Genomic DNA, 875,377 nt, shown 5'->3' on the forward strand with positions numbered 1-875,377 from the left:
GTCCGAGAGGCCAAAGCATGGCGACGGCAGAGCGCATCCGGCAGCGGGTCACCGCCCTGCGACACGAGAGCCCGGGCCGCATGCTGCTCGCCGTCGCCGCCGGCTGGTTCCTCGTGCTCGGGATGCGCTTCGTCGTCCCGGCGATTCTGCCGACGATACGCGAGGAGTTCGTCATCTCCAACGCCCAGGCCGGGCTCGCGGTCACGGTGCTGTGGCTCACCTACGCGGCGATGCAGTTCCCCGCCGGGGCGCTCATCGACCGGGTCGGCGAGCGAACGCTGCTGGTGGCCGCGGCGCTGCTGTCCGGCGTCGGGCTGCTTGGCTACTTCTTCGCGCCGGTGTTCTCGCTGTTTCTGGTCGCCACGGGCGCGTTCGGGCTCGGGACGGGGCTGTACGGCCCGACCCGCGGGACCGTCCTCTCGCGGACGTTCGACGCCCGCGAGGGGACCGCCTTCGGCGTCGTGATGGCCGCCGGCTCCCTCGGGGCGGCCGCCCTGCCGGCGGTCGCCGCGTTCGTCGCCACCCGCTACGGCTGGCGTGCGGCCCTCGCCAGCGTCGCCCCGCTGTTCATAGTCGTGGCGGGCGCGCTCTGGCTGTCGGTCTCGGACCGCCCGGCCGTCGATAGCGAGCGGAGCCTCCGACGGGACCTCCGGACGGTCGTCGCGGGCTTTCGCAACCGGGCACTCGTGCTGTCGGTCTCCGGCGAGACGCTCATGCTGTTCGTCTTCCAGGCCGTGACGGCGTTCCTGACGACGTATCTGGTCGCGGTCCGGGGCCTCTCACAGGGGACCGCCGGGGCGCTCCTCTCGGTGCTGTTCGTCGGCGGCGCGCTCTCACAGACGGTCACCGGGCGGCTCGCCGACCGGTACGGGACGCCGGTCGTGCTGACCGGGGTCGCGCTCGTCAGCACCGTCCCGCTCGCGCTCGTGCCGTCCGTGGAGGGCGTGGCCCCGCTGGCCGTCGTCGCCGCCGCTATCGGGGTTCGGATGAGCGCCGGGCCGCTCGCCAACGCCTACATCGTCGATACGCTGCCGGACGCCGCCGAGGGGACCGGCTGGGGCCTGCTCCGGACCGCCTTCTTCGCGGTCAGTTCGCTCGGCTCGACGGCGGTTGGCCTGCTCGCCGACCGCGGCCTGTTCGCCCTCGCGTTCTACGGGCTCGCCGGGCTGACGCTCCTGGCCGCGGGCGTCTTCCTCACCCTGCCGCGCCGGGGCCGGGTGTGACAGGTCCCGCCGGCCGCGAGGGGAAAGACAGTTGCCCCGCGGCCTGCCAGTAGGCGTATGCGCATCGCCGTCCCCAACAAGGGCCGCCTGCACGAACCAAGCGAGGAACTGCTCGAACGGGCCGGCCTCCACGTCGTCGACGGGGCCGACCGTCAGCTACACGCCGACACCGTCGACCCGGACGTGACCGTGCTGTACGCCCGCGCCGCCGACATCCCCGAGTACGTCGCGGACGGCGCTGCCGACGTGGGCATCACCGGCCTCGACCAGGTCCGCGAATCCGACGCCGACGAACTCGTCGAACTCCGGGACCTCGATTTCGGCCGCTGTCGCCTCGTCCTCGCCGCCCCGGAGGACAGCGACGTCGAGACGGTCTACGACTTCGAAGGGGGCCGCATCGCCACGGAGTTCCCGACCATCACCCGCCGGTACTTCGACCGCGTCGACGTCGACGTCGACGTAACGGAGGTGTCCGGCGCGACGGAACTCACGCCCCACGTCGACATCGCCGACGGCATCGTCGACATTACCTCGACCGGGACGACGCTCCGGATGAACCGCCTCGAAGTCGTCGACGAGGTGCTCGAAAGTTCCGTACGCCTGTTCGCTCGCGCGGACACAGCTGACGACGAGAAGGTCCAGCAGGTCGACACCGCGCTCGGCTCCGTCCTCGCCGCCGAAGACAAGCGCTATCTGATGATGAACGCCCCCGAAGACGCCCTCGATGACGTGAAAGGCGTGCTCCCGGGGATGGGCGGCCCCACCGTGATGGACATCGCCGGCTCCGACCAGCTCGCCGTCCACGCCGTCGTCGAGGAGCGGGCGGTCTTCGAGACCATCAGTTCGCTCAAGGACGTGGGCGCGAGCGACATCCTCGTGACCGAAATCGAGCGGCTGGTGGAATAGTACCTTTTTGTGGCGGGGGTATCCTCGCGCCGACGGTGCTGCGGGCACCCCCGCCACAAAAATCTACGCTAAAAAGGCTCCAAGTCGCGGCCTGGGGCCGCGACTCGGAGTGAAACCGCGCCGGAGGCGCGGTATGCTAGCCGCGTCCGGCCCGCGCCGCAAACGGCCGAGAGCGTCTGGCAGTCATCCTCTCACTTCGCCTCTGTTCCGGGGTTCAGAAGAACCCGAAGATGTTGTTCAACGCGAACCCGAGCACCGCCGCGAACGCCAGGTGCAGCGCAACGAGCGGGGCCGTCGAGCGGGTCGACAGCCGGTAGGAGAGGCTGATGGCGATGCCGTCGGCCACGAGGGTGAGCAACAGGACGACCGCGACGCCGAGGTCGGCCGAGACGACGCCGGATTCGACGCCCCAGCGCTGGAGAATCAGCGAGACGACCGCCGGGACGAGGGCGGCCTTGGCGGCGAGCTGGCTCGGCACGTCGCCGATGAAGAACGTCGCGGCCAGGTGGAGGGTGACGGCGTAGAACAGCCAGGTGACGAGGACGGTCACGACGACCGCGAGGAGACCGCCGCCGGTCAGGCTGGAGAACCCGGACTGGAGCATACCCGAGGTTCGGCGGCCGGTCGCTTGTGCGTTTTGTTCCCGGGCGCGACCGGCACGCTCATGCACGCTCGCCCACACCGCTCGGGCGTGTACGTCCTCGAACTCGGCGGGCAGGACGACGCGTTCGCGCGGCGGGAGGCCGCAAGCGCCGCGAGCGCCGTCGACGTGCTCGCCCCCGGGCTGGCGACGGCACGGGGCATCAGCGGCCGCGTCCGCCACCTCGCGTTCACCCACCGGGCCTGTGACCTGGTCGGCACCACCGACCCCGACGTCGAGAGCGCCGCCGCGTTGCTGTCGGCCGCGACCGTCGACCGCGAGGGGAGCGTCGCCGTGCGGGCGGTCGACGTGCGGGCGAGCACCGGCGTCGACACCCAGCAAGCCGAGCGGACGCTGGGCGGCGTCCTGACCGACCGCGGCTTCGCCGTCGACCTCGACGACCCAGACCACGTCCTCTACGCCTACTTCTCGGACCCCACTGGCGACGAGGAGGGCGGGACCGGCGAGGCCTGCTGTGCGCTGGGCTGGCTCGCCGCCGAGAGCGTCCGGGACTTCGGGGAGCGCCAGCCCACCGACCGCCCGTTCTTCCAGCCCGGCAGTATGGACCCGCTCGAAGCCCGCGCGCTGGTCAACGTCGCCGGGGCCGGCCCGGACGCCACGGTCCTGGACCCGATGTGTGGCACCGGCGGGCTCCTGCTGGAGGCGGGGCTGGTCGGGGCCGACGTGGTCGGCGGCGACGCGCAGGCGAAGATGGTCCGCGGGACGCGCGAGAACCTCGCGTACGCGCTCGACGGCGACGGCCATCCCGACAGAGACGCCTATCCCGAGGCGGGCGAGTGGGGGCTGGTCCGCTCCGACGCGTCCGCGCTGCCGGTGGCCGACGACGCCGCCGACGCCGTCGTGTTCGATGCGCCCTACGGCCGACAGTCCCGCATCGAGGGCGAACTGGCCCCCCTCGTCGCCGGTGCGCTCGGCGAAGCCGCCCGCGTCGCTGCGCGGTGCGTGCTGGTCGCGGACCGCGACTGGCGAGACACCGCGACGGACGCGGGCTGGACCGTCACCGACTACTTCCGACGGCGGGTCCACCGTTCGCTAGTCAGGCACGTTCACGTCCTTGAGTGAACGTACGTCCAGTTTCTCTGGACAGCCGTTGTGCTTCGTCGCGGTATGAGCAAGGTTTATCCCACGACGAGTGCCAAGTAGTACCAAGCATGCCGACGTGGTCAGACCCAGCCCCCTGTGACGACGACGAACAGCTGTTCGAATGTCCGGACTGCGGAAAACGGCTGTGTAGCGAGCGCTCGACGGTCAGCTGCGACCGCTGTGAGACGGCGATGCAGAACCTCAGCGTGCCGCGACCGGAGTAACTATTCCAGAAGCGCCATCGCTCGCTCGGTGTCGCCGTCCATCCGCTCCAGCAGGTCCCGGGCCCGCTCCCGGGCCGTGTCGTCGCAGTGGACCAGCACCATTCCCTCGTCCGGCTGGCCGTAGACGACGCTCGCCCCGGCCGGCGCGGCGAGGACGACGGGCAGCGTGGCGAGGTCCTCCTCGCCGTCGACGTCGACGAGCGTCGTCCCCTCGCTGTCGAGGCCGTCACGGAGCGCGCCGAGCAGCGCGGCGGTGAGCGTCGCGGCCGGGTTCGCCACGGCGAGTTCCCGGTCGAAGCCGTCGATTGCCGCCGTCACGTCCGCGTCGACGGCCGAGCGCTTGGTCCGTTCGTCGACCAGCGCGAGGTCCGGCACGCGGCCGGCCTCGACGAGGTGGTAGGTGACCATGTCGCCGACGGCGATAATCGGGTCCGCGGCGTCGGCCAGCAGCGCCGCTGTGTCGGTGTAGATGCGTCCGAGCGGCTCTTTCAGGTCCGTTCGCAGGCCGCTCGGGAGTTCGAGAACGACGTCGGACACGTTAGCGGACTTTCAGCGCGTACTTGCCCGGCTCGGTCACTTCCATCTCGGCGGCGATGTCGGAGCGGTCCGGGTGCGCGATGACGACGTAGCCGGCCCAGTCCTCCGTCAGCGCGGTGCCGCCACAGGCCTCACACTGGCTCTCTATCTCCGCGCTCTGGACGCGGTGGCAGTCGCGGCAGACGAGTCGGTCCGCCATCAGCTATCACCGGCTTCCGCCGTGCCCTCGCGGCGCTCGCGCTCCTCCTGGAGCCAGCCGTGCTTGCCCAGCCCGACCTGCTTGGCCGTGAGGCCGATTTTGGAGTCGCGCGGGTTGCGCTCGTCGATGCTCTTGGTGACGATGCGGGCCCGGACGGCGTCGCCGACGGTGAGCGTCCGGTTGGACTCTCGGGAGGCCAGTTGCTGGTTCTCCTCGTCGTAGGCGAGGTACTCGTCGGATATCTGGGAGACGTGCAGCAGGCCGTCGACCGGCCCGATGCCGATGAAGGCCCCGAAGTTGACGACCTCGACGACCTCGCCGTCGACCACTTCCTGCATCTGCGGGTCGAAGGTTAGCGCGTCGAACTCGGCCTCGTAGTAGACGCCGGGCTTGTTCGGCAGCACGGCTCCGGTGCCGATGTCGTGGACCTCGATGACGGAGACGACGCTGCCGACGTCCTCGTCCATCCGACCTTCGAGCTTCTCTTGCAGGAGCCGTTTGACCAGCCCCGGACTGACCTCCGCCAGAAAGCGTGGCGGGACTTCGACCGTATCGCGTAGGCGTACCCGTTTATACATGTGTTATGGTTGAGTGATACCCAGTTTGTTCCGGCCCCTTAAACTAATTACTGGAACGCCCGCGTCCAGCAGGCGTCGTTTGAGGGGGGTGTCGTTCGTGACCGCGTGTGTCGCGTCGTCACCTCGCGCGAGTTCGAGGACGGCGTCGTCGGCGTAGTCGGCCGTCGTCTCCCGGACCGTACACCGGTCCAGCAGGTCCTGGCCGACCGAGGCGGCCGTCGCTTCCGCGCCGGCCCCGTCGGCCAGTTTCGCCAGTTCCTCGCGGACGGCCGCCGGCACGACGTACTCCGCCGTCCCGACGACCCTGTCGAGTTCCTCGAACAGCCGGACGTTGCATTCGACCGGCATCATCAGGGCGTTCGTGTCCAGCACGAGCATCACCGCAGCGTGCCGACGCCGATGAGCCGCCACCGCGCGCCGACGCGGCGGTTGATGGCGATTTTCGAGCCCGAGGCCGCACAGACCGGGCGCTTGAGTGCGACCTCACACTCGTCGTCCCGGGCGCTCGTGACGGAGCCGACCGTGGTCGCCGTCCCGATGGTCAGCATGAGCGGTTCGCCGGTCGATATCTCCTCGACCTCGCCGCCGTCGTCGCCGACGATGCGTTCGAGCAGGTCCACGTCCATCGTGAACGTCTCGTGGGTCGGCGGCAGGCTGCCGGGCGGGCCGGCGACCTGGCCGGCCAGCGCGTCGCCTTTCGTTATCGACGGGTCGAGCCCCGTGCCGACGCCGAGCAGGCCGCCCGGCGTCACCGTGTCGACGAAGTCGCCGCCCGACTGCAGCGAGCGGACCGTCGTCGTCACGGGCTGCCACTCCGTCTTGCCGCCCTCCTCGACCTCGCGGCCGGGGCGGAGCTCGATTTCGTCGTCGACTTCGAGTTGCCCACTGACGAGCGAGCCCCCGAGCACGCCGCCCATCAGGTCCTCCCAGGTCGTGCCCGGGCGGTTGATGTCGAACGAGCGCGCGACCATCATGCGGGCGTCCTCGTCGGGGTCCCGCTCCGGCGTCGGAATCTCGGACTGGATGGCCTCGATGAGCAGGTCGATGTTGGCCTCCTGGCCCGCGCTGATGGGGACGACCGGCGCGTCCTCGGCGACGGTGCCCTCGACGAACTCCTGTATCTGCTCGTAGTTCTGTATCGCCCGCTCCTCGTCGACGAGGTCGACCTTGTTCTGGGCGATGACGATGTTGTCGATGCCGATGATGTCGAGCGCGGAGAGGTGCTCCTCTGTCTGGGCCTGCGGGACAGGCTCGGTCGCCGAGATGACCAGGACCGCGCCGTCCATGATGGCCGCGCCGGACAGCATCGTCGCCATGAGCGTCTCGTGACCCGGAGCGTCCACGAACGACACCGTCCGGAGGTGGTCGGTGTCGACGTCGTGGTCGTCGCAGTGCTCGTCGACAGTGAAGGCCTCCGGCTCCTCGGCCTCCGGACAGCGACGGAACGTCGCGTCGGCGTAGCCGAGTCGGATAGAGATACCGCGTTTCATCTCCTCGGAGTGCTGGTCGGTCCATTCGCCGGACAGCGCCTGTACGAGCGTCGTCTTTCCGTGGTCGACGTGCCCGACGAGTCCGATGTTCACCTCCGGTTGTTTGTTCGATGTCATTTCGGGAGTAATCTTGGTGGAGTTTCGCCGCGTGCAACTGATAAACCTACTGTTTGCGCCCCGCCGAACCCGGTTCAGTCGCCGCTTCGGTCCCTGACGGCGGCGACGACGGGGCGATGCTCGGCGTTCCTGCCGCCGTCCACCGACGGAGCGGTGCGACGGGCGCGGGGCTTTTGCCCGTCCCGGCCCTGTCTGTGGCCGTGCGGGAGTTCGACTTCGAACTGGCGCTGTGTGCCCACCTCGAACGCGAGGGCCGCCTGGTGAGCCGCCAGCTCGGCGGGGCCGTCCACGGCCGGCGCGTCCTCGACACCGTCGTCGTCGAGCCGGGTCCCGAGTTCGAGGAACGGGCGGCCGTCACCCCCGAGCGGCTCCCGACGGCGGCCATCGAGAGCGACGTGGGCCCCGGCCGGGCCCGCTACTGGAAGGACGCCTTCGACTGTCACCCCGACCGCGCCGAACGGGCGGTCGAACTGGCCATCGAGCGGGGCTTCTTCGAGCGCGAGCGCCGGGGCGGCCGGACCTACGTCCGCCAGACGGCGCGGTACCCCGACTGGTTCGACGGCATCGTCGCCATCGAGAACAAGCCGGACCTGGGCCGGCCCGGCGACCTCGAAACACAGCTCCGGACCGACGTGTCGCTGGCGCTCGCGGACCGCGTCGTCCTGGCGACGGCCTCCTACGTCACCGGCGCGCACCTCAACCGGATTCCCGAGGCAGTCGGCGTCTGGCGGTTCGACCCCGACAGCGGGACGGTCGACGTCCGCCGGGAGGCGACGCCGCTTGCGACCGACGACGCCGGCGTCGAACTGCTGGAGACGGGGCCGACCAGAACGGACGTACGGGTGGTCAGCGCCGCGGAGAAAGCTCGCGCCCGTCGGGCGCTCGCCGAGCGGGCCTACGGGAAGGGGTGGCGGAGCTTCGACTACCCGGCGTGTGCCCGCTGTTCGCCCGACGGCGACGGGGTCCCGTACTGTCAGTGGAAGGACCGCGCCGTCCGCGAGAGCGACGAGTGCGGCCCGGACTGCGGGGGCTACGAGATGGCCGACCCGCCGGCCGTCGACGGCGAGGCACTCCGGGCCGAGCGGACGCCCTGGCGGGCGGACCCCGACGGGCGCAAGCGTCGCCAGTCCGGGCTGGACCGCTTCGGCTGACCGCCCGCTACCGGTCGCCGTCGGTCGAGGGGTCGTCGGCCGGGACGCCGCCGTCACCGGACGCCCGGCGGGCGTGCTGTTCGTAGTTCTCCTCGGTCACCGCCGGGGCCTCGGTCGCGACCTGTGCCGCGTGTCCCGTCCTGGCCCGGTAGTTCGCCGCGGCCGCGATTGCGACACAGGCCACCAGCCCCGCCACGAGCACCCAGTCGACGCTGCCGACGACGGCCTGCTGGGCGACGGTCCCCAGGACGCCGCCGGCCAGCGACAGCCCGCCGACCTCCGCGATGCCACGCCTGTCCATACGGCGGGGACGGCCCGTATTGCCTATAAGATACCGGCGGTTTCAGGGCGTGAGCGTGAACCGCTCGCCGTCGAGCCCGATGTCGTCGGCGAAGGCCCGGTCCGCCGGGACGTAGTGGGCGGTGTGGACGATGCGGTAGTCCTCGGCCTCGATGTCGGCAGCGAAGTCCCGCGCGCCGGCAAGCGTCATGTGTTTCGTGCCGAAGGTCCGCGGGACGCCGTCCTCGTCGCGGTGAGCGCCGCCCTTCGGGTGGTACTCGCAGGCCTCCGGGTGGACGATGCCCTCGACGAGCGCGAGGTCGGCACCGGTCAACAGGTCGCGGGACCGGTCGGGCACGTCGTAGCAGGTATCCCCGGATATCGACAGCACCGCGCCGGTCTGTGGCTCCTCGATACGGAGGCCGTAACACAGCAGCGGCGGGTGCGTGACCGGGACGAGCGTCACCTCGAAGCCCGCGACGGCGAACGGCTCGAACGGCGTCTGTGCGTGGACCGACACCGTATCGAGGTAGTCGTAGCGGCTCCGGACGCCCTCGGCGACGCTCTCGTCGGTCACCGGGTCCGTCTCGTCGGCGGCGTGGACCGGCAGATGGTCGAACAGGCGGTAGGCGTTGCCGAGGCCGTCGAGGTGGTCGAAGTGGACGTGCGTGACGATGGCCGCGTCCGGCAGCGGGACCGACTCGCGGAGGAACTGGTGGCGGAAGTCCGGACTCAGGTCTATCAGCAGCGACTCGCCCGTCGCGTCGTTTCGAAGCGCCACGGAGAAGCGCGACCGCTCGACGCCCCCCGTCGGGTCGATGCCGCGCTCGCGGACGCGGGCCCTGAGTTCCTCGTCGGGGTCGCGCGCCCGTTCGCAGGTGTCACAGTCGCACCCGACCGTCGGCGTCCCCGTCGTGTCGCCGGTCCCAAGCAGCGTGACCTCCATCACCTACGGGTCAGAGGGCGACCCGCGTAAGCCCCTCGCTTTCGTTACTCCTCGTCGGCGAGCGTCGCGGGGTCGAGCCCCTGTCGCTCTAGCGTCGCCGAGAGCAGGGACCGGGCGCGCTCGTCGGAGAGGTCGTCGAACAGGCATTCGAAGAACCCCTCGAGCAGTTCCGGCCGGATACGCAGGTCGACGTACTCGACCCGCTTCTCGGCGATGACCACGTCTACGTCCCACTCGCCCTCCTCCGGGTCGGTCATGCGAACGTCGACCCACGCCTCGGCGGCGTCGTCCGTCTCGGTAAACACGTCGTCGGCTGCCATGGCTACCGAATGGTTTCCGTAGTGATAAGTAAATCGCCGCTACCGGCGGCCCCGGGGGGCGTCCGAACCGGGCGCGTCAGTGGTCGTGGTCGTGACCGCCGTCGCCGTCACCGGAGAAGCCGCCGCTCCCGGCGACCAGCGCGTCGGCGTCGCCGTCCATCATGTCCATGTTCTTGAGGTTGTCACGCTCCTCGAAGTCGATGATGGCGTCTTCGAGGTCCTGCTGGGTGAGCGTGGTCCGCTCCTCGGTCAGGGCGTTGAGGACCGCCTCGCGGAGCACGAGCCGGAGGTCGCTCCCGGTCAGCCCCTCGGTCAGCTCCGCCAGCGTCTCGGGGTCGAAGTCGTCGATGTCCATCTGCTGGGTGACGATGCGGAGGATGTCCGCGCGCATCCCGTGGTCGGGCTTGGGGAAGTTGACGATTTCGTCGAAGCGCCGCCAGGCGGCGGCGTCGAGCTGGTCGGGGTGGTTCGTCGCGCCGATGAGCAACACCTCGTCCTGGATGAGCGATATCTCGTCGATGCTCTTGAGCAGGGTGTTGACGGCGCGCTTGATGGCGGCGTGTTCGTCCGAAGAGCGGGTCTTGGCGACGAAGTCGAACTCGTCCATGAAGAGGATACACGGCGAGAGCCGCTTTGCGACCTCGAACACCTTCTCGACGTTCTTGGCCGTCTCGCCGAGGTACTGGCTGGTAATCATCGACAGTTTCACCTCGACAAAGGGGAGGTCGAGGTCGTGGGCCAGCGCGCGGGCGACGCTCGTCTTGCCGGTCCCCGGCGGGCCGACGAAGAGGAGCTTCCCTATCTCCCGCAGGCCGATGCGGGCGAGGTAGTCGCGGTGTTCGATGGCCTTGACTATCTTCTGAATCTCGTCTTCCTGGTCGGTGGTCAACACCAGGTCGTCCAGCGTCATCTCCACCTCCTCGGGGGCGCGCACGTCCACGAGGTCGAGCATCTCCTCGTCGTCCTCGTCGTCGGTGTCGAACGCCTCCTCCAGTTTGGCGTCGATGAACGCGCGGTCGGCCCGTGACGGGCGGTTCTGGCTGCGGGCGCGCTCGTAGTCGGCCCCCTCGACCTGGTCCTCGTAGGCCCTCGTCAGAACCGGGTTGTCTTCGAGGGCCGCGGCGTCGACCCGTTCGAGGAACCACTCCTCGGCGAGGTCGCGGTCGGTCAGGGAGATGCTGCCCGAGAAGTCGTCGCGGTCGGTGAACATCAGGCCGGAGATGGCCGCCCAGGGCCGTTCGACGCCGGTGGCCTCGCTCGCGGTCGTGTTAGTGACCGACAGAGGGCGCTCTATCTCGCCGTCGCTCCAGAACACGGACCGGTACGTGGCAGGCAGGTCGTCGGGCTCGAAGTCCCGCCGCTCGCTGTAGATAGTGGCCGTCAGCAGAAACTCGACGACATCCAGTTCCGGATTGCTCATTCCCACTGATGTTACCACGCGACCGGTATAAGTCACTCGAAGCCCCGGTGGCCGACACCAAGATAATATACCCGCCCTGTGTAGCCACTACGTGGCAACTGAAAACGTATTAATCTCGGTGTATCGGAACCGCATCGGCGACCCGACGACCGACGACGAAGTGTACGGCTACTGGCTGTTCGTCGTCGGAATCGTGCTGGGTATCGTCGGCTTACTGCTGTTTTACCTGTCGGCCTCGCGGAGCACACCCCGGCAGTTCGGCTATCTCCTCGGTGCAATCGGGCTCATCTCGCTGTTTGCGGGCCCGACCATCAGATTGCCGCTGACACGACGGGGCCTGATACTCACGTACCTCGGTGCCGTGGTCGGGCTGGTCGCAATCGTGTGGTTCACCACATTCTACCCGTCGAACTGGACCGGCCCCGAAGGGAACCCCGCGGTGACGCTGTACATCGTTGGGCTGGCACTGATGGCGGTCGGGGCGGTCGTCTCGCCGCTGCTGACCGGCCGCCAGGAGGCCTACGACGAGGCCATACGGACGGCACAGGAGGCGACGGAATCGGCCGAGCGAGCATCCCAGGAGGCCGAGCAGGCCTCGCAGGACGCACGACAGCAGTCCGAGGTGGCCGAACGAGCGACTCGCGAGCGCGACACGCTGGCCGAGCAACTGGTGACCAGCGAGGCCGCCCGCGAGGAACTGGCGACCGTCACCGACGCGACCGAGGCGGAACTGGCCGCGGCACAGGCGACTATCGCGGCCGCGATGGACAGCAAGGCGACGTTCGAACTGTACGCTGACGCCGCCGGGAAGTACCGCTGGCGACTGCGCCACCGGAACTCGAACGTCATCGCCGACAGCGCGCAGGGCTACTCCTCGCGTCAGAAGGCGATGCAGGGGCTTCGGAGCGTACAATCGAACGCCGCGGGCGGGGCCGTCGTCTTCTTCGAGGACGCGACCGAGGACGACGACGCCGAGGACGTGCCGGTCGTACCGGCCCCCGAGAGCGACGCCGCGTTCGAACTGTTCGAGGACTCGGCCGGGGAGTTCCGCTGGCGCTTGCGCCACGACAACGGCAACATCCTCGCCGACTCCGGCGAGGGCTACGCCTCGAAGTCGAACGTCCGCCGGGCGCTGAAGAGCGTCCGCGCGTACGTCCCCGGTGCGGCCTACCTCGACATCGACCCCGTGGCCTACGAGGTGTACGCCGACGCCGCCGGGGAGTTCCGCTGGCGCTTGCTCCACCGCAACGGCAACGTCCTCGCCGACTCCGGCGAGGGGTACAGCAGCCGGTCGAACGCCCGGCGGGCGGCCCGTCGCGTCGGTGAACTCGCGCCGGAGTCGGCAGTCGACGACGGCTTCGAGGTGTACGAGGACGCGGGCGAGGAGTGGCGCTGGCGACTGCGAGCGGGGAACGGCGAACTCGTCGCCGACTCCGGCGAGGGCTACGCGAACCGGTCGAAGGCGATGGACGCCGTCGAGCGGGTCCAGTCCTACGCCGCCGACGCCGACCTGCTGGCAATCGGGAGCGCGGCCTTCGAGGTGTACGAGGACAGGGGCGAGGAGTGGCGCTGGCGGCTGCGCCACCGCAACGGCGAAATCATCGCCGACTCCGGTGAAGGCTACGCCGAGCGCAACAAGGCCGTCGCCGCAATCGAGCGGGTCAAGCGCCACGCGCCCGGGGCGACACAGACGGAGTAGCGTCGCCGGAGCGGCCCTCGGGCCAGGATACCCGGGCAGAGAGAATAGCCGAATTAATTAAGCACGTTTCCGTCGAAGTTGTACTCATATGACAATTGAGACGCTCGAAGCGGCCGGACTCACGCACATGGACGACGACAACATCGGGGCGTTCCTGTCGAACCAGCGGGTCGGCGTGCTCGGGCTACCGACCGAGAGCGGCCCGTACATGATTCCCCTGTCGTTCGGGTACGACGGCGACAGCGCGCTGTATTTCACGTTCGTCGGCGGGTCGACGAGCCGCAAGCAGCAGTTGACCGAGGCGGCAGAGGACGCGGCGGTGCTCGTGTACAAGGTCGAATCGATGTTCCACTGGGAGAGCGTCCTGTTGCAGGGGAGTATCGAGGCCGTCCCCGAGTCCGAGTGGGACGACCTCGCGGCGGTGCTGGATACGGCGTGGCGGCCGGAGCTGTTCGAGAACGCAATCGCCGAGGGCGACATCGCGGTCTACCGGTTCGACATCGCCGAGCGGGAGGGGCTCAGACACGCCGGCCTGCCGCCGGGGTTCGAGCCGCAGTGAACCAGCGACCGTCGGCCGACAACGGTTCCCCCGCTGTGGAGAGTTTGTGAGCTTTTAACACAGGCCGAGACGTTCCGTCGTCCATGCCAACACCTGTTATCGTGGACGCAGTCAGAACGCCCCAGGGAAAGGAAGACGGCGCGCTCGCCGGCGTCCGGAGCGAGGACCTCTCCGTGCCGCTGGTCAATCAGTTGCTCGCGTCGACCGGCGTCGAGGCCGACGAGGTCGACGACCTGCTGTGGGGGTGTGCCCAGCAGCGCGGGGAACAGGGCAACAACATGGCCCGGGTCATCGCTCTGCTGTCTGACCTCGGCGAGAGCGTCCCGGCCGCGACTATCAACCGGTGGTGTGCGTCCTCCGCCGAGGCGCTGATGCGGGCGGCCGACGCTATCGCGGCCGGCCAGCGCGACGTACTCATCGCGGGCGGCGTCGAGTCGATGTCCCGCGTGCAGATGGGCGAGAACACCCACAACGTCCACCCCCGGCTGTCCGAACACTACAACGTCGGCGAACTCCAGATGGGAATGACCGCCGAGAAGGTCGCCGAAGAGATGGAGGTCGCCCGGCGGGAACAGGACGAGTACGCGCTCCGGAGCCACCGGCGCGCCGCCGACGCGACGGAGTCGGGCCGGTTCGACGACGAACTCGTCCCCATCGACACCGGGGACGGGCGGCTCGAAGCGGACGAGGGCATCCGCCCGGACACCACGCTCGAACAGCTGTCCGAACTCCCGACGGTGTTCAAATCCGAGGGGACGGTCACGCCCGGCAACGCCTCGCAGGTCTCCGACGGGGCGGCGGGGCTGCTGGTCACGTCGCGCGAGTTCGCGGAGGAGCGCGACCTCGACATCCTGGCCGAGGTCGGCGCCCACGAGGTCGCCGGCGTCGACCCGACCGTGATGGGCATCGGCCCGGTGCCAGCCGTCCGCAAGCTCGCCGAGCGCCCCGACCGCGAGACGGACGACTACGACCTCGTGGAGCTCAACGAGGCCTTCGCCTCGCAGTGTCTGTACTGCCAGCGCGAACTGGGCTTCGACGACGACAGCTACAACGTCAACGGGGGCGCAATCGCCATCGGCCACCCGCTCGGGGCCTCCGGCGCGCGCCTCCCGGTGACGCTGGTCCACGAGATGAACCGCCGCGGCGCGGAGCTCGGGCTGGCGACCGAGTGTGTCGGCTTCGGCCAGGGCGCAGCCATCGAGTTCCGGCTCCCCTGACTGGGCGCTGACGGGACGTCGAACGTCGTGACAACAGTCGGTTGCGGACGTCGCGCGGCGGGGTCGCTAGTCGGCGGCCACGTCGCCGGCCGCCGTCGCCTCGGCGGGGCTCGTCAGCGAGTGGACGTAGTCGTCGAGGTCGAGCGCGAAGGTGGCGTCAGTCGAGAGGTCGACCCACGAGAACTCGAACTCCGCGCCGCGCTCCTCGCCGGTGCCGGTGACGGTGTGGACCCAGTGGTCCCGCGACTCGTGGACGGGGAGGTGGTAGAACGACCGGACGTACCGCTTCGGCGGGGACTGGCGGCGCGTCCAGACGTCGGTGGCGATGTGTTGCAGGCGCTCGAAGGAGGCCAGGCCGCTCTCCTCGACGGCCTCGCGCTGGACGGCGACCCGCGGTTCCTCGCCCGGTTCGACGGTGCCTTTCGGAATCTGCAGTCCGTCGTGGCCCGGTCCCTCGAACACCAGGAGCTCCGACCCGTTCCTGGTGATGTAGGCGCAGGCCTTCTTCACGTACGTCGCCCGCTGTGGTTGCATGCCATCCGGTAGCGACGGTGGACATATAGTAGTACCCACATATCTGCCTAAAACCATATTAGGTCATCGGGGGAGGCAAAGGTGATACCCGGCCGCAGCGTCCGGCCGGCCGGCGACGTGTCAGCGAAAACGGTCAAGTAACGCTACCGAAGCGGTATATAGCCCACATAGCAGCGTTTTCCAGCTGGTTTTCGCTTGGGTACACTGATGGGAACTGGAACGGCGGAGCACACGGCCGACGTGGCAGACAGGGCGGCGGCGTACCTCACCGCGGTCGAGGACTGCCTCGTCGCGCTGCCACAGGCGCTTGCGGTGTACGGCGACGCCCAGTTTGCGGACGCGGCCGCCGAACTCGGGCGACAGGAATCGGTCTGTGACGACCACCGGCGGCGGCTCTGCGGGGCGGTCGGCCGGGCTCGGCCGGAGTTCACCGCGCTGTACCTCAGGGGCGCGGAGCTCACGGAGCTGTTCACGATGGTGGACGCGGTCCCGGACGCCGCGGAGACGTTCGTCCGGGACCTCGACGCGATGTCGCCGTCGCTGACCGAGCCGACACTGGAGCGGCTGGCGGACGTCGCCGCGCTCGCGTGTGCGGCCACCGCACTGCTGACGGAAGCCACCGAGGCGTACGTCCGGGCGCTCGTGACCGACGACGACGCGCCGGCGATTGCCGACGCGGTCGACCGAATCACCGACCTGGAGTCACAGTGCGACCAGCATCGGGACGAACTCGTCGCCCGGGCGTTCGAACGCCAGTCGACGGCCGACGCCCTCGTGGTCCGCGAACTCGTCCGGTCGCTGGACGCGGTCCCGAACGCAATCGAGGACGCCGCCGACCAGCTGGTGTTTTGTTGGGCGGATATGTAGCCGCGGTCGGCCCCGACGGGACGCTCCGAGCGACAGCCACGGACGGCCCGTTGTCGCCCGTTGTCGTGGGCTTATCAGCGTCGGTTCCGTGGGGACAGCCATGAGTCTCAAGTCGATGTTCAACGACATCCCGTTCGTCGAGCAGTTGGGGATGGAGATAACCGCCGTCGGGGACGGCTCGGCGGCGGGCGAGCTCCCCTTGCGGGACGGCCACTCCTCGAACCCCGAAGCGATAATCGCACACGGCGGCGTCACCTACTCGCTCGTCGACACCGTCGGCGGGGCGGCCGTCGTCTCGCAGTCGGGCAGCGTCTCGCCGACGGTCGACATGCGAATCGACTACCTCGCGCCGGCCACCACCGACCTGCGGGCCGAGGCCGAGGTGGTCCGGGACGGCGGGAGCGTGTCCGTCGTCGACACGGAGGTGTACGACGCCGACGGCCACCACGTCGCGAGCGCTCGCGGAACGTACAAGACGGACGGCAACAGCGGCGAGTCTCCGTGGACGAGAGGCGTCGACGACAGCGAGGTTGAGGGCCTGGCCGGCGACGACTAGTCGCCGCCGACCATCTTCATCCCGTCGCGCACGGACTCCCGACGGCCCAGCAGCGTCACCATGTCGCCGTCCTCGAGGACGTATTCGGCCGTGGGGACCTCGGCGTGCTCGTGGCGCTCGCCGCTCACGAGCGCGATCAGGCAGGCCTCGGGCAGCATCGGCCCGACCTCGCGTATCGACTTGCCGATGAGGTCCGGGTTCTCGACTTTGACCTCCTGTACGTCCCCGCTCCGGCCGATGTCGGTCATCCAGTGGGCGATGGCCGGGCGCTCTATCTGGTTGTCGATAGCCCAGGCCGTCGCCATCGCCGAGGAGATGGTCCGGACGCCGAGATCCTCGAAGGCCTCGACGTTGTCCGGGTTGTTCGCGCGGGCGATGACGCGGTCGACGCCGAACTTCGAACTCGCCAGCTGCGAGACGAGCAGGTTCGCGTCGTCGTCGCCGGTCGCCGCCACGACGGTCTTCGCGTTCTCGGCCCCGGCCGACCGCAAGATGTCGGTGTCGGTACCGTCGCCGATTTCGACGGCGTAGCCGTCGTTGCGGGCTCGTTCGACTATCGCTTCGTCCTGTTCGATGATGACGACGTTCTCGCCCCGGTCTTCGAGGCGCGCGGCGAGCGCTCGGCCCACCTGTCCGCCGCCGACGATGATGACTCGCATTGGTATCACATCCAGTTTTTCCGCGATGAACCGCGCCAGGCCGCCCTCGAACAGGGCGGTGGCGAAGATGACCAGAAAGACGGTCCCCAGCAGGATGTCCGCCTGCGTCCCCAGGAGCTCGGCCTGGGCCCCGGTGACCTCCTCGGCCGCGTTGTGGAGCTCGACGGCGAACAGCGTGGCGACCGAGGCCGGGATAATCCCGCGGGGGCCGACGAAACTGACGAACAGTTTCTCGCTGGTCGTGAACCGGTCGCCGACGGTCGAGACGAACACCAGCAGCGGCCGGATGAGCAGGGCGACCGCGAGGACGACGACGATGCCCGGCAGCCCCACGTCGATGAGCGACGCGAGCTCAAGCTGGGCCGCCAGCGCGATGAACACGAACGACAGCACCAGCAGCGTGATGTCGCCTTTGAACTCCTCGATGTCCTCCTCGTAGGGGTGGTCGACGTTGCCAAGCGCCATCCCCGCCGTCGCGGCGGCGGCGACGCCGGCCTCGGTCGCTATCGTGTTCGCGCCCGCGTACGCGATGAGCGCCCCGGCGAGGACGAGCAGGCGGGAGTTCCGCGGCGCGTCGCCGGGGGAGAGGTCGACGTACTGCAGGAGGTAGTAGACGACGCCGGCGACGAGGAGACCGACCAGCAGCCCCGTCCCCAGCCGGAGCGCGAACGCCCGCAACAGCCCCTCGCTCGACGCCGCGGGGTTGACCGTCTCGAAGATGACGACGGCGATGATGGCCGCGGTCACGTCGTTGACGATGCCCTCCGTCTCCAGCGCGGCGGCGACGCGGTCCCGGACCGGGACGACGTTGAGAATCGGGGTGATGACCGTCGGCCCGGTGGCGACCAGGAGCGCGCCGATGAGGAAGGCGACGTTCCAGGAGACGGCCGCCGAATTGAACGCCAGTTTGACCGCGATAGCGGTGCCCACGAGCGCGATGGCCGCGCCGACGGTGACGAGCCGGAACGTCGCGGCCGGGGCCTCGCGCAGCCGGTCGAAGCGGAGGTGGTAGGCCCCCTCGAAGACGATGATTGCGACCGCCAGGCCGACGATAGCGGACAGCGCCCCGCCGAAGGTGCCGTCGCCGATGATGCCCAGCCCCGGCTGGCCGATGATGACGCCCACCAGCAGGTAGAAGATGATGCTGGGCACGCGCAAGCGGGCGGCGAGGACCTGTGCGAGGACGCCGAGTCCGATGATGCCGGCAACGAGCGGTATCAGTAGCCCCGAACTACCAGCCACAGTTGGCCTCCATCTGTCCGAGCTATCGCGTCGCCGTCGTATAAACGCATTCACTCGGTGGACGCGTGGCGGCGTGTCATCCCTCAGTTGCTTTCCGGGAGCGCGGGGCGACCCCGGCGGTCACACCACGCCCCGTGGACCGCCGACCCACAGGGCAGTCACCGGTTCCGGCTCACCGGGAACTTCACCCGGTCGGGGTGCTCGTTGAACCGTTCGAGGATGTCCGCGTACAGCGCGTTCCGCACCCGGGTGCCGCGGCGCGGGTGGACGAGATAGCGGAGCCGAAGCTCGACCCACGACTCCGCCTGCGTGACGTTGACCGTCGGCCGCTCGTTCACGTCGAGTTCGACCGGCGTCTCGGCGAGGCGGTCGCGGTACTCCCGGACCTGGCGGGCCATCTCGTCGCCGAGGTGGTCGGTCGCCACGTCTATCATCTCCTCGGAGGCGAACTGCAGGTCGGTCTCGTAGGCGACCTGTATCGAGAGCTCGTTCCAGACGTACTGGACGCCCTCGCCGTAGAAGTTGACGACGCGCGAGGACAGCACCGTGCTGTTGGGGACGGTCACGATGCGACCCGACGGCTGGTTCGAGGAGACGAGGTCGCCGTCTATCTCCCAGACCTCCGTGACGAAGAAGTCGACCGCGACCACGTCGCCGCGCATCTCCTCGATGGCGATGCGGTCGCCCACCTGATAGGGGCGTTTCGTCACGATGTACAGCCAGCCGATGAGCGAGAACAGGGGCTGTTGCAGGGCGAACGTGACCGCGAACCCGAGCACGCCCAGCGAGAACAGCACGCTCACCCACTCCCGGGTGACGACGCCAAACACCGCGACCATCCCGAGGACGCCGAAGACCAGCCGGATGGCGTTGCGCACGTCGTGGCGGCGGCGTTTGTTCTGCGTGTGGGCGAGGAGATACGACTGGCAGAGGGTGTAGCTCCCGTAGACGGCGAGCACGAGCGACGCGAGCGTCAGCCCCAGCAGCGTGAGCGGTTCGAGTTCCACCCCGAACAGCCGCTCGTCGAAGCCGAACCGGCGGACGAACCGCGAGCCGGCGTACAGGACGACCGCACAGAGCAGCGAGACAGAGCCGGTTCGGCGCATACCACGACACCGTGGCCCGCCGTGAAAAAGCCCTACTCCTCGCGGTTGTCCAGTGCCACGAGGACGCCGCGGACGTTCAGGCGCATCTCGGCGCGGCCCTTGCGCTCGCCCCAGGTGTCGGTGTCGGCCCGCTCCACGAAGTAGTCGACGACCGCCTCGTCGTCGTCGAGTTCCGCGCGTTTGTGCTCGACCTCGGCGACCCACTCGGGCAGAATCTCGGCGTAGGTCGCCAGTTTGTCGCCGGCCTCGGCGGGGCCGTAGTGGCCGAACATGAGGACCGCCGGGTCCAGTTCCTGCAGCATCGCCACGTCGTCGAGAGCCCCGTCGAGCGTGAAGTTGACCGGCGGGGTCGTGACGTGCATCTCGTCGGTCGACGGCGCGTAGATGCCGGCGGCGTCGGCGGTGAACACGCCGTCGACGGCGGGGTCGTAGAAGACGACCTGGTGGGGGGCGTGGCCCGGCGCGTGCATGACGTCCAGCGAGTGGTCACCCAGGTCGATTTCGTCGCCGTCGGTCAGCGTCTCGATGCGGTCTTCCGGGACCGGGACCGGCTCGCCGTAGTACGCTATCTGGTCGCCGACGGCGTGTTTGGTCCCCTCCCAGAGCCGTTCCGGGTCGACGAGGTGGCGCTTCCCGGACTCGTGGACGTACACCGTCGCGTTCGGGCAGTCCTCGGCGAGGTAGCCGGCCCCGCCGGCGTGGTCGAGGTGGACGTGGGTCACTGCGATGACTTCGAGGTCCTCGGGCGCGATGCCGACCGATTCCATCGCCGCGAGGATGTTCCCGTGTCGCGCGCCGATGCCGGTGTCGACCAGCGCCGGCCGTTCGGCGTCGACGATGTAGACCGACCCGTACTCGGTCACGTCGTACATCCCGGTGTCGACGTAGTGGACGTCCGTGCAGTCCCCGACCGTCACCTCGTAAACGTCACCGATTCCCATACACTCCCTCGTGACCGGCGGGGGCAAAACCGTTGTGCCACAGCCGTCGTGACACTCGAGCGTGATGAAGGGCAAAACCATTTAGCCGGACTCGGAAACAGGACTGTATGTACGACGCCGTACTCGTCCCGACCGACGGCTCCGAGGGGTCCGCCACCGCGGCCGAGCACGCAATCGACCTCGCACAGCGCCACGACGCGAGCCTGCACGCGCTGCACGTCCTGGAGACCGAGCAGGTGGTCGACCAGATTCCCGACTTCGAGGACAGCAGTATCTTCGACCGCCTCGCCGACGCCGGCCAGGGAGCCGTCGACGACATCCGGTCGCAGGCCGAGGATGCCGGCGTCGGCCCTGTCGAGACGGCGGTCGAGCAAGGCGTCCCCCGCGAGGAGGTCGTCGACTACGTCAGGGACCACGACATCGACGTGGTCGTGATGGCGACCGAGGGCCGGACCGGCCCCTCCCGGGAGCTCATCGGCAGCGTCACCGAGTCGGTCATCCGGGCCTCGCCGGTGCCGGTGCTGGCGGTCAAGGTCGGCGGCGAGGCGTAGCGGGGCCGGCGACGGACCCATCGCGGGACCGACACGCCTAATTTCTGCCGTCGAGAACCGTCGGCCATGTTATCGAGACAGTTCGTCCGGGAGCACCCCGAGACGGTCCGTGACGCCATCGAGCGCAAGGGCGTCACGGGCGTGGACCTCGACGAAATCCTCGAAATCGACGAGGAGTGGCGGGAACTGAAGGCCGAAGGCGACGGGCTCCGGCAGGAACGCAACGAGGTGTCCAGCACAATTGGCCAGCTCAAACAGGAGGGCAAGGAGGAGGAGGCCCAGGAGGCCATCGAGCGCTCCCAGAAGCTCAAGGAGGAACTGCAGGACATCGAGGAGCGGGCCGACGAACTGGAGGCGAAGCTGGAGGCGGCGCTGCTGGAACTCCCGAACGTCCCTCACGAGTCGGTCCCGACCGGCGAGGACGAGTCGGACAACGTCGAGCGCTACCGCGAGGGCTTCGACGACCTGCGGGACCTGCCCGACGAGGTCGTCCCCCACTACGACCTCGGCGAGGACCTGGACCTGCTCGACTTCGAACGGGGCGCGAAGGTGACCGGCGGCGGCTACCAGTTCGTCAAGGGCGACGGCGCGCGCCTGGAGCACGCGCTCATCCAGTTCATGCTGGACGTCCACCGCGAGCAGGAGTACGTCGACGTGTTGCCGCCGATTCCGGTCAACTCCGACTCGATGGAGGGGACCGGCCAGCTCCCGAAGTTTGCCGAGGACGCCTACCGCGTCGGCGCGCGCCAGGACGACGACTACGACGGCGACGACCTCTGGCTCCTGCCGACGGCGGAGGTCCCGGTCACCAACATGTACCGCGACGAGATACTGCTGGACGACGACCTCCCGGTCAAACACCAGGCGTTCTCGCCGAACTTCCGCCGCGAGGCCGGCGAGCACGGCACAGAGACGCGCGGCTACGTCCGCGTCCACCAGTTCCACAAGGTCGAGCTCGTCAACTTCGTCCGCCCGGAGGAGAGCTACGACCGGCTGGAGGGGCTGCTGGAGGAGGCCGCCGAGGTTCTGGACCGCCTCGACCTGCCCTACCGCGTGCTCGACATGTGCACCGGTGACATGGGCTTTACCCAGGCCAAGAAGTACGACATCGAGGTGTGGGCCCCCGGCGACGACATGGACGAGGGCCCGGAGCGGGGCGGCCGCTGGCTCGAAGTCTCCTCGGTGTCGAACTTCGAGGACTTCCAGGCCCGCCGTGCCGGCCTGCGCTTCCGGCCCGAGCGCCACGAGTCCGCCGAGTACCTCCACACGCTGAACGGCTCCGGGCTGGCCGTCCCGCGCGTCCTCGTGGCCATCCTGGAGTACTACCAGAACGACGACGGCACCGTCACCGTCCCCGAACCGCTGCGCCCGTACATGGGCGGGCAAGAAGTCATCGAGGGCCACGAGCCAGTCGGCGAGAGCGCGGTCGGAGCCGGCGAGAAGGAGTGAGACGCAGTAGCCGTCGTCGCAGCGCTGTCGACCGCGCCGGTCAGCGCGTGTACGTCTCGATGCGTTCGATGTCGTCCCCGGCGAACGTGAACACGTCCACGAAGCCGACGATGCGCTCGCCGTCGGCGTCGAGCAGGCGGCCGCGGGCGACCACCTCGGCGGGCGCTGTCCCGTCGTCGGTCGCCGCGCCGTCCGACTCCCGGCAGTAGAGACCGTCGAGCGGGTGGGTGGTGTCGGTCTGGGGCCGTTCCTCGCGCATGAACCGCACGAACCGCTCCCGGCCCTCGATGGTCCGGTCGGGGCGGTCGTGGACGAACGACGGGGCCAGCAGCGAGGCCAGCCGGTCGTAGTCGTCGCCGTCGATGGCGTCGTAGTACGCCCGGGCACGCTGGAGGAGCGAGGGTTGCGTCACGTGTCCGCTTCGGGGTCGTCGGACGTGTCTCTGTCGCTCGCCGTGCCGGCGGTGTCCGGGTCGTCGTCCTGCTCGGGGCCGGCCGCGGACTCGCCCGCGTCGCCGTCCTCGGCCGCCGTCGGGTCGGTCAGGTCCAGTTCGGCCGACTCGTCGGTCTCCTCCTCGGACTCGCTCGCGGGCGGCTGGGCGGCGTCGCCGGACTCGCTCCGTGGCTCCGGGCTCGCGTCGTCGGGCGCGGGGTCGTCCGCGCCGCCGACGGTCTCGGGCGGGGTTTCGACCATCGCGGTCGACGGCTCGGTCGGGGCGTCGGCCGACTCGCGCTCGGCCTCGCTTTCGGCCAGTTCCGCCTGAATCTCCTCGATGTCGGCGTCGTCGACCTCCGATATCTCGCCCGCGTCGCCGGTCGCCGCTCCGTCGTGGTCCGGCGCCGTCGACTGTGCCGGGCGAGCGGTCCCGTCGGCGGAGTCGCCCGGCGTCGACTGGTCGGCGAACTGGCCGGCCGCGTCGTCGGCGCCGCCGTCCGGGGACGACCCCGCCAGTTCGCCGGCCTTCCGCTCGGCCTCCTCGTCGATGTCCACGTCGAGGGAGGTGTCGGCGGCCGCGTCGTCCGCCGGGAGGAAGGTCGGCTCGTCGTCGGCCTCGTCCGTCTCCAGCGTCGCAAGCTCCGGCGGCCACGGGCCGTCGGGGTCGGGGGGGTCCTCGTAGCCGCGGGCCGTTTCCAGCGGGCCCTCGGCGTCGTCCCGGAGCGCCTGGCCCTCCGCCCCGTCCCCACTGGAGTAGGCGCGGGCGGCCCGGGCGAGCCAGTCGCTGGCCTGCCACAGCGAGTTCGCTTTCGTCTTCACGTCCTCGTAGACCCGCTTCAGGGCCTCGTCGTCGACGAAGCGGACGGCGGTGTCGAAGTGGTCCGCGGCGGCGTCGAACTCCTCGCGGGCCTGCTGGAAGTCGCCCTGCGCGACCATCCACTCGGAGTCGCGGAAGCCGCCCATCGCCGCGGTGAACGCCCGCCGCGCTTCGGTGTAGTGGGCGTGGCCGACGCGGTAGCGAGCGAAGGCGGTGTCGTCGCCGCCGGTGTCCGCGATGGCGTCCTTTATCTCCTCGACGCGGGGGAGTTCCCGGAGGTCGTCGGTGCTCCAGGCGTACTGCACCTCGCCGTCGTGGTCGATGACGACGACGGCGCGCTCGATGAGCCGCTGGCCGATGTCGTCGACGAAATCGAGGCCGTACTCGCGGGCGACCTCGTGGTCGGTGTCGGACAGCAGCGGTATCTTCAGGTCGTAGCGGTCGGCGAAGGCCCGGTGGCTGTACACCGAGTCCGGGCTGACGCCCAGGATGGTCACGTCCTTCTGCATCGTAAAGAGGTCGAGTTCGTCCAGGTCACAGGCGGTCTCGTCACAGGCCGGGTTGAAATCCGCCGGGTAGAACGCGAGGATGACCACGTCCTCGCCGAGGTAGTCGGCCAGTCCGACCCGCGTTCGGTCGCCGTCGACGAGCGCCGGCAGTTCGAACAGCGGTGCCGCCGTCCCCTCTGAAAGCACACCTCGTACAACCGAGGCCGGCTATAACAGTGTTTGCCCGCTATCACGGAGCGAGGCGCTTTTATCGGCCAGCGCGCTACGGACGGTGTGGAACTGCACGTCCGGTACGAGGGCGACGACGACCCCGAGAAGTGTAGCGCGCGGAAACTGGCCCGCATGGACGAGGCCGACCTCCACCGCGCGACGCGGTCGACGCCGCCCGGCATCGTGCTCAACCCCTTCGCCGAGCAGGCGCTGTCGCCGGCCGACCGCCCGACCGCCGGCGACGGCGCTCGACACAGCCGCCTGGTCGCGCTCGACTGCTCCTGGGAGACCGCCGAGCGGGAGGCGTTCGACCTCGAAGGGGTGCACCGCTCGCTCCCCTTCCTCGTCGCCGGCAATCCGGTCAACTACGGGACGGCCTTCCAGCTGAACACCGTCGAGGCCTTCGCCGGTGCGCTCGCCATCCTCGGGGAGCGCGACCACGCCGAGCGCATCCTGTCGACGTTCTCCTGGGGCCACACCTTCCTGGAACTGAACGAGGAACCGCTGGAGCGGTACGCGAACTGCGAGGATTCGGGCGACGTCATCGACGTCCAGGACGACTACCTCGCCGAGGAGTAGTCACCGGGGCTTTGCTGGCTTCTCGTTGAGCGGCGCATCGCAGTTCGGGCAGGCCTCTCTGGCGTGTGCCTCGAACACGTCGTCGATGCGTTCTCCGCAGGCTTGACACCGCATGACAATAGTTAGTATCTCTACAATAATGTAGCTTCGGCTTCACGTCTCAGGGCAGTTACCAGAACCCGGTCCCGATTCCGGCCGGGGCGTCGGGCGGGGAGAGGGGGCTCGTCGGCAGGTCCGCGTCGGGGTCGGGGTCGTTGTACCCGCCGGGCGCGACGTCGTTGGGGCCGTCGGGGTAGCACAGCGACGCCAGCGCCTGGATGTGGTCGCGGCCGACGCCGAGTTCGAACTGACCGCCGCCGTACAGGTCGATGTCGTTTCGCTCGCAGTAGTCGATGGTCACAAGCACCGACTCGACGGTGCCACAACGGGACGGTTTCATGTTGAGCCACTCCGGGTCGAACGGCAGCGCCTCGATGCTCTCGACGCCGGTGATAGGCACGTCCCACGTGACGCGCGCTTCCTGCCCGTCGAAGACCGGCCGGGTCGCGTCGGTCAAGTCGGGGTCCTCCACCAGCGCGTCCGGGAGGCCGTCGACGACGCGGCGGTAAAAGTCGGGGTCGGCTTCGACGTCGACGTCCGTCCCCTCGTACAGTCCCTTCAGGTCCAGGACGCGAACGTCGTAGTCGGCCAGGTCGTCGACGAGGCCCTCGCTCCAGGACGGGGTGGGGTCGAGCTTGAACGACAGGTCGCCGTAGCGCTCACACAGCATCGCCAGCCGGTCCGCCGTCGGCGGCGCGTCGTCGGCCGGCGTCGAGAGCCGGGTCGAGACGACGAAGTTCACCGGGTCGTACCGCCGGCCGAGCGCCGTCCCGAGGTCCGTGTCGGCCTGTCTCAGCGCCAGGTCGAGCGCCGCGCTCTCGAACCCCCAGCGCCGGTAGTGCCGGAACCGCTCCTCGTCGGGGGGTTCGGGCCAGAGGTCCACCTCGTCCAGCGCCGTCGAGAACGAGTCGACGGTGTACTCGCCGACGAGCGGGGCGTCCGCGCCCTGTAACGCGTCGGCGTCCCTCAGCGCGTCGTGGGCCTCCGTCGTGTAGGTCACGTCCTCGCCGCTGCCGGTCTCGCCCGCGCCGGAGAGCTGGATAACGGTCGTCGCCCGGTCGAACCCGCTCGACGTCGCTCGCTCCAGCCGGTCGAACGAACAGCGCTCGACGGTCAGCGGCACGTCCTTCACCTGGTCGTACATACCACCGCTTCGCGCCTCGGGCGTCTAAAGCCAGCGGCGGCGAGCGTCCGCGGAAGCGGCGGCCGGAGCGCGGGCGTACGGGGCCAGACCGAAACTCAAAGCTTAAACGCGCGCACCGGGAACAGGCGCGCATGGCTAGCTTCGAGACAGCGTCCGACCGACTCCTCAACAAGCAAATCTGCATGCGGTGTAACGCCCGGAACCCACAGCGCGCCCAGCAGTGCCGGAAGTGCGGCTACGGCAACCTCCGTCCGAAGGCGAAAGAGACCCGCAGCGCCTGATTCTCCGGCTCAATCGCCGCCACGACCGGCGGCCGTTCGTCGCCAGTCCGTTACCGTTTGGTGTGTCGTGCTGTCGTCAGCTGGCGGCCCAGTGGCTCACTCGTCGGGGTACTTGGGCTCGCGGCGCTCGGCCCGCCCCAGCGCGCGCTCGACGACCTCGCGGACGTCGCCGTGGAAGACCCCGCCGTGGCCCGAGTACATGTATTCGACGCCGGCGGGCATGCGGTCGAGGAGGGTCTCGATGCTCTCGGTGAGGCGCTCGCGGGACTGGCCGGGGCGGTCGGTGCGGCCGAAGGAGCCGTCGTCGAACGCGCCGTCGTCGTGGACGACCACGTCGCCCGAGAACAGCGACGACGACGAGACCAGCGAGACGTGGTCGTCGGCGTGGCCCGGCGTGTAGACGACCTCGCACTCCTCGTCGCCCACGAGCAGGGTGTCGCCGTCGTCGAGCGCGTGGTCCCGGCGCGGGTGGGAGCCGTACGCGTACAGCGGCGCGTCGAAGGCGTCGAGGACGGCGTCGAGTTGCTGGACGTGGTCGCCGTGCTGGTGGGTCACCACGACGGCGTCGAGCGCGTCGGCGTGTTCGCGGACGGCGTCGACGACGCCGCGCATCGCACCGGCGTCGACCAGCGTCGTCCGCTCGCCGGTCGCGAGGTAGGCGTTGCAGGTGAACGTCTCGGCCTCGGCGGTGACGTTGTGAACGTCCATACGGAACCCCTGTGGCCCGGCCGGCTTGAGTGTACTGTCCCCGGCCGGCCGCGGGTCGCTGTCCGGGACCGGAGAACGACGTGTTGGAAAGTCAACAGTCGGAAACCGGCGAGTGATTTTTCACTGTGAACGTCATAGTTGTACACGTACCATGGGGTTCGGGAGCTACGACGAGTCGGAACAAGACAATCAGGAGTACGACACAGACTTCGAGGACGAGGACGGCCTCGATGCTGAAGAAAACGCCCACGAGGGCGACATCGAATACGAGTTCACCGCGTCGAACGACGAACTACTCGACAGACTGGAAGACATCAAGGACAACCAGAACACGTGAAGTCCGGGGCGCGGGCCCTCGGTTTCGCGGAGTCGTATCGGGCGGAAACCAGCCAGTTCGCCGGCGCGGTCGTCCGCGCCAGCAGGGCGGTCGACGGCTTCGTTTTCGGCACCGCAACGGTCGGGGGGACCGACGCGACCGAGACGGTGTGTGAGATGGTCGACCGGCTGGACCGCGAGGACGTCCGCTACCTGCTGGTGGCGGGCATCGCGCCGGCGTGGTTCAACGTCCTCGACCTCCGGCGACTGCACGCGGAGACGGACCTGCCGGTCGTCTCGGTGACCTTCGAGTCCTCGCCGGGACTGGAAGGGGCCATCCGCGAGGCGTTCGACGACCCCGAGGCGGTGCGGGACCGACTGGCGACCTACCGCGACCAGCCGGCGCGCCGCCCGGTGTCGGTGAACGGCGAGACGGTGTACGCCCGGAGCGTCGGCATCGACGACAGCGCCGCCGCCGACGTCGTCCGCGCGTTCACGCCGGAGGGCGGCCGGCCGGAACCGCTCCGGGTCGCCCGACTGGCGGCGCGGGGCCTGGTGGAGACGGAGCGACCCGGCGACTGAGTTATCTATCGCTAAAGTATTCCGAAACCGGATTGAAACCGTATCTGAACGGCACTGGTTGCCACTACGCTATTAGCTATAGCCAAACACACACTGATTGTTCGATACGGTGTACGTGGGACCACGATGGCCGAAAGCAGAACGCGCGCGAGGAAGACTGTGGAACAGGTAGAGCGGACCGAACAGGACAACGTCGACAGCACCGTCACTCGGTACGAAGGCGACCAGCCGACGGACCGCAGCGTCTACGGGACGCGCCAGCAGGGCAGCCAGCTCGTGTTCTTCGACGGGCAGACCCCCGACAGGGAGACGGCTCGGAGCGGCGACGTCCAGGCGCAGACGCGTGACGCGCTCGACCGGGTCCGGACCATGGCGGCCGGGGCCGGCCTCGAACCGGCGGACCTGATGCGGACGACCGTGTACCTCACCGAGATGGACGAGTTACCGGCGGTCAAGCGGGCGTACGCGGAGTTCTTCGACGGACAGCGACCGTCGCGGACCGTCGTCGGCGTCGGGAGCCTCCCGAACGGCGCAGCGGTGCAAATCGAGGCGACGGCCGTAAAGCGGTAACCGCCGTCACCGTCGGACGCGACGGCGGACCGCCGCGTTTGATAGCCCCCGGCGCGAACGGCGGGTATGGAGCAGATGGACGGTCTCGACGTGGTCGACTGCGAGCGCTGTGACGACCTCTGCGTGTCGCGCTCGCGCATCGTCAACGGCGTCGGGCCCGCGGACGCGGACCTGCTGTTCGTCGGCGAGGCCCCCGGGGCGAACGAGGACGAACAGGGCGAGCCGTTCGTCGGTCGCAGCGGCGACGTGCTGGACGAGACGCTGCGCGAGGTCGGGCTGGACCGCGGCGACGTGCGTATCACCAACTGCGTGCGGTGTCGGCCGCCGGACAACCGCGACCCGCGGACGGCCGAACTGGCGAACTGCCGGGAGTACCTGGAGGCGGAAATCGACCGCGTCGACCCCGAGGTGGTCGTCACGCTCGGGAAGGTGCCGGCCGAGCACCTGCTAGAGCGCGACGTGGCCGTGACGGGCGAGGCGGGCGACGTGTTCGACGTGGCTATCGTCGGCGAGCCCCGCCGCGTCCTCGTCTCGGTCCACCCGGCGGCGACGCTGTACGACCCGAGCCAGAAAGAGACGTTCGAGGCGGCGCTCGAAACCGCCGCGGAGTTCACCGACGCCCGGAGCGGACAGTCGCGACTCGGCGAGTTCTAGCCCAGTCGGACACGCGGTTCGGAGCCGTTACGACGTCGCGAGGTCCATCGCCTCTGCCTTCGTGTCGACCAGCGAGATGTCGACGTCCGGAATCTCGCCGACCTGGCTCTTGAGCGCCATCTTCTTGATGCCCTCGGAGACGATGACCCAGGACGTGATGCCGAACTCCTTGCCGGCCTCCGCGGCCTCCTGGGCCCGCGCGAACACGTCCCCGTTCAGCGCCCCCTCCATCTGGAGGTTCGAGATGTGTGTGTCGACCGTCGGCCGTGCGGCGAGTTCCTCGAACCGTGCGTTGACTTCCGCGAACATCTCGTCTGTCAGCTCCATCTCCTTGGGAAACTCAGCGATGACAACGTTGCCGTCGACGTACAGAACGTCTTTGATATCGACCATCAACCACTGTACGTGGCGTATTGGTAAAACTGGACCAGGTAATTATCACCAGTGATATCTCAATGCCGCTGCGAGCGGGGTCGCATCGAAGGCTTGTTCGAACAGGAAGTCACTTATCTGCCGTCGGCGAAGGGGCGGGTATGAGTGTCAGACAGACGACCGCGGACGTGGTCGTCGTCGATTACGGGCTCGGGAACCTCCGGAGCGTCACGCGCGGCCTCGAACGCGCCGGCGCGGACGTGACGCTCTCGGAGGACCCCGCCGAGTTCGACGCGGCCGACGGCATCGTCCTGCCCGGCGTCGGGGCCTTCTCCGAGGGGATGGACAACGCCGGGCCGTTCCGCGAGGCGCTGGTCGAACAGGCCGAGGCCGGCACGCCGCTGTTTGGCATCTGCCTCGGGATGCAGATGCTGCTGACGACGAGCGAGGAGGCCGACCACGAGGGCCAGGGCGAGGCCGAGGGGCTGGACCTCATCCCCGGGCAGAACGTCCGGTTCAGCCGCGACCAGACCGTCCCGCACATGGGGTGGAACGAACTCGACGTGGTGCGGGACCACCCGCTCGTCGAGGGCGTCGACGGCGAACACGCTTACTTCGTCCACTCCTACTACGCAGTCCCCGACGACGAGAGCGCGACGGTGGCGACGACGGACTACGGCACCGACTTCGCCTCCATCGTCGCCAACGAGGCCGGCAACGTCTTCGGGACGCAGTTCCATCCGGAGAAGTCCGGGGAGACGGGGCTTCGCATCCTCCGGAACTACGTCGACTACTGCCTCGACCGCTGAGCGGTCGCCGCGGGATTCGTACGTATGGCTACAGGGGATTCTGTCGTCCTGCTGACCGGCGCGGCGTCGGGCATCGGTGCCGCGACAGCGCGGGCGTTCGCCGACGACGGCTGGACCGTCTACGCGACGGACGTCCGGACCGAGTTTCCGACCGCCGTCCGCGAGCGCTGTCGCTGTCTCGAACTCGACGTGACCGACGGCGAGCAGGTCGAGGCCGTCGTCGACCGGATTATCGCGGAGACCGGGCGACTCGACTGTCTGGTGAACAACGCCGGCTACGCGGTCGCCGGGCCCGCCGAGGACGTCGACGGCGACGACGTTCGCAAACAGTTCGACGTGCTGGTCCACGGGCCACACCGGCTCGTACAGGCGGTGCTCCCCGAGATGCGCGAGCGCGGCGGGCGCATCGTCACCGTCTCCAGCGTGCTGGGCCACACCGCCTCGCCCGGGCTCGGCGCGTACTCGGCCGGCAAGGCCGCCGTCGAGTCACTGACCGACGCGCTGCGGATAGAGGTCGCCGATACGGAGGGAGTCCACGTCTCGCTCGTCGAACCGGCGTGGGTCGAGACCGGCTTTGCCGAGGGCGCGCTGGAGGGGCTGCGCGACGCGAACCGGACGCCGACCTACGACCGGACCTACGACGCGCTGGAGGACGGCTGGGTGCTCACCGGCGGGCCGCTGGCGACGACGCCGGAAACCGTCGCCACGACGGTGCTGGCCGCGGCGACCGACGACCCGCCGAAGGCCCGCTACCCCGTCGGTGCCTTCGCGGCGTTCGTCCGGTGGACCCACTGGCTCCCGGCACGGTTGCAGGACCCGATTCACCGCGGGTTCGGCCGCGTGAGCGCGGCGCTGGGGCGGTGGCTGTGACGCGACTCTCCGACGGCGACCGGGTTCGGCTCTCGACGGGCCACGAGGTGACGCTCCCGCTGGTCACCGAGGCGACAGTCGCCGGCGCGGTACTCCCGGCGCGATACGACGTTGCGGCGTCGCTGCTGCCCGACGGACTGACGCCGGTCCGGGCGACGGCGCAGCGGGCCGCGGTCGTTGTCCTCTGTGTCGAGTACCACCGCATCGGCGACGACGCGATGGCCCCCTACGACGAGTTCGCGGTGATGGTTGCGGCGACGCCTGGGCGACGACCGCCGTTGCTGCCCCTGCTGACCCGCGCGGCCGGGGCCTACGTCTGGTCGCTGCCGGTGACGACCGAGTCCGCCCGCGCCCTCGGCGACGAAATCTGGGGCTACCCGAAGACGGTCGCCGACATCGACCATCGCGACGACGCGACCCGCCGCGAGACGACGGTCGTCGAGGACGGCGACCGCGTGGCGACGGTGGGAATCGACTGGCCCCGGACCTGGGCGCGCCGGGAGCGGATAGCGAGCTACGCGGTCCGGGAGGGGCGACTCGAACGGACGCCCGTCGCGTTCCAGGGGAAACTGGGGGCCGCGCCGCTGAGCGGGCGCGTCCACGTCGACCCGGGCGACCACGAGCGGGCCGACACGCTCCGCGCGCTGGACCTCGGCCCCCGGTCGGTGCTCCGGTTCTCGCTGGACGGACGGATTACGTACGGCGCTGGGCGGGCGGTAGAGCGGTAGCAGCGCGTGGCGGTAGTCAAGAGCAGTATGGAAGCCGTACCACAAGCGTACCGCGCCGGAGGCGCGGTTTCCCCGGACTCGCCGCACTGCGGCGAGTCCGGCCTTTTTCGCCCACGTTTTTGTACGGGGGTTGAGCGCTCGCCAGCGGCGAGCGCGAGGCCCCCGTGGAAAAAGGTGGGTTTACAGAAACTCCCGGACCTCGGAGTACCACATGTCGTGGTCGTCAACGGCGTCGATGGCCTCGGCGACGCGGACGGCGATGGCGTGCCAGCAGAGCTGGTCGGGGTCCTCGGCGTCGAGGTTGTACTCGCTGTCGGCGCAGGTACAGCCGCCGTCCTCGACGATGTACTCGTCGTCGTGGCCGACGACGACGGTGAAATCCCGGTACTGCTTGACCCGGCTCTCGCCGACGGCCTCGATGGCCTGGTGGCCGCGGTCGCCGTGGACGTCGACGATAGCCGACACTGCGTCGGGGGTCAGCTCCCCGGCGGCTTCGAGATCGGCCACCCACTCCTCAACTCCGGTCACAGCCATGCTACGGAAAGGGGTGACAAAACGGCGTCGGCTTCGAGACCCCCGGCGGGGAGTTATCAATGCTTGTACTGTGCCCAGAAGGGTAAACACGGAGCGGCGGCTTCGTCCGGCATGGACCTCCCGTGGCTGGCGCTTGGCTCGTTCGCCGCGGGACTCGGCTCGGTGTATCTGCTGACACGGCTCCGGACTCACTGGGGCAAGCCCGGCGCGCAGTGGTTCGTGGCGACCATCGTCACGCAGACGGGCTGGTGTTTCGCCTACGGGGCGGCGCTGCTCGTGTTCGACCCGACCCTTCGGCTCGCGCTGGAGATGGTCGCCTGGCTGGGCATCATCTGGATAGGCTTCTGTTTCCTCTCCTTTGCGCTTGGCTACACCGGCCGGACGAGCGTCCTGGAGAGCTGGTGGTACCGGGCCGTGGCGGTGCTCCCGCTGGCCGGCACGGCGCTGGTCGTCACGAACCCGCTCCACACCGTCGTCTGGGAGGGGTTCCGTGTCGTGCCGGTCGCCGGCAGCGCCGGGGCGGAGTACGCGGTTTTGCCGGTCGGACTGCTCACGATTATCGTCGCGATGCTGTTCGTCAGTTTCGGGACGCTGCTGGTGTTCGATACGGTCGTCAGCTACGGCCCGCTGTACCGACGCGAGGCGCTGGCGGTCGGCCTGAGCCCGATACCGCCCGGCGCTGCGGTGTTGCTGTGGGCCGGCGGCGTCGGGCCGGTGCCGGCGGTGAACCTGACGACGCTCATGTTCCTGCCCCACGTCGCCCTGGACCTGTACGCGTTCGTCCGCAGCGACATGTTCGAGTTCCACCCGGCAACCCGCCGGGCCGGCGAGCGGGCGGCCATCCACGACATCGCCACCCCGGTCGCCATCGTCGACGAGCAGGGTCGCGTGGTGAACCTCAACCCCGCCGCCGAGCGGATGCTCGCCGTCGACAAGCACGCGGCGCTGACGGAGCCGCTGAACGGCTTCCTGACGGGCGATACCATCGAGACCGACGGCGGGGAGTCCCGGCTCTCCATCGATACCGGGGGCCGCCACCGCGAGTGCAAGGTCCGACAGACGGCGCTGCGGGACGAGTCGGGCACCCAGTTGGGTTACACGGTCGTCTTTCAGGACATCACCGACGAAATCCGACGCGAGCGCCGCCTCGAAGTGCTCAACCGCTTTCTCAGGCACAACGTCCGCAACGAGAGCGTCGTCATCCAGGCCCGCGCGGAGCTACTGGCGGCGGAACTCGACGGCGAGCAGGCCGACCACGCGGCGACCATCGAGCGGTCGGTCACGCGCCTGGTCGACTCCGGCCAGAAGGCCCGCACCCTCGCCGAAGCGGGGGCCGGCGACGCGGCCCCCGAACCCGTCGTGCTGGCCGACCTCGCCGCCGAGGTCGTGGCGGCCGCCCGCGAGGAGTACGGCGGCTCGGTCGCTGTGGAGATACCCGACGACCTCCGGCTGACGACCCAGCCGGCCCTGCTTGAGATTCTGCTCGCCAACCTCGTCGAGAACGCCCTCCAGCACGTCCCGGACGCCGCAGTGACCGTCAGCGCCGCGGTCGAGGGTGACGACGTGGTGGTGACCGTCAGCGACGACGGCCCCGGGGTGCCGGACCACGAACTCGGCGTGCTGGAGCGGGGCCGTGAGACGGACCTGAACCACGGCAGCGGCATCGGCCTCTGGCTCGTCCGCTGGACGACCACGACACTTGAGGGGGACCTCGACTTCGACACGAGCGACGGAACGACGGCGACGGTGCGACTGCCCCGGGAGCGGACGGTCGCCGAAGCAAGATGAGTGTGGAATCGTCGTAGACAGCCGAGACAACCGACCGAGCAGCCTGCGACTACACAACCGACCAGACGCAGTGCCATTGCACAGCCGACATCGGGTGGGACTGAAAGGGCCGGGCGCTTTCTGGCCGTTCGCAGTAAGTCAGGTACCGCCAGAGAGGGTGTCATACAACGGCTCACATGGCCGTTCTTCGCTACCCGATTCGCTCAGTGCAACGAGCACAGGGATCACATCCGAAGTCAACCAGATACCGTCACTCAACGATACTCTTCAACGTCTACGACGCGCTTGGTCTCTTCGTGCGTGAGATCACTGTCATCGGAGACCACGGGTGCATCAAGTTCTCGGCCCACGGCGGCGATGAGACCGTCCATCCCGGCGAGGAACCGGCCTTGCGGTCCAACCTCGCTAGCGATTTCGCCGGCTATCTCAGCTGTTTCCTTGTCGGTCTCGTAAACCTCACCCCACGAAAGGTCAGCTGTTACCGCTGCGACATCGCCATCCGGGGCATTCCCCGCTCCGACAAGGACCTCGGCGTACGCTGGGGCCGGGATAATGAACCGTTCATCGTCATGGGCCAGTAGATACGCAGCGGTGGCGTCGACACCGTTGAGATAGTCGATGAGAAATGTCGCGTCGAGGACTTTCATTCGTCGTCCGCCAGTCGACGCATCCGGTCTTTCGACTTCTGCTTGGACTTCTTACGTGCCTCTCGGGCCCGGTCAGCCTGTTCGTCTGCCCACCGGCCGAACCCAGCCATGAGGTCGCGGTCGTCCGCAAGCATCCGCTGCAACACATCGTTATAGCTCTCGCCCTCCCGGCGGCGGCGGTCAAGTTCTCGCTTCACCGTGTCGCTAACTCGAATCTGCTCATCCGCGGTCGCCATTGGTACGTTGACGTTCGCGTTGACAGAGATTAATACTTGTGGGGCAAACGATGGAATCTCGCCGGGAACAGCTGCTGTTACCTGAAAATTCAATACGCACTCCTACTGAGCGGTCGATTCAGACTACAGTATCTGAAATCAACACCCTGTCAAAAGTTGTATGACACCCTGACCGCCAGACCCAACAGGCAGGTCCGAACGACTTAACGGCGCACGCACGGACCGGGGAGTATGCGCGTCAGTGAGGGCCGAGTGAGCGTCACGGTGCCGGAACAGCCCGACGCGGGGAAGGGCGCGGACGTGTTCTTCAACCCCGTTCAGGAGCTGAACCGCGACATCACCGTGGCGGCACTGCGGGCCTACCGAGAGCGAACCCCGCGCGTGTCGACGTATCTGGACGCCACCGCCGCAAGCGGTATCCGGGGCGTCCGCGCGGCGGCCAACGACTGGGAGACGACGCTGTGTGACATCGACGACGACGCGACGGCGCTGTGTGAGCAGAACCTCGAACGCAACGACCTCGCCGCATCGGTCCGGCGGTCGGACGCGAACGTGCTCATGCACTCGGAGGCGTTCGACGTGGTCGACGTGGACCCGTTCGGGACGCCCATCCCCTTCGCCGACGCGGCCGTCCAGGGGACCAAACACCTCCTCTGTGTGACGGCCACCGACACGGCCCCGCTGTGTGGGGCCCACTTCGAGAGCGGCGTCCGCTCGTACGGCGCGGTCCCGCGCAACACGGAGTTCCACGCCGAGATGGGGATGCGCGTCCTCCTGTCGGCGATGGTCCGCACCGCCGCCCGCTACGACATCGCCGCCCGGCCGATTCTCAGCCACGCGACGAAACACTACGCCCGGACCTACCTGGAGTTCGACCACGGCGCGAAAGTCGCCAACGACTGCATCGACGACCTCGGGTACGTCCACCACTGCCAGCACTGCCTCTGGCGCGACCACGAGCGCGGCCTCATCGCCGACGCTCCCGACGCCTGCACGGTCTGTGACGAACACCTCCAGACCGCCGGCCCCATCTGGCTCGGCCGGACCTGCGACCCCGAGTTCGCCGACGCCGTCGCCGACCACGTGACGGAGGAGATGGGCACCGCCGACGAGGCGATGGAGCTGCTGGCGACGCTCGGGGCCGAAATCGACACGCCGACCCACTACGACCAGCACCGCCTCTGCAAGCGCTGGGGCCGCGGCGCGGAGGCGATGGACACTTTCATCGAGAAACTGCGGGACGCCGGCTTCGACGCCTCCCGGACCCACTACGGCGGCACGACGTTCAAGACGGACGCCGACGTGGTCGAAATCCGCGAGGCGACGGCCGACTGAGCGAGGACGCTCACCGGCCGTTGGCCCGCCCGAGGCTCTCCCGGACCGCGGCGACGAAGTCGTAGCCCAGCAGGTACACCGGGCGCAGGAAGTAGTTCGCCATCCCCGCGAGGCCGAGCAGGCCCCCGATGGCCTGCATCTCGCCGGGCGTGGCCGACAGCCGCACGAGCAGCGCCAGGACCGTCACGAGCGGCGCGAGCCACAGCGACCGGACGACGCCGTCCACGTCGACGCCGGCGACGGGACCGAACCGGTCCGCGTCCGACCGGGCGGCGTACAGCACAGCGGTCAGTGCCAGCAGGCCCGCGATAATCGGCAGGGACGCGCCGCGGCCGGCGGCACCGAGGCCGATGGCCAGCGCTGCGGCGACGAGCAACAGGACCGTCACCCGCATCGTCCCGTGCCGGATGGCCGCTTCCGTATCCATATCCGGTCGTTGCGGCGGTGCTGTATAAACCCTGTGAGGGCGGCGTCCCTTTCTTAACACCTTTCGGGGCCGACCGCCAAGCGGGGGCGAAGACGTGCGTCTCACACTCAATCCAGTCCGTGGCGTCCTCCTGTTCGTCGGCGCGCTGCTGGCCCGAGCGGGACTCGTCGAGCGCGAACGGGTCCGCCGGGCGACGGCCCTGTCCTGGCCCCGCATCGTCACCGGGCTCGCCCGGATGTCGAAGTCGACAGTCGACGTGGCGATGGTCGGGCTGGCGCTCGGGCCGACGGCCATCGCCGGCGTCGGCTTCGCCGCCCCGTTCTGGGAACTGGTGTTCGCGCTGGGCGGCGGCGTCGCCGGGGGCACCATCGGCATGGTGTCACAGCGGTACGGGGCCGACGCCGACGAGGAGTTGGCGGTCACCGTCACGACCAGCGCGGTCGTCGTACTGGGGCTGACAGTGCCGCTCATGGCGGCGTACCGGGTCGGTCCCGGCCTGCTCGTCGACCTCGTCGGAACGGGGTCGACGGCCGTCGAGTACGGCCGCCAGTACCTGCGGGTCGTCGCGCTCGGGGTGCCCTTCGCCGCGCTGAACCTCATCGGCAGCCGGACGCTGGTCGGGGCCGACGACGCCTGGACCCCGATGCTGTTGCGGGCCGGCGGCGCGGTCGTCAACATCGCGCTGAACGCCCTGTTCATCTTCGGGTTCGGCCTCGGCGTCGTCGGCGCGGCGATGGGGACGGTCATCGCGAACGTGCTGGTCACGGTCGGGTTCGCGGTCGGACTGGTCCGTGGTGGCCTGCCGGTAATCGGCGCGTTCCCGGTCCAGGTGCCGATGGCACGGCCGTTCCTCGACCGTGAGTTGGGGTGGGACCTCGCGGAGACCGGCGCGCCGCTCGTGGGCGCGAACCTCGCGCGGACCGGGGCGCAGTTCCCGCGGCTGTTCATCGTCGGCCTGTTCGGGCCTGGCGTGGTGTCGGCCTACGTCGTGGCGCTTCGCGTCCGGGCGCTGCTCGATACGCCCAACTGGGGGCTGAGCCTCGCGTCCAGCAGCCTGGTCGGTCAGGCGCTGGGCGACGGCGACGAGGCCGAGGCGACCGTCTGGGCGGAGACGGTGCTCCGGCTGAGCGTCGGCGTCTACATCGTCGTCGCGGCGGCCCTGTTCCCGTTCTCGCGGGGCATCGCCCGCCTGTTCGTCTCCGACCCGACGGTGCTCCCGCTGGTGACGGTGTTCGTCGCCGTGGCGTGTGCCAGCGTCGTGTTCCGAGGGGTCGACGGCGGCGCAGTGGGGCCGCTCCGGGCCAGCGGCGACACACGCTGGCCGCTGTACTCCCAGTTGGCCGGGATGTACCTGTTCGCGCTCCCGCTTGCGTATCTCGGCCACGTCACCCCGCTGGGCGAACTCGCGCTGTACGCCTCGCTGGTCGTCGAGACGGCCGTGCCGGCGGCGGTGACCTACTACCGCTTCCGGTCGGGAACGTGGCGGGTCGTGAGCCGCTCGTACCGGCCCGACGCGGCGCTGGACGACTGAGGCGTGTCAGTCACAGTATATTTGCGACGCCGCCCCGAAGTGCTCGCGTGGACCGTACACGCGCCGTTTCCGTCGCCCGACACGTCGTCCGCACCGTCCGGGAGGAGGAGGTCTCCTTTCTCGCCGCCGGCATCGCCTACTACATGTTCGTCTCGCTGCTGCCGCTGTTGTTGCTGACGCTGGTCGTCGGCACGCTGGCGGGCGGCGAGGCCTTCGCCGAGCGAGTCGTCAGCGCCGCCGGTGACGTGCTGACGCCGGCGGCGTCGACGCTGCTCGAAGACGCGCTGACGAGCGGGGCCGGCCGCGGCGGCGCGACCGTCCTCGGCGTCGGCGTCACGCTGTGGAGCGCGCTGAAGGTGTTCCGCGGGCTCGATACGGCCTTCAGTCGCGTCTACGGGACCGACGGCCCGGATTCGATTGTCGGGGAACTCGTCGACGGGCTGGCCGCGCTGGGGGGCATCGGCATCGCGCTGGTCGGCCTCGGCGTCGTCGGCGCGTTCGGGACGGTCCTGGGCGTCCAGGTCGCGCTCGGCGGGCTCGCGCTCGTCCCCGTGCTGGCGGTCGCGTTCCTCCCGCTGTACTACCTCTTTCCCGACCAGGAGATGACGGTACGGAGCGCCGTCCCCGGCGCGGTGTTCGCCGGTATCGGGTGGACGCTGCTCGGGACGGGGTTCAACGTCTACGCCGCACAGGCCGACTCGTACCAGGTGTACGGCGTCGTCGGCGCGGTGCTCCTGCTCGTGACGTGGTTTTACTTCGCCGGACAGGTGCTGCTCGTGGGCGCGGCGGTCAACGCGGCGCTCGCGGACCGGCAACTACAACAGGTATCGCGCCGACGGTCCGGCAAAGCGATGAGTGAGGACGCTGACGACACGCCCCCGCCAGCCGGCCCGGGCGGCGGGGACGCCGACGCGCTGACCGACGAGGAACTCAGGGAACTGCGCGAGGAGTTCGAATCGTTCCGCGAGGACGTCGAGGACCGGACGCTCCACCGCGACGAGGTGCGGTCGGACCTCAAACAGTACGTCCGCCGGCGGATGCGCCGCGGGCACGCCCGGCAGTGGGGCCCCTACGTCGTCCTGCTGTACGGCACGGTGATGACGCTGGGCGCGTTCTACTACCTGCAGGGGCTGTGGGCCGTCCTGGCGATGCTGGTCGTCTGGCTGTCGACGCTGGGCCTCTACGCCGTGATGATTGCCGTCGGCGTGACGCTCACCGCCACCGGGCTCCCTGGGCGGCTCATCGACCGCGTGCGCGACTGGCGACAGTGATGCGGGCTGTCGGCGTCGCCGAGGTGCTGTCGGCCCTGCCCGGCGCGGTCGTCGTGCTGTTCGCGCTGGTCACCCAACTGGGGGACTTCTGGTTCACCTTCTCGGCGTGTGCGCTGCTGTACTGGCTGGGGCCGCGGACCCCGGCGCTCGGTCGGGGCCTCACCCGCGACCGGACGGCGATGGTGGTCGCGCTGCTCGCCGGCGCGGTCGCGCTCGCCGTCTCGCTGAAGGCGGTGTTCGCACTGCCGCGGCCGCCGGGCGCGGGGACGGCGACCCACGCCGACTTGGTGCCGGTGGCGCTACGGGGAGTCTACGAGTCGATGGCGACCGGCGAGGGCTACGGCTTCCCCAGCGGTCACGCGACCGTCTCGCTGCTCGTCTGGGGCGGGTTCGCGTGGGCGCTCCGGGTCGGCACCCGACGGAGCCGAACCGCGGTCGCCGCCGCCGTCGTCGGCCTCATCGGGCTCTCGCGGCTGGTGCTCGGCGTCCACTACCTCGCCGACGTGCTCGCGGGCTTTGCCATCGCCGGAACCTTCCTCTGGCTCGCGCTGGCCGCGCTCGGGACGCCCGAGCGGGTGTTCGGCCTCGCCGCCGCCGTCGCCGGGGTGGCGCTGCTCGTCGCCGGCCTCTCGCGGGACACTGGAGCGGCGCTGGGGCTGACCGTCGGTGGGGCCGTCGTCTGGTCGCTCGTCGGCGACTCGATTCCCGACCCGACCCGCCGCGGCGTCGCGTTCACCGTGTTGCTCGGCGTCGCTACGGTCGGCGTCCTCCTCGGCGGGACGCTCGCCCTCGAACCGACGCCGGGCGTCGTCGGGCTCGCGGCGGCGCTGGGGACCGGGCTGCTACTGGCGCTGCCGCTGGCCGGTGAGGGACTCGCGGAAAAATACTGAGACGGGAGCCGCTTAGAACTTCTCGAGGTACTGGTCGAGTTCCCACTGGGAAACGTCGACGAGGTACTCCTTGTGTTCCTGGCGCTTGGCCTCGACGAAGTTCTCGTAGACGTGCTCGCCCAGCGCGTCGCTGACGACTTCGTCGGATTCGAGTTCGTCGATGGCCTCGCCGAGGTTCTCGGGCAGCGTGGTGATGCCGTACTCCTCGCGCTTCTCCTCGTCGAACTCGTAGATGTTCTCGCGGACCGGGTCGTCGCACTCGAGGTCGCGCTCGATGCCGTCCAGCCCGGCGTGGATGAGGGCGGCGAAGGCGAGATAGGGGTTACACGACGGGTCGGGGAAGCGGGCCTCGATACGCGCGGCGGCCGGCGTGCGGGCGGCCGGCTTGCGGATGAGCGCCGAGCGGTTGCGGTCGGACCAGGCGACGTAGACGGGGGCCTCGTAGCCCGGGACCAGCCGCTTGTAGGAGTTCACGGTCGGGTTGGTGACCGCGGCGATGGCGGGTGCGTGGTCGAGGATGCCCGCGATGAAGCTCTGGGCAGTCTCCGAGAGGCCGAACTGGCCGTCCTCGTCGTAGAACGCGTTGTCGCCGTCCTGGAACAGCGAGATGTGGGTGTGCATCCCGGAGCCGTTGATGCGCGGGATGGGCTTGGGCATGAACGTCGCGTGCAGGTCGTGCTCGGCCGCGATGGCGCGGACGACGGACCGGAAGGTGGCGACGTTGTCGGCCGTGGTCAGGGCGTCGTCGTACGTGAAGTTGATTTCGTGCTGGCCCTGGGCGACCTCGTGGTGGGAAGCCTCGATGTCGAAGCCCATGTCCTCGAGACCGTAGATGATGTCTCGGCGAACGTCGCTGGCGAGGTCCTTCGGCGCGAGGTCGAAGTAGCCGCCGGCGTCGTTGGTGTTCGTGGTCGCGCGGCCGTTCTCGTCCTCCTCGAACAGGAAGAACTCCGGCTCGGGGGCCGCGTTGACATCGTAGCCCATCTCCTCGGCGCGGTCGATGGCGTCCTTGAGGACCCCACGGGGGTCGCCCGAGAACGGCTCGCCGGTCGACGTGTCGATGACGTCACAGATGAGTCGGGCGCTGGAGCCGCCTTCGACGTTTTCTCTCCACGGGAGCACGGAGAACGTCGAGGGGTCCGGGTCCAGGCGCATGTCGGACTCCTGGATGCGGACGAAGCCGTTGATGGAGGAGCCGTCGAAGTAAATCCCCTCTGTGAAGGCTTTTTCCGCCTGGTCGGCTGTGATCGAGACGTTCTTGATTGTGCCGAGGATGTCGGTGAATTGGAGTCGCAGGAAGTCGACGTTCTGCTCTTCTATCTCGTCGAGTACCTCCTGTGCCTCCTCTGAGAGTTCGCTTGTCATCTTTGGACACCAGATAGGAACATTGCTACTACTAAAACCCTGCTGATTTACGCAAAGGTTTCGGCGCTTTCGCTTACATTTGGACATTCGTAAAATTCTAAACCCTGGGGTACGTTTCTGGATGTAATGACGTACGAAAATCTCGACCGTGAGCTAGTGAATGCCCTGCTGGGGGATGGCCGCGCGAGCCTCCGGAGCCTGGGCGAAGACCTCGACGTCTCGGTGACGACCGTCTCGAACCACCTCTCTGACCTCGAAGACGAGGGCATCATCAACGGCTACACGCCGAAGGTCGACTACGACAAGCTCGGCTACGACGTGACGGCCATCATCCAGCTCAAGGTCGAGGGGTCGTCGCTCCCGGCAGTCACGAGCGACCTGAAAGAGCACAAACAGATGATTTCGGTGTACGAGGTCACCGGCGACTACGACATCATCGCGGTCGGGAAGTTCACCGACACCGACGGCATGAACGCCCAGATAAAGGAACTGCTCACCGACCCCGACATCAGGGAGTCAAACACCTCCGTCGTGCTCAACGCCGCGAGCGAGCACGAGCAGTTCGACCTCGACCTCAAGGAGTAACCCGCCCTTCTGCGGCCGTTCCGACCCCCGCGACCGACAGGTCCGTCGGACGCCTGAGAGCGTACCGACGCATACTTGACTGACCAGTCAGTTAGTTACGCGTAATGAACGACGGCGACACGGCCGACGACATCATGGACGCGACCTACCGTGCACTGTGTACGCACGGCTACGCGGACCTGACGATGCAGGACATCGCCGACGAATCGGACAAGAGCAAGGCTGCCCTCCACTACCACTACGACAGCAAGCACGACCTCCTCTGTGCGTTCCTCGAATACCTCTACGACGGGTTCGTCGACCGGACCGAGGACCCGAACGGCGAGACGTCACACGAGCGGCTGCTCGCGCTCGTCGACTCGGTGCTCGACAAACCCGACGACGGGAGCGAGGAGTTCGGGACGGCGATACTCGAAATCCGCGCCCACGCGCCCCACGAACCGGAGTTCCGGGAGCGGCTCACGGAGTTCGACGACTACCTCGTCGATGAACTCCAGGCGGTCCTCGAGGACGGCATCGCCGACGGGACGTTCGACCCCGGCCTCGACGCCGAAGACACCGCCCGGTTCATCGTCACCGTGCTGACCGGGGCCGCGACCGAGCGCGTCACGACCGGCCGCCCGGTCGAGTGTACCCGGCGGATGCTCACCGAGTACGTCGAGACGCACCTCCTGGCCGAACAGCGGGGGGTCGAAGCGTGAGCGTCCGGCGGAAACTGGGCCGTCTGGGCGCGCGGCTCGGCGACCTGTTCAAGGGCCAAGAGGAACTGGACCTGACGAGCGGCGACATCGGCAAGCCGCTGCTCTTCCTGTCCTTCCCAATCGTCATCACGAACCTGCTGCAGGTGGCGTACAACCTCGCCGACACGTTCTGGCTGGGCCAGTACTCGACGACGGCGCTCGCGGCCATCTCATTTGCCTTCCCGATGATTTTCCTGCTCATCTCGCTTGGGATGGGGCTGTCGGTCGCCGGCAGCGTGCTGGTCGCCCAGTACACCGGGGCCGAGGAGCACCGCGAGGCCGAGTACGCCGCCTCCCAGACGGTGACGTTCGCCCTGCTCGGCTCCGTGCTGCTGGGCACGACCGGCTACTTCTTCGTCGAGGACTTCCTGTCGCTGCTGGGGGCGTCCGAGCAGGTCCTGCCCGGCGCGACCGGCTACTTACAGGTCGTCTCGCTCGGGCTGACGGCGATGTTCGGCTTCTTCGTGTTCATCTCGCTGATGCGCGGGGCCGGCGACACCATCACGCCGATGCTAGTGATGTTCGGGACCGTCGTGTTGAACATCGTCATCGACCCGTTCCTCATCTTCGGCTGGTGGGTGTTCCCCGAGATGGGCGTCGTCGGCGCGGCCGTCGCGACCATCTTCTCCCGCGGGGTGGCCCTGGTCGTCGGCCTCGGCATCTTACTGTCGGGCCGGCGCGGCGTGCGGATTCACCTCGGCGACATGTCGCCCGACGCGGAGTACCTCCGGAAACTGCTCAGGCTGGGCGTCCCGGCCTCTATCGAGGGGACCGGGCGGGCGCTGTCGGTCAACGCCATGCTGTTCATCGTCGGGACGTTCTCCGTCACCGTCGTGGCGGCCTTCGGCGTCGGCATCCGCGTGTTCTCGCTCGTGTTCATGCCGGCCATCGCGATGGACCGCGGCGTCGAGACGATGACCGGCCAGAACCTCGGTGCCGAGCGGCCCGACCGCGCGGCGGCGGCCAACCACTTCGCCGCGAAGGTGTCGTTCGTCATCCTCACCGTGCTGGGCGCGGTCACTATCTTCGCCGCACCGACCGTCGTCAGCGTGTTCAGCGACGACCCCGAGGTCGTCCGCATCGGGGCCGAGTTCCTCCAGTGGGTCGCCCCGACCTTCGGCTTCATCGGCATCGTCCGGGCCTACTCCGGCGGGTTCCGCGGGGCCGGCAAGACCCTCACCGCGGCGGCGCTGGCGGTCACGATGCTCGGCGTCATTCGCCTGCCGGTCGCCTGGGTCGCCTCCCGCCCGGTCGCGGTCCCGGCGTGGCTCGGCCCCCAAGTCGTCGACCTCTTCGCGTACTCGCTGGCCGAACAGGGCATCTGGCTCGCCTTCGGCGTCTCGAACGTCCTCGCCGCCGGCATCGCGGCCGCCTGGTTCCTCCGGGGGACGTGGCGCGACGCCGACGCGCGGGCCGGCGGCGAGCCGGCCGTCGCGGACGACTGAGAGAAGGGAGAGACCGGGTCGGCGTCAGCGCCGCTCGGCCCGCTCGAAGCGCTCGTCGGTGAGGTACACGTCGCCGTCCCGGACCGCGACCGCGATACTGTCGAGGGCGTCGCCGGCACAGGGACCGTGCGTACAGACGCCGTCCTCGGGCTCGAACTGCGCGCCGTGTCTGTGACACACTAGCTGGTCACCCCGCACAATCGCGCCCCGGCCCGGGTCGAGGGGGACTTCTGGCCGGTGGGGACAAGAGTTGCGCCAGGCGGCGACGGCGTCGCCCGAGCGGTGCAGGATGCAGTCGACGCCGCGCCGGCCGTCGCGGGCTTCGAACACGAGCGTGCTGTCGGTCGGCACCGCGTCGAGGGCGGCGATGCGGCGCGGGTCGTCGCTGTCGGTCTCCTGGCCGTCGTCGGCCGCCCGGCCGCCGGCCGAGAAACTGAACCGGACGGTCGCGTCGCCGGCGTCGACCTCGCCGTCGTCGTCGTGTACTCGGACCGACTCCGACTCCTCGCCGGTGTCGACGGTCACGTCCACGGGGTCGCTCATAGCCACTGGTCGTCCGGTGACGTACATAGCGATATCGGAGTCGACCGGGGCTGCCGGTTGCAAAACGGAGTTATGTCAGGGGGGTTGAACGTCTGTATGGACCGAGACGACGTCTCCGTCGAAGTGGAGGTCGAGGTAGAGGTAGACACAGCGGAACTGGAAACCGAGGTCGAGGACATGGCGGAGTTCGAGGCGGAACTGGAGGGCAAGGGCGTCCAAATCGAACTCGAGGCCGAGGTCGAGTTCGCCGAGAGCGAGGCCGAGAGTCAGGAAGAACCGGCCGACGACACACCCGAGGCGAGCGACGAGGACGGCGAGGACGAGGCCTAGGTCCGCTAGTCCCGGTCAGCCGCCCGGACGTACAGCCCGTAGCGGTACAGCGACCCGTCGTCCCACAGGAGCTGTCCGTTGACTGCGTCGTCGACCGTTCCGAGTCCGAGTCGGTCGAGGAGCGCCTCGAAGGGGGTCGAGAGCGGCGTCGTTTCGACGTGGCGGCCGCGACTGCGTGCGCGGTCGAGCGTCGACCGCACGTCGGCCCGGAGCGACGCCCCCGAGAGGTCGGCGTCGATTCTGGTAGCGAACACGACCTCGCGGAACTGCTCGCGCGAGGGCGCGATTTCGAGCGCCAGCGTGGAGTAGGCCGTCTCTGAGAGCCGTCGCGTCTCCGTCTCGATGCGGTAGTTCCACGGGCCGCCGGACTCCATCGTGACGACCCGCCCGTCGAGAGTCCCGTCCGCGAGGGGGCTCTCGCGCTCGGCGGACCGTCGGAGGACGTACGCGCCGTTCCGAAGGAGGTCGGCGCTCGCACCGTCACCGTCGGTCTGGGCGTGGCTGTGGAGGATTTTCGCCACGCGCGCGCTCGGCCGGTCCAGCGAGTCGACGGGGACGGCGTCGTCGGGCACGGTCGCGTCGTCAGCCAGCGGGGCCGCGCGGACGAGCGTCCGCTCGACGGTGTCGCTACCGGTGACGACGGCGTCGGTCTGGTAGTATCGGCCGTCGTACTCGACGTACGCGTCTTCCGGGACCGGGCGGTAGCCGTGCGTCGTATGGCGGCCGTCGGGGAGGACGGTTTCGAGGGCCTCGTGGGCGGGCACACCGAACAGCGGGTCGTCGCTGGGCTCGTAGAGCGCGTGCCCGACTGGCGACGCCGCGACCGTCTCGACGGTGAGCGTGTACTCGCGGTTCGGGCCGTCAGAACCGACCACGTCGGACGTGGTACAGCCGGCGAACCCGGCAAGTGCTATCGACCCCGCGGCCTGGAGGAGGCGGCGGCGAGTGCTGTCGGGGACCATACGTGAGCCGTACAGACCGTCCGGGGAAAGTTCTGTGGAGCCGCCGGAGCGCGGCGGTCGTCCACGTCGGGACAGCCGGCGGCCTCACTCGAACCAGTCGACGAAACTGCCGTCGAGCAGCGTCTCCTCCTGGTTGCGGATGTAGGTGGCCTGCATCCCCCAGATGGCCTCCGCCAGCGGGACGTTCTCCTCGACGCGGCGGCGGACGTAGTCGTGTTTCCAGCGGGCGGGCGTGAGCCGGCGGTCGACGCGCTCGCGCAGCGGCCGGATGTAGCTGTGGGCCTCCTCGGCCGAGAGCCCGCGCTGTTCGAGGCCCTCGCGGGCATGCTCGAACAGTTCGCCGTATATCTCCTCGGTGCTGGTCGTCGTCGCCCCGTCGGCGGTTATCCACTCGATTTTCGCCCGGAGGCCGTTCCGGGCGGCGGTGTAGAAGTTCTTCTTCGCCGTCTCCCAGTCCAGCGACCGGATGGGATGTTCGAGCTGTGGCAGGCTCTCCATCAGGCCCGCGAAGACGGCCGCGAAGCCGATTGCGTCGTCGACGGTCGGCTGTGCGGCCAGCGGGCGGAACTCGATGCGGGCGTTGGCCGCCGACCGCGTCGCCCCCTCGAACACCGGCCTGACCCACCGCCAGTAGGAACCGTGCTTGTGCCGGAAGTGGACGAAGTCGTCGTCGAAGCGGGTGCCCGACTGCAGGTCGACCGGGACGATGGTGTCGTCCTCGACGATGTCGTCGATGGCCGCCTCGACTGAGTCGAAGTCCGGCGGGAAGCAGACTTTCGGCGGCGTCGGGTCGCCGGCGGGCGGGTTCAGCACCGACTCGAAGACGCCGATGCGGTTCTCCATGTGCGCGCCGGCGACGATTTCGGGGTCCGGTGCGTCGTCGTACAGGTCCGGCGGGAAAAACGGCGAGTTGACGCCGAGGGCCAGAAGCGGCGCGGCGATGCGGAGCGCGTAGCTGAAATACTCCGGCAGGTCCGGAGCGTGGGGAATCTGGTAGTGGGGCTGAATCGAGGTGATGAGCGACTCCGGCATCACCGTCTCGGCCTGCAGCGAGGCGTGTGGCGCGTCGATTTCGAACGCCGAGGGGTAGTCCGTGTTCGCCATCGTGTGATAGCGGACGGAGTCGGACATGTTCGTCCCGATGCGGACACCGCTCTGCTCGACGCAGTCACAGAGGTACTCGCGGGCCGTCTCGCCGGCTGGCGGGACGGTCCACATGCCGTCGGAGACGAGGCGGATGCCCTCGTTTCGAACCCGCTGCTGGGCCGGCAGCAGCGAGGCCTTCAGCTCGTTGCGCTGGGCCACCAGCCCGTGGGAGTTCAACGGCTGCGGGCTCGTCTGCATCTCCGCGTTGTGCAACCCGAGTTCCTTCTCGAACCCGATGAGTTCGAGCAACTGGCGGGGGACCCGCTGGAGCGCGTCTGTCTGGTCGTCGACGGCGTACAGCTCCAGCTCCATCCCGACAATCGCCTCGGTGTTGTCGAACGTCCCGTCACGAACGGCGGATTTGAGCGCCTCAGCCTCCTCGCGAGCACGCTCGTTGAACGCCTCGGTGTCCGTCGTGAGCGCCTCGGCCACCCGGTCCGCCAGTTCCGAAGCCGACATGTCCCCGGCTTTGCGGCCACGGGTGTTAAGAATGCCCCCGTGGACTCACACAAAAACAACACCACATCCGCTCACAGCAGTTCGCCGACGTCGATCACTCCCGACCTCGCCGAAAGAGCAGTTCACACATGCTCACAGCAGTTCGCCGACGTCGCTCATCGTCTCCCCCAGGGGGTCTCGCTCCTCTGTCGTAAGCGCACCCTCCACCGCGTCGCGGGCGGCGGGCAGCGGTTCGTGGGTCTGAACGTACACGGCCAGGGCGAACTCCCGCTCGGAGACGCCGGCGAGCGCGATGGCATCGCTGCGGGAGAGGTCCCCGGCGAGCCAGTCGGCGACCACCTCGCGGCCCGTCGGACCGACCGGCGTCACCTGCTCGCCCAGCAGATGGAGCGTCTTGGCGGCGGTCACGGGCGCGACGCCGGCGGCACGGCCCGCGTCGCCGACGCTCCTGCCGGCGGCGTAGGCCTCGACGAGCGTCGCCGCTGTCGCCGCCGAACACGGGAGGTCGTCGGCGACCGGGACCAGTCGCTCAGAGAGCGGCGCGTCGGTCTCGTCGACGGCGGCGACGCCGCGGTCACGCTGGCGAGTCGTGACCTCGACGCCGGCGGCGATGTCCGACAGAGCCATTAAAATATCCTTTCCAGTTCCGGAATTTAATGCTGTCGGTGTCTCGATAGGCGACGGCGGTCGGCCGACCGGCTACCTACCGGTTACCGGTAGGTAGTTTCGCCCGGAACGTTCCGAAACCCCGCCGCTGCATCGGTTTTTTAACCCCCGGTCCGGCCGTAGTCGTACCCATGAGCACGACAGTGACGCACTGTCCGGAATGTGATGGGTCGGTCAAACAGCAGGGCGTCGAGTCGGTCTGCAGTCACTGCGGCCTGGTCGTCGGCGAGGACGCCATCGACCCCGGGCCGGAGTGGCGCTCCTTCGACGATGACGACACCGACCGGGCACGCACGGGTGCACCGTTGACGCGGTCCCGTCACGACCGCGGCCTCTCGACGGAAATCGGCCGGTCGACGCGGCTGAAAGGACGCAAGCGCCGCCAGTTCGCCCGCCTCCGGCGCGAGCACAACCGCGCGCAGATAAGCTCGAAACGCGAGCGGAACAAGGTGTACGCCTTCACGGAAATCCGGCGTATCGTCGGTTCGATGGCGCTCTCGGACGCGATACGCGACCGGGCCTGCGTACTGTTCGAGTCCGCACAGAACGAGGACCTGCTCCAGGGGCGGACGCTGGAAGGGTTCGCGGCCGCGGCCGTCTACGCCACCTGTCGGACCGAGGGCGTCGCCCGGACCGTCGACGAACTCTGTACCGTTGCCAAGGCGACCCGGGCGGAGCTTCGGGCGGCCTACGACGCCCTGAACCGGGAGCTCGGACTGCCGACGGGGCCCATCGACCCGCGGGAGTACGTGCCGCGGTTCGCGACGGCGCTGGACCTGCCGACGGCGGTCCGACAGCGCGCGGAGGCGCTCGTCGACGAGGCGCGGGAGCGTGGGCTGGTCAGCGGGCGGAACCCGGCCGGCGTGGCGGCAGCGTGTCTCTACACCGCGGCTCGGGAGCAGGACGTGGCGCTCACACAGGCCGAGGCGGCGGCGACGGCGGACGTGACGCCGGTCACGCTGCGGGGCACCTACACCGAACTACAGGAGTAGACGGCGTCGGCGAGCGCCCGGATCGAATCCCGCGCCGGCGTCTCGGGTGCCGTTTCTCGAATCGGCTGGCCGTGCGTCTGTGCCGTCGCCAGCGGCTCGCTCTCCGGAACGGCGACGGCCGGCGCGCCGAATCGGTCCGCGACCGCGCCGGTCGCGGGAGTCGGGCCGGCGCGGTTGAGGACGACCCGGCAGAGGCCGGCGTCGAGTTCGCGGGCCAGCGCCCGGACGCGGAGCGCGTCGGCGAGGGCCGCGCCCTCCGGTGTCGTCACGAGCACCGCGGCGTCGGCGGCCGCGAGGGGGAGTCCCACGTCGGCGTGCAGGCCGGCCGGCGAGTCCACGACGACCCAGCGGTAGGTCCGCTCCAGCGCGGCGAGGACGTCCGCGATACCCCGCAGGTCGGCGCTTCGAGCGCCGGCCAGCGTCCGCCCGCAGGGAACGAGGGGCACGGGCCCGTCCTCGCGGACGGCCTCGTACGGGTCGGCGCGGTCGGCGAGAACGTCGTGGAGGTCGGGGCCGCGGCTGGAGGGGAGGTCCGCCATCCCGAGGTCGCCGTCGACGACGACGCCGCCAGCGTTCGCGGGTGCGTCCGGTCGGTCGAGCGCGTCGAGTTCCGCCGCGAGGTTGTACGCGATAGTCGACTTGCCGACGCCGCCCTTGCCGCCGGTGACCGCCAGAATCATGCGAGCCGGACCAGCGTCTCGGTCGGCACCGTGGCGGCCGCCCGGCGGTCGGCGAGCCGCTCGGCCCGCCGGGCCAGCGCCCGGAGCGTTTGCTCGTCCGCATCGCCGCGTGCCGCGACCGCCCGGGCTCCGGACAGGCCGCCGGCCGCCCGAACGGCGTCGGTCGCCGCCGGCAGCGAGTCCGCCTCGGCCAGCCGCTCGGCCCGGTCGACGCGCCGGGCGACGGTTTCGAGCCACTGCGACACGGAGTCGGGGAGGTGCTGGTCCGACCGCTGCCCTCGTACAGTCCGCGGTTCGGCCGGCGGCGGCCCCGGTTCCGACCCCTGTGCGACGGCGGTCCCGTCCGGTCGCCGACCCCGGCCTTCGGCCGCCCCCGCTGGGTCGCTCGTCGGCACGGCGTCGGCGGGCGGCGACGGGTCACCGAGTTCCCGGACGACGGCGTCGATGGAGTCGAGTCGCTCGTCCGCCGGCACGTCGTCGGGGGCGGGCTCGACGCTCGCCAACTCCGCCGGCTGGTCGGTCGGCGGGGCCGGCGTCGCGTACCCGAGGGCGTGCGTGCCCGGGCCGACGACCCCGTCGAAGCCGTTCTCGGTCCAGCCGGCCTCGGGGACGCCCTGTCGTCTCGGCGGCCAGAGGGGGCCGTCGAGGCGGTTCCGGACGGTGATACGAGTCGGTTCGGCGATGTCGTCGACGGTCGCCGTGACGAGCGTCACGCCGTCGACCCGCTCGGCGCGACAGTCGAAGCTAACCATAGGGACGGTGCCCCGGTCCTGCAGTTTAAACCTCAGCAGCGGACGACCGGTGCATCGAGACAGTCCGCCGCGGCCGTCGGGGTCCCGAACCGGTCCGTTTCGAGGACCACCGGTGCGGGCGTCCGAGCGACCCGGAGGACGGCCAGGGCGGCCGTCACGGGGTCCGCCTCGAACGGGTCGTCGGGAAGCGGCCCCGGAACAGTTTCGACGGCCCGGGCGAACGCACCGGCACACCGGTCGACGAGTGTCGCTCGGGCGCTCCGCCGGAGGTTGGCCAGTTCGTCGGACAGTCGCCGCTGTTCCGCCAGCGCGTCCCGATAGGCGCGTGCTCGCTCCCGGCGGAGTTCGCGCGTCTCCCTGGCGGCGGCCCGGCGCGTCTCCCGCTCGCTCAGTTCCGTCGCGGCGTCCCGGAGCGCGGCCTGTGCCGGTCCCTCGTCCGCCCCGACCGCCCTGCGAGCGGCGAGCCGACCGCGGTGGGCAGCGACTGTCTCCCGCAGGTCGTCGACGGTCGCCGCCGGAACCGGGTCGACGGGGTCCGGGAGGTCCGGCGGCGAACAGTCGAGGTCGGCCAACTGGGCACGGCACTCGGCGATAGCCTCGTCCTGCGGCGTCTCGTGCCCCTGCGACCGGGCGGCGGCCGCGAGCGCGGTCCGCGTTCGCAGCCCCATCGACGAACGGACGTGGCCGGCGTAGGCGTATACGGCCGGCGGCTCCGGGCAGGAGACGGCCGGGAGACACCGCTGCCCGCGGATGCCCGCGGCGAGGGCCGTCCCATCGACCGGGCGAGGCCGGAGGTCGACGACAGCGCCCGTGTACGTGGTCCCGGCGACGCGGAGCTTCACAGGTCGACGCCCCGGAGTTGCTCCGGGGCCGGGAGGTCACGGCCCGACGCGAACCGCTCGTAGGGCGTCGCCGGCTCCGTCCGCGCCTCGTAGCGCCTGGCCGCCTCGCGGACGCGCTCCGGCACGTCCGCCGGCTCGAACGGCTCGACGCGTTCTAGCTGGACGTCAAGCCCGTGTTTCTCGTGGAGCCGGAGCGCCTGGAAGGCCCCGAACTCGGTTCCGGAAAGCAGCGCCGCTCTCCCGAACTGGCGAACGACACAGTCTTCGTGGGCACGACAGGCGTTCCGCAGGTCCCTGCGTGCCGCCCGGGAGTAGGTGACGACGAGTAGCACTGGTCGAACGTTGCTATTATTGCTATAAAATTTTACTGAATTGAAGTGGTTTTCGAGTGAATATATAGGTGGGTGGCGAGACAGATAGAGGGAGTCAACCGGGGCAAAACGGCACAATCTGCGGGAGAAATCAGCAGTCCCACGACATCGGGACGGCCTACTCGACGGCCGTGACGGTGAACTCGCCGGCGTCGGAAACGAGGTCCCGGACGCGTTCGCGGGCTGCTGTCTCGGACGGCGCGAGGACCACGAGCCCGTCAACGGCGGCCCCGCCGCTCGCCCGGTATGCCTGCAGGTCGCCCTCGAACTCGGTCGCGTAGGTCCGGAGCGTCCCGCGAACGTCCCGTTCGAGGTCACCGAGCGACTTCGACCCGGCCTCGAAGTCGGCCAGCGCCTCCTCGATGTTGCGGAGCGCGGAGATGCGGTCCATGTCAGGTCGTCCGGAGGTGGTCGGTGCGGGGCTCGTACACCTCGCCTTTCTGTTTCAGTTTGTCTATCTCGTGTTCGGCTTTGGACTCGTCGATGCCGACTTCCTCGGCCCGTTCGATGACGACGTCGGCGGGCGCGCCCTCGTCGTACTCGTCCTCGATGTCGGAGATGATGCCCTTGATGTTCTGGATGCGGTCGCGCTGGGTCTTGGACTGGCCCGTCTCGACCACGTCGGCGTCGAACTCGCCGGTTTCGGGGTCGACTCCGATTTCCTTCAGGCAGTAGTGGGCGATGTCGACGGCCCGGTCGGCGTCGGCCTCGTCGACGGTGTCAGACAGCCGAATCCGGGCAGAGGCCTCGGCCAGTCGGACCAGCGCCTCCAGTTTCCGGGCGGTGACCGGGACCGGCGCGTCCTCGTCCTGTCCCTTGAGCCGCAGGTCGACGTAGAAGTCCTCGATGCGCGATTTCGCCTCCTCGGTCATCGTCGGGAAGCAGTTGCGCTTGGCGTAGGCGACGTACTTCCGGAGCAGGTCCGGTTCGATGGTCGGCGCAACCTCCTCGGTGACCGTGTCGACCTCCTCCTCGCTGAAGTTCGAGGTCGGGTTCTGCGTCCGGTGAGTGTTGAGTTCGCCGGCGTAGTTGGTCTGGATGATGTGCTCGGCGAGGTTCCGGTCGGCCTCCTCGTCGGGCTTGTCGGTGACGGTGAAGATGAGGTCGAACCGGGAGATGAGCGCCGGTTCGAGGTCTATCTGCTCGCCGATGGGCTCGTACTGGTCGAAGCGACCGTACTTCGGGTTGGCCGCGCCCAGTAGCGAACAACGGGACTTGAGCGTCGCATTGATGCCGGCCTTCGAGACACTGATGCGCTGTTGTTCCAGCGCCTCGTGCATCGCCGACCGGTCCTCCGGCGTCATCTTGTCCAGTTCGTCGATGGCGGCGATACCCTGGTCGGCCAGCACGAGCGCGCCGGCTTCCAGCGTCCACTGCTGACCGTCGCCGAAGTCGTCGCGGACGGCCGCGGCTGTCAACCCCGCGCTCGACGACCCTTTCCCGGAGGTGTAGACGGAGCGGGGCGCGATATTCTCGATATATGATAACATCTGAGATTTTCCGGTTCCAGGGTCTCCTATCAACAACATATGGAGGTCCCCGCGTATTCGAGATCCGTCAGGAAGCTCTTTGGTCACCCCCGAGAAGAGCTGGAGCATCATCGCGAGCTTCTCCTTCTCGTAGCCGTAGATGGAGGGGGCGATAGCGCCGACCATCTTGTCGTAGATGTCGGATTCGGTGGAGAGTTCGAATATTTTCTCTTTATCCGCGTCAGTAATATCCATGTCCTCGAACTGCTCGTCCTCGATTTCGACGCTGACGCCCTCCATGTAGATGTCGAACATCGGGGACTTCTCGTTGTCGTTGCCGCGCTGGTCGAGCTTGAGAACCCCGGTCACGCGGACGTGGTCGCCCGCGGTGACGTGGCCCGTGATGTCGTCCTCGATGTTGACGTCGATGGACTGGGGCGTCTCCCCGCCGCGCAGTCCCTCGGGGGACTCCTGGACGCGGAGCTTCTGGGCGTCGATGAACTGCGACTGGTCGGTGTTGAGTCGGAACGGGCCCTGCCGTTCACAACCCTGGCAGTCGTGGGGCTCCTGGAAGTCACCGGCCGTCTGTGGGATGCGCGTGAGCGTGCCACAGCGCTGGCACTCGAAGGCCGCCTCGATGACCTTCGGACGGACGTCGGTTGCCTTCCGGATGATGCCCTGGACGGCGACGAGGTTGCCGTGGTGTTCGTGGCGCAGGTCTCGGATGTCCTCCGACTCGGGGAGGTTGCGGACGCGGACGTGGGCCTGCCCGAGCGAGACGTCCACCGGGAGGTCGTACAGCCGGAGGGCCTCCTCGGCGTACTCCTGAATCTGTTCGGGCTTCGTGCGGTAGTCGTCGGCCAGGTCGGGGTCGAACCGATAGAGGTCGTCCCAGTCGATGTACAGCGACTTCTGGTCGTTGGGGTATTTCTGGGCGAGCTCACCGATTTCGTTTCGGTAGTAGTTGCGGTAGAACTCCTCGAAGCGGTCGATGAGTTCGGTGTTCTCGGCGGTCGCCATCTGAGTGGACAGTCGTTGTGCCCACTCGCCCAAGAAGGTTCGCAAACCGGGGTGGAACTGAAACGGGACGCCGTCGGAGACGGGACGGCGGCGGAACCGACCCCGAAACGAAGGGGTGGGTCAGTGGGACGGTAGTGCAGACACGACTGGGTCGCGCGGATTCGAAGTAAGCCGGGCGCGCCGGAGACTGTCGCACACGGTGTTCCCGGCAGTAAGATGGGATCGCTCGGATTTGAACCGAGGGGACGGGCACCCAAGGCCCGAAGGTTACCAAGCTACCCCACGATCCCGTATTAGAGTCTGGACCCGACAGCGAGTAAAGCGTTTCGTTGCGAAGTGCCCGTGTCACGCGGGAGCGAGGCCCCAGAAGTACGCGATACCGAGCGTCGTCACGACGGCGAAGACGGCCTGTAGCGGCGCGCCGACCCGCAGATAGTCGGTGAACCGGTAGCCGCCGGGACCGTAGACGAGGAGGTTCGTCTGGTAGCCGACCGGCGTCATGAACGCCGTCGAGGCGGCGAACGTCACGCCGAGGACGAACGCGAAGGCGTTGGCGTCCAGTTGCCGGGCGGTCTCGATGGCGACGGGAATCATCAGAACGACGGAGGCGTTGTTCGAGATGATGTTCGTCAGCAACGCCGTGACGAGGTACATCAGCCCGAGGACGACGGCGAGGCCGGCCCCGGCGGTGAGGACGCTGCCGGCCCCCATGACGAACAGTTCGGCGAGGAGGTCGGCGCCGCCGGTCTCCTGTAAGGCGATGCCCAGCGGGATGACGCCGGCGAGCAGGAAGATGACGTCCCACTGGACGGCGTCGTACAGCTCCGTCGGGCGCAGGCAGCCGGTGAGGACCATCGCGAGCGCGCCGCCGAGCGCCGAAATGACGATGTGGACCGGGGTCAGCGCCGCGACGCCGACGACGGCGGCGACGATGCCGACGGCGACGGGAATCTTCGACCGGCGGAAGTCGGGCCGCTGGACCTCCTGAGCGACGATGAAGTCGTTGTTGCGGTTGAGGCGGTCGATGCTGTCGGGAGTGGCCTGCACGAGGAGCGTGTCGCCGATGCGGAGCTTGACGTGGTCCATCCGCTGGCGGTAGAGGTCCTGGCCGTGTCGGAGCGCCAGTACGGTCGCGTCGTAGCGCTGGCGGAAGTTCGTGGAGACGAGCGTCTCGCCGATGAGCGAGGAGCCGGGGGCGACGACGACCTCGACGAGGTTCTTGCGCTCGTGTGCGGTCTCCAGTTCCGCGTCGTCGACCTCGACTTCCGGAATCACGTCCAGGCCCTCGACGTCGAGGAGGTCGACGAGGGTGTCCCGGTCGGTCCGGACGGCGAAGACGTCGCCGGCCCGGATGGACTTCTGGCCCAGCGGTTCGAGGAACGTCCGTTTCTCGCGGACCAGCTGGACGACGTCGACGTCGAACTCCGACGTGGCGAGGCCCTCGCCGACCGTCTGGCCGACCAGGGGGGAGTCCGCGCGGACGACGACCTCGGTGAGGTACTCGCCCATCTCGAACTCCTCGGTGAGGTCCTCCTCGACCGGGATGCGCGACGGGACCAGATACCGCCCGACGGTGAGGAGATAGACGGTGCCGACGACGGTCACGACGATGCCGAGCTGGGTGAACTCGAACATGCTGAACGGGCGGCCGATGAGTTCGGCGGAGAGCTGCGAGGCGAGGATGTTCGTCGAGGTGCCGATGAGCGTCAGCATCCCGCCGAACATCGAGGCGTAGGACAGCGGCAGGAGGAGCTTCGACGGGGAGAGCTTCCCCGTGTGCGCGATGTCGGTCACCATCGGGAGGAGGATGGCGACGGCGGCGGTGTTGTTGATGAACCCGGAGATGGGGGCGACCAGGCCGACGGTCGCACCCAGCTGTCGCGTCTCGCTGTCTCCGGTCAGCGGGGCGAGCTTCGAGCCCAGAATCTGGACGATACCGGTCCGCTGGACGCCGTCGGAGAGGATGAACATCGCGAGCACCGTTATCGTCGCCGTCGAGGCAAAGCCCGAGAGCCCGCGGTCGAGCGGCGAGACGCCGTCGCCGGCCTGGTGTAACACGTACACCGGTTCGGCGAGCAGGCCGAGGTCGACCGCAAGTACCGTCGCCGGTTCGGCCAGCATCAGGGCGACCATGACGCCGATGGCGGTCACGTCGACCGGCAGCGCCTCCGTCGCAAACAGGGCCAGCGCGGCGACGATGACCGCGAACACGAACAACATCCCCGGCGTGACAGGTGGCAGCGACACGTCTGTCCCCTGCGGGGCCAGCGACAAAAGGATGGGTCGTTTGCGGCCGGACGGGCCGGCGACCGACGTTTATCCGTGTCGGGGCCGAACGAACGCCAGTGAGCCTCTTCAACGACCTCGGCCGGAAGGTCGAGGAAATGAAACAGGAGGTCGAGACCGCGTCCGACGAGGAAGCCACCCATCGGTGCGCCGAGTGCGAGACGCTGCTTTACGCGGACCACGGCGAGTGCCCGGAGTGCGGGAGCGCGTCGGTCGTGGCCCGGAGCGGATAGCTACGGCCGCCGAGCGCGGACTTACCGCGCCGGCCCGTCGCGTCCCAGGTCTTCCAGCAGGGCGTCGTAGCTCCGGGCGAACACCGCCTGCTTCCTGAGCGACGTCATCGCGACCTGGAAGACCGGGACGGCGAACTGCCCGGCCGGTCCGGTAACGACGACGGCCGCCTCGTGCTCCGTAGCGTCGGTCCACTCGCCGTCGAGGTGTCGGACCAGCACCTCGCCGAAGTACCCGCCGAGTTCCCGGACGACGCTCGTGAACGCCCGGTCGTCGAACGACGCGTCGCTCCCGAAGGTCGTCTCGGCGAAGCGCTCGGCGTCCCACTCCGCGTCGACCAAGTCGTCAAGCCGCGAGAGCGAGGCCGGCGAGAAGTCGAGGTCGCGTTCGCCCCAGAACTCGGCGAACTCGGCGGCAGTGTCGGCGTGAGCCGCCCGAACCGTGCCGGGCTCCCAGGGGCGGGCCGTCGAGTCGGTGACCCCATCGTTGCCAGCGGGCGACGAATCTCCGCCCCCGTCGCCGGGCGGCACTTCGGGCGATTGGTTCGGATTCCCGCCGACGGCCGGGTCGCCGAGCGCGTCGGCGGCGGCCGTCGCGTCGCTTTCGAGCGCCGGCTCCGCCTCGTCGATGTACGCGGCCGCCTCGTCCGCCGTCGTCCCGCCAGCGGCCTCCTCCGGGGTCGCCTCATCGGCGGCCTCCTCCGTCACCGTCTCGCTGACCTCGGGCGGTCGTTCAGCGGTGTCGGTGGCTGGAGCGTCGTGTTCGTCGGCAGCGTCGTCGACCCCCGTCGGCTCGGCGACGGGACCGTCGGCGTCGCCTTCGGCCGTCCCGCCCTCGTCGGCGTCGAGTGCCAGTTCGGATTCCAGCCGCGTCACGACGGCCGCAAACACCGGGTCGTCGCGGAACGACCGCCTGGCCACGTCGAACACCGCGACGGTGACGGCGTCGTCCGGGCCGGCGACGGTGACGCCCCACCGGCCCCCGGACTGGACCCACTCGCCGTCGTAGGCCCGCACGAGCACCTCGCCGAGGTAGCTCCCGAACCGGACCGTGTTCCCGGTGTAGGTCGTCGCGTCGGCGTCGTCCGCGGTCTCCCCGTCGTAGCTCTCCTCGACTGCGGCATCGAGGCGAGCGAGCGCGGCGGGGTCGAACGTCAGCGGGTCCGCCCCGTCGACGACGGCGTCGGCGTACCGGCGGAACGCCGCCGGGTCGAGCGTCGCCGTATCCAGGCGGTCCGACCCGTGGTCGTCGGCGGTCCGCTCGTCCCCGTCGGCCGCCGAACCGTCGCCGCCGACGGCGCGACGGATGGTATCGAACAGGCCCATGGGCACCGGAAGCACGTGCCGCTACAAGAATGTGTGCCCGAGCTGACGGTCGAGGAACAGGTTCGACTAGTGCTCGTCGCGTAGTTCCATGTCGGCGACGATTTCGTAGGGGTGGTGCTCCTTCCGGATGCCGTCGAGCAACTGGAACGCCTCGTCGGGCGCGAGGAAGTGCCGGGTCACGGCCCGGCCCAGCGGCGTCGGTTCGAGGCCGTCGATGAACTCGTATTCGAGCAGTTTGCCCAGCGCGTGTTTCGTCGGCACCGCGCCGACCATCCGGTCGTTGAGCCGCTTGGCCTGCTTGCCGGCGACGGTGACGTTCGCCAGCGTCTCCTCGACGGCCGCGCCCTCGTCGTAGCGGGTGATGACCGGCTCCATCTCGCCTTTCAGGAGCTTGAACGCCACCTCGTCCTCGGTCATCTCCATGCTGTTGTGGTACGAGCAGTCCGGTTCGACCAGCATGTAGACGGTCCCCTTGTCGTGGTAGTCCGGGCGGCCGGCCCGGCCGAGCATCTGGCTGAACTCCTGGACGGTGAGCCACTCGATGCCCATCGCCAGCGAGTCGAAGATGACCTGCGAGGCCGGGAAGTCGACCCCCGCCGCGAGCGCCGCCGTCGTCACGACCGCCGCCAGGTCCTGGTCGGCGAACTGCCGCTCGACGCGCTGGCGCTTCCGGTTGTCCAGCCCGGCGTGGTACGGCGCGGAGCTGTACTCCAGTTTCCGGGAAATCTGGTGACAGCGCCGCCGGGAGTTGGTGAAGATGATGGTCTGGCCGCGGTACCCCTTGCTGGATTTGTTGTCGAAGGCCCGCTTGACCAGCTTGTTCTCCGTGTCGATTTTCTCGCGGCCGTCGGCGAAGGTGACGTGGCGCTCGATGGGGACCGGCCGCTCCTCGAACTCGATGAGCGTGGCCCGCAACTGGTCGGCCAGCTGACCGGGGTTGCCGACCGTCGCCGAGAGGTAAATCCACTGCGTGTCGCCGCTGTCGGGCGCGCCGCCGGTTTCACAGTAGTATTTCAGCCGGGAGATGAGCCCGTCGAGCCGGTGGCCCCGCTCGTCCTCGCCGAGCGTGTGGACCTCGTCGATGACGACGGTGCCGACGGTGCCCAGGTCTTTGCCGGTCCGGAGCGCGTGGTCGATGCCCTCGTAGGTCCCGACGATGACGTCGGCCTCGGGGTCGAAGCGCCCGCCCTCGTCGGCGATGCGGCTCGCGCCCACCCGGAGCGAGACATCGACCATGTCGCCGTAGCGGTCCTTGAACTGCTCGTACTTCTGGTTCGCCAGCGCGACCAGCGGGACGAGAAACAGCATCGTCCCCTTGCCGTTGAGGACGCGGTCGATGCCGGCCATCTCGCCGACGAGCGTCTTCCCCGTCGCCGTCGCGCTCACGACCAGCTGGTCGCGGCCCTCGGTGGCCCCGTGCTCGACGGCGAGGCTCTGGACCGGCAACAGGGTGTCGAACCGGGATTCGAGGTGCTCCTGCATCCCGGGATGGAGGTCGAGCGAGTCCACCCGGACGGGGTCGACCTCGTCGACGGTCGCCGAAATCTCGTCGAACTTCGTCAGGTCGGGGTCCAGTTGGCCCGACAGGAGGTTCGTCACCCGGTCGAGGTCCTGGACTTCGAGCAGGAGCTCTTCGAGGCGGTCGCGGGCGTCGGCGCTGATGCTGCCCGTGAACGCGAGTTCGCGGTCGAGCTGCTGGCGAGCGCACTCCGGACAGATTGTCTCGTCGTCGGTCTCGATAGCGGTCTCGCTGGTAATCGGCGAGTAGCGCCCGTCCGAGGCACACAGCCGGCAGGTCCGGACGACCTTGGCCTCGACCTGGTAGGCGTCGAGGGTCTCGCGGATGCGGTCGCGCGCACGCGGTGCGGTCTGTTCTGAGATGCGAATGCGGGCCGCACGGCGGGCGAGCTCGACGAACTGGTCGGGCGAGCGGAGCTCCTCGCTGGTCCCGTCCTTGACCCGGAGCCGGCGCGGGCGGGGCCCGGCGTCGGTCTCCTTGAGTTCGAGGATAGCGTGGAAGAGCCGCTCGCCGTCCCGCTGTGCGACGACGCGGTACTCGTCGCCGTGTTCGTGGAGGAACAGCGTCTCTACCTGTGCGGCCTGCTGTGACACAGTCGTACAGAGGCGACTGCGCTACTTGAGCGGTTCGGACTAGGTGTGAGTGGGCCGAACACGCAGCGACGGTTTCGAACAGCCAGAGAGCCCCCTCGCGGACGACTCGCCTGACTCCGTGCGCTCCTCGCTCCGCTGCGGTGCTACGGTCGTCAGACTCGCCCGCCACTCGGCCCTTTCAGTCCCACCCACGGTGGACTGGTCGGCCGGCCCGAGAGCGGCCGGTCCGGGCCTCGGCTATCGCTGTTCACGGACTGGGCCAAGTACTGCGACCACTCACTCCTGCAGCGTGATTTCGTCGTCGCCGGCGGGAACCGCACAGAGGAACGCGCCGGGGTCGTCGCCGTCGTTGCGGTACCAGTGGACCGCGCCGGCGGGGATGTAGAGGCTGTCGCCGGCCTCGACCTCGTACTCCTCGCCGTCGATGCCGACGGTGTACCGGCCGGCGAGGACGTGCTGCTGGTGTTCGACGTCGTTGGTGTGTTTCGGCACGCTGCCGCCGGGCGCGAGCGTGAAGCGCCGAATCGCGAGATTGCCGCCGCCCCGTTGTGCGCCGACGAGGACACCTTTTTCGAGCCCCTCGGCCGCGTCGACGGTCTCGTACTCGACGTCCTCGGCCCGGCGAATCAGTGGGTCGCTCATGTCCACGCCGACGCGGGCACGGTGCAAAGACGTACCGGCGACGCTGCCCGCGACAGTCCCGCCAAGGGGGCTTAAGACCGTCGGCCGAGAAACGACGGGTATGCGCCGGTTCCGCATCGGAAGCGCGTTCGGAATCCCCATCCAGCTGGACCTGACGTTTCTCCTCGTGTTGCCGCTGTTCGCCTGGATTATCGGGACACAGATAGGGCAGACGACCGAGCTGTTGAACGAGACGTTGAACGCCGGGCTCGACGCCGCCGTCCTCACCGACGGCACGCTCGTGTGGGTGCTCGGCGTCGGCGCGGCCGTCGGCCTGTTCACCGGCGTCGTCCTCCACGAACTCGGCCACTCGCTGGTGGCCATCCGCTACGGCTTCCCCATCGACTCCATCACGCTCTGGCTGTTCGGCGGCATCGCACAGCTCAGCGAGATGCCCGAGGACTGGAAGCAGGAACTGGTCATCGCCATCGCCGGCCCGGTCGTCAGCATCGCCGTCGGCACGGTCTGTTACGTCGCGTTCCAGGTGCTCCCCAGCGGCTCGGCCACCGCAATCGAGTCGGCGCGGTTCATCCTCGCGTATCTGGCGCTGATGAACCTCGCGCTGGCGGCGTTCAACATGCTCCCCGGCTTCCCGATGGACGGCGGCCGCGTCCTGCGGGCGCTGCTGGCCCGCCGGCGGTCCTACGCCAGAGCCACCACCATCGCCGCGGAGGTCGGGAAAATATTCGCCGTCTTCCTCGGCCTCTTCGGCATCTTCGTCCTCGGGAACATCTTCCTCGCCGGCCTCGCCTTCTTCATCTACATCGGCGCGGCAGGGGAGTCCCGCCAGACGTCGATGCGGGCCGCGTTCGAGGGCGTCACCGTCGCGGACGTGATGACGCCGGCCGACCACGTGACGACGGTGTCCGAGGACGTCTCCGTCCGGGAGCTCATCCAGACGATGTTCCGGGAGCGCCACACCGGCTACCCGGTCGAGCGCGACGGCGAGGTCGTCGGCCTCGTGACGCTCGAAGACGCCCGCGCCGTCCGGGAGGTCGAGCGCGAGGCCTACACCGTCGGCGACGTGATGACGACGGAGATTATCACGATACGCCCGGAGACCGACGTGATGGACGCGCTGACATCGCTCCAGCAGAACTCCGTCGGTCGCCTCCTCGTCACCGACGAGGACGGCTCCTTCCAGGGGCTGCTCACCCGCTCCGACATCATGACCGCGCTCTCGATTATCAAGTCCAGCAGCGACTACACCGCCATCGGCGACCCGGAGACCCGGACCGTCCGCCCGGAGTCGAAGATAGAGCGGTAGTCACTCGCCGGCGAGACACGACATCGCCTCCTCGTCGGAGACCTGCTCGAACCGCTCGTAGTACTGACCGACGGCGCGGAAATCGGACGGACAGGCCAGACAGACCACCTCGTCGACCAGCGTCTCGAGGTCAGCGATGGCCCGCGGCGAGCCGACCGGGACCGCGAGCACGAGTCGCTCGGGGCCCGCCTGTCTGAGTTGCTCGATACAGGCCCGGGCCGTCGCGCCGGTCGCCACGCCGTCGTCGACGAGACACACCCGCTTGCCTGTAAGCGCCGGCGACGCCGCCGTGTCCCGGTACCGACGGGCCTTCTGTCGTGCTACTTCGGCCATCTCTGCCCGCGTGCTCGCGACGTACTCGCGGGGAATCCCTCTGTTCTCGATGACGTCGGTGTTGAGCCAGACCGACCCGTCGGCCGCGACGGCACCGACGGCGAACTCGGGGTTGTCCGGCGCGCCGATTTTCTTCGCAACCGCGATATCCAGCGGCGCGCCGAGCGCGTCGGCGACGGCCCGCCCGACCGGCAGTCCGCCACGCGGTATCGCCAGGACCACGTCGGCCTCGATGTCCCGCTCGCGCAACGCCTCGCCCAGCCGTCGGCCGGCGGCGCGCCTGTTCTCGAACGTCGGGGGGCGGTCGCGTGCCATACCGGTCGGTTCGCTGTCCAGCGGCAAATATCTCCGCACACTCGCGGCCGATGGGCCCCGTGTCAGTCGCCGTCCAGCGCCGCGGCAATCGCTTCGAGTTCTTCCTTCCGGAACGGCCGCTCCGCGCCCGCCGGGTCGTCGTCGTCCCGCTCGCCGATTCGGAAGAGAATCCCCGCCCGCATCTGTGGCTTCGACGGCAGTCGGTCCGCGTCGATGTCGTACCCGACGGCCTCACAGATTGCCGCCAGGGCCTCCTTGGTGAAGGCAGTCGAGACCGGGCGTTCGTACCGCCCGACGGCCGCGCGTATCTCGTTTCGCAGTTCGTCGACAGTCGGTGACATACCCACACGGGCGACGGGACCGATTGTGTAGGTTCCGGTCCGGCTACGCCGACACACTGGCCGGGACAGCGGCGTCTGTTCGGGGGACTCCGGCCCGCCATCGCAGTTCCGCCCGGGAGACCCGCCCGAACTCTGCTCGCCGGTGACAGCCCGGACACAGCGAGACGACGTTGTCCAGCGTGTGTGCGTCCCGAACCGTGAGCGCCGGCACCGCAGCGAACAGTCGGACCGGCACGATGTGGTGCACGTCCGGGTTCCGTCCCAGTTCGTCGGCAGTAGTGCCACAGAGGACGCAGGCGTAGCCGTCCCGGTCGAGGGCCCGCTCGCGCACCGCCCGCCAGCCCGGCCCGTACTCGCCGACACCGCCGCCACGCCAGTTCGGATGCCCGTCGCCGGTGAACGCCTCGGAGAGCCACGCGGCGTGACACTCGCGGCTACAGAGGACGACTTCACCCGTGATATCGCTTGGATACCGCTCGACTTGACCTTCACAGACGGAGCACTCGAAACTGAGTTTCCCGCCGTTCCAGTTTGGATTGTCCGAGCCGGAAATCTGTCTCGTGTGTCGCCAGTCGGCGTTCTCGACACACTCAGCGCAATAACAGCCCTCTTTCTCCGACGGATAGTACTCGAAGGTCGTGCCACACCCGTCACAGGTCGTCTCCTCTTTTGCATCCGAATAGTTCGGGTTATCGGCCCCCGAAAAGGAGACTGCAACGTCACGGCACTCCTCGGAGCAGTAGCGCTTCTCGTGCTCGGAATAAAACTGTTCCGAGCAGTGGTTACACTCTCGGTTCGGCAGTCGTTCGCCGTGGACACTGCTGTGGTGAACGCCCAGTTCCCGTGTTGAGTCGAACGTGCGGTCACAGGAGGGGCACTCGTAGTTGGTCATCGAGCAATACTGCTTCCTGACATGTTATAAATAAATGGAGGGCAGAGTGGGACTGGAAACGCTAAAGTCTCGAAATCAAGACGTAGAAGGTCTAAGTCCGGGCGCGGGAATTGAACCCGCCTCTTAGCCACCACAAGGCTAAAGGATGCCACTACCCCAGCCCGGACACGCTTGCTGAAGCACTCATAGATATCCCGCTGGAACAGAAATACGTTACGAATCTGGAAACCAGTGGGTCGTGCGAGCGCGTGACAGCGGCGGTGGGTCGGACGCCGGCCCTGTCTATCGGCCGCTTCGAGACGCTTTTAGGCGGCCGACGCATACAACTGGACACGCGTGGCCATCACGGACAAAATCTACGTCAAGAACCACCAGCAGCTCGCCTCCCAGCTGGAGACGAGCTTCCCGAAGGGTGCGTTCAAGGGCGCGACGCTGGACATCCTCTTCCAGGGAGAGGGGCTGGCGAAGCTCGACGAAGCCACCAGGGAGCGGGTCCTCGATTTCGCCGAGGACTTCCTGGACTGCGACTGTGAGGCCAACCCACACTGTGGCTGTGCCGAGCGGAAGTTCATCTCGTACCTGCTGGAACTGCGCGAGCAGGGGATGGGGCCGGACGCAATCGTCGACGTGATGAGCGACGACTACATGCTGTATGCCTATCCGGGGGACGTACTCTCCTTCCTGGATAACTCCGTCAGAACGTTAGAAGCCGTGGAAACCCTGGCAGATGTCGATGGGCGCGACGACGTGGCCGAGGACGTGCAGCGACTGCGAAATCGGCTGGTGTAACGTAACGCATCATCTCCGAGTAGCCCGGTCAGTAATTATCCGGAAAGCAGTCAGTCGTTTCGAACCAGTGTATCGTCGGCGAGAAACCGTTGCAGCGTGTGTGCGTCCCCTTCTAACGTCTTGAGATGAACACACAACAGTTCGCTCGTGGTTTTGTCCTGGAATTGTTCAGCTAATTCGACGTGATCGCGAATCTGGACGGCAAGCGTCGCGTAGCCGTCGAGGTCCCGTTCGAGCGAGGACCGAACGTCGAAGCGGTGGGGCGTCTCGATGTGCATCGGGGCGTGTTGGCGGATGCCCATCGGTCCACAGACAGGTACGCCACCGAGTGCGTGGACACGGATTGCGATGTCGTCGGTTATCTCAGTGAGTCGGTCCGCGGCCGATTCGAGGAACGTCGCAACGTCGTGCCACTCGGCGCCGTCGATGGTCCAGTAGTGTTTCCGGACCTGATTGAACAGGAGGTACAACCCCGACAGTTCGGCGTTCAGGGCAGTCACTAGTCGTTCCGCAACGGCCGGTTCCAGTCTGACTTCGTTCGCTCGGACGGTATCCCACTCCTGTCGGCGGTGTTCTGCACCGGGGTTCCGAAGATGTGGCGTACTCGCCATGGTTAGTCGGTCGCCTCCCTCTGAACGAGGGTGTCGTCTTCGAGGAACTGTTCGACCCTGTGGGCGTCGACTTCGAGTGCCATTAGATGGTTACGCAGTCGCTCTGCCGTGCCCGAATCGCCCATCTCCTCGGCAAGGGCCACGTGTTCGCGCATGCTTGCGACCAGTGTCGCGTAGCCATCGAGGTCCCCCGAAAGCGAGGCGCGGAGGTCATAGAGGTCCTCGGCTTCCAGGTGGACCTCAGCGTGCTTCTGAATCGTCGGCGGCGTGTTCGGCGGGATACCGCCGAGTTCGACGATTCGAACCGCGAGGTCGTCGTTGATGTCGCGAACGCGCTTGTACGCGTCTTCGAGGAACTCGGTGACATCGTGGAACTCGGCGCCTTCAGCCGTCCAGTAGTGCTTTCGCAGGAGGTAAAAGAGATTGAATGACCCGGCGTGGTCGGTACAGAGGGCGTGTACGATCTCCTCGGCGACATCGCTGTCGATCCGAAGGTCGTTTCCGTCGAGTGTCTCCCACTCTTGACGACGGACGCCGGTCTCGGGTTCGCGGACCAGTCCAAGTTGGTTCTCCGTCATGTTTTCACCTCGACCGCGCTCCTGTGGGACATACTACTCATAGTTGACCTTGATTGTCCGACCACATAAGGATTGTCAGAAAAGTAATATTTTAGGCGGGCCGAAACTATGGGACGGAGACACCACGACCGGGAAAGCGGAGAGACCAGCCGTTCGTCCGCTAATTATTGATGAGACAGCAAGCGAGTTCCGTTAGACGGGTGGTTTCGGCTGCATAAAACACGTCAGTTATTTGAATTGACGGCAGCGAAGAGAAAGACGGCCGAACAAAGAGATCGCGATGACGCGCTCAGATGTCGTCGAAGCTGCCGATGCGATAGGAGGCGTCCTCCTCCTCGCCCTGGTCCAGGTCTTCGAGGTGGATGACCTCGTCCTGGTCCATCTCGTCGAGTCGCTGGCGGAGTTTGGTGACGTAGCGCTTGTGTTCTTCCAGTTGTTCGCGGAGGTGTTCGGCTTCGAGTTCGAGCCGCTCGTGTTCGCGGACGAAGCTCTTCGGGACCTCGACTTTCGGGGGGAAGCTCTCGGTGCTGGTCTCAGTCGCGTCGTCCTCGAACTCGTGTTCCGGGGCGACTTTCACCTGCCCGTCGTGGGAGACGAGCGTGTCGACGTAGTCCCGGAACACCGCGGACAGCGAGATGTCGCGCTCCTCGGCGATTTCGCGGAGGGTCTCGAATTTGTCCTCGCTGACCCGAAAGGAGATAGTCTTGTTTTTGTTGCCCATAGTTATGTACCGTTTTAGTGGCAACGTATTTAATCGTTTGTCAGACGCTACCGCTCGCCGCCCGTGGGCGACGGCGGCGGAACCGGTGTGATTTAACAGCCGGCCGGCCCGGGTTCCGGACAGAGATGGCAACAGACATCGACGCGACCGCCCACCACTTCGGCATCATCGTCAGCGACCTGGACCGCGCCGTCGAGTTCTACCGGGACGTGCTCGGACTGGACGTACTGACCCGCTTTTCGGTCGGCGGCGCGGCGTTCGGAACCGCAGTCGACATCGAGGGGGCCAGCGCCGAACTGGTCCACCTCGACGCCGGCGGCGCGCGCCTGGAACTGGCGACATACGAGCCAGAGGGCGAAGCGATGCCGGACCCGGAGCTCAATCGACCGGGGGCGACCCATCCCGGCCTGGAAGTCGACGACCTCGACGCCGTCGCCGACCGGCTCCCCGACGACGTCGAAACCCTGAGCGGCCCGCAGACGACCGAGAGCGGGACGACAATCATGTTCGTCGTCGACCCCGAAGGGAACCTCATCGAGCTACTGGAACCCTAAAAAGCCGCCGGCCGGGTCAGTCCGCGCTGGCTTCGGCCTGTTCGTCCTGGAGGCTCTCCAGCGCGCCGACGACCGACTGCCGGTAGTTCTCGACGGAGAGCTGGTCGTACTCCTCGTCTGCCATCGCGATGTACTCGTCGACGGCCGGGTCATCCATGTCGGCCTCCGCGTAGCGCCTGACCCTATCGAGGGTGCGCTCGGCCGTCTCGACGACCCAGCGGTCGCGGGTCGCCTCGTCGACCTCCGAGATGGACTCGGGGCGAATCGAGACGTTCACCTCGCCGTCGTCGGTCTCGTAGGTCCGCGGTTTGCCGACGACAGCGACGTAGGCCGGCGGCTCCAGTTCGCGTAGCATCGAGGCCGCGTCGGGCTGGTACTGCCCGGCGTACATGAAGAACGTGTCGCCGTTGGGGTCGACGACCCGTCCCTGCCAGTACTCGCTGTCCTCGCCGACGTCCTCGGTTTCGGTGAGGGTGCCGACCAGGAACACGCGGTTGGCGCGCTGGCCGGTCGGGAGGAGGACGTACACCGGCGCGCGGTCGTCGTCGGATTCCTTGAACGTGTAGCTCGCGTCGTTGAACTCGCGTGCGAAGACGCGCCGTGCGACCTCGCGGGTGGGTGTGCTCGCCATCTAGATCGACCTCGCTTTGATGAGAATCTCGTCGGCATCCACGGCCCCGGTCAGTCGCTCCTGCTCGTCGGCGAGCAGGTACCGGCCGAAGGTCGGCCCCCGGACGCGGTAGTACCGCCCGAGAATCTTCTGTCGCATCTCGTCGGCGACGACGGTGGTGTCGAGCGCGTCCATCGCCATCTCCTTGGCCTCCGCCAGCGAGATGCCGGTCAGCTCCTCGGTCGCCGTCTCGTCGAAGATGACCTCGGTGACCTCCTCGCCGTCGTCTAGGACGCCCTTGATTCGGAGGTCGAACTCGCCTTCGACCTCGCCGTGTTCGCTACAGCGGCCGTTCTGGAGGACGCGGGTACAGTCGTCTTCGGGGCAGCGCTTGATGAGCCCGGACCCGGACTGGATGTCGACCAGCGCGCCCTCGGCCTCGACGCTGTCGTCGCCGACCTCGATTGCCTCGTCGAGCTCCTCGATGGTGGTCGTCCGGTTGAGCTTCACGGAGAAGCGACCCTGGTACTCGTCGGTGACGACGTTGCGCAGGGCGTAGGACTTGCCCTCCTCCAGGGAGGGGAGGTCGGACTTGGACCACTTGGTGAACTTTATCGTGCCCGTCTCGTCGCCCAGCAGGCCGACCTGGGCCACGGCGTCGGCGCGTGGCTCCCAGAGTTCGACGACCGTCGCGCGAACGTCGACCCACTCCTCGGGGGCGTCGACGTCGGCGACGTTGACCTGCTCGTTGCCGCCGCCACCGCCGCCCAGCTGGTCGCGGTCCATGCCGGCCTCGTCGAGGTACGTGTTGACGACGCTCCGGCGGGCCTCGCTGATGGGCACCTGGTAGTCGTTGACCAGCGTCTCGAGCCTGTCGACGACGTCGTCGACGGCGATGTCCAGCTGGTCGGAAAACTGCTCGTGTATCTCTGTCGCGTGGGTACGCAAATCTGACTCAGTCATTGGCTGTCACTGTCTCCGCCTGGTTTTCGTTGGGAGACAGTCGACAGTTGGTCGCCTTCGGTTATAAACGCTCGCCCAGCGGAGTGAAAGTGAAGCCGTGCGTTCGCCGGACCGAGACAGACCGCGCGAGAAGATTGATTTGTCGCGGGACACAACGGGCGGTATGGCCGACGACGACCAACTCGCGCGGTTCATCCGGGAGACGCTACGGTCGGCCGAGCAGCAGCTCTCGGACGCGAAGGAGGCCTACAAGAACGGGAAGCGGTCGGCGGAGGCCGGCCTGCCCAGAGACGAGGAGGGACGGGCCCGCGTCGTCTGTCGCCGCCACGCCGAGTACCGCGCGGTGTCGATGGACGCCCAGCGGCGGCCCGTGTGTTACGACGCCGAGAGTCCGGACTGTCAGGGCTGTGTCGAAGACATCAGGGACGGGACGATAGAGACGTGGTGAGCGACAGTCGACGGGGCCGCGTTGCTCGTCGACCGCGCGCTCGCGGTACAACACTTTAGCACGGGCCGGGCGAAGCCGGGGTATGGACAGACCGCTCGTCGCGCTCGTTTTGGCCGGTGGGACCGGCACGCGGCTGTATCCGGCGAGCCGGAGCGACCGGCCCAAACAGTTCCTCTCGTTCGGGCCCGGGGAGTCGCTACTCGCCGAGACGGTCAGTCGGGTCGGGTTCGCGGACGAGACGTACGTGTTGACCCGGGAATCCTTCGCCGACGGGGTGCGAGCGCGCGTCCCGAACGCGGCGGTGCTGACCGAGCCGGAGCCGAAAGACACCGGGCCGGCGCTCGTGTACGCGGCCCACCGCGTCCGCGAGCAGGTCGGGGACTGCGTTTTGCTGTGTCTGCCCAGCGACCACCGGGTTTCGGGGCCGTTCGAGCGGGTCGGGCGGACGGCCGCGCGAGTCGCAGTGGAAACGGAGGGGGTCGTCACCGTCGGCATCGAGCCGGACCGGCCGGCGACCGGCTACGGCTACGTCAAGCCAGGCCCGTCCGGAGACGGCTTCGCGCCGGTCGAGACGTTCCACGAGAAGCCCGACCGGGAGACCGCACAGCGGTACGTCGAGGAGGGGTTCTACTGGAACGCCGGCCTGTTCGCGTGGACGCCGACCGCCCTCCTGTCGGCCGCGGCAGCCTCGCCGCTCGCGCCCATGGTCGAACGGCTGGACGAGGCCGACGCGGCGTTCGACGCCGTCGACCCGGTGAGCATCGACTACGCGGTGCTCGAAGGGGCCGAGAACGCCTTCGTCGTCCCGGCGGCGCTTGACTGGGACGACCTGGGGTCGTGGGACGCCGTCGAGCGAGTGCTGGACAGCGAGGACGGGAACGCGGTACTGGGCGACGCAGTCACTATCGACGCCGACGGGAACGTGCTGGCGAGCGACGGCCACGTCAGCGCCGTCGGCGTCGACGACCTCGTGGTGGCGTCCTTCGACGACCGCACGCTCGTCGTCCCGAAAGACGAGGCCCAGCGCGTCCGCGACGTGGTCGCGGAACTGCGGGACGACGGCCTGTTCTGACCGCCGCTAGCTCCGCATCGACCCGCCGTCGACCGGGAGCGCCGTCCCGGTGACGTAGGAGGAGCGGGCCGAGGAGAGATACGCCACCACGTCGCCGAGTTCCTCGGGCTGACCGACCCGTTCCAGCGGCGCGTCCGACCACGACTCGATGCCCGCCTCGTAGGAGTCGTACTCGCCGCGCTCGACGGCGGCCTCGACCAGTTCCTCGATGCGGGGCGTCTCGTGTGCGCCGGGCAGGACGGCGTTGACGCGCACCTCGGGCGCGAACTCCCGAGACTGGGTCTTCATCAGGCCGATGACCGCCCGCCGGACGGCGTTCGACAGCACGAGGTCGTCGATGACCTCCCGCACCGAGCGGGACGTGATGTTGACGATGGTCCCGGCGTCGGAATCGCGGAGGTGCGGGTAGGCGGTCCGCGTGGTCCAGACGGCGCTCATCACCAGCAGGTCGTAGGCGCTGTACCACTCGCGTTCGGTCGTCTCCATGAACGGGCCGGGGGCCGGGCCGCCGGCGCTGGTGACGACGTGGTCGAGGCCCCCGAAAGTGTCGACGGTCTGCTCGACCAGCGCCTCGACCTGGTCGGGGTCGGTGATGTCGGCTTCGACGGCCAGCACGTCGCCGTCGCCGACCGATTCGAGTCGGTCGCGAGCCGCGTCGACGTGGGCCGGCGTCCGGCCACAGACCGCCACGTTCGCGCCCTCGGCGGCGAGGGCTTCGGCGCTCGCGAGTCCGAGTCCGCTGGTCGCGGCTGTACACAGCGCTGCGTTGCCTTCGAGTTCGAGGTCCATACCGGGACGAAGTACCGACTGGCTCAAAGAAGTCCCGCTCGCGGACCGCCTAGCTGCCCCAGAAGTTGTCCCGACTGCCCAGCCGCCGGCCGTCGTCGTCCGCGTCGTCCGTCTCCTCGGTGTCGGCGTCACTTTCCTCCGTGTCGGCGTCCGAAGGCTCTTCGTCCATCTCCAGGCGCTCGATTTCCTCGGCCCGGGCGTGGTTCGAGTGGACGTTCGTCACCTTGACCAGCGAGCGCGCCGGCGGGAGCACGCCGTCGACCATGATGATGAAGCCGTCCTCGGTCCGGCCGACGCCGGCACCGCTCTCGTGGATGTCCTCGACGTCGACGGTGACCTCCTCGCCCATTTTGACCGGCTGGCTCTTGAGTTCCGAGATGGGCTGGTTGTAGTGATTGCACCACTCGGCACCGCCGCGGTCGCCGTAGTGGGTACAGCCCATCCCCTGGATTCGTTCGGTGAATTTGGGACAGTCGTCTGCGAGCGGACAGTCGGCCATATCAGGGGATAGCGCGGCCGCTGGCAAAACGCTTGCGACCCCGCCGGAGCGGCCCGTGGGCCGGTTATTACGTTTGAGATTTTCACCGGCACACACTTTAGCGCCACTCGCTGGTTGTCGCGTAGCATTCGGTAACACTCGAAGCTATGAGAACGCAGACGTCGGCGGGACTGGTGTGCCTGCTTCTGGTTTGTGCGTCCCCGGCCGCTCTCGGTGTCGAGCCGGGCCCGGCCGGACAGGTCGGCGGCGACAGCGCGATTGACGTCCGGTACACAGTCGCACGGGAGCCGGCCCAGGCCGGGCGAGTGCGGGTGACCGCGACGATTGAGCGACCGCGGCACGTCGCCGGCCTGTCGGTACGGCCACCGGCGGGGACGACGGTACGCCGGGCCGACGGCCTCTCCCGCGACGGTGACCGCTGGCGCGTCGACGGTCCCGGAACGGCACGGCTGACCTACACCGTGCCCGTCGGCCTCGCGACGACGTTCGGCCAGCGGACCGCCGACACCGACGACTGGACGCTGCTCGCCAGGCAGGAACTGTCGCTGCGCGCCCGCTGGCGCTGGCACGTCGGCCCGCGGCCCAGGTGGAACGAGTCGCTCGCACTCGCGCCCGGCCAGCGCGGCGTCGCCGGGACCACGGCGGCCTACATCGGCCCCCACGAGACGGCGACCGCGACGGTCGACGGCGACCGAATCACGCTCGTCGTCCCGGCGGCCGCGGACCTGCGGCCGAACCGGACCGCGGTGCTGCACTCCATCAGCCACGCGAAGCGCGCCTCGACCGCCGGACGGGACCACGACCACGTCCGCGTGTTCGTCGCCCCGAACGGGCTCGCGTCGGGGGGATACGCCCCCACGAACGGCGAGCCGGACGTCATCGTCAACGCCGGCGAACCGGTCCACTCCCCGGTCAACGTCTGGGTCCACGAGTACCGCCACACCCGACAGACGTTCGCGGTGACACCGGCGATGGCGTGGCTCGAAGAGGGCAGCGCCGACTACCACACGGCGGCGCTCACCTACGCCGCGGGCGACATCGGACGAGACCGGTTCCGGGACAGGGTCACGACCGAGCGCTACGAGACGGCGGACCTGACACGGCCCGACAGCTGGGACGGTCCCGGCCCGCAGTACCACAAGGGGGCGCGCGTCGTCGCGGCCATCGACGCCCGCATCCGACAGGCGACCGAGGGTCGCCGGACGTTCGAAGCCGTCCTCGACAGGCTGATGCGACGGGACGACCGCGTCACCCTCGCGCTGTTCGCCAAGACGGTGTCTTCCGTCGCCAGGGCGGACCTCGGCGCGTTCGTTCGGGGGGCCGTCACCGGCGACGCACCGACGGTCCCAATCGACGGCCTCACCGACAGCGGCCCGCGACGGAGCGGGTCGGCGGACACGACCGAGCGGCCGACGAACGCCGCGCCGTCGGTCGGGAGCGCCGCCACGGCGACGAACGGTGACGAGCCCGCAGCCGGCGTCGACACGGCCCGACCCGTCACCGACCGCCACGGCGAGTGGACCGTCCTCGGGACGCTCGGCATGCTGTCGGTGCTGCTGGCCCGTCGCCAGCGACGGCGCGAACGGCCGTAGCTTCCGCCTCCCGTCATCTGCTCCGGGAACGCCGGCCACGGCGTCGCGCCGGACCGAACATGTTCTTCCACAACGGTCATGCCGACCGCTTCCGTGCCCTCCGGCAATGGCGTCACAGTCACTCTTCGAGCGAATCGGCGGTCGGGACGCGGTCGAGGCGGTGGTCTCTGACTTCTACGACCGCGTGCTCGACGACCCCCTTCTCGAACCGTACTTCGAGGACACCGACATGGACCGGCTCCGCAGCCACCAGACCCAGTTCATCAGCGCCGTCGCCGGCGGCCCGGTCGACTACGACGGCGACGACATGCGGACCGCTCACGAGGGGCTGGGCATCACCGAGGACGCGTTCGCAAACGTCGCAACCCACCTCGAAGCCGCGCTCCGGGAGAACGGCGTTCCCGACGACGACGTCTCGGCGATTCTCGGCGAGGTCGCCGCCATGGAAGACGACATCGTGGAGTCGTAGACAACTGGTCGCCGCGAAAGCGGGTCGGAGAGCGGGCACGCGATGCCAGCCCCACTCGGTTTGCCGTGGTTCGACGCTTTCGGTGGTGTTTCAGAACGCCACGGTGTCGTTCAGCAGCGTCACGGGCACGGTGGGATTCGAACCCACGACCGTCGGATGTCTTCCCCCGGTGGCAGCGCCAGCGGGGATAGAAGTCCGACGCTCTATCCGGACTGAGCTACGTGCCCTCGCTGCCGCATACTTCCGGCGGTGACAAAAGACGTGCGGAACGCGGCGGTCAGCCACCGTGGTCGATGTCTTCTTCGACGTCGTCGGCCGTCGTGATGGCGTTGACGTTGCCGGTCTGGACCGCGGCCAGCCCGTCGATGTCACAGAGCGGGTCGATTTCGTCCTGCGTGGTCGAGACCAAGAGGTCGCCGAACTGGAGGCGGCGCTCGACGGTCGCGCCGGCGGCCGCCGCGGCCGCGGCGACGCGGTCGGGGTCGGCGTCGTGGGCCGTTTCGAGGACCAGTTCGACGGGTTCGCCTTCGATGGGGGCTGCGCGCAGGCTCTCGACGGCGCGGGAGACGTACATCACTCGGAGGAGGGGCCGCCGGGGCCTTGGTTGTGCTGTTCGGGGCGGTCGAAGCGGGCCTCCGCGACGGCGAAGGCCAGCGTGCTGACCAGGCCGAGCAGGGTCCCGCCGGTGAGCATTATCGCGAGGTACTCCAAGTCCTGAGCGCCGAGGAAGAAAGCGCTGACGGCGTGTAACACGGCGGCAATCGAGAGGACGTAGAAGGGGGCGTTCAGGTACCGCCAGCGGAAGCTCCCGTCGAGGTACTCGTCGGTCACGCGGCCGAGGCTGGAGGTGATGCCGGCGGCGGCGAACCACTGAATCGCGCCCGCTATCAGCGACGCGATGACTTCGATGGCGTCGGGGTCGGTCTGGCGTTCGAGCTCCTGGACGCCGCTGACGCCGCCGATAGCCAGCAGCGCGGCCGCGACGACGTAGGTGATAATCGTCACGCGGCCGGCGTACAGCCCGGCCGTCGTCCGCTCGACCGCTTCGTCCAAGAGCTTCTCCGCGCCGAGGCCCCGCGCGAGGATGTACAGGCCCAGCAGGCCGGAGATGACACCCAGCGCGGAACCGGGGTATCCCAGCGCCTCGACGGCGATTGTCAGCGGGTAGATGAGCAGGAGGATGCCGAGCGGGACCAGGATGGTCCCGCGGGTCTCCGGGTCGTCGAGCACCTGCTTGATGGTGTAGTACATCGATTCGAGGTTCTGGGCCTGGCGGACGACGACGCGGCGGACGCCGTCGATGCGGACCCGCGAGCGGATGACCGGCACCACCGACTCGTCCTGTGCGCCGTCGGTGACGAGCAGCGCCCGCACGTCCTCGCTGGCCGCGAGCGACGCGAGGACGGTATCGACCTCCTCGCCGACCGCGCGGTTGGCGGCGACGTCGCTCCCGTCGACGCCGGTGACGGCCGCGACTTCGACCGGCTCGTCGGTGATGTCGTCGTAGATGTGGACGCCCTCGAAGAGGACGTTCACGTCGGAGTCCTCCGGGTCGTTCGAGGCCAGCGCCACCGCTGCGTCCACGACGGCGTCGCGCCCGATGACGGGCGTCTCGATGCCGGTCTTGCGGCCGAGGTCGTCGTCGAGGTCGATACACAGCACCAGCAGCATCTATCGGCGCTACGCCGTCTGTGTTTAACTTCTTTCGGGGACCGGCTCAGTCCGGCGTCCCGCGGGTCCGGCGTTCGACGAGCAACAGCGCCGCGAGGCCGAGGATGATGAGCGTGTAGGCCCCGGCCGCGAGGAGGGCGGCCTGTTCGGTGGCGTACTCGCCGGTGCGGAAGATGATGGCCTTCCGGACCATGGCGATGACGCCCGTGTAAATGACCAGGCGGACGATGCGCCGGGTCTCGCTCTCCTGGGTGTAGGCGACGACGGTCTGGTACACCTCGACGATGATAAAGAGGAGCAGGGCAGTGTCGATGAAGCCGACGACGACCAGCGGGTCGGTGATGTCGCCGCGGATGGCGCTCTGGAATATCTGGAGTCCGAGGTCGAACACGCCGATGGCAAACAGCAGGACCAGCACCAGCGCCGCGACCACCTCGACGTAGCGGATGGCCGTCTCGCTGAGGGCCAACACCCTGTCGTCGAACGACTCCGCCGCCGGCAGCGACCCGCCCACGGGGTCGGACTCCTCGTCGTCCATACGCCCGAGACGGACGCCAGCACATTCAAAGCGGTCCCTACCTGGCGTGGCCCGGGTCGGCCGGCCGCGGCTCGTAGGCCTCCGGTGTCGTCCCCAGTCTGGCGACGAGCCACAGCACCGGGAGCAACAGGACGCTCCCAACGACGAACGGCGACCAGTAGCCGACGGCGAAGTACAGACCGCCCATGACCGGCGGGCCGACGGTCCGGGCGAGGCTGCCAGCACCCTGCGTGATGCCGAAGGCGCTCCCCTGGACGGCCGCACTGGCCCGCTGGGAGACCAGCGCCGTCAGCGTCACCGAGAGGATGCCGTTGCCGAGCGGCAGCAGCGTCAGGACGAGCAGGAGGCCGAGCAGGTCGGCGGTGAGAAACGGGACGAGTGCGGTCAGGTCGGGCAGGACCGAGCCGATGGTCCGCGAGGTCGGGATGGCGCCGACGCCGACGACGAGGAGGCCGGTCCCGAGAATCGAGAGCCGGACCGGGCTGTACCGGGCCGAGAGCCGCCCGACCAGGACGCCCTGCGTGACGACCGCGAGGACGCCGATGTAGGTCAGCAGGAGCGCGCTCTGGGCCGCGGTGTAGCCGTAGATGTCGGCGACGTACGGGACGAACATCACCTGCACGCCCGAGAAGGCAAACGAGACCAGGAAGAACGCGGCGAGGAGCGGTCGGAGGCCGGCAGTCGCCACCGCCGTCCGGAGCTGTGAGAGCGCCGAGGGACGGTCGGTCGCCGTCGGGGTCCCGGAAGCGGGCCTGGACTCGGGGAGAAACAGGAGGGCGACGACGACGCCACAGAGGCTCGCGGCCGCGGCGGCGAAACTCGGGAGCGAGAACCGGGTGATTGGGACGGCCGCCGGTACGAGCGCGTCGACGGCGGCGACCGTGGCATCGAAGCTCAGTACCGCGCCGATGCCGGGGCCGAAAATGAACCCCAGCCCGAACGCGGCTCCGATAAAGCCCAGGGCGGCGGCCCGCCGTTCCGGCGGCGTCACGTCGGCGACGTAGGCCTGCGCGGTCGAGAGGTTCCCGCCCATCGCGCCGGCGAGCATCCGGGAGACGAACAGCAGCCAGAGCGCGTCGGCCAGCCCGAACACCGTCCACGCGACGACGGAGCCACACAGCGACACCACCAGCACCGGCCGGCGGCCGACGCGGTCCGACAGCGAGCCCAGCAGCGGCGCGAAGACGAACTGCATCGCGGAGTAGGAGGCCGCGAGCAGGCCGATGACGAACTCCGTCCCGCCGGGGAACGACCGGGTGTAATACGGGAGGATGGGGATGACGATGCCAAAGCCCAGCAGGTCCAGGAAGACGACGAAGAAGACGACTGCGAGCCCACGGCGACGGGAGCCGGTGGTACCGGTCCCGGTGTCTGTCATACCAGCCCCTGCGTCGGGGAGCCGGATAAGCGCGCCGGGGCAGTGTCCCGTGGGCTCCTCTCGCACGCCGAGCCCGATGCGCACGCTTTTTCCCGCTGGGAGCGGTGGCTAGAGACAATGATTTCCGAGGGCTGCGAACAGTGCGCCAAAGGCGGCAAGATGGTGCTGTTCGTCTACGGCTACTGCGACCAGCGAGACTGCTTCTACTGTCCCCTCGGGGAGAACCGCAAGAACGTCACCCAGATGTACGCCAACGAGCGCCCCGTCGAGGACGACGCCGACGTCATCGAGGAGGCAAAGCGCATGAGCGCGCTCGGCACGTCCATCACGGGCGGCGAGCCACAGGAGGCCCTCGACCGGACCTGTCACTACCTCGAACTCCTGAAAGACGAGTTCGGCGAAGACCACCACACGCACCTGTATACCGGCATCACCGGCGGCCGCGAGAACATGCGCCGGCTCTCGGAGGCCGGCCTCGACGAGATTCGCTTCCACCCGCCCCTGGAGCAGTGGGGCGACCTCCACGGGACCGAGTGGGAGGACATCCTCTACATCGCCCGCGAGGAGGGGCTGACGCCGGCCTTCGAGATTCCCGGCATCCGCGCCGAGGAGGAGTTCCTCGAGTTCTTAGACGAGGGCGCGGCCGACTTCTGTAACATCAACGAGTTCGAGATGTCCGACGGGAACTACCGCCGGATGCAGGAGGAAGGCTTCGAACTGAAGGACGACCACATGAGCGCCGTCGAGGGGTCCCACGACATCCTGGAGACGATGGGCGACCACGAGAAGGTGTACTTCTGTACGAGCGTGTTCAAAGACGCCGCCCAGCACCGCTCCCGGCTCAAGCGGATGGCCCGCAACATCCGCCGGGAGTTCGACGATGTCACCGAGGACGGCACGCTCGTCTACGGGAAAGCGTGGGTGGACGAAGCGCGACTCGAAGAGCTGGGCGTCCCCGAAGAGTTCTACGCCGTCAAGTCCGAACACGTCGAACTGGCGTGGTGGTTGCTGGAGGAGATGGTCGAGGAGGGCGACGTACCGAAAGGGGAAATCGTCGAGCAGTACCCCACCTACGACGGCACCGTCGTCGAGCGGACGCCGCTGTCGGGCGGGGCGGGCGGCAGTCGAGCCACTGCCGACGACTGAGCATACCGCGCCGGCCGGTCCCGTCGTCCCCTGTCTGTGCTGTCCGGGCGGAGCTTTATCTGTTGGCTCGGAGAAATGCCGGTGACCCTCCATGCGACTCGCTATCGACAGCGGCAAACTCCTGTACGCACTCGGCATCCTGTTCGCCGCGGCGGCGCTCCTGTACTTCGTCCGCGACGTCGTGTTCAGTCTCTCGATAACCGTGAAGGCGGCGCTGCTGTTGCTGGGCTTCGTTGTGTTCTTCGTGGCGGGCGTGAGCACCGAACGGGACGTGCTGGACATCGTGGCCTTCGCCCTCAGCGGCGTCACCTACGTCGTCTTCGCCGGCTACGTCGTCGTCCGGTACTCGCCAAGCGAGACGGGGACGTTCCTGTTGCTCGCCGCGTCGGCGGGGCTGTTCGTCGGCCTGGGCTACGCCTTGCGGGAGGGGCTGCCGACGCCGTCGCGCCGCACCGCCGGATACGCGCTCGGTGGCCTGCTGGTCGTGAGTGTGGTGCTCGTGGGGGCGGACGCGCTCAGCGGCGGCGTGGCCTACGACGTGCAGACGAACGAGTCGGTCACGGTGTCGGTGCCGGCCCCGGGACAGGGCTCGGGCGGGTTCCCGCCCGTCGACAGGCGACTCGGAACGGTCACCGCCTCGAACCCGTCGCCGTTCCTGCGGGCGCTCGAACTCCCGTCGGTCTCGGGCTGTCTGGTCGGGCCGACGAACGACCCGCTAGAGGACGTGTGGGTGACCGTCGAACGGGACTGGGACGAGGACACGATTCCGGGCTCGACGACCCGGTCGTACGCGGTCACCGGCGAGTTCCGCATAGACGCGAACCGGACGGAGGCGGTGACGTTCGCCATGGAGCGGGGCATCGACTGCGACGCGGACCGGTCCGAGCCGACGATAGCGATTCAGGTCAGCGGGCGCGACGGGGCCGACTGACTACTCCAGTTCGGTGAGACACTCCTGGCAGTAGGTGGCGTCCCGTATGTTCGGCGTCCCGCAGGCCCCACAGGTCACGACCGACGGGGCGGTATCGGACAGCGGCGAGTCGTCGGTGAGCGCGTCGACCGGCCACTCCGGGTCGGCCGACGACTGGTCCATCGTCTCGGCGCGTCGGTTGACCTGCTGGATGAGTTCGTCGTCGCGCATCGCGTCGAGGGCGCGCCACAGCCCCAGGAACAACAGCGTCGGCGCGACGATGACGAACAGCCCGGCGACGACGCGCAACGCCAGTTCCACCTGGCCGAGTGGCATACGGTACCAATGGGCTGGAGCGTGGAGTATCCTTCGCCCGGCTCCTCGTCGAGATGGGCAAGGGCTTCTTGCACTGGCTGGCTGAAGACGGTGTATGGATGGCCCTATCGTGGCGGTCGGCGGCGGCCTCGTCGTGGTGTTGCTCCTCGGATTGAGCGCGTTCTTCTCGAGTTCGGAGATAGCCGTGTTCTCGCTGCAGGGGGACTGGATAACACAGCAGGCGGCGACGGGCGACCGACGGGCACAGGTGCTGAAGGAGTTACACGACAACCCACACCGCCTGCTGGTGACGCTGCTCGTCGGCAACAACATCGTCAACATCGCGATTTCGAGCATCGTCACGGTCCTCGTCGCGAGCTATCTCTCCCCGGGGCCGGCGGTCGTCGCGACCACGGTGGTCACCAGCGTCCTGATACTGATTTTCGGCGAAATCGTACCGAAGGCGTTCGGCCTCGGCAACGCGGAGTCGTGGGCGCTGACCGTCGCAACGTCGGTCCGGGTCGTCGAGCGGGTCCTCTCGCCGCTTATTACCCTGTTCGACGGCGTCACCAGTCGCATAAACGCGCTCATCCCCGTCGAGGGCGACATCGAGAAGCCGTACCTGGAGTGACGTCAGTACTGGTACAGCGAGACGACGAACGGGAGTCTGTTGTACATCCATATCGCCAGCGGGAGGCCGACGACGGTCACCGAGAGGGCGTAGGCGACGCCGGTCCAGACGCCGCTGGCCCACCAGCCGACGAAGACGAACCAGACGGCGCGGACGGGGAGCGAGTACTGCGACCCCCCGTCGGTCGCTTCGACGAGTCGGTCGCGGCGTTTGAGCGTCAGGACCAGCGGCACCTTGTTTATCATCTTGATGCCCAGCGGGATGCCGATGATAGTGACGTTCAGGAACCACGCGAACGAGAGCCAGACGCCGGTCGCCCACCACCCGACGAGCAGGAACCACACCGCACGGACGAACAGAGACCGCTGGTCGCTCATACTCGACCTACCCCGTCTGTCGGCATAAGTTTCCTGTCCGAGAACGGGACGGCGAGCGGGCACGACAAGGACGGTCACTGACGACTGGCGAAGCCTGCGCCGAAGTGGCCGCGGTCGACGACCGAGACCGATCGGTCGTCATCCCTCGAACCGGAACGTCCCGTTCCGCTGGACGACCTGCCCCGACCTTTTTCAGCGTCGGGTGCGCTCACTTGGTTCGCGCACCACTCCTCGAAAAACGTCGATGAAAAAGGCCGACCGCTCACGCCGTTCGCGGCCGGTCCTCAGCCCTCGAACCCGTCCTCGAACCGGAACGTCCCGTTCCGCTGGACGATTTCCCCGTCGACCTCGATGAAGGAGTCCTCGCTCATGTCGACAATCATGTCGACGTGGACGGCCGACTCGTTCTGTTCGTTGTCCTCGCCGACGGTCTCCTCGTAGGCGCGCCCTACCGCCATGTGAACGGTGTCGCCCATCTTCTCGTCGAACAGCATGTTGTAGGTGAACTGGTCGATGTCGCGGTTCATCCCGATACCGAGTTCGCCCAGCCGGTTCGCGCCGTCGTCGGTCGAGAGGACCTCTCCGAGCAGGTCCTCGTTCTTCCCGGCGCTGAACTCGACGACCTCGCCGGCCTCAAACTCCAGGGCCACGTCGGTCACTTCCCGGCCCTGGTGGTACAGCGGCTTGTCGAAGAGGACTTGGCCCTCGACGCTGTCGGGGACCGGCGCGGTGAACACCTCGCCGCCGGGGAGGTTCTTTTCGCCGTAGTCGTTGAGCGTCCGGTTGCCGGCGACGGACAGCGTCACGTCCGTCGTCTCGCCCGAGACGATGCGGACCTCGTCGGCGGGGTCGAGGATGTCGACCATCTGGGACTGGTGCTCCCGGACCGCGTCCCAGTCCTTGAGCACGGCGTCCCAGACGAAGTTCTCGTAGCCCTCGGTGGAGGTCTGGGCGAGCTGGGCGTTGGCGGGCGCGGGGTACTGGGTGAGACACCAGGTCTTCGACAGGCGCTCGTTCAGGAGCGGCTGCTGGGCCTGCTGGTAGGCCGCGGTGATTTCGGGGTCCACGTCGCTGGTCTCCGTGACGTTGTCGCTGCCCTTGATAGCGATGTACGCGTCCATCTCCTCGTACAGCGCCTCGACGTGGCTCGGCGTCTCGAACTCCTCGCGGTTCCGCAGGAAGGCCCGGCGGAACCGCTCGCCGAGGCGGTCCTGGACGACGAGCGGGTTCGCGCCGCGGTCGGCGGCGAACTCGTGGATCGCGACGACGAGGTTCTCGGCCTGGGGGTGGGCGTCGATGACGAGGTTGTCGCCCTCGCTCAGGTCGATAGAGTGGTCGACGATGACCTCCGCGTGTTCGCGGATGCGTGGGTCCATACAGATAGGCACCGCCCGCGGCCCCTAACGGTTGCCCTCCCGGCTACTTCTTCTTGCTCTGCTGGAACCCCTCTTTGAACCCCTGGAAGGTCCGGCGGAGCATCAGGTACATGAAAAAGAAGAACAGGAGGACGGCGGCGAGGACGCCGTACATGAGCCAGTTTTCCATACCGGCGGCTTGTCGAGCGGCGCTCAAAGTCCTTTCGGGGGCTGGCGGTTCCGGCCCTGAGACGGGCGAAACCGAAGTGTAAAATCCCGGTTTGAGCGATAGCTACAACGAACGCTGTGCTTTGGCAAAGACTCATAATCCCATAGAACATACAGACGAGCATGTCGTTGCTGCCTTCTCGGGACCCGGCGACCCCGGACGCCGAACCCCGAGTCATCGGTGTCGACAGTGATGATGCGGACGACGTGCTGTCGGCACTCTCGGCAGAGACCGCCCGCAATCTGCTGTCAGAGCTGAACAAGGAGCCAGCCCCGCCGTCGGAGTTGGCCGACCGGGTGGACACGTCGCTGCAGAACGCGCAGTACCACCTCAAGAAGCTCAAAAACGCCGGCGCGGTCGAGGTCGTCGACACGGCGTACTCCGAGAAGGGCCGCGAGATGGACGTGTTCGCGCCGGCGAACCAGCCGCTCGTCATCTGCGCCGGCGACGAACAGGAGACCTCCGGACTGCGGGCGGCGCTTGCGAACATAATCGGCGGGGTCGCCGTCATCGGCTTCGCCAGCCTGCTGGTCCAGCAGATGTTCGGGAACTCGCTGTTCGGCGGCCCGACCGTCTCCTCGGGCAGTGCGGACACCGGGACCCGGGACCCGAGTTTCTACGCCGGGAACACCACCGTGTCCGACGGGGGCTTCGAGGCCACCGCGGGGGCGCTCGATACCGCCGCGCGGGGCGGTGCGGAGGCCGCTGCCGCCGCGATTCCGCCGGGACTGGCGTTCTTCGCCGGCGGCGCGTTCGTCATCGCGGGAATGGCAGCGCTGTGGTACGTGCGCCAGTAGCGTCCGTGTGCGGTCGCCGCGTTTACCGTTCGACGAGCGTCGTCGATATCGGCGTCCCGTCCGGGGCGCGGAGCCGGACGCGAACGTCGCCGGCCACGACATCCATCTCGGCGTGGGCCGGCTGGTAGCGCCGCGGGTCGGCGTAACTGCCCGGATTGACCAGCGTCCAGCCGCCGAAGTCGTCGAGGCCCGGTCTGTGTGAGTGGCCGACGACGACCACGTCGGCGTTTTCCTGCCGGGCCAGCAGTCCGAGAGCGGTCTCGGTGTGTTCGTGCCCGTGGGCGACGACGATTGTCAGCCCCTCCCAGGCGACGGTCGCCACGTCGGGGAGCCGGGCTCGGACCGCCGGCCCGTCGTTGTTCCCGACGACGCCGGTCAGGTCGTCGCACTCGGCGTCGATTGCATCGAGCACCCGCTCTGTCGTGAAATCGCCGGCGTGGACGACGTGGTCGGCCTCGCGGACGGCGTCGAGCGTCCGGCCGGTCAGTCGGTGGGCGTCAGTCCCGTGGGTGTCGGAGATGACGGCGAGCATACCGCCGGTTGTCGGGCCAGGTATAAATCCAGAAGCATTTTGCGTCACGGTCGTGACGGAAAAATAATGGCAGGGAGCAAATCGGTCGTCATCGCCGCACTGATAGCCAACGGCGCGATTGCGATACTGAAGTTCTTCGGCTTCCTCCTGACGGGGAGCGCCGCGATGCTGTCGGAGACGTACCACAGCATCTCCGACACCGGCAACCAGGTGTTCCTGCTCATCGGCATCCGGTTCAGTTCGCGGGACCGTGACCGCCGGCACCCCTTCGGCTACGGCAAGGCGCAGTTCTTCTACAGCTTCCTCGTCTCCGTGTTCCTGTTCGGCATCGCCGGCTGGGAGAGCGCGAAACACGGGTACAGCCAACTGACTTCGGGCGGCCACGGCGGCGGGGCACACGCCGGCGAGGCCGTCGAGTTCCTGTTTCTCTCCTTTACCCCGCCGGCCTGGCTGGACCCGCTGTGGGTCAACTACACCGTCCTGCTCGGGGCGTTCGCCTTCGAGACGTACGCGCTGGTGAAAGCCCGCGCGGAGATGCAACGGCAGATAGACCGCAACGACTGGTCGGGCTACCGCGAGGCGTTCCGCAAGACCAGCGACGTGACGACGCTGACGGCGCTGACCGAGGACACCATCGCGCTGGCAGGTATCGTCATCGCGCTGGTCGGTCTGGTCCTCGAACAGATGACCGGGAACCCGTTCTTCGACCGGGTGTCGGCGCTCCTCATCGGCATCATGCTGATGGGCTTTGCCCTGGCGCTGGCCTGGGAGAACAAGCGCCTCCTGCTGGGGGAGAGCCTCCCGACGGACGAGGAACAGCGCCTCCGTGACATCGCCGTGCAGAACGAACACGTGGACGAAATCGTCGGCTTCCGGACCGTCTACTTCGGTCCGAACGAGGTCCTCGTCTTCGCGGACCTGCGGTTCGACCCCGCCCTCGATACGGAGTCGATAGACGAGGAGATAACGGCGCTTGAGTCGGCGATGCAGGACAGCAACGGCGACATCAGGAAAGTCTACATCGAACCGGAGCTGTAAGGGTCGCTGTCCTCGAGCCACCAGGGAATCGGGACCCGGCCGATGCCGGTGGCGACCGTCATCCGGGCGTCGATATCCGGCCGGTCCGGCCGCCGCTCGACGTGTTCGACGTATCTGAGTATCCCCTGCCGGTCGACGTACAGCCGCGACCGCTGGACCCCGGACCCGTTCTCGGCGGCCGGCGTCCCGGTGTTCGTCGCCGCCAGCACCGCGACTGGCCGGCCGTTCCACTCGAACGCGCCCACCCGCCGGTACTCGGTGCCCGACATGAGCAGGCGGAGGAGGTCACGCCCGGCCGGCGAGGCGACCAGCGACGTGTTCGGCGTCGCCGGCGTGGCCGAGTACGGGGTGTCGGGGTCGTCCCGGACGTTGGTGTACACCGTCCCGTTGGCGAGGACCACGTCGTCGGATATCGGGCCGAAGCGCCGCCTGACGCGCCGGACCTCCCGCTCCCGGTCTATCCAGACGTCGAGCGTGTTCTGTGGCCCGGCCTGTTCGACGTGGCGGTGGAAGCTCCGGCTCGCAAGCGCCCGCTCGTGGCGGTCGAGCAGTCGGTCCACGTCGACGCCCCCGTCACTGGTCGGGACCGGCACCGTCGCGTCCGGCGAGCTAGTGGGGACGGGGGCCGGCGTCACCGGGTCGGTGTCGCCCGCCGTCGGGTCGGCCGGGAAAACGCCGGAACAGCCGGCGAGAAGCGCGATGCCGACGGCGAGCGTGACGCGCCACATGCGTTCGACGAGGGGCGCTCGCGGCAAGTAGCTGTGGGGGCGAACCCTTTTGCCGGTGAACGGCCAATCGGGGCACGTGGCAACGACGGACGACGGCTACATGCGGTTTTTCCCCTTCGAGGAGCCGTACGACCACCAGCAGGAGGCGATGGGCACGATATACGACGCGCTCGACGAGGGCCGGGACGTGCTGTTCGAGGGGGCCTGCGGGACCGGGAAGACGCTCGCGTCGCTGGTCCCCGCGCTGGAACACGCCCGCGAGACGGGCAAGACCGTCGTCATCACGACGAACGTCCACCAGCAGATGCGCCAGTTCGTCGCGGACGCCAGAGCGATAACGGACCAGGAGCGGCTGCGGGCCGTGGTCTTCCGGGGCAAGGGCTCGATGTGTCACATCGACGTCGACTACGAGGAGTGTCAGGCACTGCGCGACACGACCCGTGACCTCGTCGAGGTCGAGAGCGACATCGCCGAACTCGAACAGCGGGAGGGGGAACTGCTCTCGGACGGGCAGGCAGGCAGCAGCGAGGCGATGGAGGCCCGCAACGCCGTCGTCGAGGAGCTTCGCGACCTCCAGGACGAACGCGAAGAAATCGAAACCGAACGGTCGACCTGCGACCACTACTACCGGAACCTCACCGTCGACACCAGCGAGTTCTACGCGTGGCTGTTCGACGACGTGCGCACGCCCGACGACGTCTACGAGTACGCCCACGAGCAGGGACTCTGTGGCTACGAACTGCTCAAGGAGGGGATGGACGGCGTCGACCTCGTCGTCTGTAACTACCACCACCTGCTGGACCCGACCATCCGCGAGCAGTTCTTCCACTGGCTCGGCCGCGACCCCGAGGACATCATCGCCGTCTTCGACGAGGCCCACAACGTCGAGTCGGCCGCCCGCGACCACGCCCGACGGACGCTGACGGAGAACACGCTCGACCAGGCCATAGCGGAACTCGACGGCGAGGACGACGCCCGCGCCGACGCCGCGGCAAACGTCATCGGGACGTTCCGGGACGCCCTCGTCGAGGCCTACGAGGACGCCTTCGGCTTCGGCGAGCGCGAGGCCGTCGACGAACACTGGGACGACGTGACCATCGCCAACGACGACCGGAAGGACGACCTGACGCTGGCCTTCCTCCAGGGGTACACCGGCCCCGGCTTCCACGAGGAACTGGACCGCGCGCTGGAACTCGGCCGGGACCTCGACGCCCGCTACCAGGAGGCGTTCAAGGAGGGCGAACTGGACACCAGAAAGGAGTGTCAGACCCTCCAGGCCGCCGGCTTCATCGCCGACTGGCTCGACGAGACTGACGAGACCGGCCAGTATCCCGTCGTCAGCGTCCGCCGGGACGAGTCGACCGACGAGGTGTACGGCCGCGCGGAGCTGTACACCTGCATCCCCGAGCAAGTGACCCGAGACCTGTTCAGCGACCTCCACGCCGCCGTGTTGATGAGCGCCACGCTCCGGCCGTTCGACGTGACCGAGGACGTGGTCGGCGTCGACGACCCGGTGACGATGGCCTACGGCGCGCAGTTCCCGGAGGAGCGCCGCCGGACCTACGCCGTCGACGGCCCCGCGCTGTTTTCCAGCGAGCGGGACAACCCCGAGACCCAGCAGCGCATCGCCCGCACGCTCGAAGACATCGTTCGCTTTACGCCCGGCAACACGCTCGTGTTCTGCCCCTCCTACAGCGAGGCCGAACGCTACCACGACATGACCGCCGTGAGCGCGACGCGGTACCTCGACGAGCCAGGGACGCAGGCCCGGGACCTCCGGGAGGCCTTTACCGACGACAACGACGGCGTGCTCTACACGTCGCTGTGGGGGACGCTCGGCGAGGGCGTGAGCTACGACGGCGACGACGCCCGGACAGTGGTTGTGGTCGGCGTCCCCTACCCGCACCTCGACGACCGGATGGACGCCGTCCAGGACGCCTACGACGTGGCCTTCGACGAGGAGGACGACGCCGGCTGGCGCTACGCGGTCGAGATTCCGACGGTCAGGAAGACGAGACAGGCCCTCGGGCGCGTCGTCCGCTCGCCCGACGACTTCGGCGCGCGCATCCTGCTGGACAAGCGCTACACCGAGGCCGCCGAGATGGAGATGCACGACTACGCGGTCCGCGGGACCTTCCCACCGGAGGAGCGCCGGGAGATGGTCGACATCGGCCCCGAGAAGCTCAAGTTCGCGATGCTGAACTTCTATCAGGACATGGACGCCTACGACGGGCCGCCGCCGAAGCCTTGAGTACGGGCAAGATTCGCGGGAAGCAGTCGGTTGATTCGGTGATACTACGACGCCCACGTATGTCCGATAGTGCGATCATCGTCAGGCTGAACGGGATTCTGGCGCTCTTGCTCGCGGCGGTCAGCCTCCTCGGCGGCCTGGTGTTCGGTCGCGGGTACGCCGACGAGCTATTTTTTTCGGTCATGAGTTTCGTCGTCCTCGTCACACTGAGTATCGGCGTTGTGCTCGTCCGCTCGGCAGACCTCGGTGCACCACCGAGGACCTGAATCAGCCGATAGCGGTCGGTCGCCAGTAGCGTACCGTCCGACGTCAAATCGGATACTTTGAAACCCTCGACGTGAAACGAGTGGGTAATGCTAGTCGCCTTCGACTTCGACGGGACGCTCTCCGACTCGGAGATGACGGTCCTGCTCGGGAACCAGAACGGGACGGCCGAGGACATGGCCGACATCACCGAGCGCGCGATGAACGACGAAATCGAGTACGCCGAGAGCCTCCGCCAGCGCTGTGCGCTGCTGGAGGACCTCCCGGACGAGAAGGCGCAGGCGGCCTTCGACGAGGTCGTCCTGCGCCCCGGGGCGGCCGAGGTCATCGAAGCCCTGCGGGACGCCGGCGTCTACGTCGCCATCCTCACCGGCGGCTTCGAGCGCGGCGTCGAAGCTGCACTCGAAACGGAGGGGGTCGAGGTCGACGCCATCGTCGCCAACCGACTGCTCGTCGAAGACGGGAAACTCACCGGGGAGGTGCGTGGCCCGCTCATCTCCGGGACGAAAGACGACGCGCTCGAAGTCGTAACGGCCGTCACCGGAGAGGACCGGGACGCGACTATCGCCGTCGGCGACGGTGCCAACGACCTGCCGATGCTCGAAGTGGCGAACCTGGCCGTCGGCTTCGACCCGAAACCGGCCGTCGCGCCGTCGTGTGACACGACCGTCGAGACGATGGCCGAACTGCACGACCTGCTGGAAGCCGAAGGGGTGCTGTAGCGCGGTCGTTCCCGCCGGGCCGCTATCCGGGCCGGTCTCGCCGCTGTGCGCGATGAAAGGTCAGAATAGGGAGTGGCACACTCCCCACGGATGCGAGCATTGTTGTCGGACCAATGACAGAGTATGGTTGAGCATGAACCGACGCGTGCTCGCAATCGGCGACGGTTCGTTTAACACGTAAACCGCTGACGTAATAAGCTTGGTGAACGGGCGAATTATTGCACTCGTTCAGTTCGTATGTCCACAGACGGCCGGTAAAACACTACGCTACCGGTCAGTGCGTCGCCTGACCGATGGCCTGGTCGAGGTCGGCCTTGATGTCCTCGACGGACTCGGTGCCGACCGACAGGCGGACCATGTCGTCGGTGACGCCGGCGGCGGCCTTCTCCTCGTCCGTGAGCTGCTGGTGGGTGGTCGAGGCCGGGTGGATGATGAGCGTCTTCGCGTCGCCGACGTTGGCCAGTAGCGAGGCTATCTCGGTCGACTCGACGGTCGTCCGGGCGGCGTCGTAGCCCGCTTCGAGGCCGAACGTTATCATGCCGCCGTAGCCGCCGTCGAGGTACTCGCTTGCGGCGTCGTGGGTCTCGTGGTCGTCGAGGCCGGGGTAGGTGACCCAGGAAACCTCGGGGTGGTCGTCGAGGAACTCGGCGACCGCCATCGCGTTCCGGCAGTGGCGGTCCATCCGCGAGGGCAGCGTCTCCAGGCCCTGCATCGTCTGCCAGGCGTCGAAGGGGGACTGCTGGCAGCCGAGGTCCCGGAGGCCGCGGGCGATAGCGGCGTAGGTAAAGGCCGCGTCGCCGAAGCGGTCCCGGAAGTTCACGCCGTGGTACGCGGGGTTGTCGCCGGCGATTTCGGGGTACTTCTCTTTGTGTTCCTCCCACGGGAACGACCCGCCGTCGACGAGCACGCCGCCGACGGTGGTGCCGTGGCCGTGAATCCACTTCGTCGTGGAGTTCCAGACGAGGTCCGCGCCGTGCTCGATGGGGTTACAGAGGTACGGCGTCGCGAAGGTGTTGTCCACGAAGAAGGGGACGCCGTGGTCGTGGGCGATGTCGGCCAGGCGCTCGAAGTCGGGGGTCACGAGCGCGGGGTTGCCGATGGTCTCACAGTGGACGTAGGCCGTGTCCTCGTCGATGGCCTCGGCGTAGGCGTCGTAGTCGAGCGTGTCGACGAAGCGGGTCTCGACGCCGTTGCGCGGGGCGGTGTGGGTGTAGTAGGTGTAGGTTCCGCCGTACAGCGACGACGCGGTGACGACGTTGTCGCCCACGTCGGCCAGCAGGAACGTCGCGAGGTTCAGCGACGCCATCCCAGAGGCCGTCGCGACCGCGCCGACGCCGCCTTCGAGGGCGGCGAGACGCTCCTGGAGCATCCCGACTGTGGGGTTCATCAGCCGCGAGTAGATGTGTCCGGGCTTCTCCAGTGCGAACTGCTTGGCCGCGTCCTCGGCGTCCTCGAAGACGTAGGAGGTGGTCTGGTACAGCGGCGGCGCGCGCGAGCGTGTCTCTGCGTCCGGCTTCTGCCCGACGTGTAGGGCGTCGGTCTCGAATCCGTGGTCTTGGTCCTCGCTCATACACTCGGGTTTCACCTGACGGGTCTTAATTGCGACCCCACCGGTCAGGCCCGCCACTGCTACGAGATACCGGTGATTCTTCGGGCCGTTTCCAAACGGATTCGGTGCTGCAAGGCCGTACAGGGTCGATATCGTGCTCCTGGAGAGACATGTAAGCGAGTGCTCGGGCCGGGAGCGAAGTGGCGCGACGACCGTCGCGCCCGAAGCGACCCGGGGAAGGCAGGCCTGCATCAGTGACATCCAGCCGCAACTGACCAGCATACCGGTCGCCTGCGGCGACCGGTTTCGCGCGAATCGCCGCGCGATTCGCGCCTTTTTCGCCCACGTTTTTGCGCGGAGCGCACCGCTCAGCGCAAAAACGTGGGTTAGGAGAACTTCCGGACCGTCATCGAAAGCGTATCGAGGTCCAGAATCGGCGCGAAACCGGCGTCGGGGTCGATGTTGACGCTCTTCTGGAACGCGGTCTGGGCCTGCCAGCAGCCGGAGTTCAGCGCGAGGACGTTGTGGTACTCCCCCCAGCCGAGCTTGTGGACGTGGCCGGTGTGGAAGACGTCGGGGACCTCCTCCATCACCAGATAGTCACGGTCCTCCGGGGCCAGGCGGGTGTGGCCGCCGTACTGGGGCGCGACGTGGCGCTTCTTCAGGAGCTGGTACATCGCCTTGTGGGGCTCCTCGTAGCTGGCCTCCTCGTCGGGGAGTTCGGCGATGACCTCGTCCAGCGAGACGCCGTGGTACATCAACACCGTGACGCCCTCGACGGTGACCAGCGAGGGGTTCGAGTGGACCTGCGCGTCGTGGGCGGTCATGATGTCCCGCAACTCCTCGTCGAAGCCGGGCTGGGGCTCGGCCAGCCGGACGGCGTCGTGGTTGCCCGGAATCATCCGAATCTCCATGTCGCCGGGGACCTCCTTGAGGTACTCGCTGAAGGCCTCGTACTGGTCGTAGATGTCGATGATATCCAGTTCCTCGTCCTGCTCGGGGTAGATGCCGACGCCCTCGACCATGTCGCCGGCGATGAGAAGGTACTCGACGGACTCGGCCTCGGGCGTGTGGAGCCAGTCGGTAAAGCGGTGCCAGGCGTCTTCCATGAACTCCTGGCTCCCGACGTGGACGTCGGAGATGAGCGCCGCCTGAACGTGCCGGTCGGCGGTCGAGGGGCTGTGGGTCCGGGGCACGTCCGGGAAGTACAGCGAGTCCACGAACAGGATGCCGGCGTCGTCGGCCAGCGTCCCCTCGACGGCGATGACCTCGTCCATGAGCAGCTGCTGGACCAGGTCGGCGATAGGTCGGTCTTTCATCACCAGACAGGGGAAGGTCCCGTTCGTGTCCTCCAGTTCGACCAGCCAGTGGCCGCTGGCCGTCGAGCGGATGTCCGAGACCATGCCGATGAGCGCGGCCTCGCTGCCGCCGCCCATGTTCTCGATGGCGTCAGTCGGGCGGTGGTTCACCCGGCCCCGGAGCTTGCTCGCCAGTTTCTCGTAGCGGTCACGGAACACCGCGACGAAGTCCGAGTACTCGCCGGTCCCAGTGGACTGGCCGGTCATGTCGTTGGCCACCTCGATGGCCCGGAGGGATGTGTCGACGTCACGTGACCCCTCCGTTTCAGATGGAGCCGACGCGCCCGGTTCCGTCGACGTGGCTGTCTCCCTTCCAGTTGAAACGGAGGGGTGTGGCTGCGTCGGAGAGCCGGCAGTTTCGCCTCCAGCGCCGGGCTCTGGATTCGGCGATTTACTGGCGCTTTCTGTCGCTTCAATCACAGATTCGACGTGGTCGGTCGTCAGTTTCAGCGCGTCGTCGGGGACCGTTTCGAGTGCACGGTCGAGTGTCGTCGCCGGGTTCGGCGCGTCGGCGATTCGGGTCACCGCCTCGCGCTCCGCGTTGTAGCCGCGGCTCGCGAGTTCGCTGACGATGCGTGCCGGCGTCTCCAGAGGCACGTTCCACACTCAGTGTCTGCGGGCAAAAGGATAGCGGACCGCCGGCCGTCACAAGATTGATACGCTGCTGTCGGCAATCCGAGGTAGATGCGCCGGGACGAGCCCACCAGCGACGCACCCCGCGACGACGGGGACGCAGCGGAGGCGAACCCGTCGCTCCGTGTGGGCCTGTACCTCCGTGACGTCGGGACCAGCGTCGGAGCGGTCGTACTCGTCGGCGCGTTCCTGTTTGCCGTCAGCGGGGTGTGGCCCCCGCTGGTCGCCATCGAGAGCGGGAGTATGGAGCCACACATCGACACCGGCGACATGGTGTTCATCATGGACGCGGAGCGGTTCCCCGGGCAGGACGCTCGCCACGGCGTCGTCACGGCGGCGGCCGGCACGGAGACGGGGTACCGGACCTTCCAACGACACGGGGACGTCATCGTCTTCGAGCCCAACGGCAACGAGCAGCGAACGCCGGTCATCCACCGCGCGATGCTGTGGGTCGACGCCGGCGAGAACTGGTACGCCCGCGCGAACCCGGAGTACGTCGGGAGCGCGGATAGCTGCGACGAACTCCGGAACTGCCCGGCCCCCCACGCCGGCTTCGTCACGAAAGGCGACAACGAGGTCACCAACAGCAGGTACGACCAGGTGAGCGGGGCGAGCACCGTCGTGCGCCCGGAGTGGGTCATCGGGACCGGGACCTTCCGAATCCCGCGTCTCGGATACGTCCGAACACAGCCGTCCCGGTTGTCGAGCGCGTCAGCGCCGGCGGCGGTCGGCAGGTCGCCGGCCCCGGCGGCCTCCCCGGAACACGGCCTTCGGACAACAGAAAGTTGATTGGTCGGCTCCGAGTAGCCGCGGTACGAATGGGCGGGCCAGACCGACGGTCGTCGGACGGCGAAGATACCGAGAGACCGGGAGGCATGGTGTACGTGACCGATATCGCCAGCAGCGCCGGCTCGGTCCTCCTGGTCGGGGTGTTGCTGTTCGCCATCAGCGGCGTCTGGCCCCCGCTGGTCGCCATCGAGAGCCCGAGCATGGACCCCCACATCAAGGAGGGTGACCTCGTGTTCGTGATGGAGGAAGAACGGTTCTCCGGGCCGGACGACCGCCACGGCGTCGTCACGGCGGCGAGCGACGACAGCTACCGGAAGTTCCAGCAGCCGGGCGACGTCATCGTGTACGAACCCGACGGGAACGGCCGACAGACGCCCATCATCCACCGCGCGATGCTGTGGGTCGAGGAAGGCGAGAACTGGTACGACCGCGCGAACGAGGACTACATCGGCAGCGCGGACGACTGCGAGGAACTGACTTCCTGTCCGGCCGACCACGCCGGCTTCATCACCAAGGGCGACAACAACGGCCGGTACGACCAGGTCGGGACCAGCCCCATCAGCGAGCCGGTCAGACCCGGGTGGGTCGTCGGCACCGCGGAGATGCGGGTCCCGCTGCTGGGGCAGGTTCGGCTCCAGTGGAACCAGGCCGGGGCGACGGAGCGGGTGACGAACCGGACGGCGACGAACGCGACGGGCTCGACAGCCGTGAACGCGGCGGCGGCCGGATAGACGGCATCGGGGGACCGTTTCACCTGGAACGAGTCGGCGGCCGACGGCGCGATTCGGGTCAGTTGTCGAAGCGGGCCTGGACGAACGGCTGGACGTCGTCGATATCGCCGAGCCGCGAGTCCGACAGGAGCACCGCTTCCGTCTCCTCGGTCGGGACTGACAGCGAGATTTCCTTGGTCCGGCCGTACCGGCCCTTCGAGACGACGACGGCGTTGACGATGCCGAGCATGTCCAGTTCGGAGATGAGGTCGGTGACGCGGCGCTGTGTCAGGATGTCGGCGTCGATTTCCTCACAGAGGTTCTTGTAGATGTTGAACACCTCGCCGGTGTTGATGTTGTGGACGCCGTTTTTCTCCAGGAGGATGATGGCAAAGAGGACTATCTTCGACTGGGTGGGGAGCGTCCTGACGACTTCGACGACGCGGTCGAGTTCTATCTTCTCCTGGGCCTGCCGGACGTGGTCTTCGAGAACGTTGTCGGTCTGGTCGCGCTCGGCGAGTTCCCCGGCCGTCCGGAGGAGGTCGAGCGCGCGGCGGGCGTCCCCGTGTTCCTGGGCCGCGAAGGCCGCACACAGCGGGATGACGTCCTCGGTGAGCGCGTCGTCTTTGAACGCCACGTCCGAGCGCGCCTGGAGGATGTCCCGGAGCTGGTTCGCGTCGTAGGGCGGGAAGACGATTTCCTCCTCGCCGAGGCTGGACTTGACCCGCGGGTCGAGGAAGTCGGTGAACTTCAGGTCGTTCGAGATGCCCATTATCGAGACGCGGGAGTTCTCCAGTTCGGAATTCATCCGCGAGAGGTTGTACAGCGTGTCGTCGCCGCTCTTCTCGACGAGCTTGTCTATCTCGTCGAGCATGATGACGACGACGCGCTCGTGGTAGTCGACGGCGTCGAAAAAGGAGCTATAGACGCGGTCGGTCGGCCACCCCGTCATCGGGACTTCCTCGAACTCCGACTTGTCGGCCTGGAGCGACTCGATTTCGCTGTCGATGTCGGTCACGGAGTCGAACGCCACGGCTTCGAGTGCGTCCGTGTCCTCGCGTGCGCGCGACCGGAGGTCTTCGAGTTCGTCGACGCGGTCGTCGATGAGCGCCGCGTTCTTGTCGATGAACTTGTTGGCGAGCTGGGCCAGTACGCGGTACTGGGTGTCGGTCACCTCGCAGTTGATGTACTCCACCTCACAGGGGACCTCGTACTTCTGTGAGGTCGTTTCGAGTTCCTCACTGACGAACTTCGCGCTCGCCGTCTTTCCGGTCCCGGTCTTCCCGTAGATGAGGATGTTCGACGGCGTGTCACCTCGGAGTGCGGTGACGAGAATCGTCGCCATGTTGTTGATCTGCTCCTCGCGGTGGGGCAGTTTGTGCGGCGTGTACGACGGGCGAAGCACCTCCTTGTTCTCGAAGATGGGTTCACCTTCGAGCAGGTCGTCGAACAGGCCGCGGGACGCCTCGTCCGACGGGTCATCCGAGCCGGTATCGAGGTTGTCGAGGATGACGTCGTCGAGGTCGGACGGCCCGGTATCGGTTTCCACGTCGAGCGTCCCGTCAGCGTCGGCGGACGTTTCCGTCGCCGACGAATCAGACGACGGGTCCGGGTTGTCACGTTCGTCAGTCATAGTCGAGAGAGTTCCCCTTCGTTTCGTGTGGAGGGAGTCGGAGACACCGGAACAGAGGGAGCGAGGAGTACGTCAGTACCGTCGTTAGTGAGCATCAACGCTCTCCAGTGTGTCCAGTTGAACCACATGAACCGTACCGTGAGCAGATATTAAACATTTCGGTACATCACCCATGAAACACATATTGATACATTGATTGATTCGGCGCACGGGTACTGTCGTGATAGGGTGGGCCGCGGGAACAGCGCGGGAGCGACTGCGGATGAAAGAGTGGAGTCGAGGTCACATCGAGTGGATCGGGATAGCGCCGCGTCCCAGTGGACGAACCCCGGAACCCCCCCCCCACCCCTTCGTTTCCGGTGGAACGGGAAACAGGCCCGGGGTGGGGGGGAGAGACTGTAGAAGATTGTCTTTAGAGGAGAGAAAGATTTAATACACAATGATATAAACCAAAGCCGTACTAGACAAAAATATGCTTTTAGGAACAGTTGTGTACAGTTTTCTAGCGTCTAGGCCGTTCTAGCTAGAGAAATCGCGAACCGCGCTGACTCAAACGGCCGGTCCGCCTCCGGTCTACCCCCCGTCTCAGCCGTCCCCACCCCAGGGGTTCCGGCGTTCCAGTTGAAACGAAGGGGTGGGGGGCTACGGTCGTCGTCCGCCCCAGTGGCTCGGGTTCGTCGCCGGACTCGACTCGAACAGCTCCCACCGGCCGTCCCCGTCCTGACGCTTCGCTACTGGTTCGTACTGCCCACGTAGTGTCAACGGTGAAACTAGTGTCTGACGTAGGCTTAAGTGAATTCGCCTATCTTTTACGGGCAGAGCCGCCATACCGGACGACTCCGGGCGGCGGGAGGATAGGATGGGATTGTTAACAAACCTCAAAGATAGCATCTCACGTGCGGCATCGACGCTGTTCTCCGAAGAGGACCCGAAACGCATCGGGATTTACGGCCCGCCGAACGCCGGCAAGACGACGCTGGCGAACCGCATCGCCCGCGACTGGACCGGCGACGCCGTCGGGCCGGAGAGTCACGTCCCCCACGAGACTCGCCGGGCCCGCCGCAAGGAGAACGTCGAAATCGAACGCGACGGGAAGAAAGTGACAATCGACATCGTCGACACGCCGGGCGTGACGACGAAAGTCGACTACACCGAGTTCCTGGAACACGACATGGAGAAAGACGACGCCGTCCGCCGCTCGCGGGAAGCGACGGAAGGCGTCGCCGAGGCGATGCACTGGCTCCGGGAGGACGTCGACGGCGTCATCTACGTCCTCGATTCCGCGACGGACCCGTTCACGCAGGTCAACACCATGCTCATCGGCATCATCGAGAGCCAGGACCTGCCGGTGCTGATTCTCGCGAACAAGATAGACCTAGAGGAGTCGTCGGTCCAGCGCATCCGAAACGCCTACCCTCAACACGAGACCATTCCGCTGTCCGCGCTCGAAGGGGACAACATGGACGAGGTCTACGACAAAATCGCGGAGTACTTCGGGTGATATAATGGCAGAAGTCAAAGACCCAGACGACGGCGTCCAGATAGACCTCATCAGCGGCGAGCGCATGGCGGGGCTGGCCTCGATGGAGAAAATCCGGATGATACTCGACGGGGTCCGTGACGGCAACATCGTCATCCTCGAAGAGGGACTCTCCCCCGACGAGGAGTCCCGGCTCATCGAAGTGACGATGACCGAAATCAGCCCCGACGAGTTCAACGGCATCGAAATCGAGACCTACCCCAAGTCCGAGGCCGCCGACGCCAGCATCCTCGACCGGCTGATGGGCAAGCAGTCGACCCAGAAGCTGACGGTCATCGGGCCGGCCAACCAGATAGAGACGCTCCACAAGGACGAAACGCTCATCAGCGCACTCGTCTCCCGGAAATAATGCCCCACCAGTGTACGGACTGTGGCCGTGGCTTCGACGACGGGTCCAAGGAGATGCTCTCGGGGTGTCCCAACTGCGGCGGGAACAAGTTCCAGTACCGGCCCGAGGGAGCCGACATCTCCGGGACGCCGGACGCGGAGCCACCGGAACCACCGGGCCCCGACAGCAGCGTCGCCCGGACCGTCGGCAAGACCGCCGCATCGGTGCGTGACCTCGTCGGCGGTTCGGGCGCTGACGCCGACCCACAGGACCCATCCCACTCGACAGACTCGCCGTCGACCCCGGCCGAGGACTCGGCCCAGGCCAGCGCCCGGGGCGACGTCGTCGAGCCGGACGAACTCCCGTCGAACGTCCCGTCGGCGTCCGAATCCGACCACCAGTTCCGCCCCGTCGGTGCTGACCCCGACCCGCCGGCGGAACCGGACCAGGAGGACCGCCCCGACCTGGAGGAACTCCGGGCGGAACTCAACGACCAGTTCGAGTCGATAAAGGTGCTGGAACCCGGCCAGTACGAGCTGAACCTGATGGAGCTGTACGACCGCGAGGAGTACATCATCGCGCTCCAGGAGGACGGCCACTACTCGATTCAGGTCCCGGAAACCATCCGTTCGGAGTGACCAACGCCGCGAATTGCCCCGTAGAACCGCTGCACACACCATTACGTATCGACGCCGGCACAACCATTATATAATATGCCGTGGATGCTTCCGATAACGCCATGAGCCACCGGGACCGCTCGAAATCGAACTCACACCTCGAAGAGTGGGCGTCGCTCCTCGGTGCCGACATCGACGACGACGGGCGCGACGGCGACGTGCTCGACGACGGGGACGACCACGCCTGAGTCGGGGCCGTCGGGCCAGTCGCTCGCAGCTACGGCCACCGCACCGGGCGAAAAAACAGTTCGAGGACGGCACCGAGTTCCGACAGCTCGGTTACGAAATCTTGTCGTACTGGTCGGAGAGCTTCTCGGCGGCGTCGGCCATCAGGTCCTGCTCGTAGTCGTCGAGGTCCCACTCGACGATTTCCTCGACGCCGTCGCTCCCGAGGCGGACCGGGACGCCGAAGGCGGTGTCCTCGTGCCCGAACTCGCCCTCCAGTTTGACTGACGCCGGCAGCACCTCGCCGGTGTCGTGGAGGATGGCCTCGACCATGTGGGCGACGCCGCGGGCGGGGCCCCACTCGGTCGCGCCCTTGCGCTCGATGACGTCCATCGCCGACTCCTGCAGGTCGCCAAGCAGCTGTTCCTTCTCGTCGTCGCTGAACTCGGGGTCGGTCCCGTCGACGCGGACCTTCGAGAACACGGGGACCTGCGCGTCGCCGTGCTCGCCGAGGATGGTCGCCTCCACGTTCTGGACCGGCGCGTCGAACTCCTCGCTCAACACGTAGCGGAAGCGCGCGGAGTCCAGGCGGCCGCCGAAGCCGATGACCTGTTCGCGCGAGCGGTCGCCGGCCTCGTAGAGGTGGCGGTTGAGCAGGTCGACGGGGTTCGAGGTGGTCAGCGAGATGTAGTCGTCGTTGTACTCGTCGAGCGAGGACTGGATGTCCTCCATGATGGGCGCGTTGTCGCCCGCGAGGTCGATGCGTGTCTGGCCCGGCTGGCGCGGGATACCGGCCGTGATGACGACGACGTCGGAGCCGGCGGTGTCCTCGTAGCCGCCCTGGCGGACGCGCGTGTTCGAGTCGTAGGCGATGCCGTGGTTCGTGTCGGCGGCCTGCCCGACCGTGTCGTCTTCCTTGTCCGGGATGTCCACGAAGACGAGTTCGTCAGCGATGTCACGGAGCGCGATGTTGTACCCTGCGGCTGCGCCGACCGTTCCGGCTGCGCCGACTACGCTTACCTTTGTCATACCATTCGGAAACGCTCGGGCGCGAACGTTAAACGTGTCGAAACCCCGATTCCGCCGGTCATCGTTCAGGCAGTTCGGCGTCCCGCACCCGTAAACTGTTTTCAGCCCCGTGGCGTTGTGACACGTATGAGCGACTTCGACAAGGAAGCCGAACGCGAGAAACTCCGCGAGAAGTTCGAGCAGGAGGAGGACAACCGAGCAGCGACCGAACAGATGAGCGAGCTCCTGTTGAAGGGCGCGACCATGACGAACGCCCACTGCAGCGACTGTGGCGACCCCATCTTCCGCTACGACGGCCAGGAGTTCTGTCCCACCTGCCAGAAGCCGGTCGCCCGGGACACACAGGCAAACGGCGCGGACGCCCCGGACGCTGACGAACAGGCCGACGACGGCGACCGCATCGAGGTCGCCGACCCCAGCGACGAGGCCCACGTGCAGTTCGGCGACGCCGACGAGGCAGCGACCGAGCCGGGCGCTGCCGGCGACGCCGACGAGCAGGAGACCGCATCTGCCGGGGCCGACTCCCCTTCGTCACCGCCCGAGGCGGCGTCCGCACCGTCGGCGGACGACCCGACCGCTCCACCCGAAGCGGGGGGTGACCGGTCGACCCAGCCGTCCGGCCACTCGGAGCCAGCGCCACAGACCGCCCGAGCGGGCGCTTCCCCGGAGCCTGACCAGCCGACGCCGAACGCACAGTCCCGTGAGACGGCGTCACAGAACCCCCCTGTTTCCGCTCGACGCACTTCCTCCGACGCCGACGACGTCGCGGCCCACATGGAGGCGGCGTCCGCGTTGCTGGCCGAGACCGCGCACCGATTCGCCGAGCGTGCCGCCGCGACGGAGAATCCCCGCGAGGCCCGCGAGCACCTCGAAGCGGCGCGAGAAGCGGCGGAGGCGCTGGACGCGGCGCGGTTCTAGGCGTCGTAGTCGCTGGCGACGACTTCCCGAATCCGGGCGGCGGTCACTTCGCCGATGCCGGCGACTTCGAGCAGGGCGTCTTCCTCGGCGGTCATCACCGCCTCGACGCTGCCGAAGTGTTCGAGCAGCGTTCGGGCGGTCACCGGCCCGACCTCGGCGATGGCGGCGACGACGTACTCCTGTTGCTCGGGGAGGGTCTTGGACTGCTTCTCGCCGTGGACGCTCACCTCCCGGTCGGCCGTCTCCTGCTCCCGCCCGGCGATGACTTCCAGCAGGTCGGCGGTCTCTGCCTCGTCACTGGTCCGTAACACGCTCGCGCCGAAATCGACCGCCAGCGACGCGAGCGCCCCCTGAATCGCCTTGTGGTGGACGTTCCGCGCGCCGAAGAGGTCCTCGCCCTCGATGACGACCACGGGGCGGGCGTAGTGGCGGGTGGCGTCGCCGACCTGCTCGAACATCGAGCGGTCGCCGCCGGTCAGCGTGTCCATGAAGTCCGCGACGGTCTTGCGCTCGACGACCACCCGGTCCGAGAGGACGTAGTCGCCGACAGCCAGCGTCTCGAGTCGCGTCTCGACGCCATCCCGCGTCGAGAGGTCGCGGGCGATAGTCGAGTCGAGTTCGCGCTGGTCGGCGACGATTTCGACGCCGTCGTCGCTGCCGGCGCTGGCGACCGTCCCCTCGTCGTCGCCTTGCCCGCCGCTCTCGCCGCTATCCGCCGCCGACGCTTCCGCGAAGGCGTCCAGTCCGGCCTGGCCGTCGCCCTCGGCGGCCGTGGCACCCCTCGCGTTTCCGGTGGAATCCCCTCGCCCTGTGGCGGTCTCCGCATCGCTGGTTCCACCCGAAGCGGCCCCCTCGGCGTCGGCCTCCTCGTACTCGTCGAGCCCGGTCTGGTCGAGGCGGGCCTCCAGTTCCCCGGCGACACTCTTGAGTTCGTTCAGCTCGCGTTTCATCCGCTTCTGGTCGTTTCTGGCCTTCCAGAAGTACGCCTCGTCGCGGGTGTCCTCGGCCAGCAGGACGACGACCCGGCCCTCGGCCTGCCGGCCGGTCCGGCCCTTGCGCTGGATGGCCCGAATCGCGGTCGGGACGGGCTCGTAGAACAGCACGAGGTCGACCTCGGGGACGTCTAGGCCCTCCTCGGCGACGGAGGTGGAGACGAGCACCTCGAACTCGCCGTTCCGGAAGCGGTCCAGCGTCTCCTGTTGCTGGGTCTGTGTCATCCCCTCGCTGCCGTCGGTGTCGCTCTGCCCGACGAACTTCTCGGTCGTGAAGTGGTCCGAGAGGAAGTCCACGAGCGTCTCGGCGGTGTCCCGCGACTCCGTGAACACGATGACGCGCTCGCCGTTCTCGATGCCGAGCGTCTCCGCGAGCAGCATCCGGGTCTGGCGGAACTTCGGGTGGAGGTCGTCGTAGGACTCGGCTTTGCGCATCGCCTCGCGGACCTTCGGCTCGCTGACCAGACGCTGGTCGGCCTTCGACGCGCCGGAGGAGCGGGCGGCCTCCTTCAGGCGCTCGAAGTACCGCCGCAGGGACTCGACGCTCTGGGTCTCGACGTAGGTGACGGCTGTCCGGAGCTTCCGGATTTCGGCGAGCAGGCTCATCCCCTGGTATCCCTCGCTCTGGTCGTTGTTCATCAGCTTCCGGAGGTCGGCCTGCATCCCCTGAATCTCCCGCTCGGAGAGGTCCGCCGAGGACTTGTTCGTCACGCCCAGGTCCTTCAGCTGCGACAGGCGGTCTTCGATGACTTCGTTGATCCCGTCCCGAATCTCGACGACGACCTCGGGGAGTTCGATGCGGTTCCAGTCGACGCTGGTGTCGTGGGTGTACTCGGCCACGTCGGCGTCGTCCTCGGTCATCACTGCGACCTCGCTAAGCCCGAGGTTCTCACACACTTCGAGGATGGCCTCCTCGTCGTCGCCGGGCGAGGCGCTCATCCCCGTCACCAGCGGGTTCTCGGCGTCGGCGTGGTAGCGGTCGGCGATGTAGTTGTAGGCGTAGTCGCCGGTCGCGCGGTGGCACTCGTCGAAGGTGCAGTGGGTCACGTCCGCCAGCGAGACGCGGTTGCCGACGAGGTCGTTCTCGACGACCTGCGGCGTCGCGATGACGACCCGGGCGTCTTCCCAGAGGGCGGCGCGGTCGTCGGGGCGGACCTCGCCGGTGAAGACGACGACCTCCTCGGGGTCGAGTTCCAGCGCCTCGCGGTAGAACTCGGCGTGTTGCTGGACCAGCGGCTTCGTCGGGGCCAGCATGAGCGACTTTCCGCCGACGGAGCTGAGTCGCTCGGCGGTCACCAGCAGCGAGACCGTCGTCTTGCCCAGGCCGGTCGGGAGACAGACCAGCGTGTGGTCGCCGCTGGCCGTCTCCGCCAGTTCGGTCTGGTAGCGGCGGTTCTCCAGGAACTCCGGCGTCACCAGCGGGCGCTCGACGTGCTCGCCACCGGCGTCGGTGGTCGCCATTACCCACGCGTTCGTCCCGCCGGTGGTTAAGGGTTCAGATACCGCGGTGAAAGTGAACGGCGGCCGGTCAGAACGGGAGGTACCGGACGCCGACCCACATCGCCAGCGCGCCCAGCACCGGAATCGAGAAGTTGTCGTCGACGACGTAGCCGGCGATGCGGGGCTTGACCCCGTCGGCGAACGTCGCCGCGATACCGCCGAGGACGGCGGCCGCGGGGGGGACGAACGGGGCCGCGAGCAGCGTGCAGACGCCGAACATCACCAGCAGGACCCAGGCCTGCTTGACGTTACTGGCGTCGCCCGAGCCCAGCAGGCCGCTGATGGGGTCGCCGATGGCGAGCATCAGCATCGCCGGGACGGCGACGTCGGTCGTCACGCTCGGCAGTTCGACGGCGAAGGCGACGATAGCTATCCCGACGATGTACAGCGCGTAGCCGGCGGGGTTGTCCTGCTCGTACTCCCGGGTGAGCCGGTCGTACACCACCCAGTCCAGCCCGGTCGTCAGCCGCACCGCTTCCAGAACGATGACGACGACCAGCGCCACGGCCAGGAACCCCTGGACGACGCGCCACGTCACGAGGTCCGGCCAGCCGAGGTGTGCCAGCGGGACCGTCGCGCCGGTGACGTGAACGAGCCGCCGGGATACCTCGTCGGCCATCTACAGGTCGTCGAAGGTGCGGTCGCCGGTGCTGAGCTGTTCGAGCGTCTCCGCCAGCCCGTCGACGGGGAGCCGCTTCTGTTCTGTCGTGTCCCGCTCGCGGACGGTGACAGTGTCTTCCTCCAGGCTCTCGTAGTCGACGGTGACGCAGTAGGGGGTCCCCACCTCGTCTTGGCGGCGGTAGCGCCGGCCGATGGCCCCGGAGTCGTCGTAGGTGACCGAGAGGCCGGCGGTCCGGAGGTCGTCGGCGATTTCGCGGGCCAGGTCGTCCATGCCGTCCTTGTCCATCAGCGGGAAGACGCCGACCGTCGTCGGGGCCTGTTCCGCCGGCAGCGAGAGGTACGTCCGCTCCTCGCCGTCGACCTCGTCGGTCTCGTAGGAGTGTGCGAGGACGGTGTAGATGATTCGGCTCACCCCGAAAGAGGGTTCGACGACGTGTGGCCGGACGTGTTCGCCGTTCTCGGTCACCTCGTCGACGCTGAAGTTCGTCTCCGCGACGGGGACGGTGTAGTCCTCACCGTCGACCTCCACGGTCACCTCGTCCGCGTCGAAGGCGTCCGGGTTCCGCTCGGCCAGCGCTTCGAGCGCGTCGGCGACCGCGCCGGCCGACCCGCCGAACTCCGGCCCGAGGTAGCTCATGTCGGGGTCGACGGTGGCCCGTTCGACGGTGACGGGCTCGTCGTACTGCTTGAAGACGGTGAAGTCCTCGCCGGAGTGCTCGGCGTGCTTCGAGAGGTCGTAGTCGCCCCGATACGCGAAGCCGGTTATCTCTATCCAGTCGCCGTCGACCTCGCTCTCGGCGTCCCAGCAGTCGGAGGCGTAGTGGGCCCGCTCGCCGGCGAGGTGCTGACGGTAGCGGAACCGGTCCATGTCGACGCCGATGCGCTCGTACCATCCCTTGGAGACGCCGAGGTAGTAGGCGACCCACTCGCTCTCGACGACGCCCTCGTCGACGGCCTCACGGACGGTGAGTTCGCGCTGGCCGCCGTCCGCGGCCTGCTGCTCGGCGGCAGAGTACAGCGGGAGCGTCACGTCGGCGACCTCGGAAAGCGGCGGCTCGTCTTCCTCGGGGTCGACGAAGTGCTCCAGTTCGGCCTGCGTGAACTCCCGGACGCGGACGAGCGACTTGCGGGGCGAGATTTCGTTCCGGTAGGCCTTCCCGATTTGCGCGACGCCGAACGGAAGCTGGTTCCGGGCGTACTCCGAGAGCTGGGGGAACTCGACGAAGATGCCCTGGGCGGTCTCCGGGCGGAGGTAGCCCGGCGACGACGACCCCGGTCCGATGTTGGTCTCGAACATGAGGTTGAAGTTGTCGACCGGCCGGTCGGCCAGGGACGCGTGACAGGAGGGACACTCGATGCCGTGCTCGGCGATGAGCTCCATGACCTCCTCGTTCGGCAGGGACTCGGCCTCTTCGATGTCGGTGTTGTCCTCGACGAGGTGGTCGGCGCGGTGGGTCGCGCCACACTCGCCACATTCGACTATCATGTCGTCGAAGCCATCGAGATGGCCCGACGCCTCGAAGACGGGCTCGGGCATCACGTCGGGGGCGGAGATTTCCTGGTGGCCCTCCTTGACGACGTAGCGGTCCCGCCAGGCGTCCTCGACGTTCGATTTCAGCGCAGCGCCCTGCGGGCCGTAAGTCCAAAAGCCCGCCGCGCCGCCGTAGGCGCTCGACGAGGGGAAGTAGAAGCCGCGACGCTTGGCCAGCTCGGTGAGCCGTTCGCCCTCGCTCATAGCCCTCGCAGCAGGTCGACGTCGCGCACGATACCGGTGAGTTCGTCACCGGACAGCAGCGGTATCTGCTCGATGTCGTGCTCTATCATCAGCTGTGCCGCCTCCTCGGCGGTGCGGCGCTTGTTCACCGTCACGACGTCGGCGGTCATGAACTCGCGGACGGGCTCGACCGGGAGCTCGACGTTTCGCGTGGGCATGTACCGCCCGCCGACGGCCTTGATGCCCTCCCAGGCCCAGTCGTCGTCCTGGTTGGCGATGGAGTCGCCGGTGTCGTCCTCGCCCTCGACGACCCGGGCGACCGCAATGATGTCGACCTCGGTGAGCATCCCCGACATGTCGCCGTCGTCCCCGAGGACGACGCCGTAGGGGACGTTCGCGTGGGAGAGTTCCCGCTCGGCGACGGTCAGTGGCGTCTCCTCGTAGACGCAGTTGATGTCCCGGTTGGCGAGGTCGCCGACGACCGTGTCGCCGCCGACGTCGCCGTTGGCGATGGACCGAATCACGTCGGTCACCGTGATGATGCCCTCCAGTCGGCCGTCGACGATAGGCAGCCGGCGTTCGCCGTCTTCGAGCATCACCCGGGCGGCGTCTTCGATGGCTGTGTCCCCACTAATCGTCGGGACCTCCTCGACGAGCAGGGCGAGCTGGTCCTCGTCGGGGTTCGCGATGAGCGCGTCACGTGAGATAATCCCTCTGAACTCCTCGCCCTCGTCGGTCTCCTTGATGACCGGAACCGACGAGAAGGCCCGCTCCTGGAGGTACTCCAGAACGTCGTCACGGGTGCCGGGGATGGTGACCGTGACGACCTCCGAGCGTGGCGTCATAGCGTCTGCGACGTTCATACTGCCAGAACTTCCTGCCCGCATCTACTAAGTCCTTAACATCCGTCCGTTTTCCCCGCTCGGGTCCCGGAGTGGGCGACCACTGACTGGCACCGGCGGCCGGGCTGGCGCTGTCCGCGAACCCGACTGACTCCGAACAAATTCGCATTCTGCCATATCGAAGCCCCGTGCCGGGACACGAGTAGAACGCCCGTCTCGACCCGTTTGTGGTTGAATTGTAAGGGTATACCTGCACTGACCAGCGACCCACTCTCCCCCGTCCTGACAGTATCTGGACTATTGTCAGACTGTTGGCCGGCGCTCGTAGCTCTCCCCTCTATGGGTTTCGCTAAATTTTTATACGGTTGTTACATATTATCATGCATGGAGTCGAACACTGTCGCTCCGGTCGAGACGGCTGCGGACGGGGACATCATGGCGTCCGTCGAGGAAGGGCCGACGGACCAGTTCATCGTCGCTGACGTGACCCGGGACGACGCCTATCTCACACTTCCGCTCGCGGACGCGGCCTCGCTGCCGGCCTGGCGATAGGCCGCTTGCCCGGTTCGTTTCTTCCCGCTCCCTCGCTCACAGCGGACGCCACGAGTGGTGCGGTTTTCTGCACCTGTGGCCGCTCGGCGGAGAAAACAAGCGTTATGCCGCCCCAGTAAGTTCGGTTCGGTATGAAGGTACTCGTTACGGACCCTATCGCCGACGCCGGCCTCACACGCCTCCGTGAGGCGGGTCACGACGTCGAAACAGCCTACGAGGTCGAGGGCGAGGCGCTCCTCGAAGCGGTGGCCGACGCGAATGCGCTCATCGTCCGCTCCGGCACCGAAGTCACCGAGGAGGTGTTCGCGGCCGCGCCCGACCTCATCATCGTCGGCCGGGCCGGCATCGGCGTCGACAACATCGACATCGACGCTGCCACCGACCACGGCGTCATCGTCGCCAACGCCCCCGAGGGCAACGTCCGCGCCGCCGCCGAACACTCCGTCGCCATGGCGTTTGCCACCGCTCGCTCCATCCCGCAGGCCCACGACCGCCTGAAAAGCGGCGAGTGGGCCAAAGGCGAGTTCCTGGGCACGGAGGTCAACAACAAGACGCTGGGCGTCGTCGGCTTCGGCCGCGTCGGCCAGCAGGTCGCCAAGCGACTGGGCAGTCTGGGCATGGACATCGTCACGTTCGACCCCTACATCAGCCAGGAGCGGGCCGACCAGTTCGGCGCGGAACTGGTCGACGACCTCGAGGACTGCCTCGCCAAGTCCGACTTCATCACCATCCACACGCCGCTGACCCCCGAGACAGAGAACATGATCGGCGAAGAGGAACTCGCCGAACTCGAGGGCGGCTACGTCGTCAACTGCGCCCGCGGCGGCATCATCGACGAGGCGGCCCTCGCCGAGGCGGTCGAGGACGGCGTCCTGAAGGGTGCGGCGCTCGACGTGTTCGGCGAGGAACCCCTCCCGGAAGACAGCCCGCTGCTCGGCGTCGAGGACATCATCGTCACGCCCCACCTGGGCGCGTCGACGGAGGCGGCACAGGAGAACGTCGCCACCTCCACGGCCGACCAGATAATCGCCGCGGCCAACGGCCAGCCCGTCGCCAACGCCCTGAACGCGCCGTCGCTCGACGAGGCGACGTTCCGGGAGGTCGGGCCGTACCTCGACCTCGCCGACACCGCCGGCCGCATCGCCGTCCAGCTGTTCGGCGGCCACATGGCCGAAGTCGAGGTCACCTACGCTGGCGACATCGCCGAGCAGGACGTCGAGTACGTTACGGCCAGCGCGCTGAAGGGCGTGTTCGCCCCCTCGGACCTCCAGGTCAACGCCGTCAACGCCCCCCAGATAGCCGAGGAGCGGGGCATCGACGTGACCGAGTCCAAGACCCGCACCTCCGAGGACTACCAGAGCCTCATCACCGTCACCGTCTCCGACGGCGAGGAGTCCGTTTCGGTCTGTGGGACCCAGTTCGGCGGCGAGGAACCCCGCATCGTCCGCATCGACGACCACCGCATCGAGGCGGTCCCCCACGGCCACATGCTCGTCGTCCGCAACCGCGACGAGCCCGGCACCATCGGCTTCATCGGCACGGTGCTTGGCGACGCAGACATCAACATCGCCGGGATGTTCAACGGCCGCGAGACCATCGGCGGGGAGGCCCTGTCCGTCTACAACCTCGACGAACAGCCGCCACAGGACATCATCGAGCGGCTGAACGACGACAGCCGCATCATCGAGACGACCTACGTCGCACTCGGCGACGAGTAACGCCGTTCTCCGAGCCCGCGGCCTATTTGCCGTCGATGACCCGCTCGTAGCGGTCGACGACGGCCTGGCGGTGTTCCCGCTCCCGTTCGAGTTCGGTTTCTAGCGAGGCCACCCGCGAGCGCAACAGCGCTATCTGTATCTGATAGATGGTGCTGGGCGTCTGTCGGGGCGGGGGTAACGGGGTCCCCGACCGGTCCCCGGAGTCGATAGGCGGCGCTGAATCGCGGGACGAAGCCATACCCGTCGTCAGGACCGCCACCGGCAAAAACACCCGTCGGACGGCCGTCACGCGCCCGTCAGTCACCTTGAGAGGTCCGGTGTCGGTACGTCGCCGACACCCAACAGTTCGGCGAACGGCGGATTCATCGCCCTGATTGCAGGTCGCTGAGAACGCGGTCCGAATTTAAACCCCGACACGAACACAGACGCACCCGCTGAGACATCCCGTCTGACAGGCTGATCCGATCAGGCGTCCCGAGGACGGTCCCGGGACGGCTCACATGAAGTCCGCAATACCTGACTGTTTGTTGTGGTCGTTCTCGAACACCGACTCGATTTTCCGCTCCAGGATTTTGAGTCGCTGTTTCGTGTAGTCCCGCGCGCCGAACTCGTCGGCGACGCGGATGGCCGTGTCGATGTACTTGTTGACCGACCCCTCGTGGACCGTGAGGTTCACTCGGCCGCCACACTCCCGGCAGTCGCCGGTCAGCGGGGCGCGCCGGAACGACTCCCCGCAGTCCAGACACCGGACCTCCTGCCTGGAGAACGCCCGGAGGTTCCCGATGAGGTCCGGCAGGAAGTGGTACTCGATGATGCGCTCGGCCACGTCGCTCTCGACGACGGCCCGGAGCTTCCGGGAAATCTCCAGTTGGGCGTCCATCTTGTCCTCCATCGACCCGAGCGTCTTGTACGCCGAGAGGTCCGGCCCCGCCGCGATGTTGGCCGTGTCGTGAGTGTGGCGGAACTCGGTGTACTCCCGGTCGGTCCCCAGCGTCTCCTCGGCGATTTTCATCACGTCCTCGACCGCCGTCGGGTCTTTCATCTCGCGGGTGGCCTCGTAGAACTCCCGGGGGTACGACTCCATGATGTCCATGTTGTGGGCCTCGTCGTCGATTTCGCTCGGGTCGATGCGCGAGGACATCACCAGCGGCGCGTCCATCTGCCCACCGCGCTGGTTCGGCAGATAGGACTTCGAGAAGTTCAGCAGGCCGTCCATCAGGAGCATGACGCAGTCTTCGTCGCCGTCACACTGCTTTTGCGAGGTGTCGTTCGCAATCAACGAGTGCGTGTCAGCAACGGTGAGACAGTACGTGTGGTCGGCGTCTGACTGGGCCGTCGTGACGTCGGTAATCTCGTCGACGAAATACTCACCGCTCCCGCCGTCGAAGACCCGCCGCCCGGACGGTGCCGTCTCCGTAACGTGTTTGGCCAGTCGATTCCGTTTTCGCGAGAGATGTAAGTCGACCGTCTCCGCGAAACGAACGGCATCGGTCGACGTGATGTGGAGAACGTACGATGGTGCCGACATCGATTCGTCGTCGATATCGTAGAAGTCCGGGAATTTCTCGACGAGCGGAACGGGATCGGTGGTAGTGACACGTGCCGTGATCCCAAGGCGAGTGAGCAAGGCGAACAGGTCCTCTTTCAGTTCCCGACTGACCGTCGTCGCCGATACCTCTAGGGCGTTCTTGGCAACCGTCCCGTCACCGCTGAAATAGCCGCTGAGATACGCGGCGACGAGACTATCGGGCGCGTCGAATATGCACGGCGGCACTCGCTTGTCCTTCGAACCCGTTCCACAACCGAGCACCGTCTCGAAGAACACGCGCGGCAGTCGCCCCGAAACGGTGACTTTCACATCGTTCTCTCGGTAGGCGTTGACGCCGAGCGCATCCTCGAACGCTTCGACAAAGAAGTCACGTGCCTCTGTTTCGTCTCCCGAGATCGTCGTCTGATGAATCGTCCCTTTCGCCGTCGACTGCTCACGAGCGAATCCCTCTGCCGCGTAGTAGCCAAGTAACGTCGCGAGTTCCTCGTCGAGCCCGACGAACCGGTCGATTTCGACGGAGTCGCGCTTCATGCCGAGCCCAATGTCTTCCGGGAGTCGCTCGACGACGGCCTCTCCCGTGCCGACCAAGTCGACCAGCAGAGAGACGGGCAGACTCTCCCGGTAGACGTAGTTGCTCAGTGCCTTCTTGCTGAGCCCAAGAAACTCTGCTGTGCTCTTCAATGGATAGAACGTCCCCTCCCAATCTGCTTCGAGCGCCTCCGTAAAGAAGTCGTAGAGCTCCTCTTTGTCCAGGCCTTTCACCATGAGTGACTCGTTGGGGACGTCGTCGCAGTCGATGAACTCTTCGAGGAGATCGAACCGAGCACCGGTGCCTTCGATGTCGACCGCTTTGGGTTTCACTAGCGAATCTGACGTGGTAAGTTCGCTCGCCCGTTTACTCGTGAGTCCGTCGCCGTCGAAGACGTGCATCTCGTGGTCGGGCGTTACTGTGACCTCACGACCGCTCCGCGTTTCGACGGTGATGAGATGGTCGGGTGACGGGTGTTTTGACACAGCTTCGACCGGTTTCCGAACGACGTTCCCGTCTTCGTCCAGCGAGGGCACCCGAACCTCCCCGTCGAGCTCCGTAACGAGCGTGCCGAAGTCGTCTTCCGTTTGGTCGTCCAGGCGTTCCTCGACGAACGCCGCGATATCGTCGTAGCGCCACTTGTCGCTCTCGTTCTCGTACCAGAGTTTCGTCTCCGGATGGAAGCAGTTCCGACGCTTAGCCGCGTGAAAATACGGATGTGCATACCCTACGGCCGCTGATGTGAAGCCGACGACGCGACCGACGGTCGCAGCGCTGGTGTGGGGGGCCATCCCGAACACGAGTTCGCCGACGAGGTCCTCGCGGTCGTCGAACTCGTAGAACCGCTCCAGCCCGTAGTACTGTTCGAGGAGGTCGTCGACGAAGCGGGCGGTCTGGAGCATGTGTTCGGCCGCGCCATCCGAGAGGACGATGTCCTGGACCTTCAGTTCGACCAGTTGGTCGTCGTGGGTCAGCGGGTCGCCGTGGATGTCCTCCTCGTAGCCCAGCCCGCGGAGCCGCTCGGCGGAGACGTCCAGTTCCGAGGCCCGGACCGCCGTCACCGGCAGGTCAGTCATGTCGTAGCGCACCGTGCCGTCCTTGAACGCCGACACGTCGTGTTTCGCCCGGAGGACGCCCTTCTCCATCGGCTCCGGGACCTTCTCCTCGGAGGTGAGCCCCTTGACGGCTTTCAGCTGTTCGAAGGCCGTCTCGCGTTCGCCGACGGTCTGCAGGGCGTCCCGATACGCTTCCTGCAGGTCAAGCGTCTTGTACTGGGTCGGCGAGGCGAGCGTCTCACAGCGGGCACACTCCGCGCGGCCGGACTCGTCGCGCTCGACCTCGGCCTCGCAGTCGGGACAGACGTACACCGGCTCGGTGGTGCCGCCACACTCGGGACAGCCCGCCTGGTGGGTCTCGGTCCCGCAGTCGGGACAACGCCGACGGGCGATTTCCACCTCGACGCGGCCGGGCGTGTCGCTCATCCCGTCGGCGTGTTTCGTCGCCTTCGCCACGTCCCGCTGTGCGCCCCCGGCCTCGCCGATGGGGCTGAGCGTGTGGACGGCCGGCGAGAGGTCACGGCGCTCGGATTTCTCCGGGCGGCCCATCCGGTTGCCGATGCGTGTCGGCGCGCGCTCGCGGACCTCGAAGGGCGCGATTTCGTTGACGGCCTCGATAGCGTTTTGCCCGTCTTCGGGTTCGGCGTCGTCCGCGACACCGATGGCGTCGACCGACTCGCTCTCGCCGTATGTCCGCGCGTCCGCCGAGAGGTCAGCGCGAGTCCAGTCCCGCTCCAGCGAGCGGTCGAACCCGAGCGTCCGAACCAGCGGCACCCAGTCCGTGACGGTGATGGTCTCGTCACCCTGGGTGTGTTCGACGAGCAGGTGCTCCAGTGTCTCCCGGACGGCGTCGGTCCGGGGCAGGACGAGCGCGCCGTCGTCGGTGTGGGCGGCGGCCGCGTTCTCCGCCTCGGGGTCGGCGTACGCGCCGTCGGCCTGGGCGACGTGGCCGTCCCCGACGGCGTCGGCGAGCGCACACACCTGGTCGACGCTCACGTCGTGCCAGAGGTAGGTGTACTTCGGGTGCAACGGGGCGTCGTACTCGGTGGCCCACTCGATGGCCTCGTCGGCGCTCGGGTCGGCCAGGTCGGTATGGGGCGAGTCCCGCATCGCCTGTACGTCCGCGCCGCCGGCGTCGAGGTCCTGCTCCCACCACTCGACGGTGTAGGAGGCCGGCGCGAGCGGATGGTTGTTCTCGACGAACTCCCCGTAGTTGACCAGGTACTCCCCGAGGTCGAGTATCTTTTCGACGCCGTTGCGCACCTCCAGGGCCTCCTCGGCGTCGTCGATGCGGCGCACGTCGCCGTTGGCGAGGCGCACGGTCGGTCCCTCGATGGTGTCGACCGGGACGACCCCGGCGGCTTTCCCCGGCCGCTCGGTCTTGATCTGCGTGCCGGTCGCCAGGAAGTCGTCGACGAGGTGCATCGTCGCCGGGTGGACGCCCGCCGTCGCGAAGCCGTGGTTTCTCGCGCGGCCGTAGCGCAGTCGGAACCCGCCCGCCTTCGACGGGTGGGAGAACACCGGCCGGCCGGCGATGAGGTCCCGGAGGTACTTCTCCGCGGGCTCGACGCGTGGCGGTCCGGCCTGCTCGCTGGTGTCCTCGCCGTCGGCGTCCCCGCCTTCGCTCGCGTCGTCGCCGCTCGCGTCCTCTGTGTCCTCCTCCTTGTCGGCTTCGTCCTTGCCGATGGTCCCGTCGATGAGGTCCTGGAGCCACGGCCAGTCGACCTCGTCGAGGTTCCGCGTGTAGCGCTGAATCTTCGGCGCTTTCAGCGCGATGCCCTCGGCCAGCACCAGACACATCCCGCCCCGGGGCGAGTTCGAGTCGACGCGTTCGAGGTCGCGGTACCCGGACACCTCCTCGTCGCCGGTCGCCTCGCCGTCGAGCATGATAGGCATGTGCTCGGCGATGAACTTCGTCTCCTTCTCCTTCGGGGAGTACTGCAGGCCGGTGTCCTTGTCGTAGAGGTCGATTTCCTCGGCGTACCGGCCGATTTCCTCCTCGCGGGCCTTGTACTGGTCGATGCCCAACAGTGCGCGGGCGTAGTCCGCGACCAGCACCGAGAGGGCCTGGGCCGTCCCGCCGGCGGAGCGAATCGGGCCGGCGTAGTAGACGTTGATGAACTCCGTGCCGTCGTCGTTTTCCAGCAGTTCGACGCGGTCGATACCCTCGATGGGGGCGGCGACGACCCCCTCGGTCAGCAGGGCGACGGCGGTCCGGACCGCGCCCTCGACTTTCCCCTCGCGGCTGTCGTAGTCGCCGACGGTCCCCTCGACGAAGTCCTCGACCAGCTCCAGGGCGGCCTCCTCGCGGGACATCTGGCCCTCGAGTTCGCGGACCCGCTCGGCGACACCGTCGATGCCGAGGATGTTCTCGACGCGGTCGGCCATGTCCCGGGCGGTCGGAATCTCGACCTCGGGCTTCGGGTCGCCGCCCCGCTCCTTGGCCCGTTCGGCCACGTCGAAGGCGGCTTCGAGCTGGGTTTCTAGCGTTTCGAAGTACTGTTCGTCGGCCTCCCGCATCTTAGATGTTCCAGAGGTCCAGGTCGGTCGGTTCGTCGTGTTCCCGCCGTAGCTCCGTGTCGAACCCGCGGACGTACAGTTCGCCGGCCCAGACGGTACCGGCGTTCAGGTGGCCGGCGACCGCCTCGCCGTCGGGCCGGGAGAGGACGGCGTGGGTGTGGGCGAACCGCTCCCCGTCCAGGTGCGAGATGTTGCCCATGCAGGCGGCGACCTCCAGGGGCTCGTCGAAGGTCAGCGAGTCGTACTCGGTGCGGTCCTGGTCGTAGAACATCAGCTCGGCGTCCTGGACCGCCCCGAGACCGTAGAAGAAGCCGGCGTCGATGCCCTGTTCGTCCGCGAAGGACTCTATCTGGGCGCGCCAGTCCCCGCCGTGGTCCAGCCGGCAGACGAACTCGGACGTACTGTCGACTTCGCGGTAATCCATATCTGTAGCCGACGGCAGGCCGCTCCAAAAGCGTTGCTTTCGGACCGACCGTTTATCTCCGAAGCCGGGACCACCCCCGCCGTGACGTAGCCACGGCCCGGCGCGTCCAGCGGTCGCGCGGCACACCGCGCCGGGTTCGACGCGTGCCGCCTGTTCGCCACCATCGGGAACGTCGACCGTCCGACACCGACCAGCGCTACGCCGGCAGCGACACCCGGCTGACCGGCTGACTCCGGTCGGCGTCGTAGAAGGCGAGTTCGTCGACGGTCCACCGGACCGGCTCGACGGCCCGCTCGACCAGCCGCGCGGCCGCGTCGCGGTCCCCGCCGCGGGCGACGGTCACGTGCGGGACGTACGCCTCGCCCTCCATCCCCTCGACGGGGTCGAACCGCCCACAGAGCCGCTCGTGCAGGTCGACCAGTCCGGGGCTCTCGACGGCGAGGTACACCACCGGCGACGGACCGGTCACGGCCGTCTCGAATAGCTCGGCGCCGGAAACCTCCGCCTCGAACGCCGGCTGGCCGCGGAGCGCCTCGCGCCCCTGCGCTTCTAGCCGAGCGTACGCCGCGTGGTCGCCGTCGCCCAGTCGCTTGGCGACGAGCGTGTGTTCGCCCCGGCCACGCCGCTGTGCGAGCGGCAGTTCGGCCGCGAGGTCGGCCGCCAGCGACGTGACCGCCGACGGGAGCGGGACGTTGATGCTGTACACACCGCGTGGGTCGCCCGCTGTGGGCAAAAAGCGCGCGGTCCTACAGCCGGTCGAGCAGCCACAGGACGATGAGGACGACGAGGACGACCCCGAGTAGCGGCTGGAGCGGGCCGAGTAGCCAGCCCAACAGCCCCAACACCCCGCCGACGATTTCCAGCACCAGCCAGACGATGACCAGCGCGAGGACGATTTTCAGCAGCGAGTCCACGTCGAGTTTGGCTCTGTCCATGCTCGACACGACTCCGTCGCGGGGCAAACCCCTTGTGGCCGCGTAGACTGGCGATTCGTGTCGGGCCCGGACGACTGAGACGCAGGGTCGCCGACTATCAGTTCACACAATCGGCAATAAACGATATACCTGCCGAGGGGATAGCCGCGGTAGGATGGGCCGGACCGTTGGGACGCTGGTAGCCGTACTCGCCGTGACAGCACTGCTCGTACCGACCGCGACCGGGGTCGGTTTCGGCGGTCTCGAACAGCAGTCGGTCGACCCGGACGTGGTCGTGATGACTGCGGACGTGGCCCCCGATGGGACTGCCGATTGGACGGTCGCCTACCGGATTCGGCTGGACGACGACAACGCCACGCAGGCGTTCGAGGACCTGCGGGCGGACGTTCGGGCCGACTCCTCGGCGTACACGGACCGGTTCAGGGACCGGATGCAACGCACCGCCGGGGCCGCCGAAAACACGACCGGCCGCGGGATGGCCATCGAGAACGTCACCGTGAGCGCGCGCGAAGAGACGTTCGGCCAGACCTACGGCGTCGTCACCTACCGGTTCCGGTGGACGAACTTCGCCGCCGTCTCCGGCGACCGCATCGAAATCGGCGACGCGCTCTCGGGGCTGTTTCTGGACGCCGAGACCTCGCTGACCGTGCGCTGGCCGGCGGACTACCGGGCCGACTCCGTCGCCCCCGCGGCCGACGAACGGGGCAACGGCTCGGTCACCTGGCGGGGGCAACAGGAGTTCGGAGCCAGCGAGCCGCGGGTGGTCGTCAGTCCGGGCGACGCTGGCGGTGACAGCGGGGCGAACGGGCTCCTCGTCGGTGGCGTTCTCGCGCTCGTCGGTATCGCTGTCGCGGCGTACGCGCTCAAGCGGTACGGCGCGTTCGGTGGCGGTGAGCAAGCCGAGCCGCCGGCGTCGATGGTCGACTCGGACGATTCCGAAGCGGAGACCGCGGCTGGCACCGACGCCGATGCCGGCGAACCGCCGGCGGAACTGCTAAGCAACGAGGAGCAGGTCCTGCAACTGCTCGAATCGAACGGCGGGCGGCTCAAACAGCAGCAGGTGGCTGGGGAACTCGACTGGACCGACGCCAAGACGAGTCAGGTCATCGGTGGCCTGCGCGACGAGGACAAGGTCGAGACGTTCCGCATCGGCCGGGAGAACGTCGTGACGCTCCCCGATACCGACGTGACCGGTGCGAGCGGTGACGGGGGCGACGGCTCCGACGAGACACAGTAATAAAGCTACCGACAGTTTAGCGGGGCCTACGGTTCAGAACCGTCGCTGTAGTGCGGTTTTAATCCGGCTTAATCGGCGCTAACCCGGACCCATCGACTCCTATTTATAGGGTATTCGGGGGCCAAGTACGGAGCGTAATGAGACGAGCGACTCCGGTCGTGCTGGCAGTGGTGCTCGTGGTGGGCACCCTCGCCGCGGTGCCCGCCGCGACGATGGCACAGGAGACCGACACGGTGACCGAACAGGCCGACGCGAACGCGACGCCCCCCGGCGCACAACTGGCGGGCGTCGTCAGCGTCCAGGGGGCCGAAATAGACGGTGAAGTACAGTCCCGCACGTTCGGCATCCGCGTTGCACAGGCAAACACCGACGACGCGAAGGCCGCCGTCGTCGCCGACCAGCTGAACGACTCCGAGGCCCGCCTCGCGGAACTCCAACAGCGCAAACGGGCGCTCGAACGGGCCCGCGAGAACGGGTCGATGAGCGAGGGCGAGTACCGAGCGAAGGCCGCACAGCTCCACGCTGAGACGAAGACCGTCCAGCGGCTGACCAACGAAACGAACGAGACCGCCAGCCGGCTCCCCGCCGAAGCCCTGGAGCGGAAGGGCGTCGACGCGTCGGCAATCCAGGCCCTCTCACAGCGCGCGAACGAACTGAGCGGCCCCGAAGTGGCCGCCATCGCACGGGGCATCGCCGGCCCGGGCGTCGGCCAGCAGGCTCGGCCTGACAGCGCACGCGACCGTGGCGGCGACGTAGCGACTCGAACCGAGGCGGACGACCGACCCACCGACCGCGAGCGGACGCCGATGAGCGACCGGCCTGCCGGCAGTGACGCAATCAACGAGACGGCGACCGACGGCGCGGAACCCGAAGCCCCGACCGGGAGCAACGGAGCCGACGCCGGCGGCCAACGGAGCGGCTGAGAAGGACGCTTGCAGCCGGGTACACCGGGCTGTGCCCTGCTCCCCGTCACCGCGGCAGAACCGCGACCCCCGGAACGTGTGTCTGGGGACCTCACACACGCCACTGCCAACACGGAAACTATTAGTACTCGACTCACACAGCAGAAAGTACATGACGCGGCCCCCTCGTACCACGACGCTCGCTTCGGACAGCGAGGGGTCCGTCCGTTTCTCCCCACGCCGGCGACGACGACCGGGCCGTTTCTAGGCCCACTACTACTCACTCTTCATTCGACAGGTTCGCTTCGTCGCCAGACACCGTCGTCGTCGGTTCGGCGGACACTCGGTCGCTGCTGACCGGAAACCGACAGGCACACCACGGCACCAATCCAGAACACATCCATGCCAGAAGGAAACGGAACCGTCGCGCTCGCGTTCTCGGGCGGGCTCGACACGACAGTCTGCGTATCGCTGCTGAAAGAGGAGTACGGCTACGACGAGGTCGTCGGCGTCACCGTCGACGTCGGCCAGCCCGATTACGAGTTCGAGGAGGCCGAGGAGACGGCCGAGGCGCTGGGCGTTGAGCAGTTCGTCGTCGACGCCAAGGCGGAGTTCGCCGACCTCTGTATCGAGGCCGTGAAGGCCAACGCCGACTACCAGGGCTACCCGCTCGGGACCGCCCTCGCGCGCCCGGTCATCGCCAAGGCTATCCTCGAAGTCGCAGAAGAGGAGGGCTGTTCGGCCGTCGCCCACGGCTGTACCGGCAAGGGCAACGACCAACTGCGCTTCGAGGCCATCTGGCGCGACTCCGACCTCGACGTCATCGCGCCGGTCCGCGAACTCGGGCTGACCCGCGAGTGGGAAAACGAGTACGCGGCGGAGAAGGGCCTGCCCGTCGAGGGCGGCGACGGCGGCCGCTACTCCATCGACACGAACCTCTGGAGCCGCTCCATCGAGGGCTCCGAACTCGAGGACCCGAGCACCATCCCCGACGACGACATCTACAAGTGGACCGAGAACCCCTCGGACAAGGACGCTGAACTCGTCGACATCGAGTTCGAGGAGGGCGAGGCCGTCGCCGTCGACGGCGAGGCCCTCGACACCGTCTCGCTCATCGAACAGCTCAACGAGCAGGCCGGGGCCCACGGCATCGGCCGCACGGACATGATGGAAGACCGCATGCTCGGGCTGAAGGTCCGCGAGAACTACGAGCACCCCGCGGCCACGGTCCTGCTGACGGCCCACGAGGCGCTCGAAGGCCTCGTCCTCACGCAGGAGGAGCGCCAGTTCAAGGCTCAGGTCGACCAGGAGTGGTCCCAGAAGGCCTACCAGGGCCTCGTCGACGCGCCGCTGACGGGCGCACTCGAAGCGTTCATCGACGACACGAACGAGCGCGTCACCGGCAGCGTCACCGTGAAGCTCGAGGGCGGGCACTGCCGCCCGGTCTCGCGCGAGTCCGACTACGCGGTCTACAGCGAGTCCGCGGCCTCCTTCGACGAGGAGGACGTCTCCGGCGGCATCACCCAGCAGGACGCCACCGGCGTCGCGAAGTACCACGGATTCCAGTCCCGTCTCGCCAACAAGATTCTCGAAGACGTGAAGAAAGGCGCGGCCGTCACCGACGGCAGCGGCGAGGGTACGGAGGAGTAAACGGATGAGCGACGGCGGGGACCGCGACGCGGACGAGGCCAACGGCGGCGAGGCCGCGGCTGACGCGAATGCCGACGGCGACGAGACCGTCGTCCGCCGCGAGCGCTTCGCTGGCGGCCCCGCCCGCTCGTTCCTCTCCTCGCTCGCCGACGACGAGCGCATCTTCGCGGCCGACCTGGCCGTCGACCGCGCCCACGTCGTGATGCTCGCGGAGCGGGAGATAATCGACCGCGAGACGGCCGGCGAGATTCTCGCCGCGCTCGACGGCGTCGAGGCGTCCGGCCACGGCGCGCTCCCCGACGGCGAGGACGTCCACGAGGCCATCGAGAGCGCGGTCATCGACCGCGTCGGGCAGTCGGGCGGGAAGATGCACACCGCCCGCTCGCGCAACGACGAGGTGGCGGCCTGCATCCGGTACCGCCTGCGCGAGGACGTGCTCGATCTGGTCGAGACCGTCATCGGGGCCCGCGAGCAGTTGCTCGACGTGGCCCGCACCGAGCGCGAGACGGTGATGCCAGGCTACACGCACCTCCAGCCCGCACAGCCGACGACGGTCGCACACTGGGTCCTGTCCTACGAGCAGGCGCTCCAGCGCGACACCGCGCGGCTGCTCGATGCCTACGGGCGAATCAATCAGAACCCGCTCGGCTCGGCCGCCTTCGCCGGGACGCCGTTCGACGTGGACCGCGAGCGAACCGCGGAACTGCTCGGGTTCGAGTCGGTCGCGGAGAACTCGATGGACGCCTCGGCGACCCGTGACTTCCTCGTCGAGACGACGAGCGCCGTCGCGACGCTGGCGACGACGCTGTCGGGGCTGGCCGAGGACGTGGTCGTGATGGCGAGCAAGGGCCACGTCGACCTCCACGACGACTACGCGTCCACGTCGTCGATCATGCCCCAGAAGAAGAACCCCGACACGCTGGAACTGGTCCGCGGTCGCACAGGCGACGCCGTCGCCGGGCTGAACGGCCTGCTGACCAACCTCAAGGGCCAGCCCCGCGCCTACAACCGCGACCTCCAGCGCGCCGGCCGCCACGCCTGGGACGCCATCGACAGCGTCACCGAGAGCGTGGAAGTAGCCGCCGGCGCGGTCGCGACGGCCGACTGGCCTGCCGAGACACTTGAAGCCGCGGCCACCGACGGGTTCGCGACTGCGACTGGCGTGGCCGACCTGCTGGCGATGGCCGGCGTCCCCTTCAGGACGGCCCACGAGGTCGTCGCCGAGGCGGCCGCGGGCCTGGGTCCCGACGAGGACGCGCCCGACTACGCGGCGCTGTCGGCCGTCGCCGAGGACGTGCTGGGCAAACCCCTGTCGGCGTACGTCGACCGGGAGGCGCTGGAGGCCGCGCTCGACCCCACGGAAAGTGTCGCCATGCGGGACTCTCGCGGCGGACCGGCCCCCGAAGCCGTCGCCGAGCAGGTGGCGACGGCAGCGGACGCGCTCGCGGTGGACAGCGACGCGCTGGCCGACCGCCGGCATGCGGTTTCACGGGCGGCCGACCGCCGCCGGACGGAGGTGGACCGATATGTCTGAGCGACCACCGTCCCCTCGCGGGACAATTATGCCATAATTCTGATATACAATTCAGTAACGTCGCGGATTCGGGAGCTTTACACCGTTAGGGCGTAGTCTGTGTAGTAAATTTATTCTGATATGTTCGAAGGCTTTAAGTGGGTCGCTATCACAGGATGAACCACAATGGCAGAATGCATCGAGTGCGGGGCCGACGTGACCCTGCACGACGACCTCGAAGTCGGAGAGATTGTCGACTGTGCGACCTGTGGTGCCGAACTGGAAGTCGTCGGCACGGACCCCGTCGAGCTCGACAGCGCGCCCGAGCTCGAAGAGGACTGGGGTGAGTGAGGTGTTCGCGGTGGCGCGGCGCACTGCGCCGTATCCGACCGTGGCGCCTGTGGCCGCGAGCCGCGAACTGACGGAGGCCGAACCATGAAAGTCGGACTCCTCTACTCGCGCATCCGCCGGGACGAGAAGCTCCTGCTGTCGGAACTGCGCGAGCGCGACCACGAGATAGAGAAGATAGACGTCCGCAAACAGCAGTTCAACATCAGCGAGGCCCCCGAGGCCTTCGCGGACCTCGACATCGTCGTCGACCGCTGTCTGGCGACCAGCCGCAGCGTGTACGCGACGAAGTTCGCACAGGCCTACGGCGTCCCCGTGGTCAACGGGCCCGAGGTCGCCAACACCTGTGCGGACAAGGTCAACAACAGCCTCGCGCTAGAGGCTGCGGGCGTGCCGACGCCCAACACCGACGTGGCGTTCACCAAGGACGCCGCGCTGGAGTCCATCGAGAAGTTCGGCTACCCCTGCGTCCTCAAGCCCGTCGTGGGCTCGTGGGGCCGCCTGATGGCGAAGATAGACTCCCGCTCGGCCGCCGAGGCCATCCTGGAACACAAGGAGACGCTCGGCCACTACGAGCACAAAATCTTCTACGTCCAGGAGTTCGTCGACAAGCCCGGCCGCGACATGCGCGTGCTGGCCGTCGACGGCGAGCCAATCGCGGCGATGGTCCGCTCCTCGGACCACTGGCTCACCAACGCCGCCAAAGGAGCCGAAACCGCCGAGTTCGAACTGGACGGCCGCGCGCTGGAACTGGTCGAGAAGGCCTCCGACGCCGTCGGCGGCGGGCTGCTCGGCATCGACCTGATGGAGGTCGGGGTGTCGCAAGGCGACACCCAGGACGCGAGCGACGACGAGTCGCGAGCGCGTGAGTTCGAGGACTACACGGTCCACGAGGTCAACCACACCGTCGAGTTCAAGGCGCTGAACGAGGTCACCGACGTGGACGTGCCCGCGGAGGTCGTCGACTGGCTCGAAACCAAGGCGGCGACCGAGAGTGACGCCGAGGTGACGGCATGACGTACACGGCGAGCGTCGTCGGCGGTTCGGGCTTCACCGGCGGGGAACTGCTCCGCCTGCTCGACGGCCACCCCGAGTTCGAACTGGCCCAGGCGACAAGCCGCTCGAAGGAGAACAAGACCGTCGGCCACTCGCACCCGAACCTCCGGCACTCGGACCTGCGTTTCTCCTCGCCGGAGGACCTGGAATCGGTCGACGTACTGTTCGCCGCGACGCCCCACGGCGTCTCGATGGAGCAGATAGACGCGTTTCAGGAGGCCGCCGGCACGGTCGTCGACCTCTCGGCGGACTTCCGACTCGATTCCGAGGCCCAGTACGACGAGTGGTACGACGGGCACACGCGCCCGGACCTGCTCGAAGAGAGCGAGTACGCGCTGCCGGAACTCAACCGCGGCAATCTCGAAGGCGCGGACCTCATCGCTTCGGGCGGCTGTAACGCCACAGCGACGATTCTGGGCCTGCTCCCGCTGTTCGAGGCCGACATCCTCTCCGGCGACGAGCAGGTCGTCGTCGACGTGAAGGTCGGCTCCAGCGAGGGCGGGGCCGGCGGCGGCGAGGCCTCCAGCCACCCCGAGCGCTCGGGCGTCGTCCGCCCGTACGCGCCCACGGGTCACCGCCACGAGGCCGAGATTCAGCAGTTCCTCGGTATCGACGTGTCCTTCACCGTCCACGCGGTGGACATGATCCGCGGCGCGAGCGCGACCTGCCACGTCTTCCCCGAGGGCCCGGTTTCGAAGGGCGACCTCTGGGGAGCCTACCGCGGGCAGTACGAGGACGAACCGTTCGTCGAACTCGTCGCCGGCGGTGGCGGCGTCTACCGCTACCCCGAGCCCAAGTCGGTCGCGGGCACGAACCGCGCCGAGGTCGGCTTCGAACTCGACCCCGGAAACAAGCGACTGGTCGTGTTCTCGGCCATCGACAACATGATGAAGGGGTCGGCGGGACAGGCCGTTCACGCCGCGAACGTCGCCCTCGGCATCGAGGAGACGGCGGGCCTGGAGTTCCAGGGACTCCACCCCGTCGGCGCACCGTAACCCCTGGAGGTAGTTTTCATGACTGTAGTCATCAAAGTCGGTGGCGCTCGCGCGGTCGACCCCGCGGGGGCCCTTGCGGACGTGGCATCGTTAGTGGCAGACGGCGAGCGGGTCGTGGTCGTCCACGGCGGCTCGACGAAGGTCGACGAGACGCTCGAACGGCTCGGCGTCGAACCGGAGTACGTCGAGACGCCGTCGGGCATCGTCGGCCGGTTCACCGACGAGACGACGATGGAGGTGTTCGAGATGGCCTTCGGCCACCTCAACACCCAGCTCGTCGCCGGCCTCCAGAGCGAGGGCGTCGACGCGGTCGGGCTGAACGGCGTCGACGGCAAACTGCTCTACGGACCGCGCAAGTCCGCAGTGCGGGTCGTCGAGGACGGCAAGCGCAAGATTCGCCGTGGTGACCACTCGGGCACCATCAAGCGGGTCAACGGCGACCTGCTGGAGACGCTGCTTTCGGATGGCTACACGCCGGTCGCGGCACCGCCGATGGCCGGCGACGACGACGGCGAGGTAATCCCAGTGAATACGGACGCCGACCGCTCGGCGGCCGCCATCGCCGGCGAACTCGACGCGACGCTGGTCCTCCTGACCGACGTCGAGGGCGTCTACGCGGACCCCGAGGACCCGGCGACGCTCATCGAGGCCGTCGAGACGGCCGCCGACTGGGACGCCCTCGAAGACGCGGCCGAGGGCTTCATGAGCCGGAAGATAATGGCCGTCGAGGAGGCCCTCGACGGCGGCGCGCCCGAGGCGGTCGTGGCCGACGCCAACGCCGACGAGCCGATTTGCTCGGCGCTCGACGGCGGCGGCACGCACGTCTACGCCGGCGCACTCGCACAGGACGACCAACAGACGGAGGAAACAGACACATGAGCGGATTCGTCTTCAACGAGAAACCTATCCAGATAGAGCGCGGCGACGGCGCGTACGTCTACGACGACGGCGGCACAGAGTACCTAGACATGGGCGCGTCCTACGCCTGCGTCCCGCTCGGGCACGGTCACCCGGCGGTTCAGGACGCGGTGAGCGAGCAACTGGAGAAAATCACCTACGTGCAGGCGTCGTACCCCAACGCCGAGCGGACGGCGCTGTACGAACTGCTCGCCGACACCGCGCCGGACCCAATCGACAAGACCTGGCTCTGTAACTCCGGGACCGAGGCCAACGAGGCGGCGCTGAAGTTCGCCCGCTCGGCCACCGGGAACTCCAAAATCGTCGCGACGATGCAGGGGTTCCACGGCCGGACGATGGGTGCGCTGGCGACGACCTGGAAGGACAAGTACAAGAAGCCCTACGAGCCGCTCATCGGCGACGTGGAGTTCGTCCCCTACGACGACAGCGAGGCGCTGGCCGAGGCCGTCGACGAAGACACGGCCGCGTTCATCGTCGAACCGGTCCAGGGCGAGGGCGGCATCAACCCCACCTCGGACGGCTACCTCGAAGCCGCCCGGGAGATTACCGAAGAGGCCGGAGCGGCGCTCATCTTCGACGAGGTCCAGACGGGCATGGGCCGGACCGGCGCGCTGTGGAACTCCCAGCGGGCCGACGTCGCGCCCGACATGATAACCGCGGCGAAGGGGCTTGGCAACGGTCTCCCCGTCGGCGCGACGCTGTGCCGGGACTGGATAGCCGAGGACTACGGCTCCCACGCATCGACGTTCTCCGGCGGGCCGGTCATCTCCGCGGCCGCCGGCGCGACGGTGTCGACCATCGTCGAGGACGCCGTGCCGGAGAACGCCGCCGACATGGGCGAGTACCTCCAGGCGGAACTGGAGGCGGCTATCGGCGACGACGTGCGGGACATCCGCGGCGAGGGCCTGATGATCGGCGTCGAGGTCGGCCGCGGCGCGAACGCGGCGCTGAAGAAGCTCGCGCTGAACCACCAGGTGCTCGCGCTGCCGGCCGGCCGCACCGTGGTCCGACTGCTCCCGCCGCTGACCATCGCCGAGGCCCACGCCGACGCCGTCGTCGACGCGATGGTGGAGGTGGTGGGATGAGCGAAGCCGCGACGCGCGAGGCCGACACGGAGGCCCGCGACCTGCTGGAGACCATCGTCCGCACGCCCTCGGTCTCGCGGAACGAGCAGGCGGCCGCCCAGCGGCTGGTCGAGTTCTTCGAGGCCCACGACCGCGAGGCGTGGCTCGACGAGGTCGGCAACGTCCGCGCGCCCGACGACGACGGCGTCCTGCTGACCTCTCACATCGACACCGTGCCGGGCGACATCCCGGTCCGCGTCGAGGAGACCGACGAGGGCGACGTGCTGTGGGGCCGCGGCAGCGTCGACGCGAAGGGCCCGCTGTGTGCGATGGCCGTCGCGGCTGTCCGCACCGGGGCCTCCTTCGTCGGCGTCGTCGGCGAGGAGATCGACTCGAAGGGTGGCCGCTACCTGGTCGAGGACCGCGAGACGGCACCGGGAGCCGTCATCAACGGCGAGCCCTCCGGCTGGGAGGGCATCACGCTGGGCTACCGCGGCCTGCTGGCCGGGACCTACGTCGCCACGAGCGAGTCCGGCCACTCCTCGCGCCCGGAGAACAACGCCATCCAGGACGCCATCGACTGGTGGTCGTCGGTCGACGACGAGTTCGCCACCGACGAGTGGCACCCCGTCTTCGAGCGGGTCACCTGCAAACCCGTCGAGTTCAAGGGCGGCACGTCGACCGACGGGCTGAGCGTCGAGGCGACGATGGACGTCCAGCTACGGGTGCCCCCGGAGTACAGCACCGACGAAATCCGGGAAATCGCCGACGGGTTCCTGGAGAACGGCACGGTCAACTGGGACGACCGGGTCGAACCGGTGATGCAGAGCCCCCGGACCAACGTCGCGCGGGCGTTCCGGGCCGCCATCCGCCAGCACGAGGGCGACCCCACGCTGCTGCGCAAGACCGGCACCAGCGACATGAACGTCTACGCGAAGGCGTGGGACTGTCCGATGGTGACCTACGGGCCCGGCGACTCCGACCTCGACCACGCGCCCAACGAACACCTCCCGCTCGACGAGTACGACCGCTCCGTCGCGGTGCTCGAAACCGCGACCGAACGCCTGCTGGAGGACTAACATGGACATACTCGACGTCGACGACCTCACGACCGACGAACTGACCACCGTCCTCGACCGGGCCGCGGCCGTCAAGGCCGACCACGGCGAGGGAGGGTCGAGCGACCTGCTCGACCAGCAGACGCTCGGGATGATATTCGAGAAACCGTCGACCCGGACCCGCGTCTCCTTCGAGACGGGGATGACGCAACTGGGCGGCCACGCCGTCTTCCTCGGCCCCGACGACATCCACCTGGGCCACGGCGAACCCGTCAAGGACACCGCCCGCGCGCTCGGCCGCTACGTCGATTTCATCATGGCCCGCGTGTTCGACCACGCCGACGCGGAGGAACTGGCCGAGTACGCGGACGTCCCGGTCATCAACGGCCTGACCGACGACGCTCACCCCTGCCAGACGCTCGCCGACCTGCTGACGGTCCGCGAGCAGTTCGGCGACTTCGAGGACGTCTCCGTGGCGTGGGTCGGCGACGGCAACAACGTCTGCCAGTCGTTCGTCATCGGCGCGGCGATGGTCGGCCTCGACCTCACCGTCGCCACGCCGGAGGGCTACGGCATCTCCCACGACGTGGCCGACCGCGCCGCCGCCTTCGGCAACGCGCCCGAGACCACCCACGACCCCGAAGCGGCCGTCGCCGACGCCGACGTGGTGTACTCCGACGTGTGGGTCAGCATGGGCCAGGAGGACAAACGCGAGCAGAAACTGGCCGACTTCGAGGGGTTCCAGATTACGACGGGCCTGCTCGAAGACCGGCCGTTCATGCACTGTCTCCCCGCCCACCGCGGCGAGGAGGTCACCGACGACGCCATCGAATCCGACAACGCCATCGTCTGGGACCAGGCGGAAAACCGGCTGCACGCCCAGAAGGGGCTGTTGGTCTGGCTGTCCGAGCAGGCGTAACCCGAACGGAGTGCGGGGCGGCTTTTGCCCCACGTCTTTGCGTGAGCGGTCCCCGCAGCAAACAGCGTGAGCGAGGAAACCCGACGCGAAAAAATGGCCCACGGAGGGATTGCTGGCGTAACTGGTCGATCTGGAACGAAAATTTCGATCCCTCCGACTCACCGGCTGACTGCTGAGAAGCACCGATTCAGACCGACTGAACGGAGCTGACGGCTCTCGGACTACTTCGACTCGTCTCGAAAACGATGTGGGGCCGCTGTGATCTCTACCCGAAACGATGGCCTTTTCGCTACGTTTGGGGCAGTTTCACAACCCAGTCACAGGAACACGGACGAGGCTCGCTTGAGGAAGTCGACGGGGTCGGACCTGAGTTGGTTGACGTAGCGGACGGGGTTCGACTGCACCGCCTTGATCGATGCACGCCCCTCCCGGGTGACCCGGTGGAGGTACCCCTGCTGGAGCATCACGTTGCGCTCTTTGCTGTAGACCGGCTTGCTCGTCCGTCGAGCGATCTTGCGCGCCTGGTTGTGTGAACTCTCGATGAACAGTTTCGCGTCCGTCGACTGATAGACGTCGGCCTTGTACTCAGCGTGGTCGCCCGCGGCGACGCGAGCCGCCTTGTTGGGGTACTGCATCATCACCAGTTCGTCGTACTCGATGCCGTGCTCGTCGAGCCAGGCCGCCGTCTCTTCGCGGTACCGCTCCAGCCGGCAGGTCACGATCCGGCCGATAGACACGGACGGAACGCACTTCGGTCTGACCGTGGTGAGAAAATCACGGTAGTTCGCCCCGTCGTCGTTCTCCGTCGGGGTCGGATCGCGGCACAGGATTCCGTCCAGGTCGACGCAGGCGTCGTTGAGAAAGTCGTGGTGCATCATGTTCCACTCGAAGACGCGAGGGAAAGGGAGCGTCTGGGCGTACGTGTCGACGAACCGCTCTGACCCCTCGTCGACGTACACGGCCCCGTAGTACGTCTCCGCCGGAAGGTCGAGTGACTCGATTGTCTCTCGTGCTTCGGTCATCGCTCCGCCCTTGTAGACGGTGTCGTCGACGATCAGAATCTTCGAGAACGCCGAGACGTCGAACTCGCCGTCGTAGCGCTCACCCGCCTGGAGGAGCCGACCCTCCTGCAGTCCCTCGACGTCCGTCATGGGTAAGTTGAGGTGAAGCGACAACAGATTCGAAACGAGCATCCCGCTTCTCGGGATGCCGACAATCAGGTCGAGATTATCCGGCAAGTCGACGATCCAGTCTTGCGTATCGGCGCTGAGATGATCGAAACTCCTGTAGTTCATTGTTTGCTTGCATGGCAAGTATTAGCATTTCCCTGGTCCGGATGGCGCGACGGGACATGCGCTTACTTGTTTCCATAGTGATAATCATGGTCACCTATTAAGTACTTCGAACTATCGAGTGTGTGTCATCTGCGGACGAACCGCTGTACGGGCCGTCCTTATCCGGCTTTACGGCGGCCGTTACCGGTTCCGTCGGTGGCTCTCGCCCGACAGATGCCCTGTCTGTTGCCGAAACCTCCCGCGGCTCCAGTCGAACCGATGCCCATTTTTCTACGGTTGACAACACATCTCACAGTGTCCGTGGGCCTCGCATTGCCCTCGGATCGGACCGACTGACGCGCGTGCCACTGGGTGAGGACGAGGTAACGGCTCCGTTTATCCGCCAGGAGATGAAACACCTGGTCAATGGCGGTCGACTCCGCGACAGACCGGGACGGTGACCTACTCGTCGACGACGAACCGGCGCTCTCGAACGTGATGGCCTGTGTCTTCGGCGTCCAGGAACACGAAGTCCGGACCTACCGGACGCTGCTGCAGACGCCCGCCAGCACCGTCGAGGAACTCGCCGAGGAGCTCGGCCGGGACCGCTCGAACGTCAACCGGTCGCTGTCGACGCTCCGCGAGAAGGGGCTCGCGACGCGGCAACGGCGGCTCCTCGACGGCGGCGGCCACGTGTACCAGTACACCGCGACACCGCTGTCTGAGGCCCGCGAACTGATGCACGAGACGCTCGACGAGTGGACCGCCGCGGTCCACCACCGCATCGACGAGTTCGACGCCAGCCCCGACGAGTGAGCGCCGGGCGGGCGCGGTACGGCCGGCAACCGTCCGACTTTTGCCCACTGGGGGCATGGTCCCGACAATGGCTGACCTGCAACTCACCGACGACGTGCCACCGGTCGCCGACGACGGCGTCTGGCTGACCTGCATCGAGTGTGGTGAGACGTTCGCGCCCTTCGACGAGATTCGCTACACCTGCGACGACTGTGACGGCCTGCTCGAGGTCCGCTACGCCGACCTGCCGACCTTCGACGAGTTCGAGGGCTCGGGGGTCTGGCGGTACAACGCCGCGCTCCCGTTCGAGGAGGGCGTTACGCTGCCGGAGGGCGACACGCCGCTCCACGAGATGCCGCGTCTGAAAGACGACATCGGCGTCGACGCGCTCCGCGTGAAACACGAGGGGATGAACCCCACCGGCTCGTTCAAGGACCGCGGCATGACCGTCGGTGTCCGGGTCGCCCAGGAGGTCGGCGTCGACCGACTGGCCTGTGCCTCGACCGGCAACACCTCCGCGGCGCTTGCGGCCTACGGCGCACGCGGCGGGATGGAGACGCTCGTCCTCCTGCCGGCCGGCAAGGTCGCGGCCGGGAAAATCGCGCAGGCGAGCCTCCACCGCGCCCGGATTCTGGAGGTCGACGGCAACTTCGACCAGTGTCTCGACATCGTCCAGGACCTCGCCGCCCGCGGCGAGGCCTACCTGCTGAACTCGCTGAACCCGTTCCGCCTGGAGGGCCAGAAGACCATCGGGCTGGAAATCATGGAGGAGTTCTACGCCGACCACGGCGAGTACCCGGATCGCATCGTCCTGCCAGTCGGCAACGCCGGCAACACCGCGGCGCTGTACAAGTGCTTCCGCGAACTCGTCGCGGCCGGCGCGATAACCGAAGCCCAGGTGCCCAAGCTCACCGGCGTCCAGGCCGAGGGGGCCGCCCCGATGGTCGAGGCCATCGAGGAGGGGTACGAGGACACCCGCCGCTGGGAGGACGTCGAGACCCGCGCGACGGCAATCCGTATCGGCAATCCGGTCAACGCGCCGAAGGCGCTGCCGGGCATCCGCGAGACCGGCGGCACCGCGGTGGCCGTCTCCGACGAGGAAATCACTGAAGCACAGCGCGACATCGCCGGCGAGGGCGTCGGCGTCGAACCGGCGTCGGCGGCCTCCGTCGCCGGCCTCCGGAAACTCCGCCGCGAAGGCGAGGTCGATAGCGACGAGTCGGTCGTCTGCCTGACGACGGGGCACCTGCTCAAAGACCCCGACGCGGCCGCCGAGGCCGGCAACGACCCCGAGCCCGTCGAAAACAGCACCGAAGCCGTCCTGGAACTCATCGAGGACGACTCGTCGGTCGCCGCGACGGTCCGGCGGCAGGTCTCGAAGGCCGCCGACGCGCCGCTGGTCCCGGCGCTGGTCGCCGGCGGCCTGGGCGTCGCGTACCTCTACCGGAAACTCCGTTCGTAGAAGGACGGCGGGACGTCTCGACTCCGTCAGTGCTCCGCCCGCTCGGGCTCTAACCGGTACCGTGTCGTCTCCTGCCCGTCGAACCGGGGGCCGTTTCCGGTCGAGGCGAACCCGACGGCCTCGACGGCGGCCCGAACCTCTGATTCTTCCTCCGGAAGCAACAGTTCGACGGTCATGTGTTCCCGGCGGGCGAACTCGATTGGGTCGGCCAGGAGGTTCTCGCAGGCGTCGCCGGACCCGGCCAGCTGCGTCACGTGGACGGTCCCACGCTCGGCGTCGAAGCTCACGAACCCTACCACCTCGTCGTCGACCTCGGCCACGCGGACGGTGCGGTCGTGGACGAGGTTCCGCATCACGTCCGGCGGCCCGTCCGCGAGGGCGGCCAGTCGCTCGGCGTCGTCCTCGACAGCGTCGCGGATATCCATATCTGTGTGTGGGAACCCCATGCAAATAAACGGTGTGTCGGTGGCGCCCGGCCGCCCGGGTCGCGCCCGTCTCCGGACAGCAGGGCTTCACACGACGGAATCCGCCGGTCGCGGTCGACAGTGAGAGCCGGTCACAGATGAACACAGTTATCCCGAGCGACGGACAACGCGAGGGCAATGACTCACGCACACACGGGCGCGGTGGTAGCATGCGCGTAGTCGCCAAGTTCGGCGGGACGAGCCTCGGCAGCGGCGACCGCATCAACCGGGCGGCGGACTCGATTGCCGCGGCGGTCCAGCAGGGCCACGAGGTCGCGGTCGTCGCCTCGGCGATGGGCAACACGACCGACGAACTGCTCGAAGAGATAAACTACGACGCCGACTCCGCGGACCGCGCGGAAATCGTCTCGATGGGCGAGCGGACCTCCGTCCGCATGCTCAAGGGGGCGCTCGCTGCCCGCGGCATCGAGGCCGTCTTCCTCGAACCCGGCAGCGAAGACTGGCCGATAATCACCGACGAGTACGGCGAGGTCGACGTCGAGGAGACCCAGAAGCGCGCCCACGCGCTGGCCGGCCAGCTCAAGGACGTGGTCCCGGTCATCACTGGCTTCCTGGCGGAGGACCACGAGGGCAACGTGACGACGCTGGGCCGTGGCGGCTCGGACACGACCGCCGTGATGATGGGCGACTACATGGACGCCGACGAGGTCGTCATCGTCACCGACGTGGAAGGCGTCATGACCGGCGACCCCCGCGTCGTCGAGGGCGCGCGAAACGTCGGGAAGATCTCCGTCGACGAACTCCGCTCGCTGTCGTTCCGCGGGGCCGAGGTGGTCGCGCCGTCGGCGCTGTCGTACAAGACCGGCGACCTGGGGGTCCGCGTGGTCCACTACCAGCACGGCGACCTGCTCTCGGGCGGCACGTCCATCGAGGGCGAGTTCCAGAACCTCATCGACCTGCAGGAACAGCCCATCGCCTGCGTGACCGTCGCCGGCCGCGCCATCCGGAACAGCCCGGGCATCCTCGCGGACCTGGCAAGCGCCATCGCGGACGAGGAGATAAACATCGAGGCCAACTCCTCGGGGATGGACTCGCTGACGTTCTACGTCGACGAGGACGATGCCGAGGAGGCCGAGGCGCTGTTGCACGACCGCATCGTCGACGACGAGACGCTCTCGTCGGTCACCGTCGAGGACGAAATCGCCGTTATCCGCGTCACCGGCGGCGACCCCAGCCAGTCGGCGCTGGCCCACCAGGTCGTCGCGCCGCTGTCCGACGCGCACATCCACCTCTACGACGTGATTACGTCAGCCACGTCGGTCTCCGTGTTCGTTCCGTGGGAGGACCGCGAGCAGGCCCTCTCGCTCGTCCAGGACGTGTTCTGAGTTAGTCCGTCGACGACGCCTGCTCGAACCGGCTCGCCGGCAATAGTAGCTCGCTGACCTCTGGCAGGTGCTTCAGGTTGTAGACGATTTTCGCGTTGTCCGAGACCGGCGCGGCGATACACGACAGCCGAATCCCCTTCTCGGTGAGGTCCGGCGGGAGGATGTGACTCGCCGGCGACGGCATCTCGCCCTCGACGACCGCGACCGCGCAGTTCGTGCACGCCCCGCCCCGACAGGCGAAGGGCCACGCGAAGCCGTTCTTCTCGGCCGCCTCGAGCAGCGTGTCGTTCGGGTCGACGTAGAACCGCCCGAAGTCGGTCGAGCGCAGGCCCGCGTCGGCCGCCTTCTCGAACAGGTCCTCGTCGCCGAGCGACCAGCCGTGGTCTTCCAGCACTTCGAAGTTGAGAAACTCCACCATCGGGTCCTCCGGCTCCGGCGGGGCGTCGGACTCGGGCTCGGCCGTCTCGTCCGGGAGCGGGTCCCCCGGCTCGTACCCGTTCTGCAGTCGCTCGTAGGCCGTCTTGACCGCCTGGAACTCGGCCGTCGACCCGCCCTGGTCCGGGTGGGCCTCCTTGACCCGCTGGCGGTAGGCGTCGACTATCTCCCCGTCGTCGGCGTCGGGCAGGATTCCGAGAACCTCGAATGGGGACTCCACACCACACAGTAGCGGTCACGGACATAAATCCCCTCGTCCCGCTGCAGTATCTGCAGGCTACCGGCCCTGCGTCAGCCGGAAGCCGATTTCCCGCGGGAGCCCGGCGTCCTCGACGGCGTCGATGACTGCGCTCGTATCGTACTCTACGCGGCGTTCCTCGACGGTCAGCTCGTCGAGGTCGAGCACGGCGTAGGCGGCCCGATGGTCCCTATCGCGGGGCTGGCCCACGCTGCCGGGGTTCAGCACCACGCCCTCGTCGTACACCTCGTGGTGTTGCTGGTGCGTGTGGCCCATCACGAGGACGTCCTCGTCGCCCAGCAGGTCCGGGCCGAACTCCCCGGGAAACGTGTAGTGGTCCGGGTCGTCGGGGTGGCCGTGGACGAGTTTTACCCGGCCGTCACAGACCCGCCGCTCGTCGGGGAGGGCGGCGAGCCACGCCAGTTGCTCGTCGGAGAGCTGCTCGGTGGCGTGTTCGACGCCGGCCTGGGCCATCCCGTTGAACGCGAAGGGCGTCTCGCCGGCGACGGCCCGGTCGTGGTTCCCCATCACCGTCGGGACTTCGTCGGTCGGCCACGGAACCCCTTCCGGTAGCCCCGCCGACTCGCCCCGGATCGCGTCGACGCAGTCGGCGTGCCAGGGGTTGTAGCCGACCACGTCGCCCGCACAGACCAGTCCGTCGACGGCCGGCATGTCGGCGAGGACCGCCGCCAGCGCCACCCTGTTCCCGTGAATGTCCGAAAGCACTCCGAGCTTCATTGGTCGTTCCTATCCACTGAAGGGTCTTGAGTGTCGGTGCTGACGCAGCCGCCGTGTCGCCGGCGGCTCACTCGCCGTTGTAGACGGCCACGTCGAACGCGCCAGCGGTCCCGCTGACGCCGGCCGCGCAGACGGCGTGCTCGTACTCGTGGTCGTACACCTCGCGCGCCGCCGCGTCGGCCTCGCTCGCGGCCAGGTCGAACGCGGTCGGGCTGTCTTCTTCGTAGGTGGCGACGAGCGTCGGCTCGGTGACCTCCTCGACCAGCAGGGCGTCCCGGCGGACGGTCCCGACGACCGCGCCCGGCCCCTCGACGGTCGTCGTCGGGTCCGCCGCGTCGACGCCGACGATGCCCGCGATTCGTGGCGTGTCGTAGTCGTCCTTCTCGAAGTCAAGCGACAGGAGCGGCTCAGCCAGCGCGTCCCGCGCGGGGTAGCCCAGTTCGAGCTTCTCCGCGATGGGGTCGACGTGCGAGCCGTTGCCCACGACCGCGCCGCGCTCGGTGACGCGGACGCCGTTGTAGGAGATGTAGGGGTTGTCCGTCTCCGGCGCGTCCGGCGTCGGCTCGACGGTCACGGTACCGTCTCGCTGGACGGCCTGGCGGTTCGGGAACGAGCGCGAGGAGACGCGGTACGCGCCGACCTCGGGGCCGACGACGACGAATCGTCCGACGTACATACCCGACTGTGGTCGACACCCGGAAAAAGCGGTGTCGATGTCGCGCCGCCGAGTGCGCACGTAACGGTGTTGTGCTCCGAGCGGCGGCTGTGAGGGCTGCTGACACGCTTCATGTCCGACCGAATCGCGCAACGCTTACAAGGGGGCACGCGATACAGTAGAGTGCGCTCAGTCCATTGGGGTAGTGGCCAATCCTGAAGCCTTCTGGGGGCTTCGACCCTGGTTCGAATCCAGGATGGACTATTTCTGGGGCGACCACGTTCGATAGTCACATCCGTCTCGCACCCCGGATTCTTGTAGCTCGCCCCGAGAGTACGCGTATGGCTCCCGCGCACGTGCTCGTCCCGCTCGACGGCTCGCCGCTCTCGGACGAGGCGCTGACCTACGCGCTGTCGACCTTCGACTGCGAGATAACGGTGCTGAACGTCGTCGCGCCCCTCGACGCGGGGATGAGCGAGGGCGGGCTGCTCGAACCGGGTGACGAGCGCCGCGAGGCGGCGATGGAGCGGGCGAACGACCTCGTCGAACGAGCGAGGCGGCGGGCGGCCGAGCGCGACCAGGCCGTCGACACCGCCGTCGAGTCCGGCGACCCGGCGGAGACGATTCTCGATGCGGTCTCCGAACGGGACGTCGACCAGGTGGTGATGGGCGGCCACGGCGGGGCGCGAAACGAAATCGCCCGGCGGCTGCTCGGGACCGTGGCGACGGCGGTCGTCAGCGAAGCGCCGGTGACGGTGACGGTCGTGCGGTAGCCGTCGGCACCCTTACGCCTGGCCGCCGAGGACCGCTGCCAGCGCCTGGTACACGCCGTAGCCGACGGCGACGCTCGTGACGAGCGTGATGAGCCAGAAACCGACGGTGACGCCGATTTTCCGGCGGGAGACGCCGGCCGACCCGCCCGCGAGGCCGCCGCCGATGACCCCGGAGATGATGATGTTGTTGAACGAGATGGGGATGCCCAGCGCGATGGCGGCCTGGGCGATGATGAAGCCGGGGACCAGTGCGGCGATGGACCGCCGGACGCCGAGCTGGGCGTACTCGCGGGAGGTGGCCTGCAGGAGACGGGGCGCGCCCATCCACGCGCCGCCGAGGATGCCGGCGGCCCCGAGCGCCAGCAGGAGGAGGCCGGGCAGGCCGAGTTCGATGCGGTAGAGGTTCTCCAGCGGTCCGGTGGCGAGGCCGACCTGGCTGCCGCCGCTGGAGAACGCGACGACGCTGCCCAGCGCGACCAGGAAGGTCTTGATGCCCTCGTCGACGGCGGCCTGGGTCCGCAGGCGGATGTAGTAGAAGCTCCCGGCGGCGACCAGCAGCGTCAGGACCACCGCGGCGACCTCGGTCCCGGCGACCATGGCCGCGAAGCCCGCGAGTGAGCCCTGCTCGCTCCCGGGCGGCGAGGGGATGACGCTCAACTGGACGTTGGCGACGATACCGCCGACGACGCCGGCCAGCAGTGGGACGCCGACGGTCTCCGGGATGTCGTCGCGGCGAAGGAGCGTCGCAGTGAGGTAGGCGAGGCCGCCCGAGACCGGCGGGACGAGCAGCCAGAACGTCGCGATTCGGCGGTAGGTGCCGAACACCGGGTCGCCGCCCAGCGAGAGGCCGACGCCGACCATCGCGCCGGTCGTCGCGAACGCCGCGGGAACGGGATAGCCCGAGTAGATGCCGAAGGCCATGAACGCCGTCGCGGTCAGCAGGCCGGCGACCGCCGCAAGCGACGTGATGGTCGCGCCGTCGATGAGGCCAGCCCCGACCGTCTCGGAGATGCTCCCGCCCTGTGTGAGCGCGCCCAGTGCGGCGAGGATGCCGATGAGGAACGCGGCCCGCATCGTCGAGATGGCGTTCGCACCGATGGCCGGGGCGAAGGGCGGCGAGTTGCTGTTGGCACCGAGCGTCCAGGCGGTCACGAGGCCGGTGACCGTCGCGAGGACGACCAGCGCCCAGAAGACGACGGTGGTCACCGCGTGCCGGGCCCCTTCGAGGCCTGCCTGCCGTTGCTGTGTGAACCCGACCGGTGTGTCATTGCCAGCCGTTCACACTCAGTGCATAAAATGCTCGCGGCGCCGGACGGCGACGCCACCTTGGGACGATTTGTCGCAGATGTGGCTAATGTGTGACACCGAAGTCTTTAACGCCCATCGACACCGCTGGTGGGACATGTCACAACGGAGACGCACGTTCATCAGCAGCGTCGGTACCGCAACTGCAATCGGGTTAGCCGGGTGTCTCGGCGGCGGTGACGGCGGGAGCGACGGCGGGAGCACCGCGAGCGACGGCGGCGACGGCGGCGACAGCGGCCCGGCCGCCCGCGTCGGAATGGTGTACGCGACCGGCGGCCTCGGCGACGGGTCGTTCAACGACCAGGCCCAGACCGGGGCCATCCGGGCGGCGGAGGAACTCGACATCGAATACGACGAATCCCAGCCCGAGGCGGTACAGGACTTCGCGAACCTCCAGCAGCAGTACGCGCAGTCGACGAACCCGGACTACGACCTGGTCTGTTGTATCGGCTTTCTGCAGGCCGACGCCCTCACCGAGAACGCCGAACAGTACCCCGAGCAGAACTTCATGATCGTCGACTCCGTCGTCGACGCGGACAACGTCGGCTCGTACGTGTTCGGCGAGCACCAGGGCTCGTTCCTCATCGGCGTGCTGGCCGCCCGCCTGTCCAGCCAGGACTTCTCGGCCGGTGGCGGCTCCACGCAGGGTGACTCCACGAACGTCGGCTTCGTCGGCGGCGTCGAGGGCGACCTCATCGGCCGCTTCGAGGCCGGCTACAAGGCCGGCGTCAAGCACGTCAACGAGGACATCGACATCCAGACGGCCTACGTCGGCGACTTCAACGACCCCTCCGGCGGTCAGGAGGCGGCCCTCTCGATGTACAACTCCGGGGCCGACATCGTCTACCACGCGGCCGGCAACACCGGGACTGGCGTGTTCCGGGCGGCCCAGGAGGCGGGCCGGTTCGCCGTCGGCGTCGACCGCGACCAGTCGGTCACGTTGGAGAACTTCAGCGACATCATCCTCGCGAGCATGGTCAAGCGCGTCGACAACGCGGTGTACACGTCGGTCGAATCCGTCGTCAACGACAACTTCGAGGGTGGGGCGGTGAACACGCTCGGCCTCGAACAGAACGGCGTCGAGGCGGTGTACGGCCAGCAGCTCGGCTCGGAAATCCCACAGAGCGTCAAAGACGAGGTGTCCGAGGTCCGCCAGAGCATCATCGACGGCGACATCAGCGTGCCGACCGACCCCGGCAACGTCTGACCGGCCGACCACGCGCGGACGCATATTTTTGCCAGACCTGTGGAACCGTGAAGTTAAAACTACGGGCAGTTAACGGCTCTGAGTATGGAACAGGCCGTCCACCTCGATGGTATCACGAAGCGGTTCCCGGGGGTCGTGGCGAACGACGACGTCGACCTGGCGGTCGAGAAGGGGACGGTTCACGCACTGCTCGGCGAGAACGGTGCGGGCAAGACTACCCTGATGAACGTCCTCTACGGGCTCTACCAGCCCACGGAGGGGACGGTCAACGTACACGGCGAGGCAAAGCAGTTCGACTCGCCACGCGACGCAATCGACGAGGGCGTCGGCATGATTCACCAGCACTTCATGCTGGTCGACCCGATGACCGTCACCGAGAACATCACGCTCGGCAACGAGCCCCGCAAGTGGCTGGGGCTCACTGTCGACCGCGAGCAGTCCCGCCGAGAGGTCCGTGACCTGTCCGAACGGTACGGGTTCGACGTCGACCCCGACGCCCGCATCGAAGACGTCGGCGTCGGCGTCCAGCAGCGCGTCGAGATTCTGAAGGCGCTGTACCGCGGCGCGGACGTCCTGATTCTGGACGAGCCGACCGCGGTGCTGACCCCGCAGGAGGTCGACGACCTCTTTCGCGTCCTCGAAGAGCTGACAGACCAGGGGAAGACGATAATCTTCATCACGCACAAGCTCGGCGAGGCGATGGAGGCCGCCGACGACATCACCGTCCTGCGGGAGGGCAGAAACGTCGGGACGGTGCCGGCCGACGACATCACCCGCGAGGAACTGGCCGAGATGATGGTCGGCCGCGAGGTGTTGCTCGACCTCGACCGCGAGCCTGCCGAGCCGGGTCGGGCGGTTCTCGACGTCGAGGACCTCGTCGTGGAGGACGACCGGGGCGTCCGCGCCGTCGACGGGGTCTCGCTGGACGTCCGGGCCGGCGAGGTGCTGGGCATCGCCGGCGTCGACGGGAACGGGCAGTCGGAGCTGGTCGAGGCGATAACCGGACTCCAGGTGCCCGACGAGGGCACCATCACGTACGACGGCGTCGACCGGACCACCGACAGCCGACGCGAGCGCATCGACGCCGGGATGGCCTACATCCCGGAGGACCGCCAGGAGCGGGGCCTGGTGATGGACTTCGACCTCGTCGAGAACGGCCTGCTGGGGAGCCAGCACGCGGCCGACTACACCTCGAACGGCCGCATCGACTGGGACTACACGCGCGACCACGCCGAGGAGATAATCGAGGAGTACGACGTGCGGCCCCCGAACGCCGACGCCGACGCGAAGTCCTTCTCGGGCGGGAACCAGCAGAAGTTCGTCGTCGGCCGGGAGTTCGCGCGTGACCCCCGGCTCGTCGTCGCCTCCCACCCCACTCGCGGCGTCGACGTGGGGTCGATGGAGTTCATCCACGACCGCATCAACGCCCTCCGGGAAGCGGGCCGGGCCGTGTTGCTCATCTCCTCGAACCTCGACGAGGTCCAGTCGCTCTCGGACCGCCTCGCGGTCATCTACGAGGGCGATATCGTCGACGTCGTCGACCCCGAGCGCGTGACCGAGGAACAGCTCGGACTGCTGATGGCGGGCCAGCAACCCGACGCCGTCCCGACCATCGCGGCCGACGGGGAGGGCCACCGATGAGCGACGACGGCCCGCAGTCCGGCGGCGACGACACGACGCCGGGGTCGGACGACCGGTGGTCACAGTACCGACAGCGGCTCATCAGGCTGGGCCAGACCTCGGTCGGCGAGCGGATTCTCATCGCCGTCTCGGCGCTGTTGCTCTCTATCGTCGTCGGGACGGTCATCGTCACCGCGGCGGGCCTGCTTGCGACCTGTCGGTCCCCGGCATTGACGTTCGGCGCTACGACGCTGTGTTACGACCCCTTCTACGTGTTCAACCGGCTGTTCCTCGGCGCGCTGGGCGACCCCTTCGCCGGCGGCTGGTCGCCGCTGAACGCCCAGTTTGCGGCGACGCTCCGGGAGACGACGATTCTCGTGTTCACCGGGCTGTCGGTCGCGCTGGCGTTCCGCGCGGGCATCTTCAACATCGGGACGCAGGGCCAGCTCATCGTCGGCGCGCTGGCCACGGCGCTGACGGTGCTGTGGGCCGGCTCGCTGGTCTCCGGGACGCTCGCGCTCGTGCTCCTCATCCCGCTCGGGCTGGTCGCCGGCGCGGTCGGCGGCGGCTTCTACGGGGCGATTCCGGGGGCACTGAAGGCCTACGCCGACGCCAACGAGGTCATCACCACTATCATGCTCAACTTCGTCGCGGTGCGGGTGACGCTGTATCTCGTCCGGAACCACTTCGCCGACCCCACGAGCCAGGCGACGCAGACGCGGACCCTCCCCGTCGAGGGCCAGTTCCCCTCGGTCCTGTTCGACCCGCGGACGGACTTCTCCCTGCTCGCGCTCCTGCTCGCGCTCGTGTTCGTCGGCGGCGTCTACTACCTGCTCGAACACACGGCCTTCGGCTACGACCTGCGGACCGCCGGCATCCAGCCCGCGGCCGCCGAGTACGGCGGCGTCAACTCCGCCCGGACCGTCCTCTCGTCGCTCACGCTGTCCGGCGCGCTGGCCGGCGTCGGCGGGGCCGTGTTCGTGATGATGACGCTGGGCAAATTCCAGACCGGCATCCCGAGCTACGGCTTCGACGGCATCACCGTCTCCATCCTCGCCGGCAACAACCCGATTGGGGCCGTCTTCGCCGCGCTCCTCTTTGGCGTCCTCAAGTCCGGCTCGAACGTGGTCGCGTTCGCCACCGACGCGCCGCCACAGCTCGTCGGCGTCCTCCGGGGGCTCATCATCCTGTTCGTCGCGATGCCGGAGTTCTTCCGCATCATCGGCCGTCGGCTCGCAACGAGCGAGCGCGACAGACAGCCCGCCGCGGCCGCCGGAGGTGGTGCCGATGACTGACGACGGCGTCGTGGCCAGGTTCTCCTCGGCGTCGGGGCGGCTATCCATCGCCGCCGTCGCGGTCGTCACGCTGGTCGCCCTCGCCGGCTTCGGCGTCTTCGCGCCGGCGTCGACGCCCGGCCAGATATTCTGGGTGCTGGCCTCGAAGTCGACGCTGTCCTCGACGCTGCGGCTCTCGGTTCCCATCGTGCTGGCCGCGCTGGGCGGCATCTTCGCCGAGAAGAGCGGCATCATCAACATCGGGCTCGAGGGCCTGCTCATCATCTCCGCGTTCGCGGCCATCTTCGGGGCCGACGCGACCGGCTCGCTGTGGCTCGGCTTCCTCGTCGGCATCGTCGCTTCGACGCTGCTCGCCGGCGTGTTCGCCGCCGTCTGTATCGAGTTCCGTGCCGACCAGATAATCGCCGGGCTGGCCGTCTGGCTCATCGCGCTCGGGCTCGCTCCCTTCGCCTCGCAGGTGTTCTACGGCGGTCCCAACACCCAGAGCGTCGGCACCTTCGACACGATAACCGTCCCGGGGCTGGCCGACCTGCCCTTCTTCGGCGCGCTGTTCGACGCCTCGCCCGCGGTGTACATCATGTTCCTCGCCGTGGCCGTCTCGTGGTACGTGCTGAACCGCACGACCTTCGGCCGCTGGGTCCGGGCCGCCGGCGAGAACCCGAAGGCGCTCGACACCGCCGGCGTCGACGTGTCCCGCGTCCGCTACGCCGCCGTCCTGCTGTCCGGCGTCTTCTCCGGGATGGGCGGGGCCGCGCTCGCCATCAACATCGGCCAGTTCACCGGCAACGGCCCGACGATGGTCAACGGCAAGGGGTTCATCGCCATCGTCGCCTACCTCTTTGGCAACTACAACCCGGTCGGGGCCCTGCTGTCGACCACGCTGTTTGCCGGCCTCGACGCCGTCCAGTTGCGCCTCCAGACGGCCGACGTCATCGCCGTCCCCGACTCGCTGGTCCAGACGATTCCGTTCGTCGCCGTCATCGTCGTCCTCGCCCTGGTGGGCCGGACCCGCCTGCCCGAAGCCGCCGGCGAGCACTACGAGTCCGGCGAGGAGTGAGCGAGGCCTAATCTTCTCCGGACTTGCTTTTACGCAGCAGTAGAGCATGGTTATTGAACGCGAACAGCCAGAACGCCCCTTTCAGTCCTACCCGTGGATGACTACCCAAACTATGCTGGGTGGGCCTCTGGCTGTCCACGACCACAATCTCACTCCGAGCCGCCACTCTTCATAGCCGAACACTGATGTGCGCGGGCGGCACACCACGAACTAGCAAATGTCGCGCCGATACGACCACGCGCGGGTCCAGGAGTACTGGCAGCAGGTCTGGGAGCGGGAGGGCGTCTTCGAGTGCCCGCCCGACGCCGACGACCCGACCTACGTGCTGGGGATGTTCCCCTACACCTCCGGCTCGTTGCACATGGGACACATCCGGAACTACGCCATCACCGACGCGTACGCCCGGTATCGGCGGATGGCCGGCGACGAGGTGTTGCACCCGATGGGGTGGGACGCCTTCGGCCTGCCGGCGGAGAACGCGGCCTACGAACGGGACACAGACCCCGAGTCCTGGACCCGGACCTGCATCGACCAGATGCGCGACGACCTCCGGGAGATGGGCTTTGGCTACGACTGGTCCCGGGAGATAACGACCTGTGACCCGGAGTACTACCAGTGGAACCAGTGGCTGTTCACGCGCTTCTACGACGAGGGGCTGGTCGAGTACGGCGCGGCGACGGTGAACTGGTGTCCGGACTGCGGGACGGTGCTCGCAGACGCGCAGGTCGAGACGCCGCCGGAAGCCGACGACGCCGGCACCGGCCACAGCCATACCCACGGTAGCGGCGTCTGCTGGCGCTGTGGCACGGGCGTCGAGCAGCGCGACCTCGACCAGTGGTTCTTCACCATCACAGACTACGCCGAGGACCTGTACGACGGGCTGGACGACCTGGAGGGGTGGCCCGACGGCGTCCGGGACAGCCAGCGCAACTGGATCGGCCGCCAGGAGGGCGCTCGCGTCACCTTCGACGTCGACCACGGCGACCACCCGACGGTCGACGCCTTCACCACCCGTCTCGACACCGCCTTCGGCGCGACGTACCTGGCGCTCTCGCCCGGTCACGACCTCGCGCGGGCGCTCGCTGCCGACGACGAGGCCGTCGCCGACTACGTGGAGTCGGTCGCCGCCACGGACGACGCCGGGATGAGCGGCGTCGAAACGGACCTCACGGCGACCCACCCCTACACCGGCGAGGAACTCCCCGTCTACGTCGCCGCGTACGTCCTCGACGACGTTGGCACGGGCGCGGTCATGGGCGTACCGGCCCACAACGAGCAGGACCACGCCTTCGCCGCCGAACACGACCTGCCCGTCGAGCAGGCCGTCGAACCGGTCGACGGCAGCGGAACTGACCTCCCGCACGCGCCATACAGCGACGACGGGATGCTCACGAACAGCGCCGGGTACGACGGCCTCGCCAGTTCGGCCGCCCGCGAGCGCCTGCGCGAACACGACGCCGCCGAGTCCGCGGTGACCTACCGCCTGCGTGACTGGCTCATCTCGCGCCAGCGCTACTGGGGGACGCCCATCCCCGTCGTCCACTGCGACGACTGCGGCCACGTCCCGGTTCCCGAGGCGGACCTGCCCGTCGAACTGCCCGAGTACGTCAAGACGACGGGCAATCCGCTGGACGCCGCCGAGGAGTGGAAGCAGACGTCCTGTCCGGACTGCGGGGCCGACGCGGTGCGGGAGACGGACACGATGGACACGTTCGTCGACTCCTCGTGGTACTTCCTGCGCTACCTGTCGCCGCATGGCGAGGCCCAACAGGCCTCGGAACAGGCGAGCGGTGGAACCGCGAGCCACTTCGCGGACGCGCCCTTCGACCAGGCCACCGCCGACGAGTGGCTCCCGGTCGACGTGTACGTCGGCGGCGAGGAACACGCCGTCCTGCACCTGCTGTACATCCGCTTTTTCGCCCGCGCGCTCTCGGACATCGGCCTGCTGGACCGCGAGGAACCGGTCGAGCGGCTCATCAATCAGGGGACGGTGCTCCACGGCGGCGAGAAGATGTCCAAGTCGAAGGGCAACGACATCGCGCCCCACGAGTACGGGGCCGAGACGACGCGGCTGTTCGTCCTCTCGGCGGCCCACCCCTCCCAGGACTTCGAGTGGACCGTCAAGGACGTCTCGACGGCCTACGACTTCCAGCAGACGCTGTACCGGCTCGTCACGGAGTACGTCGACCGAGCCGAGACCCGGACCGAGAGCGCCGACCACGACGCGTACCTGGAGCGGGAAATCGACCGGACCATCGCGGCCGTCACCGAGGAGTACGAGCGCTTCCGGTTCCACCGCGTCGTCAGCGAGCTCCAGCGGTTCGCCCGCCTGCTGGGCCGCTATGCGGGCTACGACCGGCCCTACCAGTTCGCCTACGGCCGGGGGCTGCGGGTGCTGGCTGGCCTGGTCGCCCCCATCGCGCCGTTCCTGGCCGAGGAGATGTGGCAACTGCTCGACGAGGACGGTCTCGTCGCCGAGAGCCGGTGGCCGGAGCCGCTGGGGGACGTCGACGACTACCGCATCGAGCGCCAGGTCGTCCGCCGGACCCTCGACGACGTCCGCGAGATAACGGAGGTCGTCGACATCGACGCGCCGAACGAAATCGAACTGGTCGTCGCCGCCGACTGGAAGTACCGGGCCTACGGCATCGCCCGCGAGTCAGACCCCGACGACGCCATCGTCGGCGAAATCATGGCCGACGAGCGCATCAAACAGCACGGCGACGCCGCCGCCGAGTTCGCCGACCGCCTGGCCGACCGCGGCGCGGGACTCGAACCGATAATCGACGGCGCGCGCGAACTCGACGTGCTCCGGCAGGCCGCGTGGCTGTTCGAAGACGAGTTCGACTGCGACGTGGTCGTCCGGCGGGCCGAACCCGACGACGACCTCGCGGCCAAGGCCCGGCCGAACAAGCCCGCGATTCACATCTCCTGACTACTCGCCTGCGGCCGTATCGCGGGCGGCCTCGTGGGCGTCGGTCACCGCGCCGACCAGTTCCTCCCGCTGGTCGTGGTGTATCAGGTGAGACCGACAGTCACAGTCGGAACAGCCGAAGGCGTCGACGCGGTCGAACCCATCGGCCGTCGGACCGTCGACCCGCCGGGCGACGGCACACTCGACGTCGGCCTCGGTCGTGACGACCCGCTCGACGGTCGTCGCCGCGTCGCCCAGTAGGTAGTCGACGTGCCAGTGCCGGGTGTCGTTGTCGCCGGCGGCGACCGCGCGGTGGCGGTCGATGCGGCCGAACCCGCCGCTGCCCAGCGCGCTTCCGGTGTAGGCGTACCAGCCCGCCGGGAACGCGACGTCCCCGAGCGCGCCGACGGTAATGGGCCCGTCGGCGTCCCGTTCGAGCACCAGCGTGTAGGTGCCGCCGGCCATCCCCGCTTACGCCCCGATGTCGGGGTCGGCCGCGAGGTCGCCGAAGCCGTCGATGCGGAACGCCCGGGAGTCGGTGCAGTCCTCGGTCTCGGCGGCGAGTTCGCCGACGACCCAGTTGAACCGGCGGCCGAACCCGTCGTAGGGCGCGGCCGCGAGCAGGTCGGTGACGCGGTCGGCTGTCAGGTCCTCGTCGTACTCCTCGGCGAAGGCGGCGACGTTCTCGGCGGCTGTCTGTGCGGTCTCGTCGTCGGTCTCGTCGGCGAACGCCGTAGCGAGCGCGTCGGTGAGTTCGGACATACCCGGCCTAACGCGGCGCTGCCACGTATGCGTTCTGAAACGCCGAGCGGTTCTTGTACCGCGGGCGACAACACCGACCAGATGAAGTCGCTGCGTGAAAGCCCCACCGCGGTCACGCTGGCGGTCATCCTCGCCGTGTTCCTCGTCCAGCAGGCCGTCGGCGTGGTGACTGCCCCGCGGAGCCTGTTCGCCCTCTCGCCTCCGCTTCTCGGCCGCCCGTGGACGCTCGTCACCAGCGTGTACGCACACGCCGGCCTGCCTCATCTCCTCGCCAACGCCGTCGGGCTGGCGCTGGCCGGGATCGTCATCGAACGCCGGACGACGCCGCTCCGGTTCCACGCCTTCTTCGCCTCGACCGGCGCGCTCGCCGGCGTCGCGCAGGTCTCGGTGGCTAGCCTCCTCGGCCCACTCGTCCCCGGGATGGTCAGCTACGTCTCCGTGCTCGGGGCCAGCGGGGCGGTGTTTGCCCTCTTCGGGTACCTGCTCGCCGCCAACCGCCTGACCGACACCGTCGTCGGGGGGTTCGAACTCGCGCCGCGGGTCCAGTTGGCGCTGGCCGGCGTCGTCGCCGCCGCGATAACCCTCGCCACTGCGAACCCCGGCGTCGCGCTCGTCGCACACTTCACCGGCCTCCTGCTCGGGTTCCTCGCCGGCCGCGTCCACCTGTTGCGGCCGTCGGACTCGCCGCACACGCCCGGGACCGCGAACTACTGACCGGGGCGGCTGGACGCTCCAGTCGGTGGCACACAATTGGTAGATGGTATCAAATAACCCGGCCACGTACAGTCACGGGATGGGACAAAGTCGCCGGGCCGCGCCGCTGGTCGTCGCGGCGCTGCTGGTGCTTGCCGGCTGTGGCGGGTTCGTCGCCGACGGTGTGGACAGCGGGTCGGCCCCGTCGACCGCCACAGAGGCGGTGCCGACGGACGCGAGTACCCCGAGCGGAGCGAACGGGACGCTGGCGGTCCACTTCATCAACGTCGGCCAGTCGGTGGCGACCCTGCTCGTCAGTCCCGAGGGCGAGACGATGCTCATCGACTCCGGGGACTTCACAGACGACGGCGAGTACGTCCTGCAGTACCTCGACAGACTGGGCATCGAGCGCATCGACCACTTCGTCGTCTCCCACAACGACGCCGACCACATCGGCGGCAACGCGGCCGTCATCAGGCACTACGAGACCGAGGCAGACGGCGTCGGCGCGGTGTACGACCCCGGTATCGCCGCGAGCACGCGGACCTACGAGCGATACCTCGACGCCGTCGAAACCCACGACGTGACGCTGTACGAGACCCGCGAGGGCGACCGGATTCGGTTCGCGGGCGTCGAGACGACCGTGCTCGGCCCGCCGGAGCCGTACCTCGAAAGCGCGGCCCGCAACGAGAACAGCATCGTCCTCCGAATCGAGCACGGCGAGACGAGCTTCCTCTTCACCGGCGACGCGGAAGACGACCAGGAGCGGTACCTCGTCGAGACCTACGGCTCGGAGCTCGGGGCGACGGTGCTGAAGGCCGGCCACCACGGCAGCGCGTCCAGTACGAGCGGGGCGCTGCTCGACGCCGCCGACCCCCGGACGGTCGTCGTTTCGAGCGCCTACGACTCCCAGTACGGCCACCCCAGCAACGAGACGCTCGCGCGCCTCGCGGCGCGGTCGGTGCCGACGTACTGGACCGCCACCCACGGCGACACCGTGCTGACCAGCGACGGGACCGCCGTGACCGTCAGCACGCAACGGGCCGCGCCGACCGACCCGCTGTCGTTGCGTGCCGGCGACCCGATTGCGCCCGGCACGACCGACCCCGTCTCGGAGCGTGCGACCTACCGCGCCGGCTCGTCGCCCCGGACCGACACGCCGGTCGTGACCGACGGCGGAACGCCCACCGGGAACACGAGCGGGGACCTGGTCGTCGACCTGATTCGCGCTGACGCCGCCGGCGACGACCGGGACAACCTCAACGACGAGTACGTCGTGTTCCGGAACGCGGGCGCGGCTCCGCTGGCGATTGGCGGCTGGACGGTCACCGACGAGTCCGGCCGCACCTACGTGTTCCCGGAGGGGGCTACCCTCGGCCCGGACGAGACCGTCACCCTGCACACCGGCAGCGGCACCGACACGGACACCGACCGGTACTGGGGGGCCGGGCGGCCGATATGGAACAACGGCGGCGACACCGTGACCGTGACCGACGCCGACAACGAGACCGTACTGGAACGGAGTTACTGATGCTAGATGGAACCTACACCGCCGTGGTCGACCGAATCGAGGAGGGAACCGCGACGCTCGAACTGGAGGCGGAGGGCGACCTGTACGCCCTCGAAGTCGAGGCGAGCGAACTGCCGCCAGAGGCGCGGACGCCCGACGCGGTCCTGGAGATAACCGTCGCGGACGCGGCGCTCGCGGACGTGACCTACGAGGCGGCCGAAACCACCGACCGGGCGAGCGAGGCCCAGCGGCGGTTCGACCGGCTCTCGAAGCGGCCGCCGCGGGACGAGGAGTGAGACGCGCCGTAGGAGGTTGGTAACAATACGTCTAGCGTGTGTCGTTCGTCGTATGTGGAACAGTGACATAGAGACGGCCGACCCACCGCTCGGGAAGTGCCCGGCCTGTGACGTGACGATTCCGGCGGCGAACCTCGTCATCGCCTACGACACGGCCGGCGACTGGCCCCGGATGCTCGCCGAGTGCCCGGACTGTGAGGGTGCCGTGAACCCGGTGTGACGCCCCGTGGCACCGACCGGAACAGTGAATACACGTAGCCGCGCCGACGCGCCGGCCTATATGTGTAGCAACCACCGATTAGGTGCGGTATACTGTTGTTTCGACCGATGATACCGAGGCCAGACGGGGTGAGCGACGGTGGGGTCGTCGAACAGCGATAACCCCTCGCTCCCCCACCAGAGGGACACCGACAGTCCCGGGGCGACGGACGCCGACCGATACCTCGACGCGCTCGCGTTCGCGGTTCGGGGCGTCTGGACCGTGACGCTCGTCGGCGTCCGCCCGGTCGCGTTCTGGAGCGCGGTGGTACTGCCGCTTTGCTATCTCCCGTCGCTCTACGGCGTCGGTACGGACCAGGACACGGGGCTGTTCGTCGAACTCGTCGCCTGGCACGTCGCGGCTATCCTGCTCGGGCACGGACACACGCCCTTCTGGAGCCGGTAACCCACCAGTTACCAGTGGCGTCGGCTCCGCTCCACCTGAAACGATGGGGGTGTGGTGACGGTTCCCGACCGCGGTATCAGCCGACGAAAACTTCCTCGTCGAGCCGCTCGGTCGCGGTTTCGGCCAGCGTCTTGAGGTTCACCGTGTCCTCCCGGTTGTACGACACCAGCGTTTCGAGTGCACCGTCCCGGCCCTGCTCGTGTTCCCGCCAGAGCCGCACCGCGTCCTGCCCCGAGATGTCCGGTCGGTCCCGCTCGATGCCGATGTCCTGCTCGACCTGTTTGAGCCCGCCCGAGAGCCCGATTTTCTTGCAGGTGTACATGAGGTCAAGGTGTGGCCGGTCGAGGTCGACGTCGAAGTTCGCTTCGAGGAAGGGCACGTCGAAGCGCTTGCCGTTGAACGTCACCAGCAGGTCCGCGCCGTCGAACGCGGCCCGGAGGTTCGCCGCGGTCAGGTCGTCGCCGGCTATCAGCGTCTCGGTGTCGCCGTCCTGGTGGAGGCTCACTGTCGTCACCTGATTGCGGTCCTGGTCGAGCCCGGTCGTCTCGATGTCGAAGAAACAGGCCCGCTCGCGGAAGGTCTCGTACAGCCGCCAGCGCTCGCTGCTGGGAAACGCCCGGTCGAAGTAGGCCACGTCGGTCTCGGCGACCCGCTCGCGCCCCTCGTCGATGAACTGCTGGATGCGGTCGCCGCGCTGCCCGCCGACGACGGCCGGTTCGAACTCGTCCCAGTGGGTGACGCCCCGCTCCCAGATGGACCGCTCGGTCTTCTCCCCGACGCCGTCGGTACCGATGAAACTGTTCTCGACGCGCACGCTCTCGGGTACAGGTTGGGCTGTATGTAAGCCCGTCGGTGACGGCGGCCTCGGGCCGGCGGTCAGTCCCGCGCCGGACCGGCCTACTTCCCACACATCGCGAGGATGCTGTCGTACGCAGACTGGCTCTCGAGCGGTAGCACGACCGTGCTGCCACAGTTCGAACACGCCGTCCGCGACTGCTCGAACGTCCGCTCGCAGAACGGACAGACGTACCGCGACGTGCCGGCGGTGTCGGTTCCGGACATGGTCATACGCGGCGTCCCGTCCCTGAACGATTGTCCGCTACGTGCATACGACGGCCGCGGTCCCGTCGCTATCTGTATAGCGTTCTCCGGACACTGACGCCGACTCGGGTGGGATACCACCGCCGAGGGGTCCGCCTCGCCGTCAGTTTGATTACACGTTCACGTCGAGAGTTTGCGTATGGGTATCGGTGACAATTCAGGACCGGGTCCCAGGGCCGGCCGACCACTGCTCGTCCGCCTCGCCGGCAGACTGGGTGCGTCCGGCGACCGTTCGACCGGGACGTCGGCCGTCTGGGGGCCGCTCACGTGGTTCGCCGTCGCCGTCGTCGCCGTGGAACTGGTCGGGCTGCAGGGGTATCGCCTCCTCACGGGCCAGGTGTTGACGTTCGTCCAGAACCCGCTGTGGCTGGTCAGACCGCTGGTGTTGCTCGGGGCCGCGCTTGCGACGGAGTCGCTGTACCGTCGCTACGACCGGGCGCTCGCCCGGAGCAACATCGAGGCGCGTGTCGACGACGCGTCGCGGTTCGACGGGCTGGTCCCGGACCGGCTCGTCTGGCTGCTCGTCGGCCTGGGGACCGGCTTCACGCTCGTCAACGCCGTCGTCATCCTCACCGTGCCACAGCTCTACGCCGCCGGCGGCGCGACGCGGGTGTTTCGCTTCCTCGTCGTGACGCCCTTCGGCTACGTCCCGGTGCTGGCGTCGTTTCTCGCGACCTACGTCGCCGTCGAGGTGCTGTTGCCCCGGCGAATCGCCGCGGCGGACGTGACACTCGATTACCTGGACCCGGAGCAACTGGGCGGGATGCGACCGGTCGGTGAACTGGTCAAAGTGGCCTACTACTATCTGATGGTCGGGCTCGTCGCCTACGCCGTCGCGACGTATGGCCCGCACATCCTCAGCGGGGCGCTCGGCTACAGCGCGCTGGACGCACCCGGCCTCGCGGTCAACGCCGCGTTCACGGCCGTCTGGGTCCTGTCGGTCGGCGTCATGGCCTACGGCATCTACGTCCTCCACCAGCACATGGCCCGACAGAAGCGCGAACTCCTCTACGACCTCGACAGGCGGGCCAGGGACCACGTCGACGCGCCGTGGGACATCCGGTCGTTCGACGCGCTCAACCCCTCGGCGGAGTACCGCCGGTACCGCAAGCAGGTCGAGTTCGTCACCGCGACGAAGGAGTACCCGGCCACGTTCACGATGTGGACCCAGCTCGGCGTCGGCGTCATGCTACCGAAGGCGCTCCAGCTCCTGCTGGCGGCCGTCTGAGCCGAGCGAAAGCCCGAAGCCGGGCGGAACCACACGATAGCTCATGACGACGTTTCTGCTCGCCACCGGATCCGTCCACGTCACCGCGGCCGCCGCCGACTACCTCCAGGACCGGCTCGACCCCGCTACCGACGAAATCGTCGTGGTCGCCGTCCGCGACCCCGACGCGCCGTCGCGCGACGCGGGTGACGCCGTCAACGTCGCCCGTTCGCGGCTCGCGGCGTTCGCGCCCACGACGGAGACGCGGGCGGGAGCGCCCCTGACGGAGCTACTGGCGGCCGTCGACGAGCACGACCCGGACGAACTCATCGTCGGCCCCCATCGCGGGACCGACGACAGCGACGGCGTCGGCTCGACGGCCGCGGCACTACTCGCCCGGGCCGACCGCCCCGTCGTCGTCGTCCCGCTCCCCTAGCGGGAGAACAGCCCCTCGTCCTCGAAAGTCAGGCCGAGGTCGACGTCGAGCAGGTCCTCGGTCATCGCGGCGACGGCCGGCGCGACCTCGGTATCGGGGTCGGTCGCGAGCGGCCTGGGCGCGGCCGCTCCGATGTGGTCCACCGTGTGTGCCGCGTCCTCGATTGGCTCGGCGTCGTCGCCGTCCACCCGGGCCGCGACGACGGCTGTGGCCGGCGCGCCGATGTCCCGTAGCCGGCCCCGCTGTCTCGGGAGCAGGTCGCTGCCCCGCTGGCTCGCCGGCACCACTAGCGCCCGCCGCTGTGCGGTCGTGACGGCGGCGACAGCCTGGTTCGACGCGACTGGGGGCACGTCCAGCAGGACGTGGTCGAACCGGTCGGCCACTTCCTCGATGGCTCGTTCGAATGCCTGTGCGCTCTCTGCGGTCTTCGCACGGGCGAGGCGCTCGAACGGCGCGTGGGCCGGACAGAGCGCGACCCGCCCGTCGGCGTCGAGCCCCCACTCGAACAGCGCGTCTTCGACCGGCACGTCGCCGACCGCCACCGCGGTCACGTCGGCGTCGAGCCGTCCGTCGACGTAGGTCGCCAGTCCCTGCGTCCCGAAGGCCGCGTCGACGACGGCGACGGACCGCCCGCCCCGAGCCAGCGTCGCCGCCGCCTCGACTGTCAGTCTGGTCGTGCCAGCACCACCGGTACATCCAACGAACGCGAGCGTCGGAACCCCCATGCGTCGCTGTTCGACTATCTTTCGGTAAAAAGATGTGGAATTTTAGTCCCGTTCGGCCACGATGTCGCTCTCGATGGCGTCCAGTTCGGCGTCGGAGAGGTCGGGGCGGTCGGTGACGAGTGCGTGGATGGGGCGGCCGCCGTCCTCGGCGAACCGCGGGACGATGTGGCCGTGGACGTGAGGGACCTCCTGGCCGGCCGCCTCGCCGTTGTTGAACGCGACCGTGCTGGCGGGGGCGTCGACGGCCGCCTCAACGGCGGGGACGAGGTCGTGCAGGGTGGACATGACCGCCCCCGCTACGTCGGCGGGCGTGTCGTTCAGGCGCTCGTGGTGGGCCTTCGGGATGACGAGCGTGTGGCCCGGCGAGAGGGGGTTGGCGTCCAGAAACGCCAGCACGGTGTCGTCCTCGTAGACGGTGCGGCTGGGGATGTCGCCGGCGACGATCTGACAGAAGATGCAGTCCTCGCTCATGGTCGCCCCTGCGTCCGGCGGTCACATGAAGGTTCTAGGTGTCGGCGACGCCGGCCACCGTCTCGGCGATGGCGTCGACGTACCCCGCACGGTCGTAGCCCAGCCGCGAGAGCCACACCTCCTGGTACGAGGGGTGGAGCAGCGGGACGACGGGCACCCCCAGCGCCTCGCTCCGGCGGGGGTCGAGCACGCTGTCGAGGAAGCCGTCCAGGGGGGCGTCGTCGAGGGCCAGCACCGTCTCCGTGGCGTGCCTCCCGGTGGTCACGACGGCCGCCGGGTCGACCGCCTCGACCTCCCTGACGAGGTAAGGCCGACAGTTCGCCAGTTCCTCGGCCGTCGGGTCGCGGTTCCCCGGCGGGTGGCACTTCACCGCGTTCGTGAAGTAGCAGGCGCCGTGGCCGTAGCCGGCGTCGGCGAGCAGGTCGCGGATCTTCCGGCCGGAGCGCCGCGACGTGTAGGCCATGCCGGTCAGGTTGCCGCCGCGCCACCGCTCGGCCTCGGGGTCGCCGTCGGCCGGGGCCTCGCCGACGACCACGAGAGCGGCGTCGAGCGAGCCGTTGCCCCACGAGATGCAGGTCCGGCTCTCGGCGAGGTCGGGGCAGCGCTGGCAGTCCGCGGCGAGGGCGTGTCTCGCGTCGTCGTCGGGGAACTCGGGCACACGCGAGGGCAGGGCCGTCGGCGGCAAAGCGGTGGCGGTCGCTACCACAAGACGTTTGCCGCTGGTGGCCGCCACGGCGCGTGTATGCCCTCCTACGAGTACAAGACGCTCGACGTCGACACCGGCATGTTCGGCGGCAGCAGCGTCCCGCTCGACGAACTGAACGACCTCGGTGCCGACGGCTGGGACGTCGTCGCACCGATAACCGAAAACAGCGGCCAGACCGCCGGCCTCCTCCTCAAGCGCGAGCGCTGACCGCGCCACGAGGTCGCCGGCCCCGCCGTCTGAACGGCACACGCACAATCGATTGTCCTTTATTGCCGGCGGCGGATGGAACGGGTATGGAACGTTTCGCCGCTGTCGACGACCAGTACGACCCCGAGGATGTCGAGGAAGGGGTCTTTTCCTACTGGGACGACGTCGACGCCTACGAGCAGACGAAGGCCTACCGGGCCGACGGCGAGGACTACTTCTTCGTCGACGGGCCGCCCTACACCTCCGGCGCGGCTCACATGGGGACGACGTGGAACAAGACCCTGAAGGACTGCTACATCCGCTACCTGCGGATGCAGGGCTACGACGTCACCGACCGGCCGGGCTACGACATGCACGGCCTCCCCATCGAGACGAAAGTCGAGGAGCGCCTGGACTTCGAGAACAAGAAGGACATCGAGCGCTTCGGCGAGGAGAACTTCATCGAGGAGTGCAAGGACTTCGCCGAGGAGCAACTGGAGGGCCTCCAGTCTGACTTCCAGGACTTCGGCGTCTGGATGGACTGGGACGACCCGTACAAGACAGTGAACCCCGAGTACATGGAGGCCGCCTGGTGGGGCTTCCAGCGCGCCCACGAGCGCGGCCTCGTCGAGCAGGGCCAGCGCTCCATCAATCAGTGCCCTCGGTGTGAGACCGGCATCGCCAACAACGAGGTCGAGTATCACGACGTGGGCAAACCGTCGATTTACGTGAAGTTCGACCTCGCGGACCGCGAGGGCAGCCTGGTCATCTGGACGACGACCCCGTGGACCATCGTCGCCAACACCTTCGTCGCCGTCGACGGCGACCTCGACTACGTCGGCGTCGACGCCGAGAAAGACGGTGAGACCGAGCGCCTCTACGTCGCCGCGGCCTGCGTCGAGGACGTGCTGAAGGCCGGTCGCTACGACGACTACGAGGTCGTCGAGGAACTCACCGGCGAGGAGATGGTCGGCTGGGCGTACGACCACCCGCTGGCCGAGGAAGTGCCGGACCACGCCCAGGGCGAGGGCTCCGGGCAGGTGTACACCGCCGACTACGTCGAGGCCGACCGCACGGGTCTGGTCCACTCCGCGCCCGGCCACGGTGAGGAGGACTTCGAGCGCGGACAGGAACTCGGCCTCGAAATCTTCTGTCCGGTCGGCTCCGACGGTGTCTACACCGAGGACGCGGGCACGTACGCCGGGACCTTCGTCCGCGACGCCAACGACGCGGTCATCGCGGACCTCGACGACAACGGCGTCCTGCTCTCCAGCGAGTCCGGCCACACCGTCCGCGAGGGGCAGTGCTGGCGCTGTGACACCGACATCGTCCGCATCGTCACCGACCAGTGGTTCATCACGGTCACCGACATCAAGGACGAACTGCTCGACAACATCGAGGACAGCGAGTGGTACCCCCAGTGGGCCCGCGACAACCGCTTCCGCGACTTCGTCGAGGACGCTCCGGACTGGAACGTCTCGCGACAGCGCTACTGGGGCATCCCGATCCCGATCTGGCTGCCCGAGGACTGGGGCGGATCGATGGACGACGCAATCGTGATCGGCGACCGCGAGGAACTGGCCGAGCGCGTCGACCAGGACGTCGACCCCGAGACGGTGGACCTCCACAAGGGCACCGTCGACGACCTCACCATCACCGCGGACGGCACGACCTACACCCGCGTCGGCGACGTCTTCGACGTGTGGCTCGACTCCTCCGTCGCGACGTGGGGGACCGTCGACTACCCCGAGGAGACCGAGGCCTTCGAGGAACTGTGGCCCGCCGACCTCATCATGGAGGCCCACGACCAGACCCGCGGGTGGTTCTGGTCGCAACTGGGCATGAGCACCGCCGCGACCGGCGAGATTCCCTACAAGCAGGTGCTGATGCACGGCTACGCCAACATGCCCGACGGGCGCGGGATGTCCAAGTCCAAGGGCATCCTGGTCGACCCCCACGAGGTCATCGACGAGCACGGCCGCGACCCGATGCGGCTGTTCCTCCTCTCCCAGACCGCACAGGGCGTCGACATGAACTTCTCGTGGGACGAGACCGCCGAGATGCAGCGGCGACTCAACATCCTCTGGAACGTCGCGCGCTTCCCGCTGCCGTACATGCGGGCCGACGACTTCGATCCCGAAGAGACTACCGTCGAGGACGTGCGCGACGACCTCGAACTCGTCGACGAGTGGGTCCTCTCCCGGCTCCAGAGCGTGACCGAGGCGATGACCGAGTCGATGGACGACTTCGAGAACGACAAGGCGGTCGACGAACTGCTGGAGTTCGTCGTCGAGGACGTTTCCCGGTTCTACATCCAGGTCGTCCGCGAGCGGATGTGGGAGGAGGAAGACAGCGACTCCAAGCAGGCCGCCTACGCCACGCTGTACCGCGTGCTCGAATCCGTGGCCGCGCTGTTTGCCCCGTTCACGCCCTTCGTCGCCGAGCAGGTGTACGGCGCGCTCACCGGAGAGTCGGGCCACCCGACGGTCCACATGTGCGACTGGCCGGAGGTCGACGCCGACCTGCACGACCCCGTACTCGAACGCGAAATCGAGGTCGTCCGCGAGGTCGAAGAAGCGGGGTCGAACGCCCGCCAGCAGGCCGAGCGGAAACTGCGCTGGCCCGTCACTCGCATCGTCGTCGACGCCGACAGCGACGACGTGGCCGACGCCGTCCGCGCACAGGAGGCCATCGTCGCCGACCGCCTGAACGCCCGCGCCGTCGAGGTCGTCGGCGCTGACGACGAGTGGGGCGAACTCCGGTACTCCGCCGAGGCCGACATGAGCGAACTCGGCCCGGCCTTCGGCGACGACGCCGGCCGCGTCATGAACGCGCTCAACGAGGCCCGCGTCGACGAGCGGTCACTCGATACCCTCGAAGGAACAGTGTCGGCGGCGCTCGGCGAAGACATCGACCTCACCGAGGCGATGGTCGAGTTCCGCCGCGAGACGCCCGACAGCGTCACCGGGACTGAGTTCACCGCGCTCGACGGCGGCGGCGTGGTCTACGTCGACACCGCGCTCACCGAGGACATCGAGAGCGAGGGGTACGCCCGCGAGGTCATCCGCCGCGTCCAGGAGATGCGAAAGGACCTCGAACTGGACATCGAGGCGCGCATCGTCGTGGATCTCGACATAGATGATGAGAGGGTCTCCGAACTGGTTCGGAGACATGAAGACTTCATCAAAAACGAGGTTCGCGCTGACGAGCTAGACGGCGTCGAAGATGGCCATCGAAAAACCTGGGAGGTTGAGGGCGTAGAAATGGATATTGCGATTGCGCCGGTGGCGGCTGCGGAAGCGTCCGATTAGGACAGCGCGCGACCACGGGGAGCGTGTTGCTTTTTCGCGCCGGATTGGCGTCTTCGACAGCGGTCGGTCAAGCGCGCCCGAGGCGAAGCGGGGTGAATCGAAAGCGGTTAGACAGTGACTCGCCTGCGCCGACACAGTGACCGAGTCCCGCGAACTGTACGCGCTGTATTTCACCCGCTTTGCGAACTCCTTCGGCATCGTGACGCTGCTGACGCTGCTGCCGACCTACATCGACCTGCTGGACCCGCAGGGTTTCGTCCTCGGGATGTTCGCGACGGGGCTGACGCTGGCCCAGGCGGGGACGGTCGTCCCGGTCTCGTACCTGGGCGACCGCTTCGACAAGCGCTCGATTCTCGTCGGCGGCCTCGTCCTGGCCGCGCTAGTGTACGGCCTCTTTCCGCTGGTCGATTCGAGCTGGGAGTTCGTGTTCGTTCGGGGCCTCCAGGGCGTCGCGGCAACGGTCGCGGGCCTCCTCGGTCTCGCGCTCGTGGGCCAGCTGGCCCGCGACAGCGAGCGGGGCACCACTATCGGCACGTCGAACGCCTGGCGGTTCGCCGCGGCTATCGGCGGGTCGCTGTCGGCCGGCGCGCTGTACGACCGGTTCGGCTTCGACGCCGTGTTCGGGCTGTTGCTGGTCATCTGCAGCGCCGCCGCGCTCGCGGTCTGGCTGTGGGTCGACCCGGACGAGACCACGACCGAGGGCTTCGCCTTCGCCGACCTGGCGATGAACCGCCGCATTCTCACTATCACGAGCTTCCGCGCCCAGTACGCCGTCGCGGTGACGCTGGTGCGGACGTGGGTCCCCATCTTCGCCGGCGTCGCCGCCGCGAAGGGCGGCCTCGGCTACAACGCGGCGATAAACGGCGTGACGGCGGTCGCGGTGGTACTGGCCGCCGAGAAGTTCACGAACATGCTCGCACAGCCCTACACCGGGTCGCTCTCGGACCGCTTCGGGCGCGCGCGGTTCGTCTTCGTCGGCGGCCTGTGCTACGGCGCGGTCGCGCTGGCGGTCCCGTTCACGCCGGCCGTCGGTGCGGCGCTGGGCCTGCCCGAGAGCTACCCGTTCTTCGGGTCGCTGTCGGCCGCGTTCCTCCCGCTGGTCGTCCTGAACGCCCTCCTCGGTGTCGCCGACTCCATCCGCGAGCCGGCGAGCATGGCGCTGTTCGCCGACGAGGGGTCCGGTAGCGGCGTCGCGTCCAGTTTCGGCGTCCGCTCGCTGGTGTGGCGGCCCGGGTCGGTGCTCGCGCCGCTGGCCGGGGGCTGGCTGACGACGAACGCGGGGATGGAGTGGGTGTTCTACCTCGGCGCGGCCGCGGCCTTCACCGGCGTCGCGGCCTTCATCGGCATCCTCACCTACCAGCACGGGCGGGGCGGGCTGGCGGAGTGGTGACTACAGTTCCTCGGCGACGACCGGCGCGGCGCTGACGACGCTGGCGGCGCGTTCGAGCGTGTCCGTCCCGTAGACGGCCTCGACGCCGGCGCTGTTGAGCTTCGTCAGCGCGTTGCTCGCCAGCATCGGATGGACGCAGGTAACGAACACCCGCTGGGCGTTCCGGTCGTCGAGGACGCCCACGGACTCGCTCATCGTCGACCCCGTGGCGATGATGTCGTCGACCAGCACCACGTCGCGGCCGTCGACCGGCGCGTCGCTGGGGCGGATGTCGATGTCGCCGGTGTCGTAATCGCGCTCCTTCTCGAAGAAGTCGGTCCCGCCCTCGCCGTAGGCGTCCCGGACCGTCTCGGCGAGGTCGATTGCGCCCTCGTCGGGCGAGAGGAAGAGCGGGTCGTCCAGGGCGTCCGGGAGCGGGTCGGCGAGGACGCTCGCGACGTCGACGTGGGCGGCCGGCACGTCGAAGAAGTCACAGACGGCCGGCTCGTGGGGGTTCACCGTCACCACGCGGTCGGTGCCGGTCGAGATAGCGCGGGCCACTGCCCGCGAAGAAACCGGCTCGCCGGGCTTGAACGCCTCGTCCTGGCGGGCGTAGCCCATGTACGGGAGGACGGTGACGACCTCGCTCGCGCCGGCCTCGCGGACCGCGTCCTGCAACTGGAGCACCTGTACGTGCGCGTCGCTGTCGACGGTCGAGGCGACGACGACGGCCCGCTCGCCCGAGACCGTCTCGGGGACCCGGACGACGTGCTCGCCGTCGGGGAACCGCTCGTACTCGACCCGCCCCAGCCGCTCGCCGGTCGCCTCGGCGAGGGCCGCTGCGAACGCTTGCGTGTCAGCCCCGGGGATAATCATGTGCGGTGGGTGGCTGTCCGGGCTAAACCCTGTTTCGGTTCCGCAACAGCGTCCGACGAGACGTCCCGCGGCCGCACCCCATCAGGCCACGGCGACGCCGACGACGTCGGGGACGCCCAGCGAGCGCTGCCGCCAGCCGCCCTGGCCGTCCGCCGTCGCCTCGGCCACGGTCGCCACGAGGAAGGTCCCGTCCTCGGTGATGGCGTAGGTGTCGTCGCCGTGAACCACGTCGACCACGCGCTCGTCGACGGGGAGGGCACACGGCTCCCACGCCCCGTCGGTCCGTTCGTAGAGCCCGTCCGCCGCGGCGGCGTGGACGCGGTCGCCGTCGGCGGCGACGGCCCGGTGGCTCCCCGAACGGACCTCTGTCCAGTCGTCGCCCGCGCGGCGGTAGAGCCCGCTCTCGGTCGCGGCGTAGCCGGCGGCCACGTCGGTCACGTCGGCCAGCCCCAGCCGGTCCAGCGAGGGAAGGGCGTACACGCCGTCGGCCGCGGCGAGCAGGCCGCCGTCGATGGCGCGCACGCCGTCGACGGCTCCGAGGGCAGTCCACTCGCCGTCGGCGTAGCGGGCGACGCGGCCGTCGCCGGCCGCGAGCAGTCCGTCGCCGTCGTAGCCGACCGCGGTGGCCGGGCCGAACCCGGTCGGGACGAAGCCGTCGTCGGTCGAGACGAGCACGTCCTCGTCGGTGGCGACCGCGACCTCGCCGCTCGCGCCGGCCACGTCGCGGGCGGTACAGCGCTCGCTCAGGCTGAACCGGCCTATCTGGCCGCCGGCGGTCTCGACGCGGGTGACGCCCAGCCCCGACGCGACGTACGCGTGGGTCTCCGGGCGCTTCTCCCCGTACATCCGCTTCTCCGACAGCGCGATGTCGTCGTCGCTCACTTCATATCGCCTCTTTGTACGCTTCGAGCGCATTCTCTATGTCTTCACCTGTGTGGGCATCACAGATGAACTGTGACTCGAACTGGTTCGCCGTGAGGAACACGCCCTGCTCTTTCATCGCGGGCCAGAACAGCCGCTCCCACCGCTCGGTCTCGGCCTGTGTCACGTCGTGGCCGGTCTTCGGGCAGTAGTCGAAGCGGGGGCAGGACTCCCGCTGCTGACAGCCGGCCTCGCAGTGGCCGTCGAAGGAGTCCGGCCCGTCGCGGGTGAAGATGACCTTGAACATCGAGTCGCGGCCGACGACGGTGTACTCGGGGGCCTGGTCTTCGAGGATGTCCTGCAGGCCCGACCGGAGGCGTTCGCCCAGCGCGTTGACGTGGTCGTATACGTCGTGTTCAGCCGCATACCGTAGCGTCTCCAGTCCGGCGGCCATCGTGACGGGGTGGCCGGAGAACGTGCCGGACTGGAACACGTCGCCGGCGGGCGTGAACTGCTCGATGATTTCGCTCTTGCCGCCGATTGCGCCCACGGGGAAGCCACCGCCGACGATTTTCCCGAAGGTAGTGATGTCGGGGTCGATGCCGAACGCGCCCTGGGCGCACTGCAGGCCGCCGACGCGGAAGCCGGTGATGACCTCGTCGAAGACCAGCAGGGAGCCGTGGTCGTCACACAGTTCGCGCAGGGTCTCGTGGTAGCCCTCGACCGGGTGGACGATGCCGTAGTTCCCGAGGATAGGTTCGGTAAGGACTGCGGCGATGTCGTCGCCGTGTTCCTCGAACACTTCGCGGGCGGCTTCCTCGTCGTTGAACGGCACGGTCAGCGTGTGCTCGGCGAAGCTCTCGGGGATGCCGGGGCTGGAGGGTGCGGTGTGGTCGCCCTCGCCCTCGACCAGCGTCGACTCCTGTGCGCCGTGGTAGCCGCTCTGCATGACGACGATTTTGTCCCGTCCGGTGTAGCCACGAGCGAGTCGGACCGCCGAGACAGTCGCCTCGGTCCCGCTGTTGACGAACCGCAGCATCTCGACGCTGGGGACGTGCCGGGTGACGAACTCGGCCAGTTCGACCTCGACCTCGGTGGGCGCGCCGTACATCGGCCCCTCGGCGGCGTGTCGCTGGATGGCCGACTGGACCTGGTCGGGCAAGCTGTGTCCCAGCAGCAGCGGCCCGTAGCCCATGACGAAGTCGATGTAGCGGTTGCCGTCGGCGTCGACGACGTGCCCGCCGTCCCCCTTCTCGACGAAGAACGGGTAGGGCCGTGTCGCCCGCACGGAGGAGTTGACGCCGCCCGCCAGCACCGACAGGGCGCGGTCGTACAGCGCTCGTGACTGCTCGTGGTTCATACGCGGCCGTTTGACCGCTGCCAGAAAGAAACTGTTGTTAGCCGTCTGTGCGATTCTGCCGAGCGGACCGGGTGCCAGCGAGGCGGGCTGAACGGATGTCCGGATTCTCTCGGAAAGAAACGCTTTCGTAAAGAGTTACTGTTTTACACTGCGTGTTCATCTACATAGCTAACAGAATGCTAGCCGAATGTGCTGGAATACCGTGTATGAGTGGACGGACGGGCGTCTTTGTGGCGCGTGATTCGCTGTGAGCGACTGGGTCCCGACCACCTGCATGCGCTGTGCCGTCGGCTGCGGGCACATGCACCGGGCCGCGGACGTGGGGTACGGCATCGACACGGCCCGCGGCGACGCGGCGCACCCGGTCAGTCAGGGGCTGGCGTGCTCCCGCGGCATCAGCGAGAGCCAGGACCCCGACGGCGAGTGGCTCTCGCGGCCGATGGTCCGCAGCGACGGCGAACTCCGCCAGACCACGTGGGACGTGGCGCTGGCCCGCGCCGTCGAGGGGCTCCAGGCCGTCCACTCGCGCGACCCGGATTCCGTGGCGATACTCGGAAGTGGGCAACAGACCAACGAGGCCGCCTACGCGCTCGGGAAGGTCGCCCGCGGCGGCTTCGGCACGCGCAACTACGACGCGAACACGACGCTGTGCATGGCCAGCGCCGTCACCGCCTACTACCAGGCGTTCGGCAGCGACGCGCCGCCGTGTACCTACGCCGACATCGGCGAGGCCGACCGCCACGTCGTCTGGGGCGCGAACCCCGCCGTCGCCCACCCCGTGATGTTCCGCTGGATTCGCCAGGCCGCCGACGAGGACGACGTGGAGATAGTCGTCGTCGACCCCGTCCGCTCCGAGACGGCCGAGAACTCCGAGCACCACGTCGCACCCGACCCCGGGAAGGACCTCGCGCTGGCCCGGGCCGTGCTCGCCCGCATCGTCGAGACCGAGCGGGTCGACCGCGAGTTCGTCGCCGAGGCGACCGAGGGCTTCGAGGACCTGCTGGCCTCGCTTCCGGATGCCGCGGTTGCGGCCGACGAGGCCGGCGTCGAGATGGCCGACGTGGACCTGCTGGCCGAGGCGCTCGACCAGCGGGCGCTGGTCTACTGGGGCATGGGCATCAATCAGCACGTCCAGGGGACCGAGACCGCGCGCGCGCTCATCGACCTGACGCTGGCGACGGGGAACCTCCGGCCCGGCGGCGGGCCGTTCTCACTGACCGGCCAGGCCAACTCCATGGGGACCCGCATCTGCTCCTCGAAGGGCTCCTGGCCCGGTCAGCGCGCCTTCGAGGACCCCGACCACCGCCGCGTCGTCGCCGACCACTGGGACGTGCCGGTCGACCGCCTGCCGGACGACTCCGGTCCCGGGCCGGTCGGGATGCTCGAAGACGGCCCCGAGGCCGTCTGGACGGTGGCGACGAACCCCGTCGCCGGGATGCCCGAGGCCGAGAGCGTTCGTGAGACGCTCGACGACGCCTTCCTCGTCGTGCAGGACGCCTTCCACACGGAGACCGTCGAGGTCGCGGACGTGGTGTTGCCCGCGGCGACGTGGGGCGAGAGCGAGGGGACGACGACGAACATGGAGCGGACCATCTCCCGGGTGCGAGCGGCGACCGACGTGCCGAGCGGCGTCAAGCCGGACCTCGACATCATCGCCACCATCGGCTCGCGGCTGTTCCCCGGCCTGTTCCACGACGACACGTCCCCGGACCCGGAGGCGATATTCGACGAGTTCACGGCGCTGACCGAAGGCACCGTCGCGGACTGCTCGGGCATCACCTACGACCGGCTCGACGACGTGCACGCGGTGAGGTGGCCCGCGCCCGACGAGGACAGCGTCGGCGGCTACCGCTACTACGACGACGGCGAGACGTGGTCGTTCCCCACCGGCACTGGCCGCGCCAAATTCTCGACGGGCCGCCAGGGCGCGCTTCCGGAACCGACCGACGAGGAGTACCCGCTGACCCTTACCACCGCCCGCGAGGCCGACGGCTACAACACTGGCGTCCGGTCCCGCGGCGGCGAGGCCGGGCCGCTGGTGGCCCGCATCAACCCCGAGACGGTCGAGGACCACAGCGGGCTCGTCACCGACGGGACCCTGACCGTCGAAACGCGCCGCGGCTCCGCGACGGTCGCCATCGACCGGGACGAGGGCGTCCCCCGCGGGATGGTGTGGTTGCCGATTCACCACCCGGCGACGAACCGGCTGACGCTCTCGGACCGGGACCCCCAGTCCGACGAGCCGAACTTCAAGCAGTGTGCCGCCCGTCTCGTCGCCCCCGAGGCCGAACTGCCGCCGGCCGCGGCCGACTGACCGTTCGGTTTCAGTGTTCGCCGACCGCACGAACCGCGCGGTCGCAGCGCTCGTCGCCCCAGCGCGTAGAAAAGTCGAAGCCGCGTCTCAGTCGCTCCCGAGCGTGCCGCTCCGCGGGAGCCCGTTGCGAGTCACCGTCGACGAGGTGTCGGGCGTCGCCAGTCGGACGGCGCACTGTTTGTAGTTCGGCTCGTTGGACTCGGGGTCGACGGCCGGCAGCGTCAGCTCGTTGACGGCGGTGTTGTGGATGTCCATCCAGATGGTCCCCGGGGGGACGGCGTCGTCCGGCGCGAGGTCGACGGTCACGCTGCCCCGCCGCGACTCGACGACGGTCCGGCCACGGTCGAACAGCTGGACGTACTGGCCGGCCGTCTCGGGGTGGATGCGGGCCGTCGGGATGTCGTCGTTCGCTCCCTCCGCCCTGACGTCCGTGTTGTACGCCTCCGCGCGCCGCCCGGTCGTCAGCGTCAGCGGATAGGTCGCGTCGGTCGGCTCGGGCAGCCCCTTGTACGTCGGCTCCGTGAACTGCGCCAGCCCGGAGTCCGTCGGGAACGACCACGTCTCGCCGTCGTCCGCGTTGGGGTCGTAGTAGCGGTACCCGCCTTCCGTGGACTCGTCGGGCGCGGGCCAGCGGACGGCCAGTTCCGCGTCGAGGCGGTCGTAGGTGATGCCCGAGCAGTCGGCGACGGTGCCCTCGGTCAGCGCCGCGAACTCGTCGAAGACGGTCTCCGGGTCGATTGGCGGGTCGTCGAACAGCGTCTCGTCGAGGCGGTTCCCGATGGCGGCGATGATGTCGAGGTCCTGCCGGACGCTGTCGACCGTCTCGGTCACGGCGCTGACCTTCGAGACGCGCCGTTCCATGTTCATCGTCGTGCCCTCGCTCTCGCCCCACGTCGCCGCGGGCAGGACCACGTCGGCGTACTCGACGGTTTCCGAGTGGAACGCGTCCTGCACGACGAGGAAGACGTCGTCGAGCGACCGCCTGACGTTCGTGGCGTCGGGCATCCCGACGACGGGGTTGGTGGCGACGGCCCAGACGGCGTCGATGTGGCCGCGGTTGATTTCGTCGACGATGCCGACCGGGCCGGGGCCGGGCGACGCCGGCAGCCGGTCCAGCGGCACGTCCCAGTGGTCGGCGACTGCCGTCCTGTGGTCGTCGTCGGTGAACGGGCGGTGCCCGGGCCAGGCCTCCTTCGAGGAGACGACCCGTGCGCCCATGGAGTTGGCCTGGCCGGTCAGCGAGAACGGGCCGCTTCCGGGCCCCATGTTCCCCGTCGCCAGACACAGATTGATGAGCGACCGCGCGGCGTCGGTGCCGTTCGTGCTCTGGTTGACGCCCATGCCCCAGTAGACCAGCGTCCGGTCTTCGAAGGCGTCGGCCAGCGCGTCGACGGTCTCGACGGGGACGCCGGCCGTCTCGGCGGCGCACTCGACCGGCGGGAGCGAGGCACGGAGGTCCTCGTAGCCGTCGGTGTAGTCCTCGACGAACGCGCGGTCGACCCGCCCGGTCTCGACCAGCCGCGCGAGGACGGCGCGTGCGAGCTCCACGTCCGTCCCGGCTTCGAGCTGGACGCACAGGTCGGCGTCGGTGGCGGTCTCGCTTCGCACCGGGTCGACGACGACGAGACGGCTGTCCGGCTCGCTCGCGCTGTCGAGAATCCAGCGGTAGAGGACGGGGTGTGCCGCGGCCGGGTTCGCACCCCAGACGAGATGCGTCTCCGCTTTCGGGATGTCGTCGTAGGTACACGGCGGCGCGTCGCTACCGAAGGCGTCGTAGTAGGCGGTGACGGCGCTGGCCATGCACAACGTCGTGTTCGCGTCGAAGTACTCGGTCCCGATGCCGGCGCGGGCGACCTTCCCGAGCGCGTAGGCGGCCTCGTTGGTCTGTTGCCCGCTTCCGAGGACTGCGATTCTGTTCGGGTCCTCCGCGATGGTCTGGATGAACTCCGAGGCGACGATGCCCAGTGCCGTCCGCCAGGATGTCGGCTTGAGTGTGTCCCCGCGCCGGACCAGCGGCTCGGTGAGCCACTCCCCGTCCGGGTTCTCGGTTTCCCTGATACCGCGCTCGCAGGCGAGCCCGTTCGAGACGGGGTGGTTCCGGTTCCCGCGAACTGTGTCGATGCCGTACCCCTCGTCGACGCCACGCTGTTGCTGTCCACAGCCCACGGCACACCGCATGCAGGTGGTTGGCTTCCAGTAGTTCATCTGTCGGAACAGTTCGCCGTCGGGACGGCACGCTGATTTCGGGTAACGAAGCGCGTTCGGCCGCTGGCCGGCGGGTTCCGGACCAGACCGCGCGAACGCGAGTCGTTCCGTCGTTCGTCTCTCATTGTGATGGTGGACAGGTACGCATCTCGCGTTCGTTCACGATACTGCCCTGTATATAGGGGATATTCATATGAGCAGCCGAATAACACTTTCGTTGAACGAAAATATTGGAAAAATCACGACAACTGGTCACACGGAATCGGTCGCCGCGCAGGTCGCACCCGCTCGGACGAGGTCCGTCGGGACGGTCACGAGCACTCCGCTGTCAGACTGAACGGGAGCTTCAGTCCCTCTGGACCGAATATTCCACCGTCTGCGGTGCGAACACTCCAACCAGTGTCGCGTCAGACGAGCCCGATTGACGATTACACACTCGAATCGGCGACTTCGTTGACGTTCGTAAGAATCGCTCGCCCGGCCGGGACAGAAACGGCTGGATTGACGGGATGTCTGAATAGGCTCTAAATATTCCGATTTTGTAAACGAACATCGTTATAATCCTCTGTTCGATAGCATATACTGAGTCAATGTGTTCGAACGTAGTGGAAAATCGGCGCAAAGATGGCAGATTTCAACTAATGATCGGTAACAATTGCCGCTCGACGACGGTCACGGAGGTGTCACGATGGGACTGATCAAGATGACGAAGTATCGGACGCTGTTGCTGGCGACCATCGGGTTCAACTTCTCCTTTCTCATCTGGTTCTCGTTCGCGCCGTTCACGGGACCGATTGCCGACGAGTTCGGGCTGACGACGGCCGAAATCGGCATCCTCGCCAGTTCGGCCATCTGGATGGCTCCCTTCGGCCGGATGCTGACCGGCTGGCTCTCGGATAAGTTCGGCGCGCCGGCAATCTTCGCTATCGTGCTGGCGTACGTCGGCGTGTTCTCGATTGCGAGCGCGTTCGCGCAGGACTACTCTCTGTTCTTCGTGACGCGGCTCATCGTGGCGACGGCGGGCATCACGTTCGTCATCGGCATCCAGCACGTCGCCGAGTGGTTCGAAGAGGAGAACCTCGGACTGGCCGAGGGCATCTACGCCGGCGTCGGCAACGCCGGTGCGGCGGGCGGCGCGCTCGTCCTCCCGCGCGTCTTCGGCACGGGCTGGAGCGGGCCGCTGTTCGCTACGAGCTGGCGGGCCGCCTTCTTCTACACCGGTATCGTCTCCATCGTCCTGGCCGTCGCGTACTACACGCTCGGCGAGGCCGCGAAGACCGCGGAGAAGCGCCAGGCCACCAAGGACAACGCGAGCTTCAAGGACTGGGTCCACACGGCGACCCGTTACGGGACCGTCGTCCTCGCGCTGGCGTACGTGATGTCGTTCGGCCTCGAACTCTCGATGAACGGCTGGCTCGCCACCTACTACCGCGAGGCGTTCAATCAGGACAACCTCGTCGTCGCGAGCACGTTCGCCGCGACGTTCTCCGTCGCCGCCGGCCTCCTGCGCCCCATCGGCGGCTACGTCAGCGACGTACTCGCCCGCAAGGAGAAGGACATCCTGCCGTTCTTCACGGGCCGCTACCGCGAGCAGTGGACGTTCGTCACGCTGTGTTTCATCGTCGTGACGATGTTCGCGATGACGCTCGCCGGGCTCTCGGGCGTGCTGATGAACGCCGTCGTCATCGGCTTCCTCGTCGGCACGGCCTGTGCCTTCGCCGAGGGCTCCATCTTCGCGATGGTCCCCTCGATGTTCCCCAACAGCTCCGGCGCGGTCGCGGGCGTCGTCGGCGGCGTCGGCACCGTCGGCGGAATCATCTACCCGCTGATCTACTCCGCCCCGTGGCTGGCGAACCTCCACCTCGGCTACTCCATCGTCGCGGCCTCGATGATTCCCATCGTGTTGCTCGCGGCGTGGGTGTTCCAGCCGGAAATCGCGCAGGTCGCCAACACCGCCGGCTTCGTCGGCGGGTCGGGCAGCACGGAGACGGTTCCGTCCGGGGACGACTGATGCGCTCGGCAGTGGTCCTCGCGGGCGGGCACTCGACACGCGCTAGCGAGACCGGCGGGGCGACCGCCGATTTCGACGGCGAGCCGATGATTCGCCACGTCGTGGCCGGGGTCAGCGACGCCGTCGACGAGGTGGTCGTCAACTGCCGCGACGACCAGCGCGCGGCCATCGAGGCGGCGCTGTCCGGACTGGACGTGCGGTTCGCCTTCGACCCGGTCCCCGACGGCGGCCCGGTCGCGGGCATCCGAACCGGCTGCCGGGTCGCGCGCGGCGAGTGGACGTTCGTCACGCCCTGCGACCGGCCGTCCGTCTCCACCGCGCTCCCCCAGCAACTGTTCGAGGCCGCGGCCGGCGACGGCGCGGTCCCCCTCGTCGGCGGCAGCCCGCGCCCGCTCTCGGCCGTCTACGACACGCGGGCGGCCATCGAAGCCTGCGAGACGACCATCGGGCTCGGCTCGCCGGCCGTCTCGGACTTCCTCGCGCGGCTCTCGCCGGTCACCGTTGCGGACCCGGTTCCCGAGCACGCGTTCGACGGGTTCGACACGCCAACCGCGCTCCGTGTCTCCAGGGACCGGTCCGCGTAACCGGTCGACACGGCCGTCTGACCGCGCCGCCGTCCGTCGGTTTTCTCGCCTGTGCAGGCCCCGGGAGCGACGCCTCGCTCGCCGCCGAACACTTCTGGACACTCGTCCGCCCGAGCGGGCCTGACCGGTCGTTCGTCAAACGCCCCGCTTTATCACCGCCGTCTCGGCGCCCTTCTTGACGGTCGTTCGCTAACGCGACCCTACGTCCGTCTTTGTCAACGAATAGGGTTTTACCCCTCCGAATAAAACGTTCAGCCGTAAATTAGCGGACATTCGAACATATATGAGCGATAAAATAATACGCACTTTCGAAACGGGAGGGCACTGACGATGCCACACAAGAAAGAAGAGATAAAGGGCGAACTGTACGGCGACGCCGTCCGGGAGAAGCTCGAGGAGTTCGCCGAACAGGGCTGGGAGTCGATTCCCGAGGACGAGCGCGAGGAGTGGTTCTCGCGGTTCAAGTTCTGGGGCGTGTTCCACCACCGCGGCGGTCAGGAGTCGTACTTCATGATGCGGCTGACAAACTGCGGAGGAATCCTCGAACCCGACCAGCTCCGGGCCATCGGTGAGGTCGCCCGCGACTACGCCAAGGGCCCCGCCGAGAATCCCGAGTTCGGCAACGGCTGGATAGACCTCACGACGCGCCAGTCCATCCAGCTCCACTGGCTCAAGCTCGAGGACATCCCCGAGATATGGGAGAAGCTCGAAGCGGTCGGCGTCTCCTCGCGCTCGGCGGGCGGGGACACGATGCGCAACATCTCCGGCTGTCCCGTCGCCGGCAAGGCCGAGGAGTACGTCGAGTCCCGCCCCATCTTAGACGAGATTCAGGAGACCATCCGGGAAGACGACGACCTCTGTAACATGCCCCGGAAGTTCAACATCTCCGTGTCGGGGTGTCGCCAGGGGTGTGCCCAGGATAGTATCAACGACATCGGGCTGGAACCGGCCCACAAGTTCGTCGACGGCGAGGAGGTCGAGGGGTTCAACGTCCGCGTCGGCGGCGGCCTCGGCGGCCGCGAACCGCGCGAGGCCCGCCCGCTCGACCTGTTCGTCCGCCCGGAACACGCCGTCGAGACCGTCCGGGCGTTCGTCGAGTACTACCACGAGGAGGGCAACCGCCAGAACCGCTCGAAGAACCGCGCGCGCTTCTTCGTTGACGAGCACGGCACCGACGCCATCCGGGAGGCACTCGACGAGCGGCTGGACTTCGAGTTCGAGACCGCCGGCACGGACTTCCGTGGGGAGTACACGTACAACGCCGGCAAGCCCATCGAGTACGGTGCCCACGACCACGTCGGCGTCTACGACCAGGAGGACGGGAAGAACTACGTCGGCCTCTCGGTCCCCGTGGGCCGGCTCTCTGCCGAGGACGCAATCGAGCTAGCGGACCTCGCCGACGCCTACGGCTCGGGCGAGGTGCGGCTGACCCGCCGGCAGAATCCGCTCGTCATGGACGTGCCCGACGACAAGCTCTCGAACCTGCTCAACGAGCCGCTGCTGGACAAGCACTCGCCCGAGCCCAACCCCTTCGTCCAGGGCGCGATGGCCTGTACCGGGACGGAGTTCTGCTCGCTGGCGCTGACCGAGACGAAGGCCCGGATGGCCCGCCTGCTCCGCTGGCTCGGCGACAACGTCGACGTGCCCGACGACGTGGACCGAATCAAGATGCACTTCTCGGGCTGTACGGCCGACTGCGGGCAGGCGATGACGGCCGACATCGGCCTGCAGGGGATGCGCGCCCGCAAGGACGGCCAGATGGTCGAGGCCGTCGACGTGGGCGTCGGCGGCGGCATCGGCGAGAACCCGTCGTTCATCGAGTGGGTCCGCCAGCGCGTGCCCGCCGACGAAGCGCCGGGCATGATAAAGAACATCGTCGAGGCCTACGCGGCGCTGCGCTCGGAGGGCCAGACATTCCAGGAGTGGGTCGACGCCACTGGTCACGAGACCATCGTGGAACTGGCTGAACCCCACGAGGTCGAGGGGTACACCGACCCCTGCCTGACCGACGGCAAGCAGTCCTGGTACCCCTTCGACGACGGCGAGAGCCCCGCCCCGACCGACGCCGAGGGCCAACCCATCTCGGCGGACGACTGACCATGCCGGACAGTTCGACCGACGGCGACGGGGCGTCCGACCCGTCGGAATCCGCGGTCCAGGGGGTGGCATACGACGTCGCACCGGAGCTACTGGAGTAACGCGGCCCCGGCTCCGAGAGCCGGTCCAGGGACGTGACACGCCCGGCGTGTCCGTCTCTTCTCGGGGACTGCTCGTGTCCACGTCCCCGCTTTTTCCGTCGACGGTAAAACTGTCGAGCCGCCGGCTCTCGGCGAAAGCGCGCTCAGTCGAGAATGTCGCTGGCTTCGGTGTCGACCGCCACGTCGGTGTCGAGGTCGATGTCCTGAATGAGCGCCACCAGGTCCTCCAGTTCGGGGAACGTGTACACGGTCATCCCGAGGTCGCCGTCGTCGACGGTGATGCGCGAGTCGACGACGAACACCAGGTCCGAGTCCGGCCAGCCACCCATCTTGTCGACGATGCCGTCGGCCGGCCCGAACACGAAGTTCGGCGTCCCCATGTCGATGGTCGTCTCCAGCACGTTGGCCCAGCCGTCGATGAACGCCGAGGTCATGATGTTGCCGATTTCCTGCATCGCCGACCGCTCCATATCGGAGAACTCCTCGCCGTCGCTCGGGTCGCCCATCCCGCCCATCATCGCGCCGGCCAGCCGCTTGCTGTCGGCCGGGTCAAGCAGGAACAGGACGTAGCCGTACGGCGGTTCGTTCAGTTCGACGTAGATGCCGACGCTCCTGTCGTCGCCGATGTGCGTTTCGACGTCTTCGATGTCGAGAAAATTAATCTGTGAGGTCCGAACCGTCGCGTCGAGCCCGGTCAACTGACCGAGGTTCTCGGCGACCGTCCCCGACCCCTCCTTTGCCATCTGATTGAAAAGGTCCAGTTTCCGCACGTCGACTTTCAAGCCCATACCTACCCGAGCGTCGCAAGCGGCTTAACGCCACCGCTGGGTACCGCTTTCGCCAGCGCTCGGGACTCTGGCCGTCTGTCGCGCCCCTCAATCTTCGCCTATTGGACCGGCCGCTCGACGGACTAGCCGGTGTCCGTTACGGCGACGAAAAACAGAACCGCAGGCGCGTTCAGGCGTCAGTCCCGTCGACCGGGAACTGCTCGTGTTCACAGACCGTGTTCAACACGACTGACGTCGAGGCAGAGCGGATGTCCTCGTCGGTCAGCAGCGTCTTTATCCGCTCGTTCATCGACTGCGTGTCGGTGAACTTCCCGACGGCCACGATGTCGTGGTCGCCGGTCACTTCGTAGACCGCGATCATCTCGCGGCGGTTACGTAACTGCTCCACCACCCGTCCGAGCCCGTCGCCCTCGACGGAGAGCTGGAACACGGCGGTCACGTCGTACCCCAGCGCCCCGTAATCGATGTCGACGGTGTATTCGTCGATCACACCGGTCGCCTCCAGGTCGTCCATCCGGCGCGAGACCGTGGTCGCCGCGATGCCGGTCGCCGCGGCGACGTCACGGGCGCTCGCACGGCCGTCCTGGAGCAGTGCGTTCACCACCTGCCTGTCGGTATCATCGACCATTTCGTCCGCTCAGACTGCCTCGGGGCCTTCTTTACCGGTCCTGACCTGGTAGGCGTTGTCCACGGGGAGGACGAATATCTTGCCGTCTCCTTTCTCGCCGGTGTGGGCACCGTCGGCGATGGCCTCGACCACGTCGTCGGCGGGGATGTCCGCGACGACTGTCTCGACTTTGACCTTCTGGTGGAGGTCGACGACGTACTCCTCGCCGCGCCACTGCCCCTTCTTCGCGGGCTGTGAGCCGCGGCCGGAGACGTTCGTCACTGTCAGCGACGGGGCACCGACTTCGGCGAGCGCCTTCTTCACGTCGCCCAGTTTGTCCGGTCGAACCATTGCCACTATCATCTTGATCTCGGTTTCGTCGTTTTCTTCAGTCATCGCTGGAACCTCCGTCAGTCCGCACGTCCGTGCTCACTTCGCCACCGTCGGCGACGACGCTCTCGCCGCCACCGAACTCGGGGTAGGTCTCGACGCCGTGCTCGCTGACGTCCAGCCCTTCCTGTTCGTGTTCGGGCGTGACCCGAGCCTCGCCCATGGCCTTCAGAGCGTACCAGATGATCCCGGTCGTAACGACGGTCCAGACCGTGATAACGGCGACGCCGACTACCTGCGAGATGAACGCGGTCACGACCGAGCCGACCGAACCGGACGTGGCGACGAACGGGAACAGCAGGGTGCCGAGTACGCCGGCGCTCCCGTGGACCGGGAAGACGGCACAGACGTCGTCGATCTTCAGGCGCTTCTCGACGAAGCCGAAGACGACGGGGAGCTGTGCGCCGGCGAGGCCGCCGACCACGAACGCGCCCCACCAAGTGGTGGTGTCCGGGATGGCCGTGATGCCGACCAGGCCGGCCAGCAGGCCGTTCGCGACGTAGAGCGTGTCGACTTTGCCGGTCTTCGCCCACGCGGCGAGTCCAGCGCCCATCGCACCACACGCCATCGCGATGGTCGTCGTCATGGCGACGCGGCCGACGTAGCTGAACGCACCGAGCGCGAGCGTCCCTTCCTCGGTCACCGTGAACACGGACGCGGCGGTGCCGACGTTGAAGCCGTACCAGCCGAACGCGAGGATGAGCGTCCCGAGCACGGCGAAGGTCAGGGAGTGGCCCGGAATGACGTTCGCGGAGCCGTCTTCGTTGTACCGACCCATGCGCGGACCGAGGACGTACGCCGCGGTCAGGCCGGCGATACCGCCCATGCCGTGAACGATCATGCCGCCCGCGAAGTCCTTGAACACCGCGCCACCGAAGCTGAGGTGCGATCCGGCCCACGTGAGACCGGTGACGACCGGGTAGATGACCGCGGCCAGCAGGATCGTGTACGTGATGTACGCGCGGAGTTTCGCGCGACCGGCCACCGCGCCGGAGACGATCGTCGCCGCCGTCATCGCGAAGACGGCGCCGAACAGCCACCCGACGTAGTCGTTGGCCGCCGACGCCCCAAAGGCGGGGGCGAAGGAGCCGGAGCCGACCAGGGAGCTGATGCCCGACCCGATGAGGAAGAACACCGTCACCCCGACCGACCAGGTCAGGAGGTTCTTCGTCAGCTGGTTCGCGACGTTCTTCGAACGCACCTGGCCCGCTTCGAGCATGGCGAAGCCCGCGTGCATGAAGAAAATCAGGAACGATACCACCAGTACCCACAGTAGGTTAACCCCCTCTGCGAGTACGCTTGGGTCCACCTGTAGTGCTGTGTAGCTCATTTCTAGTTCACCTGTTTCGTTTTCTTATCTGCAGGCGTCTGCATGTCCAACTTTGCCCCACTCTTGCTCAACTTCTTCAACTCTTTCACGAGAAATGGTCTGGTAACACCACTACATAAGGTTTGCCTTTATGAATGCGGAAATTGGAGGGGATGCGGTAGACGACCGTCCAGATTATGGTATGATATTATGGATATAAGGTTGTTCTCCGTCAAGAAAGTCCGTATATGCACACTGGAATTCTGGACGTTTGTCGACCCCAGTTCCGGCCTGAGGCGGCCAAATAGGCCGTTTTCGCTTGCGCGCGCCGTCTGGCCGGCGGGTGTTGCCAGCGACAACAGGATTATAGTTCGGGGCGATAGATTCGGATTCAGCATAAATGGTCGGACAAGAGTGGGGATTTGTTGCACAGTGTCTCGACACGGTGGACGATTCGACGGTCTTCCGGGAGGGACGTTGCTGAGTATGGCTTCGGACCACCACCCGTCCGTTCCGGACCAGTCGACGGCCGTGACAGAGGAGCGGGCCGTCGCGAACGCACAGGGCGCGCTGGATGTCGTGCAGGCGGCCTCGGAGACCGTCGGCGAGCAGCTCGCAGCCATCGACGACCGCGCGACGGCACAGGCGTCCGACGCCCAGTGGATCGCCGACGAGGTCTCGTCGCTCTCGGCCACAATCGAGGAAATCGCCGCGACCGCGACCGAAGTCAGCGACCAGAGCCAGCGGGCGACGGACGCGGCGAACGACGGCCGAGAGGCCGCGGCCGACGCAATCGACTCGATGGACGAGGTCCGCGAGCTGGGCCAGGCAGTCGCCGAGGAGGTGGCCGCTCTCCAGGACCGGGTCGACCGCATCGCGGACGCGCTGGCCGGCATCGACCGCATCGCCGACCAGACGAACATGCTCGCGCTGAACGCCTCCATCGAGGCCGCGCGGGCGGGCGACACCACTGACACGGACGGGTTCGCCGTCGTCGCCGACGAAATCAAGGGCCTCGCCGAGGAGTCCCAGCAGCAGGCCGAGGAAATCGACACGACGCTTGCGGCGGTGCGCGACGCCACGGACGACACCGTCGAACAGCTCGACGCGGCCATCGACGGCATCGACGCCGGGGCCGAGCAGGTCACCACGGCGATGGCGCGCCTCGACGACGTGGCCGACACCGTCGCGGAGACGGCCGACGGCATCGCGTCCGTCTCGGCGGCGACCGACGAGCAGGCGACGACGAGCGAAGCGGTCGCCCAGCGGTGTGAGACCGTCTCGGACCGCGCCGCCGCCATCGAGGACGACCTCTCGGAGATACGCGCCGCCCGCGCCGAACAGACCGCCATGCTCGACGAAATCGAGGGCGTGCTCGCCGCCGCCGAGGCCGACCGGCAGGACCGACTGGCGGACGCGCCGACGGTCCCGACCGGCATCGACGGTCTCGACGACCTCTGTGGCGGCGGACTCGTCATGGGTGGCCAGGCCGTGATTCGGTACGCCGACGGGGCGGCTGTCGACGGTACCGTCGCCCAGCTGTGTGCGACCGCCGTCGCCGCCGACCGGGCGGTCTCGCTGACGCCGCCCCCCTCCCTGGACCGGTCGACGCTGGCCGCCGCGTTCGCGGCCACCGACCGCTCGCTCGATGACGCACTGGCGGACGACGACCTGTTCGTCCTGGACCCGTTCGGGCACTGGGACGCCGGGTACAACGTGTTCGACCTCGAACGGACGTCCCTCGCCGACGCCAACGAGACGACGGCCGCCAGGCGGGACGCCCCGCTGGTCATCGTGGGCAACATCCAGGGGGAGATTCGGATGATGGGCGAACAGGCCGCCAGGGAGGCGAGATACGAGAACGACGACGGCGTCTTCGAACCCCGTGACACCGTGGTCAACGTCATCAACGACGACGCGGTCCCGGCGACACTCGCGGCGTTTTACTCCGGCGCGGCCGACCAGGAACTCGCGCTGTCCCGGACCGACGGCCGCGAGTCCCTGACCCTCGCCGCCTCGCCGCGCGGCACCGTCGGTGAGACACGGCCGGTATCGCACCTGTCGGGGCCGCCCTTCCTCCGCGTCCGAGACGACTGATGTTCGGCATCGACGACACTGGTCGGTTCACGTTCGCGACGGACGAGTTTGCCGCGCTGCTGGACCGGACGCCCGACGACCTGGTCGGCACGCCCGCCGCGGCGGTGGTCGCACCCGAAGACCGCGAGACGCTGGCCGCGGCCAGAGCGGCCGTCGGCGACGCGTCCGACCGGGTGACTCGAACCTGTCATGTCACGCTCCCGCAAAGCGACCTCCCCGGTCCGGCGACGATAGAGCTCGCGACCGCGGGAGACGGGGGCGTCGTCGGCTCGCTCTGTCGCGCGGCCGAGGCGTCCGACCCGTTCCGGTACCTGTTCGACCTCATCCAAGACGCGGCCGTCGGCTTCGAAATCGTCAATTACGTCCCGATTGTGCGCACGGTCAACCCCTCGTTCGTCGAAACCTTCGGATACGACCGCGAGACCATCGTCGGCGAACCGCTCAACGACTACATCGTCCCCGGCGACCGCGTCGAGGAGGCGGTCAACTACGACCAGCGGACCGCCGCCGGCGACATCAACTACGCCGTCGTCTCGCGGAAGACGGCCGACGGCTGCCGTGAGTTCATCTACCGCGGAGTCCCGTACGACACGGCCGACGGCCGGCGCTGCGGGTTCGCGATGTACACGGACGTGACCGACAGCAGGCGGCAAAAGCGGCGGCTCCGCGTGCTCCACCGCGTCCTGCGGCACAACCTCCGCAACGAACTCTCCGTCGTGTTCGGGATGTCCGAGTACGTCCGTGCGAACGCGGCCGAGTCGGCCGTCTCGCTGGCCGCGTCCCGCGCTCTCGACGCGGCCGACCGCCTCGCCGCCGTCAGCGAGAAGGCCCGCAACGTCGAGACCGCGCTCGACGGCGACACCAGCCAGTCGGTCGACGCCGCGGCTATCTCCCGGTCCGTCGCCGACTGCTACCCCGACGCGGCGGTCGAGACGGCCCTGCCGGAGACGCTCCCGGTCACCGGCGGGACGGCCGTCTACGACGCCGTCGACAACCTCGTCGAGAACGCGCTCGAACACACGCCCGACGGGACGACCGTCCGCATCGTGGCCGAGCGGGCCGACCAGGACGCGTTCGTCCGTGTTCTCGACGACGGCCCCGGCATCCCGGCCGTCGAACGGGCCGTCGTCTTCGACGACGAGGACATCACCAACCTCCAGCACGGGAGCGGGCTCGGCATCTGGCTCGCCCGGTGGGTCGCCGAGGCGGCCGGCGGCGGCATCGAGTACGAGCGGACCGACGGGTGGACGACCGTCTCGCTCAGACTTCCGGTCTCCGACGCCGACGACGTGCTCACGCTGGCCGACGCCATCGGTACCGAACCGACGCGGCGGTGACTACCGCCTGAGCGCCGCGGTCAGTGCGATTGCGCCCAGCACGACGCTTGCGAGCGCCAGCGGCGACAGCGCCGGGACGTCCAGCTGAAACAGCAGGGTCGTCACGACGACGCTGCCCCCGACCAGCCCCGTCGTCCCCGCGACGTGTGCCAACTCGACGGGCGTCCCGGGCGCTGTCCCCAGGTCCGCGTAGAGGTCGATGGCCGCGTGTGCGAACGTCCAGGCCAGCACCGTCGCGCCGCCGGCGACCAGCACCGTCGTCGTCGTTGCTCCCTGGAGCCCGGCCACCAGTAGCGCCAGGAACAGCGCCGCGCTGGCGAGGTCCACCAGCCGGCCGGACTGCACCAGCTGCCCGCCGGCGAGCAACACCACGCCGACGAGGGCGGCGGCCGTCGAGGCGGCGCTGATACCGGCGGTAAACAGCGTCACGACCCCCGCCGCAAGCGCCGCGCCGCCACAGACGAGCCCGGTTCGGGTCGTCATCGGCCACCTCGCCAGGCCCGCTCGGTGACCCGTGCCAGCGGCTCCGTCGCGCCCCAGTCGTGGACGGTGACGCCGGCCGCCCGCAGCCGACGGAGTCGTTCGCGGCGTTCGAGCCGCGCCAGCCGGTGTCCCGCGGTGTCCGTCGCCGTCGGGTCGGGACTCAGGACCGTCACCGGGTGCCCGCGGGCGGCGAGCCGGCGGACCACCGCCTCGCTGTCGTCGTCACACAGCGGGCCGAGGAAGACGACGTTCGCCGCCGCCGGCAGCTGCGCGACGAGTTTCGCCGTGTCCGGCGTCCGGGTGACCGCCGTCGCGGCGAAGGCGCGGTCGGTCCTGAGCAGGTCCCGAGCCCGTCGCTGGTGGGCGGCGCTCGTCCCCGGTGGGAGCCACGCCCCCTCCGGCGAGTACGCCGCGACGCCGACCTCGTGGCCGTCCTCCGGGAGCCCCTCGACGAGGGCGACGGCGGCCATCGTCGACCGCTCGATGGCCGTCTCGGCGTCCGGCCGCGGGGCCAGCGCGGCGGCCGCCCTGGCGTCGACGACGACCACCACCGTCGCGGACTGCTCGCGGCGGAACTCGACGGTCCGAAGGTCGCCGGTGCGGGCGTACTGGTTCCAGTCGACTCGGGAGAGCGGGTCGTTCGAGCGGTGCTCCCTGACCGCGTAGAAGGACAGTCCCTCGCCGCCCTCGTCGACGGGGACCGTCCCGGGGCGGCGGGCCACCGCCGGGACCAGCGGCAACAGCGCCGACCCCGCCGGTCGCTCCCAGGTGACGGTGTCGGGCTCGGCCGTGACGCGGGTCCGCCGCGCGACCACGCCGACCACGTCCCTGACGACGACCGTCGCCGGGTCGAACACGCAGCGGTCGGTCCCGCCGGTAATCTCGTAGGTTACCGTCGTCGACGCGCCGGGTCGCAGCGCCGTCCCCAGCGACGCCGACCCCTCGACCACCCGAACGGAGTCGGGCACGCCGTCGGCGACCCGGAGGTCGGGAATCGTCCGCGAGCCGTCGTTGCGGACGGTCAGGGCGACGGTCACTCGCTCGCCAAGCGCCGGCTCCGTCGGGGTGAGAGAGCGCTGTATCGACACGTTGGCGGCCGGCGGGACGGCGACGCGGTCGTACGCGCTCAGCGTGACGCCGAGCCCGCCCAGCAACACGAGCGCGGGGACCTGCCCCACCAGCCCGACGCCGACGGCGACAAGCGCGGCCCCGGCCAGCCCGAACCAGCGCCCGGTGCGGTGGGTCTCGCTCATCGCTCCTCGTCGCGCCGCTGGAGTTCGGCCGTCGCGTGCGCGACCCGCCGCTTGAACGGGTCGACCCCCGAGAGCCATCCGGACAGCCGCGCCCGGAGCGATATCGTCGTCCCGTCGAACAGCTCTCGCGCCGGCCCGCTGTCGGCCCACGCGCCCGAGCGCAGCGCCGACGTCGCTTCCTCGGGCGACAGCCCGTCGCGTTCGAGGACGGTGACCGCCACCGCTTCGACGCGTTGCCGGACGGCTTCCCGTCGCGCCCCGGCGTCGAGCGCGTCGTCGATGTCGTCGCCGGGGACCGTCACGTACTGGCTGTCGGTGTCTGGGAGCGCTACCTCGGGCTCGGTGTCGAGGGAGCGAACGAGCAGCGCGAGCAGCGCGACGCCGCCGGCGAAGACGGCCGCGGCGAGTATCGGGAGGTCCGAGACGGCTCCGGCGGGCAACAGCGGCGCGCCGAGTACGGCGAGCCCGACACCGACGGCCGTCGCGGCCAGGCCGACCGCGAGCGGGACCCGGCGCAGCGTCACGGCTCGCCCCCCTCGGCGTCGAGGTCGTCGGGACTGGCCGCGATGTCGGCCCGCTCCAGCGCCTCGCGGGCCCGGCTCTCCAGGTCGTCGTCGGGCCGCTCGCGGCCGTAGCGGACCCGCTCGAACAGCGACCGTAGCGACGCGACGGCGTCGGGGTCGGCACCGGCCGCGGTCGCGTCCGCTTCGACCTCGCCCGGCGTCGACGCGCCGCCGTCCGCCGTCACCGCGTCTTCGAGGGCGGCCCACGCGCGGTACACGTCGTTGGTCAGGGGCACGTCGATTTCGGCGGGGCCGCGAGAAGGGGGCTCCGCGACGTCGGCGGTTGCGACGCCCGGGGTCTCGCCGCCGGTCTCGTCGATGGTCCGGCTCCGGCCGGCCAGCCGCCAGAGGACGGCCAGCCCGACGGCGAGGCCGACCGCGAGCGCGCCGACTGCCGGAGCGGGGACGCTCGGCAACAGCGCGCGAGCGCCGCCGTCGCTCTCGGGCGGGTCGATGCTACCCGGCGGGTCGCCGAGCCCCTGTCCGTCGGGGTTGTCGATTTCGCTGTCGTCCCGGGTCATCTCCGCCCGGTCGGACCCGGTTGCGGCGTCGAGGCTCGCGGCCCCGACGCTGAACGACAGCAGCGCAATCGCGGCGACGACCGCCACGAGGAGGGACTGTCGCTGCATACCGCCACTCCGCCCCTGGCACATGAATAGGTTGGGGACCTGTCGCTCGCTGCGACTCTCCACGGATGCGACAGGCACCGCCGGCCCCGCTCAGAGCCGGTCCGCGAGGTCCTCGGCGAAGTAGGTAAGAATCAGGTCCGCGCCGGCGCGCTTGATGGACAGCAGCGACTCGTGGGCGACCGATTCGAGGTCGAGCCACCCCTTCTCGGCGGCCGCGTGCAACATCGCGTACTCGCCGGAGACGTTGTAGGCGGCGACGGGGTGGTCGTACGATTCCCGGACCGCCCGGACGATGTCTAGGTACGGGAGGGCGGGCTTGACCATCAGCACGTCCGCGCCTTGCTCGACGTCGAGGGCGACCTCGCGGCGCGCTTCGCGCGCGTTCGCGGGGTCCATCTGGTAGTGCCGCCGGTCGCCGAACTCGGGTGCGCCGTCGGCGGCGTCCCGGAACGGGCCGTAGAACGCCGACTCGTACTTCGCGGCGTAGCTCATAATCGGCACGTCGTCGAAGCCGTCGGCGTCGAGGGCCGCACGAATCGCGCCCACCATCCCGTCTATCATGCCCGAGGGCGCGACCATGTCGGCCCCGGCGGCCGCGTGGCTCGTCGCAATCCGCCGTAGCAGGTCGAGCGTCTCGTCGTTGCGCACCGTCAGCCGAGGGTCCTCGGCGGCGTCGGCTTCGAGGACGCCGCAGTGACCGTGGTCGGTGTACTCACAGAGGCACACGTCCGTGATGACGTAGGCGTCCGTCTGGCTCGTGATGCGGCGCGTGGCCTCCTGGACGACGCCGTCATCGGCCCAGGCGCGGGTGCCCTTCGGGTCCTTCGACTCGGGGATGCCGAACAGCATCACCGCCTCGACGCCCGTCTCGCGGACCTCCTCGACGCGCTCGACGGCCTGGTCGACGGGGACGCGCTCGTGACCCGGCATCGTCTCGATGGGGACGCGCTCGTCGGTCGTCGCGTCGACGAACACCGGGGCGATGAGGTCCGCCGCCGAGAGGTCCGTCTCGCGCACCAGCGGGCGAACGCCGTCGGTCCGCAGTCGGCGCGGGCGCTGTGTCATGTCCATACTGGTGGCTCCGGTCGTCTGGGGCATGAACCCACCGCTTGCGACGGCGACCGTGCCGTCGACGGCGCGGGCGGCGGGCCGTGAGTCACTCGCCGTCGACCGTCTCGATTCGCTCGCGGAGCCACGCCGCGGCCTCGGTGACGGCGGCCGCGTCCTCGCCGGTCACTTTCACCCGGCCGGGCGTGTCGTCCTTGCGGGGGTAGCTCCCGACGGCGACGCCGAACCGCTCGCGGGCCTCGGTGACGCGGCTGACCAGCGCCCCTTCTGGCGCAGGCGTACGCAGCGTCTCCGTCGTCCGGTCGCCGTCGAAGTCGTCGGCGACGGTCTCGTACATCGCCTGCAGTTCCTCGGGGATGCCCGGCATGACGTATACGCCGTCGACGACACAGCCGGCGGCGAAGCTCTCGTCGGTCAGCAGGGGCTGGCCGCCCTCGGGGACGGACGCCCACGCGTCGAGGTCCAGGTCCATGTCGTAGCGGTCCACCATCTCGGGGTTGTCGGCCGCGAACTGCTCGGCCTTCGCTTCGAGGTGTGCCCGCACGTCGTCGGGAACGACGAGTTCGCGGCCGAACGCCCGCGCCACGCCCGCCTTCGTGACGTCGTCGGGCGTCCCGCCGATGCCGCCGGTGACGATGACCGCGTCGAAGGTGTCGTGGTACCGGGCGACGGCGTCGGCGATGACCGCCTCGTCGTCAGGCACGGTCAGGACGCGAGCGACGCTCGCGCCGGCCGCCGTGAGTTGACGGCCCAGCCACGACGCGTTCGTGTTCTCCGTGTCGCCAGCGAGCAGTTCGTCACCGACAGTGAGCAGTGCGACCTCCATCATCTCGCTGTGAGTGTCTGTCGGCGTTAAGGGTTTGGCCGGCAAGCAACCGTGGGGCGGACCCTGAATATATATTAATGGTATATTATGCCATTAGCTCTAGTCTAGCCATATTTCGGTAACATACATATGGCAGGTCCGCCAACCCCGAGGTATGGTACTTGTCACCAATTGTGCCGACTGCGTCAAACGGGTCTACCCGAACCGCAACCGCGCGCCGAGTACGGACCGCGACGACACCACGCCGGCCGAGGAAGCGTCCACACCGACCGCCGAGACGCTGACAGACTGACACCGCCGTCCCCTGTCAGTCAGGCAGCGACAGCAATGGAACGCAGCCGACAGCAGTCCGGACCCGGGTCGTTGCTCCGGCCGCTCTCGACACCGGTGTTCGCGCCCGTGACGCCGGGTCAGTCCTCCTCAGATAACTCGGACTCCAGCGCTTCGACGCGGCGTTCGAGTTCGGAAACCCGCTTCTCGTAGCCGCGCTTGCCGTCGAGAACGTTGTAGACGAGAACCATGCCGGCGACCGGCAGTCCGACGTACACCGCCAGTACCACGACCATGACGACGAGTTCCGTTGCACCGGGCAATCCTGCGACTACGGGGAGGGCCATAGCGGTCGTTTCCCGCTCACGCACTTGGGAATTCGTATTCGAGCGGTCACGTTCCGGCGTCCCCGACCGCCTCGGCCAGCAGTTCCGTCACGCCGACGATGTCGAGGTCGTCCTCGTAGCCGCCGGTCTTGCGGCCGTCCTCGTACATCGTCATGCACATCGGGCAGGCGACGACGAACTTCTCGACGGCGTCGCCGGCCTCGGTGTCCTCTATGGCCTCGCGCAGGCGCTCCTCGCTCGGTTTGGTCTCCTCCTCGAAGTCCATCCAGAGGCCGCCCCCGCCCCCGCCACAGCAGAACGAGTCGTCGCGGTTGCGCGGCATCTCGTAGAGGTCGGCCCCGGTCGCCCGGACGAGGTTCCGCGGGGCCTCAAACTCGCCGTTGTACCGCCCGAGGTGGCAGGGGTCGTGGTAGGTGACGGTGTAGTCGAGTTCGGTGCCGGAGAGGCCGAGCGCGCCCGACGCCGCGAGGTCCGCGACGACCTGCGTGTAGTGGAACACGTCGTCCTCGCCCCACCCGCAGGCCTCGAACTCGGGGTACTCGTTCGTGAAGGTGTTGTAGGCGTGGGGGTCCGTCGTGACGATTGCCTCGAACTCACAGTCGGTGATGGCGGCGGCGTTGTCCTCGACGAGCATCTCGTAGAGGCCCTCCTCACCGACGCGGCGCACGTCGTTGCCGTCGGTCTGCTCGGCCTCGTAGAGGATGCCGTAGTCGACGCCGGCGGCCTCGAAGACGCGTGCCAGCGCACGCGCTATCTTCTGATTGCGCTCGTCGTAGCTGGGGTAGTCGCCGACGTACCAGAGGTACTCGACCGGGTCGTCGCGGGCGTCCGGCACCTCGAAGTCGAGGCCCTCGGTCCAGTCCGGTCGGGCGCGCTCGGGGTCGCCGAAGGTGTTGCCGTGCTGGAACACGTTCATCATCGCGTCCTGGACGTGCTCGTCCATCTCGCCGGCCTCGGTCAGCCGGCGGTTCATCTCGGTGAACTGCGTGACGTGTTCGATGTCGACCGGGCAGGCGTCCATGCAGGCCATGCAAGACATGCAGGACTCCATGGTGTGGGCGTCGATGACCGAGGTGCCCCCGTCGGCGACGATGGGCACGTCCTCGCCGCCGGCGTCTCGCTCCTCGCGGTAGCGTTTCAGGTCGAGGATGACGTTGCGCGGGTCGAGCGGTCGGCCCGCCTCCTTCGCGGGACAGACCGACGAACACCGGCCGCACTTCGTGCAGGCGTCGTGGTCGAGCAGCTGCTTCCAGGAGAAGTCGTCGATGTCGCTGGGGCCGATGTCCTCGGGGGCGGCGTCGCTCGGCACGCCCGGGAGTCGGACGCCCGCCTTCTCGTCGCGGGCGACGAGGTTGGCGAACGAGGAGAGCATGTGGAACGGCTTGGCGTAGGGAATCCAGGCGACGAACCACAGCGCCACGAGCGCGTGGCTCCACCAGACGAACGGGTACGCGCCCGCCGCCATCACGGGCGTCATCCCAGCCGCGGCGAGCAGTTCCTTGACCGACCAGCCGACGAAGCTCACCGTCTCGAAGGACACGTCCCGGACCGCCGACGTGCCGAGGATGCGGACGCCCTCGGTGAGGTAGCCGCCGACGCCCAGCACGAACAGCGCGCCGAGAAAGAGGTCGTCCTCGCGGGCGGTGTGGCGGTCGTGGAGCCGCTCTAGCCGGCGGCCGTAGCGTCGCCACAGCGCCACGCCGACGCCGACGACGAACAGCAGCCCCATCGCGTCCATCACGAACGAGTAGGAGAGGTAGAACCGCCCGACGAAGAAGGACTCGCCGGTCAGCGGCCGGTAGAGGTCCATGTCGATGCCCAGTATCGTCGTCCCGACGAGCAGCGTCAGGAAGCCCCAGACGACGAAGGCGTGCATCACGCCGGCGACGGTGTCCCGGTCCAGTTGCTTCCGGTTCGAGAGCGCGAGTCGCGCCGCCGCGAGCGTCCGGCCGGGCAGGTCGTCCAGCCGCTCGAACGGGTCGTCGCTCCCCCGAGCGTAGCGGCTGACGCGCTCGTAGACGCCGTACAGGAAGACGAGGACAGCGAGCGCCGCCAGATAGTAGAAGACGGCCTTCCCCACGTCGCCGACCCGCCAGAACGTCGGGCGCGTGGTCGTCTGGAGTATCGATGACATACGGTAACACGTGTTTCGTGCCTGCTTAAATCTTGCCACGCCCCGTCGCCGTCCTGCGAGAATTCGAGCGCCGTTGAAAGTTTCTCCAGTTACGTTGCCCAGCCGACAGATATATGCCGCCCGAGACGTAGTCTCAAGTTCGATGGACGAGAAGACCGAAGAACTCCGTGACATCTTCATGGACGTCTCCGGCGAGGAGGCCGTGACGGAGTCTCAGGAGGCGTCGAGAGGGTCCCTGGCCGACACTGACGAGGCCGGCGTCGCGGACCGACTCGGGAACGTCGTCGCGCGGATGCGGGACCGCTACGACTTCCGGACCGACCTCCCCGACGATGCCCTCGTGACAGTCGTCAGACTGTTCTACGAGGGGAGCGACGACGCGGCCATCGCGGCCGAGGTCGGTGCGGACGAGCCCGACGCCGTCGAGGCTCGGCTCGACCTGCATCTCCTCCGCGACGAGGACACGGAGGCACCGTTCGACCTGGCCGAGTTCCGCCGCCGTGTCGCCAACGACGACCCGTCCGTCGCCGAACTCGCCGCCGAGTTCGACATCGACGAGTCCTGGGCCGCCCACTACCGGCGCGTCGTCGCCGCACAGGACGCCGCCCGGCGGGTGTCCCACCGCTTCCAGAGCGAGTTCGAGGACGTGCTCACCGACGCCGGGCTGTCGACACAGCACGCCGCCGCCCTCCGCGAGGACGGCCTCGACGAGGCCACCGAGGACATCGACTCGCTCGACTCCGACGCCGACGTGTCGATGTGACACCAGCCGTCGTACCCCGCTCCCGACAGACGAACCTTTTTGACCGAAAACGCGGCCATCCGGAGCCATGCCGACCCACACGTTCAGAGAACTGGAGACGGCCGCCTACTGCCCGCGGAAGCTCTACTACCGCCGCCGCGACGGGGCGACCGAGGTGCCCGACGGGATAGACGCGGTCCGGCGGCTCGCCCGCGAGTACGAACGGCTCTTGACCGACGACGCCGCCCTGCTGGCCGCCCCAATCGAGGTGGGGCCGGACGAGTACCGCGACCGGATTCGGGGGCTCCGGGACCGACTGGCCGACTGGGACGCGCTGGTCGCGCCGGCGGCGACCGACGCGTACCTCGAAGGAAAAGACGCCCGGGGCATCGCGCACAAACTCGTCGCCGGGCAGGACGGCCCGGCCCCGTCGCTCGTCTTCGCCGGTCGGCCGCCCGAAACGGGCGTCTGGGAGCCCCAGACCGTGCGGCTGGTCGCCGCCGCGAAGGCGCTGTCCTGGGAGCGCGAGCGCGACGTCGACCACGCCTTCGCGGAGTATCCGGCCTACGGCGTGATTCGACGCGTCGACGTGAACGCGCGGCGGGCCGGCGTCTACCGCCGGGCCGTCAGGACCGCCGACAGCATCGATGGACCGCCGGGTCGGGTGCGCAACGACGCGAAGTGCGAGCCCTGTGAGTTCGGCGACGACTGCGGGGTGAAGACGCGGTCGCTCCGGTCGATGCTGCGGTGAGGCGGCCGGCACCGTCCCGGTTGTCAGTTCCGGGCTTCGAGCCACGACTCGACGGCGTCGGCGCGTGCGCCGCGGCGGTGTATCGTCCCGGCAGCCACGTCCACGACCGTCGAGCCGGTCCCGCCGTCGGTCTCGCCGGCGTCGAGCACGACGGCGGCGCGTTCCCGGATTGCGTCGAGGTCGTCGACGGTTCGGGCGCTGGGACTGCCGGAGATGTTTGCGCTCGTGGCGGTCAACGGCCCGGTCTCGGCGAGCAGTTCGAGCGCCAGCGCGTGGTCGGGGACCCGCACGCCGACGCGGTCCCGGCCGGCGACGAGCACGTCCGGCACCGCGTCGCGGCGCTCGACGACGACCGTGACCGGGCCGGGGAGGAACTCGCGCATGAACGCCAGTTCGCGGTCGCTCGGGCGCGTGTACTCCCGCGCCGTCTCGACGTCCGGGACCGCCATCGAAACCGGCTTGTCCCGGTCGCGGCCCTTCGCCTCGAAGACGCGCTCGACGGCGGCACCGCTCAGGGCGTCCGCGCCGAGGCCGTAGACCGTCTCCGTCGGGTAGACGACGAGCTCGCCGGCCCGGACCGCCGCCGCGGCCTCGTCGACCGTCGCCATCGTCAGAGCTGGGCTTCGACCGCGTCGTAGTCGGGGAAGTCGGGCCACTCCGCGGCGACCCAGGCGTACTCGACGGTCCGGTCGCTATCGAGGACGAACACCGACGGGCGCGGCTCCTCGATGCCGGTCATCCCGTCGAGGTCCATGGCGATGCCGTACTCCCGGGCGACGCCGTTGGCCGGGTCCGAGAACAGCCGGTAGTCCCCTTCGATGTCGCGCTCTTCGAGCAGTTGCTTGTGCTCGTAGGGCGTCGAGATGGAGACGCCGACGACGGTGGCCTGCTCGTGCCACCCGCGGTCCCGAATCTCGTTCCAGATGTACGTGGCCGGGAACGCGCCGTCCATCGCGTGAAACACGAGCACGACCCGGTCGCTGTCGGCACACAGCGACGAGAGCGACTCGTCTTCCCAGAACTCGTCGTTGACCAGCGGGCGCGTGAAATCCGGCGCTGTGTCGCCTTCTTCGGGGTGGTCGGACGGGTCGAGGTCGACGACGTCGAACCCGAGGTCCATCAGGCCGCACCCCCCGCGTCGCCGTACGTCCGCTCCAGATACGCGACGATGTTCGCGCTCTCGGACATCGTGACGCCAGTGTTCTCGTCGACGATGGCCGGGACGGTCCGTTTCCCGGACAGCCGCTTGACCACGTCGCGGTCCGAGTGCATCGGCTCGACGAACCGCGACTGGTAGTCGAGGCCGTACTCGTTCAGTTTCCGGACGACGCGCTCGCAGAACGGACACGCCTGCAGCCGGTACAGCGTGATGTCGGACTCGCTCATACTCTGTGGGGGATACGCGCGAAGGCCGGGTAAGGGCTTCGCTGGCGGCCGCTCCATGACAAGCCTTAATCCCCGCCCATTACAACTTCGACCGTTGATGGCCCTGGACCCACCTGCGCCGTTTGAGCTGTCTACAGCGACGTTGCAGGCTATCGAATACGCCGGCGTCACGATTCCCGAAACCGTGGTGCTGGTCGGTGGCGTCGCTACTATCGTCCTTCTCATCGTTCTCTCGGCGTTCTTCTCGTCCTCGGAGATAGCGATGTTCTCGCTGCCGGCCCACCGGACGGAGGCCCTCGTCGAGGACGGCGTCCCGGGCGCGAGGACGCTCAAGCGACTCAAGGCGGACCCCCATCGCCTGCTCGTGACCATCCTGGTCGGGAACAACCTCGTCAACATCGCGATGTCCTCCATCGCGACGGGGCTGCTGGCGATGTACCTCTCTCAGGGACAGGCCGTCGCCGTCGCCACGTTCGGTATCACCGCCATCGTGTTGCTGTTCGGCGAGAGCGCCCCCAAGAGCTACGCCGTCGAGAACACCGAGTCGTGGGCGCTGCGCATCTCCAGGCCGCTGAAGTTCGCCGAGAAGGTACTGCTCCCGCTCATTCTCCTCTTCGACTATCTCACCCGCGTCGTCAACAAGATAACTGGCGGCCGGTCGGCCATCGAGACTTCCTACGTCACCCGCGAGGAGATACAGGACATCATCGAGACGGGCGAGCGCGAGGGCGTCCTGGACGAGGACGAACGCGAGATGCTCCAGCGCACCCTGCGGTTCAACGACACCATCGCCAAGGAGGTGATGACCCCGCGGCTGGACATGACCGCCGTCGCCAAGGAGGCCTCCGTCGAGGAGGCCCTGGAGACGTGTATCCAGAGCGGCCACGCCCGCATCCCCGTCTACGAGGGGAGCCTGGACAACGTCATCGGCGTCATCCACATCCGCGACCTCGTCCGGGACCTCAACTACGGCGAGGCGCTGGCCCGCGACATGGAACTCGAGGACCTCATCGAGCCGACCCTGCACGTCCCCGAGTCGAAGAACGTCGACGACCTGTTGACCGAGATGCGGGCCGAGCGTCTGCACATGGTCATCGTCATCGACGAGTTCGGGACCACCGAGGGGCTGGTGACGATGGAGGACCTGACCGAGGAAATCGTCGGCGAGATACTCGAAGGGGAGGAGGAAGAGCCCATCGAGTACGTCGACGACGACACCGTGACGGTCAAAGGCGAGGTCAACATCGAGGAGGTCAACGAGGCGCTGGACCTGGACCTCCCCGAGGGCGAGGAGTTCGAGACCATCGCCGGCTTCATCTTCAACCGTGCGGGCCGGTTGGTCGAGGAGGGCGAGACCATCACCTACGACGGCGTCGAAATCCGCGTCGAGCAGGTCGAAAACACGCGCATCATGAAGGCCCGCGTCGTCCGCCTGGAGACCGACGAGACGGAGTCGGTCGACGCCGAAGAGGCCACGGACTGAGGCCGTAGCAGTCGTTTTACGTCGGTCGCCCACGACACCGGTAGCATGGGGTACCACCATATCTCCGTCGACGACATCGAACCGACGCCGGACCGACCCAGCGTCCAGCGGTCGATAAGCGACGCGGCCGACCTCGAAAACGTGGCCGTGAACCGCTACGAGGTCGCCCCCGGCGAGGACATCCCGCTCGCGTACCACTACCACGACGACCAGGAGGAACTGTTCTACGTCCTCTCGGGCACGCTGGCCGTCGAGACACCGGAGGGAACCTACGAGGTCGGCGAAGACGAGGTGTTCGTCGTCGAACCAGACAGCCCCCAGCGGGCACACAACCCCGAGTCGGCGACCGACCCGGTTCGGGCCCTCGCAATCGGGGCCCCTGCGGTGGATGACGCCCACCCCTACGAGCAGGAGTAAGCCCGTCTCGGGGGCGCTACTGCAGCGTGATGGCGTAGGTCAGCGCGAACAGCAGTATCGCGCCCGTCGCGACGTTGATGGCCGTCAGCTCCGCCGCCCCGATGACGCTCAGCCCCCAGACGAGAGTGGCCGCAAACGCCGTCGAGAGCACGACGTTCATCGCGATGAGCACCTGCGGGTCGCCCTGTGACCCACTTGCCCCCTCCTCGAACCCGCTCGCGTCGCTCATGCCCACGACCACGGACGGGACGCCCCTTAGCTCTTTGGCACGGGGGCCGAAAACGGCGTATGGACGTTCGGAACCGCGACGGGGACCCGGTCGACCCGGTCCCGTTTCTCGTCTGCACCGCGATGGCGGTGATGCTGCTGTTTTCGGTCGGCCCGCTGTACGGCCTCGCCTACGGGCTCCCGGTGTGGGCCGGTCTGGTAGTCGCGACAGCCGGTTCCGTCGCCGTCGCCGCCGTCGCGTACCATCGGCTGGTCTGGACTGCCTCGCCGCCCTGGGTCCGGATAGCGCCGGGACTCCGGTTTCAGCGCCTCGTCTACATCGGCGTCGGCTTCGCCCTCCTGTTGCTCGCCGTCTCCGTCCCGCTGGCCCTGTGATTTACCACCCCGGTGTGCATGTGGACTGGTATGCGCGAGGTCGAACGCTCTCGGTTCGTGATGGCGCGGCCGCCGGCTGTCCACCGCACGCTCTCCCCGGAGGCAGTCGTCGCGGCCGAGGGGACGTTCACGGTGTCGACCGTCGAGGAGACCGACACGGGCACGGTGGTCACCGCGGCCGGCCCGGGGATGTCGGTGCCGCTCCGGTTCGAGACCCGGGACGACGGGCTCCGGTACACCGCCGAGGGCGAGGTCGGGCCGTTCGACCACCTGGAGACCGAACTCACGGTCACGCCGGAGGGGAACGGCTCCCGTCTCACGATGCGTTCGACCGTCTCCCTGAACCTCCCGCTGCCCTTCGCCGACCGCATCGCCGCCTGGAAGCGCGGCAACGAACTGGAGCGAGCGCTCGACGAACTGGCGGCCGACGTGCCCGGGGCGTGAGCCGGCGACGGCACAGCCCGCTCGTCGCGGTCCGTGAGACGACCGCGCACAACCACGGCACGTTTAGGAGCTGGAACCTACATGCACGACCATGAGCATCCTCGATAGCGTCAAGGAGGCACTCACGTCACAGTCGGACGCGAAGTCCCGCCCCGACGACGGCTCACAGGGCGCGTACTGGTGTGACGACTGTGGCGTCCGCATCCGGGACGTCGACCTGGAAGGCGAGCCGGTCTGTCCGGACTGCGGCGCGGAGATGCGCTTCGAGCGCGCGGCCGGCCGCGACTGTGCCTGCTAGGGTCTCCGAATCACCGTCTCCTCGCCCTGTTCCGCCGGGAACGGCCCCCTCGACGGGTCGCCGCCACCCCACTCCTCGTCGGTGACGAGCGCGTCGTCGAGCGCCGCCCGGAGGGCATCTTCGCCGTAGTCCGTTCCGATGAACACCAGTTCCGTCCGGCGGTCGCCGTGCTCGTCGTGCCAGTCGAGGTCCGGCCGGTTCGAGCGGTACATGTCCCGCTCTATTTCGGGGAGGCTCGCAATCCAGGGGCCCTGGGCCTCGGCCCGTATCGACGGGCCGGCCTGCCCGACGACGACGCGGCAGTCGGTGCCCGCCAGCCAGACGGTCCCCTTCGAGCGGACGACGCTCGCCGGCAGGTCCCGCAGCGTCTCGGCGAGCCGCTCGGGGTGGAACGGCCGGCGGCGGCGGTAGGTGAAGGAGGTGACGCCGTACACTTCCTCGGGATGGTGGTGGTCGTGGCCGTCTCCCTCGTGTGTGGCGTCCCCGTGGCCGCTATCGGCCAGCGCCCGTTTCCAGCCCGGCAGGTCGGCAATCTCGTCGGGGTCGAACAGCCCGCGGTCGAACAGTCGGTCGGGGTCGACCCGGGAGAAGGTCGTCCGAACCGTCTCGGCGTCGGGCTGGAGCGCCCCCACCAGTTCCTCGGCCTCGTCGAGTTCCGCGTCGGAACAGAGGTCCGCCTTGTTCAGCACGACGAGGTTCGAGAGTTCGACCTGTTCGACCATCAAATCCGAGAGCGGGCGGTCGGCGTCGCCGGCCGCCGTGTCGTCGCCGTCTCCATCGGCGTTTGCGTCCACTGCCCCTTGGCGTTCGGGTGTCTCGCCGGCGAAGGCGTCGAGGAACAGCCTGGTGTCGAGCACCGTCACGAGCGTGTCGACCCGATAGAGCGCCGCCACTCGGGATTCGGTGGTGAACAGCCGCGCGACCGGTGCCGGCTCGGAGATGCCCGACGATTCGACGACGAGCGCGTCGAAGTCCCGATTGTTCGCCAGCCGGACGACCGCGGTTTCGAGGTCGTCCTGTAGCTCACAGCAGATACAGCCGTTCGACAGCTCCGCGACCCCGTCGTCGACGTCGAGTTCGGACCCCTCCGCGATGAGTTCGGCGTCGACGTTGACCGTCCCCATGTCGTTGACGAGGACGGCGATGTCGCGGTCGCCGGCTTCCGTCAGCAGGTGGTTCAGGAGCGTCGTCTTCCCGGCCCCGAGGCTGCCCGAGAGAATCGTGACGGGAATCGTGTCGCGCATACCCTCCGTTGTGGACCGGCTCCCTTCAAATCGCGCCTCGCTTCCGGCGGCCGGACACGACCGCCGTCGCGGCGCGTGGGCGCTGTCGACGGGGAACTGCGACAGGTTTTACTCCGTGCCTCTCGCACACACCACCCACGATGGAACTGGCCGACCGAATCGAGCGCTTTCGCCGGACGTTACGGGAGTGGGCGCGCGGGCTGTACCACGGCATGATAACGCATCCGGCCTACGAGAAGATCGAGAAGGAGGCCGAGGACATCGAGGACGCGTTCATGCTGGCCTGTTTCCCCGACGCCTTCGGCATCCCGTCGCCGGTGTCGTACTACACCGCCGAACTGCTGCCGTACCTCGAAGACACCTTCGAGGCCTGGGAGCGGCGGCTGTGGGACCGCGGGTCGTACATCGAACGCAAGGGCCAGCAGTACCACTTCTGATGGAGCCGTTCGTCTTCTTCGGCGGCAAGGGCGGGGTCGGCAAGACCACCGTCTCCTGTGCCTACGGCATCAAGTCCGCACGTGCGGGCCTCGACACGCTCGTCGTCTCGACGGACCCGGCCCACTCCGTCACCGACGTGTTCGACCAGGAGTTCGGCGACGAGCCGGCCCCCGTCGAGGGCATCGACGGCCTCGACGCGCTGGAAATCGACCCCGAGACAGAGAGCCAGCGCCACCTCGACGGCATCCGGAACGACCTCTCCGAGCAGGTGTCGGCGGCGATGGTCAACGAGATAAACCAGCAACTGGAGATGGCCCACCAGACTCCCGGGGCCTACGAGTCGGCGCTGTTCGACCGCTTCGTCGACGTGATGCGCAACGCCGACCCGTACGACCGTGTGGTCTTCGACACCTCGCCGACCGGCAGCACGCTTCGCCTGCTCGGCCTGCCGGAGTTCCTCGAAGGGTGGATAGACCGGCTGATGCACAAACGCGAGAAGAGCATCGACCTCTTCGAGAAGGCCGCCATCGGCAACAACGAGCCCCGCCGTGTGATGAACGGCGACCCGGTGCTGGCCCGCCTACAGGACCGCAAGGAGTTCTTCGAGTTCGCCGGCGGCGCGCTCCAGGCCGACGCCGCCTTCTTCCTCGTGCTCAACCCCGACCAGCTCTCGGTCAACGAGACGCGACGCGCCATCGACGAGATGCGGGAGCGCGACCTCTCGGTCCGGGGCCTCGTGGCGAACAAGCTCACGCCCGAACCGAACCCCGACGAGAACGGCCGCGGGGCCCGATACCTCCGGGACCGCGTCGCCACCGAGAGCGAGCGGCTCCGCGAGGTCCGGGAGACGCTCGACCCGCCGCTGGTCGCGGAAATCACGACCCGGACGGCGGAGGTGAAAGGCGACCTGCTCGATGACGTGGCCGCCGAACTCGACGTCGAGACGGCCGCCGAGACACCGACGTTCGTCTGACCCGCTCATGTGGCGGCCGTGCACGACCGATAAGTAATCAGATATTGGATTTTTAATTGACAATCGAAGCGGCGTGTCAGAGTCGGTTTTGACGGCCTCCGTAAGTATAAGAAATATATAATAACTATTAATAGGCCAATCTTGGTTAATATTCATGCACACCTATGACTCAAGTAATCTGGATCGTACTGGCCGTACTGGTGACGTTCAGCGTGGGGTATCTGGGGTACTCGAAGTACCTCGCACGGTTCCTCGAACTCGACGACGACAACGAGACACCGGCGCACAAATACGAGGATGGGCAGGAGTACGTCCCGTCGAAGAAACCAGTGTTGCTGGGTCACCACTACTCCAGTATCGCGGGTGGCGCGCCCATCGTTGGTCCGATTACGGCGGGCGCGGTGTGGGGGTGGGTTCCCGCCCTGCTGTGGATAGCCATCGGGAACCCGCTGATGGGCAGCGTCCACGACTTCGTCTCGCTGTCCGGTTCGCTCAGACACGAGGGGAAGTCCATCGGCTACATCATCGGCGAGTACATCGGCGAGGGAGGCAAGAACATGCTGCTGTGGTTCGCCTTCCTCACCATCATCCTCGTCGTCGCGGTGTTCGCGCTGGTGGTCGCCATCGTGTTCGACGCGTTCCCGCAGGTGACGACCGCGAGCTTCGTCTACATCGCGCTGGCCTTCTTGCTGGGGGTGTACCTCTACCAGCTGAACGGGCCGTTCCTCCCCGGGACCGTCGTGTTCGTGACGCTGGTGTTCGCCGGCGTGTACGCGGGCATCCAGTACCCGTTCGCGCTGTTCCCGGCGGTCGGCGACGCGAGCTACCCCGCCGGGACGCTCGTCCTCGCGGACGTGCTGAACCTGGGCACCGGGCAGTGGATACCCGGGTCCTCCGCGACGGCGATGAACCCCAACCGTGCGGCGTGGGTGCCGATAATCATGGTGTACGCGGGCATCGCGAGCGCGCTCCCGGTGTGGGTGCTGCTCCAGCCGCGTGACTACCTGTCGTCGTTCCTGCTGTACGCCGGCGTCGGCGGCGCGCTCGTGGCCGTCATCGTCGGTACGATATTCGGCACGGCCGCCACCGACAGCGGCTCGCTGGTCATCGCGGACTCGATGGGTGCGTTCAACGGCTTCTGGGGCGTCGAGGGCGCGGGCCTCGCGCCGCTGTTCCCGCTGCTGTTTATCACCATCGCCTGCGGGACAATCAGTGGCTTCCACTCGCTGGTGTCCTCCGGGACGACGGCGAAACAGTTGAACAAGGAGACCGACGCCCGCCTCATCGGGTACGGCGGGATGCTCGGCGAGGGGCTGCTGGCCGCCGTCGCGCTGTCGACGCTCGCCGTGGCCGGCTTCGCCGACCCCGCCGGTGGCATCGGCGCGGCGCTCCCGAACTTCGCGACCGGCGGCGGCATCATCTTCACCAGCCTCGGTATCCCTCAGACCTTCGGCGCGCCGTTCATGGCGCTCGTGCTGGTGAGCTTCCTGCTGACCTCGACTGACACGGCCGTCCGACTCGGCCGGTACATGATGGAGGAAATCGTCGGGCTCCGGGCGGGCGAGACGGCCTCCGGCTTCGAGGTCGGCGGCGGCCTCCGCTCGACGCTCGGCGAAATCGGCCGGGGCCGCTACACGAACCCGGTTGTCCAGGCCATCCCGGCCTACCTGATGGTCATCTCCGGCGAGTGGCTCACGCTATGGGCCCTGTTCGGCGGCGCGAACCAGCTGCTGGCCGCGCTGGCGCTGCTGACCGCGACCGTCTGGCTCGCTAACTGGGACGACAGCAAGCAGCTGTACTCCACTGGCGTGCCGATGGCTATCATGACGACTATCACCATCCTGGGGCTGTCCTGGCTGGCGTTCTACAGCAACCTCTACCAGAACCTCATCCAGGGCGGTGCCGAGGGCACCGCGGCAATCGCCTCCTCGACCGTCCAGATGGTGCTGGCGCTGGTCCTCATCGGCCTCGCGCTGGCGCTGGTAAAGAAGGGCTACGACAACATCAGTACGGTCCGCGAGAACTACGGTGGCGGCGTCGCCGAGCCGAGCGACGACTGACACCGCGACTCTTTCTCCGCGTTTCGCGCCGCCAGCTACGCGTCCCGCGTCACCGCGTCGAACGGCGGCGTGGTGTCGGCCGCGGTCGTCGCTATCGCCGTCACCGCGTCCTCTCCGGCACGGACCCGAACGCGGGCGAGCGGCCGCTCCGTGCCGTCGACCGTCGCTGTCGCCGTCGTCCGCGTCGTTTCGGTCCCGAGCAGCGTCGCCGACCCGCGCTCGGCCCACTTCGAGACGACGAAGCCGCGCTGGGTCGTCATTTCCAGAACCGCTTTGCGAGCCGCGACAACACCCCTTCCTCGGGCTGGGTCACGTCCTCCCAGAGGACGAACGCCTCGACCACGTCGGCGGCCTCGCCGGCGACGGCCACCTGCTCGTCGGGAACAACGACGCCCAGATTCACCTCGTAGTGGCCGTAGTAGCCGAACTTCAACAGCGTGCGCTCGCGCTGGTCCTCGACGAACGACCGGACTTCCTCTGGCAGTTCGTCGGCGACCAGGACGAACGTGAAGTCGGTGCGGTAGTGCTCCTCGTTGCCGGTCACGCGCTCGTCGGCCAGGTCGTGGCCCAGTTCGACCAGCCGCTCCAGTTCGCCGACCGTCGGCCGGTCGACCCGCCGGGCGTAGAGGTACTCCTCGGACTCGTGGTCGCCGTAGGACAGCGCCGGGTGGAAGAACTGCTTCTGGTTCAGCACCCGCATCTCGCCGTAGAGGTCCCAGCGCTCGCCCCGGAGCCGGTGGTCCCGCTCCAGCGTGTAGTTGTACATCAGGCGGTCGCTCACCCGGTCGAAGTACGGGTCGTCCGTCCAGTGTGGGACCTCCTCGACGATTTCCTCGGGCAGTTCCGACTTCGGGACCGCACCGGTGACCGGGTCCTCCCAGCCGTCCGCACCGTAGTCGGTCGGGTCCTCGCCCGACCGGGACTCGGAGTCCTCGCTCATCGTGTCGAATCGGGCGAGCGCTCAGTTCGTACCGGTCCCCTGCCGCGGTAGCTCATACCATGGCGATGCCGTGTCGGACGCTTAAGCCCGTCGGTCAGGCGAGGTCGTTCACGGGCCGTACACGACCGCCTCGGCAGGTTTTTGATGCTGGGCTATCAATTAATCACTGACAATCATGTCGAAAGACACCGAGGCCTGCGGCCGCTGTTCGATGAGCGTCGTCGTCGACGCCGTCGACGAGAACGCGGGCGACCGGCCTCACGACCCCTTCGGCGACGACCGCATCGAAGTCGACCGGCGGGCCATCGAGCGCGTCTCGCCCGAGGCCTGGATGGGGCGACTGTCCTCGCGGGTCAACGCGGCCGTGAGCCGCTACGTCTGGGGCCGGTAGGGTCACAGCGCCGCGTCGATGGCCCAGAAGAGCCCGTAGCTCAGCCCGAAGGCCAGCGCGAGCGACCCGACCCAGGCCAGCACCGTCTTGCCCATCTTCTCCCGACTGACCTCGCCGCCGCCGGCGGCCGCCCCGGAGCCGACGATGGCGGAGACGATAATCTCGTTGAACGACACCGGAATGCCGAAGAAGACGGCCGCCTGCGCGATGATGAAGCTCGGAATCAACGCGCCGATGGACCGCCGCGGGCCCAGCGAGGAGTAGTCCTGTGCCAGCGCCTTTATCATCCGCGGCGCGCCCGTCCACGAGCCGACGAGGAGGCCGAGGCCGCCGAACAGCAGGACCCCGGTGATGGGAATGGCGGCCGTCGGCCCCTCGCCGAGCAGGGGCACCAGCGGCCCGAGCGCCAGGCCGACCTGGCTCCCGCCGGCGGAGAAGGCCACGAGACCACCCATCACCAGCAGGAAGTGGCGCTGTCCGGCGGCCGCGTCCGACCTGATGTCCAGATACAGCAGGCCCGCCGCGACAGCGCCGACCAGTAGCGTGACGGCGACCATCGACGGGAGTCCCGGCGTTCCGGCCGCCCGCACGACGGCCCGGGCCACCGACGCCTGTTCGCTGCCCGGCGCGAGGAGGACGAACTCGATGTTCGCCAGAATCATCCCGACGAGTCCGGCCAGCAGCGGCACGAGCCGCTCCTCGGTGGTGGCCTCGTGCCGGAGCGACCACGCCGTTCCGAAGGCGATACCCCCGCCGACGAAGGGGGTCAGGACCCACAGCGAGACGATTTCGATGTACTTGGCCGTCGCCGGCTGGCCGCCCATCGCCAGCCCGACGCCGACGACCGCGCCGGTGACGGTAAACGCCGTCGCGATGGGGTAGCCGGTGAAGATGCCGACGGCGACCAGCGCCGCCGCCGTCAGCAACGCGACGATGGCGGCGATAGCCGAGAGACCGCCGCCGCTCGGGAACACGACGAGTTCGCTGCCGACGGCCTGCGTGACGTTGGCCCCCTGGAGCACTGCGCCGGCCAGTCCGAGGAGCCCGACGAAGAACCCGGCCCGCATCACCGAAATCGCGTTCGCGCCGACGGCCGGCGCGAACGGCGTGGACCCGGACGAGCCGGCACCGATGGCCCAGGCCATGAACAGACTCGCGGCTGACGCGACAACAAGCGTCGCAATCGTACTCGTCGCGACCATCTGTCACGGCGTTTGCCCCGCCCTGCAATGAGCCTACCGTTCGCACGCCCGTCCTGGGCCGACGCACGGCGGGCGAACCTTCAGGTGCTAGCGCGTGGTTCGGTCCCGTATGTCCGCCACTGAAGAGACTGTCCGTGTCTGGCTGGTCGAACGGACCTACTCCGACGACGAGCAGAACCTCATCATCCTCACGTACGCGACGCCCGACGGCGAACGGTACTTCCGCAAGGAGCGCGCCCTGACCTCGTTTTCCGACGTGCGGGACACGACCGCCGCCGTCGACGCCGACCCCGACAACCTCGGGTCCGTCGACGACGAGGGCCTCCGGGCGCAGTACGCCGCCGAAGCGACGCGGATGGCCGAACAGCACGACCCCGACGACGTTATCTAACACCGTTCGTCTTCGCTCTCGGACGCAGAACCGCTGCCGGCGACACGGCGGCCGCCTCAGTTCGTCTTCGCGTCGACGATGCTGGAAGACGACGCCGCTCGCACTCCGGCGAGCTTAGTTCGTTTTCGCGTCGACGATGCTGGAAGACGACGCCGCTCGCACTCCGGCGAGCTTAGTTCGTCTTCGCATCGGTCTCCTCCCCCGGCTCCGTCGCGTCCACGCCCTCCGCGGCCTCGACGGCCTCGGTGACCTTCTCGGTGTCGACGTGCCAGCGGTCGACGGTCTGCTCGAAGTCGGCGAGCTTGTTCGAGACGCGCATCTTCAGGTCGTCGTCGTTGACGTTGACCTCGAAGACGTACTCGGGGCGCTCTTCGTCGCCGACGCGCCGGAGGTTCGCGCTGATGAGGTCGTTGTCGAAGTAGTACGGCGCTATCTGGGTCATCACGTTGCGGTAGACGGTGTCCTCGACCTTCCGCAGGGCCTTCCGGCTGGCCGAGTCGGCCGCGCGGGCCACGTAGTCGACCGACTCGCTCCAGCGCTCCATCGCCTCGTCGGGCTCGTCGAGGTTCTCGTAGGACTCGCTGAGCTTCTCGCCGGCGGTCTGGAGGTCCTCGTCGGGCCCCTTGCCAGCCTGTTCCCCCTTGCCCTCGGCGACGCTCGCCTGGTCGGCGGTCTTCTCGTTTACGTCCTCGTCGAGTCGCTCGTGGCTCTTGGGCCGCCACTCGTCGAACTCGCCGAGGGCGTCCTCGTCGACGGGCTCGCCCGATGCGATGTCTTTCAGCGCCTGCGTGATGCGCTCGCCGTGTTCGACGATGTCGACCCAGCCGCCCTTCGTCTTGAATCCCGAAACGCTCTCTTCGATGTCTGCCATGGTATAATAGTCGGTCTACGACAGCCGCGTGGCCTGCTTCGGTGGGCTGTCCATCTGTACACTCCGGATTGCTGCTCAGTGGGGTTAAACGTTTCCGCCGTGGTGATACGTTCCGGACGCGACGGTGGGCCCCGCTCCGGTGGCACGCGGACCGCTCGCGGCTCGCTTCGCCCACCACCGAACGACCGCTTATAAGGATTGCGCGCGAACGAACGGTCGATGTCATCCGCACTGTTCGTGGTAAGCGAGCACGGCTACTGGGGCGAAGAGTGTATCGAACCGCTGACGACGCTCACCGACGCCGGCCTGGATATCACGGTGGCGACGCCGACCGGCGAGCCGCCGGTGCTCGACGAGCGCTCCGTCGACCCCGAGGACGTTGGCGAGGAACTGGCGGCACACGTCCGGGAGGTCCACGAGACCGACGAGCGGCTGAACGACCCAATTGCGCTGGCCCAGGCCGACGCCGACGACTACGACACCGTCGTGTTCCCCGGCGGTCACGGCGCGGAGTGGGACGTCACGCAGGACACACACGCCCGTGCACTGCTGCGTGAGACCGTCGCCGGCGACGACGGCACGGCCCTCGTCGTCTGTCACACCGTCGGGATTCTGGCCTTCACCCGCGACAGCGACGGCGCGTTCCTCGTCGACGGCCGCTCGGTCACCGGCTTCCCGAACGCCTGGGAGGAGGGCATCGTCGACGAGAACGACCTGCTCCCCGACGGCCGGAAGCTCCCGTACTGGGTCGAAGACGAGGTGAAAGCCGCCGGCGCGGACTGGGACGCCGAGCTCGACGCCGACACCAGCGTCACCGTCGACGGCGACCTTATCACGGCCCGCGGCCCGTCCTCCTCGGCCGAGGCCGCCCGGACGCTGCTGGACGAACTCGGCATCGAGACGCCCGCCTAGAGGGCCGTCGTGACGATACGTTGGAAGTATAGATTGCAGTGAATGTGTCGAAAAGTATTATTTCTCACCTCGCCGCCTTTTCACGTTCGGGCCCCGTCCGGTGAATCACTCTGTCACACGCTATCGAACAATATAGTCAAATAGCGACTGTATACTAGCTAACATTCTTGAATACCCCGTGCAATGTAGACATACGTATGACTAACAACTCCACGCGTAGGCGGTTCCTCAAGACAGCGGGCGTCGCAGGTGTTGCGGCTCTCGCCGGCTGTGGCGGTGGCGGCGACGGTGGCGACGGTGGCGACGGTGGCGACGGCGGCATGACCGAGACGGAAGGCGACGGTGGCGACGGTGGCGACGGTGGCATGACCGAGACGGAAGCCGAGGTAGACACTCGCCTCTCGTGGCACGCCGGCGGCACCGGCGGGACCTACTTCCCGCTCTCGAACGAGTTCAAGACCATCGTCGAGGACAACACGGACTTCACGCTGAACGTTCAGTCGACCGGTGCGAGCGTCGAGAACGTCGGCAGCCTCGCCAGCGGCGACGCCGACTTCGCGCTCATCCAGAACGACATCGCGTACTTCGCGAAGAACGGGACCGGCATCGACGCCTTCCAGGACAACGCCATCGAGAACCTGCGCGGCGTCGCCACGCTGTACCCCGAGACCATCACCGTCGTCACGCTCGGTGACACCGATATCACCCAGCTCTCGGACCTCTCCGGTGCGACGATAAACACCGGCGACCTCGGCAGCGGTACCCAGGTCAACGCGAACCAGATACTCGAGGCGGTCGGCATCACCGACTTCACCGAGCAGAACGCCTCGTTCTCTCAGGCCGCCGACCAGCTCCGGAACGGCGACATCGACGCCGCGTTCGTCGTCGGCGGCTGGCCGGTCGGCGCTATCGAGGACCTCGCCAACACCAACGACCTCGTCATCGTCCCCATCGAGGGCGACAACCGCGAGGCCGTCAAGGACGCCGCCTCGTGGTTCGCCGACGACACTATCCCGTCGGGTACGTACACGGGCGTCGACAGCGCCACGGAGACCGTCGCCGTTCAGGCGATGATTGCGACGAACGCCGAACAGCCCGAACAGACGGTCGAGACAGTCACCGGCGCTATCTTCGACAACGTCGACGACCTGTCCATCAAGACGGACTTCATCAGCGCGGACTCCGCACAGGACGGGATGTCCATCGAACTCCACCCCGGCGCGGCGGCCTACTTCGACGCGTAACGCCGCCTGCCGCCACCCGTATTGCCCGCTAACCGTTTTCTATCACCCAAAACCGGAATGAGACGACGATACGCCGCCGTCGCAGTGCTCGTCGCGCTCCTCCTCGTCGGGACCGTAGCGGCGCTGCCCGGCGGCCGCGCGCTGGTCGTCGAGGACGCCGAGACCGGCGACCGCTACCTGACGGTCCCGGTCGAGAACGGGACGACCGTCGCCTTAGAGTACACCCACAGCGTCGAGAAGACCCGCGTCTACGACGAGTACACGGTCCGTGGCGACCACCTGGAGATGACCCGCATGGAGTTCGAGTCGTTCGGCTGGGGCCTGCCAAGCGGCGCGAACGTCACTCGGGAGGACGGTGTGTACGTCTTCGACCCGCCGGGGAACTACACGCAAGTGACAGTCTCTCCCGGTGATGTCGCGGGACACAAACTTCACGTCGGAGCCGACACCTACGACTTGGTAGCCCGCACCGACGGGCGCTCGGTCGACATCCACGTGACCCGGCGCTCGGCGTTCGGTGCGATGACAGACCAGCTCAACACATGACTGACGACACACCACCTGACGACGGCGGAGAGGCCGTATCGGACGAGGAAGTCGACCAAGTGCTCCAGGAGATAGAGCGAAAGCGGTCGCTCACAGGCTGGGCCGTCGTGGCCGTCGCGCTCATCGGCATCTCGTTTTCGGTGTTCCAGATGTGGCTCGCGGCGAAGGGGTTCGTCCTCTCGATTTCGCTCCCGGGCGTGGGCGACGTCGTGTTCGCGTCGCTGCAACTGCTCCAGATTAACGCCGTCCACGTCTCCTTCGGCCTCATCCTGACGTTCCTGCTGTATCCGGGGACCACCGGCGACGGACCGCTGTCCCGTCGCTGTATCGCGCTCGGGTCGCTGGTCGACGAGAAGCTCGGCGCGGACCATCCGGCGTCCCGCGCCGTCCACGCCGTCGGGGCCGCCCTCTCGTGGGCGTTCCTCGACTCTGAGATGGACCGCGTGACGCCGTCCGACCTCGCCTTCAGCGCCCTGGCGGTGCTGTCGGCCGCGTACTTCATCACCGACTTCCAGGAGATACAGCGGATGCGTGCCCTGGGACTCGAACGCGGCCGGCCGATTCAGGAAGTGTTCACCTTCCTCGAGCCGGCCGCGGGGCTGCTCGGGCCCCTCGCCGACACCTCCTACGCGTTCGTGCTGGGCGTGCTCGGCGTCCTGCTCGTCCTCGAAGCGACCCGCCGGGCCATCAGCCTCTGGCTGATGGTCATCGTCGCGGCCTTCGTGGTCTACGCCCGCTTCGGCGTCCTCATCCCGCAGGACGCCGCCTACGTCGGCGTGCTCTCCATCCCGGAACTGTCCTGGCCCTCCATCATCCAGAACCTCTGGTACAACACGGAAAACGGGGTGTTCGGGATTCCGGTCACCGTCTCCGTGCAGTTCATCTACATCTTCATCCTCTTCGGCGCGTTCCTTGAGATGTCCGGCGCTGGGCAGTGGTTCATCGACCTCGCCTACGGCGTGACGGGCACCCGGAAGGGCGGCCCGGCGAAGGCCTCTATCCTCGCCAGCGGCTTCATGGGGACCATCTCCGGCTCGTCCATCGCCAACACGGTCACGACCGGGGCGTTCACCATCCCGCTGATGAAGCGGTCGGGGTACTCGCCGGAGTTCTCCGGCGGCGTCGAGTCGTCGGCCTCCTCGGGCGGTCAGATTCTCCCGCCGGTGATGGGGGCCGCCGCCTTCCTCATCGTCCAGTACACGGCGACGCCGTTCGCCGACGTCATCGTCGTCGCCACCATCCCCGCCATCGTCTTCTTCTTCGGCATCTGGGTGATGGTCCACTTCGAGGCGGTCAAGGAGAACATCGGCGGCCTCGACCCCTCGGAGTTGGTCGACATCCGCAGCCACTTCCGCAGCGGGTGGTTCTACCTCGCGCCGATTTTCCTCCTGCTGTACTATCTCATCGTCGAGCGGCTGTCGGTCTCCCGCTCGGCGTGGTTCACGCTCATCGCCATCGGGGCGCTCATCACGCTCGTCGCGGCCTACGGCGACGAGACGCGCACCCGGCTCGGGGCGATTCTCGGCGTGCTGTTCGGCGCGTCGTTCCTCTCGCAGTTCCTGTTCGGTGCCGGCGTCCTCGGCGCGCTGGCCGGCGACGGAACCGGGAGCCAGTCGCTCATGGCCGCGTTCTCGGCCACCGTCGGCGAACTCGGGACGATAGTGATACTCGCGGGCGTCCTCACGCTCGCCACCCGGCCGCGGCTCGACGCGCCGCTGCTGTCCTTCGACGGAGCCGTCGACGACACCGCCGAGACGACCGCCGACGCCGTCGGCCGCCCGGAACTGGCCTCGAACGGGCTGTACAAGCTCGGCGTCTTCCTCGGGAAGTCGATGGAGAACGGGGCCAGAACCGCGGTCCCGGTCGTCATCGCTGTCGCCGCCGCCGGCATCATTCCGGGCGTCATCAGCGTCTCCGGCCTCGGGCCGAACCTCGTATCGCTCATCACGGCCGTCGCCGGCGGGTCGCTGGTCCTGCTGTTGCTCGTCACCGCCGTCTCCTCGATAATCCTCGGGATGGGGATGCCGACGACGGTGACCTACATCATCCTCGTCTCGCTGCTCGCGCCGGCGCTGACCGAGTTCGGCGTCCCGCTGCTGGCGGCACACCTGTTCATCCTCTATTTCGGCGTCATCGCCGACATCACGCCGCCGGTCGCGGTCGCCGCCTACGCCGCCTCCGGCGTCGCCAAGTCGGACGCCTTCGAGACCGGCATCGAGGCGTTCTCGCTGTCGCTGAACAAGGCCATCGTCCCGTTCGCGTTCATCGTCACGCCGGGCATCATCCTGCTGCGGCGCAACCCCAACGCCGCCGACCTCGACGTCGGTGACAAGTACCGGGTCGTCGAAGTCGCCGACCTGCTCGACGTCGGCTACGCCGTCCCGGAGATACTGATACCCGTCATCGGCGTCTTCCTGGGTGTCATCGCGCTCGCGGCGACGGTCATCGGGTTCGCGTACGCCCCGGTCTCGCGGGGCGAACGGGTGGCGTTCTCGTTCAGTTCGCTCCTCCTGATGGCTCCCGGCCTCGCGGTGTCGGGCACCTACGACGTGCTCGGGCTGGTCGGCATCAGCGGCGGCGAGATGACGGTGCTGCTCGACGTCGTGCTTCGCGGCGTCGGTCTCGTCCTGTTCCTCTTCCTCATGGCCAAGAACCGCCAGCGCGGCGGTGACCCCGCGACGCAGGCTGGCACGCCCGAGCCGGCCTGACTCTCGGCGGTCCGTCCCGAAACCTCTCGAAACAGTTACAGCCGACGGTGTGAGTGAGAACCGTTTAACCTATCGGCGGTCAACGGGCACGATATGCCAATCGAACAGCGCGGCGACGCCTCCGTCGTCACGCACGCGCTGGCGCGAGACGAACTGACGCGGATACGAAACGTCGAGACCGAACAGGTCGCCTTCCGCAAGGGGCTGGTCCGGCTCGGCCGTATCTGTGGCTACGAAATCATCGACGGGCGGATGGAGACCGAGTACACGGAGATACAGACGCCCCTGACCACCACGATGGGCGAGCGCGTCAAGGGCCTCGACGACGTGGTCATCGTCAACGTCCTCCGTGCGGCGACGCCGTTCGTCGAGGGACTGCTCAAGGCCTTCCCCCGCGCCAGACAGGGCGTCATCTCCGCCAGCCGCGACGAGGAGGCCGGAATGAACGACGACGGCGAGTTCCCGATTTCCGTCGAGTACGTCAAACTGCCGGAGATAACCGAGGAGGACACCGTCATCATCGCGGACCCGATGCTCGCGACCGGGTCGACGATGACGACCGTGCTCGAGTACATCGCCTCGGAGAAGACAGAGCCCGAGAACCTGCTCGTCCTCGCCGCCGTCTCCGCGCCCGAGGGCATCGTCCGCGTCTCGGAAGCCGAGCCGGACGCCGACATCATCAGCGTCGCTATCGACGACGAACTCGACGAGGACGGGTTCATCGTCCCGGGTCTGGGCGACGCCGGCGACCGGGCCTTCCGGACGACGTGACCTGCGCGGTCGCCTGAGAGGCGAAACCCTTTTATCTCCCGACCGAATCAGCCGATGATGTCGCGTTTTTCGAGTTCACTCCGACCGCTGTACCCCATCGCTTCAACTGGAAACCGACAGACAGCGACGCAATTTCTGTGCAGGTGAAACGATTGGAGCGGCCGTAGGCCGGCCCGCGCCGACGTGGGGTCCCGGCGACCAGTCACGGACCGGGAGGCTTTCGTACCGACGGGACACCAACCCGGTATGGCCCGACGCCGATACCGAATCGCGGACACCGCCCAGCAGCTCGTCGGGGGGTTCCTGCTCGCGGGACCGTTCGTCGTGACCGAGGAGGTCTGGGTGCTGGCCGAGAACATGTCCTGGTATCACGCGGTACTCGTCGTCGGTATCGTGTTCGCTATCGGCTACGGAGCGCTGTACAAGGCCGACGCCGACCGTGACGTCGACACCGAGGCGGAAGTCGTCGGCATCCCGATACGGTTCGTCTCGCTGATGGGTGTCGCGTTCGGCTCGGTCGCCATCCTCGCGGTGGCGTTGACCGCCCCGGACACGTTCCTCGTCGACGGCGGGATTCTCCCGTCGCCGACGCCGATGGCGGTGTTCCTGACGACGCTGAAAGCCATCACCGTCGGTGCCATCTTCAGCGTCGTCGGGGCCGCGACGGCGGACAGCGTGTTCTGACCGGGACCCGCACACTTAATTGGGTTCCACTCTCGTTGATGTGCATATGGAGTATACGCTGGCTATCGACAACGCGCCGGAGACCGTCCCGGGTGGCACGGGGGTACTGCTCCTGCATCCGAGCACCGGCGAGACGGACCGACTGGACACGGACTTTCTCTCGACCGACACGGACTCGATGCTCGTCATCTCCACCCGGACCACCGCCCGGGAGGTCAAGCAGAAACTGGAGTACTACGAGGTCGACGAGTCGAAAGCGACCATCCTCGATACGCTGTCGGTCGAGCGCGGCTACACCCGCCGTCGCTCCGAGGGCGTCCGCTACGTCTCCGCGCCGGACGACCTGTCCGGCATCGTCGCCGAGACCGAGAGCTTCCTGCGGGACCACGACGGCAAGCTCCGGGTGACCTTCGACTCGCTGACGGAACTCATCTACTACGCCGACGAGGAGGGCGCGCTCTCGGCCGTCGAGGACATCCTCGACCTGCTCGATGAGTACGACGCCGTCGGGATGTTCCACCTCGCCGACGAGGTCCACGACGAGGCGACGGTCGCGACGTTCCGGGACCTCTTCGACGGGGTCATCGAGCTGTCCGAGGACGGCACCATCACGAGTTCCTTCGGGGAGTGACCGGCCGCGCTCCCGGAACCGCCGCTCCTTCGTGCGGTTCGTGACACCGATATTTCAATTCGACCCCTCAGAACGGTTCGACGCGCTCGAACCAACCGGTGTTTTCCCCCGGCAGCGACGCCAACGCCCGCGTATGTGAACTCTTACCAGACCAACAACAATTAAGAGGGTATAACCCACATACAGGGTTGTATGCCGGAATGCCAGAACTGTGGTAATTTTGTAACGGCTGACTACGCGCGTGTGTTCACGCCGAACGGGGTCGAAAAGCCCAGGGTCTGTCCCCAGTGCGAAGACAAGATTCGTGACGGGGCGGACGTCCGTGAGGCCCGGTCCACGCGTCGCGGATAGAACCGGTCTGGAACTGCCGCCCTGTGACCTGGCGGTTGCGGGGGCCGCTCTCTTCTCCGCTCGTAACCGCTGTTTTCCGCGGTCTAGCGTCGCGCGTCGGCCAGGAGCGCCCGTGCCTCGTCGAGCACCGCGTCGGCACGGTCCGAGGTACGGGCCTCGGCGGTAATCCGAACGAGCGGCTGGGTGCCGCTGGCCCGGAGGAGGAACCACGCGTCGCCGAGGTCGACGCGGACGCCGTCCAGCGTCGTCACGTCGTCGTAGGCGTCGGTCACCGACTCCCGGACGCGGTCCATCACCGCCGCCTTCTCGTCGGTCTCGACGCTGTCCCGGCGGATGGGGTAGTCCGGCACGTCGGCGGCACGCTCGCCGAGCGGCCGCTCGCTGTCCAGTGCCACGGCGGTACAGGCCGCCAGCGGGCCGTCCGGACACAGCGTCCGCTCGGGCCATATCCACGCGCCGCTTGGCTCCCCGCCGAAGGCGACGCCCTCGGCGCTGGCGGCCTCGGCGACGTACACGTCCCCGACCGGCGTGTACTCGACGCCCACGTCGATGTCGTTGAGGTGGTCCGCGACGGCGAGGCTCGTGTCGACTGGGACGGCGACGCGCTCGCCCGGCGACGCCACGGCGCGGGCGAACACGGCCAGCAACACGTCGCCCGAGAGGAAGGTCCCGTCGGCCGCCACCGCGCGCATCCGGTCCGCGTCCCCGTCGTGTGCGATCCCGAGGTCCGCGTCGGACTCGGCCACCAGCGTCGCCAGCGACTCGCAGTTCTCCGCCTTCGGCTCCGAGGGCCGCCCGGGGAACGCGCCGTCGGGTTGGCCGTTCAGCGTCTCGACGGCACAGCCCAGTTCCGAGAGGGCGTCGACGCTGACCCGGCCCGCGCCGTTGCCGAGGTCGACGACGACGTGACTGTCGAGGTCTGCGTCCCCGAGTTCCGCGACCAGCGCATCGACGTGGCGCTGGCCGGCGTCCCAGGATTCCTGGCCGCCGCTCTCGTCCCACGCCGCCGGCTCGAACGCCCCGTCGGCCAGTCGCCCTTCGATGGTCGCCCGCAGGTCCGCGTCGAAGGCCTGTCCGCTGGGCTGCCAGAGCTTGATACCGTTGTCCTCCGGCGGGTTGTGGCTAGCTGTCACCGCGACGCCCGCGTCGGCGTCCTGCCAGGCCACCGCCCGGCCGATGGTGGGCGTCGCCGCGGTGCCGAGGTCGACCACGTCGACGCCGCTCTCCCGGAGGCCGGCCACCAGCGCCGCCTGCAGGTACTCGCCGCTCGCCCGCGGGTCCCGCCCCACGACCACTCGCTCGCAGTCGATTCCGAGCGCCCGTCCCACCGACAGCGCCAACTCGGCCGTCACCGTCTCGCCGACGGGGCCGCGAATGCCGCTCGTTCCGAACTGTGTCATTACCGTCCCTGCGTCGGCATCCCCCTAAAACCCAACCGGCATCCGCCGGACATCGCTGGCCGCCGGTGGCGGCGCGTTCCGCTACCGGTCCGGCGACCACTCGCAGGCCGTGCCGGTGGTCAGGTCGGCCGCGTCGATGTGGGCCGCCAGACAGCCGTAGTTACAGAACTGCCCCGTCGGCTTTCCTCCGGGCGATTCGCTGACGAACACGGGGTCGTGGGCCTCGACCGGACAGCCACAGTACGTGCAGTCGGTCATACGGGTGTTTGCGGTCGGGAGAACAAACGTTTTGTCCGCGTCTGTCGACCCACCGCACATGAAACAGGGCGGCTCTGACGCGGCCAAGCGGGCAGCGGGGGAATCGGCGGCAGAGGCGGTCGAGGACGGCATGGTGGTCGGCCTCGGGACCGGGTCGACGGCGGCCCACGCCATCCGCGCCATCGGCCGGGCGGTCGACGCCGGACTCGACGTGGTCGGCGTCCCAACTTCCTTCCAGTCGCGCGAACTGGCCCGCGACTGCGGGATTCCGCTCGCGGATCTCGACGACGTCTCGGTCGACCTCGCCATCGACGGGGCCGACGAGGTGGCCGGCGGCGACCTCATAAAGGGCGGCGGCGCGGCCCACGCCCGAGAGAAGGTCGTCGACGCGAGCGCCGACCGCTTTCTCGTCGTCGCCGACCCGACGAAGGAAGCCGAGGTGCTCGCACACCCCGTCCCCGTGGAAGTCCTCCCGATGGCCCGCTCGACGGTCGCCGCGGCGGTCGAGGACCTGGGCGGCGACCCCCAGCTCCGCCGTGCGGAGCGCAAGGACGGCCCGGTCGTCACCGACAACGGGAACCTCGTGCTCGACTGTGACTTCGGTGCTATCGAGGGCCCCGCCGGGCTCGCCGGCGACCTCGCTGGAGTGCCCGGCGTCGTCGAGCACGGGCTGTTCGTCGATATGGCTGACGAGATTCACGTCGGCAGTCCCGACGGCGTCGCCGTTCGAACGCCGTAGACAGCTGTCGCTGGTCGGTTCGCGTCCAAAAAAACGCTGCTCGGAGTGACCTTACAGGTCGCGCGGCTGGACCGTCTTCCGGTCGTTCTCGTCGGCGCGGCGGGCTGCGTCCTGAAGCAGCTCTTCGACTTCCTCGTCGAGCGCGTCGTAGAAGTCGGACGCTACGTTCATGTCGTTGAGCTCTTCCTTAACAGCGGCTTTGACGATTAGGTCTGCCATACAGACGGGGTATCGACGGGGGTTGCTTATATACTTTCTCCAATTAGTTCGCTCTCGCCGCTATTCCCGGCAGTTTGAGGGCCTGTGCGGCACGTAACCCCTTATAAATCCATGATTGTGTCCTCCCGGCCCCGTCAAAAGGGGCCGTTCCCGACGCAACGGGCGGCCAGTGTCGCGTAAATCCGGTCGAGCGTCGCTCACGCGCGCTCGAACGGGGCCGACCGCGGACCGGCGACTCCGGACCGACGGATAGGAGTGGCCGGGTCCCTCAGTGGGTCCCATGCGCGACATACTCGATTCGGTTGCGGCGGGCGACCTCTCCCCGGCGGAGGCCGAGGCGGCGCTTGCGGGCTACGCGACCAGCGGGGCCGGTCGGTTCGACGCCGCTCGGGAGGACCGCGCCGGCGTCCCCGAGGCCGTGCTGGCGGACGGGAAGACGCCGGCAGAGATAGCGGACCTGGCGGCGACGGCCATCGAGACGACGGAGCGGGCCATCGTGACGCGGCTCGACGCGGCCGACGCGACCGCGGTCCGAGAGCGACTGACCGAGACTGCCCCCGACGCGACGGTCCGGTGGGACGACCGCTCGAACTGGCTGGTGGCGACGACGCCCGCCTTCGAGCGCCCGTCGCTGGACGCGACGGTGGGCATCGTCACTGCCGGGACTTCAGACGCCGTGCCGGCCGGCGAGGCCGCCCTCATCGCCGAGGAGATGGGGGCCACCGTGACCCGCATCGACGACGTCGGCGTGGCGAGCCTCGCCCGGACGATTGACGCGGTCGACGCCTTCCGGGACCAGGACGTGCTCATCGTCGCTGCCGGCCGCGAGGGCGCGCTCCCGACGGTCGTCGCCGGCCTCGTGGACGTGCCGGTCATCGGCCTGCCGGTCTCGACCGGTTACGGCCACGGCGGCGCGGGCGAGGCCGCCCTCTCGGGCCTGCTCCAGTCCTGTACCGCCCTCTCCGTGGTGAACATCGACGCCGGGTTCACCGCCGGCACCCAGGCCGGCCTCATCGCCAGACAGCTCGACGATGCGCGGACGTAGGCACCCCCGGCGGCCGCGGGCATACCCAAGTATTTGGGTAAAGAGCTATGAGAACCACGCGCGTACGCGTATACGTCGGCGGTGGTGTCGCCGACGAACACGATGCCTGAATGTGATCATTGCGGCGCGCACGTCTCAGACCAGTTCGCCCGAGTGTTCGCTGACGAACGCGGACATATCCGGGCGTGTCCGAACTGCTCGGCGAACGCTGGCATCGCCGAGGTATCGAGAGAGCGCGCTCAACAAGTGTGAGGCCTGCTGGGCCACCAGCATCGTGCGATGACTACCGCGCGGAGCCCTTACCACGTGTACGTCCTCCGTTGTAGCGACAACACCTTTTACACCGGCTACACGACCGACGTGGAGCGCCGTGTCCGCGAACACGACGCCGGCGACGGCGCGAAGTACACGCGCGGTCGGACGCCGGTGGATCTCGTCCACGTCGAGTCGTTCGACTCACAGTCGGCGGCGATGAGCCGTGAGTACGAGATAAAACAGTACACCAGAGCGGCGAAGGAACGACTCGTCGAGTCCAGCGACGCCGAGACGGCCTTCGACGTCTGAGCGGCCGCCACGTCGGTTCCACGGGCCGTCGGCCGCCGCCTTGGGGGTCCGAATCCACCCCGAGGACCGCGACGTGACAGCTCGCCGATGGGCGTGATTTTTTGTCGAGGGGCCGAGAACCGCGGGCCATGGACAACGACGCGGATGCCGACGCAGGTGCAATCGCCTTCGGGACGGACGGCTGGCGGGCGACGCTGGACGTGTTCACGAAACCGCGGGTCCGGATGGTGGGCCAGGCCGTCGCCACGACGCTCGCCGAGCGCGGGGCGAGCGGGACCGTCGCCATCGGGTACGACGCCCGCGAGACCTCCCCCGGGTTCGCCGACGAACTCGCGCACGTCCTGCGTGCGAACGGCTTCGACGTCCTCCTGCCCGAGCGGGACACACCGACGCCAGTCGTCGCCTGGACGGTCAAGGACCGCGACCTCGCCGGCGCGCTCCAGATTACGGCCAGCCACAACCCGCCGGAGTACAACGGCGTGAAGTTCATCCCCGGCGACGGGTCGCCGGCGCTGCCGGACTGGACGGCCGCCTTCGAGGAGAACCTCGCCGTGCTCGACCCGCTGCCTGAGGACGAGTGGGGCGAGCGAACGGAAGCGGACCTCGTCGCTCCGTACGAAGAGCACGCGCTGGACTACGTCGACGCCGACCTCGACGGCCTGCCCGTCGCTTACGACGCGCTGTACGGGAGCGGCCGCGGCGTCACCGACGCCCTCCTGACCGCCGCCGGGGCCGACGTGACGCGACTCAACTGCGAGCAGGACCCCGAGTTCGGCGGCGGGTCGCCGGAGCCGTCGGCGGAAAACGCTGAGGGGCTCGTCGAGCACGTCTGCGACGGCGACGCCGCACTAGGGATTATCAACGACGGCGACGCCGACCGCATTGGCGTCGTCACGCCGGCGCGGGGCTACCTCGACCCCAATCTGTTCTTCGCCGCGATGTACGACTTCCTGCTCGAAGACGGGACGGGCGACGTGGTCCGGACGGTCTCCACGTCGAGCATCGTCGACCGCGTCGCCGAGGCCCACGGGCAGGCCGTCCACGAGGTCGCCGTCGGCTTCAAGTGGGTCGCCGAGGCGATGGCCGACCACGACGCGCTGTTCGGCGGCGAGGAGTCCGGCGGCTTCGGCCTGCCGGACCACCTCCGGAACAAGGACGGCGTCATCATGGCGCTGGCCGCGGCCGCCGCCGAGCGCGAGGAACCGCTCGACGCCCGCGTCGACCGCCTGCTCGCCGAACACGGCGAAATCCATCAGGACCGCATCAGCGTCGACTGCCCCGACGACCGGAAAGCGGCCGTCCTCGAAGACCTCGAAGTCGCCCTCCCCGATTCCCTCGCCGGCGTGGCGGTCGACGGCGTCAACACCGTCGACGGCTTCAAGATTCGCCTCGAAGACGGGACCTGGGTGCTCGTCCGGCCCTCGGGGACGGAGCCGAAACTCCGCGTCTACGCCGAGGCCGGCAGCGACGAGCGCGTCGACGAACTGCTATCGGCGGGCCGGGACCTGGTCGAGCCGCTCGTCTGAGTTCAGCCGTCCGTGCTGACGACGTACGTGCCGGCCACGCGGTCGCCGAGCCGCTGGGCGTCGTCGCTCGCGAACATGACGGCTGCTTCGACGAGGAGCCACCCGCCCATGAGAACGAGCGCGAAGAGGAACCCGAAGCCGCCGAGGACGCCGCCAAGCAGGAGCATAACCGGGAACGGCGCGAGCAACACCGCCGTTCGGACCAGCCGGGCACGCTGGCTCGGTTGCGCCCCCGTCTCGTCGACGACCGCGACGTTCCGGGACCGCTTCCCGACCGTCTCGTTGTCCGTCGCGTAGTACCCGAAGTAGTAGACGAGCACCGCGCCGATGGCGAGCCACAGAGCGAAGTTGATGAGGATACCCACGAGTCCCACGGCCAGCATCGACCCGCCGCCCATCGCGCCCGGGCTCTCGGGGGTGGCGGCGGCCATCGCGCCCACCGAGAGGACCGTGTTGAGTACGAACGTGACGAGCCACAGGGCGAACGCGACGGCGCTCAGGAGGGTGAAGTCGATGAGGTAGGCCACGACCCGGTCGCCCGTGGCCTCGGCGGCGTTCTCGGGGACAGTTGCTGACATCGTTTTAAAATCGTTCTCGAAACTGTATGAAAAATGTTACGACGGCGACGCCCGCCGCGCGACCGGAGCCGCTACGCGCGTTCGCCCCGGAAGCGGTCGGGTTCCGCCAGCGGTGTCACGTCGAACTCCAGTCGCTCGTAGAACGGCCGCACGTCCGCGTCGAAGTCGGCGGTGAGCCGGTCCCGGCGGTCGAGCGCGGCCTCGATGAGCGCCGTCCCGATGCCCTGTCCGCGGCGGCGGCGACGGACCGCCACGGCCGCGACCCGGTCGCCGTCGAGAACGAGTGCGCCGAGGACGCGGTCGTTCTCGGTCCCCGCACCGTCGCCCGAGACCGCGACGAGCGTGCCGTCGCCGGCGATTCCCGCGCGGACCGTCGTCACGTCGATTTCGAGGGCCGCGCCGTCGAGGACGTTCATCGCGGCCGGCAGGTCGCCCTCGGTGGCCTCGCGGACGCGCATCGCTACCCGCCCTTGATGAGTCGCACGACGCGGACGCGGTCGGCCGTCACAGGCTGGTCGGTCGGGACGTGCTCGCCGTCGACGAGGACCGACACCTCGTGGGGGCTCAGGTCGACGGGTGCGAGCAGGTCGGCGTAGGTCGCGTCCTCGCCCACCTCCAGTTCGTGGGTGTCTTCCCCGGCGATGTCGACAGTGACGCGCATGCCCGGCGTTGGCCGCCGACGCACCTGAGACTGTCGACTCTCGCGGGGTTTAAGACCGGGCCGCGCCTCGATTTGCCCATGAGCGAGGCCGAGTCCGAGTCGCGGGCGGGACGCGAGGAAGTGTGGATAGAGAAGTACCGCCCCCAGACACTCGACGACGTGATGGGCCACGAGAACATCGTCGGTCGCCTCCAGAGCTACGTCGCTCGCAACGACCTGAGTCACATGCTCTTCTCCGGGCCGGCGGGGACGGGAAAGACGACCTGCGCCACGGCCATCGCCCGCGAACTGTACGGCGAGGACTGGCGCGAGCACTTCCTCGAACTGAACGCCTCCGACGAGCGCGGCATCGACGTGGTCCGGGACCGCATCAAGAACTTCGCGCGGACCAGTTTCGGCGGCGTCGAGTACCGCATCATCTTCCTGGACGAGGCCGACGCCCTCACGAGCGACGCCCAGTCCGCGCTGCGCCGGACGATGGAGCAGTTCTCGAACAACGTCCGCTTCATCCTCTCGTGTAACTACTCCAGCCAGATTATCGACCCCATCCAGTCCCGGTGTGCGGTCTTTCGCTTCTCGCCGCTGGCCGACGACGCCGTCGCCGCGGAGATACGCCACATCGCCGCCGAGGAGGACATCGAACTGACCGAGGACGGGCTTGACGCGCTCGTCTACGCCGCCGACGGCGACATGCGAAAGGCCATCAACGGCCTTCAGGCCGCCTCCATCAGCGGCGACACGGTCGACGAGGCGGCGGTGTACGCCATCACCTCGACGGCCCGGCCCGAGGAGATACGGGAGATGGTCCAGTCGGCGCTGGACGGCGACTTCACCGCCTCGCGGGCGACCCTCGACCGCCTGCTGACCGAGGAGGGCATCGCCGGCGGCGACATCATCGACCAGCTCCACCGCTCCATCTGGGAGTTCGACGTCAGCGACGAGGCGGCCGTCCGCGTGCTGGAACGCATCGGCGAGACCGACTACCGCATCACTCGCGGCGCGAACGAGCGGGTCCAGCTGGAAGCGATGCTGGCCTCGCTCGCCCAGGGCGAGTAAGGACGGCTCCGGTGGCACCCGGCGTTTGCCACCCGTCGGCAGTGACATACGGGGTTCGGTGCTCGAACCTTCGGAACAGTTTTAGGCGAACGTGGGCCAACTGAACACCAATGAGCGACCTCGACGAGGCCTACCAGCTCGAATACTTCGAAGCGGAAGGCTTCCACAGACAGGAGTGTAGCTCCTGTGGCGACATGTTCTGGTCCCGTGTCGAGCGCGAGACCTGCGGCGAACCGCCGTGTGCGGAGTACGACTTCATCGACAACCCCGGGTTCGACGAACCCCACTCGCTGACGGAGATGCGCGAGGCGTTCCTCTCCTTCTTCGAGGAGCGCGACCACGAGCGCATCGACCCGTACCCGGTGGCGGCGAACCGCTGGCGCGACGACGTCCTCCTGACCCAGGCGTCCATCTACGACTTCCAGCCGCTGGTCACCTCCGGGACGACGCCGCCGCCGGCGAACCCGCTGTGCATCAGCCAGCCTTGCATCCGGATGCAGGACATCGACAACGTCGGCAAGACCGGGCGGCACACGATGGCCTTCGAGATGATGGCCCACCACGCGTTCAACGCCCGCGAGGACATCGAGGACCCCGAACAGTACGCCTACCAGGGCGAGGTGTACTGGAAAGACGAGACGGTCCAGCTCTGTGACGAACTGTTCGAGGAGATGGGGGCGAACTTGGACGAAATCGTCTACATCGAGGACCCGTGGGTCGGCGGCGGCAACGCCGGCCCGGCCATCGAGGTCATCTACCGCGGGGCCGAACTCGCCACGCTCGTCTTTATGTCCATGGAGCAAGACCCCGACGGCGAGTACGAGATGAAGGACGGCAACCGCTACTCGCCGATGGACACCTACATCGTCGACACCGGCTACGGGCTGGAGCGGTGGACCTGGATGAGCCAGGGGACGCCGACCGTGTACGAGGCCGTCTACCCGGACATGATAGCCTTCCTCAAGGACAACGCGGGCATCGAGCTCACCGACGAGGAGGAGCGAATCGTCCACGAGGCCGCGAAGCTCGCGGGCCGGATGGACATCGACGAGGCCGAGGACATCGAGGCCGAGCGGGACACCATCGCCGCCGAGGTCGGCGTCGGGGTCGCGGAACTGCGCGAACTGATGGCTCCGCTGGAGGACATCTACGCTATCGCCGACCATTGCCGGACGCTGGCGTACATGCTCGGCGACGGCATCGTCCCCTCGAACGTCGGAACGGGCTACCTGGCGCGGATGGTCCTGCGGCGCACGAAGCGGCTGGTCGACGGCGTCGGCGTCGACGCGCCGCTGGACGAACTCGTCGACATGCAGGCCGAGCGGCTGGGCTACGAGAACCGCGACACCATCCGCGATATCGTCCGAACCGAGGTCGAGAAGTACCGCGAGACGCTGGACCGCGGCGGCCGGCGCGTCCGCCAGCTGGCCGAGGAGTACGCCGAGAAGGGCGAGCCGATACCGACCGAGGAACTGGTCGAACTGTACGACTCCCACGGCATCCAGCCGGACATGGTCGAGGAAATCGCCGCCGAGAAGGGGGTCGCGGTCGACGTGCCCGACGACTTCTACGCGGTGGTCGCCCAGCGCCACGGCGGCGGCGACGCGGCGACCGAGGAGTCGGAGACGCCCTACGCGGAGCGCCTGGCGGAACTGCCCGAGACCGACCGGCTCTACTACGAGGACCAGCAGCGGACCGAGTTCGAGGCCGTCGTCCTGGAGGTGTTCGACCGCGACGACGGGGACTTCGACGTGGTACTGGACCAGACGATGTTCTACCCGGAGGGCGGGGGCCAGCCGCCGGACGAGGGGACGCTGTCGACCGACGACGTCTCCGCCGAGGTGACCGACGTCCAGCAGTACGGCGACGTCATCGTCCACACCTGCGACGACGACCCCGGCAAGGGTGAGTTCGTCCGCGGGCAGGTCGATGCCACCCGCCGCCAGCGCCTGATGCAACACCACACGGCGACCCACATCGTCATCCACAGCGCCCGGCAGGTGCTTGGCGAGCACGTCAGGCAGGCCGGTGCTCAGAAGGGGACCGACTCCGCCCGCATCGACATCCGCCACTACGAGTCGGTGAGCCGCGAGGCGGTCAAGGAGATAGAACGCCTCGCCAACGACATCGTCCAGGACAACATCACCGTCAGCCAGGAGTGGCCCGACCGCAACGAGGCCGAGGAACGGTACGGCTTCGACCTCTACCAGGGCGGCATCCCGGCGGGCGAACAGATTCGGCTCATCACCGTCGGCGACGACGTACAGGCCTGTGGCGGCACCCACGTCGCCCGCACCGGCGACATCGGGGCCGTCAAGCTCCTGAACACCGAGCGGATTCAGGACGGCGTCATCCGCCTGACCTTCGCGGCGGGCAACGCCGCCATCGAGGCCACCCAGCGCACCGAGGACGCGCTCACCGAGGCGGCCGACGTGCTGGACGTCGCGCCGGAGGCGGTTCCCGAGACTGCCGCGCGGTTCTTCGACGAGTGGAAGGCCCGCGGCAAGGAGATAGAACAGCTCAAGGAACAGCTCGCGGAGGCCCGTGCGGGCGGCGGCGACGACAGCGAGGAGGTCGACGTGGGCGAGGCGACCGCCGTCGTCCAGCGCATCGACGCCGACATGGACGAACTCCGCGCCCAGGCCAACGCCGTCGTCGAGCAGGGCAACATCGCGGTGCTGGGCTCCGGGCTCGACGGCGCGCAGTTCGTCGTCTCCGTCCCCGAGGGCGTCGACGTCGACGCCGGCGAGGTCGTCGGCGAACTGGCCGGCCGCGTCGGCGGCGGCGGCGGCGGTCCGCCGGACTTCGCACAGGGCGGCGGCCCCGACGCGGCGGCGCTTGACGACGCACTCGACGACGCGCCGGAAATCCTCAGAACCGTCGCCAACGCCTGAGCGCCGTTCCGCAGTTCGGAACGACAGCGTTCGATTCGGCCCGTTTTCCCGCTCGCTCGACCGGTGAGCCGCGCTGCCGGGTCCCACCGTTCGAGCGGTTGCAACGAGCAGGTGTTCGATTCGACGGCGAGTTTCCGTTCGAATGTGTCGCCGTCGGCCCGCGAATACAATTACATTTACTGATATAAGGTGTATGTGGATATCCTTCCAAAAGTGTTTTTAGTAAGTGCCCGTTCATCAGAGATATGAGCGGGAAACCTGAGATGTCGCACGTTCAGTCCCACACGGAGTACGTTCGGTCACGCCGGACGTGCCCGGGCTGTGGGACCGGCGTGCCTGTCGAGTCGAGCCGCGCCGCCGTATCGCTGTGTGAGAACTGCCGCCCGAAGCCCTCCGCCTGACTCATGAGTGTTACCACCGAGCCCCCGTCGGACACAGAACTGAACGAGACGCCGGAGTTCGAACTGGACTGCCTGTACGACGACCCCGAGAACCCCTCGGAGCTGACAATCTTCCCTTCGGACCTCCAGCAGTCCGTGACCGAGTGGGTCACCGCGGACCGGTCGGCGGCCGTCTCCCTCGACGAACTGCGCTGACCTATTCGCCCTGACACAGCCGCCGGGCGTCCCGCATCGCCTCGTTCGTCTCACAGACCAGCGTCAGGTGGTCGCCGTCCGCGAGGCGGAAGTCGCTGTCGGGGACCCGGTCGTCCCCGTTGCGGCTCACCATCGCCACCAGACAGCCCTCGGGCAGTTTCTCCGCGGTCTCCGATATCGTCCGGTCGACCAGCGCGTCGTTCCCGAGTTCGACCTCCAGTACGTCCCCCGTCCGCCCGGAGTCCGACAGCCAGCGGGCCAGCGCCGGCCGCTCGACCGCGTCGTCGATGGCGTCGGCGACGGCAAAGCCCGCGGAGATGGTCTCGACGTCGAGGTCCTCGAAGGCTGCGACGTTGTCCGGCTGGTTCGCCCTGGCGACCACGGTCTCGACGCCGAAGCGTGTCGTCGCCAGCTGTGCGACGAGGAGGTTCACGTCGTCGTCGGCTGTCGCGGCGACCACGACGGACGCGCGGTCCGCTCCCGCTTCTTCGAGGACGGTCGCGTTCGTCGCGTCACCGTGGACGACGCGGTGGCCCTCCGCGCGGGCCCGCTCGACCGTCCCTGCGTCCTCGTCGACGAGGACGACTTCTTCGCCGCGCGATTCGTAGCGGACCGCCAGTTCCCGGCCGACTCGGCCGCCGCCGACGATGAGTGTTTGCATGGGCAGGATATCGAGCGCTTGCGCGAAGTGACGGGCCAGCCCGCCTTGAAAGATGACGGTCGCGAAGATGACCAGAAAGACGGTCCCGACGAGGACCGTCGCGGCCGCGGGCTCGTCGGGCCGCAGTTCGATGGCAAACAGCGTGGCAACGCTGGCAGGGACGATACCCCGCGGCCCCATCGCGCCGACGAACGCCCGCTCGCGGAGCGTGAGCCGCCCGCCCAGCGTCGAGAGGAACACGCCCAGCGGGCGGACGAGCGCGGCGACGGCGATGACGACGACGAGGCCGCCGACCCCGAGCGCGCGCAGGTCGCCGAGCGACAGCTGTGCGGCCAGCACGATGAACACGAACGAGAGGACGAACAGCGTGATACCGCCCTTGAAACCGGCTATCTCGTCCTCGTGAGGGATGTCGGCGTTGCCCAGTATGATGCCGGCGACGGCGGCGGCCGCGATGCCGGCCTCCGAGAGCCACATCCCGCCCAGCGCGTACGCCAGCAGCGCCGCCGTCAGGACCACGACCCGGGCGTTCTGCAGGGCGTTGTCCGCCGAGAGGGGCCACCGCCGGAGCAGGAGCGCGATGCCGCCGCCGACGGCGACGCCGACGACGAGGCCCACGGCCAGGCGGGCGACGAACGCCTCGACGACGGCCACCGGCGAGGACTGGGCCGCGACGACGAACTCGAAGGTCGCCACCGCGAGGACGGCGGCGGTCACGTCGTTGACGATACCCTCCGTTTCCAGTGCGGCGGCGACCCTGTCACGAACAGGCACTACCTGCATGATTGGCGTGATGACCGTCGGACCGGTGGCGATGAGCAGGCTCCCGACGAGGACGGCGACCGGCCACGTCGTCCCGAACACGATCTCGACGGCGACGGCGGTTCCCGCCAGCGAGACGAACGCGCCGACGGTGACGAGCCCCAGCGCCTCCCGCGACGCCTCGCGGACCCGCTCGGCGGTGAGGTGGAAGGCCCCCTCGAAGACGATGATACCGACGCTGAGGCCGACGATGGCCTGGAGCCCAGTCCGGCCGAACGTCGCGGGGTCGACGAGGTCGAGCGCCTGCGGGCCGACGAGGACGCCGGCCACAAGCAGGAAGGCGACGCTCGGAATCCGGAGCCAGTCGGCGACCAGCTGCGCGGCGACGCCCAGGCTCGCGACCAGCACGACCACGCCGATGAGTGACGCTGCTCCGGACACGGAATTGCCGGCCCTTCGACAGCCAGCGCCAAAGGCCTATCCACCGAAAGAGACACACCGCCGGCGCGGGAATGCACCGACGATGCCGACCGCACGCAACCGCGACGTGTCCCTCTACTACGAGGCCGACGGCGACGGTCCGACTGTCGTGTTCGTCAACGACGTGGGATACGGGGCCTGGCTCTGGGGCTGGCACTACGACGCCGTCGCCGGCCCCTACGAGACGGTGGTGTGGGACCTCCGCGGGACCGGCCGGTCCGACGCGCCGGCGGGGCCGTACGACGTGGGGACGCTGGCGGCCGGCCTCGACGCCGTCCTGGCCGACCACGACGTCGGCAGCGCCCACCTCGTCGGGGCCGGCCTCGGCGGGATGGTCGCGCTCGACTACGCCCACCGGTACGGCCGCGCCCGTTCGCTGACGCTGTACTGTACGGCCGGGTCCGGCGACGCCGTCGACCGGGCCGCGCTCGATTCGCTCGCGCTCGACGAGCCGGACTCGCTCGACGGGGCGTTCTCGCCGGCGTTCCGCGACCACGACCCGGACCTGCTGGAGCGGATTGCGGACTGGCGCGCCGACGAGGACGCGACCGGCGACGCCCGCGCGGCGCAGGCCGCGGCGATGGCCTCCTTCGACGCGCCGCCGCTGTACGAGATTACCCAGCCGACGGAGGTGTACTACGGGCTGGACGACCCAGTCGTCGCACCCGACGCCGCGCAGTCGCTGGCGGCGGACCTGCCACGCGGGACCGGGGAGGCCGTCGAGGGCCGGCACTGTTGTTACGTCGAACACGCGCCGGCAGTGACCGACCGGCTGCTGGCGATGCTGGACGAGCACACCGAGTGAGACCCCGGCGCTCCTGTCTTCCACCGGACGCAATCCACAAATACGCGGCCTGATAGGGGCTAGGTATGACCGACCGGACGGCGGCCGTCACGCGAACGACGGCCGAGACGGACATCGAGGTCACGCTCGACGTGGACGGCGACGGCGACAGCACCGTCGACACCGGCATCGGCTTCTTCGACCACATGCTCGACGCCTTCTCGACGCACGGGCTGTTCGACCTGACCGTGCAGTGCGACGGCGACCTGGAGATAGACGACCACCACACCGTCGAGGACGTGGCCATCACGCTCGGCGAGGCGTTCACCGAGGCGCTCGGGGACAAGCGGGGCATCCGCCGGTTCGCCGACCGCAAGGTGCCGCTGGACGAGGCTGTCGCGAGCGTCGTCGTCGACATCTCCGGCCGGCCGTACTTCGAGTTCGACGGCGAGTTCTCGCAGGCCGCGGTCGGCGGGATGACCAGCCACATGGCGAAGCACTTCTGTCGCTCGCTCTCGACCAACGCTGGGCTGACGCTGCACTGCGAGGTCGAGGGGGAGAACGCCCACCACGAGATAGAGGCGCTGTTCAAGGGGTTGGCGCGCGCGCTCGACGACGCGACCCGCATCGACGAGCGCCGGTCCGACGTGGCGAGCACCAAAGGCGAGCTCTAACCGACCGCGACACGCCGTTTCGGACGCTGTCGGCACCGATTAGTGGCCCCGCGTCCACCACCCTGTATGTTCGACGAGATTATGCAGAAGTTCGAGGACTCCCCCGGCCAGCAGGACGTCATCCGCCTGCTGCTGGAGCGGGGGTTCTCGGTCAACGAGGACGGCCGCGTCGTCTCGGGCGGCATCGAGATTCCGAACACGGGCATCGCCCGCGAGGCCGGTGTCGACCGCCGGGTGGTCAACGCCACGACGGACGCGATTCTCGCCGACGACGACCTGCGGCGCATCTTCCGCAACATCTCCTCCGTGCCGAGCCTGCTCGACCTCGCGCCCGTCCTCGACCTGCACGCGGTGACGGTCACCGTTCGGGCCGCCGACGAGTCCGGCATCGTCTCGACGGTGACTTCGGCCATCGCCGACCGCGACATCTCCATCCGGCAGGTCCTGAGCGAGGACCCCGAGTTCACCGACGAGCCGAAACTCTATGTCATCACCGACGAGGAACTGCCCGGCGACCTCATCAACGAAATCCGCCGCCTGGCGTTCGTCCGGACCATCGAACTGGCCTGACGCCGGCCGACTTTTGCCGGTCCCCGCCCACGGTCCAGTATGCATCCGCGAACGCTCGTCCGGCTCGAAGGCGCGCTCGTCGGGGCCGGGGCCACCGCACTCTACGTCCTGCAGGGGCGGTCGCTCCTCCTCTTTCTCGCCCTGATTCTGGCACCCGACCTCTCGATGGCGGGCTATCTCCATAGCACGCGTGTCGGAGCAGCCAGCTACAACGCGGTCCACACGTACCTCGGTCCGGGGCTGCTGGCCGTGGCAGGGGTCGTCGCTGCGGGTGACCTCGCTGTCGGCGCGGCGCTCGTCTGGACAGCCCACATCGGGGCGGACCGCCTGTTCGGCTTCGGGCTGAAGTACGCCGACCGTGAGTTCGGCGACACGCACGTCCAGCGCCTCTGACCATGCCGGCGACGCTCACCGTCGAGACGCCCGCGGGCGAGATACACGAACTCACCGCCGAACCCGGAGCAGTCCTCCGGGACGTGTTACTCGACGCCGACCTCTCGCCACACGGCCGCTACGCGACGCGGGTCAACTGCGGCGGCCGCGGCATCTGTGCCACCTGCGGGGTCCGCCTCGCCGACGCGCCCGCCCCCGACCACTGGCACGACGACCTCGCCGACCGGTTTGGCTACCCCCGGCTCTCCTGTCAGCTCCGGGTCCGGGACGGCATGGCGGTGAAACTGCTCGACAAGCGGGTCTGGGGCGCGCGCCGGCCCGACGGCGGCCCGGACTGACCCGCCAACGGCAAACGCTATTCGGCCGCCGCGCCTACGCCGGCCCGTGACGGACAGCTACCTGACCGTTCCGGGCCGCGGCGAGGCGCGCTTCGAGGTGCGGGGCTCGGAGTTCATCGGCCACGTCGCGCCGGCGGCGACCGTCGAAGACGCCGAGGCGTTCGTCGACGCCGTCGGCGAGGAGTACGCCGACGCGACCCACAACGTCCCCGCCTACCGCGTCCGGTCCGACCCCTTCCGGGAGTACTCCAGCGACGATGGCGAGCCGAGCGGCAGCGCCGGCGACCCCGCGCTGAACGTCCTCCAGCAACGCGAGGTCGAGAACGTCGTCGCCGTCGTCACGCGCTACTACGGCGGGACGAACCTCGGCGTCGGCGGGTTAGCCAGTACCTACTCCAGAGCGGTGAAAGACGGCGTCGACGACGCGGGCGTCGTCGAGGAGGTGCCCCACGAGCGGTTCACCGTGACCGTCGCCTACGACGATTCGGGCAGCGTCCGGAGCCTGCTCGAATCGGCGGGCGTCGAGTTCGAGGCCGACTACGCGGCCGAGGTGGTCTTCGAGGTCCGCGTGCCCACGGCGGAGGGGAGCGCCCTGCGGGACCGGATTCGGAGCGCGACCAGCGGGCGGGCCGCCATCGAGAGTGAGTGACGCCCGCTACTCGTAGGCCGGGAGCCGCGCCGACTGCGCCGACCCGTCGATAAAGGGCAGGTCGACTTGCTGTGCGCTGACCGGGTCGCCGTCGACGCGGACGGTCAGTGACGCCTCGGGGCGCTCCCAGGCGAGGGTCGCCAGCGCAATCGGGGCCTCGCGCATCGGACTCTGTGCGGCGCGGGTCACGTCGCCGACGTGCTCGTCGCCGGCGAACACCGCCGCACCGGGCTCCGGCACATCTCCGACGGCGAGGCCGACCAGCCGCTGGGTCGGGTGGCCGCGGTTCTCGACCCGCGAGACGACCTCCTGACCGACGTAACACCCCTTCTCGAAGTCGAGCGCGTTGCGCAGACCCAGGTCGTTCGGGAGCGCGCCCTCGACCTCGCTGTCGAACAGCGGCGTCCCGGCCTCCAGGGTCAGTGTCTCCCAGGTCCGGTAGCCGAAGGGGACGGCGTTGAGCCCGCGGTTGACCAGCGTGTCGAAGACGGGCTCGGCGTCGTCGGCGCTACAGACCACGTCGTAGCTCTCCTCGCCGGCGAGGTTGTCCGTTCGGATGACGGAGACGCCGGCGTCGCCGAGTTCGCCCCGCTCGAAGGTCAGTACGTCTTCGGGCGTCCCGGTCTGGTGGAGGACGCTGGCGATTTTCTCGGTCGCTTTCGGCCCGTGGACGCCGAAGACGGCGAAGTCGTCGGTCGCCACCTCGAACTCGACGTCCTGGATGAAGGTCTTGTCCGCCCACTCCGCGGCCAGGTCGTCGGCCTTCTGTGGCGGCGTGAACACGAGCAGGCGCTCGCCGGCGTTGTACACGTACATGTCCGTGCTGACCCGGCCGTCGGGGTCCAGCAGGAGCGCGTAACAGCCCGCGCCGTCCTCGTCCGGCACGCGGTTCGAGACGGCGTTGTCGACGTAGTCGACGCGGTCCTCACCGGTGACGACGATGACGCCGTAGCCGTACTCCATCGCCCCGACGACGTTCCGAACCGCGCGGTGGGTCCGCTCCGGTCGGCCGTAGCTGTCGACGACGCGGCGACCGCCGACCTCCCTGAACGTCGCTCCGTGGGCCTCGTGGACGGACTCGAGAACAGTCATTGCACGGTCATGCGGCCCTCGCGGGGAAAAACGTCCCGTTAGCGTCGCCGGCGAGCCAGGACGGCCACCGCGACCAGCGCGGCAATCGTCAGCGCGACAGTAAAGCCCGGCCCGCTACCGGCCGACGTTTCGGTCGCCGTGGCCGTCCGGTCCGGCGTCGTGGCCGCCCCGCCCGTCGTCGTCTCCTCGCCCGGCCTGAACGCGGTGACGGTCGTCGTCGCGGTGAGGTCCCCCGACGCCGCGGTGAACGTGACGTTCCCGGCCGTCGGGACCGTCGCGGTTAGCTCCCCGTCTGCGTCCGTCGCTCCGACCTCGGTCCCGTTCCGGGTCACGGTCGCGTTCGCCACCGGTTCGTCGTACTCGTCGGTGACGGTCAGCCGGACAGTCGCGTCGACGACGACCTGCCTGTTGTCCGGCGTGAGCGAAATCTCGGGGGTCCGCTGGATAGCCACGTCGAGTGACTCCTCCTGCTCGCCGACCCTGACGCGTCGCTCGACGGTCTCGTAGCCCTCCTTCGTCACTGTGACGTCGTAGCGGTCGTTGACCGGCACGCTGACCGACGCCGTCCCGTCGGAGAGCGTCGGCACGGCCCCGTCGAACCCGCTGTCCGACTCGATTCGGACGGTCGCGTCACGAATCGGCCTGGAGTCGTCGTAGCGGTCGTCGACGACCGAGGCCTGCAACAGGACCGACCCCTCGCTGATACGGACGGTCGTCGTCGTCTCGCCGGAGACGGTTACGGCGGTCAGGTTGCGGTAGAACCCCGGCTTGGTGACGATGACGCTGTACTCGCCTTCCTCGATGGGCCGCGTCGTGACGGTCCCGTCGCCGCCCGCGTTCCTGTCGACCACGTAGTTCCCGTCCCGGTACAGCCGAACGCGGGCGTCCACGGCCGGTTGACCGGTCTCGTTCACGGCGCTGACCGTGGCGGTCGCCGACTCCGAGACCTGCACTTCGATGGCCTCGGTCTCGGCGTCCGTGACGACGTACGGGACGTTTCGGACGTACTCGTCGTCGCGTATTTCGAGCGTGACGTTCGCCCCCTCGGGCACGTCGACGAGGGCCTGCCCGTTCGCCCGCGTCGTCTCGTTGGTCGGCCCGCCCGCGCCGTCGTCCCACGTCGCCGAGATGTCGATTCCGCTGAGCGGGTCGCCGTCCCCGTCGACAACGGTGACGGTGAGGGTCACCTGTGACTGCGCGGCGGCCGTTCCCGCCACCGCTCCGGCCCCCACAAGCAGTGCCAGGACGCCGACAGTGAACGCGCGACGATGGTTTGTCATACCTGATTAATAAACTAGTAGACGTAAATCAGTACTGGCGGTAGGCACCTCCTACGGCCGTCTAGACCGCTGTGAATCGACGAGGCGCGAGACTTCGGACGGCTCCAGGGGCGTCAACGGTCCGGTCATCGTCCGGGCGAGCGCCGCCGCCGCGACGCCGTGGGTCAGTGCCTCGTCCGTGTCTGCTCCGGCGGCCAGTCGCTGGAGCGTCGCGCCGATGAAGGCCCCGTGTTGCCCCGATTCGTCGACTGCGGTCGTCTCGATGGCGTCCTGCTCGTGGACGACGCCGTCGTGGTACGCGACGGCGCCGTACTCGCTGCGCGTGAGGACCACGCGGGTGAGGTCGTACTCCGTCGCGAGCGTGTGGACGATTTCCCGGGGTCCCCCGGTCGTGTCGAACACCGCGGAGACCTGCTCCTCGGCGGCAAAGAGGGTGTCGACGGCCGGCAGCAGGTCGGCGAGCGCGGCCCGCGCGTCGTCGGCGTCCCACAGCCCGGGGTGGAAATCGAGGTCGAGCGCCCGCATCCCAGCCGCCGCTCTGAGCAGCGCCCCCGTCGTGTCCGCGGCCGTCTCCGAGAGCGCGAGGGTCGCGCCGGAGGTGAACACCACGTCGGCGCTCTGTATCTCGCCCATCGGCAACTCGCCGGGCGTCAGCGTCGCCATCGCGGTGTCGCCGCGGTCCTGGAGCAGCCGCTCTGTACGGGGCGGGGCGGCGTCCTCGTGGAAGGTGAGTCCCTGCCGGCCGGTGTCCGGGTCCGCCCAGACGACCTCCGTCTCCAGACCGAACTCGTGGAGTTCCGCGACGACGCGCCGTCCGAGCGGCGTGTCCGGGACCTTCGAGAGCCACCGCGCGTCGGCCCCGAGCCGCCCGGCCGTCGCCGCGACGCTGCTCGGGGTCCCGTCGACGCGAATCGACGCCTCTCTGGCCGTTTCGAACCGCTGTCCGTCGGGGGGCGCGAATCTGAGCGCGGTCTCGCCGAACGTTACGAGTGACATACCGCGTGCATCGAGAGACGTAGGCTTAGTTTAATCGGCTGTATCGACTGCTGTGTCGCGCCCGCTACCGCCGCCGTCCGCCGTGCCCGGGGTAGTCGCGCTCGAACCGGTCTTCGAGTTCCTGCCGGTCGATGTGGATGACCGTCGGCCGGCCGTGGGGACACGCGTAGGGGTTCTCGCAGTCGTCCAGGGCGGCGAGTAGGTCCCGGACCGACCCCTCAGTCAGCGACGTGTTCCCCGTCACGGAGGGGTAACACGCCAGGTCGCCGAGCAGTTCGTCGGCCGCGGCTTCGACCGTCGCCGCCGCCTCGTCGTCGCCGGCGACGAACGCGCCCAGCACGTCCCTGACGACGTCCGGCCCGGCCGCGTCGGCGATGACGCCCGGGAGGGTTCGGACCTCGACGCTCCGCTCGCCCGTGCGTGCCGTGTGAAAGCCCAAGCTCGCCAGCGCGTCGCTGCGCCGGTCGAACACCGCCGCCTCCCGGGCGGTCAGTTCGAGTTCTACCGGCTCCGCGAGCGCCTGCGTCGTCGTCTCGCCCTCGAACCTGGCCTTGAGCCGCTCGTAGTTGACCCGCTCGTCGGCCGCGTGCTGGTCGACCAACACGAGGCCGTCGTCCGTCTCCGCGACGACGTAGGTGTCGGCTAACTGCCCGAGAATCCGCATCGAGGGCAGCGACTCGTGGGTCGCCTCCGGCTCGTCGCCGAGGCGCATCTGCTCCCGGCCGCCGGTGAACTTCCGGTCATCCCCGGCTGTCCGGCCCGTTTCGGACGGCTCGTGGCGCTCGTCGTCGCTATCTCCACCCGAAACGTCACCCTCTATTTTCCGGCCTTCGGATTCGCCCGACGGGCCGTCTCCCGCCCCGGTCTCCGAGGCCCGTTTCGTGTCGACTGAGTTACTGGACTGAGCTGTGCCGGACGCCTGGCGAGCCGTCGAGTCAGTCGGCGTAGCGTCGGGTCGGTCCGTGCCTCCGGTGTTCGGTTCCGCCGCCGTCTCGCCGCCGTCCGCGGGGCTGTCCGTCGGTGGTTCCGCGGCTCCCCGGTCGTCCGCCTCCGGCCGCTCGCCGGTCGAGTCGCGCCGGTCGGTCGAACCGCGTCCGCCCGACGAGTCCGGCGTTATCTCCGTCTGCTCGGGCGCGGACCGGCCACGCGGTGCCGTCGAGCGCAGCAATCCCTCGCGCAACAGCGCGTCCTCGACGGCGGTTCGGACCTGCTTGCGGACCCCCTCGTCGTCGGCGAAGCGGACCTCTAGCTTCCGGGGGTGGACGTTCACGTCCACGTCGCCCGCGGGCACGTCCAGGAAGAGGACGGCGAAGGGGTAGCGGTCCGGCGCTATCTGGGTGCCGTAGGCGTCGACGACGGCGTCCCGGACCGTGCCGGCGCGGACGTACCGACCGTTGACGTACGTCGAGAGGTACTCGCGGCCCGCGCGGTTCGTCTCGGGGTGGGACACGAGACCGCTGACGCCGTCGAGCGGGCCGTCGGGGAACCCGTCGCTCTCCCCGTCGGCCCCCGACCCCGCGCCGACCGAAATCATCGATTCGGCGACCTCCCGGCCGTAGACGGACATCACCGTCTCGCGCAGGTCGCCCTGCCCGGTCGTCGAGAACGTCTCGCGGTCGCCGTGGGTCAGCGACACGGCCACGTCCGGGTTCGCCAGCGCGTAGCTGGCGACGACGGTGTTGACGTGGGCGAACTCCGTCGACTCCTGTTTGAGGTACTTCCGGCGGGCCGGGACGTTGTAGAACAGGTCCTCGACCTCGATGGTCGTCCCCTCCGGACAGCCCGCCGGGCCGACGGACGTGACCTCGCCGCCTTCGAGCACGAGTTCGGTCCCCACGTCGCCCCCGCGTGGCCTGGTCCGGATAGTCAGCCGGGAGACCGCCCCGATTGCGTGCAGGGCCTCCCCACGGAAGCCGAGCGTGCCGACGCCCCCCTCCAGGTCGGCGATGTCGCGGATTTTCGACGTGGTGTGTTTCTCGACGGCCCGCTCGACGGCCTCACGGTCCATCCCAACGCCGTCGTCGGTGACGCGAATCCCGCCGGTGCCCCCGGCCTCGACGCCGACCTCGACCCGGTTCGCGTCGGCGTCGATGGCGTTCTCGACCAGTTCCTTGACGACGGAGGCCGGCCGCTCGACCACCTCGCCGGCCGCGATGCGTTCGACGGTCCGGTCGTCGAGTCGCTGGATGTCGGTCATACGTGCCCCCGCATGTGACTGCTACCGGCTAACGGGCGAAGCGACTTGATACTGTCTGCCCTCGACTGGCCCTATCTTCCCATGAAAACAGTTAACACGGACCAGTCCTGCCCTCCGCATGGTGACGACGCATGTGCCACCACAGAGAACGCTCCTGGACCGAAGCGACGGCGGACGACGAGGCGACTGACGAGGACGAGGCGGAACTGCCGTCCTTCCTCAACGAGGCGGCGACCGAGACCGAGGTGCTGACCGACGGGGGCGACGAGGCGTAGCCGCGTCCCGCCAGTGGCGTCGGCGAACCAGCCGTTTTTCGTCGGACGCGAGTCCCAATCCGATAGCTAAAGTGCGCTCGCCGTCAGTCGCCACTATCCTGTGGACCTCGACATGGAACAATACGACCAACTCTACCGGCTGTACGAGAGCGTAGACACGACGACGTTGCGGGGGTATCAGGAGTTCGTCGACCTGTTCCCCCCGCTCAGTTCGACCGTCGCGCTGGAACAGTGGGAGACCGCCAGCGACCGCCTCGACGACCTCAAGGCCGACATCACCGCGGAGTTCCCCGGGACCGGCGAGACCTACGCGGAAATCGCGGCCCGGCTGACCCGCGACGAGGCCTTCACCGCGCTTGACCTCTACTCGAAGTACGGCCGGTCGGCGAACGTCCTCGTGCTGGACGTCGACGAGACGCTCCGGTCGGCCGGCGACACCGACAACGAAATCCCCCGCGATACGCTGTATCTGCTGACGCAGTTCCACGAGGCGGGCGTCCCAATCGTCGTCTGTACCGGCCAGACCCTCGAAAACGTCAAGGGGTTCATGATCCAGGGGCTGGGCAACGACCTCGTCTCCTCTGGGGGGATGAGCATCGTCTACGAGTCCGGCAACGGCGTGTTCACGCCCAAGCACGGCGAGGACACCAAGCGACTGCTGTACGAGCGCCTCGACGGCGCGGTCGTGGACGTGTTCGAGTACGTCCGTCGGCGGGTCCTCTCGGAAGCCCCCGACGCCGTCGGCAAGCGCTGTCACCTCCAGGGCAACGAGTTCAACGTCACGCTGAAACCGAACGCCGAAATCGGCAGCGACAACGCCGTCGAAATCATCGACGAGTCGCTGCGCTATCTCTGTGGGCTGGTCGGCGACGCCGTCGCCGCGCAGGTCGACGCCGAGGTCGACGACCCCGCGGGCTACGCTCGGGCGTACTTCAGCCGCGACCCCGAGATTATGGACGTCCTCGAAGCCGGCGACCTCTCGACCGACGCCGACGTCAACGACGCGCCCGACGCCTTCCGCGACATCCTCGAACGCGTCGACCTGGGCTATTACGAGGGCGACGCGGCCGAACTCGTGAGCCTCGAACTGGACAAGTCCGCCGGCGTCGAGGAGGCCTTCGACGTGCTCGGCATCGACGACCCGTTCGCGCTCGTGATGGGCGACAGCAAGAGCGACCTGCGGGTGATGCGCTGGATAGACGACACCGACGCCGGCATCGCCGCCGCCCCCGCCCACTCCTCGTCGGACGTGCTCGACCACGTCAGTTCGCGGGACGACCTGGTGTACGAGGCCGGCGACGCCAGCACGGTCCTGCGGACCGTCTACGGCCTCCGGCTCATCGAGCAGTTGGACGAGCACGGCGAGTGAGCTGGCGACTCAGCCGCTCTCGGCGTCGCTGTACAGTCGGCCGTGATTCGTGGAGGGCATCGCCTGGAACGTCCGCATCCGCTGGCATATGTATTCTGGTGGGGGCACCCAACAGTTAGGCCGCCGCCGACCGAACTGCCGCCATGAGTCTCGATACCGTGTTCGGGCAGGTGCCGGACCCGCAGTCGTACTCCTTCCCGGACTACTCGCTCCCGCAGGGCGACCCGGTCAAACCGGTCGCGCTGACCGACGACGAACTGACCGCGCTGCTGGATCTGTACGACGCGTTCGCCGCCGTGGACCCGACGGGCATGGACTCGAACCCGTTCCTTCGGGCGACCAGCGAGTTCCTCCAGCAGTCACTCGGCGCGCCGCTGTCCCGTCCTGACGAGCAACTGAACGACGACATCGCCGCCTTGCTCAACGACTTCTCGGACGACCTGGGCGGGCGGGCCATGGGCGTCGTCGACGCGACGCCGGCCCACCACCGGACGCTGTACTTCTTCCTGACCGGCTGCAAGGCCTATCACGTGGCCCCGCACCTGCAGTTCGACCCCGACCCGGCCGCCGTCGAGACGCTGTACGCCGTCTACGAGCGCGTTACCGACCAGGCGTTCTATCTCAAGCGGCCAAAGAGCGTCCTCGAATGAGAGCCCGTGGTCCGGTCCGTTTATCGGGGAGCGTCGTAAACTGCGGCCAATGACACCCGACCAGCCAGAGATTCCGGTCGTCTGCGAGGCCTGCGGGACGCGCACGTCGGTCGCGTTCGAGGACGTCGAGGACGCCGTCGCGCGCCACAACGAGCAGCTCCACGACGGCGACCCGGTCGCCGAGGTCGACCCCGCTGTCCTGGAGGAACTCACCGACCGCCTGGCGAAGGACATCGGCCTGCTGGAGTAGTCACTCCCCCAGCGGGAGCCGCTCGTAGGCCTCGCGGTCGGCACCGGCGTCGAGCGCCCGCGGCCGAAGCCGGCAGACGTTCTTCACAGTTCGGGGGCCGAGCACGCGGGGCGAGACGAACCGCGGCCGCCCCGGCTCGGTCCCGGGCCCGTCGCCCAGCGCGAGCACTGCCCCGGTGAGGTCGGCGAGCGGGATACACGCCAGGTCACCCCCGGCCGATTCGAACTGGACGTGGGTCGTCTCGCCGGGCATCGCCGCCGCCTCCAGCAGGTCGAACACGTCGATACCGGTGTACTCGCGCTCGATGCGGTCGCCGGAGGCACACTCGAAGGCGACCGGCCCGCGGACGACGTCGAACGGGAGCGTTTCGGGGGCCACGTCCCAGGGGAGCACCAGCGGGTCGGCCCCGTCGATGCGGACCGTCGGACGGCCGGTCGGCGTCTGTCCCATGGCCCTGTGTTCCCGCCCGACGGCCTTCAGCGGTTCGGACCCGCCGGGCTCGCGGGACCGCCCTCACTCCCTGGAGTGCAGCGAGTACGCGATAAAGAGGACGCCGACGAACTGGAACGCGCGGGTGACGAGCGTGAGCGGTTGCTGGAACCGGCCGGCGAGCAGGCCCTGCTGCAGGAGGAGCGACCCGGCGAACGCGACGACGAAGGCCACCGCCGTGAGGCAGAACAGCCCGACCGAGAGGTACTGCATCGCCCGACTGTCGTGGCGACGATACCCCCGGTAGGCCTGGTAGCCGACGTACCCACCTAGTACTGTCGAGCCGAACGCCAGGACGGTGATGAGCCAGTTCATGAGCGTCTCGATGGCGACCATCTCAGAGGTTCTCCCACATTTTCGTGAATCTGTCCGCGGTGTCCTGTTCGTCCTGTCCCGGGAACGCCGGCGGCTCCGTCCGCTCGACGTCGGTCTCGAAGTCGCCGTCGGCGAGTGCAAGCGAGAACTCCGAGAGCGTGGCGGCGAACACGCTGTAGTCGTTGCCGCCCGTCTCTATCCGTGTCTGTTCCTCGATGAGGCCGTGCTCCCGGAGCCACTCGACCCGTCTGTAGACGGTCGGTTGTGACATCTCACACTGGTCGGCGAGCTGTTTCGCGGACATGGGTTTGACACTCGTTGCTGCGAGGATGTCCCGGGCGTACTCGTCACTGAGCAGGTCGAGGATGTCGCCCACGGCCGGGTCCTCACTCACGTATCGGCCCAACGGTCCGTCCCTGAATAAAAGGTCCCGTCAGTTTCCGAGTCAGAAGCAAGCCACGGGACAGTGTCAGCGGAGACCGGCGCTGTCAGGGGGTTCCCCAGGCAGGGCAGTCGGGGCAGGGGACCGCTTCGCGGGCGGCTGGCCCACAGCACCCTCAGGGTGGCCGCCCCGGGAAGCCCCGGGGCGTGTGGTGGACAGACAGCGGCCGCGGCCGGAGGGCGTCGGTGGCACGGTGGTTCAGGGCCGCTGCATTCCAATCGAGGGGCGGTTCCATAATATAACGCACCACCGAACTTCTGACCCAGAAAACGGCGGCCTGATGTGCTCGCGCGGGCGGTCACTCGCCGACGGGACAGCCGATTGACTGGCCCACTGCGACCAGTCGGTCCGTCGAGACGCCCTCGCCACGGACCGTGTACCGGTAGCGCTCACAGCTCCAGGAGACCGACGGCGTCAGGTCGCGGCTGACCTGTGCCGGCCGCCCGTCGATTGTCACGCCGGCGTTTCCCTCCGCCCCGGCGGCCGGCCGGTCGTACTTGGCGACGGTGAGCAGACTCGTCCGGTTCGCGTAGCGGAGGCCCACCCCGCGAATCTGGCCCTCCGTCCGGGTCGCGGCCTGCAGTTCGTAGCTTGGCGGGATGTCGGGGTCTGGGACCCGCATCTCCGCCGCGGCTTCGAGGGCGCTGACCGACTCGTAGGTCAGGGTCTCGGGCGTCTCCGGGACGGTGACAGTCGTCCCGGCCGGGAACTCGGGAGTGAACGCGTCCGCCGACACGCCGGTGTCGTAGCTGACGTTCGTGTACGTCGTCGTCACGACCGTCCGCTCGCCGCCCGCCGTCCAGGCGGTGCGCTTTTTGACCGGGAAGAACCGCTCCGTGTCGACCCAGAGCGTCTGCTCGTAGGCCGCGTCGGCTTCCGGCGCGAGGTGGACGACGTACGCGTCGCGCCCGTCGACGGACGCCGTGCCGCGGTAGCTGACGGTCATCGGCCCGGCGGGAGCGGCCGGCCGCGCCCCGGCGCGGGGTACGACCGGTAACGGCTCGACCGACCGGGTTTCGGTCGCCGTGGCCATGTCGAGCGTGGCGAACAGGCGCTGGAGCCGCTCGCCCCGGTCGGCCTCGCTCCCGCTGAGCGAGAGACGCGTGGCGTTCGCGCGGTCCCGGTCGTACAGCCACAGCGTCGGCCCGTTCGACACCCGCAGGTCGTACCGCCGCGTGGTGGCGTCGACGAGTTCCAGCCGCTTCTTCGGGGTCCCCGGCTGGAGCGTGGCGTCGTAGGTCGTCCGGCTCGCGACCGTCCCGTTCCGGGTAATCGTCGTCGTCTGGGTCGCGCTGACGCCGTCTATCGCCGCGTAGCGTTGCGTCACGTCCGCGTCGACCTGTAGCTGGTCGGCGGTCCCGGTGCTCGTGAACACGAGCGACCACGTCGCAACGGCCAGCACGCCGACGACGACCACCGTCGCAACGGTGAGGACGAGTCGTTCCGATGTGAGGTGTCGAGTGACCATGTCTTGGGGGTACAGGGCGGCGCTGCGTGCGCTCCGAGCGGTTACCTATCACATAACCGGGACTGCAAGTAAAACCTCCTGTCCGTCAGTAGTCTCCGAGCACGCCGAGGCGTCTGGCCCGCCGGGTCGCGGACTGGAACACGACGTACCCGAACAGGACGTACCCGACCGCGACGCCGACGAGCAGCGCCAGGTCGACGGCGGAGAACTGCCAGAGCCGAGTCCCGTCGACCATGGCCCGCTGTAACAGCGCGCTCCCGTGGGCGAGCGGGAGGACCCGCGTCCAGCCGAGCTCGAACACGGGCGCGGAGATGAGAACGATGAACCCGAACTGGAGCAGATTGAGCCAGTTCCCGATGCGCTTGTACAGCACCGCGACCCCGCCGGCGGCGAACCCCAGCCCGAGCACCGACGCGATGGTCAGCGACGCGACGACGACGACGGTGAGGACGTTCAACTGGAGGCTCGTCCCGGTAATCGCCAGCATCACCGCCAGCACCACCGTCGAGGTGATGAACGTCCGCACGACCTTGGCGACGCCCTTGCAGAACGCCACCGGCGCGAAGCCAAACGGCGTCATAACGTGCCGTTCCAGGGTCCCCCACTGGGCCTCGCTGCCGATGTCGCTCGAAATCGACTGGTAGGCACCGACCGAGAGCGACCACAGGAAGTAGCCGACGATGATGCCCTCGATGGAGTCGGTTATCGCCCGCCCGGCGAGCATCCGGCCGCCGTAGAACAGCAGGCCGAAGAAGAACACCGAGATGACGATGCCCCCGACGGCGTTGGCCGGGTAGCGGACGAAGATGAGGTACTCGCGGTACAGCACCGCCCGCGCGAGGTCGAGATACCCCGCCCGCATGGCGTCGTCAGCGCCCGTGTCAGCGCTCGTGGTCGACGGGCCGTCCGGCCCTCTCATCGTCTCTGCCCCGTGATTTCGACGAACACGTCTTCGAGGTCCGGTTCGACGGTGCCGACGCCGGTCAGCGTCACGCCGCGGTCCCGACACAGGTCCAGCAGGCGGTAGAACCCGTCGCTGTCGGTCGCCACCTCGACGCGCCGGCCACGCTCGACGCTCGCCACGTCGACCACCTCGAAGCGCTCCCGGATAGTCCCCAGCAGGGCGTCGGTGATGTCGGGGCTGGTGACGGCGAAGGCGGTCGCGGTGAACTGGTCGAGGACGGCCGAGACGCTGTCGTCGGCGATGATATGTCCCTCGTTCATGATGATGACGCGGTCACAGACGTCCTCGATGACGTCCATGTCGTGGCTGCTGACCACCGCCGTGAGGTCGCGCTCGTCGACGACCCGCCGAAGTTCCCGCCGCAGCGTCAGCGAACTCTCCACGTCCAGCCCCAGCGTCGGCTCGTCGAGGAACACCAGGTCCGACTCGCTTGCCAGCACGCTCGCCAGCGACACCTTCTGTTTCATCCCCCGGGAGAGGTCCCGGACCGGCTCGTCGGCCTTCTCCGAGAGGTCAAGCTTCGCCAGCAGCCGCTCGTGGCGGTCGGCGACGGCGTCGGGTTTGACGCCCTTGATAGTCGAGAAGTAGCGGAGGTTCTCCCGCACGGTCAGCCGCCAGTAGTCGTTTCGCGCCCCTTCGAGCATCCCGTCGACGTGGCGGTAGGCCGCCCGCGGGTGCTCGCTCATGTCGATGCCCTGTACGCGAACCCGGCCGGAGTCGGGCAACACGAGCCCGAGAATCGACTTTATCGTCGTCGTCTTGCCCGCACCGTTGGGGCCGAGCAGCCCGACGACCGTCCCCTGCTCGATGCGAAACGACACGTCGTCGACGGCCGTCACCGCGTCCGCACCGCTGCCGAACTGCTTCGACAGCCCCTCGACGGCGAGTGCGGGGGGCGGACCGTCCCCCGTCGAAGCCGACTGCTCGGCGGACCGCGAGCCCGACTGGTGGGGCCGCTGGGATGCCATTACCGACTGTGAGGGCTTCACAACCAAAAGGACAGTCACGCCTCGTCGCTCAGGCGGGGTCGAGACCGGTCACCTCGAACCGCGCGCCGCCGGCCTCGCTCTCGGTCGCCGTGACCGTCCAGCCGTGGACCTCGGCGACTCGCTGGACGATTTTGAGCCCGAACCCGGTCCCGTCCTCGCCGGTCGAGTATCCGCCTTCGAACACCTGCTCACGGTCCTCGGGCGCGATGCCCGGGCCGTCGTCGGCAACGTAGAACCCCTGACGGTCCGGGTCGTCGATGATGCCGACTCGCACCGTCGTCCGCGCCGGTCCGCGTTCGGCGGTGTCGCCCGGCGGCGTCCGGCCGCCTGTGGCCCCGTGTTCCACGCTGTTTCGCAGGAGGTTCGCCAACAGCCGTCGGAGCTTCGCCGCGTCGGCCCGCACCTCGCGGTCGGCCTTGACGACGAGCGTGGCGTCGTCGGCCGCGACGGTCTCCCAGCACTCCTCGACGATGTTCCCGAGCGCGACGGGTTCGGGGTCGGTCGTCGTCTCGCCGGCGCGCGCGAACGTCAGGAGGTCGTCTATCAGCGCCCGCATCCGGTCGTGGGCGCGCGCCACCTCGTCCAGCGAGTCGCTGTCGTGCTCCGCCCGGACCAGTTCCAGGTAGCCCTCCGCGACGGTCAGCGGGTTCCGGAGGTCGTGGCTGACGATACTGGTGAACTCGTCGAGGCGCTCGTTCTGCCGCTCCAGGCGCTGCTCGTAGGCCTTGCGCCGGGAGATGTCCCGCCCGATGCCGACCACGCCGGCTCTCTCCCCGTCGGCGTCGGTCAGCCGGACGCCGGTGAGTTCGTAGGGGACCAGCTCCCCGTCGGCGGTCCGGAGGTCGGCTTCGAGGCTCGTCCGTTCGTGGTGCAGCGCCTGGTCTATCGCCTCGTAAATCCGCTCGCGCTCCTCGTCGGGGAAGAACTCACAGACCTCCATGTCGGCGATTTCCTCGTCGCTGTACCCCGTCACCTCGGGGAAGCGGCTGTTCCACCGCCGGAGGCGCCCGTCCGCGTCGACGACGTAGAACAGGTCGTCGAGCGTGTCCAACGCCTGGTCGATGAACTCCCGCTCCTCGCGGAGCGTTCGCTCGCGGCCGAGGCGGTTGAGCGCCGCCGTCGCGTGCACCGAGAGCGTCCGTGCCAGCGTGACGTCCGTCTCGTCGAACGCGTCGGCGTCGCAGGACCCGACGAGGAGGACTCCGTGGTCACCGAGCGGGAGGAGGATTTCGCTCCGGATGTCCGTCTCCGGGTTGTGCCGGTCCGGGTTCGACGTGATGTCGTCGTGGACGCGCGTCTCGCCGGCCTCGAAGGCCTGCCACGCGAGGCTGTCCCCGGGTTCGAACACCGGCGGCGTCCCGATGAGTTCCTCGACCCGTTCGGTCCAGGCGGCCGGGGTCAGGCCGTCGTCGTCGGCGAGGTGGACCGCGTTGGCCGGCATGTTGAGGATGGTTCGGGCCGCGTCCACCGTGACCCGGGCGATGGCGTCCTCGGTCGTGGCCCGCATGAACGCCCTCGCCGTCGTGTGTAGCTCCTCGATGGCGCGCCCGCGCCGTGTGTCGCCGCTGTGGGCAGTCCCGTCGGCCGTCCGTTCGGCGGCGTCGACGACGCTGTGGGCGAGTCGTGCGTACGGTGCGGCCCCGCTGTCCGCCCGGAAGTACTCGGTGACGCCGGCGGAAATCGCGTCGCTGGCGGCCGCCTCGCTCCCCTCGCTGGTGAACAGGACGAACGGCAGGTCCGGCTCCCGCTTGCGGACCGCGTCGAGGAACTCGACGCCGGTCCGCTCTGGCAGGTCGTAGCCGGCGACGACGCAGTCGAACGGCTCCTCGTCGAGGCGTTCGAGGCCGTCGGCGACGGTCCGCTCGGTCTCGACCGTGATACCGCAGTGCTCCCGCTCGAGAGCGGTCGCCGCCGAATCGACGACAGACGGATCGTCGTCGACGTGGAGAACGCGGATACGGTCGGGCATTGTGGTCTAGCAGTGACAACTCCCGTATCCCTTTTGCGGCGCGAGTATCTTCAATGAGAATCGGGGCCGTTACTCGTCGTCCAGCTCGGCCTGCCACTCCTGGACTTTCGCCATCAGCTCGACCGGCGGCGTCTCGGTGACGTCCAGGCCCGTCAGCTCCGAGAGGACGGCTTCGGCCTCGGGGTCGAGCGACGCCGTGGGGTCGTCACCGCCGCTCCCGGTCCCGGGCGCGTGTTCGGGACTCCCGTCGGTCGCTACCGGCTCGCCGGTCCCGGCGTCTTCCGACGCGCCCTTGAACTGCCCCGAGTCCAGGTCGAAGACGGCCTGTGTCGTCCCGCCGCCGGCCCCCTCGCTGCCCCGCACCTCGATGGCCTTGTCGTCGCGAAGGCGGTCCAGCACCTCCTGTGAGCGGGCGACGACCGGCTCGGGGACGCCGGCGAGGTCGGCGACGTGGACGCCGTAGGAGCGGTCGGTCGGCCCCTCACGCACCGTCCGGAGGAAGGTCACATCGCCGTCCCCGTCCGCGGCGCGGGGCTCGCCGTCGACCGCGACGTGGACGTTCTCGACGGCCGGCAGCTCCTCGCCCAACGCGGTCAGCTCGTGGTAGTGGGTCGCAAACAGCGTCTTCGACCGGACGGAGTTGACGATGTACTCCGTGGCCGCCCAGGCTATCGAGATGCCGTCGAAGGTGGCCGTCCCGCGACCCACCTCGTCAAGTATCACGAGTGATTCTTCGGTCGCCGAGTGGAGGATGTTCGACAGCTCCTGCATCTCGACCATGAACGTCGAGCGCCCCTGTGCGAGTTCGTCCAGCGCGCCGACGCGGGTGAAGATGCCGTCGACCATCCCGACCGTCGCCGACCGCGCCGGCACGAAACTGCCCACCTGGGCGAGTAGCGTGATGAGCGCGGCCTGGCGCATGTACGTGGACTTCCCGCTCATGTTCGGGCCGGTGACGATGAGGAACTGCCGGTCAGCGCCCATGTAGAGGTCGTTCGGGACGAACTCGGTGGTCTGTTCGACGACCGGGTGGCGGCCGGCCTCGATGGCGAGCTCGTCGCCCTCGACGACCGCCGGCCGGGTCCAGTCGTTCTCGACGGCGTGGACCGAAAGCGACGCGAACGCGTCCAGTTCCGCCAGCGCCCGGCCCACGTCTTGTAGCAGCGTCGCGCGCTCGGCCACTCGCTCGCGGAGTTCCTGAAAGCGCTCGTACTCCATGTCGTGGCGGCGCTCCTCCAAGCGCAGCACGTCCCGCTCCTTCTCGTCGAGTTCGGGCGTGGTGTAGCGCTTGGAGTTTTTCAGCGTCTTGACGTGCTGGTACTCCTCGGGAACGGCGTCGGTCTCGCTCTTGCCGACCTGGATGTAGTAGCCGTCGGTCTTGTTCCGGTCGACCGAGAGGTGGGTGATGCCGGTCCGCTCCTTCTCGCGGTCCGGCAGCGTCTCCAGCCACTCCAGGGCGGCCTCGTGCTCGTCGATGACCTCGTCGAGGTCGGCGTCGTACCCTCGCTCGAACAGGCCGCCCTGGCGCACCGTCCCCGGCGGGTCCGCGACCAACGCGCCGTCCAGCTCCGCGGCCAGCGCGTCGGCCGCCTCGCGGTCAGCGCCGTCGAGAGCGTCGGCAAGCGGCGACTCGGCCAGCCGCTCGGTCTCGGCGACGGTGTCTGCGACCCGGCCCAGCAGCGCCAGCGTCTCCTGGACCGCCCGCAGGTCCCGCGCGTCGGCGCTCCCGGAGGTGGCCCGGGCGGCCAGCCGTTCGAGGTCGTAGGCGTCCGCCAGCGTCTCCCGAATCCGCTCGCGGGCCATCGCCGCCTCCGACAGCGCCGCCACGCAGGACTGCCGCCGCCGGAGTTCGGCCCGGTTGCGCCGGGGTCGCTGGAGCCACTGCCGGAGCAGTCGCCCGCCGGCGGCCGTGACGGTGTGGTCGATGGTGTCGAACAGCGACCCCGAACTGTCGCCCTGCATCGTCTCGGTGAGTTCGAGGTTGCGCTGGGTCGTCGCGTCGAGATCGACGTGGTCGCGCTCGCCGTACGCCTGCAGGCGCGTGACCGCCGCCAGCGTGCCGACGCCGGTGTCCTCAACGTAGGACAGCACCGCGCCCGCGGCCCGCACCGCGGCGTCCTGCTCGCCGATGCCGACGCTGTCGACCGTCTCGCTCCCGAACTGCTCGCGGACGGTGTGGCTCGCCCGCCCCGGCTCGAACGACGCCGAATCGTGCAGGGTCAGCGCCGCGTCCGTCCGCTCGCGCAGGCGGTCGAGGAACGCGTCGTCGTTGCGCAACTCCGGTCCGGGGAGGATTTCGGCCGGCGCGAACGTGTACAACTCCGTCAGCGCCTCGCCCGCGTCGGCGTCGTCCAGTTGCGTGACCTGGAACTGGCCGGTGGTCACGTCCGTCGCGGCGATGCCGTAGGTGTCACCGCCGTCCCGGCCGGCCTCTCGAACCACTGCGGCGAGGTACTGCGCCGACTCGTCGCCGGTCTCTAGGTGTGTCCCGGGTGTGACGACCCGCGTTATCTCCCGGGCGTGGCCGCTCTCGGTCTCGTGCTGGTCGGCGACGGCGACCCGGTAGCCCCGCTCGACTAGCGCGGAGACGTACGGCGTCAGGTCGTCGACCGGCACCCCCGCCATCGGGTACGACGAGCCGTGGGAGGACTTCTGGCTCACCTTCAGGTCGAGCTCGTCGGCGACGATTTCGGCGTCCTCGGCGAAGAACTCGTAGAAGTCGCCACACTGCATCGCCAGCAGGTCCGCGTCGGTCCCCTCCTTGAGCGAGAGAAACTCCCCGACGATTCCCGTCGCCTCTGTCATACACGTCCGTGCGACCGTCCGCGGCGTAAGGATTGCGGGTCGGGACAGTGCGGTCGCGGCCGCCGGCGGGAGCCAGTGAAGGGGCTGGAGGCCGTGGGACCGAGTATGAACGCGACCGAGACAATCGAGGCCTACTACGCGGCGCTCCGGGCCGGCGACCCGCTCGGCCCCTTCTTCGCCGCTGACGGCGACCGCGAGGTCGTCAAGTTCGGCATCTCCGAGCGGCTGGTCGGGACCGAGGCCGTCCGCGCGGGCCTGCGGGGACAGACCGAGACGACGACGGACTGGACCGTCGAGAGCCGCGCGCTCCGGGTGACAGAGCGCGAGGGCTACGCGTGGTTCAGCGACGACGTGCGACTGTGCTGGACCGACGCCGAGGGTGGGGACCGTCACGAGTACGACACGCGCTGGAGCGGGACGCTCGAAGCCACCGGCCGGGAGCGGCCGTGGCAGTTCGTCGGCATGCACGTCAGCACCGCCGACGACCTGCGCGGGTGACTCAGTCCGCGGCGAGCGTGGCGAAGACGAACTCGCTGTCGCTCCCCAGCGGGTCCGTCGCAGTGACCGTCTCCGTCCCGGTGAAGCCGGCGTCGGCCAGCTGGTCGAGGGTCGCCCGCCGGCCAGGGGCCGAGAAGAACATCGACCCGCCCATCCAGCCCCGCCGGACGGTCTCGAACCGCCCGCTCGGGAGCGTCATCAACACGGTGCCGCCCGGCCGGAGCACGCGGGCGAACTCCCGGTATACGGCCGGGTGCTGGTCCCGTGGGACGTGGAAGACGGCGTGGTAGGCCGTGACCGCGTCGACGCTGTCGGTCGCGAGTGGCAGTGCCGTCATGTCCCCCTGCACGAGCCGGCTCTCGGGCACCGTCTCGGCGGCGAGGGCGAGCCCGACGCGCGAGAAGTCGAGGCCGACGCTGCCCGGCGGGAGGTTCGCCAGAGTCCGCGCGCCGTCGCCACAGCCCACGTCGAGGACTGTCGGCGCGTCGGGAAGCCGTTCGAGCAGATCGTCGAGCAGGGCGGCGTCCGACCCGGAAGGGTCACGCCGCTCGGCGTAGGCCTCGGAGACGCTGTCCCACGCCCGACGCACCTCGTTGCGGTCCATACCTCTTGTGAGTGCGCCACACAGTTATGCGTTCAGCCACCCCGACCTAGTCCGATGACTCGCCGAGCGCGGCCATCGCCGCCGCGAGCGTGAACTGCCCCTCGTAGAGGGCGCTGCCGACGACGACGGCGGCGGCCCCGGCCGACCGGAGCGCCAGCACGTCGTCGACGGTCGCCACGCCGCCGCTGGCGACGACCGGGACGTCGACGGCTTCGACCAGCCGGCGGACCGGGTTGGTGCGAACCCCCTCCAGCTGTCCCTCCACGTCCACGTCGGTAAAGAGGATGCCGCCGGCCCCGAGGTCGGCGTAGCGACCGGCGGCCTCGGCGGGGTCGAGTCCCGTGCCTTCGGTCCAGCCCGACACCACGACTTCGCCGCCTTTCGCGTCGAGGCTCACGAGCACGCTGCCGGGGTGTGCCTCGCTGATTTCGCCGACGATTTCGGGCGTCTCGACGGCGGCGGTCCCGAGGATGACGCGGTCCAGCCCGCGGTCGAGCAGCGAGACGGCGTCCTCGGCGGTCCGGATACCCCCGCCCAGCTGTACGTCGGCGTCGTCTCCCACCGCGTCGAGGACGGCGTCGATGGCCGCCGCGTTCTGGCGCTCGCCCTCGAACGCGCCGTCGAGGTCGACGAGGTGGAGCGTCCGCGCGCCGGCGTCGACCCACCGCCGTGCGGCCTCGACCGGGTCGCCGTAGGTCTTCTCGGTGCCGCGCTCGCCGCCGACCAGCTGGACCACCTGTCCGTCCTGCATGTCGACCGCGGGGACGACCTCGAACTCGGGAAACATGGGCAGTGGTCCGGCGGCGGCCGTCGAAAGCGTGTCGGTCCGGTTCTCGCTCGGTGCGCGACTTCCCGGCCGACCCCCATCCTTTTACGGTGTGCTGGGAAAGGTCCGCTATGGGTACTGCCACAGTCGTCCTCACACCGCTGGCCCGTCGGCTCGAAGCAGTCATGTTCGGGCCCTACGAGCGCGAGTACCGGCTGTTCGAACGGGCCGTGCTGGTCGTCGCTGCCGGCCTGACGTTGGCTTGGGGGCTGTCCGCGTTCGGCGTCCTGTCGCTAGAGGCCGGTACGGCCTCGCTGCTCGCGGGCGCGGCGAGCGTCGCCATCTCGGCGTTCGTCGTCGTCGGCATCCTGCAGTTCCTCGTCCTCGCGAACGTCCTCCAACGGACCAACGAGGACATCGCCACCAAGGCCGCCGAACTCGAAGCGGCCGCGGAGCAACTGGAGACGACCGCCGAGGAACTGGAGACGACCGCCGACGAAGTCGAGACCGCCGCGGAGACGGTCGACGAGGCCGCTGACGACGTCGAGCAGACCGCCGACGAGGTCGAACGGACGGCCGGCGAGGTGGAGCGGACCGCGGACGAGGTGGAGGAAACCGTCGACGAGGTCGAGCAGACGGCCGAGACGGTCGAACAGACCGCGACCCAAACGGGCGACGAGGACGCTGCCGAGACGGTCACCGACGTGAAAGACAGAACGACCGAAGTGAAAGACAGGACGACCGAGGTCAAGGACAAGGCGACGGAAGCGAAAGACAGGACGACTGCGGTCAGGGGCAAGACGACCGAGGTCAGAGACAGGACCAGCGACGCGAAGCGGACCGCCGAATCGGTCACAGACGAGGTCGAGGCGGCCAAGGAGACGGCCAGCGAGGTCGAGGAGACGGCGGCGGCGGTCGAGGAGACGGTTCCGGCCGACGACCCCGGGGACGAGGGCGGCGAATCCGGCACCGACGGCGAGCGGTCGTCGTAGGGGCAGCCCCGGCGGGGCAAACGACTGCCCGTTCGGTACGTTTTAACGGGGTGAGGGACTGGCACCTGTATGGTCGAAGTTCTCTTTGCCCTCGGTGTTCTGGTGGCTATCTTCGTCGGTTTCAACATCGGGGGGTCCTCCACGGGTGTCGCGTTCGGGCCCGCGGTCGGGTCGAACACGCTCTCGAAGCTCTCGGCGGCGGCCCTGATGACCGTCTTCGCCATGGCCGGCGGGCTCCTCGTCGGGCCGGCCGTCGTCCAGAGCCTGGGCAGCGACCTCGTGGCGACGCAGTTCTCGCCGCTTATCAGCATCGTCGTCCTGTTTTTCATCGGCGTCGCCCTGTTCCTCTCGAACGTGGTCGGGGTCCCGGCGTCGACATCGATGACGGCCGTCGGCGCTATCGCCGGGCTCGGCCTCGCCCGCGGGACGCTGAACGCCGCCCTGATGCTCGAAATCGTCTCCTGGTGGCTCGTCTCGCCCATCATCGCGTTCTGGGTCAGCGGCGTCATCGGCCGGTACTTCTACCCGCGGCTCGTCGAGCTGTTCGCCGTCTCACAGAGCGACGGCGCGTTGCTCGATTTCGACCGCTCCGGCGCGATACCTCGCCCCTCGCTGGGCGACAACACGACTCTCCGTGAGTTCGTCGGGACCGTCGTCGTCATCGGCATCGGCTGTTACATGGGCTTCTCGGCGGGCGCGTCGAACGTCGCCAACGCCGTCGCGCCCCTCGTGGGGAACGGCTCGCTGGACCTGTACCCGGCCATCCTGCTGGGCGGCGGCGCCATCGGCCTCGGCGCGTTCACCATCGCCCGACGGACGATGGACACGGTCGGCAACGACCTGACCGACCTCCCGCTGGTCGCCGCTATCGTCGTCGCGGCCGTGGCCTCCACCATCGTCACCTTCCTGTCGGCGCTTGGCATCCCGGCGAGTTTCGTCATCATCGCCACGATGAGCATCGTCGGGCTCGGCTGGGGCCGCGCGACTCGGACGACGAGTCTCTCCGACACCGTCCAGGGGGAGACCCCCGTGGCGTCGGTCGGCGCGCTGACCACCGACGCAGAGGCCGCGGACGCCCCGACCGTCGGCGGCAAGAAGGGGACGCCGAAGCCGGCCGAGACCGAGCCGATAGGCGAGGAGTCCCGGGATGACATCCCGTCGGCGTCGGACCTGTTCGAACCGGGGACCACCGCCCGCGTCATCTTCCTCCAGAACGTCGTCCCCTCGATTGCGACGCTCGCGGCGTATCTGGTGTTCCGGTTCCTGCCGGTGTTCTGACCCGTTGGCTATTCCTGCACGGATACCGTCGATTTTCCGACGAATCCCCGCGTTGTCCCTCATTATTTTGCACGACCTAAACCCGAAGGGCAAAGTCTAACAGGGCGGGGTTCAAACCAGCCAGGTGATGCCCACGGTAGAGTACCTTAACTACGAAGTAGTGGACGACAACGGCTGGGACATGTACGACGACGACGTCTTCGCAGAGGCGTCGGACCTCGACCTCGACGACGAGGACCACGGGTCCCTTGACGTGAACGAAGGCGAGTACATCCTCGAAGCCGCCGAGGCGCAGGGCTACGACTGGCCCTTCTCGTGCCGCGCCGGGGCCTGTGCGAACTGTGCCGCCATCGTTCTCGAAGGCGACATCGACATGGACATGCAGCAGATCCTCAGCGACGAGGAGGTCGAAGACAAGAACGTCCGACTGACCTGCATCGGCAGCCCGGACGCCGACGAGGTCCGGATCGTCTACAACGCGAAGCATCTCGACTACCTGCAGAACCGCGTCATCTAACGCGGCCCCTGCAGCGAACTGCCTTTTTCCCCACGTAGCGACTGCTTCGGACAGCCGTCGTATCGGAACCATTAGGGGCACCGCTGTGTTGCGTACAGCCGTGCTCGGGTCGATACCGGACCTGCTTCGGCTGGTCGCCGTCCCGGTGTTCGGGTGGGCGGCCTACCGCGACGTGAAGACCCGTCGGGTGCCAAACCGGACCTGGACCCCGCTGGCCGCGCTGGCGGTCGCCCTCCTTCTGTGGGACGCCTACGCTGTCTGGACCGGCCCGACCGCGGTCGGCCAGCGGCTGTTCCTCATCAGGGTCGCTATCAGCCTCGGCTTCGTCGTCCCGCTGTCGTACGGCTTCTGGCTCGTCGGCGGGTTCGGCGGGGCCGACGCGAAGGCGTTCATGCTCGTCGCCGTCCTCTTCCCCGTCTATCCGGTGTACTACCTGCCGACCGTCGCCCTGCCGCTCCAGCAAAGCGCCATCGGCGTCTTCTCGCTGACAGTGCTCTCGAACACCGTCCTGGCCGGCGTCGCCTACCCGCTGGCCGTCGCCGCCGGCAACCTCTCCCGGGGCCGGTTCTCGCTGGCGATGTTCATCGGCCGGCCCGTCCCCGCAAGCGCCGTCACCGAGGAGTACGGCCGCCTGCTCGAATCGCCCGACGGGTTCGACCGCAGCGGTCTCGACCTCGACGCCCTCCGGATGTACCTGCGCTGGCGGGGCTGCTCGCTGGCCGACGTCCGTGCCGACCCCGACCGGCACCGCCGCCCCGCCTCGCTGCCGGCGGTCCCGAACGACCCCGGCGACGGCTCGCTGGCGACCGACGGCGGCGAGGTAGCCGACGACGGGGACGGGACCGGCCGCGGCGACGCCCCCGCCCAGGCGGTGGCTGACCGCTCCGACGCCGTCGACGACCCCTGGGGTGCCGAGCGGTTCCTCGACGACATCGACCATTCGGCCTACGGCACGTCGCCGGCCCAGCTCCGCGACGGCCTGGAGGTGCTCGCCGAGCGAGACGAGGTGTGGATTTCGCCCGGCATCCCCTTCCTCGTCCCGATGTTCGCCGGGCTGGTCGTCTCGCTCACCTACGGCGACGTGCTGTTCGCGCTGTTGCAGGCGGTCGGGCTGGCCTGACTTAGCAGAAGACCTATTTTTCGGACACGCCTCCGCCCGAGTATGACCGACGTCGACCTCGCGTTCGACGAGCAGGAGTACATCCCGGCCGTCGCCCAGGACGCCGACACCGGCGAGGTGCTCATGCTCGCCTACGTCACCGAGGAAGCGCTCGAACGGACCCGGGAGACGGGGGAGGCCCACTACTACTCGCGGAGCCGGGACGAACTCTGGCACAAGGGGGCCACGAGCGGCCACACGCAGGCCGTCGAGGAGGTGCGGGTCGACTGCGACGGGGACGCCTTGCTGTACGTGGTCGACCAGGCCGGCGGGGCCTGCCACACCGGCTACGAGTCCTGCTTCCACCGGACCGTCGACGGGGAGACGGTCGGCGAGCGAGTGTTCGACCCCGACGACGTGTACTGATGGCGCGACCCGACGCCGTGGCACGACTCGAATCGGCCGCCGACGCCCACGACCGGGCACAGGAACGCGTCGAGGCGGTCGGCGCGGACGCGCTGCGCGACTGCCGCGAGGTCTACGACGAACTCGAACGGCTGCTCGACAGCTACGACGGCCGGGCCACCGGCGGCGGCGACTTCGAGGCGTTCATGGAATTCCAGGGGCAGGTCGGGACGCTGACCGAGGACCTCCCGGAGGACCTGCCCGAGCGGGACACGTTCGAAGAACTCGACGACTTCCTCCAGCAGCGGCGGCTCACCGAGGGCGACTTCGAGCGGGCCCGCGAGATGCTGGCCCCGGTCGGCGACCTCGTCGGGCGGCTGGACGAACTCGACGACGCGCGCGAGCAGTACAAGAAAGCCCGGACGGCCGCCGGCCGGCGACGCGAGGAACTCGACGAGCGCATCGACGACTTGGAACGGCTCCGGCGGCTCGGCGAGGCCGACCTTGACGCGCCGGTCGAACGGCTCCGCGACCCCATCGAGCGGTACAACGACGCCGTCACCGAGGCGTTCACCGACTTCCGCCGTAACACGCCCGCCAGGGACGTCCTGGCGGTCATCGAGCGGGCGGACGCGTACCCGCTGGTCGGGTTCCGCTCCCCGCCCGCGGAGCTGTTGACCTACGTCCGCGAGCACGACACCGGCCGGGAGCCGATTCCGAAGCTCCTGGAGTACGCCGACTACTCCGCCTCGAAACTGGACCACTACGTCGACGATGCCACGGCGCTGCGGAGCGCCGTCGCCACCCGGCAGACGTACCTGCGGCGGCTCGACGCCGAGCCGGTCCGAATCGACTGGCCGCCGCCGTCGGCCGACGCCCTGCCGTGGTACTGCCGGGCCTACCGCGCCGTCGTCGCCCGCTTCGCCGAGGAGGCCGTCGTCGCGGCGCTGCGGGACGTGCGCGCCCTCGCCGACCGGGACGACTACGAGCGGCTCCGGGAGAGCGCCGTCGCTCGTGCGGAACTCACCGACGCCGAGCGAGAACGGCTGGCGAGCGGCGCCGTCGAAGAAGAACTGGCGACTGCCCGCGAGGACCGGGCGGCTATCGAGACGGCGCTGGAGACCTATCCGCCGCTGTAGTTCGTCTGCCGGGTCGCCCGGCTGACCATCGTCTCGGCGAGTTCCTCGGCCCGGTCGAGCGACCGCGCCTCGGCGTAGACGCGGACGACGGGCTCGGTCCCGGAGGGACGGGCCAGCACCCAGCCGTCGCCGTAGTCGAGGCGGTAGCCGTCCGTCGTGTCGAGGTCAGCCGTCGCGTCGTTCGCGTGGGCCTCGATGCCCTCGAGCATCGCCTCGCGCTCGTCCTCGGTCCCGTATTCGAGGTTCCGCCGGACGTTGTAGTAGTCGTCGTAGTCCGCGGCGACCTCGCTCGCGGGCCGCTCGGCGACGAGTTCGAGGAACTTCGCGGCGGTGAACGCGCCGTCCCTGGCGATGCGGTAGTCGGGGAAGAGGATGCCGCCGTTGCCCTCGCCGGCGATGGCGACGTGCGTCCCCTCGCGCTGCAGTTTGCGGATGCGGCTGACGATGTACGTTGAGCCGATGGGGGTAAGCGAGAGGGTCGCGCCGGCGTCCTCGACCACGTCGACCAGCCGCTGGGAGGCGTTGACCGCCGAGACGACGCCGTCGCCGGCCTCGAGTTCCGCCGCTGCGAGCGCGGCCAGCGCGGCGTCGCCCTCGACGTGGGTCCCGGTCTCGTCGACGAACATCCCGCGGTCGGCGTCGCCGTCGTGTGCGACCCCGAGGTCGGCGTCGGTCGCGCGGACGAACGACCGCAGGTCTTCGAGGTTCTCGGCGACGGGCTCGGGGTCGCGGCCGGGGAAGTGGCCGTCGGGCTGGGTGTTGACGGTGTGGACCTCACAGCCGAGTTCCCGGAACAGGTCGGGACTGGTCAGCGACCCCGCGCCGTGGCCCGGGTCGACGACGACGGTGAGGTCGGCGTCGGCGATGCGGTCGCGGTCGACGGCGGCGAGGACTCCCTCGCGGTACCGGCGGCGGGCGCTGTCGACCACGGTGTCGGACCCGATGGTCTCCCAGTCCGCATACGCCGGCGCGTCCGCACGGAGCGCGGCTTCGACGTGGTCGAGCGTCCGCCGCGTCAGCTCGACGCCTTCGGGGCCGACGAGCTTGACGCCGTTGTACGCGGCCGGGTTGTGGCTTGCGGTAATCATCACGCCGGGGACCCCCTCGCGCTCGCAGTAGGCCTGCAGCCCTGGCGTCGGGACGACGCCGAGCCGGTCGACGTCGAACCCGACCCCCGTCAGCCCGCTGGTCGCGGCGTTGATGAACGTCCGGCCGGTCGTCCGCGTGTCCCGGGCGATTGCCACGCGGTCGTGGTCGTCACGCCAGACGTCCCCGGCGGCCTGTGCAACCCGAAGGACGTACCGCGGTGTCAGCTCCTCGCCCGCGACACCTCGGACGCCGCTCGACCCGAACACTTGCATTCGAGCGAGTGTCTGAGTGCGAAGGGCTTAGGAATGTCGCCATTCGCCCGCCTGATTCCAACAGCCATTAGCCACACCGCCGTCCAGTGGACGTATGGCAAACGACGACCTCATCGCGGCGCTGCGGGACGCCGACGCCGTCAAGTTCGGGGAGTTCGAGCTCTCCCACGGCGGCACGTCGAACTACTACGTCGACAAGTACGTCTTCGAGACCGACCCCGACTGTCTGGCGCACATCGCCGCGGCCTTCGCCGAGCGTATCGCCGAGTGGGACACCGACGCCACGCTCGCCGGCGTCGCCCTCGGCGCGGTCCCGCTGGTGGCCGTCACAAGCGTCGAGACGGGCATCCCCTACGTCATCGCCCGCAAGCAGGCCAAGGAGTACGGCACGGGCAACCGCATCGAGGGGGACCTGCCCGACGGCGAGGAGGTCATCATCCTCGAAGACATCGCCACCACCGGCCAGAGCGCGGTCGACGCCGCCGAGGCGCTGCGGGAGGCCGGTGCCGTCGTCGACCGCGTCCTCGTCGTCGTCGACCGCGAGGAGGGCGCTCGGGAGAACCTCGCGGACCACGACCTCGAACTCGCCTCGCTGGTGACCGCGTCGGACCTGCTCGCCGACGCGCCCGACGACGTCGACGCGTAGCGACACGCCGCTGCTGCACGGGCGGGACACACCACCGATGTGTTCTTGACGGTGGACCCATTATCCGGTGGTGCAATGGCTACCCTGGAACTCTACGAACTCGAAGGCTGTCCGTACTGTGCGAAGGTAATCGACAAGCTCGACGAGCTCGGGCTGGACTACGAGTCGCACATGGTCCCGCGGTCCCACGACGAGCGGACCGAAGTCAAGGAGGTCTCGGGCCAGACTGGCGTCCCCGTCCTCGTCGACGAGGACAACGGCGTCGACGGGATGTCCGAGTCCGACGACATCGTCGAGTACCTCGAAGAGACCTACGGGCAGTAGTCCTTTTGCGCCCGCCAGCGCCGGCTCAGGCCACTTCCTCGCGGTCCTCGCCGCGCTCCATAATCAGGTCCCGCAGGTCGACTGCGTCCTGGATGTCCGCCATCTCGTCTTTCTCGATGAGGGCGGTCCCCTCGACGGACTCCCGGCGGAGTTCGTCGACGACGTACACCGACCGGGTCCGGGTCACCTCGCCGACCGAGGACATGATGCGCGCCCGCTTCTCCGCGGTTTCGGTGAACGCGGAGTGACCGGCGAGTATCTGCTCGCGCTGGTCCTCGCTCTCGTTGACGCTCTTGAACGGGGCGCGGTCCGTCGGGTGGACCTCGAAGCCGATGCGGGTGAACACCGTCACGATTGGCTCGTCTTCCGGGGCCACGTCGGGGTCGTCCGGCGTCGGCTCGTCGTCGCGGACCTCGTCGGCACCGTCGAGGACGCTCACCGGCGAGGTCAGCGGCGCGTCGAACAGGTCTTCGAGTTCGGCGGCGACCTCGACGGACGCGTCCATCCCGTCCTCGTACTTCGAGACCGTCCGCCGGGAGACGCCCAGTTCCTTCGCCAGGCGGCCCAGCGACCAGTCGCGCTCCTCGCGGACGTCCGCCAGGATTTCCGAGTCGATGTTGACGTAGAGCCCGCCCGGCGCGGCGTAGATGAGCGGCGGGACCTCCTCGACGAACAGGTCCATCGCGGTGTCGGGCGACAGCACCGGGACGCCGTGGCGGAAGTAGACGACGCCGGGTTTCAGCTCCTCGTCCCGGGTCCGGAGCCCTATCACAATCGGCGTGGCGTTCAGGTAGGTGCCCAGTCGTCGCATCTCGCCCCCGGTCTGTGCGTCGAAGGCGTCGATGTTGCCCAGTATCTTCAGGAGTAACACGTCCTCGCCGCGACGGGCAGCGATGTCGAAACTCTTCGGGCGAATCGCACAGCGGTCGCTGACGAGGAAGCCAGCGTCCTCGAGCATCGCCATGACGTTTTCCACCAGCGCCGACCGTGACATAGTACTCTGTACCTCTACTGGGTCTAGACCGTTCACCCATTATATGCATTGCGCCGCTCGTTGAGCCGTCAGGGCGGTACCGCGGCCGTGACGAAAGGGGTTTGACCGCCTCGGGGCTACAGCGTAGCGTGACTGTCGTGGGCCTCGACGATACGGACTCGCGCGAACGAGGGATGTGCACTACCTACGCCGCCGCCACCCTCGCGGCGTCGATACGGGACGCCGGGGGGACCGTCGAGCGCCTGCTCCTCGTCCGGCTGAACCCCGCAGTCGAGCACAAGACCCGCGGGAACGCGGCGCTGGCCGTCCATACCGACCTCGACGCCGACGCGGCGCGAACTCTGGTCGAGGACGTGCTCGACATGGCCGAGACCGACGACCCCCGCACCAACCCCGGCGCGGTCGTCGCCGACTGCGACCCCGACGCCGTCCCACCGCAGGTCGAGACGTTCGCCCGCGAGGCGATTCAATCGATACAGGCCCCGACCGCCGCGACGACGCTGGCCGACGTGGTCGGCTTCGCTCGTTGCCAGCGGGGCAACGGCCGCGGGCTGGTCGGCGCGCTCGCGGCGGTCGGGGCCTGGGCCGCGCTGTCGGACTGGACCTACGAACACATCGCGTACCGCGAGCGGGAGCGCTGGGGGACCGAGCGGACGGTCGACACGGAGAGCGTCCGGGCCGCGGCCGACGAGCACTACCCGACCGTGTGGGACACCGTCGACCGCGAATCCGGCTACCCGGTCTGTGTCCCGCGGACGCCGTGTCCGATTCTCTACGGGATTCGCGGCGACGACCCCGGCGCCTGCCGCGCCGCCGCCGACGCCATCGAGAGCGAACCCATCGCCCGGCGGGCGACGTTCGTGACGAACCAGGGGACGGACGTGCACCTGCAGGACGCCCCGCTTGACGCAGTCGAGGCCGACAGCGCCTACCGCGTCACCGGCGACGTGGCCGTCGCGCCCGAGACGCGGGCGGGGGGCCACGTGTTCGTCACGCTCGAAGGCGACGGTGCGACCCTCGACTGTGCGGCCTTCGAACCGACGAAGGGATTCCGCGACCGCGTCCGCTCGCTCCGGGTCGGCGACCGGGTCACCGCCTGTGGCGAGGTCAGCGACGGGACGCTCAAACTGGAGAAGTTCGCCGTCCGGGACCTCGTCCGGACCGAGCCCGTCACGCCGGACTGCCCGGACTGTGGCCGGTCGATGAAATCCGCCGGCCGGACCCAGGGCTACCGGTGCCGGGACTGCGGGACCAGCGCCGACGGCAAGGTCGACCGTCCCGTCGAACGGGCCCTCGAACGCGGGTGGTACGAGGTGCCCCCGGTCGCGCGCCGCCACATCGCCAAGCCGCTGGTCCGGGGCGGGTTCGACGCCCCAACCCACCCGGCCCGCTGAGTCGATACCGTCGTGTGAACTTCACGGCCGGCGGCCGTCCCGGCTGGGTGCGCGGTTCGAACCGACTACCGGCGGGTAAGCACGGCGAACGGTCGAGTAATACGGGGATATACCACGATTTAGCCGCCGGATAACAAGGTCCCGAGCACTGGTACTCGCGGGCGTGAGCGACGAGATGACGGACACGCAACAGCGGAATACGACGGACGGCGGTCGCACGGAGAAACTACTGACCGTCGAACACGAGCCGGCCGCCGACGGCGGTCAGCGTTCGATTCTGTATCCACCGGGCCTGTCGGACGCCGAATCGAAGACGAACTGGCTGGCCGTTTCCTCGGACTGTCTCGTCGCCCTCGAAGACGTTCAATAGCCCTTACGCCCGATAATCCACTGGTAACAATAGTAACACCTGTCGTGAGCCGAGACATGGACTCCGATACCCGGTCGACGAGCGAGGCGACGGCGGCGACGGACGCCGACGAGGGGGTGCTACCCGCCGTGGTGCGCTCCCGCCCCGACGGCAGCGAGCGACTCATCTGCTACGCCCCGGACGTCGAGGCGACAGACGTAGAGGACCAGTGGCTCTCCGTCGACGCCGACTTCCCGGTCTCGACGTTGCTGATGCGGTAGGTCAGTCTCCCGAGCAGCGCGGCAACCACGTCCTCGTCGTCCTGGAGTTCTCCCCCGCTCTTCTGACCCGGCGAGCCGGCAGCCGTGTGGACGCGGCGAAACAAGCGACGGTCAGTACGTGTCGACGTTCGTCCCGACGGAACAGACGTACTCGCCGGTGGCGACCTGCGGGAGCCGACGGGCGCGCCAGAACACGCCGCTGGAGTCGGCGGTGATTTCGGCCTTGGGCTCGCCGAACACGTCGGTCACCTCGAACAGCGTCTCGCCGCGGGAGACGCGGTCGCCGAGGTCGGGCTTGAGGTCGAGGAGGCCGCCCACGGGGGAGCCGTACTGTTCGAACCCGGAGGCGCGGGTCTGCGGGCGGGTGTCGTGGTGCCCGTCGAGGAAGCCGTAGTAGCGCAACACGTTGAACACGCCGTCGACGCCCCGCTGGATGGACTGCTCGTCCCAGCCGACACAGCCGCCGAGCTCGGGGTCGATTGTCGGGACGCCCTCGTCGGGCGCGGCGCGGGCCAACTGTCCGTCGGGCCCCTTCTGGTCGAGGATGTAGCCACAGCCGAACACCTTCGCCAGTTCGAGACACTCGTCGTGGAGGCGATGCCGGGTGCCACACCGGACCCGAACCTCGTCTATCATCCGGGAGGTCGACCCCTGGTGTAAGTCGAGCACGTAGTCGGCGCTGATGGCGGCGTCGAACGTCGCCGCGGCGATGCGCTCGCTGGACGTCCCGGTCTTGTCGCCCGGGTACGCCCGGTTCATCTTCGTGTCGTCGATGGGGTTGCGGTGCTCGGCGACCTGGAAGGCGTGGTAGTTGACGACGCCACAGACCAGAATCGTCCCGGACAGCTCCGTCGGGTCGAGTTTCGGGAGCGTCCGCTGGATGACGCCGACGCCGTTCAGTTCGTCGCCGTCGCTGGCCGCCTGTATGTAGAGGGTCCGTCCGTCGTCGACGCCGTTGACGACGGCGACCGGTAGCCCGAACGCCGACCCGTCGCGGGTCTCACCGACCTCCAGCCGCCCCGTGTCCTTCTCACCGGGGGCGGCGGTCGCCGTACCGAAAGTAACCATTGTTCTCACGTTTGCCCTGGGAGCCTTTACTGGTTCGGATTTCACCGGCGGTTGCGACGGACCGACGGCATCTTGAGGCCGCCGTCCCTACCCGTCGGTGTGTCCCAGTCCGAGCCACGGAGCGGCAAAGCGGCGATGGTCGCGGCGCTGAACGTGCCACGCAACGCGAAGCTCGGCTTCGCGCTCGCCGGCCTGTTCACGGCCGGGCTGTTCGCCCTCTTCGTCCTGCCCGGGACCGCGCGCCCGATGGGCTTCTACGTCGGGCTGGCGTTCGTCCTCGCTGTCTCCCTGGGCGGCCTGCTGACGGCGCTTCTCACGGTCGTGTCGGCCGTTCGACTCGCCAGACAGTAGCGGGCTACTCGCCGCCGGTCAGGTCCGTGAGCCGGTCGCCGCCGGTTCGTGTCCCTTTCGCGATGAGCACGTCGCCGGTCCGAATCTCCGTCTCCGGCCCCGGCGAGATGACCCAGTCGCCGCCCTCCCGGCCGGTGCGCTCGCTCTCGCCGGCCGCCCGCCGGACGGCGATGATGCGCATGCCCGTCGCCGTCTTGACCGCCGCGTCGCCGATGGTCCGCCCGGCGAGGTCGCTGTCGGGGTACACCGTGGTCCGGACGATGACCTCGTCGGACTCCTGAACGGCCTCGGCGACGACCGGGTGGGTCGACAGCCCCCGCAGGACGCCCTCGCTCATCTCCAGCGCGGCGTCGGAGATGACCTCCGTCGACCGGGCTAGGTGGACGAGGCCCCGCAGCGACACCGGGTCGTCGATATCGGCGGCGGCCCGGAGCGTCCAGGCCTCGAACCGGGACTGGAGCGCGTCGACCTCGGCTTCGAGTTCGACCACTTCTTCTGCGACCTCCGCGCTGTCGAACAGCACCGCCCCGTAGGCCAGGTCGACCGCCAGTTCGCCCATGTCCTTCATCAGCACGATGGAGTCGACGGCCCGTTCGAGGTCGCGGACGCCACCCTCCGGCGGCTCCGGCGGTTCGTACGCGTCGCCGGTCGCGTCCCGGTAGACCTCGGCGACGCCGGTCTCGGGGCCCCGGAACAGCACCACGTCGCCCGCTTCGAGGCGCGTCTCCCGGTCGGGGTTGAGCAGCCAGTTCCCCTGCCGGCGAACCGCCAGCGCGCGGACGCCGGTCTCGGTTTCGAGGTTCAGGCCCCCGAGCGTCTCGCCGGCCAGCGGCGAGTCCGACCCGATTGTCGCCCGCACGAGCGTCTCGACCGCCTCGGGCAGCGCCGCCCGCATCGTGTCCGGGAGGCCGATGTCCTCCAGTACGACCTTGGCGATGTCGCCGGCGGCGTCGCTTATCTTCTCCGCGGCCCCGACCATCCCCAGGACGGGGGCCAGCGCCTCCGCGTCCGCCGTCGACCGGCAGGCCATCAGGAGGCTCATGCGCGCGCGCAACTGGAGCACGTCCATCTTCTCCTCCAGTTCGAGCACCTCCGCGGCCACGTCGTCGCTCCCCAGCAGGACGGCCGAGTACGAGAGGTCGATGAGCAACTCGGCGGTGTCTTTCATCTCGGCCAGCACCTGCTTGACGCTGACCGGTTCGTACTCGACCGTCCCTGTCGGGTCCATAGCCGCCGGTTCGACGGCCCCGAGCAAAAGCGTTCCTCACTGTGTGGAACGGTAGCGCGAATTCCGGCCTGGCGGGACGAACAGCGACGACGCACGGCCTGTACCCATTCCACGCTTCTTTTCAGTTCAGCGAAATTTGTCTTCACATGTCCGAGACAGCCGACATTATCCAGAACTTCGGGGACTCCAAGCCTCGCGTCGTCGCCGACCTCCACAGCACCACCTTCGAAATCGAGCACATCCGCGACGACGTGGCGGGCAAGTACTCCGATAGCGACCTCGACGAAGCGTACAAGCTCATCATGGCACACACAGTCACGGGGGACGACTTCAAATCGCTCATCGGGGAGGGGCGGTTCAACGCACAGACGTTGTTTTTCGAGGACATCGTCGTGTTCGTCTTCCCCTCGAAGCGGTACGAGGGGGTCTTCGCGTCCTTCGATTACGACGACAGCTTCCCCGTGACCGAACTCGTGAGGACGGTCTCCGAAACGCGGTCGGACCGGTAGCGGGCTCCCCGACGGCGCGCCCAGTCGCCCCGACGGCGCTGTGACTACCGGCACCGCGGTCACAGCGACGGATAACTGAACGAACGTCCAGCCCTGCGGTCCTGACATTGTGGCACACACGCTTGGAAAGAAAATGTTTTTCCCGGCAGGTAGGGAACTGATTGCGTATGTCCGACGACCTCAAGAAGGGACTCGAGGGTGTCATCGTCGCCGAGTCCGAACTCAGCGTTATCGACGGCGACGCTGGCAAACTCGTGTATCGGGGGTACACCATCGAGGACCTCGCCAAAGGTGCCAGCTACGAAGAGGTGCTGTACCTGCTCTGGCACGGCCACCTGCCCAACCGGGACGAACTCTCCGAGTTCAAGCGTGCGATGGTGGACGCACGCGAGGTGGACGACGACGTCATCTCGACGGTCCGCCAGCTCGCCGAGGCCGACGAGGACCCGATGGCGGCGCTCCGGACCGCCGTGTCGATGCTCTCGGCGTACGACCCCGCGCCCGAGGACGCCGAGCCGACCGACGAGACGGTCAACCTCGAGACGGGTCGCCGCATTACGGCCAAGATTCCGACAATCATCGCGGCGTTCACCCGCATCCGCGACGGCAACGAGCCCGTCGAACCCCGGGACGACCTCGACCACGCGGCGAACTTCCTCTACATGCTCAACGGGGAGGAGCCCGACGACGTGCTGGCGGACGTGTTCGACCAGGCGCTCGTGCTCCACGCCGACCACGGGCTCAACGCCTCGACGTTCTCGGCCATCACGACGGCGTCGACGCTGTCGGACGTCCACAGCGCGGTCACCTCCGCCATCGGGACGCTGAAGGGACCGCTCCACGGCGGCGCGAACCAGGACGTTATGGAGATGCTAAAGGAGGTCGACGACGCCGAGTCCGACCCGCTGGAGTGGGTCAAAAACGCCCTCGACGAGGGCCGCCGTGTCTCCGGGTTCGGCCACCGCGTCTACAACGTCAAGGACCCCCGGGCGAAGATTCTCGGCGAGCGCTCGAAGGAACTCGGCGAGGCCGCCGGCACGCTCAAGTGGTACGAGATGTCGACCACCATCGAGGACTACCTCATGGAGGAGAAGGGGCTGGCCCCGAACGTCGACTTCTACTCGGCGTCGACGTACTACCAGATGGGCATCCCCATCGACATCTACACCCCCATCTTCGCGATGTCCCGCGTGGGCGGCTGGGTCGCCCACGTCTTCGAGTACATCGAGGACAACCGCCTGATTCGACCCCGCGCCCGGTACGTCGGTGCGAAGCCGGAAGACACGACGTTCGTGCCGCTGGACGAGCGGTAAGACGCTCTCTGGCCGCAGTTTTTCGAAGCCTGACCCGCTGTGTGGCCGTGAGAACGTTCCATCGCGCGAACCTCCGTCAGACCTCTGCTCTGACGGGCCTTCGCTCGCTTTGAGCACGAAGACGGGGAGGGCAGGACCTAGCGTCCGGCGGCGAAGCCGGAATCGCCGCCCCGCGGCGATTCCGACTTCTTCGCCCACGTTTTTCGAGGAGCCGTCTCCGCAGCGAGCGGAGCGAGCGAGGAACGGCGACGACGAAAAAGGTGGTGGACAAATGGTTTAACCTCGGCCCGAGTAGACCCCGCTATGGCAGAAAAACCCCAGTCGGGAACCTTGTTCGGCGTGCCGTATAACTTCGAACGACCGAGCCTCAAGCGGTTGGTGTCGGCCTACTGGAAGCCGGGCGAGGACATGCTGGTCGAGAAGCCCTTCGGCATCGGCTACACGCTGAACCTGGCGAACTGGCGCTCGTGGGTCGTGCTGGCGGTCGCCGGCGTGATGCTGTATCTCGAACGCGGCGGCAGCGGCGAGGAGTTCGACTCCGAGAGCGAGGACGAGCCGGTCGAAGTCGTCGTCGACTGACGCCCCCAGGGCGGAGCGGCCCCAACACTCGGACGAACGCCGTTTCGACGGCTCTTTTGTCGCCGGGCGCGGTGTGCCGGTATGCTCAATTTCGTCACGACCAACCCCGGGAAGGTCCGGGAGGCGACCGAGTACCTCGACGACGACATCAGACAGTTCGACTTCGACTACCCGGAGGTCCAGGCCGACGACCTGAAATCGGTCGCGGCCGAGGGGGCGCGGGCGGCCTACCGGGCGGCGGACGGGCCGGTCATCGTCGACGACGCGGGGCTGTTCATCGACGCCTTCGACGGGTTCCCCGGCCCGTACTCCTCCTACGTCGAGGACACGGTCGGCGTCGAGCGCGTCTGGCGCATGACCGAACCGGAAGAGGACCGGGCGGCGGCGTTCAAGACGGTCATCGCCTACTGCGACGGCGAGGGCTTCGAGGCGACCCCCGACCCGGACGGCATCGACCGCGAGGACCGGCGCGGACAGGACCTGGCGGCCGACGACCGCGCTGCGGCGACGACGGACGAGCAGGTCGACGATGGCGAGACCGTGCCGGTGAAACTGTTCGAGGGCCGCGTGCCCGGCGACATCGTCGCGCCCCGCGGCGAGAGCGGGTTCGGCTTCGACCCTATCTTCGAACACGACGGGACGACCTTCGCGGAGATGAGCACCGAACAGAAGAACGCCATCTCCCACCGCGGGCGGGCGCTGGCGAAGTTCGCGGAGTGGTACGGTGAGCGGTAGCGAACCGTCCGTCGAGGGATGCGTCGCATCCCTCGGAAGTTCCAGCGGCCGGGGCGCGGCGCTGGAACCCGACGCGACGTCGAGTCGCGGAGTGGTACGGTGAGCGGTAGCGACGTGCCGGTCGTCGGTACCGGCGGGACCGCGCTGATAACCGGCGCGTCGGCTGGCATCGGCGAGGTGTTCGCCCGGGAGTTCGCCGCGCGCGGACACGACGTGATCAGCGAGGCACTGGCCGAGGAACACCGGGGGACACCGGTCGACGTGACGGTGGTCTGTCCCGGCCCCGTCGAGACGGGCTTTCAGGAACGGGCCGGGATGGCGGACTCGACCGTCGGGGCGGTCACCGCGAACACGCCCGACGCGGTCGCCGAGGCGGCCTACGAAGGGGCCGCCGCCGGCGAGGCGGTCGTGATTCCGCGACGGTCGATGCGACTGCTCGACCGACTGGTCAGGGTGACGCCGCGCCGGGTCGTCCGCCGCGTCTCCGCGCTGGTCAACCGCGGCCGGTAGAGAATCAATTCCGAAAGCGGCATCCACAATACCGTCCCGAGGACCTCACGGTCCGGTTCTTTCGCCCCTTTCTTTTCAATCTCCGAGAATTAGACTGGAACCTTATTAAACACTGTAAGAAAAAGGGGCGTATGCTCACAGACCCGGTCGGACAGTACAAAGCGGTGATACGCGAATCACTCGAACTTTTCGGCGTCGCCGGCTCCGTCGAGCGGAAGGTGCTCGCGGCCGTCGGCCTGCAGTTCGCCGCGTCCGTCGCGCTGGCGGGTGTCTCTCTCGTCGCCAGCGGGACCGTCCGGTTCGTCGTCACGGGGGTGTTGCTCGTCGGTGCGGTCGTCGCGTTCGCCAACACGGTGTTCATCACCCGCGAGGACTTCGTCGAACCCGTCACGGCGATGGCGGCGGGCGCGGACCACATCGCCTCCGGCGAACTCGACGTGGAACTGCCCGAGAGCGAGCGCGACGACGAGGTCGCCGAACTGCTCGCGTCGTTCCGGTCGATGCAGGCCTACCTGCTGACGGTGTCCGAGCAGGCCGACGCGCTCTCCCGGCAGGAGTTCGACGCCGAGGTTCTCGACGAGGACGTGCCCGGGACTTTCGGGCAGTCCCTGGAGAAGATGGCCGCCAGCATGGACGACTACACGACCGAACTCCAGGCGATGACCAGCGACCTCGAACGGCGGTCCCAGGCGCTCAACGACCTCGTCGTCGCCTTCGGCGACGCCGCCGAGCGGGCGAAAGACGGGGACCTGACGGCCACGATCGACGAGGACTTCGACGCCGACGACGAGCAGTTCGACGCCGTCGTCGAGAACTACAACGACCTCGTGACCACGCTGGGTGAGACGGTCGCCACCGTCGCGGCGTTCGCCGAGGACGTCGACGAGACGAGCGACCACGTCACCAGGAGCATCCAGGAGATAGACGACGCCAGCGACGAAATCTCGCGGTCGATACAGGAGATTTCGGCCGGTGCCAGCCAGCAGGCGTCCCGCCACGACGACGTCGCCTCCGAGATGAACACCCTGTCGGCCACCGTCGAGGAGATAGCCGCGACCGCGGAAAACGCCGCCGACACCGCGGAGAAGGCGACACGGCGCGGCCGAGAGGGACGCGCGGACGCCGAACAGGCTATCGACGAACTCGACGAGATGGAGTCCCGCATCGACGACATTGCCGTCGCGGTCGAGAGCCTGGTCGACCAGATAAGCGAAATCGACGACATCGTCGAGGTCATCACGGACATCGCCGAGCAGACCAACATGCTCGCGCTGAACGCCTCCATCGAGGCGGCCCGCGCGGACGTGAGCGGCGACGGGTTCGCCGTCGTCGCCGACGAGGTCAAGACCCTCGCCGAGGAGACCCGCGACGCCGCGACGGACGTGTCCGACCGCATCGAGGCCGTCCAGCAGGAGGCCGGCGAGACCGTCAGCGACGTCGAGGCGACGAACCAGCAGGTGACCGACAGCGTCGAGACCATCGAGTCGGCGCTGCGGGACTTCGAGGACATCGTCGACGTGCTCGGCGAGGTCAACGCCTCGATTCAGGAGATATCGGGAGCCACCGCCGAGCAGGCCGAGACCACCCAGGAGGTCGTCGACATGGTCGACGAAGTCGCGGCGGTGAGCGAGCAGACCAACGAGGAGTCCGAGGCCGTCGCCGCCGCCGCCGAGGAACAGACGGCGACGATTACCGAAGTGACAAACGAGGTTCGGGAGATGGCGGCCCAGACCGACGACCTGCGCGAGGTGCTCGCGGAGTTCGACGTCGCGGAGGGCGCGGCCGGGCCGTCGAGGACAGCTACGACGGCCGTGCCGTCGGCCGACGACTGACCCCCGCTACGCACGCGGGTCCCGGTCGGGTCCGGGGTACTCGCCTTCCTTGACGACGGGGTACAGCGACTCCGGGTCGAACAGGCGGGCGAAGGCGTCCGGCGGTCTGACGCTCACGGCCATGTGACGGTTGAGCGCGGCACCGGTCCGGGCGCTCCGCAGTTCGGTATCGAACGAGAGCAACTGCTGTGCCCCGCCCCGGTAGGCCGCGGCCAGCGCGGGATGGTCGCCGGCCGGATGGTCGACGAGTTCGCAGTCGGGTTCGATACGCGCCCGCCAGTCGGCCGCCAGGTCGTCGTCGGCGAGGTCGGCGATGACGGCGGTCGCGTCGTCTAGCAGGTGGTCGCTGGCGACGAGCGTGACCCACGAGTGGCGGCGGACGTGGTCGAGTGCTGCGCGGGCGTCGCCGTCCGGCCCACACAGCAGGTCGGCGGCGAGGACGTCGGCGTCGGCGACGACGCGGGCCGGCGACGGCTCACGCATCGCCGTCCTCCGCCCGCCGCTCGTCGAGGGCCGTACGGACAGCGTCCACCGTGGTCTGGTAGTCCGTCGCGCGTTCGAACAGCGTCGCCCAGGTCATACAGGGGACAGTGCCCCGACGGGCAAAAGCCGTACCGTCTGTCGCCCGTCGGCCGTCCGTCTGACGGGCATTTATGAGGACCGGTAGCATTCCCCTCGATACGGGCGCGCTGCACGGCTGCAGTGGCTGTCGGTGACACTGCGTGCCATCCTATCCTCCCCAGGCGCGCCCGGACACCGCGATCCTCCCTTTCATATTCCACTTCCCCCCGGCTTCCGACGGAGGCGAGTGCTATCGACTGGAAAAGCCGCCGTCGAGACCCGGGCGCTCAGGCCGGTGCGTCGCCCCGGAGCGTCGCCCGGATGTCGTCCAGCCCGCCGGGGTCGGCCATGATGGCGACGCTGTCGCCGGGTTCGATTTCCGTCTGTGGCAGCGGAATCGTCATCGGCTCGTGGTTCTTGCCGTGAGCGTAGATGTGGGCGTCGCCGGGCAGTTCCACCTCGACGACCCGTTTCCCGACGAACGGCGAGTCCTCGGGGATGCTGATGCTGGCGACCGAGAGCTGTTCGGTCAGGTCGGCGAGGACGTTGAAGTCCCCGCCCAGCAGCGCCGTCTTCGCGCCGGCCGCGCCCAGCCGCTCGGGGTAGATAATCTCGTCCACGTCGGCGGCGTACTTCTCGTAAATCTCCTCGCGGTAGTCGGCGTCGATGCGCAGCACGGTCCGACAGCCGTGTTCCTTGCCAATCATGCAGGCGGTGAAGTTCGTGTTCAGGTCGCCCGTGAGGCCGCCGATAGCGTCCGCGGTCTCGATGCCGGCGTCGAGGAGGACGCTCTCCTCGTTGCCGTCGCCCTGGATGGTCTCGAAACCGGTCTCGGCGGCCCGTTCGACCTTCACCGGGTCGTTGTCGACGATGACGACTTCGTGGCCCTCGCTCTGCAGAATCCGTGCGGTCCGGATACCGACGCGGCCGTAGCCAACGATAACGAACTTCATGCCCCACGGTACGACGGCCACCATTAAAAATGTGAACGGGTGACAGGGTGGCGCGGTTACCCTTCAGTCGTCCCGGCTTCGTCGGTGTTCGCGTCCTCGGTCTCTTCCGCTGGCGGCTCCTCAGTTTCGTCAGCGGGTGGTTCTTCGGTTTCGTCAGCGGGCGGTTCTTCAGTTTCGTCGACCGGCGGTTCTTCAGTTTCGTCGACCGGCGGTTCTTCAGTCTCTTCCGCTGGCGGTTCTTCGGTTTCGTCAGCGGGCGGCTCCTCAGTCTCTTCCGCTGGCGGTTCTTCGGTCTCTTCCGCTGGCGGCTCCTCGGTTTCGTCAGCGGGCGGTTCTTCAGTTTCGTCGACCGGCGGTTCTTCAGTTTCGTCAACCGGCGGTTCTTCGGTTTCGTCGACCGGCGGTTCTTCAGTTTCGTCAACCGGCGGTTCTTCAGTCTCTTCCGCTGGCGGTTCCTCGGACACCGCGGACTCGATAGTAATCTCGGCGAACGCGCCGTCGTCACGCGTGAAGACGCTGTGGACGTACGTGCCCGGTTCGACGCCGGTCGTATCGACGGTGAACGTGACCTCGGTGGATTCGTTCGCGTCGAGGGTCACGGACTCGGCGGCGAGTGGCTCTCCGCCGAGTCGGAACTCGACGGTCTGTGTCGTGTTGAAGGCGTTCGGGTTGGCGACAGTCGCGTCGACGGTGACGTTGTCACCGGCGGCGGCGCTCGTCGGCGCGTCGAGGCTTTCCAGGGTGAACGAGTCGGAGACGGTGACCGCGGCGACCTGCCCGTCGTCGCTGGTGAAGACGCCGTGGCGGTAGTCACCGGGTTCGACGCCGGTCGTCCCGACGGCGAACTGGACGGTCGTGCTCTCGTCCGGGTCGAGCGTGACGAGCGTCCGGTCGACGACGGCACCGTCGAAGCGGAACGCCACGGACTCGGTCACCGTGGCGTTCTCGTTGTTCGTGACCGTCGCGGCCACGTCGGCAGTCGAGTTCGGCGCGACGCTCTCCGGCGCTGTCAGGGAGTCGACGGTGACTCCTGTGTTCCCGGCCTGTTCGAGTGGCGATTCCTGTTGCGCTGTCACGCCCGGTACGGCCCCGGCCTGTGCGGCGAAGCCCCCGACGACGACCAGCGCGGCGAAGACGGCGAATGTGCGAGTTCGTATCATGAGTTGGTCGGCAATGCGAACGAGGCAACGGCTGAGAGACACATAAACCGGAGAGACAGTTCAACGGAGCATAATAACCTGCTAAGCGATGCGCCTCTCTCGCCGGGTGGACAATCTGAGATTGAGCGACGGGATGTCGGTCGGTGAATCGTTTTGCCGGTGATTAAGCACCCGAGCGGTGGCGAACGAACGCCCGACGACGGTGGCTGGTTCGCCGAGTAATAGACGGGCCGCACTGTTCAGTGGCGCGGTGAGGTGCGGCGACGCGTCGCACCCGGTGGTGTGACGGGCCGTCGACGACACCCTTTCGACACCGGTTTACCCGTCGACAGTGGAGGATGCGATGAATATGCGCGTGACGTTCCTGGGAACGAGTGGGGCCGTGCCGACGACCCAGCGCAACACGAGCAGCATCTTCCTGAACCGCGACGGCGACTACCTCCTGTTCGACTGCGGCGAGGGCACGCAGCGACAGATGATGCGCTACGGCACCGGCTTCGCCGTCGACCACCTGTTCGTCACGCATCTCCACGGCGACCACGTCCTCGGGATTCCGGGGCTGCTCCAGACGTGGGACTTCAACGAGCGCGACCGCGCCATCGCCGTCCACACCCCGGCGGGCACGCGCGGGAACATCGAACAGCTCATCCAGGCCAACGGGACGACTCCCTCCTTTCCCGTCCGCATCAACGAGGTGTCGGCCGGCGACGTGGTTCTGGACCGGCCGGAGTACGAGGTCCGGGCCATCGAGACCGAACACCGGTGTGCCAGCGTCGGCTACGTCCTCGACGAGGACGACCGGAAGGGGAAGTTCGACCGCCAGAAGGCCGAGGAGGAGTTCGGCATCCCGCCGGGGCCGAAGTACTCGAAGCTCCACCGCGGCGAGGCCGTCGAACACGAGGGCGAGACCATCCAGCCGGAGGCCGTCGTCGGGCCGCCCCGTCCCGGCCGGCGGTTCGTCTACACCGGCGACACGCTCCCGACAGAGAGCGTCATCGAGGCGAGCGAGGGCGCGGACCTGCTCGTCCACGACGCTACCTTCGCCGAAGACCGGAAAGAGCGGGCGAAGGCGACGGCCCACTCCACCGCCCGGGAGGCCGCCGACGTGGCGCGACAGGCCGGCGCGTCGACGCTGGCGTTGACACACATCTCGACGCGCTACGCCGCCAGCGCCGACCAGTTGGTCGAGGAGGCCCGCGACGCCTTCGACGGCGAGGTCGTCCTCGCCGACGACGGGATGGAACGCCGCGTGGAGTTCCCGGACGCCGACGAGTTCCGATGAAATAGTGCAGCATTTATCCTTCGAAGCGATAGCGCAGCCATGACTCACCGATTAGTCCACGTCGGTCTGGGCGGCCAGGGCTCGACCTGGGCGACAGACGCGATTCCGCCGAACGTCGACGCCGACCGCATCGAGGTCGTCGCAGCGGTCGACACCGACCCCGAACGGCACGAACTGGCCGAACGAGAGCTCGGCCTCTCGCCCGAGGAGTGTTACACCGACCTCGAAACCGCGCTCTCGGAGCGTCCGGCTGACGTCTGTTCCATCGTGACGCCGCCGGCGACCCACGAGGCCGTGGTGGAGACGGCACTGGCCCACGACCTGCACATCATCTCGGAGAAACCGATTGCCGACACCCTGGAAGGGTCGGTCCGGATCGCCGAGAAGGTCAGCGAGGCCGGCAAGAAGATGGGGGTCACGATGAGCCACCGGTTCGACCAGGACAAGACGACCTTCCGGCGGGCCGTTCAGGAGGCCGGCGACGTCGACTACTTGACGGGCCGGTACACGGGCAACGTCCGCGAGCGTGGCTTCTACGCCGACTACGTCTACGAGATGTCGAACATGCTCCTGCTCGACGGCGCTATCCACCACCTCGACATCCTCGCGTCGCTGGTCGACGCCCCGTGTGAACGGGTGTACGCCGAGACGTGGACGCCCGACGAGGCGGACTACGACGGCGACTGCACCGGCTTCGTGACGCTGCACTTCGCCGACGGGACGCGCGCCCAGTACGAGGGCAGTTACGCCAACGCGACGACGCTGAACGGCTGGGGCCACGAGCAGTTCCGCGCCGAGTGCGCCGACCAGACCGTCGTCCTCGACCGCCGCGACGTCGAGCGGTTCCACGGCGACGACTACCGCACCGGGAACTTCGAGAGCATCGGCAGGGGCGACGGCGAGTCGGTGTCGCCCGCCGAGCGCCCCCACTGGAAGAACGCCTGGCTCATCGAGCAGTTCTGTGACTGGGTCGACGGCGGCGAGCCGATGCCGACGAGCGTCGACAGCGTCCTCGAATCGATGGCTATCGTCTTCGCCGCCATCGAGAGCAGCGAGACCGGCGAGGCCGTCGACGTGCAGGCGCTGCTCGACGACGCCCGCGCGAACGCCTAACGGTCGCCGCGGAACACGTCGCCCCGTGGTTCGTACTCCATCTCCTCGCAGACAGCGGCGGCCACGTCCGCGCCCCATTCGCGCTCGACGAGATGGACGGCGAGGTCCAGCCCGGACGTGACGCCGCCACAGGTTAGCACGTCGCCGTCGTCGACGACCCGGGCATCGACGACGGTGGCGTCGGTCGCCCGCAGGTCCTCGAGTGCGCCGCCGTGTGTCACCGCCTGGCGGCCGTCGAGCAGGCCGGCGCGGGCGAGCACCATCCCGCCGGTACAGACGCCGGCGACGGTCGCACCGCGGCCGTGTGCCGCTGCGACGGCGTCGGGCAGGTCGCCGCGTTCGGTCTCCGTCCACACGCCGGCCTCGCTCCGGTCGTTCCACCCGCCGCCGGCGACGACGAGCAGGTCCGGGGCGACGTCGGTCAGCAGGCCGTCGGGTTCGACCCGGAGCCCGTGGCTCGCGGTGACTCGCTCGGACTCGCGCACCGAACGAAGCGTCACGTCCCAGGACGCGCCGAACCGGGCCGCGTTCTCGAACACCTCGTAGGGGCCGATGGCGTCCAGTTCGTCGAACCCGTCGAAGCAGGCGATTGCGACAGTCTCCATGCTCACACCTGGGCCGACGGCGGCAAATAGTCCAGTGATACCGTGTGTCACGCGACCGGCGACCGCGAGGCCAAGAACGTGCTGGCCGTCTGCCGGGACCCGCGGAGCGACGACAACGACCTCGCTGTCCGCGTGTTCGCACCGTTCACGTGCCCGAGGACCCCGCGACCGGCTCCTCCAACGGCTGTCTGGCCGCGTATCTCGCCCGCCACGAGGGACTCGGGAGCCCCGCCGTGGAGGCGCGCGTCGAACAGGGGTACGAGATGGGGCGGCCGTCGCTGTTGCACCTCTCGACGACCGGCAGCGGCGAGGACATCAGCGTCCGGGTCGGCGGCAGCGTCGTCCCCGTCGCCCGCGGCGACCTGCTGTGAGCGACCGCGACAGCCCCGCTATCGGCACACTCATTTCGTCCCGTACACAACCGCGGGCCATGGAACTCGCACACACCGCAATCTGCGTCTCGGACCTCGACCGCGCGATGGCGTTCTACGGCGCGCTGGGCTTCGAGGAGACCAACCGCTTCACGCTGGACGGCGTCGAGAACGTCTATCTCGGCCGGGATGGCGACGGCGACCTGCAACTCCGCTACGACCCCGACCGGACCACCCCGGTCGCGCCGAACCGCGCCGACGTGGACCACATCGCGTTCACCGTCGACGACGTCGAGGGGACCTACGAGGCGGCCATCGACGCCGGCGCTGCACCCGTGGTCGAACCGACGGAAATCGACGCCGCCGACGCTTTCGTCGCCTTCGTCGAGGACCCCGAGGGGTACACGCTGGAGTTCTACCGCTGGCTCTGAGCGGGACCGCCGAGAGTGGGAGCGGCAGTCAGTCACAGAAAAACTCGCTCACGGCTCACGTCGTTCGCCGTTCGCGCTCGAGGTTCTCACGCCGCTCGAACCTCACGACGCCAGGACTGGGATTTGAACCGACGGCGAGACGGTCGCCTCGCTCCGCTCGGCGCTGCGACTCGCGTGCTCAAACCCCAGCAGTGTCGCATACCCGCTTCACGGATGCCGAGAACACGCTACGCGGTTCTCGACGGTATGTTCGCGGTAAAAGCGCCAGGACTGGGATTTGAACCCAGAATCCCGAAAGGGAACACGCTTTCCAGGCGTGCGCCTTACCGTTCGGCCATCCTGGCACGCGTTTCGAGAGTGCGAGGGCGGGCGATTAAGGGCTTTCGTTTCCGAACAGCCGCGGCTGCATGCGGTAGGACGCCAGCGTCGCCCCAATGCTGACGGCCACGGCGACGCCGGCTTTGGCCGAGAGCGACACCGGCGTCCCGGCCAGCAGTTCGTACCCCTGGACGAGGACCAGGAAGGCGAGGCCGCCGACGACGCCCCACAGGAGGCTGGCCTTCGTTCGCGGCTCCATCAGCGCCCTCCCCTCCGTATCGGCTCGGCTGGTGCGGTGCGTACAGGCCGTCGCATACCCGAAGCGGCGGTCGCCGCGGCTAAAACCCCGCCGGAATCAGAGCAAGAACGTGACGAGTGCTAGCACGAGGAAGACGACGACGAGGAACTTCGCGGCGCGGAAGCTCAGCCCGGCGACGCCACGGAATCCGGCAATCCCGGCGACCACGGCCAGCACCACGAGGACAACGGCGTAGTACAACAGCCCGCCACCGGACTGCAGCGGCACGGTCGCAGTCGATAGTACTGCGAGCGGGGGCGCTACCATCGGCCCCACCTGTTTCCGGGACGCCGGAGAACCTGAAGTGCAGTACTGTCGTGCAGTGTTGCCAGCGATGACATGGGCAAGCGTTCGACCCGCCACAGGGCCAGTGTTGTGCTTGCGAGGTGTGGTGGAAGCAGCCGGGAGTCGTCCCGTCGGGGCGCAACGGCGCAGTCGTTGATATGGCAAGCTCGGGCGGCTCGACGGGGCTTTCGCATGCAGGGTCCCGGCGTAGGCCGGTCGGTCAGACCAGCACGTCGACCTCGTAGCCCTCGTCGGCGAGCGCGTCGAGGAGCGCGTCGACGTGGTCGGGGCCGCGGGTCTCCAGGTCCAGTTCGACCTCGGCGGAACTCATCGCCACGTCGCGGTTGGTCCGGTCGTGCTCGATGCCGTAGATGTTGACCCGCTCGCGCGTGAGCACCTCGACGAGTTCCTCCAGCGCGCCCGGCCGGTCCTGGAGGACGGTCCGTATCCTGAGGTAGCGGCCGGTCTCGACGAGGCCGCGAATGATGACGTTGGTCAGCGTGTTCAGGTCGATGTTGCCGCCACACAGCGCGGGGACGATTGTCTCGCCGTCCGCGAAGTCGAACTTCTCCTCGGTGACGGCGGCCAGCGCGACGGCCCCCGCGCCCTCGGCGAGGGTCTTCGAGCGTTCGAGCAGCGTCGTCAGCGCGACGGCGATTTCCGAGTCCGACACCGTCACCACCTCGTCGACGCGCTCGCGGATGACCTCGAAGGTCTTCTCGCCGACGGTGCGGGTGGCGATGCCGTCGGCGATGGTCTCGACGCTGTCGCGTTCCACGCGGTGGCCCTTCCGTAGGGATTCAGCCACGCTGGACGCCCCCTCGGCCTGGACGCCGACGACCCGGATGCGCTCGTCTTTCCCCTCGAGCGCCGTCGCGATGCCGCTGATGAGGCCGCCCCCGCCGATGGGGACGACGACCGTGTCGACGCCGGGGAGGTCCTCGTATATCTCCAGGCCGATGGTCCCCTGGCCCGCCATCACCCGCTCGTCGTCGAAGGCGTGGACGTAGGTCCGGCCCTCCTCGCGTTCGAGTTCGTGTGCGCGTTCGGCGGCCGCGTCGTAGTCCCGGCCGTGGAGGACCACGTCGCCGCCGTAGCTCCGGGTCGCTTTCACCTTCGACACCGGGGCCCGTTCCGGCATCACGATTTTCGAGTCGACGCCGATTCGCGTGGCGGCCAGCGCGACCCCCTGGGCGTGGTTGCCGGCGCTCGCCGTGACGACCCCGGCGTCCCGCTCGGCGTCCGAGAGCGACGCGATGCGGTTGGTCGCGCCGCGTATCTTGAACGAGCCCGTGCGCTGGAACAGTTCGAGCTTGAGATGCACGTCTGCGCCCGTCATCGCCGAGAAGGTGTGCGAGTAGTCGAGCGGCGTGTGTCTGGCCGTTTCCGAGACGGTGTCCTGTGCCGCGAGCACGTCCTCAAACGAGAGCATGGCAGTTGCTATTCGCCGGATGCCGTTATACTGTCGGCTGACCGCGCGGTGTCGCCGGGACACACAGTGGTAACTACTCGGTGAGCGACCGGAACGAAAAGGGGGAGCGTGTGACTGCACGCGGGACGACGAACGCGAGTGACTTAAATCCCTTCGTAGCGCGGTGAAAGTGAAAGTGCAAAAAGGCGTACGGGTCAGGCATCTGTCCCGGCACCACGCCGACGGGTGGGCCCGGCGGGTCGGACAGAACTGTTTTACACTCGGTATCCCAGGAAGTAGTAGATGGACACCTGGCTGCGGCGGACGCTGGTGTATCTCGTCGCGCTCGCCGGCATCATTCTCGGCTACGCCGTCGCCTACGACTACGGGATGGCGACGTTCGAGAACAACCCACAGCCGTTCCTCCGGTCGCTCCGGGTCGTGGTCGAGACGTTCACCACGACCGGCTACGGCTCCGACGCGCCCTGGAGCACCACGGAGATGCGGCTGCTCGTCATCGTGATGGACATCACCGGCGTCGTCCTCATCTTCCTCGCGCTGCCGGTGTTGCTGTTTCCGCTGTTCGAGGAGGCGATGGAGACGACGGCCCCGAACACGGTCGAGAACGGGCTGGACGACCACGTCGTCATCTGCCAGTTCTCGCCCCGGGGCGAGACGCTCACGGCCGAACTCGACACCTGGGGCGTCGACTACATCGTCGTCGAACCGGACCGGGACCGGGCCAACGACCTCTACGAGGAGGGGTACGACGTCATCCACGCCGACCCACAGTCCGTCGACGGACTGGAGCGGGCGCGCCTGTCCTCGGCCCGCGCGCTCGTGGCCGACGCCTCCGACCAGGTCAACACCAGCATCATCCTCACCGCCCGCGAAGTCGACGAGTCCGTCCAGACCGTCAGCGTCGTCAAGGAGCCCGACCGCGCGAAGTACCACGACCTCGCCGGTGCCGACGCCGTCCTCTCGCCGCGGGGGCTGCTCGGCGAGAGCCTCGCGAGCAAGGTGACGACCGGCGTCTCGACGACGCTCGGGGACTCAATCGAAATCGGTGAGGACTTCGACATCGCCGAACTCCCGATTCACCGCGGGAGCGACCTCGTCGGGACGACCCTCGCGGACAGCGGCATCCGCGAGGAGACCGGCGTCAACGTCATCGGCGCGTGGTTCCGCGGCCAGTTCGTGAGCCCGCCCGACCCAGACGCCGAACTCGACGGCAGCACGGTCCTGCTGGTCTCGGGCACCGAAGGGCAACTGGAACAGCTCAAGGAGTTGACCCTCTCCAGCGTGCGCGGCTTTCGCCGCGGGGAGACGGTCATCATCGGTGCCGGCGAGGTCGGCCAGACCATCACGTCGGCGCTCACGGACGCCGACGTGCCGCACACGGTGCTCGACCGGAACGACGTGCCCGGCGCCGACGTCGTCGGCGACGCCACGGAGCCCGACGACCTGCGACACGCCGGCGTCGGTGCGGCCAGGACGGTCATCCTCGCGCTCTCGGAGGACACCGACACCGAGTTCGCGACGCTGGTCATCCGCGACCTCAATCCCGACGTCGAGGTCATCGCCCGCGCCGAGGAAAGCGAGAACGTCCGGAAGATGTACCGCGCGGGCGCTGACTACGTCCTCGCGCTGTCGACGGTCAGCGGCCGGATGCTCGCCTCGACGATTCTCGAAGACGAGGACGTCATCTCGATGGACCAGCAGGTCGAGGTCGTCCGCGTCGCCGCCGACGGGCTCGGGAACACGACGCTCGGCGACGCCGACGTCCGCTCGCGGACGGGCTGTACAGTCGTCGCCATCGAACGCGACGGCGCGGTGCTCACCGACCTCGGCCCCGACGCGACCATCGAGCCGACCGACAGGCTCGTCATCGCCGGCACCGACGACGGCGTGACGCGGTTCCAGTCGCTGTTCGGCTAGCGAGTCCGGGAACCGGCGGCGTCGCCCGTCGGACGCCCCTACTGGTACCGGCCCCGGCCCTCGATGTCGTCGAGGCTTGCGAACACCGCGTCGGCGTGGTCGCTCTCGGTCCGGTAGGCGTCTTCGGCGGCCGACAGCAGCGCCTCGGGGTCGTCCGCTGTCCCCGCGAGCGACTGGGCCAGCACGTGGAGGTCCATCGCGTGGTCCTCGGCCTCCTGCGTGTAGTAGCCCAGACCGAAGTCGATGAGGACGGTGCGGTCGGGGTGACCGCCGCGGGTCCCGACCCGGACGTTCCGCGTCGTCGGGTCGCCGTGGACGAAGCCGGCGTCGTGGATGCGGGCGAGCCAGCGGCCCACGTCCGCGACCCGCGGTTCGGACAGCAGCTCGCGGAGGTCCGCCTCGCCCACCCGCTGGAAGACGATGCGGGCGTCCTGTGGGTCCACGTCCCGAACCAGCGGCGTCGGGACGCCGTGACGGCGCGCCTCGCTGGTGAGGCGGGCCTCCTGTCTGGTGCGCTCGGTCCGGAGGCGCTCGTCGAGTCGCGGGTGGCGGTAGCTCCGAGACACGCGCTCTTTGACCACGCGGTCGCCCTCGAAGCGGACCGTCGCCTCCGCACCCTGGACCTCGGTCTCGGCCGCCCGATGGCGGTCGACGGACTCCTCGGTCCCGCGCCAGCTGACGGCCACCTCGTCGGGCCGGAAGTTCGAGTCGATACGCGAGTCCTCGATGGCGACGGTGTCGCCGGCCGCGTACATCTTCGCGCCCAGCATCGCTATCATCCCGGCGTTGTCACGCAGGAAGCGGTGTTCGGGCGCGTAGAACGCCGCGCCGCGTTGCTCGCACATCTCGCCGAGCATCCGCTGGAGGCGGTCGTTCTGACCGACGCCGCCGCCAAGCACCAACTCGTCGGCCCCGGTCAGCGACAGCGCCCGCTCGGCGACCTCGGTCAGCATGGCGAAGATTGTCTCCTCCATGCCGCGACAGACATCCTCGACCGGGACCCCGTCGTCGACGGCCTGCTTGGCGGCGCTCATGATGCCCGAGAAGGAGAAGTCCATCCCCTTGACGACGTAGGGCAGTTCGTGGTACTCGCCGTCACGGGCGTGCCGTTCGACCTTCGGACCGCCGGGGTGGGACCACCCGACGTGGCGGGTGAACTTGTCGATGGCGTTGCCGACGCCGGTGTCCATCGTCTCGCCTAGTACGCGGTACCGGCCGTTCCGGTAGCCCAGGATGTGAGCGTTCGCGCCGGAGGCGTTCAGACAGACCGGCGAGTCGAAGCCCGAGCGGTGGCGGCCCACTTCCAGGTGGGCGACCATGTGGTTCACGCCGACAAGCGGCACGTCGAACCGCTGGGCGACCGCCCGGGCGGCCGTGGCGACGATGCGCAGACAGGGCCCCAGCCCGGGCCCGCGGGCGAAGGCCACCGCGTCGATTGGCGCGCTGTCGTCCCCGTTGCCGGCCGCTCGCTCGTGGGCGTGCTCGATGGCCGTCTCGACGACGGTCGGGATGGCCTCGCCCATGTGTTCGGCGGCCTCGCGGGGGTGGATGCCGCCGCTGTCGGGCGCGTAGGCGTCAGTCTCGATGAAAACGTGGTCGTCGTCGGTCGCCCGGGCCGGGTCCGGCGTCTCGAACACCGCAGCACTGGCTGCCCAGGCGGTTCCCTCGATACCCAGAACGCGCATCGGGCGGCCTTACTTCCACTCGGTGTAGCCGCACTTCCCGCAGTGCTGGCGGTCCTCGTGCTCGGCGAGGACGGTGTCGCCACACCGGGGGCAGGTCTCGCGGTCGAGTTCGCCGTCGTTGTAGTACTCGTTGTGCGGCATCTATGCTTCCTCCGCCTCTTCCTCGCCGTCGGCGACTATCTTGTTGCGCTCGAGCATGTGGTCCTGCTCGACGTCGCGGGCGTACTCGGGGCTGTCGTAGACCTTCGCGTAGCCGACCGTCTTCCGCATGCCGAACTTGGTGTCGAGCTTGTGGATGACGACTTCCTCGGCGTCCTTGTTCAGCGTGGCCGCAAGAGAGTCGCGGACAGAGAGACGGGAAGGGGTGGCTTCGTCGTGGACGACCTCGAACCGGACGTCCGTGCGGTGCAACATGGGATTCTCGTCTTCTTCGATGATGTCGATATCCATGGTTCGTTGTCCGTATCTACCCGCCGAAGCGCGTAAAAGGATTTCGAAGCGGTTGACGCCGTCTCAGTCCGCGATTCCGTGTCGCCGCGTCCTGCCGCCGTCGGGCGGCCCCGCCGAGGTGTGGCCCGTTGCGTTCGCGTCCGAGCGAGAGCGGCCTACTGCTGGCCCAGCTGTGCCAGCAGGCGCGAGAGGTGGATTCGCTCGTTGGCGGCGTCGACGAGCGCCATGTCCGTCTCGCCGGCCAGCCGATGGACCTCGGCCAGCCGGGCCCCGGAGTAGCGCGACCGCGCCACGTCAAGCACGTCGTCGAGGACGTCAGACGCGCCGTACCCCTCGTCGACGAGCAGGTCGTCCAGCGTCGAGCGCGCGTCGGTAAAGCGTCCCTCCTCGGCCGCTTCGACCATCTGCTCGACCTGGTCGTCGGCCTCGACGGCGTTCAGCGTCTCGAAGGCGGCGTCCATCGTCACCTCGCCCTCCGCCTCGGCGGTCGTCTGGGCGGCCAGCACGGCCGTCCGGAGGTCCCCCTCCGCGTAGCCGGCGACGTACTCGATGCCGTCGTCGTCGTGGTCGACGCCCTCCGCGGTGACGATGTCCTCCAGCACCGACGCCGTCTCCTCGTGGGTCGGTTCGCGCATCACGACCGGGAAACACCGCGACCGTATCGGCGGGATGACAGCGGAGGGCTGGCGCGTCGCGATGACGAACTGCGTCGCCTCGTAGTACTGCTCCATCACCCGGCGCAGCGCCTGCTGGAAGTCCTCGCGCATCCCCTCGGCGTTGTCCAGCAGGATGGTCTTGTAGCTGCCAGACACCGGCGAGTAGCTGGCGGACTCCTTGAGGACGTGGTTGATGAGGTCGGCCTTCGAGGACTCGCGCCGGCGCTTGCTGTCGATGAACGACGCGAAGCGCGGGTCGTTGGCGACCTCTTTTTTCGTCATGTCGAACACGTCGGCGACATTGAGTTCGGTGAAGTCCGCGTCGGGGTTGTCGTGGACCTCCCGGGCGAACGCGCGGACGGCGGCCGTCTTCCCGCTCCCCTTCGGCCCGTGGACCAGGAGGTTCATCGGCTCCTCGATGGCCCCCTGGAGGTGGTCGCGGGCCTTCGGCTGACGAATCTCCGACAACTCCGGGGCGTGTGTCTCCGTCCACAGCGGCGCGTCCATCTGTTGACACCGGGTAGGCTCGGCCCCGACAAGTATCCCGCGGTCCGCGGGTTCACGGCGACTGTCGGCACAGTAGAACGGCATGGGGCGGTGACCGCCCCCGCTGTCGGCTCGCACGCAACGACCGAGACGGTCTGTTACGTGTCCATGCGCCGCGCTTCGGGCTGCCACCCGCACTCCACGCACTCGAACTCCCCGTCGGCTGTCTTGATTACCGGCTCGTTGCACTCCTTACACTCCAGCAGGGGATTGTGTGGCCGAGTAGACGGTCGAGGCATATGTTAACGTGATACACATTCTTCGGACATAACTGTTGACCCTACGTACCTAGAGCTCCCGGCAGGCCTGTCTGTGTGCCCCGTCTCGGCTGGGCCTGTCGGTTTCGGGTGATTCGAAGTAGGATTCGTCGGGCGAGAGCGAACACGCACAGAGCAACTGCGAACATCGGGCGGCAAACGACAGACGGGAGTGCGCCGGCCGGGAATTGAACCCGGGCTATTGCCTTGGGAAGGCAATGTCCTACCACTGGACCACCGGCGCGCGTCGTACCGGACTGTCAACAGCGGCCGCACTTGAACGTAGCGTTTTGACTGGACGCGCGTCCGAAAATATCACGCCGATAGATGGGTATTAGTTCCGCCCGTCCAACCAGTAGACATGGCAACGGCCGAATCCATTGTCCGTGCCGATGAGCCGCTGGACCTGACGTTTTCCGACGCCGAGCTGGAGGCGCACCGCGACCACATCACCTCGTTCATCGCGGACCAGGTCGACGCCGCCGGTGTCGACACCGTCGTGATGGGGCTGTCGGGAGGCATCGACAGCACGCTCGTCTCCCATCTGGCCGTTGAGGCGCTCGGCGAGGACGCCGTCCACGGGCTCGTCATGCCGAGCGAGGTCAACCGCGCGGACAACATGAGCGACGCCGAGCGGGTCGCCAACGACCTGCTCGGCATCGAGTACGACGTCATCGAAATCAATCCGCTGATCGACGCGTTCCTCGACGCCTACCCCGACGTCGAGGGCGACCAGCTCGCCGTCGGGAACCTCCGGGTACGCTGCCGGGCGGTGCTGAACTACCTGGTCGGCAACCACGAGGGGGCGCTGGTCCTGGGGACCGGCAACCGCAGCGAGGCGCTGGTGGGGTACTACACGAAGTACGGCGACGGCGCGGTCGACTGTCACCCCATCGCGGCGCTGTACAAGCAACAGGTCCGACAGCTGGCGAAACACGTCGGCGTCCCGGACGACCTCGCGGAGAAGACGGCAAGCGCCGAGATGTGGGCCGGCCAGACCGACGCCGACGAGATGGGGATGGACTACGACACGCTGGACTCTATCCTCGCTCTGCACGTCGACGGCGGCGTCCCGGCGGCCGCGACAGCCGAGCACGTCGGCGTCCCGATAGCCGCCGTCGAGACCGTCCGTGAAATGTACGAATCGAGCGCGCACAAGCGGGCGATGCCGCCGGGGCCGGACCCGCTGTACTGAGTCAGGTCATCGAACCGGGTTCTCCGGACCGCGACCCAGATACTCCGAGAGGAACGCGTGGACGGTCTCGGCGTCGTAGCCGTCCATCGTCAGCTCGTGTCGCCACGCCGTCACGACGTAGGGCGCGCTGGGGTCGTCGTTGGGGTTCGGAACGACGACGACGCTCCGCCAGGTGCCGGTGTGGACGCTGGAGAACTCCCTGAGGCTCGTTCTGGCTTCGGGCGATAGCTCGTCGGGGTCGTAGTAGACGACGACCGCGCCGTGTTCGAGCGTGTGGACGAGCGAACCGAGCAGCGGCGTCGCCTCGTAGAAGCCCGCACCCACCGTCGACCCGTAGTGTGTCCCGGAGAGCGGCGGGACCCGCTGGTAGTCGATGGCGCTGCCCTCCCCGACGTGGTTGGCCCCCCGGTCCGGGAACTGCTTGACGCCGGCCAGGCGGTCGCTGTCGCCGGTGTCGTCGAGCGACGACGCCTCGACACCGCTGGCCTCGACCGCCGAGAGCGGCTGTGCGCCCGCCGTCCCGACGAGGTCGGCGTCGCCCGAACCGCCGCCGCCAAGCTGGGTCACGTACGCCGTGAGCCCGATGGCGAACAGGACGACGACGCCGATGACGATGGGGCCGACCGGGAGGGCGGCCCCGTCCCCGTCGCCGGTGTGGGCCTCGACGCGCCGGCGGTCGATTGCGCCGAGTTCACCGCCGTGGGCGTCGGCGAGGTGGTCGAGGTAGGCGTCCTCGCCGTCGAACGATTCCGTACAGTACTCACAGTCGACCATTGCTGATTCGTATGCGAGGCGGCGTCTTGTACCCTTGCCTACTCGCGCTTCGCGGTGAGGTCGGCGAAGGCCTGCTGTTCGCGTTGCTCCTGTGTCTCCCTGTCGGCGTCGTCCCGTATCCGCGCTTTCAGTACCCGGAGCGCGTCGGCGTCGACGGCCGCGACCGCTTCGGCCACGGTCCGTGGTTCCGCGGTGACCCGCGAGACCAGCCCCATCCGCAGCGCCGTCTCGGCGTCGAGCGTGCGGCCCGACAGCGCGATGTCCAGCGCCTCGCCGGTCCCGACGATCTCGGGGAGCCGCGCCGTCCCGCCCCACGCGCCGAACAGCCCGAGTTTGACCCCGGTTTCGGCCAGGGTCGCCTCGGGCGTGGCCACCCGGATGTCACAGGCCAGCGCCAGTTCGACGCCGCCGCCCCGCGCCGCGCCGTCGATGCCGGCGACGACGGCCCCGTCGTAGGATTCGAGCGCCCGGGCGACCCGCTGGCCCAGCGCCGCGAACGACTCGGCGCTCGCCGCGTCGAGTGCCTGTACCTCGTCGAGGTCCGCGCCGGCACAGAACGCCTCGCCAGCGCCGTGGAGGTACAGCACCGGCTCGGTCGCTGCCTCGACCGCCGCTTCGAGGTCACGTAGCGCCGCGCTGGTGAGGGCGTTGCGCCGGTCGGGTCGGTCGAGCGTCAGGGTGCGGATACCGTCGCCGCTCGTGGTCTGTACCATGCCTGCTGTGACTCTGTGGTTTCCAAAGGTCTTTGCCCTTCCCGTCGCTAGACCCTCATAATGGAGGAAGTGGCGGCAGTTCGCCGAGCGGCGTTGGCGGCAGTCGACGATGTCGAGCCCGACCGGCTTCACGGTCGCCTCGACGCTCGCCTCGAGGACGCGTCGCTGGCACCCGGCGTCCTGACGCTCGTCAGCGCAGGCGCGACCAGCGACCCGCCGGTCGACCTGGGCGACGGCGTCGCCGACCGCGCCGCCGGCGTCCAACTCATCTACGAGGGGCTCTCGCTGACCCGGCAACTGGCTCGCGACGACCCCTGGGTCACCGGCGACCGCGACACGGCCGACCTGGACATCCTCATCGCCGACATCCTCGTCTCCCGTGGCTTCTACCTGCTGGCCAGGACCGAGGCCGCCGACGCCGCCGTCTCCGTCGTCCGCTCGTTCGGCCACGACCAGACGGTCCGCCGGACGACCGACGACGAGAGCCTCGACGCCGCCCTCGAAACCGACATCCTCGAACTCGCGGTCGTCGCCGGGGCCACCGCCGCCGGGGTCCGGCCCACCCCGACGCTGCGCGAGTACGCGACCGAACTGGCCGCCGACGGCCTCCCGTCCAACGCCGAGTTGCTCGCCGAGGACGTCGCCGACGCCCTCCGGGCCCGTGCGGGGGCCGAACAGCCCTCCGGCGACGGGACCGAGGCCGCCGCCGACCACTGAGACGAATCGACATACCGGCCCCGAATCGAAACGACTTTAGACAATTGCCGGATACACACTGATGCGTGCCTGGGTAGCTTAGCGGTAAAGCGCGTCCTTGGTAAGGACGAGACCCCGGATTCAAATTCCGGCCTAGGCTTAGCGGGGTTACACGGTTTCTCTCCCCATTTTACGCTGCTCTTATGAAAGAAACCAATGGTACTCAAGAACGCGCCCTTTTACTACACGGGCACCCCGACGCCGTCTTGCGATTCGTATAGTTGTCAGGACACTATAAAATCCGCCACCTCGCCGTACAGCGATTCGAGTTTGGAGGATGGTCTATGAACCCGACTGACCCCCTCGACAACCTCGGCGGTGGGGACACGATGAGCGGGGAGATTCCACCCGCACCCGAGGACTACGAGTTCACCTACCCACTCGTGAGCCGACGCTCCGAGGAAGACCTCGGGGAGTTCGGGATGAATATGGTGGACGACTACCGCGACTTCAAGCACGAACTCCTGTCGTGGCTCGCTCACTACGGAAAGCACCCCGAGAAGCGCGAGGGGCTGGCAGACTCGACGCTCGAATCCACCCACTACAAACTCGAAACTGCGTTCCGTTGGCTGTGGCAACACGAGAACCAGTACACCACCTCGTTCACGCCCAACCACGCAGACAAGTTCATTCGCGTGCTGAACCAGTCGAAGGGGATGATTGACTCGACGGTTCTTCACCACGCGAAGGACATTAAGCGACTGTTCAAGTTCTACAACCACGCGCGTGGGAAGGACTACGAGTGGGACGTGGAGGTGGAACTCTCACAGTCGAACGGTGGGGACGAACGCGACTACCTCCGACGTGCGGCGTTCGAGCCGCTGTATCAAGCCGCGCTCGAATACTCCTCGGTCAAGAACTACCATTCGGTGACACCCGAGGAGCGTGACCGGCTCAAGATATTCGTCTCACAACGACTCGGTATCCCGAAAGAGAAGGTTGGCCCTGAGGAGTTCAAAGAGGCGAACTCGTGGAAGTACCCCTCGATAATAGCGACCACGCTGGACACCGGACTCCGACCCATCGAAGTCGGACGCGCGAAAGTCTCGTGGGTGAACTTGGAGGATGAGGAGTTGAACATCCCAAAAGACGAATCCACCAAGAACGACGCAATCTGGAACTGTTCCCTCAAGAGCCGGACGGCGAAGACATTGGAGCGGTGGCTCGATGAGCGCGCGTCTCTCACCAAGTACGACGACCGAGATGAGTTATGGCTCACGCAGAAAGCAACACAGTACGGGTCGAAGTCGTGTAACGCTCTGCTCCAGCGACTCATCGAGAACGGGGACGTTCCGATTCCCGAACACCAAGACGTGACCTTCTATTCCATTAGGCACGGAACGGCCACATATTGGGCCAACCACGTCGGGCCACACCACGCCCGCGAACAACTCAGGCACTCATCGCTCCAGACAACGATGAAATACCTACACTCGGACGCGGAAACGCGCAACAGCGCGGTGGAACAAATCTGGTAGGTCGGTCACTCAATCGGCGGTCGTAGGTCACGCCAGCGAAAATCAGCCGTCTCCTCATTTTCGAGTTCGACGCGAAAAATCACGTCGTCCCGTTCGTCGCCGGTCACTTCCCCGGCTTCGTCTTCCAGCACGTCCACGACCGTCCCGTGTAGCCCGTGGTATCGTTCGTGGTCGGGGTCGGTCGCATCAGGTATGTCCACCCGCACGCGGTCGCCCGTGGTGAATCTGCTCATTCGCGTTGTAACGCGATGAGGCGGGGGCGAAGTTAGTCCTTCCTGACCTCCGTCCACTCGCACCCACACGCCTCACAGGTGTAGTGTTCCTTTGTAACGGTCGGCTCGTCCTTCTCGAACATCCACACGTCGCTGTCATCGCCACAGCGCGGGCACGGTTCCTCTGTCTTCCAAGCGACGGGCATCGGATTACTCGTCGCGCTCCTTTCGCTGTTCTATCTCTTGCTCATAGACCCGGTCGGGGTCAGGTTCCGTCTCGGGGTCGCTGTCCCCAATATCCCCGAGGTGTGCGGGGTCGCGTTCAAGAGCCATTATCGTTCCTCCGGTAACTCGTAGCACGCAAAGCAGGGAAGTGAATCAGCGTCCGGCCCCGGACACCACTCCTCGCCGTTCGGACACTCGCGTTCGGCTTCGATGAGGGCGGGCGTGTCATCGCGTGTGTCCTCGGGAGATTCAAACGACTCCCCGGCTTCCTCACCGACGACACCCCCATCTGTTACGGCGCGAACGGGGCTTCGAGCGGTTTGTAGCCCGAGGTGGGAATCTATCGCGTCGGTGTCGGCCCACAACGGGATGGCCGTCTCCCCGGTCGCGTAGTGAACACGTCGCTCGTGTTTACATCGTTCATCGGATTCGAGATTGTAGTGCGCGTCGGGACAATCGCATCGGCCCTCGCGTGTGTCAACGAGGTATTCCGAGCCGCTTTCCGAAACAACGAGGTACAGGTCATCAGCACCTTTCACTCTCCCCGTCTCGGGAAGGACGGTCATCTTCTCGGTCAGCGCACGAACGGCTCGCTTCGGCAGGTCGGTGGGGTTTTCACCCGTTGGATTGCTACGTTGCATTGGCTTTCTGGCACCACAGAAGGCCACCGTCCGGCGCTCCAACGCCGGGCGTTTTCCGAACTCCACGCCCCGAGGGAGGCGACCTTCTCACCTATTCCTACGACGGTACTTGTGATAAGTCTTCCCGTTGTATCTCGAAGGAATAGGAGAAAACCTATCCCTCGCCCGCGTGTACGTACAATTATGACCAACGACACATCCCGTCCGCGAGGAGAGGGGGGAGAGTACGTAGAGGAGATAACTCCCGAGGATGCCCTCGCGGTTTTCACAGACAACGAACCACTCACGGCGAAAGAAGTCGCGGAAGAACTCGGCGTAGTTCGACGGACAGCCTACAACAAATTGGACAAACTCAAAGAACGGGGCGACCTCCGAAAGAAGAAGGTCGGCTCACGAGCAGTAGTCTGGTGGCGACCGGAGTGAGCAAACGAATCAAGAGCGCGATGAGGCCGGGCGTAAGTTCTGCGGTGGGTTAGAATCCATCAGAACCTTAGGGATATTGAAGTACACAGCAGAACCCCACACTTAGCCTCTATCCCCGCCTCATCGCACCCCAACTTGTGAACTACACTACGGTCGGCGCGCGCCGGTTAGCACACGCGGGGCCGAAGCGCGCACACAGTATAGTTGCCCCGTGAGAGAAATTTCTCTATCAGAGATGCAATTTGGGGGTTCACACGCCTCGACACCGCTTCGACAGGAGAGGAAATGCGAGAGAGATAACTCTCGACAAACTCCCGATTTTTCGACATAGCGAGTCTGGAAGACCTGAGTCTATGGGGCCTACAAGAACGCGCAAATTCACCTTCTTGTGCCTACGTAAGTTTGCTCCTGAGCGGCCCGGGGACGTGGTGCAGGAGTTAGAGTGAATAATATAATAAATATTGGATATTAAGAAATCTGTTATTTTTGTTTATCGCTCTCCTCGATGCGTTTACCACCTCTCGGGGAAGCGCGACGAGGGGCGCGGAGGTCGGGCCGAACGTTCACGGCTATACTCAACGTGTTGCAAGACAGTTCGCCAATCTACGGGGGATTACACAAGAAACCACCAACTCGTGTAGACACTCTCCATAGGTTACACTCACATAGTCCAGATTAGAGTTAGCATCACAGGTCTATACTGTGGGCAATTCACATTTCAGTTCAAGTAGTTCAACTCACAGCAAAGATTTGGTACGAATCCCTGCCTCATCGTAGATAAACTTACGAATGAAACATAGGTAGCCTCACTCTATAGTGGCCCATTAGATGCACCACATCGCAGGGCGCACGCGTGGGGCGTGCCGCAACACGACCAGAGAGGGCGTGCCACAATCGCGTCTAAGCCCACTCAGCCATACGACAAGTTGCTGTGGATGTTTGAGGCACCGAGGAAGGGGAAGTATCCTCTCGGTCGAAAGATTGTCTCAGGAACGACACAGTACCATCTGGAGAGATTCTCACCGATGCGCTTGGAGCGAGGACGATGCGTAGTTCGACACCCCTGACTCCCCACCCATCTTCTCGTCAATCCTAAGCACTCTGATAAGCCGGTGGGCAACTTTCGTGGGTGGCTGAATACCTTTCATCAAAGAAAAATGAAACCGCGTAGGGAGCCGCACAGAGCGTCCTGTGACAGAGTGATTTCAAGCCGATTTCGGGGTAAATCAGGAACACCACCGAGAGCCACCGATTGAGTGGGGTGAGAGAAGCCACCTGTGGCCTCATACGAACCGAGAGGGCGTTTCTGATAACTCCGAGAGGGATACATCATATCAAGAAAATAAACCGCTCTACGAGCCTGCTCTGCGTTTCGGGTGCTGTCAGTAGGAACCCAAGGCCCGGATTCGTGAAATCCAGAGGTGATAATTTACTAAATTTATCTGGTATTTTTGGCACTATTCACTATTTGCTTATGTATTTTCAAGTCATTTGCCCCTCATCTCGCAACTCACTCACCTTTTTGACGAGTGAACGAATGGAACTGATTAATGCCGGACTCCTCCGCTCTCCACGACTCCATTCGTTCGATTGCCGAACAAACGGACGAAGATATGAGCGAGCGCGACGTAGAGAATCTGTTTCTGGAACGCGGCTTCTACGATGCGCTCGACTACGAGGGAACAGGAACCGACCTCCGAAGCGAGTTTACACTTCCCGACGACCGACGCCCGGACTACATCACTCTCGACTCGAACGAAGCCGTGACTGCGGTGTACGAGTTCAAAACCACCGGGCGCGACCTCCCACCTCACGAATCGCAACTATTCGGGTATATGGAGTTCTTGCGGGCTGAGTACGGGGTTCTAACCAACGGCGAGGAATTACGCCTCTATCGACGCGGCGAAGACCGCCCCCTCATCGCGGCGTCGATGGCGTCGATTACTGAGAGTGATGCCCGCGACCTCGTGAGTGCGCTCCAGAAACGCGAGTTCGACCTCACGAGTGCCGACGACGTGAATCAGTTCCTCGAAGACCTCGACCCCATTCCGCTGGACGAACAAGCGGAACTCGGACAGGAACACTTCTTCGACACCTTCCGGCTCGAAGAAGGCAGTCCGTTCGCCGACCTCGTGACGGGGCTAATGGACTTGCTCGAAGAACTCCGCGATGAGCAAGAGGCGAAGTTCGTCAAGGGGGCCTACGACTTTTGGGAAGCGACCTACGCGAGCGAGCCGGACGAGGTACCAGATTCGTGGGAGCCGTTTATAGACGGGAATCAGTCGCTACGGGACTTTATGTTCTGTCTCGAAAGCGGCCACGCCCTCCTCGCGCGGCTCCTCTTGGCGAAGGCCACGGAAGACCACGACTTCTTCGCCGGTACCGGCTACGAAGGGATGGACGACTACTTCCGAGGCTTACAGGGCTTCGGTCAGAGTATCAACCTTGACGCGTTCCCCGTCGCCGCCGACAACCTCATCGACGATATGCAGGAGCAGTTAGTTGAAGGGCTGTTCCAAGACGACATTTTCGTGTGGTGGACTGACGGCTACGCGGAAGAAATATCGCGGGGACACGAGACTGGTGCGAGTCAGTTCGAGGCCGTGGCGACTGGTCGCGGTGATGAGGGCGGCGTGACCCGTATCAGTGAAGCCACCCGCAATCGCTTCAGCCGAGCCGTCGCAGAGGTCTTCTTCAACGTACTACGGTTCGACTTCGCCGACGTAGAAGGCGACCTCCTCGGCGACCTCTATCAGCGGTACTTCGACCGGGAAACCCGAAAAGCACTTGGAGAGTTCTATACTCCACAGCCGGTGGTTGACTACATTATGGATGGAGTTGGGTACGAGCGTGGTGTCTCGAACGAGCGCCTTATCGACCCGTCCTGCGGGTCTGGAACCTTCCTTGTCGAAGCCGTCGAGCGTTATATACAAGAGATTGAACGCTATGAAGACGACCCAAACTGGAAAGAACACCTCCAAGACCTCTGTACCCGCCCCCGCGTCGTCGGACTCGACATTCACCCCTTCGCCGTCCTGATGGCACAGATTCGGTTCGTCGTCGCAATCCTTCCCGCCTACCGCGAAGCGAAGCAGTCCCATCCCGACTACACCATTCGACGGCTCCCCATCTACCGGACGGACACCCTACGCAACGAGCGTGAACTGACCGGGGCCGACCTCGGCGACGACGGCTCCCGACAGATGACTTTCGACGCGATGACCGAGGACGAGCAGGACGTGAGGATTCCCGTTCCACTTCCCGTGGAAGTTGATGAAGATGAAGCCGCCGAGACGGAAGATGGGTTCCTCGTCCGTCGCGTTCGGATGCCGCTGTTCGATACGATTCAATTGGAGACGGGTGTGAACAACTTCGGGGAGTATTTCGCGGCTCTACAAGGGGTACTTGACACCGTCAAAGACCATATGGCCCTCGCGGAGGAGTTCGGTGGCGACTTCGATTGGACGTACCAGAGCGGCCTTGAGGAACGAATCAACCAACACACCGAACGGGAATATTCGGGCGTGGAGGAGTTCTTCGCCCCTTACGTTGATGATATGCTTGAGAACGTTCGGTATCTCAAGGAAGAACACAACGACGGGCGGCTGTTCAAGATGTTCGAGGACACCGTGCTGGCGCTCGTCGTGAAGAACTATATGGAGTACGACTACGTCGTAGGCAATCCCCCCTATGTTCGTGTCCAACACCTTCCCGACCGGCAGAAGGAGATGCTTGACCGACTCTATGATTCCCCCTCTGGAAACTACGACATTTACTGTGTTTTCTACGAGCGTGGGCTGGAGTTTCTGAAAGAGGAAACGGGGAAACTAGGATACATTACCTCAAATCAATTCCTGCTAACAGACTACGGTGAAGGAATCAGACGCGTACTGCTTGAAGAAGCGGCGATTGAAGAAGTATATGATTTCAGAGATTCGGGTGTCTTTGAGGACGCCGCTAATCTCCCGGTGATTCTCTTTGCTCGTGATGAGCCGGATGACGAAGTACGACAAGAAAACCAGATTCGATGTTCCCGAGTCAAATCCAACATCACCGAACATAGTCAGAATAGACTTGACGAGGAGGTTGTCGAATCCATACGTGAACATCGAGACGAATCGAGATATAGTGACCAGTACATCGATATTTTTGATTTCCCTCAAACGAAGTTAGATTCCCAATTCTGGTCATTAATGCCACCCGAGGAGTTGGAGGTCTTCGAGAAGTTAGAGAGACAGCAAAATTCCACATTAGGCGAAGTGACAACATCTATCTCCTCGGGGACTCAGACAAGTGCAAATAAGGTTTACATCGTTATTCCACAGGATGCAGACCGAATTGACCCGTCGGATTCTGGTGAAACTGTTACTGTAGTTCCCCTTGGTGAGGAGCAGGAGTATGAGATTGAAACAGACTTACTCAGACCGTGGTTACAGGGTATTGATGTTCAGCGGTGGCGTGGGGATTGGGCAGGTCAGCACGTAATATTCCCATATCATATAGAAGAAAATGAAGACGGTGAACCAGACCCACAACTCTATCAGAAAGAAGAACTGAGTGAACAGTTCCCAAAAACGTGGGACTTCTTTAAGGAATTTGAAAATAAACTCCGAGGGCGAGAAGGAGGAAGATGGGAGAACAGCGATGTGTGGTGGGAGTTCGGCAGACCTCAGAACTTAGAGAAGTTCCGGCTACCAAAAATAATCAATGCAGATATGGCTGGAAATGCTCGATTTATGATTGATGAGAAAGGTGTGTGGCATTTCAAAACACCCTATGGAATATATCTTGAATCTGACTTACAATCGAAGACAGAACGTGTCGCCTGTCTCGTCAATTCCAAAACTTTGGACTTCTACCTCAAACATATCGCCCCGATGCTATTAGGCGGAAAGTATCGGTATCAGTCCCGCTATCTTGAAGAACTCCCATACGCGGATATACGAAGTGGAGACATACCGGAACGCCTCGATGAGGCTGTTAAGCCGATTTTGAACGCTCTGGATACACAGAACAAGACTGGCAGATTCCCTGAGGCCTACCTCGGTGACTTCGACGGCGAACTCGACTACATCACCTACGAGTGGCAGACGCGTCGGTATCCAGTCAACGCCGAAGTGCAGGGAGACGTGGAGGGCGACTTCACGGTACAGGCAGGACGGTCGGACGTAATCAACGACCCTGCGATGTACTCCGACGACCGTGAGGCCCGGAAACGCCGCGCCGAGTACGTCCACGCCGCCGTGGATGGTCGCAACGTCAAGAGTGGTGAGGAAACGACCATTCCCATTCCCCGGAGTGACGATGGCGTTGAGGAACTGCTGAGCCGTCTCGATGACGACCGCGATGAGGTGGCGGCAACGAACATCGAGGAACTGGAAAGAGAGATTGACGACGCCGTATATGACCTGTTTGACCTGACCGAGGACGAGCGCGAGGTCGTGGAGGACTACCTCGAAGTGTTCTGATTACTCTGCCCCGTCATCGGATTGCCACTCGCACAAAAACTCTATAGTTAGCCCAACTTCCTCTGTAAGGTCACGAAGACGAGTCTCCTTACCTGTTGTATTGAGCGAGGTGTGAAGGAAATAGCCGTTCGTCAGTTCGTATGGGCGTCTCATCTCCTCGCCGTTAGGGTGTACTGGTTCGTTGTTGATAGAGCAGTTCTTCCGGGCGCGAGGTGGAAAGTGCGGAATTTCGAGTTCATCAATCAGGTTGTACTCCTCTATCAGAAAGTCCACCGCCGCGCCCATATTCTCCTTCTGCTGTGTCTGAATCTCTGTACTATCTCTTGGTATAATCGTGCCATCAGAGAATCGCACGACGTAGCCCTGTCTATCCTTAATTTCCCCTCCGTCGTCATTGGGTGATGTACTGACTGCTTGTTGTGGATTCGCGCCGTCATCTACATTTTCGGAGGGTTTCTCACTTACAAAGTGTCGCTGTTCACGGAGTATAGAGACAAGATTCTGCACGAACTCCCGAGATTGTCCCTCAAGGTCTATGGTGAGTTCTCCAACATCACTCTCCACCGCTTCAGTAACGGACTTGGTAATGTTGTCTTCGTTTTCTTGCAGATAACGAATTGCCCGATTCGTCTGCGCAACCTGCTCGGCTATTTCGTCGGATTTTCCCGACCGTATCGATTCCTTGGTCAGAAGTTCCAACACGTTCGGGTTCTCGGCGAGGTCATCGAGGTCAAATTGAACGACAGATACCTCCTCACCGCCGTTCTGGTGGCGGTTTTTTGTTAATACCTCAAAGGACTTCCCGTTAGTCAGAATCCCCCAATCCACATCCAGTTCCTGTCTCATATAACTCCGCAACTGTTGCACTTCGCTATCTGTGAGTGTGGCGCGAACTGGTTTGGCTTCAACGAAGGCTACTGGTGAATCGCCCACAAGGAGAGCGTAATCAACGTGTGTACTGCCCGATGCCATTGGGACTGTGTACTCCAGCGCAACTTCGGTAGAGTAGAGATTCCAGCCAAGAAGTTCGAGGAACGGCTGAACGAGTTTAACCTTCGTGTTTTCCTCGTCCATTTGCGGTGATGACTCAATGAGTTGCTGACACCGCTGGACATATTCGCTAATTTCGTCCCTTTCCATTACAAGTCTGTGCGTAACGAGTGGTTTTAAAAGATGGTGTAAACGGAACAGATTCGTGAGGAAAGGTTCTGATTCACTATCCACACCGACGCTAAACATCACGAGATGTTACTCCGATACACTCGGAACGTCTCGCCGCCTCATCGTACCGGATTGTTTGTTACGCCACTCTAATTAGCGAAACAGACTGGTCTTGGTTCGGCATATGCGGGTCTAACCGGGTGTTCTTTAAGTGTGGCATTAGTATGACCTCGTAAGAGCAGTCGAAGTGGGAAGATAACCGGCAAATTCCCCCTCAAAACGCCTGATTCAGGGTAGCGGCCCTGCGCGTCCTTGGTAAGGACGAGACCCCGGATTCAAATTCCGGTCGAGGCTTCTCACGCGAACTATCTGCGCGGAGTCCCATCTCCGCACGACTCTTGTGTGCATGTGAAAGGACCGTTACCGCTCGGGCTCCTCGGCCAGCGCTCTGTCCCGCAGTTCCCGGCACTTCTCGCCTTTGACGGTCAGTTCGGGGACGGCGGTCGGTTTGCCGTCCTCGATGGCGACGAAGGTGGCGTAGGCGCTGGTGGTCTGTTCGGTCTCGCCGGTTCTGGGGTTCTCGCGCGAGACTTCGATGCGGACGCGGACGCTCGTCCGGCCGGTGGCGTAGGCGTAGGACTCGACGAGTGCGGTGTCGCCGATAGGGATGGGGCGCTCGAAGTCGACGCGGGACATCTGGGCGGTCACGCAGGTCTCCCGGGCGGCCCGCATGGCCGACATCGCCCCGATTTCGTCCATCCACTTCATGACGATGCCCCCGTGGGCGCTCTCGTAGTTGTTCGCGTGGGTCGGCTGGACGCGTTCGCGGTTGACGATGTGCGTGTCGGCGACGGCTGGCATACCTCTCCGTAGCGCGTGTCGCGGGAAAACGGTGTGGGGCGGCGTGCCGGGGACGCGCTCGTTCTGTCCCCGCCGGCGTCTCGACCGGCTTACCCGGTGAACTGGTGGTATTCGAGGCCCTTGTGCTTCATCTCGTTGTGCTTGCGTTCGAGGAACGAGTACACGGAGCCGTGTGGCGCGCCGTCGAGAATCATCTCGGCGGCCTCCCGGACGGCGTCGACCTGCTCGGGGCCGCCGATGATGCCGAGCGTCGACCCGTAGATGACGACGGCCGCGCCGGAGAGTTCCTGCATCAGCTCCCGCGTCCGGCCGTTCTCGCCGATGAGCCGGCCCTTCTGTCGGCGGAAGTCGTTCTTGTTGCGGGAGGCGGCCTCGATGTCGATGAGTTCGAACATCATCATGTCGTCGTCGAGCAGCGCCAGCGCGTCGTCGGGCGCGAACCCGCGGCCGATGGCCTTCACGATGTCGGGGCCTTTCAGCGCCGTCACGGGGTCGCCCACGGTCTCGACTTTCACCGTGCCGTCCTCGGAGTCGATGTCCAGTCGGACCTCTGCGCGCTCCTCTATCTCGCGCATGGTCTCACCGCCCTCGCCGATCAGCACACCGATACGGTCCTGCGGAATCTTCACGTGTTGCATAAGTATACCTCCTTTTAGGAGGGTCTGCCTGTTTAAAACTTCGGCGTCGGTCACGTCGTCTACTCCTCGTCGCGGCGGTCCGCGGGGGTCCCCTGCGGGACGGCGTCGTCGTCGCTGCCCGGCGCGGTGTCCTCGTCGTCCTTCGGGGTTGCATGCTCGCGGACGTACGCGAGCAGGTCCTCGGGCGTGGTGTCGACGCCCTGTCTGGCGAAGAAATTGGCGACGTTGCGACAGTCCCGTTCCAGGAACTCGTCGGCGTTAGGGTGGTGGATGGTCACCGCCTGCCCGAGGTCGATGATGTACAACTGCCCTTCGTGGAAGACGATGTTGTACTCCGAGAGGTCGCCGTGGACGAGGCCGGCGTCGTACAGCCGGCGGGTGTACTCCTTGACGACTTCGTAGGCGGTCTCGGGGTTCTCGATGTGGACCTCGCTCAGGCGCTTGCTGCGGCCGTCCTCGGTCCCGAGGTACTCCATCACGAGGACGTTGCGCTCGACGGCGATGGGCTCGGGCGTCCGGACGCCGGCCCGGCGGGCGCGTTTGAGGTTCGAGGACTCCTTGCGGACCCACGCGGTGACGACCTTCTTCTTGTCCGAGCCGATGCCCTCGAAGCGGGGGTCGCCGTCGAGGTAGCCCCGCATGTCCTTGAAGTCGGAGGCGTTGATGCGGTACACCTTGACGGCGACCTCCGTGTCGCCGGACAGCGCGGTGTAGACGTTGGCCTCCTTCCCCGTGGAGATGGGGCCGCCGAAGGCGTCGATGTGGCCGTCCTGGACGAGCTTGTACAGCGCGCCGTAGGTGGCGTCGTCGAAGACGCTGGCCTCGACCTTGAACTGGTCGGCGTCCTTGATTCGCTTGCGGAACTCGCTGAACTCGCGGTCGCGCTTGCGCGCGATGCGGTCGGCCTCCGTGTCCGAGACGTCGAGCTCCTCCCACTCGTCGCCCGGTGCGTCGGCCTCGTCAGTGTCGAGGAGGCCGAACTGCCCCTCGGTCACGCTTGCGCCCCCGTCTGCGCCGCGGCAACGAGCATACGGTCGTTACTCCTGGATGTGTCCCTCCTCGCGGAGCTGGTCGGCGTCCTGCTTCTCGTAGCGCCAGGTGATGTCGGCCTTCTCGTCCTGCCAGTCCCACGGCTCCACGAGGACCACGTCGTCCTCGCGTATCCAGATGCGCTTTTGCATCTTGCCCGGAATCCGGGCTGTCCGCTCGACGCCGTCCATACAGCGTACCTTGACGCGGTTCGCGCCGAGCATGTCCGTGACGACGGCGAACACCTCGTCCTCTTCGGGCATCCGCAGGTTCTTTCTGCTGTCGTTGTCGCTCATAGTCGGTACTTCGACGGGGAGAGGTTTAAGGTTTGGAAAAGTCGAACCGCGAACGGGGTCCGAAGTCCCCGACACGGGGTGGGACAGACGCCGGGGACGGGAACGACGGCGATGGCTCAGTCGGCGCCGAGACGGCCGACCCACGCGCAGTCGGTGCAGGTCTCGATGCCCGTCGCGGTGGTCGTCTCGCCGCGACAGCGCGGGCAGACGGTACCGGCGGGCGCGGCTCCGGCTTTACTCATCGGTGATGATGTCCGCCGACAGACCCTGTGCCATCTCGATGTCCTTGGAGTTGTTCAGCGTCCAGGCGGTGCGCTCGGTGACGGCCTCGATGACCTCGCGGCCGCTCGGGAGGCCGTTGCCGGACTTCTTGACGCCGCCAAACGGCAGGTGGACCTCCGCGCCGATGCACGGGAGGTTCCCGTAGGCGAGGCCGATTTCGGCCTCGTCGCGGAACTGGTTTATCTGGCGGTAGTCCTCGGAGATGATGGCCCCGGCCAGCCCGTAGTCGACGCTGTTGTGCATCTCCAGAGCGCGGTCGAAGTCGCCCGAGTACTCCAGCAGCGCGACGTGGGGGCCGAACACCTCCTCGTTGATGCAGCGCAGGTCCTCGTCGTAGTCGATCTCGTAGACGAACGGGCCGACCCAGTGGCCCTCCTCGTGGCCGTCGGGAATCTCGTCGGCACCCAGGTCGGCGCGGTCGACGAGGACGTCCGCGCCCTCGTCGCGGGCCAGGTCGTTGTACTTCCGGAACTTCTCTACCTGTCCGGCCTCGATGAGCGGCCCCATGAAGGTGTCTTCCTCGAGCGGGTCGCCGACGGCGATGTCCTCGGCGATGTCGACGAAGCGCTCCTTGAACTCGTCGTACACCTCCTCGTGGACGATGAGGCGCTCGGAGGAGACACAGCGCTGGCCGGTCGTCTTGAAACTGGACATCACGGCCGAGTGGACGGCGACGTCGAGGTCGGCCTCTTCGGTGATGACGACGGCGTTCTTCCCGCCCATCTCGCAGGCGGCGATCTTGCCGGGCTGGCCGCCGACCTTCGAGGCGATCTTGTGGCCGACCTCGGCGCTGCCCGTAAAGAGGACCGTCTCGACGCGGTCGTCCTCGACGATGGCGTTGCCGGCGTCGCCGTAGCCCTGGACGAGGTTGAACACGCCGTCGGGGATACCCGCGTCCTCGAACATCTCGGCGACGATATGGGCGCACCACGGCGTCTGCTCGGCGGGCTTCCAGACGACGGTGTTGCCCTCGACCAGCGTGACGGCGAGGTGCCAGAACGGGATGGCGACCGGGAAGTTCCAGGGGGTGATACAGCCGACGACGCCCTTGGGCTTGCGGCGCATGTAGGCGTCCTTGCTGGCGATTTCGGAGGGGACCACGTCGCCGTGGGGATGGCGGGCGTTGCCGGCGGCCCACTCGACCATGTGCCAGGACTCGGTCACGTCGGCCAGGCCCTCGCTTATCTCCTTGCCACACTCCATGGTGACGATTTCGCCCAGTTCCTCGTGGCGGTCCCGCAGTTCGTGGTAGATGTCCCAGAGGTACTCCGCGCGGTCGATGTGCGAGAGCGAGCGCCACTCGTCGTAGGCGTCCTCCGCGGCGGACAGCGCCCGGTCGACGTCGTCTTCGGTCCCGCGATGGAACGAGGCCAGTGCCTCGCCGGTCGCGGGGTTCTGACTCGTGAACGTCTCCTCGCCGGTACCGGTCGTCCACTCGCCGTCGATGTAGTGTCGTCGTGAGTCGTCCGTACTCATGGTAGGTACTGTACGCGTCCCCCACCAATATGTTCCACCGCCCATGGTCAGGGGTTGCCGGCCCGGCGGGCCGCCGGAAACACGGTCGAATCTACCATGGTCGGTGTTCCCCTTATGAACCGCACCTTTATTGGCGTCCATAGCGTGACCATTCCTACCAACCCCTCATGTGGAGGGTTCACACTATGAGCGAAGCGCAACTCGAAGACGGCGGACTCCAGTTGACCCTGAGCATCTGGCACCCGGACTGCTGGACGCTCGAAGTCACCGACAAGACGGCGGCCGGGCTGTTGGCCCACGGCGTGTACAACACCCAGAACGGCAGCGTGAAGGGCCTGTTCACGGCCTACGCGGACAGCATCAGCGACGTCGAGGACCTCGTCGACGCGACCCGCGAGTCGTCGCTGACGGACTCGGTGCTGGAACTGCGCGAGCGCCACGGCGCGACCGGGACGGGCTCCACGCCGGGGAACACCACCCGCGAACTGTTCGTCGAGTACGACCCGGACAACACCATCAGCGACAGCCTGCTCTCGCGGGGGTTCATCCACAACGACCCGGTCCGGGTCAGGCACGGCCGCGAGCACTGGCCGGTGTTCTTCCCGGACTCCCGCGACGAGGCCGAGTCGCTCCTCGAAGAAATCCGCGAGGAGCAGTCGGCCGACATCGAGGTGACCCGCATCACCTCCGCCGGCGGCAGCAACCCCAAGCAGCTCCGGCGGATGGACCGGCTCTCGGACAGCCAGCGCGAGGCGTTCGAACTCGCCCGGCAGGAGGACTACTACGCCTGGCCCCGGGGCATCTCGACGCGGGAACTCGCGTCGAAGCTCGGCGTCTCGAAGACAACGCTGCTGGAACACCTCCGGAAGGCCGAGGCGAAACTGCTCGACCCGGACGCCTAGCTCAGGACCGCACGGACCGCGAACAGGGCGTTCTCCTTGCGCTCGCGGACGCGCCGGTAGAAGTACGAGAACCACTTGTCGCCGTAGGGGATGTACTGGTAGGTCGGGACGCCCGCGGCGGCGAGGTCGCGCTGGGCGTCGTCGCGGACGCCCATCAGCATCTGCACCTCGTAGTCCGTGCCGTACTCGTCGTGGAGCGCCTTCGCGTGGTCTATCATCGCCGGGTCGTGGCTGCCGACGGCGATGCCGCCCTCGAACGTCTCGAACATCAACTCCAGACAGTCCCGGTAGGCCTCGTTGACGCGCTCTTTCTTCCTGTAGGCGACCTCCCTGGGCTCGGAGTAGGCCCCCTTGACCAGCCGGACCTTCCCGGGGAGGGACGCGAGCCGTTCGAGGTCCTCGGGGGTGCGCTTTAAATTCGCCTGCGTGCAGACGCCGACGCCGCCGTCGTGGGCCGTCACAAGCCGCTCGTAGGCGTCCAGCGTCACGTCCGTCGTCGTGTAGTCCTCCATGTCGACCCAGACGAAGACGCCGCGGTCGTCGCCCGCCGCGACGATGCGTTCGAGGTTCTCGACGAACACGTCGTCGCCGACATCCAGCCCTATCTGCGAGGGCTTGACCGAGATACAGCAGTCGAGACCGCTCCGGTCGATTTCCGCTATCAGGTCGACGTACTGGTCGGCGTCCTCGTCGGCCGGCCGGCGCTCGTCGTAGTGCTCGCCCAGCAGGTTCAGGATGCCCGTGATGTCGTCGTCGTTGAGCGACGCGACGTGGTCGAGCGCTCCCGGCGCCGTCTCACCGGCGACGAAGTTGTTGGCTATCGGCGGAATCATTACCGAATCTACGCCACTATATGGGCCTAAACGCACCCCCTACCAAAAAAATCACTCCTTGTAGGATGAAATCAACCGATGGTGAAGCTCCCGAGCGTGTCGTTTCCGTCCCGGTAGAACGTGTGCTCGCCCGTGACGTGGGCCGTCCCCGAGACGACGGGGCTGGTGACGGTGACGCCGTCCTCGACGCGGGTGTCGGCGATGTACCCCTCGAACGTCGACCCGACCGGCCCGGTCACTTCGATGCGCTCGCCGACAGCGAGGTCGCCGTCGGCGTGGTGGAGCGTCAGCCGCGCACACGTGCCCGTCCCGCAGGGGGAGCGGTCGACGGAGCCGTCGGCGAACACCACACAGCTCCGGCCGTCGCCGGCGGTGAGTTCGACCGCCGCGACGGGGGCCGGCTCGCCGGTCGTCGGGTCCGTGGGCGCGGCGTCGTTGACCGCCCGGCGGAGGGCAAGCGCGGGTTCGATGCACTCCGCGGCGTCGTCCAGCGTGACGCCGAGGCTGTCGGCGTCGACGACGGCGAAGTAGTTGCCCGCGTAGACGACTCGTGCCTCGGCCGGGCCGCCGTCGCGGTCGACGGTGACCGTCTCACAGACGTAGCTGTCGACGTTCTCGAAGGCGACCCGGCGGACGCGCCCGTCGGCTGTCTCGACTGTCACGTCGACCAGCCCGGCCGGGGTCTCGACGGTCAGTTCGGGCGACGCCGGGAGGTCGCCCCGTTCGACGAGCGCGGTCACGACCCCGATGAGGCCGTGGCCGCACATGTCCAGGTACCCCTCCGTGTCCATGAAGAAGACGCCGAGGTCGGCCCGGTCGGTCGGGACCGGGACCGCCCCGAACATATCCGCGTGGCCGCGCGGTTCCCGCATCAGCAGCGCCCGGACCCCGTCGGCCGTGGCCGCGAACCGGTCGCGTTTGTCCCGGACGGTCTCGCCGGTGAGTGCGCCGTCCTCGATGCCGTCGAGCACGATGCGGGTCGGCTCCCCGCCAGTGTGCGTGTCAGTCGTGATGAACTCCGTTCGTTCCATAGCCGTACCGGTACTCTGTACGGGAAACGCGTTCCAGAAGTATTAATTCACGGCTTCCCCTGTGCCGGCCAGAACGTGGAACCTACCATGGACGGGGACACGGTTATACAGGGAGTTCGAAAAAAGGATATCAGTATACCATGAACGACGATGACACGCGTTCGATTGACAGGCGAAGCGTAATCAAAGCCGCCGCAAGCGCCGGCCTCGTCGGCCTCGCCGGCTGTTCCGGCGGCGAACCGACGGACTCCTCGACCGAGTCGGGCGGGGAAACCTACACCATCGGGATGGTGGACAGCCTCTCCGGGTCGCTGTCCGCGTTCGGGCAGCGGAACCAGCGCGGCAAGGAAATCGCGCTCGACGACGTCAATTCGGTCGGCGTCGGCGGCGGCGAACTGGCCATCTCACAGCAGGACGACCAGAGCACGAGCCAGGGCGGGGTCAGCGCGGCCCAGACCCTGGTCAACCAGGAGGGGGTCCCGCTGCTCATCGGGACGGTCGGCAGCGGCGTCAGCACGGCCATCTACGAGAGCGTCGTCCAGAACACGGACGTCGTCCAGATAAGCCAGAACAGCACCAGCCCGAACCTGACGAACTACCCCGGCCTGCTCCGGATGCCGCCGGCCGGCAACGCACAGGCGGCGGCGATTGCGTCGCTCCTCGAGGAGGACGGCAACGAGTCCGCCGCCCTGGCCTGGATTAACAACGACTACGGCCAGTCCGTCGGAGAGGCCTTCGTCGACTCCTACGACGGCGACATCGTCTACAACGAGCCCCACGACCAGGGCCAGTCCTCCTACAGCAGCACCATCTCCTCGATGTCCGACACCGACGCCGACGCGTGGGTGTTCATCACCTATCAGCCGGAGTTCGCCACGATGTCACAGGAAGCGTTCGACCTGGGCGTCACCGACCAGGCCGCCTGGTACGGCGGCGACAGCGTCAAAGGGCCGAAAGTCCTCGAATCCGCTCCCCAGGGCAGCCTCGACGGGATGAAGGCCGTGGTCCCGAGTGTCCCCCAGGACGCGGAGAACTACCAGGCGTTCGTCTCGGAGTTCGAGGACCGCTTCGGCGAGGAACCAACGTCGTGGTCGGCCTACGCCTACGACGCCGTGGTCGTCAGCGCGCTCGCCATCGAGGCCGCCGACGAGTTCACCGGCGCGGCGCTCAGCGAGGTCGTGCGTGACGTGACCCGCCCCGAGGGCGAGGAGGCGACCTCCTACGAGGAGGCCCACGAAATCCTCGCAAACGGCGGCTCGCCGTCGGACGTGGACTACACCGGCGTGAGCGGCCCCATCGACCTCGACGAGAACGGCGACCCCGTCGGGCTGTTGCAGGTGTTCGAAGTCGTCGACCACGCGTACGAATCCGGCGGCTTCATCGAGGGCTAAGGCGGCCGCGACCCTTTCCCATTCTCACCAATGGCGCAGATATTACAGTACCTGGCAAACGGGCTCGTCTTCAGTAGTATCATCATCCTCGGGAGCATCGGGCTCTCGCTGGTCTACAGCATCGCCGACTTCGCGAACTTCGCCCACGGCGATACGATGACCCTGGGCGCGTACGGGGCGTTCGTCGCCTTCGGCGTGTTCGGCGGTCTCGGCGGCACCGCCCTCGGCCTCCCTATCGGGTTCTTCCTGGCTCTGGCGGTCGGGATGGCGCTTGCGGCCGTCGTCGCCGTCCTCACTCACCTCCTCGTGTACAAGCCCCTCGACACCGATTCTATCGGGCTCCTCATCACGAGCATCGGCGTGGCGTTCGTCTACCGCGCGGTGTTACAGGCCATCTTCGGGACGGACTTCCTCCAGTACGACATCTCCCGTAGCGGACCGATTCCGGTGCTGCTCGAGACGCTCGACGTGGCGGTGACACAGCGGGACCTCGCTATCATCGTCAGCGCGGCGGTGCTCGTCGTCGCCCTGCACCTCCTGCTCCAGCGGACGACGCTGGGCCGGAAGATGCGCGCGACGGCCGACAACCCCGACCTCGCACGGGTAAGCGGCATCCGAACCGACCGCGTCATCCTCGTGATGTGGGTCGTCGGCAGCGCCCTGGCCGCCGCCGGCGGCGTCTTCCTCGCGCTGTACAGCCAACTGGACCCCCGCATCGGCTTCAACATCCTGCTGGTCGTGTTCGCCGCGGTCATCCTCGGCGGCATCGGCTCGGTGTACGGGGCGATGCTCGGGGGTCTCCTCATCGGGATGCTCCACGAGCTGACGCCGCTGCTCAGCGACGTCGGCCTCCCTGTCAGCAACGCCTACGCGCCGGCCGTCGCGTTCGTCATCATGGTCGCGGTACTGCTCGTCAGGCCCCGCGGCATCGCGGGTGATGCGTCATGAGCACGCTCGACGTCGGTGGGTACTCCTCGCGGGAGAAAGGCGTCGCGGGGCTGCTGGGCGCGCTCGCCGCGCTCCTCCTGCTGGCGGTCCTCACCGGCTTCCTCGCCCCGGCGTACCTGCTGTACCTCGTCGGGCTGTCGGCGATGTACATGCTCCTCTCGATGGGGCTGAACGTCCAGTGGGGGTACGGCGGCATGATAAACTTCAGCGTCGCGGCCTTCTTCGGCCTCGGCGCGTACGGGACGGCGCTGCTGACGGCGTCCGGCTCGCCCATCGCCGGCGGCGTCAGCCCCGTCGTCGCGCTGTTTGGCGGCCTCGGCCTCGCCGCGGTGCTTGCGGTCATCATCGGCTACCCGACGCTGAAGCTCCGCGACGACTACCTGGCCATCGCGTCGCTGGGGCTCGCGGAGGTCGTCCGCATCTTCATCCTCAACGAGTCGCAGTGGACGGCGGGCAGCGCCGGCCTGACCGGCATCCCGCTGTTTTTCTCCGACTGGCCCGTCCTCGGCGACCTGACCTATCCGTACGTCTTCTACGTGGGCGGGACCCCGCTGTTTTACACGACGCAGTCGGTCGTCACCAGCCTGCTGAACGTCGTCCTCGTCACGGTCATCGTCGCGGCGGTCTACCTGTTCCTGCGCCGCATCCACCGGTCGCCGTGGGGCCGCGTCCTGCGGACGATTCGGACCGACGAGGACCTCGCGGAGACGCTGGGCAAGAACACGTTCGCGTTCAAGATGCAGGCGTTCGTCATCGGGAGCCTCATCATGGCGCTCGCGGGCGTGTTCTACTCCCACCTCGTGTTGTTCGTCAGCCCGCAGGACCTCCAGCCCATCACGACGTTCTACGTCTGGGTCGCCGTCATCCTCGGGGGCACGGGCAGCGACCGCGGCGCGATGCTGGGCGGGTTCACCATCGTCGCCATCCAGCAGGGGACCCGCTTCCTGACCGACACGGGCGCGCTGCCAATCGGCGCGGCACCGCTCCGGCTCATGCTGGTCGGCCTGCTCATCATCTTCATCGTCAGGCTCCGCCCGGAGGGAATTCTCCCGCCGGAGCGGGAACTCATCTGGCCCGACTCGCTGGGCGGTGGTCGGGATGAGTGAGCAGTCGCTCGTCTCCGACGGCCCCGTCCTCGGGAAGGACGACCCGGTGTTGCGCGCGGAGGGACTGGAGAAGCGCTTCGGCGGTCTCGTGGCGACTGACGACGCGTCCATCGAGGTCGAACGCGGCACGATAACGGGCCTCATCGGTCCCAACGGGGCCGGGAAGTCGACGCTGTTCAACCTCGTCTCGGGCTTCTACGAGCCGGACGCCGGTTCCGTCGCGGTCAACGGCGTCGACGTGACCGGCAAGAAGCCCCACGAAATCGCCGACCAGGGAATGATTCGGACGTTCCAGACGCCGCGCAAACCGGAGGGGATGACCGTCCGGGAGGCGCTGCTGGTCGGGCCACACGACCAGACCGGGGAGTCGATTATCCCGCTGTTTACCGACTCCGCGACCGTCGAACGGGAGGAACGGCGCTCGTTGGAGCAGGCCCAGGCGATGCTCGAACGGTTCGAAATCGGCGACCTGGCGACCCAGCCCGCGACGGACCTCTCCGGCGGGCAGATGAAACTGGTCGAACTGGCCCGCGGGATGATGGCCGAGCCCGACCTGCTCCTGCTCGACGAGCCCGTCGCCGGCGTCAACCCCGTGCTGGCCGACAAACTGGCGGGGTTCATCGAGGAACTCAACGAGGAGGGCATCACCTTCCTCATCATCGAACACGACATGAACTTCATCATGCGGCTGGCCGACCCGATTGTCGTCCTCAATCAGGGCAGTGTCCTCGTCGAGGGGCCGCCAGAGGCGGTCCGGAGCGACGAGCGCGTCATCGACGCCTACCTGGGGGGGCCCTCGGAATGACCGACCCCATCCTCACCGTCGACGGCGTCGACAGCGGCTACGGCGAGGTGCAGGTGCTCGACGACCTCTCGCTGACGCTCGGCGAGGGGGAAATCGCCTGCCTCGTCGGCCCGAACGGGGCCGGCAAGTCCACCGTGCTCAAGACGGTGTTCGGTATGCTGGAGCCCTGGACCGGCTCGATACGGCTCGGCGAACGCGAAATCGGCGGGATGGCTCCCGAGGACATCGTCCGTATCGGCGTCGGCTACGTCCCTCAGACCGAGAACGTGTTCGGCTCGCTGACCATCGACGAGAACCTCCGGATGGGCGGGGTCGCCCGCGACGGCGGCCTCGACGAGGTCGTGACCGAACTGTACGACCGGTTCCCCATCCTCGACGACAAGCGCACCGCGAACGCGAAGACGCTCTCGGGCGGCCAGCGGCAGGTGCTGGCCTTCGCCCGCGCGCTCGTGATGGAGCCCGACGTGTTGCTCATCGACGAACCGAGCGCCGGGCTGGCCCCCAACACCGCGAAAGAGGTGTTCGAGGACGTGGTGACGGTCAACGAACTCGGCACCTCCATCCTGATGGTCGAGCAGAACGCCCGCGAGGGGCTGGGCATCTCCGACCGCGGGTTCGTCCTCGACCAGGGGACAGTCAAGTTCGAGGGCGAGGCCGACTCGCTGCTCGACGACCCCGAGGTGTCCCGGCTGTATCTCGGCGGCGAATCGCGCCGCTGATACCGCTGCCGTTCCAAGGTCCGAACCGAGTATGAGTACGATGCTATCTCTCTCCCCTACCGTAGTTGCGACCGACCGCACACGATGAGCCGGCTGGACCGAGCGCTCGGCGTGTGCGCCCCGCTCCTGGCTGCGGTCCTCTGGGGCGGGATGTACGTCGTCAGCAAGTGGGGGTTCGGAGAGATTCCGCCCGTCACGCTGGGGTTTCTCCGCGTCGCCCTCGGGGCGGTGCTGCTGGTCGCCATCGTCAAGTCGACCGTCGCCACCCGCTCGCCGACCAGGACGGACTGGCGTGGGTTCGTCGCGCTCGGCGCGCTGGTGACCGCGACCATCGTCACGCAGTTCGTCGGGACGGACCTGACGACCGCCAGCCAGGGGTCGCTGCTCACCGTTGCCACCCCGGTCGCCGCACTCTTGCTGGCCGCCGTCGTCGTCGACGAGCGACTCACCCGCGCGAAGGGTGTCGGCGTCACGCTCGCCATCGCCGGGACGGCGCTGGTCGTCGCCGACAGCGGGCTCAGCGGCCACCTTGACCCGGTCGGCGTGCTCGCCCTGCTGGGCGCGAGCGTGACGTGGGCCGCCTACACCGTCTGGGGCAAGCCCCTCGTGGCGCGCTTCTCGGCGCTCGAAACCGCCACCTACGCCACCGTCGCGGCGACGCCGATGCTCGCGGTCCTGTCGGCCGGCGAACTGTGGCTGCTTGGCCGCTCCGTCGGCTCGCTCCCGACCGACCCCGCGGTCCTCGGCGCGGTCGCGTATCTGGGCGTGTTCGCCACCGCGGCGGCGTGGTACCTCTGGTACAAGGGCCTGGAGTACGTCGACGCCGGCACCGTGTCGGTGGTGTTCGCCGCCCAGCCGGTGGTCGGGACCGCGCTCGGCGCGGCCCTGCTCGGCGAGCGGGTCGGCCCCTGGTTCCTGGTCGGCGGTGCCCTGCTGCTGGCCGCCGTCGTGGTCGTCGGCCGGGCGCGGGCGTAGTGCCGGAGGACAACACAGAAAAGCCCCCCTCGCATATCGCCTGCCAATGACGGTGACGCTCCCGACCGAGGCCGACGACTGGGCCGCCGCGTGGCGCGACCGAATCAACGAGCGCTCCGCGTTCGCCGACAGCGCCGACGGCTTCACCGCCACGTTCTGTTTCGAGATTCGGGCCGACGACGCCTACGCCGGCGAACCGATACAGGTCGCCGTCGCCATCGAGGACGGCGTCTGTACCGCCGCGAACACGGCCGCCGACCCCGAGTACGACTTCGCGTTCCGCGGCCGCTACAGCGACTGGGTCACCATGCTGCAGGGCGACCTGGACATCTCGGCCGCGGCGATGGACGGGACGTTCGACGTCGAAGGCGACACGATGCGGCTGCTGCGCCGCCAGGAGACCATCGCCGAGATGGTCGCGGCGGCACAGAGCGTCGACACCGAGTTCGAGCACTGACCGACGGGCTTTTGTCCGCCCGCCGGACCATCACGGGTATGCTCGACAAACTCGGTGCGGTCGGCATCGCCGGCATCGTCGTCCTGCTCGCCGGCATCGGTCTCGTCGCCTGGAAAGCCCCCGTCGTCGCCGCCGGCATCGCCCTCGTCGTCGGCGGCCTCGGGCTGGTCGTCTACGGGCTCGTCACCACGCTGCTCGGCGCGTTCGGGCTCGGCGGCGGGATGGGTGGCGGCATGGGCGGCGGCGGCATGCCCTGACCCCCTAACAGGTCGTGTCCGCGTCGACGTCGAACTCGAACCGCGCCCCGCCCTCGTCGCCTTCCGTAACGTGTACCGCCCAGCCGTGGGCCTCGGCGATTGTCCTGACGATGTAGAGCCCGAAGCCGGTCCCGTCGGCCGCCAGCGACGCGCCCGGCTCGAACACCCACTCGCGGTCGTCGGGGTCGATACCCCGGCCGTCGTCCTCGACTGCGAACCCCTCCGCCGTCGGCACGACGCGGACCGTCAGCCGCCGCCCGTCGTCTTCCGGGCCGTGTGTCGCGGCGTTGGCGAAGACGTTCTCGAACAGGCGGAGCAGCCGCTCCCGGTCGCCCGCGACCAGTATCGGCGGCGGCCGTTCCAGAACCGCCCTCTCAGTCTCGACGTGGCTCCAGGCCGCCGCCGCCACGTCCGCGACGTCGAGGGTCGTCTCGTCGGTCGCCAGCGTCCCCTCCCTGGTCGCGGTTCGCATGTCGTCGATTATCGCCTCTAACCGTTCGAGCCCCGCTCTGGCGGCGTCGATGTGTTCCGAAGGCTCTGCCCGGGCGGCCAGTTCGAGGTGGCCGCTCGTGACGGTCAGTGGCGTCCGGAGGTCGTGTGCCAGGAGGTCGGCGAACTCCGAGAGCCGCTCGTTCTGTCGCCGGAGGTGCCATTCGCGCTCGCGCCGGGCCGTGATGTCGCGGCCGACGCCGCTGAACCCCTGTACCGTCCCGTCCTCGGCCGTGAGCAGCCGGCCGGTGAGTTCGAACCGCACCACGCCCTCCGTCGTCTCGGCCCGCGCTTCGACGGTCGTCTGGCCGACGTCGAACACCTCGCCGATGGCCGCCTCGACGGCCGCGCGGTCGTCCTCGACGAAGAACTCCGTCGGGGCCATCCCCGACAGTTCCTCGTCGGTCAGGTCGAACAGGTCGTTCAACCGAGCGTTCCAGTGGGTGAGCTGGCCGTCCGCGTCGTAGACGTAGAAGACATCGTCGAGCGTCTCGAGTGCGGCCGACAGGACACGACACCGGTCTTCCATGCCACAGAGAGGCCGTCGAGCAATATAACTTCTCAGTCCGGACCGTGTCACGCGCTGGAACCGCTGCCGGGGCCGGTTCAGTTCTCGCTCGTCGGCCGGTCGGCCCGGTGCTCGCTGATTATCTGGTCGACCATCTCCGCGTTCTGCTCCTTCCGGCGGTCGGCGGCGCGGTCCTCCCAGTCCTCGATGGCCGCCTCGATTTCGCTCTCGCGGGCGACGGCCAGTTCGTCCACCTCCTGGACGGTGACCAGCTCCGCCGGCGCGACGGGGACCTCGTTGTCGAACAGCACCTGGTCGGCCACGTCCGAGAGGTTGCCGTTCCGGAGGACGACTTTCGGGTCGATGTCGGCCAGCTGCTGGGCGGTCGAGCGTCCCGCGCCCGAGGCGTCCCGGAACATGACGATGTCGTCCTCGACGAGCCCGAACCGCTCGTCGGCGTCGGCGATGGCGTCCTTGGTGAACTGCTCGACGACCTTCACCGGCGTCAGCCCCTCCTGTTTCTCCGAGACGTCGGCGAAGTTCGAGTGGTCGAGCTTCCACAGCGCCTTCAGCCGGTCGAGCTTGTCGGCCAGCGCCTCGCGTTTCTCCTGTTCCGCCTCGACTTTCCGCTCCAGGGCGTCGTTGCGCCGCTGGAGCCGCGTCACCTCGCGGTCCTTCCTGACCTCGCGCCGACCCTCGCTGCGGGCCTTCTCCAGCTGTCTGTCCTTCTCCGAGAGCTGGTCGTTTTTCTGCTGTATCGTCTCCTTGAGGTCGTCGACGTGTGATTCGAGGCGCTCGATGCGGGCGTTCAGCCGCTTTATCTCCTTCTCGTCGTCGGTGAGCTCGCGGGGCTCGTGGGCCGTCGTGTCCTCGTCCTCGCCGTCGTCGTCGAGGTCACGCAGGACCGTCTCGACGCTCTCCCCGCCGGCGACGACGCGGTCGACGACCGGTCCCACGTCGTGCTGTGGCGGCACCTTGCTCGCGACGCGCTCGAACTGGTCGGCGTGGTGGTCGAAGGCATAGAGGGCGGCGGCCATCGCGTCCCGCTCGTGGTCGTTGTCGTAGCCCTCCTCGCGGGTCCGGTGTTTCTTCTCGTCGACCGGGAGGTCGGTGTCGGGCTCCCAGCCGGCGGCGCTAAAGGAGCGCCGGAGCTTCTCGACGGTCTCCGGCATCGGCGTCACGTCGGCGGCGACGACGACGGGCCGGCCGCGCTCGATTATCCACTCCGTCGTCGCGGCGGTGTCGTCGGTCCGCGAGGAGTACACGTCGAGCACGGTGCCGTCGAGGGAGACGATGGCGACGGCCGTCGTCGTCCCGGGGTCGACGCCGACGATGACGTGGTCGCGCCGCTTCGCCAGCGGCTTGAACTCGATGCCGTCGCGGCGCTGGCGCTCGATTTCGACGCGCGTGTCGCCCGACCGCGCCCTCGACACCGGGATGTCCTGCGGTCGCGCCGACACCCGGAACACGGCGTTGGAGAAGCCGCCGTACTTCTCGGTCACGTCCCGCTCGTACTCCAGGCCGGCGGCGTCCAGATCCGACTCGACCTCGCGGGCGCGCTTCTTGACCGCGCCGTGGATGCGCCGCGTGTAGCGGTCCTCGGACCAGCCGCCCTTGCCCGTTGAGCGGCCCCGGGAGACCTTCACTTCCGTCGTGTCGGTGAAGGCCGACACCTCCTGGCCGACGTTGGCGGCGGCCAGCCGGGCGGCGGCCTCGGCCTCCTCCATCGGGTCCTTGCCGTAGGGGACGCCGTGGCGCTTGGCGACCCGCGAGAGCGGTTCGGGCCGTTCGTCGCCGGTCACCTGCACCAGTTTCGTCTCGTCGGGGAGCGAGCCCAGGACGTGAATCAGGGCGTCCTTGTCCTCGGCGAGTTCGTACATGTTGTCCGTCGCGACGATGGCCGGCGCCTCGGCCTCGATGCGCCGGCGGAGCTTCCGCCGCGAGACCACGTCTCGCTCGACTGATTCCCCGTCGAAGACCACCAGCGCGTACGACGGCGCGTCGCCGCGCACGTCGCCGCTCTGGATGTCGACACCGAAGACGACCGCGTCGAGCGCTGCCGTGCGGTTCACGGGCCACAGTAGGCGACGGTCGATTATAAATCCGTTCCGAGCACGCACGGTCGTATTTTCCTTTCGCACGAATCGGTAGACTACGCGTGGACAACCGCCAGAAAGCCCCGACTGTCTCGACTCGGGGGGCTCGCTGCGCGCTTCCCTCGCTTCGCTCGGTCCAGTGCTTGCGTCGCCCGCCGTCGCCGAGACAGTCGCCCCTTTCAGTCCCACCCGAAACTGGTTGTTCAGCCGGCATGGACGGGACTTTTCGGCTGTTCGCACCACAATCGTCTCGAAACCACCGCCAATCGGTGACCCCAACGCCTCTTACCCCGGCGGTCGGACGGTCCGGTATGTCTGCACCGCGGTCCACAGTAGCTCACTCCCGGGAGGGGACGCTGCGTGCCCACTGAACGCGAGAAGATGCTCGCGGGCGAGCGCTACGACCCGAGCGACCCCGCCCTCGTCGCCGCTCGCGAGCGCGCCAACGAACTCACCCGCGAGTACAACGAGACCGATCCGGCCGACGCCGCCGCGAGACGCGACCTCCTCGCGGATCTGTTCGGCACCGTCGGCGCGGACCCGCACGTCGAGCCACCCTTTCGGTGTGACTACGGCGAGAACATCCACGTCGGGGACGGCTTCTACGCGAACTTCGACTGCGTCGTGCTGGACGTGTGCCGGGTCGAGGTCGGCGACGACTGCCTGCTCGGGCCGGGTGTCCACATCTACACCGCGACCCACCCGCTCGCCCCGGATGAGCGGCGCAGCGGGGCCGAGTACGGGAAGCCGGTGACTATCGGCGACAACGTCTGGGTCGGCGGGCAGGCCGTCATCAATCCGGGCGTCACAATCGGCGACGACGCCGTCGTCGCCTCCGGCGCGGTCGTCACCGACGACGTGCCGGCCGGCGTCGTCGTCCAGGGGAACCCCGCCTCTGTCGTTCGGGAACTCGACGAGTGAGGCCGCTGTCGCCGCGGTCGCGCCTCCCCGGCGCGGGGTTCTTCGCGCTGTGGCACGTACCGCCTGTATGGACGCGACAACCGACCGCGGCGTTCAGACGGTCGAGACGCGCGACGAACTCGACGACGTGGTGGCGACGGCCGACCGCGCGCTGGTGATGGTCCGGACGACCGGCTGTACCATCTGCAAGTCGATGGAGCCGATACTCGACATCGCCGCGAAGGCGACCGACGCCGCGGTGGTCGTGTTCAACCCGGAGACCGACCTCGACGCCGTCGCGGCCTTCGGCGTCCGGAGCGTTCCCACGTTCCTGCTGTTTGCCGACGGGGACCTCGTCGACCGCCGCGCCGACGGGTTCGTGCCGGCCGAGGACCTGATACAGTTCGTCGAGACGGGGCCGTAGGGATGCCCTGTCACACCCCGACAACACTTTTGCCCCCGCTCGTCGAAGCGGTCCGTCGATGGCCCTCCAAATCGGCTCCGCCCTCGAAGAGGCGGGGTACCGGCTGTTCAGTCGTACCGGCGCGATACTGCTCGGGGCGTTTCTCGCCCTGTTGCTAGGCTTTCAGGCACTGTTTAACACGATTTTAGCGACGGTCTACGCGAGGCTTGGGTACGGCGAACTCGGCGCGGCCCTGCCGCTCACGCTCGACATCCCGCTGTCGCTCGCCGGTGCCGGCGTCGTCGTCGGCTCCGTCGTCTCGCTGTATCTCACTATCGTCTCCTTCCGGACGTTCGTCGCCGAAGCCCGCGACGGGTTCCCCGACGGGGCGTTCACGCGGAACGTCCCGCTGGCGATGGTGAACGTCCTGGTCGGCGGCCTCGTCTACGGCCTGCTCGTGTTCGTCGGGTCGCTCCTGCTCCTGATTCCGGGCATCTTCGCGTACGTCGTGTTCATCTTCATGATGCCGTACGTCATCGTCGAGGACCGGAACTTCGTCTCGGCGCTCAAGCAGAGCTACCGGCTGAGCGAGGGCAACCGCCTGGCGCTTTTCGGCCTGCTGTTCATCGTCGTCGCCGTCGCGGCGCTGGTCGGTGGAGTCGTCGGCCTGGTCGGCGCGCTGGCACTGCCGGGCCCGGCCTCGCAGCTGCCGACCGTCGTCATCCAGCCGCTGGTGTCGCTGTACAGCACCGCGGTCATCGCGGTCGCGTTCGAGCAACTCCGCGGGACCGACGGGGCCGCCCCGTCAGCCCCGAGCGGGGACGGCACGCCGACGACGGTCTGACGGCGTCGCCTGCCGGCCCGCGACGGTGGCGGACCGTGACTGTCTTGCCTATCCGGTTTCCTACCGGGAGCAATGCGACGGCATCGGGTCGGGACGAGTCTGTACGCCGGCGTGTTGTTCGTCGTCCTCGGCGTGCTGGCGTGGGCGAGCGGCCAGCCGTTCGTCTTCCCCAGCCTCGGCCCCTCGGCGTTCGTCCTCGCGTTCCACCGGGACGGCGACCGGACGGGGCTGCCGAGCGTCGTCGCCAGCCACTTCATCGGCGGCCTCGCGGGGCTGGTCGCGTACGCCCTGCTGGCCGGCGGCGTCTCGCTGGTCGCGGACCCGACCGCGTTCTCGACGGCCGGCCTCCGTCTGGTCGCGAGCGCGACGCTATCGCTCGTCGTGACCAGTTGGGGGATGATTGCGACCGACACCGTCCACGCGCCGGCCTGTGCGACGACGCTCATCGTCTCCCTGGGACTGCTCTCGACGCCGCTGCAGGTCGCGGTCATCGTCGTCAGCGTCGGCGTCCTCGTCGCGTTCCACACGCTCGCGCTGTCCGCCTACCACCGAGCGACCGCGTCGTCACGACCGGCCCCGGTCGACGGCTGATCGGTCACTCCTCGGACAACTGGACGGTCAACACCGGCACCGGCGACTCCCGGACGACCGTCTCCGCGACGCTCCCGATGAGATAGTGGTCCAGTCCGGTCCGTCCGTGGGTCCCCATGACGACGAGGTCCGCCGGAATCTCCGTGACTGCGTCGACGATTTCGCTCTTCGGGACCCCCTCTCGCTGCGTGGTTTCGACCGACACGCCGTCGGGGAGCTCTGCGACGGTCGCCTCGATGGCCTCCGCGGCGCGCTCGCGCTCCGCGTCCAGCCAGGCATCGGCCGAGAGGCCGCTCGACGGACTCTCGAACCGGTTGCGGGTGTCGACGACCGAGAGCACGTGGACCGTCGCGTCGAACCGGCCCGCAATCGTTCCGGCGTGGCGCGCCGCCGCGCCGATACCGTCGCTGCCGTCGGTCGGGAGGAGCACCGTCTCGTACATCGGCTCAGACGCCTCCCGTCGCCATCAGGAACAGCGCGGCGGCGATGACTGCGAACAGCCCGCCGACGAACTTCTTGATGGTCCCGGTGTCCAGTGCGGTCGAGACGTACGGCGCTATTTGGCCGCCGGTGACGGTCGCGGGCACGGTCCAGACGACCATGTTCCACGGCGTCGACGCGAGGTCGATGGAGTGAGCGCCCGGGACGAGGCCGCCGCCGAAGACGTGGACCAGCGAGGCCAGGACCGCCGTCAGCGCCACGACGATGTGGTTCGTGCCGATGGCGACCCGGACGGGGACATCCGTTCGGAGCATCGAGATGATGCCCAGTTCGCCGACGCCGAAGCCGGCCAGTCCCTGGAAGACGCCGCCGATGCTGTAGTTGGCGAAGCGTTCGAGGTAGCCGCCGCGCGTGTAGCCGTAGTCGTTGCCGTCGCGGTCGACACGGGTGACCGCTCCGTCGTCGGCCGTCTCAACGCCGGCCGGCCCGAGCTTGTTCGCATCGTCGGGCAGGGTCCTGTCGCCGCCGTCGGCCGACACGTCGGGGTCGCTGTCGCCCGCCTCGCCCGGCTCCTCGTGGCCGAGGTCGGCCTTGAAAAGCAGGTACGACGCCGCAAGCAGTGCGATGCCCAGCAGCGCGTGAAACAGCGGCTCGGGGATGACAAACGACAGCAGCGCGCCCGCGACCACGAAGGGCACGCTCCCGACGACGAGGCTCAGCGCGAGCCGCCGGTCGACGAGCCCGTACTGGATGAACGCCAGCGCCGAACTGGAGAGGCCGAACGACTCGCTGATGAGGCCGACTTTCACCAGCGTCTCCGGGGTCAGCGTCTCCCCGGCGAGCACCGGGAAGACGAAGATGAGAAACGGGACGAACAGCGCCGACCCGCTGATACCGACCGTGTTGACGATGGTGGCACCGGTGACGAAGGCGATGCAGAGCCACCAGTACTCGAACCAGTAGTCGCTTCCCGCGTCCGCGGGCGTCGGCGCGGCGGTGTACACGCCGACGACGAACAGCAGCGGTGCCAGGAAGACGAAGACGTGCTGGTACTTGAGAAACCCCTTCTGGAGTCGACTAGACGGTGACGACGTTGTCATTGACGCGTGCGCACAGGATTGTGAACTATCGCTTAAAGCCCTTGTTGTCTGTATTTATACCAAAAATGATGGGGTTTAGCGCCGAAACGTCCGAAAGCGCACGACCCGTCCGCTGCCCTAATATCCCTAATATTTATTTCACAGGCCGTGGTAACACCTAGCGTCATGAGTTTTCCACAGGGACCGATGGAGTCGGGCGGCCGGTCGAGTTACGACGAAGACGCCAGCGACGCCGCTGACGGCGGGCTCTTCGGACCCCTGCGCCGCTTCTCGAAGCGGTGGTCCCGCCGCTACGTCGAGATGCGCGTCGACGCGCTCGCCAGCCGCCGGGACTGAGCGGTTCGGCCCGTTCCGGAAAAGGACTATACCGCCCCCGCCGCAGGGACGGGTATGGATATCGACAGCATCGCCGTCCACGAGTCGGTCGCGAAGGCCTGTCCGCCCGAGTCGATGGTCGCCGCGCTCCGGGGCGAGGTTCCCGTCGAGACTGTCGGCGACGACGCCGCTTTCGGTGCCGGTGACTGCGTCGTCACGTTCTCACCGCGGGACGCGTTTCTGGACGCCGCCTGGGTCCACGGCGTCCGCGCCGGCTACGACGAGTTCGACGTGGCCGCCTACGAGGCCGCCGGGACGGCGCTGACAAACAGCACCGGCATCCACGGCGACACCGTCCCGGAGACCGTCGTCGGCTACCTGACGGCGTTTGCCCGCCGGCTGCACGTCTACCGGGACCGCCAGGGCGACCGCGACTGGACCCACGAACCGTACGAAGCGCCGTTCACGCTGGCCGGCGAGCGGGTGTGCGTGGTCGGCCTGGGGACGATTGGCCAGGGCGTCGCCGACCGGGCGGCCGCGCTCGGGATGGATGTCGTCGGTGTCCGCCGCTCGGGCGACCCCGTAGAGAACGTCGAGCGCGTGTACACGCCCGACGAACTGGCCGCCGCCGTCGCCGACGCCCGCTTCGTCGTGCTGTGCTGTCCGCTCACCGAGGCGACCGAAGGGATGGTCGACGCCGCGCTCCTCGAAGCGATGCGGGACGACGGCTACCTCGTCAACGTCGCCCGGGGCCCCGTCGTCGTCGAAGACGCGCTGCTGGCCGCGCTCGAGGAGGGGTCGGTCGCGGGGGCGGCTCTCGACGCCCACTGGGCGGAACCGCTGCCGGAAACGCACCCGCTCTGGGACCACGAGTCGGTCATCGTGACGCCACACGTCGCCGCATTCACGAACCGGTACCACGAGGACGTCGCGGCCCTCGTCCGGGAGAACCTCGACCGGACCGCCCGCGGCGAGTCGCTCCGGAACCGCGTCGCCTGAGCTCCTAACGGCCGGTCAGGTGCCTTCGACCAGCCGCTCTAGCTGCTCGGGCGGGACCGCGCCGCGGGCGGCGTGGCCGTCGTAGGCGAACGTCGGGACGCCGGTGACGCCCTGGCGCTTGGCCGCCGTGAACTGCTCGCGGACCTCGGACCGGAGGGCGTCGTCGTCGAGCGCCGACCGGATTTCCCCGCCCTCGACGCCCGCGTCCTCGGCCAGGTCGACCAGCAGGTCCGCGTCCCCGATGTCCCGGCCGTCCTGCCACAGCGCGTCGAAGACGGCCACGTCGAAGGCCAGCCACGTCTCGTAGTCGTAGTGCTCCTTGACGTAGTAGGAGGCGACCTGAGCTGGCAGGGAGTCGATGTCGGTGGCGATGTCCAGGTCCATCTCCACGCCGTACTTCTCCTGGAGCCGTCGCACGCCCTGTTTGGCCTGCTCGTAGTAGTCCTCGTCCTTGCCGTCGTCGACGGAGTGGTCGATGGTGCCGTCGGGGTTTCGCTTCCCGCTCCGGAGGTCGAAGGGATGCCAGTCAATCTCCAGTTCGTCTTCGCGCGTCGACTGGTACTGCCTGAGCGACTCGCGTCCGAGGTAACAGAACGGGCAGACGTAGTCCGAGAAGACCGTAATCCGCTCGCTCGACTGTGTCTCACTCATACGCTCGGATATGCGTCGCTCGGGGTTAAACGCAGCCACCGTCTGTGTCGGACCGGCGCACGACCGACCTTCGCTACGCCTCGGCGTCGACGGCCGCGTGGACCGTCTCGACGCGCGAGACGAGGTCGTCGTCGGTCGCCCCGAACAGCAGCGCGCGCCCGTCGATACCCACGCCCTCGCGGCCGACGACGGCCACGAGCGGGTCGTTGCTGGCCCCGAACGCACGGTCGACTCCCCAACGGGCCGCGGCGTCGGCGACCCCGTCCGGTCGCTCGTCCGGGTCGTACGCGGCGACCGGGCCGTCGAGCGAGTCCAGCGCGGCCTCGACGGCGCCGGTCAGCCGGCAGTCGGCCACGAACCGGAGCGCGGGGTCGTGCTCCCGGGCGGCAAGCAGGGCACGGGCTCCCGTCGTCGACGCGCCGAAACGGACGCCGCGGTTCGGCCGGACGCCGTCCACCGTGCGGGCGATGCGGCCCTCGACGGCGGCGACCGCGTCCGGCGTCTCCGCGTACGGCGTCGCGCCGGCGACGGTCAGCCCGCGGTCGGGGACCAGCGGCGACACGTCCGCCTCGACCAGCGCCGACACGGCTCGTTCGACGGCCTCGCTCGTCGGCCCCCGCGCGGCGTCGTCGCGCGTCTCGACGAGGTGGTGGACCGCCCCCGGGCCGTCGCCCACGTCGACGTTGTACCGGACCGCGCTCGCGAGCAGGTCGATGCCGTTCCCGACCGCCGCCGACAGGGCCTCGCCCTGTGCCAACCGCGTCGCAATCGCCGAGGAGAGCGTACAGCCGGAGCCGTGGGTGGCCTCAGTGTCGACGCGGTCGTGGCGGAACGTCGTCACCCCGTCCCCGGTCACGAGGGTGTCGACGACGGCCGCGCCCGGGACGTGGCCCCCCTTCACGAGCGCGCTGTCGGCCCCCATCTCGACGAGGTCCCGCCCCGCCCGCCGCGCGGCCTCGGGGTCGTCGACCTCGTGGCCGGTCAGGACCGCGGCCTCGTCGGCGTTCGGCGTGACGACCGCCGCTTCGGCGATGAGGGCCTCGTAGGCGTCCTCCGCCTCGGGTGCCAGGAGCCGGTCGCCCGAGGTCGCCACCATCACCGGGTCGACGACGAGGTTCGGCAGGTCGGTGGCGTGGTCGACGACCAGGTCGACGACCTCGCTGGCCGCGAGCATTCCCGTCTTGACCGCCGCTACGTCGAAGTCGTCCACGACGGCCGCTATCTGGGCCTCGATTTCCCCGACCGGAAGCAGGTGCTGGCTCTGTACCCCCGTCGTGTTCTGCGCCGTGACGCTCGTTATCGCGCTGGTCCCGAAGCCCCCACAGGCCTCGATGGTCTTGAGGTCGGCCTGGATACCGGCCCCGCCGCCGGAGTCGCTGCCGGCGACGGTCAACACGACTGGCGGCGTCACTGGTGAGTCCGCTCGCGTCATGTTCGCTGGCTCCACCGGCGACTACATATCGGTGCTGATATCACAACTGGATTCTACCACAATCGAATCCTAGTATGCTAATAATACTCCATATCACATTCGAGAAAGGCTTATGTAGCGCTGTGTCGGATGTGCCCTCGTACCACAATGGAACCAGCGTCGCGCGATACTACCGACTCCGACGAGCAGTACGGCAGCTTCACCACCGGCGGCGGCGACGTCGTCGTCTACGACACGGAGAACCCGACCGCGTGGCTCCAGTCGAGCTACGCGGTACAGGTCGGCTGCTCTCCGGAGCGAAACTCGGCCTGAGACTTCTACCCGACCGATATCATCGCGATACCGACGATAGCCAGCCCCGCGGCGGCCAGCCGCGCCCGGAAGTGCGACTCGTCGAGGAGGACGGCCCCTAGAACGACGGCGACGATGGCCTGGCCGTTGACGATGGGCGAGACGATACTCGCCGGGAGCTGCTGGAAGGACAGCAACACGATGTGGTTCGCGTAGGCGACGAACAGCGACGCGACGACGAACTTCGGGAGGTCCGCGCGCCACCCCGACGGGACTTGGTACCGGAACGAAAGCGGCGTCATCAGCGCGGCGATGCCGACGGCCATCACCGGGATGTAGGTCGTCGGCGCGATGGCCAGTTCCTGCATCAACACCCGCTTGCCGACGTCCACGAACGCGAACGACGCGGCCGACAGCAGCGCCAGCTGGGCGGGCCGTGACTGCCAGGCCCGTTCCAGCGGTGCCAGCAGCGCCGTCCCCTGCCAGTTGGCGACGTAGACCGCGGTGGTCGCCACGGCGACGCCGCCGACCTGCAGGGGCGTGAGGTGCTGGCCGAGCAGGCCGACCTCCAGGGGCAACACGAACACGGGGACGAGCTTGCTGATGGGGGAGACGTAGGAGACTTCGCCGACGCGAATCGCCCGAAAGAGGGTGAGCAACCCCACTGCCGTCACGCCCGTCACGGCGAGCACCGACGCGAGGACGTTGGCGCGGTTGCCCGCGGGGAGGAACGGCTCGCCGCTGACGAAGACGAACGGGAGGTACACGACGGGGACCAGGCTGTAGGTAATCAACAGGAACACCGGCGACGGGTACTCGGTGAACCACCGCTTCATGACGAACAGGTACACACCGAACACCAGCGCCGACAGGACGGCGTAGGCGATTCCGACGTTCACGGTTGACAACGACCGGCCGACGCTGATAACTGTTCCTGTCAGGGCTCGCGCCGTCGGGCGAGCAGGGCCGCGAGCAGGGCCGCGAGCAGGGCCGCGAGGGCCGAGAAGCCGTCGCCCGTTCCGCCGGTGGTCCGCGCCTCCGTGGTCGTCGGCGTCCGTGTCGGTTCGGCCGTCCCCGTCGAGACGGTCACGTCGACCGCCATCGTGGTCTGGCCGTCACCCGCCGACAGCGAGACGGTTCCGGGGTCGTCGAGGGTGACCGTTCGAACGACCGTCCTCGTCGTCTGTGGCGGGAGGTACAGCCGCTGTTCGGCGAACACGACGCCGTCCCGGCGGAACACGACCGCCGCCGTTCCGGGGATGTCGTGTTGGTTTGCGACGGTCGCGGCCACGTCGACCCTGCCGCCCTGCCCGAGTTCGCGCGGACTAGCGCTGACGCCGGTCACGCTGGCCGCCGCCGGGTCCGAGACGACGACCGTGACGGTGTCGCCGTCGACGCTGACCACGTACCGGCCGGGGGCGGCGAACGTGTGTGTCAGCTCGACCTCGGTCCGCTCGCCCGCGTCGAGCCGGCCCTGTCGCGCCGCGACGACGGTGCCGTTGACCGCGAGCGTCGCGTTGTACGCCCCCGCCTCGCCGCCGGCGTTCTCGACGACCGCGTTGACGGCGAGCGTCTCGTTTCTCACCAGCCGAATCGGCTCGCTCCCGCCGACCGGCGCGTTCGACCGGTAGAGGCTATCCACGCGGTAGGCGGCATCGCGGTCCGGCGGCGGCAGACTGTACCCTATCCGGGCGGGAATCGAACCGAACAGCCGCCGGTGTGTCGTCTCGTTCCACATCGTCACCGCCGTCGCCGTCTCCGTCTCCGTCGCGGTCGCGTCCCGGACGCCCGGGCCGCCGGCGGCCTCGACCTCGGCGAGGAACTGCGACTGCGTGACCGGGTCGCGGTAGCCGTTCAGCGACTGGAACACGGTCTGGAGCGTCCGGTTGCGGCCGGTCGCCGAGCGGACGTGGACGTCGGCCCGCCCGGCGACCAGCGCGCCCTTCCTGTAGTTCGCGTCGTCCGTCCAGGTCGCCCGGTCCGTCAGCGCCACGTCGCTGTAGACCGGGCGGCCGCCCACCGCGAGCTGGGCCCGGAACTCGTCGAACCCGATTCGGTCCTGTTCCAGCGTCAGCGCGGCGGCGTAGTACGTCGCCCAGCCCTCGACCGTCCACCGGGTCCCCGGGGTCGTCTCGTAGGCCTGCCGGCTGTGGACGTACTCGTGGAGCCAGACGTTGTTGGCGGTGGCAAGCGACTGCCGGGACTGGACCCACATGTCCGCGTCGCCTATCTGGTACCCCTCGACACCCCAGTCGACGGCCTCGGACGGCGCAGCGACGACGAACACGTGCCTGTCACGGTCCCCGACCCGGAGCGCGTTCGACGCGTTCGTCATCGAGTCGAGGACGGAAATCGGCGAGGCCGCCATCGTCGCCCGCTCGGGCACGGCCAGCGTGAACGTCTGGTTGTGCGCCGTCTCCTCGAAAGTCGCTACCTCGCCGAGGTAGACGATTTCCTCGCCGGCCGCCCCCGGACCCGCCGTCCTGACCGTCCGGTTGTACCCGACCGGCTCCCGGCCGGTGTAGCGCCAGCGCGTCGGCGTCAGCGACCGGGTCAACAGCGCCCACTCGCCCGTGTCGACGCTGAGATACCGCCCCTCCGCGCCCTCCGGGCCGCTCTTCTCGATTGTCCGGTTCGGGTTGACGCGGTAGCTAATCGTCGCCGTCCCCGGCGTCTCGTCCCACTCGTAGGCGGACTCGTTGACGCGGTCGAACCCGTCGGTGCCGGTCACCGTCGCCGCCGCCGGGACGTGCGTCTCCAGGCCGACGACGCGGTCCGGGATGGCGTAGCTCAGCGTCACCGCGACTTCGCCCGGCTGGGACTGGACACGCGCGTAGGTCTGTGTCTGCCGGATTACGTCACCGCCGTCGGTTTGGGTCACGTTCGACGCGACAGTCCCCACGCTGGCGGCTGTCGCGGCCCCCGCACCGGTTGTGTCCCCCCGCCCCCGCGCCCGTCGCCGGTGCGTGTCGGCGCTTCCCGTCCGGACCGCTGGGTCGGTCGCCGCCGGTCGACCCGCTTCGACCGCCGCGCTGGCCGCCCCTCCCGTCGCTGTTCCGGCTCGTGGCGCACACTTCTCGCCGTCTAACCCGGCCGCCGTACCGGCGCTGGTCCCAGCCGCCGCGGCGCGGTCTGTGGCCGCTGCCGCCGGGAGCGGCGTGATTCCCCCACCGAGGAGAAGGACCACGAGTCCGACGGCCACCACCCGCCGGGGTAGAACGAACATTGCCAACAGTTATCGCCGCATGGTTGAAATAGTTGACCGCCAATCATGGGTTGTGGTATCACGAAACAACTGCTGTCTCGGGCGGTCGCACCCGAAACTTCACACGACGGCAGCAATTCGGTCGGCCGTATGCGACGCCTACTGCCGGTCGGAACACAGCAGTCGCTCGCCACGGCGCTTCCACGAGAACCGTTGCCAGTCAGGAGTTCAGGCGACGTTGAAACCTTTGTCGCGGAGGAAATCCTCGACGCGGCCCGTGTGATTGCCCTGGAGCTCTATCTGCCCGTCCTCGACGGTGCCACCGCAGGCGAACTTCGATTTGAGGTCCGAGGACAGCGAGTCCATGTCGACGTCTTTCGGGTCGAATCCCTCGATAATCGTTACCTCCTTCCCGTAACGGCGCTCGTCGATGCGGATGTTAATCTCCTGGGACTCCTTAGCGACGTCCTCGCAGACGCAGAGCTCCTCAGGCAGCCCGCACGTCGAGCAGACTTCCGACATTACAATCGCGCCTACGAACACGACCTATTAAACACTGTCGGGGCCTACCGGTCGGAGACGACCCCATCGGCGATTTCGACGGCCTCGTCGGCCATCGCCTCGCTTGCCTCGCCGCCGTACCGGACCCGCTCCCGTAGCGTCGCCAGCTGGCGGACCCGGTCGTCGGCCCCGATCGCGTCGAGATACGCCCGCACAGTCTCGCCGTTCCTGCGGCGGCGGTGCTCGTCGGCGAGGACGTACATCGCCCGCTGGAACGCCCGCTCGATGTCGGTCTCGGGGTCCACGCGGCGCTGGTAGCGGAGCCACACCGCCCGGTAGGCCCGCTCGCTGAGGCCCGACCGGCGTGCGCCCGCCGCGATGCCCAGCAAGGCGACGACGCCGAGGGTCACCTCCTCACGGGAGGGCAGTGGCGGCAAGCTCAGCCCGTCACTGTCCTCCGAGTCCGTGGCGGTCTCCGTCGCCGTGTCGGTCCCCGTGGCCGTCGGCGTCGCGGTCGGCTCCGTCTCGGTCCCGTTGGTCTCGGTCAGCGGCGCGGGCGTCGACGTGGCCGGCGGCGTGTACTCCTCCACCGGGACGCCGTCCCCGACGGTGGGTGCCGACCCGTCCGAACTCGCCTCCTCGATGCGCTGCTGTCTGACCTGCTCGCGCGGCCCGGACGGCGTCGGGTCGAACTGCACCCACCCCTGGCCGGGGAAGTACACCTCGACCCAGGCGTGGGAGTTGAGCCCGCGGACGACCCACCGGTCCTCGTCGATGCGCTGGCCGGACGTGTAGCCGACGGTCATGCGCGCCGGAATTCCCTGGGTCCGGAGCATCGTCACCATCGTCGTGGCGAAGTAGACGCAGTACCCCTCGTCCATCTCGAAGAGGAAGGCGTCGGCGACGTTGAACCCCGGACGGTCGACGTCCAGCGAGTAGCCCTTGTTTTCCTGTAACCACCGCTCGACGACCAGCGCCGTCTCGTAGGGGTTCTCGGCGTTCGCGGTGAGGATGGCCGTCCGCTCGGCGACCCGGTCCGGCGTGCTGTCGGGGAGCTGGGTGTACAGCTCCGCGGTCGCGTCGTCGTAGTCGGTCCCGGCCCCGCGCAGCCCGGCGGGCGTCGCTACCAGCAGTTCGCTCCGGACCTGATAGCCGTCGCCCGCCGCCAGCGTGTCGTCCGGCTGGAACCCGCCTTCGCTGGAGACCGACACGGACGGGTCCCCGGCGTACTCGACCGGTTTCCAGGCGGCCGGGACGGTCCCGATGGTCGACTCCGCCCGGAACTCCTGGCGGAGCGTCCGGGTCTCGCCGGGCGGGCCGTCGAGGCGCTGGCCGTCGTACGGACCGGGGCTCCCCGTCCGCACCCACCCGTCGCCGGTGTAGCGGTCGTAGGCGGTGACCCGCCAGTAGCGCGGCTCCTCGCTCTCGACCGTGTACCGTATCTCCGGCGTCAGCGAGATGCTCCCCTGTACCGAGAGCGACTCCCCGGCGTCGAAGAGGCTCCCCTCGACGGTCCGCCCCTCCGACCCGTCGTCGTACGACAGCGAACTGCCGCGGGTGAACGGCACCCGTGACAGCGCTGCCGGGACGACGATTATCGCCGCCAGCTGCTCGAGGACGGCGCGCCGCCCGGCGTCGATGCCCTCGCTGTCGCCGTCGGCCTGCTCCGTCCCGTCGGTGCCGGGCATCGCGTCGGGGCGTTTCGCCGGGTCCGCCGGCTCGTCCGCCGACAGCGTATCGAGGTTCCCGAAACCGATTGTCGCCGCGATGCCGACCACGCCCAGCAGCGTCGTCACCACGCCGGCGTCGGTCGTCAGGGCGAAGAACGCGAGCGCCGTGCCGGCCGCCACCGTCGCCGTCACGTACCAGCGCCGCAAGGCGAAGTACCACGTCAGGAACACCGGTGCCGGCGCGAACGACAGCACCCACAGCCTGACCTCGGCTATCTGGAGCAGCGACCGCCCGGTCAGCAGGGCGGCGGTGTCGGCGAGCAGTTCCGTCACCGCCGGGTCCGTCGAGAGGTTCAGTATGTACGCGCCGAGGCCGCCGGCGAACAGCGCCGCGCCGACGCCGACCGCGAGCGTCGGCCTGAGCACGCGGGCCAGTAGCGTCGCGCCGACGAGCGAGAGCGCGGCCAGCGCCAAGAACAGGGTTGGGTCGCCGACCACGTCGCTGAGATAGAACATCGTCCGCAGCGGCGCGCCGATGGCCAGCGCCGCCGCGAACAGCGCCAGTAGCCGCGACCCGTTCCAGGCCCGGACCCGTTCCGCGACGGCGGCACTCATCCGCCTACCTCGCCCGCGAGGGGGTTGTCCCGGCTGGCGGTCACGTCGGCGAAGGGCCGGCGGCGGCCGTCGACCGACACCGTGACGCCCTCGTCGCCGGCCGTGACCACCACGTCGGCGGCGTCGGCTCGGTCGGTCCGGCCCGCGTCGGCCCGGGCCAGCAGCTCCAGCAGCCGCGTCCGGTGGGTGTCGCCGTACCCCTGCTCGACCGCGCCGTTCGGGACGGCGAGTTCGACCGCGAGCCCGCTCTCCAGCGCGGCCGTGGTGAGAGTCGCCGCCGCGGCGGCCATCTCGTCGGCGTGGCCGCGCTCGGCTTCCGCGACGACGAGGACGCTCCTGTCGCTCCGGCTGTCGGCGAACTCCTTGACGAGCAGGTCCTCACGCTTGGCGCTCGACTTCCAGTGGACGTCCCGCAGCGAGTCGCCGCTGACGTACTCCCGCAGCCGGTCGAAGGCCTGCCGGTCCTCGCTCTCCGGCGTGAACGTCCGCGCGAACGCGTCGGTCCCGCCAAGCCGGTAGACCGAGGGGTACACGAGCACGTCGGTCGTGCTGATGATGGTGTACCGCTCCGCGACCAGCCCCAGCGCGTCCGTCAGCGTCACGTCGACGGGGCCGGCCCGCTGCTCGCCACGGCTCGTGTAGGTGGCCCGGTAGGTCACCGTCGCCGGCAGGGACTTCCTGACCGTCGTCTCACCGTCTATGCCATCGGAGAGCCGGTCGGTGACCGTCGCGATGCCGCTACCGTCGACGCGGAACTCCACGGCCCTGCTCTCGCCGGGGAAGCCACGGCGGAGCCGGCCCCGCTCGACGGTCGGCGCGCCGCCCCAGCGGACCTGGACGGCGGCGGCGACCACGCCGACGAGCAGCGGGCCCGCGACGGCGGCGAGCCCGGGCTGGCCGAACCTCGCACTGACAAGGAGGGCGGCGATGGCGACGGCGAGGGCGGCGAACCCGCGTCGTGTCGGTCTCATTCGACGGAAACGGCGTCGAGTGCCTCCGCGACGAGCGCCCCGGCGTCCTGGTCGCTGCTCTCGGTGCGGATGCGGTGCGGGAGCACGACCGGCGCTTCCGTCTGGACGTCGTCGGGGACGACGTAACTGCGCCCTTCGAGCACGGCCCGGGCCTGTGCCGCCCGCAGCAGCGAGATGCTGCCCCGCGGGCTGACGCCCAGTTGCGCGTTCTCCCGCGTGTACCGCGCCAGCCGGGTCGCGTACGACCGGATGGGCTCCTTGACGGTCACGTCGGCGACCGTCTCCCGGGCGGCCGAGAGCGCTTCGAGGGTGGCGACCGAGGTGAGGTCCTCGATGGGGTGTTGCCCCACCACGTCGCCGAGCATCGCCGTCTCGGCCGCCTCGTCCGGGTAGCCCAGGTGCAGTTTCGTCATGAACCGGTCGAGTTCGGCCATCGGCAGGTCGTAGGCCCGGTTCTGCTCGACCGTGTTCTGCGTGGCGATGACGGTAAACGGCCGCGGGACGGGGTGGGTGGTCCCGTCGACCGACACCTGTTTCTCCTCCATCGCCTCAAGCAGCGCCGACTGGGTCTTCGGCGGCGCGCGGTTTATCTCGTCGCCGAGGACGACGTTGGCGAAGATGGGGCCGGGCCGGAACTCGAACTCCTGGGTCTTCTGGTTGAAGACGTTGACGCCGGTCACGTCGGTCGGGAGGAGGTCCGGCGTGAACTGGACGCGCTTGAACTCGCCGTCGAAGGAGGCTGCGACGGAGCGGGCGAGCATCGTCTTGCCGACGCCGGGCACGTCTTCCAGCAGGACGTGGCCGCGACCCAGCAAGGCGATGACGATGTGCTCGATGGCGTCGTGTTGCCCGACGATGACCTGTTCGACGTTCTCTATCACCTGGTTGGCGACGCGTGTGGCGTCGCGGCGGGGACTGTCCGACTGTTGACCGCGTGATGTGTCAGTGTCTGTCATAATCGCGCTCTCGTGGGACGACGCCTTGGCACGGGGACCGGCGAAGGTAGTGTCCCCTGTCGACCAGTAAGCGTCTCGTGTGGGTGCCACATGCTACGGGTCGTTCAGTGTGCCCGCGTCTACGGCGTGAGTGCATGTAACTCTGTGGATGCGTGAGAACGCCACACACCCGCTTAGCGGTCGATAGCGGGGTTCACCAGGACTTACAGGCGCCACAGACGAGGACGCCGCCCTGCGTCCACCGCCGCTCGACGACCTCGCCACAGTCGGCACAGGCCGCCCCTTCGGGCGACCACGCGTACGTCGTCACGGCCGGGTCGACCGCATCGGACGAGCCCTCCGCGTCGGCGTCCTCGCGGTCGGCCGTTCCGGCGCTTCCTTCGGCCGTCCCGCCGTCCTCCTCGCTCGCCGTCTCGCCGGTGGCCGCGGCTCCGTCGTCCTCGCTGTCCGGCGTCGAATCGCCGTGACCCTCGTCGCCGCTATCGGTGTCCGCGTCGAGGAAGTCCTCCAGCGAGGCGTCTTCGGCCATACGCCCTCCTCTTGGCTGCGACGACACAAATACCCTGTCGGTCGCCCCATCCGGCCGCTACTCGGTGGCGACGCCGACGGTCACCAGCGTGCCCAGCTCGCGGTACCGTTCGACCATCGCCTCGCGGGTCTCGAAGTCGTCGGTCGGGAACGCCGCCGCCGGCGGAATCTCCACCTCGCGGTCCGGGATGGTGTCCTGGCTGGCCACGGCCAGGCCCGCATCGCGGAACGCCCGACGGTACTCGTCGGCGCTCCAGCGCGTCATCTCGATGTCGATGAACTCCTGCCACTCGTGGGAGTGGACGTTCTCCTCGTAGTAGTTCACGGCGACGTGCGCGGTCCCGCCGGGCCGGAGGACGCGGGCGATTTCCGCCAGGGTGTGTGGCGGGTCGCTGGCGTAGTAGAACGCCTCCATCGAGAACACGTGGTCGATGCTGTCGGTCGCGAACGGCAGGGCGTCGAAGTCGCCCCGGAGGAACCCGATGCCGTCGTCGTCGGTGTACTCGCGGGCGTTCCGGAGCATCTCCGGCGACCCGTCCAGCCCGTAGCAGGGGCCGGCGTCGTTGGTGTCCCGCAGGGCCCGGAGCGCGTAGCCCGACCCCGTTCCCAGGTCCAGCACCGTCTCGCCCGGCTCGACCGGCATCCGGGCGAGGACGTGCTTGGCGGTGTGCCAGTGGCGGTCCTCCATCCCTCTGTCCTTGCCGTCGGCCGCCCACTCGTCGAACTCCTCGCGAACGCTCATATCTCGTGTCAGTGCCGGGAGGCTCAAAACCCTCGCTGTTCGGCGTCGCCGCCGGGAACGCAAACGCAAAGTAGGGTCGCGCTAACGTTCAGGTAATGCAAGGACTCCTGACGGAACTGCTTCAAAGCGTCATCGAGATGCCCGGCTGGTTCCTCGACGTCGCACTGAACGACCCGCTGGCGGCGCTCATGCTCGCCGTCGGTGCCGTCATCACGACCGTCTCGGTCGCCTTCTTCGGTTACCTCTCGCTGGGGGCCGTCCTGTCGCTTTTCAGCGGCTCCGGCGGTCGCGGACCGCCCCAAGCAAATCGATAGCCGTCTCGACGTCCGGGCCCAGCGGGGACGCGAACACCACGCTGTCGGCGTGTTCTTCTAACGCCGCCGTCCGCTCGGCCACCGTCTCCGGCGTTCCGGCGATACAGAACGCGTCCAGCATCGCCTCGGTCACGCCCTCGAAGGCGGCCGAGAACTCGCCGGCCGCGATTGCCTGCCCGATGTCGTCGGCGGCGTCGTGGTCGATGCCGTGGCGGTCAAGCACCGGCGGGGGTGACCCGGCGGCGACGAACGCGACCGGCGGCCGGGCGGCCTCACGCGCCTCGGCCGCGTCCTCGGCGACCGAGACGCTGGCGTAGGCCGCGAGGTCGAACGCGCCGTACTCGTCGGGCCGCTCGTCGGCCATCTCTTCGACTTGTTCGCGTGCCCACGCGAGGTCTTTCGGGTGCGCGCCGTTGTACAGCGCGCCGTCGGCGTGTTTCGCCGCCATCCGAGTCATGTGTGGCCCCTGCGCGCCGACGTACACCGGCACCTCGCCGACCTCGTAGTTCAGCCCGGCGTCGACCGCCTCGAAGGTGCCGTCGTGGTCGACGCGCTCGCCGTCCCAGAGCTTCCGGGCGGTCGTGAACGTCTCCAGCACGCGCCGGAGGGCATCCTCGTGATCGAAGCCGAGGTTGCTGAGCGTCGACCTGTCGCCCGGGCCGACGCCGAAGACGGCGCGCCCGTCGCTCAGTTCGTCCAGCGTCGCCGCCCGCGAGGCAAGCGTCACCGGATGGGTCTCGTAGGGGTTGGCGATGCCGGGGCCGAGCAGGACGTCGTCGGTCCGCTCGGCCATCGCGGTCAGCGCCATGAACTGGTCGCGGTTGTTGTAGTGGTGGCTGACGAAGACGGCGTCGAGCGCGTTCGATTCGGCCCCGTCGGCGAACGAGGCGAGCTGGTCGACCGGGTGTTCCGGGGTGAGTTCAATCGCGTACATGTGACCACTCTCTGAGTGCTTGTCTGACCACGTCGCTCTCCGGGTCGCGGAACAGCTGTTCGCTGCCCGCGTGGTCCCCGAACTCGAAGCCGCGGACGACTGCGGCGGGCGTCCCGCCGTCGCCCTCGCCGGTGACGAGGTTGGCCGCGGCGGCGAGTTCGTCGACGACGGCCTGGACCGTGGCTTCGAGTTCGCGGCCGTCGCGGTCGTGTTCGCCGCGCCAGTCCCGCGAGGCCGGGAGGCCGGCCCACCCCAGCGCGACGCCGCGCTGTCCGAGGCGGAACGGTCGGCCGGAGGTGTCGGTGACGATGACGGCCGGCGCGACGCCCGTCCGCTCGCGGATGCCGGCGCGGATGGTCTCTGCCTCGGCGGTCGGGTCCTCGGGGAGCAAGAGGAGGTCCGCGCCGGGCACGTTCGAGCGGTCGATGCCCGCGTTGACCGTGATGTGGCCGAACCGGGTCACGCCGAGGACGAACGGCGCTTCGACCAGCACCTCCTCGCACTCCTCTAGAATCGCCTGTGCCATCCGCGGGTCCTTCTCCTCGCCGGCGATGTCCTCGATGGTCGCCGCGATGCGCTTGGCGCGCTCGCTCGGCTCGTACGACGACAGCGACCGCCCGCGTCCGTTGGCCTTGGAGACGATGGTGCTGGCGACACAGACCACGTCGTCGTCCCGGAGGTCGGCCCGCCGGACGAGCAGCTCCGCCACGTCGTCGCCCGGACGGACCTCGGGCAGTCCCTCGACCGCGAAGACTTCCATACCGCTCCTGCGGTCCCTGCGGGAAAAAGACCCGCGTTCGCTGCAAAGCCGGCCAACAGTGGCAACGGATGCCGGTACCCCGGCGGCCCCGTTACAGCTCGTGCCGGGTCACGTCGAGCGCCCCGTCCTCGACCGTCACCGTCAGCATGGTCGGCCGGTCGGCCGGCGACGCGCCCGTGACGCTGCCGGGGTTCAGCAGCCGCACGCTCTCGTAGACGGTGTCCGTCGGCTCGTGGGTGTGGCCGGCGACGCCGACGGCGCTGCCGTCGGCCGCCTCGTGGACCGCAGCGGCCACGCGGTCCGCCCACCCTCCGTGTGAGCCGGTGCCGTGTGTCACGACGAAGGTGACGCCGCCGAGTTCGACCGTCGCCCGGTCCGGCAGTCCGAGCCGCGGGTCGACGTTCCCCGAGACGGCCGTCAGTCCTGTCGCCATGTGGCGGATGTCAGCGAGCGCCCCCTCGCTGTCGAAGTCCCCGGCGTGGACGACGTGGTCGGCGACTTCGATGCGCTCCCGGAACGACGGCGGGATTTCGTGCTCCCGGGACGGGATGTGCGAATCGCTGATGAGAGCGACGTCCATACCGGCGTATCGCGTCGCCCCTCGAAAAGGGTTGGTACCACGGAAACGAGTGCCGACTGGTAGCTACTCCGCGGCCGAAAACACGTCCCGCAGCCCGTCCAGTTGCTCGACCAGGCGGTCGATGCCGTCGTTGATAGCCGCGACCCGCTCCTCGATGTCGTCGACCGGCACCGCTCCCTGGGGCGTCGGCTCGACGAGGTCGTCGTCTTCCAGCATCCGCAGCGAGTACCGCACCTTGTGTTTCGGGACCCCTGTCTCCTCGGCGAGCCGGACGATACCGATGGGCCCGCTCTCGATGACGGCCCTGAGGACAGACAGGTCCCGCCCCTCCTTCTCGACCTGGTTCTCCAGTCGGTCCATTCCCATAGTAAATCGTATCTGTGCGTTTACGTCCGTGACACATAAACGCCCCAGGTACGGGGCTGTGGCTCGGCCGCTTCCGGGCACCTGTGGCGCTGTGCCGGCCGCTATTCGTCCGAAACCGGTGTCCGGCGAAGCTCGTCCAGTTGGTCCCGAAGCTTGCTCAGCTCCGTCTCCAGCTCTTCCCGGCGGTCGATGAGCGCGCTCAGCTCCTCCGTGTTGACCGAGTAGTCGTTGTCCATCGCCACGTCCAAGGCGTCGGTCGTCGCCCCCGTGAGGTCCGACGCGACCCGCAGCACTTCACTCGGCGTCCCGCGGGACTCGTACAGCTCCTGTTCGCCCGACAGCGGCCTGTAGGTCACCATCGGCGACTCGACGCCGCGGTGGTAGCTCACCGCGTAGCTCGTGTCTGTCACCGGGTTGAGGCGGTCCTCCGCCCGCTCCGTCCGGACGATGTTGAACGGCTCGGCCAGCGCGGGAAACGTGTCGGCGAGGTCCCGGAGCCGGTCGGCGGCGGTCACGTCCAGTTGCGCCTCCACGTCGCCGAAGAACTGCCGCGAGTTGGTGAGGCTGAAGGCCACGGTGTAGAACACCGACTCGTCGCTGTCGGCCAGGTTCCGAACCCGGTCGCGGACCTCCCCGTGGCGGCCCTCGATAGTGAGTTTCTCCAGTTCCTCGAGCAGCGCCCGGACCCCCTCCTCGCGTTCGAGGAACGCCTCGACGATTGCGCCGGGCATCTCCTCGCCATCCACGTCCTCCATGGCCCCCCTTTTGTGGGGCCTCGTAAACAGTTTGTCGCTGGCAGCCCGAATCGGCACGGCTTACACCCAACACAAAACATATGCTATCCCGCGTGAAGTGATAGCACGTCCGACCCCGGTGGACGGACACTATGACAGGCCGAGGGGGACTTCCCCGACGTCTGCTGTTTACTGTGCCTGTGTGACCGCCCGCTCTGTCCTCTCGACCAGTCGTGTCGGTGCCGTTTTGTCGACCAGCAGTTACTGGTCGCTGCCGAGTCGAGCGCCGCGTCCGAAGCGGATTCGAACCGGAGGAAGACTCACTGCCGTTCGTCTTCCAGGGTTCAAATTCGCTCGTTACGTCTCTGCGACTCACCGTTTGTTCGTCGCAAAAGTACGCCCGGAGCGGGATTTGAACCGGAGCCAGACGTGCTCGCTCACTGCTCACGGCTTCGCCGCTCGCGTCGCGGTTCTCGCGATCGCTTCGAACCGCGCTCTCGCTGTGCGCGACTGGCAGGGTTCAAATCCGCTTGTAACCGGACTCATCGAACTCGCTGTCGCTCGGCGACGAGACACCTCGCTGAGGAGTTGAGTTCGACAGAAGTACGCCCGGAGCGGGATTTGAACCCGCGTCACGACCGTGACAGGGTCGTATGATGGGCCACTACACCATCCGGGCACCTTGCTGCACTTCTTCGTATCCCGGTGTTGGTATTAAGACTTTCCAAAGAACTGCGCCCTGGGATGAATGCACGTGACGGGACCCAAAGCTCTATGTCCGGTCTGCTTCATGTGGGTGATAGGAGCAAACACGCCCGCGACCCGCGAGGGTAGTGCGGGTCCGATAGCCACGGCAGAGCGACTTGGCAAGTGTTATATGCACTCCGACAGTACGGCCCTGTAGTATCTCGTGACAGCCACCTTCTCCAGCAGCAGGCCAAACGCACACCCACACACATGGTAGATGTAAGTCAACACGACCTCGTCCCAGACCACAGTGTCGTCGACGAGGACGACCTCGAAGCAGTACTCACGGAGTATGACATCAAGAAGACGGACCTTCCGAAGATCAAGCGCACCGACAAGGCGCTGCCGGACGACGCCGAAGTCGGTGACGTGGTTCGGATCGAACGCGACTCCCGGACGACCGACACCGCAGTTGTCTATCGACTGGTGGTAGAATAATGGACACACAAGACCGCCGCGCTATATCGCGTGAATACTTCGCCAAGGAACGGCTCGCCGAACACCACTTCCGCTCGTTCAACGCTTTCCTCGACCGGGGCATGCAGCAGGTCGTCGACGAGAAAGAGACCATCGAGACCGACATCGGCGACAAGGAGGGACAGGAACCGGTGTGGGTCGAATTGGGCGACGTCCGCGTCGTCACCCCGCGGGTCCGCGAGGCCGACGGCAGCGAGGAACTGCTGTACCCACAGGAGGCCCGGCTCCGCAACATCACCTACTCCGCGCCGGTGTTCATGGAGATGGCCATCGTCCGCGGTGGCGAGGAGGAACCGGAGGAAGTCGTCGACCGGACCGAGACCAAAATCGGGCGCATGCCAATCATGGTCGGGTCGAACAAGTGCAACATCGCGGGCTTCAGCGACGAGGAGCTCATCGACATCGGCGAGGACCCCGCAGACCCCGGTGGCTACTTCTGTGTCAACGGCTCCGAGCGGGTGCTGATGACCAGCGAGGACCTCGCCCCGAACAAGATTCTGGCCGAGTACGACACCAAGTACGGCGACGAGGTGCAGGTCGCCAAGACGTTCTCCCAGCGCCGCGGGTACCGCGCGCTGGTGCTGTGTGAGCGAACGCGGGACGGGCTGCTGGAAGTCTCGTTCCCCTCCGTCTCGGGCAGCATCGACTTCGTGACGCTGGTCCGTGCGCTGGGGCTGGAGTCGGACGAGGAGATCGTCCACCGCGTCAGCGAGGACCCGGAAATCGTGAAGTTCATGCTGGAGAACCTGGAGGAGGCCGAGGTCCAGACGACCGAGGAGGCCATCGAGACGCTGGGCAAGCGCGTCGCCTCCGGACAGGGCAAGAACTACCAGCTCAAGCGGGCCAACTACGTCATCGACCGCTATCTCCTGCCGCACCTCCACGAGGAGGGCGTCGACGAGGAGGAGGTCCGTATCAACAAGGCGTTCTACCTCTGCCGGATGGCCGAGGCGTGTTTCGAACTGGCGCTTGGCCGCCGGGAGTCCGACGACAAGGACCACTACGCGAACAAGCGGCTGAAGGTCAGCGGCGACCTGATGACGGACCTGTTCCGGACGGCGCTGAACAAGCTCGCTCGGGACGTGAAATACCAGCTGGAACGGGCCAACATGCGCAACCGTCAGCTGTCCGTCTCGACGGTCGTCCGCTCGGACGTGCTGACCGAGCGGCTCGAACACCCGATTGCGACGGGGAACTGGGTCGGCGGTCGCTCCGGCGTGAGCCAGCTGGTCGACCGGACCGACTTCATGGGGGTGCTCTCGCACCTCCGGCGGCTGCGCTCGCCGCTCAGCCGCTCCCAGCCCCACTTCGAGGCACGGGACCTGCACGCGACCCAGTGGGGTCGCATCTGTCCCTCCGAGACGCCGGAGGGCCCCAACTGTGGGCTGGTGAAGAACTTCGCCCAGGCGATGGAGCTGTCACAGGACGTCGAGGACCCACAGGGCCTCAAACAGGAACTCGCGGAGATGGGGGTTCAGGGCATCCCCGGTATCGAGTCGATAGAACAGCAGCCCGCGGACGATTAACATGAGTCAGGGACGCGAAGCCAAAGTATACGTCAACGGTAGTCTGGTCGGCACACACCCCGACCCGGAACAGCTCGCAGAACAGGTACGACAGGCGCGACGACGGGGAGACGTCTCCCAGATGGTCAACGTCTCGGTCAAGAACCGGACCGGGGAAGTCATCATCAACGCCGACGCCGGCCGCGCCCGACGCCCGCTGCTGGTCGTCGAGGACGGCGAGCCGCTGATGACCGACGAGGAGGTCGAGCAGGTCAAAAACGGCGAGCTCGAATTCGAGGAACTCGTCGAGCGCGGCCTCGTCGAGTTCATCGACGCCGAGGAGGAGGAAGACATCCTCGTCGGCGTCGACGAGGACGAACTCACCGAGAACCACACGCACCTGGAAGTCGACCCGCAGCTGATGTTCGGTATCGGTGCCGGGATGATTCCCTACCCCGAACACAACGCCTCGCCTCGGATTACGATGGGGTCGGGGATGATCAAGCAGTCGCTCGGCCTGCCGAGCGCGAACTACCGCATCCGGCCGGACACGCGCCAGCACCTGCTGCACTACCCGCAGCTCTCGATGGTCAAGACCCAGACCACCGAACAGATCGGCTACGACGACCGCCCCGCGGCCCAGAACTTCGTCGTCGCCGTCATGAGCTACGAGGGGTTCAACATCGAGGACGCGCTCGTGATGAACCAGGGGTCGGTCGACCGTGCGCTCGCCCGCTCGCACTTCTTCCGCACCTACGAGGGCGAGGAGCGGCGCTACCCCGGCGGTCAGGAGGACCGCTTCGAGATTCCCGACGACGAGGTCCGCGGCGCGCGTGGCGAGGAAGCGTACACGCACCTCGACGACGACGGCCTGGTCAACCCCGAGACGAAGGTCGGCGAGAACGCCGTCCTGCTGGGCAAGACCAGCCCGCCGCGGTTCCTCGAAGAACCGGACGACATGGGCGGGCTCTCGCCCCAGAAGCGCCGGGAGACGAGCGTGACGATGCGCTCGGGCGAATCCGGCGTCGTCGACACGGTCACGCTGATGGAGGGCGAGGACGGCTCGAAGCTCTCGAAGGTCTCCGTGCGTGACGAGCGCATCCCCGAACTCGGGGACAAGTTCGCCTCACGGCACGGCCAGAAGGGCGTCGTCGGCCACATCGCCCCACAGGAGGACATGCCCTTCACCGAGGAGGGCGTCGTCCCGGACCTCATCATCAATCCGCACGCGCTGCCGTCGCGGATGACTGTCGGCCACATTCTGGAGATGATCGGCGGAAAGGTCGGCGCGCTCGAAGGCCGCCGCGTCGACGGCACCGCCTTCACCGGCGAGGACGAGGAGGAACTCCGCGGCTCGCTCGAAGAGCACGGCTTCGACTCCAGCGGCAAGGAGACGATGTACTCCGGCGTCACCGGCGAGAAAATCGACGCGGAGATCTTCGTCGGCGACATTTTCTACCAGAAGCTCTACCACATGGTGTCGAACAAACTGCACGCCCGCTCGCGCGGGCCGGTGCAGGTGCTCACCCGCCAGCCCACCGAGGGGCGCGCCCGCGAGGGTGGCCTCCGTGTGGGTGAGATGGAGCGGGACGTGCTCATCGGGCACGGCGCGGCGATGGCGCTCAAGGAGCGCCTGCTCGACGAGTCCGACCGCGAGTGGATAAACGTCTGCGGGCAGTGTGGGATGACCGCCGTCGAGAACGTCGAACAGCGGCGTATCTACTGTCCGAACTGCGAGGAGGAGACCGACATCCACGAGGTCGAGATGTCCTACGCGTTCAAGCTCCTGCTCGACGAGATGAAGGCGCTCGGAATCGCCCCGCGGATAGAACTGGAGGACGCAGTATGAGTTCACAACAGACACCACAGGAAATCGGTCAGCTCAGTTTCGGGCTGATGGACCCGGAGGAGTACCGCGAGATGTCGGCCACGAAGGTCATCACGGCCGACACGTACGACGACGACGGCTTCCCCATCGACATGGGGCTGATGGACCCCCGCCTGGGCGTCATCGACCCCGGCCTCGAATGCAAGACCTGCGGGAAGCACAGCGGGTCGTGTAACGGCCACTTCGGCCACATCGAACTGGCCGCGCCGGTCATCCACGTCGGCTTCGCGAAGCTCATCCGCCGGCTCCTGCGCGGGACCTGTCGGGAGTGCTCCCGGCTCTGTCTCGACGAGCACGAGCGCGACGAGTTCGCCGACCGGCTGACGCGGACCCAGGACCTCGGCCGTGACCTCAACGACGTGACCAAGGCCGCCATCCGGCAGGCCCGCAAGAAGGACCGCTGTCCGTTCTGCGGCGAGAAGCAGTACGACATCAAACACGAGAAGCCGACCACCTACTACGAGGTCCAGGACGTGCTGGCCTCGGACTACCCCGAGCGAATCGCCGCCGCGATGGAGGAGGCCGAGGACCCCATCTCGCCCGTCGAGCTCTCCGAGGAGACCGGCATCGACAGCAGCCGCGTCCAGGAGATTCTCAGCGGCGAGTTCCGCCCGCGACAGGAGGCCCGCCGCGCCCTGGAGAAGGCGCTGTCGGTCGACCTGACCGAGGAGGACATGAACAAGCTCATGCCCAGCGACATCCGGGACTGGTTCGAGGACATCCCGGACGAAGACATCGAAGTGCTGGGGATGAAACCGGCCCGCTCCCGGCCGGAGTGGATGATTCTGACGGTGCTGCCGGTGCCGCCGGTCACCGCCCGCCCCTCGATTACGCTGGACAACGGCCAGCGCTCCGAGGACGACCTCACCCACAAGCTCGTGGACATCATCCGCATCAACCAGCGGTTCATGGAGAACCGCGAGGCCGGTGCGCCACAGCTGATTATCGAGGACCTCTGGGAACTGCTGCAGTACCACGTCACCACCTTCATGGACAACGAGATTTCGGGCACGCCGCCGGCGCGTCACCGCTCCGGCCGCCCGCTCAAGACCCTCTCCCAGCGCCTGAAGGGCAAGGAGGGGCGTTTCCGTGGCTCGCTGTCCGGGAAGCGCGTGAACTTCTCCGCTCGTACCGTCATCTCGCCGGACCCGACGCTCTCGCTCAACGAGGTCGGCGTCCCCGACCGGGTCGCAAAGGAGATGACACAGACCATGAACGTCACCGAGCGCAACCTCAACGAGGCGCGACGGTACGTCTCCAACGGGCCTGAAGCCCACCCCGGCGCGAACTACGTCAAGCGGCCCGACGGCCGCCGGCTGAAGGTGACCGAGAAGAACTGCGAGGAACTGGCCGAGAAGGTCGAACCGGAGTGGGAAGTGTCCCGTCACCTGGTCGATGGCGACATCATCATCTTCAACCGCCAGCCGTCGCTGCACCGCATGTCCATCATGGCCCACGAAGTCGTCGTGATGCCGTACAAGACGTTCCGGCTGAACACGACGGTTTGTCCGCCGTACAACGCCGACTTCGACGGCGACGAGATGAACATGCACGCCCTGCAAAACGAGGAGGCCCGCGCGGAGGCGCGCGTCCTCATGCGCGTGCAGGAACAGATGCTCTCGCCGCGGTTCGGCGAGAACATCATCGGCGCGATTCAGGACCACATCAGCGGGACGTACCTGCTGACCCACACGAACCCGAAGTTCAACGAGACGCAGGCGCTCGACCTGCTGCGGGCGACCCGCATCGACGAGCTGCCCGAGCCGGACGGCGTCGACGAGGGCGGCGAGGAGTACTGGACCGGCCGCTCGCTGTTCTCGGAACTGCTGCCCGACGACCTGAACCTCGAGTTCACGTCCTCGGCCGGCGACACCGTCCGCGTCGAGGACGGCCAGATGACCGGCGGCACCATCGACGAGGACGCCGTCGGGGCCTTCGGCGGCGAAATCGTCGACACCATCGCCAAGGAGTACTCCCGGACCCGCGCCCGGATTCTCGTCAACGAGGTTTCGGCGCTGGCGATGCGCTCTATCATGCACTTCGGGTTCTCCATCAGCATCGACGACGAGTCCATCCCGCGGGAAGCGGAGGAGCAGATAAACGACGCCATCGACAGCGCCTACGACCGCGTCGAGGAACTCATCGAGACCTACGAACGGGGCGAACTCGAATCGCTGCCCGGCCGGACCGTCGACGAGACGCTGGAGATGAAAATCATGCAGACGCTGGGCAAGGCCCGCGACTCCGCCGGTGACATCGCCGAGGACCACTTCGGCAGCGACAACCCGGCCGTCATCATGGCCGAGTCCGGTGCGCGTGGGTCGATGCTGAACCTGACCCAGATGGCCGGCTGTGTCGGCCAGCAGGCAGTCCGCGGCGAGCGTATCAACCGCGGGTACGAGAACCGCACGCTCAGCCACTTCGAGGAGAACGACCTGTCGGCGGACGCCCACGGCTTCGTGGAGGCCTCCTACCGCTCCGGGCTCGGCCCGAAGGAGTTCTTCTTCCACGCGATGGGCGGCCGCGAGGGGCTGGTCGACACGGCCGTCCGGACCTCCAAGTCCGGGTACCTCCAGCGCCGCCTCATCAACGCGCTCTCCGAACTGGAGACGCAGTACGACGGGACCGTCCGGGACACCTCGGACACCATCGTCCAGTTCGAGTTCGGCGAGGACGGCACGTCGCCGGTCGACGTGTCCTCGAACCAGGAGGAGGCGGCCGTCGACGTGGAACAGATCGCCGACAGCGTCCTCAACGAGGAGTTCGAGAGCGAAAAGCAGAAAGAGAGCTTCCTCGGGACGCGCACCGAGCGGACCAACCTCTCCGAGCACGCCGACGACTGGTGGATGGCGGAGGGTGACGACTAACCATGACAACACGAGACGTTTCAGCGGACATCGAGGCCGTCGTCGAGGACACCGAGCTGCCGCGACGGCTGAAAGACGAAGTGTACAGCACCATCGAGGAACGGGGCGTCGGCGTCGACGACGCCGACCGCATCGCCAAGGCCGTCGAGTCCCGCTATCTCGACACGCGCGTCGACCCGCTGGACCCGGTCGGGACCGTCTCGGCCCAGTCCATCGGCGAACCGGGCACGCAGATGACGATGAACACGTTCCACTACGCGGGGGTCGCCGAAATCGACGTGACCCAGGGGCTGCCCCGGCTCATCGAGCTGGTGGACGCCCGGAAGACGCCGGACACGCCGATGATGACGGTCCACCTGGACGAGGAGTACGCCGAGGACCGCGAGCGCGCCCACGAGGTCGTCTGGAAGATAGAGGCGACGCGCATCCTCGCGCTCGGTGACATCTCGACGAACGTCGCGGACATGCTCGTCGAGATTGACCTCAACGAGGACACGCTGCTTGAGCGGTGGCCGACGGTCAACGACACCGACGCCATCGCCGAGGAAATCGCCGAGACCATCGAGTCGAACCTCGGCGTCTCGACCCGGCAGGTCGGGACGGTCATCGAGTTCGGCCCGGAGGAACCCAGCTACCGCGACCTGCTGCAGCTGGTCGAGGAGCTGCGGGAAATCGTCTTCAAGGGTATCGAGGAGATTACCCGCGTCGTCATCCGCAAGGAGGAGACCGACAACGGCGAGGAGTTCGTCCTCTACACCGAGGGGTCGGACTTCGGCGAGGTGCTGGACATCGAGGGCGTCGACGCCTCCCGGACGACGTGTAACAACATCCACGAGATATACCGGGAACTCGGCGTCGAGGCCGCCCGCGAGACGCTCATCAACGAGACGATGAACACGCTCGAAGAGCAGGGGCTGGACGACGTGAACGTCCGGCACCTGATGCTCGTGGCCGACATCATGACCAACGAGGGGACCATCGAGTCCATCGGCCGCCACGGCATCTCCGGGTCGAAAGACTCCGTGCTCGCCCGCGCAGCGTTCGAGGTCACCGTCAACCACCTGCTCGACGCCGCCATCCACGGCGAGGTCGACGAACTCGACGGCGTCACGGAGAACGTCATCGTCGGCAAGCCGATAAAGCTCGGCACCGGCGACGTCAACCTCCGGATGGGTACGACCCAGGACTGATGCGGGTCGAACTCTCGGACGAAGCCCGTCGACTGGTCGCCCTCTTCGAGGACGAGGCAGCCGTCACCGTCCGGGATTGCGTCGTCGACGAGGACCACGACCAGGTGGTGTACCTGGTCAAACGCGGCGAGATGGCCGACGCCATCGGCCCGGGCGGCCAGACGGTCGAGCGGGTCGAGGAGCAACTCGGCCGCGAGGTGAAACTCGTCGAGGCCGCCGAGACGGCCGAGGACTTCGTGGCCAACGCGCTCGCGCCGGCCGCGGTGTACAACGTCACCGTCTCCGAGAACGACGACACCGTCGCCTACGTCGAAGTGGCACAGGAAGACCGCGGGGCCGCAATCGGCCGCGAGGGGCGCAACATCGACGCCGCCCGGCAACTGGCGAAGCGTCACTTCGACATCGACGGCATCGAACTGACCTGAACGGGTCGTCCGGTTCGCGTTTTCCGAGAAGTTCGCTTTCTCCCTCGCTCAGTCGTCGTCCGCAGAGGCGTCCGTCGGGTCGTGTTCGTACACGTCGGTGTCGCCGTGGACGTCCGCGTCGGTGTCACCGTGTGCGTCCACGTCGAACTGCGCCAGCAGGTCGCTGAGGTCGCCGGCCTGGGCCGAGAGCGACTCGATGCCGCCGGTGACCTCGTTTATGGTCGCAGTCTGTTCCTCCGCCGCGGCCGCGACGTCCTCCGCCTGGCTGGCGGACTCCTCGCTGATGGTGCCGACCTCGTCTATCATGGCGACGGTCTCCTCCGTCGTCGCGGCCTGCTCGTCGGTGGCGTCGCTGATTGACTGGATGCCGTCGTTGACCTCCTCGACGCGGTCGACGATGGCTTCCAGGGACTCGATTGCGTCGTCGACGGTGTCGATGCCGTCGGTGACCGAGTCGCCCATCTCCCTGATGTCGTCGACGGCCTCGCCGGTAGTGTCCTGGACGTCCTCGATGACGGTCGAGACCTCCTCGGTCGCCTCGGTGGTCTCCTGTGCGAGGCCCTTGATTTCGTCGGCGACCACGGCGAAGCCTTCGCCGGCCTCGCCGGCGCGGGCGGCCTCGATTGAGGCGTTCAGGGCGAGCATGTTGGTCTGTTCGGCGATGTCGTCGATGAGGTCGACGATGTCGCCTATCTGTTCCATCTCCGAATCCAGGGACTCGACGCGGTCGATGGTCTCGGTGGCCCGGGCCTCGATGTCGTTCATCACCTCGGCGGCTTCGGAGGCGTGTTCGCTGCCGGTTTCGCCGATTTCGGCGGCTTCGCTCGACGTGGACGAGACCTCGTCGGCCTGGGCCGCGACCTCCTCGATTGTCGCCGAGAGGCTGGACATCTCGTCGGCGGTCTCCTCGATGTTCTCGTACTGCCGTTCGGCACCGGTCGCGATTTCCTGGACGGACTCGCTGACCTCCTCGCTGGCGTCGCGGACCTCCGTGGCGCTGGCCGTAATCTGGTCGGCGGAGCCGTCGACGTCCTCGGCGAACTCGCGGATGTGGACGACCGTCTGGCCGAGTTCGGCGAGCATGTCGTTGAACGCGGCGGCGATGTCGGCCATCGCGTCGTTGTCCGCGTCGGTGTCGAGCCGCTGGGTGAGGTCGCCGTCGGCCGCCTCACGCATCACGGCCGAGAACTCCTCGGCCTGCCGTTCCAGCGAGTCGGCCAACTGTTCGGCCTCCTCCTGTGCCGCCTCGGCGTCGCGCCTGGCGGTCTCTACGTCGTCGATGAACTGCTGGAGGTCGCCCCGCATCGCGTCGAGGGACGCTCCCAACCGCCCCGGCACGTCCTCTTCGAGGACGGGGTCGTCGAAGGACTGTGTCGAGAGCGCGTCCGCCTGGCCGGCGACGGTGCTGAGGTAGCTCTGAATCTCGGTGAAGGCCGTCTGCACCCGTCCGATTTCGTCGAGGCGGTCGGTCTCTGTCGCCTCGGCGTCGAGGTTGCCCCGGGCGAGCGCCTCCGCGCGCTGGGCGACGGCCGTGAGCGAGTTGCGGATGTCACGGCCCACGAAGGCCCCGAACGCCAGAAAGCTGAGCAGCGCCAGGCCGATGAGCGCGAAGACGTTCGTCTGGACCGCATCGCGCAGGGCGTAGGCGCTCTCGACCGGCGCGCGCTTGACGACGACCCAGTTCATCGCCTCTATCTTGGCGTATCCCCACACTTCGCCGTCGGCCTGCAGGGTGCCGGTCGTCCTGTTGGCTCCATTGTTTACGACCTGCCGTTCGGTCTCGCCGTCGTAGCGGTCGAAGATTCGCGAGGTGTTGTCGGCGAAGATAACCTCGTTACCGCTGTTATCGTACTCGATGACGTGGGTCTCGCCCCCGTCGATGGAGTTTTCGAAGGACTGGGACCGCTGACTAACGTCGTAGACGAGCATCGTCCGGTAACTCGTCCGCGGGACGTTGCTGATAAACGCCATGTAATGCGTCCCGCCCTCTTCGAACACACGCGACTGCGAAACCGCGTCTTCGCCGCTCAGCAGCAGCGACCCGCTACCCGTCCGCCACTCGATGCCCAGGCCGTCGAGCGTCCGGCCCTGATACGACTCGTTCGTCGACCCCTCGATGGTCCCCGTGGAACTGTCCACGAGCGTAATCGTGTGGAGCGACCCGCCGATTCGAGTCTCGGACGTCTGAAACACTCGCATGGCCTGTGTCACCGACGCACTACCGACCTGATAGTGATTCGACAGGTATCGGGTGGTCCGTCGTGACTGTTCGATCCAGCCTTCCATCGTGTTGGCCTCCTGCTGAGTCGTCGTCTCCAGTTCGTTCTGTCGCTGCTCGGTCAGGTCGCCACCGATAGCGTTCACTGCTACCAGCCCCGCACTGCTCACGACCAGGGCGATGACCACAACAGCGAGGCCGAACTTCCGGAGGTAGCTCTTCCGAAGGACCGCTGGGAGGACTGTATTGAGCTTCATGTGTCGCTTGGAGTGTCTTGCCCCCGATTTCTTTACCGCCGCTGTAAAGCCATCCCTCACATTATCAAAAGTAATTCTCGGCGACTCGGCCGGTCTGTGCCACAGAACGCCACACTCGGCGGCGCTACCGGCTGGGTACAAAAGAGGAGTCTTAAGTACCTCCGAAAGGTACCAGTGCCTACTATGGCGAACGGCAAGTACGCCGCGCGCAAGCTCAAGAAGGACCGCCAGAAGCACCGGTGGTCCGACACTGACTACGCGCGTCGCGAACGCGGCCTGGGCAAGAAGTCCGACCCGCTCGAGGGTGCGCCCCAGGGACGAGGTATCGTACTGGAGAAAGTCGGCATCGAGGCCAAACAGCCCAACTCCGCTATCCGGAAGTGTGTCCGGGTCCAGCTCATCAAGAACGGCAAGCAGGTCACCGCCTTCTGTCCCGGTGACGGTGCTATCTCTTTCATCGACGAGCACGACGAGGTCACGATTGCGGGTATCGGCGGGGCGAAGGGCCGCGCGATGGGCGACCTCTCCGGCGTCAACTACAAGGTCGAGAAGGTCAACGGCGTCTCCCTCATCGAACTCGTTCGCGGGAACGCGGAGAAACCGGTCCGATAACCATGAGTGCCGAAGATACACCCGAGGCTGACGCGGCTGAGGAAAGCGAGCCGGAGACGGCCCGCGCGAAACTGTTCGGCGAGTGGACGGTTACGGACATCGAGTACTCCGACCCTTCGACCGAGCGCTACATCACGGTGACGCCCATCGCCCACACGATGGGTCGCCACGCCGACAAGCAGTTCAAGAAAAGCGAAATCAGCATCGTCGAGCGGCTCATCAACCGCCTGATGCAGACCGACGAGAACACCGGCAAGAAGCAACTCGCCACCTCCATCGTCACCGAGGCGTTCGACATCGTCCACGAGCGCACCGACGAGAACCCGATTCAGGTGCTCGTCCGCGCCGTCGAGAACAGCGCCCCCCGAGAGGAGACCGTCCGCCTGAAATACGGTGGCATCTCGGTCCCGAAGGCCGTCGACGTCGCGCCCCAGCGCCGCGTCGACCAGGCCCTGAAGTTCCTCGCCGAGGGCGTCTACGGTGGCTCGTTCAAGACCACCACGAGCGCCGCCGAGGCGCTCGCACAGCAGCTCATCGGCGCTGCCAACGACGACGTCCAGACCTACGCGGTCAACCAGAAAGAAGAGAAAGAACGCGTCGCGGCCGCCGCTCGCTAACCCGGCTGTCTCCGACATCTTTATTCTTCACTCCTCGACAGAGGAATCTATGCCAACACCGAGCCGGGGCGACCGGTCACGCCGACGATACCTCGCTGCCCTCGCCGGTCTCGGGGCCACGGGGCTGGCCGGCTGTCGCGGCGGCTCCGGGGACGGGGACACGCACACGACGACGGGGACACCGACCGCGACGCCGAGCCCCGTTCGGGCGCTGGACCGCTACGACGTGTCGCTCGACCACGAGCGAGCCCGGCCGGTCGACACCGCGTGGCAGGCCCCGACGACGTCGCCGGCTGAGACGCCCCTCGCCACCGAACCGCTCGTCGAGGACCTCGAAATCCCGTGGGACCTCTCCTTTGCCGCCGACGGAACGCTGTTTCTCACGGAGCGGGTCGGGCGGGTCCTCTCGTTTGCGGACGGGACCGTCCGGACGGTCGCCGAACCGGCCGCGGCCATCGACGCGGAATCGAGTGACGACGGCTGGTGGGTGACCGGTGGCGAGGGCGGCACGCTCGGCGTCGCCGCGCACCCGGCCTACCCCGACCCGCCGGTGGTGTACGTCTACTACACGACGACGGCCGACGACGAGCGATTCAATCGGGTCGTCGCCATGGACGTGTCGGCCGAAGACCCCGCCGCCACCGAGTCGGTCGTCGTCGACGGGATTCCGGGGAGCAAGATACACAACGGCGGCCGGCTCACCTTCGGCCCCGAGAACTTCCTCTGGATTACCACCGGGGACGCCGGCGTCGGCGACCTCGCGGCGGACGTCGACTCGCTCGGCGGGAAGGTCCTTCGCGTGACGCCCGCGGGCGACCCCGCGCCCGGCAACCCGGACCTGGGCGGGGACCCGCGGGTGTTCACCTACGGGCACCGGAACCCGCAGGGGCTGGCCTGGCTGCCGGACGGGGCCGTCGTCGCCTCCGAACACGGCCCGACCGGACGGGACGAACTCAACCGCCTCGAAGCCGGCGGCGACTACGGGTGGCCCGACATCCGCGAGCGCGGCGAGTACCTCGCCGCCGGCCCCGCGGTCCACCGCCCGCTCGTCAACACCGGCCGCTCCGGCGGCTGGGCACCCTCCGGGTCGCTGTTCTACACGGGGGACGCCGTCCCGTCGCTGCGGAACCGACTGCTCACCGGCGGCCTCAACGGTCAGCGCCTCCTCGTGACGACGGTGACGCCGGCCGGCCAGCCCCTCCCGCCGGGAGACGACGCCGAGGTGTACGACGCCGACTGGACCGACGACGCCTACACCGCGACGACCCACTCCCTGCTGGCCGACGAACTCGGCCGGATTCGCCACGTCGAGCAGGGGCCCGACGGCGGGCTGTACCTCGTCACGTCGAACCGCGACGGCCGCGCCGGAGCGGGATTCCCGCGGGAGCGCGACGACGTGCTCGTCCGCGTCACACCGGCCGAGTGAGCGGAACGCCGGCGGCCACGCGTTCCGTGAACCACTGGCTATATCTCGGTTGACGAGAGAGGGTGACCCATGGCAACAGAGCAATCCGTGGACCTCGTCGACGACGAGACCGTGGGCTGGTTCACCAAGGCGGTGCTTATCGCGGCGCTGACCGCGGCGCTCGCACAGATATCCATCCCGCTCCCGGGGACGCTGCCGCCGTTCTCGCTGCAGCCGTTCGGGATGTTCTTCGCCGGCCTGGTGCTGGGGCCGCTGTGGGGCGGCCTCGCCCTGCTGCTGTACCTGCTTGTCGGTATCGCCGGCGCACCGGTGTTCTCGAACGCGAACGCGGGACTGGGCTACGTCATCGCCGGCCAGGGGACCGGCGGCTTCCTCGTGGGCTTCCTCGTCGGCGCGGTCGTCGCCGGAGCCATCGCCCACCGGGGCACGACGCCGCGGCCGGTCGCCGATCTCTCGGTCCCGGTGCAGGTCGTCGCGCTCGCCGCGGCAGTGGCCGTCGTCTACGCCATCGGCGTCCCGTGGCTGTCGATGGTGACCGGGCTGCCGCTGGCCCGCGCCGCGACCGTAATGGCCCCGTACGTGCCGCTCGACCTCCTGAAACTCGGTATCGCGGTCGCCGTCGTGCAGGGCGGGTACCTCGCCAGTCGATGATATCGGTCAGCGACCTGCGGTACCGCTACGGCGACGTTGCCGTCCTCGACGGGGTCACGCTGTCGATACCCGACGGCCAGTTCTGCCTGCTCGTCGGCCCGAACGGGAGCGGCAAGACGACGCTCGTCCGGCACTTCAACGCTCTGCTGACGCCGGAGTCCGGGACCGTCACCGTCGACGGGACCGACGTGACCGACGACCCCGTCGTCGCCCGGACCCGCATCGGGATGGTGTTCCAGCACCCCCGCGACCAGTTCGTCGCCGCGACCGTGGCCGCCGACGTGGCCTTCGGCCCGGAGAACCTCGGGCTCGACCGCGCCGAAATCGACCGCCGGGTCGACGCGGCGCTCGCGGCTGTCGACCTCGACGGGATCGGGGACAGGCGCATCGACGCCCTCTCGGGCGGCGAGCAGGCCCGCGTCGCCATCGCCGGGGCCCTCGCCATGGAGCCGGACTACCTCGTGCTCGACGAACCGCTCGTCGGACTCGACTGGCCGGCCAGGGAGTCGGTGCTCGACCACCTCGACGCGCTGGCCGCCGACGGGACCGGCGTCGTCGTCGTCACTCACGACCTGCGGGACCTCCACGAGCGGGCCGACCGCGTCGTCGCCTTACACGAGGGGCGGGTCGCCCTCGACGAGTCGCCGGCGGACGCGCTCGACTCGTTGCCGGCCCTCGGCGTCCGGGACCCGCGATGCTGAGCTACCGGCCCGGCTCGACGTTCGCCCACCGGCTGGACCCGCGGTCGAAACTGCTGGTCCAGTTCGGGCTCGCCATCGCCGCGGTCGCCCACCCCACGCTGCCCTGGCTCGTTGGTACGACCGCCTTCGCACTGGGCGCGCTCGCGGCGGCCCGGCTCTCGCCGCTCGCGGTCCTGCGCTCCTACCGGGTCGTCCTCGCCGTGCTGGCGCTGGCCCCGGTCGTCGCCGGCGTGGCGCTCGGTCCGCCGTGGTTCCGAGTCGAGCCGGCGCTGCGCTCGGCCCTGTACGTCGGCCGCATCCTCCCGGTGTTGCTGGTCAGCGCCGCCTACCTCACGTCGACGCCGGTCCGGGACACGCGGGCGGCGGTCCAGCGCCTCGTGCCCGGCAAGCCCGGCCGGATTCTCGGGGCCGGGATGGCGCTGGTCGTCCGGCTGTTCCCGCTCGTGCTCGCGGACGTCCGGGAGGTGCGCGACGCGATTCACGCTCGCGGCGGCGAGGCGCGCCCGCTGTGGGACCGTGCCCGGTTGCTCGCCGTCCGGGCCTTAGAGCGCACGCTCGACCGCTCGGACCGCCTTGCGGTCGCCCTCCGGGCCCGCTGTTTCGCGTGGAACCCGACGCTCCCGCCGCTTGCCTTCGAGAGGCGGGACTACCCGGTGCTCGCCGTCGGCATCGCGCTGGCGCTGTCGCCGCTGGTGCCGACGTAGCGGCCGGCCCCGCGTTACCGCTCCACGACGTCGACGCCGGTGACCTCGAACCGCGCACCGCCGTCGCGCCCCTCCTCGGCGGTCACGGTCCAGCCGTGGGCGTCGGCGATTTCCGCGACAATCCAGAGCCCGAACCCGGTGCCGTCGTCGGACGTGGAGTAGCCGGTCTCGAACACGCGCGAGCGGTCCGCCTCGTCGATGCCGTCGCCGTCGTCTTCGACGTAGAACCCGTCGTCGAAGTCACCGACGGTCACGGTCACGCCGTCGCCGCCGTGTTCCACGGCGTTGCTGAACAGGTTTTCGAGCAGCCGCTCCACCCGGATTCTGTCGGCGCGAACGACGGCGTCGGTCTCGACGACGAGGTCGGCGGTCTCGGCCCCGACGTTGTGCCAGCACCGGTCGGCCGTGTCGCCGAGCGGGACGACACCGGCGTCGACCGCCGACTGGCTCTCACGTGCGCCCGCCAGCAGGTCGTCGATGAGCGTCCGCATCCGTTCGAGCGCGTCGCTGGCGCTGTCGAGGTGCTCGCTGGCCCGCTCCTGTCGGGCCAGTTCGATTCGCCCCTCGGCGACGGACAGGGGGTTCCGGAGGTCGTGGCTGACGATGCTCGTGAACTCCTCTAAGCGCTCGTTCGTGGCTTCGAGCTCCCGCTCACGGCGCTTGCGCTCGGTGATGTCGCGGTCGATGCCGACGGCCCGGGCCGGCGACCCGTCGCCGCCGGACTCGACGCGGCCTTTCGCCACCATCCAGCGGACCTCGCCGTCACGGACGATTCGGAACTCCGCCTCGTAGGTCCCGGTCTCGACCGCCGACTCGATTCGGGCCGTCACCTCCGACTGGTCTTCGGAGTGGACGAGGGGCAAAAACTCGTCCAGCGTCTCGATGTCGGTGCCGTACAGCGTCTCGGAGCTGGGGTAGTACGACAGCTCGCCGGACTCGAACTCACGGTCCCAGACGACCGCGTTGGTGGTCTCGAGCGCCATCTCCATCCGCTCGCGCGTCTCCTCCAGTTCCCGCTCCCGGAGCTTCCGGTCGGTGATGTCCTGGATAGAGCCCCGGAGCGCGACCACCTCGCCGCCCTCGGTGATTGGCTCACACAGCGCCCGGACCCACCGACAGTCGTCGTCGTCGCCGATGCGCACCTCCATGTCGTAGCCCTCGGCCGTCGCTATCGCCCGCTGGAACTCCGTCGTGACCGTCTCCCTGTCGTCGGGGTGGTACAGGTCGACGATGGACTCGACGCTCAGCTCCGCCCCCGGCGGCAGGTCGTGTATCCGGTAGAACTCGCATGTCGCGGTTAGCTCCGGGGGCTCGACCGTCACGTCGACCTCCCAGCCGCCGACGTTCGCGGTCCGCTGGGCCTGGTCGAGGAGTTCCTTCGTCCGCGTCAGTTCCTGCTCGCGGCGCTTGCGTTCGGTGATGTCCCGCCCGATGCCGGCGAGCATCGGGTTTCCGTCGGGGTCTTCGACGCGGGTCGCCGTGAACTCGTGGGGGAGCCGCTCCCCCGACTTCGTGATGAACGGCGCTTCCACCCGGGCGGTGCCGTCCTCGAACACCGATTCGATGGCGGCCGCGATGCGGTCCTGGTAGTCCGCGGGGAAGAACTCGCTCCCGTGGGTCCCGGCCACCTCCGCGGCCGAGTAGCCGGTCACGTCCAGGAGGCTCTCGTTCCAGCGCCGGAAACAGCCGTCGCTGTCGAGGACGTAGAACACGTCGTCGATTGCGTCCAGCATGTCGTCGGTGTACTGCTTGTACCGTTCGAGGCGCTGCTCGCGTTGCTGGCGTTCGAGTTCGTAGCCCACCCACTGTGCCGCGAGGTGGACGAACGTCTTCTCGTCCTCGGTGAAGGGGGCCTCGCGGGGCGACCGGTCGACGAAACAGAGCGTGCCCGCGTGACCGCCACGGACCCGGACCTCGCCACTGATGTACGTCTCGTACTCCCAGCGCTCGTATGCCGGGTCGCCCTCCCACCCCTCTTCGGACGCGTTCGCGACCGCCATGACGGCCCCCGTGTCGACGTTCTTCCGGCAGTACGACTCCGACAGCGGCGTGACGGTCCCCGGCTCGAGCCGGTCGTCGGCTCCGCTGGCGTGACGGATGACGAACTCGTCGCGTTCGATATCGTTCGCCGACAGGAACGCGGCGGCGGTCCCCAGCCGTTCCCGCCCCAGGTCCAGAACGGCCTGGACCTTCTCCTCGAAGGACGCGTCGGCGTCGGCGCTAATCTCGTAGAGGGTCCGGAGCGTCTGGTTGTGCTCCGCGAGCTGGTCCTTGGTGGCTTCGAGTTCGCGCTGGCGCTTCCGCCGCTCGGTCACGTCGCGGGCGAACCCGGCCATGCGGACCATCTCGCCATCGTCGTTCGTGACGGGTTCGCCCTGTATCCACACCCAGCGCTGGTACTCCTCCTCGGCGTTGACGCGACACTCGACGTCGGCCGACTCGCCGCGCATGAGCCGCCGCAGCGCGTCTTTTATCATCTCTCGGTCCTCGGGGTGGACGCCGTGCAGGAAGTCACAGGGGTCCTCCCGGAGGTCGGCCACCGACCGCCCCCAGATGTCCTCGTAGGCGGAGTTGATGACGAGCAGTTCGTTCAGGTCCGCCGTGAATTCCCAGAGGATGTCGTTGGTCGCCTCCGTGAGTTCGCGGACGCGGCGCTCGGACTCGGCGGCCTGTCGCCGCGCGCGGTACTCCGAGACCGCGTTCTCGATGCGATTCGCCAGGAGTTCGTACACCTCGGCCCCGAAGGACTTCTGCAGGTAGTCGGTCACCCCCATCGAGATGGCCTCGCTGGCTACCTCCTCGCTGCCCTTGCCGGTGAACAGGATGAACGGCAGGTCCGGGTTCGTCTCCCGAATCGCGCCGAGCAGTTCGACGCCGGTCATCCTCGGCATGTCGTAGTCCGAGACCACGGCGTCGAACTCCGCCTCGTCGAGCCTGTCGAGCCCGCGGCGCGCGCTGGTTGCGGTTTCGACGGTGATGCGGTCGTCCGCGGCCTCCAGGGAGTCCGCCGCGACGGCCACGAAGTCCGGGTCGTCGTCGACGTGTAACACCCGAATCCGGTCGCCGACGGCGGCCGTCTCGGTGTCGAGATGTCGACCGCGAAGGGCCTCGCTCATAGTCACTCGGTTCACAAGTCACTGCAAAAACACTTCTGTTGGTGACGCGTCGCCACGAGCGAGCCGGCGGTCGAGGTGTCAGTCTGCCGCCCGGCCGCCGCCCCCGGCGTACGCGCGGGTCACGTCCACCAGCGCCTTCCGGAACTCGGACTCGTCCGGCTCGGGCGACAGCGAGGCGAAGTGGCGCTTGAACTCCGCGAGGTCGACCGACTCCGCGTCCTGGGCCGCCGCGTGGGCGAGGTCGTACAGCCGGTGGTCCGGCCCGACCAGGTCGTGGCGCTCACACAGCGCCAGCGCGAACGCCGCGTTGACGGCCGTGATGTCGGGGTCCGCAGCGGGCGTCAGCCGTGCGGGGGGCTTGCCGGGCCGCCGCGTCCGCGTCGGCGAGTCGGCCCGGTCTATCGAGGGCGGGTCGCCGGGCCGGTCCGCGACGGCGGCCGCGAGGCTGGCCTCCAGGAACGGCACCAGTTTGTCGCCGGGCACCACCGGCATCCAGATGTCGTCGGCGTAGACGTCTTTCATGTGGTTCGCTATCTGGTAGCAGTGCGTGAGCTTCCGCTGTTCGACCGAGTGGCCCGCCAGCGCGAGGTAGATGGCCTCCCGCGTCGACTGGGTGTGTGAGGGGTGCTCGCGCTCGTGGTGGTGCATGTGCGCGTACTCGTGGAGGGCCAGTTCGCGGGCCATCGCGCTCGTGGCGGCCTGCCGGGAGATTGTCAGCCGGTGGGCGTCGTCGCTGTGGCTGACCCGCGTCCGCTCGTCGGGGTCTTCGCGGACCCGGACGGTCACCGGTCGCTCTAGGTCGTGTTCCGTCGAGAAGAGGTCCCTCGCTCCGAGAAACGGTTCGGCCGGTCCACCCTGCACGTGCACGTCCATGTGTCTCGTTATCATGGGGTGCATGGCTATTAATCCACGGTTCGGGGCAGTGTTGTCTCGGGGGCCGAATCCGCCGGCGGGCGCTCGGGGCCTCCGCTCGTGCTGATTGCGAGACTATCCCACGCGAACCGCCGGATTTCGAGCGGTCGCGGCCGTAGTGAAACACTATCCTTTTGACCCTGCTGTTGATAGAAAGCTGTATAATGGGCCGACGTAAGAAAATCGTCCAGGAATGTGAGACACTGATGGACGACCCGGAGCACATCCGGAACATCGCCATCGCTGCTCACGTCGATCACGGAAAGACGACACTGACGGACAATCTGCTGGCCGGTGCCGGCATGATTTCCGACGACACCGCCGGCGAACAGCTGGCGATGGACACCGAGGAAGACGAACAGGAACGCGGTATCACCATCGACGCGGCCAACGTCTCGATGACCCACGAGTACGAGGACCAGAACCACCTCATCAACCTCATCGACACCCCCGGCCACGTCGACTTCGGTGGCGACGTGACCCGCGCGATGCGTGCCGTCGACGGCGCGCTGGTGGTCGTCGACGCCGTCGAGGGCGCGATGCCCCAGACCGAGACGGTGCTCCGGCAGGCCCTGCGCGAGGGCGTCAAGCCGACGCTGTTCATCAACAAGGTCGACCGCCTCATCTCCGAGCTCCAGGAGGGGCCCGAGGAGATGCAGGAGCGCCTGCTCGCGGTCATCCAGGACGTCAACGACCTCATCCGCGGCATGACCGAAGAGATGGACGACATCGAGGACTGGACGGTCTCCGTCGAGGAAGGGACCGTCGGCTTCGGCTCCGCGCTGTACAAGTGGGGCGTCTCGATGCCGTCGATGCAGCGGACCGGCATGGACTTCGGCGAAATCATGGAGCTCGAACGCAACGACAAGCGCCAGGAACTCCACGAGCGCACGCCGCTGTCCGACGTGGTTCTGGACATGGTGTGTGAACACTTCCCGAACCCCGTCGACGCTCAGCCCCGCCGTGTCCCGCGTATCTGGCGTGGCGACGCCGAGTCCGAACTCGCAGAGGACATGCGGCTGGTCAACGAGGACGGCGAAGTCGTCCTGATGGTCACCGACATCGGCGTTGACCCCCACGCCGGCGAGATCGCCGCCGGCCGTGTCTTCTCCGGCACGCTGGAGAAGGGTCAGGAGCTGTACGTCTCCGGGACCGCTGGCAAGAACCGCATCCAGAGCGTCGGCATCTACATGGGTGGCGAGCGCGAGGAAGTCGACCGCGTCCCCGCCGGCAACATCGCCGCCGTCACGGGCCTCAAGGACGCCATCGCCGGCTCTACCGTTTCCAGCGTCGAGATGACTCCCTTCGAGTCCATCGAGCACATCTCGGAGCCGGTCATCACGAAGTCCGTCGAGGCACAGAACATGGACGACCTGCCGAAGCTCATCGAGACGCTCCAGCAGGTCGCCAAGGAAGACCCGACCATCCAGGTCGAAATCAACGAGGACACCGGCGAGCACCTCATCTCCGGCCAGGGCGAACTGCACCTGGAAGTCATCGGCCAGCGCATCGAGCGCAACCAGGGCATCCCGATAAACACCGGTGAGCCCATCGTCGTCTACCGCGAGGCCCCACAGAGCGAGAGCCGCGAGGTCGAGGGCATCTCGCCGAACCGCCACAACCGCTTCTACATCTCCGTCGAGCCGCTTGGCGACGACATCGTCGAGACCATCAAGATGGGCGAGGCGTCGATGGACATGCCCGAACTGGAGCGCCGTGAAGCGCTGCAGGAGGCCGGCATGGACAAGGACGACTCCCAGAACATCGAGCACATCCACGGGACCAACATCCTCCTCGACGAGACGAAGGGGATTCAGCACCTCAACGAGACGATGGAGCTCGTCATCGAGGGCCTCGAAGAGGCGCTTGACGACGGGCCGCTCGCCTCCGAGCCGGTCCAGGGCTCCCTGCTGCGCCTCCACGACGCCCGTCTCCACGAGGACGCCATCCACCGCGGTCCGGCTCAGGTCATCCCCGCGGTGCGTGAGGCCGTCCACAACGCGCTCATCGACGCACGCATCAAGCTCCTGGAGCCGATTCAGGAGGTCCGCATCGACGTGCCCAACGACCACATGGGTGCCGCGAGCGGCGAGATTCAGGGCCGCCGTGGCCGCGTCGACGACATGTACCAGGAAGGCGACCTGATGGTCGTCGAGGGCGTCGCGCCCGTCGACGAGATGATCGGCTTCTCCTCCGACATCCGCTCGGCCACCGAGGGCCGCGCCTCCTGGAACACCGAGAACGCCGGCTTCCAGGTTCTCGCCGACAACCTCCAGCCCGACAAGATCAGCGAGATTCGCGAGCGTAAGGGCATGAAGCAGGAACTCAACCCGGCCATCGACTACTTCTAGACCACCTTTTTCCGGTTCGGGTGAGCGCACAGCGCTCACCACTCACCGCAAAAACGTGGGCGAAAAAGGCGCGAATCGCGAGGCGATTCGCGGGAAACCGCGCGCCGGCGGCGCGCGGTACGCTCGTCGTCCCGTTCTGCTCTCGTTCCGCTACAGCAACGGTTTTACTCCGCCGCTTGCTCCCGCAATCGGTCGATTCGGTTCCCCAGCGGCGGCGACTTCGAGAACGGGTTGGCGAACCGTCGCCGGGACGGCTCCATGTCGTGGACGGCGGCGTACCGTTCGAGTGCGTCGGCGACGGCATCCGGGCCGACGCGGTCGGCCGCGTGGTCGTCGGCCGCGCGGACGCCCCGTCGGGCGACCCACAGGCTTCCCACGACGAGGCCGAGGCTCACGCCGACGAGGGGCCACAGCGGGCCGACATCGGCCAGTGCCACGAACAGCGGGACCAGCGTGAGGAGCAGGCCCCCGACGACCCGGGCGAGCACCCGGGCGTCCTGGCGGCCGGCCTGGACCGCGAGCAGGGCCGTCGCCGTCTCGTCGTCGAACGCGTCGAGGAACGTGCTCGTCACGAACAGACGACGGTAGCCCGGGACCCCGCGGACGGTCGTGTCCGCCATCTCCTCCCGGTCGGTGTCGAGAATCCGAACGTCCCGGACCGTCAGTCCCGCCCGCTCCCGGAGGCGATTCAGCGTCGCTCCGGTCGACTCGTCCGGTCTCCGCACGGACCGAACGACCGGGATAATCCAGGGGGCCGCGGCCTGCACGGCGACGACGAGCACGGCGACGGCGGCCAGCAGGACGACCGACGGCAGTCCGGTTTCGAGCGGTGCGATGACGACCGTCGCGAAAACCGATAGCCCGAGGACGTACCGCCCCATCCGGGCGAGCGCCCGGCCGGTCGAGAGCTCGATGTCCCGGACGCTGCGGACGCCCCGAACCGTCGGCGCGTACGCAGCCAGTCCGACAGCGCCCGCGACGAGCAGTTCGATGAACGTCGCCAGCAGCGTGCCGACCGTTCCTGTCCCTCCGCCGGCCACTGCGTAGCCGAACCCGAGCAGTCGAAAGACGGCGTACGACAGCAGGGCGAACGGGAGCAGGACCCCGAGGTACAGCTGCCGATACCTGGCGACGGGGTTCGAGAGTCGCTGTACGATTGCGCTGCCGAGCGCGCCGAGGGAGAGGCCGATGACGGCGAGGACGACGACGAGGAACACTGCCGTACCGACCGCTATCGGAGGGGACTGGAGGGCGTACACGCATGACATGCTTCGCCGTTGCGCAAAAAACGTAGCGCTCCGCCGGCAGTCCCTGTCACGTCGGGACCCCACGCTTAGGTCGCCCGGCACCGAACGGGCAGGGTATGAGCGACCGCTTGCATCAGATTGTGGACCTCCTCGTGGCCGCCGTCATCGCCGGCACGTCGACGTTCATCTGGAGTTTCGTCCTGCCGACGGGGCTGGCGCTGACGCTCGCGGGGATGTTCGCGGCGATGTACTACTTCTCGCGCAACCCCTGGGGGTCGACCCGCGGCGAGGCGTACAACGAGTGGATCGACGACCTGTACGACCGCTTTCTGCCATAGACGCGACCAAACGGACGGTTTCTTATAGGTGCCCCTGCTGAGTCACCCACAATGAGCCGAGATACCCAGGAGGTGAGCGGGCGATGAGCGACTCGACCGACGAGGTACGGTCCTACACAGTTCGGCTGGAACTGGTCGACGAACCGGGCGAACTGCTGCGGGCGCTCGAACCCATCGCCGACAACGGCGGGAACCTCCTCTCTATCTTCCACGAGCGGGGGAACGTGACCCCGCGGGGCCACATCCCCGTGGAGGTCGACCTGGAGGCGACCCCCGAGCGGTTCGACGGCATCGTCGACGCACTCCGGGACGCCGGCATCAACGTCATCCAGGCCGGGGCCGAGCAGTACAGCGAGGCGCTGACGGTCATCCTCACCGGCCACCTCGTCAACACTGACCTCTCCGATACGCTCTCGCGGATTCACGAGTCCACTGACGCCACCGTGACCGACCTCTCGCTGTCGGCACCGGCGGGGACCGACGACACCTCCAGCGCACGTATCCGACTGGCGACCGAGGAGGGCGCGGTCGACGAGACGATGCGTTCGGTCCGCACCGTCGCCGACGAGAAGTCGCTACAGGTCATCGAGCCACTCGCTGCTGGGGGTGAGGCATGAGACTCGCTGTCGTCGGGGCCGGCGCGGTCGGGTCCAGCGTCGTCGAACTCGCGGGCGACCACGGCCACTCGGTCACCGCGTTCGCCGACTCCAGCAGCGCCGTCGTCGACGCCGACGGCATCGACGCCGCCGAGGCGCTCGACCGGAAGCGGACCGACGGCGTCGTCGGCAGCGGCGCGCCCGAGGACGCGCTGGCCGCCGAGTACGACGTCCTCGTCGAGGCGACGCCGACGACGCTGGGTGACGCCGAACCCGGCTTCGGCCACGTCCGGGCCGCGCTCGAACGGGACCGCCACGCCGTGCTGGCGAACAAGGGCCCGGTCGCCGAACGCTACGCCGACGTTCGGGCGCTGGAGCGGGACAGCGAGGGGACCGTGCTGTTCGAGGCCACCGTCGGCGGCGCGATGCCGGTGCTCTCGACTATCGCCGACTTCGACCCGAGCCACATCACCGCCGTCCGTGGGGTGCTCAACGGCACCGCGAACTTCATCCTCTCGCGGATGGCGACCGAGGGGCTCGACTACGAGCACGTCCTCGCGGAGGCCCAGGACCTCGGGGTCGCCGAGGCCGACCCGACGTTCGACGTGGACGGCACCGACGCCGCGCTGAAAGGCGTCATCATCGCGAACGTCCTGTCCGACGACGGGACGGAGTACACCCTCGACGACGCCGAGGTCGAGGGGATTCAGGAGATATCCGGCAGCGCCCTCGAACTCGCGCGGGCCGACGGCCGGACCGTCCGGCTCATCGCCGAAGTGGTCGGCGGGTCGGTCCGCGTCGGCCCCCGGCTCGTCCCGGACAACGCGCCGCTGGCCGTCTCCGGGACCCGGAACATCGCCCAGCTGGAGACCGAACACGCCGGCCAGCTCAACATCTCCGGGCGCGGCGCGGGCGGCCCGGAGACGGCAAGCGCAGTCCTCGCCGACGTCGGCCGGCTGTAACGGGTCGCGCCCGGCGCACCGCTCTTTTTCCGCACTCGCCTCGGCAGTTTGGGCCCCTACAGCGTGAGTGCCAGACACCACGCTATCCGGTACCATATTACCATGGCATGGAGTGCCGAATCGCAAGAAAGCGACGGCCTGACGCTTACACGCTTTCGAAATCGTTTTATGAACCACCAGCTAATAAACCCGATACAGCGCCTCTGCGCGTGAGAGATAACAATGAGCGACGAACAACACCAGAACCTGGCCATCATCGGCCACGTCGACCACGGGAAGAGCACGCTCGTCGGCCGACTCCTGTACGAGACAGGGTCGGTACCGGAGCACGTCATCGAACAGCACAAGGAAGAAGCCGAGGAGAAGGGCAAGGGCGGCTTCGAGTTCGCCTACGTCATGGACAACCTCGCCGAAGAGCGTGAGCGCGGTGTCACCATCGACATCGCCCACCAGGAGTTCAGCACCGACGCCTACGACTTCACCATCGTGGACTGTCCTGGTCACCGCGACTTCGTGAAGAACATGATTACCGGCGCGTCCCAGGCTGACAACGCCGTCCTAGTCGTCGCCGCCGACGACGGCGTCCAGCCGCAGACCCAGGAGCACGTGTTCCTGGCCCGCACCCTGGGCATCGGTGAACTCATCGTCGCCGTCAACAAGATGGACCTCGTCGACTACGGCGAGTCCGAGTACAAGCAGGTCGTCGAAGAGGTCAAGGACCTCCTCACGCAGGTCCGCTTCGACTCCGAGAACGCGAAGTTCATCCCCGTCTCCGCCTTCGAGGGCGACAACATCGCCGAAGAGTCCGAGCACACGGGCTGGTACGACGGCGAAATCCTGCTCGAAGCGCTCAACGAACTGCCGGCTCCGGAGCCGCCGACGGACGCGCCGCTCCGACTGCCGATTCAGGACGTCTACACCATCTCCGGCATCGGGACGGTCCCGGTCGGCCGCGTCGAGACCGGTGTCCTCAACACGGGCGACAACGTCAGCTTCCAGCCCTCGGACGTCTCCGGCGAAGTCAAGACCGTCGAGATGCACCACGAGGAAGTCCCGAAGGCCGAGCCCGGTGACAACGTCGGGTTCAACGTCCGCGGCGTCGGCAAGGACGACATCCGACGCGGCGACGTCTGTGGTCCGGCCGACGACCCGCCGTCCGTCGCCGAGACCTTCCAGGCCCAGATCGTCGTGATGCAGCACCCGTCCGTCATCACGGAAGGGTACACCCCGGTCTTCCACGCTCACACGGCACAGGTCGCCTGTACCGTCGAGTCCATCGACAAGAAGATCGACCCGTCCTCCGGCGAGGTCGCCGAGGAGAACCCCGACTTCATCCAGAACGGGGACGCCGCCGTCGTCACGGTCCGACCCCAGAAGCCGCTCAGCATCGAGCCGTCCTCCGAGATTCCGGAGCTGGGCTCGTTCGCTATCCGCGACATGGGTCAGACCATCGCCGCCGGCAAAGTCCTCAGCGTCAACGAGCGATAACGTATGTCCCAGCAGGCACGCGTTCGGCTCGCGGGCACAAGCCCCGAGGACCTCGACGACATCTGCGCCGACGTGCGGGAGATCGCGAACAAGACCGGCGTCGAACTCTCCGGTCCGGTTCCGCTCCCCACCAAGACGCTGGAGGTTCCCACCCGCAAGTCCCCCGACGGTGAGGGGACCGCGACGTGGGAACACTGGGAGATGCGCGTCCACAAGCGGCTCATCGATATCGACGCCGACGAACGGGCACTGCGCCAGCTGATGCGCATCCAGGTTCCCAACGACGTCTCCATCGAGATCGTCCTCGAGGACTGACCCCTCCGGGGGCTGTCGCTTCGCGACAGCGTCGGTGTGTCACCCGTCCGAACCGCTGGCCGGGACAGTGTGAATCGCTATCGAAGGCCGCTCTCACGCGCAGGGTTTTTATAACTCCGCGTTCGAGTGGCAGACCACGCGGGCTCGTAGATCAGTGGCAGATCGCTTCCTTCGCAAGGAAGAGGCCCCGGGTTCAAATCCCGGCGAGTCCATCTGAAATTACCCTTCTTTCGAGGGTCTACGGTTTTCCTGTCTCTCACTCTGAGACGGTAAAGTTCGACTCGCCAGCCCCGGAACTATCACCTCGTCTGTCGAGAGTCCATGACCGTTCGGGAGCCGCCCGCTCACCGTCTGGCAAATCGCGGAATGACCCGGATTCGGTTCCAGTCCGGGATGCTGGCACTGGCTCATGAGACGCTCATCGGCCGACTTGACGGCAACCGCGATTTCGGGGTTGACCCGCATCGGGACCCACTCGAAGCACAGTTTCGGAGCGTTTCGAGTGAAGCCCGGCACTCCAGATGACCATAACAAAGAGAGAACAGTCGGAGTCGGGGTGCTGACGAACGAAGGATGGCCGACAAGGATTCCACAGTTCCCAGTCAGGTAAATTGAACAAATCGAGCACAACCGAATGACCAATAGCCGGCTCAGTCAAGGATCCCAAGGCCACCGTACGCGACATGGTTCGTGGCAGTGACTAATCTGGTAACAATCTATTTCTAGACATGCGCTCCAACTCGTCATATGTGGCTTGGTACCAGAGAACACATTGACGACCGTGCACCACTACGCACCTTGGATAAGACGTTCCCTGACTCATCGGCCTTTCAGAAAGCAGAGCCCCTTACGGTCAAAGTTCGGGGGGTCATGGCGAAGGAAAAACTCGACTTACTGTCTGACAACGACCTGATGGTCGCAACGAAGACGCAGTTCGGTAATGAACCGCCAGTCCAGCGTCTCCACTACTTCGCCCACAACGTCGAACCAGGTTGGGAAGGAGAGTTTTTCCACAGGACGATGCTGTCGGTCCGGGACCTCACCGACTCGTTACTGTCCCTCCGCGTACAGGTGTACGATATCGACGGCATCGACCCGAAGTACATCAAAACTGTCGGGGAACTTGCCCCCAAAGCCGCCGTGATGTTTCCGATCATCTCTCCGTACGCCGCATTGGCTGGACTCGCCGGCCCTCCGCTTGCTGCGCTCGTCAATAACATCGACAATCACGAACCGATCGTCGACGAACGTGTCAACCTTGAGATGGCCGAATCGGGGACCGCCCGGAATCTGTTGCAGCCGGGCTACTTCGTCTGTTTCGACGGTCAGTCGCCGGCCAACCCGCACCTCAGATCCGATCTTCGGGTAACAGACGGGAATGGCGACGTCGTCGACCGGAACTACGCAGTTCTGGAAGTCAGTCGGAACCATCAGCAACGGCGCGAGTTCGAGATCAACTACAAGATCGCCAAACTCCTGGGGGAATTAGGTGGAAAGGGACAGACCACTCGTGATCCGATCCACTACCTCGGTCCGACTCTCGAGGGGTACGACGCCTTCCGGAAACTACAGCGCGTGCAGGAACTGGAGGCGAAAGATGACCTGACAGACGCCGAGGCAAACCTGCTGACCGAACTGAAAGAGATCGAATCGATCAAGCCGTTCCTCACTGACTGACGAGGACATCCCGACGACGGTGAGGCGTTCACTCCTCTCGACGCGTCGCCCTCGTAGACACGCACCACGAAGCCGTGCAAAGGAACTTAGAAACACACCTCAAACCGTCGGAGGCGACGAGTACGGCGAGTCAGACAGTCAGAACTCTCGGCGAGTCCTTCGCAACACGCACGCTCTCTTGCCGTCTGTTTTTAAGGGCACACTCTCTCGGAGAAGCGGTAGTGAGTCGGCTGTCTCCGACCAGGGTCGTGGTCAGAAGAACTGGAACAGGTCGTCGCGCTCGGCCTCGTGGAGGTGGTGCCGAACGGCCTCGTTCAGTGGCTCGATGGAGCCGCGTTTCGCGCTGATGGGGGCGATGGTCTCCTGCCACTGCTGCCACGGCGGGTGCAGTCCGAGCCGGTCACAGAGGTCGTTCAGGCGCTCGTCCCTGTCGTCGACCTTGTCCATCTTGTTGACGGCGACGACCGGTTCGACGCCGACCTCACGGAGAAAGTGGAACATCTCGACGTCGTGTGGAATCTCGTCCGGGCCGGAGTGGCGGTCGATGATGTCGATGACGGACTTGCCGTCGACGACGAGGATGCCGACGAGAATCTTGTCGGCGTTGGCCTCGACGTACTGGACCACGTCGGTCTTGATTTCCTCGCGGACGTCCTCGGGAACGCCTTTCATGAACCCGAAGCCGGGGAGGTCACTGATGACGAAGTCGGCGCTGGCCCAGTCGAAGTGGTTGGGCGAGCGGGTGACGCCGGGTCGCTGGCCCGTATCGAAGGTGTGGCCCGTTATCTCGCGCATCAACGTCGACTTCCCGACGTTGGACCGGCCGACGAGCACCACCTCGGCGTCCCGGTCCGGTCGTGACTCGAACATATCCCCCGTACTCCGCCGCCGGGGAAAAGCGCGTCTGTTTCGCGGGACAGTCCGGCGGAGCGGCTTCGCCGCTCGGCCCTCGGGGCCCGCCGACTAGCCGCTTTTTTATCGCCGCGGGCCCCACCCGGAGCCGTGCGGCTGGTACAGCTACTGATTCCGACCGGGAAGCGCGACGCCGTCCTGGGCGTGTTGGCCGACGAGGGCATCGACTACGTGCTCACGGACGAGACGAGCGGGCGGGAGTACACCGCCGTCGTTACCTTCCCGGTTCCGACGAACGCGCTCGAACCAGTCCTCGAGGAGCTGCGGAGCGTCGGCATCGACGACGACGGCTACACCGTCGTCGTGGACGCGAACACCGTCATCTCCAGCCAGTTCGACGAACTGGAGGAGACCTACGCCGAGGAGGAAGACGAGGACCGCATCGCGCGGGAGGAACTCACCTCGAAGGCGAAGGACCTCGCCCCGTCACTGTCGAACTACGCGCTGATGACCGTCATCAGCGCGATTATCGCGACCGCGGGGCTCCTGCTCGACTCCCCGGCGGTCGTCGTCGGCTCGATGGTCATCGCCCCGCTCATCGGGCCGGCGATGACTGCCAACGTCGGGACCGTCGTCGACGACCACGAGATGTTCGTCCGCGGCGTCAAACTCCAGGCCGTCGGGCTCGGACTCGCCGTCACGAGCGCGACGGCGTTCGCCCTGCTCGTCCGGTACGCCAACGTCATCCCGCCGCTCGCCGACGTGACCGCGGTCGGGCAGATACGCGAGCGGGTCGCCCCCGACTTCCTCTCGCTGGTCGTCGCGCTCGGTGCCGGCGCGGCCGGCGTCGTCAGCCTCACGAGCGGCGTCTCGACGGCGCTGGTCGGCGTCATGATCGCCGTCGCGCTCATCCCGCCGGCGGCGACGGTCGGCATCGGCATCGCCTGGGGCCAGCCGCTCGTCAGCCTCGGCTCCGCCGTGCTCCTGCTCGTGAACGTGCTCTCTATCAACCTCGCGGTGCTGGTCGGGCTCTGGTACCAGGGCTACCGCCCGGAACACTGGTTCCGGGAGAGCGACGCCCGGTCGGCGACGGTCAAACGCATCGGCGTCCTCGCCCTGTCGATACTCGTCCTCTCGGCGTTCCTCGGTGGGGTGACCTTGGACTCCTACCAGCGAGCGGCGACGGAGTCCGACATCCGGGAGGGCATCGAGGGGAACGTCGACCCGCCGGCCCGCGTGTTGTCGGTGGAGGTCGAATCGACGAACACCGCGATTTTCCAGCAGCCCCGCCGCGTCGTCGTCACCGTCGGCCTGCCGCCGGACGCACAGCGGCCGCCGCTGGTCGACCGACTCGACGCCGTGGCCGACGAGGCCGCCGGCCGCGACGTCGTGACCGAGGTCCACTACGTCACCGTCGAACGGAGCGGCTGACGTTCAAAACCGGCTTTGACCCTCCGACGAGCTAAATACCGCCGGGTGCGTTCCGGACGATATGGCATCACGACCACTCGCAATCGCTGGCGTACTGGCACTGCTCGTCGCCGGCGGCGTCGGGTTCGCACTCGCGGACACCGGAGCCGTCGCCCCGTCGACGAACTCGACCGTGAGCGTCAACGCCGACGCGACCGTCGAACGCGCGCCCGACCGTGCGACCGTCACCGTGGCCGCCGTCGGCCGCGGAGAGACGGCCGAGGCGGCGCGTAACAACCTCAGCGGCGACGCAGACGCCATCACGTCCGCGCTGGAAGACGAGGGCGCGAGCGTGACCTCCTCGCGGTTCCAGATACGCCCCGAGTACGAGACGAATCGCGAGGGCCGCGAACAGGTCGGCTACGTGGCGATTCACACCGTCGAGGCCGAGACGAGCGACGTCACGACCGCCGGGGCGCTCATCGACGCCGCGGTCGACGCCGGCGCGGACCGCGTCGAGGGCGTGCGCTACTCGCTGAGCGAGGACACGAGACAGGACGCCCGCGAGGAAGCGCTGACGACCGCCATGGACAACGCCCGGACGGACGCTGAAGTCGTCGCCGCTGCCGAGGGACGGTCCGTGGGCGACGCCGTCACGATTCAGACCAGCAACCACGGCCGCCCCGTCGTGTACGCGGAAGCGATGGCCGCCGACGCCGGCGGGCGGACGACCATCGAACCCGGACAGGTCACCGTCGACGCCTCCGTCAGCGTCACCTACGAGCTAGAGTAGGCCGTTCTTGCTTGCCGCTTCGCTCCCCGTTCGCCGTTTTCAAAACGTTGCCCGTCGGTGACTGCAGTCCTCGCGGGTCGCTACGCTTCCCGCTCGGAGTCTTCGAGACGCCTCCCGCTGGTCGGCGTCTCGCTACTCGTCGAACGGCAGTTCGAGTTCGTAGTCCACGGCGTCGATGGCGGCCTGCAACACGCCGTCGACGTTGTCGTCCTCGGTGACGCTCATGTAGTGGTCGGCCTCCACGTCCGTCGAGAGGTCGCTCTTGTTGGCGATGGTCAGCACCGGCACGTCGAAACGCGCCTCGATGTCGTTGCGCAGTTCCAGCTGGTCCGCCAGCGGATAGCCACACTCGCCGGAGGGGTCGACGAACACGAGCACGGCGTCGGCGAGGTGTTCGAGCGCGCTCACGGCCTGTGACTCGATTTCGTTGCGGTCCTCCGGCGGGCGGTCGAGCAGACCGGGGGTGTCCACGAGCTGATAGCGGATGCGCTGGTCCTCGAAGTGCCCGACCCGAATCTGGGTCGTCGTGAACGGGTACGACGCGATTTCGTTGTCGGCCCGCGTGACGCGGTTGACGAACGACGACTTGCCGACGTTGGGGTAGCCGGCGACGACGATGGCCGGCTCGTCCGGGCGGATGTCGGGGATGCCTTTCAGGGCGTTGTGGGCGGTCGAAACGGCGGCGAGGTCGTCCTCGACCTCCTCGACCACGTCGGCGATGCGGGCGAAGGCCTGCTTGCGGAGCTTCCGGGCGGTGTCGATGTCGCCGCGAGCGACGCGGCTCTCGTACTCCTGGCGTATCTCGGTGACCTTGCTCGCGGCCCACGAAATCTCTGAGAGGTGCTGTTTCAGCGCGTCGATACCGGGGTCGTCGTCCGCGGGATAGGCCTCGCCGACGATTGCGTCTGCGAGTTCGACGTAGAACGGGTCGAGGTCGTCGATGGTCGGCCACGCGGTCACCACGTTCTCGAGGTTGTCGGAGGCGATGTTCGACGCCGTCATCAGCATCGACTGCTGGGCTTCGTTCCCGTCTTTGGCCCCGCCGGCGCGCGACGCCCGCGAGAAGGCTTTGTCCACGAGCTCCTCGGCGGTGGGCGTCGTCGGCAGACCCTCGAAGGGATGGCTCATAGGTCACGTTGACGGCCGGAGCGTAAAAGCGCGTTCAATCGCGCCCAAACTGTTGCGAGTCACGTTTTTGAGCGTCCCGACCACAGGTCCGGTATGGCTCACATCGACGCCGGCGAGATTCTCCCCAACGACCACGTCCAGCAGATGGCCGCCGAGGGACGGGTCACGCAGATGCACCGCGGCCACCAGTACGCCGACGAGGGCGACACCTTCGAGATAGACGGGACGGAGTTCGAAGTGACCGACGTGACCCGCCGGACGCTGGGCGACATGACCGACGAGGACGCACAGCGCGAGGGGTCGGAAGACCTCGACGCGTACAAGGAGCGGATGCGACGGGTCCACGGGAGCTTTGAGTGGGACGACGACAGCGAGGTCGTCCGGCACCGTTTCGCCCCCGTCGAGGAGTAGCGGCCGCGACGCCCGATGCAGAGGGCGGCCCGCGAGCGCGCTGTCACCGCGTCGCAGACAACCCTTATCCTCTCGGGTAACCAGTAGTAACTACATGACAGAGTCGCTGACAACGTCGAAAGCGGACGACCCGGAACGAGCCCACCTCGCGGACGTCGAGGACGGCTGTGGCTGTACCGAAATCTGGGAGCACCTGAGCGACGGCCGCGACGAAGACGACGACTGATTACCGCACGTCGACGCCGGTGAACTCGAAGCGCGCGCCGCCGTGCTCGCTTTCCGTGAGCGTGACCGTCCACCCGTGAGCGTCGGCAATCTGTGAGACGATTGTGAGCCCGAACCCGGTGCCGTCGACCGTCGTCGAGTGACCGCTCTCGAACACTTTCTCCCGGTCGGCCTCGGGGATTCCCGGCCCGTCGTCCGAGACGGCGAACCCGCCGGGGACGTCGCTAATCGTCACCGTCACGTCGGAACCGCCGCGGTCGGCGTCGCCACGCGTTGCGTTCGTCGAACCGTGTTCGACGGCGTTCCGAATCAGGTTCTCCAGCAGTTGCTTGAGTCGGGTCACGTCCGCCCGGATTCTGCGGTCGGTGTCGACCACCAGCGACGCGTCGCCGGTGTCGACGACCGCCCAGCAGTCCTCGACTGCCGTCGCCAGCGCCACCGTCTCCGTCTCCGTGATGCCGTCGCCGGTCCGGGCCAGCAACAGCAGGTCGTCTATCAGCGCCTGCATCCGGTCGAGGGCCTGCTCCACCGCGTCGACGTTGTCGTCGCCACCGCCCTGTTTCAGCGCCTCCAGCCGGCCGATGGCGACGTTCAGCGGATTGCGGAGGTCGTGGCTGACGACCGTGGCGAACTGCTCCAGTCGGTCGTTTTGCGCCGACAGCTCCCGCTCGCGGTCACGGAGCTGCTCGTCTCGCTCGACCGCCGCCAGGGCGGCCTCCATGTTCGCCGCGAGGACCCGCCCGGCGACGATGTCCGCGTCGTCGAACGCGCCGACGGTCGTCGATGCGGCGATGAGGATGCCGTACTCCCCCAGCGGGAGGTACAGCTCGCTGCGGATGGGTGTCTCGGGGTTCTGGACGTCCGCCTCCTGTCGCACGTCGGGAACGGCCGTCACCTCGCCGTGCTCGTACACCCGCCAGGCGATGCTGTCGCCCGGCTCGAACGTCGGGATGTCGTCGACGAGTTCCCTGAGCGACGCGGTCGCGGCGACGGGCTCCAGCCGCCCGTCGTCGTCGAGGAGGTGGACGGCGTTCGCGTCGAGGCCGATGATGTCCGCGGCGGCGTTGACGCCGATGCCGGCGACCTTGTTGCGGACTTGCGCGGCCATCAGCTGCCGGGTGGCCTCGTGGAGCGCTTCGAGCCGTCGCCCGCGTTCGTCGGGACGGTCGCGGGTGCTGATGACCGAGACCGTCCCCTCGTCCCCGTCCCAGGTGACGGCACACGCCGTGATGCTGACCTGGATACGCTCGTCTTTGAGCGTCCGGATGATACAGCTGACCTGTGCGGCGGGTCGGTCGTTCTCGACGACGGCCCGGACGGGCGCTGTCTCGTGTGTGACCGACGGCTCGACGAGGTCGGTCAGGACGCGGTCACGCAGGTCGCGGCCGTCGTCCGTCCCGAACAGCGCCGCCGCCGCGGGGTTCGCGTACGCGACGGTGCCGCCGACGCTGATGAGGACCCCGTCGCTCGCCGCGTCGAGAATCCGTTTCGTCTGTTCCTCTGCGGCCCCGGCCGCCGCTTTCGCCCTGACCTGCTCGACCGCGTTCCGGACTCGCCGTGCGAGCACGGCGTACTGGTGGGTTCCGTGGACCTTCTGGATGTAGTCGGTGACGCCGGCGGAGATGGCGTCGCTCGCGAGCGCCTCGCTCCCCTGGCTGGTGAACAGGATGAACGGCAGGTCCGGGGCTCTGGCCCGGACCGCCTCCAGGAACTCCAGCCCGTCGGTGCCGGGCATGTCGTAGTCGCTGACGATACAGTCCACGTCGTGTTCGTCCAGGTGCGACAGCCCCTCCGTGGCGCTCGTGACGCCGGTGGCCTCGATGCCCTCGTCGTGGCGTTCGAGGTGGGTCGCGATGAGGTCTGCCAGCGACGGTTCGTCATCGACACAGAGGACTGTAACGCCCGACGCCACGTGGCCCATGCCCGCCCGTTTGTGCTGTGGCTGTGTCAATCTATCGCAAACATCCGGGACGGCAGGCCGACCTACCGCCGCTCGGCCAGTTCCGCCCGCAGGTCGTCGACGTCCATGTCCTTCATCGCCAGCAGGACGAGCAGGTGATAGACGATGTCGGCCGACTCGTGGGCCAGTTCCTCGCGGTCGTCGTCTTTCGCCGCCAGAATCAGCTCCGTCGTCTCCTCGCCGAGCTTCTCCAGGACGGCGTTCTCGCCTTTCTCGTGGGTGAACAGCGACGCCGTGTAGGAATCCTCCGGGAGGTTCGCCTTGCGGTCCTCGATGACAGCGAACAGTTCGTCGATGACGTCGCCGGTGTCGTCGCTCATAGCCGCCGTTCGGTCAGCGGGGCCTTCAGGCCGTCGCTACGACTCCACGGAGTCGAAAAACGCCAGGTCGTGGATGCGGGGGTCCTCGGTCAGTTCAGGGTGGAAGGACGTGCCCACGACGGGCCCGTCCCGGACCGCGACCGGGCGGTCCTCCCACGTCGCGAGCACGTCCACGTCCTCGCCGACGTAGTCGATGACGGGCGCGCGGATGAACACCGCGGGGAACGGCTCGTCGAGGCCGTTCACGTCGAGCGGGGCCTCGAAACTGTCCTTCTGTCGGCCGAAGGCGTTGCGCTCGATAGCGACGTCGACGAGATTCAGCGTGTCGACGCGGTCGTCCTGTGCGTCGGTCGCGCTGACGATGAGCCCGGCACACGTCGCCAGCACGGGCTTGCCGGCCGCGACGTGGGCCTCGATTTCGTCGGCGATGCCCTCCCGGTGGACGAGCCGGGAAATCGTGGTGGACTCTCCGCCCGGGAGCAGCAGTACGTCGCAGTCGGGGACCAGCCCCGACTCGCGTATTTCGACGACCTCCGCCGTCCGGTCGTGGGCCGCCCCCGCCCGTCTGATTGCGGTTCCGTGTTCAGAGACGTCGCCCTGAACCGCGAGAACACCCGCGCGTAGCGTCATACGACCCTGTTGGTGTGCCCGTGCGAAAAGCCTCTCGTCTCCTGCAAGCTTCCCGCGGTGCCGGCTCGCCCGATGTCCTGAACCAAACGGTTAGGTGAGACGGGCTGTAGACGTGGAACATGGGAAAGCGACGGCAGGACCCGGTCGAGGTAAACGCGGACGGGTCGGCGGACCTCTACGAGATATCGACCTGGGAACGCCGGTCGGCGCTGGACCGGTTCGCCCACTGGCTCTACCACGTCGGGCTCCGAACGCTGCGGTACCTGGTCATCCTCGCGGCCGTCGCGATTCTCCTCCTCCAGGTGGCGTTCGGGAGCCTCGGCGCGGTCGGCGACCAGCCGCTGTTTGCCGGGATGGCGATTCTCTCGGCCGTGCCGGCGCTCGGGCTCGCGGTCTACATCTACTACGCCGACGTGACCACACAGGAGCCGCTGACGCTCCTGGTGGGGACGTTCCTGCTGGGCGTGCTGTTTGCCGGCTTCGCGGGCATCCTCAACGGGGTCTTCGGCGCGCCGGTCCAGGCTATCGGCTCCGGGTTCGGCCTGGTGCCGTTTCTCGGCCAGGTGTTCTTCTTCTTCCTCATCGTCGGCCCCGTCGAAGAGACGGTGAAGTTGCTGGCGGTCCGCCTGTACGCCTTTCGGGATACCCGCTTCGACACCGTCGTCGACGGCGCGGTGTACGGGGCCGTCGCCGGACTGGGCTTTGCGACAATCGAGAACGCGCTGTACATCACCCAGAACACGCAGATGGTCGGGGGGACGGTCCAACTGCTCGCCGCAGGCAGCGACATCACCGCCGTCCGCGCGCTCGCCGGACCGGGCCACGTCATCTACTCGGCGTTCGCCGGCTACTACCTCGGCCTGGCGAAGTTCAACCCCGAGGACGCCGGCCCCATCGTCCTGAAGGGGCTGCTCATCGCCTCGGTCATCCACGCCGTCTACAACACGCTGTCCAGCCCGGTCACCGCTATCCTGGCCAGCCTCTACAACGTCGACTTCCTCGTCGCCTTCTTCGGGTTCGTCATCGTGTACGACTCGGTCTTCGGGCTGCTGTTGCTGAAGAAGATAGACGCCTACCGGCAGGCCTACCACCGCGCCCACGCCGACGAGGACGAGACCGCGCTCCACTCCGAGCGGACCGAGTTCGACCCCTAGACCAGCTGTTCGACGTACTTCGCCACCACGTCGACCTCCAGATGGACCGGGTCGCCGACCGATTTCTCCGACAGCGTCGTCTCGGCGTAGGTCGTCGGGATGATAGCCACGTCGAAGGCGTCCTCGCGGCGGTCCGCGACGGTCAGGCTGATGCCGTCGACAGTTATCGACCCCTTCTCGACCAGGTAGTCCCGGTGGGCCTCGGGCAGCGAGAACGTGAACGTCCAGTCCTCGCCCTCCTGTTCGATGCCGACGACTTCGGCCGTCGTGTCTACGTGGCCCTGCACGATGTGGCCGTCGAAGCGCCCGTCGGCCGGCATCGCCCGCTCCAGGTTCACCCGGTCGCCGCCGTCGAGGTCGTCGAAGAACGTCCGGGCGAGGGTCTCCCGTGCGAGAAACACCTCGAACCACTCGCCGTCGACCGACTTCTCGACGGTGAGACAGACGCCGCTGACGCTGATAGACTGGCCGTGACTGAGCCCCTCGAACGGCGCACCGATGCGCATCCGCCGCCCGCCCTCGTCGTCAATAACCGCCTGCACCTCGCCGGTGGTCTCGACGATTCCGGTGAACATACCGCGGATTCGGGCCGGCCGGCGGAAAGCACTTCGCTTCCCGGCGGCTCAGGATAGACTCGAAACCGAGTAATTATTTTTGACCGCTCGTCAGAAGGAATTTATTCTCGCCGGCAGTACCGCCGTGTATGGCAGTCACGCCCGACGCTGACCACGACTGGACTGCCCGTCACGCTCGGACGGGACCGACCGAAACGCGCCGTCTCGTCGACGTGCCCGACGACCGCCCGGACTGGGACCTGCGACACGCCGAGACGAAGGGTCGCAGTTAGCGCTGCAGGACCTCGACGCCGATCAGTTCCGCTCCGGTGAGCGCCCTGATGTACGCGCCGCCGGCGATGGAGACGTGCCCGAACTCGTCTTCTTCCATCCCGTACATCTCGATGGCTCGCGAGGTGTCACCGCCGCCGACGACGGAGAAGCAGTCGGTCTCGGCGATGGCTTCGAGGACGCCGGCGGTCCCGACCGAGAAGCGCTCGTCTTCGAACATGCCGAGCGCTCCCTTCACGAAGACGGCCTCGGAGTTCCGGATGACCGGCGAGTACTCCATGACCGTCTCGCTGCCCACGTCGAGGTAGGAGACGGTCTTCTCCTCGATGTCGTCGACGGCCTGCTCCGCGCGGCCCCCGTCTTCGTCCTCGTAGGCCAGGTCGACCGCGAGCGTGATCTGATCGCGGTGATCGTCGAGCATGGACTCGATCTTCTCGCTGTTTGTCTCCCACTGCTCGTCGTAGAGGTTTGCGTCGTCGATGTCGTAGCCGACGGGGTGGCTCGCGGCCCGCAGGAACAGTTCGCCCGCGATGCCGCCAAGCAGGAAGTCGTCGACCTTCTCGTCCAGGTGGGTCATCACGTCGATGACGTCGGTCGCTTTCGTCCCGCCGACGACCATCGTCACCTGCCCGTCGAACTCCTTCTCGGCGATGGCGGTGTTCGCCTCGTACTCGGTCTCCATCACGCGACCGGCGTAGGCGTCCATCACCAGCGGGAAGCCGACCAGGGAGGCGTGCGAGCGGTGGGCCGCCGAGTACGCGTCGTTGATGTAGGCGTCGAACTCGTCTTTGAGCGTCTGGACGAACTCCGTCTGGGCCTTCACTTCGGGGTCTTCCTCGGGGAGTTCGTCGTCGCACATCCGCGTGTTTTCGAGGACGAGCACGTCGCCGGACTCCAGGTCGGCGATGTCGTGAATCGCCTGTGGCCCGTAGGTCTCGTCGACGAACCCGACCGGGTGGTCGATGTGCTCGGCGAGGATGTCGGCGTGCTGGGCAAGCGAGACGAAGTCGTCCCGGCCCGGGCGGCCCTGGTGGGCCATGACCGCGATTTCGAACCCGCGGTCGACGAGTTCGTCGATGGTCTCGGCGTGGCGTTCGAACCGCCGGTTGTCCTGTACTTCGCCGTCCTCGACCGGGGAATTGAGGTCGAGGCGGACGAGGACGCGCTGTCCGTCGTCGAGGTCGTCGAGCGTCTGGAAAGTCATCACTCGGCAGGTGACCTGCCGACCGCTTAACGGTTTCCGAGTCCGAACAGTCGGACGTCTCGCGTCACGGTGCCGTCCACGTCCGTCGACTCGGGAAAGGGAGCGAAAGTGGGTGTGGGTGGGGTGGTCGTTCTACGGGGGGTGGGGAACGCGAACCCGACTCTGCCGACACACAGAGCGAGCCAGCCGCGACGGACTGTTCGCACTGCGTGTGCTAGTCCCTAGCGAATAATAATTATAAATTTGTTTCGCCACCGCGAGCAGTCCCCACGCAAAACGGCGGTCGGCGGTTACTCGGTGATGTACTCGGCCACGTCGAGCATCCGGTTCGAGAAGCCGTACTCGTTGTCGTACCAGGTGAGTATCTTCGTCATCCCGCTGACGACGTTCGTCGACTGCAGGTCGACCTGCGTGGAGTAGGGGTCCCCGAGGATGTCAGAGGAGACGAGGTCGTCGCTCGTGACGCCCAGCACGCCTTCGAGTTCGCCGGCGGCGGCCTCCTCGAAGGCCGCGTTGACGTCGCTCTCGGTCACGTCGTCGTCGAGGTCGACGACGAACTCGGTGATGGAGCCGTTGGGCACCGGGACGCGGATGGCCATCCCGTCGAGCTTCCCTTCGAGTTCCGGCAGGACCTCGGTGGCCGCCTGCGCGGCACCGGTCGAGGTCGGGATGATGTTCTCGGCGGCGGCGCGGCGGCGACGGGGCTTGCCGTTCGGGCCGTCCATCAGGTTCTGGGAGCCGGTGTAGGCGTGGACCGTGGTCAGCTGGCCGGCCTCGATGCCGAACTCCTCGTCCAGCACCTTCGCCACCGGCGTGATAGAGTTGGTCGTACAGGAGGCGTTCGAGACGACCTTCTCGCCGTCGTACTCGTCGTGGTTGACGCCGTAGACGAGCTGTTTGACCGGCTCCTCGCCCTTCGGCGGCGCGGAGATGAGGACCTTGTCAGCACCCGCATCGAGGTGCTGGCTCGCGTCCTCCTTGGTGCGGAAGATGCCGGTCGCCTCGAAGGCCACGTCCACGTCGAGGTCCTCCCACGGGAGCTGTGTGGGGTCGGTCTCGTGGAAGACGCCCGCCTCGAAGTCGGTGCCCTCGACCGTGAGGACGCCGTCGTCGACGCTCGCCCCTTCGAGTTCGCCCATGACGGTGTCGTACTGGGCGAAGTAGTCTATCTCCGAGTCGTCCATCACGTCGTTGATACCGACGATTTCGACGTCGTCGTTCGCAAGCGATGCGCGGAATACGTTGCGGCCGATGCGGCCGAAGCCGTTGAGGCCGACACGGACTGGCTCACTCATTGCTGTCTAGACAGGCTGTCGGTCAGTGTAAAATGTTTTCGGATCTGTTGTAAATTTGTGTTTGTTTATGCGTGTTCGAGCACGAATGATTAATCGTGACAGTGTCCGGTCGACCGGGGCAGGTACTGGGGCCGTCCGAAGGCTTTTGAAACGGACCGACGTATTGCCCGGTAGGAATGAGACGCGATGACAGTGACGACCCGTTCGACGAGTTTTTCCGGGAAATAGAGCGGATGATGGACGAGATGATGGGTGCCGAGGGCGACGTCCACATCGACCGTGACGCCGGTGGCGGCGGGGCCGACCTCCACGTCGACGTCCACGAGACCGACGACGAAATCCGTGTCGTCGCCGACGTTCCGGGCGTCGACAAGGACGCAATCGACCTCAAGTGCGACGGCACCGTCCTCACTATCAACGCGGAGAGCGCCGAGCGCGAGTACCACGAACGGCTGACACTGCCGACCCGCGTCGACGAACACTCCGCCGCCGCGACGTACAACAACGGCATCCTCGAAGTCACCTTCGACCCCGAAGAGGACTCCGCCGACATCGAACTGTAGTTCGCTTTCGCCGGGTTTTCTGCGCTGTCGGTTCCGTCACCGCGTCGCCGTTCGCCGTATCAACGCCGCCAAGTCGTCCCAGAAGCCGTCCTGGTACTTCGTCGCCGAGTCGATTGTCGGCCGGGCGTTCGTCTCGTTGACCACCGCGCGCCCGTCGGTCACCAGCAGGTCGACGCCGAGGTACGGAATCCCCAGTTCGTCGGCCGCCGCTTCCGCCAGCGCCCGTAGCTCCGCCGGCAGCTCCCGCCCCTCGGCCTCGGCCCCGCGGTGGACGTTGTGCTTCCAGCGGCCCCGTTCGCGGCTCGCCTCGGGGAGTCGGCGCTCGACCGCGCCCACGTACTCGCCGTCGACGACCATCACGCGGTAGTCGGCGGCGTCGGCCAGGTACTCCTGGACGAGAAACGACCGGTCGCCGACCGCGCGGTAGTCGTGGACCAGGTCCAGGTAGTCGACGACGCCGAGAAACGAGTCCAGGTCGTGAGCCTTGGCCACGCCGACGCCGCGGGTCGTCGAGTTCGGCTTCACGACCACTGGCGGGTCGAACCGCTCGAACGCCGCCGTCAGTTCGGCCTCGCTGGCCGGGTTCGACACGACGACGGTCTCGGGGACGGGAACGCCCGCCCGGCCGAGTCGCGCCAGCACGTCGGCCTTGTTCCGTGAGCGGAGGATGGCCTCGCGGTCGTTGACCCACGGGACGTCCAGCATGGCGTCGGCGACGGCCCCTTCCATGATTCGGGACGGATAGACGAAGCCCACGTCGTACGTGTCGAAGGGACGCTCGTCGAGCGCCAGCGTCCGCTCGGCCGTCTCGACGTGGCCCACCTCGATGTCCCGGGCCGCCAACGGCTCCGCCATCCGTTCGAAGGTCTCGGCCTTCGTCGTGACGGCCAGCCTGTGCATGCCTTCCAGTTGGTGTGGAGGGATAAAACACGCTCGCAGCCACGCCGTCGCTCCCCGCGGCGTATCGACCGTCCCAACCACAGAATAGTGGGTATACTGAATGAATACGCAACTATCGATGTAATTATCAGACAAACACTATGTATAGTGGGAGTAAATAGACCACACGTGTACGACGATATTCTCTTTCCGACGGACGGGAGCGACGGCGCAAACGAGGCGCTCGCACACGCGCTGGAACTGGCGGAGACGCACGACTCGACGATTCACGTGCTCTCCGTCGTCGACTCGACGTACCTCGGGAGCGCCGGGGCGGAAGCGACGACCATCGAATCGTTGCAGGAACGGACCGAGCAGGTCATCGACGAGACGGTCGACGACATCGCCGACCACGGCGCGGCCGTCGTCTCTGCGCACCGCATGGGCGACCCCTACGAGGAAATCATCGACTACGCCAGGACCGAAGACATCGACATGATAGTCATGGGCACGCACGGCCGGAGCGGGCTGGACCGGTTCCTGCTGGGTAGCGTCGCCGAGAAGGTCGTCCGGACGGCGGACGCGCCGGTGTTGACGGTCCGACTGTCCGGGGCGACCTAACGCCGCTGGCAGCGCCGGGACGCGTGGGGCGGTCGGTCAGTCCCCGCCGCGACCGCGCCGGAGCGCCCACAGCACGAGGAACACGCCCTCGACGCGGGCGGCGCTGTACACCCACGGGCGCAGGTCTATCTCGTCGCCGTTCGTCGCCGCGAGCCCCATCCAGAAGTCGACGACCGTCCGCGGGCGGAGCAGTTCGAGGACGCCGAACGCCAGGAGGACGAATCTGAGTACCATGCTAGGTAGTACGCGGGACTGGTGCAATAACGTTGCGGGGCGGTAGCATACGACAAGTCGGCGTTCCAGAGTGCCCGTGACGACAGACGTGACTCCTCGTCGGAGCGGCGCGGAGAAACGAGGTCGGGGCGGCGACGCCCCTCGCGTGCCACGAACGGTGAGTGGACGCTGTTGCGTGAGTTACGCTATCAGCAGCTCTTCGCCGCGTTCGACCTTGATGCGACACGAGGGCGTTATCTTGTTGTAGGCGCGGCGGAACGCCTCCTTGACGTGTTCGGCGTCCTCGACGTTGCAGTACGCGGTGAACAGTTGCTCGCCGGCCTGGACGCGGGCGGCGGTGCCGACTATCTTCCCGAAGGCGGCGCGCATCCCGTCGGAGACACGGTCGGCCCCGGCACCGGTCGCCTGCTTGTTCTCGCGCAGGACCTGGTGGGGGAACTTCCGCAGCGTCATCTTGTAGTCGCCCTCTTCGCCGAGTTCCTTTATCATGTGGCGGTTGGCCGACAGCCGGGAGGCCTCGAGGGAGCCGTGGCGGAGCTGGACGGTCTCCTCGACGATGAGGCTTATCTGGACGGGGTAGTCGTCGGCGTCCTTCTGCTTGCGGCCCATCTTGTGCTGTGCGATCTTCGAACCGGGGATGCCCGTGATGTATTCGCGTCGGGTGTACGCGGGCTTGTCGATGTCCCGGTACATTGAGGCGGGTTTGTCCGACATAGGTACTCTTGGAGAATACGTCGCCGAGCGGCCCAATAAGGGCTTCGAACCCGCCCGGCGGCATGCCGTGGTGTCTCACACGGCGGCCCGGGACCCCGTATCGACCGCCACCGTGGCCGGGCTCTCACGCCTCGGTCCGGCGTGACCTGTCGCCGGTAACACCGCTGTCACCGCGCTCTTTTACCCCTCGCACGCGTATCCGGAGTATCATGAACATGCTCGTCGACGGCGAGTGGCGGACCGACGCGTACGAAACCACGAACGAGGACGGGGCCTTCGACCGGCAGGACACCACCTTCCGCGACCGAATCGAGGACGACCCCGACGCGCGGTTCCAGCCCGAGGCGGGGCGGTATCACCTGTACGCCTGCCGCGCCTGCCCGTGGGCCCACCGCGTTCTGGTCGCCCGGAAGCTCCTGGGGCTGGAAGACGCCATCACCGTCGACTACGTCGACCCGTTCCGCGCCGAAGACGGCTGGCAGTTCACGCCCGAGAAGGAGGGGTGTACGCCGGATACGGTCAACGGCGCGGACTACCTCCGCGAGATTTACGTCGAGGCCGACCCCGACGCGACCTGTCGCGTGACGGTCCCGGTGCTGTGGGACAAACAGGAGGAGACCATCGTCAACAACGAGTCCGAGGAGATTCTCCGGATGCTGGACACCGAGTTCGACGACGTGGCCGAGAACGACGTAGACCTCTACCCCGAGGGCTATCAGGACGAGGTCGACCGCATCATCGACGACATCTACGAGCCGATCAACAACGGCGTCTACCGCTGTGGCTTCGCCGACAGCCAGTCGGCCTACGACGAGGCCGTCGAGGAGCTGTTCGACGCGCTCGACCACTGGGACGACGTGCTCGAAGACCAGCGGTTCCTCGCCGGCGACCGCCTGACCGAGGCGGACGTCTGCATGTTCACGACGCTGGTGCGCTTCGACGAGGTGTACCACACCCACTTCATGTGCAACCACAAGCTCATCCGCGAGTACGACAACCTCTGGCCGTACCTGCGTGACCTCTACCAGCTCCCCGGCGTCGCCGAGACGGTGAACATGGACCACATCACGGAGCACTACTACACCACTCACCCCGACGTGAGCCCGAAGCGCATCGTCCCGATGGGGCCCGACCCCGACTTCGCCGCCGGCCACGACCGCGACGCGCTGCCGGGCGACCTCCCCGACGCGCTCTTCCCCACGGTGTAAGGACGGCATCGGATATCGAGGGGTGAGTCGACGCTGTGTCTTTTATCCGTCTGGGCCTCACGTGCGCCCAATGAATCGGGTGTGGGAGCGACGCCGGGGTGTCAGCCCGGTCATCGGCATCGTCTTGCTGGTCGGCATCGCCGCGATTCTCGCCGCGACCGTCGGCGCGTTCGCGCTGGGGTTCAGCGACCAGCGCCCCGCGCAGGCCCCACAGGTCGCTATCGTGGCCGACTACAGCGAGCGGACGACCGGCAACGGGGAGTACCTGAACCTCACCTTCCGGAGCGGCGACACTGTCTCTCGGGACAATCTTTCCGTCGCCGTCTCCGGGGCCGAGAGTTCCGACGGCAGCGACGTGGCCATGGCCGCCGACCCGATACAGGCACAGGTGCCGGCGCGGATTACCTCGGGGACCCAGGTCACGATACACCGCGGACAGTTCACCGGTGTCGGCGGCGGGGAGCATCTGGACCTGAGCGACGCGACGGTCCGTCTCGTCTGGAACCCCGCGGACGAGCCGACGTCCGAGAGCTACGTCGTCTACCGCTGGCCGGACCCGAGCCGGCGCAACTGACCCCGGCCGCTCACTCGGCCAGCGAGAGCGTGACCGCGTCCGTCTCGTAGTCCTCGATGAACGATCCGGAGCCGCCGAGGGATACGGTGCGGTCGCCGACGTCGACGACCAGCGTGTGCTCGATGGGGTAGGAGTTGGTCTGTGGCTCGGCGACCCCCTGTTTCGTCTCGACGACGGTCCCCTCGATGGTGGTGGTGTCGTCGTCGGCCTGGACCGCCCGGACCTCCGCGGAGACCTGCACGGCGTGGCCGGCGCGCAGGTGCAGCGTCGCCTGGAGGACGGCGTGGCGGAAGTCGTGGTAGGTGGCCGGCAACGGGGCCGGGTCGGCGACGGTCACCTCGGTGGCCATCAGCCAGTAGTTCCCGAGGAACGACCCCGACAGCACCGGGACGAGCTGTTGCTGGACGAAGGCGATGGCCCGCTGGTCGGAGTTGGTGCGTGTCACCATCTCCGCCGGGGAGACGAGGCCGAACTGGGCGTCGACGGTGAGCATTATCGGCATTGGCTGGTCCCAGGAGCGGGCGACGGAGGCCAGCCCGCTCACGTCCTCGGGGGCCAGGCCGTCGGCGCTGCTGACGACCAGCATCACGAGGACGCCGCGGTCGACGGCCGCGGCCAACTCCTCCGATATCTCGGGCAGGTACTGCTGGGGCACCGACAGCATAATCTCGCGCTCCGCGTTCCTGATGTACTCCGTGAGTCGCTTGATGACCGTCACCCGCGACTTGATGACGTCGAACTGCTGGGGCTCCCGCGCACTCGCGGAGTACCGGGAGTCGAGCGCCCCGCCCATCTCCTCGAGGCGGTCGGTCAGCGCGTCGATGACCTCCTCGGGCGGCCGGGCGCGTATCGTCGTCGGCACGACGTGGTCGTTGACCTCGACGAACCCGCGGTCCTCGAGCGACTCGCTGATGCTGTAGACGTACCGTTTGGAGACGCCGGTGTCGTCGGCGATTTCGCTGGCCGTGGCCTCGCCGCTGCCGAGAATCGACAGGTACGTGTCGACTTCCTTCTCCGACAGACCCAGTTGTCCCAGCCTGTCCCTGAGAGTCGAATCGTCCATCTGTTCACATCTGGTACCGGCGGCGGATAACTGTGTTTCGGTGCCCTGTAACCTCCGACGCCCCCGTCGCGGGGTCGCGCCGTCGCCCCGCCTCTCGCCGCCACAAGAATGAAAAATTATTACACCACATTTTATATTCCCTGCAGTGGTGCCACTCTCCAATGACGCTCCGGACGGCACTCAACGACTTCAAGCGGACGCGGGACCGCCGCCACCAGTTCCCGGGTGAGCTCCGCTCTACGACGGGCATCTTCTCCGGGTTCGACAGCCGGCTGGTCCACGTTGACGGCGACGGCTCGCTGCGGGACTACTCCTACCCGCTGTGTGGGCTCACGGGCATCGACCGCTCGCGGTTCGGCGTCGAGACGGACTCGACGACGTGGTTCGGGGCCGACGCCGAGCAGCGATACCGCGGCGACGGTGGCGTCGTCGAGACGGTCCACGACTGTGGCGACTGGGCCGTCGTCCAGACGGACTGTACCATCGAGCGGGCCCACATCACCCGGTTCGAACTCCGCGGCGACGCGCCCGCGAACGTGTCGCTGCGGGCCTTCCTCGATTTCGCACCGGACGGGCGGGACGGCCGGCAGAGCCTCCTGGTGCACGGGAACGCTGTCGAGGCCTACCACCGCTCCGAGCACGACTTCGCTGGCGTCTCCAGCGAACTCGACACCATCCGGGGGCAGATTCCCGAACGGTTCCCCGAACTCGTCGACGGCGACCCCGTCTCGTTCCCCCGGGCCACCGGGGCGCGGCGGTACGAGGACACGACGCTGACCGGCGGCGTCCTGCTGACCGCGCCGTTCGTCGACGGCGGCGTCACGCTGGCGACGCTGCTTACCGACACGGCCGACACCGACCGCGACGCGGCGCTGTCGACCGTCGACCGGCTGGTCAGCGACCACGATACTGCGGAGACGCTGGTCGAAGTCGACGAGACACAGCGCCCAGGCGTGCCCGCGGACACGCCGAGCCGCGACAGCGTCGTGGCCGACCTCCGGGTCCTCTCGCTGCTCTCGGCCGCCAACGGGGCCAGAATGGCCGCTCCTGACTTCGACCCGTACTACGTCACCTCCGGCGGCTACGGCTACACGTGGTTCCGGGACGACGCCGAGATAGCGGCGTTCCTGCTCGAAGCCGACGAGACGTTCGACCTCGGGCTGTCGGCGTGGCACCGGCGCTCCGCCGAATTCTACTGTCGCACACAGCGACCGGACGGGAGCTGGCCCCACCGCGTCTGGCCGGGCGACGAAACGCTCGCGCCGGGCTGGGCGAACGCCCGGCTCGAAAGCGGTTCGGACGCGGACTATCAGGCCGACCAGACCGCGAGCGTCACCACCTTCCTCGCGACGTACCTCCGGACCGGCGAGCCAGCCGACCCGGAGCGAATCGAAGCCACGCTCGGGCGCGCCGTCGAGAGCATCGACGACACGCTGGCCGACGACGGTCTCCCCATCGCTTGCCAGAACGCCTGGGAGAACATGCAGGGCCGGTTCACGCACACCGCTGCGACCTTCGTGCACGCCTACGCGGCCGTCGCCCGCGCGCCCGTCTCGGCCACGCTCCGGGACCACGCCCGGTCGCAGGCCGAGACGGTGCTGTCGGCGCTGGACGCGCTCTGGACCGGCGACCGCTACGCCCTCCGCGAACACGACGGTGCCCTCGACGACCGGCTTGACTCGGCGACGCTGGCCCTCCCCGCGGCCTGTCGCGCCGCCGCCGAGACGGTCGACCTGCCGGCCGCGACCCGCGAGCGGCTCCGGACCCACGTCGAGACGACGCTCGACGGGCTGGAACGGGACACCGGCGACGTCCGCGGGCTCGTCCGCTTCGAGGGCGACGACTGGCGGCGCGGCTCACAAGACCGCGAGAAGGTCTGGACCGTCTCGACGGCCTGGGGGGCAAACGGAGCCGCGCAGCTGGGGTCGCTCCTGCGCGACGCCGGCGACGGCCGGGCGTCGGCGGCCTACGCCCGGTCCCGGGACCTGCTTCGGGAACTCCGCCCCGGCGGGTCGCTCGTCCAGTCCGGCGGCTACCTCCCCGAGCAACTGTTCGACGACGGCACGGCGGACTGCGGGACGCCGCTCGGCTGGCCCCACGCGCTCCGGCTGGCGACGGTCGCCCACCTCGCTGCCGCCGGGGAACTCACCGCCGAGCCGGCGAGCGTCGGCGAGTGACGCGGGGATTCCGGTCGGAACTCTGCCGCGTAGGGACTGTATAACGGGTCGAAAAGGGCGGCTACTGTGGCGTCGCGACGGGCGCGTCCTCGCCGGCCGTGACCGCCTCACCGGTCTCCGGGTCGAACAGGTGGACCGCCGACTCGTCGAACGACACCCGGACGCGGTCGCCGACGGCCGGTTCCACGTCGGTGCTCACCCTGGCGACGAACGCCGGGACGCCGTCGCCCTCGAACCCGGGCCGTGCCTCGCCCAGGTCGAGATAGAGGTAGTTGTCGCTGCCGACGGGTTCGAGCACGTCGACCGTCGCCGGGACGGCGTTCTGGTCGCCGCCGTCGCTGACGGAGACGTGTTCCGGCCGGACTCCCAGCACGTACGCGCCACCCCGACCGTCGCCCAGGGACCCGATACGGCCGCCCGTGAGGTCGTACTCGAACTCCTCGCTCGCGCCGGTGAGGCGCACGCCGTCGCCGACCGACTCCGCGGTCACGTCGAGGAAGTTCATCGACGGCGAGCCGACGAAGCCGCCGACGAACCGGTTGCTCGGGTTCTCGTACACCGTCTTCGGCCGGCCGGTCTGCTGGAGCCGCCCGTCGTCGAGGATGACGATGCGGTCGCCCATCGTCATGGCCTCCTCCTGGTCGTGGGTGACGTAGACGGCCGTGATACCCAGTTCCTCCTGCAGCCGCTGGATTTCGGTCCGCATCGTCGTCCGGAGCTTCGCGTCGAGGTTGCTGAGCGGCTCGTCGAAGAGGAACACGTCGGGTTCGCGGACGATGGCCCGGCCCAGCGCGACCCGCTGTTTCTGGCCGCCCGAGAGCTGGTCCGGCGTGTCGTCCAGCAGGTCGTCGATGCCCATCATCTCGGCCGTCTCGGTGACCCGCTCCTCGCGTTCGGCCTTCGAGAGGTCGGTGCTCATCCGCAGGCCGAAGGCCATGTTCTGCCGGATGGACTTGTGCGGGTACAGCGCGTAGTTCTGGAACACCATCGCCACGTCGCGCTTGCGGGCGTGGACGTCCGTCACGTCCTCGTCGCCGATGCGGATGCGCCCGCTCGTCGGCCGTTCGAGGCCGGCAATCATCCGCAGCGTCGTCGACTTCCCACACCCCGACGGGCCGACGACCGTTACGAACTCCCCGTCGTCGATAGTCAGGTCGATGTCCTCGACCGCGACGATGGAGCCGCCATCGAACTCCTTCCGGAGACCGTCTAGTTCGAGACTCGCCATTGTCCTGGGTCACACACCGCTCGATAATAAGTTTGATGGGATTTTTCATAGAAGTTTCCAACGACTCCAGGGCCCCGCCGAGTCCGCGGACGCGGCCGGTTCAGCCGTCCGCCGCCGGCACGACGACGACATCTTCGACCGAAACCGTCCCGTCGCTACTGACCAGATTGCCACTGAGAAGGTCGGTGTCCCCGACCGGGGTATCCAGTGAGACCGACGCCGCCCCGTCGCCGAAGTGCAGGACGACGACCAGCGTCTCGTCGTCGTCGGTGCGCTCGTAGGCGACGACGCGGTCCCCGTCGCCGGTGTCGACGGCGTGCGAAACCGATGTCATTCCTGGTGCGCGCAGGGCGGCGTGGTCGTCCCGCAGCGCCACCAGCCGTCGGTGGAACTCCGTGAGGTCGGCGTCGCCGTCGTGCCAGCGCATCGTCCCGCGCTGGCGCTCGACGCCGCGCTCCTGGCCGGCGTATATCATCGGCGTCCCGGGGAGCGTGAACACTGCTCCGACGGCCGCCCGCAGCGGCGCGGCCCCACACTCCTCGAGGTAACGGTCCTCGTCGTGGTTGTCGACGTAGCGCATGTGGCCGGTGCGGTCGGGGTAGCCCCGCTCGACCGATTCGTCGAGGGCGCCGAACAGCGCCGACACCGGCTCGTCGCCCCGGCCCACGTCGCGGAGCGAGTCGAACAGGTCCGTGTCGTAGTGGAGGTCGAACTCGTTTTCCGCGAAGGCGGCGTCGCGCGGGACCGTCTCGTCGAGCAGCAGGAACTCGGGGTCGTCGGCTTTCACCCGCTCGCGGACCTCCTTCCAGAACCCGTGTGGGACGCCCCAGGCCACGTCACAGCGGAAGCCGTCGACCACGTCGCGCCACTCCTCGACCACGTCGAGCATCCAGCGGCGGACGGCCGGCGAGTCGTAGTTGAGGTTCGGGATGTGCGTCCAGTTGAAGTAGTACCCCGGGGCGTCCTCGCCGGCCCAGTCGACGCCGGAGAGGTCGCGCTCGGCCGGGACGCGCTCGTAGTAATCGGCGTACTCTGGGACGCCCGCCCGGTGGAGCTGGAAGGCCGGGTGGTCCCGCGAGCTGTGGTTGATGACCAGGTCGAAGACGACCCGGATTCCCGCGTCGTGGAGCCGGTCGACCAGCGACTCGAACTCCCGGCGCGTCCCCAGGTCCGCGGCGGTGTCGAAGAAGTCCGTGATGTGGTAGCCGTGCCGGGTCGGACTCGCCTGGACGGGCGTGAGCCACACCACGTCGACCCCCAGCGACTCGATGTAGGGGACCCGCCGCTCGATGGCCTCGAAAGTGGTGGCGACGGTCTCGCCCGCGAACGACCGGACGAATATCTCGTAGATGGTGGCGTCGCCGGTCCAGGCCGGCGGGTCGGCCGGCCGTGAGACGGCCAGTGTGTCGCCTGCGCTCGTCTCCCCGCCCCCGGTCCTGCCGTCGCGCTCCACGACCAGCGTGTCAGAGACGCTGTGGCGCTCGGCGACGGCGACCGCGTGAATCCGGGCCGTCTCGGGAAGGGCCTCGCGTGGGACCCGGAGTTCGTCGCCGTCGACGGTCACGGCTGACTCCGCCAGCGTGTCTCGGCCGTCGAGATGGAACTCCACCGCCGGCTCGCTTCCCGACGGGGCCGCGCGGACGTGCGCAGAGACGACGAGGTCCCCGTCGACGCGGTCGCCGGCGAGTTCGACCCCCGGCCGACCGGGTCCCTCGACGGTGACTTCGTCGGTCGCAGTCGCCTCGAAGGAGCCGTCGAAACTGAAGATAGCGTGGTGGGTCCCCGGCGGCAGGTCGGCCTCGACGACCCACTCGTCGCCGTCGCGTTCGGCCCAGTGTGTCCCCATCGTGAAGTCGTTGAACTTCCCGATGACGACGGCGCGGTCGGCGACGGCGAGGTCCTCGGCCCCGAAGTCGTCTTCGGTAACGCTGAACCGGACGGTCTCGGTGACGGCCGGGAACGCCCGCACGACCTGCTCGTGCGTCTCGCCGGCGATAGACACCGCCGCCCGGTACACGCCCGGAACGTCGGGGTTGAGGTGACAGACCGGACCGTCACCGAGCGTCGCCGTACTCCCCGCTGGCCGCTCGACCAGCTCCCACTCGGCGGCCACGTCGGGGTCGGGCCGGCGCGGCGCCAGTTCGACCGGGTCGCCGACGGCGGCGAACCGCGGCGGGCCTGGATGGTGCATGTCCCTACGGTGCGCGGTCGGTACTGTGAGTGTTACGCTTCCGAAAAACGTCTGAAAATATATTACCTCAATTCTAATCACGGTCCGCAGTCGGCGAAACCGCCACACTGCGGGGCGGTTCCCCGGCACGGTCTGGAATCTATCATCATTGTCCCCTCTCATTTCCGAATGATTTAAGTTGTGAACGACTATTTCATCGCATATCTATCCATGACGATGGAACGACGGACGATACTCAAGCGAATCGGCGGCGTCGGGGCGACTGCGGCCGTAGCCGGCTGCAGCGTCCGAGAGCAGGGCGGCGACGGGTCGGGCGGGGGAGCGGCGTCCGGCGACGGCGCGGCCGACGACGAAAGCGGCGCGAGCCAGGGCGGGACCGCGACGGCGTGGTACCAGCTCCAAGACTCGGAGATTCCCGCGCGGGAGGCCGCGATGGAGACGTTCACCAGCGAGACGGAGTTCGCCGTCGACGGGTCGGACATCTCCGACATGGAGAAAAAGACCACGAGCGCGATTCCGGCCGGGCAGGGGCCGGAGATATTCGAGTGGGCGCACGACTGGGTCGGCGACTACTACCAGCGGGAGTTCGTCGTCGACCAGTTCGAGGCCCTCTCCGTGAGCCTAGACCAGTTCACGGACGCCGCGGCCTCCGCCGTCCAGTTCGACGACGCCGTCGTCGGCCTCCCGCACTCGGCGGAGACGGTGACGCTCATCTACAACGCGGACATCGTCGACGAGGCTCCCGAGACGGTCGAGGACATGGTGGCGGCGATGGAGGACTACCACGACCCGAGCAGCAGCCAGTACGGCCTCGCCGCGCCGTTCAATCCGTACTTCACGAGCGGCTGGATTCAGGCCTTCGGGGGCTACTACTTCGACCCGGACCAGGACCCGGCGCTCGGGCTCGACGCCGCCGAAGCCGTCGAGGGACTCCAGTTCGCCCTCGACACGCTCCGGCCGTACATGCCCGACGACCCGAACTACGAACCGCAGGCCGCGACCTTCTCGGAGGGCAACGCCGCCTTCGCGGTCAACGGGCCGTGGTACCTGGCGACGCTGAACCAGAACGACGTGAACTACGAGGTGGCGACGTTCCCCGACATCGACGGCGGCGAGGTGACGCCCTACACCGGCATCTCGATGTGGTACTTCGCGGACGCGATGAGCGAGGGCGGGGCCGACGCGACGGCTGCGCGGAACTTCGTCGAGTGGTTCGCCACAAACGAGGACCACGCAACGCGACTCGCCGAGGAGCAGGGCGCGATTCCGGTCCTCGACAGCCTCGTCGGCAGTGACGAACTCCCCGCCCACGTCCGGACGTACTCCCAGACGGTCAGCCAGGGGGTTCCGATGCCGACCGACCCCCGCATGAACAAGGTCTGGGCCCCGCTCGAGAACGCCCTCATCGAGGCGTTCAACGGCGACGCGAGCGCCGAAGACGCACTGACGACCGCCGCCGAGGAAATCCGCAGCAACTGGGAGTGACACGCGACGCATGAGTACGGTCTCACGAGCGGCGGACCGCATCGAATCGGTCCCGTTTCTGACGCGGGACGACGCGTCGTTACTGCTAGTGCTGCCGGGGCTGTTCGTCTTCTCGGCGTTCATGCTGTTCCCGGTCCTCTACCTGCTCGGCATCTCCTTTACCAACGCCGAGCCGGCGAACCTCTTCGCCGGCGAGGGTGTCGTCGCCGTACTCACGTTCGGCGACGCGCTGTTCGTCGGCCTGTCGAACTACGTCGACGTACTGACCGACCCGCAGTTCTGGAACTCCTTCGGCGTCACCTGGCTGTTCGTCGCCACGAGCGTCACGCTCAAAATCGGAGCGAGCCTGGCTATCGCGCTCGTCGTCACGAGCGACCTCGTCCGGGGCAAGCGCGTCCTGCGCTCGCTCATCATCTTCCCGATGGGGCTGCCGCCGATTTTCACCATCACCGTGTGGCGCGGCATCTTCAGCTCCGCCGAGTTCGGGCTGATGAACCAGTTGCTGACCGCGTTCGGGGCGAGTTCGGTCGCGTGGCTGTCGGGCCGCTGGACCGCCTTCGTCGCGTACAACGTCACGGAGGCGTGGCTGGCGTACCCGTTCATGGTCATCATCACCGTCAGCGCGCTCCAAGACGTGCCCGAGGAGCTCCACGAGGCCGCGGTCGTCGACGGCGCGGGCTTTCTCGCCCGCTTTGCCCACATCACGCTGCCGTCCATCAAGCGGCCCGTCCTGTTCGCGTCGATTCTCACGTCGGCCGCGTCGTTCCAGCAGTTTCTCATCCCGTTCGTGTTCAATCAGGGCGGGCCGGCCCGGGCCAACGAACTCATCGTCGTCTACGGGTACCGCGAAGCGCTGTCGTTCCAGCAGTACGGTCGCGGCGCGGCCATCAGCATCATCGCGCTCGTCTTCATCGGCGCGTTCATGTGGCTCAACGTCAAGAAGGGCAAGCTCGCCGACGGGGTGAACGACTGATGTTGCTGGGCGCAGTCGCCCGGAAGCTCGGCGACGACATCAAGACGTTCGCGACGATGCCCGCGCGGACGGTCCGCAAGTGGTCCTACACCGTCCAGGCGGTCCGCCACGGCGAACTGCCCGCCTCGGACGTCCTGAAAGTCGTGTTCTCGACCATCGGCGCGACGCTGGTGGTGCTGGCGCTCCTCTTTCCCATCTACTGGATTCTGATGGCGGCCCTCTCCGGCTCCGGAAGCTCGCTGTACACCTCCGAGAGCTTCTCGCTCGTCCCCTCCGACCCGACGCTGCGGCCGTTCATCTGGGTCGTCGGCGACCTCATCGTGCCGGCGTACTCGGTCTCGGTCGGGGTTCCGTTCACCGACCTCGCCGTCGTATTCCAGACGCCGGGGCTCGAAATGCTGGACGCCTCCGACTACGGCGTCGACCGCCCGTCGGAGTTCAAGCGCTTCCTCTGGAACAGCCTCACGGTGGCGATTCCGACCGTGCTCATCGCCATGTCGCTCATCGTCCCGGCGGCGTATGCCCTCTCACGCCGCGAGTTCCTCTTCCGCCGGAAGGTCCTGTTCCTCTATGTCCTGATGACCCAAATCGGCGGCGGCCTGGGGGTCGCCCTGCTCATCGGGATGTACGCGCTGTACGTCCAGTTCGGCATCAACGACAGCAAACTCGCGCTCGCGGTGTACTACGCGGCGACCGCCGTCCCGTTCAACACGTGGCTGCTGAAGACGTACATGGACGGCATTCCGGTCTCCTACGAGGAGGCGGCCGTCGTCGACGGCGCGCCGCCGTGGCGCGTGGTGACGGAGGTCATCATCCCGATGTCGACCGCCGGGCTGGCGACGGTGTTCATCTTCGTCTTCCTCACCGGCTGGACCGAGTTCGTCGTCGCCCAGACCCTGCTGGGGACGGAGAACTACACCCTGCCGGTCGGCCTGTACGCGATGGTCGACGAGTACTCCATCCCGTGGGCGCGCTTCTCGGCGTTCGCGCTCACCTTTGCCTCGCCGATTATGCTCGCGTACCTGTTCGCCCAGCGCTACATCGAGGGCGGCCTCTCCTTCAGCGGGATGGAGGGGTAGCGGCCACGCCGGTCGTCATCCAACATCCCTCGTAGCGCGGGCCGGTCTGGCGTTCGAGGTACCACGTGTAGGCCGTCGCCGTCCCGGTCGCGTCCACGACCGTCACCGGCTGTGACGCCGTGTCCTCCCTCCGGTCGAGGGGCCCGTACCGGACCGCGGTCGCGTTCAGCAGCGGCCGGAACCCCCGCCGTATCGTCTCGACGAAGTCGGCGTACGAGCCCGCGACCGCCCGGTTCGACGGCGCGGCGAAGTGCCAGGTCGTGTTGATGCCCTCGTTCGTCGCCGGGTCGTTGTTCTGCAGCGCCAGGACCTGGATGTGGACGACCAGCCCCGGCGGGCGCTCGCAGTTCGGCCGCAGGCCGAGCACCCGCGGCTGTGTCACGGCCGATGTGTTCGCGGCAGTGACGTTCCCCCAGTACCCCCGCTCGCCACCCTGCGGGGCCGCCGCCTCGGCGCCCCCGGCCGGCGTCTCGTCGGTCGGAACGGCCGCGGGCGTCACCGTCGGGTCGGCCGATGACGGTCCGCCGCCGAACAGCGCCCCGCAGCCGGCCAAGAGCGCGACGACGCAGACTGCTCCCAGTCGGACGGCGCTGGCCCGTGTCATACGGGACCATATGACTGCACGGCCTTCGCTGTTCGGTCTCTCACACGGCGACGCCGCTCGTCGTCCCCGAGGTCAACGTTTTTGAATCCCGAGATTATCACTCGAACTACATGACGGTTCTCGACGCCGCGGGCTTTCTGGCCGGGCTGGGGCTCCTCCTCGTCGGCGCGGACAGGACGGTGCGGTCGGCGGCCGAACTCGCCCTCTACTACGGCGTCTCCACCTTCTTCGTCGGCGTCACCGTCGTCTCCATCGGCACGTCGGTCCCGGAGATGACCACCTCGGTGTACGCCGCGACCTACGGGGCCGGCGACCTGCTCGTGGGGAACATCGTCGGCTCCGAGACGGCACAGATAACGCTGGCCATCGGTATCGTGGCGCTCATCTCCCCCATCACCGCGGAGCGGCGGAACGTCCTGGTCTACGGCGGCGCGATGGTGCTCGCCATGGTCATCATGATTCTCACGCTGGAGGACGGCATCACCCGCTCGGAGGGGCTGTTGATGATGCTCGCCTACCTCATGTTCATCCACGACCTCTACTCCACCGAAGGCGGCGAGGAGATAACCGAGGAGGTCATCGAGGACGAGGAGCCGCCGGCGCGGGCGCTGCCATGGATTGCGCTCGGTATCGGACTCGTGGTCGTCGGCGGTCACCTGCTGGTGACCAACGGCGTCGCCATCGCGACCGCCGCGGGCATCCCCGAGTACCTCGTCGGCGTCCTGACCGGCCTGGGCACGACGGCTCCGGAAATCGCCGTCGCCGGCATCGCCGCCCACGAGGGCCGCGAGGGTATCTCCGTCGGGTCGCTGCTCGGGAGCAACATCACCGACCCGGTGTTCTCCCTCGGCGTCGGCGCGCTGGTCGCGGACGTCACGCTGGCCGACCCGGACGCCGTCGCCGCGTCCGTGACCTACATGCTGGTCGTCTCGCTCGCCGTCCTCGGACTGCTGTACTGGCGGCGCGGCATCGACCGCCGGAGCGCGCTCGCCTGTGTGCTCCTGTATCTCCCGTCGCTCGCGCTGTTCTGACTCAGTCCAGCCGTCGCTCGACCGCGGCCACGTCGCCCGGTTCGTTGACGTTGTGACACCAGCCGTCCAGCTCGACCGCTTCGACGCGGTGGCCGGCGCTCAACAACAGGTCGATTGCGTCGGGGAGTTCGTACTCCCCGCGCTCGGAGGGCCGCGTCAGCGCGCAGGCGTGGCCGATGGCCGGGTCGAAGACGAAAAAGCCACGCGTGACCAGCGTCGACGGCGGGTCCGCCGGTTTCTCGACGAGGCCGGTCACCCGTCCCTCGCCGTCCGTCGTGACGACGCCGGTGGACCTGGCCTCGGCCCGCGACACGTCCTCGACCAGTAGCGTGGCGCTGGCGTCGGTCGCACGGTGGCGGTCGAGCGCCTCGCCGACGTTCGCCCGGCAGACGTTGTCGCCGTTCAGTACGACGAAGGTCCCGTCGACGGCGGTCCGGGCCTGTTCGAGCGCGTGAGCCAGCCCCAGCCGTTCGTCCTGTCGGACGTACGCTATCGGCGTGCCCCGGTACTGGTCGCCGTAGCGGGCGACGATGTCGTCGCCGCGGTAGCCCACGACGACGACTAGGTGGTCGACGCCGACCGACAGCAGCGTCTCGAAGCAGTGGGTCACCAGCGGCCGTCCGGCCACCTCGACCAGTCCCTTCGGTTTGTCGGCGGTGAGCGGTCGCATCCGCGTCCCCTCGCCGGCGGCGAGTACGACACCGTCCATGGCCGCCCCCACGCTCGCGCCGGCTAAATGCCTGTGGGCGAGCGGGCTCTGGCCCGCCACCTCCGGCGCATGGCCGAGGAGTAGCGGGGAAAGAGACAGGTGGCTCCGGAGTGAGATGTCGTCACATGGAAGCCGAAGCGTGGCGGTCGGTCGACATCATCCGGGATACCGACGGCGTGCCCCACGTCCTCCAGCAGAAGGTCCAGGTGTTCACGAGCGGCGTCTCCGAGGAGTCCGCCGGGTACACGAAGCCAGCCATGGAACATCGGCTGGTCCCGCTGCAGGACCTCACGACGTTCGGGCGGTCGTGACGCCCTGCGCTCGGGTGCCCGAAGCCCGGACCGGTTGGGCGAGAGACACCTCGGGATACACTTTTGCGCCCGTCCGAACGAGTACCGGTAATGGCTGAACCGCTGTACGTCGGCGTCGACCAAAGCGACGGGTCCTGGGTCGCCGTTGCCTTCGTCGGCGACGGCTTCGACCACGCGTCGGTGTTCGGCAGCATCGGCGAGTGCTGGTCGGCCTACGAGGAGCGCGCCCGTCGGGTGCTGGTCGGCGTCCCGGTCGGACTCGTCGAGTCCGGCGACCCGGATCGCCGGTGTGACGAACTCGCCCGGTCAGTGCTCGGCGAGCGCGGCGCGGCGATACGCACGCCGCCGGTCCGGGAGGCGACCCGGAAACAGCGGTACTCGACGGCCAACCGCGTCCACAGGCGCAAGACCGGGCACGAACTCTCGGAGCAGGCGTTCGCGCGCAGCGACGCGCTCGCCCGGGTCGACGAACTCCTCCAGGAACTGCCCGAGGCCGCCGCGGTTATCCGGGAGTCACACCCGGAGGTCTGTTTCCGGGCCTTCGCCGGCGAGCCGCTCAGTTACCCGAAACACACCGCCGGGGGGTACGCCGAGCGGATGCGGATTCTCGCCCATCACGACCGCGACGCTGCCCCGACAGTCCAGAAGGCCGCCGCGGCGATGGGTGGCGCGTCAGTCGCCGTCGACGACGTGCTGGACGCCGTCGCGCTCGCGTACACGGCCCAGCCCGGCGACGGGGAACTGTACACGCTGCCGCCCGAGCCGCCCCGGGACGCGGCGGGGCTCCCGATGGAAATCATCTACCGGGCGGCGTCGCCACTCGCCGGATAGGCCGGGTCCTGCCGCTCGGGGAGTAGTGTGCGTGCCAGCGACGTTGCCGTGTACGCTACCGTACACCGCGACCGCTGACAATTATAGTGCTAACTGTAGACAGAAACCGTCTTACAGTCGCGTGAGGTTGGTCGCACGCGGACCCTTGTCCGCCTGCTCGATGTCGAACTCGACTTCCTGCCCCTCTTCGAGGTCAGGGCCGCCGACGTCTTCCATGTGGAAGAAGACGTCTTCGTCCGCATCGTCGGTTTCGATGAAGCCGTAGCCACCAGTGTCGTTGAAGAAGTCGACAGTGCCTTCCGCCATTGTTAGAGCCGTGTGACGTTGTTGGCGCGCGGACCCTTGTCCGCCTGCTCGATGTCGAATTCGAGCTCCTGTCCTTCCTCGAGGTCCGGGCCGCCGATGTCTTCCATGTGGAAGAAGACGTCTTCGTCCGCGTCCTCAGTGTCGATGAAACCGTAACCGCCAGTGTCGTTGAAGAAATCAACCGTTCCTTTCGCCATTGCAACCAAAGAGATGCCAGCACCACGGATAACAGTGTCGGTACGGCGCTCCGGCTGTCAACGGACCGACCCACCTGCTGTCCGGTGGTTATACACTGTGTAATACTGGCACGACACACACGCCGCCGCGGCCGGTGAGACGAGGCCGCCTGGTATACGCTCACTACCCAGCCGTCGACGTGCGAAACCGAGACGGTAGCCGCTGGATAACCGTCTGGCCGGACCGTGACCCCGCGTCAGATGACCGACGTTTCTTGCCCGTGGGGGGCACAGTGGGTGGTATGTTCCCTCGCTTGCGTGCCCAGGGGCCGGCCGTGCTCGTCCCGCTCGCGTGGCTGCTCGTGGGACTGGCCCACCTCGACGTGGTCACAGACCGGACGGTCCTGGTGTTCCACGTCGTCGCCGCCACCCTCATCACCGCGTTCGCCGTCCTCTCGTGGGACGAGATGGCGGCCGGCGTCCTCCGACTCTGGCGTGACGTCCTCCTCGTCGGCCTGCTGTTGACCGTCGGCGGCATCGTCGGTCTGCTCTACTCCCCGCTCCGGGATCCGTTCCTGACGACGACGATACTGGGGTGGATGGTCGTTCCGGGCGTCGGTCTCTACTACACCGGCGAGCGCGTCCCGGCAGGTCGGCGTGCGTACGCGGCCGGGGCGGCGCTGAGCGTCCTCGGTGCGGCCGTCTACGCCGGCGCGCTGTTCCCGGCGGCGGAAGCCGCGCTGCTCGCCGGTATCGGGCTGGCGATGGTCGGCCAGACCGTCGGCATCGTCCGGGCGGTCCGCCAGCCGGAACCGGACTCAGGCTAGGGCGGCGTCGAGCTTCTCGACCGGGTGGGGCGGCTCGCCGTCGCTTTCGTCCCAGTCCTCCAGTTGCGTGCGGCAGGACGCCCCGGGCGCGACGACCGTCTCGCCGCGGCTGTCGCCGATTTGGTCGAACAGGATTTCGCCGATGGCCTTGCTCATCGAGAAGTGCTCGGTCTCGTAGCCGAAGGAGCCGGCCATGCCACAACAGCCCGAATCGAGCGGGTCCACGTCGTAGCCGGCCCGCCGGAGGACGCCGACGGCGTGGTGGTCCTTCTTCGTCGCCTTCTGGTGGCAGTGGCCGTGGTAGGTCAGCGTCTCGGGGCTGGCATCCCACTCGACCGCCTCGTCCAGCCGGAAGGCGTCGAGGTACTCACAGACGCCGTAGGCGTTCGCGGCCAGCGTCTCCACGTCCGCGCCCGACAGCAGGTCGAGGTAGTCCGACTGGACCATCACGGCGTCGCTCGGTTCGACCAGGACCACGTCCCAGCCGTCCTCGACCGACGGGACGAGCGCGTCGACGTTCTCTCGCGCGGTCGCCCGGGACTGGTCGAGAAAGCCCTTCGAGTGGGCCGGCCGCCCGCTGTCGGTTCGGTCGGCCACCTGGACGTGGACGCCCGCGGCTTCGAGCACCCGGACGGCGGCCTTCCCCACCTCGGGGTGGCTGTAGTTCGTGTAGGTGTCCGGGAACAGCAGGGCCCGTCGCTCGGCCTCCTCGGCCGGGACCTGCGGGCCGCGCTCGTCGAACCAGTCCAGCAGCGTCGTGCGCCGGAAGCTCGGGAGCGTCCGCCCGGGGGCGATGCCGACCGTCTTCTCCAGCACCGTCCGCGCGCCCGGGACCTTCGTCGCGAGGTTCGACAGCGGCGCAACGGCGCTCCCGACTCCGGCGAGGGCGTCGACGTTCGCGAACAGTCGGTCCCGCAGGCTGGAGCCGTGCTCCTGATGGTGGGCGTGGGTCACCTCGGCCTTGAGCTTCGCCATGTCGACCTCGCTCGGGCAGTCCTTCGCACAGCCCTTGCAGCCGATACAGAGGTCCAGCACCTCGTGCATGAACTCCTCGTCGGTGGGGTCGTCGGGCAAGTCGCCGCTCATCGCCTGCCGGAGCATGTTCGCGCGGCCCCGCGTCGCGGTAATCTCCTCCTCGGCGGCGCGGTAGGTCGGACACATCACGCCGCCGGTGGTCTCCTGTGGCCCGCGACAGCCGCCACAGCCGTGACAGAGTTCCACCATCCCCTGCAGCCCGTTGTCGTTGTCCCACTCCAGCGCGGGGTCGAAGCCGGCGTCGAACTCGTACTCCGGGTCGAATCGGAGGTTCTCGGTCATGTCGACGGTGCGTGCTCGCTCGGGCATCGCGCCGGACTCGACCTCGCTCGCGTCGACGCCGACGACCTGACCGGGGTTGAGCAGCCAGTCGGGGTCGAACGCGGACTTGAGCTCCTGGAACGTCTCCCAGAGGTCCGTGCCGTACAGTTTCTCGTTCCACTGCGTGCGGGCGCGACCATCGCCGTGCTCGCCCGAGACGCTCCCGCCGTACTTGACGACGAGGTCGGTCACCGCGTCGGCGATGGACTCCATCGTCTCGACCCCCTCGACGGTCTTCGTGTTGACGAGCGGGCGGATGTGGAGCACGCCGGGCCCGGCGTGGGCGTAGAAGGAAGCGAAGGTGTCGTGCTCTTCCAGAATCTCCTGGAAGTCGGCGACGTACTCTGGGAGGTTTTCGGGCGGGATGGCGGTGTCCTCGATGAACGAGCCGTGTTTCTCGTCGGTCGTCCGCGAGAGCAGGATAGGGAGGCCGGATTTGCGCATCTTCCAGAACTGCTCGCGTTTCGCCTCGTCGTGGGCCTCCATGGCGTCGAAGGCCCGCACCGGCGCGTCGACGACCGTCCGGTCCGCGGTCGGGTCCGTGTCTGGGGCGACGTCGTTCGTCCGGTCCGCGAGCAGGTCGGCGACCTTCCGCCGGCCGCTCTCCTCGTCGTCGGCGTAGAACTCCACGATGAGGACCGCCCGGGTCCCGTCGGGCAACATGCCGACCACGTCCTCGAATTCGGCGGTGTCGCGGGCCAGGTCGATGAGTACGTCGTCGAGTACCTCGACTGCTGCGGGGTCGTGTTCGAGGATGTCCGCGACGTCCGCCATCGCCTCGACGAGCCCCTCGTAGGCGAGCAGGGCCATCGACTTCGTCTCGGGAATCGGCTCCAGGGACACCTCGGCCTCGGTGACGATGGCGAGCGTGCCCTCGCTGCCGGCCAGCAGCGAGGCGACGTTGACGGTCCCGTCCTCGGCGTCGTCGAGCACCCAGTCGAGGTTGTACCCCGAGACGTTGCGCTTGAGGTCCGGGTAGTGGCTCCTGATTGCCTCACCCTCCTCCGCGAGTATCCGCTCGATTTCGGCGTAAATCCGGCCTTCGAGGTCGCCGTCAGGGTTCGCGCGGTCGCGCAGCTCCTCGCGGGTGACCTCGCCGAAGGTGGTGACGGTACCGTCCGCGAGGACGACCTCGCACTCCTCGATGTAGGCGTCGGTCTTGCCGTACTGCAGAGAGTGGGCACCAGTGGAGTTGTTACCGATAGCCCCGCCGAGGACGCTCTTGTCGCCCCACGCCGGGTCCGGGGCGAACTTCAGCCCATGGGCGGCCAGTTCGTCGTTCAGGTCGCCGAGCGTGATGCCCGGCTGGGTCCGCGCTCGCCGGTCGCCGGGCCGCGCCTCGACGAGACCGTCCATGTACCGCGAGAAGTCCAGTACGACGGCCTCGTTGACGGTCTGGCCGGCGAGGCTCGTCCCGCCGCCTCGCGGGAGGACCGGAATCTCCCGCTGGGCGCAGTAGGACACGACCGCGGCCACGTCCTCGGTCGACCGGGGGTAGACGACGCCGATGGGCACCACCTCGTAGAGGCTGGCGTCGGTCGCGTACAACTGCCGCGAGTACTCGTCGAACCGGACCTCGCCGTCGATTCGCGCCTGTAGGTCGTCGACGAGGCCCGACCGGGCGACGCTGTCGTTCCGGTAGTCGTAGTTCGATACCTCGTCGGCCGACGGGTCTATCCGGGTGCCGGAATCGGTTGCCATAGTGTGTTCGTCTCCGTTCGCCCGGCCACCGACGGACCGGGCACTCGGCGGTGTGTCGTGGCTGTTCTAGCCATACGCCGGTCAAAATAGTTCCGCTACGGTATCTCATGCCGCACTTCCGACACGGCCGACGAGGCGGTCGTCGCCCGTGATATCACGTGTTACGCAACTGTTAATATCAGCGCTAGCTTATATAATGTGCTTATGACACACAGTAACGACCCGTTCGAAACGATGCTCCGACTCTTCGCACAGACCCGACGGACGATGATGGACGACGGCGCGGCCCACTGGTTCGACGGCCCCTCGGGCAACTGGACCGGCGACGCCCCGGCCCGGCTGGACGACCGACCGGACACGCGCTCGGGCGGTCACCGCCGCAGTATCGACACGAACCTCCACGTCGACGAGAGCGACGACGAGTTCGTCGTGATGGCCGACCTCCCGGGCTTCGAGCGGGACGACCTCGTCGTCCGCTTCGAGGACGGCGTCCTCAGCATCCAGGGCGAGAGCACGGTCGCCGAGGACACGAGCGACGGCGCTCGCCGGCACAGTCGGCGGGTCGCCGAACGGGTGGCTCTCTCCGACCCCGTGGTCGAAGACGACATCAGCGCCTCCTACCACAACGGCGTCCTCGAAGTGACGCTCCCGCGTGCGGGCGACGCCCCTGACGACTCACACCGCATCGACATCGAATAACCCCGCTTACCGCCCCTCGACCGCCGTGGCTTTTCTGCCAGCAGTCCGCCCCATCAGTACCGAGAGAAGTTCTCGTCGGGATAGACACCGTCGTCGGCGATATCTACCACGTCGAGCGTCGCCAGCCTGGCGAGGCGGTCCGCCGCGTCGCTTTCGTCGACGCCCAACTCGACCGCCCGCGACAGCACCCGGTCACGGCTCGGCACGGACTCAATGAACCCATCGCCATCAGTCACCGTCTCCTCGGCGACGATGGCTTTCAGGATGGCCCCGTGTTCCCGCTTCGAGGGCGTGGTGCTGTCGCCGGTCCAGTCCACACTCAGCGTCCCGTCGTCGTTGACGTGCGAGACGACGAAACCGTCCGGCAACCGCTCGGTCGCCGCCGCCACCAGTGCGGCCCGGTCGAGTCTGGCCTCGAACCGGAACCGCTTGCCGTCTCTCGACTGCCCGCGGCTCCCGACGCTCGCACCGGCTTCGGCTATCGCCGCTCCGATGGCGTCGGCGAGGCGGTCCTGTACTGTGGCTGCGACTGCATCCCGCTCCGCGCTGACGTCCGCGAGTTCCTCCGTCAGCGCCGCGTGCCGCTCCATCTGCTCGTGTGCTGACTCCTCTGCCATACCCATGCTACTCGCCGCCACGGAAGTACCTGTTCCGGCGACCGGGACGGACCGACGAAACGGGCCGCCGTTCAGGGTCGTGATCCTGACTCTCAGTCCGTCGGTGATACAAAAGTAGGATGCCGCCTCCCGGATTTGAACCGGGGACAGCTCGATCTTCAGTCGAGTGCTCTCCCAGTCTGAGCTAAGGCGGCGTGCACTCCAAGCGATGACGAGGGTAGAAAAAAGCATTTCGAAAGCCGGCGGGCGTTCTGTGGCACCGACAGGGCGGGCCGACCACCGACTACGGGAGAAACAGGTCCGCGCTGTCGAACGTCTCGCCACAGTCGTCGCACTCGTATTCGGTGCCGTTGGTCGTCGAGACGTGCCCGCTACAGGCCGGACACGTCGAACCGTCTATCATGGCACGAACTATCACTACTCCGGATATATGGGTTACGGGCGACTATCAATCGAGATAGGGCCCCGCTGTCGGCGGCCACACCACGATACGACCGGAGCAGGGAACGTGGGTACGGTGGACAAGGCCGGTCTGTGACCTATCCACTCCTCACGTTCGTTCGTCGCAGAATGGGTCCGGGCGGATTCGAACCGAAGGAAAACTCTCTCCGTTCGTCTTCCAGGGTTCGAATCACCATCACCCACACAGACACCGCTGGCTCCTCGTTCTACTCGCCGCAGTCGGTGTCAGAAGTGGGTCCGGGCGGATTCGAACCACCGGCCTCGGCCTTGTAAAGGCCACGTCATAACCAACTAGACCACGGACCCACGTCCCACCGTTTTCCATCGGCAGGAATAACGCTTTCTCTCTCAGTCGACAGTGGGCACCGACAGTATTACCCACGGCGTGCCCCTCACACGGAGTATGCAGCGCCCCGCCGTGGCTGTCTTGGGAGCCGTCGGGCTTCTCGTCGCCGCCGCCGTGGTCCTCCAAACCGGGCTCTGGGTCGACGTGCTGGGGACCGGCGAGTACGAGGAGGGGACGGTGACGGTTCGAGAGGAGGCGGAGACTGCGACGGCGACGACACAGACCGGGACGGCCGCTTCGACGCCGGGGACGACAGTCGCGGTACGTGACGGAACCGCCGGCGAGCCGCTGGGGACGGTTGAGGTACGTATCGCACAGACGACCACACAGCGCTACGTCGGCCTGAGCGAGACGGCGTCGCTCGGACCGGACGAGGGGATGCTGTTCGTCCACGACTCCGAGGGGACACACACCTACGTCATGCGGAACATGTCGTTCCCGCTGGACATCATCTTCATCGACGCTAACGGGACCATCACGACCATCCACCACGCGCCGACACCGCCCGAGGGCGAACAGTACAGCGAGGAGTATCCGGGCTACGGGAAGTACGTCCTCGAAGTGAACCAGGGGTGGACGAACCGGACCGGCGTCGAGGTTGGCGACCGGGTCGAACTGCCGCCCGAGGCGGCGTAGCCCGACGGCCTTTTGCGGGTTCGGCCCCTGGTTTCGACAATGGATTTCGACGCGGGTTCGGACGACGACGTGTTCGAGGACGCCAGGGAACGCGTCGACCGGCCGATGCTCCGGCTGTTCACCGGCTACGGTCGGGGCCAGTGGGCGGCGTTCGTCGTCGGGCTGTGTAGTTCCATCGTGGCCCGGATGCTGGACCTGCTGCCGCCCATCCTCCTGGCGCTGGCTATCGACGCCATCTTCCTCCAGGAGGCCGAGTACGGCCTCTTTCTGGTCCCCGACGCCTGGATTCCCAGCGGCCAGGGGCCACAGCTGTGGCTCACGGCCGGCATCATCGCCGCCTCGTTCGGCCTCGGGGCCGTCTTCCACTGGAGCCGGAACTGGGGCTGGAACAAGTTCGCCCAGCACGTCCAACACGCCGTCCGCACCGACACCTACGAGACGATGCAGCGGCTGAACATGGACTTCTTCGCCGACAAACAGACCGGCGAGATGATGTCCGTGCTGTCGAACGACGTGAACCGGCTGGAGAAGTTCCTCAACGACGGCCTCAACTCCGCCTCGCGGATGGTCATCATGGTCGTCGGCATCGCCACGTACCTGTTCTACATGAACTGGCAGCTGGCGCTGGTCGCGCTGCTCCCGGTCCCGCTCATCGCGGTGTTCACCAAGCGGTTCATCGAGACCATCCAGCCCAAGTACGCCGAGGTGCGGTCGACGGTCGGGAAGCTCAACTCCAGACTGGAGAACAACCTCAGCGGCATCCAGATAATCAAGACCGCCAACACCGAACCCTACGAGGCCGACCGCGTCAAGGACTCCTCCGAGGACTACCTCGACGCCAACTGGGACGCCATCGAGACGCGCATCACCTTCTTCCCCGGCCTCCGGCTGGTCTCCGGGCTCGGCTTCGTCGTCACGTTCGTCGTCGGCGGACTGATGGTCACCGGGCAGGCACCCGGGCCGCTGTCGGTCCCGCTCTCCCGCGGGCAGTTCGTCGCCTTCATCATCTACACCCAGCGGTTCGTCTGGCCGATGGCCCAGTTCGGACAGATTATCAACATGTACCAGCGGGCCTACGCCTCCGCCGAGCGCGTGTTCGGGCTGATGGACACGCCCGGCCGCCTCGAGGAGGCCGAGGACGCCCCGCCGCTCGACGTGACCGACGGACGGGTGGAGTACGAGGACGTGTCCTTCGGCTACGACGGCGACCCGGTGCTCTCGGACGTCTCCTTCGAAGCAGACGGCGGTGAGACGGTCGCGCTCGTCGGCCCGACCGGCGCGGGGAAATCCACCGTTCTGAAGCTCCTCCTCCGGATGTACGACGTGGACGAGGGCGCGGTCCGCATCGACGGCCAGGACGTGCGCGACGTGCAGATTCAGAGCATCCGGCGGGCGGTCGGCTACGTCAGCCAGGAGACGTTCCTCTTCTACGGCACGGTCCGGGAGAACATCGCCTACGGCTCGTTCGACGCCACCGACGAGGAAATCGTCGCCGCCGCGGAAGCGGCCGAGGCCGACCAGTTCGTCCGGACCCTCCCCGACGGCTACGACACGATGGTCGGCGAGCGTGGCGTCAAGCTCTCGGGCGGCCAGCGCCAGCGCATCGCCATCGCCCGGGCAATCCTGAAAGACCCCGAACTCCTCATCCTCGACGAGGCGACCAGCGACGTGGACACGGAGACGGAGATGCTCATCCAGCGGTCGCTCGACGACCTGACCGCCGACCGGACCACCTTCGCCATCGCCCACCGCCTCTCGACGGTGAAAGACGCCGACACGATTCTCGTCGTCGAGGACGGTCGCGTCGTCGAACGCGGGACCCACGACGAACTGCTGGCCGCCGACGGCCTCTACGCCAACCTCTGGGCGGTCCAGGCCGGCGAAATCGACGAACTTCCCGAGGAGTTCGTCGAGCGGGCGATTCAGCGGCGGGCGCGGACGGATGCCGATGACTGAACCGGTGAGCACGCAGTGTTCGACCCGTCACTCGGCAGCGATTGCCGACGGCTGAGACTCGGCGTCGACAGCCGGAACGCGCTCCCCCGGCCCGTCTGACGCACAACGTTATCAGGGTACATCCCGTGCAGAGACGCATGGGTAGTGAGGTGGGGGACCCCGTTTCGGTCCGGTACGTCGGCAGCGGCCGAGCCGATGACCGAACCCGGCAGGCAGTCGCGGCGCTGGAGTCGGCGCCGTCGATTCGCTCCGTCCACCGCTCGACGACCACGGTCGATGCCATCGAACAGTGCGTTTCGGCCGCCGTCGACTGCGTGGTCTGCGAGTTCGACTCCCCCGGCGTCGACGGCATGGCGGTCCTCGACGCCCTCGACGACGCGACCCCGTTCGTCGCAGTGGTCGACAGCGGCGACGGGTCCCGCGAACTCACGGCGCTGGAGCGCGGTGCGGCCCGAACGCTCCGACGCCCACCCGACGCGACCGGCTGGCCGGCGGTGCTGGTCTCGACGGTCCGGGACGCCGTCGAGCAGCGCCGCCTCGTCGAGTCCGCCGGCGACGCCGGCAAGCGATACCGCTCGCTGTTCGAGAACAACCCGCTCATCATCTGGGAGGAGGACTACTCGGCGAGCAAGCGGCGGCTGGACGACATCGCCGCGCGCGTCGACGACCTCGAAGCCCACTTCGAGGCCAACCCCGAGGTCGTCCGCGAACTGATGGCCGACATCGACGTCGTCGACGTCAACGAGAACGCCCTGGCGTACTACGACGCCCCGTCGAAAGCGGCCCTCCTGTCGAACCTCGACCAGGTGTTCACCGACGTGGCCTACGAGTCGGCCGCGGGGATGTGGCTCGCGCTCGCCGCCGGCGAGACCACATACCGCTGGGAGACCGTCGGGCGGACGCTCTCGGGCGAGCGCAAACACGAGATAATCGAACTGAACGTCCCGGCGGAGTACGCGGACACCCTCGAACGGGTGTACCTGACGGCGATGGACATCACCGAGCGGAAGCGCCAGGAGCGGGAACTCCAGCGACAGCGCGACCGTCTCGACGAGTTCGCGTCCGTCGCCAGCCACGACCTCCGGAACCCGCTGACCGTCGCGGAGGGCCACCTCGACTTGGCGATGGAGGACTGCGACAACCCGCGGCTGGCCGACGTGGCACAGGCCCACGACCGGATGCGCTCGCTCATCGACGACTTGCTGGCGCTGGCCCGCGACGGCCGTCCGGTCGACGACCCGGCCCCGGTCCCGCTGGCCGCGGTCGTCGACGCGTGCTGGGACACCGTCGAGACCGGCGACGCGCGCCTCGTCGTCGACACCGACCGGACCGTCCGCGCCGACGAGATGCGACTCAAGCGGCTGTTCGAGAACCTCATCCGGAACGCCGTGGAGCACGGTTCGACGGGCCCATCGTCGACCGCTCGGGCGGACGCCGTGACGGTGACCGTCGGCGACCTGCCGGACGGGTGTGGCTTCTACGTCGAGGACGACGGCCCCGGTATCCCGACGGCCGACCGCGAGTCCGTCGTCGACGCCGGCTACACGACCGTCGAGAGCGGGACCGGCTTCGGGCTCGCCATCGTCCGGCAGGTCGCCGACGCCCACGGCTGGGAACTGGCGATTACCGCGGGCGAGGACGGCGGCGCGCGGTTCGAGTTCACCGGCGTCGACGCCGACCCAGTCAGCTGACGCCCAGTTCCGACGAGGTAAACGATTATTGTCTAGCATCCTGTATGCTATCGCATGTCAACCGCGTACCTCGCTAGCACGGCACTGATGGGCGTGCTGGTGATAGCGGTGGTCGCATGGATGGTTCGGGGACGCCGCTGGTACCAGTACAGCCCCGGGGCGGCCGCGAGGGCCCGCTCCCCGGCGGGCGAGCGCGAGGGCCGGTTCGAGACGTACGCCGACCGACCGATGGTCTGGGTCGCTGCGTTCGCGGTGCTGGTCGTCGGTCTGCTCGTCGGCGTCGTCGCGTCTATCTCCGGGCCCGTCGAGACGCAGTCGATAGCCGGGGTGGCGGTTGCTATTGTCGGTGGGGCGGGTCTCTGTGGCTACCTGCTGTTCGGCGTGTACCTCTCGGCGACGCGGCGGGGCCACCCGCGCTCGTTGGCGGTCGCCGAGTCCGCGACCGTCGCGGGCGTCCTCTTTCTCGTCGCGGTCAGCCTCCAGTTGCTCGCCTGAGCGCGCTCACAGAATCGAGTACGCGGCGGCTCCGGTCAGCGCGAGCGCGGCGACGGTGCCACCGACGACGAGGTACGTGACGGCCCGGGGTTCCCAGCGCAGGTGCTGGTAGTAGGCCGCCACGCCGACGGCTTTGATTACCGACAGCACCATGATGATCCCGAAGGCGGCCCAGTACGCGCTCTCGACGAGGCCGGCGAACTCGACGACGGCCTGTGCGGTCGCGAACACGAACAGTACGACGTATATGACGGTGTATCCTTTCCAGTCCATTGTTCTAGAGGATGTAAAACAGCGGGAACAGGAACAGCCAGACGATGTCGACGAAGTGCCAGTAGAGCCCGAAGTACTCGATGGCTCTGTCGTCGCCCTGGTAGGCCCCGTTCCAGGCCCTGACGGCCATGTACGCACAGATGATGAGCCCGATGGTGACGTGGGCTCCGTGGAGCCCTGTCGTCAGGTAGAACGTCGACGACGCGATGTTCGTCGAGAGGTTCCACCCGTTCGGGAACGCCTCGCTGTGGATGTGAAACAGGTGCTGCCACTCCAGTCCCTTGTTGATGAGGAAGCCGACGCCCAGCGCGAACGTCCCGACGAGCGCCGCGACGGTGCCGCGGCGGCTCTCCCGCTCGGCGGCGACCATCGCCAGCACGACGAGGAAGCTCGACGTGAGCAATAGGTACGTGTTGATGAGCCCCGGCATCGTCACGTGTTCGGCGGGGATGAGGTCGTGGTGCCAGGCCGTCCAGCCGTAGGCGACCCGGACGAAGGCGTACGAGCCGATGAACGCCCCGAAGAGGACGATGTCGCTCGCGAGGAACGTCCACATCCCGAGCTTCAGCTTCTCGACCGACGAGAAGGGCCAGCGCTCCGCGATGGCCATCTCCGGCGCGTGGAACGGCTCGCGGGTCATCCCGACGAGCGAGCCGAACGTCACCAGACCGCCGACGGCAGCCATCGACAGGTACACCACGCTCCCCGTCCGCACGCCCGAGAGGCCGAGGAACGCGACGAACCCGCCGAGGCTGACGAGGAACGGCCAGAAGCTCGCGTGGCTGGCGTGCTCCTCGCCGGCGGTCTCGTGGGCCGGCTCCATCGCGGTGGCCGTCGCCGCGGCTCTGGCCGTCACAGCCCCGCCGTCCGTCGCGGTCCCGCCGTCAGTCGCCGCGTGGCCGTGCGCCGCGGCCCCGGGCGTGCGGCCGGTCCGCTCCGCCACCGTCTCGTCGTCGAGGAACTCCAGTTTCCCGGTGGCGTAACTGGGCACGCCGGGGAAGTTCTCCAGCGGCGGCGGCGACGACACCGCCCACTCCGCGGAGGTGGCGTACGCCCAGGGGTTGTCCCCGGCATCCTCGCCGCGCCAGAGGCTGACGAAGAGGTTGTAGAACATGAGGAGGAAGCTCGCACCCAGCACGAACCCGCCGACGGTCGCCATCGAGTGCCATATCTGCAGGCCCTCGGGGTAGACGAACACCCGCCGCGGGGTCTCCCAGGCGATGAACATCGGGAAGTACAGCAGATTGAACCCAAGGAAGTAGACGCCGAACTGTATCTTCCCCAGGCGCTCGTCGTACATCTTCCCGGTTATCTTCGGGTACCAGTAGTACAGCCCGCCGAAGAGGGCGGTCGCGCCCGCCACCATCACGTAGTGGAAGTGCGCGACGACCCAGTAGGTCCCGCGGAACTGATAGTCCAGCACGATCGCGCCGAGGAAGACGCCGGTGATGCCGCCGATGATGAACAGGATGAGCGCGCCCAGCGAGAACAGGAACGGCGTCGTGAATCGGACCCGTCCTTTCGCCATCGTGTAGATGAGCGAGAACACCATCAGGTCAAAGGGCAGGGAGATGCCGATGGTGGTCGCCATGAAGATGGTCTTGATGGGGAGGTTGATGCCGGTCAGGAACATGTGGTGCATCCAGACGACGAAGCTCTGGAGCGCCACCAGCACCATCGAGATGATGAACCACTTCCGGCCGACCAGCCGGCGGCCCGTGAAGGTCTGGAAGCACTCGGCCATCACGCCGAGCGCGGGGAAGAAGACGATGTACACCTCGGGATGGCCGAAGAACCAGAACAGGTGCGCCCACAGCAGCGACGCGCCGGGGTTGTCCGCGTCGGTCGCCATCGTCGTCCCGTCGATGGAGTACTGGAAGTAGGTCGTCCCGAGGATGTGGTCGGAGGCGAGAATCATCAACGCGGCCAGCAGCGCCGCGAACGCAAAGAGCATCATCCAGACGGTGAGGTTGATAGACAGCGAGAAGATGGGGATGTCCCGCATCCGCAGGCCCTCGGCGCGCATGCGGTACATCGTCGTCAGGAAGTTCACCGACCCGAGCGTCACGGCGGCGGTGAACATGATGAGCGCGAGCACGACCGAGGTCGCGCCCAGCCCCTCGCCGGGGATGTACGCCGGTGTGTTCAGCGGGGCGTACATCGTCCAGCCGCCGGCGAACGTCGTCCCCTGGAAGAAGGAGACGCCCATCAGGAGCCCCGAGAACAGGTACAGCCAGTACGACAGCGCGTTCAGGCGCGGGAACGCGAGGTCGTCCGCGCCGATTTGCAGCGGGACGAGGTAGTTGGCGAATCCGAAGGCGAACGGGGAGATGAACCAGAACACCATCAGCAGGCCGTGGGTCGAGACGGCCTGGTTGTACCCCATCGACCCGAGCAGGTCCGCGCCGGAAGAAATCAGTTCGAGACGGAACAGCAGGGCCAACACCCCACCGAAGACGAGGAAGAACAGCGCGGTGATGAGATACAGGACCCCGATGTCCTTGTGGTTGGTCGTGAGAAACCACCGACTGACCGACGACTTGGGCGGGAGCCCGTGGTCGTGGCTCACGCGCCGACACCTCCCGCGGTCGGCGTTCCGAGGCGGGCCGAGTCGGTCGCGGTACCGTTCACCGCTTGATTCCCGCCCGCTTCGGCAGTCCCGTTATACCAGTCCCCGTACTCGTCCTGGGACAGCACGACCACCTCCGCCGTCATCAGCGAGTGGCCGCTGCCACACAGTTCGTAGCACTTGGCGGTGTAGGTCCCCGTCTCGTTGGCCGTGAACCAGGCCGACGTGTACTGGCCCGGCACGGCGTCGGTCTTGACCCGCACCGCCGGTATCCCGAAGTTGTGGAACACGTCCGTCGAGGTCACCCGTAACCTGACCACCCGGTCCTGTGGCACGTAGAGCGTGTTGGTCGTGTGCCCGTTCGGGTAGATGAAGTCCCAGCCGAAGCGGTACCCCTCCACGTCGATTTCCAGCGCCTCCTCCTGGGCCGGGTCGGGACCCTGCTCGATGTACAGCAGTTGCGAGTAGGTCCAGGCGATGAGCGAGACGACGATGATGGCGCTGATGCTAAAGGAGTAAAACACCTTCCGACCGCCCGAGCCTCCAGTCGGCATCTCGCCCATTTGAGGCCGCTTGACTTTGTCCGCGTACGGGTCCGTATCGCTCCCGTCGTCGCGGTACTTGAGCGCGTGGTACATCGTGTAGGCGACGACGACCACCCCGACGGCCGTCCCCAGCAGCAGAAACACCTCGAATATCTGGTCGAACACCGTGCTCGGTGCCCTGACGTCGCCACCGTGCAAGGGGAACACAACCGCGGCAAGTGTTATCATGGGTCCCGCCATTACCTTCATGATTCTTCCTACCCTATAATAGGTATTGGGGACAGACAGCTGACATATGCCATTCCACACCCAAACGTGTGCGGGAACCTTTTTATCCATTGGCATGTTACGACACACCATGGAAGACACGTCACCCGGCGTCGATGACCCGACAATCGACGACGACGGTCTCTCGGAGGTCGAGGAGTTCGACAGTCTCGCCGGGATTATCGCCGACGGCGTCGTCGGTGCTGCTGGCGGACTGGTCGGGACCGCGATGATGACGGTCGTCTTCCTCATCGCCCAGTCACTGGGCGCGTTCAACCTCGACGACTTCGCCATCCTCACCGAACTCGTGGGGCTGACCGGCTACGTGCCGGAGGTGCTGTTCGGCTTCTTCATCTTCCTCGGCGGCGGGATGTTCCCGTGGCCGCTGCTGTTTGCCTCGCTGAAGGCGTACCTCCCGGGCCAGTCAGACCCCGTCAGCGGCGCGTTCTTCGGCGGGGCCATGTGGACCGGGTTCGTCCTCGCCTTCTACACCGGCCAGTCCGGGCTCACGCTGGTGCTGTACGCGGTGCTGACGCTGGTCGCTCACGTCGTCTACGGGGTCGGCCTCGGCGCGGTGTTCAACTACTTCTCGACGCGTCCGGATTCCATCGTCTGAATCGGCTCGCTGTCGTGTTCCAGCGAGAAGACGGGGTCGTGACTCTCGCCGTATCAGGTCCGATTACGATGTGACACTGGTGCGTTAAAAGCCGCTGGACGACGCGAGCGACGCGCTGGCTACCGCGGAGCACGTAGCGATCAGTCGCCGGCGCGTGGCTGTCCCGAACTCAGGCTTCCGCTTCCGCGTCGGCGTCCGCCTCTGTGTCCGCCCCGTCTTCGCCCTCGAACTCTTCGAGCGTGCTGCGAAGCTGTGGAATCGTCGCTGTGAGGTCACCGACCTGCTCGCGGGCGTCGTCGACATCGTCGATGAGGTCCGCGATGGTCTCGATCTCCTCTGCGAGGTCGTCGGCGTCCTCGAAGGCGTCGGCGCGTTCGCCCATCGTGTACCACTTCTTGGCGTCCCGCAGGTGGTCCTCCGCGTCGCCCACGTCCAGCGCCGTCTTGAGCGCGTTCAGGACGCCGAGCGTGTTGTCGGCCTCTACGTCCCAGACCGAATCGGCCTCTGGGAGCGCGTCCCGGGCCTTCGCCAGGGACTCCTCGACGTCCGTGCGCATCTCGTTTGCGGCTTCGCCGAACAGTTCGTCGTCGTCCAGACTTGACTGACTCATACGGCACGATTGGTGTGGTGGTGGGTTAAAAGCCCGCCTGAAAGTGAAAGTGAAACCGCAGGACGTGGCCGCCCGGTCAGTCCTGAAACCGAAAAGCCATTGTGGTCACTCGGCTCGGATTTCCGAGCGCACCTCGGGAATCGGGTCCATATCGGCGTCGATGTCGCCCAGCACGAGCATCGCGTAGTACCGCAGGAACGTCGTTAGCGGGACCTGAATCAGCGCACTGACGACGAGCAAGACCAGCAGTCCCAGCAGGCCGACGACCGCGGCCGCGACCACGCCGGCGGTGTTCTGGAGGACGAGATACAGCGCCAGCGCACCGAGCCCGAACGGAATCATGACGACCAGCAGCGCGACGATGCCCAGAATCGCGCTGACGATGCCGACCCCTATCTGGAGGACGATTGAGAAAAACAGGTAGGCGAGGTACTGTTTCGGTTCGCGCTTCATCGAGCCCCAGAGCCGTCCCCACCCCGAGAAGACGCCTTCGTCGCTCGCCGTCATCATGGGCACGACGAACACCGTGGTGAATCCGAAGACGACGCCGTAGCTCACTGCCAGCACCGCGAACACGACGACCAACAGCCCCGACAGCGCGAGGACGCTCGACGTGCCGACGTTCGCCATCTCGCCGCCCAGCGCCAGGAAGAACACGGCCGCGCCGACGACGAGCGCGATTCCGAGCCAGACGATGCCCAGCGCCAACCGGAACAGGAACAGCTGGATGCCGTCACCGACGTGCTCGCTGAAGTACCGCCGGACGTGTACCTCGCGGTCGATGAGCGCCTGGGTCAGCACGAACTCCATGAAGTTGCTCAGGATACCGTAGGCGAGGAACAGCAGGACGAACAGGCCGATGAGGGCGAACGCGAGGAGTCCAGCGCCGGCCAGCAGTTCGTCCGGGGCACCGGCGGGAACGTCGGGTCCGGCGACCTGCGCGGCGAGGGTTCCTGGCAGAGACACGACGGTTTCGAGCGGCGCGGCCAGCTGGAAGTCGCCTCCCGGACCGCCGGGGCCACCGGGACCACCAGGGCCGCCGAAGTCGCCGACGTTGCCGACCGACTGGAGGTTGTTCAGTCCGACGCCGCCGCCACCGATGAAGAACACGACGAACGCCATCCGGAGCCAGACGCCGCGTCGTATCGGAAACAGGAACGACTTCGTCGCGTCGATTGCGTCGTCGATGTCGTCGACTGCGTGGAGGGCCATGTCGGAAGTCTCACATCCCCATCTGGTAAAATTTTCGGGGCCCTGTCGGGGATTCAGACCGTCCTCCGTCGGTTCACTCCCGCACCGCGTCGACCTGCATCAGCGGGTAGCCGTCCACCATCGCCATGCTCGTCTCGACCGTGACCCCCTCGTACTCGATTCGCATCTCGACGTCGATGAGCCGCCCGGTGAGTTCCGTGTAGTCCGCCCCGCCCGCGGCGATAGCGTCCGCCAGGGCCGCCGTTCGAACGCTGACGGTGACCGTCTCACAGAACGGCTGGTTCTCGATGGCCTCCTCCATCGCGGCCGCGAGCGAGTCGGCGCTGTCGGGGCTGACCGGCGTCCCCGCGAACTGGTGATACAGCGACCCGAACTTGATGCCCGCCTCGAAACACGCCTCCTGTGGGGTTGTGGGTTCCATACCATCGGCTCGGCTGGGCGACACAAAAGCGAACCGCAAGCTACCTATTGCGTGCGACGTATCGTCTCATACGAATGGACGACCCGGTTCTGCTCACCGGCGCTGGCGGCGCTGTCGGGGCGGCCATCCTCGAAGGCCTCGAGGACGCCTACGAGTGGAAACTCATGTTCCACAGCCCACCCGCCGAGGAGCCCGACCACGAGTACCTCGTCGGGGACGTTTCGAGCGAGGGCGACGTGGCCGCGGCGATGGACGGCGTCGGCGCCGTCATCCACCTGGCGGGCGACCCCCGACCGGAAGCCCCCTGGGACTCCGTCCTCGAAAACAACATCGACGGCACGCAGAAGATGTACGAGGCCGCCGTCGACGAGGGCGTCGAGAAGTTCGTCTTCGCCTCCTCGAACCACGCCGTTGGCTCCTTCGAAACGGACGAGCGCACGCCAGAGATGTACCGCCCGGACGACCAGTACCGCCTCGACGGGACGGAACTCCCCCGCCCCGGTAACCTCTACGGTGTCTCGAAAGCCACCGGCGAGGTCCTGGGACGGTACTACCACGACCAGTACGGCCTCTCGGTCTGCAACATCCGCATCGGCAACCTCACACGGGGCCACCCGCCCATCGACTACGAGCGGGGCCAGGCGATGTGGCTCTCCTACCGGGACTGTGCCCACATTCACGACTGCGCGCTCCAGGCCGACTACGAGTACGAAATCGTCTACGGCATCTCCGACAACGACCGGAAGTACTACTCCATCGAACGCGCCAAGGAGGTGCTGGGCTACGACCCGCAGGACAACTCCGCGCACTTCGACGGCGAGGACCGCGTCGCCGAACCGGAGCCGTAAGCGCCTCCTACCGCCCCAGTCGCACGCTATCCCGACCCGTCGAACAGCCCACGCACGTCGTCGTCTTTCTGTTGTTCCAGTTGCACGTGGTCCCGGAGCCGCTGGTAGACGACGGGCCGCCGGTCGCGCTCGCGCACGAACGAGAACAGCAGCCCGGTAAACTGCGAGCCGCCGTCGCCGTCGAGTTCGCTCCGTGCCCGGTCGACAGCGGCGTCGACGACCGCCTCGTCGTACCGGTCGGCCTCCGCCAGCACCTCGGCGGCGATGGCCGTCGCCTCGAAACCCAGCGCGTCGTAGCCGACGTCCTCGCCGTCGTGTGTCAGTGTCGGCGGGTCCGTCGCCGCACGGTGTGGGTCAGCCGCCGCTTCGTCGAGGAAGGCCCGCACGTCCGCCAGCGCCACGCCGCGATACGGGTCGGGCAGGCCGTCGAGGTACTCCGCCGCGCTCTCGGCCAACCCCCGCGCGCCCGACCAGTTCTCCTCGCCGGCGTGGTGGACGACCGCCGTGAACTGGATGAGGCCGTGCAGGAACCGCTCGTCGTCGCCTTCGTCGAGGGCCAGCCAGTATTCCTCCCACGCGTCATGTGCGGCGTGATAGCGACCCTCATTGTACACTGCGATACCCGCACGGAGGTGGTCCCGCATACGGGCAGTTCGGTTCGACGCCGGAAAACCACACCGGCACACGCGGGAGCCGAAGGCCCGTGGCTCGCCGGTTTGCTTCGGGAGAATGACGTCCGGACGGAGTTCCACGCGAGTACCGCGAGCGTGGAGCACGTCCGGTCGTGAACGCAGTGAACGTCCGGACGGAGATTTGAACAGGTGACAGACGGTCGCTCCCTCCGGTCGCGCTGCGACTGTCGTGTTCAAATCTCCTCTCAGAGTTTCGCCGACGCAGTCGCCTCGCTGTCGCTCGGCGAGTTGCGTCGCAGAAACGTCCGGACGGAGATTTGAACTCCGGTCCCTGGCTCCGCAAGCCAAGAGGATAGTCCACTACCCTATCCGGACTCATCTCCAGAGAGGGTGGTCCCTCTAAAAAGGGTGACGGTTCGCGTGCCGTCACGCGGTGAGTCGACACACCGCGTTGCAGGGGGGTTTGGCTCGCCCGGTACGCCGAGCGAGTGACCCGGCGCGGCGGGCCGCCGGCCGGCGAACGTTTATATCCCATCCCGCGACCACTGTCCAGACGTGGTCCGGACACGACCGAAATCGACCGACAGCGGCCGCTCGCTCGCCCAACGACAACGCTTAAGCGCGCCACAGCCCAGCATCCCATAGATAGATGGGTGCGATAGAGGACATTTACGAGGACTTAGAGACGGACGTCTCCGAGGCGGAGTTCCGCGAGGCCGTCGAGGAGAAGGTCGAGCAGATGGGTGGGCTCGCCGACGAGGAGACGGCCGCGATGCTGCTGGCTCACGAACTCAACGAGAACGAGGTCAACGCCATCGCCGACATCGAGCCCGGGATGGACGAGGTGAAGTTTCTCGCCAAGGTGATGGCCATCGGCGACCTGAAGACCTTCGAACGCGATGGCGAGGACGAGGACGGCCGGGTTATCAACGTCGAGGCTGCCGACGAGAGCGGCACCGTCAGGCTCGCCTTCTGGGACGGCCAGGCCGTCGACATCGACGAGGGGAAACTCGAGGTCGGCGACGTGCTCCGGGTCAAGGGCCGGCCGAAGGACGGCTACAACGGGCTGGAGGTGTCCGTCGACAAGGCGGAACCGGACGAGGACGCCACCATCGACGTGGAGCCGGGTGCCGGCTCGTCCATCGACTCGCTGACGATGGGCCAGTCCGACGTGACGCTGCGCGGGCTCGTCCTCGACACCGACACGATACGGACGTTCGACCGCGACGACGGCAGCGAGGGCCGCGTCGCGAACCTCACGCTCGGCGACGAGACGGGCCGAATCCGGGTGACGCTGTGGGACGACCGGGCCGACCGCGCCGAGGAACTCGACGCGGGCGCGGCCGTCGAGGTCGTCGACGGCTACGTCCGGGAGCGGGACGGCTCGCTCGAACTCCACGTCGGCGACCAGGGGGCCGTCGACGAAGTCGAAGACGACGTGACCTTCGAGCCCGACGCCGACCCAATCTCGGCGGTCGAACTCGACGAGACGGTCGACATCGCGGGCGTCGTCCGCTCGGCCGACCCCAAGCGGACCTTCGACCGCGACGACGGCAGCGAGGGTCAGGTCCGGAACGTCCGCATCCAGGACGCGACGGGCGACATCCGGGTGGCGCTGTGGGGCGACAAGGCCGACAAGGACATCGCGCCGGGCGACGAGGTCCTCGCGGCGGACGTCGAAATCCAGGACGGCTGGCAGGACGACAAGGAAGCCTCCGCGAGCTGGAACTCCACGATTGTCGTCCTCGGGGACGGCGCGGACCTGGCGACCGGCGGAGCAGGTAGGGAAGCCGGCGCCGAGGCGACCGACGCCGACCACGCCGGGCTCTCTTCCTTCGGCGACAGTGCCGACGACAGCGACGGAGCGGCCGCCGCCAGTGGTGGCACAGGCGATACCTCTCCGGACAGCGGCGCACAGAGCGCCGGCCAGCAGGTGGAGTTCACCGGGACCGTCGTCCAGACCGGCGACCCCGTGGTACTCGACGACGGCGAGCAGACGATGACCGTCGAAACCGGCGAACGCGTCCAACTGGGCCAGGAGATAACTGTCCGCGGCGAACTCCGCGAGGACCGGCTCAACGCTGAGGACGTGTTCTGAGTCGCCGAGCGACGCTACGGAAACTCTTAAGACCGCAACACTCCCCGGTTTGGGTATGAGTGTCGAGCTACCGTTCGCACCGGTGGACGCTGTCATTCGGCGGAACGCGGACGGACTCCGGGTGAGTGCCGACGCTGCGGAGGAACTGGCTCGTCGAATACAGGACCACGGCGCTTCGCTCGCCGTCACAGCAGCCACGGAGGCCACCACGGACGGCCGGAAGACGCTGATGCCGGCCGACTTCGGCATCGAACAGGTCCCGGAGAAGGACGGTCTCGAACTTCCCGTCGCACCGGTCGACCGTATCGCACGGCTCGACATCGACGACGACTACCGCGTCGCGATGGACGCCCGCGTCGCGCTGGCGTCGCTCCTCGAAACGTACGCCGACGAGACGGCCGCCGCGGCCGCCACGTTGGCTCGTCACGCTGACCGCCGGACCATCAAGGCAGCTGACGTGGAAACGTATTTCGAACTCGAACAGTACTACTGAATGAACTTCGGCTACCGCGAGGTCTGTCTGGACCACGACACCGGGCCGCGACATCCGGAGAGTCCCGACAGACTTCGAGCGATACGGCGCGCGCTCAAAGAGCACCACGGCGTCGAGTACGTCGCCGCCGGCGACGCCGACATCGACCTCGTTCGTGCGGTCCACGACACCGACTACATCGCCGAGTTCCGCGAGTTCTGTGACGACGGCGGCGGGAACTGGGACGCCGACACCGTCGCAGTCGAGGCGACGTGGGACGCCGCGTTCGCGTCGGCCGGCCTCGCGGTCTGGGCGGCCGAAACCGCGCTATCGGGGGCGTCAGGACGGGATACGCCCTTTTCACTCGGCCGGCCGCCCGGCCACCACGCCGTCGGCGACGACGCGATGGGCTTTTGCTTCATCAACAACGCGGCCGTCGCCGCACAGGCGGCCCTCGAAGCCGACGCCGAGCGCGTCGCCATCTTCGACTGGGACGTCCACCACGGCAACGGCACGCAGGACATCTTCTACGACCGCTCGGACGTGTTCTACGCCTCGATACACGAGGACGGGCTCTACCCCGGGACGGGCGACATCTCGGAGACCGGCGCGGGCGACGCCGACGGCACGAACCTCAACGTGAAGTACAAGCCCGGTGCCGACACCGCCGACTACCTCGCCGCCATCGACGAGTGCATCGCGCCGGCGATACGCGACTACGACCCCGACCTGCTGCTCGTCAGCGCCGGCTTCGACGCCCACGAACACGACCCCATCTCGCGGATGCGCGTCTCGACGGAGGGGTACGGCGCGATGACCGACCGCATGCGCTCGCTCACGGACGCCTGCGACGCCGCGCTCGGGTTCGTCCTCGAAGGCGGCTACGGGCTGGACACGCTCTCGGATTCGGTTACCACCGTCCACGAGGTGTTCGACGGGTATCAGCCGATGGAACCGGACGACGACGTCAGCGACGACGCCCGCGACGTTCTCGACGACCTCGCCGCTCAGGGCTTCGGGTCGAAGTAGCCCGCCAGGTCGACGCCGAAGCCGTCGGCAAGCGCCGCAATCTCCGGTCCGACCAGGACCTCGTAGCCGCCTTCGAGTGCCGACGCTATCCGCGGCCCCAGTCCGACGCCGAAGACGGCGTCGCTCGACAGGAACCCGACGGCCGTGGTGACCGCTCGCGGTCGCTCGACGACGTAGCGGTCCCCGTCGACGAACGGCCCGGCGACCTCGGCGTCGCCGTCGTACTTCTCGAAGAACCCGCTCGCGTGCTCGCGGACGTGCACCGGCGGCCCCTCGTGGCGCTCGACGGCCGGCCGCTCGGCGACGGCGAACTCCAGGAGGAGGACCGCGTCCCGTCGGGTCTGCCCGTCGTCCTCGACGAACGCGGCCGCCCGCAAGACCTCGAACCCCTGCCGGTCGAGTTCGCTTCGGAGCCCGTCGAGGGACTTCCGGAGCTGGGGCCAAAGCTGGTCGTCGACCACGTCCGGAGCCCCGAAGCGAAGCGCCACCGGCGTCGTGTCACGCCGTGCCACCGCCGCTTCGACGTCCGTCGCGGTGAACGGGTCCGGCTCCGTCTCGGTGAACAGCGACGCCCGCGGGTCGGCGAGGATGGCCCTGGCGTAGTGCTGGAGCGTGGCGACGTTCGTGGCGGACAGCACCGCCGCGACGTTGCGCTCCGGGTCCGTCGGGTCGATGACGACCAGCGGGTCCTCGAACGTCTCGGTCCCGTGGCCCTCGGGGTCCAACCGCACCGGCGGGTGCCAGTCCGCCGCCGCCTCGACGAATCCCCGGAAGCCGCCGAATTCGAGCACCAGCAACTCCGTGAGGTAGCCCGAGAACCCGCGCGTCCGGAGGTCGCTCCCGTAGACGCCGATCCCCTTCAGGAACTGCTTTGCCACCCGCACCTCGCCCGCGCTGTCGTCGTCCAGTCGCTCCTGCAGGTACCGGGTGTGAAACGGCGTCCGGTCCACCGCGGACTGGATTTCGGTGGCGTCCCCGACCGCGTAGCACGGCACCAGGTCCACGGCGTACCCCTCGCGCTCGCCGACGACGTAGGGGTGTTCGGCGTACTCCTCGCGCCCCTCCGGCAGCACCGCGTGTCCGACCGTCAGCCCGTACTCCTCCAGCCGCTCGCGGTCGAGTGACGGCGGAAAGCAGACGAACACGTCCACGTCCCGGTCGCCGGCGGTCCAGGTCCCCCGCGCCGTCGACCCGACCTGCACGACCTCCGCGTCGACCGGTAAGTCGGCGACCGCCGACTCGGCGTCGGCTATCACCGCGTCGGCGACCCGCTGTAACTGCGCTCGCTCGTCGTCGGTCGGCGAGACCCGCGCTCGCAGCTCCTCGACGACGGCGTCGAACTCATCGCTCATACCGCGGATTACGCACAAGTGCGTGAAAGCGTGTCGATGCCGACCCGAAACGAAAGCCCTAATTACCAACTCTGGCAATCCATAGATGCGTTCGCGCCGCCGTAGCTCAGTTGGTAGAGCACCTGGTTGTTACCCAGGTTGTCCCAGGTTCGAGCCCTGGCGGTGGCGTCGTTCTCCCACTCCCTACCCGCTGAGCACCGCTGCTGCTTTCCGGGATGGCTGCGGTGACGCGCTCCCTCCCGCTCCAACCCGACAAGCTAAAGAGGGGGACTCATCAACACCACTCTGAGGGCCCTTAGCTTAGTCCGGTTAAAGCGATCGGCTCATAACCGATTGAGCGCTGGTTCAAATCCGGCAGGGCCCATCCAGTTTCTGCCCGAATCGTATCCCACATGAACCGGCAGCGATAGGTGTGCGAGCGGGTGGAGAACGACGGAATTGGGGTTCGAAGACACCCCCGCTAAATTCTGAGTTCAACAAGCATCTTGTTGGGGGTCGCCGCTGTCTGGCGATTTTGCGATCCGGAGGTGCGGGCGATGAGTAAGGCGTCATCGCCCACTACGCTGCCTGAGACGGGCGTGCGGAACCGTTCGCAGTACGCGGATACGCTACACCGCCTCAATCCGGACGCTGACGAGCCAACACCCGCCTGTCCCGAAGCCGATTACCGAAGTGACGCAGACTTCACGGAGGTTCCCATTGCCGCGTATCGGCCGCACTACAAACTCTGTGGGAACCCGGAGTGTTTCGGAGGTGACTGGCGGTGAGCCCTCAGTCGTCACTTTTCGACTACGAACCGGACCTGTCGCCACTGACTGACGCCGAGCGAGAAGTGTACGAGGCTGTGGGCATGGGCCAGTATGGGCCACGGGAATACGCCCGCGAAACTGGCCGTTCGCCCGGCACTGTCGGGAACCTGCTCCGTCGAGCCCGCGAGAAAGTGGAGGTGACTTCGGCATGACGGGGTTCGTTCGTGCCTCGAAACTGTACGACGTAGAAGCGGGCGAACCCCTTCAGTTCGACTGGACAAACCACCAACCTCTCGCAAAGAGTCAGGCCGAGGTCGAGCAGGCCGTCGCGGAGATCGAGGACGGGAGGTAGGGATGTCGCGGCACCTCAAGTGCGCCCCTCATGAGGGCGACGTGCGCTTTACGATTGGCGTGCATCCCGATCCCGGTGTTCCTGACTACGGGCTGAAGCCATACTACGCGATGGACTCACTCATCAAGGAGTGGGGAGACCGCTGGGAGACCGAAGGCAAACCCACGCAGGATATCGAACTCGCAGGCGAGACATGGGCTACCTGTTTCGACTACTCAGAGAGCGGTCTGGACGCCTGGGACAATCCGGAGTTCCAGATCCAGAACGTCCGCGAGTTCCAGTTCTACTTTGTCTCGAAGGATTCGCCCACCTACGAGGGGAAGCGGGCAGATCGGGACAAGCGCGTGAAGGGCGGGACGATCACCGTCCGACCACGGTGGCCGAATCTCACAGCCGACGGCGAACCTGTCTCTGTGCCCCAGTACGGTGAGCCCTACATCGACGTCCAGGTACAGGCGTCCAACATCCCCCACGAGCGCTATCTGTCGCTCGTGAAGCGCGTGATGGATGCCTACGGGATTGCCGCGCGGTACTTCGACCAGCCACACCCGGACAGCCACATCAACGATCTGGCCTACTACGTCCGGTTACACCGCGAAGACAGCGGGCCGCTGTACGCGCCGGATGGACCGATAGCGCGCTGTCACACACTCATTCAGGGCGACCGCTCGGGGTATCGCAAGCACGTTGAAGACAACACGAAACTGCCCGGCTACTACGTCACTGCGACGGTCGAAGACGAGAAAGCCGACCAGTTGGTCCGTGGGCATGGGCTGGGGAAAGAACTCAAACACTACTATCCGAACCACCCGGACAACTACGAACCGGACCAGGCCCCATACCATCCGAAATTCGAGGTGTCCTACCAGACCAGCCGAACCGAGCAGACCGTTCGGTGGGACGACCTCGACGACGCCCGGCGTGAACTCGAAGAGATGATTATGAACTGTCTGGATTGGTGTGGGCTGGCGACAAGCGCCGAGAGCAGTGTGTTCGTCGATTTCGATCCGTTCTGGAACATCCGGGATACGACGGAAGCCCGGAAGTTCGTGCAGTGTCCCCTGCCGAAGATCGAAGATGACCAGGAACACCGCGTGATGCAGCTGTGGGGAGACATGACCACTGCCGACAGGGACGTGACGGAACTGCTACTCACCGACGGTGGGAAGGTCTCGCCACAGAAGGCAGCCGAGAAGACCGGCTACACGTACCGGACAATTCGGACTGTCATCCAGCGGATGGAGGGGTTGATCGAGCACACCTACGGCCAGATGGAACTGTCCTCGAAGAAAATCCAGCAGGAGCTACTGAAGCGAGTTCGTGCAGCGGGCGAGCGGTTCGAGCAGGAGATCGGGAGTGCTACGATGGAGCTGGCCGACGCGGCCGAAGAACGCTCTCGGTCACGGTGGGCGCGAATCCGCCGCGAGTATGCAATCACGGAAACCGACGCTGACGACTGCCGGAAGCTGTTGAAGGTGGGCTACACGCCGACTGACTTCGAGGAAGCACAGAATATCATGCGGGAAATCCAGACGGCCTACACCGAGTGTGTCGAGGAGAATACCTACGGCGTTCATGTCGTCGTTGAGACCGCGGAGACCGGTCGTGAGCGGTTCCGGGACCTCTCGAAAGCCTTTGAGACAGCATACCGCTCCGGCGACTACCTGCGCGAAGCGCGGGCGGCTGAGAAGGGCCGCGAAGGCTTCGACTTCGAGGCATGGCGGGCGGCCGGCTGCCCGCCAGCTGACGAGTGGCACGGCGGTTAGCGCGCCACCTGATTAGAGGCATCACTGTCCAACACACTGATTTTGCGGCAATACTGTACCCTTCCCTCGAAAATCGCGCGTCGCGCGGCTGGGTTCGTTCCCGGTGGTCACATCACCCAGCCGCGCGACCAGGGGGAACCCGGTGCGCAGGCTTCCGGGTTCCCCTTAGTCGTGTGGCTAAGGCCACCTAACCAAAATACACAGCAGGTCACTATTCTTCCGTCGGTAATTCGATTGTTAACCAGCCTATCTCAATATCTTTCTGATAGAGATTATATGTGCTCCAAATAAGGAATATAACTGTTGCAACTCCCGCCAACATCATTAGTCCTCCCAATATTCCACCAACAGCATATCCATTGATTGCTATTAGAAATGCCATTAATATCCACACTACTGAAATCAAAAGTCCATATCTTTCGGTTAGATCATACATCCCATTCCATGCCCCGATTAGTGCAGCAATGAGCGCATAAAAGAAGGACAAAATAAAGATTGAAATGAATAAAAGAGCGGGGATTCCTTGATCTGGGAAAAGGTTAGGGCTACCAACAAAAAGAAACGCGCCAATCACCAAACTGTATACTGTTATGGTTATCTCTTTAAAAACATAATTCATTATTGAATTTCCATTCATATTCGTCCAAAATTCTCGGGATGAAACCAGCGTGAGTATAAGAATAATTGCAGAGGCAGCAAGCATTATTCCGCCATCCGGTAACTTGAACATAATTGTCAGAGCCAGTACAGACAAGTACTTGCATATCTCAGCCTTTGGCGTTTGCGTAGCTAATTTGGTCAAACGCTCTGATCCGATGTAACGATGAATCCAATATAGATGTGCCACAACTATCAGTCCCATACTAAGAAGAACTAAACTGGCTTGTCCAGTAAGAAGTAATATCGATAATATAACGAGCATGAATATAGAATATAAAGATATTACAAGCGAAGAATGACCTCCCTCCCATGCATTTTGGGTGGAGTTGATGTCTTTCTTATTCTCTTCTATTATTCTGATATTCTCCGATATAATCTCCTTATTTCTTTTTGATCTTTTCATGTCCTCAAACTTTTGCAATTCTGATAGCTGAACTCCTGTCTTAATTCTGGTAGGAGACATCGCATCCAGAGCGCCTGAGACTGAAATCCATCCGTTAGTAGACGCTCGCCAGATATAGTACAGAACACCTATTACCGCTATTCCATAGATATATTCATACTGACTATCATTTAACAAGCTGATACTGGTTGCCATTCTGTCATAATCTAACTCTGGAAAGACTTCTTCAGTAGGAATCTGTTCAGATAATATGATTGAACTGATCGCGGAAATCGCAGCTATTCCAACACCAATTAACGTCGCGACAATTCTGAGTATTTTTGCCCCTTGTCTTTTTGCCTCACGATTAGTTTCAATCTGCTCTTGAATCTGTCTCGTAGTTTCTTCAAATAGATAATCTTCATTTTCTATAGACTCATCTTTATCCATCTTATAACAGTAATTAGATTCATAGACAAAAACATAACCTATACTCATCAACTATTCAATTATAGTCTTCATATTATTTCTGAAATAGTAATTTTAGACTGTCGCGACTGTCGGTGATTTCCACCACCATGCCAATCAAGATGAGGTAGCCGCGAGGAATGTCTCATCTCCCACCCTAACACTTCTACACCCTGTCCACGAACGCGATACACGCCGAAGACGTACCACCCGTTCGCTGCCCGTAGCCTCTCGTGGTACTGGTCGTAGAGTTTGAACGTGCCGGGCTGCCCATCGGAATGCCGGTGCATCGCTGATTTAATCTCGACCGGTGTCCCGTCTGGACGCTTCGCGTCATGCCAGCTGCACCGATCTAGTTCGAGGTCGTATCGCTCGGTGGCTTTCCCCTCGACGAGCGTACCGTAGTGATTGGCTTTGTGGCTTCGACTCATTCGCGCACCTCGCGTACGTCATATATAGATACTCCTCCGGGCTGTTCGCGGCCGTTGCCCATGGCTCGCGCGTGCTCGCACCGCGAGCGCACGCCATGGGCCAATAATAAGGCTACGCCGGGGGGTTGGTTGTTGTTGGGTTGGTCGAATCCCATCGCAGTCATGCGGTTAGCTCCGTCACTTCACCAACTACGTTTCGGTGCTTGCCGTCGTCCTGATACTCGTTCCAGCGCTGTCGGACCCATTCGGCGCTGTACGGCACGAAATCGGCAATTTCGTGGTTTGGTCTGTCTGGTTCAGACTCCTTGGCCGTGATGACTGTGTAGATCGCAAGCTTCCGAGAGAGGTCTTCCGGGTCTACCTCGTCACCGGCATCATCGCCACTTGACCACGACCATGTGGTCGGCTCCTTGTCGTCGTAGCGCCAGTCTGTCTCGGGGATACCCGACACGGAGAAGATCGGGTTGACGCCCTTCCGGTTCCGCACGTCTTCGTAGAAGGTCGCTTCTTTCAGTCCCTCCTTGTGGACGCACACACCGAGTTCTCGAACGAGCGGATGCACGTCGCGGCCGTCGTGACCGATGATGATTAGCGAACCACCGTACTTCCGGATCTTGTACGTGAGCGGCCCGAGTTTGGTCTTGGTATCGTAGCCGTCTTTTCCGCTTCCGCCCGCGTTGCTGCTGGCCTCGTCGAAGATGAACAGTTTCGGGACCTGCTCGTTGTGCATGGGGTCGCCGTCCTGTTTCAGCCACTCGTTTAGCTCGCCGTAGTTGGCGAGCCAGCCGTCACGACGGTCGCCGTCCGAGTCCGTCCACTCGTCGGTCTCTTCGAGCGTCCGGATGTTCGATGCGACCAGGGCGTCCGAGGGCTGCTGTTCTTTCCAGAGCTGTCCGAGCAAACAGGCGAAATTGGATTTACCAGTGCCGGGTTCGGCCCATTCGTAGAACATCGGCGCGGGGCCGGTCATCTGTGCCCGGAGCTGGTCGATGGCTTTGATACCAGAGATATCGGCCCGCTGGCCGGCGTCTCCGGTGAAGTGCTTGAGTGACTGCATATCACCGTTGGCCATGGCTTTCCGGGCCGTCTCAGTGCCTTCGATACGGACGATATCCCGAACATGCGAGAGGTCCTTGGCCTGTCCAGGCATCTTCTCGGGACGGTCACACTCCTGCGGGTCGTAGTGAGTTTCGAGGATCGAGAGGTACCGGGATAGCTCTTCGTCGCGGACGATGCCCGCGTGTTGATGCACGTCAGACTCTCGCTGCCCGTAGCCGTCCTGATACTCACGGAACTGTGCGGGTGTGTAGAGGTCGTTACCGTCGTCAGTCATCGTTTAGTCGTGGGTCCTGCGGTTGCTCGTTGGCCGGTTCCTCCTGCCCATAGCCCACAGCGGCGTCTGCTGTGGGGTCGGGAGCGTCGGTGAGGTCGTGGATGGTGGGTGCGTCTTCGGGATCTTCGCCGTCTTCGATGAGGTCGCCGAAGGTCTCCTTGGCCGCAGTTTTCTGGATCATCTGGCCGCGCTCGTTGGCTTCAGCATCAGCGGTGACGAGCTTCTTTTGGAGCTCGACACTGCCGCGACTCCACCGGCCACGGATGGCTGCCAACTCTTCGGCACGGTCGATGAGCCAGCCGTGAATGTCTTGCATCTGCTTCTTGCTGGTCATTAGCTGGGTATCTTGGCAACCTTCGAGCCAGACACCTTCCACTCGGAGCTGGTCGATGTCTTCGAGATACTCGTACTCACGGACTGCCCACGCAGATCCGCCGTTGACAGGATAGGGGTCGGGGCCGTCTATCTCTTTTTCACGCCAGAGTTCCGGCGGGACGTAGTACTTCTCGGTAGTGTCCTCGACGGCGTTGACGTGATGGACTTCGACCCAGTTACGCCTGCGAAGCCAGCGGGCGATCTTCGCACCGACGAGATAGCAGGGAATCGCCAGGACGAGCCAGCCGACGGCAACCGCGGGAATCCACGTCGGCAGGGTCGGTAGCTGTGGCTGGTAGTAAGCGAACAGCACGACCGCGCCAACGAGCATCCCGCTGACGAGTAGCTTGTACTCGGCCAGCAGGTAGGTGAGCCGGTCACGGTTGTCCGCGAAGGTCGGCGCAGGCATTATGCTACCTCCGGCCGGCCGTTCTCGCTCCGGATGACGTTGTAGCCGGCGATAATCATCCAGACGAACGCGACACCAGCCCCGGCGAGCCACGCCTGGAGCGACGAGAGCGCGCGCAGGATATCTAAGCCGCCACCGGAGGGCTGCTGTACGATTTCGGCGTACAGGGGTGTGTTCTCCGTGGAAATGGCAACACCAACATAGCCGTCTTTCTCGGTGACGGGAATCTCGATAGTGGCGGTGTCGTCCGAGCGCATGGCGACGGTGCGGACGGGAATCTTCCCGCCTTCCTGGAAGCGGCCGGCGTCGGAGATCGTCACTGTTTGTACCGCGCTCGACCGGAGGGTGATGCGAGCGATGCCCTTGTCCGGTAGGTACTCCGAGCCGACAATCTCGGTCTGTCCGTCGATGCGGGTGGTTTCCGTGGCGTTGGCTGTGGGCTGTGGGCCGGGTGTTTCGGCGGGGAGGTTCCCTGCGGACTGTGCCGCGGTCGGGGCGCTGACGCAGCCAAGGCTGACCACGAGCAGCGCGACGAAGAAAATGGAACGCATGGGTGGATTAGTTCTGAAGAACGACGATACCGAGCAGCGTGCCGATGACGGCCAGTGCCACGACGGGTGGAACACTGCCGCCACCGAGCAGGCCACCGCCGGCTGACTGCTGTAGGGCCTTCTTACGAGCCTCTATCTGTGCGCGTTTGTATGCGAGGTCCTCGTACTGCTGTTTGAGTTCGGTAACATTCGTCGTCTTGTAGGTCGTCTTCTGGATAGTGACGTTTCCAGTAGTCTCACCACTCGTTGTAGTGATTCTGTTGATCGTGAAGTTACTCTGTAGTTCGACGATTCGGTCACTGGTGACGACGTACTGCGTGCCACCGATCTGGTTGGGGTTGTAGGTTGAACCGTTCTCGAACTGACCGCTGGCAGGGTTTTCCTGCGAGAACAGGACGCCTTCGTACTGTGTCCCGGATTCGGTTGTAACGTTGAAGCTCCCGATCTGGTCGAAGTTCTCCGGGGAGTTCTGTCCCATCAGGGTCAACTGTGCGGCGGTCCAGCCCTGGAAGTCGTCGCCTGCAGACTGTTCGGATGCCAGTACGTAGGGGTCAACGAGGTCGCTACTGTTGATTTCACCACTCTGATAGGCGCTGTAGGTGTTTTCTGCCAGCGTGTCCATCTCGCTTTGGACTTGGATGTTCTGACTCTGGATTTCAGACCATTCATTGCCGAATTTCGTCCATGCTAATGCCATAGCGGCCTGGTTCGTGGTATCGTGAGGTTTGGTTTTGAGTCCGTCAACCGTCACCTCGCACGAGGTACAGCCAGAGGCGTGGCCCGACATGGACCCGTCAGGTAGCGCACCGCCAGAATAGCTGTTAGCCTCATTCTGAACGGTGTTTTCGATAGAAATGGAGATGGTATTACTCTCAATAGTCGTTCCGTTGACTGTGGTGAGTGTAGTTGTTCCAAGCCCTGTAAGCGTGGTTTTGGCGTCACTGTCTGATACTGATTCGTTCACAGTCTGGTAGTTCGCGGACACTCCCGAGGTGTCACTGGCCAACTGCCGGTTCTGGACGAACAATTCAGTGGTAATCTGCCACTGAGTATTCAGATTCTGCTGTTTTACCGTGTAGAAGTCTGCTACAGCCTGTTTTGCGTCCTGTTTTGCGGCTGACTTGCTATCCCCGTTGTTCAGGGCCTTGATATATGCGTTCTTACCGATAATGCGGGCCTGAGTCTTGCTATCGGACAGTTGGTTAGACAGCGTGGTGTGGTAATTGTCGTTCGATGCCTTTTGATTCAGCGTGGACTGGTAGATTTCTAGGCGAGTCTCTTGAGCGTCCAACCCCGTCGTGTTGACGGTTGTACTGCCCGGTAGCGGGGTTCTGTCGAGTTGAAGTACCTGGGGCATCACCGACTCCCCGATCTGCTCGCTCAGGTCGTAGGTGAATCCGGGATCTCCGCCCGTGTCTCCGAGGAATTTGCCGTCATCGCCGGGTGTCCATGCATCCGTGACACCGCCCTTTGACATTGATACCGGCCCATCAGCGCCTTCGACGCGGATAGTGAAGGACTCATACGCACCTGCGTTTCGGAAGTGTGCGCTATTCTGAGAGCCGCTGACGGTCTTTTTCAGAATCGCCGTGTTGTTGCCAGCGGGCGATTCGTCGGTAATCACCGTGATGGTCGTCTCGGACGACACATCGAAGAGGTCAATCTTGACTTTGTGCGGACCTGTCTCGAAGGTTTTGGTCACTGGCCCGGAGTCCGTAGCCGTCTCCGTCGACTGAGCCAGCGCAGGGCCAGCGGCCCCAACGACGGCGGAACAGACGATGAGTGCGGCGAGCAGGACCGAGCGGGCGCGGGTCACTGTTTGCGCCCTCCGTCGGTTTCGACCTGCTCGACACTGGTACGAACGTCTTGGTCGTCAGCGCCAGCCGCTGTATCTCGTTCTTTGACGTGGTGGGCCCCGATCATGCCAGCTGCGGCGATGGCCGGAACGACGACGGGGAAGGGGTCGCCAACGATGGCCGCCGAGATTGTGGACGCAGAGACGCCGATAGTGCCCACAAGCCCATAGCTGAGTATGCGATCCATCGGATTCACCCCAGGTAGCTGATAACGTAGTAGCCAGCGGCCTCGACGGCGACGACGGTGAGGCCGATAGCGGCCGAACCGACCACAATATCCTGCGCGCCGAGGATATTCAGCCCGGTGAACAGGACGATGACGAGCGTCCCGAGCGCGAGGTAGGTCTCGACAGTGGCCGACCCCTTGGCGATATCCACGAGATCGGTATTGAGCTGGTAGTTCTTGTTACGACTCTCGTTGACGCGGTTGGTGGCGTATGCCATCGCCAAGGCGACGAGCGACAGCAGAAACGCGAGGTCGATGCTCGTGCCCTGGACGGTGAACACAGAGGCGGCGAGGTCGTAGCCGAGCAGACTGATTGATGCGATACCGTTGGTGACGAACGCGCTGGCGGTGAAAATCACACCGGCCAGGGCGTCTTCGATGTCTATCTTTCCGAACATAGGGTACTCATCCGCTCGAAGCGGACGAGAGACAGGCTCGCGTGTTTCGGTAAAAGCCAGGTAGCTGCCGATAGATGACTCTGTGGAATCGATAAAAAATGAAAATAGGGACGTTATGCGTCAGGTCCGCTATCTTCTGCTAACGTAGCAGAGGTATCGCCTTCGACAGGCTCGTAGACAACTCTGATGTCGTAAGCACCTGAGGCTTCTACATCAACGGTCTGGCCTGCAGTAATCTCAGAACCGCCAGTGTAACCGGCATCTTCCCAAGATCCGGTTGCAGTACCGTCGATTATGTATGTCGCACTTGAGTCACCGGTATCAGTAATCCCACTCCCACGAACATAGAGTTCCTGTGCCTCTATCGAATCGCCACCATCGTGGGTGACAGTCACATATCCATTCCCGTCTCCACCGACTTCGTTGTAGTCGAATGAGAAACTGGCCTGCGGGGTTGCTTGCTGAGCCTGGTCACCGAGACCGAGCACGAATGATGCGATGACAGCCGCAAGAATCACTGTAATTGCGACCATCAGGATAACGCCGATAACTGGGGAGACGGCGTCATCGTCACGGAATAGTTCTTTCAAGTCCATTACGTCTACTCCACATCTGTATATCATATTAAAACCGATTTACTGTTAGGTTAACACTTCATTGTTCAAACCTGGCTTGAAGCCGATATAGATCGAATTGAAAGTGTGCGCCAAGGGGGGCCTGGATCTGACCCCCTGGTTTGGAGACCAGTATTACCCTTTTGATTTCAGCGGGAACCAACCCGCAAACGCCTTTTCAACAACTTTTCTGATATTGATTCCGGTTTCAGAATGCTACAAGGTGGTCTTGAACTCGGTTTTGGCGCTACAAAACCGAGCTTCGACTGAAACCATGGGGTTGCAGCTCGAAGATTGCGCTTGACGCGATATGCACACGAGAGGGAACTGGCCGTGTGCACACTCATAACCAATTGGGTGGGACCAACGGTGTAATCGTGCCCCGGTGGGCATGGCCTGCAGCAGTCTTTATTAGTAATCGAGCTTCGAGTTAGCCGAGAATACCTGTCTTTTGACCTCGTGTTCACGAGTGGGCTGTATGCGAATCCGCGAAGATGGTAAGCACGCGCATCGCACGGATACTATTGAGCAGGCTGCCGAGTTCTGGGACTGTAACAAAACGAAGGCACTCATGCGCTCAGCCGAGTTCTCTTGGCGAATCGACGAGCAAATACAAACCGTGCTGTGTCGGGACGATCTTACTATTCGACAGAAGCGAGAGATAGGTCAGGCTCTGAGTATAGCCGGAGTATATGAGATTGAGAGTACACAATCACTAACGATTCAAAAATAGGGCGCCATCTATAACTCTTGAACAACTCCGATCTGTTCAACTACCTCTCCGATCCATAGTAAAGAATATATCCAGACGATGAATTGATATTTCTATTCGTGTCTACCTCTGGTGATGGTAATCAACCGATTGGGTCAAAATCCGGGATTATTGAGTTAGTCCGAGTCGTTAATCGTATAAAACATATTTCACCTACCGACCGGAATCGTGAAAAAGAATTCATTGTCCGAAACAACGCGGACGAAGAGAAAACCTACATATTCTTGCCGCTTGTTGATTTTCGTCTCAATTTAGAGGTTTTTGATGAAGATGAAACAAAGCTCAATTACTTTCCCAACAGAGAGGTTGATAACCTACTTAGTGAACTTAAACAGGTTGATCCGGACGCTCATGAAAATATAAAAAACCGGTTTGGTGGTATCAAATATAAACTGCTCATCCAACTCCCAGAAGATAAGCCTATCAAACCTGGTGAATTGCGAACAGTTAAAATCACATTTGGTCAGTCTGAAGCGGTAAAATACCGTCGAATTTCAGATCCTAGTCTTTTTTCGGGATGGGTGCGCAACTGGAAACGAAAATTTTTTACTGTTCCTTCGTTCGTTGCCCGAGCCAAGAAGCTCTCAAATCATACTCACTCTGAACTCTTTGTTGTTGAAGGACCACGAGAATATTCTACTGTAGCCGAGAAGTCTTCTAAACACAAGGACCGCGATGGTTTCTATGAAAACGGTTATGGTAAAGACACTAGGGTTCTCTCAACTCGGTTACCAGAGGCTACTGGTGGTGATTATACATGGGACATGAAGTATGAACTACTATCTGACAGACGCGGCTTAATGAGGCTATTAGCTGTCTTTTGGGAAATTAGCTTCTTTACCGCCCTGTTGCTGATTTTAGCACAGATGCTCCACTTTACGGATTTTATTTCGCTTGTGTTCAGTGTTTCTGGAATCACATACGGAGCGATCTGGCAGACATTCTCGGCCGGAATGATATCAGGGATTATTGGTGTAGTCTATGCTGTCCGGGCTGAGTGGGCGGAGCGATATCGGATTCTCTGCCTAATCCCGCTATTGCTTCACATTTTGTCATGGACTCTCTGGTATCTAATTCCTTAATAACGGGTGGGGGTTCTATGGGAAGCGTACAAGTATCTACAGCACAGAGTCTCTGATATGACGAAAGAGAATGACGATACTGAGCAGGTCGGCCGGAAGGGAGAGGCATTACGTCAACTTGCTAGTGTCGCCATCTCTGGCAGTAGCGTGCAAACTGAACCGGGGACCGACCCGGACGAAATCTCAACAGACGGGTGAGAATTCATTTTTGCAAGATTAGTATTTTTCACACTCTAACCGAGAAATTATATCTTCTCACTCAGAACCTTTTTTGCTGACGGCCAAGGCTGATTACTCGCATCCAGTCTTCCCTCTAGGTACCGCAATCCGTACCCCGTGATATCGTAGTTCTGGAACTGACGGGTCAGTGGTTCGATCATCTGTGCGTACGTGAGCATCCGACAGCGCTCACGTACACGGCCAACAGAGGCACGAAGCGATACTTTCTGGGCAATGTATCGAGGTGATGACCAACCTTCGGCTTTCAGTATTTCGAGAATCCGTTCATCTAACGGGACCATCCATTTGGCGGGCTTGCGTGACATGATTCAGGGCAACGTCGTCAGCTGTTGATTCCGGGACCGTCAGCCGCATCAGCACCATTTTCTCCGTCGGAAGATCCGCCACCGTTGATATAGCGTTCTCTTTCAGCGTCGTATTTTTCTTCGAGGTACGCTTCTCCCTCGTCAGTGAGGACGTAAACTCCATTTCCGAGAGCGCGAAGGAGGCCGTGTTCGCTAAGTTTCTGCAGTCGGCGAGAAACCGTGGACTGGGCAATATGGATCTCATCTCGCTTTGCGAGCTCCGTTGAGGTTCCTGATTCCTCTTCGCGGATTATCTCCAGTATTCGGTCATCCCAGATAGTCATCCAAGATCCTGACTGACGCATTCAATTCCCACAAGAGTATAGAGTATCTTATTTCTCACTAACAATTCGAATTGAGGCTACCAATGCATTTATGCATAATCGGCCTGTTTGTGGATATGCGAAGCACCCGATTCGGTTGAAGATGACTCTCCTTGGTTCGTGATGAACGGGCGGTCTGGTACACCGCCCGAAAAGGTGGCTTCGCGCTCTGTAGACGATGAGCGAATCCACCATTACGGGGCTACAGCCCCGCACGAACACCGAAGCATCGCAATCGAATAGTTCTGACGACGGTAGTTGCGCCACCTGTCGAGCTGACGCTGACGGGATTGATGCACGGACCCTCAAGCCGATATGTTCAGGCTGTGCAGCCCGTAGCTTTGAGGATAGGCGGTCAGTTGCGGTGGTGAGAAGGCATGAGTAACAATCTCCAACCACTGAAACCGGGCCGCGCCGTCGATATGTACCTCAAAGCCCGACAGGACGAACTGACCGAATCAACGATTCAGTCACAGGAGTATCGGTTAGAAGCCTTCGAGCAGTTCTGCCGCGAAGAGGGCATTGAGAACTTGAACGACCTCTCGGGCCGCGATCTGTACGCCTATCGCGTCTGGCGGCGTGAAGGAAACGGGAAGGGCCGCGACGAGATCGAGCCCATAACCCTTCGCGGGCAGCTGGCCACGGTCCGTTCGTTCCTCCGATTCGCTGCTGAGGTAGATGCAGTACCCGAGGATCTTCGGACGAAGGTCCCGCTGCCGACGATCAGCAACGCTGGTGAGGTGAGTGCATCGACGCTTGATCCCGAGCGTGCTGATGTGATTCTCGATTACTTCCAGATGTACAAGTACGCATCAAGGGTCCACGTCATCGCCCTGTTGTTGTGGCACACCGGAGCCCGCATGGGCGCGATTCGTGGGCTGGATATCGATGACTGCGAACTCGAACAGGACAATCCGGGCATCCAGTTTGTCCATCGCCCACAGACCGATACGCCGCTAAAGAACGGGGAGAAGGGGCAGCGATGGAACGCTATCAGTGACCACGTTGCCAACGTTTTGCAGGACTACATCGACGGGCCGCGTGAACCGGTTTTCGACGAGCATGGGCGTCGACCGCTCATTACGACTTCGCAGGGTCGTGCTTCCACGTCGACGTTCCGGACGACGATGTACAGGGTTACCCGACCATGCTGGCGGGGAGCGGAATGCCCGCATGATCGTGACCCGGATGAGTGCGAAGCTACGTCGAATCGGAAGGCTTCGACGTGCCCATCCGCTCGGTCACCACATGACGTTCGGAGTGGCAGGGTTACCGCGTATCGGCGTGAGGATGTCCCGCGCCGTGTGGTGTCGGACCGACTGAACGCGAGCGACCAGATTCTCGATAAGCATTACGACCGCCGTGGCGAACGTGAGAAGTCCGAACAGCGCCGTGATTACCTCCCTGAAGTGTAACAATGACTCACCGACTTACTTTTAGTAACCGCATGACGGAACCGCGAAACCGGCAGGGCCCATATCTGCGAGAGTGTCCCAGTTCCGGTGAATGGTCTAGGTGTGAGAGGCACAGCAGTACTGTGACGCCGTGGTCGTCGTCCGTGCCTGTTCGTGGACGTACCTCACCGGATACGTCAGGAGCATCGCGACGACCCCCGCTGGCACGCCGCGCCAGCGCCGGAGCGCGGGACCCGCCAGACGGCAGTGCTGGCGATGCAGCCCCACGGAACGACTCGCTACAGAACGCTGCACTGCTGCCTATCACGTTTCAGGCGACAGGTCGACGGAATCCCCACTTCCAATATCCCCCCGGTCGAAAGTTCGTCCACTGATGGTTCCCGCCCCCCTTCTTACGACCGGGTTCCTCGTCTGTGGCGCGTTTACCGTCGTTCTGGGGTGCGTTCACTTTGCTATGCCGTGGCTCCTGGACTTCGACGGCGCGATACCGACCGAGGGTGACTCGCTGCGTCCGCTCACGCTGCTCGTCGTCACGTACCAGACGAAGCGGTCGGACATCCGCGGAATCGCACAGATTATGAACCACGCCGTCAGCTACGCCCTCGTCTCGATTGGAATCCTCGATTTACTCGCGTCGCGCTGGCTTGCGGCGTGGTTCGCGCCGTACCTGCTCGTCTGGATAGCTGGCTGGTGGTTCCTCCGCGCGGCGACCCAGCGCCACATGGGGTCCCGACCGGGTGACTGGCTGGTCGCAGCCGGGTTCACACTCATCGGCGCGTTTCATCTCGCGGTCGCTGTGAGCTAGCGAACCGGGTCGCTCACGGCCTCCTCGGGGAGCGGACACCGATTTCCGCCCGAACCAGTCGTAGCGGTCGTCGCCGACGCTGTCGGACAGGGGAGCGTGGCTCGCCGGAGCCGGAGGGTTCTCACACCTCCGGACACAACGACGAGCATGACACGAGTCGGCGTTGTCGGTGCCGGAGCGGGCGCTGCGGCGCTCACACACGTGCTGGACCGCACGACTGATGCCGAAGTGACGGTCCTAGAGAAGTCCGGCGGGCTCTGTGGCCGCGCGGCCACCCGCCGGCACGGGGACCTGACGTACGATTACGGCGCTAACTACCTGAAGTCCGACGACGGCCGCGTGAACGACCTCGTCAGTGAGGTGCTCGGTACGGACGGGCTGGTGGATGTCACGGAGCCGGTGTACACGTTCGACCGTGATGGGGCGGTGTCGCCGGGTCGAGCGGCTGACGAGCACAAATGGAGCTACGGAGCGGGGCTAACACAGGTCGCCAAACGACTGTTCGGCGGGACCGACGCGACCGTCCACCGGCGCACAAGAGTCGAGAGTATCGCTAGGGACGATGGCAGCTGGACCCTGACCGATACGGACGGCACGGAGTGGGGGCCGTTCGATGCGCTGGTCCTGAACCCGCCGGCCCCGCAGACCGCCGCCCTCCTGCGTTCGACTGACTGGCATGACGACCGCCGCGACGCGCTGCTGGCGGCCGTCGAGGCCGTCGATTACCGCGCCGTGTACACAGCGGTGCTACACTACGAGTTCGAGCTGGACCGGCCGTACTACGCGCTGGTGAACACGGACAAGGAACACGACGTGGGCTGGATTGCTCGCGAGGAGTGCAAGGCCGGCCACGTCCCCGACGGACAGAGCCTCCTGGTCGTCCAGTCGGTCCACGACTGGGCCATCGAGCACTACGACGACGACGCCACGGAGAACGTCGCCGCGCTCGCGGGGATGACAGCCGATATTATCGGCGACGACCGACTGGCGGAGCCAGCCTGGAGCGACCACCAGGGCTGGCGGTACGCCCTTCCCGAGGGCGGCGTGGCTAGCGGGCCCGTCGACAGCGCCGAGGACGCTGGGCTGTACTGCGTGGGCGACTGGGTGCCCGGCGAGGGCCGTCTCCACGCCGCCATCCGGTGCGGACTGGATGCCGGCGAGCGGATGGCCTACGCGCTCTGAGCGGTCGGCGCTGGGTGATTGGTGCAGACCGGGCAGTACGGAAGCCACATGCCGTACGTAACCATTTTCTCGGTGGAGTTTCCAGTCGACGGACTCAGCGTTTCAACCGGTATGAGAGTCTCTCAGGGCACTATAGGGTACTTGACCCATCGACCTGTCACAGTACGATTGTCTGTGTTATGGCGAAACCGATGAGAGAAAACCGCTACGTAGTGCTGAATTTGCCAAGAGTACATACAAAATACTGCTATAAGGGAAATATGGAGCTGTCATCCATCGATAGTGCTGTATTCGTAGTACTGGCTGCGAACTTCGATTTCGTTTTTCGTATATCTGAGCATATCCAGCAGTCTGGCCATATAATTGGACGTGAATCTGTCTCTGGGACCGGTAATTCCGAGCGAGACCATGACTTTATCTTCTTCGTCGAATATGGGAACGGCGACACCGCGGACGCCTCTGAGGTGTTCTTCGTCGTCTATCGCGTAGCCCTGCTCGCGAATCCGCTCCAGTGCCGATTCGAGCTCGTCCCGTGATGTCAGCGTCTCGTCCGTCCCTTTCGGGAGTCCATGCTCCTCGACGATACTGGTCCGTTTTTCGCGTGGGAGGTTCGCGAGAATCACCTTCCCGAGCGACGTCCAGTGCATCTCGGTGTGGTTGCCAATCGGGATTTCGTCCCCCGCGGCTTTCTCACCGGAACTCCGGTAGAGAATCACCCTCTGTCCGTTCTCTTCGATACCCGCGCCGGCAATCTCGCCCGTCTCGTCGCTGAGTTCCTTGACCTTGTTCCGGAGGAGTCGGCTGGCGTCTAGCCGATGGCGAACGCTCCCACCGTGTTCGAGAAATCGAAACGAGCGCCGATACTTCCCCGACTCCTTCACCACGTAGTCCCGCTCCACGAGCGTGTTGAGGTGAATAAACAGCGTGCTCGTGGGGAGATCTAGGTGCGTCGCAAGCTCGGAAAGGCCCACGGGTTCGAGTTTTGTCAGCGCGGATAAAATATCAAACGTCGTTTCGACGGCGCTGATAGTTTTCGTATCTTGGTTCGACATGTCCCTCTCTATTTCGTCCAGGATAAAAAACATTCCCCCAGTATAGAATATCTTTCCAATCAGATTGAAAACAGCGAAGTTTCCGCCAACTCGCCCCTTCTAACAAGAGTACGCGTGTTATTCTGAGTGGAATGGATACCCGCGAATACTGACAACAACTCACACGAATCTGTCAATTAGTCGTGTATGTGTGGAATTTGGCTGGAAGAGCCCCTCTCAGTACACTCTCGGGATATCACAGATAATTCAGTCCGGACCGCGTGACAGTTTCCAACAGGGTTGAAAGCGAATCCGACGAGTTCGCTTTCTGGAATATCTGCTGTACAGAACCGTTCTATGTCCCGTTTTGAGATTACGGCGACCGCTCAGAGTAACGACGAACGAGTCGAATCACTCGGTTAAAACACAATTACAGCGCCAGACGACTGAAAATCGAATACCCGACGTCTCAAACGGCGGTTTTCGACGTGTTTGTGCGACACAGAGTCGCTCTCACTACCAACTTTTATTACCCAGGCTGTGGATTACTCTCCTATCCGTATGAGTGAGGTTACACTGTCGAACGTTAGCAAGGTATACGACGACGATGTCCTTGCGGTCAAGGAGTTGTCCCTCTCGGTGTCGGACGGTGAGTTCGTCGTCGTCGTCGGCCCGTCGGGGTGTGGGAAATCGACCACGTTGCGGATGATAGCGGGTCTGGAAACCGTGACGGCCGGCGAAATCGCCATCGGTGACACAGTCGTCAACGACGTCAGGCCACAGGACCGGAACATCGCGATGGTGTTCCAGAGCTACGCGCTGTACCCGCACATGACCGTGCGTGAGAACATGTCGTTCGGGCTGCGTCTCTCGGGGGAGTACGACGAGCAGGTCGACGAGCGGGTCGAGGAGGCGGCGGAACTGCTCGAGATATCCGACCTCCTGGAGGACTTGCCCAAACAACTCTCCGGGGGGCAACAGCAGCGGGTCGCGCTCGGGCGGGCAATCGTCCGTGACCCCGAGGTGTTCCTGATGGACGAGCCGCTGTCGAACCTGGACGCGAAGCTCCGAACCCAGATGCGGACCGAAATCCAGCGGATTCAGGAGGAACTCGACGTCACGACCGTCTACGTCACCCACGACCAGACCGAGGCGATGACGATGGCCGACCGCATCGTCATCCTCAACGACGGCGAACTCCAGCAGGTCGACCCGCCCGAGCGGTGCTACGACGAACCGAACAACAAGTTCGTCGCGGGCTTCATCGGCTCGCCCTCGATGAACTTCTTCGACGTGACCGTCACTGCCAGCGACGGGGGCACCCGATTCGAATCGCCGGCCGTCGACTTCGAAATCGACCTCGACATCCCGGACGGCGACTACACGCTCGGCGTCCGGCCGGAGGACTTCGTGGCCGGTCAGGGGGGCGAGTACATCGACACCGTCGTCGACGTCGTCGAGCCGATGGGGTCCGACAATTTCCTCTACCTGCAGACCACGGGCGATTCGAAAGAGGTCGTCGCGCGGGTGGCCAGCGAATACCGGCCACATCGCGGCGACGAGCTCTCGCTGGGATTCGACACGGACGACATGCACCTGTTCGACCCTGACGGCGAGCGCGTGGCAGTGACCGAGTTGCAGGCGACGGAGTCGGTGTAAGATGCTGTACGAGACCATCGGCCGAAAAGACAGCGAATGGGCCGGAAAGACCGCGAGAGACGTCCGTGCGGTCGGCGAGCAGTCGGGGTCGGTACTGATTGTCCCGGTGGGGAGCGTGGAGCAACACGGCGACCACTTGCCGGTCGTCACCGACACGCTCCTGGTGGAGGCGATGGTGGACGCCGCCGTCGACCGCCTCGACGAGACGCCCGTGCTCGTCACGCCGCCGGTCTGGAGCGGCTTCTCGCCCCACCACCTCACCTTCGGCGGCACCCTCTCGCTGGAGTTCGCGCACCTCCGGGCGACGCTCGAAGACATCGCCCACACCGGTATCGAGAACGGGTTCGACGCCGTGCTGTTCGTCAACGGCCACGGCGGGAACGGGCCGCTCATCGACGCCGTCGTCAGCACCGTCGGTACCGAGACCGACGCGGAAGTCCTGGGGACGACGTACTTCCGACTGGCGGCCGACGCCACCGAGGAAATCAGACAGAGCGGGACCGGCGGAATGGCACACGGCGGGGAGTTCGAGACGTCGCTCATGCTCGCGATACGGCCGGACCTGGTGGGCGACCCCACAGTCCGAGACGCCGAGCCGATGGACGAACACTACCGGTGGGCCGGCCAGGACTTGCTCGACGGAGGGCCGGTCTCGGTGTACCGGCCGTTCGACGCGTACTCCGGGTCCGGCGCTATCGGGGCCCCCGAACAGGCCAGCGCGGAAACGGGGCAACGGCTCCGGTCGGCAATCGGCGACGAACTCGCGGCGCTGCTGGTCGCGATTCACGAACACAACGCGTGAAAATCAACGAAATATGACACGAACGACAATCATTATATACGTGGGGCATGGTGACAATAACGATGCAGTCCAGTAACAATCCCGAGTCTAGCGAGGACAGTCTCGACCGACGGCAACTGCTTCAGGCGCTCGGTGCGGGCGGTGCCATCGCTATCGCGGGGTGCAGTGGCGGCGACGGCGGTGACGGTGGCAGTGGTGACGGGAGCAGTGGCGACGGCGGAAGCGGCACCGACGGCGGGGACGGCGGAGACGGCGGCTCTCAGAGCATCCAGTTCCTCACCATGGGCGTCGGCGACAACATCCAGCAGTTCTTCGAGGAGAACAACGCGGCCTTCGAGGAGGAGTACGACGTCGACGTGGAGTTCACCAGCGTCACGTGGGACAACGCCCGCCAGACGGTGAACAACCGCGTCGACGGCGGCCAAGCGCCGGACGTGAGCCGCTGGCCGGCGCGGTGGATTCCCCAGCTCGTCGGCAAGGACGCGCTCGAACCGCTCGACGACATGATGGACGGCGAGTTCGGGCAGAAGTTCTCCGAGGGCGTCGCGGCGGGGACGATGTACAACGGCTCACACTACGGCGTCCCGTGGGCCGCCTCGAACAAGTGTCTCTACTACAACAAGGACGTGTTCGAGACGGCCGGGCTGGACCCGGAGAACCCGTCGCTCGACACCTGGGACGACATGCTGGCGGCGGCCCAGCAGATACGCGACAGCGACGCGAGCGTCCCCGCGCTCGGACTCGCCGGAGCCGACGCCATCGAGACGGGGTCACAGTATTACCACTACCACTGGTCCCACGGCGCTGACCTGGTGAACGACGAGGGCCTGCCGGTCGTCAACACCGACGGGGCCGTCGACGCCCTCTCGTTTTACACCGACCTCCACCTCGAACACGGCGTGACCCAGTCCTCGCCGCTGTCCTCGACCCGACAGGACATCCGGCAGCTGTTCGAGAACGGCGACCTCGGCATGGTCATCGGCCACGTCTACACCGGGCTCAACATCGACTCGGCCAAGGAAAGCGGCGACGTGGACTTCGACTACGGCATCGTCCAGGTCCCCGAAGGGCCCGAGGGGCGGTACAGCCTCTTCACCATCGACGCCATCACGATTCTGAGCCAGAGCGAGCACAAGGACCTCGCCCGGGACCTGATTCGGTTCTACTTCGACGAGGAACGCCGGTTCCAGTACTCGCAGCAGAAGGGGTTCCTGCCGGTCGTCGAGGCAGTCGGCGAACGGCCGTACTTCTCCGACTCGAAGAACTGGGCCCCGTTCGTCGAAGCGAGCGAGTACGCCCGTGCGCGGCCGAAGCTCAGTAACTTCAGCCAGTTCAACGACCGCATGGTCCAGGCGATTCAGGAGGCGCTCGCCGACCAGAAGACGCCGCAAAAGGCGCTCAACGACGCACAGAGCGACCTCGAAGATGCGATGGAGTGAGCCACACAGATGAGCCTCGCCGAGGAGTACACTGACACGACAGACGCCTCGCGTCTCGAGCGAGGCCTGGCGTACTTCCAGCGCAACAGCCGGGCGTATCTCCTGATTGCGCCGACGGCCCTGTTCCTGCTGGCCGTCGTCGGCTATCCGATACTGGAGACGTTCCGCCTCTCGCTGTACCAGTCGCCCGCGGACTCGAACATAGAGACGTTCGTGGGCCTCCAGCATTACGCGGAAATCGTCACCAGCGACATCTTCTACCAGTTGCTCTGGCAGACGGGGCGCTGGGTCGTCGTCGGCGTCGCCGGCAAGACCGTCATGGGGCTGCTCATCGCCGTCCACCTCAAGGGCGACATCCGCGGCCGGAAGTTCTTCCGGACGGCGTTTCTCATCCCGTGGGGCATCCCGTACGCCATCTCGGCGGTCGTCTTCCGCTGGATAGAACACCCGCAGTTCGGCTTCCTCAACGCCATCTTGCTCAAGCTCGGCCTCATCGAGCAGGGCATCGGTATCCTCGGCAACCCCGACATCGCGTGGCTCGGCGTCGTCGTCGCGGACATCTGGATAGGGACGCCGTTCATGGCCATCATCTTCCTCGCGGGCCTCCAGTCGATTCCACAGGAGCTCTACGAGGCGGCGGCCATCGACGGGGCCGAGCGGTGGCATCAGTTCTGCTACATCACGCTCCCGCAGCTCAAGAGCGTCATCCTGATCGCGACGCTGCTGTCGACCATCTGGACGTTCGTCAGCTTCGACACCATCTGGACGATGACCGGCGGCGGCCCGCTCAGCACGACCGCGACGCTGGTCATCCACATCTATCAGGTGGGCCTCCAGAACGGGAACCTCGGACGCGGCGCGGCCTACAGCGTCGTCGGGTTCCTGTTCCTGTTCGTGTTCGCCATCATCTACCTTCGAGTCTACACCCGCGGGGGTGACGAGCTATGACGATGGCCGGCTACGATCGCAGCAGACTCCGCAAGGTCCGCCTCTACGGCGTGTTGCTGGCCCTGCTCGGGGTCATGATGCTTCCGTTCTACACCATGTTCTCGAGCACGCTCAAACCCGAGAACGAAATCTTCTCCGCGCCCGCGACGCTGGTGCCGTCCGACCCCACCATCCAGGCGTACCTCGACGTGTGGACCCAGACCGACGTGTTGCTCTGGATAGCGAACAGCTTCGTCATCTCGCTCGGGACCGTCGCGCTCACGCTCGCGCTGGCGATTCCGGCGGCGTACTCCTGTGCGCGTAACGACTTCGTCGGCAAGCGGACGTTCCTGCTGTCGGTCCTCGTCGTCCAGATGTTCGCGCCGGTGGTGTTGATCGTCGGCCTGTTCGACGTCATCACGCAGTTCGGCTTGTTCAACACCTACCTGGCCGTCATCATCCCGGCGGCGGCGTTCACCCTGCCGTTCAACGTCTGGATGCTGTACGGCTACTTCAAGACCATCCCGGTCGCGCTGGAGGAGTCGGCCCGCATCGACGGGGCGAGCCAGTTCCAGATTCTGACGAAAATCGTGTTGCCCCTGACCAAGCCGGCGCTGGTCGCGAGCATCACGTACACGTTCCTCTACGCGTGGAACCGGCTCCTGTTCGTGCTGACCTTCCTCACCGACAGCGCGAAGTACAACGTCCCGCGTGGCGTCTTCTCGATGGTCGGCGCGCTCCAGACCGACTGGCGGATGATGCTGACGGTGTCGGTCATCGGCATCGTCCCGCTGTTGATTCTGTTTGCCTTCCTCGAAGAGTACATCGTCGCCGGGATGACGGCGGGCGCGGTCAAGGAGTAACCGCCTCTACTTTTATTAGCGTTCCGGCGGACGGTGACGTATGGACTTCGCCACGTGGGCCTACCCGTGGGACGTGCTCGACGAGGGGCCTGAGCGCGTCGAGGCACGGCTCCGGGAGATAGGTATCGGGGAACTGAACCTCGCGACGAACTACCACACCGTCCAGGCCTTCGCGCCGCACAACCCCGAGCGGCGGACGCTGTTCGCTCGCGCGAGTTCGTACTTCGAGCCGGGACCGGACTACGGTCGGCTCGAACCCGTGCCCTACGAGGGGATGGACGGCGACTGGGTCGACGAAATCGGGGCCGAGCTGACGGACCTCGCCCTCACCTCCTGGACCGTCGGCTGCCACAACTCCCGGCTGGGGATGCGACATCCCGAGTACACGCTGGAGACGGCCCACGGCGACGACCTGGTGTTCGGCCTCTGTCCGTCCCAGCCCGCGGTCCAGCGATATCTCACCGCGCTCGTCTCGGATGTCGCCTCACGGCCGGGAATCGAGCGCGTGGAACTGGAGACGTTCGACTACTTCCACGGGACCGGCTGGGGGTGGCACCACCAGAAGATACACGCGCGGCTCGGGGCGCTCGGTGAGTTCCTCCTCGGCGTGTGTTTCTGCGACCACTGCCGGTCGAACGCGGCGGACGCGGGCGTCTCCGTCGATGGGGTCCGAGAAGCGGTGGCCGACACCATCGACGACATCGTCGCCGGAGCGATCGCACACGACCGGTCACCCGAGGCGTGGCTTCGCGAGCACGACGCGGTCGCCGCGTACGTTGACGTTCGTGAAGCGACGCTGGAAGGGGTGTTCGCCGACCTGCGCGCGGCCGCCGGCACCACGCCGCTTGGATACTACGTCGGAGCCCCCGAACCGGGCCGGGAGTGGATGGTCGGTGCCGACCTCGACCGACTGGCCGAGTACGTCGACTACTACTGCTTGCCGGCGTACGAATCGACGACCGAGGACGTGCTGGCGGCGTATCGCGCCGTCGACGAGGTCACGGCCGACACGCCGCTTCACGTCGGCCTCCTGCCCGGGCATCCGGCGATTCACGACCGGTCGACGCTCGTCGACATCCTCACCGAACTACAGGCGGCCGGCGTTCCGCGGGTGTCGTTTTACAACTACGGACTGTTGCCGTCGCGCTCCCTCGAGTGGGTCGGTGCCGCAATCGACGCGGTCGACGGGTAGCCGCAAACGGTACTTTCTTATCGCTTCCCGGACCAGGAGTGAGCATGGAGATAACTGACGTGACAGCCGTTACTGTAGACGTGCCGCTGGCGGGTCTCGACGAGCATCTCGGCATCGGCCCCTACGTGACGAACCACGGTCGACTGGAGTCGATGGAGCGGGTGCTCGTCCGCGTGGACACCGACGAGGGCATCAGCGGCTGGGGGGAGATGCGGGTGTTCCTCTCGCCCGAGGCCACCGAAGCGATTATCGAGGACGGCGTCGGCCCGATGATACAGGGCCAGTCGCCGTTCGAAATCGAGCGGCTCCGGCGACAGGTGTTCGTCGAGTACACCAACGTCGATATGTTCTTCGCGGCGGTCGAGACGGCCTGCTGGGACATCGTGGGCAAGGCGCTCGACCGGCCGGTGTACGAACTCCTGGGCGGGTGGACGGCCCCGACGCAGGGAACTCAACAGCACCGTCAGAACATCGAGGGCGACGACACGTCACCCTCGCCCGTCCCCGTCGCCTTCTGTCTCGGCATTCTCTCGCCCGAGGAGTCCCGCGCGAAGGCCCGCGAGGCCCTCGATGCCGGGTTCTCGGTGCTCAAGACGAAGGCCGGCCGGGACTGGCGACAGGACGTCGAGCGAATCGAAGCGATGCACGACGAGACGGACGGCCAACTGGAGTTCCGCCTCGACCCGAACCAGGGGTGGACGCTCGAACAGGCCGTCCGCGTCGGCGCGATGCTCGAAGACGCCGGAATCTACCTCCAGTACATGGAACAGCCGATTCGCGTCGACTCCCATCGCTCGCTGGCACGCCTCCGCCAGCGGCTCAGGCAGCCAATCGCGCCGAACGAGGACACCTATATCTCGCACAACATCCAGTCGCTCGTCGAAGCCGGCGCGATGGACGTCGGCGTCATCGACCTGACGCCGGCCGGCGGCATCAGCGGCATCCGTCAGCAGGCCGCGCTCCTCGAAGACGCGGGGGTGCCGTTCACCCATCACTGCGCCTTCGACCTGGGTATTCGCACCGCCGCGATTCTCCACGGCGTCACCGGTATCCCCGGGTTCTCGCTCCCGCCGGACTCGACGTACTACGGCTGGGACGGCGAAATCATCGAGCAGCCGTTCGAGGTCAGCGACGGGTGTCTCCCGGCCCCGGAGGGGCCCGGGCTCGGCATCTCGGTCGACATGGACGCGGTCGCGGAGTACCGATGCTGATGTCGGGGGAAGAACAAGCTTCAATAGGCACGCCGCTGATTCACTATCCACAATGGTAGAGCTATCGCTACAGGACCGTCCGGCAATCGTCACGGGTGCCTCGCGCGGGATCGGTCGCGAAATCGCGGCCCGGTTCGCCGAGTCCGGCGGCGACGTGGCCATCTGTTCGCGGTCGTACGACGACGTCGCGTCGGTGGCCGAGGAACTCACGGCGGCCCACGAGGGCCGCGTCGTCCCGGTCGAGTGTGACGTGACGGACCGAGAGGCGGTGCGGAACCTCGTCGACACAGCTATCGACGAGTTCGGCGACCTCCGAGTACTCGTGAACAACGCCGGGGCCTCGGTCGAATCGGCGAACGTCCTGCACCGCTGTGACGAGGAGACGTTCGAATCGATGGTCGACCTGAACCTCAAGAGCCAGTTCCTCCTGAGCAAGGAGGTCCTCCCGGCGATGGTCGCCGCCGGTGGCGGTTCGATGGTCCACGTCGGGTCCGTCAACGGCCTGTTCGGCATCGGCCTGTCGGGCTACTCGGAGGCCAAGAGCGGCCTCCTGGCGCTCTCGCGCAACATCGCCACCCACTACGGGCAACACGGGGTCCGCTCGAACGTCCTGTCGGCGGCGACAATCGAAACCGAGAACCGACGCAGGGAGATGGAGAACACCGATCAGCGGACCGGCGACTCCGGCGTCCGGGAGCGGTGGCTCGACCAGTACCCGCTCGGCCGCTTCGGGACGCCGGGAGAGGTCGCCGACACGACGCTGTTTCTGGCCTCCGAGCGGTCGAGTTTCATCACGGGCGAGAACCTCGTGCTCGACGGCGGCCTGACGAACAGCCTGCCGACCTCGTTCATCAACGAGATTTACGACGCGGACGAACGACCGACGACGGAGTAACCCCACAATGGACGAACTCACGACAGACGACGCACCTGACAGCATCGGACCGTACTCGCAAGGCATCGCTTCCGGCGACCGAATCTACGTCTCCGGGCAGGGGCCGGTCGACCCGGACACCGGCGACGTAATCGACGGCACCCCCGCCGAACAGACCAGACGGACGCTGGAAAACGTCGACGCGATTCTCCGGGCGGGCGGCGCGTCGCTCGACGACGTGGTGAAGGCGACGGTGTTCGTCAAGGACATGCGGTACTACGACGAGGTGAACGAGGTCTACGGCGACCTCATGTCCGCGCCGTACCCGGCCCGGAGCGCCGTCGAGGTCGTCAAACTCCCCGTGGACATCGATGTCGAAATCGAGGTCGTCGCAGAGCGATGAGATGACGCACCTCGTCGTCTTCGACCTCGACGGCACGCTCACGCGCCAGCGAGGCGGCTTCGAACTGCTACACACCCTGTACGGGACGACGTCCGTCGGCGAGGAGTTACAGGACCGCTTCGACGCCGGCGAACTGACGTTCGAGGCGTGGTGCCGCGAGACCGTCGACCACTGGCGAACCGCCGGAATCACCGCCGACGACGTCGAGCGGGCCGCAGCGGCAGTGACGCCGAAAGCCGGCGCGACGGACGTGCTCGAGTCCCTCCAGGGTGAGGGGGTACCGTTCGGTATCCTGAGCGCGGGCGTCGCGAATCTCGCCGCGCGGTTCGAGCGCTTCGACCCCGCGTTCGTCCGCGGTAATCGGATTCGGTTCGAAGACGGTGCTCTCGCCGGCATCGACGTCGGTGTCGGTCCGACCCAGAAAGGCGAGATACTGCGAGCGATTCGCCGAGACCGGCCGAACGTCGAAATCACGTACGTCGGCGACTCACACACCGACACCGAAGCGTTCGTCGAGGCGGACTCGGCGATACTGTTCGACCCTGACGACCGCGTCCCACCGGAAGCAATCGACGCTGCCGGCTCGACCGTCAACTCTAGCGATATCAGAGATATCGATGAACTTCGACTGTAGTCTAACGGCCACAAAATCAGGCTCTCAAAAACCTATACCGGAAAATAGAGCTATATTCTCGGAGAATGAAGTTTTATATCTTTATTTGGACCCAAAAATTCTTCAACATGGACTAGTACTTCAATATATGTGTATCTTTGGGACATTGTCGGACTAGCTGAGCCGAGGCCTTCGGCTCCGTGACCGTCTTACTCGACTGTTTCCCGGCCGAGAACGGTCCTCGGCGTCAGTTCGTAGAGGGAGAACTCGACGTTCTCGATGGCCTCGTCGAACAGTCGAAACGGCTGGAACCACTCGTTGAGCGTCGTCTCGTCGACGCTCCCTTCCCACTCCCGAATCGGCCCACGAACGTGGATGCTCCACGACCCGTCCGTGGACGCCTCGTAACAGACGAACGTGGCAATCTCGGTCGTTTCGAGGAATTTACCCTTCTCGGTCCGGTCGTCGTGCTCGCTCACTCGGAGCAGGAACCGGTCGCCGTCGTAGTGGTAGCTCAGCGGAACCGCGTACGCTTCGTTGTCCGCTGCGAGCCCCAGAACGCCGTGTTCTCCCGCTCGAAGGCGGTCGTCGACGTCGGACTCGGTCATTCCGCTGGTGTAGACGTATTCGACGTGCTCCATGGGGAACTGCACGTGGTGGACCGTCAAATAGGCTCCTCGCTGTGAGGGCCGGTCGCGCTCTCGGCGGCGTGTGAACGGCGAGGGCACGACGCTGTCACCCCGAAAACGGTGTCGCGCCCGGTCAGGCCCGCATCGCGCTTCCGAGTCCGACCATCATCAGGACGGAACCACCGAACACGACCCCACCAGTACCGAGCAGCACCGCTCCCGTCGCAACAGGGAACTGTTCCACGAGTGGGACGAACACGCGCAGGTCGGTCGCGAGTATCAGGAGGGCTCCCACGAGGTCGAACCCGAGGTCGGCAGCGGTGTCGCGCCAGCCGTAATGGACCAACACCGGTTCGATGTCGAACCGCTCGCCGGCTTCGCGGGCGACCAACTCGATGAGTTCCCAGAAGACCCCGATTGCGAACGTGGATGCGACGGTCACGGGCGCGGCCGGTCCGGACCCGTCGACGCCGAGCAGGACCGGGAGCGCGACGATAGTGCCGGCATAGAGTAGTGCCGCGACGAGCGCTGCGGAAACCGTATGCGTGAGGTGGTCCCACCACCACGTCGATTCGTACAGCCCCAGCATGCCAAGCGAGTGGAGGAACCCCGCGGCCCCGAGCCACACGGGGAGCACTGGGCCGAACGCCACACTCCGAGCGAGCACTATCTGGAGCCCGAATTCGGCGACGGCCGGCAGCAGAGCCAGAACGAACGCTCCGGCGGCGTTGATGGCTGCGGCGACGTTTCGGCGTCGGACCGCGACCAGAAAGAGAACGAAAATCCCGGTCTGGAGCGAGATAGCGAGTGCTGTGGCCTCAACCATCAGCGTTCACGGCTGACCCAGACCCGGAGAGGGCAAGACTCTTTGGTCGGTGGAGAGGTGACGGCCGCCGTGTCACCCCTCGACTTCGCGGTAGCGAGTGGGCACGTACGCGAGCAGGTGGTCGGGCAGGTGCGGCGCGAGCACGTCGTCGACGATTGTTGCGGCGAGCGTCGGCAGCAGACGCCGGACCGCCGTGTACACGACAGCGACGGTCAGAGTCCCGAGGACGACCTGTCGGAGGGGGTCGCCGAGTGCTACCAGAAGTGGCACAGCGAGCGTGAGCGAAACCAGAAGGTCGGCGGGCGAGCCGTCGTATCGGACCCAGCGCCTGGGTTCAATCCACTGGTCCCGGTAGTGGTCGTACACGGCGCGGTCGGACGTCGCCTCCCAGGGGCGCAACTCCAGGCCGCCGCCGAAGATATCGGTAACGCTGTGGACGGCCGCCCCGGCGAGGAAACACGTCGCGGCGACGGTCGCTATCGACGGGGACAGCCCGGCAACCACCAGTGCCAGGAGGGCGAAGGCGGTGTAGTACACCGGATAGTGAAGCGACTTCCGGTGGCCGGCATACAAGTCCGCGTCCGGGAACACGCCACCCAGAAACCCCGCGACGAGGGCGACCCCGGTGAACTCCGGCGCGACGAACGCGACGGACAGCGCCAGCGTCATTCCCCCGAGCGCATGGGTGGGGAGCATCATTGTGTCCCATCGAAGGGGACGCAACTCAATCAGTTTGTCGGTGGACTGAACCTGGGTGTCGCCCTCGACAGACGGAGAACGGCCCCCGGGACATCGCTGGTGGCGACGAACTCGTCGTCGCGGTCACGGAAAACCACACCTGGAACCACCTCCGTGAAGGGTGACCGAGCGCGGGCTAGCGGCTTCGACTCCCCAGCAACGCTGAGACGGCCGGGGGAACGCGCCCGACCCGTTTCCGTTGACAGCATCCTTTTGCTCGTCGGGGTACAATCAGTCTCATGGGTTCGTCCGTACCATCGCCGGCCGCGGTCCGGGCGGTCTTCGACCGGCTCGGTCCCCCTGGGACCCCGTTCACGACGCCGGAGATTGCCGCAGAGTTCGACTGTTCCGGCCGGACAATCTACAACCGACTCGACACGCTCGCCGACGAGGCCGACGTCGAGACGAAGAAGGTCGGTGCCAAGGGACGGGTGTGGTGGATACCCGTCGAAGGACGGCAGGAGCACCGTGGGAGCGCCCCCGAGAGACGCGCGCGGGGTCGCGCTCACCCGGTGTTCGACTCGGCGCTGGTCGGTGTCGTCGTCTGGGACGACGACGGAACGATTGTGGACGCGAACGACGCCTTTCTCGACATGGCGGGGCTCGATTACGAGGCGGCACTGGGGACCTCCCGGCGGGACCTCACCCCGGCAGAGTTCCGCTCGGACCCGGAGCGACGGGCCGAGCAATCCGAGGAGACCGGCGGTGTCCCAGAGAAGCCGTACTGCCGCGCTGACGGCTCGCGGTGGTGGGGGGCCGCCGACGCGCGACCGCTACAGGATGGCTGGACCGTGGAGTTCGTCGTCGACGTCACCGACCGCAAGGAGACCGAGCGAGACCGCCGCGAGAGCGAGGCGGCGCTCGAACGGCTCAACACAGCGGCCCGGCGGCTGAGCGACGCGGAGGCGGCGACGGTTGCCGACTCTGTCGTGCCACTCGTCCGGGACGTCTTCGACGTGGAGTACGTCGCGCTCTGGCGGTACGACGACAGCAGCGGTGCCCTCGAAGCGCACGCCGTCGACGTGGACCCGGAAGCGGACATCCGGGCGGTCGAGGTTTCGACCGGGATGGCCGGGCAGGCCTGGGAGACGTTCGTCGGGGCCGCCCTCGACGTGTGGAACGACCGCGACGCCCCGGCGGACGAGACCGGGCCGTTGCGAAGTCGCGTGTTCGCCCCCCTCGGCCGTCACGGAGTCCTGTGTCTCGGCTCGACGCGGCCCGACGCCGTCGACGAGCGAGCGGTCGCCCTCGTGGAGACGGTCGCGGCGACAATCGAGACGGCGTGGGACCGCGCCGCTGGCGACGCGGAGCTGGCGGACCTGCACGAGGAGGTGACCCGCCTCGACCAGCTCAACACGCTCATCCGGGAGCTAAACCAGGCGCTCGTAGCCGCCGACACCCGCGAGGGCATCGAGGACGCGGTCTGTGAACGGCTGGCGGCGGGCGACTCCTACGAGTTCGCCCTGGTCGGGACGTTCGACCCGGACGAGGGGACCGTCCGCCCGCGGTCGTGGGCGGGCGTCGACGCCAGTACCGTCGAGGCCCTCTCGACCCCGGGTGACGATTTGGGGTCCGCCCCGGACCCCTTCGTGACCGCGATTCGGACGCGCGAGATGCGGATTATCGAGGACATCGCCACCGACGCGCGAACCGGGCCGTGGCGGGCGCTCGTGTTTCAGCATCCCGCTCGCTTACGAGGAGTCGGTCTACGGCGTACTCGTAGTGTACGGCGGGTCGCCGGCCCGGAACTCCCCGGACGCGCGGGACACGGAGGTCCTCGCCGAACTCGGGGAGACCATCTCACACGCGATTCACGCCGTCGAACACAGGGCGGCCCACCGGACGGACAGCGCTGTCGAACTCACGCTCCGAACGACGGCGACGGAGTCGCCGCTGTCCCGCCTCGCCCGGGTCACTGGGGCCGAAATCACGTTCGAAGGGGCGGTGTCGGGGGCAAACGAGACCCCGACGGTGTTTTTCACCGCGACGGGAGCCACGCCAGCGGCCCTGCTCGCCGCCAGCGACGACGTGCTGGCGGTCGAGGAACTGACCCACGTCGCCGACCGCGAGGACGGGAGCCTGTTCAAGGCCCACCTGTCCGAGCCGATTCTGGCGTCGCACCTGCTCAAACACGATACGACGGTGCGCTCGCTACATGTCGACGCGGCGGCTGCGACAATCGTCGTCGACCTTCCGGCGTCGGCCGACGTCCGCGAGGTCGTCGAGGACGTCAGGCGGGACGTGCCGGACATCGAACTCCTGTCGCGCCGAACGCGGACGCGGTCACCCGAGGCGGGTGGCGTCTCACAGCCGACGGTGCTGGACCGATTGACGCCACGCCAACAGGAGGTTCTCCAACTGGCCTACCGGAGCGGCTACTTCGAATCGCCCCGCGTCCAGACCGGGCGGGACCTCGCTGACGCGCTCGACATCTCGCCGTCGACGTTCACGAAGCACATCCGCGGCGCGGAACGTGGCGTCCTGGACGCGGTGTTCGCCGGCGGGTAGGAACGACGGTCGTCGGTGGACCGGAGGCTAGATAGTTCGGACTCGGCCCGCAACAGGGCGAACATTTTCTCGACAGCCTTTTCGTCCCTTACCGTGCTTCGGGGACCCATGGTTGGAGATGGCGGGGAGCCGGAGCGAGGGGACGAGGTGCAGCAGGCGGTAAACGAGTACATCCGTGAGCTCCCCACTCCTCCCGAGGCGGTCCTGGAGATGGAGTACGTGTTCGAGACGCTCGCCCACCCGCGGCGGCGGTACCTGGTTTACTCGCTGCTATCGAGTACCGAGTGGACGCTCCCGGAGTTGGCGACCAAACTCGTGGCGTGGGAGCAGGACATCGACGAGGAGGCCGTCACCGACACAGACCGCGACGACATGTTCACCTCGCTCTATCACGCGCACATTCCGAAGCTCGTCGACCACGACATCATCACGTACCGGAGCGGGGACGAGAGCACAATACTCGCCGACGTGAACGCCGTGCAGGTGCTCGCGGCCCTGGAGGGACTCGGCGCGAGTGTCGACGCCGCACAGGAGGTCCACGCTCGGAGCGACTACCACGGGGAGCAAACCGATGACTGAGAACGAAGACTCGACGTCCACGGGAGAGGACGCACAGTTCGGGAGCGACACGGAGCGGGGGCCTGAAACGACGGACGGTGGCTGGGCGTTCATCACCCAGTCACACTACGACCCGGCGACGACCAGAGACATCACGACGGTCATCGTCGAGGCCATCGCTGACGCAGAGGGGGTCTCAGTCACGGAGGTCCTCTCGCCGCCCCTCTACGAGGTCATCGACGCCGCGGCCATAGAGACCGCGCTGTTCGGGCGGCCCGACGTTTCGGAGGACAGCACGGAGTCGACCGTCGAGTTCCGCTACAACGAGTACAAAATCGAGGTCAAAGCGGACGGGTGGGTGACGGTCTCGACCCGGGCCGACGAGTAGACGGCAATCTGTGGGTCGCTGTCGAACCGCATACGGAACCGACTCGCAATTCTACGACCGGGTGATGCGCGTCTGACCCGGAGGGCCGCGGGTATTTCGGCGGCACTCGCAAGGGCCTGTCAGGACTCGCGCCACTTGTGGCCACACTCGACGCAGGTGAACAGTCGAACCTCGTAGGAGCCGCCGGGCTTGGGAAGCATCTCGTAGTAGGCCCGGTCGCTGTCGCAGTCGGCCGCCGGACACGGCTCCTGCACCGTCTCGGTGGAGTCCTGGGTGGCGTCGGCCACGGCGGGTGCCCCGTCGTCCCGCTGTCCGTCCTGGGTCGCCATCGCCGCCTCTGCCTGCGAATCCCGCGGCTCCTCGTTCTCACAGGAGCGACACACCCACGCGTCGCCCTCCGTGTGCATCAGCGACCCGCACTCGTCACAGAATTGCATATACCGGACGAACGGACGGTCGTCGGAAATATCTGTCAATTTCCGCTGTGTCTGCGCCCGCTGCGGTCCGGCGCTCCCGGCAGGCGGCCCCGACCGAGCCGGCAACGGTCACCACCTCGTCGCGTACGACCCGCGTCAGATATTACTCGTCCACGACGACGACCTTGACCTGCTGGACGCCCCCGATTGCGCGGAGCCGGTTGGCCAGTTCGGTGATGCTGTCGCCCGCGCCCGCGACGACGAGCGTCTCCATGCAGGTGTCGTGGGAGAGGTGGATGTGCTGGACGGACGTGATGATGTCGGACATCTCGTGTTGGACCGTCTGGAGTTCGTCGGCGATGCCGGAGACGTGGTGGTCGTGCACGATGACGATGGTCCCGTGGTGGTGTTGCTCGTCGCCGGACTCCCACTCGTAGGTCGCAAAGAAGTCACGCAGCGAGTCGCGGATGGCTTCCGACCGGCTCGCGTACTCCCACTCGTCGACGATGCCGTCGAGCCGGTCGACCATCGACGAGGGGAGCGTCAGGCTGATCCGGTCGAGGTCCTCACTCATGCCTCTCGATAGACGCGGGCTGGCATATGGGTTTCCGGGCTTCGGTAATACTCTCCCGGCGTCGGTAATACTGCTCGATGAAGAAGTATTATTACGGCCCCGGAGCCAGACCTGGGTAGCATGCACATTCCTGACGGGTACATCGACCTGCCGCTCGCACTGCTTTTCGGCGCGCTCACGGTCGTCGTTCTGGGCGTCGCCGCGAAGCGCGTCAACGGCGAGGTCCCCGACGCGCGCGCACCGCTGCTCGGCGTCGTCGCGGCGAGCATCTTCGCCGCGCAGATGCTCGACTGGCCGATTCCGGGCGGCACCAGCGCCCACTTCGTCGGGGGCGCGTTCGCGGCGATCCTCCTCGGGCCGCACCTCGGCGCGCTCTGTGTCGCGACCGTCGTCGCGATTCAGGCGCTCGTCTTCGGCGACGGCGGGCTCGTCGTCCTCGGCGCGAACGTGTTCAACATGGCCGTCGTCGAGGTGTACGTCGGCTACGCCGTCTACCGCCTGCTCGTCCCCTACGGCGAGTTCCGCGCCGCCTTCGCCGCCGGCTGGCTGGGCATCACGGCCGGCGCGGTGACCGCCGCCCTCCAGCTCGGGCTCTCCTCGGCGTTCCAGTACCAGTTGCTGACGACGCTTTCGATAATGGGCGTCGGGCACCTCGCGCTGGGGCTCATCGAGGGCGCTATCACCGCCTCCGTCTATCGCTATCTGGCCCGCGCTCGCCCCGACCTGCGGCCTAACGCCGCCCCCGAGGTGAGCGCGTGATGCGCCTGCCGGACTGGCTCCCCCGCGCGCTCGCCGCGCTGCTGGTCCTGACGCTGCTCGCGCCGGTGTTCGGCTGGGCGGCCGGTCAGGTCGGCTACGCCGAACCGCTGGCGAACGCCGCCGAGGCGACCGGCGCGACGGACCACGCCACCGCCGTCGGGACGGCGCTGTTCCCCGACTACGGCGTCCCCGGTCTCGGCGGCGCGACGGGGACGTTCGTGTCGGCGGTCGTCGGGACCGCGCTGACGCTCCTGCTCGGGGGCGCTATCGGTCGCCTGCTCGGGGCGGACACCGACAGGCGGCAGTAGCGCATGGGCGGCAGCGACCTGCTCGACCGGACCGTCGCGGCTATCGCGGCCAGCGCCCAGTGGTTCCTGCTCGCGGAGGACCTGCCCGACCGGGCCGGGTTTCTCCAGGCCGTCACGCCGACAGTCAAGCTCGTCGGCGTCGTGGCGCTCGTCGCGCTTACCGTGACACAGCGGACGCTGGCAGTCGTCTGTGCGCTCGCGCTGTTGGCCGCGGCGCTCGCGGCGCTCTCGCGGGTCCCGGTCCGCACCTTCCTCGGCCGGCTGAGCGGTCCGCCAGTCTTTGCGGTCGTCGTCGTCGCGCCACAGGCGGTTCTGATGGGCGGTCCCTCGCTGGGGTCGCTCCCGCTCTCGGCCGCCGGCGTCGACTACGTGCTCACGTTCGCCGTCCGCGTGACCGCGTGTGTCGGCTTCCTGTCCGTCCTGCTGTTGACGACCCGCTTCGCCGACCTGCTGGCGGCGTTCCGTCGACTCCGGGCCCCCGCCATCGCCGTCTCCCTGCTCGGCATCACGTACCGCTACCTGCTCCTCTTTTTCGCCGAACTGGAGCGGATGGTCCGGGCCCGCCGGAGCCGGACCGTCGCGGAGCCGAGCCTCCGGCGGAACTGGCGCGACTCGGGGCACTTCGTCGGCTCGTTTCTCGTCCGGAGCCTGGAACGCGGCGAGCGGGTCCAGCGGGCCGCCCGCGCCCGCGGCGGCACCGGCTCGACGCCGGTCCGGCCCCGGGAACCGCTCGGGCGGGCCGACCTCGCCTTCGGGCTGGTCGTCGCGCTCGCCGTCGCGGTGGTGGTGGTCGCGTGACCGCTATCGAAGCCACTGGCCTCCGGTACGCCTACCCCGACGGGACGCTGGCCGTCGACGGCGTCGACGTGACCATCGACCGCGGGGAACGGGTGGCACTGCTCGGCCCGAACGGGGCCGGCAAGTCGACGCTGCTGGAACTGCTCGGGGGCCTGGTCGAGCCCGACGGCGGCCGGGTCCGGTACTTCGGCGAGACGACCGACGCCGACACCGTCCGCAGCCGGCTGAGCGTCCTCACGCAGAACCCCGCGGACTACCTGTTCAACCCGACCGTCCGCGAGGACCTCGCCTACGGACCGGCACAGCTCGACTGTGGCCGCGCGGAGGTCGACCGCCGCGTCGAGCGGGTCGCGGACCGGCTGGACCTCCACGGGCTCCTGTCGAAGCCGCCGTTCCGGCTCAGCGGCGGCGAACAGCGCCGGGCCGCCCTCGCCAGCGCCCTCACCGTCGAACCGGACGTCCTGCTGCTCGACGAGCCGGTGAGCAACGTCGACGCCGCGAACCGCGCGACGGTGCTGGACCTGCTGGACGACCTCGCGGCCGAGGGCGTCACGCTCGTCGTCTCGACGCCGGACACCGAACTCGTTCCCCACGTCGCCGACCGGGTGCTGTTGCTCGATGCGACCGGTACGGTCACCGCGAGAGGGGCCGCCCGTGACGTACTGACCGACACCGACCTGCTCAGAGACTGTGACCTCCGCCCGCCACAGGTCGTCAGGCTGTTCGAGGGGCGGACGGCGGACGTGCCACTCACCGTCTCCGAGGCCGCCGGACGGCTCGACGCGGGGCGTCCGGACACCGTCGAGTGACGCCGCACCGGGGCGACCGGCCGCCGCGTCACTCAGACCCGTCGAGCAGGCGACCGTGGACGTCTATTTCACCGTTCCGAATCCGCGTGCTGCTGATTCGCGTCCCGTCTTCGGCGACGACGAACGGCGGCGTGTGGACTTCGAGCGGTCGGCGGCCCGCGTCCAGCCGCTGCCGATTGAGTTCGTGGGCGCGTCGCTGCGCCTTCGCTTCCGGCGAGGCGACGAGGGCATCCACGTCCGCCCGGGTCGCGGCCGGACCCTGCGTGTCGTCCAGCCGGAGCACTTCGTAAGTGGCGGTGTAGGCCTCGCTCAGTTCGCGCAGTTCGGTCTCGAGGGCGTCCCGTCGGTCGTCGTACGCACCCAACTGCTCGGCGTGTGTCGGGTCGCTTCGCGTCTCGGTCGCCAGGTCGGAACTCGTCAGCCCGACGATGACGTGGCCGTCGCCGGGGCCGTCGTGGCTCGCGGTCTGAAACGCCTTGTGCAGGAGCGCCCGGTGACCGTTGTGAATCGGTGTGAACGTCCCGCCGAGAATCGCTGTCCGGTCCGCGTCTGCCATACGCGACTGTCCCGCCAACAGTATATATAATTGCGGTCCGTGGCGGGGCGGCGCGTGCGCGGCGTCGACACTGGGCGTGGCCCGGTAACACTCGCGTCAGCAGTAACTCAAGTACCTCCGGAACGTACTCGGAGTAATGACTGCCGCCACCCCCACGCCGGGTATCCACCACGTCACGTGTATCGCGAGCGACCCCCAGCAGAACATGGACTTCTGGGTCGAGACGCTCGGGCTCAGGCTCGTCAAGCGCTCTATCAACCAGGACGACCCCAGCACGTACCACTTCTTCTTCGCCGACGCCGCGGGGAACCCCGGAACGAGCATGACCTTCTTCCCGTGGGAGAACCACTCCCAGGGGAAGGTCGGCTCCGGACAGGTCTCACGCACCGCGTTCCGGGTGCCCGAGGGGAGCCTCGACTACTGGGAGGGCCGTTTCGACGAGTACGGCGTCGACTACGACGACCGCGTCGAGCGGTTCGGCGAGACCGTCCTCCCGTTCCGGGACCCGGACGGGCTGCCGGTCGAACTGGTCGAAGTCGAGATTCCCGGGGACGACCCCACCGAACCGTGGACGGAGTTCGTCCCCGAGGACGCCGCTATCCGGGGGTTCCACTCCGTGACGCTGTGGCTCGCCGACCCCGAACCCACGGAGGACCTGCTCCGGACGATGGGGCTCGAAGAGGTCGGCACCGAGCAGGCACAGGGCGACACGCCCGGCGACCAGCGGACCCGCTTTGCCGCGCCAGGGTCCGTCGGGAAGTACGTCGACGTGTTGCCGACCATCGAGGGCGGGCGGCAGGGCCACGGCACGGTCCACCACGTCGCCTTCCAGACGCCGACAGACGAGGACCAGCAGTCGATGCGCGAGGCCGTCCGCGGGGCGGGGCTGCGCCCCACGTCGCAGATAGACCGCCACTGGTTCCGGTCGGTGTACTTCCGTGAGTTCGGCGGCGTCCTGTTCGAACTCGCCACGAGCGGCCCCGGCTACGACAGCGACGAACCGCTCGACGACCTCGGCGGTCGGCTGGTGCTCCCCGGGAAGTTCGAGGACCGCCGCGAGGAAATCGAAGCCGGCCTCACTGACGTGACGATTCCCCGAGCGGAGTCGGCCGAAGCCGACGACTAACGCCGTGAGACGGCCGGTATACGTCGCCTTCTACCTGTTAGCCTGTGAGTAAATATGAGGGCCCGGAGCGACCGGTGGGACATGGCCACCGAGGGGCAGGAGTACGTCATCGCGCCGTGGGGAGAGGGCGATTGTGAGACGACCGTCGTCACCGCCGAACTGCCGTCGCGGGACCTCACGGTCCAGCTGGAAGTCCCGACGGACGTGCTGGACCGTATGGCACAGCTCGGCGACGAACACGACATCCCGGTCACGGAGGCGCTCGCGGAGCGGCTCGAAATCAACCGGGCCTGGATGTCCCTCTGTGCTGCGAAGTCGGCCGACGACGTGGCGATGGTCCAGCAACACCTCACAAACGCCTGCGAGTACCTCTCGGGGGTCGAGACGCTCGACACGGCCGACCTCGAAGCCGACATCGACCACCTCTGGACCAGCGAACTCGGCAGCGCGTAACGGCCCTGCCCGGCCCTCTCAGTCGTCGCTCATCACGCCCTCGGCGACGGCCATGTCCTCGACCGTGGGGTCGTCCTCGGACGCCCGGAGGACGAACCGCTTGCGGACCAGGTCGGCCGCGTAGATGGCCGTCCCGAGGATGATGATCGTGTCACCGGGGAGCCGCGCCCAGAACAGCGTCTGGACGAGCGGCTGGTTGTAGAACGCGAGGCTCCGGGCCGCGGCGTAGCTCCCGGTGAAGGCGGCCTCCAGCTGGAGGAAGCCCACAGGCAGGACGGAGACGAACACCATCAGCGTCAGGCCGACGTTCCAGCACCAGAACGCGGCTCGGAGCCAGGAGCCGTCCCAGCGACCGGGCTCGATGGCCAACTGGAGCATGTAGGTGACCATCCCCAGCGCGAGGAAGCCGAAGGCCCCGAACATCGCGGCGTGGGCGTGGCCGACGGTGAGGTAGGTGCCGTGCTCGTAGTAGTTGATGAGCGGGAGGTTGATGAAGAACCCGAGCACGCCGGCCCCGACGAAGTTCCAGACGCCGCTGGCGATGATGAACATGAACGGGAGCTTGTAGGGGAACCCGCCGGTTTCGGACATCGCCCGGTACTGGCCCAGCGCCTCGTAGAGGATGAACACGAGCGGGAGCAGCTCCAGCGTCGAGAACACGCTCCCGATGGGGACCCACATGTCGGGCATGCCGACCCACCAGTAGTGGTGGGAGACGCCGACGACGCCCGTGCTCATCACCAGCAGGGCCTGGAGCATGACCGCCTTCTCGGCGCTGCGGCGGCTGAGCAGGTTCATCGACACCAGCGTCAGCCCGATGATGGCGACGATGAAGAACTCGAAGGCTCCTTCGACCCACATGTGGACGACCCACCAGCGCCAGAACTCCGTGACGGCGATGTTGGTCTCCGGGGTGAAGAAGAACCCGGCGGTAAACAGGAGCGCGATGGAGCCGCCGGCGTACAGTATCATGTGGGCGAGCCCGAACACCGGCTCACGGTCGAGCAGCGGCTTCAGGCCGCGAATCGAGAGGACGGCCCACAGGCCGAAGCCGACGAGCAGCCCGACTTGCCAGAGCTTCCCGACTTCGAGGTACTCCAGCCCTTCGTTGCCGACGAGCCACCAGAGGTCGCCGAAGTAACCGTGCGAGCCGAGCCAGATGCCCCCGAGGCCGCCGACGGTGACGACGACGATGGCCCCGAGCAGTCCGTCGATGTACGTCGACTGGCGCTTTGGCTCGTGGCCGGTCAGCAAGGGCGGGAGGAACAGGCCCGCGCCGAGCCAGGTCGCGGCTATCCAGAGGATGCCCAGGTCGATGTGCCAGGTCTTCGCCATGGCGAAGGGCAGTAGCTGGAGGATATGAACGCCGAAGATTTCCTCGATGCCGAAGAAGCCGGCCCGCTCGATGTAGAAGTGCGCGAGCAATCCGCCCAGTAACACCTGCGCGAGGAACAGCCCGGCGGCGACCGGGATGAACCGCAGGGCGGCCCGCTGGCTGGGGAAGATGCTCACGTCGCCCGGCTCGGGTACCGAGAGGTCCCCGGCGGACGGTTCCGGGAGGCTGACGGCGTTGTAGAGCCAGATGCCGCCACCGGCGGCGGCGACGAGGAGGACCATGGCGACGACGCTCCAGGTCATCGCCGCGCCCGTCGCGTCGTTGCCGGCGGCCGGCTCGTAGGGCCAGTCGTTCGTGTAGGAGTGGTCGCCGCCCGGGCGGTCGGTGTGGGAGAACCACGCCGTCCACATGGCGAAGTCGGCGAACTGCCGGGCGTCGGCCTCGGAGTCGATCATCCCCTCGGGGACGCCCCGCTCGTGGCTCCCCTCGTGGTACCGGTCGACGTACTCCTGGCGGACCTGCTGGTGGGCGTACAGCTCTGCGGCGGAGTACTCGATGTTTCCGCCGTCGTACTCCCCGCTGAGGTCCTGCTTGACGTCGTCGTCGACGGCGGCTTGCTGAGCCGTCGACAGCGAGTCGTACGTGGTCCCGTAGCGCTCTTCAGCGTAGTAGGTCCGCATGTGCTGGGTCTTCAGCGCCAGCGCGTCGGCGGTGTAGTCCGCGCCGTAGTACGCGCCGTTGCCGAGAATCGACCCGTGGTTCATCAGCCCGTTCTTCTGGAACGCCTTCTTGCCCTCACGGATGTCCTCCCCCGTGACGAGCGTCTCGCCGTCGGGTCCGACGACTTCCTCGGGGATAGGCGGCGCTTCCTGGTACGCAATCCACGCGCCGGCCCCCATGACGACGAGGTTGAAGACGAACGCGACAGCGATTACCTTCGCGATTGTCTTGCGTTTGAGCTCCATGTGGTTGGGACTCTATTACCCCAAAATAAGAAGGGGGCAAGACGTTCTCACCCGCTGGCGACGGGACGGAACATGTTCGCCCTGAACAGGACCGGTGGCGCCTCCACCGGACCTGGTGTGGTATCACAAGGTAGATTACTGCCTGTCCCTGCCACTGTGGCATGCGCCGCCGCCACCTCCTCCGGACGCTCGGGGCGTCAGCACTCGCCGGGAGCGCGGGCTGTACCGGGCAGTCGAACGACGCGACGCCGGCCTTCGTGGCGTCCAGCCCCGCGTTCAGTTCCGGGGACGAACTCCCCGCCCGGTTCACCTGCGACGGGGCCGGGGTCTCCCCGCCCTTTGTTATCGAGCGCGTCCCGAAGCCGACGGCGGCGCTGGCCGTCACTGCCGAGTACGACGGCGGCGTGTTCAGCCAGCCGGTGTTCTGGACGCTGTGGAACGTCCCGCCGGAGACAGAGCGGATTCCGGCCGGGCTTCCGCGCGAGCCGACCCTCGATACCCTCGGCGGCGCGCGACAGGGGACACAGCCCCCCAACGAGCCGGGGTACGAACCGCCGTGTCCGCCCGCCGGCCAGCCCTACGAGCACCGCTTTCAGGTGTTCGCGCTCGGCGAGGAACTGGCGCTCGACGGCGGGGCGGACCAGGAGCCGGCGACGGAGGCCATCGCCAACGCGCTCATCGCGAGCACCCGCATCACCGTCGACTACACTCACCCGGTTCCGACCGACGGTTAGGCGACGCCTGACGGACGCGGCCAGCGGCGGACCCGACGGACTGCTCGTTTCTGTGGTGTCGAGAGTATGCCGCGTAGACGGCCGGCTGTGGCCGGTGCAAGTCACCGGGCTGTCACTATTTGTGGTAATGTTTAACAATACCATTAAACCTATATACTGGTGTGATATACCATAGCATGTATGGCGTCCGCACCGAGCAGTGACGATATGTTCGACGAGTTCCTCTCCCAGCGTGGTCACGAAGTCGACCAGAGCGGTTGGGAAGAGAGCTATAACAAGAAGCAGTGCCCAGATTGCGGCGGCCTTCACGAGTCGACAGCGGCCCAGTGCTCGGTGTGCGGCTGGACACCGGTACGGTAAGGAACTCCGCTTTTCGGTTTCGTCGGAGCGAGACACACGACCGTCAGTGTCGACTGTGGCGCTTCTCGCTCACCATGTAACACGGGAGCGGATAGCTGGTCGGCCGGCGACTGGTCGCCGCCCCCTCTAGAACGCGTCCAGCGCCGCGTGGAGAAACAGTCCGACTGCGAGATGCTGGTGCGCCGACTCCGCGATACGTTCCTCCGCAGCGGCAGCGTCCGCGACGCCGTACTGTTTCGTCTGGACGAGTTCGTGTACTCGGAGCGTGCCGTCCGCTTCCAGTTCGTGTAGCCGGGGGTACACTGTCCCCGGACTCAGTTCGGCACCGAACTGTGACTCCAGTTCGTCCATCAGTCCGGTGCCGTGGGTGCCACCATCGGCGACTGCAATCGTCGCCAGTAGAATCTCCTCCAGGCTCTGTGTGACTAAGCCGTCCTCGACCGCGAGGTCGCCGCCGTCGAGGTCGTCGATGACCGAATCCAACACCGACTCCGGGATGGCGTCACGACTGGGTGGGTCGTGCGATTCCGGGCGCTCCGTGCCGTCGAACGGGGTCACTCGCTCGTCGGCCGTCTGGCCCTGTGGTCTACCCGTCGTCACGCGACGGAGGTCGTCTCCGGACATGGTCTCACCTGAACGCGCTCCGCGGTGACGGGTACAGGGGCAGTCATGATATAAACAGGGCAGTGTTTTCTGAGCGTGAAACCACCTCAGCGCTCGAAAACGCTTATATAACGCGACACGAATCTTCGTGTAGTGGCTGAGGAACAGAGCATCGAGGAGATTCTCGACACTATCGGCGACCAGCACGCACGCCGCGTGCTCGCCGCCATCAGTCGGGAACCGCAGTCGGCGAAGGAACTGGCCGAGGAGTGTGACCTCTCGTTGCCGACGGTGTATCGGCGCATCGAACTGCTCGACGAGTACGACCTCGTCACGGACCGGACGCTCGTCGCCGAGGACGGCAACCACTACAAGGTGTACGAGTCGAACTTCGAGTCGACGGTCATCTCGCTCGAAGACGAGGAGTACAAGGTCCGCATCTACCGGGAGGAGAATCTCCCGGACCGGTTCAGTCAGCTCTGGGACGAGCTGAACCCCGAATGAGTCCCGCCGTACCTGGAGGCCCGACCGCATGACGACCGGCGTCGCTATCGCCCGTGGCGTGCTCATCCTGATGCGGATGGTGGTGTTCGGGCTGACGCTCGGCATCACGCTGATTAGCTTCCAGGCCTACCGGAAACGCCCGTCGGAACGGCTCCAGTACGCGTTCATCGGCTTCGCGTTCATCAGCATGGGCGTCGCCATCTCCAGCGTCATCACGCAACTGAGCGCCGGTGAGACGGGGGCCCTCGCCCGCGTGTTCTTCCAGATGGCGGAGACGATACCGTTCATCATCGGGTTCGCGATGCTGTACGTCTCGCTGTACCGCTGAGTCCCCGGTCCGACGCGTATCGGTCGTCGTCCCGCTAAAGCACGTCGTTTATTTGGCCCCGGGCCCACTACATGTTCAATGACTGATTCGACCACCGAGGTTGTCCGCCTGTTCGGTGGGCCCGGTAGCGGGAAGACGACGGCGCTGCTCGACCGCGTGGACGAACTGCTGGAAGACGACGACGTGGACTTCCGCGACGTGCTGGTCGTCTCGTACACGCGTGCGGCGGCCGCCGAGATACGCGAGCGCCTCGCCGAGCGCCTCGGCCTGTCCCCGCGGGCGCTCCGGGGCAACGTCTGTACGATGCACGCGAAGGCCTACGAACTGCTGAACCTCTCGCGTGGCGACGTCGTCGGCGAGGACGACAAGGAGGCCTTCTGCGAGGAGTTCGGCATCGACTACGAGGACGAGTACGAGGGCTCGCGCCGCCGCTCGGCCCGCTCGACCACTCTCGGGAACAAGATTATCGCGACCAGTCAGTGGCTCCAGCGGACCCGCCGGGACGTGGCCGACTGGTACGACGTCCCCTTCAAGTGGGACGACGAGGAGGTCCGGCTCCCGCCGGAAATCGACGACAACGCCCAGACCGGCAACAAGTACACCCCGACCTGGCCGACCGACGACGACCGCGTCGACGTGCCGAGCGTCATCCGTGGCTGGCGCACCTACAAGGGCGAGAACGACCTGACCGGCTTCGCCGACATGCTCGAACGGGTCGCCCAGCGCTCGCTGCTGCCCAACGTCGACTACCTCATCATCGACGAGTTCCAGGACATCACGACCCTGCAGTACGACGTCTACCAGGAGTGGAAGCCCCACATGGAGCGGGTGCTCATCGCCGGCGACGACGACCAGGTCGTCTACGCCTGGCAGGGCGCGGACCCCGACCTCCTGCTGGAAGAAGACGTGACCCAGGACGAGGTGTTGCCCAACTCCTACCGGCTCCCCTCGCGCATCCTGAACGTCGTCAACCGCGAGGTCCGCCACATCGAGAAGCGCCAGGAGAAGGACCTCAACCCCCGCAAGGAGGGCGGCCGCGTCGAGGCGGTCCAGAACCCCTCGATGTTCGACCTCTCGCGCAACGTCACCCGGACCATCGAGCAGTCCGACGAGACGGTGATGGTCCTGTTCCGGGCGCGCTACCAGATGTTCCAGTTCATCGACGAGTTCATCGACAACGGGATTCCCTTCTCCTGTCTCACCGACCAGCGGATGTGGACCGACCGGCTCACCCAGTACGTCAACGGGCTCGAAGCCGTCGAGGCCGACGAGCCGCTCACGGTGCTCGAGGCCCGCCGGCTGGCCGACATGCTCGTCGACTCCGCGTTCGGGACCGGCGAGCGCGACGACCTCTTCGACGCGCTCGAAGAGATAGACGAGGCCCACGAGGACCAGGACATCGCCGACATCGAAATCGAACCCGACGTGGTCCGGGAACACGTCCCCTTCCTCCCCGACGCCGCCTCCGCGGGCGACATGCTCCGGAAGGTGACCAACTTCCAGGAGCGGACCGTCGACGCCTACTTCACCGGCGACTACACCGGGATGGACGCCGACCGCGTCCGCGTCGGCACCATCCACTCCGCGAAGGGCCGCGAGGCCGACCACGTGTTCGTCGCCACGGACCTCACGGAGAAGGTGGTCGAGCAGATGGCCGCGACGGTCGACCAGCAGGGCATCGAAGTGCCCGGCGTCGACGAGTTCACCAAACACACGAGTCCCGTGCCGACGCTGACCGACAACGAACGCCGCGTGTTCTACGTCGGGATGTCACGCGCCCGGGAGCGACTCGTTCTGCTGGAGAACCTCGTCGACGGCGCGCCGACCCTGCCCATCGACGTGTTGCTGGAAAACGAGCCCAGCGACCGCTCCATCGACGAACTGCTCGACGAGGCCGGCGAGACCATCGCCGCCGACTGAGCCGGTCACCGCCTTCCCGTCGCCGCGGCGTTCGTCGCCGAGGTGCCGGTACCGCCAGCCGCGGAACCACTCGGTGTCGAAGTGTTCCAGCAGGTCCGCGGGGTCGGCGTCGAACAGCGACCCCCGTCTCTCGGCGTACGTAGTGTTCGTTGACATGACACCAAATATTCTGCTGGCGCGTGGCGACTGTCAGAGAGCATTAGTGACCGGCTACCGTAGTGCCGGTATGGTCGACCGCCCGCTCAAACAACGGTTCGTCCTCGACACGTCGCTGTTTCTCACCCCCGAAATCAGGAGCGGCGACGAGGACCTGGAGGCGGCCTGCCTGGAACTGCTCGTTCTCATCTCGGAGGCGAAACTGGTCCACAACATCTCCTGTTACATGCCGCCGTCGATACAGGCGGAACTGACGACGATGCTCGAAGACCGAGCCATCAGTGACGAGGTGCTGACGAAACTGGACACGTGGGTCATCACGAAGTCCCCGGCCCACCACGAGGTACGGATTCCGGCGGACCTCGTCTACGAGTTCATCGACGAGATGTCGGAGCGGGTAGACCGCGGCCTTCGCGTCTCCGAGAAGGCCGTGCGGAAAGCCGAGGAATCGCGGGCCGAAACGGTCGAGGAACACGACCACATGACGGAGGTGGACAAGGTCATCTCGGACCTGCGCGACGAGTACCGGGACACGCTCCGGCAGGGCGTGCTCGACTCCCGCGAGGACTTCGACCTCCTGATACTCGCACAGGAACTGGACGCCGGCGTCGTCACGGAGGACCAGGGCATCATCAACTGGGCCGAGGACTTCGGACTGCGGTATCTCAAGGGGCGGAACTTCCCGTCGCTTCTCAGGGAGTACCTCGCGGCCGACGACCCGGACCGCTGGCGCGACGAGACTTAGTCGTCGTCACGGTCTGGCGATTGTCCGCCGGGGAGCGCGTTGCGCGCCCGCCCGGCGATTGCGCCGGGGATGTCCGTCGGGGAGGGAGCGACCCACTCGATGACCAGTAAGGCGACGGCTAACCCGAGAAAGACCGCGCCGACCGCCGTCTGGCCGCGGGCGACGTTGTCGACGCCGAGGAGGGTGACCCGCGCGGCGAGTACGACCGCGACCATCAGCTCGATTGTCCCGATGAGTCCCCGTGCCATCGGTCGCTGTAGACGGTGCCCGAACAAAAGCGTCGCGGCCCCGCGGTGGTCGCTGTCGGGGAACGTTCAAGTCGCCGCCGGCTGAACGTCGTCGGTATGCACGTCGGTATCGTCTCGGACACGCACGACAACACGTCGCTGGTCGAGGCCGCAGTCGAGACGTTCGCGGACGCGGGCTGTGAGACGGTCGTCCACTGCGGCGACTTCGTGGCCCCGTTCTCGGTGACGCCGTTCGACCGCGACTGGTCGTTCTACGCCGTCCGCGGCAACAACGACGGCGAGTGGGCGGTCCAATCGACGGTCGAGGACTTTGGCACGTACTTCGGCGAGATGGGCGAGCTGACCGTCGACGGACACGACATCGCGGTGTATCACGGCACCAGCGGCGAACTCGTCGACGCGCTGGTCGAGTGTGGCAGCTACGACTACGTGCTCCACGGGCACACCCACGAACGCGGCCACGAGGAGCGCGGGGGGACGGAGCGAATCAATCCCGGTGGTATCTCGATTCCGCCGGCACCGGGGCCGTTCTCCGTCGCGACGCTCTCGACGGACACCGGCGAAATCGAGTTCCACGAACTGGAGTGAGAATCAGTCGTCGGCGTGACTGTCGACGCGCTGTGGGCTGCCGTCGTGTTCGACGAGTCCGCGGCCGACGCCGAGAGCTTCGTCGGTGCGGCGGATGCTCTTCTCGGCGCTCGCGGTCCGCCCGGAGAGCGCGCGGACGGCGTCGATGTTCTCGGGCACCACGTCGGCTTCCTGGTGGATGGCCTGGAACAGGTAGAGGTCCCGGCCCTCGACCGTGATGGACTCGGCCCAGATGCAGTTCTCCCACACGTCGCCGCGCGGGCGGCCGGCGTCGCGGGTGTACTCCTTGAGCTTCCCCGCGCCGTCGATGCCGAGCGTCTCAGGGATGAGAAACAGGCGCGACTCGTCGGCGAGCAGGGACGTGACTTCCTCCGTCGTGGGCTCGCTCTCCAGCGTGACGTTGACGCTGTGGGTGTGCATCTGCGTCGTCGGGACCTTCATCCCCATCGTGTCGATGTCGAGGTCGGGGAAAATCGTCTGGACGTCGGGACCGTGGTGGGAGGGGATTTCGACGGGGTCCGGCAGCGTGTCGTTGATGGGGCCGCGACCGGTCTGGCCCGGGTCGGCACCGCGCCGGACCAGCGTCACGCGCGATTTCTCGACGCCGTAGGATTCCTTCAGCGGCGAGAGCAGTCGTGAGAGGCCGGTCGTGTTACATGAGACGACGCGAGCGGTGTCCGCGCCGACCGCCTGTTCGTAGTTGGCGCGAGCGTTGAAGCTCACGTCCGCCACGTCGGGGTCCTCCCCACCCTGGAAGATGGCTGGCGTGTCGTGTTCGGCGTACAGCGGCGCGTTGGCCGCGCCGATGCCGCCCGGTGTGGTGTCGACGACCACGTCGCTCGTCTCGATGAGGTCGTGGACTGTGCCGGCCGTCGCGAGGTCAGCGTCGTCGAACGGTTCGCGCCCGTCCGCGGCGTAAAGGTCGTAGCCGCGGTCGTCCGCGATAGTTGCCTCGAAGTTCGGCGAGCGCTTCGCTACGCCCGCAACTGTCATATCTGGCTGGACACGCACCGCGTCAGCGACGCGTTTCCCGATGGTGCCGAAGCCGTTGATGCCCACGTGGAGCATGGATGTCCATATCTCCGGGGAGAGTATATTCTTTGTGATTAAAATTTGGAGAAATTAACTCAGATAGTTGTACCTCTGCTGTTTGTGAACTTTTAACATAAAACGTCCGAAATCGCTGAGATATCGCGCGGTTTGGCGGCGGGCTATCAAGAGTTATTCGGTCGGAGAGCACAGCAACGGTATGGACAACTCGTCGCTTCGCGCCCCCGCAGAGACCGCCGTCAAACAGTGTCTGAACCTCCAGCCCGACGAATCCTGCGCGGTAATCACCGACGACCTGCGGAAAGCCATCGGGGAGGCGCTGTACCGCGTCGCCGCCGAGGTTACCGACGACGCGGTCTTCGTTCGCTACCCGCCGGGTGAGCAACACGGCGTGGAGCCGCCCGCGCCGGTCGCCGGCGCGATGGCGACCGCCGACGTGGTGCTCGCGCCGACGACCAAGAGCCTGAGCCACACCCAGGCCCGGACCGACGCCAACGACGCCGGCGCTCGGGTCGCAACGCTGCCCGGCATCAGCGAGGGCGTGTTCCTGATGGGGTTAGACGCCGACTACCACCGCATCGAACAGCACTGCGAGGACGTGCTGGCCCAGATCGAAGCCGCCGCGGAAATCCGGGTCACCTCGCCACAGGGCACCGACATCACCTTCGGCGTCGGCGACCGCGAGTGGCACATGGACACCGGTATCGTCCACGAACCCGGCGAGATGTCGAACCTCCCCGCCGGCGAGGTGTTCCTCGCCCCGGAGACGGCCGACGGCACGTTCGTCGTCGACGGGACGATGCGTCCCCACGGCAAACTCGACGGCAAACGGCTCACGTTCGACGTCGAGGACGGCTACGTCACGGACATCGACGACCCCGACATCCGCACCGAGGTCGAGGAGGCCGCCGAGGAGGTCGGGCGCGACGCCTACAACCTCGCCGAACTCGGCATCGGCACGAACGTCGCCGTGACCGAACTCGTCGGCTCCGTCCTGCTGGACGAGAAGGCCGGCGGGACGGTCCACATCGCCATCGGCGACGACCACGCGATGGGCGGGGACGTCCACGCGCCGATTCACCTGGACGGGATTCTGACGGAACCGACCGTGTACGCGGATGGGGAGGTCGTGGACCTCCCACGAGCGAACGGCGACTGACGGGAGCCGTGAGCTGGCGAGGAAGTGAAACTTCCCCGGGTAGAGTGAGCGGTCAGGCCGCGACGGTCGCGCGGACGACGACCGCCTCGCTATGCGTGTACGCGCTCTCCGTTCGCGGCGTAGACGACGATGAGCACCGCCCAGACGAGCGACCCGGCGAGGACGAGGTCGAACGGCACCGCGTAGCCGAGGTTCCACGCGAGGACGAGCCCGTGTACTGTGGCCATGAACGCCATCGTTGCGACGGTGATAGTGGTCCCCACCTGTGGGACATCGGGCGGGTCGTAGCGGAACGCTCCCTTCAGCACCACGAGCGTTGCGACCATCAGCGCCGGCAGCAGCGCGACGATGCAGGCGCTCGCTATCTCGGCGCGGTTCTTCCGGGGACCCCGGCAGTTGTTCCGTCGGTTCAATAAGTTCTGTGTGGCCGTGCGGGTGAGAACCACGAGCAGCGGCGTGGCGACGACCATTTACGGGAGCGCGGTCAACTCCGGTGTATGACAGACGCTACACCGGGCGACCGCATCGCCCTCCCGTGTCCGGCCTGTTCGCCGGACCTGGAAACGGTTCACGAGGTGCTGAAGCCGGGCGGCCACGTGACGGTCCGCTGTACGGACTGTGACCACGTCCACAAGGAGCAACTGCCCGACGAGGAGACGCTGGAGCGAAGCGTCGTCGTCTCCCAGGACGGGGACTCCTTCACCGCGGAGGTCGACGTCCCGGCCGGCGAGGAGCTGTCCGTCGGCGAGGAGTTCCTGCTGGAGACGGAGGAAGCCGTCGTGACCGCGCGCATCACCAGCCTGGAGACCGCGGACGGCCGCGAGGACGAGGCGGTCGCCGACGACGTCCAGACCATCTGGTCGCGCGCGGTCGGGAACGTCGCGGTCAACGTGACGATGCACCCGAAAGACGGGACCCACGACGAGACGGAGAGCTTCAAGCTCCACGTCCCCGGCGACTACGAGTTCGTCGTCGGCGAGACCGAGGAGTTCGGCGAGGAGGAGTTCACTGTCGAGGGGATTCACGTCCGCGACGACGCCCACGGCTACGACCACCAGAACATGGACCACGACGGCGACATGGGTATCGCCAAGGACATCAACCGGCTGTACGTCAGGGACGAGTCGACCACGGCGTGGTCAGCGTGGTAGGATGGTCGACTGGGATCGACAGCGGTCGCGGCTGGCCGACCGCTTGCGCTCGCGCGTCTCCGACGAGGCCGTCCTCGCGGCGATAAGGTCCGTTCCGCGCCACCTGTTCGTCCCGGACGAGGAGCGACACAGCGCCTATGCCGACCGCCCCCTCCCCATCGGGTCGGGCCAGACGATTTCTGCGCCGCACATGGTCGCACTCATGGCCGAGTTGCTCGACCTGTCCCCGGGCGACCGGGTGCTCGAAATCGGGACCGGCTGTGGCTACCACGCCGCGGTGACCGCCGAACTGGTCGGTCCCGAGAACGTCTACAGCGTGGAGTACCACGCGCCGCTGGCCGACGCGGCCCGCGAGACGCTGGCGGCGACCGGCTACGGCGAGGTTTCGGTGCGAGTCGGCGACGGCAAGCACGGGTGGTCCGAGTACGCGCCCTACGACCGTACGTACCTGGCCTGCGCCGCCCCGGAGTTCCCCGGCCCGCTCGTCGACCAGACCCGCGACGGCGGCGTCCTCCTGGCTCCGCTGGGCGACGGCCGACAGCGCCTTGTCCGGGCGACAAAGCGGGCCGACGGCACGCTCGACAGGGCCGACCACGGCGGCGTCCGGTTCGTCCCGCTGCAGTAGGTTTTCGAGGGACGTGGCCGGTGTCGCGCCATTGATATAGTTCCGGCCGAAAATACTGGTATGGACCCGGCGGTACTGCGGGACGACATGGTCGACAGCCTGCAACACGACAGCAAGGGTGTCGTCCGGAGCGCGTGGCTGTCGACAGCGATGCGTGCCGTCCCCCGCGAGGCCTTTGTCGGCGAGCAACAGGCCTACTCCGACCGTCCGTTCGAACGCCTCGGCACGCGCGTGCTCTCGCCCAGCACCGCCGGCCGAGTGCTGGAGGCCCTGTCGCCCGAGGAAGACGACGACGTACTCGTGGTCGGTGCCGGCGTCGGCTACACGGCCGCAGTGCTGGCGGAACACGTCGGCGCGGCCAACGTACAGGCGATAGACATCACGCGGCGGCTCGTCGTCGAAGCGCGCCAGAACCTGGCGAAAGCGGGCTACGACGCCGTCCTCGTGGACCGTCGCGACGGGGACGACGGGCTGCCCGAGTACGCGCCCTACGACCGCATTCTGCTGGAAGCCGCCGCAATCGACCCGCCCAGGGCACTCCTCCAGCAACTGACCGACGACGGGCGGCTGGTGATGCCGCTGGGCACCGGCGAGCAGTCGCTGGCCGTCGTCGACGCCGACGGGTCGGTCGAACGACACGGCACCGTCGCCTTCCAGCCGATGCTCGTCGAGGGCGAGCAGGCAGACACCGTCGAGCGAAACCGGACTCACCGCGAGGACCGCGAGCACGCCCGGCGGGCAGCCCAGTCCCGCGCCGGCTGGGAGCAGGAGTGGATAGACTGGGACGGCTAGGGCGACCTGACGACGAGCAGATCGGTGTTCGAGCGCGCGTCCTCGTAGCTACTGCCCGCCGGCGGTTTCACCTCGAACGTGACCGTGCCGTCCTGTTGGTTCGGCCCGAGCGACGGCGACAGCGAGAGGGTCGCGTTCCCCGCGCCGTCTGTCTCCCCCGTCGTGACCGACGAGAGCGTCGCCGTGCCGCTCTTTGCGACCACCGTCGCGCCGGACACGGGCGCGCCCTTCGAGTCGACGACGGTGACGACCACGTCCTGTGTCCCCGGGTCGGTAACTTCCGGATGCGGTTCGACGTCGACTTCGGTCACTTGGAGCGTCTCGATTCCGGAGATGGTGCTCATCATCACGGAGAGGCAGGCCACGCCGACCACCAGCGCGATGACGAGGCGAATCGGCAGCCCTTCGATGGCACGTTCGTCGCGCCACAGCGAGTCTGACATGGGACGGTGTGGTTCCGGATTCGCACTTGAACCCTCGGACGAACGTTCAAGTACCGGAACGGACCAACCGCCGGCATGGTCGTCATCGGACGCGACGGTGTGACGGGGGCGACGGCGCGGCTGGGCCACTATCGGGCCCGTGACGGGAGCCGCGGTGCTGCGGTCGACCTCGACGTCGACCGGCCACACGTCGGCCTCGTCGTCGGCAAGCGCGGGTCGGGGAAGACGTACACGCTCGGGGTCCTCGCCGAGGGGTTGCTGGCCGCCGAGGGGGTCGCGCCCGTCGTCGTCGACCCGATGGGTGCGTTCGCGCCGCTGGACGCCGCGGACGCGTCGGCGACAGTGGTCGACCCCGGTGTCCGTGCGGACGCGCTCGGCCCGCGCCAGTGGTGCACGGTGCTGGGGCTCGACCCGGAACAGGGTGCCGGCGCGCTCGTGTGGCGCGCGGCCAGCGAGCGCGAGACGCTCGACGGGATGCGTGCGTGGGTGACCGACGCGGAGACGACAGCGAGCGCGGGCCGAGCGGCGGCGAACCACCTCGCGCTGGCCGCGTCCTGGGACGTGTTCGACTCGGCGGGCATCGAGACGGAGGCACTGTGTAGCGACGAATTGACGGTGCTCGACCTGTCCGACCTCGGTTCGCGGCCGGCGGGCGCAGTCCTGGCCGCCGTCGCCACCGCGCTGTACGACGCTCGCCTGGCCGAACGGACGAGCCGCCTGCCCTGGCTGCTGGTCGACGAGGCTCACGCGTTTACTGACGGGGTCGCCCGGCGGCCGCTCCGTCGGCTCGTCACGCGGGGCCGCCAGCCCGGCGTCAGTTGCGTGCTGGCGACACAGCGACCCAGCGCCGTGCCGGCGACGACCGTCTCCCAGGCCGACCTGCTCGTGGCTCACCGGCTGACGAGCGCGGCCGACATCGACGCGTTGCAGGCGGTCCAGCCCACGTACCTCGACGGCGACTTCGCGGCCCGACTGCCCGAGGCGACGGGTGACGCGCTCGTCGTCGACGACAGCACCGAGTCCGTCCACCGCGTGACGGTCCGCGAGCGGCGGACGCCCCACGGCGGCGAGACGCCGCGGGCAAGCGCCCTCGACGGTGTCGAGGCCCGAACCGACGGCGGGTTCTGAACTCGCGCTCGCACGACCGATGCGACGGGACTCACACTACCTGGGTGAGCCCATAGGCCAGTCCGATTGCGGCCAGCGCACAGACGAGGGTGCCGACGGCGTTGAGCACGGCCAGCGCCACGTACCCGTCCTCCCACAGCCGGACCGTCCCGACGGAAAAGGAGGAGAACGTCGTGAACGACCCGCACGCGCCAACGCCGACCAGCAGCGCCGCGTCGCCGGCCACGCCGGCGAAGGTCAGCAATCCGAGGACGAAGCTCCCGACGACGTTCACGGTGAACGTCCCGAGCGGGAACGTCTCCCGCTGGACGGCTCCCGCCAGGTAGTGGCGACAGACCGCGCCGATAGCGCCGCCGGTTCCGACCAGGTGCGCCGGCTCGATAGCCACCATCAGCGCTCACCCCTGGCGGATAGACGGACGGCTAGGCGGCCGACGAGGACGCCCGCAAACCCCAGGGCGTAACTTCCGATGACGTTTGCGACGGCCCACTCGGGCGTCAGCACGGTTTCCACCGCGAACGTGCTGTAGGTGGTAAACGAGGAGATGAAGCCCGTCGACGCGGCCAGTTTCGTCTCGCTGGCCAACGCACCGACCTGCAGTCCCTCGTACACCAGGACGCCGAGCGCGAAACTGCCGAGGGCGTTGACCAACAACGTCCCCTGTAACCCCGGCAGAAAGAGGCCGACGAAGTACCGAAGGTTCGAGCCGGCGAACCCGCCGAGACCCACGAGAACGATGGTTTCGACCGTCACGAGCGGGTGGGTCTCTGCCATCCTCACGCCCCGAGTATCTCCGCCAACCGCGCTTCGCCGAGCGTGTCGACGAGCTGTGCGAGCTCGATGACCCTGTCCTCGCCGAGCGTGTCGACGAGTTCGCGTATCTCCGCCGGGTCGAACGTCCGCGCGACGTACCCGAGGTTCTCCACCATTCGCGTCGTCCGGTCCAGCGTCTCCTCGTCGGGCCGCAGCGTCAGCGGTCGATTGGTGAACTTGCCGTCCTCGTTGAAGTAACAGAACCGCAACTCGGCGGTGTCGCTGTCGTCCGGGTCGACGACCTGCAGAACGCCGTACCCACTGTCCCACTCGTCGAGTTCGACCTCCAGCAACGTTTCGTAGCGGGTCACACGTCCCGGTTCCGGACACGGCGACTTATAGATTGGCATCTGAGATACTACACAAGCGATATCCATTAGGAAACACAACAAAATAGACTTTGCTGGCCGCTTCACGCACCGTCAGTCGCAGTGCAGGAATAATATTGGTACAGGTGTTATTCGGGGTCGACCGTCGCTCCGTGCCGGTAACGCGGCCGCTGCGTCCAGTGTGTCGACTGCCCCGCACAGACGTTCACTTTTGGGAATGAAATTATTTTTATATCCTCTCCGACAACAGCAGGCCAATGCCAGAATCAAAGCAAGACTCTAGTGTCGCCCATTTCGATGTGACCAACATCGGCGGGATAGACGAGACGACGGTCGATATTCCGCCGGGTGTGACGGTTCTGACGGGCAAGAACGCGACCAACCGGACGTCGTTTCTGCAGTCTATCATGGCGGCGATGGGGAGCACGCAGGCGACGCTGAAAGGCGACGCCGACGAGGGCAGCGTCACCCTCAGCTACGGGAACGAGATGTACGAACGGACGCTCACGCGGGCGGGCGACGCCGTCCAGTTCGACGGGGCGGGCTACCTCGACGACCCCGAAGTCGCAGACCTGTTCGCGTTCCTGCTCGAAACCAACGAGGCCCGTCGCTCCGTCGCACGGGGCGACGACCTCCGCGAGATAATCATGCGGCCGGTCGACATCGACGCCATCCGGTCGGAGGTCGAACGGCTGGAAGCGGAGAAAGGCGACATCAACGACGAACTCGCCACCATCGAGTCCCGCCAGCGCGACCTCCCGGACCTCGAACAGCGCCGGACCGAACTCCGCGAGCAGATAGCGGACAAGCGCGAGGAACTGGCCGAGCGCGAGGAGGAAATCGACAACAGCAGCCGGGATATCGAGGAGAGCCGGCAGGAACAGGACGTGCTCGAAGAGAAGCTCGAAGAGCTCCGGTCGACGCGGTCGGACCTCGAATCCGTCCGCCGGGACATCGAGGCCCAGGAGGAGAGCATCGCCTCGCTGAAACGCGAACGGTCCGACCTCGACGACGAACTGGACGAGCTCCCGGAGACACCGATGGGCGACCACCAGCACCTCGAAGACGAAATCGCGGGCCTGCGCGACCAGCGACAGCGACTGAACAGCGAGATATCCGACCTCCAGAGCCTCATCCAGTACAACGAGGAGCGCCTCGAAGAGGAGGACTACGACGTCATCCAGTCGCTGGACGACGCGCCCGGCGGCTCCGACGGGGACGTGACGGAGCAACTCCTCGAAAGCGAGGACGAGGAGTCGGTCGTCTGCTGGACGTGTGGCTCGACGGTCGACCGCGAGCAGATAGAGGACACCGTCGACCGCCTGCAGGACCTCCGCCGGCAGAAGGTCGAGGACCTCAACGATATCAAGTCGGAACTGGACGACCTCAAGGCCGACCAGCGCGAGGCCGAGAAGAAACAGCGCCGCCGCGAGAACGTCGAGCGGAAGATACAGGAGACGGAGACGGAGATAGACCGCCGCGAAGAGCAGATTGCCTCGCTGAAAGACCGGCGCGAGGAGCTGACCAGCGACGTCGAATCGCTGGAAGACGAGGTCGACAACCTCGAGTCCGAGGACTTCGACGAAATCCTCTCGCTCCACCGTGAGGCCAACCAGCTCGAGTTCGAAATCGACAGCCTGGAGTCCGACCTCGACGACGTCTCGGCCGAAATCGAGGAAATCGAGGCGATGGTCCAGCGGGCCGACGACCTCCGCGAGGAACGCGACGCGCTGGTGGACGAACTCACCGACAAGCGGACGAAAATCGACCAGATAGAGGCCAACGCCGTCGACCAGTTCAACGACCACATGGACGCCATCCTCGGCATCCTGGAGTACGAGAACCTCGAACGCATCTGGATAGAACGCGTCGAGCAGACCGTCCGCGAGGGCCGTCAGAAGGTCGACCGCACGGTGTTCGAACTCCACATCGTCCGGACAACCGAGAACGGCGCGGCCTACGAAGACACCATCGAGCACCTGAGCGAGAGCGAGCGCGAGGTGACGGGCCTCATCTTCGCCCTGGCGGGCTATCTGGTCCACGACCTCCACGAATCGGTCCCGTTCATGCTGCTCGACTCCCTGGAGGCCATCGACTCGGCGCGCATCGCCGAACTCGTCGAGTACTTCGCCGACTACGCCGAGCACCTGGTCGTCGCCCTCCTGCCGGAGGACGCCCAAGCGCTGGACGACGACTTCAACCGCATCACTTCGATCTAACCCCAGTAGCCTTTTAATTCCGGTTACCGTACGTGGGGACAACAGATGGCGAATACGACAGACGGGCGGCCGTCGAGCAAAGTCGCTCGACTCATCGACGAGTACGAACTCGATGGGCTCGGTGCGGAGATGGAGGCTCGCTGGACCGGCGACGGCGAAGAGCGCATGAGCCTCCGTGACCTCGCGGAGTTTTTCAACAAGCGACTCCTCGAGCGCGCGCTGGTCGATGCGGGGCTGAGCGCGCTCGAAAGCGACGTGGAATCGACCTACGAGAACCTCACCGGCGACGACATCAGCACGGGTGTCCGGACCGACACCGTCAACCGACTCGAACGCAACGGCGTCGACGTCGACGCCCTCGAAACCGACTTCGTCACCTATCAGGCCATCCGGTCGTACCTGAAGGAGTGGCGCGGCGCGGAGTATCAGGGGCTGTCCGACGACGAGAAAATCGAGAAGGACCTCGAGAGCATCCAACGACTGCTGACCCGGACGCTGTCGGTCACCGACCAGCGCATCGAGAAACTCCGGGATACGGGCCGAGTCGACATCGAGGACTTCGAGGTGTTTCTGGACGCACAGGTGCTGTGCCAGTCGTGCGGGAGCCAGTACGCCGTCGCGGAGTTCTTCGAGCAGGGCGGCTGTGAGTGCCAGCAGGACTGAGCACTGGGCGGCCGCTTGGAGATGCGGCTGAGGCTGAGTAATAAGCGATTTTTGTTGTGAAACGCAACGAAAACGGCTTATTTCGGGGTCAGATGTGCACGAACGGAACCGGTGTGTCGGTCCGGGACCCGACCGGTACTGCTGGCGTCCGAGTCACGCAGGGCTGAAGCGTGCGGCGCTCGTGGACAGCGGTATGAACCCGGCCGAACTGCGGGCCTCGATTCCGGCGCTCGAACGGTGTACGTACTTCAACACGGGCGCGAGCGGGCCGACGCCCCGCCCCGTCGTCGACGCCGCCACGTCGTTTCTCGAACGGCACGCCTTCGATGCGCCTGCCGGCGACGGCCCCTACGCGGTCGCGTGGGACGCCATCGCGGCGGCCCGCGAGGTCGTCGCCGGCCACATCGGGACCGAGGCCGCCAACGTCGCGTTCACTCGCAGCACCGCCGACGGGGTCAACATGGTCGCCGGGGCTATCGACTGGCAGCCCGGCGACGTGGTGGTCCGGACCGACCTCGAACACCCGGCCTGTACGCTCCCCTGGGACCGGCTTGCCGACACCCACGACATCGAGGTCCGTGTGCTGGAAACCGACGGCGGGCGGCTCGACATGGCAGACGTGAAAGACGCCGTGGCCGATGCCAGGCTCGTGGCACTGAGTTCGCTCACCTGGACACACGGGACCAGACTCCCGGTCGCGGACGTGGTCGACGCGGCCCACGACGCCGGCGCGCAGGTGCTCGTCGACGCCGTCCAGTCTGTCGGCCAACACCCCGTCGACGTGACCGAGTGGGGCGCGGACTTCGTGGTCGCGGCGGGCCACAAGTGGCTGCTGGGCGTCTGGGGCGGTGGGTTCCTCTACGTCGACCCCGACGCGTATGGCCGATTGCGCCAGACCCGCATCGGCTACCGTAGCGTCGAGAGTCCCGATGCGGAGGCGTACGAGTACTACGAGGGCGCGCGCCGCTTCGAGGTCGGCACCACCTCGCCGGTCCCCTACGTCGCGCTCGCAAACGCCGTCGAGACAATCGAGGCCGTCGGCCTCGATACGGTTCAGTCCCGCGTCGAACGACTGACCGACCGCCTCAAGGACGGCCTCGGCGACCGCTTATTGAGTCCCCGCGCATACGAGTCCGGCCTCGTGACGTTCGCCGCGGACGACCCCGAGGCGACCGTCGAGCGCCTCGCGGCGGACGGCATCGTCGTCAGGTCCCTCCCCCACCCTGAAGCGGTTCGGGCGTCCGTCCACGCGTTCAACACCGCCGACGACGTCGACCGTCTGCTCGACGCGCTGTAGTCCCGGCAACGCAGTCGGGCCTCGCCACGCCCGGACTTTCTTGCTCCGGCCGGCCCTCGGCTCCCGTATGGAGACACGCCCTGTCGTGACGTGCTTCCTGCGCAGCGAGGGCGAGGTGCTGCTGTTGCGCCGGAGCGACGCGGTCGGCTCCTACCGGGGCCAGTGGGGCGGGGTCGCGGGCCACGTCGCCGATGACGCCGGGCGGGACCCGGAGACGGCCGCGCGGGCCGAAATCGACGAGGAGACCGGGCTGACCGGCGCGGCGACGCTGGTCCGGCAGGGCGACCCGTTCCGGGTCGCGGATGCCGACCGGGGCGTCCGGTGGGTCGTCCATCCGTTCCTGTTCGACTGCGAGGCCCGCACGGTAACGACGAACGAGGAGACGACCGAGACCGCGTGGGTCCACCCGCCTGAGATACTGTCCCGGGAGACGGTCCCGCGGCTGTGGACCGCCTGGGACCGCGTTCGGCCCCGCGTCGCCACCGTCCGCGAGGACCGGACCCACGGCTCGGCGTGGCTGTCGCTCCGGGCGCTGGAGGTGCTCCGCGACGAGGCCGCCCTGGCGGAGGCCGGGCGGCGCGACGACCTGGAGACGGCCGAACGGGACGGCGACGACTGGGACGCCCTCGCCGCGCTCGCGGCCGAGATACGCGAGGTGCGCCCCTCGATGGTCGTCGTCGCCAACCGGGTCGACCGGGCGATGGCCGCCGTCAGCGACGAATCGCCGGCGGCGGTCGAGCGGGCCGCCACGGAGGCGCTGAACCACGCGGTGACCGCCGACCGCGTGGCCGCCGCCGTCGCCGCCGAGCGCGTCGGCGGCCGCCTCGCCACGCTCTCCCGTTCAGGGACCGTCCGTGCGGTGGTCGACGCCGCCGCGCCCGAGGCCGTACTCGTCGCCGAGTCGCGGCCCGGCGGTGAGGGCGTCGGCGTCGCCGAGGCGCTCGCCGACGACGTGGCGGTGACGCTGACCACCGACGCGGCCGTCGGCCACGAACTCGACGCCTGGAACGCCGACGCGCTCGTCGTGGGTGCTGACCGGGTCCTTCCGGACGGTCGGGTGGTCAACAAGGCCGGAACCCGCTCGACGGCGCTGTCGGCGGCCGCCGCGGACGCGGACTGCTACGCGGTGTGTGCGACGGACAAGATTGCGCCGCACGCGGCGTGGGACAGGGAGGAACGGGAGCCGCGGGAGGTGTACGACGGCGACGCGGACATCGCCGTGTCGAACCCGACCTTCGACGTGACGCCGGCCGCCGCGGTGACGGTCGTCACCGAGCGCGGCGCGTTAGCGGGGGACGACATCGCGGAGATAGCGGCGGCCCACCGGGCGCGGGGCGAGTGGGCCGAACGCGGGTGACGGAACCGCGCGACCCTCTCACTGCTCGTCCAGCACGACCGGGACGCCGGCCTCGGCCACGTCGGCGGCGAACTCGCGTGAGTCGGCTTCGAGGTTCGAGAAGGTGTTGTAGTGGACCGGGAGGACGAGGTCCGGGTCGATGGTCGCGGCCAGGGCGGCGGCCTCGTGGCGGTCCATCGTCGCCCGCGGGCCGATGGGCGGACACAGCAGCGAGACGTCGAGCGTCCGGTGGCCGGGCAGCACGTCCGAATCGCCGGGGTAGAACGCCCGGATCCCCTCGACGGCTATCATGAAGCCACAGCCGAAGCCCTCCGGGTGGTAGGGCGTGCCGTCGGGGAGCGTGTGCGGGCCGTCCGGCTCGTTGTACGCCGGCGTCGACCAGATGGGGACGTCGCCGACCGTCGTCTGCGATTTCATCCCGACCTCGACGACGTCGTACGGGAGCGAGGACAGCGGCGGGAGGTCCCGGTCGCCGACCCGTTCGTCGATGCCCTCGTAGGCGACGACTGTCGCGTCCTCGCTCGCGACCCGCTCGATGCCGTCGGGGTCGTAGTGGTGGACGTGTGTCACGCACACCACGTCGCCGTCCTCCGGTCGGTAGTCGCTGCTCGGCGGGTGGCCGATGCCGTCGCTGTGTGGCTCCCACTCGCCGGTGAGCACGCCGTACCGGCCCGGGTCGACGTACACGACCGTGTCGTCGCCGGCGAACCGGAGCGTGGCGTACCCCAGCCAGTCGACGGTCAGCCCGTCGTGTCGAACTGTCATTGGGGGTCCGTACGCGCTACACCCTGAATAAGCCCGCTACTCGCCGGCGTCGGCTCCCGGCAGAAGATATACCCGACCGCTCCCCGTCTGCCCGTCTGTGCGAAACTTCCACATCACGACGGTATGGGGGATTCCAATACGGGTCAATATCTCGCTGCTGGTCTTCCTGCCGGTGCTGGCCTGGATTATCGGCAGCGGGGCGCAGATAGCGGTATACGCGGGCATCGTGAGCACGCTGTCGGGCGTGCCCCTCGACCTCACGGTGCTGACCGCGGGACAGACGCCGTGGGTCATCGGGGCCGCCGCGGCCGTCGGCCTGTTCGTCAGCGTCGCCCTCCACGAACTCGGTCACGCCTGGGCGGCGATGCGCTACGGGCTCCGGGTCGAATCAATCACGCTCTGGATTCTCGGCGGCCTCGCTAGCCTCGAATCCATGCCCAAAGAGTGGAACCGTGAACTGGTCATCGCCCTGGCGGGCCCGGCCGTGAGCGTCCTCGTCGGCCTCGTCTGCTACGCCGCGCTCGTGGCCCTGCCGGCGAGCGCGCAACTGACGCTGTTCGTCGTCGGTTGGCTGGCCGTCACGAACCTCGTCCTGGCGGCGTTCAACATGCTCCCCTCGTTCCCGATGGACGGCGGCCGCGTCCTCCGGGCGCTGCTGGCGCGAAAGCGGCCCTACGCGACGGCGACCCGCATCGCCGCCCGCGTCGGCACCGGGTTCGCCGTCTTGTTCGCCGTCGTCGGAGTCCTGTCGTTTAGCCCGATGTTGCTGTTGCTCGCGCTGTTCGTCTACGGTGCCGCGTCGGGCGAGTCCCGCTCGGTCGCGCTGGCGGCGCTGCTCGACGGGATGACTGTCGAGGACGTGGCCAGTCCGCTCTCGGCGACTATCGAGGCCGACGCCACCGTCGAGGACCTCGTCGACCGGATGTTCGCCGACCGCCGGACGGAGTTCGCGGTCACGCGCGGCGGCGACGTGGTCGGCGTCGTCACCGTCGGCGACTTCAGGGAACTCTCGACGGCCGAACGCGAGGCCGACACCGTCGCCGACCTGATGGAGACGGACCTCCCGAGGTTCCCCGCGGCGATGGCCGCCTTCGACGCGCTCGTGGCCCTCGACACTGCCCGGGCCACCGCCGCCTTCGTCGACGGTCCGGAGGGGACCCGCGTGGTCTCCCGGGACGACTTCTCCAGCGCGATGGAGATGCGTCGGCTGGTCGGCTCGTCGGAGCCGTTCTAGCGGCCGCGAGCAACCCGGCCGACCCTCCCAAGCGGCCAGACGGCCGGAACCCTCGGCCGCTAGAACGCGCCGGTCGTACTCAACCGGTCACCGCTGTGCACACGACAGGTCGACGCTGGTGAACCGTCCGGGATTGCCGGCGCTCGCACCGATGTCGACGCGGTCCAGCGTGTTCTCCTGGCCGCAGTACATCGTTGCCCAGGCGGCGACGCGGTCGTCCTGACGGATGACGACGAGGAGTGTCGCGTCGGCGACCGGGGCCGACAGCTGGGTTTCAGCCCGGTCACCGGGCGACAGCTGAAACCGGCTGGAACTGCCCGCTTCGACCCCCGGCGGGAGGCGAACGTCGGTGACGTTCCGCCAGGCGAAGGCGTAGACGCCGCGTACCGACGAGAGGTTCGTCACCGGCTGTGAGACGCCGCTCTCGTATGCCACGCTGAGCTGACTGAGCCGGTCGGGGATGAGCAGTACCTCGGCTGTGTAGGGCCCGTCGCCGTCGTTCTCGACTGCAACCGTGACGCTCGTCTGCCCCTCGGTCGGCGTGGCCGGTCCGTCGGTTGCACAGCCCGCTGTCACGACGACGAGGGCGAGCACTGCAACGACGAGACGGTCTCGTGTCATATCGGTGTTTGTTTGCACGGGGGCTACATCTGTTTGGTCCCGCCATCCAGACGCCGGCGTCATCGGGGGCGGGATTCGACAGCGTCGACGACGCGGCATCCGACTGTCGACACACCCAAGAGGGGGCGACGTCCACTACTGGACGATGCAATCCGGGCTCGTCGAACTGTTCGCCGACCTCGTCGGTACCGACCCGCTCATAAACGGCCTCGTCGGCGGCGTCGTCATCGCGCTGATGAACCTCCTCGGCGCGTCGCTCGTGTTCGTCTGGCGCGACCCCTCCGAACGGGCGCTCGACGCGGCGCTTGGCTTCGCCGCCGGCGTGATGCTCGCCGCCGCGTTCACGAGCCTCATCCTGCCCGGTATCGAGGAGTACTCCGGCGGGAACCCGATTCCGACGCTCGTCGGCGTCGCGCTCGGCGCGCTCTTTCTGGACCGGGCAGACGTGCTCGTTCCCCACGCACACTACCTCCTGACCGGCCGCCGGCGGACCGATGCTGCCAATCCCAGTCAGTCCCTGCCGGTTGACGAGGCGCGGCTGACGGGCGTCGTCCTGTTCATCCTCGCCATCACGCTGCACAACATGCCGGAGGGCCTCGCCGTCGGCGTCGGCTTCGGCGCGGCCGGCGGCGACCCGGCCCGACTGGGCGGCGCGCTCTCGCTGATGCTTGCCATCGGCATCCAGAACATCCCCGAGGGGCTCGCCGTCTCCGTCGCGGCAATCAACGCCGGCCTCGACCGCCGCCTCTACGCCGCCTTCGCCGGCGTCCGCGCGGGCGTCGTGGAGATTCCGCTCGCGGTGCTGGGGGCCGTCGCGGTCACGCTCGTCGAGCCGCTCCTGCCATACGCGATGGGCTTTGCGGCGGGCGCGATGCTGTTCGTGATTTCCGACGAGATAATCCCCGAGACGCACCAGCACGGCTACGAACGGGTCGCCACGCTCGGCCTGATGGTCGGCGTGGTCGTCATGCTGTATCTGGACATCTCGCTGGCCGCCTGAGCCGGCGGCCGAGCGCGTTCTCACGCCTCGTAGGGCCAGTTCGGGTCGCGGTCGATGCCGTCCGGCGACTCGCAGTCACCGGCTTCGTCGGGCGAACACGCCCCGTGCTCGCGGAAGTTCTCCCGTGCCTCGGTCAGCGACACGTGGTTCGTATCGCTGACGAACGCCGCGTCCCCGAACTGGATGGGGTCGTCGAGCCAGTGACACACCGGACACATCTCGTAGGACCCCGGCCGGCCCTCCGGCAGCGTCTGGTAGCCACAGCACGGGCAGTAGCCGAGCTCCCGTGCGGCTGGATTACCGGGTGTCTCGGTCGCCATACTCCGTGGTATGTGTCTACACATCAAAGAATTATCGCCCGGCGGTCGCGCCCACGTCCCGGCGAGACGCTACTCCGACTGCGCGTCCTCGACCTTCCCGGCGTACTCCTCCAGTTCGGCGGCCAGTTCGCGGGCCTGGGCCGCCGACAGCGTCACCGAGTCCGCGTGGGGTTTCACCGCGTCGAGGTCCGTGTTGTCCATCTCCAACTGGAGTTCGACGTGGTCCGGGTTCTTCCGTGGCGCGGTCACGTTCAGGACGGCCAGGGCCTCCTCCTCGAAGCCGTGGCCCTCTACCTCACCGTCGAGCAGGTCGAAGGTCGTGTACGCGTTGACCTTCATGATGCGGTCGACCATACGCGGCGTAGGCGGGCCGGCGACTTAACGCCCGTTACTCGTCCCCGACGCCCTCGTAGCCGACCTGTTCGGCGTCCGCCGCCGCCCGGTCGACGGCCGCGTCGAGGTCGAACTCCCGGACGACTTCGCCGTCACGAACCAGTGGCTCCATGAGCGACTCGGCCCCGGCCGGTCCCTCGCGGTCGGCCAGCCCGACGTGGTGGCCGCCCGCTCCGGTCCGGTACACCGACTTCTTGCCGGTGAGCTTGCCCCGCTTGGCCGCCGGCTCGCCGTCTACCTCGACGATGTCCAGCGCGAAGTCGAGCGGGTCGGCGTTGGCGACGTAGCTCCCGACGCCGAAGCCGTCGGCCACGTCCCGGAGTTCCCGCAACGTCGTCGGCGTCAGCCCCCCGGAGAGGAACAGGTCCACGTCCTCGTGGCCGTAGGCGTCCAGCGTCCACCGGACCTCGCGGACGATGTGGCGGAAGTCGCCGCGGCGGGAGCCGGTCGTGTCCAGGCGGACGCCCGCGAGGTCGTCGATGGCCTCGGCCGCCCGCAGCGCCTCGTCGGCCTCGTCGCTGTAGGTGTCGGTCAGCGCGATGCGCGGCGTCTCCTCGGGGACGGCCTCGTCGAACGCTCGCCACGCCGCCTCCTGGTTGCCCCGGCCGAAACATATCATCAGCGCGTGGGGCATCGTCCCGCCGGCCTCCCGCCCGATGACCTCGCCCGCGGCGACGTTCGAGATACCGTCGAGCCCGCCCAGCAGCGCCGCCCGCTCGACCATCGCGCCGATGGAGGGGTGGACGTGACGGGACCCGAAGGACAGCACCGACGACTCCGGCGCGGCGTGGCGCGCTTCCAGCGCCCGCGTGGCGATGCCGGTCGGGTGCGACAGGAATCCGAGCAGCGCCGTCTCCAGGCGGCAGAACTCCCGGTACGGCCCCTCGATGCGCAGCACCGGGCCGCCGTCGAACAGTTGGCCCTCGGGAAGCGCGTCGGCGTCGACGGCGCGCCCGTCGAGCAATTGTGCAGCGTCTTTCAGCCCGGCCAGCAGCTTCCAGGTCCCCGTGGCGAACTGGTTGGCCGTCACTTCGGCGACGACGTCCGGGTTCTTGCCCGCGTGCTCTAGCGCCTCCATCGTCCGGTCGAAGTAGGCGTCGGTCGCCCGCCCCTCGCGGATGGCCTCGGGCGTGACGACGTCGAACTCCTCGGTCATTGTCCCGTGTTCGGCCGTGCGAGGGAAAAAGCGGTCCGGTCGACGGTCGCGCGTCGACGCTCCCGGGGCACGCCGGCGGAGCGTCGTCCCAAACGCTTTCTACGCCGCCACCGGTACCCGCCGGGCGTGCTCAGCCCCCGCCGCTCTGTCGCCCTCCTGCTCGCGCTCGGGCTGCTCGCCGCCGGCATCGGCCTCGGCGGCTCGCAGTACCGAACCGCGACCGGCTACGCCGCGACGACGGGCACGGTTGAGGACGCCCGGCTGGACAGCTACGCCGAACTCGGCCGCCCCACGCTCGGCGGCAACCGGTACTACCGGCCGAACGTGACCTACACGTACCGCGTCGACGGCCGGACCTACACCGGCCGCGACGTCGCGTTCGGCACCGACGTAGACACGAACCAGCGGGACCGCGCCGCGCGGGTGGTGTCGAACTACGACGAGGGCTCGTCGGTCACCGTTCACTACGACCCGGACGACCCCGCTGACGCCTACCTCGCCCAGCGCTTCGACTTCTTCCCCGCCGGCGTGCTGGTCGCGCTCGGCCTCCTGCTGCTCGGCGACGCGCTGACGCCGCGAACGCGGTGGCTCCGCTTCGTCCTGTCGAAGATTCCGCTCAATCAGAACGAACGGAGTCCGCTGTCCTCGCCCGACACCGACGAGCGTGTTCCCGACGACCCGACGCGGATACTCGACCGGAACGACGCCGCGAGCGGCGGGTCCAACGGCGACGACCCGGACCCAGATGCCCCGGTCGGCGGCCGCTGGGCCGTCGCGCTGTGGGCGCTCTGTGGCCTCGCCGCGCTCGGGACGGTCGGCGGCTACCTCGCTGTCTCGAACCCGCCCCACGACCTGACCGCCTACGCGACGGCCGTCGTCAGCGTCGCGGGGTTCGGTCGGTTCGCGTACCGACGCGTCACCTGAGGCCCGCTCACCCCTCGGCTCGGTGGATGTCGTTCAGGTCGCCCACTCCCGGCCCGTTGACGATGCGGACGGTCCTGCCCGACCGGACCACGCGGAAGGCGTCGCTGAACTGGTCGCCCTCGGGGACGACGTAGACGTTCTCGCGGGGCTGGCGGGCGTCGTGTTCTTCGGTCAGCGCCGCCCGATACGCCTGCCCGAACTCCCGGGCGTCCTCCTCGGTGTCCCAGCGCGTCTGCCAGACGTAGCCGTAGCCGCCCGAGCCGTCGCGGTAGGGCACGACGAGGTCGCCGGCCCAGCCCTCGGAGGCCTCGCTCTCGTAGCTGTAGCGGTCGCCGTCGGTCTGGCCGTTGTGATAGACCGTCGCGTAGATGGACGCTTCCCCGACTGTGTCGCCGACCGGGTCGTGGTCGAAGCGGCTCCACTCGTCGGTTGAGCGGTCCGGGACGCTGACGTTCACGGGCTTCTCGTCGGGGTACCTCTCGGGGTGGAGTACCTGCTCGGTGCTGTCCGGGAAGTCGTCGTGGAGCGCGTCGACGGCGTCCCAGCCCCCGTCGGCGCGCACTTGGTCGACGAACCGCGGGCCGGTGACGTAGGGCTGGTAGAGGACGGTGAACAGCCCCTCGTTGTAGCTCGGCTCCTGGCTGCCGCTGTCCCCGTCGCCGCTGCTCTCCGAGGTGCGGTCCGGGAGTGCGATACACGCCCACTGGTCGCCACAGCGGCGCTCGTAGAGGACCCGGACGTAGTTGGCCTCGCCCTCGGTGACGCCCTGTCGGGAGAGCTGGGTGTCCTGTGTCTCCGCTGAGCCGTTCAGGCCGAACTGCTGGTCCTGCAGGGCGTGGACGAGTTCGTGTGACAGCGTCCGCCGGTCTATCTGGGGCGTCTCCGTCGGGCTGACGACGACGATTTCGTCGCGGCTCGGCGAGTAGTAGCCCTGGACCGTCGTCGAGAGCGTGTTGCCGATCTCCTCGCTACTGCCCGAGTCCTCGCCGATGAGCAGGAGCGCCTCCCACACCTGGTCGTTCCAGGGGTCCTGTGGGCGGCTGCTGCCGCTTCCGCTGCTCCCCGACCGGTTCCGGTACTCGGCCCGCGAGACGACCGACACCGGCACCGACTGTTCGAACTCCCGGTCCCGTATCTGCTCGACGCGGGCCATCGTCCGGGCGACGACGGCCTCCCGCTCGCTCTCGTTCAGCCCGTCGCCGGTCGTCACCGACACTGGGTCGTCGTACCAGTAGCCGTTCTCGTAGCCGATGGCGTCCCCGCCGGTCGGCGACTCGGGGTGGTCGCTGCCGCCGAAGGTCGGGACCGTACAGCCCGCGAGGACGACCGCCAGCGCGACCAGCAGTGCCCTACGCATCGTGGACCGCCTCCAGGTCGGCGGCCGTCGGCGCGTTCACGACGGTCACCGTGTCCCCGTCGACCCGGACCGCGACGGCGTCGGCGTAGGGACTGCCCTCCTCGATGACCCAGTGGCCCGCCGCGGTTCTGCTGCCGCCCCAGTGAGCGATGACCCGCTCCCAGGCGTCGGCGAACTCGCGGGCGTCGGCCTCGCTCGCCCACGCCGTCTTCCAGACGTAGGCCGTCTCCGCGCCGTTGTCGTAGACGTGCATCCGGCCGCCCTGCCAGCCATCGGTCGCGGGCAGGTCGTAGTTGTACGGGCCGTCGGCGTCCAGCGAGCCGTCCTCGTAGTTGATGACGTCTCCCGTCCGGACGACGCTGGACTCGTTGTAGTCGTCCGCGATGGTGTAGGCCATCGACCCGGCGATGGCCGACGGGCCCACGACGGCGTAGTCGGGCCGGTCGCGGTCGTTCGAGGGTCTGACCCGCTCCCAGTCGTCGCCCGACCGGTCTGCAAGCGAGACGGACGCGGGTTCCCACTCGGGGTAGCGCCCGGGATAGGTCACTTCGACGGCCCCGTCGGGGTACTCGTCGTAGGCGTCGTCGACGGTGCGCCAGCCGCCGCGCTCACGCAAGTCCGCAATCAGTCCCGGCCCGTCGCTGTACGGGAAGTACTGCATGAAGTTGATGCCGAAGTGGCGGTCGCCGCCGCTCGCCGCGTCGGGCCTGTCGATACACTCCCACGCCTCGCCACAGCGGGCCGTGTACGCCTGCGTGACCGCGACGGCGTCACCTTCGACGAGGCCGTTCCGGCCCTGGACCTGGTCCCGCGTCCGCGCGTCGCTCCCCAGGCCGAACTGCTGGTCCTGCAGGGCGTGGACCAGTTCGTGGGCCAGCGTTCCCCGGCTTATCGTCGGCGTCTCGGAGTCGCTGACGACGACGATTTCGCCGCGCTGGCTGCTGTAGTAGCCCAGCACGCTCTCGCCGCGGTTGCTCCGCTGGACGGCGATGGAATCGCGGTCTTCGCCGACGAAGAACAGCGCCTCGAACTTCGCGTTGTCAAACTGGCGCAGGGACTCGCCGACCTCGCCGCCGGTGTCGTTGCGGTACTCGGCCCGCGAGACGACCGACACCGGGACCGTCTCCTCGAACTCCAGGCCGCGAAGCCGCTCGACGCGGGCCATCGTCCGGGCGACGACGGCCTCCTGTTCCGTCTCGTTCAGCCCGTCCTCGGTCGTCACCGACAGCGACTCGTTGTACCAGTAGCCGTTCTCGTAGCCCAGCCGGTCCGTCCCGGGTGCTGCCGGGGCGGAGCCGTCGCTCCCGTAGTCGGTCGCGGGCCCGCTCGGCGTCAGGCTGTCCTCGCCTGACTCCGTCCGGTCGGACGACACACTGGGGACCTGACAGCCGGCAAGCAACAGCGCGACGGCACAGAGAACGACGAGGGCGGAAGGGCGGCGCATCTACCGCAAGGACGGTCACCACAGTAAAAAGTCACACGCTAGGTGCGGTCGCTCGTGCCCGCGGGACGCCGCTCCCGACCGTTCCTGCCGCTACGGGGTAACTTTCGTACTCACGCCGTCCCAAGGATTGCCCATGGAACTCGACCCAGCACAGACCGCGCTCGTCGTGGTGGACATGCAGAACGGCTTCTGTCACCCCGACGGGACCCTCTACGCACCGGCCAGCGAAGCGGCAATCGAACCCTGTGCCGAACTCGTCGACCGCGCCCGTGAGGCCGGTTCGAGCGTCGTCTTCACCCGCGACGTGCACCCGCCCGACCAGTTCGAGGACGCCCACTACTACGACGAGTTCGACCGGTGGGGCGAACACGTCGTCGAGGGGTCGTGGGAGGCCGAACTCGCCGACGGCCTCGACCCCGAAGAGGCGGACCTTGTCGTGGTCAAGCACACCTACGACGCCTTCTACCGGACGGAACTGGAGGGGTGGCTCGACGCCCACGGTATCGAGGACCTCGTCATCTGTGGCACGCTCGCCAACGTCTGCGTCCTCCACACCGCCTCCAGCGCCGGCCTGCGGGACTATCGCCCGCTCCTCGTGGAAGACGCCGTCGGCTTCATCGAGGAGGACCACCGCGAGTACGCGCTGGAACACGCCGACTGGCTGTTCGGCGAGGTGACCGACAGCGACGACCTCGACTTCGCCTGATTAGCGAGGGACGCCCACGCCGAGTGCTACGGGGAGCCGCAGCTACGTGGCGTCGTCGGCCGCGGCCCGCTCGATTGTCACCCGCACCTCGTCGCCGACCGCGAGGTCGATGCCCTCGCCGACGAGTTTCGCGCCGAAGCGCTCGCGGCCACAGAATAGCGCGATGCCGGTCACCGGCTCGCCGTTCGCCAGCACGGTCAGGTCGTCCCACGCGACCGTGCGACCGTCGGCCCTCCCGACGCGCGTTCCGGCGAGAGCGGCCCGCTCGGTCCCGTCACCGCCGAGCACCCCACCGCCCGTGTAGTGGGGCAGGCCGCCGTCGAGGACTCCCGGGCCGGCCTCGTTCCCGATGCCGGCGAAGGAGTCGCCCGATGCCGGATGGGCCGGCTCGTCCAGCCGCACCCATGTCTCGCCGCCCTCGACGACCGTACCGGTGCCGTCCCAGGACAGCGGCGTCACGTCGACGGCCGCCTCGACCGGCAGCGACCCCGACGCCCGGTATGGGTTCGCGTCCGGGGCCCGAAACCCCAGGTGGATGTGGTTTGGCACCCACGGCGCGAAGAACCCGGCCCGGACCAGCGCGCCGAGGTCGTCGCCGACGGCGACCGTCTCGCCGGGGTCGACGGCCGGGTCGACGTGTAGCAGCCGCGCCACGGCGTCGCCGGTGTCGACCAGGATGAGGTGGTCGTGTTCGGCGGCGTAGGCCTTCGGCGGGGCCCGGACCGTCTTCGTGTCCAGTACCTCGCCGGCCACCGGGGACGGCGCGCGCTCGCCGTCAGGGTAGATGTCGATGGCACACCCCTCGTCGTGGGCGTCGAACGGCGAGTTGTACAGGGAGAACCGGTAGTACTGGACGAGTACGTCCCGGGGTATCGTGACGGCCATCGCCGCCGATTAGGGGTGGACCGGTATGGCTCTGTCGTCCGAGGGTTCAAGCGCGGTGCCGGGACCACCGCTTCGCGTGCGCTGACGACAGCCGCGGCGGGGGCAGCGGGAGCGCGACACGTCCCGCCGCGACGGCCGTGTGTCGCCTGTTCGCCCTACTGTGGCGGACCGCTTTAGCCCCGCGAGTCCGTACTGACCGGATATGCGCCTGCTACAGGGTCGCACCGACGACCCGGAGACGGACTTCGAGCGGACCCGCGAGATGGCGGACCGCGTCGCCGAGGACCGCGAGCCGGCCCTGCGTGTCTGGCGACCGCACAGGCAGGTCGCGTTCGGCCGCCGGGACGCCACCAGCGACGGCTACGAGCGGGGCCGTCGGGCCGCCCGCGAGCGGGGGTACACCGTCATCGAGCGCGCCGTGGGGGGTCGCGCCGTCGCCTACACCGGGTCGACCGTCTCGTTTGCCCTCGCCGTCCCGTCCGCGGACCCGCGTGGGACCATCGAGAACCGCTACGAACGAGTCGAAGATGCCCTGCAGCGCGCGCTCGACGACTGCGGCGTCACCGCCCGGCCGGGCGAACCCACCGATTCGTTCTGTCCGGGGAGCCACTCGCTCCGGGCCGGGGGCAAAATCGCCGGACTCGCCCAGCGCGTCCGACAGTCGGTCGCCGTCGTCGGCGGTATCGTCGTCGTTCGGGACCACGAAGCCATCGCCGAGGTGCTGGCTCCCGTCTACGACGCGCTCGACGTTCCGTTCGACCCACAGAGCGTCGGGAGCGTCGCCAACGCCGGAGGGACCGCCGACCCCGGTCGGGTCGTCACGGCGCTGGAGCAGTCGCTGGCCGACGGCCACGAGGTGTCGGTGAGCACTATCCGAGAGACTTAGGCGTCCGCCCGGCCGATGGGGCGTATGCTCATCCGCAACGCGACGCTGCCGGACGGCCACCAGCGCGACGTCCGGGTGCGTGGCGAGTCCGTCGTCGAGGTCGGCCGCGACCTGGACGCGTCGGACCAGCACGTCATTGAAGCGACCGGCAAGCGCCTCTTTCCCGGCATGATTGACGCGCACGTCCACTTCCGCCAGCCGGGCTACCCACACAAGGAGACGTGGGAGACCGGCTCGCGGTCCGCGGCGGCCGGTGGCGTCACGACCGTCGTCGACCAGCCCAACACCGACCCGCCGACCGTCGACGGCGAGGCGTTCGACCAGAAGGCAGAGTTCGCCGCCGATTCGGTCGTCGACTGGGGCATCAACGGCGGTGTCACGGCCGACTGGATTCCCAACGTCCTCCTGCGCCGCCGGCTGTTCGCGCTCGGCGAGGTGTTCCTTGCGGACTCGACCGGTGACATGGGCATCGAGGCCGACCTGTTCGCCGACGCGCTGGAGGCCGCCGCCGACAACGACGTGCCGGTCACGGTCCACGCCGAGGACGCCGACTACTTCAATGACGACGCCCGCGCCCGCGACGACGCCGACGCCTGGAGCGCGTTCCGCACCGCCAAGGCGGAGGCGAAAGCCGTCGAGCGGGCCTGTGCTGTCGCCCAGGAACACGACACGACGATTCACGTCGCTCACACGTCCACGCCGGAGGGCGTCGACATCGCCAGCGACGCCGGGATGACGACCGAGGTGACGCCACACCACCTGTTGCTCTCCCGGCGCGACCTCTCCGAGCTGGGGACGTTCGGACGGATGAACCCGCCCCTGCGCCGCGAGAAGCGCCGCCAGAAGCTCTACGAGCGGGTCGCCGACGGCACGGTCGACATGATTGCGACCGACCACGCGCCCCACACCCGCGAGGAGAAGGACGCCAGCATCTGGGACGCGCCGTCGGGCGTCCCCGGCGTCGAGACGGCCCTCCCGCTCCTGCTCGCCGAGGCCCGCGATTCGGACAGCGACCTCACGTACGAGCGCGTCCGGGACCTCACGGCGCGCAACCCGGCCGACGTGTTCGGCATCCCGCAGAAGGGGACCATCGAGGCCGGCAAGGACGCCGACCTCGTGCTCGTCGACACCACCGAGACGAGCGAGGTTCGCGGCGACGCGCTGCACTCGAAATGCGACTGGACGCCCTTCGAGGGCTTCGACGCGGTGTTCCCCGAGTGGACGATGGTCCGCGGGACCGTCGTGTACGAGCGCGGCGACGCGCTGGAGGGCGAGGACACGGCCCCCCAGGAGGACGTGTTCTACGACCACCAGGGGCAGAACGTCCGTGGCGCGGACAGCGAGCGACTCGAGTAGCGCCGCGACGACGGACGACGACCCCGAGCCGGCCGAGCCACCGGACTACGACCGCTCGCGCACCCTCGTCAGCCGGTAGGCCGGCACGTCGAAGACGACGCCGTAGAGGACCCGGTTCACGACAGCGCCGACGCCGAACCCCGAGAGCGCGGCCGCGAGCACGACCGTCATCGGCGCGCCGGCGAGCGCCACGAGGCCGGCGCCGGCGACCACGAGGACGACGAACGCCGCGAGCGCGGCGACCTCCGGGTAGACGCCCGGGACCGCGTCGTGTTCGACGACGGCGACCGCGACGCCCGTCAGGAGCCCGACCCCGACGACCACCGGCAGCATGTCGAACAGGGCCGTCCCCGCCTCCGCGTAGCCGAGCACCGCCCCGCCGATGCCGACGGCCAGGTCCGTCCGCAGAACTCTCTGTGTCGCCTCGCGGGTCGACAGCGACGGCTGCGTGTTGGGGTCGACGTCGCTCATCCCGACTGCCGCTGTGGCCCGTTCGGGGGCCGCCCGGACACGCGTTTCTCGCAGCTGTCTCTCGGGGTTTCGTGGCAAGACCGGTCCCCGGTTCCAGCACGCGGCGTCACGCGTCTCACTCGTCGACCTGGAACTCGTTGCCACACTCCGGACAGCACACCTCGTCGTGTCGCAGTGCGGCCGACTGCTCGCGGACCTCCCGCATCACCGACGAGATGCGGTCCTCGGCCTCCATCTCGTCCTCGACGGCGAGGTCGACGCCCTCGACCTCCAGCAGGAACTTCGCCACCTCCGTGGCCTCGTACATCACGTCGTCGAGGTCCTCGGCGGTGAAGAAGTCACACATCGCCCCGTAGAGGAAGGTCGCGCCGGCCTTCCGGACCTTGTCCTCGAAGGCCGAGCGGGCCTGGTTGACGGCTTGCGGCGTGTACGTGTCGGTCATAAACGGGACGAGTTCGGGGAGGTTCTCGCCGATTTTCGTCATCTCGACGCCCGTCTCCGTCCGGAAGTCGGCACACAGGCGGGCGATGGCCCACTCGCGGGCGGTGATGTAGGTCCGGTCCCGAAGGAAGTCGTTGGCGCGGTCGTAGGTCCCGCCCTCGATTTTCTTGAACCGGTCGTACTTCTGTACGTCCGTGGGAACGTCGGTGGCCGCCGCGTCGCCGGCGGACTCGGTCGCCGCCCCGTCAGTGACTTCGCTCTCGGTCCCGTCGTCCGCCGACTCGCGTCCGGCCGCCGCGTCGTCTGCCGCTCCCGCATCCGTCTCGTCCGGCGGTGCGCCCTCAGTCATAGACGAGACTGCGTGCCCGCGGCGAAAAAGGGTATCGCCGCCGTCCCGCGTGCCGTGTCCATTGATAGCACTTCGGCCAGGTGGCTTTTTCACCACTGCCACGCATGGCCCGACTATGAAACTCCTGCTCGGTGTCGGGGGCAGCGACCTGTCCTACCAGGCACTGACCGAAACACTCGACCGCGTATCGGAGACGGGTGACGAACTGACAATCGTCACCTTCGAGAACGAGGACGTCGACGCCGACCCCGAGGCGGTCCGACAGCGGGTCCGAGAGCACATCGCCGAGAGCGGGCTCGACCCGGCGCTGCGGCACATCGAGGGGTCGTCGCCGGGCAGCGAACTGGTGAACATCGCCGAGAGCGAGGGGTTCGATAGAATCGTCCTCGGCGGCGGCGGCCGCTCGCCGCTCGGGAAGATACAGCTCGGTCCCATCGTCGAGTTCGTCCTGTTGAACGCACAGACGCCGGTGACTCTCATCCGATGACTCGCACGTACCCAGACGAACCCGCGGGAGAGTTCCCACAGCCGCCGCGGACGATAACCGACCGCGAGGACCGCTCCATCGACGTCATTCCCGCCGACGACGCCGACACCGAGAGCCTCGTCGAGATGTATCTCGACTTCGACTCGGCCGACCGGGCCCAGGGCATCCCGCCGGTCAAAGAGGAGGCTATCCGCGAGTGGCTCGAAACCATACTCGACGGCGACTGCGTCAACGTCGTCGCCAAACACGACGACACCGTCGCCGGCCACGCGACGCTGGTCCCGGACAACGAGGGCGAGCACGAACTCGCCATCTTCGTGTTACAGGCCTACCAGGGGGCCGGCATCGGGACGGCGTTGGTCGAGACGCTGCTCGGGCACGGCCGGGCCGAGGGCATCGACCACGTCTGGCTCACCGTCGAGCGGTGGAACGAGCCGGCGATAGCGCTGTACGAGAAGGTCGGGTTCGAGATAAGCAGCGCCGAGAGCTTCGAGATAGAGATGGCGATTCGCCTCTAGACGGTCAGGACCGGCTGGCTGGCGTACTCGATGACGTACGTCGCCGCGCGCCCGACGGCCTCTTCCCCCTTCTCGCGCGGGACGACGATGAAATCCGCGTCGACGTCTTCGCCCACGTCGAGGATGACGCTCCCGGGCGTCTGCATCAGTCGCGTCTCGGAGAACGCGGTCGCGGACGACGTCTCGAACGCGCCGTCGTGGGCCTCGCGGAACGTCTCGTGGATGCGCTCGGTGAACGCCCGGTGCTCCTCGGCGATTGCGGCCGCGCTCACGTCGCCGTTCTCGATGTTCCGGTGGAGCCGTTCGTCGATGACAAACAGCAGGTGGAGGTCGGCGTCGTACCGTTCCGCGACGGCAATCGCGTACTCGGCCGCCCGTTCCGACTGGTCGCTGCCGTCGACCGGCACGAGTACGAGGTCGATGTCCATCACTCGCCACTGCGACCCCGGCCGGCAAAAATCCACCGAGGTTCGCGCCGGGGGCGCGACGCCGTGGGCTGGACCAACAGTGTATTTAGTCGTGCCTTCGATGCGTGGTGTATGTTCGATACGGTGGTCATCGCCACGGACGGCTCCGGCAGCGCAGAGCGGGCCGTCGAAGCGGCGCTGGACCTGGCGGCGCGCTTCGACGCGACTGTCCACGGGCTGTACGTCGTCGACACCGGCGAGGTCGAGGCGACGCCCGAAGAGGTCCGGGAGGTGCTGGAGCGCGCGCTGGCGACCACTGGCGGTCGCGCCCTCTCGTTCATCCGGGAGGCCGCCGACGCCGACGCCGACGAGGAGCTCATCACCGCCGTCCGGCAGGGCGACCCGGCCGACGAAATCTGCAAGTACGCGAAGGAACACGACGCCGACGTCATCGCCAGCGGGACCCGCGGCCGCCACGGCGAACACGGCTTCCTGCTGGGGAGCGTCGCCGAGGAGCTCGTCCGGCAGGCCCCGATGCCGGTGCTGACGGTCCGCCAGCTCGAAGGCGAACCCAACCCCGAGCGGACCGAAGTCTGACGCCGCCGCCCCAGCGCGGCCCCGCGTCCGGCCGACTGACCACACATTTGACAGTATATTTATATTTCCCTGGCGCATATCGCTTGAGAGATGCATCGCAAAGTCCGCGTGCTCCACGTTGACGACGACCCGGAGTTCGCCGAGATGGCCGCCACGTTTCTCGAACGTGAGGGCGACGCGTTCACCGTCGAGACGGCGACTGACGTGCGTCAGGGGCTCGCACGGCTCTCCGAGGCCGCGTTCGACTGCGTCGTCTCGGACTACGACATGCCCGAGACGAACGGCATCGAGTTTCTGGAGGTCGTCCGCGAGACGTATCCGGACCTCCCGTTCGTCCTCTACACGGGCAAAGGGAGCGAGGAAGTCGCCAGCGAGGCCGTCTCCAAGGGCGTCAGCGATTACCTGCAGAAGGGACACGGCACCGACCGCTACACCCTGCTGGCGAACCGAATCGAGAACCTCGTCGCACAGCGGCGTGCGGAAGCGGGGCTGGAATCGCGTATCGAACAGCAGTCGGCGCTGGCGGCGCTGGGGAAACACGCCCTCTCTGGCTCTGGCCTCCAGGCGCTGTTCGAGGAGGCGGTCGAACTCGTCTCGGACACGCTGGGCACGGAGTACTCGGAGGTGCTCGAATACCGGCCCGACAGCGCCGACCTCCTGTTGCGGGCCGGCGTCGGCTGGCAGGAGGGACTGGTCGGCACCGCGACCGTCGGGGCCGGGCTGGACTCACAGGCCGGCTTCACGCTCAAGACCGAGGAGCCGGTCGTCGTCGACGACCTTGCCACGGAGGAGCGCTTCAGCGGCCCGCCGCTGTTGCTGGACCACGACGTGGTGAGCGGCATCAGCATCGTCATCGGCAACACCGACGACCCGTGGGGCGTCCTGGGCACGCACTCGACGGACCAGACTACCTTCACGGACGACGACGTGACGTTCGTCCAGAACGTCGCCAATCTGCTGGGGAGCGCCATCCAACGCCACCGCTCCGAACAGCGCCGCCGCGAGAGCGAGCGCCGGTTCCGCGAGATAGCGGAGGTGAGTCCGGACACGATATTCCGCCTGGATACCGACGGCGTCTTCAGGTTCGTCTCCCCCGTCGTCGAATCGCTTCTCGGCTACACGCCCGACGAACTCGTCGACACCCCGTTCCAGGACTACGTTCCCGAGGGGAGCATGGAGACGGCAGTCGGTGGGTTCACCAGGGTCGCGGCCGGCGAGACCGTCCGTGAACTCGAACTGCGCCTCATCGACGCCGACGGGGACCTCGTCGAGGTCGAGGTCAGCGCCAGCCCGGTCACACACGACGGCTCGGTCCGGTTCGTCCAGGGGCTCGTCCGGGACATCACCGGGCGAAAGGAGCGGGAACGGAACCTCCAGCGCTACCACGAGTACACCGACGACATGCTGGACGCCATCGAGGACGTGCTGTTCGTCTACGACGAGTCCGGGACGCTCCAGCGGTGGAACGAGAGCCTCTCGGCCGTGACCGGCTACGACGACGACGAAATCGCGACGATGAACGGGATCGACTTCGTCTCCGAGTCGGACCGGGCGGCCACGGCCGCGGCCATCCGCGAGGTGTTCGAGACGGGACACGCGCGTCTCAAGGCGTCACTCATGACCAAAGACGGGACGGAGATACCCTACGAGTACGTCGCCAACCGCATCGTCCACCCGGACGGGACGCCGCTGCTGGTCGGTATCGGCCGTGACATCACCGACCGGACCGAGCGCGAGCGGCGACTCCGGCGGCTCAAGGCACAGTACGAGGCCCTCATCGAGAACCTCCCCGAGATGGGCGTGTTCCTCTTCGACCACGACTGCCGATACACCGTCGCCGGCGGCGGGGAAATCCGCTCTGTGGGGCTCACGTCGGCCGACTTCGAGGGGACGACGCCACACGACCTGTTCCCGGAGGCGATTGCCGACGAGCTCGAACACTACTACCGCGAGGCGCTCGACGGCCGCTCCCACCGGTTCGAACAGCAGTACCAGGACAGCCAGTATCAGATTCAGACGGTTCCCGTCCGGGACGACGACGGCGAGGTCATCTCCGGGCTGGCGGTCTCGGAGGACGTCACGGAGCGCAGACAGCGCCAGCGGACGCTCGAACGCCAGAACGAGCGGCTGCGGGAGTTCGCCGGCGTAGTCAGCCACGACCTCCGGAACCCGCTGAACGTCGCACAGGGCCGCCTCGAACTGGCCCGGACCGAGTGTGACAGCGACCACCTCGACGACGTCGCCGCGGCAATCGAGCGGAGCCACAGGCTCATCGACGACCTGTTGACGCTCGCCAGCAGCGGGGACGAGGTCACCGAGACGGACGCGCTGGCTCTCGGGGCAGTCGTCGAGGGGTGCTGGCAGAACGTCCCCACCGGCGACGCGACGCTCGTGGTCCGGACCGAGCAGACGGTCGTGGCTGACCGGGGGCGACTCGAACAGATGCTCGAAAACCTCATCCGGAACGCCGTCGAACACGCACGGCCCGGTCCCGAGGTCCCTGCCGACGCCCCGGAGCGCGAGGGGAGCGACCTGACGGTGACCGTCGGCGCGCTCACCGACGGGTTCTACGTCGCGGACACCGGCACCGGCATCCCGCCCGAGGACCGCGAGGACATCTTCGAGGCCGGCTATTCGACCGCTACCGACGGGACCGGGTTCGGACTCCGCATCGTCGAGCAAATCGCCGACGCCCACGGGTGGACCGTCACCGTGACAGACAGCGAGTCCGGCGGCGCGCGGTTCGAATTCCGGGGCGTCGAGACGACGTGAGCGGTGCACGGACCGACGGCCGCGGCCGCGCCGTCCCCGGTCTGTCACGGTCGAACCCGACGGCTTCTTGACGCCGCGCCCGCTTGCTGGGGCATGGACGATTGGCTCATCGACGACGAACGCCTCTCTATCGGCCGCAAATCGGTACTCCCCGGGGAGGGGTTCTTCGTCCCGGATTCCTACGAGGAAGAGCAAGCCGAAGCCGAAGCCGCCGAGACGCTTGAGGACGCCGGCGTCGTCGTCATCGCCGACCCCGACGCCGACGGACTCGCCTGTACCGCGCTGATTCGGCAGGCCCATGGCGAGGGCGCGCTGTTGCCCGCCGGCCCGCACGAACTCACCGAGGCCCTGGAGTGGACCGCCGAGTACGCCGACCCCGGCGCGACCGTCTTCATCTGTGACCTCTGTCCCGACCGCGAGTCCGACATCGCGCCGCTGGACGCGCTGGTCGACGCCGTCGAGCGGGTGGTCTGGTTCGACCACCACCAGTGGCCCGATGACCTCGCCGACGACGTGGACGCCGCGGGCGTCGAACGCACCGTCGGCGACTCCGACGAGGTGTGCACCGCCGACGTGGCGCTGGCCGAACTCGACCACGACTTCGACGAGCAGTGGGCGGACCTCGCTGCTGTCACCCGTGACCACGACCTCTGGATACGCGACGACCCCCGTAGCGACGACCTCGCGGACCTCTCCTACTGGAGCGAACCCGAGGAGTACATCGAGGCGGTCCGCGAACACGGCCCCGACCTCTCCCCGGAGTACCACGAGTTCCTCGACGAGAAGCGCGTCGAGAAGGAGGCGCTCATCGAGAAGGCCGTCGACCGGGCGGAACTCCGCGAGGTCGGCGAGTGGACGGTCGGCGTCACCTACGGCCGCTGTTCACAGAACGAGGTCGCCGAGGCCCTGCGCGAGCAGGGGGCCGACGCGGCCGTCATCGTCAAGCCCGCCGGCTCCGCCTCGATTCGCGGTACAGAGAACTTCGAGCGCGCCCACGAGGTCGCCCAGCAGGTCAACGGTGGCGGCCACCCGAAGGCCGCCGGTTGCAAGCCCGACATCTACGACGACATGATGGACTACGCCCACCACTGGACGACGCAGGGGGCGGTGGCGAAGCAGGCCATCGTGGACGCGTTCCGACGGCTGCCCGAAGACGAAGAAGAAGGAATGGACACCGACCGGTAACCGGAGTCCGTCGCGAACGAAGTGAGCGCCGCTTTTGCCAGTCAATACGGAACTTGGTGTCGGGCGAGGAGTGGGTGCGAAACTCGAACGGGCGCGGAACCGACAACAGCAGTCGGATCGCCCGTTAGGGATACTTCCTCGCCGGATTGGGACTCGCGTTGCTCGTCGTCGGAACGTGGCCCGGGAACTGAACGGCCGAGTAACGTTTATACGCCCGCCATCCGGACTCCCGACCGTCAGATGTCCACCGCCCTCCCCGCGTGGCTCCCCGACCGAACGGCGGTCACCGAGAAACTCTCTTCCGCCGTCGTCGTCGGAGTCGTTTGGTACGTTCTCAATCGGTCGCCAATTTATGCCGTCGCCGTCGCGGCCGTGTTCTTCGCCGTACAACTGCTCGCCGAGCTCGCCGAGGCCACAGTCGGCGACTACGCCGACCACGTGGTCTTCGGACTGCTCCTCGGTGGCTTCGTGGGGTACAATGCCTCGGTAGGCAGCCCGGTCTGGGTCGTCGCGCCGGGAGCGCTCCTCGGCGGTTGGTTCCTCCTCGACGGCGTTCAGAACCTCCGGCACGGCGTCACTCGTGACGAGGTAGAGATTAAGTATACCTACGAAGGAAGTATGGCCATCGGCCTGCCGAAGGCACTGCTCGTCCGGCTGGCACAGCCGTTCCTGCTGTGAGCTACTCCCCGGCGACCCACTTATCGCTGTACCGTTCCCCACAGGCACACACCGCGTAGGCGTGGACCACGTCGCCCTCGGCGTAGAGGCCGCCCACGTCCTCGTTCTGTTCCTCGGCGAATGCGAAGACGAACCGCGTCGTGTGGTCGACGTCCGGTTCCTCCTCGGCGACCGGACAGTTCGCGCCGGTCAGGTCGTCGCTGATGTCACCCTCGGTGCCCATCGCCTGCTGGGCCAGTCCCATCGGGTCGATGCCGGTCGCCGACTGGAACGCGTTCCGGCCGTCCTCGCCCGGCAGGACGAGGACGTGGCCGTCCTCGACCTCGTCGGCATACTCGGCCAGCGCGCCGGGGTTCGAGACGGCGTCCTCGTGGAGGAAGAAGAGCACGTCTTCGGGCCGCTCGCCCGCCAGGAACTCCGCGTGTTTGGTCATGCAGGGAGGGAATCGCTCGCCGGCCAAAAGTGACCCGTTCCGCCCGCAGGCCGATGCCCCGGCGTGGCCCCACTTTTAGGCCCGCTCGGCGAGTACCGTCGCGCATGACCGACTTCGGCGCGTACGTCACGGACATCGTCCACGAACCGACTCAGACTGACAGCCCGGGGTTCGACCTGACAGTGGCCTCGGTGTACGAAATCGTCGAGCCGGGGCGCATCGACTTCGGCGGCGGCGAACTCGACGCGGCCGGCGTCGCGCCCCACGCCAGCGAGAAGCGAGACCCGGAAGACGACTACGAGTGGTGGACGCTGCGGGGCGGCCAGTACCTCGTCGAGTACAACGAGTCGCTGACCGGCGAGGCGACGGTGACGTTCCAGCCGCGGACGGAACTGCTCGAACGCGGCGCGACCCACCCGACGCTGCACGTCGACGTGCTCCCGCGCGTGCCGCTGTCGGTCGGCGGTGCGGGACTGCGGCTCAAGGAGAACGCCAGAATCAGCACGATTGTCGGGGCCGAGGAGCCGCCGTCGGACGGCGAGTGAGGCCGGCTCAGGCGTTCACGTCTTCGAGGTGACGGCTGGCGACGACCTGGCCGGTCGGCGTGAGCGCCGGTCCGTCGGTCCCGTCCTGCACGAGGCCGTCAGCGGAGAGGTCCTGGAGAATCATCGACACCTCCGAGGAGTCTTTGCCGAGGATGCTCGCCAGCGGCATCCCGTCCATGTCGCCGGTCGAGTACATCGCCACCAGCACCTCCTTCTTGTCCTTCGTGAGTTCGACGTCCTTGAGTTCCTCCATGAGGTCGGCGTACTCGCGGCGGAGGTAGCGCCCGAGGATGGACATCTTGCGGTTCGACGCCATCGCGGCCAGCGTCGTCATCGCCGTCCCGTCTTTCATGTGCCGGACCGTCAGCACCGGCCGGCCCTTCCCGTTTATCTCCCGCGTGTTCCGGTCGAAGTCCGACACCGTCTTGAGGTCGACCGTGAACGACCCGTCGCTGCGCCGGAACTCGACGCTGCCGGGCGTGAGAAACAGTTTCGCGGTCCGGAACGGCTCGTCGGTGACGCGCCCACCGACGCGAGCCCGCTCCTTGACCGTCGTTTCGGTGCCGTTGACGACGGCCTTGAAAAGCACGGTGCCGAACTTCTCGATTTTCTCGTCGTCGGCCTCGATGGCCGCCACCAGCCGCTTTCCATTACGCTCGAAGGCAATCGTCACCGTCGAGTCGAAGAAATCGCCCAGGTCCGGCGGGACCTGCCCGATGGCGATGTCGAAGATGGATTCCAGCGGAATCGTGAGCTTGTCGTCCTCGCTGGCGGCCAGTACCAGCCGCTTCTGGGAGAGGACGACACGGCCCTTTATCGGGTCACCCCGGCCGGCCACCTCGGAGTTAAATTTGCCGACGAAATCCGCGATCACTGATTCCGACATTCGTCCGTTACCCGATGTACAGCAGCACTGATATTGAGCGTTTCGCGCGAGTATCAGCAGCAAAAATCGGACGCCGGGGACGCGGCGTCAGCCGTCGAGGTCCCGGGCGATGTCGGACAGCGAGGCGTCCGGCCCGCCGGTCGCCGTGTAGACGACGCGTTTGCCCGGCGTCCGGAGGCCGTACTCCTCGCCGTCGGTGACCACGTCGAGGTGTGCCGAGCCGCCCAGCGAGACGTCGCCGTCGGCGACCCACTCGGCGAGGCGGTTCGTCCCCGCCCGCTCGCGGGCCAGCCGGCGGTTGTCGGCGACGTGTGAGACGACCGGCTCGCCGTCGAGGCTCGTCTCGACGACGGCGTGGTACCGGTCGCCGTCGAGCGCCAGGCGGAGGGTGTCGCCGTCGTCGAAGCCCAGGCCCGCCGGTAACAGGACCCGCGGGCGGTCGGTCCGGCCGACCGACTCGACGGGAACGCGATGCGTCTCGACGGCGTCGTGGTCGCTGGGAACGCGGTCCGGCACGTGACTTACTCGTCGTCGCCGAGGAGGTCGTCCACGTCTTCGCTGCCGCGGGCCGTAATCTTCGCGTTAATCTGGCGCGTGTCGTCGCTGACCTCGCGGCCGCGGACGGTGATGCGCTTGCGCTCGCCGTCGGTGGTCGGCTCGAAGCCGACGCCGCCGTCGGACATGATTTCCTTCGTCGCGACGCCGCGAACGTCGGGCCGCATCGGTCGGCCGGAGGTGTCCGAGCCGCCGGTCAGCTCAAGCGTGTAGCCGTCGAGGCCGACAGCGCCGCCGTCGACCTCGTCGCCGAGCTCGCGGCCGATAAAGCGGTTCGCGTCCTGTCCGTCCACGTCTATCTGGTAGGTGTGGCCGCTCTCCGGGTCGGAGACGGCGACCGTGAATTCTGCCATACCTGTTCTCAATCAACCGCGCTTCAAAAACGCGTCGAACCGTCCGTCGGTCTCGCCGGCTACTGGTCGGCCATCGCGTCGCTCGCAATCGACCGGCCACGGGCTTCCAGCTGGACCTCGCGGCGCGTCCGGACCGGTTCGAGTATCTCCGACTCGATGAGCCGGTCGTACACGGCCTCGACTTCCTCGATGTCCATGTCGACGAAGTCCGGTATCTTGAACGGCGAGATGCCGGAGTACAGCGCCATCAGCACCTGCGTCTCCTTGTCGGAGAGGTCCACGTCGTCGGCGGCGTTGCGCTGCTCACCCTGCCGGACGAGCCCCTCGATGAGCGAGACGTGTCGGGGCGTCCCTGAGATGTGGGTCTCGACGCTGGTCCCCTCGATGGTGTGTTCGACCTCCAACAGGGGGCGCTCGTCCCCGCGAATCGTCTTCTCCTTGCGCTCGACGGTCCCCACGTCGTCGATGTCCAGTTCGACGAACGTGCCGCTGGCGATGGCCAGGTTGATGCAGTCGCCGTCGAGCTTGAGTCGCCCCTTCTCCCAGCCGCCGTCCTGGACGACGCCGCCTTTGACCGCGGGGTGGTTGACGAGGACGACGGTCTGGTCCAGCAGCGTGCTGTAGAGGTTTTCCTGGAACGCCTCGGCCTGCTTCGCCGAGACGAGCGTCACGTCCCGGCCGGCCTGAATCTTGATGTAGCTGTCTACCTGTGCCAGCGGCTGGTTCATCTGGCTGGCCGTGACGCTGGTGACCTTCGACAGCGGGATGGTCCGCTTGCCGTCGTTGGTCGCCAGGACCAGCCGCTTGTTCGAGAGGAGAATCCGACCGGGTAGCCACTCGATGTCGTTGCGTTTGCGCCCGTCCGAGACGACCTGGACGAACTTCCCCTTCGTATCGACCAGTGCGTGTTCTCCGTCGCTCATCGGTTAGCCAGCTATCGTCCCCACGTACGCTCCGCCGCGTCTTAATCCACTCGGCCGACTCATCCGCGGCCACCGAGCTTCGAGATGGCCGAAAAGGCCTTTTTCCGTATCACGTCGTGTTCCGTCTCGTCGATGAGCTTGTCCAGCGTCTTCCGGGAGCGCTCGCCCCCGACTTTCCCGAGCGTGAAGATGGCCTGTCCGCGGACCTCGGGGTCGACGCCGTCGTTCTGGACGATGTTGAGCAGCCGCCGCTCGACCATGTTGTCGTCGTCGCCGAGTTCGGCGAGGCTGGTGGCGGCGAACTGCCGGAGCATCTGGTCGTCGTCGTCGAGCGCGTCGACGAGCGAGTCGATGACGCGGTCCCGCTCCTCCCGGCTCGTGACCCGGCCGAGCATCCAGGCGGTGTTGCGCCGCTGGGCGGCCTGCGTGCTCTCTTCGAGAATCTCGACCAGCGGCACGACGACGCTCCGGTCGTCCGTGTTCGAGAGCTTCTCGACGACGGTGTCCCGTATCTCGTGGCTCTGGTCGGTCGGGACGTTCGACAGGAGCTCGATGAGCGAGTACACCGCGGTCCGCCGGACGGCGGCCGAGTCGTCCGAGAGCGCCTCGATGAGGTAGTCGACCGGGCGGTCGTTGCCGAAGTTCCCGAACGCGCCGACGGCGATGCGTCGGACCCGCTCGTCGTCGTCCTCGTACAGCGGGAGCAGCGCCTGGAGCGCCTGCCGGTTCCCGATGTTGCCCAGCGCGTCGGCGGCCTCGCGCCTGACGGCGGCTTTCGGGTCCGTCAGGACGTTCTCGATCGGGTTCGTCGCCCGCGAGTCGCCGATTTTACCGGCCGACCGGGCCGCTCGCGCCCGCACCCGCGGGTCGGGGTCCTCGAACCGCTCGGCGAGCTTCGGGACCGCGTCGGCCTGGTCGAGGGTGCCGAGGCCGTTGGCCGCCGCCATCCGGAGCTCCGGCACGTCCGCATCGAGCACCTGCATGTACGCCTTCGCCTTCACCCAGTCGGCGGCGTCGTCTTCGAGGTCGACGCCGGCCATCCCGCCGATGAGTTGCGTGATGGCGTCGTCGCCGAGTTCGTCCAGCGAGTCGATTGCCGCGCCGGTGACCGCGTCGCTGTCGCTCTGGGCCGCGCTCACGAGCGCGTTGACCACGTCGCGGCGGTCGTCGTGGTCGTCGAAGTTCCCCAGTAGCTCCGCGGCGCGGGCCTTGACCCGCTGGTTGTCGCTCTCCCGGAGGAGGCGGATGAGTTCCTGTACCTTGCCGTCCCGTTCCAGTTCGTAGAGGCTCATTGGCGCTACACTCGCCGGTAGATACGGTGTCGTTTGTCGACCGCCTCGAAGGCGTCGCGACACTCCGTCGGCAGCGTCTCGGTCATGCCTATCATGAGGTAGCCGTCCTCGCGGAGCGACCCCCGAATCGTCTCGAAGATGGGCACCTTGAACTCCGAGTCGATGTAGATGAGGAGGTTCCGGCAAAACACCATATCGAAGTCCCGCTTGGGGTCGCCACGGATGAGGTCGTGTTGCTCGAAGGTGACCATCTCCTTGACCCGGTCCCGGACCCGAAAGGTGTCCCCCTCCTGTTGTATGTACTTGGAGTAGTCATCCAGGGGCTCCAGTTCCTCGGCGATGTCGGTCGTCTGTGAGGTGGCGTAGGTCCCCTCGCGGGCCTCTTCGAGGATGTCGGCGTTGATGTCCGTCGCCGTGATTTCGATACGTCGGGCGTCGACTTCGGGGTCGTCGAGCGCGAGCATCGCCGCCGAGTACGGTTCCCGGCCGTCGGCGCTCGGGGCCGACCAGAGCCGCACACGGCGGTTGTTCGCCGTGAGGTCCCGGAGGACCGGCCGCAGGCGCTCCCACGCGTCCGGGTTCCGGAAGAAGCCGGTGACGTTTATCGACAGCGAGTCGAGCAGTTCCTCGCGCTCGCCGTCGTCGCGTTCCAGCAGGCGCTGGTAGGACTGGTAGTCGTCGGTGTCGGTCCGGCGCATCCGCGCGGTGATGCGACGGTCGAGATACGAGTCGTTGTAAAAGCCCGATTCGAAGTCCATCTCCTCGCCGATGAACTCCACGAGGGTCTCGAAGGTACGTTCGCTGCCTTTGTTCATAGGGTCACCACGTCGAGGATGTGGACGATGTTGCCGTCGCCGAGCACGGCCGTCCCGGAGAGGCCGGGCGTGCCCGAGAGGATGCCCTCCAGGGGCTTGACGACGACTTCCTCCTGGCTGTTGACCGAATCACAGTGGAGCGCGACCTGGCGCTCGGACTCGCGGATGCGGACGAGCATCCCGTCGCCGTTCGCCGTCTCGCCCTCGATGTCGAAGGTGTCGTCGAGGTGGATGACCGGGTATATCTCGTCGTTGTGCTTGATGACCTCCTGGCCGTTGACCTGTTTCGCCTCCTCGGTCCCCGTAATCTCGTCGACGTTCTTGATGGGGACGCCGTACTCCTCGCCGCCGACCTTGACGAACAGCACCTTGACGATGGCCATCGTCACCGGCAGGCGCAGGGAGACGGTGGTCCCCTCGCCGGGCTCGGAGTCGACGTTGACCGACCCGTCGAGCTGGGAGACCGTGTCGTGGACCACGTCCATGCCGACCCCGCGACCGCTCGTGTCTGTCACCTCGTCGGCCGTCGAGAAGCCGGGGTGGAACACGAGGTCGTATATCGAGGAGTCGTCCATCGCGTCCAGCTCCTCGGGCGAGCGGACGCCCTTCTCGATGGCCTTCTCCCTGATGCCCTCCACGTCGAGTCCGGCCCCGTCGTCCTCGACCTCGATGATGACGTGGTCGCGCTCGCGGGAGGCCCGGAGCGTGATGTGGCCGGTGCGTGGCTTGCCCGCCTGTTCGCGCTCCTCTGGCGGCTCGATGCCGTGGTCGACCGCGTTGCGCAGGATGTGCATCAGCGGGTCGGAAATCTCCGTGAGGATGGTCCGGTCGAGCTCGATGTCCTCGCCCTCGATTTCGAACTGGATGTCCTTGTCGAGTTCGCGCGCGAGGTCCCGGACCAGCCGCGGGAACTTCCCGACGACCTTCTTCAGCGGGATGAGCCGCATGTCCATCACCGTGTTCTGGAGGTTCGCCGTAATCTTGTCCAGCTCGTTCAGCGTCTCGCTGGTCGAGTCGAGGTTGTTCTGCTCGACGCCCCGGCGGAGCTTGATGCGGCTGGTGACCAGTTGCTCGACGAGCCCGTGGAGGTCGTCGAGCTGGTCGACGTCGACCCGGACGGACTTGATTTCGTCGACGCTGTGTTCCTCTTCCGCCCCAGGGTCGGGGTCCGCGCTCGCGTCCCCGCCGGCACCGCTGTCGCCGCCGTCGGCGTCGCCGCCGCTCACCAGGTCGTCGGTCACGTCGGTCACGTCGAAGCGCTCGACCTTGCCGGTCGTCCCCAGTTCGGCGTCGACGGTCGCCGCGTCGGGGCCGTCGAGATACAGGACGAACGTGTCCTCGAACTCGCCGTCCTCGATGTCGGCGCGGCTCGGGCTCGAATCGAGGACGTCGAACCGCTCCTCGATGGCCTCGACGGCAAGCATCGAGTCGACGCCGAGCATCTCCGACTCCCCGACGCTGATTTCGGCCTGCAGGACCCGCTCGTCGAACGCGTCGGCGTCGATGTCGGCGTCGGCGGCGCTGGCGGCCGTGGCGAGCGAGTCGTCGCCGCCCGAGTCGTCGTCGGCCGTCGCATCGGCCTCGCCCGCGGCGGCCCCCTCTTCGAGGACCGCCCGGAGCTCCTCGACCATCTCGTCGGTCTCCGTCTCCGACTCACCGTGCTCCTCGATTTCCCCGACGATGACCTCTATCTGGTCGACGCCGGCGAAGACGAGGTCCATCAGGTCCGGCGTGACCTCCATCTCGCCCTGGCGCATCTCGTCGAGGAGGTCCTCCATCGCGTGTGCGAGGTTCGCCGCGTTGTCGAAGCCCATCGCGCCGAAGTTGCCCTTCAGCGTGTGGGCCGTCCGGAATATCGAGTCCATCGCCTCCGTGTCGGAGGGGTCGGATTCGAGTTCGAGCAGCGAGTTGTTGAGTTCGGTAATCGCTTCTTCGCTTTCACGGATGAATGCATCCAGATACTGGTCGTCCATTGTCAGGTCACCTCAGTAGTAATCGTGTCGATAATGCCGTCCGGAATGTCGTCGATGGGCAGGACGGAGTCCACACAGCCCGTCTCGGCGGCTCGCTTCGGCATGCCGTACACCGCGGACGTGGCCTCGTCCTGTGCGATGGTCTTGCCGCCGGCCTCCTTGATGCGCCGAATCCCGTCCGCGCCGTCCTCGCCCATTCCGGTGAGGATGAGGCCAACGAGCGGGTCGTCGATTGTCTCCGCGGCCGTCCGCATCGTCACGTCGACCGCCGGACGGACGCTGTTGACCGGGTCGTCCCGCGTCAGTTTCGTCCGCAGTCGGCCGTTCCGGTAGTTCTTGACCACCATGTGTCGGTCGCCGGCGGCGACGAGCCCCTCGCCGCCGCCGATGCGCGCCCCGTCGGTGGCCTCCCGGACCTCGTAGTCGCTTCGCGTGTCTATCCGCTCGGCGAAGCGACCGGTGAACCCTTCCGGCATGTGCTGGATGATGAGCACCCGGAGGTCCGCCTCGATAGGGAGGTTCGCCATCACCTGCTCGACCATCTTCGGGCCGCCGGTCGACGAACCGATGACCAGCGTGGGGTTCTCGACGTAGGTCGTCCCGGTCGACGGCGCGTCGGCCGCCCGCCGGCTCGTGGCCGAACCGCCGCCCGCTGCCGGAGCCGTCTCTGCGTCCCGCCCGTCGCTGCTCGTCGTGCCGCTCGTGGTCGTGCCGGCGCTGCTCTTCGTGCCGACGTCGACCGCCGCGACGGAGCTGACCATCTCGACCAGCTGGTCTTTCAGACGGGACATCTCCATCGACACCTCCCCGCCGGGTTTGGTGAAGAAGTCGACCGCCCCCTTGTCGAGCGCCTCGAAGGTCACGTCGGCGTTCTCGTCGGTGTGGGCCGACAGCATCAGTACCGGCGTCGGGCACTCCGCCATGATGCGCTCCGTCGCCTCGATGCCGTTCATCACCGGCATCTCGACGTCCATCGTCACGACGTCCGGCCGGTGTTCGGCGACGGCCGACACCGCTTCCTCGCCGTCGCGCGCCTGCGCGACGACGTCGATGTTGCCATCGCTGAGGATATCAGAGATGACACTCCGCATGAAGTGAGAGTCGTCTGCGACCACGGCGCGGACACCGCCTGCCATGTCACCAGCGCTCCCGTTCGACAGGAGTCATCGGCGAACGAGACATCCTCATACCTACTTCCAAATCGCGGTCGGCCCCGAAATAAATACTCCGCCCACGTAATCAAAGTTGATAGCCCAGCAGGCACCTTTATGCGCCCCTGTCCGCGAGAGTGTGGACAAGAACCGCTATGGCAGCCCAGTCAGCCACCACCGGCCAGGTACTCGAGTTCCAGCTCGGTTCGGAGACGTACTGCGTGAGCATCGACTACGTGACCGAAATCGTCGACATCGGCGAACTCACGTCCGTCCCGAACGCCCCGCCACACGTTCGCGGCGTCATGGACCTCCGCGGGCGCACGACCTCGATTGTCGACCCCAAGGTCGTCTTCGGCATCGACGAGGAGGGCACGGAGAAGCGCATCATCGTGTTCGACCCGGAAATCGTCGAGGAACAGGGTGCGGCCGGCTGGCTCGTCGACGAGGTGTACCAGGTGGTGCAGGTCACGCCGGAGCAGGTCGACCAATCACCCGCGAACGACGCCGGCTCCATCCGGGGCGTCATCAAGCGAGATGACAGTTTCGTTATCTGGGTGGACCCCGCCGTCGTCCACGCTGGGGACTGATTCCGGTTCTCTGAGCGGTGTACCAGCAAGACTTTTTAACATTCCCGACAGAGAAGTATCTAATCAACTTCCAGTTCCTACCGAAACTATGATTGAGCAAACCAAGACGGGGATTGAGGGCCTCGACGACATTCTAAACGGCGGTATCGTGAAGAACTCGACGACACTGGTCAGCGGCAACCCCGGTGCCGGGAAATCCATCCTCTGTCTCCAGTACATCTACAACGGCGTCGAACAGTTCGACGAGAAGGGTATCTACCTCTCGTTCGAGGAAGACGAGTCGGACCTCCGGGAGGCCGCCGAGTCCATCGGCTTCGAAAACTGGCAGGAACACGTCGACAACGGCGACATCAAGGTGTACGACAAGCAGGTGCTCCTGCGTGAGAACGACTTCACCTCCTCGCTGGATATCCTGCTCGAAGAGCTCGAGGACGGCGACTACGACCGGCTCGTGCTGGACTCGCTCGCCATGTTCGAACTGTTCTTCGAGGACGAGAAGGAGAAACGGACCTACCTCCTGAAGTTCACCGACATCCTCAGCGACAGCGGCCTCACGACGCTGATGACCAACGAGCAGGGGGCCGTCTTCCCGGACACCGAAATCGGGCTGGAGAACTACCTCACCGACGGCAACATCTACCTCATCCAGACGCCAACCGACACCGGCGTGAACCGGTACGTCTGGGTCGCCAAGATGCGAAAGCAGAACATCGAGACCGACATCTACCCGATGGAGATCGACCGGGGTGGCATCGACGTCCACCAGAACGCCAGCGCCTTCTCGATGATGAGCGAGGAAGAATCACCAATTTAGGGACAGAAGTAAGCCATTATTACTCCGTAAAACGACGGGTACAGGGCCACAGAACTCTATTTCCGAACGAACGACGTGTGGCGCGCGTTCGTCCCTTCTCGACCCGATATCACAGGCGATAGCTTTATTATCGACTGAATTTATGATTTGATAACGATGGATTCAGGGGAGATTCTTCAGACGCTTGGCAATAAATACAGCGCCGAAATCCTCGACGCGACGGACGAACCGGTCTCCGCACAGGAGCTCAGCGACGAACTCGGCATCCCCATCGCGACGTGTTACCGCCGAATCGACGAACTGACCGAACACGACCTGCTGGAACTCCACGACAACATCCTCTCCGACGACCGCCGGCGCATCAAGGTGTACCGGCGGAACGTCGACGAGGTCCGGGTCGACTTCGACGACGAACTGACCATCCACATCGAGGAACGGTCGGAAGTGACCAACAAACTCGACGAGGCGTGGCGAACCCTGTCCGAGCGATAAAGACCCTCTTACCCCCGTTATCAACAGAGATATTTTCGAGCGTGGATTTAATAACGGGTTCGCTGTAGCACAGTACAGTGCTGATGATAGAACTTCTCTACGCCATCTCGACGCTGGTGTTCGTCGTGGCCGGACTGACAATGGTCGGGATGGCCATGCGGGCGTACGTGCAGACATCCCGGCAGGCGATGCTCCACCTCTCGGTCGGGTTCTCGCTGGCTATCGCGGGCGCGGCCGCGACGATGATTAGCGCGTTCATCAACGACTTCGAGGGCGTGCGGTCGCTGCTGCTGGTCAACAGCGGTTTGACGACTTTCGGATATCTCTTTGTCATGTACAGTCTGGTCACCTACGAGTGACTCGCTATTCGAGCGGTCGACTCCTCGCTCGGAACCCCGAAGAATTAATTTTCAATACTGATTCCGGGTTTCACGCCGGTTTCCTACACTGCCGAGATATCGGCTCTCATCGACGCTGAATACTTTCGGGTATCGCAGCCTAAACCGGCTGAAACACTCGTTATCAGGAATAAAATTTTGAGGGATGGTGTTATTAGGTGGTACGTATTTGTTCCGATAGGGTCAGAGCGACCCGGACTACACATGTTCGAACGCATTACAAATCCAGAAGACCGAGGCCAAGTGGGTATCGGGACCCTCATCGTGTTTATCGCGATGGTGCTCGTCGCCGCAATCGCGGCCGGCGTCCTGATAAACACTGCTGGCTTCCTGCAGAGTTCAGCTGAACAGACCGGCCAAGAGAGTAGCGACCAAGTGACCAACCAGATTCAGGTAGCGTCGAAGATTGGGTCTGTCGCGGGCTCGGGTCCGACCGAGACCATCGTCTTCGACAGCTCCGGCGCGTCTACCGGGTCCCCCGGTGAGTTCGCAATTAGCTCCGGGGACTCACTCGAAGTCGCCGTGACGACTTCCGGTGACGCGACCTCCCTTGCCCTGCAAGATTCGGGCGGGAGCAGTAATCAGGTCGCAGTCCAGGACGGGGACTCGATAGTCTTCGAGAGTGAATCCGCTTCCTCCGTCACCGTGCGTAACGAGCGCACCGGTGCGACTTTCACTCTGACCAACGACCTCGACCTGGTCGAAACCGCCGGTGGTGGCGCGAGCGCGGACGGTGTCACCCTCCGCCGCACGTACACCGACCCGATTAACGGTGACGTGACGCTTCAGACCCTGGAACTCCAGGACGGTCAGGGTAACGACGACGACGTCGTCGTCGAAATCGGCGAGAACACGGAACAGTACATCCCCCTCACCGGTGACAGCAGCGGGAACATCATCGTGAGCGACGGCGAAGTGCTGACCGCCTCGAGCGCCGGTGACGACTCGACGCTCGCGCCCAACAACGGCCAGGGTAGCCTGGACGTCGACCCGAACGACAACATCCGAATCGACGTCGTCTCGGAGGACGAGATTCAGCTGACTAACGAAGAGACGGGTGCGACCCTCTCCTTCGACCCGTTCAACAGCAACCTCGCTGTGTCCGGGACCGCGGTCACGCTCGAGAACAGTGCCGGAACGACCGCTGCAGCCACCAGTGGTGGCTCGTTCTCCGGACTTGCGGGTGACGACATCAACTCCGGGCTCTCCACCCCTGCGCTGCTGGTCAACGAAGAGTACAGCGCTGGCGGCGGCGGTGTCTCCGAAATCAGCATCATCGCTATCAAGGGCTCCGGTGCTGACCAGATTAACCTCGAACAGACGACCATCACCACCATCGGCCCCGACGGTACGAACACGCTGACCTACGGTGGCGGCAGTGCCACCGAGGACGAGACGTTCGGTGTCCAGGCCGTCCAGGACGAGGACGACTCGCTCCCGGTGATGACCGACGCTGACCGCTTCCGCATCATCGTCAACCCCGGCACGCTCGAAACCGGTGAGACGATGACGCTGGAAGTGACCACGGAGTCCGGCGCGACCACCGAAATCCGGATCAGCGTGCCCAACACGCTATCGGGCGAAACTGCGGTGCAGGTCTAGGCTTCTTTCGACTGCAGCGGCTTTTTCTCTGTTTTCCACCCGCCCAGCGACAGCCATCCCGTGCAGTTGCCGGGGCTCGTCTGCGCTGGTTTCGTGACGACTCTACTCGTGACTACTGCACCGTGTACCGCGGCGACGTCTCCGCTTTCACGCCATTTCAACGGCGACGAGCCAACCCACGCTGTGATTCAGTCGGAAGTGCTACGTCGGACAGGATGAATCCGTACCGGCGGTGTTCGCGCACTGCCTCGCGGTCGGTGCGGGTCCCGCCCCTGACCGCGACGTGAGACAATGCCGCCGGCGCAACGACACGGGGCCACTCGTGGCGCGAACGGCACCACGACTTCAGGGCTCGTTACGTCGACGGGGGCGACTGCACCAGTCTCCGTACAAATGAACGGCGACGCGTCACAGTGTGGCCGGCCGCCGCCGGCGAACTGGGGCGTCGAGAGCGCGCTGCCAGTCACGACGGAGCGCGCCGTCACACACGAGGTCCCGGCCGACGTCGGCGAGGCCGTCAGACGGCGACCGTCGTCTTCCCGGTGAGCGACGACGGGACGGAGATTCGGACTCTCGTCGTCGCGCCGTCGGGCGAGAGCAACCGTATCGTCCCGCTCTCGCTGGGCCGGAGTTCGACCCCCGTCAGCGCCGCGAGGTCGATTCGCAGCGCCGCCCGGTCGCCGTCGTCGTTCAGAACCCCCCGCGCCAGCGAGTCGTCGTCGTCCGCGAGCGCGGTAAGCGAAACCTCGGTCGCGGAGCCCACTGGCGCCTCGGCCCCGCTGCCGATTGTCGTCCCGACGACGACGTCGTTCAGGTCCATGTTTCCGCCCCCCTCCGCCCGCTTGACGACGAGCGTCACCGCGTCGACGGTCTCGCCGGTGGTATTGACGTGGCCGGTGGACCCGACGACCACGGCCCGCGCGATGACCCGGTCGGCGCTCTTGTCGCTGGCTGTCGCGGCGTCCGATTGAAAGCCGCCGACGACCTCGAACAGCACCCCGGCCGTCGCCGCGGCGATAAGCAGCGCCGCGATGAGGAGGATTATCGACCCGACGGAGCTTTGCGCCCGCCGTTCCCTGGCCGTTCGCTCCCGTCGCCGGTTCGGTTCGCTCACAGTTACGGATACCGACGACCGGCCAAAACCGTGTCGGCTACCCCGAGCAGCGACGGAATTATATCATCCCCTCTCCCATGTCTTTGCATGGCCTCGGGGTCAGACGAACCGAATCCGGAAGACGGGAAGATACTCTCCCCGGAGGAGCTAGACATCGCGGACGACGAGCACGTCACGGAGATAGACGAAGGCCGGTACGTCGTCTCCTCGGACGTGCGGACCGACGATTCGTACGGCAATCAGGTGCCGTCTGACTCCACGCCGGACCCGGCACCGGAACCGGAGCCGACTCCCGAACCGGAGACGCCCGAGTTCACCGACGCGAACGTCCACGCGTGGCTCGCCGAACAGATGGCCGAGTCGAACAGTCGCTACGGGTTCGACGTGACCGCGAAGTTCGACGGGAACGTCGACCAGCAACAGGTCGTCTCCAACGACATCATCACCGCCTTCGAGAGCTTCATGCTCTGGTACGGCCGGCAGATGGACGGGTCGACGTCGGTCGAAGACGTGCTCGGCATCCTGCTCTCGGAGTCGAACGTCCCGGTCAAACACCCGCCCGAGAGCTTCAAGCGGATGGTCAAGTCGACCGGCCTCTCACCAGACGACAGCATCGCGGACCTCGTCGAGGCTGTCGAGGCCCGCGACGGCGCGACGTTCTAGTTCCGCCGGAAACCGGGCCAGTCGAGCCTGCCACTGCGGCCGGAATCGGCGCGCAGTTGCCCGGTTTCGGTGCCCACCGATATCACACGCGATAATTTACGGGACACCTTTATTTAACTCATCGCGATATGTAGCCTTGATAGGCATGCCAGACGTACTGATCGCCGACGATTCAGAGTTTATGCGTAACCTCCTCCGCGAGATTCTCGAAGAAGATCACGAGATCGTCGGGGAGGTCGAAAACGGAGTCGAAGCAGTCGAAGTGTTCAAAGAAGAGACCCCGGACCTGGTGATGATGGACATCGTGATGCCCATCCGCGATGGCATCGAAGCCACGGACGAAATCAAATCCGCCAATCCCGACGCGAACGTCATCATGTGCACAAGCGTCGGCCAAGAAGAGAAGATGAAGGAGGCGGTGAAGGCGGGTGCGGACGGCTACATCACCAAACCGTTCCAGAAACCCAGCGTGATGGAGGCTATCGAGGACGTCGTCCCCTCATAGATGAACGTCGATATTCAGTCGCTGGGCACGTTCAACCAACTCGCTCACGAGGGAGCGGAACAGGCCACGCGGTCGATGGGCCAAATGACGGGCATCGACGCCGTCGTCGACGTGACGAAGATAACGCTGCTCGACAGAGCGGACGTCGGCGAGGAGCTCGCCGACCGCGACTTCGTCGGCGTCGGGTTCTCCTTCGACGGCGTCCTCGAGGGGGACACCGTCCTCGCGTTCGACGTGGACAGCGCCGGGACGATAACCGAGGAGATGATGCCCGGCAGCGGCGACGACGCGGCGATGGCCCGTAGCTGCATCGAGGAGGTCGGCAACATCATGATGAGCGGGTTCATCGACGGCTGGGCCGACTACGTCGGCGCGACCATCGACCACTCGCCGCCGGAGTACATCGAGGGCTCCGGGGCCGAGATTCTCCCCGACGCACCCGAGGACGGCGACCATCAGCAGGTGTTCGTGTTCAAATCGGAGATAGAGTGGATAGACGAGTCGGTGAACTTCTACATCTACATGCTCCCCGGGTACGAGTCGCTCACGGAGATGATGGTGGAACACGTCGATACGGACGGCGACGCCATCCCCATCGACAAGCTCCAGACGTTCAACGAGATGACGACCAGCGGTACCCAGAAGGCCGCCGACAACGTCGAGATGATGACCGGCATCCCGACGGAGTCGGAGGTGACCCAGATTAGCTTCGCCCCCATCGAGGACGTGCCGAAACAGATAGGGACGGACACCTTCGTCGGGACGGTCGTCGAGTTCACCGGGACGCCGAGTGGCTACCTCATGGTGCTTTTCGACGAGGTCTCGGCCATCAACGTCGCGGAGGCGATGATGCCAATCGAGATGGACGGCGACGAGCTGACCGACCAGCACAAGGCCGCCATCGAGGAGCTGGGCAACATCATGACAAGCGGGTTCGTCGACGGCTGGGCGAACGTGCTCCAGACGTCCGTCGAGCACACGCCGCCCCGCGTCGTCCACGACATGGGGCGGGCGATAATGGACCCGCTGGCGGCCCAGGTCGGCCAGTACCAGGAGCACGCGTTCATCATCGACTCCCAGATGCGGACCGACGACATCGAGTTCCAGGCGGAGATTCACGCCCTGCCGAACGAGAAGGAACTGCGTGCCGCCCTCGACGATCTCGACGTCGAGCGGGCGACCGAGACTGACGCGGACGTCGAACAGATATTCAAATAATGAAAGTATACGACGGCAGCCAAACGGAGAGTCCCGCACAGAGTACGCCGGAGCGCATCAAAGTCGGCATCGCGGAGTACAAGGTCACGACGGAGCCGGCCCTGCTGACCACCAGCGGCTTGGGTTCCTGTATCGGTATCGGGATACACGACCCCCGCAACGCGGTCGCCGGACTCGTCCACGTGATGCTCCCGTCGGCGGCTGACATCGACGGCGGGAACTCCGCGAAGTTCGCGGACACGGGCGTCGAAGCGCTCATCGAGGCCATGGAGGACGCCGGCGCGGCGACGGACACGATGGAGGCCAAAATCGCCGGCGGGAGCGACATGCTCGACTTCTCCGAGAACGGGTCCTCTATCGGCTCGCGCAACGCCGAGAAAGTCCGTGAGACACTCGACGCGTTCGGCGTCCCAGTCGTCGGCGAGGACCTCGGCGGCGACCACGGCCGGTCGGTCAAGCTCGAAGCCGACACCGGCAACCTCATTGTCAAAAGCGCGAACACAGACTCGATAACGCTGTGACGTGGGGGCCACCCGAAACGCATGAACCCGGCGTCTGACGGCTGGCTGCCGCCCGTCTGCCGGGGGCGCGCCCACCGACTCCGTTTCACAAGTCCTCGACTGGAATTAATTTGAAATGTAACAGGCTAGTACTTGGAGTGTTAATTTACGCTATCTGAGCCAGGAAAATGGGATATTATTATCAAATATGATACGCTAAGGGGAATATTCAAGAGTAGAAACGGCCTGATATACAAGAGATGAGTAGTCTCGCTCTCGTGCCGCTGGCTCCAGCCGTCTCGCCGGACCTGGTTGGACTGGCACCCGCCCTCTTCGTCTTGCTGACTGGCGGGTTGATCGGTATGAGCATCAAGAACATGTTCGACTCGATTCTGTCGGACGACGAGGGCGGGAACGCGAACGACGGCGGCGACGGCGACGAGATGGCCGACGGTGGCGGCCTGATGGCCGACGACGGCGGTGGCGGTGGTGACGACCTCGGCGGCCTCGGCGGCCTCGACGACGGCGGCGACGACATGGGCGGGTTCGGCGACGACGAGTTCGGCGACATGGAGGACGCGAGCGGGCCCGACACCGACGAACTGGAACACCGCCTCGACGAACTGGAAAACGAGGTCGGCAGTCTCTCCTCGACGGTCAACACGGTGCGGACGGAAAACGAGAGCATCTCCGAGTCTGTCGAGGAGACCGAGGAGAACGTCCGGAAACTGCTCGACATCTACGAGATGGTCACCCGCGGCGTCAACCCCTTCGCCGACGACGTCGACGCCGGCATGGGCGGCATGGGTGAGGGCGGCGGGTCCTTCGGGCTGTTCGACGACGACGGAAGCGACGACACCGAGGACGACATCGACGACGACGTCGCCAACGCCGACGCAGAGGGCTTTTTCGACGAGGAGCTCACGGAAGGCGGCGACGACATGTCGATGGACGACGGCGGCGTCGACGACATGTTCCCCGACGACGGCGACGACATGTCGATGGACGACGGCGGGTCGTTCGACGAGGAGTTCGACGACTTCGACGATGCGGAGGACGACATGAGCATGGACGACGCGAGTACTGACGACGGAGACAGCGACGACGGAGACAGCGACGACGGTGACGGCGGCAAGTCGTTCGCAGAGCTCAAAGACGAGTACGAGTCCGGCGACGCCGAGTGGGCCGAGGGCGACGAATCCGAAGAGGGGGCCGACGAGGCCGAAGACCTCCTGGCCGACGACGACGAGGACCTCTTGGCCGACGAGGAGGGGGACGACGGCAGCGGGCTGGAGGACGACGACCTCTTCGACGAGGTCATCGAGGACGACGGGCTCGACGACGCGGCGGCCGACCCGGAGCCCGAACCGGAGCCAGCCGTCGACGACGCGGCGGCCGAACCGGAACCGGCTGTCGACCCGGAACCCGAGCCCGACCCGGAGCCCGAACCCGCCGCGACGGAACCCGAGACGGCGGCGGTGGGCGGGGACGCTGGCGCTGACAGCGACACCAGTTCGGACACCGACACCGACGCCGGGTCGGACGCGGACGGCGACGGGAAGCCCTACCTGTCGACGATGCCCGAGGGGTTCGCGGCGGACCTCATCGTCGTCGAGTGGCTGGAGTTCCTGGTCCAGCACTCGGGCTACCGCGAGACCGCGCGCGCCATCGACTACTACGAGACTATCGACTGGATAGACGAGTCCGTCGCGGACCAACTCAAGGCGTACCTCCGCGGCTTCGACGACGTGAACGACACCGGGGATGGGTTGTCTATCGACCACCACACGGAGAGCCTGCGCTACATCTCACAGCTCGACAGTGACAGCGGCACCGACGCCGTCGCGCTCTCGAAACTGGTGGGTGGAGGTGGTTCCGATGGGATTCAGCGTTAGCGGCTCGGCGGCCATCATCTTCGTGGCCGCCTTCATCGGCTTCGGGATGTTCTACTCGGCGGCCGCCAACGGCTTCGAGCGCGTCAACGACGCCCGCGAGGACCAGCGCGACCGGCTGCTCGACCAGCAGAACACCGACATCTCGGTTGCGTCGGCGACGTGGAACGCCAGCGGCAACGAGAACCTCGTCGTGACCGTCGACAACACCGGGTCCGAGACGCTGTCGGTCGCGGCGACTGACCTGCTTGTCGACAACGAGTACCGCACCGGCTACGCCACGACCGTCGACGGCGACGGGTCGACGGACGTCTGGGCCCCACAGGAGCGGCTGACGATGACCGTCACCTCGCTCAACAGCCGGCCCGACCGGGTGAAAGTCGTCACGGAGAACGGCATCGCCGGGACGGCGGTGGTGAGCTAGCATGGCCAGCGTCTCCGTCTCGCACCTGATACTGTTCATCGCGTCGATGGCCATCGCCGCGAGCGTGGCCGGCGTCTTCACGAGTAGCATCGGCGAACTGAGCAACGCCGTCTCCGAGCAGGGCCTGGACGTCAGCAGCGACGTCCGGACCGACGTGGAGATAATCTCCGACAGCGGTAGCGACAACGTCTACGACAGCGGCACGATAACGATTCACGTCAAGAACACGGGGTCGGAGACGCTGGCCCCGGTCCCCGGACAGTTGGACCTGTTTGTCGACGGGGCGTTCGCCACCGATTACACGGTTACCCTAGAGCCCGACGGCGGGAACAGCTGGCGGCCCGGCGACGTCGTCCGAATCGACATCAACCACACCCTCAACGGCGGCGACCACCGTCTGAAGCTCGTCGTCAACGGCGACGAGGAGGTGTTCGAGTTCAACACATGAGTATCGCAAGCACTGACCTATTCTCGCTCGGCCTGGACGACCACGACCGACTGAACAAGGAACTGGGCGGCGGTATCCCACCCGGCAGCATCATCCTCGTCGAGGGGGACTACGGGGCCGGCAAGTCCGCCATGAGCCAGCGGTTCACCTACGGCCTCTGCGAGGAGGGCCACGAGGTGACGTACCTCTCGACGGAGCTCACCGTCGGCAGCTTCCTCGATCAGATGCACTCGCTGTCCTACGACATGGTCGATCACATCCTCGACGAGGACGTGCTCTTCTTGCACGCCGACATCGGCGAGTCGAACGCGCTCACCGGCGGCGACGACCAGTCCGACCGGAAGGAACTCCTCAAGCGGCTGATGGAGGCCGAGGTGATGTGGGACGCGGACGTCATCGTCATCGACACGTTCGACGCTATCCTCCGGAACGACCCCAAGTTCGAAGCGCTCGTCCGCCAGAACGAGGAGCGCCAGGCTGCCCTGGAGGTCATCTCCTACTTCCGTGACGTCATCTCCCAGGGCAAGTGCATCATGCTCACCGTCGACCCGTCGACGCTGGACGAGGAGGCTATCGGCCCGTTCCGGGCCATCGCCGACGTGTTCATCGAACTGGAGATGATCGAGGTCGGCAACGACGTGCGCCGCCAGATTAACGTCCTCCGCTTTGCCGGCATGGGCGAACAGGTCGGTGACACCATCGGGTTCTCGGTGCGTTCGGGGACCGGCATCGTCATCGAATCGCGGAGCGTCGCGTAGAGGTGACATAAGACATGACAGACCACGGACGTGCGAAACCGTCGGACGAGCTTCGACAGATGGCAGCACGGCGGCCCCACCTCCGGGACCACCTGAAGAAGTTCAAGCAGATTACCGGTGAGTTCCCGATGCTCATCGACGAGGCCGACGACGAGTACGAGACCAACCGGCCGAACGTGCTCTACCCGGTCGGCGGCCCCATCTTCTGTCACATCTACGGCGACGTGGGCCAGGACATGAAGTACTACGCCATCGAGCCGGAGCTCGACGAGGACGAGCGGGCCGTCTTCGGAAAGGTCCGGAACCGCCTGCTCCAGCGCAGCGTCAACAAGCCCGCCCCCGAAAACGAGGCCCAGTTCGACGACCGCATCGAGGAACTGCTCCAGGAGACGACGAAAATCCGGGACGAGGACAGCGACAGCGGCGTCCTCACGCGCCTGTCGAGCCTGACCGACGTGAGCAGCGTCGAGGTTACCCAGGAGACCTACGAGAACATCCTCTACCGGCTGAACCGCGACATCGTCGGCCTCGGCCCGCTCGAACCGGTCATGCGCGACCCGGCCAACGAGGACATCCACGTCATCGGCCGCAGCGAGTGCCACGTCGACCACGGGGTCTACGGGATGCTGGAGACCACTGTCGAGTGGGAGAGCGAGGAGGCCTTCGACCAGTGGCTCCGCAACATGGGCGAGCGGATGGGCGACCCGGTCTCCGACTCGGACCCCATCGTCGACTCGACGCTGCCGGACGGGTCGCGTCTGAACCTCATCTACTCCGACGACGTGAGCCTGAAAGGTCCCTCGCTCACCATCCGCCAGGGCGACGACGTGCCCCTCTCCATCTTCCAGATTACCAAGTGGATGACGCTGTCGCCGCAGCTGGCGGCGTACCTCTGGCTCTGTCTGGAGAACGAGCAGACGGTGTTCGTCGTCGGAGAGACGGCGTCCGGGAAGACGACGACGCTGAACGCCATCACTTCGTTCATTCCCGACGACGCCAAAATCTACACCGCGGAGGACACCGCCGAGGTGCTGCCCCCGCACAACACCTGGCAGCAGCTCCTGACTCGCGAGGGCGAGGACGAGGGGACCAGCATCGACATGTTCGACCTGGTCGCGGCCGCGCTGCGGTCCCGCCCCGACTACATCATCGTCGGGGAGGTTCGTGGCGAGGAGGGGCGGATGGCGTTCCAGGCCGCCCAGACCGGCCACCCGGTGATGCTGACCTTCCACGCCAGCGACATCGTCTCGATGATTCAGCGCTTCACCGGCGAACCCATCAACGTCCCCGAGACGTTCATGGACGTGGCCGACGTGGCGCTGTTCCAGAACCGCGTCAAGCAGGGCGACCAGGTCCTGCGCCGCGTGACCAGCGTCCAGGAGATTGAGGGGTACTCCAAGGAGATGGACGGCGTCGTCACCCGGCAGGTGTTCAACTGGGACCCCGTCGAGGACGAAATCATCTTCCAGGGGATGAACAACTCCTTCGTTCTCGAAGAGCAGATAGCGACGCTCTTGGGGTACGAGGACACGCGTGACATCTACGACGACCTCCAGTTCCGCGCGGACCTCATCGAGCGGGCCATCCAGGAGGGTATTCTGGGCTACCACGAGGTCAACGACTTCATCTCCGACTTCCAGCGCGACGGCGTCGAGGGCATCCCGTTCAACATGGCCAGACCGGACTAACGATGGCACAGGGCGAAGCTGAGAGCGACCTCGACCTGACGATTTCCGAGACGATACAGTCCCTCGTCGAGTCCTACCGCCAGATGTCGATTCCGCTGGAGCGGTACCTCTTTTTCATCCTGCTGCCGGCCGCCGCCTTCTTTGTCGTCTCCACGGTCGTCGCTGCTCTGGTCGACCTGCCGCTCGCCATCCGGGCCCCGATTCCCCTGCTTGGACTCCTGGTGATAGCGTCGGCGGTCTTCTACCCCAAAATCCTGTTGAGCCAGCGCAAGCGCGAACTCAACAACCGGTTTCACCTGCTTATCACGCACATGACCGTGCTGGCGACGACGAAGATAGACCGGATGGAGGTGTTCCGGACGCTGGCCGAGGAAGACGAGTACGGCGAACTCGCCATGGAGATGCACCGCATCGTCCAGCTGGTCGACACCTGGAACCTGAGCCTCGACGACGCCTGTCGCCGCCGCGCCAAGCAGGTCCCGAGCCGCGCCGTCTCCGATTTCTTCGACCGCCTCGCGTACACGCTCGGGGCCGGCCAGGGACTGGACGACTACCTCCTGACCGAACAGGAGCAGATAATCCAGCACTACTCGACGGTGTACACCAGCTCCCTCGACAGCCTGGAAGTGATGAAGGACCTCTACCTGTCGATGATTCTGTCGATGACGTTCGCGCTGGTGTTCGCCGTCGTCCTCCCGGTGTTGACCGGGACGAACCCGACGATGACGGTCAGCGCCGTCATCGTGATGTTCGTGTTCGTCCAGACCGGCTTCTACCTCGCCATCCGCTCGATGGCCCCCTACGACCCGGTGTGGTTCCACCCGGAAGACTACCCGTCGCCGGTCGAGTCGAAGCTCAACAAGTCGATGGTCGCGGGCGTGTCGCTGTCGCTGGTGCTCGTCTTCATCACGATGGGCGGGATGCTCGGCGTCTCCCCGGTCACGCTGAACGACCTCTTTTTCATGTTCGACTCGGTGCCGCTGCCCTTCTACGCCGCCGCGCCGATAACGCCGATGCTCATCCCCGGGCTCGTCTTCCGCCAGGAGGAACAGCGCATCAAGGACCGGGACTCGGAGTTCCCGAACTTCATCCGCGCGCTCGGGGCGACCGAGGGCGCGAAGCAGTCCACGACCGGCGCGGTGCTTCGCACCCTCCGGAAGAAGGACTTCGGCGCGCTCTCCCCGAACATCGACAACCTCTACAAGCGGCTGAACATGCGCATCGAGCCGACGGCCGCCTGGCGGTTTTTCACCGCCGACTGCCGTTCCTACCTCATCCAGACCTTCTCCGAGATGTACCTCATCGGCCGCGAGATGGGTGGGTCGCCCAAGCAACTGGGCGAACTCATCTCCGAGAACATGAACGAGGTGTTGCAACTGCGCCAGAAGCGCAAGCAGGCGACGACGACGCTCGTCGGCCTGCTGTACGGGATGACCGCCGCCTCGACGTTCGCCTTCTTCATCGGTCTGCAGGTCGTCAACATCCTTGCCGACATGTCGCTCAATCTGAGCACCGGGAGCCGGCTCGACGCCGCCTCGCTCATCAACACCAGCGTCTACAACATCCCGCTCATCGAGTTCCTGCTCATCATCATCATCATGTTCGGCGCGATGCTGTCGTCGCTGATGATACGGACTGTCGACGGCGGCCACAACGCCAACACCTACATGCACTACGTCGTCCTCTCGTGGATTGGCGCGCTCACCGGGACGTTCACGAAGTGGCTGGTGTCGCAATTCCTTGCAATCTGAAAGTACCTTTTTACTTCGTCGCCCTTCCTCGCGGCGCGTTGCGCCGCTGTGGGAGGGCTCCTCGCAATAATCTACGCTAAAAACGGCCTCCGAGTCGCGGCCGGTGGCCGCGCTCGGAGTGAAACCGCTCGCTCCGCTCGCGGTACATCGTCAGCACAGCCTCCGCATACCTGCCCTTCCCCGGGTCGCGCCACGCAGGGCGCTCCCGGCCCACAGCAGCGCAATAGCCGTTCCCGGCCTACGGAATCGAGCTCTGTTACCCCTCGAACCCGTCTTCCCACCGGAACAGCCCGTCTCGCTGGACGACCTCGCCGTCGACTTCGAGGCGCGACCCCTCGCCCATCGTCGTGATGAGGTCCTCGTGGACGGCGCTGTCGTTGCCGGACTCGCCGTCGGGCAGGCAGGCGTCGTACGCGCGCCCGAGCGCGAGGTGGACGGTCCCGCCCATCTTCTCGTCGAAGAGGATGTTGTCGGTGATTCGGTCGACGCCGCGGTTCATCCCGATGCCGAGTTCGCCCAGTTGGCGGGAGCCGCCGTCCGTCTGGATAATATCGTCGATGACCGCCTCGCCCTGCTCGGCCGACCAGTCGACGACGACGCCGTCCTTGAACGTCATCTCGACGTTTCTCACCCGGCGGCCCTGGATGGTCATCGGCACGTCGAAGGTGACGACGCCGGCGGTGTCGTAGGGCGCGGTGAACACCTCGCCGGATGGGAGGTTGTGCGAGTCGTAGGCCACGCTGGCGGCGGAGTTGACGGCGATGCGGCCGTCGATGAACAGCGTCAGGTCCGTGCCATCGGCGACGATGCGGACCTGCTCGCCGTCGTCGAGAATCTCCTTCAGCCGGGCCTGTTCCTCCGCCAGCGCCTCCCAGTCCCGCAGCGTCGCGTCGTAGACGAAGTCGGCGTAGTCGGCGTAGGCCATGCCGGCCTGCTGGGCCATCGCCCGCGTCGGGTGCTGGGTCGACACCCAGTCGGTGTCCAGGCGGGCCTCCCGAATCGCCTGCCGTGCCGTCGAGTACGCCTGCCGACGGTCGCTGTCCACGCCGGCCGTCTCGGCGGTGTTTCGCGACCCCTTCAGGAACAGCACGCTGTCGGCCCGCTCGTACAGCGCCAGCTCGTACTCGGGGTTTGCCTCGAAATCGCCGTCGTGGGCCGACAGATAGGCCCGCGTGAGCTCGTCCGACTGGTACGTCGACAGGAGGTTCGCGCCGCGCTCGCCGAGCTGTTCGGCCACGGCGACGGCGAGGTCGTGAGCACCGTCCTCGACGGCCACGACCACGTCGTCGCCCGCCTCGATGCGGGCGCTCCAGTCGACGAGAATCCGGGCGTGTTCGCGTATCCGGTCGTCCATATCTCCACCAGGCGCGGCCGGACCAAAACGACGGTGGTCCCCGGGATAAGGGATGATGTGTGTGCATTCCGTGGGCTTTTTGCGCTCCGGAGCGGGAATAGATAGTGCAGTACGGGGCGGCGTTCGCGGCGATTGTGCGGCCGCGACAGCCGGTTGGTGACGGGCACACGACTGACGACGGCACGGCTGGTGTTCGTGCCGCGGTTTTCGCGCTACTGTCGGGACACTACGACGTTGTCACCGCGGAGTAGCGAGCAGCTGTGCGAGGACAGCCGCCAGTACGACGAACCGCAACCCCTACCTGTTCGGTCGGCGACCCCCCGGTATGGAACTTGGCGTCATCGGACTCGGACGCATGGGCCGCATCGTCGTCGACCGCGTACTCGAAGCCGGCCACGAGGTCGTCGTCTTCGACATCGACGAGGAGAGCGTCGCCGACGCGGCCGACGCCGGGGCTCGACCGGCGTCGTCAATCGCGGACCTCGCCGACCGGCTCGGCTCGGAGAAACGCATCTGGCTGATGGTCCCGGCGGGCGACCCGGTCGACGCCGCGCTGGACGAACTGGCCCCGTCGCTCGATTCCGACGACGTGGTCGCCGACGGCGGCAACTCCTACTTCGAGGACTCGGTGCGCCGCGCCGAGTCGACCGACGCGGCCTACCTCGACTGTGGCACCTCCGGCGGCCCCGCGGGCGCGGAACTGGGCTTCTCGCTGATGGTCGGCGGCCCGCAGTGGGCCTACGACGAACTGGTCCCCGTCTTCGACGCCGTCGCCACCGGGCCCGACGGCCACGACCGGATGGGACCGGCCGGCTCGGGCCACTACGTCAAGATGGTCCACAACGGCGTCGAGTACGCGCTCATGCAGACCTACGGCGAGGGCTTCGAGCTACTGGCGAACGGCCGGTACGACCTCGACCTCGAATCGGTCGCCAACACGTGGAACAACGGCGCGGTCATCCGCTCGTGGCTGCTCGAACTCTGCGAGGAGGCGTTCCGCGAGGAGGGCAACGACCTCGGGACCGTCGCCGACCGCGTCGAGGGCGGGTCGACCGGCACCTGGACCGTCCAGGAGGCGCTCGAACAGGAGGTTCCGGTGCCGCTCATCTACCAGGCACTGGCCGAGCGGTTCGGCTCCCGGGCCGACGACGGCCGCTTCTCACGCCGCCTCGCCAACCGACTCCGGTACGGCTTCGGCCGTCACGACGTACCGCGCCGCGAGTAGGGCCGACTGGATTTCTGTCCGTCCGTGTCGTGCCGAGGGCCGCCCCGTCTAGCGGTGTCGGCGGTGCTCGCGCGCTGAAACAACAGCTAATTAAACCAGTATTCCATAGCCGTGCACATGGTAGAACTCGTTGGACTTGCCGCCGGGGCCACGCTCACCCTGCTCGTGGTCGCGCTCCACTACGCCAAAGGGACCGGGTGGGAGGCACCGGAAGACATCTCCCAGGAGGTCCTCGAGCAGCGGGCCGCGACAGTCCCCGAGACGGACTTCCCGGAACCGTACAACCGCTCTATCGGTGGTGGCGGGGCCGCAGCGATTCCGGCCGGCGAGGCCGAAGGCGAACTCGGCGAGGGCGAAGCGGCCGAGGAAGAGGACGAGGGCTTCGACCCCGACGACATCGCCGACGACGAGGTCGAGTACTACGAAATCGAATTCGCCAAGGAGGGCGAGACAATCGAGGTCGCCAACAACGAGACGATTCTCGACGCCGGCGAAGAGGAGGGCTGGGACCTCCCCTACGCCTGCCGCGAGGGCCAGTGTATCTCCTGTGCCGGTCACATCGAGGACGGCCCGGCCGAGGACTACATCCGCCACAGCAACAACGACTCGCTGATGGACGACGACATGGAAGAGGGGTACTGCCTGACCTGCGTCGCCTATCCCACCAGCGAGTTCACTATCGAGACCGGCGAATCTCCCTGACCGCGGTCTGTTCTCGGGTTCACAACCGTTAAGACGGCCTGTCGAATAGCCAGTATCGAGGGCGGCTAGTTCAGCGGACAGAACGCCTGGTTCCGGACCAGATGGTCGGGGGTTCAAATCCCTCGCCGCCCGCTTTTCCTGCGAACAACGTGAGCAGTGAAACGCCACGCAAGAGGGTTTGAACCACGCGAGACGAGCGAGCGAGTCTCGCAGCCGGGTTCAAACCCCCTCCCTACAGCGAGGCCGTGAGCGACATCGCCACTACCTTTTATCTCGTTCCTCCGCGACAGTCGACACTGGTGTTACAACGATGTCACTTCTCGACGGCAAGACGGCCGTCATAACGGGCGGCAGTTCGGGAATCGGTCGCGGAATCGCTCGCGGGTTCGCAGACCACGGCGCGGCGGCGGTCGTCGTCGCCGATGTACGCGAGGACCCCAAAGAGGATGGGCGGCCGACGCATGAACTGCTCGAAGACGAGACGGACGCCGAGTCCGTGTTCGTGGAGTGTGACGTCACGAACAGAGCGGACCTGACCGAGGCGGTTGATGCCGCCGAAGCCGCCGGCGGTCTCGACGTCATGGTCAACAACGCGGGCATCTGGCGCGCCGAGGACTTCTTCGACGTGACCGAGGCGGACTACCAGCGGACGATGAACGTCAACCTCAAGGGCGCGTACTTCGGCTCGCAGGTCGCCGCGGAGCGGATGGTCGACCACGGAACCGGCGGGGCTATCATCAATGTCTCCAGCATCGCCGGGCTCTTCGGCAACGGGGACTGGCCGACCTACTCCGCGTCGAAGGGCGGACTGACGACGCTGACCTACTCGCTCGCGCACAAGCTCGGCGAGCACGACGTCCGGGTGAACGCGGTTCATCCCGGCGGAATCGAGACGATGATAGGCGGCGAGCCGAGCGACCCGGAGGCCGCGGCCGAGCAGGCCGAGCAGTTCACGCAGCTGGTGCCGCTGGGCCGCTACGGCCAGCCCGAGGACATCGCCGGGGCGGCGACGTTCCTCGCGAGCGACCTGGCGGGGTACGTGACCGGCGAATCGCTCGTCGTCGACGGCGGCTGGACAAGCTGGCGGTGACGGAGACCTGGTGTCTGCGCCCGGCTCCCCACAGCGTTATGTCGCACGTCACCGTCTGCCGTGGTGTATGCGCGCAGCTGTGTTCACCGGACACGGAGAGCCGCTGGCGGTCAGGGAGGTCGACGAACCGGAGCCCGACGCCACGGGCGTCGTGGTCGAGACCGAGGCCTGTGGAGTCTGCCGGAGCGACTGGCACGCCTGGCAGGGCGACCCGCTCTGGGAGTCTCGGGGGTTCTCGGAGGGGCACGTGTTCGGCCACGAGCCCGCGGGCGTCGTGGTCGACGTCGGCGACGAGGTCGAGACGGTCCGCGAGGGCGACCGCGTGGCGGTCCCGTTCAACCTCGCCGACGGCACCTGCCCGTCCTGCCGCCGGGACCTGTCGAACCTCTGTGACGAGCGGATTCCGCTGGGACTCGCTCCCGAGGCACCCGGCGCGTTCGCCGAGCGGTTCCACGTCCCGTGGGCCGACTTCAACGCCGTCCACCTCCCGGAGGGCATCTCGCCGGTCGAGATGGCGGGGCTGGGCTGTCGGTTCATGACCTCCTTCCACGGCCTGGTCGACAGAGCCGACGTGAGCGGCGGAGACTGGGTGGCCGTCCACGGCTGCGGCGGCGTCGGCCTGTCCACCGTCCACATCGCCGACGCGCTGGGCGCGAACGTCGTCGCCGTCGACCTGTTCGACGAGAAACTGGGGCTCGCGGCCGACCTCGGGGCCGTCGAGACGGTCAACGCCGAGCGGGTCGACGACGTGCCCGAGGCGGTGACGGCCGTCACCGACGGGGGTGCCCACGTGTCCGTCGACGCGCTCGGTATCGCCGAAACCTGCCGGAACTCCGTCCGCTGTCTCCGAAAGCGCGGGCAGCACCTTCAGATTGGGCTGACGTCGAGCGCGGAGGGCGGCGAGGTGTCGCTCCCGACCGACCTGATGGTCGCGAAGGAGCTCCAGTTCGCCGGGACGGTCGGGATGCCCCGGCCCCACTACGACGACATCTTCCGGATGATCGACCGCGGGAAGCTCGACCCGACGGCCATCGTCTCCGAGACGGTGCCGCTCGACCGGACGCCGGAGTTGCTCGACGCCATGACCGAGTTCGAGACGACGGGTATCCCGGTCATCGACGAGTTCTGACGGGCAAAACGACTTGGGGGTTCGAGACGACAGTACCGATACATGCGAGTGCTCGTCGTGGGTGCGACCGGATTCATCGGACAGCGTCTCGTCCGCGCCCTGAACGACGCGGGCCACGAGGTGGTGGCGTTCTCCCGGAGCGCGAGCGAGGAGTCCTTCCCGGAGGGGGTCGAGCCGTTCGAGGGCGACCTCGGCGAGCCCGACTCCCTCGACGATCTCTGTGACGGCGTCGACGTGGCGTACTACCTCATCCATTCGCTCACCTCCGAGAACTTCGCCGAACTGGACCGCGAGTACGCCCGGCGCTTCAGCGACATCGCGTCTGCGGCCGGCGTCGACCGGGTGGTGTACCTCAGCGGCATCAGCGGCGACGAGGCGAACCTCTCGCCGCACCTGGCGTCGCGGCGCGAAGTCGAGTCCGTGCTGGCCGAGGGCACGTTCGACCTGACGGTGCTCCGGGCGGCGGTCATCATCGGCCCGGAGAGCGCGAGCTTCCGCATCGTCGACGACCTGACCGACCGCCTGCCGCTGATGCTCGTTCCGAAGTGGGTCCGGACGCCCTGCCAGCCCATCGGCGTCGACGACGCCATCGCGTATCTCGTGGCGCTGCTGGACGTCGAGGAGACCCGCGGCGAGACCTACGACATCGGCGGGCCGTCGGTGTGGTCCTACGAGTCGCTGCTGCGACTCACCGCCGCGGAGAAGGGCAAACGGGTGTGTATCGTCCCGGTTCCCGTGATGACGCCCGGCCTCTCTTCGCACTGGCTCCGCCTGACGACCGACGTGCAGTACGCCATCGCCCGGCCGCTGGCCGAGAGCATGCGGAACCCGGTCACGGTCGACCCCCGACTGGACCTCCAGAACGTCGTCCCAATCGACCAGACGCCCATCGAGGACGCCGTTCGGACGGCGCTCACTGCGGCGTGAGGTCCGGCCGCGACGCCGCTCGGCGGAACTGCTTTGGGCCTGTGTGCTGCAGCCACACGCATGTCAGAATCGGTCGCCGTCACCGGCGGCAACGGCCGCCTCGGCCAGCACGTCCTCGAACACCTGTCCTCGGAGGGGGACCGAACGGTCAACCTCTCGCGGGGCGAGCGCGAGGAGGGGCACTCGGACGCGTACGTCGAGACGGACCTGCTCGCGACGGGTGACGTGTACGGCGCGCTCGCAAAGAGCGACGCCGACGCCGTCGTCCACCTCGGGACGGTGCCCACGCCCGACCACGCGCCGGGGCACCGGACCTACGAGAGCAACGTCATGACGACGTATCACGTGCTGGAGGCGGCCGGCGAACTCGGTATCGACACGGTCGCGCTGGCGTCGAGTTTCAGCGCCATCGGCGGTGGGTTCGAGCCGGCCCCCATCACCGTCGATTACCTCCCGGTCGACGAGGCCCACCGTCTCACCCCGTCGAACCCGTACGCGATGGGCAAGCAGGCGCTCGAGGTCGCCGCTGACGGCTTCGCGCGCCGGGGCGAGGCCGCCCCGGACACTATCACGTCGCTGCGGTTCCCCTGGGTCGTCGACGACGACCTGGCCCGCGAGACGTTCGTCGAGGCCGACCGGACGCTCGCGGGGTCGCGGGCGTCCGAGACCTTCCACACCCAGCGGAACACGCTGTATGCCTACGTCCACGCCAGCGACGCCGTCAGGCTCGTCGAAGCCGCCGTTTCGGCGTCGCACGACGGCCACGAGCGGGTCTGGGTCTCGGCCCCGGACACGAGCGCCGAGACGCCGAGCGCCGAGCTCGCGGCGGAGCTGTACCCCGACGCGGAGTATCGGGGACCGGCGGCCGACGACGGGAACCCCTACGCTGCACTGGTGGACACGACGAAGGCCGAGCGGCTGTTCGACTGGGAGCCGACCTGGAGCTGGCGAGAACTGGTGTGAGACGGTCGCGTCGCTTATGTGCGCCGCCCCGACAGCGCCTGCTGGAGTATCTGTCCCAGGAACCCGATGGACGGGACGACGAACACCGTCGCGTGCACCCAGGGGGCGTACGTGATGTCGCTCGGCTTGGTCGCGAGAAAGAGGCCGTAGAGGACGAGCATTACGACGACCCACAACACGGTGATGACGAGGAACGGCACGGCCTCCCGGACCGGTTCGGTGACCGTCGCTCGCAGTGTCTCCGACATACCAGGGTCGTCAGGCTGAAGTGGGAAAAGGGTACCCGCTATCGCCCCGACTCCGTGCCCAGTCCGACGCTGGCGTCGTCGCCGCCAGCCGCTCCGGGACCGCCTCGGGCGCGACCCGTCTGGCGACGTCCCCTCGGACAACGTACCGGGGGCCGGCGCTACTGGGCACGCTGGGGATTTATACGCAGAACCGGCTATATCCGGACATGACCCTCCTCCCGGTGCTGGCCGCCCTGTTCGTGTCACCGGTCGCGGTCGCGCTGGTGTACGCCGACGCCGGCCGCCGCGACCTGTCCCGCCGGTACCGTACGGCCGCCGCCGCGGCCGTCGGCAGCGCCAGTTTCGGGGGGTTCCTCGTCGCCGCCGTCTACGGGAGCGGGCTCTTTTCGGCGTCCCACCGACTCCTGGGCCTGCCCGCGGTCGCCGTCACGCCACTGGATTTCCTCCTTTCCCTGCTCCTGTTCGGACTCGCCGGCACCGCACTGGCGGTCCTGGGGTACGGGGTCGCCAGCCGGCTCGGCCCGCTCGCGGCCTCGTAACCGCCCGACGGCCGGCGACGACCCCCAATTTCAAACCCGGCACGGCCCCACCGAGAGGTATGGACGACATTGACTGGATCGGCGAGACCTTCACCAGCACGGTCGGGTGGGACCACCTGGAGGCGCTGGTCGATATCGGGAACCGGATGGCCGGCAGCGACGGCGAACGGGCGGCCGCCGAGGCGACCCGGGACGCGCTGGCCGCGTACGCCAGCGACGCTCGGCTCTCCGAGTTCGCGATTCAGGGGTGGGAGCGGGGCGACAGCGCCGTCCGCGCCGACGGGTCGCCGGTCGCGGCGCAGGCTCACGAGTGCATCGCCCTGCCCCGGTCGCCGGCCGGCGAGGCGACCGGCGAACTGGTCGACGTCGGCCACGGACTGCCAGAGGAGTTCGCTGACGCCGACTGCGAGGGGCGGGTCGTGATGGTCCGCTCGGACGTGCCCGACTGGTACGACCGGTACATCCACCGGCGGGAGAAGTACTACCACGCTGTCGAGGCCGGCGCGGTCGCGTTCCTCTACCGCAACCACGTGGAGGGCGTCCTGCCGCCGACCGGGAGCGTCGGAACGGCGGCGGCCCCCATCGGCGAGATTCCGGCGCTCGGCGTCGCCAGCGAGACGGGCGCGCGGCTGGCCCGTCGCCACGCCGGCGACGCGGTCACCGTCAGCGTCGACTGCGGGACGCCCGAGGCGACCAGTCAGAACGTCCACGCCGAACTCGGGCCGGACACCGACGAGCGACTGCTGGTGACCAGCCACGTCGACGCTCACGACATCGCGGAGGGGGCGATGGACAACGGGGCCGGGACGGCGATAGTCGTCGAACTCGCCCGGGCGCTGTCCGGCCGCGAGCACGAACTCGACACCCGCGTGGAGTTCGTCGCCTTCGGCGCGGAGGAGGTCGGGCTGGTCGGTTCGAACCGGCTGGCCGGTCAGGTAGCACCCGACGACGTGACGGCCGTGCTCAATCTGGACGGCGTCGTCCAGGGCCGGACGCTGAAGTGTTTCACCCACGGGTTCGACGCGCTCGCGGCCGCCGCCGAGGACGTGGCCGACCGCTTCGACCACCCCATCTCGCTCACCCCCGAGCAGGGCCCCCACAGCGACCACTGGCCGTTCGTGCGCCGCGGCGTCCCCGGCTATCACGTGACCAGCGAAACCGGCGGCGAGGGCCGCGGCTGGGGCCACACCCACGCCGACACGCTGGACAAACTGGAACCCCGGACGTTCCGCGAGCAGGCCGTCCTGCTGACCGAACTCGCCGTGACGCTCGCCGATGGCTCGGTACGCGCCGACCGCAAGGATCCCGGGGAGATAGCCGACGCCCTCGAAGCCCAGGGCCTCGCCGCGGGGATGCGGATTACGGGCGACTGGCCCTTCGACGACTGAGACACGCTGTCACGACGGCTCTACGGCCGGTATCGAGTACATACCAGATTTCTAGTATATCGGTCGCCTCTCGTGTTCGGCGGTGCTGGTGTCTGACGACGGAGTACAACTATTTACTCGGTATAGAAGTAACATATTTCGTAGGTTATTTACCATGTGGGTACATGGAAACCGATGGCAGGTCGACTGGTCTACGTACTGTAGCCCGCACGTGAACGCCGTCACCGGCGTTCGCTGCCAAGCTCCCATGCTTTCGGTCCCGCGGAGTCCGGGACCGAGTCGACGTGAGAAACGCACCTGCCGTCGTCAGTCAACACCAACACCAATACCTGACACGACGGCCGTCCACGTGCCAAGACGGCCGACGTGTCCACTTTCGGCGTAATCTTCCGAGGAGCACCGCCCGGTAGCCGGTGCCGTACTAACGGCGACCAGCGGCGTCACCGGCCGACGAGTCGTACGCCCGGTCAACGTCGGCTTTCGCCGCCGGAATGACCTGCTGCTCGGCCCGTCGCATCGACCGCAACGCCTCGTCTGTGAACTCGACGGTGAGCGTGGGCAGGGCCCGCGCGAGACCGCCCAGCACCTCGCCGGGGTCGATGGTGAGTTCGAAGGCGTAGGCGCTCCGGTCCTCCCGCAGCGGGACGGAGAACTCGAAGTGCGTCTGGACGATGTCCGCCGCCGTCTCCCGGTCGTAGGCCTCGGTGACGGCCGTCCAGAAGTCGTCGCTGTCGGCGGCCACCAGCGGCGCGAGGTCGTCGCCGAACGCACGCTGGCGAGCCAACAACCGCTCCCGAATCCGGTCCCGGCGGTCGCCGCGAACGGTGGGGCGGAGCGCGTTCCAGTAGATGTCGCTGGCGAGCACGTCCTCGGCGTAGGCGTCGAACGCCGCGTCGGCGGCGGCGTAATCCAGCACCGGCTCTAGCTGGTCGAGTATCTGCTGCTGGTAGGACCGCAGTTTCGGTCGGACCACGTGGCGCTCCAGCGGGCGGCTGTTTTTCAGTAGTTTGCTGGCGACGCGGCCGCCGCCCCCGCCCGACCCCCGGAGCACGGCCGCCACGTCGAAGGCCGCGTACGTCTCGTCGACGAACTGCGAGAGGTAGCGCTCGAACGCCCGTTCGACGGCACGTCGTGTCACACCACTCCCTGCGGACCGCAGTGACCTATCGCTTACGCCGGAGGCCACGTCCGCGTGACGTCATCGCTGTGAGTCCACCACCGGCGTTATCACCGCGTACGGCCAATCGCACGTGTGCCCGAGGACTTGCCCACCGACGTCCACGCGGTGCTGACACAACTCGTCGAGGCCGGGGAAACGGCCGTCGTCTCGGCGGAGTTCGACACGGCCCGGCGAACCGTTGCGACGGCCGAGACGGTCAGTCGGAACAAGCTCCCGGAGTCCGAGTTGCGGGCGCAGTTGCTCCACGGCTGCGAGCGCGCCCGTTCCACGCTGGCCGACGACCGTCCCGACGCTGCGGCCGAGTATCTGCGGGCGATGACCCGACGACTCGGGTCGGACGACCACGGGACCCCGTCCGGGTGACGCGGGCATCGGCGTTGGGACGCCGACCTGTGGTACCGACACACTGACCGCCCAGCTCCCGTGAGAGTTAAGCCACCGACCGATAATACCTGGATATGTCTCAGCGACTATCGAAGGCCGACGACGCGCTCGCCGACGCGGGCGAACGCGAACTCGTCGTCGGCGGCGACCGGCCGCTCCGTATCTCTGCGGGCCACCGACTGCTCCACCACGACGGCAAGTGCTCGCGCCCGCACGGACACAACTACGAGGTCACCGTCCGCGTCACCGGCGACCTCACCGACGAGGGGTGGGTCGTCGACAAGGGCGAAATCACCGACGTGGTCGAGGAGTGGGACCACCGCTTCCTGCTCGAAGCCGGCGACCCGCTGGTCGATACCTTCGACGCCAGCGGCGACGGCGACGCCGTGGTCGTCCTCGACCACCCGCCGACGGCCGAGGTCATGGCCGCGATACTGGAACAGCGCCTCGCCGACCGGCTCCCGGGGACGGTGTCGGACGTCGCCGTCTCCGTCCGGGAGACGAGCGAACTCTGTGTCCGCTGATGCCGGTCGCAAACGACGCGCCCGGGGTCGACATCCAGCGGACCGACGACGAGGCCGGGACGGGCGACCTCCCTATCAACGAACTGTTCCAGTCGCTCCAGGGCGAGGGCCGCCTGGCCGGCGTCCCGAGCGTGTTCGTCCGGACCAGCGGCTGTAATCTGCGGTGTTGGTTCTGTGACTCCTATCACACCTCCTGGGAGCCGACTCACGACTGGTTCGGCGTCGACGACGTGCTGGCCGCCATCGAGGAGTACGACGCGGCCCACGTCGTGCTCACCGGTGGCGAGCCGCTCGTGCACGACGCGAGCGCGGACCTGCTGGAGCGACTGGCCGACCGGGGCTACCACACGACGGTCGAGACGAACGGAACCGTCGTCCCCGACGCGCCCGTCGACCTCGCGAGCGTCAGCCCGAAACTGGCCTCCAGCACGCCGACGGCCGAGCGCGACCCCGCCGGCGACGGCGAGTGGGCCGACCGCCACGAGGACCGCCGACTCGACATCGGGGCGCTCGCCGAACTCGTCGAGACCTACGAGACGCAACTGAAGTTCGTCGTCACCGGCCGCGAGGACATGGCCGAAATCGAGCGGCTCCTCGACCGGCTCCGCGACGCCGCGTCCGCACGCGTGCGTGACGACGACGTGTTACTGATGCCGGAGGGCCGGACGCGAGCGGAACTGAACGAGACGCGCGGGACGGTCGCGGACCTCGCGCTGGAGTACGGCTACCGGTACACGCCGCGGCTCCACGTCGACCTCTGGAACGACGCACCGGGAACGTAATCAACTGCAACACACTATCACGATGACCGACGACACCCGCGCTGTCGTGCTCGCCTCCGGCGGCATGGACAGCGCCACGGCGGCCTACGAGGCACAGACCCGCGGGTACGACGATCTGTACCTGCTGCACACCAGCTACGGCCAGAACACCGAGGACCGGGAGTACGAGTGCGCCAGTGCGCTGGCAGACCACGTCGATGCGGCGGACTTCCTCCACGTCGAGACCGGCCACCTCACCCAGATAGGCGACTCCTCGCTGACCGACGACGCGATGGACGTGGCGGACGCCGACACCGACAGCGACGAGATTCCGACCTCGTACGTCCCCTTCCGGAACGCGAACCTGCTGTCGATGGCGGTCTCCTACGCCGAGGCCAACGACTGCGGGGCCGTCTTCATCGGCGCACACAGCGAGGACTTCTCGGGATATCCGGACTGCCGGCCCGCCTTCTTCGACGCCTTCCAGGGCGTCATCGACGCCGGCACGAAGCCCGAGACGGACATCGACCTCGTCGCGCCGTTCGTCGAGTGGTCGAAGACCGACATCGCCGAGCGCGGCGTCGAACTCGGCGTGCCCTACGGGGACACCTGGAGTTGTTACCGGGACGACGAGCCGGCCTGTGGGACCTGCGACGCCTGCACGTTCCGGCTGGGGGCGTTCCAGCGCATCGGCGAGCGGGACCCAATCGAGTACGCGGAGCGGCCCACGTACGCCGAGTAGCCGGCGGTTCCGACGGTTAGTCGTCTACTTCGTCCCGGGCCAGCCCTTCGAGGACGTACTCCGCCGAGGTCCGGGTCGTCGCCAGGGGCACGTCGTGGACGTCACAGATGCGCAGGAGCGCGGAGATGTCCGGCTCGTGGGGCTGTGCCGTCAGCGGGTCCCGGAGGAAGACGATGCCGTCCATCCGACCCTCGGCGACCTCCGCACCGATTTGCGTGTCGCCGCCCATCGGCCCGCTCTCCTTGCGCTCGACCGTGAGGTCGGTCTCGGCCATGATTCGCTTGCTCGTCGTGCCGGTGCCGACGAGGTCGAACGCCGACAGCGTGTCCTCGTAGCTCTGTGCCAGGTCTATCATCTCGGGTTTCTCGTCGTCGTGCGCGATGAGCGCGACGCGGGTCATACCAGTGGCTCTCCGGCCACCGTCTTATGTCATTGGGACGCCGCTATCGGGTCAGCCGTCGACTGCGACGTCCCCGTCGGCGGTAATCGTCACGTCGTGGCCTTCGACGGCGAACGTCAGCGATTCTGTCGTCCCCTCGGTGACGACCGCGCGGAGCGATTCGCCGTCGACGTAGGTCTCTATGGCGTCGATGTCGGCCGCATCCAGGTCCGTCGCGCCGACGACCGCATCGGCGATGACGTCGCCGGCGGGTTCGGGGCTGACCCAGCCGTCGGACCGCTCCGCGGTCCGGTTCCGCAGCAGATACACGGTCCCGTCGTTCGAGCTCATACAACCGTGTACGCGCTCTTCTTTTATAACAGCGGACGACCGGTTTCAGGGTCTGAAGTAGCCCCGTTCACTCCGGTGGCGAGCCGACGAGCGGCCGCTCGGGGGCCGCGAGCGTGTTCTGGACCAGCGTCCTGGTCCCGCGACGGAGCCGCTCCGAGGCGGCCTGACTGGAGATGCCCAGCTCGGTGGCGAGGTCCGAGAGAGACGACTCCCGGGGCACGGTGAAGTACCCGCGGTTGAGCGCGAGCAACAGCACCTCCTTCTGGGGGTCGGTCACGCCGAACTGCGGGGAGGCTTCCGTGTCGTCGGTGATGGTCTGGATGTCGATGTTGATGTCGCTGGAGACGAGAGCGTCGCGAAACGACAGCACCGAGCTCTTCTCGGGGAAGCGGGCGCGGAACACCCAGTCGTCCCCGGTCTGTGCGGCACCGAGCAGGAACCCGTCCGCGTTCAACAGGGCCTGTCCGATTGCGTGGACCGTCGTATCAGTTGTATGTAGTGTGTACCAGTGCCCGTCTCCTTCGGCTGCCACGTGGGCGTAGTCAGCAATACTCTCGTCCTGGGCCAGGTTCCCTTCGATGGCGGGGCGCTCTACGGGGCCTATCCAGGCGACGGCACGGCAGTCGCCGCTCTCGCAGTGGAGGCGCTGTATCCGTATCGCCGCTTTGCTCAGCGTCTCAGCTGTCCGCTGCAAGAGGGGAGCGTCGATGTGAAATTCTACTATCATGTATCACTGTCACGTAGCAACAATGATAAACCCCGGTCAGACAGTTGTCGTACCTGAAAGCGGTGCTTGTCTAATTTACGTGTACTGAAGGCTGATGACGGCATGGGCCGGGGTATAGTTGCTTCAAGCACCAATCGATAGGACTCGGGAAATCCACTTAAATTCCCGGCATGGCCTACCATGTCCCGTCGGTCGGACGCGCTCCCGGCCGTGCCTCCGTCTCAGAGATTCTCGCCCTGATACGACCCCTCGTAGGTACCGTCGTGAGCGGCGTCGGCGAGCACGAGCTGGGCGACCCGCGCGCCCCGTTCGAGTTCTATCGGGTGGTGAACTTCCAGCAGGCCCTCGCCCCGTCCCTCGTAGCCGGCGTCCCAGACGGCCGTATCGAGCATACAGGAGTTCCGAAGCAGCGACGACCGCGGCAGGAGGAAGCCGACGTGGCCCTCCGGGATGACGACCCGGTCGGCGTACTCGACGACGTAGCCGCCGCGGTCGAGGCGATAGACGCCGTCGTCGGCCTCGACTTCCCGCCGGTCGCCGACGGTCTTGCCGCCGCGCTCGATGCGCCCCGGTTCGACCTGTTCGTAGACCGAGCCGAGCGTGAGGTCGACGCCGTTCGGTTGCACCTGCGAGTCCCGCACGTCGCCGAGGGCGTCGGCGACGAACCGTCCGCTCTTGAACATACGGGGCTGTGCGTGGGTGCCGTGGAAAGACCTGCCGGTCCGACCGGCCGGTTGACTCGCTTCCGAGTGACGGACGGCACGGGTTTTTATATGAAAAATACGACGGAATACGCGGGATTTATACCGGCGCGCCATCCATTGACGCACGTTATGGGACAGACGCTTACGGAAAAGATTCTCGACGAGCATCTCGTCGAAGGGGAGCTGACACCCGGCGAGGAGATCGGAATCGAGATCGACCAGGTGCTGACACAGGACACGACCGGGACGCTCGTCTGGCTGCAGTTCGAGGCGCTCGACCTCGACGAGGTCCAGACCGAGCTGGCCGCCCAGTACTGTGACCACCAGACCTATCAGTTCGACTTCAAAAACACGGACGACCACCGCTTCCTCCGTTCCGCCGCAGGGACGTTCGGGGCCCACTTCTCGCGGCCCGGCAACGGTATCTGTCACAACGTCCACAAGGAGAACTTCGCCGCGCCCGGCAAGACGATGCTCGGCTCGGACTCCCACACGCCGACCCCCGGTGGCCTCGGCGAACTCGCCATCGGTGCCGGCGGCCTCGACGTGGCCGTCGCCATGGGCGGCGGTGCCTACTACATCGACATGCCGGAAGTCGTCAACGTCCGCCTCGAGGGCGAGCTGCCCGACTGGGCGACCGCCAAGGACGTCATCCTCGAGCTCCTGCGCCGCCTCTCCGTCAAGGGCGGCGTCGGCAAGGTGCTCGAGTACACCGGCCCCGGCGTCGAGACGCTGACCGTCCCCGAGCGGACGACCATCACCAACATGGGGACCGAGCTCGGTGCCACCTCGTCCATCTTCCCGACGGACGACCAGACCAAGGACTACCTCGAACGCCTCGGCCGCGAGGACGTCTTCGAGGACATCGGCCCCGACGAGGACGCCGAGTACGCCGACGAAATCGTCGTCGACCTCTCGGACCTCGAACCGCTCATCGCCGAGCCGTCGATGCCCGACAACGTCGTGCCCGTCTCCGAGGTCGAGGGCGTCGACGTCGAGCAGGTCATGATCGGCTCCTGTACCAACGGCGCGTACGAGGACATCCTCCCGGCCGCGAAGATGCTGGAAGGGCGCAACATCGACAAGAAGACCGAGATGATCGTCGCCCCCGGCTCCAAGCAGGCCTCCGAGATGCTGGCCCGCGAGGGCTGGACCGCGGAGATGATGGCGGCCGGCGTCAACTTCTCCGAGGCGACCTGCGGTGCGTGTATCGGTATCGGTCACGTGCCCGCCTCCGACTCCGTCTCCCTGCGGACCTTCAACCGCAACTTCGAGGGCCGCTCCGGCATCGAGGACGACAACGTCTACCTCTGCTCGCCGGAGGTCGCCACCGCGGCGGCCATCAAGGGCGAAATCGTGGACCCGCGCAACCTCGCCGACGAACTCGGCGACCTCGACGCGCCGGGTCTGGAGATGCCCGACTCCTACATCGGCAACTCCGAATCGGACCTCATCGCGCCGGACAACGCCGTCGACGACGAGCTCATCAAGGGCCCGAACATCGGCGACGTGCCGCTGAAGGACCCGCTGGAGACCGAAGTCGGTGGCGAAGCCCTCCTGAAGATGGAGGACAACATCACGACGGACCACATCATCCCGGCTACGCAGGACATCCTGATGTACCGGTCCAACGTCCCGAAACTCTCCGAGTTCACGCTCTCGCGCGTCGACGACACGTTCGCGGAGCGCGCACTCGAAGCCGACGGCGGCGTGCTCGTCGCCGGTGAGAACTACGGCCAGGGCTCCTCGCGCGAACACGCGGCCCTGTGCCCGATGTACCTGGGTATCGAAACGGTCCTCGCACAGAGCTTCGCCCGCATCCACAAGGCGAACCTGTTCAACTTCGGGATCGTCCCGCTCACCATCGACGAGGAGACCTACGAGAAGATCGAGCAGGGCGACGACATCGAGATCGTCGACGACGCAGCCGACGCTGTCAAGTCCGGCCAGGAAGAGTTCACCATCCGGGTCAACGACGACTGGGAGGCGACCGGCCACCTCGACGCCTCCGACCGCGAGCGCGAGATCCTCGCCGCCGGTGGCAAGCTCTCGCACACGAAGATGCAACACGACGAGGGCGGCGCGGCTCCCGCGGACGACTAACGCGAGGCTCCGAGGGAACCTCGATTTTTTGCGAGCGCGCACGTGAGTGGCACTGCCCAGCGACTGGGCTACCGGACGCTGCGTTAGCAGCCAAGCTGTGGAACTAAGTCCCGACTCCGCCTACCAGTCGCTATGACCGAGCCCTCTCTCCGCGAGTCGCTGGCGAACTGGCAGACCGGCGCGCTATTCATCATCGGTAGCGCCGCCGTCGGTCTCCTTGTCGTTTCGATCATCAGCGGGGCCGTTCCGAGGAGCGGGGTCGTCGGACTCCTCTCGTTCGCCGCCGGAGCCGTGCTGTTCTTTCTGGCCGCGTCGTACCTGCTGTACGGGCGGTGAGCGCGAGAACGGCGGTCGAACGACCTGCCCCGGACTGTGTCTCTCGAAGTGACGGCGGAAAGATACGGAAAGAGGGGTGGGGGTGGGGGTGGTGGCACCCAAAACGGGTGCGGTCAAACGTAGACTCGTCAGGCTAAAGAACCTTCCGGCGTTCCGTCCCTGACTCGCTGGTATCGATGCATGAATTATCAGCACCTATCGACAAACAGTCAGATACCGGGGCATCTTCGGGCGGCGATAACACATATGTAGGTCCGCGCCGAAACACGGACGTGACAACGGTCGCTCCCGACGGACCGGGGACGCCGGACGCACCGTCGGTCCGGCGCGCCGTCCGCGCGGACCTCATCGAGGTCCACCGCATCGAGCAGGCGTCGTTCCCACAGCCGTGGCCGTTCTCGGCGCTCGAGAGCTATCTCGGCGAGCCTGGGTTCCTCGTGGCCGAGACGGACACCGACGACCCGCCCGCCGTCGCGGGCTATGTCATCGCGGACACGGTGCCCAACCACGGCACGCCGCTGGGCCACATCAAAGACCTCGCGGTCCGTCCGGCCTACCGACGACAGGGCGTCGCCAGCGCGCTGTTGCGCCACGCCATGGCGGTCATCGACGAGACGGGGGCCGGCTCGGTCAAACTGGAGGTCCGGGCCGACAACGACGGGGCGAGACGCCTCTACCGGCGCTTCGGGTTCGAGCACCGCAAGACCATCCCGAACTACTACAGCAACGGCGAGGACGCCCTGGTGATGGTCCGCCTGCTGTAACGCGGACCCCGATACCATATACGGCTCCGTGCCCTTCTCCCGATACCGATGGGATACGCCTGTCCAGTGTGTGACGACCCGCAAGCCGACGACGTGCATCTGGCGAACCACCTCGCGTTCACGGCGATGACCGGCGGTGACGACCACGAGGCGTGGCTCGACGAGCACGTCCCCGGCTGGGGTCAGCTCGGGGAAGCCGAACTGTCCACCGAGGTCGTCGAGTACGCCGCGGAGACGGAGTTCCCGCAGGTGTTCGAGGACACCGTCGACCGCAGCGATGACGGCCACGAACACGACCACGGCACCGGTGACCTCCCTCAGGGTGCGGACCGCCACCGTGGGTCGAACGCGCTCAGCGACCACGACAGCGAGGTGCTGGCCGAAGCGCGGGACCTGACGCGGGAGATGTTGCGCGAGAGCGACGACACCGCTGACAGCGACGCGTCGTCATCCGACGCTGGCGAGTCCGGAGACGAAACCGAGTAGTCCCGCCGGCGGCAAGGGACCGTATGGAAACTGAGGGGCAGTTCGCGCCGGCATCGGCAGCCGAGGCCCGAGAGCGATACGAGGCGCTGGGGCCGACGGCGCAGGTCGTCGTCAAGGAAGTCGCCAAGGCGATGGGGCTCGACGCCGAGACCTACGAGGAGCGGGTCACGAGCGAGGTCGTCGAGACCGCCCGCGACGTGTTGTTCGCGGAGTCGCTCGCGGTCCAGGTCGGGACCATGGACGAGTTCGAGTCCTGGCGCGCGGACACGGACTGCGAGGTGACGCTGGTCGGCGCGGAGAACGTCGACCACGTCGTCTGGCACGCCGTCCCCTTCGCGGAGCAGGCCGTCGCGGCGACGTTCCAGAGCGAGCGCCGGGCCGCCGTCGGCACGCTCCGGCGGCAGGCCTTCGGTCGTATCTACCGCGAGGTCGTCTGATGCGCCCGGTCACGCGCAACACCCTGCTCGGCATCCTTGCCGTCGTCGTCCTGTTGCTGGCGCTGGGGGCGCTTCCGGGCCTGCTCAGGAGCGGCGACCCCTACTACACCGTCGCCACGCCGACCGACGGCGCGTACAGCGTCGAAAACGGGACGGCTATCAACTGGAGTACCCAGTCCGAGCGGCGCTTCCCGTACACGACCGCGGCGCTGGCCGACGCGTCCCCGTCGACCGCGGGGCAGTCGGAGCCGTACTGGCGCGGCCCGGTCGGCTTCAAGGGGGCGTTCACCCACTCGCCGTTCGACGAGCGCGACGCCTTGCGACAGCAGTACGGCGGTGCGGTCGTCGGCGAGGGCGTCGTCGTCAGCCACAACGGCACGTTTTACCACGTCGCGGTCCGACAAGACGTATGACCCGCGAACCGGCCCACGAGTGGCCCGTCGTCGAGAGCGAACGCGAGTACGAGACCGGCTGGTACACCGGCGGCTACGACCGGGTCCGCCAGCCTGACGGCTCCGAGAAGGACTACTACTGGGCCGAACTCCCCGATGCGGCCGTCGTGGTCGCCACGACCGGCGACGAACTCGTCATGGTCGACCAGTACCGCCCGACCATCCGCGAGCAGTGCCTCGAACTCCCCGCCGGCATCGTCGAAGACGACGAGTCCTACACGACCGCCGGGGCGCGCGAACTCCGCGAGGAGACCGGCTTCGAGGCCGCCGGCGTCTCGCTCATCGAGGCGTTCTCGTGTTCGACCGGCGTGCTCCGGCACCGCCGCGGCATCGTCTTCGCCGAGGGCCTGGAACCGGTCGACCGGGACCTCGACGACAACGAGTTCCTCTCCGTGACGACCGTCCCAATCGACGAGGCGCTGCAGGTCGCCCGCCGCGAGCCGGCCAACGACGCGACCATCGAGGGTATCTTGCTGGCGCAGGCCGACGGACTGTTGTAGTCGGTGAAGGTTTAGGCGTCGGCCGCTAGCGGCTGGATATGGACGGCGAAATCGACGCCGACGAGTTGCGGGCGAGACTCGAAGACGGGACGGTCCGGGTGGTCGACATCCGGTCGCCCGGTGCGTTCGAGCGGGGCCACATCCCCGGGAGCGAGAACGTCCCGTTCCCGTCGCTCGTCGACGAGGTCGAACGGTTCGAGGGCGACGACGAGGTGGTGACGGTCTGTCCCCACGGGAAATCGAGCGTCCAGGCCGCCCGCCTCATCGCTTCCTACGAGGGATTCGACGGCGACGCCGTGAGCCTCGCGCCCGGCCTCGACGGCTGGGACGGACCGCTGGAACAGGCTGACTCATCCGCGTCGGCGGGACCGACTGCTGCCGCCGACGACGGCTCCGACGAGGGGCCCGACGCCCCGTTCTGATGCCGCCGACTCGATAATCAGACAGTTGACCGCTCTCCATCCGCTACATCGGCAGAATAATCAGCCCACGCGGTTTTGAGAGAGCACATGAGCAGTTCACCGGATGACTTCGACACGGTTCGCCTCTTCTGGTCGGACATCCACGGTGTCGTGCGCGGCGTCTCAATGTCGGCCGATGCCTTCGGGGCCGCCCGCGAGGAGGGGATGGGATTCGCCAACGGCGTCGCCGAACTCACGCTCGAACCGGGAATGCTCGACGACCCGCAGTTCGGCCCCGAGACTGGCGACATGCTCGCGGTGCCCTCGGTCGAGACGCTCGCACCGCTCTCCTGGCGCGACGGCGAGGGAGTGGTCTTCGCCGACCTCCGGACCGTCGACGGCCGGCCGTTCCCGCTCTGTGCTCGGACCGCGCTCCGCTCCGTCCTCGACGAGTACCGCGACGAGGGGTTCGAACCGTTCGCCGGTGTCGAGGTGGAGTTCTCGCTCTACGCCGACGAAGAGGGCCGAGAGCCGTTCAACACGCGGACCTCCTACGACATGGCCGCCATCGACCGGGCGGCTGAGGTCATCGACGAGTGGAACGACGCGATGGCCGCGGCGGGCCACGACCTCACGAGCGTCCACCAGGAGTCACAGCCGGGTCAGTACGAGGTGACCCTGGAGTACGGCGACCCGCTCTCGACGATGGACGGAACGGTGTTCCTCCGGCACGCGGTCGGCGCGCTCGCCCGCCGGCGCGGGATCGAGGCGACGTTCATGCCCCGACCGCGGGGCGGCGAGGCCGCGAACGGGACGCACTTCCACGTCAGCCTGTGGGACGAGGCCGGCGAGGAGAACCGCTTTGCGGGCCCGGCCGACGACGCGCTGCAGTTCCCCGCCGGCCACCGGCCCGCGGACGGGGGGCTCTCGGAGACGGCGCGGCACTTCGTCGGCGGCGTGCTGTCGCACGTCGACGCGCTCACGGCCCTCTGTGCGCCGACGGTAAACTCGTATAAGCGCCTCGTCCCGGACATCTGGGCCCCGACGACGGTCGGGTGGGGCCTCGACAATCGCTCGACCGTCCTCCGTATCCCGCCCGAACTCGGGGCCGGTGCCCGCGTCGAGCACCGACTCCCCGATTCGGCCTGTAACCCCTATCTCGCGATGGCGGCGACGCTCGCGGCCGGACTGGACGGGATTCGGTCCGAGACGGTACCCGACGACCCGATCGAGACGGGCACGGCACCCGATGGGAACCGACTCCCGCGGACGCTGTGGAGCGCGCTCGACGCGCTGGCGGCCGACGACGTGCTCCGAGACGCGCTGGGGGCGGACCTCGTCACCGAGTTCGTGAAGCTCAAGCGCGAGGAGTTCGACCGGTATCAAAACAGCGTCGGCGGCTGGGAGACCGACGAGTACTTCGACGCGTTCTAGTCGCTGTTGGCGGCGTTGGCCCGCGTGCCAGCCGACGGACCGGCCGCGTCGTCTCGCAGGAGCGAGCCGACGGCGTTGAGAATCTTCGCTTCCGAGCGCCGGAGGTGCTCGCCGACGGTCGAGGTATTGGCCGAGTCCGTCGCCGCGAGATCCTCGATCCCGCAGCTACGCGGCGAGTCGTAGTATCCGGCTTCGACCGCGCTGGCGAGAATCTCCTGCTGTCGGGGCGAGAGGTCGGCGATGGCCTCCTTGATCTCGGCCAATCCGGTCAGGAACTGGTCGTGGTTCGGCGTCTTGAGCGAGTTCACCTCGACCGAGCCCAGCGACTGGAGTTCCTCGTGGGTCTGTGAGACGCTCTCGTGGTCGCTCGCCAGGACGTTCCAGTGTTCCGTGCCGTCGGTGACCGTCGGCGGAACGGTCGGGAAACACCGGTTCCGAAGGAGGACGTTCAGCACGGGCTCCGTGTCGGTGTCCGGGTCGTACTCCCCGGCGAGGCTGACGTAGGCCGTCTCCCGCCCGTCGTCGTAGCTGATGAGCCTGGCGGCGGTCATGATCGGGTGGTCCCCGAGCCACGCGACCAGCGGATCGACCCGGTCGGCCGACACGCCCGTCGCCTCGATCATCGTGATGCTGGTCCCGAACAGCTGGTACGAGTAGATGATGGTCGCCGACACTTCGGGGAACGAGTCGTTCATCGTCTCCGTCCAGCAGTTTTCGTGGGTTATCTCGAAGGTGTACTCGATCATTTCCGTCTCGCCGTTCGGTTGGAACGCCGCCGCTCTAGTATTTATACACTTCGTCAAAAGAGTGGGGAAAACTTAATGCAATATAAGGACAGCGGCTGAATTTGCGACAGAACGTATAATTCTGCCGACTAATCACTCGTGTTCGCCAGTCCCGCTTTTGTTGTACTCGAAGAGCGCGACGACCACGACGAGCAGGACCGACGAGTAGAAGATCAGCGAGGAGACGGCCGGGACGGTCGGAGTGAACCCCTGGGTCATCTTCGCGTGGATCCACGTCGTGATGGTGCTCTGCGCGCCGGAGAGATACGAGACGATGTAGTAGTTGTTCCAGGCGAGGACGAACGCGAAGATCGCGCCCGAGACGATGCCGTCCGCGATGAGCGGCAGGACGACGTCCTTGTACAGCGTGACGGTGTCGGCCCCGAGGTCGCGCGCGGCCTCCTCGATGTCCGGATCGACGCCGAGCGCGGTGATGGAGACGACGAACATCACGATGGGTGAGATCCACACGAGTTCGCCGATGATCGACGGCACGATGCCGTAGCCGAGATTCGTGACGTTCGCCCACAGGGACATGCCGAGTCCGAGCAAGAGGAGCGGGAAGAAGATGGGCAACAGCGCCAGGAGCTTGAACTGCTCCCGGAACGGGAACTCGTGGCGGGTGTAGGCAACGGCCCCGCCGGTGCCGATGACGGTGCTGAGAATCGTCACCGGGACCGCGATCCGCGCCGTGTTCAGGAACGCAGACTGGATGCTGGTCGAGGCGAACGCGACCTCGTACCAGTGCAGCGTGAACGCGTAGTCCACGATGGAGAGGAACCGCCCGTCGTAAAACGAGGCGATGACCAGCGTGAACAGCGGCGTCATCAGGAACAGCGCGACGAGCAGGACGTAGCCGTACCACGCGCCGGCTCGGAGCCGCGGCGCGGACAGCCGCGGGGTGTTCGCGCTCATCGGCTCTCACCTCGCGAGGCGATCTCCCGGAGGTCGAGCGACCGGAGGATGAGGACCCCCGCGACGATGGTGATGAGCAGCAGGCCGACTGCCTGTGCCGACCCGAGCGGCCAGTTCTGCGAGTAGCCAAAGGAGTAGTTGATGTTGCTCGCCATGGTGAACACGGAGCCGCCGCCGAGAATCTGGGCCTCGACGTCCGCGCCGAGGCTGAGGACGAACACGAACAGCGAGCCGATGACGACGCCCGGCATGCTCAGCGGGAAGACGATCTTCCGGAAGATGGTGAGCGGGCCCGCCCCGAGGTCCTGCGCCGCCTCGAACGTCACGTCGTCGATGGTCAGCAGGGAGAGGTAGATCGGGAATAGCATGAACGGCAGGTAGACGTACGTCGTCCCGAACAGCACCGTGTATCGGTTGTACAGCAGCGACGGGTACTCGCCGACGCCGACCAGATTGAAGAGGCTGTGGAGCACGCCGTTCTCGACGAGGAACAGCGCCCAGCCGAACACGCGGACGTTCACGCTCGTGAACAGCGGGATGATGAGCAAGAGCAGGAACACGACCTTGTACCGCTTGATCTTGCGCGCCAGCGCGTACGCCGCCGGGTACGAGACGACCAGCGTGGCGAGTACGGTCGCGGCGCTGACGAGGGCGGTATTGGCGAGGACCTGCCCGTAGACGCCGGTGCCGCTAATCATGCCGGTGATGATCTCGGCGTAGTGTGCGAGCGTCCAGCCCAGCGGGTTCGGGTCGATCGTGTTGCCGGACTGCAGCGAGAAGACGACGATGGCCAGCATCGGCCCGACGAACATGAACAACAGGAGGGCGACGATGGGTGCCATGAACAGCCACGGCGGTCGCACAAGCGCGAACAGCGGGTTACTGCTGTTGCGGGTGTAGCCGGCCGCGCGGTCGAAGTGGCTCTTGAGGAGGTGTTTCGTGGACATTGTCACTCGGGAACGGGGATGGATTTCTCGGGCTCCCACTGGAAGTAGGCCGTGTCACCGATTTCGATGTCGACGTCCTGGAACCAGTCGAAGGGAACCTCGGCTACGTAGTCTTCCGACGCGTCGGCCGAGCACTCGATGAGAACCGTGTTGCCGCGGACGAGGATATTGTCGACGGTCACCTCGAGGCCGACGGACGTTTCGAGCGCCGGACGGACGACGCAGTCGTCGTAGCGCACGACGAGGTCGGTCGGTTCGCGCCCGTCGTGGCTGTCGTCGACGGTGACTTCGCCCCGGAAATCCTTGCTTGTGACGGCGAACGCGCCGTCGTCGGTGCGCTCGGCGTCGACGGCGAAGACGTTGGCGTCGCCCATGAAGTCCGCGATGAACGTCGACTTCGGCGACTGGTAGATGTCCTCCGGCGCGCCGGTCTGGGCGACCTGGCCCTCGTCGAGGACGAACAGCGTGTCGCTCATGACCAGCGCGGCTTCCAGTGAGTGGGTGACGTAGATGAATGTCATGTCCAGTTCCCGGTTGAGGTCCGCGAGTTCGCGCTGGAGCTGTTTCTGCAGGGCGTAGTCGAGCGACGCCAGCGGCTCGTCGAGCAGGAGGATGTCCGGGTCGTAGGCGAGCGAGCGGGCGAGCGCGACGCGCTGTTTCTGCCCGCCCGAGAGCTCGCTCGCGCTCTTGTCGGCGTGCTCGTCGGGATCCAGACGGACCAGTTCGAGCAGTTCCTCGACCGACCTGTCGAGGTTCCGGCCCGCGGTTTCGATGGGGAACTCGATGTTCTCCCGGACCGTCATGTGCGGGAACAGCGCCCACGTCTGAAAGACCAGGCTCGTCGGTCGGTCCTGCGGTCGCGTCGCCGTGATGTCCTCGCCGTCGAGGACGATACCGCCGGAGGTCGGTTCGAGGTGGCCGGCGAGCATCCGGAGCAGCGTCGTCTTGCCACAGCCGGAGGGGCCCACGATGGACGCGAACTCTCCGGTCTCGATTTCGATGTCGATGTCCTTGACCGCCACTGTGCTTCCGTACTCTCGGCGTAGTGCTGACGTTTGTAGCATTGAGGTGTGTCTCGTCGGTCGAACTCGGTCCGTCAGATCCTGGTCTTGGCCTCGCGCCAGATGGGCTCGAACTTGTCCAGGTCGGGCACGCCCGTGTAGAAGACGCTCCGGTCGAGGATGTCTGGGATGTCGTCGACCCGGAGGACCTCGCGCTGGAAGTCGTCGTACTCGTCCCAGGCCGTCGCGTGCGGGACGACGTTGGTCCCGCCGGAGGTCGGCCACGAGAGGTTCAGCGCGGTCTCGCCGCGCTGCATGTGCGCCAGATAGTTGTCCGAGACGGTCGGCTGCTCGCCCTTGACGAACGTGGTCGTCTCGACCCAGATGACGCCGCCCTCCTCGGGGACGTGAGCCTCGAACTGGAGGTTCTCGCCGCGGCGCAGCGTCCCGTTGATCCAGTTTCCAGAGATGAACCCGATGTCGATCTCGCCCGACTTGAGGGCCTGGTTCATCGACGCGAAGTCCGGCAGCAGCGTCTTGGCGTTGTCGAAGAGGTCGAACGTCGCCTGTCGGACCTGCTCGACTTCCTCTTCGGTGTGTTCTTTGTACGGGTCGATGCCCTCCCGGAGCATGATGATCTGGATGCCCCAGAACATCAGGTCGTAGACGCCCACGTCGTAGTCTTCCGACCAGGCGGCGTCGTAGCTGCTGTAGTCCGAGGAGGAAACGGTGTCGGTGTTGACGACGAACGAGGCCCACCCGAACCGCTGGGGCGCGCCGTACATCGTGCCGTCCACGTCGAAGGAGTAGTCGTCTTCGTTGAGGAAGGCGTACTTGTACCCGTTCTCGGGCTTGAAGATGTCGATGTACTTATCGAACGTGTACTCCTTCCAGTCCTCGTAGTCGATCGGGCGGATCAGTTCCGCCTCGGCCAGGTTCGGGAGCCAGGCCATGTCGAAGGTCGCCTGGTGGAACTGCTGCCACTCCCCAGAGTTGAGGCGGTTGAAGGCCTTCGGATTCGAGGTGAAGAGGTCCAGTTGCGTGTTGGCCTCGAACTGCTCGCGGAACGGGTCCTGGACGTTCGAGGCGTCGTAGCCGGTCCAGGTGAGGTGGTTCACCGTTTCCCCGGACTGCTCGTCGTCCCCGTTCGTATACAGTTCGTCGTAGGACTCAGCCGGAACGGTGGCGAGCTCCTGGGTCCGCCACGAGGCCGTTTCGGTTTCTCCCGACCCGGTGCCGGAGCCGGATTCGGACCCGGAACTGTCTCCGAGACACCCGGCTGACGCGCCGGTTGCAGCGAGGCTGGCCGCACTGACTGCGAGTAACTTTCGACGTGAAATTTCGTGTTGCGTCATGGATGCGTGAAATGATGGCTCGGTCTGATCCGCTCACGACCCGTCGGGGTGCGAGCGTCGTCTGGGCGCATCATATACAGTTACTTTTCCGAATAGGGGCATTACAATTCTGCCAGCTATTTCCGGTCGTTTATAACAACAACTCTCCGCATTGTGGACGAACTAGTAGTCAATGATTGTTCATCCACTGGATTGTAAAACAATTACTGTCGCGGACGGTCTCCGCTCTCGTCGCTACTCGTCGAACACCAGCGTCTTGAGGGTGGCCGGGACCGCGGTCCCGTTCGCGACTGGCGCGCCGAGATCGACGTATCTCGCGTCGTCGAGTTCGAGTTCGTCGACCAGTATCGTCGGCCGCGACCCGACGCTCGCCGCGAGCGTCTGTCCGAGCACCTTCGCGCAGTTCTGCCCGGTCAGCGCGACGAGCGGGGCGTCCGCTTCGACTGCGGCCGCGTACGCCGTCGCGATCCCCTCCGCGACCACGGACACCCTGTCGTAGGTGAGCGGGCCGATCGACGGGAGCCACAGCGCGAACTCGCCGACTGCGTCGCCCTCCCGAGCCGTTTCGATCGCCTGCAGCGTTCGCTGTCGGACGGACGCCGCCGATTCCGCCGCGTCGAGCCCCCCGACCGTGACGACCGGGAGGTCCCTGACCGGGAGGACGCTCGCGTCCACGGCGATCGTCCGGCCCGAGAACGTCGTCGTGTGCGTCCCGACGCCGATGACGGTCGCTCTGATGTCCGTCGCCGACTCCCGGACCGGGAGCGCGTCGAAGCGGTGGTGCTCCCGGAGCGCCGCGGCGAGCCTGACGCCCATGTCGTCGAAGGCGTATGGATCACGTTTCGCGACCTCGCCGTCGGCGACGAGTCTGCCGACCCCGCCCGTGAAAACGACCTCGTCGAGCGGCGGTGCCTTCGAGGGTAGCGAGCCGATGGCGAGCGCCTCGGTCGTCGGGTCGAACGGCGGCCCCTCGACGCAGTCGACGATGCGCTCGGCCTGCCACGCGGCGAGCCGCCGATGTGTCGCCGGTGCGTCAGACAGCGCATCGACCGCGTCGTAGTGATCGCGAACCGAGTCCGCGACGGACGCGACCGTCCCGGTCGGCTCGAACTGCACGTCGCGCCCGCCGACGTCGAGACACCGGGTCTGCCGGGCCGTCCCGTCGACGAAGACCGCGACATTCGTCGTCCCGCCGCCGATGTCCACCGTCGCAACGGTCGTTCCCTCGGTTCGGCTCCGCGTGGCCGCACCCGCGCCGCGGCCCGCGAGCACGGCCTCGAAGGCCGCACCCGCCGTCGCGACGACGAACTCGCCCGAGCGCTCGGCCAGGCGGTCGACCAGCGGCTCGGCGTTGCGCGTCTTCGCCGCTTCGCCGGTGGCGATGACCGCGCCCGTGTCGATGTCGGCCGGCGAGCGCCCCGCACTCCGGAGCTCCCGGTCGACGAACGCGAGGACTGCGTCCGTGTCGATCGTCGATCCGTCGGCGTACGGCGTCTCGCGAATCGGGCTCCGGTAGCGGACAGTTCGGTCCAGAACCTCGACCGACGCGGCCCCGTCGACCGCGGGCGTCTGCAGCGTCAGGTCGCTGACCACGACCTGCGTCGTGGTGGTTCCCACGTCGATGCCGACGCTGCACAGGGTCTCGGCGGCGTCTCGCACCATCGCTTCGCTCACCGCTCACCGCGGTCGATCCCGCTGCGCTCGGCCTCGTGGATCTCGTCGAGCACGGCCGCGACCTCGGCACCGGCCTCGACCGGCGGCAGCCCGTTCCGGTGGATGTTCGAGATGACGGACTTCTTCGCCGTCGACTTCCCCCGTTCGGGACCGTAGACGAAGTAGGCGCTCAGGCTCTCGTTGGTCGCGAGCCCGGGGCGCTCGCCGATGAGATTGACGCAGCACTCGGCGTCGAGCACCTCGCCGACGGCGTCCATCACGTCTACCCGGCCGTACTCGACGAAGACGGGCGTGCCCACGTCGAGCCCGCGCGCGTCCAGCCCGTCGAGGAGCGCGGGCAGCAGCTCCGGAACGTTCGCCTCGACGGCGGTCGAGCTGAGGCCGTCGCTGACGACGATCTGGACGTCGGGGGCCGGCGCACACGCTTCGCGGAGGCGCGAGGCCGCCTCCTCGGGGAGGTCTCGGCCCTTGTCGGGGTCGGCGAGGAACTCCTCCTTACTCGTCGCCCGCGACCGGACGGCGACGAGGTCGAGGCCCGCCAGCACGTCGTCGTCGACGTGCGTCGTGACCGCGTCGCGGGCCTCGCCGTGGTCGGCGCGGAATTCGAGGAGGGTCTGCGTCCGTGGACGCGGTCCCGCGCGGCCGACCCCGACCCGCGACGGGTGTGACTCGGCCAGTCGTTCGAGCTTCGATTCGTTGGTCGGTCGATCGACGCCGCCCGCCGCGTCGTCGCTCGGTGCGTTGTCGTTGGTCGTCATAGCCGGTCAGGTGAATACCGTCGGATCCCCCGCCTTCGCCGTGAGGGCGCTCCCGTCCGCGATTCCACGCGCTTCGAGCCAGGCCTGGAACTCCGGGGCCGCCTCCAGGTCGAACAGTTGCCGGAGCGTCGCGCCGTCGTGGAAGCTGTTCGACTGGTAGTTCAGCATCACGTCGTCGCCCATCGGCACCGTGATGAAGAAGTTCGCGCCGGCGGCGGTCAGCAGGACCGAGAGGTTCTCGATGTCGTTCTGGTCCGCCTTCGTGTGGTTCGTGTAGCACGCGTCGATGCCCATCGGCAGGCCGTGGAGCTTCCCCATGAACACGTCTTCGAGGCCTGCGCGGATCACCTGCTTTCCGTCGTAGAGGTACTCGGGGCCGATGAAGCCCACGACCGTGTTCACGAGGAACGGGTCGTACTGCCTCGCGAGGCCGTAACACCGCGCCTCGAGGGTGAGCTGGTCGACGCCTGCGTGGGCCTCGTTCGACAGCTCCGACCCCTGTCCCGTCTCGAAGTACATGACGTTCGGGCCGTCCGCGGTACACTCGCGCTGGCCCAGTTCGTGGGCGTCCCCGAGCAAGGCGCTGTCGACACCGAACTCGCGGTTGCCAGCTTCGGTGCCGGCGATGCTCTGAAACAGCAGGTCGGCCGGCGCGCCGGCCTCGACGGCCTCCATCTGCGTCGTGAGGTGGGCGAGCACGCAGTTCTGGGTCGGCACGTCCCAGTCACGCATGAACTCCTTCGTCGCCTGGAGGATCTCCGTCGTCCGCGCCACGCTGTCCGTCACCGGATTGATGCCGATGACGGCGTCGCCCATGCCGTAGGCGAGCCCCTCGCGCACGCCGTCGACGATGTTCTCGACGTCGTCGGTCGGATCGTTGGGCTGGAGGCGAAACGACACCGTCCCGTCGGTCCCGATCGTGTTGTTACACCGGGCCGTCGTCGTCATCTTCGACGCGGCCAAGACGAGGTCCATGTTGGACATCGTCTTGGTGACCGCCGCGATCATTTCGCTCGTCAGCCCGTCCCGTATCGCCCGGATGTCTTCGTCGGTCGTCCCCACGTCGAGCAGGAACTCCCGGAGGTCGCTGACCGTCCACGTCCGGACCTGGTCGTACGCCCGCTCGCTCAGCCCCTCGCGGATCGTCCGCGTGACCTCGTCCTCCGCCGGCGGAACCGCCGGATTCTCGTACAACGTCTCCAGCGTCAGTTCGCTCACCGCCGTCTTCGCCGCGACGCGCTCCGCGTCCGAGTCGGCCGCGATGCCCGCCAGTTCGTCGCCCGTCTTCTGTTCGTTCGCCGTCGCTAGCAGGTCGCGTATCGAGTCGAACTCGTAGTCCGTTCGACCGAGCGTGGCTGAGTACGACATGGTCACGAGCGCTCGGCAGACGCCGTCTCGGAGGGCCTGTCGGCTCCCGTCCGGTGTGTCCGGGGCGGCCCGCCGGGACACTGCTGTCTAGTCACTCTCATCTACCGTACAGTGTTCCACGCCGACACTGTGGATTCTGGCGCTCATTTGCGGTCGTTTAAATGAAACGAGGTGGTGAACCCGAACTTTCCGGCCGGACGTTCATTTCTGTGGCGTGCAGCGACTCCTGGCAGCGGCGCTGCTATCCTGGCGTGAACGGTGGCTCGGGAAAGGTCGTCGTCACAAGGGGCTCAGCGGGGGTAACAGTTCGTCATCGCCACCAGGCTACGGTACTCCGTCGCCAGTGAAAAGTTCGTCCTTTGTCGGGCCCGTCTGAAACCGGCGCGATACCCCGTCCCGTCGAACGGAGCGGTTCATCAGCCCTTCAGACTTCCAGGTCTGGCGGCTGTCCCACAGTGTCTCACGCCGTCCTCTCCGTCGTGAATATGTCAAAATATTGTGTAAGTTGACATTTCAATACTGATACGCTTATGTACCACTAACAGTAGATTGTTCACATGGCGTGGGAGAGAAACTGCCAGATAGTACCCAGTATTCAGCCGTCCCACGACGTGAGCGCCTGGTTCGACTGGTACCGACTGGCACTAGCGACGGTGCCTGCGCTCCTTTTGCTCCCCGTAGCGGTGGCTGAGCCGGTCGGCCGCACGGGCTGGGACAACAGGTCCAGCCCAGGATTCGTTCGGACGCTCGCGTATCTCGAAGAGTGGTGTGTCGTCCGCACCGGGCAAGAACTGGCGCTCGACCGAGGAGAGGGACGACGATGAGTCGGCACTCGCCACCGCTGCGACACTGTTCCGGGTGGCGCTGGTCCCGATGACGGTGCCGCTACAGGTCGCGCTGGCGATACGGGACCTCGTCTTCGCGCTCACAATCCTCCCGATACTGACTGTTTGGCTGGTGGTGAACGCGTATCTCTACTACCCGGTCTGTCTGGCGCTTCTCAAACGGCACTGGCGGACTGTACGGCGGGGCTGGCAGCGGCGGGTGCGGCGAACTGACAGTACGGTGGCGAGCGAATCCGCGTACAGCGTCAGTGTTGGGGCGGGGGCACACGAATCGCTCGCCGACGAATCGCTACCGACGATGGCCGTGTTGCTCCCCGCGTACGAGGAGTCGGCCGTTATCGAGCAGTCTATCAGGTCCGTTCAGGCATCGAACTACCCGCCGTCGAAGCTCCAACTGTACGTCCTCACCGAACCCGGCGACGACGAAACGAGCGAAGTGCTGGCGCCGCTGTCGGAGCGGTACGACTTCGTCAATCTCGTCGTCCCGGCCGGGTACCCGAACGAACCCACCAAGCCACGGGCGCTGAACTACGGGTTCGAGCATTCGGACGAGGAGCTCGTCTGTGTCATCGACGCCGAAGACATCGTCGACCCGGAGCTGTTCAGAACCGCCGCGGCCGAGATACTGGTGGGAGACGTCGACTACGCGCAGGCGAAACTGGACATGATAAACGAGGACGACGGCTGGCTGAACACCATGTTCCGGGCCGACTACGCCTACTGGTTTCGCTCGGTACTACCCGCTTTCGCGGACGCCGGCTACCCGATGCCGCTGGGCGGGACGAGCAACTTCTTCCGACGGTCGACGCTGACCGAGATGCACGACCGCCGGCTGGCCGAGTACGGCGACCGCTGGACCGAACCCGACTGGGAGTGGGTCCGCACGCACGGGCTGGCGGGGCTCCGTCCGTGGGACCCACAGAACGTCACCGAGGATTTCGAACTCGGGCTGTTCCTGTGGAAGGAGGGCAAGACGTTCAGTTACATCGACCTCGTGACCCGAGAGGAGTCGCCGCTCACGCTCGACGGGTGGATAAAACAGCGGACGCGCTGGAAGAAGGGAAAGCTCTACACGTACCTGCAGTACCGAGCGACGCCGCCCGAACAGCCGCGGGCCAGATTCCACCTGTTCCTCCAGTCGATGCTGCCCCACACTGGCCCCATCAACATCGCCGGAATCGTCATCACGCTGATGTTAGCGAACTTCGCCGGCTACGGGCCCGGGAGCCTGCTGACCGCGGGGACGTTCGTTGGCCTCGGGTTCGTTCTCTTTGCGATGTGGCTCCACGCCCGGGGCTACTGGAGCGTTTCCGAGAAGCCGCCGCGCGTCCGTCTCCAGCGCGCCATCAAAACGGCGCTCACGCTGCCGTTCTACTGGCTGCTCCAGTGGGGCGCAGACATCCGGGCGATTTACCAGACCTACTACGGGGACTTCGACGGCTGGGAACGGACAGAACACTTCGGGCGGAACAACCAATCCGAGCCCGACGGCGGGATACCTCGCGGGCGGCGGTTGATGCCCGACGAATCGGCGACCCGTTCGACGACACTGGTGAACGAGATATGGGTCGTGCCCGTGCTCTCGACGATTGTCCTGGTCGCCATGGCGACCCGGCTGTTCGACATCACCGCGTGGAGCCTCTCCGGGAGCGAAATCCACTGGCTCAATCGGGCGAGCGGGCCGCTGTGGGGCGCTCTGATTTCGCCGGCGGACCCACACCCGCCGCTGTACGCGCTGACACTCCGCGGGTGGGTGACGGCGTTTGGCACCGGCGACGTAGCGGTTCGAGGGCTCTCGGTGCTGTTCGCTCTCGTCACGATACTGGCGCTGTTCGTACTCACCCGAAAGCTGTACGACAACGCTACTGCCCTCGTTGCGGCCGGCCTGTTCTCCGTCGGTATCACGCAAATCCACCTCGCTCGCACGGTCGGCCCCGCTACGATGGCGGCTTGCCTGACGGCTCTCTCGTGGCTTTACTTCTACCGCCTCGGCACGCGACGGCGTGTCGGAATCGTCTACGTGCTGGCCACCGTCGCACTCGTCTACACGCATTTCGCCGGCATCGCTGTCGTGCTCGCACAGTGGCTGTACACCGGGCTATCCGAGAGCCCGCTAAACGCCGGGTCGCGTCGGATACGACGGCCGCTGATGGCCAGTACGGCCATGGCACTCCCCTGGTGTGTCGTCGCACTCCGACCGTGGTACGGTGAGGCCACGCTCACGGGCTCGCTCGCGTACGGCTGGCTCACGACCCTCTCGCTCACGCAGATTCGAACCACGCTACTGACCCTCGTCGGGCATCCAGACGTCTATCCGCTACTGGCCGGGAACATCATCACTTGGGTCGTCGCGAGCGCCGTGGCCACGATATTCGCAATCACCAGCGTCTTCGCCGTCTTCACCTTCCGAGACGACGGTGGGTTCCAGTTCGTCCTCGTCGACGAGACACAGGCCGCAACACTGTCGTCCCTGCTGTTTATGTCACTGGCCGTTCCGTTCGGCGTCTCGATTCTCGACCCGTCCGTGTTCGTCGCGCAGTTCACCGCTCTCGCGGCGATTCCGCTGTACATCCTCGTCGCACGGGGACTGACGAACCTGGACCAGCGACACGTCCAGACCGGACTCGTCGTGTCACTACTGCTCGCCTCGGCAGTCTTCGGCGCGTTCTACGCCGACAGCAGCTCACAGGAGAACTGGCGCAGTCCGGCACAACAGGTGGCGCTGTCGGCCGACGGCGGCGATATACTCGTCTTCCAGCCGGGGGCGGCCGAGGCCGGCTTCCGGCACTACTACGACGGCCCCGACATCGAAACCGTCTCCGTGGCACGGGGGAGCGCCCTCAACGAGAGCCAGGTGCGGTACGTGCGTGCCCGGATACGCGGACACGACCGCGTTTGGTTGCTCCGCTACCGCGCTGCCGAGTCGGGTCCGCTCCTCCGCGTACTGCAGGACGCGCGCGGCGACACCAGTGTCTCCAGATACGGCGTCGTCGAACTGTACGAGTTCCGGGCCTCGTCTAGCTAAGGCCACAGAGCGGCGCGACGCCGAGAACGGGTCCTCCCGGGACGGGTTCCTGGCAGGTCCGTACCGCCGGTTCTGGCCCTCCCGTCGCTGCCGTTGTCCTGTCCGGAATGCCCGCGGCCGGTCGCGGTACAGCCGCCTATATAGAGAACATATAAAATACCTATATGACGACAGTCGACGGTTCGGCCGAGTGTTCCGTGACTGAGACGAGCCAGCCGCGAATCGAGCAGGCGCTCGCTACCGTTCGGCGAGAGATAGACTGCGTCGAGGCCGAACTGACGGCTTTCAGGCGCTTCCGGACCACCCTCGTGTCCATCGAGCCGACGGTCGGGGCCGCGGGCACCGTCGACGCGTCGGCGGGCGGGCTGTCGGCGCTCGGGGCCCGGCAGGCGAAACCCGACGCCGGCCTCCGCGCCGTCCGGGAGGCCTACCGCGAGACGGTCATGGCCGTGCCACACTTCGAGGCCGAGTACGACGACTCGCTGGAAGCGAACCTGTCGACGGAGTTCGGACCGGAGCTGGGCACGCAAATCGCGACGGCCACGCGCCTGACGCCGCAGTTGTACGAGGCGCTGTTGACTGCGAGCGCGGGGGCCCGCGACGAGCGCGAGACGCTGCTTCCGGCGCTCGAACGCGAGCGCGAGTCGCTGGAGTCGGTCCGGGAGACGCTCGACGACTGCGAGCGCCGCGGGGCCGCCCTCGGAGCGAACGCGCGCCGGACGACCGACCCGGCCCGCCTCGACGACATCGACGACGAACTGGCCGACATCGAAGCGGACTGCGAGGCGGCTGCGACGGCCCGCCAACAGCGACTCCACGGCCGGTCAGCCGCAGCCCTCTCCGGTATCGACGGGACCAGCCTCGTCCGGTACCTGTACGGCGACCGTTCGGTGACGTGCCCGGCGCTCGCCGACATCGTCGCCTGTCTCGACACCATCAGACGCCACCGTCGCCACTGCCTGGTCTCGACGGCCTGAGTGGTGGGGTTAGGACTGGGGTCGCGGTGCGGCTTTCTGGAGCGCGCTCTCGGCGATGTTGCCGCCGTAGTCGGCGGTCCGGGACAGGGAGTCGACGACGAGCCCGAGCACCTGCGCGCTCTGTGGGTCGAACTCGCGTATCTCGCTGTCGACTTCGCGGGCGGTCTCGTCGACGTCGGGCATGCGGCTCCGGGCCGCGTTCGCAAGCTCGACGGCCTCGTCGGCGTCTTCGGTCAGCAGGGCGTCCATGGCGGTCTCGGGGACGGCGGTGGCTTCGGCTTCCAGCTGGTCGAGGAGGTCGGCGGTCTCGCCGGTTATCTCGCCGATTTCCTGCGAGAGACCGGCGATTTTGGTCGCGTGGTCGGCGATGCGCTCCAGTTGCCGGGCGCTGGACTGGAAATCGAAGACGGTCTCGCGGGGGAAGCCGATTTCGTCGGCCGCCGTCGGGTTCCGGAGGACGGTCCGGAACACGCGCGAAATCATGTACCAGAGGCGGTCCACGTCGTCGTCGCGCTGCATCACGTCGGCCGCGAGGTCGTCGTCGTCCTGGATGAGCGCCTCGACGGCGTCGGAGAGCATCGTCAGGGAGACCAGCCGCATGCGCGTAATCGCGTTGTGGACCGACAGCTCCGAGGAGTCGAGCAGGTCCTGCAGGACGACCCGGTCGGTCGTCTCCTCTATCATCTCCAGGCCGACCAGCCCCTGCGTCGCGTCGCGGATGATGCGCCGCTGCTCGGCCGTGATGCGCGAGGCCTCCAGCCGGATGATGTCGAAGCCGCTGACGTACATCGTCATCACCGCCCGCGTGAGTTCGTGCCTGTTTTCGAGCCCGGTCACGTCCAGCGTCCCCTCCACGCGGCCGTCGTCCCGTTGCGGAGCGAGCAACAGCAGGTCCCGTTCGGCGTGGAACTCGACGACGCTGCCCGCGCTCACGTCGTTCTCTGTCGCCCACTCTTTGGGTAATGAGACGGTGTATGTCGACCCGCCCGTCACCTGGACCTTGCGTGTCTCCATGTGACTGGCACTCGTTCACGGGATGATATAAATCCATTCATATCTATATACTATATCGGAGTTCTAATATTTGGGGACGTATCCGCCGTTTCGGCGGCGGTTCTACGACGATATCCGACCGAACTGGCGGGGTAAACGGCAGAATAGTCCGGTTCGACGCGTGCGCCGGAAAAGAGACAATTCGGGCCACTCAGGCGCTGATGGCCGAGAATATATCGATATATGTCCGATTGTTTGCGGGTGTTTAGCACACCAGTTCTATATAGTAATATTACAAACGATATAGTTCTCTTAGCAGATTACTTATTAGCTGTCCCGCTGGGTTCTGGTGATGGCGCACGACCCAGACGGGCTGTCAGAGTACGTATCGCGGCGGAAATTCATCGCAACGACAGGTGCGACCGGCATCGCTGCAATCGCTGGCTGTTCCAGCGGCAGCGACGGGTCCGATTCTGACGGAAGCTCCGGCGGGAGCGCGGACACCGAGGCGGCGTCGACGGAGATGGACTCGGCGGAGACGGAAGCGACCGAAGGCTCCAGCCAGGAGAGCATCGGCCCGCTCGAGTCGGGCGGCTCCTCGACGGTGTACCCCATCGCCAACACGGCAGCGTCCTACTGGAACGCCAACCGCCCGGCCAGCGACACCGAGTACTGGCCTCACGGCGAGTACGACATCGACACGGACCAGAACCTCGCCGATTACTGGGCCGGGCTCTACGGCTTCGAGGCCGGCGGCGAGGACGGACCGCCGTTCCAGTTCACCGTCGGCCTCTCCCACTCCGGGACCGGCGTCGAGAAGGTCATGAACGGTCAGAACGACATCGGCAACTCCTCCGGGAACGTCGAGGACGAGCTCCCGGACCGCGACTCCTACGAGCAGTTCGTCGACCACGTCGTTGGCGTCGACGGCCAGCCGCTCGTCGTCTCCCAGGAAATCGCCGACGCCGGCGTCGAGCAGATAACCGGCGACCAGCTCAAGGACCTCTACAAGGGTCGGCTCACCAACTGGAGCGAACTCGGCGGTCCGGACCGCGAGATTCAGGTGCTGGGTCGCGTCAAGGGGTCGGGAACGCGGACCTCCTTCGTCTCCAACGTCTTCGGCAACCCCGAGGAGGACACCACCGTCGCCAACCGCTACGGCCAGAACCAGCGCCTCGCGCAGGCCATCGCACAGGCCGACAACGCCATCAGCTACCTCGCGCTGGCGTTTATCGACACCGACGGGCTGGCCCCCATCGCCCTGGAGTGGGAAGGGACGACCTACAGCTACCAGGACGACCAGAACGGCCTGGACTCGAAGGCCTACCCCCTCTCGCGTGACCTCCACATGTACACGTGGGAAGGCACCTCGATGAAGGAAGCCGCGGTCATCAACATGATTCTGTCCGACTTTGGCCAGGACACGTTCGTCGCGCCGAACAACTACTTCAAGCTCGGCGCTCGCCGCCAGGAAGAACAGCGCGCGAAGCTCCCCGACCAGGTGTAACCGGTCCCGGTTCGGGTAGCCCGACGACTGTCGACCGTGTCGGTCGGTTTTCCATACTATGACAGAGGACATATCAACGACGGAGGGAGAGTCAGTGTCGCGCGGGAGCAGCGTCGACGGGTCGACGCTCACTGTCGGCGCGATAGCGACGACGCTGGTGGCGACAATCCTCATGTTCCTGTTTCGACCGGGGATGGCGCTGCCGCTGTTGCTCGCGTTCGTGTTCGCTACGGCGCTTGGCTGGGTGACCTACCAGGCTGAGGTCGCCCGCCTGCTGACGCTGGTCGCGACAGTACTGACCGTTCTGACCGTCGCGTTCATCACGTTCTTCCTGTTCGTGAGCGCGCTGCCGGCGTTTCTGGAACACGGGCTCGGGCTGTTGCTGATTCCCGAGCAGGGCGGGGCGGCCCGCTGGTTCTTCTGGCTCGAAACCGTGTTGCCGTCGGACGCGACGTACTGGAACCCGCTCAGCGGGGCCTACTCGCTGATACCGATGATATGGGCGACGGTGGTCGTCACCGTCATCGCGGGCGCAGTGGCCGGCCCGCTGGGCCTGTTCGGCGCGCTGTTCATCGCCGAAGTCGCCAGCGACCGCCTGCGCGAGTTCATCAAACCGGGCGTCGAAATCCTGGCCGGCATCCCCTCTATCGTCTACGGGTTCATCGGCTTCCAGGTGCTGAACGGCTTCATTCAGACGAACTTCCTCGACGACGGCGCGAGCTTCCTCATCGCCGGGGTCGTCGTGGGCGTGATGGCGCTGCCGACGGTCGTCTCCGTCGGCGAGGACGCCCTCTCCAGCGTCCCCCAGTCGATGGGTGACGGCTCCGTCGCCATGGGCGCGACCGAGTGGCAGACGATGAAGAGCATCTCTATCCCGGCGGCGTTCTCGGGCATCTCCGCGGCCGTCATCCTCGGGCTGGGCCGGGCTATCGGGGAGACGATGGCCGTCGCCGCCATCATGGCCTCGGGGACGCAGTTCGCCGACCCGCTGTTCGACATCTTCGACGCCAACGCGACGCTGACCAGCCTGATAGCGACCCAGTACGGCAGCGCCTCGGAGAGCACCGTCGACGTGCTGTTCGTCGCCGGCGTCATGCTGTTCGTCATCGTCGCCGGCATGAGCATCGTCTCGCAGTACATCGAACGACGCATGCGGCGGAAACTGAAGGGGCAACAATGAGCGACGCCTACGCGACGACCGACCGACTCGTCAGTGCCGACTCGAACGTCTACGACCGCGGGCTCGACGCGGCAATCGCGCTCAGCGTCGTCGGCTTCACCCTCGGGCTCGTCACGCTCGTGAACCTGGTTCCGCCCGGTGCCAGCGGCACCCCCCTCACCACGGCCCTCGGAACGCTGCTGGCCGTGGTCGTCGGGGCGGTCGGGATAACCGGCCTCGCCTCCTACACCAACGTCGTCCCGGTCACCTCACAGCGGGTCCGCGGCATCGGGCTCGGCCTCGTCGTCTCGACGGTCGGCTTGACCGTCCTCGCGGCGGCGCTGCCGGTGACGATGGCGACGCTCCTGGGGACCGTGTTGCTGGTCGAGGCGCTCGCGGTCACCGCCGCCGGTGTCACCTCCCGGCTCGAACTCGTGGACACGGAGCCGAACATGAGCGCCGGACTGCTCTCCGGGGTCGCCTTCGGCGTGCTCGGCCTCGCCATGGGGGCCGCCGTCGGCGGCTCCCTCGCCGGGTTCGGCTCGCTCCTGTGGCTCGCCGTCGCCGCCGTCGCCGGCGTCAGCCTGTTCCTGCTGGCGATTCTCCCCCGCGAGGACCTCGGCTCGACGCTCCCGACGGCGGTCGTCGTCGGCGCGCTCGGGCTGACCATCGTGACCGGCACCATCGGCGTCGGCTGGCAGTGGAGTCCGCAGGCCCTCTCCGGCGGCTTCACCGGCGGCGCGGTCATCCCCGTGTTCCTCCTCGTCGGGACGCTCCTGTCGGCCTGGTCGGCCGCGAAGTGCCGGGCCGGGTTCGGGGCCCGGGGCCGCGAGTACGGGGCCTTCCTCGTCATCAACCTCAACGCCTTCCTGATGGTGGCCGTGATGGCGACAATCGTCGTGTTCGTGACGCTCAAGGGCGTCAGCTACGCCGTCCACGGTCTCACGGTCGGCGCGCTGACCGCGCTGGTCCTCCTGACGCCGGCCCTCCTCGCCGCGCTCCAGTTCGCCCGCACCCCCGCGGGCACGAGCGACTGGAACACCGGTGCTCGACAGCTGTTCCGGCTCCTCCCGCTGGCGGCGGTCGGTTCGCTCGCCGCGGTGTTCGCGGGCGTGCTCGTCACCGGCACCCCGCTGCGCTACGCCTACCAGTACACCGTCCAGGTCAACCGACAGGGACGCCCCCTCGACACGGCGGTCGCGGTGACGCCCGACACGACAGTCGGGACGCTACTACTGGTCGCTCCGGCGCTGGTGCTCGCGGTCACGTTCTTCCGTTCGTTCGGCTCGCTGCGGCAGGTCGGGACACAGTCCGAACGCACCGGGGCGATTCGACAGGCCGTCCCGACGGCGGTGCTCGGGCTGGTCGTCCTCATCGGCCTCTTCCTCGTGCTCGGTCCCGTCCCGATGGGCCTGCCGCTCGGCGGGACGGTCGGGCTCGCTGCCGTCGTTCTCGGGGCGGTCGCCGCGGGCGGCCTCGCGGTCTACCCGCTGGTCGGCGTGCTCGCGAGCGACGGGCCGACGCTGGCGGACCGCGCCCAGCGCGAGGCCCCGCGGTTCACGCTGGGCGTGTTCGGCGGGCTCGGGCTGTTGCTGGCCGTCCTCGTGCTCCAGCCCGTCGCCGGCGTCAATCCCCGGGTCGGCCCGGTGAACCTCGTGCCGGCAGTCGCGCTCGGGGCGGCCGTGGCCTCGCTCGCGCTGGCGGCGCTCACCACGGCCGCAAAGCGGGCCAGCGAGGCGACGATTACCCGCCGCCTGCTGACCGAGGAGACGCGGCTCGGACTCGTCGGTGCCGCCGGCTTCACCGCGCTGGTGGGCCTGCACGTGGCCGTGACCGGCGTCTCATTCACCGTTCTCGGGGCCAGCATCTCGAACGAGGGGAGCCTCTCCTGGCCCATGGTGATGCAGGCCTACATCCCGCTGGGGGCCGAACCCGGCGGCATCATGCCGGCCATCGTCGGCACGGTGTGGCTGGTCATCGGCGCGACGCTGTTCGCCGTCCCGCTGGGGGTCGGTGCGGCCGTCTTCCTCACCGAGTACGCCGAGCAGGGCCGGTTCACCGCGCTGGTCGAGGTCGCGACCAACGCGCTGTGGTCCACGCCGAGCATCGTCTTCGGCCTGTTCGGCGCGGCGTTCCTGATACCCCGGCTGGGCGGCGACGAGTCGCTGCTTGCCGGGATGCTCGTGCTGGGGTTCATGCTCCTGCCGCTGGTGCTCATCACCTCGCGGGAGTCCATCAAAGCCGTCCCCGACGAGTACCGGGACGCCAGCGCGGCGCTGGGCGTGACCCAGTGGGAGACCATCAGAAGCGTCGTCCTGCCGGCGGCGATGCCGGGCGTCATCACCGGTGTCATCCTCGGCGTCGGCCGCATCGCCGGCGAGACGGCCCCGCTCATCCTCGTCCTCGGGTCGACCCTGAACGCGACGACGGCCGTCGACGTCCTCGACGGCTTCCGCTTCGTCTCGGGGCCGCCGTTCGTCGCCAACGACGCCCTGCTGACGGCCTCGGCGTCGCTCCCGACGCAGGTGTGGGCCGTCATCGCGGCCGGGGTGTCGGGGTCGCCACAGATGGGCTGGGCGACGGCGTTCATCCTGCTGATGGTCGTCCTGACGTTCTACGCGGTCGGTATCACGGCGCGGACCTACTTCCGGAGGAAACTCAACTATGAGTGATAGCATCAACACGGAGCCGAGCACGGACACGCAAACGAACGGCGGGCGGACGGTCGAAACCGCCTCGCCGGCCACCGAGACGACGGCCGGCGAGAGCGACGAGCGCGTCCGCGAGGAGTGGCGGCAGTACGACTTCGACGGCGACGCGAAGCTCTCGGTCGAGAACCTCGACGTCTGGTACGGCGACGACCACGCGCTCAAGGACGTCTCGATGGAGATTCCGGAGAACAGCGTCACGGCGCTCATCGGCCCCTCGGGCTGTGGGAAGTCGACGTATCTGCGGTGTCTCAACCGCATGAACGACCGCATCAAGGCCGCACGCGTCGACGGCTCGGTCGAACTCGAAGGCACCGAGATTTACGACCCCAACGCCAACCTCGTGGAACTGCGCAAGCGCATCGGGATGGTGTTCCAGTCGCCCAACCCTTTCCCGAAGTCCATCCGGGAGAACATCTCCTACGGCCCGCGAAAGCACGGCGACATCAACAAGGGCCTGCTCGCGCGGCTGTTCGGCCGCGACGACACGGAGGCCGAGGCCGAACTCGTCGAGCGCTCGCTGAAACAGGCCGCGCTGTGGGACGAGGTCAGCGACCGCCTCGACGACAACGCGCTCGGCCTCTCGGGCGGCCAGCAACAGCGCCTCTGCATCGCCCGCTGTCTCGCGGTCGACCCCGAGGTCATCCTGATGGACGAGCCGGCCTCGGCGCTGGACCCCATCGCCACCTCGAAAATCGAGGACCTGGTCGAGGAGCTCTCGAAGGACTACACGGTCGTCATCGTCACCCACAACATGCAGCAGGCGGCCCGCATCTCCGACCAGACCGCCGTCTTCCTCACCGGCGGCGAGCTCGTGGAGTACGACGACACCGACAAGATATTCGAGAACCCAGAGAGCCAGCGCGTCGAGGACTACATCACCGGTAAGTTCGGGTAACCCATGTCGCGCGAGTCGTACCAGCAACAACTGGACGAACTCCGGGACGGCGTGGTCGGGATGGGCGACCTCGTCGTCGAGCGGCTCGACGCGGCGCTCGCGGCCCTCCGGACGGTCGACCCGGAGCTGGCACAGTCGGTCATCGACGGCGACGACGAGATAAACGAGCTGTACCTGGCGCTGGAAGCCGACTGCATCGACCTCTTTGCCCTCCAGCAGCCGGTCGCCACCGACCTGCGCTTCGTCGCCGCCTCGTTCAAAATCATCACCGACCTCGAACGCGTCGCGGACCTCGCCACGAACCTCGCAGCGTACGCGCAGTCGGCCGACCGTCGGCTCGCGCCCGACGTCGACGTCGACGCCATCGGCCGCGAGGCCACCGAGATGGTCGAGCGGAGCGTCGACGCGTACAGGCGGGATGACATCGAGGCCTGCCGCGCCATCGCGGCCGACGACGACGCCCTCGACGCGCTCTGTCAGCGGGCCAGCGAGACCGTCGCGCGGGACCTCATCGAACGGGAGGCCGACGGCGACGACGGCTGGGCGGTCGAGCAACTCCTCGACGACGTGTCACGGCTCCTGTTGACCGTCCGTGACCTCGAACGCGTCGGCGACCACGCGGTCAACATCGCGGCACGCACGCTGTACATGGTCGAAACCGACTCGGAGCTTATTTACTAACTATGGAAACCCGAAAGATACAGACCGTCGGCGGCGGGACCTACACCGTGTCACTGCCCAAGGAGTGGGCCGAATCGGAAGGCTGCACGGCCGGGGCGACGGTCAACCTCCACACGCACATCGACGGCCTGCTCGTGATTCAGACCCCCGAGTCCCAGTCGACGGCGCGGAACCGCGTCACGCTGTCGGTCGGGAACGACGACCCGGCGGAGATAGAGCAGTTGCTCCGGGCGGCCTACGCGGCCGGCCTCGAATCCGTCGTCCTCGAAGCGCCCGACGGCTACACCGACGAGCAACACCGGGCGGTCGAACGCGTCACCCGGAACCTGACCGGCGTGACCGTCGTCGAGGCGACCGAGTCACAGGTCACGGTCCGAACGATGCTCGATGCCGGCGAGGTGTCCGTCAGCCAGTCGGTCCGCCAGCTCCAGTTCGTCGCCCTGTCGATGCACCGGGACGCGATGGCCGCACTCACGACCGGGACGACCGGCGACCGGTGGGCCGACCGCGACGAGCAGGCCGACCGGCTGTACGCCATGATAGACCGCTACTTCGAGCGCGGGCTAGCCCGCCTCGACGAGATAGACGCGCTCGGGCTGACGCGCCCGGAACTGTTCACGCTCTGGGGCACCGCGAACGAACTCGAACGCGTTGCCGACCACGCCGAGCGCATCGGCACCGTCGCCGACCGCCTCGACGGAGAGCCCGACGCGTCCATCGCCGCGGCGCTCGACGACATCGCCCGGGACGTCCACGCCGTCGTCGAGGACGCCGTTCGCGTCGTCATCGGCGACGCCTGCGTCGCGACCGCCCGGCAGACGCTCGCCGACCGCCGGGACGTGCGCGAGCGGATAACCGGCCTCGACCGCCGGTTGTTCGAGTCCGGCGACGCCGACTACCGGCTCACTCGCGCCCTCGATAGCCTCGCCAGGACGGCCGAACACGGCGGCAACATCGCCGAGCTGGGGCTCCGGATGGCCGTCCGCGACGGCGCGCTCGCCGAGTCGACGGCCGGTACCGACGACGCGAACGCGTCGGGGTCGGCGGCCGAGTCGGAGTCCTAGCATCCAAGACCCGTCGGCTCCGAACCCCGCTATGGTCGACTGGGACGTGTACCTCGTCACGCAGGCGTCGCTCTCGGCGGGCCGGACGACAGACGACATCGTCGCGGCCGCAATCGACGGCGGCGTCGGCGTCGTCCAGCTCCGCGAGAAGGACCGCTCGGCGCGTGAACGCTACGAACTTGGCCAGCGAGTGCGGGCGCTGACCCGCGAGGCCGGCGTCGCCTTCGTCGTCAACGACCGCGTCGACCTCGCGCAGGCGCTCGACGCCGACGGGGTCCACCTCGGCGACGACGACCTCCCCGTTCCGGTCGCGCGGGACCTGCTGGGCGAGGACGCGCTCATCGGACGTTCGGTCTCGACCGTCGACGCCGCCCGGGCGGCGGAGGCGGCCGGCGCGGACTACCTCGGCGTCGGCGCGGTGTTCGCCACCGGGTCCAAAGACGACATCGACGACGAGGAGCACGCCGTCGGCACCGACCGCGTCGCCGCTATCGCCGAAGCCGTCGACGTGCCGCTCGTCGGTATCGGCGGCATCACGGCCGACAACGCCACCGACGTCGTCGAGGCCGGGGCCGACGGCGTGGCCGTCATCACGGCGATTACGCGGGCCGACGACCCGGCGGCGGCGACGGAAGCGTTGCACAGCGCCGTCGAGCAGGGGCGGTAACACCGGCAGGCTCGGGGTGGCCGTCGGGACGCCCCGGCGCTCAGCCACTCACGAGGTCGGGTGCAGCCAGAGCCGCGACGACGAGACAGAGGAACACGAGAAGCGCCACGGCCCGCAGGACCCCGGCAACCTGTCGCCTGCGTTTCGGGAGCGACTCCGCGACGCCCGCCAGGCCGGTTCCGACGGCCATGGCGAGCAACCAGTTCGCCGGGGCAGTCCCCTCGGCGAGCCAGGCGGACGCGTAGAGTCCGGCGAAGACGAGCGACCCGGCGAAGTGCACGAGCGCAATCCGGGGTCCGGACGGCTCGCTGAACACGATGTCGCGGATACTGGCGACCATCGCCGGTAGCGTGGTTCCCGGACGCAATAAATGGCGGTGCTGAGCCCGGCTACGACGACTTCCGGAGCTTCTCTCGTAGCTCCCGCTCGGCGACGCGGTACTTGAACGCCGGCGTCCCGTCGAGGAGGACGTAGGGCACGCGCTCGCCGTACGCCTCGCGGAGGTCGGGGTCGTCGTCGACGTCGACGAGGTCCAGCGCGACGGCGACCCCCTCGTCGTCGGCGACCCGCTCGATTGTCTCGACGGCTTCCTCACAGAGGTGGCAGTCCTCCCGCGTGTAGACGGTGACCGAAACGTCGCTCATCGTCGTGGCTAGGGGACCGGCGGCATAAGACTCTCACCCTCGCCGGCGATGGGTTTCAGTGTCTCGCGCCCGTACCGTCGCCAATGACCGGCTGGACTGTCGAAGACATGCCCCCGCTGACGGACCGAACCGTGGTCGTGACCGGCGCGAACAGCGGACTGGGACTGGAAGGCTCGAAGGCGTTCGCCCGCAAGGGCGCGACGGTGGTGATGGCCTGCCGGAGCGGCGACCGCGGCGAGACGGCCGCCCGGGACATCCGCGACGCCGTCCCCGAGGCGACCCTGGACGTCCGCGAGTGTGACCTCGCGGACCTGTCGAACGTCGCATCCTTCGCCGAGGGCCTCCGGGACGAGTACGACGCCGTCGACGTCCTCTGTAACAACGCCGGCGTCATGGCGATTCCCCGCAGCGAGACGGCCGACGGCTTCGAGACGCAGTTCGGCGTCAACCACCTGGGGCATTTCGCCCTGACCGGCCGCCTGCTCCCCCTGCTCCGGGCCGCCGACGGCGAGGCGCGGGTCGTCACGCAGTCAAGCGGTGCCCACGAGATGGGCGACATCGACTTCGAGGACCTGCAGGGCGAGCGCTCCTACGGGAAGTGGTCGGCCTACGGCCAGAGCAAACTCGCCAACCTCCTCTTCGCCTACGAACTCCAGCGCCGGCTGGGCAACCACGGCTGGGACGACGTGCTAAGCGTCGCCTGCCACCCCGGCTACGCCGACACCGACCTCCAGTTCCGCGGGCCCCGGGAGATGGGGTCGACGCTGCGAACCGCGGCCATGGGCCTCGCCAATGCCGTGCTCGCCCAGTCCGCCGAGCAGGGCGCGCTCCCGATGCTGTACGCCGCCACCGCCGACGACGTCATCGGCGGCGAGTACGTCGGCCCCGGCGGCCTGTTCGACATGCGCGGCCCGCCCGAGTTCCAGCAGTCCAACGCGGCTTCCCGCGACGAAGCGACCGCCGAGCGGCTCTGGGCGGTGTCGACCGACCTCACCGGCGTCGAGTACGACTTCGAGCGCGCGTGAGCGTTTTCCCGCTCCGGGGTGAAGGTGTCCTATGCCAGTCGTCTTCGGTCCCTACCTCCGCAAGGTCGCAGAGCGCGCTCCGGTCCCGACGCCGAGACAGAGCGACGACCCCGACGAGGCGTCGGCCGACGCCGGTGAGTCGTCCGGCCCTCGCCGCCTGGTCCTCGTGGTGCTAGCCGGCGCTGCCACACTGGCCGTCAGTCGCTGGCTCGCCCGCCGTGGGGGGAACGACGGCTGACGCGATGTCACCACGCTTTCCTGTCCGGCTGGTGAACCTCGCCGATACATGCAACCAGTCGAAATCGCGGCCAGGCTGCTTGCAGGACTCGCCCTGATCCTCGCAAACGGCTTCTTCGTCGCCATCGAGTTCGCGCTGACGAGGGCCAGACAGTACGCCGAATCGGAGTTCGACGAGCCCGGCCTCCGTCGGGCCTGGGAGATGACCGACGACCTCGAAATCTACCTGACGAGCTGTCAGGTCGGTATCACCGCCTCCAGCATCGCGGTCGGTATCGTCGCCGAGCCGGCGCTGGCGGCCATCTTCGAGCCGTACTTCCAGTCCTCCGCGCTGGCCGGGGTCGGGGCCGGCGCGGCCATCGCCTTCCTCATCATCAACCTCGTCCACCTGACCCACGGCGAGCAGACGCCGACCTATCTCGGCGTCGAGCGCGCGAAGTTCGTCTGCCGGTACGGCGCGACGCCGCTGTACTACTTCGCGTGGGTCATCTCGCCGATTATCACGGTCGGCGACAGCGTCGCCAAGTGGACGCTGGGGCTGTTCGGCGTCGAGATGTCCGGCGCGTGGCTCGAAGCGGAAGTCGACAGCATCGAGTCCCGCGGGGAACTGCGAAACGAACTCGGGTCGGTTCTCGACCGTGGCGACGTGTCCGACGAGCGCCGCGAGGAGGTGCTGGCGGCGTTTCAGGTCGGCGACCGCGAACTCGGCGACGTGATGGTGCCACGCGATGACATCGTCGCGCTGTCGCCGACAGATGACGACGCGACCAACGCCGAACGCATCGCCGAGACGCCCCACACCCGCTACCCGCTCGTCGGCGAGACGCTCGAAGACTTCCTCGGCATCGTCTACATCCCGGCGCTCGTCGACGAGCGCGAGGAACAGGACGGGGCGGGCGGTCTGCTCGACGGCATCGACCTCGAAGCCGTTGCCTCGCCGCCGATGACGATGTCGCCGGACACCACCGTCAGCGACGCCATCGACCAGTTCCAGGCCGAGCGCCAGGAACTGGCCTTCGTGCTCGAAGACGGCGCGGTCGTCGGGCTGGTGACGGTCACGGACCTGCTGGAGGAGGTCGTCGGCGACATCCAGGACCCGATGGACGCCGAAGCCGGCGTCGAGTGACGCTGAAAGCATTTACCGGTCGGCCGGCAATCGACGCTCATGCCCTCCCGCCGAACCCTCCTCGGCACCGTCGCCTGTACGCTCGTTGCCGGCTGTGGTGACACCGCCTCGGAGACAGCCACGCCGACCCCGACTCCCGTGGTCCTGTCGCCGGTTGACGCCGGCACAGTGCCCGACACGGCGACCGTCGGCATCTTTTCCGAGACTGTCGAGGACCTCGACACGGCTACTCGTGACGCCTCGGTGGATGTCACGGACCGCGAGTGGGCGCACGTCCTCCACGAGTTCGACTGTTTCGCGTTCGACGGGACGACGTACGCAGTCGTCGAGCGGACCAGCGGGTCCGGCGGCTACGTCAACGAGTACAGCGTGAGCGAAGTCGACGGGCCCGGGAACGAGTCGACGGTCCGTGTCGCCGACCTCCCGGACAGCGACCGCCGCGCCGTCGTCGACGCGATAGCGACGGGCGAGCACACCTACGACTCCGACGCGGGCGGCTTCGAGCCGAACGACTCGGTGTACGCCTACAACGGCTCGTACTACGCCTTCTCGCTGGAGGTCCACGGCGACAAGCCGGTCGCCGTCACGTACACGGTAGAGGCGACCGACGCGGACCGGTGTGTCACGCTCGACCCGCTCCCGCTCACTGCCGCCGACGCGGGGGTCGACACGACTCGCCCGGACGAGGCGGCCACCGTCACCGGTGACCCGGCTCGCACGCTCGCCGCGTCGGACGCGGCGTTCGTCGTCCGGGGCGGGACCTGCTACGAACTGTCCGCCCAAGCGGACGGCACCGAGACCTGAGACGCCTACCGCGGCGGCGTGTAGAAGTTGACCGTCTCCAGGGGCTCGTCGCCGTCGTTCTCGATGCCGTGGCGCTCGCCGGCTTCGATGCGGACGAGGTCGCCGGCCGTCACCCGGTGGCTGTCACCGTCGACGGTGACGAGGCCGGTGCCGCCGGCCACGAACAGCCACTGGTCGCTGTCGGCGTGGTAGTTCTCCGGCCCGCCGACGCTCCGGCCCGGCTCGACGGTCATCTCCGCGGCCTGTGCCTCGTCTGTCTCCATGACTACCTCGAAGTAGCGGTCGAAGTCGAGGCGCGTTCGCTCCATACGTCCCCGTCTGTCCGTACCGTGGTGTCACTTTCGGGGCCTCAGTCCCCGCCTGCGAGCCGTCCGACCCGGCCGGTGAGCCGGGCCGCGATACCTTCGAAGTGGGCGGTGCTCCAGCCCGCGACGACGAGCGCGCCGACCGTGTTGAACACGAGGTCGTTCACGATGTCCCCCGTGCCGTACTGTGCCAGGACCGCCTCGCCGCCGACTACCGACGCGAGGCCGCCGCTGGCGAACTCCAGTATCTCCCACCCGACGCCCACCGCGAGGACGAACAGGACGACGAAGGTGGCGCGGAACCCGCGGTTGAAATCGACCGCCCGGGAGTGGCGTTCGACCGCCCGCGCGACCGCGTACCCCACGCCGGCGACGAGCGACGCCGAGACGGCGTGGGCCAGGCTGTCGTACCAGCCGAACGCCTGGTACAGTTCGAGCGCGCCGGCCCCGTGCAGCGTCGACGCCACGGTGACCCACAGCACGAGCCCGGTGTCCATCGCGTAGCCGTACTCCCGACGGAACAGCGCCGGGAGAAACGTTATCGCCAGCGGGCCGCCGCTGTTGACGAACAGCGACACGTTCCCCCGGACGAGCGCGAACGCGGCGATTGCGCCCAGGACCGCCTGGAGCCCCCGGACCGCGATTCGATGGTGCCGGCCGTCGCCGGGCAGTGACGCACCCGACCGGCCGGCCGCCGAAGGGGCCGACGCCGAGGCCCGCAGCCGGGCGATGCGCGCCGACCGGTCGAAGTACAGTTCGAACACGACGCCGGCGACGATACCGGCGGCCGTCGCAGTGACGAGGTCCCACATCAGCTCGGTCTGCCCATCGAGGAACGCGGTTCCCAGCAGCGTATCGGCCGCGTAGATGCCGACCGCCCAGACGCCGGCGACGGCCATCGTCACGACGACCACGAACACGGTCGCGAACCGCGGCGTCATCGTCAGCGACGTGAAGGCGTCGAGAACGACGGCCAGCAACAGCGCGACCCCCGCGACCACGAGAAACGGCGTGAGCTGTGGGAAGCCGCCGAACGCCCGGACGAGCACCGGCACCGCGACAAGGCCGAGTACCTCCGCGGGCACCGTCGTTTCGAGGTCCCGCGCGGCGAGTGGCACCGCCACCGCGACGGCGACCAGCGTCGCCGTGAGTACCGCCCAATCGAACGCGCCGCCGGCCGCGAACCGCCCGACGACGCCGACCAGAATCGCGGTGACGACCCACGCGCCGAGCGCGTCGAGCCGGTGTGAGCCGATGAGAGACTGTAGTGATACCATCGCCGGCCGCGGCTACGCCCGGCGGCGTAATCAAACCACGGCGACCCTCCCCGTCCGGCCGCGCCCGTCACGCGGCTGACTGACGACCGTCTGACGAGGATATATTTCGCTGGCGGTCCGACTCCCCGTAATCAATGGACGAAGCGTTTCTGGACCTCGAATCCATCGAGGTCGAACTGGACGAGGAACTGCTCGACGCTATCGACGACAAGGCGTTCGCCGACCACCGCGACAACCGGGACGCGGCAATCCGGGACCTGCTCGACGAGTGGCTGAAACAGCGTGCCGCCGAAGATACGGACGAGAGCGACTGACCGACTCTCCTACATGGCGATTGTCGCGCCCAGGTCGGGCGCTGTCGCGTCGTAGCCGTCCTCGCGGAGCGTGGCCGCGAAGTCCTCACAGCGGTCGCCGTGGTTCACCAGTACCGGCGTGTCACGGTAGGCATCGAGGAAGTCACACAGCCCGCCGCGGTCGGCGTGTGCCGAGAAGTCGTACTGCTCGACCCGCGCGCTGACCGGCATGATTCGGCCGTCTATCTCGGCGCTGCCGGTCTCCACCAGGTCCCGACCCGGCGTCCCCTCGACCTGATAGCCGGTCATGGTTATCTTGTTCATCGGGTTCGCCCGGACTTCCGGGATGTAGGTCATCGCCGGGCCGCCCGAGAGCATGCCGCTGGTGGTGACGATGGCCGCCTTCTGGTCGGTGATGCGCTTTCGCTGGCCGTTCTTTCCCGTGACGAACCGCGCGTGCGATTTCGCTCGCCGGAACGCGTCGGCGTCCCGGAGGAACTCGGGGTACTGGGCGAGCATCTCGGTCACTTCCTTGCCCATCCCGTCGACGTAGCAGGGGATGTCGTGTGCCTCGCAGACGAGCAACATCTCCTGTGTCCGCCCGATGGCGAAGGCGGGCACGACGACGGTGCCGCCCTCCCAAAGCGTCGTCTCGACGCTCTCGACGAACCGCGCCTCGACCGTCTCCCGTGGATCGTGGTCGACGTCGGCGTAGGTGCTCTCACAGATGACCGCGTCCGCGTCCGGGCGGGCCGTCGTCCCCGAGACGAGGCGCTGGTCGTCGGTGTGGAAGTCGCCCGTGTACAGCAGTCGCGTCTCGCCGTCGTCGACGAGGACGTGCGCGCTTCCGGGGATGTGGCCGGCGTTATAGAACGTCACCTCGTAGCCGGCGGCCTCGAACGCCTCCCGGTAGCCGTGTGTCTCAGACACTTGCGTCACTCGCCTGACGTTGGTCTCGGTGAAGGGGCAGTTGACCGTCCCGCCGTGGAGTTTGAGCGTGTCCCGTGCCAGCGTCATCGCCAGTTCGTACGTCGGCGGCGTCCAGTGAATCGGTGGCCGCGCGTCCCCCGACACCAGCGCCGGGACGGTCCCGACGTGGTCCAGGTGGCCGTGCGAGACGACGACGGCGTCCGGCGAGGGCGTCCGCACCGGGAACTGCGGCGGCGAGTCGGTCAACATCCCGAAATCCAGCAGCAGCGAGCCGTCGACGAGGACGGCGCTTCGGCCGACTTCACCCGCGCCGCCGAGGAACTGGACGTCCATCGTCGGGACGAACGTGGCCCGTCGGTTTCCGTCCGTCGGTTTCCGTCCGACCGGTGTCACCGGCTCGCCAGCGAACGGAATATCTTCGGCCCGGAACACGACGCTATCTGTGCTGACGTGGTCTATCAGCCGCCAACGGGACACTTTCACGTGGGGTATTGTGTGGAGCTAACACGTCGGGTGGGCAATGGTATCACCCTAGCATAAACAATTATTATACTCCGGTCCGATAGCTCAATTGTCATGGCGACACGCCAGCAAACCCCGTCGACGTACCACACGTGCAGTTGCGGTGAGGAGTTCGACACGACGGAGGAACTCCTCGACCACGCACGAGAGGCACACGGGCTCAGCGTACACTGACTGGCGTCACGTCGTTTTTTCGCTGTCGGGTCAAGAGGTCGTATCGATGTCGGGTCGCACGCTGAATCGCGCGTATCCACCGTGTGAGAGGTCGAGCGCGCCCAGCCACCAGTTCCATCGCTCGGCGAGGCTGTAGTCGTCCGGCGCGTCCGCGAGGTTCTCGACGACGTCCCCCACCGTTAGCTCCGCCCCGAAGTCCGTCACGAACTGGTCCGACTCCGAGAGGTCGCGGGCCTGTCTGGCGACGACCGTGACGACGTCGGCGTCGGCGTCGAAGGCGTCGCGGAGTTCCCGTTCGAGTTCCTTTCGGTCCACGTGCGGGTTAGGATGCGCATCTGCCTTGAATGTACGGTTGGGGACGAGTCCGTGTCTCGGCATCCGCCGGTCGTCCCCCGGCGACGCTGTCGCTCACCGACTCGCGGCAGAAAAATTCGGGCGGCAGTCCAGTTTCGCCGTCGCTTACTCGGCCTCGCGCTTCTCCGCGGGTCGCATCCGCTCCCCGCTCCGATTCGCGGGCTCTTTCACGCTGTTCAGTCGCCCGCGCCCTTCTCGATGGGCGCGCCGACCAGGTTGCCCCACTCGGTCCAGGAGCCGTCGTAGTTGATGGTGTCGTCGTAGCCCAGCAGTTCGTGCAGGGCGAACCAGGCGACCGAGGAGCGCTCGCCGATGCGGCAGTAGGCGACCGTCGTGGAGTCGCCGTCGATGCCGTACTCTGCGTAGAGCTCTTCGAGGTCGTCGTAGTCCTTGAAGGTGCCGTCGTCGTTGGTGACGGCCGCCCAGGAGATGTTCTGTGCGCCGGGGATGTGGCCGCCGCGCTGGGCGGTCTCCTGGAGTCCCGGAGGTGCGAGGATTTCGCCGGAGTACTCCTCGGGCGAGCGAACGTCGACCAGTGGCAGTTCGCGCTCGATGGCGTTCTCGACGTCCTCGCGGTAGGCGCGGATGGACTCGCGCGGGCCGGAGGCCTCGTAGTCGACTTCGGCGAACTCGGGGACCTCGTCGGTGAGTTCGTAGTCGTTCTCGACCCAGTACTCGCGGCCGCCGTCGAGCAGCTTCACGTCGTCGTGGCCGTAGTACTTGAACTGCCAGTAGGTGTAGGCGGCGAACCAGTTGGAGTTGTCACCGTAGAGGACGACCGTCGAGTCCTCGCTGATGCCGTGACTGCCCAGCAGGTCCTCGAAGTCCTCCTTGTCGAGGATGTCGCGTGTGGTCTGGTCCTGGAGCTGTGTCTCCCAGTTGAAGCCGATTGCGCCGGGTGCGTGGCTCTCGTCGTACAGTTCCGTGTCCACGTCAACCTCTACGAGTCGGTGGGACGGGTCGTCGCTCTGGAACTCCTCCAGGTGCTCGCTGACCCAGTCGGCCGAGACGAGCACGTCGTTAGCGTATTCGGTCATAATGCATCGTAGCGTAAGTCTACCATACATATATTACCACGACTTTCGGCATGTTCGGCCACTCGTCCACCGTCTCGACATATGTTGCCGCTACTATCTCACGAAGAGCGTCCGGCCGTCGACAGCTCAGCGGACACGCCCCATGGCGTGCCATGTCCGGCCCCGAGTCGAGTCGCCCGCTTCCGAGAGTCGGCAGTATTTGCAACGACCTTCGACCGGCCGTGATGGGAGTTTTCAAGCGGGCGGAGCAGTAACGCCAGGACGATGACTGATTTCGTCTCTGCGGAGTGGGTGTCGAGCCGAGGTGCGGACCTCCGGGTGGTCGACGTGCGCGACGCCTGGGAGTACGACGGCCTCGGACACCTTCCGGGCGCGGTGAACGTGCCCTTCGACTCGTTCCGGGCGGACGAACACGGCGCGGAGACAGACGCCGGCGAGGGGATGCTCCCCGAGGAGGACGAGTGGGCGGCACTGCTCTCGGCGGCCGGCATCGACCGGGAGAGCGAGGTCGTCGCCTACGACGACCACCACGGCGTCTTCGCCGCCCGCTTCCTGGTCACCGCGGAACTGTTCGGCCACGACCCCGACCGGCTCCACCTCCTCGACGGCGACTTCTCCAGCTGGCAACTCGAACGGGAGACGTCGAGCGAGACGCCCGACGTCGCACCGACCGAGTACGCCGTCGAGCGGCCGGCGTCGACGCCGCTGGTCGGGCCCGACGAGGTCGCCGACGCGGCGGACGACCCCGACGCGGTGCTGGTCGACACCCGCGAGGACGAGGAGTACGACGCCGGCCACATCCCCGGCGCGGTCCTGCTGGACTGGCGGGACCTCGTCGACGACGAGACCCGCGGGCTGCTCCCCCGGCAAGAGGCGCTGTCGGTCCTCGAATCGGTCGGCATCGTCCCCGAGAAGCGCGTCGTCCTCTACTGTAACACGGCCCGGCGCATCAGCCACACGTACGTCGTCCTCCGCCACCTCGGCTTCGAGCGGGTGGATTTCTACGAGGGGAGCCTCACCGAGTGGGAGGCACAGGGGCGGCCCCTGGAGACGAACTGACCGCGCGGCTCAGGTCAACTGCTGCTGGTCCCCGTTTCGCTCGCTCGTCAGCAGCGACGACAGTTCGACCAGTAGCGCGATAGCGACCGGGCCGGCGATGAAACCGATGATGCCAAGGGTCAACACCCCGCCGGTGAACCCGACGAAGTAGAGGCTGGCCGGCAGCCCCGTCGTGTAGCGGGCGAGCTTCGGTCTGATGACCGCATCGGGGAGGAAGCCGACGAGGACGAGTCCGAACACGGTCACCAGCACGGCCCCGGCGATGTCGCCGTTGACGGCCTCCGCGACAGCCATGGCGAGGACGACGACGCTGGGGCCGACGACGGGGACGAACTGCAGGACGCCGGCGGCCACCGCCAGCGCGAACGCGCCCTGGTACCCCAGCAGCCAGAACACGGCCCACGCCACGAGGAAGGTGCCAAAGGCCGTCGCCGCTTGGAGGACGTAAATCGCGTACAGCGTCCCCCGGAGCCGCTGGTGAAGCCGGTCGGCGACGTCGTGATACGACGCCGGGACCGTCCGGTAGACGGCCTTCTTCGGTGCCTGTGGCTGCCAGAGCATCGCGTAGACGAGAATCGCGAACAGCACGGCCTTCAGCGCGAGGACCGGCGACTCCGAGGCCAGGTCGACCGCGACCGCCGTGAGCGCCTCCCGGCCGGCCGTCAGCGTGGGGTCTATCTCTATCGCGTAGCTGAACTCGCCGAACTCGACGGTCACCGCCGACGGGAGCTGCTGGAAGAACGCAAACAGGTCACGGCGGCGCAGATACAGCACGGCCCCGAGCGGGATGACGACGAGCGTTCCGCTGACGAAGGCGACCCCGGTGGTCACCGCCGCCGAGAGCCGTCTGTTGAGCCCGTGGCGGCCGAGCCACTCCGAGACCGGGAACAGCACGTACGCGACCGTGATTGCGAAGAAAATCGTCGACAGCACGCGCGCGAGCAGGACTGTGGTCAGACAGCCGGCGAGAACGACCAGCCCAGCGAGGACGTAGGTCCGTCGACGTATTACCACGCCCGTCCTTTCCCGTCGGCCGGTAAAAACGTTGTCTGCACACGCCAACTGGGTAACACGTCCGTCAGGACCGCGAGAACAGCGCCGCCAACTGCTCGCGGGAGAACAGCGTCGTCGGCCGGTCCATGTGGACGCCGATTTCGCCTTCGAAGGCTTTCATCCCGGCCTTCTGTATCGGTTCCGGTGCGGAGTAGCCGGCCCGGACCGCGTGGCCGAGGCGTATCTCCTGCCGGAGGTCGTCGCGCCACGCCCGTTCGTACTCGCCCAGCGTCGCCGGGTCGTCGGGGTCGATTTCCCGTGCGGCGTGGTCGGCGGCGGTCATGCCGTAGCGGATGCCGCCGCCGGTGAAGGGCTTGGTCTGTGCGGCCGCGTCGCCGATTAGGAACGACCGCCGGCCGGTGACCCGTCGGGGCGGGCCAATCGGGATGAGCCCCGAGCAACGGCGGTCGGTCTCGACCCCGTAGCCGTCGACGAATTCCTCGAACCGCCCGCGGGCGTCGTCGCCCGGCGGCACCGCCAGCCCGTACTCGACGCCGGCCTCGCCCCGCGGGATGCGCCAGGCGAAGAAGCGCGGGACGGTGAGGTGTACGTCCACGAAGTCGCCGTGGTCGACCTCGTCGCTGAACCCGAGGACGCCGTGGAGCAGTTCGTCTGGTTCGGGGAGCCCGAGTTCCTGCCGGACGCGGCTCTTGGGGCCGTCACAGCCCGCGACCATCTTCGCGCGGTGAGTCTCGACCCCGTCCGGCCCGCGGACCTCGACGGTGACGGCGTCGCGCTCCTCGGAGACGCCGACGACGGAGTGGTCCTCGCGCACGTCCGCGCCGGCGTCGCGGGCCAGCCCCGCGAGGTGCTTGTCCAGGCCCACGCGGTCGATGACGTTCGAGATGACCTCGTCCTTGTAGAAGGGGTGGTCCTCGCTGCCGGGGCCGCCCGTGTGAAAGCGCGCGCCCGAAATCTCGTTCTGGAACAGGTCGTCGCGTGCGTTCTCAGTGAAGTCCCACACGTCGGTACTCACGTGGCCCGAACAGGCCAGCGGCTCGCCGATTTCCCCCTGTTCGAAGGCGACCACGTCCAGCCCCCGCTCGGCCGCCCGGCGCGCGTACCGCGACCCGGCCGGCCCCGCCCCGACGACCACAACGTCGTACATACACGTCTCCTGGGTGTCACGAACCAAATAGCTTCGCGATTCGTCCAATCCGCACCCGAGCGTGCGGTACCGCGCCTATCCGCCCGCGGGCGTCGGCCCACCGTGACCCCGTCGCTCGGCCAGCCAGCCGCCGAACCGCCCGGCGAGCGCGCCGCCGAGCGCCGGAAGAAGCATGACGAGCGCCCCGATCGCCAGCCCCATCGCGACGCCGACCGCCTGGAACCACAGCGGGTTCGGCACGGAAGGGATGGACCACACGAACTCGGCCACCCCCCACAGCGCCGGGAGGCCGCCGATTAATCCGGCGCGCAGTCCGGTCGCGGTGCTGTTCCCGCCGCGGCGTTTGACGAGGTAGCCGGCGAGCGCGCCGCCGACCAGGACCATGTTGAACCTGATGCTGCCCGAGGACCGGATCACTTCGAGCGCGGTGAAGGGGGCGGCCAGCAGCCCGCCGAGCAGGGCGTACTTCCACGTATCCGAGAGATCGGATTGGAGGGACATCACCCAGTGGTACGACGACCGGGATAATCAGTGTTACCCGTTGATATGTCGGGGAACCGTGGCGAACGACGGAGTCGCAGGGATCACACCGAGCAAACGGGATCAGACGACGGCGAGACCGCTTGGGACCTGGTCGTACTCGCTCGGCCAGTCGGCCACGCCCGTCTCGGGCCACGCGGCGGCCCACTCCGCCCCCGCCGCCGACCGGAACAGGCCGTGGTTCGTCAGCGCCACGAGGCCGCCGTCCGGGTCGGCCGCGAGCACGGGACGGGCCAGCCCCTCTGGGCCGGGGAGCCCGGCCATCGCCACCGCCCAGCGGTCGCCGGTCCACCGGTACACGTAGCTCTCGCCGCTGGTGCTGTGGGCCGACCGCGGGCCGCTGGCGGCGGAGACGACCACCCCGTCGGGGTCGTCCGGGCGCACCGCCAGCCCCCAGACGTAGCGGTGGCCGAGGCCGTCCTGCGGGTGTGACCACGTCTCGCCGCGGTCGGTCGAGAGCGCGTAGCCGTCGCCCGCGGCGGTGTACACCCGCTCCGGCGCGTCGGGGTGGGTCGCCAGCGTGTGGTTGTCCCGGCGCGCGCCCTCTGGGTGGTCGACCCACGTCTCGCCGCCGTCGGGACTGCGGACGAACGCGCCCGCCTCGATGGCGACGTACACCCGCTCGGGGTCGTCCGGCGCGAGGGCGATCCAGCGGACGTGATGGGTGTGGGGCCGCGGCGGGAACGACCACCGCGACGACGAGTCCAGGTCGGTCAGCCCCGGCCGTTCCGTCCACGTCTCGCCGCCGTCGGTCGAGCGGTAGACGGCGCTCGGTTCCGTTCCGGCCCACACCACGTCGGGGTCCTGTGGGCTGACCGTGACGCTGGTCACGCGGTCGCCGGCGTCGAGGACCGATTCCCACGTTGCACCGCGGTCGGTCGTCCGCTGGAGGCCGGCGTCGACGGTGCCGACGAAGGCGCGGTCCGGCGCGGCCGGGTCGGCGGCGACGCACTCGATATCGTGGCCGACGAGGCAGTCCTCGGCGGTGTTCCCGTCCGTAGCGAAGACACGGTCCGAGAGCGCGGCGTAGGCGATGTGCATACCGACTGATACGAACCGCTGGCTAAGAACGGTGTCGCCCGGTTCGTGCCGTCGCTTCGGCCCCGGATCGACCGTCGATGCGTTCCGGTCCCGCCTACGGCGTCCACCAGCGCAGCCCGACCATCACGAAGACGATTGCCAGCTGCAACAGCCCCTGGAGTCCACCGAGCTTTGCGTTTCGCATCCCGATTTCGGAGACGAGCTCCACGTCCGGGTTCTCGGAGACGACCTGCCGGTAGATGCGGACCTCGCCGGGGAGGATGACGCCGAAGCCCTGCACGGACAGCAGCGTCACGATTGCCAGCGTGGCGACTATCCACCACGAGGTCATCGCGAACTGCGGGAGCGCGGTCGCCAGGTACGCGCCGGAGCCGACGACGGCGAGCGCGAGTGCGACGAGCGTCTTCGGGTCGGTCAGCGCGTCGAACTGGTAGCCGACGAGGAGGACGACGGGAATCAGCGTCGCGGCGGTCAGAAGCGCCAGCCACGGGTCGGCGTTGGGGAACTTCCCGAGGCGGAGCGCCAGCAGGATGCCGCCGGCGACGGTCACCGTCGCCAGCGTCGGCATCAGGAACGTCATCTTCGGCGTGAACGACGCGAAGAAGTCGGCCCGCGCCTCCGGCTCCTGGCCGCCCAGCACCGGCCCCAGCACCAGCCCCATGAACAGGTCGATGCCGGTCCACAGCACGCCGGCCATCACGTGGACGTAGGTCAGCGCCCGGATGTTCCCGCTGGCGAGCGCCCCTGCGAAGGCAAGCAGCGGGACGGCCACCGCCCCAGCGGCGAAGGCCGGGTTCGCCCGCTTCGCCAGTCCACCGATACCCCGTTTCCGCTCGACGCCGTCAGCTGTCGACTGCGCCATTGCTGGCTCTATCAGGTTCCGCTAACCCCAAAAGCGTTGGTGGCCGCTTCTGATATCGCCTGTTCTCGCTACCCGGACGGCCCTAGTCGTCGTCCGCAGCCGGCTGGGCCACGTCCCGGTCGGCGCGGGGCCCCTCCAGGTCGACGTTCGGCAGGAGGTCCCGGAGGTACTGTCCGGTGTAGGAGGCCTCGGTCCGGGCCACCGTTTCCGGGGTCCCCTCGGCGACCAGTTCGCCGCCGTTCTCGCCGCCTTCCGGCCCGAGGTCGATGATGTGGTCGGCGTTCTTGACGAGGTCGAGCTCGTGCTCGATGACGACCACGGTGTTGCCGTCGTCGGTGAGCCGGTGGAGCACGTCGATGAGTTTGCGCTCGTCCTCCGGGTGGAGCCCGGTGGTCGGTTCGTCGAGCAGGTACAGCGTCTCGCCGGAGTCCTTCTTGCCCAGCTCCTCGGCGAGCTTCACCCGCTGGGCCTCGCCGCCCGACAGCGTCGTCGAGGGCTGGCCCAGCCGCATGTAGCCCAGCCCCACGTCCTTCAGGAGTTCGAGGCGGCGACGGATGCCGCCGTGGCTCTCGAAGAAGTCGTAGGCCTCCTCGACGGTCATCTCCAGCACGTCGGCGATGGTCGCGCCCTTGTAGGTCACGTCCAGCGTCTCGTCGTTGTAGCGCGCGCCGCCGCACTCCTCGCAGGGGACGGTCACGTCCGAGAGGAAGTTCATGTCGATGGTGACCGTGCCCTGCCCGCCACAGGCCTCACAACGGCCGCCCTTGACGTTGAACGAGAACCGGCCCTTCTCGTAGCCCCGCTGCTTGGCGAGGCTCGTCTCGGCGAACAGCTCGCGGATGTGGTCGAAGACGTTGGTGTAGGTCGCCGGGTTCGACCGCGGGGTGCGGCCGATGGGCGACTGGTCGATGAGCCGCACCGTCTCGACGTCGTCCAGCCCCTCGATGTCGTCGTGCTCGCCGGGGTTCACGTCGGTGTCGTTCATCCGCCGGACCAGCCCCTTGTACAGCACGTCGTGCATCAGCGTCGATTTGCCGGAGCCGGAGACGCCCGTGATGGCGGTGAACGTCCCAAGCGGGACGGTCACGTCGAGGTCAGCGAGGTTGTGCTGGCGCGCGCCCCTGACGACGAGTTCGCCGTCGGCCTCGCGGCGGCTCTCGGGCACCGGAATCGTCCGCTCGCCCGAGAGGTACTCCCCGGTCACCGATTCCTCGGTGTCGACGACCTCGTCCATCGGGCCGTTGACGACGACCTCGCCCCCGCGTTTGCCCGGGCCGGGCCCCATGTCGATTATCTGGTCGGCCCGGCGCATCGTCTCGGTGTCGTGTTCGACGACGAGCAGGGTGTTGCCCAGGTCCCGCAGTTCCTCCAGGGTGTTCAGCAGCCGGTCGTTGTCGCGCTGGTGGAGACCGATGGATGGCTCGTCGAGGACGTAGAGGACGCCGACGAGGCCGCTGCCGATTTGCGTGGCGAGGCGAATCCGCTGGCTCTCGCCGCCCGACAGCGTCGAGGCCTCGCGGTCAAGCGTCAGGTAGTCCAGGCCGACCTCGGTCATGAAGCCCAGGCGGGCGCGGATTTCCTTGAGAATCTCCTCGGCGATTTTCCGGTCCCGGGCCGAGAGGTTCGCCTCGAGGCCCTCGAAGTGTTCCAGCGCGTCGCCGATTGACATTTCGTTGACTTCGGTGATGGAGACGCCGTCGACGAGCACCGCCCGCGACTCGGCCTTGAGCCGGGTCCCCTCACAGGCCGGGCACGTCGTCGTCGCCATGTACTCCTCGATGTGCTCGCGGGCGCGGTCGGAGTCCGTCTCGACGTGTCGCCGTTCCAGGTTGGGGATGACGCCCTCGAAGCGCTCGCTCTTCTCGCGGGTGCCGTTCTTGGTCCGCCACTGGAAGTCGACGATGTCGTCGGTGCCGTAGAGGAACTGCCGCCGGATGGACTCTTCCAGCTCCTCGAATGGCGTCGACAGCGAGACGCCGAAGTGCTCGGCGACGTTGTCGAGCTGTCGGGAGTAGTACGTCCGGTCGTAGCTCCAGGGCTCGAAGACGTTTTTGAGCGGCTTCGAAGGGTCGGTGACCACGAGGTCCTCGCTGACCTCCTTGGTCTCGCCCAGCCCCTCGCACTCCGGACAGGCCCCGTGGGGTGAGTTGAACGAGAACGACCGCGTCTCGATTTCGGAGATGTCGATGCCACAGTGCGTGCAGGCGAGGTCCTCGGAGAGTTCGACGACGAGGCGCTCGCCGCCGTCGCCCTCGTCGGCGAGGTCGCCCGTCGCCCTGGCGTCGGACCCGCCGAGCGTCTCGGCCGCGCCCTCCGGCGGGTCCGGGAGGATGACCTTCAGCGTCCCGTCGGCCTCGGTCAGCGCCGTTTCGACCGAATCCGTGATGCGCGAGCGAGCGTCCGGCGAAATCTTCACGCGGTCGACGACCACGTCGATTGTGTGGTCGTAGTTCTCGTCCAGTTCCGGCCGGTCCAGCGTGAGGTCGAACTCCTCGCCGTCGACTTCGACGCGGCTGTAGCCCTCGCCGACGAGGTCGTCGAACAGGTCCTCGAAGGCCCCCTTCTGGTCGCGGACGACCGGCGCACACAGCTTCGCACGCGTCCCCTCGGGGAGTTCGAGGAGGCGCGAGACCATGTTCTGGGCGGACTGCTCGCCGACCTCGCGGCCGCACTCGGGACAGTGCGGCGTGCCCACGCGGGCGTACAGCAGGCGGAGGTAGTCGTGTAACTCGGTGACGGTCCCGACCGTCGAGCGGGGGTTGTTGGCGGCGTTCTTCTGGTCGATGGAGATGGCCGGCGACAGCCCCTCGACGTTCTCGACCTGGGGCTTGTCCATCTGGCCCAGGAAGTTCCGCGCGTACGCCGACAGCGACTCGATGTACCGGCGCTGGCCCTCGGCGTACACCGTCTCGAATGCGAGCGAGGATTTGCCCGACCCCGACAGCCCGGTGACGACTGTCAGTTCCTCGCGGGGAATCTCCACGTCGACGTCCTTGAGGTTGTGTTCCTCGGCCCCTCGGACCTCGATGATATCCTTGCTCATCCTTGCGTTTTCGTTGGCCGGCATGGGGGAAACCCTGTCGGTTCTGGCCGTGAGAGGACGACCCACGGCACGGCCTATTTTTATTCTGAACGAACCAGCGCAAGATTTACCACCGTTATCGGAGACGAGATTCGTATGGATACGACGAGCGACTACGACATCACGGGTATCGACCTCTCCGAGAACAGCTACACGGTCGAACAGAGCCTGGTACGCAACAAGTACAAGGCGATGGACGCCGCCGGGAACGTCGTCCTCCGCGGGAAACAGAAGATGCTGAAGATGAAAGAGCAGTTCCCGTTCGTCGACGCGAACGGCGACGAGGTGTTCGAGGTCAACGCCGGCGGCATCATCGACGTGGCCGGCAACTACGTCCTCACCGACTCCAAGACCGGCGAGGACATCGTCATCCTCGACAACGACTACTCCATCCTCCAGGACACGTGGAAGATTCGGGACGCCAGCACCGAGGCGAAAATCGCCGAAATCAACTCCCAGGGTGCGCTCGTGACCATCGCCCGCAACGTCGTCCCGTTCGGCGGCTGGATTCCCCACAAGTACGAGATAACCGACCGGGACGGCAACCACGTCGGGAACATCGACGGGCAGTTCTCGCTGAAAGACCGCTACGAGATTACCATCGACGACGCCAGCACGGTCCCCAAGGAGCCGATAATCGCCGCGGCGATGGTCATCGACGCGATTCAGGGGAACTGACGCCACCGGAATCCTTCTTGCCCTGGCACCCTCAGTGACGGCCATGCGCCGCCGGACGGTCCTCCGACGACTCGCCCTCGCAGGGACAGGCGTCGGCCTGGCGACCGGGACGGCCCGGGCCCATCCGACGCCGACCGGCGACGGGACGGCCGAGCCAGCGGCCTCCGACACCCCGACCGGCGGGGACCCGCTGGGCGTGCTGGAGATGGAGACGGTGTACGAGGTCGTCACCAGCCCCGACGGGCACACGGCCTATGTCGCGACCGGAGACGGTATCGCGCTCGTGGACCTCGTCACGCCGACCAGTCCCAGACTGCTCAGTCGACAGACGGACCTGCTGGCCGAGGCCGACGACGGGCCGATACAGCGGGTCCAGGACCTCGCCGTCAGCGGGTCGCGGCTGCTGGCCGCCGGGCCGGCCAACCCCGCCGACGGAGCCCACGGGGTCGTCGTCTTCGACGTGAGCGACCGCCGGGAGCCGGCCCGAATCGCGAGCCTGGAACTGGACACGCGCATCCACAACTGCGACTTCGACGGCCGGTACGCCTACCTGACCGCGAACGACCGCGACGGCAATCCCTTGCTCGTGGTCGACACCGAGACCGAGCGGGAAGTCGGCGAATGGTCGCTGTTAGACGCCGGCGACGCCTGGCACGACGTGCCGACGAGCCTCTGGCCGCTCCACGACGTGTGGGTCCAGAACGACCGGGCCTACCTGGCCTACTGGGACGGCGGTACGTGGGTCGTCGACGTATCGGACCCGACCGACATCTCGCTGGTGGCGAAGGTCCGCGGGCGCGACCCGGAGACCCTCGCCGCCATCGAGGACCCCGGCACCGAGCGGAGCGAGCCGCCGGGCAACGACCACTTCGTGACGGTCGACGACGACGCGTCGCTGCTGGGGGTCGGCGGCGAGTCGTGGGACCTCGGCGACGACGACAGCGGCGGCCCCAGCGGCATCGAACTGTACGACATCAGCGACCCAGCCGACGCCGAACTGCTGTCGACGCTCGACCCGCCGCCGACCTCGGACCCGTCGCCCGGCGGGATTTTGACAACCGCCCACAACTTCGAACTGACCGCCGACCGCTGTTACTCGGCGTGGTACAACGGCGGCGTCCGGGTCCACGACCTGACGGACCCGACCGCGCCCGAACAGGTCTTCGAGTGGCGCGACACCGAGTCGACCTCCTTCTGGACCGCACAGCGGGCCGCCGGCTGTTTCGTCGCCGCCTGCACGGACGCCAACGGCGGGACGGAGGTCCAGCCCGGGCTGTACACGTTTCCGGACCCGCGGATACGGACGCCGACGGCGGACGCGTCGGCCACGGAGGAGGGCGACGGTACCGCCATCGGCGTCGGCGGTCCCGGCTTCGGCGTCGGCTCGGCGGTCGCGGCGGTCGCGCTGGCGGCCTGGCGCGCCCGCCGCCGGGACTGACGCCGCGCCGCCGACCCCGTCACTCCAGCGCGCTCTCGACGGCGGCGGCGACGCTCCGGGCGCGCTCGGCCAGCGGCTCGGGGACGTGACCGTACTCGACCGCCGCGTCGAGTTCGTCGTCGTCGACCCGCTCGACGGTCTCGTCGGCATGTTTCACCACGTCGACGTGGAGGTCGACGTACCGGGCGGTGTCGGGGAACACTTCGACGGGCGTACAGACGTTGACGTAGGTCCCCTTCTTCCCGCCGTCGCTGTCGCGGTACACCGTCGGGTACCACCACCGGCCCTCCTTGACCTTCGTCTCGGCCACGTCGCCGGCCTCCTTCGGGACGCCCAGCGCGTCGTAGGTGCCGCCGGCGTGCAGTTCCCGCTCGATAGTCACCGTCCCGTCGTCCTCGACGGCCTGCACCTCGCCGCTGCCCAGCGTGATGAGCCGGCCGTCGGGCTTGCCGTGGCCCAGCGACAGCGACCCGCCGACCTGCGGGCCGAACTGCCGGGCCGTCACGGCGAACGGGAAGTCGGTCTCGCCGGTCTTCGGGTCGTCACACAGCGCCTCGACGTAGTCGACGGCGGCGCTGGCCGCGCGGTCGCCGGCCTTCACGCGGTGGTGGCCGGGCATCGTCGCGGTCACCTCGCGGCGGGCTTCGTCCAGCGCGAACCGGCTCTCGCGGCCGAACCACAGCCACGTCGTCGCCAGCCCCCCGTCGTACCGGGCCGGCGCGCAGTCCTCCGGCGCGTCGGCCCCGTCGAGCGACACATCGATGGCCGCCGCGCGGTCGTTGGCGGCGTCGAGCGCGTCGGCCAGGGCGTCGAAGCTCGCGTCCTCGCTCGCGGCTTCCCAGGAGACGCCCCAACCGTCCCGGGGGTCCGCGGCGATTACGTCCAGCATCGCCGGGCCGCCGGTCCCCGACGACGGCCCGCTCCCGCCGCGGACGAGCGAGAGGAGGGCCCCGCGGACCGCGACGGTCGTGTCCAGCACCGGCCGGCCGTCCGTCCAGGGCGCGCTCGCCTCGACGACCTGTACCCGGAGCCTGTCGCCCGTCTCGACGCGCTCGTCCGAAGACGAGTACGGGAGAAACCCCTCGCCGTCGCCGAGGTCGACGACAGCGCCGCTCCCGAGCGTCTCGGTCACGGTGCCGGCGTAGACCGCGCCCTCGGGCGTCGGGTCGTCCCAGCGGAGGGTGTCCCGGCCCACCGCAGTCAGGCAGTCGGTGACGCTCGCGGCGGCGTCGGGGTCGCCGACGACGCCGAGGCCCTGCTGGTCGTCCGTCGTCGTCACGGTCACAGCCGCCCGCTCGTCGGCGAACGTGCCGTCGAAGCGGTCCTCGATTGGCCCCGACGCCTGGACGATGTCGTGGCCCGCCTCCCGGAGTAACCGGGTCAGTGCCGTCGCGTAGATGCCCCTGACCCGGACGGTCATAGCGCGTCCTCGTCGGCGGCAAAGCGGACCCGGTCGTGGACCGTCGGTCCCAGCGAGAGCTCTACTTTCTCGTCGCTCAGGACCCGGCCGCCCTCGACCGGGACGCCCCAGGTGTCAAACCGCAGGTAGCCCCGGATGTCGTCGGCGTGGGTGAACAGGTCGCAGTACTCGACGGCGTGTTCCTGTACCTCGCTGGCGCTGTGGGCGAGGTCCATGTCGGAGTACACCGTCTCGCGGCCGTCGAAGAAGGCTTCCAGCGCCGCGGCCGCGTCGTCGGTGGCCGCGACCACCGCCTCGGAGGCGGCCTCGACGGTGTCCTGGTCGACGCCGGCCTCGCGGAGCGCCCGCTGTTCGCGTTGCGTGAAGTGCATATCCGCGAGTCGTAGCGGGGAGCGGAAAACAGTGCGGAATCGCCTACACGACCATCGCGTTCAGCACGAGCATCAACAGCCCGAACATGACGCCGGTCGCGACGATTGTTCGGGGGTCGATACGGATGGTGTTCTGGTCCTCGGCGTCGAAATACCGGACCAGTCCCGCGCTGGACATCAGTCCGCCGCCGTCGCTGCCACTCATACTTCACGGTGGTGTGTGACCGACACTAAGCCTTTCGGGTCGACCGCGATTGCACGCCGTCGGTACACATGGATAACCCTTATCAGATACCGCGGACTAACGGAAACAGAGCACTATGACGGTTACACTGAAGGACTTCTACGCGGACTGGTGCGGCCCGTGCAAGACCCAGGACCCGATTCTCGAAGACCTCGAAGAACAGTGGACGGACGTCGAGTTCGAGAAGATAAACGTCGACGAGGAACAGGACGTCGCCAACGAGTACCAGGTACGCTCGCTGCCGACGCTCATCATTGAGAACGACGACGGCATCGTCGAGCGGTTCGTCGGCGTCACGCAGGCCGACGACATCGACGACGCGCTGCAGCAGGCCTCGGCCTGAGCAGGCACTTTTCGCGGTTCGGCGCTCGCGGCGGTCAGTCGCCGCTCACAAGTCCGGTGCCGTCGAGTTCGTCAACGGCGATGAGCAACCGGCCGTCGTCGAGCGCCGTCACCATTTTCGACTCCCTGAACGTCGTCTCGTCGGCGCGGAGGCCCTCGCTCTGGCCCGTCCACTTCCCACCGCGCTCGACGACGGGGAGGACGTGTGTCTTGATGTGTTCGACCTCGTCCGACGGATGGAGTTCCGTCCAGTGCTTGCCGACCACCTCATCTGAGTCGTAGCCGTAGAACGACGCGTACGTGTCGGTCGCCTCCTCGAAGCGTTCGTCGTTCCCGACGACGCCGATTCCGTCGAGTTCTACGCGGTCGTTGGCGTCGAACTCGCCGTCGGACTCGACGGCGTGGCCTACCCGCCGAATCAGCGTCGTGTACTGCTCGGTTCCGCCGCCCTTCTTCAGGTAATCGGTCAGTCCCGCCTGGATAATCTCGGGCGCGACCTCGTCGGTCTCCTCGCCGGAGAACAACAGCAGCGGGAGCTCCGGATGGGTCTCCCGGACGGCTTCGAGGAAGTCGATGCCGTTCATCTCCGGCATCTGGTAGTCGCTGACGACGCAGTCGAACTCCGTCTCCGGCGACCGAAGCAGCGATAGCGCGGTCTCGGGGTTCGTCTCCGTCGTGACGGCACAGTTGAGACCGCTGTCGTCCCGTTCGAGATACGTTTCGACGAGGGCTCCCAGCGCCGCGTCGTCGTCGACGTGGAGTATCGAAAGGGAGTCGTTTGGCCTCATTTTTCATCCTCGGGGCTGAAATCCATAAGTAACTGATGCCTACTTTGAGCTATTTGATAATCAGCTTGGAAGTGGCTACGGGCCGCGCTAGCGTCTCTCGTTGGCATTGAGGTCAGGTAGGGCTACCCGGCGCAGGGCAAGTGCCACTCCGCTGTCGGCCACTGTGAAGCCGTGGCGGGCATACCGCTCGCCGCCGACGAGCGGTGTCACTCCGAGCGCGCTCTGTGAACGGCGAGGAGCGAGTGAGGTAAACGGTACTACTGGAACCGCACGCCGAGGTCGTGCAGGCCGTCGTTGTGGCGGGCGACGTTGATGAGCAGCGGCGTCAGCCCCTCGATTTCGGCGGCGTTGGCGAGCGGCCCGCCGTCCAGCGCGCGAATCCCCTCGATACCTTCGGCGAGTTCACAGACGGTGTCCTTGGCGTCGGTGTCGTCGCCGACGACGATGGTGTCCCAGTCGAGGTCGGCGTCGAGGTTGGCCAGTCGGCCGGCCGCGAGGTTGTGGAACGCGCCGACGACGGGCGTGTCGTCGGGGGCGGCGTTGGCGGCCAGCTGCGTGACGCTGCCGGCCCCGGGGCGGTTGTAGTGGAAGCCGTCCTCGTCGCGCTGCATCCCGACCGCGGGGGCGACGAGCGTGGCGTCGTCGAGTTCGTCGGCGACGGCGTCGACGGTGTCGGTGAGGTGGTAGGCCGGGACGGCGGCCACGACCACGTCGGCGCGGGCGGCAGCGTCCTCGTTCGCCAGGCCGGCAATCGACACGTCGTCGTGGCCGCGACTGGCCAGTTCCGTCTCGTACTCCTCGGCCTTGTTCGCGGCCTTCTCGGCTTTCCGCGAGCCGATGATTATCGTGTGGTTCGTGTCGTCGGCCCAGCGGAGGGCGAGCCCCTGGCCGATGTCTCCGGTACCGCCGAGCAACGCGATGTCCATATCTACGGCGTAGGCCGACCACTGAATAAACGTTGTGCGACAGGTGTCCCGCTCAGGTGTACTCCTCCCAGGCGCGGTCGAACCCGCCGGCGAAGGTGATATACAGCGCGCCGCCGAGCCCGAGCAGGTAGCTGAGCCACTGGGTCGCGACGCCGACGGCCGAGGTGTGGCCGACGGCGAGGGCGAACACCGTCGAAATCGGGACCGTCAGGAAAAACAGGACGATGACGAACATCCCGACGCGGCCCGGCCGGTGGATGGAATCGAGGACGTCGCCGTACTCGCGCATCGTCCAGTAGGTCGCGCCCAGGCCGATGACCTGGCAGGCGATGGCGTACAGCGGCACCAGGTCGACCGACGGCTCGCGGATGACCGCGCCCCCGACGAGCCCGGCCCAGATGCTCACCAGGAACGCCCAGCCGAAGGTCGGCAGTCGTCGCATACCCGTGGTCTCTGTCCCGGCAGTGAAACAGTTGCCGTTTGCGGTCGGGTGTCGCCGCCGACGGTTACGCCGCCTCGAGGAGGTCGGGGAGGTCGGTGACCGACTCGACGACGGCGCTCGCGCCGTTGTTGGCGAACGTCCGGCGGCCGGCGTCGCCGGTCAGCCCGCCGGTCAGGACGCCGATTCCGTAGTAGACGCGGTCGTCGTCGGCTGCGTCGGCGTTGACCGCTGTCGCCACGTCGTCGAGAGTGTCCCCGGCGAAGGCCACCCGCCCGGCGTCGAACCGCTCGGCGAGGGTCCGCAGGGCGGCCGGATGGGGCTTGCCTTCCTCCCAGTCGTCCATGGTGAAGCGGTGTTCGTCGGGCAGGTCGAGGCCGACCCGTTCGAGCGCGATGTCGGCCTCGGCGGCGGGGCGGCCGGTGACGACGCCGACGGCGAAGCGGTCCCGCAGGTCGGCCAGCGTTTCGTCGTCGACCAGCAGCGGCTCGTCGTGGATGTACCCCGGCGCAGCGAGGGGCGGCTCGCCGCCCTCGATGTCCCGGTAGAGGTCGCTGCCCAGATACAGCGCCTGGAACACGTCACGGAGCCGGTCGGGGTTCCAGGCGTCGAAGACCCGCGTCTCGGCCGGGTCGTCGAGCAGGTCACGGACCACGGCTTCGGCCGCGTCGAGGCCGCCGCCCCGTTCGGCGATGGCGTCGGTAAACGCCGCCAGGTCGGAGACGGCGGACTCGCGGCCGGCGAGCACGAAAAGCGCCGCGGCGTAGGTCAACTCCCAGTCGTTGTTGAACCCGCCGGCGTCCTTGAACTGCTGGACCGCCGCCTTCTCGATGGTGTCACCGTACACCCGGTCGATGGATTCGACGATTGCCCGGCGATAGGAGTCGGCCACGTCCACCAGCACCCCGTCGATGTCGAGGACGACCGCGTCGACTTGCATGGGCGGGCGAAGGCGGGCCTCACTCAAGCGCCTTGCTATCTCTCGCCCGGTACAGCGTCTCCCCGCCCGGGAGCTGCTCGCGCTCGACGGCCACTGTCGGCTGGTCCCCGCCCAGCGTCGTGAACCAGAACGCCGCCCCAACGGCCTCGGCGACCGCCAGCGTCGGCCGGTGCAGCTCCGGCGGGAGGTTCCGGGCGAACACGACGTCACGCCCCGCGTACACCGAGTGGTCGGGGTCCAGCACGTCGTCGACGACGAACGCGACGCCGTCGGGGGCCTCCCGCTCGTAGATGTCGGTCGCCGTCACGTCGACGCCCCGCTCGGCCAGTCGGCCGGCTACGTCAGGGTGGTTTCCGACGCCGACCTCGACGACGGAATCGACGGACGCGAGGCGGTCGACCAGCGGGTCGGTGGTGTCGGTCACGTCGTACAATTTATGACATGCGGGCGCATATGCGTTCCCATGCACGTCGACATCGTGCCGGTGGGTGAGGTCTCGGCCCAGGTCAAACGCGAGGCCTCGGACGGGCTCCGTTCCGTCTACGACTGTGAGGTCTCGATGCACGAGCCACAGTCAATTCCCGCCGGCGCGTACGATGGGGACCGCGACCAGTACCGCGCCGAGGAGTTCATCGACCTCGCCCGCCGGGTCGGCTCCGGCGGCAAGAACATCGCTATCACGCCGAAAGACCTCTTCTATCGCCGGCGAAACTACGTCTTCGGGCTCGCGTACCTCGGTGGCTCCGGCAGCGTCATCTCCACCTACCGGCTCCAGACCTCCTCCGACGGCGGCTTCTCGAACCGCTCGGCCGGCGAAATCTTCTCCCAGCGGGTCCGCAAGGAGGTCGTCCACGAGGTCGGCCACACGCTCGGGCTGGAACACTGTGACAACAAGCGCTGCGTGATGAACTTCTCCCCCACCGTCCGTCAGGTCGACGTGAAAGAGGTCTCGCTGTGTGGCTCCTGTCAGCGGAACGTCCTGTAGTTTGTGAACTGATACCAAACTGATTCGGTACAGCGCCTACAGTTCTGTGGTACTTGTACGCATACACGATGAGCAAGAGCCAGTCCCCCGAACGCGTCGCGGAACTGCGAGAGGTCTTCGTGTCGGTCACCGGCGACGAATCGGTAACCGAACGCCAGGCCGACGAGCAATCCGACCGCGAACTCGACCCCGACGAGGAGTTCGACCCGGACGAGGTCGTCGACGGCCTGGACGACGCGGTCGCGGGGTCCGAGGCGGACGGCGGCAGCGACCCGGCGGCCTGACGCCTGCGTCCCGGTCCTACGGCGCGTAGTAGTACTCGCCGGCGTTCTTCTGCTCGCGGTCCAGTTGCGAGTCGGGCTTGTTGATGCGGGGCCGCGAGGTCCGCTCGTCCCGGCGGAACGTGATATCGAGGTTCCGGAGGAACTCGTTCATCCCCTCGCGCATGCCCTGTGGCGGCGCGGCGTGGCCGCTCTGTGCCGGCTCGCCGTCGAAGACGAGCAGGCGGTCGGCCAGCAGGTCTATCATGTAGATGTCGTGGTCGATGACCATCGCCGTCGCGTCGTGGTTCTCGGCGTACCGGCGGATGGCGGAGGTCGCCATCACCCGCTGTTCTACGTCCAGGTGCGCCGAGGGCTCGTCCAGCAGGTAGAGGTCGGCGTCCTTCGAGAGGCAGGCCGCGATGGCGACTCGCTGGCGCTCCCCGCCCGAGAGGTCGGTGAGTTGCTGCTCCATTACCGACTCAAGCTGGAGCGGCTGTGCGATTTCGGTGTTCCAGTAGGAGCTCCCGAAGTCGTCGGTAATCGACGCGAGGAAGGCGTCGACCCGCATCGGCTGGTCGATTTCGATGTACTGGGGCTTGTAGGCGATGTCGAGGCTGGTGTCGACCTCGCCCGCGGTCGGTTCCAGCCGGCCGGCGAGCATCTTGGCGAACGTCGACTTCCCGATGCCGTTCGGGCCGACGACGCCCAGCACCTCGCTCTCGCGGATGGTACCGGCCTCCACGTCCAGCGAGAACTCGCCGTCGCCGTAGCTCTTCTGGAGGTCGGGGTACTCGATGACCACGTCGCCGGTCGAGGCGGTCCGGGGGGCGTGCTCCTCGAACTCGATTTCCGTCTGGCGAATCCGCATGTTCTCGTTTTCGAGGTAGCCCGAGAGGTACTCGTTGATGCCCTTCTTCGTCGATTTGGGCGGCGTGATGATACCGAACGCGCCGGGGGTCCCGTAGGCGACGTTGATGTTGTCCGCGAGCAGGTCCAGGATGGCGAGGTCGTGCTCGACGACGAGCATCGAGCGGTCTCCCTCCTCCGCGAGTTCGCGGATGAGCCGCGCGGCGGTCATCCGCTGGCCGATGTCCAGGTACGGCGTAATCTCGTCGAGGAAGTAGAAGTCGGCGTCACGGGCTAGCGTGGCGACGAGCGCGACGCGCTGGAGTTCCCCGCCCGAGAGGTCGTCGATGTGGTTGTCCACGACCGGCTCGATGCCGGTCCGCTCGATGAGGTAGTCCAGGTCGCCGCGCTCGTCGGTCTGGTCCAGCAGCTCCCGGGCTTTCCCGTCGAACTGGTCCGGAATCCGGTCGACGTACTGGGGCTTGCGGGCGACGCTCACGTCGCCGTCGCGCATCTGTTCGAGGTACTCCTGGAGGGCGGTCCCCCGGTACTCGTCGAGAATCTCGTCCCAGTCCGGCTGTGCGCCGTAGCGGCCCAGGTTGGGCTGCATCTCGTCGGCGAGGATGCGGACGGCGGTGGTCTTCCCGATGCCGTTCGGGCCCAGGATACCGGTGACCTGGCCCTCGGCGGGGCTGGGGAGTCCGTACAGCGCGAAGGCGTTCTCCCCGTAGCGGTGGACCGGCTCGTCGGTCAGCTCCTGCGGGAGGTTGATAATCTCGATGGCGTCGAACGGGCACTTGTTGACGCAGATACCGCAGGACTCGCCCAGGCAGATTTCCTCGGAGATGCGGACCTGGTCGGGCTGGCCCTCGAAGGGTTCGTCCTCCTCGTACTCGTCTTCCCGCTTGACGATGCACTCTTTCCCGCTGCGGTTGGGCGGGCAGTAGTTCATGCACTCGTAGTTACAGCGGTCGGGCTGGCACCGCTCCAGGTCGACGACGGCGATACTGTCCTCGGCCATCGTTACGCTCCCGTCGTCAGCAGGATGCCCCACGAGACGAACCACAGCGAAAAGGTCATGAAGCCGATGTAGAGCACGTCCTTCGCCGAGAGGTCGTCCGTATCGATGCCGATTACCCGCAGAATCGGGAACTGTGCTGCGATAGCGACCGCGAGGACGAGCATGCCCTGCGGGTCGTCCGGCGCGGCCGCTAACGCGTTGGAACCGAACGCGGCGGCGATGCCAGCGACGGCCGTCAGCGTCGTGACAGTGAGCCCCCGCATGTGAGAGCTCATCCCGTCCGCCGTTTCCGTAGCCATACCACACGTTCCACTACCCGCAACCAAAAGGGGCGCGGTTCGGGGCTGTGGCGCGTGCGAGTGGCCGTGCCGGCGGGACGGACTCCTCAATCTTTATGCGCCCGGCGCTTGTGATTACGCGTAATGACGGACTCTGATGGGGAGGCCATCGCAGACCTTCCGCCGAGCGCAAAGCTCGTGTACAAGGTTCTGGAGTACGACGGCCCGCTGACGCAGAAAGGCATCGTCGAAGAGTCGATGCTTTCCGCCCGGACCGTTCGGTACGCTCTGGAACGACTCGACGAAGTCGGTGTCATCGAGGAAGACGTGTACTTCGCCGACGCGCGACAGAACCTCTACGAGATTACCGACCAGCCGGCGGAAGCGGACGCCGCCGTCTCGGACTGACGTCGCTTTCTTCCTGTGGTGTCTCGCAACGCGGCCGGTAGCTACAGCGACGCCATAACGTCGTCGGTCGCCGCGATTGCCGCGAACTCGCCGCGTAACTGCGCCAGCGCCGTCCGGTGGACCAGCGGCGCGTCGAACTGTTCGCCGTCGAGCGCGCGGTCGAACGTCGCCGTCGCGTCCCGCGCGACGACCACGTCGAACCCGCGGTTCTCGGCCATCCGCGCCGTCGTCGAGACGCAGTGGTCGGTCGTCAGCCCGCAGACGACGAGCGTCCCGTGGCCGCGCTCGCGGAGCCACGCCTCCAGGTCTGTGTCGACGAACGCGCCGTTGACGCGCTTTTCGAACGTCGTTTCGCCGGCCTCGGGAGCCAGCCCCGGCTTGAACGCGAAGCCCGGCTCGCCCCGTCGGAGCGGCGAGTCCGGTTCGGTCGAGTCGTGGCGGACGTGGACCACGGGCAGGTCGCGTTCGCGCCACGCCGCGAGCAGCCGCGCCGCGTTCGCCTCGGCGTCGGGGTTGTTCCGCGTCCCCCACCCCGACTCGCCGAACCCTTGCTGGAAGTCCACCAGCACGAGCACCGGGGCCGCCGAAAGTGACAGCGCCGGCATCAGTCCGCCGGCTCCGGGGCCGGCGTGTCGACGAGCCACTTCGATTTCGGGTGCTCTCGCGTCACGGTCATGGGGCACTCGTCCGGGGCCTGGGCCTCGTCCGAGGACAGCATGTACTGGGGCCACTCGCGGTCGCCCTCCACGCCCCAGTCACCGATGTCGGCGTGGGGGCAGACGCCGTCGTACTCTTCGAGGCGGCCCTGGATGACCTCTCGGGCGTGCTGGCCGGCTTCGGTGTCGGCCGTCACGTCCAGCTCCTCGAACAGCGACCGCGGCTGGAACGTGATCTCCAAGCCGACCGGGCAGTAGCGGCTCTTCCGCGTGTCGTAGAACGGCGCGCGACACGTCGGAAACATCGGCTCGCCGCCGAAGCAGAACTCCCAGTAGGGGTCGTCGGTGTCGGTCGGGATATCCGCGGGCCACGGTTCCGGGTCGTGGACGTGCAGGAACTGGAGGACGTGCCAGAGGCGGTCGTGGTACTCGGCCTCGGTCAGCGGCCGCTCGGGCGGGCGGAAGAACGTCACCAGCGACGCCCGCTCGCTGTGGTCCCGGTAGGTGTCCAGGTACTCCAGGACCGTCCGGCCGAGGTCGAACAGCGCGTCGGGGTCGCTCATCGACGGGACGGCCGTGTACAGCGGCTCGCCGTCGCGGACCGACTCCGCGCCGAAAAAGCAGGGAAACGGCGTGCCGTTTCGCTCGCCGGTCAGTCCCGCGCTGAAGGTCCGCCAGTGGTCGGCGACCCAGTCGGGCGCGACCCCGCGCTCGACCCGGTCGGCCAGCGTCGCCTGGTCTACCAGCCCGCCGACGACTGTGTCGGTCATGTGCTGACTGTGGGGCTACACCGGAATTTAGCTGTCGTTTTCGACGGTTCGGCCTCCGGCCTCCCGTCGGTGAAGCCCCCTTCGCTTCGGTTGGCACACCGGTAGCAGAATAGGTCGTGACCGCTCCGCGAGTCTACGACGGCACGACGGTAATCGTGCTGCCGCGGTCGATGGCCCGCTCCAGTTCCTCGGCGATGCCGGACCCGCGCGAGACCTGAATCTCGCCGCCACGGGAGACCGTCGCGGTAAAGAGGTACTCGCCGTCGGCCTGCAGTTCGACGGTGTCGCCGGCGTGGCCGTCCAGCGGGACGATGACGTGCCGTGAGGTGACTTCCGGCTGGACGATTTCGCCCTGCTTGCCGCCGGATTCGGTCTGGGGACCGCCCGACGGCCCGGACGGTCGCTCCTCGAAGGTGCGCACGTCGATATCGATGCCGAGGCGGTTCTCCACGTCGGAGATGCGGCCCCCGCCCTTGCCGATGACCTGTGAGATGTCGTCGTCCTCGACCCAGACGACGGCGGTGTTGGGCCCGCGCAGTTCGACCTCGACGTGGCCCCGTGCGATGGAGCGAATCTCGCGTTCGACCTCCTGCTTGGCGAGGCGGTCGACGCCGGAGTCGGGCTGGTCCTCGTCGTCGTTCAGCGGCACCGTGACGACCTGGCGGTTGAAGGTGTATATCTCGAACTCCGGGCGGCCGGTCTCGAAGTCCTTGACCATGATGACCGGTCGCGCGAGGTCCTCCTCCATCAGGCCCTGCGGGACCTTGACCTCGGTCGAGACGTCGTAGACGGTGTGGACCTCGCCGGCCTCGATGTAGACGACGGTGTCGACGATTTGCGGGATGAGGCCGAGTTCGACGCGGCCGATGAGGCGCTGGAGCGCGTCGATGGCGCGGGTCGCGTGGACGACGCCGACCATGCCGACGCCGGCCAGTCGCATGTCGGCGAACACCTCGAAGTCGTCGGTCTTGCGCACCTCGTCGTAGATGGTGTAGTCCGGCCGGACCATCAGCAGGGAGTCGGCCGTCTTCTCCATCGACCCGCCGAGCTCGGTGTACTGGGTGATGTTCGGCCCGACCTGGAGGTCCCGCGGTTTCTCCATCGTCTTGACGGCGTAGTCGGCGTCGACGAGGAACTCGCCGACGGCCTGGGCGAAGGTGGACTTCCCGGCCCCGGGCGACCCGGAGATGAGGACGCCGCGCTGGTGCTCGGTGAAGCGGTCCCGGAGCTCGTCGGCGTACTCGTAGTCGTCCAGGTCGGTCTTGACGATGGGCCGGACGGCCGTGATTTCGAGCGCGTCCGAAAAGGGCGGCCGCGCGATGGCGATTCGGTAGTCACGGAACTGGGTGATGGTCATGCCGGGCTCGTCGAGTTCGAGGAAGCCGTCCGGCGAGGCGCGCGCGCTCTCCTCGATGTCGGCGGCGTACTCCCGGAGTTCCGCCTCTGTGGCGACGTCCTCGCGGATGGGCTGGTAGTGCATGTCGCCGATAGAGCCCTTCTTGGCGTAGGGCTCGACGCCGACCTTGAGGTGGACGCTCATCGTCCCCTCGTCGAAGAAGTTCTCTATCTGGAGCCGGTCGACCGTCCGCTTTATCGGCTCGACGAACTCCACCGCGAGCCCCTTCGCGCGGGCCACTTGGGCCTGTACGTCGTCGCTGGTCACGAGCGTGGCGTCGCGGTCGCCGGCGATGTCCCGGATGAGCGCGTCGATTTGCCCCTCGCCGGCCTCCCGCTTCTCGATGGCGTCGGGTCGCCGGCCGACGTACTCCACGTCGATGAGGCCGTCCTCGGCCAGGTCGACGAGCGTCTGGAGCTCTTCGAGGCCCTCCCAGCCCGTCTCGCGGCCGTCGTTCGCCTGTGCTTCGAGTTCGCCGACGACGGCCTCGGGAACGACGACCGTCGCGCCGGCAAAGCCCATGCCGTCGACGTCGGTGTCGGGGTCGGCATCGGCCTCCACCTGGTCGGACACGCGGCCGTCGATGACCACGCTCGTGTCCGGTACGATTTCCATATCCGGCCGTTGGAGACTGCCGTTGATAAGGGTATGGAGTCCGCGCTTCCGCGCCCCGTCTCCCGGCACCGCGAGGTCGCCGCGGAGTTTTTCCCGTCCCGGCACCCGATCTCCGGTATGGAGACGCTGCCGTCGCTGACTCGCGCCCTCGTTTCGATTCCGAGCCACGACGACGACGCGGCCGCCGGCGACTTCGTCGAATCGTGGCTCCGGGACCACACCGACGCGCGAGTCGCCCGCGACGACCACGGGAACGTCATCGCTCGCAAAGGGCGGGGAGACGCGTCGCTCGCCCTCGTCGGCCACCACGACGTGGTGCCCCCGGACGAGTCGCAGATTGACGCCGACGGCGAGTACGTCGTCGAGGAACGCGACGGTCGCCTCTACGGCCGCGGCACGGCCGACATGAAAGGCTGTGTCGCCGCGGCGATGCTGGCCTTCCGGGACGCCGACCCCGCCGGCGAACTGGTCTTCGCCTCCTTCGTCGGGGAGGAGCAGGGCGGACTGGGCTGTCAGGCGGCCATCGAGGCCGGGTTCGCGCCTGACTACGCCGTCGTCGGCGAGGGGTCGACCGGCTACTCCGCCGGCGGCGTCACCGACGTGGCCGTCGCGCACAAGGGCCGGCGCGGGTCGACGCTGGTCGCCGAGGGCGCGGCGGCCCACGCGAGCGAACCCGACGCCGGCGCGAACGCCATCTACCGCGCCACCGACGCCGTCGACGTGGTCCGTGACCTCGACTTTCCCGAGACGACCGTGCTGGGACACGAGCTGAGCGGGAGCGTCGCCGTCACGGAAATCGACGGCGGCTCGGCCTGGAACGTCATCCCCGAGCGATGCGAGGTCACAGTCGACGAGCGGACGGTCCCCGGAGAGCGCGCGCCGCTTGCCCGCGCCGAGGCCGTCGACGGCGTCACCTGGCGCGTCGACCAGGACCTCCCGCCGATGGCCTGTGGCGACGCCGACTTCGCCGACGCGGTGCTGGACGCCGCTACCGGAGCGCAGGACGGCGCGCCCGAACACGTGGTCAAGCCCCACGCGACCGACGCCGGCTGGCTCGCGGGGGCGGGCACCGACTGCGTCGTCGTGGGCGCGGCCGAACCGGGCGAGGCACACACCGCCGACGAGAGCGTCTCGCTCGCCGTGCTGGAGCGCTGTCGCGAGATCTACGAGCGCGTCGCCGAACGGTGGCCCCCGGCGTGAGTCCGGGGACGCGAGCGTGCCGCGCCGACCGCACATCCTGCGCCGCTCGCGCACTCCTTACCGGCGGCACCGGGTCTTTAGGGACGCCCGCCTAACCACGGCGTATGGCAACAGCGAGCGAGGACACCGAGTCCACGTACGAGCAGTTCCTCGACCACGTCCGCCGCCTCCACTACGTCCAGGACGCCGGCGGCGTCCTGAACTGGGACCAGCAGGTGATGATGCCCGACGCCGGGACGCCCGCCCGCGCGAAGCAGAGCTCCGCCATCTCGACGCTCCATCACGAACTGCTGACCGACGACGACCTGGCCGACTGGCTCGACGACCTGGCCGAGGCCGACCTCGACGCCGAGCAGGCGGCCGTCGTCCGGGAGGTTCGCCGGGACCACGAGCGGGCGAGGAAGGTCCCCGCCGACCTCGTCGAGCGCCTCTCGGAGGCGTCTTCGAACGCCCTGCCGGTCTGGAAGGAGGCGAAGGCCGAGGATGACTTCGACGCGTTCGCGGACACGCTCGACGAACTCGTGGAACTCCGTCGGGAGTACGCCGCGGCCATCGACCCCGACCGCGACCCCTACGAGGTCCTGTTCGAGGAGTACGAGCCGTACCTCGGCATCGACACCGCCGAAGCGGTGCTGACTGACCTCCGGGACGCGCTCGTGCCGCTCATCGACGACATCGCCGACAGCGACGTGACGCTTGCTGACCCGTTCGAGGGGACCTACGACGACGACACCCAGCACGGCCTCGTCGAGACCGCGCTGGACACGCTGGGCTACGACTGGGACCGCGGTCGACTGGACACCGCGCCCCACCCGTTCTCGATGGGCACGCAGTTCGACGCCCGCGTCACTACCCGGTTCACTCCCGACGACCCGCTGGACGCGCTGGGGTCGACCATCCACGAGTTCGGGCACGCCACCTACACGCTCGGTCTGCCACAGGAAGAGTACGGCACGCCGCTTGGCGACAACCGCGACCTCTCGGTCCACGAGTCCCAGTCGCGCTTCTGGGAGAACCACGTCGGCCGCTCGGAGCCGTTCTGGGACTTCTTCGCCGAGACGGCCAACGACCACCTCGGGACCGATGCGTCGCCCCAGGAGTTCTACGAGGCCGCGAACGAGGTGTACGACGACAACCTCATCCGGGTCGAGGCGGACGAGCTAACGTATCACATGCACATCATCGTCCGCTTCGAAATCGAGCGCGACCTCATCCGCGGGGACCTCGACGTGGCGGACGTGCCGGAAGTCTGGAACGACAAGATGGAGGAGTACCTCGGCGTCCGGCCCGACACCGACGCCGAGGGCTGTCTGCAGGACATCCACTGGACGAACGGCGCGTTCGGCTACTTCCCGACCTACACGCTCGGGTCGGTGCTGGCCGCGCAACTGGACCACCACGCCCGCCGGGACATCGACGGCTTCGACGACCACGTCCGCGCCGGCGAGTTCGACCCCATCCACGACTGGCTCACCGAACACGTCCACCGTCACGGGGCGCGCTACGAGACCGACGACCTCGTTCGAGAGGCCACCGGCGAGTCGTTCACCGCCGACCACTTCCTCGACTACGTCGACGAGAAGTACCGCGCGCTGTACGACTGCTGACGCGGAGGGCCGTTCCAGATATCGTCTCTGATACCATTGGGTATCCCGTTTTTATATCGCCGTCACGACCCAACTAGTATATGGCAGAGAGACCTGTCGAGAGTGTCGCAGACGAAACAGGTATCGACGACGATATCGACGCGGACATCGAGGACGACATCGCTGAGGATATCGACACGGAGGCCGGCTACAGCCACGACGCGGCCAGCGAGATTCAGACGATGCTGGCCGAAGTGGAGGACTCGTCGGTCGGCATCGCCGAGGAGACCGACGACATCCGCGAGCAGGCCGCCGAGCAGTACGAGGGGATAACCGAAATCGCCAACGAGGTGTCGAACCTCTCGGCGTCGGTCGAACAGATAGCCTCCTCGTCCGAGGAGGTGTCCGCGGCCTCCCGCGAGGCGAAGGAACTGGCCGAGCGCGGGCAGGGCAACGCCGACGACGTTCACGAGGCCATGGAGAACATCCAGCAGGCCGCCGACAGCGTCGCGGCGGACGTCAAGACGATACAGCAGAGCGTCCAGGAAATCGACGAAATCGTCGACGTCATCAACGACATCGCGGACCAGACGAACATGCTCGCGCTGAACGCCTCCATCGAGGCCGCGCGGGCGGGCGAAGCGGGCGAAGGGTTCGCCGTCGTCGCAGACGAGGTCAAGAGCCTCGCCGAGGAGTCCCAGGAACAGGCGACGACCATCGAGGAGATGATAGACGGCATCCAGGAGGACACGCAAAACGCCGTCCAAAGCCTCGAAGAGAGCAACGACGAGATAGACGAGGGCATCGACACCGTCGAGGAGTCGACGGAAATCCTCGAAGAGATAGACGACACCGTCCGTGAGGTCAACAACGGCATCGAGGAGGTCGCCACGGCCACAGACCAGCAGGCCGCCTCCACGGAGGAAGTGGCCAGCATGATAGACCAGTCCACGGAAGCCGCCCAGGAGATAGCCGACAGCACGGCCGACATCGCCAACCGCTCCAACGAGCAGACGGACCTGCTGGGCGACATCAATCAGGCGATAGACGACCTCGTGGCGGACCTCGAACGCAACAGCTGACCCCGGCCCGCTCCGTCGGCTCCACGGTCCGAAGCGTTCGGGGCGAACCCGCCGTTTATTTCTCCGGGTGGCGTACGGCCGGTATGCGACCGGATCTGGACCCAGAACAGCTCGACCGCTACTCCCGGCACATCATCATGAACGACGTCGGGCCGGAGGGCCAGGCCGCGCTGCTCGACACCGACGTGCTGGTCGTCGGGGCCGGCGGCCTCGGCGCGCCGGTGCTCCAGTACCTCGCGGCCGCGGGTATCGGCCGGCTCGGCATCGTCGACGACGACACCGTCGAGCGGTCGAACCTCCAGCGGCAGGTCATCCACGGCGACGACGACGTGGGGCGGCCGAAGGTCGACAGCGCCGCCGAGTTCGTCACCGGCCTCAACCCTGACGTGAGCGTCGACCGCCACGAACTGCGGCTGGCCCGGGAGAACGCGACCGACCTGGTGGCCGACTACGACATCGTCGTCGACGCCTCCGACAACTTCGCCACGCGCTTTCTGGTCAACGACGCCTGCACGCTCTCGGGCACGCCCTTCTCCCACGGCGCTATCTTCCAGTTCGAGGGACAGGTGACGACGTTCTCCGGCGACAGCCCGTGTTACCGCTGTCTGTTCCCCGAAGCGCCCCCGGAGGGGACCGTTCCCGACTGCGCGACCGCGGGCGTGCTGGGCGTGTTGCCGGGCACTATCGGCTGCATGCAGGCCACCGAAGTCGTCAAGCTCGCCATGGACTACGGCGAGACCCTGGAGGGCCGACTCATCGCCTACGACGCCGCCGAGATGGCCTTCGAGGAAATCCCCGTCGCCCCTAACCCCGACTGCCCGGTGTGTGGCGACGACCCGGCCATCGCCAGCGTCACCGACGCCAGCTACGAGGGCCGCTGTTCGCTCGCCGAGGACTGACCGGCCCGCTGTTCTCACGGCTGATACTGCGGAACCGAGGTTTATGCCCCGATAGCCACGAGTCGGGACAACGTTCCACATGTCTCGTCCCGACCACGCACCCCATCCCTTTTCGGTCCGCCTCCAGAAGCCCGGCTACGTCGAACTGGTGTTCTCGCTGGTGCTCGTCTGGGGCTTCGGCGACGCGCTGTCGACGCTGTTCGCCGCGCAGTTCGCCGGGCCGGGCCTGGAGGCCAACCCGTGGATACGGACGCTGCTCGTCCACGAGCCGCTGCTCGTGATTGCGCTGAAGATGGCGGTCGTCCTCTACGTCGGCGTCGTCTTACTGGAGTGTCGTGACGTGGTCGAGCGGGTCCCGCTGTGGCGGGCCTGGCTCCTCTGTGTCGTCGCCGTCGGCGCGGTCGTCGTCCTCGGGAACACCTACGTCGGTCTGGCCGCGGCCGCCTAGGCCCGGACGGTCCCGAGTTCGACGGCGGCGTCCGGCGGCGGCGTCTCGAACAGGGTCGGGTGGACGAGCGCCGCCAGGAACTCCAGCGTGTCGACCAGCCGCGGCCCCGACCGGTTGACGTAGTGGTGGCCGTCCAGCACGTACGCACGGCCCTCGCGGACGGCAGTCAGGTCGTCGAAGCCGGGGCGGTCGGTCAGGTCGCTGATGTTCTCGCGGGTCTGTGCCACGTCGAAGCCACAGGGCGCGGCCACCAGCACCTCGGGGTCGTACTCGCAGACTTCGGCCCACTCGCGCGGCCGGGAGTGTGCGCCGGCCGCCTCCATCCCGTAGGTGCCGCCGGCCGTCGCGACCATCTCCGGGACCCAGTGACCGGCGACCATCACCGGGTCCAGCCAGTCCAGCACCGCCACCCGGGGTCGCGTCTCGGCACGCGCCGCCGTCGTCTCGACCGCCGCGACGCGGTCCCGCAGGTCGGCGACCAGTTCCGCGGCGCGGTCGGCGCGGCCGACCGCCGCGCCGACCCGATGGATGGAGTCGAAGAGGTCGGCGAGGCTGTGGACGTCCAGCGTCAGCACCTCGGCGTCCAGTCCCAGGTCCGCGACGGCCTCGGCGACCTGCACGTGGTCGACGGCACAGACGTCACAGACGCCCTGGGTGACGACGAGGTCGGGGTCCAGCTCCGCCAGCGTCCCGCGGTCGACGGCGTAGACGCCGTCGCCCTCCTCGGCGGCCGCGACCTGCTCGTTTATCTCGCCGCTCGATGCCGTCGGGTCGACGCGCGAGCGGTTGACCGACGGCTTCTCGCGGGCCGCCGGCGGGTAGTCGCACTCGTGTGAGACGCCGACCGGCTCGACGCCGAGCGCGTAGACGGTTTCCGTCGCCGAGGGCAGCAGCGTGACGACTCGCATATCCCGACCTCGGACCGCGCGGACAAAAACCTGCGTCCGTCCGCCGCTCGCACGCTTCGTTACGCTTACCCTCTATCGCCGAGGAGACGCGGGCATGGAAGTCAAGTCCCGACACCACCTCCGCTCGGACGAGGTCGACACCATCACGACGGCGCTGTCGGAGAACCTCGGTGTCGAACTCGACGCGGACAGCTTCGAAAAGGTCGAGTTCGACGACAGCGACTGGGACGTCGTCCTCGTCGACGGCGACCCGCTCGTGCTCTACCTCGATGGTGAGCCGTTCCTCACAGTACAGGGAGCCAACCAGCACCCGCCCGAGAAACACATCGTCACCGTCGACGCCGGGGCCGTCTCCTTCGTCTCGGACGGCGCGGACATCATGCGGCCGGGCATCACCGAGGCCGACGCCGACATCAGCGAGGGCGACCTCGTCGTAATCAACGAGGAGTCCCACGGGAAGTTCCTGGCCGTGGGCCGCGCACAGACCGACGGCGACGACATGGTCGGCGACAGCGGGAAGGTCGTCAAGTCGCTGCACCACGTCGGCGACGACCTCTTCGAGTTCTCGGTGTAGCGCGGTTCTGTCCTCGCTCCAGTCACACCAGCGGCCGGAGTCCGAACCGGCCGACACCGCGGCGAAGACCGATTCTGACCGCCGCCTCGACGACGCCGGCACCCACCGCAACCCCGAGCAACAGGGGTCAGACGGTGAGATACGACGACAGCGGGTGGAGGTGCGTCCCGTAGCGCCACTCGGACACCGTGTTGCCGAGCAGCCAGAGCGTCACGAGCACCGGCGTGACAAGCGAGAGGCGACTACAGAGATACAGCGGGACGGCACCGGTCAGAAACAGCCCGACGGCGGCGTAGCTGGCCCCGAACGCGAGGGCCGTCGGGCCTTGCGACGAGAAGTGGACGCCGTTGGCAAACAGCCACGACAGCACGGCGGCCACATAGAGAGCGCCGCCGCCGACCGCGACGGTACGGGGAGTCGTCCCGATGGCGGGCGGACACATCGCTGTCGGCCCACGTACCGTCGGTGAATACCGTTTCGTGCAGGAGATGTCGTGCCAAGCGACACGGCGGCCGGTCAGGCGCGTCGGAGATACATTCGATGGACGAAAAGTTGAAACGGGTAGCGCACGCCGTGAGTGACATGGGACTGATGAGCAAGATTCTCGGGGAGTCTGGGTCCTCTCGGAACACCGAGGATTACGTCGAACTAGACGCGAACGAATTCGAGATGGCCGGGACGGAACTCGAACGCCAGGTCCGTATCGCCCGTATCAGCGACAAACAGGACGTCATCGAAATCAAGGACGCCGTCTACGACGGCGACGTGGTCGTCGCGGACATCACGCGCCACTCGACGCAGGACCGGACGATGGAACACATCAGCGACGAACTCAAGCAGGTCGCCAACGAGGTCGGCGGCGACATCGTCCAGAAGGACGACGACCAGCTCATCATCACGCCGGCTGGCGTCGGCATCGCCCGGGAACGCCTCGGTCGGTAACGCCCTGTCGCCGTTCCGCCGCGTTCTTGTCAGCTTGTATCAGTCTAACTGCCGGTTTTCGGGGGCTTCAATGCGTTTTTCGGTGTCGCCACGCTAAGAGCGGCAATGACTGAACCGGCGATACGCGCCAGCGGATTACGGAAGCGCTACGGCGACGTCCAGGCGCTCGAAGGCCTGGAGCTGACAGTCGAGCAGGGCGAGTTCTTCGGGCTGCTCGGCCCGAACGGGGCCGGCAAGACGACGTTCATCAACACGCTGGTCGGCCTCGTCCACAAGGACGGGGGGACCGCGGAGGTGTTCGGCTACGACGTGGAGGACGACTACCGGGAGGTCCGCGACCGAATCGGCGTCGCGCCACAGGAGTTCAACGTCGACCGCTTTTTCCCCATCATCGAGGTACTGGAACACAAGGCCGGCTACCACGGCATCGGACGTGCCGAGGCCCGGACGCGGGCCGAGGATGCACTGCAGACCGTCGGCATCTGGGACAAGCGCGACACGCGCTTCGACTGGCTCTCCGGCGGGATGAAGCGCCGCTTCGTCCTCGCCCGCGCGCTCGTCTCGAACCCGGACCTGCTCATCCTCGACGAGCCGACGGCGGGGGTCGACGTCCAGCTCCGCCACGACCTCTGGGACATCATCAACCGGATGAACGACGCCGGGACCACAATTTTGCTGACGACCCACTACATCGAGGAGGCCGAGCGGCTCTGTGACCGGGTCGCCATCATGGACGACGGGCGGAAAGTCGAGGTGGCGACACCCGACGACCTGATGGCCCGGGGCACCGACACTATCGTCCTCGAACTCGCCGAGACCCCCCGGACAGCCCCTCGACTCGACGTCGAGGGCATCACCGACGTCGAACTGACCGACGAGGGGCTTGCCGTCACCGCGATGGGCGGGAGCCAGACCGCGCCGGCCATCATGCGCGAACTCGAAGCCCAGGGCCACACCGTCACCTCGCTCGACATCCGTCGCGCGTCGCTCGAAGAGGTGTTCGTCGATATGACCCGCGACGACCGCGAGTACGCGGAGGTGTCGGCATGAACCCGAACGCGACGCAGTTCCTGACGCTGGCCCGACGGGAGGTCCTGCGGTTCGTCCGCCGTCCGTACAACACCTTCCTCCCGCCGATTATCACGAACGCGCTGTACTTCTCCGTGTTCGGGGTCATCCTCGGGAGCCGAATCGGCGAAATTGCGGGCGTGAGCTACCTCCAGTTCGTCCTGCCCGGACTGGTCGTGCTCGGGGCCATCTCGGACAGCTTCGAGAACGCCTCCTTCACTATCTTCCACGGGCGCTGGAACGACTACATTCAGGCCGTCCTCACCTCACCGATGTCGAACCGAAGCATGGTGGCGGCCTACGTCTCGGCCAGCGCGCTCCGGGGCATCGTCACGTCGCTACTCATCGTCGGGGTCGGGCTGATATTCACGTCTGTCCCCGTCGCCAACCCCCTGTATCTCGTCTCGTTCCTGCTGGTGATTACCACGCTGTTCGGCGGACTCGGCGTCATCGGCGGCCTCTGGGCGAGCGACTTCGACTACCTCACGGTGATGAACCAGTTCATCCTCCGGCCGCTGGTGTTTTTCGGCGCGGTGTTCTACTCGCTGGAAGTTCTGCCGGCGTTCTGGCGGAACGTCTCACTGCTCAACCCCATGGTATACATGGTGAACGGCGTCCGCTACGGCATGATAGGCGTCACGGAAATCGACCCGAACACGTCGCTGGCCGTCCTGACCGGGACGACCGTGGTCGTGCTGTCTATCGACTTCCTGCTGTTCAAGCGCGGCTACGGGCTCGCCGAATAGCGGCGCGGCGTCTCTCCGCTCCGATGCCGGTAAAACAGGGCTGCGGGCTCGGCACCTGACCTGGCCGCTCGAATGCCGGATTGGGTCCGCTCCGGCGGGCGGACAAACTATGACAGGCTGCCCCGGAGCTGGCTCCGTGGCAACACGAGGGTGTCTCGTGACCCGGATACTTCTGTGCGCCTCCGGGCGAGGCGTATGTGAATGTATGCCACAAGCGTATTTAGATGTGACGCCCGTCTGACGCTGTGTGATACTGGCGGTACTCGGTCCGGAAGAACCAGCGGCTACGAGCCACGGTATCGCCGGCACTCACGGTTCCCCGACGACCGGCGTCAGACGTTGTCCGGGGCGTCGGCGTCGTCCTCGACGGAGCGCTTCAGCGAGTCGCGGCGCGCCTTCGCGTCGCGGTCCGTCGCCTCCTCGAGGAAGTCGTTTTTCTTGGCCACTGCGTCCTCGGCCGCGTCAACGTTCCCCTCGGCGATGACTTCCTCCGCGGGGCGCTCGTCGATGTGTAGCGCGAGTTTGTCCTTCTTCGAGCCGTACTCGACGCGGCCCGCGACGACCCGCTCGAACACGGGGTTGTCCGGGTCGTCGACGACCAGCAGGTCGTTGCCTTCGTAGTCTTCCGTATCGGTTACCTCGCCGAAGTACTCCTCGACGAACGCTTCCATGTCGGGGACGCGGTCTTCGAGATGCTCGCCCCGTCGCATCTTGTACTCTCGCATGGGCGAGTTTTTGCGAGGGGCTGTCTTACCCTTTGCGTTCACTCCTCGTCCCGGGTGATAAGTGCGCCCCTGTGACACTCCGGACAGAAGTCGCCGGCGCGCAGCGACGTCGACTCCACTTCGGTGGTGAACCCACACTCCGGACAGGCGAACTCGCCTTCCGGCACCGTCACGGCGCTGTCGCCGGCCGACTCGACGCCCGACTCGTCGTCCGTTCCGGTGTCGACCGGCATCGTCTCCGGCGACCAGTCGTCGCCGTCGTCGCCGGGCTCGTCGGGCCACTCGCCGGGCTGGCGGTCGCCACCGACCGGCTCGGATTCCTCTTCCTCGCCGAGGATGAGCCCGTCGTCCTTTTCGGGGTCTGTCTCGTCTTCTGTCACCGGCTCCTCGCCTTCGGCGTCCGGCACGTCGACCGTCGTCGTCGGCTCGTCCAGTTCCACGTCCCCGCTCTCTTCCTCGCCGTCGTCGCCGTCGTCGATAATCTCGGCGTCGTCGGCGGACGGGTCGACCGGCTCCCCGTCGTCCGCGCCGTCGACTCCCGCGTCCCCCGGCGCTTCGACCGGGTCGTCGACGCTGTCCCAACCGTCCGACCGCTCCGCTCCCTCGTCGGTGGAGTCGGCCGCGTCGTCGGTCGGCTCGTCTTCCGGCGTCGACTCGGCCGCCGCCGGTTCGGACGCGGATTCGGACTCGTCGTCGACGAGGTCGCTGGCGATGTCCGACGGCGTCTCGATTGCCGTGACCTCCTTGTTCTCCGAGACGATCCGCGTATTTCCACACCGCTCACAGGTCTCCCGTTCCTGGATGGTGATGACGACTTCGCTACCCTGCTCTTCGCGCTCGCGCTCGACGGTGGTCTCACCGTACTTGTGCCCGAGGACGGAACATTTGAGACCCATTGCCAGAACTTCCCACCGTGGCGTACTTAAACCCTGCCCGTTGGCTCCACCGTTCGTGACAGGGGCCGGCCTGTTTCGGACCGGTACCGTGTTAATTTCAAACTGGTTTGCGAAATTTTATAACCCGTACTGGTGCTACGATGCACCCATGCAGCGGACGACGGCACTCGTGGTGTCGGTCGTCGCCCTCTCGGCCCTGCTCGGCGGGACCGCGATGGCGACCGGGAACCAGCCGCCGCTTGCCGACGCCGGGCTCGACCAGTCCGCCGAACGAGCGACGACGGTCCACCTCGACGCCAACGGCTCGCGCGACCCCGACGGTGCAATCGAGAGTGTAGTGTGGGCCATCGAAACGCCGAGTGGCACGACACGCACGCCCGACTGCCGGACCTGTGTCCGGACGACGTTCCAGCCGGCCGAAACCGGCCAGTACGACGTCACCGTTACCGTCACCGACGACGACGGCGTCTCACAATCGGACACGCTCCACGTCGATGTCGCGGCTCCCGGTGGGCCGTCAGTTTCGGTTTCGGCCCCGACCGCGCTCCCGACCGGCGGCCGGCGGAATCTGACTGCCAACGTGACCGCCGGCGACGCCGCCCTCCGGACGCTCGCCTGGGTCGTCGACGGAACCGTCCGGAACCGGACGCGGGTCGCCGGCTCGAACGGCACCTCGACGATTTCTCACACGTTCGACGACGCCAGCAACGTGTCCGTCCGCGCGGTCGCCTACGACGCTGCCGGACGGCGTGGCGTCTCCAACCGAACCGTTCGGGTCGTCGCCCCGTCCGGGAACGGTGGCGGTGGCGGTGGGGGCGGCAACGGTTGTCCAGGTGGCAGTGGAAACTACTACGTCGATGGTCAGAATCAGGGCTGTACTTCAGCCGCTATGACCATTGGCGATACCATTGTCGACACTGACGGACGAGATGGTCTATGGATATATGTGAACAATGAACTCACTCAAGTTATCGAACAGGAGAATATGAACAGGTATTCCAAGAACGGTAACGGAGGCACGTTCAGTAAAGAAACTATTGACGAGCAAAAAGCGGCGCTAAGACAAAAGAGAAAGAAAGCGAATAATGATGGTAGCAGTGGTGAGGATGATGATGAGAGTAGTGGTGATGATGGGAGTAGTGACGATGATGGCAGTGATGATGACACCCCCAACTCCGGTACTACCCGGCCAGACTCTAGCGTACCGAATAACCTAATGGACCCAGACAGGGGGGCCGATGGTGGTGACGAGAGTGCTTCACTACCCGACGAGCCATCGGCAGAAAACGACAATCCGTTTGAGAGTGGTGACGACGATGATGGCGGCCCATTTGATGACGACAGTGATGACGGTGGCAGCAGCAGTGATGATGACGGTAGTGACGACGATGATGATGGCGGTCTGCTCGGCGGTTTATTTGGTGGTGACGATGATGGTAGTGACAATAATGGTGGTAGTAGTGACGATGGAAGTGACAGTGATGATGGAGGGGGTTGGGGTTTCTGGTAATAGCTTAAAAAACGCCCTATGAAAATAAATTTGAATATAAAATAAATATAAGAAAAATGAATGAAAATAGAAAAATCCGAGAGCTAGTTGCCTACCTACTAGTGATGATTGCAGGTGCCCCTTCGCTCCTAGTCGTCGTTCCGGTTATCATGGTCACGAACGCCCGTGAGTATGTTGATGAATACTTCGAGGTCCCTGATATCTTGTCCGAAAATAGTTTCGTCAGTGTCTCGACTGCGTTTGCATCCGCTGGCGGGATTGCGCTTAATTCACTATCGGCGGCAGTGGACGGAGTGTCGGAAACTAGTTTGAGCCCATATCCATTGCTAACCCCGATTGGAGATTCGAATCTTCCACCTGTAGAAGAAAGAAACAAAATAGACCTCAATCACGAGACTCAGAAGCATGAGTAACATCAGAACTATTATTAGCACCGTCGCTATCGCACTCTTAATTATTTCTGCCGGCTGTTCCACATTTGCGGGGGACAGCGGACCAACCGAAGATACAGCTACGTCAACGCAGACGCTGGAATCTACGCCAGAAGTTACTGAGGCCCCAACGTCCGTAGCTACGAAAACTGAGAAGGAACCCATTTCTACGGAAGAACCTGGAACAGAGACCGAGTCTGCCAGTGAAGATGAGATAAGCACAGCAAAGAAGTTTGAACAGTTTGATGAAGAGATGGAATACCTTTCAAGAGATGATGCCTCTATTGCAGGAGAGGTTTTCCCTGAGAACGATTCCTATCACTTGACGTATGAAATGAGAGATACAACAAACTTCACTAAAACCCGAAACGACCGGCTTGATCCGCTATGGACATACTACATCATTGTAGAGGAGTATAACAACAACGACGAACAAGACCACACGTACATACCCGATACAGTCAATGTAACGTTCACTACGGAAGATGGCGGAGTGTTTGAGACAACCCACATCAAATACATCTGGGCGTACAAGTACTACACCGACGAGTGGTCGCTCCGACACCTCATGGCAAAGTATGGCTCTACCACCGAAGAGGGGGCGGCCTACCATGAGAATTGGCGGTGACAAACCACACAGTTCGGTGTTATAGGACAGTAGTCCTCTGCCGGTGACGACCACGCTGCTCAGGAACCCGTCACAGACAGTCTGAGGCCGGCGAATGTCTCTGCTATTGCCTCGCTGTCGGTTCAACCGCGGTAACAGACACAGGGCTGGCAGGGGTAGATTTTCCGACCAGTTTCGGTGCGGTGTAACCGATTCGAATTGCGGTCCCTCGCCAGAGCGGCACGAAAAGCCATACCGCGTCTCGAAGTGCGGACAGAGTCCACAGTGGCCCGATGAGACGGCACATGCCGTCGGTGGCGAGCGGGGTGTACATCTCAGCGTGTGGGGGACAAAGATTAGACCCAGCCGGTTTTAGTAGGACGTATGAAAGCGAAGCCGGAGTATCGCGACCGGGACGACACCGAGGTTGCGGTGCTCGACGCGCTCGCTGACCGCCGCGATGAGGGGATGACCGTCTTCGAGCTTCGGTCGCGGACGGAAGAGAACATCGACCGTATCGAGGACGCGCTCGCGTCTCTCAAGGCAGACGGCCTCATCGAGGTCGAGGACAACGGGGAGCGGACCGTCATCCTGCCGGGGGAGGGCGTGGTGGGTGAGTCACAGCCGGACGAGGACGAATCGATTCTCGACCAGATTCGCAAGCGGCTCCCGCTGTAGTCGCGTTGCGTCAGGCGTCCGGCGGCGCGGCCGCGCAGTTGTTCGGGCCGAGTTCCAACTCGAACGCGGTGTCGTCGTCGGCCGTCGCCGTCCCGAGGTTGATGGCGATAATCCGCTCGAAATTGGCCGGCCGCGGCGGGATGTCGTCACAGACGTACTCGACGAACGCCTCGCGGGCCATCGCGAACGCCGGGAGTCGGTCGCGGAGCGTCCCCAGGGTGGCCGTGAACGTGCCGTCGGCGGCCGGCGTCGTCGACTCGCCGTAGTGGCCCGGAGCGACGAGTGTCTCGTCGGGGAGCGCCGCGAGGCGGTCGGTCAGTGTGCGATAGAGGTCGCTGGCGAGGTCGCGAGCGCCGTCGGCTCCGGCTTCGAGGTCCGGGCGGGCGACGCTGTCGAGGAAGACGCTGTCGCCGGCCAGGAGCACGTCCCCGACGGTGAAGCCGGTCATGCCGGTCGTGTGACCAGGTAGTGGACAGGATTCCAGCGTGGCCGACCCAACCTCCAGCGGGTCGCCGTCAGACAGTGTAGTCACGCCCTCGACGCCGCGGGCGACCGCTCGCTCAGAGAGAACCGGTTCGGCCCCGGTCTCGGCGGCGAGCCGGCGGACTCCGCTGACATGGTCGGCGTGGACGTGCGTGTCGAGAGCGTGAGTGAGTGCCGCCCCGTGGTCGGCGGCGTCGGCGACGTACCGGTCGGCGAACGCTCGGAGCGGGTCGACGGCGGCGGCCGAGCCGTCGCTGACGACCAGGTACCCGAGACAGCCGGACGACGGACGGCGGTACTGGAGGACGGTCGCGGCGTCGCAGTCGATTTCTCGGGCTTCGTAGAGCCGCGCCCACCCCTCCATGCCGTCGCTGAGGTTCCGCGCGTCGACGCCGTGGTCCGACAGTAGCCCGGCGACGAAGGCGCTGGCCTCGCCGCGGGCGCAGACGACCGTTATCGGGCCGGTGCCGGCCACCTTAGCGACGAGGGGGTCCACCTCTCCCGTCACCTTCGCCTGGAGGAACTTCGTGAACGGCAACTGTGTCGCCGTCACCGACTCGCCGCGAATCCGCCACTGGTCGTACTCGTCGCGGTCGCGGACGTCGAGCACCCGGAGCGGCTCGCCGTCGTCCAGTTTCGCCTGGAGCGCCGCCGCCGACAGCGATGGGGGGTCGGTCGGCGGGTCGGGGTAGTCCTCTGCCATACGCACCGTAGCGCTGCCCGGGGGATAAATCGGGCGGGGATTTCAAGCCCGTGCCGCGCCCAGTGGACGTATGGACGCTGGGGCCGCTATCGACGCCGTTCGCGACCGGACCGAAACAGAACGCAACAGGCTGGGATCGGACAAGGCGCTCGTCGCCGCGACGGACGCGACGCTGGAGACGGAAGCGGTGCTCGCGGCCGCCGCGACCCGTGAGTCGGGACTCGCGGCCGTCCTGAACGGGTGGGTCGACGAAAGCGACGGCCCCGTGGCGGCGCGGTTCGAGACGGCCGCCGCAGCCGCGGCCGAGCGGGCGGACCGTATCGGGGCGGCAGCCGGTGCCGACGACGGGCTCATCGACCATCTGGAACGCGTCGACGGAACCGCCGAGCGGGTCGGGGCCGGCCTCGTCGCCGCGCCGCTGGTCGCCGACCGGTTCTACCTGCAGGTGGTGAGCTTCTTCGTCAACGAAGCCGACGAGCAGCGGGCCGACACGTTCCGCGAGATTCGCCGGACGGCGTCGGCACTTGACGACGGGGAGGCCGCGCTCGGTCAGCTCTCGGAGTCCGAGCGCGAGACGGCCGCGGCGGCCGCGACGGACGCGATTACGGCGGCGTACGACGAGTACGCGGCGGCACTGGCGGCGATGGGACTGGACCCGAAGCCGGTCTGTTAGTCGAGTCGGTAGGTCGCCACGCGGTTGGCGGCATAGAGAAAGCCGGCGACAGCGCCGGCGACGGCGATTGCGACGGTCGCCGCCAGCCCACTGCCGAGGAGCCACGTCACACCGACCGGTATCGGCACTACGTCGCGGACGGCGAGCAGGTAGGTCAGGCTCCCCGGCGCGACGGTCACGCCGAGGACGAGGAAGTACAGCCCGAACGCCCAGCCGCTCGGGACCACCACCTCCCGGTCCTGCACCGACGAGGACTCGAACTTCGGGAACACGACGCCAGCCCCGACGGCGACGGCCGGCGCGGCGATGGTCGCGACGAGCGCGGTCGCGAGTCCGACGGCGAGCGTGACCGGCGGCGTGCCGGCGGCGACGCCGAGACCGACGACCAGCAGCGTCGTGACCACGACGCCGGGGAGCGCGCCCGCGAGGACGAGTCCGGTGACGAACGCGCGGCCGGAGACGTTCGCGGTCAGCGTCAGCGGCAGTACGCCCTCCTCGCCGCCGAGCGGATTCAGCGAGAACGCGGCCCCGAACGCCGCCGCGCTGGCGAGGCCGGCACCGAGCGGGAGCGTCGGCGGCACCACCCGCTCCAGGACGACGATTTGCAGGTGATACACCAGGAAGAAGAAGGGCATGACCGCGAACTGGACGGTGACGGGTGCCCGCTTGGCCCGGAGCCAGGACTTCTGTGCGACCACGCGGGTGGCCGTCGGGACCCGGCCCCGGAGGAGGCGGTCCGAGAGCGGCCGTTCGTCGGCGTCGAACTCGTGGTCGGGCTGGACCGGGTCGGCGTACCAGACCCGTCCGGCCAGCCACAGGCACGCGACCGCGCCCAGCGGAACCGCGCCGAAGACCCCGACAGTGGCGACGGCGGCAGCGACGGGGTCGCCGCCGTTCCCCAGCACGAGCAGGACCACGTCGGCGGGCCACGAGAGGGGGGACTGGGTCGCAAGTTCGAGGACGCGGAGCTGTACCGTCGGGACGGCCGTCATCGCCACCCAGCCAAGCGGCAGGAGGAGCGAGACGACGGCTCCGACGCTCGCCCGGTGGCTGGCGACGAAGGTCGAGCGGTTCGCCACCAGTTTCGCCACGAGTCCCAGACCGAATCCCAGGACCGTCCCCAGCAGGGCGACCGCGGCCGAGCCGACCAGGGTCACAGCGGCGACGAGCACTCCGGCGTCACCGGCCGCGAGCCCGCCGGCCAGCGCCAGTACCGGGACGGCGAGGGCAAGCGAGACGCGACCGGCCTCGGCGGCGAGCAGCCCGGCCGCCGCGTCCTCGTAGGGAACCGTGGTCAGCAGGCCGTCGGCGGCGTCGGGATCGCCGGCGGATTTCACCGTGTGCTGGAGCGTGACGAAGCCGACGACCACGAGCAGCCCGACGATGCCCGCCGTCGTCGCAAGCCTGACGGTGTGCGCCTCGCTGCCGGTGAGGGCGCCGCCGAGAAAGAACGCCCCCGCACCGATGGCGAGGCTGTAGGCGACGAGCATCGCGCCGCCCCCAAACAGCACGAGCGTCCCGCGTGTCGTGCCCAGGAGCTTGCGCCAGGTGCGTCGCAGTTCCGTCCGCGCTATCAGGTGGACGCGCCGCCCGTCCGGCCGTCTCATCGCTCTCCCGGGTGCTCGCTGGTCACGTCGAGGAACACGTCTTCGAGCGTGCCGCCGGACGCGATTTCGTCGGTCAGTTCCGCCGGCGACCCTTCCGCGACGAGGTCGCCGTCGTACAGGACGCCGACGGTGTCGGCCAGCTCTTCGACGACGGGGAGGATGTGCGTCGAGAGGAAGACGGTCGTCTCCGCGGCCGCGACCTCGCTGATGGTGTCACGCACCGTCCGGGCCGCCCGCGGGTCCAGTCCCGACGTGGGCTCGTCCAGAAAGAGCACCTCGGGGTCGTGCAACAGCGCCTGAACGAGGCCGAGCTTCTGTTTCATCCCCTTCGAGTACGTCTCGACGCGGCGGTCGGCGTCCGTAGCGAGGTCGAACCGGTCGAGCAGCGACTCGACGCGGTCCCAGTCTTCGTGGCCGCGCAGGCCCGCGACGTACTCCAGTTGCTCGCGGCCGGTGAGTTCGTCGTACAGCGGCGGCTCCTCGGGCAGGAACCCGATGTGTTCGACTACCGCGGCGCGGTCGGCGACCGACTCGCCCGCGACCCGGGCCGTCCCCGCGGTCGGCTCCGTCAGCGTCGTCAGGATGCGAATCGTCGAGGTCTTGCCCGCACCGTTGGGGCCGAGGAAGCCGAAGACGCTCCCGCGGGGCACGGTGAGGTCGAGGTCCTCGACCGCCGACGTGTCGCTGTAGCGTTTCGTCAGCCCCTCGGTGACGATTGCGGGTGCTGGAGGGCACATACCGGCCCTGTCGACCCGACCGTGAAAAGCTCTTCCCGTTGTCGGGGCCGCCCGACGGCGCTGTCGGCGTTACTCCTCGACGGCCGCGTCCGCTGCGTCAGCGTCCGCCTCTTCCTCGTCGGGGTCCTCGACCACTTCGATGCCGCGGTTGTTGACCGCCGACGGGTCGAGCCCGACCTCCTGCAGGAAGTTCTTGTACTCGCGCTCGCACTGCTCGGCGTCCTTCTGCCGGTCGCTGGCGCGGTCACACAGCGCCACGAGGTCCTCGGGCACGTCGTTGGTGTAGACTATCCAGTGGTTGATGAGGTCCGACAGGCGGCGAATCGGCGAGGTGAAGTGGCCGTAAATCTCGAAGTTCAGGGCGTGGTGGCCGCCGAACGGGTCGTTCATGTACTTCGCGCGGGGCATCACCTTCATCACGGCCCACTGAATCTTGTCCAGCTGGCGACCGGGGGCCTGTTCGAGCGTGGCGTTGACGGCCTTCCGCGGGTCGTCCCAGGCGTCGCCGGGGATGGAGACGCCGTCGAGTTCCTGAATCTCGACCAGCGCCTCGTCCCACTCGTCGGGGCTGGGCTGGGGGTGGACCCGATACATCGCCTCGACGCCCCGGTTCCACATCAGCTCGTGCGTGACGGCCTTGTTGGCCTTGAGCATGCATTCCTCGATGATGGTGTGGGCGCGGTCGCGGGCGGGGTTGAGGACGAGCGACCCCTCCTCCTTGCGCTGTTCGTGCATCCGGTCGGCCAGTTCCCAGACGCGCTCGGTCTTCTCCGCGAGGTCGACGCTCTGGTCTTCCAGCACGTCCGCCGCGGTCTCGGGCTCGTCGAGCAGGCGCTCGGCCTCGGTGTAGGTCAGCCGTGCGTCCGAGCGGATGACGGACTTGTAGATGTTAATCTCCTCGTAGCCGAGGTTCTCCTTGTCGAGGTGCATCTCGACGGTGTGGGCCAGCCGGTCCTCGTTGGGGACCAGCGAACAGACGGTCTCGGCGAGGACGGGCGGCAGCATGTGGACGGTGTAGGCAGGGAGGTAGACGGTGTTCCCGCGCTCGACGGCCTGCTCCCACATCTTCGTGTCGGGGTTGACGTAGTGAGTCACGTCGGCGATGTGCACCCAGAGGACGACCTCGTCCTCGCGTTCCTCGATAGAGATGGCGTCGTCGAAGTCCTGGGCGTCGACGGGGTCGGTCGTCCAGGTGGTCATCTCCCGGAGGTCTTCGCGCTCGTCGACCTCGTCTTCGATTTCGGCCTGCACGTCCTGGGTGCGTTCTCTGGCCTCCTCCAGGACCTCGGGCGGGAACTCGTCGGGGATGCCGAACTTCTCGAACAGTTCCTCGCGTTTGTTCTCCAAGTGTCGGGCCATCTCCGGGTCGATTTCGACGGGGCCTTGTCCCTCGGCGGTCCCGGCAGCCGCCTGCGCGTCCTCGGTAGTCATGTAGCCGGGTACGAACAGGGCGTAGTTAGGGCTGTCGGGGTGGGATTCGCCCAGTCACTCCTCGCGCGCCTCGGTCTCGGAGAGTTCCCGGAACCGTTCGAGAAACGTCGCCCGGTCGGCCTCGCCGGCCCCGGCGGCGTCGAGCGTCGTTTCGAGGCCGTCACGGGGCTGCTGGCACAGCTCCGCGAAACAGGCCTTACAGAGGTGTTCGAACTCCTTGTCCCGCCGGTCCCACCGGTCGCCGTGTTTGTCGTACTCGCGGGCCTCGGACCGTGGCACGGACTCCCCACACGCGATACAGGTGACCGACTTCCCCTGTGGGCTCCGGGACCCGAACATACCCGTGCGTTGTCGGTGACACTGTTTAGAGCTTTTCGCACAGGCAACAGTCCCCCGTTCCGGGCCACACGTTTATTCACCAGCCGCTATTACACAGTGTATCGGCTATCCGCAGCCAGGGACACTGAATGAAGCCACCAGAGACACTCGCTCACTCGACGTTGGACACGCTGCCCATCAACATCGCTGTCCTCGACGACGAGGGGACGATTCTGTTCACGAACCGCGCCTGGCGGGAGTTCGCGGGCGACGAGGACGGGGAGATGGAGGGGACGAACTACTTCGCGACGACCGACGTCGACGCGGACGAGTACGCCGGGCAGGCCCTCGGTGGCATCGAGTCGGTCATCGACGGCGAGCAGGACCTCTTTACGATGGAGTACCCGTGCCACTCCCCGGACGAGAAGCAGTGGTTCCTGATGCGGGTCGCGCCACTGCCCGACGACGAGGCCGGGAGCGCCGTCGTCGCACACATCGACATCACACAGCGGAAGCTCGCCGAACTGGCGGCCGAGCGCCGGAGCGAGGAGCTCAAGGCCGAACGCCAGAACCTCAAACAGCTCGTCGACCGGGTCGACGGCCTGCTGCAGGCGGTGATGGGCGACGTGCTGACCGTCGACTCCCGCGACGCGATTCAACAGACCGTCTGCGACCGCCTGGCCGCGGTCGACTCCTACCAGTTCGCCTGGGTGTCCGAACTCGACCTGCGCGACGAGACGCTGTCCTCGACGGCGCTGTCCGCCGACCGCCCGACGATGCTGTCTATCCCGCTCGACGCCGACGACCCGGTCGCGGAGGCGGCCCGCACGGAGACGCTCCAGGTCGTGACCGGCGACATCGACGACCGGCACAGCCGCCTCGCTGACTCGGACGTGGTCTCGGTCGCGGCCGTCCCGCTGGTCTCCGGCGAATCGCTGTACGGCGTCCTCACCGTCTACGCTGACAGCGACGACGTGTTCGACCCCCGCGAACGGGCCGTGCTGCGGACCATCGGTCGGGCGACCGCGGCGGCCATCGACGCCCGCGAGACCAGTCGGCTGCTGACCGCCGACAACGTCACCGAACTCGAACTGCGTGTCACCGACCCCGGAGTGTTCTACATCGACGTGGCGAGCGAACTCGGCTGTTCGATGGAGTACGGCGGGAGCGTCCCCGACGGCGAGGAGACGGTGATGTTCTTCCTCGTCGAGACCGACGACCCCTCGGCGGTCTGCGCCGTCGCCGCCGACCACCCGCAGGTCTCGGGCGTCTCGCACGTCTCGACGGCGGACGACGCGGCGCTGTTCGAGTTCACCGTCTCGGACCCGCCGGTCGTCTCCGTCGTCGCCGACCGGGGCGCACAGGCGGGCGACATCCTGGTCGAACCCGGCCAGGCGACGGTGACCGTCGCGCTCCCGGCGTCGATGGAGACCCGGAGCGTGGTCGAGCAGGTCCGCGACCGGTACCCGGAGACGGAACTGCTGTCCGTGCGCGAGCGGGACGAACCGCCGGTCTCCAGGCAGGCGTTCATCGCCAACGTCGAGGACCGCCTGACAAACCGCCAGCTGACGGCGCTCCGGAAGGGGTTTCTCGGCGGCTTCTTCGACTGGCCGCGGGACGTGTCCGGCGAGCAACTGGCCGAGTCGATGGACATCTGTCCGTCGACGTTCCACCAGCACCTCCGTGCGGGTGAGCGAAAGTTATTGGAAGAAGTGTTCGAAAACTGGTAACCAGTGCTTTCGACCCCCACCGCTGCCCACGGACCTTTTGTGCGGTTCCCGAAGCAGTTTGGTAGTCCGCTTATCCGGGTCACAACCGTATGTTCGTGTAGTGATACCGAACCAGTGTCCTGTTTGCCCCCGTCGAGCGGACGGGACACGGCCCTTCGTGACAGCGGCGCGGTCTGGAGTGGGACGGACAGCCTGCAGACAGAACCGCGAGGCATCGCCCGCCGAATGACCGCCCGATAGCTTTCAATGCACTCCGACAACATCCAAACCAGCAAATCGATACAGCAGGAGACCGGACGGACGTTCCACCTCGCGACGCGGCTGCTCCCGGAGCGTATCCGCCACCCGACCTACGTGATGTACGCGTTCTTCCGGGTCGCGGACGAGGTCGTCGACCGGACGGATGGACCGCCGCCGACCGTCCAGCACGAGCAACTGGAGGTGATTCGAGAGGCCGCGCTCGGGAACGTCGACCCGGCCGAGACCGACCACGAGGCGGTTCTGGCGGCGTTTCAGGACCACGCCGACCGCCACGACATCTCCGAGGAGACGATAAACGTCTTCATCGACGCGATGGAGATGGACATCGCACAGGCCCGCTACGAGACCTTCGAGGACCTCCGGGAGTACATGCGCGGCTCCGCCGTCGCCGTCGGCCACATGATGACCGAGGTGATGGACCCGCCACAGAAGGCCGAAGCCCTGCCCCACGCGACGGCGCTGGCCGAAGCCTTCCAGCTCTCGAACTTCCTGCGGGACGTCCGCGAGGACATCCACGACTACGGGCGGGTGTACCTGCCACAGGAGACCCTGGAGCGCCACGGCGTCACCGAGCAACAACTGGCCGACGCCGAGGTCGACGACGCCTTCCGCGCCGTGATGCAGGAGGAACTGGCCCGGACCGACGAACTGTACCGCGAGGGGGTCGCCGGCATCCGGTACCTGCCGGAGGACTGCCAGTTCGGCGTGTTGCTCGCCGCGGTCCTGTACGCCGACCACCACCGGCTCATCCGCGACCGCGGCTACGACGTGCTGACGGCGACGCCGGAGCTCACCCGCCGCCGTCGGCTGTGGCTCCTCGCCCGCACGTGGTGGCACTGGCGGCGCAACGGCGACCCCGAAGCGACGTTCTACACCGTGAGCGCGGTCTCCGAACGCGGGCCGGGCGAGACGCCGACGGACGCACACGGCCACGGCCAACCCGCGTGGCGTGGATGACGGCTCCCCGTCGGGCGTCGGCCCGCTGAACCGATGGTGCCCACGCTCACGTACCTCCAGTTCCACGCGCTGTTCGTGGTCCCTGTCGTGGCTGGACTGGCACTGACGGCCACTTACCGCCTCGGAAGCCGCCGGGACACCCTCACTGGGACGGCCATCCTGACGGGACTGGCCCTCGTCTACACGACGCCGTGGGACGGCGCGCTCATCCGGCACGGCGTCTGGTGGTACGGCGACGGGGCCGTCCTGGTGCGGTTCTGGTCGATTCCCCTCGGCGAGTACCTCTTTTTCGTCCTGCAGACCGCGATGGTCGGGCTGTGGGTGGCCCGGTTTCGGGTGGACACGGAGCGCCCGCTGGCCACGCCGCTGCGGACGCGGCTCGTCGGGTTCGCCGCTGCGCTGGTCGTCGTCCTGGTCGGCCTCGCGCTCCTGCGCTCGGACTCGGGGCTGTACCTCGGGTCCCTGCTGGTCTGGAGCGGGCCGATTCTCGCCATCCAGTGGCTGTTCGGGTGGCGGTTCCTCGTCGCCGAGTGGCGGACCGTCGTCGGCGCGACGCTCGCCCCGACGGCCTACCTCTGTGGTATCGACAGCGTCGCCATCCGGCTCGGCGTCTGGACCCTCTCGGACCAGTTCACGACCGGATACGTGATTCCCCTGCTCGGCCTGCCGATAGAAGAGGCCGTCTTCTTCTTCCTGACGACACTGTTCGTCGTCCAGGGGGTCGTGCTCTACGTCTGGCTCGTCGACAGATGGAACTGAACCACCACACCGCCGTCGGGTCGGCAGTCCGTCGCCGGGTCGCGCTGGTCCCCGGCTGGGTCGCCAGCGCCGCCGCCGTCGCGCCCTTCCTCGCCGGACTCCCGGTACCGCCCCCGCTCCAGTACGGCCCGCTGGTCGTCAGCGTCGTCCTGCTCGGGCTGCCCCACGGCGCGGTCGACCACCTCGCGGTCGCCCGCACCCGCGGCCAGCGCCCGGGCTGGCGCGCCATCGCCCGCGTGTTCGCGCTCTACGGCGTCGTCGGCGGGGCCTACGCCCTCGTCTGGTTCCTCGCGCCCGCGGCGGCGTTCGTCCTGTTCATCGCGGTGACGTGGTTCCACTGGGGCCAGGGCGACCTGTACGCGCTTCTCGCGCTGGCCGACGCCGACCACCTCCGCTCGCGCCCCCAGCGAGTCGGGGCCGTCCTCGTCCGGGGCGGCCTGCCGATGCTGGTCCCGTTGCTCGCGTTCCCCGAGTGGTACCGCCGCGTCGCCACGGACCTGGTGTCGCTGTTCGCGCCCGACGCCGCGGCCGCCATCGCGTGGGCGTTCCGGACGGACGTGCGAACTGGACTCGCCGTCGCCTACGGCGCGCTCGTCGTGGTTACGCTAGCTGTGGGCTTCGCCCGCGCCGACGCCCGCCGGCCGTGGCTGCTCGACGCCGGCGAGACGCTGGGTCTGCTCGCGTACTTCGCGCTCGTCCCGCCGGTGCTCGCCATCGGCGTGTACTTCTGTCTCTGGCACTCGCTGCGCCACGTCGTTCGCCTGCTTCTGGTCGACGACGACGCCACTGCCGCGCTCGCAAACCGCGACCCAGCGGCGGCGCTGGCCCGATTCGCTCGCGACGCCGCCCCCCTGACCGCCGCCTCACTCGCTCTGCTCGGCGGCCTGTACTTCCTGGTCCCGAACCCACCTGCGTCTGTCCCGGAGTGGGTCGCGCTCTATCTGGTGTTCATCGCCGTCGTCACGCTCCCCCACGTGGTGGTCGTGACAGTGATGGATAGAGAGCAGGGCATCTGGGCGTAGCCCGTCCGGGCCGCACAGGAGCAGGGCATCTGGGCGTAGTCCGTCCGGACTACAGGAGCAGGTGCGTTACCGGGACTTCGGAGAAAAACGCGCCAGCGGTCCCATTCCGATTCGACGGCCGCTCAGAACCCGCCCGGCGGGAGCAGTCGCAGGGCGGTGGACCGGTCGTCGGCCGCGTCCAGTCCCGTGGACCGCTTGAACTTCTTGCCAAGCCACTTCTTCAGGTCTTCGGACAACAGTTTGAGTTGTGGTTTTCTCATTAACTCTCTCTTTATCGCCCGAGCGTATAAACTTTTCATACATAATAGTCCATTCGTCCATTAATGATGGGTACAGTTAGACGCGGAGTACCAGAATCTGGCGACGCCACCGGCTAGCGAGCGCGTCGTAACTGGACAAAAACGGCCGCGTCGGCGTTACTTGCCCTTGCCGCCGTTGCTGCGCAGCGACGGACGGGTCTTCTCGCTACCCTTGCCCTTCTTGCCGAGGCCGCGGTTGCGGCGGCCGGCACCGGTCAGGCCGCGGAAGGCGCGGTCGGCCTGGTCGTCGGCACATATCCACGACAGGTCGTCGTCGTTCTGGATGGCCGGGTGGTTCGGGTCGATGAGGATGACTTCGTGCCACTTCTGGCGGCCGTCCTGGCCGACGGAGTAGCTGTTGAGCACGCGCAGGTTCGGGAAGGTACGGGAGGCGCGTTCCTCGGCGACGCGCTGGATGTCCTTCCGGCGGGTGATGCGCGTGACGCCCTGGCGCTTGGAGCGGCGACCGGCCTTGTGTCGCTGCTTGCGTGCGCTGCCCTTGCGGACGGAGACGCGGGCGACGACGACGCCCTGTTTCGCCTTGTACCCCTGTGCGCGGGCCTTGTCGAGGCGGGTCGGGCGCTCGATGCGCTCGACGGCCCCTTCGTCACGCCACTCCTGCTGGCGCTGCCACTGCAGTTCAGCGAGCTGTCCGTCACCTGGGTTCTTCCAGGCGTCTCGAATGTACGAATATGCGCTTCGTGCCATATGTGTTCACCACGGGCGTTGCGTGGTTCAAGTCGCGTCCCGCGACTCACATCCCGACCTGCACACGCAGGTGCCCGCTGGTGCCCGTCGTCCAGCGAGTTACCCGGAGTTTGCCGTTCGGACGCTTAAACCGTTCGGACCGGACTCGCGGTTGTGAGCCGGTCACGCGGGGGATAGAACCGGCAGACCCCTCGGATACTTGCAATATTGCAACACAAATGGTTAAGTTGTTCCCAGCCCCAGAGTCACGTATTACCATGACAGACCTTGGTGGCTTCCAGGACCACGTGGCGCGAATCGACCTCGGGGACGGGAACGTCGCCTACGAGGGTATCGACGAGGAGGACGCGAAAAAGTACATCGGTGCGCGCGGACTCGGCGTGAAGTACGTCTTCGACCAGGGGCCGGACGTCGACCCGCTGGGGCCGGAGAACCTGCTCGCGTTCATGAACGGCCCGCTGACGGGGACGCAGGTGACGATGAGCGGTCGCATCGCCATCTGTACGAAGTCGCCGCTGACGGGCACGGTCACTGACTCCCACCACGGCGGCTGGTCGGGGGCGCGGCTGAAGTGGTCGGGCTTCGACGGACTGCTGTTCGAGGGGCAGGCCGACGAGCCGGTGTACGCCCTCGTCGAAGACGGCGAAGTGAAACTGCGCGACGCGTCCAACCTCTGGGGCCAGGGCATCCACGACACCATCGACGACCTCGAAGCCGAAATCGAGGGCGGTTCGCTGGGCAAGAACCTCTCCGTGATGGCCATCGGGCCGGGCGGCGAGAACGAGGTCAAGTACGCCTGCATCGTCAACGAGGACGACCGCGCGTCGGGCCGCGGTGGCACCGGCTGTGTGATGGGCAACAAGAACCTCAAGGCCGTCGTCGTCAAGTCCAACACCCGGATGCCGAAGCCGAAAGACCAGGAGACGTTCCAGGAGGGTCACAAGCAGGCGATGCAGGTCATCCAGGAGTCCGACGTGACCGCGCCCAACGAGGGCGGGCTCTCGATGTACGGCACCAACGTCCTGATGAACCTCACCGAGGAGATGGACGGGCTCCCGACGAAGAACGCGCGGTACTCCTCGACGCGGTCGTACTCGGAGGCCGAGGGCGACGGCGAGCGTATCATCGACTCGGAGAACGTCTCCGGCGAGAACGTCCGGGAGAACATCCTGGTCGACGAGCCGACCTGTCACTCCTGTCCGGTCGCCTGCAAGAAGGAGGTCGAAGTCCAGGCGATGCACAAGGGCGAGGAGATGAACGTCCGCACGGAGTCCTACGAGTACGAATCCGCGTGGGCGCTCGGCCCCAACTCCGGCCACGTCGAGCGCGACAAGATAGCCGTGATGCTCGAACGGTGTAACGACGTCGGGGTCGACACAATCGACGTCGGCAACACCATGGCGATGGCCATGGAGATGACCGAGGAGGGCAAGTTCGACGACCTCGGCGACGGCATCGACTGGGGCGACGCCGACACGATGATAGACATGATAGACATGATTGCCCACCGCGAGACGGAGCTCGCGGACCACCTCGCCGAGGGGCCGGACCACCTCGCCGAGGAGTTCGACGCCCACACCAACTCCCTCGCGGTCAAGGGTCAGACGATGGCCGCCTACGACCCGCGCTGCATGAAGGGGATGGCAATCGGCTACGCCACCTCGAACCGCGGGGCGTGTCACCTGCGCGGGTACACGCCCGCGGCGGAGATTCTCGGCATCCCGGAGAAGGTCGACCCGCGGGAGTGGGAGGGCAAAGGCGAGCTGTGCGCCACCTTCCAGGACCTGCACGCCATCAGCGACTCCTTCGACATCTGCAAGTTCAACGCCTTCGCGGAGGGTATCGAGGAGTACGTCCTGCAGTACAACGGCATGACGGGGCTGGACGTGAGCGAGGAGGAACTGATGGAGGCCGGCGAGCGCGTCTACAACCTCGAACGGTACTACAACAACCTCGCCGGCTTCGACGGCTCCGACGACGACCTGCCCAACCGGTTCGTCGAGGGTGACGAACACGCGATTCCGGCCCAGGGCGGCTCCGAAGGTGAACTCGCGGAGCTCTCGAAGATGAAAGACGAGTACTACGAGGTGCGCGACTGGGAGAACGGCGTCGTCACCGACGAGAAACTCGACGAACTCGGCATCGACATCGGCCCCGGAACCGGCGTCAGTTCCGGCGGCGCGGCGGCACCGAGCGACGACTGAGACAGCGCCGACTGCCGACTCCAATTTTCGAATGCGCAAGGACGACATCGACGACTTCGAATTCCAGGTCGAGTCCCGACTGACCAGCCACGGCGTCTACGTCACCGACTTCGCCGACGAGGGCGACACGTACCGGCTCACGTACGAATCGATTTCGGCCGACGAGGCGGCCGTCATCCCCCACCGCGAAATCGGTCGCGTCATCAACGTCTTCCGGGACCTCCACGCCGACGACTGGTCCGGAATCGACATCGAGGCGACCGTGACAGACCTCGAAGACACCGAACTCGGCGAGTGGTCGGTCGACAGCGAGTGGATTGACGAACTCGAGAACGGCGACCTCTCGGAGACGGATTTCTCCCAACGCGTGCTGGAGACGATTACGGTGCGGAACTGACCGCCAGCACGTCCCTGATTTCCAGCGTGGCCTCGAACTCCTCGCTTCTGTCCAGCCGCCGGCCGTCGCGCTCGAACTGGGCGACGTGGGCCCGCCGCACCGCGTCCCGCTCGCGGTCGCCCAGCCCGAGCGCCTCGCCGATAGCGTCCCAGTGGCCCGACTCGGCACAGAGGTAGTCGGCCTCCCTGGGGCCGCTGATGCGCTCGTACTCCCTGTCGTAGGTCGCGCGGTTCTCCCGGAGATACGTCTGGACCCGTTCCAGCAGGTCGGGGAGGCGGTCCAGCGGGACGCTGGCCTGCGTGCCGGCCAGCAGGACTATCTGCCCCTCGATGGGGTAGGTCGGGTCGGCCATCGACCCCGGTCAGCCGCCCGCCCGCATCGCCTTCTGTGCGAACTGTTCGATGAGCGGCTCCAGGGTCTCCGGGTCGCCGTCGAACCGAATCGTCACCTCGTTGAGTTGCAGGCTCGGGCCGATGGCGACTTTCTCCTCGGAGAGCGTCGCCGTCCAGCCGTCGCCCTCGACGGTCGCCTCGCCGCGGCGTTCGCCGCCCAGGTTCTCCAGGTACCCGATAGCAGCCCGCACCGAGATACCGCGAAAACTCCGTTCACGCTCCATTACGTCTCCGTTACGGGTGCGGTCGTCTAAACCTATCGACGGTCGCTAGCCTGGCTGGACCGGATGCCGTCGTCGACGATGCGGGCGTTGCGCTCGCGGTTGATGCGCTCGTCTAAGTCCTCGTGGTCGTATATCTGGGCGATGACGGCGGCGTGGAGGTCGCGCCAGGCCATCGCGTAGATGGGCGACTGGCCCCAGGCGCGGAGTTCGACGACGTACTCGTCGTAGGCCTCCCACCGGCTCTCGAACTGCTCGATGTGGTCGACGACGGCGCTGGCCGGCTCCGCCGAGTCGAGGGCGGCGTTGAGTTCCCGCTCCCAGCCGCCGACGGCCTGTTCCATATCGCGTTTGGTGTCCTCGCTGTCCGGCGGCAGCGACTCGACGATTCCCGACGGAATCCCGAGTTCGATGTGGTCCATACTGCTACACGTGGTTCGCAGCAGATAAATCCTCGAGATGGGTGAACATGTTCGCCTCTACTGCTTTGTGGCGGCGAGCCCTACCGTGAGTATGAGCAGTGAGACACTGGAACGGCAGGCGTCCGCGCCGGACCTGACCACCGTCGAAGTCAGGTGCACCGGCCACGTCCGTCGGGTCGTCGGCGAACCGTCGCTGTCGTTTCCCTTCGAAGGCGACACGCTGCGTGACTTCCTCGACGCCTTCTTCCGGGAGTACGACGTGAGCGATATGCTCATCGCTGAAACCGAAGCCGACGCCACCACGGAGGGATGGGCCCCGGAGATGACGGACCTGCCCGGCGACTGGGCGAAAAACCCCGAGGGCGAACAGACCAGATGTTACGCGCGGGTGGCGGTCAACGGTGAGTTCAACGAGCACCTCGACGGCTTGGACACGGAGCTGGCGGCCGGCGACCGCGTCGGGCTGATGTTCCCGTTCATCTTCTGTTGCTGAGCCGGGCCTACCCACCGGCGACCGGCGGGAACACGCTGAGTTCGTCCCCGTCCTCCAGGGCCGTCTCCAGCCCGTCCAGATGGGTGATGTCCGTGCCGTTCCGGAGAATCGTCAGGTACTCCCGCAGCTCCCCCTCCTCGAACAGGTCCATCTCGGCGAACTCCTCGGAGAGGGCCCGGAGCACGTCGCCGGCCCGCTGTCCGTCCTCGAACTCGCGCCGCAGCGTCTTCTGTCCTACGGCTTCCCGGAAGTTGGCGAAAAACCGCAGCTCGATTTGCATACGGCTGGGTTGGCGACCGAGCGGCTTAAATCACCGCGCTCGGACCGCGCCCCGGCGACGGCCCGCCGTCGACGTACGCAATCTATCATCGACCTCGAATTCCTATCCGGTGGGAACGACTTCGACCCGTTTTAGCGTCCCAGTCCCTCACCCCGGATATGGAACGTGTGGTCGCGAGCGATGACCCGATGATTGATGTCGACCGACTGCGGACGGCCCTCGACGCCGAGGTCGTCGCGGCGGAGACCGGCTCCGAGGCGGCGCTCCGGGACGCGGCCGCCGGGGCGGCGGCGCTGGTCGTCGACGTGAACACGCCGGTCACCGCCGCGGTGCTCGACGTGCTGGACGAGCTACAGGTCGTCGCGAGGGCGGGCGTCGGTATCGACAACATCGACGTGGCCGCGGCGGCGGACAACGGCGTGACCGTCACGAACGTCCCCGAGTACTGCACGGACGAGGTCGCCACCCACACGGTGACGCTGCTGCTCGACTGCGTGCGGACGCTCACCGCCTACGACCGCGACGTCCGCGACGGCGGCTGGGGCTGGGAGCGGACCCGCCCGGTCCACCGAGTCCGCGGCCGGACGCTCGGCCTCGTCTCCTTCGGCCCAATCGCGCGGCGGGTGCGGGACCAGCTGCGGGGCTTCGACCTCGACGTCGTCGCGTACGATCCCTACGTCGACGCCACGGAGATGGTCGCGGCGGACGTCGAGAAAGTCACCCTTGAGGAACTGTACGAGCGGGCCGACTACGTCTCCCTCCACGCGCCGCTGACCGAGGAGACGGCGGGGATGATAGACGCCGACGCGCTCGCCGCGATGCGCGACCGGGCGATTCTCGTCAACAGCGGCCGTGGCGGGCTCGTCGACGAGGCAGCGCTCCGGACGGCGCTTGAGGACGGCGAAATCGCGGCCGCCGGCCTCGACGTGCTGGCCGAGGAACCGCCGGCGGCGGACCACCCGCTGGTCGGGCTGGACAACTGCGTCGTCACGCCACACGCGGCGTGGTACTCCGAGGAGGCCCGCGACGACCTGAACGACGCCGTCGCCGCGAACGTCGGGGCTGCGCTGGCCGGCGAGACGCCGCCGGACCGCATCGACCCGGACACCGACTGGCTGTAGGGCGGGCCGGACGCCGGCTGGCTGTACGAGCGCGCGAGCCCCCGCGTCGTGGCAACCGTACTAGCTTATCTCCCGTGACAGCTTCCTCTCAGACATGACAGCGAGGTTACTCACTGTGTTGGTGGTGTCGCTGGTCGTCTTCGCCGGCTGTGTCGGCGTGGACCCGGCGGCGGACGACGGGAACGACGCGGGCGACGGCGGGGCCGCTCCGGCGGACCGCGACGGCCTCTCGGTCGAGGCGACGGACCAGCTCCTGCGTGACGCGGGCAGTTTCACCGCGACGTGGTCGTACTCGACGACGGAAGCCGACGAGACGGCCACGATAACGAACGCCTACCGCGTGGACCTGCGGGCGAACCGCTCGCTGGAGACGTTCTCGATGTCCGGACCGGACGCCACGACCGACTTCGAGACGTTCGTCGCCGACGGCTCGGCCTACACGCGGTACGAGACCGACGGCGAGGCGTTCTACCAGGTCCGGCCACAGGACGACACCGCCTTCCAGTCGGCCGTCGACCGCGGGACGCTCAGCTACGAGTCCGTCGACGACGCCCGCCTGGTTGGGACGGAGACCTTCGACGGCGTCACGGTGGACCGCTACGAGTACTCGGAGCTCTCGACCTGGCGGCAGTTCGGTGCCGGCGCGTTCGGGTCCGGCGGGAACGTGACCGTGACCGACTTCACCGTCGTGATACTGGTCGACGGGGACGGGCTGGCGCGCCAGACGGCCTGGACGCTGACCGGCGAGACCGACGACGGCGAGACGGTCGCCGTCGAGTGGCGCTACGAGGTCACCGGCGTCGGGTCGACCGATGTCCCCGACCCGGACTGGCTCGACGAGGCACGGGCCCAGCAGACGGCCGCGTAAGCGGTCTCAACACCGGAGAAACTCCCGGCGCTGGTCGCCGAGAGCGCTCCGGCCGGTGGCCGCGGTGGTGATGTCACGGACGAGGTTCGAGAGGTACGCCCGGGGACCGGGGTCACACGTGCCGACCCGCCGGGCCTGGCGGTAGTCACACCAGAGCGCGACCGGCAACAGCGGGGCCGCGAACAACCCGGACAGCGTGACGCCCAACTGGAACGGGTGGCCGGCCGGGACGGCGAGCCACGCCGCGGCCACGACCGTCCAGAACACCACTCCGTAGATGACGGTGTGTCGCCAGTTGTGCGCCGGGAGTTCGTAGCCACGTCGTCGCGATGGAGGGTCGGCGGGCGTCCCGCCGGTGACGGAGCCACCGGGGGACTCGCCGGGAGATGGAGGGAGCGAGCACGACATGTTCGTACTGTCGCCGTCCGTGATAATCACGGCTGGTTTGGCATGCGCCGAACGACACCGTGCGTATAAACGGCTCGGCGCGCAAGGGGGTATACGTGCGAGAGTTCATCTTTACTATCGATTACGAGCGAAACGTCGACCCCGTGATGGACGTGTTTATCGACTACCCGGAGACCCACTCCCGGACTATCGCGTGTAACGTCACCAAAGACGGGATGTGGCGGCTCGAACGGGTCGCCGGGCCCGAGGCCGCCCTTGAACAACTGGACGACGTGTACGACGACCCGGTCCAGTGTACCGAGTGCATCGGGACCCGGAACTGCAAGACCGACTGGACCTACGAGGTCATCGGCTCGGACCCCGGCGTCCGGACGGTGTACAGTTACCGGTCGGAGGCCGGCGACTGCCACTCGATTCCGCGGCTGGCCATCGACCACGTCGGCCGCGGCGTGCTCGTCGAGACAGAGCGCCGCGGCAGCCGGTGTGAGTGGCGGCTGCTCCTCTGTAGCGACGCCGGCGTCGACGGGCTGTTCGACGAGATGCAGTCCGAGCTCCGGGAGGGACTGACCGTCGAATTCCGCCAGCTCAGCTCGCCGTCCTACTGGGTCGACGAGGCCGTGACGCTGGCGGAACTGCCGCCCGAGCAACAGGCCGCCGTCGAGGCCGCCGTCGAACACGGCTACTACCGGACGCCGCGGGACACCTCGCTCACCGAACTCGCCGAGACGCTCGACGTGTCGCGCTCGACGCTCCAGTACCGCCTCCAGCGGGCCGAGGCGTGGATAGTCCGCTCGTTCGTCACCCGGTCGATGGGGCCGGTCCAGGCCGACGAGGACGTCGCCGAGGGCGGGCGGCTCCGCATCGGCCGCTCGGGCGTGTAGGCGACGCGGCGGCCGACCGGACTTTGGCATACGCCAAACGAGTCGTCATGGGGGATGCACCCCTACAATTGGGTACGACCGCGGGCCCCACGCTCGCAAACACACTATGACGACACGCAGCATCTATTCCCCCGACGAACGCGGTGAGAGTGTGGACGAACAGGCCGAGTCCGAGGCGAGCACCGGCCACGCTTGTCCGGACTGTGGCGGGAGCCTCGTCACCGACGACAGTCGCGGCGAGACCGTCTGCGAGTCGTGCGGTCTCGTCGTCGACGAGGACGAAATCGACCACGGGCCGGAGTGGCGCGCCTTCGACAGCCAGGAGCGGGACGCCAAGCGCCGCGTCGGTGCCCCGACGACGGAACTGAAACACGACAAGGGCCTCTCGACGAACATCGGCTGGCAGGACAAGGACGCCTACGGCAACTCCCTGTCGACGCGCCAGCGCGAGAAGATGCAACGGCTCCGGACCTGGGACGAGCGGTTCCGCACCCGCGACCACGCCGAGCGCAACCTCAAGCAGGCGCTGGGCGAGATTGACCGGATGGGCAGCGCCCTCGGCGTCCCCGAGAGCGCCCGCGAGACGGCCAGCGTCATCTATCGGCGCGCCCTCGACGAGGGCATGCTCCCCGGCCGCTCCATCGAGGGGATGGCGACCGCCGCGCTGTACGCCGCCGTCAGGCAGGCGAACCTCCCGCAGACGCTCGACGACATGGCCGTCGTCAGCCGCGTCGACGAGATGGAGTTCACCCGTGCGTACCGCTATCTCAACCGCGAACTCTCCCTGCAGGTCGGCCCGCCGGACCCCGCGACCTACCTCAGCAAGTTCGTCTCCGAACTCGACGCTGACGACGAACTGGAGCGCAAGGCCCGCACCCTCATCGAAGCCGGCAAGGAAGCCAACGTCCACAGCGGCAAGAGCCCCGTCGGCCTCGCCGCCGCGGCCATCTACGCCGCCGGCCTGCTGCTCGGCGAGGAGATGACCCAGGAGACGGTCAGCGAGGCCACCGACATCAGCACCGTCACCATCCGCGAGCGCTACCGCGAACTGCTGGAAGCCGAAGCGGAACTCGACGACAGCGCCGTCGACGCGGCCGGCAGCGCCGAACCCGGCGCGAGCGCCTGACCACGCCGGCCACCGCTCTCAGTGTCGCTCGCCTTCGAACGCTTCTAGCCACTCGCGCACGACGGTCTGTATCGCGCCGGTCGTGCTCCCGACGTGCAGTATCTGATACCCCGACTCGGCCTTCTCGTTTACGTCGTCCATCCCGAAGCCGAGACCGCCGACGGTGACGCCCGCCTCGACCGCCGCCGAGCGGACCGTCTCCACCGCGTCCTGTACCTCCGGGTGGTCGATTTCGCCGGGATGGCCAAGCGACACCGAGAGGTCGAAGGGGCCGATGAACACGAAACCGAGTTCGGGCACGTCCAGGATGGCGTCGATGTTCTCGACCGCCTCGCGGGTCTCGATTGTGGTCCCGACCAGCGTCTCCGCGTCCGACGCCTCGACGTAGTTCTCGCCCAGGCCCCAGCGGCGCGCCCGGGGCGCGGCCAGTCCCCGGTCGCCGGCCCCGCCGTCGTAGCGGAACCGCCCCGACTTGACCGCCTCGCGCACTTCCTCGGCGGTCTCGACCCGCGGCAGGAAGAGGTTCTTGACACCGAGGTCGAGCGCCTTCCGAACCAGCGTCGGGGACGTGTCCGGCAGGCGAACCAGAAGCTCCGTCCCGGTCCCGTCGGCCGCCCGCAGCAGGTCCTCGACGGCGGTGGCGTCCCACGGGTCCGGCCCGCCGTGCTCGAAGTCGAGCCAGACGAAGTCGACGCCGAGGTCGCCGTAGAACTCCACCAGCGCCGGACTGTAGGTGTTATCGAGGACGCCCAGCGCGACGCCGCCGCTCTCGACCGTCTGGCGAAGCCTGTTCGTCGGCAGTGGTTGGGTCATACATATCAGTGAAGTGTAACGCTCATAAGCCTGATGCGGAAACAGTTACCCGGGACTGCGGCGACCCGCTACTGCCCCGGAAGCGGACAGAGGCTCGCCGTCAGGACGGCCACCTCGTCGGTGTGGTTGTGCGCGCCGTGCGCTTGCCCGCGCTCGTTCAACACGACTCCCGGCGCGGCGATTGTCTCCGCTGTGTCGTCCTGCTGGACCGTCACCGCTCCCCGGACGACGTGGAACACGTTCGTCGCGCCGTCGTGTTCGTGCGGCTCGATTCTCGCGTCCGGTCCGAGCGCGAACGCCTTCACCAGCACGTCGTCGGTCACGGCCAGTTCCCCGTCGATGACCTCGCCCGCGTCCGGGTCGGCGTCGAACTGCGAGAGTCTGTCGAGTGACATACCGGCACGTGGGCCGGGGCTTCCTTAGCCGTTCGGTTGCCAGGCACAGTTGTGTCTGTTCGTCCGGGTCGGTGTGCCCTTCGAACTCCGCTCACGAAACGCTCACACGACTCACCCATCGAGCCGGAACGCGAGACTGTACATCCGGCCGGTCCGCTCGGAGCCGATAGCCGAGACCAAATCGTCGGCCATCGCGGCCAGTGGCTCCCCGAGCGAATCCGGAAGCCCCGCGGCGTACGCACGCACCACCCCGGCGTGGGCGTCCAGATGCGCCGCGGTCCAGGGCACCGGGTCCAGCAGCGTCTCGTTGCGTTCGACGGTCCAGCCGTGGTCGGCGAAGACGGCGGCCAGCACGGCGGGCGGGTAGAACGTCAGCGCCGGCCGGCCGTCGACCGCCCGCGCGGCGGCGTTCTCCAGCGCGAACAGCCGGGTGACGGCCGCATCGGCGGGCGGTACCGCGTAGTCGTCGACGACGAGGCCGCCGCCGGGCTTTGCGACCCGCGCCAGTTCGGCCGCGACGGCGTCCAGGTCGGTCGGCGCCAGGACGTTGCAGAGTCCGTGGGCGGTGACGAGGTCGACGCTGTCGGTCGCAAGCGGCGTCGCCCGGAGGTCCGCCTCGACGACGGCGAGTCGGTCGGCGGTCCCGTCGCCGACGCGGTCGCGGACCGCCGCGGCGTGGTCGGCGTCGTTCGTCACCGCGTACACCCGCTCCGCGCCCGCGGCCAGCAGGCCCGCCGTCGTGTTGCCGACGCCGGCCCCGGCTTCGAGACAGACCCGTCCCTCGACCTGCCGGTCGGCGAGCGCGGCTGTCACCGTCTCCGGAACGCCGTCCACGCTCAGTGGTGCAGTTGCTCGGGCACCGGGCTGTCGTCGTGACGGGCCTCCTCGATGAGTGCGCGCTGACGGGCCTCGTCCATCCCCTCCGAGCGGCTGGCGGCGTCGAGCACCATCTTCACGAGCTTCGGGTCGCCGGGGCTGACGACGGTATCGAGGCCCTGGGCGGCGGCGAAGTCGAACCGCTCGCGGATGACCTCCGGCGTGTCGACCGGCTCGTACCAGTTCGCGTACGGGCGGTCGGCCTCTGCCAGTTCGTCGGTCGGCGGCCACGACCCCTTGGCGAAGGCCTTGATGCCGAGCGTGCCGATGCCCTCCGCCTCACACCGTTCTAACACGGCCTCGTAGTCGTACTCGCCGTCGTCCTTGCCGGCGACGACGGGGTTCAGCGGGAACATCACCGTCTCCAGGTCGTCGATGCGGTCGACGGCGTCGAGGATGAGCCCGGGGTCGCCGTGGCTGGTCAGCCCGATGTGGTCGATTTTCCCGTCGTCTCTCGCCTCCCGTATCGCCTCCAGCGCGCCGCCGTCGCCGGTGATGGTGTCCAGTTCCGACTCGTACTCCAGGCCGTGAATCTGGTAGAGGTCGATTGTGTCGACGCCCAGCCGGTCGAGCGACCGGTCGATTTTCCGCGCGGCCCCCTCGTACTCGCGTTCCTGGGTCTTACAGCCTAGGAAGATGTCCTCGCGGTACTGCCGGAGCTTCGGCCCCAGTTTCAGCTCCGCGTCGCCGTAGGCCGGTGCCACGTCGAAGTGGTTGACCCCGTGGTCCAACACGAGCTCGACCATCTGGTTCGCGCCCTCCTGTTCGAGCCAGTTGAGTGCTATCGTGCCGAACGTCAGTACCGTGCTCTCCTGTCCAGTCTCGCCCAGTACTCGAGTCTCCATACGGACCGCACGATCCGGAGACCAATAATCGTTGGTTGCCCGCGCCGGACTGCGTCAGGGCGCGGCCGGGGTTTATTACTCTTTCAGTCCGAACGGACCGTATAGATGTTTGGCAGAGAACAAGTCTTCTCGGCGATGACGGCGTCGTACGTGGTCGCGGTCACGCTCGCCCTCGTCGTCGCCGCGATATTCGCGCCGGTCGTCTGGAACGGCGTGCCGAGCGGCGGGGACGACGACCCGAGCGTCGCCGTCGTCACCCTGCGGGGCGGGACGACCGACGCCAACGTCAACGCCGTCAGGCAGGACCTCCGCGAGGCGCGCACCAACGAATCCATCGAGGCGGTCGTCCTCCGGGTCGACAGCCCCGGCGGGCCGGTCGACTCAAGCGAGGAGTTCTACCTCGCGGTGAACCGGACCGCAAGCGAGATGCCGGTCGTCGCCTACGTCGAGGGGACGGCCGCCTCCGGGGGCTACTACGGCATCGTCCCGACCGACGAAATCGTCGTCAAGCCGAGTTCCAACGTCGGCAGCATCGGCGTCATCGTCCAGGCGCCGCTGAGCCTCATCGAGCAGACCGAGCAGCAAGGCGAGACGTTCGTCCGCTCGGGCCCGGACAAGGCCCAGGTGAGCAAGGACGGCCTCCGCGAGGACATCGAGGTGCTCCAGCGCTCGTTCGTCGGGACGGTCATGCGCCACCGGGGCGACCAGCTGTCGCTCTCCCGCGAGGAGGTCGCCAACGGGAACACGTACCTCGGCGCACGGGCGACCGAGAACGGCTTCGCCGACCGCATCGGCGACTCCGAGCTGGCCATCGAGCGGGCCGCCGCGCTCTCTGACGACATCGAGGGCGACGGCTACGACGTGACGTATCTGGGCAGCGGCGGCGCGGCGGTCAACGTCATCGTCGTCCCCGCCGGTGCCGAGACCGTCCAGGGCGCGAACAACGTCACCTACCTCGTCCACTCCGAGGACGAGACGACGTTCCGGGAGCCGGTGAAGTACTACGCCGTCTGGGGCATCCCTGCCAAGGGCGACAACGCGACGGTGATTCGCAATGACTGAGGGCCGCATCGTCAAACCGCTCGCCGTGTTCATCGTCGTCCTCGTCGTGATACTGGGCGGGACGTTCCTGCTCGCGGTCGCCGGCCCGGGGTCGTCGGGGCCGCCCGACGGCGCGTCCATCGACGGCCAGTCGCCGTCGCAGTACCAGCCCGACGCGGTCAACGCCCCCGTCGACCCGGAGGACGGGGAGATATCCGTCGACGCCGACGGGGAGGACAAGCGAATCCTCGTCGACACGAGCCACGGCAACCAGGTGTCCGAGTCACAGCTCGAACCGATTACCGAAGCCGTGTTCGAGGCGGGCCACACCGTCGAGTACGGCACGTCGGGCACCGGCGGGTTCGCCGAGTCGCTGGGGCAGTACGACGGCGTGCTCGTCGTCCAGCCGCTCGGGAGCTTCTCGCCCGAGGAACGCGAGGCGCTACGGGAGTACACCGAGGACGGCGGGCGCGTCGTCGTCCTCGCCGAGCCGACGCAGACGCAGCTCTCGACCGGCTTCACGCAGTCGACGACGACGGTGTCGTTCGGGGCCAACAACGCCACCGAGCAGTACGGCGTCCGGATGGGTGCCGAACAGCTGTACAACGTCGACGACGCGGCCAACGACAACAACTTCAAGGCCATCTACGCGACGCCGAGCGGCGACGGCGAACTGACCGACGGCGTCGAGACGATAACCTTCGACACCGCCGGCTACGCGGTCGTGAACGGGGACGCCGAGACGACGTTCACCGCGGCCGAGGGCACCCGGACGCTGGAGACGCGGCGCACCGGCACGTACCCGACGGTCGTCCGCAACGACAACATGGTGTTCGTCACCGACTCGACGTTCATCCGGAGCTCCGAGATATACGACGCCGACAACGAGGTGTTCGTCGGGAACTTACTCGCGTTCCTCCTCGAGGGCGAGGCACCGGGCGGTGACGCGCCGGACGCCGGGTTCGTGACCGACGGCGGCTCCGCCACCCCGGCCGAAACGCCGGCAGCGCCGACCCCCGAACCGACCCCGACGCCCACCCCGAGCGGGTTCTGACCACTCCCGCGGCGCTACCGCTCGCCGATACGCACCGTCGTCTCGCTGTACAGGCCGCGTTCGGCGGCGTCGGCCACGCTCAGCCCCGCGCCGATGGTGTACTCCCCGGCCGGCGCGGGCTCCCACTCGTCGTCGCTGACCCGGAACAGCCGGTCCCAGCGCCGCCGGAACCGCTTTCGCTCGCCGCGGTCGAACCGGAGGCTGCCGGCCTCGTCGGGCACGCTGTCGACGTGGGACGCCTCGGGCACCCCGTCGACGTACCAGGTCCAGGGTCGCGGCGAGTCCGTCGGGAGCGTTATCGGCACCGGCAGCGCGTTCTTCATCGTCACGACGAACGGCACCTCGGCTCCCGCGGTCCGGGGGGCCTCGACGTCGACGGACACCGCGCGATAGCGGAGCCACGTCGGCACCAGCCGGTCGCTCCAGGCCCTGCCGTCGATGCTGCGCGTGGCCCGTGGCTGCGCCTCGCGCTCGGTCGGGGCCTGTGGCTCCGCGTCGTCGCGGTGGAGCGCCCCCGAGTCGTAGATGCGACGCATTGCCGGAGTGTCGGCCGGCACACGCAAAAGCGTTCTCCGGGTCCCGACCGACTGCGTTCGAGTGAACCGACTGACACAGGACGGGCGAGCCGCCGGAATAGCGGGGCTGTTCGGACCCGTCTCCAGGGGACAAGCCATGCGTGTGACACACAGCCAAACAGGCTAAGTGGCCTGCCACCCGAGATGTCACCAAGCTATTCGTCCCGATGACTTCGACACGCGACACGATTCGGCTACTGCACGTCGACGACGAGCCGGACTTCGCGGCGACGGCCGCCGCGTTTCTGGAGCGCGAGAGCGACCGCTTCAGCGTCGAGACGGCGTCGAACGCCGACGAAGCGCTGGCATGGCTGGACGCGGCGACGTTCGACTGCATCGTGTCGGACTACGACATGCCCGGACGCAACGGCATCGAGTTCCTCGAAGCCGTCCGGGAGGAGTACCCCGACCTCCCGCTCATCCTGTTTACCGGCAAGGGGAGCGAGGAGGTCGCGAGCGACGCCATCTCGGCCGGCGTCACCGACTACCTGCAGAAAGACGGCGGGACGGACCAGTACACGCTGCTCGCGAACCGGGTCGAGAACGCGGTGGCGGCGAGGCAGTCGGCGACGGCGGCAAAGCGGCGGCGACACCGCCTCGAACAGATTCTCAAGACCGTCCCGTCGTGTGTCGTGCAACTCGACCCCGACGGGCAGTTCGTCTTCGCCAACCAGCGCGCCGTCGACGTCCTCGGCCTCACGCAGTCGGAAGTGACGGACCGGACGTACAACGACCCTGAGTGGGAGATTCGGGACCTCGACGGCGAGCCGATACCGGATGCGGAACTGCCGTTCCGGCGGGTGCTCGAAACCGGCGAGCCCCTGTACGACGCCCGGCACACGGTGCGCTGGCCCGACGGCACGGAGAAGGTGCTCTCGGTCAACGGCGCGCCGCTGTTCGGCGACGACGGCCGCGTCGAGAGCGTCGTGTGCACGCTGACTGACATCACCGGCAAGCGCGAGCGGAAGCGGGACCTCCAGGAGACCGAGCAGCGACTGCAACTGGCCCTGGAAGCCAGCGAAACGGGCGTCTGGGAGTGGAACTGTGCGACGAACGAGGTCACGTGGAACGACACGCTCGAACGGCTGATGGGGTTCGAGCCCGGGGCGTTCGACGGCACGCTGTCGGCCGTGTTCGACGTGATACACCCGGCGGACCGCCCCGACGTCCGCGAGCAAATGACCCAGGCGGTCGAGACGGACAGCGTCTACGACGGGGAGTTCCGGGTCATCGACGCCGACGGCGACGTGCGGTGGGGCTCCGTCCGGGGACAGCCCGTCGAGCACGACGGGGACACGCTGATGGTCGGCGTTCACCACGACATTACCGAACAAAAGGAACGCGAGCGCGAACTGGAGGTGATGGAGCGCCGGCTCGAGGCCATCCTGGAAAACACCACGACCCCGATGTTCATGAAAGACGACGAAGGGAAGTACATCTTCGTCAACCACGGCTACCGGGAGCTTACGGGTCTGGCCGACGAGAAAATCGTCGGCCGGACGGATTACGACCTGTTCCCCGAGGAGATGGCCGACAGGGTGTGGGCAAACGACCGCGCGGTCCTCCAGACCGGGCATCCGCTGGAAGTCGAGGAAGAAATCGTCGTCGACGGGGAGACGTACCAGTACCTCTCGGAGAAGGTCCCGATATACGACACGGGCGAGCGGTCCGACCCCGACAGCCCGGTCGCCGTGTTCGGCGTCGCCAGCAACATCACCGACCTCCGGAGCAAGGAACAGAAGCTCCAGCGCGAGCGCGACCGGCTCGCCGAGTTCGCCAGCGTCGTCTCCCACGACCTCCGCGGCCCCCTGGGCGTGGCACAGGGACGACTCCAACTCGCCCGCTCGACTGACGACGAGTCCCACTTGGAGCAGATGGCGACCGCCCTCGAACGGATGGAGCGCATCATCGACGACGTGTTGCTCCTGGCCCGCCAGGGGCGGGACATCGGGGAGACCGACCCGGTCTCGCTCCGCGAGGCGGTCGAAGACGCCTGGGAGATGGTCTCTCGGGGCGGCCGCGACGGGACGCTCGCTTTCGCCGACCTCGACGAGCGGGACGTGACGATTATCGCCGACCGGCCGCGCCTGCTGCAACTGCTCGAAAACCTGCTCCGAAACAGCGTGGCGCACGGCTCCACGAGCAGTCGGACAGGGGCCGACGACAGCGGCTCCGAGCGCGGTTCGCCGGAGCCACAACAGGCACAGACCGACATAGACCACGGTTCGACGAGCAGCCAGACGAAGCCAGCGGACGCCGCCGACGGCGAGGGCGTGACCGTCACCGTCGGCACCACCGAGGGCGGCTTCTACGTCGCCGACGACGGGCCCGGCCTCCCGGAAGTGGACCGCGAGGCGCTGTTCGAGCCGGGCTACTCGACCGCCGACGACGGCTCCGGGTTCGGGCTGGCAATCGTCGACCGCATCGCCGAGGCCCACGGCTGGTCGGTGGACGTGGGCGAGAGCGACGACGGCGGCGCGCGCTTCGAAATCACCGGCGTCGAGTTCGAGTAGCGGGCGGTCGCCGCCGGCCTATGGCCGCTCCGGCGCGTCCGGACCCGCGTCGTCGTACAGCAGGCAGGCGATGCGGTGGTCTTCGCCGGCGTCGACCAGTGCGGGGTCGGTCCGCTCGCAGGGGGACTCGAAGGCGTCGTCAAGCGCCGCTCGCGCGGCCTCGAAGGCCCCGTCGTGGAGGTGGTCGACGACCGTCCCGAACACCGCCTCGGCCGCCCCGTCGCCGAGTTGGTCCGGCAGGCCGAACTCGGCGCGGACCTGCGTCCCGAGGGCCGACGGCGAGAGCTGCCGGGTGTCCGCGTCCTCCTGCAGGGCGGTCACCGCTTCCAGCGAATCGGCGCTCCGGAGCCGCTGTTTCAGGTCCATGAGCGCGCGCCACTCGGGCTGTGCCATGTCGGTCCCCTCCGGCTGGATGACCTTCGGACAGCGGGTGTGGAACCGACAGCCGGAGGGCGGGTCGAGCGGCGACGGCACCTCGCCCGACAGGAGGATTCGGTCCCCTTCCCAGCCGGGGTCAGGCTCCGGGATGGCGGACAGCAGCGCCTCCGCGTAGGGGTGGTACGGCGGCTGGAACACCGACTCGGTCGGTCCCACCTCGGCGAGTTCCCCGAGGTAGAGGACGCCGACGCGGTCGGCGATGTGTTCGACCACGCTGAGGTCGTGGGCGATGACGATGTACGAGAGGCCGAACTCGTCCTGGAGGTCCTCCAGCAGGTTCAGAATCTGGGCCTGGACGCTCACGTCCAGCGCCGAGACGGGTTCGTCACAGACGATGACCGCCGGGTCGACGGCCAGCGCCCGGGCGATGCCGATGCGCTGGCGCTGGCCGCCCGAGAACTCGTGGGGGTAGCGGTTTGCGTGGCGCTGATTGAGCCCCACGGTCTCCAGCAGGTCGTGGACCCGCTCGGTTCGGGCCGCTCCCGCCGCGATGTCGTGGATGTCCAGCGGTTCGCCGACGATGTCACCGACCGTTAGCCGCGGATTGAGGCTGGCGAAGGGGTCCTGGAAGATGTACTGGACCTCCTTCCGGAGCGCCCGCAGTCGGCCGTCGGAGGCGGCGGTCAGGTCCTCGCCCTTGTACCGGACCGTGCCGGCCGTGGGCTCGATGAGCCGCAGCAGGCTCTGGGCGAGCGTCGTCTTGCCGCAGCCGGACTCGCCGACGATGCCCAGCGTCTCCCCGGGGAACAGTTCGAGGTCGACGCCGTCGAGGGCCTTCACCTCCCGGCTCCGGCCCAGCAGGGTATCGACGATGCCCCCACCGGACTCGTAGTACTTCGTGAGGCCCTCGACTTCGAGGATTGGGTCGTCGGTCGCAGTCATCGTCGCTCCCCTGCGTCGACCGTACTGTCGTCCCGCCCCCTCACTTCGACCTCGTAGTCGAGTTCGCCGTCCAGGTCGCCGGTGTAGGCCAGACAGGCGGCCGCCCGGTCGGTGGGCCCGGCTCGCTCGCCCGTTTCGGGGTCGACCAGCGCCGGGCGCGTGCGGGTACAGGCCTCCTCGGCGAACGGACACCGGGGGTGGAAGCTACAGCCCGACGGGACCTCTACGAGGTCCGGCATGGTCCCCGGAATCGTCTGGAGGCGGTCCTGCCGGTCGCCGATGCGGGGGATGGCGCTCATCAGCCCGACCGTGTAGGGGTGTTTCGGGTCGTAGTACAGCTCCTCGACGGACGCCTTCTCGACGGCACGGCCGGCGTACATCACCATCACCCGGTCGCACAGCTCCGCGATGACCCCGAGGTCGTGGGTGATGAGCTGGATGGCCGTGTCGTACTCGTCGGCGAGCCGTTCCAGCAGGTCGAGAATCTTGGCCTCGATGGTCACGTCCAGCGCCGTCGTCGGCTCGTCGGCGATGAGCAGGTCGGGGTCACAGGACAGCGCCATGGCGATGACGACCCGCTGTTGCATCCCGCCGGAGAACTCGTGGGGGTAGTCGTCGTACCGGGCCGCCGGCTCCGGGATGCCCACGTCGTCGAGCAGGCGGACGGCCCGGTCGCGGGCGGCCGCGTCGTCGTAGTCGAGGTGGTGGCGTATCGCCTCGGCTATCTGCTCGCCGACGGTGTAAACGGGGTTGAGCGCGGTCCCCGCGTCCTGGAATATCATGGCGACGCCGTTGCCGCGGATATCGCGTACCGCAGACTCGGACAGGTCTAGGAGGTCAGTGCCGTCGAAGCGGACGGTCCCGCCCTCGATGCGGCCGGGGTCCTCGATGAGGTCCATCACCGACAGCGCGGTGACGCTCTTGCCCGCGCCGCTCTCGCCGACGACGCCGAACTTCTCGCCGCGGTCGATGCGAAAGGAGAGGTCCTCGACGGCGGTGACGACGCCCTCCTCCGTGTAGAAGTTCACCGTGAGGTCCTCCACTTCGAGCAGGGCCATCAGACCTCGCCCCCGCGGGCCACGTCCTCGCCCTCCTGTGCGTCGAGCGCGTCGTTGATGCCGTCGCCGATGAGGTTCATCGACATGACGAACAGGAAGATGGCACCGCCGGGGAAGACGGTGACCCACCAGGGAATCGACCCGCCCGGCCCCTGGACGATGGTCTCGCGGGTCTGGTCCAGCATCGTGCCCCACTCGGCCGACCCTGGCGGGAGGCCGAGGCCGAGGAAGCCGAGCGCCGCGACGCCGATGACGACGGTGCCGATGGACAGCGACGCCTGCACGACCAGCGGCGCGACGGCGTTGGGGACGACGTGTCTGAAGATGACCCGCCGGTCCCGCGCGCCCAGCGCCTTCGCCGCCGTGACGTACTCGTTTTCCTTGACCTTCAGAATCTCACCGCGTATCAGCCGGGCGTAGCCGGCCCAGCCGATGGCGGTAAAGGCGAGTACCAGTTCCCAGTAGCCCTTGCCCAGGACGGCGACGATGATGAGCGCGAGCAGGAGGCCCGGGAACGCGAAGATGAGGTCGAGTATCCGCATCATCACCTCGTCGACCCAGCCGCCGTAGTAGCCGGCGACCGCGCCGTACACCAGCCCGATGGCGGCGGTGACGAGGACGACGATGAAGCCGATAGAGAGGCTGAACCGGCCGCCGTACAGCACGCGGGAGAACACGTCCCGCGCGGAGCCGTCGGTCCCGAAGGGATGGGCCAGCGACGGGGCCTCGTAGGCGGTCACGTCCAGCCCCTGGACGTAGAGGATGGCGTCGGGCCGGTAGGGCGCGAGCGCGAACGGCTGGACGGTGACGCCCGCGACCGTAATCGGGCGGGCGAACACCGCCAGCAGCGCCATCGCCGTGACGACGTACAGGCCGAGCATCGCGCTGCGGTTCCGGCGGAACTCGCGCCAGGCGCGGGCCCAGCGGCTCTCGGTCCCCGTGTCTCTCGTCTCTGTCCAGTCCGACAGCGGTTCGCGGCGCTCGACGGCGTCGGCGTCGAACCCCGTTATCCGGATGCGTCCTCTGTCAGTACTCATGTATCATAGCGGATTCGCGGGTCCAGCAGGGCGTACACGATGTCGGCGAGCAGGTTCGCCAGGATAATCGTCACGCCGGTAAACAGCGTGATGGCCATGATGAGGTCGACCTCGCGGCCGACGATAGCGCCGACGAAGGCCCGTCCCAGGCCGGGCCAGGCGAACACCTGCTCGACGACGACGGCCCCGGCGAAGATGCTCGCGGTCAGGAACGCGGCGATGGTCGTCACCGAGATGAGCGAGTTCCGCAGGACGTGTTTCAGCACGACCGTCCGCTCGGGCAGTCCCTTCGCCCGCGCCGCCGTGACGTACTCCTTGTTCAGTTCCTCGGCCATCGACGACCGCATCACGCGCATCAGCGTCGCCGAGGAGGCCGTCCCGATGGTGACCCCCGGCAAGACGAGATACCACAGCATCGCCGGCGACAGCAGGGGCCTGTCCGGGGCCAGCACGGGCCAGAGGTCCAGCCAGAGCGCGAACACGAGGATGAGCATCAGGCCGAGCCAGAAGTTCGGCAGGGAGATGCCGGAGAGGGCGAACACCCGCGAGAGGTCGTCGCCCAGCGTGTCCTTGTTCACCGCCGCGTAGATGCCGGCCGGGATGGCGATGAGCAGGGCGATGGCCCAGCCGAACAGGCCCAGCGCGACGGTCTCGGGGAGCCGGGCCATGATGTAGGGCAGGACCGGCTGATCGACGCTGATGACCGTCCCGAGGTCGCCCTCTAGGACGTTGCCCATCCACGTGAGGTACTGCTGCCAGACCGGGCCGTCGAGGCCGTACCTGGCGCGTATCGCCGCCTCCTCGGCCGCCGAAATCTGTGGGTTCAGGGCGACCATCTGGTCGATTGGGTCCCCCGGCGTCAGGTGGACCAGCGCGAAGGTAAACACCGAGACGCCGAACAGTATCGGGACCGTCGCCGCCACGCGAACCGCGATGAAGCGTCTGAGGCTCATGTCTCCCGGTCCAGGTACGCCACCTGCTGGTCCGTCGGGTCGTGCAGGCCGTAGGGCAGGATGCCACTGGAGAACGTGTACGTGTTGTGTCCGACGTAATCGGTCGACAGCGCGGAGACGTTCGTCCCGAAGACGGTGTAGCTGTTGGGGGCCTGCTCGATGAGTCCCCGCCAGACCCGGTCGTACTGCTCGCCGCGGAACTGCGGGTCCTCGACGGCGTCGACCGAGAACCGCGCCTCCGTCGCTATCTCGTTTAGGTCCGGCGTGTCCACCCGCTGGAAGTTACAGCACTGGCCGAAGTTGTCGATGGAGTTGACGGCGTCGTAGAAGCTCCCGGGGTTGAACGTCCCGGAGAGGCCGATGAGGACGATGTTGCCCTGCTGGTAGTACTCCGGGCCGAGGATGCGCTGGACGAACGTCGTGAACTCGAAGGTCTCGACGCTGACATCGAAAAACTCCGTGTTGCTCATCACCTGGGCGATGAGTTCGGCCTCGCGCACGCGGTCGTCGGAGGTGTTGGTCTCGATGGTCGCCTCGATGGGCGTCTCCACGCCGAGGTCGTCGACGGCCTCCTGCAGGAGTTCGGTCGCGGCCTCGGTGTCCTGTTCTGTCTGTGGGCGCAGTTCCTCGACCAGCGCGTCGTAGTCGGCCGACCCCTCGTCGGCGGCCAGCTCCGGCAGCGGCGTGTACGCCGGGTTCCGGTACCCGTTGTAGATGTTTTCCGCTATCTGGGCGCGGGGAAGCAGCTGATTGACGCCCCGGCGGACCCGCTCGTCGTCCCACGGCGAGACGGTGACGGGGTACTGGAGGAAGTTGTACGCCCCGGCGTTGGTCACGCTGAGCCGGTAGTCCTCCGCGCTCCGGTACTCGCCGTAGGTGTCGCTCGTGAGCCCGTAGGTGAGGTCTATCTCGCCGTTGTTGAGCGCGGCCGCGCGGGTCGCGTCGTCGGTGACGATAGCGACCGTGACCTCGTCGACGACCGGGCTCGTCGGGAACCCGTCCGGGCCGTCCCACCACTCCAGGGCGTCGAGGCCGAGGTCGTCGAGCCAGTAGTCGTCGAACGTACTGAACCGGGCGCGCTGTTCGGCCTCGTAGGACTCGAACTCGAAGGGGCCGGTCCCGATGGGCGTCAGGTCGTTGCGCGGGTCCGCCCCCCTGTCGGGGTACTCCTCGATGTGTTCCATCGGGTAGACCGTCGTCGGGAGCTGGCTGTCGGCCTCGGCGTCGGGCTCCTGCCCGTAGATGTCGACGGTGTAGTCGTCGACCGCCTCGGCGTAGAGAAAGGAGTCGAAGGTCTGGGCCGAAATCGAGGAGTTCTCCAGCACTTCGTAGGAGCGGGCGACGTTTTCGGCGGTCATCTCCTCGCCGTTGTGGAAGGTGACTCCCTCGTGGAGTTCGGCCCGGTATTGAATCCCGAAGGTGCCGTCCGCGACGGCGTCGGGCGCTTCGTTGACCGTCAGCACCTCGCCGGCCTCGGGGTTCCTGATGATAATCTGGTCGTCGGCGACGAGGTTGCCGTCGTCGTCGGTCTCCGCCGGCACCATGTACGGCTCGTAGGCCCCGTCCTCGACTTCCCGGACGTCCATCCGCTCCCACGTCCGCGCGAGCCACGGGTAGACGGTCCCCGCGGCGTCCTGTGTGATGAGGCCCTCGTAGACGAGCCCGTGGACGTTCCCCGACGGGGCGCTGGTGCTGTAGGACGGGTCGAAGGAATCGATGCCCGCCCCGAGACCGAACCGGAGCGTCCCACCCTCCTGAATCTCGTCGACGGAGACCTCCGCCCGCTCCCGGACCGGGTCGAGGCTTCCTCCACCCCCGCTCTCGCCGTCGCCGCCGGCGTTGCAGCCGGCGAGCGCCACTACCGTCGACGCGCCCGCCGCTTCGAGGACGCGCCGTCGAGACACTGTACTCGTATCGGTATCTGCGTCATAAGACATTCACATCTACCCCAGACTTGTGTAACGTGTTGGCTTCCCACACACTTATAGCATGACGACGCCCGCGGCCCCGAAACCGGGCGACACCACCGTCTTGAGTGGGTTTCGCCTCGGATTTCGGTCGGCTGGCCGCTCGCACGCCACCCCCGGACCGACAGCGAACGTACGTGCTCCTCGACGGGGACCGCGAATCCGCCCACCGGCGCGACGCCGGCGGTGTCGTCCCGAGCGGAACCATAGCAGTACCCCGTCGCCGTCCCCTGATTAAACCGCCGGTATCGGCAGCGGGCACAACCGCTAAGTCCGTGTGTCTGTGAGAAACGTTAATGATACACTCAGTGGGGCCGCTCCTGACGATTGACCTGACTGCCGGCGAGACGACCACCGGGGCCATCGACGGCGTGCTCGAACGGTACCTCGGCGGCCGCGGCGTCGGGACGCGGCTGGCCCACGAGCGGATACCCTTCGACGCCGACCCGCTCGGCCCGGAGAACCGCCTGGTGTTCTCGACCGGGCCGATGCAGGCCGCGCAGATGAGCTTCACCGGACGGATGAACTGCACCGGCGTCTCGCCGCTGACCGACGGGCTGCTCTCCTCGAACGCCGGGGGGTTCATGTCTCGGAACTTCGCCGATACGGGCTACAGCGCCGTCGAAATTGCCGGCGAGAGCGACGACCTCGTGGTCGTGCACGTGCGCGACGACGGCGTCGAGTTCGAGGCCGTCCCCGACTTGGCCGGCGCGACCGTCCCCGAGACGCTGGCCTATCTCGACGCCGAACACGGTATCGAGTCCGACCAGACGGCGGTCATCGGTCCGGCCGGCGAGAACGCGGTCCGGTTCGCGTCTATCATGACCAGTGCGGAGCGGGCCTTCGGCCGCGGTGGCCTCGGCGCGGTCATGGGCGCGAAAAACCTCAAGGGCATCACGTTCGCGGGCGACTCGCCGCCGGCCATCGACATTCCGGCGATGCAGATGGACGTCCACCGCGACGCCGCGACGGCGGACCACATCATGAAACGACAGGGGACCGTCTCGGTGATGGACCTCGCCAACGAAATCGACGGTCTGCCGTCCTACTACTTCTCCGAGCAGTCCTTCGCCGGCGTGGAGGGAATCAACGGCGACGCCGTCGAGTCCAAGAAGTACAAGAAAGGCACCTGTTCGGCCTGTGCCTTCGCCTGCAAGCTCCCCACCCGCGACGAGGAGCGCGGCGTCGAGACCGAGGGCCCGGAGTTCGAGGTGGCGATGGCCTTCGGGTCGAACTCCGGCGTCGACGACATCGTCGACGTGATGCAGTCGAACGAACTCTGTGACCGGCTGGGCCTGGACGCCATCTCCGCGGGCAACACGGTCGCGGCCTACCTCGACAGCGAGGACGCCTTCGGCGACACCGACCTGATTCACGAGACCGTCGAGAAAATCGCCCACCGGGAGGGCGTCGGCGACACGCTTGCGGAGGGCATTGACCGCTGTCACGACGACCTCGGGGTCGAGAACTGGACGGTCAAGGGGATGGACTTCGCGGCCCACGAGGGGCGCGTGCTCCACGGGCAAGGGCTCTCGTACGCCGTCGCCAACCGCGGCGCGGACCACATGTACGCGACTTTCTACTCCGTCGAGTACCCGCTCGTCCCCGACGACCAGGCGGTCGCTCCGGAGGGGACGCTCGGCAAAGCCGACGTGCTGGTCGAGCGGGAGAACTTGATGGCGCTGAACGACAGCGGCGTCGTCTGCAAATTCTCGCGGGACTTCATGACGCCCGAACGCTACGAACAGCTCTTCGACGCCGACTTCGAGGCCCTGCTCGCCGTCGGCGCTCGCACCGTGACGCTCGAACGCCACTTCAACAACCAGCGCGGCTTCGACCGGACGGACGACGCGCTCCCGTACTCGCTGCCCTCGTTCGAGGCCGCGCTCGACGAGTACTACGACGCGCGCGGCTGGGCCGACGACGGCACCGTGCCCGAGAGCTCGCTACCGGTGTAGTCGCCGGGGCCGACCCCCGGACGGGTGTTTCGACTGCCGGTGAGACCCTCCCGGTGAAAAAACGCCGTCCCGGACGAGACGAGGTCCGAGCCGCGACTGCGGGCTCAGAATCAGGTAGTTCCGCGTCGTCGTTCGCGTCCTTCTGCGCTCATGACAGTTGCATCTACGCGCCGTTATATCATAAAAGCACTCTTTTTTACACTTCGAAATCAGTGCTTTGGGGCCCTATAAAGTGGTTATTTCGGATATCTAAATTCTTACTCTATTCGAACTGGTATTTTTGCACGGCCTAAAACGAGACGCCCGCGGGAGCCGCTCAGACGGAATCCGTCCCGGACGGGGTCGATTCTGACTCGACGGGGTCCGCAGCGTCCACCGGGTCGGCGTCACACGGGAGCGTCGCCGCCAGCCGCTCGGCGACCATCGGACTGACCAGACCGGCCATCTCCATCGCCTCGGACTCGTAGTCGTCGAGGTCGAGCACGCCACGGAAGAACCACGAGACGGTCACGTACGTCTCGTGTAGCTCCGCGGCCTCCTCGCGTCCCGACTCGTGAGCGTCACGCCGTCGTAGGGCTCGTAGGACACCAGCCCCCGCTCAGCGAGCCGCTGGCACATCTCCGTCACCGCCGCCGGCGACCGGTCTACCATCTCTCCCAGCGTCCCCGGTGACACCGGCGGTCCGTCTCGATGCTGGGCGATGTAGATTGCCAGCAGGTACTGCGGGGCCGTGCTCATCGGTCCGGTGACTCCGGTCCCCTGCTCCCGACGAATCCGAAGGCTGCTGCCCGTCGACACCGACGAGTCCGCGTCCGTCGCGGCCGCCCGTTCATCACTGTCTTCGGTCCGACCGCCACTTTCGACGCTGGCGGTTCTCACCTGGGAGTCCTCGTCGGCGGTTCGGCCTGCCGATAGTCGACCAACCGCCCGCCGTCAGCGGGGCATGCTGGCGCCCGTGTCCCTCTCGCCGAGGCTTCGGGCACTGCCGGCTGTGAACGCCCGTGACGGGGCCGTTGCCGGTCCGTGTGAGAGGGCTGGCTGTACCTGCGACCCGTGTCCGGCGTCGCCTGACATATGGTTTAGGCTTGCCTAACGATACAAAACCCCTCCGATTTTTAGGACTGCCTAATACGACTGAGGGAACCGCGGACACCCATCGACTGTGTTTAGTCCGGTTGCGCCCACCTATTCGAGATTGACGAAATATAACCGTTAGAAAGCGGCATCAAGTAGTGAAATAAACGATGCTACTCGGTCAGGAAATCAACTTCTCACGAAATTGGCGGTTACACTATGTGTTTCGGTGAAAACAACGGGCGAGAGAAAGAGATGTTACTCAGTAGTCGCGGACGCCGAGAGAGCTACGTTTCAGCTTAAGTCACCGGTCGCAGGTAGTTTGCTACAATCGTAGAGAGTACGTCCGCCGAGATTCGTGGTGAGGTCGCGTACACGACCGAGTCGTCTTCGTCGTGGGTCTCAACATCGAAGCCCAGCTCGTACTCTTCGTGCTTGATCGCGCGGTCCACAGTCATCCACACGTCGAACAGAAGGGACGCGTAGAGGACGTAGAACAGCCGTACACCGCCGTGACCGCTCTTCGTAAACGCGAGGAAGTCCTTCGTCTTCTCGAAGCCGATCTCTATCAGCCACCGATTCGTGTACCCGCGCTCGTGCTTAGCCTTCCGCTTCCGAACCGGATCGCTAAACGACTCGGAATCGGGTCCACGGAGCAACTCAATGGCGTTCCCGGCATCGATGTCCGTCCGGCTCGTCGAGAACGCCACTCGGTCGGTCACCGGGTCCTCGACGTCCACGACGCCGCCATTCTCGTAGTCCCGCTTCGGGAGGCCGACCAGCGTGGTCGCGCCGTAGCCGTGCTCCTGGCTGTGCTGGCGGTAGTTCTTCACCACGGAGATGTCGCCGTCGTTCTCGCCCATCCGCGTAGTGATGTCTCCGCGACCGGGCTTCTCCTGGAGGACGGCCTTCTTGACGCTGTCCTCTTCGCGGATGTTCATCACGTACGGGATGTTGAACTGGTCCTCAGTACGGAAGGCGTTCCCGTAGTGGAAGAGTTGCTGGACGGCGACCTGCGAGTACGCCGAGTCCATGTAAACCTCCGAGACCGTAACGAGTTCTTGCCCGCGCTCGATGAAGCGTTCGACGTGATCCTCCAGCTGGTCTTTCCGTTCGAGCGGCTCCATCGCGTAGATCAGCGGGCACGACGGGTGCGCAATGGCGGCGGCACCGAACTCCCAGGCGTACTTGAAGTCGTCACCGCTCTTCGTCCCGTGGACGTACCGAACGACGTCGCTGATTCGTTCAGCCGCTTCCCGCTTCTCGTCGTCGTGGAAGTTGGCCGTTCGGATCTTCTCGGGGTCTTCGCCGACGAGGCACTCTATTCCCTCTTCTTCGATGTACGCGTACGTGTCCTTCTTTTTCCGGTCGCTCCACCTGTGGAACTTGGGATCGGCGATGGAGGGGATCGTGACGCGCTTCCACTTCGCGTCCGATTCGATGGTTGTCGTGTCGATAGCGAGCGGGACAGGCGAGTCGTAGAGACCGACCTGCTCGTCGAGGGCCTCCACGACACCGTCGATAGCGTCGGCGTACATGGAGAGCATTTCCCCGGCAGAGAGGCTCTTGACGAGGTCGAGGACCGTTCGACCGTGTGGCGGGTCGTCGTCATCGATCTGCTGCCACTCGAAGGTGTCTCCGCCCCCGTGGACGCTGGAGCTGGTGAGCGCGCAGTGGGCGAGGAGTTTGAAAAAGACGTTCTTGTCGTGCGAAACGCCGCCTTCCCTGTTGAACGAGTAGTTCGGCGTGATGTAGCCGACCATCTCGTTAACGATGCGGCGGATCTGGTCCTTCGTGAGTTCCTGCGTCTCGTCACGTTCGTCGGGCACCAGGAGCTCGGTCGTCTCGATAAGTCGGTTGTTATCGTACGCCCATTCGCGGACATACGTGACCACTTCGGTGATGAACGCACGGAGATCGGGACCGAAGCGGTCGTTCCACGCCTCGTTGAAATTCGTCTGGTGCGGACACCGGCGCGTTCCGTTGAAGGTGCCGTAACCGAGTTCTCGACGGGTGTTTGGCCGGTCAGAGAGCTCGGAGACGATGTGGCTCCGGTACTCGATGCCGCGAAGCTTCCCCCAGATATACGAGCGTACGAGGGCCTCGAAGCTGTGAATCCGGGGATGGTCACTCCATTTCCTGTCTTCGAATCGGGCGAGATCGATACCAGCAGTGGCGACGCACTCGGTGAGAGAGTGACCGTTCATCAGCCCGGCGTAGATCTGCATCGCCACATGCTTCGGACGGTTGATCCGAAGCTTCGTGAAAATTGGGTGGGGGTGATGTCCTTCGTCTTGATAGGTCTCTTTGTACGTCTGATACACTAAGTGCCGGAATTCGTCTTTCTCAGTCAGTTCACGGCCCGGTGAGAAATAGTGAGTCGGACCTTGAGGTGAGGGAGGGGATGGACCGCAGGAAGAGGATTGGGAGGGCGATTGATAGGAGGACAGCGTTCGTTGGACCACGTCTGGCCGGCTTTAGTTCAAGTTAGTATATAAGTCTCCTGCCCCAGAATATTATTCCTCCGTCTCCTTCAGAAGGGTCAAGATTAATTCGGATTGCTCTCTTGGGTGCGCATGGTCAGTCTTCAGTTCGAACGCTGGAATTACCTCACCACAAAAAGGACACTCCGTCTGTTCCGTTTCCTCTGCTTCTAACGCTCTTTTGAGTATTTTCTGATCCACCATGTTTTGTTAAAATTGGTTGGGCTTTCTAACTCGGCGTGTGTTCGAACGTCATTATACTCACATTACTGGAAGACAGGCCATCTCTGGCTGTTCTTCAACTTCCCCGTGACAATCTTCACACAACGAGATGAGGTTTTTAGGGGTGTTTGCTTCCTGTATTGATTCAAACCATACAAGTTTCTCTTTGTGATGTACTTGTAATCCAACGGAGGAATCCCCACATCTCTGGCACTGATCGTTATCTCGCTCCAGAATCCATTCTCGAACGCGCTCCCATCGCCCACCGTAATTAACCTCCTTTTGAAGGATTCTTGAGCCAACTTTGCACTCGCGGCAAGCATACCGCAACTGCAGATAGGCAAAGGCCTCTGAGCCGCACTCAGGACACTCAATAACCTCATACATTCCAGATTCACCGTCTCTGGCGATTGCTGGGACATCAGATGTAGGGCGATCCTTCACTTTCGGGAATGGGCGTTCAATCATCGATTTAGTTGAGGCCGTCGCCATAATCCACACAATCGTTCCCATCGCTATAAATCTATATGTTGTAAAGTTCGATGTCAATTACACCGTTAAGAATACAAGCGTAAAGGACAACATCAACATAGAGGACAGAGACGTGTCTATCACAGTGCCACACGAGTTGAACCGCGCGGACAAGCGTATCCTGCGCGCCCTTGAGGACGGTGTCCGGAATCCGAGTTGGCTGGCTGAAAAACTGGATTACTCCCGGCAGTATGTCCACCAGCGCCTCCAGCTACTCGTTGCAGCCGAGTACGTGAACAACCTCGGGCACGGTCTCTATGAGCTGGAAGAACTACCTAACGGGTTCGGTCAGGATTCAAAAGACCAGTAGCTAATCTCTTCTGAATCCTTACCGGGAACTGTTATAATACTGTAGTCTGTCGTTGCGACATACAAATGCGGATTCGCCAGCGACAGCTCCTGTACGGAACAGTATTCGGGTTAGCCACGTTCTTAGTCGGTTGGTTGATTACATACGTTCTCACACCTTCTGACCTTCTGGCAGAGTTTCCACGCTGGAAGGTGACACTCTGGGTGTTCCTCAGTGCACATTTCGTTTCAATATCTGGCCTTCAGTTAGGCGGTCTCAGTTCTGCATTCACCCAGGTGGACGTTATTGCACAGGTGCCGACACTGCGGAGTCTGCGGGTCGTCCCGATCCTGTTGACCGCGCTCGGAGGAGTGATGATGGTCGAGGCTCTGAACTACACGACCCGCTTCAAGTACCTCATTCAGAACAGTGGCGCGCTCCTCACAGGATACCTCGCGGCGGGGCTTCTGGCATTCGTCGTTTCCGAAGCACAGCCAGGTGTAGCGATGATTATCGTCCTCGCTGTTCTTCTCGCTGGCGGCGCGTACCTCGGCGGTACAGTCACTCAACGGTTCACCGCGGGTCTCCCCGTGTTCGCGGTCACATCGCTTGGCGGGGTCGTCCTGATCGGATTACTGGTCGTCCTGGGCGGTCTCGTGGTTCTCCAGTCGATAGCCCCGCTAGTCGGGGTTTCTCTCGTCGGTGTTATCATCGGGGCCGTGTTGGCGTGGACGGCACGGAACGTCCCTTCGTAGAGCAGGACAGTTTTCCAAGCGACTAATAAGACGAGACGGGTAGCTCATGCAGACCTGTGACGACGTACGCCGTTCTCAGCCCGCCCGACGGCTCGACACTTTATTCCCGTGAGCGCCGCTTCGCGGCTGACCTCTGCGACCAGCTGCTCTACCTCACGCCGGACGGCCTCGACGAAGAGCCCGGCGAGGAGATCGGCGACCTCACTCCGACCGAACTGGCGAACACCGTTTACAGCTCCACGCGCGACCGCGACTGGAGCGAGGACGACGAGATGTACATCCTCGTAGAGCCCGCGCTGCTGGACATCGAGACTCGGAACGCGTTCCGGCGGTCCCTCCGAGTCGTCTTCCAGCGGTTTGACCCCGAGGTGTGCTTCCCTTACGACGTCCTCGAAGACGTCGGGAAGCAGGCGGCGTGGCTCACGGACTCTCTGGAGGCTGGGGAGATCGTGCCGCCGGAGGGGGTACGGCGGCAGAGCGTCACTGGGGTGGACGAGAGCCAGACAGACCTCACTTCCTTCTAGAATTCTGGTAGCTCTGCCGGGTTCGTCGTTACTTAGCAGAGGCGATTGACAATATTGTCCGAAGTTCGGACGTGTAGAACCGTGATGGTCTAACGGTTATCAGCCCCCAATCTCGAATAGGTGTTGCGCCGATTTGATATCGCTGTATATGATTTATCAGGCCGAGCGCGGGCCCGCTCCCGCTCAGCCGTGGACGGTCGACAGCGGCCGTCAGCCGGTGTGACGGCGCTATTCGAGGAACTCGGAGATAGACTCGAAGGAGTCGGCGGCCAGCGTCTCGGCGACGGCGTCCCCGTCGACGCCGCTTATCTTCTGGGGATACTTCCGTCCGAAGTAGCTCACGATGTTCTCGACGTCACGAGTCAGCAGTTCCCTCGCGTTCTCGTGGTCGGTCGGGACTGCTTGGGGCCAGTCGAAGACGACGACGCCTTCGTTCGTCACGAAGACGTTGTACTCGCTCATGTCCGCGTGGACGTATCCCTCGCGGTAGGCCGCCTGCATCTCTTCGAGAACGAGGTCCAGAATCGGCAGTACCTGTTCGGGTTCGAGTTTCGTCCGGGAGAGTTCGACGCCGTCTATCTTCTCCATCACGATTGCGTGCCGGTTCGTGTCGACCGGCTGTGGGACCGACACCTCGGGATACAGCGTCTCCAGGGCGTCGTACTCCCGCTCGGCGGCCTTCCGGGCAGTGTAGAGCCACGAGACGTGGTCCCGGTCGGCGGTGTACTCCCGCTCTTTCATGACCTCGCGGAAGTTGGTGTACCCCTCGCGGTGGTACTTCAGGGCCACCGGCTTGTACGACTGGGCCTCGTACACGTCGCTTTCCTTGCCCACCCCCAGCGGCGACCCGACGCCTTCGATGGTGTCGCGTTCGGCGAAGGTGTGGAGCGCGAGCGTGTCGTACCCCTCGAAGGTGAGCTTGAACCCCTCGTACTGGATGGTCTTCCGTTCGACCAGCCCCCGGTCCGCACACCGGTCGAGTCGATAGTCGACGTCTTCCGCCGTCAGCCGGGAGAACTCGGTCAGCTTCTCGCGGGCGACGAACTCCGAGAACCGCATCCCCTGCTCGACGCCGGAGAGCAGATGGAAGTCCTCGGGTTCCAGCTCCGCCATCACTGAAGCCACGTTCTGGACCATTAGCGTTCTCTACTCGGTGGACTGGTAAAAGGCCGACGCGTTCGCCGGATAGCGTAGATAAATCACTTGCCGCTATACTAAATGCCACGTTTGTCTCGGCTTTGGTTCAGCAACGGCTGACACGTCTACTGATTGAGTCGGTCGTGGGTCTGGTGTTGCTGAGGTAGTGCGGTGTTCGGGGCCGCTGTCTGTTCGAATAGCACGCCACTGCATCTCGGCACTGGAACTACGGGGTCGGTCGTTCGACCGAAACCGCAGTCCGGTGGTTGGTCGCCAGATAAGGAACCCTTTAGTCCACAGACTCACCTGTCCCCGTCTGGTACTATTTGTCTGTTACTGCTACTGTACTGCCGTGTCTGTCACTCAAAACTCGGCTGATGGTTCACGAAAACGGGCGTTAGACGGTCGAAAACTCCCTTCATTTTCGATATATCTGAAAGAAGCAGTAAGTTGGGCATCGGTTCGAAAATACGCACCTAACCGCGGTGGCTGTATATGTAATGCGAACGGCGATTGCGTTTGTCGACCGTACGTTCCCTAAATTACTTTCTACTTTTACTCATCTAAGCACAAACGTGTCGCGTGAGCAGACGAAACAAAGGCCGGCTCAGGGACCTGCTTCGGTCCCTCGCCTTCCATCCTCGCGACCGGCGGCTCGCGTTCCCGGTGTTGTTCGCCGTCGGTGCTGAGCTGTATTTCATACTGACAATCACACTCGGTTCCGCTCGTCCTCCAATGGCCCCCGACGCTGGCATCTTCCAGCATCTCGGCTGGTATCTGACACGAGGTGGTCGGCTGTACGTCGACGCCTGGGAGCCGAAGCTCCCGCTGTCCTACGAAACGACCGGCGTTCTGGCGCTGCTGTCCGGCGGTGATATGTACCACCTCCACCTCCTCAGCGTGGTGCTGATGAGCGTGGCAGTGTGTGCAATCGTCGGGCTCGTCGTGATACTCGTCTACGACATCACCGGCGACGACATCGCTGCGCCGCTGGCCGGCCTCTCGATGTTCCTGTTGCCGGGGTTCGCCGTCCGACCGGCGTATGGCTTCAAAGCGAAGTACCTCCTCGTGCTCTGTGGGCTCCTGGCGATATACCTGTACACGCGCGGGTACCCGGCGCTGAGCGGCGTGGCCGCGGCGGCCAGCGTCGGGTACTGGCAGGCTGGGGCCATCTTCCCGCTCGTCGTGCTCGGACTGGCCATCCAGCAGCGGGACGTGGAGGCGCTCGAACGCGTCGTCGCCGGGGGCCTCGGGTTCACCGTCGTCATGCTCGCGCCGGTGTTTCTCCTCTGGCACTCGGCCTCCGAGATGGTCGTGCAGGTGTTGCTCGTGCCGCTACAGACGGAGGAACAGACGTCGCTGCTCACCCGACTCGTCGCTGGCGTCATCCACTTCAAGTGGGCGTCGCCGGTCGTGGCGCTCGGTGGCCTCGGTCTCGCACGCACCGCCCGAGGCTGTCTCACGGGCGAGGACGGCGTCGTCGGGCGTACCGACTGGTGGATTCCGGTCGGCGCGGCGTGGTTCGCGTTCCTGATATTCTTCGTCGACTTCGAGACCGGCGGCTACACCGACCTCATTCCGGGGCTTGCGTTCGTCGCAATCGGCGTCGGGATAGTCGCGACGACGCTTCGTGACCACCATCAGAAGCAGTCTCTCGCCGTGGCGCTCGGGCTGGTCCTGGTCGTGAACGTCGCCGTCCTCGGCAGCGTCGGCATCGTCTTCACGCCCGTCGATACCCCGGGACCGGTGCCGATGTCGGACCTCGAGACCACCGACCTCCCGGACGCCTACGAGGGGAGCGAGTCGGCACCCGACGTCCGGTACATCTACTGGCAACAGCTCGAACCGTCAGCGTGTCACTACCGGCTCTCGGTGATGGAACTGCGGTGGCTCGACCGGGTCGACTCGACGACGAACAGCCGCTGTCTCGACCTCGGTGCCGCCAGAGCCAGACTGGCCAGGGGGTAGCTACGACTCCGTGTCGTAGTCCGCGAGCGACGTTTGCGTCGTTTCGACCGAGCCGGTGATGACGTAGGGGACGATGATGCGGAAGAACTGGGCGACGAGGACCAGCAGAATCGGGCCCAGGAAGATGCCGTAGAAGCCGAACGCGATGGGACCGAGGATGTACGCGAACATCAGCAGGCCGACGTGGGTCAGGTCGCCGCTGACGTACGGCCGAATCAGGAAGTCCGGGATGGTGTCGACGACGACCAGCGTGACCACGAGGAAGAGAGCGACCCAGGCCAGGGCCGTCGCCTCTCCGGAGACGACCGCGGAGACCCCGAGCAACACGGCGACGGGCAGGTAGACGATTTTCATCCCGACCACGGGGATGAGGCTCCCGATGCCGGTCAGCGCGCCGACCAGCGGCGCGAACGGAATCCGCACCGCACCGGGCGCGACCAGGTTGTACAGCGTGAACACGAAAATCCCGATGACGCCCGTCACCAGCGCGTTCAGGATGTTCCCGAAGAGAATCGAGGAGAGCTCCTCGTCGACCGCCGCCGCGTACTCCCGGAGGACGCCCGACCCGTCGAAGGTGTCGAGGAACCAGCCGACGAGCCGCGGGCCGTCGGTGAGCAGGTAGTACGTCCCCGCGAGCATGATGAACACGCGGAGCAACAGCGACGTGAGCAGACTCACCGAGCCGACGAGGGTGTCGGAAACGCGCCCCAGCCACGACTGGACGGTCGCGTTCCGAAGCAGGTCGAACACCTCGGACGGGCCCATCGTCAGCAACTCGCTGAAGCCGAGGTCGGCGAGCGGTCCCGGCAGCGACCCGCCCTGGAGTTCCTGAAACTGGGAGAGGTACGCCGCGCCCAGACCGCCTTCGCCGAAGAACGCCTGCAACTCCGGGATGACGAGGACGAGCGTGTAGCCGACCAGCGTCACGAACGGCAGGAGAAAGAAGAAGATGGTGGCGGCCGCGTGTATCTGCTTCTGATAGGGGACGGCCCGTTTCAGGAACGACTCGGGCAGCGGGAGCCGCCCGAGCCGCCGATAGATGGGGCGGCTGGCGTAGTACAGGAAGACGGTAAACACGAGCGTCGGGAGGAACTGCGACAGGACGAGGCCGACGACCACGAGGAGCGCCACGCCGGCCAGAGCGAGGAGGGCACGCCGTCCGAGGGCGGTACTGTATTGCATATGTTTTCGATACGACTTTTCGACAAAAAATAAAACCACCGGTGGGGCCGGTTTCCGCCGACGGAAGACGGGCGGCGGTTCCTCGCCTGTGGGGCGATTACAGCCCCTCGAACTGCGTAATCGCGTCCCGCCAGTCCTCGGGAATCGAGCGTGAGGTCTCCGCGTCGCGGTCGTACGTGAGCACCGTCGTCTCGCCGGTCGCGGCCACGCCGTCGCCGGTCCGGACCTCGTACTCGAAGGGGAAACTCTTCTCGCCCAGACGGGGCACCCGGACGGCGACGGTGACGGCGTCGCTGATGTGGACCGGTCGGACGAAGTCGACTTCGAGGTTGGCGATGACGATGCCGGTCCCCGACTCCCCGCCCGAGAGCAGGGCCTCGTCGGCGCTGACGACGTCGTGCAGATAGTCGATGCGGGCCTCCTCGAGGTAGGTTCCGTACGTCGCGTTGTTGACGTGGCCGTAGGTGTCGATGTCCGTGTATCGGACCTCGACGTCGGTCGTGTACTCGAAGCTCATGCCAGCAACTCCGCGTGTTTCTGCCGAAGCTTCTCCAGTTTCGGCGGGATGGTCAGCTGGCAGTAGCTCTGGTTCGGGTTCTTCTCGAAGTAGTCCTGGTGGTACTCCTCGGCGGGGTAGAAGGTTTCGAGCGGCTCGACCTCGGTGACGATGTCGCTGTCGTAGCCGGGCTGTATCTCCTCGACGAACGCCTCGACTGCCTCGCGCTGGGCCTCGTCGTGGTAGAACACGGCCGAGCGGTACTGGGTACCCACGTCGTTGCCCTGTCGGTCCTTCGTCGTGGGGTTGTGCGTCGTGAAATGCACCGCCAGCAGGTCCTCGTAGCTCACGACGCTGGGATCGTAGGTGACCTGCACGCACTCGGCGTGGCCGGTCTCCTCGCGACAGACCGCCTCGTAGCTCGGGTCGGCGACGTGGCCGCCGGCGTACCCCGACACCACGTCAGTCACGCCGTCGACCTGTTTGAACACCGATTCCGTACACCAGAAACACCCGCCCGCGAACGTCGCTTGTTCGGTCATCACCCGACATACGTGCCCGGCGTACAAAACTCACGGGCCGCTACCGGTCGACCTCGCCCATGATGGTGTCCAGGCTGCCTATCGTCGCCACGAGATCGGGGACGTACTCGCCGCGGGCCATCTCGGACAGCGCCTGGAGATGCGAGAAGGAGGGGCCCCGGATTTTGAACCGGGCGGGGGACTCTGTCCCGTCGGAGCGGATGTAGATGCCGAGTTCGCCCTTGGCGGCCTCGACGGCGCGGTAGATTTCGGCGTCGGGGTCGGGCCGGAGCGTGCGGGGGACGTTCGCCTGTATCTCGCGGTCGCCCTCGGGCCAGTCCTCCAACAGGTCGACACATTGGCGGATTATCTTCGCGGACTCCTCCACTTCGCGCAGGCGCACGAGCACGCGGCTGAAGTTGTCGCCGTCCTGCTCGGTGACGACCGACCAGTCGAGTTCGTCGTAGTAGCCGTACGGGTCGTCCCGGCGGAGGTCGTAGTCGACGCCGGAGGCACGCGCGACCGGGCCGGTACAGCCGTAGGCTTTCGCGGTCTCGGCCGGGAGGTGGCCCGTGTCAATCGTCCGGAGCTGGAGAATCTCGTTGCCGGTGAGCATGTCGTGGTACTCCCCGAGCTTGTGGGGCAGGTCGTCGAGGAACGCTCGTATCTTCTCGAAGAACGCCTCGCGGGGGTCGGGCAGGTCCCAGGCGACCCCGCCCAGCCGGAGGTAGTTGAACATCAGCCGCTGGCCGGTGAGGTCTTCGAGGATGTCCTGGACGAGTTCGCGGTCCCGGACCCCCCACTGGAAGACCGCGGTGAACTCGCCGACCACGTCCAGCGCGTACGTGGCCACCGCGAGCATGTGCGAGAGAATCCGCGATAGCTCCCCGCCCATCGTCCGGATGACCTGCGCGTACTCGGGGACCTCGATGTCGGCGAGGTCCTCGGCCGCGCGGGCGTAGGCCCACTCGTTCAGCAGGCCGGCTCCGCCCCAGTCCCAGCGGTCGGGGTACGGCATTATCTGGTGGCGGTAGGTGCCCTGTTGGCACATCTGCTCCTCACAGCGGTGGATGTAGCCGATGTCGGGGTCGACAGCCGCCACCTGTTCCCCGTCGAGTTGGGCGTTCAGGTGCAACACCCCGTGGGTCGAGGGGTGGTGTGGGCCCATGTTGAGATGCATCGTCTCCGGCCCCTCGCGGCGGTCTTCGAGCAGGCGCTCGTGCTCCCGGAAGGAGACTATCTGTGGCCGGTCCTGGTCGTAGTCCCGGCGTAGCGGGTGGCCCTGCCAGGTCTCGGGCAGGAGGATGCGGCGGCAGTCGGGGTGGTCGTCGTAGTCGATGCCGACCAGGTCGTAGGCCTCCCGCTCGTGCCACGCCGCCGTCGGGTAGACGGGGGCGGCCGACTCGCTGACCGGGGACGCCTGTGGCGTCGGCACGACGACCGACAGTTCCTGTGTCGGGTCGTCGTACTTCCGCAGGTGGTATATCGTCTCGAACCGGTCGGCGTACTCCTGGGCCGTGACGCAGGCACAGTGGTCCAGGTCGGCCTCGGTTCGCAGCGTCGAGAGGACTGCCTGCACCTCGTCGGCGCGGACGACGACGGCCGGGGCGTTCTCGTGGTGCTCGGTGTCGAGGACGCGGTCGGCAATCGGCTCGACGAGCGGGTGGGTGTCGTCGGTGCGGTGGACTGTCCGGGGCATCTCAGTGGTCGGGCTTCGCCGGCCGCGTCCCTCGGCCTGTCCCCTCACTGCCGAGGTTGTTTTAAGTTCGACAGCGGAAACGCCCGGTATGAAGTACGTCTCGCTCTCGCTGTGGATGGCCCCCGAGGTCCGGCATCCGATGCACCAGTTCGTCGTCGAGCACGACGGCTACGAGGCCAGCTACCTCCTCCGGGGCAACGACGTGGGGACCGACCTCCAGACGCTGCTGTTTCACGTCGACGGGTTCCCGCCGGAGCCATACCGGGCGGCGCTGGAGCGGGCCGACACCGTCCGGGAGTACGCTATCTCGCCCTGTCCCGACGAGACGTTCTACCTCTACGTGCAGGACTCGCCCTCGGCGACCGGCCACGACCTCGTCGAGGCGCTCACGCGGGCCGGCCTCGTCATCGTCTCGCCGGTGGCCTACCGGGCCGACGGCACGGTCGCGCTCACGCTGGTCGGTCCGGGCGGGACGGTCCAGCAGGCCGTCGAGACGGTGCCGGACGGCGTCTCCGTCGACGTGCGGGAGGTCGGGGAGTACGACAGCCGACGGCTCGACACCGGCGCGGCGCTGACCGACCGGCAGTTCGAGGCCGTCGCCGCCGCCGTCGACTGCGGGTACTACGCCGACCCCCGCGAGGGCGGCGTCGACGACGTGGCCGACGAACTCGGCTGTGCGCCTGGGACCGCCGCCCAGCACCTCCGGAAAGCCGAGGCCCATGTGATGGCTGACCTGCTCGACCAGCGGAACGGGTCCGGGTAGCCCAGGGCCACGCCGTGCCAACGCCGCGGGCAAATCGCAGGCCCACAACGCATATCGCACCGCGCCACCAAGACCGGCTATGTCACTGGCCGACCTGGAGTGGCGCGTCGTCGGCGAGGAAACGCGGCCCGGCCCGATGACGATGGGGCTGGAAGCGGCCGCCGCCGAGACCGTCGCCGCGGGCGGGCCGGCGACGGTGCGAGTGTACACCTGGCCCGACACGCTGTCGCTGGGCTACGGGCAGGACCCCGACACCGTCGACTGGGACTACTGCGAGCGCGAGGGCATCGGCGTCACGCGACGGCCCACCGGCGGCGGGGCGATATACCACGACGGCGTGGCGGACGTCTCCTACGGCATCGTCGCGCCGGCCGACGCCGTGCCGGGCGACCTGATGGCGTGTTACGAGCGGTTCTGCGAGCCGGTGCTCGCGGCGTTCGAGCGCCTGGGCGTCGACGCCGCCTTCGCCGACGACGAGCGAGCGGCGGTCCACCAGCCGGCCTGTTACCTGCGGCAACTCCACCCGGCCCACGACATCGTCGGCCCGGACGGCCGGAAGCTCAGCGGGAACGCCCAGTACCGACAGAAAGACGCCGTCATCCAGCACGGCTCCCTGTCGGTTTCGTTGCGGCCGGAGCGACACTGCGGCTGTTTCACCGCCGATCCCGACCCGGCGCGGTTCACGGAGCGCGTCGGGGCGATAGACGAGTACGCCGACGTCGACCGCGGCGAGGTCGTCGAGACGCTCCAGTCGACGCTGGCCGAGTGGGTCGATGCGACCGAGGGCTCGTGGACGGACAAGGAGCTGACCCGCGCACGCGAGCACGCGGAAGAGAAGTACGACACCGACGAGTGGATTCGACGGTCGCCATGAGATACTCCGGAGCGGTGGGAGGCGTCCCGCGTCGACGACTTCGTCGACGCGTGGCACAAGGTGATGCGGCTCGACCGGTTCGACCTCGAATACTCCGAGTAGCGGTCGCCCGCGTTCAGAGGGTTTCCTCGACGAACTGGGAGACGAGTCGGTCCTCGGCGGTCCGGAGCTGGTACTGCACGGTCGAGCGCGGCTCGTCCAGTATCGACGCGAGGTCCTTGACTGAGACCGCTCGCGGCCGCTCGTAGTAGCCGTGGGTCACGGCGGCTTCGAGCACCCGCCACTGCTGGGGCGAGAAGTTCGTCGCGACCCGTTCGGTCGCCTTCCAGTTCCCGGCGCTGGTGATGTGAGACACCGAGAGCGTGACGCCGTCGCGCAGGCTCGCCTCGATTTTGTCGTAAACCTCGCCGATGGGGGCAGCCCCCGGATAGAGGACGCGCCAGCGGTACTCGTTGCCCGTCCGGCGGGATTCGAAGACGGTGCCCTCGCGGACGTGCCGGTGGAGGAAACTCGGCAGCGACTGACAGCCGCTGATTTCCCGGCGGAGCGTGTACACCGTCCGTGTCGTCTCACTGCGGTCGAGCACGTGGTACGTCCGCGTCGTGTCACAGCTCACCACATCGAAACACTCGTTGCAGCGGTCCTCGTCCAGAAAGACGTCGTCGAACGCACGCAGGGCCTCGGGCGTCCCTTTCGCGTGGTCGAGTCGCCACATGTGGTCGTCGCCGACGAAGATGGCCGAGGACCACACCGAGAGACTCTCGTGTTCTCGGAACACGTCCATCAGGCTGTCGGTGCCTGCGTCGAACTGCAGGACGAACTCGAACTCGCGCGTCTCTTCGACCGTCGGCTGAGTCTCGGTCATTTGGCTATTACTAAATTTGGAACTGTACTATAAGTCGATTCCTAGTGCGCTGCTATCACTTCGATCTGTCTACTTAGCTATTGATAAAGTGAGCTGTCGATTCACCGTGGCCCTCACGTCTGCAGTGACGGGACGACGAGGGCGGACTGGGCAACAGCCGTGACAACAGATCCACGTCACCGTTTTGTGGCACCCCGGCCAAGCGATGACATGGTCTCGTCTCCCGCTGATGACGACCCTTCCGACACCTCCACTGACCCTCCGGCAACCGACGGCAGCGCCACAGCCCTTTCAGAGGAAGAACTGTACGCGGTTGTCCGTGTCGCGGCCGAAGACGCGGTGCTCGGCGCGCTCGGGACGCTCATGCTGGTCGGTATCGGCGTCGTCCTGGCCTCCTGGGGTACGGCGTTACTACTGTCGGCAAAACCGCTCTCGGCGGCTATCGGTGTGGTACTTGTCCTGTTCGGTGCATACCTCGCGCTATCGAGCCTCCGCATAATCCCGCCCGTTCGCGAGTGGGTCTGACTCCGGAACCTCTTTTGTCGGGTATCACCGACCGGTGTGCATGGTACGAGTCGGGGCACACACCTCTATCGCCGGCGGCGTCTACAACGCCGTCGAGGAACAGGTCGAGTACAGCGGCAACTGCGGGCAGATATTCTCCCACTCGCCGCAGGTCTGGCAGGACCCGGACATCGACGACGGTGAGGCCGAACAGTTCCGCGACCTCGCCGACGAACACGGGGTCGGCCCGTGGGTCATCCACTCGTCGTACCTGGTGAACCTCTGTACGCCCAAAGACGACCTCCGCGAGAAGTCCCTCGATTCGATGCAAAAGGAGGTCGACGCCGCCGCGAAACTGGGCATCGAGTACGTCAACGTCCACCTCGGGGCCCACACCGGCGCGGGCGTCGACGGCGGGCTGGACAACGCCGCGAGCGTGCTGGACGACCTCGACGTGCCAGACGGCGTCACCGTGCTGGTCGAGTCCGACGCCGGCAGCGGGACGAAACTCGGCGGCGACTTCGAGCATCTGGCGACCGTCCGCGAGCGCACCGACCAGGACATCGAGTTCTGCCTCGACACGGCCCACATGTTCGCCGCGGGCTACGACCTCTCGACGCCCGAGGCGGTCGCGGCGACGCTCGCCGAGTTCGACGACGTAGTCGGCTTCGAGGACCTCGCCTGCGTCCACCTCAACGACTCAAAACACGAGTGCGGGACGAACAAGGACGAGCACGCCCACATCGGCGAGGGCCACATCGGCGAGGACGGCATGCGCGCGTTCGTCACCCACGACGCTATCCGCGACGTGCCGCTGGTGCTTGAGACGCCGACCGAAGACGGCCGGAGCTTCGCCTGGAACATCGAGCGCGTCAAGGACCTCCGCCGAGACTGAGCGACCGCGGTACTTTTGGGGTCGACCCGACTTCCAAGACCTGTGCGCAGGTTCTCCGCCGACTACCTCGAAACCACCCGCCGGGGCATGTGGAGCGACTCCCGCGAGGCCCTCTCGGACCTGCGGCTGGGCGAGTGCGAGCGCGTCCTCGACGTGGGGTGTGGCACCGGCGAACTGACCCGCGTCCTCCGCGAGGAGACCGACGGGACCGTCGTCGGGCTCGACGCCGACACGGACCTGCTGACCGCCGCCGGAGACCCGGCCGTCTGCGGGGACGCGACCCGGCTCCCGTTCGCCGACGACACCTTCGATTTGGTGGTGTGTCAGGCGCTGCTCATCAACCTCCCGGACCCCGTGCTCGCGGTCCGGGAGTTCGCCCGCGTCGCCACCGACCGGGTGGCCGCCATCGAGCCGAACAACGCCGCCGTCACCGTCGAGTCGACCGTCGACGCCGAACCGGTGCTGGCCCGCCGCGCCCGCCGATTGTTCCTCGACGGGGTGCGGACCGACGTCACCCTCGGCAGCGACGCAGCCGACGTGTTCCGCGACGCCGGCCTCTCGGTCGTCTCGACGACGCAGTACGACCAGGAACGGCGCATCGAGCCGCCCTACGACGACGCGGCGATGGCGGCAGCCCGGCGGAAGGCGACCGGGACCGGGCTGGCCCACGACCGCGAGACGATTCTCAACGGCGAGACGACGCCAGCCGAGTACGACGCGCTCCGGGAGCGCTGGCGGTCGATGGGGCGGGACGTCGTCGAGCAGATGCAAGAGGAGACCTACGAGCGCCGCGAGACGGTCCCGTTCTTCGTCACCGTCGGCGCGGTTGCCTGACCCGGTCGCTCCTGTTTTTCCGGACCCGGAACCCCGGGCGCGCCGAGACTGCCGATGCTGGTGCACACGAGCACGCCGACTCCGCCCCGGAACAGCCATTCGAACTGTTTCGCGGGCGCGAGGGACGACAGGGAACCCATGGCCGAACGTACCCGGCGCGGGCCCATAGAGCGGGAGTCGTCACCCGTCGATGGTCACGACGCCCTCGTCGGTCGCGACGGTGTAGCGCGTCGCGGGGTCGACCGTCAGGCTGACCAGTCCGGTGTCGAGCGCGTCCGGACGCTCGAACCGGGCAACAGTCGCGCGGGCGGTGTAGTCCGCGGTGTAGGCGCAGGGCCGGGTGTAACAGCCGTAGGCGTGGATACCATCGTCGGTCGCCGCGACGCGTTTCAGGTGGGGCAGTATCGACCCCGACCCCCAGCCGGTCTGGACGACGAGGACGGCGCGGCGCTCGAAGTCTGTCTCGGATACGAACGCGCGGATATCGTCCCACTCGGTACCGATTCGGTCGACGTCCTCGGCGTCGGTCAGCAGCGTCGCGTAGAGTTGCTCGCCGGACGGGTCGTCGCCGGGCGAGAACTGGAGCCCCTCGTCGCGAAACACCGTGCCCCGCGCCGGCCGCTGCTGGAACGAGAGCGACGGCTCGGCCGGCATGTTCGCACAGAGGTACAGGGCGTCGTAGTCCTCGTCCCGTCCGTCTCCCGTGCACTCGGGCTCCTCGACGTCGTAGGGTGGCGTGTCGACCCGCTCGACACCCTCGGGGAGACCGTTCGGCGTCCCGGTCGGTGGTCCGCCCTCGGTGTCGGTCGGCGTGCCCTCGTCGGTCCCGCTCCGAGGCGTCGACTGGGTCGGCGTCGTCTCGCCGCCGCCGCTCCCGCCGGAGCCCTCCCCGGGAGCCAGACAGCCGCCGAGGGCGGTCGCCGCGAGGCCGCCGACCAGGCCCAGCGTCTCGCGTCTCGTTCGGTGCATACCACACGCTCCGTGCGGTGCGGGTGTATCCCTTCCGTACGCTCAAAACCGTGTTGTAGCTGTGCGCCGTCGCGGTGGCCCCAGCGGTCGCGCCGGTAGGCCCTTGTCCGGCGACCGTCTATCGAACGGTGAGCCGTCTGCACCGATGATTCCACCGCTCGTCCGCCGCTGTCCCGACTGCGGTCACCTCGGCTGGAGCCGCCGGTTCGCCGTCGTCGAGGACGGTGCTCCGCGACGCGTGGCGTGTCCCGACTGCGGCCACGAGTTCGCCGTCGCCGACGGGCCGTGGCTGCAGTGACGTCCGGGCTCTCCCGCGCTCGCCAGCTCCGGTCAGACCACGTCGCCGCGGACCGTCGCCCCTTCCTGCCGTTTCCGGTACTCCTTGACCGCCTCGGCGGCCTCGCCCGCCTCGTCGTCGTCCAGCCCGAGCATCGACAGCGACTGCGACAGCGTCGGGAAGACGAACTCGTTGTCCCGGAGCTTCCGGAAGGCCTCGGCCGAGCGCTCGCCGTCGAGCCACAGGCAGGCCCCGCGCGGGTCCAGTATCTGCTCGTAGTCGTCTCGCATCGTCGCTCCCTTGAGCCGCTGGGTGACGTTGTCCTCGAAGGAGGCGTTACACACCTCCAGGTGGACCGGCTCGTCGTCGTCCAGGAGGTGGGCGGCCAGACACTTCTCGGGCGCGGCGTGGCCGTTGGCGTTCGCCCGGATGTACTCGGGATACTCGTCGGCCCACGCGGCCCGGACGGTCTTGCCGACGCCGTCGACGCCGTGACTGCGCTGGAACTCCTCGGCGCGCTCCGGGGCGTCCTTGAACAGGATGTCCTTGGTGACGTAGACGTCCAGCCGTTCGACCGGGTCCAGCCCGAGTGCGGCGTCGCCGTACACCCACACCTCCCGGACCGGGACCGGCATCGTCTCCGACTCGACCGTGGCGACGATTTCCTCGACCCGCTCGACTGCCTCCGGACGGTCCAGACTCATTGCCCCCTCTACCGGTTCGGTGGCCTAAACGCTGACTCTCCGGGCGCAAACACTGATGGCCTGTGCTGTCTCCCGGGCGACATGTCGGACCGGCGACGGCCCACCTCGTCGACGACGAACCCCACGGCGCGTGGCTGGCCTGGCGGGGCTGAGACGAAACCCTCTCACCACTGGGGCCACGACTCCTCGTCACGATGGAGTGCGACAAATGCGGCGAGAACGCGGTGTTACACGCGGCCTATTCCGGGCTCCACCTCTGTGAGTCACACCTCTGCCGAGCGGTCACGAAGCGGGTCCGGCGTCGCATCCGCGAGGACGGTCTCGTGCCAGACGACGCCACGGTCGAGGACCCCGAGACGTGGGTCATCGGGCTCTCCGGCGGCAAGGACAGCGTCGTCCTCACGCAGATTCTCCACGACACCTTCGCCGAGGACCCCCGCATCGAACTCGTCGCGCTCTCGATTCACGAGGGTATCGAGGGCTACCGCGACGCGAGCCTGGATGCCTGCGAGGAGCTGACCGACGACCTGGGCATCCGCCACGTGACCGTCTCCTACGCCGAGGAGTTCGGCGTCCAGATGGACGACGTGGTCGAGGACGACCCGGAGGGGATGGCCGCCTGCGCCTACTGTGGCGTGTTCCGCCGCGACCTCCTCTCGAAGTACGCCGAGGAACTCGACGCGGACAAGCTGCTGACCGGCCACAACCTCGACGACGAGGCCGAGACGGCGCTGATGAACTTCCTCGAGGGCGACGTGGAACAGATAGCCAAGCACTTCGAGGCGTCGCTGGGCCCGTTCGACGACGGCGACGCGTCGACCGAGCGCACCCGCGACGCGCAGGACCACCACATCCCCCGGGCGAAGCCGCTCCGTGACATCCCGGAGAAAGAGGTCGCGCTGTACGCCCGCTTCGAGGACCTGCCGGCACACATCACCGAATGCCCCCACGCAGACGAGGCCTACCGCGGCGAGATACAGGAGCTCATGCTCGGCCTGGAGGAGAACCACCCCGGAACCCGCCACTCGATTATGGCCGGCTACGAGAAGCTCGCGGCGCTGGCCGCCGACACCTACGGCGGCGAGAACGGCGACACCGACTACGGCGAGTGCGAGAACTGCGGCGCGCCGACGGCGCGGGACCTCTGTCGGAAGTGCAATCTGCTGGACGCGCTGGAAGCGGTCTGACGCCGCGCGCCGCTCGTCGCACAATACGTGGGCCGGAAAACGGAAAGGAGAACCGCGGTTACTTGTTCGTCCGGATGACGTCGAGTCCGTTGTTCTTCTCGCGCTGGTCCTGCCCGCCGTCGGTCTCGCTGTAGCCGGCGTTGCGACCGCCGCTGTTCTGACTCCCGCTGTTCGGGGCGGGGCTGTCGAAGCTCTCGACGTTGTCGGAGGCGTCGAAGGAGGTGTCGTCGCCGACTTCCTGAATCGCCTCGCGGGACTTGTTGGCCTGCTTCTGGGTCGTCGGGCCGAGCACCTGGGCCGACTGGACGCCGGTCATGATGGCCATGACCCGCACCTTGCCCTTGTACTCTTCCTGGATGCGCGCGCCCCAGATGACGTTGGCGTTGGCCTCCAGGCGCTCGGTGATGTTCTGGGCGATGCCCTCGGCCTCCTTCAGCGTGAGGTCCGGGCCGCCGGTGATGTGGACCAGACCGCCGCTCGCGCCGCGGTAGTCCACGTCCAGCAGCGGGTGGTTCATCGCGTCCTTGACGACCTCCTCGGTCTTGTTCTTGTCCTGGGTCTCACCCACGAGCATCACCGCGACGCCGCCCTGGTTCATGATGGACGTCATGTCGGCGTAGTCGAGGTTGATGAGGCTCGGCTGGGTGATGGTCTCGGAGATGCCCTTGACGGTCTCGGCGATTATCTGGTCCATCACGGAGAACGCCTTGCCGATGGGCAGGTTCGGGACGTAGTCGAGCAGGCGGTTGTTGTCGAGGACGATGATGGAGTCCGCCTCGTTGCGGAGCTTCTCTAAGCCTTCCTCGGCCTTGACCGTCCGCGCCCGCTCGACGTTGAACGGCGTCGACACCATGCCGACGACGATTGCGCCCTGTTCCTTGGCAATCTTCGAGACGACGGGGGCCGCGCCGGTCCCGGTGCCGCCACCCATGCCGGCGGTGACGAACACGAGGTCGGCGTCGCCCAGTACTTCCTTGATGGTCCCCTGTGCCATCTCCGTGGCGCGCTCGCCCATCGACGGGTCACCGCCGGCCCCGAGGCCGTTGGTGAGGGACTTGCCGACCAGAATCTTCGTGTCGGCCTCTATCATCTTGAGGTGCTGCTTGTCCGTGTTGATGGCCACGGTGTCGGCGCCCTCGACGCCGATGTTGTACAGGCGGTTGACCGTGTTGTTGCCGGCCCCGCCACAGCCGACGATGACGATGCGCGGGTCGCCGAACCCGTCGACATCCTCGTCGGACATCCGCTTCTGTTCCTGCTCGTCGCGTTCGAGGGCCTCGTTGACGATATCCTGCATCGTTACACCTTGGCCCAGGACCGCTTCTTCTCGGAGGCCTGCTCGGAGCCTTCCTCGGCGAGCATCTCCCGGACCGCCGAGCGAATCGCTTCACTCCGATTGGGGTACTCGCCCGTCTCGACCATCTGTTCGACCTCTTCGATCTGCTGCTTCGGAATCCGTAGTGTCACACGCTCCATGTTTGGTAGTTTCCCCTTGGGTAAGACGGCCCGGACGGGGTCTGTTTACGACCCGCACGAGTGTTTACACAGCGAAACCGCAATACGAGAGCGTCATCCCCTCGCGTTCGCCGCTGTGTAAGACGACCGTCTTACGCAGAATAACCCACTGACCCTGATGTATTAAAACTTACGGGCAGTGTCATACACTTTCCCGTTTACGGTATCTGGGCCCTTCTGTGGTGCGTAAACGACGGTTCAGGTCTGGTCGAGTACGTCCGCCGCGGGGGTCCGCCGCCCACAGCCCGGACAGAAACCCCAGTCCGACCGGAGCTCGTCGCCGCAATCGCAGAACACTCTGCGGGACGCCTTCTCACCGCAGTTCGGGCAGTAAACGTGGTCAGAACCCAGGTTTTCGCCACATTGCGCGCACGTCTTACGTTGTTCCACGTCGGCCCGGTCCTCTGTCTCGGCCTCTGTCTTACGCCCGTCCGTCCCGGGTGCTTGGTTGTCGCCGCGGGGTTGTCCGCTTTCTGCACTCCCGCTCCGCTCAGCGGCGCGCCCTCGCTCGGTTTCGGCGCTCGCGGCCTCTGTGTGACTGCCGTCTAACGAGATGTTTACGTTGACGTCCTGGGGCTGCGAGCGCGGGCGTCGCGCCCCCAGCCGGTCGGCGATGATGCTGTCGACACGCTCTTCGATGAGTTCGTCGATGGTCTCGGCGTCGGAGTCCGGCACCGACGCGGCCGACGGCGATTCCGTGGCTGACGGTGACGCGTCCCCGAGATACTCCCGGAGCGCCTCGCGCATGACCTCGCTCTTCGAGGCGTCGAACGCCTCCAGTTGGTCGATGAGGTCGTCGTCAGCGCGGAACGTTATCTTACTCATCGAGTTCGGACGTGTGTTGTACATGATGGTATTTTAATCTTCCCGCGATGTCTGACGCCCGTCAGCTATCGGCCCGACGCTCGGCCCGCTCTTCTCAGTCGGGTCCCGCCCGTAGACTGTCTTTCCCTCTCTCGCGGTCCGACGAGCGGCGGGTCAGACGTGTCTGACGGCCGGCCGGTGTGCCACTCCGCGTCGTGTGACCGTCCGGCGAACCCTCTGTGAATAACAATCCTTAAGTCCGGACGGCGGGGTATCTTCGGGTGTCGACCGCCCTTAGCTCAGACTGGTAGAGCAGTCGACTGTAGATCGACTTGTCCCCCGTTCAAATCGGGGAGGGCGGACTTGGTTTTCAGTCGAACTGTGGCTGATAGCGTCCGCGATGTCGCCGTCGAACCACGTTCTCAGAACCGTTCGCTCATCGCCGCCAGCCCGGCGTTCGCGTCGACGGCCGCGCCCTGCTCACCGAGCGCGTTGCCAAGCGCCGCGAGCAGGTAGCTGACGTTCTTGCGGCGCGCGGAGTGGCCCATGCAGCCGATACGCCAGACGTCGCCCTCCAGCGCGCCCAGGCCGCTGGCGATTTCGAGGTCGTACTCGTCCAGCAGGTGCTGGATGACCGCGTCGTCGTCGACGCCGTCGGGGACGCGGACGGTGTTCAGGCTCGGGAGCCAGAACTCCTCGGGGGCGTTCATCTCCAGTCCCATCCCTTCGACGCCGGCTTTCAGCGCACTAGCGACGCGCAGGTGCCGGTCCCAGCGGTTCTCGATGCCTTCCTCGGCGACGAGTCGGAGCGCCTCACGGAGCGCGTACACGTTCGTAATCGGGGCCGTGTGGTGGTAGGCCCGCTCCTCGCCCCAGTACCCCTCCAGCAGGGAGAGGTCGAGGTACCACGACCGGGGGTCCTCCTCGCGCGCGAGGACCTTGTCCATCGCGTCGTCGTTGAGGGTCAGCGGGCTCGCGCCCGGCGGACAGGAGAGGCACTTCTGGGGGCCGGCGTAGGCCACGTCGATGTCCCACTCGTCGACGCGGAGTTCGACGCCGCCCAGCGAGGTCACGGTGTCGGCGACGACCAGCGCGTCGTTCGCGTGGGCGATGTCGGTCAGTTCGGGCACCGACGGCTGGAGGACGCCGGTGCTGGTCTCGGCGTGGACGAACCCGAACACGTCCGGGCTGTGTTCGTCGAAGGCGGCTTCGACCGCGGCGGGGTCCAGCGGCCGACCCCACGGTGCGTCGACGGTGACGACCTCGCCGCCCGCCCGCTCGGCCATGCTCGCCATCCGGTCGCCGAAGTAGCCGTTGGTCGGAACGAGCATCGTATCGCCCGGCTCGACGACGTTCCCGATGGCCGCCTCCATCGCCGCGGAGCCGGTTCCGGAGACCGGAATCGTCCACTTGTTGTCCGTTCGGAACGTGTACCGCAGCAACTCCTGGACCTCGTCCATGATTTCGACGAACGAGGGGTCGAGGTGGCCGACCAGCGGCGTGCTCATCGCCCTGAGTACGCGCGGGTGCACGTCGCTCGGGCCGGGACCCATCAGTGTTCGGTCCGGCGTTGTCAACTCACCGACAGCAGGTGGCTCGTCCATATCACGTGTTACTCGATGACTGGATTGTAAATGCCGCGGTCAGTTCTCTGGCGGCCACGTGGCCCCGATAGGCAGGCGGTTCGCATAACTATCTCCCAATTGTCACTCCCACGGTGGGGAACTCCTCGCTGCCCCTACCCGTACCCATAATCGCAACCGCAGGACGGCGGCGACCTGTAATCCGTGAACTATCTGCCCTGTTTTTATCCTCGTCCTGCAAAGGAGGTGTGTGGTCGTCGATGGGATTGTTCGATAACGCTGCGTCCCCTGGGGAGGAACCGAGACGCCGGTACACCTGTCTGGTGTGTCGGGCGTCGTTCGACGTTCAGTACCACTCCTGTCCGGACTGCGGTGCGTACGACATCCGCCGGACGAAGTGGCTCAAGTAGCCCCCGGCGTCCACGTTGGCACGTCCACCGGACCGCCTGCTATCGGGCTACACGCCCTTTTTTGCCCGGAGTGTTGTCCCGTACCACAGCCACCAAGTAACCGCCGGCAGTACGGTCGGACGTGAACCGACGACAGTTAGGTACGACGGGGTACGACGTGACAGATGTCGGACTGGGCACCTGGAACATCGGCGGCGACTGGGGCGACGTCTCCGAAGAGGAGGGCCGGGAGACGGTCCGGACCGCGCTCGACGCGGGCATCGACTTCGTCGACACCGCCGACGTGTACGGCGACGGCTTCAGCGAGCAGCGCATCGCCGAGGTACTCGACGAGCGCGGGGTCCGCGACGAGGTGACCGTCGCGACGAAGGCCGGCCGCCGGCTCGACCCGCACACCGCCGACCGCTACAACTACGACAACCTCTCGGAGCACGTCGACCGCTCGCGGGAGTACCTCGGGGTCGACTCGCTCGAACTCCTGCAACTGCACTGCCCGCCGACGGACGCCTACTACCAGCCCGAGACCTTCGACGCGCTGGCGCGGCTGCGAGACGAGGGGAAGGTCGACCACTACGGCGTCAGCGTCGAGCGGGTCGAAGAGGCGCTGAAAGCCATCGAGTACCCGGGCGTCGAGACGGTCCAGATAATCTTCAACATGTTCCGCCAGCGGCCCGTGGAGCTGTTCTTCGAGGAGGCAAAGCGCCGCGACGTCGGCGTCATCGTTCGCGTCCCGCTGGCCTCCGGGCTCCTGACCGGCAACCTCTCGCGGGACATGGAGTTCCCCGAGAACGACCACCGGAACTTCAACATCGAGGGAGAGGCCTTCGACCGTGGCGAGACCTTCGCCGGTCTCCCGGTCGACGCGGGCTTCGACGCCGTCGACGAACTCCGCGACCACGTCCCCGAGCGGATGACGATGGCCCAGATGGCGCTGCGCTGGATTCTGGACCACGACGCGGTGTCGACGGTCATCCCCGGCTCGACCAATCCGGACCACGTCCAGGACAACGCGGCGGTCAGCGAGATGGCCCCGCTGTCGAACCAGGTCCACGGTGCGGTGCGTGACATCTACGAGGAGCACGTCTTCGACGCGGTCCACCATCGCTGGTAACGCGTCGCGGCCTATAGTAACAATTGAAACGATTTACACACTGATCGCACTGCTCTCGTGCGATCAGGTGTGCATTGATTTTCAATGGCTACTATAGTTCTCCCCCAGCAGAGCTTACGTGGGCCACAGCCGATTTTCGTCTCCTACGCGGTCGGACGGTACGGCCTACGGGTACCTCGGTGTTGTCGTCGACGTGATACCAGAATGATATATTGTGCTCGCAGGCAGCGGGGTCAGTCGAAGCCGTCGAAGTCGACGAACAGCGCGTCCTCGACGAGGGCGTCGGTCGCGCGCCTGAGCCGTTCTGAAGCGGCCTGGTGCGTGATGCCCAGTTCGTCCGCGAGTTCCGCCAGGCTCACCTCGCGGGGGACCTGGAAGTAGCCGCGGTCGGACGCCTCGGCGAGGATTTCGTACTGTGCGGACGTGAGCCCGTAGCGGCCCGCGGGGTCTTCGTCGAGTTCCCGTATCGACGACACATCGAACGCGAGGTTGTGTTCCGCACAGAAGTCGTGGGTCTTGGAGAACAGCGACCGGCGCGGATACAGCACGCGCAGTTTCCAGGCGGTCCCCTGGCCCACGGCGTCGAGAATCGTCGCCTCCGAGTTGGTGAGCATCTGGACGATGAGGTCGACGTGGTCGACCCACTCCATCCTGAACAGCCACTCGTCCTCGAAGTCGCCCAGCAGTTCGACGTTGTCGACGGTGGGGTCGGCTCCGAGTGTCCGCTCGATGTCCTCGCGCTGACTCCCGCGGACCCACAGCATCGGCATGAGCGCGTCGTCACCGCTCGTGACGATTCGCTCGATTTCGAACTGCAGTTCCGGTAGCTGCTCCAGGGAATGGTTGAGCGCGAGGTCGCTGGCGGGAACCGTCCCGGAGACGATGGTGGGCATGGATACCCGAACTGCGAGTGGCACGGTGGTATGTCTTTCCGTTGACTTATCCGGCCGGGTGTCACGCGACCGCTTCCTCGCCCGGACGACTGCGTGTGCAAGCACGTCGGTGATGTCCGTCACGCCGGTAGCGACGACCGCAATGTCTACTATCCAACTGACCGACGACGACATCGGCAAGACGGTCGTCACGAGCACCGGCGACGAGGTCGGCATCGTCAGCGGGTACCGGTACGGTACCGCCTACGTCGACCCCGACCCCAACCTGAAAACGACGCTCGTGACGAAACTCGGCTGGGAGGACACCGACGACGACGGCTATCCGCTCCAGACCGAGGCCGTCGCCACGATTACCGACGAACAGATACGACTCAGCTCGGACCTGTAGCTGTCGGAGGCCGAGTGTCGGGGTACCGCACCGCCACTAACTTTTCGCGGCCGGAGAACGACGGAGCCGTAGCGGAGACCGTCGTCGCTACTTGACCATCGCTTCACAGGCCTCGGCACACTCCGCCAGGACCTTCGCACAGGCCCGGCAGTGGTCGTGGTCGTGCTGTCGACACTCCTCGGCACACTCCCGACAGACCGTCGCACAGAGTCCGGCCAGCGCCTCCCGGTGAGGGGACCCGCGTGCGAGGAGTTTGCAGTGAAGCGATGCGACGTCCGTCACGTCACGGCAGCGGCGGACACATTCGGTCATGCCGTCGCGTCCCGCACACTCGTCGGCACACCACTCGCACACTTCGACTGCTTGCCGACACAGGTCCAGGCACTCGCGTTCGCGCTCACTCAGATGCGTCGCCTCGGTGAGGGGTTGTGACATTGCAGTCGCTGTTACCGTCTCTCGCATACGACACTGTAGCTTGCATGCGAAAGTCAGCGCCGGGTCGCGGGAGCCTCGCGGCCGGCTCCGAGCCCGATGTCGTCGAACCGGCTCGGAGAACTAGTGCCGGGAGGGGAAAACCCGGCTGACACCGTCCCGTACAGGGGAGCAGGGGACGGTGGGCGTCGGGAGAGTACGAGCACGCACCGTGCTCGCGTACGCTCCTCGCACCCATTCGGTGTTTGTTATACGGCTCTTACGCAGCGACACTGGGCAGACCGAGCGGCAGGGGGACACTAAATCCGCTCTGGCCGACGGCCGCTCCAGCCGGGTACCGCCAGCACATGCGCCGTCAACAGGTCCCCTGGCGGTCGGACACGGGGTTTGCGACCGACTACTCGACCGTTACCGAGTGGATACGTCGGGCTCGGACCGCCACGGTCCAGCCGACGAAGCCGCCCTCTGGCGGACGGCCGTACCTTACTCCTCCGTCGTGAGTTTCGGCCCGGGCTTCCAGGTGTTGCCTTCGAGAACGACGAGGTCGTACCGTTCGAGCACCTGGAGCGTATCGACGACCGCCTGGGCGTCGAAGGAGACGGTCATGTCCTCGGGCAGTTGCTGTGCAATCGCGCTGCGTGTCCCACCGTTCATCCGGACCACCGTGTCGAGCAACTGTTCGAGATCGTCCAGCAGCGAGACGAGCGATGTCGACCCATCGTCATCTGTTGCCAGTTTCGACATGACTTCGTCGTAATTCCCGGAAATCTCCATCGATACCGATACGGTCTCGTCTTCGATGTCTTCTTCGTCTCCCATAGAGGCAAATGTGTACACACTTGCAGAAATATGTTTCTATACCTGGAATGACGTGTGTATCTTGCCGTTGCTTCTCTGCAAAATAATTCCTAGAATATGGTTCCGAAATCGAAATTATGGTTATAATTTGAGGGAATTAGGAATCAAAAATACTTAAATAACTCCATTTTGTGCCCAAACAAGCTGCATATATGGGTATAATTCTATAATTATCTCTCAGAGTGATTAGATAGATGTATTTAATTTCTATTTGGGGATAACTCGTCACCTCCTTCTTATCGACGAACACCGCATACCACTGGGTCGCTCGAATGTTCCTCCAGCCGCAGTTCCGCCGTAGTCGCTCCGGAGTGGGATTCCCCGGGCAAACGCTTAATTGAAATCCGGCCCCAGACCGGGTATGATTGATTACTTCGGCCTCGGGGACGACCTCGGCGAGGAAGAGCGGCTGGTCCGTGACACGGCCCGCGACTTCGTCGAGAACGAGGTCAAGCCGGAGGTCGGACAGCACTGGCTTGACGGCACGTTCCCGACGGAAATCATCGCCGAGATGGGCGACCTCGGCTTCTACGCCCCGAACCTCGACGGGTACGGACTGCCGGGCGTCAGCGAGACGGCGTACGGCCTCCTGATGCAGGAACTGGAGGCCGGCGACAGCGGCCTGCGCTCGATGGCCAGCGTCCAGGGCGCGCTCGTCATGTACCCGATTCACGCCTACGGCAGCGACGCCCAGAAGGAGGAGTGGCTGCCGGCGCTCGGCAGCGGCGAGCGGGTGGGCTGTTTCGGCCTGACGGAACCGGAACACGGGTCGGACCCGTCGGCGATGGAGACGACGGCCGAGCGCGACGCCGACGGCTACGTCCTGAACGGCTCGAAGACCTGGATTACGAACGCGCCCATCAGCGACCTCGCGCTGGTCTGGGCGAAGGTCACGTCGGCCGACGACGACCCCGTCCAGGGCTTCCTGGTCGAGACCGACCGCGACGGCGTCACGACGACCGAAATCGACGGGAAGCTCTCGCTGCGTGCGTCGATTACGGGCGAGATACGCCTCCAGAACGTTCGCGTCCCCGAGGCGAACGTCCTGCCGGGCGTCGAGGGGATGAAGGGGCCGCTGTCCTGTCTCACGCAGGCCCGCTACGGCATCGCCTGGGGGACGGTCGGGGCCGCGATGGACTGTTTCGAGACCGCGCTGGAGTACGCCACCGACCGCGAGCAGTTCGGGCACCCCATCGCCGGCTACCAGCTCCAGCAGGAGAAGCTCGCGGAGATGGCGACGCAGATATCGCTGGGTCAGTTGCTCGCTCACCGACTCGCCGACCTGAAGGAGCGCGGCGACCTCCGCCCGGAGCAGGTGTCGATGGCCAAACGCAACAACGCGCGGATGGCCCGCGAGCAGTCGCGCGTGGCCCGCGAGATGCTCGGTGGCAACGGTATCACGGCAGATTACTCCCCGATGCGTCACCTGACGAACCTCGAAACCGTGTATACCTACGAAGGAACCCACGACATCCACTCGCTCATCGTCGGGCATGACCTGACCGGCATCCCGGCGTTCGAGTAGCGCGGTCCCGGCCGGGAGGCGCGCGTGCCTGCGGCCGGGTCCGACCCCGGTTTTTGTATACCTCGGTGCTAACCGTTCGCTATGGACTTCCCCGACCGAGGCGACGTGGACCACCTCATCGACCCACAGCCGCTGCCGGACTTCGCCCGCGTCCGCTACGAACCGGAGACCGACGCCGTAGCGGACCCGCCGGCCGCGGCCCGAACAGAACTCGACCGGCTCGACTTCGACGGGCTGGAGCCGGGTGCGACCGTCGCCGTCGCCGTCGGCAGCCGCGGCATCCACCGCATCGACGACGTCGCCGACGCCGTCGTCGCGGCGATACGTGACCGGGGGTTCGAGCCCGTCGTCGTCCCGGCGATGGGGAGCCACGGTGGAGCGACGTCCGAGGGCCAGCGCGAGGTTCTGGAGAGTCTCGGCATCACGGAGTCGCGGCTCGACGCCGACATCGACGCCCGGATGGACACCGAGCAGGTCGACACCGTCACGGTCGGCGATACGGCGATGCCGGTCCACGTCTCGACGGCGGCGCGGGCGGCCGACGCCGTGGTCGTCCTGAACCGGGTGAAGCCACACACCAACTACAGCGGCCGCGTCGAGAGCGGCCTGACGAAGATGGCCGTCGTCGGGCTGGGCAAGCAACGCGGCGCGAAGGCGTTCCACTCGACCGCTATCGAGGCGGGCTACGCCGAGACGCTCGACGCCGCCCTCCCGGTCGTCGAAGCGGCCCTGCCGCTGGTCGGCGGCGTGGCGCTGGTCGAGAACTTCCACGAGGAGACGGCCCACATCGAGGCGATTCCGGCGGGGTCGTTCACCGACCGCGAGCCCGCCCTGCTGGAGCGGGCCTACGACGAGCTGGCGACGCTCCCGGTCGACGACATCGACCTGCTCGTCGTCGACGAACTCGGCAAAGACGTCTCCGGCGCGGGGATGGACACCAACGTCGTCGGCCGCTACCGCGTCCTCAACGCCCCGGACCCGGACGAGCCGGCCATCAATCTGCTGTACGCCCGTGGACTCACAGACGCCACGAAGGGCAACGGCATCGGTATCGGGCTGGCGGACGTCACCCGGAAAGCCGCTGTCGACCAGCTGGACCTGCGGAAGACGTACGCGAACGCGCTCACGAGCGGGTCGACGGCGAAGGCGAAGCTCCCGCTCGTCGCGCCGGACGACGAGTTCGCCGTCCGGACGGCGCTGTCGGCCCTCGGCGGGTACGACCCCGAGACCGTCCGCATCGTCTGGATTCGGAACACGCAGGACCTCTCGACGCTCCGCGTCTCCGAGCCGCTCGTCGAGGCCCTGCCGACCGCCGCCACCGTCACCGACCGGGTGTCACTCTCCTTCGCCGACGGCACGGCGTCGTTCACGCGCGATTGAGAGACCAGTCGGCGTACCGGCCCGCCGCGAGTCGCCGGCCAGCGACTGCGCCCGTCACACCGACCCCGTCGTCGCGTCCGACACTCGCTCGGCGACGACCTCGATGGGATGGGGTGGGATGTCGTCGACGCCGTCGCGGTCGCCCAGTTGCGAGCGGCAGGACCCGCCCGGCGCGACGACGCGGTCGCCGTCGCTCTCATCGACCTTGTCGAACAGCAGCCGCCCGATGGTCTTCGACAGGTCGTAGTGCTCGTCGTGGTAACCGAAGCTCCCGGCCATGCCACAGCACGTCGAGTCCAGCGGGTCGACCTCGTAGCCGACCCGTCGCATCACGCCGACGGCGTGGTGGTCCTTGTTGGTCCCCTTCTGGTTGCAGTGGCCGTGGTAGCTGACCGCGCCGGCGGCTCCGAGCGACCGGTCCTCGACCGGCAGGGCGTCGTCGAGCCGGTAGGTGTCGAGGTACTCCAGCACGCCGTAGGCGCTGTCGGCCACCTGCGAGACCGCAGGGCCGTCGAGCAGGTCGCGGTACTCGTCCTGGAACATCACCGCGTCGGAGGGCTCGACGAACACGACGTCCCAGTCGTCGTCGACACGCCCTGCGAGCCGGTTCGTGTTCGCCTCGGCGCGCTCACGCGCCAGGTCCAGCATCCCGGAGGAGTACGCGGCCCGCCCGGACGGCGCGGTGTCGTCCGGGATGGCGACGTGGACGCCAGCGGCTTCGAGGGTCTCGACGGCGGCCTTGCCGGCGGCCGGGTACGAGTAGTTCGTGTACGTGTCGGGGAACAGGAGCGCCTTGCGGTCCGCTTCGGCCCGCGAGACGGCCGAGCCGCCGCGCGCGTCGAACCAGTCCCGGAGCGTCTCCCGCCGGAAGGTCGGGAGTTCCCGCTCCGGCGCGATGCCGAACACCCTCTGCATGACCGCCCGCGCGCCCGGGATGTCCGTCGCCCAGTTCGAGACCGGTGCCAGCGCCGACCCGATTTTCGAGGCGGTGTCGATGTTGGCGAACAGCCGCTCTCGGAGGCTGGTCCCCTCTGCCTGGTGGTGCTGGTGTTTCAGTTCGGTCTTGAGCTTGGCCATGTCGACGCCGGTCGGACAGTCGCTCTTGCAGCCCTTACAGCCGACACAGAGGTCGAGCACCTCCTCCTGGAAGCGGTCCGAGTGCATCTCGCCCTCGTCTAAGTCCCCGCTGATAGCCGACCGGAGGAGGTTCGCCCGCCCGCGCGTCGTCTGGACCTCCTCCTCGGAGGCGCGATAGGTCGGACACATCACGTCTCCGTCGGTCTGTCGGCAGGTGCCACAGCCGTTACACAGCTCGACGAGGTGTGAGAAGCCGCCCTCGTCCTCGAAGTCGAGCGTCGTCTGTGGCTCCAGGGACTGGTACTCGGGGCCGTACCGGAGGTTCTCGCGCATGTCCGCGCCGACGCCTCGCTCGGCGTCGGGGCCGATGTCGTCCGGCCCGTCGCGGTAGACGACGTTGCCGGGGTGGAGCCACCACTGCGGGTCGAAGGCCGTCTTGACCTCTTTGAACGCGTCCCAGAGGTCGTCCCCGTACATCTTGGGATTGAACTCGGTCCGGGCCATCCCGTCGCCGTGCTCGCCGGAGAACGACCCGTTGTGTTCCAGCACGAGGTCGGTCACGTCGTCGGCGATGGAGTGCATGTCCTCGATGCCCGACATCTCCTTCAGATTGAGAATCGGGCGGATGTGGAGCGTCCCCGACCCCGCGTGGGCGAAGTACGCGGCGGAGGTGTCGTGGTCGGCCAGTATCGCCTCGAACTTCTCGACGTACTCGGCCAGTTCGGCGGGCGGGACCGTCGCGTCCTCGATGAACGGGTACGGCTTGGGGTCGCCGTCCATCGACATCAGGAGCGGAATCGCCGCCTTCCGGAGCTTCCAGAGGTCGTCCTGGTCTTCTTCGGTGTAGGCTTCTACGACCTCGAAGGCCGCCCCCTCGTCCAGGAACCGCTCGTTGGTCCGAGCGATGGCCGCCTCGAAGTCGTCGTGCAGTTCCGAGTCGTATTCGAGCATCAGCGCCGCCGCCGCACGGTCGGGAATCGGCTCGACGTACTCGGCGTAGCCGTCGGAGCCGGCCGCGAGCCTGAACACCTCGTCGTCCATCAACTCGACCGCGCTGACGTCGTACTCGAGCGCGACCGGGACGGCCTTCATCGCGTCCGCGAGCGTGTCGAAGCAGTACAGCGCCAGCGCCGTCTCCTCGGGGACCGTCACCAGCGAGAGTTCGGCCTCGACGATGACGCCCAGCGTCCCCTCGCTGCCGACGAACAGCTTCGCGAGGTTCATGACCCGGTCCCCGTCGTCGTTCTCGTAGACGACGCGGTCGAGGTTGTAGCCCGACACCCGGCGCTTGAGCTCGGGGTAGCGGGCCTCGATTTCCTCGGCGTTCTCCTCGACGATTTCGCGGACCGTCCGGTAGATGTCGGCCTCGCGGTCGTCCTTGCTCACGATGTCCTCCCACTCCGGCGAGTCGATGACCACCTCGCGGGCGTGGATGAGCGACCCGTCCGAGAGAACGGCCTTCACCGCGTCCGTGTAGGCGTCGGTGATGCCGTACCGAACCGAGTGGGCCCCGGTGGAGTTGTTGCCGATGCCGCCGCCGACCGAGGCGCGGTTCGACGACGCGGGGTCCGGCGCGAACTTCAGGCCGTACTCGGCCAGGGCGTCGTCAAGGTGGTCCTGCACCACGCCCGGTTGGATGTGCGCGGTCTGTTCGTCCGGGCGGACGTCGAGAATGCCGTCCATGTGTCGGGACATGTCAAGGACGACACAGCCCGGCCCGACAGTCTGGCCCGCGAGCGACGACCCGGTCCCGCGGGGCATCACCGGGACGCCGTGGTCCGTCGCCACCTCGACGGCCGCCCGCACATCGTCGACGTCGGTCGGATACACGACCCCGGCCGGTTCGGCCCGATAGATGCTCCCGTCGGTCGCGTACAGAATCCGCGCGTACTCGTCGAACTCGACCCCACCGGAGACCCGCGAGCGGAGTTCCGCCGCCAGGTCCCGATATTCGTCCACGTCCGGTCGGTCGAGGTCCAGTTCCTGTGCTGACCAGGTGTCCTCGACGTTGTCAATCGCCATACAAGCAATCAGGGGCAATAATCATTAAAGTCTAGGGCATGCGGTGACATCGTTCTCTATCTGGCCCGCCAGCTATTTGCCCCGGGGCGTCGGATGCGGTGTATGGTCAGTGCAAGCGTGCTCCACATGTGCCTGAACGTCGCCGACGCGGCGGAATCGATTGCGTTCTACGAACAGTTCGGCTTCGAGGAGTCCTGGCAGTTCACCACGCCGGACGGCGAGACGACGAACTACTACGTGGCCGACGACAGCGGTGTCGAACTACAGCTCTCGGAGACGGAAGGTGAGACGAGCTTCGAGATGGGGACCGGCTGGGACCACCTCGCGCTCGGCGTCGACGACGTCGACGCGACGGTCGAGCGCATCGACCACCACGGGGTCGTCAAAGAGCCAGGCCCACAGCCGGAAGCCGGCGCGTACACGGCCTTCGTCGCGGACCCCGACGGTCACCACGTCGAACTCATCGAACCGCTCGACGACTGAACCGCACCCACGGCGTTTCGAATGACGAAACGGAACGGCCCCGTCAGTTCCCGACGGCGGTCGCCCGCTCGACCACGTCGGCCCCGTACATCTCCTCCAGCTCTTCGTGCTGGTCCGGCCGGTGCTCGTAGACGTCCTGGAACAGCGTAATCGGCGTCTGGGCGGCCTGGTAGGTCGCCTCGTCCCACATCCGGTCCTTGCTGACCTTGACCTCGACGCCGTCGATGACCAGCGTCGCGGACTGGGTCATTGCGATGGCCCCCTTGCCGGCCTCCTTCGCGGCCTCGAACTCCTCCATGGAGTCGACGATGTCGTTCATGCTGGGGACGTACGCGGTCCGGTCGAGCAGTTCCTCGGTGAGTTCGTCCTCGTCCAGTTCCAGTCGCTCACCGCCGGCTCGCAGGACGTAGCCGCCGTCGCCGTCCGGCTCCAGCGAGAGGTCGTCGCCGTCGTACACCTGTTTGCCGTCCGCCTGTTCGAGCTCGACCTCCTGGCCGCCGGCTTCGAGTAGCCAGCTCCCGGTCTTCGGCGGGAGCGGGGCCGTGTTCGCCTCGACGACCTGGCCCGGCGTCAGCGACCAGATGCCGGTCATCCCCTTCGCGCGGTTGTCGGTCATCCGCTCCTGGTACCCCTCGACGTCGCGGATGTCGTCGTAGGGGCCGTCGACGGCGATGAGGCCAGCGGCGCTGGCACCCCGGGAGGTGTTGTGGCGCAGTTCCGGCCACGGCGGGAGTTCGCCGGTGGGCGTCATCGCGCGCATGTCCTTCGTGTAGTCGACCTCGCCGTCGACCAGCAGGAACATGCGTTCGAGGTTGTTCGAGGGCTTGCCCATCTCGTCGCGGAGATCACCCATCGCCAGCTCGGCCTCGCCGCTCTCGACGATGACCGACATCGAGAGGCTCCCCTCTTCGAGCCCGTGCTCGTTCTCGATGATGGTGAAGAACTCGTCGGCCTTCTTCCAGTCGTCGATGTCCCCAACCTCCGGGATGACGAAGCCATCGATGTGCTCGACGGCACCGTTTTCGGGGTCTGTTATCTCCAGCATCTGCTGGAAGCCCTGGTAGCGGGTCGTCGGCGACTCGCGGTGCCAGACGACGCGCGGATGTATCTCGCCGGGGAAGTCGGCTCCCTGTTCGGAGACCACGTCGATGATGTTCTCGACGCCCTCCTCGCGCATGTTCGGGGCCGTCGCGTCCTCGTTGTCCGGGACCCAGACGTCCGGGGCCTGCAGGCCGCGGAGCTGGCCCGCGCTTCGCAGCATCTTCGCTGAATCGTCCTCGCCGTCCACCGCTGTCGGCGAGGTAAAGAACGTTCTGACGAACTCGCGCTCGTAGTGTCGGGTCACACTCATAACTCACCTCAAAGAACCCAACGGAACCGCTTAAATCTACCGTCCACGACCGGCCGAGACGCCGGCGAACATCCCCGTCCCATCGCCTCTCAGCCGATTCGATAATACGAAACGCACACGATAGCTGACTATTCGTCGCGTGACCGCCGGATGAGTGACGGGACGTGACCGTTCGTCGGTAGCCAGAGCGCGCTCGGTCGCTACGGCATCGGACTGCCAGCGAGTCCGACTGTCGCCGCCGTGTCGCTCACCCCCGTTTTTCGTTTCGTCATTTCGAACGGTTTCGGCGGTCTCCGGCGTGTCGGACGCCAGTTCCGGTCCGTCAGTAGCCACGGCAGAGGCGTTGACACCGTCGATACGGCAATTTTATTCGCGTGGCAGTAGAACCGGTATCCAATGACACGGGCGAAAACGGACTCGGTCCGGGCGACGCGGACCTCGCTGGCGGTACTCTCGGGTATCAAGTCCCTCGGCGGGAGCGCCACGCTGGCCGAACTCGCCGACTCGCTGGAGCCGGCCAAGAGCACGATATACAAGCACCTGCTGACGCTGGAAGACGAGGGTCTGGTGGTGGAACGGGACGGCGAGTACCGCATCGGGCTCCGGTGGCTGGAGTTCGGCGGCATCGCGCAGCGCTACGACGGCATCTACGAGGTGGCAAAGCCCGAGGTCAGGCGGATGGCCGTCGAGACCGGTGAACTGGCGAACCTGATGATAGAGGAGCAGGGCTACGGCATCTACATCCACACGACCAGCGGCGACCAGGCAGTCGCGCTCGATACGCGCCTCGGGAAGCGCATCCACCTCCACAAGACCGCCATCGGCAAGGCGCTCCTGTCGAGTTTCGACGACGACCGGGTCGCGGAAATCATCGACACCCGCGGGCTGCCGGCCGAGACGGACAACACCATCACCGACCGCGAGACGCTGTTCGCCGAACTCGAAACCATCCGCGAAACGGGGGTCGCCGACGACACCGAGGAACGGGTCGACGGGACCGGCTGTGTCGGCGTCCCAATCGACACCGGCGACCGCCGGGAAGCCGCTATCAGCATCACCGCCCCCATCAACCGACTGCAGTCCCCGGGCCGCAAAGCCCAGCTCGTCGACACGGTGGAACAGGCCGCCAACGTCATCGAGGTCAACCTGGCCCACGGATAACGGCTCGTCCGGTCCACCGCGGCTGTCTCGACGGCGACTGACGCAGTCTAATAACAGTACAGTTGTTATCCGGCGACCAGGCCCGGCCAGCCGCGGTGGTGTTCGAAGCCGGGACAGTCTGACGACCGCTCGTCTGTCGACGCACCGAAAGTCGTCTCGACACCATCTATATGTCGATTCTAGCCTATTTGGCTCTTTATCTCCAAAATAAAAGAATATTTGGTCTTAAATTGGTTTCATAGTTTTGTAGAGGCGCTATTTACCTCTATATTATTCAATCTATGTAGAAGACGAACCTTTCGTATGTGAATGCCCTCATGAGAACGATGATGACCGTCGAGTGGCCGGAGCGGCCATGGATGGTCACCGGCTGGACAGACTCACCGCGAGAACGACGAAGTACGTCGCCAGGCCCCAGCACGCCGCGGCGACGACGAGCGGACCCAACAACACCGCGAGGCCGGCGGCACACACCAGGAGCGCGACCGCCGACGCCGTCCGCACGCCACGGCGTTCCCACAGCGACGCGACGGGCGTGTCCAGCACGAACAGCGCCTCGACGCCCAGCGCGCCGGCCACGCCGACGGCGACGGCGGCCCCGGACCGGAGCGTCTCGACCGCGGCGGTCCAGTGCAGGTACGCGAGGAGCACAAGCCCACAGAGCAGGGCGAACGCGGCGTCGCGTCGATACTCGGGCACAGGGGCGGTACAGGCCGCAGTCGGAAAGCGCTGCTGCCGGGGACCTTTTCGGCGACCCCAACTACAAAGACACTGACAATCGCAGTGCACCTATGCACCATCCTGGACCGCCGCGGTTCGTGGCGACGGGCGACGAGGTCGAACTCGCGCCCCGGGACCCGGACCCGGCGGCGGACTACAGTTGGCACATCGCGCGTGCGCCGGTACAGTCTACTGCTACACTCGGTGACGACCCGGTCGAACACTTCGTCCCCGACACGCCGGGCAGGTACATCGTCCGCCTCACCGCGCCGGACGGCAAGCACGACCTCACCGTTCGCGCGTTCCCGGGGCGGCTCGAATCCAGCGGGCCACACACCTCTGGGCGGTCCGGTCGCTCCGGCGGGGGACGCGGGGGCGTCTCCGGCGGGCGAAGCGGCTCCGGCGGGAGCGACGCGTACACACTCGCCGAGGACGGCAGCGACGGCGACGGTGGCGGCGGTCGCCCGCGCCTGACCCTGCGGCCGGCCATCGAGGGCGACGAGGCCGTCGTCCGCGCGGACCGCAGCCCCCACCCCGAAGGGACCGAGACGGCCGCGGACCTCGCCGTCGAGTTCCTGTTCGACGACCGCGACGACATCGACGCCGACGCGGTGACCCGGGACGGGACGGACCTCCGGATTCCCCTCGACGCGCTCCCGGAGCGCGCCCGCATCCACGGCGTCGCGGTCGGGGACCACGGCTACAGCGTGCCCGACGCCGTCGAGTTCACGCGCACCGCGGACGGGGTCGAGACGGTGGCCAGCGGGGCCGGCGTCGCCGCCGCCCGCCCGTACGACGCGCCGGACTGGGCCGAGGACGCGGTCATCTACGAGATTTACGTCCGCACGTTCGCCGGCGACAGCGAGCAGTCGCCCTTCGACGCTATCGTCGACCGCCTGGACTACCTCGATTCGCTCGGCGTCGACGTGCTCTGGCTCACGCCGGTCCTGCAGAACGACCACGCGCCCCACGGCTACAACATCACGGACTTCTTCGACATCGCGTCGGACCTGGGCACCCGCGAGGACTACGAGCGGTTCGTCGACGCGGCCCACGACCGCGGGTTCAAGGTCTTGTTCGACCTCGTCTGCAACCACTCGGCGCGCACCCACCCGTACTTCGAGGCCGCGCGAGACGACCCGGACAGCGAGTACCGCGACTGGTACGAGTGGCGCACCGAAACCGAACCGGAGACGTACTTCGAGTGGGAACACATCGCCAACTTCGACTTCGACCACCTGCCGGTCCGGCGGCACCTGCTCGACGCGGTCGCCCAGTGGGCCGAACTGGTCGACGGCTTCCGGTGTGACATGGCCTGGGCCGTCCCGAACAGCTTCTGGCGCGAGATTCACGACTACTGCAAGGACCGCGACGGCGAGTTCCTGCTGCTCGACGAGACTATCCCGTACATCCCGGAGTTCCAGGCCGGGCTGTTCGACATGCACTTCGACTCGACGACCTACGCCGCGCTCCGGCAGGTCGGCGGCGGTGCCGACGCCGGGGCCGTCCTGGACGCCATCGACGAGCGGGCGCGCATCGGCTTCCCGGAGCACGCGTCGTTCATGCTGTACGCGGAGAACCACGACGAGACGCGCTACGTCGTCGACTACGGGCGCGACGCCGCCGAGGCCGCCGCGGGGGCGCTGTTCACGCTACCGGGCGCGCCGCTGCTGTACGCCGGCCAGGAGTTCGGCCAGCGCGGCCGGCGCGACGACCTCGCGTGGGGCCACACCGACGAGGCGCTCCAGTCGTTCGTCGCCGACCTCTCGGCGGCCAGGCACGCCCGGCCGGCGCTGTCGGCCGACGCGGACCTCGTCCGCATCCCGTACGACGTGCACGAGGGCCCCGCCGACCGCGTCGTCGCATACGCGCGGACGACCGGCGCGGACGCGGCCGTCGTGGTGCTCAACTTCGCCGGCGAGCGGGCGACCGTCGGACTGCCGGTCGAGGCCGACGAAACCGACCTCGTGTCCGGCGAACCGCGCGGGGCCACCGGCGACGGGGCCACGACCGTCACGGTCGACAGCGTCGGCGTGTTCCCGACCGCCGACGGCAATCTGCATCGGTAGCCCGTCGAGCGGTCCTGCCGGGGGCCGTCAAGTCAGTACGCCGAGATATCACTAATTTGTACGAACCACAGGAGTTTATAGAGATTGGTCTGCTTTGATAGGTATGCGGCTTTCGACAGCGCTCAACGAGTACAAGCGAAATCGTCACGAGCGCTTTCCAGAGGAACGAAGGACTGTTTCAGGCTCTTTCTCCGGACACGGTGACCGCCTCGTCCACGTCGGCGAAGACGGCACGCTGAAAGACTACTCCGATTCACTCTCCGGTCTCTCCGGTATCGACCGCTCCCGGCTCGGGGTGATGCTCGGGGACGAGACGCGGTGGTTCAGCGACCTGGAGACTATCAGACAGCACTACTACCGCGAGACGCGGCTCGTCGAGACCGAGTACGACGCGGGGTCGTTCACGGTCCACCAGTACGACCTGACGCTGGGTCGGGCACACGTCACGCACGTCGCGATGCGCGGGGCCGTCCCACAGGACGCCAAACTCGTGGCGTTCGTCACGCTGGCTCCCGACAGCAGCGACAGCGGCATCGGCTCGCTGATTCACGAGGACGCCGGCCCCCGAGACTCCCGCGTCCTGGAGGTGTACCACCGGAAGGAACACGACTACCTCGCCTCCTCGACCGGGCTGGAGGCCGTCGCCGGGCAGCGGCCGGAGCGCCTCGTCGAGATGCTGGAGGACAGCCCCGTGACCTTCCCCCGGTCGGACCCGGTCGAACGGCGCGACCAGACGCGGCTCACCGGCGACTTCCTCGTGACCGCGCCGCTTGACCGCTCCGGGCGCAGCAAGGACACGACGCTCGTCAGCCAGCTCTCGAACCACGACGAGGTCGACCGCGAGACGGCGCTTCTGGACCTCGCCGACTGCGTCCGGGAGCACACGACCGCCGACGACCTCCGGCAGGCCGGGCGGGAGCGAACGCGCATCGACGTGGCCGAGTCGATGCCCCGCTCGGACACGATACGGATGGACCTGCGGGTGCTGGACCTGCTGTCCTCGCCGTCCGGCGGCCGCATCGCGGCCCCCGAGTTCGACCCCTTCTACTCGAACTCCGGCGGCTACGGCTACGTCTGGTTCCGCGACGACGCCTCCGTCTCCCGGCACCTGCTCGAAGCCGGCGACCGGATCGACATCGACACCGACGGGATGCTGACAGAGAGCGCGCAGTTCCTCTGTGACAGTCAGCTCCCGGACGGCCGCTGGCCCCACCGCGTCTGGGCCGACAGCGGGGCCATCGCACCGGGCTGGGCCAACGCGAGAGTCGAGCACAACGCCGAGTCGCCCGAGTACCAGGCCGACCAGACCGCGACCGTCACCGCCTTCCTCGCGACGTTGCTGCGCACGCACCGCAGCAAGATGGACGCCGAACTGACGGCGACGGTCCGGGAGACTATCGAGGCGGCCGTCGATACGCTCGTCGAAGACATCGCGGCCAACGACCTGCCCGAGCCCTGCCAGAACGTCTGGGAGGACGCCGTCGGCCAGTTCACGCACACCACCGCGACGTTCATCGAGGCCTTCGCCGCGGTGGCGCGCGCGCCGATGGCCGAGTCGGTCCGCGAGCGGAGTCTGACGGCGGCCGACCGACTGCTCGACGGGCTCGATACCCTCTGGGACGGCGACCTCGGCGTGTACGTGATGGGGCTGACCAACGGGACGCCGGACCACCGCATCGACGCCGCGGGGCTCCACCTCGCGGACGCGTTACAGGAGTACGACAGCGTCGACTCGGCCACGCTGACCGACGACCACCTCACTCGCCTGGCCGACCACGTGAGTACGACGCTCGACACGCTCTTCCGGAACCCCACCGAGAGCCGGGTCGCGGGGCTGGCCCGCTACGAGGGCGACCGCTGGCGGACCGGCCACCAGGACAACGAGAAGATATGGACCGTCACGACGGCCATGGGGACGCTCGCCGCCGCCCGCGTCGGCGACATGCTGAACGAGCGGGACATGCGCGGCGACGCCTACCTCGACCGCGCGAGCGACCTGTACGAACTGCTCGATGACGACGGGCCGCTCACGACCGACGCCGGCTACCTCGCCGAGCAGGCCTTCGACGACGGCGACCTCGACAGCGCGACGCCGCTGGGCTGGTCGCACGCGCTCCGACTCCACGCGACCGCCCGGCTGGGCGAACTGAACGCGCTCCCGACGACGTCGGCAAGCACCGAGGGGCCCAGCGAGCGGCCGACCTGGACGACCGGGGAGAAGTACGGCGTCGGCACCGTCGCCGACCACGACGCGTCGGACCCCTCGCGGGTGTGGTTCACGCTCACCGAGGGCGCGCTGACGGAGGCCCGCTACCCGCAGGTCGACCTGATGAACCTCCGGACGCTGGACTTTCTCGTCCGGTGTACGGACGAGACGGACTACGCCGTCCGGACCCACCGGGAGAACCGCCGGACCGACGACACCGTCCGGCGTCGCGTCGAACCGGTCGATGACGAGGCGCTGCTCTATCGCCACGTCTTCACCGAGACCGGCGACGGTCGGGGTCACCAGTGGACGCTGACCGTCGACTACGCGACCGACCCCGAACACGACGCCATCGTCGCCGACGTGTCCTTCAGCGCCGACGACGGCAACGCCTACGACGTGTTCTCCGTCGCCGACATCGCGCTCACGAGCACGGTGTCGGAGGACCGCGCCATCAGGTACGGCCAGCCCGGGAGCTACCACCTCGTCGGTCGGAACCCCCTGGCCTACACCGACGAGACGGACAACGACCTGCTCGTCGACGAGAACGGCGACGCCTACTCCATCGCCGTGGCGATGGCCGCGGCCGGGCGCTTCGACTGGGCGACCGTCGGCGCGGCCGGCAGCGACCGCCTGGACGGGCTGTACTCCGACGGCGAGCTCCCGGACCCCGTCGAGTCCATCGACGGAACGAACCTCGTCCTCATCGGCCGGCTGGACTCGGGGAGCCGCATCAACGACACGGTCGCGCTCGGGTTCGCGCGCCAGGCCGACACCGCCGCCGCGCTGGGCGAGGCCGACGGCGCGCTCGACCGCGGCTACGAGACGGTCAGCGCCGAGTACGCAGACACCTGGGCCGAGTTCCTCGCGGACAAGCGACTCCCGGACTCGGTCGCCGACGACGAGACGCTGGCGAACCAGTACAGAACGGCGCTGATGACGCTGCTCGCGGTCGAGGACAAGACCTACCACGGGGCCTCTATCGCCTCGCCGTCCGTGCCGTGGGGCGAGGCCGTCCACGCCGAGGAACCCAAGGGCTACGGCTACAACTTCGTCTGGTCGCGGGACCTGTATCAGGTGTTCAGCGTCTTCGACGCCATCGGGTCGCTGGACATCGCCACCGACCAGCTGGAGTACATCTACGAGTACCAGCAGGACGAGGCCGGCTTCATCCCGCAGAACACCTACGTCAACGGGACGACCCGCTGGGGCGGCGAGCAGATGGACAACATCTCGTTCCCGCAGGTGATGGCCTACCGGCTCGCCGAGGCCGGCGTCGACTTCGAGGACGTCGAGTACGGCTACGAGAACGTCCGGCGGTCGGCAGAGTACGTCGTCCGCCACGGCCCCGAGACCGCACAGGAGCGCTGGGAGGAGGAGGCCGGCTTCTCGCCGTCCTCGATTGCGGCCGAAATCGCGGGGCTCGCGTGCGCGGCGAAGCTCGCGCTCGACACCGGCCACCAGGCCGACGCCCTCGTCTGGCTGGCCCTGGCCGACCAGTGGGCCAACAACGTCGAGGCCTGGACCGCGACCGAGACCGGGACCGAGCGCCACACCAACACGCCCTACTACACGCGTATTACCCTCGACGGCAACCCCGACGCGGGCCACCTCCGCACGCTCGCCAACGACGGCCCGACGCTCGACGAGCGCAACATCATCGACGGCGGGTTCCTCGACCTCGTGCGGCTGGGCATCAAGCCCGACGACGACGAGGCCATCCGGAACTCCGTCGCCGAGGTCGACGACACCATCAGCGTCGACACCGAGTACGCACCCGGCTTCTACCGGTACAACGGCGACGGCTACGGCGAGCGCGGCCGGGGCGACCAGGGCGCGCCGTGGACAGTCGAACACAAGGGGAAGGGCCGGCTCTGGCCGCTGCTGACCGGCGAGCGCGGCGAGTACGAACTCCACCGTGACGACCCGGACATCCGGCCCGAGAACTGCCTCCGGATGATGCAGGACGTGGCGAACTCCGGGCGGATGCTCGCCGAGCAGATATGGGACCGGGGCCACGCCACCGACTACGGGTGGGAGTTCGCCAAGGGGACCGGCTCGGCGACGCCGCTCGCGTGGTCGATGGCCCAGTACGTGCGGTTGGCCCACGGCATCAGCGCCGGCGAACCGGTCGAGACGCCCACGTTCGTCGAGGAGCGATACCGCGAGCGACGGGCGCACACCCACGACCGGAGCCCGGCACTGCGCGTCGACACGCAGTTCCGCGGGAACGAACTGGTCGTCTCCGGCGAGACGACCGGCGTCTGTGTCGTCGTCAAGACCCCTGCCGACATCGTGTACATCCCCGTCGAGGACCGGGCGTTCGAGGTCGCGGTCGACGTCGACCCCGGCGAGAACCAGGTCATCGTCGCCGCCGCGGACGACGAGGACCTCGTCACCGCCGGCACGACCGTCTGGCAGCTCAACCTCTAGGGTCGCCGATAAGTAGTTACCACTTTATAATTCGGGGCTGACTGTGGGGGTATGGACGCGATAGTTCTAGCCGGCGGCTACGCGACACGACTGTGGCCGATTACGCGGCGACGACCGAAGATGCTGCTCCCGGTCGGTGAGACGACCGTTATCGACGGCGTCTTGCAGTCGCTCGAAGCCGACGACCGGGTCGACACGACCTACCTGAGCACGAACGAGGCCTTCGCCGCGGACTTCGAGGCCCATATCGACGAGATGGGGTACGAGAAGGTCCAGCTCTCCGTCGAGAGCACGGAGGGCGAAGACGAGAAGTTCGGCGTCGTCGGCGCGCTCGCACAGCTCATAGACCGCGAGGGCATCGACGACGACCTGTTCGTCATCGGCGGCGACAACCTCATCGGCTTCGATCCCGCCGAGTTCCTGGACTTCTTCGAGTCCCACGACGGGCCGGCGCTGGCCGCCTACGACGTCGGCTCGCGGGAGCGGGCAAAGTCCTACGGGCTGGTCGAACTCGACGGCGAGCGCGTCGTCGACTTCCAGGAGAAGCCCGACCACCCCAAGAGCACGCTCGTCTCCATCGCCTGCTACGCGTTCCCGGCCGACTCGCTCCGGTTCGAGGAGTACCTCTCGGGCGACAACAACCCCGACGAACCCGGCTGGTACATCGACTGGCTCCAGCAACAGGAGTCGGTGTACGCGTTCACGTTCGACGACGTCTGGTTCGACATCGGGACCCCGGAGTCGTACTTCGAGGCGGTCGAGTGGAAGCTCGACGGCGGGTCGCTCGTCCACCCCGACGCGACCGTCGAGAACTCCGAGATTGGCGACACCGTCCACGTGATGGCCGGGGCGGACGTGACCGACAGTACCCTCGACCGGACCATCGTCTTCCCCGACGCCGAGGTCCACGACTGCGACCTCGACGAGACGATTCTCGGCGAGCGCGTCGGCGTCGAGGGATTCGACATGGCGGGCTCGCTCGTCATCAACCGCCGATGACTCGTCCGCGTCGGCGACCGACGCCGCTGTGGGCTCCTGTTGCCCCCCGGACCGCTGGCGAAGGACTAAGTGACACAGCGTCGTCTACTCGCCATGAGTGAGTCATCCGATACCATGGGCCAATCAGAGACCGAGCACGTCACGTTCGAGATGACCATCGACGACGGCCGGACCCGAATCGACGTCTCGGGCGACCGCGACACGGCCGTCGTCGTCCGTTCGAAATCGGGCGAGAAGATATACCTGCCCCCGGAGGACTTCGACCGGCCGCCGGAGGACAGACAGACGCCCTACGACAGCCCCTACCAGTCGGCCGACGGGACCGCCGACAGCCCGTACCGGACCCGGACCGATACAACGTCCGTGACGGGGCTGGAGCCGACCGCGGACGGGTACCTCATCGTCCACCCGGAGCCGGTCACGGACGTTCGCTTTCTCAGATAGGCGGCGGCCGCCCGTCAGGCCTCGTCTAAGACCTCGTGGTAGAACTCGACGTGTTCGTCGGCGACTTCCTCCCAGGTCCGGACGTCGTACTCGATTGGCGTCGACAGCGACAGCGCGTGTTCGATGCCGTCGGCGATTGAGTCCGAGTCCGGCTCGACCTCGATGACGCAGTTCTCGTTCAACAGCTCCGCGGCCCCGCTCTCGCAGGCGACGACGCGCGTCCCGACCGAGAGCGCCTCGACGATTGTGATGCCGAACGGCTCCGCCAGCGACGGCGAGACGAACAGGTCGGCGCTGTTGTAGTAGTCCCCGAGTTCCGACTGTGGGAGATACCCCGGGAAGTACACCCGGTCGTCGATTCCCAGCAGTTCGGCGAACCGTTCGAGCTGTTCGGTGAGGTGGCCCGAGCCGCCCAGCACCAGGCTGACGTCGTCCCGGTCGAGCTTCGAGAGCGCGTACAGCAGGTACGACAGCCCCTTCTGGTCGGTGTGGCGGCCGACGAAAAACAGCATCTTCCCGTCGATGCCAAGCTCCGATTTGATGTCACGGCCCGTCGGCTCCACCGACGAGAACCCGTTGTAGATGACCGTCGAGTCGGCGTCGTACTGCTCGCGGATGCGCCGCTGCGTGAACTTGCTCACCGCGACGACGTGGTCCGACCGGTTGGCGACGCGCTGTTCGGTCTCGACTTCCCGCTGTGGCGGGTTCACGTTGCGGTCCGCCGACAGCGAGTGAAACGTCGATATCCACTCGACCTCGTGGGACGCTTTGGCCCGCGAGCCGGGGTTGTAGCCGAACCAGTCGTTCGTGTGGATGATGTCGGCCTCGGCCGCCCGGTCGGCGAACTCCCCGGCCAGCCGGCCGATGCGCGTGATGATGTCGCCGCTGCCCGTCGGCACGCCGTGGATGCCGTCGCGGTCCGGCGGCGCGTACTCGTCGGGCAACACCAACTCGAACTCGACGTCGTCTCTCGGTTCGAGCTGTTCGAACAGCTCCCCGATAGCGGTATCAAGCCCGCCGGTGATGTTAGGTGGGAACCCCCAGCCAAGCATCAGCACGTTCGGTGGCATCTCTGTAACTGGCTCCCTCGTAGCATCATATGGATACAATATATATGTTTGCGTGCGCCGTCGCTGGCGTCTGACACGTTCCTGTGGGGACCACTCGCAGCTCCGGGGACGTGAGCGTTCTCGCCCTCCGCGCCACCGGTCTCCAGCGACCCGTCCCATTGAAATGCCTGTCAGGGCAACAGACGCGTATGACATTCCAACGACAGAGCGGGGTGTTCCTGCACCAGACGTCACTCCCGGGGCCACACGGCATCGGCGACCTCGGTGCCGGCGCGCGGGCGTTCGTCGACTTCCTCGACCGGGCCGACCAGTCGCTGTGGCAGTTCTGCCCGCTCGGCCCCACGTCGAGCGTCCACGGAAACTCCCCGTACCAGTCGTCGTCCGCCTTCGCGGGCAATCCCCTACTCGTCGACCTCCGGGCCCTCGTCGACCGCGGCTATCTCTCCGAGGCCGAGGTCGAACCGCCCGAGGACGTCTCGCCGCACCGCGTCGCGTACGACCGCGTGACCGAGTTCAAGACGGCCCGGCTCCGGACCGCCTACGCCGCCTTCGAGGAGAACGCGGACGACGCGGACCGGCAGTCGTTCGCCGAGTTCTGCGACCGCGAGGCGGGGTGGCTGGACGACTACGCGCTGTTTACGGCCCTGAAAGCCGAGTTCGACGGCGCGGGCTGGATGGATTGGCCCGACGACATACGGACGCGCGAACCGGACGCGCTGGAGCGGTACCGGGACGAACTGGCCGATGACGTCCGCTATCACAAGTTCGTCCAGTGGTGTTTCGACAGCCAGTGGCGGGCACTGGCCGAGTACGCGGCCGAGCGGGACATCGGTCTCGTCGGCGACCTCCCCATCTACGTGGGCCTCGACTCGGCGGACGTCTGGGCCTATCCCGAGGTGTTCCGGCTCGACGACGACCACCAGCCGGCGGAAGTAGCGGGCGTCCCGCCCAATCCCGGCGACGACGGCCAGCGGTGGGGGAACCCCGTCTACGACTGGGAGACGCTGCGCGAGGACGGCTACGGCTGGTGGGTCGACCGGTTCGAGCGGCTGTTCGACCTCGTGGACGTCGCCCGCATCGACCACTTCAAAGGGTTCGACGAGTTCTGGTCGATTCCCGCCGAGGCCGACGACCCGGCCGCCGGGCAGTGGCGCGACGGCCCCGGCGCGCACTTCTTCGAGACGGTCGAGGCCGAACTCGGCGAACTGCCCTTCCTCGTCGAGGACCTGGGCTTTCTCGACGAGGGCATCGTCGCGCTGCGCGACCGCTTTGGCTTCCCCGGCATGCGCGTGCCCCAGTACGCCGACTGGTGCGAGGAGGGCCACATGTACCAGCCGATGCACTACCCCGAGCAGTCCGTCGGCTACACCTCGACCCACGACACCGACACCGTCGTCGGCTACTACCGGGACCTCTCGGACCGGCAACGGGACTGTCTGCACTACAACCTCGGCACCGACGGCGAGGAAATCAACTGGGACCTCATCGAGGCGGTGTGGAACTCGAACGCGGCCGTCGCGATGACGACCGTCCAGGACCTGCTCGGCCTCGACAGCGACACCCGGTTCAACGTCCCCGGCACGGCGACCGGGAACTGGCAGTGGCGGGTGACCGAGGCGGCCCTCGACGAGGAGGTCGCCGAGCGGCTCCGCCGGGTCACCGACAGGACAATCCGCTGAGCGCGGTCAGAACTGCAGGATGCCGTCTTCGGTGACGACCGTATCGAGCAGGCGGGTCGGCGTCTCGTCGTAGCCTGGGTTCCCGATGTCGAACCCCTCGGGCGGTTCGAGCATCACGTCCGACCCGGACCGGAACGTGTTCGTGAAGGTGAAGCCGCTGCCGATGAACTTCGAGGACGACCCGACGACGGTCACGGGCACGTCGAGTTCGTTCGCCGTGGCGGCCAGGGGCAGCGTCCCGACGCGGTTGTACACCGTGTCGTCGATGAGGCAGTTCATCCCGACGAACACGCGGTCGGCCTCGGAGAGGTAGTGGCCCGCCGCGCCGTCGACGATGAGCGTCACGTCGGCCCCGTCCCGGTCGGCCAACTGGCGGGCGGTGCGACGGCCCAGGAAGTGGGGCCGCGACTCCCTGGCGTAGAGGTGAAACTCCTTGCCGGCGTCGAGCGCCGCGTTGAACGTCGCCATCACCGTCGAGGAGTTCTCGTGTGTCATCAGCACGTCGCCGTCGTCGATGAGCGTCGCCGCCCGCTCGGCCGCGCGGTCCTTGCTGGTCTCTATCTCCGTGACGACCGCCTCGATTGCCTCGAGCAGTCGCTCCTTGGCCTCCGGGACGGAGTCGGGGTCGGCCTCTCGCAGGTCCGTGACGATGCGCTGCTGTGTCGTGTACAGCGGCGCATGCGAGCGGTTCGCCCGCTGGAGCGCGCTGCTGTTTTGCTCGACCACGCGGAGGAAGTCCTCGACCGTGTGGCACTCGCGGTCTGTCAGTTCACGGAGCGCCTCGGCGGCCTTCACGGCGGCAATCGAGGAACTCTGTGTGTCCATCTCCTCTATCTGCCGCACGGTCTCGTTTATCATGCCTCTACCTGTGGCTGCCACCCATATAACGGTACAGCCGTCACCCGGTCTCTCGGCCCTACCCGACCACGTCTTCGTCAGTCGGTCCCTGGCCGTCGAACTCCGCCACGAGTTCGTCCACCCGTTCCGGATCCTCGGCGGCCGGGAGCCGCCGCTCGGCGGTCCGGCAGTCGGCGTCGACGCCCAGTGCCGCACAGACCCGGTCGGCCGTCGCCGCGGCCATCTGCCGGTAGGTGGTCAGTTTGCCGCCGACGATGCTCGCCGCGTTGTCGACGCCGTCGTCGGCGTGGTCCAGCAGGAAGAACCCGCGCGAGATGCCGCGGCCGCAGCGCTCGTCCTCGTCTGGCGCGTACAGCGGCCGGACGCCCCACCAGGTCCGGACCTCGGGCGCGTCCGCGACTGGGGGGAGCATCGCCGCGCACTCCTCGATGCTCTTCTCGACTTCCCACTGCTCGGTCTCGTACTCGTCCGGGTCGCGGACGGGCACGCTCGTCGTCCCGAGGACGACCTCGCGCTCGTGTGGGACGACGATGTCGCCGTCGTCGGGGTCCCGACAGCGGTTGAGCACCGGCCCGAGGGCGTCGTACTCGACGGAGACCATCACGCCCCGCGTCGGCCGCATCTCCACGTCGAGGCTGGCCATCGCGGCGAACTCGCCGGCCCAGGCCCCGGTCGCGTTGACGACGTAGTCGGCCGCGACGGTGTTGTCGACCGCCCCGCCGACCCGAACGCCGGTCACTCGCCCGCCGTCGACGAGCACGTCCTCGACGGGTGCGTGCGGGTGTATCGCCGCACCGTGGTCGCGGGCGTCGGCGGCGTTCGCAGCGACGAGCCGCGACGGGTAGATGACGGCGTCCGGGACTTCGAACGCGCGCTCGACGTCCTCGGCGAGGTCGGGGACTCGCTCGCGGGCCGCGTCGCCGTCCAGCGTCTCGACGGGGATGCCGATTTCCTCGCAGGCCGCCCGCTTGGCCTCGAAGTGGTCGGGGTCGTCCTCGGCGAGCTGGACGAACAGCCCGCCGGTGTCGCGGATACAGGCCCCGGCGATGTCCTTGAGTATCCGGTTTTCCGCGATGCACTCCTCGGCACCGACCCGGTCCGCCTCGGCGTAGCGGGCACCGCTGTGGAGCAGTCCGTGCGAGCGCCCCGAGGTCCCGCTCGTCAGCCCGTTACGCTCGACGAGCGCCACGTCGACGCCGCGGAGCGCGAGGTCGCGAGCGACGCCAGCACCGGTCGCGCCGCCACCGACGACGAGAGCGTCCGTGTGAATCGTCATGTCTACGAGTAGGACAGCTGACGTAAGATTCTACCGACGGCGGCGTCCTCGGCGACCGTGTGTCCGTTCCGGTTGCGGACAACCCGGCGAGTCCTCGGCTGTGTCGACGGTCGTTTGCATCCGGAGAGGACCGAACGGACCGTTATAAGCATACTGCACTGGTATAGGTTCAAGTATAAATTTCGGAAAAGCAAGTCTACAACTTTAAGTGAAAAGGAGAATCTAAACCCGCGTATGACCGGACAGGCTGCCACGGAGGGTGCGCCGGCGGTCCCCGCACCGACGCCGCCGGATGCCGCCGACGCCTGGTACGCGCCGGACGTGCGCGAGCAGGACGAGGTGTATCCGGGCGTCGTCGTGACGGTTCGACGGGACCGGAGCGGGTTCCGGTACACGGTCCGCGAACCGGTGCTTTCGGTCGCGGAGGCCAACGCGCTGTCGACCGTCGAGTCGCACTTCTCGGGGGCGAACATCGAGCGACCGCGGACGCGTGAGGGGGCGGTAGAGCGCATGGACGGGGGTTTCGACCCGAAACATCACCGGGTCATCGACCGGCTCATCGACGCGTCGCCGGCGAGCCGTCGCCGAATCGAGTACCACGCGCTCTCGTCGCTGGCGTGTTTCGACGAACTGACGCCGTACGCGCTGGACTCCCGCATCGACGTCGCCGACGTGACGGACGACGGCGTGGTCGTTCACACCGACGACTACGCCCCGGCCGAGACCGACCTGGGACCGGATCCGAGCTACCTCAACCGCTTCGCGAGCGAGCGCGTCGAGCAACACACCGTCCGGTTCCAGGGGTTCGAGATACCGGTCGTCGTCTACCGCGAGCACCTCCTCGGCGCGGACCCGTTCACGACGAAGTACGCGGTTCGGGAGCCGGACCTGCTCCCCGGCGACGAGCAACTCATCGACGTGTGCAAGGAGCGGGTCTGGGAGACCGGCGTCGACGGCGTCGTCCAGGACCGCGTCGAGTTCGTCCGGGAGCGCGCCCGGTCGCTCCTGGCCAGACAGCTCACCGTCCGCAACACCACCGAGTGGGTCGACACCGCCCGCTACCGGCTCCGGTCGGCGCTGGCCGAACTCGACCTCGCCGTGCCGCCGGTCGACCACCGCTTCGCCGACGACCGCCTCGACGACCTGCTGTACTACGTCCTCCGGGACCTAGTCGGCTACGGCAAGCTCACCGTCCCGATTCGGGACCACACGCTCGAAGACATCGAGGCCAATCGGGTCGGCGAACGCGTGAAGGTCCTCCCGCGAGCCGACCTCGGCCACGACGGCCGGGTGCCGACCAACCTCGCCTTCGACTCAGAGGCGGCCTTCGTCAACGTCGTCACGCAACTGGCCGCCGACGACGGCGTCGAACTCAACGCCTCGAACCCGAGCGCGAAGGTCAACATCGACCCCGACGGCGACGGCCTCCACGACGCCGACGACACCATCCGCTGTGCCGTCGCCCTGCCGACCATCAGCGAGGACGGCCCGCACATCTCCATCCGCAAGCAGTCGGCCGACGCGATGACCCCGGTGGACCTGGTCGAACGCGGCTCGCTGCCGACGGAACTGGTCGCGCTGCTGTGGCTCCTGTACGAGTCCCACGGCGTCGTTCTCTTTTCGGGCCCGACCGGGGCCGGCAAGACCACGCTCATGAACGCGCACATGCCGTTCATCCCGTACCGGGACCGACCAATCAGCATCGACGAAGGGTCCCGCGAGGTCCGGATACCCCACGAGACCGGGGTCTCGCTCACCACGCGGGACCACGAGCGGGACCACCGCCGGGTCACGATGGCCGACCTGATGACGCAGTGCAACTATCTGAATCCGGACGTCGAAGTCATCGCCGAAATCAACACGGCCGCATCCTTCGAGACCTTCGCCGAGACGCTCAACACCGGCCACGGCGTCATCGGGACGACACACGCCGACGACATCGAGTCGCTCGTCAACCGCATCGTCGAAAAGGGGCTGCCGGCCTACCTGCTCGACGAAATCGATGTCGTCGTCTTCCCCCGGCACGTCGACGGGGAGCGCTACGTCGGCGACGTCGTCGAGTTCGTCGACGACCCGTCCGTCGTCGAGAGCGGGGGCGACCGGAGCGGGACGATACACAAGGACGGGACGACAATCCACTGGAACAGCGTCTGCCGGCGGCGGCCCGACGGGAGCTTCGAGCTCGCCTACGACCACCCGCAGTTCGGAGACGACAGGCGACGGGTCGACACCGCTGTCCTCGACCGGCTCTCGGACCTCCGGGACGAGCCGGTGTCGGCCGTCGAGGACGCGTTCCACCGCCGCCACCGCTACGTCCAGTACCTCGTTCGAGAGGGGGTGACCGATTTCGACGACCTGTTCGACGTTCTGGCCGACCTGGAGACGAACGAGGCAGCGACCGTCGAGCGGCTGCGGCGGCAGGGCGGGGCCCCGGACGACCCTCATCTGGAGGTCGGTACCGGTGACGACTGAGGCCGGCGGGACGCTCGGCTTGCTCGACCGGGGCCTGTACGCCCTGTTCGCACACCACGCCGAGGACGACCGCCACGCTGGCACGCGCGACCGCTATCGGGCGGCCTATCCGAGCGCCGGCTTCGGCGTCTACGTCGCCAGAGTGTACGGGCTCTCGTGGCTGGCGTTCTGTGTCGGGCTCGTCGGGACGGCGACGACGGCGCTGTTCGTGCCGCCGGGGACCTTCGACGCGTTCGTCGCGGTGCTCCAGCGAAGTCTCCCCGTCCTCAACCGGGTGGCGCTGCCGGTTGTCCCGCGATTCCTCGTGGCGACCGTCCTCGGAACCGTCGCCGGCCTCGCACTCAAGCGGAGCGTGTTCGTCGCCGGCAACCGGTATCTCTCGTGGGCCGCCAGCGCGCGGCGCGCCGACATCGCAGCCACGCTGCCCGGCGCGGTCAGGTACCTCAGAGTGCTCGCCTCGGGGACCCACGACCGGCGCGAGATGTTACGCGCGGTCGCCGAACAGGACGCCTACGGCGAGACGGCGGTCGCCTTCCGGCGCGCGCTCAATCAGGGTATCCTCACCGGCAGTCTCGACACCGGTATCGAGCGGGTCGCCAGCGAGACCCCTTCGCGGGACCTGCTGGCCCCGTTTCTGCTGAAGTTCCGAGAGCACGCGAACCAGAGCGCCGAGGCGCTGGAGGGGTACCTGGAGATGGAGGGCCGCCTGCTCTCACACGAGCAGAGCCGGCAACACGAGCGGGCCACCGGCTACCTCGAACTCCTCGCGGAGCTGTTCGTCGTGTTGCTGGTGTTGCCCGCCCTCGTCGTCCTCATCGTCACCGTGATGGGGATTCTCGCGCCCGGCCTCTCCGAGCCCGTCGCGACGCCGCTGGGCGAGACGACCGTCCGTGCAATCGTCGTCTACGGGAGTGCGGCGTTCGTGATGGCAACCGGCCTGCTGGCGGCCTTCGTCGTCGCCGCGCTCCGGCCGCGGAACACGGCCGCACCGAGCTACAGTCTGCCGGACGGCCCGGTCGCAGTGCTCGCGACCATCACTTCGAACCCCGCGAGCGCGCTCCTCGCCTGCGCGCCGCTGGGTGCAGTCGTCGCGGCCGGGCTCTGGTCGCTCGGCTACCGTCCGGTCAACGTCGCGCTCCTCTCGTATGCCACCGTCGGCGTTCCGGTCGGCGCGGTAACGGTCCGCCGGGCCAGAGCGGACGACGCGAAAGACCGGGAGATTCAGGACTTCGTCCACGCCGTCGCCGGTCACGTCGCGCTGGGCCGTCCGTTCCCCGAGGCGGTCCGGCGCGTCGCCGAAGACGTGGAACTCGGCGTCCTCGATAGCGACGTCCAGTCGCTTGCGTTCACGCTCTCGCTCGGCGACAGCCCAAGCGACTCCGCGGCCGACAGGCGGGCCGCGGCGCTGGACCAGTTCGTCGACCGCGTCGGGACGCCGATGGCCGAACAGACCATCGGGCTGGTCGTCGGCGCGCTGGATACGGGCAGCGACGCGGAGGACGTCTTCGAGACGCTCCAGACCGAAATCGGCCAGCTCTACCACCTCCGGAAGTCCATCCGTTCGGCACTCCTGGTCTACGTCGCCGTGGGCTGGACGACGGCGCTACTGGTCGTCGGTATCACCGTCGCCGTCAACGTCTACGTCCTCGATAGCTTCGCGCAACTGTCGTCGGTTTCGAGCGGTGCGAACATCGCCTTCGACCCGTCGGCAATCGACCCCGTTCGGGAGCGGTACCGGTTCTACGTCGTCACGCAGGCGACGATGCTGGCCTGTGGCTGGTTCGCCGGCACGGCGAGCCGCGGCGTCTACGAAGCGCTGTTGCACTCCTCGGGGCTGGTGCTGGTCGCCTACGTCGTCTTCGCGGGGGTGGGCCTGATTTGACCCCCGACACCGACGCCCAGTCACACGTCGTCGGCGTCGTGCTGTTGCTGGGGCTGACGGTCGTCGCGCTCGGCGGACTGACGGCCGTCGTCGGGAGCGTCGTCGACGGCCACACCGCGACCGCCGACGAGACCCGCGTGGCGAACACCTTCGAGACGGCGTTCCGGCCGGTCGAGCGGACGGGCCACCGAACCGTTCGCGTCCGGTTCACCGAGGGTCGACTGACAACCGTGGAGCGTGAACTGCGCGTGCTCAACGACTCCGCGGTCCAGCGAACGGTTCCAATAGACGCGATAGTGTACGACTCCGGCGACAAGCGCGTCCGGTTTCTCGGGGGCAGCGTCGTGCGCGGAACAGCAGGCAACGCGTGGCTCGAAACCGACCCGCCGGTGACGGCGACCCGGGACGACACGGCAGTCATCGTCGGCGCACCGGTGGTCAACGCCAGCGGGGGCACGGTATCGGGGACGGGCGGCGTGTCCGCGGCCGTTCGCCGGAACGTCAGCCACGAACGCGAGCGGCTACCGGCCGGCAACTACAGCGTGGCCATCGAGACGGCGACGCCTCGGCCGTTCGCCGCGTACTTCCGGCGGGTCGGTGCGACCACGCGAGTCGATGATATCGACGGCGACGGCGTCCGGAGCGTCGTGGCGACGTTCCCCGGCCGCCGGACGCTGTACCTGGTCCGCCACGACATGCGGACGGAGGTGATGCATGGATAACCGCGCGCTCAGTACGGTCGTCGAGAAACTGCTGAGCATGGGACTGGTACTGCTGTACATCGGCCTCGTGACGACCACGCTGTACGGCGGGACGGTCCCGGCGTACCAGGCCGCCGTCGGTGCGGAACTCGGCGACCGGACGCTCGCTGAAGCGGCAGCCCGCATCGAACAGGCCGTCCCGCCGGATGCCAGGGCCGTCTCGGCTACCGTCCGCGTGTCTCTCCCCGACACTATCGACGGCACTGGATACAGCATCCGGACCGACGGCGACGACCTGGTGCTCGACCACCCCGACTCCGAAATCAGCGGCCGGACGCGGCCGCTGTTGCCCGATAGAGTCGATACCTTCGAGGGCGAATGGAAGAGCGGCAGCCGGACGGTGGTCGTCGTCTCCGGAACACGGGGGAGCGTGACAGTTCGCCTGGGAGAGAACCGATGACACGGGCGAGTCGGCTCACGGAGACAGCCGCGCGCGCACAGACGTCGCTCCCGGCGCTCGGCGTCGCGCTCGTGTTGCTGACCGTCGTCACCGGCCTGAGCGTCGCGATGGCCGACGCCGCGATTATCGGTGCGGAACGGACGCCCGACGAGCGGCGAATCGCCGCCGCTGTCGCGGACAGGCTCGTCGCGGCCGATGGCCCGCTCGCGGCTCGCAGCAACGTCCTCAACCGCTCCCGGGTCAGGGCGTTCGACCGGGCTGCCCTCGAACGGACCGCACCGCCGGCCGCCGAGTCCGAAGTCACGGTCGAGTTGGCTGGCGACACGGTTGCGAGCACCGGGCCGGTTCGCGGCGGGACCCGAATCAGCCGGCTCGTCCTCGTCGAGGCCCGCGAGTCGCGGACGCTCAGGCCGGACCTGACGACGACTGACGCGGTGACGCTCCCTCGCCGGAGCGCACGCGCCACGGTCACTATCGACCCGCCGCCCGGCACGACCGTCTGGACCGTTCGTGCTAACGACCGCGTCGTCCTCCACAACCGGAGCGGGCTGGACGGTAGCTACGAGGTCCCGCTGGTGCCCTACGAGACGACGGCGCTGCGCTTCCAGCGGGCCGGCCGGCTCGAACCCGGGAACGTGACTATCGACTACGCCGCCCCGCGGTCCACGAAGGAAACCCTGGTGGTGACCGTCGATGCGTAGAGCCCAACTGCCGCTGTCGCTCGTCGAGGTCGCGCTCGGGACCGTCCTGATTCTCGGCGTCGCGCTCGGGTTCGCGCTGGGGACGCCAGCGCCGGACGGGCAGGAACCACAGCTCGACGCCTACGCCTCGGACACGGCGACGCTCCTGGCGACCGACCCGCCGCGACACGGCGGCGCGACACGCCTCCAGGAGGTCGTGGCGAGTCAGGCGTCGTTCGACCGCGAACGGGACGCGCTCGCGAGCCGCGTCGCGCGTATCCTCCCCGAGAACGTCCTGTTCCGGGTCGAGACTCCCCACGGGGCGGTCGGCACGCCGACGCCGCGGGGCGTCAGCATCGGCACGGCGGCGGTCCCGACGGGACACGGGGACGTCCGAATCGTCGTGTGGTACGCATGACCCGGCGCGGCCAGCTGGTCCTCGTGGCGGCCGCGGTCGTGGCAGTCGCGCTCGTCCCGATTCTCGTGGCGTCCCTGCAACTGGGGTATCACGACGACGTCCGCGCGACGGCCGACTACGACGACGACCCGACCGCCGACGCGCTCCGGGTCCTCGAACGCGCTGTCGCGACCGAGAGCGCGTCCGTTCCGAAGCAGTACGCCTGGGCCGCGAGGGATTCAGCGACGGCGGCCGTTCGCGGGGGATTGCAACCGCGGCTCGACCGCCTCAGAACGTCGCGCGTCGAGGCCGGCGTCTATTACGATGTTTCCTACAACGGCACTGCGGCGCGAGAGTGGAGCGTCGCCGACTGTCCGTCCGGGCCGGACCGGCAGTTCGGGGACTGTGTCGCCACCCGTGGTATCGTCGTGCAGGACCGCGTCGGTCGCACACACGTCCTCGCCGTCGGTTTCGACGTGACGGCCACGACAGAACGCGGCGAAACCACCGTGACCGTCGTTGTCGAACCGAGCGGGCGGTCCTCGCGGTGAGGTGGGGAGTCAAAAGCGGCACGCGAGCCGTGATTCGTCGACTCGGTCAGCGTGTCACTCCGTCCCGCCCGGCGTCTGGGTTCGGACCTGGGACCGTATCTGCTCGAACGTCGCTCGCGGGAAGAGACCGGTGACGCTGTCGACCGAGAGTGCCTCGACGAGTCCGGCCGGCGGACCAGTGACCAGCAGCGCACCCGCCTCGGAGACGGAATCGTCGACGGTGAGTCCGAGGTCGGCCGTCGCGCGCTCCTCGAAGCCGGTCATCGCCTCCTCGATGAGGCTCTCCTGTGCGGTGCGGTACTCCGCCTGGGCCTCGCTTTGGGTGAGATTGCCCGCCTGCAGTTCGGACTGTATCTCCTGTTGGCGTTCCCGGAGCTGTTCCTGGTCGGGTTCGACGCCGACCGTCACCGTGGCGGGCTCCGCGGTCGCGGTCTGGCTCTGGGGTCCCGTCCCCGACTCGGTTCCGTCGCTGGTGTCTCCCTGGAGGGCGTTGCAGCCGGCGAGCGATACCGTCGCACTCGTTCCGGCGAGTTGCATGAAGCGGCGGCGCGTGGACTCGAATTCCATTGTCGGCTAGCACGGGTCCCGAGGGGTAACCCTTCTGATACGACTGCGGACCTCGTTGTCCCGACCGTCGGGGCTCCTGGTTCGGATATCGCCTCGACAGCCGAAAGACAGTGGTAGCTGTGGGCCAACTGTGAGTGAATAACGGCATGCCGAGACTGGAGCCGGGGGACACGCCGGAGCGGGACGCGATTCCGACGCTCGACAGCGACCGGTCGGGGACGGTCGTCTGGCACCGTGAGCACCTGCGGGTGCGCGACCAGGCCGCGGTCGCCAGGGCCGCGGCGGCCGAGTACGTCCTCCCCGCTGTTCGTGTTCGATCCGGCGTTCTACGGCGCGGACGGGCTGGCCTGTGACAGCCGTATCCGGTTCCTGCACGACTGCCTGGCCGACCTCTCGGACCAGTACCACACCGCGACCGGTCGCGGGCTCACCTACGCCCATGGGGACCCGCTGGACGTGCTGGCGCGGTTCCGCGAGGCCGGCTGGGATATCGTGACGATGGCCGTGCCGACGGGACGGTACGGCCGCGAGCGGGACCGACGCGCGCGGGAACAGTGTGACGTGACGTTCGTCGACGGCGACGGGCTGGTCCGGGACCGAACCGACACCCGCGAGGGGTGGCAGGACGACGTCGCTGCGTGGTTCGACGCCGACACACATGACTGGGACCCGACGACGGTCACCTCCCGGAGCTTCGACACCGGCGTCGACGTTGAGGCGGTCGAGGAGCGATACGACATCTCGCCGTCGAAAGCCGACGTGCCACGCGGCGGGACCGGCCCCGCGCACGACCAGCTGTCGGCGTTCGTCGAGCGAATCGACGACTACCCGGGGAACATCTCAGCGCCGACGGACGCACGGGACGGGACCAGCGAACTCTCGCCGTATCTCGCCTTCGGCTGTCTCTCCGTCCGGCAGGCCTTCCAGTACGTCGACGAGCACGCGCCCGACGGCCGCGGGAAGGAGATGTTCGTCTCGCGGCTGTACTGGAACAAACACTACGAGCAGAAGCTCGAAGACTGGCCCGGCTGGCTCGACACGGCGGTGAACCCGGTGTTCGAGGGATTCAACGCAGCCCGATACGACCCCGACCTGGTGGCCGCCTGGAAGCAGGGACGGACCGGGTTCCCGATGGTCGACGCGTCGATGCGGTGTCTCAGGGAGACGGGCTGGCTCAACTTTCGGATGCGGGCGCTCTGTGCGTCCGTGTACTTCCACCTCCTCCAGCAGCCCTGGCGAATCGGCGCGGACTGGTTCTATCACCATCTCGTCGACGCTTCGGCGGCCATCAACTACACCCAGTGGCAGTATCAGTGCGGGCTGGTCGGCAAGCCGACCCTCCGGCTGTACAACCCTCGCAAACAGGTCCGCGACCAGGACCCGGACGGCGAGTTCGTCCGGCGATGGGTGCCCGAACTCGACGCGCTGCCCGACGAATACCTCGACCGGCCCGAGGGGACGCCGGTCCACGTGCAGGCGTCCTGTGGCGTCGACATCGGCGAGGACTACCCACGTCCAGTCGTCGACTACGACGCGGCCCGGCAGGCGTTCCGCCGGCGCTACGAGCGGGTCCGCGCCGACGCGGCCGACGCCCTGGCGGGACCCGGCCGTCGCGCGCCGCGTCTCCTTCTCCGGCGGCCGCGAGGCCGCGGCACGCATCGCCGCCGAGCACGGGACCGGGGCGTCGAACGACGCGGCGGACGGCGGGACCCAGACCAGCCTCGACTCGTTCGGCGACGAGTAGGCCGCGAAGACTCGGGCAGTGTTCCCAGTCGCCAAAGAGGCTAAGACGGTCGCACACCGATACGTGTGCAATGACGGCGGGTACGGACGACGCCGCGTTCGAGGATTGCCGGTTCCTCACCGGGTCACCCCAGCGGTTCGCGGTGCTGGCCCAGCTCCGGGAGCGTCCGGCACGGCCCACCGACCTGTGTGATACGGTGGACGCGACGCGGACTACGATTCAGCGGATACTCGCGGGCTTCTCCGAGCGACAATGGGTCGTCAAACGGGACGGGGAGTACCAGCTCACGGTGACCGGACGGCGGGTGTTCGACCAGTACAGGGCGCTCGTCGAGGAGGTCGAGCGGGCGCGGGCGGCCGGACCGCTAGCCGCACACCTCGGCGCAATCGCTGGCGAGCTTCCGGCGGACCTGCTGGACCCGGCCTGTCTCACGACGACCTCCGAGCAGAACCCCCTGGCCGCTATCAACCGGTTCACGGGCTGGCTGGACGAGGTCGAGGGCGACGTCCGGGCCATCTCGCCCATCGTGACCTCGGTGTTCAACGATGTCGCCGTGGGGCTGCTCGAAACGGGGACACACATCGAGTTCATCATCGACCACAGCGTGCTCGAACGGTCCGCGTCCGACTTCTCGGACGCGCTGGAGCGAAGCGTCGAACACGAGAACATCGACACGTACGTCCACGAGAGCCCGCTCGACATCGGTCTCGCGCTGGACCGCTCGCGGGTCTGCCTGGCTGCCTACGACGACCGGAACAACATCCGGGCGATAGCCGAGTCCGACGCCGAGCCGGTGTATCGGTGGGCCGAATCGGTCTTCGACGGGTACAAGGCGCGGTCACAGCCGCTCGCGGCGGTTCTGTCGATGGGCGAGAACAACCGATAACCGAAGTCTGGTATGGAAGGGCCGAAGGGAGCACTGGTCGGCGCTCCAGCACTCACTGGAGGGCGGGATGGTATATCCCCGGGCTACCGTATCACTGGCTGATGCCTATACTTATTCACTGTAACTGTTCGCGGAGCCGGAACATGTTACAGGGGTTGTAACAGCTGCCGGGTCCTGCCCTCCGGCGTTCACCACCGTTCGACTACGCCGCCGGACGGCCTGTCTGAACCGTCATCTGGACTGAAATACTAGCCGACAGTATAAGTGTGTGGCATTCGTTACCAGAACGTATGTCTCCGCCCGGACGGGAGGTCCAGTACACCGAATCGGACGTCATCGAGGTGTTCAAACACCGAAACGATTACGCGGAGCCGCTCACAGCGTCGGAGGTGGCGGACAGGCTCGGCTGTTCACGCCGGACCGCGCTGAACAAGCTCCACGACCTCGAATCCGAGACCGACATCACGAGCAAGAAAGTCGGGGGACGGTCGCGGGTGTGGTGGATACCCGTGCGAACGGACTGAGCCGTCGCAGCGGTTGCTTCGGGCGTCGGGACGCTCCTGTAGCAGAGCGCACCGGCAGCGTGGGGGTCGTATCGCGCGAGCGATCACCGGCCCTAGAAGTCCCACTGCTGGGCGCGCTCGCGGGCCTCCGAGCGCGCCTGCTGTTTGATGGCCTCGATTTTCTCCGCATCGTCGAGGAACGCCTCGACGGCGCTCTGTTCCGTTGGTCCGTCCTCGTCCGCCGGCGCGTCGTCGGTCGCCGCCGCCAGTCGTTCGTCGGGGGCTGCCCGCCGCGTGCTGTCGGCCAGCGCCGGGTCGCCGCCCAGCCGCTCGGCCGGCATCCCGGGCGGGACTCGCAGGTCGTCCGCGTCGTGGGCCGGTTCGAGGTCGGCAGGGTCGAGCGCGTACAGCGAGACGTGGTACGGGCCGGGAACCGCGAGGTCCGCGAGCGCCGGCGGGCCGCCACGGTCCGTGCCGGTGTGGTAGGCCAGCACGGGCACGCCCTCGGCGAAGGTGACGACGCCCCGCCCCTCGCCGTCGAGCAAGAGCGTCTCCTGGGACTCGAAGACGGCGTAGCCGGTCAGCTCGCGGTCGAGGGCGTCGGCCAGCGCGTCCCGCGGGTCCGTGACGACCCGCGACTTGTCGAGTCGGCCACGGGGGAGCTTCATAGCGACTCGGGGATGACGGCACTTCGGAACCGGTCGGCGGCGTCGGCGGCCGGCCCGTCCCGGACCGTGAGCGCGTCGGCGGCATCCCGGTACGCCGTCGCCGCCGCACACTCGGGTGCGTGGGCCAGCAGCGGCCGGCCAGCACGGCGCGCCTCGCGGGCGCGCTCGCTCTCGGGCACCGCGGCCAGCGTCGGCCCGTCGAAGTACCGCTCGGTCTTCCCGGAGACCGACTCGATGGACTCGGACTCCCGGACCTTGTTGAACAGGAGGCCGGCCACGCCGGTGTCGTAGGTCGTCGCGTACTCCTGGACCTTCAGCCCGTCCGAGATGGCGGGAATCGTCGGCTGGAGGACGACCACGACCCGGTCGGCCAGCACGACCGGGAGGACGGCGGTACGGCTGTCCAGCGCCGGCGGCGAATCGAGGAGGATGATATCCGTGTCCGCCGCGAGCGCCGCGACCACGTCCCGGAGCCGGTCGGGGTCGGCGTCCCTGAAGCCGTCGAGGCTCGTCCCGCAGGGGACGACCGTCAGCCCGAAGCGGTCGTACGCGGCCGCCTCGACGGGTGCGTCGTCGGCCAGCACGTCGTGCAGCGTCGTCTCGGCGTCCGAGAGGCCGGCGTGAAAGAGGAGGTTCGCCATCCCCGTGTCGGCGTCGACCACCGTCACGTCGTAGCGGTCGGCGAGCGCCATCCCCAGGGCGACTGTGCTCGTCGTCTTGCCAGTCCCGCCCTTCCCGCTGGCGACTGCGAACACTTCGACCATTGGCGAATATTGCGTGCTATCCGTATATAAATTTCTTGCATAACGTCGAGTACGAAACCCGAGCTCAGGGTAGTCCGAGCAAGTCGAGGTCGAGGTGGTCAGCGACGAGCGCGGCGGCGCGGTCGTACGGGTCGTCCTCGTCGCGCTCCGCTGCCGGCGGCGGGTCGATGCCGGCCGAATCGAACGTGTTTCGCACGAAGGTAACTCTGGCAGTGTCGTTCACGAAGAGGTCGTGGAGGTAGGTCCCGAGCACCCCGTCAGTCGCCGCCCCGTCGCCGTCGAACGGGCGGGCCGCGTCCCCGGTCAGCGTCGAGTCGCCCATGTGGATTTCGTAGCCCTCGACGGTCCCGCTCGCGCCGGCCAGCGGCCCGACGCCGCGCAGGTCGCGCTCGACGTGCTCGACGGTCTTGGACGCCGAGAAGGCGGTCGCCACGGGCAGGAGGCCGAGTCCCTCGACGCGGTCCGCGTCGCCGGTCCCCTCCACTGCGGCGTTGGTGATTTCCTCGCCCAGCATCTGGTAGCCCCCACAGAGACCGACGACCGGCCCCTCGAACGCACGGAGGCGGTCGCCGAAGCCCGCGTCCGTGAGCGCCAGTAGGTCGTCGACGGTGTTCTTGCTCCCCGGCAGGACCACCGCGTCGGCGTCGTCGAGCGTCGCCTCGGGCGGGACGTACGCGACCCTGACGCCGGGTTCGCGGGCGAGCGGTTCGAGGTCCGTGAAGTTCGAGATGCGGGGGAGCCGCGGGACCGCGACGGTGACGCTTTCGCTGTCAGGCATGCCGTCGTCGGCCCCGACCACCGCGCGCTCCCCGACCGCCGGGAGCGAGACGCTGTCCTCCTCGGGGAGCCCGGGGTCGTCGTAGGGAAGCACACCGAGGACGGGCACGCCGGTCCGGGCTTCGAACTCCTCGATGCCAGGGTCGAGCAGCGAGCGGTCGCCGCGGAACTTCGTCACGACCGCGCCGACCACTCGCTCGCGCACGTCGTCGGGCAGGAGTTCGAGCGTCCCCACGAGCGAGGCGAACACGCCGCCGCGTTCGATGTCGGCGACCAGCAACACGTCGGCGTCGGCGAAGCGGGCGGTCTCGACGTTCGCGAGGTCGCGGTCGTGGAGGTTGATTTCGGCAATTGAGCCGGCCCCCTCGGCCACGACCACGTCGTGGTCCCGAACGAGGCGGTCGTGAGCCGCGCGGGCGGTCTCCAGCGCGTCCGTCCAGTGGTCGTCGTAGTACCCCCGGGCCTCGAAGTGGCCGACCGCTTCGCCGTCCAGCACGAGCTGTGACTCGCCGTCGCCGCGAGGTTTCAGCAGGACCGGGTTGTGGTCGGTCGACGGCGCGACGCCGGCCGCGCGGGCCTGCACGTACTGCGAGACGCCGATTTCCCCGCCGGGCGTCGCCCGGGCGTTGTTGCTCATGTTCTGGGCCTTGAACGGCGCGACGGAGACGCCGCGGTCGGCGAGGTACCGGCAGAGCCCGGCCGCGACGGTCGACTTGCCGACGTGGCTCGCGGTGCCCGCGACGAGCAGGGTTTCGGCCATCACTCCGTCTGCGCACCGAACGCACTGGTGTCTTTCGCTCGAATCGCTCGCGCTGGATTCGGGTGTTCGACCCACGTTCGACGGACGGCGTTCAGAACTCTGTCCCCTTGCGCGCGCCCTGCCCGGCGTCGATGGGGTGTTTCTCCTTTTTGACCTGGGTCACGAGGTCGGCGTGGTCGAGCAGGTACTCGGGGGCCTCGTGGCCGCCGGTGAGGACCAGTTCGAGGTCGTCGGGCTTCGATTCGACCAGCGAAATCACGTCTTCCGGGTCGACGAGGCCGCGGTTCGCGGCGTACAGAATTTCGTCGAGCACGAGCATGTGTAGGCCGTCCTCCGGCGGGCCATCGGGGTCGAGCGGCGCGGCGAGGTCGGCGTCCGCGCTGGCGTCGACCAGGTCCCTGGCGCGGTCGAGCGCACCCCTCGCACGGGCCTCGTGCTCGTCGTCGGCACTCCCGTCCATGAAGCCGTGCCAGCCGTAGTGTCCAGCGTTCTCGTAGGAGAAGCCCGGCAGCGCCGCGATGGCGTTGTACTCGCCGCGGACGTCCTCGACGGTGCCGGTGCCGCCCTTCATGAACTGCAGCAGGTGGACGCGGTAGCCGTGGCCGACGGCGCGGGTCGCCATCCCCAGCGCCGCCGTCGTCTTGCCTTTCCCGTCGCCCCACCAGACCTGCACCAGTCCGAACTCGTCGGGCGCGCTCGGCTCGATTGGTTCGGCGGTCGGGCCGGCCGTGTTGTCGGTCATACCCGCTCGTTCACGGCTGGAACACATCGGTCTGCCGGTCGGTGACCACGCCGTGGGCGGCCCCCTCGACAGTCGGAACGGCTTCCGCGTCGTAGCGCGCGGCCAGGCTCGCCTGGACAGCGTCGCGGACGCACGCCCGTGCCGCCGCGCCGACCTCGGTCGCGCTCCCGGAGAACGGCGCGCGCTCGGTGCCCGGGACGCAGCCGACGATGGCCGCGTCCGACGTGGTCCCGGGGACGCCCGCCGCGTCGAGCAGCGTCGCGGCCTTCGCCTCGACGGCGGTCGCGAGCAGCGTCGCCAGCGCCCCGTCATCGAGCGCCCGGTCGACGCCGACGACGACGTTGACCGTCCCGGGTCGCCAGTCCTCAGTCGCCTCGTCGGCTTCCGTTTCGGGTCCGCTCGCCACCCGTCCGTCCATCGGCAGCGCCGCCGGGTTCGAGAGCCCGGCCGTCGCCAGCGCCGTCACGGGGCCGCTCCGGGCGCAGCGCGCGTGGGCCATGTCCACGCCGGTCAGCAGCGTCGGACCGACCGGGAAGCCGGCGTCGGCGAGCCGTTCCTCGCGGTAGGCGTCGAGGTCGGTCCGCTCGAACCCCGTCGGGACCGTGACGTTGTAGACGGCGTCGCGCTTCCGGTAGCCGCCGTCCCACGCTGTCGAGAGCCAGCGTGCCCCCTCTCGGTGGGCCTGACAGACGCCCGCTCGGACCGCCGTCTCAAACATCCAGCGCCTCCAGCAGGCGGTCGTTCTCCGCGGGCGTCCTGACGGCGACGCGGATGTGCGAGTCGAGCCCGCGGAAGGTGCGGGCGTCCCGGAGGGCGACGCCGGCCTCGCGGGCCGACGCCAGCACCTCGTCGACGGTGGCCCCGCTCCCCTCGACCGAGAACAGCAGGAACGGCGCGTCGGAGGGTGACACGTCGAATCGGTCACCGAGGCGCTCGCGTTCGCGCTCGCGTTCGCGCTCGACGCGGGCTTTCGTCTCCGCGACGAACTTCTCCTGGCGGTAGCAGTGCGCGCCGACCGCGGCCGCGGGGGCGCTCATCGACCAGGCGCGCCGGGCCGTCGCGAGGCGGTCGCGCTCCCGTCCGGTCCCGACGGCGTAGCCCATCCGAATCCCCGGCAGGCCGAACAGCTTCGTCAGCGACCGGGCGACGACGACACCGTCGGTCCCCGCGAGCGACGGCTCGTCGGTGAACCCGAGGAACGCCTCGTCGACGAGCAGCGTCGTCCCGGCCGCGCGACAGCGGCTGGCGAAGGCCCGGAGTGTCGCCGAGTCCGCTGCTTCGCCGGTCGGATTGTTCGGATTGCAGACGACGGCGAGCGCGTGGCCCGTCGGATCGGCGTCGAGCAGTTCGTCGTGGGGGACGAACTCGGGTGTCGCGCCCTGCAAGCGCACCTCGCGGGCGTACTCGCCGAAGCTCGGATACGGGAGGAGGACGCTGTCTCCCGTCCGGACTGTCGTCTGCATGGCGAGGCGGATGGCTTCGAGGCCGCCGGCCGTGGGTATCACCTGCGCCGGCTCACAGCCGACGAACGCCGCCGCGGCCTCGCGGAACTCGGGGTAGTCGTCGGCCGGGTACGAGCGGGCCGTCCCGAACGCCGCCCGGTAGGTCGCTTCGGCCGCCGGCGGGACGTGGGGGTTCGTGTTCGCGCTGAAATCCAGCAGGGCCGGGTCGTCGCTGCTGCCGTGTGGCACGCGCCCGTCGGGGCCGATAGCGTCCGCGGCCCCGTCGCCGCCACTCGCCCGCAAGCCCTCCACCGAGTCAGGGTCCATGGACAGGGGCTACGGCCGGCGGTGTGGAGAAAGTTTCGCGGTCAGTCCGGGCCGTCGACGCCGCGGAACTCGAACCGTGCGCCCCCGCTGGCGCTCTCGGTCACGGTAATTTCCCAGCCGTGCGCCTCGGCGATTTCCCGGACGATGGCGAGGCCGAACCCGGTCCCGCTCTCGGAGGTCGAATAGCCGCTCCGGAACACCTTCCCCCGCTCGTCGTCGGGGATGCCGGCCCCGTCGTCCTCGACGTAGAACCCCGTCCCGTCGTCGAGCGCCCCGACCGTCACGGTGATGCCGCGCGCGTCGGCTCGGGGGCCGCCGGAGGCGACCGACCCGTCCGAGTCCGGCGTCACGTCGCCGTTTCCCGGCTCTGGCGGTGGGGCCGTCGACCCGCGTTCGACATCGTCGTCTGCCGCCGGCCGACTGCTCGTGGAGCCGTGCTCCACGCTGTTCCGGATGAGGTTCTCGAACAGTTGCTGGAGGCGGGTCGGGTCAGCCATGACCGTCCCCTCGATGTCGGTTTCGAGCGTCGCCGCACCGGTCCGGACGCTCCGCCAGGCCTGCTCGACCGCGTTCTCGACGGTGACCGGCCGGACGTCGGTGACCGCCTCGCCCTGCCGGGCCAGCGCCAGGAGGTCGTCAATGAGTTCCTGCATGCGGTCAAGCGACCGCTCGATGGCCGCCAGGTGTTCCGCCGACGGGTCTGACTCCGCCAGGCGCAGCCGCCCCCGCGCCACGTCGAGCGGGTTCCGGAGGTCGTGGGAGACGATGCTGGCGAACTCGTCGAGGCGCTCCTTCTGGCGCTCGACGTTGGCCTTGTACTCGGCGCGTTCGGTGATGTCGGTGGCGACGCCACAGATGCCGGCGACAGCCCCCTCGGCGTCGTATATCGGGTTCTTGAGCGTGAGGAAGGTCCGCGGCCCGTGGGGTGTCGGGATCTCCTCCTCCCGCTCGATGGATTCGCCGGTCTCGATTACCTGCCGGTCGTCGGCGCGTATCCGCTCGGCGATTTCGTCCGGAAACAGTTCCGCGTCGGTCTTCCCGACCACGTCCATCGGCCCGTCGATGAGCACCGCACGGAACCGCTCGTTTATCCGTTGGTACCGGCCGTCGCTGTCTTTCAGGAACACGAGCGCGGTCGTGGTTTCCAGAATCGTCTGGAGCTGGCGGTTCGTCCTGGCAAGCGCCTCCTCGCGCTCCTTGCGGGCCGAGATGTCGCGGCCGATGGCGGCCGTCCGTCGCTCCCCTTCGGGCGTTTCGACCCGGTCGAAGACGAACTCGTAGGGGACCGGCTCCCCGTCGTGGGCCACCAGCGGTAGCTCCGTCGTGGTGTCGCCCGCCCGGCACGCCTCCCTGACGGTCTCGCGGTCCTCGGGTCGGAAGAACGCGACGCCGTCCATCGAGGACAGGTCGTCGCCGTCGTAGCCGGTCACCCGTTCGAGCGACTCGTTCCAGCGCCGGACCCGGCCGCGCTCGTCCAGCAGGAAGAACACGTCGTCGACGGCGTCGAAGATGTCGTCGGTGAACTCCTTGTACTGACTGAGCGTTCGCTCCCGTTCCCTGAGCGCCTGCGTCGTCTGCTTCTGCTCGGTGACGTCCAGCGTCGCCCCGCGGATGACGTCCGCCCGGTCGTCGGGCCGTTCCGAAATGACGCGGAGCCAGCGCTCGTTGCCCTCCCCGGTCACGATGCGGTACTCCTGTGTGAGGCCCTCGCCCGCCTCGATGAGCTGTTCCGTCTCGGCGGCGACGCGGTCGTGGTCGTCCGGGTGGACGAAGCTGAGCACCTCGTCCGGCGTCATCGCGTCCTGGGGCGGTATCCCGAATATCTCGAAGAGCTGGTCGGTCCACGTCGCCTCGTAGGGCGGCTCCGCGATGTCGAGTTCCCACCCGCCCACGTCCGCGATTTGCTGGGCATGTCGGAGCAGGTCCGTCTTCCGCTCGAGCTTCTCGGCACGTTCCCGTTTCCCCGTCACCTCGTGGCCCGACGCGACGAGCGAGACGATGTCGCCGTCGTCGTCTCTGACCGGCCGGATGTAGCCGTGGTAGCTGAACTGTGCCGGCCCGGCGGTGGTGTGGTCGATGTCGACTTCGACGTACTCGCCGTCGGCGGCGCGCTCGACCCACTCCTCGACCTCGGCCGAGTGGCCCTCGGGCCACCACGACAGCTCCCAGAAGGGCTCTCCGACGACCGCCTCGCGCGGTGCGTCGACCGCCTCCAGCGCCGTCTGGTTCGCCTTGCGGACCGTCCCGTCGGGGTTGAGGACGCCGACCAGCGTCTGCGGGTCCTCGAAGACCGCCTCGAACCGCCGTTCGCTCCGCTCGCGCTCCAGGCGGGCGCGCCGTCGGTCGACGGCGTTCCGGACGCGGTTGGCCAGAATCGTGTACTGGTCCGTGCCCCGGTCTTTCTGCAGGTAGTCCGTGACCCCCGCCGTGATGGCCTCGCTGGCGACGGCCTCGTTCCCCTTCCCGGTGAAGAGAATGAACGGGAGGTCGGGGTAGCGGTCCCGGACGGCGTCGAAAAGCTCCAGGCCGTTCCGCTCGGGCATCTCGTAGTCGCTGACGACGCAGTCGATACTGTCGTCGAGTCGGGCCAGGCCGTCGTCGGGGCTCGTCGCCGTCACGACCGTCAGGTCGTCGGCGACCCGTTCGAGATACTCGGCCGTCATCTCGGCGAACCCCTGTGCGTCGTCGACGTGGAGCACACGGATGTGGTCGGCCATTACCACACACAATGTTCTGCGTCGTCATATTTGCTTGCCAACACGATACCGCGGCCGACCGCGCTGCGAGCGGGCCGTCCCGCCGTCGGTCACAGCCACTGTTCCGCGACGCGGGCGTCGGCGAGCGTGTTGACGTTGACCGCGACGCGCCGGTCCCGCGTGAGCCAGGCGTCGTCGGGACCCTCGCCGACGACGTTGACGCCCGTCGGCGCGACTTCCCGGCCGCCGTCTTCGAAGGTCGTGTCGTCGCTCACGCCGAGCCCGCGTTTCAGCGAGGCCGGCACCAGGACCGTCAGCGACCCCTCACCGTGGGCGTCGAGCACGCGGTCGACCGTCTCGCCGTCGAGCAACGGCAGGTCTGCGGCGACGGTCAGGACCGGCCGCGAGAGCCGGTCGTCGGCCAGCGCCCTGTCGAGGTCCGCGACGTACCCCTCGCCCGGCGTCTCGACGCAGGGCACGTCGAGGTGGGCCCGCGTGGCCGGCGCGTTCGGCGACGTCGCGGCGACGATTCGGTCGACGGCGCTGTCCCGAAGTGCGCCGACCACCCGGTCGACCATCGGGACGCCGCCGACGCGGAAGAGCGGCTTCTCGGCGTCGGTGGCCAGCCGCGTCCCGCGGCCGCCACACATCACGAGAGCGTCCACGCCAACACCTCCCAGCCGCGAAGCGGCGTTCCGAACAGCGACCACGCGGCGACGCCGGCGTGGAGGGCGACGGCGCGCGTGAGTTCGTTAGCCGCGCCGAAGGCGTCGCCGCCGACGCCGCCCAGCCGACGGTCGGCCCACCTTGAGAGGCCAAGCGCCAGCAGCGGCCCGGTGAGAACTGCGACCGCAGTCGCCGGAACGGCGACGACGGCGGCCGGCAGCCCGACGGCGAGCGAGCCGGCGAGCTGGCGCGGGCCGTTCCCGTCGATGACCGTCGACCCGAACCCCTCGTGGCTCGGCCGGCCGACGCAGGCCAGCGTCGCCATGGCGAGCTTGGCCCCCACTTCGGCGGCGAGGACCAGCGCGACCGCGACCAGCGGCGGGAGCCCGGCGACTGCCAGCGCGGCCAGCGCCAGCGCGACGAGGACCGTCCCCAGCGCGAGGACGGCCCCGACGCCGACGGTCGTGTCACGCATCACGTCGCGGCGCTCGGCGGGGTCGCCGTGGACGACGGCGGCGTCTCCCAGGTCCGCCAGCCCGTCGGCGTGGTTGACGCCGGTGACGAGGACGACCGCACCGAGGTACGCCGCGGCGACCACCGGGGCCGGGAGGCGGCCGGCGGCGAGGAAGGGGACGGCGACGAGGCCGCCGACGACGTAGCCGGCCAGCGGGAACGCCGCCGGGGTCCCGACGAAGGCGTCCCAGGCTCGCTCGCTGTGCCCGACTGGAAGCCGCGAGAGGAATCCCAGCGCCCCCCGGACCGCGGTCAGAACCACGCGTACGCCCCCAGTCCGGCCAATAGGTACGCCGCTATCCCGGCGACGCCGACCCGGGTCACACTGCGCCGGGCCGTCGCCCCGTCGGGGAGCTTCCCCGCGGGATTCAGCACGTACACGCCCGGCTTTTCGAGTCGAACGTCCAGCGCCGCGGCGGCCGTCCCCATCGGCCAGCCGGAGTTCGGCGAGGGGACGCCGTCCAGCCAGGCTCGGGCGCGGGCCACCGACCGAGGCGAGGCGAACGCGACGGCCAGCAGGAGCGCGCTCAGCCGCGCCGGGAGCCACATCACGGCGTCGTCAAGGCGCGCTGCGGGCGTCCCGACGTGTTTCGAGCGGTAGCCGAGCATCGAGTCCATCGTGTTGACGGCCTTGACCCACGCCGCCGCGCCGGCGGCGACGGGCAGCGCCGGCAGACCGAGGCCCGCGGCGACGAGGCCGCCCAGAACGAACGCGGTCAGCGACGCGACGAGCCCGTCTGCGAGGTTCTCGGACGCGCTCTCGACGGCGGCGCTGCGGACCTCGCCCGCGGTGAGGTCCGTCGCGTCGCGGCCGGCGAGTGCGAGCAGTCCCTCCCGAGCGGCTGGGAGGTCGGCTTCGCTGTCGGCGACGACCCCTCGCGCGGTCGAGAGGAGGTTCCGGAGGCTCGTGGTCAGAAACAGTGTGAGGCCGGCGAACGCGACGGCGGCCAGCGGCCCGAAGCTCGCGGCGAGTGCGACGGCAGCACCGACGGCCGCGGCGGCTCCGAGCGGCAACAGCATTGCGGCCAGCCCCCCGACCGCGAGCGGGTGGTTCCACTCGCGGTCGACGGTCCCGACGAGCCGCCCGAACCACGCGACGGGGTGGACCCGGGTCGGCGGCTCGCCGACGGTGAGTTCCAGCCCGCCGGCGACGGCCACGGCCAGCGCGCTCAGCACAGCTCTCCCTCCCGGAGTTGCTCGGCTATCGTCGGCAGCGAGCGGTCCGCCAGCAGTATCGACTCCGCGCCCGCACGGCCCGCGCCGCCGTCCGTCCGGGCGTCGTCGCCGACGTGGACGAGGTCCGCGAGCGCCACGCCGACCGCGTCGGCGGTCGATTCGAAACTGTTCGGGTGCGGTTTCCGCCAGCCACAGCCGACGCTGGTGACGACTGCGTCGAACGAGCGGCCGCTCCGCCGTTCGATGTCCGCTCGCGCGAGCGTTCGCTCGACCAGCCCCGGGACGCTGCAGTTCGAACAGACGGCGACCGGCCCCCGCTGCGCCGCGGCGGCTACCGCCTCCGTTGCCCCGTCACGGACCGTCACCGGGCTGTCGAACGCGTCGAGGACGGCCGCCGTCGCCGTCTCCGCGGCGACCTCGACACCGCGGCTGGCGAGCGCGAGGCGGACGTGCTCGTCCAGCGGCGCTTCCCGGCCGCGGTCGTACTCGCGGTGGGCCGAGCGGTAGGCCGCCTCCCAGTCGTCCGGGACCCGAACCGACCGGGCGGAAAGCGCCGCTGCGACGGCGTCCCACGGTTCCGAGGGTCGGTCTGCCCTGACGAGCGTCCCGAACAGGTCGAACGAGAGTGCCACACCCGTGTGGTTAGTGCAAGCTCACTTGAACTGTTGGGGTGGCTTCGGAGCCGTCGGGGCGTTGGAGACGTGAGATCGCGCCGCTCCAGCCGACGCCGGCAACGGCGCGGCGGTTGGGACGAACCCGGCTTGCGCCATTCCAAACCGTTTATACCGAAACAGGGGTAATCCGGCGGTATGGCAAGAGAGCAGACTGAAGTTCGAGAGCTCGACGAGGGAAGCTACGTCATGATCGAGGACACGCCGTGTAAGATTAACTCCTACAGCACGGCCAAGCCGGGCAAGCACGGCAGCGCCAAGGCCCGAATCGACGCCAAGGGCGTCTTCGACGAGAAGAAGCGCTCGCTGTCCCAGCCGGTCGACGCGAAGGTCTGGGTCCCGATAATCAACCGGAAGCAGGGCCAGGTCGTCTCGACCGACGGCAACGACGCGCAGGTCATGGACCTCGACACCTACGACACGTTCACGATGCGCGTTCCCGAGGACATCGACCTCCAGCCCGACGACGAAATCGAGTACCTCCAGTACGAAGAGCAGCGCAAGATCACGCGCTCGTAACGATGTTCCCCGGTGCGGGGGCCGAGCGCGAGGCGGCCGACTACGCGGTCGTGGGTGCGCCCCTCGACGCCTCGACCTCGTTTCGCCCCGGCGCGCGGTTCGGCCCGCGCCGCGTGCGCCAGTTCGCCCAGGGCTTCGACGACTTCGACCGCCGCACCGACCAGCACTTCACCGACTGTGCCGTCCACGACCACGGCGACATCGGCCCCACGGCCGACACCGCCGAGTACCTCACCTACCTCGAGGGTACCCTCTCGGATTTCGACGGCGAGGGGGCCGTGCCGCTCCTCGTCGGCGGCGAACACACCGTCTCGGTCGCCGGCGTCCGCGCCCTCGACCCGGACGTGTTCGTCTGTCTCGACGCCCACCTCGACCTGCGGGAGTCCTACGCCGGCGACGAGTACTCCCACGCGACGGTGGCCCGCCACGCGCTCTCGGTGGCCGACGAGGCCGTCGTCGTCGGCGCGCGCACCGGCTCGGAGGCCGAGTGGGACCGCGCGAGCGAGGGCGACGTGACCGTCGTCCCGCCGGAGGACGTGGCCGACTGGACGCCCGACTTCGACGACGACCGGGTGTACCTCTCGGTCGACATCGACGCGGCCGACCCCGGCTTCGCGCCCGGCACCGGGACGCCGGAGCCGTTCGGCCTCGCACCGCGGGAGCTACGCGACGTGGTCCGGGCCGTCGCCCCTCAGTGCGTCGGTTTCGACGTGGTCGAGGTCAACGACCGCGACGACGGCCAGGCTGCGACGCTGGCCGCGAAGCTCCTCCGAGAGTTCGTGTTCGCCCACGCCGCCGGCGAGTGACGCCACACGACGGACCGCGGTATACTGATACGTCCGGGACCGGACAGTCCACGTATGAGCAGTGGTACCACAGTACCCCGGGACCGCGCGCTGTCGCCCGACGACTGGTCCCGTCCGGCGGAGCGACGTTACGCGGACGCCCAGGCCCAACTCGCCGACCGCTACGACCTCGCCGTCGAGTCCAGAGTGACAGCGACCGACGCCGCGGGCCGGGTCCACTATCTCGTCGGCGGGGACCCTGACGGCGACGCCGTCCTCCTCCTGCACGGGGTCGGGACGCCGGCGGCGGCGTGGCTCCCCCTGTTCCCCCACCTCGCCGACGAGTACCGCGTGTACGCGCCCGACCGGCCGGGGCTCGGGCTCTCGGCCGCGCCGAGCTACCGGGACCGGGACCTCCGGTCGTTCCTGGTGACGTACTTGCTGGACCTGCTCGACGACCTCGCTGTCGAACGTCCCCACGTGGTCGGCAACTCCCACGGCGGCCTCCAGGCGTTCCTGCTGGCTATCGACCACGGCCGGGTGGACCGACTGCAACTGGTCGGCGCGCCGGGCGGCGTCTCGCGGGACCTCCCCCTTTTGTTTCGGCTGCTGACGGTTCGGGGTCTCAACCGCGCCCTGTTCTGGCTCATGAGCCGCGGCGACCCGGTCGAGAACGCCAGGCAGTCTATGGCGCGGGTCAACGTCGTCGACGCGTCCGCCATCCCGGACGCGTTCTACGAACTGCTCGCCGCCGGGCAGGACCTGCCCGGCCGGCGGGAGAGCCAGCGGTCGCTGGCGACCGCACAGGGCTCGTTCGGCCGCGCCCACCCGCTGTTCGACGTTCGGCCCGAAATCGTGCGCATCGACCGCCCGACGCAGTTCGTGTGGGGGACAGCGGACACCTTCTGGCCGCCCGCCGTGGGTCGCCCCGTCGCGGAGAAGATGCCCGACGCCGAGTTCCACGAGCTCCCGGCCCACGGCCACACGCCGTGGCTGGAACCGGGCGACGCTGCCGCCGAACTGGTCCGTGGGTTCCTCGACGGCTGACACGTATCCAATGTAGTACAGAGCAAACACATTGCCGGCTCGTCGGCCCGGTGGGGCGTCGCTCGGCGGGGCCAGGTAGTCTTTTAGTGACCGGGCCGTCTCCCTTCCGGGTATGGACCAGCTATCCTCGTGTTACTTCTGCGGCGGTGCCCTCGACGCCTCGCTCTCCGAGTATCCGATTATCCCGAAGTCACTGGACCCTGCAGCCGAAAACCAGGGAACGGTCGTCCTCTGTTCGACCTGTCGGGAGAAGCTCGCGACCATCGTCGAACCGGCCGTCGAGGCGGCGAGAGCGGACGCCCGCGAGGCGGTGGCGGCTTCCGACCCCAGCCCCGCCGAGTCGTCGGGGCCGTCGGGCGACTCGGACACATCGACTGACGGCGAACGGGCCGTCGACGGCGTCATCGAGCCGGCCGAGGACGGCTCACTTCTGGGTGACGATGGCGCGAGCGTCGCGGAGCGGAGCCGGCGGCCAGCGAAGACGGATTCGACACCGGAGTCAGACCCGGCGGAGACGGCTTCGGCCGACGCACCGGACGAGCGTGCAGCGGCATCGGCCGAAGCGAATGCCGAGGGGAGCGACGGCGATGCCGGCGAGAACGCCGACGGTGCCGCCGATTCGCCCTCGCTCACGAAACTGGAGTACAACAAGGTGATGCGTCTGCTCCAGAACCGGGAGATGCCGGTCGACCGCGCGGAGATACGCGAGGTGGCGGTCAACGCCTACGACATCGACGGCGAGCAGTTCGACGCCATCATCGACGCCGCGGTGGACCGGGACCTCATCGGGCAGGCCAACGGGCAACTGGTCGAGTCCGACGGGTAGAGAAAAGCATACCAGCGCCCCTCTCGAAGCCCGCGGCATGAACGCAGGAGACATCGCGAGCCGTCTCGACGACCGTCTCGACATCGAGGCCTACGCCGACATCGACGCCAGCCCGAACGGCCTGCAGGTCGGGCCGGCGAGCCAGCCGGTCGAACACGTCGCCTTCGCCGTCGACGCGGCCGTCGAGACCATCGACCGTGCCGCCGAAGCGGGTGCTGACCTTCTCGTGACCCACCACGGTATCGTCTGGGGCGGGATGGAGCGCGTGACCGGGACTCACTACCGCCGGGTCGCGCCGCTCGTCGACGACGACCTCGCGCTGTACGTCGCGCACCTCCCGCTGGACGGTCACCAGACGCTGGGCAACGCCGCCGGCGTCGCGGACCTGCTGGGGCTCGACAACCGCGCGCCCTTCGGGTCGATAGGCGGCGAACACATCGGTCAGCGCGGGACCCTCGCGGAGCCGCAGACGGTCGCCGAACTCGCAGATACCCTCGGAGGAAACTTCGACACTGGCGGGCAGTCCGTCCAGGTGCTGGACTTCGGTCCGTCAACAGTCGAGGACGTGGCAATCGTCACGGGCAGCGGCGTCGACTGGCTGGAGGAGGCGGCAGAGACGGGCGCAGACGTGCTCGTCACCGGCGAGGGGAAACAGCAGGCCTTCCACGAGGCCCGCGAGCAGGGGATACACGTGGTCCTCGCCGGCCACTACGCGACCGAGACGTTCGGCGTCCAGTCGCTCCAGGCCGTCGCGGAGGACTGGGGACTGGAGACGACCTACATCGACTGCCCGACCGGGCTCTGAGCCACCTCGATGGTAGTTTCCTACGGAGGTATCGATTCCGACGCGGACCTGATAGCGTGGTCACGCGAGTACTGCCGCACAGTCCGCCGCGAGCGCGGCGTCTCGGTCCGGTTCGACCTTGTCGACTGGGAGGTGTCCCACCGCGCCAAGCGCCGGGCCGCCGCGGTCAAGCGGCCGAAACTCGACGGCGCGACCGTCGGCGAGCCCTACGACTGGGACGCTCTCGACGGGAGCGACGGCCGGCCGCTCCCCTGTACCGTCTCGCTGACGCGGGCGGCCTTCGAGTCGTTCGACCGGGCCGAGTGGGCGGCGACGCTGCGCCACGAACTCGTCCACGTCGAGCAGTACCAGCGCGACGGGACGACCGACCACGGGGCCGCCTTCCGGGCGCGGGCCGACGGGCTCGACACCGACGTGCACTGTCCGGCCTTCGCAGAGCCGAAGCACGTCCTCACCTGCAGCGACTGCGGCGACCGCGTCGCCCGCCGCTACCGGGACTGCAAGCTCGTCGAGCAACGCGAGCGGTACCGGTCGAACTGCTGTGGCGCGGCGCTCGAACTCGCCTGACCGACGGCGCGGCTCAGAACAGGAGTCGGACGGCCCAGAGGACGCCCATCCCCGTCGCCATCGTCGCGAACACGTCCTCGGTCTTCCAGGCCACGCCCGCCGCGAGCGCTCCCGCGATGAACTTGTCGGGGGCGAAGGCCGCGGCGTCGAGCGTCACGAACGACGGAAGCACGAGCGCGGCGAGGACGGCCGCGGGGACGAAGCGCAGCAGGCGCTCGACGCCGGGCGGAATCTCGTCGAGGCGGCCGAACAGCGCGATGAAGGAGAGCCGGCAGGCGTAGGTCAGGATCCCGATGAGCGCGACGGCGGCGGCGAGCGCAACGGGGTCGTAGCTAGTCGCCATCGGAGCCCTCCGGGAACCGCTCGGTGACCACGCCGGCGGCGATGCCGACCGCCGAGCCGACGAGGAGGCCGAGGTTGAGCGGAAGGCCCGCGCCGAGGACGGCCAGTGCGCCCCCGACGACGGCCGCGACCGCTGACGCCCGGTCCTCAATGGCCGGGACCAGGATGGCGAGGAAGACCAGCGGGATGGCGAACTCCAGTCCCCACGCGTCGGGGACCCCGGTTCCGAGCAGCGCGCCGGCGACGGTGGTGACCTGCCACACCGCCCAGAGCGTGACCGCCGCGCCGAGGTAGTACCACTTGCGGTCGACGGGGCGATCGGACCGGTAGCTGGCCACGGAGAGGGCGTAGGCTTGGTCGGTGAGGACGTACGCGAGGGCGGCCTTCCACCTGGCGGTGAACTCCCGGAAGTACGGCGCGATGGAGGCCGAGTACATCAGGTAGCGGAGGTTGATGACGACCGCCGTCGCCACGACGACGGAGAGCGGGGTGTCCTGCCTGAGCAGTTCGAGGGCGGCGATCTGCGACGCGCCGGCGAAGACGACCACGGACAGCCCGACCGCCGTCGGGAGTCCGAATCCGGCGTTGACGGCGGCGATACCGGCGACGAGGCCGAAGGGAACGATGCCGAGCAACAGCGGCACCGCGTCTCGGGCACCGCGGCGGAACGCGGAAGTGTCCATAGCTGTAGGTCCGCATCGGGCACGCTAAGGCCTCCGCTTTGACTGCCGTGTGATAGGTCGGGACGGACCACGCAAGTATCAGGCGTTGTGCGTACGGTTTCGTTATCCACTCCGGGGAATATGTTTGAGAATGTACTTATGGCAGGAATAATATATATATATAGAATGATGCTCCGAAGGAATTTCCTCGTACTCTCGTCCTCCACCTGTGTTTATTTGGCAGGCTGTTCTTCTACATCAGACAATACAAGCTCACCGTCAGACACGACTGATGAGTCCCAAAAATCCCAAAACCAGTATCTTGAAATCCGAAATCTAACGGAAAATGAAGTGAACTTATCCCTCAAAGTAGAAGGCTCAGATTCAGTTATATTGCAGGAAGACTCTGAGGTGGGAATTGGCCAAACCGTAACATTCCCACTTCAAATCACTGAAGAAGGCAAATACGACTTAACAGTTTCTCGCTCAGGCGGAAACGAAGTTTCGCAGACGTTGGTAATCGGAGACTATGACTTAGAACATGCCCCAAATGTCATTATCGAGGTCCGAGACGAAAAGATAGAAATAGTTGAGTTAGAGTGAGCCAATACGACTCGTCCGATGTACTGACCGCTACGGCTGTGAATAATTCGCTGTATTCACAACAACTGTTATCGTCCCAATTGAAACGATTTCACACTGATCACGCTGCTATCGTGTGGTCGGACGTGCGTGATTTTCGATGGCTATTATCGGTCGACAGGCCGCTCAGCGGACGCCGCGAACCGCGACGTTGAAACATCGGCGCACCCGACTGGCGTCCAATGAGTGACCACACCGACGAGCGGGAGACGTTCCACCACGACCCTATCGGCCACGCGGAAGCCCGGGCCGGCATGACGGTCGGCGAACTGGCTGACAGCTACGGCGAGGCCGGCATCGGCGCGAGCGACATCCACGAGGCCGTCGATGTCTACAGCGAGATGCTGGACGACGACGTGACGACCTTCTTCGGACTCGCCGGCGCGATGGTTCCGACGGGGATGCGGGCTATCGTGAGCGAACTCGTCCGCGACGGCCACATCGACGTGCTCGTCACCACCGGCGCGAACTGCACCCACGACACCATCGAGGCCATCGGCGGCAAGCACCACCACGGCGATGTCACGCCGGAGGGGCGAACGGAGCGCGAACACGACGAGACGCTCCGGGACGAGGGCGTCGACCGCATCTACAACGTCTACCTGCCACAGGAACACTTCGCGCTGTTCGAGGACCACCTCCGCGAGGAGGTGTTCGGCCCGCTCGAAGGCGAGAGTCCGGTCTCCATCCAGCGTCTGACCGAAGAGCTCGGTCGGGCCAACAGCGAGGTCAACGAGCGCGAGGACGTGTCCGAGGACGCCGGCGTGCTCGCGGCGGCCTACGAGAACGACGTCCCCGTCTACTGCCCGGCGTTCCAGGACTCCGTCCTGGGCCTGCAGGCGTGGATGTACTCACAGACCAGCGAGTTCACCGTCGACGCGCTCGCCGACATGACCTCGATTACGGACATCGCCTACGAGGCCGACAGCGCCGGCGCGATGCTCGTCGGCGGCGGCGTCCCGAAGAACTACGTCCTCCAGACGATGCTCGTCTCGCCCGACGCCTACGACTACGCTGTCCAGCTGACGATGGACTCCTCGAACACCGGCGGCCTCTCGGGTGCGACCCTGGAGGAGGCCCGCTCCTGGGGCAAACTCGAAAAGGACGCCCGGAACGTCTCGGTGTACGCCGACGCGACCATCACGCTCCCGCTGGTCGTGGCGGCGGCCCGCGAACGGGCCGGCGAGTAAGCCATGCACGGCCGCCGCCCTCGCCTTCCTCGGTCACGGCTACTGCGACGGTTCGGGACTCGGGCGACACCGGGGACGAGGCGATGACCGACCGGGCGACGCTGATAGCCCACCGCGGGTTCGCGGGCGTCTACCCGGAGAACACGGAACTGGCCGTCGAGGCCGCCTCGTCCGGCGGGCCGGGGACGGACACCGTTCACCGCCGGGCCGACATGGTAGAGGTCGACGTGGTCCCGACCGCCGATGGCACGCTCGTGGCGTTCCACGACGACGGGCTGGCCGAACGCGACGGCGGCGAGCGCGGCCTGACCGACGCCGAGGGGCTCGTCTTCGAGACCGACACCGACACCGTGACCGGCGCGACCGTCCTCGGGACCGGGGAGACGGTCCCGACGCTCGAAACGGTCTTCGAGGCGGTTCCGCCGGACGTCGGCGTCAATCTGGAGCTGAAAAACCCCGGCAGCGATGACCTCCGCCCTGCCGAACCGCTGTCGCAGCAGACGTTGTCGGCCCAGCGAGCGCTGTGGCGGCCCTACACCGAACGCGTGCTCGACCTCGCCAGCGAGTACGACAACGAGATTCTCGTCTCGTCGTTCTACGAGGCCGCGCTGGCGGCCGTCCGCGACTACGACGACTCGGTCCCGGTCGCCTTCCTCTTTCGAGACAGCATCGAGGCGGGGCTGGAAGTCACCCGCCGGTACGACTGCGAGGCGATGCACGTCCCCCGGAACATGGTTCGGGGAACCCCCTTCTTCGGCGACGACTACGTCGACGCCGACCTGCGCGACATCGACCTCGCGGCGGTCGCCGCCGACGAGGGCCGGGCGCTGAACGTCTGGACGGTCTCCACATGGTACCAGGCCCGGGAACTGGTCAGGGCGGGCGTCGACGGGCTCATCTCGGATTACCCCACGGTGCTGTCGTTCCAGGACTGAGAGCCTCGATGCCGAATGTTGAAGGGCCGACCGGCCGACGACGCTAGTATGGAAGCACCGACCGGTGATGCAGGAATCTACGCCCGCGAGTCGTCGTATCTGGACCGGTACGTCCAGCTGGGGGAGGCCGGCGACCGGATAATCTCGCTGTCGTTCCCGTCCCAGCCCGAGGCCGACGCCGGCGAGGACCACCCCCTGCTGGACCGCATCGAGGAGTACCTCCAGGGTGTCGAGGACGACTTCGCCGACGTCACCGTCGGCCTCACGGTCCCGACCGACCAGCGGGCGGTGCTGGAGGCGGTCCGCGAGATTCCCTACGGCGAGGACGCGTCCGTCGCACAGGTCGCGCGGATGACGGCGGACTTGGACGCCGACGACGAGGACGACCAGATACAGGTCCGAGAGGCCCTGGCCGCCAACCCGGTGCCGCTGTTGATTCCCGACCACCGCGTGCGCGACGGCCCGAGTGCCGCGCCGCCGCCCGTCGAGCAGAAGCTCCGGGCCGTCGAGGGCCTCTAGGCCCAGAGCCGGCCGACGCCCAGCCCCTCGTGGACGAGCAGTTCGAGGGCGTTGACAAGGTAGTGGGCGACGACGACGGCCAGCAGGCTGTCCGTGAGGACGAACAGCCCCGCGAGCGCCAGCCCCAGCGTCCCGGTGACGACGATGCCCGCCCGGCCCTGTGCGCCGTGGCCCAGCGCGAAGGCGACGGAGGCGACGACGGCCATTCCCGCCGCCGGCGCGCCCAGCCCCGCGACGGGGACGCCGATAGCCGCCGCCCGGAAGAGCAGTTCCTCGACGACCGCGATGACCGGTAGGACGACGCCCAGCAGGACGACCCAGCCGCCGGCCGAGTCCGGGGCCAGCAGTTCCCGCAGGGACTCGTCGAAGGTGACGCCGAAGCCGTCGGCCAGCGCGGCGGCGGCCTCGTTCCCGAGCCAGAAGCCGATGCCCGCGCCGACGCCGACGGCCACTGCCGGCAGCCCGGTCGAGAGCGCGTCGGCGGTGACGCCGAACGCGCCCGCCGGAATCTCGAAGTAGAACGCGCCGGCCACCAGCAGGACGCCGAACAGCCCCTGCGTGAACGCGACGTTGGCGAGCAGAGCGCCCGTCGACACGTCCGCCGGTGCGAGTCGCTCGGTCAGTCGCTCTCGCTCGGCCGCCGCCTGGCGCGTCTCGAAACGCGGGATGGTCATGTCTCCGTCGGGCACGGCGACGCCGTCGACCGCCGACGAGACGCCGCCGTCGGGCCGCACGGCTCCCTGTGAGAGACGTGCGAGAGCGAGTAGCGCTGTTAAAAGGAATCCCGTCAGGCCGACGAACGCGGCCCACTCGGGCATCTATTGGGGGCTCGGACTGCCGCCGCTCTGCCGGCCGACCTCGTGTTCGAGGGCCTTGCCCGTGATGGACTTGAGGCGGTCGACCAGCGAGTCCTTCTCGGCCTCGCCGGCCAGCGCGACCTCCAGTACCTCGGAGATGTGCGAGACGGGGATTATCTCTATCATGTCCTCGTACTCGTCCTCTATCATCACGTCCTGGGTGTTCGCTTCGGGGATGATGACCGTGTCGAGGCCGGACTTCGCGGCCGCCTCGATTTTGTGGGTCACGCCGCCGACCGGCAGCACGTCGCCCCGGACCGACAGCGAGCCGGTCATGGCGAGGTTCTGCTTGACGGGGACGTTCTCCAGCGCGGAGATGACCGCGGTGGCGACGGTGATGGAGGCGGAGTCGCCGTCGACGCCGCCCTCACCGGCCTGGACGAACTGGATGTGGACGTCCTTCTCGGAGATGTCCTCGTCGGAGAACTTCTTGATGATGGCCGAGACGTTCTGGACGGCCTCCTCGGCCATCTCCTGGAGCTGCCCGGTGGCGATGACCTGGCCGGGACCCTGTGACGGGCTGACCTCGGCCATGACGGGGAGGACGATACCGCTGTCCTCGCCCATGACCGCGAGGCCGTTGACACGGCCGACCACGTCGCCCTGGTTGACGGTGAGCTCGTAGTCTTTCCGGCGCTCGATGTAGTTGTCCGCGAGCTGTTGCTCGATGGAGCGGGAGCGCCGCTTCGCCTGCAGCACGTCCGCGCGTTCGGTGCGCTCGCGGTCCTCGGCGCGGGCGATGTCGCCGGCGACGCGGACCAGGCCGCCGAGGTCGCGGAACTTCAGGCTGAGGTGGCCTTTGCGGCCCGCGCGGCGGCGGGCTTCGAGGATGAGCTCCTCGACGGCCTCCTCGGTGAAATGCGGGAGCCGCCCGTCGTTTTCGACCTCCTGGGCGACGAACCGGGCGTACTTGCGGCGCATCTCGGGGTCGTCCTCGATGGTGTCGTCCATGTACACCTCGTAGCCGTACCCCTTGATACGGGAGCGCAGCGCGGGGTGCATGTTCTCCATCGCGTCGAGGTTCCCCGCGGCGATCATGATGAAGTCACAGGGGACGGGCTCGGTCTGGACCATCGCGCCCGAGGAGCGCTCGGACTGGCCCGTAATCGAGAACTCGCCCTCCTGGATAGCCGTCATCAGCTTCTGCTGGCTGCGGATGTCGAGCGTGTTTATCTCGTCGACGAACAGCACGCCCTTGTTGGCCTGGTGGATGGCGCCGGGCTCGACGCGGTCGTGGCTCGGCGTCTCCATCCCGCCGGACTGGAACGGGTCGTGGCGGACGTCGCCCAGCAGCGCGCCGGCGTGAGCGCCCGTGGCGTCCTCGAACGGCGCGGTCTTCTGGTTGGCGTTGTTGACCAGCAGGTTCGGAATCATCGCGTCGCTACCGCGCGAGCCGTAGCGGAACGCGAGATAGATGACACCGGCCGCGAGGATACCCAGCAGGATTTGCTGGACGAGAATCAGCGCGTAGCCGATGACGATGGCGATGATTATCCACATCAGGAAGGTCCGCATCTGGTTTCGCTTGCGGGCCTCCTCCTTGTGGGCCTCGACTATCTGTTCCCCTTTGCCGCCGGGGACCGTGCGCACTTTCGGTTCGTTGCCGTCGTCGGGGTTGTGGTAGACGAGAACGTCCTGCAGTTCCTCCCGCGGAAGCAGTTGGGACATCGCCTTCGCCAGCATCGACTTCCCCGTCCCGGGGGAGCCTATCATCATCACGTGGCGGCGCTGCTTGGCCGCCTTCTTGATCACGTCACGGGCGTGGTCCTGTCCGATGACCTGGTCGACGAGTCGGTCCGGGACTTCGATGTCGGCGGTCGAATCGATGTCGAGACCGCCCAGAAGGTTCTCCTCGTCTCCGTCCAGTTCGGACTCGCCGTCGACTTGGACATCGCTTCCGAGTGTCGTTTCGGACGTTTCTCCCTCGCCGGCCCATCGGTCCTCGGATGGCTCGTCGGCCGAGGGCTCGGAGGCAGGTTCGTCGGGGTCGGCCCCGCCGTTCGACGCCTCCTCCCCGGCGTCGGTTGCCTCCCGGTCAGGGTCGGGAGTCGCGTCGGTGTCGGTGTTGTCGCTCATACAAACGTTGCTAACATCATCATCGAAGGCCTGTCGACTGATATACTTTCTCCCCGTGTCCGTCGTTGTTACACCCCAAAAACCGCCGTACAGCGGTCGAATACCGCGATGAGAGTGCCGGCGGTATCGCGTCGTCGGGTTTATCAAACCACCACACCCACTGAGGAGTATGCGTGGGTTCTACATCGGTCGCTTCCAGCCCTACCACAACGGCCACCACTCGATGGTCGAGCGCATCTCGGAGGAGGTCGACGAACTCGTCCTCGGCATCGGGAGCGCCGACGATTCACACACCACACACGACCCTTTTACCGCCGGTGAGCGGATTATGATGATAACGAAGGCCGTCGCGGAGTACGACCTGACGACGTACGTCGTCCCCCTCGAAGACATCAACCGCAACGCAGTCTGGGTGAGTCACGTCGAGAGCATGTGTCCGGACTTCGACGTGGCCTACTCGAACAACCCGCTGGTCGTCCGCCTGTTCGAGGAGGCCGGCATCGAGGTCCGCCAGTCGCCGATGTTCGACCGCGACCGGCTGGAGGGCAGCGAAATCCGCCAGCGCATGATAGACGACGAGTCCTGGCGCGACCGCGTCCCGCCGTCGGTCGTCGAGGTCATCGAGGAGATTCACGGCATCAAGCGCCTGCAGCACGTCTCCGACAGCGACTCGCTCGAACGGTACGCCGCCGCCGACGAGTCGGTCGAGAAGTCCATCGAAGACCTCGACGACTGATGATTACGCTGAGCTCGGACTTCGGGTCGCCGTACCCCGCGGCGATGAAAGGCGTCATCTGCCGGGCGACGGACGCACGCATCGAAGACGTGGCCCACGATTTCCCGCGACAGGACGTGCGTGTGGCGGCGTTCTGGCTCACGCAGACGCTCCCGTACTTCCCGCCGGCGGTCCACTGCGTCGTCGTCGACCCTGGGGTCGGGACCGACAGAGGCGCTATCGTCGTCCGCGCGGGCGAGCACGCGCTCGTGGGACCGGACAACGGCGTCCTGCTGCCGGTCGCCCGCGAACTGGCCGCGGCTGACGGCGACGCTGCGGACGCGTTCGAGGCGTTCACGTGGGCCTACGACGACCCCGCGAGCACGACGTTCCACGGGCGGGACGTGTTCGCGCCCGCCGCGGCGGCCGTCCACGACACCGGCGTCGAGCGCGTCGAGGAGCGGCCGGAGACGACACCCGTCGAGGAGTACGTCGACCTCCGGTTCCCCGAGCCGTCGGTCGACACCGACGGGGCGACCGGTGAAATCCTCGTCGTCGACGACTTCGGCAACGCCATCACGAACGTCCCCGGCGACGTGCTCGACGGCCGGTTCGGCGGAACGGTCACAGTCGACGGTGTCGAGGCTCCGGTTCGCCGGGCCTACGCCGCGGTCGACGCCGGTCAGCGACTCGTCACGGTCGGCAGCCACGGCAACGTCGAACTCGCGGTCAATCAGGGCCGGGGCGAGGACGCGTTCGGCGTCGGCACCGGGGACGAGGTGACGCTGGCGCTGTGAGGCCTCCCGACCTGCCCAATATTTAGGGCAGCCAAAACATCGGAGCAGTTAAGTGTTTTAGGTCTGCCTAATCCACTGTATGCCACAGAGACGCGACCTGCTGAAGACGGTGGGGATAGCTGCGACCGGACTGCTGGCCGGGTGTCCGGCGGACGGGTCTTCGGGTCCGAACACGGCGGCGGACACCGACACGGTGGGGCGGGCGGCAACCGCGGAGACGGACGGCGGTGGCGAAAGCGGCGCGGCGGTCGGCCCGATGACCGCCGTCGCGGCCGAGTGGAACGTCTACCGTGCGCGCATGTTCGACGCCGTCGCGCTGGGGCGGGCCGGCGCGCCGAGCGCGGGGGCCAGCGTCGCACAGTCCATCTTCGCTCGCTTCGAGGGTGCCTCCGGCGAGTACGGCACACACGAGCGCCTGGAATCCGTCTCCGAGTCCGTCTACGAGGGCTTCGAAGCGGCGCTCGGGGAACTCCAGTCGGCGCTCTCCGAGGGCGACGTGGGGGCCGCGGCCGACGCCGCGAGCGAGGCGTCCGGGAACCTGCAGACGGCCCAGCAGTCCGCCGCCGGGCAGGAAGCGGCGCGGGCCTTCGACCTGCTTCTGCTCGGAAGCCGCGCGAGCAATGCGGTCGTCGCCGCCAAACTCGGCTCCTTCGAGGGGGCCGCGACGGTGGCCGAGGAAGCGACGGTCGCGTTCGAGGATGGCCTCGTCTACAGCGCCGTGGAATCGGCCGACACCGAGGCCTACGAGGCCTTCGAGAGCGCGCTCGCCGGCATCGGCGACGCGGCGAGCAGCGAGGACGCAGCCGCCGTCGCCGAGCAGGCCCGTGCCGCGCTCGACGCGGCCGTCCAGGGGGCTTACGCCATCGCGCCGACCGACTCGGTCGCCGGTGCGGGCCACCTCTCGGCGATGCAGGCCCGCGGCTGGGACGCGGCCGCGCTCGCCTCGGGCGGCGGCGTCGGGGCGGACTACGCCCACGCGACGACGCTGAACACGTACCGAGCCCGCGTTCACGACGCCGCGTGGCTGGCCCGCGCCGGCGAGACGGCTACCGCGGCGACGATGGTCGAGGACGTGTTCGCCCACTTCGAGCGCGCGGCCGCCCACGACGCCCTCGAAGAAGCGGACGGCGAGGCTTACGAGGGATTTGAGGCCGGCCTGTCGGACCTCTCGTCGGCCATCGAGAACGGAGACACCGAGGGCATCGCATCGGCCGTCGAGACGGTCGAAACCAACCTCGTCGCCGGTATCGGGGCGCTGGCCGGCGGGAACGCGCCGGTCCTCCAGTCGGGCTTCTTCAGGGCCCGCTTCGCCGACGCGCGCGAACTGTACCGCCAGGGCAATGCGGGGCGTGCGGCGACGCTCGTCCCGGACCTCTTCGCCCGGTTCGAGGAGAACCAGCTCGACTTCCACGAGACGCTTGAGGAGACCAGCGAGGACCTCTATCACTGCTTCGAGGAGGAGCACCTGGCGGGGCTCCAGTCGGCCTACGAGAACGGCGACGACGACGCGGTCGGGACCCACCACGACGGCGTCCTCGCGGCCCTGCTGGAGTTCGAGTCGACCCACAGCGCCGCCGTCGCCAGCGGGTCCGGCGCGACGTACATGGTCGGCCTCGCCTTCGACGCCGCGGCGACGAGCGCGCTCGGGAACCCCGACCGCGTGGCCTCGACCGCTCAAAGTGCGCTGGCGTTCTTTGAATCCGGGGCCGCCGGCTACCACGAAGCACTGGAGGAGGTGAACGAGGACCTCTACCACCGCTTCGAGGACGAAGCGCTCGGTGGCGTCATCTCTGCTGCGAATGACGGCGGCGACGTCAACGCGGCCGCGAAGACGTTCGCCGACGCGGCCATCGACTCAGTGACGGCCGTCGTCGGGTCGAGCGGCGGCGAGACCGGAGCCAGTGCCGCGAGCATCGTCAGCGACGTGTTCGCCGTCTTCGAGAACGCCGCGGTCCACGACGAACTGGAGAACGCAGACGCCGAGGCGTACGAGGCCTACGAGGCCGCGCTGAACGACTACGTCACCTCGCTGGAGAGCGGGTCGACTGACGGCGTGACCGCGTTCGCGGACGCCGCCCGGACCGCGGCCTTCGCCGTCGTCGGCGCTGTCGATAGCGCCCCGAGCGGGTCTGGCGGCCACGGCGGCGAGTCCGAGGCGACCGAGACGTCGCTGTCCGGCGGTCCGAACGTCGTCGAGGGTGTCCCCGACGACGCGGACCACGTCGTCGACATGGAGGCAGTCGCGTACGCGCCGGAGGAACTCACCGTCAGCGTCGGTGACACGGTCGCCTGGGAGCACGTCGGCGGCGAACCGCACTCGGTCACCGCGGTCGAGAGCGACCTTCCGGAGGGGGCGACGTACTGGGCCTCCGGCGGCTTCGAGAGCGACTCGGCCGCGCGCGAGGAGTGGGAGAACGGCGAAGGCGCGGTCCAGTCCGGCCAGAGCTACGTCCACACGTTCGAGACGGCCGGCGAGCACGCCTACGTCTGCATCCCGCACGAGGCCGCGGGGATGGTCGGCACCGTCGTCGTCGAAGAGTAGTGCCATCTTTTCGGCTGGCCTAAAAACCGATGCCTTTTTGTGCTTTAGGGTAGCCTAAACAAGTGTATGCCGGACGAACAGGCCACGTCGAGGCGGACCGTCCGTCGCCGTAGCGAGTCGGGTACTGCCGTCCCTGTCGTCCGCGCAAACGCCGCCCGACGGGAGGTGAGCACCCAGGCCGTGCCCGCTGGCTGACCTGTCAGTCTCGACCATCTTGAGCGGCGACGACCACCGTGGGCATAGCCCGTCGCCGCGCGCCACGAGTTTTTCGTGTCTGTCCCGTGGGCGTCTCGCCCCAAGGACGCCCCGTTTCAGGTCCTTCGCCGCGGACCACGCCGGAGCCGCCGATTCCCGCCAGCGACCGGTGTCCCGAGAGTACGTCTAATCTCAGCCCGACCGACTCGGGGGCGGCGGCGTAGACCGGCCATCCGCAAGAGAGTGCTGCCGGCATTTGCTGGGGCCCACAGAACGGCCGTGCGATTCGGGACAGGCGTTTTGTCGGTCCCAGCCCTGACACCGGGTATGAGCGACGAGGAACCAGCGGAGAACATCAGCGGTGGGGCCGCTGGCGGCGGTCAGTCGGCCACGTTCGACCCCGAGACGGCGGGCACGCGGGCCGAAGCCGTCGTGGACCGCCTCGGCGACCTGTACTGGCAGAAGACCTACGGGGGCCGGGACGCCTTCGAGTGCCTGGTCCGGACGGTTCTCAGCCAGAACACCTCCGACAAGGCGAGCCAGCCCGCCCACGACGAACTGATGGCGCGGTACGGAGACGAGTCGGGGGACGGGGACCTCGCCCGCGCGCTGGCCGACGCCGACCAGCCCGAACTCGCCGAGACCATCTCCTCGGCAGGGCTCTACAACCAGAAGTCCGAGCGCATCGTCGCCCTCGCCCAGCGTATCTGCGAGGAGTACGGCGGCGAGGCGGGCTTCGACGAGTTCGTCAGGGAGGGCGACCCCGAGGCGGTGCGGTCGACGCTGCTGGACATGAACGGCGTCGGCCCGAAGACCGCCGACTGCGTCCTGCTGTTCGCCGGCGGCCGCGGTGGCGTCTTCCCAGTCTACACCGTAGGGGCTGCTAACATTACGATAACATAATTTATATGGGGTTGACTCGTGCGTCTTGTCGATGACCGACGACGAGACCGAGAAGAAACAGATAGCGGTTCGGCTGACGCCTGAGAAGAAGGCGAAGTGGAATCAGTATCAAGAGGACTTGGGATTGGGAAGTCGGGAGACGATGATTCGGAAGGCGGTCGAACATTATCACTCTGTCAAAGTTGGCGACGGAGGAGATGAGCAATTGACGCAACTATCGAGGCAGATGGACGACGTGTTGGATGCAATTGAGCGTGTGAAGCTCGACGTTGCCGATGTCCGGCGTGGCCAGATTACTCGTGACGATATTCCCGATATTGCCGAGGAAGTCTCGTTCGTCATGGCGTCTAACTTTACACTCTCTGTTGACGAACTCATAGAGAGGCACGTAGACCCGGATATAGACCTTGATGACGAGATGGAGCAAGTAGCTGTGGAGCAGTATCTAACTGGCTTCGCAAAGGCTGTATCTGCTATTTCTGACGAAAGCGAACGGGAGCGGATGATGGGGATTCTGGAGGCGCAAACCGAGGAGATGTGGGATGTCGATATATCCTCACTTTTAGACTCAGCAGACGACTCATAAACCAAAGAACATCTCTTGAGTGATACCACCAGATGCTGGCGATATACCACTGGTACGTTATTCACTTATCTTGTTTAGATAGGTGAAATCCACCATAACTCTCCTGAATAGAACTGCCCCCGCAAGGTCTATTCAGTATCACTGGAAGACATCTCTGTTTCAAGTTGACTGACTGCCTCGATGAACTCCTCCTGCCCCTCAAAAGTGTATCTGATGAAATTGAGTACCCACGGTGCAGTTATCGGTATTAGGTCATCATCATTCACTTCGGCGGGTGTTTGAAGTTCGGAGAGAGCTTGCTGAACCGCTGATTGGCCGCAATCATTCGTGGACCTGATTTCGCTAAGTCCAGAGGTGATTTGCATTCTGGTCCGCTGGTTATCCTCAAATCCGAAACCCGCCTCAATCACCATCTTAGTGAGTCTTTGTGCTAGATAGTCATTCTGGACTTCAGCCGCAGATACCGCTACATTCGAGAGTTCCTGTAACAACTCTTGTTGGAGTCTGAACATCCCTGCGGCAGGAATCTGTAGGTCAGCGTTATGGGAGACGATGATTCTCGACGTAATCTCAAAGTTCCGTTCGAAGAACCTGTACCACAGGAATTCAGGAACCGTATCTACTCGGTCTCCCTCCGTGATGTGTTCCCCGTGGTTTGCGACTAAGGTACTCCACCCTTTCAAAAAGCCGGATAGCAAAATACGTGATATTGTCAACTTTCGCCCACCGAGTTCGTCACTATTCTCAACTGTAATATCGATTAGATTACTTACAGATGTTGTGCCTACATGCAGAGTGTCTTCGAGTCCATCTCTTGCGGCTGATTCCAGAATATCTTCCCAAATTAGCCACGCTGGTTTCACTAAGCGGTCTCTCTCGATAACCCCCTCACTAATCTCGGAACACAACTGAATCCCACGTGCGGCAATTGTGTCTTGTCCATCCTCAATTGATGCTTCAATTGTCGAGGCCAGATTTTGGATGAGATAGCCAGTTAGTCCGTCGTACCCCTGTTCAATTGTTTCAGTCGCTAACGACTTCTCCTCCCTGAGAAGTTGGATGAGGCCGGTCTCCTGTTTATCGGGTAACGTCTCCTCCGCATCGTACACTTCGTTGAACAATTGCGACGTGGATTCGCACAGGGCAGTTACCAATTGATTCGCCGCATCCTTGTCCTCCTCTTGGATGGCCGAACGCCCGGCTTCGAAGAAGCTATAGAACGGAATAGTCGTTTCATCATCCCCGACTGCGCTTTCAAAAGCATCTTTGCTAATCCCACTACGGATGGCTTCAGCGACCGACGGCGCTTCAGTAGTAGACAATAGCTCGTCTCTGAGATAGAATAGCGACCCAAAGGTCAGGGTTATTCCCAGCACGGCCAGTGACAGGAGGACCCAATTTAGCCACACGGGTGAGACGGGATAGATTAGAAGTGCGAATACGTCCAGAAAGATAGAAGCAGTAAATAGCAGAATCGTTCGTCTATAGGCTGAATTCTCTGTTACTGACGAGATGATACGAGTGGTAAATCTATCTGCGGCAATTTGAGTACTGAGTGCGTAGATTGCGATTATAATACTCAGAACAGTAGTCTGAATTATAGCGAGCGTTTGGAAAAATGGCTGTAGTGACAACGATGTGGCCTCGGGAATCACGATAGCATCTTTTCATGCCCCTCTCTTTATTCTCCCCCATCATCCCGGAATTGGTCCTATCAGGCCAAATTTATCCGACGAAGATGTGATGACCTCTTTGATGACTCATATCTCGCTGGAGGAACTTCTCGAAATCGATAGAGAGGCCGCCATCGACTACGAAATCACGTTCGCCGCCCTGCTTGCGACGGCTCTGCTCACCATACCGGATGTAAGCCCCATTCTGCACCCTGTCGTAGTGGCCTCCGCATTTCTCCTTTTGGCGGTCACTTTGATTCGGCGTATGGCTTTTCTCAACCCATATTCTAAAGACCTGCTCAAAAGGACGACGCCGCCACTGGTGATTTCGACAGCATTCGGACTTCTGTATATCGGCCTCGTCTTCGGTACCTTCACTCAATCGCACATCCCGATTATCGAACCTCGTGCCTCTACGCTCGGATTGCTCTACACGGTCGTATTCGTCCTCGGTTCGGTTCTCCTGTACGAAGCGATATTTCGAGATTTTTTCCTTCTGATTGCGGCGTTTGCGTACAACATTCACCTTGACCATCGGGGGACACTATTGGGTCGCCTCGCTCTCCGGTTGTCACAGAAGTCCCTCGCTACGTCTTTGCTACCTGAGCATGAATGGCCGGTGGAAGTACAGGAGATACCGTCTGTGAACCGTCATTCTCCATCAGATGTTAGCTTACGAGACCGTGTTGTCAACGTAATTGGAACATTTCTTGGAGCGATGGGAATGACTCTTATTTTCGGATTGGCCTTTGCTGGGTTTTATATTTTGGCGTCGATGGTGGCCAGTCAAAGCCTGCTATCGGTCATCATCGATGGAATGCTCCTTGCAATCGCCGTGAACTTCCTTATCGTCTCAATACGGTTCCTGTATGGCCGATACGGGCAAACACCCTATGTCAAAATTGCACCGCCGAAACGCTACATCTACTATTCGTTGATTCTCTATGTCCTATACTTCGTCCACGTGGGATTCGAACTGGGTCTCTCACTCTCTTTATAGAGTGATTTCGGCTCTGTCTTTGGCAAACAATTTCACATCCCCCAATTAAGCACACATATAACTCCGAAGATGACGGACACAGAGGACTACAAAGTCACGGCAATCAACTCGTTCCGTCTGGCGGTCGAATTGTTCAATCGACCTACCGAGCGAGGTCGTATTGTTGGGGTTCTGAAGTTCCTGAACCATTCCTTCGAGATGCTATTAAAGGCCTCCATATTGGAGAATGGGGGCGACATCAGAGGTGAGGATGGTGAAGGGAACACAATCTCGTTTGAGAAGTGCGTCAACTACTGTCGGGATGGTGATAGGGGGAATCATGACCTAAAGGTTCTTTCTGGGTCACAAGCCGCCGCTCTCCTTGCCATCAATAATCAACGAGACTACGCTGAACACGAACAGGTACAGATACAGGAGGAGCAGTTGTACCTCCAATCTCGACAAGCTGTGGAGATATTCGCAGAATTACTGAAGGAGGTCTTCGACGAGGACCTATCTGACCACCTCCCTGAGCGTATCCTTCCACTCGCTACGATGATGCCGGTCGATATGGTAAACCTCATTCAAGCCGAGATTTCGGAAATTCGTCACCTACTGAATGATGGAGAAGTTGATGAAGCAAGAAGGCGAGTGAAGTCACTTGATTCGCTCGAACGGGGATTAGATGATGAAGGAGGAACACCTTCGAAGGCACAGCTAAACGAAATTCTAGACTCGCTGGAAGAGGGGGAAAACCTTGAAGCGGTCTTCCCGAATGTATTCGCCTCCCTAACAGGCGATGTGAAGGCCGGAGAAGGGAGACGTATCCAGTTAGGGAACGACGATGGTATCCCCGCTAGTTACGTGCCATACGAGGAGATTGACGAGGATTCAGATGTTCACTTGTTTACTGAAAAAAACCTCCACGACAGGTTCCCCTTGGACCCCCATCCAGTCCGTGATGCTGTGCGGGAGGAACTGGGAACGGACATTTCATGGCAGAAAACGAAAGCTGTCATCAAAGAGCTAGGACTACTTGACGATAGGGAATACTATCGGGAGGGCATTTCACTGGGCGAAGGTGGCTCACGAGATGGCTACCACAAGGACGTGATACCGAAGGTGTGCGAGGCGGTTGAATCGGGAGCAGTAGACCCTGAAGAGGCGTGGGACGAACACAAATCCGAACTCTGGGGGTATGATTGAATAACGAGATATGTTCTGTACTTGCTTCAAGTCGCCTCTGAATACGAATTCATCACTGGTTTAAGAGGGTATTCATAAAACATGATAACCTTGTGAATCCATCTCGTATCAAGACCGATGCACTCTGAAGAGCGTTTCCACGAAATCGAACAAAAACTCCTCGAAGAGTCTGAGGAATACGACAATTCACATCCCAACGGTCAGCTTGGGCGTACGCTCTTGACGACCGCTGAGGTTCTAGCCCGTGTTCAACAAAAGGTTCACCGGAACATCTACGACGAAATTGACGAACAACACCAATATCAGGACATTTTCTTTTCGAAGGGAGTGAATGCACTATTTGCTCTCTATCGATTGGTGAAGCACAACCAATACGATGCCGCATACCGTGAAGTTCGATATTTGTTTGAGAGCTATCTTGTCATCAAGGGTCTCAATCGAGACAAAAACGAAGCCGCCCGGATACTTAAGCGTCAAAAGGAGGAAATACAGAATATAGACGCTGATAAGGGACAAGTGGAGAGAGTTCTCCACGAATATGAGTCGGTAGATGACCTCCACGACATCCTTTCCGATGAGAAATCGAAATTGAAGGATATGGACCCTACGTATGGGAAAATATACAACTTCCTCAGCAATCGAAGTACTCACCCAGTCAGAATTGAGGGTGCAAGTCTTGATGGTGACCGAAGTGATGTCGAGGAGACTCAACTACTGAAATGGGGTATCCTCCTCGGTTTCGGACTGGCTCAGCAGTTCCTCGTAACGTACTACGAAACCTCGGCCAAGGACCTGATTATGAAAGAGACGGAGCCCACTATTGAGCATATTGAAGCAGTGATACCGGAAGGTGTACCGACGTTTCTCACGGATTCTTACTAACCAGCGACGGACTGAACGAGTTCATGTGCCATCGGAGGAGACACCCTTATTAAAGTACATTCTCCAGATTGGAGCAGAAGAACTGTGTCTGATAACGATGATGAGGACGAACCACCACAGTGCGAGTATGTCTTTGACCCAGACGAGAGCGATGTGCCGGAAGTCGCACAATCATCTATAACTGAGGAGTGGCGTTGTCCTCACTACGCTGAAGATAACTTCGAAGGAGAGCACCTGTGCCTCTTCCATCTACCCACTTCGGAAAAGGACGCCAACGAGGTTCACCGTCATTTCGTTGATTGCGTAAGTGCCGATGGTGCGTTGGTGAAACGATTCGTAGGAGGAAAATTCGAGAGGCTCGCCATCCTTAACTTCGTACTCGGGTCAAATGACAACAACCCAATCGACCTTCGATATGCTTCCTTCGAAAACAGGCTTGACTTCAGTGGTTCAACTATCACCCAGCCCCTTTTTCTAACTGGAGCCGACATCGGCGGGGAGTTCCGACTTCCGGCAACGGTACTTCAGGGCCGACTATTTGCTCAGCACGTGGATGTCGAAGATGGAATATTGAGTAACGAAGCGAGGTTCTACGATAGCGTTAATTTCAGAAACTCAACCTTCAACGGCTTCGCAAAGTTTCGAGAGTGCCAGTTTGACGGAGAGACGAGCTTCTACGGTTGCGAGTTCAACGTAGACCCAGAACTGCCGCAACAGGGAATGGAAATAGCAAATCACCGGCCTACCTTAGTCACTTTCACGGAGTCCACCTTCTCTCAAGGAATCAATCTGAATAGTGCGATTTTCAACGATGTACTTGATTTTGAAAGGGTGACATCAAGCGGGACGGTTCACTTGGATAGTGTCGAACTCAACGAGAAGCTCCACACCTACTTCTACATAGTACCAGAGTCAGATACCGTCCCAGAAGAAAAGCCGACTGGACACTACATCGCAGAAATAAGTGGGGACATCGCTAGATTGCAGGTTTCGATTGAGAGCACTGCTGAGGAGCCCTGCATCATTTCGTTGCAAGATGCGGATATTGAGTCAGGCAGTCTTAGCCAGCCGGAAGCGAGTTTTGTTCATTTTGACTTTAGTGGGGCGACCTTGGGTGACATCAAGTTCAAGGACATGAACTCACAAAATGATTGGCGACATCTGATTTTCAACCAAACAGACTTTGATGATGTTAATTTCATCAACTATCGGTCGGCACTAGATGAATGTGGCTACGATTTATGTAGTGTCCACGACCCTCACGGCCTCTTCGAGGAGTTGGACTTGGCCGAGAAGGAAACCACATATCTTAGAGCCAGAATCGGTGCTGAGAAGATTCGAGACCATAAATCATCTTCTGAGTTCCATATTCGAGAACTGGATAACCGGCGTTCTCGACTTTGGAAGCAGAGGGACTGGCTATCTTTTGCGGCCTATCTTCTGTACGGCTTCACGAGCCGCTATGGGGAGAAACCCGGTCGAGTGCTCGCTGTGTTCACTCCAATATTGCTTATCAGCTATTGGTTATCCAACTCACAGCAAGTACCAGTACTTCTCTCGGATGCTCTTGGCTTGCTCTTTGCCGTACTTCCACCGATATTCAGTGGTCTGTTGGTCCTTGCTTCGTATCGATATATCGGCAATTGATTAAGAACAGATGCTTCTAATCAAAGTTGATTCACGATGACGGACGAGAAAAGTGAGTTCGAATTGTCCTGTTTTCTGGAGGAGCAGTCCAAACTCTTCACACTGCTTGGTGTTTTTGGAGGTGTCTCCCTTTATCTGGCCCAGTTCCCCGTCGAGGCGAATGACCGCTGGCTCAACGTAGGAATCGTTTCGAGTCTAATTATTTTCATCTTAGCCGCTTTCTCTATCCGACACCGGTTGCGGGAAGAATTTGACAGTAGCTTGTTCGACTTTATAATCAAGCCCCGAAGAGAGAGCTTTCGAGTTCTCACTTTCGTCGTGCCGTTCTACCTGCTAATTATCTCCGTACTGAGTGTCGTATTCCAATATCCAGCCGCTGGGTCGCTTATCGGTCAGGCATTTCTCGTCTTTGTGGGGATTAGCACTGTTCTCTGGACGATAGTGACTGGAGAGTCGCTTGTAGGATTTGACGACAACCTCGGTGAAGTTGGACGAGACGAGAGCGTGGTACGGTTTGCGCAGTATATCCTTGTTCTCTCTTTATTTGGAGTCACTTTTGCAATCCTCGGGATATTCCATACTGGAAACAAGTATGGATATGGATTCGAGAAACTCCGACAGTTTCGTCCCGGCCCCGGATTTGTACCGTTCATCACCAGTTATCTCGCCGGTATTCTCCTTGGTTCCTTATTGTACGTCGTTCTCTCGGTCTTTCTCTTCTTGCTCCATCTGATAGTGCAATATATCGACAGAATGGAAAATAAAGAGCAGTTTTTACAGGCATATCAAGTGATGTTTGGAGAGGAACAAAGAATAGAACAGACGAAACTCAACGAGTTTGAAGACGAATAGATAAATTGGAAACTTCTCAGACCGCACATATTGGGCTTCAAACTAACTAAATCCCTTCACGAGCTAATTGTACTAACCTTAACGAGAGACCGCTTAATCGGAGTTCCCTAATTAAATGGCGAATATATCCCTAAGATGGGTTAATCTCAATCCCCCGAACCCTTTATACGAGGGGACCCGTCGTAGAACGCCGAAAAGTCCCCTGTCTCAATTGACCCAAGAATTGGGGGCAACGCACCCCTTGCCCCGAGGAACACGCAGGAGCGAATCTATCTATGATTACCCGGGATGAATTCTCTCTCAGAAACCTCGCCCCTACCTCTCTCAAAAGGCCGACTCCGAGGTCTCGATTTGCAGTCATGAAATTACAGACTCTTTGAAGACCAGACACGATTCACGCCGAATCCTCGACTCCGACGAGAGCGAAGTTGGAGGCATCCCTCTGCTCCACTCTGGACTCCATCCCGAGTTCCACGAGAAACCTAGGGGTTCAACGACGACGTGGACGTTGACGCCCGACCTATACAATCCAACAGACGACGCCCCCCTTCAGCTTGAAGCAGGATTTCCACGATGCTGTTCACCGAGTCAGCTTCTCCTGCCTGTTCCGATACGTGACGAGGGCGTTGCCCTTGGGACAGACAGTAGGGAGAGTGACCATCAACGACGAGGACGGGTCAGGGTCTCTCTGATGCGCACGAGGTGGACGCCGAGATGAATCGGTAGACTGGAGACGTAGAGCAAGCGTGGGTGACGGGCACTCTCCGTGAGGAGTGGGATTCAGGTGTTCACGATGACGTTGGGTGGCGAGAACGTAGTGAGGAATGAAGGCTACGTGCTGACGGCGACGACGTAGAGGGCGAGGTCTCCCCAAGACGATGAATGGAGGAGTGGGTAGAGCGTAGTAAGGAGTGGAGGTGAGGTTGTTCTAGAAGAGATGAGGGGCAAGTATCTCGATGCGAATGCGAGGCGATGACTCTGTGAGTAGTGTGGCCTCGACCCGGCAGGGTGGGACGACTCCACGTCTCCCCTGTGTGGCCCGCAAGGAGAGTGGGCGTCTTTGTGTACGATGAAGGAGGGGCGTCAAGTATCTCTCTGAGGAGGGGTGGACCCGTTGCGTCTCGGGGGAAACCAATCCCCGAACCCACGGGATTCTTGTCACCCCCCTATCCCCCTCAAGGGGGGACTCAGAGCCTTCCAATCAGGCGATTCGGTAGGGCTGGGCGGAATACTTGTCTGTCGGGGAACACTTATGGGTACAAACTTCGTACCCATATATATGAACTACCAGACCCTCGGTGTGACTGTGACGACGACTGTCTTCGGTGGACTGTTCGTTGCGTCGTATCTCGTCATCACCACGATTGCGTGAACTCAACGCTGGCCGTCTCGCTCCCTAAGCATAGCTTCCTCCGAATTATTCTCAGTCGAGAGCCGTGCCGGTCGCTGAACAATTAGCAGGGGTTCACGACCAGAACCTACAATTTACCTAATACATATGGGAACTGACATTTTATCCATCAGTACGATGACCGAGAATCTTTCCCGCAAGAACCTAACGAAGGTCTGCACTCTCGACCGAGACGAGATGACGCCCGACGAGAAGCACATAGCGTTCCTCGCCGCTCTCTACGAGAACCGAGACCACGAACCGCTCACGACTACGGATATCCGCCGTGCGACCGGCTTGTCGAACAAGGACGTGCAGTACGAGCGAGAGAAGTTCGTCGAGCTTGGTTACATCGAGGTGACTCGGCCCGATGAATCCGACGAGAGTGGCCGCCCTGCTTCCTACCAGTACTGGCTCGAAAGCGATGGGAAGAAGTCACTCGTCAAGTACGAGTATGGAGACCCTGCCGACATCCGGCAGGAAACTCCGTATGACCTTGCCCAGAACGCCCTCGATGGCGTGAAGCAGGCAGAGAATCGTCTCAGGCTCGAACTCGCCTCTAACAAGCGAGTGTCTGAACTCGAAGACGAACTCGACGACCTCCAGAATCAGATTGCGACGCTTGAAGAGTCGATGAGTCAACAATCGAAATTCCGGCGAGCGATGTACAGTCGGGTAGAAACGCTCACTCGACTGTTCGAGCAACAGGGAATAGATTTCGAGGCAGAACTAGAGAAGACTCAAAACGAGAACTAACAGTTGGATATACATGTTTGCAGGCATACACTTATGCGTACAAAGTTCATATCAACTAGTTGATGAGTTTAAAGTCTCAAGTGTTCCTTGCGAACACCCCTGAATATGGAGTATCGCCTGTCGTAGGAGTCATTCTGATGGTTGCCGTGACAGTCGTTATAAGTGCCATCATCGGTGCATTCGTCTTCGACTTAGGAGACAGCGTTAGCGATTCGTCGGCGTCTTCTAACCTCGGTGTTCGAATCAGCGAGAATGCCGGAGATGTTGAAGTCCTCGTAACCACGGGGACAACTGACCGGCTCGACCTCCTCGTCGATTCGACTGTTGAAGACTCGAAGAACGACGTATCGCCGGGAGACACGCTTATGGCCTCGGGCGTTGCCACCGATGCAAAGCTGACTGTGCGTGCGCTGAACGACGGAAAGCAGACAGTTGTCGCCAGCGAGACTGTTCAGGACGGTACTAGCAGTAGTATTTCGTCGAATACTCTCGTCGTCGCCAAAGACGGCTCGGAAGATTACACGTCCATCGACCATGCTGTCAGTAATTCATCCGATGATGATGCCATCATTCTGACAGGGGACACATATTCTCCTGACGACGTTCTTATCGAGAACAACGTAACAATTCGTGCCGAAGACGGTGCTAACGTCGTCCTCGATGGGTCCTCGTTCGGGAGTGGGTCTCAGGCGTTCGAAATCGGCCCGTACTCGAACGTGGTCATCGACGACCTCACGATTCAGTACTACGACACGGCCATCAAAGCCGATTATACTGAAGGTACGTGGACGGTCAAGAACGCTACGTTGACCGACAACGGCTACGGTGTTCAAGCACCGTACACGTCTGGTGCATGGGCAGTCAAGAACTCGACCATTATGAACAACGCCAATTACGGAATTGACGCATATATGGCGAGTACGCAAGGTGATGCGACCGAGAACTGGTGGGGTGACACCAACCCAGACGACCAAGTGAACGGAAACGTCTCCACTTCGCCGTACTGTGACGACTCGTCGTGCAGTTCGACCAGCCCGTAATCGGAAACTCCGGTAAAGCGATAATCCCTGTTCCACGAACCTTATCAAGATTATCGGAACGTCTTGGTAGGATATGTTGATAAGGTCGCCTCAGTCAGTCGATTTCCTCTGTCTTGTTGCGTAAACGTATCGAATTCCCTTAAGTATCATCGGAGATACACTAATGCGTACATAATTCCCATCAATAATTATATATGAGTGACGAACTCCGACCTCGCCCAGAACAGGGAAGGATGACGGAGAACAGAACAACCGAGGCCGTCGTCTCGGTCTCATCATAGGAGCAATCGTACTGCTGTTGCTCGTGGCGATGGTTGGAGGAGGAGGAATTCCGTTTGGAGATTCGTCCTCAGATGTGGTCGTCGAGGAGCAAACGACTCCTGACGAGCCGTGCGGGATGGACCCGTGTGGTGAGGATGATGAACAGGAGTACAACGTCTCGACTCCCACAGAGAACAACTCCACCAACGATAGCGTCTCAGGCTCGGAGAACTCTGATATATCTGAGCCGGATGAAGAGCCTGCTGTATCTAAGCCGACCGCAGAGCCGTCCATCAGTTTCAGCGACGGACGAGTCATCAACGTTGACCAAGATACGGCATACGACGATATTCAGCCTGCTGTGAACGATGCGAATCCCGGTGACACACTCCGAGCGGATACTGGGACGTACGAAGGTCAGCACGAATACGAAGGATACGGAGCAGTCGCCATCATCAACAAGAGCATCACTCTCATCGCAGAGGACGGCGCTGTTCTCAAAGGGACGGGGACACAGTACTGGGCGAATAATCCGACCTCTGCTGGCTTCGTTGTCACCGCAGACGACGTGACCATCCGAGGATTCGATGGGACGAACCACAATACGGGCATCGCCCTCTATGACTCGGACAATACCGTCATCGAGGCAACCTCGTTCGACAACGGTAATATCTGGGCCACGGGCTCGGATGGGGCTTCTTTCATCGGCAACGATGTGACGAGGTTGAGTTTCTGTCGCTCGTCCGATGTTACTGTGCGAGGTAATACCGTCGAGAATCAGTTGGCCGTCAACAACGGTGCAGACGGGGCTTACGTCGTACAGAATGACATCGGATGGCTGTTCGTCGGCAACGGGGCGAACGTCGAAGTCGATGAGAACTCGATAACCCGAGTGCAGGTTCAGAAAGCCACCCTTGACGCCCACGATAACACCATCACAGGGAGCAACGAGTACGGCGTCGAGATTATGCACTCGACCGCTACGCTCACGAATAACGTCATTACAGGGAACAACGGGGGCGTCATGGTGACGATGCTGAACGACAACTTCCCGACCTCGGACGTGACCCTCCGCTACAACCAACTCTATGACAACAACGTCCAGTCGAGCGTCAACCTCGGGGACGTGGCATTAGACGATGGGCGAACGACAATCGACGCCCGGCAGAACTACTGGGGGCAATCCGGCGGGCCGAACAACTACCAGCTTAAGCGGGCGACGCACTCGTACCCAGAGAAAATCGACGTGTCGGACCACTGTACCAAACAGGGGTGTTCCGATAAGAAGTAACGCTTCTTGAAGCACAAGAAATAGAATATAGTTTCGTATAGACATCATACGCTTATCTGGAATCTTATATTATACGTACAACCAAGCTACCCACAGACTTAAGCAAACAAATATCGTAATGTCATTTATGAATCAATTCGTTAACTCTGATGCAGAGTCCCGGTTCGATGAATTCGAGCCGGATAACCTACTCCTGTCGGAACTGCATTACGAGGTCCTCAAGCTCTGGGCAACCACGGGCCTCTCGCACGAAGAGATAGCCAACCAACTCGACGCATCCGAAGATACCGTCCACAAGTACCTCACTCGCCGGTATTCAAAGTATGAGGACGCCCGAGAGAAGGCCGAGAAAGCCGAGCGGACCGCAGAATTCCTGCTCATCATCGACCCGAATATCCCCGACCACCTCGACGACTGATTCTCTCTTCTCTCCAGACCTACTTCTGAGGGAGTCGTACTGCCCGGCGAACTGCTTTGCACTCTCACTTCGCATCAATTAATATGCAAGACTCTTCCCCAGTAACACTCCTCCACGAGTTCGAGGCTCCTGAGTCCGGCTACATCGCTCTTGATACGTTCAAACCTATCCACGTCTCCCGAGACGATGCCCCAGCAATTCGTCTTGACGGGCGAGGTCTTCACACAGATGATGTGTTCATCATCTCGATGTACAAGGAAACGGAGACTGTCACTCGGGAGATGCTTGCCCGCTTGGATGTCGAACCGCACAAAGAACAGACGGGGCAAGATATGGACGGTGAGGAGGCGACTGTCTTCTGGGTTCGAGCCGATTACGACGACCTCGTGCCCCCGCTTGTTGAGACCGGACTTACGGTCGGTGTTCACGTGGACTTGCTTCGATTACTCGCCTCGCAGGAAGCGACGTTTCTCTGAGTGAGCGAGTACCTTTGTGGACAAACATCGTACTCATTAGTATGTCTTCACGTGCTTACCAAGGGGTCACTGTCTCGACCATTCGGAGTGACTACCTCGTGCTTGTGTCCCTCGGGGGAAGTCTCGTTGGCGAGAGCCGTCCGTCCATCCGAATTGAAGGAGTAACTGAAGATGGGGTGTACTGCGTCGTTGCTGTTGAATGCGATGTCTCCGAGTACTTCGCTGTAGAGCCTGAAGCATCGGGCGCAGGTAAAGACGGGGACTGCAGACAAGTGACCAGTTACTGGGTGCAGGATGACCTCGACTCCATCGTCGCTGGTCTAAAACCGGTGGGCGAACCAATTGGAATCCGTCTGGGCGTAGTATAGTGAGGGGCGACTCATGAGAACGGTCTCCGAGGGCGAAGGAATCGCCGGTCGGAGGGGCAGGTCGCTGGCTCTGGTCGAGCTGTGGAAGGCTTACTTGTCCTGCAAGTACAGATACGCAACGCAGTACTATTATTCACCTGTCATAACCGAAAAACCGTCCATTCAATCCGAATGTAATGGTCCGGTATATACACGGTCCGTCATCATGCCATTATGCCGATTCGCCAACACCGTCCGCCCACGGACGAGTTCGTTGAAGAATTTCAGGATACTATTGTGCCGTCTGCGATTCCTTCGGATGAGTTCATCAATTGGGACGGAATCGAATCTGACATCGAGAATTACGAGGCTCAGATTGAAGCTATCCTTGACTTAGAGGATGTTTCTGAGTCTGAGTTCGTTGAGGGCCTCACTGATGCCCTGATGGATGCTGATGATACTCGGAAATGGATTGATTTCTATTTCGAGCTATTGGGGGAGCGGGGAAACAAATACTCCGCATACGAAGGGGTCTGGAAGTTCTACGATGTCCAGCGGGCGATTGATAGGGGAGACCGGGAGTCGGCTCGGAGTCTGGCCGACATCCTGCAGGAAATTGGCCTACAGTACGTTGTGGACGAGGCTGATGTCAGGGACCACTATCGTGGGATGCTCGTAGGGATGGAGTCACACGCTCGGAAGAATAGGCAGGGCTTCTGCTTCGAGAATTTGGTCGAGGAACGGGTTGAGCATATTGCGAACCAACTTCGAGAGAATGGTCACTCGGTCGAAACGGATGATGAGTACACGACAGAGTATAACGACGAATCGGGCCAGAAGAAGACCGTAGATTTTGCTATGTTCGAGGATGGCGAGCTTAGCCTTGTCGTTGAGGCCAACGCCTACAAGGTCGGTGGGTCGAAGCCCTCGGAGATTCGCCGGTCGTACAACCATGTCGCTCAACGGATGCGAAACGACGACATCGCCTTTGTCTGGATTACGGATGGGCAGGGTTGGGAAAAATCACTCGCAAACGTGTTGCGGCAGAGTTACGATGATATTGTAGACCTTTACAATCTGGAGCAGGCAGAAACTCACCTGCCCCGTGATGTGGTGAATTTCTTCGAAACCGGCGAAGTCTAACTACTGATTTGGTATGGCCAGTGGGGTTTCGTGAATCGCACCGATGTCCTGCAGTTCCAAGCTAAGGTCCTCAAGTGGGACACCAGCACACAATTCTTCGACAAGTTCAATAGTCATATTGCGGCCAGTATAATTCCAGTAGCGGATGTCCTGCTCGATGAACAACCAAGGGAGGGGTTTCAGTAGAGCCTCAGGAGTCCGCCCGACGGAGAAGTCAAGCTCCGAGTCGTATTCATCGAGAACGGCATGTGGGGAGGCTCCCTTGTGGATGTCGTTTACTGCTTGGCAAATTGCTTCGAACGCTGTTTCGCTATCGTGTTCACGTTTCCAGTACAGGTCGGAGTAGATTTCTTGGTGTGATGGAGCGGGGTTCGCACTCTCCTCCCAGCCCTCAACACAGACTTTGAAATCGTATCCTTTGTTGAGCCACGCAGGGCGGATGAGGAAGACGGGTGTGCCGTCCTCCAGTTCGTCTACGACGTAGCTAATGTACTGCTCGTTACGATGTTCGTTTAGCGAAAAGGTCAGCACTACCCCAACCCGGAGCTTGTTGAGCGGGTCGTCCCAGTCCACTTGTGAGAGCATCGCATCGACCTCGGGCGGATAGTCATCAAAGCCCAATACGTCCAGTTCTCTGACTATTTCGACCACATCTGTCGCTCACCGGGACTAAAAATAACTATCCGTTACAGATGACTTGAACGGTATCTTACTCGAAGTTCCCGAGAGATACTTGTCCCCGTGACCCTCGCTCGCTTTCGGGGATGTTAGTGGCGATGATTTCGTCTACCTCATCTCGATTGTCGGCGTCACTATTGATTGCACGAGTGGCCCCTTCCACCTCAACGTGGAAGCCTGCTTCATCGTACATCTCGTACATCACACCGCTATTGCTGAGGATTACGTAGACGCCTCGTTCATTCAGTTCTTGTGCGGTTTCCAGCAGTCGTTTCTGGTCCTCTTTCCCGAATCCCTCTGCAGAGTAGTCGTTGAAGTATGCCGTTGGACTCATCGGTTCGTAGGGCGGGTCGAAATACACGAGGTCGCCAGCTTCGGCCTCATCGAGGATGTAATCGAAGTCGTCGTTGAATATCGTGGTTTCCTCCAGCACTTGGCTCGCCTTTCGAATCTCGCTTTCTCGAACCCAATCTGGGTTGCTGTACCGCCCGATGGGGACGTTGAATCCACCGCTACTGTTCTCACGATATAGCCCGTTGTAGCACGTGCGGTTCAGGTACAGTAACAGAGCGGCCTCCTCCAATTTGTCGAATTCTTCATCATGTGGGCGGCGATTGAAAAGTTCTCGTTGCTGGTAGTAGTACTCATCAATATCCCGCCCCTTCCGGTTGCTTTCCGAGAATTCCCTTTCGGGGTCTGGGTCGTCTTCGGGGTGCTGAAACTCCCGGCACTTTTTGATGAGTTCTTCGGGTCGGTCCCGCACCTGCTCGTAGAAATTCACCAGCCGAGAGTTCGTATCGTTAATAGTGCCGTTCTCTGGTTCGATGTCGAAGAAGAGTGCTCCTCCGCCAAAGAATGGCTCATGGAAGTGTTGATAGGACTCGGGGAACCGTTGATACAACTCATCTAACAACTGTCTCTTCCCGCCAGCCCACTTCAGAATCGGTGAGACCATTTATCGTTAGCAGTGTCTATTGGCTTTGGGGTTAAATCTATCCGTTCAATATGTATTGAACGGTTGCTTTCCCTGTACGCTTAAGCGACATCAAGATTGACGTGAATGCAACAGTGGTACAGGACAGAGACGAGGATTCGGGCAAGTTCACCGAGCAGTATCCCGAAGAGGCATTTCTGGAGGCCGTGGAACAACTTAAGACTGCGACGACGACCGAGATAGCGGAGGAAGTCGGTTGCTCCTATGATTTAGCCTACAGGCGGCTCAATACACTCGTAGACGAAGGGGAAGTCCAACGCAAGGAAATCGGCCCCTCATTCGTCTGGTCATCTGCATAAGTGCCGACGACGGTTACCCCTATTGGATTGCGAATTTCGACTGAGTAATCGCCTCGACAGGGAGTAGCTCGCCCCGGTCATCGGGGTCGAAACCCTTCACGTCGTCATCAGTGATGATATTGAGGTACTCGGGGTAGTCGTGGATATTGACGGTATCGGGAAATGCAGATTCTGTCTGCGTGAACTCCGAGGTGCCAATATCGCAAATCCGGTTGATGACCGTGCGAGACATCCCTCGACCTTGGTACTTTGCGTAGTTGAAATCCTCTTGGATGGCAATCCAGAAGATGGAATGGAGAAGTACCTCGGGGGAATTACCCACGTTGAATTCGTTTAGATAGCCATCCTTCTGAAGCACATCGGCTGGGTATTCACCTTCGTAGACCTCGTTCACTGCGTGCTTCATTTCCGACGCCAATCGCTGATTCCCTAGTTCAACTTTCGCTTCCTTAGTCTTCCAGTACAGGTCGGAGAAAATCTCGGCGTGACGTGGTGTTTGGCCGCCCCGAGTGTTAACCCAACTTTCTACGTTTACTGCGTAGTCAAGTTCGAACGGTCCCAAGTAGTGCCAGTCCTCGATGGACTTCTTGCCGGGGAATTCGAGATATATCCTGTCGCCAGTCGATAACTCCCCGACGTTGAGACGAAAGCTCTTGACCAAGCTACGGTTTAGGACCGTCATCTGGTGCGACTTGCGTATCCTGAGAAGAGTCGCCAAGCAACCGAGCAATTGCCTCCTTCCCTGCTCGTGTTGCAGGTTGTTCGCCCTTCGTAGCACGTCTTCACCCTTCGCTTCAAGGAGGCTATCGAATTCGGACCGAAGAACATCGGTTGGGTCACCATCTTCCGCCCGCTTCAGTAGAGATTGAACGTCGTCGGGAAACTGCCCATATGAAAGTGAGTCGTATTTCTGCTGATAACCCATCGTCCCAGTGTATCCGAACAAATCACTATAAGTCCTTGCTACATATTTAACCGAGAATCCATTCTGTTGTGTGGACGAGGATTGTACCTGTGAGGAACACAGGTACTACGATTGGCTATTCACCGAGAGAGGACGGCACCCATCTGACCTCTCCGTCGAAATTCGTCTCCCGGGTCAATTTGACTCCGATTTGGTCTGCCGCCTCCTTTGACACTTCGAGCGTCACCGTCGCTTTGTTCATTTGCGTTGGTCCTTCCTCGAACTCCTCCTCATCGGTGGTGTATTTGACATCGACGAAGGGCCCGAGATTCTCCCGATTGAATACCGACGCTCGGCTCGCACCCACCTTCGAGAACGTGCGTTCTTCCCCAGCTATTATCGTCACCGTGCGTGAGACTCCACCCTTTCCTCCGTCGCTGAAGTATCCGACCCATCCATCCTGCTCAGCGTACCAGTACTTTCCCTCGTTATTGAATCGCATTTCGCTGATGGCTGGTGGTTCCGAATCCACCAAGAGTGCGAGCTTAGGATTCCCAACGAATGTGTATATTTTGGCATCTCGGATGTTCATACTCCTCTTTGCTCAGGAGAGTAATTTAATCGGAGGGTCGGAGGTCTCGCCATCGAACGTCTATAACTTTTCCAGAATCGAGTGACACACGATATAGTACGCTATCTCGCTCGTCACCCGTCACTGAACCTGCATTATCCTCGATGATTTCTGCAACTTCGCCTCGTTTACCGTGAAGCTCGTCGAAGTCAGGGTCGGTGCTATCGGGTATATCCACTCGAATCCTATCTCCTACTTCGAACCGCCGTACAGTCATCGGTTACTCTATACGAGTAACGTCCATCGAGCCGGGGGCCGATTCCCAGCACAGGATTCGCCCACATCGACATTCGACCTCGCCCGAACCTCCAGCGTCGTTCCAGTCGAAAAATCGGTCGAGGAACTGAAGCTCGGTCTCGTTTGCCCGCCGTTCGTGAGTCCAGCCTTGAACCACGCACTCCAGTAAGTGGTTCTCGTGCCCGCAGTCGGAACAGACTACCCGGTCATCGACTTCGATGCTCCGATGTCCACTTTGTACGATGCTCATGTCTTCCTCCTGAACTCGATGATTTCGCCGTTCGGTTCGTATTCCATTTCACCAGCCTCCGAGATGGTCTCTCCCTTATCCAATTCTCCTTCAAAGCTCTCCAGAACCCACACTTGTAATTGGGCGTCGAACGGCTTTGGAAGGTCAGGCCGGTGTTCACTAGCTACGCCGAACGTTTCGATTCCCCCGTCCCCATCGGAATCGCAGGTCACTTCGATATTTACCGTCCGAGTCATTAGCCGATACTCTTGCTGGCAACCTCTTAAAGCATCGTCACCTCGAAAGGGGAGTGTTGAGTAACTCCTATTGTTCTCTCCTCTGTGAATGATGATATGAAGCGACGGCGGGTACTCATGGGGGCCTGCGGAGTCGTTGCGACTGTGTTTGCAGGATGTTCCTCGGGGGACGAAGTATCAACCTCAACGCCTACAAAGTCACCAACCTCGTCGCCAACGCCCACACCAGAACCAGAGCCGAAAATCACAGACGTACAAGTAACACAAGTCTCGCTCCCTCTCAAACCGAATCCACTTTCCTTCCAAATCTGGTACGCACATCTCAATTCGGAAAGGGGATACCGACTTCGAGCAACGACTGAGTTCAGTACTGGCCCGAAGTCGAATTCCAAGTCAGTCAAAAAAGTACACGGCCACTATCCGGGGTTGGATGGATTCGGGTTGAGACCTCCTGAGGACGCATCAACTGAATCGGACTTCATCGAGTATAGTGTCCAGTTGCTACACGATGGAGAAGTCTTTGACGAGGTGGAGGGCTCTTTGTCTTACGAGTGAGGCGTTCAAAAGAGTGGGATTCCCGCCACAGTAAGTAACTGGCGTGCTTCTTGCACAACCAAGTCGATAATACCGAAGTGGTCTGCCACTGGAAGCCCCAACAATAGGATGAGTGAAAGGAAGGTGAGTATGATGCACCGATTGAATGCCCTGTACTTGGTCTCGTTTTGTTCCCTGTTTGAATCGACGGTCACTTCGTAATCGAGCAGATGTCGTTCCCGCTGTTCGTCAACGTCGTCGAATGCTTGGTAGTCATGGAAATCAACGATGTCCTTCCCGGGCCGGTCGTAATCCCGGGAGCGAATCGTGTACAAACCGTAGCCAGCCGAGGCGAGTGCTGGAAGCAGGACCAGAAATAGGAGTAATGGATGAATTCCTTGGTTCACTAGTGCTCCGAAGGAGATGAATAGGGCATCCACGGTGACAACTGTGCTAATCTTATTCTCAACTGCTTCCCGACGGCCTTCTTCGTCATCGTACTTTCTACGAGCTTCTTCCAAGGTGAGTTCCAGCGTGGAGAAACCCTCGTGGAAGGCCTGTTCTGTCTCATCGGATGCAGTATCTGCTTCGGAGTCCGTCGAAGCTTCGGGAGTCACCTCTGCCTCTAACTCCCCACCATCAGTCATCGATAAGACTCGTTCCGCATCTACTACACTTTGAAGGGTCTTCCACAAGCCCCGTCATCTTTGCTACCTCCTCTTTATCGCTGTCTTCCTCACAGGTTTGGCAGAGTGGCATTATCCGATGGTTCTCCCACAACGGCTACATTTTTGGGAAGTATCGTCGCCTTTCGAATTCGCACGGTGCATGTACTCGGCGTCCTTCCGACATTTAGAGCAAAGTGGCATATTTAGGTGATAGGGTTCCCACAGCGACTACACTTGTCATCCGGTACATTCGACGTATCTCCCAGCGCATCTTGTGTTGTACTTGCTTCTCGTTTACAATCGTCACAGAGCGCCATTTACAATTCCCTCCCGCATCGGCTACAGGTCGGCTTCTGACCGCTTTGCTTTATCTTCCCACCCTGTACAGTCACTGTTTCCGACTCACCTCGACACTTTGAGCAAAGGGGCATCGTTAGAACTTCTTCCCACAACGACTACACTTCTGTTTGTTTTTCTGTTGCGTCGAAGACTGGGCTTCTTCACGACACTTCGGGCAGAGTGGCATGGTCACACATTCCCGATAATTCCGGTTAAACCCTCGGTAGCCGGGGTGGAAGTAAACACGGTGGGAATAGCCTACCCAAGCAAGAAGGTCAGATTGTACATCACAATCTCGTTGGTCTTCGAAATTGACCAGCGTATCAAAAACGGCGAGCTCTCGGTAGCGAGCGAGTACACTGAATAGGAGCAATTGATGTTCGGGATTTGTCTAGTTGGGGAGTGCCGGTGTGTTTCACGATTTCTGGTGATTTGGGTATTTCAGGAACCCCGACTCTCGTAACAGGGGAGAGTATATAAGATATTAGACCAAATATCTGGTATAATCGGATGAGCCTCAAAACCACCGTTCAGAAAGGGTCGGACGGACGGTTTCAGACCACCGTCCCAAAACGTCTCGGCACGAAGTACGACCTCGGCGGACAGCCAGTCGCATACCGAGTCGAATCCCGGGACAGAGTGAGCGTCCTCCTCGACCCGAGCGACGACGATAAGACAACCACCATCCACAAGACCTCGAACGACCAGTTCAAGCTCAACCTCCCCACGGGGCTGGCCGATGCGATGCGCCTCAACGGAGCGACAATCAACTGGGACGAGACCGACTCGCTCACTCGAATCACCTTCAAAACCGTCCAGCGGCGTGATAACGATGAGTGAACCAGAAGCCCGAACCGAGGCTCTGCGAGCGTACGGATACACCCGACTGTCCCAAGAGTCTCGTACCAGTATCGACGACCAGAAGGAGAGCATCACGGACTATGCCGCCGACAGAGAGGGACTGAACCTCGTCGAAGTCCTCGACGACGGCCAGCACCAGACGGGCTACGAGACCGAATCACGGGCCGAGTACCGTCGCCTCACCGACCTCATACAGTCGGGTGACGTGGACGCTGTGGTCATTCGAGGGGTTGAGCGGCTCGGGCGAGATTTCGATGAACGGCAGATGTTCATCATCTGGTGTCGGCAGAATGGCGTCGAACTCCACGACACCGAGCGAGGTCGAATTCCCATCGAGGACGAATACACGGCAGGCGTCGAGGGAATCCACGCCGCCTCCGACCACAAAGGCAAGGAGAAGGAAATCGAGCGAGCCCGCAAAGCGGTACAGAAGCGAGTGGACGACCCTGATTGCTTTCACGGCGAGCCGCCGAAGGGCCTCACCTACGACGAGGCGAAGCGAGGTCTCGTCGTGGACGATGAACAGCGAGAGGCGTTCGAGGAGGCGATGGAGGTCATCCGGTTTCGGGAAGACGGGCGTACGTACACGGAGATAGAGACTAAGACCGGCGTCAACCGTGCTCGCATCTCTCGCATCTTGAATAAGCAGGCGGACTGGTTCAAGCGAGCGAATCGGCTGAAGAACGGTGATACGTGATGAGTCAGAATCGCAATCCGAAGGTTGTGGAGGAAGCCAAAGAGCGGGACGATTTCACTTGTCAGAAGTGCGGTCTCCAAGACCCATCAACCGTAGAGGGACACCACATCGAGCCGCTGTCGGTCGGCGGAATCGATGCCGTTGAGAACGTCTCCACCCTCTGTGACTACTGTCACGACTTCGCACCGATGAACATCCAACCGACCGACTTTGAAGCTGTGTTCCAGATATACGTCTCGACGGGGCTAACTCCTGACCACGACCTGCTCCTCTTCGGGAGTATGCTCCACTCGGATATGGATTCCCATCAACAGGTGGCAGAGTCGCTCCACTACCTCTACGATAACTCGTTGACGATGCCGAATGCGTCGTTGGATATGCGGTGGATTCAGGCTTCAAGAAAGGTGGACTACAGAGGGATTCGAGAGTACTTCCCCAAGGGGAGTAAGTGCGGGGTTCACGGTATGGACACCGAACTATCACGCCAAGCGATTCTCCAGCGTGTAGACGACCCTGACTGTTACCACGGCGAACCACCGAAGGGCTCACCTACGCCGACGACAATCGGACGCTCATCGTAGACGCCGACGAGCGAGAGGAATTCGAGACGGCGATGGACGCCATCCGGCTCCGTGATGAGGGGAAGACGTACACCGAGATTATCGTCGAAACGGGCCTCGCTCGCTCACGAGTCTCCCGCATCCTGAACAAGCAGAGAATATGGTTCGAGCGGGCGAACGCCCTCGACGAGTCCGACCTCGAAGCTCCAGCGGACCGTTCCCCCGAAAACATCGGATAGGGAGTAATTCGAACCGATTCTGAAAGCTCTACCCCCTGCTTCGTTACAGCGTGAGGAAGAATTCCCGTCTGTGTAGCCTGACTATTCCGTGGGTCACTCCTCTTCTCGTAGTTCGCCTAACGAGGAGAGCCAATAACAATCTGAGTCTACACCGTCGGCGGTAGCGTGCGTCGAGAGGCCGGGGACGTGGTTCTCACCAGTGAACAGAACCACGTTCTCAAATCCATTCTCGTCGATGGATTCACTGATATTCTCCCACATGAATTCGTCTCTATAGGGTCGGAATTCGTCACTAATTCTACTCGCAACCACTGTGACGAAGGCGAACAGTAACGAGAACGCAACGAGCCCGCCAACTGAAGGATTCGCCAGTATGATACTGACCGCTGAGACCCCCAGTAGCGTACCGAACCAACTGAAGATTGAGAGCTTAATCGGGAAGGATTTGACCCGCTCTACTCGATTCATATCGACGGATTCGACCTCTGTCCCAAGGTCGTTTGCGAGATTTCTCGCCGCATTCAGTCCTTGGGCTTGACCGTTTTCCCACTGTACCTGTGGGCGCTTCCGCTGGCCAAGGATTTCACCGAGTATCACGAGTTGGACTACGAAATATCGGAGGAGACGAATTGTACCGATGAGGATACCCAGAGGATGCTTCAGCAACTGCCAGACTAAGTACTGAAGTAGGTTCGACTCACTAATGGGACTCTCGTGGAATACGCCATCCACTGAGTTATTGACGAATTCAGGAGCAATAGACGGGACCTGTCTGTCGGGGTGGCGAACACCGAGAATCGTGATGTGCGTTGAGCTTTCACCGCTCATCCTTGTCTGAGCAAATAACTGTCTCGCAAAAGAACGCTCTGGTACCCGTACAGATTGTGCTTACGCTACTGCGGAAGCCTCCTCCTCGGTGAGAGGCAGGCCTTCTGCGATGAGGCTTCGTTCTATGTCCGCTCGGAACTCGTGGAAGTCAGGAAGCTCGGGAATGTCTTTTGCCACGAATATGGGGGTGTCCAGCATCACTTCGACAGTTTCCTTGTGGAGATGGGGTTTCATCTCGCCGTTGACGCAGGCGAACACGAGATGGACAACATCGACGTGTTCTGGTTTCACCTCTTCGAATCGTGCTACCCTGTGCTCGTGGTCTTTCATACCATAGAGTTCGTACTCGATTTCGATGTTCAGTAATTGGCCGTTCCAGAACCCCCAGTAATCCGTCCGAGGGACCATGTTGCCGGGGAAAACCACGTCCATATTCGTGTGGATTGTGAAGCCGATTTCTTCCTTGATGGCTTCAGCATGTGTCTGTACGTAGTGCTTCGCCAGATATTGGCATTCAACAGCTTTCTTGATACCTTTCATGCGGGCCACGTGCTTGATGTTGGGTAGCTGGTTGGGCAGTCGCCATCTTTCGGGTAGGCCTGTGATTCGTTGCATCAGCGGTCTACAAGAGGCAGTGATTGTCATAACTCATTCTATATGTTTTATTTCAGTTATGATAAAAACGCTATACTGGAACACTTTCGCTCTCAAATAGACAAATTACAGTAAGCATCTTGCATACTTGCATAGATGCACCTGAGGTAAATTCACAGCCCGTCGCAAAGATGCGGCTAAGACGGGTGCAAACTTGGGTAACAAGTCAAATGGAAATCACTTTCACTGGGGCTGGCTCGGGTTCATACTCTCGCCCACAGTATGTTCACAGACCACTCCTCTTCTCTGGAGGGGCAAACATGTACAAAAATCAAATAAATTCAGTAGCCCAGACGAATCGGCAGTGGAACAGCATCTTATCGCTCATTTCGCAGGAGGGAATCGTCAAGCCACAGGATGCGACCCGAGTTGAGCCGAAGTCCTTCGAGCAGTTCCTCAACGACCGGGCCGATGAGGGATGGGTCGAGCGGTCAGCACATCTCTCGGGTGGTTGGCAGGCGGGTGACCGAGCCCGACACCTCATCCAACTGTCGCCCCGAGCGACTTATCAACTCCGTCGAGGCGTTCCGTTCGAACGGGTTCGTACCGACATCATCGAGCGGGATGGAAGTCGATGCACGGTCTGTCGCCGCTTCGAGTTCCAAATCCAGAAGGCAGGGTATCATCTCGAAGTCCATCACATCCAGCCCGTGCGAGAGGGAGGTAGAGACGAGCCAGCGAACCTCTGTACTGTCTGTGAATCGTGCCATAAGAACGTCATCCACGGGCATGGGATACGCCTCGCTCCAGAGGTCGGAACCGGGCCGGGAGCATCATGGCTAGTCTGTCGGTTCCTCTCGGAAATGGCCGTCATCGAGGTAGACCACATGTACAAGCGGGATTGTCCTCCGTACGAGCCCGGGCACGTCGTGAAGACGCTTCGGCAGTTGGAGAAGCGAGGTCTCGTGCGTCGCCTCGAACTTGAATCCCATCCGGCGAATCGTCGGCACACGTATTGCGTCGAGGAAGACCACGAACACGTTCTCATCCAGTATCCACACGAGAGTCGAGAAGAGTTAAGCGAGCGAGCCGCCGCTCAGTTCGGCCCCATCCGATAGGTAATAATGCAATCATTCACCCAACAACGAAGCTACGTCGCATTCGACATCGAAACAAGCGGTCTGGAGTCCTCACAGGCAATCACAGTGGCGGGGCTACTTCCGCCCGACCGAAACGCTTCGGTCATCTTGAACACCGAGTGTCGGGAGCCAGACGAGCAGGACATCATCTCTGTTGTCGAGGATATGAGTCGTAACAAGCTGGAGTTACGGGTCGTTCCTGATGAGCAGGCACTCCTCGACAAACTCGCTCACCTCGTCGTCGAACGATTCGACAAGGAGTACAATACGCTCATCGCTTACAACGCCGAAACGTGGCGGTCGGGATTCGACTTCCCGTACCTGCGGACGAAGTGTAAGCAACACGAGATGGACTGGCCGCTTAGTGGGGTCTCTTTCCTCGACCTGTTCGAGGTGGTGGAGAAACGTTTCAACACGACTGTAGCCGAGAAATCCGATGACGGGGAGGGGCCTATGGAGAAGAACGACCTCGTGGGGGCTCATCGCCTACTGTGCCAGCCCGACAACGAATTCGACCCGTTCGAGGATTCAGCCCGAGCCGTCTCCTGCCACTATAACGGGGACTGGACGAACCTTGTCCTGCACAACGTGAGCGACCTACATCGGACACTCGACCTCGGGGAGGCCGCTAAACAGTACGCCAGCCCCCGAGACCTCAAGTCGTACAAACTATGAGGAGGAGAGGTCGAGGCCGACGTGGAAGTCGCGTTCATCGAGTAGACTGCCGACTGATTCTCTGCAGGTTTCGTTCACTGGCTGGCGGTTTCGTTCTACCTTATCAATACTTATGCCCTATTGATTCGAATGTATTGATAAGGTATGAACACCATCAGTGAAGACCCGGAACCCGTTCCCTCTGACCGCATCCCGAAGTACGTTCGAGAGGGACTCGACCGGCAGGACGCCCTCACGTTGCTCGACATCGCCTCCTACTGCGAAGAACTGGCCGAGCACAAGCGACATGCCGTGTCGGAGGACGACATCGACAAAGAGGGCGTCGAGGGCGTGACACCCGTGGACGAGGACGAGGACTTCGATGTGGAGGACATTATCGACGAGGAAGACGACCCAGAAGCCGCCCGGAAGGGCTCGGTCGTCGTCCGGCGCACGAAGTGCGGGTCGGACTGTAAATGCAACAACGGCACAGGGCACGGCCCGTATGCGTACCTCGTCTGGTCCGAGAATGGCTCGCAGAAGTGGAAGTACGTCGGGAAGGCGTGACTTATCGCTCTGGTAGCTCGAAGGAGACAGTCACATGGTACGGTTCGTTGAGAATCCCGGCGGAGACGCCGAAGTGCCCCTCAAACCTGTCGAGTAACTCCGACTCGAACAACGCTTCCCGCTCTGCGTCGGCGGTTTCGTTGTCCTCGTATCCGCTTACCGTGATTTTGTAGTCGAGGGGATGAGTGACTGGGAGTTCCTCGCACGTGATGTCGTAGTAGTCGTTCGATGGTTTTCCCCGATGAGCCCACTCTCCGATAGCGTCAACCAGTTCATCAATATGCACGAGTGAATCAGCGATTCCTTCATTCCGATATAAGTATTCCGCTCACCTGCTGGGCAGTTCGTCAAGACACACGCTCCGACGGGTTTCCACTCGGTCGCAGATGAACTCCGCCGTCTCCTCGAAGTGTTGAACGGCTCGCTCGACAGCATCCGAGAGCGTGACGTGCTGGTCGTCTAGGAGGGGCGTGGCGGCCCCGGCGTCAAGGTCGAACGCATACACGGCATGCGACTCGTGCAACGGGTCGTGGTATATCCGCACGAACTGACAGTCAGGTAAGACGGCTAGACCCGGGATGATGTCGTCGTCAATAACGATGAGTCGCTCGCCCAGATACGCTCGGAACTGTTCAGAGAGGTCCGTCACGTACACGCCGTGACCATCACGTCGAACAAGCGGGACAGATGGGAACTCGATACCCGTGACGCCCTCCACGGTAGTTGCAAACGATTCGTCACCTCCCTGCTTGTGGATGGAGGTCGTGGCCGGTTGGTGTTCTCTTATAGTCATACTGATACTTTCAGCAAGTGGGTACAAAGATATTACCCAATAAGGAGGGGATTCAAGCTCGATTTACCCCCTTGATGTGAGTCATCCACAACAGTCGAGAATTCCGCTATGTAGAGATTCCCCGGTACAGACCTCCAAATCGTGCAGATTCGGCGGATTGTCGGGATGGGATATATAAAAGACGCTCACTTACAGGTGTTGTAAGTGGCAGAAATGGTGTCTGTAAGTGAGACGGGGCGGTTCTATAACTAAGGGTCATTCTAATGCGTTAGAGTAATATTGGTAAATGAGCCGTTTTTTCAGGTTGACAGAGAATTTATATAGATGTTATTCTTATTATCTATTGTAAGCCTCTTCGTTAGCCTGTGGTGTATCGTAACGACAGCGAAGCGAAGCGAAGCGTCGTTACGGAGACCGGTTTTGTCACTTACAACACCTGTAAGTGACGGCTCTTTATACGTTACATCTTTTGAGGTTCACGCTGTCTGTCGGTTTCTGGTTGCTGGGGAGGCCTCCCACTTACAACCGTCATCGGAGAAACCTCGGAAATACGGCGGCATCTCTACGCTGTCTATCGGTTTCACTCACTTACACCGTTTGTAAGTCATCGGCATATATTTAGTCCCTCTTGTCTAATATATCTGATAGGAATCACGAGGATTGGAGAAGGTATAGGACGGCGTTCATCGCCCCGGTCCTCCTCTCGTTCGTGTGCGAACACCATGACAGAAGACAACGACAAAACCGAGACTCTCGCTACCGTGGCGAAGGAATCGGATACTGATACTCGCATCGACGCTCTTGAACAGCTTGTCCGCACGCTCGTGGCGGATAACGAGCAACTCAACGACAAGATAGAGTCGCTTGAATCAATTGTCGTCACACAGGCCCAAGAGGTAGAGACACTTCGGGAGAACGTGGACGACCTTGAAGACGACCTACTCAACCAGCGATTTCACTCTGAAGAGAGACTCGCATCTGTCCTGAAGCGGGTTACAAAGCTAGAGCAGTCGCTTGAGGCGGACGTGGATTATCGCATCGAGGCTCGATTATCGCCCGTGGAGCGGTATCTCATCTGGGGGCCAGAGGTGACTGAGACCAACAACACGGCAACGGTTCGCCGGGCGGCGACGCTTGTTAAGCACTTTGCTGACTGGGCAGTTACGTCGGGTGATGGTCGCCCTCGCATCCTATCCAAGCCGAATAAGGAAGCTCCCCTGCGGGCCCGGATGCGTGATGCGTGCGGTGAGTCGCTTGAATGGGTCCAAATTTACCGAGCGATGGACAAAGCCGCAGACCTCTCTGATGGCAAGCTCATCTACGAGCAGAACGATAGGTTTGGACATATGCTGACACTCGCAGAAGGCGAAGACTGGCCCATCACGACCGAGGAGAGTCTACGGGAGGTTGAGGCGAAGGTCTCGGACGACTCGCAGTACGACGACCAGTAGTGTCGGCCCGTTTGAGAAACTCGTGCAAGAAGCGGTAGTCGGGCTCGTTGAGTGGTGTCTGGTCAAGTAGCCGGTCGTGACAGTCGGGTCGGAGTGACACGTCTCCCGGCATCATCGTAGCCTATACGACGTGCCCGGCGACCACCGTATCCACGGTATCCACCTCTCCCTGCGTTTCGCAAGGTCTCACCCTCTATCGGGGAACGTATCGTCGAACGACTTTTTCATCCCTCTGTCCGTGAAGTGGAGATAATGTCGCACTGTGTCGAGACTTGAGTGTCCTAAGATAGCTCTCAGGGTCTCTAAATCCATCTGTGGACTTCCAGACCGTTCCATACCTCTAACCGAATGGACAGCGAAGGAGTGACGGAGGGCCTTGGGCGTCACTCGTTTGTTTGATACACCGTCTGCCCGCTCAATTGTATTTTCTTGAATTCCTGCTTCTTCGGCGGCGAGACGTACGATTTTATTCACTTGACGAGGGCTGATTTCGGGCGTATTATATCCGACAATCAGTTTGTCCGTCTCCTCAGAGTAAGGGAGTGAGCTTCGACCGCCACGATTCATCCATTCTTTTAGCTTTCGACGAGTTGCCCGTGTGAAGAACACCTTCTTCTCGAAGTTATCCGCCCCTGAATCATCGACTTTCGAATTTTGAACATATATCATTCGATTCTCAAGTTCTACGTCCTGTTGATTGATGGAACATATCTCGCTCGGTCGGCAACCCGTGTTCCACAATAGGCGTACCACGATTTCGTTCCTCAGCGGCGTCATCGGATGGCGACTTGCGCCCTCAATTAGTTTTGGAATCTTATCAAGCGGCAACCAGTGGATGCGGGGACCCTCTTGATGGGCTGTCTCGGTTCCTTTCTGCAACCAGTGTAGGATGTATCCTTTCTCCTGCCAGCCAAGCTCGGGGTCGATATGGTCGTTTAAATATTGGCGGACGGCATACCAGCGCTTTGCGACCGTTGAATGGGCCAGACCCCCGTAGTCCTCATCCGACAAAAAATACGAGAAGTCTTTGAGGTCAGTGTTGGTTAATTCGTCCAGTTCCAACACATATGTGTAAAGAAATGCGTCGAGTTGCTCAAGGGCTATCCGGGCTTGCTTGGCGTTCTCTGATGTGTTGTGGTTCTTTCTCCTCATCAGCCATTTCTCGGCCTCGGGAAAATCGTGATAGGTCTTCAAATCAGTCGTTCTGCCACTCATACTCACCGGTCTCGTAGTGTTAACATCAAGTCATCGATTTTCAGCGTCTTTCCGGTGGACACGCACGTCCACCGCATCGCCCGCCGGATGGGGCTGGCCCCGGCCGACGCCGACCACGAGACCGTCCGCGAGTACCTGGAGCGGGACGTGCCGGCCGAGAAGTGCGGGTTCGGCCACACCGCGATGATTCAGTTCGGCCGGGAGTACTGCAGCGCCCGCAAGCCGGCCTGCCTGGACGACCCCGACGCCTGCCCGCTGGCGGGCCACTGCGACCAGGTCGGCGTCTACCCGGCCAGCGGTGAGGTCGTCGACCCCGCCGAAGCGGAGTGACGGAACGACGTCTCAGAACTGCTGTCCCGAGACGGAATCAGTGATACTGAGCGATAGCGCCTCGGGGCTTTCTAGCTGTTCGTAGCTACGCTGTCTGAGAGTGGTGCTGTGAATACATCACCTGACAGTCACTCGCGGTGGCCCCAGCGCTCGCCGTCGTCGGCGTAACGGGCGCTTACGATGCGGTTGAACTGCTCGTCGGACAGCGAGATGTCGGTCGCGCCGACGTTTTCGTCGAGCTGGTCGACGGTTCGGGCACCGACGATTGGGACGCAGGTGATGTCCGGCTGTTCGATGAGCCAGCGGAGCGCGACCTGTGCCGGCGTGGCGTCGAGTTCGTCCGCGACGGCCCGCACCTCGTCGAGGACGTGCCAGCCACGCTCGGAGAGGTAGAAGTCCTCGAAGCGGTCGGACAGCGAGCCGCGAGCGCCCTCCGGCCCCTCGAAGGCCGTCGGGTCGTCGTCGTCAGTGCGCTCGTACTTCCCGGTGAGGAAGCCGCCGGCGAGCGGCGAGTACGGACAGACCGCGATGTCCTGGTCGGCGCAGACGTCGAGATAGTCCTTCACGTCGTCGCGGTAGCCGGCGTGGTGGAGCGGCTGTGTCACCTCGAAGCGCTCGTAGTCCCCGACGTCGCTCTGCCAGAGGGCCTTGGTCAGTTGCCAGGCGGCCATCGTCGAGGCCCCGAGGTGGTGGACCGTCCCCGCGCGGACGAGGTCGTTTAGGGTTGCCAGCGTCTCCTCGATGTCGCTGTGCTCGTCCCAGCGGTGGATGTAGTAGAGGTCGAGATAGTCCGTGTCGAGGCGGTCCAGCGTCCCCTCCACCTGCGCGCGGATGTGCTTGCGGCCCAGGCCCGAATCGTTCGGACCGGGTTCGCCGCGGCCGTCGAAGGGGAAATACACCTTCGAGGCGATGACGAAGTCCTCGCGGTCGTAGTCCTCCAGCCACTCGCCGATATACTCCTCGCTCGTGCCGTTGGGGTTGCCGTAGACGTTGGCGGTGTCGATGAAGTTGACGCCGCGGTCCCAGGCCGCGTCCAGCAGGTCGTGGGCCTCCTCGCGGTCGGTCTCGACCACGCCGCCGGTCTCCCGCCCGAAGCGCCAGGTGCCGAAACACAGCTGTGAAACCGTCGTCCCGGTCGACCCGAGTCTAGTGTACTCCATACCGGGGCCACGTCGGGCGACCCGAAAAAGGGGCCCGGTCCCGGCGAGGAGCGCCCGGTACCGCTCGGCCGCTCGGGCGACCTGTCGCTGGCGCGTCTCAGGACGGCCCGCGACGCAGTCGGGCGGCCGCGACGACCAGGCCGGTCACCAGGACGAACGCCGTCAGCGCGAGGTTCGGCACGGTCAGGCCGAGCACCCGGTACTGTATCTGGGCGCAGCTAACCGCCCCGAGGCCGCAGGTCGTCTGGCTCACCTGCAGCCAGGAGTGGTAGCCCGCGACGGCGGCACCCGGCACCGCAAGCGGCAGTGCCGTCCGGACGACGCCGGGGCGGTCCTCGACGGCGGCGACGCCGAGGACGACCACCAGCGGGTACATCAGGATGCGCTGGTACCAGCAGAGCCGGCAGGGGGTCAGCCCCAGGCCCAGCGAGAGATAGAGGCTGCCGGCCGTCGCAACGGTCGCGACGACTGTCGCCGCGGCCAGCAGGAGTCGGGCTCGGTCAGCGGGGCGTCGGGGTTCGGCCACAGCAAAGCCGGCGGCGGCCGGCGAAAAAAGCGTTCCGAGAGCGGGCCCCCGAACTGACCCGCCAGCGTTCGCTTTTTCACGCGTCCGGCCGATAGCCAGCGTATGCCCGACGATTCGGACCCCGAGGCGAACCTCGAACAGTGGAAATCGGCGATGCAGGAGGAACACGCCGAGGCCATCGCGAACCCGAACCCCGACGAGTCCCACCGCATCGAGGGCGTGGCGCAGGTCACGTACCGGGTCACCTTCGACTACGACCCTGCCGAGGACGCGCTCGACCGGGCCAGCGCCGAGGAAGTCGACGACCTGACCGACCCCGAACTGCTCTCCTGTGCGTGTGGCGTCCGCGGAATGACCCCCGAGGAGGCCCGGGAGCACATGGCTGCCGTCGAGCGGCCCTAGCCCGGCGTCTCAGTCGTGGATGGTCACGCCGTCCTGGTCGACCGAGATGTCGACCAGGCTGGTCACCTCGTAGTCGGTGTCGTCCAGCGCGGACTCGCCCTGTTTCCGGAAGACGACGACGATGTCGGAGATGTTCGCACCGATGCCGTCCAGCGCCTCGCAGATGGCGGCCATCGTCCCGCCGGTCGAGAGCAGGTCGTCGACGATGAGCAGGTCGTCGCCCGCCTCGATGTCGTTGATGAACATTTCAGACTCTGAGTAGCCGGTGGTCTTGTGCAGCGGGACCTCGTCGTCGAGGCCGTAGGAGCGCTTGCGAATGACCACGAGCGGGATGTCGGTCTGCAGTGAGAGCGCAGTCGCGATGTGGATGCCCATCGCCTCCGGCGCGACGATCTTGTCCACGTCGAGGTCGGCCGCCCGCGTCACGCCGACGACGACCTCGCGGAGGAGTTCCGGTTCCAGCATCGGCACGCCGTTGCTGAGCGGGTGGACCAGGTAGGAGTACCCGTCCTTGTCGATTATCGGGGCCTCGTGCAGCGACTCGCGGAGCTTCTCCATGCCTCCGTTACCTGAAGGGGGACAATAAACCGTTCGAGGCCGGACCGCGGTGTGTCACGGTACCGCACCGTGAGCCGGTCCGTACGAACTGCCGCCCGGGCGCGGCGGCGTCAGTCCGCCGTCGGGGTCGAGCGGTCCCCCGCCGTCTCGAAGGGACCGTCCTCGACGATGTCGCGGGCCGTGTGTTCGCCGCTGATGAGACACATCGGCATCCCGATGCCGGGCGTCGTGTAGGCCCCGGTGTAGTAGAGGCCGTCGAGGCCGGCGCGGTGGCCGGGGCGGAGCGGCCCGGTCTGGAACAACGTGTGGGCCAGCCCGAGCGCCGTCCCCTGGGGGTCGCCGAAGCGGTCGGCGAACTCGCTTACGCACGCCGACTCCTCGACGACGATGCGGTCCCGCAGGTCCACGCCGAGTTCGCGAGCCAGCGATCGGTCGCTCAGTCGACGGCCGGGTCGTCGACGCCGCCCTCGGTGATGCGGACTGTCGAGATACGGGTGCCGTCGACGCCCGTCACCTCGAAGACGTAGCCGGCCGCTTCGACGCTGTCGCCGACTTCCGGCGCGCGGTCGAGCCGGCCAAGCACCAGCCCCCCGACGGTCTCGACCGCGTCGCTGTCGAGGTCGGCCCCGAGCGTCTCGGTGACCGTCGACAGCGGGACGCCGCCGTCGGCGTCGTAGCTCCCGTCGCCTCGCTCCCGTATCGAGTGCTCGCGCTCGTCGACGTCGAACTCGTCGCGCAGGTCGCCGACGACGGCCTCGACCACGTCCTCGACCGTCGCGAGCCCCTCGAACGACCCCCACTCGTCGATGACCGCGGCCATCTGCCGGTGGTCCCGCCTGAACTGCAACAGGAGGTCGTTGATGGCTGTCGTCTCCGGGACGACCGGTATCTCGCGGGCGAGTTCGCCGGCAGTCACGTCCCCGTCACCGCCTTCGCCGGCCCGCAGCACGTCCTTGACATCGACGAACCCGACGACCTGGTCGGCGTCGTCGGCGGCCAGCACCGGGTAGCGTGTGTGCCCCTCGTCGAGGACGACAGACCGAATCTCCGATAGTGTGGCGTCGTCCGACAGGCTCACCACGTCAGGGCGCGGGACCATGACCTCCCGGACGACCGTGTCGTCGAGGTCGAACACGCGCTCTATCATGTCGACCTCCGACGCGTCGATGTTCCCCTCCTCCCCGGACCGGGCCAGCACCCGTCGTATCTCACGCTCGCCGAGCGTCTCGTCCGTCTCCGAGGCCGCGGGGACCCCCAGCAACTGCGTGAAGGCGTTGGCCGAGCCGTTGAACACGACGATACCGGGATAGAACAGGTAGTAAAACACCTTCATCGGCGGCGCGAGCAACAGCGAGAGCCGCTCGGTCCGCGCAATCGCGAACGTCTTCGGCGCGAGTTCGCCGAAGACGACGTGGAGGAACGTGATGATGCTGAACCCGACCCCGAACGCCACGAGGTGGCGGAGGCTCTCGGGCAGCACCGGCGCGAGGACCGGTTCGAGCAGCGCCGCGACGGCGGGTTCGCCGACCCACCCCAGTCCCAGCGAGGCGAGCGTAATCCCGAGCTGTGTCACCGCCAGGTAGTTGTCCAGGTCTGTCATCACCGCCTGGAGCGAGCCCGCGCCGGCCCGCCCCTCGTCGGCGAGCTGTTCGACGGACGTGCCACGGACGCGGACGAAGGCGAACTCCGCGGCGACGAAAAACCCGTTCAGTCCGACGAGCGCGAGCGCGACGAGCAGCTGTGCCGCCGAGAGCGCGAGGGTTACCATCGCAGCCTCCGACCGGAGAGCGTCGGTGCGTTCATACAGTCACATCTCGGTCACCGTACTAAAGTGCTGGAAAAGACCCGCCGAACTCGGGCACTCCGGCGACCGGCACTGCCGACCGGTGCCGACGGCCCCGAGGGCCCGGCGATGTTCGACGCCGACACGACTGCTCGCGGGACGCCGTCTGCTAAACTGGCCTCGGCACTCTGGTAAATATCAACATATATAAGATATTAAAAAGTTGATAGTTAATTCCAGGGTGTACAGAGGCGGAGCGGGTTTTCCCGCCTTCTCCTGTACGCAAGAGGTGTCAGTATGTCCGACGATAAAGACCAATGGAAGCAAACCGCAGGCCTCGCAGCCGACTCGACGGTCGCTCAGATCGTCTGCAAAGAACCCGACAAGGAAGAGTGGGATCAAGAAGCAGAGGAGAAAGGCTACCGCAGCACGAGCAAGTACCTCTACGAACTGGTCCAGGAGGCCCGCGCCTACCGACAGCAAGGCTACCTCGCACACCACCACAGCGAGGAGCAGATCGCCGAACTCAAATCACGAATCAAGGAACTGGAGACACAACTCGAACGGGAGCGAAAGAAGGAGAGTACGACGACAAAGATCGACGACATCGACTTCCTCGAACAGTACCTCTCCACAGAGTATCAGACACTACCGGAGATTCTACAAGACCTCGTGGAGAGTGGCGTACTTGATAATCTGATTCGCAAGCCGATTGAGGACGAACTCTACTACCTGGCCTCGCAGGACCGCGTCGAATACGAGCGGGGTCACGGCTGGCGGCTCGTCGATGGAGGTGATGGCAGTGGCCGATGACTGGTACGAGACGGTCTATGAGAACGATCACGAGGTCGTGAACGAGTTCATCCGGAAGAAGCAGAGCACCGGCTGCAGTCACCGGACACTCAATTCCTACAGCCGGACGCTGAAGAAGTTCTTCCACGAGCAGTTCCCGGATCTCACGCCGTCCGAGGTGACTGTCCGACACGTTGAGGACTACGTGGTCACGCTTGACCAGCGAGGACTCTCACAAAATACGAAGCGGCGCTACCTCGAATCCCTCTCAGCCTTCTATGACTGGACGATGAAACGTCCGCGATTCGAAGAGATCACCGGGAATCCAGCCGCCGTGGTTCTGGAAGATATTCCGAAGAAGATTCGGGAGCGTCCCGACTGTGCGACCTGGGAGAACGGAGCCAAGATCATCCGCGAGATGACCGACCCGCGGAACAAGACGGTCGCTGTCCTCCTGGCCAAGACCGGCTGTCGTGTCAGTGAGGCCCTGGAGGTGAAGATAGACGACCTGATGCTCGACGACGGCTTCGTTCGGTTGCGGGAGCGGAAAGGCGGCAAACAGACCGTCGTGCCCGTGGACGAGGAGACAATCCAGGCCATCGAGCGATTCAAATTTACTCGTCCAACGAACGGGGATTCGGACTACCTGTTTCTCAGCATCCGTGGGAATCGCGTGTCGAAGACGCAAGTGCAGCGAGCGGTCAAGGATGCGGCTGTTGAAGCAGGTGTGATGGAACGCGGCGAGGATCGGTTCCACAAGAAATTCACACCGCACACGTACAGGACAGTATTCACGACGCTGATGCGGAATCAGGGGATGAAACAACACATCCTCCGGTACATCCGTGGTGACGCAGCAAGCGAAACGATGGATATCTACACGCGAGTTGACCGAGAGGACGCTCGCAATGAATACCTGGACTGTATCAAACCCCTCAATCTCTGACGACGGAGGTGAACGCTTACCAAATGCACGAATTGACTGAATGGAAGGACCGGGATGATGACCTCATTGGTGCGTCCGTTTTTTTGACGGCTGAAGAGGTCAAAGAAGCTCGTGAAGAAGATTCGATCGAAATCGAAGTTTCCGGATCATGATCGGTTAATAACCATTTAGCGATCAAGTTCAACTGGGCGAACGACGATCTCACCAGTACCGTGAACTGTTACCTGTTGTTCAGCAAAGCGGAAGGAGACGGTTACGGAGTCGCTATCTGTGGGTGCCCCATTCGACTGAACCAGCGCATCTAACGCATCGGGGTCGACGGATTCGTATAGCGGTTCAATGGACGTCGGCTCACGATCGACAGCGATAGCGACGGTCTCGATAACCGCTGTCGAAGGAGGTGTCGACGACCACTCGTACTGGGCGCAGACAGGTCCGTTCGCCACGTCAGTACCCTCTCTCTTGGAGGATCGATCAGACCCGTCGGTCATATACTCTCTCTGTTGAACGCTGGTACTGGGTTTATTACTCTGATTCGGTCTTGGCGTCCTCGACGTTCTGCAACCGCCACGTGAAGATCGCTCGCAGCACAACGACGAGGCTGTTGGTCTCGCCTGCGCCCCAGATTGCCGTCTCCGCCCGCGGGTCTGTGGGAGCGTCGTCCTTGCCGTTCACGAGAACGCTCACGAGCGTGCGTGTCCCGTCGACCATCATCAGCCGACCGGCCGGCGTGTCCGACCAGACCCATAGCGACTCGAAGAGGTCCGCACCGGGAACCTCGTCTTGAATCCGCTCTTGGACCTCCGGGGAGACGCCGCCGAGGCTAATCGTCACGCCCCGCTCGGCGGCAGCGTGGAGCGCATCGATGACGTCCTCGGTGAGCAGTTCCTCGACGGTCATGTAGATGATCTCGTCGTCCGCGCCGTTCACGAACTCCAGGACCCGGTCAGTGACCGCGGTCTGCCCGTCGACCGTCCAGACGCCCCGTTGTTCCTCGCTGCGCTGGGCCGGTTCGAGTTCGTCCAACGCGGTCCGGAGAACCGAGGTCCGGTAGTCCATTTCGCGTTCGAATTTTCGGGTCGTCGTGCCGGCCGAGATCGCCCAGAACTCCTTGGGTGAGGACTGCTGCACGTCGACCAGCCCCCGCCCTTGTAACTCGTCAATGGCGTCGTAGACGCGAGTGCGTGGGACCTCCGAAACCTGACTTACGTCCTTCGCGGTACCCGTACCGAGGCTCACGAGCGCCACGAACGTTCGAGCGGCGTAGGTACTCAGTCCGAACTCATCCAGCTGTTCGATTGCTGCCGCACGGGGGTTATCAACGGGGTCCGAGTCGGTATCCATAATCCGGGTGCCTCTGTGCTGTGAAGTCCCAGCCACGGAAGGTGGCCAGGACCGGCACGCATCGGGTTGTGGTTGGGACACAAGTTCCGAGCCACGTGCCGGACTGGTGAGTATAGCCCTCGCGCCGATAATCCTTTTGTGATTAATAGGGTGAAAATCTAAATCTTGGACAGAGGTACTTCAGTGCCATCTATCAGCAATAGAGTCATTTGTGATGTAGCGTGTCACAACACATCTCGTCGGATTACGGTAAAACTCCGGCCGTACGCACATCGGTTGTCTCGGGACGTGAGCGCCGTTCAGTTTTCCATCCTGTAGTGACAACGCCTATCTGCCCGGCAAAACGAGATTCGGCAAGTGCTCGGGTTCGTCCGGGTTGTGAGTTGGGACACATGAGTTCAGATGAAACATTAGACGAAGCGGTCGAGGTACTCCAGCAACTCGGCCTCAAAGAGTACGAAGCCAAGTGTTTCGTCGGGCTCGCGCGCCTCTCGACGGGCACGGCGAAACAACTCAGCGAGATTACCGACGTACCCCGGACGCGCATCTACGACGCGATTCGCGTCCTGGAAGCCCAGGGGCTCGTCGAAATCCAGCATTCAAGTCCCCAGCAATTTCGAGCTGTGCCGTTGGGGGAGGCAACCGAGACGCTTCGGGACCAGTACGAGGCTCGCGTCGAACGGCTTGAAGCGGCACTTGAAGACGCTGAAGAACTCGATCCCGAGGAAGAGGATCTGGTCCAAGAAGTCTGGAGTATGTCGGGGACAGACGCGATTGCAAACCGCTCGAACACGCTCATCAGGGACGCGAGCGAGGAGGTGGTGTTAGTCGTCGGCGACGACTCGCTGTTGACTGACGAACTGGTCGAGAGTCTCAACGGGCTCGACGAGAGTGTCGATTTGCTCGTCGGTGCGGTCACGGAGGAACTTGAGGCACAGATTCACGACGCCGTTCCTGTCGGGACTGGGTTGGCTCCGCACCGCGGATGCCGTCGATGACGATCTCGCCATTGGGCGACTGCTCCTCGTCGACCGGTCGGCGATCCTCGTCAGCACGCTCGTCCCCGACACGCACGAGGAACAGGCCATCTTCGGCGGAGGATTCCGAAACGGCCTCATCGTGATCGCACGCCGGTTGCTCTCACAGGGGCTCATTCCGCGACGCGACCCACAGGCCGATTAGCACTCCGCCACAGCCTGGTGCGAGGAACGGGTCTCGGGCCGACGGCAGTTTCGAACCCACAACAGCAGACAAGATCGCTAGTCTGTGAGAGACGACCGGAGAGCGCTTGAAACGGAGTACTTGTCATAGAAACGTTCGCCAAACCTCTTTGCAGTTATTTGTGAATGGTCAATCCAGGGTACAGAGCGACCCGTGATTTACTTACAACCAGTCAGCAGGGAGTTCGTCTTCGTGGTCGTCCAGCAGTTCGAGTAGTGGTCTTATTTCATCGAACTTCGGCCCTTTCGTTACCTCGTGGGTTTCCTCGTTCCACTCGATAAACCCGTAGTCGACCAACTTCGGTAGGTGGACGTGCTGCATTGTCACGAGCCGTTCAACGGCATCAGCGTCACTTTCAGAGTCAGCGATAACTACTGGTGTGTCGTCTTGTGGGTTGTGCTCTAACAACGCGACCAGAAGTTTGCGTCGTTGAACGTCAGCCAACGCATCCACCATGTCATCAAAAGATAAGGTTTGCCTGATGTTCTCCATATTTCTATATTGGAGACTACACGGGTAACACCCCCACAATTTTATAACCACATTTTTTTTGATTATCCGAGTGACGACGTTCGGCTAGTTGTCGAGATTAGATATTAGTCGTCTCAACGCATGATGATTCTTCCAAAGACGTCCAAGTCGCTATATCGAACGGCTCTGAACGACTTCTCCGGTGGGCTTGCTGCTATTTAGTATCGCTGCTCGGCCGACCGTTCTTCATTGACGGAAAGTCTGGGTCTCGTATCGAACGGCCAATTTTAATTTATCACCTCTGTTCTTCGCGCTCCGCTGTTCATTCGATCAATAACGGATGCATCCCCTTACATAGGAGATGCAGACCTCGGCACTCATAGGGCTCGTCATTAGCGGGGAGTCACCCCGGTTCGGCCCCGTGGGTCGTCGTCATCGGCCGGCGGGTGCTACTGCCGCCGTCGACAAGACGGTTACTCCTCGGGGTCACACAGTAGAACAAACGCTAAACCCGCGCGGGCCGACCGGGCGTATATGAACAGGCGACGCTTTCTGACACTCTCCGGGGTGGGTGTCGTCGGCGCGGTCGCGGGCTGTAGCGGCGACGCGGGCACGGGCGAGTCCATCGACGACCACCCGGCGGCGGCGGGCCTCGACGCCCAGCCGCGCCGCGGCGAACTGGGCGGGCACGTCGTGCTGGCGTTCGAAGACCCCTCCTGTCCGACCTGCCGCCGCTTCCACGAGAACACGGTGCCGGCCATCCGCGAGAACATCGTGGGGACGGGCAAGGGCGCGTACGTCGTGCGGACCTATCCCGTCATCTATCCCTGGGGCGAGCCGGCGACCCAGGCCCTTGAGTCGACCTTCGCCCGCGACAGCGGGGCATTCTGGGCGCTGTTCGGCCACTACTTCGCCGAACAGTCGTCGTTCGACCCGGACAACGTCCTGGCGCGGACGGCGACGTTTCTCACCGAGGAGACCGACCTCGACGGCGAGGCGGTCGCAAGTGACGCGCGCGAGCGGGTCCACGACGACGCCGTCCAGGCGGACGTCCAGGCGGCGGAAAACGCCGGGCTGGGCGAGACGACGCCGATTATCCTGCTGTTCGACGACGGCGAGTTCGTGACGAAGGTCAACGGGAGCGTCAGCTACGACCTCATCGCGGAGGCGCTGGGAGAGCGCGACGGATGAGCACCGGACGGGGGCTCCGTCTGCCGACGACGCGCGGGGACTGGTGGCTCATGGGCCGGACGGTCAGGCTCGTGCTCGGGGTGCCCGTCTACGCGGCAGTCGCGACGATTGCTGCCGTCGTCTCGCTGTCGGTGTTCGTCGTCTCGCTGAACGTCCCGCTGGTGCTGGACCTCGTCGTCGGCGGGTCGCTCCCGCTGGTCAGCCGGCTCCGCGTGCTCGGGGAGCTGTACCCGTTCGTCGGTACGTCGTTCACCCCCGCACAGGGACTTCTGCTGATTGCCGTCGCCGCTCTCACCGGCGTCGACATCGGCCTGGCGACCTACCACTTCCGCGAGCACGGCCTCGACCTGCAACAGGGCGGCGCGGGCGCTGCGGGACTCCTGCTCGGAACGCTCGGCGCGGGCTGTGCGGCCTGCGGGTCGGCGGTGTTGCTCGGACTGCTGTCGCTGCTCGGCGTCTCGACCTCGCTGCTGTTTCTGCCGCTGGATGGCCTGGAGTTCGCGCTGCTCGCGCTCGTGGTGTTGACCCTCTCAGTCTACTGGCTCGCCGAGGGGATGCGCGGCGGCGAAATCAACGGCTGCCCGGTCGACATCTGAGCCGGGCCGGCCCCGGTCCCGTGCTGTCGGGCTGTCGGGCTGTCGCTCGCGCCGGCGGGAGAAAGCGTATGGTGTCGCCGGCCGAACACACTCCCGAGAAGGCATGCCCGAGACGGAGTCCCAGGTGACGGCTTCGACGGAGTCCCCCGCCGAGTACGAGCACCTCCACCGGAAGCGAAAGGAGACGGCCGGCAGGGTCGAGCTGGCCGAAGTCGTCGACGTGTGGGTCGGCGAGAGCGAACTCGTCTGTCGGTTCCAGTTCGACTGGGCGACCGACGCGATACGGCGGCGCTACGACCTCGACAGCGACCGCGACATCGCCAGGGTCGAGCGCCTCTGTGAAGCCAACGGCCTGCAGTTCGAGCAGGCCGGGCATCTGGCGGGGTCGCTGGTCGAACTCGAGTACACCGGCTCGGAGTGGCTCCCCCGGCCGGAGGCCGCCTACACCGACGGCGAGGGGTCGGCGGTCGAGACGTTCCGCGCGGAGTGGCGGCTGCTGGTGCGCGAACTCGCCCAGTCGCCCGCGTTCCTCCGGCGGGGCATCGAGCGCGTCCGGGGGCTGTCGACGACACAGCTGATTATCGGCGTCCTCCTCGTGAAGAAAGTCGCAATCATCGTGCTGCTCGCGCACCTCCTGCTGTAGCCCGACGGCTGGGCAGCGTCAGTTCGTCGTCGTTATCTCGACCACGTCGCGGTGGTCGAGTTCGGTGTCGGCCCCGACTTGGCGGCCGGAGCGAACGTCGTGGGCGTGGAGGAAGCCCTCGCCGATGTCGGTGTGCAGGAAGTACGCGAAGTCCTCGGCGGTCGAGCCGTCGGGGAGGACGAAACAGTCCTGCAGGAAGGTGCCGTCCTCCTGGGGCTTGCGCGCGCCGGGGAACACCGCGATAGCGCCCAGTTCCTCGAACAGCGCGGTTTCAAGCGCCTGTTGGACGCCCGTGCCGCCGAACTCGGTCACGAACTCCCGAATCTGTTCCAGCCCCGCGGCCTTCTCCTCGGGGAGGTCGGCGGTCACGGTGAACTCGTCGTCGCCCGGCCGGTAGTCCAGCACGCCCTGTTCGTCGCCGTTTTTCAGCGCTTTCTCCGCGTGAGCCGAGACTGGCACGAACGTCAGATGCTCGTACTCGGGGTCGTTCGTGACGGTCTCCCAGTTGTCCTGTGCCGCCTCGGTGTCCATCTTGTTCGCGGCGATGAGCATCGGCTTCGTCCGGATGCGGATTTCACGGGCCAATGCCTCCTTGTCGGCCTCGTCCCAGGCGTCGGGGTCCAGTTCCAGGTCCAGGGCGAGCACGACCTGCTTTATCTCGTCGGCGTTGATTTTGAACGCCGACATCTGCTCCGCGAGGTCGTCCTCGATGGCCTTGTCCTCGCCGTGGTAGCCCGAGCGGTACCGTTCGATGCCCTTCTCCAGGATGTCGAGGTACCACATGTCCAGTTCGTCTTCGAGGAAGTCGATGTCCTCGCGGGGGTCGTGGTCCTCGGTGGGCTCGCCTTCGAGGTCCGTCTCGCCGGTGAAGTCGACGACGTGGACGAGCACGTCGGCCTCGTTGAGGTCCGTGAGGAACTGATTGCCCAGCCCCTTGCCCTCGTGCGCGCCGGGAACGAGGCCGGCCACGTCGACGAGCTTCGTCGGGACGAACCGGACGCCGTCGGTGCAGTAGCCGTGGTTGGGCGTGCAGGTGTGGTCGAACTCCGGGGCCGCACAGTCGACCCGGACGTACGCTTCGCCCATCGACGGGTCGATTGTGGTGAACGGGTACGCGCCCTCGGGCACGTCGTTCATCGTCGCCGCGTTGAAGAAGGTGGACTTGCCGACGGAAGGTTTGCCGACGAGTCCTATCTTGTAGCTCATTGCACCGATGAAGCGGTTTCAGCGGCTTAAACGCTGTTACACGAGCGACGAGAGCGTGTGAGTCACACACGAGACGACCGCGCGGCGAGGTTACAGTCGCCGCTCGTACACGTTCACGGGGTGTTCCTGGCCGCCGAACTCGGCCGTCCGCTCGCCCACCTTCTCGAAGTGGGACCGGTAGAACCCGTTGCCGACCTCGTTCTCGGCCAGCACCTCGTCGCGGATTTTCCGCACGGAGAGGTCGCGTAGGTGCCGCTCGCCCCGACGGAGGAGTTCCGTCCCGATGCCCTCGCCCCAGTAGTCCGGGTGGACGTACAGGTCGAGGTCGCCGAAGCCGGTCGCGTCCGTCATCCCACAGCTCATGTACGCCACCACGTCGTCGTCGGCCGTCGAGACGAACAGTCCGACCTCGTCGAGCTCTATCATCCGCTCCAGTACCGCCGGCGAGTACCCCTCCCTGAGGTGGTCGTTCACTGTCTCTGCCCCGAGGATGTCGTCGTATACGGTGTGCCACGTGGTCCGGGCCACCCGCCGGATATCCGCGACGTCCACCGGGTCGGCCGGTCGGATGGATGTCTGGAACGACATACGTGAACGTGTGACTCGATACATCATAGAACTGTGGTCCGATTGACACCCTCGCGACCGGCCACGGCCCGCTCTTGCCGGGGTGAGAGGGGAACGCTTATGTACACTTCTGTACGTTAGTGTTCAGTAATGGACGACAGTGAGGAGATAGCCCCAGCGGTTCAGTCGATTCTCGACGCGGCGCGGGAGCGCGGTGGCGGCGGCGACAGGGCGTCGGTGTCGCCCCGGCCGCTGTCGGACGCCTTCGACGCGGCGGCGGCCGACGGGCGGACGCCGGTCATCGCCGAAATCAAGCCCACGAGTCCGACCGCGGACGGCGAGCGGACCGACGACCCGGTCGCCCTCGCACAACAGATGGTCGAGGGCGGCGCGGCGGCGCTGTCGGTGCTGACCGAGCCGGACCACTTCGGCGGGTCGGCGGCGACGCTCGAAGCGGTGCGGGACGCCGTCGACGTGCCCGTCCTGCGCAAGGACTTCGTCCTCTACGAAGAGCAACTGGACGTGGTCGAGGCGGACGTGATACTGCTCATCGTCCGCTTTCTGGAAGCAGAGGGGACCGACGACCTCGCCGACCTCCTCGCGGCGGCGCGCGAGCGGGGCTTTCAGGTCCTCGTGGAGACCCACACCGCCGCGGAGGTCGAGAAAGCGCTCGACGCCGGCGCGGACATCGTCGGCGTCAACAACCGCGACCTCGCCGAACTCGACGTGGACCTCGGGACCTTCGAGGCGGTCGCACCCGAGGTGCCCGAGAGCGTCACCCTCATTGCGGAAAGCGGCATACAGACACCAGACGACGTGACCCGGATGCGCGACGCCGGCGCGGACGCGCTGCTGGTCGGCTCGGCCATCATGGACCACGGCGCGGCGACGGACGTCGAAGCGAACACGCGGCGACTGACAGGCGCGGCAACCGATGCGGCGACGACCACAGACACATGAGCACTGACGACGCACACGACCCCAAGTTCGGCGAGTACGGTGGACAGTACGTGCCCGAGGCGCTGATGCCAGCCATCGAGGAGCTGACCGACGCCTACCAGCGGTACGTGCTCGAAAACGAGGACGGCTTCATGGACGAGTTCCGGGAGCGGCTGGCCGACTTCGGCGGCCGACCGACCCCCCTGCAGTACGCCGAGCAGCTCTCGGCCCGGTACGACACCGACGTGTATCTCAAGCGCGAGGACCTGCTCCACGGCGGCGCGCACAAGCTCAACAACGCGCTTGGACAGGTCCTGCTGGCGAAGTACATGGGCAAGGAGCGCATCATCGCCGAGACGGGGGCGGGCCAGCACGGCACCGCGACGGCGATGGCGGCGGCCCACCTCGACATGCCCTGTGAAATCTACATGGGCGAGACCGACATCGCGCGCCAGCGCCCCAACGTCTTCCGGATGCGCATCAACGGCTCCGAGGTCAACCCCGTCACGGTCGGCCGCGGCACCCTGAAGGAGGCCATCTCCGAGACGATGCGCGACTGGGCGACCACCGTCGAGAACACCCACTACGTCATCGGGAGCGTCGTCGGCCCGCACCCGTTCCCGAAGATGGTCCGGGACTTCCAGGCGGTCATCTCCGAGGAGGCCCGCGAGCAGGCCATCGAGAAGACCGGTGGACTGCCCGATTCCGTGCTGGCGTGTGCCGGCGGCGGCTCGAACACGATGGGGATGTTCGCACACTTCGTCGACGATTCCGAGGTCGACCTCTACGCCGTCGAGGCCGGCGGCTCCTCGCTGCAGGTCGACGAGGCGGAGGGCGTCGCGCCCAACTCAGCGACGCTCTCGACCGGCGACGAGGGCGTCCTCCACGGCGCGCGCACGAAGCTCCTGCAGGACTCGGACGGCCAGATTATGGAGTCCCACTCCGTGTCTGCGGGGCTGGACTACGCGGGCGTCGGCCCGGAACTGGCCCACCTCGTCGACGAGGACCGGGTCACACCGGTCAACGTCGACGACGACGCCGCGCTGGAGGCGTTCCACCGACTCTCTCAGGACGAGGGCATCATCCCAGCCCTGGAGACGGCCCACGCCTTCGGCTACCTCGAACAGCACCACGACGAGGTCGGCGACACCGTCGTCGTCAACGTCTCCGGCCGCGGCGACAAGGACCTGGAGACGGTCATCGAGGAGACCAGCCAGCGGGACCTCGACATCGCGCCGGACATGTCTCTCTTCGAGCGCGTGGGCGGAGGTGGCCTCTGATGGGGCTGGAACGCGCCTTCGCCGACGAGCCCGCGTTCGTCCCCTATCTCGCGGCCGGCGACCCGAACTACGAGGCGTCACTCGAGTACGTCGAGGCGCTGGCCCGCGGCGGGGCGGACGTCATCGAACTCGGCCTGCCCTTCTCCGAGCCCATCGCGGAGGGCAAGACCATCCAGAACGCCATCGTCCGCTCGCTGGAGGCCGGGATGACGCCCGACCGCTTCTTCGAGTTCGTCGAGGACCTCGACGTGGACGTGCCGCTGGTGTGTATGACCTACTACAATCTCATCTATCAGTATGGCGCGGACGAGGGGCCGCGGCCGTTCGTCGAGAAAGCCGCCGCGGTCGGCATCGAGGGCCTCGTCGTCCCGGACCTCCCGGCCGAGGAGGCCGGACCGCTGCGCCGGGCCTGCGACGAGTTCGGCCTCGATTTGGTGTTCATCGTCGCGCCGACGACGAGAGGCGACCGGCTCGAACGGATGCTCGAACAGGTGTCCGGCTACGTCTACGTCCAGGCGCGCCTTGGCGTCACCGGCGCGCGCGAGGACGTGGACGACGCCACCGAGGAGTCGCTGGCCCGGCTGTCCGACTGGGACGTGCCGAAGGCGGTCGGGTTCGGCATCAAGACGGGCGACCACGCCGAACGCATCGTCGCCGCCGGTGCTGACGGCGTCATCGTCGGCTCCGCGCTGGTCGACATCGTCGCCGAGGGCCACGAGAACGGGGACTCCGTCGAAGCGGTCGCGGACCGGCTCGAAGCGAAGGCCAGCGAACTCAAAGACGGGGCGCTCCGGGGGGCGTCAGAACAACCGCAACCGGAACGCACATAATCGTACTTGCCACACAGTCTCATATCATGACTGCAGGAAAGCGCGCACGACTCGACCGCGTCGGGACAGACGACACGTACGTCATCGTCCCGATGGACCACGGCATCACAATGGGGGCCGTAACGGGCCTCAAAGACATCGAATCGACCATCGACGCGGTCACCAGCGGCGGCGCGGACGCCGTCCTCACCCAGCGTGGCATCGCCGGGCGCGTCCACCCGAACAAGAACGACGCGGGCTACATCGTCCACCTCAACGGCTCGACCACCATCGGTCCGGACGAACAGGACAAGCGAGTGACTGGCACCGTCGAGGACGCCATCCGCGCCGGGGCCGACGCCGTCTCTTTCCACATCAACGTCGGCAGCCAGTACGAACCCGACCAGATAGAGGACCTCTCCGAGCTGACGACGGAGGCCAGCCGGTACGGCCTGCCGGTGCTGGCGATGGCCTACGCCCGCGGCCCCGACATCGACCCCGACAACGAGACGTACAACCAGTCCGTCGGCCACGCCGTCCGGTTGGCCGAGGAACTCGGCGCGGACATCGTCAAGACGGGCTACACCGGCTCCGCCGAGACGTTCCAGCACGTCGTCGAGTCCACGTCGCTGCCGGTGGTCATCGCCGGCGGCTCGAAGGGGACCGACGAGGAGACCGTCCGGATGGTCCGGGGGACGATGGACGCCGGGGCCGCCGGCGTCTCGATGGGTCGCTCCATCTTCCAGCACGACGAACCGGAGAAAATCGCCCGCGCCGTCGCCGCCGTCGTCCACGACGACGCCACCACCGAGGCGGCGCTCCGCGAGGCCGGACTGGCCGTCGAGGCCTAGAGGCCGAACAGCGACCGCATTCTCGCGCCGAGCCCGCCAGCGCCGTCGCCGGCGGGGTCTCCGTCCGTCTCACCTGCGGCGTCCGTCGCCGAGCCAGTGGCGGTGTCGCGTTGGGCTGTGTCGGCGTTCCGGGCCGACTCGCCGGTCTCGGACGGCGGTGTGTCCGCGGCTCGCTCCTCGTTCTCTGTCGACTCGTCGGGCGGTCGGGGGCCGACCAGGTCGGCACCTTCGACCATGGACTCGGTTTCGGCGTCCGGCCCGGTCCGGGACGCGGCGGGTGCCTCACCGGATTCCGGCGGGTCAGCCGTCGGTGAGCCGTCGGGCCCGCCCTCGTCGGCCGGTGATGGAGCTGTCTCGTCGCCGTCGGCAGCGACTATGTCTGTGGGGTCAATCTCCCGTCCGCCGTCCGTGGTCCCGATGGCCTCGGCTGTGGGCCCCTGTGCTTGCCGTTCCGTCTTCCCCGGCACAGGCGTGTCCTCCGTCACCGGCGAGTTCGGCGGCGTCGACGCGGTTGTGGCGTCGGTCGACGCCTTCTCGGTATCGACGAGCTGTTCGGAAATCCGCTCGTAGGCAATCGCGGCACCGCTGTTGGGCGCGTTCCGGACGACGGGCGTGCCGGCGTCCTGGGAGTGCGGGACGGCGTCGTCCTCGGGGACGTGGCCCAGCAGTTCCACGTCCAGAAACGCCGCGATTTCGTCGGCCCCCGGCGACGCCCCCGTCCCGGATTTCGTGAGGATGAGCCCCCGGACCGGTGCCCCGACCCGCTCGGCGAGTTCGTTCGTGTTCGAGACGTTCCGTATCGACGCCACCCGCGGCGTCGAAACGAGCAACACGTCGTCGGCGAGTTCGAGCGGCCGAACCGTCTCCTCGCTCAGTCCCGCCGGCGTGTCTAACAAGACGATGTCGTGGTGCCACCGGAGCGTCTCGACGACGCCGGGCAGCCGGTCGAGGTCGGTGTCCGCGTATCCCTCGAGCGTGGTCCCGCTCGGAACGATTGACAGGCCCACGTCGGTTTCGTACATCGCCTCCGTGACCGCCGCGTCGCCGGCGAGCACGTCGTGAAACGTCGCGTCCTCGTCGGTGTCGACGTCGACGTCGAGGAAGTCGACGAGGTTCGCCATCGCGAGGTCCATCTCCACGACGACCGTCGAGTACCCGGCCGCCGCCAGCAGCGTCCCGAGGTTGATGCTGGACGTCGTCTTCCCGACTCCCCCTTTCGCCCCGGCTATCGTGTAGACGTGGTTAGTAACCATCTGTAGCTGGACTGTAGTATACAGATACCTGGTTAGTAAGGTTCGTTGATAAGTCTATCGGCCAACACTTAATTACGGTAATCGTGTCCAGATAAATACTGTCCGTCGAATTCTGCGGTCCCTACGTACAGGAAATCCAATCCGTTTCGCTCGCCGCCCGCGTCCCGTCCCGGCCTGTCTGTCGCCCGACAGGCCGACCCGGGTTCCGCCACGTTCAAGCCCCGCCGTTGCGGACGTGAGCGTATGACTCGAAGCGTCTGGCTCAAAGCCGACAGCGAGGTCGGCGACTGGGAGACACGGAAACGCCGGATAACCGCCGGTATCGAGGCCGGCGTCGACTGGGTACTGGTCGACGAGGCGGACGTCGACCGCGTCTCGGAACTCGGCGCGATAAACGTCGCCGCGTTCACCAACGGGGACGTCCACGTGATGGAGGCCGAGGCCGAGGAATCGAAGGCGGACGCGACCATCGTCGGGAAGGACGGCGAGGGCGACGGCACGGTCGACCTCCCCTCTGACTTCTCCGGCTCCGCGGACCTCTCGGCGCTCCGGCAGAACGGGACCGCCCCCGACGGCGGCTACGTCCGCATCTTCGACGAGGACTACGAGGCTTTCGCCGAGGCGGTCGCCGCCGAAGCCGACTTCACCATCGTCATCGGGGAGAACTGGCAGATAATTCCGCTGGAGAACCTCATCGCCCGCGTCGGCGAGGAGACGGACCTCATCGCCGGCGTCAAGACCGCCGAGGACGCCCGGACGGCCTACGAGACGCTGGAACTCGGGGCCGACGGCGTCCTGCTGGACACCGACGACGTAGACGAGATACGCAAGACCGTCGAGGTCCGGGACGAGATGGGGCGGGAATCCCTCGACCTGGAGTACGCCGAGGTCACCGCCATCGAACAGACCGGCTCCGCCGACCGCGTCTGCATCGACACGGGGAGCCTGATGGAACACGACGAGGGGATGCTCGTGGGCTCGATGGCCCGCGGCCTGTTTTTCGTCCACGCCGAGACGGCCGAATCGCCGTACGTCGCCTCCCGGCCGTTCCGGGTCAACGCCGGGGCCGTCCACGCCTACGTCCGCACCCCCGACGGCGGAACGAAGTACCTCTCGGAGCTCCAGTCGGGCGACGAGGTCCAGATAGTCGACGCGAACGGGCGCACCCGCGAGGCCATCGTCGGCCGCGCGAAAATCGAGAAGCGCCCGATGTTCCGGGTGCAGGCCGAGACCGAGGACGGCGACCGCATCGAGACGCTGCTGCAGAACGCCGAGACCATCAAGGTCCACACCCGCGACGGCCGCGCCGCCGTCACCGACCTCGAACCCGGCGACGAAATCCTCGTCTACCACGAGGACACGGCGACGCACTTCGGCGAGCGAATCGAGGAGAGCATCATCGAGAAGTAGGCATCCCTACTGCTTGTCCGGTTCGACCGTCTCCAGTTGCGTCGTACACCAGTGACAGAAGTCGATGTCCTGGTCGAGTTCCTTCCCGCAGTTCGGACACTTCATGCCCGCTTCTATCTCCCGCGTCTGGTTCTCGTTGACCGCCACCCAGTAGGCGTCGACGACGTTGAGCGTCGTCACCACGACCGAGCCGATGGTCACCTCGGTGGGCCTGGCCTGATACGACGACGTGATGGCCTCCAGCGTCAGTTCCGAGACCGGCTGGATGGTGCCGGTGACGACGAACACTACGGACAGCGTAAACAGGAGTCCGAGCCACAGCAGCCCCCGTCCCCACTTGCGGAGATAGAAGTGTCCCAGCCCGGGAAAGATGAACGCAAGTACTACGGCGAGCAAGGGCCGCTTGCGTCCTTTCTCAGTCATACTCGGCGAATCCGTCGCCGATACCCCTATATCTTCCGAAGGGTCGACGCCCGGAGGAAATCCCGAAAACGGCCGCCGTCGGAGCCACGCCGGCGTTTACTCGACCGGCACGTGACTGGCCCGGTAGCCGTCGTCAGTCGGCGTGACCGAGTCGACCGCGTAGAGCCGAATCCGTCGTTCCTGTTTCGTGTTGACCGCGAAGTCGTAGTGTTCGGCTTCGTAGCTCGGTTCCTTGCCGTCGGCGCGCCGCTGTTTCACCCACGAGCGGTGGGCGGCGAGTCGCTCGCGGGCGATGTCCAGCGAGCGCTCCTGGGCGTCGGCGACCCGGCCTTCGAGCGCCGACAGCAGGTCCGGGTCCCGGTCCACGCCGACGGAGTTCCGGCCGGCGACCATCGCCGCCAGCGTCGTCGTCCCGGTGCCGAGAAACGGGTCGAGCACCGTGTCGCCGTACACGGAGAACATCGAGACGAGGCGGTACGGCACCGTCAGCGGAAACGCGCCGGAACGGTCCCGCAGCCCCTCGTCTATGTCCTGAGTCTCGCCGGGTAGTTCCCAGAGGTCGGAGAACCACTCGTTGCGCTCCTCCCAGAAGTAGGCGCTCTCGTAGCGGCGGTCCGCTCCCGGCTCGAGCCGCCGCCGCTCCCCGTTGCGGAACACGAGGATGTGCTCGTGTTCCAGGGTCGGGTAGGCGTTCGGCGGCACCATCCCCGAGCCCATGAACTTCGCGCCGCTATTGGTCGGTTTCCGCCAGAGGATGTCGGGGAGCGCCCGCAGGCCGTGGTCGGTCAGCCGGTCGGTTATCTCCGCGTGGTTCGGGTAGGAGCGGAAGCCGTCCTCGAGGGACCGCGTCGCGTCACCGACGTTGATACAGGCGATGCCGCCGGGGACGAGCACTCGTTTCAACTCTGCCCACACCGCATCGAGCACGTCGTGCATCAGGGTGAACGCCCGGTCGCCGTCGCCGCGGTCCAGCGCCGCCCCGATGTCGGGGTCCAACTCCGCGAAGATGTCGTCCCACATCTCGATCATCGGATAGGGTGGTGACGTGACCACCAGTTCGACGCTGTCGTCGGGACAGTCGAGCGTGCGGGCGTCACCGGTTCGAACCCGGTGTGTCGTCTCCATACCGATTCCAGCGGACGGGGCGACTCTAGTCTTGCGGTTACCGGCCGGTGCGGCCGCTCGTCGTGTGGTCGAGACGCAAAACACACCCGCGCTGTCGGTCGCCGTTACGCGACGGGGAGGTCCTGCTCGGCCTCCAGCAGTTCGTGGTAGCGGTTGCGGATAGTGACCTCGGAGATGTCGGCGACTTCGGAGACGGCGGCCTGGGTGGTCTTCTCGTTCGTTAACAGCGCGGCGGCGTAGACGGCGGCGGCGGCGAGGCCGACCGGCGACTTCCCGGAGTGGACGCCCTGTTCCTTGGCGTTCTGGAGCAGTTGGCGGGCGCGGTGTTCGGCCTCGTCGGACAGCTCCAGCGAGGAGGCAAAGCGCGGGACGTAGCTCTCGGGGTCGGCGGGCCGGACTTCGAGCGAGAGTTCGCGGACGACGTAGCGGTAGGTGCGGGCGATTTCGCTTTTCTCGACCCGGGAGACCTCGGTAATCTCGTCGAGGCTCCGCGGGACGCCGGCCTGCCGTGCGGCGGCGTAGACCGACGCCGTCGAGACGCCCTCGATGGAGCGACCGGGCAGCAGGTCCTCGTCGAGCGCGCGCCGGTAGATGACGCTCGCGGTCTCGCGGACGTTCTCGGGTAGACCGAGGGCGGAGGCCATGCGGTCGATTTCGCCCAGGGCCTGCTTGAGGTTGCGCTCCTTGGAGTCCCGCGTCCGGAACCGCTCGTTCCACTTGCGAAGGCGCTGCATCTTCTGGCGCTGTTTGCCCGACAGGGAGTTGCCGTAGGCGTCCTTGTCGCGCCAGTCGATGTTCGTCGAGAGGCCCTTGTCGTGCATCATGTTCGTCGTCGGCGCGCCGACGCGGGACTTCTCGTCTTTCTCGCTGGAGTCGAACGCACGCCACTCGGGGCCGCGGTCGATTTCGTCGGACTCGACGACCAGCCCACAGTCCTCACAGACGGTCTCACCGTGTTCGTCGTCGATGACGAGCGAGCCACTGCACTCCGGGCACGCCGTGCTCTCCGATTCCGTCGACTCCGTCGTCTGTTCCTCACGCTGCTGTCGCGTCCGTGTGTGTTCACTCATGGGTTGCGAAGGCGGGTGCTCACCGGGTGAGAGGCATCACAGAACCCGGAGGCAGTCGGTAACACTGTATTCGAACGAAAGTTATTAAAGCCTTCCGGTATTGAGATAGAGACCGCCGATACACGTCACGAAACCCACGTTTGTTCATCAGTCTCATGGCCATTCATATAAGCGAACGCGGCTCTTTCGCCGGTCGCTCCCCGCGGCTCGACTAAAACGGGCCGTTCAGTCGTTCGTCTCCGGCTCGATGGCGTCGGCGGACTGTGACTCCTCGACGGCCGTCGTCAGCGAGACGTTGAGCCAGGCCATCGAGGCCACGCCGCCGATGATGGTGACGACGTTCTTGACGGCGTGGTCGACGATTGCGACGCCGATGGCCGCGGCGACGCCGACCGGCGTCAGCGACGCGACGATGACGGTGAACGCGCCCTCGTAGAGCCCGACCCCGCCGGGCGTCAGCGGCAGGACCTTGGCGAGGTTCCCGACGCTGACCGCGAAAAAGCCAACGGCGACCAGCGACGGCGTCAGGCCGTAGCCGAAGGCCTCGAAGACGATGAGCGCCGTTATCACGTCGAGCGTCCAGATGAGGAGGCTCCCCGCGCCGACGCGGGCGAACGCGGAGCCGTCGGCGGCGACCGTCTGCACGTCGCCGACGAACCCCTCGACGACGCCGGCGACGTAGTCGGCGTAGGAGTCGCTGCTCAGCCGGCCGATGACCGCCCGGACGAGGTTCCGGTCGCTGCGGGCGCTGGCGACGATAGCCGCCACCGCCCCGATTGCCGCGAGACCGACGGCGGCCGCGACGGCGACGGCGGTCCGCCCGCTGCTGGCCGCGTCGCCGCCGACCGCGTTCCCGGTCAGCGCGGTCACCAGCTGCCCGGCCGACCCGGTCACCGCCAGCCCGACCATGACGACGCCGGCGAGCAGCGTGATGGTAAGCAGGTCGAAGACTCGCTCGACGGCCAGCGACGCGAAGCCGGAGGGGTACGGAATCGAGCGGCGGGCCTTCACGATGTAGGCCCGGACGGCGTCGCCGGCCCGCGCCGGGAACACGAGGTTTCCGGTCTGGCTGACGAATATCGCGCCCGTCAGGAAGCCCCACCGCTCCCGATACCCCATCGACGAGAGGATGTCCCGGTAACGGATGCCCCGGAGCGGCCACGAGACGGCGTAGACGACGGCGCTCAGTGCGACGGTCTCCGGGGCTGCGCCGGCCATCTCCGCGAGGACGCGGTCGGGGTCGAGGTACTGCGTCATCAACAGGAGGGCGACGACGACGAGCATCGTGCCCGCGCCCAGCGACACCTCACGAGTAATCCGTGGGCTGACCGACAGCTCCCAGAACGTCCGGAGTATCTGGCTGCCCATGCCGAACACGTCCCGGACGATGTCGACCTTCGAGTCGCCCTTGGGCGTCCAGTTCACGGGGAACTCCTTCACCCGGTAGCCGTTGCGCTGGGCCTTCACGAGCAGTTCCGTGTCCCAGAACCAGTGGTCGTCCTGGACGAGGGGCAACAGCGTCTCCAGCGCCCCCCGGTCGAAGGCCTTGAAGCCGCACTGGTGGTCCCTGAGGTCGGAGCGGAGGAGCGTCCGGACGAGCGTGTTGTAGCCGAAGCTCGGAACCCCCCGCTTCGCGGGTCTGTCGGCGCGGTTCTCGGGCAGCCAGCGCGACCCCGTCGCCACGTCGTAGCCGTCGACGCGGACGGCGTCGACGAGCTCCTGCAGGTGCGACATGTCCGTCGCCAGGTCGGTATCGAAATACACCAGCGTGTCGCCGTCGGCCCGCTCGAAGGCGTACTCTAACGCGCCGCCGCGGCCGCGTCGCTGGTCGCTGTGGACGTGCCTGACCCGACTGTCCTCGGCCGCGAGTCGTGCCGCTATCTCCGGCGTGCGGTCCGAGCAACCGTCCTCCGCGACGATGACCTCGAACGCGTCCTCGGGGAGAAACGAGGCGAGCGTCCCGACCGTCGTCGACACCGTCCGCTCGATGGTGTCTTCCTCGTTGTAGGCGGGGAGAACGACGCTCACCTCGACCGCAGTCATACGCGTTGCTCGTCCCCAGAGTGAAAAGTACTTTCCGTTCGATACACAGCCCGGACCCGGTCGTTAGTCAGCCCCTTCCCGTGACCCCGCGGTCGCGAACCGCTCGATGGACGCGACGTCCACGTCCCCGACCGACTCGTAGGGCCTGTTTACCACCACGTCGCCGGCGGTGCTCCGGCCGATGCCGGGAATCGCGGTGAGTTCGTCCATCGACGCGCTGTTGAGGTCCAGCGGGTACGGGACCCCGGTCACCGACCGGTAGCCGTGGTCGGTGACCGCGATGTCGACGACGCTGCCGAGCTCGCGCTCGCCCGGGATACCGACCAGCAGCGGATAGGTCCCCAGTTGCCGGCCGAAGGTCTTGCCGTCCTGGTGGTACTCCAGGTGTACGTCGGGCAGCACCGTCCCCGGCGGCGCGACCCGCTGGAGCATCGGGTTGTCGATGGTCTCCCGGACTTCGCGCTTGTACTGCTTGAACAGTTGCTTGTGGTCCTTTGCGATGTCCGCGCCGGTGTCGGCCATGTCGGTCCCCTCGAAAGCCATCACCTGGCGGATGTTCACCCGCCGGAGCATCAGCCCCTCGTCGTAGACGCGCTGGAGGAACCGCTTGTTGTGCTCGAAGGTCTCCCGCGTCTCGCCTTTCAGCCCGTGGACGAGATTGATTCCGGGGAGCAGCTTCGGGAGCCGGCGGGCGGCGTCGTCGCCGAAGTTGGGGGCGGTCGCCCGCGCTCGCGGTGATGCCGCTCGCGTGTCCGGCCCGTTACGCGGGTCGCCGTCTCCCCCCGGTCGCCACCCGCCCACTTCGTTGACGATTTTCACCGCCTCGAAGCACTGGTCGGCGGTGACGTTGAGGTTGTTGTCGCTCATCACGTCGGGGTCGGCCGACTCCAGGCCGAAGGCGGCGGTGTCGCCGGGCGTGTTGTGTTCGGCGATGATGCGAATTCCCTCGCGGGCCTTCTCGGGCCACTTGACAATCGTGATGGGGTTCATGTTGTCGAGGTGGAGCGTCTCCAGGTCCGGGGCCACCTCGCGGATGCCGCCGTAGAGCCGCCGCAGGGCGTCGGGATTGGGTGCCTCGCCGTCGCCGCCGTAGGCGAGGATGTCGGCCTGCCGGCCCAGCCGGAAGTGCTTCACGCCGCGGTCCGAGAGGGCGTCGACCTCGTCGACGACGCTCTCTGGCGGTCGGAAGTCCGGGTCGCCGTACATCGGTTCCGTGCAGAACGAACAGCGGTACGGGCAGCCCCGGGAGGTCTCCATCTCACAGATGAGGTAGTCGGGGTGGTTCGGGTGCTGTTCGACGACGAACGCGCCGGCACGGGCCCAGCGGGTCTCCTCCTCGACCGAGCGGTAGCGGTCGTTGAACCCCTCCAGCCCGGACTCCACGAGGTCGTACACCGCGGCCTCCACGTCGGCCATCGCCAGGAAGTCGAAATCGAGGTCGTCGCGCGTCGTCTCGCTCGCGCCCTCGTTGGCCTCGCCGACGCCGAATCGGACAGGGCCGCCCATGAGGGCGGTCCCGTCGGCCGTCCAGGCGAGTTCGCGCACCTCGTCGGGTTCCGCCGGCGTCCCGCCGACGTACTTGCCGGGGACGGTCATCCCGCCGACGTAGACGAGCAGGTCCGCGTCCTCCACGTCGCGCCAGACGGCGTTGTCCTCGCGGAGTTCGTCGATAGTGTGATACGTTATCTGTTTGCGAGGGACGCCGGCGTCGACCAGCGCGCCGGCGGCGTACCGCGGGTACGTCGAGATGTACGGCGGCACCCCGAAGTGTGCGGGCTCGTCGACGTAGCCGTCGACGATGGTCACGTCGAGCGTCTCGGGGGCAGTCATACCCGCCGCTTGACGCTCGACGCCTAAAACCGTGTCTGGTCGGTCAGCCGTCGGCGTCGAGCGCCGCGGCGACCAGTTCGGCGTTCCTGACGTTGGCCTTCCAGTAGGCGTCGAAGAGGTCGCCGACGACGGGGACGCTTCCGAGGACGGTGTCCAGCGCGACGTTGCACAGCATCCGGACCAGCGTCCGCTTGCGGACGCCGAGCCGGGCGGCCTCGGCGACGATGTACAGCGAGCAGGCGGCGGCGAGCAGGTCGCCCCCGACCGGGACCAGGCCCAGCAACGGGTCGAGACCGACGCGGAAGTCGGTTCCGGGGACCCGGACGCTCTCGTCGAGCAGGTGCGCGACCGTTCGGACGCGGCCCAGGGCAGGCGGTTCGGTTGCCATACGTCGCCCACGCCCGGCCGGACCAAGGAACTGTCGGGCGAGCGGACGGTCCGGCGGCCGCTAGTCGTCGGCGCTGACCGTCCGGTCGTCGGCCTGGGCGTGCCAGAGGTCGGCGTAGTCGCCGCCGGCCGCGAGCAGGTCGGCGTGGCTGCCGCGCTCGACGATTTCGCCGTCGTCCATCACGACGATGCGGTCCGCGTCCCGAATCGTCGAGAGGCGGTGGGCGATGACGAAGGCGGTTCGGTCCGCGACCAGCCGCTCGATGCTCTCCTGGATTCGGTCCTCCGTCTCCGTGTCGACGTCGCTGGTCGCCTCGTCGAAGATGATGATTTCGGGGTCGTTCAGCAGCGCGCGGGCGATGGCGACCCGCTGGCGCTGGCCGCCGGAGAGCTTGATGCCGCGCTCGCCTATCTGCGTGTCGTACCCCTCCGGCAGGTCCCGGATGAACTCGTGGGCCTGGGCGGCCGCCGCGGCGTCGCGGACGCGGTCGCGGGCTGTCTCCCACCCGGCTGCCCGTGCCTCGTCGTCCGACTGCTCGGCGTCCAACACTTCGCGGTCGCCGTAGGCGATGTTCTCGGCGACGGTCCCCGAGAACAGGTACGGCTGCTGTTCGACGATGGCGATTTCGCTCCTGAGGCTCTGGAGGCCGTACTCGCGGACGTCGACGTCGTCGACGCGGACGGCCCCGTCGTCCACGTCGTGGAACCGCGGCACCAGTTTCAGCAGCGTCGACTTGCCGGCTCCGGTGGCACCGGCCAGGCCGACGGTCGCGCCGTCGGGCACGTCCAGCGACACGTCCCGGACGACCGGCGGCTCGTCGCCGTAGCCGAAGGTCACGCCGTCGAACTCGACGGCCCCGTCGACGCGTTCGGGCTCGTAGGGGTCCTCGGGGTCGGTGACCTCGGGCTCCTGGCCCAGCAGACCGAACACGCGCTCGGCGCTGGACTTGGCGAGTTGGTACTTGTTCGCGGATTTGCCGACCCGGCGCATCGGGGAGTACAGCCGACGGATGTAGAGGAAGAAGGCGGTGAAGGCCCCCGCCGACAGCGCCGCCTCGCCGCCGGGGTTCGTGATGAAGTCCATCCCGGCGACGTACAGAATCAGGACGAACACGACGCCGGTCAACAGCCGCAGGCCGGCGAAGAAAGCCCGGCGGATACGGAGGGCAGCGACCTTCTCGTTGTGGTACTCCTGGCTCTGTTCGGTCACCCGCTCGCGCTCGAACTCGTAGCGGTCGAAGGCCTTGATGACCGGCGCGCCGCTGAGATTGTTCTCCAGGCGGGTGTTGAGCCGCGATACCGTCTGGCGGATGGAGCGATAGCGCGGCTCTATCCACGTCAGGAAGAAGCCGCTGGCGACCCCGATGACCGGAACCGGTGCGAGTGCGATGAGCGCCAGTTTCGGCGAGTACGTGTAGAGGACGACCGCGATACCGCCGACGGTCGCCACGACCCGAATCAGTTGGCGGAACTCCGTGTTGAGAAACGACTCCAGGCGGTTGATGTCGCTGTTGAGTATCGACATCATCCCGCCGGTCTGGTGGTTCGCAAAGAACGACAGCGAGAGGTGTTGGAGGTGGTCGTACGTGTCGTTGCGGAGGTCCCGCTGTATCTTCTGGGCGCTGGACTGCAGCAGGTATCTGGAGCCGAACCGCGCCGCCGACCGGACGAGGTACGCGATGGCCGCGATGGCGACGAGCCGCTGGAGGAAGGCGATGCGCGCGGCCTCGCCGGTGATTTCGCCGGGCGGTAACAGCCCGGCGTCGGTCAGCAGCCCCGGCTCGCCGCTGCCGAGGACGACGCGGTCGATGGCCGCGGCGACGATTATCGGCGGGACGAGGCGGGCGAAACGGGTACAGAACGCCGCCAGGATGCCGACGAGCAGCCGGAGCCAGTAGGGCGTGGCGTAGCCGACGAGCTTGACCATCGGGTGGCCGTCGACGTTCTCACGGACGCCCTCGAAGCCGCCCTGGTCGGCAGACATAGACGGTAGTTGGTCCGGAAGCGGATATATGCCGGGCTTTGCACCCGTTGGGGAGAGCGGTCTCGCCTCACACGTAGATACAGCCCTCGCTGTCGGGGCCCGAGGTAGGAGGTCTGGCACCGTCGGCCAGGCGGCCCGCGGAGACGACGGCGGCCAGCGAGTCCAGCGCGTCGTGATTCCCGAGGTAGGTGTCGCGGTAGTCGCCGACCGTGACGCTACAGGCCTCGACCGCCGCGACGTTCGCTTCACGGCGCTTGCGGGGGTCGTCGACGTTCTTGTACCCCTCGCGGTAACAGCCCAGCCAGCCGAACGTCGCCGCAGGGTACACCTCCGCGACCAGTGTGTCGGCGTCCCAGCCCTGCATCGGCACGACGGCCGTGTCGTCGTCGGCCCGTAGTTTCCCCAGCACGTCCCGGACGCCGTAGAAGGTCATGCTGCGGGTCCGGTTCGTGTACGGACACAGCGCGCCGCGGCGGAAGTCAGTCTCCCGGCGCAGATCCCGGCTCCCGGTCGCCATCTCGGCGGTGTGTCGACACGCCTCCGAGAGCGACCCCGGGTCGGTCGGCCCGCTGCCACTGGCGAGCCAGTCGACGAAGCCCGACCAGGTGCCGCCACACTGCGCGTCGAGCAGGGCCTGTGGCAGGCTGAACGGGAAGTCCAGCCCGACGGCTGCCACGTCGGCGTCGGTGATACGGTCGACGAGACCGGCGTGGGCCGTCTCGCGGTCCCGGCCCCACTCGTCGGTCCCGCGGTAGCACCGCTCGACCGCCAGTCCGTCGCCCGTCGGTGTCGACTCGGTGACCCACAGCGCGTCGCCGGCAGTCGCCGCGCCGCTGAAATCCACCCCGAGGACGCGTTCACTCATACACCCGAGTACGCCGGTGACGGCATCAATGTTGGGACTGCGGCGACGGGGTGGTTCCTTCCCCGTCCGTAAGGGGTTTGTCCCCGACGGACCAACGGAATAGTATGCCAACCACACTGGAGGTCGTCTGTACGGACGACAGCTGCGAACTCGACATGTTCGAGATGCACTACACGTACGACATGCCGGACGATGTCGAACTCGCGGCGTTCTCCTGTCCGTACTGCGGCGGGACGGACTGTCTCGACGAAGTGGAACTATGATGCGGGACATCGGGTCGTCCATCAGCGACGCCATCTTCGAGAACATCGGCCGGGCCGCCGGTCGGGTTCAGGAGAACAAGCCGCTCCCGTCGGACCTCCTGGAGTCCGACGACGCCTACCTCGTGGTCTTCGACGCGCCCGGCACGACGGCCTCGGACATCCAGGTCCGGTACGTCGACGACCGCGTCGAGGTTCGCATCGACCGCTTCCGTGACTTCTACGAGGGCTTCGAGATGCGCTACCCCGGCCGCGGGCTCGCGCTCGACGGGAGCGTCACTCTCCCGAGCGACGCTGCCGTCGACCCGGAGACGGCCCAGGCCACGCTCAAGAGCGACGGGACGCTCCAGGTCCGCGTCCCGAAGGCGGAGACGGCCCACGACGACGAGGCGACGGCCGTCGGCGTCGAGACCGACGACGGCGAACCGGAAGCGACCGACGCGGACGGCGACCCGGCCGATGCCGACGACGTGGCCGACGACGGCGACGCCTGACCGCGGCGCATACATATTCTTACAACGTATTCACTCGGCCCAGTCGCGCGTCGGGTCCTCCAGCGCGGCGAACGACTCTGAGCCGTCGAACCGGGTCGGGTCGACGCGGGCGGGGAGATGCTCGGAGAGGGGGTTCGAGCGGTCGAGCACGGCCGCCGCGAGGTACTCGCCCAGTGCCGGCGCGCGCATGAGTCCGTGGCCCTGCCAGCCGGTCGCTACCCAGAGCCCGTCGGCGACCTGCCCGGCCAACGGCGCGCCGTCGGGAGTCGCCGTACACAGCCCGGCCCAGCCCCGGTCACACGCCGGAGCGAGCGCCGTCGTCCGCTCGACGCGGTCGAGGCTCCGCGTGACGAACTCGGGGTCCGCCGCGGGGTCCCAGTCCGTCGGGTCGACCTCGTGTGCGCCGTTCCCGACCAGCAGCGCGTCGCCGCTGGGCCGCCAGTAGAACGCCCGCGAGGCGTCGTACAACGACGGCAGTTCGGCGTCGACGGGGTCCGTCACGAGCGCCTGCGCCCGGTAGGCCTTCAGCGCGAGCGAGACGCCGACGTCGGCGACGAGCGGCTTCGTCTCCGGGCCGGCCGCGACGACCACCGCGTCGAACGACCGCCGTCCGTCCGGTGTCTCGACGGTCCTCGGCGACGCGAGTGACACCGGAGCGTGGGTCTCGACGGTCGCGCCCGCGTCGCGGGCCTGTTCGGCGAGCGTAGCCACCACCGCGTCGGGGTCGAGCACGCCGGCGTCGCGGGCGAGGCCCGCCACCTCGATACCGCCCGTGTCCAGCGCCGGGTAGCGGTCACCGAGTGCCGCCGGTGTGAGTTCCTCGACCGCGACGCCGTTCCCTCGCATCCCCCTGATTTGCTCACGGACGGCCGCGGCGTCGCTCTCGTCGCGCGCGACCCAGACATAGGGCTGTGGCTCGAACAGGCCCAGGTCGCGGTACCGGGCGAGCGCGGCCGCGGCGACGGCGGCGTCGACGTCGTCGGCGAAGGCGTCGTAACAGAGGCCGGCCGCGCTGCCGGTCGCACCGCTCCCGAGCGCGTCGCGTTCGAACACCGTCACTGACGCGCCGCGCCGGGCGAGCGCCAGCGCGGTCGACAGACCGACGGCCCCGCCGCCGACGACAGCGACGTCCATCTACGACAGGAAGGGGTCGAGGCCCCGCGCCGGGTAGCCGACAACCGTGTCGACGCCGCGGTCGCGGAGCCGCTCGGTTCGCTCGGCGACCGTCTCGACGGAGCCGACGAGCGCGTAGTCGCGGACGGCCTGCGCGAGCACGTCCCTGGCCCGGCCCGTGGCCTGGCTGTCAGTCGGCGCGCCGTCGGGCAGCGCGTTCCGGACCGGGCCGCGCCGGGCCGCGTAGTCCCCGACCGCGTCGAGTACCGCGTCTTCGCTGTTCGAGAGCACGACCGGGGCGTAGACGGCGATTTTCCCCTCGAAGCCCGCCGTCCGGAGCGTCCGAACGTCGCGGACCGTCGTCCGGGAGAGGAGTTCGTACTGCGTGCCGCCGACCGCCAGCGCGAGGCGCTCGATACCCTCGGTTCCGACCCAGGGGTCGCCGGCGTCGTCGACGGCCGCCCGGAGCCGCGGTGCGACGGCCCGCGCGGCCTCCTCCTCGGAGAGGTACGCGCTGTGGCCGGCGACCAGCACTTGTCCGGCATCCGACGGCAAGGCGTCGACTCCGCTGTCGTCGCCCAGCGGGTCGAAACCGTCGGCCCGGACCGGCGTGGTGACGCGTACGTCGGCGGTCGACGCCAGCCGCTCGATGGTCTCGGCGTCCGGGACGTGGGCCGCCCCCTCGTAGTCGATTGCGAGCGTCCCGACGTCGAGGTCCGCCGCTCGCGATACGTCTACCTCCGTCGGCTTGAGCGCCACCGCGTCGATGCCGGCGGCCGAAAGCGTCACACCGGTAAGCGTAGTCATCCAGTACGCGACCCACGGCACGGGTCCGCAAAATCCTGTCGCTCTCGATCCCAGCCGGCTCACTCGACCTCGTCGCGCACGCTCGGTGGGAGGTCGTCGTCCGGCTCCATGTACCGGTCGGGTTCGGGGGGCATCCGCCAGTCGGTCGAGAGTTCGAGCAACTGGACGAGCATCCGCGCCGTCGCGCCCCAGACGGTGTAGCCGTCGACGTAGAAGAAGTGGAGCCGAATCTCGCCGTAGTGGGGGTGGTCGCGGTGCTCGGACTCGTAGTTGTCCAGGTCAGTCAGCTCCGACACGGGCAGGGTGACTATCTCCGCGACCTCCTCGTCGGAGGGCAGGTAGTCGCGGTCCGGAATCCGCCCGACGAACGGCCGGACGGAGTAGCGCGTGATGGTCCGGATGTCGTCGAGCCGCCCGACGACGTTGACCGCCATCGGGTCGAGCCCGATTTCCTCGTTCGCCTCCCGCAGCGCCGTCCGCAGCAGGTCCTCGTCCTCGGGCTCGCGGCCGCCCCCTGGAAACGACATCTGCCCGGGATGGTCCGACAGGTGGTCGGCGCGTTTCGTGAACAGGACCGCCTCTCCCTCCGGCCGCGTGACGACCGGGGCGATGACGGCGGCCTCCTGTGGCTCGTCGTCCACGACGACTGGCTCGTGGGCCGCGACCCGGTCGAACTGCATAGGCCTGGATACGTGGTGCGTCGTCTTAATTCGGGTGGCTCGCTCCCCAGACTGTTGATTTAATCGTGTAGGATGGGGGTTACACGTCGTCCAGACGGTCCCGGAGGCCGTCCATCTCGACGTTCTCCCAGGCCTCGATGTCGTAGCTTACGTCCAGCAACGTCTCGACGCGGTCCCCGTCGTCGTTCTTGACGGCCATCACCGCGTCCTCCCGGAAGCGCGACTTGACGGCCTCGACGACGGCGTCGCGCGCGAGGTCGCGGGCCGGGACGTCCATGATGTGGGGCAAGTCGGCCGCGCCGTCGGGTAGGACCGGGAACGCGACCGGGCCGACGACGAACAGCGTCTCGTCGGTGTCGGCGGCGTGGTCGTCGACGGCGACGAGGTGGTACGAGTCCACGGCGTCGTCGACGGCCGCCGCGACCGCGTCCGGGTCGGCGTCGACGCCCCGCTTGAAGGCGAGTTCGCCGCAGGCGTCGACCAGTTCCGCCCGGGTGAGCGAGCCAAAGAGGTCGACGACGCCGGCCAGCTCGTCCGGTGGCAGGTCCATACAGGGGACGCGGCACGGAGCGGCTTCAGCCTTTAGGCTCGGGCGGCGCTGGGCAGCCGGCCGTCGAGGTGCAGCGACACCATCGCCACGAGGACGACGAGCAGCGCGAGCCCCATACCCCGAAGCAGCGTCGGGAACGTGACGCCGGCATCCAACAGGCCGCCGACGACGGCACTACCGGGCGCTTGCATCACCATCATCCCCGCGCCGTAGGTGGCGTAGGCGCTCGCGCGGTGGCGGTCCGGGAGCGAGCCCAGCAGGTACGCGTCTACCGCCGGGAAGATGCTGTGGATGACGTAGCCGACGACGACGCTGAACGCGGCCAGCGACCAGAATCCGGTCAGCGACGGCAACACCAGCACGCAGCCGGTGAAGGCCGCGAGCATCGTCAGGAGGTACGGAACCGACGGGAGCCGGTCGGCGAGGCGACCGCTGACGTAGAAGGCCGGTACGCCGGCACCGAACGCGACCAACAGGAGCGTCCGACCCCGTCCGGGCGTGAGGCCGACGCTCGTGGCGTAGGTGACGTAGAAGTTGAACAGTCCGTTCCAGACCAGGCCCGCGACGCCGATGGTGGCAACGGCGGTGGCGATGATGTGCCACTGGGCCCGTGCCGCGCCCAGCAGGTCGCTGTCCTCGCTCCCGGCGTCGGGCATCGGGGAGCGGAGTGCGACGACGGTGAAGGCGACCGTCACCACGCCCGCGGCGACGGCTATCCCCTGGAGCGCGGTCCGCCACGTGCCGACGACGAGGACGAACGAGATGAGCGCGGGCGCGCCGACGGCGGCGAGTTGGGCGGCGACGCCGTGTTGGCCGAGCGCGCGGCCGGGCCGGTCCGGAAACAGTTCGCTGACCAGCGTGTTCGCCGCGGTCAGGTAGACGCCGCTCGCGAGCCCCATGGTGAACGCGCCGACGAGCAACAGCGACGGGTCGAACGCGAGCGCGGTGAACGCCGTGCCGACCGTCAGCACGACCCCGGAGCCGAAGATGACCTTCGCCCGCGACAGCCGGGTCAGTAGGACGCCCGTGGGAAGCCGCGGGAGGGCGCTCCCGGCCCAGACCATCGTGGCGAGCAGGCCGAGCGTCGCGTCGGAGGCCCCCGTCGTCGCCCGAATCGGCTCGATGAGGGGCGCGAAGACGACCCTGGCGATGTTGATGCAAAACACCATCCCCAGGAGCGAACCAAAGACGCGACGACGGGACACGACCGGCGGTAGGGTGGACCACGTCAACAACGTTCCGGAACGCCGCCACGGGGTTTTTACACGCGGGTAGCACACTGGCAGGTATGGACTCAGTGAGGAAGGCCCTCCGGGCCGGCGATGTCGAGAAGGACAACTACGGACGGCTCTCCTGTACCAACTGTGACGAGCCGCTCTCGACGGAGAACGACCCGGACGAGGTCGGGAAAGTGCGCGTCTGTCCCGAGTGTGGCAGCCAGTGGAAGGAGCTCAGCTAGCTACTCGAAGACGGCGTCGAACGCGTCCGCGCCGAGTGGCTCGTACCGCCCGGCGTCGACGTTCTCTCGGGCGTGTTCGACCGATCCCGTGCCGACCAGCGAGCAGGTCACGCCCGGCGCGCTGCGTGCGAAGTTGATGGCGCGCTGTGCGGTCGTCTCGCCCGAGAGCTTCGCCGCCACGTCGTCGGGCAGGTCCGCGGCCAGCTTCCCCTGCATTATCGAGGCGCTGGTGAACACGTCCAGTCCGGCCTCGTGGGCGAACCACAGCGCCGACTGGGGGCCCTCCGCGCCGTCGTGGGACGCGACAGTGAACGCGTCGGCCATCGCGACGTTGAACGGGAGCTGAATCGCCCGCAGGTGGGTCGCCGCGTTGCCGACGGTCGACGCCGCTCGGCGGGCGCGCTTGACGACCGCCGGCAGGGAGAGGTAGCTGTCGTGGCCGGCGGGCACGCGGAACGCCTCCCACGTCGCGACGCCGTAGTGGCGCAGGTCGCCCGCAGCCGCCCGCTCTTCCAGGCGCTCGAACGTCGCCTCGAGCTGGTCGTACACTTCCTCGCGGGACTTCGCCTTCAGCTGCGTCTCGGGGTTGTGGACGTAGTAGAGGTCGACGGCGTCGAGCCCGAGGTTCGTCAGCGACCGGTCGAGCTGGTCGTCGATGTAGTCGGGCGCGATGCAGTGTTGCCCCGCGACGAGGTCCTCGCGGTCGACGACGCCGGTGTCGAGGTACTCCGACCGGACGAACGCGCCGGGGTCGTCCGGCCGCTCCCCGTCGAAGGGGACGAACCCGCCCTTCGTCGCGACGGCGACGGCCTCGCGGTCCACGTCGGCGTCCGCGACGGCCTCACCGACGACGCGCTCGGAGCGCTGGTGGCGGTAGTTTATCGCCGTGTCGACGACGTTGACGCCGGATTCCAGCGCCGTCACGATGGCGTCGCGGTAGCTCGCGTCCCGCTCGTCGGTCGGGTCGCCCAGATACGTGCCGACGCCGATGCTGGAGACGACGCCGTCGCCGAACCGCCGGTAGAACGTGCGCGCGAACTCGTCGTGGTCGTCCCGGTACGCCCAGGTCGCCTCCCGTGTGGCCATACCGGCCGTTGGATGGGCAGCGACAAAAGGACGGAGATTTCCCTACAGTTCGCCGCTCATCGCGGCGAACACCCGCTCGCGGAAGTCCTCGCGGGAGAGGCCGTCGCTCGGGCCGAGACCGGCCATGTGCTCGACCGGGACCTTGCCGCCGCCCATCCGGGCGTGGCCGCCGCCCTCGGCCATCGGGATGTCGTCGACGACGGCCTCTATCGCCCGGCCGATGTGGACGCGGTCGTCACGCGAGCGCCCGGCGATGCGCATGGTCCCCTCCTTCTCGCCGACGACGACGACCGCCGAGACGCCTTCGAGCGTCTCCAGTTCGTCCGCGGCCTGCGGGATGGCGTCCGTGTTCGACACCTCGCCCACGTCGCTGAACGCGTAGGGGGCTCGCACTTCCCTGCGTCCGATGGCCCGCGATTTCACGTCGAGGACTTCGGCGTCGACCTGGGGGTTCGCGATGCGGTTGAGCAGGTCGCTGTCCATCCCCTCGTAGAGGAACGCGGCCGCCGCGAAGTCCTCGGACTGACAGCCGTTCGTCAGGGACCGGGTGTCCGACTGGATACCGTACATGAGCCCCGTCGCGAGCGCGCAGGGGACGGTCTCCGCCGGTGCCGCGTCGATGTCGATACTCCCGGTCCCCTGTGTGTCGCTGAACTCGAACTCCAACTGATTGAAGTAGCTCGCGAAGATGGTCGCACAGGCCCCGTACTCCGAGCGGACGTCGGTGAACCCCTCACCGGTGCCGTCGCCGGGGTGGTGGTCGACGACCGCGACCGGCTCGATGTCCCCGGCACCGGGGAAGCCACGCGCCGTGTTGTGGTCGACGAGGACGACCGCCTCCGCGTCGATGTCCTCGGCGGTTTCGACGTGGTCGAAATCCAGGTCCAGAACCGTCTGAAAGGCCCGGTTCTCCGGTCGGCGTATCTCACCGGAGTACAGCAGCGACGCCGACGTGTCCGTGCCGGCGACGAGCTGGTTGACCGCCAGCGCGGAGGCCATCGCGTCCGGGTCCGGGTTCGGGTGCATCAACACCCCGATGCGGTCGTAGTCCGTGAGTACCCGCCGCAGCCGCTCTCCGGGCGTCCGGCTGAGATACCGCCACAGCCAGACGCCGGCACCGAGGAGGGCGAGAAGCGCTAGGGCGACACCAGCGACGAACAGGGGGTTCTCGCTAGCGTACGCCGCGGCGGCGTCGACCTGCAGCCCGCCGGCGGCAACGCGTGTCATACCACGCTGTTCGCCAGCCTATCAGTAATAAAGTTCGCCCCGAAAGCGTCAGTTTTGCCGGTATTCGCGGACGGCGTCGCGGTACCCCTCCCGGAACGTCGGGTACTCGAACTCGTAGCCCAGTTGGCGGAGTCGGTCATTGGAACACCGCTTGCTCGTCTGGATGCGGCGCGTCGCCGTCTCGGAGAGGTCGTCGTCGGCGAGCCGTTCCGCCGTCGTCTGTTTCGGCGGGAACGGGACCTCGCACTGCTCGGCCAGCCAGTCGGCGAAGGCCCACTTCTCGACGGGCTCGTCGTCGACGACCAGCACGACTTCCTCGCGGTGATTCTCGGTCAGCAGGAACCGGACCGCACCGGCCGCATCGGCCCGGTGGACCATGTTCAGGTAGCCGGCGGTCACCGGTCCCTCCAGGTACCGCTCCAGCCGATACCGGTCCGGGCCGTACAGGCCGGCGAACCGCGCGACCGAGCCGTGGCCGCCGTACTCCGTCGGCCGCTCGCGGGCGACCCGTTCCGCCTCGGCCAGCACTTCGGTCTTCTCGGTCTGTGGGTCAAGCGGTGTCTCCTCGTCGACCCACGCGCCGTCGTGGTCGCCGTAGACGCCGGTGCTCGAGGTGTACACCAGCCGCTCCGGCGGGTCGGCCCGCGACCAGAAGTGGTCGATGGCCGTCCGGAGCCCTTCGACGTACACCTCGCGGGCGGCCGTGGCCCCTCTACCACCGGAACTCGCGGCGAAGACGAGCCAGTCGGCGTCCGGTACCGCCGCCAGCGACTCGGCGTCGGTCACGTCGGCCCGGACCGCCTCGAAGCCGGCGTCCTCGATAGCCGCGAGACCGTCCTCCGACCGGCGAACGCCCACGACCTCGTAGCCCTCCTGCAACTGCCGGCCGAGTTCGAGGCCGACGTAGCCACAGCCCAGGATGGCGACGCGGTCCGTCACCGCTTTTCACCCTCGATGTGGCTGTGCAGGAGGGCGTACTCCGACAGCGTCACGGGGTAGCGGCCCTCGATTTTCTGCTGGATTTCTTTCGGCTCCAGTTCGTCGTCGATGCCGGAAGCCAGCGACTCCACGTCCATCACGGCCGTCGTCATCCCCATCAGTAGGATGTCCTGGGCCTCGGCCTGCAACGCGTCGGCGTCCGGCCGGTCCGGGCCGGCCGAGAGGACCGCGACCGCTTCGTCGAGCGTCCGGTCCGCGATGTCCCCGCTGGCGAACGCCTCGACCGTCGCCCGGTCGAGTCCCGTCGCGTCGGCGACGCCATCGACGCCGACTGTCTCGACTGTCTCGGCCAGTACGGTGCCGTAGGCCGCCAGTAACTCTTCGGGTGCCTGCTCGCCCGCGTCCGGAAACTCGCCTCGAAGCATGGCCGTCGGTACGGTCCCGGGGTATTTTACTTCGGTTATGCGGTCCGCTCAGGGGCCCGCGTCCGGCCACCCGCTTGACTCCTCCACGGCGGTACCGCCCTTGTCGCCGACCCCGCGCGGTTTGGGCGGGACCACGACGACGACGCCTGTCTCCGCCCTGAACGAGACGCGGTCGGCGGTGCCCAGTCGCTCGGCCGCCCCGTCGCCGTCGACGTCGAGCGTGACGTTGTGTCCGTCGCGTGCGTATGTCGTCCGCGCCCCGGGCGCGCTCGGCCGGCCGTGGCTCGTGGAGACGGCGAACCTGGCGTACTCGCCCTCGACGGTCACCCACCAGACGTTTGCCGTCGCGTACCAGGGTGCGACCGGCGGTGCCAGCGGCAGTCCCGCCGGCAGCGTGTCCGTCCCGAGTCGGCGCTTGGCGACCTGCCGAGCCCTCTGCTCGCCGGCTGATGCCAGGGTACGGCGCAGTTCGGCTTCGGCGACCGACCGAACCGCGGCTGCCGTCCCGTTCGTCGATTCGAGCGTCGGGTTCGTCGCCGGCGTCTCGACGGAAAGGAGCCTCAATCGGAGCCGATCGCGTTCGACCCGCGTGAGGTTCAGCCGGTCTCCGGCGATTCGGGCGACCCGGTTCTGAGCGGAGCCGTTGGTAAGCGCCAGCGCACGGGCCGCCGACGTGTCCCAGCGGGCCATCGCCTCGGCGACGACGGCCTCGCTCTCCCCTCTCCCCGCGTCGGTGTGTTGGGCGACGGCCAGCCGGAGCGTCGTGGTCATCTCCTCGTTGGCTGTCTCGACGTCCCGCTGGAGAGCGTCGCGTTCCGCTGCGAGCGTGGCGTTCGACTCGTTCCCGAGTGTTTCGTTCGCGGCCGCGAGCGTGCTCGCCGCCGTCGCGAGGCGCACTCTGTTGCCGGACTCGGCCACACCGCCGACGACGGCGTCGGCGGCGTCGCCGTAGGGGACCGTGAACACGTTCACGTTCCGCGCGACCAGCGGGTGCTCGCGCCCGTCGAGGGCGCGATACCGGTCCTCGTCCAGTGCGGCGAGCGTCAGGTACGGCGCTGCCGTATCGACCCGTGTTCTGACCGGCCCGGCCGGGCCGACCGGGACCGGGCGAGAGCGCGGGACGGGCGTTTCACGGGCCGTCAATCCGCGGCGGAGAGCACGCAGCGACCCGTTAGTGCGCGCCGATAGCTGCGTGTCGACCCGTTCCCGGCTCCTGTTCCGCGCCGCCGCTTGTGCGTCTAACTCCGCCAGCACCGCGTTCAGATAGGTCAGCCGGGCCGCGACGCGTGCCTTCCGGGCCGCACTGTCGTAGGTGTCCGGCACGTCCGCGAGGGCGGCGCGGCGCTGCCTGACTCGGTCCCGGAGTTCCCGCGGCGGATTCACGTCGAAGGTCCCGACGCGCCCCCGTTCGACGGTGACCGTCGTGTTCCGGACCGCCGCTCGGAGTGCCATCAGGTCCCGGTACACCCAGTCGTGCAGTTCCGGCGGCCGGTCGGCCGTCACCGTCGTCTCCGTCCGGCCCAGAGTGTCCTCGACGACTCGCTCGGCGACCCCGTTTCGGCCGCCGGCGTCGCGGACGAGCCGGTCGATAGCTTTCGGTTCCACGTCGGCGAGATTCGGTCCGTCGACCGGGCTCGCGTCGGCCTCGTGGGCGGTCCGTACGGTCAGGTTCGGCGCGGGGGAGCGCCCGTGGTGACGGCCGACGACGGCGACCGACACGCGATGCCGCGACGTACTGGCGGCAGTGGTGCGCCGACGTAGCGACCCGTTCTGCCAGACGGCGGTTCGCGTGTACCGTCGCTCGACGGTCCGGCCGAACGTCTCGAAGGCGTGCCAGCCGTCCGGCGTCGTAACGTGGCCGCTGGCGTTCCCGACCGCCTCCGCCGAGTACGTCGTCCGCTCGTCGACCAGTGTCCAATCGGAACCCGGGGACGGCGGCGTCCCCGGCGGTCCGCCGCCGACGCGGCGTTCGTCGACCTCCAGCGCGACTTCGACGGTGTAGGCGTCCCTGAGCGTCGCGTTGAGCGCCGACGGCCCGGCGACTGTCCGGAAGGCCGTGTCGGCCGTCTCGTTGACGCCGACGACCATCGCGTCCGCCGGGTCGGGACTGACCGTGGACTTCGGAGCCGGCAGCCGGTCGCTGGCCGGTCTGTACTCGGCTCGGTCGAGCACTGCGCTGGAGTAGGCCGTCCCCCGGCTCCCGCGAATCAGGTCCTCGATTCCCGTCACCGCCGTCGCCTCCGTCACGGCGCGGCGACCGGCGGGGTCGCTCCGGCCGAAGGTCGACCGCTGGACGCCCAGCAGCGCGCCGTTCGTCGCCAGCGAGACGTGTCGATTCGCGACGACGTTTTCGATACCCGCGCCGCCGTATTGGGCGTATCCCCGCGCCCACGCTATCGGATACAGTCGGGCCGTCAACCGCTGGCTCAGTCCCGGTTCGCCGAGGCCGTTGTTCAGCCGCGCCCGGTAGGTCGACACCCGGTCGTGGAGCATGAGCGCCTGCGTCGGGACGACGACGGTCGGGGAGAGACGCCGCGTCGAAACCACCTCGCCGTTCCGCCGGACCGTGAGCGCGATATCCTCGACTGTCGCCCGCATCGCGGTCCCGTTCGGCCCGGCGCGCTCGACCGAGACGCGGCGTTTCGCCGCTCTGAGGTCGGTCGCGTTCGTGACCGCCGGGAGCCTCGCGGTTACGGTCACGTCCCCGCTCCGGGTAGACACCGCCCGCAGCCGGTCCGCGACCCGGAGATAGGCGCGGACCCTGAGCGAGTCACGGAACGCCGTCGAGTCGTTCAGGACCCGTCCCGTCGACGTATCGGCCGGCGTGACGACCGGATTCGCCGCCGCCCGCCGACCAGCCGTCGAGACCCCGTCACGAACAGCGACCTGCGTCTCCGCCGTCGCCCGGTCCAGGGCCCGCTCGACACTCGTCGCGCCCGGTGCCGGGTCGTCAACGAACGTCGGGGCCAGCGTGAGACTGCTCACCAGCAGGAGGACGCCGAGCAGTGCGAATGGGACCCGGCCGCGGGTGTCGCCTCTCACGGCGACCACGTCCTGACGGTCACGCGGACACGGCTCGTCCGGACGGCACGGGCGGCGTCGTCGGGCGAGTCGTACCGCGACCGCATGTCGGTCCGAAGCGTCGCCGCCAGCGCCGCGGTCAGGTGACGGTTCAGTTCGGTCGTCGAATCGCGCTCGACGGCGACGGTGGTCCCGGTCAGTTCGGCCATCCGCTCGTACCGCGCCCGCATCAGCACGTCTGCCGGGTACCCACCACGGAGCGCGTACCGGGACTGCGCCGGCGGGAACAGCCCGTCGACGACACTCCGGGCCACGACCGCCGCCACACCCTCGTAGCCGCTCGTCCTCGCTGCGTCGCGTGCCGGCTCCGAGACGTTCTCCATCCCGCTGGGGACAGTCACCGTCGCTGCCCGCACGTCCACGGTCTCGGGCGGTCGGTCGCCGACGTGGTACGCGCTGCCGACCGGCGCACCGGGATACGGCGACCAGGTGACGCGGACGGCCGTTCTGTGCCCGCGGCTGTGGAGTCTGTCACGCGTCGTCGCCCCGACGCGTGACTCGAAGTTCTTGCCGGCGTTCGACAGCCGCTCGCCGTCGACGGTGACGCCGCTCATCGCCGCCTCCCCGAGCAGTTCCGCGACGGTCCCGTGACTCGTTCGCCGTCGCCGCGTGGCGCTGTCTGGCGGTTCGTGTCCCTCGAACGGCGGGACGACGAGGTCGTACTCGACGCTCGCGGTGCTCGTCGCCAGTGTCGCCGCCTGGGCCGCGGCGGGGTTCGCGGTCGCCGTCGACGCCTGGCTTCCGACGCCGCCGACGATGGCTCCCGCGGCTGCACCGACGAGCAGGAGAAACACCGTCACGTCGGCGACGGCGCTCACCGCCCGGGTCATCGCCACACCCGTACAGTGAGCGTTCCGCGACGGACCGCCCCCGGACCGACCCGCACGCTCACTGTCCTCGTTTCGGTGTCGGCCCCGCTGGGCGGCTCTCGGCCGACTGCCCACCGGTCACCAGTCGTCGCTGTGATGGTCGCGTTCCCGCGGTAGCGAGCCGGGACTGCACCGAGAGCGTCGCCGAGCCTCGCGGGCTGCACGACGCCCGCCGTCGAGAGCCGCCCCTCGACCGCGTCGGCAGTCGGTGTAGCGACGTTTCGGTCGTCGTCCAGCGTCCCGAACGCGTCGTCGATGACGCCGGCGTACAGTGCCAGGCCGAGCCCGACGGCGAAGACGGCGACGAGCGCGGCGACTGGCTCTGTCGTTGCCCTAGCCGACGATAGTGACATCGTTCCCTCCCCAGGCGACGTGCCTGACCGTCAGCCGGTCGGGGGCCGGTCGCCACGCCGCCTCCGTGTTTCGTCCCTCGCGGATGTCCCGGCGGAACGCGTCGGTCGAGTGATACACCGCGCTCGGTCGTTCCCCGGCCAGTACCGTGCGGAGCTGGTCAGTCCGTGCGGGAACGACGGGGCGGACCAACCGCGCCGTCGCCGTCCCGCCGTCGGTCCGAAGGCGGATTCGTCGGCTGTCGAGCGCCCATTCCTCGGCGACGAGCCGCCGGTGTGCGAGGGACCCGGGCGGGCTAGTGGCCACTTCGTCGATGGTCGCTGCCGCGCCCGTGGCATCCGGCGGGGCGGTCGTCGGCAGGCCGACGATAATCCCCAGGACTGCGACACTCACCGTCCCCAGGCCGACCCAGAGGTACAGCGTGTCGACGTGCGTCTCGAACATGGGCCGGTCTGGCCGCGCGTTCACATTTAAACGCTCAGACCACTAGCCCGGTGGCGACGACGGCGACGAGGAAGGTGACCGTGGCAGACAGGAGCGCCAGGCCGGCGCGGTACGCCACCAGCGCGCGGTCCAGTCCGCGGTGGAGTCCCGTCGATAGCGCCGTCAGCAACACCGCGAGCGCGAGGACGTACCAGCCGACGACCGGCCCCAGCAGCGCGGTGGGGACGGCGGCGAACCGCTCGCCGCCACCCATCGACCCGGCCAGCGCGACGGTCGCGCCGCCGACGAGCGGGCCGAACAGCGCGGCGGTGTTCGACAGCGTCTCGGTAATCTGTGCGAGGTCGCGTCGCGTCTCGCGCTCGATGGTCCGGAGCGCTGCCACGTGTTCCCCCATCGTCGTCACGGCCTCCCCGGCCGGCGGGCCGATTGTCGCGGCCGCGTCCAGCAACACCGCGACCCGACGCGCCCGCTGGCTCGGGACCTCGGCGAGCGCACCGCCGGGGCCCAGAAACGCGCCCTCGATGTCGACCCCGAGCTGTCTCTGGCGCGCGACGGCGGCGTCGACGACGGAACTCGTCGGCTCGGGCGTCTCGTCGGCGGTTTCGACGAGCGCCGCTTCGACCGAGTGGCCGCGGTCAAGCCGGCGACCGACGGCGGACAGCGCCTCCGGGAGGCCTGCTTCGACGGCGGTGACCCGGTCGCGGACCTCGGCGACTGGCCGGTAGTGGACGACGAGCGCGCTCCCGACGCCCGCACCGAGTGCGCCGACGGGGGCGGCCCACGCAGCCACGAGCGCGTCGGCGAGTACCCACCCTCCGCTCCCAGCGACGACCCCGGCAGCGACGGACGGACGCGCGGTCGCCGGCACGTCGGGGTGGCTCCGCGGGATTGTCGCCGGCGGGAACGCGACCGGTCGCCGGCCCAGCAGCCAGCAACAGGCGACCAACAGTGCGGCGGGCAAGGCGATGCCGTAACTCCCGACCAGCACGGGCGCGGTGACCGGGACGCCCGCGGCAGCGGCGGCGGGCAGCAGCGACGCCATCGCCAGCGGCAGGAGGACGCCGAACGCGTACACCCCGGTCGCCGGGCCACGGAGCGAGGACGCGAACGCCGCCATCTCGTCGCGCGTCCCGTCGAGGATGCGCTTTCGTGCGCGGCCGAGGAGTTCCGGCCGTTCCTCGGCCGGAGCCGCCGTCGCGCTCTCGACTAGCCCGACCGCGCGTTCCAGCGCCGGGAACCGGTCCCCCCAGGCCGACGCAAACGTTCCGAGCCCGCTCCGTGGCGTGCCCGCGGCTCTCTGCCGATGGCGCTCCAGTTCGGCGGCGAGTCGGCCGTCTCCGGCCCGTCCAGCGAACGCCGCAGCCCGCTCGGCGCTGGGCCACAGCGTCGCACCGAGTGCCAGCGTCATCACGAGCGACGGCGCGGCCCCCAGCGTCCGGATGCGCTTTGCCTCCGCGGCGAACGGCACGCCGTACCGTCCCAGCGCCGCGATACCCAGGGACAGCCCGAGGACGCCGAACACCAGGGTCGTCGCTACCGGGCCGCGTAGCATCCACACGCCGACCGCTGCGAGCAGAGAGCCGGCTACGGCGACGCCGTAACTGGCGGTCAGTACCGTCTCCGGCGGCGGCGAGAGCGACAGCAACCGACACGCTCGGCGGTACTCGTCGGGCACCTCGGTACTGCCCGGATAGGCCGCCGCGAGCGCGCCAGCCACCGTCGGGCTGTCGACGGACTCGCTCGAACTATCCGGGCCACTCACTGCTGTTCCTCGACTGTGGGTGCGTTGCTCGCACGCTCGCTACCGGCTCCCGGTTCGGCGAACCGTCCGGTTCGCGCCTCGATGGCTTCGAGAACCTCGGCGTAGGACTCGCCCGGCGCGGCGAGCGAGCCGACCAGACGGCTGTTGCCCCGGCTGAGGCGGCCGGTGGCGGTCGCGGTCGGTCCGTCGCGCTCGTGGAGCGACTCGAAGGCGACGCCGTCACCGCGAGCGACGACTTCCGCGACGGACGCGACGCCGCGGCCGTGTTCAGACGCGGGCGGGGCCAGCGTCACCACGAGGTCCGTCGCGGCGAACGACCGGACCGGAACGCCGAGATCCGACACCAGCCGCTCCCGAATCGCGTCGGGGCCGTTGCCGTGAATCGTCCCGAGGACGGCCCCGTCGCCACCGCCGACGCGCATCGCCTCGTAGAGCACGCTGGCTTCCTCGCCGCGGACCTCGCCGACGACGAGCGCGCCCTCCCCCAGCCGGAGCGCGGTCCGCAGGGCCTCCGTGGCATCGACCGATGGCCCATCCCCGCTGGCGGTCCGAAGCGCCTGTACGTCCCGGCCGTCGTCACGGAGCGCCGACGCCGGGAGTTCGGGCGTGTCCTCGATGAGCACAGTCCGGGTCTCGCGGGGCAGTTCCCAGAGCAACGCGCCGAGCGTCGTCGTCTTGCCCGCACCGCGGGGGCCGGCGACGAGACAGGCCCCGCCACGTTCCACGACGACCGAGAGCAGGCCGGCGACGGCGGCCGGCATCGTCCCGTTGTCCACCAGGTCGGCCAGCCGCCACGCGTCGCCGTCGTGGGCACGAAACGCGAAGGCGAGCCCGTCGCTGACCGGTTCGCTCACGCCGGCGACCCGAATCTGTCGGTCGGCCACCGTCGCCGTCGCGTCGAGCGTCGGGTTCGCCCGCGAGAACGCCCGCCCGCTCGACCGCCTGAACGTCGACGCCAGCGCGTTCGCGCCCGACGGCGTCAGCCGAACGTTGGTCCGCATCGTCTCGCCGGCACACCGCACGCGGAGTCGCGTGTCGCTGACGGGGGCCGTCGCGAACACGTCGGACACCCGCTCGTCGGCGAAGACGTCTTCGAGAACCCCGAGGCCGTCGGTGTGTTTCTCCAGTACGGCCCCGACGGCGGTCGCAGTCGTGCCATTGTCGGCCACCTCGGTCGCCGCGTCGTACGGGCGACAGCCCCCGTCGGCGGCGGCGTCGGCCACCCGCTCGTACGCGTCGACGAGCGTCTCCGTCGTCCCCGCGTCGAACCGCTGTTCCCGCGGCTCGATGTGGTAGACTGGCAATCGCTCCGCGGCCGTGTCGTATCTCCGAACGACGGCCTCCGTCGAGAGTGTCCGCCGGTCGCGGAGCGACGCCGCTGGCGGCGGCGCTGTCCCGACACGCGCGTCACTCACCGTCGGCCCGGTGTAGGCGGCGAGCGCCCGCTCGGTGGTGTCGAACCCCTCCGTTGCGACCGCCAATCCGGTCTCCGCCGCCACGTCGGCGACCGGTCCCGCCCGCCCGACGGCCTCCGTCGCGGCGGCGACGGGGTCCCGGCGGGCGCGGTCTGCGAGCCGCTCGTCCAGCGAGGCGACCCTCTCCACGAACCGGCCAGCAGCGGTGAGCACCGCCGCGGCACCGTCGGCGTACACCCGTTCTTGGCCCGCCCGTTCTGTGACGACGGTCTCGACACCGCTGGACGGGAGTGATTCGACGACCGTCGCCCGACACGCGGCCGAGGCCGCAAGGTCGCCACCCCCCGGGCAGTCGTCCGTCGTCACCACCAGCCGCGAACCCTCGATGGTCGTCTCACAGCGGCAGTCGTCCGCCGTCGACGACCCGAAGAGCCACTCATGCATGGCCGCCTCTCGCCCCGGCTTCGGACTTAAACCGATGGACTGTCAGCACGCGCCGACCGTCCGACCGCGTCAACACGAACAGGAGCCGATGGGACCCGTGTTCTTCGAGCCTGTCGGTCGGCACCGTCGGTCGGATTGGGACGTCGACCAGCAGTTCGGTCCGTTCTCGGGACCCGATTTTCCAGGTCGCGACGCCGACACCGGCCCGCTCGCGGAACCGGAGATAGTCTACGTGGGCGCTGGTGTACGTCCGCGCGGGAAGCCGTAGCCCGACCACGCGCCGTGCGTCACCGTGCGGCGTCGCGTCGTCAGTCTCTACCAGCGTGGTCAGTTCGGCCGCCAGTTCGTCCAGTTGCCGCTCCATCGTCCCGTCGGCCGCGTCCGCCCGGGCCGTCGACAGCGCGGGTGCCGTTGCACCGGCCAGTGCGGTCGTGACCGCGACGGCGAGAACCAGCCGGGATATCACAGGAGCGCGCGGAGACGTCCGAACACGCCCGCGTCCGACGGCTCCACCTCGTCGGGGTCGCCGCCGTCGGTGATGGCGGAGAAGTCGGCCCGCTTTCCGGCCGCAGTACTCGGGCGACCGTCGCCGGCCGCCGGGCTCGGGTGCCCCTGTGTCGTCGCCCCCCGCTGCTGGTCGGCCGCCGGCGGCGGGCTGGTCGCCTGTCGAGCCGCCAGTGCGTCGTCGAGTCGCTCCTCCAGTCGGTCAGTCGCCGCCAGCGCCGCGTCGGCGCGCTGTTCGACCTCCTCGTTGACCGTTCGGACGTTCCCCACGTACCCGCGGAGGGCCTGGGTGGCTGCTTCCAGTTCTGCCGTCCGCTCGTCGATGTCCTCGACGCGCCGTTCGAGGCTATCCACCCGCTCCTCTACCTCGCCGAGTTCCGTCACCTCGGGGAACTCCGTTGCGCCGTCCGTGACCGTGCGTTCGACCGTGCGAAGCCGCTCGGCCAGCGTCTCGATGTCTGTCACGCCCGTCCCTGGTCCCGTGCTGGTATTTGAACGCTGGGGGCGGACGGTTGGCAGTGCCCGCGAGGGAACGCGCGGTCTCACCCACCCGTACCGAGTATGAACAGCGCGAGGACGACGGAGACGAGCAGGGTTACCAGAATCAGCAGCGCTACGATTGTGACCGAGGAGAGCGCTTCGTCGTCAGCGCGAAAGCCGTTCAGTAGCATGGTAAGTCCCGTTCGATGATGTCTCGGTAGGTGGCTCTGACGCCGGCCCGTTAGTCCTACCAAACCATCCATCTCACTAAACTGTACGCTTTTCTAACCAGTCTGTGCGGTCGAAGCCGCTGCTGTCCGGACCGGTCCCGGCGAGGGTTTATATCGGATGCCGTGGCCACGCCGTCTCATGGCCGATAGCGACCAGGTGAAGGCGGCGCTCGCGGCGCTCGCTGACGGCGAGGGCGACGACGGAACCACCGCGGTAGCCGAGCGGAACGGCGGGGGCGCGAACCGGGCAACTACCGACGGTACGGGCGACGAGGCCGACTATCGGGCGGTCATCCAGCAGGCGAGCGACGCGACCGACGACCTGGACGCGGCGGTCGCCTTCCTCGATACGTTCGGGGTGGACCGGCTCGAAGCGGCCGTCGCACAGGCCGAACACGAAGTGAGCGGGCTGGCCGACGAAGGCCGGGCAGCACTGCGCGCATTTCAGCGGTACCGGGACGCCGCGACGGAGGCCGACGGTGGGCCGTAGCCGCCGAGACGACCGCACTACCGTCGATTACTTTCACTCCGGTCACGATACCTCTTTAGGTGGCGCTGGCTTACGGGTGGGCAAATGACACGGGTGATACACACCGGCGATACCCACGTCGGGTATCAGCAGTACAACGTCCCGGCCCGTCGGGACGACTTCCTCGACGCGTTCCGGCAGGTGGTCCGGGACGCTATCGCGGACGACGCCGACGCCGTCGTCCACGCCGGTGACCTGTTCCACGACCGCCGCCCGGCCCTGACCGACATCATGGGCACGCTGACCGTTCTCGAAGAACTCGCCGAAGCCGACATCCCGTTTCTCGCCGTCGTGGGCAATCACGAGGCAAAGCGGGACGCTCAGTGGCTCGACCTCTACGAGTCGCTCGGGCTGGCGACGCGGCTGGGCGACGAGCCGACCGTCGTCGGCGACACCGCCTTCTACGGGCTCGACTTCGTGCCGCGGTCACAGCGCGAGGCCCTCGACTACGACTTCGCCCCGCACGACGCCGACAGCGCCGCGCTGGTCACGCACGGCCTGTTCCAGCCTTTCGATTACGGCGACTGGGACGCCGAAGAAGTACTGACCGAGTCGTCGGTCGCGTTCGACGCGATGTTGCTCGGCGACAACCATGCCCCCGGCAAACGCGAGGTCGGAGACGCCTGGGTCACCTACTGCGGCTCGACCGAGCGGGCGAGCGCCAGCGAGCGCGAGGACCGCGGCTACAACATCGTCACCTTCGACGAGGAGGTCCGCATCACCCGGCGGGGCCTCGACACCCGCGGGTTCGTCTTCGTCGACGTGGAACTCGGGACGGAGGAGGGCGTCGAGCGCGTCCGGAGCCGCGTCGGCCAGCACGACCTCGACGACGCCGTGGTCATCGTCTCCATCAGCGGCGACGGCGACCCGGTAACCCCGGCCAGCGTCGAGTCGTTCGCGCTCGACAACGGGGCGCTCGTGGCTCGCGTCACCGACCACCGGGAACTGTCCGTCGAGGAGCAGGACACGGAGATTACCTTCGCCGACCCCGACGACGCCGTCACCGAGCGCGTCCGCGACCTCGGGCTGAGCGAGGCCGCCCACGACATCGACGAGACGATTCGCGCCTCGAAGGTCGCCGACGCGAACGTCAAAGACGAAGTCGAACGGCACGTGCGCGACCTCCTCTCGGAGGATTCGGACGCGCTCGCGGCCGACGCTGACGCGTCTGCGAGTGACTGTCCAGACGACACCGATGCGTCCGCAGGAAGTGAGGCCGAGAACGGCACGGCGGTGAACGACGACGGCCAGGCGAGCGTCGAGGAGTTCCTGTAATGGAGGGGCGACGATGAAATTCGAACGGGTCAGGCTATCCAATTTCAAGTGCTACGACGAAGCCGACCTGCGGCTGGACAGCGGCGTGACCGTCATCCACGGCCTCAACGGGAGCGGGAAATCGTCTCTCCTCGAAGCCTGCTTCTTCGCGCTGTACGGCTCGAAAGCGCTGGACGAGACCCTCGGCGACGTAGTCACCATCGGGGCCGACGACTGCACCGTCGAGTTGTGGTTCTCTCACGCCGGCGGCGATTACCACCTCACCCGCCGGGTCCGCGCGACCGGGGCGCAACCGACGACGGCCAAGTGCGTGCTGGAAACGCCCGAGGGGAACTACGAGGGGGCACGCGACGTGCGCCGACGCGTTACGGAACTCCTCCGGATGGACAGCGAGGCGTTCGTCAACTGCGCCTACGTCCGACAGGGCGAGGTGAACAAGCTCATCAACGCCTCGCCGGGCGACCGACAGGACATGCTCGACGACCTCCTGCAACTGGGCAAACTGGAGGAGTACCGCGAGCGCGCAAGCGACGCCCGCGTCGGCGTGGGCCGGGTGCGCGACGACAAGCAGGGGGCGCTCTCCCAACTCGACGCCCAGATTCGGGAGAAAGAGGAGAAGGACCTCCACGAGCGCCTGAACGGCCTCGAAACGAAAGAGTCCGAACTACAGGGCGAAATCGAGCACATCGAGGACCAGAAGGCCACCGCCGAAGAGACGCTCACTCAGGCGGAGTCCGTCCTCGAAGAGTACGAGGAGAAACGCGAGGAACTGTCGGCGCTGGAATCCGACATCGAGGACCTTGAGGCGACGATTACCGAGACCGAGACGGAGCGAACCGAACTCAAAGAGCGTCTCAGCGACCTGCAGGACAGACGGGAATCGCTTCAGGAGCAACTCGCGGAGACGGTAGCCGAGACCGAACTCGACAGTTCCGACCCGGAGGCCGTCGCGGCGCGGCTGGCGGAACTGGAGTCGCGCGACGACGACCTGCAGAGCCGAATCGAGGACCAGCGCGTCGACGCGAAAGAACACAGCAGCACCGCCGACGCGCTCGCCGAGAGCGCCGCCGACCTCGAATCGCGGGCCGCGGACGAGCGCGAGGAGGCCGACGAACTGGCGGCCCAAATCGAATCCGCGCGGGAGACCATCGCCGAGCGCCGGGAGCAGATACGGGACATCGACGACCGCATCGCTACCCTCGAAGCCAGGTTCGAGGACGCGCCGACCGACCGAGACGGGGCACAGTCGTACGAAGAGTCCGTCGCCGGCGACCTTGACGACGCCCGACAGCGGGTGACCGAACTGGAGACGAAACTGGAGAGCGAGCGCGAGACGCTCGCGGAGGCCGAGGCGCTGCTGGAGGAAGGCAAGTGCCCCGAGTGTGGCCAGGACGTGAGCGAGTCGCCACACGTCGACTCCATTGAGGAAGACCGCGAGCGGATTACGGAACTGGAGGCGACGCTCGCCGAGGCCCGCGAGGCGGTCGCGGAACTGGAAGCGGAACACGAGACGGCGACGGAGTTAGTCGAGACGGCGGACGAGCTATCGACCCTGGAGAACAACCGCTCGAACGTCGTCCAACTGGTCGAGGAGAAAGAGAACGGGCTGGACGCGGACCGGGAGCGCATCGAGACGCTTCGCGAGGACGCGGCGGCACACGAGACGGAGGCGGAGACGAAACGTGAGAACGCCGCCGAAGCCCGGGAACGAGCCGAAGAGTGCCGTTCGGTCGTCGCCGAGTGCAACCAGGAGCGCCAGCGGGTCAAGCAGTCCATCGAACGGCTGGAGCGCGTCGAGGACCTGCTCGCCGACATCGACGACTGCGACGACGACATCGAGCGCCTGCGCGAGCGGCGCAGTCAGCAGGCCGAACTGAACGACCAGCGCCGCGACCAGCTAGCGGAGAAACGCGAGCGCAAGCAGGCGCTCGCGGAGTCGTTCGACGAGGACCGCATCGAAGAGGCCCGAAGCGAGAAACAGCGGGCGAGCGAGTACGTCGAGCAGGCCGAGGCGGCGCTGGCGGAGAAACGCGAGCGACGCGACGAACTACAAAACTCCATCGGCGGCGTCAGGAACGAAATCGAGGAGCTGGAGTCGCTGCGGGAGCGTCGCGAGGACCTCGAAACGACCCTGGAGCGACTCGAAACGCTGTACGAGGAGACCGAGCGGCTCCAGGAGATGTACGGCACGCTCCGGGCGGAACTGCGCCAGCGCAACGTCGAGACGCTCGAACGGATGCTCAACCGGACGTTCGACCTGGTGTACCAGAACGATTCGTACTCCCACATCGAACTCGACGGGCAGTACCGTCTCACGGTGTACCAGAAGGACGGCGAGCCGCTGGAGCCCGAACAGCTCTCCGGCGGGGAGCGGGCGCTGTTCAACCTCAGCCTGCGGTGTGCCATCTACCGCCTGCTCGCGGAGGGCATCGAGGGTGCCGCGCCGATGCCGCCGCTCATCCTCGACGAGCCGACGGTGTTCCTGGACTCGGGTCACGTCACGCAACTGCTCGATCTCGTCGAGTACATGCGCGACGAGGTCGGCGTCGAGCAGATTCTCGTGGTCAGCCACGACGAGGAACTGGTCGGTGCGGCCGACGACCTCGTCCGTGTCGAGAAGGACGCCACGACCAACCGCTCGCGGGTCGAACAGGTCGTGGCGACGGTGGCGGAACTGGCCTGACCGCGGCGGCGTTCTCAGTCGCGGAGGCGGGCCAGTCCGTCGCTCGTCGTCTCGGTCGTCTCGTAGCCCCGCTGGCCGTGGACCGTCGCTTCGGCGATGAGGCCGGCGGCGCGGAACTCCGCCAACAGCCCGTGCAGGTCGCTCTCACAGAGGTCGTACGCGGAGAGCAGTTCCTGCACCGAGAGCGGGCCGCGGTCGTCGAGTTCGACGAGCAGACCCAGGGACCGGTCGTCGTGGGTCGCCGTGAGGACGCGGCGCGCGGCGTCGGGCACGGCCGTCGCGGCCGTGGCAAGCGGCGACTCGCCCTCGACGGGTTCGAGGTCGGCGTTCGGGACGTGTCGCTGCTCGCCGGTTTCGGGGTTCCGGACGAGGCTCGCGTCGGCGGACTCCTTCAGCAGTACGTAGCGCGTGCCGTCGTCGTCCCGCACAGTACGCATGGGGTCTGATAGCCGGTCGGCCCCGTTAGCCGTTGTGGTCGCCCGGCTCCGCGCCGTCGGCACCGGCCTCCGTCGCCCCGGTCCCGTCCTCGTCGTCGGATTTCCGCTCTCGCTCGAACTGGACGTACCGGAACGTCCCGTAGCCGAACGCGATGACGCCGACGAGGAAGATACGAACCCCGAGGTCGACTCGCCCCTCGAAGTACGCCAGCATCGGCCCGAGCGAGAGGGCGAGCAGCGCGACGTTGAAGACGATGACGAGCCTGACGAACAGCCCCGTGGCGTCGCTGTTGTAGTCGCCGCCGGACGGGGACGGCGCGTCCGGCCCGAGGCTCTCCGGGTCGAACTCCTCTGGCTCGTACTCGCTTTTCTCCGAGAGGACGCCGCTGCGCTCGTTCGGGTCGTCCTCGTCGGGGATGTCCATCACACTAACTACGACAGGTGGAGGCTAAAAGTACTTCCTGTCAGGCGATCTCCTGTAGGGTCAGCGCCGTATCGGTCTGCAACCACGCGAGGGGGTTCTCCGCGTCGTAGAACACTGTCCCCTCCTCGGTCTCGTAGGTCTCGGTCGTCTGGATGGCGTCCGGGAGCGCCGGCTCCGACCGCAGTTCTTCGGACCTATCCGCCTCGCCGTGGGGGGATGCGTGGTGCGACATTAGCCGTCAAACTTGGGTATGGTACTCGATGGCATATACTTTCTGCCTGTGGCAATACCCCGTCGACCGTCGGTGTTTTTATGCGGCATCTCGAAGCATCCCCAAGAATGAGTGACGGGACCCAGGGCACGCTGGGGGACTTCGCGCAGGACGCCGAGGCGGACCGCCCGGTCGCCGACGAGGCGGCAGCCATCGCCGGCAATGGGAACGGCGGGACGAGCGTCGTCGACATCGACGAGCGTCAGTTCCCGCCCGTGGAAGAGACCGTCGAATTCGTCGTCACGCAGGTCGATTACACCATCGAGGGCCAGGGCGACGACGAGTTCCCGGTCGTCCACGTCTTCGGGCGCACCGACGACAACGAGCCAGTCCACGCGCGCGTCTTCGATTTCAAGCCCTACTTCTACGCGCCGACCGACAGCGTCACCGAGGACGAACTCCGGCAGTACGACAGCATCACCGGGTGGGAGGCGGTCGACGAGGACGGCGAGCCCTACGAGTCGATTCGCGGCGAGCGCCTGACGAAGATATTCGGGCGGACGCCACGCGACGTGGGGCAAATACGCGACGAATTCGACCACTACGAGGCGGACATCCTCTTCCCCAACCGCCTGCTCATCGACAAGGACATCACCAGCGGCGTGCGCGTGCCCGCCCGCGAACTCGACGACGGGAGCCTGAAGGTCCACCACGAGGAAGTCACGCCGACCGAGGTCACCGCTGACCTGCGGGTGAACACCTTCGACATCGAGGTCGACGACCGCCAGGGCTTCCCCGAGGACGGCGAGGAGCCGATAATCTGTCTCACGTCCCACGACTCCTACCGCGACGAGTACGTCGTCTGGCTGTACGAGTCCCCCGACGGCATCGACGGGCCCGAGGCGCTGGCCGGCTACGACCCGATTCGAGAGGCCTTCGAGGCCGACGTGCGCGTCTTCGCGGAGGAAGAAGCCATGCTGGAGGCGTTCGTCGACTACGTCGTCGACACCGACCCGGACGTGCTCACGGGGTGGAACTTCGACGACTTCGACGCGCCGTACTTCCTGGACCGCCTGGAGGCACTCCAGAGCTACGACCACGATTACGACCTGTCCGTCGACCGCCTCTCGCGGGTCGACGAGGTCTGGCGCTCGGGCTGGGGCGGCCCGGACATCAAGGGTCGGGTCGTCTTCGACCTCCTCTATGCCTACAAGCGCACGCAGTTCACCGAACTCGAATCCTACCGGCTCGACGCCGTCGGCGAGCAGGAACTCGGCGTCGGCAAGGAGCGCTACACCGGCGATATCGGCGACCTCTGGGAGCAAGACCCCGAGCAGTTGCTGGAGTACAATCTCCGGGACGTGGAGCTGTGTGTCGAACTCGACCGCGAGCAGGACATCGTCGACTTCTGGGACGAGGTCCGCACCTTCGTCGGCTGCAAGCTCGAAGACGCGACGACGCCCGGCGACGCCGTCGACATGTACGTGCTGCACAAACTGTACGGCGAGTACGCGCTGCCTTCGAAAGGACAGCAGGCCAGCGAGGACTACGAGGGCGGGGCTGTCTTCGACCCGATCACGGGCGTTCGCGAGAACGTCACCGTACTGGACCTGAAGTCGCTGTATCCGATGTGCATGGTGACGACGAACGCCAGCCCGGAGACGAAGGTCGACCCCGATGCCTACGACGGCGACACCTACCGCGCGCCCAACGGCACCCACTTCCGGAAGGAACCGGACGGCGTCATCCGGGAGATGGTCGACGAACTCTTATCAGAGCGCGAAGAAAAGAAGGCGCTCCGAAATGACTATTCGCCGGATAATCCGGAGTACGAGCGCTATGACCGGCAGCAAGCGGCGGTGAAGGTGATAATGAATTCGTTATATGGGGTCCTGGGATGGGACCGCTTTCGCCTCTACGACAAGGAGATGGGCGCGGCCGTCACCGCCACCGGCCGCGAGGTCATCGACTACACCGACGAAGTCGTCGAAACCGAAGGGTACGAGGTCGTATATGGAGACACCGACTCCGTCATGCTCCAGGTCGGCGACATCGGCCCAGACGATGTCGAGGGCGACGTGGCGGTCACCGACGAGATGCGCGAGAAACATCCCGAGATGAGCGACGACGAACTCGAACTCATCGCCGCGACCATCGCGAAGGGATTCGAACTGGAAGAGACCATCAACGCCTCCTACGACGAGTTTGCCACCGAGCGACTCAACGCCGACGAGCACCGCTTCGAAATCGAGTTCGAGAAGCTCTACCGCCGGTTCTTCCAGGCGGGCAAGAAGAAGCGCTACGCGGGCAACATCGTCTGGAAGGAGGGCAAACACGTCGACGACATCGACATCACGGGCTTCGAGTATCAGCGCTCGGACATCGCGCCCATCACCAAACGGGTCCAGAAGGAGGTCATCGACCGCATCGTCCGCGGCGAGGACGCCGAGTCCGTCAAGCAGTACGTCAGCGACGTCATCGAGGACTACCAGGACGGGAACGTCGACTACGACGACGTGGGTATCCCCGGCGGCATCGGCAAGAAACTGGACAACTACGACACAGACACCGCGCAGGTCCGCGGCGCGAAGTACGCGAACATGCTGCTGGGGACCAACTTCCAGAGCGGGTCGAAGCCAAAGCGCCTCTATCTCGACCGGGTCCACTCCGACTTCTTCCAACGCATCGAGGAAGAGGAAGGGCTGGACCCCCAGCGGGACCCGCTGTACGGCGAGTTCCGCCGGGACCCCGACGTAATCTGTTTCGAGTACGCCGACCAGATTCCGGCGGAGTTCGAGGTCGACTGGGACAAGATGCTCGACAAGACGCTCAAAGGGCCGATTGCCCGTATCCTCGAAGCGCTGGACATCTCCTGGGAGGAGGTCAAATCCGGCCAGGAGCAGACCGGTCTCGGGAGCTTCATGTAACCCGACGCCGACGACGGTTTTTCTCTCGAAAAAATATTATTTCTATATACTGAACTGCATTTCACGTCAATGCGAAAGCTTCATGGGTGAAACGGACCTTCTTTCGGTTGACCTAAGAGATACCTATGGCTACACTCGAAATCAACAATCTCCACGCAGAAGTCGCAGAAGAGGACGGTGAGACGATTCTCCGCGGTGTCGACCTGGAAGTCGAATCCGGCGAGATTCACGCGCTGATGGGCCCCAACGGCTCGGGGAAGTCGACGACGGCGAAGATTATCGCCGGCCACCCGGCCTACGAGGTAACCGACGGCGAAGTGCTCATCCACCTCGAGGAAGACGAGTTCGGTGACGAGGAAATCCCGGAGGACCTCCGAACCTGGAACCTGCTCGACCTGGAACCGAACGAGCGCGCCGCGCTCGGCATCTTCCTCGGCTTCCAGTACCCGGCCGAAATCGAGGGCGTCACGATGGTGAACTTCCTGCGGACCGCGCTCAACGCCAAGCTCGAAGAGCGCGAGGAACTCTTCGAGGACGACGACGAGGAAGACGAAGCCGACGCAGAGGGCGGCGACACCAACGAGGACGCCGCCGGCTACGACACCTCCCCGATGGAAGGCAACGTCGAAGAGGGCGAAATCGGCGTCGCCGAGTTCCAGGAAATCCTCCAGGAGAAGATGGAGCAACTGGACATGGACGAGAAGTTCGCGTCCCGGTATCTCAACGCCGGCTTCTCCGGCGGCGAGAAGAAGCAAAACGAGGTGCTCCAGGCCGCCATCCTCGAACCGTCCATCGCCGTGCTCGACGAAATCGACTCCGGGCTGGACATCGACCGGCTGCAGGACGTCTCCAACGGCATCAACGCGCTCCGTGACGAGCAGGGCGCGGGCATCCTCCAGATTACCCACTACCAGCGCATCCTCGACTACGTCGAACCCGACCACGTCCACGTGATGCTCGACGGCCAGATAGCCACCTCCGGCGGCGCGGAACTCGCCGAGAAGCTCGAAGACGAGGGGTACGACTGGGTCCGAGAGGAAGCCTACGAGGCCGCGTAACGCCCTTCCGTACACAGCGATAACACTACACACACTATGAGTTCAGACCAAGACCACCTCAAAGAAACCGACACCGAGAAGCGCTTCGAGTTCAAGAAAGAGGAGAAATCCGCCTTCGAAGCCGAGAAGGGCCTCACGGAGGAGACCATCCGGGTCATCTCCGAAGACAAGGACGAGCCCGAATGGATGCTCGAGCGCCGCCTGCGCGCGCTCGAACAGTACAAGGAGATGCCGATGCCGGACGACTGGCCGGGCGCGCCCGACCTCTCCGAGGTCGACGTCGACGAAATCGTCCCGTACATCCGCCCCGACATCGAGACACGCGGCGGCGTCGACGACTGGAACGACCTCCCGGAGGAGATTCAGGACACCTTCGACAAACTGGGCATCCCGGAAGCCGAGAAGAACGCGCTCTCGGGCGTCGGTGCGCAGTACGAGTCCGAAATCGTCTACCAGAACATGCAGGAGCGCTGGGAGGAGAAGGGCGTCATCTTCTGTGACATGGACAAGGCCGTCCAGGAGCACGAAGACATCCTCAAAGAGTACTTCATGACCAAGGCCGTGCCGCCGAGTGACAACAAGTTCGCGGCGCTGCACGGCGCAATCTGGTCCGGCGGGTCGTTCGTCTACGTCCCCGAGGACACCACGGTCGACATGCCGGTCCAGGCGTACTTCCGCATGAACTCCGACGGCATGGGCCAGTTCGAGCACACGCTCATCATCGCCGAGGAGAACTCCGAGGTCCACTACATCGAGGGCTGTTCCGCCCCGAAGTACTCGGAGTTCAACCTTCACTCCGGCGGCGTCGAAGTGTTCGTCAAGGAGAACGCCCACGTCCAGTACTCGACCGTCCAGAACTGGTCGAAGAACACGTACAACCTCAACACCAAGCGCGCCATCTGCGAGGCCGACGGCACGATGGAGTGGGTCTCCGGGTCGATGGGGTCGAAGGCCACGATGCTGTATCCCTCCACCGTCCTCAAGGGGCCGGGCGCGACGGACAACCACATCACCATCGCCTTCGCCGGCGAGGGCCAGGACATCGACACGGGCGCGAAAGTTTATCACAACGCCCCCGAGACGAAGTCCACCATCGAGTCGAAGTCCATCAGCAAGGACGGCGGCCGCACGAACTACCGCGGCCTCGTCCACATCGCCGACGGTGCCGAGGACTCCTCGACCTCCGTCGAGTGTGACGCCCTGATGTTCGACAACGAGTCCACCTCGGACACGATGCCGTACATGGAGATTCAGGAGTCCAAGGTCGATGTCGCCCACGAGGCGACCGTCGGCAAAATCGGCGACGAGGACGTCTTCTATCTGCAGTCCCGCGGCCTGGACGACGACGACGCGAAGCAGATGATCGTCGCCGGCTTCATCGAGCCCATCACGGAAGAACTGCCCATCGAGTACGCCGTCGAACTGAACCGCCTCATCGAACTGGAGATGGAGGGGTCGCTCGGATAACCATGAGCACGCAGGTACACGCCAATCTCACAGAGTCCCAGGTGGAACAGATTTCAGACGACCTCGGCGAGCCCGAGTGGCTGCTGGAGACGCGCAAGGAGGCGCTCGCGGCGCTGGACGACCTCGACATGCCGGAGGTCATCCGGACGCCGGGTCGCACCTGGACGAACCTCGACGCGCTCGACTACGAGTCGCTGGTCGACCCGCTCGAGTACGCACAGGACAAGGACCGCGTCGACGCCGAGGGCGTCGAGGTGCTGTCCTGGAGCGAGGCGCTCGACGAGCACGCGGACCTCGTCGAGGAGCACTTCGGCAGCGTCGTCGACCCGCAGCGGGACTACCTCACCGCGCTGTCGACGGCCCTGTTCTCCGCCGGGACGGTCGTCTACGTCCCCGAGGGCGTCGACGCCGAGGACGTGAAGATTCGGACGACGATGAACAGCCAGTCGCTGTTCAACTACACGCTCGTCCTCGCCGAGGAGTCCTCGTCGGTGACGATTCTGGAACGCCAGGGGACCGGCGAGACGACCGACGGCGACCAGTACTACTCCGGTATCGTCGAGGTCGTCGCCGAGGAGAACGCCTACGTCCAGTACGGCGCGCTCCAGAACCTCTCGGAGGAGACCTACAACTTCCAAGTCAAGCGCGGCCACGCCGACACCTACGCCACCGTCAACTGGATCGACGGCAACATCGGCTCCCGCCTGACCAAGTCCAGCGTCGAGACCCGGCTGCTGGGTGACGCCTCCGAGTCACAGATTCTCGGCGCGTTCTTCGGTCACGAGGACCAGCACTTCGACATCGGGTCGCGGGTCTGGCACGAGGCCGAACACACCGTCGCCGACCTCGTCACTCGCGGCGTCCTCGACGACGAGGCCCGCTCGGTGTACGAGGGGGTCCAGGACGTGGGTCGAGAGGCCTGGGACACCAGCTCCTACCAGCGTGAGAACACGCTCATGCTCTCCGACGAGTCCGAGGCCGACGCGTCGCCGAAGCTCATCATCAACAATCACGACACCGAGGCCTCCCACTCTGCGACGGTCGGGCAGGTCGACGAAGAGGACATGTTCTACATGACCTCCCGTGGCGTCAACCCCGAGGCGGCGAAGAACATGCTCGTCGAGGGCTTCTTCGTCCCCGTGCTCGAAGAGGTGCAGGTCGACGAACTCCGCGAGGACCTCGACCAGCTCATCTACGAGCGGCTTCGGGAGTAGCGCGACGGCTCCGCAGTCCCGGAACCTTTCTCGTCGATATTCGGTGGGAGCCGTCGCCACGGCGAGCGGTCGACAGGCCGCGCGTGTGGCGAGAACGCGGGTCAGACGACAGGGAACCGCTTAAGTCCGGGCCTCCCCGAACTACGTGTATGACCGTAGCACAGCGCCGAGCGGGGGTATTGCCGTGAGCCTTACACAGCCGGTCGCGTCCGACCATCAACTCGCCCGGCTGCTGCAAATCGGCATCGTCCTCGAAGAAGTCGTCGAGGCACGGGCGGCGAAACACGCCGAGGAGACGAACGCCGAACACGAGCAGGCGGTGCTTGACCTCCTCGAACACGCCGAGACGGAGTCGGCCGACCACCGACGCCGGCTGGAGGCGCTCATCGACGACCTCGAAGCGGACACCGTCCCGTTCGAGGAGATAGAGATGCTGGTCGAGGCCCAGTACGAGGCCGACGAGGACTTCGACGGCGTGCTGTACGACCAGCTCTGTAACGAGGAGACCGCGTACAAGTTCTACGACGACCTCATCGAGGCAATCGAGGCGTCCGACGTGACGTTCACTATCGACCGCGAGCGACTGCTCGACGTGCTGTCGGACATCCGCGAGGAGGAGGCTGAGGGCGTCGAAGAAGTGACCGACCTGATGGAGGACTACCAATGAACACCCAGGCCCAGTACCTGAAAGCGATATATCTCACACAGCAGCAAGCGGACGGTCCGGCGTCCACCGGCGACGTGGCCGACATGCTCGACGTCAGCCCGGCCAGCGCCAACGAGATGATCGGGAAACTCGAAAACCGGGGGCTGCTGAACCACGAGAAGTACAAGGGCGTCGACCTCACGGACGACGGCATCGCACAGGCCCGCGAGGCCCTCCAGAACTACTGCATCATCGAGCGGTTCCTCATCGAGGTGCTCGAAGTCGAGGAGTTCCGGACCGAGGCGAAGCAACTGGAGGGGGTCATCGACGAGACGGTCGCCGAGCGCCTCGATACGATTATCGACCGCAAACCGCAGTGCCCGGACTGTTTCGACCCCGAGGGCGACGTCTGTGGTTTGCTGGAAGTCGAGGCGGAAGTCACCAGCGACTGACCGCCCGCTCTCGAAGCGTTCAAGTGCGTTCCGGCGGTTCTCAACACTGTGGCGTAGTCCCGTGGTGTAGTGGCCAATCATAAGGGCCTTTGGAGCCCTTGACGGCGGTTCGAATCCGCCCGGGACTATCTTCTGAGGCGACCGTACAGCGTCGACGCCAGAGTTGACTGCCGCCGGGCTACGAAGCGTGGGACTGGTGCATGAATAGCACAACGCGTGTCCCAAATCCTGACATCGAACTGTAGATTTATGATGTTCCGTGCCAACTAGTGGCATATGCAAATCAGGGAGGCAGTGCCGTCGGACCGGCCGGCAATCCGTGACGTGGCGCGTCGCTCGCTGGAAGCGTCGTATTCGCTGGGGCCGAGCGCCATTACGAGTGCCATCGAGGAGTGGTACGACGAGGAGCGACTCGAAGAGATACTCGACGAGGGGACCGACCGACTGATTCTCGTCGCCGAACAGGGCGGACAGGTGGTCGGCCTCTCCGAGAGCGTCCTCTCGGGCGACAGCATCGGGACGATTCTCTGGCTGCACGTCGACCCGGCGTACCGCGGCGAGGGTGTCGGGTCGGCACTGTTCGACGAGACGCACCGGGAACTCCACGACCGCGGGGCCGAGACGCTCCAGGGGCGCGTGCTGGCCGACAACGTCGAGGGTAACAGTTTCTACGAGGACCGCGGCTTCAAGCGCGCCGGGACGGGCGAGGTCGACGTCGCCGGGCGGACCTACGTCGAGAACCTCTATACCGACGCGGAGGAACTCGGCCGCGAACCGATAACAGACGACGGCCGGACGGTGTACGTCGACCACAACAACCACGAGTCAGGGTCGATGGCCCCGTTCCACGTCGTTCACGTCGCGGAGGAGGGCAGTGACCGGTACGGCTACTTCTGCAGCAACTGCGAGACACTGGCGAACGCGATGGACTCGATGGGCCGCATCGAGTGCGACAACTGCGGGAACGTCCGCAAGCCGATGCGCTGGGACGCCGCCTACCTCTAGGGTGACTGGCCCCCCGCTCGCTGTGACGACTCCTGTCTGTTCGCCGGGAGCAGTATGAGCCTGTAGTACAGTCCGAACAGACAGATGGCGATACCGATGCCGACGAGCACGTCGGTGACTGCGTGCTGGTTTATGGCGTGCGTGACGACGGCCGGGTCGCCGACGGGCGTGTGGAGTGGCTGGAGAGGCATATGTACTGATTTATTTATTAGATGTAAAAAGCCGGACCAATGTTCCCAGCCGCTGGGAACCAGTCAGCGGAGAGCGACCACACCAGAGACGGAACCGTAGACTGCACTGGGAGCTGTCTCCCGGCTGAACAGTTCCGCCCGAAACCCGGGCTTGTGGGGCCGTTCCCAGCCGGAAACCCCGGCTGTGGCTGTCGTTTGCCCTGTCGTAACGCTAAAGAGTCGAACGTACGTCTATATGTGTAAGATGAACATCGGAATCCGTCGCCGGAGGTGGTGCTGTGGGCGTCGAGATTAGGGAGTCACCTGTCTCGGCCGACGCGTTCGAGGACATGAAGGAGTTCGTCCACGACTACCTCGCGGCGAGCGTCGAAAACGAAGAAGAGGGCGGTCGGATGCGCTGGTACCCGTGGCACTCCGCGGAATACCGCTTCAACCACATCCTCAACGTCGTCGACATCGCGACGACAATCGCCCGCAAGGAAGGCGCGAACGTTGACGTGACACGCGTGGCGGCGCTGTTTCACGACATCGCGAAACTGGAAGCCGAGCAGGACCTCCACGCGGAGGCAGGCGCTCGGATAGCCCGCGAGTACCTGACGGCACACGGTGACTACCCCGAATCGTTCGTCGAACAGGTCTGTTCCGCCGTCGAGGCCCACTCCTACCAGGGGCCGCTGAGCGACTTGCCCCTGGAAGTCCAGTGTCTCATCGAGGCGGACATCCTGGACAAGGTCGGCGCGAACGGGACCGCCCTGATGCTGTTGCGCATGGGCTACGAGTCCCGAACCCACATGGACGCGGCCGAGATGGTCGACCGCGTCATCGAGCGCGGCGAGGACGCCCGCGACCGCGTCGAGAGCGACACGGCCGAATCCATCGTCCACCAGCGGCTCAAGCGGACCCGCTGGTTCCAGGAGTGGCTGACGATGGAGGTCGCCGAGATGGCCGTCGAGGACGACCTCGACGACGTGGCGACCGGGATGGGCGACTCATAGCGCCCGCAGCAGGAAGAGGACGCCGGTCCCGGCGAGGACGGCGGCGCTGACCCACGCGACAAGCGGCGCGAGCCGTTCGATGCGCGCTCTCGCGGCGACAATCGCCGCCGGAAACCCCGTAATCCAGAGGCCGATGCCGCCGAAGAACCCGCCCAGCAGCACTGGGTGGCCGGTCTGGACGGTTAGCGCGTCGGTCCCTATCGCCGGCACGTACGACGCCACGTCGACGACACCCGGTTCGAGGAGACCGACGCCGACGGTGAGCCAGAACGCGACCTGGTACGGGTTCGTCAGCGCCAGGGCGAACGCCTTCCGGAAGCCGCGGCTGTCTCCGGCCGTGACTGACGGCTCTGCCCCGGCGATGGCGTGTGCGTCCTGAACTGCGCCGTAGGCGAACCACAGCATCAGGAGCCCGCCGGCACCGACCATCACGCGCCGGAGGCCCGGTGTCTCGGTGACGACCGTGGCGACGCCCAGCACCGCGAGCACGAAGAAGCAGGCGTCCGCGGTCATCGCACCGAGGCCGGCGAAGAAGCCGGCCCGCCAGCCCCTGAGCGCGCTCTCCTCGGCGATGACGGCGTTCATCGGGCCCGGCGGCGCGGCCAGCGCGAGGCCGAACAGGACGCCACCCAGAGCGGTCGGAACGAGCGAGAGCGCGCCGAGTTGGAGCAACGGGTGATGCATCTATAGTCCGTAAAAAACAGAGAGAGAATCCCGCGAATTACAGCTTGCCGGCCTTCTGGAGCTTCATCAGGTCCTCGGTGTCGAGGGTCTCGCCTTCCTTGAACTTCTGGTAGATCTCCTCGGCTTCCTCGCGTGCGGCTTCCTGCTTCTCTTCGCGCTGGGAGCGCTCCTGCTCCTCTTCCTTCTTGTCGAGTTCGCGGAGGCGCTTCTGGACGCGGACGAAGTCCTCGTGGTGCTGGTCAGCCGCTTCCTGGGCCTCGACGAACTCCTCGTGTTTCTCGTCGGCCTCGTCACGGATTTCGTCGGCCTCGCGGTAGGCCTCTATCATCTCGTTGTGGTGCTTCTGGGCCTCGTCGGCCAGTTCCGTGACCTTCTGGTGGTGCTTCGAGGCTTCGGAGCGGACCTCTTCGGCCTCCTCTTTGAGCTCTTCGAGGTCGCCGCCCTGGTCGAGCTTCTCCTGTTTCTCCTGGAGCTTCTCGCGCTTGGTCTCGATTTTCTCGATGAGCTCCTTCTCGTCCTCCGAGGAGAGCACTTCGGTCTGTTGCTTGAACTCGAGGTCCTCGATTTCCTCCTTGAGCTGTTCGACCGACGTGCCCTCGTCGAGTTCGAGGTCGTTCTTGAGCTTGTCGACCTTGTCGAAGAGCTCGTTGGCCTCGGCGTTGAGCTCGTTGCGCTTGTCCTTGTGCTCCTGGACCTGCTCGTTGAGCTCGTCGCGCTTCTCGCGGTGTTCCTGGGCTTCGTCGACCTTCTCGCGCGTCTTCGCGTTCAGGTCGTCCCGTGCGGAGGCCCGCTCGGACGCCATCTGGTTCAGCTCGTTGCGGCGGTCGCGGAGCTGGCCGGCGAGTTTGATGAGCTCGCCCTTCGATTTGTTTTCAAGATCCTCTTCTGTTACTGTAACGTTCTTCGATTCGTCTATCGAGTCTGCCATTGTTGAAACCTCTATGCCATCACCGCTTCAGCACAGACAGTCGGCCCACTACTGAGGGGCTGACACCAATAACAAGGGTTCCCTCTCATGTTGGGCTGAAAGCGATACTGCCTGAACGCGGAAGCGTTCTGGTGTCTACAATTAGAGGTGGATATTGTTTAAACATTCCGGTGCACCGAATACCGCGTCAACCTCTCACACCCTCTATTTCGGGTGGTGTGACGGTCGGTACCGTACCGACCGACCCTTGTATATCACGGACGTATATTATTCGCTAATACGGTATTCGTTTTTCACGACGGTCCGGCCGTCGGTGGCGGCCAGCGTTACGTCGTCGCCGGCCGAAAGCCTGAGCGTCTCGACGGTGACGCGGGCGAACGGGCCGACGGTGTGTTCGGCCTGTTCACGGTCGCCGTTGCGGTCCCACTCCACCGTGAGGTCCGCTCTCTCCGGGCGGTCGTGGAGGACGACGATGTCCTGTGTGCCGGGGGTCGTGCCGGTGAGGACGACCTGCGTCGGCTCGTAGCTGTCGGCGAGCACGCCGAAGGCCGTCTTCTCGGTCCCATCCGCGGCGAGCAGCCCCATGCCCGCGTCGCCGACGTCCCGGAGGCTGTCGACGACGACGAGCGGGGCGGAGCGCCGCCGGAGCGTCTCGGCGACCGCGCGGACGACGCCGGCCTGGTACGCCTGCGACGCGTCGAGGCCGCCGTCGACGCGGCGGTCGTGACAGGCGCTGTCGAACCCGGGACTGTCGCCCGGGTCCGGCGTCCCCAGCGCCCCGGCCCCGAAGCCCGCGACGACGTCGCCGACGCCGAACTGCGAACAGAGCCACGGGAGGTCGGCCGCGTCGCCGTACTGCCACCCCGGGTAGAGGGTGGCCGCGTCGGGGTCGATTCCGGGCGGGCCGACGACCGGGAACGTCGGCACGGAGTCGACGGCCGCGGCCACCGATTCGGCGGCCGCCGCGTCGTAGCTGGCCCGCCAGGCGCGCCACCGGAAGCGCAGTCGGTCGAGGAATCCCGACCCCAGTCCGTCGGCGTACGGCGACACCGCCTCGTCGTGAACGCCGACCGCGGCGAAACTGGGGTGCCGTGCGTAGGCCGCGTCGAGCCGCGCCGCGAGGTCCCGCCCGCGCTCCGCGTCGAACGAGCCGGGGCCGGACAGCGGGAGGTCCTGCCAGAGCAGGACGCCGCGGTCGTCACAGGCGCGGACCACCTCGGGCGGCGTCCCCTGTGCCCGGACCCGAACGAGGTTCGCGTTGGCCTCGACGGCCCGCGCGACGTCCTCGACGGTCGGGTCCAGCAGCGTCACGCCACGAACCGGCACGGCCTCGCCGTTGACCCGCAGACCGTCGTCATAGGAGACGGTGCGCAGTCCCGTCGTCGCCGAGTGCTCGTCGTCCCCGAGCTTCGCCCTGAGGACGTACCGGGACTGCTCGCCGCGGTCGTGGGGCCACCACAGCGACGGGTCGCGCACGTCCACGGTGTACGTCACCGTCGTCCGCTCGTCGTCGGTCGAGACGCGCGCTCGGTCCATCATCCCGCCGCCGCGCACGTCCCCTTCCGGCCGCAGCGAGAGCGTGACCCGGTCGTCCAGGGGCTCCTCGGTCAGAACCGTCGCCGACATCTCGACCGCGGCGTCGCCGTCCGCGGATACGTGTGGTTCGACCGATAGCTCGCTGACGCAGGGGTCCGGTCGGGTTTCGAGGCTCGCTTCCCACCAGACCCCCGGGACGCGGCGCTCCGCCGGGAGCCGGTCGGTCGCGTGCAGGCCGCCAAAGCGGTCCTCGGGTGCGCGACACTCCACGACGACCCGGTACTGCTCCCTCTCGGGGAGTCGAACGCGGAGCGGCTCGAAGTAGGCGTCGTGGCTGGCGAGCAACTCACCGTTGCACCACACGCGTGTGTGTGCGAAGGTCCCGTGCAGTGCCAGCAGGGTGTGTGCGTCGCTCCCGTCCCGTGGGTCGGCGAACGTCGTCTCGTACGCCACGGCCTCGGCCCCGGCGAACTGCTCGGGCCGACCGGGCACCGACACCGGTTCCCACGCGTCCGGGGACGGCATCTCGTCGTCCGGCGCAACCGCCGCGCCGCGCCACTCCAGCGACATACCTTGTGGCCCGTTCTCCGGGGGCATATCCTTTACCCCACGGCTTCACTTTCACTTTCACTCCGGGGATGGCTCGCCTTGACATGGGTCGCTTCCGACTACCTACGCATGCTCACCGAACTGCACGAGGCGGCGACCCCGACCTGTGAGGCCCAGCACTGCGAGCGCCCGCTCGGCGAGCCGGCGCTGGTCTTCGAGACCGACGCCGGCCGCCGCGAGGCCCACGAGTGCGCCTGTGGTGCGGTGACGGTTACCGTCGTCCGCTCCGAGTCGTCCCGCTGAAGTGCGCCCGGCGGTGACCGGGAGGTATGACACACGAGGAAGTGGTCCGCGCGAGCGGCCACGAGAACGTCTCCGGCGACCACGCGAGCACGCTGGAAGTGACGAGCGACGACTTCCTGACGCCCGCGGGCGACTGCATCCTCGCTATCGAGGCCGACCGCGTCCCCGCCGACTTCGACGACGAGTTTGTGGCGGCCTGTCAGGACGCCGACGCGACCGTCACGGCGACCATCGCGGCCGGCGACCACAGCGTCACCGTGACCGGGACCGGCCACCCCGACCTGACCTTCGAGAGCGACCGGAGCCACGTCCTCCGGACGAGCGACTACGTCGACGACCGGACCGTCCTGGTCAACGCCGACGCGGCGGCCGGCGACGTGGACCGGGACCTCGTCGCCGCGCTCGCCGACGGCAGTGAGGCGACGCTGACGCTGACGGTCCAGTCGGGTAGCGACTGAGCAGCCGCTTCCGTCGGCGGTCGCGCCGCTGTTCGGCGTCGCCAAAAGAAAACAGGTATTGCTGCTTGGCTCGCGGCGAGTCTCTAGCTCGACGAGATGACGTCGTCAATGCGGACGATCATCGTCGCCGCCTCGGTGGCGGAGTCGACGGCCTCGCGCTTGACGGCGGCGGGGTCGAGGATGCCGTACTCGACGGGGTCACCGACGACGCCGGTCTGTCCCTCGCTGATGACGCCGGCGATGCCCTCGCTCTCGTGTTCGGCGCGGAGGTCGACGAGCGCGTCGATGGCGTCGAGGCCCGTGTTCTCCGCGAGCGTGCGGGGCAGCACGTCGACGGCGTCGGCGAACGCCTCGACGGCGAGCTGCTTGCGGCCCTCGATGGACGCCGCTTCCGAGCGGATGTGGTCGGCGATGGCGATTTCGGTCGCGCCTGCGCCGGGGACCACGCCGCCGGCGTCGAGCGCGGCGATGACGGTGTCGAGCGCGTCGTTGAGTGCGCGTTCGAGCTCGTCGACGACGTGTTCGGTGGAGCCGCGAGCGATGATGGTGACGGACTCGGCGGTCGCGCCGCCGGTGATGAACGTCACTTCGTCGTCGCCCTGTTTCTCGACGTCGACGCTGTCGGCGTGGCCGAGCGCGTCCTCGTCGAGGGCTTCGAGCGAGCCGACGCGCTTCGCGCCGGTGGCCTCGACGATGTCCTTGGCGGTCGAGGAGCTGATGCCGTCGGCGACGAAGACACCCGCCTTGGCGAGCTGGGAGGCGACGCGGTCGGCGACGTCCTCGGTGACGAAGGCGACGTCAGCGCCGCTCTCGACGACGTCCTCGGCGTAGCCCGACAGCTCCTGCTCCTCGGCGTCGAGGGCGGCGTTGAGCTGGTCGACGCTGGAGACGTTGTACTCGGCGTCGATGTTGCTCTCGCGGACGTCGAGCTCGGTGTCGATGACCGCGATGGACGCGTCCTCGACCGAGGTCGGCATGTTGTCGTGGACGGTCGTCTCGTCGACGATGACGCCCTCGACGAGCTCCGTCGCGGAGGAGGCCGCGCCCGTCTGGGCGTGGACCTCGATGTTGTCCCGACGGACGCCGTTGTCGCTCTTGGCGTGGCGGACGGCGTCGACGACGACTTCGGCGAGGCGCTCGGCCTCGACGTCGCCGGTGCCCTTGCCGGTCATCGAGGACTCGGCGACCTCGACCAGCGTCTCGTCGTCGAGGTCCACGTCGAGGACGACCTCGTTGATGGCCTCCTGTGCGAGTTCCGCGGCGGCGGAGTACCCCTCGACGATTGTCGTCGGGTGGACGTCGTCGTCGAGCAGGTCCTCGGCTTTCGTCAGCAGTTCCCCGGCCAGCACGGACGCCGTCGTCGTCCCGTCGCCCACTTCGTCCTCCTGGGTCTGGGCGACCTCGACGATCATCTGGGCCGCGGGGTGCTCGATGTCCATCTCGGAGAGGATGGTCGCCCCGTCGTTGGTGATGACCACGTCGCCGTCGTCGGAGACGAGCATCTTGTCCATGCCGCGGGGACCGAGCGTGGTCCGTACGGACTCGCTTACGGCCTTTCCGGCGGAGATGTTCGATGACTGTGCGTCCTTTCCGTGTGTGCGCTGGGCGTCCTCATCAAGGATGAAAAGAGGCTGGCCGCCCATGCGTCGCTGGCCAGATGACATATGTGTTGAACCTCACTTAAGACAAGGCAAGCGGTTCTATATAAAGCTTTCTAACACTGCGGGCCGCTCGTCGGGCGACAGCGCCGCCCTGTCCGTCCAATTCCGGACGGACCTGCACATGTTTTAATATAGGGGTATACACACCGTACAGTAGATGCTGGAGCTGGAGCACGGGTTCCGCGTCGTCGACGTACACGCGCGCTTAGAGCCCGACGAACAGCGCCGACCCCAGGAGGGAATGGGCGACCCGGAACGGCTCGAACGGGAGATGCATCAGGCGGGCGTGGTCCGCTCCGTCGTCTTCCCCGGCGAGCGCGAGGGCTCGTATCTCAAGGCGAACAACGCCGTCGCCCGGATGACCGTCGAGCGGCCGCTGGTCGCCTTCGCCAGGGTCAACGGCGCACGCGACCCGGGGAGCGGTCCCGGGTCGACCCTCCGGAACCTCGCGAGCAGTCGCACGGAGACCCACACCTCGCCGGCTGACATCGAGCAGTACGCCTACGACGACCGCTTCTACGGCTTCAAGCTCCACCCGCCGACCGACGGACTGCCCGACGAGGACGTGCTTGCGGAACTGGAGTCGGTTTCGCTGCCCGTCATCGTCCACGGCGGCGAGGCGTTCCCGCCCGAAGCCGTCGCCGAGTCGCTACTGACGTACGACTTCCCGGTCGTCCTCTCGCATTTCGGCGCGCACCCGCTCCGGCGGGACCTGATGGAACAGGCTATCGACCTGCTCGAAACGCACGACCAGTTGCACCTCGACACCAGCGCGGTCCGCTATCGCCGACCCATGGAGCGGGCGATACTGGAACATCCAGACCGGGTTCTGTTCGGGAGCGGCGTTCCCGGCGTTCACCCGAACGTGGCCGTGATGGAGATTCTGACGCTCGACGTGCCAGAAGACGCGATGCGCAAGGTGTTCTCGAACAACCCCAGCCGGGTCATCGAGGCGCTGGCTCCCTGACCGTCCGACGGCGTCCCGCCGGCCCGGACCACGCCTACCGCCAGTCGTAGACGGTTACCGCGCGGTCCGCGCGCGCGGAGCGCCCGTTCGGGTTCCGCCGTGGCGTCCGGTCGGTCACGCGCGCCCGTACGCCGTCGACGACTCCGGCCCCGACGCCGCCGAACACGTCCTGCCCGTTCCCGAGCCACTGGGACGGCGTCGTCTCCCCCCGAACGACGTCTAGCAGCGCGTTCTTGGCGTCGCCCACCGCGTGGCTGAAGAGCCGGCGCAGGACGGTCGGCCGGAGGTTGTAGTTCTTCACCAGCCGATAGGCCAGCGAGCGGTACTTCCAGTTCCAGTCGGTCTCCGCGATGCCGCCGTCGGCCTCGAACTCGCGGCTGACGCACATCTCCGTGCTCCAGGCGACGCCGTAGTCGCCGGCGGCCATCCGGTGTGCGAAGTCCCGGGCGCTGCCGACGTTCAGGTACTCGTCGAACCCGTCCAGGGCCTCCAGCACGTCGGCGTCGAAGGCGACGTTCCCGGGGTTGAAGTACGTCACGTCGCGGCCGGCTATCGTCCGCGTCTCCTCCGTCTCGGTCGTCATCCCGGTCCGCAGCTGCTGGTGTGTCGGCCCGGTAATCGCCCGGGCGGCCCCCGAGAGCCCGCGCTTGACCGCGTCGGCCCAGCCGGACTCGACCGAGAGCGACTGGTGGACGAGCGCGACGACGTCCCCCGTCGCCCGGTCGAGTCCGGCGTTGCGGGCGACCGTGACCGAGCGGTCGGCGATTTCGACGAGCACGGACACGTCGTTCCGGTCACGGACCATCCCGGTCGTACCGTCGGCCGAGGGGCCGTTGACGACGATGATTTCCGCGTCCGGGACCTGCTCGGTGAGTGCGTCCAGACAGCCGGCCAGTTCCTCCCGGCCGTTCAACGTCGGGACCACTACCGAGATATCCATACCTCTGGGTACGACGGCGAAGGCGCTTAAAAGTCGCGGGAAACGGCTACCGGCGTTCGGGGAACACCCATGCTACACGTGGGTGTTCCAGTACGACACCGAGGCCATCTTCTCGCCGAGGGGCGTCCCACCAAGCGCCGTGTCGATGGACCGGAAGGAGGCCGCCAGTTCGTTCGGAATCTTCCGGTAGAAGCCGTAGGGAAGCAGCCAGTCGTGGTTCGCGTCGGTCAGTTCCAGCCCGGCACCGTCCAGCAGTCGGTCGATCTCCCAGCGCGAGTAGAGCCGCGACCCCATCGGGAGCGCCCAGTTGTATATCGACCGGGTCGAAAACCGGTTGAACGTATCGAAGAAGACCTGTTCCTTCGAGACGCGGCGCATCTCCGCGAGGAACGCCGCGGGCGTGTCCGCAAGGTGGAAAAAGCGCATCGCAAACACGGTGTCGAAATGGTCGTCGGGGAACGGGAGCCGCGCCGCGTCGCCCCGCATGAACTCGACGTGGTCGTCGACGCCGGTCGCCTGTGCCTTCTCGCGGCCCTGCTGGAGCATCGGGCCCGAGATGTCCAGGCCAGTGATGTTCGCGCCGCGCTCGGCCAGCATCACGGTGAACCGTCCCGTGCCGCAGGCTACCTCAAGCACGTCCTTGTCGGCCACGGGACCGATGGCGTCGAGGACGGCCTGCTTCTCGCGTCGGTCAATCAGCCGACCGCCGCGGGAGAACCGCTTGGCCTCGTACTCTTCGGCCACGGTGTCGGCCTGATACCACTCCTGCCCTTTCACGGTGTATTGCTCACCCCGCGGGGGATAAAACGATACTGGAATCCCCTTTCGCCGGTCGCGCCGTCTCCGGGGCCTCCCCGTCTTCGGCCCCGCGTTACCCGAGGCCACCTCGCGGACGCCGACGGAAACCACACGATATCGGACCTGTATAAGGGTACATTAAACACTTCATAGAATCTGTATTGTTTGGTCATGCATATAGCCAAGTTTTACCAGTAAGTCTTGAATATCACCCACTATGAGCGCATTAACTGAAAACGCTGCACCAGCACCTTTCACCGACGAGGAGTTCCGCGACACCCTGCGTGAGCTCCCGCCGAGCGCGAAGCTCGTGGCGAAGGTGCTGGAAGACGACGCGCCGTTGTCACAGGGCGAACTGGCCGAGAACTCACTGCTCCCCGACCGGACCGTCAGGTACGCACTGAACCGGCTGGAGGAGTCCGACCTGGTCGACTCCCGGTACAGCTTCACCGACGCGCGCAAACAGGTTTATTTCCTCACGGTCTGACCCGCCGGCATGGACTGGCAGCGGGCCGACGTGCCCGTCCCGACACGGGCACCGACCGGCACCACGGCAGCGTACGTTTGCGGCGACGAAACGGCTCTTCTCGTAGACCCCGCGGATACCGACGATGCGCTGGATACCCTTCTCAGTGACCGCACCATCGACCACATCGCGCTCACGCACCACCACCCCGACCACGCCGGTGCCGTCGCCCACTACGCCGGGGAGACGGACGCGACGGTCTGGGCGCGCCGGGGCCGAGCGGCCGACTTCGAGGCCGCGACCGGCGTCACCCCCGACAGGCTGTTCGCCGAGGGGACGACGATTCCGACCGACGCAGGTCCCGTGACCGTCCTCGACACACCGGGCCACGCCCCGGAGCACGTCGCCTTCGCGACCGACAGGGCCGTCGTCTCCGGCGACCTCGCCGTCGCCGAGGGCAGCGTCGTCGTCGGCGCGCCGGAGGGCGACGTGCGGGCCTACCTCGCGTCGCTGCGCCGCCTCCACGCCAGACGCCCCGACGTGCTGTTGCCGGGTCACGGTCCCCGAGTCGAGACCCCCAGAGCGACCTGCCGACGGCTCATCGGTCACCGACTGGCGCGCGAGCGACGCGTCCGTGATGCCGTCGAAGACGGTGCCGCCACGCTGGACGAAATTCTCGACGCCGCCTACGAGAAGGACCTCGACGGCGTGCGCGACCTGGCCCGCGCGACAGTGTTGGCTCACCTCGAGAAACTCGCCGTCGAAGGCGCGGTCTCGTGGGACGGCGACCGGGCCGTGCCGAACCCGGCGGAGTGACGCCTTTTTGCCCGTCGGCCCGCTACCTCGGCTGTGGACTCCCTGGAAACCGAACTCGAACGGGCGCGTGCCCTCGACGAGGCGGCCCTGGCCGACGCTATCGAGACCATCGGGTTCGAGTGCACCCGCTGTGGCGCTTGCTGTAAGGCCGAGTCGGCGTGTGGTGAGAGCGCCGACGCCAGCGACCAGTCCGACGGGACCGAGGCCGAACCCCACACCGCCACGGTGTTCCCCGACGAAATCCGGCAGCTACAGGCGGCCGGGGAGTACGACTTTCGTGACGTGGCGCGGCCGATGCCGTACGGCTTGGCCGACGGTCCGGACGGTCCCGAGGGCGAGACCTTCGAGTGGGCGCTCCAGACCGACGACTGCGGGGACTGTACTTTCTACGCCGAGGGCGACGACGGCACGGGGGCCTGTACGGTCCACGGCGACCGCCCGCTCATCTGCCGGACCTACCCGTTCAGCGTCGCGCTCGGCGGGACGAGCCAGCCGATGGGCGAGGCGGTCGACGAGGAGGGGATGGTCCGAGCACACGAGTGCGAGGGGCTCGGCCGGGACATCGACAGAGATGACGCCGAAGAACTGGCCACGGCGCTGAAAGAACGCGCCGTTCGAGAACTCGAAGAGGCCATCGGCGTCCGCGACAACTACCGGCCCGTCGACCCGTCGGCGGGACAGGTCGTCGTCCACGACTCGGAGGGGGCAAAGCGCCCCGACGGCAGTCCATACGAGTGACTGTGGTCGGCGTCGCTGTGTCGGCCGGGCGACGACGGCGGCCTCAGACGTCGTCGATGACCTCGCCGACCGCGAAGTTCGACTTGACCTCGGTGACCTCTATCTTGACCCGGTCGCCGATTTCGGCCCCGGGAACGATGATGACGTAGCCGCGCTCGACGCGGGCGATGCCGTCGCCCTGCTTCCCGATGTCCTCGATTTCGACGTAGCGCGTCTCACCCGGTTCGACCGGCGGCTGTGGCTGGTCCGGCGGCGTCTCTGACACCGTCTCCTCGTCGGTCTCCGTCCCCTCGTCGGCGGCGATGAGCGCGACGCGGTAGGTGCCGCCCGACTCGACTGCGCCCGTCTCGACCTCTCGACGCGGGACCTCCACGACGTACCGGTCCCCCTCGTCGCGGATATCGGCACTGAACAGACACAGCAGTTGATCCGAGATTTCCAATGTGATAGACCTCCGTTCGGCCACAAAACGGGCCATTACTAAAGAACTGCCGGAGCGAGCGACCGCTGCCGGCCCGCTGGACTCGACGGGCGACCGTGGTGTTTCCCGCCTGTACCAACCGCCCGCCGCGTGGCCCAACTCGCGGCTGTATCCCCGCACCGGGCGGCCGAAAACCGCACGACGGCGAGCCGTTAACCGTCTGTACCAAATCCAATAAGGGTGTCTCGGCACTGCTAGTACCTGTACTAATGAGCGCCACCGCACAAGCCCCCGACAGCCCCCTCTCGGACAAGCAGCGACGGATTCTGGAGTATCTCCGTTCCAACGCCGACGACCAGACGTACTTCAAATCCCGGCTCATCGGCGACGAACTCGGACTCTCGGCGAAGGAAGTCGGGACGAACATGACGGCCATCGCCGACGGCGACCACGACGTGGCCGTCGAGAAGTGGGGGTACTCGTCTTCGACGACCTGGATGGTCGAGGCCTGAGCCCGCCGAACGAGCGGTACTGGAGCCCGTGCAGAGACGGTTCGGTGTCGTCGCTCACTTCTCCCGTCAGCTACAATCCCCTGAGATGTGCCCTTCTGTCGCGAGAACTGAGTGTACACATTCATAACAACTGGCGGCATAGTCGGACCCAGTAATGGGAGAGGCTGGGTCCCCGATTCGAGTGCTCCACGTCGACGACGACCTGCAGTACGCGGAGACGACGGCGGCGTTTCTCGAACGAGAGCGGGCCGCGTTCGATATCGAGACCGCGACGAGCGCGTCGGAGGGGCTGGCACGGCTCGACTCGGCGACGTTCGACTGCGTCGTCTCGGACTACGAGATGCCCGGCGAGAGCGGTATCGCGTTCCTCGAATCCGTCCGCGAGGAGTACCCGGACCTCCCGTTCATCCTGTACACGGGCCGGGGCAGCGAAGCGGTCGCCGGCGACGCCGTCTCCGCCGGCGTCACCGACTACCTGCAGAAGACGTCCGACACCAGTCACTACGCACTCCTGGCCAACCGCATCGCCAACGCCGTCCAGCAGTACCGGTCACAGCGCGCCCTCGAAGAGAGCACGGACCGGCTGTCGCTGTTTATCGAACAGTCGCCGCTGGGCTTTGTCGAGTACGACCCGGAGTTCGAAATCGTCCGGGTCAACGACACTCTCACAGAGATATTCGGCTACGCCGAGGACGAACTGCTCGGGGAGACGTGGGAGGTGTTCGTGAGTCCGGAGAGCTACGACGACGTCGACGCGGTCACCTCCGCCCTCAGCGAGGCCAGCGGCGGCTACCACAGCATCGACGAGAACGTCCGGAAGGACGGCGAGCGTATCATGGTCGAGTGGCACAACCGCCTCGTCACCGACGACACGGGCGACGTCGTCACTATCTTCTCGCACTGTCAGGAGGTCACCGAGCGCATCGAGCGCGAGCGGAACCTCGCGCAGCTGCAGGACTTCTTCGCCGAGGCGGAGGAACTTGGCGACCTCGGAGCCTGGGAGTTCGACGAGACCGGCGTCTCGACCTGGACGGAGGGGACCCGTCGCATCCACGAGGTCGGCGACGACTTCGACCCGACGGTCGAGGACGGGCTGTCGTTTTACCACCCCGAAGACAGGGAGCGGGTCGCGGACGCCGTCGAGGCGGCCCTCGAAGACGGCGACCCCTACGACGTACAGGCCAGGCTCATCACCGCCACCGGCGAGTGCCGATGGGTCCGGTCCCGCGGGAAGCGAATCGAGGACGCGGAGCACCGCACGGTCCGGGGGTTCATCCAGGACATCACCGAACAGATGGAGCGCGAACGCAGGCTCCGCCTCCAGAACGAGCGCCTCGAATCCTTCGCCAGCGTCGTCAGCCACGACCTCCAGGGGCCGCTGACGGTCGCGCAGGGCCACCTGGAACTGGCCCGCCAGGAGGAGACCGACGACCACCTCGACAGCGTCGACAGCGCCCACCAGCGGATGCAGACGCTCATCGACGACATCCTGACGCTCGCACGCGACGGCCGCGAGGCGACGACCACCGAGCCGGTCGACCTACACACCGCCGCGACCGCGTGTTGGCAGACCGTCGAAACCGGGGACGCGACCCTGGAGACCGACACCGAGAGCGTCGTCGTCGCGGACCCCCGACGGCTGCGTCGCCTGCTTGAGAACCTGTTCCGGAACAGCGTCGCACACGGGTCCCTCCCGTCGCAGGTGGACGAGAGCGTGGACCGCAGTTCCACGCCGCCCCAGTCAGACGCCGTCGTCGAGCGCGGCGACGGCGTGACGGTCACCGTCGGCGATCTCGACGACGGCAGCGGGTTCTACGTCGCCGACGACGGGCCAGGCGTCCCCGAGGACGAGCGGGACGCGGTGTTCGAAGCCGGCTACTCGACCGCATCCGACGGCACCGGCTTCGGCCTCGCAATCGTCGCCGACATCGCCGCCGTCCACGGGTGGGAGGTGAGCGTGACCGACAGCGAGTCGGGCGGGGCCAGGTTCGAGATAACGGGCGTCAGTACCGGTCCCTAGAAGCGGGCGTGGCGCCGACCGGTCACGAGCGTCACGGGTCGTACCGCAGTAGTGAGTCGGCCTCGCCGGCCAAGGCGGCGACGTCGTCACCGAACGAGTCGGCGTACCGGATGAGCAGCGTCAGCACGGTCTCTGGCTCGGTGACCGCGTACCCGTCCTCCCGGGAGAGGAGGCCGGCCGCCTCCAGGTCGGCGGCGTACTTGCTCACCGTCGGCCGCGAGACGTCCAGTTCGCTCGCCAGTTCCGAGGCCGTCACGTCCGGGTGTCGCAGGAGCGTGACCAGCATCCCGCGGGCGGTCGAGCGACGCAGGTAGCCAAGCGCCACCTGCTCGAACTCGGAGAACTGGCCGGCCGGGAAGTACCGCCGGTAGTCGCCGTCCTTCTGTGAGGCGACGACGCCCTCGGTCTCCAGCCGGTGGAGGTGGTGCTGGGCCTCGCCGGTCCCGAGTTTGAGGTCGTCACGGAGCTTCGAGAAGTGCGTTCCGGGGTGGGCCGAGACGTACCCGGCGATGGCGTCGGGCGCGTCACTCTCGCTCCCGTCGTCGGCGAACCGGGCGAAGGGGCTGGCGGCACCGAGGGCGGCGAAGCGACGGAGCGTCGCCCGCTTGTCCTCGTCTACGTCGCCCTCACGCGTCATTGCTACCGAAAAGGTGGGTCGGTAATAAAACGTCTTCGCCTGGCTATCAGGACTGACTGTCCTTGTCGACCTCGGAAGGCTGGGCCGTGTCGTCGGGGCCGCCGGCCACGTCCGTCTGTGACCCGCCCTCGAACTCGGCGTCCATCTCCTCGATGACGTCGTCGGCGTTGTCGACGCCGGAGTCCTCGCCGTGTTTTATCTTCTGGGCTTCCTCTTCCATGGCTTCGACGTCGACCTGCGCCTCCTCGTCTATCTGGCCGAGTATCTCCTCGATGTCGTCCAGACCGAGCATCTCGCGGGTCTCGTCGTCGAAGTCGAGCGCCTCCAGCGAGTGGCCGTTCTCCTTCACATCCGAGCCCTGGAGGTGCTTGCCGTAGCGGCCCACGAGCGACGTGAGTTCCTGCGGGAGGATGAACTTCGTCGACTCGCCCTGGCCGATTTCGGCCAGCGTCTCCATCCCCTTGTCGATGACGGCGCGCTCGCCCATCGACTCGGCGGATTTGGCGCGCAGGACCGTCGAGATGGCGTCACCCTGCGCCTCCAGAATCTGGCTCTGTTTCTCACCCTGGGCGCGGATGATGTTGGACTGCTTGTCACCTTCCGCCGTCTCGATGGCGGAGCGCCGCTCACCCTGGGCTTCCAGAATCATGGCGCGGCGTTTCCGCTCGGCGGAGGTCTGTTGCTCCATGGCCTGCTGGACGTCCTTCGAGGGGTTGACCTCGCGGACCTCGACGCTCTCGACGCGGACGCCCCACTCGTCGGTGGGTTCGTCCAGTTCCTTGCGGATGCGGGCGTTGATTTCGCCGCGCTTGTTGAGCGTGTCGTCCAGTTCCATGTCGCCCAGGACGGCGCGGAGGGTGGTCTGGGCGAGGTTGGAGACGGCGCGCTCGTAGTTGTCGACTTCGAGGAAGGCCTTCTTCGGGTCCATCACCTTGATGTAGACGACGGCGTCGGCGGTCACCGGCGAGTTGTCGCGGGTGATGGCCTCCTGTCGCGGCACGTCGAGCGTCTGGGTACGCATGTCGAACCGCGTCACGTCCGAGACGAAGGGGTAGATGAAGTGAATCCCCTGGTCGAGGACGCCGCGATAGGTGCCGAGGACCGTGTAGGCACCCTTCTGGTACGGGCGGATGATTACGACGCTCGAATAGACGAGCGCGATAGCCAACAGGAGGAAAATCACCGTGACGAAGCCGATGAGTCCTCCCAGACCTTGCAGCGGTGTCGCGGGGAACATGACAGTCAGAACTCCGGAGCGCGCAAGGAAAAGGCTTCGGTGTCCCTGTCACAAACTACCGAATCACACACCTACGCTCGCTCGGACTCTCGCTCCGGCTCGGCGTCCGCGTCGCTCCGGTCGCGTTCGAGCGCGCGGTCGATTTCGTCGCTCGTCGACGCGACCGCCTCGACTTTCAGGACGTTCCCGCCGCCGGGGTCGACGACGATGACCTCCGCCCCTTCTTCGATTGGGTCGCCCGTGCTCCGGGCCTGGTAGTACGGATTGAAACCGCCGTCCTCCAGTTTGACCTCGCCGTCGCTTCGGGTCACGCGCTCTGTCACGGTCCCGAACTGGCCCGTCAGCGAGTCGGAACTGAGCGTCTGGCCCCGGCCCGGCGCGGCGAAGTCGAGCTTCCGGTAGCCCCAGAGCGTGACCGCCGTCGTCGCCAGCACGACCACCGTGAGGATGAGCGGGGCGAGCAGGCCCAGACTCGCGGGGATGAACAGCCCGACCAGTCCCGCGGTCAGCAGGGCCACGCCGAGGACGAAAAAGTGTGTCCCGGGGGCGAGCGCTTCGCCCACGATGAGGCCCGCGCCGGCCAGGAACAGCAGGATGGAGAGCGACATACCTAACAGTGGTTCGGCCTGCAGTAGGGCAACCGCCGCCAGCGGGTTCACCATGCCCCGACTTAGTGTCGGAGCAGGATTAAGTGTCGGGGTCGGGCGCGGACGGGCTCACGCGTCGCTCGTCCGGACGAAAAAGCCGTACAGCGCCGCGGTTCCGAGCGCCACGGCCAGGACCACGCCGCCGAGCACGGACGGCGCGTACATCTCCGCCCCGAGGAACATCCGTCCGAGCGCGAGCACCGCGATACAGACCCCGAGCGCGACGAAGACCACGTTCTCCGGCTTCGGCGTGTCGGGGGTCACCTCCAGGTCCGGGGCGAACGAGCCGGCGACCGCGCCCTCCTCGTCGTCGGCCGCGTGCCCGTCCTCCTCGACCTGAATCACGTCGGCTTCCGTCGCCAGTTCGTACTCCTCGGTGAAGGTGTCGTCGTGAGCGGCCGTCCCGTCCCGAGCGGCCCCGTCGTCGTCCATACCCGCCGTACGGGGCGCGCCTACAAAAGCGCTGGCGACGCTACTTGATTCGCGTCCCCAGGGGGGCGTCCTCGTGGGTCGTCAGCAAATCGGCCTCGTCGCCGGCCGCGAGCACCATCCCGTTGGACTCGACGCCGAACAACTCGGCTTTCTCCATGTTCGCGAGCAGGATGACCCGCGTCCCGGGCAGGTCCTCGGCGTCGTGCAGTTGCCGGAGGCCGGCGACGACCTGCCGGACCTCGTGGCCGATGTCGACCTCCAGGCGTAGGAGCTTGTCCGCGCCCTCGACCGGCTCGGCGCTGCGAATCTCGCCGACGCGCATGTCGACGCCCTCGAAGTCCTCGAAACTGATGCGGTCCTCGACGAGGGGCTGGAGGTCGACGTCGCCGCTCGCTTCGTCCTCGTCGTCCTCGGCTTCGTCGTCGCTGGCCGCCTCAACGCGCTCCTGTAGCTCCTCGTTCAGCGCCTCGATGTGGTCGTCCTCGACCTGCTCGAACAGCTCCGCGGGCTCGCCGAACTCGGCCGGCGGCGCGTCGAGCGCGCTGTCGAGGGTCACGTCGGCGACCGACCCCTGCTCGCCCAGTTGGCCCCACAGGCGCTCGGCCTTGCCCGGCAGGACGGGCTGCATGAGCACCGCGACGGCCTTCGTCAGCTGGACGCAGTCGCGGATGACCTGCTCGGCCTCCTCGGGGTCGTCGTTGACGAGGTTCCACGGCTCGTTGCGCTGAATGTACTCGTTGCCGTAGTTCGAGAGTTCGATGGCGATTTCGGCGAGTTCGCGCACGTCGTACTCGCGGACGGCGGCCTCGAAGTCGTCGATGGCCTCCTCGATGCGTTCGCGCACGTCGTCGCTGACGGGCGCGTCGGGCGTGCCGTCGTAGTTGCGCTCGGCGAACAGCAGCGAGCGGTAGATGAAGTTCCCGACGTTGCCGACGAGTTCGCCGTTGACGCGCTCCTGGAAGCGGTCCCAGGAGAAGTCCACGTCCGTGTCAAGCTCTGCGCCGGTCGCGATGTAGTACCGGAACAGGTCGGGATGGAAGCCGGCGTCGAGGTACTCGTCGGCCCAGACCGCGCGGTTGCGCGAGGTCGAGAGGGCCTTGCCGTCGATGCCGACGAAGCCGGTCGCCAGGATGGCCCGGGGCTCGTTGTAGCCCGCGCCGCGCAGCATGGCGGGCCAGAAGACGGCGTGGTGCTGGATGATGTCGCGGCCGATGACGTGGATTATCTCGCCGTTGTCCTCGCTCCAGTCGTCGTCCCACGCGGGGCCGTGGCGCTCTTCGCCGCCGACAGTCCAGACGTCTTCCCAGTCGTACTCGTCGGTACCGACCCGCTCGGAGTACTGCCGGGTGGAGGCGACGTACTCGATGGGCGCGTCGACCCAGACGTACAGCACGAGGTCCTCCCCACCGTCGGCCTCGTCGGGATAGTCGACGCCCCAGTCCATGTCCCGCGTGATACAGAGGTCCTGAAGGTCGCCCTCTATCCACTCGCGGGGCTGGTTCTGAGCGTTGTCGGTCCCCTCCAGGCGGTCGAGGAAGCCCTGGAGGTACGACTGGAAGTCCGACAGTCGGAGGAACTTGTGCTCGCGCGTGCGGTACTCGGCGGGGTTGCCGGTCAGCGTCGAGACGGGGTCCTCTATCTCGCCGGGTTCGAGGTGGCGCTGACAGCCCTCGTCGCACTCGTCGCCGCGGGCCTGCTCGCCGCAGTAGGGACAGGTCCCCTCGACGTAGCGGTCGGGCAGGGGCTGGTCCTCCTCGGTGTCCCAGGCGACCTGGATCTCCTTCTCGTGGACGTGGTCGTTCTCGACCCACGAGCGGACGAACTCCTGGGTGAGTTCGACGTTAGTCGCGTCGTCGGTGTGGCCGTAGTTGTCGAACTCGATGTTGAACTGCGGGAACGTCTCGGCGTAGGTCTCGTGGAAGTTGAGGGCGAACTCGCGGGGCTCGACGCCCTCTTCGGCGGCGTTGACCGCCACCGGCGTGCCGTGCATGTCCGACCCGGAGACGAACGCCGTCTGCTGGCCGATGCGTCGCAGCGCGCGCGAGAGCGCGTCGCCGTCGACGTACGTCCGGAGGTGGCCGACGTGCAGGTCGCCGTTGGCGTACGGCAACCCACAGGTCACGACCGCCGGCTGGTCCGTCGGGAACTCGTCGTGGCTCATACCTGTTCGTGTGCCACCGACGGGTCAAAAGGGGGTTGGTTTCGCCGTGCCGGCCGCGCCGTCACAGCAGCGCGAGCGTGCCGCCGGCGAGCCCGAGCGTCACCAGCAGGCGGCCGGCGCTGCCGAAGAACGTCGCCGCGCCGAACCGGTAGTAGTCCCGCTCCAGGACCGTGAACGCGTAGATAGAGAGCGTATCGGGGAAGAAGGGGACACACAGCGCGAGCGCCAGGCCGACGTAGCCGTACTTCTGTGCCAGCTGGACGGTCTTTCGCTCGGACCACTCGATGAGGTTGAACCGCGAGCGCTGAATCCAGCGGATGAGCGGGCCGTACTCCTTCGCTTCCTGTCCGATGTGGAAGGCGACGAGACTCCCGAGGGCCTTCCCGGTCGCGCTGGCGAGGATAATCGCCGCCAGGTTCCCGTTCGTGGAGAGTCCGAGCCGCAGGGTCTCCGCCGGGACCAGCACGACCTCGCTCGGGAGCGGGAGGATGAACGCGATGAGAAACGAGTACACCGCGATGATTCCCAGTCCGGTCGGGCCGGTGGCCGTACAGACGGCCTCCTCGAGCGGCGTCAGGGGCGTGCCGGCGGTCGTGCAGTCGCCGATGAAGGCAACGAACGCCGATGTCGGTACTACCAGGTCCACGACCCTCTGTAGCAAACAGGCCCTTCTAAACCTTCGTATTACTGCTCGGGAGTTCTCAATATCGGTCCGTTCGAGACGCGGGCACGCCGTCTGTTATCCGGGCGAACACGGGCGAATCAATACCAGTCGAGGTCGGCCACGAACGACCGCAGCATCGACCGCGTCACGTGGGACACCACCTTTTTCTGCGTCGGGTGTCCTCGGCCGCGGAGCGGCCTGTGGGCACCACTCCTCGAAAAACGTGGGCGAAAACGAGCGACTGCTCGGGGACCCCCTCGCAGTCGGTGAATGCCCCTCGCTCCGCTCGGGGCGACATCTCCCATGCCTCGAGGGTGAGCTAATACCAGTCGAGGTCGGCCACGAACGACCGCAGCATCGACCGCGTCACGTGGGGCATACACACCACGCGCATCTCGCCCGCGCCGGTCTTCGAGACCCGCCACCCGCGCTCGCGGAGCTCGTCGGTCATCGGCATCGAGAGGTCCGCCGCGACCAGCGGGAGCTCCGGGCCGATGACCTCGTGGCCCCGGGCCGACAGCTGCTCGGCCAGCCAGTCGGCGTTGGCCATCGACGTCTCGTACTGCTGGCGGTAGCCCGCCGGCCACAGCGCCTCCATCGCCGCGACGGCCGAGGCGACGCCCGCGCCCGAGCGTGTCCCCGTCAGCGTCAGTTGGTCCGTCGATTCGAGATACGGCGTCTCGACGGCGAGTTCGTCCAGCAGCGTCCGGTCGCGGGCCAGCAGCCCGCCCGCGGGAACCGCCGCCTGGCCGACCTTGTGGGGGTCGATGGTCATCGTGTCCACGTCGGCGTGGCCGAAGTGCCAGTCGTGGTCGGTAAAGGGGAGGTAGAAGCCGCCCCAGGCGGCGTCGACGTGACAGAGTGCGTCGACGGTTTCGGCGAGGTCGGCGATGGCCGGAATCGGGTCGACGTAGCCGTACTCGGTCGAGCCGGCGACGCCGACCACACAGACCGTGTCCTCGTCCACGAGTTCCGCCATCGCCTCCACGTTGGCGCGGTAGTCGGTCGCCGGCGCGGTCCGCAGTTCCACGCCGAGCACGTCGGCGGCCTTGGTAAAGGAAAAGTGCGCGTGGACGGGCGCGACGACGTTCGGGTCGTCGGTGTCGGCGCGGTTCCGGGCGATGCGTACCGCCTGGAGGTTGGCCTCCGTCCCGCCCGAGGCGACGTAGCCCGCGGGCTCGGCCAGCCCGGTCAGTTCGCCGAGGTAGTCGACGGCCTCCCGTTCCAGGTCGGCGACCGTCTCGTAGGTCCCCGGGTCCCCTGGGTTCGTGGCGAGGAAGCGCTCGGCCGCCTCGCGCGCCGCGGGGTGGGGGACGGTACACATCGACGAGAGGACGCGGTCGAAATCCTGTGGCTCGGCCCGCTGGAGCATCTAACCTGCATATGGCGGGTGGCCGGTTTATGCGTTGTGCTCGGGGCTACCAGTTCGAGGGCCCGATTTTCTTCGTCGCCTTCGCGCGAAAGCCAGTGGGGCCGATGCGGGACTCGAAGACGGTCTGGCGCTCGGTGTCGAGCGCGCCGCCGAAGGAGCCGACCCGCATCGTCCGGTACGTCTCGAACCCCTTGTCGTTGGAGTAGAAGTAGACGCTGCCGTGCAACAGGCCGTGGATGAGTTCGTCCGAGCGGACCGCGGCCGCGGGCCGGTCGAGCTTCACGAACGCGACGGTCCCCCAGTTGACGACGGCCTCGCGCAGCCCCATCAGGAACGCCACCTCGCGGTTCTTCGGGAGGCCGAACTCCGTCGCCCGTTCGAGGTCGGTCAGCGAGTCGACGACGACGAGCGTGTCCGCGGCTTCGGTCACCTGCTCGCCCAGGGATTCGAGGAACTTCTCGAAGGTCTCGTCCGACGGTTCCGACGAGGGGTCCGGCTCCGCGCCGGGCTGTTCGATGTCGTCGGCCGAGCGCCGGGCGTCGAACAGCGCGTCCGGGACGGGGAGCAGTTCCATGTACCGCTGGGAGAAGTCCGCGACGGTCATGTGCTCCGTGAGCGCCTCGAACTGGTAGCCGTCGAGCACGGCGTCGAGTTCGCTGTAGACGTGTTCGCGGTCGTGTGAGAGCGTGATGTAGGTCACAGAGTCCGGAATCGTCTCGCTGCGCCGGGCGATGCCGTTCGGGACCATCTCCGGGCGGTGTTTCGCGAGCATCAGCGTCGCGAGGCTGGTGTAGGTGAAGGCGTCGCCGCCCGCGTCGGCCGCCCCGGCCAGCAGGACCGTGCTCCCGGTCGGAACCCCCCGAACCTGTCCGTCCAGTCCGGGGATGCCGAAGGGGATGTACGACACGCCGGAGCTGATACTCTTGGCTTCCGGCGTCGATTCGGGTGCCATACCGCAACGAGAGCAACGGCGCTGAAAAACTTGCTGGCTACGCTCAGCGGACCGATTCCAGCAGGAGGCGCTGCTCCACGCGCTTGACCTCGTGCTGGACGTCGCGGACGGCGTCGATGTTCGGCGAGATGGAGGTGACCCCCTCGTCGACGAGGAAGTTCACCATCTGTGGCTTCGAGGCCGCCTGTCCGCAGATGCTCGTCGACACGTCGTGCTCGCGGCAGGTCCCGATGACCTGGCTCATGAGCTCGAGGACGGCCGGGTGCAGTTCGTCGAAGCGGTCGGCGACGTTGCCGTTGTTGCGGTCGACGGCCAGCGTGTACTGGGTGAGGTCGTTCGTCCCGAAGGAGACGAAGTCGATGCCGGCCTCGCAGATTTCCTCGATGGACAGCGCGCTCGCCGGCGTCTCGACCATGACGCCCCAGTCGCGCTTCTCGGGGTCGATGCCGACCTCCTGCATCAGCGCCTTCGCCCGCAGGATGTCCTCGGCGTCGGTCACAAGCGGGAGCATCAGCTCGACGTTGTCGTAGCCGAGGTCGTACAGGCGCTCGAACGCGCGGAGTTCGAGCTTGAACTCGCCGGGCCGGTCCAGCGAGCGGCGGATGCCGCGATAGCCCAGCATCGGGTTGTGCTCGCTGGGCTCGTCCTCGCCGCCCTGGAGCTGTCGGAACTCGTCGGATGGCGCATCGAGGGTCCGGACCCGTACCGGCCGCGGGTAGAACGCCTCGGCGACCGAGCGGACGCCCTCGACGATTTCGTCGACGTAGGCGCGCTCGCCGTGGTCTTCGACGTAACGGGACGGCGTCTTGTCCGTCGAGAGAATCATGTGCTCGATGCGGAGCAGGCCGACGCCGTCGGCCCCCGTCGCGGCGGCCCGTTCGGCGGCCTCCGGGATAGAGACGTTGACCTTGACCTCCGTGCCGGTCATCGGCTTGACCGCCGAGTGCGCCTCGACCGGTGCGGCGTCGCCCTCGTCCTCGCTCGTCTCCGGGACTTTCGCCCCTTTCTCGACCGTTCCCTTGTCGCCGTCGAGCGTGACCGTCTCGCCGTCACGGAGCTTCTGTGTCGCGTCCTCGGCCCCGACGACGGCCGGCACGCCGAGTTCGCGCGAGACGATGGCGGCGTGGCTGGTCATCCCGCCCTCGTCGGTGATGATGCCGTTGGCGCGTTTCATCGCCGGCACCATGTCCGGCGTCGTCATCTCGGCGACGATGATGTCGCCGTCCTCGACCTTGTCGAGGTTGTCGAGCTTGTCGACGATGCGGACGACGCCGGTGACCCGGCCTGGCGCGGAGCCGATGCCGGACAGCCGGACCGAGTCCGACTGGCTCTCCATCGCTCCGCCGTCGGCGACGCCCGACTGGGCTCCCGGCGGCTGGCTCTCGGCCTCGGTGGCCGAGCCGGCGCTCCCCTCGGGGTCGTCGATGGTGGTGATGGGCCGGGACTGCAGCAGGTACACCTCGCCCTCGTAGACCGCCCACTCCACGTCCTGTGGGGTGTCGTAGTGGTCCTCGACGCGCTCGCCGACCTCCATGAGCCGGTGAATCTCCTCGTCGGAGAGGACCCGCTCCTTGCGCTTTTCCTCCGGGACGGACCGCTCTATCGTCTCGCCGTCCTCCCCGCGGACGCACATCACCTTCTTGTCGGCGACGGTCACCTCGTCGATGGTGCCCGTCTCGCGGTCGATGATGTAGTTGTCGGGCGAGACCGCGCCGGAGACGACCGCTTCGCCCAGTCCCCACGCGGCCTCGATGATGGCCGTCGGGCCGCCGGTCGAGGGGTGACTGGTGAACATGACGCCCGACTTCTCGGCGTCGACCATCTGCTGGACGACGACGGCGATGTCCACGGCGTCGTGAGCGAAGTCGTTCTCGTTGCGGTAGTAGATGGCTCGCTGGGTGAAAAGCGACGCCCAGCACTCCTTGACTCGCTGCAGGAGGTCCGCACGCGAGACGTTCAGGTACGTGTCCTGCTGGCCCGCGAAGGAGGCGTCCGGGAGGTCCTCCGCGGTCGCCGAGGACCGGACGGCCACGTCCTCGTCGCCCATCTCGTCGTAGGCGGCCAGCAGGTCCTCGCGGACCGACGGCGGTGTGTCCGTTTCCAGAATCAGCTCCTGGGCGCGCTCGGCCGCCTCGGCCAGCGCCTGCGAGTCGTCGCTGTCGACATCGACGGCCTCGAACAGCGGCTCGTCGATTCCAGTTGCTTCGATGAACGACCGATACGTGTCGGCGGTAACGACGAACGCCGACGGAACGGGCAGGCCCGCTCCGGTCAGTTCTCCGAGAGACGCCGCCTTGCCGCCGACCCGCGACAGGTCGTCGGCACCGATTTCATCGAGCCACAGTGTTGGCATGGACTCACTCGTATCATCTCCAACGACAAGTAAGGAAGTTCCGGTTGCAGCCGGCGGCGACGCGCCTCTTCACTCGATTTCGAGTGAATCAGGCAGTTACGCCGCCGGTCCCGCAGTCAGGCTTCGATAATGTCGTCGTCGTCGACGGCGGGGACGGTCACCGTTCCGTCCAGCGCGGTCACGCCGCGGCCGCCGACCCACACTTCGTCGCCGTCGGTGTCGACCGAGACGGTTCCGGGCCGGTCCCGGAAGTGGCCCCCCTCGACGACCACCTGCTCGATGGTGTCGTCGAGCGCCCCGTACCGGCGGACGAACGCGGCACAGGCCCCCGACGCCGCGGCGCTCACCGGCTCCTCGGTCCGGCTCCCCGCCCGGAACGCCCGGCCGTGGAGCGTCGACCGGCGCGTCGCGTCGCCGCCGACGGTGTCGAACGTGAACGGGTAGACGCCGGCCGCGTCGGTGCGGTCACAGAGGGCGGCGACGGCGGCCGCGTCCACGGCGAGGCCGCTCAGGTGCTCGAAGTAGTTGACCGGGACCATGAGCCACGGCTGGGCCACGCTGGCCGTCACCAGCGGCAGGTCCGCGCCCACGTCTTTGAGCGTGGCTTCGTCGAGCCCGAGCGCGTCCGCGACGTCGCTGTACGGGACGTCCACCTCGGCGATGTCGGCCCGGCCCTGTTCGACCCAGACCATCCCGTTCTCCTTGGTCTCGACGGTGACTTCGCCCCCGGCGGTGGCAACCGTCCACTCCGCGGCCCCGACCGTACCGCGCTCGTAGAGGGCCGCGTGCGCCCCGACGGTGGCCGCCGCCGCCTGCTCCAGTTCGCCGCTCGGCGAGAAACAGCGCAGTCGGCGGTCGGCGTCCGCCGCCGGGCGGACGAACGCCGTCTCGGTGGCCCCCAGCTCGCTGGCGATGGCCCGCATCTGGTCGTCGGCCAGGCCGCCGGCCTCGGGCACGACGCCGGTTGGCGTCCCGGCCGTCGGCTCCGCGGCGAACGCGTCAACGAGCAACGCCTGTCGCGTATCCATGGCACGGAGTTGTGCTGACCCGCAGATAACCTTTTCCGGAGTCGTCGAGACGGCCCTGACGGACGACTTTAGTACAGGGAGCTACCACCGGAGCGTATGAGCGACGACGTCGACCTCCCTGAAAGCCACCCCCGCTACGAGTCGCTGCTGACCCGCCACCGCATCGAGGCGGGCGTCGACCGCGGTATCACCTCCCGGCAGGGCCTCATCGCCCAGGGCCGCGGCGAGGCCTTCGACTACCTGCTTGGCGAGCGGACCATCGACAGCGCCGACGCCGCCGAGCGGGCCGCCGCCGCGCACCTCCTCTCGGCCGACCACGCCGTGATTTCGGTCAACGGCAACGCCGCCGCCCTCGTCCCCGGCGAACTCGTCGAACTGGCCGAGGTGACCGGCGCGGACCTCGAAGTCAATCTGTTCAACCGCACGGAGGAGCGCATCGAAGCCATCGCCGCGTACCTCCGCGAACACGGCGCGACAGACGTGAAGGGGCTGACCGCCGACGGCCGTATCCCCGGGCTGGACCACGAGCGCGCGAAGGTCGACGCCGACGGCATCGGCGCGGCCGACGTGGTGCTGGTCCCGCTGGAGGACGGCGACCGTGCCGAGGCGCTGGGCGAGATGGGCAAGACCGAACTCGTCGTCGACCTCAATCCGCGGAGCCGCTCGGCCGAGGTGGCGACGGTGCCTATCGTCGACAACATCATCCGGGCGATACCGAACGTCACCGAGCACGCCCGGGCCCTCCGTGGCGACCCCGACGCCCAGCGGGCCGCAATCGAGGCCTTCGACGCCGAGGCCGCTCTGACCGACGCCGAGCGGACGATTCGGGAGGGCGACCTCGAATGAGCCTGCCGCCGTACATCTACGCCGACCGCCGGGTCCCCGACGAGGAGACCGTCAGGGAGGCCCTCGACCAGCGGACGATGACGGCCTTCGGCGATACCGAACAGCTGGAGCGGCTTCACCGGGTGTTCTACCCGGTGTTCAAGGTCGATTACGAGTACGAGACGGGCGAGGGCAAGCTGTTCGGCACGACGCGGAAGTCCGAGACGGCGCTTCTCGACGGGCTCTGGGCGGACAACGACCGGGCCGTCGCCCAGTACGTCGACGACACCGACGCGGAGGTCCGGCGGCCGACCAGCGACTACGACTTCGGCCGCAACGACCCGGCACTTGGCCGCTCGGTCCTGTTGCAGTTCCAGGTCACCGACGACGACGCCCGGTCGCTGCTGCCCCAGCGCGTCACGGAGTACCGCGAACAGCGCCGTCGGGATTCGTCAGGGACGGCGAACGTGTTCCTCCGAAAACTGCGCGAGTCCTACGGCCTGCCCGGCGATTTCGACCCCGACGGGTTCGACGGCGTGACCGCCGTCGACAGGCTGTACCTCCCGTTCTGGCTCGCCGAGTACCACTCACCCGATAGCTCGGACGTCAAGCTCGTCACCTTCCGGGACCCCGACGCCCCGACCGAGGAGCTCAAACGCCACGGCTGGCTCGCGGAGTTTCTCAGCGCCGAGCCCCGTCGGCTGGCCGACTACGGCTACGAGGTCAACCCCGACCGGCTCGAACGGAACATCCGCGAGCGAATCGACCGGCCCGACGAGTCCGGTTCGGCCGGGCCGGGCCGGGACACCGGGTCCGACAGCGACGGCGCACCGTCGATAAACCGCGAGCGACCGTCGGACGACGACGCAGTGGTCCAGCCCGACGGCGTCGACATGGAGGCCGACGGGCTGGTCGACCCCGACCCCGCCCGGAGCTTCGCCGACGTGGGCGGGATGAGCGACCTGCTGGAGACGCTCAACCACAAGGTCGTCCGGCCGCTGCAGGACCCGACCGCCTTCGAGGAGTACGGCATCGGCGTCGTCAACGGCGTCCTGTTGCACGGGCCGCCGGGCTGTGGGAAGACCCACGTCGCTGGCGCGCTCGCGGGCGAGGTCGACCACGCCTTCATCGAGGTGACGCCGGCCGACGTGACGAGCAAGTACATGGGCGAACCCGCACAGAAGGTCGAGGAGCTGTTCCAGATAGCCCGCGCGAACGCCCCGTGTATCCTCTTCATCGACGAAATCGACGGCATCGCCGGCGCGCGCGACGGCGACAGCAACATGAACAGCAGCGAGCAGCAACTGGTCAACCAACTGCTGACCGAACTGGAGGGCATCGCCGACGAGGACGTGGTCGTGGTCGCCGCGACGAACCTCGTTGAGGACGTCGACGACGCCATCCGCCGCTCGGGCCGGTTCGACGAACGGGTCGAGGTCCCGCCGCCGGACGCCGAGGCGCGCCGGCAGATTCTGGCGATTCACCTCGCCGGCCGGCCGACGGCGGCCGACATCGACCTGGACCCCGTCGTCGAGGAGACGGCCGGCTTCGCCGCCAGCGACATCGAACTCCTCGCGGAGGACGCCGCCCGCAAGGCACTGCGGGCCGACGCCCCAATCGGGACGCCCCATCTCGTGGAGGCCGCCGCGGAAACCGACACCAGCATCCCGGACTGGGTCGACCCCGAGATGGTTGCCGAGGACGGCGTCGTCCAGCCCGACGGCGTCGACCTGCAGGCCAGTTCGCTGGTCGAGCCCGACCCCGGACGCGACTTCGCCGACGTGGGTGGGATGGGCGAACTGAAGGCTCGGCTCGACGAGACGGTCATCGACCCGCTGGAGAACGCCGACACCTACGCCGAGTACGGCATCGACGTCCTCTCCGGGCTGTTGCTGTACGGCCCGCCCGGCTGCGGGAAGACCCATCTCGCCGGCGCGCTCGCGGGCGAACTCGGCCACAGCTTCGTCGAAATCAGCCCCGCGGACGTGACCAGCAAGTGGATGGGCGAGCCGGCCCGCAACGTCGCCGAGGTGTTCGAGGTGGCCCGCGCGAACGCCCCCTGCGTGCTGTTCATCGACGAAATCGACGGCATCGCGGGCTCGCGGCGCGGCTCGATGAACACGAGCGAACAGCAACTGGTCAACCAACTGCTGACCGAACTCGAAGGCGCGGCGGCCGAAGACGTGGTCGTGGTCGCCGCGACGAACTTCGTCGAGGACATCGACGCGGCGCTACGGCGCTCGGGCCGATTCGACGAACGGGTCGAGGTCCCGCCGCCGGACGCCGAGGCGCGCCGGCAGATTCTGGCGATTCACCTGCGGGACCGGCCCGTCGCCAGCGACATCGACTGGGACGCCGTCGTCGGCCCGACCGCGGGGTACGCCGCCAGCGACCTCGAACTCGTCGCGGAGGACGCGGCCCGACACGCCCTGCGGGCCGGGTCGGAGATAACCCAGGCGCACCTCGAAACCGCCGTCCGGGAGACCCATTCGAGCATCGCGGACTGGGACGACCGGGACCGCTACCAGGGCGCGGAGGGGACGGCGGACCTGGGACTCGGACCGTAGCCGGCGGCGGCTTCCGCTTTCTCGTGGCGTCGGTGCGGGCGTGTGAGGGTTCAAACGGGGAGAGCCCGTACTGTAGCCGATGCGTGTCTATCCCGGGACCGGCTCCGGCTGGAACTGGGCGTCGGAACCGAGGTGGTCGCCGTCCTCGAACACGTCGACGCGCTGGCGAACGCCGGCCGTCACGCCTTCCGGCACGCCTACCACCGGGCCGACGACGGCCGGTTCGAAGTGACCGACGGCGAGGGCGTGGCCGCGCGGTTCCCCGGCCCGACGGCGATGCGACGGGGCGGCTACCCGCCCGTACCGATGCCGCTGGTCCCCGAGCACCTGTTTCCCGACGGCGTGGACCGCTCGCGGTGGGCCGTCTGCCAGCCCGACGGGGAGTCCGACGTGCTGACCGCGACGGGGCTACGGACCTGGAATAGCTGCGAGTGCCGACCGAGCCGTCGCTCACGTGGGTCACAGTACCAGAACGGTTTTGTACCACCGAAAGATATCACTAGGTGGTATGACCGATTCAGACTCCTTCGAGCAGTTCAGCGACGTCGGCGAGGCGGAAGTCACACGCGCAATCGGCCAGGAGTGGACCGAGGAGTTCATGGACTTCTCGGACTCCGACGTCATCATCGTCGGGGGCGGCCCCTCGGGGCTGATGGCCGCGAAGGAACTCGCCGAGCGCGGTGTCCAGGTGATGGTCGTCGAGAAGAACAACTACCTCGGCGGCGGCTTCTGGCTCGGCGGCTTCCTCATGAACAAGGTCACGGTACGGGACCCGGCCCAGCAGGTGCTGGACGAACTCGACGTGGACCACAAGCAGTCCAAGGACAGCGAGGGACTGTACGTCGCCAACGGGCCGGAGGCCTGTTCGGGGCTCATCAAGGCCGCCTGCGACGCCGGCGCGAAGATGCAGAACATGACGGAGTTCACCGACATCGTCATCCGCGAGGACCACCGCGTCGGCGGTATCGTGATGAACTGGACGCCGGTCCACGCGCTGCCCCGCGAAATCACCTGCGTCGATCCCATCGCCGTCGAGGCCGACCTCGTCATCGACGCGACGGGCCACGACGCGATGGCCGTCAAGAAACTCGACGAGCGCGGCGTCCTGAACGCGCCGGGCCTCGAAGACGAGGCCAGCGGCATGGACCAGACCGACGACGACACCTACGGCGCGCCCGGCCACGACTCGCCCGGCCACGACTCGATGTGGGTCGGCGAGAGCGAGGACGCCGTCGTCGAACACACCGGCCTCGCCCACGACGGCCTCGTCGTCACCGGCATGGCCACGGCGACGACCTACGGCCTCCCGCGCATGGGGCCGACGTTCGGCGCGATGCTGGTCTCCGGGAAGCGCGCCGCGCAGGTTGCGCTGGACGAACTGGAGGTCGACGCCGACCCCGTCGACATCACCAGTCGCGACGCCGCGACACCCGCTGACGACTGACGCTCTCCAGAATTTTAACTGCCCAACTTTTTCGCGCTTGCTTGCATATTCGGGCCGAAATATCGCGTCCAAACCAACAATTAAGCGATAGTAGTGCAGAGATGCTAGGGATTGACAACCAATGTCCGAAGAGATGCAGCGGAGCGACAACGAGTCGGTCGGCGGCGAGCTCGCGGTCCAGCTCTGGAGTCGACGTCCGGTCTGTGGCCCACGGACGACAGCTATCGACCGGTTCACGGAACTCGCGGCGGCGGGAGTCGTCGACGACTTCGAGGTACAGACGTGGCCCGAGGAGGTCCCGGTCGACCCGGAGAGCGAGCACGGCGAGGTGCTGGCGACCATCGACCGGTACGAGCAGTGGGCACAGGAACGCGGGCTGAGCCTCCGACCGCCCTTCGAGACACGGACCTCGTCGCTGCTGGTCGGCGGGAGCACGGAGGTACTGCGCCTGCCGATGATTGCCGTCGCCGTCTACGCGGACGGCGACCTGGCCGGGGTCTACCCGTGTAGCGACGGCGAGAGGACGTGGTCGGTCACCGACTGCATCGACGCGCTGACGGCGGACCCGCCCACGCTCCCCCACGACGCGGGGTCGTGACGCGCCACCGACCGGTCCCACCCTCCGCTCTGCCGGTCCCGGTGGCCGGTGCAAATCCCGATACGTAACTGATATCACTGGCCGGTACCACCGTTGAATACCATGGAGTCTGTCACGCTGTACCGTGCCCCGACGACGGTCGTCGACGCCGCGACTGTCGCCGACTGGCTCGGCGCGCGGGTCGAGGCTGCCGTCTCCGTCCGGGACCGGTTTCTCTCGCGGCACGGCGATTCGGAACTGGCGGAATCGTTCGCACGGGCGCGGGTGCTCTCGCCCTACGACCGCGAGACCGGGAACACGATGCTCGGCATCGTTCGTTACGAGGAGCGAGCGCTGGACTCGCCCGAACGGGCCGGTGGCGTCATCTACGACGGGCTGGCCGTCCAGCGGGCGCTCCACGAGCGACTCCCCGAGGCCGAGCGGTCGCTGGACCACCTCCACGTCCCGCTGCTGGACCGCGTCGTCGGGACCTGGGGCGACCACGACGGCCGCTGGCACAAGCGCGTCACCGTCCTCGGCCAGCCCGCGGTCGTCTCGGTGCCGGGGCTGTACGAGGCCCCCGCAAAGCCGGAGCAGTACTACAAGGAACAGCAGCGACACGCCCTGCTCTCCGGCGGGGCACCGCCCCGCGAGGTGCTCGAAAACGAGGTCGAGGGGGCGTTTCTGGTCGAGGACGACCCCCGGACGACCGAGGCGCTCAAGGGCTACGTCCTGCAGGCCTACCACTACCTCGACACCGGCGAGACGTTCTGCGACGACGAGGCCTGCCGGCTCCACAACCCACACCGCCAGCCCGGCGTCGTCGCCGCACAGCTCCGGGAGCCCGAGTTCTGTCCCCGTCACGCGGAGCGCTACCGGCCGGCGTGACTACGTGACGGTCCCGCTCAGCAGGCCGACGAACCCGCCCGCCATCGTCTCGTAGCGCCTGTCGACTGTCCGCGCGGTCAGCCGCTCGCGGGCCGCCCGGACCCGCCGTTCGAACGCGCTGGCGTGTGACCGCGTCGAGAGCCGCGTCCCCGGCGCGGAGAGCCGGACGAACCCCTCGAACGCGAGATTCAGTGGCGCAGCGAGGGCGCTCTGGCTCCGCTGGAAATTCAACAGTGCGACGCGACCCCCCGAGGCGACGCAGTCACACCACGCGTCGACCGCCGCCGCGGGGTCCTCGAAGATACCGGCGACGAACGTCGCCAGCACGGCGTCTGCCCCCCGGACCGGCGGTCGGGACGCATCCGCCTGCACGTAGTGGACGCTCCCGCCCGTTCGCGCGGGACGGTCGCGTGCGCGGTCGAGCATCTCCCGAGTCACGTCGACGCCGACGATGCGCCCCGCCGGCCCGACCCGCTCGCGGAGCGCCGGCACGTTCGCGCCCGTGCCACACCCCATCTCGACGACGGTGTCGCCGGGGTCGAGCGCCAGCGCGGCCGCCGTCCGGTCGCGCCAGGAGGCCACGCCCGGCACGCTCGCCAGCCAGTCGTACACCCGCGCCCAGCGGCCGTAGAACGACTGCGCGTCGGTCACAGGATTTCGCGCGCCGTCTCGGCGACCGACACGGCGTCGTCCCCGAGCAGGTACACTACCGGCTCGATACCCATCGCGCCGGTGTGATAGAGGACGTCGACGCCCGGGTCCTCGGCCAGAGCGGCCGCAACGGCCGGTTCGACGCGCTCCTCGGCGTCGAACTCGACGGCGGTCAGGCCCTCGTCCCGCAGCGCGGCCACGACGGCCTCGTCGTACCGGACGTTCAGTACGGCGCGGGCGTCGCTCCCGGCGGTCCGTGCCGCCAGCAACAGCGTCGCGACGTGCTCGCTGACGCCGAACTCGGGGTCAGCCGGGATAGTCGCCCGCCCCTTCACGTCGAGAATCCGCCCCGGGACGGCGGCCACGTCCTCGATGCTCTCGGCCTCGGGGAGACACTGGACGAGGTTCGACCCGACCGCCGGGATGAGCGTCGCGAACCCGCTGGTGTTTTCCAGCACCGAGAGCCCGCGCCGCACGGACGCGAGCGTCCGCTCGGCCGACCGCAACTGCGAGTCCGGGTCGTGGACGGCGAACTCGTCGTCGTACTCACCCAGCTCCGGGACCGCCTCCTCGTGTAACTGCGCGAGGACGCCGCCGTGTTCGAGTTCGCGGACGAACACCTCCGTCTCGACCAGCGCCTGGACGGGGCTCATGTCGCCGTCGGCCAGCCCGTCGGCAAGCCGCTCGACCAGCTCCGCCAGCCCGCGGTGGGCCAGCAGGTCGTCGTGGCGCGCCACGTCGCCGTGGACGTACTTCGAGACCGCGCTCTGGCTGATGCCCAGCAGGTCCGCAACTTCCGACTGGGTCAGGCCACGCTCCCGCAGGGCGTCGGCCAGCAGCGAGCGGAACGTCGGCAGGAAGTCGTCGACGACGATTTCCTCGATGAACCGCATCTATCGTCGCCCTCCGCCGACCGCTGTCCCGCTCATTGGTCGCCTCCGAACTCGACCTCGGTTCTCACCGATACCGTGATACCACGCGTCGCGGGCATCACTGCTCGCCTCCGAACTCGCGGTCGCCCTGTATCTTGCTCGCCTGCGGCCCGGACTGACCCTGGTACTTCGAGCCGCGCTCGGCCCCGTAGGGCCGGTCGGCGGGCGTCTTGAGTTCCGTGAAGGTGAGCTGGGAGATTCGCATCCCCGGCGTCAGCGCCACCGGCGCGGTGCCGAGGTTCGACAGTTCGAGCGTGATTTGTCCCTCGTAGCCGGGGTCACACAGTCCGGCGGTCGCGTGTACCACAATCGCCAGCCGGCCCAGTGACGACCGCCCCTCGACGTGGGCGATGAGGTCGTCGGGGATGGCGACGCGCTCGTGGGTCGTCCCCAGCACGAAGTCGCCGGGGTGGAGGATGAACTCCCCGCCCTCCTCGATGACGGTCTCCTCGACGTAGTCGGCGACCTCGTCCTCGGAGTTCGGGTGGATACAGGGGATGTTGGCGTGCTGGAACTCCAGGAACTCCCGGCCGAGCCGGAGGTCGATGCTGGCCGGCTGAATCTGGATGTCCGGGTCGTCGAGCGGTTCGACGACGAGGTCACCCTGTTCCAGCCGTCGCAGGATGTCCGCATCGGAGAGTATCATGAGAGTGGCGTTTGCGGCCGCGGGCCTAAACCTCCCGGTTCTCAGGAGGCCAGCACGGGCAGCGTCGCGGCGACGACGGCGATGGTGACCGCGGCGTACCTGCCGATTCCGTGGACGACGCGGAGGCCGCCGGCCCACACGTACGCCTGCCAGGCCGCGGTGCCGACCTGTACCGCGAGGAAGGTGAGACCGGAGAGGCCTGTCTGCAGAGTCCGGACCTGTTCGAGCAGCACCTGTGGCGAGGTAGCGGCGAAATCCGCCCGGGCGGCGAACCCGACGAGCGCCGCCCCGCCGATGGCAGCGCCGACGACCGAGGGGAGCAGCCCCCAGCCAGTCACCTCCAGTGTCGCCCCGAACCCGGCCGAGCCGCCAGCGGTTTTCGCGCCGACGTACAGGACGACGGCGAGGCCGAACCAGACGACGACGAGGCCGACGAGGAGAGCGGGGAGTAGCTCGGCGGCCTGGTCCCAGAGGAGGGCCCCGATTTCGACGGTCTGCGTCGCCGGTTCGTCACAGCCGGCGACAGTCATCCCGCCGACGCCGCCGTCCTCGCAGAACTGGTCGGGCGGGCGCGCCGGGTTGTCTATCTCCGTTGTTCCGGTGAACTGGGCGGAAAACAGGCGGAGCGCGAGTCCACCGACGGTTGTCAGGGCCACGGCAGCGCCGAGCGCGAGCCCCGCCCCGCGAACGCCGCCGAGGTCGTCGCGCCGCTGTTCGAAGAACGCCCCGGGGCGCAGGAGGGCGGTTCGGATGGTGGAGGGCATCCCCGGGGTGTGCTCGGCCACGGCGTATGTACTCTGTGGTATGTGCAACCGTGAAGGGAGTCCGACGGGAGTTTAAGTACGGGTGGCCATGTAACCGTATGAAGCAGGCTATCGTCGCGCGGGCCGATATCGGTATGGGCGAGGGCAAACTCGCCGCCCAGGTCGCCCACGCCTCGCTGTCGGCCTACGAGGACGCCGGCCCGAAGCCCCGGAAAGCCTGGAAGGGCGCGGGCCAGAAGAAAGTCGTCCTGAAAGCCACGAGCGAGTCCGAGCTGTTCGAACTCGCGGACGTGGCCGAGCGCGAAGGCCTGCCGCATGCGGTCGTCCGGGACGCCGGCCACACACAGCTCGACCCGGGAACCGTCACGGCGCTCGCCGTCGGCCCCGCCGAGGACGAGCTGGTGGACCGCGTCACCGGCGACCTGCCGCTGTTCTGAGGGCAGCGGCCCGCGATACGGTTATATAAGAGCAACCCTAACCTCAGGTGAACAACAACACGATACATCATGCAAGGAAACGAACAACAGGCCTACGACCGCGGGATAACCATCTTCTCCCCGGACGGACGCCTCTATCAGGTCGAGTACGCACGAGAAGCCGTCAAGCGCGGAACCGCCAGCGTGGGGGTCCGCACCGAGGACGGCGTGGTCATCGCCGCAGACCGCCACGCCCGGTCGCCGCTCATCGAGCGCGACAGCATCGAGAAGATTCACGAGATCGACTCCCACGTCGGCGTCGCCAGCGCCGGCCACGTGGCCGACGCGCGCCAGCTCATCGACGTGGCGCGCCGCCAGGCCCAGGTCAACCGCCTGCGCTACGACGAGCCGGCCTCCGTCGAGTCGCTGACCAAGGAAATCACGGACTACATCCAGCAGTACACCCAGACGGGCGGCGCGCGCCCGTTCGGTGTCGCGCTGCTCGTCGCGGGCATCGAGGACGGCCAGCCGCGGCTGTTCGAGACGGACCCGTCGGGGACCCCCTACGAGTGGCAGGCCGTCGCCATCGGCGGCTCGCGCGAGGACATCCAGTCGTTCCTCGAAGACGAGTACGCCGAGGAGATGGACCTCGAAGGCGGCATCGAACTCGCGCTCCGCGCGCTCGCGTCGGTCAACGACGACGGTCTCGACGCGACGGGCGTCGACATCGCCACCATCGACGTGGAGACCGAGCAGTTCCAGAAGCTCTCGGAGGAGGACATCGCCGAGCGCCTCGAAGAGTTCGAACTCGGAGGTGAGAACTGATGTACGACCCCGAGAACCGGCTGACCGACGCCTACGAGCCCGAGGTCGGGACCCTCCCCAACGAGAGCGAGGGCCGCGACGAGGAGAACGTCGTCAAGACCGGGACCACGACCGTCGGCCTCTCGACCGAGGACGGCGTCATCATCGCCACGGACCGGCGCGCGTCGCTGGGCGGGCGCTTCGTCTCGAACAAGCAGGTCACGAAGGTCGAGCAGATTCACCCGACGGCCGCGATGACGCTGGTCGGCAGCGTCGGTGGCGCGCAGTCGTTCATCCGCTCCCTGCGGGCCGAGGCAGACCTCTATGAGGTCCGCCGGAACGAACCGCTCTCGATCCACGCGCTGGCGACGCTCGCGGGCAACTTCGCCCGCGGCGGCCCGTACTTCGCCATCAACCCAATCGTGGGCGGCGTCGACGAGGAGGGGAGCCACGTCTACAGCGTCGACCCGGCCGGCGGCGTCCTCCAGGACGACTACACCGTCACCGGCTCCGGGACGATGGTCGCGACGGGGACCATCGAGGGACAGTACGACCCCGAGATGAGCCTCGACGAGGCCCGCTCGCTGGCCATCCGCGCCGTCAACGCCGCGGCCGAGCGTGACACCGGCTCCGGCAACGGCGTCGTCATCGCCGAAATCACCGTCGAGGGCGTCGAGGTCGACGCCTTCGACGACTACGAGTCGGCCGAGTAATCCGGCCGTCCCGCGTCGGCTTTTTCGGGTGCCGTCGGGTAGTCCCTACTCGCGCGGCACGACCCGCATCGGATACTCTGACTGCCGCATGATGTCCTGTGCGACGCTGCCGAAGATGAGCCGGTCAGTCTGGCTCCGCTTGCGGACGCCGATGACGAGTTCGTCGGCGTCGACCTCCGCCGCGATGTCGAAGATGTCCGTCGCGGGACTGTTGCCCCGGATTATCTGGTAGGTCTCTACGGACACCAGGTCGCCCAGTCGGTCCGAGACGACTTCGAGCGCGGCCTTCCCGTCGGCGACCGCCGCCGACGACGTGCTGTCGCCGCCGCGCTGGGAGTTGACCGCGTAGACGCTGTCGTCGGGGTCAAGCACCCCTTCGAGGTACGAACACAGCGTTTCGCTGACTGTCTCGGAGTTCGTCGCGAGCACGAAGGTCTGCATACGCCGAGGTGCGACCGCCGCCGTTATAAGTGTGGTTCTAGTTACCAATTCGCATTTGAGTGTCCCTCCGTGACGACCAGCCAGCAGACCGCCAGAAAGACCGCGAGGACGAGCAGTATCGACCCCCAGACGAGCGCCCCGAAGGCCGTCGAGCCCAGCGCGGCGAGGGGAAGCGCGGCTGTCGCGGTCATCGCTCGGACCCCCCGTCGGCCACCGGGTCGTCGAGCGCCCGGACCTCCCGACCGAGGTCGTCGAGGTCGGCGTCGGCCCCGCCCAGTAGCGTCGCCACGGCGGTGAGTGCGGCCGAGACCAGCGTCGCGCCGGCGAAGGCGGTCAGGAACGACGGCGCTGGGAGGACGCTGCCGACGACCGGGACTGTTGTGACCAGGCCACGCAGCGACGGGAAGTACGCGAAGCCGACGACCAGGCCGGCGACCCCCGAGACCATCGCGCCCGGGCCGGTGAGCCGCTCGGTGTAGAGACCGGCGAGGAACGGGACGAAGACAGCGGCGGCCAGCAGGTCGGCAGTCAGGAACAACTGGAGGACGCTGTACCCCTGTGCGCCGATGGCCATCGCGGCGAGGGCGACGCCGACTGTCAGCCCGCGCCCGCCCAGCCAGAGGGTCCGCTGGTCGGGGTCGTCGAGCAGTCGGGCGAGGTCGGCGGTGACGACGCTGGCGATGGCGTTGAACATCGTGTCGGCGGAGCTCATCACCAGCAACACGGCGAGGACGACGACGGCGAGGGTCACCCACGCGGGGAACGCCTTCGCGACCACGAGGAAGAAGGCGATGCTCGCGGAGCCCGATTCGGTGAGGCCGAGCCCCGCCGCGGCGATGCCGAACAGCCCGGAGAGCAGGAGCATCGGGACGACCACGACGGCGGCGATGCCCAGCCCGCGCCGCAAGGTGCGTTCGCCGTCGGCGGCGTACACCCGCTGCCAGACGCCCTGGTTCAGCATGTTCGCACCGAGGAGGGCGAACGCGACGTACAGGCCGAACTCCAGTCCGGGACCGAACCCGGGGTCGAGCAGCGTCGGGTCGGCCGACACCACCGTCGCGTGGAGCCCGCTCGTCCCGCCCAGCGAGAGCAGCGCGCCGCCGAAGCCGACGGCCAGGAGCGGCAGGATGACCAGCGTCTGGACGGTGTCGGTGACGATGCTGGCGAGCAGGCCGCCGTAGGTCGTGTAGACGAGGACGAACCCCCCGACGAGCAGCGAGGTCTGCCAGAGCGGCACGTCCGCGACGAGCGCGAGCGCGCCGGCGATGCCGGTCATCTCCGCGGCGAGGAAGATGAACATGTAGAACACCGAGACGACCAGGACGAGCAGGTACATCCCGGTGCCAAAGCGGGCGTAGGCGAACTCGGTCAGCGAGTGGCCCGCGGGCATCACCTCGCGGATGCGAGCGCCGACCGGCACGAAGAGCGCGAGCGGAATCGCGCTGCCGATGGCGTAGCCCAGGACGGCGGGCAACCCGCCGAAAGCGGCCCCGGCCTCGGCTGGGCTCAGCAGAATCCAGACGCCCATCATCGACGCGATGACCGTCGCGGCGAGGGTCCCGCTGCCGGCCGAGTCACGCGCCGAGATGTACGACTCCACCGAGTCGATGCGGCCGCGCGCGGCCAGGAGGCCGACGCCGGTGAACACGAGGACTGTGGCCGCGGTCAGGCCGAGCGCCACGGTCGAGGAGACCATCTACGGGCTCACCTCGCTGTCGGCCGCGTCGTAGGCCGTCTCGAAGAACTGCCGTTCGAGCGCGACCGTGCGCTCGAACAGCGACGCGACGCGGGCCGCCCGCCGCGGCGAGAGCGTCGGGCCGACGGCGTCGAGTTCGCCCCGGAGCCAGTCGACGAACGCGACGAACGGCTCGACCGCGTGGAGGTCCACCCACTCGGCGAAGTAGAAGGGCAGCCCCGTCCCGGCGCTGGGCGGGCCGCCCGGGTCGCCGTGCGCCGCGGCGGCCGCCGTCGCCCACGACTCGTATATCCACTCGGCGGGGACGAGCACGGCCAGCGTCTCCGCGTAGCCGCCCTCCCGCGCGGCCCGGCCCAGCAGGTCGACGAACGCCGCCGTCGTCGGCGTCGGCTCGGGGTCCTGCCAGTCCGGTTCGTCGACCCCCAGCGCCGCGAAGGAGCGCTCGAAGTAGTCGTCTTCCTCGTCGGTCACGGTATCGAGGAACTCGACGAGGCGGCGCTTGGCCGCCATGTCCGGAGCCTGTCCGACCGCGTGGCCGAACGTCCCGACGAGTTCGCCGACGAAGGCGTAGTCCTGCACCAGGTAGTGTGCGAACGCGCCCTCGTCGAGCGTGCCGGCCCCGAGTTCTTCGACGAATCGGTGCCCGACGGCGGCGTCCCAGTCGGGCTGATTCCGCTCGCGGAGCCAATCGGTGAACTGGGGGTCCGTGACGCGGTCGGCGTAGGCCGCGTACGCCTCGGTCGTCATAGCGCCCACCCCTCCCGCGTGTAGGCCATCTCCCAGAACCGGTGTTCGAGCTTCGCGCTCGTCAGGAACGCCGCCTCCATGGCGTCGTGCTGGCCGGGATAGCGCTCGCCACAGCGGTCGACGTAGGCCCGACACCACTCGGTCGCCTCGCGGAACTCCGCGCCGGTGTACTGCTCGATGAACGGCGTGTAGCGGTGCTCCTCCTCGGCCAGGTCGGCCATGTGGGCGGCCACGTCGAGGTAGCCCTGCATGCAGGGGTACAGCGCCGCGGCGATTTCGGCCTCGTGGCCCTCGTAGGCCGTCCGGACGAGGAAGTTCGTGTACGCCAGACAGGTCGGGGCCTTCTCGGTCGACTCCAGGTCGGCCTCGGAGACGCCGTAGTCGGCCGCGAACTCCCGGTGGAGGTCCATCTCGGTGTCGAGCACTTGGTGGGCGACGCCGAGCAGGTGCGCCATCGTCGACTCGTCGCGCGCCGTCGCCCCCGCGAGCGCGAACAGTCGCGCGTAGTCCTGCAGGTACCGGTAGTCCTGTTTCACCCAGTGCTCGAACGCCGACTCGTCGAGCGTCCCGTGGGCCAGTTCGGTGACGAACGGGTGCGCCTTCTGTGCCGCCCAGATGCTTTCGCCGATGTCGAGCAGGTGGTCGCTGAACGCCATTGGTAGTCGACGCGACGCGGCCCTGCGTATTATATCCTGCTAATACAACTTGGTTGTACAGCGCGCGGCGGGGGGTGCCCGACGGCCGGCCCGGCTGTGGGCGACCTTCGTTGCACAGTCCCAACTGCTAAGCGAACCACGACCCTCACTCCCGGCAATGACACTGCAGTTGCCGAGCGAAATCGTGGTCGAGCGGTTCCTCCCGACCGCCCGGGCGATGCTCGCGACGGAGCTCGACGAGAAGGGGTGGACCCAGCAGGACATCGCCGACCAGCTCGGGGTGACACAGGCCGCGGTGAGCAAGTACGCCAGCGGCTCGGTCACCGTCGAGGAGCGGTTCCGGGAGGACGCCCGGATGCGACAGACCATCGAGCGCATCGCCGACGGCCTGGCCGCGGGCGAGATGGACGAGTACGCGGTGCTCGGCGAACTGCTCGCGCTGGTCCGGGAGTTCGAGGACCGCGGCCCCATCTGTGCGGTCCACGAGGAGGAGATGCCGGCGCTACGGGGGCTGGGCTGTGACCTCTGCGTTCGCGGGACCGACACCGCGGTGCTGGAGGAGCGGGCTGTCCTGTCGTCGGTCCGGCGGGCGACCCGCCTGCTGGCGGACAGCGCCGTCGTCGACGCCATCCCGAACGTGGGGATGAACGTCGGCATGGCCCTGCCGGACGCCGAGGACGCCCTCGACGTGGCGGCGGTCCCCGGACGGATTCACGACCTCCGGGGGCGGGTCAACGTCCCGTCGAACCCGGAGTTCGGGGCGTCGGAACACGTCGCCCGGACGATTCTGGCCGCGTCTGCGGTCGACCCCACGCGCCGGGCGGCGCTCAATCTCGTGACCGACGAGGCGGTCCTCGATGCGGCCCGCGAACGGGGCGTCGAGCCGCTGGAGTTCGACGCCGGCTACGAGGACCGGGCCGACCGCCTCGAAGCGGCGTTCCGGGAGCGGAGCGCGGTCCCCCGGGTCATCTACCACACCGGCGCGTTCGGTATCGAACCGATAACCTACGTCTTCGGCGAGACGGCGGACGAGGCCGCCGAGTTCGCGGTCGACCTCCTCGACGCGGCCGGCGCGTAGTCCGCCGTCAGAACCAGCCGGTCTCGGGGTCGACGGGGTTTTCGGGCTCCTCGCCCCGCAGGGCCCGGACGACGTCCTCGACGACGGTCTCTGTCACCTCGACCCGGGACTCCTCGGAGTACCACGCGACGTGGGGGCTGCAGACGACGCTGTCGAGGTCGTGCAGCGACGACTCCCCCGGAGGCTCGGCCTCGCGTACGTCCAGTCCGGCCCCGCCGAGGTCCCCGCTGACGAGCGCGTCGTACAGCGCCGCCTCGTCGACCAGCCCGCCCCGAGCCGTGTTCACGAGCAACGCGTCGTCGGCCATGCGGTCGAGGGCGTCCGCGTCGACCAGCCCCCGCGTCTCGTCGGTCAGCGGCGCGTGCAGCGAGACGACGTCGGACTCGGCCAGCAGCGTCTCCAACGTGACCGATTCGACGCCGAGGTCGCCCATCCGATACTCGGGGACGTACGGGTCGTAGGCGATTACGTCCACGTCGAAACCCCGGAGCTTCGCGGCGAACCGCCTCGCCAGTTTGCCGAAGGCGACGAGGCCGACGGTGCTGCCGGCGATGCGATGCATCGGCTGGCCGACTGACCACTCCCACTCGCCGCTTTTCACCGACCGGTCGAACGTCGGTATCTTCCGCAGGCAGGCGAGCGTGAGCGCGAACGCGTGGGTCGATACCTCCTCGACGGAGTACGCGGGGACGTTGACGACCGTCACGCCGGCGTCGACCGCCGCCCGCACGTCGATGTTGTCCACGCCGATGCCGGCCCGACCCACCACTTTGAGCGAGTCGGCGGCGTCGACGACCTCGGCCGTGACCTGCGTGCCGGCGTCGACGACCAGCGCGTCCGCGCCGTCGACCGCGCGTGCGACGGCCGCCGGCTCCTTGGCCCCCGTCGTCTCGACGGTCGCGTCGACCGCGTCCAGTACCGCCGTCCGCGTCTCCTCGTCCATCACCTTGGTGTCGGAGACGATGACTCGATACGACATACCATGGCTTGCCGCGGCCCCGAAATAAAGTCACCCGTCGGGTCTGGGGGGGCTGTCACACCTCGCTGCCCTCGGCAGTCAACCGTCCGCACTGACCTGTGCCACGAGGTCTCTGGCCGATTGCCCCTTCTTCGACCGTTAAGTTGCTGGCGGAACTGCGCTCCGACAATGGCACCCGAGACGGGGGCCGAGGAGGACGTGGACCTGCTCGACTCCTTCCGGCAGTTCTTCGCGCTGGAGCGGGACGTGCTTGTGTTGTCGCTGTCCATGCTCGCGTTCAGCCTCGCGTTCCAGATGACGAGCCGGTACGTCCCCGAGTACATGCGGCTCTTGGGGGCCAGCGCGGGCGTCATCGGCCTGTACGGCAGCGTCGGGAACCTCATCAGCGCGGTGTACCCCTACCCCGGCGGGGCGGTGTCCGACCGCGTCGGCTCGCGGCTGGCGCTGACCGCCTTCGCGACGCTTGCGACGGCCGGCTTCGGCGTCTGGTACCTCGCCTCCGTCGTCGGCGACATCGCGCTCGGGACGGTGACGCTGCCGGCCTGGACGCTCGTGTTCGTCGGCCTCTTTCTGGCACAGGCTTGGAAGTCCTTCGGGCTGGGTGCGACCTTCGCCATCGTCAAACAGAGCGTCCCGCCCGAGCGGCTGGCGATGGGGTTTGCCAGCACGGAGGTGTTCCGCCGCATCGGCTTCCTGCTCGGGCCGCTGGCCGCCGCGGCGCTGCTCGCCACGACCGCGACGTTCGTCGGGGGCTTCCAGCGCGTGCTGGCGGTCGCGCTGGCCTGTGGCCTCGTCGCCACCGTCGCCCAGCACGTCCTCTACGACGCCAGCGAGGACACGCTCGGGAAGTCCTTCGAGGGCATCGACCAGATACGCGCCGACCTGCGGACGATGCCGGCGACGCTCCGCCCGCTCCTGGTCGCGGACACGTTCGTCCGCTTCGCCAACGGGATGGTGTACGTCTTCTTCGTCATCGTCGTCACGGAGTTCCTCTCGGTCGGGTTCACCGGCTTCGGCGTCCAGTTGCGCCCCGACGCCTTCTTCGGCGTCCTGCTCGGCGTCGAGATGGTCGTCGCCATCCTCTCGATGGCCCCCGTGGCGAAACTCTCCGAGTGGGCCGGCCTCAAGCCCGCCGTCGCACTGGGCTTTCTCGTCTACGCCGTGTTCCCGCTCTTGCTCGTCTTCGCGCCGGGCGACCAGTGGGTCCTGGTGCTCCTGTTCGCGTTCTCGGGACTGCGGTTTGCCGGCCTGCCCGCCCACAAGGCGCTCATCGTCGGCCCCGCCGAACGGGACACCGGCGGTCGCGTCACCGGGACCTACTACCTGATTCGGAACACGCTGGTCATCCCGAGCGCCGCGCTCGGGGGCTGGCTGTACGGCAGCGAGTGGGTCGTCGCCGTCGGTGAGGCGACGCTACGGGCCGGCCCCGAACTCGCCTTCGGCGTCGCTACCGCCGTCGGGCTGGCCGGCGTCGCCTACTTCGTCGCCTTCGGTCGGGAGTTCGAGGCGTACAACTAGGGCCGTGTCTACCACTCCTCGCGGGGCGGGAACTCCTCGCCACAGCGCGGACAGTACCGCATCGGTGCGCGGGACTCCTGGCCGTCCCTGTCGAACGTTATCTCCCGGCCACAGCTCTCACATGC

The 875,377-nt window shown here is 66.9% G+C and carries 926 protein-coding genes, 16 tRNA genes and 10 pseudogenes (1 of these 952 cut by a window edge); 492 read left to right on the forward strand and 460 right to left on the reverse strand.

Annotated elements, in window-relative coordinates; translation table 11 throughout:
- Window positions 1–80: 80 nt before the first annotated feature.
- Window positions 81–1,223: an MFS transporter gene (locus VI123_RS00575; RefSeq protein ID WP_336337357.1), complete on the forward strand. Its 1,143-nt coding sequence runs from the start codon at window positions 81–83 to the stop codon at window positions 1,221–1,223.
- A 57-nt stretch (window positions 1,224–1,280) separates the two neighbouring features.
- A complete protein-coding gene (hisG, locus tag VI123_RS00580; RefSeq protein WP_336336142.1) occupies window positions 1,281–2,129 on the forward strand; it encodes an ATP phosphoribosyltransferase in 849 nt (282 codons plus the stop codon).
- Between the two features lie 214 nt (window positions 2,130–2,343).
- Here hisG and VI123_RS00585 read toward each other — a convergent pair whose 3' ends face one another.
- Entirely contained in the window at window positions 2,344–2,733 is a 390-nt protein-coding gene (locus VI123_RS00585) for a DUF7473 family protein (protein ID WP_336336143.1), read from the reverse strand.
- 87 nt (window positions 2,734–2,820) lie between these two features.
- Between VI123_RS00585 and VI123_RS00590 the strand changes: the two genes are divergently transcribed.
- Both VI123_RS00590 and VI123_RS00595 read left to right on the forward strand, forming a co-directional pair.
- Window positions 2,821–3,852 (forward strand): TIGR01177 family methyltransferase, encoded by a 1,032-nt coding sequence (locus VI123_RS00590; protein WP_336337358.1) that lies wholly within the window; start codon window positions 2,821–2,823, stop codon window positions 3,850–3,852.
- Window positions 3,853–3,941: 89 nt separating this feature from the next.
- Entirely contained in the window at window positions 3,942–4,097 is a 156-nt protein-coding gene (locus VI123_RS00595; protein ID WP_151101250.1) for a rubrerythrin-like domain-containing protein, read from the forward strand.
- Here the strand turns inward: VI123_RS00595 and VI123_RS00600 are convergent, their stop codons facing one another.
- Genes VI123_RS00600 through VI123_RS00620 form a run of 5 tightly spaced genes read right to left on the reverse strand, consistent with a single transcriptional unit; the run spans window position 4,098 to window position 7,018 of the window.
- On the reverse strand, window positions 4,098–4,634 hold the full coding sequence (locus tag VI123_RS00600; RefSeq protein WP_336336144.1) for a GTP-dependent dephospho-CoA kinase family protein: 537 nt from the start codon (window positions 4,632–4,634) through the stop codon (window positions 4,098–4,100).
- 1 nt (window position 4,635) lies between these two features.
- Window positions 4,636–4,833: a transcription elongation factor subunit Spt4 gene (spt4, locus tag VI123_RS00605; protein WP_336336145.1), complete on the reverse strand. Its 198-nt coding sequence runs from the start codon at window positions 4,831–4,833 to the stop codon at window positions 4,636–4,638.
- Window positions 4,833–5,411, reverse strand: a complete 579-nt coding sequence (locus tag VI123_RS00610; RefSeq protein WP_004516007.1) for a DNA-directed RNA polymerase — start codon at window positions 5,409–5,411, stop codon at window positions 4,833–4,835. Before VI123_RS00610 ends, spt4 begins: the two co-directional genes overlap by 1 nt.
- Before the next feature lie 3 nt (window positions 5,412–5,414).
- Window positions 5,415–5,789, reverse strand: coding sequence for a twitching motility protein PilT (locus VI123_RS00615; RefSeq protein WP_336336146.1), 375 nt, complete (start codon window positions 5,787–5,789; stop codon window positions 5,415–5,417).
- Complete coding sequence (locus VI123_RS00620; protein WP_336336147.1) at window positions 5,789–7,018, reverse strand: translation initiation factor IF-2 subunit gamma; 1,230 nt, start codon at window positions 7,016–7,018, stop codon at window positions 5,789–5,791. The genes VI123_RS00615 and VI123_RS00620 overlap by 1 nt, the downstream gene beginning before the upstream one ends.
- A 200-nt stretch (window positions 7,019–7,218) precedes the next feature.
- On the opposite strand from VI123_RS00620, the gene VI123_RS00625 reads away from it, so the two are divergent.
- Window positions 7,219–8,169: a DUF5787 family protein gene (locus tag VI123_RS00625; RefSeq protein ID WP_336337359.1), complete on the forward strand. Its 951-nt coding sequence runs from the start codon at window positions 7,219–7,221 to the stop codon at window positions 8,167–8,169.
- Window positions 8,170–8,176: 7 nt separating this feature from the next.
- Here the strand turns inward: VI123_RS00625 and VI123_RS00630 are convergent, their stop codons facing one another.
- The 4 genes from VI123_RS00630 to VI123_RS00645 form a co-directional block, all read right to left on the reverse strand.
- A complete protein-coding gene (locus tag VI123_RS00630) occupies window positions 8,177–8,470 on the reverse strand; it encodes a hypothetical protein (protein WP_336336148.1) in 294 nt (97 codons plus the stop codon).
- Window positions 8,471–8,512: 42 nt separating this feature from the next.
- Window positions 8,513–9,394, reverse strand: coding sequence for an MBL fold metallo-hydrolase (locus VI123_RS00635; protein ID WP_336336149.1), 882 nt, complete (start codon window positions 9,392–9,394; stop codon window positions 8,513–8,515).
- Between the two features lie 44 nt (window positions 9,395–9,438).
- Entirely contained in the window at window positions 9,439–9,714 is a 276-nt protein-coding gene (locus tag VI123_RS00640) for a hypothetical protein (protein WP_336336150.1), read from the reverse strand.
- A gap of 76 nt (window positions 9,715–9,790) precedes the next feature.
- Window positions 9,791–11,134: an ATP-binding protein gene (locus VI123_RS00645; RefSeq protein WP_336336151.1), complete on the reverse strand. Its 1,344-nt coding sequence runs from the start codon at window positions 11,132–11,134 to the stop codon at window positions 9,791–9,793.
- Between the two features lie 118 nt (window positions 11,135–11,252).
- On the opposite strand from VI123_RS00645, the gene VI123_RS00650 reads away from it, so the two are divergent.
- The 3 genes from VI123_RS00650 to VI123_RS00660 all read left to right on the forward strand — a co-directional run bounded on the left by VI123_RS00650 (window position 11,253) and on the right by VI123_RS00660 (window position 14,609).
- Window positions 11,253–12,833: a DUF1508 domain-containing protein gene (locus tag VI123_RS00650; RefSeq protein WP_336337360.1), complete on the forward strand. Its 1,581-nt coding sequence runs from the start codon at window positions 11,253–11,255 to the stop codon at window positions 12,831–12,833.
- Between the two features lie 88 nt (window positions 12,834–12,921).
- Window positions 12,922–13,392 carry a pyridoxamine 5'-phosphate oxidase family protein gene (locus VI123_RS00655; RefSeq protein WP_336336152.1) on the forward strand — a complete coding sequence of 157 codons (471 nt, stop codon included), beginning with the start codon at window positions 12,922–12,924 and terminating at the stop codon, window positions 13,390–13,392.
- A gap of 83 nt (window positions 13,393–13,475) precedes the next feature.
- On the forward strand, window positions 13,476–14,609 hold the full coding sequence (locus VI123_RS00660; protein ID WP_336336153.1) for a thiolase family protein: 1,134 nt from the start codon (window positions 13,476–13,478) through the stop codon (window positions 14,607–14,609).
- Between the two features lie 66 nt (window positions 14,610–14,675).
- On the opposite strand, the gene VI123_RS00665 is transcribed toward VI123_RS00660, so the two are convergent.
- Window positions 14,676–15,143 carry an NUDIX hydrolase gene (locus VI123_RS00665; protein WP_336336154.1) on the reverse strand — a complete coding sequence of 156 codons (468 nt, stop codon included), beginning with the start codon at window positions 15,141–15,143 and terminating at the stop codon, window positions 14,676–14,678.
- Between the two features lie 207 nt (window positions 15,144–15,350).
- Between VI123_RS00665 and VI123_RS00670 the strand changes: the two genes are divergently transcribed.
- Both VI123_RS00670 and VI123_RS00675 read left to right on the forward strand, forming a co-directional pair.
- A complete protein-coding gene (locus tag VI123_RS00670) occupies window positions 15,351–16,010 on the forward strand; it encodes a DUF47 family protein (RefSeq protein WP_336336155.1) in 660 nt (219 codons plus the stop codon).
- A 100-nt stretch (window positions 16,011–16,110) separates the two neighbouring features.
- Window positions 16,111–16,566, forward strand: a complete 456-nt coding sequence (locus tag VI123_RS00675) for a PaaI family thioesterase (protein WP_336336156.1) — start codon at window positions 16,111–16,113, stop codon at window positions 16,564–16,566.
- Here VI123_RS00675 and VI123_RS00680 read toward each other — a convergent pair.
- The 3 genes from VI123_RS00680 to VI123_RS00690 all read right to left on the reverse strand — a co-directional run bounded on the left by VI123_RS00680 (window position 16,563) and on the right by VI123_RS00690 (window position 20,514).
- Complete coding sequence (locus tag VI123_RS00680; protein ID WP_336336157.1) at window positions 16,563–18,467, reverse strand: cation:proton antiporter domain-containing protein; 1,905 nt, start codon at window positions 18,465–18,467, stop codon at window positions 16,563–16,565. The two genes, VI123_RS00675 and VI123_RS00680, sit on opposite strands and share 4 nt — an antisense overlap.
- Window positions 18,468–18,625: 158 nt before the next feature.
- A complete protein-coding gene (locus VI123_RS00685) occupies window positions 18,626–19,573 on the reverse strand; it encodes a mechanosensitive ion channel family protein (protein ID WP_336336158.1) in 948 nt (315 codons plus the stop codon).
- A gap of 32 nt (window positions 19,574–19,605) precedes the next feature.
- A complete protein-coding gene (locus VI123_RS00690) occupies window positions 19,606–20,514 on the reverse strand; it encodes an MBL fold metallo-hydrolase (RefSeq protein ID WP_336336159.1) in 909 nt (302 codons plus the stop codon).
- 107 nt (window positions 20,515–20,621) lie between these two features.
- Between VI123_RS00690 and VI123_RS00695 the strand changes: the two genes are divergently transcribed.
- Together VI123_RS00695 and serS are read left to right on the forward strand one after the other, a co-directional pair.
- Window positions 20,622–21,065 (forward strand): universal stress protein, encoded by a 444-nt coding sequence (locus VI123_RS00695; RefSeq protein ID WP_336336160.1) that lies wholly within the window; start codon window positions 20,622–20,624, stop codon window positions 21,063–21,065.
- A gap of 66 nt (window positions 21,066–21,131) precedes the next feature.
- Entirely contained in the window at window positions 21,132–22,514 is a 1,383-nt protein-coding gene (serS, locus tag VI123_RS00700) for a serine--tRNA ligase (RefSeq protein WP_336336161.1), read from the forward strand.
- Between the two features lie 40 nt (window positions 22,515–22,554).
- Here serS and VI123_RS00705 read toward each other — a convergent pair whose 3' ends face one another.
- Both VI123_RS00705 and VI123_RS00710 read right to left on the reverse strand, forming a co-directional pair.
- Window positions 22,555–22,926, reverse strand: coding sequence for a nuclear transport factor 2 family protein (locus tag VI123_RS00705; protein WP_336336162.1), 372 nt, complete (start codon window positions 22,924–22,926; stop codon window positions 22,555–22,557).
- Window positions 22,923–24,461 carry a redoxin domain-containing protein gene (locus tag VI123_RS00710; protein ID WP_336336163.1) on the reverse strand — a complete coding sequence of 513 codons (1,539 nt, stop codon included), beginning with the start codon at window positions 24,459–24,461 and terminating at the stop codon, window positions 22,923–22,925. Before VI123_RS00710 ends, VI123_RS00705 begins: the two co-directional genes overlap by 4 nt.
- An 87-nt stretch (window positions 24,462–24,548) precedes the next feature.
- On the opposite strand from VI123_RS00710, the gene VI123_RS00715 reads away from it, so the two are divergent.
- Window positions 24,549–25,064 carry a DUF367 family protein gene (locus VI123_RS00715; protein WP_336336164.1) on the forward strand — a complete coding sequence of 172 codons (516 nt, stop codon included), beginning with the start codon at window positions 24,549–24,551 and terminating at the stop codon, window positions 25,062–25,064.
- A gap of 169 nt (window positions 25,065–25,233) precedes the next feature.
- On the opposite strand, the gene VI123_RS00720 is transcribed toward VI123_RS00715, so the two are convergent.
- Window positions 25,234–26,307: an enolase-like domain-containing protein gene (locus VI123_RS00720; RefSeq protein ID WP_336336165.1), complete on the reverse strand. Its 1,074-nt coding sequence runs from the start codon at window positions 26,305–26,307 to the stop codon at window positions 25,234–25,236.
- A gap of 131 nt (window positions 26,308–26,438) precedes the next feature.
- On the opposite strand from VI123_RS00720, the gene VI123_RS00725 reads away from it, so the two are divergent.
- A complete protein-coding gene (locus VI123_RS00725) occupies window positions 26,439–26,588 on the forward strand; it encodes a 50S ribosomal protein L40e (protein WP_004960523.1) in 150 nt (49 codons plus the stop codon).
- Between the two features lie 96 nt (window positions 26,589–26,684).
- Here VI123_RS00725 and VI123_RS00730 read toward each other — a convergent pair whose 3' ends face one another.
- Window positions 26,685–27,296, reverse strand: a complete 612-nt coding sequence (locus tag VI123_RS00730; protein WP_336336166.1) for an MBL fold metallo-hydrolase — start codon at window positions 27,294–27,296, stop codon at window positions 26,685–26,687.
- Window positions 27,297–27,447: 151 nt separating this feature from the next.
- On the opposite strand from VI123_RS00730, the gene VI123_RS00735 reads away from it, so the two are divergent.
- The 4 genes from VI123_RS00735 to VI123_RS00750 all read left to right on the forward strand — a co-directional run bounded on the left by VI123_RS00735 (window position 27,448) and on the right by VI123_RS00750 (window position 29,417).
- Window positions 27,448–27,633, forward strand: a complete 186-nt coding sequence (locus VI123_RS00735) for a DUF5786 family protein (protein WP_004515979.1) — start codon at window positions 27,448–27,450, stop codon at window positions 27,631–27,633.
- On the forward strand, window positions 27,630–28,193 hold the full coding sequence (locus VI123_RS00740; protein ID WP_336336167.1) for an endonuclease dU: 564 nt from the start codon (window positions 27,630–27,632) through the stop codon (window positions 28,191–28,193). Before VI123_RS00735 ends, VI123_RS00740 begins: the two co-directional genes overlap by 4 nt.
- 159 nt (window positions 28,194–28,352) lie before the next feature.
- Window positions 28,353–28,763, forward strand: a complete 411-nt coding sequence (locus VI123_RS00745) for a RidA family protein (protein ID WP_336336168.1) — start codon at window positions 28,353–28,355, stop codon at window positions 28,761–28,763.
- A 66-nt stretch (window positions 28,764–28,829) separates the two neighbouring features.
- Window positions 28,830–29,417, forward strand: coding sequence for a uracil-DNA glycosylase (locus VI123_RS00750; protein ID WP_336336169.1), 588 nt, complete (start codon window positions 28,830–28,832; stop codon window positions 29,415–29,417).
- Between the two features lie 27 nt (window positions 29,418–29,444).
- Here VI123_RS00750 and VI123_RS00755 read toward each other — a convergent pair whose 3' ends face one another.
- Window positions 29,445–29,810: a hypothetical protein gene (locus VI123_RS00755; RefSeq protein ID WP_336336170.1), complete on the reverse strand. Its 366-nt coding sequence runs from the start codon at window positions 29,808–29,810 to the stop codon at window positions 29,445–29,447.
- 140 nt (window positions 29,811–29,950) lie between these two features.
- Between VI123_RS00755 and hisH the strand changes: the two genes are divergently transcribed.
- From hisH to VI123_RS00770, 3 genes are read left to right on the forward strand one after another with little or no spacing between them, the layout of a single operon-like run.
- Window positions 29,951–30,598 carry an imidazole glycerol phosphate synthase subunit HisH gene (hisH, locus tag VI123_RS00760; protein WP_336336171.1) on the forward strand — a complete coding sequence of 216 codons (648 nt, stop codon included), beginning with the start codon at window positions 29,951–29,953 and terminating at the stop codon, window positions 30,596–30,598.
- 24 nt (window positions 30,599–30,622) lie between these two features.
- The gene (locus VI123_RS00765) at window positions 30,623–31,468 is read left to right on the forward strand and encodes an SDR family oxidoreductase (RefSeq protein ID WP_336336172.1); all 846 of its coding nucleotides are present in this window, start codon (window positions 30,623–30,625) and stop codon (window positions 31,466–31,468) included.
- Window positions 31,465–32,196 (forward strand): acetoacetate decarboxylase family protein, encoded by a 732-nt coding sequence (locus tag VI123_RS00770; RefSeq protein ID WP_336336173.1) that lies wholly within the window; start codon window positions 31,465–31,467, stop codon window positions 32,194–32,196. The genes VI123_RS00765 and VI123_RS00770 overlap by 4 nt, the downstream gene beginning before the upstream one ends.
- Window positions 32,197–32,376: 180 nt before the next feature.
- On the opposite strand, the gene VI123_RS00775 is transcribed toward VI123_RS00770, so the two are convergent.
- Window positions 32,377–32,730, reverse strand: coding sequence for a hypothetical protein (locus tag VI123_RS00775; protein WP_336336174.1), 354 nt, complete (start codon window positions 32,728–32,730; stop codon window positions 32,377–32,379).
- Between the two features lie 111 nt (window positions 32,731–32,841).
- On the opposite strand from VI123_RS00775, the gene VI123_RS00780 reads away from it, so the two are divergent.
- Window positions 32,842–34,518, forward strand: a complete 1,677-nt coding sequence (locus VI123_RS00780) for a histidine kinase N-terminal 7TM domain-containing protein (RefSeq protein WP_336336175.1) — start codon at window positions 32,842–32,844, stop codon at window positions 34,516–34,518.
- Window positions 34,519–34,772: 254 nt separating this feature from the next.
- On the opposite strand, the gene VI123_RS00785 is transcribed toward VI123_RS00780, so the two are convergent.
- A complete protein-coding gene (locus VI123_RS00785; RefSeq protein ID WP_336336176.1) occupies window positions 34,773–35,165 on the reverse strand; it encodes a PIN domain-containing protein in 393 nt (130 codons plus the stop codon).
- On the reverse strand, window positions 35,162–35,401 hold the full coding sequence (locus VI123_RS00790; RefSeq protein ID WP_336336177.1) for an antitoxin VapB family protein: 240 nt from the start codon (window positions 35,399–35,401) through the stop codon (window positions 35,162–35,164). The genes VI123_RS00785 and VI123_RS00790 overlap by 4 nt, the downstream gene beginning before the upstream one ends.
- Before the next feature lie 231 nt (window positions 35,402–35,632).
- On the opposite strand from VI123_RS00790, the gene VI123_RS00795 reads away from it, so the two are divergent.
- The gene (locus VI123_RS00795) at window positions 35,633–36,736 is read left to right on the forward strand and encodes a tRNA (guanine(26)-N(2))-dimethyltransferase (RefSeq protein ID WP_336336178.1); all 1,104 of its coding nucleotides are present in this window, start codon (window positions 35,633–35,635) and stop codon (window positions 36,734–36,736) included.
- Between the two features lie 10 nt (window positions 36,737–36,746).
- On the opposite strand, the gene VI123_RS00800 is transcribed toward VI123_RS00795, so the two are convergent.
- Window positions 36,747–37,163 (reverse strand): hypothetical protein, encoded by a 417-nt coding sequence (locus tag VI123_RS00800; RefSeq protein ID WP_336336179.1) that lies wholly within the window; start codon window positions 37,161–37,163, stop codon window positions 36,747–36,749.
- Between the two features lie 94 nt (window positions 37,164–37,257).
- Between VI123_RS00800 and VI123_RS00805 the strand changes: the two genes are divergently transcribed.
- Genes VI123_RS00805 through VI123_RS00815 form a run of 3 tightly spaced genes read left to right on the forward strand, consistent with a single transcriptional unit; the run spans window position 37,258 to window position 40,855 of the window.
- Window positions 37,258–38,694, forward strand: a complete 1,437-nt coding sequence (locus VI123_RS00805; protein WP_336336180.1) for an MATE family efflux transporter — start codon at window positions 37,258–37,260, stop codon at window positions 38,692–38,694.
- Window positions 38,695–38,741: 47 nt separating this feature from the next.
- The gene (locus tag VI123_RS00810; RefSeq protein WP_336336181.1) at window positions 38,742–39,965 is read left to right on the forward strand and encodes a YihY/virulence factor BrkB family protein; all 1,224 of its coding nucleotides are present in this window, start codon (window positions 38,742–38,744) and stop codon (window positions 39,963–39,965) included.
- Window positions 39,962–40,855 (forward strand): phosphatase PAP2 family protein, encoded by an 894-nt coding sequence (locus tag VI123_RS00815; protein WP_336336182.1) that lies wholly within the window; start codon window positions 39,962–39,964, stop codon window positions 40,853–40,855. The genes VI123_RS00810 and VI123_RS00815 overlap by 4 nt, the downstream gene beginning before the upstream one ends.
- Window positions 40,856–40,867: 12 nt before the next feature.
- Here VI123_RS00815 and glnA read toward each other — a convergent pair whose 3' ends face one another.
- Window positions 40,868–42,220 carry a type I glutamate--ammonia ligase gene (gene glnA, locus VI123_RS00820; protein WP_336336183.1) on the reverse strand — a complete coding sequence of 451 codons (1,353 nt, stop codon included), beginning with the start codon at window positions 42,218–42,220 and terminating at the stop codon, window positions 40,868–40,870.
- 126 nt (window positions 42,221–42,346) lie between these two features.
- Here glnA and lrp (VI123_RS00825) point away from each other — a divergent pair, with 126 nt between their 5' ends.
- The 3 genes from lrp (VI123_RS00825) (at window position 42,347) to VI123_RS00835 (ending at window position 44,990) form a co-directional block, all read left to right on the forward strand.
- The gene (gene lrp / locus VI123_RS00825; protein ID WP_336336184.1) at window positions 42,347–42,805 is read left to right on the forward strand and encodes an HTH-type transcriptional regulator Lrp; all 459 of its coding nucleotides are present in this window, start codon (window positions 42,347–42,349) and stop codon (window positions 42,803–42,805) included.
- 104 nt (window positions 42,806–42,909) lie between these two features.
- Window positions 42,910–43,506, forward strand: coding sequence for a TetR/AcrR family transcriptional regulator (locus VI123_RS00830; RefSeq protein ID WP_336336185.1), 597 nt, complete (start codon window positions 42,910–42,912; stop codon window positions 43,504–43,506).
- Entirely contained in the window at window positions 43,503–44,990 is a 1,488-nt protein-coding gene (locus VI123_RS00835) for an MATE family efflux transporter (RefSeq protein ID WP_336336186.1), read from the forward strand. The genes VI123_RS00830 and VI123_RS00835 overlap by 4 nt, the downstream gene beginning before the upstream one ends.
- Before the next feature lie 24 nt (window positions 44,991–45,014).
- Here the strand turns inward: VI123_RS00835 and VI123_RS00840 are convergent, their stop codons facing one another.
- Window positions 45,015–45,533 carry a Rieske (2Fe-2S) protein gene (locus VI123_RS00840; RefSeq protein ID WP_336336187.1) on the reverse strand — a complete coding sequence of 173 codons (519 nt, stop codon included), beginning with the start codon at window positions 45,531–45,533 and terminating at the stop codon, window positions 45,015–45,017.
- Between the two features lie 96 nt (window positions 45,534–45,629).
- Here VI123_RS00840 and VI123_RS00845 point away from each other — a divergent pair, with 96 nt between their 5' ends.
- Window positions 45,630–45,863, forward strand: coding sequence for a hypothetical protein (locus tag VI123_RS00845; RefSeq protein WP_336336188.1), 234 nt, complete (start codon window positions 45,630–45,632; stop codon window positions 45,861–45,863).
- 5 nt (window positions 45,864–45,868) lie between these two features.
- Here VI123_RS00845 and VI123_RS00850 read toward each other — a convergent pair whose 3' ends face one another.
- From VI123_RS00850 to VI123_RS00860, 3 genes are all read right to left on the reverse strand, one after another.
- On the reverse strand, window positions 45,869–46,825 hold the full coding sequence (locus VI123_RS00850) for a hypothetical protein (protein WP_336336189.1): 957 nt from the start codon (window positions 46,823–46,825) through the stop codon (window positions 45,869–45,871).
- Window positions 46,826–46,909: 84 nt separating this feature from the next.
- Window positions 46,910–48,430, reverse strand: a complete 1,521-nt coding sequence (locus VI123_RS00855; RefSeq protein ID WP_336336190.1) for a hypothetical protein — start codon at window positions 48,428–48,430, stop codon at window positions 46,910–46,912.
- A 132-nt stretch (window positions 48,431–48,562) separates the two neighbouring features.
- Window positions 48,563–49,057, reverse strand: coding sequence for a DUF7858 family protein (locus VI123_RS00860; protein ID WP_336336191.1), 495 nt, complete (start codon window positions 49,055–49,057; stop codon window positions 48,563–48,565).
- 170 nt (window positions 49,058–49,227) lie between these two features.
- Between VI123_RS00860 and VI123_RS00865 the strand changes: the two genes are divergently transcribed.
- Complete coding sequence (locus tag VI123_RS00865; protein WP_336336192.1) at window positions 49,228–50,088, forward strand: transcription initiation factor IIB; 861 nt, start codon at window positions 49,228–49,230, stop codon at window positions 50,086–50,088.
- Here the strand turns inward: VI123_RS00865 and VI123_RS00870 are convergent.
- The 8 genes from VI123_RS00870 to VI123_RS00905 all read right to left on the reverse strand — a co-directional run bounded on the left by VI123_RS00870 (window position 50,067) and on the right by VI123_RS00905 (window position 57,442).
- Entirely contained in the window at window positions 50,067–50,768 is a 702-nt protein-coding gene (locus VI123_RS00870; RefSeq protein ID WP_336336193.1) for a MinD/ParA family ATP-binding protein, read from the reverse strand. The genes VI123_RS00865 and VI123_RS00870 overlap by 22 nt on opposite strands.
- Window positions 50,765–51,520 carry a DUF7857 domain-containing protein gene (locus VI123_RS00875; protein WP_336336194.1) on the reverse strand — a complete coding sequence of 252 codons (756 nt, stop codon included), beginning with the start codon at window positions 51,518–51,520 and terminating at the stop codon, window positions 50,765–50,767. The genes VI123_RS00870 and VI123_RS00875 overlap by 4 nt, the downstream gene beginning before the upstream one ends.
- A 32-nt stretch (window positions 51,521–51,552) precedes the next feature.
- Window positions 51,553–52,362 carry a DUF7856 family protein gene (locus VI123_RS00880; RefSeq protein ID WP_336336195.1) on the reverse strand — a complete coding sequence of 270 codons (810 nt, stop codon included), beginning with the start codon at window positions 52,360–52,362 and terminating at the stop codon, window positions 51,553–51,555.
- Window positions 52,359–52,694, reverse strand: coding sequence for a DUF7855 family protein (locus VI123_RS00885; protein WP_336336196.1), 336 nt, complete (start codon window positions 52,692–52,694; stop codon window positions 52,359–52,361). The genes VI123_RS00880 and VI123_RS00885 overlap by 4 nt, the downstream gene beginning before the upstream one ends.
- A 157-nt stretch (window positions 52,695–52,851) precedes the next feature.
- The gene (locus VI123_RS00890; protein WP_101348867.1) at window positions 52,852–53,124 is read right to left on the reverse strand and encodes a DUF7854 family protein; all 273 of its coding nucleotides are present in this window, start codon (window positions 53,122–53,124) and stop codon (window positions 52,852–52,854) included.
- A 1-nt stretch (window position 53,125) separates the two neighbouring features.
- The gene (locus tag VI123_RS00895) at window positions 53,126–55,222 is read right to left on the reverse strand and encodes a minichromosome maintenance protein MCM (RefSeq protein ID WP_336336197.1); all 2,097 of its coding nucleotides are present in this window, start codon (window positions 55,220–55,222) and stop codon (window positions 53,126–53,128) included.
- Between the two features lie 217 nt (window positions 55,223–55,439).
- Window positions 55,440–55,512: transfer RNA gene (locus VI123_RS00900), tRNA-Pro, on the reverse strand.
- Window positions 55,513–55,567: 55 nt separating this feature from the next.
- A complete protein-coding gene (locus VI123_RS00905; RefSeq protein WP_336337361.1) occupies window positions 55,568–57,442 on the reverse strand; it encodes an SLC13 family permease in 1,875 nt (624 codons plus the stop codon).
- A gap of 125 nt (window positions 57,443–57,567) precedes the next feature.
- On the opposite strand from VI123_RS00905, the gene VI123_RS00910 reads away from it, so the two are divergent.
- Window positions 57,568–57,741: a hypothetical protein gene (locus VI123_RS00910; RefSeq protein ID WP_336336198.1), complete on the forward strand. Its 174-nt coding sequence runs from the start codon at window positions 57,568–57,570 to the stop codon at window positions 57,739–57,741.
- 21 nt (window positions 57,742–57,762) lie between these two features.
- Here VI123_RS00910 and VI123_RS00915 read toward each other — a convergent pair whose 3' ends face one another.
- The 3 genes from VI123_RS00915 to VI123_RS00925 all read right to left on the reverse strand — a co-directional run bounded on the left by VI123_RS00915 (window position 57,763) and on the right by VI123_RS00925 (window position 61,818).
- Window positions 57,763–59,064, reverse strand: coding sequence for an ICP22 family protein (locus tag VI123_RS00915; protein WP_336336199.1), 1,302 nt, complete (start codon window positions 59,062–59,064; stop codon window positions 57,763–57,765).
- 66 nt (window positions 59,065–59,130) lie between these two features.
- Entirely contained in the window at window positions 59,131–61,176 is a 2,046-nt protein-coding gene (locus VI123_RS00920; RefSeq protein WP_336336200.1) for a DEAD/DEAH box helicase, read from the reverse strand.
- Between the two features lie 276 nt (window positions 61,177–61,452).
- Window positions 61,453–61,818: a cupin domain-containing protein gene (locus tag VI123_RS00925; RefSeq protein ID WP_336336201.1), complete on the reverse strand. Its 366-nt coding sequence runs from the start codon at window positions 61,816–61,818 to the stop codon at window positions 61,453–61,455.
- A 100-nt stretch (window positions 61,819–61,918) separates the two neighbouring features.
- Between VI123_RS00925 and VI123_RS00930 the strand changes: the two genes are divergently transcribed.
- Window positions 61,919–63,124 carry a CBS domain-containing protein gene (locus tag VI123_RS00930; protein WP_336336202.1) on the forward strand — a complete coding sequence of 402 codons (1,206 nt, stop codon included), beginning with the start codon at window positions 61,919–61,921 and terminating at the stop codon, window positions 63,122–63,124.
- On the opposite strand, the gene VI123_RS00935 is transcribed toward VI123_RS00930, so the two are convergent.
- From VI123_RS00935 to VI123_RS00945, 3 genes are all read right to left on the reverse strand, one after another.
- Complete coding sequence (locus tag VI123_RS00935) at window positions 63,125–63,772, reverse strand: phosphoribosyltransferase (protein WP_336336203.1); 648 nt, start codon at window positions 63,770–63,772, stop codon at window positions 63,125–63,127.
- Between the two features lie 62 nt (window positions 63,773–63,834).
- Window positions 63,835–64,113, reverse strand: a complete 279-nt coding sequence (locus VI123_RS00940) for a hypothetical protein (protein WP_336336204.1) — start codon at window positions 64,111–64,113, stop codon at window positions 63,835–63,837.
- Between the two features lie 43 nt (window positions 64,114–64,156).
- On the reverse strand, window positions 64,157–65,005 hold the full coding sequence (locus tag VI123_RS00945; protein WP_336336205.1) for an HNH endonuclease: 849 nt from the start codon (window positions 65,003–65,005) through the stop codon (window positions 64,157–64,159).
- A 336-nt stretch (window positions 65,006–65,341) separates the two neighbouring features.
- Between VI123_RS00945 and VI123_RS00950 the strand changes: the two genes are divergently transcribed.
- Entirely contained in the window at window positions 65,342–65,794 is a 453-nt protein-coding gene (locus VI123_RS00950) for a DUF5814 domain-containing protein (protein WP_336336206.1), read from the forward strand.
- A gap of 50 nt (window positions 65,795–65,844) precedes the next feature.
- On the opposite strand, the gene dpsA (VI123_RS00955) is transcribed toward VI123_RS00950, so the two are convergent.
- From dpsA (VI123_RS00955) to VI123_RS00965, 3 genes are all read right to left on the reverse strand, one after another.
- Window positions 65,845–66,405, reverse strand: a complete 561-nt coding sequence (gene dpsA, locus VI123_RS00955) for a DNA starvation/stationary phase protection protein DpsA (RefSeq protein WP_336336207.1) — start codon at window positions 66,403–66,405, stop codon at window positions 65,845–65,847.
- A gap of 2 nt (window positions 66,406–66,407) precedes the next feature.
- Window positions 66,408–66,983, reverse strand: a complete 576-nt coding sequence (gene dpsA / locus VI123_RS00960; protein WP_336336208.1) for a DNA starvation/stationary phase protection protein DpsA — start codon at window positions 66,981–66,983, stop codon at window positions 66,408–66,410.
- A gap of 289 nt (window positions 66,984–67,272) precedes the next feature.
- Window positions 67,273–67,704, reverse strand: coding sequence for a CopG family transcriptional regulator (locus tag VI123_RS00965; protein ID WP_336336209.1), 432 nt, complete (start codon window positions 67,702–67,704; stop codon window positions 67,273–67,275).
- Between the two features lie 125 nt (window positions 67,705–67,829).
- Here VI123_RS00965 and VI123_RS00970 point away from each other — a divergent pair, with 125 nt between their 5' ends.
- Window positions 67,830–68,258 (forward strand): VOC family protein, encoded by a 429-nt coding sequence (locus VI123_RS00970; RefSeq protein WP_336336210.1) that lies wholly within the window; start codon window positions 67,830–67,832, stop codon window positions 68,256–68,258.
- A 16-nt stretch (window positions 68,259–68,274) separates the two neighbouring features.
- Here VI123_RS00970 and VI123_RS00975 read toward each other — a convergent pair whose 3' ends face one another.
- Entirely contained in the window at window positions 68,275–68,889 is a 615-nt protein-coding gene (locus VI123_RS00975) for an RPA family protein (protein WP_336336211.1), read from the reverse strand.
- Window positions 68,890–69,831: a replication factor A gene (locus tag VI123_RS00980; RefSeq protein WP_336336212.1), complete on the reverse strand. Its 942-nt coding sequence runs from the start codon at window positions 69,829–69,831 to the stop codon at window positions 68,890–68,892.
- 163 nt (window positions 69,832–69,994) lie between these two features.
- Between VI123_RS00980 and VI123_RS00985 the strand changes: the two genes are divergently transcribed.
- Window positions 69,995–70,279, forward strand: a complete 285-nt coding sequence (locus VI123_RS00985) for a DUF7091 family protein (RefSeq protein WP_336336213.1) — start codon at window positions 69,995–69,997, stop codon at window positions 70,277–70,279.
- An 82-nt stretch (window positions 70,280–70,361) separates the two neighbouring features.
- Complete coding sequence (locus tag VI123_RS00990) at window positions 70,362–71,351, forward strand: mannose-1-phosphate guanylyltransferase (RefSeq protein ID WP_336336214.1); 990 nt, start codon at window positions 70,362–70,364, stop codon at window positions 71,349–71,351.
- 6 nt (window positions 71,352–71,357) lie between these two features.
- On the opposite strand, the gene VI123_RS00995 is transcribed toward VI123_RS00990, so the two are convergent.
- Both VI123_RS00995 and VI123_RS01000 read right to left on the reverse strand, forming a co-directional pair.
- Window positions 71,358–72,140 carry an SDR family oxidoreductase gene (locus tag VI123_RS00995; protein ID WP_336336215.1) on the reverse strand — a complete coding sequence of 261 codons (783 nt, stop codon included), beginning with the start codon at window positions 72,138–72,140 and terminating at the stop codon, window positions 71,358–71,360.
- A 49-nt stretch (window positions 72,141–72,189) separates the two neighbouring features.
- Window positions 72,190–72,639, reverse strand: a complete 450-nt coding sequence (locus VI123_RS01000; protein WP_336336216.1) for a TRAM domain-containing protein — start codon at window positions 72,637–72,639, stop codon at window positions 72,190–72,192.
- Between the two features lie 146 nt (window positions 72,640–72,785).
- Between VI123_RS01000 and VI123_RS01005 the strand changes: the two genes are divergently transcribed.
- Window positions 72,786–74,231 (forward strand): M61 metallopeptidase family protein, encoded by a 1,446-nt coding sequence (locus VI123_RS01005; RefSeq protein WP_336336217.1) that lies wholly within the window; start codon window positions 72,786–72,788, stop codon window positions 74,229–74,231.
- Window positions 74,232–74,337: 106 nt separating this feature from the next.
- The gene (locus tag VI123_RS01010; protein ID WP_336336218.1) at window positions 74,338–74,700 is read left to right on the forward strand and encodes a group I truncated hemoglobin; all 363 of its coding nucleotides are present in this window, start codon (window positions 74,338–74,340) and stop codon (window positions 74,698–74,700) included.
- A 122-nt stretch (window positions 74,701–74,822) separates the two neighbouring features.
- On the opposite strand, the gene VI123_RS01015 is transcribed toward VI123_RS01010, so the two are convergent.
- The 5 genes from VI123_RS01015 to VI123_RS01035 form a co-directional block, all read right to left on the reverse strand.
- Window positions 74,823–74,927: transfer RNA gene (locus tag VI123_RS01015), tRNA-Arg, on the reverse strand.
- Window positions 74,928–74,977: 50 nt separating this feature from the next.
- Complete coding sequence (locus tag VI123_RS01020; protein WP_336336219.1) at window positions 74,978–75,274, reverse strand: hypothetical protein; 297 nt, start codon at window positions 75,272–75,274, stop codon at window positions 74,978–74,980.
- Window positions 75,274–76,371 carry a DUF373 family protein gene (locus VI123_RS01025; RefSeq protein ID WP_336336220.1) on the reverse strand — a complete coding sequence of 366 codons (1,098 nt, stop codon included), beginning with the start codon at window positions 76,369–76,371 and terminating at the stop codon, window positions 75,274–75,276. The genes VI123_RS01020 and VI123_RS01025 overlap by 1 nt, the downstream gene beginning before the upstream one ends.
- Window positions 76,372–76,417: 46 nt before the next feature.
- Complete coding sequence (locus VI123_RS01030; protein WP_336336221.1) at window positions 76,418–76,909, reverse strand: phosphate-starvation-inducible PsiE family protein; 492 nt, start codon at window positions 76,907–76,909, stop codon at window positions 76,418–76,420.
- 37 nt (window positions 76,910–76,946) lie between these two features.
- Complete coding sequence (locus VI123_RS01035) at window positions 76,947–78,287, reverse strand: MFS transporter (protein WP_336336222.1); 1,341 nt, start codon at window positions 78,285–78,287, stop codon at window positions 76,947–76,949.
- A 117-nt stretch (window positions 78,288–78,404) separates the two neighbouring features.
- Between VI123_RS01035 and VI123_RS01040 the strand changes: the two genes are divergently transcribed.
- Together VI123_RS01040 and VI123_RS01045 are read left to right on the forward strand one after the other, a co-directional pair.
- The gene (locus VI123_RS01040; protein ID WP_336336223.1) at window positions 78,405–79,433 is read left to right on the forward strand and encodes a radical SAM protein; all 1,029 of its coding nucleotides are present in this window, start codon (window positions 78,405–78,407) and stop codon (window positions 79,431–79,433) included.
- Between the two features lie 91 nt (window positions 79,434–79,524).
- Window positions 79,525–80,364: a DUF1109 domain-containing protein gene (locus tag VI123_RS01045; protein WP_336336224.1), complete on the forward strand. Its 840-nt coding sequence runs from the start codon at window positions 79,525–79,527 to the stop codon at window positions 80,362–80,364.
- Here the strand turns inward: VI123_RS01045 and VI123_RS01050 are convergent, their stop codons facing one another.
- A complete protein-coding gene (locus VI123_RS01050) occupies window positions 80,365–80,679 on the reverse strand; it encodes a DUF7577 domain-containing protein (RefSeq protein WP_336336225.1) in 315 nt (104 codons plus the stop codon).
- Window positions 80,680–80,773: 94 nt separating this feature from the next.
- Between VI123_RS01050 and VI123_RS01055 the strand changes: the two genes are divergently transcribed.
- Window positions 80,774–81,289 carry a DUF21 domain-containing protein gene (locus VI123_RS01055; RefSeq protein ID WP_336336226.1) on the forward strand — a complete coding sequence of 172 codons (516 nt, stop codon included), beginning with the start codon at window positions 80,774–80,776 and terminating at the stop codon, window positions 81,287–81,289.
- 2 nt (window positions 81,290–81,291) lie between these two features.
- On the opposite strand, the gene VI123_RS01060 is transcribed toward VI123_RS01055, so the two are convergent.
- From VI123_RS01060 to VI123_RS01070, 3 genes are all read right to left on the reverse strand, one after another.
- Entirely contained in the window at window positions 81,292–81,666 is a 375-nt protein-coding gene (locus tag VI123_RS01060) for a YccF domain-containing protein (protein ID WP_336336227.1), read from the reverse strand.
- A 284-nt stretch (window positions 81,667–81,950) separates the two neighbouring features.
- Window positions 81,951–83,042, reverse strand: a complete 1,092-nt coding sequence (locus VI123_RS01065; protein WP_336336228.1) for an aminopeptidase — start codon at window positions 83,040–83,042, stop codon at window positions 81,951–81,953.
- Between the two features lie 43 nt (window positions 83,043–83,085).
- A complete protein-coding gene (locus tag VI123_RS01070; protein ID WP_277815050.1) occupies window positions 83,086–83,211 on the reverse strand; it encodes a DUF7859 family protein in 126 nt (41 codons plus the stop codon).
- Window positions 83,212–83,372: 161 nt separating this feature from the next.
- Here VI123_RS01070 and VI123_RS01075 point away from each other — a divergent pair, with 161 nt between their 5' ends.
- A complete protein-coding gene (locus VI123_RS01075) occupies window positions 83,373–84,047 on the forward strand; it encodes an ArsR/SmtB family transcription factor (protein ID WP_336336229.1) in 675 nt (224 codons plus the stop codon).
- Between the two features lie 22 nt (window positions 84,048–84,069).
- On the opposite strand, the gene VI123_RS01080 is transcribed toward VI123_RS01075, so the two are convergent.
- Window positions 84,070–84,579, reverse strand: coding sequence for a metallophosphoesterase (locus VI123_RS01080; protein WP_336336230.1), 510 nt, complete (start codon window positions 84,577–84,579; stop codon window positions 84,070–84,072).
- A gap of 66 nt (window positions 84,580–84,645) precedes the next feature.
- On the opposite strand from VI123_RS01080, the gene VI123_RS01085 reads away from it, so the two are divergent.
- On the forward strand, window positions 84,646–85,617 hold the full coding sequence (locus VI123_RS01085) for a cation diffusion facilitator family transporter (RefSeq protein ID WP_336336231.1): 972 nt from the start codon (window positions 84,646–84,648) through the stop codon (window positions 85,615–85,617).
- Here the strand turns inward: VI123_RS01085 and VI123_RS01090 are convergent.
- Window positions 85,596–86,345, reverse strand: a complete 750-nt coding sequence (locus tag VI123_RS01090; RefSeq protein ID WP_336336232.1) for a hypothetical protein — start codon at window positions 86,343–86,345, stop codon at window positions 85,596–85,598. The genes VI123_RS01085 and VI123_RS01090 overlap by 22 nt on opposite strands.
- A 76-nt stretch (window positions 86,346–86,421) precedes the next feature.
- Between VI123_RS01090 and VI123_RS01095 the strand changes: the two genes are divergently transcribed.
- The 3 genes from VI123_RS01095 (at window position 86,422) to serB (ending at window position 89,582) form a co-directional block, all read left to right on the forward strand.
- Window positions 86,422–88,596: an ATP-dependent DNA helicase gene (locus VI123_RS01095; protein WP_336336233.1), complete on the forward strand. Its 2,175-nt coding sequence runs from the start codon at window positions 86,422–86,424 to the stop codon at window positions 88,594–88,596.
- Window positions 88,597–88,655: 59 nt separating this feature from the next.
- Complete coding sequence (locus VI123_RS01100) at window positions 88,656–88,862, forward strand: hypothetical protein (RefSeq protein ID WP_336336234.1); 207 nt, start codon at window positions 88,656–88,658, stop codon at window positions 88,860–88,862.
- Window positions 88,863–88,949: 87 nt separating this feature from the next.
- On the forward strand, window positions 88,950–89,582 hold the full coding sequence (gene serB, locus VI123_RS01105) for a phosphoserine phosphatase SerB (protein WP_336336235.1): 633 nt from the start codon (window positions 88,950–88,952) through the stop codon (window positions 89,580–89,582).
- Window positions 89,583–89,856: 274 nt separating this feature from the next.
- Here the strand turns inward: serB and VI123_RS01110 are convergent, their stop codons facing one another.
- Together VI123_RS01110 and VI123_RS01115 are read right to left on the reverse strand one after the other, a co-directional pair.
- The gene (locus VI123_RS01110) at window positions 89,857–91,152 is read right to left on the reverse strand and encodes an O-acetylhomoserine aminocarboxypropyltransferase/cysteine synthase family protein (protein WP_336336236.1); all 1,296 of its coding nucleotides are present in this window, start codon (window positions 91,150–91,152) and stop codon (window positions 89,857–89,859) included.
- 365 nt (window positions 91,153–91,517) lie between these two features.
- A complete protein-coding gene (locus VI123_RS01115; protein ID WP_336336237.1) occupies window positions 91,518–93,086 on the reverse strand; it encodes a DNA-directed DNA polymerase II small subunit in 1,569 nt (522 codons plus the stop codon).
- Between the two features lie 87 nt (window positions 93,087–93,173).
- On the opposite strand from VI123_RS01115, the gene VI123_RS01120 reads away from it, so the two are divergent.
- Entirely contained in the window at window positions 93,174–93,911 is a 738-nt protein-coding gene (locus VI123_RS01120; RefSeq protein WP_336336238.1) for a S26 family signal peptidase, read from the forward strand.
- 86 nt (window positions 93,912–93,997) lie between these two features.
- Window positions 93,998–94,642 carry a S26 family signal peptidase gene (locus VI123_RS01125; protein WP_336336239.1) on the forward strand — a complete coding sequence of 215 codons (645 nt, stop codon included), beginning with the start codon at window positions 93,998–94,000 and terminating at the stop codon, window positions 94,640–94,642.
- Between the two features lie 58 nt (window positions 94,643–94,700).
- Here VI123_RS01125 and VI123_RS01130 read toward each other — a convergent pair whose 3' ends face one another.
- Complete coding sequence (locus VI123_RS01130; protein ID WP_336336240.1) at window positions 94,701–96,254, reverse strand: Cdc6/Cdc18 family protein; 1,554 nt, start codon at window positions 96,252–96,254, stop codon at window positions 94,701–94,703.
- An 859-nt stretch (window positions 96,255–97,113) separates the two neighbouring features.
- Between VI123_RS01130 and VI123_RS01135 the strand changes: the two genes are divergently transcribed.
- From VI123_RS01135 to VI123_RS01150, 4 genes are all read left to right on the forward strand, one after another.
- Window positions 97,114–97,755, forward strand: a complete 642-nt coding sequence (locus tag VI123_RS01135) for an Era-like GTP-binding protein (RefSeq protein ID WP_004590329.1) — start codon at window positions 97,114–97,116, stop codon at window positions 97,753–97,755.
- 4 nt (window positions 97,756–97,759) lie between these two features.
- Window positions 97,760–98,143, forward strand: coding sequence for a DUF2073 domain-containing protein (locus VI123_RS01140; RefSeq protein WP_004517591.1), 384 nt, complete (start codon window positions 97,760–97,762; stop codon window positions 98,141–98,143).
- Complete coding sequence (locus VI123_RS01145; RefSeq protein ID WP_336336241.1) at window positions 98,143–98,760, forward strand: OapC/ArvC family zinc-ribbon domain-containing protein; 618 nt, start codon at window positions 98,143–98,145, stop codon at window positions 98,758–98,760. The genes VI123_RS01140 and VI123_RS01145 overlap by 1 nt, the downstream gene beginning before the upstream one ends.
- Before the next feature lie 101 nt (window positions 98,761–98,861).
- On the forward strand, window positions 98,862–98,987 hold the full coding sequence (locus VI123_RS01150; RefSeq protein ID WP_336336242.1) for a hypothetical protein: 126 nt from the start codon (window positions 98,862–98,864) through the stop codon (window positions 98,985–98,987).
- 91 nt (window positions 98,988–99,078) lie between these two features.
- Here VI123_RS01150 and mdh read toward each other — a convergent pair whose 3' ends face one another.
- A complete protein-coding gene (gene mdh / locus VI123_RS01155; protein WP_336336243.1) occupies window positions 99,079–99,993 on the reverse strand; it encodes a malate dehydrogenase in 915 nt (304 codons plus the stop codon).
- Between the two features lie 126 nt (window positions 99,994–100,119).
- Between mdh and VI123_RS01160 the strand changes: the two genes are divergently transcribed.
- Window positions 100,120–100,911 carry an Sjogren's syndrome/scleroderma autoantigen 1 family protein gene (locus VI123_RS01160; RefSeq protein ID WP_336336244.1) on the forward strand — a complete coding sequence of 264 codons (792 nt, stop codon included), beginning with the start codon at window positions 100,120–100,122 and terminating at the stop codon, window positions 100,909–100,911.
- Here the strand turns inward: VI123_RS01160 and VI123_RS01165 are convergent.
- The 4 genes from VI123_RS01165 to VI123_RS01180 form a co-directional block, all read right to left on the reverse strand.
- Window positions 100,908–103,364, reverse strand: a complete 2,457-nt coding sequence (locus VI123_RS01165) for a DEAD/DEAH box helicase (protein ID WP_336336245.1) — start codon at window positions 103,362–103,364, stop codon at window positions 100,908–100,910. The two genes, VI123_RS01160 and VI123_RS01165, sit on opposite strands and share 4 nt — an antisense overlap.
- A gap of 67 nt (window positions 103,365–103,431) precedes the next feature.
- A complete protein-coding gene (locus tag VI123_RS01170) occupies window positions 103,432–104,022 on the reverse strand; it encodes a dolichol kinase (protein ID WP_336336246.1) in 591 nt (196 codons plus the stop codon).
- A complete protein-coding gene (gene glyS / locus VI123_RS01175) occupies window positions 104,023–105,759 on the reverse strand; it encodes a glycine--tRNA ligase (RefSeq protein WP_336336247.1) in 1,737 nt (578 codons plus the stop codon). It abuts the gene before it with no gap.
- Complete coding sequence (locus VI123_RS01180; protein WP_336336248.1) at window positions 105,756–106,601, reverse strand: CBS domain-containing protein; 846 nt, start codon at window positions 106,599–106,601, stop codon at window positions 105,756–105,758. Before VI123_RS01180 ends, glyS begins: the two co-directional genes overlap by 4 nt.
- A gap of 363 nt (window positions 106,602–106,964) precedes the next feature.
- Here VI123_RS01180 and VI123_RS01185 point away from each other — a divergent pair, with 363 nt between their 5' ends.
- Both VI123_RS01185 and serA read left to right on the forward strand, forming a co-directional pair.
- A complete protein-coding gene (locus VI123_RS01185; protein WP_336336249.1) occupies window positions 106,965–107,132 on the forward strand; it encodes a DUF7556 family protein in 168 nt (55 codons plus the stop codon).
- A 131-nt stretch (window positions 107,133–107,263) separates the two neighbouring features.
- On the forward strand, window positions 107,264–108,850 hold the full coding sequence (gene serA / locus VI123_RS01190) for a phosphoglycerate dehydrogenase (RefSeq protein WP_336336250.1): 1,587 nt from the start codon (window positions 107,264–107,266) through the stop codon (window positions 108,848–108,850).
- Between the two features lie 22 nt (window positions 108,851–108,872).
- On the opposite strand, the gene VI123_RS01195 is transcribed toward serA, so the two are convergent.
- From VI123_RS01195 to VI123_RS01215, 5 genes are all read right to left on the reverse strand, one after another.
- A complete protein-coding gene (locus tag VI123_RS01195) occupies window positions 108,873–109,088 on the reverse strand; it encodes a hypothetical protein (protein WP_336336251.1) in 216 nt (71 codons plus the stop codon).
- Between the two features lie 258 nt (window positions 109,089–109,346).
- Window positions 109,347–114,503 carry a DNA polymerase II large subunit gene (locus VI123_RS01200; protein WP_336336252.1) on the reverse strand — a complete coding sequence of 1,719 codons (5,157 nt, stop codon included), beginning with the start codon at window positions 114,501–114,503 and terminating at the stop codon, window positions 109,347–109,349.
- 1 nt (window position 114,504) lies between these two features.
- Window positions 114,505–114,927 carry a PPC domain-containing DNA-binding protein gene (locus VI123_RS01205; protein ID WP_336336253.1) on the reverse strand — a complete coding sequence of 141 codons (423 nt, stop codon included), beginning with the start codon at window positions 114,925–114,927 and terminating at the stop codon, window positions 114,505–114,507.
- Between the two features lie 196 nt (window positions 114,928–115,123).
- Entirely contained in the window at window positions 115,124–115,633 is a 510-nt protein-coding gene (locus VI123_RS01210) for a 2'-5' RNA ligase family protein (protein WP_336336254.1), read from the reverse strand.
- A gap of 40 nt (window positions 115,634–115,673) precedes the next feature.
- Window positions 115,674–115,862, reverse strand: coding sequence for a DUF7554 family protein (locus tag VI123_RS01215; RefSeq protein ID WP_336336255.1), 189 nt, complete (start codon window positions 115,860–115,862; stop codon window positions 115,674–115,676).
- Window positions 115,863–116,016: 154 nt separating this feature from the next.
- Between VI123_RS01215 and VI123_RS01220 the strand changes: the two genes are divergently transcribed.
- The 11 genes from VI123_RS01220 to argF all read left to right on the forward strand — a co-directional run bounded on the left by VI123_RS01220 (window position 116,017) and on the right by argF (window position 127,522).
- Window positions 116,017–117,099 (forward strand): helix-turn-helix transcriptional regulator, encoded by a 1,083-nt coding sequence (locus VI123_RS01220; protein ID WP_336336256.1) that lies wholly within the window; start codon window positions 116,017–116,019, stop codon window positions 117,097–117,099.
- Window positions 117,100–117,236: 137 nt separating this feature from the next.
- Window positions 117,237–118,022: a hypothetical protein gene (locus tag VI123_RS01225; RefSeq protein ID WP_336336257.1), complete on the forward strand. Its 786-nt coding sequence runs from the start codon at window positions 117,237–117,239 to the stop codon at window positions 118,020–118,022.
- A gap of 381 nt (window positions 118,023–118,403) precedes the next feature.
- Window positions 118,404–119,651 (forward strand): argininosuccinate synthase, encoded by a 1,248-nt coding sequence (locus tag VI123_RS01230; RefSeq protein WP_336336258.1) that lies wholly within the window; start codon window positions 118,404–118,406, stop codon window positions 119,649–119,651.
- Between the two features lie 4 nt (window positions 119,652–119,655).
- A complete protein-coding gene (gene argH / locus VI123_RS01235; protein ID WP_336336259.1) occupies window positions 119,656–121,185 on the forward strand; it encodes an argininosuccinate lyase in 1,530 nt (509 codons plus the stop codon).
- 165 nt (window positions 121,186–121,350) lie between these two features.
- Complete coding sequence (gene lysW, locus VI123_RS01240; protein ID WP_162413528.1) at window positions 121,351–121,515, forward strand: lysine biosynthesis protein LysW; 165 nt, start codon at window positions 121,351–121,353, stop codon at window positions 121,513–121,515.
- Window positions 121,516–121,599: 84 nt separating this feature from the next.
- The gene (gene lysX, locus VI123_RS01245) at window positions 121,600–122,529 is read left to right on the forward strand and encodes a lysine biosynthesis protein LysX (protein WP_336336260.1); all 930 of its coding nucleotides are present in this window, start codon (window positions 121,600–121,602) and stop codon (window positions 122,527–122,529) included.
- Complete coding sequence (gene argC, locus VI123_RS01250; RefSeq protein ID WP_336336261.1) at window positions 122,526–123,563, forward strand: N-acetyl-gamma-glutamyl-phosphate reductase; 1,038 nt, start codon at window positions 122,526–122,528, stop codon at window positions 123,561–123,563. Before lysX ends, argC begins: the two co-directional genes overlap by 4 nt.
- Window positions 123,564–123,581: 18 nt before the next feature.
- Window positions 123,582–124,442 carry an acetylglutamate/acetylaminoadipate kinase gene (locus VI123_RS01255; RefSeq protein ID WP_336336262.1) on the forward strand — a complete coding sequence of 287 codons (861 nt, stop codon included), beginning with the start codon at window positions 123,582–123,584 and terminating at the stop codon, window positions 124,440–124,442.
- The gene (locus VI123_RS01260) at window positions 124,439–125,566 is read left to right on the forward strand and encodes an aspartate aminotransferase family protein (RefSeq protein ID WP_336336263.1); all 1,128 of its coding nucleotides are present in this window, start codon (window positions 124,439–124,441) and stop codon (window positions 125,564–125,566) included. Before VI123_RS01255 ends, VI123_RS01260 begins: the two co-directional genes overlap by 4 nt.
- The gene (locus VI123_RS01265; RefSeq protein WP_336336264.1) at window positions 125,563–126,624 is read left to right on the forward strand and encodes a [LysW]-lysine hydrolase; all 1,062 of its coding nucleotides are present in this window, start codon (window positions 125,563–125,565) and stop codon (window positions 126,622–126,624) included. Before VI123_RS01260 ends, VI123_RS01265 begins: the two co-directional genes overlap by 4 nt.
- Before the next feature lies 1 nt (window position 126,625).
- Complete coding sequence (gene argF / locus VI123_RS01270) at window positions 126,626–127,522, forward strand: ornithine carbamoyltransferase (protein ID WP_336336265.1); 897 nt, start codon at window positions 126,626–126,628, stop codon at window positions 127,520–127,522.
- Between the two features lie 317 nt (window positions 127,523–127,839).
- On the opposite strand, the gene VI123_RS01275 is transcribed toward argF, so the two are convergent.
- Entirely contained in the window at window positions 127,840–128,673 is an 834-nt protein-coding gene (locus VI123_RS01275) for an orotate phosphoribosyltransferase (RefSeq protein ID WP_336336266.1), read from the reverse strand.
- A 549-nt stretch (window positions 128,674–129,222) separates the two neighbouring features.
- Between VI123_RS01275 and VI123_RS01280 the strand changes: the two genes are divergently transcribed.
- Together VI123_RS01280 and thrC are read left to right on the forward strand one after the other, a co-directional pair.
- Window positions 129,223–129,612 (forward strand): helix-turn-helix domain-containing protein, encoded by a 390-nt coding sequence (locus tag VI123_RS01280; RefSeq protein ID WP_336336267.1) that lies wholly within the window; start codon window positions 129,223–129,225, stop codon window positions 129,610–129,612.
- A 55-nt stretch (window positions 129,613–129,667) separates the two neighbouring features.
- Entirely contained in the window at window positions 129,668–131,053 is a 1,386-nt protein-coding gene (thrC, locus tag VI123_RS01285) for a threonine synthase (protein WP_336336268.1), read from the forward strand.
- Between the two features lie 26 nt (window positions 131,054–131,079).
- On the opposite strand, the gene VI123_RS01290 is transcribed toward thrC, so the two are convergent.
- Entirely contained in the window at window positions 131,080–131,478 is a 399-nt protein-coding gene (locus VI123_RS01290) for a GNAT family N-acetyltransferase (RefSeq protein WP_336336269.1), read from the reverse strand.
- Window positions 131,479–131,687: 209 nt separating this feature from the next.
- On the opposite strand from VI123_RS01290, the gene VI123_RS01295 reads away from it, so the two are divergent.
- Entirely contained in the window at window positions 131,688–132,863 is a 1,176-nt protein-coding gene (locus VI123_RS01295) for an aspartate kinase (protein ID WP_336336270.1), read from the forward strand.
- Between the two features lies 1 nt (window position 132,864).
- On the opposite strand, the gene fer is transcribed toward VI123_RS01295, so the two are convergent.
- From fer to VI123_RS01310, 3 genes are all read right to left on the reverse strand, one after another.
- A complete protein-coding gene (gene fer, locus VI123_RS01300) occupies window positions 132,865–133,518 on the reverse strand; it encodes a ferredoxin Fer (RefSeq protein WP_336336271.1) in 654 nt (217 codons plus the stop codon).
- Window positions 133,519–133,575: 57 nt separating this feature from the next.
- Complete coding sequence (locus VI123_RS01305; protein ID WP_336336272.1) at window positions 133,576–134,274, reverse strand: metallophosphoesterase family protein; 699 nt, start codon at window positions 134,272–134,274, stop codon at window positions 133,576–133,578.
- Window positions 134,275–134,341: 67 nt separating this feature from the next.
- A complete protein-coding gene (locus tag VI123_RS01310; protein ID WP_336336273.1) occupies window positions 134,342–134,950 on the reverse strand; it encodes an IMP cyclohydrolase in 609 nt (202 codons plus the stop codon).
- Between the two features lie 170 nt (window positions 134,951–135,120).
- Here VI123_RS01310 and VI123_RS01315 point away from each other — a divergent pair.
- Both VI123_RS01315 and VI123_RS01320 read left to right on the forward strand, forming a co-directional pair.
- Window positions 135,121–135,193 (forward strand) — tRNA-Gln (locus VI123_RS01315).
- Window positions 135,194–135,270: 77 nt separating this feature from the next.
- Entirely contained in the window at window positions 135,271–135,702 is a 432-nt protein-coding gene (locus tag VI123_RS01320; protein WP_336336274.1) for a universal stress protein, read from the forward strand.
- Between the two features lie 12 nt (window positions 135,703–135,714).
- Here VI123_RS01320 and VI123_RS01325 read toward each other — a convergent pair whose 3' ends face one another.
- On the reverse strand, window positions 135,715–136,908 hold the full coding sequence (locus tag VI123_RS01325) for an inorganic phosphate transporter (protein ID WP_336336275.1): 1,194 nt from the start codon (window positions 136,906–136,908) through the stop codon (window positions 135,715–135,717).
- A 148-nt stretch (window positions 136,909–137,056) separates the two neighbouring features.
- Between VI123_RS01325 and VI123_RS01330 the strand changes: the two genes are divergently transcribed.
- From VI123_RS01330 to leuS, 5 genes are all read left to right on the forward strand, one after another.
- Window positions 137,057–138,214 carry a BMP family lipoprotein gene (locus tag VI123_RS01330; protein WP_407066969.1) on the forward strand — a complete coding sequence of 386 codons (1,158 nt, stop codon included), beginning with the start codon at window positions 137,057–137,059 and terminating at the stop codon, window positions 138,212–138,214.
- Window positions 138,215–138,298: 84 nt separating this feature from the next.
- Entirely contained in the window at window positions 138,299–139,855 is a 1,557-nt protein-coding gene (locus VI123_RS01335; RefSeq protein ID WP_336336277.1) for an ABC transporter ATP-binding protein, read from the forward strand.
- Complete coding sequence (locus tag VI123_RS01340; protein WP_336336278.1) at window positions 139,852–141,129, forward strand: ABC transporter permease; 1,278 nt, start codon at window positions 139,852–139,854, stop codon at window positions 141,127–141,129. Before VI123_RS01335 ends, VI123_RS01340 begins: the two co-directional genes overlap by 4 nt.
- A 10-nt stretch (window positions 141,130–141,139) precedes the next feature.
- Window positions 141,140–142,186, forward strand: coding sequence for an ABC transporter permease (locus VI123_RS01345; protein WP_336337362.1), 1,047 nt, complete (start codon window positions 141,140–141,142; stop codon window positions 142,184–142,186).
- A 217-nt stretch (window positions 142,187–142,403) separates the two neighbouring features.
- A complete protein-coding gene (leuS, locus tag VI123_RS01350) occupies window positions 142,404–145,121 on the forward strand; it encodes a leucine--tRNA ligase (protein WP_336336279.1) in 2,718 nt (905 codons plus the stop codon).
- Here the strand turns inward: leuS and VI123_RS01355 are convergent, their stop codons facing one another.
- Both VI123_RS01355 and VI123_RS01360 read right to left on the reverse strand, forming a co-directional pair.
- Complete coding sequence (locus VI123_RS01355; RefSeq protein WP_336336280.1) at window positions 145,122–145,565, reverse strand: GIY-YIG nuclease family protein; 444 nt, start codon at window positions 145,563–145,565, stop codon at window positions 145,122–145,124.
- 6 nt (window positions 145,566–145,571) lie between these two features.
- Entirely contained in the window at window positions 145,572–145,862 is a 291-nt protein-coding gene (locus tag VI123_RS01360; protein ID WP_336336281.1) for a hypothetical protein, read from the reverse strand.
- Window positions 145,863–145,943: 81 nt separating this feature from the next.
- Between VI123_RS01360 and VI123_RS01365 the strand changes: the two genes are divergently transcribed.
- The 5 genes from VI123_RS01365 (at window position 145,944) to VI123_RS01385 (ending at window position 149,025) form a co-directional block, all read left to right on the forward strand.
- Complete coding sequence (locus tag VI123_RS01365) at window positions 145,944–146,576, forward strand: rhomboid family intramembrane serine protease (RefSeq protein ID WP_336337363.1); 633 nt, start codon at window positions 145,944–145,946, stop codon at window positions 146,574–146,576.
- A 79-nt stretch (window positions 146,577–146,655) separates the two neighbouring features.
- Window positions 146,656–148,086, forward strand: coding sequence for a lamin tail domain-containing protein (locus VI123_RS01370; protein ID WP_336336282.1), 1,431 nt, complete (start codon window positions 146,656–146,658; stop codon window positions 148,084–148,086).
- Window positions 148,086–148,361 carry a DUF3006 domain-containing protein gene (locus VI123_RS01375; protein ID WP_336336283.1) on the forward strand — a complete coding sequence of 92 codons (276 nt, stop codon included), beginning with the start codon at window positions 148,086–148,088 and terminating at the stop codon, window positions 148,359–148,361. Before VI123_RS01370 ends, VI123_RS01375 begins: the two co-directional genes overlap by 1 nt.
- A 52-nt stretch (window positions 148,362–148,413) precedes the next feature.
- Window positions 148,414–148,581, forward strand: coding sequence for a DUF7837 family putative zinc-binding protein (locus VI123_RS01380; protein ID WP_336336284.1), 168 nt, complete (start codon window positions 148,414–148,416; stop codon window positions 148,579–148,581).
- 138 nt (window positions 148,582–148,719) lie between these two features.
- Window positions 148,720–149,025 (forward strand): hypothetical protein, encoded by a 306-nt coding sequence (locus VI123_RS01385; protein ID WP_336336285.1) that lies wholly within the window; start codon window positions 148,720–148,722, stop codon window positions 149,023–149,025.
- Between the two features lie 76 nt (window positions 149,026–149,101).
- Here the strand turns inward: VI123_RS01385 and VI123_RS01390 are convergent, their stop codons facing one another.
- Window positions 149,102–149,839, reverse strand: a complete 738-nt coding sequence (locus tag VI123_RS01390) for a ribonuclease H-like domain-containing protein (RefSeq protein ID WP_336336286.1) — start codon at window positions 149,837–149,839, stop codon at window positions 149,102–149,104.
- An 83-nt stretch (window positions 149,840–149,922) separates the two neighbouring features.
- Window positions 149,923–150,093, reverse strand: coding sequence for a hypothetical protein (locus VI123_RS01395; protein ID WP_336336287.1), 171 nt, complete (start codon window positions 150,091–150,093; stop codon window positions 149,923–149,925).
- A gap of 172 nt (window positions 150,094–150,265) precedes the next feature.
- On the opposite strand from VI123_RS01395, the gene VI123_RS01400 reads away from it, so the two are divergent.
- Together VI123_RS01400 and VI123_RS01405 are read left to right on the forward strand one after the other, a co-directional pair.
- A complete protein-coding gene (locus VI123_RS01400) occupies window positions 150,266–151,354 on the forward strand; it encodes a hypothetical protein (protein ID WP_336336288.1) in 1,089 nt (362 codons plus the stop codon).
- Between the two features lie 43 nt (window positions 151,355–151,397).
- Complete coding sequence (locus VI123_RS01405; protein ID WP_336336289.1) at window positions 151,398–151,769, forward strand: universal stress protein; 372 nt, start codon at window positions 151,398–151,400, stop codon at window positions 151,767–151,769.
- Here VI123_RS01405 and VI123_RS01410 read toward each other — a convergent pair.
- Genes VI123_RS01410 through VI123_RS01420 form a run of 3 tightly spaced genes read right to left on the reverse strand, consistent with a single transcriptional unit; the run spans window position 151,766 to window position 153,623 of the window.
- Complete coding sequence (locus VI123_RS01410) at window positions 151,766–152,494, reverse strand: AAA family ATPase (RefSeq protein ID WP_336336290.1); 729 nt, start codon at window positions 152,492–152,494, stop codon at window positions 151,766–151,768. The two genes, VI123_RS01405 and VI123_RS01410, sit on opposite strands and share 4 nt — an antisense overlap.
- Before the next feature lie 42 nt (window positions 152,495–152,536).
- Window positions 152,537–152,965 (reverse strand): HIT family protein, encoded by a 429-nt coding sequence (locus VI123_RS01415; protein WP_336336291.1) that lies wholly within the window; start codon window positions 152,963–152,965, stop codon window positions 152,537–152,539.
- A gap of 34 nt (window positions 152,966–152,999) precedes the next feature.
- Window positions 153,000–153,623 carry a uracil-DNA glycosylase gene (locus VI123_RS01420; RefSeq protein WP_336336292.1) on the reverse strand — a complete coding sequence of 208 codons (624 nt, stop codon included), beginning with the start codon at window positions 153,621–153,623 and terminating at the stop codon, window positions 153,000–153,002.
- 84 nt (window positions 153,624–153,707) lie between these two features.
- On the opposite strand from VI123_RS01420, the gene VI123_RS01425 reads away from it, so the two are divergent.
- The 3 genes from VI123_RS01425 to VI123_RS01435 all read left to right on the forward strand — a co-directional run bounded on the left by VI123_RS01425 (window position 153,708) and on the right by VI123_RS01435 (window position 158,558).
- Window positions 153,708–153,878, forward strand: coding sequence for a DUF4177 domain-containing protein (locus VI123_RS01425; protein ID WP_336336293.1), 171 nt, complete (start codon window positions 153,708–153,710; stop codon window positions 153,876–153,878).
- Window positions 153,879–153,964: 86 nt separating this feature from the next.
- Window positions 153,965–157,168: an isoleucine--tRNA ligase gene (gene ileS, locus VI123_RS01430; RefSeq protein WP_336336294.1), complete on the forward strand. Its 3,204-nt coding sequence runs from the start codon at window positions 153,965–153,967 to the stop codon at window positions 157,166–157,168.
- Between the two features lie 136 nt (window positions 157,169–157,304).
- Window positions 157,305–158,558 carry an MFS transporter gene (locus tag VI123_RS01435; protein WP_336336295.1) on the forward strand — a complete coding sequence of 418 codons (1,254 nt, stop codon included), beginning with the start codon at window positions 157,305–157,307 and terminating at the stop codon, window positions 158,556–158,558.
- Here the strand turns inward: VI123_RS01435 and prs are convergent, their stop codons facing one another.
- The 3 genes from prs to hemL all read right to left on the reverse strand — a co-directional run bounded on the left by prs (window position 158,559) and on the right by hemL (window position 161,634).
- Window positions 158,559–159,413, reverse strand: coding sequence for a ribose-phosphate diphosphokinase (prs, locus tag VI123_RS01440; RefSeq protein ID WP_336336296.1), 855 nt, complete (start codon window positions 159,411–159,413; stop codon window positions 158,559–158,561).
- Between the two features lie 81 nt (window positions 159,414–159,494).
- Window positions 159,495–160,295, reverse strand: coding sequence for an HVO_0234 family beta-propeller protein (locus VI123_RS01445; RefSeq protein ID WP_336336297.1), 801 nt, complete (start codon window positions 160,293–160,295; stop codon window positions 159,495–159,497).
- A gap of 1 nt (window position 160,296) precedes the next feature.
- Window positions 160,297–161,634, reverse strand: a complete 1,338-nt coding sequence (gene hemL, locus VI123_RS01450; protein WP_336336298.1) for a glutamate-1-semialdehyde 2,1-aminomutase — start codon at window positions 161,632–161,634, stop codon at window positions 160,297–160,299.
- 274 nt (window positions 161,635–161,908) lie between these two features.
- Between hemL and nasA (VI123_RS01455) the strand changes: the two genes are divergently transcribed.
- A complete protein-coding gene (gene nasA, locus VI123_RS01455) occupies window positions 161,909–163,948 on the forward strand; it encodes an assimilatory nitrate reductase NasA (protein WP_407066981.1) in 2,040 nt (679 codons plus the stop codon).
- 87 nt (window positions 163,949–164,035) lie between these two features.
- Here the strand turns inward: nasA (VI123_RS01455) and nasA (VI123_RS01460) are convergent, their stop codons facing one another.
- Window positions 164,036–166,153, reverse strand: a complete 2,118-nt coding sequence (nasA, locus tag VI123_RS01460; RefSeq protein WP_336336300.1) for an assimilatory nitrate reductase NasA — start codon at window positions 166,151–166,153, stop codon at window positions 164,036–164,038.
- A 688-nt stretch (window positions 166,154–166,841) separates the two neighbouring features.
- Here nasA (VI123_RS01460) and VI123_RS01465 point away from each other — a divergent pair.
- The 3 genes from VI123_RS01465 (at window position 166,842) to VI123_RS01475 (ending at window position 170,845) form a co-directional block, all read left to right on the forward strand.
- Entirely contained in the window at window positions 166,842–168,164 is a 1,323-nt protein-coding gene (locus VI123_RS01465) for an MFS transporter (RefSeq protein ID WP_336336301.1), read from the forward strand.
- Window positions 168,164–168,748: a molybdenum cofactor guanylyltransferase gene (locus VI123_RS01470; RefSeq protein WP_336336302.1), complete on the forward strand. Its 585-nt coding sequence runs from the start codon at window positions 168,164–168,166 to the stop codon at window positions 168,746–168,748. The genes VI123_RS01465 and VI123_RS01470 overlap by 1 nt, the downstream gene beginning before the upstream one ends.
- Window positions 168,749–169,078: 330 nt before the next feature.
- Complete coding sequence (locus VI123_RS01475; RefSeq protein WP_336336303.1) at window positions 169,079–170,845, forward strand: nitrite/sulfite reductase; 1,767 nt, start codon at window positions 169,079–169,081, stop codon at window positions 170,843–170,845.
- A gap of 244 nt (window positions 170,846–171,089) precedes the next feature.
- Here VI123_RS01475 and VI123_RS01480 read toward each other — a convergent pair whose 3' ends face one another.
- The 4 genes from VI123_RS01480 to VI123_RS01495 form a co-directional block, all read right to left on the reverse strand.
- On the reverse strand, window positions 171,090–171,734 hold the full coding sequence (locus tag VI123_RS01480; protein WP_336336304.1) for a chemotaxis protein CheC: 645 nt from the start codon (window positions 171,732–171,734) through the stop codon (window positions 171,090–171,092).
- A 169-nt stretch (window positions 171,735–171,903) separates the two neighbouring features.
- Window positions 171,904–172,362 (reverse strand): HTH-type transcriptional regulator Lrp, encoded by a 459-nt coding sequence (gene lrp, locus VI123_RS01485; protein WP_336336305.1) that lies wholly within the window; start codon window positions 172,360–172,362, stop codon window positions 171,904–171,906.
- A 9-nt stretch (window positions 172,363–172,371) separates the two neighbouring features.
- A complete protein-coding gene (locus tag VI123_RS01490) occupies window positions 172,372–172,737 on the reverse strand; it encodes a P-II family nitrogen regulator (protein ID WP_336336306.1) in 366 nt (121 codons plus the stop codon).
- Entirely contained in the window at window positions 172,730–174,061 is a 1,332-nt protein-coding gene (locus VI123_RS01495) for an ammonium transporter (protein WP_336336307.1), read from the reverse strand. Before VI123_RS01495 ends, VI123_RS01490 begins: the two co-directional genes overlap by 8 nt.
- 465 nt (window positions 174,062–174,526) lie before the next feature.
- On the opposite strand from VI123_RS01495, the gene VI123_RS01500 reads away from it, so the two are divergent.
- Together VI123_RS01500 and VI123_RS01505 are read left to right on the forward strand one after the other, a co-directional pair.
- Complete coding sequence (locus VI123_RS01500; RefSeq protein ID WP_336336308.1) at window positions 174,527–176,137, forward strand: methyl-accepting chemotaxis protein; 1,611 nt, start codon at window positions 174,527–174,529, stop codon at window positions 176,135–176,137.
- The gene (locus VI123_RS01505) at window positions 176,137–177,474 is read left to right on the forward strand and encodes a sensor histidine kinase (RefSeq protein WP_336336309.1); all 1,338 of its coding nucleotides are present in this window, start codon (window positions 176,137–176,139) and stop codon (window positions 177,472–177,474) included. Before VI123_RS01500 ends, VI123_RS01505 begins: the two co-directional genes overlap by 1 nt.
- Here the strand turns inward: VI123_RS01505 and VI123_RS01510 are convergent, their stop codons facing one another.
- The 6 genes from VI123_RS01510 to VI123_RS01535 all read right to left on the reverse strand — a co-directional run bounded on the left by VI123_RS01510 (window position 177,475) and on the right by VI123_RS01535 (window position 182,296).
- A complete protein-coding gene (locus VI123_RS01510) occupies window positions 177,475–177,957 on the reverse strand; it encodes a DUF7519 family protein (protein ID WP_336336310.1) in 483 nt (160 codons plus the stop codon).
- Window positions 177,954–179,210: a DUF58 domain-containing protein gene (locus tag VI123_RS01515; protein ID WP_336336311.1), complete on the reverse strand. Its 1,257-nt coding sequence runs from the start codon at window positions 179,208–179,210 to the stop codon at window positions 177,954–177,956. The genes VI123_RS01510 and VI123_RS01515 overlap by 4 nt, the downstream gene beginning before the upstream one ends.
- Window positions 179,207–179,734, reverse strand: coding sequence for a DUF7269 family protein (locus VI123_RS01520; RefSeq protein WP_336336312.1), 528 nt, complete (start codon window positions 179,732–179,734; stop codon window positions 179,207–179,209). Before VI123_RS01520 ends, VI123_RS01515 begins: the two co-directional genes overlap by 4 nt.
- Window positions 179,731–180,402, reverse strand: coding sequence for a DUF4129 domain-containing protein (locus VI123_RS01525; protein ID WP_336336313.1), 672 nt, complete (start codon window positions 180,400–180,402; stop codon window positions 179,731–179,733). Before VI123_RS01525 ends, VI123_RS01520 begins: the two co-directional genes overlap by 4 nt.
- A gap of 90 nt (window positions 180,403–180,492) precedes the next feature.
- On the reverse strand, window positions 180,493–181,473 hold the full coding sequence (gene hemB, locus VI123_RS01530) for a porphobilinogen synthase (RefSeq protein ID WP_336336314.1): 981 nt from the start codon (window positions 181,471–181,473) through the stop codon (window positions 180,493–180,495).
- Between the two features lie 85 nt (window positions 181,474–181,558).
- Window positions 181,559–182,296: a competence/damage-inducible protein A gene (locus tag VI123_RS01535; protein WP_336336315.1), complete on the reverse strand. Its 738-nt coding sequence runs from the start codon at window positions 182,294–182,296 to the stop codon at window positions 181,559–181,561.
- A 154-nt stretch (window positions 182,297–182,450) separates the two neighbouring features.
- On the opposite strand from VI123_RS01535, the gene VI123_RS01540 reads away from it, so the two are divergent.
- Window positions 182,451–182,588 (forward strand): hypothetical protein, encoded by a 138-nt coding sequence (locus tag VI123_RS01540; RefSeq protein WP_336336316.1) that lies wholly within the window; start codon window positions 182,451–182,453, stop codon window positions 182,586–182,588.
- 118 nt (window positions 182,589–182,706) lie between these two features.
- On the opposite strand, the gene VI123_RS01545 is transcribed toward VI123_RS01540, so the two are convergent.
- A complete protein-coding gene (locus tag VI123_RS01545; RefSeq protein ID WP_336336317.1) occupies window positions 182,707–182,913 on the reverse strand; it encodes a hypothetical protein in 207 nt (68 codons plus the stop codon).
- A gap of 46 nt (window positions 182,914–182,959) precedes the next feature.
- A complete protein-coding gene (locus VI123_RS01550) occupies window positions 182,960–185,047 on the reverse strand; it encodes a (Fe-S)-binding protein (protein ID WP_336336318.1) in 2,088 nt (695 codons plus the stop codon).
- 142 nt (window positions 185,048–185,189) lie between these two features.
- Here VI123_RS01550 and VI123_RS01555 point away from each other — a divergent pair, with 142 nt between their 5' ends.
- Window positions 185,190–185,810: a conditioned medium-induced protein 4 gene (locus VI123_RS01555; RefSeq protein ID WP_336336319.1), complete on the forward strand. Its 621-nt coding sequence runs from the start codon at window positions 185,190–185,192 to the stop codon at window positions 185,808–185,810.
- A gap of 67 nt (window positions 185,811–185,877) precedes the next feature.
- Complete coding sequence (locus VI123_RS01560; protein ID WP_336336320.1) at window positions 185,878–186,540, forward strand: CRISPR-associated protein Cas4; 663 nt, start codon at window positions 185,878–185,880, stop codon at window positions 186,538–186,540.
- Between the two features lie 23 nt (window positions 186,541–186,563).
- Here the strand turns inward: VI123_RS01560 and VI123_RS01565 are convergent, their stop codons facing one another.
- From VI123_RS01565 to VI123_RS01575, 3 genes are read right to left on the reverse strand one after another with little or no spacing between them, the layout of a single operon-like run.
- Window positions 186,564–187,148: an L-threonylcarbamoyladenylate synthase gene (locus VI123_RS01565; RefSeq protein WP_336336321.1), complete on the reverse strand. Its 585-nt coding sequence runs from the start codon at window positions 187,146–187,148 to the stop codon at window positions 186,564–186,566.
- 2 nt (window positions 187,149–187,150) lie between these two features.
- Window positions 187,151–187,660: a redoxin domain-containing protein gene (locus tag VI123_RS01570; protein ID WP_336336322.1), complete on the reverse strand. Its 510-nt coding sequence runs from the start codon at window positions 187,658–187,660 to the stop codon at window positions 187,151–187,153.
- A complete protein-coding gene (locus VI123_RS01575; RefSeq protein WP_336336323.1) occupies window positions 187,660–187,926 on the reverse strand; it encodes a glutathione S-transferase N-terminal domain-containing protein in 267 nt (88 codons plus the stop codon). The genes VI123_RS01570 and VI123_RS01575 overlap by 1 nt, the downstream gene beginning before the upstream one ends.
- 97 nt (window positions 187,927–188,023) lie before the next feature.
- Between VI123_RS01575 and VI123_RS01580 the strand changes: the two genes are divergently transcribed.
- Both VI123_RS01580 and VI123_RS01585 read left to right on the forward strand, forming a co-directional pair.
- Window positions 188,024–189,409, forward strand: a complete 1,386-nt coding sequence (locus VI123_RS01580; RefSeq protein ID WP_336336324.1) for a hemolysin family protein — start codon at window positions 188,024–188,026, stop codon at window positions 189,407–189,409.
- A gap of 45 nt (window positions 189,410–189,454) precedes the next feature.
- The gene (locus VI123_RS01585) at window positions 189,455–189,826 is read left to right on the forward strand and encodes a cupin domain-containing protein (protein ID WP_336336325.1); all 372 of its coding nucleotides are present in this window, start codon (window positions 189,455–189,457) and stop codon (window positions 189,824–189,826) included.
- Between the two features lie 16 nt (window positions 189,827–189,842).
- Here VI123_RS01585 and VI123_RS01590 read toward each other — a convergent pair whose 3' ends face one another.
- Window positions 189,843–190,055, reverse strand: coding sequence for a hypothetical protein (locus VI123_RS01590; RefSeq protein ID WP_336336326.1), 213 nt, complete (start codon window positions 190,053–190,055; stop codon window positions 189,843–189,845).
- Window positions 190,056–190,114: 59 nt separating this feature from the next.
- Here VI123_RS01590 and VI123_RS01595 point away from each other — a divergent pair, with 59 nt between their 5' ends.
- The 3 genes from VI123_RS01595 to VI123_RS01605 all read left to right on the forward strand — a co-directional run bounded on the left by VI123_RS01595 (window position 190,115) and on the right by VI123_RS01605 (window position 191,171).
- Window positions 190,115–190,429: a hypothetical protein gene (locus VI123_RS01595; RefSeq protein ID WP_336336327.1), complete on the forward strand. Its 315-nt coding sequence runs from the start codon at window positions 190,115–190,117 to the stop codon at window positions 190,427–190,429.
- 30 nt (window positions 190,430–190,459) lie between these two features.
- Window positions 190,460–190,873 carry an SRPBCC family protein gene (locus tag VI123_RS01600; RefSeq protein ID WP_336336328.1) on the forward strand — a complete coding sequence of 138 codons (414 nt, stop codon included), beginning with the start codon at window positions 190,460–190,462 and terminating at the stop codon, window positions 190,871–190,873.
- A gap of 91 nt (window positions 190,874–190,964) precedes the next feature.
- Window positions 190,965–191,171, forward strand: a complete 207-nt coding sequence (locus VI123_RS01605; RefSeq protein ID WP_336336329.1) for a hypothetical protein — start codon at window positions 190,965–190,967, stop codon at window positions 191,169–191,171.
- On the opposite strand, the gene VI123_RS01610 is transcribed toward VI123_RS01605, so the two are convergent.
- Window positions 191,168–192,415, reverse strand: coding sequence for a CobW family GTP-binding protein (locus VI123_RS01610; RefSeq protein WP_336336330.1), 1,248 nt, complete (start codon window positions 192,413–192,415; stop codon window positions 191,168–191,170). The genes VI123_RS01605 and VI123_RS01610 overlap by 4 nt on opposite strands.
- 140 nt (window positions 192,416–192,555) lie before the next feature.
- Here VI123_RS01610 and VI123_RS01615 point away from each other — a divergent pair, with 140 nt between their 5' ends.
- The 3 genes from VI123_RS01615 (at window position 192,556) to VI123_RS01625 (ending at window position 195,886) form a co-directional block, all read left to right on the forward strand.
- On the forward strand, window positions 192,556–192,852 hold the full coding sequence (locus tag VI123_RS01615) for a hypothetical protein (RefSeq protein ID WP_004959670.1): 297 nt from the start codon (window positions 192,556–192,558) through the stop codon (window positions 192,850–192,852).
- Window positions 192,852–193,826: an ArsA family ATPase gene (locus tag VI123_RS01620; RefSeq protein ID WP_336336331.1), complete on the forward strand. Its 975-nt coding sequence runs from the start codon at window positions 192,852–192,854 to the stop codon at window positions 193,824–193,826. The genes VI123_RS01615 and VI123_RS01620 overlap by 1 nt, the downstream gene beginning before the upstream one ends.
- Before the next feature lie 164 nt (window positions 193,827–193,990).
- Window positions 193,991–195,886 (forward strand): carbon starvation CstA family protein, encoded by a 1,896-nt coding sequence (locus VI123_RS01625; protein ID WP_336336332.1) that lies wholly within the window; start codon window positions 193,991–193,993, stop codon window positions 195,884–195,886.
- 35 nt (window positions 195,887–195,921) lie between these two features.
- On the opposite strand, the gene VI123_RS01630 is transcribed toward VI123_RS01625, so the two are convergent.
- Together VI123_RS01630 and VI123_RS01635 are read right to left on the reverse strand one after the other, a co-directional pair.
- On the reverse strand, window positions 195,922–196,146 hold the full coding sequence (locus VI123_RS01630; RefSeq protein ID WP_336336333.1) for a hypothetical protein: 225 nt from the start codon (window positions 196,144–196,146) through the stop codon (window positions 195,922–195,924).
- Entirely contained in the window at window positions 196,143–196,826 is a 684-nt protein-coding gene (locus VI123_RS01635; RefSeq protein ID WP_336336334.1) for a hypothetical protein, read from the reverse strand. The genes VI123_RS01630 and VI123_RS01635 overlap by 4 nt, the downstream gene beginning before the upstream one ends.
- Window positions 196,827–197,001: 175 nt before the next feature.
- Between VI123_RS01635 and VI123_RS01640 the strand changes: the two genes are divergently transcribed.
- Entirely contained in the window at window positions 197,002–197,217 is a 216-nt protein-coding gene (locus VI123_RS01640; protein WP_336336335.1) for a hypothetical protein, read from the forward strand.
- Between the two features lie 2 nt (window positions 197,218–197,219).
- Here VI123_RS01640 and VI123_RS01645 read toward each other — a convergent pair whose 3' ends face one another.
- The gene (locus VI123_RS01645; protein ID WP_336336336.1) at window positions 197,220–198,419 is read right to left on the reverse strand and encodes an inorganic phosphate transporter; all 1,200 of its coding nucleotides are present in this window, start codon (window positions 198,417–198,419) and stop codon (window positions 197,220–197,222) included.
- A gap of 109 nt (window positions 198,420–198,528) precedes the next feature.
- Between VI123_RS01645 and VI123_RS01650 the strand changes: the two genes are divergently transcribed.
- Window positions 198,529–198,810: a hypothetical protein gene (locus VI123_RS01650; protein ID WP_336336337.1), complete on the forward strand. Its 282-nt coding sequence runs from the start codon at window positions 198,529–198,531 to the stop codon at window positions 198,808–198,810.
- 172 nt (window positions 198,811–198,982) lie between these two features.
- Here the strand turns inward: VI123_RS01650 and VI123_RS01655 are convergent, their stop codons facing one another.
- Window positions 198,983–199,681 (reverse strand): DUF5828 family protein, encoded by a 699-nt coding sequence (locus VI123_RS01655; RefSeq protein ID WP_336336338.1) that lies wholly within the window; start codon window positions 199,679–199,681, stop codon window positions 198,983–198,985.
- A gap of 219 nt (window positions 199,682–199,900) precedes the next feature.
- Here VI123_RS01655 and VI123_RS01660 point away from each other — a divergent pair, with 219 nt between their 5' ends.
- The 8 genes from VI123_RS01660 to VI123_RS19365 all read left to right on the forward strand — a co-directional run bounded on the left by VI123_RS01660 (window position 199,901) and on the right by VI123_RS19365 (window position 207,528).
- Complete coding sequence (locus VI123_RS01660; RefSeq protein WP_336336339.1) at window positions 199,901–200,593, forward strand: type 1 glutamine amidotransferase domain-containing protein; 693 nt, start codon at window positions 199,901–199,903, stop codon at window positions 200,591–200,593.
- Between the two features lie 197 nt (window positions 200,594–200,790).
- Window positions 200,791–201,837, forward strand: a complete 1,047-nt coding sequence (locus VI123_RS01665) for a TAXI family TRAP transporter solute-binding subunit (protein ID WP_336336340.1) — start codon at window positions 200,791–200,793, stop codon at window positions 201,835–201,837.
- A gap of 57 nt (window positions 201,838–201,894) precedes the next feature.
- On the forward strand, window positions 201,895–202,383 hold the full coding sequence (locus VI123_RS01670; protein WP_336336341.1) for a DUF1850 domain-containing protein: 489 nt from the start codon (window positions 201,895–201,897) through the stop codon (window positions 202,381–202,383).
- Window positions 202,380–205,091: a TRAP transporter permease gene (locus tag VI123_RS01675; RefSeq protein WP_336336342.1), complete on the forward strand. Its 2,712-nt coding sequence runs from the start codon at window positions 202,380–202,382 to the stop codon at window positions 205,089–205,091. Before VI123_RS01670 ends, VI123_RS01675 begins: the two co-directional genes overlap by 4 nt.
- 93 nt (window positions 205,092–205,184) lie before the next feature.
- Entirely contained in the window at window positions 205,185–205,862 is a 678-nt protein-coding gene (upp, locus tag VI123_RS01680) for a uracil phosphoribosyltransferase (protein ID WP_336336343.1), read from the forward strand.
- 246 nt (window positions 205,863–206,108) lie between these two features.
- Entirely contained in the window at window positions 206,109–206,546 is a 438-nt protein-coding gene (locus VI123_RS01685) for a DUF2391 domain-containing protein (protein ID WP_336336344.1), read from the forward strand.
- Window positions 206,547–206,592: 46 nt separating this feature from the next.
- Complete coding sequence (locus tag VI123_RS01690; RefSeq protein ID WP_336336345.1) at window positions 206,593–207,177, forward strand: DUF7090 family protein; 585 nt, start codon at window positions 206,593–206,595, stop codon at window positions 207,175–207,177.
- A gap of 192 nt (window positions 207,178–207,369) precedes the next feature.
- Window positions 207,370–207,528: a DUF7563 family protein gene (locus VI123_RS19365; RefSeq protein ID WP_044952319.1), complete on the forward strand. Its 159-nt coding sequence runs from the start codon at window positions 207,370–207,372 to the stop codon at window positions 207,526–207,528.
- An 83-nt stretch (window positions 207,529–207,611) separates the two neighbouring features.
- On the opposite strand, the gene glmM (VI123_RS01695) is transcribed toward VI123_RS19365, so the two are convergent.
- Window positions 207,612–208,928 (reverse strand): phosphoglucosamine mutase, encoded by a 1,317-nt coding sequence (gene glmM, locus VI123_RS01695; RefSeq protein WP_336336346.1) that lies wholly within the window; start codon window positions 208,926–208,928, stop codon window positions 207,612–207,614.
- Between the two features lie 81 nt (window positions 208,929–209,009).
- Window positions 209,010–209,186, reverse strand: a complete 177-nt coding sequence (locus tag VI123_RS01700) for a hypothetical protein (RefSeq protein WP_407066970.1) — start codon at window positions 209,184–209,186, stop codon at window positions 209,010–209,012.
- A 58-nt stretch (window positions 209,187–209,244) separates the two neighbouring features.
- Here VI123_RS01700 and rpiA point away from each other — a divergent pair, with 58 nt between their 5' ends.
- The gene (gene rpiA / locus VI123_RS01705) at window positions 209,245–209,925 is read left to right on the forward strand and encodes a ribose-5-phosphate isomerase RpiA (protein WP_336336348.1); all 681 of its coding nucleotides are present in this window, start codon (window positions 209,245–209,247) and stop codon (window positions 209,923–209,925) included.
- Between the two features lie 51 nt (window positions 209,926–209,976).
- Here the strand turns inward: rpiA and VI123_RS01710 are convergent, their stop codons facing one another.
- On the reverse strand, window positions 209,977–210,144 hold the full coding sequence (locus tag VI123_RS01710; RefSeq protein ID WP_004517708.1) for a hypothetical protein: 168 nt from the start codon (window positions 210,142–210,144) through the stop codon (window positions 209,977–209,979).
- A gap of 280 nt (window positions 210,145–210,424) precedes the next feature.
- Here VI123_RS01710 and larB point away from each other — a divergent pair, with 280 nt between their 5' ends.
- From larB to VI123_RS01725, 4 genes are all read left to right on the forward strand, one after another.
- Window positions 210,425–211,189, forward strand: a complete 765-nt coding sequence (larB, locus tag VI123_RS01715; RefSeq protein ID WP_336336349.1) for a nickel pincer cofactor biosynthesis protein LarB — start codon at window positions 210,425–210,427, stop codon at window positions 211,187–211,189.
- 102 nt (window positions 211,190–211,291) lie between these two features.
- Complete coding sequence (locus tag VI123_RS19370) at window positions 211,292–211,441, forward strand: DUF7563 family protein (protein WP_420182198.1); 150 nt, start codon at window positions 211,292–211,294, stop codon at window positions 211,439–211,441.
- Between the two features lie 27 nt (window positions 211,442–211,468).
- Window positions 211,469–211,753, forward strand: a complete 285-nt coding sequence (locus VI123_RS01720; RefSeq protein WP_336336350.1) for a GIY-YIG nuclease family protein — start codon at window positions 211,469–211,471, stop codon at window positions 211,751–211,753.
- A gap of 128 nt (window positions 211,754–211,881) precedes the next feature.
- Window positions 211,882–213,279: a phosphoglucomutase/phosphomannomutase family protein gene (locus tag VI123_RS01725; RefSeq protein WP_336336351.1), complete on the forward strand. Its 1,398-nt coding sequence runs from the start codon at window positions 211,882–211,884 to the stop codon at window positions 213,277–213,279.
- A gap of 2 nt (window positions 213,280–213,281) precedes the next feature.
- On the opposite strand, the gene VI123_RS01730 is transcribed toward VI123_RS01725, so the two are convergent.
- The 3 genes from VI123_RS01730 to samp2 all read right to left on the reverse strand — a co-directional run bounded on the left by VI123_RS01730 (window position 213,282) and on the right by samp2 (window position 214,518).
- Entirely contained in the window at window positions 213,282–213,857 is a 576-nt protein-coding gene (locus VI123_RS01730; protein WP_336336352.1) for an RDD family protein, read from the reverse strand.
- Window positions 213,858–213,928: 71 nt separating this feature from the next.
- Window positions 213,929–214,315: a GNAT family N-acetyltransferase gene (locus tag VI123_RS01735; RefSeq protein ID WP_336336353.1), complete on the reverse strand. Its 387-nt coding sequence runs from the start codon at window positions 214,313–214,315 to the stop codon at window positions 213,929–213,931.
- A 2-nt stretch (window positions 214,316–214,317) separates the two neighbouring features.
- Window positions 214,318–214,518 carry a ubiquitin-like small modifier protein SAMP2 gene (gene samp2 / locus VI123_RS01740; protein ID WP_336336354.1) on the reverse strand — a complete coding sequence of 67 codons (201 nt, stop codon included), beginning with the start codon at window positions 214,516–214,518 and terminating at the stop codon, window positions 214,318–214,320.
- Window positions 214,519–214,596: 78 nt separating this feature from the next.
- Between samp2 and VI123_RS01745 the strand changes: the two genes are divergently transcribed.
- On the forward strand, window positions 214,597–215,574 hold the full coding sequence (locus tag VI123_RS01745; RefSeq protein WP_336336355.1) for a replication factor C small subunit: 978 nt from the start codon (window positions 214,597–214,599) through the stop codon (window positions 215,572–215,574).
- 110 nt (window positions 215,575–215,684) lie between these two features.
- The gene (gene alaS, locus VI123_RS01750; RefSeq protein ID WP_336336356.1) at window positions 215,685–218,468 is read left to right on the forward strand and encodes an alanine--tRNA ligase; all 2,784 of its coding nucleotides are present in this window, start codon (window positions 215,685–215,687) and stop codon (window positions 218,466–218,468) included.
- 274 nt (window positions 218,469–218,742) lie between these two features.
- On the opposite strand, the gene VI123_RS01755 is transcribed toward alaS, so the two are convergent.
- The gene (locus VI123_RS01755) at window positions 218,743–218,874 is read right to left on the reverse strand and encodes a hypothetical protein (RefSeq protein ID WP_336336357.1); all 132 of its coding nucleotides are present in this window, start codon (window positions 218,872–218,874) and stop codon (window positions 218,743–218,745) included.
- Here VI123_RS01755 and VI123_RS01760 point away from each other — a divergent pair.
- Complete coding sequence (locus VI123_RS01760) at window positions 218,873–219,064, forward strand: DUF7511 domain-containing protein (protein ID WP_336336358.1); 192 nt, start codon at window positions 218,873–218,875, stop codon at window positions 219,062–219,064. The genes VI123_RS01755 and VI123_RS01760 overlap by 2 nt on opposite strands.
- Before the next feature lies 1 nt (window position 219,065).
- On the opposite strand, the gene VI123_RS01765 is transcribed toward VI123_RS01760, so the two are convergent.
- Window positions 219,066–220,928, reverse strand: coding sequence for a cation:proton antiporter domain-containing protein (locus VI123_RS01765; protein ID WP_336336359.1), 1,863 nt, complete (start codon window positions 220,926–220,928; stop codon window positions 219,066–219,068).
- 82 nt (window positions 220,929–221,010) lie between these two features.
- On the opposite strand from VI123_RS01765, the gene VI123_RS01770 reads away from it, so the two are divergent.
- From VI123_RS01770 to VI123_RS01795, 6 genes are all read left to right on the forward strand, one after another.
- Window positions 221,011–221,772: an alpha/beta fold hydrolase gene (locus VI123_RS01770; RefSeq protein WP_336336360.1), complete on the forward strand. Its 762-nt coding sequence runs from the start codon at window positions 221,011–221,013 to the stop codon at window positions 221,770–221,772.
- 65 nt (window positions 221,773–221,837) lie between these two features.
- Entirely contained in the window at window positions 221,838–222,425 is a 588-nt protein-coding gene (gene hisB, locus VI123_RS01775) for an imidazoleglycerol-phosphate dehydratase HisB (protein WP_336336361.1), read from the forward strand.
- Window positions 222,426–222,491: 66 nt separating this feature from the next.
- A complete protein-coding gene (locus VI123_RS01780; RefSeq protein ID WP_336336362.1) occupies window positions 222,492–222,995 on the forward strand; it encodes an ACT domain-containing protein in 504 nt (167 codons plus the stop codon).
- 39 nt (window positions 222,996–223,034) lie between these two features.
- The gene (locus tag VI123_RS01785) at window positions 223,035–223,388 is read left to right on the forward strand and encodes a DUF4260 domain-containing protein (RefSeq protein WP_336336363.1); all 354 of its coding nucleotides are present in this window, start codon (window positions 223,035–223,037) and stop codon (window positions 223,386–223,388) included.
- Between the two features lie 2 nt (window positions 223,389–223,390).
- Window positions 223,391–223,726: a 2Fe-2S iron-sulfur cluster binding domain-containing protein gene (locus VI123_RS01790; protein WP_336336364.1), complete on the forward strand. Its 336-nt coding sequence runs from the start codon at window positions 223,391–223,393 to the stop codon at window positions 223,724–223,726.
- Between the two features lie 46 nt (window positions 223,727–223,772).
- On the forward strand, window positions 223,773–224,375 hold the full coding sequence (locus VI123_RS01795; RefSeq protein ID WP_336336365.1) for an IMPACT family protein: 603 nt from the start codon (window positions 223,773–223,775) through the stop codon (window positions 224,373–224,375).
- A 6-nt stretch (window positions 224,376–224,381) separates the two neighbouring features.
- On the opposite strand, the gene ygfZ is transcribed toward VI123_RS01795, so the two are convergent.
- From ygfZ to mutL, 4 genes are all read right to left on the reverse strand, one after another.
- Entirely contained in the window at window positions 224,382–225,467 is a 1,086-nt protein-coding gene (gene ygfZ, locus VI123_RS01800; RefSeq protein ID WP_336336366.1) for a CAF17-like 4Fe-4S cluster assembly/insertion protein YgfZ, read from the reverse strand.
- A 38-nt stretch (window positions 225,468–225,505) separates the two neighbouring features.
- On the reverse strand, window positions 225,506–226,747 hold the full coding sequence (locus tag VI123_RS01805) for an Ig-like domain-containing protein (RefSeq protein WP_336336367.1): 1,242 nt from the start codon (window positions 226,745–226,747) through the stop codon (window positions 225,506–225,508).
- A 51-nt stretch (window positions 226,748–226,798) separates the two neighbouring features.
- On the reverse strand, window positions 226,799–227,743 hold the full coding sequence (locus tag VI123_RS01810; RefSeq protein ID WP_336336368.1) for a PfkB family carbohydrate kinase: 945 nt from the start codon (window positions 227,741–227,743) through the stop codon (window positions 226,799–226,801).
- A gap of 64 nt (window positions 227,744–227,807) precedes the next feature.
- Window positions 227,808–229,940, reverse strand: a complete 2,133-nt coding sequence (mutL, locus tag VI123_RS01815) for a DNA mismatch repair endonuclease MutL (RefSeq protein WP_336336369.1) — start codon at window positions 229,938–229,940, stop codon at window positions 227,808–227,810.
- A gap of 131 nt (window positions 229,941–230,071) precedes the next feature.
- On the opposite strand from mutL, the gene VI123_RS01820 reads away from it, so the two are divergent.
- From VI123_RS01820 to VI123_RS01835, 4 genes are all read left to right on the forward strand, one after another.
- Window positions 230,072–230,215, forward strand: coding sequence for a hypothetical protein (locus VI123_RS01820; protein ID WP_336336370.1), 144 nt, complete (start codon window positions 230,072–230,074; stop codon window positions 230,213–230,215).
- A gap of 100 nt (window positions 230,216–230,315) precedes the next feature.
- The gene (locus VI123_RS01825) at window positions 230,316–231,584 is read left to right on the forward strand and encodes an HAD family hydrolase (protein WP_336336371.1); all 1,269 of its coding nucleotides are present in this window, start codon (window positions 230,316–230,318) and stop codon (window positions 231,582–231,584) included.
- A 143-nt stretch (window positions 231,585–231,727) separates the two neighbouring features.
- Window positions 231,728–232,234 carry a hypothetical protein gene (locus VI123_RS01830; RefSeq protein ID WP_336336372.1) on the forward strand — a complete coding sequence of 169 codons (507 nt, stop codon included), beginning with the start codon at window positions 231,728–231,730 and terminating at the stop codon, window positions 232,232–232,234.
- Window positions 232,235–232,283: 49 nt separating this feature from the next.
- Window positions 232,284–232,484: a hypothetical protein gene (locus VI123_RS01835; protein ID WP_336336373.1), complete on the forward strand. Its 201-nt coding sequence runs from the start codon at window positions 232,284–232,286 to the stop codon at window positions 232,482–232,484.
- Here the strand turns inward: VI123_RS01835 and VI123_RS01840 are convergent, their stop codons facing one another.
- The 8 genes from VI123_RS01840 to mutS form a co-directional block, all read right to left on the reverse strand.
- Window positions 232,485–232,934, reverse strand: a complete 450-nt coding sequence (locus VI123_RS01840) for a molybdopterin-binding protein (protein WP_336336374.1) — start codon at window positions 232,932–232,934, stop codon at window positions 232,485–232,487.
- A 63-nt stretch (window positions 232,935–232,997) separates the two neighbouring features.
- Entirely contained in the window at window positions 232,998–233,309 is a 312-nt protein-coding gene (locus VI123_RS01845; protein ID WP_336336375.1) for a DUF7521 family protein, read from the reverse strand.
- Window position 233,310: 1 nt separating this feature from the next.
- Window positions 233,311–233,682, reverse strand: a complete 372-nt coding sequence (locus tag VI123_RS01850) for an ArsR/SmtB family transcription factor (RefSeq protein ID WP_407066971.1) — start codon at window positions 233,680–233,682, stop codon at window positions 233,311–233,313.
- 346 nt (window positions 233,683–234,028) lie between these two features.
- Window positions 234,029–235,198 carry a LolA family protein gene (locus VI123_RS01855; protein WP_336336377.1) on the reverse strand — a complete coding sequence of 390 codons (1,170 nt, stop codon included), beginning with the start codon at window positions 235,196–235,198 and terminating at the stop codon, window positions 234,029–234,031.
- A gap of 85 nt (window positions 235,199–235,283) precedes the next feature.
- Complete coding sequence (locus VI123_RS01860; RefSeq protein ID WP_407066982.1) at window positions 235,284–236,060, reverse strand: ABC transporter permease; 777 nt, start codon at window positions 236,058–236,060, stop codon at window positions 235,284–235,286.
- Between the two features lie 53 nt (window positions 236,061–236,113).
- Window positions 236,114–237,130: an ABC transporter ATP-binding protein gene (locus tag VI123_RS01865; RefSeq protein ID WP_336336379.1), complete on the reverse strand. Its 1,017-nt coding sequence runs from the start codon at window positions 237,128–237,130 to the stop codon at window positions 236,114–236,116.
- Window positions 237,131–237,179: 49 nt separating this feature from the next.
- Window positions 237,180–239,120, reverse strand: coding sequence for a hybrid sensor histidine kinase/response regulator (locus VI123_RS01870; RefSeq protein WP_336336380.1), 1,941 nt, complete (start codon window positions 239,118–239,120; stop codon window positions 237,180–237,182).
- Window positions 239,121–239,189: 69 nt separating this feature from the next.
- Entirely contained in the window at window positions 239,190–241,925 is a 2,736-nt protein-coding gene (gene mutS, locus VI123_RS01875; RefSeq protein ID WP_336336381.1) for a DNA mismatch repair protein MutS, read from the reverse strand.
- 105 nt (window positions 241,926–242,030) lie between these two features.
- Here mutS and VI123_RS01880 point away from each other — a divergent pair, with 105 nt between their 5' ends.
- Complete coding sequence (locus VI123_RS01880) at window positions 242,031–242,423, forward strand: nuclear transport factor 2 family protein (RefSeq protein ID WP_336336382.1); 393 nt, start codon at window positions 242,031–242,033, stop codon at window positions 242,421–242,423.
- 1 nt (window position 242,424) lies between these two features.
- On the opposite strand, the gene VI123_RS01885 is transcribed toward VI123_RS01880, so the two are convergent.
- Complete coding sequence (locus tag VI123_RS01885) at window positions 242,425–243,027, reverse strand: class I SAM-dependent methyltransferase (RefSeq protein WP_336336383.1); 603 nt, start codon at window positions 243,025–243,027, stop codon at window positions 242,425–242,427.
- A gap of 46 nt (window positions 243,028–243,073) precedes the next feature.
- Window positions 243,074–243,814, reverse strand: a complete 741-nt coding sequence (hisA, locus tag VI123_RS01890; protein WP_336336384.1) for a 1-(5-phosphoribosyl)-5-[(5-phosphoribosylamino)methylideneamino]imidazole-4-carboxamide isomerase — start codon at window positions 243,812–243,814, stop codon at window positions 243,074–243,076.
- Between the two features lie 110 nt (window positions 243,815–243,924).
- Here hisA and VI123_RS01895 point away from each other — a divergent pair, with 110 nt between their 5' ends.
- From VI123_RS01895 to VI123_RS01920, 6 genes are all read left to right on the forward strand, one after another.
- Entirely contained in the window at window positions 243,925–244,785 is an 861-nt protein-coding gene (locus VI123_RS01895; RefSeq protein WP_336336385.1) for a hypothetical protein, read from the forward strand.
- Window positions 244,786–244,854: 69 nt separating this feature from the next.
- Entirely contained in the window at window positions 244,855–246,063 is a 1,209-nt protein-coding gene (locus VI123_RS01900) for an inorganic phosphate transporter (RefSeq protein WP_336336386.1), read from the forward strand.
- Window positions 246,064–246,190: 127 nt separating this feature from the next.
- Entirely contained in the window at window positions 246,191–246,580 is a 390-nt protein-coding gene (gene fer1, locus VI123_RS01905; RefSeq protein ID WP_336336387.1) for a ferredoxin Fer1, read from the forward strand.
- Window positions 246,581–246,680: 100 nt separating this feature from the next.
- Window positions 246,681–247,700: an A24 family peptidase gene (locus tag VI123_RS01910; protein WP_336337364.1), complete on the forward strand. Its 1,020-nt coding sequence runs from the start codon at window positions 246,681–246,683 to the stop codon at window positions 247,698–247,700.
- 42 nt (window positions 247,701–247,742) lie between these two features.
- On the forward strand, window positions 247,743–248,105 hold the full coding sequence (hisI, locus tag VI123_RS01915; RefSeq protein WP_336336388.1) for a phosphoribosyl-AMP cyclohydrolase: 363 nt from the start codon (window positions 247,743–247,745) through the stop codon (window positions 248,103–248,105).
- The gene (locus VI123_RS01920) at window positions 248,105–249,223 is read left to right on the forward strand and encodes a DUF7118 family protein (protein ID WP_336336389.1); all 1,119 of its coding nucleotides are present in this window, start codon (window positions 248,105–248,107) and stop codon (window positions 249,221–249,223) included. Before hisI ends, VI123_RS01920 begins: the two co-directional genes overlap by 1 nt.
- Here the strand turns inward: VI123_RS01920 and glmM (VI123_RS01925) are convergent.
- Window positions 249,208–250,584: a phosphoglucosamine mutase gene (glmM, locus tag VI123_RS01925; RefSeq protein ID WP_336336390.1), complete on the reverse strand. Its 1,377-nt coding sequence runs from the start codon at window positions 250,582–250,584 to the stop codon at window positions 249,208–249,210. The two genes, VI123_RS01920 and glmM (VI123_RS01925), sit on opposite strands and share 16 nt — an antisense overlap.
- A 94-nt stretch (window positions 250,585–250,678) precedes the next feature.
- Here glmM (VI123_RS01925) and pyrE point away from each other — a divergent pair, with 94 nt between their 5' ends.
- Both pyrE and VI123_RS01935 read left to right on the forward strand, forming a co-directional pair.
- Window positions 250,679–251,230, forward strand: coding sequence for an orotate phosphoribosyltransferase (gene pyrE / locus VI123_RS01930; RefSeq protein WP_336336391.1), 552 nt, complete (start codon window positions 250,679–250,681; stop codon window positions 251,228–251,230).
- Between the two features lie 75 nt (window positions 251,231–251,305).
- Window positions 251,306–251,554, forward strand: coding sequence for a glutathione S-transferase N-terminal domain-containing protein (locus VI123_RS01935; RefSeq protein WP_336336392.1), 249 nt, complete (start codon window positions 251,306–251,308; stop codon window positions 251,552–251,554).
- 25 nt (window positions 251,555–251,579) lie between these two features.
- Here the strand turns inward: VI123_RS01935 and VI123_RS01940 are convergent, their stop codons facing one another.
- Complete coding sequence (locus VI123_RS01940) at window positions 251,580–252,548, reverse strand: transcriptional regulator (protein ID WP_336336393.1); 969 nt, start codon at window positions 252,546–252,548, stop codon at window positions 251,580–251,582.
- Window positions 252,549–252,676: 128 nt separating this feature from the next.
- Here VI123_RS01940 and VI123_RS01945 point away from each other — a divergent pair, with 128 nt between their 5' ends.
- From VI123_RS01945 to VI123_RS01955, 3 genes are all read left to right on the forward strand, one after another.
- Entirely contained in the window at window positions 252,677–253,942 is a 1,266-nt protein-coding gene (locus tag VI123_RS01945; RefSeq protein WP_336336394.1) for a tRNA(Ile)(2)-agmatinylcytidine synthase, read from the forward strand.
- A gap of 175 nt (window positions 253,943–254,117) precedes the next feature.
- On the forward strand, window positions 254,118–254,312 hold the full coding sequence (locus VI123_RS01950) for a hypothetical protein (RefSeq protein WP_336336395.1): 195 nt from the start codon (window positions 254,118–254,120) through the stop codon (window positions 254,310–254,312).
- A gap of 56 nt (window positions 254,313–254,368) precedes the next feature.
- Window positions 254,369–254,572, forward strand: a complete 204-nt coding sequence (locus VI123_RS01955) for a hypothetical protein (protein WP_336336396.1) — start codon at window positions 254,369–254,371, stop codon at window positions 254,570–254,572.
- A 111-nt stretch (window positions 254,573–254,683) separates the two neighbouring features.
- On the opposite strand, the gene VI123_RS01960 is transcribed toward VI123_RS01955, so the two are convergent.
- The gene (locus VI123_RS01960; RefSeq protein ID WP_336336397.1) at window positions 254,684–255,640 is read right to left on the reverse strand and encodes a succinylglutamate desuccinylase/aspartoacylase family protein; all 957 of its coding nucleotides are present in this window, start codon (window positions 255,638–255,640) and stop codon (window positions 254,684–254,686) included.
- A 99-nt stretch (window positions 255,641–255,739) separates the two neighbouring features.
- Between VI123_RS01960 and VI123_RS01965 the strand changes: the two genes are divergently transcribed.
- On the forward strand, window positions 255,740–255,991 hold the full coding sequence (locus tag VI123_RS01965; protein ID WP_455429067.1) for a DUF7536 family protein: 252 nt from the start codon (window positions 255,740–255,742) through the stop codon (window positions 255,989–255,991).
- A gap of 4 nt (window positions 255,992–255,995) precedes the next feature.
- Here the strand turns inward: VI123_RS01965 and VI123_RS01970 are convergent, their stop codons facing one another.
- Entirely contained in the window at window positions 255,996–257,219 is a 1,224-nt protein-coding gene (locus tag VI123_RS01970) for a potassium channel family protein (protein ID WP_336336398.1), read from the reverse strand.
- 146 nt (window positions 257,220–257,365) lie between these two features.
- Here VI123_RS01970 and VI123_RS01975 point away from each other — a divergent pair, with 146 nt between their 5' ends.
- From VI123_RS01975 to VI123_RS02000, 6 genes are all read left to right on the forward strand, one after another.
- Window positions 257,366–257,728: a hypothetical protein gene (locus VI123_RS01975; protein ID WP_336336399.1), complete on the forward strand. Its 363-nt coding sequence runs from the start codon at window positions 257,366–257,368 to the stop codon at window positions 257,726–257,728.
- Window positions 257,729–257,895: 167 nt separating this feature from the next.
- Window positions 257,896–259,041: a citrate synthase gene (citZ, locus tag VI123_RS01980; protein WP_336336400.1), complete on the forward strand. Its 1,146-nt coding sequence runs from the start codon at window positions 257,896–257,898 to the stop codon at window positions 259,039–259,041.
- A gap of 303 nt (window positions 259,042–259,344) precedes the next feature.
- On the forward strand, window positions 259,345–259,620 hold the full coding sequence (locus tag VI123_RS01985) for a DUF5808 domain-containing protein (RefSeq protein WP_336336401.1): 276 nt from the start codon (window positions 259,345–259,347) through the stop codon (window positions 259,618–259,620).
- A gap of 81 nt (window positions 259,621–259,701) precedes the next feature.
- The gene (locus VI123_RS01990) at window positions 259,702–260,355 is read left to right on the forward strand and encodes a non-canonical purine NTP pyrophosphatase (RefSeq protein ID WP_336336402.1); all 654 of its coding nucleotides are present in this window, start codon (window positions 259,702–259,704) and stop codon (window positions 260,353–260,355) included.
- Between the two features lie 99 nt (window positions 260,356–260,454).
- The gene (locus tag VI123_RS01995) at window positions 260,455–260,865 is read left to right on the forward strand and encodes a hypothetical protein (protein WP_336336403.1); all 411 of its coding nucleotides are present in this window, start codon (window positions 260,455–260,457) and stop codon (window positions 260,863–260,865) included.
- 131 nt (window positions 260,866–260,996) lie between these two features.
- Window positions 260,997–262,697 (forward strand): methyl-accepting chemotaxis protein, encoded by a 1,701-nt coding sequence (locus VI123_RS02000; protein WP_336336404.1) that lies wholly within the window; start codon window positions 260,997–260,999, stop codon window positions 262,695–262,697.
- 6 nt (window positions 262,698–262,703) lie between these two features.
- Here VI123_RS02000 and VI123_RS02005 read toward each other — a convergent pair whose 3' ends face one another.
- The 3 genes from VI123_RS02005 to VI123_RS02015 form a co-directional block, all read right to left on the reverse strand.
- Window positions 262,704–263,180 carry a DUF7384 family protein gene (locus tag VI123_RS02005; RefSeq protein WP_336336405.1) on the reverse strand — a complete coding sequence of 159 codons (477 nt, stop codon included), beginning with the start codon at window positions 263,178–263,180 and terminating at the stop codon, window positions 262,704–262,706.
- Window positions 263,181–263,545: 365 nt separating this feature from the next.
- Complete coding sequence (locus VI123_RS02010; protein ID WP_336336406.1) at window positions 263,546–264,211, reverse strand: potassium channel family protein; 666 nt, start codon at window positions 264,209–264,211, stop codon at window positions 263,546–263,548.
- A gap of 56 nt (window positions 264,212–264,267) precedes the next feature.
- The gene (locus tag VI123_RS02015; RefSeq protein ID WP_336336407.1) at window positions 264,268–265,371 is read right to left on the reverse strand and encodes a CARDB domain-containing protein; all 1,104 of its coding nucleotides are present in this window, start codon (window positions 265,369–265,371) and stop codon (window positions 264,268–264,270) included.
- 343 nt (window positions 265,372–265,714) lie between these two features.
- On the opposite strand from VI123_RS02015, the gene rnz reads away from it, so the two are divergent.
- Together rnz and VI123_RS02025 are read left to right on the forward strand one after the other, a co-directional pair.
- The gene (gene rnz / locus VI123_RS02020) at window positions 265,715–266,653 is read left to right on the forward strand and encodes a ribonuclease Z (RefSeq protein WP_336336408.1); all 939 of its coding nucleotides are present in this window, start codon (window positions 265,715–265,717) and stop codon (window positions 266,651–266,653) included.
- Window positions 266,654–266,692: 39 nt separating this feature from the next.
- Window positions 266,693–267,766: a Gfo/Idh/MocA family protein gene (locus VI123_RS02025; protein WP_336336409.1), complete on the forward strand. Its 1,074-nt coding sequence runs from the start codon at window positions 266,693–266,695 to the stop codon at window positions 267,764–267,766.
- Here the strand turns inward: VI123_RS02025 and VI123_RS02030 are convergent.
- Window positions 267,763–268,371 carry a DJ-1/PfpI family protein gene (locus VI123_RS02030; RefSeq protein WP_336336410.1) on the reverse strand — a complete coding sequence of 203 codons (609 nt, stop codon included), beginning with the start codon at window positions 268,369–268,371 and terminating at the stop codon, window positions 267,763–267,765. The two genes, VI123_RS02025 and VI123_RS02030, sit on opposite strands and share 4 nt — an antisense overlap.
- 54 nt (window positions 268,372–268,425) lie before the next feature.
- Here VI123_RS02030 and VI123_RS02035 point away from each other — a divergent pair.
- A pseudogene (locus tag VI123_RS02035) lies at window positions 268,426–268,742 on the forward strand (PhzF family phenazine biosynthesis protein); the annotation flags it as partial.
- A gap of 59 nt (window positions 268,743–268,801) precedes the next feature.
- Window positions 268,802–269,173: a VOC family protein gene (locus VI123_RS02040; RefSeq protein WP_336336411.1), complete on the forward strand. Its 372-nt coding sequence runs from the start codon at window positions 268,802–268,804 to the stop codon at window positions 269,171–269,173.
- Between the two features lie 262 nt (window positions 269,174–269,435).
- Here the strand turns inward: VI123_RS02040 and VI123_RS02045 are convergent.
- The 4 genes from VI123_RS02045 to ilvA form a co-directional block, all read right to left on the reverse strand.
- Window positions 269,436–269,517: transfer RNA gene (locus tag VI123_RS02045), tRNA-Ser, on the reverse strand.
- 29 nt (window positions 269,518–269,546) lie between these two features.
- Window positions 269,547–269,750: a hypothetical protein gene (locus VI123_RS02050; protein WP_336336412.1), complete on the reverse strand. Its 204-nt coding sequence runs from the start codon at window positions 269,748–269,750 to the stop codon at window positions 269,547–269,549.
- Window positions 269,751–269,846: 96 nt separating this feature from the next.
- Window positions 269,847–270,056: a DUF1328 family protein gene (locus VI123_RS02055; RefSeq protein WP_336336413.1), complete on the reverse strand. Its 210-nt coding sequence runs from the start codon at window positions 270,054–270,056 to the stop codon at window positions 269,847–269,849.
- A 238-nt stretch (window positions 270,057–270,294) separates the two neighbouring features.
- Window positions 270,295–271,506: a threonine ammonia-lyase gene (gene ilvA, locus VI123_RS02060; protein ID WP_336336414.1), complete on the reverse strand. Its 1,212-nt coding sequence runs from the start codon at window positions 271,504–271,506 to the stop codon at window positions 270,295–270,297.
- 282 nt (window positions 271,507–271,788) lie between these two features.
- Here ilvA and VI123_RS02065 point away from each other — a divergent pair, with 282 nt between their 5' ends.
- Window positions 271,789–273,423, forward strand: coding sequence for a potassium channel family protein (locus VI123_RS02065; protein ID WP_336336415.1), 1,635 nt, complete (start codon window positions 271,789–271,791; stop codon window positions 273,421–273,423).
- Window positions 273,424–273,461: 38 nt separating this feature from the next.
- Here the strand turns inward: VI123_RS02065 and VI123_RS02070 are convergent, their stop codons facing one another.
- From VI123_RS02070 to VI123_RS02095, 6 genes are all read right to left on the reverse strand, one after another.
- Entirely contained in the window at window positions 273,462–275,108 is a 1,647-nt protein-coding gene (locus tag VI123_RS02070; RefSeq protein WP_336336416.1) for a bifunctional N(6)-L-threonylcarbamoyladenine synthase/serine/threonine protein kinase, read from the reverse strand.
- 9 nt (window positions 275,109–275,117) lie between these two features.
- Window positions 275,118–275,249, reverse strand: coding sequence for a 30S ribosomal protein S27ae (locus tag VI123_RS02075; RefSeq protein ID WP_053966643.1), 132 nt, complete (start codon window positions 275,247–275,249; stop codon window positions 275,118–275,120).
- Complete coding sequence (locus VI123_RS02080; protein WP_053966642.1) at window positions 275,250–275,558, reverse strand: 30S ribosomal protein S24e; 309 nt, start codon at window positions 275,556–275,558, stop codon at window positions 275,250–275,252.
- A gap of 155 nt (window positions 275,559–275,713) precedes the next feature.
- On the reverse strand, window positions 275,714–276,721 hold the full coding sequence (locus VI123_RS02085; RefSeq protein WP_336336417.1) for an AAA family ATPase: 1,008 nt from the start codon (window positions 276,719–276,721) through the stop codon (window positions 275,714–275,716).
- A gap of 137 nt (window positions 276,722–276,858) precedes the next feature.
- Entirely contained in the window at window positions 276,859–276,999 is a 141-nt protein-coding gene (locus VI123_RS02090) for a hypothetical protein (RefSeq protein ID WP_336336418.1), read from the reverse strand.
- A 191-nt stretch (window positions 277,000–277,190) separates the two neighbouring features.
- Window positions 277,191–277,261 (reverse strand) — tRNA-Gly (locus VI123_RS02095).
- A gap of 117 nt (window positions 277,262–277,378) precedes the next feature.
- Between VI123_RS02095 and VI123_RS02100 the strand changes: the two genes are divergently transcribed.
- Window positions 277,379–278,212 carry an NAD+ synthase gene (locus VI123_RS02100; protein ID WP_336336419.1) on the forward strand — a complete coding sequence of 278 codons (834 nt, stop codon included), beginning with the start codon at window positions 277,379–277,381 and terminating at the stop codon, window positions 278,210–278,212.
- 6 nt (window positions 278,213–278,218) lie between these two features.
- On the opposite strand, the gene VI123_RS02105 is transcribed toward VI123_RS02100, so the two are convergent.
- Together VI123_RS02105 and VI123_RS02110 are read right to left on the reverse strand one after the other, a co-directional pair.
- Window positions 278,219–278,986, reverse strand: a complete 768-nt coding sequence (locus VI123_RS02105) for a DUF3105 domain-containing protein (protein WP_336336420.1) — start codon at window positions 278,984–278,986, stop codon at window positions 278,219–278,221.
- 38 nt (window positions 278,987–279,024) lie between these two features.
- Window positions 279,025–279,699, reverse strand: a complete 675-nt coding sequence (locus tag VI123_RS02110) for an enoyl-CoA hydratase/isomerase family protein (protein ID WP_336336421.1) — start codon at window positions 279,697–279,699, stop codon at window positions 279,025–279,027.
- Window positions 279,700–279,759: 60 nt separating this feature from the next.
- On the opposite strand from VI123_RS02110, the gene VI123_RS02115 reads away from it, so the two are divergent.
- The 3 genes from VI123_RS02115 (at window position 279,760) to VI123_RS02125 (ending at window position 281,933) form a co-directional block, all read left to right on the forward strand.
- Window positions 279,760–280,416 carry a DUF7114 family protein gene (locus tag VI123_RS02115; RefSeq protein ID WP_336336422.1) on the forward strand — a complete coding sequence of 219 codons (657 nt, stop codon included), beginning with the start codon at window positions 279,760–279,762 and terminating at the stop codon, window positions 280,414–280,416.
- A gap of 67 nt (window positions 280,417–280,483) precedes the next feature.
- Window positions 280,484–280,555 (forward strand) — tRNA-Thr (locus tag VI123_RS02120).
- A 184-nt stretch (window positions 280,556–280,739) separates the two neighbouring features.
- Window positions 280,740–281,933, forward strand: a complete 1,194-nt coding sequence (locus tag VI123_RS02125) for a tyrosine-type recombinase/integrase (protein ID WP_336336423.1) — start codon at window positions 280,740–280,742, stop codon at window positions 281,931–281,933.
- A gap of 5 nt (window positions 281,934–281,938) precedes the next feature.
- Here VI123_RS02125 and VI123_RS02130 read toward each other — a convergent pair whose 3' ends face one another.
- From VI123_RS02130 to VI123_RS02140, 3 genes are all read right to left on the reverse strand, one after another.
- Window positions 281,939–282,166: a hypothetical protein gene (locus VI123_RS02130; RefSeq protein ID WP_336336424.1), complete on the reverse strand. Its 228-nt coding sequence runs from the start codon at window positions 282,164–282,166 to the stop codon at window positions 281,939–281,941.
- A gap of 189 nt (window positions 282,167–282,355) precedes the next feature.
- On the reverse strand, window positions 282,356–282,478 hold the full coding sequence (locus tag VI123_RS02135; RefSeq protein WP_336336425.1) for a hypothetical protein: 123 nt from the start codon (window positions 282,476–282,478) through the stop codon (window positions 282,356–282,358).
- Window positions 282,478–283,077 carry a hypothetical protein gene (locus VI123_RS02140; RefSeq protein WP_336336426.1) on the reverse strand — a complete coding sequence of 200 codons (600 nt, stop codon included), beginning with the start codon at window positions 283,075–283,077 and terminating at the stop codon, window positions 282,478–282,480. The genes VI123_RS02135 and VI123_RS02140 overlap by 1 nt, the downstream gene beginning before the upstream one ends.
- 117 nt (window positions 283,078–283,194) lie before the next feature.
- Here VI123_RS02140 and VI123_RS02145 point away from each other — a divergent pair, with 117 nt between their 5' ends.
- Together VI123_RS02145 and VI123_RS02150 are read left to right on the forward strand one after the other, a co-directional pair.
- The gene (locus VI123_RS02145) at window positions 283,195–283,434 is read left to right on the forward strand and encodes an HTH domain-containing protein (RefSeq protein ID WP_336336427.1); all 240 of its coding nucleotides are present in this window, start codon (window positions 283,195–283,197) and stop codon (window positions 283,432–283,434) included.
- Window positions 283,435–284,984: 1,550 nt separating this feature from the next.
- A complete protein-coding gene (locus VI123_RS02150; protein ID WP_336336428.1) occupies window positions 284,985–288,902 on the forward strand; it encodes an Eco57I restriction-modification methylase domain-containing protein in 3,918 nt (1,305 codons plus the stop codon).
- Here VI123_RS02150 and VI123_RS02155 read toward each other — a convergent pair whose 3' ends face one another.
- From VI123_RS02155 to VI123_RS02185, 7 genes are all read right to left on the reverse strand, one after another.
- A complete protein-coding gene (locus VI123_RS02155; protein WP_336336429.1) occupies window positions 288,903–290,042 on the reverse strand; it encodes a type I restriction enzyme HsdR N-terminal domain-containing protein in 1,140 nt (379 codons plus the stop codon).
- Between the two features lie 441 nt (window positions 290,043–290,483).
- A complete protein-coding gene (locus VI123_RS02160; RefSeq protein WP_336336430.1) occupies window positions 290,484–290,924 on the reverse strand; it encodes an acyl-CoA thioesterase in 441 nt (146 codons plus the stop codon).
- Window positions 290,925–291,013: 89 nt separating this feature from the next.
- The gene (locus VI123_RS02165) at window positions 291,014–291,562 is read right to left on the reverse strand and encodes a KH domain-containing protein (RefSeq protein WP_336336431.1); all 549 of its coding nucleotides are present in this window, start codon (window positions 291,560–291,562) and stop codon (window positions 291,014–291,016) included.
- A gap of 59 nt (window positions 291,563–291,621) precedes the next feature.
- Entirely contained in the window at window positions 291,622–292,557 is a 936-nt protein-coding gene (gene rio1 / locus VI123_RS02170; protein ID WP_336336432.1) for a serine/threonine-protein kinase Rio1, read from the reverse strand.
- A 42-nt stretch (window positions 292,558–292,599) separates the two neighbouring features.
- Window positions 292,600–292,887, reverse strand: coding sequence for a translation initiation factor eIF-1A (eif1A, locus tag VI123_RS02175; RefSeq protein WP_336336433.1), 288 nt, complete (start codon window positions 292,885–292,887; stop codon window positions 292,600–292,602).
- Between the two features lie 116 nt (window positions 292,888–293,003).
- Window positions 293,004–293,129, reverse strand: a complete 126-nt coding sequence (locus tag VI123_RS02180) for a hypothetical protein (RefSeq protein ID WP_336336434.1) — start codon at window positions 293,127–293,129, stop codon at window positions 293,004–293,006.
- On the reverse strand, window positions 293,122–294,645 hold the full coding sequence (locus tag VI123_RS02185) for an aldehyde dehydrogenase family protein (protein ID WP_336336435.1): 1,524 nt from the start codon (window positions 294,643–294,645) through the stop codon (window positions 293,122–293,124). The genes VI123_RS02180 and VI123_RS02185 overlap by 8 nt, the downstream gene beginning before the upstream one ends.
- A 185-nt stretch (window positions 294,646–294,830) precedes the next feature.
- On the opposite strand from VI123_RS02185, the gene VI123_RS02190 reads away from it, so the two are divergent.
- Window positions 294,831–295,547 carry a helix-turn-helix domain-containing protein gene (locus VI123_RS02190; RefSeq protein ID WP_336336436.1) on the forward strand — a complete coding sequence of 239 codons (717 nt, stop codon included), beginning with the start codon at window positions 294,831–294,833 and terminating at the stop codon, window positions 295,545–295,547.
- On the opposite strand, the gene VI123_RS02195 is transcribed toward VI123_RS02190, so the two are convergent.
- On the reverse strand, window positions 295,544–296,380 hold the full coding sequence (locus tag VI123_RS02195) for a proline dehydrogenase family protein (protein WP_336336437.1): 837 nt from the start codon (window positions 296,378–296,380) through the stop codon (window positions 295,544–295,546). The genes VI123_RS02190 and VI123_RS02195 overlap by 4 nt on opposite strands.
- Before the next feature lie 71 nt (window positions 296,381–296,451).
- Window positions 296,452–297,411: a proline racemase family protein gene (locus VI123_RS02200; RefSeq protein ID WP_336336438.1), complete on the reverse strand. Its 960-nt coding sequence runs from the start codon at window positions 297,409–297,411 to the stop codon at window positions 296,452–296,454.
- Window positions 297,412–297,551: 140 nt separating this feature from the next.
- Between VI123_RS02200 and VI123_RS02205 the strand changes: the two genes are divergently transcribed.
- From VI123_RS02205 to VI123_RS02240, 8 genes are all read left to right on the forward strand, one after another.
- Window positions 297,552–298,802, forward strand: a complete 1,251-nt coding sequence (locus VI123_RS02205; protein ID WP_336336439.1) for an ABC transporter substrate-binding protein — start codon at window positions 297,552–297,554, stop codon at window positions 298,800–298,802.
- Between the two features lie 30 nt (window positions 298,803–298,832).
- Window positions 298,833–299,750 carry a branched-chain amino acid ABC transporter permease gene (locus VI123_RS02210; RefSeq protein ID WP_336336440.1) on the forward strand — a complete coding sequence of 306 codons (918 nt, stop codon included), beginning with the start codon at window positions 298,833–298,835 and terminating at the stop codon, window positions 299,748–299,750.
- Window positions 299,747–300,856 (forward strand): branched-chain amino acid ABC transporter permease, encoded by a 1,110-nt coding sequence (locus VI123_RS02215; RefSeq protein ID WP_336336441.1) that lies wholly within the window; start codon window positions 299,747–299,749, stop codon window positions 300,854–300,856. Before VI123_RS02210 ends, VI123_RS02215 begins: the two co-directional genes overlap by 4 nt.
- A complete protein-coding gene (locus tag VI123_RS02220; RefSeq protein WP_336336442.1) occupies window positions 300,849–301,661 on the forward strand; it encodes an ABC transporter ATP-binding protein in 813 nt (270 codons plus the stop codon). The genes VI123_RS02215 and VI123_RS02220 overlap by 8 nt, the downstream gene beginning before the upstream one ends.
- Window positions 301,658–302,380 (forward strand): ABC transporter ATP-binding protein, encoded by a 723-nt coding sequence (locus VI123_RS02225; RefSeq protein ID WP_336336443.1) that lies wholly within the window; start codon window positions 301,658–301,660, stop codon window positions 302,378–302,380. Before VI123_RS02220 ends, VI123_RS02225 begins: the two co-directional genes overlap by 4 nt.
- 84 nt (window positions 302,381–302,464) lie before the next feature.
- On the forward strand, window positions 302,465–303,355 hold the full coding sequence (locus VI123_RS02230; protein ID WP_336336444.1) for a DMT family transporter: 891 nt from the start codon (window positions 302,465–302,467) through the stop codon (window positions 303,353–303,355).
- A 46-nt stretch (window positions 303,356–303,401) separates the two neighbouring features.
- Window positions 303,402–303,812 (forward strand): SCP2 sterol-binding domain-containing protein, encoded by a 411-nt coding sequence (locus VI123_RS02235; protein ID WP_336336445.1) that lies wholly within the window; start codon window positions 303,402–303,404, stop codon window positions 303,810–303,812.
- Window positions 303,813–303,850: 38 nt separating this feature from the next.
- The gene (locus VI123_RS02240) at window positions 303,851–304,069 is read left to right on the forward strand and encodes a DUF7470 family protein (protein WP_336336446.1); all 219 of its coding nucleotides are present in this window, start codon (window positions 303,851–303,853) and stop codon (window positions 304,067–304,069) included.
- Window positions 304,070–304,073: 4 nt separating this feature from the next.
- Here VI123_RS02240 and VI123_RS02245 read toward each other — a convergent pair whose 3' ends face one another.
- Window positions 304,074–305,087, reverse strand: a complete 1,014-nt coding sequence (locus tag VI123_RS02245) for a sensor histidine kinase (protein ID WP_336336447.1) — start codon at window positions 305,085–305,087, stop codon at window positions 304,074–304,076.
- A gap of 77 nt (window positions 305,088–305,164) precedes the next feature.
- Window positions 305,165–307,138, reverse strand: a complete 1,974-nt coding sequence (locus VI123_RS02250; RefSeq protein WP_336336448.1) for a DUF460 domain-containing protein — start codon at window positions 307,136–307,138, stop codon at window positions 305,165–305,167.
- 384 nt (window positions 307,139–307,522) lie between these two features.
- Here VI123_RS02250 and VI123_RS02255 point away from each other — a divergent pair, with 384 nt between their 5' ends.
- From VI123_RS02255 to VI123_RS02270, 4 genes are all read left to right on the forward strand, one after another.
- Entirely contained in the window at window positions 307,523–308,083 is a 561-nt protein-coding gene (locus tag VI123_RS02255; protein WP_336336449.1) for a sugar O-acetyltransferase, read from the forward strand.
- Between the two features lie 67 nt (window positions 308,084–308,150).
- Window positions 308,151–308,486 carry a thioredoxin family protein gene (locus VI123_RS02260; protein ID WP_336336450.1) on the forward strand — a complete coding sequence of 112 codons (336 nt, stop codon included), beginning with the start codon at window positions 308,151–308,153 and terminating at the stop codon, window positions 308,484–308,486.
- Between the two features lie 58 nt (window positions 308,487–308,544).
- A complete protein-coding gene (locus tag VI123_RS02265; RefSeq protein WP_336336451.1) occupies window positions 308,545–309,309 on the forward strand; it encodes a hypothetical protein in 765 nt (254 codons plus the stop codon).
- Window positions 309,310–309,381: 72 nt separating this feature from the next.
- Window positions 309,382–309,900 (forward strand): HPP family protein, encoded by a 519-nt coding sequence (locus tag VI123_RS02270; protein ID WP_336336452.1) that lies wholly within the window; start codon window positions 309,382–309,384, stop codon window positions 309,898–309,900.
- Between the two features lie 4 nt (window positions 309,901–309,904).
- On the opposite strand, the gene VI123_RS02275 is transcribed toward VI123_RS02270, so the two are convergent.
- Entirely contained in the window at window positions 309,905–310,342 is a 438-nt protein-coding gene (locus tag VI123_RS02275; protein WP_336336453.1) for a universal stress protein, read from the reverse strand.
- A 4-nt stretch (window positions 310,343–310,346) separates the two neighbouring features.
- Window positions 310,347–311,441: a sulfite exporter TauE/SafE family protein gene (locus tag VI123_RS02280; RefSeq protein WP_336336454.1), complete on the reverse strand. Its 1,095-nt coding sequence runs from the start codon at window positions 311,439–311,441 to the stop codon at window positions 310,347–310,349.
- Window positions 311,442–311,606: 165 nt separating this feature from the next.
- Here VI123_RS02280 and VI123_RS02285 point away from each other — a divergent pair, with 165 nt between their 5' ends.
- Both VI123_RS02285 and ddh read left to right on the forward strand, forming a co-directional pair.
- Window positions 311,607–311,777: a hypothetical protein gene (locus VI123_RS02285; RefSeq protein ID WP_336336455.1), complete on the forward strand. Its 171-nt coding sequence runs from the start codon at window positions 311,607–311,609 to the stop codon at window positions 311,775–311,777.
- 54 nt (window positions 311,778–311,831) lie between these two features.
- A complete protein-coding gene (gene ddh, locus VI123_RS02290; protein ID WP_336336456.1) occupies window positions 311,832–312,755 on the forward strand; it encodes a D-2-hydroxyacid dehydrogenase in 924 nt (307 codons plus the stop codon).
- A gap of 15 nt (window positions 312,756–312,770) precedes the next feature.
- Here ddh and VI123_RS02295 read toward each other — a convergent pair whose 3' ends face one another.
- Window positions 312,771–313,406 (reverse strand): DsbA family oxidoreductase, encoded by a 636-nt coding sequence (locus VI123_RS02295; protein ID WP_336336457.1) that lies wholly within the window; start codon window positions 313,404–313,406, stop codon window positions 312,771–312,773.
- A gap of 73 nt (window positions 313,407–313,479) precedes the next feature.
- Window positions 313,480–314,838: a bifunctional hydroxymethylpyrimidine kinase/phosphomethylpyrimidine kinase gene (gene thiD, locus VI123_RS02300; RefSeq protein ID WP_336336458.1), complete on the reverse strand. Its 1,359-nt coding sequence runs from the start codon at window positions 314,836–314,838 to the stop codon at window positions 313,480–313,482.
- Window positions 314,839–314,985: 147 nt separating this feature from the next.
- On the opposite strand from thiD, the gene VI123_RS02305 reads away from it, so the two are divergent.
- Window positions 314,986–315,150, forward strand: a complete 165-nt coding sequence (locus VI123_RS02305) for a DUF7331 family protein (RefSeq protein WP_336336459.1) — start codon at window positions 314,986–314,988, stop codon at window positions 315,148–315,150.
- Window positions 315,151–315,155: 5 nt separating this feature from the next.
- Here the strand turns inward: VI123_RS02305 and VI123_RS02310 are convergent, their stop codons facing one another.
- The 8 genes from VI123_RS02310 to VI123_RS02345 form a co-directional block, all read right to left on the reverse strand.
- Window positions 315,156–316,028, reverse strand: coding sequence for an EamA family transporter (locus tag VI123_RS02310; RefSeq protein WP_407066972.1), 873 nt, complete (start codon window positions 316,026–316,028; stop codon window positions 315,156–315,158).
- A gap of 38 nt (window positions 316,029–316,066) precedes the next feature.
- On the reverse strand, window positions 316,067–318,355 hold the full coding sequence (locus tag VI123_RS02315; protein WP_336336461.1) for a CARDB domain-containing protein: 2,289 nt from the start codon (window positions 318,353–318,355) through the stop codon (window positions 316,067–316,069).
- Between the two features lie 207 nt (window positions 318,356–318,562).
- Complete coding sequence (yciH, locus tag VI123_RS02320; protein ID WP_004516073.1) at window positions 318,563–318,856, reverse strand: stress response translation initiation inhibitor YciH; 294 nt, start codon at window positions 318,854–318,856, stop codon at window positions 318,563–318,565.
- Between the two features lie 44 nt (window positions 318,857–318,900).
- Window positions 318,901–321,120 carry a transglutaminase TgpA family protein gene (locus VI123_RS02325; RefSeq protein ID WP_336336462.1) on the reverse strand — a complete coding sequence of 740 codons (2,220 nt, stop codon included), beginning with the start codon at window positions 321,118–321,120 and terminating at the stop codon, window positions 318,901–318,903.
- Window positions 321,117–322,091: a DUF58 domain-containing protein gene (locus VI123_RS02330; protein ID WP_336336463.1), complete on the reverse strand. Its 975-nt coding sequence runs from the start codon at window positions 322,089–322,091 to the stop codon at window positions 321,117–321,119. Before VI123_RS02330 ends, VI123_RS02325 begins: the two co-directional genes overlap by 4 nt.
- A complete protein-coding gene (locus VI123_RS02335) occupies window positions 322,088–323,047 on the reverse strand; it encodes an AAA family ATPase (RefSeq protein ID WP_336336464.1) in 960 nt (319 codons plus the stop codon). Before VI123_RS02335 ends, VI123_RS02330 begins: the two co-directional genes overlap by 4 nt.
- A 193-nt stretch (window positions 323,048–323,240) precedes the next feature.
- Window positions 323,241–323,576 (reverse strand): DUF7573 domain-containing protein, encoded by a 336-nt coding sequence (locus VI123_RS02340; RefSeq protein WP_336336465.1) that lies wholly within the window; start codon window positions 323,574–323,576, stop codon window positions 323,241–323,243.
- Between the two features lie 57 nt (window positions 323,577–323,633).
- Window positions 323,634–324,317 (reverse strand): class I SAM-dependent methyltransferase, encoded by a 684-nt coding sequence (locus tag VI123_RS02345; RefSeq protein WP_336336466.1) that lies wholly within the window; start codon window positions 324,315–324,317, stop codon window positions 323,634–323,636.
- Between the two features lie 95 nt (window positions 324,318–324,412).
- On the opposite strand from VI123_RS02345, the gene VI123_RS02350 reads away from it, so the two are divergent.
- Complete coding sequence (locus VI123_RS02350; protein ID WP_336336467.1) at window positions 324,413–324,631, forward strand: hypothetical protein; 219 nt, start codon at window positions 324,413–324,415, stop codon at window positions 324,629–324,631.
- Here VI123_RS02350 and VI123_RS02355 read toward each other — a convergent pair.
- The 6 genes from VI123_RS02355 to VI123_RS02380 form a co-directional block, all read right to left on the reverse strand.
- Window positions 324,588–325,565, reverse strand: a complete 978-nt coding sequence (locus VI123_RS02355; protein WP_336336468.1) for a 5,10-methylenetetrahydromethanopterin reductase — start codon at window positions 325,563–325,565, stop codon at window positions 324,588–324,590. The two genes, VI123_RS02350 and VI123_RS02355, sit on opposite strands and share 44 nt — an antisense overlap.
- Window positions 325,552–326,325 carry a coenzyme F420-0:L-glutamate ligase gene (locus VI123_RS02360; protein WP_336336469.1) on the reverse strand — a complete coding sequence of 258 codons (774 nt, stop codon included), beginning with the start codon at window positions 326,323–326,325 and terminating at the stop codon, window positions 325,552–325,554. Before VI123_RS02360 ends, VI123_RS02355 begins: the two co-directional genes overlap by 14 nt.
- Before the next feature lie 91 nt (window positions 326,326–326,416).
- Window positions 326,417–326,905, reverse strand: coding sequence for a metallophosphoesterase family protein (locus tag VI123_RS02365; protein WP_336336470.1), 489 nt, complete (start codon window positions 326,903–326,905; stop codon window positions 326,417–326,419).
- A 63-nt stretch (window positions 326,906–326,968) separates the two neighbouring features.
- Window positions 326,969–327,265 (reverse strand): winged helix-turn-helix transcriptional regulator, encoded by a 297-nt coding sequence (locus VI123_RS02370; RefSeq protein ID WP_336337366.1) that lies wholly within the window; start codon window positions 327,263–327,265, stop codon window positions 326,969–326,971.
- 107 nt (window positions 327,266–327,372) lie between these two features.
- Window positions 327,373–328,026, reverse strand: a complete 654-nt coding sequence (locus VI123_RS02375; RefSeq protein WP_336336471.1) for a hypothetical protein — start codon at window positions 328,024–328,026, stop codon at window positions 327,373–327,375.
- Window positions 328,027–328,611: 585 nt separating this feature from the next.
- Window positions 328,612–328,684: transfer RNA gene (locus VI123_RS02380), tRNA-Asp, on the reverse strand.
- Between the two features lie 278 nt (window positions 328,685–328,962).
- Here VI123_RS02380 and VI123_RS02385 point away from each other — a divergent pair.
- From VI123_RS02385 to VI123_RS02410, 6 genes are read left to right on the forward strand one after another with little or no spacing between them, the layout of a single operon-like run.
- A complete protein-coding gene (locus VI123_RS02385; protein WP_004515447.1) occupies window positions 328,963–329,190 on the forward strand; it encodes a DNA-directed RNA polymerase subunit H in 228 nt (75 codons plus the stop codon).
- Entirely contained in the window at window positions 329,190–330,755 is a 1,566-nt protein-coding gene (locus VI123_RS02390) for a DNA-directed RNA polymerase subunit B'' (RefSeq protein ID WP_336336472.1), read from the forward strand. Before VI123_RS02385 ends, VI123_RS02390 begins: the two co-directional genes overlap by 1 nt.
- Before the next feature lies 1 nt (window position 330,756).
- The gene (gene rpoB, locus VI123_RS02395) at window positions 330,757–332,583 is read left to right on the forward strand and encodes a DNA-directed RNA polymerase subunit B (protein WP_053969352.1); all 1,827 of its coding nucleotides are present in this window, start codon (window positions 330,757–330,759) and stop codon (window positions 332,581–332,583) included.
- Window positions 332,580–335,489: a DNA-directed RNA polymerase subunit A' gene (locus VI123_RS02400; RefSeq protein WP_336336473.1), complete on the forward strand. Its 2,910-nt coding sequence runs from the start codon at window positions 332,580–332,582 to the stop codon at window positions 335,487–335,489. Before rpoB ends, VI123_RS02400 begins: the two co-directional genes overlap by 4 nt.
- Window positions 335,490–335,491: 2 nt before the next feature.
- On the forward strand, window positions 335,492–336,679 hold the full coding sequence (gene rpoA2, locus VI123_RS02405) for a DNA-directed RNA polymerase subunit A'' (RefSeq protein ID WP_336336474.1): 1,188 nt from the start codon (window positions 335,492–335,494) through the stop codon (window positions 336,677–336,679).
- Complete coding sequence (locus VI123_RS02410; RefSeq protein ID WP_336336475.1) at window positions 336,679–337,104, forward strand: NusA-like transcription termination signal-binding factor; 426 nt, start codon at window positions 336,679–336,681, stop codon at window positions 337,102–337,104. Before rpoA2 ends, VI123_RS02410 begins: the two co-directional genes overlap by 1 nt.
- A gap of 48 nt (window positions 337,105–337,152) precedes the next feature.
- Here the strand turns inward: VI123_RS02410 and VI123_RS02415 are convergent, their stop codons facing one another.
- The gene (locus tag VI123_RS02415; RefSeq protein ID WP_336336476.1) at window positions 337,153–339,579 is read right to left on the reverse strand and encodes a methyl-accepting chemotaxis protein; all 2,427 of its coding nucleotides are present in this window, start codon (window positions 339,577–339,579) and stop codon (window positions 337,153–337,155) included.
- A gap of 183 nt (window positions 339,580–339,762) precedes the next feature.
- Between VI123_RS02415 and VI123_RS02420 the strand changes: the two genes are divergently transcribed.
- From VI123_RS02420 to VI123_RS02445, 6 genes are all read left to right on the forward strand, one after another.
- Window positions 339,763–340,191, forward strand: coding sequence for a 30S ribosomal protein S12 (locus VI123_RS02420; protein WP_004515440.1), 429 nt, complete (start codon window positions 339,763–339,765; stop codon window positions 340,189–340,191).
- A 2-nt stretch (window positions 340,192–340,193) separates the two neighbouring features.
- Window positions 340,194–340,808 (forward strand): 30S ribosomal protein S7, encoded by a 615-nt coding sequence (locus tag VI123_RS02425; RefSeq protein ID WP_336336477.1) that lies wholly within the window; start codon window positions 340,194–340,196, stop codon window positions 340,806–340,808.
- Between the two features lie 49 nt (window positions 340,809–340,857).
- Complete coding sequence (locus VI123_RS02430; protein ID WP_336336478.1) at window positions 340,858–342,234, forward strand: PQQ-dependent sugar dehydrogenase; 1,377 nt, start codon at window positions 340,858–340,860, stop codon at window positions 342,232–342,234.
- Window positions 342,235–342,303: 69 nt separating this feature from the next.
- Complete coding sequence (locus VI123_RS02435) at window positions 342,304–342,885, forward strand: biotin transporter BioY (protein ID WP_336336479.1); 582 nt, start codon at window positions 342,304–342,306, stop codon at window positions 342,883–342,885.
- On the forward strand, window positions 342,882–343,586 hold the full coding sequence (locus tag VI123_RS02440) for an energy-coupling factor ABC transporter ATP-binding protein (protein ID WP_336336480.1): 705 nt from the start codon (window positions 342,882–342,884) through the stop codon (window positions 343,584–343,586). The genes VI123_RS02435 and VI123_RS02440 overlap by 4 nt, the downstream gene beginning before the upstream one ends.
- Entirely contained in the window at window positions 343,580–344,290 is a 711-nt protein-coding gene (locus VI123_RS02445; protein WP_336336481.1) for an energy-coupling factor transporter transmembrane component T family protein, read from the forward strand. The genes VI123_RS02440 and VI123_RS02445 overlap by 7 nt, the downstream gene beginning before the upstream one ends.
- Before the next feature lie 14 nt (window positions 344,291–344,304).
- Here the strand turns inward: VI123_RS02445 and VI123_RS02450 are convergent, their stop codons facing one another.
- Window positions 344,305–347,406: a PAS domain S-box protein gene (locus tag VI123_RS02450; RefSeq protein ID WP_336336482.1), complete on the reverse strand. Its 3,102-nt coding sequence runs from the start codon at window positions 347,404–347,406 to the stop codon at window positions 344,305–344,307.
- Window positions 347,407–347,484: 78 nt separating this feature from the next.
- A complete protein-coding gene (locus VI123_RS02455; RefSeq protein WP_336336483.1) occupies window positions 347,485–348,279 on the reverse strand; it encodes a DUF5781 family protein in 795 nt (264 codons plus the stop codon).
- Between the two features lie 203 nt (window positions 348,280–348,482).
- Between VI123_RS02455 and VI123_RS02460 the strand changes: the two genes are divergently transcribed.
- Window positions 348,483–350,669, forward strand: a complete 2,187-nt coding sequence (locus VI123_RS02460) for an elongation factor EF-2 (RefSeq protein ID WP_336336484.1) — start codon at window positions 348,483–348,485, stop codon at window positions 350,667–350,669.
- Window positions 350,670–350,833: 164 nt separating this feature from the next.
- Here the strand turns inward: VI123_RS02460 and VI123_RS02465 are convergent, their stop codons facing one another.
- Window positions 350,834–351,886 carry a peptidase gene (locus VI123_RS02465; protein ID WP_336337367.1) on the reverse strand — a complete coding sequence of 351 codons (1,053 nt, stop codon included), beginning with the start codon at window positions 351,884–351,886 and terminating at the stop codon, window positions 350,834–350,836.
- 146 nt (window positions 351,887–352,032) lie between these two features.
- On the opposite strand from VI123_RS02465, the gene VI123_RS02470 reads away from it, so the two are divergent.
- The 7 genes from VI123_RS02470 to VI123_RS02500 all read left to right on the forward strand — a co-directional run bounded on the left by VI123_RS02470 (window position 352,033) and on the right by VI123_RS02500 (window position 357,292).
- Entirely contained in the window at window positions 352,033–352,254 is a 222-nt protein-coding gene (locus VI123_RS02470; RefSeq protein ID WP_004515429.1) for a hypothetical protein, read from the forward strand.
- Between the two features lie 83 nt (window positions 352,255–352,337).
- A complete protein-coding gene (locus tag VI123_RS02475) occupies window positions 352,338–352,871 on the forward strand; it encodes an amino acid-binding protein (RefSeq protein ID WP_336336485.1) in 534 nt (177 codons plus the stop codon).
- Window positions 352,868–353,812, forward strand: coding sequence for a homoserine dehydrogenase (locus tag VI123_RS02480; RefSeq protein WP_336336486.1), 945 nt, complete (start codon window positions 352,868–352,870; stop codon window positions 353,810–353,812). The genes VI123_RS02475 and VI123_RS02480 overlap by 4 nt, the downstream gene beginning before the upstream one ends.
- Window positions 353,813–354,034: 222 nt before the next feature.
- Entirely contained in the window at window positions 354,035–355,300 is a 1,266-nt protein-coding gene (gene tuf / locus VI123_RS02485) for a translation elongation factor EF-1 subunit alpha (RefSeq protein WP_336336487.1), read from the forward strand.
- 3 nt (window positions 355,301–355,303) lie between these two features.
- Window positions 355,304–355,615 (forward strand): 30S ribosomal protein S10, encoded by a 312-nt coding sequence (rpsJ, locus tag VI123_RS02490; RefSeq protein ID WP_004515425.1) that lies wholly within the window; start codon window positions 355,304–355,306, stop codon window positions 355,613–355,615.
- 140 nt (window positions 355,616–355,755) lie between these two features.
- A tRNA-Ala gene (locus tag VI123_RS02495) sits at window positions 355,756–355,827 on the forward strand.
- A gap of 658 nt (window positions 355,828–356,485) precedes the next feature.
- Window positions 356,486–357,292: a hypothetical protein gene (locus VI123_RS02500; protein ID WP_336336488.1), complete on the forward strand. Its 807-nt coding sequence runs from the start codon at window positions 356,486–356,488 to the stop codon at window positions 357,290–357,292.
- Between the two features lie 252 nt (window positions 357,293–357,544).
- Here VI123_RS02500 and engB read toward each other — a convergent pair whose 3' ends face one another.
- A complete protein-coding gene (engB, locus tag VI123_RS02505; RefSeq protein ID WP_336336489.1) occupies window positions 357,545–358,162 on the reverse strand; it encodes a GTP-binding protein EngB in 618 nt (205 codons plus the stop codon).
- A gap of 132 nt (window positions 358,163–358,294) precedes the next feature.
- Here engB and VI123_RS02510 point away from each other — a divergent pair, with 132 nt between their 5' ends.
- Entirely contained in the window at window positions 358,295–359,575 is a 1,281-nt protein-coding gene (locus VI123_RS02510; protein ID WP_336336490.1) for a TIGR00341 family protein, read from the forward strand.
- 61 nt (window positions 359,576–359,636) lie between these two features.
- Entirely contained in the window at window positions 359,637–360,347 is a 711-nt protein-coding gene (locus VI123_RS02515) for an SIMPL domain-containing protein (RefSeq protein WP_336336491.1), read from the forward strand.
- A 132-nt stretch (window positions 360,348–360,479) separates the two neighbouring features.
- On the opposite strand, the gene VI123_RS02520 is transcribed toward VI123_RS02515, so the two are convergent.
- Window positions 360,480–361,475: an NOG1 family protein gene (locus VI123_RS02520; RefSeq protein ID WP_336336492.1), complete on the reverse strand. Its 996-nt coding sequence runs from the start codon at window positions 361,473–361,475 to the stop codon at window positions 360,480–360,482.
- A gap of 93 nt (window positions 361,476–361,568) precedes the next feature.
- Here VI123_RS02520 and VI123_RS02525 point away from each other — a divergent pair, with 93 nt between their 5' ends.
- A complete protein-coding gene (locus VI123_RS02525) occupies window positions 361,569–361,886 on the forward strand; it encodes an ASCH domain-containing protein (RefSeq protein WP_336336493.1) in 318 nt (105 codons plus the stop codon).
- Between the two features lie 94 nt (window positions 361,887–361,980).
- Window positions 361,981–362,112: a hypothetical protein gene (locus VI123_RS02530; RefSeq protein ID WP_336336494.1), complete on the forward strand. Its 132-nt coding sequence runs from the start codon at window positions 361,981–361,983 to the stop codon at window positions 362,110–362,112.
- Here the strand turns inward: VI123_RS02530 and VI123_RS02535 are convergent, their stop codons facing one another.
- The 3 genes from VI123_RS02535 to pdxT all read right to left on the reverse strand — a co-directional run bounded on the left by VI123_RS02535 (window position 362,113) and on the right by pdxT (window position 365,021).
- A complete protein-coding gene (locus VI123_RS02535; RefSeq protein ID WP_336336495.1) occupies window positions 362,113–364,032 on the reverse strand; it encodes a response regulator in 1,920 nt (639 codons plus the stop codon).
- Window positions 364,033–364,094: 62 nt separating this feature from the next.
- Window positions 364,095–364,391 carry a phosphoribosyl-ATP diphosphatase gene (gene hisE, locus VI123_RS02540; protein ID WP_336336496.1) on the reverse strand — a complete coding sequence of 99 codons (297 nt, stop codon included), beginning with the start codon at window positions 364,389–364,391 and terminating at the stop codon, window positions 364,095–364,097.
- Between the two features lie 36 nt (window positions 364,392–364,427).
- Window positions 364,428–365,021: a pyridoxal 5'-phosphate synthase glutaminase subunit PdxT gene (gene pdxT / locus VI123_RS02545; RefSeq protein ID WP_336336497.1), complete on the reverse strand. Its 594-nt coding sequence runs from the start codon at window positions 365,019–365,021 to the stop codon at window positions 364,428–364,430.
- 119 nt (window positions 365,022–365,140) lie between these two features.
- Between pdxT and VI123_RS02550 the strand changes: the two genes are divergently transcribed.
- Entirely contained in the window at window positions 365,141–366,175 is a 1,035-nt protein-coding gene (locus VI123_RS02550) for a PrsW family intramembrane metalloprotease (protein ID WP_336336498.1), read from the forward strand.
- Here VI123_RS02550 and VI123_RS02555 read toward each other — a convergent pair.
- Window positions 366,172–366,750, reverse strand: a complete 579-nt coding sequence (locus VI123_RS02555) for a riboflavin synthase (RefSeq protein ID WP_336336499.1) — start codon at window positions 366,748–366,750, stop codon at window positions 366,172–366,174. The genes VI123_RS02550 and VI123_RS02555 overlap by 4 nt on opposite strands.
- 128 nt (window positions 366,751–366,878) lie before the next feature.
- Between VI123_RS02555 and VI123_RS02560 the strand changes: the two genes are divergently transcribed.
- Entirely contained in the window at window positions 366,879–367,022 is a 144-nt protein-coding gene (locus VI123_RS02560) for a hypothetical protein (RefSeq protein ID WP_336336500.1), read from the forward strand.
- On the opposite strand, the gene VI123_RS02565 is transcribed toward VI123_RS02560, so the two are convergent.
- The gene (locus tag VI123_RS02565) at window positions 367,019–368,224 is read right to left on the reverse strand and encodes a phosphoglycerate kinase (protein WP_336336501.1); all 1,206 of its coding nucleotides are present in this window, start codon (window positions 368,222–368,224) and stop codon (window positions 367,019–367,021) included. The genes VI123_RS02560 and VI123_RS02565 overlap by 4 nt on opposite strands.
- Before the next feature lie 290 nt (window positions 368,225–368,514).
- Entirely contained in the window at window positions 368,515–369,519 is a 1,005-nt protein-coding gene (gene gap / locus VI123_RS02570) for a type I glyceraldehyde-3-phosphate dehydrogenase (protein WP_336336502.1), read from the reverse strand.
- A 176-nt stretch (window positions 369,520–369,695) separates the two neighbouring features.
- Between gap and VI123_RS02575 the strand changes: the two genes are divergently transcribed.
- Window positions 369,696–370,082, forward strand: coding sequence for an Hsp20/alpha crystallin family protein (locus tag VI123_RS02575; RefSeq protein ID WP_336336503.1), 387 nt, complete (start codon window positions 369,696–369,698; stop codon window positions 370,080–370,082).
- 36 nt (window positions 370,083–370,118) lie between these two features.
- Here VI123_RS02575 and VI123_RS02580 read toward each other — a convergent pair whose 3' ends face one another.
- Complete coding sequence (locus VI123_RS02580; protein ID WP_336336504.1) at window positions 370,119–370,982, reverse strand: ATP-grasp domain-containing protein; 864 nt, start codon at window positions 370,980–370,982, stop codon at window positions 370,119–370,121.
- A 168-nt stretch (window positions 370,983–371,150) separates the two neighbouring features.
- On the opposite strand from VI123_RS02580, the gene VI123_RS02585 reads away from it, so the two are divergent.
- Window positions 371,151–371,582 carry a universal stress protein gene (locus VI123_RS02585; protein ID WP_336336505.1) on the forward strand — a complete coding sequence of 144 codons (432 nt, stop codon included), beginning with the start codon at window positions 371,151–371,153 and terminating at the stop codon, window positions 371,580–371,582.
- Window positions 371,583–371,618: 36 nt separating this feature from the next.
- Here VI123_RS02585 and VI123_RS02590 read toward each other — a convergent pair whose 3' ends face one another.
- Both VI123_RS02590 and VI123_RS02595 read right to left on the reverse strand, forming a co-directional pair.
- Window positions 371,619–371,816, reverse strand: coding sequence for a hypothetical protein (locus VI123_RS02590; RefSeq protein ID WP_336336506.1), 198 nt, complete (start codon window positions 371,814–371,816; stop codon window positions 371,619–371,621).
- A gap of 180 nt (window positions 371,817–371,996) precedes the next feature.
- A complete protein-coding gene (locus VI123_RS02595; protein WP_053967060.1) occupies window positions 371,997–372,530 on the reverse strand; it encodes a 50S ribosomal protein L16 in 534 nt (177 codons plus the stop codon).
- Window positions 372,531–372,739: 209 nt separating this feature from the next.
- On the opposite strand from VI123_RS02595, the gene VI123_RS02600 reads away from it, so the two are divergent.
- Complete coding sequence (locus tag VI123_RS02600; protein WP_336336507.1) at window positions 372,740–373,738, forward strand: glutathione S-transferase family protein; 999 nt, start codon at window positions 372,740–372,742, stop codon at window positions 373,736–373,738.
- A gap of 70 nt (window positions 373,739–373,808) precedes the next feature.
- Window positions 373,809–374,312, forward strand: a complete 504-nt coding sequence (locus tag VI123_RS02605; RefSeq protein WP_336336508.1) for a type IV pilin N-terminal domain-containing protein — start codon at window positions 373,809–373,811, stop codon at window positions 374,310–374,312.
- A 10-nt stretch (window positions 374,313–374,322) separates the two neighbouring features.
- Here VI123_RS02605 and VI123_RS02610 read toward each other — a convergent pair whose 3' ends face one another.
- Window positions 374,323–375,375: a TrmB family transcriptional regulator gene (locus tag VI123_RS02610; RefSeq protein WP_336336509.1), complete on the reverse strand. Its 1,053-nt coding sequence runs from the start codon at window positions 375,373–375,375 to the stop codon at window positions 374,323–374,325.
- A 161-nt stretch (window positions 375,376–375,536) separates the two neighbouring features.
- On the opposite strand from VI123_RS02610, the gene VI123_RS02615 reads away from it, so the two are divergent.
- Window positions 375,537–377,552 carry a glycoside hydrolase family 15 protein gene (locus tag VI123_RS02615; RefSeq protein ID WP_336336510.1) on the forward strand — a complete coding sequence of 672 codons (2,016 nt, stop codon included), beginning with the start codon at window positions 375,537–375,539 and terminating at the stop codon, window positions 377,550–377,552.
- A gap of 61 nt (window positions 377,553–377,613) precedes the next feature.
- On the opposite strand, the gene VI123_RS02620 is transcribed toward VI123_RS02615, so the two are convergent.
- Together VI123_RS02620 and VI123_RS02625 are read right to left on the reverse strand one after the other, a co-directional pair.
- Window positions 377,614–378,780 carry an ABC transporter ATP-binding protein gene (locus tag VI123_RS02620; protein WP_336336511.1) on the reverse strand — a complete coding sequence of 389 codons (1,167 nt, stop codon included), beginning with the start codon at window positions 378,778–378,780 and terminating at the stop codon, window positions 377,614–377,616.
- Window positions 378,781–378,880: 100 nt separating this feature from the next.
- A complete protein-coding gene (locus tag VI123_RS02625; RefSeq protein ID WP_336336512.1) occupies window positions 378,881–380,971 on the reverse strand; it encodes an alpha-amylase family glycosyl hydrolase in 2,091 nt (696 codons plus the stop codon).
- Between the two features lie 210 nt (window positions 380,972–381,181).
- Here VI123_RS02625 and VI123_RS02630 point away from each other — a divergent pair, with 210 nt between their 5' ends.
- From VI123_RS02630 to VI123_RS02640, 3 genes are read left to right on the forward strand one after another with little or no spacing between them, the layout of a single operon-like run.
- Window positions 381,182–382,456, forward strand: a complete 1,275-nt coding sequence (locus tag VI123_RS02630; RefSeq protein WP_336336513.1) for an extracellular solute-binding protein — start codon at window positions 381,182–381,184, stop codon at window positions 382,454–382,456.
- Between the two features lie 10 nt (window positions 382,457–382,466).
- Window positions 382,467–383,429: a carbohydrate ABC transporter permease gene (locus tag VI123_RS02635; RefSeq protein ID WP_336336514.1), complete on the forward strand. Its 963-nt coding sequence runs from the start codon at window positions 382,467–382,469 to the stop codon at window positions 383,427–383,429.
- Window positions 383,429–384,508, forward strand: a complete 1,080-nt coding sequence (locus VI123_RS02640) for a sugar ABC transporter permease (protein ID WP_336336515.1) — start codon at window positions 383,429–383,431, stop codon at window positions 384,506–384,508. Before VI123_RS02635 ends, VI123_RS02640 begins: the two co-directional genes overlap by 1 nt.
- On the opposite strand, the gene VI123_RS02645 is transcribed toward VI123_RS02640, so the two are convergent.
- Window positions 384,489–385,112: a DUF4864 domain-containing protein gene (locus VI123_RS02645; RefSeq protein WP_336336516.1), complete on the reverse strand. Its 624-nt coding sequence runs from the start codon at window positions 385,110–385,112 to the stop codon at window positions 384,489–384,491. The two genes, VI123_RS02640 and VI123_RS02645, sit on opposite strands and share 20 nt — an antisense overlap.
- A 110-nt stretch (window positions 385,113–385,222) precedes the next feature.
- On the opposite strand from VI123_RS02645, the gene VI123_RS02650 reads away from it, so the two are divergent.
- Entirely contained in the window at window positions 385,223–386,143 is a 921-nt protein-coding gene (locus VI123_RS02650) for a sodium:calcium antiporter (RefSeq protein WP_336336517.1), read from the forward strand.
- Between the two features lies 1 nt (window position 386,144).
- Here the strand turns inward: VI123_RS02650 and VI123_RS02655 are convergent, their stop codons facing one another.
- Window positions 386,145–386,852, reverse strand: coding sequence for a sugar phosphate nucleotidyltransferase (locus VI123_RS02655; RefSeq protein ID WP_336336518.1), 708 nt, complete (start codon window positions 386,850–386,852; stop codon window positions 386,145–386,147).
- A gap of 125 nt (window positions 386,853–386,977) precedes the next feature.
- Between VI123_RS02655 and VI123_RS02660 the strand changes: the two genes are divergently transcribed.
- Together VI123_RS02660 and VI123_RS02665 are read left to right on the forward strand one after the other, a co-directional pair.
- A complete protein-coding gene (locus VI123_RS02660) occupies window positions 386,978–387,163 on the forward strand; it encodes a hypothetical protein (protein ID WP_336336519.1) in 186 nt (61 codons plus the stop codon).
- A 90-nt stretch (window positions 387,164–387,253) separates the two neighbouring features.
- On the forward strand, window positions 387,254–387,994 hold the full coding sequence (locus VI123_RS02665) for a DUF429 domain-containing protein (RefSeq protein WP_336336520.1): 741 nt from the start codon (window positions 387,254–387,256) through the stop codon (window positions 387,992–387,994).
- 111 nt (window positions 387,995–388,105) lie between these two features.
- Here VI123_RS02665 and VI123_RS02670 read toward each other — a convergent pair whose 3' ends face one another.
- Together VI123_RS02670 and VI123_RS02675 are read right to left on the reverse strand one after the other, a co-directional pair.
- Window positions 388,106–388,300: a cold-shock protein gene (locus tag VI123_RS02670; protein ID WP_004515391.1), complete on the reverse strand. Its 195-nt coding sequence runs from the start codon at window positions 388,298–388,300 to the stop codon at window positions 388,106–388,108.
- Between the two features lie 2 nt (window positions 388,301–388,302).
- Window positions 388,303–388,497: a cold-shock protein gene (locus tag VI123_RS02675; protein ID WP_004515390.1), complete on the reverse strand. Its 195-nt coding sequence runs from the start codon at window positions 388,495–388,497 to the stop codon at window positions 388,303–388,305.
- A 281-nt stretch (window positions 388,498–388,778) separates the two neighbouring features.
- Here VI123_RS02675 and VI123_RS02680 point away from each other — a divergent pair, with 281 nt between their 5' ends.
- A complete protein-coding gene (locus VI123_RS02680; RefSeq protein WP_336336521.1) occupies window positions 388,779–389,303 on the forward strand; it encodes a hypothetical protein in 525 nt (174 codons plus the stop codon).
- Here the strand turns inward: VI123_RS02680 and VI123_RS02685 are convergent.
- Window positions 389,295–392,360, reverse strand: a complete 3,066-nt coding sequence (locus tag VI123_RS02685; RefSeq protein ID WP_336336522.1) for an FAD-binding and (Fe-S)-binding domain-containing protein — start codon at window positions 392,358–392,360, stop codon at window positions 389,295–389,297. The genes VI123_RS02680 and VI123_RS02685 overlap by 9 nt on opposite strands.
- Before the next feature lie 204 nt (window positions 392,361–392,564).
- Between VI123_RS02685 and VI123_RS02690 the strand changes: the two genes are divergently transcribed.
- The gene (locus VI123_RS02690; RefSeq protein ID WP_336336523.1) at window positions 392,565–393,059 is read left to right on the forward strand and encodes an Hsp20/alpha crystallin family protein; all 495 of its coding nucleotides are present in this window, start codon (window positions 392,565–392,567) and stop codon (window positions 393,057–393,059) included.
- Window positions 393,060–393,112: 53 nt separating this feature from the next.
- Here the strand turns inward: VI123_RS02690 and VI123_RS02695 are convergent, their stop codons facing one another.
- From VI123_RS02695 to VI123_RS02705, 3 genes are all read right to left on the reverse strand, one after another.
- Window positions 393,113–393,682, reverse strand: a complete 570-nt coding sequence (locus tag VI123_RS02695; RefSeq protein ID WP_336336524.1) for a hypothetical protein — start codon at window positions 393,680–393,682, stop codon at window positions 393,113–393,115.
- Window positions 393,683–393,796: 114 nt separating this feature from the next.
- A tRNA-Phe gene (locus tag VI123_RS02700) sits at window positions 393,797–393,870 on the reverse strand.
- A gap of 500 nt (window positions 393,871–394,370) precedes the next feature.
- A tRNA-Val gene (locus tag VI123_RS02705) sits at window positions 394,371–394,444 on the reverse strand.
- 97 nt (window positions 394,445–394,541) lie between these two features.
- On the opposite strand from VI123_RS02705, the gene VI123_RS02710 reads away from it, so the two are divergent.
- From VI123_RS02710 to VI123_RS02725, 4 genes are all read left to right on the forward strand, one after another.
- Window positions 394,542–395,120 (forward strand): DUF192 domain-containing protein, encoded by a 579-nt coding sequence (locus tag VI123_RS02710; RefSeq protein WP_336336525.1) that lies wholly within the window; start codon window positions 394,542–394,544, stop codon window positions 395,118–395,120.
- 39 nt (window positions 395,121–395,159) lie between these two features.
- Window positions 395,160–397,076, forward strand: a complete 1,917-nt coding sequence (locus tag VI123_RS02715) for an ABC transporter ATP-binding protein (protein ID WP_336336526.1) — start codon at window positions 395,160–395,162, stop codon at window positions 397,074–397,076.
- 137 nt (window positions 397,077–397,213) lie between these two features.
- Window positions 397,214–398,767, forward strand: coding sequence for an ATP-binding response regulator (locus VI123_RS02720; RefSeq protein ID WP_336336527.1), 1,554 nt, complete (start codon window positions 397,214–397,216; stop codon window positions 398,765–398,767).
- 54 nt (window positions 398,768–398,821) lie between these two features.
- A complete protein-coding gene (locus VI123_RS02725) occupies window positions 398,822–399,262 on the forward strand; it encodes a hypothetical protein (protein WP_336336528.1) in 441 nt (146 codons plus the stop codon).
- A 6-nt stretch (window positions 399,263–399,268) separates the two neighbouring features.
- Here VI123_RS02725 and VI123_RS02730 read toward each other — a convergent pair whose 3' ends face one another.
- From VI123_RS02730 to coxB, 3 genes are read right to left on the reverse strand one after another with little or no spacing between them, the layout of a single operon-like run.
- Window positions 399,269–399,535 (reverse strand): cytochrome C oxidase subunit IV family protein, encoded by a 267-nt coding sequence (locus VI123_RS02730; RefSeq protein WP_336336529.1) that lies wholly within the window; start codon window positions 399,533–399,535, stop codon window positions 399,269–399,271.
- 4 nt (window positions 399,536–399,539) lie between these two features.
- The gene (locus tag VI123_RS02735; protein ID WP_336336530.1) at window positions 399,540–402,104 is read right to left on the reverse strand and encodes a cbb3-type cytochrome c oxidase subunit I; all 2,565 of its coding nucleotides are present in this window, start codon (window positions 402,102–402,104) and stop codon (window positions 399,540–399,542) included.
- Window positions 402,101–402,889 carry a cytochrome c oxidase subunit II gene (coxB, locus tag VI123_RS02740; protein WP_336336531.1) on the reverse strand — a complete coding sequence of 263 codons (789 nt, stop codon included), beginning with the start codon at window positions 402,887–402,889 and terminating at the stop codon, window positions 402,101–402,103. The genes VI123_RS02735 and coxB overlap by 4 nt, the downstream gene beginning before the upstream one ends.
- 118 nt (window positions 402,890–403,007) lie before the next feature.
- On the opposite strand from coxB, the gene VI123_RS02745 reads away from it, so the two are divergent.
- Complete coding sequence (locus VI123_RS02745) at window positions 403,008–403,532, forward strand: DUF6789 family protein (protein ID WP_336336532.1); 525 nt, start codon at window positions 403,008–403,010, stop codon at window positions 403,530–403,532.
- A 169-nt stretch (window positions 403,533–403,701) separates the two neighbouring features.
- Here the strand turns inward: VI123_RS02745 and VI123_RS02750 are convergent, their stop codons facing one another.
- From VI123_RS02750 to VI123_RS02760, 3 genes are all read right to left on the reverse strand, one after another.
- Window positions 403,702–404,142: a DUF5790 family protein gene (locus tag VI123_RS02750; protein WP_336336533.1), complete on the reverse strand. Its 441-nt coding sequence runs from the start codon at window positions 404,140–404,142 to the stop codon at window positions 403,702–403,704.
- A gap of 105 nt (window positions 404,143–404,247) precedes the next feature.
- Window positions 404,248–405,354: a DUF7544 domain-containing protein gene (locus VI123_RS02755; protein WP_336336534.1), complete on the reverse strand. Its 1,107-nt coding sequence runs from the start codon at window positions 405,352–405,354 to the stop codon at window positions 404,248–404,250.
- 73 nt (window positions 405,355–405,427) lie between these two features.
- The gene (locus VI123_RS02760; protein ID WP_336336535.1) at window positions 405,428–405,775 is read right to left on the reverse strand and encodes a dihydroneopterin aldolase family protein; all 348 of its coding nucleotides are present in this window, start codon (window positions 405,773–405,775) and stop codon (window positions 405,428–405,430) included.
- A 74-nt stretch (window positions 405,776–405,849) separates the two neighbouring features.
- Here VI123_RS02760 and azf point away from each other — a divergent pair, with 74 nt between their 5' ends.
- Entirely contained in the window at window positions 405,850–406,623 is a 774-nt protein-coding gene (gene azf / locus VI123_RS02765) for an NAD-dependent glucose-6-phosphate dehydrogenase Azf (protein WP_336336536.1), read from the forward strand.
- 26 nt (window positions 406,624–406,649) lie between these two features.
- On the opposite strand, the gene VI123_RS02770 is transcribed toward azf, so the two are convergent.
- Window positions 406,650–407,267 (reverse strand): DUF309 domain-containing protein, encoded by a 618-nt coding sequence (locus VI123_RS02770; protein ID WP_336336537.1) that lies wholly within the window; start codon window positions 407,265–407,267, stop codon window positions 406,650–406,652.
- A 290-nt stretch (window positions 407,268–407,557) separates the two neighbouring features.
- A tRNA-Arg gene (locus VI123_RS02775) sits at window positions 407,558–407,630 on the reverse strand.
- A gap of 274 nt (window positions 407,631–407,904) precedes the next feature.
- Here VI123_RS02775 and VI123_RS02780 point away from each other — a divergent pair.
- The 3 genes from VI123_RS02780 to VI123_RS02790 are packed head-to-tail and all read left to right on the forward strand — an operon-like array spanning window position 407,905 to window position 410,854.
- Window positions 407,905–409,353: a single-stranded DNA binding protein gene (locus tag VI123_RS02780; protein ID WP_336336538.1), complete on the forward strand. Its 1,449-nt coding sequence runs from the start codon at window positions 407,905–407,907 to the stop codon at window positions 409,351–409,353.
- Window positions 409,354–409,408: 55 nt separating this feature from the next.
- Entirely contained in the window at window positions 409,409–409,846 is a 438-nt protein-coding gene (locus tag VI123_RS02785) for a histone (RefSeq protein ID WP_058994175.1), read from the forward strand.
- The gene (locus VI123_RS02790; protein ID WP_336336539.1) at window positions 409,847–410,854 is read left to right on the forward strand and encodes a histone deacetylase family protein; all 1,008 of its coding nucleotides are present in this window, start codon (window positions 409,847–409,849) and stop codon (window positions 410,852–410,854) included.
- Here VI123_RS02790 and cca read toward each other — a convergent pair.
- Window positions 410,833–412,206 (reverse strand): CCA tRNA nucleotidyltransferase, encoded by a 1,374-nt coding sequence (cca, locus tag VI123_RS02795; protein ID WP_336336540.1) that lies wholly within the window; start codon window positions 412,204–412,206, stop codon window positions 410,833–410,835. The two genes, VI123_RS02790 and cca, sit on opposite strands and share 22 nt — an antisense overlap.
- Before the next feature lie 95 nt (window positions 412,207–412,301).
- Here cca and VI123_RS02800 point away from each other — a divergent pair.
- The 5 genes from VI123_RS02800 to VI123_RS02820 all read left to right on the forward strand — a co-directional run bounded on the left by VI123_RS02800 (window position 412,302) and on the right by VI123_RS02820 (window position 415,073).
- A tRNA-Asn gene (locus VI123_RS02800) sits at window positions 412,302–412,374 on the forward strand.
- Between the two features lie 121 nt (window positions 412,375–412,495).
- A tRNA-Ile gene (locus VI123_RS02805) sits at window positions 412,496–412,570 on the forward strand.
- A gap of 399 nt (window positions 412,571–412,969) precedes the next feature.
- Window positions 412,970–413,167: a helix-turn-helix transcriptional regulator gene (locus tag VI123_RS02810; protein WP_336336541.1), complete on the forward strand. Its 198-nt coding sequence runs from the start codon at window positions 412,970–412,972 to the stop codon at window positions 413,165–413,167.
- Complete coding sequence (locus VI123_RS02815) at window positions 413,164–413,307, forward strand: hypothetical protein (RefSeq protein WP_336336542.1); 144 nt, start codon at window positions 413,164–413,166, stop codon at window positions 413,305–413,307. The genes VI123_RS02810 and VI123_RS02815 overlap by 4 nt, the downstream gene beginning before the upstream one ends.
- 2 nt (window positions 413,308–413,309) lie before the next feature.
- Entirely contained in the window at window positions 413,310–415,073 is a 1,764-nt protein-coding gene (locus VI123_RS02820) for a DUF7845 domain-containing protein (RefSeq protein ID WP_455429068.1), read from the forward strand.
- Window positions 415,074–415,284: 211 nt separating this feature from the next.
- On the opposite strand, the gene VI123_RS02825 is transcribed toward VI123_RS02820, so the two are convergent.
- From VI123_RS02825 to VI123_RS02860, 9 genes are all read right to left on the reverse strand, one after another.
- A complete protein-coding gene (locus tag VI123_RS02825; protein WP_336336544.1) occupies window positions 415,285–416,565 on the reverse strand; it encodes a hypothetical protein in 1,281 nt (426 codons plus the stop codon).
- Between the two features lie 68 nt (window positions 416,566–416,633).
- A complete protein-coding gene (locus VI123_RS19260; protein WP_407066973.1) occupies window positions 416,634–417,014 on the reverse strand; it encodes a hypothetical protein in 381 nt (126 codons plus the stop codon).
- Between the two features lie 160 nt (window positions 417,015–417,174).
- A complete protein-coding gene (locus VI123_RS02830) occupies window positions 417,175–418,347 on the reverse strand; it encodes a hypothetical protein (protein WP_336336545.1) in 1,173 nt (390 codons plus the stop codon).
- Window positions 418,340–419,131, reverse strand: a complete 792-nt coding sequence (locus VI123_RS02835) for a hypothetical protein (protein WP_336336546.1) — start codon at window positions 419,129–419,131, stop codon at window positions 418,340–418,342. Before VI123_RS02835 ends, VI123_RS02830 begins: the two co-directional genes overlap by 8 nt.
- Window positions 419,131–419,682 (reverse strand): hypothetical protein, encoded by a 552-nt coding sequence (locus VI123_RS02840; RefSeq protein ID WP_336336547.1) that lies wholly within the window; start codon window positions 419,680–419,682, stop codon window positions 419,131–419,133. The genes VI123_RS02835 and VI123_RS02840 overlap by 1 nt, the downstream gene beginning before the upstream one ends.
- Before the next feature lie 7 nt (window positions 419,683–419,689).
- Complete coding sequence (locus VI123_RS02845) at window positions 419,690–421,498, reverse strand: hypothetical protein (protein ID WP_336336548.1); 1,809 nt, start codon at window positions 421,496–421,498, stop codon at window positions 419,690–419,692.
- Entirely contained in the window at window positions 421,495–421,725 is a 231-nt protein-coding gene (locus VI123_RS02850) for a hypothetical protein (protein WP_336336549.1), read from the reverse strand. Before VI123_RS02850 ends, VI123_RS02845 begins: the two co-directional genes overlap by 4 nt.
- Window positions 421,726–421,730: 5 nt before the next feature.
- On the reverse strand, window positions 421,731–422,162 hold the full coding sequence (locus VI123_RS02855) for a hypothetical protein (protein ID WP_336336550.1): 432 nt from the start codon (window positions 422,160–422,162) through the stop codon (window positions 421,731–421,733).
- A gap of 113 nt (window positions 422,163–422,275) precedes the next feature.
- On the reverse strand, window positions 422,276–422,758 hold the full coding sequence (locus VI123_RS02860) for a type IV pilin N-terminal domain-containing protein (RefSeq protein WP_336336551.1): 483 nt from the start codon (window positions 422,756–422,758) through the stop codon (window positions 422,276–422,278).
- Between the two features lie 496 nt (window positions 422,759–423,254).
- Between VI123_RS02860 and VI123_RS19375 the strand changes: the two genes are divergently transcribed.
- Entirely contained in the window at window positions 423,255–423,509 is a 255-nt protein-coding gene (locus VI123_RS19375) for a DUF7692 domain-containing protein (protein ID WP_455429069.1), read from the forward strand.
- Window positions 423,510–423,607: 98 nt separating this feature from the next.
- Window positions 423,608–424,630 (forward strand): hypothetical protein, encoded by a 1,023-nt coding sequence (locus VI123_RS02865; protein ID WP_336336552.1) that lies wholly within the window; start codon window positions 423,608–423,610, stop codon window positions 424,628–424,630.
- A 562-nt stretch (window positions 424,631–425,192) separates the two neighbouring features.
- Here VI123_RS02865 and VI123_RS02870 read toward each other — a convergent pair.
- Window positions 425,193–425,519: a helix-turn-helix domain-containing protein gene (locus VI123_RS02870; RefSeq protein WP_407066974.1), complete on the reverse strand. Its 327-nt coding sequence runs from the start codon at window positions 425,517–425,519 to the stop codon at window positions 425,193–425,195.
- A gap of 440 nt (window positions 425,520–425,959) precedes the next feature.
- On the opposite strand from VI123_RS02870, the gene VI123_RS02875 reads away from it, so the two are divergent.
- The 3 genes from VI123_RS02875 (at window position 425,960) to VI123_RS02885 (ending at window position 428,939) form a co-directional block, all read left to right on the forward strand.
- On the forward strand, window positions 425,960–426,952 hold the full coding sequence (locus VI123_RS02875) for a tyrosine-type recombinase/integrase (protein ID WP_336337368.1): 993 nt from the start codon (window positions 425,960–425,962) through the stop codon (window positions 426,950–426,952).
- A 454-nt stretch (window positions 426,953–427,406) separates the two neighbouring features.
- Window positions 427,407–427,757: a hypothetical protein gene (locus tag VI123_RS02880; protein ID WP_336336554.1), complete on the forward strand. Its 351-nt coding sequence runs from the start codon at window positions 427,407–427,409 to the stop codon at window positions 427,755–427,757.
- Between the two features lie 147 nt (window positions 427,758–427,904).
- Window positions 427,905–428,939, forward strand: a complete 1,035-nt coding sequence (locus VI123_RS02885; protein ID WP_336336555.1) for an NAD(P)/FAD-dependent oxidoreductase — start codon at window positions 427,905–427,907, stop codon at window positions 428,937–428,939.
- A 269-nt stretch (window positions 428,940–429,208) separates the two neighbouring features.
- Here the strand turns inward: VI123_RS02885 and VI123_RS02890 are convergent, their stop codons facing one another.
- The gene (locus VI123_RS02890; RefSeq protein ID WP_336336556.1) at window positions 429,209–429,991 is read right to left on the reverse strand and encodes an IclR family transcriptional regulator; all 783 of its coding nucleotides are present in this window, start codon (window positions 429,989–429,991) and stop codon (window positions 429,209–429,211) included.
- Window positions 429,992–430,531: 540 nt separating this feature from the next.
- Between VI123_RS02890 and VI123_RS02895 the strand changes: the two genes are divergently transcribed.
- The 10 genes from VI123_RS02895 (at window position 430,532) to VI123_RS02940 (ending at window position 439,974) form a co-directional block, all read left to right on the forward strand.
- On the forward strand, window positions 430,532–431,629 hold the full coding sequence (locus VI123_RS02895; protein WP_336336557.1) for an ABC transporter ATP-binding protein: 1,098 nt from the start codon (window positions 430,532–430,534) through the stop codon (window positions 431,627–431,629).
- A 1-nt stretch (window position 431,630) separates the two neighbouring features.
- Window positions 431,631–432,431, forward strand: coding sequence for a creatininase family protein (locus tag VI123_RS02900; RefSeq protein ID WP_336336558.1), 801 nt, complete (start codon window positions 431,631–431,633; stop codon window positions 432,429–432,431).
- 62 nt (window positions 432,432–432,493) lie between these two features.
- Window positions 432,494–433,870 carry an ABC transporter substrate-binding protein gene (locus tag VI123_RS02905; protein WP_336336559.1) on the forward strand — a complete coding sequence of 459 codons (1,377 nt, stop codon included), beginning with the start codon at window positions 432,494–432,496 and terminating at the stop codon, window positions 433,868–433,870.
- A gap of 9 nt (window positions 433,871–433,879) precedes the next feature.
- A complete protein-coding gene (locus VI123_RS02910; protein WP_336336560.1) occupies window positions 433,880–434,818 on the forward strand; it encodes a carbohydrate ABC transporter permease in 939 nt (312 codons plus the stop codon).
- Window positions 434,815–435,660: a carbohydrate ABC transporter permease gene (locus VI123_RS02915; protein WP_336336561.1), complete on the forward strand. Its 846-nt coding sequence runs from the start codon at window positions 434,815–434,817 to the stop codon at window positions 435,658–435,660. The genes VI123_RS02910 and VI123_RS02915 overlap by 4 nt, the downstream gene beginning before the upstream one ends.
- Window positions 435,661–435,700: 40 nt before the next feature.
- A complete protein-coding gene (locus VI123_RS02920) occupies window positions 435,701–436,852 on the forward strand; it encodes a hypothetical protein (RefSeq protein WP_336336562.1) in 1,152 nt (383 codons plus the stop codon).
- A gap of 44 nt (window positions 436,853–436,896) precedes the next feature.
- A complete protein-coding gene (locus VI123_RS02925; protein ID WP_336336563.1) occupies window positions 436,897–438,063 on the forward strand; it encodes a mandelate racemase/muconate lactonizing enzyme family protein in 1,167 nt (388 codons plus the stop codon).
- 52 nt (window positions 438,064–438,115) lie between these two features.
- Window positions 438,116–438,958: an SDR family NAD(P)-dependent oxidoreductase gene (locus VI123_RS02930; protein ID WP_336336564.1), complete on the forward strand. Its 843-nt coding sequence runs from the start codon at window positions 438,116–438,118 to the stop codon at window positions 438,956–438,958.
- Window positions 438,959–438,965: 7 nt separating this feature from the next.
- Window positions 438,966–439,340: a Rid family detoxifying hydrolase gene (locus VI123_RS02935; RefSeq protein WP_336336565.1), complete on the forward strand. Its 375-nt coding sequence runs from the start codon at window positions 438,966–438,968 to the stop codon at window positions 439,338–439,340.
- 1 nt (window position 439,341) lies between these two features.
- Window positions 439,342–439,974: an HAD family hydrolase gene (locus tag VI123_RS02940; protein WP_336336566.1), complete on the forward strand. Its 633-nt coding sequence runs from the start codon at window positions 439,342–439,344 to the stop codon at window positions 439,972–439,974.
- 188 nt (window positions 439,975–440,162) lie between these two features.
- On the opposite strand, the gene VI123_RS02945 is transcribed toward VI123_RS02940, so the two are convergent.
- The 3 genes from VI123_RS02945 to VI123_RS02955 form a co-directional block, all read right to left on the reverse strand.
- Window positions 440,163–440,594, reverse strand: coding sequence for a pyridoxamine 5'-phosphate oxidase family protein (locus VI123_RS02945; protein WP_336336567.1), 432 nt, complete (start codon window positions 440,592–440,594; stop codon window positions 440,163–440,165).
- A 121-nt stretch (window positions 440,595–440,715) separates the two neighbouring features.
- Window positions 440,716–441,408, reverse strand: a complete 693-nt coding sequence (locus VI123_RS02950; RefSeq protein ID WP_336336568.1) for a hypothetical protein — start codon at window positions 441,406–441,408, stop codon at window positions 440,716–440,718.
- Window positions 441,409–441,480: 72 nt separating this feature from the next.
- Window positions 441,481–442,107, reverse strand: coding sequence for a metal-dependent hydrolase (locus VI123_RS02955; RefSeq protein ID WP_336336569.1), 627 nt, complete (start codon window positions 442,105–442,107; stop codon window positions 441,481–441,483).
- Window positions 442,108–442,385: 278 nt separating this feature from the next.
- On the opposite strand from VI123_RS02955, the pseudogene VI123_RS19265 reads away from it, so the two are divergent.
- Window positions 442,386–443,372, forward strand: a pseudogene (locus VI123_RS19265) (PAS domain S-box protein); the annotation flags it as partial.
- A 224-nt stretch (window positions 443,373–443,596) separates the two neighbouring features.
- Here the strand turns inward: VI123_RS19265 and VI123_RS02965 are convergent.
- Window positions 443,597–443,779 (reverse strand): hypothetical protein, encoded by a 183-nt coding sequence (locus VI123_RS02965; protein ID WP_336336571.1) that lies wholly within the window; start codon window positions 443,777–443,779, stop codon window positions 443,597–443,599.
- Between the two features lie 47 nt (window positions 443,780–443,826).
- On the opposite strand from VI123_RS02965, the gene VI123_RS02970 reads away from it, so the two are divergent.
- The 3 genes from VI123_RS02970 (at window position 443,827) to VI123_RS02985 (ending at window position 445,600) form a co-directional block, all read left to right on the forward strand.
- Window positions 443,827–444,654, forward strand: a complete 828-nt coding sequence (locus VI123_RS02970; RefSeq protein ID WP_407066983.1) for a bacterio-opsin activator domain-containing protein — start codon at window positions 443,827–443,829, stop codon at window positions 444,652–444,654.
- Between the two features lie 108 nt (window positions 444,655–444,762).
- Entirely contained in the window at window positions 444,763–445,233 is a 471-nt protein-coding gene (locus tag VI123_RS02980; RefSeq protein ID WP_336336572.1) for a DUF7344 domain-containing protein, read from the forward strand.
- Window positions 445,226–445,600, forward strand: a complete 375-nt coding sequence (locus VI123_RS02985) for a HalOD1 output domain-containing protein (RefSeq protein ID WP_336336573.1) — start codon at window positions 445,226–445,228, stop codon at window positions 445,598–445,600. The genes VI123_RS02980 and VI123_RS02985 overlap by 8 nt, the downstream gene beginning before the upstream one ends.
- Window positions 445,601–445,719: 119 nt before the next feature.
- On the opposite strand, the gene VI123_RS02990 is transcribed toward VI123_RS02985, so the two are convergent.
- Together VI123_RS02990 and nikR are read right to left on the reverse strand one after the other, a co-directional pair.
- Window positions 445,720–446,037, reverse strand: a complete 318-nt coding sequence (locus tag VI123_RS02990) for an RPA12/RPB9/RPC11 RNA polymerase family protein (RefSeq protein WP_336336574.1) — start codon at window positions 446,035–446,037, stop codon at window positions 445,720–445,722.
- A gap of 142 nt (window positions 446,038–446,179) precedes the next feature.
- Window positions 446,180–446,590: a nickel-responsive transcriptional regulator NikR gene (gene nikR, locus VI123_RS02995; RefSeq protein ID WP_336336575.1), complete on the reverse strand. Its 411-nt coding sequence runs from the start codon at window positions 446,588–446,590 to the stop codon at window positions 446,180–446,182.
- Window positions 446,591–446,710: 120 nt separating this feature from the next.
- On the opposite strand from nikR, the gene VI123_RS03000 reads away from it, so the two are divergent.
- Genes VI123_RS03000 through VI123_RS03015 form a run of 4 tightly spaced genes read left to right on the forward strand, consistent with a single transcriptional unit; the run spans window position 446,711 to window position 449,264 of the window.
- A complete protein-coding gene (locus tag VI123_RS03000) occupies window positions 446,711–447,349 on the forward strand; it encodes an energy-coupling factor ABC transporter permease (protein WP_336336576.1) in 639 nt (212 codons plus the stop codon).
- Complete coding sequence (locus VI123_RS03005) at window positions 447,349–447,657, forward strand: PDGLE domain-containing protein (protein ID WP_336336577.1); 309 nt, start codon at window positions 447,349–447,351, stop codon at window positions 447,655–447,657. The genes VI123_RS03000 and VI123_RS03005 overlap by 1 nt, the downstream gene beginning before the upstream one ends.
- Window positions 447,658–447,660: 3 nt before the next feature.
- The gene (gene cbiQ / locus VI123_RS03010; protein WP_336336578.1) at window positions 447,661–448,455 is read left to right on the forward strand and encodes a cobalt ECF transporter T component CbiQ; all 795 of its coding nucleotides are present in this window, start codon (window positions 447,661–447,663) and stop codon (window positions 448,453–448,455) included.
- Complete coding sequence (locus VI123_RS03015; protein WP_336336579.1) at window positions 448,452–449,264, forward strand: energy-coupling factor ABC transporter ATP-binding protein; 813 nt, start codon at window positions 448,452–448,454, stop codon at window positions 449,262–449,264. Before cbiQ ends, VI123_RS03015 begins: the two co-directional genes overlap by 4 nt.
- Before the next feature lie 28 nt (window positions 449,265–449,292).
- Here VI123_RS03015 and VI123_RS03020 read toward each other — a convergent pair whose 3' ends face one another.
- Window positions 449,293–449,820 carry a phosphopantetheine adenylyltransferase gene (locus tag VI123_RS03020; RefSeq protein ID WP_336336580.1) on the reverse strand — a complete coding sequence of 176 codons (528 nt, stop codon included), beginning with the start codon at window positions 449,818–449,820 and terminating at the stop codon, window positions 449,293–449,295.
- A gap of 136 nt (window positions 449,821–449,956) precedes the next feature.
- On the opposite strand from VI123_RS03020, the gene VI123_RS03025 reads away from it, so the two are divergent.
- Window positions 449,957–450,946 carry a VOC family protein gene (locus tag VI123_RS03025; RefSeq protein WP_336336581.1) on the forward strand — a complete coding sequence of 330 codons (990 nt, stop codon included), beginning with the start codon at window positions 449,957–449,959 and terminating at the stop codon, window positions 450,944–450,946.
- Window positions 450,947–451,027: 81 nt separating this feature from the next.
- Window positions 451,028–451,399 carry a hypothetical protein gene (locus VI123_RS03030; RefSeq protein WP_336336582.1) on the forward strand — a complete coding sequence of 124 codons (372 nt, stop codon included), beginning with the start codon at window positions 451,028–451,030 and terminating at the stop codon, window positions 451,397–451,399.
- 18 nt (window positions 451,400–451,417) lie between these two features.
- Here the strand turns inward: VI123_RS03030 and VI123_RS03035 are convergent, their stop codons facing one another.
- Window positions 451,418–453,700, reverse strand: coding sequence for a nitric-oxide reductase large subunit (locus tag VI123_RS03035; protein WP_336336583.1), 2,283 nt, complete (start codon window positions 453,698–453,700; stop codon window positions 451,418–451,420).
- Between the two features lie 161 nt (window positions 453,701–453,861).
- On the opposite strand from VI123_RS03035, the gene VI123_RS03040 reads away from it, so the two are divergent.
- Both VI123_RS03040 and VI123_RS03045 read left to right on the forward strand, forming a co-directional pair.
- Entirely contained in the window at window positions 453,862–454,434 is a 573-nt protein-coding gene (locus VI123_RS03040) for a YbhB/YbcL family Raf kinase inhibitor-like protein (protein ID WP_336336584.1), read from the forward strand.
- 180 nt (window positions 454,435–454,614) lie between these two features.
- The gene (locus VI123_RS03045) at window positions 454,615–454,794 is read left to right on the forward strand and encodes an HVO_0416 family zinc finger protein (protein WP_336336585.1); all 180 of its coding nucleotides are present in this window, start codon (window positions 454,615–454,617) and stop codon (window positions 454,792–454,794) included.
- A 126-nt stretch (window positions 454,795–454,920) separates the two neighbouring features.
- On the opposite strand, the gene VI123_RS03050 is transcribed toward VI123_RS03045, so the two are convergent.
- Window positions 454,921–455,418, reverse strand: a complete 498-nt coding sequence (locus VI123_RS03050) for a PadR family transcriptional regulator (protein ID WP_336336586.1) — start codon at window positions 455,416–455,418, stop codon at window positions 454,921–454,923.
- 132 nt (window positions 455,419–455,550) lie between these two features.
- Here VI123_RS03050 and VI123_RS03055 point away from each other — a divergent pair, with 132 nt between their 5' ends.
- The 4 genes from VI123_RS03055 (at window position 455,551) to VI123_RS03070 (ending at window position 459,050) form a co-directional block, all read left to right on the forward strand.
- Window positions 455,551–455,901 carry an ArsR/SmtB family transcription factor gene (locus VI123_RS03055; protein ID WP_004515333.1) on the forward strand — a complete coding sequence of 117 codons (351 nt, stop codon included), beginning with the start codon at window positions 455,551–455,553 and terminating at the stop codon, window positions 455,899–455,901.
- A gap of 28 nt (window positions 455,902–455,929) precedes the next feature.
- Window positions 455,930–456,229: a DUF7521 family protein gene (locus VI123_RS03060; RefSeq protein ID WP_336336587.1), complete on the forward strand. Its 300-nt coding sequence runs from the start codon at window positions 455,930–455,932 to the stop codon at window positions 456,227–456,229.
- Between the two features lie 78 nt (window positions 456,230–456,307).
- Window positions 456,308–458,149, forward strand: a complete 1,842-nt coding sequence (locus tag VI123_RS03065) for an ATP-dependent helicase (RefSeq protein ID WP_336336588.1) — start codon at window positions 456,308–456,310, stop codon at window positions 458,147–458,149.
- A gap of 226 nt (window positions 458,150–458,375) precedes the next feature.
- Window positions 458,376–459,050 carry an RNA ligase partner protein gene (locus VI123_RS03070; RefSeq protein WP_336336589.1) on the forward strand — a complete coding sequence of 225 codons (675 nt, stop codon included), beginning with the start codon at window positions 458,376–458,378 and terminating at the stop codon, window positions 459,048–459,050.
- Here the strand turns inward: VI123_RS03070 and VI123_RS03075 are convergent.
- The gene (locus VI123_RS03075) at window positions 459,047–459,298 is read right to left on the reverse strand and encodes a DUF7533 family protein (protein WP_336336590.1); all 252 of its coding nucleotides are present in this window, start codon (window positions 459,296–459,298) and stop codon (window positions 459,047–459,049) included. The two genes, VI123_RS03070 and VI123_RS03075, sit on opposite strands and share 4 nt — an antisense overlap.
- A gap of 96 nt (window positions 459,299–459,394) precedes the next feature.
- Here VI123_RS03075 and VI123_RS03080 point away from each other — a divergent pair, with 96 nt between their 5' ends.
- Window positions 459,395–459,886: a metallophosphoesterase gene (locus tag VI123_RS03080; protein ID WP_336336591.1), complete on the forward strand. Its 492-nt coding sequence runs from the start codon at window positions 459,395–459,397 to the stop codon at window positions 459,884–459,886.
- Between the two features lie 3 nt (window positions 459,887–459,889).
- Here VI123_RS03080 and VI123_RS03085 read toward each other — a convergent pair whose 3' ends face one another.
- The gene (locus VI123_RS03085) at window positions 459,890–460,954 is read right to left on the reverse strand and encodes a type II glyceraldehyde-3-phosphate dehydrogenase (RefSeq protein ID WP_336336592.1); all 1,065 of its coding nucleotides are present in this window, start codon (window positions 460,952–460,954) and stop codon (window positions 459,890–459,892) included.
- 181 nt (window positions 460,955–461,135) lie between these two features.
- Here VI123_RS03085 and VI123_RS03090 point away from each other — a divergent pair, with 181 nt between their 5' ends.
- Complete coding sequence (locus VI123_RS03090) at window positions 461,136–462,095, forward strand: aminopeptidase (protein ID WP_336336593.1); 960 nt, start codon at window positions 461,136–461,138, stop codon at window positions 462,093–462,095.
- Window positions 462,096–462,184: 89 nt separating this feature from the next.
- Here VI123_RS03090 and VI123_RS03095 read toward each other — a convergent pair whose 3' ends face one another.
- Entirely contained in the window at window positions 462,185–462,565 is a 381-nt protein-coding gene (locus VI123_RS03095) for an SdpI family protein (protein ID WP_336336594.1), read from the reverse strand.
- Window positions 462,566–462,592: 27 nt separating this feature from the next.
- Between VI123_RS03095 and VI123_RS03100 the strand changes: the two genes are divergently transcribed.
- The 3 genes from VI123_RS03100 to VI123_RS03110 are packed head-to-tail and all read left to right on the forward strand — an operon-like array spanning window position 462,593 to window position 464,663.
- Window positions 462,593–463,246: an HVO_0476 family zinc finger protein gene (locus tag VI123_RS03100; protein WP_336336595.1), complete on the forward strand. Its 654-nt coding sequence runs from the start codon at window positions 462,593–462,595 to the stop codon at window positions 463,244–463,246.
- Between the two features lies 1 nt (window position 463,247).
- Complete coding sequence (locus VI123_RS03105) at window positions 463,248–463,871, forward strand: protein-L-isoaspartate(D-aspartate) O-methyltransferase (RefSeq protein WP_336336596.1); 624 nt, start codon at window positions 463,248–463,250, stop codon at window positions 463,869–463,871.
- A gap of 60 nt (window positions 463,872–463,931) precedes the next feature.
- Complete coding sequence (locus VI123_RS03110; RefSeq protein WP_336336597.1) at window positions 463,932–464,663, forward strand: protein-L-isoaspartate O-methyltransferase family protein; 732 nt, start codon at window positions 463,932–463,934, stop codon at window positions 464,661–464,663.
- On the opposite strand, the gene VI123_RS03115 is transcribed toward VI123_RS03110, so the two are convergent.
- A complete protein-coding gene (locus VI123_RS03115; protein WP_336336598.1) occupies window positions 464,660–465,106 on the reverse strand; it encodes a DUF7382 domain-containing protein in 447 nt (148 codons plus the stop codon). The two genes, VI123_RS03110 and VI123_RS03115, sit on opposite strands and share 4 nt — an antisense overlap.
- Window positions 465,107–465,181: 75 nt before the next feature.
- Here VI123_RS03115 and VI123_RS03120 point away from each other — a divergent pair, with 75 nt between their 5' ends.
- Window positions 465,182–466,234 (forward strand): ATP-binding protein, encoded by a 1,053-nt coding sequence (locus VI123_RS03120; RefSeq protein ID WP_336336599.1) that lies wholly within the window; start codon window positions 465,182–465,184, stop codon window positions 466,232–466,234.
- Window positions 466,235–466,265: 31 nt separating this feature from the next.
- Here VI123_RS03120 and crcB read toward each other — a convergent pair whose 3' ends face one another.
- The 3 genes from crcB to VI123_RS03135 are packed head-to-tail and all read right to left on the reverse strand — an operon-like array spanning window position 466,266 to window position 467,358.
- Entirely contained in the window at window positions 466,266–466,625 is a 360-nt protein-coding gene (gene crcB / locus VI123_RS03125; RefSeq protein ID WP_336336600.1) for a fluoride efflux transporter CrcB, read from the reverse strand.
- Window positions 466,625–467,008 (reverse strand): fluoride efflux transporter FluC, encoded by a 384-nt coding sequence (locus VI123_RS03130; protein ID WP_336336601.1) that lies wholly within the window; start codon window positions 467,006–467,008, stop codon window positions 466,625–466,627. Before VI123_RS03130 ends, crcB begins: the two co-directional genes overlap by 1 nt.
- A 2-nt stretch (window positions 467,009–467,010) precedes the next feature.
- Window positions 467,011–467,358, reverse strand: a complete 348-nt coding sequence (locus VI123_RS03135; RefSeq protein WP_336336602.1) for a hypothetical protein — start codon at window positions 467,356–467,358, stop codon at window positions 467,011–467,013.
- Between the two features lie 275 nt (window positions 467,359–467,633).
- Between VI123_RS03135 and VI123_RS03140 the strand changes: the two genes are divergently transcribed.
- The 4 genes from VI123_RS03140 to VI123_RS03155 all read left to right on the forward strand — a co-directional run bounded on the left by VI123_RS03140 (window position 467,634) and on the right by VI123_RS03155 (window position 472,912).
- Window positions 467,634–469,595 carry an archaea-specific SMC-related protein gene (locus tag VI123_RS03140; protein ID WP_336336603.1) on the forward strand — a complete coding sequence of 654 codons (1,962 nt, stop codon included), beginning with the start codon at window positions 467,634–467,636 and terminating at the stop codon, window positions 469,593–469,595.
- 45 nt (window positions 469,596–469,640) lie between these two features.
- Window positions 469,641–470,258, forward strand: a complete 618-nt coding sequence (rdfA, locus tag VI123_RS03145; protein WP_336336604.1) for a rod-determining factor RdfA — start codon at window positions 469,641–469,643, stop codon at window positions 470,256–470,258.
- Between the two features lie 193 nt (window positions 470,259–470,451).
- Entirely contained in the window at window positions 470,452–471,555 is a 1,104-nt protein-coding gene (locus VI123_RS03150) for an aminotransferase class V-fold PLP-dependent enzyme (protein ID WP_336336605.1), read from the forward strand.
- A 67-nt stretch (window positions 471,556–471,622) separates the two neighbouring features.
- A complete protein-coding gene (locus tag VI123_RS03155) occupies window positions 471,623–472,912 on the forward strand; it encodes an NUDIX domain-containing protein (protein ID WP_336336606.1) in 1,290 nt (429 codons plus the stop codon).
- Between the two features lie 18 nt (window positions 472,913–472,930).
- Here VI123_RS03155 and VI123_RS03160 read toward each other — a convergent pair whose 3' ends face one another.
- Window positions 472,931–473,677: an MBL fold metallo-hydrolase gene (locus VI123_RS03160; protein WP_336336607.1), complete on the reverse strand. Its 747-nt coding sequence runs from the start codon at window positions 473,675–473,677 to the stop codon at window positions 472,931–472,933.
- A gap of 97 nt (window positions 473,678–473,774) precedes the next feature.
- On the opposite strand from VI123_RS03160, the gene VI123_RS03165 reads away from it, so the two are divergent.
- On the forward strand, window positions 473,775–474,911 hold the full coding sequence (locus VI123_RS03165) for a site-2 protease family protein (RefSeq protein ID WP_336336608.1): 1,137 nt from the start codon (window positions 473,775–473,777) through the stop codon (window positions 474,909–474,911).
- A gap of 87 nt (window positions 474,912–474,998) precedes the next feature.
- Here the strand turns inward: VI123_RS03165 and VI123_RS03170 are convergent, their stop codons facing one another.
- Complete coding sequence (locus VI123_RS03170; RefSeq protein ID WP_336336609.1) at window positions 474,999–475,532, reverse strand: hypothetical protein; 534 nt, start codon at window positions 475,530–475,532, stop codon at window positions 474,999–475,001.
- Window positions 475,533–475,677: 145 nt separating this feature from the next.
- Here VI123_RS03170 and VI123_RS03175 point away from each other — a divergent pair, with 145 nt between their 5' ends.
- On the forward strand, window positions 475,678–476,532 hold the full coding sequence (locus VI123_RS03175) for a ZIP family metal transporter (RefSeq protein WP_336336610.1): 855 nt from the start codon (window positions 475,678–475,680) through the stop codon (window positions 476,530–476,532).
- 20 nt (window positions 476,533–476,552) lie between these two features.
- Here VI123_RS03175 and VI123_RS03180 read toward each other — a convergent pair whose 3' ends face one another.
- The 3 genes from VI123_RS03180 to VI123_RS03190 all read right to left on the reverse strand — a co-directional run bounded on the left by VI123_RS03180 (window position 476,553) and on the right by VI123_RS03190 (window position 478,401).
- A complete protein-coding gene (locus tag VI123_RS03180) occupies window positions 476,553–476,852 on the reverse strand; it encodes a CPCC family cysteine-rich protein (RefSeq protein WP_336336611.1) in 300 nt (99 codons plus the stop codon).
- 69 nt (window positions 476,853–476,921) lie between these two features.
- The gene (locus tag VI123_RS03185; protein WP_004590818.1) at window positions 476,922–477,206 is read right to left on the reverse strand and encodes a DUF6360 family protein; all 285 of its coding nucleotides are present in this window, start codon (window positions 477,204–477,206) and stop codon (window positions 476,922–476,924) included.
- A gap of 34 nt (window positions 477,207–477,240) precedes the next feature.
- A complete protein-coding gene (locus VI123_RS03190) occupies window positions 477,241–478,401 on the reverse strand; it encodes a nicotinate phosphoribosyltransferase (protein ID WP_336336612.1) in 1,161 nt (386 codons plus the stop codon).
- A 126-nt stretch (window positions 478,402–478,527) separates the two neighbouring features.
- Between VI123_RS03190 and VI123_RS03195 the strand changes: the two genes are divergently transcribed.
- Entirely contained in the window at window positions 478,528–479,325 is a 798-nt protein-coding gene (locus VI123_RS03195; RefSeq protein ID WP_336336613.1) for a DUF3592 domain-containing protein, read from the forward strand.
- Between the two features lie 7 nt (window positions 479,326–479,332).
- On the opposite strand, the gene VI123_RS03200 is transcribed toward VI123_RS03195, so the two are convergent.
- Together VI123_RS03200 and VI123_RS03205 are read right to left on the reverse strand one after the other, a co-directional pair.
- Window positions 479,333–480,682 (reverse strand): Hvo_1808 family surface protein, encoded by a 1,350-nt coding sequence (locus tag VI123_RS03200; protein ID WP_336336614.1) that lies wholly within the window; start codon window positions 480,680–480,682, stop codon window positions 479,333–479,335.
- On the reverse strand, window positions 480,675–482,126 hold the full coding sequence (locus VI123_RS03205) for an Hvo_1808 family surface protein (protein ID WP_336336615.1): 1,452 nt from the start codon (window positions 482,124–482,126) through the stop codon (window positions 480,675–480,677). Before VI123_RS03205 ends, VI123_RS03200 begins: the two co-directional genes overlap by 8 nt.
- A 133-nt stretch (window positions 482,127–482,259) precedes the next feature.
- On the opposite strand from VI123_RS03205, the gene VI123_RS03210 reads away from it, so the two are divergent.
- Window positions 482,260–482,832: a cysteine hydrolase family protein gene (locus VI123_RS03210; protein WP_336336616.1), complete on the forward strand. Its 573-nt coding sequence runs from the start codon at window positions 482,260–482,262 to the stop codon at window positions 482,830–482,832.
- A 42-nt stretch (window positions 482,833–482,874) separates the two neighbouring features.
- Here the strand turns inward: VI123_RS03210 and VI123_RS03215 are convergent, their stop codons facing one another.
- Window positions 482,875–483,717 (reverse strand): hypothetical protein, encoded by an 843-nt coding sequence (locus tag VI123_RS03215; protein WP_336336617.1) that lies wholly within the window; start codon window positions 483,715–483,717, stop codon window positions 482,875–482,877.
- A 202-nt stretch (window positions 483,718–483,919) separates the two neighbouring features.
- Between VI123_RS03215 and VI123_RS03220 the strand changes: the two genes are divergently transcribed.
- Window positions 483,920–484,603, forward strand: coding sequence for a lipoyl protein ligase domain-containing protein (locus VI123_RS03220; protein ID WP_336336618.1), 684 nt, complete (start codon window positions 483,920–483,922; stop codon window positions 484,601–484,603).
- A 24-nt stretch (window positions 484,604–484,627) separates the two neighbouring features.
- On the forward strand, window positions 484,628–485,959 hold the full coding sequence (locus tag VI123_RS03225; RefSeq protein WP_336336619.1) for a dihydroorotase: 1,332 nt from the start codon (window positions 484,628–484,630) through the stop codon (window positions 485,957–485,959).
- A gap of 45 nt (window positions 485,960–486,004) precedes the next feature.
- On the opposite strand, the gene VI123_RS03230 is transcribed toward VI123_RS03225, so the two are convergent.
- Together VI123_RS03230 and VI123_RS03235 are read right to left on the reverse strand one after the other, a co-directional pair.
- Entirely contained in the window at window positions 486,005–486,430 is a 426-nt protein-coding gene (locus VI123_RS03230) for a hypothetical protein (RefSeq protein WP_336336620.1), read from the reverse strand.
- A gap of 115 nt (window positions 486,431–486,545) precedes the next feature.
- Window positions 486,546–487,220 carry a DUF5806 family protein gene (locus VI123_RS03235; protein ID WP_336336621.1) on the reverse strand — a complete coding sequence of 225 codons (675 nt, stop codon included), beginning with the start codon at window positions 487,218–487,220 and terminating at the stop codon, window positions 486,546–486,548.
- A 115-nt stretch (window positions 487,221–487,335) separates the two neighbouring features.
- Here VI123_RS03235 and VI123_RS03240 point away from each other — a divergent pair, with 115 nt between their 5' ends.
- Window positions 487,336–487,707: a universal stress protein gene (locus VI123_RS03240; protein ID WP_336336622.1), complete on the forward strand. Its 372-nt coding sequence runs from the start codon at window positions 487,336–487,338 to the stop codon at window positions 487,705–487,707.
- Entirely contained in the window at window positions 487,704–488,225 is a 522-nt protein-coding gene (locus VI123_RS03245) for a GNAT family N-acetyltransferase (RefSeq protein WP_336336623.1), read from the forward strand. The genes VI123_RS03240 and VI123_RS03245 overlap by 4 nt, the downstream gene beginning before the upstream one ends.
- Here the strand turns inward: VI123_RS03245 and VI123_RS03250 are convergent.
- Window positions 488,222–488,653, reverse strand: coding sequence for a universal stress protein (locus VI123_RS03250; RefSeq protein ID WP_336336624.1), 432 nt, complete (start codon window positions 488,651–488,653; stop codon window positions 488,222–488,224). The two genes, VI123_RS03245 and VI123_RS03250, sit on opposite strands and share 4 nt — an antisense overlap.
- Before the next feature lie 111 nt (window positions 488,654–488,764).
- Here VI123_RS03250 and VI123_RS03255 point away from each other — a divergent pair, with 111 nt between their 5' ends.
- The 4 genes from VI123_RS03255 (at window position 488,765) to VI123_RS03270 (ending at window position 493,864) form a co-directional block, all read left to right on the forward strand.
- On the forward strand, window positions 488,765–489,229 hold the full coding sequence (locus VI123_RS03255; protein ID WP_336336625.1) for a universal stress protein: 465 nt from the start codon (window positions 488,765–488,767) through the stop codon (window positions 489,227–489,229).
- Between the two features lie 90 nt (window positions 489,230–489,319).
- Window positions 489,320–492,001, forward strand: coding sequence for a PAS domain S-box protein (locus tag VI123_RS03260; protein ID WP_336336626.1), 2,682 nt, complete (start codon window positions 489,320–489,322; stop codon window positions 491,999–492,001).
- Between the two features lie 93 nt (window positions 492,002–492,094).
- Window positions 492,095–493,186 carry a DHH family phosphoesterase gene (locus tag VI123_RS03265; protein WP_336336627.1) on the forward strand — a complete coding sequence of 364 codons (1,092 nt, stop codon included), beginning with the start codon at window positions 492,095–492,097 and terminating at the stop codon, window positions 493,184–493,186.
- 240 nt (window positions 493,187–493,426) lie between these two features.
- Window positions 493,427–493,864: a hypothetical protein gene (locus VI123_RS03270; protein WP_336336628.1), complete on the forward strand. Its 438-nt coding sequence runs from the start codon at window positions 493,427–493,429 to the stop codon at window positions 493,862–493,864.
- A 1-nt stretch (window position 493,865) separates the two neighbouring features.
- Here the strand turns inward: VI123_RS03270 and VI123_RS03275 are convergent, their stop codons facing one another.
- Window positions 493,866–494,297, reverse strand: a complete 432-nt coding sequence (locus tag VI123_RS03275) for a DUF5807 family protein (RefSeq protein ID WP_336336629.1) — start codon at window positions 494,295–494,297, stop codon at window positions 493,866–493,868.
- 104 nt (window positions 494,298–494,401) lie between these two features.
- Here VI123_RS03275 and VI123_RS03280 point away from each other — a divergent pair, with 104 nt between their 5' ends.
- The gene (locus VI123_RS03280) at window positions 494,402–494,842 is read left to right on the forward strand and encodes a dCTP deaminase/dUTPase family protein (RefSeq protein ID WP_336336630.1); all 441 of its coding nucleotides are present in this window, start codon (window positions 494,402–494,404) and stop codon (window positions 494,840–494,842) included.
- A gap of 7 nt (window positions 494,843–494,849) precedes the next feature.
- On the opposite strand, the gene VI123_RS03285 is transcribed toward VI123_RS03280, so the two are convergent.
- From VI123_RS03285 to cheB, 8 genes are all read right to left on the reverse strand, one after another.
- On the reverse strand, window positions 494,850–495,728 hold the full coding sequence (locus tag VI123_RS03285) for a CheF family chemotaxis protein (protein WP_336336631.1): 879 nt from the start codon (window positions 495,726–495,728) through the stop codon (window positions 494,850–494,852).
- Window positions 495,729–495,815: 87 nt separating this feature from the next.
- Window positions 495,816–496,244, reverse strand: a complete 429-nt coding sequence (locus tag VI123_RS03290; RefSeq protein ID WP_336336632.1) for a DUF7112 family protein — start codon at window positions 496,242–496,244, stop codon at window positions 495,816–495,818.
- 5 nt (window positions 496,245–496,249) lie between these two features.
- Window positions 496,250–496,636, reverse strand: a complete 387-nt coding sequence (locus VI123_RS03295) for a 30S ribosomal protein S6e (RefSeq protein WP_336336633.1) — start codon at window positions 496,634–496,636, stop codon at window positions 496,250–496,252.
- Between the two features lie 59 nt (window positions 496,637–496,695).
- The gene (locus VI123_RS03300; RefSeq protein WP_336336634.1) at window positions 496,696–497,559 is read right to left on the reverse strand and encodes a CheF family chemotaxis protein; all 864 of its coding nucleotides are present in this window, start codon (window positions 497,557–497,559) and stop codon (window positions 496,696–496,698) included.
- 59 nt (window positions 497,560–497,618) lie between these two features.
- Window positions 497,619–498,851, reverse strand: coding sequence for a HEAT repeat domain-containing protein (locus VI123_RS03305; protein ID WP_336336635.1), 1,233 nt, complete (start codon window positions 498,849–498,851; stop codon window positions 497,619–497,621).
- Between the two features lie 5 nt (window positions 498,852–498,856).
- Window positions 498,857–499,666 carry a CheR family methyltransferase gene (locus VI123_RS03310; protein WP_336336636.1) on the reverse strand — a complete coding sequence of 270 codons (810 nt, stop codon included), beginning with the start codon at window positions 499,664–499,666 and terminating at the stop codon, window positions 498,857–498,859.
- Complete coding sequence (cheA, locus tag VI123_RS03315) at window positions 499,663–501,639, reverse strand: chemotaxis protein CheA (protein WP_336336637.1); 1,977 nt, start codon at window positions 501,637–501,639, stop codon at window positions 499,663–499,665. The genes VI123_RS03310 and cheA overlap by 4 nt, the downstream gene beginning before the upstream one ends.
- Before the next feature lie 2 nt (window positions 501,640–501,641).
- Window positions 501,642–502,775 (reverse strand): chemotaxis-specific protein-glutamate methyltransferase CheB, encoded by a 1,134-nt coding sequence (cheB, locus tag VI123_RS03320; protein ID WP_336336638.1) that lies wholly within the window; start codon window positions 502,773–502,775, stop codon window positions 501,642–501,644.
- A gap of 170 nt (window positions 502,776–502,945) precedes the next feature.
- Between cheB and VI123_RS03325 the strand changes: the two genes are divergently transcribed.
- The 7 genes and pseudogenes from VI123_RS03325 (at window position 502,946) to VI123_RS03355 (ending at window position 507,232) form a co-directional block, all read left to right on the forward strand.
- Window positions 502,946–503,380 (forward strand): chemotaxis protein CheW, encoded by a 435-nt coding sequence (locus VI123_RS03325; protein ID WP_336336639.1) that lies wholly within the window; start codon window positions 502,946–502,948, stop codon window positions 503,378–503,380.
- 88 nt (window positions 503,381–503,468) lie between these two features.
- Window positions 503,469–504,194, forward strand: coding sequence for an RAD55 family ATPase (locus tag VI123_RS03330; RefSeq protein WP_336336640.1), 726 nt, complete (start codon window positions 503,469–503,471; stop codon window positions 504,192–504,194).
- A gap of 156 nt (window positions 504,195–504,350) precedes the next feature.
- Window positions 504,351–504,686 (forward strand): ArsR/SmtB family transcription factor, encoded by a 336-nt coding sequence (locus tag VI123_RS03335; protein WP_336336641.1) that lies wholly within the window; start codon window positions 504,351–504,353, stop codon window positions 504,684–504,686.
- A gap of 83 nt (window positions 504,687–504,769) precedes the next feature.
- Entirely contained in the window at window positions 504,770–505,045 is a 276-nt protein-coding gene (locus VI123_RS03340; RefSeq protein WP_008307830.1) for a DUF7521 family protein, read from the forward strand.
- A gap of 243 nt (window positions 505,046–505,288) precedes the next feature.
- Window positions 505,289–505,537 (forward strand): annotated as a pseudogene (locus VI123_RS03345) (archaellin/type IV pilin N-terminal domain-containing protein); the annotation flags it as partial.
- Between the two features lie 192 nt (window positions 505,538–505,729).
- Window positions 505,730–506,686: a hypothetical protein gene (locus VI123_RS19270; RefSeq protein ID WP_407066984.1), complete on the forward strand. Its 957-nt coding sequence runs from the start codon at window positions 505,730–505,732 to the stop codon at window positions 506,684–506,686.
- Window positions 506,687–507,079: 393 nt separating this feature from the next.
- On the forward strand, window positions 507,080–507,232 hold the full coding sequence (locus VI123_RS03355) for a hypothetical protein (protein ID WP_336336642.1): 153 nt from the start codon (window positions 507,080–507,082) through the stop codon (window positions 507,230–507,232).
- On the opposite strand, the gene VI123_RS03360 is transcribed toward VI123_RS03355, so the two are convergent.
- Entirely contained in the window at window positions 507,204–507,800 is a 597-nt protein-coding gene (locus VI123_RS03360) for an archaellin/type IV pilin N-terminal domain-containing protein (RefSeq protein WP_336336643.1), read from the reverse strand. The genes VI123_RS03355 and VI123_RS03360 overlap by 29 nt on opposite strands.
- 87 nt (window positions 507,801–507,887) lie before the next feature.
- On the opposite strand from VI123_RS03360, the gene VI123_RS03365 reads away from it, so the two are divergent.
- The 10 genes from VI123_RS03365 (at window position 507,888) to flaJ (ending at window position 517,647) form a co-directional block, all read left to right on the forward strand.
- On the forward strand, window positions 507,888–508,463 hold the full coding sequence (locus VI123_RS03365) for a DUF7500 family protein (RefSeq protein ID WP_336336644.1): 576 nt from the start codon (window positions 507,888–507,890) through the stop codon (window positions 508,461–508,463).
- 145 nt (window positions 508,464–508,608) lie between these two features.
- The gene (cheY, locus tag VI123_RS03370) at window positions 508,609–508,968 is read left to right on the forward strand and encodes a chemotaxis protein CheY (RefSeq protein ID WP_336336645.1); all 360 of its coding nucleotides are present in this window, start codon (window positions 508,609–508,611) and stop codon (window positions 508,966–508,968) included.
- Window positions 508,969–510,186, forward strand: a complete 1,218-nt coding sequence (locus VI123_RS03375; protein ID WP_336336646.1) for a chemotaxis protein CheC — start codon at window positions 508,969–508,971, stop codon at window positions 510,184–510,186.
- Window positions 510,186–510,707 (forward strand): chemotaxis protein CheD, encoded by a 522-nt coding sequence (locus VI123_RS03380; protein ID WP_336336647.1) that lies wholly within the window; start codon window positions 510,186–510,188, stop codon window positions 510,705–510,707. The genes VI123_RS03375 and VI123_RS03380 overlap by 1 nt, the downstream gene beginning before the upstream one ends.
- A 239-nt stretch (window positions 510,708–510,946) precedes the next feature.
- Window positions 510,947–512,581: a FlaD/FlaE family flagellar protein gene (locus VI123_RS03385; RefSeq protein WP_336336648.1), complete on the forward strand. Its 1,635-nt coding sequence runs from the start codon at window positions 510,947–510,949 to the stop codon at window positions 512,579–512,581.
- Window positions 512,565–513,002, forward strand: coding sequence for a flagellin (locus VI123_RS03390; protein ID WP_336336649.1), 438 nt, complete (start codon window positions 512,565–512,567; stop codon window positions 513,000–513,002). The genes VI123_RS03385 and VI123_RS03390 overlap by 17 nt, the downstream gene beginning before the upstream one ends.
- A 1-nt stretch (window position 513,003) precedes the next feature.
- Window positions 513,004–513,450: a CARDB domain-containing protein gene (locus VI123_RS03395; RefSeq protein WP_336336650.1), complete on the forward strand. Its 447-nt coding sequence runs from the start codon at window positions 513,004–513,006 to the stop codon at window positions 513,448–513,450.
- Complete coding sequence (locus VI123_RS03400; protein WP_137683713.1) at window positions 513,447–514,208, forward strand: ATPase domain-containing protein; 762 nt, start codon at window positions 513,447–513,449, stop codon at window positions 514,206–514,208. Before VI123_RS03395 ends, VI123_RS03400 begins: the two co-directional genes overlap by 4 nt.
- 14 nt (window positions 514,209–514,222) lie before the next feature.
- The gene (locus VI123_RS03405; RefSeq protein ID WP_336336651.1) at window positions 514,223–515,896 is read left to right on the forward strand and encodes a type II/IV secretion system ATPase subunit; all 1,674 of its coding nucleotides are present in this window, start codon (window positions 514,223–514,225) and stop codon (window positions 515,894–515,896) included.
- 2 nt (window positions 515,897–515,898) lie between these two features.
- The gene (gene flaJ, locus VI123_RS03410; protein WP_336336652.1) at window positions 515,899–517,647 is read left to right on the forward strand and encodes an archaellar assembly protein FlaJ; all 1,749 of its coding nucleotides are present in this window, start codon (window positions 515,899–515,901) and stop codon (window positions 517,645–517,647) included.
- Window positions 517,648–517,903: 256 nt separating this feature from the next.
- On the opposite strand, the gene VI123_RS03415 is transcribed toward flaJ, so the two are convergent.
- Complete coding sequence (locus tag VI123_RS03415) at window positions 517,904–519,001, reverse strand: aminopeptidase (RefSeq protein WP_336336653.1); 1,098 nt, start codon at window positions 518,999–519,001, stop codon at window positions 517,904–517,906.
- A gap of 325 nt (window positions 519,002–519,326) precedes the next feature.
- Between VI123_RS03415 and gnd the strand changes: the two genes are divergently transcribed.
- The 7 genes from gnd (at window position 519,327) to VI123_RS03450 (ending at window position 525,037) form a co-directional block, all read left to right on the forward strand.
- The gene (gnd, locus tag VI123_RS03420) at window positions 519,327–520,226 is read left to right on the forward strand and encodes a phosphogluconate dehydrogenase (NAD(+)-dependent, decarboxylating) (RefSeq protein WP_336336654.1); all 900 of its coding nucleotides are present in this window, start codon (window positions 519,327–519,329) and stop codon (window positions 520,224–520,226) included.
- 117 nt (window positions 520,227–520,343) lie between these two features.
- The gene (locus tag VI123_RS03425; protein ID WP_336336655.1) at window positions 520,344–520,928 is read left to right on the forward strand and encodes a 2Fe-2S iron-sulfur cluster-binding protein; all 585 of its coding nucleotides are present in this window, start codon (window positions 520,344–520,346) and stop codon (window positions 520,926–520,928) included.
- Window positions 520,929–520,987: 59 nt separating this feature from the next.
- Window positions 520,988–521,060 (forward strand) — tRNA-Arg (locus VI123_RS03430).
- 178 nt (window positions 521,061–521,238) lie between these two features.
- On the forward strand, window positions 521,239–522,018 hold the full coding sequence (locus VI123_RS03435) for an SDR family oxidoreductase (protein WP_336336656.1): 780 nt from the start codon (window positions 521,239–521,241) through the stop codon (window positions 522,016–522,018).
- 67 nt (window positions 522,019–522,085) lie between these two features.
- A complete protein-coding gene (locus VI123_RS03440) occupies window positions 522,086–523,147 on the forward strand; it encodes a zinc-dependent alcohol dehydrogenase family protein (RefSeq protein WP_336336657.1) in 1,062 nt (353 codons plus the stop codon).
- A 42-nt stretch (window positions 523,148–523,189) separates the two neighbouring features.
- On the forward strand, window positions 523,190–524,074 hold the full coding sequence (locus tag VI123_RS03445; protein WP_336336658.1) for an NAD(P)H-binding protein: 885 nt from the start codon (window positions 523,190–523,192) through the stop codon (window positions 524,072–524,074).
- A gap of 60 nt (window positions 524,075–524,134) precedes the next feature.
- Window positions 524,135–525,037, forward strand: a complete 903-nt coding sequence (locus VI123_RS03450) for an NAD-dependent epimerase/dehydratase family protein (RefSeq protein ID WP_336336659.1) — start codon at window positions 524,135–524,137, stop codon at window positions 525,035–525,037.
- A 14-nt stretch (window positions 525,038–525,051) separates the two neighbouring features.
- Here VI123_RS03450 and VI123_RS03455 read toward each other — a convergent pair whose 3' ends face one another.
- Window positions 525,052–525,285 carry a hypothetical protein gene (locus VI123_RS03455; protein WP_336336660.1) on the reverse strand — a complete coding sequence of 78 codons (234 nt, stop codon included), beginning with the start codon at window positions 525,283–525,285 and terminating at the stop codon, window positions 525,052–525,054.
- Between the two features lie 206 nt (window positions 525,286–525,491).
- On the opposite strand from VI123_RS03455, the gene VI123_RS03460 reads away from it, so the two are divergent.
- Both VI123_RS03460 and VI123_RS03465 read left to right on the forward strand, forming a co-directional pair.
- Complete coding sequence (locus VI123_RS03460; protein WP_336336661.1) at window positions 525,492–525,824, forward strand: hypothetical protein; 333 nt, start codon at window positions 525,492–525,494, stop codon at window positions 525,822–525,824.
- A 59-nt stretch (window positions 525,825–525,883) separates the two neighbouring features.
- Window positions 525,884–527,212, forward strand: a complete 1,329-nt coding sequence (locus VI123_RS03465) for a M28 family peptidase (protein WP_336336662.1) — start codon at window positions 525,884–525,886, stop codon at window positions 527,210–527,212.
- A gap of 421 nt (window positions 527,213–527,633) precedes the next feature.
- Here the strand turns inward: VI123_RS03465 and VI123_RS03470 are convergent, their stop codons facing one another.
- The gene (locus VI123_RS03470) at window positions 527,634–528,350 is read right to left on the reverse strand and encodes a hypothetical protein (protein ID WP_336336663.1); all 717 of its coding nucleotides are present in this window, start codon (window positions 528,348–528,350) and stop codon (window positions 527,634–527,636) included.
- A gap of 114 nt (window positions 528,351–528,464) precedes the next feature.
- Between VI123_RS03470 and VI123_RS03475 the strand changes: the two genes are divergently transcribed.
- From VI123_RS03475 to queC, 4 genes are all read left to right on the forward strand, one after another.
- The gene (locus VI123_RS03475) at window positions 528,465–528,755 is read left to right on the forward strand and encodes a hypothetical protein (RefSeq protein ID WP_336336664.1); all 291 of its coding nucleotides are present in this window, start codon (window positions 528,465–528,467) and stop codon (window positions 528,753–528,755) included.
- Between the two features lie 95 nt (window positions 528,756–528,850).
- On the forward strand, window positions 528,851–529,300 hold the full coding sequence (locus tag VI123_RS03480) for a 6-pyruvoyl trahydropterin synthase family protein (RefSeq protein ID WP_336336665.1): 450 nt from the start codon (window positions 528,851–528,853) through the stop codon (window positions 529,298–529,300).
- Complete coding sequence (locus tag VI123_RS03485) at window positions 529,300–530,082, forward strand: 7-carboxy-7-deazaguanine synthase QueE (protein ID WP_336336666.1); 783 nt, start codon at window positions 529,300–529,302, stop codon at window positions 530,080–530,082. Before VI123_RS03480 ends, VI123_RS03485 begins: the two co-directional genes overlap by 1 nt.
- Before the next feature lie 22 nt (window positions 530,083–530,104).
- On the forward strand, window positions 530,105–530,803 hold the full coding sequence (gene queC, locus VI123_RS03490; RefSeq protein ID WP_336336667.1) for a 7-cyano-7-deazaguanine synthase QueC: 699 nt from the start codon (window positions 530,105–530,107) through the stop codon (window positions 530,801–530,803).
- 16 nt (window positions 530,804–530,819) lie between these two features.
- Here the strand turns inward: queC and VI123_RS03495 are convergent, their stop codons facing one another.
- The 4 genes from VI123_RS03495 to VI123_RS03510 all read right to left on the reverse strand — a co-directional run bounded on the left by VI123_RS03495 (window position 530,820) and on the right by VI123_RS03510 (window position 533,033).
- On the reverse strand, window positions 530,820–531,203 hold the full coding sequence (locus VI123_RS03495) for a methylglyoxal synthase (RefSeq protein WP_336336668.1): 384 nt from the start codon (window positions 531,201–531,203) through the stop codon (window positions 530,820–530,822).
- Between the two features lie 51 nt (window positions 531,204–531,254).
- Window positions 531,255–531,533 (reverse strand): HalOD1 output domain-containing protein, encoded by a 279-nt coding sequence (locus tag VI123_RS03500; protein ID WP_336336669.1) that lies wholly within the window; start codon window positions 531,531–531,533, stop codon window positions 531,255–531,257.
- A gap of 67 nt (window positions 531,534–531,600) precedes the next feature.
- Entirely contained in the window at window positions 531,601–532,260 is a 660-nt protein-coding gene (locus VI123_RS03505; RefSeq protein WP_336336670.1) for a helix-turn-helix domain-containing protein, read from the reverse strand.
- 221 nt (window positions 532,261–532,481) lie between these two features.
- Window positions 532,482–533,033, reverse strand: coding sequence for a deoxyuridine 5'-triphosphate nucleotidohydrolase (locus VI123_RS03510; RefSeq protein WP_407066985.1), 552 nt, complete (start codon window positions 533,031–533,033; stop codon window positions 532,482–532,484).
- 60 nt (window positions 533,034–533,093) lie between these two features.
- On the opposite strand from VI123_RS03510, the gene VI123_RS03515 reads away from it, so the two are divergent.
- The 9 genes from VI123_RS03515 to VI123_RS03555 all read left to right on the forward strand — a co-directional run bounded on the left by VI123_RS03515 (window position 533,094) and on the right by VI123_RS03555 (window position 539,877).
- Window positions 533,094–535,067: an aconitate hydratase gene (locus tag VI123_RS03515; RefSeq protein WP_336336672.1), complete on the forward strand. Its 1,974-nt coding sequence runs from the start codon at window positions 533,094–533,096 to the stop codon at window positions 535,065–535,067.
- Between the two features lie 132 nt (window positions 535,068–535,199).
- Entirely contained in the window at window positions 535,200–535,403 is a 204-nt protein-coding gene (locus tag VI123_RS03520; protein ID WP_336336673.1) for a hypothetical protein, read from the forward strand.
- A 272-nt stretch (window positions 535,404–535,675) separates the two neighbouring features.
- Entirely contained in the window at window positions 535,676–536,167 is a 492-nt protein-coding gene (gene rimI / locus VI123_RS03525; RefSeq protein WP_336336674.1) for a ribosomal protein S18-alanine N-acetyltransferase, read from the forward strand.
- A gap of 48 nt (window positions 536,168–536,215) precedes the next feature.
- Window positions 536,216–536,653, forward strand: coding sequence for a DUF5810 domain-containing protein (locus tag VI123_RS03530; protein ID WP_336336675.1), 438 nt, complete (start codon window positions 536,216–536,218; stop codon window positions 536,651–536,653).
- 23 nt (window positions 536,654–536,676) lie between these two features.
- A complete protein-coding gene (locus tag VI123_RS03535) occupies window positions 536,677–537,090 on the forward strand; it encodes a DUF5809 family protein (protein WP_336336676.1) in 414 nt (137 codons plus the stop codon).
- The gene (locus tag VI123_RS03540; RefSeq protein ID WP_336336677.1) at window positions 537,090–537,503 is read left to right on the forward strand and encodes a hypothetical protein; all 414 of its coding nucleotides are present in this window, start codon (window positions 537,090–537,092) and stop codon (window positions 537,501–537,503) included. Before VI123_RS03535 ends, VI123_RS03540 begins: the two co-directional genes overlap by 1 nt.
- Window positions 537,500–538,042, forward strand: a complete 543-nt coding sequence (locus VI123_RS03545; protein WP_336336678.1) for an NUDIX hydrolase — start codon at window positions 537,500–537,502, stop codon at window positions 538,040–538,042. Before VI123_RS03540 ends, VI123_RS03545 begins: the two co-directional genes overlap by 4 nt.
- Window positions 538,043–538,080: 38 nt before the next feature.
- Entirely contained in the window at window positions 538,081–538,464 is a 384-nt protein-coding gene (locus tag VI123_RS03550; protein ID WP_336336679.1) for a rhodanese-like domain-containing protein, read from the forward strand.
- A gap of 87 nt (window positions 538,465–538,551) precedes the next feature.
- Complete coding sequence (locus tag VI123_RS03555) at window positions 538,552–539,877, forward strand: glutamine synthetase family protein (protein WP_336336680.1); 1,326 nt, start codon at window positions 538,552–538,554, stop codon at window positions 539,875–539,877.
- Here the strand turns inward: VI123_RS03555 and VI123_RS03560 are convergent.
- The 8 genes from VI123_RS03560 to VI123_RS03595 form a co-directional block, all read right to left on the reverse strand.
- Window positions 539,874–540,623 carry a helix-turn-helix domain-containing protein gene (locus tag VI123_RS03560; protein WP_336336681.1) on the reverse strand — a complete coding sequence of 250 codons (750 nt, stop codon included), beginning with the start codon at window positions 540,621–540,623 and terminating at the stop codon, window positions 539,874–539,876. The genes VI123_RS03555 and VI123_RS03560 overlap by 4 nt on opposite strands.
- 132 nt (window positions 540,624–540,755) lie before the next feature.
- On the reverse strand, window positions 540,756–541,577 hold the full coding sequence (locus VI123_RS03565) for an ABC transporter permease (protein WP_336336682.1): 822 nt from the start codon (window positions 541,575–541,577) through the stop codon (window positions 540,756–540,758).
- Window positions 541,574–542,524, reverse strand: a complete 951-nt coding sequence (locus VI123_RS03570; RefSeq protein WP_336336683.1) for an ABC transporter permease — start codon at window positions 542,522–542,524, stop codon at window positions 541,574–541,576. The genes VI123_RS03565 and VI123_RS03570 overlap by 4 nt, the downstream gene beginning before the upstream one ends.
- A 2-nt stretch (window positions 542,525–542,526) precedes the next feature.
- Window positions 542,527–543,546 carry an ABC transporter ATP-binding protein gene (locus tag VI123_RS03575; RefSeq protein WP_336336684.1) on the reverse strand — a complete coding sequence of 340 codons (1,020 nt, stop codon included), beginning with the start codon at window positions 543,544–543,546 and terminating at the stop codon, window positions 542,527–542,529.
- 74 nt (window positions 543,547–543,620) lie between these two features.
- On the reverse strand, window positions 543,621–544,880 hold the full coding sequence (locus VI123_RS03580) for a PotD/PotF family extracellular solute-binding protein (RefSeq protein ID WP_336336685.1): 1,260 nt from the start codon (window positions 544,878–544,880) through the stop codon (window positions 543,621–543,623).
- 234 nt (window positions 544,881–545,114) lie between these two features.
- Window positions 545,115–546,542 carry an ethanolamine ammonia-lyase reactivating factor EutA gene (locus tag VI123_RS03585; protein ID WP_336336686.1) on the reverse strand — a complete coding sequence of 476 codons (1,428 nt, stop codon included), beginning with the start codon at window positions 546,540–546,542 and terminating at the stop codon, window positions 545,115–545,117.
- 8 nt (window positions 546,543–546,550) lie between these two features.
- Entirely contained in the window at window positions 546,551–547,312 is a 762-nt protein-coding gene (eutC, locus tag VI123_RS03590) for an ethanolamine ammonia-lyase subunit EutC (protein ID WP_336336687.1), read from the reverse strand.
- 6 nt (window positions 547,313–547,318) lie between these two features.
- Complete coding sequence (locus VI123_RS03595; RefSeq protein ID WP_336336688.1) at window positions 547,319–548,680, reverse strand: ethanolamine ammonia-lyase subunit EutB; 1,362 nt, start codon at window positions 548,678–548,680, stop codon at window positions 547,319–547,321.
- 557 nt (window positions 548,681–549,237) lie between these two features.
- Between VI123_RS03595 and VI123_RS03600 the strand changes: the two genes are divergently transcribed.
- The 3 genes from VI123_RS03600 (at window position 549,238) to VI123_RS03610 (ending at window position 553,527) form a co-directional block, all read left to right on the forward strand.
- On the forward strand, window positions 549,238–549,504 hold the full coding sequence (locus VI123_RS03600; RefSeq protein ID WP_336336689.1) for a hypothetical protein: 267 nt from the start codon (window positions 549,238–549,240) through the stop codon (window positions 549,502–549,504).
- On the forward strand, window positions 549,449–552,550 hold the full coding sequence (locus tag VI123_RS03605) for a glycosyltransferase (protein WP_336336690.1): 3,102 nt from the start codon (window positions 549,449–549,451) through the stop codon (window positions 552,548–552,550). Before VI123_RS03600 ends, VI123_RS03605 begins: the two co-directional genes overlap by 56 nt.
- 197 nt (window positions 552,551–552,747) lie before the next feature.
- The gene (locus VI123_RS03610) at window positions 552,748–553,527 is read left to right on the forward strand and encodes a DUF7260 family protein (RefSeq protein ID WP_336336691.1); all 780 of its coding nucleotides are present in this window, start codon (window positions 552,748–552,750) and stop codon (window positions 553,525–553,527) included.
- Between the two features lie 9 nt (window positions 553,528–553,536).
- On the opposite strand, the gene VI123_RS03615 is transcribed toward VI123_RS03610, so the two are convergent.
- A complete protein-coding gene (locus tag VI123_RS03615; protein WP_336336692.1) occupies window positions 553,537–554,541 on the reverse strand; it encodes a PhoU domain-containing protein in 1,005 nt (334 codons plus the stop codon).
- 331 nt (window positions 554,542–554,872) lie between these two features.
- Here VI123_RS03615 and VI123_RS03620 point away from each other — a divergent pair, with 331 nt between their 5' ends.
- Genes VI123_RS03620 through thiE form a run of 7 tightly spaced genes read left to right on the forward strand, consistent with a single transcriptional unit; the run spans window position 554,873 to window position 563,204 of the window.
- The gene (locus VI123_RS03620; protein WP_336336693.1) at window positions 554,873–556,027 is read left to right on the forward strand and encodes a substrate-binding domain-containing protein; all 1,155 of its coding nucleotides are present in this window, start codon (window positions 554,873–554,875) and stop codon (window positions 556,025–556,027) included.
- A 58-nt stretch (window positions 556,028–556,085) separates the two neighbouring features.
- Complete coding sequence (pstC, locus tag VI123_RS03625) at window positions 556,086–557,207, forward strand: phosphate ABC transporter permease subunit PstC (protein ID WP_336336694.1); 1,122 nt, start codon at window positions 556,086–556,088, stop codon at window positions 557,205–557,207.
- Complete coding sequence (gene pstA, locus VI123_RS03630; RefSeq protein ID WP_336336695.1) at window positions 557,204–559,858, forward strand: phosphate ABC transporter permease PstA; 2,655 nt, start codon at window positions 557,204–557,206, stop codon at window positions 559,856–559,858. The genes pstC and pstA overlap by 4 nt, the downstream gene beginning before the upstream one ends.
- A complete protein-coding gene (gene pstB / locus VI123_RS03635; RefSeq protein ID WP_336336696.1) occupies window positions 559,851–560,792 on the forward strand; it encodes a phosphate ABC transporter ATP-binding protein PstB in 942 nt (313 codons plus the stop codon). The genes pstA and pstB overlap by 8 nt, the downstream gene beginning before the upstream one ends.
- A 3-nt stretch (window positions 560,793–560,795) precedes the next feature.
- On the forward strand, window positions 560,796–561,473 hold the full coding sequence (gene phoU, locus VI123_RS03640) for a phosphate signaling complex protein PhoU (RefSeq protein WP_336336697.1): 678 nt from the start codon (window positions 560,796–560,798) through the stop codon (window positions 561,471–561,473).
- Between the two features lie 2 nt (window positions 561,474–561,475).
- Window positions 561,476–562,537: a phosphate uptake regulator PhoU gene (locus tag VI123_RS03645; protein WP_336336698.1), complete on the forward strand. Its 1,062-nt coding sequence runs from the start codon at window positions 561,476–561,478 to the stop codon at window positions 562,535–562,537.
- A gap of 31 nt (window positions 562,538–562,568) precedes the next feature.
- A complete protein-coding gene (thiE, locus tag VI123_RS03650) occupies window positions 562,569–563,204 on the forward strand; it encodes a thiamine phosphate synthase (protein WP_336336699.1) in 636 nt (211 codons plus the stop codon).
- A 40-nt stretch (window positions 563,205–563,244) separates the two neighbouring features.
- On the opposite strand, the gene VI123_RS03655 is transcribed toward thiE, so the two are convergent.
- Both VI123_RS03655 and VI123_RS03660 read right to left on the reverse strand, forming a co-directional pair.
- Window positions 563,245–563,544 carry a hypothetical protein gene (locus VI123_RS03655; RefSeq protein WP_336336700.1) on the reverse strand — a complete coding sequence of 100 codons (300 nt, stop codon included), beginning with the start codon at window positions 563,542–563,544 and terminating at the stop codon, window positions 563,245–563,247.
- 49 nt (window positions 563,545–563,593) lie between these two features.
- Window positions 563,594–563,848 (reverse strand): glutaredoxin family protein, encoded by a 255-nt coding sequence (locus VI123_RS03660; protein ID WP_336336701.1) that lies wholly within the window; start codon window positions 563,846–563,848, stop codon window positions 563,594–563,596.
- Window positions 563,849–563,931: 83 nt separating this feature from the next.
- On the opposite strand from VI123_RS03660, the gene VI123_RS03665 reads away from it, so the two are divergent.
- Genes VI123_RS03665 through VI123_RS03680 form a run of 4 tightly spaced genes read left to right on the forward strand, consistent with a single transcriptional unit; the run spans window position 563,932 to window position 567,040 of the window.
- On the forward strand, window positions 563,932–564,873 hold the full coding sequence (locus VI123_RS03665) for an oxidoreductase (protein WP_336336702.1): 942 nt from the start codon (window positions 563,932–563,934) through the stop codon (window positions 564,871–564,873).
- A 31-nt stretch (window positions 564,874–564,904) separates the two neighbouring features.
- Window positions 564,905–565,111, forward strand: coding sequence for a hypothetical protein (locus tag VI123_RS03670; RefSeq protein WP_336336703.1), 207 nt, complete (start codon window positions 564,905–564,907; stop codon window positions 565,109–565,111).
- 48 nt (window positions 565,112–565,159) lie between these two features.
- Window positions 565,160–566,236 (forward strand): hemolysin family protein, encoded by a 1,077-nt coding sequence (locus VI123_RS03675; RefSeq protein WP_336336704.1) that lies wholly within the window; start codon window positions 565,160–565,162, stop codon window positions 566,234–566,236.
- Window positions 566,237–566,275: 39 nt separating this feature from the next.
- Window positions 566,276–567,040, forward strand: coding sequence for a hypothetical protein (locus tag VI123_RS03680; RefSeq protein ID WP_336336705.1), 765 nt, complete (start codon window positions 566,276–566,278; stop codon window positions 567,038–567,040).
- A gap of 5 nt (window positions 567,041–567,045) precedes the next feature.
- On the opposite strand, the gene VI123_RS03685 is transcribed toward VI123_RS03680, so the two are convergent.
- Complete coding sequence (locus tag VI123_RS03685; protein ID WP_336336706.1) at window positions 567,046–567,348, reverse strand: cupin domain-containing protein; 303 nt, start codon at window positions 567,346–567,348, stop codon at window positions 567,046–567,048.
- Window positions 567,349–567,389: 41 nt separating this feature from the next.
- The gene (locus VI123_RS03690) at window positions 567,390–568,622 is read right to left on the reverse strand and encodes a hypothetical protein (protein WP_336336707.1); all 1,233 of its coding nucleotides are present in this window, start codon (window positions 568,620–568,622) and stop codon (window positions 567,390–567,392) included.
- A gap of 134 nt (window positions 568,623–568,756) precedes the next feature.
- On the opposite strand from VI123_RS03690, the gene VI123_RS03695 reads away from it, so the two are divergent.
- Window positions 568,757–568,936, forward strand: coding sequence for a ribbon-helix-helix protein, CopG family (locus VI123_RS03695; RefSeq protein ID WP_336336708.1), 180 nt, complete (start codon window positions 568,757–568,759; stop codon window positions 568,934–568,936).
- A 9-nt stretch (window positions 568,937–568,945) separates the two neighbouring features.
- Here the strand turns inward: VI123_RS03695 and VI123_RS03700 are convergent, their stop codons facing one another.
- From VI123_RS03700 to VI123_RS03710, 3 genes are all read right to left on the reverse strand, one after another.
- Entirely contained in the window at window positions 568,946–570,178 is a 1,233-nt protein-coding gene (locus tag VI123_RS03700; RefSeq protein ID WP_336337371.1) for an MBL fold metallo-hydrolase, read from the reverse strand.
- A gap of 393 nt (window positions 570,179–570,571) precedes the next feature.
- Window positions 570,572–570,919, reverse strand: coding sequence for a hypothetical protein (locus VI123_RS03705; RefSeq protein WP_336336709.1), 348 nt, complete (start codon window positions 570,917–570,919; stop codon window positions 570,572–570,574).
- 152 nt (window positions 570,920–571,071) lie between these two features.
- Window positions 571,072–571,932, reverse strand: coding sequence for a sulfurtransferase (locus VI123_RS03710; protein WP_336336710.1), 861 nt, complete (start codon window positions 571,930–571,932; stop codon window positions 571,072–571,074).
- Between the two features lie 264 nt (window positions 571,933–572,196).
- On the opposite strand from VI123_RS03710, the gene VI123_RS03715 reads away from it, so the two are divergent.
- Window positions 572,197–572,991, forward strand: coding sequence for a sulfurtransferase (locus tag VI123_RS03715; protein ID WP_336336711.1), 795 nt, complete (start codon window positions 572,197–572,199; stop codon window positions 572,989–572,991).
- A gap of 9 nt (window positions 572,992–573,000) precedes the next feature.
- On the opposite strand, the gene VI123_RS03720 is transcribed toward VI123_RS03715, so the two are convergent.
- The 6 genes from VI123_RS03720 to uvrA form a co-directional block, all read right to left on the reverse strand.
- Window positions 573,001–574,005 (reverse strand): AI-2E family transporter, encoded by a 1,005-nt coding sequence (locus tag VI123_RS03720; RefSeq protein ID WP_336336712.1) that lies wholly within the window; start codon window positions 574,003–574,005, stop codon window positions 573,001–573,003.
- Window positions 574,006–574,069: 64 nt separating this feature from the next.
- The gene (locus VI123_RS03725) at window positions 574,070–575,152 is read right to left on the reverse strand and encodes a geranylgeranyl reductase family protein (RefSeq protein WP_336336713.1); all 1,083 of its coding nucleotides are present in this window, start codon (window positions 575,150–575,152) and stop codon (window positions 574,070–574,072) included.
- 75 nt (window positions 575,153–575,227) lie between these two features.
- Entirely contained in the window at window positions 575,228–575,653 is a 426-nt protein-coding gene (locus VI123_RS03730; RefSeq protein ID WP_336336714.1) for a DUF5518 domain-containing protein, read from the reverse strand.
- Window positions 575,654–575,755: 102 nt separating this feature from the next.
- Window positions 575,756–576,733 (reverse strand): WD40/YVTN/BNR-like repeat-containing protein, encoded by a 978-nt coding sequence (locus VI123_RS03735; RefSeq protein ID WP_336336715.1) that lies wholly within the window; start codon window positions 576,731–576,733, stop codon window positions 575,756–575,758.
- 94 nt (window positions 576,734–576,827) lie between these two features.
- Window positions 576,828–577,595 carry a hypothetical protein gene (locus VI123_RS03740; RefSeq protein ID WP_336336716.1) on the reverse strand — a complete coding sequence of 256 codons (768 nt, stop codon included), beginning with the start codon at window positions 577,593–577,595 and terminating at the stop codon, window positions 576,828–576,830.
- Window positions 577,596–577,677: 82 nt separating this feature from the next.
- Window positions 577,678–580,638: an excinuclease ABC subunit UvrA gene (gene uvrA / locus VI123_RS03745; protein WP_336336717.1), complete on the reverse strand. Its 2,961-nt coding sequence runs from the start codon at window positions 580,636–580,638 to the stop codon at window positions 577,678–577,680.
- Between the two features lie 135 nt (window positions 580,639–580,773).
- Here uvrA and VI123_RS03750 point away from each other — a divergent pair, with 135 nt between their 5' ends.
- Entirely contained in the window at window positions 580,774–581,355 is a 582-nt protein-coding gene (locus VI123_RS03750) for an LURP-one-related/scramblase family protein (protein WP_336336718.1), read from the forward strand.
- A gap of 43 nt (window positions 581,356–581,398) precedes the next feature.
- The gene (locus VI123_RS03755) at window positions 581,399–582,793 is read left to right on the forward strand and encodes an LVIVD repeat-containing protein (RefSeq protein WP_336336719.1); all 1,395 of its coding nucleotides are present in this window, start codon (window positions 581,399–581,401) and stop codon (window positions 582,791–582,793) included.
- Window positions 582,794–582,812: 19 nt separating this feature from the next.
- Here the strand turns inward: VI123_RS03755 and VI123_RS03760 are convergent, their stop codons facing one another.
- The 3 genes from VI123_RS03760 to VI123_RS03770 are packed head-to-tail and all read right to left on the reverse strand — an operon-like array spanning window position 582,813 to window position 584,789.
- Window positions 582,813–584,213, reverse strand: a complete 1,401-nt coding sequence (locus VI123_RS03760; RefSeq protein WP_336336720.1) for a DUF402 domain-containing protein — start codon at window positions 584,211–584,213, stop codon at window positions 582,813–582,815.
- A complete protein-coding gene (locus VI123_RS03765) occupies window positions 584,210–584,584 on the reverse strand; it encodes a DUF7532 family protein (RefSeq protein WP_336336721.1) in 375 nt (124 codons plus the stop codon). The genes VI123_RS03760 and VI123_RS03765 overlap by 4 nt, the downstream gene beginning before the upstream one ends.
- Before the next feature lie 43 nt (window positions 584,585–584,627).
- Window positions 584,628–584,789 (reverse strand): preprotein translocase subunit Sec61beta, encoded by a 162-nt coding sequence (locus VI123_RS03770; protein ID WP_053967263.1) that lies wholly within the window; start codon window positions 584,787–584,789, stop codon window positions 584,628–584,630.
- Window positions 584,790–584,904: 115 nt separating this feature from the next.
- Between VI123_RS03770 and VI123_RS03775 the strand changes: the two genes are divergently transcribed.
- Window positions 584,905–585,171, forward strand: a complete 267-nt coding sequence (locus VI123_RS03775) for a thioredoxin domain-containing protein (RefSeq protein ID WP_336336722.1) — start codon at window positions 584,905–584,907, stop codon at window positions 585,169–585,171.
- A gap of 34 nt (window positions 585,172–585,205) precedes the next feature.
- Here the strand turns inward: VI123_RS03775 and VI123_RS03780 are convergent, their stop codons facing one another.
- The 5 genes from VI123_RS03780 to VI123_RS03800 all read right to left on the reverse strand — a co-directional run bounded on the left by VI123_RS03780 (window position 585,206) and on the right by VI123_RS03800 (window position 588,696).
- Entirely contained in the window at window positions 585,206–585,958 is a 753-nt protein-coding gene (locus VI123_RS03780; RefSeq protein WP_336336723.1) for a response regulator, read from the reverse strand.
- A gap of 257 nt (window positions 585,959–586,215) precedes the next feature.
- The gene (gene npdG / locus VI123_RS03785) at window positions 586,216–586,884 is read right to left on the reverse strand and encodes an NADPH-dependent F420 reductase (RefSeq protein ID WP_336336724.1); all 669 of its coding nucleotides are present in this window, start codon (window positions 586,882–586,884) and stop codon (window positions 586,216–586,218) included.
- Window positions 586,885–586,936: 52 nt separating this feature from the next.
- The gene (locus VI123_RS03790; protein WP_336336725.1) at window positions 586,937–587,326 is read right to left on the reverse strand and encodes a hypothetical protein; all 390 of its coding nucleotides are present in this window, start codon (window positions 587,324–587,326) and stop codon (window positions 586,937–586,939) included.
- Between the two features lie 64 nt (window positions 587,327–587,390).
- Entirely contained in the window at window positions 587,391–588,263 is an 873-nt protein-coding gene (locus tag VI123_RS03795; RefSeq protein ID WP_336336726.1) for a TIGR01548 family HAD-type hydrolase, read from the reverse strand.
- 19 nt (window positions 588,264–588,282) lie between these two features.
- Window positions 588,283–588,696 (reverse strand): UPF0146 family protein, encoded by a 414-nt coding sequence (locus VI123_RS03800; protein ID WP_336336727.1) that lies wholly within the window; start codon window positions 588,694–588,696, stop codon window positions 588,283–588,285.
- 30 nt (window positions 588,697–588,726) lie between these two features.
- Here VI123_RS03800 and VI123_RS03805 point away from each other — a divergent pair, with 30 nt between their 5' ends.
- Together VI123_RS03805 and VI123_RS03810 are read left to right on the forward strand one after the other, a co-directional pair.
- Window positions 588,727–589,248: an archaemetzincin family Zn-dependent metalloprotease gene (locus VI123_RS03805; protein ID WP_004514915.1), complete on the forward strand. Its 522-nt coding sequence runs from the start codon at window positions 588,727–588,729 to the stop codon at window positions 589,246–589,248.
- Window positions 589,249–589,316: 68 nt separating this feature from the next.
- Window positions 589,317–589,532: a hypothetical protein gene (locus tag VI123_RS03810; RefSeq protein WP_336336728.1), complete on the forward strand. Its 216-nt coding sequence runs from the start codon at window positions 589,317–589,319 to the stop codon at window positions 589,530–589,532.
- A gap of 16 nt (window positions 589,533–589,548) precedes the next feature.
- Here the strand turns inward: VI123_RS03810 and VI123_RS03815 are convergent, their stop codons facing one another.
- Entirely contained in the window at window positions 589,549–591,378 is a 1,830-nt protein-coding gene (locus tag VI123_RS03815) for a ribosome biogenesis/translation initiation ATPase RLI (RefSeq protein WP_336336729.1), read from the reverse strand.
- Window positions 591,379–591,380: 2 nt separating this feature from the next.
- Entirely contained in the window at window positions 591,381–591,677 is a 297-nt protein-coding gene (locus VI123_RS03820) for an EMC6-like membrane protein (protein ID WP_455429070.1), read from the reverse strand.
- A gap of 123 nt (window positions 591,678–591,800) precedes the next feature.
- Between VI123_RS03820 and VI123_RS03825 the strand changes: the two genes are divergently transcribed.
- On the forward strand, window positions 591,801–592,064 hold the full coding sequence (locus tag VI123_RS03825; RefSeq protein ID WP_101350940.1) for a helix-turn-helix domain-containing protein: 264 nt from the start codon (window positions 591,801–591,803) through the stop codon (window positions 592,062–592,064).
- Between the two features lie 41 nt (window positions 592,065–592,105).
- On the opposite strand, the gene VI123_RS03830 is transcribed toward VI123_RS03825, so the two are convergent.
- The 3 genes from VI123_RS03830 to VI123_RS03840 all read right to left on the reverse strand — a co-directional run bounded on the left by VI123_RS03830 (window position 592,106) and on the right by VI123_RS03840 (window position 595,501).
- A complete protein-coding gene (locus tag VI123_RS03830; RefSeq protein WP_336336730.1) occupies window positions 592,106–592,669 on the reverse strand; it encodes a cysteine hydrolase family protein in 564 nt (187 codons plus the stop codon).
- On the reverse strand, window positions 592,669–593,490 hold the full coding sequence (locus VI123_RS03835; RefSeq protein WP_336336731.1) for a YqcI/YcgG family protein: 822 nt from the start codon (window positions 593,488–593,490) through the stop codon (window positions 592,669–592,671). Before VI123_RS03835 ends, VI123_RS03830 begins: the two co-directional genes overlap by 1 nt.
- 133 nt (window positions 593,491–593,623) lie before the next feature.
- Entirely contained in the window at window positions 593,624–595,501 is a 1,878-nt protein-coding gene (locus VI123_RS03840; RefSeq protein WP_336336732.1) for a PINc/VapC family ATPase, read from the reverse strand.
- 117 nt (window positions 595,502–595,618) lie between these two features.
- Between VI123_RS03840 and VI123_RS03845 the strand changes: the two genes are divergently transcribed.
- From VI123_RS03845 to VI123_RS03865, 5 genes are all read left to right on the forward strand, one after another.
- On the forward strand, window positions 595,619–596,701 hold the full coding sequence (locus VI123_RS03845; RefSeq protein WP_336336733.1) for a M20 family metallopeptidase: 1,083 nt from the start codon (window positions 595,619–595,621) through the stop codon (window positions 596,699–596,701).
- 104 nt (window positions 596,702–596,805) lie between these two features.
- Window positions 596,806–598,308 carry a carboxypeptidase M32 gene (locus VI123_RS03850; RefSeq protein WP_336336734.1) on the forward strand — a complete coding sequence of 501 codons (1,503 nt, stop codon included), beginning with the start codon at window positions 596,806–596,808 and terminating at the stop codon, window positions 598,306–598,308.
- Between the two features lie 80 nt (window positions 598,309–598,388).
- A complete protein-coding gene (locus VI123_RS03855) occupies window positions 598,389–599,369 on the forward strand; it encodes a methyl-accepting chemotaxis protein (RefSeq protein ID WP_336336735.1) in 981 nt (326 codons plus the stop codon).
- Window positions 599,370–599,452: 83 nt separating this feature from the next.
- Window positions 599,453–600,268: an SAMP-activating enzyme E1 gene (gene ubaA, locus VI123_RS03860; RefSeq protein ID WP_336336736.1), complete on the forward strand. Its 816-nt coding sequence runs from the start codon at window positions 599,453–599,455 to the stop codon at window positions 600,266–600,268.
- A gap of 79 nt (window positions 600,269–600,347) precedes the next feature.
- Window positions 600,348–600,716: a DUF5658 family protein gene (locus tag VI123_RS03865; RefSeq protein WP_336336737.1), complete on the forward strand. Its 369-nt coding sequence runs from the start codon at window positions 600,348–600,350 to the stop codon at window positions 600,714–600,716.
- Here the strand turns inward: VI123_RS03865 and VI123_RS03870 are convergent.
- Window positions 600,713–601,624 (reverse strand): cobalamin-binding protein, encoded by a 912-nt coding sequence (locus tag VI123_RS03870; protein WP_336336738.1) that lies wholly within the window; start codon window positions 601,622–601,624, stop codon window positions 600,713–600,715. The two genes, VI123_RS03865 and VI123_RS03870, sit on opposite strands and share 4 nt — an antisense overlap.
- A 94-nt stretch (window positions 601,625–601,718) precedes the next feature.
- On the opposite strand from VI123_RS03870, the gene VI123_RS03875 reads away from it, so the two are divergent.
- Complete coding sequence (locus VI123_RS03875) at window positions 601,719–602,198, forward strand: RNA-binding protein (RefSeq protein ID WP_336336739.1); 480 nt, start codon at window positions 601,719–601,721, stop codon at window positions 602,196–602,198.
- 22 nt (window positions 602,199–602,220) lie between these two features.
- Here VI123_RS03875 and VI123_RS03880 read toward each other — a convergent pair.
- Window positions 602,221–602,640 (reverse strand): annotated as a pseudogene (locus VI123_RS03880) (hypothetical protein).
- A 140-nt stretch (window positions 602,641–602,780) separates the two neighbouring features.
- Between VI123_RS03880 and VI123_RS03885 the strand changes: the two are divergent.
- From VI123_RS03885 to VI123_RS03895, 3 genes are all read left to right on the forward strand, one after another.
- Entirely contained in the window at window positions 602,781–603,140 is a 360-nt protein-coding gene (locus tag VI123_RS03885) for a cell division protein SepF (RefSeq protein ID WP_336336740.1), read from the forward strand.
- A 105-nt stretch (window positions 603,141–603,245) separates the two neighbouring features.
- A complete protein-coding gene (locus VI123_RS03890) occupies window positions 603,246–604,190 on the forward strand; it encodes an ABC transporter ATP-binding protein (RefSeq protein WP_336336741.1) in 945 nt (314 codons plus the stop codon).
- A complete protein-coding gene (locus tag VI123_RS03895) occupies window positions 604,187–604,954 on the forward strand; it encodes an ABC transporter permease (RefSeq protein ID WP_336336742.1) in 768 nt (255 codons plus the stop codon). Before VI123_RS03890 ends, VI123_RS03895 begins: the two co-directional genes overlap by 4 nt.
- Window positions 604,955–605,286: 332 nt before the next feature.
- On the opposite strand, the gene VI123_RS03900 is transcribed toward VI123_RS03895, so the two are convergent.
- Window positions 605,287–605,679: a DUF5611 family protein gene (locus tag VI123_RS03900; RefSeq protein ID WP_336336743.1), complete on the reverse strand. Its 393-nt coding sequence runs from the start codon at window positions 605,677–605,679 to the stop codon at window positions 605,287–605,289.
- A gap of 38 nt (window positions 605,680–605,717) precedes the next feature.
- A complete protein-coding gene (locus tag VI123_RS03905) occupies window positions 605,718–606,575 on the reverse strand; it encodes a DUF7093 family protein (protein ID WP_336336744.1) in 858 nt (285 codons plus the stop codon).
- 148 nt (window positions 606,576–606,723) lie between these two features.
- On the opposite strand from VI123_RS03905, the gene VI123_RS03910 reads away from it, so the two are divergent.
- The 4 genes from VI123_RS03910 (at window position 606,724) to VI123_RS03925 (ending at window position 609,801) form a co-directional block, all read left to right on the forward strand.
- A complete protein-coding gene (locus tag VI123_RS03910; protein WP_336336745.1) occupies window positions 606,724–608,085 on the forward strand; it encodes a PKD domain-containing protein in 1,362 nt (453 codons plus the stop codon).
- A 56-nt stretch (window positions 608,086–608,141) separates the two neighbouring features.
- On the forward strand, window positions 608,142–608,498 hold the full coding sequence (locus VI123_RS03915) for a hypothetical protein (RefSeq protein ID WP_336336746.1): 357 nt from the start codon (window positions 608,142–608,144) through the stop codon (window positions 608,496–608,498).
- Complete coding sequence (locus VI123_RS03920; RefSeq protein ID WP_336336747.1) at window positions 608,491–609,144, forward strand: hypothetical protein; 654 nt, start codon at window positions 608,491–608,493, stop codon at window positions 609,142–609,144. Before VI123_RS03915 ends, VI123_RS03920 begins: the two co-directional genes overlap by 8 nt.
- 363 nt (window positions 609,145–609,507) lie before the next feature.
- Window positions 609,508–609,801 carry a DUF6432 family protein gene (locus VI123_RS03925; protein ID WP_336336748.1) on the forward strand — a complete coding sequence of 98 codons (294 nt, stop codon included), beginning with the start codon at window positions 609,508–609,510 and terminating at the stop codon, window positions 609,799–609,801.
- Window positions 609,802–609,811: 10 nt separating this feature from the next.
- On the opposite strand, the gene VI123_RS03930 is transcribed toward VI123_RS03925, so the two are convergent.
- Window positions 609,812–610,987: an MBL fold metallo-hydrolase gene (locus VI123_RS03930; protein WP_336336749.1), complete on the reverse strand. Its 1,176-nt coding sequence runs from the start codon at window positions 610,985–610,987 to the stop codon at window positions 609,812–609,814.
- 70 nt (window positions 610,988–611,057) lie between these two features.
- Between VI123_RS03930 and VI123_RS03935 the strand changes: the two genes are divergently transcribed.
- Entirely contained in the window at window positions 611,058–611,660 is a 603-nt protein-coding gene (locus tag VI123_RS03935) for a transcription antitermination protein (protein ID WP_336336750.1), read from the forward strand.
- Here the strand turns inward: VI123_RS03935 and VI123_RS03940 are convergent.
- The 4 genes from VI123_RS03940 to VI123_RS03955 form a co-directional block, all read right to left on the reverse strand.
- Window positions 611,657–613,267, reverse strand: a complete 1,611-nt coding sequence (locus tag VI123_RS03940; protein WP_336336751.1) for a hypothetical protein — start codon at window positions 613,265–613,267, stop codon at window positions 611,657–611,659. The genes VI123_RS03935 and VI123_RS03940 overlap by 4 nt on opposite strands.
- A complete protein-coding gene (locus tag VI123_RS03945) occupies window positions 613,264–614,004 on the reverse strand; it encodes an ABC transporter ATP-binding protein (protein WP_336336752.1) in 741 nt (246 codons plus the stop codon). The genes VI123_RS03940 and VI123_RS03945 overlap by 4 nt, the downstream gene beginning before the upstream one ends.
- Before the next feature lie 69 nt (window positions 614,005–614,073).
- Complete coding sequence (locus VI123_RS03950) at window positions 614,074–615,435, reverse strand: ribonuclease R family protein (RefSeq protein WP_336336753.1); 1,362 nt, start codon at window positions 615,433–615,435, stop codon at window positions 614,074–614,076.
- Window positions 615,436–615,489: 54 nt separating this feature from the next.
- Window positions 615,490–615,774, reverse strand: coding sequence for a DUF7562 family protein (locus VI123_RS03955; RefSeq protein ID WP_336336754.1), 285 nt, complete (start codon window positions 615,772–615,774; stop codon window positions 615,490–615,492).
- Window positions 615,775–615,902: 128 nt separating this feature from the next.
- Here VI123_RS03955 and VI123_RS03960 point away from each other — a divergent pair, with 128 nt between their 5' ends.
- From VI123_RS03960 to VI123_RS03975, 4 genes are all read left to right on the forward strand, one after another.
- Window positions 615,903–617,483 (forward strand): bacterio-opsin activator domain-containing protein, encoded by a 1,581-nt coding sequence (locus VI123_RS03960; RefSeq protein WP_336336755.1) that lies wholly within the window; start codon window positions 615,903–615,905, stop codon window positions 617,481–617,483.
- Between the two features lie 246 nt (window positions 617,484–617,729).
- Window positions 617,730–618,701 (forward strand): phytoene/squalene synthase family protein, encoded by a 972-nt coding sequence (locus tag VI123_RS03965; RefSeq protein WP_336336756.1) that lies wholly within the window; start codon window positions 617,730–617,732, stop codon window positions 618,699–618,701.
- Window positions 618,702–618,734: 33 nt separating this feature from the next.
- Window positions 618,735–619,460 carry a lycopene cyclase domain-containing protein gene (locus VI123_RS03970; protein WP_336336757.1) on the forward strand — a complete coding sequence of 242 codons (726 nt, stop codon included), beginning with the start codon at window positions 618,735–618,737 and terminating at the stop codon, window positions 619,458–619,460.
- A complete protein-coding gene (locus VI123_RS03975) occupies window positions 619,451–620,482 on the forward strand; it encodes a Brp/Blh family beta-carotene 15,15'-dioxygenase (RefSeq protein WP_336336758.1) in 1,032 nt (343 codons plus the stop codon). Before VI123_RS03970 ends, VI123_RS03975 begins: the two co-directional genes overlap by 10 nt.
- A gap of 122 nt (window positions 620,483–620,604) precedes the next feature.
- Here VI123_RS03975 and VI123_RS03980 read toward each other — a convergent pair whose 3' ends face one another.
- A complete protein-coding gene (locus tag VI123_RS03980) occupies window positions 620,605–620,742 on the reverse strand; it encodes a hypothetical protein (RefSeq protein WP_336336759.1) in 138 nt (45 codons plus the stop codon).
- A 156-nt stretch (window positions 620,743–620,898) separates the two neighbouring features.
- On the reverse strand, window positions 620,899–621,489 hold the full coding sequence (locus tag VI123_RS03985) for a 50S ribosomal protein L15e (RefSeq protein WP_336336760.1): 591 nt from the start codon (window positions 621,487–621,489) through the stop codon (window positions 620,899–620,901).
- A 257-nt stretch (window positions 621,490–621,746) separates the two neighbouring features.
- On the opposite strand from VI123_RS03985, the gene VI123_RS03990 reads away from it, so the two are divergent.
- Both VI123_RS03990 and VI123_RS03995 read left to right on the forward strand, forming a co-directional pair.
- Window positions 621,747–623,693 carry an aldehyde ferredoxin oxidoreductase family protein gene (locus tag VI123_RS03990; RefSeq protein WP_336336761.1) on the forward strand — a complete coding sequence of 649 codons (1,947 nt, stop codon included), beginning with the start codon at window positions 621,747–621,749 and terminating at the stop codon, window positions 623,691–623,693.
- Between the two features lie 31 nt (window positions 623,694–623,724).
- Entirely contained in the window at window positions 623,725–624,090 is a 366-nt protein-coding gene (locus VI123_RS03995; protein ID WP_336336762.1) for a hypothetical protein, read from the forward strand.
- Here VI123_RS03995 and VI123_RS04000 read toward each other — a convergent pair.
- From VI123_RS04000 to VI123_RS04010, 3 genes are read right to left on the reverse strand one after another with little or no spacing between them, the layout of a single operon-like run.
- The gene (locus tag VI123_RS04000; RefSeq protein WP_336336763.1) at window positions 624,074–624,442 is read right to left on the reverse strand and encodes a hypothetical protein; all 369 of its coding nucleotides are present in this window, start codon (window positions 624,440–624,442) and stop codon (window positions 624,074–624,076) included. The genes VI123_RS03995 and VI123_RS04000 overlap by 17 nt on opposite strands.
- Window positions 624,443–624,451: 9 nt before the next feature.
- Window positions 624,452–624,706, reverse strand: a complete 255-nt coding sequence (locus VI123_RS04005; protein WP_336336764.1) for a hypothetical protein — start codon at window positions 624,704–624,706, stop codon at window positions 624,452–624,454.
- Window positions 624,707–624,738: 32 nt separating this feature from the next.
- Window positions 624,739–625,125 carry a hypothetical protein gene (locus VI123_RS04010; RefSeq protein WP_336336765.1) on the reverse strand — a complete coding sequence of 129 codons (387 nt, stop codon included), beginning with the start codon at window positions 625,123–625,125 and terminating at the stop codon, window positions 624,739–624,741.
- A 91-nt stretch (window positions 625,126–625,216) separates the two neighbouring features.
- Here VI123_RS04010 and VI123_RS04015 point away from each other — a divergent pair, with 91 nt between their 5' ends.
- The gene (locus VI123_RS04015) at window positions 625,217–625,618 is read left to right on the forward strand and encodes a ubiquitin family protein (protein ID WP_336336766.1); all 402 of its coding nucleotides are present in this window, start codon (window positions 625,217–625,219) and stop codon (window positions 625,616–625,618) included.
- A 7-nt stretch (window positions 625,619–625,625) separates the two neighbouring features.
- On the opposite strand, the gene VI123_RS04020 is transcribed toward VI123_RS04015, so the two are convergent.
- Window positions 625,626–625,898, reverse strand: coding sequence for a ubiquitin-like small modifier protein 1 (locus VI123_RS04020; RefSeq protein ID WP_336336767.1), 273 nt, complete (start codon window positions 625,896–625,898; stop codon window positions 625,626–625,628).
- A 158-nt stretch (window positions 625,899–626,056) separates the two neighbouring features.
- On the opposite strand from VI123_RS04020, the gene VI123_RS04025 reads away from it, so the two are divergent.
- Window positions 626,057–627,019: a C-terminal binding protein gene (locus VI123_RS04025; RefSeq protein ID WP_336336768.1), complete on the forward strand. Its 963-nt coding sequence runs from the start codon at window positions 626,057–626,059 to the stop codon at window positions 627,017–627,019.
- Between the two features lie 94 nt (window positions 627,020–627,113).
- A complete protein-coding gene (locus VI123_RS04030) occupies window positions 627,114–627,887 on the forward strand; it encodes a DUF7537 family lipoprotein (protein ID WP_336336769.1) in 774 nt (257 codons plus the stop codon).
- Window positions 627,888–627,893: 6 nt separating this feature from the next.
- Here the strand turns inward: VI123_RS04030 and VI123_RS04035 are convergent, their stop codons facing one another.
- On the reverse strand, window positions 627,894–628,295 hold the full coding sequence (locus VI123_RS04035) for a hypothetical protein (protein WP_336336770.1): 402 nt from the start codon (window positions 628,293–628,295) through the stop codon (window positions 627,894–627,896).
- A gap of 95 nt (window positions 628,296–628,390) precedes the next feature.
- Here VI123_RS04035 and VI123_RS04040 point away from each other — a divergent pair, with 95 nt between their 5' ends.
- Both VI123_RS04040 and VI123_RS04045 read left to right on the forward strand, forming a co-directional pair.
- Window positions 628,391–629,176 (forward strand): helix-turn-helix domain-containing protein, encoded by a 786-nt coding sequence (locus VI123_RS04040; protein ID WP_336336771.1) that lies wholly within the window; start codon window positions 628,391–628,393, stop codon window positions 629,174–629,176.
- 106 nt (window positions 629,177–629,282) lie between these two features.
- Complete coding sequence (locus tag VI123_RS04045; protein ID WP_336336772.1) at window positions 629,283–630,302, forward strand: transcription initiation factor IIB; 1,020 nt, start codon at window positions 629,283–629,285, stop codon at window positions 630,300–630,302.
- 18 nt (window positions 630,303–630,320) lie between these two features.
- On the opposite strand, the gene VI123_RS04050 is transcribed toward VI123_RS04045, so the two are convergent.
- The 4 genes from VI123_RS04050 to VI123_RS04065 all read right to left on the reverse strand — a co-directional run bounded on the left by VI123_RS04050 (window position 630,321) and on the right by VI123_RS04065 (window position 633,231).
- The gene (locus tag VI123_RS04050) at window positions 630,321–631,115 is read right to left on the reverse strand and encodes an HpcH/HpaI aldolase family protein (protein ID WP_336336773.1); all 795 of its coding nucleotides are present in this window, start codon (window positions 631,113–631,115) and stop codon (window positions 630,321–630,323) included.
- 68 nt (window positions 631,116–631,183) lie between these two features.
- On the reverse strand, window positions 631,184–631,510 hold the full coding sequence (locus tag VI123_RS04055; protein WP_336336774.1) for a cupin domain-containing protein: 327 nt from the start codon (window positions 631,508–631,510) through the stop codon (window positions 631,184–631,186).
- Between the two features lie 111 nt (window positions 631,511–631,621).
- The gene (locus tag VI123_RS04060; RefSeq protein WP_336337373.1) at window positions 631,622–632,350 is read right to left on the reverse strand and encodes a class I SAM-dependent methyltransferase; all 729 of its coding nucleotides are present in this window, start codon (window positions 632,348–632,350) and stop codon (window positions 631,622–631,624) included.
- Entirely contained in the window at window positions 632,347–633,231 is an 885-nt protein-coding gene (locus VI123_RS04065; RefSeq protein ID WP_336336775.1) for an aldo/keto reductase, read from the reverse strand. Before VI123_RS04065 ends, VI123_RS04060 begins: the two co-directional genes overlap by 4 nt.
- Before the next feature lie 105 nt (window positions 633,232–633,336).
- On the opposite strand from VI123_RS04065, the gene VI123_RS04070 reads away from it, so the two are divergent.
- Window positions 633,337–634,293 carry a S49 family peptidase gene (locus tag VI123_RS04070; RefSeq protein ID WP_336336776.1) on the forward strand — a complete coding sequence of 319 codons (957 nt, stop codon included), beginning with the start codon at window positions 633,337–633,339 and terminating at the stop codon, window positions 634,291–634,293.
- Complete coding sequence (locus tag VI123_RS04075; protein WP_336336777.1) at window positions 634,286–635,326, forward strand: DUF4350 domain-containing protein; 1,041 nt, start codon at window positions 634,286–634,288, stop codon at window positions 635,324–635,326. The genes VI123_RS04070 and VI123_RS04075 overlap by 8 nt, the downstream gene beginning before the upstream one ends.
- A 14-nt stretch (window positions 635,327–635,340) precedes the next feature.
- Here the strand turns inward: VI123_RS04075 and VI123_RS04080 are convergent, their stop codons facing one another.
- The gene (locus tag VI123_RS04080) at window positions 635,341–635,862 is read right to left on the reverse strand and encodes a hypothetical protein (RefSeq protein ID WP_336336778.1); all 522 of its coding nucleotides are present in this window, start codon (window positions 635,860–635,862) and stop codon (window positions 635,341–635,343) included.
- 206 nt (window positions 635,863–636,068) lie between these two features.
- Here VI123_RS04080 and VI123_RS04085 point away from each other — a divergent pair, with 206 nt between their 5' ends.
- Window positions 636,069–638,414, forward strand: a complete 2,346-nt coding sequence (locus VI123_RS04085; protein ID WP_336336779.1) for a PAS domain S-box protein — start codon at window positions 636,069–636,071, stop codon at window positions 638,412–638,414.
- 18 nt (window positions 638,415–638,432) lie between these two features.
- On the opposite strand, the gene VI123_RS04090 is transcribed toward VI123_RS04085, so the two are convergent.
- From VI123_RS04090 to VI123_RS04110, 5 genes are read right to left on the reverse strand one after another with little or no spacing between them, the layout of a single operon-like run.
- Window positions 638,433–639,734: an ABC transporter ATP-binding protein gene (locus tag VI123_RS04090; RefSeq protein ID WP_336336780.1), complete on the reverse strand. Its 1,302-nt coding sequence runs from the start codon at window positions 639,732–639,734 to the stop codon at window positions 638,433–638,435.
- A complete protein-coding gene (locus VI123_RS04095) occupies window positions 639,731–640,792 on the reverse strand; it encodes an ABC transporter ATP-binding protein (RefSeq protein WP_336336781.1) in 1,062 nt (353 codons plus the stop codon). Before VI123_RS04095 ends, VI123_RS04090 begins: the two co-directional genes overlap by 4 nt.
- Complete coding sequence (locus VI123_RS04100) at window positions 640,792–641,829, reverse strand: ABC transporter permease (protein ID WP_336336782.1); 1,038 nt, start codon at window positions 641,827–641,829, stop codon at window positions 640,792–640,794. Before VI123_RS04100 ends, VI123_RS04095 begins: the two co-directional genes overlap by 1 nt.
- The gene (locus tag VI123_RS04105) at window positions 641,826–642,782 is read right to left on the reverse strand and encodes an ABC transporter permease (RefSeq protein WP_336336783.1); all 957 of its coding nucleotides are present in this window, start codon (window positions 642,780–642,782) and stop codon (window positions 641,826–641,828) included. The genes VI123_RS04100 and VI123_RS04105 overlap by 4 nt, the downstream gene beginning before the upstream one ends.
- Window positions 642,779–644,686: an ABC transporter substrate-binding protein gene (locus VI123_RS04110; protein WP_336336784.1), complete on the reverse strand. Its 1,908-nt coding sequence runs from the start codon at window positions 644,684–644,686 to the stop codon at window positions 642,779–642,781. Before VI123_RS04110 ends, VI123_RS04105 begins: the two co-directional genes overlap by 4 nt.
- 359 nt (window positions 644,687–645,045) lie before the next feature.
- Here VI123_RS04110 and VI123_RS04115 point away from each other — a divergent pair, with 359 nt between their 5' ends.
- Window positions 645,046–646,707, forward strand: a complete 1,662-nt coding sequence (locus VI123_RS04115) for an aldehyde ferredoxin oxidoreductase family protein (RefSeq protein ID WP_336336785.1) — start codon at window positions 645,046–645,048, stop codon at window positions 646,705–646,707.
- A gap of 316 nt (window positions 646,708–647,023) precedes the next feature.
- Here the strand turns inward: VI123_RS04115 and VI123_RS04120 are convergent.
- The 3 genes and pseudogenes from VI123_RS04120 to VI123_RS04130 all read right to left on the reverse strand — a co-directional run bounded on the left by VI123_RS04120 (window position 647,024) and on the right by VI123_RS04130 (window position 650,978).
- Window positions 647,024–647,445 (reverse strand): annotated as a pseudogene (locus VI123_RS04120) (metal-dependent transcriptional regulator).
- Between the two features lie 635 nt (window positions 647,446–648,080).
- Entirely contained in the window at window positions 648,081–650,015 is a 1,935-nt protein-coding gene (locus tag VI123_RS04125) for a hypothetical protein (RefSeq protein WP_336336786.1), read from the reverse strand.
- A gap of 510 nt (window positions 650,016–650,525) precedes the next feature.
- Window positions 650,526–650,978, reverse strand: a complete 453-nt coding sequence (locus VI123_RS04130) for an HNH endonuclease (protein WP_336336787.1) — start codon at window positions 650,976–650,978, stop codon at window positions 650,526–650,528.
- Window positions 650,979–651,102: 124 nt separating this feature from the next.
- On the opposite strand from VI123_RS04130, the gene VI123_RS04135 reads away from it, so the two are divergent.
- From VI123_RS04135 to VI123_RS04145, 3 genes are all read left to right on the forward strand, one after another.
- Window positions 651,103–651,327: a helix-turn-helix domain-containing protein gene (locus tag VI123_RS04135; RefSeq protein WP_336336788.1), complete on the forward strand. Its 225-nt coding sequence runs from the start codon at window positions 651,103–651,105 to the stop codon at window positions 651,325–651,327.
- 353 nt (window positions 651,328–651,680) lie between these two features.
- Window positions 651,681–652,061 (forward strand): hypothetical protein, encoded by a 381-nt coding sequence (locus tag VI123_RS04140; protein ID WP_336336789.1) that lies wholly within the window; start codon window positions 651,681–651,683, stop codon window positions 652,059–652,061.
- Window positions 652,062–652,117: 56 nt separating this feature from the next.
- Entirely contained in the window at window positions 652,118–652,585 is a 468-nt protein-coding gene (locus VI123_RS04145) for a hypothetical protein (protein WP_336336790.1), read from the forward strand.
- A 228-nt stretch (window positions 652,586–652,813) separates the two neighbouring features.
- Here the strand turns inward: VI123_RS04145 and VI123_RS04150 are convergent, their stop codons facing one another.
- Entirely contained in the window at window positions 652,814–653,722 is a 909-nt protein-coding gene (locus VI123_RS04150) for a serine/threonine-protein kinase RIO2 (RefSeq protein ID WP_336336791.1), read from the reverse strand.
- Between the two features lie 735 nt (window positions 653,723–654,457).
- Here VI123_RS04150 and VI123_RS04155 point away from each other — a divergent pair.
- Window positions 654,458–655,690, forward strand: coding sequence for a DolP-mannose mannosyltransferase (locus tag VI123_RS04155; RefSeq protein ID WP_336336792.1), 1,233 nt, complete (start codon window positions 654,458–654,460; stop codon window positions 655,688–655,690).
- On the opposite strand, the gene VI123_RS04160 is transcribed toward VI123_RS04155, so the two are convergent.
- The 4 genes from VI123_RS04160 to VI123_RS04175 all read right to left on the reverse strand — a co-directional run bounded on the left by VI123_RS04160 (window position 655,691) and on the right by VI123_RS04175 (window position 659,588).
- Complete coding sequence (locus VI123_RS04160) at window positions 655,691–656,872, reverse strand: AI-2E family transporter (RefSeq protein WP_336336793.1); 1,182 nt, start codon at window positions 656,870–656,872, stop codon at window positions 655,691–655,693.
- Window positions 656,873–656,969: 97 nt separating this feature from the next.
- Window positions 656,970–657,389, reverse strand: a complete 420-nt coding sequence (locus tag VI123_RS04165) for an acyl-CoA thioesterase (protein ID WP_336336794.1) — start codon at window positions 657,387–657,389, stop codon at window positions 656,970–656,972.
- The gene (gene msrA, locus VI123_RS04170; RefSeq protein WP_336336795.1) at window positions 657,386–657,910 is read right to left on the reverse strand and encodes a peptide-methionine (S)-S-oxide reductase MsrA; all 525 of its coding nucleotides are present in this window, start codon (window positions 657,908–657,910) and stop codon (window positions 657,386–657,388) included. The genes VI123_RS04165 and msrA overlap by 4 nt, the downstream gene beginning before the upstream one ends.
- Before the next feature lie 40 nt (window positions 657,911–657,950).
- Window positions 657,951–659,588 carry an NADH-quinone oxidoreductase subunit D gene (locus VI123_RS04175; protein WP_336336796.1) on the reverse strand — a complete coding sequence of 546 codons (1,638 nt, stop codon included), beginning with the start codon at window positions 659,586–659,588 and terminating at the stop codon, window positions 657,951–657,953.
- Between the two features lie 88 nt (window positions 659,589–659,676).
- On the opposite strand from VI123_RS04175, the gene VI123_RS04180 reads away from it, so the two are divergent.
- Window positions 659,677–660,351 (forward strand): helix-turn-helix domain-containing protein, encoded by a 675-nt coding sequence (locus VI123_RS04180; RefSeq protein ID WP_336336797.1) that lies wholly within the window; start codon window positions 659,677–659,679, stop codon window positions 660,349–660,351.
- 79 nt (window positions 660,352–660,430) lie between these two features.
- Window positions 660,431–661,225, forward strand: a complete 795-nt coding sequence (locus tag VI123_RS04185) for a lipoate--protein ligase family protein (RefSeq protein ID WP_336336798.1) — start codon at window positions 660,431–660,433, stop codon at window positions 661,223–661,225.
- Window positions 661,226–661,340: 115 nt separating this feature from the next.
- Here VI123_RS04185 and VI123_RS04190 read toward each other — a convergent pair whose 3' ends face one another.
- Complete coding sequence (locus tag VI123_RS04190) at window positions 661,341–662,090, reverse strand: helix-turn-helix domain-containing protein (RefSeq protein ID WP_336336799.1); 750 nt, start codon at window positions 662,088–662,090, stop codon at window positions 661,341–661,343.
- A 210-nt stretch (window positions 662,091–662,300) separates the two neighbouring features.
- Here VI123_RS04190 and VI123_RS04195 point away from each other — a divergent pair, with 210 nt between their 5' ends.
- The 3 genes from VI123_RS04195 (at window position 662,301) to VI123_RS04205 (ending at window position 664,323) form a co-directional block, all read left to right on the forward strand.
- Complete coding sequence (locus VI123_RS04195) at window positions 662,301–662,615, forward strand: hypothetical protein (protein ID WP_336336800.1); 315 nt, start codon at window positions 662,301–662,303, stop codon at window positions 662,613–662,615.
- A 40-nt stretch (window positions 662,616–662,655) separates the two neighbouring features.
- Entirely contained in the window at window positions 662,656–663,489 is an 834-nt protein-coding gene (locus VI123_RS04200; protein WP_336336801.1) for a deoxyribonuclease IV, read from the forward strand.
- 87 nt (window positions 663,490–663,576) lie between these two features.
- Window positions 663,577–664,323: a class I SAM-dependent methyltransferase gene (locus VI123_RS04205; protein WP_336337374.1), complete on the forward strand. Its 747-nt coding sequence runs from the start codon at window positions 663,577–663,579 to the stop codon at window positions 664,321–664,323.
- A 180-nt stretch (window positions 664,324–664,503) separates the two neighbouring features.
- Here VI123_RS04205 and VI123_RS04210 read toward each other — a convergent pair whose 3' ends face one another.
- Window positions 664,504–665,292: a hypothetical protein gene (locus tag VI123_RS04210; protein WP_336336802.1), complete on the reverse strand. Its 789-nt coding sequence runs from the start codon at window positions 665,290–665,292 to the stop codon at window positions 664,504–664,506.
- A 145-nt stretch (window positions 665,293–665,437) separates the two neighbouring features.
- Between VI123_RS04210 and VI123_RS04215 the strand changes: the two genes are divergently transcribed.
- The gene (locus VI123_RS04215) at window positions 665,438–665,590 is read left to right on the forward strand and encodes a hypothetical protein (RefSeq protein WP_336336803.1); all 153 of its coding nucleotides are present in this window, start codon (window positions 665,438–665,440) and stop codon (window positions 665,588–665,590) included.
- 32 nt (window positions 665,591–665,622) lie between these two features.
- Here the strand turns inward: VI123_RS04215 and VI123_RS04220 are convergent, their stop codons facing one another.
- Window positions 665,623–666,273: a DUF7095 family protein gene (locus VI123_RS04220; protein WP_336336804.1), complete on the reverse strand. Its 651-nt coding sequence runs from the start codon at window positions 666,271–666,273 to the stop codon at window positions 665,623–665,625.
- A 194-nt stretch (window positions 666,274–666,467) separates the two neighbouring features.
- Between VI123_RS04220 and ncsA the strand changes: the two genes are divergently transcribed.
- Window positions 666,468–667,460 (forward strand): tRNA 2-thiolation protein NcsA, encoded by a 993-nt coding sequence (gene ncsA, locus VI123_RS04225; RefSeq protein WP_336336805.1) that lies wholly within the window; start codon window positions 666,468–666,470, stop codon window positions 667,458–667,460.
- Between the two features lie 58 nt (window positions 667,461–667,518).
- Here the strand turns inward: ncsA and ftsZ are convergent, their stop codons facing one another.
- From ftsZ to VI123_RS04240, 3 genes are all read right to left on the reverse strand, one after another.
- A complete protein-coding gene (gene ftsZ, locus VI123_RS04230; protein WP_336336806.1) occupies window positions 667,519–668,757 on the reverse strand; it encodes a cell division protein FtsZ in 1,239 nt (412 codons plus the stop codon).
- Between the two features lie 2 nt (window positions 668,758–668,759).
- Complete coding sequence (locus VI123_RS04235) at window positions 668,760–668,936, reverse strand: ribbon-helix-helix domain-containing protein (protein WP_004515010.1); 177 nt, start codon at window positions 668,934–668,936, stop codon at window positions 668,760–668,762.
- A gap of 237 nt (window positions 668,937–669,173) precedes the next feature.
- On the reverse strand, window positions 669,174–669,800 hold the full coding sequence (locus tag VI123_RS04240; protein ID WP_336336807.1) for a CopG family transcriptional regulator: 627 nt from the start codon (window positions 669,798–669,800) through the stop codon (window positions 669,174–669,176).
- Window positions 669,801–670,067: 267 nt separating this feature from the next.
- On the opposite strand from VI123_RS04240, the gene VI123_RS04245 reads away from it, so the two are divergent.
- Window positions 670,068–670,141: transfer RNA gene (locus VI123_RS04245), tRNA-Tyr, on the forward strand.
- Between the two features lie 60 nt (window positions 670,142–670,201).
- Here the strand turns inward: VI123_RS04245 and VI123_RS04250 are convergent.
- A complete protein-coding gene (locus VI123_RS04250) occupies window positions 670,202–671,383 on the reverse strand; it encodes a pyridoxal-phosphate-dependent aminotransferase family protein (protein ID WP_336336808.1) in 1,182 nt (393 codons plus the stop codon).
- Between the two features lie 239 nt (window positions 671,384–671,622).
- Here VI123_RS04250 and VI123_RS04255 point away from each other — a divergent pair, with 239 nt between their 5' ends.
- A complete protein-coding gene (locus VI123_RS04255) occupies window positions 671,623–671,772 on the forward strand; it encodes a hypothetical protein (RefSeq protein ID WP_336336809.1) in 150 nt (49 codons plus the stop codon).
- 121 nt (window positions 671,773–671,893) lie between these two features.
- Window positions 671,894–672,883, forward strand: a complete 990-nt coding sequence (locus VI123_RS04260) for an aldo/keto reductase (RefSeq protein ID WP_336336810.1) — start codon at window positions 671,894–671,896, stop codon at window positions 672,881–672,883.
- Window positions 672,884–673,116: 233 nt separating this feature from the next.
- Here the strand turns inward: VI123_RS04260 and VI123_RS04265 are convergent, their stop codons facing one another.
- The gene (locus VI123_RS04265; protein ID WP_336336811.1) at window positions 673,117–673,776 is read right to left on the reverse strand and encodes a helix-turn-helix domain-containing protein; all 660 of its coding nucleotides are present in this window, start codon (window positions 673,774–673,776) and stop codon (window positions 673,117–673,119) included.
- Window positions 673,777–673,918: 142 nt separating this feature from the next.
- Between VI123_RS04265 and VI123_RS04270 the strand changes: the two genes are divergently transcribed.
- The gene (locus tag VI123_RS04270; RefSeq protein WP_336336812.1) at window positions 673,919–674,164 is read left to right on the forward strand and encodes a PRC-barrel domain containing protein; all 246 of its coding nucleotides are present in this window, start codon (window positions 673,919–673,921) and stop codon (window positions 674,162–674,164) included.
- An 87-nt stretch (window positions 674,165–674,251) separates the two neighbouring features.
- Here the strand turns inward: VI123_RS04270 and VI123_RS04275 are convergent, their stop codons facing one another.
- Together VI123_RS04275 and VI123_RS04280 are read right to left on the reverse strand one after the other, a co-directional pair.
- Window positions 674,252–674,599, reverse strand: coding sequence for a four-helix bundle copper-binding protein (locus tag VI123_RS04275; RefSeq protein ID WP_336336813.1), 348 nt, complete (start codon window positions 674,597–674,599; stop codon window positions 674,252–674,254).
- A 480-nt stretch (window positions 674,600–675,079) separates the two neighbouring features.
- The gene (locus VI123_RS04280; RefSeq protein WP_336336814.1) at window positions 675,080–675,415 is read right to left on the reverse strand and encodes a hypothetical protein; all 336 of its coding nucleotides are present in this window, start codon (window positions 675,413–675,415) and stop codon (window positions 675,080–675,082) included.
- 400 nt (window positions 675,416–675,815) lie between these two features.
- On the opposite strand from VI123_RS04280, the gene VI123_RS04285 reads away from it, so the two are divergent.
- Both VI123_RS04285 and VI123_RS04290 read left to right on the forward strand, forming a co-directional pair.
- The gene (locus tag VI123_RS04285; RefSeq protein ID WP_336336815.1) at window positions 675,816–676,979 is read left to right on the forward strand and encodes an acyl-CoA dehydrogenase family protein; all 1,164 of its coding nucleotides are present in this window, start codon (window positions 675,816–675,818) and stop codon (window positions 676,977–676,979) included.
- Window positions 676,980–677,060: 81 nt separating this feature from the next.
- The gene (locus tag VI123_RS04290) at window positions 677,061–678,359 is read left to right on the forward strand and encodes a nickel pincer cofactor-dependent isomerase, group 22 (protein WP_336336816.1); all 1,299 of its coding nucleotides are present in this window, start codon (window positions 677,061–677,063) and stop codon (window positions 678,357–678,359) included.
- Between the two features lie 54 nt (window positions 678,360–678,413).
- Here the strand turns inward: VI123_RS04290 and VI123_RS04295 are convergent, their stop codons facing one another.
- Window positions 678,414–681,458 carry an FAD-binding and (Fe-S)-binding domain-containing protein gene (locus VI123_RS04295; RefSeq protein WP_336336817.1) on the reverse strand — a complete coding sequence of 1,015 codons (3,045 nt, stop codon included), beginning with the start codon at window positions 681,456–681,458 and terminating at the stop codon, window positions 678,414–678,416.
- A gap of 102 nt (window positions 681,459–681,560) precedes the next feature.
- On the opposite strand from VI123_RS04295, the gene VI123_RS04300 reads away from it, so the two are divergent.
- A complete protein-coding gene (locus tag VI123_RS04300; RefSeq protein ID WP_336336818.1) occupies window positions 681,561–681,941 on the forward strand; it encodes a VOC family protein in 381 nt (126 codons plus the stop codon).
- A gap of 43 nt (window positions 681,942–681,984) precedes the next feature.
- Here the strand turns inward: VI123_RS04300 and aceB are convergent, their stop codons facing one another.
- The gene (gene aceB / locus VI123_RS04305; protein WP_336336819.1) at window positions 681,985–683,292 is read right to left on the reverse strand and encodes a malate synthase AceB; all 1,308 of its coding nucleotides are present in this window, start codon (window positions 683,290–683,292) and stop codon (window positions 681,985–681,987) included.
- 396 nt (window positions 683,293–683,688) lie between these two features.
- Here aceB and VI123_RS04310 point away from each other — a divergent pair, with 396 nt between their 5' ends.
- The gene (locus tag VI123_RS04310; RefSeq protein WP_336336820.1) at window positions 683,689–684,453 is read left to right on the forward strand and encodes an IclR family transcriptional regulator; all 765 of its coding nucleotides are present in this window, start codon (window positions 683,689–683,691) and stop codon (window positions 684,451–684,453) included.
- 363 nt (window positions 684,454–684,816) lie between these two features.
- On the opposite strand, the gene VI123_RS04315 is transcribed toward VI123_RS04310, so the two are convergent.
- On the reverse strand, window positions 684,817–685,152 hold the full coding sequence (locus VI123_RS04315) for a hypothetical protein (RefSeq protein ID WP_336336821.1): 336 nt from the start codon (window positions 685,150–685,152) through the stop codon (window positions 684,817–684,819).
- A 92-nt stretch (window positions 685,153–685,244) separates the two neighbouring features.
- On the opposite strand from VI123_RS04315, the gene malA reads away from it, so the two are divergent.
- From malA to VI123_RS04335, 4 genes are all read left to right on the forward strand, one after another.
- Window positions 685,245–687,242 (forward strand): alpha-amylase MalA, encoded by a 1,998-nt coding sequence (gene malA, locus VI123_RS04320; protein ID WP_336336822.1) that lies wholly within the window; start codon window positions 685,245–685,247, stop codon window positions 687,240–687,242.
- Window positions 687,243–687,345: 103 nt separating this feature from the next.
- Entirely contained in the window at window positions 687,346–691,881 is a 4,536-nt protein-coding gene (locus VI123_RS04325) for a glycoside hydrolase family 15 protein (RefSeq protein WP_336336823.1), read from the forward strand.
- A gap of 51 nt (window positions 691,882–691,932) precedes the next feature.
- On the forward strand, window positions 691,933–692,880 hold the full coding sequence (locus VI123_RS04330) for a sugar phosphate nucleotidyltransferase (RefSeq protein WP_336336824.1): 948 nt from the start codon (window positions 691,933–691,935) through the stop codon (window positions 692,878–692,880).
- 114 nt (window positions 692,881–692,994) lie between these two features.
- Window positions 692,995–693,324 (forward strand): DUF7510 family protein, encoded by a 330-nt coding sequence (locus VI123_RS04335; RefSeq protein WP_336337375.1) that lies wholly within the window; start codon window positions 692,995–692,997, stop codon window positions 693,322–693,324.
- Between the two features lie 14 nt (window positions 693,325–693,338).
- On the opposite strand, the gene VI123_RS04340 is transcribed toward VI123_RS04335, so the two are convergent.
- On the reverse strand, window positions 693,339–694,394 hold the full coding sequence (locus tag VI123_RS04340; protein ID WP_336336825.1) for a glycosyltransferase family 4 protein: 1,056 nt from the start codon (window positions 694,392–694,394) through the stop codon (window positions 693,339–693,341).
- Window positions 694,395–694,582: 188 nt separating this feature from the next.
- Here VI123_RS04340 and malQ point away from each other — a divergent pair, with 188 nt between their 5' ends.
- Window positions 694,583–696,073 carry a 4-alpha-glucanotransferase gene (gene malQ / locus VI123_RS04345; protein ID WP_336336826.1) on the forward strand — a complete coding sequence of 497 codons (1,491 nt, stop codon included), beginning with the start codon at window positions 694,583–694,585 and terminating at the stop codon, window positions 696,071–696,073.
- A 6-nt stretch (window positions 696,074–696,079) separates the two neighbouring features.
- Here the strand turns inward: malQ and VI123_RS04350 are convergent, their stop codons facing one another.
- Window positions 696,080–696,931 carry a translation initiation factor eIF-2B gene (locus VI123_RS04350; RefSeq protein ID WP_336336827.1) on the reverse strand — a complete coding sequence of 284 codons (852 nt, stop codon included), beginning with the start codon at window positions 696,929–696,931 and terminating at the stop codon, window positions 696,080–696,082.
- A 58-nt stretch (window positions 696,932–696,989) separates the two neighbouring features.
- Window positions 696,990–698,207 (reverse strand): FAD-dependent oxidoreductase, encoded by a 1,218-nt coding sequence (locus VI123_RS04355; RefSeq protein WP_336336828.1) that lies wholly within the window; start codon window positions 698,205–698,207, stop codon window positions 696,990–696,992.
- 234 nt (window positions 698,208–698,441) lie between these two features.
- Here VI123_RS04355 and VI123_RS04360 point away from each other — a divergent pair, with 234 nt between their 5' ends.
- Genes VI123_RS04360 through VI123_RS04390 form a run of 7 tightly spaced genes read left to right on the forward strand, consistent with a single transcriptional unit; the run spans window position 698,442 to window position 705,350 of the window.
- On the forward strand, window positions 698,442–700,679 hold the full coding sequence (locus tag VI123_RS04360) for a type II/IV secretion system ATPase subunit (protein ID WP_336336829.1): 2,238 nt from the start codon (window positions 698,442–698,444) through the stop codon (window positions 700,677–700,679).
- Window positions 700,669–702,561 (forward strand): type II secretion system F family protein, encoded by a 1,893-nt coding sequence (locus tag VI123_RS04365; RefSeq protein ID WP_336336830.1) that lies wholly within the window; start codon window positions 700,669–700,671, stop codon window positions 702,559–702,561. The genes VI123_RS04360 and VI123_RS04365 overlap by 11 nt, the downstream gene beginning before the upstream one ends.
- Window positions 702,558–703,283 carry a DUF7289 family protein gene (locus tag VI123_RS04370; protein ID WP_336336831.1) on the forward strand — a complete coding sequence of 242 codons (726 nt, stop codon included), beginning with the start codon at window positions 702,558–702,560 and terminating at the stop codon, window positions 703,281–703,283. Before VI123_RS04365 ends, VI123_RS04370 begins: the two co-directional genes overlap by 4 nt.
- On the forward strand, window positions 703,276–703,722 hold the full coding sequence (locus tag VI123_RS04375) for a DUF7266 family protein (RefSeq protein WP_336336832.1): 447 nt from the start codon (window positions 703,276–703,278) through the stop codon (window positions 703,720–703,722). The genes VI123_RS04370 and VI123_RS04375 overlap by 8 nt, the downstream gene beginning before the upstream one ends.
- Window positions 703,719–704,423: a DUF7263 family protein gene (locus tag VI123_RS04380; RefSeq protein ID WP_336336833.1), complete on the forward strand. Its 705-nt coding sequence runs from the start codon at window positions 703,719–703,721 to the stop codon at window positions 704,421–704,423. Before VI123_RS04375 ends, VI123_RS04380 begins: the two co-directional genes overlap by 4 nt.
- Window positions 704,416–704,820: a DUF7262 family protein gene (locus VI123_RS04385; protein ID WP_336336834.1), complete on the forward strand. Its 405-nt coding sequence runs from the start codon at window positions 704,416–704,418 to the stop codon at window positions 704,818–704,820. The genes VI123_RS04380 and VI123_RS04385 overlap by 8 nt, the downstream gene beginning before the upstream one ends.
- Window positions 704,817–705,350, forward strand: a complete 534-nt coding sequence (locus VI123_RS04390; protein ID WP_336336835.1) for a DUF7261 family protein — start codon at window positions 704,817–704,819, stop codon at window positions 705,348–705,350. Before VI123_RS04385 ends, VI123_RS04390 begins: the two co-directional genes overlap by 4 nt.
- 54 nt (window positions 705,351–705,404) lie before the next feature.
- Here the strand turns inward: VI123_RS04390 and VI123_RS04395 are convergent, their stop codons facing one another.
- On the reverse strand, window positions 705,405–705,917 hold the full coding sequence (locus VI123_RS04395; protein WP_336336836.1) for a hypothetical protein: 513 nt from the start codon (window positions 705,915–705,917) through the stop codon (window positions 705,405–705,407).
- A 146-nt stretch (window positions 705,918–706,063) separates the two neighbouring features.
- On the opposite strand from VI123_RS04395, the pseudogene VI123_RS04400 reads away from it, so the two are divergent.
- The 3 genes and pseudogenes from VI123_RS04400 (at window position 706,064) to VI123_RS04410 (ending at window position 709,071) form a co-directional block, all read left to right on the forward strand.
- Window positions 706,064–707,661, forward strand: a pseudogene (locus VI123_RS04400) (FAD-binding domain-containing protein).
- Window positions 707,662–707,731: 70 nt separating this feature from the next.
- Window positions 707,732–708,547 carry a helix-turn-helix transcriptional regulator gene (locus VI123_RS04405; protein ID WP_336336837.1) on the forward strand — a complete coding sequence of 272 codons (816 nt, stop codon included), beginning with the start codon at window positions 707,732–707,734 and terminating at the stop codon, window positions 708,545–708,547.
- Window positions 708,548–708,837: 290 nt separating this feature from the next.
- Window positions 708,838–709,071 carry an HTH domain-containing protein gene (locus VI123_RS04410; protein ID WP_336336838.1) on the forward strand — a complete coding sequence of 78 codons (234 nt, stop codon included), beginning with the start codon at window positions 708,838–708,840 and terminating at the stop codon, window positions 709,069–709,071.
- Between the two features lie 92 nt (window positions 709,072–709,163).
- Here the strand turns inward: VI123_RS04410 and VI123_RS04415 are convergent, their stop codons facing one another.
- The 11 genes from VI123_RS04415 to VI123_RS04465 all read right to left on the reverse strand — a co-directional run bounded on the left by VI123_RS04415 (window position 709,164) and on the right by VI123_RS04465 (window position 720,213).
- Window positions 709,164–709,718 (reverse strand): hypothetical protein, encoded by a 555-nt coding sequence (locus VI123_RS04415; protein WP_336336839.1) that lies wholly within the window; start codon window positions 709,716–709,718, stop codon window positions 709,164–709,166.
- Complete coding sequence (locus tag VI123_RS04420) at window positions 709,715–710,482, reverse strand: nucleotide-binding protein (protein WP_336336840.1); 768 nt, start codon at window positions 710,480–710,482, stop codon at window positions 709,715–709,717. The genes VI123_RS04415 and VI123_RS04420 overlap by 4 nt, the downstream gene beginning before the upstream one ends.
- Before the next feature lie 64 nt (window positions 710,483–710,546).
- Window positions 710,547–712,019, reverse strand: coding sequence for a cobyric acid synthase (locus VI123_RS04425; protein ID WP_336336841.1), 1,473 nt, complete (start codon window positions 712,017–712,019; stop codon window positions 710,547–710,549).
- Between the two features lie 91 nt (window positions 712,020–712,110).
- The gene (locus tag VI123_RS04430; protein ID WP_336336842.1) at window positions 712,111–712,761 is read right to left on the reverse strand and encodes a cob(I)yrinic acid a,c-diamide adenosyltransferase; all 651 of its coding nucleotides are present in this window, start codon (window positions 712,759–712,761) and stop codon (window positions 712,111–712,113) included.
- A gap of 10 nt (window positions 712,762–712,771) precedes the next feature.
- Entirely contained in the window at window positions 712,772–713,479 is a 708-nt protein-coding gene (locus VI123_RS04435) for an adenosylcobinamide amidohydrolase (protein ID WP_336336843.1), read from the reverse strand.
- Entirely contained in the window at window positions 713,472–714,530 is a 1,059-nt protein-coding gene (locus VI123_RS04440) for a threonine-phosphate decarboxylase (RefSeq protein WP_336336844.1), read from the reverse strand. The genes VI123_RS04435 and VI123_RS04440 overlap by 8 nt, the downstream gene beginning before the upstream one ends.
- 41 nt (window positions 714,531–714,571) lie before the next feature.
- Window positions 714,572–717,247 carry a PAS domain-containing protein gene (locus VI123_RS04445; protein WP_336336845.1) on the reverse strand — a complete coding sequence of 892 codons (2,676 nt, stop codon included), beginning with the start codon at window positions 717,245–717,247 and terminating at the stop codon, window positions 714,572–714,574.
- Between the two features lie 89 nt (window positions 717,248–717,336).
- Window positions 717,337–717,876 (reverse strand): NTP transferase domain-containing protein, encoded by a 540-nt coding sequence (locus VI123_RS04450; protein ID WP_336337376.1) that lies wholly within the window; start codon window positions 717,874–717,876, stop codon window positions 717,337–717,339.
- On the reverse strand, window positions 717,876–718,667 hold the full coding sequence (gene cobS / locus VI123_RS04455; protein ID WP_336336846.1) for an adenosylcobinamide-GDP ribazoletransferase: 792 nt from the start codon (window positions 718,665–718,667) through the stop codon (window positions 717,876–717,878). The genes VI123_RS04450 and cobS overlap by 1 nt, the downstream gene beginning before the upstream one ends.
- The gene (locus VI123_RS04460; RefSeq protein ID WP_336336847.1) at window positions 718,658–719,581 is read right to left on the reverse strand and encodes a CobD/CbiB family cobalamin biosynthesis protein; all 924 of its coding nucleotides are present in this window, start codon (window positions 719,579–719,581) and stop codon (window positions 718,658–718,660) included. Before VI123_RS04460 ends, cobS begins: the two co-directional genes overlap by 10 nt.
- Window positions 719,575–720,213 carry an HAD family hydrolase gene (locus tag VI123_RS04465; protein WP_336336848.1) on the reverse strand — a complete coding sequence of 213 codons (639 nt, stop codon included), beginning with the start codon at window positions 720,211–720,213 and terminating at the stop codon, window positions 719,575–719,577. The genes VI123_RS04460 and VI123_RS04465 overlap by 7 nt, the downstream gene beginning before the upstream one ends.
- 177 nt (window positions 720,214–720,390) lie before the next feature.
- Here VI123_RS04465 and VI123_RS04470 point away from each other — a divergent pair, with 177 nt between their 5' ends.
- The 6 genes from VI123_RS04470 to VI123_RS04495 all read left to right on the forward strand — a co-directional run bounded on the left by VI123_RS04470 (window position 720,391) and on the right by VI123_RS04495 (window position 724,801).
- Entirely contained in the window at window positions 720,391–720,771 is a 381-nt protein-coding gene (locus tag VI123_RS04470) for a translation initiation factor IF-5A (protein WP_336336849.1), read from the forward strand.
- Window positions 720,772–720,773: 2 nt separating this feature from the next.
- Window positions 720,774–721,577, forward strand: a complete 804-nt coding sequence (gene speB, locus VI123_RS04475; protein WP_336336850.1) for an agmatinase — start codon at window positions 720,774–720,776, stop codon at window positions 721,575–721,577.
- A 54-nt stretch (window positions 721,578–721,631) separates the two neighbouring features.
- On the forward strand, window positions 721,632–722,603 hold the full coding sequence (locus tag VI123_RS04480; protein ID WP_336336851.1) for an alpha/beta fold hydrolase: 972 nt from the start codon (window positions 721,632–721,634) through the stop codon (window positions 722,601–722,603).
- Window positions 722,604–722,715: 112 nt separating this feature from the next.
- The gene (locus VI123_RS04485) at window positions 722,716–723,429 is read left to right on the forward strand and encodes a hypothetical protein (RefSeq protein ID WP_336336852.1); all 714 of its coding nucleotides are present in this window, start codon (window positions 722,716–722,718) and stop codon (window positions 723,427–723,429) included.
- Window positions 723,430–723,466: 37 nt separating this feature from the next.
- Window positions 723,467–724,234, forward strand: a complete 768-nt coding sequence (locus VI123_RS04490; RefSeq protein WP_336336853.1) for a Nif3-like dinuclear metal center hexameric protein — start codon at window positions 723,467–723,469, stop codon at window positions 724,232–724,234.
- 9 nt (window positions 724,235–724,243) lie between these two features.
- Window positions 724,244–724,801: a transcription elongation protein SprT gene (locus tag VI123_RS04495; protein WP_336336854.1), complete on the forward strand. Its 558-nt coding sequence runs from the start codon at window positions 724,244–724,246 to the stop codon at window positions 724,799–724,801.
- Between the two features lie 13 nt (window positions 724,802–724,814).
- Here the strand turns inward: VI123_RS04495 and VI123_RS04500 are convergent, their stop codons facing one another.
- Both VI123_RS04500 and VI123_RS04505 read right to left on the reverse strand, forming a co-directional pair.
- Window positions 724,815–725,144 carry an AzlD domain-containing protein gene (locus tag VI123_RS04500; RefSeq protein WP_336336855.1) on the reverse strand — a complete coding sequence of 110 codons (330 nt, stop codon included), beginning with the start codon at window positions 725,142–725,144 and terminating at the stop codon, window positions 724,815–724,817.
- Window positions 725,134–725,826 carry an AzlC family ABC transporter permease gene (locus tag VI123_RS04505; RefSeq protein ID WP_336336856.1) on the reverse strand — a complete coding sequence of 231 codons (693 nt, stop codon included), beginning with the start codon at window positions 725,824–725,826 and terminating at the stop codon, window positions 725,134–725,136. Before VI123_RS04505 ends, VI123_RS04500 begins: the two co-directional genes overlap by 11 nt.
- A gap of 120 nt (window positions 725,827–725,946) precedes the next feature.
- On the opposite strand from VI123_RS04505, the gene VI123_RS04510 reads away from it, so the two are divergent.
- The 4 genes from VI123_RS04510 to VI123_RS04525 all read left to right on the forward strand — a co-directional run bounded on the left by VI123_RS04510 (window position 725,947) and on the right by VI123_RS04525 (window position 729,091).
- Window positions 725,947–726,408 (forward strand): hypothetical protein, encoded by a 462-nt coding sequence (locus tag VI123_RS04510; RefSeq protein WP_336336857.1) that lies wholly within the window; start codon window positions 725,947–725,949, stop codon window positions 726,406–726,408.
- A 221-nt stretch (window positions 726,409–726,629) separates the two neighbouring features.
- Entirely contained in the window at window positions 726,630–727,637 is a 1,008-nt protein-coding gene (locus tag VI123_RS04515; RefSeq protein ID WP_336336858.1) for a deoxyhypusine synthase, read from the forward strand.
- Window positions 727,532–728,572, forward strand: a complete 1,041-nt coding sequence (locus VI123_RS04520; protein WP_407066986.1) for a glycerophosphodiester phosphodiesterase — start codon at window positions 727,532–727,534, stop codon at window positions 728,570–728,572. The genes VI123_RS04515 and VI123_RS04520 overlap by 106 nt, the downstream gene beginning before the upstream one ends.
- A 15-nt stretch (window positions 728,573–728,587) precedes the next feature.
- Complete coding sequence (locus tag VI123_RS04525; RefSeq protein ID WP_336336860.1) at window positions 728,588–729,091, forward strand: MGMT family protein; 504 nt, start codon at window positions 728,588–728,590, stop codon at window positions 729,089–729,091.
- Here VI123_RS04525 and VI123_RS04530 read toward each other — a convergent pair.
- Window positions 729,088–729,909, reverse strand: a complete 822-nt coding sequence (locus tag VI123_RS04530; RefSeq protein WP_336336861.1) for a CPBP family intramembrane glutamic endopeptidase — start codon at window positions 729,907–729,909, stop codon at window positions 729,088–729,090. The two genes, VI123_RS04525 and VI123_RS04530, sit on opposite strands and share 4 nt — an antisense overlap.
- The gene (lonB, locus tag VI123_RS04535) at window positions 729,910–732,024 is read right to left on the reverse strand and encodes an ATP-dependent protease LonB (RefSeq protein WP_336336862.1); all 2,115 of its coding nucleotides are present in this window, start codon (window positions 732,022–732,024) and stop codon (window positions 729,910–729,912) included.
- A gap of 169 nt (window positions 732,025–732,193) precedes the next feature.
- On the opposite strand from lonB, the gene VI123_RS04540 reads away from it, so the two are divergent.
- The 6 genes and pseudogenes from VI123_RS04540 (at window position 732,194) to VI123_RS04565 (ending at window position 737,762) form a co-directional block, all read left to right on the forward strand.
- The gene (locus VI123_RS04540) at window positions 732,194–732,760 is read left to right on the forward strand and encodes a nicotinamide-nucleotide adenylyltransferase (protein ID WP_336336863.1); all 567 of its coding nucleotides are present in this window, start codon (window positions 732,194–732,196) and stop codon (window positions 732,758–732,760) included.
- Window positions 732,760–733,536, forward strand: coding sequence for an SAM hydrolase/SAM-dependent halogenase family protein (locus VI123_RS04545; protein ID WP_336336864.1), 777 nt, complete (start codon window positions 732,760–732,762; stop codon window positions 733,534–733,536). Before VI123_RS04540 ends, VI123_RS04545 begins: the two co-directional genes overlap by 1 nt.
- A 79-nt stretch (window positions 733,537–733,615) precedes the next feature.
- Window positions 733,616–736,078 carry a DUF5059 domain-containing protein gene (locus VI123_RS04550; protein ID WP_336336865.1) on the forward strand — a complete coding sequence of 821 codons (2,463 nt, stop codon included), beginning with the start codon at window positions 733,616–733,618 and terminating at the stop codon, window positions 736,076–736,078.
- A 66-nt stretch (window positions 736,079–736,144) separates the two neighbouring features.
- Entirely contained in the window at window positions 736,145–736,273 is a 129-nt protein-coding gene (locus tag VI123_RS04555; RefSeq protein WP_336336866.1) for a hypothetical protein, read from the forward strand.
- 327 nt (window positions 736,274–736,600) lie between these two features.
- Window positions 736,601–737,146 (forward strand): annotated as a pseudogene (locus VI123_RS04560) (endonuclease III domain-containing protein); the annotation flags it as partial.
- 61 nt (window positions 737,147–737,207) lie between these two features.
- On the forward strand, window positions 737,208–737,762 hold the full coding sequence (locus tag VI123_RS04565) for a hypothetical protein (protein ID WP_336336867.1): 555 nt from the start codon (window positions 737,208–737,210) through the stop codon (window positions 737,760–737,762).
- Between the two features lie 128 nt (window positions 737,763–737,890).
- On the opposite strand, the gene VI123_RS04570 is transcribed toward VI123_RS04565, so the two are convergent.
- Complete coding sequence (locus VI123_RS04570; RefSeq protein WP_336336868.1) at window positions 737,891–739,417, reverse strand: hypothetical protein; 1,527 nt, start codon at window positions 739,415–739,417, stop codon at window positions 737,891–737,893.
- Window positions 739,418–739,517: 100 nt separating this feature from the next.
- Here VI123_RS04570 and VI123_RS04575 point away from each other — a divergent pair, with 100 nt between their 5' ends.
- The 11 genes from VI123_RS04575 (at window position 739,518) to VI123_RS04625 (ending at window position 752,123) form a co-directional block, all read left to right on the forward strand.
- Window positions 739,518–740,435 (forward strand): hypothetical protein, encoded by a 918-nt coding sequence (locus VI123_RS04575; protein WP_336336869.1) that lies wholly within the window; start codon window positions 739,518–739,520, stop codon window positions 740,433–740,435.
- 69 nt (window positions 740,436–740,504) lie between these two features.
- The gene (locus tag VI123_RS04580) at window positions 740,505–741,620 is read left to right on the forward strand and encodes a DUF3644 domain-containing protein (protein WP_336336870.1); all 1,116 of its coding nucleotides are present in this window, start codon (window positions 740,505–740,507) and stop codon (window positions 741,618–741,620) included.
- A 117-nt stretch (window positions 741,621–741,737) separates the two neighbouring features.
- Window positions 741,738–742,502: a hypothetical protein gene (locus tag VI123_RS04585; protein ID WP_336336871.1), complete on the forward strand. Its 765-nt coding sequence runs from the start codon at window positions 741,738–741,740 to the stop codon at window positions 742,500–742,502.
- 84 nt (window positions 742,503–742,586) lie between these two features.
- Complete coding sequence (locus VI123_RS04590; protein WP_336336872.1) at window positions 742,587–744,149, forward strand: pentapeptide repeat-containing protein; 1,563 nt, start codon at window positions 742,587–742,589, stop codon at window positions 744,147–744,149.
- Between the two features lie 36 nt (window positions 744,150–744,185).
- A complete protein-coding gene (locus tag VI123_RS04595; RefSeq protein WP_336336873.1) occupies window positions 744,186–745,001 on the forward strand; it encodes a hypothetical protein in 816 nt (271 codons plus the stop codon).
- 1,528 nt (window positions 745,002–746,529) lie between these two features.
- On the forward strand, window positions 746,530–747,147 hold the full coding sequence (locus tag VI123_RS04600) for a hypothetical protein (protein WP_336336874.1): 618 nt from the start codon (window positions 746,530–746,532) through the stop codon (window positions 747,145–747,147).
- A gap of 62 nt (window positions 747,148–747,209) precedes the next feature.
- Window positions 747,210–748,187, forward strand: a complete 978-nt coding sequence (locus VI123_RS04605) for a type IV pilin (protein WP_336336875.1) — start codon at window positions 747,210–747,212, stop codon at window positions 748,185–748,187.
- Window positions 748,188–748,542: 355 nt separating this feature from the next.
- Window positions 748,543–749,739, forward strand: coding sequence for a right-handed parallel beta-helix repeat-containing protein (locus VI123_RS04610; RefSeq protein ID WP_336336876.1), 1,197 nt, complete (start codon window positions 748,543–748,545; stop codon window positions 749,737–749,739).
- A gap of 127 nt (window positions 749,740–749,866) precedes the next feature.
- A complete protein-coding gene (locus tag VI123_RS04615) occupies window positions 749,867–750,157 on the forward strand; it encodes a LuxR C-terminal-related transcriptional regulator (RefSeq protein WP_336336877.1) in 291 nt (96 codons plus the stop codon).
- Window positions 750,158–750,240: 83 nt separating this feature from the next.
- Entirely contained in the window at window positions 750,241–750,633 is a 393-nt protein-coding gene (locus VI123_RS04620; RefSeq protein WP_336336878.1) for a hypothetical protein, read from the forward strand.
- A 581-nt stretch (window positions 750,634–751,214) separates the two neighbouring features.
- On the forward strand, window positions 751,215–752,123 hold the full coding sequence (locus tag VI123_RS04625) for a DpnII family type II restriction endonuclease (RefSeq protein ID WP_336336879.1): 909 nt from the start codon (window positions 751,215–751,217) through the stop codon (window positions 752,121–752,123).
- Here the strand turns inward: VI123_RS04625 and VI123_RS04630 are convergent, their stop codons facing one another.
- Together VI123_RS04630 and VI123_RS04635 are read right to left on the reverse strand one after the other, a co-directional pair.
- A complete protein-coding gene (locus VI123_RS04630) occupies window positions 752,124–752,774 on the reverse strand; it encodes a hypothetical protein (RefSeq protein ID WP_336336880.1) in 651 nt (216 codons plus the stop codon).
- Window positions 752,775–752,832: 58 nt separating this feature from the next.
- A complete protein-coding gene (locus VI123_RS04635) occupies window positions 752,833–753,756 on the reverse strand; it encodes a DNA adenine methylase (RefSeq protein ID WP_336336881.1) in 924 nt (307 codons plus the stop codon).
- A gap of 113 nt (window positions 753,757–753,869) precedes the next feature.
- On the opposite strand from VI123_RS04635, the gene VI123_RS04640 reads away from it, so the two are divergent.
- A complete protein-coding gene (locus VI123_RS04640) occupies window positions 753,870–754,094 on the forward strand; it encodes a transcriptional regulator (RefSeq protein ID WP_336336882.1) in 225 nt (74 codons plus the stop codon).
- A gap of 19 nt (window positions 754,095–754,113) precedes the next feature.
- On the opposite strand, the gene VI123_RS04645 is transcribed toward VI123_RS04640, so the two are convergent.
- The 5 genes from VI123_RS04645 to VI123_RS04660 form a co-directional block, all read right to left on the reverse strand.
- Window positions 754,114–755,019 carry a hypothetical protein gene (locus VI123_RS04645; protein ID WP_336336883.1) on the reverse strand — a complete coding sequence of 302 codons (906 nt, stop codon included), beginning with the start codon at window positions 755,017–755,019 and terminating at the stop codon, window positions 754,114–754,116.
- Between the two features lie 115 nt (window positions 755,020–755,134).
- Window positions 755,135–755,590 carry a hypothetical protein gene (locus VI123_RS04650; protein WP_336336884.1) on the reverse strand — a complete coding sequence of 152 codons (456 nt, stop codon included), beginning with the start codon at window positions 755,588–755,590 and terminating at the stop codon, window positions 755,135–755,137.
- Window positions 755,591–755,615: 25 nt separating this feature from the next.
- Window positions 755,616–755,846 carry a hypothetical protein gene (locus tag VI123_RS19275; RefSeq protein ID WP_407066975.1) on the reverse strand — a complete coding sequence of 77 codons (231 nt, stop codon included), beginning with the start codon at window positions 755,844–755,846 and terminating at the stop codon, window positions 755,616–755,618.
- 266 nt (window positions 755,847–756,112) lie between these two features.
- On the reverse strand, window positions 756,113–756,352 hold the full coding sequence (locus VI123_RS04655) for a hypothetical protein (protein ID WP_336336885.1): 240 nt from the start codon (window positions 756,350–756,352) through the stop codon (window positions 756,113–756,115).
- A 560-nt stretch (window positions 756,353–756,912) separates the two neighbouring features.
- Window positions 756,913–757,533 (reverse strand): hypothetical protein, encoded by a 621-nt coding sequence (locus VI123_RS04660; RefSeq protein ID WP_336336886.1) that lies wholly within the window; start codon window positions 757,531–757,533, stop codon window positions 756,913–756,915.
- An 870-nt stretch (window positions 757,534–758,403) separates the two neighbouring features.
- Between VI123_RS04660 and VI123_RS04665 the strand changes: the two genes are divergently transcribed.
- From VI123_RS04665 to VI123_RS04680, 4 genes are read left to right on the forward strand one after another with little or no spacing between them, the layout of a single operon-like run.
- Window positions 758,404–758,733 (forward strand): hypothetical protein, encoded by a 330-nt coding sequence (locus VI123_RS04665; RefSeq protein ID WP_336336887.1) that lies wholly within the window; start codon window positions 758,404–758,406, stop codon window positions 758,731–758,733.
- Window positions 758,726–759,451 (forward strand): recombinase family protein, encoded by a 726-nt coding sequence (locus VI123_RS04670; RefSeq protein WP_336336888.1) that lies wholly within the window; start codon window positions 758,726–758,728, stop codon window positions 759,449–759,451. Before VI123_RS04665 ends, VI123_RS04670 begins: the two co-directional genes overlap by 8 nt.
- Complete coding sequence (locus tag VI123_RS04675; RefSeq protein ID WP_336336889.1) at window positions 759,451–760,032, forward strand: HNH endonuclease; 582 nt, start codon at window positions 759,451–759,453, stop codon at window positions 760,030–760,032. The genes VI123_RS04670 and VI123_RS04675 overlap by 1 nt, the downstream gene beginning before the upstream one ends.
- 32 nt (window positions 760,033–760,064) lie before the next feature.
- On the forward strand, window positions 760,065–760,250 hold the full coding sequence (locus tag VI123_RS04680) for a hypothetical protein (RefSeq protein ID WP_336336890.1): 186 nt from the start codon (window positions 760,065–760,067) through the stop codon (window positions 760,248–760,250).
- Window positions 760,251–760,343: 93 nt separating this feature from the next.
- Here the strand turns inward: VI123_RS04680 and VI123_RS04685 are convergent, their stop codons facing one another.
- The 3 genes from VI123_RS04685 to VI123_RS04695 all read right to left on the reverse strand — a co-directional run bounded on the left by VI123_RS04685 (window position 760,344) and on the right by VI123_RS04695 (window position 762,442).
- Window positions 760,344–761,078, reverse strand: a complete 735-nt coding sequence (locus VI123_RS04685; protein ID WP_336336891.1) for a hypothetical protein — start codon at window positions 761,076–761,078, stop codon at window positions 760,344–760,346.
- 60 nt (window positions 761,079–761,138) lie between these two features.
- Window positions 761,139–761,693: a hypothetical protein gene (locus VI123_RS04690; RefSeq protein WP_336336892.1), complete on the reverse strand. Its 555-nt coding sequence runs from the start codon at window positions 761,691–761,693 to the stop codon at window positions 761,139–761,141.
- Between the two features lie 470 nt (window positions 761,694–762,163).
- Entirely contained in the window at window positions 762,164–762,442 is a 279-nt protein-coding gene (locus VI123_RS04695) for a hypothetical protein (RefSeq protein WP_336336893.1), read from the reverse strand.
- Between VI123_RS04695 and VI123_RS19280 the strand changes: the two genes are divergently transcribed.
- From VI123_RS19280 to VI123_RS04710, 3 genes are all read left to right on the forward strand, one after another.
- On the forward strand, window positions 762,338–762,790 hold the full coding sequence (locus tag VI123_RS19280) for an HNH endonuclease (protein ID WP_407066987.1): 453 nt from the start codon (window positions 762,338–762,340) through the stop codon (window positions 762,788–762,790). The genes VI123_RS04695 and VI123_RS19280 overlap by 105 nt on opposite strands.
- Window positions 762,791–762,796: 6 nt before the next feature.
- On the forward strand, window positions 762,797–763,486 hold the full coding sequence (locus VI123_RS04705; RefSeq protein WP_336336895.1) for a ribonuclease H-like domain-containing protein: 690 nt from the start codon (window positions 762,797–762,799) through the stop codon (window positions 763,484–763,486).
- A 144-nt stretch (window positions 763,487–763,630) separates the two neighbouring features.
- Window positions 763,631–764,032: a DUF6788 family protein gene (locus VI123_RS04710; protein WP_336336896.1), complete on the forward strand. Its 402-nt coding sequence runs from the start codon at window positions 763,631–763,633 to the stop codon at window positions 764,030–764,032.
- Between the two features lies 1 nt (window position 764,033).
- On the opposite strand, the gene VI123_RS04715 is transcribed toward VI123_RS04710, so the two are convergent.
- Window positions 764,034–764,318 (reverse strand): hypothetical protein, encoded by a 285-nt coding sequence (locus tag VI123_RS04715; protein WP_336336897.1) that lies wholly within the window; start codon window positions 764,316–764,318, stop codon window positions 764,034–764,036.
- A 42-nt stretch (window positions 764,319–764,360) separates the two neighbouring features.
- On the reverse strand, window positions 764,361–764,825 hold the full coding sequence (locus VI123_RS04720) for a hypothetical protein (RefSeq protein WP_336336898.1): 465 nt from the start codon (window positions 764,823–764,825) through the stop codon (window positions 764,361–764,363).
- Window positions 764,826–765,547: 722 nt separating this feature from the next.
- Between VI123_RS04720 and VI123_RS04725 the strand changes: the two genes are divergently transcribed.
- Window positions 765,548–766,276: a DUF3450 domain-containing protein gene (locus VI123_RS04725; RefSeq protein WP_336336899.1), complete on the forward strand. Its 729-nt coding sequence runs from the start codon at window positions 765,548–765,550 to the stop codon at window positions 766,274–766,276.
- Between the two features lie 186 nt (window positions 766,277–766,462).
- Here the strand turns inward: VI123_RS04725 and VI123_RS04730 are convergent, their stop codons facing one another.
- Window positions 766,463–767,491 carry a tyrosine-type recombinase/integrase gene (locus tag VI123_RS04730; protein ID WP_336336900.1) on the reverse strand — a complete coding sequence of 343 codons (1,029 nt, stop codon included), beginning with the start codon at window positions 767,489–767,491 and terminating at the stop codon, window positions 766,463–766,465.
- 45 nt (window positions 767,492–767,536) lie between these two features.
- On the opposite strand from VI123_RS04730, the pseudogene VI123_RS04735 reads away from it, so the two are divergent.
- A pseudogene (locus VI123_RS04735) lies at window positions 767,537–767,821 on the forward strand (endonuclease III domain-containing protein); the annotation flags it as partial.
- A gap of 128 nt (window positions 767,822–767,949) precedes the next feature.
- Here VI123_RS04735 and VI123_RS04740 read toward each other — a convergent pair.
- On the reverse strand, window positions 767,950–768,981 hold the full coding sequence (locus VI123_RS04740) for an aldo/keto reductase (RefSeq protein WP_336336901.1): 1,032 nt from the start codon (window positions 768,979–768,981) through the stop codon (window positions 767,950–767,952).
- 97 nt (window positions 768,982–769,078) lie between these two features.
- Window positions 769,079–769,507, reverse strand: coding sequence for a disulfide bond formation protein B (locus tag VI123_RS04745; RefSeq protein WP_336336902.1), 429 nt, complete (start codon window positions 769,505–769,507; stop codon window positions 769,079–769,081).
- 102 nt (window positions 769,508–769,609) lie between these two features.
- Between VI123_RS04745 and VI123_RS04750 the strand changes: the two genes are divergently transcribed.
- Entirely contained in the window at window positions 769,610–769,909 is a 300-nt protein-coding gene (locus VI123_RS04750) for a hypothetical protein (RefSeq protein WP_336336903.1), read from the forward strand.
- Between the two features lie 9 nt (window positions 769,910–769,918).
- On the opposite strand, the gene hpt is transcribed toward VI123_RS04750, so the two are convergent.
- From hpt to VI123_RS04765, 3 genes and pseudogenes are all read right to left on the reverse strand, one after another.
- On the reverse strand, window positions 769,919–770,467 hold the full coding sequence (gene hpt / locus VI123_RS04755; RefSeq protein ID WP_101350802.1) for a hypoxanthine/guanine phosphoribosyltransferase: 549 nt from the start codon (window positions 770,465–770,467) through the stop codon (window positions 769,919–769,921).
- A gap of 110 nt (window positions 770,468–770,577) precedes the next feature.
- Window positions 770,578–770,907 (reverse strand): annotated as a pseudogene (locus VI123_RS04760) (phytoene desaturase family protein); the annotation flags it as partial.
- A complete protein-coding gene (locus VI123_RS04765; RefSeq protein WP_336336904.1) occupies window positions 770,904–772,235 on the reverse strand; it encodes a hemolysin family protein in 1,332 nt (443 codons plus the stop codon). The pseudogene VI123_RS04760 and the gene VI123_RS04765, both read right to left, overlap by 4 nt.
- 312 nt (window positions 772,236–772,547) lie before the next feature.
- On the opposite strand from VI123_RS04765, the gene VI123_RS04770 reads away from it, so the two are divergent.
- Both VI123_RS04770 and VI123_RS04775 read left to right on the forward strand, forming a co-directional pair.
- On the forward strand, window positions 772,548–773,063 hold the full coding sequence (locus tag VI123_RS04770; RefSeq protein WP_336336905.1) for a hypothetical protein: 516 nt from the start codon (window positions 772,548–772,550) through the stop codon (window positions 773,061–773,063).
- Window positions 773,047–773,988: a tyrosine-type recombinase/integrase gene (locus tag VI123_RS04775; protein WP_336336906.1), complete on the forward strand. Its 942-nt coding sequence runs from the start codon at window positions 773,047–773,049 to the stop codon at window positions 773,986–773,988. Before VI123_RS04770 ends, VI123_RS04775 begins: the two co-directional genes overlap by 17 nt.
- A 167-nt stretch (window positions 773,989–774,155) precedes the next feature.
- Here VI123_RS04775 and VI123_RS19285 read toward each other — a convergent pair whose 3' ends face one another.
- Both VI123_RS19285 and VI123_RS04780 read right to left on the reverse strand, forming a co-directional pair.
- Window positions 774,156–774,479, reverse strand: coding sequence for a HalOD1 output domain-containing protein (locus VI123_RS19285; protein WP_407066976.1), 324 nt, complete (start codon window positions 774,477–774,479; stop codon window positions 774,156–774,158).
- Between the two features lie 34 nt (window positions 774,480–774,513).
- The gene (locus VI123_RS04780; protein WP_336336907.1) at window positions 774,514–775,332 is read right to left on the reverse strand and encodes a TrmB family transcriptional regulator; all 819 of its coding nucleotides are present in this window, start codon (window positions 775,330–775,332) and stop codon (window positions 774,514–774,516) included.
- Between the two features lie 392 nt (window positions 775,333–775,724).
- Between VI123_RS04780 and VI123_RS04785 the strand changes: the two are divergent.
- Window positions 775,725–776,514 (forward strand): annotated as a pseudogene (locus tag VI123_RS04785) (TrmB family transcriptional regulator).
- Window positions 776,515–776,715: 201 nt separating this feature from the next.
- On the opposite strand, the gene VI123_RS04790 reads toward VI123_RS04785, so the two are convergent.
- Window positions 776,716–777,045 carry a transcriptional regulator gene (locus VI123_RS04790; protein ID WP_336336908.1) on the reverse strand — a complete coding sequence of 110 codons (330 nt, stop codon included), beginning with the start codon at window positions 777,043–777,045 and terminating at the stop codon, window positions 776,716–776,718.
- 513 nt (window positions 777,046–777,558) lie between these two features.
- On the opposite strand from VI123_RS04790, the gene VI123_RS04795 reads away from it, so the two are divergent.
- The 3 genes from VI123_RS04795 to VI123_RS04805 all read left to right on the forward strand — a co-directional run bounded on the left by VI123_RS04795 (window position 777,559) and on the right by VI123_RS04805 (window position 779,454).
- Window positions 777,559–778,215 (forward strand): DsbA family protein, encoded by a 657-nt coding sequence (locus VI123_RS04795; RefSeq protein WP_336336909.1) that lies wholly within the window; start codon window positions 777,559–777,561, stop codon window positions 778,213–778,215.
- A complete protein-coding gene (locus VI123_RS04800) occupies window positions 778,212–778,811 on the forward strand; it encodes a hypothetical protein (RefSeq protein ID WP_336336910.1) in 600 nt (199 codons plus the stop codon). The genes VI123_RS04795 and VI123_RS04800 overlap by 4 nt, the downstream gene beginning before the upstream one ends.
- Window positions 778,812–778,914: 103 nt before the next feature.
- Entirely contained in the window at window positions 778,915–779,454 is a 540-nt protein-coding gene (locus VI123_RS04805) for a hypothetical protein (protein WP_336336911.1), read from the forward strand.
- Between the two features lie 18 nt (window positions 779,455–779,472).
- Here VI123_RS04805 and VI123_RS04810 read toward each other — a convergent pair whose 3' ends face one another.
- Together VI123_RS04810 and VI123_RS04815 are read right to left on the reverse strand one after the other, a co-directional pair.
- The gene (locus VI123_RS04810) at window positions 779,473–780,660 is read right to left on the reverse strand and encodes a redox-regulated ATPase YchF (protein ID WP_336336912.1); all 1,188 of its coding nucleotides are present in this window, start codon (window positions 780,658–780,660) and stop codon (window positions 779,473–779,475) included.
- Between the two features lie 90 nt (window positions 780,661–780,750).
- Complete coding sequence (locus tag VI123_RS04815; RefSeq protein WP_336336913.1) at window positions 780,751–781,248, reverse strand: GNAT family N-acetyltransferase; 498 nt, start codon at window positions 781,246–781,248, stop codon at window positions 780,751–780,753.
- A gap of 129 nt (window positions 781,249–781,377) precedes the next feature.
- On the opposite strand from VI123_RS04815, the gene trpC reads away from it, so the two are divergent.
- The 4 genes from trpC to VI123_RS04835 are packed head-to-tail and all read left to right on the forward strand — an operon-like array spanning window position 781,378 to window position 785,106.
- A complete protein-coding gene (trpC, locus tag VI123_RS04820; RefSeq protein ID WP_336336914.1) occupies window positions 781,378–782,187 on the forward strand; it encodes an indole-3-glycerol phosphate synthase in 810 nt (269 codons plus the stop codon).
- Window positions 782,184–783,446, forward strand: coding sequence for a tryptophan synthase subunit beta (gene trpB / locus VI123_RS04825; protein ID WP_336336915.1), 1,263 nt, complete (start codon window positions 782,184–782,186; stop codon window positions 783,444–783,446). The genes trpC and trpB overlap by 4 nt, the downstream gene beginning before the upstream one ends.
- A complete protein-coding gene (gene trpA, locus VI123_RS04830) occupies window positions 783,446–784,276 on the forward strand; it encodes a tryptophan synthase subunit alpha (RefSeq protein WP_336336916.1) in 831 nt (276 codons plus the stop codon). Before trpB ends, trpA begins: the two co-directional genes overlap by 1 nt.
- 26 nt (window positions 784,277–784,302) lie before the next feature.
- Entirely contained in the window at window positions 784,303–785,106 is an 804-nt protein-coding gene (locus VI123_RS04835; protein WP_336336917.1) for a 2-amino-3,7-dideoxy-D-threo-hept-6-ulosonate synthase, read from the forward strand.
- Here VI123_RS04835 and VI123_RS04840 read toward each other — a convergent pair.
- Window positions 785,103–786,359, reverse strand: a complete 1,257-nt coding sequence (locus VI123_RS04840) for a P-loop NTPase (protein ID WP_336336918.1) — start codon at window positions 786,357–786,359, stop codon at window positions 785,103–785,105. The two genes, VI123_RS04835 and VI123_RS04840, sit on opposite strands and share 4 nt — an antisense overlap.
- 243 nt (window positions 786,360–786,602) lie before the next feature.
- Here VI123_RS04840 and VI123_RS04845 point away from each other — a divergent pair, with 243 nt between their 5' ends.
- Window positions 786,603–787,769 (forward strand): 3-dehydroquinate synthase II, encoded by a 1,167-nt coding sequence (locus VI123_RS04845; protein ID WP_336336919.1) that lies wholly within the window; start codon window positions 786,603–786,605, stop codon window positions 787,767–787,769.
- 6 nt (window positions 787,770–787,775) lie between these two features.
- On the opposite strand, the gene VI123_RS04850 is transcribed toward VI123_RS04845, so the two are convergent.
- From VI123_RS04850 to VI123_RS04885, 8 genes are all read right to left on the reverse strand, one after another.
- Window positions 787,776–788,192: a zinc ribbon domain-containing protein gene (locus tag VI123_RS04850; RefSeq protein WP_336336920.1), complete on the reverse strand. Its 417-nt coding sequence runs from the start codon at window positions 788,190–788,192 to the stop codon at window positions 787,776–787,778.
- Between the two features lie 96 nt (window positions 788,193–788,288).
- Window positions 788,289–789,317 (reverse strand): DNA-methyltransferase, encoded by a 1,029-nt coding sequence (locus VI123_RS04855; protein ID WP_336336921.1) that lies wholly within the window; start codon window positions 789,315–789,317, stop codon window positions 788,289–788,291.
- A gap of 104 nt (window positions 789,318–789,421) precedes the next feature.
- Window positions 789,422–790,387, reverse strand: coding sequence for a transcription initiation factor IIB (locus VI123_RS04860; protein WP_004591241.1), 966 nt, complete (start codon window positions 790,385–790,387; stop codon window positions 789,422–789,424).
- A 225-nt stretch (window positions 790,388–790,612) separates the two neighbouring features.
- Window positions 790,613–792,430, reverse strand: a complete 1,818-nt coding sequence (locus VI123_RS04865; RefSeq protein ID WP_336336922.1) for a flippase-like domain-containing protein — start codon at window positions 792,428–792,430, stop codon at window positions 790,613–790,615.
- Between the two features lie 63 nt (window positions 792,431–792,493).
- Window positions 792,494–794,260, reverse strand: coding sequence for a radical SAM protein (locus VI123_RS04870; protein ID WP_336336923.1), 1,767 nt, complete (start codon window positions 794,258–794,260; stop codon window positions 792,494–792,496).
- Between the two features lie 43 nt (window positions 794,261–794,303).
- Window positions 794,304–794,648 (reverse strand): DUF4112 domain-containing protein, encoded by a 345-nt coding sequence (locus tag VI123_RS04875; protein ID WP_336336924.1) that lies wholly within the window; start codon window positions 794,646–794,648, stop codon window positions 794,304–794,306.
- A gap of 60 nt (window positions 794,649–794,708) precedes the next feature.
- Window positions 794,709–796,631: an ABC transporter ATP-binding protein gene (locus VI123_RS04880; protein ID WP_336336925.1), complete on the reverse strand. Its 1,923-nt coding sequence runs from the start codon at window positions 796,629–796,631 to the stop codon at window positions 794,709–794,711.
- A 67-nt stretch (window positions 796,632–796,698) separates the two neighbouring features.
- On the reverse strand, window positions 796,699–797,496 hold the full coding sequence (locus VI123_RS04885) for a DUF429 domain-containing protein (protein ID WP_336336926.1): 798 nt from the start codon (window positions 797,494–797,496) through the stop codon (window positions 796,699–796,701).
- A 104-nt stretch (window positions 797,497–797,600) separates the two neighbouring features.
- Between VI123_RS04885 and VI123_RS04890 the strand changes: the two genes are divergently transcribed.
- Entirely contained in the window at window positions 797,601–797,759 is a 159-nt protein-coding gene (locus VI123_RS04890) for a DUF7559 family protein (protein ID WP_336336927.1), read from the forward strand.
- Complete coding sequence (locus VI123_RS04895; protein WP_336336928.1) at window positions 797,756–798,250, forward strand: Hsp20/alpha crystallin family protein; 495 nt, start codon at window positions 797,756–797,758, stop codon at window positions 798,248–798,250. The genes VI123_RS04890 and VI123_RS04895 overlap by 4 nt, the downstream gene beginning before the upstream one ends.
- 30 nt (window positions 798,251–798,280) lie before the next feature.
- Here VI123_RS04895 and VI123_RS04900 read toward each other — a convergent pair whose 3' ends face one another.
- From VI123_RS04900 to VI123_RS04920, 5 genes are all read right to left on the reverse strand, one after another.
- Window positions 798,281–799,384 carry an NAD(P)/FAD-dependent oxidoreductase gene (locus VI123_RS04900; RefSeq protein ID WP_336336929.1) on the reverse strand — a complete coding sequence of 368 codons (1,104 nt, stop codon included), beginning with the start codon at window positions 799,382–799,384 and terminating at the stop codon, window positions 798,281–798,283.
- Window positions 799,385–800,170, reverse strand: a complete 786-nt coding sequence (locus tag VI123_RS04905) for a DUF7388 family protein (protein WP_336336930.1) — start codon at window positions 800,168–800,170, stop codon at window positions 799,385–799,387. It abuts the gene before it with no gap.
- 59 nt (window positions 800,171–800,229) lie between these two features.
- Window positions 800,230–800,850, reverse strand: coding sequence for an NUDIX hydrolase (locus tag VI123_RS04910; RefSeq protein WP_336336931.1), 621 nt, complete (start codon window positions 800,848–800,850; stop codon window positions 800,230–800,232).
- Between the two features lie 79 nt (window positions 800,851–800,929).
- The gene (locus tag VI123_RS04915) at window positions 800,930–801,400 is read right to left on the reverse strand and encodes a DUF7109 family protein (protein WP_336336932.1); all 471 of its coding nucleotides are present in this window, start codon (window positions 801,398–801,400) and stop codon (window positions 800,930–800,932) included.
- A 32-nt stretch (window positions 801,401–801,432) separates the two neighbouring features.
- Window positions 801,433–802,569, reverse strand: coding sequence for an MFS transporter (locus VI123_RS04920; protein WP_336337377.1), 1,137 nt, complete (start codon window positions 802,567–802,569; stop codon window positions 801,433–801,435).
- A 119-nt stretch (window positions 802,570–802,688) separates the two neighbouring features.
- On the opposite strand from VI123_RS04920, the gene VI123_RS04925 reads away from it, so the two are divergent.
- A complete protein-coding gene (locus tag VI123_RS04925; protein WP_336336933.1) occupies window positions 802,689–802,859 on the forward strand; it encodes an HVO_0758 family zinc finger protein in 171 nt (56 codons plus the stop codon).
- Here the strand turns inward: VI123_RS04925 and VI123_RS04930 are convergent, their stop codons facing one another.
- From VI123_RS04930 to VI123_RS04990, 13 genes are all read right to left on the reverse strand, one after another.
- On the reverse strand, window positions 802,860–803,945 hold the full coding sequence (locus VI123_RS04930) for an aldo/keto reductase (RefSeq protein WP_336336934.1): 1,086 nt from the start codon (window positions 803,943–803,945) through the stop codon (window positions 802,860–802,862).
- A 42-nt stretch (window positions 803,946–803,987) separates the two neighbouring features.
- Entirely contained in the window at window positions 803,988–805,172 is a 1,185-nt protein-coding gene (locus VI123_RS04935) for a DHH family phosphoesterase (protein WP_336336935.1), read from the reverse strand.
- Between the two features lie 48 nt (window positions 805,173–805,220).
- On the reverse strand, window positions 805,221–806,111 hold the full coding sequence (locus VI123_RS04940; RefSeq protein ID WP_336336936.1) for an SDR family oxidoreductase: 891 nt from the start codon (window positions 806,109–806,111) through the stop codon (window positions 805,221–805,223).
- Window positions 806,108–806,536 (reverse strand): DUF5791 family protein, encoded by a 429-nt coding sequence (locus tag VI123_RS04945; protein ID WP_336336937.1) that lies wholly within the window; start codon window positions 806,534–806,536, stop codon window positions 806,108–806,110. Before VI123_RS04945 ends, VI123_RS04940 begins: the two co-directional genes overlap by 4 nt.
- 48 nt (window positions 806,537–806,584) lie before the next feature.
- Window positions 806,585–809,587 carry a DUF7286 family protein gene (locus VI123_RS04950; RefSeq protein WP_407066977.1) on the reverse strand — a complete coding sequence of 1,001 codons (3,003 nt, stop codon included), beginning with the start codon at window positions 809,585–809,587 and terminating at the stop codon, window positions 806,585–806,587.
- On the reverse strand, window positions 809,575–810,447 hold the full coding sequence (locus VI123_RS04955; protein WP_336336939.1) for a DUF7284 family protein: 873 nt from the start codon (window positions 810,445–810,447) through the stop codon (window positions 809,575–809,577). The genes VI123_RS04950 and VI123_RS04955 overlap by 13 nt, the downstream gene beginning before the upstream one ends.
- Window positions 810,444–810,839, reverse strand: a complete 396-nt coding sequence (locus VI123_RS04960) for a DUF7285 family protein (protein WP_336336940.1) — start codon at window positions 810,837–810,839, stop codon at window positions 810,444–810,446. The genes VI123_RS04955 and VI123_RS04960 overlap by 4 nt, the downstream gene beginning before the upstream one ends.
- Window positions 810,820–811,281, reverse strand: a complete 462-nt coding sequence (locus VI123_RS04965; RefSeq protein WP_336336941.1) for a DUF7283 family protein — start codon at window positions 811,279–811,281, stop codon at window positions 810,820–810,822. The genes VI123_RS04960 and VI123_RS04965 overlap by 20 nt, the downstream gene beginning before the upstream one ends.
- Before the next feature lie 34 nt (window positions 811,282–811,315).
- Window positions 811,316–812,998: a type II secretion system F family protein gene (locus tag VI123_RS04970; RefSeq protein ID WP_407066988.1), complete on the reverse strand. Its 1,683-nt coding sequence runs from the start codon at window positions 812,996–812,998 to the stop codon at window positions 811,316–811,318.
- Window positions 812,999–813,039: 41 nt separating this feature from the next.
- Entirely contained in the window at window positions 813,040–814,902 is a 1,863-nt protein-coding gene (locus VI123_RS04975; protein WP_336336943.1) for an ATPase, T2SS/T4P/T4SS family, read from the reverse strand.
- The gene (locus VI123_RS04980) at window positions 814,895–815,368 is read right to left on the reverse strand and encodes a DUF7311 family protein (RefSeq protein WP_336336944.1); all 474 of its coding nucleotides are present in this window, start codon (window positions 815,366–815,368) and stop codon (window positions 814,895–814,897) included. The genes VI123_RS04975 and VI123_RS04980 overlap by 8 nt, the downstream gene beginning before the upstream one ends.
- Entirely contained in the window at window positions 815,365–815,871 is a 507-nt protein-coding gene (locus VI123_RS04985; protein ID WP_336336945.1) for a DUF7310 family coiled-coil domain-containing protein, read from the reverse strand. Before VI123_RS04985 ends, VI123_RS04980 begins: the two co-directional genes overlap by 4 nt.
- 77 nt (window positions 815,872–815,948) lie before the next feature.
- On the reverse strand, window positions 815,949–816,077 hold the full coding sequence (locus tag VI123_RS04990) for a hypothetical protein (protein WP_336336946.1): 129 nt from the start codon (window positions 816,075–816,077) through the stop codon (window positions 815,949–815,951).
- Between the two features lie 178 nt (window positions 816,078–816,255).
- On the opposite strand from VI123_RS04990, the gene VI123_RS04995 reads away from it, so the two are divergent.
- The 3 genes from VI123_RS04995 to rad50 all read left to right on the forward strand — a co-directional run bounded on the left by VI123_RS04995 (window position 816,256) and on the right by rad50 (window position 820,603).
- A complete protein-coding gene (locus VI123_RS04995; RefSeq protein ID WP_336336947.1) occupies window positions 816,256–816,606 on the forward strand; it encodes a hypothetical protein in 351 nt (116 codons plus the stop codon).
- A gap of 84 nt (window positions 816,607–816,690) precedes the next feature.
- Window positions 816,691–817,920 (forward strand): DNA double-strand break repair protein Mre11, encoded by a 1,230-nt coding sequence (gene mre11 / locus VI123_RS05000; RefSeq protein ID WP_336336948.1) that lies wholly within the window; start codon window positions 816,691–816,693, stop codon window positions 817,918–817,920.
- Window positions 817,921–817,933: 13 nt separating this feature from the next.
- Complete coding sequence (gene rad50, locus VI123_RS05005) at window positions 817,934–820,603, forward strand: DNA double-strand break repair ATPase Rad50 (RefSeq protein WP_336336949.1); 2,670 nt, start codon at window positions 817,934–817,936, stop codon at window positions 820,601–820,603.
- Window positions 820,604–820,617: 14 nt separating this feature from the next.
- Here rad50 and VI123_RS05010 read toward each other — a convergent pair whose 3' ends face one another.
- Genes VI123_RS05010 through VI123_RS05020 form a run of 3 tightly spaced genes read right to left on the reverse strand, consistent with a single transcriptional unit; the run spans window position 820,618 to window position 821,696 of the window.
- The gene (locus VI123_RS05010) at window positions 820,618–821,040 is read right to left on the reverse strand and encodes a DUF7346 family protein (protein ID WP_336336950.1); all 423 of its coding nucleotides are present in this window, start codon (window positions 821,038–821,040) and stop codon (window positions 820,618–820,620) included.
- A gap of 25 nt (window positions 821,041–821,065) precedes the next feature.
- Complete coding sequence (locus tag VI123_RS05015; protein WP_336336951.1) at window positions 821,066–821,464, reverse strand: DUF7322 domain-containing protein; 399 nt, start codon at window positions 821,462–821,464, stop codon at window positions 821,066–821,068.
- A 40-nt stretch (window positions 821,465–821,504) separates the two neighbouring features.
- Window positions 821,505–821,696, reverse strand: coding sequence for a DUF7331 family protein (locus VI123_RS05020; protein ID WP_004517169.1), 192 nt, complete (start codon window positions 821,694–821,696; stop codon window positions 821,505–821,507).
- Window positions 821,697–821,803: 107 nt separating this feature from the next.
- Between VI123_RS05020 and VI123_RS05025 the strand changes: the two genes are divergently transcribed.
- The 8 genes from VI123_RS05025 (at window position 821,804) to VI123_RS05060 (ending at window position 830,444) form a co-directional block, all read left to right on the forward strand.
- Entirely contained in the window at window positions 821,804–824,602 is a 2,799-nt protein-coding gene (locus tag VI123_RS05025; RefSeq protein WP_336336952.1) for a DNA-directed DNA polymerase, read from the forward strand.
- 125 nt (window positions 824,603–824,727) lie between these two features.
- Complete coding sequence (locus tag VI123_RS05030) at window positions 824,728–825,660, forward strand: ABC transporter ATP-binding protein (protein WP_336336953.1); 933 nt, start codon at window positions 824,728–824,730, stop codon at window positions 825,658–825,660.
- 36 nt (window positions 825,661–825,696) lie between these two features.
- Window positions 825,697–827,127: a Fe-S cluster assembly protein SufB gene (gene sufB, locus VI123_RS05035; protein ID WP_336336954.1), complete on the forward strand. Its 1,431-nt coding sequence runs from the start codon at window positions 825,697–825,699 to the stop codon at window positions 827,125–827,127.
- 2 nt (window positions 827,128–827,129) lie between these two features.
- Window positions 827,130–828,341 (forward strand): Fe-S cluster assembly protein SufD, encoded by a 1,212-nt coding sequence (sufD, locus tag VI123_RS05040; protein WP_336336955.1) that lies wholly within the window; start codon window positions 827,130–827,132, stop codon window positions 828,339–828,341.
- 184 nt (window positions 828,342–828,525) lie between these two features.
- Window positions 828,526–829,008: a ferritin-like domain-containing protein gene (locus tag VI123_RS05045; protein ID WP_336336956.1), complete on the forward strand. Its 483-nt coding sequence runs from the start codon at window positions 828,526–828,528 to the stop codon at window positions 829,006–829,008.
- Window positions 829,005–829,439, forward strand: a complete 435-nt coding sequence (locus VI123_RS05050; protein WP_336336957.1) for a metal-dependent transcriptional regulator — start codon at window positions 829,005–829,007, stop codon at window positions 829,437–829,439. The genes VI123_RS05045 and VI123_RS05050 overlap by 4 nt, the downstream gene beginning before the upstream one ends.
- Window positions 829,440–829,494: 55 nt before the next feature.
- Window positions 829,495–829,567 (forward strand) — tRNA-Gln (locus VI123_RS05055).
- 148 nt (window positions 829,568–829,715) lie between these two features.
- Window positions 829,716–830,444 (forward strand): GNAT family N-acetyltransferase, encoded by a 729-nt coding sequence (locus VI123_RS05060; protein ID WP_336336958.1) that lies wholly within the window; start codon window positions 829,716–829,718, stop codon window positions 830,442–830,444.
- Here VI123_RS05060 and VI123_RS05065 read toward each other — a convergent pair.
- The gene (locus VI123_RS05065) at window positions 830,441–830,635 is read right to left on the reverse strand and encodes a hypothetical protein (RefSeq protein WP_336336959.1); all 195 of its coding nucleotides are present in this window, start codon (window positions 830,633–830,635) and stop codon (window positions 830,441–830,443) included. The two genes, VI123_RS05060 and VI123_RS05065, sit on opposite strands and share 4 nt — an antisense overlap.
- A 278-nt stretch (window positions 830,636–830,913) precedes the next feature.
- Here VI123_RS05065 and VI123_RS05070 point away from each other — a divergent pair, with 278 nt between their 5' ends.
- On the forward strand, window positions 830,914–831,630 hold the full coding sequence (locus tag VI123_RS05070; RefSeq protein ID WP_336336960.1) for an HD domain-containing protein: 717 nt from the start codon (window positions 830,914–830,916) through the stop codon (window positions 831,628–831,630).
- On the opposite strand, the gene VI123_RS05075 is transcribed toward VI123_RS05070, so the two are convergent.
- The 3 genes from VI123_RS05075 to VI123_RS05085 form a co-directional block, all read right to left on the reverse strand.
- The gene (locus VI123_RS05075) at window positions 831,625–832,314 is read right to left on the reverse strand and encodes a LysE family translocator (RefSeq protein WP_336336961.1); all 690 of its coding nucleotides are present in this window, start codon (window positions 832,312–832,314) and stop codon (window positions 831,625–831,627) included. The two genes, VI123_RS05070 and VI123_RS05075, sit on opposite strands and share 6 nt — an antisense overlap.
- A gap of 37 nt (window positions 832,315–832,351) precedes the next feature.
- Window positions 832,352–833,242 (reverse strand): coiled-coil protein, encoded by an 891-nt coding sequence (locus tag VI123_RS05080; protein WP_336336962.1) that lies wholly within the window; start codon window positions 833,240–833,242, stop codon window positions 832,352–832,354.
- Window positions 833,243–833,509: 267 nt separating this feature from the next.
- Window positions 833,510–835,348 (reverse strand): glycoside hydrolase family 2 protein, encoded by a 1,839-nt coding sequence (locus tag VI123_RS05085; protein WP_336336963.1) that lies wholly within the window; start codon window positions 835,346–835,348, stop codon window positions 833,510–833,512.
- Between the two features lie 108 nt (window positions 835,349–835,456).
- Between VI123_RS05085 and VI123_RS05090 the strand changes: the two genes are divergently transcribed.
- Window positions 835,457–835,630, forward strand: a complete 174-nt coding sequence (locus VI123_RS05090; RefSeq protein ID WP_004517155.1) for a hypothetical protein — start codon at window positions 835,457–835,459, stop codon at window positions 835,628–835,630.
- Window positions 835,631–835,656: 26 nt separating this feature from the next.
- The gene (locus tag VI123_RS05095) at window positions 835,657–836,088 is read left to right on the forward strand and encodes a DUF371 domain-containing protein (RefSeq protein ID WP_336336964.1); all 432 of its coding nucleotides are present in this window, start codon (window positions 835,657–835,659) and stop codon (window positions 836,086–836,088) included.
- An 83-nt stretch (window positions 836,089–836,171) separates the two neighbouring features.
- Here the strand turns inward: VI123_RS05095 and thsA are convergent, their stop codons facing one another.
- A complete protein-coding gene (gene thsA, locus VI123_RS05100; protein WP_336337378.1) occupies window positions 836,172–837,731 on the reverse strand; it encodes a thermosome subunit alpha in 1,560 nt (519 codons plus the stop codon).
- Window positions 837,732–837,906: 175 nt separating this feature from the next.
- Between thsA and VI123_RS05105 the strand changes: the two genes are divergently transcribed.
- On the forward strand, window positions 837,907–838,716 hold the full coding sequence (locus VI123_RS05105; protein WP_336336965.1) for an amidohydrolase family protein: 810 nt from the start codon (window positions 837,907–837,909) through the stop codon (window positions 838,714–838,716).
- A gap of 34 nt (window positions 838,717–838,750) precedes the next feature.
- Here VI123_RS05105 and VI123_RS05110 read toward each other — a convergent pair whose 3' ends face one another.
- Both VI123_RS05110 and VI123_RS05115 read right to left on the reverse strand, forming a co-directional pair.
- A complete protein-coding gene (locus tag VI123_RS05110) occupies window positions 838,751–839,656 on the reverse strand; it encodes a glycosyltransferase family 2 protein (protein WP_336336966.1) in 906 nt (301 codons plus the stop codon).
- A gap of 72 nt (window positions 839,657–839,728) precedes the next feature.
- Window positions 839,729–840,433 (reverse strand): class I SAM-dependent methyltransferase, encoded by a 705-nt coding sequence (locus VI123_RS05115; RefSeq protein ID WP_336336967.1) that lies wholly within the window; start codon window positions 840,431–840,433, stop codon window positions 839,729–839,731.
- 238 nt (window positions 840,434–840,671) lie between these two features.
- Here VI123_RS05115 and VI123_RS05120 point away from each other — a divergent pair, with 238 nt between their 5' ends.
- From VI123_RS05120 to VI123_RS05130, 3 genes are read left to right on the forward strand one after another with little or no spacing between them, the layout of a single operon-like run.
- Entirely contained in the window at window positions 840,672–840,941 is a 270-nt protein-coding gene (locus VI123_RS05120; protein ID WP_137684521.1) for a MarR family transcriptional regulator, read from the forward strand.
- A gap of 9 nt (window positions 840,942–840,950) precedes the next feature.
- Window positions 840,951–841,736 (forward strand): MBL fold metallo-hydrolase, encoded by a 786-nt coding sequence (locus tag VI123_RS05125; protein WP_336336968.1) that lies wholly within the window; start codon window positions 840,951–840,953, stop codon window positions 841,734–841,736.
- Between the two features lie 33 nt (window positions 841,737–841,769).
- Window positions 841,770–842,474, forward strand: coding sequence for a YkgJ family cysteine cluster protein (locus VI123_RS05130; protein ID WP_336336969.1), 705 nt, complete (start codon window positions 841,770–841,772; stop codon window positions 842,472–842,474).
- A gap of 43 nt (window positions 842,475–842,517) precedes the next feature.
- On the opposite strand, the gene VI123_RS05135 is transcribed toward VI123_RS05130, so the two are convergent.
- Entirely contained in the window at window positions 842,518–842,916 is a 399-nt protein-coding gene (locus tag VI123_RS05135) for a TRAM domain-containing protein (protein WP_336336970.1), read from the reverse strand.
- 248 nt (window positions 842,917–843,164) lie between these two features.
- Between VI123_RS05135 and VI123_RS05140 the strand changes: the two genes are divergently transcribed.
- Both VI123_RS05140 and VI123_RS05145 read left to right on the forward strand, forming a co-directional pair.
- Window positions 843,165–843,407 (forward strand): DUF7123 family protein, encoded by a 243-nt coding sequence (locus VI123_RS05140; protein WP_336336971.1) that lies wholly within the window; start codon window positions 843,165–843,167, stop codon window positions 843,405–843,407.
- Window positions 843,408–843,561: 154 nt separating this feature from the next.
- Window positions 843,562–845,427: a PAS domain S-box protein gene (locus VI123_RS05145; RefSeq protein ID WP_336336972.1), complete on the forward strand. Its 1,866-nt coding sequence runs from the start codon at window positions 843,562–843,564 to the stop codon at window positions 845,425–845,427.
- Between the two features lie 31 nt (window positions 845,428–845,458).
- Here VI123_RS05145 and VI123_RS05150 read toward each other — a convergent pair whose 3' ends face one another.
- From VI123_RS05150 to VI123_RS05195, 10 genes are all read right to left on the reverse strand, one after another.
- Entirely contained in the window at window positions 845,459–846,064 is a 606-nt protein-coding gene (locus tag VI123_RS05150) for a winged helix-turn-helix transcriptional regulator (RefSeq protein ID WP_336336973.1), read from the reverse strand.
- Between the two features lie 46 nt (window positions 846,065–846,110).
- Window positions 846,111–847,301: an SPFH domain-containing protein gene (locus VI123_RS05155; RefSeq protein WP_336336974.1), complete on the reverse strand. Its 1,191-nt coding sequence runs from the start codon at window positions 847,299–847,301 to the stop codon at window positions 846,111–846,113.
- A 71-nt stretch (window positions 847,302–847,372) separates the two neighbouring features.
- Entirely contained in the window at window positions 847,373–847,963 is a 591-nt protein-coding gene (locus VI123_RS05160) for an NfeD family protein (protein WP_336336975.1), read from the reverse strand.
- A 54-nt stretch (window positions 847,964–848,017) separates the two neighbouring features.
- The gene (locus tag VI123_RS05165) at window positions 848,018–848,380 is read right to left on the reverse strand and encodes a DUF7312 domain-containing protein (protein WP_336336976.1); all 363 of its coding nucleotides are present in this window, start codon (window positions 848,378–848,380) and stop codon (window positions 848,018–848,020) included.
- A 40-nt stretch (window positions 848,381–848,420) separates the two neighbouring features.
- Window positions 848,421–850,541, reverse strand: a complete 2,121-nt coding sequence (gene metG, locus VI123_RS05170) for a methionine--tRNA ligase (protein WP_336336977.1) — start codon at window positions 850,539–850,541, stop codon at window positions 848,421–848,423.
- Window positions 850,542–850,602: 61 nt separating this feature from the next.
- Window positions 850,603–851,187: a YqaA family protein gene (locus VI123_RS05175; protein ID WP_336336978.1), complete on the reverse strand. Its 585-nt coding sequence runs from the start codon at window positions 851,185–851,187 to the stop codon at window positions 850,603–850,605.
- 337 nt (window positions 851,188–851,524) lie between these two features.
- Window positions 851,525–852,577 (reverse strand): tyrosine decarboxylase MfnA, encoded by a 1,053-nt coding sequence (gene mfnA / locus VI123_RS05180; RefSeq protein WP_336336979.1) that lies wholly within the window; start codon window positions 852,575–852,577, stop codon window positions 851,525–851,527.
- Window positions 852,578–852,623: 46 nt separating this feature from the next.
- Complete coding sequence (locus VI123_RS05185; RefSeq protein WP_336336980.1) at window positions 852,624–853,529, reverse strand: RAD55 family ATPase; 906 nt, start codon at window positions 853,527–853,529, stop codon at window positions 852,624–852,626.
- Between the two features lie 43 nt (window positions 853,530–853,572).
- Window positions 853,573–855,882 carry a phosphoenolpyruvate synthase gene (gene ppsA, locus VI123_RS05190; RefSeq protein WP_336336981.1) on the reverse strand — a complete coding sequence of 770 codons (2,310 nt, stop codon included), beginning with the start codon at window positions 855,880–855,882 and terminating at the stop codon, window positions 853,573–853,575.
- Between the two features lie 116 nt (window positions 855,883–855,998).
- The gene (locus VI123_RS05195) at window positions 855,999–856,910 is read right to left on the reverse strand and encodes a PhzF family phenazine biosynthesis protein (RefSeq protein ID WP_336336982.1); all 912 of its coding nucleotides are present in this window, start codon (window positions 856,908–856,910) and stop codon (window positions 855,999–856,001) included.
- Between the two features lie 96 nt (window positions 856,911–857,006).
- On the opposite strand from VI123_RS05195, the gene VI123_RS05200 reads away from it, so the two are divergent.
- Both VI123_RS05200 and VI123_RS05205 read left to right on the forward strand, forming a co-directional pair.
- Window positions 857,007–857,756, forward strand: a complete 750-nt coding sequence (locus VI123_RS05200; RefSeq protein WP_336336983.1) for a 4-phosphopantoate--beta-alanine ligase — start codon at window positions 857,007–857,009, stop codon at window positions 857,754–857,756.
- Complete coding sequence (locus tag VI123_RS05205) at window positions 857,753–860,302, forward strand: ATP-binding protein (protein ID WP_336336984.1); 2,550 nt, start codon at window positions 857,753–857,755, stop codon at window positions 860,300–860,302. Before VI123_RS05200 ends, VI123_RS05205 begins: the two co-directional genes overlap by 4 nt.
- An 87-nt stretch (window positions 860,303–860,389) precedes the next feature.
- Here the strand turns inward: VI123_RS05205 and VI123_RS05210 are convergent, their stop codons facing one another.
- Window positions 860,390–860,629 (reverse strand): hypothetical protein, encoded by a 240-nt coding sequence (locus VI123_RS05210; RefSeq protein ID WP_336336985.1) that lies wholly within the window; start codon window positions 860,627–860,629, stop codon window positions 860,390–860,392.
- Window positions 860,630–860,810: 181 nt separating this feature from the next.
- Here VI123_RS05210 and VI123_RS05215 point away from each other — a divergent pair, with 181 nt between their 5' ends.
- The 3 genes from VI123_RS05215 to VI123_RS05225 all read left to right on the forward strand — a co-directional run bounded on the left by VI123_RS05215 (window position 860,811) and on the right by VI123_RS05225 (window position 863,211).
- On the forward strand, window positions 860,811–861,746 hold the full coding sequence (locus VI123_RS05215) for a sulfide-dependent adenosine diphosphate thiazole synthase (RefSeq protein ID WP_336336986.1): 936 nt from the start codon (window positions 860,811–860,813) through the stop codon (window positions 861,744–861,746).
- Window positions 861,747–861,867: 121 nt separating this feature from the next.
- Window positions 861,868–862,344 (forward strand): HTH domain-containing protein, encoded by a 477-nt coding sequence (locus tag VI123_RS05220; protein WP_336336987.1) that lies wholly within the window; start codon window positions 861,868–861,870, stop codon window positions 862,342–862,344.
- A 102-nt stretch (window positions 862,345–862,446) separates the two neighbouring features.
- The gene (locus VI123_RS05225; RefSeq protein WP_336336988.1) at window positions 862,447–863,211 is read left to right on the forward strand and encodes a DUF7001 family protein; all 765 of its coding nucleotides are present in this window, start codon (window positions 862,447–862,449) and stop codon (window positions 863,209–863,211) included.
- Here the strand turns inward: VI123_RS05225 and VI123_RS05230 are convergent, their stop codons facing one another.
- From VI123_RS05230 to VI123_RS05245, 4 genes are all read right to left on the reverse strand, one after another.
- The gene (locus VI123_RS05230; RefSeq protein ID WP_336336989.1) at window positions 863,212–863,862 is read right to left on the reverse strand and encodes a class I SAM-dependent methyltransferase; all 651 of its coding nucleotides are present in this window, start codon (window positions 863,860–863,862) and stop codon (window positions 863,212–863,214) included.
- A complete protein-coding gene (locus tag VI123_RS05235) occupies window positions 863,859–864,755 on the reverse strand; it encodes a thiamine-phosphate synthase family protein (RefSeq protein ID WP_336336990.1) in 897 nt (298 codons plus the stop codon). The genes VI123_RS05230 and VI123_RS05235 overlap by 4 nt, the downstream gene beginning before the upstream one ends.
- A gap of 97 nt (window positions 864,756–864,852) precedes the next feature.
- A complete protein-coding gene (dcd, locus tag VI123_RS05240) occupies window positions 864,853–865,440 on the reverse strand; it encodes a dCTP deaminase (RefSeq protein WP_336336991.1) in 588 nt (195 codons plus the stop codon).
- A gap of 41 nt (window positions 865,441–865,481) precedes the next feature.
- Window positions 865,482–866,204 (reverse strand): Yip1 family protein, encoded by a 723-nt coding sequence (locus VI123_RS05245; RefSeq protein WP_336336992.1) that lies wholly within the window; start codon window positions 866,202–866,204, stop codon window positions 865,482–865,484.
- Window positions 866,205–866,302: 98 nt separating this feature from the next.
- Here VI123_RS05245 and pth2 point away from each other — a divergent pair, with 98 nt between their 5' ends.
- The 3 genes from pth2 to psmB all read left to right on the forward strand — a co-directional run bounded on the left by pth2 (window position 866,303) and on the right by psmB (window position 868,137).
- A complete protein-coding gene (pth2, locus tag VI123_RS05250; RefSeq protein ID WP_004591375.1) occupies window positions 866,303–866,641 on the forward strand; it encodes a peptidyl-tRNA hydrolase Pth2 in 339 nt (112 codons plus the stop codon).
- A 69-nt stretch (window positions 866,642–866,710) separates the two neighbouring features.
- Window positions 866,711–867,445: an archaeal proteasome endopeptidase complex subunit alpha gene (psmA, locus tag VI123_RS05255; protein WP_336336993.1), complete on the forward strand. Its 735-nt coding sequence runs from the start codon at window positions 866,711–866,713 to the stop codon at window positions 867,443–867,445.
- Window positions 867,445–868,137, forward strand: a complete 693-nt coding sequence (gene psmB / locus VI123_RS05260; protein ID WP_336336994.1) for an archaeal proteasome endopeptidase complex subunit beta — start codon at window positions 867,445–867,447, stop codon at window positions 868,135–868,137. The genes psmA and psmB overlap by 1 nt, the downstream gene beginning before the upstream one ends.
- A gap of 45 nt (window positions 868,138–868,182) precedes the next feature.
- Here the strand turns inward: psmB and VI123_RS05265 are convergent, their stop codons facing one another.
- Genes VI123_RS05265 through tenA form a run of 5 tightly spaced genes read right to left on the reverse strand, consistent with a single transcriptional unit; the run spans window position 868,183 to window position 871,677 of the window.
- A complete protein-coding gene (locus VI123_RS05265) occupies window positions 868,183–868,578 on the reverse strand; it encodes a universal stress protein (RefSeq protein WP_336336995.1) in 396 nt (131 codons plus the stop codon).
- Window positions 868,579–868,619: 41 nt separating this feature from the next.
- Window positions 868,620–868,769 carry a hypothetical protein gene (locus VI123_RS05270; protein WP_336336996.1) on the reverse strand — a complete coding sequence of 50 codons (150 nt, stop codon included), beginning with the start codon at window positions 868,767–868,769 and terminating at the stop codon, window positions 868,620–868,622.
- Window positions 868,766–870,274 carry a sodium:solute symporter family transporter gene (locus VI123_RS05275; protein WP_336336997.1) on the reverse strand — a complete coding sequence of 503 codons (1,509 nt, stop codon included), beginning with the start codon at window positions 870,272–870,274 and terminating at the stop codon, window positions 868,766–868,768. Before VI123_RS05275 ends, VI123_RS05270 begins: the two co-directional genes overlap by 4 nt.
- On the reverse strand, window positions 870,275–871,021 hold the full coding sequence (locus VI123_RS05280; RefSeq protein WP_336336998.1) for a TenA family protein: 747 nt from the start codon (window positions 871,019–871,021) through the stop codon (window positions 870,275–870,277).
- Window positions 871,018–871,677 (reverse strand): thiaminase II, encoded by a 660-nt coding sequence (gene tenA / locus VI123_RS05285; RefSeq protein ID WP_336336999.1) that lies wholly within the window; start codon window positions 871,675–871,677, stop codon window positions 871,018–871,020. Before tenA ends, VI123_RS05280 begins: the two co-directional genes overlap by 4 nt.
- 157 nt (window positions 871,678–871,834) lie before the next feature.
- Here tenA and VI123_RS05290 point away from each other — a divergent pair, with 157 nt between their 5' ends.
- On the forward strand, window positions 871,835–872,755 hold the full coding sequence (locus VI123_RS05290; protein ID WP_336337000.1) for a thiamine-phosphate synthase family protein: 921 nt from the start codon (window positions 871,835–871,837) through the stop codon (window positions 872,753–872,755).
- A 7-nt stretch (window positions 872,756–872,762) separates the two neighbouring features.
- Here the strand turns inward: VI123_RS05290 and VI123_RS05295 are convergent, their stop codons facing one another.
- Window positions 872,763–873,734 carry a C-terminal binding protein gene (locus VI123_RS05295; protein ID WP_336337001.1) on the reverse strand — a complete coding sequence of 324 codons (972 nt, stop codon included), beginning with the start codon at window positions 873,732–873,734 and terminating at the stop codon, window positions 872,763–872,765.
- 168 nt (window positions 873,735–873,902) lie between these two features.
- Between VI123_RS05295 and VI123_RS05300 the strand changes: the two genes are divergently transcribed.
- Entirely contained in the window at window positions 873,903–875,252 is a 1,350-nt protein-coding gene (locus VI123_RS05300) for an MFS transporter (protein WP_336337002.1), read from the forward strand.
- An 8-nt stretch (window positions 875,253–875,260) separates the two neighbouring features.
- Here VI123_RS05300 and VI123_RS05305 read toward each other — a convergent pair whose 3' ends face one another.
- Window positions 875,261–875,377: the 3' portion of a hypothetical protein gene (locus tag VI123_RS05305; RefSeq protein ID WP_255410195.1), read on the reverse strand. 12 nt of this gene lie beyond the right edge of the window; the window shows 117 of its 129 coding nt (coding positions 13–129); the start codon falls outside the window, past its right edge; the stop codon is at window positions 875,261–875,263.

The sequence above is a fragment of the Haloarcula sp. DT43 genome, from assembly GCF_037078405.1.
GTDB lineage: Archaea > Halobacteriota > Halobacteria > Halobacteriales > Haloarculaceae > Haloarcula > Haloarcula brevis.

What these genes read in the sequence shown, in the direction of transcription:
- VI123_RS00575 (WP_336337357.1), top strand. Translation starts at nt 81, where the DNA reads ATGCTGCTCGCCGTCGCCGCCGGCTGGTTCCTCGTGCTCGGGATGCGC.
- hisG (WP_336336142.1), top strand. Translation starts at nt 1,281, where the DNA reads ATGCGCATCGCCGTCCCCAACAAGGGCCGCCTGCACGAACCAAGCGAG.
- VI123_RS00585 (WP_336336143.1), bottom strand. Translation starts at nt 2,733, where the DNA reads ATGCTCCAGTCCGGGTTCTCCAGCCTGACCGGCGGCGGTCTCCTCGCG.
- VI123_RS00595 (WP_151101250.1), top strand. Translation starts at nt 3,942, where the DNA reads ATGCCGACGTGGTCAGACCCAGCCCCCTGTGACGACGACGAACAGCTG.
- spt4 (WP_336336145.1), bottom strand. Translation starts at nt 4,833, where the DNA reads ATGGCGGACCGACTCGTCTGCCGCGACTGCCACCGCGTCCAGAGCGCG.
- VI123_RS00610 (WP_004516007.1), bottom strand. Translation starts at nt 5,411, where the DNA reads ATGTATAAACGGGTACGCCTACGCGATACGGTCGAAGTCCCGCCACGC.
- VI123_RS00615 (WP_336336146.1), bottom strand. Translation starts at nt 5,789, where the DNA reads ATGCTCGTGCTGGACACGAACGCCCTGATGATGCCGGTCGAATGCAAC.
- VI123_RS00620 (WP_336336147.1), bottom strand. Translation starts at nt 7,018, where the DNA reads ATGACATCGAACAAACAACCGGAGGTGAACATCGGACTCGTCGGGCAC.
- VI123_RS00630 (WP_336336148.1), bottom strand. Translation starts at nt 8,470, where the DNA reads ATGGACAGGCGTGGCATCGCGGAGGTCGGCGGGCTGTCGCTGGCCGGC.
- VI123_RS00635 (WP_336336149.1), bottom strand. Translation starts at nt 9,394, where the DNA reads ATGGAGGTCACGCTGCTTGGGACCGGCGACACGACGGGGACGCCGACG.
- VI123_RS00640 (WP_336336150.1), bottom strand. Translation starts at nt 9,714, where the DNA reads ATGGCAGCCGACGACGTGTTTACCGAGACGGACGACGCCGCCGAGGCG.
- VI123_RS00645 (WP_336336151.1), bottom strand. Translation starts at nt 11,134, where the DNA reads ATGAGCAATCCGGAACTGGATGTCGTCGAGTTTCTGCTGACGGCCACT.
- VI123_RS00655 (WP_336336152.1), top strand. Translation starts at nt 12,922, where the DNA reads ATGACAATTGAGACGCTCGAAGCGGCCGGACTCACGCACATGGACGAC.
- VI123_RS00660 (WP_336336153.1), top strand. Translation starts at nt 13,476, where the DNA reads ATGCCAACACCTGTTATCGTGGACGCAGTCAGAACGCCCCAGGGAAAG.
- VI123_RS00665 (WP_336336154.1), bottom strand. Translation starts at nt 15,143, where the DNA reads ATGCAACCACAGCGGGCGACGTACGTGAAGAAGGCCTGCGCCTACATC.
- VI123_RS00670 (WP_336336155.1), top strand. Translation starts at nt 15,351, where the DNA reads ATGGGAACTGGAACGGCGGAGCACACGGCCGACGTGGCAGACAGGGCG.
- VI123_RS00675 (WP_336336156.1), top strand. Translation starts at nt 16,111, where the DNA reads ATGAGTCTCAAGTCGATGTTCAACGACATCCCGTTCGTCGAGCAGTTG.
- VI123_RS00685 (WP_336336158.1), bottom strand. Translation starts at nt 19,573, where the DNA reads ATGCGCCGAACCGGCTCTGTCTCGCTGCTCTGTGCGGTCGTCCTGTAC.
- VI123_RS00690 (WP_336336159.1), bottom strand. Translation starts at nt 20,514, where the DNA reads ATGGGAATCGGTGACGTTTACGAGGTGACGGTCGGGGACTGCACGGAC.
- VI123_RS00695 (WP_336336160.1), top strand. Translation starts at nt 20,622, where the DNA reads ATGTACGACGCCGTACTCGTCCCGACCGACGGCTCCGAGGGGTCCGCC.
- serS (WP_336336161.1), top strand. Translation starts at nt 21,132, where the DNA reads ATGTTATCGAGACAGTTCGTCCGGGAGCACCCCGAGACGGTCCGTGAC.
- VI123_RS00720 (WP_336336165.1), bottom strand. Translation starts at nt 26,307, where the DNA reads ATGTACGACCAGGTGAAGGACGTGCCGCTGACCGTCGAGCGCTGTTCG.
- VI123_RS00725 (WP_004960523.1), top strand. Translation starts at nt 26,439, where the DNA reads ATGGCTAGCTTCGAGACAGCGTCCGACCGACTCCTCAACAAGCAAATC.
- VI123_RS00730 (WP_336336166.1), bottom strand. Translation starts at nt 27,296, where the DNA reads ATGGACGTTCACAACGTCACCGCCGAGGCCGAGACGTTCACCTGCAAC.
- VI123_RS00735 (WP_004515979.1), top strand. Translation starts at nt 27,448, where the DNA reads ATGGGGTTCGGGAGCTACGACGAGTCGGAACAAGACAATCAGGAGTAC.
- VI123_RS00750 (WP_336336169.1), top strand. Translation starts at nt 28,830, where the DNA reads ATGGAGCAGATGGACGGTCTCGACGTGGTCGACTGCGAGCGCTGTGAC.
- VI123_RS00755 (WP_336336170.1), bottom strand. Translation starts at nt 29,810, where the DNA reads ATGGTCGATATCAAAGACGTTCTGTACGTCGACGGCAACGTTGTCATC.
- hisH (WP_336336171.1), top strand. Translation starts at nt 29,951, where the DNA reads ATGAGTGTCAGACAGACGACCGCGGACGTGGTCGTCGTCGATTACGGG.
- VI123_RS00765 (WP_336336172.1), top strand. Translation starts at nt 30,623, where the DNA reads ATGGCTACAGGGGATTCTGTCGTCCTGCTGACCGGCGCGGCGTCGGGC.
- VI123_RS00775 (WP_336336174.1), bottom strand. Translation starts at nt 32,730, where the DNA reads ATGGCTGTGACCGGAGTTGAGGAGTGGGTGGCCGATCTCGAAGCCGCC.
- VI123_RS00780 (WP_336336175.1), top strand. Translation starts at nt 32,842, where the DNA reads ATGGACCTCCCGTGGCTGGCGCTTGGCTCGTTCGCCGCGGGACTCGGC.
- VI123_RS00785 (WP_336336176.1), bottom strand. Translation starts at nt 35,165, where the DNA reads ATGAAAGTCCTCGACGCGACATTTCTCATCGACTATCTCAACGGTGTC.
- VI123_RS00790 (WP_336336177.1), bottom strand. Translation starts at nt 35,401, where the DNA reads ATGGCGACCGCGGATGAGCAGATTCGAGTTAGCGACACGGTGAAGCGA.
- VI123_RS00795 (WP_336336178.1), top strand. Translation starts at nt 35,633, where the DNA reads ATGCGCGTCAGTGAGGGCCGAGTGAGCGTCACGGTGCCGGAACAGCCC.
- VI123_RS00800 (WP_336336179.1), bottom strand. Translation starts at nt 37,163, where the DNA reads ATGGATACGGAAGCGGCCATCCGGCACGGGACGATGCGGGTGACGGTC.
- glnA (WP_336336183.1), bottom strand. Translation starts at nt 42,220, where the DNA reads ATGACAAGCGAACTCTCAGAGGAGGCACAGGAGGTACTCGACGAGATA.
- lrp (WP_336336184.1), top strand. Translation starts at nt 42,347, where the DNA reads ATGACGTACGAAAATCTCGACCGTGAGCTAGTGAATGCCCTGCTGGGG.
- VI123_RS00830 (WP_336336185.1), top strand. Translation starts at nt 42,910, where the DNA reads ATGAACGACGGCGACACGGCCGACGACATCATGGACGCGACCTACCGT.
- VI123_RS00840 (WP_336336187.1), bottom strand. Translation starts at nt 45,533, where the DNA reads ATGAGCGACCCCGTGGACGTGACCGTCGACACCGGCGAGGAGTCGGAG.
- VI123_RS00845 (WP_336336188.1), top strand. Translation starts at nt 45,630, where the DNA reads ATGGACCGAGACGACGTCTCCGTCGAAGTGGAGGTCGAGGTAGAGGTA.
- VI123_RS00850 (WP_336336189.1), bottom strand. Translation starts at nt 46,825, where the DNA reads ATGGTCCCCGACAGCACTCGCCGCCGCCTCCTCCAGGCCGCGGGGTCG.
- VI123_RS00855 (WP_336336190.1), bottom strand. Translation starts at nt 48,430, where the DNA reads ATGTCGGCTTCGGAACTGGCGGACCGGGTGGCCGAGGCGCTCACGACG.
- VI123_RS00860 (WP_336336191.1), bottom strand. Translation starts at nt 49,057, where the DNA reads ATGGCTCTGTCGGACATCGCCGCCGGCGTCGAGGTCACGACTCGCCAG.
- VI123_RS00865 (WP_336336192.1), top strand. Translation starts at nt 49,228, where the DNA reads ATGAGCACGACAGTGACGCACTGTCCGGAATGTGATGGGTCGGTCAAA.
- VI123_RS00870 (WP_336336193.1), bottom strand. Translation starts at nt 50,768, where the DNA reads ATGATTCTGGCGGTCACCGGCGGCAAGGGCGGCGTCGGCAAGTCGACT.
- VI123_RS00875 (WP_336336194.1), bottom strand. Translation starts at nt 51,520, where the DNA reads ATGGTTAGCTTCGACTGTCGCGCCGAGCGGGTCGACGGCGTGACGCTC.
- VI123_RS00890 (WP_101348867.1), bottom strand. Translation starts at nt 53,124, where the DNA reads ATGGACCGCATCTCCGCGCTCCGCAACATCGAGGAGGCGCTGGCCGAC.
- VI123_RS00895 (WP_336336197.1), bottom strand. Translation starts at nt 55,222, where the DNA reads ATGGCGACCGCCGAGAACACCGAACTCATCGACCGCTTCGAGGAGTTC.
- VI123_RS00905 (WP_336337361.1), bottom strand. Translation starts at nt 57,442, where the DNA reads ATGTTGTTCGTGTTCGCGGTCATCGTCGCCGCGCTGGCCCTGTTTGCG.
- VI123_RS00915 (WP_336336199.1), bottom strand. Translation starts at nt 59,064, where the DNA reads ATGGGCCTGTTCGATACCATCCGTCGCGCCGTCGGCGGCGACGGTTCG.
- VI123_RS00925 (WP_336336201.1), bottom strand. Translation starts at nt 61,818, where the DNA reads ATGAGCGACCCACTGATTCGCCGGGCCGAGGACGTCGAGTACGAGACC.
- VI123_RS00930 (WP_336336202.1), top strand. Translation starts at nt 61,919, where the DNA reads ATGCGCCGGTTCCGCATCGGAAGCGCGTTCGGAATCCCCATCCAGCTG.
- VI123_RS00935 (WP_336336203.1), bottom strand. Translation starts at nt 63,772, where the DNA reads ATGGCACGCGACCGCCCCCCGACGTTCGAGAACAGGCGCGCCGCCGGC.
- VI123_RS00940 (WP_336336204.1), bottom strand. Translation starts at nt 64,113, where the DNA reads ATGTCACCGACTGTCGACGAACTGCGAAACGAGATACGCGCGGCCGTC.
- VI123_RS00945 (WP_336336205.1), bottom strand. Translation starts at nt 65,005, where the DNA reads ATGACCAACTACGAGTGCCCCTCCTGTGACCGCACGTTCGACTCAACA.
- dpsA (WP_336336207.1), bottom strand. Translation starts at nt 66,405, where the DNA reads ATGGCGAGTACGCCACATCTTCGGAACCCCGGTGCAGAACACCGCCGA.
- dpsA (WP_336336208.1), bottom strand. Translation starts at nt 66,983, where the DNA reads ATGACGGAGAACCAACTTGGACTGGTCCGCGAACCCGAGACCGGCGTC.
- VI123_RS00965 (WP_336336209.1), bottom strand. Translation starts at nt 67,704, where the DNA reads ATGGGCAACAAAAACAAGACTATCTCCTTTCGGGTCAGCGAGGACAAA.
- VI123_RS00970 (WP_336336210.1), top strand. Translation starts at nt 67,830, where the DNA reads ATGGCAACAGACATCGACGCGACCGCCCACCACTTCGGCATCATCGTC.
- VI123_RS00975 (WP_336336211.1), bottom strand. Translation starts at nt 68,889, where the DNA reads ATGGCGAGCACACCCACCCGCGAGGTCGCACGGCGCGTCTTCGCACGC.
- VI123_RS00980 (WP_336336212.1), bottom strand. Translation starts at nt 69,831, where the DNA reads ATGACTGAGTCAGATTTGCGTACCCACGCGACAGAGATACACGAGCAG.
- VI123_RS00985 (WP_336336213.1), top strand. Translation starts at nt 69,995, where the DNA reads ATGGCCGACGACGACCAACTCGCGCGGTTCATCCGGGAGACGCTACGG.
- VI123_RS00990 (WP_336336214.1), top strand. Translation starts at nt 70,362, where the DNA reads ATGGACAGACCGCTCGTCGCGCTCGTTTTGGCCGGTGGGACCGGCACG.
- VI123_RS00995 (WP_336336215.1), bottom strand. Translation starts at nt 72,140, where the DNA reads ATGGACCTCGAACTCGAAGGCAACGCAGCGCTGTGTACAGCCGCGACC.
- VI123_RS01000 (WP_336336216.1), bottom strand. Translation starts at nt 72,639, where the DNA reads ATGGCCGACTGTCCGCTCGCAGACGACTGTCCCAAATTCACCGAACGA.
- VI123_RS01005 (WP_336336217.1), top strand. Translation starts at nt 72,786, where the DNA reads ATGAGAACGCAGACGTCGGCGGGACTGGTGTGCCTGCTTCTGGTTTGT.
- VI123_RS01010 (WP_336336218.1), top strand. Translation starts at nt 74,338, where the DNA reads ATGGCGTCACAGTCACTCTTCGAGCGAATCGGCGGTCGGGACGCGGTC.
- VI123_RS01020 (WP_336336219.1), bottom strand. Translation starts at nt 75,274, where the DNA reads ATGTACGTCTCCCGCGCCGTCGAGAGCCTGCGCGCAGCCCCCATCGAA.
- VI123_RS01025 (WP_336336220.1), bottom strand. Translation starts at nt 76,371, where the DNA reads ATGCTGCTGGTGCTGTGTATCGACCTCGACGACGACCTCGGCCGCAAG.
- VI123_RS01030 (WP_336336221.1), bottom strand. Translation starts at nt 76,909, where the DNA reads ATGGACGACGAGGAGTCCGACCCCGTGGGCGGGTCGCTGCCGGCGGCG.
- VI123_RS01035 (WP_336336222.1), bottom strand. Translation starts at nt 78,287, where the DNA reads ATGACAGACACCGGGACCGGTACCACCGGCTCCCGTCGCCGTGGGCTC.
- VI123_RS01040 (WP_336336223.1), top strand. Translation starts at nt 78,405, where the DNA reads ATGATTTCCGAGGGCTGCGAACAGTGCGCCAAAGGCGGCAAGATGGTG.
- VI123_RS01045 (WP_336336224.1), top strand. Translation starts at nt 79,525, where the DNA reads ATGCGACTCGCTATCGACAGCGGCAAACTCCTGTACGCACTCGGCATC.
- VI123_RS01050 (WP_336336225.1), bottom strand. Translation starts at nt 80,679, where the DNA reads ATGCCACTCGGCCAGGTGGAACTGGCGTTGCGCGTCGTCGCCGGGCTG.
- VI123_RS01055 (WP_336336226.1), top strand. Translation starts at nt 80,774, where the DNA reads ATGGATGGCCCTATCGTGGCGGTCGGCGGCGGCCTCGTCGTGGTGTTG.
- VI123_RS01060 (WP_336336227.1), bottom strand. Translation starts at nt 81,666, where the DNA reads ATGAGCGACCAGCGGTCTCTGTTCGTCCGTGCGGTGTGGTTCCTGCTC.
- VI123_RS01065 (WP_336336228.1), bottom strand. Translation starts at nt 83,042, where the DNA reads ATGGACCCACGCATCCGCGAACACGCGGAGGTCATCGTCGACCACTCT.
- VI123_RS01070 (WP_277815050.1), bottom strand. Translation starts at nt 83,211, where the DNA reads ATGGAAAACTGGCTCATGTACGGCGTCCTCGCCGCCGTCCTCCTGTTC.
- VI123_RS01075 (WP_336336229.1), top strand. Translation starts at nt 83,373, where the DNA reads ATGTCGTTGCTGCCTTCTCGGGACCCGGCGACCCCGGACGCCGAACCC.
- VI123_RS01080 (WP_336336230.1), bottom strand. Translation starts at nt 84,579, where the DNA reads ATGCTCGCCGTCATCTCCGACACCCACGGGACTGACGCCCACCGACTG.
- VI123_RS01085 (WP_336336231.1), top strand. Translation starts at nt 84,646, where the DNA reads ATGGCAGGGAGCAAATCGGTCGTCATCGCCGCACTGATAGCCAACGGC.
- VI123_RS01090 (WP_336336232.1), bottom strand. Translation starts at nt 86,345, where the DNA reads ATGTGGCGCGTCACGCTCGCCGTCGGCATCGCGCTTCTCGCCGGCTGT.
- VI123_RS01100 (WP_336336234.1), top strand. Translation starts at nt 88,656, where the DNA reads ATGTCCGATAGTGCGATCATCGTCAGGCTGAACGGGATTCTGGCGCTC.
- serB (WP_336336235.1), top strand. Translation starts at nt 88,950, where the DNA reads ATGCTAGTCGCCTTCGACTTCGACGGGACGCTCTCCGACTCGGAGATG.
- VI123_RS01110 (WP_336336236.1), bottom strand. Translation starts at nt 91,152, where the DNA reads ATGAGCGAGGACCAAGACCACGGATTCGAGACCGACGCCCTACACGTC.
- VI123_RS01120 (WP_336336238.1), top strand. Translation starts at nt 93,174, where the DNA reads ATGCGCCGGGACGAGCCCACCAGCGACGCACCCCGCGACGACGGGGAC.
- VI123_RS01125 (WP_336336239.1), top strand. Translation starts at nt 93,998, where the DNA reads ATGGTGTACGTGACCGATATCGCCAGCAGCGCCGGCTCGGTCCTCCTG.
- VI123_RS01130 (WP_336336240.1), bottom strand. Translation starts at nt 96,254, where the DNA reads ATGACTGACGAACGTGACAACCCGGACCCGTCGTCTGATTCGTCGGCG.
- VI123_RS01135 (WP_004590329.1), top strand. Translation starts at nt 97,114, where the DNA reads ATGGGATTGTTAACAAACCTCAAAGATAGCATCTCACGTGCGGCATCG.
- VI123_RS01140 (WP_004517591.1), top strand. Translation starts at nt 97,760, where the DNA reads ATGGCAGAAGTCAAAGACCCAGACGACGGCGTCCAGATAGACCTCATC.
- VI123_RS01145 (WP_336336241.1), top strand. Translation starts at nt 98,143, where the DNA reads ATGCCCCACCAGTGTACGGACTGTGGCCGTGGCTTCGACGACGGGTCC.
- VI123_RS01150 (WP_336336242.1), top strand. Translation starts at nt 98,862, where the DNA reads ATGAGCCACCGGGACCGCTCGAAATCGAACTCACACCTCGAAGAGTGG.
- mdh (WP_336336243.1), bottom strand. Translation starts at nt 99,993, where the DNA reads ATGACAAAGGTAAGCGTAGTCGGCGCAGCCGGAACGGTCGGCGCAGCC.
- VI123_RS01160 (WP_336336244.1), top strand. Translation starts at nt 100,120, where the DNA reads ATGAGCGACTTCGACAAGGAAGCCGAACGCGAGAAACTCCGCGAGAAG.
- VI123_RS01165 (WP_336336245.1), bottom strand. Translation starts at nt 103,364, where the DNA reads ATGGCGACCACCGACGCCGGTGGCGAGCACGTCGAGCGCCCGCTGGTG.
- VI123_RS01170 (WP_336336246.1), bottom strand. Translation starts at nt 104,022, where the DNA reads ATGGCCGACGAGGTATCCCGGCGGCTCGTTCACGTCACCGGCGCGACG.
- glyS (WP_336336247.1), bottom strand. Translation starts at nt 105,759, where the DNA reads ATGAGCGAGGGCGAACGGCTCACCGAGCTGGCCAAGCGTCGCGGCTTC.
- VI123_RS01180 (WP_336336248.1), bottom strand. Translation starts at nt 106,601, where the DNA reads ATGAACGTCGCAGACGCTATGACGCCACGCTCGGAGGTCGTCACGGTC.
- VI123_RS01185 (WP_336336249.1), top strand. Translation starts at nt 106,965, where the DNA reads ATGGAGTCGAACACTGTCGCTCCGGTCGAGACGGCTGCGGACGGGGAC.
- serA (WP_336336250.1), top strand. Translation starts at nt 107,264, where the DNA reads ATGAAGGTACTCGTTACGGACCCTATCGCCGACGCCGGCCTCACACGC.
- VI123_RS01195 (WP_336336251.1), bottom strand. Translation starts at nt 109,088, where the DNA reads ATGGCTTCGTCCCGCGATTCAGCGCCGCCTATCGACTCCGGGGACCGG.
- VI123_RS01200 (WP_336336252.1), bottom strand. Translation starts at nt 114,503, where the DNA reads ATGCGGGAGGCCGACGAACAGTACTTCGAAACGCTAGAAACCCAGCTC.
- VI123_RS01205 (WP_336336253.1), bottom strand. Translation starts at nt 114,927, where the DNA reads ATGGATTACCGCGAAGTCGACAGTACGTCCGAGTTCGTCTGCCGGCTG.
- VI123_RS01215 (WP_336336255.1), bottom strand. Translation starts at nt 115,862, where the DNA reads ATGGACAGAGCCAAACTCGACGTGGACTCGCTGCTGAAAATCGTCCTC.
- VI123_RS01220 (WP_336336256.1), top strand. Translation starts at nt 116,017, where the DNA reads ATGGGCCGGACCGTTGGGACGCTGGTAGCCGTACTCGCCGTGACAGCA.
- VI123_RS01225 (WP_336336257.1), top strand. Translation starts at nt 117,237, where the DNA reads ATGAGACGAGCGACTCCGGTCGTGCTGGCAGTGGTGCTCGTGGTGGGC.
- VI123_RS01230 (WP_336336258.1), top strand. Translation starts at nt 118,404, where the DNA reads ATGCCAGAAGGAAACGGAACCGTCGCGCTCGCGTTCTCGGGCGGGCTC.
- argH (WP_336336259.1), top strand. Translation starts at nt 119,656, where the DNA reads ATGAGCGACGGCGGGGACCGCGACGCGGACGAGGCCAACGGCGGCGAG.
- lysW (WP_162413528.1), top strand. Translation starts at nt 121,351, where the DNA reads ATGGCAGAATGCATCGAGTGCGGGGCCGACGTGACCCTGCACGACGAC.
- lysX (WP_336336260.1), top strand. Translation starts at nt 121,600, where the DNA reads ATGAAAGTCGGACTCCTCTACTCGCGCATCCGCCGGGACGAGAAGCTC.
- argC (WP_336336261.1), top strand. Translation starts at nt 122,526, where the DNA reads ATGACGTACACGGCGAGCGTCGTCGGCGGTTCGGGCTTCACCGGCGGG.
- VI123_RS01255 (WP_336336262.1), top strand. Translation starts at nt 123,582, where the DNA reads ATGACTGTAGTCATCAAAGTCGGTGGCGCTCGCGCGGTCGACCCCGCG.
- VI123_RS01260 (WP_336336263.1), top strand. Translation starts at nt 124,439, where the DNA reads ATGAGCGGATTCGTCTTCAACGAGAAACCTATCCAGATAGAGCGCGGC.
- VI123_RS01265 (WP_336336264.1), top strand. Translation starts at nt 125,563, where the DNA reads ATGAGCGAAGCCGCGACGCGCGAGGCCGACACGGAGGCCCGCGACCTG.
- argF (WP_336336265.1), top strand. Translation starts at nt 126,626, where the DNA reads ATGGACATACTCGACGTCGACGACCTCACGACCGACGAACTGACCACC.
- VI123_RS01275 (WP_336336266.1), bottom strand. Translation starts at nt 128,673, where the DNA reads ATGACGGACGTCGAGGGACTGCAGGAGGGTCGGCTCCTCCAGGCGGGT.
- VI123_RS01280 (WP_336336267.1), top strand. Translation starts at nt 129,223, where the DNA reads ATGGCGGTCGACTCCGCGACAGACCGGGACGGTGACCTACTCGTCGAC.
- thrC (WP_336336268.1), top strand. Translation starts at nt 129,668, where the DNA reads ATGGTCCCGACAATGGCTGACCTGCAACTCACCGACGACGTGCCACCG.
- VI123_RS01290 (WP_336336269.1), bottom strand. Translation starts at nt 131,478, where the DNA reads ATGGATATCCGCGACGCTGTCGAGGACGACGCCGAGCGACTGGCCGCC.
- VI123_RS01295 (WP_336336270.1), top strand. Translation starts at nt 131,688, where the DNA reads ATGCGCGTAGTCGCCAAGTTCGGCGGGACGAGCCTCGGCAGCGGCGAC.
- VI123_RS01305 (WP_336336272.1), bottom strand. Translation starts at nt 134,274, where the DNA reads ATGAAGCTCGGAGTGCTTTCGGACATTCACGGGAACAGGGTGGCGCTG.
- VI123_RS01310 (WP_336336273.1), bottom strand. Translation starts at nt 134,950, where the DNA reads ATGTACGTCGGACGATTCGTCGTCGTCGGCCCCGAGGTCGGCGCGTAC.
- VI123_RS01320 (WP_336336274.1), top strand. Translation starts at nt 135,271, where the DNA reads ATGGCTCCCGCGCACGTGCTCGTCCCGCTCGACGGCTCGCCGCTCTCG.
- VI123_RS01330 (WP_407066969.1), top strand. Translation starts at nt 137,057, where the DNA reads ATGTGTGACACCGAAGTCTTTAACGCCCATCGACACCGCTGGTGGGAC.
- VI123_RS01335 (WP_336336277.1), top strand. Translation starts at nt 138,299, where the DNA reads ATGGAACAGGCCGTCCACCTCGATGGTATCACGAAGCGGTTCCCGGGG.
- VI123_RS01340 (WP_336336278.1), top strand. Translation starts at nt 139,852, where the DNA reads ATGAGCGACGACGGCCCGCAGTCCGGCGGCGACGACACGACGCCGGGG.
- leuS (WP_336336279.1), top strand. Translation starts at nt 142,404, where the DNA reads ATGTCGCGCCGATACGACCACGCGCGGGTCCAGGAGTACTGGCAGCAG.
- VI123_RS01355 (WP_336336280.1), bottom strand. Translation starts at nt 145,565, where the DNA reads ATGGCCGGCGGCACCTACACGCTGGTGCTCGAACGGGACGCCGACGGG.
- VI123_RS01360 (WP_336336281.1), bottom strand. Translation starts at nt 145,862, where the DNA reads ATGTCCGAACTCACCGACGCGCTCGCTACGGCGTTCGCCGACGAGACC.
- VI123_RS01365 (WP_336337363.1), top strand. Translation starts at nt 145,944, where the DNA reads ATGAAGTCGCTGCGTGAAAGCCCCACCGCGGTCACGCTGGCGGTCATC.
- VI123_RS01370 (WP_336336282.1), top strand. Translation starts at nt 146,656, where the DNA reads ATGGGACAAAGTCGCCGGGCCGCGCCGCTGGTCGTCGCGGCGCTGCTG.
- VI123_RS01375 (WP_336336283.1), top strand. Translation starts at nt 148,086, where the DNA reads ATGCTAGATGGAACCTACACCGCCGTGGTCGACCGAATCGAGGAGGGA.
- VI123_RS01380 (WP_336336284.1), top strand. Translation starts at nt 148,414, where the DNA reads ATGTGGAACAGTGACATAGAGACGGCCGACCCACCGCTCGGGAAGTGC.
- VI123_RS01395 (WP_336336287.1), bottom strand. Translation starts at nt 150,093, where the DNA reads ATGACCATGTCCGGAACCGACACCGCCGGCACGTCGCGGTACGTCTGT.
- VI123_RS01400 (WP_336336288.1), top strand. Translation starts at nt 150,266, where the DNA reads ATGGGTATCGGTGACAATTCAGGACCGGGTCCCAGGGCCGGCCGACCA.
- VI123_RS01405 (WP_336336289.1), top strand. Translation starts at nt 151,398, where the DNA reads ATGACGACGTTTCTGCTCGCCACCGGATCCGTCCACGTCACCGCGGCC.
- VI123_RS01410 (WP_336336290.1), bottom strand. Translation starts at nt 152,494, where the DNA reads ATGGGGGTTCCGACGCTCGCGTTCGTTGGATGTACCGGTGGTGCTGGC.
- VI123_RS01415 (WP_336336291.1), bottom strand. Translation starts at nt 152,965, where the DNA reads ATGAGCGAGGACTGCATCTTCTGTCAGATCGTCGCCGGCGACATCCCC.
- VI123_RS01425 (WP_336336293.1), top strand. Translation starts at nt 153,708, where the DNA reads ATGCCCTCCTACGAGTACAAGACGCTCGACGTCGACACCGGCATGTTC.
- ileS (WP_336336294.1), top strand. Translation starts at nt 153,965, where the DNA reads ATGGAACGTTTCGCCGCTGTCGACGACCAGTACGACCCCGAGGATGTC.
- prs (WP_336336296.1), bottom strand. Translation starts at nt 159,413, where the DNA reads ATGATTATCCCCGGGGCTGACACGCAAGCGTTCGCAGCGGCCCTCGCC.
- hemL (WP_336336298.1), bottom strand. Translation starts at nt 161,634, where the DNA reads ATGAACCACGAGCAGTCACGAGCGCTGTACGACCGCGCCCTGTCGGTG.
- nasA (WP_407066981.1), top strand. Translation starts at nt 161,909, where the DNA reads ATGCGCTGTGCCGTCGGCTGCGGGCACATGCACCGGGCCGCGGACGTG.
- nasA (WP_336336300.1), bottom strand. Translation starts at nt 166,153, where the DNA reads ATGAACTACTGGAAGCCAACCACCTGCATGCGGTGTGCCGTGGGCTGT.
- VI123_RS01465 (WP_336336301.1), top strand. Translation starts at nt 166,842, where the DNA reads ATGGGACTGATCAAGATGACGAAGTATCGGACGCTGTTGCTGGCGACC.
- VI123_RS01470 (WP_336336302.1), top strand. Translation starts at nt 168,164, where the DNA reads ATGCGCTCGGCAGTGGTCCTCGCGGGCGGGCACTCGACACGCGCTAGC.
- VI123_RS01475 (WP_336336303.1), top strand. Translation starts at nt 169,079, where the DNA reads ATGCCACACAAGAAAGAAGAGATAAAGGGCGAACTGTACGGCGACGCC.
- VI123_RS01480 (WP_336336304.1), bottom strand. Translation starts at nt 171,734, where the DNA reads ATGGGCTTGAAAGTCGACGTGCGGAAACTGGACCTTTTCAATCAGATG.
- lrp (WP_336336305.1), bottom strand. Translation starts at nt 172,362, where the DNA reads ATGGTCGATGATACCGACAGGCAGGTGGTGAACGCACTGCTCCAGGAC.
- VI123_RS01490 (WP_336336306.1), bottom strand. Translation starts at nt 172,737, where the DNA reads ATGACTGAAGAAAACGACGAAACCGAGATCAAGATGATAGTGGCAATG.
- VI123_RS01495 (WP_336336307.1), bottom strand. Translation starts at nt 174,061, where the DNA reads ATGAGCTACACAGCACTACAGGTGGACCCAAGCGTACTCGCAGAGGGG.
- VI123_RS01500 (WP_336336308.1), top strand. Translation starts at nt 174,527, where the DNA reads ATGGCTTCGGACCACCACCCGTCCGTTCCGGACCAGTCGACGGCCGTG.
- VI123_RS01505 (WP_336336309.1), top strand. Translation starts at nt 176,137, where the DNA reads ATGTTCGGCATCGACGACACTGGTCGGTTCACGTTCGCGACGGACGAG.
- VI123_RS01510 (WP_336336310.1), bottom strand. Translation starts at nt 177,957, where the DNA reads ATGACGACCCGAACCGGGCTCGTCTGTGGCGGCGCGGCGCTTGCGGCG.
- VI123_RS01515 (WP_336336311.1), bottom strand. Translation starts at nt 179,210, where the DNA reads ATGAGCGAGACCCACCGCACCGGGCGCTGGTTCGGGCTGGCCGGGGCC.
- VI123_RS01525 (WP_336336313.1), bottom strand. Translation starts at nt 180,402, where the DNA reads ATGCAGCGACAGTCCCTCCTCGTGGCGGTCGTCGCCGCGATTGCGCTG.
- hemB (WP_336336314.1), bottom strand. Translation starts at nt 181,473, where the DNA reads ATGGACATGACACAGCGCCCGCGCCGACTGCGGACCGACGGCGTTCGC.
- VI123_RS01535 (WP_336336315.1), bottom strand. Translation starts at nt 182,296, where the DNA reads ATGGAGGTCGCACTGCTCACTGTCGGTGACGAACTGCTCGCTGGCGAC.
- VI123_RS01540 (WP_336336316.1), top strand. Translation starts at nt 182,451, where the DNA reads ATGGTACTTGTCACCAATTGTGCCGACTGCGTCAAACGGGTCTACCCG.
- VI123_RS01545 (WP_336336317.1), bottom strand. Translation starts at nt 182,913, where the DNA reads ATGGCCCTCCCCGTAGTCGCAGGATTGCCCGGTGCAACGGAACTCGTC.
- VI123_RS01550 (WP_336336318.1), bottom strand. Translation starts at nt 185,047, where the DNA reads ATGTCATCGATACTCCAGACGACCACGCGCCCGACGTTCTGGCGGGTC.
- VI123_RS01555 (WP_336336319.1), top strand. Translation starts at nt 185,190, where the DNA reads ATGGACGAGAAGACCGAAGAACTCCGTGACATCTTCATGGACGTCTCC.
- VI123_RS01560 (WP_336336320.1), top strand. Translation starts at nt 185,878, where the DNA reads ATGCCGACCCACACGTTCAGAGAACTGGAGACGGCCGCCTACTGCCCG.
- VI123_RS01565 (WP_336336321.1), bottom strand. Translation starts at nt 187,148, where the DNA reads ATGGCGACGGTCGACGAGGCCGCGGCGGCGGTCCGGGCCGGCGAGCTC.
- VI123_RS01570 (WP_336336322.1), bottom strand. Translation starts at nt 187,660, where the DNA reads ATGGACCTCGGGTTCGACGTCGTCGACCTCGACCCGTCCGACCACCCC.
- VI123_RS01575 (WP_336336323.1), bottom strand. Translation starts at nt 187,926, where the DNA reads ATGAGCGAGTCCGACATCACGCTGTACCGGCTGCAGGCGTGTCCGTTC.
- VI123_RS01580 (WP_336336324.1), top strand. Translation starts at nt 188,024, where the DNA reads ATGGCCCTGGACCCACCTGCGCCGTTTGAGCTGTCTACAGCGACGTTG.
- VI123_RS01585 (WP_336336325.1), top strand. Translation starts at nt 189,455, where the DNA reads ATGGGGTACCACCATATCTCCGTCGACGACATCGAACCGACGCCGGAC.
- VI123_RS01590 (WP_336336326.1), bottom strand. Translation starts at nt 190,055, where the DNA reads ATGAGCGACGCGAGCGGGTTCGAGGAGGGGGCAAGTGGGTCACAGGGC.
- VI123_RS01595 (WP_336336327.1), top strand. Translation starts at nt 190,115, where the DNA reads ATGGACGTTCGGAACCGCGACGGGGACCCGGTCGACCCGGTCCCGTTT.
- VI123_RS01600 (WP_336336328.1), top strand. Translation starts at nt 190,460, where the DNA reads ATGCGCGAGGTCGAACGCTCTCGGTTCGTGATGGCGCGGCCGCCGGCT.
- VI123_RS01605 (WP_336336329.1), top strand. Translation starts at nt 190,965, where the DNA reads ATGAGCATCCTCGATAGCGTCAAGGAGGCACTCACGTCACAGTCGGAC.
- VI123_RS01610 (WP_336336330.1), bottom strand. Translation starts at nt 192,415, where the DNA reads ATGCGCGACACGATTCCCGTCACGATTCTCTCGGGCAGCCTCGGGGCC.
- VI123_RS01615 (WP_004959670.1), top strand. Translation starts at nt 192,556, where the DNA reads ATGGAACTGGCCGACCGAATCGAGCGCTTTCGCCGGACGTTACGGGAG.
- VI123_RS01620 (WP_336336331.1), top strand. Translation starts at nt 192,852, where the DNA reads ATGGAGCCGTTCGTCTTCTTCGGCGGCAAGGGCGGGGTCGGCAAGACC.
- VI123_RS01625 (WP_336336332.1), top strand. Translation starts at nt 193,991, where the DNA reads ATGACTCAAGTAATCTGGATCGTACTGGCCGTACTGGTGACGTTCAGC.
- VI123_RS01630 (WP_336336333.1), bottom strand. Translation starts at nt 196,146, where the DNA reads ATGACGACCCAGCGCGGCTTCGTCGTCTCGAAGTGGGCCGAGCGCGGG.
- VI123_RS01635 (WP_336336334.1), bottom strand. Translation starts at nt 196,826, where the DNA reads ATGAGCGAGGACTCCGAGTCCCGGTCGGGCGAGGACCCGACCGACTAC.
- VI123_RS01640 (WP_336336335.1), top strand. Translation starts at nt 197,002, where the DNA reads ATGTCGAAAGACACCGAGGCCTGCGGCCGCTGTTCGATGAGCGTCGTC.
- VI123_RS01645 (WP_336336336.1), bottom strand. Translation starts at nt 198,419, where the DNA reads ATGGTCGCGACGAGTACGATTGCGACGCTTGTTGTCGCGTCAGCCGCG.
- VI123_RS01650 (WP_336336337.1), top strand. Translation starts at nt 198,529, where the DNA reads ATGTCCGCCACTGAAGAGACTGTCCGTGTCTGGCTGGTCGAACGGACC.
- VI123_RS01655 (WP_336336338.1), bottom strand. Translation starts at nt 199,681, where the DNA reads ATGGCAGACATCGAAGAGAGCGTTTCGGGATTCAAGACGAAGGGCGGC.
- VI123_RS01660 (WP_336336339.1), top strand. Translation starts at nt 199,901, where the DNA reads ATGTCATCCGCACTGTTCGTGGTAAGCGAGCACGGCTACTGGGGCGAA.
- VI123_RS01665 (WP_336336340.1), top strand. Translation starts at nt 200,791, where the DNA reads ATGACTAACAACTCCACGCGTAGGCGGTTCCTCAAGACAGCGGGCGTC.
- VI123_RS01670 (WP_336336341.1), top strand. Translation starts at nt 201,895, where the DNA reads ATGAGACGACGATACGCCGCCGTCGCAGTGCTCGTCGCGCTCCTCCTC.
- VI123_RS01675 (WP_336336342.1), top strand. Translation starts at nt 202,380, where the DNA reads ATGACTGACGACACACCACCTGACGACGGCGGAGAGGCCGTATCGGAC.
- upp (WP_336336343.1), top strand. Translation starts at nt 205,185, where the DNA reads ATGCCAATCGAACAGCGCGGCGACGCCTCCGTCGTCACGCACGCGCTG.
- VI123_RS01685 (WP_336336344.1), top strand. Translation starts at nt 206,109, where the DNA reads ATGGCCCGACGCCGATACCGAATCGCGGACACCGCCCAGCAGCTCGTC.
- VI123_RS01690 (WP_336336345.1), top strand. Translation starts at nt 206,593, where the DNA reads ATGGAGTATACGCTGGCTATCGACAACGCGCCGGAGACCGTCCCGGGT.
- VI123_RS19365 (WP_044952319.1), top strand. Translation starts at nt 207,370, where the DNA reads ATGCCGGAATGCCAGAACTGTGGTAATTTTGTAACGGCTGACTACGCG.
- glmM (WP_336336346.1), bottom strand. Translation starts at nt 208,928, where the DNA reads ATGACACAGTTCGGAACGAGCGGCATTCGCGGCCCCGTCGGCGAGACG.
- VI123_RS01700 (WP_407066970.1), bottom strand. Translation starts at nt 209,186, where the DNA reads ATGACCGACTGCACGTACTGTGGCTGTCCGGTCGAGGCCCACGACCCC.
- rpiA (WP_336336348.1), top strand. Translation starts at nt 209,245, where the DNA reads ATGAAACAGGGCGGCTCTGACGCGGCCAAGCGGGCAGCGGGGGAATCG.
- VI123_RS01710 (WP_004517708.1), bottom strand. Translation starts at nt 210,144, where the DNA reads ATGGCAGACCTAATCGTCAAAGCCGCTGTTAAGGAAGAGCTCAACGAC.
- larB (WP_336336349.1), top strand. Translation starts at nt 210,425, where the DNA reads ATGCGCGACATACTCGATTCGGTTGCGGCGGGCGACCTCTCCCCGGCG.
- VI123_RS19370 (WP_420182198.1), top strand. Translation starts at nt 211,292, where the DNA reads ATGCCTGAATGTGATCATTGCGGCGCGCACGTCTCAGACCAGTTCGCC.
- VI123_RS01720 (WP_336336350.1), top strand. Translation starts at nt 211,469, where the DNA reads ATGACTACCGCGCGGAGCCCTTACCACGTGTACGTCCTCCGTTGTAGC.
- VI123_RS01725 (WP_336336351.1), top strand. Translation starts at nt 211,882, where the DNA reads ATGGACAACGACGCGGATGCCGACGCAGGTGCAATCGCCTTCGGGACG.
- VI123_RS01730 (WP_336336352.1), bottom strand. Translation starts at nt 213,857, where the DNA reads ATGTCAGCAACTGTCCCCGAGAACGCCGCCGAGGCCACGGGCGACCGG.
- VI123_RS01735 (WP_336336353.1), bottom strand. Translation starts at nt 214,315, where the DNA reads ATGCGCGTCCGCGAGGCCACCGAGGGCGACCTGCCGGCCGCGATGAAC.
- samp2 (WP_336336354.1), bottom strand. Translation starts at nt 214,518, where the DNA reads ATGCGCGTCACTGTCGACATCGCCGGGGAAGACACCCACGAACTGGAG.
- VI123_RS01745 (WP_336336355.1), top strand. Translation starts at nt 214,597, where the DNA reads ATGAGCGAGGCCGAGTCCGAGTCGCGGGCGGGACGCGAGGAAGTGTGG.
- alaS (WP_336336356.1), top strand. Translation starts at nt 215,685, where the DNA reads ATGAGCGACCTCGACGAGGCCTACCAGCTCGAATACTTCGAAGCGGAA.
- VI123_RS01760 (WP_336336358.1), top strand. Translation starts at nt 218,873, where the DNA reads ATGAGTGTTACCACCGAGCCCCCGTCGGACACAGAACTGAACGAGACG.
- VI123_RS01755 (WP_336336357.1), bottom strand. Translation starts at nt 218,874, where the DNA reads ATGAGTCAGGCGGAGGGCTTCGGGCGGCAGTTCTCACACAGCGATACG.
- VI123_RS01770 (WP_336336360.1), top strand. Translation starts at nt 221,011, where the DNA reads ATGCCGACCGCACGCAACCGCGACGTGTCCCTCTACTACGAGGCCGAC.
- hisB (WP_336336361.1), top strand. Translation starts at nt 221,838, where the DNA reads ATGACCGACCGGACGGCGGCCGTCACGCGAACGACGGCCGAGACGGAC.
- VI123_RS01780 (WP_336336362.1), top strand. Translation starts at nt 222,492, where the DNA reads ATGTTCGACGAGATTATGCAGAAGTTCGAGGACTCCCCCGGCCAGCAG.
- VI123_RS01785 (WP_336336363.1), top strand. Translation starts at nt 223,035, where the DNA reads ATGCATCCGCGAACGCTCGTCCGGCTCGAAGGCGCGCTCGTCGGGGCC.
- VI123_RS01790 (WP_336336364.1), top strand. Translation starts at nt 223,391, where the DNA reads ATGCCGGCGACGCTCACCGTCGAGACGCCCGCGGGCGAGATACACGAA.
- ygfZ (WP_336336366.1), bottom strand. Translation starts at nt 225,467, where the DNA reads ATGACTGTTCTCGAGTCCGTCCACGAGGCCCACGGAGCGACGTTCAGG.
- VI123_RS01805 (WP_336336367.1), bottom strand. Translation starts at nt 226,747, where the DNA reads ATGACAAACCATCGTCGCGCGTTCACTGTCGGCGTCCTGGCACTGCTT.
- VI123_RS01810 (WP_336336368.1), bottom strand. Translation starts at nt 227,743, where the DNA reads ATGTCACTCGTAACGTTCGGCGAGACCGCGCTCAGATTCGCGCCCCCC.
- mutL (WP_336336369.1), bottom strand. Translation starts at nt 229,940, where the DNA reads ATGACCGACATCCAGCGACTCGACGACCGGACCGTCGAACGCATCGCG.
- VI123_RS01820 (WP_336336370.1), top strand. Translation starts at nt 230,072, where the DNA reads ATGTGCCACCACAGAGAACGCTCCTGGACCGAAGCGACGGCGGACGAC.
- VI123_RS01830 (WP_336336372.1), top strand. Translation starts at nt 231,728, where the DNA reads ATGAGTCTCGATACCGTGTTCGGGCAGGTGCCGGACCCGCAGTCGTAC.
- VI123_RS01835 (WP_336336373.1), top strand. Translation starts at nt 232,284, where the DNA reads ATGACACCCGACCAGCCAGAGATTCCGGTCGTCTGCGAGGCCTGCGGG.
- VI123_RS01840 (WP_336336374.1), bottom strand. Translation starts at nt 232,934, where the DNA reads ATGGGACAGACGCCGACCGGCCGTCCGACGGTCCGCATCGACGGGGCC.
- VI123_RS01845 (WP_336336375.1), bottom strand. Translation starts at nt 233,309, where the DNA reads ATGGTCGCCATCGAGACGCTCATGAACTGGCTCATCACCGTCCTGGCG.
- VI123_RS01855 (WP_336336377.1), bottom strand. Translation starts at nt 235,198, where the DNA reads ATGGTCACTCGACACCTCACATCGGAACGACTCGTCCTCACCGTTGCG.
- VI123_RS01860 (WP_407066982.1), bottom strand. Translation starts at nt 236,060, where the DNA reads ATGCGGGCGGGGTATCTCGACCTCGCGCGGGCGGTGCTGTACCGCGAG.
- VI123_RS01865 (WP_336336379.1), bottom strand. Translation starts at nt 237,130, where the DNA reads ATGGCATCCCAGCGGCCCCACCAGTCGGGCTCGCGGTCCGCCGAGCAG.
- VI123_RS01870 (WP_336336380.1), bottom strand. Translation starts at nt 239,120, where the DNA reads ATGCCCGACCGTATCCGCGTTCTCCACGTCGACGACGATCCGTCTGTC.
- mutS (WP_336336381.1), bottom strand. Translation starts at nt 241,925, where the DNA reads ATGACAGAGGCGACGGGAATCGTCGGGGAGTTTCTCTCGCTCAAGGAG.
- VI123_RS01880 (WP_336336382.1), top strand. Translation starts at nt 242,031, where the DNA reads ATGAACGCGACCGAGACAATCGAGGCCTACTACGCGGCGCTCCGGGCC.
- VI123_RS01885 (WP_336336383.1), bottom strand. Translation starts at nt 243,027, where the DNA reads ATGGACCGCAACGAGGTGCGTCGGGCGTGGGACAGCGTCTCCGAGGCC.
- hisA (WP_336336384.1), bottom strand. Translation starts at nt 243,814, where the DNA reads ATGTTTCCCGAGTTCGAGGTCGTCCCCGCGGTCGACATGCAGGACGGA.
- VI123_RS01895 (WP_336336385.1), top strand. Translation starts at nt 243,925, where the DNA reads ATGGGTACTGCCACAGTCGTCCTCACACCGCTGGCCCGTCGGCTCGAA.
- VI123_RS01900 (WP_336336386.1), top strand. Translation starts at nt 244,855, where the DNA reads ATGGTCGAAGTTCTCTTTGCCCTCGGTGTTCTGGTGGCTATCTTCGTC.
- fer1 (WP_336336387.1), top strand. Translation starts at nt 246,191, where the DNA reads ATGCCCACGGTAGAGTACCTTAACTACGAAGTAGTGGACGACAACGGC.
- hisI (WP_336336388.1), top strand. Translation starts at nt 247,743, where the DNA reads ATGACCGACGTCGACCTCGCGTTCGACGAGCAGGAGTACATCCCGGCC.
- VI123_RS01920 (WP_336336389.1), top strand. Translation starts at nt 248,105, where the DNA reads ATGGCGCGACCCGACGCCGTGGCACGACTCGAATCGGCCGCCGACGCC.
- glmM (WP_336336390.1), bottom strand. Translation starts at nt 250,584, where the DNA reads ATGCAAGTGTTCGGGTCGAGCGGCGTCCGAGGTGTCGCGGGCGAGGAG.
- pyrE (WP_336336391.1), top strand. Translation starts at nt 250,679, where the DNA reads ATGGCAAACGACGACCTCATCGCGGCGCTGCGGGACGCCGACGCCGTC.
- VI123_RS01935 (WP_336336392.1), top strand. Translation starts at nt 251,306, where the DNA reads ATGGCTACCCTGGAACTCTACGAACTCGAAGGCTGTCCGTACTGTGCG.
- VI123_RS01940 (WP_336336393.1), bottom strand. Translation starts at nt 252,548, where the DNA reads ATGTCACGGTCGGCGCTGGTGGAAAACGTCATGGCGATGCTCGAGGAC.
- VI123_RS01950 (WP_336336395.1), top strand. Translation starts at nt 254,118, where the DNA reads ATGACGGACACGCAACAGCGGAATACGACGGACGGCGGTCGCACGGAG.
- VI123_RS01955 (WP_336336396.1), top strand. Translation starts at nt 254,369, where the DNA reads ATGGACTCCGATACCCGGTCGACGAGCGAGGCGACGGCGGCGACGGAC.
- VI123_RS01960 (WP_336336397.1), bottom strand. Translation starts at nt 255,640, where the DNA reads ATGGTTACTTTCGGTACGGCGACCGCCGCCCCCGGTGAGAAGGACACG.
- VI123_RS01970 (WP_336336398.1), bottom strand. Translation starts at nt 257,219, where the DNA reads ATGGACCCGACAGGGACGGTCGAGTACGAACCGGTCAGCGTCAAGCAG.
- VI123_RS01975 (WP_336336399.1), top strand. Translation starts at nt 257,366, where the DNA reads ATGTCCGAGACAGCCGACATTATCCAGAACTTCGGGGACTCCAAGCCT.
- citZ (WP_336336400.1), top strand. Translation starts at nt 257,896, where the DNA reads ATGTCCGACGACCTCAAGAAGGGACTCGAGGGTGTCATCGTCGCCGAG.
- VI123_RS01985 (WP_336336401.1), top strand. Translation starts at nt 259,345, where the DNA reads ATGGCAGAAAAACCCCAGTCGGGAACCTTGTTCGGCGTGCCGTATAAC.
- VI123_RS01990 (WP_336336402.1), top strand. Translation starts at nt 259,702, where the DNA reads ATGCTCAATTTCGTCACGACCAACCCCGGGAAGGTCCGGGAGGCGACC.
- VI123_RS02000 (WP_336336404.1), top strand. Translation starts at nt 260,997, where the DNA reads ATGCTCACAGACCCGGTCGGACAGTACAAAGCGGTGATACGCGAATCA.
- VI123_RS02005 (WP_336336405.1), bottom strand. Translation starts at nt 263,180, where the DNA reads ATGCGTGAGCCGTCGCCGGCCCGCGTCGTCGCCGACGCCGACGTCCTC.
- VI123_RS02010 (WP_336336406.1), bottom strand. Translation starts at nt 264,211, where the DNA reads ATGAAGTTCGTTATCGTTGGCTACGGCCGCGTCGGTATCCGGACCGCA.
- VI123_RS02015 (WP_336336407.1), bottom strand. Translation starts at nt 265,371, where the DNA reads ATGATACGAACTCGCACATTCGCCGTCTTCGCCGCGCTGGTCGTCGTC.
- rnz (WP_336336408.1), top strand. Translation starts at nt 265,715, where the DNA reads ATGAATATGCGCGTGACGTTCCTGGGAACGAGTGGGGCCGTGCCGACG.
- VI123_RS02025 (WP_336336409.1), top strand. Translation starts at nt 266,693, where the DNA reads ATGACTCACCGATTAGTCCACGTCGGTCTGGGCGGCCAGGGCTCGACC.
- VI123_RS02030 (WP_336336410.1), bottom strand. Translation starts at nt 268,371, where the DNA reads ATGGAGACTGTCGCAATCGCCTGCTTCGACGGGTTCGACGAACTGGAC.
- VI123_RS02040 (WP_336336411.1), top strand. Translation starts at nt 268,802, where the DNA reads ATGGAACTCGCACACACCGCAATCTGCGTCTCGGACCTCGACCGCGCG.
- VI123_RS02050 (WP_336336412.1), bottom strand. Translation starts at nt 269,750, where the DNA reads ATGGAGCCGCGAACGAAGGCCAGCCTCCTGTGGGGCGTCGTCGGCGGC.
- VI123_RS02055 (WP_336336413.1), bottom strand. Translation starts at nt 270,056, where the DNA reads ATGGTAGCGCCCCCGCTCGCAGTACTATCGACTGCGACCGTGCCGCTG.
- ilvA (WP_336336414.1), bottom strand. Translation starts at nt 271,506, where the DNA reads ATGCTCTCGTTTGAGGACGTGCTCGCGGCACAGGACACCGTCTCGGAA.
- VI123_RS02065 (WP_336336415.1), top strand. Translation starts at nt 271,789, where the DNA reads ATGGACACCTGGCTGCGGCGGACGCTGGTGTATCTCGTCGCGCTCGCC.
- VI123_RS02070 (WP_336336416.1), bottom strand. Translation starts at nt 275,108, where the DNA reads ATGCGCGTTCTGGGTATCGAGGGAACCGCCTGGGCAGCCAGTGCTGCG.
- VI123_RS02075 (WP_053966643.1), bottom strand. Translation starts at nt 275,249, where the DNA reads ATGCCGCACAACGAGTACTACAACGACGGCGAACTCGACCGCGAGACC.
- VI123_RS02080 (WP_053966642.1), bottom strand. Translation starts at nt 275,558, where the DNA reads ATGGATATCGACATCATCGAAGAAGACGAGAATCCCATGTTGCACCGC.
- VI123_RS02085 (WP_336336417.1), bottom strand. Translation starts at nt 276,721, where the DNA reads ATGGACGCGCCGCTGTGGACGGAGACACACGCCCCGGAGTTGTCGGAG.
- VI123_RS02090 (WP_336336418.1), bottom strand. Translation starts at nt 276,999, where the DNA reads ATGCCTCGACCGTCTACTCGGCCACACAATCCCCTGCTGGAGTGTAAG.
- VI123_RS02100 (WP_336336419.1), top strand. Translation starts at nt 277,379, where the DNA reads ATGGCAACGGCCGAATCCATTGTCCGTGCCGATGAGCCGCTGGACCTG.
- VI123_RS02105 (WP_336336420.1), bottom strand. Translation starts at nt 278,986, where the DNA reads ATGGTCGACTGTGAGTACTGTACGGAATCGTTCGACGGCGAGGACGCC.
- VI123_RS02110 (WP_336336421.1), bottom strand. Translation starts at nt 279,699, where the DNA reads ATGGTACAGACCACGAGCGGCGACGGTATCCGCACCCTGACGCTCGAC.
- VI123_RS02115 (WP_336336422.1), top strand. Translation starts at nt 279,760, where the DNA reads ATGGAGGAAGTGGCGGCAGTTCGCCGAGCGGCGTTGGCGGCAGTCGAC.
- VI123_RS02125 (WP_336336423.1), top strand. Translation starts at nt 280,740, where the DNA reads ATGAACCCGACTGACCCCCTCGACAACCTCGGCGGTGGGGACACGATG.
- VI123_RS02130 (WP_336336424.1), bottom strand. Translation starts at nt 282,166, where the DNA reads ATGAGCAGATTCACCACGGGCGACCGCGTGCGGGTGGACATACCTGAT.
- VI123_RS02135 (WP_336336425.1), bottom strand. Translation starts at nt 282,478, where the DNA reads ATGGCTCTTGAACGCGACCCCGCACACCTCGGGGATATTGGGGACAGC.
- VI123_RS02145 (WP_336336427.1), top strand. Translation starts at nt 283,195, where the DNA reads ATGACCAACGACACATCCCGTCCGCGAGGAGAGGGGGGAGAGTACGTA.
- VI123_RS02150 (WP_336336428.1), top strand. Translation starts at nt 284,985, where the DNA reads ATGCCGGACTCCTCCGCTCTCCACGACTCCATTCGTTCGATTGCCGAA.
- VI123_RS02155 (WP_336336429.1), bottom strand. Translation starts at nt 290,042, where the DNA reads ATGGAAAGGGACGAAATTAGCGAATATGTCCAGCGGTGTCAGCAACTC.
- VI123_RS02160 (WP_336336430.1), bottom strand. Translation starts at nt 290,924, where the DNA reads ATGCCAGCCGTCGCCGACACGCACATCGTCAACCGCGAACGCGTCCAG.
- VI123_RS02165 (WP_336336431.1), bottom strand. Translation starts at nt 291,562, where the DNA reads ATGCAACACGTGAAGATTCCGCAGGACCGTATCGGTGTGCTGATCGGC.
- eif1A (WP_336336433.1), bottom strand. Translation starts at nt 292,887, where the DNA reads ATGAGCGACAACGACAGCAGAAAGAACCTGCGGATGCCCGAAGAGGAC.
- VI123_RS02180 (WP_336336434.1), bottom strand. Translation starts at nt 293,129, where the DNA reads ATGAGTAAAGCCGGAGCCGCGCCCGCCGGTACCGTCTGCCCGCGCTGT.
- VI123_RS02185 (WP_336336435.1), bottom strand. Translation starts at nt 294,645, where the DNA reads ATGAGTACGGACGACTCACGACGACACTACATCGACGGCGAGTGGACG.
- VI123_RS02190 (WP_336336436.1), top strand. Translation starts at nt 294,831, where the DNA reads ATGAGCGAAGCGCAACTCGAAGACGGCGGACTCCAGTTGACCCTGAGC.
- VI123_RS02195 (WP_336336437.1), bottom strand. Translation starts at nt 296,380, where the DNA reads ATGATTCCGCCGATAGCCAACAACTTCGTCGCCGGTGAGACGGCGCCG.
- VI123_RS02200 (WP_336336438.1), bottom strand. Translation starts at nt 297,411, where the DNA reads ATGGAACGAACGGAGTTCATCACGACTGACACGCACACTGGCGGGGAG.
- VI123_RS02205 (WP_336336439.1), top strand. Translation starts at nt 297,552, where the DNA reads ATGAACGACGATGACACGCGTTCGATTGACAGGCGAAGCGTAATCAAA.
- VI123_RS02210 (WP_336336440.1), top strand. Translation starts at nt 298,833, where the DNA reads ATGGCGCAGATATTACAGTACCTGGCAAACGGGCTCGTCTTCAGTAGT.
- VI123_RS02215 (WP_336336441.1), top strand. Translation starts at nt 299,747, where the DNA reads ATGAGCACGCTCGACGTCGGTGGGTACTCCTCGCGGGAGAAAGGCGTC.
- VI123_RS02220 (WP_336336442.1), top strand. Translation starts at nt 300,849, where the DNA reads ATGAGTGAGCAGTCGCTCGTCTCCGACGGCCCCGTCCTCGGGAAGGAC.
- VI123_RS02225 (WP_336336443.1), top strand. Translation starts at nt 301,658, where the DNA reads ATGACCGACCCCATCCTCACCGTCGACGGCGTCGACAGCGGCTACGGC.
- VI123_RS02230 (WP_336336444.1), top strand. Translation starts at nt 302,465, where the DNA reads ATGAGCCGGCTGGACCGAGCGCTCGGCGTGTGCGCCCCGCTCCTGGCT.
- VI123_RS02235 (WP_336336445.1), top strand. Translation starts at nt 303,402, where the DNA reads ATGACGGTGACGCTCCCGACCGAGGCCGACGACTGGGCCGCCGCGTGG.
- VI123_RS02240 (WP_336336446.1), top strand. Translation starts at nt 303,851, where the DNA reads ATGCTCGACAAACTCGGTGCGGTCGGCATCGCCGGCATCGTCGTCCTG.
- VI123_RS02245 (WP_336336447.1), bottom strand. Translation starts at nt 305,087, where the DNA reads ATGGAAGACCGGTGTCGTGTCCTGTCGGCCGCACTCGAGACGCTCGAC.
- VI123_RS02260 (WP_336336450.1), top strand. Translation starts at nt 308,151, where the DNA reads ATGGACGCGACAACCGACCGCGGCGTTCAGACGGTCGAGACGCGCGAC.
- VI123_RS02265 (WP_336336451.1), top strand. Translation starts at nt 308,545, where the DNA reads ATGGCCCTCCAAATCGGCTCCGCCCTCGAAGAGGCGGGGTACCGGCTG.
- VI123_RS02270 (WP_336336452.1), top strand. Translation starts at nt 309,382, where the DNA reads ATGCGACGGCATCGGGTCGGGACGAGTCTGTACGCCGGCGTGTTGTTC.
- VI123_RS02275 (WP_336336453.1), bottom strand. Translation starts at nt 310,342, where the DNA reads ATGTACGAGACGGTGCTCCTCCCGACCGACGGCAGCGACGGTATCGGC.
- VI123_RS02280 (WP_336336454.1), bottom strand. Translation starts at nt 311,441, where the DNA reads ATGACAACGTCGTCACCGTCTAGTCGACTCCAGAAGGGGTTTCTCAAG.
- VI123_RS02285 (WP_336336455.1), top strand. Translation starts at nt 311,607, where the DNA reads ATGAGTTTTCCACAGGGACCGATGGAGTCGGGCGGCCGGTCGAGTTAC.
- ddh (WP_336336456.1), top strand. Translation starts at nt 311,832, where the DNA reads ATGGATATCGACAGCATCGCCGTCCACGAGTCGGTCGCGAAGGCCTGT.
- VI123_RS02295 (WP_336336457.1), bottom strand. Translation starts at nt 313,406, where the DNA reads ATGAGTGAGACACAGTCGAGCGAGCGGATTACGGTCTTCTCGGACTAC.
- thiD (WP_336336458.1), bottom strand. Translation starts at nt 314,838, where the DNA reads ATGACGCGAGCGGACTCACCAGTGACGCCGCCAGTCGTGTTGACCGTC.
- VI123_RS02305 (WP_336336459.1), top strand. Translation starts at nt 314,986, where the DNA reads ATGGAACCAGCGTCGCGCGATACTACCGACTCCGACGAGCAGTACGGC.
- VI123_RS02315 (WP_336336461.1), bottom strand. Translation starts at nt 318,355, where the DNA reads ATGTTCGTTCTACCCCGGCGGGTGGTGGCCGTCGGACTCGTGGTCCTT.
- yciH (WP_004516073.1), bottom strand. Translation starts at nt 318,856, where the DNA reads ATGTCGGAAGTCTGCTCGACGTGCGGGCTGCCTGAGGAGCTCTGCGTC.
- VI123_RS02325 (WP_336336462.1), bottom strand. Translation starts at nt 321,120, where the DNA reads ATGAGTGCCGCCGTCGCGGAACGGGTCCGGGCCTGGAACGGGTCGCGG.
- VI123_RS02330 (WP_336336463.1), bottom strand. Translation starts at nt 322,091, where the DNA reads ATGAGACCGACACGACGCGGGTTCGCCGCCCTCGCCGTCGCCATCGCC.
- VI123_RS02335 (WP_336336464.1), bottom strand. Translation starts at nt 323,047, where the DNA reads ATGACAGACACTGACACATCACGCGGTCAACAGTCGGACAGTCCCCGC.
- VI123_RS02340 (WP_336336465.1), bottom strand. Translation starts at nt 323,576, where the DNA reads ATGGCCGAAGACGCCTCGCTGGAGGACTTCCTCGACGCGGACACCGAT.
- VI123_RS02345 (WP_336336466.1), bottom strand. Translation starts at nt 324,317, where the DNA reads ATGAGCGTTCGCGAGGAGTTCGACGAGTGGGCGGCCGACGGCAAGGAC.
- VI123_RS02350 (WP_336336467.1), top strand. Translation starts at nt 324,413, where the DNA reads ATGCAAGGACTCCTGACGGAACTGCTTCAAAGCGTCATCGAGATGCCC.
- VI123_RS02355 (WP_336336468.1), bottom strand. Translation starts at nt 325,565, where the DNA reads ATGTACGCGATTGAACTCACCCCGGAACACCCGGTCGACCAGCTCGCC.
- VI123_RS02360 (WP_336336469.1), bottom strand. Translation starts at nt 326,325, where the DNA reads ATGGAAGTCTTCGCGGTCGAGGGACTGCCCGAGGTCCGTCCGGGCGAC.
- VI123_RS02365 (WP_336336470.1), bottom strand. Translation starts at nt 326,905, where the DNA reads ATGGACGTCGCTCTCATCAGCGATTCGCACATCCCGTCCCGGGAGCAC.
- VI123_RS02370 (WP_336337366.1), bottom strand. Translation starts at nt 327,265, where the DNA reads ATGGACCGACTGGAGAACCAGGTCGAGAAGGAGGGGCGGGACCTGTCT.
- VI123_RS02375 (WP_336336471.1), bottom strand. Translation starts at nt 328,026, where the DNA reads ATGGAGGACGTGGATGGCGAGGAGATGCCCGGCGCAATCGTCGAGGCG.
- VI123_RS02385 (WP_004515447.1), top strand. Translation starts at nt 328,963, where the DNA reads ATGGTAGATGTAAGTCAACACGACCTCGTCCCAGACCACAGTGTCGTC.
- VI123_RS02390 (WP_336336472.1), top strand. Translation starts at nt 329,190, where the DNA reads ATGGACACACAAGACCGCCGCGCTATATCGCGTGAATACTTCGCCAAG.
- rpoB (WP_053969352.1), top strand. Translation starts at nt 330,757, where the DNA reads ATGAGTCAGGGACGCGAAGCCAAAGTATACGTCAACGGTAGTCTGGTC.
- VI123_RS02400 (WP_336336473.1), top strand. Translation starts at nt 332,580, where the DNA reads ATGAGTTCACAACAGACACCACAGGAAATCGGTCAGCTCAGTTTCGGG.
- rpoA2 (WP_336336474.1), top strand. Translation starts at nt 335,492, where the DNA reads ATGACAACACGAGACGTTTCAGCGGACATCGAGGCCGTCGTCGAGGAC.
- VI123_RS02410 (WP_336336475.1), top strand. Translation starts at nt 336,679, where the DNA reads ATGCGGGTCGAACTCTCGGACGAAGCCCGTCGACTGGTCGCCCTCTTC.
- VI123_RS02415 (WP_336336476.1), bottom strand. Translation starts at nt 339,579, where the DNA reads ATGAAGCTCAATACAGTCCTCCCAGCGGTCCTTCGGAAGAGCTACCTC.
- VI123_RS02420 (WP_004515440.1), top strand. Translation starts at nt 339,763, where the DNA reads ATGGCGAACGGCAAGTACGCCGCGCGCAAGCTCAAGAAGGACCGCCAG.
- VI123_RS02425 (WP_336336477.1), top strand. Translation starts at nt 340,194, where the DNA reads ATGAGTGCCGAAGATACACCCGAGGCTGACGCGGCTGAGGAAAGCGAG.
- VI123_RS02430 (WP_336336478.1), top strand. Translation starts at nt 340,858, where the DNA reads ATGCCAACACCGAGCCGGGGCGACCGGTCACGCCGACGATACCTCGCT.
- VI123_RS02435 (WP_336336479.1), top strand. Translation starts at nt 342,304, where the DNA reads ATGGCAACAGAGCAATCCGTGGACCTCGTCGACGACGAGACCGTGGGC.
- VI123_RS02440 (WP_336336480.1), top strand. Translation starts at nt 342,882, where the DNA reads ATGATATCGGTCAGCGACCTGCGGTACCGCTACGGCGACGTTGCCGTC.
- VI123_RS02445 (WP_336336481.1), top strand. Translation starts at nt 343,580, where the DNA reads ATGCTGAGCTACCGGCCCGGCTCGACGTTCGCCCACCGGCTGGACCCG.
- VI123_RS02450 (WP_336336482.1), bottom strand. Translation starts at nt 347,406, where the DNA reads ATGAGCGAGGCCCTTCGCGGTCGACATCTCGACACCGAGACGGCCGCC.
- VI123_RS02455 (WP_336336483.1), bottom strand. Translation starts at nt 348,279, where the DNA reads ATGGACGTGCACGTGCAGGGTGGACCGGCCGAACCGTTTCTCGGAGCG.
- VI123_RS02460 (WP_336336484.1), top strand. Translation starts at nt 348,483, where the DNA reads ATGGGCCGACGTAAGAAAATCGTCCAGGAATGTGAGACACTGATGGAC.
- VI123_RS02470 (WP_004515429.1), top strand. Translation starts at nt 352,033, where the DNA reads ATGAGCGACCGCTTGCATCAGATTGTGGACCTCCTCGTGGCCGCCGTC.
- VI123_RS02475 (WP_336336485.1), top strand. Translation starts at nt 352,338, where the DNA reads ATGAGCGACTCGACCGACGAGGTACGGTCCTACACAGTTCGGCTGGAA.
- VI123_RS02480 (WP_336336486.1), top strand. Translation starts at nt 352,868, where the DNA reads ATGAGACTCGCTGTCGTCGGGGCCGGCGCGGTCGGGTCCAGCGTCGTC.
- tuf (WP_336336487.1), top strand. Translation starts at nt 354,035, where the DNA reads ATGAGCGACGAACAACACCAGAACCTGGCCATCATCGGCCACGTCGAC.
- rpsJ (WP_004515425.1), top strand. Translation starts at nt 355,304, where the DNA reads ATGTCCCAGCAGGCACGCGTTCGGCTCGCGGGCACAAGCCCCGAGGAC.
- VI123_RS02500 (WP_336336488.1), top strand. Translation starts at nt 356,486, where the DNA reads ATGGCGAAGGAAAAACTCGACTTACTGTCTGACAACGACCTGATGGTC.
- engB (WP_336336489.1), bottom strand. Translation starts at nt 358,162, where the DNA reads ATGTTCGAGTCACGACCGGACCGGGACGCCGAGGTGGTGCTCGTCGGC.
- VI123_RS02515 (WP_336336491.1), top strand. Translation starts at nt 359,637, where the DNA reads ATGGCATCACGACCACTCGCAATCGCTGGCGTACTGGCACTGCTCGTC.
- VI123_RS02520 (WP_336336492.1), bottom strand. Translation starts at nt 361,475, where the DNA reads ATGAGCCATCCCTTCGAGGGTCTGCCGACGACGCCCACCGCCGAGGAG.
- VI123_RS02525 (WP_336336493.1), top strand. Translation starts at nt 361,569, where the DNA reads ATGGCTCACATCGACGCCGGCGAGATTCTCCCCAACGACCACGTCCAG.
- VI123_RS02530 (WP_336336494.1), top strand. Translation starts at nt 361,981, where the DNA reads ATGACAGAGTCGCTGACAACGTCGAAAGCGGACGACCCGGAACGAGCC.
- VI123_RS02535 (WP_336336495.1), bottom strand. Translation starts at nt 364,032, where the DNA reads ATGGGCCACGTGGCGTCGGGCGTTACAGTCCTCTGTGTCGATGACGAA.
- hisE (WP_336336496.1), bottom strand. Translation starts at nt 364,391, where the DNA reads ATGAGCGACGACACCGGCGACGTCATCGACGAACTGTTCGCTGTCATC.
- pdxT (WP_336336497.1), bottom strand. Translation starts at nt 365,021, where the DNA reads ATGACGCTACGCGCGGGTGTTCTCGCGGTTCAGGGCGACGTCTCTGAA.
- VI123_RS02550 (WP_336336498.1), top strand. Translation starts at nt 365,141, where the DNA reads ATGGGAAAGCGACGGCAGGACCCGGTCGAGGTAAACGCGGACGGGTCG.
- VI123_RS02555 (WP_336336499.1), bottom strand. Translation starts at nt 366,750, where the DNA reads ATGTTCACCGGAATCGTCGAGACCACCGGCGAGGTGCAGGCGGTTATT.
- VI123_RS02560 (WP_336336500.1), top strand. Translation starts at nt 366,879, where the DNA reads ATGGCAGTCACGCCCGACGCTGACCACGACTGGACTGCCCGTCACGCT.
- VI123_RS02565 (WP_336336501.1), bottom strand. Translation starts at nt 368,224, where the DNA reads ATGACTTTCCAGACGCTCGACGACCTCGACGACGGACAGCGCGTCCTC.
- gap (WP_336336502.1), bottom strand. Translation starts at nt 369,519, where the DNA reads ATGAGTGAGCCAGTCCGTGTCGGCCTCAACGGCTTCGGCCGCATCGGC.
- VI123_RS02575 (WP_336336503.1), top strand. Translation starts at nt 369,696, where the DNA reads ATGAGACGCGATGACAGTGACGACCCGTTCGACGAGTTTTTCCGGGAA.
- VI123_RS02580 (WP_336336504.1), bottom strand. Translation starts at nt 370,982, where the DNA reads ATGCACAGGCTGGCCGTCACGACGAAGGCCGAGACCTTCGAACGGATG.
- VI123_RS02590 (WP_336336506.1), bottom strand. Translation starts at nt 371,816, where the DNA reads ATGGTACTCAGATTCGTCCTCCTGGCGTTCGGCGTCCTCGAACTGCTC.
- VI123_RS02595 (WP_053967060.1), bottom strand. Translation starts at nt 372,530, where the DNA reads ATGTCGGACAAACCCGCCTCAATGTACCGGGACATCGACAAGCCCGCG.
- VI123_RS02600 (WP_336336507.1), top strand. Translation starts at nt 372,740, where the DNA reads ATGAACATGCTCGTCGACGGCGAGTGGCGGACCGACGCGTACGAAACC.
- VI123_RS02605 (WP_336336508.1), top strand. Translation starts at nt 373,809, where the DNA reads ATGAATCGGGTGTGGGAGCGACGCCGGGGTGTCAGCCCGGTCATCGGC.
- VI123_RS02610 (WP_336336509.1), bottom strand. Translation starts at nt 375,375, where the DNA reads ATGGACGATTCGACTCTCAGGGACAGGCTGGGACAACTGGGTCTGTCG.
- VI123_RS02615 (WP_336336510.1), top strand. Translation starts at nt 375,537, where the DNA reads ATGACGCTCCGGACGGCACTCAACGACTTCAAGCGGACGCGGGACCGC.
- VI123_RS02620 (WP_336336511.1), bottom strand. Translation starts at nt 378,780, where the DNA reads ATGGCGAGTCTCGAACTAGACGGTCTCCGGAAGGAGTTCGATGGCGGC.
- VI123_RS02625 (WP_336336512.1), bottom strand. Translation starts at nt 380,971, where the DNA reads ATGCACCATCCAGGCCCGCCGCGGTTCGCCGCCGTCGGCGACCCGGTC.
- VI123_RS02630 (WP_336336513.1), top strand. Translation starts at nt 381,182, where the DNA reads ATGACGATGGAACGACGGACGATACTCAAGCGAATCGGCGGCGTCGGG.
- VI123_RS02635 (WP_336336514.1), top strand. Translation starts at nt 382,467, where the DNA reads ATGAGTACGGTCTCACGAGCGGCGGACCGCATCGAATCGGTCCCGTTT.
- VI123_RS02640 (WP_336336515.1), top strand. Translation starts at nt 383,429, where the DNA reads ATGTTGCTGGGCGCAGTCGCCCGGAAGCTCGGCGACGACATCAAGACG.
- VI123_RS02645 (WP_336336516.1), bottom strand. Translation starts at nt 385,112, where the DNA reads ATGACACGGGCCAGCGCCGTCCGACTGGGAGCAGTCTGCGTCGTCGCG.
- VI123_RS02650 (WP_336336517.1), top strand. Translation starts at nt 385,223, where the DNA reads ATGACGGTTCTCGACGCCGCGGGCTTTCTGGCCGGGCTGGGGCTCCTC.
- VI123_RS02655 (WP_336336518.1), bottom strand. Translation starts at nt 386,852, where the DNA reads ATGGACGGTGTCGTACTCGCCGCCGGCGAGGGGACGCGGATGCGACCG.
- VI123_RS02660 (WP_336336519.1), top strand. Translation starts at nt 386,978, where the DNA reads ATGGAAGCCGAAGCGTGGCGGTCGGTCGACATCATCCGGGATACCGAC.
- VI123_RS02665 (WP_336336520.1), top strand. Translation starts at nt 387,254, where the DNA reads ATGGCTGAACCGCTGTACGTCGGCGTCGACCAAAGCGACGGGTCCTGG.
- VI123_RS02670 (WP_004515391.1), bottom strand. Translation starts at nt 388,300, where the DNA reads ATGGCGGAAGGCACTGTCGACTTCTTCAACGACACTGGTGGCTACGGC.
- VI123_RS02675 (WP_004515390.1), bottom strand. Translation starts at nt 388,497, where the DNA reads ATGGCGAAAGGAACGGTTGATTTCTTCAACGACACTGGCGGTTACGGT.
- VI123_RS02680 (WP_336336521.1), top strand. Translation starts at nt 388,779, where the DNA reads ATGTTCCCTCGCTTGCGTGCCCAGGGGCCGGCCGTGCTCGTCCCGCTC.
- VI123_RS02685 (WP_336336522.1), bottom strand. Translation starts at nt 392,360, where the DNA reads ATGGCAACCGATTCCGGCACCCGGATAGACCCGTCGGCCGACGAGGTA.
- VI123_RS02690 (WP_336336523.1), top strand. Translation starts at nt 392,565, where the DNA reads ATGACACACAGTAACGACCCGTTCGAAACGATGCTCCGACTCTTCGCA.
- VI123_RS02695 (WP_336336524.1), bottom strand. Translation starts at nt 393,682, where the DNA reads ATGGGTATGGCAGAGGAGTCAGCACACGAGCAGATGGAGCGGCACGCG.
- VI123_RS02710 (WP_336336525.1), top strand. Translation starts at nt 394,542, where the DNA reads ATGCAGCGCCCCGCCGTGGCTGTCTTGGGAGCCGTCGGGCTTCTCGTC.
- VI123_RS02715 (WP_336336526.1), top strand. Translation starts at nt 395,160, where the DNA reads ATGGATTTCGACGCGGGTTCGGACGACGACGTGTTCGAGGACGCCAGG.
- VI123_RS02720 (WP_336336527.1), top strand. Translation starts at nt 397,214, where the DNA reads ATGGGTAGTGAGGTGGGGGACCCCGTTTCGGTCCGGTACGTCGGCAGC.
- VI123_RS02725 (WP_336336528.1), top strand. Translation starts at nt 398,822, where the DNA reads ATGTCAACCGCGTACCTCGCTAGCACGGCACTGATGGGCGTGCTGGTG.
- VI123_RS02730 (WP_336336529.1), bottom strand. Translation starts at nt 399,535, where the DNA reads ATGGACTGGAAAGGATACACCGTCATATACGTCGTACTGTTCGTGTTC.
- coxB (WP_336336531.1), bottom strand. Translation starts at nt 402,889, where the DNA reads ATGGCGGGACCCATGATAACACTTGCCGCGGTTGTGTTCCCCTTGCAC.
- VI123_RS02745 (WP_336336532.1), top strand. Translation starts at nt 403,008, where the DNA reads ATGGAAGACACGTCACCCGGCGTCGATGACCCGACAATCGACGACGAC.
- VI123_RS02750 (WP_336336533.1), bottom strand. Translation starts at nt 404,142, where the DNA reads ATGAGTCAGTCAAGTCTGGACGACGACGAACTGTTCGGCGAAGCCGCA.
- VI123_RS02755 (WP_336336534.1), bottom strand. Translation starts at nt 405,354, where the DNA reads ATGGCCCTCCACGCAGTCGACGACATCGACGACGCAATCGACGCGACG.
- VI123_RS02760 (WP_336336535.1), bottom strand. Translation starts at nt 405,775, where the DNA reads ATGGAACCCACAACCCCACAGGAGGCGTGTTTCGAGGCGGGCATCAAG.
- azf (WP_336336536.1), top strand. Translation starts at nt 405,850, where the DNA reads ATGGACGACCCGGTTCTGCTCACCGGCGCTGGCGGCGCTGTCGGGGCG.
- VI123_RS02770 (WP_336336537.1), bottom strand. Translation starts at nt 407,267, where the DNA reads ATGCGGGACCACCTCCGTGCGGGTATCGCAGTGTACAATGAGGGTCGC.
- VI123_RS02780 (WP_336336538.1), top strand. Translation starts at nt 407,905, where the DNA reads ATGGGTGCGATAGAGGACATTTACGAGGACTTAGAGACGGACGTCTCC.
- VI123_RS02785 (WP_058994175.1), top strand. Translation starts at nt 409,409, where the DNA reads ATGAGTGTCGAGCTACCGTTCGCACCGGTGGACGCTGTCATTCGGCGG.
- VI123_RS02790 (WP_336336539.1), top strand. Translation starts at nt 409,847, where the DNA reads ATGAACTTCGGCTACCGCGAGGTCTGTCTGGACCACGACACCGGGCCG.
- cca (WP_336336540.1), bottom strand. Translation starts at nt 412,206, where the DNA reads ATGAGCGATGAGTTCGACGCCGTCGTCGAGGAGCTGCGAGCGCGGGTC.
- VI123_RS02815 (WP_336336542.1), top strand. Translation starts at nt 413,164, where the DNA reads ATGACGGGGTTCGTTCGTGCCTCGAAACTGTACGACGTAGAAGCGGGC.
- VI123_RS02820 (WP_455429068.1), top strand. Translation starts at nt 413,310, where the DNA reads ATGTCGCGGCACCTCAAGTGCGCCCCTCATGAGGGCGACGTGCGCTTT.
- VI123_RS02825 (WP_336336544.1), bottom strand. Translation starts at nt 416,565, where the DNA reads ATGGATAAAGATGAGTCTATAGAAAATGAAGATTATCTATTTGAAGAA.
- VI123_RS19260 (WP_407066973.1), bottom strand. Translation starts at nt 417,014, where the DNA reads ATGAGTCGAAGCCACAAAGCCAATCACTACGGTACGCTCGTCGAGGGG.
- VI123_RS02830 (WP_336336545.1), bottom strand. Translation starts at nt 418,347, where the DNA reads ATGACTGACGACGGTAACGACCTCTACACACCCGCACAGTTCCGTGAG.
- VI123_RS02835 (WP_336336546.1), bottom strand. Translation starts at nt 419,131, where the DNA reads ATGCCTGCGCCGACCTTCGCGGACAACCGTGACCGGCTCACCTACCTG.
- VI123_RS02840 (WP_336336547.1), bottom strand. Translation starts at nt 419,682, where the DNA reads ATGCGTTCCATTTTCTTCGTCGCGCTGCTCGTGGTCAGCCTTGGCTGC.
- VI123_RS02850 (WP_336336549.1), bottom strand. Translation starts at nt 421,725, where the DNA reads ATGGATCGCATACTCAGCTATGGGCTTGTGGGCACTATCGGCGTCTCT.
- VI123_RS02855 (WP_336336550.1), bottom strand. Translation starts at nt 422,162, where the DNA reads ATGTTCGGAAAGATAGACATCGAAGACGCCCTGGCCGGTGTGATTTTC.
- VI123_RS02860 (WP_336336551.1), bottom strand. Translation starts at nt 422,758, where the DNA reads ATGGACTTGAAAGAACTATTCCGTGACGATGACGCCGTCTCCCCAGTT.
- VI123_RS19375 (WP_455429069.1), top strand. Translation starts at nt 423,255, where the DNA reads ATGCGAATCCGCGAAGATGGTAAGCACGCGCATCGCACGGATACTATT.
- VI123_RS02870 (WP_407066974.1), bottom strand. Translation starts at nt 425,519, where the DNA reads ATGCGTCAGTCAGGATCTTGGATGACTATCTGGGATGACCGAATACTG.
- VI123_RS02875 (WP_336337368.1), top strand. Translation starts at nt 425,960, where the DNA reads ATGTACCTCAAAGCCCGACAGGACGAACTGACCGAATCAACGATTCAG.
- VI123_RS02880 (WP_336336554.1), top strand. Translation starts at nt 427,407, where the DNA reads ATGCCGTGGCTCCTGGACTTCGACGGCGCGATACCGACCGAGGGTGAC.
- VI123_RS02885 (WP_336336555.1), top strand. Translation starts at nt 427,905, where the DNA reads ATGACACGAGTCGGCGTTGTCGGTGCCGGAGCGGGCGCTGCGGCGCTC.
- VI123_RS02890 (WP_336336556.1), bottom strand. Translation starts at nt 429,991, where the DNA reads ATGTCGAACCAAGATACGAAAACTATCAGCGCCGTCGAAACGACGTTT.
- VI123_RS02895 (WP_336336557.1), top strand. Translation starts at nt 430,532, where the DNA reads ATGAGTGAGGTTACACTGTCGAACGTTAGCAAGGTATACGACGACGAT.
- VI123_RS02900 (WP_336336558.1), top strand. Translation starts at nt 431,631, where the DNA reads ATGCTGTACGAGACCATCGGCCGAAAAGACAGCGAATGGGCCGGAAAG.
- VI123_RS02905 (WP_336336559.1), top strand. Translation starts at nt 432,494, where the DNA reads ATGCAGTCCAGTAACAATCCCGAGTCTAGCGAGGACAGTCTCGACCGA.
- VI123_RS02910 (WP_336336560.1), top strand. Translation starts at nt 433,880, where the DNA reads ATGAGCCTCGCCGAGGAGTACACTGACACGACAGACGCCTCGCGTCTC.
- VI123_RS02915 (WP_336336561.1), top strand. Translation starts at nt 434,815, where the DNA reads ATGACGATGGCCGGCTACGATCGCAGCAGACTCCGCAAGGTCCGCCTC.
- VI123_RS02920 (WP_336336562.1), top strand. Translation starts at nt 435,701, where the DNA reads ATGGACTTCGCCACGTGGGCCTACCCGTGGGACGTGCTCGACGAGGGG.
- VI123_RS02925 (WP_336336563.1), top strand. Translation starts at nt 436,897, where the DNA reads ATGGAGATAACTGACGTGACAGCCGTTACTGTAGACGTGCCGCTGGCG.
- VI123_RS02930 (WP_336336564.1), top strand. Translation starts at nt 438,116, where the DNA reads ATGGTAGAGCTATCGCTACAGGACCGTCCGGCAATCGTCACGGGTGCC.
- VI123_RS02935 (WP_336336565.1), top strand. Translation starts at nt 438,966, where the DNA reads ATGGACGAACTCACGACAGACGACGCACCTGACAGCATCGGACCGTAC.
- VI123_RS02940 (WP_336336566.1), top strand. Translation starts at nt 439,342, where the DNA reads ATGACGCACCTCGTCGTCTTCGACCTCGACGGCACGCTCACGCGCCAG.
- VI123_RS02945 (WP_336336567.1), bottom strand. Translation starts at nt 440,594, where the DNA reads ATGGAGCACGTCGAATACGTCTACACCAGCGGAATGACCGAGTCCGAC.
- VI123_RS02950 (WP_336336568.1), bottom strand. Translation starts at nt 441,408, where the DNA reads ATGGTTGAGGCCACAGCACTCGCTATCTCGCTCCAGACCGGGATTTTC.
- VI123_RS02955 (WP_336336569.1), bottom strand. Translation starts at nt 442,107, where the DNA reads ATGATGCTCCCCACCCATGCGCTCGGGGGAATGACGCTGGCGCTGTCC.
- VI123_RS02965 (WP_336336571.1), bottom strand. Translation starts at nt 443,779, where the DNA reads ATGTCCTCGATAATCCGCATCTCGCGCGTCCGAATCGCGGTCACGAAG.
- VI123_RS02980 (WP_336336572.1), top strand. Translation starts at nt 444,763, where the DNA reads ATGGTTGGAGATGGCGGGGAGCCGGAGCGAGGGGACGAGGTGCAGCAG.
- VI123_RS02985 (WP_336336573.1), top strand. Translation starts at nt 445,226, where the DNA reads ATGACTGAGAACGAAGACTCGACGTCCACGGGAGAGGACGCACAGTTC.
- VI123_RS02990 (WP_336336574.1), bottom strand. Translation starts at nt 446,037, where the DNA reads ATGCAATTCTGTGACGAGTGCGGGTCGCTGATGCACACGGAGGGCGAC.
- nikR (WP_336336575.1), bottom strand. Translation starts at nt 446,590, where the DNA reads ATGAGTGAGGACCTCGACCGGATCAGCCTGACGCTCCCCTCGTCGATG.
- VI123_RS03000 (WP_336336576.1), top strand. Translation starts at nt 446,711, where the DNA reads ATGCACATTCCTGACGGGTACATCGACCTGCCGCTCGCACTGCTTTTC.
- VI123_RS03005 (WP_336336577.1), top strand. Translation starts at nt 447,349, where the DNA reads ATGCGCCTGCCGGACTGGCTCCCCCGCGCGCTCGCCGCGCTGCTGGTC.
- cbiQ (WP_336336578.1), top strand. Translation starts at nt 447,661, where the DNA reads ATGGGCGGCAGCGACCTGCTCGACCGGACCGTCGCGGCTATCGCGGCC.
- VI123_RS03020 (WP_336336580.1), bottom strand. Translation starts at nt 449,820, where the DNA reads ATGGCAGACGCGGACCGGACAGCGATTCTCGGCGGGACGTTCACACCG.
- VI123_RS03025 (WP_336336581.1), top strand. Translation starts at nt 449,957, where the DNA reads ATGACTGCCGCCACCCCCACGCCGGGTATCCACCACGTCACGTGTATC.
- VI123_RS03030 (WP_336336582.1), top strand. Translation starts at nt 451,028, where the DNA reads ATGGCCACCGAGGGGCAGGAGTACGTCATCGCGCCGTGGGGAGAGGGC.
- VI123_RS03035 (WP_336336583.1), bottom strand. Translation starts at nt 453,700, where the DNA reads ATGGAGCTCAAACGCAAGACAATCGCGAAGGTAATCGCTGTCGCGTTC.
- VI123_RS03040 (WP_336336584.1), top strand. Translation starts at nt 453,862, where the DNA reads ATGCGCCGCCGCCACCTCCTCCGGACGCTCGGGGCGTCAGCACTCGCC.
- VI123_RS03045 (WP_336336585.1), top strand. Translation starts at nt 454,615, where the DNA reads ATGGCGTCCGCACCGAGCAGTGACGATATGTTCGACGAGTTCCTCTCC.
- VI123_RS03050 (WP_336336586.1), bottom strand. Translation starts at nt 455,418, where the DNA reads ATGTCCGGAGACGACCTCCGTCGCGTGACGACGGGTAGACCACAGGGC.
- VI123_RS03060 (WP_336336587.1), top strand. Translation starts at nt 455,930, where the DNA reads ATGACGACCGGCGTCGCTATCGCCCGTGGCGTGCTCATCCTGATGCGG.
- VI123_RS03065 (WP_336336588.1), top strand. Translation starts at nt 456,308, where the DNA reads ATGACTGATTCGACCACCGAGGTTGTCCGCCTGTTCGGTGGGCCCGGT.
- VI123_RS03070 (WP_336336589.1), top strand. Translation starts at nt 458,376, where the DNA reads ATGGTCGACCGCCCGCTCAAACAACGGTTCGTCCTCGACACGTCGCTG.
- VI123_RS03075 (WP_336336590.1), bottom strand. Translation starts at nt 459,298, where the DNA reads ATGGCACGGGGACTCATCGGGACAATCGAGCTGATGGTCGCGGTCGTA.
- VI123_RS03080 (WP_336336591.1), top strand. Translation starts at nt 459,395, where the DNA reads ATGCACGTCGGTATCGTCTCGGACACGCACGACAACACGTCGCTGGTC.
- VI123_RS03085 (WP_336336592.1), bottom strand. Translation starts at nt 460,954, where the DNA reads ATGCTCCACGTGGGCATCAACGGCTTCGGCACCATCGGGAAACGCGTC.
- VI123_RS03090 (WP_336336593.1), top strand. Translation starts at nt 461,136, where the DNA reads ATGGACAACTCGTCGCTTCGCGCCCCCGCAGAGACCGCCGTCAAACAG.
- VI123_RS03095 (WP_336336594.1), bottom strand. Translation starts at nt 462,565, where the DNA reads ATGGTCGTCGCCACGCCGCTGCTCGTGGTTCTCACCCGCACGGCCACA.
- VI123_RS03100 (WP_336336595.1), top strand. Translation starts at nt 462,593, where the DNA reads ATGACAGACGCTACACCGGGCGACCGCATCGCCCTCCCGTGTCCGGCC.
- VI123_RS03105 (WP_336336596.1), top strand. Translation starts at nt 463,248, where the DNA reads ATGGTCGACTGGGATCGACAGCGGTCGCGGCTGGCCGACCGCTTGCGC.
- VI123_RS03110 (WP_336336597.1), top strand. Translation starts at nt 463,932, where the DNA reads ATGGACCCGGCGGTACTGCGGGACGACATGGTCGACAGCCTGCAACAC.
- VI123_RS03115 (WP_336336598.1), bottom strand. Translation starts at nt 465,106, where the DNA reads ATGTCAGACTCGCTGTGGCGCGACGAACGTGCCATCGAAGGGCTGCCG.
- VI123_RS03120 (WP_336336599.1), top strand. Translation starts at nt 465,182, where the DNA reads ATGGTCGTCATCGGACGCGACGGTGTGACGGGGGCGACGGCGCGGCTG.
- crcB (WP_336336600.1), bottom strand. Translation starts at nt 466,625, where the DNA reads ATGGTGGCTATCGAGCCGGCGCACCTGGTCGGAACCGGCGGCGCTATC.
- VI123_RS03130 (WP_336336601.1), bottom strand. Translation starts at nt 467,008, where the DNA reads ATGGCAGAGACCCACCCGCTCGTGACGGTCGAAACCATCGTTCTCGTG.
- VI123_RS03140 (WP_336336603.1), top strand. Translation starts at nt 467,634, where the DNA reads ATGCCAGAATCAAAGCAAGACTCTAGTGTCGCCCATTTCGATGTGACC.
- rdfA (WP_336336604.1), top strand. Translation starts at nt 469,641, where the DNA reads ATGGCGAATACGACAGACGGGCGGCCGTCGAGCAAAGTCGCTCGACTC.
- VI123_RS03150 (WP_336336605.1), top strand. Translation starts at nt 470,452, where the DNA reads ATGAACCCGGCCGAACTGCGGGCCTCGATTCCGGCGCTCGAACGGTGT.
- VI123_RS03155 (WP_336336606.1), top strand. Translation starts at nt 471,623, where the DNA reads ATGGAGACACGCCCTGTCGTGACGTGCTTCCTGCGCAGCGAGGGCGAG.
- VI123_RS03160 (WP_336336607.1), bottom strand. Translation starts at nt 473,677, where the DNA reads ATGACAGTTCGACACGACGGGCTGACCGTCGACTGGCTGGGGTACGCC.
- VI123_RS03170 (WP_336336609.1), bottom strand. Translation starts at nt 475,532, where the DNA reads ATGACACGAGACCGTCTCGTCGTTGCAGTGCTCGCCCTCGTCGTCGTG.
- VI123_RS03175 (WP_336336610.1), top strand. Translation starts at nt 475,678, where the DNA reads ATGCAATCCGGGCTCGTCGAACTGTTCGCCGACCTCGTCGGTACCGAC.
- VI123_RS03180 (WP_336336611.1), bottom strand. Translation starts at nt 476,852, where the DNA reads ATGGCGACCGAGACACCCGGTAATCCAGCCGCACGGGAGCTCGGCTAC.
- VI123_RS03185 (WP_004590818.1), bottom strand. Translation starts at nt 477,206, where the DNA reads ATGGTCGACCGCATCATGAAGGTCAACGCGTACACGACCTTCGACCTG.
- VI123_RS03190 (WP_336336612.1), bottom strand. Translation starts at nt 478,401, where the DNA reads ATGACCGAGGAGTTCGACGTCGTCACGCCCGAGGCCATCCGCGAGGGG.
- VI123_RS03200 (WP_336336614.1), bottom strand. Translation starts at nt 480,682, where the DNA reads ATGCGTAGGGCACTGCTGGTCGCGCTGGCGGTCGTCCTCGCGGGCTGT.
- VI123_RS03205 (WP_336336615.1), bottom strand. Translation starts at nt 482,126, where the DNA reads ATGCGCCGCCCTTCCGCCCTCGTCGTTCTCTGTGCCGTCGCGCTGTTG.
- VI123_RS03210 (WP_336336616.1), top strand. Translation starts at nt 482,260, where the DNA reads ATGGAACTCGACCCAGCACAGACCGCGCTCGTCGTGGTGGACATGCAG.
- VI123_RS03215 (WP_336336617.1), bottom strand. Translation starts at nt 483,717, where the DNA reads ATGGCCGTCACGATACCCCGGGACGTACTCGTCCAGTACTACCGGTTC.
- VI123_RS03220 (WP_336336618.1), top strand. Translation starts at nt 483,920, where the DNA reads ATGCGCCTGCTACAGGGTCGCACCGACGACCCGGAGACGGACTTCGAG.
- VI123_RS03225 (WP_336336619.1), top strand. Translation starts at nt 484,628, where the DNA reads ATGCTCATCCGCAACGCGACGCTGCCGGACGGCCACCAGCGCGACGTC.
- VI123_RS03230 (WP_336336620.1), bottom strand. Translation starts at nt 486,430, where the DNA reads ATGAGCGACGTCGACCCCAACACGCAGCCGTCGCTGTCGACCCGCGAG.
- VI123_RS03235 (WP_336336621.1), bottom strand. Translation starts at nt 487,220, where the DNA reads ATGACTGAGGGCGCACCGCCGGACGAGACGGATGCGGGAGCGGCAGAC.
- VI123_RS03240 (WP_336336622.1), top strand. Translation starts at nt 487,336, where the DNA reads ATGAAACTCCTGCTCGGTGTCGGGGGCAGCGACCTGTCCTACCAGGCA.
- VI123_RS03245 (WP_336336623.1), top strand. Translation starts at nt 487,704, where the DNA reads ATGACTCGCACGTACCCAGACGAACCCGCGGGAGAGTTCCCACAGCCG.
- VI123_RS03250 (WP_336336624.1), bottom strand. Translation starts at nt 488,653, where the DNA reads ATGGACATCGACCTCGTACTCGTGCCGGTCGACGGCAGCGACCAGTCG.
- VI123_RS03255 (WP_336336625.1), top strand. Translation starts at nt 488,765, where the DNA reads ATGTTCGATACGGTGGTCATCGCCACGGACGGCTCCGGCAGCGCAGAG.
- VI123_RS03260 (WP_336336626.1), top strand. Translation starts at nt 489,320, where the DNA reads ATGCATCGCAAAGTCCGCGTGCTCCACGTTGACGACGACCCGGAGTTC.
- VI123_RS03265 (WP_336336627.1), top strand. Translation starts at nt 492,095, where the DNA reads ATGGACGATTGGCTCATCGACGACGAACGCCTCTCTATCGGCCGCAAA.
- VI123_RS03270 (WP_336336628.1), top strand. Translation starts at nt 493,427, where the DNA reads ATGTCCACCGCCCTCCCCGCGTGGCTCCCCGACCGAACGGCGGTCACC.
- VI123_RS03275 (WP_336336629.1), bottom strand. Translation starts at nt 494,297, where the DNA reads ATGACCAAACACGCGGAGTTCCTGGCGGGCGAGCGGCCCGAAGACGTG.
- VI123_RS03280 (WP_336336630.1), top strand. Translation starts at nt 494,402, where the DNA reads ATGACCGACTTCGGCGCGTACGTCACGGACATCGTCCACGAACCGACT.
- VI123_RS03285 (WP_336336631.1), bottom strand. Translation starts at nt 495,728, where the DNA reads ATGTCGGAATCAGTGATCGCGGATTTCGTCGGCAAATTTAACTCCGAG.
- VI123_RS03295 (WP_336336633.1), bottom strand. Translation starts at nt 496,636, where the DNA reads ATGGCAGAATTCACGGTCGCCGTCTCCGACCCGGAGAGCGGCCACACC.
- VI123_RS03300 (WP_336336634.1), bottom strand. Translation starts at nt 497,559, where the DNA reads ATGAGCGACGGAGAACACGCACTGGTCGATACGAAGGGGAAGTTCGTC.
- VI123_RS03305 (WP_336336635.1), bottom strand. Translation starts at nt 498,851, where the DNA reads ATGAGCCTCTACGAACTGGAACGGGACGGCAAGGTACAGGAACTCATC.
- VI123_RS03310 (WP_336336636.1), bottom strand. Translation starts at nt 499,666, where the DNA reads ATGAACAAAGGCAGCGAACGTACCTTCGAGACCCTCGTGGAGTTCATC.
- cheA (WP_336336637.1), bottom strand. Translation starts at nt 501,639, where the DNA reads ATGGACGACCAGTATCTGGATGCATTCATCCGTGAAAGCGAAGAAGCG.
- cheB (WP_336336638.1), bottom strand. Translation starts at nt 502,775, where the DNA reads ATGGCAGGCGGTGTCCGCGCCGTGGTCGCAGACGACTCTCACTTCATG.
- VI123_RS03325 (WP_336336639.1), top strand. Translation starts at nt 502,946, where the DNA reads ATGGCAGCCCAGTCAGCCACCACCGGCCAGGTACTCGAGTTCCAGCTC.
- VI123_RS03330 (WP_336336640.1), top strand. Translation starts at nt 503,469, where the DNA reads ATGATTGAGCAAACCAAGACGGGGATTGAGGGCCTCGACGACATTCTA.
- VI123_RS03335 (WP_336336641.1), top strand. Translation starts at nt 504,351, where the DNA reads ATGGATTCAGGGGAGATTCTTCAGACGCTTGGCAATAAATACAGCGCC.
- VI123_RS03340 (WP_008307830.1), top strand. Translation starts at nt 504,770, where the DNA reads ATGATAGAACTTCTCTACGCCATCTCGACGCTGGTGTTCGTCGTGGCC.
- VI123_RS03355 (WP_336336642.1), top strand. Translation starts at nt 507,080, where the DNA reads ATGAACGGCGACGCGTCACAGTGTGGCCGGCCGCCGCCGGCGAACTGG.
- VI123_RS03365 (WP_336336644.1), top strand. Translation starts at nt 507,888, where the DNA reads ATGGCCTCGGGGTCAGACGAACCGAATCCGGAAGACGGGAAGATACTC.
- cheY (WP_336336645.1), top strand. Translation starts at nt 508,609, where the DNA reads ATGCCAGACGTACTGATCGCCGACGATTCAGAGTTTATGCGTAACCTC.
- VI123_RS03375 (WP_336336646.1), top strand. Translation starts at nt 508,969, where the DNA reads ATGAACGTCGATATTCAGTCGCTGGGCACGTTCAACCAACTCGCTCAC.
- VI123_RS03380 (WP_336336647.1), top strand. Translation starts at nt 510,186, where the DNA reads ATGAAAGTATACGACGGCAGCCAAACGGAGAGTCCCGCACAGAGTACG.
- VI123_RS03385 (WP_336336648.1), top strand. Translation starts at nt 510,947, where the DNA reads ATGAGTAGTCTCGCTCTCGTGCCGCTGGCTCCAGCCGTCTCGCCGGAC.
- VI123_RS03390 (WP_336336649.1), top strand. Translation starts at nt 512,565, where the DNA reads ATGGGATTCAGCGTTAGCGGCTCGGCGGCCATCATCTTCGTGGCCGCC.
- VI123_RS03395 (WP_336336650.1), top strand. Translation starts at nt 513,004, where the DNA reads ATGGCCAGCGTCTCCGTCTCGCACCTGATACTGTTCATCGCGTCGATG.
- VI123_RS03400 (WP_137683713.1), top strand. Translation starts at nt 513,447, where the DNA reads ATGAGTATCGCAAGCACTGACCTATTCTCGCTCGGCCTGGACGACCAC.
- VI123_RS03405 (WP_336336651.1), top strand. Translation starts at nt 514,223, where the DNA reads ATGACAGACCACGGACGTGCGAAACCGTCGGACGAGCTTCGACAGATG.
- flaJ (WP_336336652.1), top strand. Translation starts at nt 515,899, where the DNA reads ATGGCACAGGGCGAAGCTGAGAGCGACCTCGACCTGACGATTTCCGAG.
- VI123_RS03415 (WP_336336653.1), bottom strand. Translation starts at nt 519,001, where the DNA reads ATGGACGACCGGATACGCGAACACGCCCGGATTCTCGTCGACTGGAGC.
- gnd (WP_336336654.1), top strand. Translation starts at nt 519,327, where the DNA reads ATGGAACTTGGCGTCATCGGACTCGGACGCATGGGCCGCATCGTCGTC.
- VI123_RS03425 (WP_336336655.1), top strand. Translation starts at nt 520,344, where the DNA reads ATGGTAGAACTCGTTGGACTTGCCGCCGGGGCCACGCTCACCCTGCTC.
- VI123_RS03435 (WP_336336656.1), top strand. Translation starts at nt 521,239, where the DNA reads ATGTCACTTCTCGACGGCAAGACGGCCGTCATAACGGGCGGCAGTTCG.
- VI123_RS03440 (WP_336336657.1), top strand. Translation starts at nt 522,086, where the DNA reads ATGCGCGCAGCTGTGTTCACCGGACACGGAGAGCCGCTGGCGGTCAGG.
- VI123_RS03445 (WP_336336658.1), top strand. Translation starts at nt 523,190, where the DNA reads ATGCGAGTGCTCGTCGTGGGTGCGACCGGATTCATCGGACAGCGTCTC.
- VI123_RS03450 (WP_336336659.1), top strand. Translation starts at nt 524,135, where the DNA reads ATGTCAGAATCGGTCGCCGTCACCGGCGGCAACGGCCGCCTCGGCCAG.
- VI123_RS03455 (WP_336336660.1), bottom strand. Translation starts at nt 525,285, where the DNA reads ATGTCGGAGACACTGCGAGCGACGGTCACCGAACCGGTCCGGGAGGCC.
- VI123_RS03460 (WP_336336661.1), top strand. Translation starts at nt 525,492, where the DNA reads ATGACCCTCCTCCCGGTGCTGGCCGCCCTGTTCGTGTCACCGGTCGCG.
- VI123_RS03465 (WP_336336662.1), top strand. Translation starts at nt 525,884, where the DNA reads ATGGACGACATTGACTGGATCGGCGAGACCTTCACCAGCACGGTCGGG.
- VI123_RS03480 (WP_336336665.1), top strand. Translation starts at nt 528,851, where the DNA reads ATGTCTCAGCGACTATCGAAGGCCGACGACGCGCTCGCCGACGCGGGC.
- VI123_RS03485 (WP_336336666.1), top strand. Translation starts at nt 529,300, where the DNA reads ATGCCGGTCGCAAACGACGCGCCCGGGGTCGACATCCAGCGGACCGAC.
- queC (WP_336336667.1), top strand. Translation starts at nt 530,105, where the DNA reads ATGACCGACGACACCCGCGCTGTCGTGCTCGCCTCCGGCGGCATGGAC.
- VI123_RS03495 (WP_336336668.1), bottom strand. Translation starts at nt 531,203, where the DNA reads ATGACCCGCGTCGCGCTCATCGCGCACGACGACGAGAAACCCGAGATG.
- VI123_RS03500 (WP_336336669.1), bottom strand. Translation starts at nt 531,533, where the DNA reads ATGAGCTCGAACGACGGGACCGTGTATCTGCTGCGGAACCGGACCGCG.
- VI123_RS03505 (WP_336336670.1), bottom strand. Translation starts at nt 532,260, where the DNA reads ATGATAGTAGAATTTCACATCGACGCTCCCCTCTTGCAGCGGACAGCT.
- VI123_RS03515 (WP_336336672.1), top strand. Translation starts at nt 533,094, where the DNA reads ATGGGACAGACGCTTACGGAAAAGATTCTCGACGAGCATCTCGTCGAA.
- VI123_RS03520 (WP_336336673.1), top strand. Translation starts at nt 535,200, where the DNA reads ATGACCGAGCCCTCTCTCCGCGAGTCGCTGGCGAACTGGCAGACCGGC.
- VI123_RS03530 (WP_336336675.1), top strand. Translation starts at nt 536,216, where the DNA reads ATGGGATACGCCTGTCCAGTGTGTGACGACCCGCAAGCCGACGACGTG.
- VI123_RS03535 (WP_336336676.1), top strand. Translation starts at nt 536,677, where the DNA reads ATGGAAACTGAGGGGCAGTTCGCGCCGGCATCGGCAGCCGAGGCCCGA.
- VI123_RS03540 (WP_336336677.1), top strand. Translation starts at nt 537,090, where the DNA reads ATGCGCCCGGTCACGCGCAACACCCTGCTCGGCATCCTTGCCGTCGTC.
- VI123_RS03545 (WP_336336678.1), top strand. Translation starts at nt 537,500, where the DNA reads ATGACCCGCGAACCGGCCCACGAGTGGCCCGTCGTCGAGAGCGAACGC.
- VI123_RS03550 (WP_336336679.1), top strand. Translation starts at nt 538,081, where the DNA reads ATGGACGGCGAAATCGACGCCGACGAGTTGCGGGCGAGACTCGAAGAC.
- VI123_RS03555 (WP_336336680.1), top strand. Translation starts at nt 538,552, where the DNA reads ATGAGCAGTTCACCGGATGACTTCGACACGGTTCGCCTCTTCTGGTCG.
- VI123_RS03560 (WP_336336681.1), bottom strand. Translation starts at nt 540,623, where the DNA reads ATGATCGAGTACACCTTCGAGATAACCCACGAAAACTGCTGGACGGAG.
- VI123_RS03565 (WP_336336682.1), bottom strand. Translation starts at nt 541,577, where the DNA reads ATGAGCGCGAACACCCCGCGGCTGTCCGCGCCGCGGCTCCGAGCCGGC.
- VI123_RS03570 (WP_336336683.1), bottom strand. Translation starts at nt 542,524, where the DNA reads ATGTCCACGAAACACCTCCTCAAGAGCCACTTCGACCGCGCGGCCGGC.
- VI123_RS03580 (WP_336336685.1), bottom strand. Translation starts at nt 544,880, where the DNA reads ATGACGCAACACGAAATTTCACGTCGAAAGTTACTCGCAGTCAGTGCG.
- VI123_RS03585 (WP_336336686.1), bottom strand. Translation starts at nt 546,542, where the DNA reads ATGGTGCGAGACGCCGCCGAGACCCTGTGCAGCGTCGGCATCGACGTG.
- eutC (WP_336336687.1), bottom strand. Translation starts at nt 547,312, where the DNA reads ATGACGACCAACGACAACGCACCGAGCGACGACGCGGCGGGCGGCGTC.
- VI123_RS03595 (WP_336336688.1), bottom strand. Translation starts at nt 548,680, where the DNA reads ATGTCGTACTCAGCCACGCTCGGTCGAACGGACTACGAGTTCGACTCG.
- VI123_RS03600 (WP_336336689.1), top strand. Translation starts at nt 549,238, where the DNA reads ATGGCGTGGGAGAGAAACTGCCAGATAGTACCCAGTATTCAGCCGTCC.
- VI123_RS03615 (WP_336336692.1), bottom strand. Translation starts at nt 554,541, where the DNA reads ATGGAGACACGCAAGGTCCAGGTGACGGGCGGGTCGACATACACCGTC.
- VI123_RS03620 (WP_336336693.1), top strand. Translation starts at nt 554,873, where the DNA reads ATGGCGCACGACCCAGACGGGCTGTCAGAGTACGTATCGCGGCGGAAA.
- pstC (WP_336336694.1), top strand. Translation starts at nt 556,086, where the DNA reads ATGACAGAGGACATATCAACGACGGAGGGAGAGTCAGTGTCGCGCGGG.
- pstA (WP_336336695.1), top strand. Translation starts at nt 557,204, where the DNA reads ATGAGCGACGCCTACGCGACGACCGACCGACTCGTCAGTGCCGACTCG.
- pstB (WP_336336696.1), top strand. Translation starts at nt 559,851, where the DNA reads ATGAGTGATAGCATCAACACGGAGCCGAGCACGGACACGCAAACGAAC.
- phoU (WP_336336697.1), top strand. Translation starts at nt 560,796, where the DNA reads ATGTCGCGCGAGTCGTACCAGCAACAACTGGACGAACTCCGGGACGGC.
- VI123_RS03645 (WP_336336698.1), top strand. Translation starts at nt 561,476, where the DNA reads ATGGAAACCCGAAAGATACAGACCGTCGGCGGCGGGACCTACACCGTG.
- thiE (WP_336336699.1), top strand. Translation starts at nt 562,569, where the DNA reads ATGGTCGACTGGGACGTGTACCTCGTCACGCAGGCGTCGCTCTCGGCG.
- VI123_RS03655 (WP_336336700.1), bottom strand. Translation starts at nt 563,544, where the DNA reads ATGGTCGCCAGTATCCGCGACATCGTGTTCAGCGAGCCGTCCGGACCC.
- VI123_RS03660 (WP_336336701.1), bottom strand. Translation starts at nt 563,848, where the DNA reads ATGAGCGACGTTTCGGTCACCGTCTACACGCGGGAGGACTGCCACCTC.
- VI123_RS03665 (WP_336336702.1), top strand. Translation starts at nt 563,932, where the DNA reads ATGACCGGCTGGACTGTCGAAGACATGCCCCCGCTGACGGACCGAACC.
- VI123_RS03670 (WP_336336703.1), top strand. Translation starts at nt 564,905, where the DNA reads ATGCCAGTCGTCTTCGGTCCCTACCTCCGCAAGGTCGCAGAGCGCGCT.
- VI123_RS03675 (WP_336336704.1), top strand. Translation starts at nt 565,160, where the DNA reads ATGCAACCAGTCGAAATCGCGGCCAGGCTGCTTGCAGGACTCGCCCTG.
- VI123_RS03680 (WP_336336705.1), top strand. Translation starts at nt 566,276, where the DNA reads ATGCCCTCCCGCCGAACCCTCCTCGGCACCGTCGCCTGTACGCTCGTT.
- VI123_RS03685 (WP_336336706.1), bottom strand. Translation starts at nt 567,348, where the DNA reads ATGGAGCGAACGCGCCTCGACTTCGACCGCTACTTCGAGGTAGTCATG.
- VI123_RS03690 (WP_336336707.1), bottom strand. Translation starts at nt 568,622, where the DNA reads ATGGTATCACTACAGTCTCTCATCGGCTCACACCGGCTCGACGCGCTC.
- VI123_RS03695 (WP_336336708.1), top strand. Translation starts at nt 568,757, where the DNA reads ATGGACGAAGCGTTTCTGGACCTCGAATCCATCGAGGTCGAACTGGAC.
- VI123_RS03700 (WP_336337371.1), bottom strand. Translation starts at nt 570,178, where the DNA reads ATGGACGTCCAGTTCCTCGGCGGCGCGGGTGAAGTCGGCCGAAGCGCC.
- VI123_RS03705 (WP_336336709.1), bottom strand. Translation starts at nt 570,919, where the DNA reads ATGCCGAGACACGGACTCGTCCCCAACCGTACATTCAAGGCAGATGCG.
- VI123_RS03710 (WP_336336710.1), bottom strand. Translation starts at nt 571,932, where the DNA reads ATGACCGAATACGCTAACGACGTGCTCGTCTCGGCCGACTGGGTCAGC.
- VI123_RS03715 (WP_336336711.1), top strand. Translation starts at nt 572,197, where the DNA reads ATGACTGATTTCGTCTCTGCGGAGTGGGTGTCGAGCCGAGGTGCGGAC.
- VI123_RS03725 (WP_336336713.1), bottom strand. Translation starts at nt 575,152, where the DNA reads ATGTACGACGTTGTGGTCGTCGGGGCGGGGCCGGCCGGGTCGCGGTAC.
- VI123_RS03730 (WP_336336714.1), bottom strand. Translation starts at nt 575,653, where the DNA reads ATGTCCCTCCAATCCGATCTCTCGGATACGTGGAAGTACGCCCTGCTC.
- VI123_RS03735 (WP_336336715.1), bottom strand. Translation starts at nt 576,733, where the DNA reads ATGCACATCGCCTACGCCGCGCTCTCGGACCGTGTCTTCGCTACGGAC.
- VI123_RS03740 (WP_336336716.1), bottom strand. Translation starts at nt 577,595, where the DNA reads ATGGCGCAGTCGACAGCTGACGGCGTCGAGCGGAAACGGGGTATCGGT.
- uvrA (WP_336336717.1), bottom strand. Translation starts at nt 580,638, where the DNA reads ATGAGCAAGGATATCATCGAGGTCCGAGGGGCCGAGGAACACAACCTC.
- VI123_RS03750 (WP_336336718.1), top strand. Translation starts at nt 580,774, where the DNA reads ATGGATACGACGAGCGACTACGACATCACGGGTATCGACCTCTCCGAG.
- VI123_RS03755 (WP_336336719.1), top strand. Translation starts at nt 581,399, where the DNA reads ATGCGCCGCCGGACGGTCCTCCGACGACTCGCCCTCGCAGGGACAGGC.
- VI123_RS03760 (WP_336336720.1), bottom strand. Translation starts at nt 584,213, where the DNA reads ATGACCGTCCGGGTCAGGGGCATCTACGCGACGGCACTGACCCGGTTA.
- VI123_RS03765 (WP_336336721.1), bottom strand. Translation starts at nt 584,584, where the DNA reads ATGCACTTCACGCAACGCGAACAGCGGGCGCTCCGCGAGGCCGGCGTC.
- VI123_RS03770 (WP_053967263.1), bottom strand. Translation starts at nt 584,789, where the DNA reads ATGAGTGGCAGCGACGGCGGCGGACTGATGTCCAGCGCGGGACTGGTC.
- VI123_RS03775 (WP_336336722.1), top strand. Translation starts at nt 584,905, where the DNA reads ATGACGGTTACACTGAAGGACTTCTACGCGGACTGGTGCGGCCCGTGC.
- VI123_RS03780 (WP_336336723.1), bottom strand. Translation starts at nt 585,958, where the DNA reads ATGAGGCCAAACGACTCCCTTTCGATACTCCACGTCGACGACGACGCG.
- npdG (WP_336336724.1), bottom strand. Translation starts at nt 586,884, where the DNA reads ATGGACATCGCGTTGCTCGGCGGTACCGGAGACATCGGCCAGGGGCTC.
- VI123_RS03790 (WP_336336725.1), bottom strand. Translation starts at nt 587,326, where the DNA reads ATGCGACGACTGCCGACCTTCGGCTGGGCGTTCCTGGTGAGCATCTGG.
- VI123_RS03795 (WP_336336726.1), bottom strand. Translation starts at nt 588,263, where the DNA reads ATGCAAGTCGACGCGGTCGTCCTCGACATCGACGGGGTGCTGGTGGAC.
- VI123_RS03805 (WP_004514915.1), top strand. Translation starts at nt 588,727, where the DNA reads ATGCACGTCGACATCGTGCCGGTGGGTGAGGTCTCGGCCCAGGTCAAA.
- VI123_RS03810 (WP_336336728.1), top strand. Translation starts at nt 589,317, where the DNA reads ATGAGCAAGAGCCAGTCCCCCGAACGCGTCGCGGAACTGCGAGAGGTC.
- VI123_RS03815 (WP_336336729.1), bottom strand. Translation starts at nt 591,378, where the DNA reads ATGGCCGAGGACAGTATCGCCGTCGTCGACCTGGAGCGGTGCCAGCCC.
- VI123_RS03820 (WP_455429070.1), bottom strand. Translation starts at nt 591,677, where the DNA reads ATGGCTACGGAAACGGCGGACGGGATGAGCTCTCACATGCGGGGGCTC.
- VI123_RS03825 (WP_101350940.1), top strand. Translation starts at nt 591,801, where the DNA reads ATGACGGACTCTGATGGGGAGGCCATCGCAGACCTTCCGCCGAGCGCA.
- VI123_RS03830 (WP_336336730.1), bottom strand. Translation starts at nt 592,669, where the DNA reads ATGCCGGCGCTGTCACTTTCGGCGGCCCCGGTGCTCGTGCTGGTGGAC.
- VI123_RS03835 (WP_336336731.1), bottom strand. Translation starts at nt 593,490, where the DNA reads ATGACCGACACAGTCGTCGGCGGGCTGGTAGACCAGGCGACGCTGGCC.
- VI123_RS03840 (WP_336336732.1), bottom strand. Translation starts at nt 595,501, where the DNA reads ATGGAAATCGTACCGGACACGAGCGTGGTCATCGACGGCCGCGTGTCC.
- VI123_RS03845 (WP_336336733.1), top strand. Translation starts at nt 595,619, where the DNA reads ATGGAGACGCTGCCGTCGCTGACTCGCGCCCTCGTTTCGATTCCGAGC.
- VI123_RS03850 (WP_336336734.1), top strand. Translation starts at nt 596,806, where the DNA reads ATGGCAACAGCGAGCGAGGACACCGAGTCCACGTACGAGCAGTTCCTC.
- VI123_RS03855 (WP_336336735.1), top strand. Translation starts at nt 598,389, where the DNA reads ATGGCAGAGAGACCTGTCGAGAGTGTCGCAGACGAAACAGGTATCGAC.
- ubaA (WP_336336736.1), top strand. Translation starts at nt 599,453, where the DNA reads ATGCGACCGGATCTGGACCCAGAACAGCTCGACCGCTACTCCCGGCAC.
- VI123_RS03865 (WP_336336737.1), top strand. Translation starts at nt 600,348, where the DNA reads ATGTCTCGTCCCGACCACGCACCCCATCCCTTTTCGGTCCGCCTCCAG.
- VI123_RS03870 (WP_336336738.1), bottom strand. Translation starts at nt 601,624, where the DNA reads ATGCGAGTCGTCACGCTGCTGCCCTCGGCGACGGAAACCGTCTACGCG.
- VI123_RS03875 (WP_336336739.1), top strand. Translation starts at nt 601,719, where the DNA reads ATGGAAGTCAAGTCCCGACACCACCTCCGCTCGGACGAGGTCGACACC.
- VI123_RS03885 (WP_336336740.1), top strand. Translation starts at nt 602,781, where the DNA reads ATGGGACTGATGAGCAAGATTCTCGGGGAGTCTGGGTCCTCTCGGAAC.
- VI123_RS03890 (WP_336336741.1), top strand. Translation starts at nt 603,246, where the DNA reads ATGACTGAACCGGCGATACGCGCCAGCGGATTACGGAAGCGCTACGGC.
- VI123_RS03895 (WP_336336742.1), top strand. Translation starts at nt 604,187, where the DNA reads ATGAACCCGAACGCGACGCAGTTCCTGACGCTGGCCCGACGGGAGGTC.
- VI123_RS03900 (WP_336336743.1), bottom strand. Translation starts at nt 605,679, where the DNA reads ATGCGAGAGTACAAGATGCGACGGGGCGAGCATCTCGAAGACCGCGTC.
- VI123_RS03905 (WP_336336744.1), bottom strand. Translation starts at nt 606,575, where the DNA reads ATGGGTCTCAAATGTTCCGTCCTCGGGCACAAGTACGGTGAGACCACC.
- VI123_RS03910 (WP_336336745.1), top strand. Translation starts at nt 606,724, where the DNA reads ATGCAGCGGACGACGGCACTCGTGGTGTCGGTCGTCGCCCTCTCGGCC.
- VI123_RS03915 (WP_336336746.1), top strand. Translation starts at nt 608,142, where the DNA reads ATGAATGAAAATAGAAAAATCCGAGAGCTAGTTGCCTACCTACTAGTG.
- VI123_RS03920 (WP_336336747.1), top strand. Translation starts at nt 608,491, where the DNA reads ATGAGTAACATCAGAACTATTATTAGCACCGTCGCTATCGCACTCTTA.
- VI123_RS03925 (WP_336336748.1), top strand. Translation starts at nt 609,508, where the DNA reads ATGAAAGCGAAGCCGGAGTATCGCGACCGGGACGACACCGAGGTTGCG.
- VI123_RS03930 (WP_336336749.1), bottom strand. Translation starts at nt 610,987, where the DNA reads ATGGCAGAGGACTACCCCGACCCGCCGACCGACCCCCCATCGCTGTCG.
- VI123_RS03935 (WP_336336750.1), top strand. Translation starts at nt 611,058, where the DNA reads ATGGACGCTGGGGCCGCTATCGACGCCGTTCGCGACCGGACCGAAACA.
- VI123_RS03940 (WP_336336751.1), bottom strand. Translation starts at nt 613,267, where the DNA reads ATGAGACGGCCGGACGGGCGGCGCGTCCACCTGATAGCGCGGACGGAA.
- VI123_RS03945 (WP_336336752.1), bottom strand. Translation starts at nt 614,004, where the DNA reads ATGTGCCCTCCAGCACCCGCAATCGTCACCGAGGGGCTGACGAAACGC.
- VI123_RS03950 (WP_336336753.1), bottom strand. Translation starts at nt 615,435, where the DNA reads ATGACTACCGAGGACGCGCAGGCGGCTGCCGGGACCGCCGAGGGACAA.
- VI123_RS03955 (WP_336336754.1), bottom strand. Translation starts at nt 615,774, where the DNA reads ATGTTCGGGTCCCGGAGCCCACAGGGGAAGTCGGTCACCTGTATCGCG.
- VI123_RS03960 (WP_336336755.1), top strand. Translation starts at nt 615,903, where the DNA reads ATGAAGCCACCAGAGACACTCGCTCACTCGACGTTGGACACGCTGCCC.
- VI123_RS03965 (WP_336336756.1), top strand. Translation starts at nt 617,730, where the DNA reads ATGCACTCCGACAACATCCAAACCAGCAAATCGATACAGCAGGAGACC.
- VI123_RS03970 (WP_336336757.1), top strand. Translation starts at nt 618,735, where the DNA reads ATGGTGCCCACGCTCACGTACCTCCAGTTCCACGCGCTGTTCGTGGTC.
- VI123_RS03975 (WP_336336758.1), top strand. Translation starts at nt 619,451, where the DNA reads ATGGAACTGAACCACCACACCGCCGTCGGGTCGGCAGTCCGTCGCCGG.
- VI123_RS03980 (WP_336336759.1), bottom strand. Translation starts at nt 620,742, where the DNA reads ATGAGAAAACCACAACTCAAACTGTTGTCCGAAGACCTGAAGAAGTGG.
- VI123_RS03985 (WP_336336760.1), bottom strand. Translation starts at nt 621,489, where the DNA reads ATGGCACGAAGCGCATATTCGTACATTCGAGACGCCTGGAAGAACCCA.
- VI123_RS03990 (WP_336336761.1), top strand. Translation starts at nt 621,747, where the DNA reads ATGACAGACCTTGGTGGCTTCCAGGACCACGTGGCGCGAATCGACCTC.
- VI123_RS03995 (WP_336336762.1), top strand. Translation starts at nt 623,725, where the DNA reads ATGCGCAAGGACGACATCGACGACTTCGAATTCCAGGTCGAGTCCCGA.
- VI123_RS04000 (WP_336336763.1), bottom strand. Translation starts at nt 624,442, where the DNA reads ATGGCCGACCCGACCTACCCCATCGAGGGGCAGATAGTCCTGCTGGCC.
- VI123_RS04005 (WP_336336764.1), bottom strand. Translation starts at nt 624,706, where the DNA reads ATGGAGCGTGAACGGAGTTTTCGCGGTATCTCGGTGCGGGCTGCTATC.
- VI123_RS04010 (WP_336336765.1), bottom strand. Translation starts at nt 625,125, where the DNA reads ATGGACCACATCGAACTCGGGATTCCGTCGGGAATCGTCGAGTCGCTG.
- VI123_RS04015 (WP_336336766.1), top strand. Translation starts at nt 625,217, where the DNA reads ATGAGCAGTGAGACACTGGAACGGCAGGCGTCCGCGCCGGACCTGACC.
- VI123_RS04020 (WP_336336767.1), bottom strand. Translation starts at nt 625,898, where the DNA reads ATGCAAATCGAGCTGCGGTTTTTCGCCAACTTCCGGGAAGCCGTAGGA.
- VI123_RS04025 (WP_336336768.1), top strand. Translation starts at nt 626,057, where the DNA reads ATGGAACGTGTGGTCGCGAGCGATGACCCGATGATTGATGTCGACCGA.
- VI123_RS04030 (WP_336336769.1), top strand. Translation starts at nt 627,114, where the DNA reads ATGACAGCGAGGTTACTCACTGTGTTGGTGGTGTCGCTGGTCGTCTTC.
- VI123_RS04035 (WP_336336770.1), bottom strand. Translation starts at nt 628,295, where the DNA reads ATGTCGTGCTCGCTCCCTCCATCTCCCGGCGAGTCCCCCGGTGGCTCC.
- VI123_RS04045 (WP_336336772.1), top strand. Translation starts at nt 629,283, where the DNA reads ATGACGACACGCAGCATCTATTCCCCCGACGAACGCGGTGAGAGTGTG.
- VI123_RS04050 (WP_336336773.1), bottom strand. Translation starts at nt 631,115, where the DNA reads ATGACCCAACCACTGCCGACGAACAGGCTTCGCCAGACGGTCGAGAGC.
- VI123_RS04055 (WP_336336774.1), bottom strand. Translation starts at nt 631,510, where the DNA reads ATGTCACTCGACAGACTCTCGCAGTTCGACGCCGACCCGGACGCGGGC.
- VI123_RS04065 (WP_336336775.1), bottom strand. Translation starts at nt 633,231, where the DNA reads ATGGAGACTCGAGTACTGGGCGAGACTGGACAGGAGAGCACGGTACTG.
- VI123_RS04070 (WP_336336776.1), top strand. Translation starts at nt 633,337, where the DNA reads ATGTTTGGCAGAGAACAAGTCTTCTCGGCGATGACGGCGTCGTACGTG.
- VI123_RS04075 (WP_336336777.1), top strand. Translation starts at nt 634,286, where the DNA reads ATGACTGAGGGCCGCATCGTCAAACCGCTCGCCGTGTTCATCGTCGTC.
- VI123_RS04080 (WP_336336778.1), bottom strand. Translation starts at nt 635,862, where the DNA reads ATGCGTCGCATCTACGACTCGGGGGCGCTCCACCGCGACGACGCGGAG.
- VI123_RS04085 (WP_336336779.1), top strand. Translation starts at nt 636,069, where the DNA reads ATGACTTCGACACGCGACACGATTCGGCTACTGCACGTCGACGACGAG.
- VI123_RS04090 (WP_336336780.1), bottom strand. Translation starts at nt 639,734, where the DNA reads ATGACTGCGACCGACGACCCAATCCTCGAAGTCGAGGGCCTCACGAAG.
- VI123_RS04095 (WP_336336781.1), bottom strand. Translation starts at nt 640,792, where the DNA reads ATGGCCCTGCTCGAAGTGGAGGACCTCACGGTGAACTTCTACACGGAG.
- VI123_RS04100 (WP_336336782.1), bottom strand. Translation starts at nt 641,829, where the DNA reads ATGAGTACTGACAGAGGACGCATCCGGATAACGGGGTTCGACGCCGAC.
- VI123_RS04105 (WP_336336783.1), bottom strand. Translation starts at nt 642,782, where the DNA reads ATGAGCCTCAGACGCTTCATCGCGGTTCGCGTGGCGGCGACGGTCCCG.
- VI123_RS04115 (WP_336336785.1), top strand. Translation starts at nt 645,046, where the DNA reads ATGATACACTCAGTGGGGCCGCTCCTGACGATTGACCTGACTGCCGGC.
- VI123_RS04130 (WP_336336787.1), bottom strand. Translation starts at nt 650,978, where the DNA reads ATGGCGACGGCCTCAACTAAATCGATGATTGAACGCCCATTCCCGAAA.
- VI123_RS04140 (WP_336336789.1), top strand. Translation starts at nt 651,681, where the DNA reads ATGATGGTCGAGGCTCTGAACTACACGACCCGCTTCAAGTACCTCATT.
- VI123_RS04150 (WP_336336791.1), bottom strand. Translation starts at nt 653,722, where the DNA reads ATGGTCCAGAACGTGGCTTCAGTGATGGCGGAGCTGGAACCCGAGGAC.
- VI123_RS04155 (WP_336336792.1), top strand. Translation starts at nt 654,458, where the DNA reads ATGGCCCCCGACGCTGGCATCTTCCAGCATCTCGGCTGGTATCTGACA.
- VI123_RS04160 (WP_336336793.1), bottom strand. Translation starts at nt 656,872, where the DNA reads ATGCAATACAGTACCGCCCTCGGACGGCGTGCCCTCCTCGCTCTGGCC.
- VI123_RS04165 (WP_336336794.1), bottom strand. Translation starts at nt 657,389, where the DNA reads ATGAGCTTCGAGTACACGACCGACGTCGAGGTCCGATACACGGACATC.
- msrA (WP_336336795.1), bottom strand. Translation starts at nt 657,910, where the DNA reads ATGACCGAACAAGCGACGTTCGCGGGCGGGTGTTTCTGGTGTACGGAA.
- VI123_RS04175 (WP_336336796.1), bottom strand. Translation starts at nt 659,588, where the DNA reads ATGCCCCGGACAGTCCACCGCACCGACGACACCCACCCGCTCGTCGAG.
- VI123_RS04180 (WP_336336797.1), top strand. Translation starts at nt 659,677, where the DNA reads ATGAAGTACGTCTCGCTCTCGCTGTGGATGGCCCCCGAGGTCCGGCAT.
- VI123_RS04185 (WP_336336798.1), top strand. Translation starts at nt 660,431, where the DNA reads ATGTCACTGGCCGACCTGGAGTGGCGCGTCGTCGGCGAGGAAACGCGG.
- VI123_RS04190 (WP_336336799.1), bottom strand. Translation starts at nt 662,090, where the DNA reads ATGACCGAGACTCAGCCGACGGTCGAAGAGACGCGCGAGTTCGAGTTC.
- VI123_RS04195 (WP_336336800.1), top strand. Translation starts at nt 662,301, where the DNA reads ATGGTCTCGTCTCCCGCTGATGACGACCCTTCCGACACCTCCACTGAC.
- VI123_RS04200 (WP_336336801.1), top strand. Translation starts at nt 662,656, where the DNA reads ATGGTACGAGTCGGGGCACACACCTCTATCGCCGGCGGCGTCTACAAC.
- VI123_RS04205 (WP_336337374.1), top strand. Translation starts at nt 663,577, where the DNA reads ATGTGGAGCGACTCCCGCGAGGCCCTCTCGGACCTGCGGCTGGGCGAG.
- VI123_RS04210 (WP_336336802.1), bottom strand. Translation starts at nt 665,292, where the DNA reads ATGCACCGAACGAGACGCGAGACGCTGGGCCTGGTCGGCGGCCTCGCG.
- VI123_RS04215 (WP_336336803.1), top strand. Translation starts at nt 665,438, where the DNA reads ATGATTCCACCGCTCGTCCGCCGCTGTCCCGACTGCGGTCACCTCGGC.
- VI123_RS04220 (WP_336336804.1), bottom strand. Translation starts at nt 666,273, where the DNA reads ATGAGTCTGGACCGTCCGGAGGCAGTCGAGCGGGTCGAGGAAATCGTC.
- ncsA (WP_336336805.1), top strand. Translation starts at nt 666,468, where the DNA reads ATGGAGTGCGACAAATGCGGCGAGAACGCGGTGTTACACGCGGCCTAT.
- ftsZ (WP_336336806.1), bottom strand. Translation starts at nt 668,757, where the DNA reads ATGCAGGATATCGTCAACGAGGCCCTCGAACGCGACGAGCAGGAACAG.
- VI123_RS04235 (WP_004515010.1), bottom strand. Translation starts at nt 668,936, where the DNA reads ATGGAGCGTGTGACACTACGGATTCCGAAGCAGCAGATCGAAGAGGTC.
- VI123_RS04240 (WP_336336807.1), bottom strand. Translation starts at nt 669,800, where the DNA reads ATGAGTAAGATAACGTTCCGCGCTGACGACGACCTCATCGACCAACTG.
- VI123_RS04250 (WP_336336808.1), bottom strand. Translation starts at nt 671,383, where the DNA reads ATGGACGAGCCACCTGCTGTCGGTGAGTTGACAACGCCGGACCGAACA.
- VI123_RS04255 (WP_336336809.1), top strand. Translation starts at nt 671,623, where the DNA reads ATGGGATTGTTCGATAACGCTGCGTCCCCTGGGGAGGAACCGAGACGC.
- VI123_RS04265 (WP_336336811.1), bottom strand. Translation starts at nt 673,776, where the DNA reads ATGCCCACCATCGTCTCCGGGACGGTTCCCGCCAGCGACCTCGCGCTC.
- VI123_RS04270 (WP_336336812.1), top strand. Translation starts at nt 673,919, where the DNA reads ATGTCTACTATCCAACTGACCGACGACGACATCGGCAAGACGGTCGTC.
- VI123_RS04275 (WP_336336813.1), bottom strand. Translation starts at nt 674,599, where the DNA reads ATGTCACAACCCCTCACCGAGGCGACGCATCTGAGTGAGCGCGAACGC.
- VI123_RS04280 (WP_336336814.1), bottom strand. Translation starts at nt 675,415, where the DNA reads ATGGGAGACGAAGAAGACATCGAAGACGAGACCGTATCGGTATCGATG.
- VI123_RS04285 (WP_336336815.1), top strand. Translation starts at nt 675,816, where the DNA reads ATGATTGATTACTTCGGCCTCGGGGACGACCTCGGCGAGGAAGAGCGG.
- VI123_RS04290 (WP_336336816.1), top strand. Translation starts at nt 677,061, where the DNA reads ATGGACTTCCCCGACCGAGGCGACGTGGACCACCTCATCGACCCACAG.
- VI123_RS04295 (WP_336336817.1), bottom strand. Translation starts at nt 681,458, where the DNA reads ATGGCGATTGACAACGTCGAGGACACCTGGTCAGCACAGGAACTGGAC.
- VI123_RS04300 (WP_336336818.1), top strand. Translation starts at nt 681,561, where the DNA reads ATGGTCAGTGCAAGCGTGCTCCACATGTGCCTGAACGTCGCCGACGCG.
- aceB (WP_336336819.1), bottom strand. Translation starts at nt 683,292, where the DNA reads ATGAGTGTGACCCGACACTACGAGCGCGAGTTCGTCAGAACGTTCTTT.
- VI123_RS04310 (WP_336336820.1), top strand. Translation starts at nt 683,689, where the DNA reads ATGACACGGGCGAAAACGGACTCGGTCCGGGCGACGCGGACCTCGCTG.
- malA (WP_336336822.1), top strand. Translation starts at nt 685,245, where the DNA reads ATGCACCATCCTGGACCGCCGCGGTTCGTGGCGACGGGCGACGAGGTC.
- VI123_RS04325 (WP_336336823.1), top strand. Translation starts at nt 687,346, where the DNA reads ATGCGGCTTTCGACAGCGCTCAACGAGTACAAGCGAAATCGTCACGAG.
- VI123_RS04330 (WP_336336824.1), top strand. Translation starts at nt 691,933, where the DNA reads ATGGACGCGATAGTTCTAGCCGGCGGCTACGCGACACGACTGTGGCCG.
- VI123_RS04335 (WP_336337375.1), top strand. Translation starts at nt 692,995, where the DNA reads ATGGGCCAATCAGAGACCGAGCACGTCACGTTCGAGATGACCATCGAC.
- VI123_RS04340 (WP_336336825.1), bottom strand. Translation starts at nt 694,394, where the DNA reads ATGCCACCGAACGTGCTGATGCTTGGCTGGGGGTTCCCACCTAACATC.
- malQ (WP_336336826.1), top strand. Translation starts at nt 694,583, where the DNA reads ATGACATTCCAACGACAGAGCGGGGTGTTCCTGCACCAGACGTCACTC.
- VI123_RS04350 (WP_336336827.1), bottom strand. Translation starts at nt 696,931, where the DNA reads ATGATAAACGAGACCGTGCGGCAGATAGAGGAGATGGACACACAGAGT.
- VI123_RS04355 (WP_336336828.1), bottom strand. Translation starts at nt 698,207, where the DNA reads ATGACGATTCACACGGACGCTCTCGTCGTCGGTGGCGGCGCGACCGGT.
- VI123_RS04360 (WP_336336829.1), top strand. Translation starts at nt 698,442, where the DNA reads ATGACCGGACAGGCTGCCACGGAGGGTGCGCCGGCGGTCCCCGCACCG.
- VI123_RS04375 (WP_336336832.1), top strand. Translation starts at nt 703,276, where the DNA reads ATGGATAACCGCGCGCTCAGTACGGTCGTCGAGAAACTGCTGAGCATG.
- VI123_RS04380 (WP_336336833.1), top strand. Translation starts at nt 703,719, where the DNA reads ATGACACGGGCGAGTCGGCTCACGGAGACAGCCGCGCGCGCACAGACG.
- VI123_RS04385 (WP_336336834.1), top strand. Translation starts at nt 704,416, where the DNA reads ATGCGTAGAGCCCAACTGCCGCTGTCGCTCGTCGAGGTCGCGCTCGGG.
- VI123_RS04390 (WP_336336835.1), top strand. Translation starts at nt 704,817, where the DNA reads ATGACCCGGCGCGGCCAGCTGGTCCTCGTGGCGGCCGCGGTCGTGGCA.
- VI123_RS04395 (WP_336336836.1), bottom strand. Translation starts at nt 705,917, where the DNA reads ATGGAATTCGAGTCCACGCGCCGCCGCTTCATGCAACTCGCCGGAACG.
- VI123_RS04405 (WP_336336837.1), top strand. Translation starts at nt 707,732, where the DNA reads ATGACGGCGGGTACGGACGACGCCGCGTTCGAGGATTGCCGGTTCCTC.
- VI123_RS04410 (WP_336336838.1), top strand. Translation starts at nt 708,838, where the DNA reads ATGTCTCCGCCCGGACGGGAGGTCCAGTACACCGAATCGGACGTCATC.
- VI123_RS04415 (WP_336336839.1), bottom strand. Translation starts at nt 709,718, where the DNA reads ATGAAGCTCCCCCGTGGCCGACTCGACAAGTCGCGGGTCGTCACGGAC.
- VI123_RS04420 (WP_336336840.1), bottom strand. Translation starts at nt 710,482, where the DNA reads ATGGTCGAAGTGTTCGCAGTCGCCAGCGGGAAGGGCGGGACTGGCAAG.
- VI123_RS04425 (WP_336336841.1), bottom strand. Translation starts at nt 712,019, where the DNA reads ATGGCCGAAACCCTGCTCGTCGCGGGCACCGCGAGCCACGTCGGCAAG.
- VI123_RS04430 (WP_336336842.1), bottom strand. Translation starts at nt 712,761, where the DNA reads ATGACCGACAACACGGCCGGCCCGACCGCCGAACCAATCGAGCCGAGC.
- VI123_RS04435 (WP_336336843.1), bottom strand. Translation starts at nt 713,479, where the DNA reads ATGTTTGAGACGGCGGTCCGAGCGGGCGTCTGTCAGGCCCACCGAGAG.
- VI123_RS04440 (WP_336336844.1), bottom strand. Translation starts at nt 714,530, where the DNA reads ATGGACCCTGACTCGGTGGAGGGCTTGCGGGCGAGTGGCGGCGACGGG.
- VI123_RS04445 (WP_336336845.1), bottom strand. Translation starts at nt 717,247, where the DNA reads ATGGCCGACCACATCCGTGTGCTCCACGTCGACGACGCACAGGGGTTC.
- VI123_RS04450 (WP_336337376.1), bottom strand. Translation starts at nt 717,876, where the DNA reads ATGTGTGGCGGCCGCGGGACGCGGCTGGCCACCGACGCCGAGAAGCCG.
- VI123_RS04470 (WP_336336849.1), top strand. Translation starts at nt 720,391, where the DNA reads ATGGCAAGAGAGCAGACTGAAGTTCGAGAGCTCGACGAGGGAAGCTAC.
- speB (WP_336336850.1), top strand. Translation starts at nt 720,774, where the DNA reads ATGTTCCCCGGTGCGGGGGCCGAGCGCGAGGCGGCCGACTACGCGGTC.
- VI123_RS04480 (WP_336336851.1), top strand. Translation starts at nt 721,632, where the DNA reads ATGAGCAGTGGTACCACAGTACCCCGGGACCGCGCGCTGTCGCCCGAC.
- VI123_RS04485 (WP_336336852.1), top strand. Translation starts at nt 722,716, where the DNA reads ATGGACCAGCTATCCTCGTGTTACTTCTGCGGCGGTGCCCTCGACGCC.
- VI123_RS04490 (WP_336336853.1), top strand. Translation starts at nt 723,467, where the DNA reads ATGAACGCAGGAGACATCGCGAGCCGTCTCGACGACCGTCTCGACATC.
- VI123_RS04495 (WP_336336854.1), top strand. Translation starts at nt 724,244, where the DNA reads ATGGTAGTTTCCTACGGAGGTATCGATTCCGACGCGGACCTGATAGCG.
- VI123_RS04500 (WP_336336855.1), bottom strand. Translation starts at nt 725,144, where the DNA reads ATGGCGACTAGCTACGACCCCGTTGCGCTCGCCGCCGCCGTCGCGCTC.
- VI123_RS04505 (WP_336336856.1), bottom strand. Translation starts at nt 725,826, where the DNA reads ATGGACACTTCCGCGTTCCGCCGCGGTGCCCGAGACGCGGTGCCGCTG.
- VI123_RS04510 (WP_336336857.1), top strand. Translation starts at nt 725,947, where the DNA reads ATGTTTGAGAATGTACTTATGGCAGGAATAATATATATATATAGAATG.
- VI123_RS04515 (WP_336336858.1), top strand. Translation starts at nt 726,630, where the DNA reads ATGAGTGACCACACCGACGAGCGGGAGACGTTCCACCACGACCCTATC.
- VI123_RS04525 (WP_336336860.1), top strand. Translation starts at nt 728,588, where the DNA reads ATGTTGAAGGGCCGACCGGCCGACGACGCTAGTATGGAAGCACCGACC.
- VI123_RS04530 (WP_336336861.1), bottom strand. Translation starts at nt 729,909, where the DNA reads ATGCCCGAGTGGGCCGCGTTCGTCGGCCTGACGGGATTCCTTTTAACA.
- lonB (WP_336336862.1), bottom strand. Translation starts at nt 732,024, where the DNA reads ATGAGCGACAACACCGACACCGACGCGACTCCCGACCCTGACCGGGAG.
- VI123_RS04540 (WP_336336863.1), top strand. Translation starts at nt 732,194, where the DNA reads ATGCGTGGGTTCTACATCGGTCGCTTCCAGCCCTACCACAACGGCCAC.
- VI123_RS04545 (WP_336336864.1), top strand. Translation starts at nt 732,760, where the DNA reads ATGATTACGCTGAGCTCGGACTTCGGGTCGCCGTACCCCGCGGCGATG.
- VI123_RS04550 (WP_336336865.1), top strand. Translation starts at nt 733,616, where the DNA reads ATGCCACAGAGACGCGACCTGCTGAAGACGGTGGGGATAGCTGCGACC.
- VI123_RS04555 (WP_336336866.1), top strand. Translation starts at nt 736,145, where the DNA reads ATGCCGGACGAACAGGCCACGTCGAGGCGGACCGTCCGTCGCCGTAGC.
- VI123_RS04565 (WP_336336867.1), top strand. Translation starts at nt 737,208, where the DNA reads ATGACCGACGACGAGACCGAGAAGAAACAGATAGCGGTTCGGCTGACG.
- VI123_RS04575 (WP_336336869.1), top strand. Translation starts at nt 739,518, where the DNA reads ATGACTCATATCTCGCTGGAGGAACTTCTCGAAATCGATAGAGAGGCC.
- VI123_RS04580 (WP_336336870.1), top strand. Translation starts at nt 740,505, where the DNA reads ATGACGGACACAGAGGACTACAAAGTCACGGCAATCAACTCGTTCCGT.
- VI123_RS04585 (WP_336336871.1), top strand. Translation starts at nt 741,738, where the DNA reads ATGCACTCTGAAGAGCGTTTCCACGAAATCGAACAAAAACTCCTCGAA.
- VI123_RS04595 (WP_336336873.1), top strand. Translation starts at nt 744,186, where the DNA reads ATGACGGACGAGAAAAGTGAGTTCGAATTGTCCTGTTTTCTGGAGGAG.
- VI123_RS04600 (WP_336336874.1), top strand. Translation starts at nt 746,530, where the DNA reads ATGACCGAGAATCTTTCCCGCAAGAACCTAACGAAGGTCTGCACTCTC.
- VI123_RS04605 (WP_336336875.1), top strand. Translation starts at nt 747,210, where the DNA reads ATGAGTTTAAAGTCTCAAGTGTTCCTTGCGAACACCCCTGAATATGGA.
- VI123_RS04615 (WP_336336877.1), top strand. Translation starts at nt 749,867, where the DNA reads ATGAATCAATTCGTTAACTCTGATGCAGAGTCCCGGTTCGATGAATTC.
- VI123_RS04620 (WP_336336878.1), top strand. Translation starts at nt 750,241, where the DNA reads ATGCAAGACTCTTCCCCAGTAACACTCCTCCACGAGTTCGAGGCTCCT.
- VI123_RS04625 (WP_336336879.1), top strand. Translation starts at nt 751,215, where the DNA reads ATGCCGATTCGCCAACACCGTCCGCCCACGGACGAGTTCGTTGAAGAA.
- VI123_RS04635 (WP_336336881.1), bottom strand. Translation starts at nt 753,756, where the DNA reads ATGGTCTCACCGATTCTGAAGTGGGCTGGCGGGAAGAGACAGTTGTTA.
- VI123_RS04645 (WP_336336883.1), bottom strand. Translation starts at nt 755,019, where the DNA reads ATGGGTTATCAGCAGAAATACGACTCACTTTCATATGGGCAGTTTCCC.
- VI123_RS04650 (WP_336336884.1), bottom strand. Translation starts at nt 755,590, where the DNA reads ATGAACATCCGAGATGCCAAAATATACACATTCGTTGGGAATCCTAAG.
- VI123_RS19275 (WP_407066975.1), bottom strand. Translation starts at nt 755,846, where the DNA reads ATGACTGTACGGCGGTTCGAAGTAGGAGATAGGATTCGAGTGGATATA.
- VI123_RS04655 (WP_336336885.1), bottom strand. Translation starts at nt 756,352, where the DNA reads ATGACTCGGACGGTAAATATCGAAGTGACCTGCGATTCCGATGGGGAC.
- VI123_RS04660 (WP_336336886.1), bottom strand. Translation starts at nt 757,533, where the DNA reads ATGACTGATGGTGGGGAGTTAGAGGCAGAGGTGACTCCCGAAGCTTCG.
- VI123_RS04665 (WP_336336887.1), top strand. Translation starts at nt 758,404, where the DNA reads ATGAGCCTCAAAACCACCGTTCAGAAAGGGTCGGACGGACGGTTTCAG.
- VI123_RS04670 (WP_336336888.1), top strand. Translation starts at nt 758,726, where the DNA reads ATGAGTGAACCAGAAGCCCGAACCGAGGCTCTGCGAGCGTACGGATAC.
- VI123_RS04675 (WP_336336889.1), top strand. Translation starts at nt 759,451, where the DNA reads ATGAGTCAGAATCGCAATCCGAAGGTTGTGGAGGAAGCCAAAGAGCGG.
- VI123_RS04680 (WP_336336890.1), top strand. Translation starts at nt 760,065, where the DNA reads ATGGACGCCATCCGGCTCCGTGATGAGGGGAAGACGTACACCGAGATT.
- VI123_RS04685 (WP_336336891.1), bottom strand. Translation starts at nt 761,078, where the DNA reads ATGAGCGGTGAAAGCTCAACGCACATCACGATTCTCGGTGTTCGCCAC.
- VI123_RS04690 (WP_336336892.1), bottom strand. Translation starts at nt 761,693, where the DNA reads ATGCAACGAATCACAGGCCTACCCGAAAGATGGCGACTGCCCAACCAG.
- VI123_RS04695 (WP_336336893.1), bottom strand. Translation starts at nt 762,442, where the DNA reads ATGGCACGATTCACAGACAGTACAGAGGTTCGCTGGCTCGTCTCTACC.
- VI123_RS04705 (WP_336336895.1), top strand. Translation starts at nt 762,797, where the DNA reads ATGCAATCATTCACCCAACAACGAAGCTACGTCGCATTCGACATCGAA.
- VI123_RS04710 (WP_336336896.1), top strand. Translation starts at nt 763,631, where the DNA reads ATGAACACCATCAGTGAAGACCCGGAACCCGTTCCCTCTGACCGCATC.
- VI123_RS04720 (WP_336336898.1), bottom strand. Translation starts at nt 764,825, where the DNA reads ATGACTATAAGAGAACACCAACCGGCCACGACCTCCATCCACAAGCAG.
- VI123_RS04725 (WP_336336899.1), top strand. Translation starts at nt 765,548, where the DNA reads ATGACAGAAGACAACGACAAAACCGAGACTCTCGCTACCGTGGCGAAG.
- VI123_RS04730 (WP_336336900.1), bottom strand. Translation starts at nt 767,491, where the DNA reads ATGAGTGGCAGAACGACTGATTTGAAGACCTATCACGATTTTCCCGAG.
- VI123_RS04740 (WP_336336901.1), bottom strand. Translation starts at nt 768,981, where the DNA reads ATGGAGTACACTAGACTCGGGTCGACCGGGACGACGGTTTCACAGCTG.
- VI123_RS04750 (WP_336336903.1), top strand. Translation starts at nt 769,610, where the DNA reads ATGCCCGACGATTCGGACCCCGAGGCGAACCTCGAACAGTGGAAATCG.
- hpt (WP_101350802.1), bottom strand. Translation starts at nt 770,467, where the DNA reads ATGGAGAAGCTCCGCGAGTCGCTGCACGAGGCCCCGATAATCGACAAG.
- VI123_RS04765 (WP_336336904.1), bottom strand. Translation starts at nt 772,235, where the DNA reads ATGGTAACCCTCGCGCTCTCGGCGGCACAGCTGCTCGTCGCGCTCGCG.
- VI123_RS04770 (WP_336336905.1), top strand. Translation starts at nt 772,548, where the DNA reads ATGTCCGACGATAAAGACCAATGGAAGCAAACCGCAGGCCTCGCAGCC.
- VI123_RS04775 (WP_336336906.1), top strand. Translation starts at nt 773,047, where the DNA reads ATGGCAGTGGCCGATGACTGGTACGAGACGGTCTATGAGAACGATCAC.
- VI123_RS19285 (WP_407066976.1), bottom strand. Translation starts at nt 774,479, where the DNA reads ATGACCGACGGGTCTGATCGATCCTCCAAGAGAGAGGGTACTGACGTG.
- VI123_RS04780 (WP_336336907.1), bottom strand. Translation starts at nt 775,332, where the DNA reads ATGGATACCGACTCGGACCCCGTTGATAACCCCCGTGCGGCAGCAATC.
- VI123_RS04790 (WP_336336908.1), bottom strand. Translation starts at nt 777,045, where the DNA reads ATGGAGAACATCAGGCAAACCTTATCTTTTGATGACATGGTGGATGCG.
- VI123_RS04795 (WP_336336909.1), top strand. Translation starts at nt 777,559, where the DNA reads ATGAACAGGCGACGCTTTCTGACACTCTCCGGGGTGGGTGTCGTCGGC.
- VI123_RS04800 (WP_336336910.1), top strand. Translation starts at nt 778,212, where the DNA reads ATGAGCACCGGACGGGGGCTCCGTCTGCCGACGACGCGCGGGGACTGG.
- VI123_RS04805 (WP_336336911.1), top strand. Translation starts at nt 778,915, where the DNA reads ATGCCCGAGACGGAGTCCCAGGTGACGGCTTCGACGGAGTCCCCCGCC.
- VI123_RS04810 (WP_336336912.1), bottom strand. Translation starts at nt 780,660, where the DNA reads ATGAGCTACAAGATAGGACTCGTCGGCAAACCTTCCGTCGGCAAGTCC.
- VI123_RS04815 (WP_336336913.1), bottom strand. Translation starts at nt 781,248, where the DNA reads ATGTCGTTCCAGACATCCATCCGACCGGCCGACCCGGTGGACGTCGCG.
- trpC (WP_336336914.1), top strand. Translation starts at nt 781,378, where the DNA reads ATGGACGACAGTGAGGAGATAGCCCCAGCGGTTCAGTCGATTCTCGAC.
- trpB (WP_336336915.1), top strand. Translation starts at nt 782,184, where the DNA reads ATGAGCACTGACGACGCACACGACCCCAAGTTCGGCGAGTACGGTGGA.
- trpA (WP_336336916.1), top strand. Translation starts at nt 783,446, where the DNA reads ATGGGGCTGGAACGCGCCTTCGCCGACGAGCCCGCGTTCGTCCCCTAT.
- VI123_RS04835 (WP_336336917.1), top strand. Translation starts at nt 784,303, where the DNA reads ATGACTGCAGGAAAGCGCGCACGACTCGACCGCGTCGGGACAGACGAC.
- VI123_RS04840 (WP_336336918.1), bottom strand. Translation starts at nt 786,359, where the DNA reads ATGGTTACTAACCACGTCTACACGATAGCCGGGGCGAAAGGGGGAGTC.
- VI123_RS04845 (WP_336336919.1), top strand. Translation starts at nt 786,603, where the DNA reads ATGACTCGAAGCGTCTGGCTCAAAGCCGACAGCGAGGTCGGCGACTGG.
- VI123_RS04850 (WP_336336920.1), bottom strand. Translation starts at nt 788,192, where the DNA reads ATGACTGAGAAAGGACGCAAGCGGCCCTTGCTCGCCGTAGTACTTGCG.
- VI123_RS04855 (WP_336336921.1), bottom strand. Translation starts at nt 789,317, where the DNA reads ATGGAGACGACACACCGGGTTCGAACCGGTGACGCCCGCACGCTCGAC.
- VI123_RS04860 (WP_004591241.1), bottom strand. Translation starts at nt 790,387, where the DNA reads ATGAGTGAACACACACGGACGCGACAGCAGCGTGAGGAACAGACGACG.
- VI123_RS04865 (WP_336336922.1), bottom strand. Translation starts at nt 792,430, where the DNA reads ATGACTGCGGTCGAGGTGAGCGTCGTTCTCCCCGCCTACAACGAGGAA.
- VI123_RS04870 (WP_336336923.1), bottom strand. Translation starts at nt 794,260, where the DNA reads ATGACTGCCCCCGAGACGCTCGACGTGACCATCGTCGACGGCTACGTC.
- VI123_RS04875 (WP_336336924.1), bottom strand. Translation starts at nt 794,648, where the DNA reads ATGGCAACCGAACCGCCTGCCCTGGGCCGCGTCCGAACGGTCGCGCAC.
- VI123_RS04880 (WP_336336925.1), bottom strand. Translation starts at nt 796,631, where the DNA reads ATGTCTGCCGACCAGGGCGGCTTCGAGGGCGTCCGTGAGAACGTCGAC.
- VI123_RS04885 (WP_336336926.1), bottom strand. Translation starts at nt 797,496, where the DNA reads ATGAGTGAACGCGTCCTCGGGGTGGATTTCAGCGGCGCGGCGACTGCC.
- VI123_RS04890 (WP_336336927.1), top strand. Translation starts at nt 797,601, where the DNA reads ATGCCAACCACACTGGAGGTCGTCTGTACGGACGACAGCTGCGAACTC.
- VI123_RS04895 (WP_336336928.1), top strand. Translation starts at nt 797,756, where the DNA reads ATGATGCGGGACATCGGGTCGTCCATCAGCGACGCCATCTTCGAGAAC.
- VI123_RS04900 (WP_336336929.1), bottom strand. Translation starts at nt 799,384, where the DNA reads ATGGACGTCGCTGTCGTCGGCGGCGGGGCCGTCGGTCTGTCGACCGCG.
- VI123_RS04905 (WP_336336930.1), bottom strand. Translation starts at nt 800,170, where the DNA reads ATGACTACGCTTACCGGTGTGACGCTTTCGGCCGCCGGCATCGACGCG.
- VI123_RS04910 (WP_336336931.1), bottom strand. Translation starts at nt 800,850, where the DNA reads ATGCAGTTCGACCGGGTCGCGGCCCACGAGCCAGTCGTCGTGGACGAC.
- VI123_RS04915 (WP_336336932.1), bottom strand. Translation starts at nt 801,400, where the DNA reads ATGGACCTGCCACCGGACGAGCTGGCCGGCGTCGTCGACCTCTTTGGC.
- VI123_RS04920 (WP_336337377.1), bottom strand. Translation starts at nt 802,569, where the DNA reads ATGGTGTTTTGCATCAACATCGCCAGGGTCGTCTTCGCGCCCCTCATC.
- VI123_RS04925 (WP_336336933.1), top strand. Translation starts at nt 802,689, where the DNA reads ATGGACTCAGTGAGGAAGGCCCTCCGGGCCGGCGATGTCGAGAAGGAC.
- VI123_RS04930 (WP_336336934.1), bottom strand. Translation starts at nt 803,945, where the DNA reads ATGGCCACACGGGAGGCGACCTGGGCGTACCGGGACGACCACGACGAG.
- VI123_RS04935 (WP_336336935.1), bottom strand. Translation starts at nt 805,172, where the DNA reads ATGACACGCGTTGCCGCCGGCGGGCTGCAGGTCGACGCCGCCGCGGCG.
- VI123_RS04945 (WP_336336937.1), bottom strand. Translation starts at nt 806,536, where the DNA reads ATGCTTCGAGGCGAGTTTCCGGACGCGGGCGAGCAGGCACCCGAAGAG.
- VI123_RS04955 (WP_336336939.1), bottom strand. Translation starts at nt 810,447, where the DNA reads ATGACCCGGGCGGTGAGCGCCGTCGCCGACGTGACGGTGTTTCTCCTG.
- VI123_RS04960 (WP_336336940.1), bottom strand. Translation starts at nt 810,839, where the DNA reads ATGTCACTATCGTCGGCTAGGGCAACGACAGAGCCAGTCGCCGCGCTC.
- VI123_RS04965 (WP_336336941.1), bottom strand. Translation starts at nt 811,281, where the DNA reads ATGTTCGAGACGCACGTCGACACGCTGTACCTCTGGGTCGGCCTGGGG.
- VI123_RS04975 (WP_336336943.1), bottom strand. Translation starts at nt 814,902, where the DNA reads ATGCATGAGTGGCTCTTCGGGTCGTCGACGGCGGACGACTGCCGCTGT.
- VI123_RS04990 (WP_336336946.1), bottom strand. Translation starts at nt 816,077, where the DNA reads ATGCTACTGAACGGCTTTCGCGCTGACGACGAAGCGCTCTCCTCGGTC.
- VI123_RS04995 (WP_336336947.1), top strand. Translation starts at nt 816,256, where the DNA reads ATGGCCGATAGCGACCAGGTGAAGGCGGCGCTCGCGGCGCTCGCTGAC.
- mre11 (WP_336336948.1), top strand. Translation starts at nt 816,691, where the DNA reads ATGACACGGGTGATACACACCGGCGATACCCACGTCGGGTATCAGCAG.
- rad50 (WP_336336949.1), top strand. Translation starts at nt 817,934, where the DNA reads ATGAAATTCGAACGGGTCAGGCTATCCAATTTCAAGTGCTACGACGAA.
- VI123_RS05010 (WP_336336950.1), bottom strand. Translation starts at nt 821,040, where the DNA reads ATGCGTACTGTGCGGGACGACGACGGCACGCGCTACGTACTGCTGAAG.
- VI123_RS05015 (WP_336336951.1), bottom strand. Translation starts at nt 821,464, where the DNA reads ATGGACATCCCCGACGAGGACGACCCGAACGAGCGCAGCGGCGTCCTC.
- VI123_RS05020 (WP_004517169.1), bottom strand. Translation starts at nt 821,696, where the DNA reads ATGTCGCACCACGCATCCCCCCACGGCGAGGCGGATAGGTCCGAAGAA.
- VI123_RS05025 (WP_336336952.1), top strand. Translation starts at nt 821,804, where the DNA reads ATGAGTGACGGGACCCAGGGCACGCTGGGGGACTTCGCGCAGGACGCC.
- VI123_RS05030 (WP_336336953.1), top strand. Translation starts at nt 824,728, where the DNA reads ATGGCTACACTCGAAATCAACAATCTCCACGCAGAAGTCGCAGAAGAG.
- sufB (WP_336336954.1), top strand. Translation starts at nt 825,697, where the DNA reads ATGAGTTCAGACCAAGACCACCTCAAAGAAACCGACACCGAGAAGCGC.
- sufD (WP_336336955.1), top strand. Translation starts at nt 827,130, where the DNA reads ATGAGCACGCAGGTACACGCCAATCTCACAGAGTCCCAGGTGGAACAG.
- VI123_RS05050 (WP_336336957.1), top strand. Translation starts at nt 829,005, where the DNA reads ATGAACACCCAGGCCCAGTACCTGAAAGCGATATATCTCACACAGCAG.
- VI123_RS05060 (WP_336336958.1), top strand. Translation starts at nt 829,716, where the DNA reads ATGCAAATCAGGGAGGCAGTGCCGTCGGACCGGCCGGCAATCCGTGAC.
- VI123_RS05065 (WP_336336959.1), bottom strand. Translation starts at nt 830,635, where the DNA reads ATGCCTCTCCAGCCACTCCACACGCCCGTCGGCGACCCGGCCGTCGTC.
- VI123_RS05075 (WP_336336961.1), bottom strand. Translation starts at nt 832,314, where the DNA reads ATGCATCACCCGTTGCTCCAACTCGGCGCGCTCTCGCTCGTTCCGACC.
- VI123_RS05080 (WP_336336962.1), bottom strand. Translation starts at nt 833,242, where the DNA reads ATGGCAGACTCGATAGACGAATCGAAGAACGTTACAGTAACAGAAGAG.
- VI123_RS05085 (WP_336336963.1), bottom strand. Translation starts at nt 835,348, where the DNA reads ATGTCGCTGGAGTGGCGCGGCGCGGCGGTTGCGCCGGACGACGAGATG.
- VI123_RS05090 (WP_004517155.1), top strand. Translation starts at nt 835,457, where the DNA reads ATGCTCACCGAACTGCACGAGGCGGCGACCCCGACCTGTGAGGCCCAG.
- VI123_RS05095 (WP_336336964.1), top strand. Translation starts at nt 835,657, where the DNA reads ATGACACACGAGGAAGTGGTCCGCGCGAGCGGCCACGAGAACGTCTCC.
- thsA (WP_336337378.1), bottom strand. Translation starts at nt 837,731, where the DNA reads ATGGGCGGCCAGCCTCTTTTCATCCTTGATGAGGACGCCCAGCGCACA.
- VI123_RS05105 (WP_336336965.1), top strand. Translation starts at nt 837,907, where the DNA reads ATGCTGGAGCTGGAGCACGGGTTCCGCGTCGTCGACGTACACGCGCGC.
- VI123_RS05110 (WP_336336966.1), bottom strand. Translation starts at nt 839,656, where the DNA reads ATGGATATCTCGGTAGTGGTCCCGACGTTGAACGGCCGGGAGGAACTG.
- VI123_RS05120 (WP_137684521.1), top strand. Translation starts at nt 840,672, where the DNA reads ATGAGCGCATTAACTGAAAACGCTGCACCAGCACCTTTCACCGACGAG.
- VI123_RS05125 (WP_336336968.1), top strand. Translation starts at nt 840,951, where the DNA reads ATGGACTGGCAGCGGGCCGACGTGCCCGTCCCGACACGGGCACCGACC.
- VI123_RS05140 (WP_336336971.1), top strand. Translation starts at nt 843,165, where the DNA reads ATGAGCGCCACCGCACAAGCCCCCGACAGCCCCCTCTCGGACAAGCAG.
- VI123_RS05145 (WP_336336972.1), top strand. Translation starts at nt 843,562, where the DNA reads ATGGGAGAGGCTGGGTCCCCGATTCGAGTGCTCCACGTCGACGACGAC.
- VI123_RS05150 (WP_336336973.1), bottom strand. Translation starts at nt 846,064, where the DNA reads ATGACGCGTGAGGGCGACGTAGACGAGGACAAGCGGGCGACGCTCCGT.
- VI123_RS05155 (WP_336336974.1), bottom strand. Translation starts at nt 847,301, where the DNA reads ATGTTCCCCGCGACACCGCTGCAAGGTCTGGGAGGACTCATCGGCTTC.
- VI123_RS05160 (WP_336336975.1), bottom strand. Translation starts at nt 847,963, where the DNA reads ATGGTGAACCCGCTGGCGGCGGTTGCCCTACTGCAGGCCGAACCACTG.
- VI123_RS05165 (WP_336336976.1), bottom strand. Translation starts at nt 848,380, where the DNA reads ATGGACGACGACGGGGCCGCTCGGGACGGGACGGCCGCTCACGACGAC.
- metG (WP_336336977.1), bottom strand. Translation starts at nt 850,541, where the DNA reads ATGAGCCACGACGAGTTCCCGACGGACCAGCCGGCGGTCGTGACCTGT.
- mfnA (WP_336336979.1), bottom strand. Translation starts at nt 852,577, where the DNA reads ATGCTCCAGCGGGCCGAGCCACAGGATTTCGACCGCGTCCTCTCGTCG.
- VI123_RS05185 (WP_336336980.1), bottom strand. Translation starts at nt 853,529, where the DNA reads ATGGCACCCGAATCGACGCCGGAAGCCAAGAGTATCAGCTCCGGCGTG.
- ppsA (WP_336336981.1), bottom strand. Translation starts at nt 855,882, where the DNA reads ATGCCAACACTGTGGCTCGATGAAATCGGTGCCGACGACCTGTCGCGG.
- VI123_RS05195 (WP_336336982.1), bottom strand. Translation starts at nt 856,910, where the DNA reads ATGGATACGCGACAGGCGTTGCTCGTTGACGCGTTCGCCGCGGAGCCG.
- VI123_RS05200 (WP_336336983.1), top strand. Translation starts at nt 857,007, where the DNA reads ATGAGCGACGACGTCGACCTCCCTGAAAGCCACCCCCGCTACGAGTCG.
- VI123_RS05205 (WP_336336984.1), top strand. Translation starts at nt 857,753, where the DNA reads ATGAGCCTGCCGCCGTACATCTACGCCGACCGCCGGGTCCCCGACGAG.
- VI123_RS05215 (WP_336336986.1), top strand. Translation starts at nt 860,811, where the DNA reads ATGACCGATTCAGACTCCTTCGAGCAGTTCAGCGACGTCGGCGAGGCG.
- VI123_RS05220 (WP_336336987.1), top strand. Translation starts at nt 861,868, where the DNA reads ATGTCCGAAGAGATGCAGCGGAGCGACAACGAGTCGGTCGGCGGCGAG.
- VI123_RS05225 (WP_336336988.1), top strand. Translation starts at nt 862,447, where the DNA reads ATGGAGTCTGTCACGCTGTACCGTGCCCCGACGACGGTCGTCGACGCC.
- VI123_RS05235 (WP_336336990.1), bottom strand. Translation starts at nt 864,755, where the DNA reads ATGCGGTTCATCGAGGAAATCGTCGTCGACGACTTCCTGCCGACGTTC.
- dcd (WP_336336991.1), bottom strand. Translation starts at nt 865,440, where the DNA reads ATGATACTCTCCGATGCGGACATCCTGCGACGGCTGGAACAGGGTGAC.
- VI123_RS05245 (WP_336336992.1), bottom strand. Translation starts at nt 866,204, where the DNA reads ATGCCCTCCACCATCCGAACCGCCCTCCTGCGCCCCGGGGCGTTCTTC.
- pth2 (WP_004591375.1), top strand. Translation starts at nt 866,303, where the DNA reads ATGAAGCAGGCTATCGTCGCGCGGGCCGATATCGGTATGGGCGAGGGC.
- psmA (WP_336336993.1), top strand. Translation starts at nt 866,711, where the DNA reads ATGCAAGGAAACGAACAACAGGCCTACGACCGCGGGATAACCATCTTC.
- psmB (WP_336336994.1), top strand. Translation starts at nt 867,445, where the DNA reads ATGTACGACCCCGAGAACCGGCTGACCGACGCCTACGAGCCCGAGGTC.
- VI123_RS05265 (WP_336336995.1), bottom strand. Translation starts at nt 868,578, where the DNA reads ATGCAGACCTTCGTGCTCGCGACGAACTCCGAGACAGTCAGCGAAACG.
- VI123_RS05270 (WP_336336996.1), bottom strand. Translation starts at nt 868,769, where the DNA reads ATGACCGCGACAGCCGCGCTTCCCCTCGCCGCGCTGGGCTCGACGGCC.
- VI123_RS05275 (WP_336336997.1), bottom strand. Translation starts at nt 870,274, where the DNA reads ATGGTCTCCTCGACCGTGGCGCTCGGCCTGACCGCGGCCACAGTCCTC.
- VI123_RS05280 (WP_336336998.1), bottom strand. Translation starts at nt 871,021, where the DNA reads ATGACGACCGAGGCGTACGCGGCCTACGCCGACCGCGTCACGGACCCC.
- tenA (WP_336336999.1), bottom strand. Translation starts at nt 871,677, where the DNA reads ATGGCGTTCAGCGACCACCTGCTCGACATCGGCGAAAGCATCTGGGCG.
- VI123_RS05290 (WP_336337000.1), top strand. Translation starts at nt 871,835, where the DNA reads ATGACACTGCAGTTGCCGAGCGAAATCGTGGTCGAGCGGTTCCTCCCG.
- VI123_RS05295 (WP_336337001.1), bottom strand. Translation starts at nt 873,734, where the DNA reads ATGTCGTATCGAGTCATCGTCTCCGACACCAAGGTGATGGACGAGGAG.
- VI123_RS05300 (WP_336337002.1), top strand. Translation starts at nt 873,903, where the DNA reads ATGGCACCCGAGACGGGGGCCGAGGAGGACGTGGACCTGCTCGACTCC.